General features: G+C 63.5%; 782 protein-coding genes, 23 tRNA genes, 2 other RNA genes and 19 pseudogenes (1 of these 826 only partly in view). 405 read left to right on the top strand and 421 right to left on the bottom strand.

Annotated elements, in window-relative coordinates; all coding sequences use genetic code 11:
* The 6 genes from ligA to HND55_08860 form a co-directional block, all read left to right on the top strand.
* Nucleotides 1-1558: the 3' portion of an NAD-dependent DNA ligase LigA gene (gene ligA / locus HND55_08885; protein QKK02752.1), read on the top strand. The gene continues 464 nt to the left of window position 1, outside the view; 1558 of the gene's 2022 nt are visible here — the last part of the coding sequence; the start codon falls outside the window, past its left edge; the stop codon is at nt 1556-1558.
* Nucleotides 1559-1753: 195 nt separating this feature from the next.
* Nucleotides 1754-2194 carry a universal stress protein gene (locus HND55_08880; protein ID QKK02751.1) on the top strand — a complete coding sequence of 147 codons (441 nt, stop codon included), beginning with the start codon at nt 1754-1756 and terminating at the stop codon, nt 2192-2194.
* A gap of 279 nt (nt 2195-2473) precedes the next feature.
* Nucleotides 2474-3745 carry a tyrosine-type recombinase/integrase gene (locus HND55_08875; GenBank protein QKK02750.1) on the top strand — a complete coding sequence of 424 codons (1272 nt, stop codon included), beginning with the start codon at nt 2474-2476 and terminating at the stop codon, nt 3743-3745.
* The gene (locus HND55_08870; protein QKK02749.1) at nt 3742-4056 is read left to right on the top strand and encodes a hypothetical protein; all 315 of its coding nucleotides are present in this window, start codon (nt 3742-3744) and stop codon (nt 4054-4056) included. The genes HND55_08875 and HND55_08870 overlap by 4 nt, the downstream gene beginning before the upstream one ends.
* An 82-nt stretch (nt 4057-4138) precedes the next feature.
* Nucleotides 4139-4330, top strand: coding sequence for a helix-turn-helix domain-containing protein (locus HND55_08865; protein QKK02748.1), 192 nt, complete (start codon nt 4139-4141; stop codon nt 4328-4330).
* Between the two features lie 16 nt (nt 4331-4346).
* Nucleotides 4347-4604 carry a hypothetical protein gene (locus tag HND55_08860; GenBank protein ID QKK02747.1) on the top strand — a complete coding sequence of 86 codons (258 nt, stop codon included), beginning with the start codon at nt 4347-4349 and terminating at the stop codon, nt 4602-4604.
* Nucleotides 4605-4615: 11 nt separating this feature from the next.
* On the opposite strand, the gene HND55_08855 is transcribed toward HND55_08860, so the two are convergent.
* Complete coding sequence (locus tag HND55_08855; GenBank protein QKK02746.1) at nt 4616-4957, bottom strand: hypothetical protein; 342 nt, start codon at nt 4955-4957, stop codon at nt 4616-4618.
* Here HND55_08855 and HND55_08850 point away from each other — a divergent pair.
* From HND55_08850 to HND55_08815, 8 genes are all read left to right on the top strand, one after another.
* On the top strand, nt 4940-5842 hold the full coding sequence (locus tag HND55_08850) for a virulence-associated E family protein (protein ID QKK02745.1): 903 nt from the start codon (nt 4940-4942) through the stop codon (nt 5840-5842). The genes HND55_08855 and HND55_08850 overlap by 18 nt on opposite strands.
* 288 nt (nt 5843-6130) lie before the next feature.
* Nucleotides 6131-6340, top strand: coding sequence for a hypothetical protein (locus tag HND55_08845; protein ID QKK02744.1), 210 nt, complete (start codon nt 6131-6133; stop codon nt 6338-6340).
* A gap of 197 nt (nt 6341-6537) precedes the next feature.
* Nucleotides 6538-6909 (top strand): hypothetical protein, encoded by a 372-nt coding sequence (locus tag HND55_08840; GenBank protein QKK02743.1) that lies wholly within the window; start codon nt 6538-6540, stop codon nt 6907-6909.
* A 307-nt stretch (nt 6910-7216) separates the two neighbouring features.
* Nucleotides 7217-7411, top strand: a complete 195-nt coding sequence (locus HND55_08835) for a hypothetical protein (GenBank protein QKK02742.1) — start codon at nt 7217-7219, stop codon at nt 7409-7411.
* The gene (locus HND55_08830; protein QKK02741.1) at nt 7408-7674 is read left to right on the top strand and encodes a hypothetical protein; all 267 of its coding nucleotides are present in this window, start codon (nt 7408-7410) and stop codon (nt 7672-7674) included. The genes HND55_08835 and HND55_08830 overlap by 4 nt, the downstream gene beginning before the upstream one ends.
* Complete coding sequence (locus HND55_08825; protein QKK02740.1) at nt 7671-9065, top strand: hypothetical protein; 1395 nt, start codon at nt 7671-7673, stop codon at nt 9063-9065. The genes HND55_08830 and HND55_08825 overlap by 4 nt, the downstream gene beginning before the upstream one ends.
* Before the next feature lie 10 nt (nt 9066-9075).
* A complete protein-coding gene (locus HND55_08820; protein QKK02739.1) occupies nt 9076-9549 on the top strand; it encodes a hypothetical protein in 474 nt (157 codons plus the stop codon).
* Nucleotides 9550-9670: 121 nt separating this feature from the next.
* On the top strand, nt 9671-10645 hold the full coding sequence (locus HND55_08815) for a hypothetical protein (GenBank protein QKK02738.1): 975 nt from the start codon (nt 9671-9673) through the stop codon (nt 10643-10645).
* 179 nt (nt 10646-10824) lie between these two features.
* Here the strand turns inward: HND55_08815 and HND55_08810 are convergent, their stop codons facing one another.
* The 4 genes from HND55_08810 to HND55_08795 all read right to left on the bottom strand — a co-directional run bounded on the left by HND55_08810 (nt 10825) and on the right by HND55_08795 (nt 16796).
* The gene (locus tag HND55_08810) at nt 10825-11100 is read right to left on the bottom strand and encodes a hypothetical protein (GenBank protein QKK02737.1); all 276 of its coding nucleotides are present in this window, start codon (nt 11098-11100) and stop codon (nt 10825-10827) included.
* A gap of 164 nt (nt 11101-11264) precedes the next feature.
* Nucleotides 11265-11341 (bottom strand) — tRNA-Asn (locus HND55_08805).
* Between the two features lie 61 nt (nt 11342-11402).
* Nucleotides 11403-13715, bottom strand: coding sequence for a diguanylate cyclase (locus HND55_08800; protein ID QKK02736.1), 2313 nt, complete (start codon nt 13713-13715; stop codon nt 11403-11405).
* Between the two features lie 123 nt (nt 13716-13838).
* Nucleotides 13839-16796 carry a diguanylate cyclase gene (locus tag HND55_08795; GenBank protein QKK02735.1) on the bottom strand — a complete coding sequence of 986 codons (2958 nt, stop codon included), beginning with the start codon at nt 16794-16796 and terminating at the stop codon, nt 13839-13841.
* Between the two features lie 274 nt (nt 16797-17070).
* On the opposite strand from HND55_08795, the gene ndk reads away from it, so the two are divergent.
* The 8 genes from ndk to der all read left to right on the top strand — a co-directional run bounded on the left by ndk (nt 17071) and on the right by der (nt 25041).
* Nucleotides 17071-17490 (top strand): nucleoside-diphosphate kinase, encoded by a 420-nt coding sequence (gene ndk, locus HND55_08790; GenBank protein ID QKK02734.1) that lies wholly within the window; start codon nt 17071-17073, stop codon nt 17488-17490.
* 14 nt (nt 17491-17504) lie between these two features.
* Nucleotides 17505-18629: a 23S rRNA (adenine(2503)-C(2))-methyltransferase RlmN gene (gene rlmN, locus HND55_08785; protein QKK02733.1), complete on the top strand. Its 1125-nt coding sequence runs from the start codon at nt 17505-17507 to the stop codon at nt 18627-18629.
* Nucleotides 18626-19411, top strand: a complete 786-nt coding sequence (gene pilW / locus HND55_08780) for a type IV pilus biogenesis/stability protein PilW (GenBank protein ID QKK02732.1) — start codon at nt 18626-18628, stop codon at nt 19409-19411. The genes rlmN and pilW overlap by 4 nt, the downstream gene beginning before the upstream one ends.
* Nucleotides 19404-20330, top strand: coding sequence for a DUF4115 domain-containing protein (locus HND55_08775; protein QKK02731.1), 927 nt, complete (start codon nt 19404-19406; stop codon nt 20328-20330). The genes pilW and HND55_08775 overlap by 8 nt, the downstream gene beginning before the upstream one ends.
* Before the next feature lie 62 nt (nt 20331-20392).
* Nucleotides 20393-21670, top strand: coding sequence for a histidine--tRNA ligase (hisS, locus tag HND55_08770; GenBank protein ID QKK02730.1), 1278 nt, complete (start codon nt 20393-20395; stop codon nt 21668-21670).
* A 131-nt stretch (nt 21671-21801) separates the two neighbouring features.
* Nucleotides 21802-22455 carry a tetratricopeptide repeat protein gene (locus HND55_08765; protein QKK02729.1) on the top strand — a complete coding sequence of 218 codons (654 nt, stop codon included), beginning with the start codon at nt 21802-21804 and terminating at the stop codon, nt 22453-22455.
* Nucleotides 22452-23621, top strand: a complete 1170-nt coding sequence (gene bamB, locus HND55_08760) for an outer membrane protein assembly factor BamB (GenBank protein ID QKK02728.1) — start codon at nt 22452-22454, stop codon at nt 23619-23621. The genes HND55_08765 and bamB overlap by 4 nt, the downstream gene beginning before the upstream one ends.
* Before the next feature lie 7 nt (nt 23622-23628).
* Nucleotides 23629-25041, top strand: coding sequence for a ribosome biogenesis GTPase Der (gene der / locus HND55_08755; GenBank protein ID QKK02727.1), 1413 nt, complete (start codon nt 23629-23631; stop codon nt 25039-25041).
* 26 nt (nt 25042-25067) lie between these two features.
* Here the strand turns inward: der and HND55_08750 are convergent, their stop codons facing one another.
* Nucleotides 25068-25553 carry a hypothetical protein gene (locus HND55_08750; GenBank protein ID QKK02726.1) on the bottom strand — a complete coding sequence of 162 codons (486 nt, stop codon included), beginning with the start codon at nt 25551-25553 and terminating at the stop codon, nt 25068-25070.
* A 58-nt stretch (nt 25554-25611) separates the two neighbouring features.
* Between HND55_08750 and folD the strand changes: the two genes are divergently transcribed.
* The 9 genes from folD (at nt 25612) to HND55_08705 (ending at nt 37078) form a co-directional block, all read left to right on the top strand.
* Nucleotides 25612-26478, top strand: coding sequence for a bifunctional methylenetetrahydrofolate dehydrogenase/methenyltetrahydrofolate cyclohydrolase FolD (gene folD, locus HND55_08745; protein ID QKK02725.1), 867 nt, complete (start codon nt 25612-25614; stop codon nt 26476-26478).
* On the top strand, nt 26475-27335 hold the full coding sequence (locus HND55_08740) for a hypothetical protein (protein QKK02724.1): 861 nt from the start codon (nt 26475-26477) through the stop codon (nt 27333-27335). The genes folD and HND55_08740 overlap by 4 nt, the downstream gene beginning before the upstream one ends.
* Nucleotides 27335-28330, top strand: a complete 996-nt coding sequence (gene dctP / locus HND55_08735; GenBank protein ID QKK02723.1) for a TRAP transporter substrate-binding protein DctP — start codon at nt 27335-27337, stop codon at nt 28328-28330. The genes HND55_08740 and dctP overlap by 1 nt, the downstream gene beginning before the upstream one ends.
* Nucleotides 28327-28851, top strand: a complete 525-nt coding sequence (locus HND55_08730; protein QKK02722.1) for a TRAP transporter small permease — start codon at nt 28327-28329, stop codon at nt 28849-28851. The genes dctP and HND55_08730 overlap by 4 nt, the downstream gene beginning before the upstream one ends.
* Nucleotides 28851-30128 carry a TRAP transporter large permease subunit gene (locus HND55_08725; GenBank protein QKK04049.1) on the top strand — a complete coding sequence of 426 codons (1278 nt, stop codon included), beginning with the start codon at nt 28851-28853 and terminating at the stop codon, nt 30126-30128. Before HND55_08730 ends, HND55_08725 begins: the two co-directional genes overlap by 1 nt.
* A 161-nt stretch (nt 30129-30289) precedes the next feature.
* Nucleotides 30290-32809 carry a hypothetical protein gene (locus HND55_08720; protein ID QKK02721.1) on the top strand — a complete coding sequence of 840 codons (2520 nt, stop codon included), beginning with the start codon at nt 30290-30292 and terminating at the stop codon, nt 32807-32809.
* Nucleotides 32810-32918: 109 nt separating this feature from the next.
* Entirely contained in the window at nt 32919-33821 is a 903-nt protein-coding gene (locus HND55_08715; GenBank protein QKK02720.1) for a serine/threonine protein kinase, read from the top strand.
* Nucleotides 33818-35977 carry a hypothetical protein gene (locus HND55_08710; protein ID QKK02719.1) on the top strand — a complete coding sequence of 720 codons (2160 nt, stop codon included), beginning with the start codon at nt 33818-33820 and terminating at the stop codon, nt 35975-35977. The genes HND55_08715 and HND55_08710 overlap by 4 nt, the downstream gene beginning before the upstream one ends.
* Before the next feature lie 9 nt (nt 35978-35986).
* Nucleotides 35987-37078 (top strand): LysM peptidoglycan-binding domain-containing protein, encoded by a 1092-nt coding sequence (locus HND55_08705; protein QKK02718.1) that lies wholly within the window; start codon nt 35987-35989, stop codon nt 37076-37078.
* Here HND55_08705 and HND55_08700 read toward each other — a convergent pair.
* The 5 genes from HND55_08700 to maf all read right to left on the bottom strand — a co-directional run bounded on the left by HND55_08700 (nt 37075) and on the right by maf (nt 43490).
* Nucleotides 37075-38721, bottom strand: a complete 1647-nt coding sequence (locus tag HND55_08700; protein ID QKK02717.1) for a protein kinase — start codon at nt 38719-38721, stop codon at nt 37075-37077. The two genes, HND55_08705 and HND55_08700, sit on opposite strands and share 4 nt — an antisense overlap.
* A gap of 89 nt (nt 38722-38810) precedes the next feature.
* Nucleotides 38811-39365 carry a CPBP family intramembrane metalloprotease gene (locus HND55_08695; GenBank protein QKK02716.1) on the bottom strand — a complete coding sequence of 185 codons (555 nt, stop codon included), beginning with the start codon at nt 39363-39365 and terminating at the stop codon, nt 38811-38813.
* An 8-nt stretch (nt 39366-39373) separates the two neighbouring features.
* The gene (locus HND55_08690; GenBank protein QKK02715.1) at nt 39374-40816 is read right to left on the bottom strand and encodes an acetyl-CoA C-acetyltransferase; all 1443 of its coding nucleotides are present in this window, start codon (nt 40814-40816) and stop codon (nt 39374-39376) included.
* Complete coding sequence (locus tag HND55_08685; protein ID QKK02714.1) at nt 40816-42819, bottom strand: hypothetical protein; 2004 nt, start codon at nt 42817-42819, stop codon at nt 40816-40818. Before HND55_08685 ends, HND55_08690 begins: the two co-directional genes overlap by 1 nt.
* A 65-nt stretch (nt 42820-42884) precedes the next feature.
* The gene (gene maf, locus HND55_08680; GenBank protein ID QKK04048.1) at nt 42885-43490 is read right to left on the bottom strand and encodes a septum formation protein Maf; all 606 of its coding nucleotides are present in this window, start codon (nt 43488-43490) and stop codon (nt 42885-42887) included.
* Between the two features lie 70 nt (nt 43491-43560).
* On the opposite strand from maf, the gene HND55_08675 reads away from it, so the two are divergent.
* The 15 genes from HND55_08675 to dinB all read left to right on the top strand — a co-directional run bounded on the left by HND55_08675 (nt 43561) and on the right by dinB (nt 55986).
* Complete coding sequence (locus HND55_08675; protein ID QKK02713.1) at nt 43561-44067, top strand: hypothetical protein; 507 nt, start codon at nt 43561-43563, stop codon at nt 44065-44067.
* 17 nt (nt 44068-44084) lie between these two features.
* Nucleotides 44085-44297, top strand: a complete 213-nt coding sequence (rpmF, locus tag HND55_08670; protein QKK02712.1) for a 50S ribosomal protein L32 — start codon at nt 44085-44087, stop codon at nt 44295-44297.
* Between the two features lie 15 nt (nt 44298-44312).
* A complete protein-coding gene (plsX, locus tag HND55_08665; protein QKK02711.1) occupies nt 44313-45317 on the top strand; it encodes a phosphate acyltransferase PlsX in 1005 nt (334 codons plus the stop codon).
* Nucleotides 45318-45330: 13 nt separating this feature from the next.
* Nucleotides 45331-46305 carry a ketoacyl-ACP synthase III gene (locus HND55_08660; protein ID QKK04047.1) on the top strand — a complete coding sequence of 325 codons (975 nt, stop codon included), beginning with the start codon at nt 45331-45333 and terminating at the stop codon, nt 46303-46305.
* A gap of 42 nt (nt 46306-46347) precedes the next feature.
* Nucleotides 46348-47295: an ACP S-malonyltransferase gene (fabD, locus tag HND55_08655; protein QKK02710.1), complete on the top strand. Its 948-nt coding sequence runs from the start codon at nt 46348-46350 to the stop codon at nt 47293-47295.
* Between the two features lie 14 nt (nt 47296-47309).
* Nucleotides 47310-48041 carry a 3-oxoacyl-ACP reductase FabG gene (gene fabG, locus HND55_08650; GenBank protein QKK04046.1) on the top strand — a complete coding sequence of 244 codons (732 nt, stop codon included), beginning with the start codon at nt 47310-47312 and terminating at the stop codon, nt 48039-48041.
* 233 nt (nt 48042-48274) lie between these two features.
* Nucleotides 48275-48514 (top strand): acyl carrier protein, encoded by a 240-nt coding sequence (gene acpP, locus HND55_08645; protein ID QKK02709.1) that lies wholly within the window; start codon nt 48275-48277, stop codon nt 48512-48514.
* Between the two features lie 51 nt (nt 48515-48565).
* Nucleotides 48566-49813 carry a beta-ketoacyl-ACP synthase II gene (fabF, locus tag HND55_08640; GenBank protein QKK02708.1) on the top strand — a complete coding sequence of 416 codons (1248 nt, stop codon included), beginning with the start codon at nt 48566-48568 and terminating at the stop codon, nt 49811-49813.
* Nucleotides 49782-51149, top strand: a complete 1368-nt coding sequence (locus HND55_08635) for an aminodeoxychorismate synthase component I (GenBank protein ID QKK02707.1) — start codon at nt 49782-49784, stop codon at nt 51147-51149. Before fabF ends, HND55_08635 begins: the two co-directional genes overlap by 32 nt.
* Nucleotides 51142-51960, top strand: a complete 819-nt coding sequence (gene pabC, locus HND55_08630; GenBank protein QKK02706.1) for an aminodeoxychorismate lyase — start codon at nt 51142-51144, stop codon at nt 51958-51960. Before HND55_08635 ends, pabC begins: the two co-directional genes overlap by 8 nt.
* Nucleotides 51957-52946 (top strand): endolytic transglycosylase MltG, encoded by a 990-nt coding sequence (mltG, locus tag HND55_08625; GenBank protein ID QKK04045.1) that lies wholly within the window; start codon nt 51957-51959, stop codon nt 52944-52946. Before pabC ends, mltG begins: the two co-directional genes overlap by 4 nt.
* Nucleotides 52943-53572, top strand: coding sequence for a dTMP kinase (locus HND55_08620; protein QKK02705.1), 630 nt, complete (start codon nt 52943-52945; stop codon nt 53570-53572). The genes mltG and HND55_08620 overlap by 4 nt, the downstream gene beginning before the upstream one ends.
* Nucleotides 53569-54528 (top strand): DNA polymerase III subunit delta', encoded by a 960-nt coding sequence (gene holB, locus HND55_08615; protein ID QKK02704.1) that lies wholly within the window; start codon nt 53569-53571, stop codon nt 54526-54528. Before HND55_08620 ends, holB begins: the two co-directional genes overlap by 4 nt.
* A gap of 3 nt (nt 54529-54531) precedes the next feature.
* The gene (locus tag HND55_08610; GenBank protein ID QKK02703.1) at nt 54532-54870 is read left to right on the top strand and encodes a pilus assembly protein PilZ; all 339 of its coding nucleotides are present in this window, start codon (nt 54532-54534) and stop codon (nt 54868-54870) included.
* Nucleotides 54871-54918: 48 nt separating this feature from the next.
* Nucleotides 54919-55986, top strand: coding sequence for a DNA polymerase IV (gene dinB / locus HND55_08605; protein QKK02702.1), 1068 nt, complete (start codon nt 54919-54921; stop codon nt 55984-55986).
* 4 nt (nt 55987-55990) lie between these two features.
* Here the strand turns inward: dinB and HND55_08600 are convergent, their stop codons facing one another.
* Nucleotides 55991-57679: an AMP-binding protein gene (locus HND55_08600; GenBank protein ID QKK02701.1), complete on the bottom strand. Its 1689-nt coding sequence runs from the start codon at nt 57677-57679 to the stop codon at nt 55991-55993.
* A 167-nt stretch (nt 57680-57846) separates the two neighbouring features.
* Between HND55_08600 and HND55_08595 the strand changes: the two genes are divergently transcribed.
* Together HND55_08595 and HND55_08590 are read left to right on the top strand one after the other, a co-directional pair.
* Nucleotides 57847-59769 carry a CBS domain-containing protein gene (locus HND55_08595; GenBank protein ID QKK02700.1) on the top strand — a complete coding sequence of 641 codons (1923 nt, stop codon included), beginning with the start codon at nt 57847-57849 and terminating at the stop codon, nt 59767-59769.
* Nucleotides 59766-60215, top strand: coding sequence for a hypothetical protein (locus tag HND55_08590; GenBank protein ID QKK02699.1), 450 nt, complete (start codon nt 59766-59768; stop codon nt 60213-60215). Before HND55_08595 ends, HND55_08590 begins: the two co-directional genes overlap by 4 nt.
* 23 nt (nt 60216-60238) lie before the next feature.
* Here the strand turns inward: HND55_08590 and HND55_08585 are convergent, their stop codons facing one another.
* From HND55_08585 to HND55_08560, 6 genes are read right to left on the bottom strand one after another with little or no spacing between them, the layout of a single operon-like run.
* A complete protein-coding gene (locus HND55_08585; GenBank protein ID QKK04044.1) occupies nt 60239-61099 on the bottom strand; it encodes a cytochrome c oxidase subunit 3 in 861 nt (286 codons plus the stop codon).
* Nucleotides 61100-61110: 11 nt separating this feature from the next.
* Nucleotides 61111-61692: a cytochrome c oxidase assembly protein gene (locus HND55_08580; protein ID QKK02698.1), complete on the bottom strand. Its 582-nt coding sequence runs from the start codon at nt 61690-61692 to the stop codon at nt 61111-61113.
* Nucleotides 61689-61826: a hypothetical protein gene (locus HND55_08575; protein ID QKK02697.1), complete on the bottom strand. Its 138-nt coding sequence runs from the start codon at nt 61824-61826 to the stop codon at nt 61689-61691. The genes HND55_08580 and HND55_08575 overlap by 4 nt, the downstream gene beginning before the upstream one ends.
* Nucleotides 61827-61856: 30 nt before the next feature.
* Complete coding sequence (ctaD, locus tag HND55_08570; GenBank protein ID QKK02696.1) at nt 61857-63470, bottom strand: cytochrome c oxidase subunit I; 1614 nt, start codon at nt 63468-63470, stop codon at nt 61857-61859.
* A 38-nt stretch (nt 63471-63508) separates the two neighbouring features.
* Nucleotides 63509-64378, bottom strand: a complete 870-nt coding sequence (gene coxB / locus HND55_08565; GenBank protein ID QKK02695.1) for a cytochrome c oxidase subunit II — start codon at nt 64376-64378, stop codon at nt 63509-63511.
* On the bottom strand, nt 64375-64884 hold the full coding sequence (locus HND55_08560) for a DUF2244 domain-containing protein (GenBank protein ID QKK02694.1): 510 nt from the start codon (nt 64882-64884) through the stop codon (nt 64375-64377). Before HND55_08560 ends, coxB begins: the two co-directional genes overlap by 4 nt.
* 197 nt (nt 64885-65081) lie before the next feature.
* Here HND55_08560 and putA point away from each other — a divergent pair, with 197 nt between their 5' ends.
* The 6 genes from putA to HND55_08530 all read left to right on the top strand — a co-directional run bounded on the left by putA (nt 65082) and on the right by HND55_08530 (nt 73441).
* A complete protein-coding gene (gene putA / locus HND55_08555) occupies nt 65082-68237 on the top strand; it encodes a bifunctional proline dehydrogenase/L-glutamate gamma-semialdehyde dehydrogenase PutA (GenBank protein QKK02693.1) in 3156 nt (1051 codons plus the stop codon).
* Nucleotides 68238-68276: 39 nt separating this feature from the next.
* Complete coding sequence (locus tag HND55_08550) at nt 68277-69824, top strand: AAA family ATPase (GenBank protein QKK02692.1); 1548 nt, start codon at nt 68277-68279, stop codon at nt 69822-69824.
* Nucleotides 69825-69826: 2 nt separating this feature from the next.
* Nucleotides 69827-70759, top strand: a complete 933-nt coding sequence (locus tag HND55_08545; protein ID QKK02691.1) for a GspB domain-containing protein — start codon at nt 69827-69829, stop codon at nt 70757-70759.
* Nucleotides 70760-70809: 50 nt separating this feature from the next.
* Nucleotides 70810-71460, top strand: coding sequence for a rhomboid family intramembrane serine protease (locus HND55_08540; GenBank protein ID QKK02690.1), 651 nt, complete (start codon nt 70810-70812; stop codon nt 71458-71460).
* A gap of 6 nt (nt 71461-71466) precedes the next feature.
* On the top strand, nt 71467-71781 hold the full coding sequence (locus HND55_08535) for a DUF1820 family protein (GenBank protein QKK02689.1): 315 nt from the start codon (nt 71467-71469) through the stop codon (nt 71779-71781).
* Nucleotides 71782-71866: 85 nt separating this feature from the next.
* Nucleotides 71867-73441 carry an AbgT family transporter gene (locus tag HND55_08530; GenBank protein QKK02688.1) on the top strand — a complete coding sequence of 525 codons (1575 nt, stop codon included), beginning with the start codon at nt 71867-71869 and terminating at the stop codon, nt 73439-73441.
* A gap of 19 nt (nt 73442-73460) precedes the next feature.
* On the opposite strand, the gene HND55_08525 is transcribed toward HND55_08530, so the two are convergent.
* A complete protein-coding gene (locus HND55_08525) occupies nt 73461-74609 on the bottom strand; it encodes a peptidoglycan DD-metalloendopeptidase family protein (protein ID QKK02687.1) in 1149 nt (382 codons plus the stop codon).
* On the bottom strand, nt 74602-76131 hold the full coding sequence (locus tag HND55_08520; protein QKK02686.1) for a 2,3-bisphosphoglycerate-independent phosphoglycerate mutase: 1530 nt from the start codon (nt 76129-76131) through the stop codon (nt 74602-74604). The genes HND55_08525 and HND55_08520 overlap by 8 nt, the downstream gene beginning before the upstream one ends.
* Nucleotides 76132-76250: 119 nt before the next feature.
* Here HND55_08520 and HND55_08515 point away from each other — a divergent pair, with 119 nt between their 5' ends.
* The 5 genes from HND55_08515 (at nt 76251) to HND55_08495 (ending at nt 82747) form a co-directional block, all read left to right on the top strand.
* On the top strand, nt 76251-76757 hold the full coding sequence (locus HND55_08515; protein ID QKK02685.1) for a rhodanese-like domain-containing protein: 507 nt from the start codon (nt 76251-76253) through the stop codon (nt 76755-76757).
* A 46-nt stretch (nt 76758-76803) separates the two neighbouring features.
* Complete coding sequence (secB, locus tag HND55_08510) at nt 76804-77334, top strand: protein-export chaperone SecB (GenBank protein QKK02684.1); 531 nt, start codon at nt 76804-76806, stop codon at nt 77332-77334.
* 8 nt (nt 77335-77342) lie between these two features.
* Nucleotides 77343-78344, top strand: coding sequence for an NAD(P)-dependent glycerol-3-phosphate dehydrogenase (locus HND55_08505; GenBank protein QKK02683.1), 1002 nt, complete (start codon nt 77343-77345; stop codon nt 78342-78344).
* A gap of 196 nt (nt 78345-78540) precedes the next feature.
* Nucleotides 78541-81807, top strand: coding sequence for a ribonucleoside-diphosphate reductase (locus HND55_08500; GenBank protein QKK02682.1), 3267 nt, complete (start codon nt 78541-78543; stop codon nt 81805-81807).
* Between the two features lie 196 nt (nt 81808-82003).
* Nucleotides 82004-82747 (top strand): NrdJb, encoded by a 744-nt coding sequence (locus tag HND55_08495; GenBank protein QKK02681.1) that lies wholly within the window; start codon nt 82004-82006, stop codon nt 82745-82747.
* Nucleotides 82748-82783: 36 nt separating this feature from the next.
* On the opposite strand, the gene HND55_08490 is transcribed toward HND55_08495, so the two are convergent.
* From HND55_08490 to HND55_08470, 5 genes are all read right to left on the bottom strand, one after another.
* On the bottom strand, nt 82784-83245 hold the full coding sequence (locus HND55_08490) for a universal stress protein (GenBank protein ID QKK02680.1): 462 nt from the start codon (nt 83243-83245) through the stop codon (nt 82784-82786).
* A gap of 124 nt (nt 83246-83369) precedes the next feature.
* The gene (locus HND55_08485) at nt 83370-86372 is read right to left on the bottom strand and encodes a choice-of-anchor D domain-containing protein (GenBank protein ID QKK02679.1); all 3003 of its coding nucleotides are present in this window, start codon (nt 86370-86372) and stop codon (nt 83370-83372) included.
* 213 nt (nt 86373-86585) lie between these two features.
* Nucleotides 86586-87170 carry a hypothetical protein gene (locus HND55_08480; protein ID QKK02678.1) on the bottom strand — a complete coding sequence of 195 codons (585 nt, stop codon included), beginning with the start codon at nt 87168-87170 and terminating at the stop codon, nt 86586-86588.
* The gene (locus tag HND55_08475) at nt 87170-87805 is read right to left on the bottom strand and encodes a hypothetical protein (protein ID QKK02677.1); all 636 of its coding nucleotides are present in this window, start codon (nt 87803-87805) and stop codon (nt 87170-87172) included. Before HND55_08475 ends, HND55_08480 begins: the two co-directional genes overlap by 1 nt.
* 14 nt (nt 87806-87819) lie before the next feature.
* Nucleotides 87820-88374: a DUF805 domain-containing protein gene (locus HND55_08470; GenBank protein QKK02676.1), complete on the bottom strand. Its 555-nt coding sequence runs from the start codon at nt 88372-88374 to the stop codon at nt 87820-87822.
* Between the two features lie 575 nt (nt 88375-88949).
* Between HND55_08470 and HND55_08465 the strand changes: the two genes are divergently transcribed.
* From HND55_08465 to HND55_08440, 6 genes are all read left to right on the top strand, one after another.
* Nucleotides 88950-91727, top strand: a complete 2778-nt coding sequence (locus HND55_08465; GenBank protein ID QKK02675.1) for a DEAD/DEAH box helicase family protein — start codon at nt 88950-88952, stop codon at nt 91725-91727.
* Between the two features lie 67 nt (nt 91728-91794).
* Nucleotides 91795-92049, top strand: a complete 255-nt coding sequence (locus HND55_08460) for an Arc family DNA-binding protein (GenBank protein QKK02674.1) — start codon at nt 91795-91797, stop codon at nt 92047-92049.
* Nucleotides 92046-92462 carry a type II toxin-antitoxin system VapC family toxin gene (locus HND55_08455; GenBank protein ID QKK02673.1) on the top strand — a complete coding sequence of 139 codons (417 nt, stop codon included), beginning with the start codon at nt 92046-92048 and terminating at the stop codon, nt 92460-92462. Before HND55_08460 ends, HND55_08455 begins: the two co-directional genes overlap by 4 nt.
* 120 nt (nt 92463-92582) lie before the next feature.
* Entirely contained in the window at nt 92583-94079 is a 1497-nt protein-coding gene (locus tag HND55_08450) for a hypothetical protein (protein ID QKK02672.1), read from the top strand.
* A 54-nt stretch (nt 94080-94133) separates the two neighbouring features.
* Nucleotides 94134-94373 (top strand): addiction module protein, encoded by a 240-nt coding sequence (locus HND55_08445; protein ID QKK02671.1) that lies wholly within the window; start codon nt 94134-94136, stop codon nt 94371-94373.
* The gene (locus tag HND55_08440; GenBank protein ID QKK02670.1) at nt 94370-95821 is read left to right on the top strand and encodes an SAM-dependent DNA methyltransferase; all 1452 of its coding nucleotides are present in this window, start codon (nt 94370-94372) and stop codon (nt 95819-95821) included. Before HND55_08445 ends, HND55_08440 begins: the two co-directional genes overlap by 4 nt.
* Before the next feature lie 69 nt (nt 95822-95890).
* Here the strand turns inward: HND55_08440 and HND55_08435 are convergent, their stop codons facing one another.
* The 4 genes from HND55_08435 to HND55_08420 all read right to left on the bottom strand — a co-directional run bounded on the left by HND55_08435 (nt 95891) and on the right by HND55_08420 (nt 98506).
* Nucleotides 95891-96178, bottom strand: coding sequence for a HigA family addiction module antidote protein (locus HND55_08435; GenBank protein QKK02669.1), 288 nt, complete (start codon nt 96176-96178; stop codon nt 95891-95893).
* An 8-nt stretch (nt 96179-96186) separates the two neighbouring features.
* Nucleotides 96187-96465 (bottom strand): peptidase, encoded by a 279-nt coding sequence (locus HND55_08430; protein QKK02668.1) that lies wholly within the window; start codon nt 96463-96465, stop codon nt 96187-96189.
* Nucleotides 96466-96583: 118 nt separating this feature from the next.
* The gene (locus HND55_08425) at nt 96584-97753 is read right to left on the bottom strand and encodes an IS4 family transposase (GenBank protein ID QKK02667.1); all 1170 of its coding nucleotides are present in this window, start codon (nt 97751-97753) and stop codon (nt 96584-96586) included.
* Nucleotides 97754-97894: 141 nt separating this feature from the next.
* Nucleotides 97895-98506 carry a hypothetical protein gene (locus tag HND55_08420; protein ID QKK02666.1) on the bottom strand — a complete coding sequence of 204 codons (612 nt, stop codon included), beginning with the start codon at nt 98504-98506 and terminating at the stop codon, nt 97895-97897.
* A gap of 395 nt (nt 98507-98901) precedes the next feature.
* Here HND55_08420 and HND55_08415 point away from each other — a divergent pair, with 395 nt between their 5' ends.
* A complete protein-coding gene (locus HND55_08415; GenBank protein QKK02665.1) occupies nt 98902-99963 on the top strand; it encodes an alcohol dehydrogenase catalytic domain-containing protein in 1062 nt (353 codons plus the stop codon).
* Here HND55_08415 and HND55_08410 read toward each other — a convergent pair.
* The 3 genes from HND55_08410 to HND55_08400 all read right to left on the bottom strand — a co-directional run bounded on the left by HND55_08410 (nt 99938) and on the right by HND55_08400 (nt 104975).
* Nucleotides 99938-100477 carry a DUF924 domain-containing protein gene (locus tag HND55_08410; protein ID QKK02664.1) on the bottom strand — a complete coding sequence of 180 codons (540 nt, stop codon included), beginning with the start codon at nt 100475-100477 and terminating at the stop codon, nt 99938-99940. The two genes, HND55_08415 and HND55_08410, sit on opposite strands and share 26 nt — an antisense overlap.
* A gap of 116 nt (nt 100478-100593) precedes the next feature.
* The gene (locus tag HND55_08405) at nt 100594-102774 is read right to left on the bottom strand and encodes a TonB-dependent receptor (GenBank protein ID QKK02663.1); all 2181 of its coding nucleotides are present in this window, start codon (nt 102772-102774) and stop codon (nt 100594-100596) included.
* A 74-nt stretch (nt 102775-102848) separates the two neighbouring features.
* Nucleotides 102849-104975, bottom strand: a complete 2127-nt coding sequence (locus tag HND55_08400) for a c-type cytochrome (protein QKK02662.1) — start codon at nt 104973-104975, stop codon at nt 102849-102851.
* Nucleotides 104976-105171: 196 nt separating this feature from the next.
* Between HND55_08400 and HND55_08395 the strand changes: the two genes are divergently transcribed.
* Both HND55_08395 and HND55_08390 read left to right on the top strand, forming a co-directional pair.
* Nucleotides 105172-105651: a glycine zipper 2TM domain-containing protein gene (locus tag HND55_08395; protein ID QKK02661.1), complete on the top strand. Its 480-nt coding sequence runs from the start codon at nt 105172-105174 to the stop codon at nt 105649-105651.
* 90 nt (nt 105652-105741) lie between these two features.
* A complete protein-coding gene (locus HND55_08390) occupies nt 105742-105942 on the top strand; it encodes a dodecin domain-containing protein (GenBank protein ID QKK02660.1) in 201 nt (66 codons plus the stop codon).
* Between the two features lie 31 nt (nt 105943-105973).
* Here HND55_08390 and HND55_08385 read toward each other — a convergent pair whose 3' ends face one another.
* From HND55_08385 to HND55_08370, 4 genes are all read right to left on the bottom strand, one after another.
* Nucleotides 105974-106663 carry a Crp/Fnr family transcriptional regulator gene (locus tag HND55_08385; protein ID QKK02659.1) on the bottom strand — a complete coding sequence of 230 codons (690 nt, stop codon included), beginning with the start codon at nt 106661-106663 and terminating at the stop codon, nt 105974-105976.
* An 88-nt stretch (nt 106664-106751) separates the two neighbouring features.
* Nucleotides 106752-107150, bottom strand: a complete 399-nt coding sequence (locus tag HND55_08380) for a response regulator (protein QKK02658.1) — start codon at nt 107148-107150, stop codon at nt 106752-106754.
* A gap of 44 nt (nt 107151-107194) precedes the next feature.
* The gene (locus HND55_08375; protein QKK02657.1) at nt 107195-107827 is read right to left on the bottom strand and encodes a response regulator transcription factor; all 633 of its coding nucleotides are present in this window, start codon (nt 107825-107827) and stop codon (nt 107195-107197) included.
* Entirely contained in the window at nt 107820-109724 is a 1905-nt protein-coding gene (locus tag HND55_08370; protein ID QKK02656.1) for a PAS domain S-box protein, read from the bottom strand. Before HND55_08370 ends, HND55_08375 begins: the two co-directional genes overlap by 8 nt.
* Nucleotides 109725-109820: 96 nt before the next feature.
* Between HND55_08370 and deoC the strand changes: the two genes are divergently transcribed.
* From deoC to HND55_08340, 6 genes are all read left to right on the top strand, one after another.
* A complete protein-coding gene (deoC, locus tag HND55_08365) occupies nt 109821-110573 on the top strand; it encodes a deoxyribose-phosphate aldolase (GenBank protein QKK02655.1) in 753 nt (250 codons plus the stop codon).
* A complete protein-coding gene (gene deoA / locus HND55_08360; GenBank protein ID QKK04043.1) occupies nt 110573-111898 on the top strand; it encodes a thymidine phosphorylase in 1326 nt (441 codons plus the stop codon). Before deoC ends, deoA begins: the two co-directional genes overlap by 1 nt.
* Nucleotide 111899: 1 nt before the next feature.
* On the top strand, nt 111900-113111 hold the full coding sequence (locus HND55_08355; GenBank protein QKK02654.1) for a phosphopentomutase: 1212 nt from the start codon (nt 111900-111902) through the stop codon (nt 113109-113111).
* Nucleotides 113108-113512, top strand: a complete 405-nt coding sequence (locus HND55_08350) for a cytidine deaminase (GenBank protein QKK02653.1) — start codon at nt 113108-113110, stop codon at nt 113510-113512. Before HND55_08355 ends, HND55_08350 begins: the two co-directional genes overlap by 4 nt.
* Nucleotides 113513-113577: 65 nt before the next feature.
* Nucleotides 113578-116265, top strand: a complete 2688-nt coding sequence (locus tag HND55_08345; protein QKK02652.1) for a DUF2339 domain-containing protein — start codon at nt 113578-113580, stop codon at nt 116263-116265.
* Nucleotides 116262-117611: a DUF3999 family protein gene (locus HND55_08340; protein QKK02651.1), complete on the top strand. Its 1350-nt coding sequence runs from the start codon at nt 116262-116264 to the stop codon at nt 117609-117611. Before HND55_08345 ends, HND55_08340 begins: the two co-directional genes overlap by 4 nt.
* A 6-nt stretch (nt 117612-117617) precedes the next feature.
* On the opposite strand, the gene HND55_08335 is transcribed toward HND55_08340, so the two are convergent.
* Nucleotides 117618-118805: a GGDEF domain-containing protein gene (locus HND55_08335; protein ID QKK02650.1), complete on the bottom strand. Its 1188-nt coding sequence runs from the start codon at nt 118803-118805 to the stop codon at nt 117618-117620.
* A gap of 188 nt (nt 118806-118993) precedes the next feature.
* Between HND55_08335 and HND55_08330 the strand changes: the two genes are divergently transcribed.
* Complete coding sequence (locus HND55_08330; protein ID QKK02649.1) at nt 118994-121171, top strand: EAL domain-containing protein; 2178 nt, start codon at nt 118994-118996, stop codon at nt 121169-121171.
* 115 nt (nt 121172-121286) lie between these two features.
* Here HND55_08330 and HND55_08325 read toward each other — a convergent pair whose 3' ends face one another.
* The 8 genes from HND55_08325 to HND55_08290 form a co-directional block, all read right to left on the bottom strand.
* Nucleotides 121287-123050 carry a hypothetical protein gene (locus tag HND55_08325; protein ID QKK02648.1) on the bottom strand — a complete coding sequence of 588 codons (1764 nt, stop codon included), beginning with the start codon at nt 123048-123050 and terminating at the stop codon, nt 121287-121289.
* 109 nt (nt 123051-123159) lie between these two features.
* Entirely contained in the window at nt 123160-126318 is a 3159-nt protein-coding gene (locus tag HND55_08320; GenBank protein ID QKK02647.1) for a TonB-dependent receptor, read from the bottom strand.
* A gap of 29 nt (nt 126319-126347) precedes the next feature.
* On the bottom strand, nt 126348-127523 hold the full coding sequence (locus tag HND55_08315; protein QKK02646.1) for a tetratricopeptide repeat protein: 1176 nt from the start codon (nt 127521-127523) through the stop codon (nt 126348-126350).
* A 25-nt stretch (nt 127524-127548) separates the two neighbouring features.
* On the bottom strand, nt 127549-128181 hold the full coding sequence (locus HND55_08310; GenBank protein ID QKK02645.1) for an energy transducer TonB: 633 nt from the start codon (nt 128179-128181) through the stop codon (nt 127549-127551).
* A 39-nt stretch (nt 128182-128220) separates the two neighbouring features.
* Nucleotides 128221-128631, bottom strand: a complete 411-nt coding sequence (locus HND55_08305) for a biopolymer transporter ExbD (GenBank protein QKK02644.1) — start codon at nt 128629-128631, stop codon at nt 128221-128223.
* A complete protein-coding gene (locus HND55_08300; protein QKK02643.1) occupies nt 128628-129236 on the bottom strand; it encodes a MotA/TolQ/ExbB proton channel family protein in 609 nt (202 codons plus the stop codon). Before HND55_08300 ends, HND55_08305 begins: the two co-directional genes overlap by 4 nt.
* A complete protein-coding gene (locus HND55_08295; protein QKK02642.1) occupies nt 129236-130678 on the bottom strand; it encodes a flagellar motor protein MotA in 1443 nt (480 codons plus the stop codon). The genes HND55_08300 and HND55_08295 overlap by 1 nt, the downstream gene beginning before the upstream one ends.
* Nucleotides 130675-131460: a DUF3450 family protein gene (locus HND55_08290; GenBank protein QKK02641.1), complete on the bottom strand. Its 786-nt coding sequence runs from the start codon at nt 131458-131460 to the stop codon at nt 130675-130677. The genes HND55_08295 and HND55_08290 overlap by 4 nt, the downstream gene beginning before the upstream one ends.
* 485 nt (nt 131461-131945) lie before the next feature.
* On the opposite strand from HND55_08290, the gene HND55_08285 reads away from it, so the two are divergent.
* The gene (locus tag HND55_08285) at nt 131946-133247 is read left to right on the top strand and encodes a DEAD/DEAH box helicase (protein ID QKK02640.1); all 1302 of its coding nucleotides are present in this window, start codon (nt 131946-131948) and stop codon (nt 133245-133247) included.
* Nucleotides 133248-133266: 19 nt separating this feature from the next.
* On the opposite strand, the gene HND55_08280 is transcribed toward HND55_08285, so the two are convergent.
* Entirely contained in the window at nt 133267-134145 is an 879-nt protein-coding gene (locus tag HND55_08280; GenBank protein QKK02639.1) for an alpha/beta hydrolase, read from the bottom strand.
* Between the two features lie 78 nt (nt 134146-134223).
* On the opposite strand from HND55_08280, the gene HND55_08275 reads away from it, so the two are divergent.
* The 7 genes and pseudogenes from HND55_08275 to HND55_08245 all read left to right on the top strand — a co-directional run bounded on the left by HND55_08275 (nt 134224) and on the right by HND55_08245 (nt 142196).
* A complete protein-coding gene (locus HND55_08275) occupies nt 134224-135156 on the top strand; it encodes a hypothetical protein (GenBank protein ID QKK02638.1) in 933 nt (310 codons plus the stop codon).
* 2 nt (nt 135157-135158) lie between these two features.
* Nucleotides 135159-135884 carry a glycerophosphodiester phosphodiesterase gene (locus tag HND55_08270; protein ID QKK02637.1) on the top strand — a complete coding sequence of 242 codons (726 nt, stop codon included), beginning with the start codon at nt 135159-135161 and terminating at the stop codon, nt 135882-135884.
* The gene (locus HND55_08265) at nt 135874-137316 is read left to right on the top strand and encodes a hypothetical protein (protein ID QKK02636.1); all 1443 of its coding nucleotides are present in this window, start codon (nt 135874-135876) and stop codon (nt 137314-137316) included. The genes HND55_08270 and HND55_08265 overlap by 11 nt, the downstream gene beginning before the upstream one ends.
* A gap of 136 nt (nt 137317-137452) precedes the next feature.
* Nucleotides 137453-137731: a metal-sensitive transcriptional regulator gene (locus tag HND55_08260; GenBank protein ID QKK02635.1), complete on the top strand. Its 279-nt coding sequence runs from the start codon at nt 137453-137455 to the stop codon at nt 137729-137731.
* A 154-nt stretch (nt 137732-137885) separates the two neighbouring features.
* A pseudogene (locus HND55_08255) lies at nt 137886-140089 on the top strand (copper-translocating P-type ATPase).
* 45 nt (nt 140090-140134) lie between these two features.
* A complete protein-coding gene (locus HND55_08250) occupies nt 140135-141391 on the top strand; it encodes an ArgE/DapE family deacylase (protein QKK02634.1) in 1257 nt (418 codons plus the stop codon).
* 34 nt (nt 141392-141425) lie between these two features.
* Complete coding sequence (locus tag HND55_08245) at nt 141426-142196, top strand: hypothetical protein (GenBank protein QKK02633.1); 771 nt, start codon at nt 141426-141428, stop codon at nt 142194-142196.
* Nucleotides 142197-142223: 27 nt separating this feature from the next.
* Here the strand turns inward: HND55_08245 and HND55_08240 are convergent, their stop codons facing one another.
* The 3 genes from HND55_08240 to HND55_08230 are packed head-to-tail and all read right to left on the bottom strand — an operon-like array spanning nt 142224 to nt 144199.
* A complete protein-coding gene (locus HND55_08240; GenBank protein QKK02632.1) occupies nt 142224-142958 on the bottom strand; it encodes an SGNH/GDSL hydrolase family protein in 735 nt (244 codons plus the stop codon).
* A 7-nt stretch (nt 142959-142965) separates the two neighbouring features.
* On the bottom strand, nt 142966-143262 hold the full coding sequence (locus tag HND55_08235) for a hypothetical protein (GenBank protein QKK02631.1): 297 nt from the start codon (nt 143260-143262) through the stop codon (nt 142966-142968).
* 31 nt (nt 143263-143293) lie between these two features.
* Nucleotides 143294-144199 (bottom strand): polyphosphate kinase 2 family protein, encoded by a 906-nt coding sequence (locus HND55_08230; protein QKK02630.1) that lies wholly within the window; start codon nt 144197-144199, stop codon nt 143294-143296.
* Between the two features lie 87 nt (nt 144200-144286).
* On the opposite strand from HND55_08230, the gene HND55_08225 reads away from it, so the two are divergent.
* Nucleotides 144287-144493, top strand: coding sequence for a hypothetical protein (locus HND55_08225; GenBank protein QKK02629.1), 207 nt, complete (start codon nt 144287-144289; stop codon nt 144491-144493).
* Here the strand turns inward: HND55_08225 and HND55_08220 are convergent.
* The 3 genes from HND55_08220 to HND55_08210 form a co-directional block, all read right to left on the bottom strand.
* A complete protein-coding gene (locus HND55_08220) occupies nt 144490-145311 on the bottom strand; it encodes a methylated-DNA--[protein]-cysteine S-methyltransferase (protein ID QKK02628.1) in 822 nt (273 codons plus the stop codon). The two genes, HND55_08225 and HND55_08220, sit on opposite strands and share 4 nt — an antisense overlap.
* Nucleotides 145312-145440: 129 nt before the next feature.
* Nucleotides 145441-145514 (bottom strand) — tRNA-Cys (locus tag HND55_08215).
* A 96-nt stretch (nt 145515-145610) separates the two neighbouring features.
* Nucleotides 145611-145686, bottom strand: a tRNA-Gly gene (locus HND55_08210).
* Between the two features lie 161 nt (nt 145687-145847).
* On the opposite strand from HND55_08210, the gene infA reads away from it, so the two are divergent.
* Complete coding sequence (gene infA, locus HND55_08205; protein QKK02627.1) at nt 145848-146066, top strand: translation initiation factor IF-1; 219 nt, start codon at nt 145848-145850, stop codon at nt 146064-146066.
* Nucleotides 146067-146081: 15 nt separating this feature from the next.
* On the opposite strand, the gene clpA is transcribed toward infA, so the two are convergent.
* The 5 genes from clpA to aceB all read right to left on the bottom strand — a co-directional run bounded on the left by clpA (nt 146082) and on the right by aceB (nt 152553).
* Entirely contained in the window at nt 146082-148358 is a 2277-nt protein-coding gene (clpA, locus tag HND55_08200) for an ATP-dependent Clp protease ATP-binding subunit ClpA (protein QKK02626.1), read from the bottom strand.
* 81 nt (nt 148359-148439) lie between these two features.
* Complete coding sequence (clpS, locus tag HND55_08195) at nt 148440-148775, bottom strand: ATP-dependent Clp protease adapter ClpS (GenBank protein QKK02625.1); 336 nt, start codon at nt 148773-148775, stop codon at nt 148440-148442.
* 73 nt (nt 148776-148848) lie between these two features.
* Nucleotides 148849-149454, bottom strand: a complete 606-nt coding sequence (locus tag HND55_08190; protein QKK02624.1) for a hypothetical protein — start codon at nt 149452-149454, stop codon at nt 148849-148851.
* Nucleotides 149455-149607: 153 nt separating this feature from the next.
* A complete protein-coding gene (gene aceA / locus HND55_08185; GenBank protein ID QKK02623.1) occupies nt 149608-150903 on the bottom strand; it encodes an isocitrate lyase in 1296 nt (431 codons plus the stop codon).
* 21 nt (nt 150904-150924) lie between these two features.
* A complete protein-coding gene (aceB, locus tag HND55_08180; protein ID QKK02622.1) occupies nt 150925-152553 on the bottom strand; it encodes a malate synthase A in 1629 nt (542 codons plus the stop codon).
* Nucleotides 152554-152659: 106 nt separating this feature from the next.
* On the opposite strand from aceB, the gene HND55_08175 reads away from it, so the two are divergent.
* The 5 genes from HND55_08175 (at nt 152660) to acnA (ending at nt 159525) form a co-directional block, all read left to right on the top strand.
* Nucleotides 152660-153568 (top strand): LysR family transcriptional regulator, encoded by a 909-nt coding sequence (locus HND55_08175; protein QKK02621.1) that lies wholly within the window; start codon nt 152660-152662, stop codon nt 153566-153568.
* 224 nt (nt 153569-153792) lie between these two features.
* Nucleotides 153793-154536 carry a class I SAM-dependent methyltransferase gene (locus HND55_08170; protein ID QKK02620.1) on the top strand — a complete coding sequence of 248 codons (744 nt, stop codon included), beginning with the start codon at nt 153793-153795 and terminating at the stop codon, nt 154534-154536.
* A 395-nt stretch (nt 154537-154931) separates the two neighbouring features.
* Nucleotides 154932-156068 (top strand): tRNA 2-thiouridine(34) synthase MnmA, encoded by a 1137-nt coding sequence (gene mnmA / locus HND55_08165; protein ID QKK02619.1) that lies wholly within the window; start codon nt 154932-154934, stop codon nt 156066-156068.
* A complete protein-coding gene (gene hflD / locus HND55_08160) occupies nt 156065-156676 on the top strand; it encodes a high frequency lysogenization protein HflD (GenBank protein QKK02618.1) in 612 nt (203 codons plus the stop codon). The genes mnmA and hflD overlap by 4 nt, the downstream gene beginning before the upstream one ends.
* A 104-nt stretch (nt 156677-156780) precedes the next feature.
* Nucleotides 156781-159525, top strand: a complete 2745-nt coding sequence (acnA, locus tag HND55_08155; GenBank protein QKK02617.1) for an aconitate hydratase AcnA — start codon at nt 156781-156783, stop codon at nt 159523-159525.
* Nucleotides 159526-159809: 284 nt separating this feature from the next.
* Here acnA and HND55_08150 read toward each other — a convergent pair whose 3' ends face one another.
* The gene (locus HND55_08150; protein ID QKK02616.1) at nt 159810-160286 is read right to left on the bottom strand and encodes an Lrp/AsnC family transcriptional regulator; all 477 of its coding nucleotides are present in this window, start codon (nt 160284-160286) and stop codon (nt 159810-159812) included.
* Nucleotides 160287-160379: 93 nt separating this feature from the next.
* Between HND55_08150 and HND55_08145 the strand changes: the two genes are divergently transcribed.
* A complete protein-coding gene (locus HND55_08145) occupies nt 160380-161624 on the top strand; it encodes an aminotransferase class I/II-fold pyridoxal phosphate-dependent enzyme (GenBank protein ID QKK02615.1) in 1245 nt (414 codons plus the stop codon).
* Here the strand turns inward: HND55_08145 and HND55_08140 are convergent.
* Nucleotides 161536-162009, bottom strand: coding sequence for a Crp/Fnr family transcriptional regulator (locus tag HND55_08140; protein ID QKK02614.1), 474 nt, complete (start codon nt 162007-162009; stop codon nt 161536-161538). The genes HND55_08145 and HND55_08140 overlap by 89 nt on opposite strands.
* A gap of 143 nt (nt 162010-162152) precedes the next feature.
* On the opposite strand from HND55_08140, the gene HND55_08135 reads away from it, so the two are divergent.
* The 3 genes from HND55_08135 to HND55_08125 all read left to right on the top strand — a co-directional run bounded on the left by HND55_08135 (nt 162153) and on the right by HND55_08125 (nt 167465).
* On the top strand, nt 162153-163943 hold the full coding sequence (locus tag HND55_08135; GenBank protein QKK02613.1) for an acyl-CoA dehydrogenase: 1791 nt from the start codon (nt 162153-162155) through the stop codon (nt 163941-163943).
* 74 nt (nt 163944-164017) lie between these two features.
* A complete protein-coding gene (locus HND55_08130; GenBank protein ID QKK02612.1) occupies nt 164018-166015 on the top strand; it encodes a S9 family peptidase in 1998 nt (665 codons plus the stop codon).
* A 109-nt stretch (nt 166016-166124) separates the two neighbouring features.
* Entirely contained in the window at nt 166125-167465 is a 1341-nt protein-coding gene (locus HND55_08125; GenBank protein ID QKK04042.1) for a YfcC family protein, read from the top strand.
* A gap of 570 nt (nt 167466-168035) precedes the next feature.
* On the opposite strand, the gene HND55_08120 is transcribed toward HND55_08125, so the two are convergent.
* The 4 genes from HND55_08120 to HND55_08105 form a co-directional block, all read right to left on the bottom strand.
* Complete coding sequence (locus HND55_08120) at nt 168036-168971, bottom strand: ribose-phosphate diphosphokinase (GenBank protein QKK04041.1); 936 nt, start codon at nt 168969-168971, stop codon at nt 168036-168038.
* 55 nt (nt 168972-169026) lie between these two features.
* Nucleotides 169027-169103: transfer RNA gene (locus HND55_08115), tRNA-Gln, on the bottom strand.
* Nucleotides 169104-169181: 78 nt separating this feature from the next.
* Nucleotides 169182-169772: an outer membrane lipoprotein LolB gene (lolB, locus tag HND55_08110; protein QKK02611.1), complete on the bottom strand. Its 591-nt coding sequence runs from the start codon at nt 169770-169772 to the stop codon at nt 169182-169184.
* Between the two features lie 29 nt (nt 169773-169801).
* Nucleotides 169802-171565: a tetratricopeptide repeat protein gene (locus HND55_08105; protein QKK02610.1), complete on the bottom strand. Its 1764-nt coding sequence runs from the start codon at nt 171563-171565 to the stop codon at nt 169802-169804.
* Between HND55_08105 and HND55_08100 the strand changes: the two genes are divergently transcribed.
* Genes HND55_08100 through HND55_08090 form a run of 3 tightly spaced genes read left to right on the top strand, consistent with a single transcriptional unit; the run spans nt 171564 to nt 174318 of the window.
* Nucleotides 171564-172820, top strand: a complete 1257-nt coding sequence (locus HND55_08100) for a glutamyl-tRNA reductase (protein QKK02609.1) — start codon at nt 171564-171566, stop codon at nt 172818-172820. The genes HND55_08105 and HND55_08100 overlap by 2 nt on opposite strands.
* Complete coding sequence (gene prfA, locus HND55_08095) at nt 172817-173908, top strand: peptide chain release factor 1 (protein QKK02608.1); 1092 nt, start codon at nt 172817-172819, stop codon at nt 173906-173908. Before HND55_08100 ends, prfA begins: the two co-directional genes overlap by 4 nt.
* A complete protein-coding gene (locus HND55_08090) occupies nt 173908-174318 on the top strand; it encodes a YjbQ family protein (GenBank protein ID QKK02607.1) in 411 nt (136 codons plus the stop codon). Before prfA ends, HND55_08090 begins: the two co-directional genes overlap by 1 nt.
* Here HND55_08090 and HND55_08085 read toward each other — a convergent pair.
* Nucleotides 174302-175492, bottom strand: coding sequence for a DUF4105 domain-containing protein (locus HND55_08085; GenBank protein QKK02606.1), 1191 nt, complete (start codon nt 175490-175492; stop codon nt 174302-174304). The genes HND55_08090 and HND55_08085 overlap by 17 nt on opposite strands.
* Nucleotides 175493-175564: 72 nt before the next feature.
* Between HND55_08085 and HND55_08080 the strand changes: the two genes are divergently transcribed.
* Nucleotides 175565-176278 carry an alpha/beta hydrolase gene (locus HND55_08080; GenBank protein QKK02605.1) on the top strand — a complete coding sequence of 238 codons (714 nt, stop codon included), beginning with the start codon at nt 175565-175567 and terminating at the stop codon, nt 176276-176278.
* Nucleotides 176279-176354: 76 nt separating this feature from the next.
* On the opposite strand, the gene HND55_08075 is transcribed toward HND55_08080, so the two are convergent.
* The 9 genes from HND55_08075 to rpsF form a co-directional block, all read right to left on the bottom strand.
* Nucleotides 176355-177191 (bottom strand): CBS domain-containing protein, encoded by an 837-nt coding sequence (locus tag HND55_08075; GenBank protein QKK02604.1) that lies wholly within the window; start codon nt 177189-177191, stop codon nt 176355-176357.
* A gap of 57 nt (nt 177192-177248) precedes the next feature.
* Nucleotides 177249-177728, bottom strand: coding sequence for an rRNA maturation RNase YbeY (ybeY, locus tag HND55_08070; protein QKK02603.1), 480 nt, complete (start codon nt 177726-177728; stop codon nt 177249-177251).
* On the bottom strand, nt 177712-178680 hold the full coding sequence (locus HND55_08065; protein QKK02602.1) for a PhoH family protein: 969 nt from the start codon (nt 178678-178680) through the stop codon (nt 177712-177714). The genes ybeY and HND55_08065 overlap by 17 nt, the downstream gene beginning before the upstream one ends.
* Nucleotides 178681-180024, bottom strand: a complete 1344-nt coding sequence (miaB, locus tag HND55_08060; protein QKK02601.1) for a tRNA (N6-isopentenyl adenosine(37)-C2)-methylthiotransferase MiaB — start codon at nt 180022-180024, stop codon at nt 178681-178683. It lies immediately after the preceding gene.
* A 56-nt stretch (nt 180025-180080) separates the two neighbouring features.
* The gene (alr, locus tag HND55_08055) at nt 180081-181160 is read right to left on the bottom strand and encodes an alanine racemase (GenBank protein QKK02600.1); all 1080 of its coding nucleotides are present in this window, start codon (nt 181158-181160) and stop codon (nt 180081-180083) included.
* A gap of 6 nt (nt 181161-181166) precedes the next feature.
* On the bottom strand, nt 181167-182540 hold the full coding sequence (dnaB, locus tag HND55_08050) for a replicative DNA helicase (GenBank protein ID QKK02599.1): 1374 nt from the start codon (nt 182538-182540) through the stop codon (nt 181167-181169).
* A 166-nt stretch (nt 182541-182706) separates the two neighbouring features.
* Entirely contained in the window at nt 182707-183162 is a 456-nt protein-coding gene (rplI, locus tag HND55_08045; protein QKK02598.1) for a 50S ribosomal protein L9, read from the bottom strand.
* A gap of 16 nt (nt 183163-183178) precedes the next feature.
* Nucleotides 183179-183403 (bottom strand): 30S ribosomal protein S18, encoded by a 225-nt coding sequence (locus tag HND55_08040; GenBank protein QKK02597.1) that lies wholly within the window; start codon nt 183401-183403, stop codon nt 183179-183181.
* Nucleotides 183404-183406: 3 nt separating this feature from the next.
* On the bottom strand, nt 183407-183898 hold the full coding sequence (gene rpsF / locus HND55_08035; protein QKK02596.1) for a 30S ribosomal protein S6: 492 nt from the start codon (nt 183896-183898) through the stop codon (nt 183407-183409).
* 479 nt (nt 183899-184377) lie between these two features.
* Between rpsF and mgtE the strand changes: the two genes are divergently transcribed.
* On the top strand, nt 184378-185748 hold the full coding sequence (gene mgtE, locus HND55_08030; protein QKK02595.1) for a magnesium transporter: 1371 nt from the start codon (nt 184378-184380) through the stop codon (nt 185746-185748).
* Here the strand turns inward: mgtE and HND55_08025 are convergent.
* Nucleotides 185668-186342 (bottom strand): methyltransferase type 12, encoded by a 675-nt coding sequence (locus HND55_08025; GenBank protein QKK02594.1) that lies wholly within the window; start codon nt 186340-186342, stop codon nt 185668-185670. The genes mgtE and HND55_08025 overlap by 81 nt on opposite strands.
* Nucleotides 186343-186558: 216 nt before the next feature.
* Between HND55_08025 and HND55_08020 the strand changes: the two genes are divergently transcribed.
* Nucleotides 186559-186651 (top strand) — tRNA-Ser (locus HND55_08020).
* A 90-nt stretch (nt 186652-186741) separates the two neighbouring features.
* Here the strand turns inward: HND55_08020 and HND55_08015 are convergent.
* A complete protein-coding gene (locus tag HND55_08015; GenBank protein QKK02593.1) occupies nt 186742-187980 on the bottom strand; it encodes an EAL domain-containing protein in 1239 nt (412 codons plus the stop codon).
* Nucleotides 187981-188133: 153 nt separating this feature from the next.
* Between HND55_08015 and HND55_08010 the strand changes: the two genes are divergently transcribed.
* From HND55_08010 to HND55_07995, 4 genes are read left to right on the top strand one after another with little or no spacing between them, the layout of a single operon-like run.
* A complete protein-coding gene (locus HND55_08010) occupies nt 188134-189942 on the top strand; it encodes an FAD-dependent oxidoreductase (GenBank protein ID QKK02592.1) in 1809 nt (602 codons plus the stop codon).
* Nucleotides 189939-191744, top strand: coding sequence for a 2-oxoacid:acceptor oxidoreductase subunit alpha (locus HND55_08005; protein QKK02591.1), 1806 nt, complete (start codon nt 189939-189941; stop codon nt 191742-191744). The genes HND55_08010 and HND55_08005 overlap by 4 nt, the downstream gene beginning before the upstream one ends.
* Nucleotides 191741-192796 carry a 2-oxoacid:ferredoxin oxidoreductase subunit beta gene (locus HND55_08000; protein ID QKK02590.1) on the top strand — a complete coding sequence of 352 codons (1056 nt, stop codon included), beginning with the start codon at nt 191741-191743 and terminating at the stop codon, nt 192794-192796. The genes HND55_08005 and HND55_08000 overlap by 4 nt, the downstream gene beginning before the upstream one ends.
* Before the next feature lie 6 nt (nt 192797-192802).
* Nucleotides 192803-193372: a GNAT family N-acetyltransferase gene (locus tag HND55_07995; protein ID QKK02589.1), complete on the top strand. Its 570-nt coding sequence runs from the start codon at nt 192803-192805 to the stop codon at nt 193370-193372.
* Between the two features lie 90 nt (nt 193373-193462).
* Here HND55_07995 and lipA read toward each other — a convergent pair whose 3' ends face one another.
* Complete coding sequence (gene lipA / locus HND55_07990) at nt 193463-194467, bottom strand: lipoyl synthase (protein ID QKK02588.1); 1005 nt, start codon at nt 194465-194467, stop codon at nt 193463-193465.
* Nucleotides 194468-194655: 188 nt separating this feature from the next.
* Here lipA and HND55_07985 point away from each other — a divergent pair, with 188 nt between their 5' ends.
* Nucleotides 194656-196083: a Glu/Leu/Phe/Val dehydrogenase gene (locus tag HND55_07985; protein QKK02587.1), complete on the top strand. Its 1428-nt coding sequence runs from the start codon at nt 194656-194658 to the stop codon at nt 196081-196083.
* A gap of 123 nt (nt 196084-196206) precedes the next feature.
* Here HND55_07985 and HND55_07980 read toward each other — a convergent pair whose 3' ends face one another.
* A complete protein-coding gene (locus tag HND55_07980; GenBank protein ID QKK02586.1) occupies nt 196207-196785 on the bottom strand; it encodes a sortase in 579 nt (192 codons plus the stop codon).
* Complete coding sequence (locus tag HND55_07975) at nt 196782-198755, bottom strand: marine proteobacterial sortase target protein (GenBank protein QKK02585.1); 1974 nt, start codon at nt 198753-198755, stop codon at nt 196782-196784. The genes HND55_07980 and HND55_07975 overlap by 4 nt, the downstream gene beginning before the upstream one ends.
* Nucleotides 198756-198917: 162 nt before the next feature.
* Here HND55_07975 and HND55_07970 point away from each other — a divergent pair, with 162 nt between their 5' ends.
* Both HND55_07970 and HND55_07965 read left to right on the top strand, forming a co-directional pair.
* A complete protein-coding gene (locus HND55_07970) occupies nt 198918-199628 on the top strand; it encodes a response regulator (GenBank protein ID QKK02584.1) in 711 nt (236 codons plus the stop codon).
* On the top strand, nt 199625-201616 hold the full coding sequence (locus HND55_07965; GenBank protein ID QKK02583.1) for a HAMP domain-containing protein: 1992 nt from the start codon (nt 199625-199627) through the stop codon (nt 201614-201616). Before HND55_07970 ends, HND55_07965 begins: the two co-directional genes overlap by 4 nt.
* Here HND55_07965 and HND55_07960 read toward each other — a convergent pair.
* The 4 genes from HND55_07960 to msrA are packed head-to-tail and all read right to left on the bottom strand — an operon-like array spanning nt 201601 to nt 204185.
* Nucleotides 201601-202203 carry a lytic transglycosylase domain-containing protein gene (locus HND55_07960; GenBank protein QKK02582.1) on the bottom strand — a complete coding sequence of 201 codons (603 nt, stop codon included), beginning with the start codon at nt 202201-202203 and terminating at the stop codon, nt 201601-201603. The two genes, HND55_07965 and HND55_07960, sit on opposite strands and share 16 nt — an antisense overlap.
* 2 nt (nt 202204-202205) lie before the next feature.
* The gene (locus HND55_07955; protein ID QKK02581.1) at nt 202206-202964 is read right to left on the bottom strand and encodes an SDR family oxidoreductase; all 759 of its coding nucleotides are present in this window, start codon (nt 202962-202964) and stop codon (nt 202206-202208) included.
* Between the two features lie 37 nt (nt 202965-203001).
* Nucleotides 203002-203712: a hypothetical protein gene (locus HND55_07950; protein QKK02580.1), complete on the bottom strand. Its 711-nt coding sequence runs from the start codon at nt 203710-203712 to the stop codon at nt 203002-203004.
* On the bottom strand, nt 203709-204185 hold the full coding sequence (msrA, locus tag HND55_07945; GenBank protein ID QKK02579.1) for a peptide-methionine (S)-S-oxide reductase MsrA: 477 nt from the start codon (nt 204183-204185) through the stop codon (nt 203709-203711). Before msrA ends, HND55_07950 begins: the two co-directional genes overlap by 4 nt.
* Before the next feature lie 119 nt (nt 204186-204304).
* On the opposite strand from msrA, the gene sbcB reads away from it, so the two are divergent.
* Entirely contained in the window at nt 204305-205753 is a 1449-nt protein-coding gene (sbcB, locus tag HND55_07940; GenBank protein QKK02578.1) for an exodeoxyribonuclease I, read from the top strand.
* A gap of 272 nt (nt 205754-206025) precedes the next feature.
* Here the strand turns inward: sbcB and HND55_07935 are convergent, their stop codons facing one another.
* Entirely contained in the window at nt 206026-206280 is a 255-nt protein-coding gene (locus tag HND55_07935) for a hypothetical protein (protein QKK02577.1), read from the bottom strand.
* Between the two features lie 218 nt (nt 206281-206498).
* On the opposite strand from HND55_07935, the gene HND55_07930 reads away from it, so the two are divergent.
* Nucleotides 206499-206783, top strand: coding sequence for a hypothetical protein (locus HND55_07930; GenBank protein QKK02576.1), 285 nt, complete (start codon nt 206499-206501; stop codon nt 206781-206783).
* 50 nt (nt 206784-206833) lie between these two features.
* On the opposite strand, the gene recR is transcribed toward HND55_07930, so the two are convergent.
* Genes recR through dnaX form a run of 3 tightly spaced genes read right to left on the bottom strand, consistent with a single transcriptional unit; the run spans nt 206834 to nt 209347 of the window.
* A complete protein-coding gene (gene recR, locus HND55_07925) occupies nt 206834-207430 on the bottom strand; it encodes a recombination protein RecR (GenBank protein ID QKK02575.1) in 597 nt (198 codons plus the stop codon).
* A 13-nt stretch (nt 207431-207443) separates the two neighbouring features.
* Complete coding sequence (locus HND55_07920) at nt 207444-207764, bottom strand: YbaB/EbfC family nucleoid-associated protein (GenBank protein ID QKK04040.1); 321 nt, start codon at nt 207762-207764, stop codon at nt 207444-207446.
* Nucleotides 207761-209347: a DNA polymerase III subunit gamma/tau gene (gene dnaX, locus HND55_07915; GenBank protein ID QKK02574.1), complete on the bottom strand. Its 1587-nt coding sequence runs from the start codon at nt 209345-209347 to the stop codon at nt 207761-207763. Before dnaX ends, HND55_07920 begins: the two co-directional genes overlap by 4 nt.
* Before the next feature lie 164 nt (nt 209348-209511).
* Between dnaX and ffs the strand changes: the two genes are divergently transcribed.
* An RNA gene (ffs, locus tag HND55_07910) (signal recognition particle sRNA small type) lies at nt 209512-209609 on the top strand.
* Nucleotides 209610-209966: 357 nt separating this feature from the next.
* On the opposite strand, the gene HND55_07905 is transcribed toward ffs, so the two are convergent.
* The 4 genes from HND55_07905 to HND55_07890 form a co-directional block, all read right to left on the bottom strand.
* Nucleotides 209967-210056, bottom strand: a tRNA-Ser gene (locus HND55_07905).
* A gap of 19 nt (nt 210057-210075) precedes the next feature.
* Nucleotides 210076-210166 (bottom strand) — tRNA-Ser (locus HND55_07900).
* A 266-nt stretch (nt 210167-210432) separates the two neighbouring features.
* The gene (locus tag HND55_07895) at nt 210433-211278 is read right to left on the bottom strand and encodes a methyltransferase domain-containing protein (protein QKK02573.1); all 846 of its coding nucleotides are present in this window, start codon (nt 211276-211278) and stop codon (nt 210433-210435) included.
* Nucleotides 211275-212156, bottom strand: coding sequence for a class I SAM-dependent methyltransferase (locus HND55_07890; GenBank protein QKK02572.1), 882 nt, complete (start codon nt 212154-212156; stop codon nt 211275-211277). Before HND55_07890 ends, HND55_07895 begins: the two co-directional genes overlap by 4 nt.
* A gap of 324 nt (nt 212157-212480) precedes the next feature.
* Between HND55_07890 and imuA the strand changes: the two genes are divergently transcribed.
* From imuA to HND55_07775, 23 genes are all read left to right on the top strand, one after another.
* A complete protein-coding gene (imuA, locus tag HND55_07885; protein ID QKK02571.1) occupies nt 212481-213143 on the top strand; it encodes a translesion DNA synthesis-associated protein ImuA in 663 nt (220 codons plus the stop codon).
* Nucleotides 213144-213147: 4 nt separating this feature from the next.
* Nucleotides 213148-214605 (top strand): DNA polymerase Y family protein, encoded by a 1458-nt coding sequence (locus HND55_07880; GenBank protein ID QKK02570.1) that lies wholly within the window; start codon nt 213148-213150, stop codon nt 214603-214605.
* Between the two features lie 234 nt (nt 214606-214839).
* The gene (locus HND55_07875) at nt 214840-215763 is read left to right on the top strand and encodes an agglutinin biogenesis protein MshI (protein ID QKK02569.1); all 924 of its coding nucleotides are present in this window, start codon (nt 214840-214842) and stop codon (nt 215761-215763) included.
* Entirely contained in the window at nt 215760-216359 is a 600-nt protein-coding gene (locus tag HND55_07870) for a PilN domain-containing protein (protein ID QKK02568.1), read from the top strand. The genes HND55_07875 and HND55_07870 overlap by 4 nt, the downstream gene beginning before the upstream one ends.
* On the top strand, nt 216359-217012 hold the full coding sequence (locus HND55_07865) for a hypothetical protein (protein ID QKK02567.1): 654 nt from the start codon (nt 216359-216361) through the stop codon (nt 217010-217012). The genes HND55_07870 and HND55_07865 overlap by 1 nt, the downstream gene beginning before the upstream one ends.
* Nucleotides 217013-217015: 3 nt before the next feature.
* A complete protein-coding gene (locus HND55_07860) occupies nt 217016-217372 on the top strand; it encodes a GspB domain-containing protein (protein ID QKK02566.1) in 357 nt (118 codons plus the stop codon).
* Nucleotides 217369-219081: a pilus (MSHA type) biogenesis protein MshL gene (gene mshL / locus HND55_07855; GenBank protein QKK02565.1), complete on the top strand. Its 1713-nt coding sequence runs from the start codon at nt 217369-217371 to the stop codon at nt 219079-219081. The genes HND55_07860 and mshL overlap by 4 nt, the downstream gene beginning before the upstream one ends.
* A gap of 16 nt (nt 219082-219097) precedes the next feature.
* Nucleotides 219098-220015, top strand: a complete 918-nt coding sequence (locus HND55_07850) for an AAA family ATPase (protein ID QKK02564.1) — start codon at nt 219098-219100, stop codon at nt 220013-220015.
* The gene (locus HND55_07845) at nt 220012-221133 is read left to right on the top strand and encodes a tetratricopeptide repeat protein (GenBank protein QKK02563.1); all 1122 of its coding nucleotides are present in this window, start codon (nt 220012-220014) and stop codon (nt 221131-221133) included. The genes HND55_07850 and HND55_07845 overlap by 4 nt, the downstream gene beginning before the upstream one ends.
* Nucleotides 221130-222899 carry a type II/IV secretion system protein gene (locus tag HND55_07840; GenBank protein ID QKK02562.1) on the top strand — a complete coding sequence of 590 codons (1770 nt, stop codon included), beginning with the start codon at nt 221130-221132 and terminating at the stop codon, nt 222897-222899. The genes HND55_07845 and HND55_07840 overlap by 4 nt, the downstream gene beginning before the upstream one ends.
* Nucleotides 222896-224119 carry a type II secretion system F family protein gene (locus tag HND55_07835; GenBank protein QKK02561.1) on the top strand — a complete coding sequence of 408 codons (1224 nt, stop codon included), beginning with the start codon at nt 222896-222898 and terminating at the stop codon, nt 224117-224119. Before HND55_07840 ends, HND55_07835 begins: the two co-directional genes overlap by 4 nt.
* Nucleotides 224103-224684 carry a prepilin-type N-terminal cleavage/methylation domain-containing protein gene (locus HND55_07830; GenBank protein QKK02560.1) on the top strand — a complete coding sequence of 194 codons (582 nt, stop codon included), beginning with the start codon at nt 224103-224105 and terminating at the stop codon, nt 224682-224684. The genes HND55_07835 and HND55_07830 overlap by 17 nt, the downstream gene beginning before the upstream one ends.
* An 11-nt stretch (nt 224685-224695) precedes the next feature.
* A complete protein-coding gene (locus HND55_07825; GenBank protein ID QKK02559.1) occupies nt 224696-225829 on the top strand; it encodes a GGDEF domain-containing protein in 1134 nt (377 codons plus the stop codon).
* A complete protein-coding gene (locus tag HND55_07820; protein ID QKK02558.1) occupies nt 225826-226374 on the top strand; it encodes a hypothetical protein in 549 nt (182 codons plus the stop codon). Before HND55_07825 ends, HND55_07820 begins: the two co-directional genes overlap by 4 nt.
* A 231-nt stretch (nt 226375-226605) precedes the next feature.
* Entirely contained in the window at nt 226606-227007 is a 402-nt protein-coding gene (locus HND55_07815) for a prepilin-type N-terminal cleavage/methylation domain-containing protein (protein QKK02557.1), read from the top strand.
* A gap of 240 nt (nt 227008-227247) precedes the next feature.
* On the top strand, nt 227248-228366 hold the full coding sequence (locus HND55_07810; GenBank protein ID QKK02556.1) for a GGDEF domain-containing protein: 1119 nt from the start codon (nt 227248-227250) through the stop codon (nt 228364-228366).
* A 55-nt stretch (nt 228367-228421) separates the two neighbouring features.
* Nucleotides 228422-228871 (top strand): prepilin-type N-terminal cleavage/methylation domain-containing protein, encoded by a 450-nt coding sequence (locus tag HND55_07805; GenBank protein ID QKK02555.1) that lies wholly within the window; start codon nt 228422-228424, stop codon nt 228869-228871.
* A gap of 1 nt (nt 228872) precedes the next feature.
* Nucleotides 228873-229313 carry a type II transport protein gene (locus HND55_07800; GenBank protein ID QKK02554.1) on the top strand — a complete coding sequence of 147 codons (441 nt, stop codon included), beginning with the start codon at nt 228873-228875 and terminating at the stop codon, nt 229311-229313.
* Nucleotides 229300-230214 (top strand): type II secretion system protein, encoded by a 915-nt coding sequence (locus tag HND55_07795; GenBank protein ID QKK02553.1) that lies wholly within the window; start codon nt 229300-229302, stop codon nt 230212-230214. Before HND55_07800 ends, HND55_07795 begins: the two co-directional genes overlap by 14 nt.
* Entirely contained in the window at nt 230211-230615 is a 405-nt protein-coding gene (locus HND55_07790) for a hypothetical protein (protein QKK02552.1), read from the top strand. Before HND55_07795 ends, HND55_07790 begins: the two co-directional genes overlap by 4 nt.
* Nucleotides 230612-234817, top strand: coding sequence for a hypothetical protein (locus HND55_07785; GenBank protein QKK02551.1), 4206 nt, complete (start codon nt 230612-230614; stop codon nt 234815-234817). The genes HND55_07790 and HND55_07785 overlap by 4 nt, the downstream gene beginning before the upstream one ends.
* A gap of 9 nt (nt 234818-234826) precedes the next feature.
* On the top strand, nt 234827-235774 hold the full coding sequence (locus HND55_07780) for a response regulator (GenBank protein QKK02550.1): 948 nt from the start codon (nt 234827-234829) through the stop codon (nt 235772-235774).
* Nucleotides 235775-235806: 32 nt separating this feature from the next.
* Entirely contained in the window at nt 235807-236889 is a 1083-nt protein-coding gene (locus HND55_07775; protein ID QKK02549.1) for an FHA domain-containing protein, read from the top strand.
* On the opposite strand, the gene HND55_07770 is transcribed toward HND55_07775, so the two are convergent.
* Both HND55_07770 and HND55_07765 read right to left on the bottom strand, forming a co-directional pair.
* The gene (locus tag HND55_07770) at nt 236890-237603 is read right to left on the bottom strand and encodes a hypothetical protein (protein ID QKK02548.1); all 714 of its coding nucleotides are present in this window, start codon (nt 237601-237603) and stop codon (nt 236890-236892) included.
* A gap of 8 nt (nt 237604-237611) precedes the next feature.
* Complete coding sequence (locus HND55_07765; GenBank protein ID QKK02547.1) at nt 237612-238058, bottom strand: peroxiredoxin; 447 nt, start codon at nt 238056-238058, stop codon at nt 237612-237614.
* 21 nt (nt 238059-238079) lie between these two features.
* On the opposite strand from HND55_07765, the gene HND55_07760 reads away from it, so the two are divergent.
* Nucleotides 238080-239300 (top strand): hypothetical protein, encoded by a 1221-nt coding sequence (locus HND55_07760; protein ID QKK02546.1) that lies wholly within the window; start codon nt 238080-238082, stop codon nt 239298-239300.
* Nucleotides 239301-239398: 98 nt separating this feature from the next.
* On the opposite strand, the gene HND55_07755 is transcribed toward HND55_07760, so the two are convergent.
* Entirely contained in the window at nt 239399-241387 is a 1989-nt protein-coding gene (locus HND55_07755; protein QKK02545.1) for an SDR family oxidoreductase, read from the bottom strand.
* A 163-nt stretch (nt 241388-241550) separates the two neighbouring features.
* Here HND55_07755 and HND55_07750 point away from each other — a divergent pair, with 163 nt between their 5' ends.
* Nucleotides 241551-241808, top strand: a complete 258-nt coding sequence (locus HND55_07750) for an acyl-CoA-binding protein (protein ID QKK02544.1) — start codon at nt 241551-241553, stop codon at nt 241806-241808.
* Between the two features lie 33 nt (nt 241809-241841).
* Entirely contained in the window at nt 241842-242462 is a 621-nt protein-coding gene (locus tag HND55_07745; protein QKK02543.1) for a TetR/AcrR family transcriptional regulator, read from the top strand.
* A 15-nt stretch (nt 242463-242477) separates the two neighbouring features.
* Here the strand turns inward: HND55_07745 and HND55_07740 are convergent.
* Nucleotides 242478-242564, bottom strand: a tRNA-Leu gene (locus HND55_07740).
* Nucleotides 242565-242570: 6 nt separating this feature from the next.
* Nucleotides 242571-244445 (bottom strand): hypothetical protein, encoded by a 1875-nt coding sequence (locus tag HND55_07735; protein QKK02542.1) that lies wholly within the window; start codon nt 244443-244445, stop codon nt 242571-242573.
* 198 nt (nt 244446-244643) lie between these two features.
* Between HND55_07735 and HND55_07730 the strand changes: the two genes are divergently transcribed.
* The gene (locus tag HND55_07730; GenBank protein QKK02541.1) at nt 244644-245972 is read left to right on the top strand and encodes a TonB family protein; all 1329 of its coding nucleotides are present in this window, start codon (nt 244644-244646) and stop codon (nt 245970-245972) included.
* A 41-nt stretch (nt 245973-246013) separates the two neighbouring features.
* On the opposite strand, the gene HND55_07725 is transcribed toward HND55_07730, so the two are convergent.
* The 7 genes and pseudogenes from HND55_07725 to HND55_07695 all read right to left on the bottom strand — a co-directional run bounded on the left by HND55_07725 (nt 246014) and on the right by HND55_07695 (nt 250173).
* The gene (locus HND55_07725; GenBank protein ID QKK02540.1) at nt 246014-246424 is read right to left on the bottom strand and encodes a hypothetical protein; all 411 of its coding nucleotides are present in this window, start codon (nt 246422-246424) and stop codon (nt 246014-246016) included.
* Nucleotides 246411-246680: a succinate dehydrogenase assembly factor 2 gene (locus tag HND55_07720; protein QKK02539.1), complete on the bottom strand. Its 270-nt coding sequence runs from the start codon at nt 246678-246680 to the stop codon at nt 246411-246413. The genes HND55_07725 and HND55_07720 overlap by 14 nt, the downstream gene beginning before the upstream one ends.
* Before the next feature lie 43 nt (nt 246681-246723).
* Complete coding sequence (locus HND55_07715) at nt 246724-247509, bottom strand: succinate dehydrogenase iron-sulfur subunit (GenBank protein QKK02538.1); 786 nt, start codon at nt 247507-247509, stop codon at nt 246724-246726.
* 5 nt (nt 247510-247514) lie between these two features.
* Entirely contained in the window at nt 247515-249305 is a 1791-nt protein-coding gene (locus HND55_07710) for a succinate dehydrogenase flavoprotein subunit (protein ID QKK02537.1), read from the bottom strand.
* A 2-nt stretch (nt 249306-249307) separates the two neighbouring features.
* Nucleotides 249308-249706, bottom strand: a complete 399-nt coding sequence (gene sdhD / locus HND55_07705) for a succinate dehydrogenase, hydrophobic membrane anchor protein (GenBank protein QKK04039.1) — start codon at nt 249704-249706, stop codon at nt 249308-249310.
* Nucleotides 249688-250065 carry a succinate dehydrogenase, cytochrome b556 subunit gene (sdhC, locus tag HND55_07700; protein ID QKK02536.1) on the bottom strand — a complete coding sequence of 126 codons (378 nt, stop codon included), beginning with the start codon at nt 250063-250065 and terminating at the stop codon, nt 249688-249690. The genes sdhD and sdhC overlap by 19 nt, the downstream gene beginning before the upstream one ends.
* 27 nt (nt 250066-250092) lie before the next feature.
* Nucleotides 250093-250173 (bottom strand): annotated as a pseudogene (locus tag HND55_07695) (DUF1674 domain-containing protein).
* A gap of 148 nt (nt 250174-250321) precedes the next feature.
* On the opposite strand from HND55_07695, the gene HND55_07690 reads away from it, so the two are divergent.
* Nucleotides 250322-251128, top strand: coding sequence for a folate-binding protein YgfZ (locus tag HND55_07690; GenBank protein ID QKK02535.1), 807 nt, complete (start codon nt 250322-250324; stop codon nt 251126-251128).
* 58 nt (nt 251129-251186) lie between these two features.
* The gene (locus tag HND55_07685) at nt 251187-252299 is read left to right on the top strand and encodes a PhnD/SsuA/transferrin family substrate-binding protein (protein QKK02534.1); all 1113 of its coding nucleotides are present in this window, start codon (nt 251187-251189) and stop codon (nt 252297-252299) included.
* Nucleotides 252300-252379: 80 nt separating this feature from the next.
* Here HND55_07685 and HND55_07680 read toward each other — a convergent pair whose 3' ends face one another.
* From HND55_07680 to HND55_07615, 14 genes are all read right to left on the bottom strand, one after another.
* A complete protein-coding gene (locus HND55_07680) occupies nt 252380-253198 on the bottom strand; it encodes a class I SAM-dependent methyltransferase (protein QKK02533.1) in 819 nt (272 codons plus the stop codon).
* Nucleotides 253199-253232: 34 nt separating this feature from the next.
* Nucleotides 253233-253793 (bottom strand): CDP-diacylglycerol--glycerol-3-phosphate 3-phosphatidyltransferase, encoded by a 561-nt coding sequence (gene pgsA, locus HND55_07675; protein ID QKK02532.1) that lies wholly within the window; start codon nt 253791-253793, stop codon nt 253233-253235.
* A gap of 144 nt (nt 253794-253937) precedes the next feature.
* A complete protein-coding gene (uvrC, locus tag HND55_07670; GenBank protein QKK02531.1) occupies nt 253938-255758 on the bottom strand; it encodes an excinuclease ABC subunit UvrC in 1821 nt (606 codons plus the stop codon).
* Nucleotides 255755-256225, bottom strand: coding sequence for a low molecular weight phosphotyrosine protein phosphatase (locus HND55_07665; GenBank protein ID QKK02530.1), 471 nt, complete (start codon nt 256223-256225; stop codon nt 255755-255757). Before HND55_07665 ends, uvrC begins: the two co-directional genes overlap by 4 nt.
* A gap of 4 nt (nt 256226-256229) precedes the next feature.
* The gene (gene kdsB / locus HND55_07660) at nt 256230-256988 is read right to left on the bottom strand and encodes a 3-deoxy-manno-octulosonate cytidylyltransferase (GenBank protein QKK02529.1); all 759 of its coding nucleotides are present in this window, start codon (nt 256986-256988) and stop codon (nt 256230-256232) included.
* Entirely contained in the window at nt 256981-257979 is a 999-nt protein-coding gene (locus tag HND55_07655) for a tetraacyldisaccharide 4'-kinase (protein QKK02528.1), read from the bottom strand. The genes kdsB and HND55_07655 overlap by 8 nt, the downstream gene beginning before the upstream one ends.
* A gap of 8 nt (nt 257980-257987) precedes the next feature.
* Nucleotides 257988-259742 carry a lipid A export permease/ATP-binding protein MsbA gene (gene msbA, locus HND55_07650; protein QKK02527.1) on the bottom strand — a complete coding sequence of 585 codons (1755 nt, stop codon included), beginning with the start codon at nt 259740-259742 and terminating at the stop codon, nt 257988-257990.
* Complete coding sequence (locus tag HND55_07645) at nt 259739-260161, bottom strand: biopolymer transporter ExbD (protein QKK02526.1); 423 nt, start codon at nt 260159-260161, stop codon at nt 259739-259741. Before HND55_07645 ends, msbA begins: the two co-directional genes overlap by 4 nt.
* A 17-nt stretch (nt 260162-260178) precedes the next feature.
* Nucleotides 260179-260808, bottom strand: coding sequence for a MotA/TolQ/ExbB proton channel family protein (locus tag HND55_07640; protein ID QKK04038.1), 630 nt, complete (start codon nt 260806-260808; stop codon nt 260179-260181).
* A gap of 103 nt (nt 260809-260911) precedes the next feature.
* Nucleotides 260912-263197, bottom strand: coding sequence for a DNA internalization-related competence protein ComEC/Rec2 (locus HND55_07635; GenBank protein QKK02525.1), 2286 nt, complete (start codon nt 263195-263197; stop codon nt 260912-260914).
* Between the two features lie 3 nt (nt 263198-263200).
* Nucleotides 263201-263884: a lipoprotein-releasing ABC transporter ATP-binding protein LolD gene (gene lolD, locus HND55_07630; GenBank protein ID QKK02524.1), complete on the bottom strand. Its 684-nt coding sequence runs from the start codon at nt 263882-263884 to the stop codon at nt 263201-263203.
* Nucleotides 263877-265121 carry a lipoprotein-releasing ABC transporter permease subunit gene (locus HND55_07625; GenBank protein ID QKK02523.1) on the bottom strand — a complete coding sequence of 415 codons (1245 nt, stop codon included), beginning with the start codon at nt 265119-265121 and terminating at the stop codon, nt 263877-263879. The genes lolD and HND55_07625 overlap by 8 nt, the downstream gene beginning before the upstream one ends.
* Nucleotides 265122-265125: 4 nt before the next feature.
* Entirely contained in the window at nt 265126-265500 is a 375-nt protein-coding gene (locus HND55_07620) for a hypothetical protein (GenBank protein QKK02522.1), read from the bottom strand.
* Nucleotides 265501-265502: 2 nt separating this feature from the next.
* Nucleotides 265503-266063: a hypothetical protein gene (locus tag HND55_07615; protein ID QKK02521.1), complete on the bottom strand. Its 561-nt coding sequence runs from the start codon at nt 266061-266063 to the stop codon at nt 265503-265505.
* A gap of 683 nt (nt 266064-266746) precedes the next feature.
* Here HND55_07615 and HND55_07610 point away from each other — a divergent pair.
* The gene (locus tag HND55_07610; GenBank protein ID QKK04037.1) at nt 266747-269245 is read left to right on the top strand and encodes an Rne/Rng family ribonuclease; all 2499 of its coding nucleotides are present in this window, start codon (nt 266747-266749) and stop codon (nt 269243-269245) included.
* A 4-nt stretch (nt 269246-269249) separates the two neighbouring features.
* On the opposite strand, the gene HND55_07605 is transcribed toward HND55_07610, so the two are convergent.
* Nucleotides 269250-269894 carry a response regulator gene (locus HND55_07605; GenBank protein QKK02520.1) on the bottom strand — a complete coding sequence of 215 codons (645 nt, stop codon included), beginning with the start codon at nt 269892-269894 and terminating at the stop codon, nt 269250-269252.
* 113 nt (nt 269895-270007) lie between these two features.
* Between HND55_07605 and HND55_07600 the strand changes: the two genes are divergently transcribed.
* Nucleotides 270008-270652, top strand: a complete 645-nt coding sequence (locus HND55_07600) for a dephospho-CoA kinase (GenBank protein QKK02519.1) — start codon at nt 270008-270010, stop codon at nt 270650-270652.
* A 6-nt stretch (nt 270653-270658) separates the two neighbouring features.
* On the opposite strand, the gene HND55_07595 is transcribed toward HND55_07600, so the two are convergent.
* Together HND55_07595 and HND55_07590 are read right to left on the bottom strand one after the other, a co-directional pair.
* The gene (locus tag HND55_07595) at nt 270659-272704 is read right to left on the bottom strand and encodes an elongation factor G (GenBank protein QKK02518.1); all 2046 of its coding nucleotides are present in this window, start codon (nt 272702-272704) and stop codon (nt 270659-270661) included.
* A gap of 130 nt (nt 272705-272834) precedes the next feature.
* A complete protein-coding gene (locus tag HND55_07590) occupies nt 272835-274859 on the bottom strand; it encodes a S9 family peptidase (GenBank protein ID QKK02517.1) in 2025 nt (674 codons plus the stop codon).
* Nucleotides 274860-275105: 246 nt separating this feature from the next.
* On the opposite strand from HND55_07590, the gene HND55_07585 reads away from it, so the two are divergent.
* Together HND55_07585 and HND55_07580 are read left to right on the top strand one after the other, a co-directional pair.
* Nucleotides 275106-275993: a hypothetical protein gene (locus tag HND55_07585; GenBank protein QKK02516.1), complete on the top strand. Its 888-nt coding sequence runs from the start codon at nt 275106-275108 to the stop codon at nt 275991-275993.
* Nucleotides 275994-276013: 20 nt separating this feature from the next.
* On the top strand, nt 276014-277318 hold the full coding sequence (locus HND55_07580; GenBank protein ID QKK04036.1) for an MFS transporter: 1305 nt from the start codon (nt 276014-276016) through the stop codon (nt 277316-277318).
* Between the two features lie 16 nt (nt 277319-277334).
* Here HND55_07580 and HND55_07575 read toward each other — a convergent pair whose 3' ends face one another.
* Together HND55_07575 and HND55_07570 are read right to left on the bottom strand one after the other, a co-directional pair.
* Complete coding sequence (locus tag HND55_07575) at nt 277335-277712, bottom strand: histidine triad nucleotide-binding protein (protein ID QKK02515.1); 378 nt, start codon at nt 277710-277712, stop codon at nt 277335-277337.
* Nucleotides 277672-278376, bottom strand: a complete 705-nt coding sequence (locus HND55_07570; GenBank protein ID QKK02514.1) for an SDR family NAD(P)-dependent oxidoreductase — start codon at nt 278374-278376, stop codon at nt 277672-277674. Before HND55_07570 ends, HND55_07575 begins: the two co-directional genes overlap by 41 nt.
* Nucleotides 278377-278493: 117 nt before the next feature.
* Between HND55_07570 and HND55_07565 the strand changes: the two genes are divergently transcribed.
* The gene (locus tag HND55_07565) at nt 278494-278778 is read left to right on the top strand and encodes a zinc ribbon domain-containing protein (protein QKK02513.1); all 285 of its coding nucleotides are present in this window, start codon (nt 278494-278496) and stop codon (nt 278776-278778) included.
* Between the two features lie 14 nt (nt 278779-278792).
* On the opposite strand, the gene HND55_07560 is transcribed toward HND55_07565, so the two are convergent.
* The 5 genes from HND55_07560 to efp are packed head-to-tail and all read right to left on the bottom strand — an operon-like array spanning nt 278793 to nt 282944.
* Entirely contained in the window at nt 278793-279623 is an 831-nt protein-coding gene (locus HND55_07560) for a squalene/phytoene synthase family protein (GenBank protein QKK02512.1), read from the bottom strand.
* Nucleotides 279620-280303 (bottom strand): HAD-IA family hydrolase, encoded by a 684-nt coding sequence (locus HND55_07555; GenBank protein QKK02511.1) that lies wholly within the window; start codon nt 280301-280303, stop codon nt 279620-279622. Before HND55_07555 ends, HND55_07560 begins: the two co-directional genes overlap by 4 nt.
* Nucleotides 280304-280307: 4 nt before the next feature.
* On the bottom strand, nt 280308-281033 hold the full coding sequence (gene ubiG / locus HND55_07550) for a bifunctional 2-polyprenyl-6-hydroxyphenol methylase/3-demethylubiquinol 3-O-methyltransferase UbiG (GenBank protein QKK02510.1): 726 nt from the start codon (nt 281031-281033) through the stop codon (nt 280308-280310).
* Nucleotides 281034-281058: 25 nt separating this feature from the next.
* A complete protein-coding gene (locus HND55_07545) occupies nt 281059-282372 on the bottom strand; it encodes a TRZ/ATZ family hydrolase (GenBank protein ID QKK02509.1) in 1314 nt (437 codons plus the stop codon).
* A 2-nt stretch (nt 282373-282374) separates the two neighbouring features.
* Nucleotides 282375-282944: an elongation factor P gene (efp, locus tag HND55_07540; GenBank protein QKK02508.1), complete on the bottom strand. Its 570-nt coding sequence runs from the start codon at nt 282942-282944 to the stop codon at nt 282375-282377.
* 71 nt (nt 282945-283015) lie between these two features.
* Between efp and epmB the strand changes: the two genes are divergently transcribed.
* Nucleotides 283016-284020 (top strand): EF-P beta-lysylation protein EpmB, encoded by a 1005-nt coding sequence (gene epmB, locus HND55_07535; GenBank protein ID QKK02507.1) that lies wholly within the window; start codon nt 283016-283018, stop codon nt 284018-284020.
* Between the two features lie 73 nt (nt 284021-284093).
* The gene (locus tag HND55_07530; GenBank protein QKK02506.1) at nt 284094-286148 is read left to right on the top strand and encodes an EAL domain-containing protein; all 2055 of its coding nucleotides are present in this window, start codon (nt 284094-284096) and stop codon (nt 286146-286148) included.
* Nucleotides 286149-286165: 17 nt separating this feature from the next.
* Here the strand turns inward: HND55_07530 and htpX are convergent, their stop codons facing one another.
* A complete protein-coding gene (htpX, locus tag HND55_07525) occupies nt 286166-287044 on the bottom strand; it encodes a protease HtpX (protein ID QKK02505.1) in 879 nt (292 codons plus the stop codon).
* A gap of 45 nt (nt 287045-287089) precedes the next feature.
* On the opposite strand from htpX, the gene gluQRS reads away from it, so the two are divergent.
* From gluQRS to HND55_07495, 6 genes are all read left to right on the top strand, one after another.
* Nucleotides 287090-288013, top strand: a complete 924-nt coding sequence (gene gluQRS, locus HND55_07520; GenBank protein ID QKK02504.1) for a tRNA glutamyl-Q(34) synthetase GluQRS — start codon at nt 287090-287092, stop codon at nt 288011-288013.
* A 44-nt stretch (nt 288014-288057) separates the two neighbouring features.
* On the top strand, nt 288058-289017 hold the full coding sequence (locus tag HND55_07515) for an acetyl-CoA carboxylase carboxyltransferase subunit alpha (GenBank protein ID QKK02503.1): 960 nt from the start codon (nt 288058-288060) through the stop codon (nt 289015-289017).
* A 14-nt stretch (nt 289018-289031) separates the two neighbouring features.
* A complete protein-coding gene (tilS, locus tag HND55_07510) occupies nt 289032-290351 on the top strand; it encodes a tRNA lysidine(34) synthetase TilS (GenBank protein ID QKK02502.1) in 1320 nt (439 codons plus the stop codon).
* Nucleotides 290352-290442: 91 nt separating this feature from the next.
* Nucleotides 290443-290712 carry an exodeoxyribonuclease VII small subunit gene (gene xseB, locus HND55_07505; GenBank protein ID QKK02501.1) on the top strand — a complete coding sequence of 90 codons (270 nt, stop codon included), beginning with the start codon at nt 290443-290445 and terminating at the stop codon, nt 290710-290712.
* On the top strand, nt 290709-291188 hold the full coding sequence (locus HND55_07500) for a DUF4124 domain-containing protein (protein ID QKK02500.1): 480 nt from the start codon (nt 290709-290711) through the stop codon (nt 291186-291188). Before xseB ends, HND55_07500 begins: the two co-directional genes overlap by 4 nt.
* The gene (locus tag HND55_07495; protein ID QKK02499.1) at nt 291185-294391 is read left to right on the top strand and encodes a hypothetical protein; all 3207 of its coding nucleotides are present in this window, start codon (nt 291185-291187) and stop codon (nt 294389-294391) included. The genes HND55_07500 and HND55_07495 overlap by 4 nt, the downstream gene beginning before the upstream one ends.
* Here HND55_07495 and lolA read toward each other — a convergent pair.
* From lolA to ald, 4 genes and pseudogenes are all read right to left on the bottom strand, one after another.
* On the bottom strand, nt 294385-295038 hold the full coding sequence (gene lolA, locus HND55_07490) for an outer membrane lipoprotein chaperone LolA (GenBank protein QKK02498.1): 654 nt from the start codon (nt 295036-295038) through the stop codon (nt 294385-294387). The genes HND55_07495 and lolA overlap by 7 nt on opposite strands.
* A gap of 9 nt (nt 295039-295047) precedes the next feature.
* Nucleotides 295048-296728: pseudogene (locus HND55_07485) on the bottom strand (cell division protein FtsK).
* 56 nt (nt 296729-296784) lie between these two features.
* Nucleotides 296785-297297: pseudogene (locus HND55_07480) on the bottom strand (cell division protein FtsK).
* A 102-nt stretch (nt 297298-297399) separates the two neighbouring features.
* Nucleotides 297400-298458, bottom strand: a complete 1059-nt coding sequence (gene ald, locus HND55_07475) for an alanine dehydrogenase (GenBank protein QKK02497.1) — start codon at nt 298456-298458, stop codon at nt 297400-297402.
* 128 nt (nt 298459-298586) lie between these two features.
* Between ald and trxB the strand changes: the two genes are divergently transcribed.
* From trxB to HND55_07460, 3 genes are read left to right on the top strand one after another with little or no spacing between them, the layout of a single operon-like run.
* The gene (gene trxB, locus HND55_07470; protein QKK02496.1) at nt 298587-299543 is read left to right on the top strand and encodes a thioredoxin-disulfide reductase; all 957 of its coding nucleotides are present in this window, start codon (nt 298587-298589) and stop codon (nt 299541-299543) included.
* Nucleotides 299524-300657, top strand: coding sequence for a GNAT family N-acetyltransferase (locus HND55_07465; GenBank protein QKK02495.1), 1134 nt, complete (start codon nt 299524-299526; stop codon nt 300655-300657). Before trxB ends, HND55_07465 begins: the two co-directional genes overlap by 20 nt.
* Nucleotides 300654-301382, top strand: a complete 729-nt coding sequence (locus tag HND55_07460; protein QKK02494.1) for a leucyl/phenylalanyl-tRNA--protein transferase — start codon at nt 300654-300656, stop codon at nt 301380-301382. The genes HND55_07465 and HND55_07460 overlap by 4 nt, the downstream gene beginning before the upstream one ends.
* Here the strand turns inward: HND55_07460 and HND55_07455 are convergent.
* From HND55_07455 to HND55_07425, 7 genes are all read right to left on the bottom strand, one after another.
* Nucleotides 301363-302244, bottom strand: coding sequence for a DUF2520 domain-containing protein (locus HND55_07455; protein ID QKK02493.1), 882 nt, complete (start codon nt 302242-302244; stop codon nt 301363-301365). The two genes, HND55_07460 and HND55_07455, sit on opposite strands and share 20 nt — an antisense overlap.
* Nucleotides 302241-302828: an SRPBCC family protein gene (locus tag HND55_07450; GenBank protein ID QKK02492.1), complete on the bottom strand. Its 588-nt coding sequence runs from the start codon at nt 302826-302828 to the stop codon at nt 302241-302243. Before HND55_07450 ends, HND55_07455 begins: the two co-directional genes overlap by 4 nt.
* Nucleotides 302829-302847: 19 nt before the next feature.
* Nucleotides 302848-303525, bottom strand: a complete 678-nt coding sequence (locus HND55_07445) for a rhomboid family intramembrane serine protease (GenBank protein QKK02491.1) — start codon at nt 303523-303525, stop codon at nt 302848-302850.
* The gene (locus tag HND55_07440) at nt 303525-304286 is read right to left on the bottom strand and encodes a 1-acyl-sn-glycerol-3-phosphate acyltransferase (protein QKK02490.1); all 762 of its coding nucleotides are present in this window, start codon (nt 304284-304286) and stop codon (nt 303525-303527) included. The genes HND55_07445 and HND55_07440 overlap by 1 nt, the downstream gene beginning before the upstream one ends.
* 83 nt (nt 304287-304369) lie before the next feature.
* The gene (locus tag HND55_07435) at nt 304370-304861 is read right to left on the bottom strand and encodes an Hsp20 family protein (GenBank protein ID QKK02489.1); all 492 of its coding nucleotides are present in this window, start codon (nt 304859-304861) and stop codon (nt 304370-304372) included.
* A 185-nt stretch (nt 304862-305046) separates the two neighbouring features.
* Nucleotides 305047-305535, bottom strand: coding sequence for a transcription elongation factor GreB (greB, locus tag HND55_07430; GenBank protein QKK04035.1), 489 nt, complete (start codon nt 305533-305535; stop codon nt 305047-305049).
* 2 nt (nt 305536-305537) lie between these two features.
* On the bottom strand, nt 305538-306914 hold the full coding sequence (locus HND55_07425) for a class II fumarate hydratase (GenBank protein ID QKK02488.1): 1377 nt from the start codon (nt 306912-306914) through the stop codon (nt 305538-305540).
* A gap of 97 nt (nt 306915-307011) precedes the next feature.
* Here HND55_07425 and HND55_07420 point away from each other — a divergent pair, with 97 nt between their 5' ends.
* The 10 genes from HND55_07420 (at nt 307012) to HND55_07375 (ending at nt 319528) form a co-directional block, all read left to right on the top strand.
* Nucleotides 307012-307917 (top strand): acyltransferase, encoded by a 906-nt coding sequence (locus tag HND55_07420; protein QKK02487.1) that lies wholly within the window; start codon nt 307012-307014, stop codon nt 307915-307917.
* Nucleotides 307918-307986: 69 nt separating this feature from the next.
* Complete coding sequence (locus HND55_07415) at nt 307987-309294, top strand: amidohydrolase (GenBank protein QKK02486.1); 1308 nt, start codon at nt 307987-307989, stop codon at nt 309292-309294.
* Nucleotides 309295-309346: 52 nt separating this feature from the next.
* Nucleotides 309347-310477, top strand: a complete 1131-nt coding sequence (locus HND55_07410; protein QKK02485.1) for an NAD(P)/FAD-dependent oxidoreductase — start codon at nt 309347-309349, stop codon at nt 310475-310477.
* Between the two features lie 86 nt (nt 310478-310563).
* Nucleotides 310564-311943 carry an adenylosuccinate lyase gene (purB, locus tag HND55_07405; protein QKK02484.1) on the top strand — a complete coding sequence of 460 codons (1380 nt, stop codon included), beginning with the start codon at nt 310564-310566 and terminating at the stop codon, nt 311941-311943.
* 96 nt (nt 311944-312039) lie between these two features.
* On the top strand, nt 312040-314853 hold the full coding sequence (locus tag HND55_07400) for a 2-oxoglutarate dehydrogenase E1 component (GenBank protein QKK02483.1): 2814 nt from the start codon (nt 312040-312042) through the stop codon (nt 314851-314853).
* A gap of 7 nt (nt 314854-314860) precedes the next feature.
* Nucleotides 314861-316129, top strand: a complete 1269-nt coding sequence (gene odhB / locus HND55_07395) for a 2-oxoglutarate dehydrogenase complex dihydrolipoyllysine-residue succinyltransferase (GenBank protein QKK02482.1) — start codon at nt 314861-314863, stop codon at nt 316127-316129.
* 26 nt (nt 316130-316155) lie between these two features.
* Nucleotides 316156-317583 (top strand): dihydrolipoyl dehydrogenase, encoded by a 1428-nt coding sequence (lpdA, locus tag HND55_07390; protein QKK02481.1) that lies wholly within the window; start codon nt 316156-316158, stop codon nt 317581-317583.
* Between the two features lie 3 nt (nt 317584-317586).
* Nucleotides 317587-318591, top strand: coding sequence for an oxidoreductase (locus HND55_07385; GenBank protein ID QKK02480.1), 1005 nt, complete (start codon nt 317587-317589; stop codon nt 318589-318591).
* Between the two features lie 74 nt (nt 318592-318665).
* Nucleotides 318666-319028, top strand: a complete 363-nt coding sequence (locus HND55_07380) for a response regulator (protein QKK02479.1) — start codon at nt 318666-318668, stop codon at nt 319026-319028.
* Nucleotides 319029-319039: 11 nt separating this feature from the next.
* Nucleotides 319040-319528: a peroxiredoxin gene (locus tag HND55_07375; protein QKK02478.1), complete on the top strand. Its 489-nt coding sequence runs from the start codon at nt 319040-319042 to the stop codon at nt 319526-319528.
* A gap of 21 nt (nt 319529-319549) precedes the next feature.
* Here HND55_07375 and HND55_07370 read toward each other — a convergent pair whose 3' ends face one another.
* Nucleotides 319550-319786, bottom strand: a complete 237-nt coding sequence (locus HND55_07370) for a DUF2909 domain-containing protein (protein ID QKK02477.1) — start codon at nt 319784-319786, stop codon at nt 319550-319552.
* Between the two features lie 51 nt (nt 319787-319837).
* Here HND55_07370 and HND55_07365 point away from each other — a divergent pair, with 51 nt between their 5' ends.
* From HND55_07365 to gcvP, 4 genes are read left to right on the top strand one after another with little or no spacing between them, the layout of a single operon-like run.
* A complete protein-coding gene (locus HND55_07365; protein ID QKK02476.1) occupies nt 319838-320548 on the top strand; it encodes an SURF1 family protein in 711 nt (236 codons plus the stop codon).
* On the top strand, nt 320545-321123 hold the full coding sequence (locus HND55_07360) for a hypothetical protein (protein ID QKK02475.1): 579 nt from the start codon (nt 320545-320547) through the stop codon (nt 321121-321123). The genes HND55_07365 and HND55_07360 overlap by 4 nt, the downstream gene beginning before the upstream one ends.
* Nucleotides 321124-321145: 22 nt before the next feature.
* Nucleotides 321146-322045: a protoheme IX farnesyltransferase gene (locus HND55_07355; GenBank protein QKK02474.1), complete on the top strand. Its 900-nt coding sequence runs from the start codon at nt 321146-321148 to the stop codon at nt 322043-322045.
* Nucleotides 322046-324958: an aminomethyl-transferring glycine dehydrogenase gene (gene gcvP, locus HND55_07350; protein ID QKK02473.1), complete on the top strand. Its 2913-nt coding sequence runs from the start codon at nt 322046-322048 to the stop codon at nt 324956-324958. It begins immediately after the preceding gene.
* Between the two features lie 298 nt (nt 324959-325256).
* On the opposite strand, the gene HND55_07345 is transcribed toward gcvP, so the two are convergent.
* Complete coding sequence (locus tag HND55_07345; protein ID QKK02472.1) at nt 325257-328529, bottom strand: peptidase S41; 3273 nt, start codon at nt 328527-328529, stop codon at nt 325257-325259.
* Between the two features lie 228 nt (nt 328530-328757).
* On the opposite strand from HND55_07345, the gene HND55_07340 reads away from it, so the two are divergent.
* A complete protein-coding gene (locus tag HND55_07340) occupies nt 328758-333086 on the top strand; it encodes a S8 family serine peptidase (protein ID QKK02471.1) in 4329 nt (1442 codons plus the stop codon).
* On the top strand, nt 333076-335586 hold the full coding sequence (locus HND55_07335; GenBank protein ID QKK02470.1) for a hypothetical protein: 2511 nt from the start codon (nt 333076-333078) through the stop codon (nt 335584-335586). The genes HND55_07340 and HND55_07335 overlap by 11 nt, the downstream gene beginning before the upstream one ends.
* 116 nt (nt 335587-335702) lie before the next feature.
* Here HND55_07335 and tnpA read toward each other — a convergent pair.
* Nucleotides 335703-335986, bottom strand: a pseudogene (tnpA, locus tag HND55_07330) (IS200/IS605 family transposase).
* Between the two features lie 612 nt (nt 335987-336598).
* Here tnpA and HND55_07325 point away from each other — a divergent pair.
* Together HND55_07325 and HND55_07320 are read left to right on the top strand one after the other, a co-directional pair.
* Nucleotides 336599-336829, top strand: a complete 231-nt coding sequence (locus HND55_07325; protein QKK02469.1) for a hypothetical protein — start codon at nt 336599-336601, stop codon at nt 336827-336829.
* On the top strand, nt 336826-337224 hold the full coding sequence (locus HND55_07320) for a type II toxin-antitoxin system VapC family toxin (protein QKK02468.1): 399 nt from the start codon (nt 336826-336828) through the stop codon (nt 337222-337224). Before HND55_07325 ends, HND55_07320 begins: the two co-directional genes overlap by 4 nt.
* Before the next feature lie 228 nt (nt 337225-337452).
* On the opposite strand, the gene gyrA is transcribed toward HND55_07320, so the two are convergent.
* Both gyrA and mtnA read right to left on the bottom strand, forming a co-directional pair.
* The gene (gene gyrA / locus HND55_07315; protein QKK02467.1) at nt 337453-340014 is read right to left on the bottom strand and encodes a DNA gyrase subunit A; all 2562 of its coding nucleotides are present in this window, start codon (nt 340012-340014) and stop codon (nt 337453-337455) included.
* A 139-nt stretch (nt 340015-340153) separates the two neighbouring features.
* Nucleotides 340154-341197 (bottom strand): S-methyl-5-thioribose-1-phosphate isomerase, encoded by a 1044-nt coding sequence (gene mtnA / locus HND55_07310; protein QKK02466.1) that lies wholly within the window; start codon nt 341195-341197, stop codon nt 340154-340156.
* 114 nt (nt 341198-341311) lie between these two features.
* Between mtnA and HND55_07305 the strand changes: the two genes are divergently transcribed.
* Nucleotides 341312-341905 (top strand): peptidyl-prolyl cis-trans isomerase, encoded by a 594-nt coding sequence (locus tag HND55_07305; GenBank protein QKK02465.1) that lies wholly within the window; start codon nt 341312-341314, stop codon nt 341903-341905.
* A gap of 11 nt (nt 341906-341916) precedes the next feature.
* Complete coding sequence (locus tag HND55_07300) at nt 341917-342690, top strand: UDP-2,3-diacylglucosamine diphosphatase (protein ID QKK04034.1); 774 nt, start codon at nt 341917-341919, stop codon at nt 342688-342690.
* Nucleotides 342691-342747: 57 nt separating this feature from the next.
* Here HND55_07300 and HND55_07295 read toward each other — a convergent pair whose 3' ends face one another.
* The 4 genes from HND55_07295 to prfB form a co-directional block, all read right to left on the bottom strand.
* Nucleotides 342748-343728, bottom strand: coding sequence for an FAD-dependent oxidoreductase (locus HND55_07295; GenBank protein ID QKK02464.1), 981 nt, complete (start codon nt 343726-343728; stop codon nt 342748-342750).
* Complete coding sequence (locus HND55_07290) at nt 343725-344234, bottom strand: lipocalin family protein (protein QKK04033.1); 510 nt, start codon at nt 344232-344234, stop codon at nt 343725-343727. Before HND55_07290 ends, HND55_07295 begins: the two co-directional genes overlap by 4 nt.
* 32 nt (nt 344235-344266) lie before the next feature.
* Nucleotides 344267-345802, bottom strand: coding sequence for a lysine--tRNA ligase (gene lysS / locus HND55_07285; protein ID QKK02463.1), 1536 nt, complete (start codon nt 345800-345802; stop codon nt 344267-344269).
* Between the two features lie 11 nt (nt 345803-345813).
* Nucleotides 345814-346912 (bottom strand): peptide chain release factor 2 gene (gene prfB, locus HND55_07280; GenBank protein ID QKK02462.1). Its coding sequence is split into 2 segments (ribosomal slippage): nt 345814-346839 and nt 346841-346912, totalling 1098 coding nucleotides; the frame shifts between segments, so codons are not numbered across the junction.
* A gap of 152 nt (nt 346913-347064) precedes the next feature.
* On the opposite strand from prfB, the pseudogene HND55_07275 reads away from it, so the two are divergent.
* The 3 pseudogenes from HND55_07275 to HND55_07265 all read left to right on the top strand — a co-directional run bounded on the left by HND55_07275 (nt 347065) and on the right by HND55_07265 (nt 348032).
* A pseudogene (locus tag HND55_07275) lies at nt 347065-347304 on the top strand (host attachment protein).
* Nucleotides 347305-347548 (top strand): annotated as a pseudogene (locus HND55_07270) (hypothetical protein).
* A 286-nt stretch (nt 347549-347834) separates the two neighbouring features.
* Nucleotides 347835-348032 (top strand): annotated as a pseudogene (locus HND55_07265) (host attachment protein).
* On the opposite strand, the gene recJ reads toward HND55_07265, so the two are convergent.
* From recJ to HND55_07225, 8 genes are all read right to left on the bottom strand, one after another.
* Complete coding sequence (gene recJ / locus HND55_07260; GenBank protein ID QKK04032.1) at nt 348026-349744, bottom strand: single-stranded-DNA-specific exonuclease RecJ; 1719 nt, start codon at nt 349742-349744, stop codon at nt 348026-348028. The pseudogene HND55_07265 and the gene recJ overlap by 7 nt on opposite strands.
* Nucleotides 349741-350667, bottom strand: coding sequence for a hypothetical protein (locus tag HND55_07255; protein ID QKK02461.1), 927 nt, complete (start codon nt 350665-350667; stop codon nt 349741-349743). The genes recJ and HND55_07255 overlap by 4 nt, the downstream gene beginning before the upstream one ends.
* The gene (gene greA, locus HND55_07250) at nt 350636-351118 is read right to left on the bottom strand and encodes a transcription elongation factor GreA (GenBank protein ID QKK02460.1); all 483 of its coding nucleotides are present in this window, start codon (nt 351116-351118) and stop codon (nt 350636-350638) included. Before greA ends, HND55_07255 begins: the two co-directional genes overlap by 32 nt.
* A gap of 9 nt (nt 351119-351127) precedes the next feature.
* Complete coding sequence (carB, locus tag HND55_07245) at nt 351128-354346, bottom strand: carbamoyl-phosphate synthase large subunit (GenBank protein ID QKK02459.1); 3219 nt, start codon at nt 354344-354346, stop codon at nt 351128-351130.
* A gap of 44 nt (nt 354347-354390) precedes the next feature.
* Nucleotides 354391-354669: a hypothetical protein gene (locus tag HND55_07240; protein ID QKK02458.1), complete on the bottom strand. Its 279-nt coding sequence runs from the start codon at nt 354667-354669 to the stop codon at nt 354391-354393.
* Complete coding sequence (gene carA / locus HND55_07235) at nt 354666-355796, bottom strand: glutamine-hydrolyzing carbamoyl-phosphate synthase small subunit (protein ID QKK02457.1); 1131 nt, start codon at nt 355794-355796, stop codon at nt 354666-354668. Before carA ends, HND55_07240 begins: the two co-directional genes overlap by 4 nt.
* Nucleotides 355797-355942: 146 nt before the next feature.
* Complete coding sequence (locus tag HND55_07230) at nt 355943-356515, bottom strand: DUF1249 domain-containing protein (GenBank protein ID QKK02456.1); 573 nt, start codon at nt 356513-356515, stop codon at nt 355943-355945.
* A gap of 7 nt (nt 356516-356522) precedes the next feature.
* The gene (locus HND55_07225; GenBank protein QKK02455.1) at nt 356523-357338 is read right to left on the bottom strand and encodes a kinase/pyrophosphorylase; all 816 of its coding nucleotides are present in this window, start codon (nt 357336-357338) and stop codon (nt 356523-356525) included.
* 53 nt (nt 357339-357391) lie between these two features.
* Between HND55_07225 and ppsA the strand changes: the two genes are divergently transcribed.
* Entirely contained in the window at nt 357392-359755 is a 2364-nt protein-coding gene (gene ppsA / locus HND55_07220) for a phosphoenolpyruvate synthase (GenBank protein QKK02454.1), read from the top strand.
* A 49-nt stretch (nt 359756-359804) separates the two neighbouring features.
* On the opposite strand, the gene orn is transcribed toward ppsA, so the two are convergent.
* Complete coding sequence (gene orn / locus HND55_07215) at nt 359805-360353, bottom strand: oligoribonuclease (GenBank protein ID QKK02453.1); 549 nt, start codon at nt 360351-360353, stop codon at nt 359805-359807.
* Nucleotides 360354-360409: 56 nt separating this feature from the next.
* On the opposite strand from orn, the gene rsgA reads away from it, so the two are divergent.
* Nucleotides 360410-361285, top strand: a complete 876-nt coding sequence (gene rsgA / locus HND55_07210) for a ribosome small subunit-dependent GTPase A (GenBank protein ID QKK02452.1) — start codon at nt 360410-360412, stop codon at nt 361283-361285.
* Between the two features lie 60 nt (nt 361286-361345).
* On the opposite strand, the gene HND55_07205 is transcribed toward rsgA, so the two are convergent.
* Nucleotides 361346-362017 carry an SDR family oxidoreductase gene (locus HND55_07205; GenBank protein ID QKK02451.1) on the bottom strand — a complete coding sequence of 224 codons (672 nt, stop codon included), beginning with the start codon at nt 362015-362017 and terminating at the stop codon, nt 361346-361348.
* Between the two features lie 112 nt (nt 362018-362129).
* Here HND55_07205 and HND55_07200 point away from each other — a divergent pair, with 112 nt between their 5' ends.
* From HND55_07200 to HND55_07190, 3 genes are read left to right on the top strand one after another with little or no spacing between them, the layout of a single operon-like run.
* Nucleotides 362130-362456: a hypothetical protein gene (locus HND55_07200; protein QKK02450.1), complete on the top strand. Its 327-nt coding sequence runs from the start codon at nt 362130-362132 to the stop codon at nt 362454-362456.
* A 3-nt stretch (nt 362457-362459) separates the two neighbouring features.
* Nucleotides 362460-363449 (top strand): agmatine deiminase family protein, encoded by a 990-nt coding sequence (locus tag HND55_07195; protein ID QKK02449.1) that lies wholly within the window; start codon nt 362460-362462, stop codon nt 363447-363449.
* Nucleotides 363446-364333, top strand: coding sequence for a carbon-nitrogen hydrolase (locus tag HND55_07190; protein ID QKK02448.1), 888 nt, complete (start codon nt 363446-363448; stop codon nt 364331-364333). Before HND55_07195 ends, HND55_07190 begins: the two co-directional genes overlap by 4 nt.
* Here HND55_07190 and HND55_07185 read toward each other — a convergent pair.
* From HND55_07185 to HND55_07170, 4 genes are read right to left on the bottom strand one after another with little or no spacing between them, the layout of a single operon-like run.
* Nucleotides 364314-365078: an N-formylglutamate amidohydrolase gene (locus tag HND55_07185; GenBank protein ID QKK02447.1), complete on the bottom strand. Its 765-nt coding sequence runs from the start codon at nt 365076-365078 to the stop codon at nt 364314-364316. The two genes, HND55_07190 and HND55_07185, sit on opposite strands and share 20 nt — an antisense overlap.
* A complete protein-coding gene (locus tag HND55_07180; GenBank protein ID QKK02446.1) occupies nt 365045-366286 on the bottom strand; it encodes a glutamate--cysteine ligase in 1242 nt (413 codons plus the stop codon). Before HND55_07180 ends, HND55_07185 begins: the two co-directional genes overlap by 34 nt.
* A 4-nt stretch (nt 366287-366290) precedes the next feature.
* On the bottom strand, nt 366291-367760 hold the full coding sequence (locus tag HND55_07175; protein ID QKK02445.1) for a RimK family protein: 1470 nt from the start codon (nt 367758-367760) through the stop codon (nt 366291-366293).
* The gene (locus HND55_07170) at nt 367748-368458 is read right to left on the bottom strand and encodes a hypothetical protein (GenBank protein ID QKK02444.1); all 711 of its coding nucleotides are present in this window, start codon (nt 368456-368458) and stop codon (nt 367748-367750) included. Before HND55_07170 ends, HND55_07175 begins: the two co-directional genes overlap by 13 nt.
* Before the next feature lie 121 nt (nt 368459-368579).
* Between HND55_07170 and HND55_07165 the strand changes: the two genes are divergently transcribed.
* The 4 genes from HND55_07165 (at nt 368580) to dnaE (ending at nt 377801) form a co-directional block, all read left to right on the top strand.
* Nucleotides 368580-369785 carry a TraB/GumN family protein gene (locus HND55_07165; protein QKK02443.1) on the top strand — a complete coding sequence of 402 codons (1206 nt, stop codon included), beginning with the start codon at nt 368580-368582 and terminating at the stop codon, nt 369783-369785.
* An 80-nt stretch (nt 369786-369865) separates the two neighbouring features.
* On the top strand, nt 369866-372553 hold the full coding sequence (locus HND55_07160) for a DUF349 domain-containing protein (GenBank protein QKK02442.1): 2688 nt from the start codon (nt 369866-369868) through the stop codon (nt 372551-372553).
* Nucleotides 372550-374199, top strand: coding sequence for a Na+/H+ antiporter NhaC family protein (locus HND55_07155; protein QKK02441.1), 1650 nt, complete (start codon nt 372550-372552; stop codon nt 374197-374199). The genes HND55_07160 and HND55_07155 overlap by 4 nt, the downstream gene beginning before the upstream one ends.
* 95 nt (nt 374200-374294) lie before the next feature.
* Nucleotides 374295-377801, top strand: coding sequence for a DNA polymerase III subunit alpha (gene dnaE, locus HND55_07150; GenBank protein ID QKK02440.1), 3507 nt, complete (start codon nt 374295-374297; stop codon nt 377799-377801).
* 69 nt (nt 377802-377870) lie between these two features.
* Here dnaE and HND55_07145 read toward each other — a convergent pair whose 3' ends face one another.
* From HND55_07145 to radA, 8 genes are all read right to left on the bottom strand, one after another.
* A complete protein-coding gene (locus tag HND55_07145; GenBank protein QKK02439.1) occupies nt 377871-378779 on the bottom strand; it encodes a hypothetical protein in 909 nt (302 codons plus the stop codon).
* A gap of 94 nt (nt 378780-378873) precedes the next feature.
* A complete protein-coding gene (locus HND55_07140; GenBank protein QKK02438.1) occupies nt 378874-379608 on the bottom strand; it encodes an S-methyl-5'-thioinosine phosphorylase in 735 nt (244 codons plus the stop codon).
* Nucleotides 379605-380168 carry a hypoxanthine-guanine phosphoribosyltransferase gene (locus HND55_07135; GenBank protein QKK02437.1) on the bottom strand — a complete coding sequence of 188 codons (564 nt, stop codon included), beginning with the start codon at nt 380166-380168 and terminating at the stop codon, nt 379605-379607. Before HND55_07135 ends, HND55_07140 begins: the two co-directional genes overlap by 4 nt.
* Nucleotides 380165-381289 (bottom strand): mechanosensitive ion channel family protein, encoded by a 1125-nt coding sequence (locus HND55_07130; GenBank protein ID QKK02436.1) that lies wholly within the window; start codon nt 381287-381289, stop codon nt 380165-380167. The genes HND55_07135 and HND55_07130 overlap by 4 nt, the downstream gene beginning before the upstream one ends.
* A gap of 10 nt (nt 381290-381299) precedes the next feature.
* Nucleotides 381300-382304: a beta-N-acetylhexosaminidase gene (nagZ, locus tag HND55_07125; protein QKK04031.1), complete on the bottom strand. Its 1005-nt coding sequence runs from the start codon at nt 382302-382304 to the stop codon at nt 381300-381302.
* A gap of 8 nt (nt 382305-382312) precedes the next feature.
* On the bottom strand, nt 382313-383638 hold the full coding sequence (rlmD, locus tag HND55_07120) for a 23S rRNA (uracil(1939)-C(5))-methyltransferase RlmD (protein QKK02435.1): 1326 nt from the start codon (nt 383636-383638) through the stop codon (nt 382313-382315).
* Between the two features lie 265 nt (nt 383639-383903).
* On the bottom strand, nt 383904-384485 hold the full coding sequence (locus HND55_07115; protein QKK02434.1) for a YdbL family protein: 582 nt from the start codon (nt 384483-384485) through the stop codon (nt 383904-383906).
* 91 nt (nt 384486-384576) lie between these two features.
* A complete protein-coding gene (radA, locus tag HND55_07110) occupies nt 384577-385944 on the bottom strand; it encodes a DNA repair protein RadA (protein ID QKK02433.1) in 1368 nt (455 codons plus the stop codon).
* 374 nt (nt 385945-386318) lie between these two features.
* Here radA and pspF point away from each other — a divergent pair.
* The 5 genes and pseudogenes from pspF (at nt 386319) to HND55_07085 (ending at nt 390911) form a co-directional block, all read left to right on the top strand.
* Nucleotides 386319-387367: pseudogene (gene pspF / locus HND55_07105) on the top strand (phage shock protein operon transcriptional activator).
* 439 nt (nt 387368-387806) lie between these two features.
* Nucleotides 387807-388043, top strand: a complete 237-nt coding sequence (locus HND55_07100) for a hypothetical protein (protein ID QKK02432.1) — start codon at nt 387807-387809, stop codon at nt 388041-388043.
* Nucleotides 388044-388086: 43 nt separating this feature from the next.
* A complete protein-coding gene (gene tdh, locus HND55_07095) occupies nt 388087-389121 on the top strand; it encodes an L-threonine 3-dehydrogenase (GenBank protein ID QKK04030.1) in 1035 nt (344 codons plus the stop codon).
* Between the two features lie 112 nt (nt 389122-389233).
* The gene (gene kbl, locus HND55_07090; protein QKK02431.1) at nt 389234-390427 is read left to right on the top strand and encodes a glycine C-acetyltransferase; all 1194 of its coding nucleotides are present in this window, start codon (nt 389234-389236) and stop codon (nt 390425-390427) included.
* Between the two features lie 58 nt (nt 390428-390485).
* Complete coding sequence (locus HND55_07085) at nt 390486-390911, top strand: two pore domain potassium channel family protein (GenBank protein ID QKK04029.1); 426 nt, start codon at nt 390486-390488, stop codon at nt 390909-390911.
* 1 nt (nt 390912) lies between these two features.
* Here HND55_07085 and HND55_07080 read toward each other — a convergent pair whose 3' ends face one another.
* Nucleotides 390913-391716 (bottom strand): SDR family NAD(P)-dependent oxidoreductase, encoded by an 804-nt coding sequence (locus HND55_07080; protein ID QKK02430.1) that lies wholly within the window; start codon nt 391714-391716, stop codon nt 390913-390915.
* A gap of 60 nt (nt 391717-391776) precedes the next feature.
* On the opposite strand from HND55_07080, the gene corA reads away from it, so the two are divergent.
* Nucleotides 391777-392916 carry a magnesium/cobalt transporter CorA gene (gene corA, locus HND55_07075; GenBank protein ID QKK02429.1) on the top strand — a complete coding sequence of 380 codons (1140 nt, stop codon included), beginning with the start codon at nt 391777-391779 and terminating at the stop codon, nt 392914-392916.
* 4 nt (nt 392917-392920) lie between these two features.
* On the opposite strand, the gene HND55_07070 is transcribed toward corA, so the two are convergent.
* Entirely contained in the window at nt 392921-393256 is a 336-nt protein-coding gene (locus HND55_07070; GenBank protein QKK02428.1) for a TraR/DksA family transcriptional regulator, read from the bottom strand.
* 121 nt (nt 393257-393377) lie between these two features.
* Here HND55_07070 and HND55_07065 point away from each other — a divergent pair, with 121 nt between their 5' ends.
* The 4 genes from HND55_07065 to HND55_07050 all read left to right on the top strand — a co-directional run bounded on the left by HND55_07065 (nt 393378) and on the right by HND55_07050 (nt 397768).
* Nucleotides 393378-394655 carry an MFS transporter gene (locus HND55_07065; GenBank protein ID QKK04028.1) on the top strand — a complete coding sequence of 426 codons (1278 nt, stop codon included), beginning with the start codon at nt 393378-393380 and terminating at the stop codon, nt 394653-394655.
* A 192-nt stretch (nt 394656-394847) separates the two neighbouring features.
* Nucleotides 394848-395621 (top strand): ABC transporter substrate-binding protein, encoded by a 774-nt coding sequence (locus HND55_07060; protein QKK02427.1) that lies wholly within the window; start codon nt 394848-394850, stop codon nt 395619-395621.
* 254 nt (nt 395622-395875) lie between these two features.
* A complete protein-coding gene (rimO, locus tag HND55_07055) occupies nt 395876-397237 on the top strand; it encodes a 30S ribosomal protein S12 methylthiotransferase RimO (protein ID QKK02426.1) in 1362 nt (453 codons plus the stop codon).
* Between the two features lie 39 nt (nt 397238-397276).
* The gene (locus tag HND55_07050) at nt 397277-397768 is read left to right on the top strand and encodes a hypothetical protein (protein ID QKK02425.1); all 492 of its coding nucleotides are present in this window, start codon (nt 397277-397279) and stop codon (nt 397766-397768) included.
* 58 nt (nt 397769-397826) lie between these two features.
* On the opposite strand, the gene HND55_07045 is transcribed toward HND55_07050, so the two are convergent.
* The 5 genes from HND55_07045 to HND55_07025 all read right to left on the bottom strand — a co-directional run bounded on the left by HND55_07045 (nt 397827) and on the right by HND55_07025 (nt 409370).
* Nucleotides 397827-401153 carry an amidohydrolase family protein gene (locus HND55_07045; GenBank protein QKK02424.1) on the bottom strand — a complete coding sequence of 1109 codons (3327 nt, stop codon included), beginning with the start codon at nt 401151-401153 and terminating at the stop codon, nt 397827-397829.
* 84 nt (nt 401154-401237) lie between these two features.
* Complete coding sequence (locus tag HND55_07040; GenBank protein QKK02423.1) at nt 401238-402188, bottom strand: 5'-nucleotidase; 951 nt, start codon at nt 402186-402188, stop codon at nt 401238-401240.
* A gap of 208 nt (nt 402189-402396) precedes the next feature.
* On the bottom strand, nt 402397-403167 hold the full coding sequence (locus HND55_07035) for an NAD kinase (protein QKK02422.1): 771 nt from the start codon (nt 403165-403167) through the stop codon (nt 402397-402399).
* A 68-nt stretch (nt 403168-403235) separates the two neighbouring features.
* Nucleotides 403236-408182: an NAD-glutamate dehydrogenase gene (locus HND55_07030; protein ID QKK02421.1), complete on the bottom strand. Its 4947-nt coding sequence runs from the start codon at nt 408180-408182 to the stop codon at nt 403236-403238.
* Nucleotides 408183-408206: 24 nt separating this feature from the next.
* Nucleotides 408207-409370 (bottom strand): acyl-CoA dehydrogenase, encoded by a 1164-nt coding sequence (locus tag HND55_07025; protein QKK02420.1) that lies wholly within the window; start codon nt 409368-409370, stop codon nt 408207-408209.
* 340 nt (nt 409371-409710) lie between these two features.
* Here HND55_07025 and HND55_07020 point away from each other — a divergent pair.
* Nucleotides 409711-409797 (top strand) — tRNA-Leu (locus HND55_07020).
* Nucleotides 409798-410143: 346 nt separating this feature from the next.
* Here HND55_07020 and HND55_07015 read toward each other — a convergent pair.
* The 22 genes from HND55_07015 to HND55_06910 all read right to left on the bottom strand — a co-directional run bounded on the left by HND55_07015 (nt 410144) and on the right by HND55_06910 (nt 437378).
* Nucleotides 410144-411208 carry an undecaprenyl/decaprenyl-phosphate alpha-N-acetylglucosaminyl 1-phosphate transferase gene (locus tag HND55_07015; protein ID QKK02419.1) on the bottom strand — a complete coding sequence of 355 codons (1065 nt, stop codon included), beginning with the start codon at nt 411206-411208 and terminating at the stop codon, nt 410144-410146.
* Nucleotides 411208-412767: a hypothetical protein gene (locus HND55_07010; GenBank protein QKK02418.1), complete on the bottom strand. Its 1560-nt coding sequence runs from the start codon at nt 412765-412767 to the stop codon at nt 411208-411210. Before HND55_07010 ends, HND55_07015 begins: the two co-directional genes overlap by 1 nt.
* Nucleotides 412764-414122: a hypothetical protein gene (locus tag HND55_07005; GenBank protein ID QKK02417.1), complete on the bottom strand. Its 1359-nt coding sequence runs from the start codon at nt 414120-414122 to the stop codon at nt 412764-412766. Before HND55_07005 ends, HND55_07010 begins: the two co-directional genes overlap by 4 nt.
* A 67-nt stretch (nt 414123-414189) precedes the next feature.
* Complete coding sequence (cysN, locus tag HND55_07000; GenBank protein ID QKK02416.1) at nt 414190-416079, bottom strand: sulfate adenylyltransferase subunit CysN; 1890 nt, start codon at nt 416077-416079, stop codon at nt 414190-414192.
* 10 nt (nt 416080-416089) lie between these two features.
* Nucleotides 416090-416803: a class I SAM-dependent methyltransferase gene (locus HND55_06995; protein QKK02415.1), complete on the bottom strand. Its 714-nt coding sequence runs from the start codon at nt 416801-416803 to the stop codon at nt 416090-416092.
* Nucleotides 416804-416826: 23 nt separating this feature from the next.
* Nucleotides 416827-417735 carry a sulfate adenylyltransferase subunit CysD gene (gene cysD / locus HND55_06990; GenBank protein ID QKK04027.1) on the bottom strand — a complete coding sequence of 303 codons (909 nt, stop codon included), beginning with the start codon at nt 417733-417735 and terminating at the stop codon, nt 416827-416829.
* Between the two features lie 6 nt (nt 417736-417741).
* Entirely contained in the window at nt 417742-418500 is a 759-nt protein-coding gene (locus HND55_06985) for a glycosyltransferase family 2 protein (protein ID QKK02414.1), read from the bottom strand.
* The gene (locus HND55_06980; GenBank protein QKK02413.1) at nt 418493-420259 is read right to left on the bottom strand and encodes a hypothetical protein; all 1767 of its coding nucleotides are present in this window, start codon (nt 420257-420259) and stop codon (nt 418493-418495) included. The genes HND55_06985 and HND55_06980 overlap by 8 nt, the downstream gene beginning before the upstream one ends.
* A 139-nt stretch (nt 420260-420398) precedes the next feature.
* A complete protein-coding gene (locus HND55_06975) occupies nt 420399-421301 on the bottom strand; it encodes a hypothetical protein (GenBank protein ID QKK02412.1) in 903 nt (300 codons plus the stop codon).
* Nucleotides 421298-422032, bottom strand: coding sequence for a hypothetical protein (locus HND55_06970; protein QKK02411.1), 735 nt, complete (start codon nt 422030-422032; stop codon nt 421298-421300). The genes HND55_06975 and HND55_06970 overlap by 4 nt, the downstream gene beginning before the upstream one ends.
* Before the next feature lie 10 nt (nt 422033-422042).
* Nucleotides 422043-423938 carry a glycosyltransferase family 2 protein gene (locus HND55_06965; protein QKK02410.1) on the bottom strand — a complete coding sequence of 632 codons (1896 nt, stop codon included), beginning with the start codon at nt 423936-423938 and terminating at the stop codon, nt 422043-422045.
* Nucleotides 423935-426004, bottom strand: a complete 2070-nt coding sequence (locus tag HND55_06960) for a glycosyltransferase (protein QKK02409.1) — start codon at nt 426002-426004, stop codon at nt 423935-423937. The genes HND55_06965 and HND55_06960 overlap by 4 nt, the downstream gene beginning before the upstream one ends.
* Nucleotides 426001-426996 (bottom strand): hypothetical protein, encoded by a 996-nt coding sequence (locus HND55_06955; protein ID QKK02408.1) that lies wholly within the window; start codon nt 426994-426996, stop codon nt 426001-426003. The genes HND55_06960 and HND55_06955 overlap by 4 nt, the downstream gene beginning before the upstream one ends.
* A gap of 4 nt (nt 426997-427000) precedes the next feature.
* Nucleotides 427001-427849, bottom strand: coding sequence for a glycosyltransferase (locus HND55_06950; GenBank protein ID QKK04026.1), 849 nt, complete (start codon nt 427847-427849; stop codon nt 427001-427003).
* Between the two features lie 127 nt (nt 427850-427976).
* Entirely contained in the window at nt 427977-429662 is a 1686-nt protein-coding gene (locus tag HND55_06945) for a bifunctional sulfate adenylyltransferase/adenylylsulfate kinase (GenBank protein QKK02407.1), read from the bottom strand.
* Between the two features lie 98 nt (nt 429663-429760).
* Nucleotides 429761-429845: transfer RNA gene (locus HND55_06940), tRNA-Leu, on the bottom strand.
* A 51-nt stretch (nt 429846-429896) separates the two neighbouring features.
* Entirely contained in the window at nt 429897-432200 is a 2304-nt protein-coding gene (locus HND55_06935; protein ID QKK02406.1) for a M3 family metallopeptidase, read from the bottom strand.
* Between the two features lie 47 nt (nt 432201-432247).
* On the bottom strand, nt 432248-432706 hold the full coding sequence (tadA, locus tag HND55_06930; protein ID QKK02405.1) for a tRNA adenosine(34) deaminase TadA: 459 nt from the start codon (nt 432704-432706) through the stop codon (nt 432248-432250).
* A 36-nt stretch (nt 432707-432742) separates the two neighbouring features.
* Complete coding sequence (locus HND55_06925; protein QKK02404.1) at nt 432743-433540, bottom strand: hypothetical protein; 798 nt, start codon at nt 433538-433540, stop codon at nt 432743-432745.
* Entirely contained in the window at nt 433537-435450 is a 1914-nt protein-coding gene (locus tag HND55_06920) for a phosphodiesterase (protein ID QKK02403.1), read from the bottom strand. The genes HND55_06925 and HND55_06920 overlap by 4 nt, the downstream gene beginning before the upstream one ends.
* A gap of 3 nt (nt 435451-435453) precedes the next feature.
* A complete protein-coding gene (locus HND55_06915; protein ID QKK02402.1) occupies nt 435454-435720 on the bottom strand; it encodes a hypothetical protein in 267 nt (88 codons plus the stop codon).
* Nucleotides 435721-435788: 68 nt separating this feature from the next.
* Nucleotides 435789-437378 carry a sulfatase gene (locus HND55_06910; protein ID QKK02401.1) on the bottom strand — a complete coding sequence of 530 codons (1590 nt, stop codon included), beginning with the start codon at nt 437376-437378 and terminating at the stop codon, nt 435789-435791.
* A gap of 307 nt (nt 437379-437685) precedes the next feature.
* Here HND55_06910 and HND55_06905 point away from each other — a divergent pair, with 307 nt between their 5' ends.
* From HND55_06905 to HND55_06895, 3 genes are read left to right on the top strand one after another with little or no spacing between them, the layout of a single operon-like run.
* Nucleotides 437686-438705, top strand: coding sequence for a sulfotransferase (locus HND55_06905; GenBank protein QKK02400.1), 1020 nt, complete (start codon nt 437686-437688; stop codon nt 438703-438705).
* Between the two features lie 2 nt (nt 438706-438707).
* Nucleotides 438708-439493: a hypothetical protein gene (locus HND55_06900; protein QKK02399.1), complete on the top strand. Its 786-nt coding sequence runs from the start codon at nt 438708-438710 to the stop codon at nt 439491-439493.
* A gap of 25 nt (nt 439494-439518) precedes the next feature.
* Complete coding sequence (locus tag HND55_06895; GenBank protein ID QKK02398.1) at nt 439519-440913, top strand: sulfatase; 1395 nt, start codon at nt 439519-439521, stop codon at nt 440911-440913.
* Between the two features lie 4 nt (nt 440914-440917).
* Here HND55_06895 and guaA read toward each other — a convergent pair whose 3' ends face one another.
* The 9 genes from guaA to HND55_06850 all read right to left on the bottom strand — a co-directional run bounded on the left by guaA (nt 440918) and on the right by HND55_06850 (nt 450441).
* Nucleotides 440918-442486, bottom strand: coding sequence for a glutamine-hydrolyzing GMP synthase (gene guaA / locus HND55_06890; GenBank protein ID QKK02397.1), 1569 nt, complete (start codon nt 442484-442486; stop codon nt 440918-440920).
* Nucleotides 442487-442714 carry an addiction module toxin, HicA family gene (locus tag HND55_06885; GenBank protein ID QKK02396.1) on the bottom strand — a complete coding sequence of 76 codons (228 nt, stop codon included), beginning with the start codon at nt 442712-442714 and terminating at the stop codon, nt 442487-442489. It lies immediately after the preceding gene.
* Nucleotides 442711-442914 (bottom strand): type II toxin-antitoxin system HicB family antitoxin, encoded by a 204-nt coding sequence (locus HND55_06880; GenBank protein ID QKK02395.1) that lies wholly within the window; start codon nt 442912-442914, stop codon nt 442711-442713. Before HND55_06880 ends, HND55_06885 begins: the two co-directional genes overlap by 4 nt.
* A complete protein-coding gene (locus HND55_06875; GenBank protein ID QKK02394.1) occupies nt 442911-443090 on the bottom strand; it encodes a hypothetical protein in 180 nt (59 codons plus the stop codon). Before HND55_06875 ends, HND55_06880 begins: the two co-directional genes overlap by 4 nt.
* Nucleotides 443091-443227: 137 nt before the next feature.
* Entirely contained in the window at nt 443228-444685 is a 1458-nt protein-coding gene (gene guaB, locus HND55_06870; GenBank protein QKK02393.1) for an IMP dehydrogenase, read from the bottom strand.
* Nucleotides 444686-444803: 118 nt separating this feature from the next.
* A complete protein-coding gene (locus HND55_06865) occupies nt 444804-447170 on the bottom strand; it encodes a penicillin acylase family protein (protein ID QKK02392.1) in 2367 nt (788 codons plus the stop codon).
* 4 nt (nt 447171-447174) lie between these two features.
* Nucleotides 447175-448356 (bottom strand): DSD1 family PLP-dependent enzyme, encoded by a 1182-nt coding sequence (locus HND55_06860; protein ID QKK02391.1) that lies wholly within the window; start codon nt 448354-448356, stop codon nt 447175-447177.
* A 5-nt stretch (nt 448357-448361) separates the two neighbouring features.
* Nucleotides 448362-449780 (bottom strand): aldehyde dehydrogenase family protein, encoded by a 1419-nt coding sequence (locus HND55_06855; protein QKK02390.1) that lies wholly within the window; start codon nt 449778-449780, stop codon nt 448362-448364.
* A complete protein-coding gene (locus HND55_06850) occupies nt 449734-450441 on the bottom strand; it encodes a TetR family transcriptional regulator (protein QKK02389.1) in 708 nt (235 codons plus the stop codon). Before HND55_06850 ends, HND55_06855 begins: the two co-directional genes overlap by 47 nt.
* Nucleotides 450442-450611: 170 nt before the next feature.
* Between HND55_06850 and HND55_06845 the strand changes: the two genes are divergently transcribed.
* From HND55_06845 to HND55_06835, 3 genes are all read left to right on the top strand, one after another.
* The gene (locus tag HND55_06845; protein QKK02388.1) at nt 450612-452993 is read left to right on the top strand and encodes a TonB-dependent receptor; all 2382 of its coding nucleotides are present in this window, start codon (nt 450612-450614) and stop codon (nt 452991-452993) included.
* A 75-nt stretch (nt 452994-453068) separates the two neighbouring features.
* Complete coding sequence (locus HND55_06840) at nt 453069-454511, top strand: aspartate aminotransferase family protein (protein ID QKK02387.1); 1443 nt, start codon at nt 453069-453071, stop codon at nt 454509-454511.
* 51 nt (nt 454512-454562) lie between these two features.
* Nucleotides 454563-455771 (top strand): MFS transporter, encoded by a 1209-nt coding sequence (locus HND55_06835; protein ID QKK02386.1) that lies wholly within the window; start codon nt 454563-454565, stop codon nt 455769-455771.
* A gap of 141 nt (nt 455772-455912) precedes the next feature.
* Here the strand turns inward: HND55_06835 and HND55_06830 are convergent.
* From HND55_06830 to grpE, 6 genes are all read right to left on the bottom strand, one after another.
* Nucleotides 455913-455988: transfer RNA gene (locus tag HND55_06830), tRNA-Glu, on the bottom strand.
* 37 nt (nt 455989-456025) lie between these two features.
* A tRNA-Ala gene (locus tag HND55_06825) sits at nt 456026-456101 on the bottom strand.
* A 63-nt stretch (nt 456102-456164) separates the two neighbouring features.
* Nucleotides 456165-456902: a 4-hydroxy-tetrahydrodipicolinate reductase gene (gene dapB, locus HND55_06820; GenBank protein QKK02385.1), complete on the bottom strand. Its 738-nt coding sequence runs from the start codon at nt 456900-456902 to the stop codon at nt 456165-456167.
* 45 nt (nt 456903-456947) lie between these two features.
* The gene (gene dnaJ / locus HND55_06815) at nt 456948-458072 is read right to left on the bottom strand and encodes a molecular chaperone DnaJ (GenBank protein ID QKK02384.1); all 1125 of its coding nucleotides are present in this window, start codon (nt 458070-458072) and stop codon (nt 456948-456950) included.
* Between the two features lie 162 nt (nt 458073-458234).
* Nucleotides 458235-460166, bottom strand: coding sequence for a molecular chaperone DnaK (gene dnaK, locus HND55_06810; GenBank protein ID QKK02383.1), 1932 nt, complete (start codon nt 460164-460166; stop codon nt 458235-458237).
* An 88-nt stretch (nt 460167-460254) separates the two neighbouring features.
* Entirely contained in the window at nt 460255-460845 is a 591-nt protein-coding gene (gene grpE / locus HND55_06805; protein QKK02382.1) for a nucleotide exchange factor GrpE, read from the bottom strand.
* A 129-nt stretch (nt 460846-460974) separates the two neighbouring features.
* Here grpE and recN point away from each other — a divergent pair, with 129 nt between their 5' ends.
* Entirely contained in the window at nt 460975-462633 is a 1659-nt protein-coding gene (gene recN, locus HND55_06800; GenBank protein QKK02381.1) for a DNA repair protein RecN, read from the top strand.
* Nucleotides 462634-462657: 24 nt separating this feature from the next.
* Here recN and fur read toward each other — a convergent pair whose 3' ends face one another.
* Entirely contained in the window at nt 462658-463104 is a 447-nt protein-coding gene (fur, locus tag HND55_06795; GenBank protein ID QKK02380.1) for a ferric iron uptake transcriptional regulator, read from the bottom strand.
* A 58-nt stretch (nt 463105-463162) separates the two neighbouring features.
* Between fur and HND55_06790 the strand changes: the two genes are divergently transcribed.
* Entirely contained in the window at nt 463163-463582 is a 420-nt protein-coding gene (locus tag HND55_06790) for an outer membrane protein assembly factor BamE (protein QKK02379.1), read from the top strand.
* Here the strand turns inward: HND55_06790 and HND55_06785 are convergent.
* Both HND55_06785 and HND55_06780 read right to left on the bottom strand, forming a co-directional pair.
* Nucleotides 463560-463865 (bottom strand): RnfH family protein, encoded by a 306-nt coding sequence (locus HND55_06785; GenBank protein QKK02378.1) that lies wholly within the window; start codon nt 463863-463865, stop codon nt 463560-463562. The two genes, HND55_06790 and HND55_06785, sit on opposite strands and share 23 nt — an antisense overlap.
* A complete protein-coding gene (locus HND55_06780) occupies nt 463849-464286 on the bottom strand; it encodes a type II toxin-antitoxin system RatA family toxin (GenBank protein QKK02377.1) in 438 nt (145 codons plus the stop codon). Before HND55_06780 ends, HND55_06785 begins: the two co-directional genes overlap by 17 nt.
* A 128-nt stretch (nt 464287-464414) precedes the next feature.
* Between HND55_06780 and smpB the strand changes: the two genes are divergently transcribed.
* A complete protein-coding gene (gene smpB, locus HND55_06775) occupies nt 464415-464876 on the top strand; it encodes an SsrA-binding protein SmpB (protein ID QKK02376.1) in 462 nt (153 codons plus the stop codon).
* A gap of 45 nt (nt 464877-464921) precedes the next feature.
* Here the strand turns inward: smpB and HND55_06770 are convergent, their stop codons facing one another.
* A complete protein-coding gene (locus HND55_06770) occupies nt 464922-467795 on the bottom strand; it encodes an EAL domain-containing protein (protein ID QKK02375.1) in 2874 nt (957 codons plus the stop codon).
* A gap of 129 nt (nt 467796-467924) precedes the next feature.
* Here HND55_06770 and ssrA point away from each other — a divergent pair.
* Nucleotides 467925-468281, top strand: a transfer-messenger RNA (tmRNA) gene (gene ssrA / locus HND55_06765).
* A 418-nt stretch (nt 468282-468699) separates the two neighbouring features.
* Here ssrA and HND55_06760 read toward each other — a convergent pair.
* From HND55_06760 to HND55_06745, 4 genes and pseudogenes are all read right to left on the bottom strand, one after another.
* Entirely contained in the window at nt 468700-469122 is a 423-nt protein-coding gene (locus tag HND55_06760) for a hypothetical protein (protein QKK02374.1), read from the bottom strand.
* Nucleotides 469119-470330: pseudogene (locus tag HND55_06755) on the bottom strand (recombinase family protein). Before HND55_06755 ends, HND55_06760 begins: the two are co-directional and overlap by 4 nt.
* Nucleotides 470329-470655, bottom strand: coding sequence for a type II toxin-antitoxin system RelE/ParE family toxin (locus HND55_06750; GenBank protein ID QKK02373.1), 327 nt, complete (start codon nt 470653-470655; stop codon nt 470329-470331). The pseudogene HND55_06755 and the gene HND55_06750 overlap by 2 nt, the downstream one beginning before the upstream one ends.
* Nucleotides 470655-470930 (bottom strand): type II toxin-antitoxin system Phd/YefM family antitoxin, encoded by a 276-nt coding sequence (locus HND55_06745; GenBank protein QKK02372.1) that lies wholly within the window; start codon nt 470928-470930, stop codon nt 470655-470657. Before HND55_06745 ends, HND55_06750 begins: the two co-directional genes overlap by 1 nt.
* A gap of 66 nt (nt 470931-470996) precedes the next feature.
* Between HND55_06745 and HND55_06740 the strand changes: the two are divergent.
* The 25 genes and pseudogenes from HND55_06740 (at nt 470997) to HND55_06620 (ending at nt 503344) form a co-directional block, all read left to right on the top strand.
* Nucleotides 470997-471620: pseudogene (locus tag HND55_06740) on the top strand (amidoligase).
* 11 nt (nt 471621-471631) lie between these two features.
* Nucleotides 471632-472153 carry a DUF5049 domain-containing protein gene (locus HND55_06735; protein ID QKK02371.1) on the top strand — a complete coding sequence of 174 codons (522 nt, stop codon included), beginning with the start codon at nt 471632-471634 and terminating at the stop codon, nt 472151-472153.
* The gene (locus HND55_06730; protein ID QKK02370.1) at nt 472138-472935 is read left to right on the top strand and encodes a glucosamine 6-phosphate synthetase; all 798 of its coding nucleotides are present in this window, start codon (nt 472138-472140) and stop codon (nt 472933-472935) included. The genes HND55_06735 and HND55_06730 overlap by 16 nt, the downstream gene beginning before the upstream one ends.
* Nucleotides 472932-473456 (top strand): gamma-glutamylcyclotransferase, encoded by a 525-nt coding sequence (locus tag HND55_06725; GenBank protein ID QKK02369.1) that lies wholly within the window; start codon nt 472932-472934, stop codon nt 473454-473456. The genes HND55_06730 and HND55_06725 overlap by 4 nt, the downstream gene beginning before the upstream one ends.
* 157 nt (nt 473457-473613) lie before the next feature.
* Nucleotides 473614-473823: a helix-turn-helix domain-containing protein gene (locus HND55_06720; GenBank protein ID QKK02368.1), complete on the top strand. Its 210-nt coding sequence runs from the start codon at nt 473614-473616 to the stop codon at nt 473821-473823.
* The gene (locus HND55_06715; GenBank protein QKK02367.1) at nt 473820-475340 is read left to right on the top strand and encodes an SAM-dependent DNA methyltransferase; all 1521 of its coding nucleotides are present in this window, start codon (nt 473820-473822) and stop codon (nt 475338-475340) included. Before HND55_06720 ends, HND55_06715 begins: the two co-directional genes overlap by 4 nt.
* Before the next feature lie 226 nt (nt 475341-475566).
* Nucleotides 475567-477069, top strand: coding sequence for an SAM-dependent DNA methyltransferase (locus HND55_06710; protein ID QKK02366.1), 1503 nt, complete (start codon nt 475567-475569; stop codon nt 477067-477069).
* Nucleotides 477062-479389, top strand: a complete 2328-nt coding sequence (locus HND55_06705) for an AAA family ATPase (GenBank protein QKK02365.1) — start codon at nt 477062-477064, stop codon at nt 479387-479389. The genes HND55_06710 and HND55_06705 overlap by 8 nt, the downstream gene beginning before the upstream one ends.
* The gene (locus HND55_06700; protein QKK02364.1) at nt 479386-480558 is read left to right on the top strand and encodes a hypothetical protein; all 1173 of its coding nucleotides are present in this window, start codon (nt 479386-479388) and stop codon (nt 480556-480558) included. Before HND55_06705 ends, HND55_06700 begins: the two co-directional genes overlap by 4 nt.
* Entirely contained in the window at nt 480551-483505 is a 2955-nt protein-coding gene (locus HND55_06695; protein QKK02363.1) for an HsdR family type I site-specific deoxyribonuclease, read from the top strand. The genes HND55_06700 and HND55_06695 overlap by 8 nt, the downstream gene beginning before the upstream one ends.
* A 27-nt stretch (nt 483506-483532) precedes the next feature.
* Complete coding sequence (locus tag HND55_06690; GenBank protein ID QKK02362.1) at nt 483533-483913, top strand: hypothetical protein; 381 nt, start codon at nt 483533-483535, stop codon at nt 483911-483913.
* Nucleotides 483910-486405 (top strand): Hsp70 family protein, encoded by a 2496-nt coding sequence (locus tag HND55_06685; GenBank protein QKK02361.1) that lies wholly within the window; start codon nt 483910-483912, stop codon nt 486403-486405. The genes HND55_06690 and HND55_06685 overlap by 4 nt, the downstream gene beginning before the upstream one ends.
* Before the next feature lie 3 nt (nt 486406-486408).
* On the top strand, nt 486409-487881 hold the full coding sequence (locus tag HND55_06680) for an ATP-binding protein (protein QKK02360.1): 1473 nt from the start codon (nt 486409-486411) through the stop codon (nt 487879-487881).
* A gap of 12 nt (nt 487882-487893) precedes the next feature.
* Nucleotides 487894-488940 (top strand): annotated as a pseudogene (locus HND55_06675) (hypothetical protein).
* A gap of 1006 nt (nt 488941-489946) precedes the next feature.
* Nucleotides 489947-490258, top strand: coding sequence for a hypothetical protein (locus HND55_06670; GenBank protein ID QKK02359.1), 312 nt, complete (start codon nt 489947-489949; stop codon nt 490256-490258).
* On the top strand, nt 490242-490625 hold the full coding sequence (gene tnpB, locus HND55_06665) for an IS66 family insertion sequence element accessory protein TnpB (protein QKK02358.1): 384 nt from the start codon (nt 490242-490244) through the stop codon (nt 490623-490625). Before HND55_06670 ends, tnpB (HND55_06665) begins: the two co-directional genes overlap by 17 nt.
* A gap of 18 nt (nt 490626-490643) precedes the next feature.
* On the top strand, nt 490644-492182 hold the full coding sequence (locus HND55_06660) for an IS66 family transposase (protein QKK02357.1): 1539 nt from the start codon (nt 490644-490646) through the stop codon (nt 492180-492182).
* 34 nt (nt 492183-492216) lie between these two features.
* Complete coding sequence (locus HND55_06655) at nt 492217-492966, top strand: hypothetical protein (protein ID QKK02356.1); 750 nt, start codon at nt 492217-492219, stop codon at nt 492964-492966.
* A 48-nt stretch (nt 492967-493014) separates the two neighbouring features.
* Nucleotides 493015-494877 (top strand): peptidoglycan-binding protein, encoded by a 1863-nt coding sequence (locus tag HND55_06650; protein ID QKK02355.1) that lies wholly within the window; start codon nt 493015-493017, stop codon nt 494875-494877.
* Between the two features lie 7 nt (nt 494878-494884).
* Complete coding sequence (locus HND55_06645) at nt 494885-495733, top strand: DUF1837 domain-containing protein (GenBank protein QKK02354.1); 849 nt, start codon at nt 494885-494887, stop codon at nt 495731-495733.
* A complete protein-coding gene (locus tag HND55_06640) occupies nt 495723-498848 on the top strand; it encodes a DEAD/DEAH box helicase (GenBank protein ID QKK02353.1) in 3126 nt (1041 codons plus the stop codon). The genes HND55_06645 and HND55_06640 overlap by 11 nt, the downstream gene beginning before the upstream one ends.
* A gap of 114 nt (nt 498849-498962) precedes the next feature.
* Nucleotides 498963-500348, top strand: coding sequence for a hypothetical protein (locus HND55_06635; protein ID QKK02352.1), 1386 nt, complete (start codon nt 498963-498965; stop codon nt 500346-500348).
* 36 nt (nt 500349-500384) lie between these two features.
* The gene (locus tag HND55_06630; GenBank protein QKK02351.1) at nt 500385-500819 is read left to right on the top strand and encodes a hypothetical protein; all 435 of its coding nucleotides are present in this window, start codon (nt 500385-500387) and stop codon (nt 500817-500819) included.
* Between the two features lie 67 nt (nt 500820-500886).
* Nucleotides 500887-501120 (top strand): DUF2188 domain-containing protein, encoded by a 234-nt coding sequence (locus HND55_06625; GenBank protein ID QKK02350.1) that lies wholly within the window; start codon nt 500887-500889, stop codon nt 501118-501120.
* A 391-nt stretch (nt 501121-501511) separates the two neighbouring features.
* Entirely contained in the window at nt 501512-503344 is a 1833-nt protein-coding gene (locus HND55_06620; protein ID QKK02349.1) for a sodium:proton antiporter, read from the top strand.
* Nucleotides 503345-503429: 85 nt separating this feature from the next.
* Here HND55_06620 and HND55_06615 read toward each other — a convergent pair whose 3' ends face one another.
* The 3 genes from HND55_06615 to rlmKL all read right to left on the bottom strand — a co-directional run bounded on the left by HND55_06615 (nt 503430) and on the right by rlmKL (nt 507984).
* Nucleotides 503430-504494: a phosphotransferase family protein gene (locus HND55_06615; protein ID QKK02348.1), complete on the bottom strand. Its 1065-nt coding sequence runs from the start codon at nt 504492-504494 to the stop codon at nt 503430-503432.
* A 25-nt stretch (nt 504495-504519) separates the two neighbouring features.
* The gene (locus HND55_06610; protein ID QKK02347.1) at nt 504520-505755 is read right to left on the bottom strand and encodes an acyl-CoA dehydrogenase; all 1236 of its coding nucleotides are present in this window, start codon (nt 505753-505755) and stop codon (nt 504520-504522) included.
* A 120-nt stretch (nt 505756-505875) separates the two neighbouring features.
* Complete coding sequence (rlmKL, locus tag HND55_06605) at nt 505876-507984, bottom strand: bifunctional 23S rRNA (guanine(2069)-N(7))-methyltransferase RlmK/23S rRNA (guanine(2445)-N(2))-methyltransferase RlmL (protein ID QKK02346.1); 2109 nt, start codon at nt 507982-507984, stop codon at nt 505876-505878.
* A 246-nt stretch (nt 507985-508230) separates the two neighbouring features.
* On the opposite strand from rlmKL, the gene HND55_06600 reads away from it, so the two are divergent.
* The 9 genes and pseudogenes from HND55_06600 (at nt 508231) to HND55_06560 (ending at nt 517182) form a co-directional block, all read left to right on the top strand.
* Complete coding sequence (locus tag HND55_06600) at nt 508231-508683, top strand: RNA polymerase sigma factor (protein ID QKK04025.1); 453 nt, start codon at nt 508231-508233, stop codon at nt 508681-508683.
* A 10-nt stretch (nt 508684-508693) separates the two neighbouring features.
* Nucleotides 508694-509491, top strand: coding sequence for a hypothetical protein (locus tag HND55_06595; protein ID QKK02345.1), 798 nt, complete (start codon nt 508694-508696; stop codon nt 509489-509491).
* A gap of 34 nt (nt 509492-509525) precedes the next feature.
* Nucleotides 509526-510557 (top strand): DUF560 domain-containing protein, encoded by a 1032-nt coding sequence (locus tag HND55_06590; GenBank protein QKK02344.1) that lies wholly within the window; start codon nt 509526-509528, stop codon nt 510555-510557.
* A 1532-nt stretch (nt 510558-512089) separates the two neighbouring features.
* Nucleotides 512090-512686: pseudogene (locus HND55_06585) on the top strand (hypothetical protein).
* Between the two features lie 559 nt (nt 512687-513245).
* Nucleotides 513246-513341 (top strand): annotated as a pseudogene (locus HND55_06580) (peptidase).
* A gap of 1491 nt (nt 513342-514832) precedes the next feature.
* The gene (locus tag HND55_06575) at nt 514833-515114 is read left to right on the top strand and encodes a winged helix-turn-helix transcriptional regulator (GenBank protein ID QKK02343.1); all 282 of its coding nucleotides are present in this window, start codon (nt 514833-514835) and stop codon (nt 515112-515114) included.
* Between the two features lie 20 nt (nt 515115-515134).
* Nucleotides 515135-516211 carry an ACR3 family arsenite efflux transporter gene (gene arsB, locus HND55_06570; GenBank protein QKK02342.1) on the top strand — a complete coding sequence of 359 codons (1077 nt, stop codon included), beginning with the start codon at nt 515135-515137 and terminating at the stop codon, nt 516209-516211.
* The gene (locus HND55_06565; GenBank protein ID QKK02341.1) at nt 516208-516618 is read left to right on the top strand and encodes an arsenate reductase ArsC; all 411 of its coding nucleotides are present in this window, start codon (nt 516208-516210) and stop codon (nt 516616-516618) included. The genes arsB and HND55_06565 overlap by 4 nt, the downstream gene beginning before the upstream one ends.
* Nucleotides 516619-516666: 48 nt before the next feature.
* A complete protein-coding gene (locus HND55_06560) occupies nt 516667-517182 on the top strand; it encodes an acyloxyacyl hydrolase (GenBank protein QKK02340.1) in 516 nt (171 codons plus the stop codon).
* Between the two features lies 1 nt (nt 517183).
* Here HND55_06560 and HND55_06555 read toward each other — a convergent pair whose 3' ends face one another.
* Complete coding sequence (locus HND55_06555; GenBank protein QKK02339.1) at nt 517184-517522, bottom strand: DUF1043 family protein; 339 nt, start codon at nt 517520-517522, stop codon at nt 517184-517186.
* A gap of 246 nt (nt 517523-517768) precedes the next feature.
* Entirely contained in the window at nt 517769-519325 is a 1557-nt protein-coding gene (locus HND55_06550; protein QKK02338.1) for a GNAT family N-acetyltransferase, read from the bottom strand.
* 161 nt (nt 519326-519486) lie between these two features.
* On the opposite strand from HND55_06550, the gene HND55_06545 reads away from it, so the two are divergent.
* From HND55_06545 to HND55_06515, 7 genes are all read left to right on the top strand, one after another.
* Nucleotides 519487-521238 (top strand): hypothetical protein, encoded by a 1752-nt coding sequence (locus HND55_06545; GenBank protein ID QKK02337.1) that lies wholly within the window; start codon nt 519487-519489, stop codon nt 521236-521238.
* A complete protein-coding gene (locus tag HND55_06540) occupies nt 521231-521872 on the top strand; it encodes a response regulator transcription factor (GenBank protein QKK02336.1) in 642 nt (213 codons plus the stop codon). Before HND55_06545 ends, HND55_06540 begins: the two co-directional genes overlap by 8 nt.
* Nucleotides 521873-521943: 71 nt before the next feature.
* Nucleotides 521944-522159, top strand: coding sequence for a helix-turn-helix transcriptional regulator (locus tag HND55_06535; GenBank protein ID QKK04024.1), 216 nt, complete (start codon nt 521944-521946; stop codon nt 522157-522159).
* A gap of 74 nt (nt 522160-522233) precedes the next feature.
* The gene (locus HND55_06530) at nt 522234-522869 is read left to right on the top strand and encodes a penicillin-binding protein activator LpoB (protein QKK02335.1); all 636 of its coding nucleotides are present in this window, start codon (nt 522234-522236) and stop codon (nt 522867-522869) included.
* Nucleotides 522870-522877: 8 nt separating this feature from the next.
* Complete coding sequence (locus HND55_06525) at nt 522878-524191, top strand: hypothetical protein (protein QKK02334.1); 1314 nt, start codon at nt 522878-522880, stop codon at nt 524189-524191.
* A gap of 10 nt (nt 524192-524201) precedes the next feature.
* Nucleotides 524202-524714 carry a hypothetical protein gene (locus HND55_06520; protein ID QKK02333.1) on the top strand — a complete coding sequence of 171 codons (513 nt, stop codon included), beginning with the start codon at nt 524202-524204 and terminating at the stop codon, nt 524712-524714.
* Nucleotides 524711-525613 (top strand): hypothetical protein, encoded by a 903-nt coding sequence (locus tag HND55_06515; protein ID QKK02332.1) that lies wholly within the window; start codon nt 524711-524713, stop codon nt 525611-525613. Before HND55_06520 ends, HND55_06515 begins: the two co-directional genes overlap by 4 nt.
* 2179 nt (nt 525614-527792) lie before the next feature.
* Here HND55_06515 and HND55_06510 read toward each other — a convergent pair.
* Both HND55_06510 and HND55_06505 read right to left on the bottom strand, forming a co-directional pair.
* Nucleotides 527793-527906: pseudogene (locus HND55_06510) on the bottom strand (endoglucanase).
* Nucleotides 527907-528951: 1045 nt separating this feature from the next.
* Nucleotides 528952-530601, bottom strand: a complete 1650-nt coding sequence (locus HND55_06505; GenBank protein ID QKK02331.1) for an amidohydrolase — start codon at nt 530599-530601, stop codon at nt 528952-528954.
* 127 nt (nt 530602-530728) lie between these two features.
* Between HND55_06505 and HND55_06500 the strand changes: the two genes are divergently transcribed.
* The 5 genes from HND55_06500 to HND55_06480 are packed head-to-tail and all read left to right on the top strand — an operon-like array spanning nt 530729 to nt 537580.
* Nucleotides 530729-531559, top strand: a complete 831-nt coding sequence (locus HND55_06500; protein QKK02330.1) for a UDP-2,3-diacylglucosamine diphosphatase — start codon at nt 530729-530731, stop codon at nt 531557-531559.
* Nucleotides 531556-532665 (top strand): glycosyltransferase family 1 protein, encoded by a 1110-nt coding sequence (locus tag HND55_06495; protein QKK02329.1) that lies wholly within the window; start codon nt 531556-531558, stop codon nt 532663-532665. The genes HND55_06500 and HND55_06495 overlap by 4 nt, the downstream gene beginning before the upstream one ends.
* Nucleotides 532611-533978 (top strand): exodeoxyribonuclease VII large subunit, encoded by a 1368-nt coding sequence (locus HND55_06490; protein ID QKK02328.1) that lies wholly within the window; start codon nt 532611-532613, stop codon nt 533976-533978. Before HND55_06495 ends, HND55_06490 begins: the two co-directional genes overlap by 55 nt.
* Nucleotides 533975-534559: a YigZ family protein gene (locus tag HND55_06485; protein QKK02327.1), complete on the top strand. Its 585-nt coding sequence runs from the start codon at nt 533975-533977 to the stop codon at nt 534557-534559. The genes HND55_06490 and HND55_06485 overlap by 4 nt, the downstream gene beginning before the upstream one ends.
* A 57-nt stretch (nt 534560-534616) precedes the next feature.
* The gene (locus tag HND55_06480; protein ID QKK02326.1) at nt 534617-537580 is read left to right on the top strand and encodes a diguanylate cyclase; all 2964 of its coding nucleotides are present in this window, start codon (nt 534617-534619) and stop codon (nt 537578-537580) included.
* 70 nt (nt 537581-537650) lie between these two features.
* Here HND55_06480 and glmM read toward each other — a convergent pair whose 3' ends face one another.
* The 4 genes from glmM to HND55_06460 form a co-directional block, all read right to left on the bottom strand.
* Nucleotides 537651-539000, bottom strand: a complete 1350-nt coding sequence (glmM, locus tag HND55_06475) for a phosphoglucosamine mutase (protein ID QKK02325.1) — start codon at nt 538998-539000, stop codon at nt 537651-537653.
* Between the two features lie 161 nt (nt 539001-539161).
* On the bottom strand, nt 539162-540034 hold the full coding sequence (folP, locus tag HND55_06470) for a dihydropteroate synthase (protein QKK02324.1): 873 nt from the start codon (nt 540032-540034) through the stop codon (nt 539162-539164).
* 12 nt (nt 540035-540046) lie between these two features.
* Complete coding sequence (hflB, locus tag HND55_06465; GenBank protein ID QKK02323.1) at nt 540047-541966, bottom strand: ATP-dependent zinc metalloprotease FtsH; 1920 nt, start codon at nt 541964-541966, stop codon at nt 540047-540049.
* Nucleotides 541967-542007: 41 nt separating this feature from the next.
* Nucleotides 542008-542661 carry a 23S rRNA methyltransferase gene (locus HND55_06460; protein QKK04023.1) on the bottom strand — a complete coding sequence of 218 codons (654 nt, stop codon included), beginning with the start codon at nt 542659-542661 and terminating at the stop codon, nt 542008-542010.
* Between the two features lie 113 nt (nt 542662-542774).
* Here HND55_06460 and yhbY point away from each other — a divergent pair, with 113 nt between their 5' ends.
* Both yhbY and HND55_06450 read left to right on the top strand, forming a co-directional pair.
* Nucleotides 542775-543068, top strand: a complete 294-nt coding sequence (gene yhbY, locus HND55_06455; GenBank protein QKK02322.1) for a ribosome assembly RNA-binding protein YhbY — start codon at nt 542775-542777, stop codon at nt 543066-543068.
* A 2-nt stretch (nt 543069-543070) separates the two neighbouring features.
* On the top strand, nt 543071-543460 hold the full coding sequence (locus HND55_06450; GenBank protein ID QKK02321.1) for a hypothetical protein: 390 nt from the start codon (nt 543071-543073) through the stop codon (nt 543458-543460).
* On the opposite strand, the gene HND55_06445 is transcribed toward HND55_06450, so the two are convergent.
* The 4 genes from HND55_06445 to surE are packed head-to-tail and all read right to left on the bottom strand — an operon-like array spanning nt 543429 to nt 546274.
* Nucleotides 543429-544250: a peptidoglycan DD-metalloendopeptidase family protein gene (locus HND55_06445; protein ID QKK02320.1), complete on the bottom strand. Its 822-nt coding sequence runs from the start codon at nt 544248-544250 to the stop codon at nt 543429-543431. The genes HND55_06450 and HND55_06445 overlap by 32 nt on opposite strands.
* Entirely contained in the window at nt 544235-544816 is a 582-nt protein-coding gene (locus tag HND55_06440; protein ID QKK04022.1) for a DedA family protein, read from the bottom strand. The genes HND55_06445 and HND55_06440 overlap by 16 nt, the downstream gene beginning before the upstream one ends.
* A 13-nt stretch (nt 544817-544829) precedes the next feature.
* Nucleotides 544830-545495, bottom strand: a complete 666-nt coding sequence (locus tag HND55_06435; GenBank protein QKK02319.1) for a protein-L-isoaspartate(D-aspartate) O-methyltransferase — start codon at nt 545493-545495, stop codon at nt 544830-544832.
* The gene (gene surE / locus HND55_06430) at nt 545492-546274 is read right to left on the bottom strand and encodes a 5'/3'-nucleotidase SurE (GenBank protein ID QKK02318.1); all 783 of its coding nucleotides are present in this window, start codon (nt 546272-546274) and stop codon (nt 545492-545494) included. Before surE ends, HND55_06435 begins: the two co-directional genes overlap by 4 nt.
* 65 nt (nt 546275-546339) lie before the next feature.
* On the opposite strand from surE, the gene HND55_06425 reads away from it, so the two are divergent.
* Together HND55_06425 and HND55_06420 are read left to right on the top strand one after the other, a co-directional pair.
* Nucleotides 546340-546870, top strand: coding sequence for a DNA mismatch repair protein MutS (locus HND55_06425; protein ID QKK02317.1), 531 nt, complete (start codon nt 546340-546342; stop codon nt 546868-546870).
* Nucleotides 546867-547202, top strand: a complete 336-nt coding sequence (locus HND55_06420) for a DUF3301 domain-containing protein (GenBank protein ID QKK02316.1) — start codon at nt 546867-546869, stop codon at nt 547200-547202. Before HND55_06425 ends, HND55_06420 begins: the two co-directional genes overlap by 4 nt.
* A 67-nt stretch (nt 547203-547269) precedes the next feature.
* On the opposite strand, the gene HND55_06415 is transcribed toward HND55_06420, so the two are convergent.
* Genes HND55_06415 through petA form a run of 5 tightly spaced genes read right to left on the bottom strand, consistent with a single transcriptional unit; the run spans nt 547270 to nt 550960 of the window.
* Nucleotides 547270-547680 (bottom strand): ClpXP protease specificity-enhancing factor, encoded by a 411-nt coding sequence (locus HND55_06415; protein QKK02315.1) that lies wholly within the window; start codon nt 547678-547680, stop codon nt 547270-547272.
* A 5-nt stretch (nt 547681-547685) separates the two neighbouring features.
* Nucleotides 547686-548297 carry a stringent starvation protein A gene (locus tag HND55_06410; GenBank protein ID QKK04021.1) on the bottom strand — a complete coding sequence of 204 codons (612 nt, stop codon included), beginning with the start codon at nt 548295-548297 and terminating at the stop codon, nt 547686-547688.
* Between the two features lie 58 nt (nt 548298-548355).
* The gene (locus HND55_06405) at nt 548356-549090 is read right to left on the bottom strand and encodes a cytochrome c1 (protein QKK02314.1); all 735 of its coding nucleotides are present in this window, start codon (nt 549088-549090) and stop codon (nt 548356-548358) included.
* Entirely contained in the window at nt 549090-550334 is a 1245-nt protein-coding gene (locus tag HND55_06400; protein QKK02313.1) for a cytochrome bc complex cytochrome b subunit, read from the bottom strand. Before HND55_06400 ends, HND55_06405 begins: the two co-directional genes overlap by 1 nt.
* A 2-nt stretch (nt 550335-550336) precedes the next feature.
* The gene (gene petA, locus HND55_06395; protein QKK02312.1) at nt 550337-550960 is read right to left on the bottom strand and encodes a ubiquinol-cytochrome c reductase iron-sulfur subunit; all 624 of its coding nucleotides are present in this window, start codon (nt 550958-550960) and stop codon (nt 550337-550339) included.
* Between the two features lie 281 nt (nt 550961-551241).
* Between petA and HND55_06390 the strand changes: the two genes are divergently transcribed.
* Together HND55_06390 and HND55_06385 are read left to right on the top strand one after the other, a co-directional pair.
* Complete coding sequence (locus HND55_06390) at nt 551242-552336, top strand: PDZ domain-containing protein (GenBank protein ID QKK02311.1); 1095 nt, start codon at nt 551242-551244, stop codon at nt 552334-552336.
* 51 nt (nt 552337-552387) lie between these two features.
* The gene (locus tag HND55_06385; protein ID QKK02310.1) at nt 552388-552957 is read left to right on the top strand and encodes a dCTP deaminase; all 570 of its coding nucleotides are present in this window, start codon (nt 552388-552390) and stop codon (nt 552955-552957) included.
* A gap of 140 nt (nt 552958-553097) precedes the next feature.
* On the opposite strand, the gene apbC is transcribed toward HND55_06385, so the two are convergent.
* Nucleotides 553098-554171 (bottom strand): iron-sulfur cluster carrier protein ApbC, encoded by a 1074-nt coding sequence (gene apbC / locus HND55_06380; protein QKK02309.1) that lies wholly within the window; start codon nt 554169-554171, stop codon nt 553098-553100.
* A gap of 454 nt (nt 554172-554625) precedes the next feature.
* Between apbC and metG the strand changes: the two genes are divergently transcribed.
* From metG to HND55_06355, 5 genes are all read left to right on the top strand, one after another.
* Nucleotides 554626-556647 carry a methionine--tRNA ligase gene (metG, locus tag HND55_06375; protein ID QKK02308.1) on the top strand — a complete coding sequence of 674 codons (2022 nt, stop codon included), beginning with the start codon at nt 554626-554628 and terminating at the stop codon, nt 556645-556647.
* A gap of 196 nt (nt 556648-556843) precedes the next feature.
* Nucleotides 556844-557422 (top strand): electron transport complex subunit RsxA, encoded by a 579-nt coding sequence (gene rsxA, locus HND55_06370; protein ID QKK02307.1) that lies wholly within the window; start codon nt 556844-556846, stop codon nt 557420-557422.
* A gap of 112 nt (nt 557423-557534) precedes the next feature.
* A complete protein-coding gene (locus HND55_06365) occupies nt 557535-558878 on the top strand; it encodes a PQQ-dependent sugar dehydrogenase (protein QKK02306.1) in 1344 nt (447 codons plus the stop codon).
* Nucleotides 558879-558931: 53 nt separating this feature from the next.
* On the top strand, nt 558932-559486 hold the full coding sequence (locus HND55_06360) for a PH domain-containing protein (protein ID QKK02305.1): 555 nt from the start codon (nt 558932-558934) through the stop codon (nt 559484-559486).
* Nucleotides 559487-559498: 12 nt separating this feature from the next.
* A complete protein-coding gene (locus tag HND55_06355) occupies nt 559499-559648 on the top strand; it encodes a hypothetical protein (protein QKK02304.1) in 150 nt (49 codons plus the stop codon).
* Between the two features lie 3 nt (nt 559649-559651).
* Here the strand turns inward: HND55_06355 and HND55_06350 are convergent, their stop codons facing one another.
* Nucleotides 559652-560023, bottom strand: a complete 372-nt coding sequence (locus HND55_06350) for a cupin domain-containing protein (protein QKK02303.1) — start codon at nt 560021-560023, stop codon at nt 559652-559654.
* A gap of 263 nt (nt 560024-560286) precedes the next feature.
* Here HND55_06350 and rsxB point away from each other — a divergent pair, with 263 nt between their 5' ends.
* The 4 genes from rsxB to HND55_06330 all read left to right on the top strand — a co-directional run bounded on the left by rsxB (nt 560287) and on the right by HND55_06330 (nt 563729).
* Nucleotides 560287-560844 carry an electron transport complex subunit RsxB gene (gene rsxB, locus HND55_06345; GenBank protein ID QKK02302.1) on the top strand — a complete coding sequence of 186 codons (558 nt, stop codon included), beginning with the start codon at nt 560287-560289 and terminating at the stop codon, nt 560842-560844.
* Between the two features lie 223 nt (nt 560845-561067).
* Nucleotides 561068-561565: a hypothetical protein gene (locus HND55_06340; protein ID QKK02301.1), complete on the top strand. Its 498-nt coding sequence runs from the start codon at nt 561068-561070 to the stop codon at nt 561563-561565.
* Nucleotides 561511-562608, top strand: coding sequence for an electron transport complex subunit RsxC (gene rsxC, locus HND55_06335; GenBank protein QKK02300.1), 1098 nt, complete (start codon nt 561511-561513; stop codon nt 562606-562608). The genes HND55_06340 and rsxC overlap by 55 nt, the downstream gene beginning before the upstream one ends.
* A gap of 95 nt (nt 562609-562703) precedes the next feature.
* Nucleotides 562704-563729, top strand: a complete 1026-nt coding sequence (locus HND55_06330; protein ID QKK02299.1) for an RnfABCDGE type electron transport complex subunit D — start codon at nt 562704-562706, stop codon at nt 563727-563729.
* Nucleotides 563730-564007: 278 nt separating this feature from the next.
* On the opposite strand, the gene HND55_06325 is transcribed toward HND55_06330, so the two are convergent.
* Both HND55_06325 and HND55_06320 read right to left on the bottom strand, forming a co-directional pair.
* Nucleotides 564008-564253: a type II toxin-antitoxin system PemK/MazF family toxin gene (locus HND55_06325; protein QKK02298.1), complete on the bottom strand. Its 246-nt coding sequence runs from the start codon at nt 564251-564253 to the stop codon at nt 564008-564010.
* Nucleotides 564254-564348: 95 nt separating this feature from the next.
* Nucleotides 564349-564651: a ribbon-helix-helix protein, CopG family gene (locus HND55_06320; protein ID QKK02297.1), complete on the bottom strand. Its 303-nt coding sequence runs from the start codon at nt 564649-564651 to the stop codon at nt 564349-564351.
* 304 nt (nt 564652-564955) lie between these two features.
* On the opposite strand from HND55_06320, the gene HND55_06315 reads away from it, so the two are divergent.
* From HND55_06315 to HND55_06290, 6 genes are all read left to right on the top strand, one after another.
* On the top strand, nt 564956-565219 hold the full coding sequence (locus HND55_06315) for a DUF2249 domain-containing protein (GenBank protein QKK02296.1): 264 nt from the start codon (nt 564956-564958) through the stop codon (nt 565217-565219).
* Nucleotides 565220-565223: 4 nt separating this feature from the next.
* A complete protein-coding gene (locus HND55_06310) occupies nt 565224-565931 on the top strand; it encodes a hypothetical protein (GenBank protein ID QKK02295.1) in 708 nt (235 codons plus the stop codon).
* A 207-nt stretch (nt 565932-566138) separates the two neighbouring features.
* Nucleotides 566139-566771, top strand: a complete 633-nt coding sequence (locus HND55_06305) for an RnfABCDGE type electron transport complex subunit G (protein ID QKK02294.1) — start codon at nt 566139-566141, stop codon at nt 566769-566771.
* Nucleotides 566768-567463 carry an electron transport complex subunit E gene (locus tag HND55_06300; protein QKK02293.1) on the top strand — a complete coding sequence of 232 codons (696 nt, stop codon included), beginning with the start codon at nt 566768-566770 and terminating at the stop codon, nt 567461-567463. Before HND55_06305 ends, HND55_06300 begins: the two co-directional genes overlap by 4 nt.
* On the top strand, nt 567460-568110 hold the full coding sequence (gene nth / locus HND55_06295; protein QKK02292.1) for an endonuclease III: 651 nt from the start codon (nt 567460-567462) through the stop codon (nt 568108-568110). Before HND55_06300 ends, nth begins: the two co-directional genes overlap by 4 nt.
* A gap of 88 nt (nt 568111-568198) precedes the next feature.
* Nucleotides 568199-568969, top strand: coding sequence for a DUF2063 domain-containing protein (locus HND55_06290; GenBank protein ID QKK02291.1), 771 nt, complete (start codon nt 568199-568201; stop codon nt 568967-568969).
* Here the strand turns inward: HND55_06290 and HND55_06285 are convergent.
* Nucleotides 568963-569811 (bottom strand): TraB/GumN family protein, encoded by an 849-nt coding sequence (locus tag HND55_06285; protein QKK02290.1) that lies wholly within the window; start codon nt 569809-569811, stop codon nt 568963-568965. The genes HND55_06290 and HND55_06285 overlap by 7 nt on opposite strands.
* A 66-nt stretch (nt 569812-569877) precedes the next feature.
* Between HND55_06285 and rnt the strand changes: the two genes are divergently transcribed.
* The 4 genes from rnt (at nt 569878) to HND55_06265 (ending at nt 573474) form a co-directional block, all read left to right on the top strand.
* Nucleotides 569878-570507, top strand: a complete 630-nt coding sequence (gene rnt / locus HND55_06280; protein ID QKK02289.1) for a ribonuclease T — start codon at nt 569878-569880, stop codon at nt 570505-570507.
* A 62-nt stretch (nt 570508-570569) separates the two neighbouring features.
* The gene (gene sodB, locus HND55_06275) at nt 570570-571151 is read left to right on the top strand and encodes a superoxide dismutase [Fe] (protein QKK02288.1); all 582 of its coding nucleotides are present in this window, start codon (nt 570570-570572) and stop codon (nt 571149-571151) included.
* Between the two features lie 80 nt (nt 571152-571231).
* On the top strand, nt 571232-572407 hold the full coding sequence (locus HND55_06270) for an aspartate aminotransferase family protein (GenBank protein ID QKK02287.1): 1176 nt from the start codon (nt 571232-571234) through the stop codon (nt 572405-572407).
* Nucleotides 572404-573474: an ABC transporter ATP-binding protein gene (locus tag HND55_06265; GenBank protein QKK02286.1), complete on the top strand. Its 1071-nt coding sequence runs from the start codon at nt 572404-572406 to the stop codon at nt 573472-573474. The genes HND55_06270 and HND55_06265 overlap by 4 nt, the downstream gene beginning before the upstream one ends.
* On the opposite strand, the gene HND55_06260 is transcribed toward HND55_06265, so the two are convergent.
* Together HND55_06260 and purE are read right to left on the bottom strand one after the other, a co-directional pair.
* A complete protein-coding gene (locus HND55_06260; GenBank protein QKK02285.1) occupies nt 573429-574556 on the bottom strand; it encodes a 5-(carboxyamino)imidazole ribonucleotide synthase in 1128 nt (375 codons plus the stop codon). The two genes, HND55_06265 and HND55_06260, sit on opposite strands and share 46 nt — an antisense overlap.
* Complete coding sequence (gene purE / locus HND55_06255) at nt 574553-575050, bottom strand: 5-(carboxyamino)imidazole ribonucleotide mutase (GenBank protein ID QKK02284.1); 498 nt, start codon at nt 575048-575050, stop codon at nt 574553-574555. The genes HND55_06260 and purE overlap by 4 nt, the downstream gene beginning before the upstream one ends.
* Before the next feature lie 95 nt (nt 575051-575145).
* Here purE and HND55_06250 point away from each other — a divergent pair, with 95 nt between their 5' ends.
* From HND55_06250 to HND55_06240, 3 genes are all read left to right on the top strand, one after another.
* Nucleotides 575146-575409, top strand: a complete 264-nt coding sequence (locus HND55_06250) for a hypothetical protein (protein ID QKK04020.1) — start codon at nt 575146-575148, stop codon at nt 575407-575409.
* A gap of 193 nt (nt 575410-575602) precedes the next feature.
* Nucleotides 575603-576694 carry a homoserine O-acetyltransferase gene (locus HND55_06245; GenBank protein ID QKK02283.1) on the top strand — a complete coding sequence of 364 codons (1092 nt, stop codon included), beginning with the start codon at nt 575603-575605 and terminating at the stop codon, nt 576692-576694.
* 70 nt (nt 576695-576764) lie between these two features.
* Nucleotides 576765-576851: transfer RNA gene (locus HND55_06240), tRNA-Leu, on the top strand.
* Between the two features lie 11 nt (nt 576852-576862).
* On the opposite strand, the gene HND55_06235 is transcribed toward HND55_06240, so the two are convergent.
* Together HND55_06235 and HND55_06230 are read right to left on the bottom strand one after the other, a co-directional pair.
* Entirely contained in the window at nt 576863-577135 is a 273-nt protein-coding gene (locus HND55_06235; GenBank protein QKK02282.1) for a hypothetical protein, read from the bottom strand.
* 330 nt (nt 577136-577465) lie between these two features.
* Complete coding sequence (locus HND55_06230) at nt 577466-579250, bottom strand: SUMF1/EgtB/PvdO family nonheme iron enzyme (GenBank protein QKK02281.1); 1785 nt, start codon at nt 579248-579250, stop codon at nt 577466-577468.
* A 184-nt stretch (nt 579251-579434) separates the two neighbouring features.
* Between HND55_06230 and HND55_06225 the strand changes: the two genes are divergently transcribed.
* Together HND55_06225 and HND55_06220 are read left to right on the top strand one after the other, a co-directional pair.
* Nucleotides 579435-580613, top strand: coding sequence for a ribonuclease D (locus HND55_06225; protein QKK02280.1), 1179 nt, complete (start codon nt 579435-579437; stop codon nt 580611-580613).
* Nucleotides 580591-580667: transfer RNA gene (locus HND55_06220), tRNA-Arg, on the top strand. The genes HND55_06225 and HND55_06220 overlap by 23 nt, the downstream gene beginning before the upstream one ends.
* Before the next feature lie 743 nt (nt 580668-581410).
* Here the strand turns inward: HND55_06220 and HND55_06215 are convergent.
* From HND55_06215 to HND55_06200, 4 genes are read right to left on the bottom strand one after another with little or no spacing between them, the layout of a single operon-like run.
* Complete coding sequence (locus tag HND55_06215) at nt 581411-581953, bottom strand: NAD(P)H-dependent oxidoreductase (GenBank protein QKK02279.1); 543 nt, start codon at nt 581951-581953, stop codon at nt 581411-581413.
* Nucleotides 581954-581955: 2 nt separating this feature from the next.
* Entirely contained in the window at nt 581956-585036 is a 3081-nt protein-coding gene (locus HND55_06210; protein ID QKK02278.1) for an efflux RND transporter permease subunit, read from the bottom strand.
* Entirely contained in the window at nt 585033-586106 is a 1074-nt protein-coding gene (locus HND55_06205) for an efflux RND transporter periplasmic adaptor subunit (GenBank protein QKK02277.1), read from the bottom strand. Before HND55_06205 ends, HND55_06210 begins: the two co-directional genes overlap by 4 nt.
* Nucleotides 586103-586750: a TetR/AcrR family transcriptional regulator gene (locus HND55_06200; GenBank protein ID QKK02276.1), complete on the bottom strand. Its 648-nt coding sequence runs from the start codon at nt 586748-586750 to the stop codon at nt 586103-586105. Before HND55_06200 ends, HND55_06205 begins: the two co-directional genes overlap by 4 nt.
* A 151-nt stretch (nt 586751-586901) precedes the next feature.
* On the opposite strand from HND55_06200, the gene HND55_06195 reads away from it, so the two are divergent.
* A complete protein-coding gene (locus tag HND55_06195; GenBank protein ID QKK02275.1) occupies nt 586902-587687 on the top strand; it encodes an enoyl-ACP reductase in 786 nt (261 codons plus the stop codon).
* A gap of 70 nt (nt 587688-587757) precedes the next feature.
* Here the strand turns inward: HND55_06195 and HND55_06190 are convergent, their stop codons facing one another.
* The 13 genes from HND55_06190 to HND55_06130 form a co-directional block, all read right to left on the bottom strand.
* The gene (locus tag HND55_06190; GenBank protein QKK02274.1) at nt 587758-589665 is read right to left on the bottom strand and encodes a hypothetical protein; all 1908 of its coding nucleotides are present in this window, start codon (nt 589663-589665) and stop codon (nt 587758-587760) included.
* Between the two features lie 74 nt (nt 589666-589739).
* A tRNA-Asp gene (locus HND55_06185) sits at nt 589740-589816 on the bottom strand.
* 6 nt (nt 589817-589822) lie between these two features.
* Nucleotides 589823-589898 (bottom strand) — tRNA-Val (locus HND55_06180).
* Between the two features lie 14 nt (nt 589899-589912).
* Nucleotides 589913-590185: an HU family DNA-binding protein gene (locus HND55_06175; protein QKK02273.1), complete on the bottom strand. Its 273-nt coding sequence runs from the start codon at nt 590183-590185 to the stop codon at nt 589913-589915.
* Nucleotides 590186-590382: 197 nt separating this feature from the next.
* Complete coding sequence (lon, locus tag HND55_06170; GenBank protein ID QKK02272.1) at nt 590383-592806, bottom strand: endopeptidase La; 2424 nt, start codon at nt 592804-592806, stop codon at nt 590383-590385.
* A 113-nt stretch (nt 592807-592919) separates the two neighbouring features.
* Nucleotides 592920-594179 (bottom strand): ATP-dependent Clp protease ATP-binding subunit ClpX, encoded by a 1260-nt coding sequence (clpX, locus tag HND55_06165; protein ID QKK02271.1) that lies wholly within the window; start codon nt 594177-594179, stop codon nt 592920-592922.
* 61 nt (nt 594180-594240) lie between these two features.
* Complete coding sequence (gene clpP / locus HND55_06160; GenBank protein ID QKK02270.1) at nt 594241-594846, bottom strand: ATP-dependent Clp endopeptidase proteolytic subunit ClpP; 606 nt, start codon at nt 594844-594846, stop codon at nt 594241-594243.
* The gene (locus HND55_06155; GenBank protein ID QKK02269.1) at nt 594843-596123 is read right to left on the bottom strand and encodes a trigger factor; all 1281 of its coding nucleotides are present in this window, start codon (nt 596121-596123) and stop codon (nt 594843-594845) included. The genes clpP and HND55_06155 overlap by 4 nt, the downstream gene beginning before the upstream one ends.
* A gap of 64 nt (nt 596124-596187) precedes the next feature.
* Nucleotides 596188-596263 (bottom strand) — tRNA-Lys (locus tag HND55_06150).
* Nucleotides 596264-596268: 5 nt separating this feature from the next.
* Nucleotides 596269-596344, bottom strand: a tRNA-His gene (locus tag HND55_06145).
* 64 nt (nt 596345-596408) lie between these two features.
* Nucleotides 596409-596471 (bottom strand) — tRNA-Ser (locus HND55_06140).
* A 69-nt stretch (nt 596472-596540) separates the two neighbouring features.
* A complete protein-coding gene (locus HND55_06135; GenBank protein ID QKK02268.1) occupies nt 596541-596951 on the bottom strand; it encodes a hypothetical protein in 411 nt (136 codons plus the stop codon).
* Between the two features lie 223 nt (nt 596952-597174).
* A tRNA-Pro gene (locus HND55_06130) sits at nt 597175-597251 on the bottom strand.
* 215 nt (nt 597252-597466) lie between these two features.
* On the opposite strand from HND55_06130, the gene HND55_06125 reads away from it, so the two are divergent.
* From HND55_06125 to HND55_06110, 4 genes are read left to right on the top strand one after another with little or no spacing between them, the layout of a single operon-like run.
* On the top strand, nt 597467-598021 hold the full coding sequence (locus HND55_06125; GenBank protein QKK02267.1) for a hypothetical protein: 555 nt from the start codon (nt 597467-597469) through the stop codon (nt 598019-598021).
* Nucleotides 598018-599484, top strand: a complete 1467-nt coding sequence (locus HND55_06120; protein QKK02266.1) for a cytochrome C oxidase subunit I — start codon at nt 598018-598020, stop codon at nt 599482-599484. The genes HND55_06125 and HND55_06120 overlap by 4 nt, the downstream gene beginning before the upstream one ends.
* Entirely contained in the window at nt 599484-600083 is a 600-nt protein-coding gene (locus tag HND55_06115) for an SCO family protein (GenBank protein ID QKK02265.1), read from the top strand. Before HND55_06120 ends, HND55_06115 begins: the two co-directional genes overlap by 1 nt.
* Nucleotides 600083-600658 carry a hypothetical protein gene (locus tag HND55_06110; GenBank protein QKK02264.1) on the top strand — a complete coding sequence of 192 codons (576 nt, stop codon included), beginning with the start codon at nt 600083-600085 and terminating at the stop codon, nt 600656-600658. The genes HND55_06115 and HND55_06110 overlap by 1 nt, the downstream gene beginning before the upstream one ends.
* A 541-nt stretch (nt 600659-601199) precedes the next feature.
* On the opposite strand, the gene HND55_06105 is transcribed toward HND55_06110, so the two are convergent.
* From HND55_06105 to alaS, 6 genes are all read right to left on the bottom strand, one after another.
* Nucleotides 601200-601276, bottom strand: a tRNA-Arg gene (locus HND55_06105).
* Between the two features lie 41 nt (nt 601277-601317).
* Nucleotides 601318-602001, bottom strand: a complete 684-nt coding sequence (eda, locus tag HND55_06100; protein QKK02263.1) for a bifunctional 4-hydroxy-2-oxoglutarate aldolase/2-dehydro-3-deoxy-phosphogluconate aldolase — start codon at nt 601999-602001, stop codon at nt 601318-601320.
* Entirely contained in the window at nt 601991-603127 is a 1137-nt protein-coding gene (locus HND55_06095) for a DegT/DnrJ/EryC1/StrS family aminotransferase (GenBank protein QKK04019.1), read from the bottom strand. Before HND55_06095 ends, eda begins: the two co-directional genes overlap by 11 nt.
* Nucleotides 603128-603131: 4 nt before the next feature.
* On the bottom strand, nt 603132-604088 hold the full coding sequence (locus HND55_06090) for a Gfo/Idh/MocA family oxidoreductase (GenBank protein ID QKK02262.1): 957 nt from the start codon (nt 604086-604088) through the stop codon (nt 603132-603134).
* A gap of 135 nt (nt 604089-604223) precedes the next feature.
* A tRNA-Ser gene (locus HND55_06085) sits at nt 604224-604315 on the bottom strand.
* Nucleotides 604316-605161: 846 nt separating this feature from the next.
* The gene (gene alaS / locus HND55_06080) at nt 605162-607795 is read right to left on the bottom strand and encodes an alanine--tRNA ligase (protein QKK02261.1); all 2634 of its coding nucleotides are present in this window, start codon (nt 607793-607795) and stop codon (nt 605162-605164) included.
* A gap of 229 nt (nt 607796-608024) precedes the next feature.
* On the opposite strand from alaS, the gene HND55_06075 reads away from it, so the two are divergent.
* From HND55_06075 to HND55_06065, 3 genes are read left to right on the top strand one after another with little or no spacing between them, the layout of a single operon-like run.
* Nucleotides 608025-610331: a TonB-dependent receptor gene (locus HND55_06075; protein ID QKK02260.1), complete on the top strand. Its 2307-nt coding sequence runs from the start codon at nt 608025-608027 to the stop codon at nt 610329-610331.
* Between the two features lie 18 nt (nt 610332-610349).
* Nucleotides 610350-611429, top strand: coding sequence for a phytase (locus HND55_06070; protein QKK02259.1), 1080 nt, complete (start codon nt 610350-610352; stop codon nt 611427-611429).
* A 9-nt stretch (nt 611430-611438) separates the two neighbouring features.
* A complete protein-coding gene (locus HND55_06065) occupies nt 611439-612776 on the top strand; it encodes a DUF839 domain-containing protein (protein ID QKK02258.1) in 1338 nt (445 codons plus the stop codon).
* 5 nt (nt 612777-612781) lie between these two features.
* On the opposite strand, the gene HND55_06060 is transcribed toward HND55_06065, so the two are convergent.
* Nucleotides 612782-613234, bottom strand: coding sequence for a regulatory protein RecX (locus HND55_06060; protein ID QKK02257.1), 453 nt, complete (start codon nt 613232-613234; stop codon nt 612782-612784).
* An 18-nt stretch (nt 613235-613252) separates the two neighbouring features.
* Nucleotides 613253-614314: a recombinase RecA gene (recA, locus tag HND55_06055; GenBank protein ID QKK02256.1), complete on the bottom strand. Its 1062-nt coding sequence runs from the start codon at nt 614312-614314 to the stop codon at nt 613253-613255.
* Between the two features lie 239 nt (nt 614315-614553).
* Between recA and HND55_06050 the strand changes: the two genes are divergently transcribed.
* On the top strand, nt 614554-615147 hold the full coding sequence (locus tag HND55_06050) for a hypothetical protein (protein QKK02255.1): 594 nt from the start codon (nt 614554-614556) through the stop codon (nt 615145-615147).
* On the opposite strand, the gene HND55_06045 is transcribed toward HND55_06050, so the two are convergent.
* Nucleotides 615089-615232, bottom strand: a complete 144-nt coding sequence (locus tag HND55_06045; protein ID QKK02254.1) for a hypothetical protein — start codon at nt 615230-615232, stop codon at nt 615089-615091. The two genes, HND55_06050 and HND55_06045, sit on opposite strands and share 59 nt — an antisense overlap.
* A gap of 48 nt (nt 615233-615280) precedes the next feature.
* A complete protein-coding gene (locus HND55_06040) occupies nt 615281-615778 on the bottom strand; it encodes a CinA family protein (GenBank protein ID QKK02253.1) in 498 nt (165 codons plus the stop codon).
* 353 nt (nt 615779-616131) lie between these two features.
* Here HND55_06040 and mutS point away from each other — a divergent pair, with 353 nt between their 5' ends.
* On the top strand, nt 616132-618705 hold the full coding sequence (mutS, locus tag HND55_06035) for a DNA mismatch repair protein MutS (protein QKK02252.1): 2574 nt from the start codon (nt 616132-616134) through the stop codon (nt 618703-618705).
* A gap of 213 nt (nt 618706-618918) precedes the next feature.
* Nucleotides 618919-619644 carry a DUF1499 domain-containing protein gene (locus HND55_06030; protein ID QKK02251.1) on the top strand — a complete coding sequence of 242 codons (726 nt, stop codon included), beginning with the start codon at nt 618919-618921 and terminating at the stop codon, nt 619642-619644.
* Nucleotide 619645: 1 nt separating this feature from the next.
* Here HND55_06030 and queG read toward each other — a convergent pair whose 3' ends face one another.
* Complete coding sequence (queG, locus tag HND55_06025; protein QKK02250.1) at nt 619646-620728, bottom strand: tRNA epoxyqueuosine(34) reductase QueG; 1083 nt, start codon at nt 620726-620728, stop codon at nt 619646-619648.
* On the opposite strand from queG, the gene HND55_06020 reads away from it, so the two are divergent.
* Both HND55_06020 and tsaE read left to right on the top strand, forming a co-directional pair.
* The gene (locus HND55_06020; protein QKK02249.1) at nt 620720-622201 is read left to right on the top strand and encodes an NAD(P)H-hydrate dehydratase; all 1482 of its coding nucleotides are present in this window, start codon (nt 620720-620722) and stop codon (nt 622199-622201) included. The two genes, queG and HND55_06020, sit on opposite strands and share 9 nt — an antisense overlap.
* Nucleotides 622198-622647 (top strand): tRNA (adenosine(37)-N6)-threonylcarbamoyltransferase complex ATPase subunit type 1 TsaE, encoded by a 450-nt coding sequence (gene tsaE / locus HND55_06015; GenBank protein QKK02248.1) that lies wholly within the window; start codon nt 622198-622200, stop codon nt 622645-622647. The genes HND55_06020 and tsaE overlap by 4 nt, the downstream gene beginning before the upstream one ends.
* 37 nt (nt 622648-622684) lie before the next feature.
* Here tsaE and HND55_06010 read toward each other — a convergent pair whose 3' ends face one another.
* The gene (locus tag HND55_06010; protein ID QKK02247.1) at nt 622685-623773 is read right to left on the bottom strand and encodes a PLP-dependent cysteine synthase family protein; all 1089 of its coding nucleotides are present in this window, start codon (nt 623771-623773) and stop codon (nt 622685-622687) included.
* Between the two features lie 209 nt (nt 623774-623982).
* Between HND55_06010 and HND55_06005 the strand changes: the two genes are divergently transcribed.
* On the top strand, nt 623983-624669 hold the full coding sequence (locus HND55_06005) for a Bax inhibitor-1/YccA family protein (protein QKK02246.1): 687 nt from the start codon (nt 623983-623985) through the stop codon (nt 624667-624669).
* A gap of 518 nt (nt 624670-625187) precedes the next feature.
* Here the strand turns inward: HND55_06005 and HND55_06000 are convergent.
* The 3 genes and pseudogenes from HND55_06000 to HND55_05990 form a co-directional block, all read right to left on the bottom strand.
* Nucleotides 625188-625655: a lipoprotein signal peptidase gene (locus HND55_06000; GenBank protein QKK04018.1), complete on the bottom strand. Its 468-nt coding sequence runs from the start codon at nt 625653-625655 to the stop codon at nt 625188-625190.
* 32 nt (nt 625656-625687) lie between these two features.
* Nucleotides 625688-628493, bottom strand: a pseudogene (ileS, locus tag HND55_05995) (isoleucine--tRNA ligase).
* A gap of 14 nt (nt 628494-628507) precedes the next feature.
* Entirely contained in the window at nt 628508-629428 is a 921-nt protein-coding gene (locus tag HND55_05990) for a bifunctional riboflavin kinase/FAD synthetase (GenBank protein ID QKK02245.1), read from the bottom strand.
* A 320-nt stretch (nt 629429-629748) separates the two neighbouring features.
* Here HND55_05990 and HND55_05985 point away from each other — a divergent pair, with 320 nt between their 5' ends.
* Genes HND55_05985 through HND55_05970 form a run of 4 tightly spaced genes read left to right on the top strand, consistent with a single transcriptional unit; the run spans nt 629749 to nt 634948 of the window.
* Nucleotides 629749-630339, top strand: a complete 591-nt coding sequence (locus HND55_05985; protein QKK02244.1) for a LemA family protein — start codon at nt 629749-629751, stop codon at nt 630337-630339.
* A complete protein-coding gene (locus HND55_05980) occupies nt 630336-632234 on the top strand; it encodes a DUF2207 domain-containing protein (GenBank protein ID QKK02243.1) in 1899 nt (632 codons plus the stop codon). Before HND55_05985 ends, HND55_05980 begins: the two co-directional genes overlap by 4 nt.
* Before the next feature lie 28 nt (nt 632235-632262).
* Nucleotides 632263-633300, top strand: coding sequence for a GTPase ObgE (obgE, locus tag HND55_05975; protein QKK02242.1), 1038 nt, complete (start codon nt 632263-632265; stop codon nt 633298-633300).
* A 52-nt stretch (nt 633301-633352) separates the two neighbouring features.
* On the top strand, nt 633353-634948 hold the full coding sequence (locus HND55_05970) for a mucoidy inhibitor MuiA family protein (protein QKK02241.1): 1596 nt from the start codon (nt 633353-633355) through the stop codon (nt 634946-634948).
* An 83-nt stretch (nt 634949-635031) separates the two neighbouring features.
* On the opposite strand, the gene rpsT is transcribed toward HND55_05970, so the two are convergent.
* Entirely contained in the window at nt 635032-635295 is a 264-nt protein-coding gene (gene rpsT / locus HND55_05965) for a 30S ribosomal protein S20 (GenBank protein ID QKK02240.1), read from the bottom strand.
* Nucleotides 635296-635442: 147 nt separating this feature from the next.
* On the opposite strand from rpsT, the gene murJ reads away from it, so the two are divergent.
* Complete coding sequence (gene murJ / locus HND55_05960) at nt 635443-637053, top strand: murein biosynthesis integral membrane protein MurJ (GenBank protein QKK02239.1); 1611 nt, start codon at nt 635443-635445, stop codon at nt 637051-637053.
* A gap of 43 nt (nt 637054-637096) precedes the next feature.
* Nucleotides 637097-637681 carry an alpha/beta fold hydrolase gene (locus tag HND55_05955; protein QKK02238.1) on the top strand — a complete coding sequence of 195 codons (585 nt, stop codon included), beginning with the start codon at nt 637097-637099 and terminating at the stop codon, nt 637679-637681.
* On the opposite strand, the gene HND55_05950 is transcribed toward HND55_05955, so the two are convergent.
* A complete protein-coding gene (locus HND55_05950; protein QKK02237.1) occupies nt 637651-639600 on the bottom strand; it encodes an acetoacetate--CoA ligase in 1950 nt (649 codons plus the stop codon). The two genes, HND55_05955 and HND55_05950, sit on opposite strands and share 31 nt — an antisense overlap.
* Before the next feature lie 259 nt (nt 639601-639859).
* On the opposite strand from HND55_05950, the gene HND55_05945 reads away from it, so the two are divergent.
* Together HND55_05945 and HND55_05940 are read left to right on the top strand one after the other, a co-directional pair.
* Entirely contained in the window at nt 639860-640672 is an 813-nt protein-coding gene (locus HND55_05945) for a hypothetical protein (GenBank protein QKK02236.1), read from the top strand.
* Nucleotides 640663-640947, top strand: coding sequence for a hypothetical protein (locus tag HND55_05940; GenBank protein ID QKK02235.1), 285 nt, complete (start codon nt 640663-640665; stop codon nt 640945-640947). The genes HND55_05945 and HND55_05940 overlap by 10 nt, the downstream gene beginning before the upstream one ends.
* A gap of 24 nt (nt 640948-640971) precedes the next feature.
* Here HND55_05940 and HND55_05935 read toward each other — a convergent pair whose 3' ends face one another.
* Nucleotides 640972-641451, bottom strand: a complete 480-nt coding sequence (locus HND55_05935) for a GNAT family N-acetyltransferase (GenBank protein ID QKK02234.1) — start codon at nt 641449-641451, stop codon at nt 640972-640974.
* Between the two features lie 92 nt (nt 641452-641543).
* Here HND55_05935 and HND55_05930 point away from each other — a divergent pair, with 92 nt between their 5' ends.
* Nucleotides 641544-641801, top strand: a complete 258-nt coding sequence (locus tag HND55_05930; protein ID QKK02233.1) for a DUF2061 domain-containing protein — start codon at nt 641544-641546, stop codon at nt 641799-641801.
* 7 nt (nt 641802-641808) lie between these two features.
* On the opposite strand, the gene HND55_05925 is transcribed toward HND55_05930, so the two are convergent.
* The gene (locus HND55_05925; GenBank protein QKK02232.1) at nt 641809-643884 is read right to left on the bottom strand and encodes an EAL domain-containing protein; all 2076 of its coding nucleotides are present in this window, start codon (nt 643882-643884) and stop codon (nt 641809-641811) included.
* 255 nt (nt 643885-644139) lie between these two features.
* Between HND55_05925 and HND55_05920 the strand changes: the two genes are divergently transcribed.
* Nucleotides 644140-645009 (top strand): glycosyltransferase family 2 protein, encoded by an 870-nt coding sequence (locus HND55_05920; GenBank protein QKK02231.1) that lies wholly within the window; start codon nt 644140-644142, stop codon nt 645007-645009.
* 39 nt (nt 645010-645048) lie between these two features.
* Nucleotides 645049-645732 carry a class I SAM-dependent methyltransferase gene (locus tag HND55_05915; GenBank protein ID QKK02230.1) on the top strand — a complete coding sequence of 228 codons (684 nt, stop codon included), beginning with the start codon at nt 645049-645051 and terminating at the stop codon, nt 645730-645732.
* A 278-nt stretch (nt 645733-646010) separates the two neighbouring features.
* Here HND55_05915 and HND55_05910 read toward each other — a convergent pair whose 3' ends face one another.
* The 9 genes from HND55_05910 to HND55_05870 form a co-directional block, all read right to left on the bottom strand.
* Nucleotides 646011-647072 (bottom strand): TDP-N-acetylfucosamine:lipid II N-acetylfucosaminyltransferase, encoded by a 1062-nt coding sequence (locus HND55_05910; GenBank protein ID QKK02229.1) that lies wholly within the window; start codon nt 647070-647072, stop codon nt 646011-646013.
* Between the two features lie 41 nt (nt 647073-647113).
* Entirely contained in the window at nt 647114-648259 is a 1146-nt protein-coding gene (locus HND55_05905; GenBank protein QKK02228.1) for a Gfo/Idh/MocA family oxidoreductase, read from the bottom strand.
* Nucleotides 648260-648283: 24 nt separating this feature from the next.
* On the bottom strand, nt 648284-649471 hold the full coding sequence (locus tag HND55_05900; protein ID QKK02227.1) for an ATP-grasp domain-containing protein: 1188 nt from the start codon (nt 649469-649471) through the stop codon (nt 648284-648286).
* 73 nt (nt 649472-649544) lie between these two features.
* Nucleotides 649545-650495 (bottom strand): hypothetical protein, encoded by a 951-nt coding sequence (locus tag HND55_05895; GenBank protein ID QKK02226.1) that lies wholly within the window; start codon nt 650493-650495, stop codon nt 649545-649547.
* A 17-nt stretch (nt 650496-650512) separates the two neighbouring features.
* Entirely contained in the window at nt 650513-651277 is a 765-nt protein-coding gene (locus HND55_05890) for an FkbM family methyltransferase (protein ID QKK02225.1), read from the bottom strand.
* Nucleotides 651278-651298: 21 nt separating this feature from the next.
* Nucleotides 651299-652456 carry a DegT/DnrJ/EryC1/StrS family aminotransferase gene (locus HND55_05885; GenBank protein ID QKK02224.1) on the bottom strand — a complete coding sequence of 386 codons (1158 nt, stop codon included), beginning with the start codon at nt 652454-652456 and terminating at the stop codon, nt 651299-651301.
* A 216-nt stretch (nt 652457-652672) separates the two neighbouring features.
* Nucleotides 652673-654655, bottom strand: a complete 1983-nt coding sequence (locus tag HND55_05880; protein ID QKK02223.1) for a hypothetical protein — start codon at nt 654653-654655, stop codon at nt 652673-652675.
* A gap of 103 nt (nt 654656-654758) precedes the next feature.
* Nucleotides 654759-655187, bottom strand: a complete 429-nt coding sequence (locus HND55_05875; GenBank protein ID QKK04017.1) for a prepilin-type N-terminal cleavage/methylation domain-containing protein — start codon at nt 655185-655187, stop codon at nt 654759-654761.
* A 270-nt stretch (nt 655188-655457) separates the two neighbouring features.
* On the bottom strand, nt 655458-657452 hold the full coding sequence (locus HND55_05870) for an acyltransferase (GenBank protein ID QKK02222.1): 1995 nt from the start codon (nt 657450-657452) through the stop codon (nt 655458-655460).
* A gap of 134 nt (nt 657453-657586) precedes the next feature.
* Here HND55_05870 and pilB point away from each other — a divergent pair, with 134 nt between their 5' ends.
* From pilB to HND55_05855, 3 genes are all read left to right on the top strand, one after another.
* Nucleotides 657587-659290, top strand: a complete 1704-nt coding sequence (gene pilB / locus HND55_05865) for a type IV-A pilus assembly ATPase PilB (protein ID QKK04016.1) — start codon at nt 657587-657589, stop codon at nt 659288-659290.
* A 191-nt stretch (nt 659291-659481) separates the two neighbouring features.
* Nucleotides 659482-660702: a type II secretion system F family protein gene (locus tag HND55_05860; protein ID QKK02221.1), complete on the top strand. Its 1221-nt coding sequence runs from the start codon at nt 659482-659484 to the stop codon at nt 660700-660702.
* Nucleotides 660703-660819: 117 nt separating this feature from the next.
* On the top strand, nt 660820-661683 hold the full coding sequence (locus tag HND55_05855) for a prepilin peptidase (protein ID QKK02220.1): 864 nt from the start codon (nt 660820-660822) through the stop codon (nt 661681-661683).
* Between the two features lie 1502 nt (nt 661684-663185).
* On the opposite strand, the gene ychF is transcribed toward HND55_05855, so the two are convergent.
* The 3 genes from ychF to HND55_05840 are packed head-to-tail and all read right to left on the bottom strand — an operon-like array spanning nt 663186 to nt 665672.
* On the bottom strand, nt 663186-664277 hold the full coding sequence (gene ychF, locus HND55_05850) for a redox-regulated ATPase YchF (GenBank protein ID QKK02219.1): 1092 nt from the start codon (nt 664275-664277) through the stop codon (nt 663186-663188).
* Nucleotides 664278-664329: 52 nt separating this feature from the next.
* Nucleotides 664330-664908, bottom strand: coding sequence for an aminoacyl-tRNA hydrolase (gene pth, locus HND55_05845; protein QKK02218.1), 579 nt, complete (start codon nt 664906-664908; stop codon nt 664330-664332).
* Nucleotides 664909-664916: 8 nt separating this feature from the next.
* Nucleotides 664917-665672, bottom strand: coding sequence for a 50S ribosomal protein L25/general stress protein Ctc (locus tag HND55_05840; GenBank protein ID QKK02217.1), 756 nt, complete (start codon nt 665670-665672; stop codon nt 664917-664919).
* Nucleotides 665673-666010: 338 nt separating this feature from the next.
* Here HND55_05840 and HND55_05835 point away from each other — a divergent pair, with 338 nt between their 5' ends.
* Nucleotides 666011-667543, top strand: coding sequence for an aminotransferase class III-fold pyridoxal phosphate-dependent enzyme (locus tag HND55_05835; GenBank protein QKK02216.1), 1533 nt, complete (start codon nt 666011-666013; stop codon nt 667541-667543).
* Between the two features lie 12 nt (nt 667544-667555).
* Here HND55_05835 and HND55_05830 read toward each other — a convergent pair whose 3' ends face one another.
* From HND55_05830 to gltX, 11 genes are all read right to left on the bottom strand, one after another.
* On the bottom strand, nt 667556-667735 hold the full coding sequence (locus tag HND55_05830; GenBank protein QKK02215.1) for a hypothetical protein: 180 nt from the start codon (nt 667733-667735) through the stop codon (nt 667556-667558).
* A 78-nt stretch (nt 667736-667813) separates the two neighbouring features.
* Nucleotides 667814-668539 carry a phosphate signaling complex protein PhoU gene (gene phoU / locus HND55_05825; GenBank protein ID QKK02214.1) on the bottom strand — a complete coding sequence of 242 codons (726 nt, stop codon included), beginning with the start codon at nt 668537-668539 and terminating at the stop codon, nt 667814-667816.
* Between the two features lie 43 nt (nt 668540-668582).
* Nucleotides 668583-669419 (bottom strand): phosphate ABC transporter ATP-binding protein, encoded by an 837-nt coding sequence (locus HND55_05820; protein ID QKK04015.1) that lies wholly within the window; start codon nt 669417-669419, stop codon nt 668583-668585.
* Nucleotides 669420-669453: 34 nt separating this feature from the next.
* Nucleotides 669454-671121, bottom strand: a complete 1668-nt coding sequence (pstA, locus tag HND55_05815) for a phosphate ABC transporter permease PstA (GenBank protein QKK02213.1) — start codon at nt 671119-671121, stop codon at nt 669454-669456.
* A 10-nt stretch (nt 671122-671131) separates the two neighbouring features.
* Nucleotides 671132-673375, bottom strand: a complete 2244-nt coding sequence (locus HND55_05810) for an ABC transporter permease subunit (protein ID QKK04014.1) — start codon at nt 673373-673375, stop codon at nt 671132-671134.
* Nucleotides 673376-673524: 149 nt separating this feature from the next.
* A complete protein-coding gene (gene pstS, locus HND55_05805) occupies nt 673525-674496 on the bottom strand; it encodes a phosphate ABC transporter substrate-binding protein PstS family protein (protein ID QKK02212.1) in 972 nt (323 codons plus the stop codon).
* A gap of 59 nt (nt 674497-674555) precedes the next feature.
* Complete coding sequence (gene phoR / locus HND55_05800) at nt 674556-675878, bottom strand: phosphate regulon sensor histidine kinase PhoR (protein QKK02211.1); 1323 nt, start codon at nt 675876-675878, stop codon at nt 674556-674558.
* Nucleotides 675878-676576, bottom strand: a complete 699-nt coding sequence (gene phoB, locus HND55_05795; protein QKK02210.1) for a phosphate regulon transcriptional regulator PhoB — start codon at nt 676574-676576, stop codon at nt 675878-675880. The genes phoR and phoB overlap by 1 nt, the downstream gene beginning before the upstream one ends.
* A gap of 129 nt (nt 676577-676705) precedes the next feature.
* On the bottom strand, nt 676706-677683 hold the full coding sequence (locus tag HND55_05790) for a transcriptional regulator (GenBank protein ID QKK02209.1): 978 nt from the start codon (nt 677681-677683) through the stop codon (nt 676706-676708).
* Complete coding sequence (locus HND55_05785; protein QKK02208.1) at nt 677680-678186, bottom strand: transcriptional repressor; 507 nt, start codon at nt 678184-678186, stop codon at nt 677680-677682. The genes HND55_05790 and HND55_05785 overlap by 4 nt, the downstream gene beginning before the upstream one ends.
* Before the next feature lie 46 nt (nt 678187-678232).
* On the bottom strand, nt 678233-679663 hold the full coding sequence (gene gltX / locus HND55_05780) for a glutamate--tRNA ligase (GenBank protein QKK02207.1): 1431 nt from the start codon (nt 679661-679663) through the stop codon (nt 678233-678235).
* 111 nt (nt 679664-679774) lie between these two features.
* Here gltX and mltF point away from each other — a divergent pair, with 111 nt between their 5' ends.
* Nucleotides 679775-681199, top strand: coding sequence for a membrane-bound lytic murein transglycosylase MltF (gene mltF, locus HND55_05775; protein QKK02206.1), 1425 nt, complete (start codon nt 679775-679777; stop codon nt 681197-681199).
* A 31-nt stretch (nt 681200-681230) separates the two neighbouring features.
* Here mltF and dnaQ read toward each other — a convergent pair whose 3' ends face one another.
* The 3 genes from dnaQ to HND55_05760 are packed head-to-tail and all read right to left on the bottom strand — an operon-like array spanning nt 681231 to nt 682979.
* The gene (gene dnaQ, locus HND55_05770; protein QKK02205.1) at nt 681231-681932 is read right to left on the bottom strand and encodes a DNA polymerase III subunit epsilon; all 702 of its coding nucleotides are present in this window, start codon (nt 681930-681932) and stop codon (nt 681231-681233) included.
* 10 nt (nt 681933-681942) lie between these two features.
* Nucleotides 681943-682383, bottom strand: a complete 441-nt coding sequence (rnhA, locus tag HND55_05765; protein ID QKK02204.1) for a ribonuclease HI — start codon at nt 682381-682383, stop codon at nt 681943-681945.
* Entirely contained in the window at nt 682380-682979 is a 600-nt protein-coding gene (locus HND55_05760; protein QKK02203.1) for a class I SAM-dependent methyltransferase, read from the bottom strand. Before HND55_05760 ends, rnhA begins: the two co-directional genes overlap by 4 nt.
* A 71-nt stretch (nt 682980-683050) precedes the next feature.
* Here HND55_05760 and gloB point away from each other — a divergent pair, with 71 nt between their 5' ends.
* The 4 genes from gloB to metH all read left to right on the top strand — a co-directional run bounded on the left by gloB (nt 683051) and on the right by metH (nt 688593).
* On the top strand, nt 683051-683806 hold the full coding sequence (gloB, locus tag HND55_05755) for a hydroxyacylglutathione hydrolase (GenBank protein QKK04013.1): 756 nt from the start codon (nt 683051-683053) through the stop codon (nt 683804-683806).
* Between the two features lie 148 nt (nt 683807-683954).
* Nucleotides 683955-684884, top strand: a complete 930-nt coding sequence (locus HND55_05750) for a metalloregulator ArsR/SmtB family transcription factor (protein ID QKK04012.1) — start codon at nt 683955-683957, stop codon at nt 684882-684884.
* Nucleotides 684881-685918, top strand: coding sequence for a 5-methyltetrahydrofolate--homocysteine methyltransferase (locus HND55_05745; GenBank protein QKK02202.1), 1038 nt, complete (start codon nt 684881-684883; stop codon nt 685916-685918). Before HND55_05750 ends, HND55_05745 begins: the two co-directional genes overlap by 4 nt.
* Nucleotides 685915-688593: a methionine synthase gene (gene metH, locus HND55_05740; protein ID QKK02201.1), complete on the top strand. Its 2679-nt coding sequence runs from the start codon at nt 685915-685917 to the stop codon at nt 688591-688593. The genes HND55_05745 and metH overlap by 4 nt, the downstream gene beginning before the upstream one ends.
* A gap of 343 nt (nt 688594-688936) precedes the next feature.
* Here metH and HND55_05735 read toward each other — a convergent pair whose 3' ends face one another.
* Together HND55_05735 and HND55_05730 are read right to left on the bottom strand one after the other, a co-directional pair.
* On the bottom strand, nt 688937-689536 hold the full coding sequence (locus tag HND55_05735; protein QKK02200.1) for a DUF2058 family protein: 600 nt from the start codon (nt 689534-689536) through the stop codon (nt 688937-688939).
* 35 nt (nt 689537-689571) lie between these two features.
* Nucleotides 689572-690264, bottom strand: a complete 693-nt coding sequence (locus HND55_05730; protein ID QKK02199.1) for an FKBP-type peptidyl-prolyl cis-trans isomerase — start codon at nt 690262-690264, stop codon at nt 689572-689574.
* Between the two features lie 207 nt (nt 690265-690471).
* On the opposite strand from HND55_05730, the gene HND55_05725 reads away from it, so the two are divergent.
* From HND55_05725 to HND55_05705, 5 genes are all read left to right on the top strand, one after another.
* Nucleotides 690472-690750: a hypothetical protein gene (locus HND55_05725; protein ID QKK02198.1), complete on the top strand. Its 279-nt coding sequence runs from the start codon at nt 690472-690474 to the stop codon at nt 690748-690750.
* Entirely contained in the window at nt 690750-691121 is a 372-nt protein-coding gene (locus HND55_05720) for a GntR family transcriptional regulator (protein ID QKK04011.1), read from the top strand. Before HND55_05725 ends, HND55_05720 begins: the two co-directional genes overlap by 1 nt.
* The gene (locus HND55_05715) at nt 691118-692002 is read left to right on the top strand and encodes an ABC transporter ATP-binding protein (GenBank protein ID QKK02197.1); all 885 of its coding nucleotides are present in this window, start codon (nt 691118-691120) and stop codon (nt 692000-692002) included. Before HND55_05720 ends, HND55_05715 begins: the two co-directional genes overlap by 4 nt.
* Nucleotides 691999-692961, top strand: coding sequence for a hypothetical protein (locus HND55_05710; protein QKK02196.1), 963 nt, complete (start codon nt 691999-692001; stop codon nt 692959-692961). The genes HND55_05715 and HND55_05710 overlap by 4 nt, the downstream gene beginning before the upstream one ends.
* Before the next feature lie 79 nt (nt 692962-693040).
* Nucleotides 693041-693307 carry a hypothetical protein gene (locus HND55_05705; protein ID QKK02195.1) on the top strand — a complete coding sequence of 89 codons (267 nt, stop codon included), beginning with the start codon at nt 693041-693043 and terminating at the stop codon, nt 693305-693307.
* 39 nt (nt 693308-693346) lie between these two features.
* Here HND55_05705 and HND55_05700 read toward each other — a convergent pair whose 3' ends face one another.
* A complete protein-coding gene (locus HND55_05700) occupies nt 693347-693754 on the bottom strand; it encodes a SufE family protein (protein QKK02194.1) in 408 nt (135 codons plus the stop codon).
* Between the two features lie 2 nt (nt 693755-693756).
* Nucleotides 693757-695037 carry a thiosulfate sulfurtransferase gene (locus HND55_05695; GenBank protein ID QKK02193.1) on the bottom strand — a complete coding sequence of 427 codons (1281 nt, stop codon included), beginning with the start codon at nt 695035-695037 and terminating at the stop codon, nt 693757-693759.
* Nucleotides 695038-695245: 208 nt separating this feature from the next.
* On the opposite strand from HND55_05695, the gene HND55_05690 reads away from it, so the two are divergent.
* The 4 genes from HND55_05690 to HND55_05675 all read left to right on the top strand — a co-directional run bounded on the left by HND55_05690 (nt 695246) and on the right by HND55_05675 (nt 700277).
* Nucleotides 695246-697429 carry a TonB-dependent receptor gene (locus HND55_05690; GenBank protein QKK02192.1) on the top strand — a complete coding sequence of 728 codons (2184 nt, stop codon included), beginning with the start codon at nt 695246-695248 and terminating at the stop codon, nt 697427-697429.
* 126 nt (nt 697430-697555) lie between these two features.
* Nucleotides 697556-697873, top strand: coding sequence for a hypothetical protein (locus tag HND55_05685; GenBank protein ID QKK02191.1), 318 nt, complete (start codon nt 697556-697558; stop codon nt 697871-697873).
* A gap of 50 nt (nt 697874-697923) precedes the next feature.
* Nucleotides 697924-699021 (top strand): glutamate 5-kinase, encoded by a 1098-nt coding sequence (locus HND55_05680; GenBank protein QKK04010.1) that lies wholly within the window; start codon nt 697924-697926, stop codon nt 699019-699021.
* Nucleotides 699022-699023: 2 nt separating this feature from the next.
* Entirely contained in the window at nt 699024-700277 is a 1254-nt protein-coding gene (locus tag HND55_05675) for a glutamate-5-semialdehyde dehydrogenase (GenBank protein ID QKK02190.1), read from the top strand.
* A gap of 42 nt (nt 700278-700319) precedes the next feature.
* Here the strand turns inward: HND55_05675 and HND55_05670 are convergent, their stop codons facing one another.
* Entirely contained in the window at nt 700320-702887 is a 2568-nt protein-coding gene (locus HND55_05670; GenBank protein QKK02189.1) for a hypothetical protein, read from the bottom strand.
* Nucleotides 702887-703930: a hypothetical protein gene (locus tag HND55_05665; protein QKK02188.1), complete on the bottom strand. Its 1044-nt coding sequence runs from the start codon at nt 703928-703930 to the stop codon at nt 702887-702889. The genes HND55_05670 and HND55_05665 overlap by 1 nt, the downstream gene beginning before the upstream one ends.
* A 149-nt stretch (nt 703931-704079) precedes the next feature.
* On the opposite strand from HND55_05665, the gene HND55_05660 reads away from it, so the two are divergent.
* Both HND55_05660 and HND55_05655 read left to right on the top strand, forming a co-directional pair.
* On the top strand, nt 704080-705522 hold the full coding sequence (locus tag HND55_05660; GenBank protein QKK02187.1) for a hypothetical protein: 1443 nt from the start codon (nt 704080-704082) through the stop codon (nt 705520-705522).
* A 153-nt stretch (nt 705523-705675) separates the two neighbouring features.
* Entirely contained in the window at nt 705676-707769 is a 2094-nt protein-coding gene (locus HND55_05655) for a TonB-dependent receptor (protein ID QKK02186.1), read from the top strand.
* Between the two features lie 26 nt (nt 707770-707795).
* Here the strand turns inward: HND55_05655 and HND55_05650 are convergent.
* Together HND55_05650 and uvrB are read right to left on the bottom strand one after the other, a co-directional pair.
* Nucleotides 707796-708098 (bottom strand): annotated as a pseudogene (locus HND55_05650) (hypothetical protein).
* Nucleotides 708007-710025 (bottom strand): excinuclease ABC subunit UvrB, encoded by a 2019-nt coding sequence (gene uvrB, locus HND55_05645; protein ID QKK02185.1) that lies wholly within the window; start codon nt 710023-710025, stop codon nt 708007-708009. Before uvrB ends, HND55_05650 begins: the two are co-directional and overlap by 92 nt.
* 103 nt (nt 710026-710128) lie before the next feature.
* Here uvrB and HND55_05640 point away from each other — a divergent pair, with 103 nt between their 5' ends.
* The 8 genes from HND55_05640 to HND55_05605 all read left to right on the top strand — a co-directional run bounded on the left by HND55_05640 (nt 710129) and on the right by HND55_05605 (nt 719945).
* A complete protein-coding gene (locus tag HND55_05640; protein ID QKK02184.1) occupies nt 710129-711313 on the top strand; it encodes a pyridoxal phosphate-dependent aminotransferase in 1185 nt (394 codons plus the stop codon).
* 59 nt (nt 711314-711372) lie between these two features.
* Nucleotides 711373-711993, top strand: a complete 621-nt coding sequence (locus HND55_05635; GenBank protein ID QKK04009.1) for a DUF480 domain-containing protein — start codon at nt 711373-711375, stop codon at nt 711991-711993.
* A 143-nt stretch (nt 711994-712136) separates the two neighbouring features.
* On the top strand, nt 712137-712667 hold the full coding sequence (locus tag HND55_05630; protein QKK04008.1) for a prepilin-type N-terminal cleavage/methylation domain-containing protein: 531 nt from the start codon (nt 712137-712139) through the stop codon (nt 712665-712667).
* Nucleotides 712668-712842: 175 nt separating this feature from the next.
* The gene (locus HND55_05625) at nt 712843-713319 is read left to right on the top strand and encodes a TetR/AcrR family transcriptional regulator (GenBank protein QKK02183.1); all 477 of its coding nucleotides are present in this window, start codon (nt 712843-712845) and stop codon (nt 713317-713319) included.
* 159 nt (nt 713320-713478) lie between these two features.
* Nucleotides 713479-715917, top strand: a complete 2439-nt coding sequence (locus HND55_05620) for an acyl-CoA dehydrogenase (GenBank protein ID QKK02182.1) — start codon at nt 713479-713481, stop codon at nt 715915-715917.
* Nucleotides 715918-716056: 139 nt separating this feature from the next.
* On the top strand, nt 716057-718426 hold the full coding sequence (locus HND55_05615) for a 3-hydroxyacyl-CoA dehydrogenase/enoyl-CoA hydratase family protein (GenBank protein QKK02181.1): 2370 nt from the start codon (nt 716057-716059) through the stop codon (nt 718424-718426).
* Nucleotides 718427-718526: 100 nt separating this feature from the next.
* Nucleotides 718527-719705: an acetyl-CoA C-acyltransferase gene (locus tag HND55_05610; protein QKK02180.1), complete on the top strand. Its 1179-nt coding sequence runs from the start codon at nt 718527-718529 to the stop codon at nt 719703-719705.
* Nucleotides 719706-719723: 18 nt separating this feature from the next.
* Nucleotides 719724-719945: a hypothetical protein gene (locus HND55_05605; protein ID QKK02179.1), complete on the top strand. Its 222-nt coding sequence runs from the start codon at nt 719724-719726 to the stop codon at nt 719943-719945.
* A 131-nt stretch (nt 719946-720076) separates the two neighbouring features.
* On the opposite strand, the gene HND55_05600 is transcribed toward HND55_05605, so the two are convergent.
* Entirely contained in the window at nt 720077-720292 is a 216-nt protein-coding gene (locus HND55_05600; protein QKK02178.1) for a hypothetical protein, read from the bottom strand.
* A gap of 295 nt (nt 720293-720587) precedes the next feature.
* On the opposite strand from HND55_05600, the gene HND55_05595 reads away from it, so the two are divergent.
* Complete coding sequence (locus tag HND55_05595; GenBank protein ID QKK02177.1) at nt 720588-724067, top strand: S8 family serine peptidase; 3480 nt, start codon at nt 720588-720590, stop codon at nt 724065-724067.
* Nucleotides 724068-724348: 281 nt separating this feature from the next.
* On the opposite strand, the gene HND55_05590 is transcribed toward HND55_05595, so the two are convergent.
* From HND55_05590 to HND55_05570, 5 genes are all read right to left on the bottom strand, one after another.
* Nucleotides 724349-725179, bottom strand: coding sequence for an IS110 family transposase (locus HND55_05590; protein QKK02176.1), 831 nt, complete (start codon nt 725177-725179; stop codon nt 724349-724351).
* Between the two features lie 283 nt (nt 725180-725462).
* On the bottom strand, nt 725463-726383 hold the full coding sequence (locus HND55_05585; GenBank protein QKK02175.1) for a transposase: 921 nt from the start codon (nt 726381-726383) through the stop codon (nt 725463-725465).
* A gap of 235 nt (nt 726384-726618) precedes the next feature.
* Nucleotides 726619-727056, bottom strand: coding sequence for a DUF86 domain-containing protein (locus HND55_05580; protein ID QKK02174.1), 438 nt, complete (start codon nt 727054-727056; stop codon nt 726619-726621).
* Nucleotides 727053-727466, bottom strand: a complete 414-nt coding sequence (locus HND55_05575) for a nucleotidyltransferase domain-containing protein (GenBank protein QKK02173.1) — start codon at nt 727464-727466, stop codon at nt 727053-727055. The genes HND55_05580 and HND55_05575 overlap by 4 nt, the downstream gene beginning before the upstream one ends.
* Before the next feature lie 405 nt (nt 727467-727871).
* Complete coding sequence (locus HND55_05570; GenBank protein ID QKK04007.1) at nt 727872-729110, bottom strand: FAD-binding oxidoreductase; 1239 nt, start codon at nt 729108-729110, stop codon at nt 727872-727874.
* Between the two features lie 123 nt (nt 729111-729233).
* Here HND55_05570 and HND55_05565 point away from each other — a divergent pair, with 123 nt between their 5' ends.
* Genes HND55_05565 through lexA form a run of 7 tightly spaced genes read left to right on the top strand, consistent with a single transcriptional unit; the run spans nt 729234 to nt 735603 of the window.
* Entirely contained in the window at nt 729234-730034 is an 801-nt protein-coding gene (locus HND55_05565; protein QKK02172.1) for a phenylalanine 4-monooxygenase, read from the top strand.
* 2 nt (nt 730035-730036) lie between these two features.
* On the top strand, nt 730037-730375 hold the full coding sequence (locus tag HND55_05560; protein ID QKK02171.1) for a 4a-hydroxytetrahydrobiopterin dehydratase: 339 nt from the start codon (nt 730037-730039) through the stop codon (nt 730373-730375).
* Complete coding sequence (locus tag HND55_05555; GenBank protein ID QKK02170.1) at nt 730368-731321, top strand: MoxR family ATPase; 954 nt, start codon at nt 730368-730370, stop codon at nt 731319-731321. The genes HND55_05560 and HND55_05555 overlap by 8 nt, the downstream gene beginning before the upstream one ends.
* A 4-nt stretch (nt 731322-731325) precedes the next feature.
* Nucleotides 731326-732312, top strand: a complete 987-nt coding sequence (locus HND55_05550; GenBank protein ID QKK02169.1) for a DUF58 domain-containing protein — start codon at nt 731326-731328, stop codon at nt 732310-732312.
* A complete protein-coding gene (locus HND55_05545) occupies nt 732312-734315 on the top strand; it encodes a DUF3488 domain-containing transglutaminase family protein (GenBank protein QKK02168.1) in 2004 nt (667 codons plus the stop codon). Before HND55_05550 ends, HND55_05545 begins: the two co-directional genes overlap by 1 nt.
* Before the next feature lie 29 nt (nt 734316-734344).
* Nucleotides 734345-734908, top strand: a complete 564-nt coding sequence (locus tag HND55_05540) for a Slp/YeaY family lipoprotein (protein ID QKK02167.1) — start codon at nt 734345-734347, stop codon at nt 734906-734908.
* A 35-nt stretch (nt 734909-734943) separates the two neighbouring features.
* Nucleotides 734944-735603 (top strand): transcriptional repressor LexA, encoded by a 660-nt coding sequence (gene lexA / locus HND55_05535; protein QKK02166.1) that lies wholly within the window; start codon nt 734944-734946, stop codon nt 735601-735603.
* 58 nt (nt 735604-735661) lie between these two features.
* Here lexA and HND55_05530 read toward each other — a convergent pair whose 3' ends face one another.
* Entirely contained in the window at nt 735662-736447 is a 786-nt protein-coding gene (locus HND55_05530) for an amidohydrolase (GenBank protein ID QKK02165.1), read from the bottom strand.
* Between the two features lie 6 nt (nt 736448-736453).
* Nucleotides 736454-737707 (bottom strand): isocitrate dehydrogenase (NADP(+)), encoded by a 1254-nt coding sequence (gene icd / locus HND55_05525; GenBank protein QKK02164.1) that lies wholly within the window; start codon nt 737705-737707, stop codon nt 736454-736456.
* A gap of 202 nt (nt 737708-737909) precedes the next feature.
* Between icd and HND55_05520 the strand changes: the two genes are divergently transcribed.
* Nucleotides 737910-738509 (top strand): hypothetical protein, encoded by a 600-nt coding sequence (locus tag HND55_05520; protein ID QKK02163.1) that lies wholly within the window; start codon nt 737910-737912, stop codon nt 738507-738509.
* A gap of 538 nt (nt 738510-739047) precedes the next feature.
* Here HND55_05520 and HND55_05515 read toward each other — a convergent pair.
* On the bottom strand, nt 739048-741294 hold the full coding sequence (locus HND55_05515) for an MFS transporter (protein QKK02162.1): 2247 nt from the start codon (nt 741292-741294) through the stop codon (nt 739048-739050).
* 159 nt (nt 741295-741453) lie between these two features.
* On the bottom strand, nt 741454-742623 hold the full coding sequence (locus HND55_05510; protein ID QKK02161.1) for an acyl-CoA dehydrogenase: 1170 nt from the start codon (nt 742621-742623) through the stop codon (nt 741454-741456).
* Between the two features lie 137 nt (nt 742624-742760).
* Here HND55_05510 and HND55_05505 point away from each other — a divergent pair, with 137 nt between their 5' ends.
* Nucleotides 742761-743093, top strand: coding sequence for a c-type cytochrome (locus tag HND55_05505; GenBank protein QKK02160.1), 333 nt, complete (start codon nt 742761-742763; stop codon nt 743091-743093).
* Nucleotides 743090-743428: a cytochrome c gene (locus HND55_05500; GenBank protein QKK02159.1), complete on the top strand. Its 339-nt coding sequence runs from the start codon at nt 743090-743092 to the stop codon at nt 743426-743428. Before HND55_05505 ends, HND55_05500 begins: the two co-directional genes overlap by 4 nt.
* Before the next feature lie 42 nt (nt 743429-743470).
* Here HND55_05500 and HND55_05495 read toward each other — a convergent pair whose 3' ends face one another.
* From HND55_05495 to HND55_05355, 29 genes are all read right to left on the bottom strand, one after another.
* Nucleotides 743471-744046: a Fe-S biogenesis protein NfuA gene (locus HND55_05495; GenBank protein ID QKK02158.1), complete on the bottom strand. Its 576-nt coding sequence runs from the start codon at nt 744044-744046 to the stop codon at nt 743471-743473.
* Between the two features lie 119 nt (nt 744047-744165).
* Nucleotides 744166-745149, bottom strand: a complete 984-nt coding sequence (locus HND55_05490; GenBank protein QKK02157.1) for an enterochelin esterase — start codon at nt 745147-745149, stop codon at nt 744166-744168.
* A gap of 55 nt (nt 745150-745204) precedes the next feature.
* Nucleotides 745205-747040: a polysaccharide biosynthesis protein gene (locus HND55_05485; protein QKK04006.1), complete on the bottom strand. Its 1836-nt coding sequence runs from the start codon at nt 747038-747040 to the stop codon at nt 745205-745207.
* A 68-nt stretch (nt 747041-747108) separates the two neighbouring features.
* Nucleotides 747109-748146: a glycosyltransferase family 4 protein gene (locus HND55_05480; GenBank protein QKK02156.1), complete on the bottom strand. Its 1038-nt coding sequence runs from the start codon at nt 748144-748146 to the stop codon at nt 747109-747111.
* The gene (gene lapB / locus HND55_05475; protein QKK02155.1) at nt 748143-749312 is read right to left on the bottom strand and encodes a lipopolysaccharide assembly protein LapB; all 1170 of its coding nucleotides are present in this window, start codon (nt 749310-749312) and stop codon (nt 748143-748145) included. Before lapB ends, HND55_05480 begins: the two co-directional genes overlap by 4 nt.
* On the bottom strand, nt 749305-749577 hold the full coding sequence (locus tag HND55_05470; protein QKK02154.1) for a LapA family protein: 273 nt from the start codon (nt 749575-749577) through the stop codon (nt 749305-749307). Before HND55_05470 ends, lapB begins: the two co-directional genes overlap by 8 nt.
* A gap of 6 nt (nt 749578-749583) precedes the next feature.
* Nucleotides 749584-749874, bottom strand: a complete 291-nt coding sequence (locus HND55_05465) for an integration host factor subunit beta (protein ID QKK02153.1) — start codon at nt 749872-749874, stop codon at nt 749584-749586.
* A gap of 68 nt (nt 749875-749942) precedes the next feature.
* A complete protein-coding gene (gene rpsA / locus HND55_05460; GenBank protein ID QKK02152.1) occupies nt 749943-751670 on the bottom strand; it encodes a 30S ribosomal protein S1 in 1728 nt (575 codons plus the stop codon).
* A gap of 89 nt (nt 751671-751759) precedes the next feature.
* On the bottom strand, nt 751760-752455 hold the full coding sequence (locus HND55_05455) for a (d)CMP kinase (protein ID QKK02151.1): 696 nt from the start codon (nt 752453-752455) through the stop codon (nt 751760-751762).
* 523 nt (nt 752456-752978) lie between these two features.
* On the bottom strand, nt 752979-754247 hold the full coding sequence (gene aroA / locus HND55_05450; protein ID QKK04005.1) for a 3-phosphoshikimate 1-carboxyvinyltransferase: 1269 nt from the start codon (nt 754245-754247) through the stop codon (nt 752979-752981).
* 14 nt (nt 754248-754261) lie between these two features.
* Entirely contained in the window at nt 754262-755383 is a 1122-nt protein-coding gene (locus tag HND55_05445; protein ID QKK02150.1) for a histidinol-phosphate transaminase, read from the bottom strand.
* Nucleotides 755380-756570 (bottom strand): prephenate dehydratase, encoded by a 1191-nt coding sequence (gene pheA / locus HND55_05440; protein QKK02149.1) that lies wholly within the window; start codon nt 756568-756570, stop codon nt 755380-755382. The genes HND55_05445 and pheA overlap by 4 nt, the downstream gene beginning before the upstream one ends.
* A complete protein-coding gene (gene serC / locus HND55_05435; protein QKK02148.1) occupies nt 756515-757582 on the bottom strand; it encodes a 3-phosphoserine/phosphohydroxythreonine transaminase in 1068 nt (355 codons plus the stop codon). The genes pheA and serC overlap by 56 nt, the downstream gene beginning before the upstream one ends.
* Nucleotides 757583-757737: 155 nt before the next feature.
* Entirely contained in the window at nt 757738-759018 is a 1281-nt protein-coding gene (gene serS, locus HND55_05430) for a serine--tRNA ligase (GenBank protein ID QKK02147.1), read from the bottom strand.
* Between the two features lie 76 nt (nt 759019-759094).
* On the bottom strand, nt 759095-760378 hold the full coding sequence (locus HND55_05425) for an adenylosuccinate synthase (GenBank protein QKK04004.1): 1284 nt from the start codon (nt 760376-760378) through the stop codon (nt 759095-759097).
* A 21-nt stretch (nt 760379-760399) separates the two neighbouring features.
* Complete coding sequence (locus HND55_05420; GenBank protein QKK02146.1) at nt 760400-760585, bottom strand: DUF2065 domain-containing protein; 186 nt, start codon at nt 760583-760585, stop codon at nt 760400-760402.
* Between the two features lie 7 nt (nt 760586-760592).
* Nucleotides 760593-761453, bottom strand: coding sequence for a protease modulator HflC (gene hflC, locus HND55_05415; protein QKK02145.1), 861 nt, complete (start codon nt 761451-761453; stop codon nt 760593-760595).
* A 1-nt stretch (nt 761454) separates the two neighbouring features.
* Nucleotides 761455-762606 carry an FtsH protease activity modulator HflK gene (gene hflK / locus HND55_05410; GenBank protein QKK02144.1) on the bottom strand — a complete coding sequence of 384 codons (1152 nt, stop codon included), beginning with the start codon at nt 762604-762606 and terminating at the stop codon, nt 761455-761457.
* A gap of 272 nt (nt 762607-762878) precedes the next feature.
* Nucleotides 762879-764135 (bottom strand): GTPase HflX, encoded by a 1257-nt coding sequence (gene hflX / locus HND55_05405; GenBank protein QKK04003.1) that lies wholly within the window; start codon nt 764133-764135, stop codon nt 762879-762881.
* Nucleotides 764136-764179: 44 nt separating this feature from the next.
* On the bottom strand, nt 764180-764419 hold the full coding sequence (gene hfq, locus HND55_05400) for an RNA chaperone Hfq (GenBank protein QKK02143.1): 240 nt from the start codon (nt 764417-764419) through the stop codon (nt 764180-764182).
* 83 nt (nt 764420-764502) lie between these two features.
* Nucleotides 764503-765426 (bottom strand): tRNA (adenosine(37)-N6)-dimethylallyltransferase MiaA, encoded by a 924-nt coding sequence (gene miaA / locus HND55_05395; GenBank protein QKK04002.1) that lies wholly within the window; start codon nt 765424-765426, stop codon nt 764503-764505.
* 37 nt (nt 765427-765463) lie between these two features.
* On the bottom strand, nt 765464-767215 hold the full coding sequence (gene mutL, locus HND55_05390) for a DNA mismatch repair endonuclease MutL (protein QKK04001.1): 1752 nt from the start codon (nt 767213-767215) through the stop codon (nt 765464-765466).
* Nucleotides 767216-767305: 90 nt separating this feature from the next.
* Nucleotides 767306-768610 (bottom strand): HAMP domain-containing histidine kinase, encoded by a 1305-nt coding sequence (locus HND55_05385; GenBank protein ID QKK04000.1) that lies wholly within the window; start codon nt 768608-768610, stop codon nt 767306-767308.
* 14 nt (nt 768611-768624) lie between these two features.
* Entirely contained in the window at nt 768625-769653 is a 1029-nt protein-coding gene (locus tag HND55_05380) for a class I SAM-dependent methyltransferase (protein QKK02142.1), read from the bottom strand.
* Entirely contained in the window at nt 769650-770219 is a 570-nt protein-coding gene (locus HND55_05375; GenBank protein ID QKK02141.1) for a DUF2878 domain-containing protein, read from the bottom strand. Before HND55_05375 ends, HND55_05380 begins: the two co-directional genes overlap by 4 nt.
* Nucleotides 770216-771454 carry a class I SAM-dependent methyltransferase gene (locus tag HND55_05370; protein ID QKK03999.1) on the bottom strand — a complete coding sequence of 413 codons (1239 nt, stop codon included), beginning with the start codon at nt 771452-771454 and terminating at the stop codon, nt 770216-770218. Before HND55_05370 ends, HND55_05375 begins: the two co-directional genes overlap by 4 nt.
* Before the next feature lie 50 nt (nt 771455-771504).
* Nucleotides 771505-772257, bottom strand: coding sequence for a DUF1365 domain-containing protein (locus tag HND55_05365; GenBank protein QKK02140.1), 753 nt, complete (start codon nt 772255-772257; stop codon nt 771505-771507).
* Complete coding sequence (locus tag HND55_05360) at nt 772250-773491, bottom strand: FAD-dependent oxidoreductase (GenBank protein ID QKK02139.1); 1242 nt, start codon at nt 773489-773491, stop codon at nt 772250-772252. Before HND55_05360 ends, HND55_05365 begins: the two co-directional genes overlap by 8 nt.
* A complete protein-coding gene (locus HND55_05355) occupies nt 773488-774435 on the bottom strand; it encodes an acyl-CoA desaturase (GenBank protein ID QKK02138.1) in 948 nt (315 codons plus the stop codon). Before HND55_05355 ends, HND55_05360 begins: the two co-directional genes overlap by 4 nt.
* Nucleotides 774436-774515: 80 nt before the next feature.
* On the opposite strand from HND55_05355, the gene HND55_05350 reads away from it, so the two are divergent.
* From HND55_05350 to HND55_05340, 3 genes are all read left to right on the top strand, one after another.
* On the top strand, nt 774516-775094 hold the full coding sequence (locus HND55_05350) for a nuclear transport factor 2 family protein (GenBank protein ID QKK02137.1): 579 nt from the start codon (nt 774516-774518) through the stop codon (nt 775092-775094).
* A gap of 63 nt (nt 775095-775157) precedes the next feature.
* Nucleotides 775158-775649 carry a hypothetical protein gene (locus HND55_05345; protein QKK02136.1) on the top strand — a complete coding sequence of 164 codons (492 nt, stop codon included), beginning with the start codon at nt 775158-775160 and terminating at the stop codon, nt 775647-775649.
* A gap of 94 nt (nt 775650-775743) precedes the next feature.
* Nucleotides 775744-776748 (top strand): class 1 fructose-bisphosphatase, encoded by a 1005-nt coding sequence (locus HND55_05340; protein QKK02135.1) that lies wholly within the window; start codon nt 775744-775746, stop codon nt 776746-776748.
* Between the two features lie 42 nt (nt 776749-776790).
* Here the strand turns inward: HND55_05340 and HND55_05335 are convergent, their stop codons facing one another.
* From HND55_05335 to HND55_05315, 5 genes are all read right to left on the bottom strand, one after another.
* A complete protein-coding gene (locus HND55_05335) occupies nt 776791-777663 on the bottom strand; it encodes a hypothetical protein (GenBank protein QKK02134.1) in 873 nt (290 codons plus the stop codon).
* Nucleotides 777664-777675: 12 nt separating this feature from the next.
* Entirely contained in the window at nt 777676-779133 is a 1458-nt protein-coding gene (locus HND55_05330; protein ID QKK02133.1) for a bifunctional 2-methylcitrate dehydratase/aconitate hydratase, read from the bottom strand.
* Nucleotides 779134-779217: 84 nt separating this feature from the next.
* Nucleotides 779218-780861, bottom strand: a complete 1644-nt coding sequence (locus HND55_05325; protein ID QKK02132.1) for an AMP-binding protein — start codon at nt 780859-780861, stop codon at nt 779218-779220.
* 134 nt (nt 780862-780995) lie between these two features.
* Complete coding sequence (locus tag HND55_05320; GenBank protein ID QKK02131.1) at nt 780996-781889, bottom strand: alpha/beta fold hydrolase; 894 nt, start codon at nt 781887-781889, stop codon at nt 780996-780998.
* A 97-nt stretch (nt 781890-781986) separates the two neighbouring features.
* The gene (locus HND55_05315) at nt 781987-783003 is read right to left on the bottom strand and encodes a 3-oxoacyl-ACP synthase III (protein ID QKK02130.1); all 1017 of its coding nucleotides are present in this window, start codon (nt 783001-783003) and stop codon (nt 781987-781989) included.
* 104 nt (nt 783004-783107) lie between these two features.
* Here HND55_05315 and HND55_05310 point away from each other — a divergent pair, with 104 nt between their 5' ends.
* The gene (locus HND55_05310) at nt 783108-784394 is read left to right on the top strand and encodes a DUF1704 domain-containing protein (protein ID QKK02129.1); all 1287 of its coding nucleotides are present in this window, start codon (nt 783108-783110) and stop codon (nt 784392-784394) included.
* Here the strand turns inward: HND55_05310 and HND55_05305 are convergent.
* Both HND55_05305 and HND55_05300 read right to left on the bottom strand, forming a co-directional pair.
* On the bottom strand, nt 784365-787727 hold the full coding sequence (locus HND55_05305) for a response regulator (protein ID QKK02128.1): 3363 nt from the start codon (nt 787725-787727) through the stop codon (nt 784365-784367). The two genes, HND55_05310 and HND55_05305, sit on opposite strands and share 30 nt — an antisense overlap.
* A 111-nt stretch (nt 787728-787838) precedes the next feature.
* Nucleotides 787839-790226: a TonB-dependent receptor gene (locus HND55_05300; GenBank protein QKK02127.1), complete on the bottom strand. Its 2388-nt coding sequence runs from the start codon at nt 790224-790226 to the stop codon at nt 787839-787841.
* Nucleotides 790227-790401: 175 nt separating this feature from the next.
* Between HND55_05300 and HND55_05295 the strand changes: the two genes are divergently transcribed.
* From HND55_05295 to ubiB, 6 genes are all read left to right on the top strand, one after another.
* Nucleotides 790402-791715 (top strand): GntP family permease, encoded by a 1314-nt coding sequence (locus tag HND55_05295; protein ID QKK02126.1) that lies wholly within the window; start codon nt 790402-790404, stop codon nt 791713-791715.
* Nucleotides 791716-791924: 209 nt separating this feature from the next.
* Complete coding sequence (locus HND55_05290; protein QKK02125.1) at nt 791925-793520, top strand: AbgT family transporter; 1596 nt, start codon at nt 791925-791927, stop codon at nt 793518-793520.
* Between the two features lie 2 nt (nt 793521-793522).
* On the top strand, nt 793523-793867 hold the full coding sequence (locus HND55_05285) for a DUF971 domain-containing protein (GenBank protein ID QKK03998.1): 345 nt from the start codon (nt 793523-793525) through the stop codon (nt 793865-793867).
* Nucleotides 793868-794121: 254 nt separating this feature from the next.
* Entirely contained in the window at nt 794122-794850 is a 729-nt protein-coding gene (locus HND55_05280) for a class I SAM-dependent methyltransferase (GenBank protein ID QKK02124.1), read from the top strand.
* Nucleotide 794851: 1 nt separating this feature from the next.
* Nucleotides 794852-795463, top strand: coding sequence for a hypothetical protein (locus tag HND55_05275; protein QKK02123.1), 612 nt, complete (start codon nt 794852-794854; stop codon nt 795461-795463).
* Complete coding sequence (gene ubiB, locus HND55_05270) at nt 795460-797109, top strand: ubiquinone biosynthesis regulatory protein kinase UbiB (protein QKK02122.1); 1650 nt, start codon at nt 795460-795462, stop codon at nt 797107-797109. Before HND55_05275 ends, ubiB begins: the two co-directional genes overlap by 4 nt.
* 270 nt (nt 797110-797379) lie before the next feature.
* On the opposite strand, the gene HND55_05265 is transcribed toward ubiB, so the two are convergent.
* The 4 genes from HND55_05265 to secA form a co-directional block, all read right to left on the bottom strand.
* On the bottom strand, nt 797380-798120 hold the full coding sequence (locus HND55_05265; protein QKK02121.1) for a creatininase family protein: 741 nt from the start codon (nt 798118-798120) through the stop codon (nt 797380-797382).
* A 249-nt stretch (nt 798121-798369) separates the two neighbouring features.
* The gene (locus HND55_05260) at nt 798370-799080 is read right to left on the bottom strand and encodes a 4'-phosphopantetheinyl transferase superfamily protein (protein ID QKK02120.1); all 711 of its coding nucleotides are present in this window, start codon (nt 799078-799080) and stop codon (nt 798370-798372) included.
* Entirely contained in the window at nt 799077-800042 is a 966-nt protein-coding gene (locus HND55_05255; GenBank protein ID QKK02119.1) for a Nudix family hydrolase, read from the bottom strand. Before HND55_05255 ends, HND55_05260 begins: the two co-directional genes overlap by 4 nt.
* A gap of 10 nt (nt 800043-800052) precedes the next feature.
* Nucleotides 800053-802776: a preprotein translocase subunit SecA gene (secA, locus tag HND55_05250; GenBank protein QKK02118.1), complete on the bottom strand. Its 2724-nt coding sequence runs from the start codon at nt 802774-802776 to the stop codon at nt 800053-800055.
* Between the two features lie 160 nt (nt 802777-802936).
* Here secA and HND55_05245 point away from each other — a divergent pair, with 160 nt between their 5' ends.
* Nucleotides 802937-803257: a DUF721 domain-containing protein gene (locus HND55_05245; protein QKK02117.1), complete on the top strand. Its 321-nt coding sequence runs from the start codon at nt 802937-802939 to the stop codon at nt 803255-803257.
* 94 nt (nt 803258-803351) lie between these two features.
* Here the strand turns inward: HND55_05245 and HND55_05240 are convergent, their stop codons facing one another.
* The 17 genes from HND55_05240 to HND55_05160 form a co-directional block, all read right to left on the bottom strand.
* The gene (locus HND55_05240; GenBank protein QKK02116.1) at nt 803352-804266 is read right to left on the bottom strand and encodes a UDP-3-O-acyl-N-acetylglucosamine deacetylase; all 915 of its coding nucleotides are present in this window, start codon (nt 804264-804266) and stop codon (nt 803352-803354) included.
* Between the two features lie 221 nt (nt 804267-804487).
* Entirely contained in the window at nt 804488-805657 is a 1170-nt protein-coding gene (ftsZ, locus tag HND55_05235; GenBank protein ID QKK02115.1) for a cell division protein FtsZ, read from the bottom strand.
* Between the two features lie 216 nt (nt 805658-805873).
* Nucleotides 805874-807103, bottom strand: coding sequence for a cell division protein FtsA (gene ftsA / locus HND55_05230; GenBank protein ID QKK02114.1), 1230 nt, complete (start codon nt 807101-807103; stop codon nt 805874-805876).
* On the bottom strand, nt 807096-807845 hold the full coding sequence (locus HND55_05225) for an FtsQ-type POTRA domain-containing protein (protein ID QKK02113.1): 750 nt from the start codon (nt 807843-807845) through the stop codon (nt 807096-807098). Before HND55_05225 ends, ftsA begins: the two co-directional genes overlap by 8 nt.
* Nucleotides 807812-808738 carry a D-alanine--D-alanine ligase gene (locus HND55_05220; GenBank protein ID QKK02112.1) on the bottom strand — a complete coding sequence of 309 codons (927 nt, stop codon included), beginning with the start codon at nt 808736-808738 and terminating at the stop codon, nt 807812-807814. Before HND55_05220 ends, HND55_05225 begins: the two co-directional genes overlap by 34 nt.
* A complete protein-coding gene (gene murC, locus HND55_05215) occupies nt 808735-810159 on the bottom strand; it encodes a UDP-N-acetylmuramate--L-alanine ligase (GenBank protein ID QKK02111.1) in 1425 nt (474 codons plus the stop codon). The genes HND55_05220 and murC overlap by 4 nt, the downstream gene beginning before the upstream one ends.
* Entirely contained in the window at nt 810156-811223 is a 1068-nt protein-coding gene (gene murG, locus HND55_05210) for an undecaprenyldiphospho-muramoylpentapeptide beta-N-acetylglucosaminyltransferase (GenBank protein ID QKK02110.1), read from the bottom strand. Before murG ends, murC begins: the two co-directional genes overlap by 4 nt.
* Nucleotides 811220-812401: a putative lipid II flippase FtsW gene (ftsW, locus tag HND55_05205; GenBank protein ID QKK02109.1), complete on the bottom strand. Its 1182-nt coding sequence runs from the start codon at nt 812399-812401 to the stop codon at nt 811220-811222. Before ftsW ends, murG begins: the two co-directional genes overlap by 4 nt.
* A 5-nt stretch (nt 812402-812406) precedes the next feature.
* Entirely contained in the window at nt 812407-813483 is a 1077-nt protein-coding gene (locus HND55_05200) for a phospho-N-acetylmuramoyl-pentapeptide-transferase (protein QKK02108.1), read from the bottom strand.
* Nucleotides 813477-814817 carry a UDP-N-acetylmuramoyl-tripeptide--D-alanyl-D-alanine ligase gene (locus tag HND55_05195; protein QKK02107.1) on the bottom strand — a complete coding sequence of 447 codons (1341 nt, stop codon included), beginning with the start codon at nt 814815-814817 and terminating at the stop codon, nt 813477-813479. Before HND55_05195 ends, HND55_05200 begins: the two co-directional genes overlap by 7 nt.
* Nucleotides 814814-816277: a UDP-N-acetylmuramoyl-L-alanyl-D-glutamate--2,6-diaminopimelate ligase gene (locus HND55_05190; protein QKK02106.1), complete on the bottom strand. Its 1464-nt coding sequence runs from the start codon at nt 816275-816277 to the stop codon at nt 814814-814816. Before HND55_05190 ends, HND55_05195 begins: the two co-directional genes overlap by 4 nt.
* Nucleotides 816264-817964: a penicillin-binding protein 2 gene (locus HND55_05185; GenBank protein ID QKK02105.1), complete on the bottom strand. Its 1701-nt coding sequence runs from the start codon at nt 817962-817964 to the stop codon at nt 816264-816266. The genes HND55_05190 and HND55_05185 overlap by 14 nt, the downstream gene beginning before the upstream one ends.
* Nucleotides 817961-818224 (bottom strand): cell division protein FtsL, encoded by a 264-nt coding sequence (gene ftsL, locus HND55_05180; protein ID QKK03997.1) that lies wholly within the window; start codon nt 818222-818224, stop codon nt 817961-817963. The genes HND55_05185 and ftsL overlap by 4 nt, the downstream gene beginning before the upstream one ends.
* A complete protein-coding gene (rsmH, locus tag HND55_05175) occupies nt 818224-819168 on the bottom strand; it encodes a 16S rRNA (cytosine(1402)-N(4))-methyltransferase RsmH (protein QKK02104.1) in 945 nt (314 codons plus the stop codon). The genes ftsL and rsmH overlap by 1 nt, the downstream gene beginning before the upstream one ends.
* A 5-nt stretch (nt 819169-819173) precedes the next feature.
* A complete protein-coding gene (gene mraZ / locus HND55_05170; protein QKK02103.1) occupies nt 819174-819626 on the bottom strand; it encodes a division/cell wall cluster transcriptional repressor MraZ in 453 nt (150 codons plus the stop codon).
* Nucleotides 819627-819886: 260 nt separating this feature from the next.
* A complete protein-coding gene (locus HND55_05165) occupies nt 819887-821290 on the bottom strand; it encodes an LOG family protein (GenBank protein ID QKK02102.1) in 1404 nt (467 codons plus the stop codon).
* 141 nt (nt 821291-821431) lie between these two features.
* Nucleotides 821432-824716, bottom strand: coding sequence for a TonB-dependent receptor (locus tag HND55_05160; protein ID QKK02101.1), 3285 nt, complete (start codon nt 824714-824716; stop codon nt 821432-821434).
* 322 nt (nt 824717-825038) lie between these two features.
* On the opposite strand from HND55_05160, the gene HND55_05155 reads away from it, so the two are divergent.
* A tRNA-Pro gene (locus HND55_05155) sits at nt 825039-825115 on the top strand.
* A 403-nt stretch (nt 825116-825518) separates the two neighbouring features.
* Here the strand turns inward: HND55_05155 and HND55_05150 are convergent.
* From HND55_05150 to HND55_05135, 4 genes are read right to left on the bottom strand one after another with little or no spacing between them, the layout of a single operon-like run.
* A complete protein-coding gene (locus HND55_05150; protein ID QKK02100.1) occupies nt 825519-825836 on the bottom strand; it encodes a P-II family nitrogen regulator in 318 nt (105 codons plus the stop codon).
* Between the two features lie 15 nt (nt 825837-825851).
* Nucleotides 825852-828959: an efflux RND transporter permease subunit gene (locus tag HND55_05145; GenBank protein QKK02099.1), complete on the bottom strand. Its 3108-nt coding sequence runs from the start codon at nt 828957-828959 to the stop codon at nt 825852-825854.
* Between the two features lie 9 nt (nt 828960-828968).
* Entirely contained in the window at nt 828969-830246 is a 1278-nt protein-coding gene (locus HND55_05140; GenBank protein ID QKK02098.1) for an efflux RND transporter periplasmic adaptor subunit, read from the bottom strand.
* A gap of 2 nt (nt 830247-830248) precedes the next feature.
* Nucleotides 830249-831601 (bottom strand): TolC family protein, encoded by a 1353-nt coding sequence (locus HND55_05135; GenBank protein QKK02097.1) that lies wholly within the window; start codon nt 831599-831601, stop codon nt 830249-830251.
* 891 nt (nt 831602-832492) lie between these two features.
* Between HND55_05135 and HND55_05130 the strand changes: the two genes are divergently transcribed.
* From HND55_05130 to HND55_05110, 5 genes are all read left to right on the top strand, one after another.
* A complete protein-coding gene (locus HND55_05130; GenBank protein ID QKK02096.1) occupies nt 832493-833977 on the top strand; it encodes an SAM-dependent DNA methyltransferase in 1485 nt (494 codons plus the stop codon).
* The gene (locus HND55_05125; GenBank protein ID QKK02095.1) at nt 833974-835122 is read left to right on the top strand and encodes a restriction endonuclease subunit S; all 1149 of its coding nucleotides are present in this window, start codon (nt 833974-833976) and stop codon (nt 835120-835122) included. The genes HND55_05130 and HND55_05125 overlap by 4 nt, the downstream gene beginning before the upstream one ends.
* 185 nt (nt 835123-835307) lie before the next feature.
* Entirely contained in the window at nt 835308-836318 is a 1011-nt protein-coding gene (locus HND55_05120; GenBank protein ID QKK02094.1) for a hypothetical protein, read from the top strand.
* Between the two features lie 4 nt (nt 836319-836322).
* On the top strand, nt 836323-837231 hold the full coding sequence (locus tag HND55_05115) for a hypothetical protein (GenBank protein QKK02093.1): 909 nt from the start codon (nt 836323-836325) through the stop codon (nt 837229-837231).
* Nucleotides 837232-837481: 250 nt separating this feature from the next.
* The gene (locus tag HND55_05110; protein ID QKK02092.1) at nt 837482-840874 is read left to right on the top strand and encodes a DEAD/DEAH box helicase family protein; all 3393 of its coding nucleotides are present in this window, start codon (nt 837482-837484) and stop codon (nt 840872-840874) included.
* A 207-nt stretch (nt 840875-841081) separates the two neighbouring features.
* On the opposite strand, the gene HND55_05105 is transcribed toward HND55_05110, so the two are convergent.
* The 5 genes from HND55_05105 to HND55_05085 form a co-directional block, all read right to left on the bottom strand.
* Entirely contained in the window at nt 841082-842620 is a 1539-nt protein-coding gene (locus HND55_05105; protein QKK02091.1) for an IS66 family transposase, read from the bottom strand.
* A gap of 18 nt (nt 842621-842638) precedes the next feature.
* Nucleotides 842639-843022 carry an IS66 family insertion sequence element accessory protein TnpB gene (tnpB, locus tag HND55_05100; protein QKK02090.1) on the bottom strand — a complete coding sequence of 128 codons (384 nt, stop codon included), beginning with the start codon at nt 843020-843022 and terminating at the stop codon, nt 842639-842641.
* Nucleotides 843006-843317, bottom strand: coding sequence for a hypothetical protein (locus tag HND55_05095; GenBank protein QKK02089.1), 312 nt, complete (start codon nt 843315-843317; stop codon nt 843006-843008). Before HND55_05095 ends, tnpB (HND55_05100) begins: the two co-directional genes overlap by 17 nt.
* A gap of 80 nt (nt 843318-843397) precedes the next feature.
* The gene (locus tag HND55_05090) at nt 843398-844237 is read right to left on the bottom strand and encodes a hypothetical protein (protein QKK02088.1); all 840 of its coding nucleotides are present in this window, start codon (nt 844235-844237) and stop codon (nt 843398-843400) included.
* Between the two features lie 67 nt (nt 844238-844304).
* Nucleotides 844305-844535 carry a helix-turn-helix transcriptional regulator gene (locus HND55_05085; protein QKK03996.1) on the bottom strand — a complete coding sequence of 77 codons (231 nt, stop codon included), beginning with the start codon at nt 844533-844535 and terminating at the stop codon, nt 844305-844307.
* Between the two features lie 127 nt (nt 844536-844662).
* Between HND55_05085 and HND55_05080 the strand changes: the two genes are divergently transcribed.
* Genes HND55_05080 through HND55_05045 form a run of 8 tightly spaced genes read left to right on the top strand, consistent with a single transcriptional unit; the run spans nt 844663 to nt 850179 of the window.
* A complete protein-coding gene (locus HND55_05080; GenBank protein QKK02087.1) occupies nt 844663-844899 on the top strand; it encodes a hypothetical protein in 237 nt (78 codons plus the stop codon).
* Entirely contained in the window at nt 844892-845275 is a 384-nt protein-coding gene (locus HND55_05075; GenBank protein QKK02086.1) for a DUF3596 domain-containing protein, read from the top strand. The genes HND55_05080 and HND55_05075 overlap by 8 nt, the downstream gene beginning before the upstream one ends.
* 30 nt (nt 845276-845305) lie before the next feature.
* Nucleotides 845306-845617, top strand: coding sequence for a hypothetical protein (locus tag HND55_05070; protein QKK02085.1), 312 nt, complete (start codon nt 845306-845308; stop codon nt 845615-845617).
* Nucleotides 845601-845984, top strand: a complete 384-nt coding sequence (tnpB, locus tag HND55_05065) for an IS66 family insertion sequence element accessory protein TnpB (GenBank protein ID QKK02084.1) — start codon at nt 845601-845603, stop codon at nt 845982-845984. The genes HND55_05070 and tnpB (HND55_05065) overlap by 17 nt, the downstream gene beginning before the upstream one ends.
* A gap of 18 nt (nt 845985-846002) precedes the next feature.
* Nucleotides 846003-847541: an IS66 family transposase gene (locus HND55_05060; GenBank protein ID QKK02083.1), complete on the top strand. Its 1539-nt coding sequence runs from the start codon at nt 846003-846005 to the stop codon at nt 847539-847541.
* A gap of 13 nt (nt 847542-847554) precedes the next feature.
* Complete coding sequence (locus tag HND55_05055) at nt 847555-848478, top strand: site-specific integrase (GenBank protein ID QKK02082.1); 924 nt, start codon at nt 847555-847557, stop codon at nt 848476-848478.
* Entirely contained in the window at nt 848478-848891 is a 414-nt protein-coding gene (locus HND55_05050; GenBank protein ID QKK02081.1) for a hypothetical protein, read from the top strand. Before HND55_05055 ends, HND55_05050 begins: the two co-directional genes overlap by 1 nt.
* The gene (locus tag HND55_05045; GenBank protein QKK02080.1) at nt 848884-850179 is read left to right on the top strand and encodes a hypothetical protein; all 1296 of its coding nucleotides are present in this window, start codon (nt 848884-848886) and stop codon (nt 850177-850179) included. Before HND55_05050 ends, HND55_05045 begins: the two co-directional genes overlap by 8 nt.
* Here HND55_05045 and HND55_05040 read toward each other — a convergent pair.
* From HND55_05040 to HND55_05030, 3 genes are all read right to left on the bottom strand, one after another.
* Nucleotides 850104-850889 (bottom strand): ZIP family metal transporter, encoded by a 786-nt coding sequence (locus tag HND55_05040; protein ID QKK02079.1) that lies wholly within the window; start codon nt 850887-850889, stop codon nt 850104-850106. The two genes, HND55_05045 and HND55_05040, sit on opposite strands and share 76 nt — an antisense overlap.
* A 224-nt stretch (nt 850890-851113) precedes the next feature.
* Entirely contained in the window at nt 851114-853411 is a 2298-nt protein-coding gene (gene dsbD, locus HND55_05035) for a protein-disulfide reductase DsbD (GenBank protein QKK02078.1), read from the bottom strand.
* 294 nt (nt 853412-853705) lie between these two features.
* Nucleotides 853706-854569, bottom strand: coding sequence for an MBL fold metallo-hydrolase (locus HND55_05030; protein ID QKK02077.1), 864 nt, complete (start codon nt 854567-854569; stop codon nt 853706-853708).
* Nucleotides 854570-854725: 156 nt separating this feature from the next.
* On the opposite strand from HND55_05030, the gene HND55_05025 reads away from it, so the two are divergent.
* The 18 genes and pseudogenes from HND55_05025 to HND55_04940 all read left to right on the top strand — a co-directional run bounded on the left by HND55_05025 (nt 854726) and on the right by HND55_04940 (nt 872065).
* Complete coding sequence (locus HND55_05025) at nt 854726-855124, top strand: metalloregulator ArsR/SmtB family transcription factor (protein ID QKK03995.1); 399 nt, start codon at nt 854726-854728, stop codon at nt 855122-855124.
* A 59-nt stretch (nt 855125-855183) separates the two neighbouring features.
* On the top strand, nt 855184-855327 hold the full coding sequence (locus HND55_05020; GenBank protein QKK02076.1) for a hypothetical protein: 144 nt from the start codon (nt 855184-855186) through the stop codon (nt 855325-855327).
* A 30-nt stretch (nt 855328-855357) separates the two neighbouring features.
* Nucleotides 855358-856251: a cation transporter gene (locus HND55_05015; protein ID QKK02075.1), complete on the top strand. Its 894-nt coding sequence runs from the start codon at nt 855358-855360 to the stop codon at nt 856249-856251.
* A 3-nt stretch (nt 856252-856254) separates the two neighbouring features.
* Nucleotides 856255-856776, top strand: a complete 522-nt coding sequence (locus HND55_05010) for a lipoprotein signal peptidase (GenBank protein QKK02074.1) — start codon at nt 856255-856257, stop codon at nt 856774-856776.
* A gap of 1021 nt (nt 856777-857797) precedes the next feature.
* Nucleotides 857798-859132: a TolC family protein gene (locus tag HND55_05005; protein ID QKK02073.1), complete on the top strand. Its 1335-nt coding sequence runs from the start codon at nt 857798-857800 to the stop codon at nt 859130-859132.
* A gap of 29 nt (nt 859133-859161) precedes the next feature.
* On the top strand, nt 859162-860682 hold the full coding sequence (locus HND55_05000; protein ID QKK02072.1) for an efflux RND transporter periplasmic adaptor subunit: 1521 nt from the start codon (nt 859162-859164) through the stop codon (nt 860680-860682).
* Nucleotides 860679-863810 carry an efflux RND transporter permease subunit gene (locus HND55_04995; GenBank protein QKK02071.1) on the top strand — a complete coding sequence of 1044 codons (3132 nt, stop codon included), beginning with the start codon at nt 860679-860681 and terminating at the stop codon, nt 863808-863810. The genes HND55_05000 and HND55_04995 overlap by 4 nt, the downstream gene beginning before the upstream one ends.
* 96 nt (nt 863811-863906) lie before the next feature.
* Nucleotides 863907-864143, top strand: a complete 237-nt coding sequence (locus HND55_04990) for a hypothetical protein (GenBank protein QKK03994.1) — start codon at nt 863907-863909, stop codon at nt 864141-864143.
* 34 nt (nt 864144-864177) lie between these two features.
* Nucleotides 864178-865284 (top strand): DUF4440 domain-containing protein, encoded by a 1107-nt coding sequence (locus tag HND55_04985; protein ID QKK02070.1) that lies wholly within the window; start codon nt 864178-864180, stop codon nt 865282-865284.
* Nucleotides 865268-865777, top strand: a complete 510-nt coding sequence (locus HND55_04980) for a DUF411 domain-containing protein (GenBank protein ID QKK02069.1) — start codon at nt 865268-865270, stop codon at nt 865775-865777. Before HND55_04985 ends, HND55_04980 begins: the two co-directional genes overlap by 17 nt.
* Nucleotides 865778-865780: 3 nt before the next feature.
* Complete coding sequence (locus HND55_04975; protein ID QKK02068.1) at nt 865781-866101, top strand: P-II family nitrogen regulator; 321 nt, start codon at nt 865781-865783, stop codon at nt 866099-866101.
* A gap of 3 nt (nt 866102-866104) precedes the next feature.
* On the top strand, nt 866105-866584 hold the full coding sequence (locus tag HND55_04970) for a hypothetical protein (GenBank protein ID QKK02067.1): 480 nt from the start codon (nt 866105-866107) through the stop codon (nt 866582-866584).
* Between the two features lie 194 nt (nt 866585-866778).
* Complete coding sequence (locus tag HND55_04965; protein ID QKK03993.1) at nt 866779-868719, top strand: copper-translocating P-type ATPase; 1941 nt, start codon at nt 866779-866781, stop codon at nt 868717-868719.
* Nucleotides 868720-868735: 16 nt separating this feature from the next.
* Nucleotides 868736-869011 (top strand): DUF2933 domain-containing protein, encoded by a 276-nt coding sequence (locus HND55_04960; GenBank protein ID QKK02066.1) that lies wholly within the window; start codon nt 868736-868738, stop codon nt 869009-869011.
* Entirely contained in the window at nt 869001-869666 is a 666-nt protein-coding gene (locus HND55_04955) for an isoprenylcysteine carboxylmethyltransferase family protein (protein QKK02065.1), read from the top strand. The genes HND55_04960 and HND55_04955 overlap by 11 nt, the downstream gene beginning before the upstream one ends.
* Nucleotides 869667-869808: 142 nt before the next feature.
* The gene (locus HND55_04950) at nt 869809-870738 is read left to right on the top strand and encodes a DMT family transporter (GenBank protein QKK02064.1); all 930 of its coding nucleotides are present in this window, start codon (nt 869809-869811) and stop codon (nt 870736-870738) included.
* A 41-nt stretch (nt 870739-870779) separates the two neighbouring features.
* Nucleotides 870780-871718 (top strand): cation transporter, encoded by a 939-nt coding sequence (locus tag HND55_04945; GenBank protein QKK02063.1) that lies wholly within the window; start codon nt 870780-870782, stop codon nt 871716-871718.
* Nucleotides 871715-872065 (top strand): annotated as a pseudogene (locus HND55_04940) (DMT family transporter). The gene HND55_04945 and the pseudogene HND55_04940 overlap by 4 nt, the downstream one beginning before the upstream one ends.
* A gap of 10 nt (nt 872066-872075) precedes the next feature.
* Here the strand turns inward: HND55_04940 and HND55_04935 are convergent.
* From HND55_04935 to HND55_04925, 3 genes are read right to left on the bottom strand one after another with little or no spacing between them, the layout of a single operon-like run.
* Nucleotides 872076-873614, bottom strand: coding sequence for an IS66 family transposase (locus HND55_04935; protein QKK02062.1), 1539 nt, complete (start codon nt 873612-873614; stop codon nt 872076-872078).
* Nucleotides 873615-873632: 18 nt separating this feature from the next.
* Nucleotides 873633-874016, bottom strand: coding sequence for an IS66 family insertion sequence element accessory protein TnpB (tnpB, locus tag HND55_04930; protein ID QKK02061.1), 384 nt, complete (start codon nt 874014-874016; stop codon nt 873633-873635).
* Nucleotides 874000-874311, bottom strand: coding sequence for a hypothetical protein (locus HND55_04925; protein QKK02060.1), 312 nt, complete (start codon nt 874309-874311; stop codon nt 874000-874002). Before HND55_04925 ends, tnpB (HND55_04930) begins: the two co-directional genes overlap by 17 nt.
* Before the next feature lie 120 nt (nt 874312-874431).
* On the opposite strand from HND55_04925, the gene HND55_04920 reads away from it, so the two are divergent.
* Nucleotides 874432-874986, top strand: a complete 555-nt coding sequence (locus HND55_04920) for an EamA family transporter (GenBank protein ID QKK02059.1) — start codon at nt 874432-874434, stop codon at nt 874984-874986.
* A 52-nt stretch (nt 874987-875038) separates the two neighbouring features.
* The gene (locus HND55_04915; protein ID QKK02058.1) at nt 875039-875491 is read left to right on the top strand and encodes a hypothetical protein; all 453 of its coding nucleotides are present in this window, start codon (nt 875039-875041) and stop codon (nt 875489-875491) included.
* 136 nt (nt 875492-875627) lie between these two features.
* On the opposite strand, the gene HND55_04910 is transcribed toward HND55_04915, so the two are convergent.
* Nucleotides 875628-876854: an ISL3 family transposase gene (locus HND55_04910; GenBank protein QKK02057.1), complete on the bottom strand. Its 1227-nt coding sequence runs from the start codon at nt 876852-876854 to the stop codon at nt 875628-875630.
* A gap of 82 nt (nt 876855-876936) precedes the next feature.
* On the opposite strand from HND55_04910, the gene HND55_04905 reads away from it, so the two are divergent.
* Entirely contained in the window at nt 876937-877170 is a 234-nt protein-coding gene (locus tag HND55_04905; GenBank protein ID QKK02056.1) for an SHOCT domain-containing protein, read from the top strand.
* Between the two features lie 336 nt (nt 877171-877506).
* Here the strand turns inward: HND55_04905 and HND55_04900 are convergent, their stop codons facing one another.
* Nucleotides 877507-880914 carry a site-specific integrase gene (locus HND55_04900; protein QKK02055.1) on the bottom strand — a complete coding sequence of 1136 codons (3408 nt, stop codon included), beginning with the start codon at nt 880912-880914 and terminating at the stop codon, nt 877507-877509.
* The gene (locus HND55_04895; protein QKK02054.1) at nt 880911-883145 is read right to left on the bottom strand and encodes a hypothetical protein; all 2235 of its coding nucleotides are present in this window, start codon (nt 883143-883145) and stop codon (nt 880911-880913) included. The genes HND55_04900 and HND55_04895 overlap by 4 nt, the downstream gene beginning before the upstream one ends.
* A gap of 543 nt (nt 883146-883688) precedes the next feature.
* On the opposite strand from HND55_04895, the gene HND55_04890 reads away from it, so the two are divergent.
* Nucleotides 883689-885011, top strand: a complete 1323-nt coding sequence (locus tag HND55_04890) for an FAD-dependent oxidoreductase (GenBank protein ID QKK02053.1) — start codon at nt 883689-883691, stop codon at nt 885009-885011.
* Here HND55_04890 and HND55_04885 read toward each other — a convergent pair.
* A complete protein-coding gene (locus HND55_04885) occupies nt 884989-887466 on the bottom strand; it encodes a TonB-dependent receptor (GenBank protein ID QKK02052.1) in 2478 nt (825 codons plus the stop codon). The two genes, HND55_04890 and HND55_04885, sit on opposite strands and share 23 nt — an antisense overlap.
* Before the next feature lie 368 nt (nt 887467-887834).
* On the opposite strand from HND55_04885, the gene HND55_04880 reads away from it, so the two are divergent.
* From HND55_04880 to HND55_04865, 4 genes are all read left to right on the top strand, one after another.
* The gene (locus tag HND55_04880) at nt 887835-888407 is read left to right on the top strand and encodes an NnrU family protein (GenBank protein QKK02051.1); all 573 of its coding nucleotides are present in this window, start codon (nt 887835-887837) and stop codon (nt 888405-888407) included.
* A gap of 63 nt (nt 888408-888470) precedes the next feature.
* Complete coding sequence (locus tag HND55_04875) at nt 888471-890171, top strand: chloride channel protein (GenBank protein QKK03992.1); 1701 nt, start codon at nt 888471-888473, stop codon at nt 890169-890171.
* Complete coding sequence (locus HND55_04870) at nt 890158-891243, top strand: extracellular solute-binding protein (GenBank protein QKK02050.1); 1086 nt, start codon at nt 890158-890160, stop codon at nt 891241-891243. Before HND55_04875 ends, HND55_04870 begins: the two co-directional genes overlap by 14 nt.
* A gap of 41 nt (nt 891244-891284) precedes the next feature.
* Nucleotides 891285-892571, top strand: coding sequence for a hypothetical protein (locus HND55_04865; GenBank protein QKK02049.1), 1287 nt, complete (start codon nt 891285-891287; stop codon nt 892569-892571).
* Nucleotides 892572-892586: 15 nt separating this feature from the next.
* On the opposite strand, the gene HND55_04860 is transcribed toward HND55_04865, so the two are convergent.
* Both HND55_04860 and HND55_04855 read right to left on the bottom strand, forming a co-directional pair.
* A complete protein-coding gene (locus tag HND55_04860; protein ID QKK02048.1) occupies nt 892587-894434 on the bottom strand; it encodes a TonB-dependent receptor in 1848 nt (615 codons plus the stop codon).
* A 76-nt stretch (nt 894435-894510) separates the two neighbouring features.
* The gene (locus tag HND55_04855; protein QKK02047.1) at nt 894511-896016 is read right to left on the bottom strand and encodes an NADP-dependent isocitrate dehydrogenase; all 1506 of its coding nucleotides are present in this window, start codon (nt 896014-896016) and stop codon (nt 894511-894513) included.
* A gap of 105 nt (nt 896017-896121) precedes the next feature.
* Between HND55_04855 and HND55_04850 the strand changes: the two genes are divergently transcribed.
* Nucleotides 896122-897090 carry a LysR family transcriptional regulator gene (locus HND55_04850; protein ID QKK02046.1) on the top strand — a complete coding sequence of 323 codons (969 nt, stop codon included), beginning with the start codon at nt 896122-896124 and terminating at the stop codon, nt 897088-897090.
* On the opposite strand, the gene HND55_04845 is transcribed toward HND55_04850, so the two are convergent.
* From HND55_04845 to HND55_04805, 9 genes are all read right to left on the bottom strand, one after another.
* Nucleotides 897060-899324 carry a TonB-dependent receptor gene (locus HND55_04845; GenBank protein QKK02045.1) on the bottom strand — a complete coding sequence of 755 codons (2265 nt, stop codon included), beginning with the start codon at nt 899322-899324 and terminating at the stop codon, nt 897060-897062. The genes HND55_04850 and HND55_04845 overlap by 31 nt on opposite strands.
* A 254-nt stretch (nt 899325-899578) precedes the next feature.
* Nucleotides 899579-900268: a hypothetical protein gene (locus tag HND55_04840; GenBank protein ID QKK02044.1), complete on the bottom strand. Its 690-nt coding sequence runs from the start codon at nt 900266-900268 to the stop codon at nt 899579-899581.
* A 291-nt stretch (nt 900269-900559) separates the two neighbouring features.
* Entirely contained in the window at nt 900560-901213 is a 654-nt protein-coding gene (locus tag HND55_04835; GenBank protein QKK02043.1) for a glutathione S-transferase, read from the bottom strand.
* A 32-nt stretch (nt 901214-901245) separates the two neighbouring features.
* Entirely contained in the window at nt 901246-902073 is an 828-nt protein-coding gene (nei, locus tag HND55_04830; GenBank protein ID QKK02042.1) for an endonuclease VIII, read from the bottom strand.
* A gap of 83 nt (nt 902074-902156) precedes the next feature.
* On the bottom strand, nt 902157-904937 hold the full coding sequence (locus HND55_04825; protein ID QKK02041.1) for a hypothetical protein: 2781 nt from the start codon (nt 904935-904937) through the stop codon (nt 902157-902159).
* A gap of 93 nt (nt 904938-905030) precedes the next feature.
* Complete coding sequence (locus HND55_04820) at nt 905031-906152, bottom strand: hypothetical protein (protein ID QKK02040.1); 1122 nt, start codon at nt 906150-906152, stop codon at nt 905031-905033.
* A 53-nt stretch (nt 906153-906205) separates the two neighbouring features.
* A complete protein-coding gene (locus HND55_04815; protein QKK02039.1) occupies nt 906206-908593 on the bottom strand; it encodes an RTX toxin in 2388 nt (795 codons plus the stop codon).
* Nucleotides 908594-908762: 169 nt separating this feature from the next.
* Nucleotides 908763-909455, bottom strand: coding sequence for a glycosyltransferase family 2 protein (locus HND55_04810; protein ID QKK02038.1), 693 nt, complete (start codon nt 909453-909455; stop codon nt 908763-908765).
* A complete protein-coding gene (locus tag HND55_04805; protein ID QKK02037.1) occupies nt 909443-910036 on the bottom strand; it encodes a DedA family protein in 594 nt (197 codons plus the stop codon). Before HND55_04805 ends, HND55_04810 begins: the two co-directional genes overlap by 13 nt.
* 160 nt (nt 910037-910196) lie before the next feature.
* Here HND55_04805 and HND55_04800 point away from each other — a divergent pair, with 160 nt between their 5' ends.
* From HND55_04800 to HND55_04780, 5 genes and pseudogenes are all read left to right on the top strand, one after another.
* Entirely contained in the window at nt 910197-912569 is a 2373-nt protein-coding gene (locus tag HND55_04800; GenBank protein ID QKK02036.1) for a prolyl oligopeptidase family serine peptidase, read from the top strand.
* A gap of 6 nt (nt 912570-912575) precedes the next feature.
* Nucleotides 912576-913289 (top strand): SDR family NAD(P)-dependent oxidoreductase, encoded by a 714-nt coding sequence (locus tag HND55_04795; protein ID QKK02035.1) that lies wholly within the window; start codon nt 912576-912578, stop codon nt 913287-913289.
* A 265-nt stretch (nt 913290-913554) separates the two neighbouring features.
* Entirely contained in the window at nt 913555-915933 is a 2379-nt protein-coding gene (locus tag HND55_04790) for a hypothetical protein (GenBank protein ID QKK02034.1), read from the top strand.
* Nucleotides 915926-917695 carry a CRTAC1 family protein gene (locus tag HND55_04785; protein ID QKK02033.1) on the top strand — a complete coding sequence of 590 codons (1770 nt, stop codon included), beginning with the start codon at nt 915926-915928 and terminating at the stop codon, nt 917693-917695. Before HND55_04790 ends, HND55_04785 begins: the two co-directional genes overlap by 8 nt.
* Nucleotides 917696-917826: 131 nt before the next feature.
* Nucleotides 917827-918759, top strand: a pseudogene (locus tag HND55_04780) (hypothetical protein).
* A 118-nt stretch (nt 918760-918877) separates the two neighbouring features.
* On the opposite strand, the gene HND55_04775 reads toward HND55_04780, so the two are convergent.
* From HND55_04775 to sufC, 4 genes are all read right to left on the bottom strand, one after another.
* Nucleotides 918878-919330, bottom strand: coding sequence for an SUF system NifU family Fe-S cluster assembly protein (locus HND55_04775; GenBank protein QKK02032.1), 453 nt, complete (start codon nt 919328-919330; stop codon nt 918878-918880).
* Between the two features lie 74 nt (nt 919331-919404).
* The gene (locus HND55_04770; GenBank protein ID QKK02031.1) at nt 919405-920652 is read right to left on the bottom strand and encodes a cysteine desulfurase; all 1248 of its coding nucleotides are present in this window, start codon (nt 920650-920652) and stop codon (nt 919405-919407) included.
* A 110-nt stretch (nt 920653-920762) separates the two neighbouring features.
* Entirely contained in the window at nt 920763-921962 is a 1200-nt protein-coding gene (locus tag HND55_04765) for a hypothetical protein (protein QKK02030.1), read from the bottom strand.
* Nucleotides 921963-921965: 3 nt separating this feature from the next.
* Nucleotides 921966-922715, bottom strand: a complete 750-nt coding sequence (gene sufC / locus HND55_04760) for a Fe-S cluster assembly ATPase SufC (protein ID QKK02029.1) — start codon at nt 922713-922715, stop codon at nt 921966-921968.
* Nucleotides 922716-922746: the final 31 nt, after the last annotated feature.

Here is a 922746-nt window from a genome sequence, read left to right as displayed (position 1 = left end):
TGAGGCTGTGCCGCTGCGCCTGAGGGGGCAGAAGTTGCCGGAGCGGATGGAAGTGCGCGGCGAGGTGTTCATGACTCGCTCGGGTTTTCACGCGCTCAACCAGCGTCTGTCCGAAGCCGGGGAAAAGCCCTTCGTCAATCCCCGCAATGCGGCGTCGGGCAGCCTGCGTCAGCTCGATCCGGCCGTCACCGCGCGCCGTCCGCTGCGGTTTTTCTGCTATGGAGCGGCCACGCTTGAGGGTCTGCCGGCCCGTCACAGCGAGATTCTCGCCGCCTTGCGCGAATTCGGCCTGCCGGTCAGCCCCGACGCGCGCTGTGTCAGTGGCCTCGAGGGCATGCTCGGCTACTACCGCGACATGAGCCAGCGGCGAGACCAGCTTGACCATGATATCGACGGCGTGGTCTACAAGGTTGATGATCTCGATCAGCAGCGCGAGCTGGGCTGGGTCTCGCGCGCGCCGCGTTGGGCGCTGGCTCACAAGTTTCCGGCCCAGGAAGAAATTACCCGCCTGCTGGAGATCGATGTGCAGGTCGGCCGGACCGGCGCGCTGACACCGGTGGCGCGGCTCGAGCCGGTCTTTGTTGGCGGAGTGACTGTGACCAACGCCACCCTGCACAATGCCGACGAGATAAAGCGCAAGGATATCCGTCCCGGCGACTGGGTTGTCGTCCGGCGTGCCGGCGATGTCATCCCCGAGATCGTCCGCGCAGTCCCCGAGCGGCGCGAGTCGGAACTGCCCCGGTGGCACATGCCGACCACCTGTCCGGCTTGTGGTTCGCGGGTCAGCCAGGTCGAGGGGGAAGCGGTTGTGCGATGCACCGGCGGGCTGGTCTGTCCGGCGCAGCGGCGTCGGGCGCTGGAACACTTTGCCGGTCGCCAGGCGATGGATATCGACGGTCTGGGAGAGCGCCTGGTCGCCCAGCTGGTCGAGCAGGATCTGGTCCACAGCCCGGCGGATCTGTACCGGCTGGACAAGTCGACCCTGATGTCGCTCGACCGCATGGGCGAGAAGTCAGCCGAGAATCTGCTCAAGGCAATTGACGAGAGCAGGGAAGTCAGCCTCGCAAGGCTGCTGTTCGCGCTCGGCATCCGCGAAATCGGCCAGGTCGGCGCGGGCAATCTTGCGCGTCACTTTGGCACGCTCGAACGGCTGGCCGAAGCCGATGTCGAAGCGCTTGAGGCAGTCCGGGATATTGGCCCGGTCATGGCCCGGCACGTATACGACTTCTTTCGCGAATCGCACAATCGGGAGGTCATCGAGCAGCTGCTGGCTGCCGGGGTGCGCTATCAGGCCGAAGCCGGCAGCGATCCGGCCGCCGCGCGACCGCTCAATGACCGGAGCTACGTGCTGACCGGCAGCCTCGAGTCCATGACGCGAGCGCAGGCCAGACAGGCGCTTGAGTCGCTCGGCGCACGCGTGACATCGACGGTCTCGGCCCGGACCACGGCCGTGATTGCCGGTGAGTCGCCGGGCTCCAAGCTCAAACGTGCCCGCGAGCTGGGCGTGAGAATCCTCGGTGAGACGGATTTGCAGGAACTGCTCGATCAGGGCCAATGACGCTCTGGATCAGTCTCCGCGGGCGCCGTCGCTCCCGCGCAGAGTTGTTCAGAGGCTCCCTAAGCGAATCTGCTGCAGGTCAATTCCTGTAGCGGCATGCGGCGTACACTGGGGTAACGCGAATGACAAAACGTGCGCTTCGCGGCGCGGGCGACGCGCCATGTTAAACCCGAACCCGGAAACGAGGTGAGCATCATGAGTGACGGCATCAAGGAAATCCTGGTACCGGTCGATGGCTCGGAGAACGCCGTCCGAGCAGCCCGGTTTGGCGCCGATCTGGCCGAACAGACAGGGGCCGGGCTGCGCTTTTTCTACGTCTTTCCTGCGGCCTCTGTCGAGGTGATCGGAATGGTGGGCATGTCGCGCGAAGACATCGACCAGGCCGCTCAGGCCGCCGCCCAGCGCGCCTTCGACAGCATTCACGAGGCGCTTGGTGATGGTTTTCCCGCCGATGCCGAGGAAGAGACCTCCATCGGTGACCCTGCCGAGGAAATCATCCGCTACACCGAGGATGATCCCGGGGTGATGGTCGTCATCGGTCGCCGCGGCCTGTCGACGGTGCGCAGTCTGCTGCTCGGCAGCGTCAGTGACAAGGTGAGTCGCCACGCCCGTAGCCCGATCTTGCTGATTACCTGACGGCCGAACCGTGCCGACAAGAAAAGGCCCGAGCGCCGGAACGCTAGGGCCCTGATTTTCTTGGCTCCCCGGGTCGGATTCGAACCAACGACCTAGTGATTAACAGCAGCAAATTATGGTGGTACATAACCCATTGTACCTGATGAACTTTTCACCTTGAAACGTAATGGTTTCATATACTTGCGGGCTATCACTGCATGAAGGCAAGTGACAATAGATGCCACAATATGCTAACCTGTACTGGTACAAAACAGGGACAATTCCCCGACGAGGTGCCAAGTGACAGTGTTATCAGATGCCGCCATCCGCAAGCTGGAGCCGCCCGAGAGAGGGCAGCGAATTATTTACGATGACCACAAGGATGCACCGCCCGGATTCGGAATCCGCGCCCTGCCATCGGGCACCGTCGCTTTCATTCTGAGATACCAGGCCGGCGGCACTGATCGCCGCCTGACAATCGGCAGATACCCGACCTGGACGCTGGCCGCTGCCCGCAAGAGAGCGGTTGAGTACAAGCGCAAGATCGACGGCGGGGCGGACATTGTTCTCGAACGCAAGGTCAGGCGCGAGGCTCCGACCGTGGCTGACGCTGCCGAGCAATTCTGTCGGGAGCACTACGACAAGCTGGCAAGCGGCAAGGCTGCCCGATCCCGGCTGCGCCGCTACTTTTTATCGGAGGTCGGCGCTGCGAAGGTGAAAGACGTCAAGCGGGCCGAAGTCCGGCGCATCATCCGCGACGTGGCGGAGACGAAGGGCAGGGAGGCAGGGCTACTACTGGCCAACATAAAGGTTTTCTTCGGCTGGTGCGAAGATGAGGAGCTGATCGACTCGAACCCGGTCGCGACGCTGAGGCCGGCGAAGATCAGCCCGGAAATGAAGCCCCGGAGCCGCACCCGCGTTCTGGACGATGATGAAATCCGGGCATTCTGGGAGTCCGTCGAATCAGTCGGAATGCACCGGCTAACCGCGCTGGCCTTGAAACTGGTGCTGGTGACAGGGCAACGCCCCGGCGAGGTGGTCGGCATGTGCTGGTCAGAGATCAAGAGCGGCGTCTGGACGATCCCGGGCAGCCGCAGAGGCAAGACCGATACCGAGCATCATGTACCGCTGACGAAAATCGCGCTGGCGATCCTTGAGGATGCAAGGGCCGAGGTCGAGCGGCTGAGCAAGCGCCGCAAGACAAGGCCCGGCGACATCGTTTTCGAAACCCGGCCAGGTCAGGCGCTGAGGCCGGATGCTGTATCCAAGGCCGTCGGCAAGTACCGCGAAGCGCTGGGCAGCAAGGATAGCCCCGATTGGGGCTGCTGGACGGCTCACGATCTGCGCCGCACCATGCGGACGGGGCTGGCCGCTGCTGGCGTCCCTGTGATGGTGGCCGAGATCGCCATCGGGCACGCGAAGAAGGGGATCATCGGCGTCTATGACGCCCACCACTACCAGCGCGAGATCAGGACGGCGCTGGAGGCCTGGGAGCGCCGCCTAAACCGCATTGTTGAGGGCAAACCTGCTGACGATAACGTCGCGACATTCACAAGGGAGCGGCTGGCATGACTGACATTGCGGAGATCACGGCCGCCTGGCGATTCGAGCGCAGCGGCGACCCCGAGGCGCTGATCCGCTATCTCAAGGACGGCGGCAGGGTAACAACTGATCACATGCGGCAAGCCCTGATCCGGGCGCTGCGCGGGGACAAGCCGCGCCTGAATCGCAACTGGAAGCGTGACGGCGAGATCGTGGAATCAATGCGATTCTTCACCCGCCGCTGCGGCCTGAGCGTCGAGGACGCCCGAGCGCACATTGCCGACGAGCTTGACCTTTCCGAAAGCCGCGTGAAACAGCTTTGGGAGTCCCGCAAAGGTTAGGATTTTTCAGAAAAGTGTAGCCTGACTTCACGCCCCACAGCGGCCAGCATGGCACCTATACATGACGACCAGGTGCCACAACATGCACGAGCTTCTATCGACTGAGCAGGTTGCCGAAATTCTCGGCGTCTCCGATCGCACCGTCATTCGCTGGCGGGCCGAGCGCATAGGCCCGCCCTGGTGCAAGATCGGCCGGCAAGTCCGCTATCGCCGCCAATCCCTGAATCGCTGGATCGCAGAAACCGAGCAGACGCCGGTGGCGGGAGTGGCTTGAAATGAGGCACCCTGAAATGAAAAGGCCCGCTGTGGGAGCGGGCCGGAAAAGCACACGGGCAAGCGGCGATTCCAGAAACAATCATACCACCCCCGCGCTTCGCAACGCATCCGCCCGAGCGCTCGAGCACGAGGTTTCGATCATCGTCATGGCGGCAGACCGGATGGCCGCCGGCTACGGACTCGCCTGGAGCGACTACGAGCGGCTTCACGCTGCGCACCAGCACGTTTTCCGCGTCCTGGCCGCCCTTCGCGGTGGGGAGGTGCTTACATGAGCAGCATCGAATCAGAAGCAAGGGCAATGCTCGCCAGCATTGATGATGCCCGCCGCGATGATTGGCGGCACGAGTTGCAGACCAACGACAAGGGCAAGCCGGAGGGTAGCGCGATCAACATCGCCACGGCGCTCGAGCTGGCGCCGGAACTGTCCGGAATCGTCGGCTTCGATGAGTTCCAGCAACAAACCCTGTTGACGAAAGCACCGCCCTGGCAGCGAGGCAGATTCGAGCGCCGGCCCTGGGCTGATGCGGACGACACCGAACTTCTGCTGTGGCTTCAGCAGAAGGGCTTGCCGTGTCGAGCGGTGACGACGGTAGCGGATACCGCCCGAATGGTGGCGCGGCGCCACGGCTTCGACCCGCTGGCCGATTGGCTAAACAGTCTCGAATGGGACGGCAGCCCGCGCCTTGAATCCTGGCTGACCGTTTACATGGGTGCCATGCCGACAAAGCTAAACCGAGCCATTGCCCGAGCGTTTCTTATCTCGGCAGTTGCACGAGCGCTTCGACCAGGGTGCCAAGCTGACCATGTTCTTTGTCTGGAAAGCCCGCAAGGTGTCGGCAAGACCGAAACTGTCCGCACCCTGGGCGGTGACTGGACACAGGAAAACCTGCCCGACATGCACAGCAAGGATGGCATAGCCGCATTGTCTGGAGCCTGGTTTGTCGAGCTGTCGGAGCTGGCCGCCATGTCGAGGTCCGAAGTCGAGGCGGTCAAGAGTTTTATCTCTCGCAAGGTGGACAAGTACCGGCCCGCCTATGGCCGCCATGTTGTCGAACAGCCGCGCCGCTGCATCTTCATCGCCACGACCAACGAAGGGCAATACCTTCGCGACCGAACCGGCAACCGCCGATTCTGGCCGGTCAAGTGCGGCGAGATCGACATCGAGGCACTGCGCGAAGATCGCGGCCAGCTATTCGCGGAAGCCGTCGCCTGTTTCAAGTCAGGCGAGCAATGGCACTTCACCGATCCCGAGATCATCCGCGCCGCCGAAGCCGAGCAGTTGGCCCGCGTCGAACATGACCCCTGGCTTTCAGATATTGCTGCCTTCGTCGCAGACAAGCCGCAGGTCACGACGGCCGAGCTATTGGACATGCTCCAAGTGCCCCGAGGCAAGGCATCGGCTCCACAGGCAAAACGCGTGGCCGGAATCATGCGCGAGCTGGGCTGGATCGACCGACCTGAAAAGACCGGCGGCCAGCGCGAAATCGTATGGAGGTTGAAGGGTGAGTGAGTCAAGCAAGGCAAGCAAATTTCCGCACCTTCTCTATACAGAACCTTCTCCCCGAAATGGTAGTGGGTTTTCCTTGACTTCCTTGACTTTAGGCAAGCAAGGCAAGCAACAAACGCAACTTTCCGAGTCAGGGCTTAATCGGCCCCTTCGGATCGGGGACAGCGTGAAGGCCGGAAACCTGGGTATCTGCACGGTGGTCGGGATGCGCCCTCACAACATGGTCGAAGTGCAAGCGCCCGGTGGTGGTCGGTGGGCTTGTGACTGGCGAGGGCTTCGGAGGGTGGGTAGATGAGCAAGTTCAAGCTTATTCAAGCCAGCAAGCTGTCGGAGCTGTGCAATCTGTGCCGTGAAGCTTGCCGTGGCCTTGACGTGGACCCGGACGCGCTAGTTGGCTTCATGATTGATGCCGATGACCCCGACTGGCAGACCCCGGAAGCCGCGCGGCGCATTGCCGAGCGAATGCACGATGGCTCCATCGTCTGGAATCCGGAACGATGAACGGACTAGGGGAAGTGTCCGAGGTGTCCGGAATTGGCGTGGTGAAGATGCCTCAAAAATGCACCTTTGAAAGCCCCTTTTTCCCGGCAAGTGATTGATTACCACTTTCTGCCACCCTGTAAACCCTTGTAACCCCTGTACTTATTGCCTTGCAGCGTGTATTCTGTCCCTGAAATGTACCACTTGAGCCGCCAATAATGACGCACGACAGCGCCCCGAAAGCCCCATCGAAGCCGAATTTCGGCGCAGGCATGACGCCCGGCCGGCTTCCCGGCGTTGATGGCCGGACATGGGCGGCGCGTCGATACCGCGAGATCGTGGAGCACATTTCGGCCGACACTGGCGGCGACATGCCCACGGCGAAGGCGGCCATTGTCTGCCGTGCTGCTGCACTGGCGACATGGTGTGAGCAGGCCGAGGCTGAATTCGTGCGCACTGGCGAGCTTGATACCGCCACCTTCACCACGGCGACGAACACCCTTCGCCGGCTGCTACTTGATATCGGCCTGGAGCGCGTTGCCCGCGACGTCACCCCGACGCTGGCCGAATACATCGAGGCGGCCAAGTGAGGTCGCGCGACAAGGGCGCGCGCGGCGAACTCGAACTGGCGCATTACCTGACAGACCACGGCCACCCGGCCCGACGCGGGCAACAGTATCGAGGCGGTAGTGATTCGCCTGATGTTGTCTGCCCGAGTCTGCGTGTTCACTGGGAATGCAAACGAGTCGAGCGCCTGAGACTGCCCGAGGCGATGGCACAGGCCATTGATGAGGCAGCGCCCGGCCAACTGCCTGTAGTAGCTCACAGACGCAATGGCGGCGACTGGCTTGCCATCCTTCGCCTTGATGACCTTCTGCCCCTTCTGGAGCGCCGCCCATGACCGACAAGCTGCAAAAGACCGTCCGGGCGATCGGGAACGCGCTTCATCGGCATGGAACCGTGACCGTGATCCTGGATGACGAGGGCAAGGCTCATATCCTGCCCGGCTTCGAGGTCGAAGTGCTCGGTGTCTACTCGCAGCCCTGCCCCCTGGAAAACATCAAGGCCGATCTAATGGAGGTCGCCAAATGATTGGTATCCCCGAAGAAGCGGTAGCCGATTCGAGTAAATGGATATTCGACGAGGCGGGCCGCGTTGGCGTCGTTTACTGCCCCAGCACATCCACCGTTGGCCTGTTCATGCCCATGTCGGGGCGCTGGTTCACGTATGGCCCGGTGACGTTCGACGAGGCCGTCGAGTTCATTCGCGATCAGGTGCCCGAACTTCTGCCGCCGGGTAACTTCGTCGAAGTATGGCGAGCGCGTATCGAGCAGGCAGGGGAAGCGCACCATTGAATATCCGCGATGCCATGACCAACCCCGACCTGTTCGGCGATCTGTTCGCCGGCGATAGTTGGCACGCGTGGCGGGCGCTGCTGGCCGGCTTCTACGGCCTATCCCTGACCGATGCCGAGCGGGAACCCTTCCAAGCCGTCACGGGCCGCGAGAGGCCGCCAGACAAGCCCAGCGATGAACTCTGGATGGCCATCGGCCGCCGTGGTGGCAAATCGCACATTGCCGCCCTGCTGGCCGTCTTCGAGGCCTGCTTCCGCGATCATTCCGAGAACTTGTCCCCGGGCGAAGTCGCAACCGTTTTTGTTGTGGCTGCCGACCGCCGGCAGGCGCGCGTTGTCATGCGCTATGTAGAGGGACTGATCGACGGCAATCCCATGCTGGCGCGCATGGTCACGAAGCGCACAACGGAAAGCGTCGAACTTTCGAACCGAACGGTTATCGAGGTCGGCACTTGCTCCATTCGCGCCCTTCGAGGCTATACGCTGGCCGCTGCGATTCTGGACGAAATCGCCTTCTGGTATTCGGATGGCGCGAAGCCCGATCGTGAGGTCGTCGCATCCATCCGGCCGGCGCTGGCAACCCTTGGCGGCCCACTGATCGCGCTGTCGAGTCCCTATGCGCGCCGAGGCATGCTGTGGGACCAGTACCGAAGGTATTACGGCAAAACGGGACGCGTTCTGGTCGCCAAAGCGCCGTCCCGAACGATGAACCCAACCCTATCCGCGCAAATCGTCAATGACGCGCTTGCAGACGATCCCGCGGCCGCCGGCGCCGAGTACCTGGCCGAGTTCAGAAAGGACGTGGAAGAGTTCGCGAGCCTCGAAGTCATACAGGCCTGCATCGAGCCGGGCTGTCGTGAACGGCCCAAGGTCGCAGATGTTCGCTATACCGCCTTCGTCGATCCGTCTGGCGGTTCGAGTGATTCGTTTACCCTCGCCATCGCCCATCGCGAACGCGAGCGAGTCTTTCTGGACACGGTGCGAGAGGTTCGCCCGCCTTTTTCGCCGGAGTCGGTGGTCTCGGAGTTCGTGCAACTGTTGCGGCATTACCGCTGTCGGCACGTGATCGGCGACCGCTACGCCGGCGAATGGCCGCGCGAGCAATTCCGAAAGCGCGGGATCGGCTACAAGGTTTCAGAGCGTACGCGCTCCGAACTCTACTGCGACCTGCTGCCACTGCTGAACAGTCAGACGGTCGAGCTATTGGACAATGAGCGGCTGGTTTCGCAACTGAACCAGCTAGAGCGCCGCACCAGTCGGGCCGGCCGCGACAGCATCGACCACGGCCCCGGCGGTCATGACGATTTGATCAACGCCGCTGCCGGTGCCGTTGTGCATTGTGGCGTGCTCGAAAAGAAGCTGGTTTTCCCGAATGTCGGTTCCCTAATGTGAGGTAATCCCCATGAGTGAGAAAGAAAAGGACAACCCCGAACTGCAAGGCCTGGTCGAAAAGCGCGATCAGCTATTGGCCGAGGTCAAGAAACTGAAAGCCCGCGTCACCGAGCTTGAAGGCGAGCGCGACACAGCAAACGAGCGCGCCGACAGGGCCGAAGCCGAAGTGCAGCGCATCACCGTCGACAACCCGGTTGATGATCTGCTGAAAGACGTTTTCACCGTGCCGACCGACCAGGCCAGAAAACTGCTGGACGGCCAGTTCAAGTTCGAGCGCGGCGAAGATGGCATTGCCCTGTTCGACGCCGAAGGCGAGCGCGTGGCCGGATTCGATGCCGACGAAGTCAAAGAGGCACTGCAAGCTGCCGGCTACTCGAAAACGATTTTGTTGGGAAGCCGCGCCAGCGGATCGGGCGGCACCACGGAAACGCAGTCGGCAAAAAGCGAACCCGCGCCGCGTGCGCGAAGTTACGGATTGCGCTAAACTGTACGGGCATACAGTGCTGGCTGAGCCGCTGCTGTTCGCCCCTTCCCGGCGCTGAGCGCCACACGGAAAGGCCAGAGGCCAAACCCGTCAATTTTCCCGATTGATAGGAGGTGCCATCATGGCCGTTACCCGCCTTACTGACATTGTGAAGCCGGAAGAATTTACCGGCTACATCGTCGAAAACACCGCGCAAGCGTCCGCGTTCGTCGAATCTAGCGTTGCCAGCCGCAATGCCGTTATCGAACAGCAACTCCGCGCTGGCTCCGAATCGTTCACCATCCCCGTCTGGCTGGATCTGGGCGACGATGAAGCCGACATCGTGACCGATGTTGCCGGCACCACGTCGACGCCGGAAAAGCTGGAATCGGCTAAGCAGAAGGTCCGCAAATCGTTTCTGCACCAGAGCTGGTCTGCGATGAACCTGGCGTCCGAACTGTCCGGCTCCGACGCCATCGACCGCATTCAGGCACGCGCCGCAGCCTATTGGACGCGCCAGCTACAGAAGCGACTGATTGCGAGCCTGAGCGGTATCCTGGCCGATAACGAGTCGAACGACGGCGGCGACCTGATTCACGATGCCGGCGCCGCATTCAGCGCCGAAGCCGTCATCGAGGCTGCTGGAACGTTGGGCGATTCCATGCGCGACCTGACCGCGATCGCGATGCACTCGGACATTTACAAGGTCGCGCTCAAAAACGACCTGATCGACAGCGAACGCGAGTCGGACGGTTCGTTCATTCAGGTATTCCGAGGCCTTCGCGTGATCGTTGACGACGGCCTGCCGGTCGTCAGCGGTAGCCCGCCCGAATACACGACCGTGCTATTCGGTCCCGGTGCTGTGGGCTGGGGGCTGACCGAGCCGCGTATTGCGCCCGGCACGGAAGTCGAGAACGCTCCGAGCGCCGGCAATGGTGGTGGTCAGCAGACCTTACACAGCCGCGTTAATCTGGCCGTGCACCCGGCGGGCTTCAACTGGGTCGAGGATACGGTTTCGAGCGAAAGCCCGAGCCTTGCAGAGCTTGAGAACGGCTCGAACTGGGATCGGGTCTTCGAGCGCAAGAACATCCCGCTGGCCTTCCTGAAAACGAATTGATTGGTTCACTCCGCCAGTCACCCCCCGGTCAGTGGCCGGGGGTTTTTATTGGCTACTACCTTGGGCGGAAGTATGAGCGGGAAAACAAGGGGCATGGCGGCGACCGCGCAAGTGGTCAAAGTGACCACATGAAAACCGCCCAACGCATCGCCGCAGAGCATGGCACCACGGATACAGTCTTATCCAATCACCCAATCATCGTAAGCCCTGGATAACTTTTTATCCGCGATGGCCTCGATCATGAGTTCACGCGCGGCCTGACTGGTGCGCTTACCCTTGCCCTTGTCGGTGCCGACCTTGTCGGGCAATCGAGCCTGGAGCCATTCACGCGCCACCGTGGCCGCATTGTCGGGATCATGCCCGAGCTTGATGGTCAGCATGGCGACTAAAATAGTATCCGCGCTAATCGTGGTGCGCTGGTCGCCTAGCTTGATATGCATTCGAATCTGATCCATGACCCGCCCCTGGTGCGATAGTGGATAAAATAGTATCACACTCAAGGGTAATGGATAACTATTTATCCAGGGCTGCATTCGGGGTTGTACCTGCTACTGGTACAAAACAGGGACAATCATGAAAAAGGCCTTGCAGGGCGAACCGTGCAAGGCCTTGATTTTCTTGGCTCCCCGGGTCGGATTCGAACCAACGACCTAGTGATTAACAGTCACCCGCTCTAACCAGCTGAGCTACCGGGGAATTGGAAGCCGCTTATTGTGGCCGGGCTTTGCCTGTCCGTCAAGGGCCTGCGGGCCATTTTTCAGACCGCGGCCGGATCCTCCGGGTCGATGGAACCATCGTGGAAAACGACCCGGTTGCGGCCGGCACGCTTGGCCGCATACAGAGCAGCGTCGGCGCGCCGGATCAATTCCCTGGCCAGGGTATGGGCACCTTCGGTTTGCTCGCTGGCTGTGGCAATACCGACAGAGATGGTAATGTGAATGCCGGATTGCCCGTCCGGCGCCGTAAGCTGGAGTTCAGAAACCGACTGGCGCAGCGCCTCGGCAACGCGCCGGGCGCCGGACTCGCCGGTGTTGGGCAGAACCAGCAGGAACTCTTCGCCACCGTAGCGACCGAGCGCATCGACTTCCCGTACCCGAGTTTGCATGGCACTGGCAACTTGCTCAAGGATCCGGTCGCCGAACAGATGGCCATGCGCGTCGTTGAATTCCTTGAACCGGTCGAGGTCGATCATCGCCACGCTGAGCTCGCTGCCGTTGCGGGCGGACCGGGCCGCCTCGATCTGGAGCCTTCGCAGCACCGCTTCACGGCGCAGCAGGCCGGTCAGCTCCTCATAGGTCGCATCCTGGAACAGCCTCAGATTCTCGAGGCTTGCGGCGATCTGGTGGGAAAACAGATCGAGTAGCTCGAGTTCCTCGCGAAGGTAAAGTTCTCCGCTACGCTTGGTTGACAGGCACAGGATGCCTATCATCCGCCGCTGAAAATACAGCGGCACCAGGGCTTCGGCGCCCATGGCGGCCAAAGCCCTGGCGGCTTCGGGCTGATGCTTGCCCAGTCGGCTGACAGTGATCGTCTTGCGCAGCCTTGCCAGCCCCCGAAACGCCCCGGACTGAGTATCGAGCAGCCCGGTCAGACGTGCTCGGTGCGTCTCGGCAGAATCGGGGCAGATCGCCGAATGAACGGCGCGGGTCGTGGCATCGATCGCGACGACCGCCGACCAGTCCACGTGGAGCGCGCTGCGCGTATCAGAGGCCAGTCGCCGGGTCAGTGCCTCCAGACTGTTTTCCTGGGACAAGGCGCCTGCGATTTCGATCAGACGCTTGCGCAATGCGCTTCGCTCAGGGAACAGGCCCTTTTCCACGGCCTGCTCGATACCGTGTCTGAGCGGGCGAAACAGCGCACCGATCATCAGAGCGCCGGCCGTGATGACCCAGTGCGCCAGGTCGCTGCCAACCTGCTCGCTGAGCCAGGGCAGGGCAGCCGTGAGCAGCGCGTAGAGCAGCACGATCAGCAGCACGGTGACCGTGCCGTAGACCAGACTCCGGCGGACAAACGACTCGACGTCGAACAAGCCGTAGCGAAAAATGGCCACGAACACCGCTGCCGGGAAGAACAGCAGCACGATGTTTTCTATCGGCTCGGTCCAGGCCTGGTCGAGCACGGCCCAGCCTGACCAGAATGTAGTCAGCAGCACATACACCACCCACGGCGTCAGGCCCACCAGCACCAGCAGCGTCTGATTTCTTTCACGAGCGCTGCCGGCGCGCGCCAGCTGTCGGACCAGGACGAGAGTGACCAGCGTGGCCCAGCCAACCATCATGACGTCTTCGGCAGCACCGAGACGGTTGATCTCAGGGTCAGGAAACAGGAGCAGTTCGCTTACGGCCAGCCACAACAGCACGGCGCTGGCAGCCGCGCCGGCAACATAGTAGAGAATGACCAGCCGGGGATGGCGCTTGAGCAGGGGCAGTCTCGATGGGATCAGGCTGACCATGTGCAGTTCGAGCGAAAACTGGATGCCAGTGGTGAGCATCCAGAAAAACAGCGTGCCGTAGGCTGCTGCCGCTCCGAATGTCCGAGTGCCCGGCAGGGCAAGCTCAATGGCAATGATGCCGACAAAAATGGCCAGCAGGCGCGCACGCATGTCCTTGTGCTGGTGACTGGCGGCGAGCAGGGCCAGACCAAGATAGGCGGCCACCAGGACGATTTGCCCCAGCAGGCGATTGATGTCCGCGCTGACGCCCGGCGTGAGCGTCAGCCGTAGGACTTCACCGGCTCGCTCGACTTCCAGGCTGAGTGCTTCACCGTCCTTGCCGTGCTGGTCCAGTACCCGATTGAGTTCAACCAGAGTCGGTACCGGCTGGCCCTCGATGGCGAGCAGACGATCGCCGCCCGCGAGCCCGGCGGCTTGTGCGGGAAGGTCCGGTTCCACGGCCTCGATGATGACGGCGTTGTCCTGTTCCGACAGGAAAACGCCCATACGCATGCTGCTGAAATTGACTTCGTCGATGACCGACAGCGTCAGCAAGACACCGCAGATCGCCACCAGCACTGCGGCGAGAGAGCGGAGCTGGACCGATGCTGCCCGGCCCGGTGAGGCAACCGATTGCATGTCAGGGCCACTCACCGGCTGCGCCAGATCGTGTGTGCGGAGTTTTCATCAGACTGAGTGTAGCGGACTTGACTCAGGTCATAGACGTTTATTCCGTTGTCCGTGCACAGCTTGTGACAGAGTTCACCTCGGTTTCCCGGCGCCGTACTGCACGACCCGGTTTCGGCCCTGTTCCTTTGCCTTGTAGAGGGCCTGGTCGGCCTGTCGGACCAGTTCGGTGTAGGTTTCCGCGTGACTCGAGTCGCTGATCCCGAAACTGGCGGTAATGCGCAGATCAGACGCCGTCCCGGACAGGTCGACTGCCTCGATCGCCTGACGAATCCGTTCACAGATCCGGGCCGCGCGAGCGCTGTGACAGTCTGGAAACGTCAGCGTGAATTCTTCACCGCCCCAGCGTGCCGCCTGGTCGCCTTGACGAATATGATCGCGCAGCACGTTGGCCACGATGCGCATGACTTCATCGCCGACCGTGTGGTCAAAACGATCATTGACTTGCTTGAAGTGATCCAGATCCATCACCACCACGCACAGCGTCTTGCCGCTTTTTCGAGTCCGGTCAAAGGCATCAGCCAGCCACTCGTCGAAGGCGCGTCGGTTGGCCAGCCCGGTCAGTTCGTCAACGCGCGCCTGCCGCTCGAAAGCCTGTGCCTGATGCTTGAGCTCCCGGGTTTTCTCGTTGACCTGATCGTGAAGCAGCTGGGCACGACGCTGCAGCTGGCGCATGCGCAACTGAATCAACACAGCCAGCATCACAAGCCCGGCCAGCGCCACGCCGATCCAGAACCAGGGCTGCTGCCAGGGCAGGGGGGCAATCGAGAACCGGATACTGGCCTCGGAATCATTCCAGCTGCCCGACGGGTAGGCTGCCGATACATGAAAGGTATAGGTTCCGGGACCCAGGTTGGTGTATTCGGCAATGCTCTGCGAGCCGCGAAAGATCCAGTCGTCGTCAAATCCGTCCAGTCGGGTCCGGTACTGGATACGCTGTGGCATCACGAACCCGAGGCCAGCGTACCCGATCGCGATCCGGGAGGTCCCCGGCTGCAGTTCAAAACCACGCGCCACGGGCGGAATGCTGCGACCATCGACCTCAATGCGCTCGATACTGACCGGCAGCGCGCTGTCCTCGTAACGCGTCAGGAAATCGGGATCAACGGCGGCTACACCGGCCGCGGTAGCGATCCAGATTCTGCCGGCATGCCAGGCGGCCGCCGGACCGGCGCCTCCGTTGGCCTGGGCGCTGACCATGCCATCACCTTCGGCATAGAGCTCGTAGTCAACGGCATCGGCACGCCCGTCAGCAACGGCGTGAGCGTTTTCGCGGTCGATGCGCAGAATGCCGCGATTGCTTGTCAGCCACATCCCGCCGCGCTGGTCCTGTACTGCCTGGAACAGCTTGTCGATGGGCAACCCGGCGGCCCGCCCGACCATGGTCATATCACCACTTGCCGGAAAAAAACGGATCAGTCCGCGATCCGTGGCCAGCCACAGGCTGCCGCGCTGGGGATCGGTATGGATGCCGTAGACGTACATTGCCTCGTCGAGATGGAGCAGGGAGATCGCCTCGAAGCGTTCACCCTGGCTCCCTGCCAGACCGAAACCCGTGCCCACCCAGACGCGACCCTCACTATCCTCATGCAGAGCGATGATGAAATTCCCGGGCAATCCGTCCTCGGGTGTGAACACCCGCATTCCGCCATCGTCCATTCTGACCAGCCCCCCGGCCGTGCCGATCCAGATGCGTTCGCGGCTGTCTTGGATCATGATGCGTATGTCATTGGACGGCAGCCCGGAACCGCGGTCATAGACGGCCAGCAGGCGGCCGTCCCGCCAGCGCAGTACGCCATCTGAATGCGTGCCGATCAGCACATCGCCATTGGCCAGTTCGGCCAGGCTCAGCGTCGAGAGGGTCAGCGCCGAGCCATCAATGGTTACCGGCTCGATCCGACCGTCAAACAGACGGCTGACGCCCTCGCTGGTGCCGATCCACAGGCTGCCGTCGGAGTGTGGCATGACGACGCGAACAAAATCGCCCGCCAAACCCTGACTGCGGGTGTAAGTTACGAACGGCGCCTCACGCAGGCGAAACAGCCCGCCGTTGGTGCCAACCCACAGGCTGCCTTCGAAGTCCTCGTGGAGGGCCAGAACACGATTGTTCGGGAGCCCATCGGCCGTGCCCAGGCGACTGATACGGCCGTCGGCGGCGATGCGAAACAGGCCATGGGCGACGGTGCCGACCCAGATGGCTCCGCCCTGGTCCCGCAGCAAGGTGCTGATCGCCATGTCCTGGAACGCAAGGTCCAGCGGCTGGAACGATCTGGCCTCGGCCTGTCGCTGGTACAGGCCGTTTTCGGTACCAACCAGCATGTCGCTACCGGACCCATGAAGGATGCTGAGAACCGGTACAGGCGGCAGGCCGTGCTCGGCATCGAACAGGACGCTCTCCTTTCCGCTGGCCCGGAGCAGGCCGCGCGAAGTTGCGACCCAGACGCGTCCGTCTGCATCAGGAGCAATCCAGTAAGCGCTGGCATCAGGCAACAACCGGGTTTCCTCGATCGTCTCCAGGTCGGGACCAAGCCGTCGACGCAGGACCCCGCCGCCTTGGGTGGCCAGCCAGAGTTGGTCATGCCGATCCATTCTGGCATGTGTGATCATGGCCTGGCCGTGCGCGCGTTGGAGCGGAAGCCACTGCTGTCCGTCCGTGATCACGACACCACCGCGTGCGCCCGCAACCACCAGTTGCCCTTGGCCGTCAAGGCTTAGCGACAGGACACCGGAGTCCGGCAGGCCCGTTTCGGGACTGCGCTCATAGATCCGGAAGCGGTGACCGTTGAACCGGGCCACTCCTTCCCAGGTCGCCAGCCACAGGTACCCGTCGGGTGTCTGCGCTATCGCATTGACGGTGTTGTGCGGTATGCCCTCACGCGTCGTCCAGGTTTGACGGTGAAGCTCGGCCAGGGGCGAGTCATCGATATCGGCGCTGGCTGGTACCGCCAGCGTCAGCACAAACAGGGCGGTTGTCAGGTAGACAACATGGCATCGATGGACGGCCGCTGCGGCGAAAAAGATCAACGTGGACAAGCGCCCGAAGCTCCCCGGCTCTTGTGATGATTGTGTTCATTATCGGCACTGCATGGCGCGAGAACAATACCGGCACCTGTTCAATCCCGCTTGCCGCGGCGCATTTGCACGAAAAACGTGAATCAGACAACGATCGCGTATACAATTTACGGTTTGCCCGCCAGACGTTACTCGAACTGGCAAAAGGGCGTGATGGCGAGTCGACGATCGCTGGTCGCGCTGGTAATCCACGACCGCTTTTTTTCTTTACGCTTTATTTTCGCAAGGAGTTCGCATGCAGCGCACACTGTCGATCATCAAGCCTGATGCAGTTGCCCGGAATGTCATCGGCGAGATCTACACACGGTTCGAGCGCGCCGGCCTGAAGATCGTGGCCGCCCGGATGAAGTACCTCACGCGCCAGGAGGCCGAGGGGTTTTACGCGGTACACCGGGAGCGCCCGTTCTTTGCCGACCTGGTGGAGTTCATGACTTCGGGGCCGGTCATGGTCCAGGTTCTCGAGGGCGAAGATGCCGTCGCTCGCAACCGCGAACTGATGGGGGCAACCGATCCGCGCCAGGCCGCCCCCGGTACGATCCGGGCCGACTATGCCACCAGCATTGACGCCAACGCAGTACACGGGTCCGATGCCGACGAGACGGCGCGCCAGGAAATCGCCTTCTTTTTCGGTGAAGATGAGATATACTCACGCTGATTCGCAGATCATTGATGCAAATGCCCGCTGGGCCTGACAAAAAGTGCAACCTGCTGGGTCTCGACCGGTCGGGACTGGAGCGCTTTTTTGTCGATATTGGCGAAAAACCCTTCCGCGCGCGTCAGCTGCTGCAGTGGATACACCAGCGCGGCGCCACATGCTTTTCTGAAATGACCGATCTTTCGCTGGCCCTGCGTGCTCGGCTGGCCGAGGTGGCCGTGATTACGCCGCCAGTCATTCAGCACGAGCAGCGATCCGCCGATGGCACGATCAAGTGGCTGATGACGCTCGCCGGCGGCAACGCCGTGGAAACGGTTTTCATTCCCGAGCCTGGCCGCGGCACCCTGTGCATATCATCGCAGATCGGCTGCATGCTCAACTGCACCTTCTGTTCGACGGCCACACAGGGGTTCAGCCGTAACCTGACCGCCGACGAGATCATCGGTCAGGTCTGGCTGGCGGTGCAGGCGCTCGCGCATGACGCCGACGACGCTCGGCGTATCACCAACGTGGTATTCATGGGCATGGGCGAGCCGATGCTCAATCTGCCGGCGGTACGTCCCGCCCTGTCGCTGCTGCGCGACGATCTCGCATATGGTCTGGCGGCAAGGCGGGTGACGATCTCGACGGCAGGGGTCGTGCCGGGGATCGACGAGATGGCAAGCGGAGAGGAGTTCGCGCTGGCCGTGTCGCTCCATGCAGCCGACAACGAATTGCGCAGCCGACTGGTGCCGCTCAACCGCAAGTACCCGGTGGAGGAGCTGATCAGCGCATGTCAGCGATTCGTCCGCGCCCGCAGCCGCCGCTCAATCACGTTCGAGTACACCATGATCGATGGCGTCAATGACCAGCCAGAGCATGCGCGCGAACTCGTGCGGCGCTTGAGCTGTCTGCCGTGCAAGATCAATCTGATACCGTTCAACCCGTTTCCCGGTACCCCGTTCCGGGCCTCGGACGATTCAGCCATCGAACGATTCCAGTCCACGACCCGCGCCGCCGGGCTGATCACGACGGTGCGGAAAACGCGCGGCGACGACATCGACGCGGCTTGCGGGCAGCTGGTGGGCAGGCTGCTCTCACCGAGCCAGCGCAGGCTCCTGGTCCAGCAGCAGCTGGCGCGCCAGGCGGTGGCATCGTGATCCGGGCGCTGCTGCTTGCCGCCGCCGCGCTGGCCGTGCTCGCTGCGTGCGCGACGACTACTCCACAGCCCGGCCAGTCCGGCAAGACCGGAATGGATCGGGTCAGTCCGGTAAGGGCAGCCGAGGTCAACACCCGGCTGGGTATCGGCTACCTGGAGCGCAATGAACTGGAGCTGGCCATCAATAAGCTGCAGCGCGCACTGGAATTCGATCCGGCCCATACCCCGGCCCGGGTCACCCTGGCCTTGATCTATGAACAGCTCGATCGTGACCGTCAGGCGCATGAACATCTGAAGCAGGCGATTCAGCAGGCGCCTGACGATGGCGGTACGCTGAACACATACGCGGCTTTCCTGTGCCGGCAGGGTGATTACCAGCAAGCCGACGAATACTACCAGCGGGCACTCGAAGACCCGTTCTACCGTACGCCTGAGGTCGCGTTGGCCAATGCCGGTGTCTGCGCCCGCAACGCGGGACGCCCCGAGGAGGCCCGATCATATCTGCGCCGCGCGCTGGAGCAGAATCCCGAATACCCCCAGGCGCTCTTCGAGCTGGCGCAGCTGTATCTGGAAGAGGGTGATGCGCTGCGCGCACGCGCCTTCCTGCAGCGCTACGAGGTCGTTGCCGGCGATGCGCCCGACGCCCTGCTGCTCGGCTACCGCATCGAGAGCCGTCTGGGCAATGCCGTTCAGGCCGACCGATACTTCAAGCGTCTGGAAGCCGGTTTCCCCGACTCTTCACAGGCGCGTGAACTCAGACAACAACCCAGCAACCATGATTGAAAACAGCCCAACCAGCGATTCAGAACCGGCAGGGCAACCGGACGCCTACGCAAGAATCGGTGCCTGCCTGAAGGAACAACGCACTCGACTCGGCCTGAGCAGGGCCGATGTCGGCCAGCGCCTTCATCTGGCCGGCATGATCATTGACGATATCGAAAAGGGGCACGTCAAGGATCTGCCTGCACTGTACCGGCATGGATACATCCGCAACTACGCCAGGCTGCTTGAATTGGACGCCGATGCGCTTCTGGCCGAGGTGCGCGACGATCAGCCGCCGATGCTGCGCCGGGTACTGCCCCCGCCAGATGCGGGCTATCACTTCGACAAATACTTGAAGATTGCGACCTATGTACTTGTAAGTACAATGATTATTCCGCCGCTTCTGTATTTTTCCGTAGCGGGGGGCGCGCGCATTTTCGAGCGCGACAGTCAGGAGATCGAGGTCGTCGAGACATCGCCCGAGGCGCCCGATGAGGCCGGACAGCCGAGTGAGGTATCCGTCGGCAGCACTGAACAGAGCACATCCCGGTCCACACGCGGTCACGTCACGGCGTCGGCCCTGCCGCTCAGCGCAATGAGACCGGTACGTACCCAGTCACAGACCGGGGAGCCCGCGCCCTCGCTTGCTGCCGCGGCGATGGAGTCGTCAGCGCCGGGTAAGCAATTACCGTTGCTGGCCATCGAGCTGGTCGATGACAGCTGGATCGAAATCTACGATGGCGATGGTGAGCGTCTCGAATATGACCTGTTGCGCGAAGGCCAGCAGCGTGAATATCAGGGTCAGCCTCCGTTTCGGCTTCTGCTTGGCCGCGCAAACGCTGTGCGACTGGCACTGGACGATGTTCCTGTTGTCTGGGAAGGGCAGGACCGAGGCGACGTGACCGAGCTGGAAGTCATGGAAAACGGCGAGGTCAGGTAGGCAAGTTGCCGAGACTGGCGTTCTGGCCCGCCGCTGGCGGGCCTTCTGTTGTGGAACCTGCAATGCAAGCAATCCGTTCGATCCGCGGCATGCACGACATCCTACCCGCCGAGACGCCGCTTTGGCACTGGCTCGAATCGCAGGTCAGTCGCGTGCTGGCCGCTTACGATTTTCGCGAAATCCGCACACCGACCCTGGAAAAGGCGGAGTTGTTCACGCGCGCCATCGGGCAGGGCACCGATGTTGTCGAAAAGGAGATGTACGCGTTCCAGGATCGCAACGGCGAGATGCTGAGCCTGCGTCCGGAAGGCACAGCCGGCGTGGTGCGTGCGGTGGTCGAACATGGGCTGCTGCAGTCGCCCGGCCTCAGGGTCTGGTATCAGGGCCCGATGTTCCGCCACGAACGCCCGCAGCGCGGGCGGCAGCGCCAGTTCCATCAGTTTGGCGCTGAAGTGTTCGGTCTGGCCGATCCATCGGTCGACGCCGAGCTGATTGCCATCGGTGAGCGGCTCTGGCGCGCGCTCGGCATTGATGAGCGGGTCCGGCTGGAAGTCAATACGCTGGGAGATCGGGACGATCGAGAGCGCTATCGCCAGGTGCTTGTCGACTGGCTGTCCCCGCAGCGCGAACGGCTTGATGACGACAGCCGTCGTCGGCTCCAGACCAATCCACTCCGGATTTTCGACAGCAAACATCCGGAAACGCAGGCCATCATGAGCGAGGCGCCGCGTCTGATCGACAGTGTCGGCGACGCGGCACGCGACCATTTCGACCAGGTTTGCCAGCTGCTCGATGCACTGGAGGTCGACTATACGGTCAATCCCGCGCTGGTGCGCGGTCTCGACTACTACTGTCGCAGCGTTTTCGAGTGGGTCACCGACGACCTCGGCGCCCAGGGCACGATTTGTGCCGGCGGACGCTACGACGACCTGGTCGCCATCCAGGGCGGGAAACCGACACCGGGAATCGGCTTTGCCATGGGTGCCGAACGCCTGCTTGGCTTACTGCAAGCCAACGGCGTCGAGCGTTGTCAGAATCCACACGTGTTTCTTGTCTCCGGCATACAGGCAGCGCAGTCTCTGGCCGTGGCCGAGCGCCTGCGCGATGCGCTGCCCTGGCTGCGCCTGGCGGCCGCGCCGGCCGGCACCAGCTTCAGGGCTCAGTTCAAACGTGCTGATCGCAGCGGGGCACGACTGGCGATCGTGCTCGGTGAGGGCGAGTTCGCCGATGGCCAGGCAGCGATCAAGGATCTTCGGGGTGACGATGCCCAGCTGACCGTATCCATCGACGCACTGGCCGGTGCGCTCGAGCAGGCGCTGGACGACGACGGCCGGTGCTGAATGCGATCTACATTCGTGCCGGGTTAATAATGCCTTCAGGCCGGTCCGCAGCTTAAACGGTGCATACGCCCCGGCAGTATTCGTTATCATAGCCGCCTTGCAGTGCCAACCACGGAAGAGGTAGCCACGACATGGCTGTTGAGCTTTACGACGAACATGAACAGGGCGAGCGCGTCCGTCAATGGATCAAGGAATACAGTTCGGCGATCATTGTCGGCCTGATTCTGGCTTTTGCCGGTATCTTCGGCTTCCGCCAGTGGCAGGACCACAGGGCCGGCCAGCAGGTGCTGGCGGCGGAGTACTACCAGATCATCCAGAGCGAGCTCGACACCCAGGGTCTTGAAGCGGCAGCCCAGCAGTATCAGGCGATGGTTGAAGCGGCCGGATCGGCCGCCTACACGGGGCTGGCTGCGCTGCACCTGGCCGCCGCACATGTCGAGAACGATCAGCTCGAGGCAGCGGCCAAACTGTACCGGGAGGTCCGCGACAACCAGCGTCTGAAGGCGCTGCACCCGGTGGCCACCCTGCGACTGGCGCGCGTGCTCGAAGCCCAGGGTGACATCGAGGCCGCGCTGGCGCTGCTTGACGGGGCTGCACCGAGCGGGTTTGGTTCAGCCTGGGCCGAAACCCGGGGTGACCTGCTGTTCGAGCGTGGACGAGTCGACGAGGCGCGGCAGGCCTGGGAGGCGGCGCTGGCTGAACCAGGCACGGGTGGCAACCGCCGCCTGCTGGAGGTCAAGATCGACGCGGCCGCTGCGACCGGCAGCCGGGCCGACGCTTCGTGAGCTCACTGACCCGAATCACGGCGCTGGCCGCGGCACTGATGCTGGCCGGTTGCCAGACCATCGGCGGCTGGTTCTCCTCAACAGACGAGTCACTGGCGCCGGCTGAATTGGCCGATATCGAGCAGACCGTTCCGGTCAGACAGCTCTGGTCGACCAATACCGGACGCGGGTTGAGCCGCAGCCAGCCGAATCTGCGGCCTTACCATGACGGACAGCACGTCTGGGTTGCAGACCATCGTGGACAGATCACCGCGGTTAACGCCGCAAGCGGCGCCACCGAGCGCCAGTTCGAGACTGATCTGATGATTTCGGCGGGTCCGGCGGTGTACGACGGATTATTGCTGGTGGGCACCTTCGACGGCGAGCTCGTGGCCATGAATGCCGAATCCGGCGCGATCCGGTGGCGCGTGCAGCTGTCCTCGGAAGTGCTGTCCTATCCGCTGCTGCACGATGGCGTGATCGTGGTGCGCTGCATCGATGGTCGGGTGTTCGGTCTGGATCGCAGCGACGGTGCCCGACTGTGGATCTACGACCGTGGCGTGCCGTTGCTGACCCTGCGCGGCAACAGTGACCCGCTCGCCCGTGCCGGTCAGGTATTCGTTGGCTACGATGACGGCACCGTGGTCGGGCTGCGCGTCGCCGACGGTTCGGTGGTATGGGAGCAGGCGATCAGCACTGGCGAGGGCCGCACCGAACTGGAGCGTCTGGCCGATATCGACGGTCCGATGGTGATTGTCGGCAACGAGCTCTATGTGGTGACCTACCATGGCCGCCTGGCCAGTCTGGCGCTCGAGTCAGGCCGCATTCTCTGGGTCAGCGATGTTGCTTCGTCACGCGGTGTCAGTCTCCGGCGCACCCAGCTCGCGGTCAGCGGCAGCGACGGCTCGGTGCTGACGGTGGATCGTCGCAACGGCAGCACGGTGTGGCGCGACGACAGTCTGCTGCGGCGGGGTCTGACCCGACCGGTCTTCTACGGCAGCCTGCTTGTGGTCGCGGATGCCGAGGGCTATCTCCACTTCTACGATGGCGACACCGGCCGTTTCGTTGCCCGCCAGCGTGCCGGGAAGTCACCGCCCGCCGCCGCGCCCCTTGTCGTCGACAACGTGGTCTATCTTCTGGATTCCGAGGGGCGTCTGAGCGCCTGGCGCGCAGGCGCTTCAGGCTAGCCAGCGCATGACAAAAGTGCCGGTGGTTGCCATCGTTGGCCGGCCCAACGTGGGCAAGTCGACGCTGTTCAATGCACTGACCCGCCGCCGCGATGCGCTGGTCGCCGACTTGCCCGGCGTTACCCGCGATCGCATTTACGGACGGGCACTGCTGGCCGGTCGGCCGGCAGTGATTATCGATACAGGCGGTCTGGACAAAGCCATGGATCGCGTCGGACAGGGCGCCCAAGGCCAGACCCGCCTGGCCATGGAGGAGGCCGATCTGCTGGTGCTGGTGACCGACGCCCGCGCGGGCGTGCTGCCAGCCGACCACGATATTGTCGTCGAGCTGCGCAGGCTCGACAAGCCGGTTGTTCATGTGGTCAACAAGACCGACGGGCTTGACCGGGATGTGGCGCTGGCCGAGGCCAGTGAGCTGGGTGTTGGCGAGGCCAGGGCGATTTCGGCCAGCCATCGGCAGGGATTGGCCGGGCTTGAAGAAGCGCTGGCGCAGGCGCTGCCAGAGGCCGGCGACCATGAACAGACGGGGCAAACCCCGGAAGTGCCCGGCCTGGCGCTGGTGGGTCGGCCCAACGTTGGCAAGTCAACTCTGCTCAACCGGCTGCTGGGCGAGGAGCGCGCGTTGGCCACACCGGTGCCGGGCACGACGCGCGATCCGATTCACGCCATCGTCGAGCGGGATGGTCTGCGGCTCGAACTGATCGATACCGCCGGTATCCGGCGGCGGCGGGGCAGCCACCAAGGGGTGGAGCGATTCAGCACCATCAAGTCCCTGCAGGCGATCGAGCAGGCCCAGCTGGTCTGCGTGATCTGCGACGGCACCGAAGGCGTGACCGATCAGGACGCCCGGCTGGTTGGCCATGTCATCGAGGCCGGTCGTGGCTTGCTGGTTGTGCTCAACAAGTGGGACGGCATCGATGAGGAACGACGACGCCAGCTGCTTTCGGAAGTCAGTGAGCGCCTGGACTTTGCCCGCTTTGCGCCGGTTGTGGTCATCTCCGCGCTGCACGGCAGCGGGCTTGGCGAGCTGACTGACGCCGTTGAACATGTCCATAGGGCCGGCTCGAAGTCACTGGCCACAGGTGCCCTGACCCGGGTGCTGCGCGACGCGGTGGACGCCCATCCGCTGCCTGCGGCTGCCGGTCGTGCGCCAAAGCTGCGCTATGCCCACGCTGGCGGACAGTTTCCGACCCGTATCATCATCCACGGCAACCGGACCAGTCACGTCGCCGACTCCTATCGCCGCTACCTGGCCAATCGCTTTCGGGCAGCATTCGATCTGGTCGGCATCCCCGTCCATCTTGTCTTCCGCGACAGCGATAACCCCTACGCCGGTCGTCGTAACCGACTGACCCCGCGCCAGATGCAAAAACGCCGGCGGCTGCGCAAGTTCGATCTGAAACGCACCAAGCGACGGTAGCCGCTGCGCGCGGATTGGCGATGCAATCAGAAGCCTGAGGTACTCAGGTAACGCTCGATCGAGTGCACCAGTGCCGGGTCGTCGGGCAGTACCGTCGGCGGCCAGTTCTCGACCAGTTCGCCACGTCGGTCAAACAGATACTTGTGAAACGTACCGCGGGGGAGCATCGCGTTGCCATGTTCCTGCAGCATCTCGATGAACAGCGCGTGAGCCCCGCGACCGGTGACCGCACAGCGCGCCGTAACCAGAAAATTGACCGGATACTCGGTGCGCAGAAATTCCGCGATACCGTCTTCGTCACGCGACTCCTCATCGAAGTCGGTACACGGTACGGCGAGTATTTCAAGCCCGGACTGCTGGTGCTGCGAATAGACCTGCTGCAAGCGGGCCAGCTGCGGCACGAACGGGCTGTCGGTTGCGATGTTGACCACCAGAAACGGCTGATTGCGGTAGCGGTCCAGATAAAGGCGGTTGTTGTTGATATCGATGAAGTGGTGGTTAAACAGATTCAACAGTAATCCTCCCCAAGACATGTCTCCGGCATCATCCTATCTTACAATGTGCCGCGACATGAACCCGCCTTGCCGCATTCTCGATGGTCGTGACGTCGCCCGGCGTCTGATCGCGCGCGTTGCCGATGCCGTGGCCGCGCGCGTTGCCAAGGGGTACCGTCCGCCGGGCCTCGCTGTGGTGCTGGTGGGTGATGACGCTGCATCCGAGGTGTATGTGGCCAACAAGGTACGTGCCTGTGAGCAGGCCGGACTTGTGTCGACCTCGCATCGGCTCAATCACGGCGTGAGTCGCAGTGAGCTTCTGGCACTGATCGACGCGCTCAACGACGATTCGTCGATTGACGGGATTCTTGTCCAGCTGCCGCTGCCGGCCCATCTCGATGAGCGCGAAATCACGCGCCGCATCCTGCCGGAAAAGGACGTTGACGGATTTCATCCGGTCAATATCGGCCGTCTGGCGGTGCGTGACCCTGGACTGCGGCCCTGCACGCCGCGCGGCGTCATGACCCTGCTGGCCGCTCATGGCATTGATCCGAAGGGGCAGCACGCGGTCATTGTGGGGGCGTCGAATATTGTCGGCCGGCCTCTGGCGCTGGAGTTGCTGCTGGCCGGTGCCACGGTCACGGTAGCCCACCGCTTCACGCGCAGCCTGGAGCGGCACGTGCGCGAGGCGGAACTGCTGTGCGTGGCCGTTGGCAAACCCGGCGTGGTTGCGTCGGACTGGATATCGCCGGGCTGCATCGCGGTGGATATCGGCATCACCCGGGGCGACGACGGCAAACTGAGTGGCGATCTGGATTTCGAGGCAGTGGCCGAGCGTGCGGCGTGGATCACGCCGGTTCCGGGCGGGGTGGGGCCCATGACAGTCGCTACACTGTTGCAGAATACCGCCGAGGCGGCCGGCCTGGTGGTGCGTGCCCCGTGACCGCCATCCGGGCATTTGCGCTGGCGCTGCTGCTCCTCTTGTCTGGCTGTGCGGCTTTCGTCGAGCGGGCAACGACGCGCCTGGCCGACGATCTGGAGCTGGTCATGCGCGCATACCCGGACCCTTCGACCGTATCAGCGGCGCTGCCGGCCTACCTGATGCTGCTCGAGGCCCGGGTGCGCGCGCGTCCTGACGATGTCGCGCTGCGATTGGCCACGGCGAGGCTTACGGCAACGCATGCGTCGCTGCTTGATCCGGAGCGCAGCAGCGACACCCGGCGGCACCTGACGACTCGGGCACTGATGCACGCGCGCCGGGGCGCATGCAGCCACGCCGAGATCCTGTGTGACCTTGATGTCATGGCCTATGACGATTTCGAGCAGCGCCTGTCCGATCTGCGGCCCGGTGATCTTGACACGGTGTATGTGCTGGCGACGAGCTGGGTCAGCTGGATCGAGGCTCACTCCGGGCAGTACTCGGCACTGGCCGACCTGCCACGTGCCGAGCTGTTGCTGGACTGGGTCGTGGCCGAGTCACCGGAGCATGATGATGGTCTGGCCTGGCTCTATCTGGCCGTGCTGCATTCGCAGCGGCCGCCCAAGGCGGGTGGTCGACCGGATCTTGCGGCCGCGTACTTCGAGCGTGCGCGCAGCCAGTCCTCGGGCAGGAACCTGCTTGTCGACGTGCTCATGGCCGACCACTACGCGCGCCTGCTCTTTGATCGCGAGCTCTATGTCGAGCTGCTCGAGTCGGTGCTCGACTCCGAGATCGACGATCCGGAGTATCGACTGATCAACGAGCTTGCCCGTCAACGGGCAGCCGCGCTACTGGACCAAACCGAACAGGTGTTTGACTGATGATACGAACGATCGCCATTGCCCTGCTGGGGCTGATACTGGGTACGACCGGATATGCGCAGCAGTTCAAGGTGGCCACCCTGGCACCGGACGGTTCGAACTGGATGGATCAGATGCGCATGGCGGCCGAGCGCGTCGAGCAGCGCACGGACGGACAGGTGAGTGTCCGGTTCTACCCCGGTGGTGTCATGGGTGATTCCAGCGCGGTACTGCGGCGCATGCGGCTGGGTCAGTTGCATGGCGGGGCATTTACGCTCGGTGATCTGGCCGACGTATCGGCAGCCGTCAACCTCTACTCCATGCCGTTCGTGTTTCAGTCGCTCGAAGAAATCCAGGCGCTGCGCGAGGAGTTTGATCCGCTGGTGCTCCAGGGCCTGGCCGAGGGCGGACTGGTGGCACCGGCCATCAGCCTGGGCGGGTTTGCCCTGCTGTTCAGTCACCGCGAGCTGCCGCAGCAAGCCGAACAGGTGACCAGCGCGTTCAGAATCTGGGTGCCTGCCGGCGATCGCCTGTCGCAGCAGACGCTCGAGCGCGCCGGCGCCACACCGGTGCCGCTGCCGCTGGCTGATGTATACACGGCGCTGCAGACCGGCGCGGTCAACACCTTCGCCGCCACGCCATCGGCGGCCATCGTTTTGCAGTGGCACACACGGGTCCGAAGCGTGCTGGACATGCCGCTGCTGATGACGGCCGGCACGGTCGGTTTCGATCAGCGCGCGATATCCCGGCTCAGCGATGAGCAGGCCAGAATCCTGAGTGAAGAATTCGCGGCCGCGCTGAATCAGATCGAGGCGCAGAATCGGGCCGACAACCAGGAAGCACGGGCGGCGCTGCGCAAACAGGGCATCCAGTTTGTATCGCCGGCTGCCGACGCCGTGTCTGGCTGGCACGACCTGGCCCGGCGAATCCGCCGCCAGGCGCTCGAGGCCGGCGATGTCACGCTGCCGCACTTCGAACGACTCGAGCAGCGTCTTGCGACCCTGCGCGGGCAATGACCAGGACACATCAGACCGGCGGCGCGCTGGGGCGCACGATTCGCGGACTGGAGCACGCATTGCTGACCGTGCTGTTCCTGACCCTGGTGCTGCTGGGTCTGACCCAGATTGGGCTGCGCAATTTTGCCGGCATCGCGCTGCCGTGGGCCGACGGTGCCATGCGGGCGCTGGTGTTGTGGCTGACCATGGTCGGCAGCGTGGTGGCGTCCGGCCAGCTGCGCCATATCCGTATCGATCTGGCTGAGCGATGGCTTGCACCGGCGGCCAGGCTGTGGCTGCGCCGCGGCATGTTTCTCGGCACGGCGTCGATCTGCCTGGCCATGACCTGGCTGGGCTTGCGCATTGTCGCGCTGGAGTACGAGTTCCGCGCGCTCGCCTTTCTCAGCGTACCGACCTGGACCGTGCAAGCGATCGTGCCGCTGGGCTTTGGCGTCATGGCTGCCAGATTCGCTGCCTGGACGATCCGTCCGCCCAGCAGACTGCTGTCTGCAGATCGACCGGCGCTGAGGGACGACGCGTGATCGTGCTCCTGCTGCTGGCCCTGGCCCTGCTGGGCATGCCGCTGTTTGCGGTCATCGGACTCGGCGCACTGTTCGGCTACTGGCGAGCGGAGCTGGATCCCGGTCTGGTGGCGATGGAGTTCATGCGCATCGGTGAACTGCCGGTGCTGGTCGCGCTGCCGCTGTTTACCTTTGCCGGCATACTGGTCGCCGACAGCCGGACGCCGCAGCGACTGGTCGACCTGACCCGCTCGGCCCTGGGCTGGCTGCCCGGAGGGTTGGCCATTCTGGCCTTGTTGCTGTGCGGGCTGATGACGGCATTTACTGGCGCCTCAGGCATCACGGTAGTGGCGCTGGGCAGCCTGCTATTGCCGGCGCTCATGCATGGCGGCTATTCCGAGCGGTTCAGCCTTGGCATGGTGACTGCCGGCTCCAGTCTCGGTGTTCTTTTTGCGCCCTCGCTGCCGCTGATCCTTTATGCAGTGGTTGCCCAGCAGGTCGCGCCCCGCTACGGGATCGGCGTCGACGACCTGTTTCTGGCCGGCCTTCTGCCCGGGCTGCTGATGGTGGTCCTGATGGCGGCCTACGCCGTCTGGATGCGCCGCGGTGCGCCGCGGGAGCGAGTTGAGCGCGTGCCGTTGGGCGCCAGTCTGAAGGCAATCGGGTGGGAACTGCCGCTCCCTTTTGTCGTGCTTGGCGGTATCTACGGCGGCTGGCTGCTGGTGGTCGAGGCGGCGGTCGTGACCGCTGCCTGGGTGCTGGTCACGCTGGTGCTGTTCCGCCGCGAAATCGCCTTTTCCCGTCTGCCGGCCATCATCTCCCAATCGATGGTGCTGGTCGCCGCTATCCTGATCGTGCTGGGGATGTCGATGGCCTCAACCAATGTCATGATCGATGCTGGCGTGCCGCAGCGTCTGTTCAGCGCGGTCGAGCCGCTCGTTGACAGCCGGATTGTCTTTCTGCTCGCGGTCAACCTGGTCTTGCTGGTTGCGGGCATGCTGCTCGATATCTTCGCCGCACTCGTCATACTGGTGCCACTGATCCTGCCGGTCGCCCTGGCCTTCGGCGTCGACCCGGTGCATCTTGGCGTGATCTTCCTGGCCAATCTTCAGATTGGCTACTGCACGCCGCCGATCGGCATCAACCTGTTTCTGGCAAGCCATCGCTTCAACCGCGATATACTGACAGTCTATCGGGCCACGCTGCCGTTTCTGGCCATTCTGCTGATTGCCTTGTTGATCATTACCTGGTGGCCGGCATTGTCGTTGTGGCTGCCCGGCATCGCCGGCAGCGCTTGAGAAAATGTTTCACTTCTGGAACACTTGCCGGATGGGCTCGCCACAGTGGCGGGCCGAGCAGGATCAACGCACGGGGGAGATAACAGCGTGAATACTCATATCCGGCCTTATTCGGTCTGTCGTAACCCGGCGCTGTTTATCAAACACCCGGCCCGACATTGATGGTTACTGCAGCCGCGGACAGGTCGCGAGGCGGGCGCGTTGGCATCCAGCTGATTCGCTTCGGCAGCCTGCTGCTGATTGCATGTGGACTGTTTGCCCTGGTGACAGGTGCCGTCACGCTGTATTTGCAGCTGGACAGCCAGCTGGCGTTGGAACGCGCCGGGCGGGCAGCCGGCGAGCAGGTTCGAACGATTATCGACCGGATCGATCGGATTCAGTCCCGATTGACCGACTATCCCGTGATACGGGCGGCGCAGGCCGATCTTGACGCGGGCGCACGCCATGCCCCGCGACTGAGAACCCTTCTCCGCGAGGCAAGCATCGACAACATCCTGACGCTCCAGCTGGTGCCCATGCCGCTCGACCGCGTGCTAGACAACGACGAGCTCGAGCGCGACTACGCGATGATCGAATCGATCGTGGCGGCGGCACGCCGCGGCGCCGCTGAGGTGCGGGTTCACTATCCGGCAAGTGCGCGTGAGAGCCTGGCATTCGCGCAGCGCCTGCCCGAGCAGGACGGGGTGATCTTCCTGCGTCTGACGGTCAGCACGATCTCCAGCCTGCTCAAGGCCGATGAGCGGCTTGACTATGTCGCCCTGATGGCAGCAGCCGATGGGCACCGCCTGGCACTGGCAACCCTCGGGCAGGCCGGTGAGTATCGTCTCGGACGGATTCCCGTTCCGGAGTCTGAGCTGATGCTCGAGTGGGGCCGCGCGGTGACCGCATCGCCACTTGATCTGCGAACGGCGGTCATTGTGGGCAGTTCCGGTCTGCTGGTCCTGATGCTTGGTCTGCTGGTCCGACGCCGGACCCGTCTGGCCTCGCTGCTGCAGCGTGAGTCAACGCGAGGGCCGGAAGCGGGCCGGGAGCCGGCACCAGGCCCAGGCGCCGATACCGATCAGACGCTGGTTGTAGATGCTGCTCCCGGTGCAGAAAAGCCCGCTGTGTCGCCCGGCGCCCCAGCCAGGCCGCCCGAGGATGATCTGCCCGCCTGGCTGCTCGGCGAGGAGCAGACCCCGACACCGGACAAGGCCGAACCGCATGCGGCGGGCCGAGGCTCTGGCAAGGACACCGCCCCGTCAACGGCAGAGACCGCCGCGGCGGATCCGGCGCACCCGAAAACCGGCCAGGCCGCTCAGCCGGCCTCGAACCGCGACGGTCTGCATATCGAGGACGGCGCCCTGGTCGGAACGGCAAGCGGGATGGACCATCCAGCGTCCGCCCGCGACCTGGGACGGCGCATCGGCGCACTGGCTCGCCGGCGCGGCGTCGCCAGCCTGATGATCGGGCGCAACCGTGAGGCGCAGACGAACGGTCTTCTCGCCGGTCTGGGCGAGGGGTTGGCCAGTGCCGGCCTGGATGTGCTCGACGGTGGCATCTTGCCGTGGCCGGTGCTGCAATCGGCCGCCGTTCGCCACACTGATGGATCGGCGCTGATGGTGGGTGTTGCGGGCGCGTCGTCCGGGCACTTTTCGATACGAATCGTGCTGGACGGCGACCTGCTGGGTCGACAGGCTCTCGAGCGCTTGCTGCAGGACGCCGAGCCGGAGGCCGAAACAGCCGCCGCCGGTGTCGTGAAGCAGCTGGAAGCAGTCGACGCATACCTATCGGCTTCGAACCGGCAACCACGGCTCAAGCAGGCCCTCAAGGTCGCGATCGACTGCAGGGGAGGGGTGTGCGCCCGAGTCGTGCCGACCGTGCTTGAAGCGCTCGGTGCCGAGTGTATTCCGATGCAAACCGATGCGTCGGCGGCTGATGATCGAACGGGCCTGAATCCGACTGATGCCGATGCGCTGTCCGAACTCAGGCTTTGTGCGCGCAGTTTCGGCGCCGATCTCGGTCTGGCCTTCGACGCCGACGCCAGTCGCCTCGCCGCCGTCGGGCCGCGTGGTGAGCCACTCTTGATCGATCAGATCCTGATGCTGCTGGCCGCCGAGCAGCTGGAAAGTGACGGGTCTGCGACCGTGGTCCTGGATCCCTTCTTCTGCCGTGCCCTGATCGATTTCATCGAATCGAAGGGCGGGCGCGTGATCCGCACGGCTCCCGGCCCGACCGCCGTACAGAACGGCATCCGCCAGTCCTCGGCGCCGCTCGGTGCCACCGTGTACGGCCACGTGTTCACGGTCGGCAGTGGTCATGGCCAGTATGATGCACTGGCCGGCGCAATTGCGCTGTTGCGCGCGCTCGACCGGCAGGGCACTGCGCTGCGCGAACACCTCAGCCAGCTGCCCGGGCTGCTGGCCTCACCGCTGCATCGTGTCGTGATCTCGGGTGCGGACGCGGCCGGGATCGCGCATCGAATCGGCCAGCGCTCGGGGCTGGAGCGAATTGATTCTGGAACCCCCGCTGCACTGTGTTACGCAAGCACCAGTGCTGGACTGACCATCGGCGAATCGGTGGCAGACGGATCGCTGCTGCTGCGCTTCGAAGCCGCCGACCCGGACACGCTGAATCGCCTGCGCCGCCGGTTGCGAGAGGCGATTGGCCAGGTTTTGCCGGGGCAGTCACCGTCGTTCTGACCACGCATAATAGCGAACGCAATTCCCACTGTGATGCGCCAAACGTGATTTATATCACGTAAAGAATCGTGTAAGATGCCGGGGACCAGTCAGTAGGGGTCGCGCAGTCTTGGCGGATATCCAGTCGTTCGACTACAGCAAGCTGATCGGAAGGACCTTTGGGAACTTCGTGGTGGTCCGCGAGCTCGGGCGGGGCGCCATGGGCGCCGTGTTTACCGGCTATCAGAAATCGCTCAAGCGCCAGGTGGCAATCAAGTTGCTGCCCAAGGCGCTGGCGGCAACCGACCGGGCCCGCCAGCAGTTCCGTGATGAAGCGGAAACCACGGCCTTGCTCGATCACCCCAACATCATCACGATTTTCGAAAGCGGGGAAGACGACGAGTATTTCTTCCAGGTCATGCAGCTGATCGATGGCCGTGATCTCGACTGGCTGATTCAGCGCCTGCGCCGCCATCCCGTGCCGGCCCGGCGCCGAATGCCGATGCAGCACGCGCTGCGACTGGTCGGCGAAATGCTTGACGGTCTGGCTTACGCGCACGAGGAGGGCGTGATACACCAGGATCTCAAGCCGGCCAATATCCTTGTCGACAACCGCACGGGCCGGGCGCTGATTGCCGATTTCGGCATTGCCAAGACCAAGCAGATCGAGTTCTTTGCCCGCGGCATGACCGTGGGCACGCCGAAGTACCTGTCGCCCGAGCAGGCGGCCGCCGAGGACACGGACTGCCGTACCGATATCTATGCCGCCGGCGTCATTCTGTTTGAGCTGCTGGCCGGCGTGCTGCCGGTGCGTGACGAGAATGCCCGCGATACCGTCGCCCGAAAGGTCAACGCGCCCGACTCGTTTTTTCTGCGTCGCCCCATCGACTGCGGTCCGCCCATTGATCGGGCGATGGCGGCGATTATCGAACGCGCGACCGCAGCCGATCGTGGCCGCCGCTACGGCAGCTGCGCGAGCTTTGCCACGGCACTGCGGAAGTGGTCGAGTACCAGGCAGAGTGCCGTCTCATGAGCACGGTCAGCCCCCACGGCATTGAAGCACGCAGCGCCGAGATTCTGGCACGCCAGATCAATACGGCGTTTGCCAATGCCTGCGGCTACGGTCTGGCTCACCCGATGACGCAACGCGCTTGCCAGACCGTGCACGCCGCATTGGCTGAGGCGCTTCAGGTTGAGGGCTCCCTCACCCTGATGGTCGACCGGGGCACGCTGTTCATCGAGAAACACCCTGTCGGGCAACGCTTCAATCCGCATCGCCTGATCAATCTGTTCAATCGCATCGAGCTCGAATCGGTCACTTTCGATAGCGGAATCGGTGAGGCCGATGTGCACGGCCTGATCGAAACCCTGTCCGAACTGGACCAGTTCGAATCGGTGGCCGAGGCGTCGCGCGCGCTGGACGACAAGGGCGTCGGCGGAATTCGATTCAACTATGTCGTGTATCGCAAGATGACCGCGGACCAGGAAATCGTCGGCGGTGCAGGTGGGTCAGCGGCCGATAGCACCGGCGGATCGATTGCATCAGACCGCGGGACGGCCAGCAGCGGGTTTGAAAGCGCGCTTGGCGCGTTCGATTCCATGATGTCGCTCAACGACATGGTTGCCCATCCGGAAGAGGCGGCCGGTCAGCTCAGCGTCTCGGCAGGCGACCAGGATACCCGGTCCCGGAAACGGCTGATTGCGCACCTCAGGAAGCTGGCGCGCGAGATCGAAAGCGGTGCCGCAATCAATGCGGCCGCTCTCGATTCCCAGGATTTCCTGGCAGCGCTCAACGCCATCCGCCAGCGCGTTCGCCAGACGGTTAGCGCCCGTGCCGACTTCGATCGCATCCAGTCCGAAGAGCAGTCGGTCATCGATGAAGTCGATCAGCTGACCTACACGACCCTGGTCTCGCTGGTGCGTGAGGAGTATCGCAACGGCCAGTTCTCGACCCGCCGTATGGCACAGATCATTCAGCGAATGCTGCCGGATCCGCGTGATCTCAAGCGCCTCCTGCCGCAGTTGCGCCAGGGGCTGCTCGACGAGGGCATGCAGATGTCCGACTACGCCGCCCTGGTGCATGAACTGTCGACCGAGCTGCGCGGTGATCACGTGGTCCGGGCGCTTGAGAGCGGTGCGGAAAGCGTCGGTCTGGATGTCGATGAGCTGGTCTCGCAGATCGAGGAGGACCCGCATGAAGCAGCGCGCCTGGTCGTTCTCGCCTCCGAGCTGAGGCGCAGCGGTGCCGGCGAAGAGGAGCAGCTTTCATCCGCGTTCAGTGACTACATCGAGCGGGTGGCCGACCGTCTGCTTGGCGATGAGGCCCGCCAGCGCAAGCCGCTTGACCCGGCCGAGGTGAAAAGGCAGCTCGAGCAGGTGCAGAAGCGACTGGTCGAACAGCTCAGTCTGCGCGACCTTGATCCGGCGATTACCGCCACACTCAGCCGGCAGCTTCAGGATCGCGTCGAGCGAAGTGTTGACCAGTCCAGACTGCGGCTCGTCGATCGCCTGCTGGGCGAGGGGGATACCGACGAGGCTGTCGAGAACCTGGAGCGGCTGGCACAGGCATTCGACAAGCCGGAGGATCTGCAGCGCGTCGCCGGGTCGTTATCCGAGCTGATGGCTGCACGCGGCTATGATGCGCGGCAGGTTGCCGAGCTGCTCGAGCAACTGTCGGGCAAGCTGCTTGACCAGCAGCCGCCCCCATTGCCATCCGGTGTGTTGTCAGTCGCCAACACCGCGCTGTTTTTCAAGCGAGAAATCAAGAGCGCGCAGCGCTATGACACACCCTTTTCGATCATCAAGATACTGCCGGAACGACTATGTCTGCCCGAGGGTGGTACACGCGCGGTCGAAACCGCGGAACTGGCCTTTCTCATGCCGCCACTCTACGAGCTGTTGATTGGTCAGGCACGCGATCTCGATCTCGTCGGCTCGCTCGACCGGAAGGCCAGGGCGGTTCCGCTTCTGATCCTGCCCATGACTGACCAGGCCGGTGCCGATATCGTCCGCGAGCGCTTGCTTGGCCTGCTTTCAACATCGGTGTTTCGCATTCCCGTCGGCAGTTTCCGCCTCGATGCCACCGTTACCGCCCTGGGCTATGATCTGGGCGAAAAGCCGGAAGCCAACGCGTTCCTCACCCAGCTCAGGCAGCAACAGCAGGCCGATCGTCGCGACAACCTGGGTTAGACTCGATCCATGATGACTGTATCGTCACCAGCCGGTCTGGTCGCGGCCGGAATGGCTGTAGTGCTGCTAGCTGCCGGCTGTAGCACCGCACCAGAGCGGGAGTCGCCACCAGCCCAGCCACAACCGGCTGTGCCGGCAACCGAGCCGGGACCGGCCGCTGTCGGCCCGCTGGAACGGGCGCTGGAGCACCTGCAGGCCGGCCGCATGGCCGCAGCCGGGGCACTGCTTGAGCGTATCCTGAGCGACCATCCCGGGCATCCGCTGGCTGCGCTGCTCTATCGGCAACTGACTGACGACCCAGGCGCAGTGCTCGGCGGGCCGTTCGTCGAGATCGAAGTGGGTCCGGGCGACACCCTTTCACAGATCGCTGCCCGGCATGCCGGTGACCCGATGCTCTTTGTCGCCCTGGCTCGTCTCAACGGCATTGACCGGCCAGGCTTGATCGAGGTGGGTCAGCGTCTTGCGGTTCCGGCAGGCGACCGTGACGCAGCTTCCGGCGATGACTCCGAAATCGAGGTCACTGCAGCCGCACTGCTCGCCGCCGGTCGAGCGCAGCAGGCATACTCACTGCTCTTGAGTGTGGTGCGCTCGGGCGAGACCACTGAAACATTTGACAATCTGCTTACGGAAGCGGCCATGCGTCTTTCGGAGCGGTGGCTGGTTGCCGGCGATACCCGGCGGTCGCTCGACGCGCTGTCCGGTGCTGCCGGCTGGCTCAATTCCCCGGCCAACACGAAAGCGCTGAACCGGCAGCGCGAGCGCATCCAGTCGCGTATCCTGCTGGCGCGCGCGCGTCGGGCACTGGACAGTGAGAAAAGCGGGGAAGCGCTCATGCTGCTGCGCCGGGCGCGCGAATACGATGCCGACCTCGGCCGGAGTGACGAACAAGCCGCCGGTGTGATCGAGCCCTTGACCGAACACTATCACGCCCTGGCGCTGTCGGCCTGGCGCGAGCAACGTGTCAATCAGGCCATCGCCCTGTGGGAGCAGGTCGTCGAGATCGATCCCCGGTTCGAGCCGGCAGCGGTTTATCTGGCACGGGCCAAAGCGCTCCGGCAGCGACTCGATGCCATGCCGCCGCCGGGCGAAGGCCCCAGTTAGCCGTCACGCTTTCGGTTCGTGATTGGCAGAATCTTGGCTGATTCGTCCTTTGCCGACAGCTCCACCGTCTCGTCGGTGGCTGCCTCCGGATTCCGGCACTCGGCAAGCGGTGCATCATCGGCCGATTCAGCTGTACTTCCGAAGCGTTGGTCAAGGCGAACGGCCATGTCGTTGAACTGGCGATAGAGGGAATGCAGGGCGTCGCGATGGTCGGTTTCCAGCCGGGTATCGAACTGCCCGCGACCGATGCGCTGAAGGCCACGATTGATCTGCTGCAGCGAGCGCTGATGGCGACGCCAAAACCAGACCACGCCGGTGCCGAGTACCGTAAGCGAAACGACGAAGACCAGCACCAGCATAAGCAGGGTCGTGCGTGCCGCCGCTTCCAGAGGCTCGGCATCTATACCCAGCTGTATCGAGCCGATCCGCCGGGTCTGGTAGCGAACCGGGGTCCGGAACTCCAGATCGCCGTCGTAACGCCTGATCAGGCGCACGCCGCCCTGTTCGCGCTCGACCTTCGCGTCGATCGGTTCGGCGCGCGTTTCGCCCTGCATGAACGGATTCGTGCTGGCCTGAACGACACCGCTGCTGTCGCTGACGTGCAGAAAGGTCACGCGCGGATTGACCGAAAAGTCGAACACCAGGTTCGACAGGGCCGTCGTGTCGTCCAGCATCAACGCCTCAGCGGTTTCCCGGGCAATGACTGACGCCAGCGCATCACCGTAACCGTAAGTGGATTCGGTCATGGCCGTGATCTGCGTCTGATAGACCCACGCCAGGCCCGAGCCGAGCACCGCGGCCAGCGCCAGGCCCAGGCCAAGCGGCCAGCGCCAGGCGCTGGAGTGCTGGCGCACGGCCCGAAGCAGGCCGCGGTCCATGTCATCGCGTATTTCCTCGAGCTCCCGGAGGACCTGGCCGCCGGTGGCCGGACGCGCGTCGGCATTCTTGGCCAGCAATCGATGGACCAGGTCAACCAGGTCAACCGGTGTTCGGCCGTCGCGTGGCCGCAGTCGCGGGGGGGCATGGTGCACGATCTGCTGGGCGAGAGCGCCAATCGAGTCGGCGTCAAAGGGCAGCTCGTCTCCAAGCAGGCGATAGAGGACGACGCCGAGGGCGTACAGGTCGGCGCGACCGTCAATCTCGCGTGCCTGGATATGTTCCGGCGCCATGTATTTTGGCGTGCCGGCAATGGTATTGTCGGAACGGCGTCCCGAGTCCGTGCCCTCGATGATCGCGGCAATCCCGAAATCGACCAGCTTGACCAGGCCGGATTCGGGGTTGTAGTAGATATTTGACGGCTTGACGTCCCGGTGGATGATCCCGCGTTCGTGGGCGTAGTGCAAGGCATTCGAAAGCTGAACGGCGATCGACAGGGTCTGGTCGATATCGGGATGATGGCCATCGGCCAGATAGGCTTCCAGGCTCTGGCCCGGGATGCGCTCCATGACCAGATAGGGCTGCCCCTCGTATTGGCCAACGTCGAACACCGTAACGATGTTGGGATGGCTCAACCCCCCTGCCGAACGGGCCTCACGCAGAAACCGTTGCCGGCTCTTGAGGTCGCGGGCAAAGCGCTCACGCAGCACCTTGACGGCCAGATGCCGGTTGATGTGCGGATCGAATGCTTCGTAGACGATTGACATCGACCCGCGTCCAAGTTCGCGTTCAATCCGGTATCGTCCGATTCGTTCCATTCCGGCATTGTACGCAAGCGGCCGTATACGCTCCAGTTTCAGCGCTGGCTGAGATAGAAGCGAATGGCAATCCAGTCATAGAGGGCGTGAATGACGATCGGCACCAGCAGGTTGCCGTTCCAGTGATAGATCAGCCCAAGGTACAGTCCGATGACGGTCGCGACGATCAGATAGGCGAGGCTGACGGCGTGAACCAGGCCGAACAGCGCGGCAGCGACCGCGATGGCAATGACGGGGTGCGCCAGGCCTGCCAGACCATCCTGTACAACACCCCGAAACAGCAGTTCTTCACCGACGCCGGCCAGCAGCGAGACCAGGACGACCGAGCCGGGCCAGGCGCGCTGAAAAACCGCATCGAGCATCTGCTGTACCAGCCGGACCAGTTCACCGGCCCAGCGCCAGCGCCGGGCGGCAGCGGGCATCATCGCCAGGATCAGCAGCAGCGGCAGCGTGCCGGCGAACGCGATAAGAAGATCGGCGCCAACCGGCTCGATGCGCTGCCAGGGGCGCAGCCCGAACAGCAGCGCCAGCGCGACGCCCAGCACCACGATGCCGCCCTGGAACACCAGCGCCACGGTCAGCGTACGGCGCATGAGCCGGTTCAGCCAGAGGTTTTCTTGCTGGCTTTCTTGCGCGATGCCGATTTCTTTTTCGACGTCTTCTTGCCGGCTGGCTTCTTCGTGCCTTTCTTGCGGCTTGCGGTTTTCTTCGACGTGTTCTCGCCGCCTTTGGTGCTGCGGTTTGACCGTCCGCTGCCCGGTTCACGCTCAACGATGGCCGCCACACCCATGCCGCCGGCGGTGCAGATTGAAATCAGCCCGCGACCGGAGCCTGCAAGCGCAAGGGTATGCGCCAGAGTTGCCAGAATCCGCGCCCCGGTGGCGGCGAACGGATGACCGATGGCGACCGAGCCGCCGTGCACGTTCATTTTGCTGCGATCGATTTCGCCCAGCGGCTTGTCAAGCCCGAGGCGGTCTCGGCAGTAGCGTTCCGAGGCCCACGCCTTGAGCGTGCACAGCACCTGGGCGGCGAAGGCCTCATGAATCTCATAGAAATCGAAATCGTCGAGCGACAGCCCGCTGCGCTGCAGCATTTCAGCAACCGCCACCGTGGGTGCCATGAGCAGCCCTTCATCACCATTGACGTAGTCAACTGCAGCCGTGCGACCGACCGTCAGCCATGCCAGCACCGGCAGATCGTTCTGTCGGGCCCAGTCTTCCGAGGCCAGCAGCACCGCTGCCGCGCCGTCGGTCAGCGGGGTCGAGTTGCCGGCGGTCAGCGAGCCATGGCGGGAGCGGTCGAAGGCCGGCTTCAGGCTGGCAAGTTTCTCGAGGCTGGAATCGGCGCGTACGTTGTTGTCGCGGATGACGCCGGCATGCGGTGTGACCAGATCGTCGAAAAACCCTGCGTCCCAGGCCTGGGCGGCCTTGCGGTGACTGTCGAGGGCCAGCTCATCCTGCTCCTTGCGCGTCACGTTCCACTCACGCGCCATGCGCTCGCAGTGCTGACCCATCGACAGCCCGGTGCGGGGTTCGGAATTGCGCGGGGGCTGCGGTGCCAGTTCCGACAGACGAAAGCCCTTGAACGCCTTGATACGCTCGCCCAGGCTCCTGGCCTTCGACAATTTCATCAGGCGACGCGCAAACCGCTGGGTAAACACAATCGGCACATCCGAAGTGGTGTCGGTGCCGCCGACCAGAGCACACTCGATCTGGCCGTCGGCAATCTGGCTGCCGGCAAGCAGCGCCGCTTGCAGGCTTGTGCCGCAGGCCTGCTGCATGGTCACAGCCGGCGTCAGCGGTGACAGACCGGTTGATAACACGGCCTCGCGCGCCAGATTCCAGTCGCGCGAATGCGTGGTCACCGCACCGGCGATGACTTGATCGATTTTCTTGCCGTCGAGCCCATAGCGATCGACAACGGCCTGGAAGGCAGACGTCAGCATGTCCAGATTGGTCTGCTCGGCGTAGAGCGTGCCGGAGCGGCAGAACGGAATGCGCCGACCGCCGATGATGGCAATTCTGCGCAGGCTGTTATCGGACATCAGGAAGACTCCTTGTTGACTGCCGCATCGCCGTTGACGGCGCGGCTCTCGAGATAGTGCATCGGTCCGCCCCGAAACGGCGCAAACCCGGTACCGAAAATCATTCCGGCGTCAAGCAGGTCGGCATCTTCGACAACGCCATCATCCAGACAGGCGCGGCACTCCTCGAAGTACGGCGCCATCAGCCGCTCGGCGAGGTCATCCAGGTCATGCCCCTCGTGGGCATCGCTGTCGCGCTGCGGCTTGCCGTCTTTCCAGCGATAGAACCCTTCTCCGGATTTCTTGCCCAGCTTGCCGGACTCAACCATCTCCTCGAGCACCTTGCGATCCTCTCCGGCGGCGTCGCCCATCAGCGTCTTGATCACGCCCAGGCCGACGTCCAGTCCGACCGTATCAGCCAGCTCGACCGGCCCCATGGGCATGCCAAATGCTTCCGCAGCACGATCCAGGGCTTCCTTCGGAATGCCCTCGCGGTGCAGCTTCATCGCGTTGCGCATGTAGGGCGCGAGTACGCGATTGACCAGGAAGCCGGGTGTCGAGGTCACGGGCAGAGCGTACTTGCCGATCTGAGTGGCGAAACTCGAGCCATCCTTGACCCGCTCGGCATCGGACTTGTCGTTGTCGTAGACCACTTCAACCAGCGGCATCCTGGCCACCGGATTGAAGAAATGCAGGCCAATGAGCCGCGAGGGATCGTCGAAAACATCCGACAGTTGGTCCAGCGGGATGGCCGAGGTATTGGTCGCGACCAGCGCGTGTTTGGGTGCCTGCTTGTTGACGGTTTCGAACAGTTCACGCTTGGCGTCGCGGTCCTCGAAGATCGCTTCGATGACGACATCGGCGCGACTCAGACCCCTGCCATCCACATCTGCGATCAGCCGCGTTCGGGCTGCCGCCACCGCTGTGGTTGACTTGAGTTTGCGCTTGAACAGCTGGCCGGCCCGCTTGAGCGCCGGTTCGATGTACTTCATCTCGCGATCCTGGAGGGTCACTTCCAGGCCGCGCGATGCGCACCAGGCGGCAATATCACCGCCCATGACCCCGGCACCGATGACATGAACGCGACGTGCACGGAAATCACTGCGCTTGCCCTGGGCCTTGAGCTGCTCCATCAGGCGGAACACGCGCCGCAGGTTGCGCGAGGTGTCGCCGGCAAGCAGGCGTGGCACCTGCCGGGCCTCGATGCGGATCATTTCAGCGCATGAGTTGCCGGCCTGCTCGAACGCGTCAATCAGCGCGTAGGGTGCCGGGTAGTGCTGTTTTTTTGCCTTGCGGCCGGTCTGCTTTCGCATCTGGCCGACCAGGAATTTCCGTACCGGTGACCAGGTGGTGGCGCGGGCGATCCAGCCCGGCCGCCGAGACTTGCGCTGTTTGAGTATCGCGTTTCGCGCCGCCCAGCGCAGCGAGCCATGCTGGCCGACCGTTTGATCGATCAGGCCGAGCGCGCGGGCAGCGCGGGGGCGCAGCATCTTGCCGGTCAGCATGATCTGCATCGCCTGCAGCCCGCCGATGGTCCGAATGCTGCGACCCGAGCCGCCAAAGCCGGGATAGATACCCAGATTGACCTCCGGGAAACCTATTCGGGTGTGCTCGGCGTCCAGCGCAATGCGCCAGTCGAAACACAAGGACAGCTCGAGCCCCCCGCCCAGGCAATAACCTTCGAAGGCAACCGCGGTCGGAAACGGCAGCTGGTCGATGCGATCGAACAACGCATGCACCCGACGCACGTTTTGCTGCAGGGTGTCGATATCGCTGGTGGCGTCGAATTCGCGCACGTCGGCGCCGGCCACGAAGTTGTCCGGCTTGCCGGACATCAGCACCAGCCCCGTCGGTCGCTGGTTCTCGAGCTCGGAGACGATACCGTCGAGCTCGCTCAACACCTCAGTACCCAGCGTGTTGACCTTTTCGTCGGCGCGGTCCAGGTAGAGCCAGACAATGTCGTCGAGATCCTGGCTTATCCGCCAGTGCTTGCGGGAACTGCCTTGTTGGGTGTCGGGTGACATCCGGCATCACTCCGTTCAGGGACGTATGGGTAGCTTATCACCTCACGCGATCGGCTCGCGCGCAATCAGTCGCGATGGAGCGCATTGATGGCCCCGTAGGGCGGCAGGCCGAGACCGAAGAGGTCGAGCAGCTCGACCAGCGCGATCAGCGGCAGGCCGATCAGCGCGGTCGGATCGTTACTGCAGATCGCGGTGGTCAGACCAATACCAAGGCTTTCGCTGCGCATCGCGCCGGCACAGTCCAGCGGCCGGTCGGCTTCCACGTAGGACCGGATCCCGGCCGGGCTGAGGTGGCGCATATGCACTTCGGTTGGTACCAGCCGGGCTTCGGTGCGATGTCCATCGCTGACCGCCACGGCAGTATGGAAGACCACCCGTTGGCCGCTGATCGAAGCCAGCTGGCGACAGGCCTGCTCCACGCTGCCCGGTTTGCCGAGCAGACGATTCCGGCATTCTGCGACCTGATCCGAACCAATAACCAGCGCCCCGTTCGGGACGGGGCTCAACGCTTCGGATTTGGCGCGGGCCAGCCTGACGGCCAGCTGATCGCCCCGCTCGCCGGAGCGGGGGGTCTCGTCAACCTGCGGTGCGTGAACCGAAAACGCCAGCTGCAAGCGTTCCAGCAAGGCGCGGCGGTAGGGAGAGCTCGAGGCGAGCACCAGTGGCGGCATCGCAAAAGCCTGCTTTTCGGACATGGCAATATTGCTGAGACGGTTGAGCGGATGGTATACTGAACGGCTTATGTCGCGTGACTTTCCCGACTGGATCGATCCGGACCGGGCGGCAGCCGCCAGGCGCGTGTTCAGCGGGACGATACCGCTGTCACGACTGCAACGTCTGGTTGGCATCATAGCTGATCCTGGCGATTCGGAGGTTGGTTTCCGAATGGATATCGGCCACGATGGGCAGCGCCAGGTACGGGTCGATATTGAAGTCTGGGGCAGCGTGCGGCTGCGTTGCCAGCGCACGCTGGAGGTTTTCGAATACGCGCTGGAGAGTCGGTCGGTGGTTGGAATCGTAACCACTGATCAGGCCGCGGATGCGCTGCCCGAGGATTACGAGCCGCTGCTTTGCACGACCGGCCGGGTCGAACTGCTTCGCCTGGTCGAGGAAGAAGTGTTGCTTGCGCTGCCGCTGGTGCCCGTCTCGCCGCACTCGGAGCGGGTTGGCGGCCAGGCCGGCGGCAGGGACACCCACCGTCCGTTTGCCGGACTGGCGCAGCTGCGTCGAAAAGGCAACAAGGATTAGCTGAAAGGAGAATATTCATGGCAGTCCAGAAAAGCCGCAAGACGCCCTCGAAGCGGGGCATGCGCCGATCACACGATCGCCTGCGGGCGACCGCAACATCGGAGGATCCGACGACCGGTGAGATTCATCGCCGGCACCACGTATCGCCGGAGGGCTTCTACCGTGGCCGGCAGGTGGTCGAGGTGGCGCCCGAAGTTGACGAGGACGATCTCGAGTCGGCAGAAAACTGATCGTTGCCCGGGCGGGTGAACGCGCAATCAGCCAGATCGGTGGCTGTCGATGCCATGAGCGGCGACGGCGGACTCGAGGTGGCGCTGGGTGGCGCTCGCCTGGCGCTGCAGCATGACGACGGGCTGACGCTGACGCTGGTCGGCGAGCGGACTTCGATCGATGCCGGCGTGGCTCGCTGGCCGGACGCCCTGCGCCGGCGCGCGGGTGTGGCCGCGGCCGAGCATGTTCTGCCGATGGATGTTGACACGGCCCGCGCCCTTCGGCAGGGGCGCGGTAGCAGCATGCATCAGGCCATCGAACTGGTCGCGTCAGGGCGGGCTGGAGCGGTCGTCAGCGGCGGCAATACCGGCGCACTCATGGCGCTGTCGCGCCAGCGCCTGGGCATGCTGCCCGGCATCGAGCGTCCGGCGCTGATGGCTGCCTTGCCGGTGCCCGGCGGGACGGTCTGGGTCCTGGACCTGGGCGCCAATATCGGTGTTGACGCGCGCCGTTTGCTGGAGTTTGCGCGGCTCGGACATACGGCCGTGCGCGTACTCTCCGAACGCAACCCGGCCATCGGGCTGCTCAACATCGGGCGTGAGCCCGGCAAAGGCCCGGACGTGGTGCGTGAAGCGGCGCGGCTGATCGCCGCCGAGCCTGAAATCGACTATTACGGTTTTGTCGAGGCGGATCAGGTATTTGCCGGACAGGTCGATCTGGTGGTCTGCGACGGGTTCGCCGGCAACGTACTGATCAAGGGCGCCGAGGGCATCGTGCGCCTGCTGTTTGCCGAGCTGCGCAGGTCGGTCGGCCGGGGGGCGTTAGCCTGGGTGATTCGGCGTCCGATGCAGCGTCTGCATGACAGGCTGGATCCGGCCCGGCATAATGGGGCCCCGCTGCTTGGCCTGCAGGGGGTCGTCATCAAGAGCCACGGCGGGTCCTGTCAGCGAGGTTTTGCGTCGGCCATTGGCCTGGCCGCCCTGGAAATGCGTCACAAGCTGGTACCGAAGCTGGAGCAGGCGCTCTGGGCCAGCTATTGAAAGGGAATACTGGATTTTGAGCACCTACGCCCGCATCATCGGTACCGGTCGCTATCTGCCGGAGAAGATACTCACCAACCGCGATCTCGAGCAGATGGTCGAGACCAGCGACCAGTGGATCCGTGACCGCACCGGCATTTGCCAGCGGCACATTGCCGCCGATGACCAGACGACCTGTGACCTGGCCGAGCAGGCCGCCCTCGAGGCGCTCGCCGATGCCGGCATCAAGCCGGGGGAGATTGACCTGCTGCTGGTCGGCACAACCACGCCGGACGTGGTTTTTCCCTCGACGGCCTGTTTGCTGCAGCACCGCCTCGGTCTGGGTGAGTGCGGCGCATTCGACATCAACGCCGCCTGCTCGGGCTTCATCTACGCGCTGTCGGTCGCCGATCAGTACATTCGCAACGGCACCGCGCGCAACGTGCTGATTGTCGGTGCCGAGACGCTTACGCGGATGGTGGACTGGAATGACCGCAGCACCTGCGTGCTTTTCGGTGACGGCGCCGGCGCCGCTGTGCTGACCGCCGACGACGAGCCCGGGATTCTGTCGACCCATATCCACGCCAACGGCGGCTACGGTGATCTGCTCAAGGTCGACGTCGGCGTCTCGCGCGGGTTCGAGGCCGAAGAACGAGGCGGCCTGAGTATACAGATGCGCGGTAACGAGGTGTTCAAGGTGGCCGTCAACACGCTCGGTCGTATTGTCGACGAGACGCTGGCGGCCAACCAGCTCGACAAGACAGACCTGGACTGGCTGATTCCGCATCAGGCCAATCTGCGCATCATCAAGGCTACCGCCCGCAAGCTCAAGATGCCCATGGAGCGCGTCATCGTGACCGTCGACAGACACGGCAACACCTCGGCCGCCTCGGTGCCCATGGCGCTTGACGAGGCGTTGCGCAGCCAGCGAATCCGGCGCGGCGACCGGCTGCTGCTGGAGGCGTTCGGCGGCGGGTTTACCTGGGGCGCTGCGCTGATCGCCTACTGATCTCGGGTACCCGATACCTACAGGGCAAACGCTGGAGGATTCATGACGCAATTTGCAATGCTGTTTCCGGGGCAGGGTTCGCAGTCGATCGGTATGCTGTCAGCCCTGGCTGAACGGCACGCTGAGGTGCGCCAGACCCTTGACGAGGCCGGCGGCGTGCTTGAGCTCGATTTGTGGCGACTGGTCCGGGAAGGGCCGGAGGCGGACCTCAACCGCACCGAGATCACCCAGCCAGCCATCCTGGCCGCCTCGGTTGCGGTATGGCGCGTCTGGCGCAAGCTCGGTGGCCCGGCCCCGGCGCGCCTGGCGGGTCACAGTCTTGGCGAATACGCGGCCCTGGTCGTGGCCGAAGCGCTGGACTTTCGGGCGGCGCTGACGCTGGTGGCCGAGCGCGGCCGGCAGATGCAGGCCGCGGTGCCGACCGGCCGTGGTGCCATGGCCGCGATCCTTGGCCTGGATGATGAAGTCGTCGGCGCGATCTGCCGCGAGGTGGCCGAAGACGAGCTCGTGGTGCCCGCCAATTTCAACTCGCCCGGCCAGATCGTGATCTCGGGTCACGCGCCGGCGGTCGAACGTGCCGTCCACAAGTGCAGTGAAGCCGGTGCCCGGCGCGCGGTCATGCTACCGGTCAGCGTACCGTCACACAGCCCGCTCATGGCGCCGGCAGCACAAGCGATGGCGCAACAGCTCGAGCAGGTATCAATCGAGGCGCCCGGGATTCCGGTGGTGCACAATCACGATGCGGCCTGCCACGAAACCCCTGCGGCCATTCGCCGGGCCCTGGTCGAACAGCTGGTGGCCCCGGTGCGTTGGACAGACAGCATGCGCGCGCTCACGGCCGACGGTATCATGCGGTTTGTCGAGTGTGGGCCGGGACGGGTCTTGACCGGACTGGGACGCCGAATCGAGCGCCAGGCCGACTGGGCCGCTCTGGAGGCGCCGGACGCGCTCGAGCAGGCCATTGCTGAATGTTCGCAGGAGGACAAATGAGGCCCGAAACACGACTGCGGATTGACGATCGGATTGCGCTGGTGACCGGCGCCAGTCGCGGCATCGGGGCGGCCACGGCCGACTGGCTCAGGTCGCTCGGCGCCGACGTCTTCGGTACGGCAACTTCTGGCGCCGGCGCCGAACGCATCAGCGAGCGGCTGGGCGAGGGGCGAGGGCTGGTACTCGATGTTGCAGACAGCGACGCCATTACCGGCTGCGTCGACATGATTGGCCAGCGTGCCGGGCCGGTGACCGTTCTGGTCAACAACGCGGCCATCACCCGCGACCAGCTGTTGATGCGCCTGAAAGACGAAGACTGGGACGCGGTCCTCGACACCAATCTCAAGGGCGCGATGCGCATGACCCGTGCCTGCTTGCGCGGTATGCTCAAGGCACGCTTCGGACGCATCATCAGCCTGTCCTCGGTCGTCGGCTACAGCGGTAATCCGGGACAAAGCAACTATGCCGCCGCCAAGGCCGGTCTGGCCGGTTTTACCCGTTCCATTGCCCAGGAGCTGGGCAGTCGCGGCATTACCGCCAACGTCGTGGCGCCGGGCTTCATCGATACCGACATGACCCGGGCGCTCGACGACGGGCAGCGCGAACGGCTTCAGGCCGGCATTCCGCTCGGCCGGCTCGGTGAGGTCGACGAGGTTGCCGCCGCGATCGGTTTTCTGGCTTCTGAGGCGGCCGGCTACATCACCGGTCAGACGCTGCACGTCAACGGCGGCATGTATATGACCTGATCAAACGCGTACCGCCCGGCCCGGGATCTGACCCGTTCCCGGACCAAGGCCCGGGGCAATCGGCCGATTGAGTAGTTCGAAAGTTAGTTGAAAAGTAGGTGGTTATATATTGATTTAGCTATGATTGTCTGTTTCGCAGGCAGGAAATTGTGTCATGTCAAGCTGGCGAGACATGCATTTTGTCACTACAATGTGCCCGCTTTGGGCCATCCCTTTCACAGAGGAAATCACCAATGAGCAGTATTGAAGAACGCGTCAAGAAGATTGTTATCGAACAGCTCGGTGTCAAGGAAGAAGAAGTGACGCCGAGCGCGTCCTTTGTCGACGATCTGGGTGCCGACTCACTCGATACCGTCGAGCTGGTCATGGCGCTGGAGGAGGAATTCGAATGCGAGATTCCCGACGAGGAGGCCGAAAAGATCACCAGCGTGCAGCAGGCGATCGACTACATCAAGGCCAACGTCGACCAGTAATGCCAGTGGCCTCAGTCTGTTCTCGCCGGCAGGCGCCAGGAGAGATGCGATATGCGCGGTGACCGGCGCATCGTCATTACCGGCATGGGCTGTATCTCTCCGGTCGGCAATACGATTGCCGATGCCTGGACGGCAATCTGCGCCGGCCGCAGCGGCATTGCCCGCCTCACCGCCTTTGACCCGGACCGCTTCCCGGCCAAGATCGCCGGGGAGGTGCGTGATTTTGACGTCGAGCAGTATCTGACTGCGCGTGAAGCCCGCAAGTGCGATCCATTTATTCACTACGGCATGGCGGCGGCGATCCAGGCCATCGACGATGCCGGTCTCGAAGCACATCCGGACGCGGCCGAACGGTATGGTCTGGCCATCGGTTCGGGCATTGGCGGTATTTTGACCATCGAGCAGACCTACCAGACTTATCTCGACAGCGGTCCGCGGCGGATCTCGCCGTTCTTCGTGCCGGGCGTGATCATCAACATGATCGCCGGCAACCTCTCGATCCGCTACGGCTTCAAGGGCCCGAACCTTTCGATTGTGACTGCCTGTACCACAGCCACGCACAACATCGGTGATGCCGCACGCCTGATTGCCTACGGCGATGCCGACGTGATGGTGGCCGGTGGAGCCGAGTTCGGGACCACGCCGACAGCATACGGCGGCTTCACCTCGGCCCGCGCGCTGTCGACCCGCAATGACGAGCCTGAACAGGCCAGTCGTCCGTGGGATTCTGACCGCGACGGTTTCGTGCTCAGCAACGGTGCCGGCGTGGTCGTGGTTGAGGAACTCGAGCACGCCAGGCAGCGCGGTGCACGCGTTTACGCCGAGGTAGCCGGATACGGTATGAGTGGCGATGCCTATCACATGACGTCTCCGCCGGAAGGCGGTGAAGGTGCGGCACGCTGCATGAGCATGGCGATGCGGGATGCCGAGGTCAATCCGGGGGAGGTCGACTACGTCAACGCCCACGGCACCTCGACCCAGGTCGGTGACGTCGCCGAAATCGAAGCCGTCCGGGCCTGCTTCGGCGACCATGCAGGGCGGCTGATGATGAGTTCGACCAAATCCATGACCGGCCATCTGCTCGGTGCGGCGGGGGGTGTCGAGGCGATCTACACGGCCCTGGCGCTGTATCACGGGGTGGTGCCGCCAACCATCAACCTGGATCAGGTTGACGAGCGTTGTACCGGCATCGACCTGGTCCCGCACACCGCGCGCGAGGTGCCCGTTAGGGTGGCGCTAAGCAATTCCTTCGGGTTCGGCGGCACCAATGGAACCCTGCTGCTCAAGCGATTCGAATAGCCGGGTGTTCGAGCGTTTCGCTCTTCCGTCGTCCACTGACCTTCTCGACATTCACGCCCGTCAGCCGGAGCGTTGGCCGTTCCTGCTGGCCAGCTCGGCGCCCGCTGGCCGGCTCGGGCAGTGGTCGCTGCTGCTGCGCGCAGACGATGATCCGCCGCTGATGGCCGATCGGGCCGGTACCAGGGCCCGGAATTTCCTGCAGCAGCTAGGCGGCCGGCTTGTCCGGCCCGGGGATATCCGGTGGTCCGATTCAGAACCGCCCTTTGTCGGTGGCTGGTTTGTGTATCTGGGGTACGAGCTGGCCGGGGCGATCGAATCGCGACTTCACCTGCCGGCAGCCCGCGACCGTCTGCCGATTGCCTATGCCCGCCGCTGCCGGGCTGCAATCGCGCTCGATCATCGTGACGCAAGCTGCTGGCTGGTCGCCGAGGATGAAGACGCCTTGCGGGCTGCGCGGGCCGATCTGTGCCCTGGCGACGGCGGGGCGAAAGCTGATGACCTGCCGGCTGATCTGCGCGTCGATGTCGAACCGGATCAGCGATTTGTCGACGGTGTGCGGCGAATCCAGCGTTATATCCTTGACGGTGACGTGTTTCAGGTCAATCTGTCCAGGCGCTGGCAGGTTGAGGCCGATCAGCCATTGTCGCCCGTGGCCATGTATCGGGCACTGGCGCAAAGTAATCCGGCGCCGTTCGCCGCACTTGCGCGCCTGCCCGGAGGCACCATCGTCAGCTCCTCACCGGAACGGCTGGTAAGCGTTCGAGGTCGCCGGGTCGAGACACGACCCATTGCAGGCACGCGACCGCGCGGGGCCTGTCAGGCCAGCGACCAGTCGCTTTCTGATGAACTGGTCGCCCATCCGAAGGAACGTGCCGAGCACATCATGCTGATCGACCTGGAACGCAACGATCTGGGCCGGGTGTGCGAGACCGGCAGCATCACCGTCGACGAACTGATGATCGTGGAGTCCTATGCCCATGTCCATCATATTGTTTCAAACGTCTGTGGCCGCTTGCGAGGCGACGCCACGGCGGCCGACGTGATTGCCGCGGTTTTTCCCGGCGGCACCATCACCGGCTGCCCCAAGGTGCGCTGCATGGAGATCATCGCCGAACTCGAAGGCCGCGGACGAAGCTTCTACACTGGCGCTCTGGGCTATCTCGGCGGTGATGGCCGCCTTGACCTCAATATTCTGATCCGCAGCGTGCTGATCGAAGGCAGCGCCATGCAGTTCAGCACCGGCGCCGGCATCGTCGCCGACTCCAATCCCGACGCCGAGCTGGCCGAGACCGTGGCCAAGGCGCGCGGCCTGCTGGCAGCCATTGGCCATGCCTGATGCACTGATCGACGGTCGTGCTGCCTCGTCGATTCCGATCAATGACCGCGGGCTGCTCTACGGCGACCACCTGTTTGAGACCATTGCCTTTCACGGCGACTCGGCGCCGCTGTGGCCGCACCATATGGCGCGCCTGCAGCGCGACGGCGCCCGTCTGGGTATCCCGGTGCCGGCTCCGGGACTGCTGCTGGGCGACTGCCGGCGCCTGCTCGCAGGCGTGGCGCGGGCAGTGGTGCGCATAACAATAACGCGCGGCAGCGGCGGGCGCGCCTACCAGCCACCGGACCGACCGGTGGCCCGGCGTATCGTCCAGCGCCGGGCCTGGCCGCAAGGCCTGGCGCGGCAGCGTCGCGACGGCCTGCGCGTGGTCACCAGCCCGATCCCCCTGGCCAGGAACCCGGCGCTGGCCGGCATCAAGCACGGAAACCGCCTTGAACAGGTACTGGCCGCGCGGGCCTGTGCGGCCGAAGGTGCTGATGAAGCCCTGCTGTTTACCGCCGACGGGTCGCTGATCGAGGCGATTGCCAGCAACGTGGTTGTAGTTGCCGGGCAGCACATGCTCACGCCGGACTGCAGCGTTGCCGGGGTGGCAGGCGTCGGCTTGGCCTGGCTGCGTGCGCAGCCCGCTGTCGACATCGTCTCTGCATCACTGGGGCGCGACGAGCTGGTCGCAGCCGACGAGATCCTGATGGTAAACTCCGTGGCCGGCATCCGTCCGGTCAGCCGGCTGGATGATCGGCGGCTGAAAATAGGGCCGGTGGCCCGTCACCTGCAGCATTTGTGGCACGAGCAGCTCGAATGTATCGAATGATTCTCATGGTCGCGGCCGTGCTGGGCATGCTCGCCACTGCGGCTGTCTTGATGGTACGCGATTGGCAGCAGTTCCGGTCCGCCGCCCTGATCGACAGCGGCGAGATTCGCTTGTGGATCGCGCCGGGCATGTCGTTCGACGCGGTGGCGCGCCAGCTCGAAACACTCGGGGTCGGTCGGCGCGACTGGCGCTGGAAGCTGCTCGGGCGATTGCGACAGCCCCGGGTCCAGGCCGGTGAGTATCGTATCGAACCCGGGCTGGATGTCGAGGGACTACTGCGCAAGACCGCCACCGGTGATGTACTCCAGCACCGCTTCACTATTGTGGAGGGCTGGACGGTGGCTCGCCTGCGTCGCGCCCTGGCTGGCGATCCACGCCTGCACCCGGTCGCCGCCGACCTGTCTGACAGGCAGCTGATGGAGCGGCTGGGCTGCCCTGACTGCCCGGCCGAGGGCCAGTTTCTGCCCGAGACCTATTTCTTCGTGCGGGGCACCACGGATCTGGCCTTGCTGGCCCAGGCGCATACCGCGATGAGCACAGCGCTCGAGCAGGTCTGGAAGACGCGTCAGGCAGACCTGCCCCTGGACGACCCGCAGCAGCTGCTGGTGCTGGCCTCCATCATCGAACGTGAAACCGGGCAGCACGGTGAGCGCGCGCGCATCGCCGGCGTGTTCGTGCGTCGCCTGAAACGTGGCATGCGCCTGCAGACCGACCCGACCGTGATCTACGGGCTGGGCGAGGCGTTCGACGGTCGCCTGCGGCGCGTCGACCTGCGCCGGGACCACCCATGGAACACCTATACGCGGCATGGTTTGCCGCCGACCCCGATCGCATTGCCCGGACGTGCCGCGCTGGAGGCGGCCGCCAATCCGGCGCCCGGCAGCGCACTGTATTTCGTTTCGCGCGGCGATGGCAGCCATCATTTTTCCGATACCCTTGCCGAACACAACGCAGCGGTGGATCGCTACATCCGGGGCAGACCATGACCGAGCGCGGGCGGTTTATCACGCTCGAGGGCGGGGAGGGCGCCGGCAAGTCAACGGCCATGGCGGTGATTGGCGAGTGGCTGGAGGCGAGCGGCCGAACGGTCGTGCGCACGCGTGAGCCCGGTGGGCCGGCGGCAGCCGAACGGATTCGGGCGCTGCTGCTGGATCCGGACACCGGGGAGATTGCCGCGCTGACCGAACTGCTGCTGATGTTCGCCGCACGGAACGAAAACCTCGAGCGCGTGATTCGTCCGGCCCTGGCAGCCGGCAAGGACGTGCTCAGCGACCGTTTCACGGATGCCAGCATGGCCTACCAGGGCGGCGGCAGACAGCTCGGCGGCGGACCGGTCAAGGTGCTCGAGCAGCTGGTACAGGGGGATCTGCGTCCGGATCTGACGCTGCTTCTCGATGTCCCGGTCGAGGTCGGCCTGCGGCGTATCCATTCACGCGCTGCCGGACCCGACCGCATGGAGCAAAACAGGCCGGAGTTTCTTGAGCGAGTGCGTCAGGCCTACCTGGAGCAGGCGAGGCACCATCCGCAGCGGATGGTCGTGATCGATGCCAGCTGCCCGCTCAATGCCGTGCGCCGGCAGATCATCGACGCACTCGAGGAGCGGCTGGGATGATATTGCCCTGGCTTGATCCTGTGCGTGACCGCCTGACGGCCAGTCTGTCCGCCGGGCGGCTGGGTCATGCCCCGCTGATCCACGGCCCGGCCGGGATCGGCAAGCGGCATCTGGCCGAGCAACTGGCGCGGCTGCTGCTGTGCCTGAGCCCGTCCGATGGCCAGGCCTGCGGCGACTGTCGCGCCTGCCGGCTGCTGGATGCCGGGACCCATCCTGACCGGGTGAACGTAGCGGTCGAGGAAGACCGCAGCGCCGTTACCGTGGACCAGATACGCGATCTGGCCGCGCGGCTGCAGCTCACGGCGTCGGTCGGTCAGCGCCGCGTTGCCGTGATTCACGCTGCCGATGCGATGAACGTCAACGCTGCCAACGCGCTGCTCAAGACCCTGGAAGAACCGCCGCCCGGCGTGTGGATTGTGAGCTACTGCGAGACAGCTGCGAGGCTGCCGGCAACGGTACGCAGCCGCTGCCAGCGCGTGGAGATTCGACTGCCGCCAGGCGAGCAGGCCGGTCGCTGGCTGGCCGAACAATGCCCGAAACACTCTGACGCGCGGCGGGCGCTGGCGCTGCGTCTGGTCGACGGTGCACCGCTAGCAGCGCACAAGCTGCTTGAAAACGATGAGATGGAAACCGGGCTGGCCATTCTCAGGGATCTCGCCTGTACCGAGAATCACCAGGCCATCCTCGAGCGCTGGCAGGTTGATCCGGTCGGCACCTGGCGGTGGCTCGCGCGATGGCTGGCACTCATTATGCGCCACATGACCTGTCCGGACGACAGTCTGGACCATGATGTGCAGGCCCTGTTGCCAAGGGCTGTCGATCAGCGGCAGCTGGGAGCACTCTGGCAACAGGCCATCGAGGGCGGCCGCGAGGCAGGGCGTGGCGTCGTCCGGCAGGATCTCCTGCTGGGAAAATGGCTGTTAGAATGGGCTGCGGCAATTCGCTTGCAGGACTGAGTCATGGCGCAAAAGGGCATCCTTTCCTACAACATCGAGAACAAGCAGGAACTGTATGCGGCCTACATGCCGTTCCTGATCAATGGCGGGCTGTTCGTGCCGACCAAAAAGAAGTTCCAGCTTGGAGACGAAGTGCTGATTTTGCTTGGCCTGATGGGTGAGGAGCGGATCGCGATCCCCGGCAAGGTCGCCTGGCTGACGCCGTCAGGAAGCCGGCTCAGTCCAGACAGCGGCGTGGGCGTGCAGTTCGCCGACAGCCAGGAAGGCAAGCAGGCTCAGAGTACGATCATGTCGCTGCTTGCCGGCATGCTCGAAAGTGAAAAGCCGACCCGAACCATCTGAAGTCGCGGAAACAGCGACGGGGTTGTTTGCGGCGAACCGTGGCCCGGCGTGAGCCGACGGCGCGCCATCGTTCATGTCGACATGGACGCCTTCTACGCCAGTGTTGAACAGCTCGATCGTCCCGAACTGCGCGGCAAGGCAGTCGCCGTGGGTGGCGGGCACGGCCGCGGCGTGGTCGCGGCAGCCAGCTACGAGGCACGGCAGCACGGCATTCACTCGGCGATGCCGGTCGCACGCGCACGGCGCCTGTGCCCGGATATCGTCGTAGTGAGCGCGCGGTTTGCCCGCTATCGGGAAGTATCGGCCCGGGTCTTCGAGCAGTGTCATTCGGTCAGTGATTGCGTCGAAGGGCTCAGTCTGGACGAGGCCTACCTGGACGTAAGCGGTCGCGTCAATGCCGGCGAGTCATTGGCCGTCATCGGCCGACTGCTCAAGCAACGCATCGCCGAAGCCACTGGCCTGACTGCATCGGTTGGGATGGCCCACAACAAGCTCCTAGCCAAGATCGCTTCGGACTACGACAAGCCCGATGGTTTCGTCATCATTGGCACGGATTCGGTCCAGCGCTACCTGGATCCGCTGCCGGTGCGTCGCCTGTGGGGCATTGGCCCGCGCACGGCCGAGAAGCTGCGCTCGCTCGATATACTGACCGTCGGTCAATTGCGAAACGCAGGTTCCGACCTGCTCGAGCAACTATTTGGACGGCACGGCCGGGAAATGGCGCTGCGCGCGGCCGGAATCGACAACCGGGCGGTCACATCGCGCCGCGTGCGCCGGTCGATCAGCCAGGAAACCACATTCGAAAAGGACGTGCACGATCTCGAGGCGCTGCGCGACGTGATTCGCGACCAGGCCGGCGAGGTGGCCGGCAGCCTGGCCCGGCGCGGACTTTACGCCCGCACGATCATGCTGAAGCTGCGATCCGGCGGATTCTCGACCATTTCGCGCAGCCGGTCACTGCCGGGCCACACGCGAAGCGCGGCCGTGATCGGACGGGCCGCCGTTGATTTGCTCGAGAGCTGGGCGGGCTGGCACCGCCGTTTCGCCATTCGCCTGATCGGCGTCGGCGCATCGGGGCTGGCGAGCCACCCCGACGAAAGCGAACTGCTGGAGTGATCCGTCAGCTCTCCGAGCTGGTCGGATCGCCGTACTGGTCGCGCAGCTCACGCCGCAGGATCTTGCCGACGTTGGATTTCGGCAGTTCGTCGACGAACTCGACGTACCGGGGCACCTTGTAGCCGGTCAGCTCTTTGCGACAATGCTCACGCAGCTCCTTGACCGTCAGCGAATGATCCTTGCGCACAACGACCACCTTGACGACCTCGCCCGACTTCTCGTCCGGTGCCCCGATGGCACCAACCTCGAGCACCTTGGGGTGATCAGCCACCACGTCCTCGACTTCGTTGGGGTAGACATTGAAGCCGGAAACCAGAATCATGTCCTTCTTGCGATCGACGATATAGAAGAAACCCTGCTCATCCATTCTGGCCATGTCACCGGTGCGCAGCCAGCCCTCATCATCGAGGACCTTGGCGGTTTCCTCGGGCCGGTTCCAGTATCCCTGCATCACTTGCGGGCCACGCACGCACAGCTCGCCGGTTTCGCCGACCGGCAGGGGATTGCCTTCCGCATCGATCACCCGGCATTCGGTCGATGAAATCGGCAGACCGATGGCGCCGTTGTAGTCCTCGAGGTCCATTGGGTTGATGCAGGCCGCCGGGGAGGTTTCGGTCAGTCCGTAGGCCTCGATCAGTGGCGTGCCGGTGACGGCTTTCCAGCGCTCGGCAACAGAGCGCTGCACCGCCATGCCGCCACCCAGCGTTAGTTTGAGGTGCGAGAAATCAAGCGATTCGAAGCCCGGGGTGTTGAGCAGCCCGTTGAACAGGGTATTGACGCCGGTCATCGCGGTGAACGGATACTTCTTGAGCTCCTTGACGAAACCCGGCATGTCGCGTGGATTGGTAATCAGCAGATTGCGACCGCCGAACTTGAGAAAAACCAGGCAGTTGGCCGTCAAAGCAAAGATGTGATAGAGGGGCAGGGCCGTGACGATCGTCTCCTTGCCAAACTCGATATGGTTGCCCATCCAGGCCGAGGCCTGCTGCATGTTGGCCACCATGTTGCCATGAGTCAGTACCGCACCCTTGGACACGCCGGTCGTGCCGCCGGTGTACTGGAGAAAGGCGATGTCTTCATGGGCCAGTGGTACCGGGATGAACTGCTCGCGAGCGCCTTCGTTGAGCACATCGTTGAACCACATCGCACCGTCCAGGCGGTAATCCGGCACCATCTTCTTGATGTGCCGAATGACCAGGTTCATGATCATGCCCTTGGGAAATCCGAGCATATCGCCCATGCGCGTGATGATGACGTGTTCGACATCGGTTTCATCGATGACCGATGCCAGCACGCTGGCAAAGTTCTCCATGATGACGATCGCGCGGGCGCCGGAATCCCTGAGCTGGTGCTTGAGTTCACGGGCGGTGTAGAGCGGATTGGTATTGACGCATATCAGTCCGGCGCGGAGAATCCCGAATACGGTCAGCGGATACTGCAGGACGTTGGGCATCATGACCGCAACCCGGTCCCCCTTTTCCAGTCCCATGAACTGCAGCCGGGCCGCAATGGCCGCACTGTGCCGATCGACCAGTCCGTAGGTGAGCTCGGCGCCATAGTTGACATAGGCGACCGAATCCTGGAATTCGTTACAGCTTCGATTGATCACGTCGACAATCGAATCGAACTCGTCCATGTCGATCTCGGCCGGCACGCCGTCCGCGTATTGCTCAAGCCAGGGCTTGTCGCTCATTGGGCCTCCCTTCATGTCATGCAGATGACTGTTGCAATGGCTGCAAGCTTGGCACAGGATCCGGCCGGAGACAAGGTCGAGGGCACCACCCCCGGACGAAATCCATTTGCCCCGCTTACGACGGGCGTTTATTATCGCCGGGAAGTCAGTCAGGGCTCGGCTGTGTCATGGGTGAGCAGAACGTAGAACAAACCAGCGACGAACGGACCCGGCGCGCGTTCATGAAAGCGCTGCTCGAGGAGGTTCGGGCCCTGGAGGACATGCTGTCAAACGGCATGATCGAACAGGGCGTGCGCCGGATCGGGGCCGAGCAGGAGATGTTTCTGGTCGATCGGGCCAGCCGTCCGGCCCTGACCGCCATGCAGATTCTTGAAAAGATCAGCGATACCCGATTCACCCACGAACTGGGTCTGTTCAATCTGGAGGCCAATCTGTCACCGCTTGAACTGGGGGGTGACTGTCTGCAGCGGCTCGAGGATGAAGCCAACGAGATCCTGCAGATTGCCCGGGACAAGGCGGCCGAGGTCGACAGTCGGGTTGCGCTGGTGGGAATCCTGCCAACGCTCACGCGCGAGCACCTCACACTCGACGCGATGGTGCCGACAGCGCGCTATTTCGCGCTCAACGAGGCGCTGTTGCGCTTGCGGGGCAGCAATTTCAATTTTTCGATCAAGGGCATCGACCAGCTCAGCATCAACCACGATAATCTGATGCTGGAAGCCTGCAACACCAGCTTCCAGGTGCATTTTCAGGTCGGCGCCGAGGAATTTGCCCCGCTCTACAATATCGCCCAGGCGGTCACCGGACCACTGCTTGCCAGCTGCGTCAACTCGCCGATTCTGCTCGGCAAGCGCCTGTGGCACGAGAGCCGGATCGCGGTATTCGAGCATTCCATTGATGCCCGCTCGGAGGCCCACGCAGCGCGGGGTCACAAGCCGCGCGTGCATTTCGGCGATCACTGGATCGACGAATCGGTCATCGAGATCTTCAAGGAGGACATCGCGCGTTTCCGCGTAATACTGACCACCGAATTCGAAGAGGATCCGATCGGCATGGTCGCACGCGGGCAGGTTCCGCGGCTGAAGGCCTTGTGCCTGCACAACGGCACGGTCTATCGCTGGAATCGGGCCTGTTACGGTATATCGGAGAACGGGAAACCGCATTTGCGCATCGAAAACCGGGTCATACCCTCCGGACCCACCATCCTCGACGAGGTGGCCAACGCGGCTTTCTTCTTCGGCATGATGTCGCGCCTGTCCCACACGATCGACGACATTCGCGAGTGTCTATCGTTCAGCGACGTCAAGAGCAACTTCCTGGCCGCGGCGCGAGAGGGGCTCAAGGCGCAGCAGATCTGGTTCGATGATCGCCAGATGACGGCCCAGGAGCTGATTCTCGAGGAGCTGCTGCCGCTTGCCCGGGAAGGACTGGCCGAGGCCGACATCGACCAGCGCGACATCGATCGCTACCTCGGCGTGATCGAGAAGCGCGTCGAGCGCCGCCGCACGGGCGCGCGCTGGCAGCTGGAAACACTCGACAACATGAAAGGGCAGGGCAACGAACACGAACGACTGCGCGCGCTGACCTCGGCCATGATCGACAATGCCGAGAGCGGAAAGGCCATTGCCGACTGGGAGCTGGGCGACTTTTGCCTGACCCAGGATTGGCGCGACAGCTACCGGACGGTCGGGCAGTTCATGGCGACGGATCTGTTTACCGTGCGCCCGGATGATATCGTCGATTTTGCTGCCAGTCTGATGGAGTGGCGCTATGTGCGGCATGTGCCCGTCGAGGACGATTCAGGTCAGCTGCTTGGCCTGATCTCCCATCGCCAGCTGTTGCGGCTGATCGCGCGAGGCGGACACAAGGACGACGGCGTGACCGTGCGCGACATCATGCGCCCGGATCCGATCACCGTCTCGCCTGAAACCACGACCGTCGAAGCCATCCGCCTCATGCGCGAAAAGAAACTCAGCTGCCTGCCGGTCATCGAAGACGGCAAGCTGGTCGGCCTGGTAACGGAATACGACCTGGTCGTTGTCGCCGGCCGCCTGCTCGAAGCCTACCTTCAGGAGAACAAGCGGGAATGATCACCGCACGCCAGGCAGCGGCATGTGCGGCGATGCTGCTGACGGTCGCGGGCTGCAGTGACCCGGCACCGGACGAGGAGCAGATTCTTGCCCGTATCGAAGCCATGCAGTCCGCCCTGGCCGAGGGCAGGCCTCGGGCGTTCATGGCGCCGGTTTCGGAGGATTTCAGCGGGGCGACATTGAATCTGGATCGCCGTGCCGCCCGGCTGCTGCTGCGGCGTGAAATGCTTTCCCACGAACAACTGCGCGCCAGGCTGATCGATATCGACATCAACGTGAAAGACCAGAATCGGGCCACGGCCTCGTTTCAGGCCATTGTGACCGGAGGCAGCGGCCTGATACCGTCAACCGGCCGCTGGTACCGGGTCGAAACCGGATGGCGCCTGGAAGACGGAGACTGGATGCTGCTTTCGGCGCGCTGGACGCCCGTTGCCGGCAGCCGGTGACCGACCGCCGCGATCGCCGCTGTTCAGAGCACGTAGACGAAGATGAACAGGCCCAGCCAGACGACGTCGACAAAGTGCCAGTACCAGGCCACCGCCTCGAACCCGAAGTGATTCTTCTTCGAGAAGTGCCCGGCCATGCAGCGGATGGTGATAACCGTCAGCATGATCGCACCCAGGGTGACATGCAGGCCGTGGAAGCCGGTGAGCATGAAAAAAGTCGAGCCGTAGATGCCCGACCCCAGCGTCAGCCCGAGATCCTGGTAGGCATGCAGGTACTCGTAACCCTGGATATAAAGAAAGGTGCCACCGAGCGCGATGGTCGCCAGCATCCAGCCGATCAGCGCCGCGCGCTGCTGTTTTTTCAGCGCCCAGTGCGCCAGCGTGATGGTCAGACCCGAGGTCAGCAGGATCAGCGTATTGACCAGCGGCAATCCAAAGGCGGGAATGGTCTCGAACTGCCCACCCAGCGTGGCCGGCCCAGCCGTCGGCCAGGCTGCGTCGAACTCGGGATAGAGCAGCTCGTTGGTGATTGCGCCAGTGCCCTCGCCACCGAGCCACGGCACGACGAATACGCGCGCGTAGAACAGGGCGCCGAAGAAGGCAGCGAAGAACATGACTTCGGAGAATATGAACCAGATCATGCCCTGCCGAAAGGATCCATCAACCGTGGCGTTGTACAGCCCGCTTTCGGATTCCCGAATGACCTCGGCGAACCAGCCGAACAGCATGAATATCAGCACGGCGGCACCCGCCAGAGTCAGCCATGGCCCGGTGGCAACGCCGTTGAGCCAGCTGCCGGCTCCGAGCATCAGCAGAAACAGCCCGACCGACCCGATAATTGGCCAGCGCGCGGTATGGGGGACGTAGTAGGTGCCTTGCGCCATGTTCATTCCCTTCAATCAGTGTCGTTGGCACTGGCCAGCAGCGCCGTGGCATCTTCGTTTTCGTAGATGATATAGGACAACGTCACCAGATCAACCCGGCCAGGCAGCGCCGGATCGACAAAGAACCGTACCGGCATGTCACGCGACTCGCCCGGACCGAGCACCTGCTCTGTAAAGCAGAAACATTCGGTCTTGTTGAAATACAGTGCGGCCTGGCCCGGTGCCACGCTCGGCACCGCCTGGGCGACAACGCTGTGCGCGGAGTCGTTGTGAGCCACGTAGCTGGTCTCGTAGAGCCGGCCGGGGTGGACCTCCATCATGGGCTCGACCGGCTCGAAGCGCCACGGCAGGCGCGAATTGACGTTGGCATCGAAATGGACCGTGATCGTTCGCGATGTATCGACGCTCATGGCCTGCGGGCTCTTGCTCTCGGCGACCTGCTGGCCGGTGCGGCCGCCCAGGCCGGTGATCTCGCAGAACTTGTCATACAGCGGCACCAGCGCATAGCCGAATCCGAACATCAGCACCGCCAGCATCGCCAGGCGGGCACCGGAGCGCGCGATTGCCGAGGTCTTCGATGGAATGTCGCTCATGTGCCTGTTCCCTGCCAGATGGCCCGGATGATGAAGCCCAGATAGATTACCCCGACCACGGCAGCAAGCAGCAGCGCGGTGCGCACGTTGCTGCGGCGCTGCTGGGGGCGCTGTTGTTGGCGATCAGTTGCCATTCCGGCCGTCAAGTCCTTCATGCACTGCGTTCAGGTCAGCTTGTCGGCGTGGACGGTGACGCTGTCATCGACCTCCGGCGGGGTGTCGAAGGTGTGCAGCGGCGGTGGCGAGGATACCGTCCATTCCAGTCCGCGAGCGCCCTCCCAGACACGATCGGATGCCGGCGCCCCGCTGCGCGCGCATTTCCAGACGATGTAGGCAAACAGCAGCTGCGCCAGTCCGAAGGCGAATCCGCCGACCGAGGAGATCATGTTGAATTCGGCGAACTGGACGGAGTAGTCAGGAATACGTCTCGGCATGCCGGCCAGGCCGAGGTAGTGTTGCGGGAAGAACAGCACGTTGACCGAGATGGTCGACCACCAGAAATGGATCTTGCCGAGGCGCTCATCATACATATGGCCGGTCCATTTCGGCAGCCAGTAGTAGACGCCTGCCATGATCGCAAACACCGAGCCGGTCACCAGTACGTAGTGAAAATGGGCGACGACGAAGTAGGTGTCGTGATACTGGAAGTCGGCCGGGACGATCGCCAGCATCAGGCCCGAAAAACCGCCGATGGCGAACATGATGATGAAGCCGAGGGCAAACAGCATCGGGGTCTCGAAGGTCATCGAGCCGCGCCACATGGTCGAGAGCCAGTTGAAGATCTTGACGCCGGTCGGTACCGCGATGACCATCGTGGCATACATGAAAAAGAGATTGGCGCCCAGCGGCATGCCGACGGTAAACATGTGATGGGCCCAGACAATGAACGACAGGAAGGCGATCGATGCGGTGGCGTAGACCATCGAGGTGTAGCCGAACAGCCGCTTGCGCGAGAACGTCGGCAGGATCTCCGAGATGATGCCGAAGGCCGGCAGGATCATGATGTAGACCTCGGGATGGCCGAAAAACCAGAAGATGTGCTGGTACATGACCGGATCGCCGCCGCCGGCCGCATTGAAGAAGCTGGTGCCGAAGAAACGGTCGGTCAGCAGCATGGTGACCGCGCCGGCAAGCACGGGCATGACCGCGATCAGCAGAAAACCGGTGATCAGCCAGGTCCAGACGAACAGAGGCATGCGCAGCAGCGTCATGCCAGGGGCGCGCATGTTCAGGATCGTGACGATGATGTTGATCGCGCCCATGATCGAGGAAATACCCATCAGGTGGATGGCGAAGATCACGAAGGCGATGTTGGTTCCGCCCTGCAGCGACAGCGGCGGATACAGCGTCCAGCCCGACGCCGGACCGCCCGAGGGCAGGAACAGCGTCATCAGCAGCAAGACAAAAGCGAAGGGCAGGATCCAGAACGACCAGTTGTTCATGCGCGGCAGGGCCATGTCGGGAGCGCCGATCATCAGCGGAACCATCCAGTTGGCCAGTCCGACAAAGGCCGGCATGACTGCCCCGAAGATCATGACCAGCGCATGCATGGTGGTCATCTGGTTGAAGAATTCAGGGTTGACCAGCTGCAGGCCGGGCACGAACAGCTCGGCACGGATGATCATCGCCATGGCACCGCCAACGATGAACATGAGCAGCGAAAAAACCAGGTAAAGCGTACCGATTTCCTTGTGATTGGTCGTAAACAGCCAGCGCCTCAGGCCGGTCGGATGATCGGCATGATGCTCATCATGGCTCATGGTGGTGGCGTGACTCATGGTTCGTATTCCTTGTCCTTGCGCGTCTGTTCGCTCGTTCAATCTCGTTCGCCGGTTGCGGCAACCCGTCGGGGAGCGCCTGTTGGATCGACTACTGCCGATGGGCCAGCAAGCCCGGCCTTCCTGGCTTCCACCCACTCGCGGTAGGCCTCTGGCGATACCGCCTCGACCACGATCGGCATGAAGCCGTGGTCCTTGCCGCACAGCTCGGCGCACTGGCCGCGATAGATGCCTTCTTCTTCAATGAGGGTCCAGGCCTCATTGACCATCCCCGGAACGGCATCGCGCTTCCAGCCGAGTTCGGGCACCCACCAGGAATGGATGACGTCGTCCGCGGTCAAGAGAAAGCGGATCTTGGTCTGCGTCGGCAGCACCAGCCGGTTGTCGACCTCGAGCAGGTAGTTGTCAACTTCACGCACGTCGATTCCCGATCCGATCTGCCGGGCCCGATTGCTCTCGCGATCCAGTACCGAGTAAAAGCTGATGTCGTCCTCGATGTAATCATATTTCCAAAGCCACTGATAGCCGGTGACCTTGATGTTGATTTCAGCACCACCGGTGTTTTCCATGTCGATCAGCACCCGAGTGGCCGGAACCGCCATGGCCACCAGAATTAGAACCGGTATGGCTGTCCAGGTAATTTCGGCCCGGGTCGAATGCGTGAACTTCGCCGGCTCGTAGCCTTTTGACTTGCGATGCAGGATGATCGAGGTAAACATGGCACTGAACACCAGCACGCCGATCACCGTCACGATGATCAGGATCACATTGTGTAGCTGATAGACATCCCGGCTGAATGGGGTGACCCCCTGGGGCATGTTGTCTCCGACCGCGTAAAGCCCCCAGGTCACAACCGTGATTACCGCCAGCGAGGCCAGCGCGACAATCAGTTCATTGGCTTTCTTCATCCTTGACTCACCCGTATTTGCTTACCGTCGCCCCAGCCGCTAACCGGTCCAAGGCACTCCTTGAGCGTTTGCGCCAGCTCCAGCCTTTCGTTCCACGGCAGGAACGTACCAATGGCCTGCCGTTGGCCGTGACAGGACACGAAAATGCAGTGCTCTCCCGATCGTTTCCTGTCAACATCCACGCGCACCCAGGCGGCTGGCCAGTCCTGGCGGTAATTATGCCTCACATCCTGATGATGGATCGTGAGCCTGTCTGCAGAAACCACCACCCGCTCTCTCGCCCAGTTGGCGCGCCAGGCCGTTCGCATGCACCAGCCGGTCAGTATCACATGCACAAGCGCCGCGACCATGATCGGCCAGAAACCGCGCAGGGCAGGGCCAAGCGCCACGAGCAGCGTCACCGCAGCAAGCAGGGCAAACACCGCCATCAGGCGATCCAGGCTCATCGACTGATTCGAAAACGCCTCGATCACGCTGTCCGATGACGGCCCTGAAGCATGGATCACCCGGATCACGATTCTGGCCTGTATGCAAATCTTGACCTGACGCAAACTATTCTAGCCTACCAGCGATGGTGACAACAGGAGTATTTCGACAGGCCGGCCTGACCGCCACAGTCACGCGCCGGGCCAACAGCGACAGACGCTCGCTTCGGTTACACTCTCGCTGTTGACCCTTTGATGACCGGCTGAATGGACCGCAAATGCCTGAATCTCCATGTCGTTTTGTAACCGACGAACTGCCGCCCTCCGATCCGCTGCGCCAGGCCATCGACGAGGCCTGGCTGACTGACGAAAGCGAGCACGTCCGATTCCTGCTCGAGCAGTTCACCCTGCCGGGGGAACGCTGCCGGGCCGTGAACGCACAGGCCGTGGATCTGGTGCGGCGGGTGCGCGAGCGCAGCCGGGATCCGGGTGTGATGGAAGCGTTCATGCGTGAGTACGATCTGTCCTCAGAGGAAGGCGTGGTGCTGATGTGCCTGGCCGAGGCCCTGCTGCGTATTCCGGATAACGAAACCGCCGAGAAGCTGATATCCGACAAACTCTCGGACGCAGACTGGGAATCGCATCTGGGCCGCAGCTCGTCGCTGTTCGTCAATGCGGGCACATGGGGCCTGATGCTGACCGGACGGCTGGTACGGGTGAGCGATTCGACCCGGCGCAATCTCTCTACGACCCTGGCGCGCATCGCCAACAAGTCCGGTGAGCCTGTGGTCCGTCTGGCGATCCGTCAGGCCATGCGAATCATGGGCCACCAGTACGTCATGGGCCGAACCATCGAGGCCGCGCTCGAACGATCGGGAAAGAAGGCCAACCGGCGCTTTCGCTACTCCTTCGACATGCTCGGGGAGGCGGCCATGACGGCAGCTGATGCCGACCGGTATCGGCAGTCCTACGAAGCCGCCATCAAGGCCATCGGCCAATCAAGCAAGGGCGACAACATCTTTTCGGCCCCCAGCATCTCGGTCAAGCTCTCGGCACTGCACCCGCGCTATGAGCACGCCAAGCGCGACCGCATCATGACCGAACTGACCCCCGTGCTGCTTGAGCTGGCCAAGCTGGCACGCCACCACGGTATTGCGCTGACCGTCGATGCGGAAGAGGCCCATCGCCTGATGCTCTCGCTCGACGTGTTCGCCAGCGTGCTCAAGTCGCCAGACCTGAAGGGATGGGACGGCTTCGGTCTGGCCCTGCAGGCCTATCAAAAGCGGGCCTGGAGCGTGATCGGCTGGCTGGCCGAGCAGGCCCGGTCAAGCGGTCACCGGATTCCAGTGCGGCTGGTCAAGGGCGCCTATTGGGACACCGAGATCAAGATGGCCCAGGTCGAGGGGCTGGACGGCTACCCGGTGTTTACCCGCAAAGTCAGCACGGACCTGTCCTACCTGGCCTGCGCGGCGCGCCTGCTCGAGCTTGATGACTGTTTCTACGCCCAGTTTGCCACGCACAATGCCCATACGATCGCCATGGTGCAAGAGCTGGCGGGAGATCGCAGCGACTACGAATACCAGCGCCTGCACGGCATGGGGCAGCAGCTTTACGATGAAGTGCTCGATAACGACCACTTCAACGGGCAGTGTCGCGTCTATGCGCCGGTTGGCAACCACAAGGATCTGCTGCCGTACCTGGTCCGGCGTCTGCTGGAGAACGGCGCCAACACCTCGTTCGTCAACCGCATCGTTGACGAAAAACTGCCGCCTGAAGAAGTGGTCGACGACCCCATTGCCGAAGTGCGCGAGCTCGAACAGATTCCCCATCCGCGCATCCCGCTGCCGGTCAATCTGTTCGGTGCTGAGCGCCGCAACAGTCGCGGAATCAACTTTCCCGAGGAGCAGGTGCTCGCCAGCCTCAAGCGGGACATGGAGCAGACTGCAACCGCCCAGTGGCGAGCCCGACCACTGGGCGAGGTTGTCGGTGAGGGGGAACACGGCCGGTCGTGCGCGCCGTCCGCAAGCAGCGAGAGCGTCGGCGAGGTCATCTGGACCGATCCGGACTCGGCCAGCGACACGGTCACGGCAGCGCTGGCGGCACAGCCGGCCTGGGACGAACGCGGCGCCGGCGAGCGCGCCGAGCTGCTCGAGGCCATTGCCGACGCACTCGAGGCTCATCGCGCCGAATTCATCGCGCTGTGCGCCAGGGAGGCCGGCAAGTCCCTGCCCGATGGTATTGCCGAGGTTCGCGAAGCGGCTGATTTCTGCCGCTACTACGCGCAGCAGGCGCGCGAACACCTGGCCGAACCCCTGGTTCTGCCCGGACCGACCGGCGAGCATAACGCGCTGCATTTCCACGGCAAGGGTGTGTTCGTCTGCATCAGTCCGTGGAATTTCCCGCTGGCGATCTTCACCGGCCAGATCGCGGCTGCCCTGGTCACAGGCAACTGCGTGATCGCCAAGCCGGCTGAGCAAACGCCGCTGATTGCGGCCCGGGCCATCGGGCTGATGCATGAAGCCGGCGTGCCCCCGGGAGTGCTGCACTGCCTGCCCGGAAACGGCAAGGTGGGTGCCGCATTGACGGCCGACCCGCGCATCAGCGGCGTGGCTTTCACCGGTTCGACCGACACCGCGCGCCTGATCAATCGCAGCCTGGCCGAACGTGACGGGCCGCTGGCCACCCTGATTGCCGAAACCGGCGGACAGAACGCGATGATCGTCGATTCCTCGGCCCTGCCCGAACAGGTGGTGCGAGACGTGATCCAGTCGGCATTTCTGAGCGCCGGTCAGCGCTGCTCTGCGCTCCGGATTCTGTGCGTCCAGACCGACATTGCCGACCACCTGCTCGACATGCTTGCCGGCGCGATGGCAGAAATATCGGTCGGCGAACCGGGCCTGCTAGCCACCGATGTCGGACCGGTCATCGATGCCGGTCAGCTGGACATGCTCCAGAAACACGCCGCGCGCATGGATCGAGAAGCGCGCCTGATCGCGCGGGCACCAGTGCCCGACAGCCTGCCTCAGGGCTACTGGTTTGCACCCTGCGCCTACGAGATCGACCGGATCGACCAGCTTGAAGGCGAGGTGTTCGGGCCCGTTCTGCACGTGGTGCGCTACCGGGCCGGCAAACTTGACGAGCTGATCGCGCAAATCAACGCCACAGGCTATGGCCTGACCCTCGGCGTCCACAGCCGCATCGACCGCGTACAGCACTATATCTGCAGCCGCGTGCATGCCGGCAACCGGTACGTCAACCGCAACATGACCGGGGCGGTCGTGGGGGTGCAGCCGTTTGGCGGCGAGCGGCTGTCGGGCACCGGACCCAAAGCCGGCGGACCGCACTACCTGCCGCGCTTCGTGACCGAGCGGACGCTGACCATCAACACGGCGGCCGTTGGCGGCAACGCATCGCTGCTGGCGCTGTCAGACTGATGAGGACAGGCACCGTTCAGCGGATGGGCAGTTGCATTGATGTATGAGCAGTACTACGGGCTGCGCGAACGGCCATTTGCCATTACGCCGAACCCGCGCTTTGTCTACCTGAGTCCGCGCCATCGCGACGCGCTGGCGCACCTGCTCTATGGCGTGGGGCAGGGCGGCAGCGGCGGTTTCGTCCAGCTGACCGGCGAAGTCGGCACCGGCAAGACGACTCTGTGCAGAGTGGTGCTCGAGCAGGTACCGGAGCATACCCGGGTCGCGCTGGTACTCAACCCCATGCTCAGCCCGGCCGAGCTGCTGCGCGCCATCTGTGTCGAGCTGGAAGTCGATCCCGGCGATAATAGCGACAGCCTGCAGCAACTGCAGGACCGCCTCAATCGCTTTCTGCTCGAACGCCACGCCGCCGGCGAACGGGTTGTGCTGATCATCGACGAAGCCCAGAACATGAGTCGCGAGGCGCTTGAGCAGATTCGCCTGTTGACCAATCTCGAGACCGACACCGACAAGCTGCTGCAGATCATCCTTCTGGGCCAGCCGGAGCTGCGTGAACTGCTGGCACGACCGGCGCTGCGTCAGCTGGCACAGCGCATTACCGCCCGCTACCATCTCGACCCGCTCGACGAAAGCGAGACTGAAGCCTACGTGCGCCATCGACTCGGCGTTGCCGGCGCAGCCCGATGCCCCTTCAGCGCCGACGGACTGCACGCACTCTACGACACCTCCGAGGGCGTCCCGCGCCTGATCAACATCATTGCCGACCGCGCCCTGATTGCCGGCTACACCCGTGAACAGGAGAGAATCGGCGGTGGCCTGGTTCGCGCCGCGGCGCGGGAAGTGGCCGGCGAGGAGGCCGAGCCGTCCGGTGGCTGGCTGCGCGGCATGCTGGCCGTGGCCGGGCTGGCGGTGTTCATCGCGATTGGCGGCGCGCTGTCCTGGATGCTCTTGCAGCCGCCCGATAACAGCGCCCAGGCCGGTCAGCCCGCCTGGCAGAACATGCTCGCCGACGCCAGCGCACAGACTGCCTGGATGGAGGTCGCATCGCTGTGGCCGCAGGCCGGGCCGGAAGCAGTGGCCACTGCATGCCGGCTCCCCGACGCTGAAAACGGCCTGGCCTGCGTGTCGCTGCGCGGCAGCTGGGCCTATGTGCAGGAGGTCGGCATGCCGGCTGTGCTCCACTTAACCGACCCCGTCGGCGCGCGCGTCCTGCTGGTCGGGTTTGACCTCAACCACGCGATCCTGCGTCACCAGGGCCAGGACTGGCGCGTACCGCTGAGCCAGCTCGATCGACGCTGGCTGGGCGAGTTTCAGGTGGTCTGGCCCGATGATGGCCAGTTGCTCAGACAGGGCGATCGCGGCGAGGTGGTTGCGCGCATGAAGCGGCTGGCCGCTGAAATTGATCATCCGCCATGGACCGGTGGCGATTCCGGGCAGTATGATGAGACCTTCAGACAATGGGTCGTCGAGTTTCAGCGACGGCACGGCCTCAACGATGACGGTGTCATCGGCCCGGTCACGCGCCTGTTGATGGGACTTCCGCAACAGCAGGCGCCGGCGCTGGTGCTGGATAATCACGGAGCCTGACGGTGTCTTTCATACTCGATGCACTGCGCAAGTCGGAAGCCGAGCGGCGCCGCGGACAGGTGCCGGCGCTCGATACGCCCGACGGCTCACCGCCGCCGCGCAAGCCGCGTCGCAACGGCTGGCTGCTGGCAGTGCTCACGGCAGTCGTGCTCGGGGGTGCCGGCTTGTTCGCTGCGTCCCGAACGGGCTGGATCGAGCAGCGCCTGGTCGGCGGCGATACGATCGAACAGTCACGCGCGACACCTGGAGCGGACACCCCGGAGCGCGGCGATACGCCCCCACAGCCCCCCGCGGAACAGCCCGTTGCAGAGTCGCCATCGTCCGTGCCCACCGTGGCGCCGGCGCCGGATGATGGCGCCGACGCGGTGGATTTCGACAAGCCGCAGCCGGGATCCGACCGACGCGAGCGGCGTCCGGGTGCGCCGGCGCCGGCCGACCGCAGCGTCAGCCGGCCGGCGCCCAAGCGCGAATACGTGACGGCGTCGTCGGAAGAGGCGCTGCGCGAGCTCGAGCGACGATACGCGCAGCAGCTCGAGCAGCGCGATTCCGCGCCGGCCGGCAAGGCGGCAGCAGATTCCGCCAGCGACCAGAAGTCGACTTCACAGGCCGATGGCGAACCGGCGAAACCGGCCGCGCCCGAACGCTCCGGAATCCCCGAAACAGCCGAACCCCGGCAGCCGGACACGCCGTGGCGATCCGATGCCCCGGAGTATGTGCGCGCCTGGGAGCTGCCGCTGTCGGTACGGCGCAGTCTTCCCGATCTCAGCCTGAGCATTCATGTCTTTGCGCCGGAAGCACGCGACCGGTTTGTGCTCATCAACGGTGAGCGCTACCGGCCGGGGGATCGTATCGATGGCGATACCCGGCTGGTCGATATCCGCCGGGAGGGTGCAATCGTGGACTTCAGGGAGCATCGTTTCCTGATCGAACCGTGATTGTCCAGCCGTTTCCGAGCAGCCGACCGGGCCGGCCGGCGTGGCCCTGGATGCTGACGCTGTTCAGCGCTGTCCTGGTCGCCGCACTCATTGCCCACGAATTCACTGCTGGCGGCAGCGCGGCTGCCTGGCTGGAGACCTGGGGTCTGGTGCCGCTGTGGTTCTGGGAGGCGGTCAGTACGGACCCGGTAGACTGGACCGATCCGGCCCTGACCGGCATCGTGACCGCCCTGTTCGTGCATGTCGAATGGCTCCACCTGGCCGGCAACCTGGCCTATTTCTGGGTCTTCGGCATCATGGTCGAGCGCGCGCTGGGGCCGTGGCGCTTTGCGCTGTGCTTTCTGCTGCTCGGGGGGCTGGCCAACGCCTGCCTGGCCTGGCAGATGGCCGGCTCAGACACGCCGGTCATCGGCGCCAGCGGCGGCGTATCGGCCATTGTCGGACTGTATCTCGGACTGTTCCCGGGGCGCCGCATGGGGCTGTGGCTGCCGCTCGGCCTGTACATTCAGTTTGCCCGTGTCCCGGGATTGGTCGTCATTGGCTCCTGGTTCGCGCTGCAGATGATCTACACGGTATTCGGCGTCGGCGTCGAGGCGGTCGCCTGGGCAGCGCATCTGGCCGGGTTTGTGGGCGGCCTGACGATTGCGCTCTTGCTGCGCGTGTTTTCCGTTAATATCGACACCGCTTTTCTGCAAGACTGAGTGTCCATGTTCAAGGTCAGCTTCATCAATCACGGGAAGGTCTACGAGCTGTTCTGCCGGAAGGTTTCGGGGAGCGATATCGGCTACGCTTTTGTCGAGGCCTCCGATCTGGTGTTCGATCCCGACGACGCGGTTGTCATCGACCCCGTGGAAGAGCGAATGCGCGAGGAATTCCAGGATGTGGAAGTGCTGCATATCCCCCTGCATTCCGTCATCCGCATCGAGCAGGTGCGCAAGCGCGGCACCTGCGTCATTCGTGACCGCGACAGCGGGGAAAAGGTCACCTCGCTGCCGCTCGACGGCCCTCGTCGTCGGCGCTAGTTGAACTGAACGGACGGTAGTGCAATAGTGTGGCGCGGTTCGCGACCCGCGACTGGCGAGAAAAAATCCAACAGGGAACAAAAGCATGAGTGAGACCCCCGGTACGCAAGGCGAACGTCTGACTGGCGCCAGCGCCGACAGGAGCTGGATCGACCGCGCTCTCAATGTCATCGAAGTGGTCGGCAACAAGCTGCCCGACCCGGCGATGCTGTTTTTGCTGCTGATGATTGTGGTGTGGATCCTGTCGTGGCTGCTGTCGGGCGTGCAGTTCGGCACCATGCATCCATCGACCGGCGAGGCGATCGCCGTCACCAACCTGCTTACCGGCCAGCAGCTGGTCAGTTTTCTGACCACCATGGTCACGACCTTCACCAGCTTTGCCCCGCTGGGCGTGGTGCTGGTCGCCATGCTGGGGGTGGGCGTGGCCGAGCAGAGCGGCTATATCAACGCACTGCTCAAGAAGCTGCTGGCTTTCACGCCGAAGATGCTGCTCACCCCAATGCTGATCCTGATTGCCATTGTCAGCCACACCGCCGTGGACGCGGGCTACGTGGTGGTGATTCCGCTCGGTGGCATCATCTTCTATGCCGCCGGGCGGCATCCCCTGGCCGGCATCGCCGCCGCCTTTGCCGGCGTCTCGGGCGGCTTTTCGGCCAATTTTGTGCCGTCAGCGCTCGATCCACTGCTCATGGGCTTTACCCTGCCGGCGGCCCAGATCGCCGACGCCAGCATCGAGCTGCACCCGCTGATCAACTGGTACTTCACCTCGGCATCCTGTCTGATTATTGTTGCGCTGGGCTGGTGGCTGACCGACCGGGTGATCGAACCCCGGCTGGCCAACACGCCGCTCGACGGGGACGAGGACGACATGCCCGAAATGCATCCGATCGATGTCCGGGAAACCCGGGCCATGTGGGTAGCGACCGCGATCATGGTGATTGGCTTCGCGCTACTGATCCTGGCCATGGTGCCGGAAGCCTCACCGTTTCGCGACCCGGAAAAGGGCACGCTGACGGAATTCTCCGCGCCGATCATGCAGTCGATCGTGCCGCTGATCTTCCTGTTCTTTGTCGTGCCCGGCGTCATCTACGGCTTCATGGCCGGGACCTTCAAGAAAAGCAAGGACGTGGTCGACGCCATGTCGGAAACGATGGGCTCGATGGCCTACTACATCGTCATGGCCTTTTTCTGCGCCCTGTTCGTGGCCGAGTTCGGCCGTTCCGGCCTCGGGATTCTGCTGGCCGTGGAGGGCGGAAACTTCCTGGCCAGCCTGCAGCTTCCAGGCGGCATGACCCTGTTCGGCATTATCCTGCTGGTCGGGTTCGTGAATCTGTTCGTCGGCTCGGCCTCGGCCAAGTGGGCGTTGCTGGCACCGATCTTCGTGCCGATGCTGATGCAGGTCGGCTTTTCGCCCGAACTGACCCAGGCCGCCTATCGGGTCGGCGATTCCTCGACCAACATCATCACACCGCTGATGCCGTATTTCCCGCTGGTCGTTGTCTACTGCCAGCGCTACGTCAAGGGCACCGGCATCGGCACGCTGGTATCGTTGATGCTGCCGTACTCGGTGGTGTTCCTGCTGGTCTGGTCGCTGTTTCTGGTTGGCTACTGGATGCTCGGCATTCCGCTCGGCCCCGGCACCAGCTACGTTTATCCGTAAGGCCTGCCCGTCAGGTCATTCAGCGCTCGATCCACTCGGCTGGATCGAGCGGCTGGCCGCTGCGCCGGATTTCGAAATAAAGACCGGCGTCGGCCACGCCCCCGGTCTGACCGACCGAGGCAATCACATCGGCCGGGGCCACCCAGTCACCCACATCGGCCCGCAGTGAATCGTTGTGCGCGTACAGGCTCATGAACTCATCCCCGTGGTCGATGATCAGCAGCAATCCGTAACCGCGCAACCAGTCGGCATAGGCAACCCGTCCGTGAGCGATGGCGCGAACATCCCGCCCTGCTGGTGCCCCGATCAACCATCCGGTCCACTCCAGTTCACCGCCGCGCGGGTCGCCGAACTGCTGGCGCAGGGCGCCGGTTACAGGCATCGGCAGGCGGCCGCGCAACTCGCCAAACCCCGGCACAGCAATCTCAGGCGGAATGTCGGCCAGGGCATCGCTCAGACGGGCGATCAGCGCGGCCAGTTCAGCGGCGCTGTCTTCAAGCTCGGCCAGTCGTTCCCGGTTGCCTTGCACGCGCTGGTCGATCGAGGCGAGCGCCTGCGACCGGCGGGCAAGGGCCTGTTCAAGGCGTTCGCTGTCGCGCTGTTGCTCGGCCAGCAGTGCATCGAGCGCCTGTAATTCCGTCTCCAGTGACTGGCGCGACGCTGCCAGGCGGCCGATGCTTTCATTGAGGCTGGTCATGACCGAGGCGCGCGCCCGCGACAGATAGCCATGGTAGGCCAGGCGCCGCGACAGCAGCCGGGGATCGTCCTGGTTGAGCAGCATTTTCAGGCGGGACTGTCGGCCGAGGCGATAGGCCGTCGTCAATTGCCGCCCGAGCAGGCCGGCCTGCTCGGCCACCCGAGCTTCGAGCATCGCGCCTTCAGCCTCGAGCCCGGTGATTCGCTGGCGGGTTCGATCCAGGGCCTGGCGCGTCTGGTCACGGGCACGGCGCGCACGTCCGGCTTCCCGCTCGGCGTCGGCCAGCTGCTGCAGCAGCGCATCGCGCTGGCCGAGATCGTGATCGATCCGCTCCTGGATTGCCGCAATCTGTTGCCTGACCTCATCGAGCTGCTGTTCCAGTTCGTCACGCTGCTGGGCCATCGGCTGGCTCCAGGCTGCCGCAAGCAGCCCGGCGGCCAGCCAGAGAACGGGTCGCAGGGGCTCAGACACCCGAGTTGAGCGGTCGACCGGTCATTGCCGCTGGCATCTCCAGTCCGAGCAGCTTGAGCATGGTCGGCGCAATATCGCGCAAGCTGCCGCCATCTCTCAGCGCCAGCTGCCGCGGGCCGTGGTAGACCAAGGGCACCGGATTGGTGGTATGCGCGGTGTGCGGCTGGCCGTTGTCGCCATCGGTCATCTGCTCGACGTTGCCGTGATCGGCCGTGATCAGCAGTTCTCCGCCGCGCTCATCGACGGCCTGCAGCACTTCACCAAGCAGTCGATCGACGGCCTCGACCGCTGCAATTGCGGCTTCGAACACGCCGCTATGGCCAACCATGTCAGGATTGGCGACATTGCAGATGATGACCTGATGTTTGCCCGCATTCACGGCGGCGACCAGCTCGCGGGTCAGTTCCGGCGCACTCATCTCCGGCTGGAGGTCATAGGTGGCGACCTTCGGGGACGGAATCAGCTTGCGGTCCTCGCCGTCGAAGACCTGCTCCTGTCCGCCGTTGAAGAAGTAGGTCACGTGAGCGTATTTCTCGGTTTCCGCAATTCGAAGCTGACGCATTCCCGCAGCGGCCAACTCGCCGCCGAGCAGATGATTCAGGCGCTCGGGCTCGAACACGGCAGCGGTCGGCAGGTCGTCCTGGTATCGGGTCATGGTGACCATCGCATCAAGGGCGGGACGTCGCGCGGCAAAACCGTCAAAGCCGTCTTCGACCAGGGCTCGGGTCAGCTGGCGGGCGCGATCGGCACGGAAATTAATGAATATCACGACGTCACCGTCAGCAACTCGATGTCCGCTCCCGATCACGGTCGGGGCCACGAATTCATCGTCCTCGCCGCGCGCGTAGGCCGCAGCGAGCGCGTCCAGAGCGCTGTCGGCGAACTGTTCGGCCCGGGCCTCGACGATGGCCTGCCAGGCACGCTCTGTCCGTGGCCATCGACGATCCCGGTCCATCGCGTAGTAGCGGCCGGTGACGCTGGCCAGGCTGGCATTGGCATGTCCGTCCAGCGCCTCTTGCAATCGCTCGAGCGAAGGCCCGGCGCTGCGCGGCGGCGTATCCCGGCCATCGAGAAAGGCGTGCACGGCGACTTCGGACACGCCACGTTCGAGCGCCAGCGCCAGAGTCGCCAACAAATGGTCTTCATGGCTATGCACCCCGCCCGGCGAGAGCAGGCCCATGACATGCAAGCACCCGCCGCTCTCTCGGCAGTGTTCGATGGCATCGAGCAGAACCGGGCTGCGCTGGAAACTGCCATCCGCGATGGCCTTGCCGATCCGCGTCAGCTCCTGGTAGACGATACGGCCGGCCCCGATGTTCATGTGCCCGACCTCCGAGTTGCCCATCTGCCCGGGCGGCAAACCGACCGCCTCGCCCGAGGCCTGCAGCAGGGTGTGCGGATCGGTCCGCCAGATTCTGTCCCAGTTGGGCGTGGCGGCACAGCTGATGGCGTTGTCTTCGGCCACCTCGCGGTATCCCCATCCATCGAGGATCAGCAGCACAAGCGGAAGATGCGGGTCCATAGGGGGTCTCTCGGACTGCGATCGAAGTGCTCATTATCCCACACGCGTTGGCCGTGATGCTGGCAACGCACGGCCAGATCAGCGATAATAACGGGTTTGACCCGAGCCGAATGACGTTCATGGATCAGCTGATCGAGTTTGTCGGCAACAACCTGTTGCTCAGCGGCCTGTTCGCCGCCGTGGCGGTAGCCTGGATCTTCTACGAGATCAGCCGCAAGCTGCGCAAGTGGCACGAGCTGGGCACGCTGGAAGCGGTACAGATCATCAACCGCCAGGAGCCGTTGATCGTCGATGTCTCCAACAGCAGCGACTACGCCAAGGGCCATATTGCCGGCGCGCTGCACCTGCCGCCGTCGCAGCTCGAAGCCGGTGATCAGCGGCTCGACAAGTACCGTGATCGTCCGGTTCTGATCTATTGCAAGAACGGTCAGGTGTCGCCACAGATGGCCACACGTCTGACCCGTAAGGGCTTTGGCCAGGTCTACGTCCTCAACGGCGGGCTGGCGCAGTGGATCAGCGATCAGCAGCCGGTCACGCGACACAAGGGGGCAGCCAGGAACGCTCCGGGCGGCAAGGGCAAGCGCAAGAATCGCCGACAGGCCGACAAGACCGGCACCGACGCCTGATCGCAGCGCAATCCATTCATTCAACTCACAGGAATCCAATCAGATCATGAGCGAAGAAAACCAGGCCGGCGCAGCCGGCGCTCAGCCAACCAACGAACCACGCGAGGCCCAGTTGGCCGTTCAGCACGTCTACCTCAAGGACGCCTCTTTCGAGGCGCCGTCGGTACTCGAGCTCGACCAGAATGCCGGGCAGCCCGACATCAACGTCAATCTGTCACAACGCGCCGAAAACATCGGTGATAACCGCTGGCAGGTGGTGCTGGGCGTGACTGTGACTGCCGCCCAGGGCGACAAGACGGCGTTTCTGTGCGAAGTCCAGTACGGCGGCATTTTTCAGATGGCCGGTTTCAGCGATCAGCAGATTCCCTATGTCATTAACGTGCTGTGCCCCAACGTGCTGTTCCCGTACAACCGCAATCAGGTGGCTTCGATGGTCACCGCCGGCGGGTTTTACATGCCACCGCTGCAGCCGGTCAACTTCGAGACCATCTTCCGTCAGCGTCTGGAAGAAGCGCGGCAGCAGGGTGAGCAGGGCGACAGTGCCGGCGAGACACCGCCTCAGCCGTCAAGCCACTAGAACGCCCGATGGTCCGACCGGTCGCGGTTCTGGGTGCCGGCTCCTGGGGCACGGCACTGGCCATGCAGCTCAGCCGCCTCGGGCATGACGTACGCCTGTGGGCGCGCGACCCCGGCCATGCCGAGCACATGCAGCGCGAGCGCTGCAACTCACGCTACCTGCCGGACCACCCGTTAGCCGACACTATCGCCTGCGGCGCCGACCTCGGCGCCGCGATCGACGGTGCCGGCCGCGTGCTGGTGGCAACACCCAGCCATGCCTTTGCCTCGATCGTCGACCAGCTGGTCGACCGTCTCGACCCTCAGATTGGCCTGGCCTGGGCCAGCAAGGGCTTCGAGCCCGGCACCGGGCGATTGCTGCACGAAGTCGCCAGCGAGCGTCTGGGTCCCAACATGCCGCTGGCTCTGGTCACGGGTCCGTCGTTTGCGCGCGAGGTGGCCGCCGGTCTGCCCACCGCAGTGACAGTAGCGGCCTCGACCCCGGAATTCGGCCATGCCTGGGCAGAGCTGCTGCACGGGGCCAGTTTCCGTGCCTACTACACCGCTGACCTGGTCGGCGCCGAGCTGGGTGGCGCGATCAAGAACGTGCTGGCCATTGCCTGTGGCATGGCAGACGGCATGGCGCTGGGACACAACACGCGCGCTGCCCTGATCACCCGCGGACTGGCCGAAATGATGCGCCTGGGCCAGGCCCTCGGTGCTGATCCCAGAACCCTGATGGGTCTGGCCGGGATCGGCGACCTGGTGCTGACCTGTACCGGCGATCAGTCGCGCAATCGTAGACTGGGTCTGGCGCTGGGGCAGGGCCAGTCGGCGGAAGAAGCCGTGGCCGAAATCGGTCAGGTGGTTGAAGGCATCAAGACCGCTGAGGAGGTTATGCGCCTGGCCGGCCGGGTCGATGTCGAGATGCCGATCGCCGAGCAGGTTCACGGCATTCTCTTCCGCGGCTGGAACGCCCGCAAAGGGGTTCAGGTCCTGATGGAGCGCGACCTCAAGCGCGAAACCGAATAGGCGCTTCGCCGTCCGGCCGCTTTCACCCCAATCGTCGATTTCAACGCTTGAATTGCCGTCCGCAAAGTCGTATCGTATTCGCTGTTGGCACAAGATATTGTGTCCATGAGCGCAGTTTGACACAATAAGTTGTGGAAAACCGCTTTTAATCCTGTGCATAACAAGCACAAGCAGACCATAATCAAGAGGTTGCGGCATGAGCGTTTCGGCAGAAGCATTGACCGCGGCGCTTCCGGAGATCGCCTTCCAGGAAGCATCGCTGGATATCTGGGACAAGAAGTATCGCCTCAAGTCGAAATCGGGGGAAATCGTCGACCAGGACATTGATGGCACGTTCAAGCGGGTGGCACGTGCGCTGGCCGAGGTCGAAGAGGGCAGTGAAAACCGGCAGCACTGGTATCGGGAGTTCCTGTGGGCGCTCCGGCGCGGCGCCATTCCGGCCGGACGCATTACCTCCAATGCCGGCGCCAGGGAGCACAAGCCGGCAACCTCGACCATCAACTGCACCGTCTCGGGCACCATCCAGGATTCAATGAACGACATCCTGGGCAAGGTCCATGAAGCTGGCCTCACGCTCAAGGCCGGCTGCGGCATCGGCTACGAGTTCTCGACGCTCAGGCCAAAAGGCGCTTATGTGTCGGGGGCGGGCGCCTATACCTCCGGCCCGATGTCGTTCATGGACATCTACGACAAGATGTGTTTTACGGTTTCGTCCGCCGGCGGGCGGCGCGGGGCGCAGATGGCCACTTTCGATGTCTCGCACCCCGACGTGATGGACTTTATTCGCGCCAAGCGCGAGAACGGTGTGCTCAGGCAGTTCAACTGCTCGCTTTTGATCACCGATGACTTTGTCCAGGCCGTCGTCGATGACGCCGACTGGCCGCTCGTGTTCCCGGTGCTCGACAGCGAGGCCGAGGACATTGACCTGGACGATCCCGAACTGGTGCTGTGGCGCGAATGGCCGACCACCGCAGGCTACATCAGCAACGAAGAGGGGCTGGTGGCCTGCAAGATTTACCACAAGGTGCCGGCGAAGCGCCTATGGAACATGATCATGACCTCGACCTACGACTACGCCGAACCGGGCTTCGTGCTGGTCGACCGCATCAACGAGGACAACAACAACTGGTGGTGCGAAAACATCCGCGCGACCAACCCGTGCGTGACCGCCGATACACGCCTGGCGACCCAGTACGGCATGGTGCCGATTGGCGAGCTCTACGAGAACGGGCTGCCGCTGGAGGTCACCGTGGATCGGCGAGCCCTGGGCCGGAACGAGCGCGGCACCGAAGCGCGTCCGGCCAAGCCGGCTTTCATGACCGCCAGCGAGGCCGATGTCTACAAAGTGGTCACGGCCGACGGTTATGAGATCAAGGCTACCGAGTGGCATGATTTCTACACCAATCGCGGCAAGATCAAGCTGCGCGACCTGCGGCCCGATGACGAAATCCTGGTCCAGTCCGGCACCGGCCAGTTCGGCAGCGAGGGCAGCAAGGATCTGGGCTCGCTGCTGGGCCTGATTACCGGCGACGGGCACTTCACCAATCGTGGCCGCGACCAGGAAGCGGTGGTCATCAATTTCTGGAACGACGAATGCGCGCTCTCGGAGCGGGTCTCGGCGTTCGTCAATCAACTGATTGAAAACGTCTCCGAACGTCCGCGCAGCTATCAGGTCTCTCCGGTCGCCGTGCCGGAGCGCAATCACCAGTTTATTCGCTCGGTTTTGCTTGCGCGGGTACTGCAGCACTACGGCTTCACCCGTGAAAGCAAACTCAAGGTGCCGGAAGTGATCTGGCGCGGCACCCGCGAGTGCGTCACTGAGTACCTGCGGGCGCTTTTCCAGGCCGACGGAACCGTCAATATTTCCAGCAAGAGCCAGAGTTGCTCCATCCGTCTGGCGTCGAGCCGGCGCAGCCTATTGCAGGACATCCAGATGCTGCTGGCCAACTTCGGCATATTCTGCCGCATTCGCAAGCGTCGTTCGGCTGGCGAGCGCATGCTGCCCGACGGAAAGGGCGGGCAGAAAGCCTATCAGTGCCAGGCGGACCACGAACTGATCATTGACGGCGAGTCGCGCGAGACGTTCATGCAGGAAATCGGATTCCTGATGGACTACAAGAACGACAAGTATCGTGAGTGGGTCTCCGACAAAGTGCTTCGCAAGACCCAGCGCTTTACCACACGCATCGAAGACATTTGCTTCCACGGCCGCGAGGCGGTGTTCGATACGACGCAGGACGATCACAACACCGTTGTATTCAATGGCCTGGTGACCGGGCAATGCGGCGAACAGCCACTGCCACCCTACGGCGCCTGCCTGCTCGGTTCGGTCAACCTCACGCGCTTCGTCGAGGAGCCGTTCACCGACAACGCGCGCTTCAACTGGGACGAGTACCGCCGCACGGTGCAGATCTTCACGCGCATGCTCGACAACGTCGTCGAGATCAACGGCCTGCCGCTCGACCGGCAGCGCAAGGAAATCATGTACAAGCGTCGCCACGGCATGGGCTTTCTGGGCCTGGGTTCAGCGCTGACGATGATGCGCATGCGCTACGGCCAGCCCGACTCGCTCGAGTTCACCGAGCGCGTGGCACGTGAAATGGCCGTGGCCGGCTGGGAAACCGCGCTCGAGCTGGCCGAGGAGAAGGGCCCGGCCCCAATCATGAGCGACCTGTTCGAGGTGACCCCTGAGATGCTGCGCAAGCGACCGGAGATGAAAAGCGATGGCTACAAGGTCGGTGACCAGGTGCCCGGCCGCATCCTGCACGCGCGCTACAGCCGCTACATGCAGAAGGTAGCCGAAGTCGCCCCGGAACTGGTCGGCCGACTGGCAGAGCAGGGGGCGCGTTTCACTCACCACACCTCGATCGCACCGACGGGCACGATCTCGCTGTCGCTGGCCAACAACGCCTCGAACGGCATCGAACCAAGCTTCGCCCATCACTACAACCGCAACGTGATCCGGGAAGGGCGCAAGAGCAAGGAGAAGGTGAGCGTCTACTCCTACGAGCTGCTGGCCTACCGCACGCTGGTCAACCCGTCGGCCATGCCGTACTCGGACAATGAAGACGAGCAGCTGCCGGATTATTTCCTGACGGCCGAAACCATCACACCAAAGGAGCATGTCGGCATCCAGGCGGCGGCGCAGAAATGGATCGACTCGTCGATTTCCAAGACCGCAAACGTTCCAACCGATTATCCCTACGAGGATTTCAAGGACATCTATCTGTTCGCCTGGGAGCAGGGGCTGAAGGGATGCACCACTTTCCGCTTCAACCCGCAGGCTTTCCAGGGCGTGCTGGTCACAGACAAGGACCTGGAGTCGACCACTTATGTGTTTGAGCTCGAGGACGGCTCGACGGTCGAGGTGAAGGGCCACGAGGAGATCGAATACGACGGTGAAGTGCACACCGCCGCAAACCTCTTCGATGCCCTGAAAGAAGGCTATTACGGCAAATTCTGATGTGACTTCGCGAGACGTCCGCATGCTGCGTTCCGATACCGATCGATCATCCTCACGACCACACAAGGTCGCTGCGGTGATCGATCGGCATCGCGCCTTGCCTGCGAACGTCTCGCTGTGTCACATCCCTTCGGTGAACGCAGAACAAGACTGCGGGAATTAGTGAATTAGAAGACAACAATGCGGGAGCATTGAGATGACCATCAGGATCAACAAGAAAATCGTGAACTACGAAGTGCGCGAAGAGAAGCGGCAAGCGACCGAATCGGCACGCGAGGACAATCCGCGTGAGAAAAAGGCCGACATCATTCGCATGCATGAGAAGCTCGAGCGGCCCGAAGGCATGGAGTGCCTGGAAGGCGCCACCTACAAGATCCGCACGCCGCTCGACGATCATGCCCTGTACGTCACCATCAACGACATCGTGCTCAATCCCGGCACCGAGCACGAACAGCGCCGACCCTTCGAGATCTTCATCAACTCGAAGAACATGGACCACTTCCAGTGGATCGTCGCACTGACGCGCGTGATGTCGGCCGTATTCCGCAAGGGCGGCGACGTCACTTTCCTGGCCGAGGAACTGCAGGCCGTATTCGATCCCAAGGGCGGCTACTTCAAGCCCGGCGGACGCTTCGTGCCGTCGATCGTCGCCGACATCGGCGCCGTGGTCGAACACCACCTCAAGCGCATCGGCATGATCGAGCCCGACGAGCTGAGCGAGCAGCAGCAGCTCATACTCGAGCAGAAACGCGCCGAAGCCGAGGCACGCGACCAACAGGACAATCCGCCAGAAAAAAAAACGATAGCTGAGGCCGGGCAGGTCAGCGAGACGTCCTATCCGGAATCCGCAATCCTGTGTTTCAAGTGCAACACCAAGGCCATGGTGCTACTCGACGGCTGCCAGACCTGCCTGGCCTGCGGCTACTCAAAGTGCGGGTGACGGATCCACGCTGTCGGGCCAGGCGCCTTCAATCCGTCAGGACACCACCGTAACCAGGCCCGGCGCGTGCGCTGCGACCTTGTTGCTGACGCTGCCCATGATCAGGGACTTGATGCGCGAGAGTCCGCGCCGCCCGATGACCAGGTGAGTTCCCGAATTCTGCTGCATGAACTCGATGATCTGTTCGGCGGGCTCGCCGACCAGGAGATGGCGTTCGGCGATCCGCCCGCTATCGCCGATGATGCGATCCGCCTCGTCAAAAATCTCCTGCGCCGTGCTGCTTTTCAGACGCTCGAACCCCTGGTTCGTGGTTTCCTCATCGATGCCGGCCAACGCGGCCGAAAACGCCTGTCGGTGCGGAAACACGTAGAGGACCTCGAGTGCTCGTCCCATGGCCTGCGCCAGGTCTGCGCCGACCCGCAGTGCGCGGAAACCGCTGTCGGAACCGTCCAGTGCGACCACCAGCCGACGATGTTGATCCGTGGCTGAATGCGCCATGATTGCCTCCTCGTTGCGAATGGGCTTCGTGTCGGGAGACAGCCTGCCACAATCAGGCAAGCCGGGATTGATGCCGATCAGTTTACCTGGACCTGCGAGGCAGGCCCGGACTATGAGTCATGGGTCAGCTCGTGCGACGCCGACGCAGGCCCAGATAACCGAGCAGCAACAGTCCTCCGGCCAGGATCAGGCTGACGGTCCGGTTCATGACCGGCACGGGTATGGCCGGAGGCGGCGGTGCTGCTGGCTCAATTCCGACGCCCTGAAGCTCGACGGATGAATCACCGCCCAGGGAGTCGGAGCTGATATTGACCGTCTGCCCAGCCGGTCCTGCTGCAGCCGGTTCGAAGCGGAAGGTCAGGGTGCACGATGCGGAAGGCGTCAGCACGGTCGGCCCGCCGTTCAGGCACAGTCCGCCGCCGGCAACCACCGCAAAAGGCGGCGCCACATCGGTGCCCGTGATTTCCAGATCGGCATCGCCGACATTGGACAGCTCGACCGAACCCTCGTTGCTGTCGCCCAGATCGACGTCCCCGAAATCGACGCCGCCGGGAACAATCGACAGCTCCGGCGCAATGCCGACACCCGTCACGTCGACCAGGGCTGGTGAATCCGGTGCGTTGCTGGGAATGGACACCATCGTGTCGAACTGACCGCGCCCGAGAGGCTGAAAAGTGATATCCAGGGTGCAGTCCGCCTGGGGCGGCAAGAGCTGATTCGAGCAGTTGTCGTTGATGATTCCGAACACGCCGCCGCGCGTCGAGTTCAGCGAGATGGTCCCGATCGACAGATCGGCCGTACCGGTGCTGGTCAGTGTCAGTTGTGCGGTCTCATCAACCCCGACCAGGGTGCCGGCGAAGTCGATCGAGTTCGTCGACAGCGAAACATCCGGCTCCGGCGGTGGCGGCACGAACTCGAACGCACCGATGTCAATGCTGCTGCCAACGACTCGAGCGAAGCCCGGACCACGCTGATCATAGTCGGGCGGATCCGTGATCGCGGGATTACCGGCGTCGATTGCCGGAGAACCACTGATCAAGGCATGCGTCTGGGTATAGGGTGAGCCGTTGAAGTCCAGTGGCGCGAGAAGCGGGTCGGCATTCAGCACATTGCCCGTCCCGGCATAAGACAGCCCGCTGTCGTCACCGACCAGGCTGTAATCCATGCCAATCGGACCGCCGCCGGCCCGCACATCGGCCACACCGTTCTCTGCCTGGTTGTTCGCAACGATGACATGCGACAGTGCGGCAGCGCCAGTCGCGAGAATGCCTCCCGCGTAGTTGGAAGGCCCACCTTGACCCGTAGGGTTCGCTGCGACCTGCGAGTTGAAGGCCACGGTGGTGTAGAGCAGGGTTGCATCATCCATGTGAACGCCGCCGGCCTGTCCGCCAACATTGCCGCTAATGGTCGTATTGAACAATTCGGAATTGCCACCCAGGCCCCGCGGGGCCTCGCTACCGGCCGCATACTGACCACCGGGCTCGATCAGGACGCCGCCGGCAATCGCGCCTTCGTTATCACTGATTTCGGAGTACTTGATGTCACATTGCGCATAGCCCATGCAGTGCAGGCCGCCGGCCTGAGCAGCCGAGTTGCCGCTGATCGTCGAGGCCATAGTACCGAACAGGCTGCCGTTGCTGCTGTAGACGCCACCGCCGCTGTTGGTGTTGATCACCGTGTTGAAGGCAACGGCATATCCACCGCCGTTGACCAGTCCCCCGCCGAAATAGGGCGCGCTGTTGCCGTTGACCGAAGCCCCGACCAGGTAGACAGCACCCTGGAATATGCTGATGCCGCCGCCGGCACCGCTGAAAGGAAAGCCGCGTTCCTCGGCCTGAACCTGGTTGCCGTCAACGGCGGTATAGGACAGCTGCAGGCTTTCCGGCTGATAGTAGCCGCGCTCACGGTCAAAGCCCCGGCTTTCGGGAGCAGGCGCAGAAGCTCGTCCACCCGGATTGGCAAACAGCACGCCGCCGCCCGAAACCGTCGCGGTGTTGTCGACGATCTGGCTGCCATAGATTTCTCCGGAGCCGTAGACGACACCAACCCCGCCGCCGTAATCTGCCTGGTTCTGCCCGATCGTGCTGTCCTGAACCACGAGGTAATTGGGTCCGGTATAGGAAATGCCATTCTGCTGGGGACCGTAGCCGGGGTTGCTCACCGCTCCGATGCCACCTCCCATCGGGGCGGAATTGCCACTGATCGTGCTGCTGTCGACGACCAGATTGGGCTCCGGCTCCGGCTGCTGGCCCCGAATCCGTGGGGCTTGTCCGCCTGGATTGGCCAGCAGCTCGGCCAGCTTGGGTCCTTGCTGATAGTAGGATCCCGCTCCGATGCCGCCGCCTATCAAGTTGGCCTGATTGCCCGAAATCGTGCTTTGTGTGACGATCAAGTTCGCGCCATCTGCACCGCCACCCCCGCGGCCAGCCGCGGCAATAACAGGGCCGTAGGAGTAGGGTGGCAGCACCTGCAAACCACCGCCGACTTCAGCGGAGTTCCCCGTCACCAGGGTATCGTAGACCACCGCTTCGCCCCTGGTGACCGCGATGCCGCCGCCATGATAGGCTGCCGTGTTGTTGGTCAAAGCGCAGCTGTTGACCTGCAGCTGGCCCCCGAAGACCTCGATACCGCCGCCGAAGTCGCTTGCGCTGTTACCGGTAATGATGCAGTTATCCAGTACAAGGGAGGCGCCATCAGTCACATAGGCGCCGGCGCCGAAACTCGCAGAGCCACCGGTCAGCGTCACCCCGCCCAGACTGACCTGGGCATAGCCATATGCATGAAACACTCGGCTGGCGCCATTGGCATCAATGGTCAGATCCGAAGCGCCGGGACCAACGATCGAAACGTCATTGGTTGCGACCAGCGACCCCGAAGTCAGCGCAAGGCTGCCGGTCAGGCCCGAGCCGAACAGGATCTGATCGCTGTTGCCGTCACCGGCAACGCAGCCGTCGACAGCGATTTGCTGATTGACCGATTCCAGCGCGGCACGCAGGGAACACTCGGTCGGGTCGCCGGGATCGGCCAGGGTATCGACCGTAATGACCGCCGCCGACGTGGTGCCGGCAACCAGAGAGGTGGTAATCGCCACGGCGAGACGTGACGGGACAAGATACTTCGACGACATATGAGCGCGCTCCCTTGTAAGATCAACTCGTCACCACCGGTCAAAAGCGTGACGAACCTCACATCCTGCCCAATGTTCGGCGTTTTCTTGGTCCATGTCAAGAACAAGCCTGTCAACAAGCCCGCTAGCTGACGCTTAATCATCGTTAACTTTACATAATATACATTATGCGAACTACTGTCCGAGTAACCCAAGGCCCGAACAGGCGCTCAACTACCCCTCACCGGAACACGCGGCTGCAATCAATCCGGCCGCCTCATCGATATTGACACGTACCATCGACGGGTCGGTCGCCAGGTAATCCAGAGCCTCGGTCGCCCGTTGCCGAAATGCTTGTGCCCCCAGCAAGCCAGCCCGCGCGAGTAATTCGATATCCGACCTGTCGTGGTCCTGCAACCGGCCGGTCTTGGTGACAGCCAGGTCCAGGGGGCTCAAAAGGTACAAGCGCACTCGACCGTTCTCACTCGCGAACAGGAACTCGGCGTCCTGGAAGCAGTCGGGATGGTGCAAGCCGATATCGATGGTATAGCTGCCATCGAGTGCCAACATGCGTTCATTGCCTTCGTGGTCTTTGTAGGAAACCACCGGCAGATCGTCCAGAATCAGGGAACGGCCGAAATGAATGTCGGCATCCTCTGAATACCTGGCCGCCTCGGCCGCCTGACCACCAGCCTTTTTAAGATGCAGGTATATCGCCACGCCCCCGGCAAGAAACGCGTCAATTGAGTGATCGGCGCGAACCTGCGCCGATACTCGCTCGACCAGCACATGCAGGGCCTGCTGCAGGCTGCTCTCCATCAGACTCGCCCTGTCAATGCAAGCTGGCGAAACCGGCGAATATCCGCACCCTTGGTCAATCCCCACTTGCACGCCAGGTCATCCATGGTTTCACTACGAACTCGCTCACCGGCGCGCAGTGGCGCGGACTCCAGGTGGTCTGTCAGCCTTTCACGCAAACGATCGGCTTCTTCCAGCAATCGCTCCCGCTGTGACTTGAAGCGCGGCCCGCCAAGATGCGCAATGAGTTCGAGCAAGTACCCGGCGCGTTGGAGCACCAGCGAGCGCGAAGATTTCGGGGTGCGCGGCAACTCTCCGCGCTTGATCTGTTCCAGAACCGCCCTTAAATCCGCCTCCAGCTCGCGCTGGTCCCGATAGGCCAGGGGCTGTCGGATCAGTCGCTGCCAGGGATCAGGCCGCCCTTCCCTGCCAGCGAGTTTCAACTCAAGCAGTTCCAGTGCCATGTCCGGGACCTGGTTTGCGCCACTCAACCAACGATCGATCGTCGAATTGCTGTAACCTCCGGCCGAATTTAATGGCTTGCCCAGCAATTCAGCCACATCGCGCCGACGCAATCCGTAGCGCAGCATCAGGTCTTCCAGTTGTGCAGTACGATCCATATCTGCATTGTACGCACAAGATGCGTAGATGAGCAATCGTGGATACTTTCTCAGGATTGGCTTTCGGCAACCCCGTCCAGGCCAACAGCTCGCGTCGGATAAGTGAGCAGATAAAGCAACACCAGAATGCCGGCCACTGGCGCCAGGCTGATCAATTGCCACCAGGGACTGAAGCCCGCGTCACGCAGGCGCCGCGTGCAGGCAGCGATCCACGGCAGCAGAACCACGATGGAGGCCAACTGCATCGGCAGCGCGCCCAGATACTCGGACAGGATCTGCGCCAGTCCCAGGAACATCACCACGGCAAGCGCAAACCACCAGAATGCCCCGCGCGGCGTGACGCCGGTGAAATCCAGGCCACGAATCACGCCTTCGTGCATGGCCTTCAGCGCGGGTTCGCTCGGCCCGGGCTCGCTTGCCAGCAGGCGTTCGGCCGGCACCTCGAAAACCGCGCAAAGCGCTCGCAGGGACTCCTGGGAGATCTTCGCACCCGATTCCAGGCGCTGGATCGTGCGCAGGTTCAAGCCACTCAGAGTCGCCAGTTGCTCCTGCGACCACTGCCGGGCAACGCGCAATTCTCGAAGTCGAACGGGATCGACATGCATGGGTATTCCTCATCGTGGGCATCAGGCCGGCCATTATCGGGCCGAACGATGGAAAACCGCTACGGCAAAGGCCCGGCAGGCACCCGACACGGACCCGACTTCACGACACCCAAGCTCATGAACTCAGGTTAGACTGACTGCAATGCTCACACTCAAGCGTAAACCAGCATCTTCCAGCCGCTTCTCCGATTTTATTCGAAACGCGTCTGCGCGCGAAAAGAAAAAGGTTTATGAACAGGTACTTAAGCGCGCATCGGAGCGTCAGCGCCGACTCCTGGAAGAGACCAACAAGGGTTCAAAGGGCTAAATCGCGGTCGGAGAGACACCACCAAGCGCCCTCCACTTCTCAGCGTCTGCCCGTCGTAGTCCCAAACTCACCCCCTGTCGTCCCGGACAGCGCAACGCGCTGATCCGGGACCTCACAAGGGTCGGCGAGCAATGCGCCGATGCTGTGCAGACAGAATCAACATACAAGGTCCCGGCTCACGGGCCGGGACGACAACCTCAGATTTCCCCACCCACCCCGATGCTGGTAGTCTTTACCGCAGCACCGAGGGGAACCGACACCACCACGCATGAACGACTCGCACCAGACACCGGAACAACGCGCCCGTAATCGAATCGACCGCCTGCTGCGCGATGCCGGCTGGCAGGTGCAGGACATGGCCGATTTCAACCGCCACGCAGCCCTGGGCGTGGCGGTACGCGAATTCCAGCTTCCCTCCGGCCCCTGCGACTACCTGCTGTGGGTCGACGGCAAGGCCGCCGGCGTCGTCGAGGCCAAGAAGGCCGGGGTGACCCTGAGCGGCGTGGCCGGCCAGTCGGACCGGTACATGGCCACCCTGCCCGACCACCTGGCGCGCTGGGACGAGCAACTGCGTTTCGACTACGAGACCACCGCCAATGAGACCTTCTTCCGCGACACCCGCGACCCGAAGGCGCGCTCGCGCCGCGTCTTCGCCTTTCACCGCCCCGAGACCCTGCACGCGTGGCTGAAAACACCCGACACATTGCGGGAGCGCCTGAGCGCCCTGCCCCCGCTGATCGACAAAGGCCTGCGCGACTGCCAGATCGATGCGATCCAGGGCCTGGAGAAGTCCCTGGCGGCCGACCAGCCGCGCTCGCTGATCCAGATGGCCACCGGTGCCGGCAAGACCTTTACCGCCTGCACCTTCTCCTGGCGGCTGATCAAGCACGCCGGGGCCAAACGCATCCTGTTCCTGGTCGACCGCAACAATCTCGGCGACCAGACCCTGAAGGAATTCCGGGAGTTCGATCCGCCCGGCGCGGCCAACCGATTCACCGACACCTACATCGTCCAGCACCTCAAGTCCAACCGCATCGACGACGACGCCAAGGTGGTCATCACCACCATCCAGCGCCTGTATTCCATGCTCAAGGGCGAGGAGCTGGACAGCGAGGCCGAGGAGATCTCCGGTTTCGAGACCTGGGGACTGGAAGACGGCGAGATCCGGCCGCTGAACTACAACCCCGACATCCCGATCGAGACCTTCGATTTCATCGTCACCGACGAGTGCCACCGTTCCATCTACGGTCTGTGGCGCCAGGTGCTGGAATACTTCGACGCCCACATCATCGGCCTGACCGCCACGCCGTCCAAGCACACCCTGGGCTTCTTCAACCAGAACATCGTCGCCGAGTACGACTACCCGAAATCCGTGGTCGACGGCGTCAACGTCGGCTACGAGATCTACCGCATTCGAACCCGGGTGACCGAGGAAGGCGGCAATATCGAAGTCGAGGACACGGGCTTCCAGGTGCCCGTCCGGGACAAGCGCACCCGCGCCATCCGCTACCGGGAGCTCGACGCCGACCTGGAGTACACCGCCAAGGAGCTCGACCGCTCCGTGGTCAACCCGAACCAGATCCGCGCGGTGCTGCAGACCTACCGCGACCGGGTCTTCACCGAGCTGTTCCCCGACCGCAGCGGCGAATGGCTGCCCAAGACCCTGATCTTCGCCAAGGACGACAACCACGCCGAGGAAATCGTCCACGCCGTGCGCGAGGTCTTCGGCGAGGGCAACGACTTCGCCAGGAAGATCACCTACCGCAACACCGGCGAGAGCCCGCGCGAACTGATCAAGTCCTTTCAGAACGACGCCGCCTTCCGGGTCGCCGTCAGCGTCGACATGATCGCCACCGGCACCGACATCAAGCCGGTCGAGGTGCTGATCTTCATGCGCGACGTCAAGTCCGAGGGCTACTACGAGCAGATGAAAGGCCGCGGCGTGCGCACCATCCCCGACGCCGACCTGCAGATGGTCACCCCGGACGCGCGCACCAAGACCCGCTTCGTGCTGATCGACGCCGTCGGCGTGACCGAGACCAAGAAGAACGCCTCCCAGCCACTGGAGCGCAAGAAGGGCATCGCCTTCGACAAGCTCATCGACCAGATCGCCCAGGGCAGGCGCGACGAAGACGCCGTCTCCAGCCTGGCCGGCCGAATCGCCGCCCTCGACCGCAAACTCGACAACGAGGACCGCGCCCGCATCGCCAAACAGACCGGCGGCCAGAAACCCCGCGACCTGGCCAACGCCCTGCTCGAAGCCGTCGACCCCGACAAGCAGCAGCAGGCCATCGAAGCCGAACACGGCGCCGCCGCCACCCCGGAACAGGAAGCCGAGGTCGTCGGCCGCCTGCTCGACACCGCCTGCGCCCCGTTCGACGAGCCAGAAATCCGCGAACTGCTCAAGACCATCAAGCACAAGAACGACCTGGTCATCGACGAGCTAACCACCGACGAGGTCCGCGAAGCCCAGTTCGACAAGGGCCAGGCCGAACAGCGCATCCAGTCGTTCAAGGACTTCATCGAAGCCAACAAGGACGAACTTACCGCCCTGCAGATCCTCTACAACCAGCCCGCCGGCCGCCACCGGCTAAGCTACGCCGCCATCAAGGAACTGGCCCAGGCCATGACCGACAAGCCCTACTACCTGACCACCGCCGACGTCTGGCAGGCCTACAAGCGCCTGAATGCGGCAAAGGTCAAGGGCGCCCCGGTCGACAACCAGCTCACCGAGATCGTCTCCCTGGTCCGCTTCGCGCTGGGTTACGACGAAGTACTGGAGCCCTACTCCGCCAGGGTCGAACAACGCTTCAACCTGTGGATCGGCCGCGAAAAGAAAGCCGGCCGCGAGTACACCCCGGAACAGATGGAATGGCTGAAAACCATCGCCGGCTACATCGCCGCCAACGCCGAAATCACCCCACGCGACTTCATCGAGATCCCCAGCCTGTCCGACAAGGGCGGCATCGTCCAGGCACAGCAGGTCTTCGGCAAGCAGCGCCTGAACGAAATGCTGGACGAACTGCAGGGCGCGCTGGTCGCCTGAATGCATTCAGTGATGCTAAAATGAATGCGTTGAAGGCGACCAAGCGCGCCACCTTGGAGAGACAACCATGGCCATGCTGACCGTACGCAATCTGCCCGACGAGGTTCACCGCGCCCTGCGCGTGCGTGCCGCCGAGCACGGCCGCAGCATGGAAGCCGAAGTGCGCGAAATCCTCGAGGCCGCGATCGCGCCGGAAAACCGGCCGAAACTCGGCTCCCTGCTGGCCGAAATCGGCCGCCAGGCTAGGCTGAGCAACGAAGAGGCCGCCGTCTTCGATGAAGTGCGCGACAAGAGCCCCGCACGCGCCATCGACCTGGAGTGATCATTCTCGACACCAACCTGATCTCCGAGCCGCTGCGCCCGAAACCCGAGGCCCGCGTGCTCGCCTGGCTCGACGCCCAGCCGGTCGAAACCCTGTTCCTGACGGCCATCACCACCGCCGAGTTGTGCGCCGGCATCGCCCTGCTACCCGCCGGCAAACGCCGCAGCCGCCTGCAGGACAGCCTGGAGCAAACCATCCTGCCCCTGTTCAACGGCCGCACCCTGCCCTTCGACCAGACCTGCGCGCCGGCCTACGCCACCCTACTGGCCAAATCCCGAGAAACCGGCCGCGCCATCGCCACCGCCGATGCCTACATCGCCGCCATCGCCCTGACCCACAACCACGCCGTCGCCACCCGCGACACCGCCCCGTTCAAGGCCGCCGGCGTGCAGGTGATTGATCCATGGGAGTGATTACGCTTTACCGGCAACACCGACTTGCTTGCAAGTACAGGGTTATTGAAGGTAGTGACCGCAAGGTAATGCTAAGGGGGATGAATGACGGCCTGGATAAACTGAAGAGGCGTTGTTCCCGTGAGTGGTAAGAAATTGCCGAGCAACTGGGCTTGGTCGAGACTGGGCGACCTGGGGGCATGGTCGGGAGGCGGGACCCCCTCCAAGGCGAACCTAGCCTTTTGGGAAGATGGCTCCATCCCGTGGGTTTCACCAAAGGACATGAAGTTCGGGCGTATTCGAAGTTCCGAGAATTCCATCACCGAGGAGGCAGTAGCCCAGTCTTCTGCCAAGCTTATCCCGGCAAATTCAATCTTGATGGTCACAAGATCAGGAATACTGGCCCATTCGTTCCCTGTTGCTGTCAACGAACCCGAGGTAACGGTCAACCAGGATCTAAAGACCCTGACGCCGGCAGATAACATCAGTCCGGATTTTCTGGCCTGGCACCTGCGGTCGGAAAACTATCGGATTCTCAAGGAGTGCGCAAAGCATGGGACCACGGTAGCGAGTATTGATACTCATCGGCTCAAGAATTTTTCGATCCCGATTGCGCCCCTCAACGAACAACACCGCATCGTCGAAAAGATCGAAACCCTCTTCGCTAAAATCGACAAGGGCGAAGAAGCCCTGCGCGAAGTCCAGAAACTGCTCAAGCGCTACCGCCAGTCCATCCTCAAGGCCGCCGTCACCGGCGAGCTCACCCGCGACTGGCGAGAAGCCAACCAGCACAAACTCGAACCCGCTAGCGACATCCTCGCCCGCATCCTCGAAAGCCGCAGGGAAAACTGGCAAGGGCCAGGAAAGTACAAGGCTCCCAACATCCCCGACACCGCGAACTTGCCAGAGCTGCCTGAGGGTTGGGTATGGGCTCCTCTGGAGGGGCTATGCATGCCAAGAAAGCACGCGCTCAAGGCGGGCCCCTTCGGCAGCGCACTCAAGAAGTCGGATTACTCGGCATCGGGCTACAAGATCTACGGGCAGGAGCAGGTGATTGGCGGAGATTGGACAATCGGGGATTATTTCATTGATGAGGAAAAGTATCAGGAACTTCAGAATTGCAGTGTCTCGCCCCGCGACGTATTGATCAGTCTGGTTGGCACTATTGGCAAAGTGCTCATTCTGCCGCCAGAGTGCGCCCCTGGAATTATCAATCCACGACTGGTCAAAGTATCTCTGGAAGAGAACGTTTACTTGCCAGAGTTCTTCAAGCTCTACTTTGAGAGCAGCTTCCTGAAAGCCCTTTACAAGCTTGATGCACATGGTGCGACGATGGATGTTCTCAACCTCGGAATCATCAGAAAGCTGCCGTATCCCCTTTGTTCACCTGAGGAGCAAAAGTTAATTGTCGATAGAGCGACCGAGGCGCTTGAAAGTGCGGCTGCACTCGAAGTTTGGTGCCAAGCTGAGCTCAAGCGCTCCAACGCCCTCCGCCAATCCATCCTAAAATCCGCCTTCACCGGCCAACTCGTCCCCCAGGACCCCGACGACGAACCGGCCAGCGAACTCCTGGCCCGAATCCGCGCCGAACGTGAGGCCACGCCAAAGTCAAAGTCGCGCCGAAAAGCCCGTGTATGAGGCTCGGACGCCGGTATCCGGCAGCCAGCCAGCTATTGCCAAGCGTATTGTAAGATGGCCGAATATCGTTTCCGAGAAGGGGCAGCCATGGACCTCAACACCATTAAAAAGATGTCCCAGGATGAGAAACTTCGTGCCACGGAGGCGCTGTGGGACGCATTGGCCCACGGCGAATCCGAGCCTCCCTCACCGACCTGGCACGAGGAGACTCTGGCCAGCCGAAAACTAGAGATGGACGCTGGGGAGGCGACTTTTGTCACTCTGGAAGAACTCAAAGCTACGCCAACCGAATGAGCACCAACGAAAACCACCACGCCCTGGTCCAGAAAGTCTGGAACTACGCCCACGTCCTCCGCGACCAGGGCATCTCCTACGGCGACTATATCGAGCAGATCACCTACCTGCTGTTCCTCAAGATGGACCAGGAGCGCGAGGATATTCTGGATCTGCCCTCCCCCATCCCCGCCAAATGGAAATGGAACAAGCTGGTCAACAAGGATGGCGACCCCCTGGAACTGCAATACCGCCACACCCTGGAAAACCTGGGCAAGGAAGACGGCCTGATCGGCACCATCTTCCGCAAGGCCCAGAACAAGCTCTCCGACCCGGCCAAGCTCAAGCGCGTGGTCTCACTGATCGACAAGGAAGGCCCCTGGGTGGGCCTGAACGTCGACGTCAAGGGCGAAATCTACGAAGGCCTGCTGGAAAAGAACGCATCGGAAGTCCGCTCCGGCGCCGGCCAGTACTTCACGCCGCGCCCGGTCATCCAGGCCATGGTCGAGTGCATCGATCCGAAAATCGGCGAAACCGTCGTCGATCCCGCCTGCGGCACCGGCGGCTTTCTCCTCGCTGCCTTCGACCACATGAAGGGCCAGACGCAGGACAAGGACAAACAGGCCGCGCTACGCAACGAAGCCCTCACCGGCGTCGACATCGTCGACGAGGTCGTGCGCCTGTGCGCCATGAACCTGTATCTGCACGGCCTGGGCAACGGCGACAGTCCCGTCCACCAGGGCGACGCCCTGTCCAGCGCCGGCAACGACCGCTACGACATCGTCCTGACCAATCCGCCTTTCGGCAAGAAATCCAGCTACCGCGTCGTCGGCGAAGACGGCCAGGTTACCACCGAGCAGGAAAACTACGAACGCGAGGACTTCAAGTTCACCACCTCGAACAAGCAGTTCAACTTCCTGCAGCACATCATGACCGTCCTCAAGGTCGGCGGCCGCGCCGGCGTCGTCCTGCCGGACAACGTGCTGTTCGAAGCCGGCCGCGCCGGCGAAGGCATTCGCAGGCGCCTGCTCGAGACCTTCAACTTCCACACCCTGCTCCGCCTACCCACCGGCATCTGGTACAGCCCCGGCGTCAAGGCCAACGTCCTGTTCTTCGACAAGAAGGCCCCGGCGAAGCAGGCCCAGACAAAGGAACTATGGGTCTACGACTACCGCACCAACGTCCACAAGACCCTCAAGACCAAGAAACTCACCCGCGAAGACCTCGACGACTTCGTCCACTGCTACAAGACCCGCAAGGAAACCGACCGCTTCCGCCGCTTCCCCATCGAAGACCTGCTCAAACGCGACAAACTCAACCTCGACCTGTTCTGGCTGAAAGACGACAGCCTCGAAGACATCGACAGCCTCCCCGACCCGGACGTCCTGGCCGCAGAGATCACCGCTAACCTGGAGGCGGCGTTGGAGAGTTTTGCGGAGGTTTCGGGGGAGTTGAAGACTCCTGGGTAACGTCCCGGTTAACCGGCGCGGGCTTTGCCCGCGGCCGAGTTGAACCGGTTGTTATGTGATAAGCGTTGGCTAGGCCGCAACAAGACGTTTGACCCGAAACTCTTTACGGTGCTGCTCAGCATTCCAAAGATCATACTGACTTTGCTGGTTGAGCCAACTCTCTGAGGTGGTATCAAAAGCAATCGACAACCGAACAGCCATTTCGGGGCTAATTCCGGCGCGTCCGTTGAGAATAGCGCTCAGGGTTTTTCGGCTGACACCCAAGGCCTTTGCGGCCTCGGTGATAGACAAATCTAGCGGCTCAAGGCAAAGCTCTCGAATAACTTCACCGGGATGTGGTGGATTGTGCATAAGCATAGGGTGCCTCAATGATAATCTTCATAGTCCACGACTTCGGCATCGTCGCCTTCAAACCGAAAGGTAATTCGCCAATTCCCACTAACATCAACTGCCCACGTTCCGGATCGATCACCTTTCAGTTCGTGAAGCCGAAGTCCTGGGAGGTTCATATCCTTCGGTTGTCGAGCAGCATGAAGCCGGCCGAGTATTAGACGGAGTTTTTTCGCGTGCTGGGCCTGAATTCCCGAAGTCTTTCCGGTTTCGAAGAAACGTTTCAGACCCTTGTGCTTGAAACTCCGAATCATGAGGTTCAGTGTAACCCGATCCGTTACAGGTGTCAATCACGTAACGCCGCGGTAAAATGCGCTGTTTTTCAAGCGTCATTTTTCACGCCTTGTTATGTCTCTCTCCACTAGTGTCCGGTTAATAACTGAATAAATTCAACTGGTTAGAAATGTCACCCTGGTCGGATCTGTTTTCGGTGCTCGTAACTGCCTGTTGTAACTGGATTTTTTCGAACAAGGTCAATGAGAAAACCTGTAGCAAAGTGTAGAGCGAGGCATCGACATTCATTCGTTTCTTGACAATGGCAACCAGCACGTAAACGGAGACTGCAATCCAGATCTGCGACTTCACAGCGTTCTCCGATGTTCCGAAGAATCGCTTGATTCGGAGATGCTGCTTGATCCACTTGAAGAACAGCTCGACATGCCAGCGCGCTTTGTACAGCGCACAGATGGTCAACGGCGGCAAGTCGAAGTGATTGGTCAGGAAGACCAGCGACTTTCCAGTGTCGGGATCCTTGAATCGGATTCGGCGCAGATACTCCGGATACTTGCCATGGCTGAGATAGCCGTTGAGCGCAATCGTCTGGTCGCAAATGATGCCAGTGTCTCGGTCGACCGGATTGGAGTACACCCGACGTGCATCGAGATTGCGTTTGGCTCGAGTCACGAAGAAGACGCCTGCGCTGTGCACCGCATAGAGGCGCTCGAAATCGACATAGGCCCGGTCCATGATGTAGAAAGCGCCGGGCTCGATGAGCAGGATATCGAGCACGTTGACATCGTGCCACTTGCCGTCGGAGATATGAACAAAGCTGGGAATGTGGCCCTGCAGATCGAGCAGGGTATGCACCTTGACCGCCGATTTCGTTGTTCGGAACGACGCCCAGGGAAACAGCGACAAACACAGGTCGATGGTGGTGGAGTCGAGCGCGTAGGCGGTTCCATCCCAATCGATATCCAGAGATGTGTCGGCATAAAGCGCGCGAGCCTGCGTGATCAGACGCTGAGCGAAATCGGCATAGATGCGCCAGTCTCGCTTCGCGCCAGCATCGGCCAAGGTGGCACGCTTGATCGGCCCCCTGAAACCCATGTGATAGAGCTTGCCCGACTGAGCCGCCAAACAGACTTCGATATCGCGCAGGCTCTCTCGATAGGCCAGCTGGGCAAATGCCATGACCCGATAGTGCTGAGCACACGACAGCGACTTGACGTATCGGTCGCCCTCGTAACGACTGACGATGCGAGTGAAGGTCGTCCAGGGCAGGACGGCCATCAGCTGGGCGAACAGGGTTTTGCCGGTGTACACGACGGCGATCTCCGGGGCAGGTCCCCGAAAACTGACAGAATCTGGCGTTCAAGTCGACACCACCCCAAAACGCTCGTAACATGCTGATGAAGTTATATTTTCAAGCATTCTTGCCAAGTTTTACCGGACAGTAGTGGCCTGTTATCCCTCGAAGCGATCCTGGAAAACTGCATCGCCGCCGTCGGGTGGCTCGACCAGCAGGAAATCAACCTCCAGAAAGACGGTGATGACGATGGGAAACGGGTCAGTGATCTGGATATCGCTGCTGCCCCACAGGGTCATGACCGGGTCATCGCCGCTGGTGTCAACGGTGTATTCCACCTGACCCAGCGTGAGCGCGTCGCCACAGTCGTTCTGGAAATCGAGCATGTTGCCCGTGGCCGAATAGGGCCCTGCGCCCGTCTCGTCGATCTGCTGGTTCTCGGGCTCGGTGATGGTGACCTGCAGCGCCATGCTGCCCTGTCCGGCGACGGAACTGGAGGCAACCAGCTCCAGCGCGCCTCGCGCCTGCCCCACCACTTCGCCGACATCGGGTTCGGTGTCGTATTTCACCTGCACCAGCTCCCAGCGGCCACCCGGAATGTCGCCACCCGTACCGGCCGGGGTGGAGGCGCCCGGGGACAAGGTGACCGGGGTCAGCGCGCTGATGTCGGGGAATGCACACACCGTGCCCCGCGGGTCGCCAGCCTGCGCGGCAGCCCCCGTGGCCAGCAGAAGCAGACCCGGAAACAAGGTCAGCAGCCTTATCGACATGACGATCCCTCTGATTGCGTCGGCCAGTCACGATACCAGCCCGCGCGGCGCATTTGAATCAAAAGCCTCGGACGCACAACCACTCGGACCCGTCGCGGATGCGAACACGACCGACCCAACCGGTGCCGAAAACCCGGATGCGACCGCCACCGACCCATCCCGTGCCGAAAACCCGTAGGTCGGCCGCGTCCCCGACGGACAACTCAACCCGTGCCGAAAACCCGTAGGTCGGGGCCGCGTCCCCGACGGACAACTCAACCCGTGCCGAAAACCCGTAGGTCGGGGCCGCGTCCCCGACGGTCGAGCTTTGCGGATGCCGGTTGCCTTGGTGCCGGCAAGTCGGGACAATCGGCTAAGGAGCCTCTGAAGAACACTCGTCAAGGAGCAAGGACCGAATGCGCGCGATGGTACTGCGCTCGACCATGGCCATGCGTACCGATGCCAGACCCCTGGAGGCAACGGACTGGCCGGATCCGGAACCCGATGCCGGCGAGGTGCTGATCAGGGTGCATGTCTGTGCGGTCTGCCATACCGAGCTCGACGAGATCGAGGGCCGGGTCGCTGCCTGTCTGCCGATCATTCCGGGCCACGAAGCGGTCGGGCGCATCGTATCGGTCGGGCCCGGGGTGGACGAGACACTGGTCGGCGGCCGGGTCGGCGTGGGCTGGATTCACAGCGCCTGCGGCGAGTGTGAGTGGTGCCGTCGCGGCGAGGAAAACCTGTGTCCGGATTTCCGGGGCACGGGCTGCCATGCCCACGGCGGCTACGCTGAATACATGGCCGTGCCGGCTGCGTTCACGCATCCGATTCCCGATGTGCTGGATGATGTCTCGGCCGCGCCGATGCTGTGCGGCGGCGCCATCGGGCTGCGCAGCCTCAGGCTGAGTGGTCTCGAGAACGGCCAGGTGCTGGGCCTGACCGGCTACGGAGGCTCCAACCACCAGGTCCACCGGCTGGCGAGTCTCGTGTTGCCCGACTCCCCGGTCGTCGTCTGGGCCCGAAACCCCGAACAGCGCCGCCAGGCGCTCGATGCTGGCGCGCAGTGGGCCGGCAAAACCCACGACCACTGTCCGCTCGATGTGCGCGCCATCATTGACACGACGCCGGTGTGGGAAACGGTGCTCGCCGCGCTCGGGCAGCTTGCGCCGGGCGGACGGCTGGTGATCAACGCGATTGCCAAGGAAACCGGTGACCGGCGGCTGCTGGCCGATCTGGACTACCCGAGGCAGCTCTGGATGGAGCGCTCGATCCAGTCGGTCGCCAACGTTGCCCGCCAGGATATCCGCGACTTTCTTGCCCTGGCCGGCGAACACGCCATTCTGCGTCCCGTAACGACCCGGTTTCCGCTGGAGCGGGCGAACGAGGCCTTGCACGAACTCACGAGTGGCCAGGTCCGGGGCGCCAAGGTGCTTGAAATCAGTGGCCAGGCGGCTAGAAAGCGGATCCGGGCTGCTTGAGGAATTCGAGTTCCTCAGGCGTGGATTCGCGCCCGAGAATCGCGTTGCGGTGCGGATAGCGGCCGAAGCGGTCAATGATCACCTTGTGCTTAATCTCGAACTGGTGGTTGTCAGCCGGTGCATGTTCCCGGTACAGCCGTTCGGCGTGCCGGTGGATCAGCCCTGACTCGCTGTGCATGTAGGGCAGCAGCAGAAAGGCGCGCTGGATCGGCTCGAGCGCATCGAGTGCGCCGCCGGCGACCGCCTCCTGGGCCAGGGCCAGCGCCATCGGGTCCTGGGCGAACGCTGCCGGCGTGCCGCGGTGGATGTTTCGGGAGAACTGGTCAAGCACGATGATCTCGGCCAGACGACCCTTTGCGTCCCGGCGCCATTCGAACAGCTCGCCTTGTGCGGCCTGGCCGAGCAGACGGCTGTAGCGCTGCTCGATCTGGCGGTCGAAGTCCGGGTCGGCGACCCACCACATGCGCGGCTCGATTTCCTCGAACCAGAATGTCAGTACTTCGCCTGGCGTCATGGTCGCGGCTTCTCCTTGGTGGTTGGCTGCTGGGCAGATCAGGATACCAGCACGAGAAGATGACCGGATGGTCACCGGTCCGAAACGACGCCTGTCCGGTACCTGGACCCGGCGGATCAGTGGCGTTTCCAGGTCAGGCTGAGCATTGCCCAGCGACCGGGCTCGGCCAGCAGCGGCAGCGTGGGGTCGTCGGCACCGCGCCCGACAACCCGGCCGGTGCGCCAGTAGCTGCGGTCAGTCAGATTGAACAGACCGAAGCTGACTTCAAGATCCTCGCGCGGAAACCAGCGCGTGAGCCAGTCCACGGTGAGATAGCCCGGCGGTGAGAACAGCGGCTCACCCTGCTCGTCGACGAGCTCGCGCTGACCGCGAACGGCGCTGGTGATAATGCGAGTTTCCAGACTGGCTGAGGGCGACATCCAGGCCAGCTCGGCCAGCAGGGCCGGTGGTGACACACCGGGCAGGTTGCGCCCGCTGCCACGGTCCTCGCCCCGGGACCATTCGCCGGCCAGCTCAGCGCTGAAGCCGGCGCCCAGATGCCGGCGCCAGCGCAGCTCGCCGCCCTCGATGCGCACGCGATCGCGATTGATCGACTGGAACACGATGAACCCACTGACCGGGTCAAAACCCAGCGACGCGCGCGTCTGGATGAAGTCTTTGTAGTCGTTGCGGTACAGGGCCAGCTCTGCGAGGGTGTTCACGCCACGCCAGCGCATTCCGGTCTCGATGGTCGTGCCGCGCTCGGGCCGGAGATCCGGATTGGCGATGGCACGGACGTTGAACCGGGCATATTCAAGGCCGATATTGACGTCGCCGAACGGCGGTGCCCGCAGCCCGCGAGCGTACTGGGCAAACCACTCCATGGTCTCGCTGATCGGCCAGACCAGGCCGAGTTTGGGCAGCCAGCGGGTGACGGTCAGCTCGGTCGTCTCGGCGTTGGGGAACGAGGCCTCGAACAGAGGGTCGTCGAGCACCGAGAGGTCGTAGTGTTCGTAACGAATGCCGGGGCTGAGCGTCGGACCGCCGCGCCACAGCTCGATTTCATCGTGCAGATACAGGCCCAGCTCACTGACCCGGCTGCGCGGAAAATCGCGCAGGGGAAAGACCTCGCCGATGATGACAGGTGTCGATTGTCCGGTGGCGCGGTTGGTCTCCAGCCCGTCGCGCTTGTCGAGGATCTCCGAGCGGGTGTACTCGAAGCCGTAGCCGAGGCGGTGTGACAGGCCGAACGCCGGGAATCCGGACTCCAGGTCAGCGCCCAGTCCGGTCATGTCCTGGCTGAACTCGAAGCGCCGGTAGACGTCGACCGGCGTTGGCGCGTTCGGCCGCTGCTCGCGCGATTCCTGCAGCACGTCGCTCGTCTGGCGCCAAAGCCGCCATTGGCCGCGGTCGATCGGCCCGAACGGCTCGAATTGCTGGTCGAGCAGCGCCCGCCACTGGTGCCGACGGTCGTCGCCGAGCAGTTCATCGGTGAACGCCAGTCGGCCGCTGCCGAGCATGGCGCGAACGTCGCTGTCGCGAGTCTCGCGCATGCCGTCCAGGGTCAGGCGCAGCCGCCCGCGGCCGGTGTCCAATCCGCCTCTGATCAGCACCGCGGCATGCTCACGGTCGAGACGGTCACGTGGCGTATCGGTGGGTCGATCGGCCACACCGATCTCTCCACCGCGCTGACCGGCAGCGGCAATCAGCAGGTCGGCACGCTCCCCGCGGTCGGCGCGCACCGCGCTCAGGCGCAAACGATCGCTATCGCTTGCGCCGGTCAGCGCGATACGCTGCCCGCTGTCGCCGGCAAGAACCAGGTCCGGCGTGTCGAGTGTCGTGATCGAAACGACGCCGCCCAGGGCCTTCGACCCGTACAGCGTCGAGGCCGGACCGCGCAGAATCTCGACACGCCGGGCCAGTCCAAGTTCGAGCAGACCGCGCCCGGTGTCGGCAAAGCTGCCGATGGCAAACTGGTCGGCAACGGGTACCCCGTCGATGACCACGCTGCTTCGGTTGCCGCCAATGCCGCGAATGCGAAAGCCGCTGAATCCGAAGCGAGTGCCGCCGCCGTCGACTTCGACGCCGGGTTCGTAGCGCACCAGATCGGCCGGTTCCATCACCATGTCGCGCGCCAGACGCTCCTCGCCGATGACCGTGACCGTGCCGGCGACCTCTGAGAGCCGGCGCGGCTGACGATGTGCCACGACAGTTATGGTGTCGAGTTGACTCGCCTGTTCTACCTGCTTGTCGTCGTCTTGTGCCGTTGCCGGCGCAAACATCAGCATGGCCAGCAGGAAAAAACCAACTCTTTGCATGGGTGGACAGACCTCGGGGCACGCGCCCCGTGTATTCGGGGCGCAGGATGAGTGGTTTACGCTGCCCGGCCGGCTCAGTAGATGTCGTAGCGCGTGTTGTAGTTGTTGAACTTGCCGGTGGGCGTGATGATTTTCTCGCCCTTGATGACGTGCTTGAGCGTGCGCGTCTTGTCGTCAACGACCACAATGGCCGACGCTTCCTCCATGCCCGACCAGACCGAGAACCAGACCTCGTCGCCGGCCTTGTTGTACTCGGGCTGGACGATGCGTTTCGGGCCCGGGCCGAGGTCGGCCCATTCGGCGATCGGCAGGGTTTCATAGCCGGCATCGAGATCATTGATGTCGAACACTGCGACCGACTGGGCGATTTCCTCTTCGGGGTGGAAGGGCGTGTCGACCCAGAGGTTCGCGGACTCCGGATGGGTCTTGACGAACAGTGAACCACCGCCCTGACCCTGCAGGATTCTGACCACCTTGAACGCATGCTCGGGGTGCCCATCGGGGTCGGTGCCGATCATGGTGATATTGGCGTTGCCGAGCGCGCTGGTCACCCAGACCGGGCCGTATTCGGGATGCACGAAGTTGGCGCCCCGCCCCGGGTGCGGGATACGCTCGACGTCGATGAGCGCCTCCAGTTCCCGATCCTTGGCGTCGACCACGGCGATCTTGTCTGATTCGTTGGCGGCGGTCAGGAAGTACCTTCCGCTGGCGTCCCAGCCACCGTCGTGCAGGAACGGTGCGGCGCCGATGGTGGTGACCATCAGGCTGTCGATGTCCTGGTAATTGACCAGCAGGATCTGGCCGGTCTCCTTGACGTTGACAATGAACTCGGGGTGCTTGTGTGATCCGACGATCGCGGCCACGCGCGGTTCCGGGTGGTACTCCTGGGTGTGGACCGTCATGCCGCGGGTCGACACGATCTTCTTCGGCTCGAGCGTCTGGCCGTCCATCAGCACGTAGTGCGGCGGCCAGTAGGCGCCGGCGATGGCGATCTGGTCTTCGTAGCCCTTGTAGCGGGAGTTCTCGACCGAGCGGGCCTCCATGCCGATCTTGATTTCAGCGACCACCTGCGGCGGATCCATGTAGAGGTCGATCAGATCGATCTTGCCGTCGCGTCCGATGGTGGAGAAATATCGGCCGGAGCTGGAGGCGCGCGAGATATGCACCGCATATCCGGTGGGCACGAAGGCGACGACGTCCTTGCTGTCGCCGTCGATGATCGCCACCTGGCCGGCGTCTCGGAGCGTGACCGCGAAGAAGTTGTCGACATCGTAGGCGTGTTGCGGGGAGGCCGGGCGGTCTTCCGGCGCCACGTGGACGGTCCATGACTCCAGCATCTCGGGCATACCCCACTCCGGCGGCTGTGGCGGATCATGCTGCAGGAACTTCGCCATGGCCTCGATTTCCTGTTCGGTCAGTTCACCCGAAGTGCCCCAGTTGGGCATCCCCGCCGGGGAGCCGAAGTTGATCAGGGCCTTGAGATAGTCGGTGCCCTTTTCCTGGGTGATGTCAGTGGTCAGCGGCTTGCCCGTGGCGCCCTTTCGAAGCACGCCGTGACAGCCGGCGCAGCGCTCGAAGTAAATCTGCTGCGAGCGCTGGAATTCCGCTTCGGTCATGTCCGGTGCGCCTGGGGTGACAACACGCCTGCCGCCTTCAATCGGTGAAGGTGCGCCGCGCCAGCCCATTGTGCCTTCGGCGGCGCCCGGGTGGCGCTCACCCTCGGCGCGGTCGGTCAGGCCCAGTTCGACACGCTTGTCCCGCACCATTTGCGGCACCACGTCGCGGCCGTTGTTGCCCCAGGTCGTGAGGACGTAGGAGACAATGTTCGCCACATCGGTATCGGAAAGATAGCCCATGGCCGGCATGACGCCGTTGTAGGTCTGACCGTTGACCTCGATTTCTCCGCTCAGGCCGGTCAGGATGTTGCCGATGACATACTCGGGGTTCTTCTCGATCCTGCTGTTGCCGGTCAGCGGCGGAAACGCGCCCGGAAGACCCGAGCCGTCAGCCTGGTGACAGCTTTGACAGTGAATCCGGTAGGCTTCCGCACCGGCATTCAAGTCGGCCGCCGATGCCTTGGCGACTTCTGCCTCGTGGACGCGAGGCTCGGCCTGCTGCGCGTACCCGTGGCCGGCAATCGCCAGGACAAGCGTCAATGCGCCGCCGAGCACGGCGACATGATGAGTTCTTGATTCAGACATGCAATTCTCTCTCCGAACAGGTCATGGTGGGTCGCGGGGAGAATGCTAGCGACGGGGCCGCAAGGCCGATTGCGCTGTATCAATAAACCGACGTTTCGTTCAGGCGCCTGCCGGGGCACGGGCCCGCTGTTCAGCTTTCATGCAGGCAGGACATGTTAGATCTGTGCCCAGTTTCATTCCAAGGAGACCATTCGCAATGACGCATACCCACACCCCTTTCATTCGTGCCGGCCTGGCCGGTCTGGTCGTCCTGCTGGCGCTGACGGCCGCCGGCTGCGCCGTTCAGGGGCCGAAACAGGAAGCCGGCATGATCATTGGCGGCATCGTTGGCGGCATTGTCGGCAACCAGGTCGGTGGCGGCAGCGGGCGGCGGGTTGCCACCGTTCTCGGTGCCCTGGCCGGCGGCGCGCTCGGCGGCGCGATTGGCCGCTCGATGGACGATGTCGACCGCATGAAAATGGCAGCGACATTGGAAACAACCCGCTCCGGTGTGTCGACCACCTGGGTGAACCCTGATACCGGCTACGAATATCGGATGGAGCCAACGCGCACCTTTGAGTCAGAAACCGGCCCGTGCCGGGAGTACACGCTGGACGCGCAGGTTGGCGGTCGCACCGAGCAGGTCTATGGAACCGCCTGCCGACAGGCCGACGGCAGCTGGCGCATTGTTGACTGACCCGACTTTGGCATAGACTGGTCGGACCGCGTGGTCGAATCGACAGGGCCACCGACCGAGTGAGCGACGACAAACCAAGGAGCAGTCGACATGACGATCGCAAAAGTAGTTGAAATCAGTTCGGAATCACCGGAAAGCTTTGAAGACGCGATTAACCGGGGCATTGCCAGGGCCGAAAAGAGCCTGAAGAACGTGCGCGGGGCGTGGGTTTCCGAGCAAAAAGTCGTGGTCAATGATGGCCGGATTACCAGCTACCGGGTCAATCTCCGGGTCAGCTTCGTGCTGGAATAACTGGCTGACCGGGTCCGGCCGGTGGCGGGGCTCAGCCGCCGGCCGCCACCTCCGCCAGCGCGTTTTGATCCAGGATTGTCAGCTGCCGGTTGCAGACCCGGATCAGGTCCCGCTCCTGAAAGGCGCTGAGGGTGCGCGAGACGGTCTCCGGCGCCAAGCCCAGATAGCGGGCGACCGAACGCCGGCTGATCGGCAGGTTAAGACACGCGACGCTCCTGCCGCATGCCTGCTGGCGGCGCGCATAGTCCAGCAGGAATTCGGCCACGCGCCGCTCACTGGGATGGCGCTCGATCTGAAGCCGATCGGCCAATCGCTGCATCTCCCGGTACAGGCCTTCGAAAACCAGTTCTGCCAGACCGGGTTCATCGGCCTGACCGAGCAGACACATCGCGTTGAGCACAACCTGAACGCTGCCGGTGTCAACCGCCACAACGCTGCAGCTGGCCGGCCGCCCGAGCACGGCGTCAAAGCCAACCACATCTCCGGGCCCGTGCAGACCCAGAATCTGTTCCTCACCCAGTTCATCGACACGATAGCTCTTAAAGCAGCCGGTGCGGATCAGATAGGCATGCGGGCTGCGCTTGCCGGCGTGGATCAGATACTCGCCGGAGTGGAGTATCCGTCGCTGCGCCGGCAGGGGCGCCTGCGTTTTCCGGGCAGACTGGTGGCGGGCAAGAGCGGCCGGATGGTCAGTGCGAACTGCCGAGAGCTGTGCGTTCATGTTGCGCTTCTGCCTGTATCGATTGCCTGGATATCAGACTAGGCGCAGCACAGCGATTCGCCAATGAGGGGATCCCCGTACCGGCTGTTCAGGGTTGCTCGAGCAGTTGCTCAACCAGCTCGATCCACTGACTGGGCGCAAAAGGCTTGCCAATCACATTGCTGGCCCCGGCTGCCAGGGCGCGCCGGGCCAGCTCCCCTTCCGGCCAGGCACTGAGGATCAACGTCGGCAGCTGAAAGTCGCGCCGCTGCAGCCGCTCCTGCAGCTCGGCGCCATTCATGCCGCCCATGTGCAGGTCCAGCACCAGGCACATCGGCCGTCCGCTGGCGTGCACGGGTGCCTGGGCAAGGTAGGCTTCGGCCGAATCAAAGGCCCGCGCATCCCAGCCGCGTGCCTCGGCCAGCAGCGTCAATGAACCGCGTACAGCTTCGTCATCATCGACGATGAAGACCAGTGGGCGCAGGTCGGGCGACGGCAGTGCATTCATGACGGCTATTCAAGCACAATCGCGTCCAGGCCTCATGACCGGCGTCAATTCCGTGCACGACCGTGAAGGGCAGGCTCGATCCGGATCAGTTCAGCCATGGAGCGCAGCCCCAGCTTGCGCATTGCCCGGCCGCGATGAACCTCGACGGTTCGCTCGCTGATGCCGAGTTCCAGCCCGATGACCTTGTTGGCCATACCGCCTGCCGCCAGGCGAGCGACTTCGAGTTCGCGATCACTCAGTTCGGCGATCCGAGCCGCCAGATCCCGTGCTTCGGCCTGTTGCGCCAGCTCAATGCGATGATCTTCAACGGCACGGTTGATCCGCACGATCAGCTGGTCGGCGCTGAAGTCGGTCTTTTCGAAAAAATCGATTGCACCGTTTTTCAGCGCCTCGACCGCCACTGGCACATCGGCATGGCCGGTCAGAAACATCACCGGCACACGCCAGCCCTCTGCCCGCAGGCGTTTTTGCACCTCGATGCCGCTCGCGCCAGGCATTCTCAGGTCGAGCAGTATGCACGCGGCGCCTTCTGGCGGGCCGGCCGCCAGCAGCTTCTCGCCCGAGTCGTGGCAGCAGACCCGAAAACCGGCGGTGCCCAGCAGCAGCGCCAGCGACTCGCGTACGCCCTGGTCATCATCGACCACAACGACCGTCGCCTGGCCGCCGGTCTCAGTCATCGCCTTCCGGCCTCAACGGCAGCGTGAATCGGAATCGCGCGCCGCCGCCCTCGCGGTTGCCCCCGGTCAGTTCACCACCATGACGTTCGACGATCGATCGGCAGATCGACAGACCCTGGCCGAGGCCGTCGGCCTTGGTCGTAAAAAAGGGACTGAACAATTTTGGGAGATCACTCTCAGCTATGCCCGGCCCGGTGTCTGTGACCAGGAACTCGCACTCGCCGCTGCGGATCCTGCCTTCGATAGCCAGCAGGCGCTTACCGCTGGTCTCACGCATGGCGTCAATCGCGTTCTTGGCCAGGTTGAACAGCACTTGTTCGATCTGGATGCGATTGACAACCAGGCTTCTGAGTCCGGAATCCAGCCGGGTTTCGACGCTGACGCCGTGGGCCTCGATCTCGTAGTTGAGCAGCGTAAGCACATTGTCGACCAGCCGCGCCGGATTGCAGGGCGCCATGCTGTCCGGCTCACCCTTGCGCAGGTAGGCGCGCAGTTGCTCGATGATCTCGCGGGCCCGCTGTCCCTGGCGGGAGATCTGGTCGAGTGCCGGCCGCAGCGAAGATGGCTTTGGCGGCTCGGTGTCGAGCATCATCAACCCGGCCTCGACGGCCGCCGCGATGGCCGTCAGCGGCTGGCTCAGTTCGTGGGCCAGCCCGGAACTCACCTCTCCCAGGGTGCTCAGGCGCGTCAGATGGGCCAGTTCGGCGAAATGCTCGCGCGCTTCGCGCTCGGCACGCTTGCGGGCGCGGATATCACGGGTAAAACCGATAAACAGCTGTTCGCGCTCGCTGACCTCGGCCACCGCCAGGCGCAGTTCAATCGGGCTGCCATCCTTGTGCCGGCCGATCACCTCGCGACCGACCCCGATGATGGTCTCCTGGCCACTTTCAAGATAGCGTCGGATGTAGGAATCATGCCGGCTGCGATCCGGTTCCGGCATCAGCATGCGTACATTCTGACCCATGACCTCGTCACGCGAAAAGCCGAAAATCCGCTCGGCTGCCGGATTGAAGCCGCGCACCGTACCGCTGGCGTCAATCGTGACGATACCGTCGATGGCGTTGTCGACGATGGTCTGACTGCGCTTGAGCTCCTCGGCCAGCTTCCAGCGCAAGCGGTGCTCTTCGGTCAGGTCTACCGCCAGAATGTACAGACCGTCAACCTGACCGGCCTTGTCGCGGCTCGGGATATAGGTGCCGTGAATGAAGCGCGCACCCTTGCGCGCGTAGGGCACTTCGCCGTGGTGGGTTGCCTTGCGCCCGGACAGGGCCCGGTCGAAGCTTGGCCGCAGCGTGCGAAATGCCTCCGGCCCGATCAGGTCCCGGACATGACGGCCGTGCTGCGTTTTCGGGTCCAGATCGAACCATGCACGGTAACCATCGTTGATGAATCGGACCCGGTAGTCACGATCAAGATGGGCTATGAGCACCGGCAGCGCATCCAGCAGGTGGCGCAGCTGGGTCTCGGTGTGGCGCTGTGCGTCGACGGCCTGCTGCTGCAGCGTGATATCGATGCCGGTCGCGATGATGCAGCGAACGCTGCCGTCCGCTTCCTTGAGCACGGTATTGCGCCAGTGAATCAGCCGCCGCTCCCCGGCTCGGGTCAGCCAGTGGTTGGTGTGTTCAACCTCGTCGTGACCATCCTGCAGGCGCGCCGCCGTACCGCGCGTCCCGGCGAGTTCCGGCTCGGGTATCAGGCGCGTCCAGACCGGCTCGCCAACGATATCCTCGGCCGCGTAGCCCGTCAGCTGCTCGCAGGCCTTGTTGAACAGCTCGATGCGACCCTCCCCGTCGAGGACAACCACGAGCTGGCCCGAAATATCGAGCAGCTTGCGCAGCAGCGCAGGATCCCGCGCGAGTTCGGGGTTGACGGCGTTCCCGTGATCTTCTGGGCTCATGCAGGGTCCTGACACGCTGTTCACCGGCAAATACCCGCGCAGCATCGGGCATGATCCGGTAATCTCTGCATTTTAACCGGCTTTGAATCAGGGCTGATGAAGCACTCTCCCGATACCGTGCGACAGGCGCTTGCGCTGCTCGATCTGACGCGACTGGAAGACGATGACAGCGAAGCGGAACTGCGTCTGTTTTGCCGCCGTGCCGATACGCCGTTCGGCCATCCGGCCGCAGTGTGCGTCTATCCCGCCTTCGTGGTCGCCGCGCGGCGCGAGCTCGAAGCGATCGGAATCGGACAGCGCGTTGCGGTGGCCACCGTGGCCAATTTTCCGGCTGGCCGGCCGGATCCGGCCGGCGCGGCCACTGAGGTGCGCCAGGCGATCGCCCTGGGGGCCGACGAGGTCGATGTGGTTTTCCCGTGGCAATCGTTCAAATACGACAACGACGAAGCGACCGGCCGGTCGCTGGTGGCGGCCTGTCGCGAGGCCTGCGGCGAGAAAACGCTCAAGGTGATACTCGAGACCGGCGAGCTGGCCGCCCCGTCGCTGATCCAGCGAGCGGCCGAGCTGGCCGTGGCTGAAGGTGCCGATTTTCTCAAGACCTCGACCGGCAAGACTGCAAACGGCGCAACGCTTGAGGCCGTCGATGTGCTGTTGTCGGTGATTGAGTCAACATCGACCCCGGTTGGACTTAAAGTCTCCGGCGGCGTACGCAGTGTCGAGGACGCCGTCGCCTACTTGTCTCTGGTCGCCGAACGAATGGGCCGGGACTGGCTCCGGCCGGCGCATGTCCGCATCGGCGCATCCGGGCTGCTCGATCAGCTGCTGGCTGCGCTTGAACAAGGCGCGTGATGCTGCGCGAGATCATTCGCCGCAAGCGCGATGGCCAGACGCTGTCGCGCGAACAGATCGAGCATCTGGTCGCCGCAGCGTCCGATGCCAATGCGGGCAGTGAGCAGCTCGGGGCGTTTGTCATGGCCGTGTTCCTCAAAGGCATGGACGACGAAGAAACCACCGCGCTGACCGAGGCCATGCGCGATTCGGGCCAGGTGCTGCGCTGGAATGATCCTGCCCTGCCCGGCCCGGTGCTCGACAAACACTCCACCGGTGGCGTCGGTGACTGCACTTCGCTGCTGGTCGGACCCTGGGTGGCCGCCTGCGGCGGTTTCGTGCCGATGATCACTGGCGCCGGACTCGGCCATACCGGTGGGACCCTCGACAAGCTTGCGGCCATCCCGGGCTATGTCGCCACCCCCGAGCTGACCGTGTTCAGGCGCGTGGTTCGTGAAGCCGGCGTGGCAATCATCGGCCAGACCGACGAGCTGGCCACGGCCGACCGTCGGCTCTATGCCATCCGGGACATCACGTCCACGGTCGAATCGCTGCCGCTGATCGTCGCCTCGATCCTGTCGAAGAAGCTCGCCGAAGGGCTCGATGCACTGGTCATGGACATCAAGACCGGAAACGGCAGCGTCATGCCGGACCTTGCCGAAGCGCGCCGCCTGGCCGACGCCCTGGGCCGTGTGGCCCGCCGCGCCGGCACGACCCTGACCAGCGTGCTTTCCGACATGAACCAGCCGCTGGCCTCCAGCGCGGGCAACGCGCTCGAGGTCGCGGAAATCATTGCCGTCCTGACCGGTCGTCGCCGCGGGGGGCGACTTCAGGCGCTTAGCCACACGCTGGCGGCACAGCTGCTGGTGGCGGGCGGACTGGCGGGTGACTCCGAGCAGGCCGATCGGTGCCTGCAGCAGGCCTGGGACAGCGGTGCCGTGGCCGAACGCTTCGGGCGCATGGTCCGCGGGCTGGGCGGGCCGGCCGATCTGCTCGAGCACCCGCATCAACATCTGCCCGCCGCACCGGTGGTTGTCGAGGTGCACGCCAAGCGTTCCGGGCAGGTTGGCCGGATCGACACGCGCGCGCTGGGCTTTGCGGTCGTGGCGCTGGGCGGCGGTCGCCGACGGGCCGGTGATCGCATCGACCCGCGCGTGGGTCTTTCGGACCTGGTCTCTCTGGGCGACAGCGTTGTCGTGGGCCAGCCGCTGGCGCGCGTCCATGCAGCCGATCACGACAGCGCCGAGGCCGCGGCAGGCGCCGTGCAGGCGGCGGTGGATCTGACCGGGCAAACCCCGCAGGCGCCGGCGCTGGTGGTCGACATCCTGCCGAAGGAGGCGACCTGACATGCCGCGCGCGGTTTTGCTGGTGCTGGACTCCTTTGGCATTGGCGCCGCCCCCGACGCGCAACGGTTCGGGGATGCCGGTGCCGACACTCTGGGCCATATTGCCGAACAGCGCGCCGCGGTCGGCCGGCCACTGCACATGCCCAACATGGCCCGGCTCGGGCTGTTCCATGCCCACCGGGCCGCGAGCGGGCGTCCGGCGGCCGGTGTCCAGCCGCCCGGGCGGGTCGACGCGGCCTGGGGCTACGCCCGGGAAGTCTCGAGCGGCAAGGACACACCCTCGGGGCACTGGGAGATGGCCGGTGTGCCGGTGCGCTTCGAGTGGGGTTATTTCACCGAACCGAACAATACCTTTCCGGCCGAATTGCTCGATGCCCTGATCGAGCGTGCCGAATTGCCCGGCATACTCGGAAACTGCCATGCCTCGGGCACCGAGATCATCAGCCGGCTGGGTGAGGCGCATGTCGAGACCGGAAAACCCATCGTCTACACGTCGGCCGACTCGGTCTTCCAGATCGCAGTCCACGAGCAGTTCTTCGGTCTCGAAAGGCTGTACCGGCTGTGCCAGACCGCCCGCACCCTGCTCGACCCCTACCGCATCGGACGGGTCATTGCCCGCCCCTTCGTCGGCCGCCATGGCGGCGACTTTCGCCGCACCGGAAACCGCCGCGACTTCAGCGTCCCGCCCCCTGCGGCAACCGTACTCGATCGCCTCGTCAGCGCCGGCGGCGAGGTCATTGCAGTCGGCAAGATTGCCGACATCTTTGCGCATCGCGGCATTTCCATACAGCTCAAGGCCGATGGCAACGACGCACTGTTCGACGCCACCGTTCAGGCGCTGGAGCAAGCCGGTGAGCGCAGCCTTGTGTTCAGCAACTTCGTCGATTTCGACATGCTCTATGGCCATCGACGCGACGTGAATGGCTATGCCGAAGCGCTCGAGCAACTTGACAAAAAGCTACCGCAACTTATTGATAGATTTGAATACAATGACCTGCTCATCATCACTGCTGATCATGGCTGTGATCCGACACACCCCGGTACTGACCACACCCGGGAATACGTACCCGTACTGGCTCGTGGCGGCGGACTTTCGCCCGGTCCCTGCGGCGAGCGCTCCAGTTTCGCCGATATCGGCCAGACCCTGGCCCGACACCTTGGCCTGCCCCCACTGCCCGAGGGTATGAGCCTGCATCAAGGGAGACCGACATGAAGCGGATCGATCCGGAACTGCTCGACGAACTGCGGCGTCTGCGCGACAGCGCCTACGCGCCCTACTCCGGCCACCCCGTGGCTGCCGTCGTTGAGTCCGGTACCGGCCGGCGCTTCGGCGGCGCAAACGTCGAGGTGGCCCATTTCAAGAGCATTTGCGCCGAAGCCTCGGCCATTTCGGCCCTGATCTCCGCCGGCGAACGCAGGATCCGGCGCGCCTGGATACTGGGTCCGGGCGATTGCCCCTGCCCGCCCTGCGGCGACTGCCGCCAGCGCCTGCGCGAGTTCGCCGATGCGCGCACCGAGGTCGTGCTGGTTGACGACAGCGGGCTGGTCCACAAGACCTGCACCCTCGATGAGCTGCTGCCCGATGCCTTCGGCCCGGATGGCCTGGCGGGCTGACGGCGCAACCATTCTGGGGTAGTCTGCAGCAATCGAACTGATCCGACTCTGAGCCGAGACCGACCGTGGACCGCAACCCCGACCCTTCTGCCAGCGCCATGCCGACCCTGGTCCTGGTCATTGCCGGCGTCTTGCTCGGCGCAGTGGTCATTGATCTGGCGCTGGTCAGCTGGCTGATCGGCGAGGTTCGCGTCCTGGGCATGGTCGGAGGTGGGGTAATTGGCGCGCTGGCCGCACGCCAGATCAGCCTGGAACGCCGCGTGCGCCGCCTCGAATCGAGCGCACAGGCGGCAGCCGGGCAAGAACACCGCACCGCACGGGCACCGGCCATGCCAGCCGAGACGGTCCGGTCGGCCGAACAACCTGTCGATACGGCGCCGCAGGCCGCGGATGAACCGGCACCATCCCGCGCCGCAGCCCGCGAACCGGCCGCATCGGCCTCACCCGGCCTGGCGCAGCGGCTGTTTGACTGGTTTGGCAGCGGCAACGTGCCGGTCAAAATCGGCCTTCTGGTGTTGCTGATCGGCGTGGCGGCGCTGCTGCGCTATGCCACCGAGCAGGGCTGGCTGAGCGCGCCGATCGAGCTGCGGCTGGCCGCCGTTGCCGCCACTGCCCTGGCCGCGCTGTTGTTTGCCTGGCGAGAACGCAAGCGCCGGCGCGCATTCGCCGTTTCGCTGCAGGGTGGTGCCATCGGTGTCCTGGCGCTGACGGTGTTCGCTGCACTGCGGCTGTACCAGGTGGTGCCGGCTGGCGCGGCCTTCGCGCTGCTGGTGATACTGGTGGCCACAGCCGGCGTGCTGGCCGTAGCCCAGCGCGCCCAGGCACTGGCTGTTCTGGCGCTCATAACCGGGCTGGCCGCGCCCATACTGGTCTCAAGCGGCAGCGGCAGCCATGTCGTGCTGTTTGCCTGGTATGCCGTGCTCAACCTGGCCATGCTCGCCATTGCCTGGCAGCGCGACTGGCCACTGCTCTATCGACTCGGTTTTGCGTTCACATTTCTGATCGGCACGGCCTGGGGTGTGCTGCGCTACCGTCCGGATCAGTTTGCCAGCACTCAGTTCTTCCTCACCCTGTTTTTTCTGCTCTATTTTCTCATTCCGGTGCTGGTCGAAAATCGCCGCCCCGAGGGGCAGCGCAATCGTATCGACGCCGTACTGGTGTTCGGGCTGCCGCTGTTCTGGCTGCCGCTTCAAGCCGGGTTGCTCGACGGTCGCAATGCGGTCATTGCCGCCGCGTCATTGAGCGCGGCAGCGCTTTACCTGGCCAGCGCGCACTGGCTGCTGCGCCGACGTCAGATTCGGCGCCTGGGGCGCGCCCACGCTTTCCTGGCGGTCGCTCTGGCGACGGTGGCCATGCCGTTTGCCTTTTCCGAATCGACCGTGGTCATGATCTGGGCGCTGGAGGGCGCGGCACTGGTCTGGTACGGGATCGATGACCGGTCGCGTCTGTCTCGCCTGGCCGGGCTAGCCCTGATCTCGCTGGCCATGGCGATCTGGCTGCTGGGACATGTGGTGATCAGCGGTCATGATGACGGCGTGCTGCTCCTCAATGCCGTGTTCATTGGTGGCATGGCCCTGACCGCGGCCGCACTGGTCAGCGCCTGGCGGCTTCATGACGCCGGCGCATCGACTTGGCTGGTCAATCTGCTCGCGGCCGCGGCGCTGCTGCCTTGGACCCTTGCGGCGCTGATCGAAATCGATCGCCACGTTCCGGCTGGACTTGAGGTCGACAGCTTCCTGCTGTGGCTGGGACTGACCGCCGCACTGACGGCCGGCGCCCACCGCGCCCGCGCCTGGCCGGTAACCGCACTGGCCTGCGTCACAACACTGGCTGCCGGCGTGTTCGCCGCGCTGCAGCAAACTGCGCTCAGTGGCTGGCCGCTGGCCGGTTACGGCACGCCGGCCTGGCTGGCCTTCATTGTCCTGGCCTGGCTGGCGCGCCGACAACTACGGACGGCCCTGCCCGGCTGGCAGGCGCTGGCTGCGCTGGGCATTCAGGCATCCCTGGTGGTCATGCTCGCCTCGGTCCTGGTGTACCTGGTCGATACGCGACTGGCGTTGGCCGTTGGCTGGCACTGGCTGGCCGCCGGTCTGCCGCTGCTGCTGCTGATTGCCTGGCTGCAGGCCGACGGCACACCGCTGCCGGGTCCGCCGTTGCCCGCCGGCGATGAACGGCACTGGCCACTGACTGCGGCGCTGGCGGCCGCCACGCTCGGATTGCTGGCCAGCCTGGCCAGCGCCGGACAGGCACGGCCGCTGCCGTTCGTGCCACTGCTCAACCCGCTGGAGCTGACTCAGGCCGCGGCGCTCCTGCTGCTGCTGCGAGACGCCCGTTCGCCGCGGGCCCGGCCGGCGAGCGGCTGGCTGCCCTGGGTGGGTGCGCTGGCAGCGCTGAGCGTGACCTTGATGGCCCTGCGCGCCGTCCACCATCTGGCCGATGTCGCCTGGTCGCAATCGGCCATGCTGGCCTCACAGACCGCGCAGGCGACGCTGACGGTCACCTGGACGACGCTGGGTGTGATCGCCTGGATCAGCGGTTCACGGCGCGAACAGCGCGGACTGTGGCTGGCCGGCGCACTGATTCTCGGTGGCGTGCTGCTCAAGCTCATCCTCATTGACCGCAGCTATCTGTCAAACGTCGCCGGCATCGTGTCATTTCTCGGCTTCGGGCTGCTGTCAGTACTGGTCGGTTACCTGGCACCGGCGCCACCGCGCAGCACGGCGGACTCGTCTGCCCGGACAGCCGGTCCATGACCCGATTCACCGTCCTGCTGATATGCGCCCTGGCCGTGCCGGCCGCGGCCCTTGGCCCGGATGACTTCGCCTGGCGCTGGTCACTCGAAGGCAATGCCGATCACGCAATCTACCGGGTCGCATTGACAGCTCCGCTCTACCGCGCGCTGCACCGGACCGATGGCGGTGATGTGCTGATCACTGATGTCGATGGTCAGGCAGTGCCTTTCGCGCGACTGCCTGCCAATCGACTCGTCGAGCCGCGGCAGGCGTCGGCGGCGTTGGACTTCGAACAGCGCAGACACGCTGCCGACGATGAGCAGTCACAACTGCCTGGCCTGGAGCTGCACCATCGCGGCACGACACTGGTGCTTGGACCCAACGGCCGCGTGCGGCCGGACGATGCCTGGGGGCGACTGTTGTTCGAGGCGCTGATTGCCGCGCCGCCGCAGCCACCCCCGCTGCCGCAGCAACGTCTCCGCCTCAGCGTCCTGAGCGACCGTCCGGTCGAACTTGACTGTCGCCTGCGCGAGGCCGACAGCGATGCACCGGCCCGCACGCGAATGAATCTGACGGCGGTCGCCGACTCGCGCCCGCTGCGCCTGTCGGCATCTGCTGTACTGGCGGCCGATGAAGCACTTCCCGCCGGCTGGCACCTGGCCTGCTACGGGCAAACGCTGCCGCGCGGCTTTGAGCTGGAGTCGGTCATTATCGAGGCCGAGGGCCGACGGTCGCATGCCGGGCACATCGATCTGCAGCCAGAGATAACCGCCGACGAAGAGCAGGCCGGCATTTTCCACTTCAACCTGGACGGGCCGTTTGTCATCGAGCAGGCCCGCATTGAGCCACTGCAGGCCAATGTCCTGACCCGGGTACGTCTGCAGTCTCGTCCCGACGATCAGGCCGCCTGGCGTCCGCGCGGTGAACTGACCGTGGCAACGCTCGCCGCCGTCGACGCGCCACGGCGCAGCATGTTGCTTGACGGCACGCACCGTGATCGCAACTGGCGGCTGATCAGTGACCCCGCCCTCGGCAATGCGCCAGCCGTGACGCTGCGCGCGCGCGCCGAAGAGCTGGTATTTCTGGCCCAGGGCAGACCGCCCTGGCGGCTTTATGCAGGCGGGCTCAAGGCCAGCTCCGGGCTGCCGGTCAATGCGCTGCTTGACGAGGCTGTCGAGAGCCTGGGACCCGCCTGGCAGTGGCCACGCATCGTGCCGACCAACCGCACCCGGGCCGCCGGCGAGGCCGCGCTGGCCGAACCGTCCGATCCGGTCGACTGGCAACGACTGCTGCTGTGGCTGATACTTGCCCTGGCCGCCGCGCTGCTGGCCATGATGGCGATCCGGATTCTGCGCCAGGACGGGTAGCGCAAATCAGCCGATCAGTTGCAGCAGCGCGTCACTGCAGGCCAGGTACTCGCCCTCGGTGCGCTTGGCGCGGTACATCCAGACGTCGGCGGCATGAATCAGTTCATCGGCGGTCTGTCCGTCATCCGGGTAAACGACTGCTCCGATACTGGCCGAAAGCCGCAGCTGCTGTCCGCGCAGCTCGAGCGGCTGTTGTATCAGCGCGGCCAGCCGCTCGGCCAGCGCCGGCAGTTCGGCCATACGACCTTCATCAAAGCGGGCCACGGCTGCGAATTCATCGCCACCGATTCGTGCAATCAGCATATTGTCGTCCAGCTCGCGCCGCAATCGTCTGCCGATGCTGGCCAGCACACGGTCGCCGGCGGCATGGCCATGTCGATCGTTGACCGGCTTGAACCCGTCGAGATCCAGATACAGTATCGCGACCCGCACTGTCCCGGCAGAGCCGGCTTGGGCAAGCCTGTCCGATATCGCCCGTTTTAGCTGTCGACGGTTGGGCAGACGGGTCAGGGTGTCGTGCTCGGCCAGCCAGCTGGCCTGCCGCGCCTGTTCCTCGCGCAGCCGCACGTCGCGCTCAAGGGAGCGCCGAAACAGGAAATTCTCGCGCGAGTAACGGTCGCGCAGCGCCTGGCTCACCGCGCCCACCAGCGTGATACCGCCGAGAAAGAACAGGTTGGCGATATAGACAGGTAGCTTGTCCGGTGTGGTGAAATCCTGCCCGAACAAGCCGATCGCGCCATAGGCCATGATGATGGCAAACGCCAGCAGGCTGCTGATCAGGAGCCCGAGATAGGTCAGCATGTAGACACCGGCGATGATCAGTACGAGCCCTCCGGCGTAGACCTCTGCTGCCGTGTCAGCGGGTTCGGCCAACAGGATCATGAGCGCAACACCGGCCGCCATGACCGTGAACATGTAGACCATCAGGCCGGTGTAGTGCCTGAGGAAGAACGGTTGCCAGGTCAGAAGCAAAACCGGAAGCACGCCGCCAACGATGACCGCCCGCAGCAGCCATGCCGTCGTCAGAGCAGACGGCATGGCCCAGATATCGAGCAGGCCAAAGGCAAGATTGAGCGTCAGCGCCAGAATCGACGCGAACCGGCTCAGGCGTATCTTCTCGCTGCCCAGCGCGTTCTGGTAGGCCTGCTCCAGGGCAGGCGCCGAGAACCGAAATCCCAGCGGCGCTGACTTCATCCCTTCCCTCCACGATCCCGAGCCCTTGATCGCTAGCGATCGATCGGCGTCAGCTTAGGGCATATCGAGCCCGACTGCCAGCGTATACCCCGCTGGCGCTGTCGGTCTTTACGCGCTAGGCTTGGGTCAGCTCATCGAGGGTTGGCCGTGTGGGGTCTTTCAGCGCAGGTCCGGTCAGGCGATTTGTCGTGGTCAGCATCGTGCTGCTGGGGCTCGGGACCCGTGCGGCGGCGGATCCGATCGTTGTTGGCGGCGAAGCCGGGTATCGCCCCTACGAAAGCCTGGGCCCAGCGGGTGAGCCGGTCGGTTTCAATATCGACCTGATGCGAGCCGTTGCCGATGCGACCGGCAGTGAAGTGCGCTTTCGCCTCAGCTCGTGGGAGACCATGCGGGAGGCCCTGCAGACCGGCGAAATCGACGTACTCGGGATGTTCGTCTCCGAACAGCGCGCACAGCAGGTCGACTTCGCCCGCCCCCACCTGATCGTCCATCACCGGATCTTCATTCCGGCCACGGCAGAGCGGATCAACAGCATCGAGGAACTGGCCGGCAGGTCGGTCATCGTTCAGCGCCAGGCCTATAGCCACGAATACCTGCAGTCGTCCGGCCTGCAGGTCGAGCTGGTGCTGGTCGAGACCGACGCCGAAGGCCTGGAACTCCTGGCCCGCGGTGGACATGACGCCGCCCTGCTGACCGAATACCGCAGTCGCTACACCCTGCAGGAGCGCCGGCTCGAGCGTCTGGCGGTTTCCGGCCCGCCGGTGCTGCCGGTCGAATACGCGCTGGCGGTCAGGGAGGGAAACCAGGCGCTGCTCGAGACCCTCAATCGCGGGCTCGACGAGGTCATGTCCAGCGGCGAGTTCGACCGCATCTACGCGCGCTGGCTGCAGCCCTACAGCGATGATGGTTCGTCCGATGAAGCGGCCGGTTTCCGAATGATCAGCGGCGTCATTGCCCTCGCCCTGGTCATGCTGTGCCTGTGGCTGCTGGTTCGCCTGCTCATGTCACGCCGTCAGACCCGGCAAGCGCAGGCACGCCTCGTTCATCTCACCCGGTACGACAGACTGACAGGCCTGCTGTCCCGACATGCGTTCGAGCGACAGCTCGAAGCGCTGTGCGAGCAGCCATCAGCCGTCGAACATGTCTTGCTGCACATCAATGTGGACCGGTTTCGTATTGTCAACGACACCGTCGGCCACGCTGTGGCGGACGAGGTGCTGCGTGCACTGGCCGACCGGCTCAAGCGTGGCTTTCCTGCTGGAACGCCGATCGCGCGCCTTGGCGCCGACGAGTTCGCCGTGCTCTTGCCCGAACGCAGTTTGCAGGGTGCGGTGGCCTGCGGCGAAAAATTGCTGGCCGATCTTCATCGGCGTCCGCCAGAACCCTTGCTCGGCTATCAGCACATCGGGCTGAGCATTGGCCTGGTATCGTTTCAGCCCGCCACAGACCGCATGCCGGACGTGCTGCGTCGCGTCGACTGCGCCTGCCTGGCCGCCAAGGAAGACGGCGGTGACCGCGTTCACGTCTGGAAACCGGACGACCGGCGCCTGGCCGAGCGATTCGGTGAACGGGTCTGGATCGATCGCATCCATCACGCACTCAGCGAACAGCGCATGCGGCTTTACTGGCAACCGATCGTTGCGGTCGGACCACCGCCGCATCGCATCAAGGCGGTTGAGATTCTGATCAGGATGCAGCCATCTGAAGCGCAGAATGAGCCGATTGCCGCAGCGAAGTTCATGCCCGCCGCAGAGCGCTACTTTCTTGCCCAGCAGATCGACCGCTGGGTGCTCGACAGTCTGCTGGACTGGATGCGGGACCACGAAAAAGCACTCGCATCACTCGATCGCATCAACGTCAACCTGTCGGGCCGCAGCCTCGGCGACCGATGCTTTCTCGATCATCTCGGTGGCCTGATTGACCGCCACCGGGACCTGCTCGGGAAGCTGTGTCTGGAGGTGACCGAAACCGCCTTGATCAGCAATCTCGAACAGGCCCGTACCGTGCTCGAGCGGGCCCATCGCGGTGGATGCAGCATTGCCCTCGATGACTTCGGTACCGGGGTGTCCTCAATGAGCTACTTGCGCCACCTGCCGGTCGACTGTCTCAAGATCGACGGCATTTTCGTGCGCGACATCGCCCAGGACCGCAGCGCATTCGAGTTTATACGGGAGATCAACCGACTGGCCCAGACCATGGGCAAGGTGACGGTTGCCGAATGCGTGGAGACCGGAGAGGTGGCCGAAGCACTGGCAGAAGCCGGCATCGATCGAATGCAGGGCTATCTGATCGGCCGTCCCGCGCCCATCGCGACGTTACCGGAGGCCCTTGCAGACAGCACGCTGGCCCGCGCCGGACCGGTCTGAACCGGAAAACCGGGACACCGGGTTACGCACTCCAGCCTCCCCAAAAAAGCGGGGCGCCGCAAATGCGACGCCCCGTAAAGGATCACAGAGTCTGATTACTGTTTGATCCGGTCAATCAAAACGCGTTCTGGCCGAGCACATCGTGCGTCCAACCGGCCGTCCAGTCGATGGTGCCGAAGGCGCCGCGATAAGGCACGAAGTCAAAGAACTCGACCGGTTCACCGGTGGCCAGATCAACAACGCGCAAGCCGCCCGACAGCGCAGGCGAACCGTCCATCGGCATGAAGCCGTCAAGCATCGGATCGGCCACTTCATTGCCCGGCAGGCTTTCGAACAGCTGCTGAACCGTCCATGGCGAACCATCCTCGTCGCGGAACAGGCTGCCGCAGTTGTTGATGATGGTGCCGGCAATCGCTGTATCGCCGGTCAGAGCAGCCGGGGCACCGGCAGCGGTGTAGGTCGGGATATCGACAAACCGGATACAGTTGGCTTCGAAGCCGGTGACGACCGCGTTCCAGACCTGGCCAGCCGTGCCTTCCTTGAAGCGGATGCCATCGCCAGTGCCTGCCGCGCCAACCAGAGTGACGTTGGAAACGACCGGCGTAGCACGAGGCAAGGCGTCGTCGTTGTCGGGATTGTTGGCCGACTCGAAACCGTGGTCGCCATTGGACGCGTCGGTGTAGACCATCAGGCCGTACTGAATCTTGCCCGAGAAGCCTTCGTCCCAGTCAAAGCCGTCATCGTTACCGGCCGTGCCGACGATGTAGCGGGCGTTGGCGGTGCCGCCGAAGAACTCAATGGCATCGTCGAGGCCAGCATAGGCCTGCAGAAAACTGATGGTCGTGCCGTTGCCCACGCCCTGCAACGTGAATGCATTCACTTCACGGTTGGGCTGGAATTCGAAGCCGCCGTAACGCACCTGCCAGTACTTGATCACGCCGCTGCTGTCGGCCGGATCGTCGCCGCCATAGCGCAGGGTCGGATCAAACTCCGAGAAGCACAGGTTGTCGTCCGGGCTGGAGTTGCACGGCGCGTTGCCGGAAACCACCAGACCGCCGACTTCGCCGGGCTGCGGAACCGTATCGGCAATAAAACCATCGTTCGGTGTGGTCAGGACGATCGGCGCATACGGCAGTCCTTCAGCGTAGATCTTCGAGCCCGGATTGACGTAGAGATAGTCTGCCGTACCGCCGGCGCCGACCAGAACCGAGCCCGGTTCGATCGTGACGGTCGACTGGTTGGCGTTGTCATTGCCAATCTGTACCAGGCCATTGAGCACCCAGGTGGTGTCGTTGGTCAGCAGCAGGTCCTGATCCTCGTAGACCCCACTGAGCACACAGGCGCGCTCCAGTCCCTGGGCCGCCGTGGCAAAAGCGGGGCAGCCGGAGAACTCGTTGACGTAGACACACTGCGGGTGGGCGGCTTCAGAAACCGGCGTCAGCCCCTCAAGCGCAACGTCTTCGATTCCCAGCTCGTTGTCCAGATCGAAAACGACGTCAATCGAAGTGCAGCTGTTCAGCACAACCTCGGCCGAACCGACGGTATCGACAGTGGGCGCGGAAAACGGAAACCCGAAGCTGCCGCCGCTGACGAAGAACACGTCACCGGAGGCCTGGAACTGGTGCTCCTGAAAGAGCATGTTGAATACCAGCCAGAACGGATTGCCGTCGCCGTCGAAGCTGAACACGGCGCCAAAGAGCAGCCCGCTGCCGTCGGGATTCGGCAAATAATCGAGGGAAATACCGCGCCCGGACTCGCTGGGGCTGAACCAGTTGCCATCGAGCGTCTCGGTTGGCTTCATGGCGGCCTGGGTCGCGCCAGCGACCAATACGCCAGCCAGCGCCAGACTGGACGCCTTGAAAATAGAACTAAGCTTCACGTGAACCTCCTGCTTTGGATTAAAAAATACCAGTTGCATCTGGAGCCCTGACAATAGTCAAGGCTTGTGATAGTCGGCTTTCAGATTTGCGACAATTGCGTTACAACGCCTACCGGGTATAGCGAAACGACAGACCAAACTTGCGTCCACGCTTGTAGCGGCGTGTGATCTCGTCTCCCTGGGTGAACTCGACCGCCGGATCAAGCAGGTTGTCGATACTCAGGCCCAGCTGCCAGTGGTCGCCAAAGCGGTATTTGAAATTGAAGTCGAGCTGGCCAAATGGCTGTTCGAATATATCGGGCTGGCCCAGCGTACCTGCACGCGAGATCCGTTCACCAAAATTGTTATAGGCCAGCGTCCACTCGAAGCGCTCTGAGGGGCTGTTGTAGCCAACCTGAACATTGGCGACCCAGGGGGAGGCGCCCTGCAGCGCCCGGTCGGGATTGGTCGAATTGGACGCGCTCGGGTCGATGCTCACGCTGCTGGTGATATCGGCGTAGTTGGCCGCCGCGTAATAATTCTCCAGGCCAATCTCGCGCAGCCATCCCAGCCGGATTCGATCGAGCCAGCCCCACTCGTTGACGAACCCAAACCCGCGGTAGAAATCGAGCTCCCAGCCCTTGACGTTTGCACCCAATGCGTTTTGCAGGGTAATGATGGTGCCTGAGCCGCCGGACGAGGAGATGCGCTCGATCGGATCGTCAATGTCCTTGGAAAACCAGGCCAGTGAAACACTGTCGACTTCGCTAAAGTAATACTCGATGCGCGCATCGTAGTTTTCGATCGACGAAACGCGCAGATCCGGGTTGCCGACGGTTCTCAGGTCGATCAGAGGATCAATGAAGGGGCTGGGCGAGATCTCACGGAAGTCCGGACGCGACAGGGTTTCTGAATACCCAAGACGCAGCTGGGCGCTGTCCATGAACTGCCAGGTCACTGATGCCGACTGCAATTCATCGCTTTCATCGATCGTGCCTACTGTCGGCGGTGCCGTCGGATCGGTCAGGTTATTCGAGATCACTTCCTGGAAATTATCTTCCATGCGCAGTCCGGCCACTAGCGAGAGCCTGTCGAACAGATCAGCCTCCAGCATTGCGTAGCGCGCATTTAGGCTTTGCTGTGCCGTATAGTTGTCGGTGGGCGTAGTGCCCTCTCGCAGGCGCAAGCCACGCGGACCGATCAGCTCCGGTGCCAGTATTTCTTCCTGGCCCAGACTCCCGCTGTCGCCAGGAATGGCACCGACAAAGCTGAACGTCCGGATGGTCGATTCGCGGGACCGCTCGATCCGGTCCAGCCCGCCGCGCAGAGTCACGCGCACCGGACCGAAATCAGGCAGCGTCTGAGTGAGGTCCAGCGACCAGTTGCTCAAGTCGTCATCGACTGTCGTCCAGGACTGGGAATTGCCGTCCGCCCGCCTGGAAAAATTGAATATGCCATCTTCATTGTCGTCGTCCCGACGCCAGGTTCGACTGTTGGGATCCTCACGGCTGGCGCGCGCATCAGTGTGTTGCCAGTCAACCTGAAGACTGATACGCTCAATGCGGTGCTCACCGTAAACCTGTCTCGAGAACAGCTCGTTTTCCGTCCATTCCAGGCTAAAGCGCTGCAGCTGCTGACTGTCCTGGATGCCTTCAGAGAAGCGCGTTTCATCCTCGGACTGGCGCAGTAGCATGAGGTTGAAACCCAGCCGCGTCCAGTCAGACAGGTCCAGTCCAGCGTTGAGAAAAGCGCTCAAGTCAATGTTGCGCACGGTGCGCTGGATAATCTGCTCGTCCCTGGGCTGCAGACCGGTATTGCTAAAGCGGAAGGAATTGCGCGTCTCCTCGCTCAGGCGCCACTGATCGCTGTAGCGAACCGCGCTGAGAAAACCCCAGCGTGAATCCTGACCAACCTGGAATGAATTGCCGGCCGAAACGGACAGACTGCGGTCGGCCGGCAACGATTTCTTGTTGACGCTGTAGGCCGATTTTTCGGCCAGTTCCTCACCAATCGCTTCGAGCTCTTCCGGAGATACCCCGTCGGGATTGAAGACATTCGAGGGACGCAGGAACGCGCCATCGGCGATTCGCTCGGCCAGTAGCGGCGGCACTTCCCGCGTGCCATCATCATAGCCGGTCCAGTCGCGCCCGCCGCCAGGATAGCTCATGCCGGTCTGGCCGGTCGATTTACTGTGATAGGCCGTGCTGACGCCGATGCTGAACAGTGCTTCATCCGGAAAACCGAGGGTGGTGAGCTGAACGGTCCCGCCACCGAATTGCCCCGGCATGGACGAATCGGCCGTCTTCTGAATGACGATCTGGCTGATGATGTCAGTCGGAAACAGATCCATCGGCAGCACGCGCCGGGTCGGATCGGGACTGGGGAGGCTGGAATGGTTGAGGCGAACACTGGAATAGCGCTCGCCGAGCCCGCGCACGTAGATGAACTGGCCATCGACCAGGGTCAGTCCGGTGACGCGCTTGAGCGCAGCCCCGGCATCGGAATCGCCGGCACGAGAGATCTGCTCGGCGCTGAGTACGTCTGTGACGGCTGTCGACTCGCGGCGAATCGCGACGACCGACGACAGGCTTCCGGCGATGTAGGGCTCGATCACCACGTATTCGGCCAGCTCCAGACCGGCCGGCGGCAGCTCGAAGTCGCGGCGCGTTTCGCTGTCGGCTTCGATGCGGACACCGTCGACGGTGCGCGTGGCAAACTCGCTGTGGAGCACCGACACGGCGTATTCGCCGACCGGCAACTCGAACTGAAACCGACCGTCTTCGTCGGTACGGGCCTCGATCGGCGTGCCGCTGACAAAGATCCGCGCACCGGCCACGGGCGATCCGTTCTCAGTGGAGACCACGCGACCGAGCAGTACGCCTTCACCGTTGTCGACGGCGGCAGTCGGTCGTGCCTGCTCCAGCGACGGCTGCCCTTCCCCGTGCGAGCTTTCGACGCTGACCAACGCCCGCCGCTGCTCGCCGGTCAGGGTAACGATGTACTGCGCCACCTCGCCGGCGTGAACGCGCACCGGCATCACGGCCAGCGCCATCGAGTGCTCGTAGAGGGCCAGGCGCGTATCGCCGGGCCGCACGCGGCCCTGCCAGGTTCCGTCGGCGTCCGTCTGTCCGGCCTGTTCGCCGATTTCCACCCGCAGACCGGGCACGGGCCGGCCCTGCTCGAACACCAGCACGCGGATATCGGCGGCCTGCTCCTGGGCAAGGACGCTGCCGGCCGGGGTCAGCCCGGACAGCAGCAACAGGCAAACGAGCGCAAGACGCCAGCTCATTGTCGAATTCCTCGAGAGTCTTCGAATGGTCAGATGCAAAGCCACGGTTCCTCGGCGCACTGCGCCATGGCCCGTCTCAATTCGCTGGCCTTGCGGAACAGGTCGTTGCGGGTCAGCCGGCCCAGATGCGCTTCGGCCTGCTCGTAGCGGCCGGTCTTGAACAGCGCATAGGCCAGCGCATAGCGAATGTCTTCGTCGTCGAGCAGTCCGGTCCGGATCAGGTCGCGCTCCATGCCCGAGGCCTGATCAAAACGACCCAGTTCAATGAAGATGGCCAGCCGCTGCTTGAGCTTCTTCGCCTGGTCGATGACCTGGGCGTTGAGCGTCAGGGCCTGCATCAGCCAGCCGGCCCGGCGATAGAGTTCCGCGGCCTCCGCCTTCAGTGATGGGTCGCGGCGGGCGGCATCATGAAGAATGCCGGCGGCCGACAGGATCTGGTCAAGGTCGATCCAGGTTTGTGCCAGAACGCGAGCCAGGCGCAGATTGTCCGGAGCCTCGAGGCGTGCTGCCTCCAGAATCCGCAATGCCTGCTTGGTCTCACCGGCTTCGCGCAGGGCATTGCCGATAGCGACGGCATCGTCGACCGTCGCCTTGCCCCGGGCCATGAACGCCTGGCCGCGGTCGGCGGCTTCCTGAAAAAGCCCCTGATCGACCAGCAGGAACACTTGCTGGCGGGTGAAGTCACCGCCACGATCCGGAAAGCGTTCGGCGCCGCCCAACAGCACCTGCCAGGCCGCATCCAGTTCACCGAGCTGCCAGTGGGACTGGGCACGCATCAGATACACCGACGGCAGCTCCGTGGTCGCCGGTTCGGCCGAGTCAAGCGCCTCGATGGTGCCGGCGAAATCGTCCTGGCCGAAACGGGACTGGGCCAGATAGAGCCAGATCACGTCGGCCGGTGGCCTATCGGATTCGGTGCCGACCTCGATGGCGCGCTCGAAAGCGGCTTCGGCCCGGGCCAGTTCGTCAAGATTCAGCGCCACCAGACCATCGAGGCTGTGATAGCGCACCTGGTCCAGTTCCGGATTGTCGAGATCCACTCCGGCAAGCACGCCACGCGCCCGGTCGTAGTTGCCGTCGCCGATCAGCAGCGCGGCCAGCGACAGCCGGTCAACCTCGTCGTTGGCAGACGCAGCCGGGCCATCCTGCGCTTCGGCCACGGTCGACGCCAGCAGGACGATCAGCGGGAGGAAGAACCTGCGCATGGGTCTGTCGATGTTCCGGATCTTGTCAGCTAAGATCGAAGCGGATGCGCTGCCGGGCCCAGACGCGCACGTTGCGCCCCTGGTACCGGGCCGGCTCGAACTGCCAGTTCTGGACGCCTTCGATTGCAGTCTGCTCGAACAAGCCGGCCGGGCTGGCTTCGAGTACCTGGACTTTCTCGATCTCACCGGCGGCGCTGATCAGCAGCGACAGCACGACATATCCCTCCACACCCTGCTTGCGCGCCGAGGACGGATAGGGCAAGGGCGTCTGGCGAGTCGGGCGCGGCGGCTGGTCGACCGAATCGTCGGTCATGACCACGTCTTGCGTATCACCCAGCAGCGCGTCGCGCAGACTGCCCAGATCCTCGGCATTCACGCCCGGGATGCCCATGTCGATGCCCGACAGCGAGGTATCGAGATTGACCATCGGCGGATTGATATCGCGCGAGCGCTTCGGCTCTGGCCGCTCACGCTTGACCACCCGCTTGGGCGGCGGCTCGGGCTTGCGCTCGACCTGGAAGCTGGTCTGCCGAGCCAATTCCTGTGCTTCGGGTCCCTTGGCCAGGCGATTGATCATCAGCAGTGTGCCGATGATCACCACCGAGCCCAGCACCATGAATGTCAACCCGTACGCCCATTTTTTCAATTCTGAAGTCATGCCCTGTTCGCCTCGTGAGAATGGATTGAATGACATGGATCAACCTGCTCCGGCTTCTTCAACCGTAGCCACACCGACGTCGGCAGCTCCCGCTCGCCGGGCCTGGTCGACCACTTCCACCAGCTTGCCGGCCGGAACGTTGTTGTCGGTGACCACCAGTACCGATTGCGATGCAGCGCCCTGCAGCATGTCCCTGAGCTTGCTCTGGATCACCCAGACGCGAATCGGCTGACCATCGAGCCAGGTCTCGCCGCTGTTGTCGATGTAGAGGCGAATGGCCTTGGTCGACGCCTGCTCGGAGGTTGAAGCGCTGGGCCGATCAAGATCGAGCTTCATGTCCTTGACGAAAGTCGTCGAGACCATGAAAAAGATCAGAAGGATGAAGACCATGTCGATCAGCGGTGAAATATCGACGGTCTGGACGCTGTCGCTTCGTTCGCGATATCTCATGCCGGGCTGCCTTGCTGCACGCGTGTGCAGAGAATGTCCTTGACCTGGGCCAGCTCGAGCCGGATCACTGCGGCGCGCTTCTCGAGCATGCCGCCGACGATCAGGCCGGGAATCGCAACGGCCAGGCCCATCTGGGTCGTAAACAGCGCCTGTGAAATGCCGCCGGCAATACCACCGGACTGGGCGAACAGCGACATGTCGCCAAGCGAGTCGAAGGTCTCGATCATGCCCACCACCGTGCCAAGCAGCCCCATCAGGGGTGCCACGGCCACGATCGTCATGATCAGCTTGTGGAATCGGTTGATGCTTCGCTCGAGCGGCCAGAAGGCATCGTCAAGTCGGCGCCGAAGATCGCCGTGACGCGACCCGGCAATCTGCAGCCCCAGGTCGATGGCCTTCTCGATCACCCCGCGCGGTGCACGGCCAAAGCCATCAGGATATTTCTGGATGATCCGGCGCACCGGACGGATGTTGCCGCGCTTGAGCGCAGCGAAGCGATAGCCGATGGCAAACCACAGGACCACCGTGGCCGCGACGAGTGGCGGCATGACATAGCCACCCACCTCGAAGTAGAACCGCAAATCGTTGAGCAGTTCGCCGAGCATCAGGCCTCGCCCTTGTCTGCAACAGGACGCGCCTCGGCATACTGGTTGGTAACGCGCAGCGCGGCCTTTTCCATATCGTCCTTGATGCGCTCGGCCCAGCTCGACAGCAAATTGCCCAGCAGCAGCGTCGGGATCGCCACGATCAGGCCGAGCTCGGTGGTCACCAGGGCGATCGAGATGCCGCCCGAGAGCAGCTTCGGATCGCCGGTACCGAACTCGGTAATCACGTCGAAGGTCGAGATCATGCCGGTGACGGTGCCGAGCAGGCCGAGCAGCGGCGCCACAGCGGCGATCACCATGATGAAAGCGCCGAAGCGGTTGAGGTGGCCGCTCTCGTGCAGAATCGACTCGGATACGATGTCTTCGAGATGCTCGCGGTCGCGATCCAGGTTGCGCAGCGCTGCGGCCACGACACGGGCGGTTGCCCCCTGGCGCTTCTTGAGCACCGAAAGCGCCGCTTCCCTGTCACCGCGGCGAACGTGGTCGGAGATATCGTCGAGAATCCGGCCGGTCGAAGCGCCGGCTCGTCCCAGGAAAACGGCGCGCAGAATGACCAGCGCGGCCGCCAGCAGACCCAGGAAGAAGATGATCCAGCCGATGACGCCGCCATCGGCAATGGTCTCGAACACCCCCTTGGCGCCCTTTTTCTCGACTTCGGCGCTGAGCGTTTCGAAGATAAAGATCGGCAGCGGAGAGACCAACTGCCCGGCCGCCAGGGCACGGGCCGCTTCGGCCGATTCCTCGTTCCAGAGCTTGAGCTCGCCCTCGCCGGCCGGCGCCAGTGCCCCGGCACCGCGCTCGCTGAAGCCGTAACTGGCGATGCGGCCAACATGGATGATCTCGCCGTTGACCCGCGCGCCATCGGCCAGAAAGAACTCACCGTCAACACGCCGCACTGCGCCACGACGATCGAGCTCGCCCAGGGCCGTTTCGAACATCGCCGCGATGTCGTCCGGTCGGGGCACTTCATCGCTTTCCAGAGCGGGTGCCTGCCAACCGTCGATCGTCGCTTCGGCCTGGAGAAACGTGTTGGCGAGCAGATTGACATTGTCGCGTGCGGCCTCGACCGAACGCTCGGACTCGAACACCTGCTCATCGAGGCGGTCACCGCGGCTGGTCAGCTCGACCACCCGGCGCTCGAGCATGCGGATATCCGCTTCAAGCGCCTGCCGGTCGGCCTCACTGCTTTGCTCGAACTCGGCAAGGCGCCGTTCCAGATCGCGCTTTTGTCCCTGCAGAAACGCGAATTCACGCTGATAGGCCTGCTCCAGTGACGGTGCCTGTTCCGCGACGGGCGCAGCTTCCGATACCTGCTGTTGTGCCGGAACCGGCTCGGCGACAGCTCCGGGCTCGGGAGTCTCGCCTTCCTGCGCCACCAGCGGTACGGCAAGAGCAGCTGCGCCGATCAGAATCAGGAGGTGTGAAGTGCATCGATTCATCATTCGGACTCCAGCCGGATGGCGCCGTTGGGCAGTTCGAAATAGCCGGTACGAATCTGCTTTCTCAGGGATTCAAACAGGGCATCGATGCGCTGAATGGCGGCACGGTCATCCAGGCGGGCAAAGCGCCACGCATCACGGCTGCGCTCGGCCTGTCCGTAGTGCCCGTCGCGGGTCTTGAAGTACATCGCCACGGTGCCCAGACGGGCGACATCGGCCAGCACCTGTTGACCGTCGAGTCGAATCACCTGGCTGTAGAGCCCGTTTTCACGGGTCAAGCGCAGCTCATCCTCGTAAAATCCCCACAGGCGATTGATGGCTCGCGGCGGCGCCAGCGAACCGGTTTCGAGCTGGGTTTCGATCTCGGCCAGCGCAGTCAGTCGCTCTTGCGGCTTGAACGGCAGTGACGTATCGATATGCTGCCGCAGGGACATGATGGCCTGCTGGGCGACCGGCACCAGTGACTCACCGGCAATCCCCGCCTGCTCGGCGCGTTCGCGGTTTCGGGCCAGATCCTCTTCAAGCTGGTCGACGCGCAGCTGTTCGCGGCGCGCGGTCGCCTCCAGCTCGCCTTTCTGGGCCGCCAGCGAACTCATTTCGTTGCGGTGCTGGTCCTGCCTGCGGTTAAGCTCGCTGTTAAGGGACTCTACTTCGCCACGAATGCGCACGAGTTCCTCGGCCAGCACCTCCAGGTTGTCGCCCTCGGCTGCCGGCTGGGCCGCCAGAATCATTGGACACAGCAGCAACCCGATCAACAGACCGGGCCGATAGACTCGCCTTTGCATGGATGCTCCGCGTTTTTAAACGTCGATTGGGCTGATGCCGGCTAAGGTAGCGAGGCTTCGTGTCACCTCGGTGACGCAAACATGACAGTCAGATTTCAGCTGCGTTGATCCCGGTGGCACAGGTGATTCAGCAGGGCCGTGCGCAGACTGGCTCAGTGCACCGAATCCACGGACGATTGCGGGAAGGCGGGAACGGGCACTCCAGACCGGAGCAGCCGCAGTGCACGAAACCGGATTTCACAGCATCGACACTCAGCTGGCATCGAAACGTCACCGATGTGAAACATGCCAAGATCGCGGTTAGACAATTTGCATGTTGGCCACGATTATGTGCTACTGTGCACCCGCACTCGGCCACTGCCTCTACCTGCAGTGAAGCAACCGGTGCCCTCTCGCGGATAGCATGTAGACCAAGGCCTCTCCCCGATTTGTAGCTCGCCCGATTGACGGGCTTTTCTTCGCCTTGGTTTACACAAGGAATACAAATGAATTTCGATTCCCTCGGCCTCAAGGCCGAACTGCTGCGTGCTGTCAGCGAACAGGGCTATACCCAGCCCACACCCGTGCAGGTCAAAGCCATTCCGGTCATTCTCGCAGGCCGCGACATCATGGCCAGCGCCCAGACGGGCACCGGCAAGACCGCCGCCTTCACCCTGCCCCTGCTGCAGCGACTGAGCGAACGGGCCGGCCACCAGCGCCAGCCGCGTGCCCTGATTCTGACGCCGACGCGCGAACTGGCCGCCCAGGTCAACGAGAACCTGCGCGCCTACGGCCGCCATGTCCAGCTGCGCTCGCTCGAGATCTTCGGCGGCGTGAACATCAACCCGCAGATCACCAAGCTCGCCCGCGGCATCGACGTGCTCGTCGCCACGCCGGGTCGTTTGATCGACCACATGCAGCGCGGCACCGTCGACCTGTCGAAGATCGAGTTCCTGGTGCTCGACGAGGCCGACCGCATGCTCGACATGGGCTTCCGCCCGGCCATCGACCGCATCGTCAAGATCCTGCCGAAGCAGCGCCAGACCCTGCTGTTCTCCGCCACCTTCTCGAAAGAGATTACCCAGATGGCGCACAACTTCCTCAACAATCCCGAACGGGTCGAGACGGCTGCGCCGAACTCGACGGTCGATGCGATCGCCCAGCAGGCCTTCCGCGTCGACCAGAAGCAGAAGCGCGAAGTGCTTTCGTTCCTGATCGGCTCGAACAACTGGCAGCAGGTGCTGGTATTTACCCGCACCAAGCACGGCGCCAACCGACTGGCCAAGCAGCTCGAAAGCGATGGCCTTCCCGCCGCCGCCATCCACGGCAACAAGAGCCAGGGCGCGCGCACCAAGGCCCTGAGCGAGTTCAAGAAGAACAAGGTTCGCGTGCTGGTGGCCACCGATATCGCCGCCCGCGGCCTGGATATCGACCAGCTGCCGCACGTGGTCAACTACGACATTCCCAACGTGCCCGAAGACTACGTGCACCGTATCGGCCGCACCGGCCGGGCCGGGCGCGACGGCCTGGCCGTCTCGCTGGTGGCCGGCTCCGAGCACGGCCTGTTCGAAGACATCCGCAAGCTGGTCAAGACCGAAATCCCGACCTACGGCGTCGACGGCTATGAGCCCACCGAACCGCTGTCTAGGGATGCCGGCAAGACTCCTGCCCGCGGTGGTCGCGGCAACGGTGGCGGCGGCAGGCCCGGCGGCGGCAGCGGGCGGGGTCGCCCCGCCCAGGCCAACGGCAAGGGCAACGGCACGCAGCGCGGCCGGCGCAACAGCCAGGCCAGGCGCAAGGCCGCCTGAGCCCGGCGCCGGCCGCCGTTCACCGCGCTTCGAGTCGATCGAGAAACGCCGCAACGGCCCGGGTCATGGCCTCGGGCTGTTCGGTGGGAATCCAGTGCAGCGCGTCGATCTGACGGATCTCGGCGGCGGGCAGGCGAGCAAGCAATAGCCGGCTGCGCTCCGGGTCCGCCAGCAGCGCTCCGCCCGAGAGCAGCGCCAGGGCGGGCGCGTCGATGCGCTCGATCGGACCGACCTCGCGCAGCACCTGGTAGAGCGCCTGCAGGTAGGTCGCCACCGGCATGTAGGCCATGTCCCCGCTGGGCCTTGCATAACGCTTGAGCATGGCCTCCGGGCTGCCGTGCTCGACCATGGCCCGCCGGGTTTCACGGTCGAGCTCGGTCAGATCGAGCACCGGCAAGGTGCGGCGATGAACGCCCAGCGCGTTCAGCGCCCGGACCGGCAGGGCCAGCAGCGGCAGCAGCCAGCGGACCGGCCGCAGCCAGGCGATCACGCCGCGCAGCGCGTCGGGCAGCATGGGTTCGACCAGCACCAGCCCGGCGCTTCGCTCGGGATGCTCCAGCGCAAGGCGCAGCGCCAGGTTGGCGCCCAGGCAGTGCCCCCCGACCACCGCCTTCCCGCAGCCGGTCTCTTCGAGCAGGGCGATCAGGTCATCGATCCAGTCGACGCGCCCGAGCCGGCCGCGGAACGGCGAATGGCCGTGGCCGCGCAGATCCGGCGCCAGTACCCGCCCGCCGCGGCGCTCGACCAGGGCCCACGCCAGTTCCCGCCAGCGCGTGGAGTTGCTGGCCAGGCCGTGGAGCAGGACCAGCGGCGGTGCGCTGTCCCGCTCATCCCCCCAGCTGCGATAGAACAATTCACAGCCTGCACGACTGAACGCATGGGTGGTCTCGCCGCTCATGGCGGCACTATACCGTGCCGGGCGAAATGCGCGCTGATATAGTGTGGACCACGGCCTGGCTGCAAGGAAAAACCCACGATGACCGACGCACAGCGGGTACTCATCCTCGGCCACGGCGCCATGGGCTCGGTGTTCGAAACCCTGCTCGCCGACCACGACCTGGTCATCTGGGAGCGCGACCCCGACAGCGGTGAAGAAAGCTGCCCGCTCGAGACGGCCGGCCGGGATCGCCAGGTCGTGCTGTTCGCCCTGCCCGCCTTTCCGCACCGCGAGCTGGCCGAGCGCCTGGCCGGGCAACTGCCCGAGGACGCCGTCTGCCTGTCGATCGCCAAGGGCCTGGATGCCGATGGCCGCACGCCCGCCCAGGTCTTCGAAGGCGTTTTCGACGACCGCCTCGCCTGGGGCATGATCTGCGGCCCGATGATCGCGCGCGACCTGCAGTCCGGCCGCGCCGGCTTTGCCGCCCTGGCCTCCGGCAGCGAGCGGGGGCGCAAGGCTGCCGGCCTGTTCGCGCGCACCCGGCTCTACCTGGACCCCATCGAGGACGTGCACGGCGCCGCCTGGTCGGTGATTCTCAAGAACGTGTTCGTGCCGATGGTCGGCGCGGCCGACAGCCTCGAAATGGGAGACAACATGCGCGGGTTTCTGCTGGCCGAGGCGCTGGCCGAACTCGCCCGGATCGTCGAGGACCGCGGCGGCCGGCGCGCGACCGCCTACGGACCGGCCGGCCTGGGTGACCTGGCGACCACCGCCACCAGCGAATCCTCGCATCACCGCGGCCTCGGCGCCCGCCTGGCCGGCGGAGAGCACGACCGCCTGGACGAGGAAGGCGAGTACATCCGCAGCGAGGGCCTGCATGCCGTGCAGCGGGTGCGCGAGTTCAGGCTGCTGCCGCGCGGGCGCTACCCGCTGTTCGACCTGGCCACGGACTTTCTCGACGGCGCGGTGACGCTGCGCGAGGGCCTCGACCGCTACCTCGGCGACCGCTTCGGCCGGCCCATCGGCAGCTGACGATGTCCCCCGATCCGCTCGACTGGCTGCTGGCTCACCGTGGCTGGCCGGCGTGCTATCCGGAAAACAGTCTTGAAGGCATCGACGCCGTGCTGGCCGCCGGCGCCCGGCAGGTCGAGTTCGACGTGCAGATCACCGCCGACCGCCACGCCGTGGTCGTTCACGACAACAACCTGCGGCGCCTGACCGGCGAAGGCGGCCGCGTGACCGAACTGACGCTCGACGAACTCGGGCGGCGCCGTCTCCGGCCCGATCGCCGCTCGCGCATTGCCACCCTGGGCGAAACCCTGGCGCTGTTCGATCTGCACCCTCGGGTGACCGCCTTCGTCGAGCTCAAGCGCCACAGCATCGAGCATTTTGGCCACCGGCAAGCCGTCGAAATCGTGACCGCGGCACTGCGCCAGGCGCCCTGCCCCTGCGTCCTGATTTCATTCGATCCCCTCGCCCCGGCCCTGGCCCGCGAGCAGGGCATCGAATTCACCGGCTGGGTGATCAGGTCCTGGACTCCCGAAAGCCACCGACAGGCCGAGCGGCTGGCCCCGGACTGGCTCTTCATTCGCGCCGATCGGGTACCGGACGAAACGCGTCCGTTCTGGCCCGGACCCTGGCGCTGGGTGGTCTACGGCGTCGATGCGCTTGCCGAGGCGCGGCGCTGGCGAGAGCGGGGTGCGACCCTGGTCGAGGTCGACGACCTGCCGGGTGTGACGGGGGTTGCGCATGGCCGCTGAGACCCGGCTGCTCATCGATGTCGGCTCGACCAGCGTGCGCGCCCTGGCCGTCGATGCCGACGACCGGATCCTCGCCCGGGCCAGCCGGCCGCTGAAAACGCAGGAAGCCGGCAGGCGCGTCGAGTACCGGGCCGGAGACTTGCTCGCTGCCGTCGAGGGCGCCGCCTGCGAGGCGGCCGAGGGCCGGCTCATCGACCAGGCCGGCCTGGCGGTTCAGCGCGGCTCGATCGCCTGCTGGGACCGCCGGACCGGCGAGCCGCTGGCGCCGGTGATTTCCTGGCGCGACCGGCGCACCGCGGACGAGGCCCCGCCGCTGCCGACCACCGACATTCGCATGCGCACCGGCCTGCGCTTTTCGCCCTACGCCGGTGCGCCCAAGATCGCCTGGTGTCGAGCCCACCTGCCGGCAGTCGTGCAGGCCGAACGGCGCGGACGGCTGGCGGCCGGCCCGCTGGGCAGTTTCCTCGCCGCCCGGCTGGGCGCGAGCGTTCAGCCCGGCTGCGACCACACGCTCGCCCAGCGTACCCTGCTATGGTCGCGCGCGAGGCGTGGCTGGGACCAGGACCTGCTCGACGCCTTCGACATTCCGGAGTCGATCCTGCCGGAAGTCGTCGGCAGCACGGCGGACTTCGGGTCCGTCGGCATCCTTCCGGGCGCCCCGCCGCTCAGGGCGCTGGTCGGCGACCAGAACGTCCTGCCCTTCATCGACGGGCAGCCCGATCCACACACCCTTTACGTCAACCTGGGCACGGGGGCCTTCCTGATCCGGCCGGTTGCCGAACCCATCGACACCGACCGGTTCCAGCTCAGCTACCTGGGCGGCGACGCGGGTTTCGCTCTCGAGGGCAGCGTCCACGGCGCCGGCTCGGCCCTGGCCTGGCTGGCGCGGCACGACCAGGGCGGCAGCCGGTTCACGCCCGGGCGCCTGGCGGCCCTCGACCCTGCGGCCGAGCCATCCGCCCTGTTTCTCAACACCATCGACGGGCTGGGCTCGCCCTGGTGGTGCGGCGGCCCCGAGGCCGCGTTCGCCGGCGTGGCCAACCCGGAAAGCCTGTCCTTCGACCGGCGCCTGGCCGCCGTGGTCGAAAGCATCGCCTTCCTGATTCGCGCCAACCTCGAGGCCATGAACCGGCTGACCGCGCCGCCGCGGCGCATCATCGTCAGCGGCGGCCTGGGACAGTCCGATTTCCTGGTCGCGCGGCTGGGCGGGCTGATCGACGTCGAGCTGCTGCGCCTGCGCTCGGCCGAGGGCACGGCCATGGGGCTGGGGGCCCTGCTGTCCGATCGCCCCCTGCCCGACGCCGCCTTCGAGCCCGTGCCGTGCGGAACGGTCCCCGCGATCGAGCGGCGCTACGGGTCGTGGCTCGAGGCGCTACGGCTGCACATGCAGGATCCCGACGACGAGCCGGGTCGCGTCCGAAACCCGCGCTGATACCCCCTGTTGCCGCGTGGAACATTCAATACATCACTTTATGTATGTTCGTTAAATAGTTGTTTATACAAATCAATTTACAAGCTAACCCTGTTTCTAGTTGTGCCATATACCCCGCGGGGGTATCATGGGCGGCATGGACAAGCACCCTTCGCATCACGACCAGCTCCAGCGCCTCAACCGGGCCCGCGGTCAGCTCGATGGCATTGCCCGGATGATCAACGAAGGGCGCTACTGCGTCGACATCCTCACCCAGCTGCGCGCGGCCCGCTCCGCCCTGCGCGCGGTCGAGGACGGCGTGCTCAGAACCCACGTCCAGCACTGCATCCAGGACGCGCTGACCCGGGGCCGGACCGAAGAGCCCAATCAGCGCATCGACGAACTGATCGACGTGCTGACCCGCTACGGGCGCTAGCCCCTGCCCCGAAAACCACCGACTTGAACTCGCGAGGCCCACGATGAGCGAACACGAGCACTGCCACGGCAACCGGAAAGAAAGCGACCAGCACTGCTGCCATGGCGGCGCTGAGTCCGTCGAGCCCTCCGGCGACAAGGCCTACTACTGCCCGATGTGCGCCGGGGTGGAATCCGACGAACCCGGCAATTGCCCCAAGTGCGGCATGGCGCTGGAAAAGGCGCAGTCGGGCCCGTCGACGAAGACCGAGTACGTCTGCCCCATGCATCCGGAAGTGGTGCGCGACGAGCCGGGTGAGTGCCCCATCTGCGGCATGGCGCTGGAACCGCGCACCGTAACGCTCGAGGAAGAAGACAACCCCGAGCTGGTCGACATGAGCCGGCGCTTCTGGGTGAGCGTGCCCTTGTCGGCCATCGTGCTGTTCCTGGCCATGGGCAAGATGCTCATTCCCGGCCTGGACGAGCTGGTTCCGCACCGGCTCGGCATCTGGCTGGAGCTGGCCTTCGCCACGCCGGTCGTGCTGTGGGCCGGCTGGCCGTTTTTCGTGCGCGGCTGGCTGTCGGTGCGCACGATGAACCTCAACATGTTCACGCTGATCGCCCTGGGCGTGTCGGTTTCCTACCTCTACAGCGTGGTCGCCACCGCCGCCCCGGGGATCTTCCCGGCCTCGATGGTCAATGAGCACGGCACCGTCGGCGTGTATTTCGAGGCCGCCGCCGTGATCGTCACCCTGGTACTGCTCGGCCAGGTGCTGGAACTCAAGGCCCGCTCGAAGACCAGCCAGGCCATCCGCGCCCTGCTCGGCCTGGCGCCGAAGACCGCGCGGCGCATCGACTCGGACGGCAACGAGGAAGACGTGCCGCTCGAGGACGTGCAGATCGGCGACCGGCTGCGCGTGCGCCCCGGCGAGAAGATTCCGGTTGACGGTGAAGTCGTCGACGGCCGCTCCAACGTCGACGAATCGATGATTACCGGCGAGCCGGTCAAGGTCGAGAAATCATCGGGCGAGAAGGTCATCGGTGCGACGGTCAACGACTCCGGCACGCTGGTGATCGAGGCCAGACAGGTCGGCAACGACACCGTGCTGTCGCAGATCGTGCGGATGGTGGCCGAGGCGCAGCGCTCGCGCGCGCCGATCCAGAACCTGGCCGACGTGGTGGCAAAGTACTTCGTGCCGGCGGTCGTGGCTTCGGCCGTGGTCGCATTTTTCGTCTGGCTGACGTTTGGCCCGGAGCCGCGCCTGGCCTACGCCACGGTCAACGCCGTGGCCGTGCTGATCATCGCCTGCCCCTGCGCGCTGGGCCTGGCCACGCCGATGTCGATCATGGTCGCCACCGGCCAAGCGGTGCGGGCATGGGCGTACTGTTCCGCAACGCCGAGGCGATCGAACACTTGCGCGAGGTCGACACCCTGATCGTCGACAAGACCGGCACGCTCACCGAAGGTCAACCGAAGCTTGCATCCATCGAGGCGGCCGAGGGCGTGGACGAGAACGAGCTGCTGGCCGCCGTCGCCTCGCTCGAGCGCGCCAGCGAGCATCCGCTGGCCGAATCCATTGTCGAAGGCGCGAAGGCCCGCGATCTCGAGCTGACCGACGTATCGGATTTCGAGTCCGTCACGGGCCAGGGTGTTCACGGCCGGGTCGGCGACAAGCAGGTCGCCCTGGGCAATCGCAAGCTGATGGAAGCGCTCGAGGTCAACGTCGAAGCGCTGATCGACACCGCCGAGAAGCTGCGCGGCAAGGGCCAGACGGCGATGTTCGCCGCCGTCGACGGCAAGGCCGCCGGCCTGATCGGCGTGGCCGATCCGATCAAGGAGAGCACGCCCGATGCAATCAAGGCGCTGCACGCCGAAGGCCTGGAGATCGTGATGGTCACCGGCGACAGCGAGACGACGGCGAAAGCCGTGGCGAAGGAACTGGGCATCGACCAGGTCTTTGCCGATGTCGCGCCAAAGGACAAGGCCGAGAAGGTCAAGGCGCTGCAGGAGGCCGGACGCACCGTGGCGATGGCCGGCGACGGCATCAACGACGCCCCGGCCCTGGCGCAGGCGCAGGTCGGCATTTCCATGGGCACCGGCACCGACGTGGCGATGGAGTCGGCCGGCGTCACCCTGGTCAAGGGCGATCTCAACGGCATCGTGCGCGCGCGCCGGCTGTCGCGGGCGACCCTGGCCAACATCAGGCAGAACCTGTTCTTCGCCTTTGTCTACAACAGCCTGGGCGTACCCGTCGCCGCCGGGGTGCTCTACCCCTTCTTCGGCCTGCTGCTCAGCCCGATGATCGCAGCGGCGGCCATGAGCTTCAGTTCGGTGTCGGTGATCGGCAATGCGCTGCGGCTCAATGGCAAACAGATCTGACCGCAGGAACGCGGTTCGCCGCAAGGCGCCGTCGAAGGATGCCGAATGAGCCCGATCGAACAGGCCGTAATTGACGCGATCGATGAAGCGGCGCTGCTCCGCAGCCTGAGCGAGCTGATCGCCCTTGACTCGAGCAACGGACAAGAGATCGACATTCAGCTGGACATGGCCGAACGCCTGACCGGCATGGGTATGGACGTCGATCTCTGGGAGATCGACCTGCCCAGGATGCAACAGCATCCCGCCTGGGGTGTGGAGATCCAGCGCGAGCGTGCCCTCGGGCTGGTTGCCATGTTCGGCAGCGCCCAGGGCCCGCGACTGGTCCTCAACGGCCACGTCGACGTCGTCCCGGCCGGTGAGCTGGACCGCTGGACCATGCCGCCTTTTGTCGGCACGGTTCGCGACGGCCGCGTCTATGGCCGCGGATCAGCCGACATGAAAGGCGGCTTGTGCTGCGCCATGGCTGCCGTGAAGGCCATCGCTGCAGCCGGCGTTCGGCTGCGCGGGCAAGTGCAGATTCAGTCCGTTGTCGGCGAGGAAGACGGCGGCCTCGGGACCCTGGCGACGATCGTACGGGGGCATCGCGGTGATGCGGCGATCGTGATGGAGCCGACCGAGTTGATGATCGCGCCGGCCCAGGCCGGCGCGCTGAGCTTCCGGATCGTCATTCCCGGACAGGCGGCCCACGGCGCGCTGCGCATTGAAGGGGTCGACCCACTCGGACACTTCCCCCGGATTTACAGCGCGCTCGCGGCGCTGGAGGCCGAGCGCAACCGGCGCCTGGCGCATCCATTGTTCGCCGATTATGCCGTGCCCTTTGCCATTTGCATCGGCAAGGCGCGGGCCGGCATCTGGGCTTCAACGGTAGCCGAAGCGCTGGTGCTGGAAGGACGCTACGGCCTGGCCATCGGCGAAGACCCCGAAACGGCCCAGCTTGAGCTGGAAGCGGCCCTGCGCGGGGCTGGAATGGGCGATCCCTGGCTGGAACGAAACCCACCGCATATCGAGTGGTGGGGTGCACGCTACCTGCCTGCCGCCATTGATGTCGACCACACGCTGGTCCGTGCGCTGGCAAAAGGATTGACCGAAGTGACCGATCGGGCCGCCGTTATCCGCGGCATGCCCTACGGGGCTGATATGCACCTGCTGGTTCACCATGCTCGCACGCCGACGGTCCTGTTCGGCCCCGGCAATGTCAGGGTTGCACACGCACCCGACGAATTCGTGCCGATCGAAGAACTTCTGACCACCACCCGTAGCCTGGCATTGGCCATCCTGCGTTTCTGCGGTATGGTCCGTTGATCGCCTCCGCTTTCCACTACTGCCCTGAGCCACGATGACACGTGCCAAACAGCTTCGCGTGCTGCTTTTGCTGCTGCTGCTTTTCCCGCTGGTGATCCTCGCCTTCTGGGAGCGGGACCAGCGTCCGGATTGGTCCGAAACTCTGATTGTTGGCGTCTACCCGTACAATGCCGATGGATCGACCGAGGTGCGACGCTGGCTCGAATCGCTCAACAGTGCCCACTATGATCCAGTCGAATACTGGCTGGCCAGGCAGGCCGGTCGCCACCGGCTGCCGCTCGATCCGCCCTTCGTTATCCGCAAGGGCCCGGTGCTCCAGCGGGCGCCTCCCTTGCCGCCGAGCCGCGGAGGCTACTGGCGGAAACTGAAGTGGGCAGTGAACCTTCGCTGGTGGTACTGGCAGCTGGACATCCGCGAACTGAACCCGGACATCGTCATCGTCGCGCGCTACAGCGCGCAGAACGGCCAAGGCCTGGATCTGCATTCCATCGGCATGTCCAGTCCCCGACTGGGGCTGATCAGCCAGTCAACCGGTGAAAACGCCCAGGACCTCAACCAGGTCATCCTGGCCCACGAGTTGCTGCACACCGTCAACGCCCGGGACCTCTATAACTCTGCGACCGGGCTGCCGAAATTCCCGGAAGGTTACGCGCAGCCCGGCAGGACACCACGCTTTCCGCAGCCAGTCGCTGAAATCATGGCGGGTCGAATACCGGTCAAACCGGATATGGCGCAACAGGCTCAAAGTCTGCAACAGTGCCAGATCGGGCGGCAAACGGCGCGAGAAATCGGCTGGCTGCAGTAACGACGCCCGCACACCGACGCAGCGGGATCATGCCGCTGCCGTTCCATGACGAGCGACAATCAGCTCGGCCACGGCCTCCGCCCATTGCCGGTAGGCCGCCGCTCCGGGATGAAACCCGTCGCTGGCCATCAGCGTCTTTTCCGGGCCAAACGCAACCGACAGGAACTCGGCATCGGGCTCTTGCGCCAGGTCTTCCCGAAGCATGCGATCGAGCCAGCCCGCGCGCTGCCCGAGATACCAGCGCAGCGGCTGCGGCAATGCCGGGAACCAGCCCATCGGCGGCAGACCGGTGACGATCAGCTGTCTGATCCCGAACCGGGAGCGCAACTGTTCGCGCAGCCGGCGCTGCTCATGGCGCCAGGAGGACAGGTTCAGTCGGCTGATGACGTCGTTGACCCCGAGTGAGGTGACCACCACGTCAAAGGACTCGGGTGCTGATGCCTGAACGGTCGCCAGCGCGTCGCGCGTCGTCACGCCCGTTCGCGCGATCAGGCGCCAGTGCAATTCGAAGTGATTCGACAGGGCCACAGCCAGGCGGCCGGCCAGAGCCTGTCGCTGATCGTTGACTCCCACTCCGGCGGCAGCCGAATCGCCAATGATCAGCAACTTGAGTAGCGGCCCGCTTCCGACTCGACCACAGCGGGAACCGGCCGGTTCGGGCAGCCTCGGCGTAACGCGTCGCACGTACAGCCCTTGGCCCAGCAGCACCGGGGCCAGGATGGCGCCGGCCGCGACACCGGCCAGACCGGGTCGAATGCCCATCCCAAGCTCAGCCGCCGACCAGCGGTTCCAGGCCGGTTTGTGGTGGCGCTGCACAGGGGTGCGCTCCCAGCGCTTTGGCCACGTCCCGCGCGTGCGGTGCGAACAGCAGTTCAACCCGGCAATGCAGTGCCCCGGAGACATGCCGGATGTAGGCAGCCGGCCGGCTTGCATCCAAGTGTTCGCTGAGCACCCGACGACGAATCTGCGCCAGCGTGGTGTCGGCCAGCATCGCGTCTCCCAGATCGAGGCGATACCATCGCTCGCCGGCACTTGGCGACCGGCGATGATTGCGGCCGGTCATCATCGGGCCAAGGTGTCCTGCGGTCTGAAAGGGTTCATGATGGCCCGTCCCCGCGCTGAGCCAGGCGCTGGCTGGCAGTGGCCATGTCTGCGATCTGCTCGGGCGTGACTGCGGGGAAGGTGATCGGCATTCGTTCGAGCGTCTCGACCATGATGCGCGCGACGGCCAGGCGCATGTAGGGCTTGGAATCGGCCGGGATCGCAAACCATGGGGCCTGATCGGTCGAGGTCTCGCGCAGCAGCGCCTCGTAGGCCTGCAGATACTCGGTACGTCGCTCCCGGGTCTCGAGGTCACCGAGCCGGAACTTCCACTGCTTGTCCTGCCGTTCGATACGCCGCTGAAATCGTCTGGCCTGTTCGGCCATGGAAACGTTGAGCCAGAACTTGACGATCACCGTTCCGTTTCGTGCCAGGTGCTGCTCCCAGGCCCGGATCGACTCGAACCGCGCGAGCCAGAACGACTCGTCGGGTGTTGTCGATAGGCCCTGCCCGGCCAGGTGCCGGGGATGAACGCGAACCACCAGCACCTCTTCGTAATGCGAGCGGTTGAAGATGCCGATTCTGCCGCGCTCGGGCAGCGCCCGAGCACAGCGCCAGAGAAAGTCATGCCCGCATTCGCGACCGCCAGGCGGACCGAAGGAAGTCACCCGGAATCCGGCCGGATTGACGCCGGAAAACACGTGGCGAATCGTGCTGTCCTTGCCGGCCGCATCGAGCCCCTGAAACACGGCCAGCACGGCCTTGCGGCCATCAGCGTAGAGCAGACGCTGCAGGTCGTGGAGACGGCGCACCTGCCGGTTCAAGGCCTTTTTCATGGCTTTCCTGCCGGGGATGCCCGGCGGAGGCTCGGCTGCAAACCGGTCAATCACAAAGCGCCCATCGACCGGCACACGATAGGCGGCGCTCCAGTCGTCATGCAAACCTGATGCGTTGTCACTCATGCCAGACTCCAATCAACAGACCGTGCACCTGCTCGCGAAAACCGTCAGCCGTTCGCTATACTGGCCGGACGAATGAGGATCCCGCTGATGATGAAAACACATTATTGCCTATTCTTGCTGCTGCCGCTGGCCACTGCATGCAGCGGGCCGGACCAGGCGCCGAACGCGGAAGAAACCGCCGACCATGTTCTGAAGGAATACGAGGAAGCCACCGAGAAGGCACGCCAGGTCGAAGACCAGCTCCAGAAAGGCCTGGAGCGGACCCGCGAAGCGCTGGAAGACCAGGAGGGCTAGGGGACGCCCTGTTCCCATGCGAGGATGGCACGCTTGCGCCAGATGCCGCCGCTGTAGCCGCCGAACGCACCGCTGCTGCGCAGCACGCGGTGACAGGGGATGAGCAGCGGAACCGGATTGGCCCCGACCGCCGAACCCACCGCACGCACGGCATCGGGACGGCCGATATGGGCAGCGATGCGCCCGTAGCTCACGGCCGTAGCCGGGGGCAGCCGCAGCAGGGCCGACCAGACCTGCAGCTGAAAATTGGTGCCAGCGACCGCCAAGCGCAGCCCATCCGGTCCGATGCGCAGACTGTCAACGATGCGCGCCATGGTCGGCGCGGTCCGCGCCGGATCGCAAACCAGCTCGGCGCGCGGCCAGCGGGCACGGAAATCCGCCAGCAGCAATTCAACGCCTTCGTCGACAAACGACAGACCGCTGATCCCACGGCGTGATTCGACCAGCAGGGCGCTGCCGAACGGCGTTTCGTGGACGCCATATACAAAGCACAGGGCTTCGCCACGCCGCTGGATCGCGCCCGGCGTGACCGCTTCGGCGCCGACGATCAGGTCATGCAAACGCCCGGGGCCGGACAGCCCGGATGCCAGGGCCGTTTCGACCACGGGCACCGACTTTTCGAGCAAGCGGCGTGCATGGGCTGCGGTCACGCTGGCCAGGAACCGGTGCGGTGTCACACCAGCCCACCGCCGAAACAACCGATGGAAACGCGAAGAGGACAGCCCGACATGGGCCGCAACCTCGGTCACGGATGGCTGTTCGCGAAAATGATGATCAAGGTAGGCGATGGCGCGCTCGATGCGCTGGTAGTCGTTCATGGCGACAGCACCCGCTGCTCAGCTTACCGCTAGACTGCGCCGATCGCCGGCGCTGTTCAACCCGAATCCTGCCGACATGCCCGTCAAATGTGCGCGGGAGACGAACAGAGGCTTGAGTTGAGGGAAAACTGGAGGCTAGGCCCGGAATCGAACCGAGGTACACGGCTTTGCAGGCCGCTGCATAACCACTCTGCCACCTAGCCGGTCAGCACGTCTGGGATTGTAACCGAAAGCAGGCCCGGAAGGCTGATGGCCGGCTACAACGCAGAAGGCCCGGTCGATCCGGGCCTTCTGGAATCTGGAGCGGGAAACGAGACTCGAACTCGCGACCCCAACCTTGGCAAGGTTGTGCTCTACCAACTGAGCTATTCCCGCAAAAGACCGACAATTGTAAGCGCCCGGTTCCGTCTGTCAAGGGCCAGAGCGCAGGATTTTTGCACGATTTGGCGTCTGGCTGGCTCGGAAAGGGTGAGCGTACTTGCGTCTGGCGCGAAAGCTGTCACAATAACGCGGTTTTTCAACTGCGAGAACAGCCTATGGCCAAGGATGAACATATCGAGATGGAGGGCAAGGTGCTCGAGACCCTGCCCAACACCATGTTCCGTGTCGAACTCGACAACGGGCATGTCATTACCGCCCATATCTCCGGGCGCATGCGCAAGCACTACATCCGGATTCTGACCGGGGATCGGGTCAAGGTCGAAATGACGCCTTACGACCTGAGCAAGGGACGCATCACCTACCGCATGAAATAGTCGCCGCGCAGGCGGTCAGTCTGCCACCGGTTCGACGCTGCGCCCGCGACAGGTCAAATCCAGACCGCTACCGTCATCCCTTAGACGGACTTCTACCTCGCCACCATCGGCAAGCGCGCCGAACAGCAGCTCGTCGGCCAGGGGCCGCTTGATGTGCTCCTGGATGACCCGCTTCATCGGCCTTGCTCCCATCTTTTCGTCGAAGCCATGCTCGGCCAGCCATTCCCGTGCGTCAGCGCACACCTCGATATGCACACCCTTGTCGGCCAGCTGATTCTCCATTTCCATCAGGAACTTGTCGACGACCTGCATCACCACATTCAGCGCCAGCGAATGGAACTGGATGATGGCATCCAAACGGTTTCGGAATTCCGGGGTGAACTGCTTTCGAATGGCCTCCATGCCGTCGCTGGAATGATCGGCGGGCGTGAAACCGATGCCGCGCCGACTGACCAGTTCAGCGCCGGCATTGGTTGTCATGACCACAATGACGTTGCGGAAATCGGCGCCGCGCCCGTTCGCGTCGGTCAGCTTGCCGTGGTCCATGATCTGCAGCAGCAGGTTGTAGACGTCCGGGTGAGCCTTTTCGATCTCGTCGAGCAAGAGCACCGCATGCGGCGTCTGGGTGACGGCCTCGGTCAGCAGGCCGCCACGGTCGAAGCCGACGTATCCCGGCGGCGCGCCGACCAGACGCGAGACCGAGTGTGCTTCCATGTATTCGGACATATCGAAACGCACCAGCTCGATGCCCAGGGTCAGCGCCAGCTGGCGCGTCACTTCGGTCTTGCCCACACCGGTCGGCCCGGCAAACAGGAAGCTGCCGATCGGCCGCTCTACCTCGGCCAGCCCGGAGCGTGACATCTTGATGGCTGAGGCCAGGGTGCGAATCGCTTCGTCCTGGCCGAACACCACCATTTGAAGGTCGCGCTCGAGAGTCTTGAGCGCGTCACGATCGGAACGCGAGACCTGACGCGGCGGGATACGCGCCATCCGCGCCACGATTTCCTCAATCTCGTTGACGTCAATCTGCCTAACCCGGTCTTCGGCTGGCTTGAGCCGCTCGCGGGCGCCAGCCTCGTCGATGACATCGATCGCCTTGTCTGGCAGATGGCGGTCATTGATGTGCCGCGCCGACAGCGTGGCTGCGGCCTCGAGCGCCTCGCTGGTGTACGTCACGCCGTGGTGTTCCTCGAAGCGGTGCTTGAGGCCATTGAGAATCTCGATGGTCTCGCCGACCGAGGGCTCGACAATATCGATTTTCTGGAAGCGCCGCGCCAGTGCCCGATCCTTCTCGAACACGCCGCGGTACTCCTCAAATGTGGTCGAACCGATACAGCGCAGGTCACCGTTGGCCAGCACCGGCTTGATCAGGTTGGAGGCATCCATGACCCCGCCGGAGGCAGCACCGGCACCGATGATGGTATGAATCTCGTCAATGAACAACACGGCCTTTTCGCGACTCTTGAGTTCGGCCAGCACGGCCTTGAGGCGTTTTTCAAAATCCCCGCGATACTTGGTCCCGGCCAGCAGGGCACCCAGATCGAGCGCCCAGATTTCGGCGTCGGCCAGCACACCGGGCACCTCCTCGCGCACGATTCGCAGCGCCAGGCCTTCGGCCAATGCCGTCTTGCCAACCCCGGATTCGCCGACGTAGAGCGGGTTGTTCTTGCGTCGGCGACACAGGATCTGAATGGTTCGCTCCACTTCCAGGGCGCGTCCGATCAGCGGATCGATCTGGTCACCTCGTGCACGCTCATTGAGGTTGGTTGCGTAAGCGGCGAGTGCTGACTTGTCGTCTTCGCCGCTGGCATCACCGACCTGGCCCTCCTCCTCGACCGCCGGCTTGGCGCCGGGCTCGCTGGCCTTGGAAACGCCGTGGGAAATGTAGTTGACCACATCGATCCGGGCGACATCCTGTTTGCCGAGCAGGTAGACGGCATGGGAGTCCTTTTCGCTGAAAATCGCGACCAGCACGTTGGCGCCCAGCACTTCCTTGCGTTCGGCCGACTGCACGTGATAGAGGGCGCGCTGAAGTACGCGCTGGAAGCCAATGGTCGGCTGTGTGTCGCGCTGGTCGCCCTCCGAGAGCACCGGCACGGACTCGTCGAGCACCTGACCAAGCTCCAGACCGAGCCGTTCCATGTCCACCCCGCAGGCAGTCAGCACCTCTCGCGCCGAGTCGTTGTCGAGCAGCGCCAGCAGCAGATGTTCGACCGTCAGGAGCTCATGACGCTTGCTGCGCGCCATGTGATAGGCCTGCGAGATCGAGAGTTCAAGTTCCTTGCTGAACATGGCGACGCCCTTCGACTTGACGGTTAAGCGATGGTCCCAGCCACTGAGACCGATTTGCTGGCCAATGATTCCTGGCCGGAGTCACTGATCGGTTTCCTCAAGCGTACACTGGAGCGGATGGTCGTGCTCGCGCGCAAAACCGTTGACCTGAACGGCCTTGGTTTCGGCAATTTCGTAGGTGTAAACACCGGCAACGCCCCGGCCGCGGGTATGGACGTGCAGCATGATGCTGGTCGCCTTGTCATGCGACAGGGCGAAAAAACGCATGAGCACCTGGACGACGAACTCCATCGGCGTGTAGTCATCGTTGAGTATCACGACCTTGTAAAGCGGCGGTTTGCGAACCTTCGGCCGCGCTTCCTGAAGCGCCAGCCCGTCGCCGGTGATACCGCCAGCGTGCTTTTCTCTGTCGCTCATCGGGTGCCGCAGTATCTGACCTGACAGGTCATCATACTGCGGCAGCCGTCAACGGTTTTCAAGCATCGGCCGGTCAGAAGGGCAAAAACTCGAACCGGTCGGAAAAAACAACCGCACACGCCCCCTCCGGAAGCTCGTTGTCGGCCTCGTCGATCGCACCGTCGCAGTCGTTGTCCTGCCCGTCGCAGACCTCGTCCGCGCCCGGATTCATGGCCGGATCCTGATCGTGACAGTCGGAAGAGTCATCATCCCAGAGATCAGCAGTCGCCGAGCCGCAGGCGCCGGGCAGATCGGCCGCGCCTCCGGTGGCCGTAAACGAGCTCTCGCCGGAGGTCGTGGTGCCGTAGCCGTCCATGTCACCGTCGTCATAGCAGACCAGCGTATCCGTGCAATTCTGATCGATATCATCGCCCGGTATGTCCGTGGCAACGGGGTTGATATCAGGGGCATTGTCGTTGCAATCGACTGTGGCATCAAAGCCATCACCGTCGTTGTCAACCCCCTGAATACCCTGCCGGGCCGTTGCTGATGCGCGGGATTCGCTGGCCTCCGAAGTGTCCGAGCCCTCGATGATCACGGTGTCAGCCAGGACCAGCCCTGTCATCAACGACAAGGACAGCAACAGCGGGGCTGCGACCCGCGCCGTCCGGGCAGTTGTGACTGCAGACATCTCCAGCATGATCGCTTTCCTCACCGTCGGCGACAGTCGGCAAATCCCGACCTGCCGACCTGGCCGAGCGCCTGCAGCCGCGGGAATCGTGGCCGTCCATCGGCCGATCATAGCGCCGCGTCGACGCGCTTTGCAACGGGCGCCGGGGTGACCGGCAACCGGTCAGGCGCTCCTGGCCCGGTCGAACTGATCCTCTTCGGTCGACCCGGCAAGCGCGCCGAGCGAGGAATCTCCGCCGCTGATGGCCTGGGTCAGCTGGTCGAAGTAGCCGGTACCAACCTCGCGCTGGTGGCGGGTGGCGGTATAGCCTTGCGGCTCGGCCGCGAATTCGTCCTGCTGCAGCTCGACGTAAGCCGACATCTGGCGCTCCTTGTAGCCGCGTGCAAGCTGGAACATCGAATGATTGAGGGCGTGAAAGCCGGCCAGGGTAATGAACTGGAACTTGTAGCCCATGGCACCCAGCTCGCGCTGGAAGCCTGCAATTTCGGTGTCGGAGAGGTTCTTTCTCCAGTTGAAACTCGGTGAGCAGTTGTAGGCAAGCAGCTTGTCCGGATAGGCTGAGCGAACGGCCTCGGCAAAGCGCCTGGCCTCACCCAGATCGGGGGTCGAGGTTTCACACCACAGCAGGTCGGCGTAAGGCGCATAGGCCAGACCGCGGGCAATGGCCTGATCCATCCCGGCGCGGGTGTGGAAAAAACCCTCGGCAGTGCGCTCACCGGTCAGGAAGGACCGGTCAGCCTCATCAATATCGGAGGTTAGAAGCCCCGCGCCCATCGCATCGGTGCGGGCCACGATGATCGTCGGTACATTGCAGATATCGGCAGCCAGGCGTGCCGCGATCAGTTTCTGCACCGCCTCGCGCGTCGGCACCAGCACCTTGCCGCCCATGTGACCGCACTTCTTGGCCGATGCGAGCTGGTCTTCGAAGTGGACACCAGCCGCGCCGGCGTCAATCATGTCTTTCATCAGTTCATGCGCGTTGAGGACGCCGCCGAAGCCGGCCTCGGCGTCGGCCACGATCGGCGCGAACCAGTCGATCTCGCCGCTGCCCTCGGCCGACTGGATCTGGTCGGCCCGCAGAAAGGTGTTGTTGATGCGCCGCACCACCGACGGAACCGAATTGGCCGGGTAGAGCGACTGGTCCGGATACATCTGGCCGGCGATATTGGCGTCGGCCGCCACCTGCCAGCCCGACAGATAAATCGCCTTCAGACCCGCACGCACCTGCTGCATGGCCTGGTTGCCGGTCAGGGCACCCAGCGCGTTGACGAAGTCCTCTTCGCCCAGCAGCCGCCAGAGCTTTTCGGCCCCCATCCGGGCCAGCGTATGCTCGATGGTGACGCTGCCGCGCAGGCGCAGCACCTCGGCGGCATCGTAGGGGCGTTCGACCCCTTTCCAGCGCGGGCTCTCCAGCCATTCGCTCTCCATCTGGATAATCGGCGTCACGTCAGTATTCATGCTGTCAGCTCCGGTTCTGAGTCAGTCAAGCCGGTCGTAGCCCGGCAGGGTGAGAAATTCGATGAAGTCATCACTGGCGGTTGCCTCGTGCAGCAGCGCGGCGGCATCGGCATAGTGTCCCCGGCTGAATCCGGACTCACCAATCTCGGCGCGTAGCTGATCGAGCGCTTCGGCCTGAAAGCGATTGACCAGTGCGTGGTCGATGTTGCGGCCGTCTTCGAGAACCCCGCGATCGTGCCGGATCCACTGCCACAGCTGGGCCCGGGCGATCTCTGCCGTGGCGGCGTCTTCCATCAGGTGATTGATCGGCACACAGCCCTGCCCGCCCAGCCAGGCGCCCAGGTAGCGAATCGCCACGCTGATATTGCCGCGCAGCCCGGCCTCGGTAATCGTGCCCTTGCAGGGCGCAACCAGGTCAGCCGCGCTGACCCGAACATCCTCGCCGAGCCGGTGGAGCTGGTTGGGGCGATCGCCGAGGTGGCGGTTGAAGATGTCCATGGCCACCGGAATCAGCCCGGGATGAGCCACCCAGGTGCCGTCATGACCGTCGCCGGCCTCACGCTCCTTGTCTTCACGGACCTTGGTCAGGGCCCGCTCGTTGGCCTCCTCGTCCCCCTTGATCGGGATTTGCGCCGCCATGCCGCCCATCGCGAAGGCACCGCGTCGATGGCAAGTCTTGATCAGCAGCTGTGAATAAGCGCGCAGGAACGGAACGGTCATGGTGACCTGCGCACGATCCGGCAGCACTTTATCAGGATGTGTTCTGAAGCGTTTGATATAGCTGAAAATATAGTCCCAGCGGCCGCAGTTGAGCCCGACGATGCGGCTGCGCAGCGCGTAAAGGATCTCGTCCATCTCGAACACCGCCGTGATGGTCTCGATCAGCACCGTGACCTTGACCGTGCCTGGATTGAGGTCAAGCCGGCGCTCGATATCGGTCAGCACGCGCTCCCACAGTTCGGCCTCATGCCGGCTCTCCAGTTTCGGCAGGTAGAGATACGGCCCGCTACCGCGATTGATCAGCGTGGCGGCGTTGTTGTAGAGAAAAACCGCCGCGTCAAACATCCCGCCGGGGACAGCGCGTCCGTCGACGCGCACATGCTTTTCGTCGAGATGCCAGCCGCGCGGTCGCACGATCAGCACCGCCGGATCCGGTTCCAGGCGATACTGCTTGCCGCTGTCGGCCGTGAATTCGATGGTCCCGCGTACGGCATCTTGGAGATTGACCTGGCCCGAGATCATGTTGTCCCAGCTCGGGGTCGAGGAATCCTCGAAATCAGCCATGAACACCATCGCGCCGGAATTGAGCGCATTGATGATCATCTTGCGATCCACCGGACCGGTGATCTCGACCCGTCGGTTCCGCAAGTCCTCGGGAATGCGCGCGACCTTCCAGTCGCCTTCGCGAATATCGCGCGTCTCCTCCGGGAAATCCGGCAGTTCACCGGCGTCGAATCGTCGCTGGCGCTCCTGCCGGGCCGCGAGCAGGGCGTCAACCTCATCCCGGTAGCGCCGCGACAAAGCCCCCAGCAGGTTGCGCAGACCAGTCGGCAGCAGTGGGCGCGCCGCATCGGGCAGGGGCGCGCCGAGTTCGAGTCCCGGATCTGCTTCCAGACTGCTGGTCGAGTGATGCTGTGATGCGTGATTCATCTTGGTCTGGACCACCCTGAGGTTGTTGGCCAGACTAGAGGGAGTCGAACTATTTATCAAATTAAATGTTTTTATTTTAAAGATTGAATATTACAATAGTTGCTCCATGGCTCAATATAAAGGCAATCTCCTCAAGCACCTGCGGGCGTTCATTCAGACGGCCCGTACCGGCAGCGTCTCGGCGGCCGCGAACAATCTCTACCTCAGTCAGCCCTCGGTCAGCCAGCAGATTCGCGCCCTGGAAGACGAGCTCGAGCGGCAGCTGTTCGAGCGCCACGGACCGCGATTGCAGCTGACGCCGGCCGGCAAGGCCCTGCTTGAAATGGCGCGTCCGCTGGTCGATCGCATCGACGCACTGCCGGATGATTTCCAGCGCCGCTACGGCTCGCTCGACACCGGGGAGATCCGCATCGCCGCCGGCGAGTCCACCATTCTTCATCTGCTGCCCTCGCTGATGATGCGCTTTCGACGCCAGCATCCCGGCATCTTCGTGCACCTGCACAACGTCACCGGCGCGGACGGTCTGGGCATGATCCGCGGCGACGAAGTCGATTTTGCCGTCGGGTCGATGCTCGAAGTGCCCGAGGACATCGACTATCGGCCGATCTGGCACTTCAACCCGGCTCTGATCATGAGCCGCGACCACCCGCTGGCGCGTCGCCGGGAAATCGAGCTGGCCGATATCAGCCCGCACGGACTCATTCTGCCGCCGCGGCGCCTGAGCACCTACCAGGTGGTTGATCTGGTTTTCCAGAAGCACGGCCTGCCCTTTCGGGTCAATCTGGAGGTCGGCGGCTGGGAGGTCATCAAACGCTACGTTGCGATGGGCATGGGCATCTCGATCGTGACCAGCATCTGCCTGACCGAAACCGACCGCAAGCAACTGGCCGTGCGCGACATGAGTCGCTATTTCCCCCGCCGCAGCTACGGCGCTGTCCTGCGCCGCGGCGCCTACCTCTCACCCCAGGCCGAGCGATTTATTGATTTGATGAGCCCCGATCTTTTCGGGGAATAGCGACCGTAGGTATGACGGGCGGCGCATGGATGTTCGCCGCGCTCAGCACCGTTCGCAGCACAGGACCTTGAACCGTCGCGTACGCCTGCCGATACACCCCAATAATGTGGCAGTATGCACGCGCAACCATGCAGGACGAGCGGGGGAACCGGCGACCGTCTGCTGTCTTGGGCCCATTGGCAAAAACTGAGTCGACTCACATGTCACACGCTGATCCGCACTCCATGCTCGATGAGCGCTATCACGACACGATCGCGGCTGAGTACGACACCGTGGTCAATGACCCGAGACGCTATGCAAATGACCTTCTTTTCGCGCCCGTCCTGGATGGAATAGATTCCGCGGTTAGCGGCCTATTGGACCTGGGCTGCGGCACAGGGCAGATGATCGAAAGGCTGGGGACACGCTTCAAGCCCGACAGGATCGTCGGCGTCGATCACAGCGAAGGGATGCTAGGAGTTGCAGCCGATCGAGCGAGGCGCCTTGGCTTGAGCCAGACCGAACTTCATCGAGGCCACATCCTTGACTACCTGGAGCGTACATCGGAGACCTTTTCCGTCATCAGCTGCGTCGGGGCACTGCACCATCTGAAGCACCAGAATGCCCGCAGCGTCATCCATGAATGCCGCCGCCTTCTCGAACCGGGCGGTTGGCTCGTGGTGGCAGAACCGGTGGACAATGCGAGCTTTCATGGCATCCCGAACTGGATTCACCAGTGGAACCGGCGATCCGTGGCAACCCGTTCCACGTATTCCGTGCATGCATCAGAGCCGGACGAAGCTCCGCTCCCCGAACACTTTCTCGAGGAAACACTGGATGGGGGGGGGTTCACGATCAGAGTAAAGCACTGCGGCATTGAGGTACTCCCACGCAACATGCCCCCATCACCACTGGATCGCCTGGTGATACGACTGGTGAACATGCCGTATCGGAAGGCGGGGTACATAACCGCCATCCTGGCCAGCTAGCCGGCGATTACTGGCAGCCAGAACGATCGGCTCTGGCCGATAGGGGAAACCCATTAGCTCAGGCAAAATTCGCGGCCGAACCGAAGAGATTCAGCTTCCTCCCAACCTGTCGGGGCGGGGAGTAGTGGCTGCGATTCGAAAAATCGGGGCGCGGAAGTGCCATGTGAATCGCCGTCCATAAGGTTGAAGGGCGCTTGTCAAAGGCGACTCGACCGCGCTGAAGCTCAACGACAGCCTCGGCGGCACTAGAACGACGTCGTCGCGTAGAGAAGCAACCACGCCGTTCGCCTCGCATTTTCGAATCGCAGCCACCGCTTCCCGCCCCTGCCCCCTTAAACTCCAAGCACACGAAACCGCACTCGCAAAAAACCGACCCCAACCCCATATGGAAAAGCATGAGTGATCTGATCATGGTGGCCATGTCCGGCGGGGTAGATTCGTCCACCGTGGCGTGGCTGCTCAAGCAGCAGGGCCGGAACATCGCCGGCATGTTCATGAAGAATTGGGAAGAGGACGATCCGGAGTCGCGTTGTTCGGCTGAAGACGACGCTGCCGACGCCCGGCGCGTGGCCGAGATCCTGGGTATCGATTTCCACGGCCGCAACTTCGCCGCCGAGTACTGGGACGACGTGTTCGAACACTTCCTGGCCGAACTCAAGGCCGGGCGCACGCCCAATCCAGACATCCTGTGCAACCGCGAGATCAAGTTCCGGACCTTCGTGGAACACGCTCGCGACCTGGGCGCGAAAGCGATCGCCACCGGCCACTACGCGCGCCGGCGCGACAACGCCGACGGTACCGTATCCCTGCTCAAGGGCGTCGACCACAACAAGGACCAGAGCTATTTTCTCTACGCGCTCGACCAGGAACAGCTCTCGCACGCCCTGTTCCCGCTCGGCGAGCTGACCAAGCCCGAAGTGCGCGAGCTGGCCGCGCGCGCCGACCTGCCGGTGGCCGCCAAGAAGGATTCGACCGGCATCTGCTTTATCGGCGAGCGCAACTTCGATACCTTCATCGCCAGCTACCTCGACGCCGAGCCGGGCGAAATCCGCACCTCGGACGGCGCGGTGATCGGCACCCACCGGGGCCTGATCCACTACACGCTGGGCCAGCGCAAGGGGCTCAACGTCGGCGGGTTGAAAGACTTTCCCGAAGCCCCCTGGTACGTGACTTACAAGGACCTCGAGAACAACGTGCTCTACGCCGAGCAGCAGACCGACCATCCCACCCTGATGTCAACCGAGCTCGAGGCCGCCGAACTCAACTGGATTCGCCGCCGCCCCGGAGTCGGCGAGAAGCTGCACGCAAAGGTGCGGTATCGTCAGCCCGACCAGGCCTGTCGGGTGCAGGCGACCGACGACAATCACCTGGCGCTGACCTTCGAAAGACCGCAGCGCGCCGTGACACCCGGCCAGGCTGTGGTGCTTTACGATGGAGAGGAATGCCTCGGTGGCGGTACCATTGTGGCCAGTGACGCCCCCCTGCCGGAAGAACTGATGAACCTGCCCAGACCGGAGTCCCTGTGCGAATGAAAGATGCCACCATCGCGTTTGCCGGCATGCTCCAGGCCAGCGAGCTGGTTCGCCAGATTGCCACATCCGGACATTGCTCGGGTCAGGCCACCCAGGCCAGCATCGCCAGTGTTTTCAGCCGCAGTCCCGATTCGACCGAGGCGGTTTACGGCGGCACCGGTGGCGTACGCCTAGGGCTGCGCGTACTCACCGAGCTGTTCAGCGCACGCAGCGCCGAGGATAATCTGCAGTCGCTCAACTATGCGCTGGGACTGGCCAAGCTGGGTAAGCACATCGAGCGCGACAGGCGGCGTCAACAGGCGATTGGAGAGGAACTCGACCTGATTGCCGACACCTGGCGTGATGCCGGCCAAACCGTTGACGACAGCGTGACCAGCCAGCTCGCCGACGTCTATCAGCGCCATGTCTCGACACTCGATTTCCGGCTGTCGATCAACGGCAAGCCCGAGTACCTCAAGCAACCCGAGAAAGTCGCGTTCGTGCGCTCGCTACTGCTCGCCGGGCTGCGCTCGGCCATTCTGTGGCGCCAGGTCGGCGGGCGCCAGTGGCGACTGATCTTCCAGCGCCGAAAAATGCTCGAGCAGGCCCAGGCCCTGCTGACGGCATGAGCCGCCGCAGCCGAAGGGTGGCCATGTACAGCATGCTAAAATCAAAGTTTACCGGCCGCCCGACCTGGTGGACTGAAATCGCACACTGACTGGAGGAGAGTCTCATGCGTGACGAGCTCGGCTGTCTCGATCGTCTCGAAGCCAACAACAAGAAATACCGCTACTACAGCCTCAGGAAACTCGCCGAAAAACACAGTGAAATCGAGCGCTTGCCGTATTCACTGAAGATTCTGCTCGAGAATCTGCTGCGCTTCGAAGACGGCAGCAACATCACCGCCGACGACATTGCCGCGCTGGCCCAGTGGGACCCCGCCGCTGATCCGAGCCGGGAAATCGCATTCACGCCTGCCCGCGTGGTGCTGCAGGACTTTACCGGCGTGCCGGCCATCGTCGATCTGGCCGCGATGCGCGAGGCCATGAAAGCGCTGGGCGGCCAGCCAGACCGGATCAACCCGCTCTCTCCGGCCGAACTGGTCATCGATCACTCCATTCAGGTTGACAGCTATGGCCAGGCCGACTCGCTGGATCTCAACAACAAGATCGAGTTCCAGCGCAACAAGGAGCGCTACGCCTTCCTGCGCTGGGGACAGGGCGCGTTCGACAACTTCAAGGTCGTGCCGCCGAATACCGGCATCGTTCACCAGGTCAACCTCGAACATCTCTCGCGCGTGGTCTTCGGCGAGGCGGTCGACGGTGAGTTGATGGCCTGGCCCGACACCCTGGTCGGCACCGATTCGCACACCACCATGATCAACGGCTTAGGCATACTCGGCTGGGGCGTGGGCGGCATCGAAGCCGAGGCGGCCATGCTGGGCCAGCCCATTTCGATGCTGATTCCACAGGTCATCGGCTTCAAGCTGACCGGTAAGCTGCCTGAAGGCACAACCGCGACCGACCTGGTGCTGACCATCACCGACATGCTGCGCCAGAAAGGCGTGGTCGGGAAATTCGTCGAGTTCTTCGGCGATGGCCTGTCCCACCTGCCGCTGGCCGACCGGGCCACCATCGGCAACATGTCGCCGGAATTCGGCTCGACCTGCGCGATCTTCCCGATCGACGCCGAAACCATCCGCTACCTGGAGCTGTCCGGCCGCAGTGCCGAACGCATTGAACTGGTCCAGGCCTACGCCGAGGCCCAGGGCCTGTGGCGCGCCGACGGCGATCCCGATCCGAGCTATTCCGACGTGCTTGAACTCGATCTGGGTGACGTCGAGCCGAGCATTGCCGGCCCCAAGCGCCCTCAGGACCGCATCCTGCTGAGCAAGGCCAAGGGCACTTTCGAGAGACTGCTCGGGGAGATGACAGCCAACCGCGACGAAGCCCACAACGGCGACCTGGAACGCTTCGCCTCCGAGGGCGGCGGCACCGCAGTCGGCGCCAAGGGCGTGCCCGGGGCGGCCGAAGTCACCTACAAGGACCAGACCTTCCTGCTCAAGGACGGCGCGGTCGTCATCGCGGCGATCACCTCATGCACCAACACGTCCAACCCGGCGGTGATGCTCGGCGCCGGCCTGCTGGCGCGCAATGCCCGCAAGAAGGGACTGGGCGTCAAGCCCTGGGTGAAGACCTCGCTCGCGCCTGGCTCGAAGGTGGTCACCGACTACCTCGAGAAGTCCGGCCTGGACGACGATCTCGAGGCGCTGGGCTTCTACACCGTCGGCTACGGCTGCACCACCTGCATCGGCAACTCCGGCCCGCTGCCAGAACCGATCGCCGAGGCGATCGTCGAGCACGAAATGGTGGCCTGCTCGGTGCTGTCGGGCAACCGCAACTTCGAGGGGCGCATCCATCCCGAGGTCAAGATGAACTTCCTGGCCTCGCCGCCGCTGGTCGTGGCCTATGCCATTGCCGGCCGCATGGACATCGACCTGTTCAACGAACCGCTCGGCGAAGACCCGGACGGCAACGCGGTCTACCTGAAGGACGTCTGGCCCGACGCCCACGAGATCCAGGATTTCATCCGCGGGAATGTCAGCTCGGAAATGTTCTCCAGCAACTACAAGAGCGTGTTCGAAGGCGATGAGCGCTGGAACAGCATGGATACGCCCACCGGCGAAATGTTCGAGTGGGACGAGGACTCGACCTACGTGCGCAATCCACCGTTCTTCGAAGGCATGGGCATGGAGCCGGAGCCCATCGCCGACATCAGCGGCGCGCGCGTGCTGGCCAAGCTGGGCGACTCGGTTACCACCGACCACATCTCGCCGGCTGGCGCCATCAAACCGGATTCACCGGCCGGCCGCTACCTGCAGGAGAAGGGCATCAAACCGGCCGACTTCAACTCCTACGGCTCGCGCCGCGGCAACCACGAAGTGATGATGCGCGGCACCTTCGCCAACGTGCGCATCAAGAACCAGATCGCCGAAGGCACGGAGGGCGGCTTCACCACCTACTTCCCCGACCGCGAGGTCATGTCGATCTATGACGCGGCCATGAAGTACCAGGAAGACGGCACGCCGCTGGTGGTCATTGCCGGCAAGGAATACGGCTCGGGCTCCTCGCGCGACTGGGCGGCCAAGGGCACTCGCCTGCTCGGCGTCAAGGCGGTGATCGCCGAAAGCTTCGAGCGCATCCACCGCTCCAACCTGATCGGCATGGGCGTGCTGCCGCTGGTTTTCGCACAAGGCGAAAATGCCGACAGCCTCGGCCTGGACGGTACCGAGACCTTCGCCATCACGGGCCTCGAAGACGGCACCGAGAAGGAAGTCGAGGTCAAGGCAAGCCATCCCGACGGCAAGGAAACCACGTTCAAGGCCAAGGTGCGCCTGGATACGCCGAAGGAAATCGACTACTACAGGAACGGCGGGATCCTGCATTACGTGCTGCGGGAGATGGCGAAAGCGGCGTGACGGTTTAAGGATCCAGGATTCCGCTTTCAGGAAGGCCCGCCACTGGCGGGCCTTTTCCGTTGTGGCGCGCATTTCCATAGGCGCTGCGGGCAGGCGGAGGGGATCTCGGTCGCGTTCATACGAAATCGGAGATTTCCAAATCACGCAATCGAGATCCCCTCCACCTGCCCTCCGCTCTGGTGTCTCAGCCACTTTCTACCGAGGCGGCTGCCGGGGGCCATGCCGGGAGATTTGGAAATCCCCGATTTCGTATGAGCCCGGCATGGTCCCCGGCAGCCGCCCACTCAGGCTTCGTCGAAATCCAGGTAAACCGGCAGTTCGTGATTGCGACGGTGGGCGAAGATGAGCTGGGTTTCGATATGGTCGACTTCCGGGCGCTCGGTGAACGCCGAAAGGGCCAGCTCGCGCAGGTGCGTCGGATCGCACACCGCAACGTGGACCAGATAATCATTCGAGCCGGCGACATGGAAAATCGTGACCACCTCGACCAGGCGCTCGAGATGGCGCTCGAACGCCTCGACCTCGGTGCGCGCATGGCGCGCCAGCCGCACCGCAACCATTGCCTGCAAACCAATGCCCAGCGCATCCGGATCGACGTCGGCATGGTATCCGGTCAACACGCGCTTGATTCGCAGGCGACGTACCCGCTCCAGACAGGTTGATGGCGCCAGGCCGATGCTGGCTGCCAGCTCCTTGTTCGAAATCCGCGCATTCTTCCGCAGAAGCCGAATAATACGCACATCAATCGAATCTAATTGCATATATATTCTATTTATCGAATTAAATGCGTTACTAAACAATAATTACCAATAATATTCTAGACTGGTGCCGAATCCAACCGCTTGAGAGCCGTGATGCGCCACCCGTTTGACCCGACTGCCGCTGTGCATGCCGGTCGAGAAGACCTGCGCCAGCTCGGCATACATGCCCTGCCTGTTGATCTGTCGACGACCTATCCGCTTGGATCGCTCGATGACGCCAGCGCCAGCCTGGATGCCCTGGTCGCCGGCCAGGCCAGCGCCGACAACCCAATCTATGCGCGCTTGTTCAATCCCACCGTCGATCGTTTCGAGCGCGCCCTGGCAACGCTGGAGTGCGCACCTTCCGGGGTCGCGTTCTCCTCGGGCATGGCCGCCCTGACTGCTCTTGTTCTGGCAATGCGTGAGCGAGGCTCGCACATCATCGCTGTCCGACCCCTATACGGCACCACAGACCACCTGCTGGGCAGCGGACTGCTGGGCAACTCCGTGAGCTGGGTAGAGGCCGACCAGGTGGCTGAAGCCCTTCGCCCCGATACCGCCTTCGTGCTGATCGAGACGCCGGCAAACCCCACGCTGGAACTGGTCGACATCCCGGCCGTCGTCGAGCAGGCGGGTACAGTACCGGTGGTGGTCGACTCGACCTTCGCCACACCGGTACTGCAGCGCCCGTTGGCGCTCGGCGCCAGCGCCGTCCTGCACAGCGCCACCAAGTTCATCGGCGGACATGGCGACGTCATTGCCGGCATTATCGCCTGTCGGGAACATTACGCCGAGCGGTTGCGGCAGGTGCGTGTGGCGACCGGCGCCCTGCTCCATCCCTGGGCTGCCTATCTGTTGCACCGTTCGCTGCCAACCCTGCGGCTGCGCGTCGAGCAGGCTCAGGCCAGCGCACGGGAACTGGTGCAACGACTTCAGGCCCATCCTGCCGTTGACCGGGTCTTTTATCCCGGACTTGATGAAGCCGGTCGTTCGCTGCTGGAACGTCAGATGAACGGACCGGGCTGCGTACTGGGCTTTGGTGTGATCGGCGGTCGCGCCGCCGCCGCGCAGATCCTGGAGCGCGTTCGCCTGATCACGCCGGCGGTCAGCCTGGGATCAGTCGACACCCTGATTCAGCACCCGGCCGGGTTGACGCATCGAGTAGTGGCTCCCAGCGACCGCGATGCCGGCGGCATCCAGGACAACCTGCTGCGTGTATCGGTCGGGCTGGAAGCCGTCGAGGACTTGTGGCGCGATCTTGATCAGGCCCTTACGGCAAGCCGGCCGGTGCCCATTGATCCATCATCTTGCGCTGCGCCGCCTCGAGACGAGCGCCCATCAACGCGGAAAAGCGCTTGAGCAGCAGATAGCCAAAGGCGCTGTCGCGCTCGCAGCGCTCCAGGATGGCGCGGCCGTCGAACTCCAGCACCCGGGTCTCGATTGCCGCGCGCGCGTTGAAGTGCCAGCGAAACGGCTCGATCAGCCAGGACCAGCCGAAAATCTGACCCGGACCAAGCCGGGTCACCTCCAGTGAGGGGCCGGCCAGCGCCGGGATCTCGACCATCAGTGCGCCTTCCAGTACCAGGAAGAAACACTCAGCCTGCGTCCCGTGGCGCGCAACCAGGACACCCGGCTCAAACCGCTGCTCCACCGCACTACACGCGATCCATTCGAGATCATTGTCTGCAAGCCCCTGAAAGAAAGACTGTTTCTCGAGTAATTGTCGTATCTGTGCCGATTCCATGTCGATCTCCAATGGCGGGTTTTTCATTGTGTCCGGACAGTCTCCGCACAACCTTGACAGCGGTCAACCCCGCGGCCGTCCAATTCGTGATACGCTCACCATACGATACCGTATGGTCACGCACTCACAGCCAGGACACCGCCATGCCGACGTATACCGCACCCATCGACGACTTTCGCTTTCACATTCACGAAGTCTTGCAGGTTTCCAGTATTCAGGCGCTGCCTTCGATTCAGCAGGCAGATACCGATATCATCGATGCCGTGCTGAACGAATGCGGCCGCTTCTGCGAATCAGTCCTGCAGCCAATCAACGCCCCCGGCGATCAGGCCGGCTGCCAATGGAATGACGGCCAGGTCGCCACACCCCCGGGGTTCAGAGACGCCTACCGCCAGTTCACCGAGGCCGGCTGGCCGGGCCTGACCTCCGACCCCGCCTACGGCGGCCAGGGGCTGCCCTACGTGCTGGGTCTGGCGCTGGCGGAAATGGTGGCAGCAGCCAACACCTCATGGGGTATGTATCCGGCGCTGGCTCACGGCGCCTGGGAAACCATCGCAGCCCATGGCACCGAAACGCAGAAAGAGACCTACCTGCCGCAGATGATTGCCGGCCAATGGACCGGCACGATGAACCTCACCGAATCCCACTGCGGCACGGACCTGGGACTGCTTCGCAGCCGCGCCGAACCTGCCGATGACGGCAGCTACCGGATATCAGGCACCAAGATCTGGATTTCGGCCGGCGAGCACGACCTGGCCGAGAACATCATTCACCTGGTGCTGGCCCGACTCCCGGACGCACCCGAGGGCACAAACGGCATCAGCCTGTTCATCGTGCCCAAATACCTGATCAACGCCGACGGCAGCCTCGGTGAGCATAATCGCCTGCGCTGCGAGAGCATCGATCACAAGCTTGGCATCCGCGGCTCGGCAACCTGTGAAATGGTCTACGACCGGGCGGTGGGCTACCTGCTCGGCAAGCCCAACCGGGGACTGAAGTGCATGTTCACCATGATGAACGCGGCCCGGCTGGAAACCGGCATCCAGGGGCTCGGGCTGGGATCGGTCAGCTACCAGAACGCCGTGCATTTCGCCCGTGAGCGGCTCCAGGGCCGCAGTCTGGACGGCGCGCGATACCCGGATCGGCCCGCCGATCCCATCATCGTTCATCCCGATGTGCGACGCATGCTGCTGACCATGCGCGCCTTCGTCGAGGGGGCGCGCGGACTGGGCCTGTACACGGCGTTCGAGCTCGAAATGGAACGCCATCATCCCGATCCCGACCGCCGCCGACGCGCCGGTCACTGGGTCGCCCTGATGACTCCGGTCATCAAGGCGTACTTCACCGACATGGGCTTCGAATCGGCCAGCCAGTGCCTGCAGGTCCACGGCGGTGCCGGCTACATTGTGGACACCGGGGTCGAGCAGTTTCTGCGCGACGCCCGCATCGGCAAGATCTATGAAGGCACCAACGGCGTCCAGGCGCTCGACCTCGTTGGCCGCAAGCTGGTGGCCGAACAGGGTGAGGTGATCCACTCGTTCTTCCTGGCCATTGACGAGCTGAAAGCCTCGGCGCAGGGGCGCGGCGACATGGCCGAATTCGTCGACCCGGTCAGTGCGGCTGCTGCAAGACTCCAGGAAACGACGGCCTGGGTTTATCGGCAGATGGCCGCTGATCCGCTCGAAGCAGGGGCCGCCTCGGTCGACTACCTGCACCAGTTTGCGCTGACTGCAATGGCCTGGTCCTGGGCCCGCCAGGCCCAGGCTGCGCTCGACGCGCTGGCAGACGGGCGCGGCCAGCCCGCCTTCTACCGCAGCAAGCTCGACTGCGCCCGCTTTTTCATGGCGCGACTGCTGCCCGACACGCTGGGCCTGGATGCAAGGGTACGCGCCGGCGCCGCCACTTTGATGGCCCCGCACGAGGATGCGTTCTGAGCTGAAAAAACTGATCAACTCTGCAACAATACCCGGCCGTTGCCCACTGCCACGCTCTAGGAAACAGGAGTGTCATGCCAAAACTGATCACACTGCTATCGGGTCTGCTGTGCCTTTTGGATCCTTGGTCCGGGGCCACCGCATCCGAACCGGAACGCATCGATACACGCGCCTTCGTTGCAAGCAGCCAGGTCAAGAACGTCAAGATCGCCCCGGACGGCGAACACGTGGCGCTGACCTACGAGGATGGCAGTCAGGTCAAGTTGGCGGTGATCCATCTGGATTCGCGCAAACCGACCAGCCAGTTCGCCTTCGGCGAGAACATGCATGTACTGAACTTCTGGTGGGGCAGCAATGCACGCGTGGTCATGGCGGTTGGCGAGGTGACCGGCAACCTCGATAACTACGGCCGCGCCACTGAGTATTATGCCGCCAATGCCGACGGCAGCCGCCGCTACCAGATTTTTGACGCACAGAACTCGGCCTATCAAGTTCTGCATCCGCTGCCCGAAGACGACCGGCATATCCTGATCGCCCGCTATCACTGGGCCGACCAGGGCGTACCCAAGGGCAACCTGCTCGACCTGTTCAGCGGCGAGCTGCGCTTTGTCGGCGATCAGCCCGTCGACGACGACATGGTGGCACTGATCGCCGACAATGACGGTCAGCTGCGCGGTGCGGCCGCACTCAAGATGGGCGATACACTCGACGAACGGGAGCTCAGACTGTATGTCAAGCATGACCAGGAATGGCAAACGCTCGATATCGACGCATCGCGGCCGTCGCCAGCGGTCAGCTTTCTCGGCTTTTCGGCAGACAACCGCCAGGTATTTTTCCGGTCGAACCACGACATGCCCAGCGGCGACCGACAAGGCGTGTTCCGTTACGACCTCGACACTAAACAGGTCGAACTCCTCTACCGCCATCCCGATGTCGATGTAGCCGGACTGCTGCGCGGCCCAAGCGGAGCGGTCGTCGGCGCCACAGCGCGGTTCGGGCCGATGACCTATACGTTCTTCGAGGACAAGCTCGAGCAGGCGCCGACCGACATTTCCGTCCTGCGAAGCCTGATCGCCTCGTTCCCCGACGCGGACGTCACGATCCCTTCAACCTCGAGCGACGGCAGCAAGGCGATCGTTTACGTGCGCGGCGACCGCAATCCCGGCGAATTCTATGTCCTCGAGGTTGAAGCCATGCAGCTGGGCCTTTTGGCCGCGGCGCTGCCCGACCTCCCGACCGAAATCCTGGCGCCGATGAAGCCGGTCCGCATCAATGCCCGCGACGGCATGGAGCTGCACGGCTACCTGACGACGCCGAACAACGTCGACAAAGACCTGCCGCTGATCGTCAACGTGCATGGCGGGCCGTTCGGCGTGGCCGACCAGTGGGGCTTCAATGCCGAAGCCCAGCTGTTCGCGCACCACGGCTTTGCGACGCTCCAGGTCAATTTCCGCGGCTCCGGCGGCCGAGGCGAGGATTTCGTTCGCGCCGGCTGGCGCGAATGGGGCGGCAAGATGCAGGATGACGTAACCGACGCCACCCGCTGGGCAATCGAGCAAGGCATTGCCGACCCCGACCGAATCTGTATCTACGGCGGCAGCTACGGTGGTTATGCCGCACTGATGGGCGTGATTCGAGAGCCCGATCTGTATCAGTGTGCTGTGGGGTATGTCGGCGTCTACGACCTGCCCTGGTTCCGAAGTGGTGACGGCAATGACGCGTCACGCCATCGAGACCGCGAATCACGCGCCAGTTTCGAACGCTTTATGTCGACCGCAGTTGGCGACGACATGGAGCGGCTGCGCCGGAATTCCCCGGTGCACAACGTCGACCAAATCCAGGCCGACCTGTTGCTGGTCCACGGCGGCAGCGATGTGCGTGTCGTGATTGGCCATTTCGAGCGACTTCGCCAGGCACTTGACGAAATCGGCAAGGACTACGAGTGGATGGTCAAGGAAGAGGAAGGACACGGATTCTACGATGTCGGCAATCGGGTCGATTTCTACGATCGTATGCTTGCCTTTTTCAAACGACACATCGATCCGCGCGCCGTCCAGACCGGTACGGAATGAGGCTATACTGACTTCCGAGCGCGACCGGCATCGGTCGCGGCGGCTAATCTGAGGGAGCCTGACCTTGCCCGAGAAATCGTCCTTGCGGGTCCCGCACACGCTGGTCCTGATGTTTGCAATGATGGTGGTCGCGCTGCTGCTGACCTGGGTACTCCCCGCAGGCAGTTTCGAGACAGCAACGAATGACCACGGGCGCGAAATGGTCCAGCCCGGCACCTTCGGGCTGATCGATGACGCCAGAACCCTCCCGCCATGGTCATTGTTTACCACCGTGCCGCGCGCCATGGCGGATGTTCAGGGCATCATCTTCTTCGTCCTGCTAATCGGCGGTTCGCTGGCGGTCATCCGCCAGACCGGTGCCATCGAGGCCTTTCTGGGCGCCGTTCTGCGGCGTCTGGGCAACAATGCCTTCTGGCTCATATCCGCCGGGATCTTCCTGTTTGCCGCTGCGTCGGCAACACTCGGCATGGCCGAGGAATACATTCCCCTGGCCGCGATTCTGATTGCGCTGTGCGTGGCCATGCGGATGGATACGGTCGCCGCCATCGGCATCATGGTGGTCGGTTATGGCGTCGGCTACGGCGCCACCATCATGAACCCGTTCACGCTGATCATCGCGCAGAACATCGCCGAGCTGCAGCCGGCCTCGGGCATGGGATACCGGGCCTTCATCTTCTGGCCATTTCTGGCCATCGGCATTCATCATGTCTGGTCCTATGCCCGGCGGGTACAGGCCGACCCGACGCGCAGTCTGGTCCATGGCATCGAGTCCGCCCAGCCACCGCGGGAAAGCGAGCTGCCGGCACTGACCGGTCGTCGCAAGGCGGTGCTCGGCGTCACGCTGCTGGCCCTGGCCGGCCTGGTCTACGGCATTATCGAGCACGGCTGGTACCTGGTCGAACTGGGCGCTGTGTTCATTGCCCTGGCCATTGCGGTCGCCCTGATTGACCGCATGTCGTTCGACCGGCTGGCCATCAACTTCTCCAACGGAGCCGCCGAACTGGCCGGCACCGCCATCCTGATCGGCTTCGCACGCTCCATCGGCCTGATACTCGAGGACGGCCAGGTCCTGCACACCATCGTGCATGGCCTGTCTGCACCGCTGACCGAGCTGCCCCCGGAACTGTCGGCCGTTGGCATGCTCGGCATCCAGAGCATCATGAACATTTTCGTGTCCTCCGGCAGCGGCCAGGCCTACCTGACCATGCCGTTGATGGCCCCGATCGGTGACCTGGTCGGCCTCAGTCGCCAGATATCCGTGCTCGCCTACCAGTTCGGCGACGGCTTTATGAACATGATCGTACCGACCAATCCGGTGCTGATGGGAATCCTCGGCCTGGCCGGTATCCCCTACGACCGCTGGTTCCGGTTCATCTTCCCGCTCATCCTGAAGCTGCTGGCGCTTGCCGCCGTATTCATGGTAGTGGCAGTGCAGATCGGGTATAGCTAGTGGTCCTTCAACCTGATAATTTAGGGTTCAGTTGGTCTGTCAGCGTTCAGGGCAAGGCGCGGCTCGCAGTGAATGGCCATCGCCCTTTGCAAGAGCCGGAACGCAGCCATGGACGCTGACAGGCCAACCCTTCGGGCGCTCCTGTAGCGCTCCGCTGCTGCGTTCCGCCGCTTGGCAAGGGCTACGGCCATTCCCTGCGCGGCGCGCCTTGCAGTGGAGCGCTACAGGAACGCTGAACCCTAAGTTATCAGGTTGAAGGACCACTAGTGGGCCATGCGGCTAATTAGGTAACGCTCAGAGCCGCTGTGTTGGTGCGAATCAAGGCGCGTTTCGCAGGGAATGGTTGTTCCCTTTCCAAGAAACGCAACGCCGAGTCGCGCCAGCACAGCGGCTCCCGAAGGGCCGTCGCGGATGCGACCGCGACCTACGCATTGGATGATGCCCGTGCCGTGTGTCCGTCGCGGATGCGACCGTGACCTGCCCGTCCGGCGCCCGCCATAGCGACCGATCCGAATATCAATCCGTTGCTCACCGGTCGGGCGGGCCCGCGCAGAGTTGCTCAGAGGCTCCCTAGTCGACGTACAGGGAACTCACAGACTCGCCCTCGGCCATGCGCCGAATGGTCTCGGCCAGCATCTGCGCCACGGAGAGCTGACGAATCTGGTCACACTCGCGCGCTTCGGGGCTCAGCGGAATGGTGTCGGTCACCACGATTTCGTCGATCCGGGAGCCGGTGATATTCTCCAGCGCACGGCCCGACAGTACCGGGTGCACGCAGTAGGCCACAACGCGCAGCGCGCCCTTGTCCTTGAGCGCACCAGCCGCTGAACAGAGCGTTCCGGCGGTATCGATCATGTCGTCGACCAGCACGCAGATCTTGCCCGCCACATCGCCGATCAGGTTCATGACGGTCGCTTCATTGGCGCGCGGGCGCCGCTTGTCGATGATCGCCAGTTCGGCGTCGAGACGCTTGGCAATGGCCCGCGCCCGCACGACACCGCCGACGTCGGGGGAGACGACAATGATCTCGTCGGAGGTGTAGTGCTTCCAGATATCGGCCAGAGTCAGCGGGGAGGCGTAGACATTGTCGACCGGTATATCGAAAAAGCCCTGGATCTGGTCAGCGTGCAGGTCGACGGTGACCACGCGGTCGGTACCGGCCACGCTGATCATGCGCGCCGCGACCTTGGCAGTGATCGGCACGCGCGCCGAGCGCGGTCGCCGATCCTGCCGCGCGTAGCCGAAATAGGGAATGATGGCGGTCACACGCGAGGCTGACGCGCGTTTGAGCGCATCAATCATCACCAGCATTTCCATGAAATTCTCCGCTGCCGGCTGGCAGGTCGGCTGAACCAGGTAAACGTCGCGACCGCGGACGTTTTCCATGATCTCGACCATCACTTCGCCGTCGCTGAAGCGACCGACGTTGGCCCGCCCCATCGGTACGCCAAGACTCTCGGCGATGGCCTGGGCCAGGTCCGGGTTGGCGTTTCCGGTAAACACCATCAGCGACGGATGCGTCAATGAAACCCCCTATGCAAATCATCCGCGGGCCTGGAAATGGCTGGGACGGCAGGACTCGAACCTGCGAATGCGGGGATCAAAACCCCGTGCCTTAACCAGCTTGGCGACGTCCCAGCAAAGCGCACAATCGATCCTTGAACAGTCCGTCCCGACTTGTCCTTGCGGACTGCATGGGCAGCGTGACAGCGGCTGCTAGTATAACGATTTTTCATTCTTCATTGCCGCCCAACGCCATTCGCGCAGGGCCAAACGAACCCGATACTCACCGCTGGTGGCCTGCATTCGGGCCGGCATCAGCTGCCCGTTGACCTCCTCGAAGCGCTGGTAGACCAGCCTCCAGTCATCGCCGAGGATCTGCTCCAGGGTGCCGTCGGGGGCGAACACCGCCCGCTCTTCATGGCCGCCCGGCAGACCCCGAATCCACCAGGCCAGCGCAGCGACGGGAATCGGCCAGCCAACCGCCGCTTCAACCAGGGGGTCGGGTTCTGTACCAACCAGTCGGTCGATGTCGCTGCCTTCAAGTATGGCCACATGGGGCCCGAACTCCAGCTGCCAGCGCTTACCACCGGTCGTGGTTCGCAGGTCAATCCGGTGATGATCAACGCTCGCCCGCCAATGAAAAGACAGTGACCCGCCGCGCTGACCGTCTGACAAGCCGACGCGACCACTGAGTGACCATTCGGGATGCCGCTCAAACCAGTCGGCGCGCTGTTCCAGCCAGGCACCGACCGGCCTGGGCTCGCGCGTCGCGCAGGCGCTGATCAGCAGCGCTGAGGCAGCCATCAGCGCAAAGCTTCGCCGCACCCCGGCCTTCATTGAAGCAAGCCCAGCCGCGTTAGTGTTTCCTCGAGATAGACATGACCGGCGTGCCGTTCCATCGCCGCTTCGGCCACTGCTCTGGCTTCATCGCGCCGATCAAGATGCCACAGTACCGCGATGAGATGGGCAGCAATCTCACCGTTGTCGTCGCCATCCAGCGCCCGCTGCAGATAGTCAAGCGCGGCCTCGGGCCGTCCCAGCCGAAACAGCACCCAGCCCATGGAGTCGAGTGTGGCCGGATCGTCGGGATCGAGCTCCAGCGCACGCTGGATGAGGCGGTACGCTTCATCATGCCGGTCGGTTTGATCAGTCAGTGTGTACCCCAGCGCATTGAGCGCCATGGCGTTGGTACCGTCAAGCTGAATGATGCGACGCAGATCCTGCTCGGCCAGATCGATATCGCCGGCAGCCGCCGCGCTGAGCGCCCGGGCATAGAGCAGATCGATGTCATCGCTGGCCTCGCGCAGCGGCTGGTGCAGAACCGCAATCGCAGCTTCCGCTTGCCCGGCCTCGCGCAGCAGCTCGGCCTCGATCAGCCAAGTATCAAGCCGGATTTCCGGATCGGCCTCTGCGCGCAGCACCGCCAGTACGTCCCGAGCCCGATCCAGCTGTCCTCGGCTGCCTTCGAGAAACGCCTGGCGCAGCAGCGCTTGCTGGCGCCGCGGCCCGTCTTCGGCCCGCCGGTACCAGGTCAGGGCATCTTCAGGCCGGTCGATCAGTTCAGCCAGATGCCCGACCAGAAACGCATGTTCGGGGGCATCATCCCCCTTCGGCAGCGCCGCCAGCCTGAGCCAGAGCTTTTCGGCCTCCTCGGTCGACTCCTCCTGAACCAGGTAAATGCCCAGGGTATAGAGCGAGTCACTGTCCGGCGGCAGCCTTCTCAACACTTCGATGGCTTCATCAGTGCGATCCAGCTGCCGCAGGACTTCAGCCTCGGCCAGCGCCAGTCCCACGTTCTCGGCTTCGGTGCCGCGCGCCTGACGATACAGGGAAAGCGCCAGCTCGAGGTCCTCGCTGCCGGCAGCAAGCTGTGCCGCCCAGCCCAGGTGCTCGCTCCTGCCGCTCTCATCACCGGCCTGCCTCGCATCGGCCAGCGCCGCCTCTGTACGGTCCAGTTGCCACAGCAGGATGCTGCGAGCATGCGCCGTGACGCCGGGCCCCGGCATGTCCGAGGTTTCTTCGGCGAGGCGGTCAAACATCACCAATCCATCACCCGGCCTCTCGACCGCCGCCAGCAGCAGGGCAACCTGGCGCCAGCCTTCCTCCGATTCGTCGGATCGGACGACGATCCCGTCCAGCGTATCAATGGCCTGATCAAAACGCCCTGCATTGACCTGCGCCAGCGCCCGGATATGGCGCGCACTGGGTGTGTCTGGCGCCAGTTCAAGCCAGCGCTCGGTCGCACTCAGCGCCGGCTCCCAGCGCTTGAGACGCAGCGCCAGTCGAGCCGCATCTCCGGCCAAGCGTGGATCGGACGACGCCTGCGCTGCGCTCAGGAACTGCTCCAGCGCACCGTCATAATCGCCTACATTCATAAGACGCTGGGCGGTCCGGTGATGAAACATGGCATCATCAGCCTCACCGACATCAGCCTGGGCGGTCGTTTCGCCCTGGATGGCGGCCTCTTCATCCGAGCGCTCCGTCCCGCTGCCGGCGCATCCGGCGATCAGAAGACTGAGCAGAATACTGCAGGTCAACTTGAACTCGGAGCGTCCGGGTAGCAGAATTGCGTGTTTGTCTTTGCGATTGTCGTGCATGTCGATTTTCACCCTGGGAATCAGCCACCAGACAGCCCCGATCCGGATTCGGGAACAGCTGGCGTTTTCGGCCGAGTCGCTGCCTGATGCGCTGGTCTCGCTGTCGGCGGTTCCCGGTGTGTCCGGCTGCAGCATCCTGAGCACCTGCAACCGCACCGAGCTGTATGTTTCAGGACGACAGATTATCATGCGGGACATCATCGGATGGTTGCATGACTGGCATGGCCTGACGCCGGCGCAACACCGAGAACATCTCTACCAGCTCGATCACTCGGCCTGCGTATACCATCTCATCAAGGTGATATCGGGTATGGATTCCATGGTGATCGGAGAGCCTCAGGTTGCCGGTCAAGCCAAGCAGTCCTGGCAGGCCGCACGCATGGCCGGGACCCTCGACAGCCAGCTCGACCGGCTCTATCAGCACGCTTTTGCTGCCGCCAAGCGCGTACGCAACGAGACCGGCATCGGCCGCAATCCGGTGTCCCTGCCGTTTGCCGCACTGCGCCTGGCGCGCCGGATATTCGGCACACTGGACGGCCGGCGCGCGCTCCTGGTCGGGGCCGGTGAGATGATCGAGCACTGCGCCGAGCATTTTCGTGACGCGGGCATCGAGTCACTGACCATCGTCAACCGCAGCGCAGAGCGCGCCTGCCAGCTCGCCGGGCGGTTCGGCGCCCGCGCCTATCCCCTGTCCCGACTGGCCGGCTTGCTGGCTGACCATGATCTGGTGATCGCTTGCACCGGCAGCGCCGAGCCAATCATCGCCCGGGAACACGTCGAGCGCGCCCTCAAGCAGCGTCGACGGCAACCGATCTTTGCCCTTGATCTTGCCGTGCCGCGCAATATCGCCGCCTCTTGTGCAGCGCTGGACGATTTTTATCTTTACACGATCGACGACCTCCACGCGATTGTTGACTCGGCCCAGTCGCAGCGTCTCCAGGCACTGACCGCGGCCACTGATATTGTCGAGGAAGAAGTGGGCGGCTTCGAGCGCTGGCTGCGGCTGCAGCGCACGACCAGTACGCTGAAGTCGGTTCGTCAGCGCGCCCAGCGCGAACGCGACGAGCTGATCGCCCGGGCGCGCCAGGAACTGGCACGCGGCGACGATACCGAAGTCGTCATGCGGCGCCTCGGTCATCGCCTGGTCAATCGACTGCTCCATGTCCCGAGCATCAAGCTGCGCCAGGCGGCCGAGGCCGGCGACGAGGACATGCTGGCTGCGGCACGCTTTTATTTTCTGGACGACGAAACATGAACGAGGGCATTCGCCGCCGCCTGGCCGAGGCGGCCGAGCGCTGCGAGGAGCTCGCACAGCTGCTCGCCTCGCCGGAGATCATCGCCGACCGGCAGCAGTTTGCCGACCTGTCCCGTGAATACGGCGAGCTCGAACCCATCATTCGGGTGTGGAGGGACTACCAGGCACTGGAGGCCGCGATAGCCGACGCTCAGGCCATGCTCGATGACTCGGACGACGAACTGCGGCGCATGGCCGGCGACGAGATCGAAGCACTGAAACAGCAGCAGCAGGCGCTTGAGTCAGCTCTGCAGCGACAGCTGCTGCCGCGCGACCCGAACGACGAACGCAACATTTTCCTGGAAATCCGTGCCGGCACCGGCGGCCAGGAGGCCGGCCTGTTTGCCGGCGACCTGCTGCGCATGTACAGCCGCTACGCCGAGCAGCGCCGCTGGCGGGTCGAGATCATGTCATCGCATGACAGCGAATCCGGCGGATTCCGCGAGGTTATCGCCCGCATCATCGGCCAGGGCGCCTACTCGCGGCTGAAGTTCGAATCCGGCGTGCATCGGGTCCAGCGTGTGCCGGCCACCGAGTCGCAGGGCCGCATCCACACCTCGGCCTGCACGGTTGCCATCCTGCCCGAAGTCGACGATATCGAGACAGTGACGGTCAACCCCAACGATCTGCGCATCGACACGTTTCGTTCTTCCGGCGCCGGTGGTCAGCACGTCAACACCACCGACTCGGCCATTCGAATCACCCACCTGCCCACCGGCATTGTGGTCGAATGTCAGGACGAGCGCTCGCAGCACAAGAACAAGGCGCGCGCATTGAGCCTGCTCCACGCGCGGCTGCTGGAAGCGGAGGTCGAACAGCAGCGGAGCGAACGCGCGGCCGAACGCAAGCTTCAGGTCGGCTCCGGCGACCGCTCGGAGCGAATTCGCACCTATAATTTTCCACAGGGTCGAATGACCGACCATCGCATCGGCCTGACGCTCTACGAACTCGACAGCGTCATGGCCGGACATCTTGACCCGGTCATTGATCCGCTGATCGAGGCGCACCAGGCCGAACTGCTGGCCGAGCTGGCCCGCCAGGCGCACTGATGACCCAGACCGTGCTGACCATTCAGACTGCCGGACGCGGGCTCAGCGACATCACCGGCCGGCTGGCATTGTTGGTCGAACAGGCAGCAGTAACCAGCGGACTGTGTCATGTATTCGTCCAGCACACTTCGGCCTCGCTTCTGATCAACGAAAACGCCGATCCGGATGTCCAGCGTGATCTCGAGACCTTTTTCTCGGCGCTCGCCCCCGACGGCGATCCCCGCTACGTTCACACCGCCGAGGGGCCCGACGACATGACGGCGCACGTTCGCACGGCGCTGACCCAGACCAGCCTGACCATTCCGATCCGTGACGGTCGTCTGGCCCTGGGCCGCTGGCAGGGCGTTTTCCTGTGGGAGCACCGCCACCGCCCTCATCGGCGGCAGATCGTGATCAGCGTGGTCGGCTGATCGATTCGGCACCGGCACTGCCCGATTCCGGGCGCCATCGCGCCAGCAGGAACATCCCGGCAAGCATCGGCACCAGCCAGGCCAGCAGTTCGCCGCGATACTGCGGGCCTTCAGGCCAGCCCAGCACAATGGCCCCGGCACATGCCCCTGCCAGCAGCAGCCACCACAGCAGCCGAGCCGCAAAGCCCGCTAGGGGCAGCAGCACAAGCAACCAGGCCGGGTTGAGCATGAGCACCATGGCATTGCCCGCAATCACGTCGTGAGCGGTGCCGAACCACATCAACACGATTACCAATCCGCCAAGCCCGGTGACCACCACAGCCAGCCGCCAGGGCAACAGCGGCCAGAAGCTGTTGCCGAGCATCAGCGGCATCAGGATCAGCGCCAGACTCAGCAGCCCGAGCCCCCCATAAAACCACCACAAACCCCCAGGACTGTCCGGGCGCCGGTGCGTCACCGATGCATAAAGCTGTTCGGATTCAAGCACCAATGGCTCGCCCCCGACGCGCGCCCGGCCGACCCAGTGCGCCAGCGCACCGGGCAGGAAGGCTTCTTCCCAGGCACTGCGTGGCCGGTCGATCTCGGGACCAAGCAGCAGGTTAAGCCCGATATGCAGCCCGACACGATCCTCGTTGAGGCGTCGGATATGGTCACGGAAGTTCATCCGCGCCGGCCAGGCCTCGAACTGGCTGCGCAGCCCGCCTCCGGTGACCTCGTCGATCAGGTCGCGCAGCCAGGTCGAACAGTTGTGAAAAAAGTAGTCATAGTCGTAGTACTGCGGAATCGGAAAGATCGCTTCGTAGAGCAGTCCGTGCAGCTGACGGATCTGCCGGTGATCAAGATTGAGCCGCTGAATCGCGATGGAACGATCGCGCATGCGGTAGAAGGCAAACTCGCGTTCCGGCGTCGAGGCCGAGCCGAAATAGCGCATTCGTCCGCGGGCAAAATCGAGATGAAAACCGGGCTCGTCGATTTCAAAATAGCCGAAGCTGAAGACATGATCCAGATCGCGTTCGGTGTCGCGCAACCACAGCGCATTGTGACCGAAGCGCTCCCACACCTCCTTCCCCGGCCCATACGTGACCAGCCACGCTTCCTGGCCGGCTGCCGGCAGGGCATGGCAGAGCAGCAGCAAAGCAACCCGGCACAGCCGGCCCGGAATCAGTCGTGCCATCCTTCGGTTAGTCCGTATCGCGCAGGCTCCCATTGTGCCTCATACTGGACCGTGAACCCACACCAGCCAGCCATGTCCAGAATCCGGTTTGCGAACCGAGCCGGCGTCCAGCTGACCGGCAACCTGGAACGACCGCCAAACGGTGAATTCAGGGCGACCGCACTGTTCGCGCACTGTTTTACCTGCGGCCGCGACATCCGCGCCGCCCGAGAGATCAGTCGCGCTCTGGCCGAAGCCGGCTTCGCCTTGTTGCGCTTCGACTTTACCGGCCTGGGCGAGAGCGAAGGTGAATTCGCCGACACCACATTCTCAAGCAACCTCGACGATCTCGAAGATGCCGCGCACTACCTGACGAAAACGCTGGCGCCGCCGCAGCTGCTGGTTGGTCACTCGCTCGGTGGTACCGCCGTTCTTGCCGTGGCCGAACGCCTGGCAAGCGTCCGTGCCATCACCACTATCGCTGCCCCATCAAGCCCGACCAACGTGCTCAAGCACTTCGACCATCAACTCGACGAGATCAGGGCGGCCGGCAGCGCGGAGGTCATCCTTGGCGGCCGCAGCTTTCGCATTCGTCACGATTTCGTCGAGGACGCCCACTCGCACGATATCGAACAGCGCCTGGGCAATCTGCATCGGGCGCTGCTGGTACTCCACTCGCCGCTCGACCCGACCGTATCCATCGAACACGCCCAGCGGATCTTTGCTGCAGCGCGACATCCCAAGAGCTTCATCAGCCTCGATCGCGCCGATCACCTGCTTAGCCGGCCGGCCGATGCGACGCCTTGATTCGAATCCCGCTTGAGGCCCTGAATGTGATCTACATTCGTGCCGGGTTAATAATAAGCAAGGAGCCTGTCAAACATCAGTTCTGACTGACTTCCATGGCGTGCAGTCGACGGTCGTCGGCGCTGGTTACCAAAAAGGTCCAGTCACCGATGTCGACCGACTCACCGGTCTCTGGCAGCCGTCCGAACTCGGCCACGACCAGGCCGCCGATGGTATCGTATTCATCATCGCTGAACTGGGTTCCCAATGACTCGTTGAAATCGTCGATCGCGGTCAGCGCCTGCACCAGGTACTTGCCATCATCGACGCGCTCGATGTCGGCAACGGCATCGGCATCGTGCTCGTCGTCGATATCGCCGACGATTTCCTCGAGTACATCCTCGATCGTGATCAGGCCGGACACTCCGCCATACTCGTCAACCACGATGGCCATGTGATTCTTGCTGACGCGAAACTCCCGAAGCAAAACATTGAGCCGCTTTGACTCGGGGATGATGACCGGGCTGCGCAGCAGGTCATCAAGCGACAGTTCGCGACCGTTGGAAACCAGCCTGAGCAGATCTTTGGCCAGCAAGATGCCCTTAATCTCGTCGCGATCCTCGCCGACGACCGGAAAGCGGGAGTGCCCCGACTCGATGATGATCGGCAGAATCTCTTCGAGCGGCGCGCCGTCGGCAATCACCACCATATGCGAACGCGGAATCATGACATCGCGAACCTGCAGTTCGTCGACCTCCAGCGCGCCCTCCAGCATGGCCAGCGTGTCGCCTTCGATCAGGCCCTGACCGGACAGATCGCGCAGCAGCTCGATCAGCCCTTCGCGGGTTTTGGGCTCCGCTCCAAAGGCGCGCCCGAGCCGCTCCAGCCAGCCGCGACCCTGGCCGTTGCTACTGTCGGAAGGGTCTTCGCTCATGAGTGGCCTGGTAGCCGACGAACCGCTTCCGCGGCGGTCGCTGCACGACGGGGCAAATCAGGTTTCATCGCTCAAGTAAGGGTTGCCAATGTCAAGTCGGGCCAGCAGCTCGGTTTCCCGGGCTTCCATGGCGGCCGCCTGTGCGTCAGAAATATGGTCGAAGCCGCGCAGATGCAAGATACCGTGAACCAGCAAGTGGGCAAAATGATCGTACACCGACTTGCCCTGCGCGTGGGCTTCACGCTCGACCAGCGGTGCGCACAGCGCAATGTCGCCCAGCAGGTTGATACCGACGCCCGGCGACAGGGTGGCCGGAAAACTGAGCACGTTGGAGGCGTAATCCCGTCCGCGCCAGCGTGCATTGAGTTCGCCTCCCTCTCGCTCACCGACGATCCGCACCCCGACAACCGCCGCATCGACATCCTCGAGCGCAACCGCCGCAATCGCACGGATTTCATCGTCGGCCGGCATGGCCGGCGACCGACAGGGCCGCTGGATCGCCAGCTCTGGCGCGGCCCGTTCAGTTGTTGTTGTCATCGGACGCGCTTTCATAGGCCTCGACGATGCGCCGCACGATCGGATGACGCACCACGTCCCTTGCATCGAAGAACGTGGTGCTGACCCCTTCAACCGCCCTGAGCAGGGCAATGGCCTGGCGCAGCCCGGACTGGGCCTGGGGCGGCAGGTCGATCTGGGTCAGATCACCGGTAATGACCGCCTTCGAGCCAAAGCCAATGCGCGTCAGGAACATCTTCATCTGCTCCGAGGTCGTGTTTTGCGCCTCGTCAAGAATGACGAAGGCGTCGTTGAGCGAGCGCCCGCGCATGTAGGCCAGCGGCGCAACCTCGATGACGTTGCGCTCGGTCAGACGCGCGGCACGCTCGAAACCCAGCATTTCATAGAGCGCATCGTGCAGCGGACGCAGGTAGGGATCGACCTTCTGGGCCAGATCCCCCGGCAGAAAACCCAGACGCTCTCCGGCCTCGACGGCCGGGCGCACCAGCACAATGCGCTGAACGCGGTCGGACTCCAGCGCATCCACGGCACAGGCCACGGCCAGAAAAGTCTTGCCGGTGCCGGCCGGCCCGACCCCGAAATTGACTACGTTATCGCCAATACGCTGCAGATAACGCCGCTGGTTCGGCCCGCGTCCGCGAACCAGTCCGCGCCGGGTGCGAATGCCGATTTCGGTGGCGTCGGCGTCGTCTTCTTCCAGACCGGACTGCTGCAGGTGCAGGTTAATCACGGCCGGGGTCAGGATTTCACTGTCCGACAGCCGGTAGAGCCGCTCGAGCAGGCGACAGCCAATGCGCACGGCGTCGCCATCGCCTTCCACGCTAAACAGGTTGCCGCGCGCCGAAACGGACACACCAAGCCGCCGCTCGATCAGGCGCAGATGCTCGTCCAGATGTCCACACAGGTTCGCCAGCCGTTCGTTGTCGACCGGCTCGAGTTCCAGCGTCACCACCGATTCCGCGGCCGCATTCATTCAGGCGGCGGCAGTTTCGGAACTGGCCAGTCGTCCGCGCAGCGAGTTGGCCAGCGCCTGTGTGATGATGACCTCGGCGACCGGGCCCACACCCCGCGCCGGGCCGGGGAAGTTCACAACCCGGTTGTTCTCGGTCCGCCCGGCCCACTCGTCATTGTTCTTGCGGCTGCGCCCTTCGACGATCACGCGCTGGCGGGTGTTCACCATGGCCCGGGCATAGCCGGCGGCCTGGGCATTGAGCTGCTCCTGCAGCCGACGCAGCCGCTCCTTCTTCTCTTCGAGCGTGACGTTGTCAGGGAACGATGCTGCCGGCGTGCCCGGCCGGGCTGAATAGATGAAGCTGAAGCTCTGGTCGAAGCGCAGCTCTTGCACCAGCTCCAGCGTTCGGGCGAAATCGTGTTCGGTCTCGCCGGGAAAGCCGACGATGAAGTCCGAGCTGAGCGCAATGTCGGGTCGCACCTCGCGCAACCGGCGGATCTTCTGCTTGTACTCCAGCACCGTGTGACCACGTTTCATCAAAGTCAGTATGCGATCCGATCCTGACTGAACCGGCAGATGCAGATAGTTGACCAGTTGGGGCACATCGGCGAAGGCTTCGATGAGGCGGTCGGAAAACTCGACCGGATGCGAGGTCGTGAACCGGATTCGCTCGATCCCGTCGATATGGGCAACGTAGCGAATGAGCATCGCCAGGTCGGCGCTGCCGCCCTCATGCATCGGGCCGCGATAGGCGTTCACATTCTGGCCGAGCAGATTGACCTCGCGCACCCCCTGCCCGGCCAGCCCGGCTACCTCGGCAATCACGTCGTCGAGCGGCCGGCTGATCTCTTCACCACGCGTATAGGGGACGACGCAGAACGAGCAGTACTTGCTGCAGCCTTCCATGACGGACACGAACGCCGTTGCGCCCCTGGCGCCGGCCGGCGGCAGATGGTCGAACTTCTCGATTTCCGGGAAGCTGATATCGATTTGCGGCTGCCCCGACCGACGCACGCGGTCGAGCATCTGCGGCAAGCGATGAATGGTCTGTGGTCCGAATACCAGGTCGACAAAGGGTGAACGGCGAACGATGTTGTCCCCTTCCTGACTGGCCACACAGCCGGCCACGCCAATGACGACATCCGGGTTGTCGCGCTTGATCGGACGCCAGCGCCCAAGCTGGGAAAACACTTTCTCCTGCGCCTTCTCCCGAATCGAGCAGGTGTTGATCAGGATGACGTCGGCCTCTTCAGGGCAGTCGGTTACCGTCAGTCCATGCGAAACCGCGAGCACCTCGGCCATCTTTTCCGAATCGTACTCGTTCATCTGACAGCCGTGGGTCTGGATGTAAAGCTTTCCGCTCATCGGACTCAAATACCTGAAAGGTCGTGTATTTTAGCGCAGTGCCGGGCGCGCTGTCCTCACGACCCCGCGGATCGGTACCGCACCCGGCGAGTGAGGCGACAAACCAGCTCGTAGGGAATGGTGTCGGCGGCCAGGGCGAGCGTTTCGATCGGCAGGCCCGACCCCCACAGTATGACCGGATCACCGATGGCTGCTTCGGGACAGTCGCTCAGATCGATGGTGATCATATCCATCGACACCCGGCCGGCCAGCGTGCAGCGTTTTCCCCGCACCAGCACCGGTGCGCCGTCGGCCATGCTGCGCGGATAGCCGTCACCGTAGCCAATGCTGGCCACGCCGATGCGCAGGTCGCGCCCGGCCGTAAACCGCGCGCCGTAGCCGACCCGTTCACCGGCGGCGATCTCGTTGATCGCCATCAGTTCGGCCGTGAGCGTCATCACCGGTCGCAAATCCAGGTCAGCCGCCGTGCACCCGGGCAGTGGCGAGATACCGTACAGTGCCAGGCCGGCACGAACCCAGTCCAGGCGCGCGGCCGGGAAGTGGATCAGCCCGGCCGAGTTGGCCAGACAGCGCTCTCCTTCGAGCCCGGCAGTCGCTGACTCGAAGCGCTCGATCTGGATCCGGTTGAGCGGATGCTCGCTCTGTTCGGCACAGGCCAGATGGCTCATCAGGTTAACCTGCTCCACCCCCGCCAGGCACAACAGACGCTCGTGAAGCGCCGGGACCAGGCGGGCATCGACACCGAGCCGGTGCATCCCCGTATCCAGCTTCAGCCAGAGACGCGGCGATGGGGAACGACCGAAGCGCTCCAGCGCTGCCACCTGAGCGGGATGATGGACAGTCAGCTCCAGCCCCAGATCCAGCGCTACCGGCAGATCACCCGGGTCGGTAATGCCTTCGAGCAGCAGCACCGGCAAGCCGTTGCCGAGGCGGCGAATGGCACGCGCCTCCTCGATTGTGGCGACCGCCAGCATGTCGGCCCCGGCCAGGGCGGGCAGACACAGATCGATGCGGTGGCCATAGGCATCGGCCTTGACCACGGCCATAACCCGGCTGTGCGGCGCCATCCCGCGCACCTGGGCCAGGTTGTGCGCCAGCGCCTCGAGGTCGATACGCGCGATCGTGTTGCGCGCCATGCAGCGTCAGACGTCCTGGCCGTAATGATCCGGCGCAAAATCACGAAACCGCACGTACTCGCCCTGGAAGGCCAGCGGGAAGCTGCCGGTCGCGCCATTGCGGTGCTTGCCGATGATGATTTCGGCCTTGCCCTTGTCGGCCGAGTCCTCGTGGTAGACCTCGTCACGATAGATGAACAGGATCAGGTCCGCGTCCTGTTCGATCGCGCCCGACTCGCGCAAATCGGCCATCTTCGGGCGCTTGTCAGGGCGTTGTTCAAGCGCCCGATTGAGCTGCGACAAGGCGACAACGGGCACGTTCAGCTCCTTGGCCAACGCCTTGAGGCTGCGCGAGATCTCGCTGATCTCGTTGGTGCGATTCTCGGAATGGCCCGGGACTTTCATCAGCTGCAGATAGTCGACGACGACCAGCCCGATATCATGCTCGCGTTTCATCCTGCGGGCGCGGGCGCGCAGATCGGTCGGCGTCAGCGATGGGGTCTGGTCAATAAAAATGCGGGCGTTTTTCAGAAGGCTCATCGCCGAGCGCAGATTGACCCAGTCATGCACTTCCAGATTGCCGGTACGCAGGCGTTCCTGGTTAATCTGGCCAAGCGAGGAAAACAGCCGCATCACCAACTGTGTATCCGACATTTCCATTGAAAAGATCGCGACCGGCACCTTGTAGCGAATCGCAGCCCGTTCGGCAATATTCATGGCAAAACTGGTCTTGCCCATTGACGGACGACCGGCCACGATAATCAGATCGGTCTTCTGCAGTCCGGATGTGCGTCGGTCAAGGTCTGCAAACCCGGTCGGCACCCCGGTCAGGTCACCTTCGTTTTCCTGGAGTTCGCTGAGCAGGTCCATGGCACTGGCCATGACCTGCTGAATGGGCACGTAGCTCGAGGTACGATGAACGCCCTGGTCGGCAATCGCATAAATCCGCTGCTCGGCTTCCTCAAGCACATCCTTGCTGCTGCGCCCGCGCGCCTGCAGTGCGCTGTCCGAGATTTCCGTACCGATTTCGATCAGTTTGCGCAGTATTGATTTTTCGCGGACGATCTGCGCATAACCAAGCACGTTGACGGCGCCGGGCGTCTCGTTGGCCAGCATCGTCAGGTACGCGCCCGCGTCGACCCGGTCAAGCTGGCCGCGGCTGGCAAACCACTCGCTGACGGTTACCGCATCGCACGGCTGTCCCTGCTGGCACAATTCCGTGATGGCGCGAAAGATCAGGCGGTGGCTCTCGCGGTAGAAATCCGCTTCGTCAACCTGGTCGGCAACCTTGTCCCAGGCCTCGACCGAGAGCATGAGCGCGCCGAGCAAGGACTGCTCTGCCTCATTGGAATGCGGCGGCGTCTTGGCGTTGCTCAGCGTTGAGAGGCGTGCTTCGGCCACGGTGGCAGCGGACAGATCCTGTGCAATTCAGCGTCGGTTGTCGAGTCAGTATATCGCCGAACGGCCATTGTGCTGCAGACGATCGCCGAACGGCTCCGGCGATCGTCTGCGGCGCTGCCCCTCACAGCCCGGCCACCCTGCCGGAGCGCACCGGACGGGCCTGATTTCAGCCTTCGTCGGCGACCACGCTGACGCGCACTTCGGTTTGCACATCGGCGTGAAGAATCAGGCCGACCGTGAACTCGCCCGGCTCCCGAATCGGGCCTTCGGGCATGTCAACCTCCGACTTTTCGACCGGGAAGCCCATCTCGGTGAGACGGCCGGCGATTTCGTGCGGATTGATGGAGCCGTAAAGCCGGCCCTCGGGACTGACCTGTACGACGAAACGCACCTCGTCGACGCTGTCGATGGCTTCGCGGCGGGCCTCGGCCGTGGCCAGTTTCTCGTTGGCATGGCGCTCCAGCTCCTCACGCCGGGCCTCGAACTCGGCGACATTGTCCGGCGTCGCGGGAACCGCGATGCCACGCGGCAGCAGGTAGTTGCGACCATAACCCGGCCGCACAGAGACGGTATCGCCCAGTTCGCCCAGATTGTAAATATTTTCCAGCAAGATCAGCTTCATGACGTCACCCCGGCGATCAGTGGTTATCGGTGTACGGCAGCAGCGCCAGATACCGCGCCCGCTTGATCGCGGTGCTCAGCTGGCGCTGAAACCGGGCTTTGGTGCCCGTAATCCGGCTCGGCACGATCTTTCCGGTTTCGCCGATGAAGTCCCGAAGCAGGTCAACGTCCTTGTAATCGACCTCCTCGATTCCTTCGACCGTAAACCGGCAGTACTTCCGTCGTCTCATGAAACGCGCCATCGGTCAGCCCTCCACCTTTTTCTGTTCGTCGTCATCGACATCGTCATCGCCGTCCGGCGATGCGTCGTAGTCGTCGCCGTTCTCATCCGTGCTGCCTTCGTCATTGTCCTGGTCGGCGTCATCATCGCTGTCATCGCGCACGCCGCGCCGCGCATTGTCACGTTCGTCCTTGCTTTCCTTGCGCTTGAGCATGACCGATGGCTCGGTCTCGGCGTGATCCTTGCGCATCGTCAGGTGACGCAGAATCGCGTCGTTGAAGCGGAAAATGCCTTCCAGCTCATCGAGCGTGTCCTTGTCGCACTCGATATTGAGCATCAGGTAGTGAGCCTTGTGCAGCTTGGCGATCGTGTAGGCCAGCTGCAGACGGCCCCAGTCTTCGCTACGATGAACCGTGCCACCGTTGTTTTCGACCAGGCTCCGGTAGCGCTCCAGCATACCAGGCACCTGTTCACTCTGGTCCGGGTGGACCAGGAGAACGATTTCGTAATGACGCATTGTTGACTCCTTTCGGTTTTGAGAGCCCGGACATCAGCCCGACCTGCAAAGCCCCCGACAGCGGTCCGTGACGAACCGGCCGTGGAGCAAGGAATTGCCTCCGCCACATCGCAGCGAAGAGGCAAGCCGGTAATTATACATCCAAACCCGGCGAACATGCCAACCCTTGTGGGGCCATGCCGACACGTCGCGGACCGCCTTGACAGCGCGCCCCCCCGGGCTATACTGCAGCCAGTTTCAAGCTTCCAGAGGCAGGTTTTGAGTCGTCATTCGTCGCTCGTCGACATCGCTTGCGCGCGCCTCCGGTAGCCTGCACCCCCCCCTTGGCTGCCTGCCGCAGACGCGTGCCGACAGCCGACTCCACGTCCTGACAGTCAGACGCCGCCGCGGCGAGCAGCGGTAGATTCTGTCAGACCGTCGCGACTGATCACGACAGCAGCCGTCTCTGCGGGCATCGGTCGGTTCTTAAGGAGTTCACCATGTCGGAAAAAGGCGCAATTATCGAGCTGATCACCCTGCTCAATCTTGGGCGCGCGGATGATCTGGCCGAGAAACTCGAGGAAATGGCCGTTCAGGATATCGCAGAGGCGATGTCACAGGCCGAGCCGGCCGATCGGCTGCGTATTCTGCGCGCCCTGCCCGAGGAACGCCGCACCGACACTTTTTCCTACCTGAGTCATGGCCTGCAACGCGAGGTCATTGCCGAACTCAACCCGGGCGAGGCCCGCCGTATTTTGCGCGAGCTGGTGCCCGATGACCGCACCGCCTTTCTCGAAAGCCTCGACCCCCAGGAACTCGAGGGATTCCTGAAGCTGCTCGGCCCGGAGGATCTCAAGCAGTCCCTGAAGCTGCTCGGCTATCCGGAGGAATCGGTCGGTCGACTGATGACCACGCGCTTCGTCTCGGTGCTTCCACAATGGACGGTGGCCCGCGCGCTCGACCACATTCGCCACGAGGCCCACCGTGGCGAAACCATCAACTTCGTGTTTGTTACGGACGACCGGGGCAAACTGCTCGACGCCGTACGCCTGAAGGATTTCATCCTCGCCCGTCAGGACGTGCGGGTCGATACGTTGATGGACGAAGAGGTAATCAGCATCCAGGCCGACGCTGATCGGGAGGACGCTGTCCAGGCCATTCAACACTACGATATCAGCACCCTGCCGGTTACCGACAGGGGCGGTGTCCTGCTGGGCATCGTCACGGTCGACGACATCATGGACGTTGCCGAACAGGAAATCACCGAAGACTTCCAGAAGCTGGGCGGCACCGGCAGCCTGAACGTGTCGATACGCGAGGCCTCACCGGGCTTTCTCTATCGCAAGCGCATTGGCTGGCTGCTGATTCTGGTGCTTGTCAATCTGATCAGCGGGCTGGCAATCGCCCTGTATGAAGATGCCATCGAGGCGGTCATCGGCCTGGTGTTCTTCTTGCCGCTGATCATTGCCAGCAGCGGTAATGCCGGCAGTCAGTCGGCAACGCTGATGGTCCGCGCCCTGGCGACCGGCGATGTCGAGGTCACCGACTGGTTCCGCCTGTGGGGCAAGGAACTTTCGGTGGCGCTGCTGCTGGGCGCAACGATGGCCGGCGCCGTCGCCCTGATCGGGGTCTGGCGCGGCGGCGCTGAGCTGGGTGCGGAACTGGCGCTGATCGTGGCCCTGGCCATGCTGGCCGTCGTGGTCATGGGCGCCATGATCGGCATGCTGCTGCCGTTCATCCTGCAGCGCTTCAATATGGATCCGGCAACCGCGAGCACACCGCTGATTACTTCAGTGGCCGACGTCGGCGGCATTCTGATCTACTTCTCCATCGCCAGCGCCGTTCTCAGCCTGCCCTCGTCGGCCGGCTGACGATCCATCCAGTTGCCAGGTATAAAAGCGCATCGGCGGGATATTGAGGATCTCGAGCTGAACCTGCGGCTGGCCCAGGATCGGCTGACCGATACGACCGACATGACCACGAAACTGATAGGCCACGAACCGTCCCCCCGGCGCCAGAGTGTCGCGCACCGCCTCGATGATGCGGCTGCCAAGCTGCCGCGGCATGGTCGAGAAGGGGATGCCGGAGATCACCACGTCCGGTGACGGGAGTGCATGTTGCTTGAGCAGCTGCGGCAGTTCAACGGCGCTGCCGGTATGGGTAATCAGGCGCGCGTCGTCGATTTCCGAGAGTATCGACGCAAACTGCGGATCAAGCTCGATCGTCAGCAGCCGCGCATTCGGCGGCATGGCCTTGAGTATGGCGCGCGTCGTGCCGCCTGTACCGGGCCCGAGCTCGACAACCATTTCGGCATCGGCCAGGACGGCCGTCTGTATGATCCGGCGCTCGAGAAAACGCGAACTCGGTATGATCGATCCGACCTGTTCAGGACTGCGCAAAAAGCCGCGAAAGAAATCGACACTGCGCGTCGACCGCTTGTTGCGGGAATTGACGGATTGCTCCACTCGGGCTCCAATGCCAAACTGGCCTGTGCGACAGCAGCGTCGCGATACGGCGGATTCTAACAGCCACAGCCCTTTACCCGAAACGGCACAACCGTTATTCTTGCCGGCCGTCAACACCCCGGCAGCCGGACCGGGTACAATGGCGGCCCGGATCGAAAGGTCGCGCCGGAAATCCCGAGTTACCCTGCCGGGTAAAAAGCTGGCGACGGTTTCGACGGAGAGGTGGCCGAGTGGCTGAAGGCGCTCCCCTGCTAAGGGAGTATGGGGTTAAACGCCCCATCGAGGGTTCGAATCCCTCCCTCTCCGCCATCATCAAAAAGCCCGCCGCGTGCGGGCTTTTTTGATTATTGCCATCAACGGGGGAGCGGGGATCACGGATGAGAACCCCGGGACGAACGCTCATCCGCTGGCCTGAATGGCCTCCTCGGGCGCCTGGATCATGTTGCCCTGCATGAAGTCCACGCCGGAGCGCCACATGCTGGCCGCGGTCTCGGAATCCTCGACCATCGGTACGATGATCCGCGTCCCTGCCTTGCGTACACGAGCGGTGATCTCGGCAAATCGTTTTTCCAGCGCCCGTTCGTGGGTCAGTCGCGCGACGAAATCCGGCGACATGCGGATATAGTCACTGCCAAGCCCGTCCTCAAGCAGATCCCAGCGGCTATGCTCGTCGACCATGGTCAGACAGACCTCCAACCCCACCTCGCGCGCCGATTCCAGCAGGGCCCGGGCACGGTCCAGGTGAGACATGGCATCGTCCAACCGCAGCTCGATGACCAGCCGCCGGCTGGTCTGCGGCGCCTTTTCCAGTTGCCGGATCAGCCAATCGAGCCGCTCGGGCTCGGCCAGCAACGCGTCGGACTGGTTGATGAACAGCCGCACGTGCTGGCCCTTCAGCGCCCCCTGGAACAGGCGAATGGCGTGTACCAGCATCCAGCGGTCAAGTACCGGTATCAGCGAAGCCTCGCGCGCCAGCGGCAGGAATTCGGCCGCTGCGATCAGCTTGCCGTCACTGGTGCACAGTCTCGGCAGCATCTGGTAGTTGCTCCAGGCAGCATCCTTGCCGGTGGCCATCAACGGCTGAAACACAACCTTGACTGCATCTTTCTGCAGCGATTCCATCAGCAGGCCCAGCATATGCTGCGAAGAATTCAGTGCCCGCGAAGCCAGCATCCTGGGCTTGACCTGTCCCAGCTCGTTGCCACCCGCAGCCGCGATTTCCTCGATCCGGCGCAGCATGGCAACCAGCATTTCGTCTGCATCTGTAAAGCGATAGCTGAATGCACACGTCACCATGCTGGCCGTCACGGCCACCGACTGGCAGTCGATCTTGAACGGTGTCTCGGACAGATCGGCAAACTCACGCCGAGACAGTCTGTCGAGCTGATCGACCCCGGCCTGCGCCGCGAGCACGATCAGCGTGGCGGGATCGAGCCGAACCACGACGAGATCGGTATCAGTACCGTCCTTGAATCGCCGCATCAGCTGTGCCGTGAGCTTCAGCAAGCCACTGAGACCAAACCGGTCACGCAACTGCGCGGCACGGTCCAGACGAACAATGATCAGACCGCCGGCCTCCGACGCTGCGCCTGACTGCAGCAGCGCCGATACTCTGGCGATGAGTTTTTCGGGCGTCATGGTTCCCCCCTGGTGATGCACCCTTGGTTTCTAGACCTGGATTGTGACATCTTTCAGCCTGTTTCGCATCCCTGCGCTCAGCGATCAGCGTGGTCTGGCCGGTCGGCTGCAATTTCTGTATCCTTGGCGCCAACAAGGCCAGGGAAGAGTCGGATGAAACCCACTGACACACGCAATACGGAGTATTTCCACCGCGTTGTCGATTGTCAATGGGCCTGCCCGGCGCATACCGATGTCCCGGAGTACATCCGCCTGATCGCCCAGGGCCGGTTCACCGATGCCTATCTGGTCAACCGAGAATCAAACGTCTTCCCCGGCATCCTCGGCCGCGTCTGCGACCGGCCGTGTGAGCCGGCCTGTCGACGTGGCCGTGTCGATGAGGAACCGGTTGCCATCTGCCGCCTCAAGCGCGTCGCCGCAGACCACAAGGATGCCATCGAGGCACATCTTCCCCGGATTCCGAAGCACAGCAACGGCAAGCGTATTGCCCTGGTCGGTGCCGGCTGCGCCAGCCTGACCGTTTGCAACGACCTGATGCCACTGGGCTACGAATGCACGGTTTTCGAGGCTCTGGATGTGCCCGGCGGACTGATGCGCTCCAATATTCCGGCCTTTCGCCTGCCCGCGCGGGTGCTCGACGAGGAGATCGGCTACATCATCGACATGGGCGTCGATCTGCGACTGAAGACCCGCATCGATAGCATGGTGGCGCTGCTCGATGAAGGCTACGACGCCATCTTTGTCGGCTCCGGCGCCCCGAAGGGCAAGGAGCTGGACTTGCCGGGCCGAACCGAAGGTGACGCCAACATCCATATCGGCATCGAGTGGCTGGAGTCGGTTGCCTTCGGCCACATCAGCGGGATTGGCGAGAAGGTGCTGATCATCGGCGTGGGCAACACCGCAATGGACTGCTGTCGTACCAGCCTGAGGGTGGGTGCGAGAGACGTCAAGGTCATGGCGCGCAAGCCACGCCAGTTCTTCAAGGCCTCTGACTGGGAGCTGGAAGATGCCGAAGAGGAACGCGTCGAGATCGTCATCAACCACTCGCCGAAGAAGTTCGTGGTCGAGGACGGACAGCTCCGGGGCATGGTCTTCGAGATCATGGAATACGATATCGACAACGGTCGCATCACCGATAGCCGGGTGATCGACGAGACCTTCATCGAGGCCGACGATGTGATTCTTGCCATCGGCCAGGAAACCGCCTTCCCCTGGATCGAGCGCGATATCGGGATCGAATTCAACCAATGGGACGAGCCGGTGGTGGACCGGGAGACTTACCAGTCCACCCTGCCCGGCGTGTTCTTCGGTGGTGATGCAGCCTTCGGCCCGGAAAACATCATCTGGGCGGTCGAGCACGGCCACCAGGCCGCGATCTCCATTCACAATCATGTCCACGGCAAGCCGGTCACCGAGCGGCTGCCGCGCACGGTCAAGCTCAGCTCGCGCAAGATGGGCATCCATGAGTGGAGCTACTCCAATGCCTTTGATCCGGCCGCCCGCCGCAAGATGGAGCACGTGCCGCTGACCGAGCGATTTCGTGCACTCGATACGGAAGTCGAGCTTGGCTTCAGCGCGGAGCAGACCGCGCGCGAGGTCGAGCGCTGTCTCAACTGCGACATCCAGACCGTTTTTTCCGCACCGCTGTGCATCGAATGCGACGCCTGCATCGACATCTGCCCGACGCGCTGCCTGACCATCACCGCCAACGGTGAGGAAGAGGAACTGCGCGTGCGCCTGACCGCGCCGGCCGAAAACACCGATCAGCCCCTGTATGCCTCCGGCGAGCTCAAGCAGACCGGACGAATCATGGTCAAGGACGAGGACGTTTGCGTGCACTGCGGCCTGTGCGCCGAACGCTGCCCCACGGCGGCCTGGGACATGCAGAAGTCACTGCTCGACAATCCCTATGCAGCCGATCATGACGTCCTGCCCTGCCACCAGCACCAGACCGGCTCATGAACAAGGTCAACGATTTCGTCATCAAGATTGCCACCGCCAACGGCACCGGCTCGGCCAGCGCCAACGCGCTGCTGATGAAGACCCTGTTCCGGATGGGTATTCCCGTCACCGGCAAGAACCTCTTCCCGTCCAACATCCAGGGCCTGCCGACCTGGTACGAGATCCGGGCCAGCCGCGATGGCTACAACGCCCGCACCGGCCGGGTTGACGTGATGCTGGCGATGAATGCCCAGACCTATGCGCGCGACCGCGACGAAGTCAGTGCCGGCGGCTACCTGATCTACGATTCAAGCTGGCCGCGCGACCAGCAATTGGCGCGCGATGATATCCAGGTACTCGGCATTCCGCTGGCCGCAATGGTCAACGCGCAATTCGAGGCGCCTCGCGTGCGCATTCTGATGAAGAACATGGCCTATGTCGGCGCCTTGTGTGCTCTGATGAATCTCGACGATTCGATCCTGCAAACGCTTGTCGAAGAAACCTTTAGCGCCAAGCCGAAGCTAATCGAGCCCAACCTGAAGGCGATCGCACTCGGCCGTGACCATGCCCTCGACCACCTCGACTGCCCGCTGCCGGTCCGTGCCGCGCCGATGGACGCCACCGCCGGCCACATCCTGATCGACGGCAACCAGGCCGCAGCGCTGGGCTGCGTTTACGCCGGCGCCACGGTCGGGGCGTGGTACCCGATCACCCCGTCAACGTCGCTGATGGACGCGTTCGAGCGCTTCTGCGCCCAGCTCCGCAGGGATCCGGAAACCGGCGAGAACCGCTTTTGCATCATCCAGGCCGAGGACGAACTGGCCGCGGCCGGCATGGTGCTGGGCGCCGGCTGGGCCGGCGCGCGCGCGTTCACGCCGACTTCCGGCCCGGGCATTTCCCTGATGAGCGAGCTCATCGGCTTTGCCTACTACACCGAAATCCCGGCGGTCTTTTTTGACATCCAGCGCGTTGGCCCGTCAACCGGCATGCCAACCCGAACCCAGCAGTGCGATCTGATGAGCGTGGCCTACGCCTCGCACGGCGACACGCGCCATCCCATCCTGCTGCCGGCCGATCCCGGCGAGTGCTTCGAGCTGTCGGTGGTCGCCTTCGACCTGGCCGAACGGCTGCAGACGCCGGTATTCGTGCTCAGCGACCTCGACATCGGCATGAACGACTGGATGGTGCCAGAACTGAGCTGGGACGATCAGCGCCGGCCCGACCGCGGCAAGGTGCTGAGCGCCGAAGAGCTGGCCGGGCTGGAGATTTATCATCGCTTCGACGACCGGGACGGGGATGGCATTCCCTGGCGCACCCTGCCGGGCTCACACCCCAAGGGGGCCTATTTCGTGCGCGGTTCCGGACACAACCGCTACGGCGCCTATACCGAGGACGCCGGCGAGTACCAGGATGTTGTCGACCGACTCAAGCGTAAGTGGGAGACCGCGCGCGGACTGGTGCCATGTGCGCTGGAAACCCGCGCCGACCACCATACCAACATCGGCATCATGGCCTTCGGCTCGTCCCACGGCGCAGTCTGCGAGGCACTCGACCGCCTTGCCGCCAACGGCATCCACGCCGACTACCTGCGGCTGCGCGCCTTTCCCTTCGGTGACGAAGTGCTGGCCTTTTTCGAGCGCCACCGAACCGTGTTCGTCATCGAGCAGAACCGCGACGCCCAGATGCGCTCGCTGCTGCTGCTCGAGACCGGTGTTTCGCCCGATCGCCTGGTGCCGGTGCTGCACTACAACGGCCTGCCGATTCCCTCCGACGTCGTGTGCGAGCGGATTCGCGACCATATTCGCAGGGAGGCTGCGGCATGACCTGGATCGCCAAGCCTGCCGTCGACTGGCCCGGCCAGAAGCGCAATCCCCTGGGACTGACCATCCGCGACTACGAGGGCGGCCTGTCAACCCTGTGTGCCGGCTGCGGCCACGATTCGGTCACCGCCGCCCTGGTCCAGGCCTTCTGGGAACTGGCCATCCGTCCCGAGCAGGTGATCAAGCTGTCGGGCATCGGCTGCTCGTCCAAGACCCCGGCCTACTTCCTCGGTGGCGCCCACGGCTTCAACTCGGTGCACGGGCGCATGCCCTCGATCGCCACCGGCGCGCTGGCCGCGCACCGCGACCTGATCGCGGTCGGCATCTCCGGCGACGGCGACTCGCTGTCCATCGGAATGGGCCAGTTCGCTCACGCCGTCAGGCGCAACGTCAACCTGCTCTACCTGATCGAAAACAACGGCGTCTATGGCCTGACCAAAGGGCAGTTCTCGGCCTCGGCCGATCCCGGCAGCAAAAGCAAGCGGGGCCGCGAGAACCGCCAGCAGGCGATCGATCCGGTGGCCACCGCCATCACGCTCGGCGGCAGTTTCGCCGCGCGCAGTTTTTCCGGCGACAAGGCTCAGCTGGTACCGCTGATCAAAGCCGGCCTGGCCCATCCGGGCTGCGCCGTGATCGACGTCATCAGCCCCTGCGTGACCTTCAACGATCACGAAGGCTCAACCAAGAGCTACGCCTGGACCCGCAGCCACCACGAAGCCGTCACCGAAGCCGACCTGATCCCGCGTGCCGAGCCGATCGAGGCCGACTACGCCGTCGGCACCGTGGCCTCGGTCAGCCTGCACGACGGCTCGATCATCCAGTTCAAGAAGCTCGAGAGCGACTACAACGCCAACAACCGGGCCGCCGCGCTCGAGTACCTGGAGCGGCATCGTGAGCGCGGCCAGGTGGTCACCGGCCTGCTCTACATCGATCCCGACCAGCCGGAGTTCCATGCCATTGCCGGCACCACCGGCGTACCGCTTCGAGATATTGATGCCGCCGAGCTGTGCCCGGGTGCCGATGCACTGGCCGCACTGCAGCAGTCGCTGCGCTGAGCGACCGTGGCCAGGCGGCGCTTCCGGCGCTATCCGCTCGGCAGGCCCTGGTGCGAGGCGATCGAGCTCGATGACGGGCGTCGTTTCCTCGTTCGTCCGATGATGCCCGACGATGCACCGCGCCTTCGGTCAGCGTTTCAGTCGCTGACGCCCGACGAAGTGCGCATGCGGTTTCTCCATCCAATGCGCGAACTGACCCCGGAATATGCCGCTCGACTGGCCAACCCCGACCCGCAGCGCGAGTTCGCGCTGGTGCTGGTCGAGGCTCTGCACCCGGCACAGGCACGCATCGGCGCCGTGGCCCGCGCGACCATCGATGATTCAAGTCATTCGGCCGAATTCGCCATCATCGTCGGCCGTGAGCTCAGGCGTCAGGGCATTGCGCGACACCTGCTGAGCCGGGTCATTGAATGGTGCCGCAAGAAGCGTCTGCACCAGGTCTACGGTTTTGTCCTGCGCGAGAACCAGGCCATGCTTGATCTGGCGCGCGCGCTCGGCTTCCGGCTGCTGCATGCAGCCACCTCGGACTCCATCATCGAGGTCCGCAAAATCCTCCGTCCTGCGCCGTCTGAGTGAACGCAGCAGATCGATCCCCGCCAGCTCCGGCGGGCCGACAATCGCAAGCCAGCCGGTTCTCGGATGCACCCGGCGCCAGCAGACGCGGTGTCAGGCCACGTCGCTGTCCAGCCCACAGTTGTTTTTTTCGAATACCCGGTCGGCGCGATAACTGGAGCGTACCAGCGGGCCGGAGACGACCTCCAGGAACCCCTTCCCGAGCCCGATCTCGCGCAGCTCGCGGAACTCGTCGGGCGTGACAAAGCGCTCCACCGGCAGGTGATTGACCGTTGGCCGCAGATACTGACCAAAGGTGACAATATCAACGCCGATGGCGCGCAGATCGTCCATGGTTTCGATGACCTCTTCCTTCGCCTCGCCCAGACCCAGCATCAGGCTGGTCTTGGTCAACACATCCGGTCGGTATCGCTTGGCGTGCTCGAGCACCTTGAGGGTCTGCTCGTAGCCGGCGCGCGGATCGCGCACCGGATGAGTCAGCCGCCGCACGGTCTCCACGTTCTGGGCAAACACCTCCAGGCCCGAATCAACCACCGTTTCAACGTCGTGGAGCCGACCCTGGAAATCAGGCGTCAGCGCCTCGACGGCCGTGTCAGGATTGACCTGCTTGATCGCCCGGATACAGGCGGCGTAGTGTCCGGCCCCGCCGTCGGGCAGGTCGTCGCGGTCGACCGAGGTCAGGACCACGTAGCGCAGGTCCATGATGCGCACCGACTCGGCCGAGTTGGCCGGCTCGTCCGGATCCAGCCAGCCGCGCGGGTTGCCCGTATCAACCGAGCAGAAGCGGCAGGCCCGGGTACACACATCGCCCATCAGCATGATCGTGGCCACGCCGGCCGACCAACACTCGCCGATATTCGGGCATTTCGACTCCTGGCAGACGGTCGCCAGTCGATGTTCGCTGACGTTTTGCCGCACCTGCTCGTATTTGCCTCCCTGCGGCAACCGGGCGCGCAGCCAGGAGGGTTTGCGGCCGATCGGTGCGGGCTCGGCGCCCGGTCGCGCCTTGATGCCATCGCGGATGGCGGTATACCCCTGCGGCTTGCGTACCTTGCGACCGCTCTTGACTGCGATCGGAATCCGTTTCGCTTCGCTCACGACTTCGGGTCACGCTCTGGTAGAAGTACACTTCAATTATCCCATTGATCGGGGCATCGCGTCATCCTCGACCCGGCCAGCGTCGGCTTGATAGTATGGCCGGGCCCGGGAGCGCCAGGCCCCGACACACCGGATGAGGGGCCGCCGGCTTCGGGACCGGGACACGATTCAGACGGGGAGATACAGCAATGAGCGATACCAGGCACGCCAGACAGGGCATGAGCTTTCGCGAGAGCGTCGAGCACATGGTCGATCATGCAATCGAGATCATGGGGCTTGAGGACGGCATGGGCGCTGCGCTGAAGACGTGTCAGAGCGTTATTCAGGTTTCCTTTCCGGTCGAGATCAACGGCAAAGCGGAGATCTTTACCGGCTGGCGCGCCACGCACAGCGATCATCGTCTGCCGTCAAAGGGCGGTATTCGCTACGCGCCAATGGTCGACCAGGACGAAGTCGAGGCGCTGGCCGCCCTGATGACCTACAAGTGCGCCATCGTCGACGTTCCCTTCGGCGGTTCAAAGGGCGGGCTGTGCGTGGACCCGCGCCAGTATGAACGCCACCAGATCGAGGCCATCACGCGGCGCTTCGCGCGCGAACTCATCGGCAAGGGCTTCATGAGCCCGGCCAAGAACGTACCGGCGCCCGACATGGGCACCGGGCCACGCGAGATGGGGTGGATGGCCGACACCTATCGTCAGCTGTTTCCGAACGACATCAACTACATGGCGGCGGTGACCGGCAAGCCGGTCGAGCACGGCGGCGTACGCGGACGCAACGAGGCCACCGGTCGCGGCGTGCAGTACGCGTTGCGCGAGTTCTTCCGGCATGGCGACGAAGTCAAGCGCGCGGGTCTGGACGGAGGTCTCGCCGGCAAACGCGTGGTGATCCAGGGGCTGGGCAATGTCGGCTACCACGCCGCCCATTTTCTGGAAACCGAGGACGACTGCTCAATCATCGCCATTCTCGAGCGTGACGGTGCCATCGTCAATCCGGACGGTCTCAGCGTCCAGGCCGTGTTCGAGCATATCCAGGACCACGGCGGGGTCAAGGGCTTCCCGGATGGTACATTCCAGGCTGACGGTGCACGCATGCTCGAGCTTGACTGCGATATTCTCATTCCGGCCGCGCTCGAAGGCGTCATCACCGACGAAAATGCCGACAACATCAAGGCCCGGCTGATTGCCGAAGCCGCCAACGGGCCGGTGACGTTTGAAGCCGACCAGCGCCTGCGCGAGCGCGGAGTCGAAATCATTCCGGACGCCTATTGCAACGCCGGCGGCGTGATCGTGTCGTATTTCGAGTGGATCCGCAATCTCAATCACGTGCGCTTCGGACGCCTGGACAAGCGCTATTTCGAAGCCCGCGGCCAGCACATCCTCACTGCCATCGAAATGGCCAGCAATGCCACCATCCCCGAGTGGCTGCGCGACAAGATCGCCCAGGGCGCCGACGAGTTCGACCTGGTGCGCTCCGGTCTGGATGACACCATGCGCCTGGCGCTGCAGGACATCATGGAGCTGCGGCGCAGCAACCCGAAGATTAACGACTACCGCATGGCCGCCTACGTCATTGCGATCGAGAAGATTTCGCGCTCCTATCGAGATATCGGATACTGACTGGCCGCGGCCAGCCGCTGTAGACGCGTCCGGCGGACGGCGATCGTATCTGAGGCTGCTCCTTCGGGCCGCCACTTCCGCCGGACCGGTTATTCCGACTCAGTTCGTCTCGGGTCAGTGTTGTCATATCCTGTCCTCCCGGTCGGCGCGGTGATCGGCTGCAGGCGCAAGCCGGACCACCAGGCGTAGCGGCCCGCCGCTGTTGACGGCGTCAAAGGGGTAGCAGGTCACCAATGTCATGTGCGCTCCGGACAGGCTCATGTCGATCGCCGTCAGCCGGGCATCAACGACATCGATCGACCGCACCTGCCAGGCTTCCGGCGCGGCGCCGGCCAGCTGCAGCTTGAACCGGTCGCCGTTCCGGACCTGCTGCAGGAAGCGAAAATGCGTATCGCGGTGACCGGCCAGCAGGCGATGACCCCCGGCACCCGTTTCCAGGCCAGGGCCCCAGGCCAGTACCGGCGTCTCGACACCCTCAAGCACCAGATGCTCGATATCCAGGCGCGGCATGGACAGCCTGCCCACCGGGTGGCTGACTGCACCTGGCCAGGGCTCGACCACCTGCCCGGTCTGCTCGATGCGCTGCCAGGCCCGCTCAAGCAGCTGCTGCCCCAACCAGGCCTTGCCGTGAATTCGGGCATAACCGGTCAACTGCCAGGCCGCTGCCGACATCAGGCCAATCATCAGAATGCGCCGGATCATGCTGAATCTCCCGATCCGGACAACCAGCGCCGGTGAGTCAGGAGCAGCAGGACCAGCAACAGCGCTACGCCGCCACGCACCAGACGCTCGAAGCTGCCGGCATCAGTTGATGGCATGGCGCGCATCGGACCGCGCCCGGCCGCGGGGCTGGTCTCCAGCCCGAAACGTGCGAGCGCTGCCGAGCGGCTTCTTGCCGGTGTCCGGTCGACGGCAACCAGGCTGGTGCGGGAACTGACCAGGCCGTAGTCGAGGGCGGTGTCGAGAATCGACTGGGCAACCCGGTCCGGATCGGCGCCCTGGCCACGCGTCCGCTCCAGGGCTTCGATGCGTGCCCGGCCCCACTGCGCGGCAACGCCGGCAGCCGGCCGGAAGGCCTCCAGTGCCATGACCTGCTCGAACGGGCGCCCATTGCTGATACCGCGCAAGACCAGATCACCGGCCAGTTGCGGCAGGCGGGCCACCACCGTCAGCGGCTGGCCGACGTAGAGATCGGGCAGGCGCTCGGGGTAGACCGTGGCCTGGCCGGGCCAGTACAGCTCGAGATCATGAATGACCGGGCTTTCGAGCTGGACGATCAGCTCGCTCATGCGATCGACGATCTGGCCGATGACGGCAATGCCGGTGTAACTGCCGCGACCAACCTCGCCGAGGCGCCGCAGAAACGTCGCGTTGACGCCATGACCGATACCAACGGCAAACAGCCGGCTTTCGCCGCGGTCACGGTCAGCCAGCTCGAGAACATCGCGCTCGTTATCGACAATACCGTCAGTCACGAATATCACCTGGCGCAGGAAGCCGTCCTGTGGCGGCCTGGCCAGGGCATGGGCCAGCGGCGAGAGTATGTTGGTGCCACCGCCGGCCTGCAGCGCGCTGACCCACTGCGACGCCTCGATCAGATGCCGTTCGCTGAAGGCCACCGGCTGCCGGTAGAGGGTTTCGGCCGCGTTGCTGAAGCGAATCACGTTGAAGCGATCCCCCGTCGACAGGCTGGCCAGCGCATAGAGCAGTGCCTCGCGCGCCTGTTCGATCGGCTCTCCCTGCATCGAGCCGGAGGTGTCCATGATCAGGATGACTTCACGTGCGGTGTCGGCCGCATCAAAGGCCGGCGGCGGAACCAGGGTCAACAACAGGTGCTCGTGGCCGTTGGCGTGCTCGGCAAAGGCTGCCTGGCTGGCGTGGCGCTGGTTCTCGGGCCGCCAGACCAGCTCGAAATCGCGGCCGCTGAAATCAACGCCGTCGGCCAGCTCGATCAGCCAGTCACTGCCAATCTGCTCGACCCGGATATCGTGGTGACTCGAGCTGACATCAGACAGCGCGATGCCGGGCCGCAGGTCGACCAGCAGGGCGTAGGGTCGCTGCGGCAACCCTGCTGTGCCGGTCGGGGTCGTCATCCGGTTGAGCTCAGCATCGACGGCTGCCCGCGAACCGTCGTGGTGCCGGAATCGCGGTGCAGCCGTGGTCGGGAAATGCAGCCGGAACTCGCCGAGCCGGTACTCCACCGCCAGGCTGAAGCCTATTCGAACCTCGACTGCCTGACCGGGCGGAATATTGGCGATGTGCGTGGTAAACAGATTCCCGCCGGACTGCTCGACCAGCCCTGCGGCCTGTCCGGCATCACGTGCACGCTGGTAGGTTGACCGGGCTGACTCCCGCTCGCGAATCTCGCCGGCGATCAGGCGATCGTCGACCAGGATCTCGAGCCGCTCGACGGCTGATCCATCCGGCAGCGGAAACCGATACCGTCCCTCGGCCCAGTGACCGCTGTCGTTGAAGAACCGCTGGGTGACTTCAGCGTTGGCGACACTGCCGGTCACCTCGATGGTGACGTCGGTCGACAGCGCCAGCGCTTCAACGGCCGCGCTTTCTTCAGCCGTGTGCAGCCACAGTGCCGAGGAGTCGCTCGCCGGCGCTGGTTGAGACAGCGCCATGGCGCTCGAGGTGATGAACAGGCAAAACATGAATGAACGCATTGCAAGACCGCTCCTGTAGTGCTCATTGTTGGCAGGGCCTCATTGCACACTGTCGGCATGACTCCAGCGGGGCAGCATCGTGTCCATTCAGCGACCGAATGTGGCAAACTTGTGGCAGCAGAACGCTCCGTCGAGCGTCCCGACCGCATCCCAGCCAGCCGCATGAGCAGCCGCCTGATCGCCATCGTCGAAGACGAAGCGCACCTGCGCGATAACTATCGCGAAGCGCTCGAGCGCTACGGATTCGCCACGCGCGGCTATGCCACGCGCCTACAGGCCGAATCGGCTTTCGCGGGACCCCTGCCGGATCTGGTGATCATCGATGTCGGTCTCGGCGACGAGCCTGAAGGGGGATTCGAGCTGTGCCGGTATCTGCGCCAGCGCTCCGGCACCCTGCCCATCGTGTTCCTGACCGCCCGCGACAGCGACCTGGATGCGGTCTCCGGACTGCGCCTGGGCGCCGATGACTACCTGTCGAAGGACGTATCGATTCAGCATCTGCTGGCGCGCGTGCTGGCGCTGTTCCGGCGCATAGACGCCGACCGGGCGCCGCGGGAAGCGGCATCGGTCGTGCGCTGCGGCAGCCTGCTGCTCGACCCCGAAGCGCTGCGCGCAAGCTGGCGGGATCGGCCCATCGGCCTGACCGTGACCGAGTTCTGGATGGTCCACTGTCTGGCCATCCGGCCTGGCCACGTCCGCAGCCGCGGTCAGCTCATGCAGGCGGCCAATCTCGTGGTCGACGACACCACCATCACCTCCCACATCAAGCGCATTCGCCGCAAACTGGAAGCGGCAGACCCGACTTTTTCGGCGCTGGAAACAGTACATGGCGCCGGCTACCGCTGGATCGAAGATTCCGGCCCGATTTCGTGAGCCTGCGCACGCGCCTGCTGGGGCTGTCGGTATTCGTGCTGCTGCTGGCACTGGCCGGCTGGACCCTGGTCCGATCCATGGAACAGTCCCTGCGCCAGGCGCTGGAACAGGCACTGGTTGACACCGCTGCATCAGTCGGCCGCAAGCTGCTCGAACAGACAGATAACTGGCCAGCGGCTGACGGTCTGTATATCCATCCGGCCAGCCAGCCGTTCGAACTGGACGGCCACGACGACGACTGGGCACCCTGGCAGGACTGGCGTCAGCAGCTTGATTCACCCACCCCCAAAGCCCGCGCCAGCGTGCTTGCGGCGAGTCACCAGGATCGGCTCCATCTGCTCGTCAATGTCCGGGATCGCGCCCTGGTCACCGCCGATCCGGTTGCCGGCCCCGGCGACCGGATCGTGATCGTGGTGCACAGTGCCGGCCGGACTGGCCAGACAACCCTGGCGCCGGTCGCGCCCGGGTGGCTGTCGGCGACAGAACACAGCGACTGGCCGCGCCTGCACGGCGCGCTGCAGCCGACCAGCGACGGCTGGCGCGCTGAACTGCGATTGCTCGAGCCGGCCCGACCCGAGGCGCTGGCCGTGTCGATCACCAACGTCGAGGATCGACAGGAACGCCAATCCGCTGTCATGCTGGGCCGTCAGACTGCGCAGCCTTTGGTCAGACTGCAGCCCGGCATGGCAGCGCAGCTGAGCGTGCTGCTGCCCGACAACACCCGGGGCTGGGTGATCACACCCGCCGGTTGGGTCATTGCCGGGGCCGACCGTCGTCGCACCGCACCACCCGACCAGACCGAAGCACCCGGCTTTCAACGCCCGCTGACCGCACTGGCCGGACGCCTGCTCGGCATCCGCCCCGATCCGGCACTGACAAACACTGCATTGGCAGCCAGACTGGATATCGCCGAACGGCATGCGCACGACCAGTCAGCTGCATGGCTGCAGCATTCCGACACCGGCCTGGCCATTGCCGCGGCCGTGCCGCTGAGAGTCAACGGTCAATTGGTCGCCCGGATCGTGGTCGAACGCGAGGCCGACCGTTCAATCAGCCTCGCCTACAGCGCGATCGCCCAGCTGTTCACGCTCGGGCTGGCCGGCCTGCTGATCCTGGCCGTCGTGCTGATCGGCTTTGCTGCCCGACTGTCGACCCGTATCCGGCGGTTACGGAACGCCGCTGAACGCGCCGTCGCCCCCGATGGCCGCGTGCGCCAGGATCTTGCCCCGATATCCGGCAGTGATGAACTCAATGATCTGGCCGCCGGTCTGCGCCGCATGATCGCCCGTCAGCGCGAGCACCAACACTACCTGCAGAGCCTGGCCTCACGCCTGTCGCACGAGTTGCGCACGCCGCTGGCCATGATCCGATCATCGCTCGACAACCTGGGACACGCCGGGGACGAGCAGCAGCGGCGCCGCTACCTGGCCCGCGCCGAGGACGGCTGCCAGCGGCTGCAGGCCACGCTTCAGGCCATGAGCCAGGCCGCTCGCATCGAACATGCGCTGATCACAGAGACCCGCGAGGACGTCGACCTGGGCCGGCTTGTCGAGCGCTATACCGAAGGCTGCCGTACGACATTCGGGGCTCACGATTTCAGTGCGATCGTGCCGTCTGGCCGCCGGGCCCGGGTCCACGCATCGGAAGATCTGCTGGCGCAGCTGCTCGACAAGCTCATTGAGAATGCGGTCAGCTTTGCGCCAGCCGGCTCGCGCATTACGCTCAGGGTGATGCCGCGCGGGCCGAGAATCGCCGTTCAGGTCGACAACGCCGGTCCGTCGTTGCCCGACGGTCTCGCCGAGCAGCTGTTCGATTCATTGACCTCGGCGCGCCCGGGTCAGGAGCAACGCGGCCATCTCGGAATCGGGCTGTACGTGGCACGCATGATTGCCGAGCATCACGGCGGACACATTCGCGCGGTCAATCGACCCGGCGGATGCCGCTTCGAGGTCGATCTGCCGCGCGGACCCGATCAGGAGTTGCGGTAGCGTCGGTAGAGAATATTGACTCGCCGCACGTATTCGCGCGTTTCCGGATACGGCGGCACACCCCCGTGGCGAAGGACCGCATTCTCGCCGGCGTTGTAGGCCGCGATCGCGCGGCTCATGTCGCCTTCGAACCGCTCCAGCAGCCAGGCCAGATAGGCCACCCCGGCGGTAATGTTGTCGAGCGGATCATAAGGATTGCTAACGCCAAAACGCCGCTGCGTTGCCGGCATCAGCTGCATTAGCCCCTGCGCACCGGAGCGCGACACGGCCTGGGGCTCGAACCAGGACTCGGCATGGACAATGGCGCGTACCAGGGCAGCGTCAACCCCGAAGATCTCGCTGGCGGCTCGTATCTCGGCGCTGAACGCAGCCTTCTTGAGCGGCGTACGCTGCCAGTCAACGCCGGTACGGCAGGTCCCGTAGCAACCCAGGTTGCGCACGCGATAGCGCTGGGTGTCCGGTTTCCGGTCGGTGAACACTGTGACACCGTTTTCGTCCACATAGGTATAGATCTGGGCCTCGGCCAGGCCCGCGATCAGTGCGGCAGCCAAACCGGCAGCCAGCAGCGGCAGTGTCCTTTTCCACATCTTCAAAATCCCCCGGTCACTGAAAGTCCGCCATCCGCGATGAGAACCTGGCCGGACAACCAGCCGGCATCCGGCCCGGCGAGAAAGGCGATGACTCGGGCGATGTCCTCTGGTTCGGCCAGGCGCCGCAGCGGCGTCGTCTGCTCAAAATACTCGACCATGCGCCGATTTTCCAGTAGCGCCTGTGCAAAATCGGTCTTGACCAGCCCCGGCGCCACCGCGTTGACGCGAATACCCTGGGGACCGAATTCCAGTGCCAGGTTTCTAACCAGCTGGTTTTCCGCCGCCTTGGACATGCCGTAGGCACCGATCAGGGTGTTGCCGAAACTGCCGGCAATCGACGAGACCAGAACGATTGCGGGAGCGCTGGCCCGGGCCAGATGCGGCCGGCACAGCTGAGCCAGGCGCAGGCTGCTGAATACATTGTTGCGCATGATGACGTCGAAGGCCTTGCGGTCCAGCGATTCGGACGGCCCGTAGACCGGATTGCTGGCTGCATTCATGACCGCCGCATCAAGCCGTCCGTAATGGCCCACGGTCTGCTCGACCAGCTGCTCGAGTGCTTCTTCGCGACCAATGTGCGCAGCGACCGCAATGGCCTCGCCACCCCGCTCGCGAATCGCATTGACCACCGCGTCGCAGCTGTCCTGATTGCGGCTCGACACGACAACGGCGTCTCCGCGTGCAGCCAGCAGCTCGGCGGTACTGCGGCCAATGCCGCGGCTTGATCCGGTAATCACGATAACGCGCTTGTCAATCACCGCCCTGGATGCTCCCTTGCTTGTGTCGTTTCAACCATCAGGCCAGCGTCCGCAACCGGGTGCCGTGCAGGTGCTTGATACAGTTGACACCCTCGGCCTCCCATCCGCTGGTGCAGCGGCGCAGCGTGCTGACCGATGCATTGTACAACTGCACGGCCAGACGGCGCTGCCAGTCCAGCTCCCGGCCGCACAGCGCGGCCACCAAAGTACTGATCACGCCGGCCGACGTCACCACGATGATGTTCCTGCCGGCTGCCAGGTCGCGCTGCCAGTCCTCAAGCGGCGTCTGCACACGGGCATGGAAAGACCGCCAGGTCGAGCCGCCTGCGACCTGCAGGCGTTCACTCTGCCAGGCAGCCAGGACGGTCGGAAACCAGTTCAACAGCGTCTGGAGATGCTGCTCGGGACGAGCCAGCTGGTGGCGGGCAGGCGGATCCTCGGCCAGCACGTCGGATTGTGCAAGCGCCGCACGCACCAGCGCGTGGGTCTGAAATTCATCGAGACAGGCCTCGATGCGCGCTCGAAACCCGGGCGCCAGCGTGCTGGCAGTCTGGCGGTGACGGCGGTGCGTGCCGGTCCACAGCACGCATGGCCCGCCCAGCACAGCGGCCAGACGCTCGCCCAGCTGCCGGGCCTGGCGCCGGCCAAGCGCCGAGAGCTGGTCATAGTCGTCATGGCCCAGACGGGCCTGACCATGGCGAATCAGGAACAAGCGAGCATCACCGACTCGTTCCGGCAGCCCGGTCATTGCTGGATCGCGCAGCTGCCGCCGTTGCGGGTCAGGTACTGCTGGTGGTAGTCCTCGGCCCGCCAGAACGTGGTTGCCGGTTCGATCGAGGTGGCTATCGGACGACTGAAGCGGCCGCTGCCGGCGAGCTCGCGCCGAACCCGTTCGGCGACCTGCTGCTGTTGGTCGTCGTGCACAAAAATCACCGAGCGGTACTGGCTGCCGATATCCACACCCTGGCGGTTGACCTGGGTTGGATTGTGCAGACCGAAGAACGCACGCGCCAGCTGCTCGTAGCCGAGCTGATCCGGGTCGAAGCGGATCTGACAGACTTCCACATGCCCGGTGTTGCCGCTGCAGACCTGCTCATAGGTCGGCCGCTCGACGTGTCCGCCCATGTAGCCAACCGCCGCGTCCATGACGCCGTTTAACTGGCGGAAACCCTGCTCGACGCCCCAGAAACAGCCGGCACCAAAAGTTGCGATCGCGACCATCGCTTGACGCTCCTGAATGATTTTCAAGTGAGAATACTATCCGACCATCAATGCGGCGAGAAGATTCCGCAGTCCTCGCACGCTGGCAAAAGCGGTCGGGTTTGTGGAAAGATGGCCTCATGCCTGAAACCTTTCTGTGGTACGACTTCGAGACCTTCGGGACTGATCCGCGCCGTGATCGGCCAGCCCAGGTCGCCGCACTTCGCACCGACGCCGGGCTGACTCCGGTCGCCGATCCCGAGGTTTTCTATTGCTGCCCGGCCGATGATGTGCTGCCACAACCGGCTGCCTGCCTGATCACCGGCATCACACCGCAAGTGGCGCGCGAGCGAGGATTGCCGGAAAACCGCTTCGTCAGCCGGCTGGGGCAACTGCTCGATGAGCCGGCCACCTGCCTGGTCGGGTTCAACAACTTCCGCTTCGACGACGAACTGCTTCGTCACCTGTTCTGGCGCAACTTCCGTGACCCCTATCGCCACGAATACGCGGGCGGCAACAGTCGCTTCGACCTGATTGACGTGTTGCGGCTGACCCGGGCGCTGCGGCCCGGCGGCATCGAATGGCCGGATCAGGACGATGGCCGACCCAGCTTCCGGCTGGAAGCAGTCGCCGAGGCCAACGGAATCGATACGCGCAATGCACACGATGCACTTGCCGATGTGGAGGCGACGATCGCCCTGGCTCGCCTGGTGCAGCAACGCCAACCGCGGCTGTGGCAGTGGTCCCTTCAGCTGCGTCAGCGACAACGCGTTGAGCGGCTGCTGGCGGCCCGTGAGCCGCTGGTCCATGCCTCATCGCGCTTTCCCGCCCATCCCGGCTGCGGTGTGGCACCGGTGCTGCCGCTGGCACCCCACCCCCAGTTCAAGACGCAGTGGCTGGTATGGAACCTGACGGTCGATCCCGAACCGTTCCTGGAGCTGGATATCGATGCGCTGTCCGACCGCTCCTGGACCGCCACAGCCGACCTGCCTGAAGGCATCGAGAGGCTGCCGGTCAAGCTGGTGCGAATCAATCGTTGCCCGATCATCGCCCCGATCGGGGTGCTCGACGATCAGGCCACCGAGCGAATGCAAATCGATCGTCGCGCTCTGGACAGGCACGCGCGCATCCTGGCGCAGGCAAGCGGGTTCCTTGATCGCCTCAGCCGGCTGTTCGCGCGGCCGTCTGCAGACACCGCGCTGGACCCTGAACTCGATCTGTACGGCGGCTTTCCGCCGCGGCAGGATCAGGCCGTGCGCGACCGGATCGCGACGCTGGCGCCGGATGATCTGGCACGCCTGGGTGAGCCGTTTAGCGATTCGCGCCTCAACGAGCTGCTGTTTCGCTATCGCGCACGGCTGTGGCCCGAACGGCTGGACGACGACGAGCGAGCGCGCTGGCAGGACTTCCGTCGCCGACGCCTGATCGACGATCCTGATCTGGCCAGCATCCGGCTTCCCGAATACCGGGCCGTGGTCGATCAGCTGATGCGCCAGTCACCTGAACGCGCCGACATTCTCACTTCGCTGGCCCAGTGGCCGGAGCTGATCGGTGCATCGATGCTCGACAACCAACAATCAGAGACTTAAGGCGCATTCATGACCCAGTATCTTCGAATGTTATACACAACTGTTTGATTCGCAGTTTGACAGAATAATGACGGCATCGCAACAGCTACAAACCGATATTTCTTGTTATAAGCTCTTGTCTTTAAAGATAAAAAATGAGCTGGCCACAATCTGTTCAATACGCTAGGGGGCCAATGTGACGCCACCGTGAAGGCCGTTGCCCACAACCTTATCCACAGGTTTTGTGGATAAGCGCTCAAACTGTCTGATTTCACAGCAAAGTGTGACCGAATTCACGCTGCCAGGCCGGCCAGCGACAGCTGCTGCGCTTCGACCGATGCCTCGGGCGCCGTTGCGATTTCCCGGAGTAGTCGGTCGCTTCTAGGCGAGACAAACTCGACCACGCTGCCATCATCAAAGCGCAGCATCAGAACCACCGGTGGCTCGCCATTGCGACCGGGGCGGGTGATCACCCCGCTGATGCGCTTGCCAACGACCTGATCACGAAAACGGCGGCTGCCCCTGGGGGTGTGCTTCGGCATCATCATGCTCCCGTCTGCTCGATATCCATGTGCCTGACCAGCATTGCACCACGTCGATTTCTCAAAACCTGAGAAGCAGGTTTCTTCTGTCTTGAAGGGGCGAATTGCTACAGCCGATCGCGGCAAATTGCCGATTCGCCGGCCAAACTCGCTGCCTAGACTGGATTCACCGTCGGGCCGGTGCCCGGCGGAAGTGTCATTCAACATCTACAGGAGGACCGAAAATGATGCGTAAACTGCTGATTGCACTTTTCCTTTCGCTGGCCCTGGCCCAGACCGGCCTGGCCGAGGAACTGACGGTCGATATCAATACCGCCACCGCCGAGCAGCTGGCCGAAGCCCTGACCGGCGTGGGCTCGGCCAAGGCCGAGGCAATCGTCGCCTACCGCGAGGAACACGGCGATTTCGAGCATATCGATGAACTGATCAACGTGCGCGGAATCGGCCTGCGCACCGTCGATCGCAACCGCGACCGGATCGTGCTTGACGAGACACCATCGGAGCGGTAGTGGCCGCCGGCCGCGATCATGCGCCCCCGGGCTGCGGCACGGGGGCGTTTCTAGCGCATCGGCAGCCGCGTACTGAAGGCATGTGCAATCGTGGATCGATCGGTATGCTCAAGCTCGCCACCAAGCGGCACACCCTGGGCCAGGCGCGAGATGCGAATGCCGCGTCGCTCGGCCATTTCACGCAGATACTGGGCCGTAGCCTCGCCCTCGACGGTGGTATTCGTGGCAATGATCAGCTCGCCAATCGGTTCCTCGTCCAGCCGTCTGGCCAGCAAATCCAGGCCGAGATCACCGGGGCCGATACCGTCAAGCGGCGACAGCCGGCCGAGCAGCACGAAATAGCGTCCGTCGAAGGCCGTGGCAGTCTCGATGGCCAGCACATCGGCGGGGCTTTCCACGACGCACAGCACCTCGGCCGAACGACGCGCGCTGGCGCAGATCCGGCACAGCTCACCGGCGGTGAAATTGCGGCAGCGCAGGCAGCGATGAATCTCGTGCATGGCCCGTTCCAGCGCTCTGGCAAGACGCCGACCGCCGTCCCGGTCGCGCTCGAGCAGTTGCAGGGCCATACGCTGGGCCGAGCGCGACCCGACGCCGGGCAGGCAGCGCAGCGCGGCGAGCAGCTCGTCGAACGGATCCTCACTCATCGAGCCGCATCAATCAGGACAGATTGAAGCCTGGCGGCAGAGGCAGCCCGCCGGTCAGACCGCTCATCTTTTCGCGCGCCATCTCCTGAACGCGACTGACCGCGTCATTGAATGCCGCCGCGCTCAGATCCTCGATCATCTCGCGGTCATCGGCAATCTCGGCATCGATCTCGACCCGTCGCACCTCGTGGCGGCCGTTCATCGAGACCCGGACGAGACCGCCACCCGCCTCGCCGGTCACTTCCAGTTCGGCCAGCTCCTGCTGTGCCTGTTTGAGGTTTTCCTGCATTTTTTGCGCCTGCTGCATGAGCTGGGCGATATTGCCTTTCATCAGTGACTCCGTGTATTGACCGGACGGATGGACTCGCGGACGACCTCCGCGTCGAAATGGCGAACCAGGCGCTGCACGACCGGATCATTGTCGATCGCTGCCTCGGCATCGGCCCGGACCTGCTCCACACGATCCTGCTCAAGCTGCGCCGGTGTCGCCGGCACCGGGTCATCGACCGCAACGATGCGCACCCTCAGCGCTCGCCCGGCCCAGTCGCTCAGTGCCGTCTCCAGCGCCTGACGAAACTTGTTCGTCATGATCGCAACATCGTCGCGAGCAGCCGTGAACTCGATGTTCGGAACATGGACCGAGCGAACTCCCAGCAGGCCGGCAACCGCCCGGAACGAGTCGCTGAGCGACAACGAAGACAGCACTTCCGGCCAGTTTGCGGCATTCAGTTCCGGCGCATCACCCTGCGCTCGCTCGGCATCGAAGGTATCAGCCGGCCCCGCCGCATCCGCCGACCGCCCTGCACCGCCGCCGCTGACGGCCGGTTCGCCATGGGCGACCGGACGAAACGCAAACATCCTCAGAACCGTCATCTCGCAGCCGCTGCGCTCGGTCGGCGCCAGGGGCAGGTCGCGGCGTCCAGTGACCGCGATCTGGTAGAACAGCTGGACATCTTCCGGATCCAGCCGTCCGGCGAGCTGCAGCAGCGCTTCCCAGTCGGCCCGGCTGTCGTCGCGGTAATCCTCCAGCTGCTGGATCAGCGCAATCCGGTGCAAGGTTTCGGCCAGGTCGGTGAGCAGTGCCGCCATACCACGCGCCTGGGAAAATACTGCTTCCACGGCGGCAATGGCCGCCGCTGCATCGCCCTCGGCCAGCGCCTCGACAATCGCGTGGACGTGACGTTGCTCGACGCTGCCGAGCATCTCGCGCACTTCGCTTTCGGTCAGCCGGCCGGACCCGGCCAGCGCCTGATCGAGCAGACTCAGCCCGTCACGCATGCTGCCATCAGCAGCGCGCGCGAGCAGCGTAATGGCTGTCGATTCGGCCTCGATGCCTTCATCCTCGAGAATGCGGCCAAGCTGGCCGCCGATTTCGTCGGTCGTCAGACGCCGCAGATTGAACTGCAGGCAACGTGACAGGATGGTGACCGGTATTTGCTGCGGATCGGTAGTCGCCAGCACGAACTTGACGTGATCCGGGGGCTCCTCAAGCGTTTTGAGCAGGGCATTGAAGCTGTGCCGCGAGAGCATGTGCACTTCGTCAATGAGGTAGACCTTGAAGCGACCACTGGAGGGTGCGTACTGAACGTTGTCGAGAATTTCGCGCGTATCGTCGACCTTGGTCCGCGACGCAGCGTCAATCTCGAGCAGGTCAACGAACCGACCCTCATCAATCGCAACACAGTTCGCGCATTGGCCACAGGGCTCGGCGGTCACGCCGTCTACACAGTTGAGCGATTTGGCGAGAATGCGGGCAATCGTGGTCTTGCCGACCCCGCGCGTTCCGGTAAACAGGAATGCATGGTGCACCCGACCCTGCGCCAGACCGTTGGACAAGACCTTGACAACGTGCGACTGACCCACCAGCTGCGAAAAATCGCGCGGCCGCCACTTCCTGGCAAGTACCTGATAACTCAATGAATATCAGCCTTTTTCGACAAGAGACGAACAGTCGTCAGAATCACTTTCTGCGCGCACGAACGCGCCTATTCAGTGTACACGAAGGCGTGCTCGCCGACGAGTTTTCCGGACCCCTGGTTGCCAGCGGTGTCGGCAAAATGGGATAATTGCCAGCTGGTCTCCACCGGTCTTCCCACACCGTGTATTCCGTGAACCCCGTCAGGCCCGGAAGGGAGCAGCGGCAGCGGAACACTCGGGTGCTGGGGTCGGGCTGGTGGAGACCTTCTTGTTCGCGCATCGAGCTCGCGGCTGGCGTCGCTCGCAGCGAATGGTGGTTCCATTGGCAAGAGCGAGAACGCAGAGTCGGGGCCTGCTTGAAGCCCCTAAGGAGCCACCTGCCCGCCGTCATCCACGCCGTGTACCTGAAAAACGTTCTTTGCCAGGTCCAGACCGACTACGGTAATCTTGTCCATGGACATCGTCCTCCTGCGTGAGTTGATTGTTACCGACCCAACTGTGGCACATCGCGATGCCGAAGTCAGGAGGGCGGTGTCCATACCATCTGAACAACTCTGCGCGGGCGCGACGGGTCCTTGCGGGATGACCCGGTGTGGCTTCGGCGGCCTTTGTATGGTGATGGCGGAGAGGGAGGGATTCGAACCCTCGAAGGGCGTCAGCCCTTGCCGGTTTTCAAGACCGGTGCATTCAACCGCTCTGCCACCTCTCCGGTGAGCACCTGACAGAATTGGCGGAGAGGGAGGGATTCGAACCCTCGGTACGGGGTTACCGTACACTCACTTTCCAGGCGAGCCCGTTCGACCGCTCCGGCACCTCTCCGTATATCACCCTTCATTATAGTCTCTCGCGGCAAACGCTGAATCGCCGCAAGGGCAAGCCGATTCAAACCGGTCATGCGATCGGGGCAGTTTTCAGACCACGAAGCGGAATGAAATAAATGCCGGTTGCATTCTACAGCCGAGCCCGGTCGACCGCTCCGGCCACCGTCAGCCCGAACCGCGCCATTGTATCGCCTCAGGCGCTTGCAGGGAAACACCCCGGCCGGGCCGGATGTCACGAGCCGGGCCCGCCCGCCAGCCGGCCGCTCAGTCAGGTTTGCGAAACACGAAGATGCCCCAGTTCAGGTAACCCTTGTAGCCACCGTCAACCCAGTGCTGCAGCCCGACCTTCATGCGCTCGATGTAGTCGCGGCTGACCCCGCGGTTTTCGAGCTCTTCCTCATGGATGACCAGCTCGCGACGCACGCGGGCGTAATGGCGCGAGAGCTGCTCACTGTGGTCCTCGGCCACGCGTTCTTCCATGCCCAGCTCACCGAGCACTTCGCGATAGAAGCTGGGTGATCCCAGTGAGTCGAGGTGAATGCGGTCGTAGATCGGCTGCAGTTCGCCGGCCGGGGCGTCGTCGGCCTGCATCGGATCGGTGAAGATCAGCTGTCCACCGGGCTTGAGCACGTTGACCGCCTCCTCCAGCACACGCGCGCGCTCACCGGAATGCAGAAATGCATCCTGCGACCAGACCACATCGAAGAAGTCATCCTCGTAAGGCAGGCGGGTGAAATCACCGTCAACGACCTTGATGCTGTTGTCGAGGCCCTGTTTGCGGTTCATTTCGCGGTTGCGCGCATTCTCGACCTCGCTGAGATTCAGTGCGACACAGCGACAACCGTATTTCCGGACCAGGTAGCGCATTGAGCCCCCATAGCCGGCGCCCAGGTCAATGACCCGATGGTGCTTGCCGAGCGGGCCGATCAGATCGGCCATGCGGGCCACGGTACGGCGGCTGGCATCGGCAATCGGCTCACTGTCGTTCTTGTACAGGCCGATATGGATGTCTTCACCGCCCCAGATATGAAAATAGAAACTGTCGGCATCCTTGCTGTTGTAGTACTCGCGAGCGGTCTGCACGACCTTGGAGTAGTTTTCGGTGGTCATTGAGGCTCCTTGTCGAGATTGGTTTGAGCAGAAACGTCGAGGGTTGGTTGCTCCTCCGGGTCGTAGCGCTTCTCGGCAACATGAACAAAGAAATCCGGATTATCCGTCGAGCGCCCGCACTCGGAATCCTCCTCAAAATCGGCATAGGTGGCGATCTTCTGGAAACCGACCTCATGCATCAGTCGACGCGTGTAGTCGCGCCTTAACGGGTACATGTTCAAGTGGAAGACCGAGCGGTCCGGAAAGGTATAGCGGAAGCGGGCCAGCCCTTCGTCGACATGTTCAGGCTCGGCGCTGACCTGGCGGCCGCAGTAGTAGTACTTGTGCCTGGACGAGAAGCCATCGTCGAGAATGGCGTCATAGTTGCGCTGGTCCAGAATCAGGCAGCCGTCGTGCTTGAGCGTGGCATAGAACTCGGCCAGCGCCTTGCGGCGATCACGTTCCGAAAACAGGTGGGTGAAGGAATTGCCCAGGCAGATGACGGCATCGTAGGCGGCATGCACGTCCCGATTGAGCCAGCGCCAGTCGGCCTGGATGGTGCGCAGGATGTGTCCGCGTCGCTTGCCATTGTCGAATGCCTTGGCCAGCATCTCGGCCGACCCGTCGACGCTGCACACCTCGAAGCCGGCCTCGACCAGGCGAACCGAGTGAAACCCGGTGCCGGTCGCCACATCCAGAATGCGCCGGGCGCCGCGCTCCTTGAGCAGGCGTATAAAAAAATCACCTTCGCTCTGATAGCGCGCATCCCAGTCGATCAGTTCGTCCCACTTGTCGACGAAACGATGAACGTACTCTTTCTGGTAATGATCGGTTTCGCGGACCTCGACCGGATCCCGGCCGAAGTCCTGTTCCCGATCAGACTGCAGTTGCGGTGACATTCGCGCAGCTCTCCTTGGTCGGTTGACGAATTGAACGCAATGAACATGACCATCCGGCACCAGCGGATCAAAGCCTCGTGGTCATCAGGTGCTTCAGATTGTTGTCTCGTGCCATGGCCTGCCTTGACCCGGCCCCTGCGCCGGTTCGGCCGCCACTTTGTGCGGGTTTGTCACCGGACCTCCCCAGCCCGGATTGATACCAAGCCTAACAAGGCCGACCGACAATTTCAGGCGATATGCGCAAATCCGGTGAAACCATCATTCTCACGCGCTGAGAAACTGTATTTTAATATAGTTAGTGATCTCACCATTCAGGACAGCATCATGCCGGCCCCCGACCAGTCATCCACACCCAGCCTCGATGTCCTGCTGACGACCCGCTCCGACCTCTGGCGGGGCCGCAAGCGGCCAGCCGTCAATACGCTGCCGACCGGGCAGGCCTGGCTGGACCGGCAACTGCCCGGCGGCGGCTGGCCATGCAGCCGCCTGACCGAGCTGATATCCACGCATCCCGGTGCCGGCGCGTTCGGACTGCTGCTGCCGGCCCTGGCCCGGCAGACCCGATCCGGAAGACCGGTTGTCCTCGTCGCCCCGCCCCTGCTGCCCTGCCCCCAAACGCTGGCCTGCGCCGGCCTGGACCTGAGTCGACTGATCGTCATCCGGCGCGCCGACCAGACCCTGTGGGCAAGTGAGCAGTGCCTCAAAAGCGGTCTGTGTGGTGCAGTCGTTGCCTGGCCGGCGCCAGCAGCCGCTACGCCCACCGCGCTTCGTCGCCTGCAGCTGGCCGCAAGAAGCGGTGACGCCCCGCTGTTTGTCTGCTATCGCCCGGAGCCGCAGTTATCGGCTTCATCGGCAGTACTGCGGCTGATGGTTCGTCCCGGCCCGGTGATCACGATCATGCACGCAGCCGGAACAGCTCCCACCGGCGAGTTGCGGCCGGCAGCGGACAACGTCGTGACGCTTGCCGGACATCGGCCGCAGCGATAACACCATGGCACCGCCCCGCGCCGCATCCGAACCGGCCACACTGTGGGCCGGTATTCACTGTCTACGACTGCTTCTGAAGGCAGTCTGGCCCGTGACGCCGAAACACGATCCGGTCGCCGTGCACGACGCCAGCCGGCCTCCACGCATCGTTCAGGTCAATTGGCCTGCATGGCGCCGCGGCGTCCGGCCCGGCCAGACGCTGGACAATGCCCTGGCGGTGGTTCCGTCGCTGCAGAGCCTGCCTCGAAACCCGGCCATGGAGGCAAGGCTGCTTGAACAGCTTGCGCTGATCGCCTATGCCCACAGTCACCAGGTGGTGCTCGATCCGCCGGATACCGTGGTGCTGGAAATCACCGGCAGTCGCCGCTTGCGCGGCAGCACCGACAACATACTGTCACTGCTCGAGCAGCAGCTGATGTGTACCGGTCTCGATAGTCGCATCGGTACGGCCGTTACCCCCATGGCCGCTGGCCTGCTGGCTCGGCTGGGCCGGCACGCCGACAGCCATACTGCGCTACAGCGCCTGCTGGCGCAGCTGCCGATTGACCGGTTGGCGCTTCCGCAGGGGTCCCGCCGGGCCCTGGCAGGCTGCGGCCTGCGAACGCTCGGCGAGTGGTTGCAGCTGCCGCTACCGGAACGCACCCGCCGCTTTGGTGAAAAATTCAGCGCGGCGCTGCTCAGGCGCAGCGGCCTGCAGGCAACCGCGCTCGATCACTGGTGTCCTCCCGATGAATGCCGGCTGAGGCTGGAACTGCCGGCAGCCACCGCCAGTAGCGGTGCACTGCAGTTCATTTTTCGGCGTGCACTCGATCATGTCCAGGCCTGGATGACGGCACGGGATCATGCGCTGACTCGCCTGAGGATCGTATTGGAACGCGAGGATCGTGCCGGCACCATACTGCTGACGCTGGGGCTGTCGCGCCCGGGCCGGGATGACAATCACCTGCTTGAACTGTTTGTGCTCAAGCTCGAATCACTGCGGCTACCGGCAGCAATCGATGCGCTAATGGTCGCTGCCGACAGCACCGCTGCCTATTCCCCGCCGCAGACCGACCTGTTCTCCGGCCACAACCGCGGCGATGCCTGGTCAGCCCTGCTCGACCGCCTGGACGCACGCCTGGGCGAGCACGGGCTGGCCAGTCTGGCGCCTTGCGCCGACCATCGCCCAGAGCATGCCGTGACCTGGACACGGCCGGGCAACACGATACCCGTGACCGAACGATCCCCGCCGCGACCCCTGTGGCTGCTGCCTGTACCGCGCCGCTGCCCACGGCAGCGCCTGTGCCTGGAGGATGGCCCCGAACGCATCGAGTCGGGCTGGTGGGATGGCGAAGACATCTGTCGTGATTACTGGGTTGCCCGTGACTCGCTCGGCCGGCGAGTCTGGGCATTTCACGAGCACCGGCCGCGCAAGGGCTGGTTCGTGCACGGGTTCTTCAACGCCTGGCCGATTTCGGAATAAATCTTGCATAATCATTACCGGACTGCGACATCCAGTGCCAACAGGCCTGCGGAGAACGTTGACCATGCCCGGCAGACAGCAGTACATTTCACATTTTGATCAACCAGTTGCAAACACCTTGGCAAGTGATAAGCTGCCATGCAGGATGACAACGCGCGCGCCCAACGATAACGACAGTGCCTGCATCAACCAACGCGCCAGTCGATGCCAGAAACATCCCAGGGGGGTCTCGCCTTGAAATTGTTCCGAAAACGGCGGCAGGCCAGAACCATTACCGGCGTCCACCTCGCGAATGGTCTGATCGCCGCTGCAACCATCGACCGGGAGCGCGGGCGGCAGTCCCGCCTGCTGCACGCCGAGTGCATCGAGATATCGGGCCGCAGCGATCCCGAACGAGCGCTGCGCGCAGCGCTGCCCCCCGATCACTCAACGGTCAACCTGGTTATGGCGGTCGATCACTATGACCTGCTGCTGGTCGAGGCACCACGGGTCGAACCCTCCGAACTGCGCGCCGCCGTGCGCTGGAAAGTCAAGAACCTGATCGACTTCCACATCGATGATGCAGTCATTGATGTTTTCGAGATTCCCGGGCAGCAGAATCGCCCCCAGGGCCAGGCCATGATGTATGCCGTAGCTGCCCGGGCACGCGAGATCCAGGAGCGCATTGACCTGCTCGAGAACGCCGACTGCGAGCTGCACGCCATCGACATCACCGAAATGGCCATGCGCAATCTTGCCGGCCGCCTGGATGAGGACGTGCGCGGGGTCGCGCTGCTCTATTTCAGTGACGATCACGGGCTGATCACACTGACCCACCAGGGCAGTCTGTATCTGAGCCGTCGGCTCGACACCGGTATCGGGGCCATGCTGGAGGATGCTGCCGCGGCGTTCGATCAGATCACACTCGAAATACAGCGCTCGCTTGACTACTACGACAGCCACTTCGGCCAGCCGCCGGTCAGCGCACTGTACGTGCTGCCGGGTTTCGCGGCTCACGATGCGCTGATCGAAGGTCTGAGGGACCAGCTCAACGTTCCGGTTGCCGGCTACTCGGTCGATGATGTCACAACCGTCGAGACCGCCCTGCCCGACCAGCACGCCGGACCCCTGCTGATTGCACTGGGCGGCGCCCTGCGTCACGAGGAGGTTGGTTTGTGAACCAGCAGATCAACCTCTATCAGCCGATCTTTCGAAAGCAGCAGATCATCTTTTCGGCTGCGACGATTGCCTGGATCGCGGCCGGACTACTGGCGCTTCTTCTTGCCTGGTCAGCCCTGGTCGGCCAGCGCATCAACCGGCTGGAGGCCGAACACCAGCGCCAGCTGGCCGCCGAGCAGCGAGCAGTCGAACGCCTCGGCGAGATGCGTGCCGACATGCCGCCATCGGAGCCCGACCCGGAGCTTGTCGGGGCGGTCGAGCAGCTCGAGGCGCGCCGCGAAAACCTGCACAGCAGCCTACAGGCGCTCGCGCTCCGGCTGCCCGCCCGCGACGGCGAGCTGCTCGGACACATCGACGCCCTGGCCCGCGCCGTACCGCAGGGACTGTGGCTGACCGGCGTCAGGCTGGCCGCAGAAGGTCAGGAACTGACGATCAGCGGAAGGGCCCTAGCCGCCCGCCTGGTGCCCGAATACCTCGACAGGCTTTCTGAAGAGGCAATGCTGACGGGCACGGCCTTTGGCCGTTTCAGCATTTCAGCCAGCAACGACGAGATGCCCGGCGTGACCTTCATTCTGACGACGACGGAGGCCGAATAATGAGCTGGAGGGCACGTCTGCGCAGACTGACCGAGCGCATCAATGCGCTGAGCCTGCGAGAGCGCAGCCTGACACTGCTGGCCGTTTGTGCCGTGATCTGGCTGGTTTGGGACATGCTGGCGATGCAGCCGATTCGCGAGCGCCAGCAGTCGGTGCAGGCCAGCCTCGAGCAAGTGCGTGGGCGCGTCTCTGCGCTCACCACAAGCATCCAGGAACTGGCCCAGGCGCGGGGCCGGAACCCCAACCAGGCACTGCAGGCCCGGCTGGCCCGACTCGAGGCAGAAACGAAACAGCTGGAACAGCGTCTAACCGAACGACATGGCGGCATTGCCACGCCACGACAGTCGATTGCAGTACTGAGCGAGCTGCTCGCCGAGCGGGCTGGCGTAAGCCTGCTGGCCGTCGAGAGTTTGCCCCCCGAGCGACTGATCGGGCCGGGCGGCGCCGAAGTGCCCGGGGTGTTCATGCACCGGGTCCGGGTGCATTTCGAGTCCGATTTCGAAGCCATACGCAACTATCTGGCCATGCTTGAAACACTGCCGCCCGGCGTGTTCTGGGAAGCGCTTGACCTGAGCGTCGCCGAATGGCCACGGAGCGCGGTCGAACTCGTTCTCTACAGCTTGACGCTCGACGAGCGCTGGATCGGAGTCTAGCCCATGCGTTTTTTCACGCTGATTGTCATGCTCGCCGGCGGCTGTGTGCTGCAGGCTGCCGGACCGCCCGACCCGACCCGGCCACCCGACAGCGCCGAGATCAGCGCGTGGTTCGGGGCGCCGGCTGACGGCGAGCGCGAACAGCCCTATCGCCTGCAGTCGGTGCTGATCTCGCCCCAACGCAGGATCGCGGTCATCAACGGCCAGCGCGTGCAGATCGGCGACCGCCTCGGTAGCGCCAGGGTCAACGCCATCGAGCCGGACGGGGTTGTGCTCGAAGCAGCCGGCAATCAACGGTTTCTGACCCTTGCAAACCGGTATCGTACCGACAGGGATCCATCAGGAGGCATCCACCGATGAGCAGACGTATCTACCAAGCCGTGCTCCTGACCGGCTTGCTCACAGCCGGTCTGGCCGCCTGCACTGCAACCGGCGAGCGCGCCACCGAGATTGACCAGAGCATTCGCCAGGCGCTGGAAGAGGCTGCGGCGAGACAGCCTCCCGGGGTCGACGAGACACGCGATCTGCTGCTGCCACCCCTCACCGGCGGCAGCGTGGACGCACCACCGGAAGAGCGCTTTCACGTCACGGTCGAAAGCGCACCGGCACGTCAGTTTCTGATGAGCCTGGTCGCCGAAACCGACATCAACATGGTCGTACACCCGGATGTTGAGCAGACCATCTCGCTCGAGCTGCGCAACGTTACGGTGCCGGAAGTCCTGCGTATCGTGCGCGAGGTCTACGGCCTGGAGTTCCAGCGCACCGAAACCGGCTACCTGGTTCGCCCGCCACGGCTGGAGACTCGCGTTTACGAAGTCAGCTACCTCGACATCAACCGCAAGGGCAGCTCGCGTACCCGAGTCAGCTCCGGCCAGTCGACGGAAAGCCCGGCGGCCCTGCAGGACGGCCTGAGCGGCATGTCCACATCGACGCCGCTGGCCCAGCCGGGGGCGGGTGGTGGCGACAGCGATCTCTCCACCGGCACGCGCATCGAAACCGAAAGCGAATCCGACTTCTGGTCCGGACTGCGCGACGCCATCGAAGGCGTCTTCGACAGTCCGGATGGCCGTAACGTCATGGTCAATCCCATTTCGGGTGTCGTTGCCGTCCGCGCCTATCCGCACGAGCAACGCGCGATCGGTGAACTGCTGGACACCATTCAGGGCAGCGTTCAACGCCAGGTGATCCTGGAAGCCAAGATCGTCGAAGTGGAACTGCACGATGCCTATCGTTCCGGCATCAACTGGACAGCGCTGCAGGACATTGACGGCCGCCTGGCCAGTTTCGGCCAGATCGCCGGAGCCGACATTTTCGATGAAGGGATTTCTTCGATTCGCGATCGCCTACTCGATGTGAGACCGGGCAACCCGTTTTCGGGTTTTGATGGTGAAGCCTTCGGCGGCAGCTCGGTCATCGCCATCGACACCGGCGATTTCAATGCCTTTATCGAGCTGCTCGAAACCCAGGGCGTGACCCGGGTGCTGTCCAGCCCACGCGTGGCCACCATCAACAATCAGAAAGCCGTCATCAAGGTCGGCACCGACGAATTCTTCGTCACCGGCGTAACCGGCCGCACGGCGACCGGCGGGACCAGCACGACCGCCGCCAGCTCGGTGCAGCTGACGCCTTTTTTCTCCGGCATCGCGCTGGATGTCACCCCGCAGATCAGCAGCGGCGGCGATATCATCCTGCACATCCACCCGACGGTCAGCGAAGTTCAGGATCAGACCAAGAGCTTCACCGTTGCCGGTCAGGAAGAGACCTTGCCGCTGGCCTTTTCCAGCGTTCGCCAGTCCGACAGCATCATTCGGGCCAGAAACGGTCAGGTGGTCGTTATCGGCGGTCTGATGCGCGAGTCTTCGATTCAGGATCGCTTCGGCACCCCGATTCTCAGTCGCCTGCCGCTGATTGGCCAGGCGTTCGGCAGCCGCCGGGAGCGCACCGTCAAGACCGAGCTGGTCATCTTGCTGCGACCGATTGTCATCGATTCCGACGATGTCTGGGCCGAGCAAGCCGACGCGCCGCTCGAGCGACTGCGCCGGATGGATCATACGGCCTGGCCGCGTTGACCGTCGGGAGTCGGGCATGTACCAAGAGCACTTTCAGCTGACGCATCGACCGTTCGGGCTCACGCCGGATCTGTCGTTTTGCTACCCGGAAATCACCCGCAGCGAAGCACTGACCACGGTTCAGGTCGCCCTGCAGCAGGGTGAGGGCTTTCTGACTGTCATCGGGGAAGTGGGGCTGGGCAAGACGCTCCTGTGCCGGACGCTGCTCGATCACCTGCGCGAGCCGTTCGTGACGGCCTGGCTACCGGATCCGCACCTCGCGCCGGGAACGCTGCGTGTCGCACTGGCCCGCGAGCTGGGCGTCGAGCTGCCCGCACGTCCGACCCAGCAGGTGGTCCACGAGCTGCTGCAAAGGCGACTGACCGAGCTGGCCGCGGACAACTGGCGCCCGGTGCTGCTGATCGACGAGGCCCAGGCGCTGCCCGACAGTACCCTGGAAACCGTGCGTTTGCTGACCAACCTGGAGACCGAGCGACGCAAGCTGCTGCAGGTCGTGTTGTTCGGGCAGCCTGAGCTGGAACGGCGCCTGCAGCGAGCGGAATTCCGGCAGCTGCGCCAGCGTATTACCTACAGTTGCCGGCTGCAGCCGCTCAGCACTGGCGAGGTCAGACGCTATCTGACATTTCGCCTGCGCAAGGCCGGTGCCAAGCGCGACCTCTTTACGCCGGCAGCCGCCGGGCGCATTGCGCGTGCCAGTCGCGGCGTCCCGCGCCTGGTCAACATACTGGCTGACAAATCGCTGCTGAGCGCTTATGGCAAGGGCAAGGCGCGCGCCGACTGGTTCGACGTGCGCCGTGCCGTCGCTGATACCTGCGCCACGCGCGAACAGCTGTGGTGGCCCTATCTGCGCCCGGCTGCACGGGTCACCGGTTTCGCGCTGGTGGCGTTCGGCGTGTTTCTGGCGCTCGAGCAGTGGCTGGGAGTGCTCCGGTGAGCCTGATCAACGACGCTCTTCGTGATCTGGACCGGCGCAGTGCGCGCGGCGGATCCGGCCAGCCGCACCCGCTGCCCGCGGCATTCCGGCCGCAACCGCGGTGGCGGTGGCCTTGGTGGCTGCTGGCTGCCGCCGCGGCCGGCGGTTTTCTGCACCTGACGCTGAGCGAGCGCCCTGCCACGCCTGACGGACCCGCAGCGCTGATCGCGCAGGCCCAATACACCCCTCACAACAATGCCACGGAGCCTTCGGCGCCGACGCGTGCAACGCCGATCAATCCACCCGTCGCGAACGATCCGGCCAAAGCGCGGGAAGCCGAAGCGCAGGTTGCAGATCAACCACTACCGTCCGAGCGGACGGCAACCGATCCGACAGGCGAGCCGGATCAGCGCGATTCAGGGCAGAGCGCCGATCACGAACCGGCGGCGCCCGAAGAAGCTCCGCGGGAGCCGGTCGATGGCGGCGGCGAGGAAGCGTTGGCGGCCAACCAGGATGAACTGCCCCCGACCGCCACACGGATTGTCATTGAGCCGGCAACGAACCGGCCTGACGATGCGCTCCTGCCGGCACGGCGGGCCCTGGCCCGCGGTCAGACCGACCTCGGCATCTGGCGGCTGCGCGCACTGTTGCAGCAGCAGCCCGACGCTGTCGAGGCGCGTCGGCTGCTGGCAGGCACACTGATCGCCCAGGGCCGACACGACGAGGCGGCAGCCGCGCTCGAGGACGGTCTGGCCCGATCCGGGCAGACTGATGTTCTGGCAGAGATGCTGGGCCGCCTGCTGATCGAGCGCGGCCAGGTGCAACGGGCGTTGGCCCTGCTCAGGACGCACGCGCCCGCCCTGAGCGACGCCCCCGATTACCACTTGCTGCTGGCTGCAGCCGAACGCCAGGCCGGCCATCATCAGCCAGCCGCAGAACGCTACCGCAAACTGACCGCGATCGTGCCCGGTCGGGCTGCCGCCTGGGTCGGTCTGGGCGCATCGCTCGAAGCGCTGCAGCGGCCGCAGCAGGCCCACGAGGCCTATCTTCAGGCGCTGAACACCGGCAATGACCCGGCGGTACGGTTTGCTCGCCAGCGCTTGCGCGCGCTGCAGCCCACAACCGGAGCACCGCCATGAACGCCGACCGCCGTCAGCGCAGAAAGATTCGGCTGGGTGACCTCCTGGTCCAGCACAAGATCATTTCCGAAAAGCAGCTCGAACAGGCGCTGGCCGAGCAAAAGCGCTCCGGCCACAAGCTCGGGCGCGTACTGGTGCAGCTTGGGCACGTCAGCGAGGATGATCTGCTCGATTTTCTGGGGCGTCAGCTCGATGTGCCGGTCGTTGATCTGAAACACTACCAGTTCAGACCGCAGACCGTGCGCCTGCTGCCCGAGACCCATGCCCGCCGCTACCGCGCCATCGTGCTGGCCGAAAGGGACACGGAGCTGACCGTAGGCATGGCCGACCCGACCGACATTTTCGGTTACGACGCGCTGTCCCGGCTGCTCAAGCGACCGATCAACCTCGTGCTGGTGCGCGAGTCCGACCTGCTTCGCACCATTGACGTCGTCTACCGGCGTACCGAGGAGATCTCCAGCCTGGCCGAAGAGCTGGGGGAAGAACTCTCGGGCAGCGACTATGACATCGCCGAGCTCGAGGATGATGAGGGGCAGGTCGACGCTCCGGTCATCAAGCTGCTGCAGTCCATGTTCGAGGATGCAGTCCAGATCGGCGCCTCGGATATCCATATCGAACCCGATGAACAGGTGCTGCGCATCCGCCAGCGCGTAGACGGCGAGCTGCAGGAGCAGGTCATTGACAGCCGGCGCGTTGCTTCTGCGCTGGTGACCCGCCTGAAGCTGATGGCGTCGCTCAATATCAGTGAAAAACGCCTGCCGCAGGACGGGCGATTCAGCATCCGCGTCAAGGAACACAACATTGACGTACGCCTGTCGACCATGCCGATCCAGCACGGCGAATCGATGGTCATGCGTCTGCTCGACCAGTCTGCGGGACTGCTCGAACTCGACAAGCTCGGCATCCCCGAGGACATGGAAGTCCGCATCCGGCGCCTGATTCGACGACCTTCGGGCATGGTGCTGGTCACCGGCCCGACCGGATCGGGCAAGACAACGACGCTGTATGCCGCCCTCAACCAGATCAACCGGGCACAGCGCAAGATCATTACCGTGGAGGATCCGGTTGAGTACCGCCTGCCCCGCATCAACCAGGTGCAGGTCAACCCCAAGATCGGCCTCGACTTCGCGCGCGTACTGCGTACCGCGCTGCGACAGGACCCGGACATCATCATGGTCGGGGAAATGCGCGACCGCGAAACCGCCGAGATCGGTCTGCGCGCGGCAATGACCGGGCACCTGGTGCTCTCGACCCTGCACACCAATTCGGCGCCGGCCACGGTCATGCGACTTCTCGACATGGGTGCCCAGGGATTCATGGTCGCGGCCGCGCTCGATGGCGTCATCGCCCAGCGACTGGTCCGGCGGGTGTGCGACTCCTGCGGCGAGGAAGCAGCCGCTACGGCAGCCCAGCTGGCCTGGATTCGCGGCTATCTCGGTGACGATACAGTCGAGTCGGCGGCCTTCCAGTCGGGTCGCGGTTGCGCCTACTGCTCGAATACCGGCTACCGTGGCCGCATCGGGATCTACGAGCTGCTGGAAATGGACGAGCCGCTGACCGAGGCGCTGCGGCAAATGGATACCAACCGGTTCACCCGTCTGGCCGGCAGCCGGAAAGGCTACCGTCCGCTGCTGCACTGCGCGCTGGACTATGCCACCGCCGGCATCACATCCATCGACGAGGTCGTCCGTCTGGCCGGTGGACTGGACGAGCTGCAGGACAGCGCCATGGACAACTTGATAACGCCCGGAGAGACAGAACCATGAGCCGTTTTCAGTGGCGCGGCCGCAACGCTCGTGGACAGCTTGTCGACGGCCAGGTCGACGCCGACAGCGCCGATACCGTCGCTGAGCAGCTGATGCGACTGGACATCACGCCCATCGAGATCGGTACTGCGCCGGACCGGGGCCATGCACTCGAGGGGTTGCGCCTGCGGCTGGGTTTCGATCAGCCGGGCATCAATGACCTCATCCTGTTCACGCGTCAGATGTACACCCTGATCAAGGCGGGTGTGCCGCTGATCCAGGGTTTGAGAAACGTCGCCGAATCGACCCGCAATCCCGTCCTCGGCCAGGCCGTGGCCGATGTTGTCGATGCGCTTGAATCCGGTCGCGACCTGGCCGGCGGCCTGGCGCAGAACCCCGCTGTTTTCCCGCCCATGTTTGTCAGCATCGTGCGCGTCGGCGAGAGCTCCGGCAGTCTTGAACAGGCGTTTGGGCAGCTGACCGATCACCTGGAGCTGGAGCGCGATTTCCGCGCCCGGCTCAAGCAGGCGCTGCGCTACCCGATCATGGTGATCGTGGCCATGTGTATCGCCGTGGCCATTCTGATGGTGTGGGTGATTCCGGTGTTTGCCCGGTTCTTCGCCAGCCACGACGCCGAACTGCCGCTTCCGACCCGCATCATCATCGCCACGTCTGAATTCACCGTTGAATGGTGGTGGGCCGTCGTGCTGGTCGTGGCCGGCGCGCTGTTTACCTTTCGTGCCTGGATTCGCAGCGACAACGGCCGCTATCGCTGGGATCGCATCAAGCTGCGCTTCCCGATCATCGGCAAGATCCTCTTTGAGGGCACCATGGCACGGTTTGCCCGGTCGTTCGCCATGACCTACCGGTCCGGGGTACCGCTGATCCAGGGTCTGACGCTGGTCGCACGCGCGGTCGAGAACGAGTACATCGGACAGGCCGTCAACGACATGCGCACCGGCGTCGAACACGGCGAGTCGCTGTCTCGCACCGCCGCAGCCACGGGCCTGTTCTCGCCGCTGGTCCTGCAAATGCTCGGGATCGGAGAGGAAACCGGCGATGTCGACAGCATGCTGATCGAGACCGCCGAGCACTACGAGCGCGAGGTCGACTACGACCTGCGCAATCTCAGCGCCTACATCGAGCCTGTACTGCTGGTGTTCCTGGCCGTGCTGGTCCTGATTCTGGCGCTCGGGGTCTTTCTGCCGATGTGGGATGTTGGCCGTGCCGCACTGGGCTAGGCCATCAGCCATCGACCATGGCGGAATCAAGGGCTTTTCGCTGCTCGAGCTGGTGATTGTTATCATCCTTGTCGTGGTCCTGTTTCTGGTCGCGCTCGACCGCCTGCTGCCCCTGCGCGGCGATGCCGAAGCGGCCCATGTGGCCACGGTCATCGGCGGCCTGCGTTCGGCGCTGGGCCTGGAAGCGGCCGCGCGGGTCGTCCGTGACGGCCTGCCGGCGCTCGAGCAACTGCAGGGCAGCAACCCGATGGACTATCTGCAGGAATGGCCCGACACCTACATCGGCATCCTTGATCCGGCCGACAGCCCCCATGTCCCGCGCGGGGCCTGGTATTTCAATCGTGCTGCGGGCGCGGTCGGCTACCGGGTACGCTTTCCGCAGTACCTGGCAGGCAAGCCGCCCGACCCGGTGCATCTGCGCTGGCGAATCGAGCTCCAGTACGAAGACATCAGCGGCAACCAGCGCTTCGATGCCGATACCGACCGTCTCCACGGCCTGCGCCTGGTTGGCCTGGATCGACACCGCTGGCCGGCGCCTGCCGCCGCCCGGGCGGGGCCCCAGTGACAGCGCCGTCAATGACGCAAGAGCAGCTCGACACCGATCGGATCAGCATTCAGCAGCGCCTGCGGATGAAGCGGCTGCGCATGGCCCTGCTCGCCTGGACGATCTCTGTTGTGGTCGTCATCATTGGCTGGTTGCTGGGGCTGATCGACTTCACGCCAACCGCGCTCGGTCTGTTGATACTGGTGATTCTGTCGATTCAGCTCCTGTTCCACGTGCTCATCCGTTCGGGCTGGAACCTGCGTCTCGAAGACCCCAGCATGACCCTCCCGCAGATCGTGGTCGCGATCCTGGTCGCCCTGCTGATCATCAACCGGGCCGATGAGGCGCGCACCATCCTGCTGATGCTGTTCATCATGTCGACTTTCTTCGGGGTATTCCAGCTGCGCACGCCGCAGTTTGTTTTCGTGGCACTGATGGCTGTCATCGGGTACGCGCTGATCGTCCTGAGCGAATTTCTGGGGGGCGACCTGGACCGTTCCGGTCAGCTGGTGCTGCTGGAGCTGGCCGCCTTTACCATCGTCATGATCTGGCTGGCCTTTATCGGCTCGCACGTGGCCGGGCTGCGACGCAAGCTGGCACGCCGAAACCGCGAACTGCGCGAAGCCACCAACCGCCTCAGACATCTGGCCGAACACGACGAGCTGACCGGGCTGCCCAACCGGCGCAGGCTGATGGCCCAGCTCGAGGTGATGGTGAACAGTGCCGCGGAATCGAACTCGCCGCTCAGCATTGCCGTGCTCGATCTGGACCACTTCAAGCAGGTCAACGACGAGCTTGGCCATCAGGCCGGAGACGAGGTGCTGTCGGCATTTGCCAGTCGCTGCGCCGAGATCCTGCGCGGCGCGGACCAGCTGGTACGCATTGACGATACGCTCGAGCAGATCGGCCGCTTCGGCGGCGAGGAATTCCTGATGATTCTGCCCGACACCGACCTTGCCGGCGCCCGCCTGGCTGCTGAACGGCTGCGCTGCGCGGCCGCCCAGCGGCCGTTTGACACCCGCCAGGGCCCGGTGCCCTGCACGGTTTCCATCGGCGTCGCCGAGCGACGCTCCACCGAAGCCGTGCGGCAACTGATTGCGCGCGCTGACCAGGCACTCTACCGCGCCAAGGAAAAGGGCCGCAACCAGGTGGTGGTCGCCCAGTGAGCCCGCTCGACATTCTGTGGCTCACCGCAATGGTCGCAGCCGGTGTGCTGGCGCTCGGCCTGCTGCTGGCCGCCCTCGGCATGCTGTGGAACGGCGAACCCGGACAGACCATCAACGGCGACAGGATCCGCTGGCCCGATCGACGCTGGCACCTGGAACGGCGGTTTTACCGTCATCACCGGCTTGGCGGCTGCGTGATCGTGGTGGTCGCCGGGCTGTTTTTCCGGCAGCTTGCCCAGGGCAGCCTGCCGATCTCCTGGCCGGGGGCACCGCCGTGGCAGCCGGTCTGGTGGCTGCTGATTGCGGCCAACGGAGCCAACCTGGTGATCGGTCTGCTGGTTCTGCTGCGACCGAGCCTGCTCAAGCCGGTCGAATCCGTCGTCAACCGCTGGCTGGTGCTCGATCTGCACGGCCTGGTCGCGAAACTCGCCGACCAGCCCCGGCTGCGCGGCGCACTGCTGCTGGTCGTGGCCATCGTCACGCTGTCGGTCACCGCAGTCATGCTGCTTGACTCCCTGCGCCGACTGGCCGCGACCGGCCTTTAAGCGTCAGTTTCATGACGAAAATTGTCAGTCCGCGCCGGGCAGCGCCACGGACAGGGCCCGCCAGAGGTGGTTTCCGTATTGGCATGAAAAATGCATGTTTAATGGTGAAGGCGCCTGTTGCGCCTCCGGCCGCTCCGGCCCGGCTGCGGCCGCTGTCGGAGCGGGGTCGAACCGATCGACCACGGGCTGCGGCCCGGTCGACCATTGAACAGACCATACAAGGAGTTGATTATGAACACCAATATTCGCAGCAGCCAGGGCGGTTTCACCCTGATCGAGCTGGTCATCGTGATCGTGATTCTTGGCATTCTGGCCGCGGTGGCCGTGCCGCGTTTTATTGATCTCAGCGACGAGGCTGAAGCCGCTGCCCTGCAGGGCGTTGCCGGCGCCATGGCCTCAGCGATGGCGATCAACTTCGCCGGTTGCGCTGCCAATGATCACACCGCGGGCACCGACTGCGTTGAAGTGGACGATTGCGACGATACCGGCTCGATCCTGCAGGGTGGGCTGCCGAGCGGCTATACCGTCGCTGCAGCCGCGCTGACCGGCAACGGCACATCGGCCAGCTGTACCGTGACGCAGACCTCGACAACCAACACAGCCAGTTTCGACGGCATCGGTGCCGGCCAGTAAGCGCTGAACGCGCCAGGCCAAAGCCTGATCAAGACCCCGCCATCGCGCGGGGTCTTCCTTTTCCCCGGTTCTGGACAAATGGCGTCCGGCGCATTCGAGTTCAGGGCGATGCCGGATGGAAACTGGAATCATTCGGCCTGATGCGGCACTATCAGCCCAGGTCGCGACCTGAACGACCCGCGCCGTGAACAGCGCGGGCGCTCATCGACAAGCGGAACCGCCAGACGGCGGATGATGACCATGACCAGTGTCTTCGTGTGGAATCGTTCCTTTCCGACCGGCATTGAATCGGTCGATGCGCAGCACCGCAGGCTGGTCGAGTTGATCAACGATATCGGCGAGTTGGTCATGTCAGGCTCGACCATCGACGCAGAGGCCTTTGGCCGGACGCACGCGGCGCTGATGGACTACGCGCATCAGCACTTCAGTGACGAGGAACGCCAGATGGTCGAAGCCGGCCTGGATGGTGGTTTCGTAGCCCGGCACCGGGCCGCTCACCGGGCCTTTGTCGACCGGTCGCAAGACCTGGCCGGGGAAGTCGGCGGCAGCCTCGAGCGAATGCACGACTTGCTGCACTACCTGGTTCGCTGGCTGGCCTACCACATATTGGGCATGGATCAGCAGATGGCCCGGCAGATCCGGGCGATCGAGGCCGGCGCCTCACCAGCCGATGCCTATGATCAGGACCGTGAAACCTACGACGACTACCGCAGCGCCGCCGAACCCCTGTTGCAGGCCATGGAGGGGCTCTACTACATGGTCAGCGAACGCAATCGAACGCTGCGTGAGCTCAACCGGACCCTGGAGCAGCGCGTCAGCGAGCGCACCGTTCAGCTGGAAAGCGCGAACCGTCTGCTCAGCGCGATGGCCGCCCAGGACGACCTGACCGGCCTGGCCAACCGGCGTGCCGCCCTGTCGGCACTTCAGCAGCTGTTCTCCGGCCCCGTCGATGATCCGCCGCTGTCGGTACTGCTGATTGATGCGGATGACTTCAAGCCGGTCAACGATACCCATGGCCATGAGGCGGGAGACACAGTGCTCCGGGCGCTGGCCCACCGTTTGCGGGACGCCGTGCGGACCAGCGACATGGTCTGCCGGCTGGGGGGCGACGAGTTCCTGGTTATCTGCCCGGGCAGTGATCTCGACGGGGCCCGGATTGCAGCTGAAAAGGTCCTGCAGTCGGTCAGACCGTTTCAATCCGACTCCGGCGAGACCATCTGGAGCGGTTCGGTCAGCATTGGAATGGCCGTTCGGCAAGTCGGCATGAATTCGCCGAAAGACCTGATCCGGGCAGCCGACCACGCGCTCTACCTGGCCAAGCAATCCGGCGGGAACTGCGCCAGGGTTGCGCCCGGCTAATAATCTGGCATGGTATGTGCATAATCCAAAGCAGGATTCGACTCATCAGAAACACATGAGCGCCGGCAGACACAGCATGGCACATCCCCAACCACCAGGGTCGAACGGATTCACGCTGATCGAGTTCATCGTCGCGCTGGTCATGCTGGCTGCTGGCGCCGCGCTGTTGACCAGTTTGGTCACGCCTGCCGCACGCAGCGCCGATCCGCAGATTCGGGCCCAGTCCCGCACGATCGCCGGTGCCTACATGGACGAAATCCTGTTGCGTGCGCATGGTCCCTGCTCGAATCCGGGCGCGCCGCGCGGCAGCTGGGAGGAAACCGGCTGCTACAACGGGCTCAGTGAACCGCCTGCCGACCAGTTCGGCAATCCACTCGCGGCACTGGCCGGTTATCAGGTCAGCGTGACCGTGACCAACAACGCACCGGCAGATATTGCAGTCGTTGTCAGCCACGGCACCAGCGGCATCAGCTACACCATACAGAGCCGACGCGGGGCTTACTGACATGCACCGGCACGACCAAGGCGGCTTCACGATGACCGAGCTGGTGCTGATCCTGCTTCTGGTCGGTGTGCTGGCTGCCTTTGCCGTCCCGAGGATCAACATCGAAGGCTTTCAGCAGCGTGCATTTTCCGGCGAACTGGTCAATGCACTGCGCTATGCCCAGAAGACCGCCATCAGCTCGGGCTGCCCGGTCCGCGCCACGATCGATGCGGCCGGCTACAGTCTCGAATACACCGGCGACGGCGGCAGCGCCTGCGGCACTGGCGCCACGGCCCTGAGACACCCGACACGCAGCGGAACATTCAGCGGCAGCGGCGAGATCACCACCGGAGGTTCGGTCATTTTCGACGGCATGGGCCGCACCGGCAGCGCCCTGTCCATCACTCTGGCCGACGGCAGCAGCGTAGTCGTCGAAGCGCAGACCGGTTATGTGCACCGCTAGAGATGCACAGATCTATCGGACCGGCAGCCAGTTGGCGCCTGCGTTGCCGATGCTGTATCCGCTCAGGCCGGGCCGGCGCCGCACCGGTCAATCCCGCGGATTCACGCTGATCGAGCTGATCCTGGTCATCGTGCTCATCGGCATCCTGGCGACCGTCGCCACGGTGTTCATCCTGCCGCCCTTCCAGGCCGCCTCCGACATTGAGCGGCGTGCGGCGCTGGTCGACGCGGCCGATCTGGCGATCAACCGCATCACACGGGAAGTGCGTAACGCCCTGCCCAACAGCCTGCGCGTTTCCGGCAGCCAGATTGAGTTCATCTCGACAGTCACCAGCGGCCGGTATCGCCGCCTGCCGGCGCCCGGTGGCGGCAGCGAGACCTTTGTCCCGGCCCGGTCGGCGGACAGCTTCGACGTTCTCGGCGGACTGACCGGCTTCGCCGAGGTCCAGGCCATGACACGTGCAGCCGGCACCGACTGCGGCATCGCCGCAGGCGCCTGCCTGTCGGTCTACAACACCGGCCAGCCCGGCTTCGATGCCTGGTCCCAGGAAAACCTCGCCGCCATTACCGCTGCCGATGCCGACTCGATCAGCTACGACAGCGGCGGCAGCGGACCGCCCTTTACGACGCATTCCCCGCAGCAGCGATTCCACGTTATCGGTGATACCGTTGCCTACATCTGCAGCGGCGGCGAACTGCGGCGTTATTCCGGCTATGGCGTGGCCGGCGCCCCCGCCAATGTCGCCGGCTACCTGCTGGCCGACAGGATTGTCGCCTGCCAATTCAGCTACAACCCGGGCACCGCCAGTCGCCGCGGCTTGCTGACCTTTCGCATCGATCTGGCCGATGACGGCGAATCCGTCTTCCTTCTCGGCCAGGCCCAGGTGCTGAACACGCCATGATCGGCCTCCGGCAACAACGCGGCGCAGCACTTTTTGTCGGCATCTTCCTGATCACCGTGGTTGTGGTCGTCGCCGCCGTGGTCGCGCTCACTTCGGCAACCCAGCACCTGAGTCAGGCCCGCGCCGACCTGGCCGAACAGGCCTGGTATGCGGCCGTGGCCCGGCTCGAGGGCGCCGCGCAGCACATTGCCGACAACGATGCCTGCCCACCCACCGGCGCCCAGGCGTTATTCGATTTTCAGACCGTGCTGGACTGTGCCCGCCAGCCGGTTGACGAAGGTGCTGACAGCTATGGCGTCTACACCCTGGACGTCACCGCCAGCCGAGGCAATCTTAATGAAGCCGTGTTCGTGCGACGCACGATTCGCTCTCAAGTCATGGACGGAGACATCGGACCATGAGCAATACAGCCCGACACTGGTCGCTGTCGTGCATCCCGGCGCTGCTTGCCGGCATGATCCTGTCAGCCCCGGCTGATGCGCAGCAGCAGGTCGAAGTGTTCGACTCGCCCGGCAATCATACCTTCACCGTTCCCGCCGGGGTCACCGAGATCACGGTGGAAGTCTGGGGGGGAGGCGGTCGGGGGGGATCCGCTTCGGGCATGGGAAGAAGCCGGGCCGCGGGGGGCGGCGGAGGTGCCTATGCCCGCTCCATCTTCAGCGTTGTCGAGGGTCAGGGTTTCGACTTGTTCGTTGGAGCGGGCTCGGTGACCGTCGATCCGGCCCAGGCTTCCTGGTTCGCCAGCCCCGCCACCGTCCTGGCAGCCGGCGGCGAGAGCGTGGCAAACAACGGAGCCGCAGGTGCCGCCGGGGGCCAGGCGGGCAGCAGCATCGGCGATGTCCGATTCAGTGGCGGCGCCGGCGCCGATACCAGCGGGGTTAATGCCGGGGGCGGTGGATCCTCGGCCGGTACGAGCAGTGACGGGACCGATGCACAGTCGAGTGCCGGCGCATCGGCACCCCCCGGGGGTGGCGATGGTGGCGATGGCAATGTCGGGTTTTCGGGTGGCGGGTCGCCGGGCGAGAGCCCCGGTGGTGGCGGCGGCGGCGCGACCAGCTTCTTTTTCGGAAATACCGGGGGTGCTGGCGGCGACGGTCAGGTCATCATCACCTACGAAGTCACGGCAGAACCACCGGCCGAACTGACAGGCGAGTGGCGGATGGATGAACCCGGCTGGGACGGCAGTACGGGCGAGATCGTCGACAGCAGCGGCAACGGCAACCACGCCACGGCACGCACCGCCGGGAGCAGCAATTCGCTACCCGGCACGGTGCCCGGGAAGGTCTGCAACGCCGGGCGCTTCCGCGGCCAGGGATTCAGTATCGACCAACCCCCCTGGTGGATCGACGCCCAGCATTACGCCGACGCAGCCCACGACGCGTCGCTGTCGCCGCTGGCCGATGTCGGCGGCCTGTCGATCGGCGGCTGGTTCCAGCTCAAAAGCGCCGGTGGAAAGCTGCTGCACAAGGGCGAGGGAGGCAACACGCAGGAGTATCAGGTATTCGTTGACGGCGGCCAGCTCCGGTTCACGCTATGGGATCGCTGGGGCGGGCCGTCCACGTTCACCGTAAGTCCCCAAGCCCTGTCGAGCGACACCTGGTACTTCTTCACCGTGACCGCCTGGCAACTGCCGGCCAGCGACGACATTCGGGTCCGAGGCTACCTGTATGACCAGAGCAGTCAGATCGGCGGGGTCAGCGAACAGACCCTGACCGTGGACTACACCAACAAGGTCACCAGTGCCCGCCTGTTTCTGGCCGCCGAGAGTTTTGGCGGCAGTCCGGTCAACTTCTTCGACGGCCTGCTCGACGAGATCCGGATCCACAGCGGCATCCTTGACGATGACGGAGTCGAGGCCCACTGGGCCACCACCCGGCCCTGCCCCGAAACGCAGGAACTGCTGCTTGAATACCGCATGGAGCAGACCGGGTGGACGGGTACAGCCGGCGAAGTGCTCGATACCAGCGGATTCGACCGCCACGGGACCGCCCTTGGCGATACCGATACGGCCGCGGACGACCCCGCGATCGTTGGTAACCCCGGGACCTGCCGCTACGGCATCCTGGACGGCGGCGGCGACGGGGTCGTCGACCCGAATGCCGCCGATTATCTGGAAGGCCTGGATGCCATCACCGTGATGGCCTGGGTTCACAATACGGCTGCCCTGAGCGCCAACGACCGCGGCATCTTCTACACCAACGACCCCTCCGGTGGCCGGGATAACCGCCTGGGCATGCGTTACGATGCCGACGGCTTTTTCGGCGGCGGCAGCAACGTCATCAAGGCCAGCGTGTTCACCGACGACTGCAGTCTCAACGGTGAGTGCCACCAGGTCGAGACGGTCTCCGGCGTCATGGTCGAGGATCAGTGGCAGCATGTCGCCATGACCTGGCGCTCGGGCGAATCCATCAAGGTCTATGTTGACGGCAGTGAAGTCGGCATCTCGGCAGTCCACGGCCCCGGCGCCAACGGCACGATTGCCGGAATCGACCGCCTGGAACTGGGTTTCGGCGCAAAATCCGAGCGCTGGCAGGGTTATATCGACGAGTTCCGGGTTTTCGAGGGCGTACTGGAAACAGCCCAGATACAGGAACAGATGAATGCCACCTTCCCGTGCGAATTCGCCGGTCCTGATCATATCCGTCTGGTCCATCCAGCCACGGGTCTGACCTGCTCACCATCAATCATTACGGTCGAGGCCTGTGCCGACGCCGACTGTACGACAAACTTTCCCGACCCGGTCGAAGTCGACTTCGTATCGCCTGCAGGCAGTTGGATACCGGATCCGGCCCTGATCACCGAAAGCGGCAGCGTCACGCTGCACTACACCACCACCGAGGCCGTCATACTCGATGCCGTGGCCACCAACCCGGCGGCTGACAACCCACGGCGCTGCTTCAGCGGCGGAGTCGAAACCAGCTGCGAGATGACGTTTCTGGAATCGGGTTTCATCATCGATGTGCCAGATCACGTGGCCGACCTGGTCGTGAGCGGCTCGATCGCCGCGGTCAAGGCCGATCCACTGGATCCCGAGCAGTGCGTGCCCGGGTTTGACAATGAGACCAGGGACATCAACTTCTGGTCCGGTTTCGTCAACCCGTCGACCGGCAGCCTGGCGGTCAGCATCGACGGCAGCAGTATCGCAGCGGCCGCTCCGGGCACGGCCACCCCCGTCGCCTTCGACGACAACGGTGTCGGCAGCTTTAGCCTGCAGTACCCGGATGTCGGCGATATCGAGCTCAACGCGCGCTTTGAAGGCAGCGGCGATGAAGCCGGGCTGGTGATGGTCGGGCAGGGTCGCTTTGTGGCGCGCCCTGCCCGGTTCGCGCTTGATATTCCGGGCAACCCGGCCGCCACTGATGAGACCGGCGCGGCCTTCACCACGGCCGGAACCCCGTTCGAGGTGACGGTCGCGGCCCTGAATGCCAGCGACCAGTTAACGCCCAACTTCGGCCAGGAGACCCCGGCCGAAGCAGTCGATCTCGAGCTGTCGCTGGTTGCGCCATCCGGCGGTGCCGATCCCGTGCTGGCTGGCAACTTCGGCGCATTCGGAGTCGATTGCAACGGCAGCAACGCGGCGGCCGGGACAGCGTGTGGAGGCTTTTCCTGGCCGGAGGTGGGCATTGTTTCGCTGACTCCGAGACTGGCCAGCGGCGCCTATCTTGGCAGTGTTGACGTCATCGGCACCGCCGTCGATCACCTCGGGCGCTTTATACCGGACCACTTCGAACTGGACAGCGGGAGTATCAACAACCGTGCCGGTCTGAGCGGCTGCAGCGGCGCATCCTTCAGCTATATCGGCGAGCGCTTTGATGCAGACTTCAGCCTGTATGCCCGCAATGCCGATGGCAATACAACGACCAACTATGAAGGGCTGTTCGCCTTTCTGGGTGACGGTGATCTGAACCTGTCCGGTTCACCGGTCGCACCGGGGATCACAAACTCCCGCATCGACTGGATCCTGGGCAGCGGGGATGCAGCAGCCGAGCTAATGCTGCCGCGATCGGCGCTGGAGGGTCCGTATCCGAACTACCAGGTGACAACGGCGCCCGTCGACAGCGACGGTGTATCGATCAGCGGCAACGATGTCATCGGCTCGACCGAACTGCGCTTCGGCCGCATTGTCATCGACAACGCCATTGGCTCTGAGCTTGGCCCGGTCGATCTGCCCTGGCGCGCCGATTTCTGGGACGGCGTCACCTGGCGGGTCAATGCAGCCGACGACTGCACCATCATCGATCCAGGCGCCGAAGTGCAGTTGACCAGTTCCGGCGGGGATGCCGGCGACGGCAACTCGACCGTCTCGCTGGGTGGTGGCAGCACGGCAATCGATACCGGCTGCAGCGTTCTTGCGCTGGGCGGCACACCACCGGCCTGCGCCGATCCGGGCCCCGGCGCCGGCCGGGGTCGGTTCCGGTTCAGCGCCCCCGGCGCGCCAGGCTGGGTTGATCTTGCACTACAACTCGATATAAATTGGGAGTTCTTGCGTGATGACCTCAGTGATGATGGTCTTTTCGAACAAAATCCCGAGGCCCGCGCTGATTTCGGCCTGCATGAGGGAAACAGGCGGCGCATCTTCCTGCAGGAGGTGACGCCGCGCTAGGAGGAAGAGTTGGCAACCGTACTGGAGCTGGTTTCCACCGACAAGCGGGCGCGTCGCGTGCTGTTCGTGGACGATTCCAGGCTGATGCGCTACGCCGGAAATCGCTTTCTTGCCGGTCACTGCGAGGTGGTGGAAGCCCAGGACGGGCGCGAGGCCTGGCAACGCCTGCTCGATGATCCGCATATCGATCTGGTCTTTACCGACCTGATGATGCCGGTCATGGATGGCCACGAGCTGATTCACCGTATTCGCCGCGCATCCAGTCCACGTCTTCGCCAGCTGCCGGTTCTGGTGGTCACCGGCAACGATGAGCTGGCCGCGCGAGAGCTGGCGCTTAGCGAGGGCGCCACCGATTTCATTGCCAAGCCGTTCAGCCCCGATGATCTGCGCCAGGCGCTTCAGGTGGGTCCCGAACGCAACGCCCAGCCACCGCGCATCAGCGGTCTGCCCGAACACCTCTACGAGCGGCCGCACGACAGCGATCGCTTCGTACCACAGACGCAACCAGATCACTTTTGCCTGCGACTGGAGCAGACGCTGAGTTTCCATCAGCGCCAGCAGCTCGATCTGTCGCTGCTCCATGTCCAGTTTCGCGCCTACTGGCACTTGCGTGATCGCTATGGGCCACGCTGGGGCGATGCGGTGATGCGCAATATCGAGCGCATCCTGATCGAGGAGCTCAGACAAGAAGACAGTATTCACCGCACGGCGCCCGACCTGTTCAGCGTTATCCTGATGGCGACCGGACGCACGGGGGCGCGGATTCTGTCGAGCCGCCTCAGGCGGCGGCTGTCGAATACGCGCATGCGTTTTACCAGCATGGTTGTGCCCGTGCATACCCGGTTTGCGGTCCAGTTTCCCGACGTCAACGAGGACACCGACGCGGGCGAGCTGCTGAAATCGGCACAGCGCCTGCTGCACTGGCGCACCTCGCAATCGGGCCGCGACGGCGCCTGACCGACCCGCCCGCGCAACGAGATACAATGGCCATGAAACGCACCCTGATCTTCCATCCGCTCAACGATGCGGCGCCGGACAGTGGACTTGTCGTGACGTGTCTGCCCAGCACGATCGGCCGCGGGTCGGACTGTGATGTGCGCATCGAGCGTGAGCGAATCTCGCGCCACCATGCACGACTGGCGCGTATGGACGAACAACTGCTGCTGGAGGATCTGGGCAGCACCAATGGCACGTTCGTCAATCGCGAACGCATCGCCACACCCACGCCGGTGAGCGCGGGAGATCTGGTCCATTTCGCCGATCACGGCTACCGTCTGCTGGCCTCCGCGGCCAAGCGGCAGCCGGACAATGCGGCCAACCGTGCCGGGCACACCGTGCCCGATCAGACCGTGGTCGGGTTTACCGAAGGACCGACCGGCTTTCCGGTCCAGGCGCCGCAGTTCTACGAATTGCTCAATGACGAGCTGATCGAGCCGCTGGGCTGTCCGATACGGGACGGCAACGGCCGCCTGGTCGCAGTTCGCCTGATTGCCCGCAGCGGGCATGAGCAGCTCGAGGCCGGGCATGACGAACTGCAGCGGCTTGCATCGCAGCTTGGAGAAGAGTCCCGGCTCAATGAACTGATGCGACAGCAGAGCCTGGCCGCGGCCGATCAGGCACTGCTGGACGAACCGCTGCTGCTGCTCGGGGTGCACCCAGTCGAACTCGAGGATGCCGACATGCTACTCGATTCCCTGGCCCGACTGGCCAGCCATCACCGCCGGCTGGCACTGGGCTGCGAAATCGCCGCTCCACCAGGCGAGGACCTGACTTTCAAACACTTAAGCCGGCGACTCGATCGGCTGGGCATCCCTTTGGCAATAACCGTTGCGGGATCCGGCGAAGCGGATCACTACCGCGCGTTTTCAAGCGTTGCCGACTATCTCGTGATCGACGATGCCGGCACCGACTCACCGCTGAACGAAGCGCTCGCTGCATTGGGCAAGGATTGTCGATTGATCGTCGCGGGCGTCGACGACGCTGCCCGCCATGAGGCGCTGAAGTCGATCGGCGGCCTGTTGCTCACCGGCGCGGCCATCGGCCCGCCCGAACCACTCGACAGACTGCTGTAGTCAGGGTCCACGGCCGATCCACGGCTGAAACGGCCAGTCCGCGCCCTGCTCCATTGCCCTCAGCGCCGCCTGCTCGCGTGCCGCGATGGTGTCGAGAAAGACATCTGCATTACCCATCCGGGCGAAAGCGTCCAGCCCGCGCTGCAGGAAGGACTGCAGCAGACCAACCCCGCCCAGTTCGGCAGGCCGGCGCATGATGCGAATCAGCCGGTGGACCATCGGCTTGCGAACTGTCGCTTCGAGCAGCCGACCGAGCGACCCGATCAGGCGCAGCTGCTCACGGCGGTCGTCCCAGGCCGCATGCTGCCGATAGGCCCTGGCATAGTCGGGCTGCGTGATTGGAGCGACATCAACCAGGAATCCGGCCAGTACGAAATCAAACTCCAGACTGATCGCCTGCAGCCGCATGGCCTCACCGGTGGCGCCAACCAGGTCGTCAGGCAGGAACCGACGCATGATCGGCACCACCCGTCGCAGCTGGCGGTCGCGCTCGTGTACGTTGTGGCTGCCGTAGAGCTCGGTCAGAAAAAAATCACATGCAGGCCGGTAGCGGTCAACCGATCGCAAATCCGCATAGGTGGCATTCAGACGGTGACGCTGCCACTCCTGGAGCCGGTCAATCGACTGCCGCAGCGGCCCGTCTTGAGGGATCCGGCGCGCAATGGCCAGGTTCCGTTCGATCTGTTCTTCCAGATAATGCGCGGGCGACGGCACCGACGCACTCAGTCCAGCTGCTCGATCACAGAGATCAACTGTTGGCGACTGCGTCTGAACACCGCAACTGCCTCGACGTGACCGTAGCGAATGATTCGGCCCGGGTCGATCAGGAATACCCCGCGTTTCATCCCGATCAGGCCACGGCAGCCATACAGATCGGCGACCGCCAGGTCGGGATCGCTGAGCAGGACAAACGGCAGCCTGTGCTTTTCTCGAAACCGGCGGTGGCGCTCTGCGTCGTCGGGCGAGATACCGACGACCTGGACGCCGAGATCCCGAAACTGCTCGATGCCATCGCGATAATCACACAACTGCCGGGTACATACGGGCGTGTCGTCGCCGGGGTAGAAAGCCAGCAGGATCCGGCTTTCCGCCGCCGACAGCGTAAACGGCTGGCCGCGGTGGTCGGTCAGCGTGAAATCGGGGGCGATGTCGCCGGTCTGAAGACTCATCAGCTGCATTATAATGGGCAAATGCTCAGCTTGACGCCGGCGCAACGTCCGCGCCAAAACAAGTTCCCCAGCATTGCCCTGGCCATCGCCGGTGGCGGGCCGCTTGGCGCGATCTATGAACTGGGTGCACTGCAGGCTCTGGACGAATCGATCGACGGGGCCAGCATGCACGATCTCGACATTTACGTCGGCGTTAGTTCCGGTGCCTTTCTGGCGGCCAGTCTGGCCAACCGCATGACCACCAGCCAGATGGCACGCGTGTTCATGGGGTCGGCAGACGCCGAATTCCAGTTTCGGCCCGAACAGTTTCTGCGACCGGCCTTTCGTGAGTACCTGAGCCGGGCCACCGCGGTGCCGGGCGTTGTGCTCGACATGCTCGCCGAAATCATCCGCCACCCCCAACGCATCACCAGCCTGGAAAGCGTTGAGGGCCTGAGCCGGATCATCCCGACCGGCCTGTTCGACAACCAGAGCATCGAGCGTTTTCTGGCGCGCATTCTCGACAAGCCGGGCCGGACCAATCAGTTCGGCGAGCTGCAGTCGAAGCTGCGCGTTGTCGCGGTCGAGCTGGAATCCGGCCAGGCGGTGCGGTTCGGCGAACCGGGCAACACGACGGTACCCATCTCCAGGGCCGTCCAGGCATCGGCCGCCCTGCCCGGCCTCTATCCGCCGGTTGAGATCGATGGTCACTACTACGTCGATGGCGCACTCAGACGCACGCTGAACGCTTCTGCCGCACTCGAGGAGGGTGCCGACCTGCTCATTGCCGTCAATCCGCTGGTGCCCTACGATGCAGATGGCCACGCTGCCAACCCGGCCACGGTGCGCAACCGCATGATCAGCGGCGGTCTTCCGGTCGTGCTGTCGCAAACGTTTCGTTCGCTGATTCAGTCACGCATGCAGATCGGCATGCGCAAGTATGAATCCGCCTACCCCGAGGCTGCGATCATGTTGGTCGAGCCTAACCGCAATGACGAAAAGATGTTCTATACCAATGTGTTCAGCTACGCGTCGCGCACCGAGCTGGTCGAACACGCCTTTCAGACCACGCGCGCCGAGCTGCGCCAGCGCGCCGGCGAACTGGACCGGTTCTTGGCGCCCTTCCAGCTTGGCCTCAACCGCGAGCGTCTGGCGGGCCAGCACAGCTTCGCCGACAGCCTGGAGCGGGAAACCCCGCATTTTGCGCCGGTCAGCAACTCGCTTGACCGTGCCCTGGACAGCCTGGAGCGACTCTTGCGCTAGTGTACCCCGTCACTCATCTTGTAACTTATAGCGCGCCGTACAAGCCCGAGCGCAATCATCGCGGCGATTCATGAATAATGCGGGCTAGCAGCCACAGGCTACCAGTGAATCCCCCGCATCAGGGAGGCAAACGCAACCTGTTCCTGGGTTGGCTGCACATCACCCTCGTCTTCCCGGCCCTGCGCCGCGGCAGTATCGGGGAACATCCGGAACGCGGAATTCATGACGATCTCGGAGACCTTCGGCACAGTGGCGTGCAGAATCTGGGCAAAGATGCCCAGGCGCGTCGCAATGCGCTGTGGCCGGTAGATCACAGCCTGCTTGATCATGTCGGCGGCATCCTCCGGCGTGATCGTGGGAACGTGATCGTAGATCTTGGTCGGTGCGATCATGGGCGTTCTGACCAGCGGCATGTTGATCGTGGTAAAGCACACGCCGGTATCGGCAAACTCCGAGGCCGCGCAGCGCGAGAATGCGTCCAGCGCGGCCTTTGAGGCCACATAAGCCGAAAAACGCGGCGCGTTCGACAGAACGCCGATCGAAGAGATATTGATTACATGGCCCCCGCCTCGCTCGACCATGACCGGCAGAAAACCGAGGATGAGCTTGAGCGAGCCGAAGTAGTTGAGCTGCATCAGCCGCTCGAAATCATGGAAACGGTCATACGACAGCTGGATCGAGCGACGAATTGACCGGCCGGCGTTGTTGACCAGGATGTCAACGGCGGTGTGGTCGGCCAGCACCTGATCGATCAGCTGCTCAGCCTGTTTCAGGTCTGACAGGTCACAGGTATAGTAGTGCGCTTCACCGCCGGCAGCCTCGATCTCGGCCTTGGTCTCCTGCAAACCCTCCTCGCCGCGCGCCACGATGATCACCCTGGCGCCGGCCTCACCCATCATCAGCGCAGTCGCCTTGCCGATACCGGATGATGCGCCGGTAATCAGCACTACCTTGTCCTTGACCTGGCCCGTCAGGGTCCGATCGATGAACAGCTCCGGATCGAGACGGCGCTCCCAGTAGTCCCACAGCACCCAGGCATAATCCTCCAGCGGAGGCACTGAGATCCCCGATCCCTTCAACGCCTTTTCCGTATCGCGGCTGTCAAACTTCGTCGGGTAGTTGAAAAAGCTGAGCATGTCCCTGGGAATACCGAGGTCATCGAGCACCTGCTTGACAATGCGCCGCACCGGCGGCAGCATCGAAAAACCCTGCTTGACAGGCTGCGGGATGTAGTTGAACAAACGCGCATCGATGCGCATCGACATCAGCGGCGCGTGCGCGGCTTCGGCAAACAGATTCATGACCTCGCCGATCCGCTTCGGATTGGGGTCGGTGAGATGAAAGCACTGCCCGTCGAGCCGGGGCTTGTGCGCGATGTGATCCATGGCTTGCGCCACGAAATCAACCGGCACCAGGTTGACTCGGCTGCCTTCCAGGCCCAGTGTGGGCACCCAGGGGGGCAGCATTCGACGCATTTTCTGGATCAGCCTGAAAAAGTAATAGGGGCCGTCGATCTTGTCGATTTCACCCGTCTTTGAATGTCCCACGACGATCCCTGGCCGATAGATACGCCAGGCAATCTGACAGGTCCGGCGAACCAGTCCCTCGGATTCATGCTTGGTCCGGAAATAGGGATGCTGCAGCCCGGTTGCCTCTTCGAACATATCCTCCCTGAATGTACCCTGGTAAAGCCCGGCGGCGGCGATCGAGGAGGTATGGTGAAAGCAGCGCGCGCCAACCTCTTCGGCCAGCGCGATGGCGTGACGAGTACCGTCGATATTTGCCTTTTCGTTGGTTTCGGCATCGGCCTGGAGGTCGTAGACGGCAGCAAGATGAAAGAAGTGACGAATCCTGCCCTTCAGCTTGTCCAGGTCCTTGTTCGATACCCCGAGCGCGGATTTACCGAGATCCCCACTGACTGCAATAACGCGATTCTTGTGATCCGACCAGCGCTCCGCGACAAGCCGGTTGAACTTGGTTTTGGAGCCGCGTCTGACCAGCACATGGATCTTGCCCTTGCGCTTGAGCAGCTGATCGATCAGGTGACGCCCGATGAATCCGGTCCCCCCGGTCACGAAATAAGACATGTATGGCCTCCGACGCGTTGAACGGTGGCCTAAAGATACCGTTTCTCTTGCACCGGCGCCACCGTTGCACGCATCGAGCGTCAATTGCAATTGACCGCCTGTCGCCAGCGTGCTAGAAATGACCCCGGATCGATACTCACGTCAATTCGAGGGAAACAACTCAATGAGCGATTTGGACACTCGCTTCAAGCAGGCCGCTGAGGACATCAAGGGCCTCGCCGACCGGCCGGACAACGACACGCTGCTCAAGCTCTACGCCCTCTTCAAGCAGGGTTCGGAAGGCGATGTCTCCGGCGACAAACCCGGTTTTTTCGATTTCGTCGGTGTTGCCAAGTACGAAGCCTGGGAAAAACTCAAGGGCATGGACGCCGAAGAGGCCAAGCGTCAGTATATCGAGCTGGTCGAATCGTTGCGCGGCTGAACGCGGCCGTATCCGCCGCGCGGCCCATAGCCGATGGCTCGCAACACCCGGGAACGGATACTCGCCGCAGCGCTCGAACTGTTCAATACCTTCGGCGAGCCCAACGTCACGACCAACCGCATCGCCGACGAGCTCGACATCTCTCCGGGCAACCTGCACTATCATTTCCGAACCAAGGCCGACCTGATCGGTACGCTGTTCGCGCGCTACGAGCAGCGCATGCTCGAACTGCTGGCCACGCCGTCAGACGGAACGCCCCATATCGAGGACATCTGGCTGTTTTTGCATCTGGTCTTCGAGACCATCGGCGACTATCGTTTCCTGTACCGTGATCTGACCGACCTGTGTGCCCGCCATCGCAGGCTGCATCAGCACTTTCAGGGCATCCTCAAACTGTCCATGCAAACGGCGCGAGATCTCTGCGACGGACTGGCAGAGGTCGGCCAGCTTGACGCCAGCTCCAGAGAGCTCGAGGCGCTGGTGCGAAATATCGTGCTTGTGGCGACGTTCTGGATCGCTTTTGACCAGGTGCTCGATCGCGACTCGGAGCCCCGACCCGATCGCGCGGTGTGGCAAGTGCTCAGCCTGGTCAGCCCGTTTCTGGTCGGAACAGCGCGCGAAGAACTGGGCGCGCTGTCGGAATCCTACTGGTAGCGACCTTGCCGATGTTGGTGCCCGGGGCCGGACTCGAACCGGCACGGAGTTGCCTCCGAGGGATTTTAAGTCCCTTGCGTCTACCTGTTTCGCCACCCGGGCCTTGAATCAATGAGTGGCCACTCCCGACCGGCCGAATCCAAGTGCCGCCAGCTCAATGAAGCGGTCCAGGAACAGCAGGTCAAGGCCGGGCACCAGACTGTCTACAGCGACCTCCCCGGGCGACCCATCACCCCCCGGCAACAGCGTGATGCCGCCGCTGACGGGACCTGCCGTGACCAGCAGCTCAAAGGTATACAGCGCATGCCAGGGCTGCACGGCACCGTCGTCGGCCTCGAACATGACCTGACCGGACTGAATGCTCGATGACCACTGTGGCGCATCGGGTGGGGCACTGACTGTTGCCGCTTGCACATCAACCGATTCAGGCACCGGAATCGCAAAGCGCCGCACGCCCGAGTCGAAATCGTGATTGTGCAGCGCGTAGATATAGCGAAAAAGCTGGCCGTCGACCTGTTCGACCCGCACCGCCAGACTGAGGTGACCCCGGGGCAGATTGTCCGGATACGGGAGTTCCGGGGTATCCGACGGCACCACGACCTGGCGATGATCCTGCCACATCCCGCGCGTGCCGGCCTCGACCCAGGCGTTGGTGACGGGCCCGCTCTCAAACGGGCCAAGCGGCGTAAACGTCCAGCCCAGCCCCGAGGGCTCCGGTGTCAGACGCCTGTAGCCCATTGAGTTGAAGATATCGATATCATGGCGGACCAGGTACCATGCATCCAGGTAGTATTCGGCGCCGTCAGCATCGAGCTCTTGCGGGTTCACCAGCAGCCGGTTCTCGAACGTCGCCGCACTGTTGGTCTGCTGTCCGGCGCATCCCGGATCAAAAAATGAACAGGTGCTCTCGAACAGCCCGCTGCCGGCCTCGATCTCGTCACGTGGCCCCAGGTGCCAGCCGGAGTCATTGGTATTGACCCCGTAGACATCCTCGCAGCCCGGTCCGAGAATATTGCCGGTCAAGTAGCTGCACGACAGGTTGCAGTTCTGGTTGATCGTAAAAAAAGCGTGCTTGGCGCCTGAGACCGCCAGCTGCGTCAGCCTGCCGTCATCAATCCGGTACAACGCCCATACCAGGAACGGGTGCTGATCGGGTGGATCGTAGGGGTAGTAACCGCGTGATTCGAACTTCGGAATCCAGGGCGCGTCGCCGGTGGACACGTTCTTGAGGATAGCCGAGGGCGCCAGTTTGATACGGCCGCTGGACGACTCGGTCCCGACGTACTGCACCGCGCCGATCGCGGTCAGAGCAACGTCGATCTCGTGTCCTTCCTGCGGCCAATGGGGCCGGCCATCACAAGCCAGGCCGCGGCCTTCTAGCGCCGATTGACGACTTATCGGCTGAGCCAGTTCAAGGACCAGCCGGCCTGAACCGATCGCCATGCCAGCCAGTTCGGGAAATCCCAGCGCCCGCGCCAGCGCCGCTTCGGCTATAAGATCCGCATTGACAATTCGGACCTGCTGCTGGCCAGGGTCCATCGATATGTGCAGATGCGTCAGGCTCATCAATCTTGAACCGGCTTCTTCAAACAGCCCGAGCACGGCATGCCCGTTCTGCCGTTCGGGCCGCAGGTGGACGGCCCCGAGTTCCAACCGATGCCCGGCCCGCGCCAGCGTCACTTCGATCCGGGCACGCAGCAGCCCTTCCCCAAAGCCACCGAACTGGCCCTCACTGAGCGCTATCACAAGCCTTCCCGACAGCGACGAACCGGTCTGCACCCGGCCGGCAAGATCGTGATGCCCGCCCTCCAGCCTGACGCCAAAATCAGACAGATAGTCTCCCCGCAGCTCAAGATCGAGTGAGACACCCTCGGTCTGCCAGACCGGCAGCGCTGGGGCTGGCGCAGCCGCAACCGCAACCGCGCCCGAACCGATCAGCACCAGGGACAACAGGTTCAAAACTGCAGCCGACAAAAGTCGCATGGATCGCTGTTCCTCATCATCTGCCGCATGTGGCGGCGGAGCACTTGGGGCCTATTGTGTCGCCTGAACGCGTCCGACTCAAGCCGCCATGAACCTCAGTGTCCGCAATAATGCGGCCACCGTGACCGGCGGCCGGGTTGACGCGCCAGCGACTGGTCACTATGTTGAACAGCATACCCATTGTGACAGCAAGCGACCGTGAGCCCAAGAATCTTTTTTGCCCTTGCGCTGATTGCACTGTGCCCTCGAGCGGGTGCGTTTGCCCCGATCAGCTTCGACCACGCCGTCAGCGCCTACGAGAACGGTAATCACGCGGAGGCGCGCATCGCGTTCGAACGCATGGCCGAGGCCGGCATGCCGGAAGCCCAGTTCAATCTCGGCGTGATGTGGCTCAATGGTGAGGGCGGGCCGGTTGATCGGGTCAAGGCGGCATTGTGGATCGATACCGCATCCGGGGCCGGTTATCAGCCAGCCAGTCAGGCACGGGATACGGTCGTCGGCGTGCTTGACGACGAGCAGCGCGCCGAATTTGTTTCACAGCGCCAGGACTGGACTCGCGAGCACTCGCTGCAGGCGCTCTTCCAGCGACACCGTGCCCGGCCATGCAGTGACGAGTGCAGCTCGGCCGCAGACGCCGACGCCGGCACCACAGACCCTGCCGGGATACCGCCGACGCGAATCACTGCCGGTCACACCTCCGAGCCCCTCCAGCTCAGCATCGACGGCCGGCAGGTTTATATCGATCGCATCGCACCGAGTTACCCGCGGCGCGCGACCGAACGCGGCATCATGGGCGTCGTCCGTCTCGGCGGATGGATCCGGCCAGATGGAGCGCTTGAACAACCGCATGTGATCGGCGCCGATCCCCGGGGCTATTTTGAAGAAGAGGCGCTGCGGGCGTGGAAGCAGTGGAGCTTCAAATGGGCCGAGGACGAAGCCCCGTCATCACCCATCTACATTACCCAGAGAATCGTGTTCGCGCTCGAAGGCGAGCAGGTCCAGGGGCAAACCATGCGGGACATCAGCACGGCCGTGGAGCGGGCCGATGAGGATCCTGAAGCCGCCTATCGCGCGCTGTGGATGGTCGAACAGTTCGAACTGCCCTTCGCTGATGAGGTCGCTGTGGAGGCGAAGACATCCGTGATCAATCAGGCCGCGATGGAAGGGGTCCGGCGCGCCCAGATCGACCTGGCAAGGCGTCTGGCCTATGGCCATGACGTCGAGCAGGACCGGGCTGCGGCGATATTCTGGCTCAAGCAGGCGGCCTTCGAGGGCCAGGCAGAAGCTCAGTTCGAGCTGGCCCGCTGGAAAACCCTCGACCCGTCATTCCGCGCGGATCTATTGCACGCGGCCGTGACCGGCGGGTTTCTGCCGGCTGTACTGTGGCAGATTCGGTCCGCGCTCGACGCCAATGAGCCTGACCGCGATTATGTGGCGTCGCTGCTCGACCAGCTGCCGCGCGAATGGCGCAATCGCCGGGACGATGCGGTCATCGCCCAGGCCCACCGTATCGCCAGCGGCGACTGAAAGGCAGGCACGGCGGCCAGGCGTCAGCACAGCCCAGGTGGTCACGAGCGACCATGGCGGAGAGCAACCGTGACCCGGCGGAATGCCCGGCTGTCGGTCTGGCATCGAAAAACGCCCAGCGATGCCGGCAGAAACCGGCCTGAGAGACGGTAACGCAGGCCAAGGAATAGCGGCGAAACGAAGGCGTCTCCGATCAGGCGTCCCTCGTGGCGCCGGCCGGCCGAATCGATCAGCTCCAGCCGTGATTCATCGATGCGAAGCCAGCGCCAGCGCGGCACCAGCTGCCGACGCGCCACAGTCGCGGCAACCGCAAGCACCACCATGGAAAGGCCCAGTTGAAGCCGCCAGTCGAGACCGGCAACCCACACGGCAGCCCCCGCTGCAAGGCCAAGCCCGATCAAGATTGCGGCCAGGCTGCGGCTTGCGCGGATGGGCAGCTCAATCGAAGCCATTCACGCCGGCGCGCAGCTCACGGATCAACGCCTCCAACGCCGGATCACGTTCGCGGGGCGGTTCATGACCCGTCAGCCAGTCCCAGATCTCGTCGTCTTCGCAATCCAGCAAGGCAGCGAAGGCGTCGCGCCGTGCCGTGTCCGCGTCCAGCCAGCGGCGCTCCAGCCAGCTTCCGAGCAACACATCGAGCTCGCGCATACCGCGCCGGCAGCGCCAGCGCAGCCTGGCAGACGGCTCCGGTCCCTGCTCACTCATTTCTGTCAAAACCGGACACCCTCGGCCGACCCCGCAGCCGCTCTCAGAGGCTCCTGCGGGCCAGCATCATTTTCTTGATCTCGGCAATCGCCTTGGCCGGGTTCAGGCCCTTGGGGCAGGTCTTGGTGCAGTTCATGATGGTGTGGCAGCGATAGAGCCGGAACGGATCCTCGAGATCGTCGAGCCGCTCGCCGGTGGCCTCGTCGCGCGAGTCGACCAGCCAGCGGTAGGCCTGCAGCAGAATCGCGGGGCCGAGATAGCGCTCGCCGTTCCACCAGTAGCTCGGGCAGGCCGTCGAGCAGCAGGCGCACAGGATGCACTCGTAGAGCCCGTCGATGTGCTTGCGGTCTTCCGGCGACTGCAGGCGCTCCTTGTCTGGCGGTGCCGGGCTTTGCGTGCGCAGCCAGGGCCGGATCGAGGCGTACTGGGCGTAGAAGTGCGTCAGGTCGGGCACCAGGTCCTTGACCACCGGCATGTGCGGCAGCGGGTAGATTTTCACGTCACCTGAAATTTCGTCGATGCCCTTGGTGCAGGCCAGCGTGTTGGTGCCGTCGATGTTGAACGCGCAGGAGCCGCAGATGCCCTCGCGGCAGGAGCGCCGGAAGGTCAGGGTCGGGTCGACCTCGTTCTTGATCTTGATGACTGCGTCGAGCACCATCGGGCCGCAGTCGTCGAGATCGATGTCATAGGAGTCGACGCGCGGATTCTCGTCGCTGTCGGGGCTCCAGCGATAGATGCGGAAGGTCCTGACGTTCTTCGCCCCTTCCGGTGCCGGGTAGTGTTTGCCCTTGCCGATGCGCGAGTTCTTCGGGAGTCTGAATTCAGCCATTGTGTTTAATACGTCCGTGCCTTCGGCGGAATGACCTCGCAGTCATCGGTCAGCGTGTGCATGTGCACCGGCCGGTAGTCGATGCGGGTCTTGTGCGCCTCGTCCATCCAGATCAGGGTGTGCTTCATCCAGTTCTCGTCGTCGCGCTCGTCGTAGTCCTCGCGGGCGTGCGCACCGCGGCTCTCGGTGCGGTTCTCCGCCGCGAACATCGTCGTGACCGCGTTGCCCAGCAGGTTCCTGAGCTCAAGCGTTTCGACCAGGTCGGAATTCCACACCAGCGAGCGGTCGGAGACCCTGACCTTCCCGAACTGCGCCGCGACCTCGGTGATCTTGCCGCAGCCCTCTTCCAGGGTCTCGCCGGTTCGAAACACCGCGGCGTTGTTCTGCATGACCTGCTGCATGTTGCCGCGAATCTCGGCAGTGGGCATATCGCCGTCGGCGTGACGCAGCCGGTCGAATTCGTCGAGCAAGCGGTCGACTGTGCCTTCGGGCAGGGGCTTGTGCGACTGGCCCGGGGCGATGTGCTCGCCGCAGTGCATCGCAACAGCGCGACCGAAGACGATCAGATCAAGCAGCGAGTTCGAACCCAGGCGGTTGGCGCCGTGAACCGACACGCAGGCCGCCTCGCCGATGGCGTACAGGCCCGGGACCGTGCTGTCGGGATCGCCATCCCTGAGCGTCACGACCTCGCCATGATGGTTGGTGGGGATACCGCCCATGTTGTAGTGCACGGTCGGCAGCACCGGGATCGGCTCTTTCGTGACGTCGACGCCGGCGAAGATTCGCGCCGACTCGGCAATGCCCGGCAGCCGTTCGTTGATCACCTCCGGACCCAGGTGCTGAAGGTTGAGATGGATGTGATCGCCGTTGGAACCCACGCCCCTGCCCTCGCGAATCTCGATGGTCATCGAGCGCGAGACCACATCGCGCGAGGCCAGGTCCTTGGCGTTTGGCGCGTAGCGCTCCATGAAGCGCTCGCCCTCGGAATTGGTCAGGTAGCCCCCCTCGCCCCGCACACCTTCGGTGATCAGGCAGCCCGCGCCGTAGATGCCGGTCGGGTGGAACTGGACGAACTCCATGTCCTGCAGCGGCAGACCGGCCCGGAGCACCATGCCGTTGCCGTCGCCGGTGCAGGTGTGCGCCGAGGTGCAGGAAAAATACGAGCGGCCGTAGCCGCCGGTGGCAAGAATCACGGCATGGGCGCGGAACTCGTGCAGGGTGCCGGTGCCCAGATCCCAGGCCAGCACGCCGCGGCAGGCGCCGTCGTCATCCACCAGCAGGTCGATGGCGAAGAACTCGATGAAGAACTGCGCGTCGTGCTTGAGCGACTGCTGGTAGAGCGTGTGCAGGATGGCGTGGCCGGTGCGGTCGGCCGCGGCGGCCGTGCGCTGGGCGGTGCCCTCGCCGTAATGCGTGGTCATCCCGCCGAAGGGCCGCTGGTAGATCTTGCCTTCCTCGGTGCGTGAGAACGGCACGCCGAAATGCTCAAGTTCGATGACCGCCTGCATGGCGTTCTTGCACATGTACTCGATGGCGTCCTGGTCGCCGAGCCAGTCCGAGCCCTTGACCGTGTCGTACATGTGCCAGCGCCAGTCGTCCTCGCCCATGTTGCCGAGTGCGGCGCTCATGCCGCCCTGGGCGGCCACGGTGTGCGAGCGGGTCGGGAAGACCTTGGTGATGCAGGCGGTTTTCAGGCCGGTGGCCGCCAGCCCCATGGTGGCGCGCAGGCCGGCGCCGCCCGCGCCGATGACCAGCACATCGTATTGGTGCCGGGTGATGTCGTAGGCATTACTCAAGATCAGACTCCCAGAGCCAGTTTGAGAACGGCAATAACGGCCAGTACGCCGCCGAGAATTGCCAGGGACTTGATAGCGACCATCAGCGTGACCTCGATGATGCGATGGTGCACGTAGTCCTCGATGATGACCTGCACTCCAAGCACGCCATGATAGAGACCGACGACCACGAACAGGATGGCCATGCCGGCATGAAAGGGATGCGACAGGAATGCGGCTGCAGCAACGTGGTCAGCCCCGACCAGGGTCGTCAGAGACCACACCAGCCACACGGTCAGGGCAATCAGCAAGATAGCGCTGAAGCGCTGGGCCCACCAGTGACCGACGCCGTCCTTCGCCGAGCCGTGGTTGTGTGCGTCGGCAAGCGGGTTACGAAGATGACTCACAGCAGCCCTCCCCAGACAATGACGCTCAGTACCACCGTCAGCACAATCACCGTCCAGCCGGAGGCATAGGCACCACGAAGATCCAGCAGCCAGCCGGCATCCCACAGCAGGTGGCGAATGCCGTTGAGCAGGTGATAAAACAATGCCAGGGTCCAGACAAACAGGCCGATCAACCCGGGGGCACTCGCCAGCCAGGCGTTGAACCACGCGAAGGTCTCCGCCCCGCCGGCCAGTGCCAGCAGCCAGAAAACGACCACGACCATGCCGAAGCTGAGCAGTACACCGGTGAATCGATGGGTGATTGACGTGACCGAAGTCAGCTGAGGCCGGTAAACCTGCAAATGCGGGGATAAGGGGCGATTGTCCGTCATCATGCTGTTTTACTCCGATACTCGTCGCGATCAGAAATCGATGCAGCGCCCGTCTTTTTCCCAGTCACCGTAGCGGGTCGGGTCCAGGCCCTTGCGACGCCCCCCGACTTCCCTGGGCTGACGAAGGCCACCTGCGCCCGATGACCTGTCAGTCACGGCAGCGCTTGCATCTCCGACAGCACCAGGACCGTCGTTACTCGATTCAGGCGGGTTAGAATGGTCGCTGTCGATCATCATGATAGCCGAGCTTACACGCTGCATGTCGAGATGGATTGAACTCCCCCAGCTGGCGGCCATTCGCATGACTGGCAGTGATGCCGGGGCGTTCGCTCAGGCACAGTTTACCGCCGATTCAGCCACGATTTCGGACCAATTCTGGCACCCGCTGGCCTGGTGCGACCCCAAGGGCCGGGTGCTCAGTTTCATGCTTGCCAATCGCTCGCATGCGGGGATCGACTTGATTGTCCCGGCCGTTCAGCTTGACTTCATGGCCAATCGCCTGCCCGTCTACGCCATCGGGCGCCAGGTCAGCTTCGAGCCGACAGCAAACGTGCGTGGCACCTTCGCGCCCCAATCATCCGACGCAAGCCTGGCATTCGATCCGGCGCGTGCCCTGAGCGTGGCGCCGGCTGACCCGTGTCCGGAGCATGCAGCCGCCAGCAACTGGCGGTATCACGACCTGCGCTGCGCGCTGCCCTGGCTTCAGCCGGATACGGCCGGCCGACACCTGCCGCAATCGCTCGGACTCGAACCACTCGGCGCGATCAGCTACGACAAGGGCTGCTATCCGGGCCAGGAAATCATCGCGCGCGTGCACTACCTGGGGCGCAGCCGTTATCGGACCGTTGCCCTGCGACTCGATCAGATCGCGGAAATTGCCGCGAACAGCGCCGTGTACGCCGGTGAACGCAAGGCCGGCAACTGGCTTTGGGGCACGCGCTGGACACAGGTCACGCTCGGTCTGGCCGTTGTCGACGACGCGCTTCAGCCTGAGGCGAACCTGACCGTTGAAACGGCCAGCGGCCGGATCTCTGGCCAAGTGACGCCCGTGGACCAGCTGTGCTAACATCCGGACACAAACAAGTCAAACGATCATAAATCATGCGTTTAGAGGGGTCAGTTCAATGAACACTTCAAATCATCGTCTGGTCTTGATTCTGGTTTTCGGGTTGTTTGTCTGGACCGGGGCCGTCGGCCAGCAGGATGAGCCGGGCAGTGATGCAGCCAACCAGGCGCCGGACAGCGCCGAAGAGGTCGTCGACACAGTCGAACAAGCCGCCGCACCGGAGCTGACCGAAGCCGAGGTCAGTGGCGATGATGAAGCCGCAGAAGACAGCCCGGCCGAGACCGATCCGATTGACGTGGCCGACGAGGCGGAGACGCCGCCACCGGACGGATCCGCGACAGCCGACCCATTGATCGACGAGCCGGCGGAAACGGCCGCCGCGCCAGCCGCGCGAGAGGCAAACGACGACAACACCGCTGCAGGCAGTGAATCCGCCGACATCTTCATGCTGCAGGGGCATCCGATTTTTACGCCCGACCAGGCAGAGCTGGTCTATCGGCCGCTGGTCAACTATCTCAATGCGGTATTGCCCTATCGCTTCGATCTCTCGATTGCGCCCGATTTCCATCGCTACTGGCTGGGCATCCGCCGCGGGGATACGCCGCATCTGGTACTGGAGCAGGCGCACCTGACGGCGTTCAGGATGTCACGTTACGGCTATACGCCGCTGGCGCGCTCCATGACGCCGGTCAGCTTTTCCCTGCTGACATCGGCAAACAACGCCGATGCATCCCTGCAGGATTTCGTCGGTCGCCGGATTTCCAGCATGCCGGCACCCAGCCTCGGCTACCTGGTGCTGATCAGCTGGTTCGATAATCCGATGCAGCAACCCATCATCGAATCCAACGCCAGCTCATGGCTGGATGCCGTTGAGATCGTCTTTTCCATGGAAGCCGACGCCGCCATCGTGCCGAACAACCTGGTTGAGCGCTACGTCAACATGATCAACTTGCGCACGTCGCGCGATTTCCCCGGAGTCACCCTGTCGGCCAGCCCGGAAGTGCCGGTGTCGATCCAGGAAGAAATACGGGATGCGCTGCTCGTCCTGCATGAAGATCCCGACCATTTTTCGGCCGTGCACGAACTGGATATCGAACGGTTCACCGAGGCACGGGAGGCGGAGTATGAAGGGCTGGAAGAGATGCTTCGACTGGTCTACTCGACGCTGTAGGGCCGGCCGGCTGAGTGAAGCGGGCGGCCGAGCGGGCACCCGCCGGGACCAGCCTGACCGCAATCCGGATTGCCGCCGACTCAGCGACGCGCGACCAGATAGCAGATCCAGCCGGCGTCGGCCTCGCCGATCTCGGCCGGTTCATAAATGCCGTTGCCTTCTCCGGTCTCTTCATCGGTGCCTTCCCAATACACCGTGACCTCTGCAAAGCCCGCCTCGGCCAACAGCTCGCGGATCTCCGGCAAGGTCCACAGTCGCCAATGGTATTCGAAGGCGCGCTGAATCGACGAGCCATCCGTAAACTCGAAGTGAATCCGACAGGTCATGTGGTGATGAATGGGATCGAAGCTGGCCTGATCCCAGACATAGGTAAAATCATCGTACTCGGTACGCTCTTCGAGTTCGCGATGAGCGTCGTATCCACCAAAGGCATCGAGAAACAGCACCCCGTCCGGCGCCAGGGCGCTCCGGGCGCGCGCAAAATATGCTCGCAACAGCTCCCGGGTGGTGAACAGATAGTAGCTAAAATTCATTGCCAATAGTGCATCGACGGGCTTGGTAGCGGCCACCAACACGTCGGCCTCGATCAGCTCGATGCGACTGCGCTGCTCCGCACTGAGCCGCGCGAGATGATGGGCCCGCCCCCACTCAAGCACATCGGCGTCCAGGTCAACACCCACGGAACGATGATCCGGGCCAGCACGCACCCAGTGACAGGCCGTATTGGCCGTTCCGCAGAAATCCTCTCTAATCGTTCGCAGCCGACGCCCGGTCAGGTCGGCAAAGGTCTCGGCGACGAACTCAAGCTCACTGTCCGGATCCTGTACGCTGTCCTCGTAGAGCACGTGCCGGTCGGCATGATCGGCCATTGAACCGGCCGTCTTGTTCGATCTTGACATCAAAACTACCTATTGGGTTGAAAACAGATCGGGTTCAGGCGCGTCGCCGAATGGCCGGCCAGGCCGAACGCAGATACGTCAGCATCGACCAGATCGTGAGCACGGCCGCGATAATGAGCAGCCAACGCCCGATTTCCGGAACCGGCAGCAGCCAAAGTGGTTCTCCGTAGAGCAGGAATCCGATGGCTACCATTTGCAGAATGGTCTTGATCTTGCCGATCCAGGCCACCTTGACGCGCCCGGCCTCGCCGAGCGCGGCCATCCACTCCCGCAGCGCAGAAATCGTGATTTCGCGACCGATGATGACCGCCGCGGACAGGGCAATGCCGATTTCCGGATTGCGCTGGACAATCAGCAACAGCGAAACCGCGACCATCAGCTTGTCGGCAACCGGATCGAGGAAGGCGCCGAAACTACTCGTCATGGCGTAGCGTCGCGCGATCCAGCCGTCCAGACCGTCGGTCGCAGCGGCCAGAATGAACAGCCCCACGGTCAGCTGGTTTGACCAGGATACAGGCAGGTAAAAGACGACCACCAGTACCGGAATCAGCACGATGCGAAGCAGGGTCAGCAAGGTTGGAATGGTCAGAGACAACGGCTTTCTCGGCAGTACGTCGGGCGTCATTATCCCGCAATTTGCCTGACATCACACGCCAAGCGGCATTCGGACCACGGCCGCGGCCGACCAATGCTCAACGAACCTCCTTGACGCTGAAACACGTCCACCTGCAATGCAATCTCAGCCAGTGCGCGGCTGCCGCAGGTAACGGGCGATGGCCTCGGCCAGCGACCGGCCGATGCCCTCGACACGTTCCAGTTCTTCAACGCCGGCCGCGCGCACACCCTGCAGGCCGCCAAAGTGCCGCAACAGCGCCTGGCGCTTGCGCGGCCCGACGCCCGGCACCTGCTCGAGCGGCGAGGCCTGGGCCCGCTTCTGGCGCCGCCGCCGATGACCGGCAACGGCAAAGCGATGCGCCTCGTCACGAACCTGCTGGACCAGATGCGAGGCCGCGTGATGCGGGCCCGGCACGGCCTCCCTGTCGCCCATGATGAAGCGCTCATGGCCGGCCTTGCGCGCGGCCCCCTTGGCAACGCCAAGCAGCGGAATGGCATCCAGGCCGAGCGCTTCCAGCGCGCGATTCGCCCGGGCCAACTGGCCCTTGCCGCCGTCAATGATAATGAGGTCGGGTAGCGACTCTGCAATGTTGAGCACTCGGCTGTAGCGACGCCTGATCACCTGTTCCATGGCCGCGTAGTCGTCCCCTGCGGCCACATCACTGATGTTGAATCGGCGATAGTCTTTCTTCTGCGCTCCCGAAGGCCCGAACACCACACAGGACCCAACGGTTTCTGTGCCCGAGATGTGCGATATATCAAAGCATTCCAGTCGCTCGGGGGGAGTGGGCAGCTCGAGCATCTCCGCCAGCGCAGCCAGACCGCGGCCGATTTGATCTCGTTCGCCGAGTCGTCGTCTGAGCGCATCCTCTGCGTTCGCTTTCGCCATACGCACCCACTCGGCACGTTCACCGCGCAGCCGCCAGCTCAGCCTGACTCTTGAACCGCGGCGCGCCTCCAGCGCCTCTTCCCACAGGGCTGCCTGGGCCGGCTGGGCCGACAGCAGAATCTCCGGAGGCGCGGTGCGGTCGGCGTAATATTGGCCCAGAAAGGCCGACAGGACATCGGCAACGGACATCTCGTCATCCAGGTTTCCCGGATAGAAGGTCCGGCCTCCGACATTGCGCGCATGACGGAATTCGACCAGGTGCACGGCTGCCCTGGCTGCCTCGAAATGAATGCCGATCACATCCAGGTCGGCGCTGCCACCAGTGACGAATTGGCGACTTCGCACCTGCTGCACCGCCCGAATGCGGTCGCGATAGGCGGCCGCACGCTCGAATTCAAGCTTGCCACTGGCCCGCTCCATGCGTTCGGCCAGGTGTTGGATGACGTCCTCGTTGCGGCCCTCCAGAAAACGGACCGCGGCGCGCACGTCAGCCGCGTAGTCTTCCTTGCTGATGTATCCCACGCATGGTGCGCTACAGCGATTGATCTGGTACTGCAGACAGGGCCGGGTGCGGTTCGAGAACACGCTGTCCCGGCACTGGCGCAAACCAAACAGGCGATAGATCTGGTTGAGCGCCTCGCGCACTGCGCTGGCGCTGGAAAACGGCCCGAAATAGCGGTGAGGCGGCTTGCGCGGACCACGATAGAAGCCGATGCGCGGAAAGTCGTGACCCAGTTCCAGCCGAATCCAGGGATAGCTCTTGTCGTCGCGCAGGTTGACATTGAAGCGCGGCCGGTGCGCCTTGATCCATTCGTTTTCGAGCAGCAGCGCTTCGGCCTCGGTGCGGGTGAGACTGACCTCCATGACGGCGATCTTGCGCACCATCAGCTCAATCCGCGGGCTTTTCTGCCGCGCGCTGAAGTAGCTCGCCACGCGCCGGCGCAGGTTGCGTGCCTTGCCGACGTAGAGCACCTTGCCGGCGGCATCCCGCATCAGGTAGACGCCCGGCCCGGTCGACAGACTGCGGGCATAGGCGCGGCCGTCGAAATCGCTCATCCGGTGCGGCGTTCGCTCAGCTGTCGGGCCAGGCGGTCGGCGGCCGCTTCAAGCATGTCGACAACCCGCACGAAGCCATTCTCGCCGCCATAGTAGGGATCGGGCACTTCGTCAATCCCGTAGTCAGGCGCCAGGCTCATGACCAGCTCCACACGGGCGGACGCCGAAGACGGGCGCCGCCGCAGCACTGCCTCCAGGTTGTCGCGATCCATTACGTAGATCATGTCGAACCGCTCGAAGTCGCGTTCACGCAGTTCGCGCGCACGCTGGTCGCTGAGATCGAGACCCCGCTGCCGTGCCAGATGCATCGCGCGCGGATCCGGGGGGCTGCCGGCGTGATAGCCGATGGTGCCGGCCGAATCGGTCTCGATGGCCAGTCCGGCCCGCCGCAGACGGGCGTCGAATACGGCTTTGGCCGTCGGGCTGCGGCAAATATTGCCCAGGCAAACAAACAGGATGCGCTTCATGCCGTTACTCTTCAGTGTTGCCGTTCAGGACAAAGCGTCGGCGAGCCTTCTCGAGGTCCTCCGGTGTATCGATGCCGGCCGGAACCGCGGTCCGGGCACGTTGGCACGCGATGGTCCAGCCGGCCTCGAGCGCCCGCAGTTGCTCGAGCGACTCCAGCTGCTCGAGACGACTGTCCGGCAGCAACGACCAGGCCCGCAGGGCGCCGACCCGATAAGCATACAGACCGATGTGGCCACGCGCATCGGATTCCGGCCAACCACTGCCGCGCAGTGCCGGAATCGGCGACCGCGAGAAGTACAGCGCACGCCCGTCTCGATCGACGACCACCTTGACCACGTTTTCATCCAGCCACTCCGATTCCCCGCCCAGCGGCCGCCACAGCGTGGCCATATCGGCCTGCCGGGAGCGCTCCAGAACGTCAGCAACCTGGCGCAGACAGGCGGCGGGCATCTCCGGCTCGTCGCCCTGCAGGTTGACCACGATCGCATCATCGGACAGCTTCAGTCGCATTACCGCTTCGCTCAGGCGATCGGTGCCACAGGCATGGTCGCTGCGCGTGTGCACGACAGAACCCCCGGCCCGCTCCACGACTTCGGCAACGGCTTTGCTGTCCGTGGCCACGCACACCGAGCGGGCATCGGCGCTGGCTGCGCGCTGCAGAACACGCACGATCAGCGGCTCACCGCCCAGGTCAAGCAACGGCTTGCGAGGCAGTCGGGTAGCGGCCAGACGGACCGGAATCAGAACATGAAAATCAGTCATCACCGTCAAATTCTCGCACATGCTTGATTACCGGGCAGGTCACTGCGGCAGGCAACCGCGCCTCGACCGGCAACAACCAGGCAGCGCCAGGGGCGACCAACCGCTCCAGTTTGACCGCATCCTTCTCGGTCACGACCAGCGGACCTTGCAGGTTCGCCAAGTCTGTGACAGTAAACCGGTGATGATCGGGAAAGGCATGGCGCCGCACCCGATAGCCCAGATACTCGAGCGAGCCGAAAAAGGACTCCGGATGGGCAATGCCGCAAACCGCATCAACCGCGTCGCCCTGACGCGGCGGGCCAGCGTCGCCAGCGCCGCCGGCACCCACGGGCTGCAGGGGGCCCGGCGCCAGTTCGAACGGGGTGCCCGGCAGGCCGTCCGCCTCGACCGATCCGGCAACCTGCTTGCGCAGCACCAGATCAACGCTTGCAAGCCGTTCCAGCGGTTGGCGCATGGGCCCGGCCGGCAGCAGCAGGCCGTTACCGAACCCGCGCGCACCGTCGATCACACAGATTTCGAAGCTTCGTGGCAACCGGCGGTGCTGCAGGCCATCATCGCTGATCACCACATCGGCACCGGCCGCGCGTGCAGCGGCCAGGGCACCGGCGCGATCACGACAGACCCAGACCGGGCAGGCCGCGCGGCGCGCCAGCAGCACCGGCTCGTCACCGACACGGGCTGGGTCGGCGTCTCCGGTCACTTCAAGCGGACCGGTACGCCTGTCTGCCCGGTAGCCGCGACTGATGATGGCCGGGCGAAACCCGCGCTCGCGAAGCGCTCCGGCCAGAGCGACCGTCACTGGGGTCTTGCCCCCGCCGCCGACCGTCAGGTTGCCAACCACGATGACCGGACACTCCGGGCGCGCCACCGGGCGGCCCAAGCGCCGTGACGCGGCGCGAGCATGTACAGCAGTCAGCAGGCGCCAGCCGATGCCCGGCCTGACCGATCCGTACCAGCGTCGCAGGAAATAGTGCTCGGCAGCGCGGCGCAAGGCGTGTCTCAGGCGCTGGCCAGTTGCAGCCGGTGCAGGTAGCGATACAGCCCGTCATCGCGTTCAAGCAGCTCCTGGTGGGATCCGCATTCCACCACGCGCGCCTGATCGAGTACGACAACCTGATCGGCCATCTGAACAGTCGCCAGCCGGTGAGCAATCACGAGCGTTGTGCGGTTGACCATCAGCGTCTCGAGCGCAGCCTGCACCGCCTGTTCGGATTCAGCATCCAGCGCCGAAGTCGCCTCATCGAGGATCAGGATCGGTGCGTCCTTGAGCAACGCCCGGGCTATGGCAATTCGCTGGCGCTGCCCGCCCGACAGCAGCGCACCGTCCTCCCCGATCGGCGTGTCCAGTCCGCGCGGCATTCGCTCGATGAACTCCATCGCGTGAGCGGCCTTGGCAGCGGCCTGAATCGCCGCTCGGGAAGCGCCCGAGAGCGAACCATAGGCGATATTGCGCGCAATTGTGTCGTTGAACAGCACAACATCCTGGCTGACCAGCGCAATCTGCCGGCGCAGCGCTTCAAGTCGAAAATCACGAATATCGATGCCGTCGATCAGGATGCGACCACGACTGGGCAGATAGAAGCGCGGCAGCAGCTTGACCAGGGTGGTTTTACCGGAGCCGGAGCGGCCGATCAAAGCGGTCACCTTGCCGGCGGGAAACCGCAGGTCAACATTTATCAGCGCGGGCTGATGCGTGTCCGGGTAGCTGAAACTGACTGCCTCGAAGCGAATCTCGCCGACCACCTGTCCGGGACTGCGGCTGCCGTTGTCCGGCTCGCCCGGGGTATCGATCATGCGGAAAATGCTCTCGGCGGCGGCCACGCCACGCTCGATGACCACATGCATCTTGGTCAGACGCTTAAGCGGGGGAATGCAGGCAGCCATGGCGCCCAGCACCGATATGAAAATCCCGGCCGTGACATCGGCGCCCATCAGCCGACTGGCGGCGATGACCAGCAGCACGATCAGGGCCAGTCCGGCGGCAATCTGCACCAGCGAGGAGGACAGCAGTTGCGTTGCGACGAGCCGCAGGTGAAGTTGTCGATTGCTTTCATTGATGCGCCGGAAACTGGCGCGCTCTTGCTGCTGTCCCCCGAAGACCTTGATGACCGGATGGCCATTGACCGCCTCTTCGGTCACGTGCGTAACGTCACCCATCGAGTCCTGGATACGTGCAGAAATCCGGCGAAAACGACGGCTGATGACCGTAACGGCCAGGGCGATGACCGGCACCAGCAGGAGCATCGCCAGCGTCAGTCGCCAGGACTGCACCAGCATCACGCCAATCAGCGCGACTATCGTCAGGACATCGCGAGAAACACCAATCAGAGCCTTGGTTGCAGCCTCGGCGACCTGCTCGGTGTTGTATGTGACACGAGAGATCATCTGGCCCGAGGACTCGCGATCGAAATGCGCTGCGGGCAGATCGAGATAGCGATCGAACAGGGCATTGCGTAGATCGGCGACCAGTCGTCGGCCGACCCACTGCATACCGAATTCGCCACCGAAGTTTCCGCCGACGCGCAGCAGCATCGAAACGAGCACCAGCACCGGCAACAGGTAGTCGAACTCGGGGTTGGGCGTGGCAATGGTATCGTCGATCAGCGGGCGCAGGAGATAGAAAAACAACCCCTGCCCGGCCGCATCCAGGGCCACGGCCAGGAGCGCCAGTCCGAACACCAGCCGATAGCGCGCCACCATGCCCAGCAGACGCCGGTAGACCTGCCTGCCGGTCAGCGGTTCGGCCGTTTTCATCGGGTCTCGTCCTCCTCCACGGCGGCGATGCTGACCCGGCTGATGCCCTCCGAGGCCGCCGCATCGAGTACCCGCACGACCAGCCGATGCGGTGCCTCGGCGTCGGCACGAACCACCAACACGGCCTGGTCATTGGCGGCAAAACGCTCGGCCAGCGCCGCACGGACCGTCGGCAGACGCGAATCAACCAGCCGCTGTTCATCGGCATACAGCTGGCCATCGGCGGTGATCATCAGCTCCACCACTTCGGGCAGGGAATCGACCTCCGCGGTGCTTGCGCGCGGCAGGTCGAGACGGATCAGTGCCTGACGCTCAAAGGTTGTCGAGACCATGAAGAAGATCAGCAACAGAAAGACCACGTCGATCAGCGAGGTCAGGTTGATCTCCGGTTCTTCCTGGTCGTCGGGTTGCAGCTTCATCGCGCCTGCGTCCTTGGTTACCGGCCGTGCGCGGCCGGCAGCGGTCGCTTGCGTTCGATGGCATGCAGCAGTTCAATGGCCTGCTGCTCCATCTGTACGACGTAACTGCGGACCAGCCCCCTGAAATAGCGGTAGAAGAAAAAGCTCGGAATGGCCACGGTCAGCCCGGCCGCAGTGGTGATCAGGGCTTCGGAGATACCGCCAGCGAGCTGGTTCGGGTCGCCAACCCCATGGATCATGATGGCACTGAAAACCTTGATCATCCCGATCACTGTCCCGAGCAGTCCAAGCAACGGCGTGATCCCGGCAATCGTGCCCAGCGTATTGAGAAAACGCTCGAGTTCGTGAACCACGTGTCGCCCGGTATCCTCAACGGCATCCTTGATGACTTCGCGGTCGCGCTGGCGATTGACCAGGGCGGCGGCCAGCACGCGCCCGAGCGCTGAACTGCGCTGCAGCTGCTGGATGTGCTGGGCGTCGAGCTCGCGTTGGGCAGCCCATTGCCGGACCCGTCCCAATACCCCGTTGGGCAGCACGCGCCGGCGCCGGAGAGCGATGAACCGCTCGACGATAATGGCCACGGCGATGATCGAGCACAGTACGATGGGCAGCATAAGCCAACCGCCGGCAATCACGATTTCAAGCATGTCTCCACACGTTTCCTGCAGCAGATCGATCTCTGTGCGCATGATACCGGGTTTGCCGACCATGAACACGGCGTCGGTGGCTGCGGCGGCAGCCGTCCCCTGCTCACGGGCATTGCCCCGCCGGACGCCAGAAGCGCCGGTTGAGCGTTGCCATTGAGCGGATCTCGGTGGACTGATCCGGTGTCAGGCGAATGCGCAATGCGCCACACTGCCCGGTGGTCAGCAGCCCCACGCCAAAATCTTCAAGCCGCTGGCGCACGGCATCGTGCGGTCGCTGGTACCGATCATGAGCCGGCACGGCTGCAAGCGCCATCACGGGCGAGAAACCGCGCAACAGCGCTGCGCTGGTGCCACGCCGGTGACCGCCGGAGGACAATACGACCACATCGACCGGCGGCCCGTCGTAGGCGCGCGCCAGGCGCGCCTCCACGGCACGATCAATGCCCCCGGTCAGCAACATCCGACCGCCGGGGCCCGAGACCAGCAGGACACAAGAGGAACCGCCCCCCAGGTCGGGCAGCCCTGCGGTCGGATGCAGAAACTCGAAGCGATAGCCCCCGGATGTCCACAACATTCCAGCCCGGCAGGGCCGGCCCACACCATCAATGGCCGAATAGACCCGGTCAGGCCGGCTCAGCGCGAGCACCGAAACCTGCCCGCCGGAATGACCACGGTGGCGATGCGAAATCACGACATGACCGAGCTGCGCGTGCCCGTATCGGGCCAACCAATCGTTCAGACGGGTCCCGATGAAATCCTGACCGGCGCCATCACCAGGACCGGTGTCGTAGAGCATCGCATGGTCGGGGGTCACCATCAGCACGGCCAGACCGTCGCCGGCATCGAGCACCCATGCGGTCAACTCATCCGACCCCACGGCTTCGGGCCGCGGCAACAGCAGCGGCAGCATCAAAGCCGCCCCAAGACTGCGTGCGGGCCAGCCCGGAGGTCCCAGCAGCCACCAGCCGCCAAAAGCCGCAGCAGCCAGTGCCAGCGGGCCACCCGCCGCAATCGACCACTGGCTCCAGGCGCGTGCATCGACCCACTCGATCCAGCCCAGCAGCAGAACCAGCCCGGTTTCGGCATCGATGAGCGCGGGCAACTCGGGCAGACCGGCCAGCAGGGTGACGATTTCAAGCAACAGGACGGGCAATACCCACAAGCCAACCAGCGGAATGGCAACCAGATTGGCCAGCAGCGCCCCCGGCACCAGCTGGCCGAACAGCCCGGCATTGAGCGGCAACAATCCAACCAGCACGACCACCTGGGCGCGCAGCAGCCCCGAAAGCCAGCCCCGCCGGCCAGGACTGCGCCAGGCAAACGACCACACCAACACCGCCACAGCGGAAAAGGACAGCCAGAAACCGGCTGAAAGGGGCGCCAGCGGGTCATACACGAGCACACCGGCCAGGGCAATCAGCAGCGCCTGCGCCGGCGCCATGGCGCGGCGCAAACCGAGGGCTGCAGCTACCGCGGCCAGCATCACGAGTGCACGCTGGGTTGGCAGAGTGAAACCGGCCAGCGCCGCATAGCCAATGGCCGCGGCGAGGCCACCGATCAGCGCCACGCGACGGCGGTCAAGCCCGGGAATCACCAGCAGCAGGGGACTGAACACAATCGCGGAAACCAGTCCGGCCACGCCGGCGACCATGCCGACGTGCAGACCGGAAATGGCCAGCAGGTGCGAGGTCCCGGTGTGGCGCAGCCGCTCGGCCAGCGCATCGTCGATTGCGCTGCGATCGGCCACACTAAGCGCCCGTTTCAGGGCCGCCGCATCGAGTCGATCGGTTTCCGCCTGGATAACGACACTCAGGCGCTGGCGCAGGCGGTCGATCCAGCCGCCACCGAAGCTCCGGTCAATCGGACCGGCCGAACCGGCCAATGTGGCCCGCGCATCAATTCGCTGCGACAGCAGATAGCGCCGGTAATCGAATCCTCCGGGATTGTCACGCCCGGTTGGCGGCAGCAGCCGCAGCGACAGGCGCCAGCGGGCACCCGGCTCAAGATGCGCGTTGGGGCGGTACCAGTCAACCTGGATGCGCCGCGGCGCCGCCGGCAGCAGCTGGCCCGGATCCGGCCGGAACAGCAGGCGCACACTCTCATCACGCGGCCGCGGCAGATCAATAATCGTGCCGGTCAGGACATGAATCTCGCCCGCACGGTCTGGCGGCCACTGCTTCTCGATCTGGAGCCTGGCACCACTGAGCACCCAGATCGCCCCCAGCACGGCCACGGCTGGCAGGCGGGTCGGCCGCCACAGCGTCGCGGCCAGAGCCAGGGCGCTCAGCAGCCCGAGCAGTGACCACTCCGGCAAGGCCGGAGACCAAACCGCCAGCAGGCAGCCGGCGGCAAACAACAGCAGAATTCGCGCGCCAGCCGACCGCCGCATACCTCAGTCGAGCGGGTGCAGCTGTCCGCCCGTCAGCTCCAGCCGCCGATCCATGCGCCCGGCCAGGCCAGGATCATGGGTGACCAGCACCAGACTGGTGCGAAACTCACGGTTGAGCTCCAGCATCAGGTCATAGACCTGGGCCGCATTGCGCTCGTCCAGGTTGCCGGTTGGCTCGTCACCCAGTATGCAGTCCGGGCGGTTGATCAGCGCGCGCGCCACGGCGGCACGCTGACGCTCACCGCCCGACAGCTCGCCGGGCTTGTGGTGCAGCCGCTCCCCGAGGCCCACGCGTTCGAGCAGGGCCATCGCCTGCTGGCGACACTCCGCCGCCGACTGGCGGTTGATCAACAGCGGCATGGCGACGTTTTCCAGCGCGCTGAATTCCGGCAGCAAATGGTGAAACTGGTAAACGAAGCCCAGATGACGATTCCGGATCCGGGCGCGCCGGCGCTCATCGGCGCGCGCCATGTCGGCCCCGCCGACGAACACGCTGCCCGAACTGGGTTGGTCAAGGCCACCGAGCAGATGCAGCAGGGTGCTCTTGCCAACGCCCGAGGCACCGAGAATTGCGACCTGCTCGCCGGGATGGATATCCAGGTCGATACTACGCAGCACCGGCAGCTCGCTGCGGCCCTGGACGAACACGCGACTGAGCGAACGCGCGGATATGATCGCCTCACTCATGGCGCAACGCCTCGACCGGTTCGGTGCGCGCCGCCCGCCAGGCCGGATAAATGGTTGACAGCAGAGACAAACCAAGCGCCAGCCCACCGAAGCGGATCACATCATCCAGGCGCAGCTCCGAGGGCAGATCGCTGATGTAATACACCTCCGCCGACAGAAAATCGATACTCAGGAACTGCTCGAGTGCGGCGACCACCGACTCGACGTTGAGCGCCAGGGTCACCCCGCCGACAATGCCCAGCGCCGTTCCGATCACCCCGATCAGCGAGCCCTGCACCATGAATATCGCCATGATTCGTCGCGGTGTCATGCCCATGGTCTTGAGGATGGCGATATCGGACTGTTTGTCGGTCACGACCATCACCAGGGTTGAAATGATGTTGAACGCGGCGACTGCCACGATCAGCGACAAAATGATGAACATCACGGTCTTTTCCGTCTGCACAGCACGAAAGAAATTGGCGTGCTGCTGGGTCCAGTCGCGAATCCGGTAAAGGCCCGGCAGACGCTCTCCCAGCTCGAGCGCAATGACGCGGGCACGCATCATGTCGTCGAACATCAGGCGAATGCCGCTGACCGCTTCATCGAGCCGAAACAGGCGCTGGGCGTCCTGGTAGTGAATCACCGCCAGCGCCGTATCGTATTCGTGCACGCCCGCCTCGAACAGGCCAGCGACGGTGAATCGCCGCACCTGTGGCACTGCGCCGGCCGGCGTGGCGCGGATCTCCGGCGCGTAGATGATGACCGAATCGCCCTGACCGACGCCGAGGCGAGCGGCCAGGCCAGCACCAATCAGCACGCGCCATTCGCCGGGCTCCAGCGCATCGAAGCTGCCAACGCGCAGCAACCGGTCGATTTCCGAGACCTGTGGTTCCAGCCGCGGATCAATGCCGCGGACCAGCGCTCCGGCGGTGCCGCGTCCGCGCAGCAGGGTTTCCTGCTCGACAAAGGGCGCGGCACCAATCACGGCTGGATGCGCGGTCACGCTGTCGAGAATGGATTGCCAGTCCTCCAGCCGCCGCTCGTAGCCCTCGATCGTGGCGTGCGAAATCATGCCGAGAATGCGTTCACGAAGCTCACGCTCGAAGCCGTTCATGACGCTGAGCACGGTGATCAGCGTGGTCACGCCCAGCGCAATACCGGCCATGGAAATCAGCGAAATGAACGAGATGAAATGGTTTCGGCGCTTGGCGCGCAGGTAGCGCAGACCCACGAACAGGCTGAGCGGCTGATACATGCGTTCAGCCCTCGCCAGCCGGCCCGGCAGTCGCCAGCCCGTCGGCAACCCGGTTGAGATCAGGCGGCAGCGGCGCGTGGAAAATGCAGTCTTCCGGCCACGGCAGCCTCAGGTAGTGCGCGTGAAGAAACAATCGATCCAGTCCTTCCGGGGCAGGCCTGCGATTGTACAACTCGTCACCGGCGATCGGTTGACCGAGATGTGCGGCATGAACACGGACCTGGTGCGTACGGCCGGTCTCGAGCACGGCCTCGACCAGGCTGTAGCCGCCAAGCCGCTGCAGCACCCGAAACTGCGTCAGCGCCGGACGGCCGTCGTCGGCCACGATCACGCGGTGCTGACCGCTCGGGTCACGCATCTTGCGCAGCGGCTGATCCACCGTCACGTGATCGTGCGCGACAGGGCCGTCGAGCGCAGCGCCAGGTAGCGCTTTTCCACGCGCCGCCCCGAAAAAGCGCGCTGCAGCTCGCGTGCCGCCCGATAGCCCCGGGCGACGACCAGCAGGCCGCTGGTGCCCCGATCCAGCCGGTGGACAAGGCGCAAGTCCGGCTCGATTTCCTCCAGCACATCCATCAGACTCCAGGACAAACCGCTGCCGCGCTGCACCGCCACACCTGCAGGCTTGTCCAGCACCAGGAATGCCTCTTCCCGGGCGATGATGCAGGCGCGAATCGCCTCAACACGGGACGGCACAATATCGGGTGAGTGCTCGTCGGCAGACTGCACCGGTGGAATTCGTACCTCGTCGCCAACGTCGAGTTTTCTCATAGGCCGGGCGCGCGCGCCGTTGACCCGCACCTGCCCGGTTCGAACCAACCGGTAGATCAGGCTGCGCGGCACGCCGCTGAGCTGCCCACTGAGAAAGTTATCGAGCCTCTGTCCCGCGCGATCGGCAGGCACGGCAACATAACGGACTCGAGCGCGAGCGCCGGCGGCGGTCATCGTCGATTTGCCATGCGATCGGCTGCCGGCGCCATGCGGCTATTCATGTTCATGTTTCGGTGATAAAATGATGCGGTCAGGGGCAGGCCACCGTTTCTGATGGATCCATGCTCGGCGATTGGTCATCAGACTGCGACGGACTGCTCGCTGCAATTCTGCCACAGATTGGTGTATTGCGGCAGTGCGAGCCGGCCACATTCGGTTGGAGCATGGCGCCCTGCCCTGCCAGGCAAGCCAGTGATTTGGTTTCTCCAGGTTTCCTGGCAGTCGCCAGGATCCCGGAAACGGTTCGCCACCGCGAACCCGAAAACTTAGCCGCAACCTTGCCCGGAAAGCAGGGTTCGACAAGATGATTTCAGCGGCCATCAGCGCGCATTACGTCAATGCCATGCGCGATGGCTTCTTAGACAAGAATGCGCTTCCGGGTCGATTGCCAGATCATCGATTCGGATCGGGTACCAGGTTCGCTTGACCTGCCTGCTGCCCTGCGATTGGCGCTGAGGATGCCGGTAATCCAGCCGGCAGTCAGCCAACCGCGGGCACCGCCCGTCCTTGCGACGGAGCACAGGGCCGGTCGTGTCGCGCAGCGCGCCAAACGGCGCGCTGCGCACCGGTGACCTGGTCGCCGTTTCCGAGCCATACGGTTCGGCCCGGGGCGCCGGAGGAATTTGCAAATGAAACGCATGCTGATCAACGCAACTCAGCCCGAAGAGTTGCGTGTGGCCATCGCCGATGGCCAGACCCTGCTTGATCTCGATATCGAGGTTCCCGCCCAGGAGCAAAAGAAGTCCAACATCTACAAAGGCCGTATCACACGCGTCGAGCCCAGTCTTGACGCCTGTTTCGTGGAGTTTGGTTCGGAACGCCACGGATTCCTGTCGCTCAAGGAAATCAGCCGGGAGTACTTCAGCGCCAAGGCGCTCGAAGCCCTGGACGCCGGCGAACGCCTGGATATCAAGGACGCCGTCCAGGCCGGTCAGGACATTATCGTCCAGGTCGACAAGGAGGAGCGCGGCACCAAGGGGGCGGCACTGACCACTTTCATCAGCCTGGCCGGTCGCTATCTTGTGCTGATGCCGAACAACCCGCGCGCCGGTGGCGTATCCCGCCAGATCACACGCGACGAGCGCAAACAGCTGCTTGACACGCTCAAGGACATTGAGATACCGGCCGGCATGGGCGCCATTATCCGCACTGCCGGAGTCGGTCGCGACCGCGAGGAGCTGCAGTGGGACCTCGATTACCTGATGCAGCTTTGGGATGCCATTCAGAAGGCCGCAACGCAGCGCAAGGCGCCGTTTCTGATCTATCAGGAGAGCAACCTGATCATTCGCGCGCTGCGCGATTACCTGCGCGACGACATTGGCGAGATTCTGATCGATGACCAGAGCGTATTCGAGGACGCGCGTGAATTCATGCAGCAGGTGATGCCGCACAACCTGCGCAAGCTCAAGGCATACAACGATGTGACGCCGCTGTTTTCGCGCTTTCAGATCGAAAGCCAGATCGAATCGGCGTTCGCGCGTGAAGTGCGCCTGCCTTCAGGCGGTGCTGTGGTGATCGACCACACCGAGGCCCTGCTGTCAATCGATATCAATTCGGCGCGGGCCACCAAAGGTGCAGACATCGAGGAGACGGCGCGCCAGACCAACCTGGAGGCAGCCGATGAAATCGCCCGCCAGCTGCGCATTCGCGATCTCGGCGGGCTGATCGTGATCGACTTCATCGACATGATGAGCAAAGAGGCGCAGCGAGAGGTCGAAAGCCGTCTGCGCGAGGCGATGCGCATGGACAAGGCACGCGTCCAGATCGGGCGCATCTCGCGCTTTGGTCTGCTCGAAATGTCCCGGCAGCGCCTGCGGCCCTCGCTTGGCGAATCGAGCTACAAGACCTGCCCCCGCTGTGATGGCTACGGCGCGATTCGATCAATTGAATCCCTGGCGCTTTCGATTCTGCGCCTGGCCGAAGAAGAGGCCATGAAGGAGCAGACCTCGCGCGTCATCGTGCAGGCCCCGATTTCGGTTGCCAACTTCCTGCTCAACGAGAAGCGAACCGCAACCGCCGACATCGAGCAGCGCAACCGGGTACCGATCATGGTCGTCGCCAACCGCTGGCTCGAGACGCCGCGCTTCGAGATCCAGCGCCTGCGCAGCAGCGAATCGGTCGAGGAGCCCAGCTATGCGCTGGCAACCGGCGACGAGCTGGAATCGCTGCCGGCCCAGACCCAGGCCGCCCCCGGCCCGGCGCCGGAACCGGCTGCAGTCGACGCCGTTCAGCGTCAGGCGCTGGCGCCTCGCTCTGCCAGACAGTCTCACGTCGGTTGGTGGTCCACGCTGATCGGAACACTGCGGCGCCTGTTCGCCGGCAGCTCTTCGGAAGCACCTGACAAGGCGCCAACCCGACAGCGAAAGCACCGCGGCAAGCGGCCCGAAAAGGCGAGCGGCGGCAACGGCAAGCGCACCGATGGCAACGATGCCGAGACCGGCAACCGCAGCCCGGGACGCGGCAAGCGAGGCGGCCGGAAGCCGACGCAGGACAGCGGCAAGGAGCAGGCGCGGAAAGCCGGCAGCCCGACCGGAAAGCCGCCGGAAGGTGAAGCCAAGAAAAAGAAGAAGAAAAAGCGGCGGCGCGGCGGCAAGAAACGGCGCAGCCGCCAGTCCGGCGAGCGTTCCGGTTCCGCCACGCAGAATGACCGCCAGCAACCCGACCGCGAGCAGGCAAGTCAGTCGGAGCCGGACCGTCCACCCGCACCCGCGACACCGTCCGACAGCAGCCAGGCCGCGCCTGACGCAGACCGGACGCGACACAGCGGCGAATCAGATGAAGCGTCCAAGCCGCGGTCGCACAAGGCAGCGACGCAACCCTCGGATGCAACAGGCGAGCAGCCACAGCACAGTGACGGCAAAGCCGAGACCGATAGTCGTTCTGCCGCTGACGGCGACCAGAACGGCGACCAGCGCGCGGGGGCGAAGGCGAAATCGCCCGAACGCGCGACATCACCTGCAACAGCGGACACCGAGCGCGAAAGGACTCCCGATTCGGAACGCGGCAAGTCCGGAAATCACAAATCCGATGAATCCGGCACAACTGCTGAGGACGAGACCGCCCGTCCGGACCGACGCGAGCGCACCGAAGCGGTACCTGAAGGCCGGGGCATCTATCGCATCGAGAAGGACGACTGACCGCTCAGGCCGGCCCGGACTGCACCAGGCCGTAGCGCAGGCCCTGGTGCAGCAGCTCCACTTCGTTGCGTACACCGACCTTGTCGTAGATCCGGTACTTGTAGGTGGACACAGTCTTGGGACTGACGTTCAGCCTTTCGGCAATCGACTGCGCCTTCATGCCCTGCATCAGCATCAGCGCCGTTTCGAGCTCGCGGCTGGTCAGTTCCTGAAACGGTGACTGCGGGGTTCCCGGCAGCAGGGAAATGGCAAGCTGCTGCGATATTTCGCTGCCGATGTAGCGCTCACCGCTGGCAACCCGGCGAACCGCCTCGATCAGCTCGCTGGCGTTGCAGGCCTTGGTCAGATAGCCGCAAGCGCCCGAGTCGAGCAGGCGTGCCGGCAGCGGCGGCTGACTATGCGCCGTCAGCACGATGACGCGAATCTCCGGCTGCGCCTTGAGAATGCGCTCCATGGTTTCAAGGCCGGACATGCCCGGCAGCCCGACATCCATCAGAATGATGTCCGGCTGCAGCTCACGGGCCATGCGGATCGCATCTTCGCCGCTGGCCGCCTCGCCGCAAAGCTGCAGTCCGTCGACACCGGCCAGAATGTTCTTCAGGCCGGTGCGCACCAGGTCATGGTCTTCGACAATGAGAATGCTGGTCACCCTCATATCCTCCCGTATTGATCATCCTCCCGATACCGGAACCCTACCGTATTCGACTCCATCAGTGAAGTCATACCGGTATCATGCGGCTGAGTCTTCATGACGCGATTGATATGAGCTCCGGATCGACTTCATCTGACCAGCCCGGTAGGCCGCCCCTGGTTGTTGCCCTGACCGGCGGCGTGGCCAGCGGCAAGACAGCGGTATCGGACCGTTTTGCCAGACTTGGCGTGCCCATCATCGATACCGATGAAATCTCCCGCGAGGTGGTCGAGCCAGGCACCCCGGGGCTGAAGCAGCTGATCGCGACCTTCGGCCCGAGGATCCTGGACGGCCAAGGTCGCCTGAACCGGCGTCTGATGCGCCAGAACGTGTTTGCCAATGCAGACCACCGCCGTCAGCTCGAGCATATCCTGCATCCGCTAATCGCCAGGCAAACACGACGACGAATCGAATCGGCGCGGGGCACGGCCTATGTTGTCGTTGTCGTGCCGCTGCTGGTTGAAAGCGAGGGATTCATCGATGCCGACCATATTGTGGTTGTCGATGTGCCCGAATCCATTCAGCTCGAGCGCCTGATGGCACGTGACGGGGCTGATCCAGATACTGCACAGGCCATGATCGATGCACAGGCTTCACGCCAGCAGCGCCTGGCTGCAGCCGACGAAGTCATCGACAACTCGGCCGGACTCGACCAGCTTGACAGCGCAGTCGACAAGCTGCACCGGCAGCTGCTGGCGCGGGCAGAGTCGCGCTAAACCGGGTTAGTCAGCGCCCTCCTGGCGCCTGGACTCGTGGGCCTCGATCAGTTCTTTCTGGATACTGCCCGGTACCGCCTCGTAATGCGAAAAAGCCATTGTGTAGCGTCCTTCACCACCCGTCAGGCTCTTGAGCTCGGTCGGGAAGTCGGTCAGCACCGATAACGGCACTGCCGCCGAGATACTGGTGAATCCACCCCTCAGGCTGTCGGTGCCCTGAATGCGCGCGCGCTTGGATGCGAGCGCACCGGTCACATCACCCATGGCCGAATCCGGCACGGTCACTTCCAGGTCGACAATCGGTTCAAGGATCTGCGGGCCGGCGTTGAGAATGGCATCGTGGAAGGCACGGCGCCCGGCGATCACGAAGGCGACTTCCTTGGAATCGACCGGGTGATGCTTGCCGTCATATACCACCGCCTCGATGTCCTGCAGCGGGTAACCGGCAATGGCCCCTTCGTCGAGCAGCTGGCGCACGCCCTTTTCGACCGCCGGGATCAGATTGGTGGGAATGACGCCACCAACCACCTCGGACCGGAAGCGGAACCCTTCACCACGCGCCAAAGGCTTGACGCGCAGATAGACTTCACCAAACTGCCCGGCACCGCCGGTCTGCTTCTTGTGACGATAGTGCCCTTCAGCCGCTCGTGTGATGGTTTCGCGATAGGCAATGCTCGGCGTCCGTGTGTTGACTGTCACGTTGTAGCGCTGTTGCATGCGTTCAAGCATGACCCGCAGATGCATCTCGCCGAGACCACGAATCACGGTTTCGTTGAGTTCCTGATGGTGTTCGACCAGGAAACACGGGTCTTCTTCGGCCAGCTTGGCCAGCGAAGTGGCCAGTTTCTGCTCGTTTCCGCGCGTGGTCGCTTCGACGGCAAGACCGAACATCGGCTGGGGAAAGTCTACCGGTTTGAGGTAGTGGTGGTCTTCCTCGTGGCAGTCGTGCAGGATCGCATCGTAGTGCACTTCGTCGACCTTGGCCAGCGCGCAGATATCACCCGGAACGGCGCGATCGACCTCGATGTGGTCCTTGCCGTGAATGCGGTAGAGATGCGATACCTTGATCGCCTTGCGGCCGTCGCCGACCAGCAGCTGGGTATCCGAGGTTATCTTGCCCTGGTAGACGCGAAAAATGCTGAGCTTGCCGGCGTAGGGATCGTTGGTAATCTTGAACACATGCGCCAGCACGTGATCATCGGCATCGGGGCTGACCTCGACCCGCTCGTTGTCCGGCCCCTTTCGAAACGGTGGTGAATTGCCCTCGGTCGGGTTGGGAAGCAGGCGGCGGCAAAACCGCAGCAGTTCGCCACAGCCAGCCCCCGTTGCCGCAGACGTGAAGCAGATCGGCACCAGGTGCCCCTGACGCAGAGCCTTCTCGAACGCCTCGTGGAGCGCGTCTGAGTCGATATCTGCGCCCTCGAGGTATTGCGCCATCAAGGTTTCGTCTACTTCCACAACCTGGTCGAGAATCTCGGTATGGGCATCGGCCACCGAAAAGATATCGGTCTCGCCGTCGCTTTTGAAAAAGCAATCGCGCACCGTGGCGTAGTTGTCGCAGGGCAGATTGACCGGCAGGCAGCCGCTGCCGAATTCCTCGCGAATATCGCGCACCAGCTGCTCGAGATCGACGCCCTCGGCATCCATCCGGTTGATCACAATGATCCGGCAGAGCTTGCGCTGGCGGGCCCGGCGCATCAGCCGGCGCGTCGACATCTCGATCCCGTTGCTTGCGTTGATCACGATCGCAGCCGTTTCAACCGCGCTCATGGCCGCCAGGGCCTGACCTCGGAAATCCGGATCACCGGGCGTGTCAATGACATTGATGTGCACGCCGTCGACATCGATCGAAGCAATGGCCGAATTCAGGGAATGCTGGTATTCCTTTTCCTGGGGGTCGAAATCGCCTACCGTACTGCCCCGTTCGACCGAGCCGGGCTCACCCAGCACTCCGGCCTTGACCAGCAGCATGTCAAGCAGCGTTGTCTTGCCGGAGCCGGCGTGCCCGAGCAGCGCCAGGTTGCGAATGTCTCCGGTTTGGTAATCGGCCATGAAAAACCCTCATCTAGTTGTTTGCTGTGCGCATCGTAATCCAGCCGTCCGGTTGCGGCAAATCGGACCCGCTGCACCGGTCGCCGGGACGGCCAGCCGCAGCCGGCCGTCTGTCCGGCTGGCTGCCAGGTCAGTCCAGGGGCAGATCCGGAATCGCGTGAGGCGGCGGATCTCCGCCTTCACCCTTGAGATAGTGGTTCATCCAGCGCATCAACCGCCGGCTGTAGTCCCAGCGGGATGCGGCCCGCTGATTGCCGTGCCCCTCACCGGGGTAAAGCACCAGGCGCACCGGCGGCGGGTCGTCCTGCAGCGTCAGGTAGCGATAGAGAATGCGCGACTGAGTCGGGTCGACGCGAGGATCAGCATCGCCGTGCAGGATGAGCAGCGGCGTCTGCGCACGCTCGACGTAGAAAATCGGACTGGCCTCGCGATACAGCGCCCAGTCCTCCCATGGCCAGGCCCGATAGTGGACGAGGTAGAGCTCACGGGGAATATCGGAGGTCCCGAGCATCGCGATCTTGTCCGACAGGCCGACGTTCATGACCGCGGCGGCAAAGCGCTCAGAGTAATAGGTCGCGCCCCAGGCTGTCGCGTAACCCCCGTATGAACCTCCCGTGATGCCGACACGTTCACCGTCGACCAGGCCACGCTCGATCAGGTGGTCGACGCCATCAACGAGGTCGTCGAATTCCTCGCGCGCGGGGCGGCCCTGAGAGCGCAGCGCAAACTCGACACCGCGCCCGGTACTGCCGCGGTAGTTCGGGAAGAACATGAAGTAGCCCTCGGCCGCGGCATGCTGAGCCGGCAGGTTGTAGCCGGTCAACCAGCCATTGCTGTAGTGGCTTTCAGGACCGCCATGCACGGCCAGGATAAGCGGGTAGCGCAACCGCTCATCGTGCTTGAGCGGCCAAACCAGCAGCCCCTCGATGCTCAACCCGTCACGCGCCGGGTAGGTGACGACCTCCTGCTTCGCCAGCTCGACCTCTTTGAGCCAGGGATTGGAGTCGGTCAAGCGTCTGGGCTCGGTGTCTTCGCCATCGGCCACATACAGCTCGCGCGGGTGCCGCGGGGTTGACGCGCCGAGCCAGAGCGAGGCGTTTCGCCCGATGCCAAGCCGGTCGACAATCAATCCCGGCCGGGACACCTGTGTCGACTCGCCGCTGCCATCCGTCCTGATGGTGCCGACCCGGGCCCGCACGCCCTCATGGCTGACAAAGGTGATCGTGTCACTGTCGCGCCAGGCAACATCGATGACATGTCCCGCCAGCTCCGGCAAAAGATGGACCCAGTCACCGCCGTCTGCCGGCGCAACCATCAAGCGCCCGGCGCGTGTGTCATGCACCGATTCGGTAGCGACGAACGCCAGCCAACGACCATCCGGGCTCCAGGCCGCGTGTCCCAGCTTGCCGGGGTTGTCGATGCGGCCGATCTCGTCGCCTGACGGGTCAATGATCCGCATGCGTTCAAACATCAACGTGTCATCGACGCGCTGCCGGGGCGTGATCCGGACCAGCACGCGATCCCCGGCCGGCGACCAGCGCACGCCCTGGACCGACCCATCCAGCTCGACCAGCCGCGACTCCCCACCAGCAAGCGAGACGATCCACAGACGCTGCGGTCGATCCTGTTCCTCGAACACCACGGCGTCGAAACCCGTTTCCCGCCGCTTGCGATCGGCCTCACCTTCCGGTTGCGCAATGACGACAGCGACGTGCGCGCTGTCGGCGCTGAAACTGTAGTCGATCACGCTGCCCTCGCCGGGAGTCTGGATCGGCCGGGCTTCTCCTCCGTCAACCGGTATGCGGTAAAGCCTGGCCACCTCGTCATCGTGCCGGCGGGAAACGAACGCAATAGCCGACTGATCCGGCACCCATTGAATGCTGCCGACGTTGACCGCGCCCGTCACGAAATCACGCGTTGCGCCGGTCTGGTCACTGACCTGCAGCGTCTGCCAGGCAGGGCCATCGTCCTCTTGCCTGAGGTCACGCGGCACGACGCGGGTCCAGGCGACCTGGCGCCCATCCGGACTGACGGCCATCTCATCGACCTGCTGCAACCGCGCGATATCGTCCAGGGTCATGCCGGCAGCCAGCGCAGCGCCGGCAGCCGCCGTGGTCAGCAAAAAGACGGTGATACGACACGACATGGCCATCATCGAATACTCCTGTGATACGCGGCACTCGAAAAGTGGCAATCCTAACCTAATCCGGCCGGCAATGAGCACGCCGGCGTTTCCGTCTTCAGACAGAATCCGATCCGACCCGACGCGACAGCAGCCGGGTTGGCTGACTCCCTGGTTCCCATGCCTGAATTCGCGCAGATTCATCAACCCGGCAACACCATGGCTGACCTTCAGGTCGGGACGCGGAACTCCGGTGATCTTCGGGTTAAACTCTGCACCATGATTCGCGTCCGCCTGTGCCTTTTGATGCTCGGACTGATCCTGGCCGCTCCAGCCGCAGCCGATCAGCCGCCCCCGCTGTATCGGATCGAAGTGATCGTTTTCACGCATGCCGACGGACAGCCTGACCGGTGGCCGGTATCGGCGCTGACTGACTTCAGCCATGCTCTGGATCCGTCCGTCCAGCCTCCAAAGGACGACATCGATGATCCGGACGCAGCACTTCAGCCCACCAGCGACCTTCAGGCAACGCTGGATCTGATCGAGACACTGGCCGAACTCGAGAGCAGCAGCGATGGCGACCTGCCAGCCGACTACCCCGAACCATGGCAGGCCGATGACGAGTTGGGTGACGCGATGGCCGCTGCCCGGCGGCGGCTCGAACAGAGTGACGCCGTTGGACAGATGATCTCGACGGCATGGTTTCAGCCGCTGTCGCGCGACGTTCAGGCGATGGCCGTGCGGCTTCACGATGATGTCATTGTTGCGGCCGAGTGGATTGGCCTGCGACCCACCGGCCAACCAGTCAGCAATGGCCGTGCGGCCAATGCCGCGACCGATCTGGCCCCCCGACTCCACTACCGTCTCGACGGCACAATACGCCTGCGCCAGCGCCAGTTTCTGCACTGCGACGTGTCGCTGCACTGGCGCGTTCCGGAGAGCTCGGGGCCACTCGAGGTCGGTGGCAAGACCGGACGATTCGAGCTGCATGCCCTGGAGCAGAGTCGTACCGTGGAACCGGAGCGCGTCGAGTACTTCGACTCGCCGTGGCTCGGCGTTCTGGTTCATGTCGAGGCATTCGAACCGCAAGGCGAGATCATTGACGCCGGACAGCCGGCCGAATCGCCAGGCACCATGGACACACAAGCCGAGGGCGGGCCACCGTGAAGCAGCGACGGGATGAATGGCTGTCCAGTGGCAAGCTGGAATCCGTTTATCAGCGCCTGGTCAATGAGGAAGACGCCCGCGTCTGCAGGGATATCGATGACAACGCCTGCCGCGTCGTGCCGGGCAATTTCCTGCTGCAGATCACGACCCAGTTTCTGACCAAGCTTGGCGACGCCATCGCCAACCCCAAGACCGTGCTGGCCTGGCTACTGACCGCGCTGTCGGCCCCCGGCATCTTCGTGGCGTTCCTGGTTCCGATCCGGGAATCGGGGTCGCTGATTCCGCAGCTGCTGATTGCGGCCTGGGTGCGCCTGCAGGCAGTCCGCAAGTGGACCTTCGTGATCGGTAGCCTGCTGCAGGCCCTGTCGGTCCTGGCAATGGCGCTGGTCGCGGTCAGCCTGACCGGCACCGCAGCCGGACTGATGCTGCTGGCAGCGCTGGTCGTGTTCAGCCTGTCGCGGGGCCTGTGCTCGGTGGCCTCGAAAGACGTTCTCGGCAAGACGGTGCCGAAAACCCGTCGTGGTCGGGTCAGCGGATGGTCGGAGTTTCTGGCCGGTCTGATCACCATCGGCGTCGGCGTGGTGCTGCTGACCGACAGTCAGCAGGGCGATACCGCCATCTATCTGATCCTGCTGGCAACGGCGGCCGGACTGTGGCTGGCCGGTGCCGGGACATACGCCATGATACGGGAGTTTCCGGGTGCCACCGAGGGCGGCGGCAACGCCATCCGCGAGGCCGTTTCCCGACTCTCGCTGCTGCGCAGCGACCAGACGTTTCGCCACTTCGTCCTGGCCCGCTCACTCCTGCTGTGTTCGGCCCTGAGCGCACCGTTTTTCATCATGCTCGCCCATCAGCGCACCGATGGCGCGGTTCTGGTGCTCGGCCTGTTTGTCATCGCCGACGGTCTGGCCAGCCTGGTCTCGGCACCCTTCTGGGGTCGCTTCGCGGACCTGTCCAGCCGCCGCGTCATGGTCCTTGCGGGCGCGGGCGCCGCCGTGTCCGGCATCGGGCTGGTGGGTCTGGTCCATGCCCACGACGGGCTGGCCGGCAGCCAGTGGCTCTACCCCGTCTTTTTCTTCCTGCTTGCTGTCGCCCATGCCGGCGTGCGGCTGGGGCGCAAGACCTATATCGTCGATCTGGCAGGGGGCAACCGGCGCACCGACTATGTCGCCGTCAGTAACACGGTCATTGGCGTGGTGCTGCTGATCGCCGGCAGCATCGGTGCGCTGACCAGCGTGCTGCCGGTTTCCGCCATCATCCTGATCCTGGCCGGAATGGGTCTGGCCGGCGCCTGGATGAGCTGGCACCTGCCGGAGGTGACCTAATGACCGCGGGTTGCGGTCAGCCCGGCGGCCACTCCATCTGCCGTCCGCCAAGCAGATGAAGGTGAATATGGTAGACCGACTGACCCCCGCCGGGATTGCAGTTGAGCACCAGTCGGTAGCCGGCCTCGTCGATCTTCGCCTCGGCCGCCAGACGGCGGGCCGTCAGCACCAACCGGCCGACCAGTTCGGCATCCGCCGGCTCGAGGTCGTTGAGCGTGGCAATGGGCCGTTTCGGAATGACCAGCAGGTGAACCGGCGCCTTCGGGTCGATATCCCGAAACGCCAGTATTTCGTCATCCTCGTAGACGATATCGGCCGGAATCTCGCGATTAATGATTTTGACAAACAGGTCGTCAGGCACGTTCAGCACTCCCCAGTTGCTTGAGAATGGCATCCAGAACCCGCTCTGCGGCGTCGGCTGCGCTGGCGATGTCCCGGGGTGAAGTGGCGGGCCATGCCGAGGTATACAGGCGGCTGAAGAACGCACCGGGATCGACTTCGATCACCCGCGGCCCGCGCCGCCCCGCCTCCTCGCTCAGGACCCGCTGCATGTGTCGCCGGCCGGCCTGGGCAATGCCATAGGCACCCCAGTTGCCCGGATGTTCCATGCAGTGATGATGATTGACGAACACGATGACCGGGGCACTGGCACGAGCCATCAGCGGGAGCAGGGCCGCAGTCAGCAGGAACGGGCCGGTCAGACCGGTCTGCAGACTGTCCATCCATTCCCCGGGCGGCTGATTGAGCAGTGGACGCAGCGCCCGAAAACTGGCGGCATTGTGCACGAGCACGTCCACCCGTCCGAACGCCTCGTCAATCGATTCAGCCAGTCTGGCGTGGTCATCGGGTCCGGCGCGGGCCAGGTCGAGCGGCATCAGGGCCGGCGGTGACTGTCCGTTGCGGCACAACTCATCATGCAGCGCGTTGAGGCCTGGCTCGTCCCGATCGAGTGCGATGCACTCGGCGGTCTCGGACAGCCGGCGAACCAGCGCACTGCCCAGTGCGCCAGCCGCACCTGTGATCAGCCACACGGCCCTGTGATCGGTTTCGTTGTCCATCGACCTCAGCAAGCACCGATTCCGTCATTCCACATCGGGGCAACATACTACAGGGGAGCTGCGATGTACGATACCATCGGTCCGATGCCTCCGGCAGGCGTGTATGGAGTCCCGCGGATGCCGTTCTACGAATACCGCTGCCGTTCCCCGAAGGGCTGCCCGCACTGTCATGAGTCCTTTACGGTGCTGCAGCGCCTGGATGACGAACCGCTGTCGAAATGTCCGCGCTGCGGCGCGGCCGTGCGGCGTCTGATCTCGCCGCCCAGCGTCGTCGGGCGTCATTCCGGTGCGCCGGATCAGTCGACGATCGAAAAGGCCGGCTTTACGCAGTATCGTCGTATCGGTCGCGGCGTTTACGAAAAATCTGCCGGCAAGGGGCCGGATATCATCAGCGACGACTGAACCGGTAAAGCGGGTCAGCGAGCCGCCCGTTGCAGCCGCCGGGCGCAGCGCCAGGCGGTCCAGACATTGCCGGCATGCCCCGGCAGGAAGCGGTGGCCGAGAATTCGGCCCGGCCGCGCCGCAAGCCGGCTGGCCAGGCGACGATCAAGCGCGTGTGCGATCAGTACGTGCCGGTGCCGCCAGGCCGCAACCGGATCAGCGCCCGGCGCGGCTGCTTCAACCCGGCGCAGCCCGTCGCCAAGCCAGTGGCGAACCAGTCCATCCCAGCCGCGGCCGACCGCACCCGAGACGACGTCCACGCGCGAAACCTGGTACTGGGCCTGAAGCTGCAGCGGAACCAGCCAGCGATGCCGGCCAGCGTCGATGGCTACATCGCGCACGCGCCGCACCAGTTCGCTGAAAGTACCGCAGGCGCGCAGGCATTCGGCCAGCGCCGGGTCGGCGCCCAGCGCACGCGCCTCCAGCACGGCCACCATGCCACCGAGCCGTCCGCAGTACTGCCAGGCCTCGTCGAGATCATTGCAGCGCGGTGGATCGATGTCGGTCACCACCGCAGCCAGCAGCGAGGCGAACTCGCCGCGAAGCATCGCGGATGCCGACGTCCGGTACCAGGCCTCGATGGCCGGGTGGGCGCTGCCCGCCTCCAGCGCCTGACTCCACCACTCCAGCTTGCGACGCGCCACCTCGGCCTCGTCGACCTCCCGGGGCACCGCCATGATCTCTGTGGCCAGCGCGCGCAGCGCAATGATCGTCTGGCGGTGGTCCGATGGCGCAAACGGCAGTGATGCAGCCAGTGGCTGCCCGGCCACCTGCAGGCGTTCACGGCACCAGTCTAGGGGCTTCATCGGTTCGGGCCAGCACGGTTCGCCAGCAGCGCCGCCAGGCCACTGGGACTCGCGGCGAAGGCATCGGCACCCCAGCTATCGGGGTCGACGGCCGGGTCGAGATAGCCCCAGCCGGCTACGATCGTGGTCACACCGGCCGCCTGTCCGGCCTCTACATCCCGCTGATCATCGCCGATGAACACCACGTCGGCCGGGTCGACCAACAACAGCCTGCAGGCCAGCCGCACCGGTTCCGGGTCCGGTTTTGGCCGTGCAACCCGGTCACCGGTCACCAGGCACGCGATGCGCTCGGTCCAGCCGGCATGGTTCAGCACCGGAGCGGCGAAACGGGTGATCTTGTTGGTGACCACCCCGATCGGAATCCCGGCACGACCCAGCGCTTCGAGCAGGTCATCGATCCCCTCGAATGGCCGGGATTCACGCCAGAGGTGCCTGGCATAGAAGTCCAGAAACGGCTGCCGCAAACGCTGCCGCTCGGTATCGCCCACATCGGGCAGGCCGGCCTCGAGCAGGCCAAGCGCTCCGCGCGAGGCGAAATGACGCAAGGCCGGCCGGCTGCAGGGCGGCCGACCGAGACGGGCAAGCACGTGGTCGAGCGCGGACAGCAGATCCGGCGCGCTATCGACCAGCGTTCCATCGAGGTCGAACAGTACCGCCTTGATCGAACCGGTCAGGCGCAAGCGCTCACTCCGGGCGCTCGGCCAGCAGGAAATAATTAACGCGGGGACGAGCGCCGATCTGCACCGTGCGCGACAGCGGGTTGTAGGACAGGCCGGCAATTTCAAGTACTCGCAGCCCGTTGCGGCGACAGGCGCCGGCCAGCTCGGCCGGCCGGATCAGCCGATCATAGCGGTGCGTGCCCCGCGGCAGCAGACGGGCCAGGTACTCGGCCCCGACAATGGCCGTGACCCAGGCCAGTGGCGAGCGGTTGATGGTACTGAACAGCAACCGGCCGCCGACCCGACACAGGCGTGCGCAAGCCGCCACCGTGCGCTCGGGATCCGGGACGTGCTCGAGCATCTCCAGGCAGCAGACCACATCGAACGACTCTGCATCGGCCGCGGCCAGCTCCTCGGCAGTGGTGTGACGATAATCAACCGACAGGCCCGATGCTGCCAGGTGTAGCCGGGCTACTGCCAGTGATTGCGAAGCCACGTCGATTCCGGTCACATGCGCACCCCGGGCAGCAAGCGCCTCGCTGAACAAGCCGCCGCCACAACCCACATCGAGCGTGCGCGCGCCTTCGAGCTTGACCCGGTCGGCCAGAAACGCCAGTCGTGGCCCGTTGATGTCGTGAAGCGTGCGCAAGTCACCTTCGGGATCCCACCAGCGTGCCGCCAGGGCATCGAACTTGCCCGCCTCGTCCGGGTCGATGTTGGCGCTTGCTGGCGGCTGTTCGGATTCGCTCATGACAGGCTCCTTTGACTGCTTCGGCTCAGCCATTCAGGCGCTGGCGCCAGTGCTCACACTGTGCCGTGAGACGCTCCAGGTCGATGGTCGTCAGGCTGCCCCCGCAGACCACCATCCGCCCGGCGACCCAGACCGACCTGACCTGGTGACGCGAGGCAGCGTAGACCAGCTGCGAGATCACATTGTGAACGGGCTGCGATTCCGGACCACTCAGGCTCACGGCCACCAGATCAGCCGCCTTGCCCTTCTCGATCGAGCCGATATCTGCATCCAAACCCAGGGCACGCGCACCGTGCAGCGTCGCCATCGACAGCGCACGCGCAGCCGGCACCGCTTCGGGATCCCCGCTGCAGCCCTTGGCCAGCAGCGCGCTCAGGCGCATTTCGGCAAACATGTCCAGCGTGTTGTTGCTGGCTGCGCCGTCAGTGCCAACCGCGACATTGACGCCGGCGGCATCCAGTGCTGCCACCGGGCACATGCCGCTGGCCAGCTTCATGTTGGACGCAGGGCAGTGCAGCACGTGGACGCCGGCGCGCGCGGTGCGCGCAATCCCGGCCTCGTCGAGCTGCGTCATGTGAACGGCCAGCAGACGCGGCCCGAAAACACCCAGGCGCTCGAGGCGGTCAATCGGTGCCTGTCCGTGCGCGGCGAGACTGGCCTCGATTTCGCCACCGGTCTCAAGCAGGTGCAGGTGAATGCCCACATCCATCTCCTCGGCCAGGTCGCGCATGCGTTCGAAGGCACGGTCACTGACCGTGTAAGGCGCGTGCGGGGCAAACAGTGTAGTCAGCAGCGGCTCGCCCTTCAGCGACTGGTGCACCTCGAGGCCGCGCCGGAAGTACGCGTCCTCGCTGTCGGCCCAGGCCGTGGGGACACTGATGACCGGCAGGCCAACCGCCGCGCGGATGCCGACCCGCCGCGCCACCGCCGCGATCACATCGGGGAAGAAGTAATTGTCGTTGAAACAGGTCGTCCCGCCGGCCAGCATTTCCGCCATGGCCAGCTCGCTGCCCGCACGAACGTAGTCCGGCCCCACGTGACGCTGCTCGGCCGGCCAGATGTGGTCTTCGAGCCAGCGCATCAGCGGCAAGTCGTCGGCCATTCCCCGCATGAGCGCCATGGCGCTGTGGGTGTGGGCATTGACCAGGCCAGGAATCAGCACCTGATCGGGTAGTTCCACAACCTGGGCCTGCGGATACTCATCGGACAGCACCGATCCGGGGATAACGGCCTGAATGCGGCCGTCTGCGATCACCACGGCATGGCGCTCGAGCACTTCACCTTCGGGCCGGACCGGTACGATCCAGCGCGGCAGCAGCGCCTTGGCCGGACCATCCATGCTCAATCCTTGACCCGCGACATGTACTCGCCGGTTCGGGTATCGACCCGGATCACATCGCCTTCCTGCACAAACAGCGGCACACGCACGCTCGCGCCGGTCTCCAGCCGGGCCGGCTTGCCGCCGCTGCCGCTGGTGTCTCCCTTGAGCCCGGGATCGGTTTCGACCACCGCCAGCTCGACGAAATTCGGCGGCACGATGGTCAATGGGGCGCCATTCCACAGGGTCACCTGACAGCGATCCTCTTCCTTGAGCCACTGACGCGCCTCACCGATGACCTGTTCGTCGGCGGCAATCTGCTCGAAACTCTCCGGATCCATGAAGTGCCAGAACTCGTCGTCACTGTAGAGGTACTGGACTTCTTTTTCGAAGATATCAGCGGCCTCGACGGTTTCGCCCGACTTGAAGGTCTTCTCGATGACCCGCCCGGACTTGAGGTTGCGCACGCGGACCCGGCTGAAAGCCTGCCCCTTTCCGGGCTTGACGAACTCGTTTTCGACGATGGTGTAGGGATCACCGTCAAGAATGATCTTCAGGCCCGACTTGAATTCATTGGTGCTGTAGGTTGCCATGTCTGCTCCGGATTACAATGACGCCCCGACCTGAACGGCCGGGGCGGTTATTCCTGATGGATCTCGAATCAATGCAATCTGATAGTTTAGCGCGATCCGCTGTCCTGCCCAAGCCACGCTGGCAACAGGCCTTGCGCCAGGCCTTTCGCGATCCGGCCGAACTGCTGGCCTTTCTGGGACTGCCGCCTGAACCGCGAGCGGCGCCGGCCCTTTTTCCCATGCGCGTGCCGCGCCGGTTCGCCCGACGCATGGAATACGGCAACCGGCACGACCCGCTGCTGCTGCAGGTCTTGCCGGAAAGCGGAGAGATGGAGGCTCAACCGGGATTCTGCGATGACCCGGTCGGCGACCGCGACAGTCGCCAGACTCGCGGCGTGCTGCACAAGTACCACGGTCGCGTTCTGCTGGTGGCAACCGGCGCCTGTGCGGTTCACTGCCGCTACTGCTTCCGGCAGGCCTTTCCCTACCAGCAAGAGCGCGCCTCGGCCGATCGCTGGCAACCTGCAGTGGACTATGTTGCCGCAAACGGTGATATCGAGGAGGTCATCCTGTCCGGCGGCGACCCGCTGATGCTGCCAACGGTGCAGCTGCGCCGTCTGAGTGACTCACTGGCCCCAGTGGGCCACCTTCGCCGCCTGCGCATCCACTCCCGGCTGCCGGTCGTGCTGCCCGAACGCATCGATGATCGCCTTTGTCGCTGGCTGGCTGAATTGCCCTGGCCGGCCGTCATGGTGATTCACGCCAACCATCCGAACGAATTCGACAGCAGCGTCGACGCCGCACTCTCGAGACTGCGCCGTGCCGGCGTTCAAGTGCTCAACCAGGCCGTGCTGCTGGCCGGAATCAATGATCAGGCCGCGACACTGGCCGGGCTGATGCGGCGCAGCTTCGCCGCCGGGGCACTGCCCTACTACCTTCATCAGTTGGACCGGGTCACCGGCGCGGCACGGTTCGAAGTCGAAGACCGGCGCGCGGTGGCGCTGGTCGAAACGCTGCGTCGCGAGCTGTCAGGTTACCTGGTGCCGCGTCTGGTGCGGGAACGCGCCGGCGTTCCCTACAAGACGCCGATTCTATGAAATCGAATCACAGCACTGGCAATCTGTGCCGCGGCGGCGATAAGATTCACCTACCCAGATGCAGGGACAGCCGATGCCCGAACAGCCGACCGAAATCAAAATCCTGACGGTAACCGACGATCCGTCGGCGCCCCGGGAACTGACCCAGATGCTCGGTGAGGAGGCAGCCGTCAGGACCCTGTTTGCTGATACCGCCAATGCAGTCAGCCGCACCTTCGAATCAGAGCGGGTCGACCTGGTCATGATTCGGGTGGATTCCGTCGACCTCGGCTTGCTTGAAACCACTGCCCGTCTGGCGCGCGACCAGGACCATTTCGTCCCGATCATCACCCTGATCGACGACGACGATGCACGCGCCGCTCTTGCCGTGGCCGCCATTGGTGTCGAAGGCTTCGTCCAGCGCAGCAGTCTCAGGCAATTCAAACGACTGGCAATCGCCCAGATCGAGTCGCTGCGCGCACGCGTCGGCGCCGACAAGGCGCTGCGCAGCCTGGCCGATATCGAGGATCGCTACACCCTGCTGCTGGACAGCTCCAGCGAAGCGATTGCCTACATCCACGAGGGCCTGCACATCTATGCCAACCCGGCCTACTTGAACCTGTTCGGCTTCGACGGCTTTGAAGATCTCGAGGGCCTGTCCATGCTCGACCTGTTCACGCCCAGCAAACACGGACCGGATCTCAAGAAGGTGCTCAAATCCCTGGCACGCGACGAAATGCCGGACAATGAACTGCTACTCAACGCCCACCGGCAGGGCGGCGAGACGTTCTCGGCGACGGTTGCCTTTTCGCCGGCGCGCTATGGCGGTGAGTACTGTGCCCAGATGCTGGTGCGCGAGAACATCAGCCAGGCCGACCCGGCGCTGGCCGAGGAATTGCGCAAACTCAAGACCAGCGACATGCTCACCGGCCTGCTCAACTCAGTGTCCTTCGTCGAACAGCTTGCCGAACAGATTCAGGCGCGCGAGGATACGGGCGGCCTGAGCGTCCTGGCACTGTCGCTCGACGAGCATGACCAGCTGCTCGACAAGGTGGGTGTCGGTGCTACCGATGAACTGATCCGCGCCTCGGCCGAGCTGTTTGAGTCGGTTACCGGCGAGCGGCCGATGGCACGGCTTCGCGATCACACCTTTGCGGTGATCGCCGACTGCGCGGATCGGGCCGAAGCCGAGAAACTGGCCGGGTCCATGATCGAACAGTGTTCGGGTCGCATCATCGAAGTGCGTGAGGCCAGCCTGACCGTTTCGGCCAGTGTCGGCCTGGCCGTGGCCGGAAGTGAAGTCGACGACAGCGAAAAGCTGGTCGTGCAGGCGGAATCGGCGCTTGCAGAAGCGCTGCGTGCCGGCGGCAAGGGCTTCGTACGCTACCGGCCCAAGGTCTCCACCGAGGGTGACGAGGACGACAGTGCCTGGGGCGAACGGCTTCGACACGCCCTTGACCACGACGAGTTCGGGCTGGTGACCTCACCGATCACCAGCATGGAAGACGACGGGTTCCTGATCAACGAGATCGAGACTCGACTGCGGCCCGAGGACAGTGATGAAGTGGTCTTGCCCTCGGTCTACATGAACGCCGCGATCCGCGTCGGACTGGCCGCCCGTATCGACGAGGACATGCTCAATCGCCTGCAGACACTGCTGACCGAACGGCAGGGTGACACTGACCTGCAGTGGCTGGTACCGATCAGCCTGGGAACGATTACCGACGAAGAAGCCTGTAAGCGCCTGGCGGCGCAAATGGACAGCGGACTTGACGCCCGGCGCCTGATCGTCGGTCTGCGCGAAAACGAAGTGCGTGAAAAGCTGAGGCCGGCACAGATTTTCATCGAACGCTTCAAGGCCAGCGGCTGTCGCTTTGCGCTGGTCGACGTGGCTCCGGATGCGCCCTTCGAAAGCCTGATGCGCCACCTCGCAATTGATTTTGCGAGACTCGATCAGGACATGATCCAGGACCTGAGCGGCAACGATGCGCTGCGTCAGAAGCTCTCGACCCTGGTCACGCATGCCCGGGAAAAGGACGTCCGGCTCATTGCACCGAAAGTCGAAAACACCGGCGACCTGGCAACACTGTGGCAGTTTGGCATTACCCTGGTGCAAGGCGAATTCGTGCGCGAGGAAGCCTCCGCCTGAATCACCGGCCAAACACCTTATCGCTCGCCGGTCAGTGCCCGTATCCGCTCTTCGATTGGCGGATGACTCATCAGCAGGCGGCGCAGGCCTATTCCAACCCGGCCACGAATCCCGAACGCCTCGACCGATTCTGGCAACCGGGATGGCTGGTTGACCTGGCCCAGCCGACGCAGTGCGGCGACCATATTGTCGCGCCCGGCCAGACCTGCGCCGCCGGAATCTGCGCGAAACTCGCGCCAGCGCGAGAAGGCCATGGTGATCATGCTTGCCAGCACGCCGAGAACGATCTGAAGCACGATCACGCTGAACAGATAGCCGGGACCGTAGCCACGCTCGCTCTTGAACACCGCCCGGTCAATGACCTGGCCGAGCACACGCGACAGCAGCAGAACAAAGGTATTGAGCACACCCTGCAGAAGCGTCATGGTTACCATATCGCCATTAGCCACGTGCGAGACCTCGTGCCCGAGTACGGCCTCGACCTCGTTGGGGCGCATGTGCTGCAGCAGCCCGCTGCTGACGGCGACCAGCGCCTTGTTGCGCGAGGCGCCGGTGGCAAACGCATTGGGCTCCGGCGAATCGTAAACGGCCACGTCCGGCCGGCCAATGCCGGCCTCGCGTGCCTGGCGGTCGACCGTTTCAACCAGCCATCGCTCCACGCTGCTGACGGGCTGTTCGATGATCCGTGCTCGCGTGCTCATCAGCGCAATGCGTTTGGACAGCAGCAGCGAGACGATCGCACCGCCCATGCCGAACAACAGGGCAAACACCAGAATCGTGGCATGATGAAGATCGATGCCCTGCCGGATTAGCCATGGCTCGAGCAGATTCATGACCACGCCGAGCACGACCAGCACCGCCAGGTTGGTGGCCAGAAACAGGACGATTCTGCGCATTTCGATGGTCCTCGCTACATCTGATTGATCGAAGCAATCCTGAAAATGGCTGCCCCGCCGGCAAAATACAAGATACAGCCCGGACAACCCGGATCGCTCTATGTCGGTCGTTTCGCGCCATCACCGACCGGACCACTGCATTTCGGTTCCCTGGTGGCTGCTGTGGGCAGCTACCTGCGGGCGCGCAGCAGAAACGGGCAGTGGCGGATTCGAATTGATGACATCGACCGACGGCGCGAAATCCCGGGAGCGGCCCGCGACCAGCTGCGTACCCTGGCTCGTTTCGGGCTTGGACCCGATGGCCCGGTCAGTTACCAGCATCGCAACGCGGCCCGGCACCGGCAGGCCTTGCACCGCCTGCTCGACGCCCGGCACGCCTTCTGGTGCGGCTGTACGCGGCGACAACTGCCGCCCGATGGCCGCTATCCCGGCACCTGCCGCAACGGACTGCCGGCGCAACGCAAACCACGCAGCGTGCGCGTCAATACGCAAGACGCGCCAACAATACGATTCGACGATGTGGTGCAGGGAGCGTGCGAGGAGCATCCGGGTCAGCGCAGCGGCGATTTCATCATTCTGCGTGGCGACGGGGTGATCGCCTATCAGCTTGCCGTCGTGGTCGACGACGCCTCCGAAGGCATCACCGAGGTGGTACGCGGCGCCGACCTGATCGATTCGACCGCTCGCCAGCTTTACCTCTACGAGAATCTCGGGCTGCCTGCGCCGGGCTGGATGCACCTGCCGGTGGTCACCGATGAGCACGGGCGAAAACTGAGCAAGTCCGACGGCGATGATCCGGTTGCTGCCCGACCCGAGGCCGAAGCCCTGCGCCTGGCGCTGCGCGCCCTCGGACACGAGCCGCCACCGGGCTGCCGATCACTCGACGCGCAGTGGCACTGGGCGCGAAGCCACTGGAGCCCGGCTGCAATCCCGCGCGGCCCGATTGCCGTTGGCGTGCATCCCGGTTGAGCGGAACGTTATACTGCGGTTTCAGTGGTCCAGCACGGTCAACCATGAACGCCAACTATCTCGATTTCGAACAGCCGATCGTCGAGCTCGAAGCCAAGATTCGCGAGCTGCGCAACGTCGGGTCCGGGGTTTCGATGAACCTCGAGGAGGAGATTCAGCGCCTGGAACATAAATGCCGTGAGCGGACCGAAACCATTTTCTCGGAGCTCAACGACTGGCAGATTTCTCAGCTGGCACGTCACCCGCAGCGCCCATACACCCTCGATTACGTGTCAATGATCTGCGACCGTTTCGAGGAACTGCACGGCGACCGCCTGTACGCTGACGACCATGCCATCGTCGGCGGGCTGGCCAGCATCGACGGGATGAGCGTGATGCTGATCGGGCATCAGAAGGGCCGGGATACAAAGGAAAAGGTCTACCGCAACTTTGGCATGCCGCGCCCGGAAGGCTATCGCAAGGCGCTGCGTCTGATGCAGATGGCCGCTCGGTTCAATCTGCCCATCGTCACGCTGATCGACACGCCCGGTGCCTACCCCGGAGTCGGCGCCGAAGAGCGTGGCCAGTCCGAGGCCATCGCCCGCAACCTGGCGGCCATGGCTCGCCTGCCGGTACCGATCGTGTGCTTCATTATCGGTGAAGGCGGATCCGGGGGCGCGCTGGCGATCGGCGTTGGCGACCGGATCAGCATGCTCCAGTACAGCATCTACTCGGTGATCTCACCGGAAGGCTGCGCCTCGATTCTGTGGAAAAGCGCCGACAAGGCCGCGGTCGCGGCCGAGGCCATGGGATTGACCGCCAGCCGCCTGAAGGCCCTCGAGCTGATTGACAAGGTCATCAAGGAGCCGCCCGGCGGTGCCCACCGCTCGCCTCATGAAGTGGCCGTGCGCATCAAGGAGACGCTGCACGCACAGATCGACTTTTTGCGCGACCAGCCGCCGGATGAGTTGCTGACCAGACGCCATCAGCGCCTGATGAGTTACGGCGCCTTCGAGCAGCGCTGAGCGCGGTCCGGATCATGCCCGACCTTGATCCGGCCATCGCGCAGCTTCCGGGAGATGGCCGGCTGCTGGTGGCTTTCAGCGGCGGACCGGACTCACTGTGTCTGCTTGACCAGCTCATCGCTGCCGGCAGTGACCGCGCCATCGTCTGCGTGCACGTCGATCATGGCCAGGACCACGACAGCCGCCAGCGGGCCGAACGGGCGGGACAGCTGGCAGACAGCCTGGGCGTGAACTGCCAGCAGATCGCAGTACGCGTGACGCCGGCCCAGGGTCCGGAAGCCGACGCGCGCAGCGCCCGCTACGAGGCGCTGCAGTCGCTCATGCAGCCCGGTGATGCCCTGTTGACCGCCCATCACCGCGATGACCAGGTCGAAACAGTGCTGCTGCGCATGCTGCGGGGCGCCGGCCCGGCCGGGCTGGCCGGCATTCCCAGACAGCGCCGCTTTGGGCCCGGCTGGCTGGTGCGCCCGCTGCTTGACTGGTCACGCAGCGATATCGACGCCTGCCTGGCGGCTCGCAGGCTGGCAGGGCTCGACGATCCGGCCAACGCCGATTCCACACTGGACCGCAACTTCCTGCGCCAGACGGTACTGCCGCAGCTGCGGCAGCGCTGGCCCGGCATCGACGGCGCGCTGCTGCGCACCGCGACCCTGTCCAGTGGTGCAGCCGCTCTGGTGGCGCAGGCGATTGATCAAACGCTCAACGCCGAGACGACCTGCAGAGACGGGTTATCGCTGGCCCCGGAGGTCACGCGAACGGTCTATGGTCTGGGCGAAACCATCCGCCACTGGTGCATGCAGCACCATGTTGCGCCGCCACCGGGAAAGCGCCTGGCCTGCTATGCCGAGCAGGTGCTGACCGCGCCGCGTGATCGTCAGCCCGAGCTGCGTTGGGGCGCCTGCGTCATGCGACGCTGGCGTGATCGGTTGTGGCTGGATCGGGCTGACAGCCCGGTGATCGACGCGCCGTTGCGCTGGGACGGGAGCTCACCCCTGCAGCTTCCGGCCGCCTCCGGCTGGCTGGAGCTGAGGCCACCACCGGCACGCGGCCTGGCGCTGACCGTAACCGGCCCTGACCCGGGTGAGCGAATCACACTTGCGGAACGAAGCGGCTCCCGGGCGGTCGGCCAGCTGCTGGCCGAGCACGGGGTGCCACCCTGGCGGCGCGCACTATGGCCCCGAATCTATCGGAATGACCAGCTCGTAGCCCTGGGCGACCGATTCATCGAGGCCGGCTTTGCCACGGCCCTGTCCGAGCGCGACTGCCGTTTGTGCTGGCACCGGTCGGCGCCTGGATCCGGTGCTGGTCCACACCCCTCATCAGGGAACCACTGAACAACCCTGCGTGGACGCGACGGCGGCTTTTCCGACTGAAACGCGCTCGGCGCAGGGTTATTCAGAAGTTTCCTGGGTTAGAATCAAACGCATGAGCACGGAAAATACGACGCCGCAGACCGACAACGACGGACAGCAGTCACCCGATTTCGAGACGGCACTGGCCGAACTCGAGCAGATCGTGGCCGAGCTGGAATCAGGCCAGTCGAGCCTGGCCGAATCGCTGGCGCAGTTCAGGCGCGGCGTCGAGCTGAGCAGACACTGTCATGGCCTGCTCGACAGCGCCCGCCAGTCGGTCGAACAGCTGCTTGATCCGGATGACGAAAACAGCGGCCAGCCCCTGACCCCGGATTCGTCGTGATCATGCTGCTGCGCGTACTGGCTTGCATGTCGGGCCTGGCCCTGATGCCCCCCGGTCTCGCCGGGGATGTGTACCGCTGCCAGGACGGCGACAGCACCGTCTTTTCCGACCGTCCCTGCGGTGCCGACGCTCGCCGGGTCAATGGCGCGACCATCAGCATCATCGAGCCGGCCGGGGATCTGTCGCAGATTGCCGAAGAGAATCGACGGTTCATCGAGCAGCGACGAGCCCGGTTATCGCTCAGATCCGAGCGCTGGATTACGCCTGCACCCTCGCAATCGACGCCTGTCGTGCAGCCGAGCCTGGTCGTGTTCGCGCTGCCCTGGACGCCTTACCATGATTGGCCGGAGCAGCGCCGGTCGGCCCGGCTGCCACCGAAGCTGCGACAACAGGATTACTCGGCACTCAATGGCCCGATTCTGGGCACGCGACGCGGCCCGAACTCGCCCTATGGTGAACGTCGGACCGGACCATGAACGCACGATACGCAGCGCGCCTTCTGCTTGTTCCGCTGCTGGTGCTGACAGCCTGGCTGGCCTGGTGGCCCGACAGCCACCCTCCCGACACGCCTGATTCACAGGGCAAAGGCGAATCTCTCTTGGTCTGGCAGATCAAGCCAACGGCTGCCGGCCCGCAGTCCGGCGACTTTCCCCGCGCCGGGCTGCCGGACGGCGCCGTGGCCGCACTACGGCCGGGCGAACGGATCGATCCGGACGCTTCGATGCTGACCCTGCCGCTGCCCGGCCGCAAGCCGATCAGTCTGCCGGTTGCCGGTCGATTCGACCATCCCAACGGTGACTTTACCCTGCATGCACGAGGCCGTGCGTCGAATCTGGAGCGGGCAGCGATCACCGTTGGCGACAGCGGAATTTATGCACGCATCACAACGCCCGCCGGCATCTACCAGGTCACCACGAACGCCCATGGCACATGGCTGATCGACCTCGCCGACGATCGCCTGGACGTCGACCCGCTGCACGACGACACGCTGGGCGGACCCATCCGTGATGCGGTGACGACGCACGCTGCAGGCGCCGACGCACAAACTGCCCAGGCTGCGGATGCGCCGACCACCGACGACACCGATCCTGCCCGGATCGATGTGATGTTCATCTACCCCGACAGCATGCAGGCCCGTTATCCGGGAAATCAGCTCGAAACCCGACTCAATCATCTGCTGGCCATCGCCAATCAGGCGCTGGTCGATTCACAGGTCCCGGCGGCCGTGCGCCTGGTGCACCACCAGCGCACCAGCTACAGCCGCAGCCAGAACAACCGGGAGGCGCTGCAGGATCTCGCCCGGGCACTGTCCGGAGAAAGCATCCCCGGGCTTTCCGGATTGGCCGGAACGCGTCAAAGCCAGGGTGCCGATCTCGTCGTGCTGACCTGGCCGCACGATATCGAGACACGCGGCAGCTGCGGCATTGCGTTCTTCCCTCAAACCAGCGGCAGCGGTCAGCTCGACCCCGCTTACGGCGTCCATATCGACAACGACGGCGCCAGCAACTGGTCGATCTGTTCGGACGCCGTCTTCACCCATGAGCTGGGCCACAATCTCGGCGCCGAACATCAGCGTGGCGCGGCCTCGACCGATGACCCGGCCGCCTCCAACTACGCCTTTGTCGAGCCTGCACGCTTTCATACCGTGATGGGCAGCTTTGGCAGCGGGCACATCGACCGCTATCACCGGCTCGACCTGTACTCCAACCCCGACATCCGGTGCGGCGGCGCCGCCTGCGGCTCGCGGACGTTTGGCGAAAAAGCGGCCAACGCCTGGCAGCTGGCGGCCACCGCGGCCAGCGTTGCCGCCTATGCCGACGGCGATGGCGCAAGCGTGGAGCGGCCCCCGCACTCGGAAGGCGACAGCGATGATGATGGCCGGCTCGACCGCGACGATCCCTACCCCTTTGATCCATTCGATGGTGAGCCGCCACCGGACACCGAGCCGCCGCTGGTATTCGATCAGCGCCGGCTGCGAACCGACACCGACACGATCGCGGCCTGGGAGCTGCTGGTCGTCGACAGTGATACCGATCAAGTGCTGTCCTACGCGCTCGACGGGCAGTTCCGGGGCGTGGTGGCGGCGCCGGAGGCCATCGATCCCGGGCCGATCCTGACCGGACATTCCGACCTCGACATTGACGGCCAGGGCCGACTGTATCTCCTTGCTTCAGGTGATGTGCGCCGCTATGACCGGCTCAGCGGACAGCTCATCGACGTCTTCCTGGACTCGCAGCTGCCTGAACCGCGCGAGCTGCAAAGCTCGTTTCCGCGTGCCATGGGCTGGCTGCCAAACAATCAGCTGGTTGTGCTCGGCGACGACGCCATCGAGCGCTACAGCGCCGACCGGCAACAGCTCAATGACCGACTCGGCGCCGACGAACCGACGCGCAACCCGCAGTCATGGAATTCGGTGATGGACCTGCCGCTGCGCAGTTTTGCCTACCGCAACCAGCGCCTCTATGTGGCCGAGGCCCGATCGAATCGCATCATGGCATTCAATGAGCTCAACGGCTGGCGCAACGTCGATGTGGCTGGCCCCGACAACGGCGTGATCTCCGACCCGCGCGACCTCGCCTTCGGCCCGGACGGTCTGCTTTATGTCGCCAACGGTAGCGGCAACAATGTCCTGCGCTTCGACGTCGACCAGCGCGCCTTCATCGACGAGTTCATCCCGGCCGGCCGGGGAGGACTGGACTATGCCCGGGCACTGGCCTTCGGGCCCGATGAACGACTCTACGTGGCCAGCCGCGACAGCGGCGAAATCCTTGCGTTCGACGCGGCAAGCGGCGCGTTCGAATCAGTGCTGACGGCGGCCGGGGACGGTGGACTGAGGCGACCGGAAGCATTGCGCCTGGCGCCGCGACTGAACCAGCTCCACGCCGGCCACAGCGGGCACTATTTCGTGCCGGACCGGCCCGGTGAAGGCTGGCTGCTCGAGATTCTCGACGAAACCCAGGCCGCTCTGGCCTGGTTCACCTACCCGCCCGCGGGCAGCGAACAAGCTCACCAGGCCTGGATTCTCGGCATCGGGGATATCGACGGCAGCCGGATCGTGTTCGAGGACGCCCTGACCACGCGGCTGATCGATGCCGGCGCGCCGATCGGAGAGGACAATCTGGTGATTCTTCCCTGGGGTGACCTGACGCTGGATTTCAGCCACTGCGATCATGGACGGGTCAGCTACAACAGCCAGCTGTTCGGGGCCAGCGGCAGCCTGGAGTTCGTGCGCCTGGCCAATATCAACGGCCTGCCCTGCGGCAGCCTGCCGCTGGCGCCCTCGTCGGCGGCACCGGGTATCAGCGGGCAGTGGTACGACCCGGACAGCAGCGGCCAGGGCTGGTACTTCGAGGAAGTCAGCGCCGGCCGCGTGTTCACTGCCTGGTTCACCTACGCCGGCGACGGCGAGCAGGCCTGGGTCGTCGGCGAAGGCAATGTCGAGGGCCGCACGATCCGCTTCGAGCATCTGGTGACCACTCGCGCAACGGGCTTCGGAGACGAATTCGATCCCGACGCGATCGAAACGCTGGAATGGGGCAGCATGAGCGTGCAGTTCCTGGACTGTGAGCGGGCAGCGCTGGAATACGATTCGGTTCTGCCGGGCGTGGGCAGCGGCAGTCTGGCGCCACGCCGCCTGACCTGGCTGAGCGGGCTGGACTGTCAGCTGCCGTCTCAGTAGCCCTCCAGCAGGTCGATCCCGTCGGGCACTTCGAAACTGAAGCGATCCGCCGGAAGTCCGGGGTTGCGCTGGAGCGAAAGCAGCTCGATGCGGGTTTGCTGGCCGAACGAGTCGGTGAACTCCAGGCGACCGGGCACGCCATCATCAAAATGCAGCCGGGCGCGCTCGAAGTCGGCTGATTCATCGAGCGGCACGAACTCCAGCACGGACCGTTCGTCATCGGCCGCAAGCCGATAGTAGCGTTCGAGCAGCTCCGGCTGCATCATCACCAACAGCGGCGACTGCTCGGGCGCGGGCTGGGGACGTACGGTCACCTGCTCGAGTGACTCATCGTAATGCCACAGACGTTCACCGTCAGCGACAATCTGCTGCGGAAACGGCACCTCGTAGTCCCAGCGAAAACGGTTCGGCGCCAGATACTCGAGCCGCCCCGACGCCTCCTCGACTACCCGGCCGGTCTCATCAACCGTGATCTGCTCGAACCGACCGGTCAGGCTGTCGAGCCCTTCTGCGAACGCCTCGAGCTGCGCCCGCACACCTGCAAGTGCGTCCGGCGCGGTGGTCAAAGTGAGCGCCAGCACACAACCGCCAAACCATCGAGCCAGGCCAGGCCATGATCGGCCATGCGAGCGTAAAGTCCGGTTCATGGAGTATTCCTAGTCGTTTCGGGGTGCCGGCGCCAGCACCTCGCGCTGGCCGTTGTGCTCCGGCGCGCTGACCACGCCCTGCGCTTCCATCTCTTCAATCAGCCGTGCGGCACGGTTGTAGCCAATGCGAAGCTGACGCTGCACGCCGGATATCGAGGCGCGGCGACTCTCCACTACATAGGCAACCGCCCGATCATAAAGTTCGTCGTCCGAATCAGAGTCAGTCGACTCCGGCAGGCCGGTAATACCGATCTGCTGGCCGTCGCTGGTGGTCTGGGTATCGGCCAGCACGTCTTCGAGGTAGTCCGGCTCGCCCTGGGCCTTGAGCGCTTCGGCCACGGCATGCACTTCGTGATCATCGACAAAGGCGCCGTGCACGCGCTCCGGCAGGCCGGAGCCCGGCGGTAGATACAGCATGTCACCGTGGCCCAGCAGCTGTTCGGCGCCCTGCTGATCCAGGATCGTGCGTGAATCGACCCGCGAGGAGACCTGAAACGCCATGCGGGTCGGAATGTTGGCCTTGATCAGCCCGGTAATGACATCAACCGACGGCCGCTGCGTGGCCAGGATCAGGTGGACGCCCGAAGCGCGCGCCTTCTGCGCCAGGCGCGCGATCAGCTGTTCCACCTTCTTGCCGACGATCATCATCATGTCGGCAAATTCGTCAACCACGACCACAATGTAAGGCAGCGGCTCCAGCGTCGGTGCCGCTTCACCCTCGGTCAGCAGCGAGGGATCGTGCAGCGGATCGACAATCGGCTTGCCCTTGTCGGCGGCGTCCTTCACCTTGCGGTTGTAGCCAGCCAGATTGCGCACACCGACGGCCGCCATCAGGCGGTAGCGGCGCTCCATCTCGGCCACGCACCAGCGCAAGGCGTTGGCAGCCTCTTTCATGTCGGTGACCACCGGCGTCAGCAAATGCGGAATGCCCTCATAGACCGACAGCTCAAGCATCTTCGGATCGACCATGATCAATCGGACCTGGTCGGGCGAAGCCTTGTAGAGCAAGCTGAGCACCATGGCGTTGATCGCGACCGACTTGCCGGAACCGGTGGTGCCAGCGACCAGCAAATGCGGCATGCGGGTGATATCGGCGACTACCGGTTTGCCGGAGATGCTCTTGCCCAGGCCCAGCGTCAGTGGCGAAGCCGAGCGCTCATAGGCCTCAGACGACAGAATCTCGCGTAAGTAGACAATCTCTCGGTTCTGATTGGGGATTTCCAGCCCGATGACGCTCTTGCCGGGAATGACGTCGACGACACGCACCGAGATCACGCTCAGCCCGCGCGCCAGGTCCTTGGCCAGATTGGAGATCTGCGACCCCTTGACTCCCGGTGCCGGCTGCAGCTCGAACCGCGTAATCACCGGCCCGGGGTGAACGGCCACCACCTCGACCTCGACGCCGAAATCGGCCAGCTTGAGTTCGACCTGCCGGCTCATCGCCTTGAGCGCCTCGGCCGAATAGCCGGCCCGCTGTTGCGGCGCTTCATCAAGCAGATCGAGCGGCGGCAGTTCTCCGGGCGACAGATTCTTGAACAGCGGCTGCTGCCGAAGCCTGGTTTCGGATTGTGCGCTGGTCTTCGGTTCCACCCGCGGCTCGATACGCACTTCGCTGCGGCTGCGCCGCCGCTGCGTGTCGCGCTTGCGAATCTCGTCGCGCTCGGCCCGGGCGCGTCGGCCGGCAATCCAGTCCCGGGCCTGGCCCAGGCGATCAACGCTCCAGCGCGCTGTGACCAGAACGAACTGACCGACCCGGTCGACGGCCCGTATCCAGGACAATCCGCTAAAAAGCGTGATCGCAGCGAGAAAGATCGTCAGGTTGATCAGTACCGCGCCGGTCAGGCCGAGGGCAGACTGCATCGGGCCGGAGAGCACCTCCCCGATGACGCCGCCTGGCTGGTCGAGGCGACCGCGGGACTGCATGGCCAGCAGCATGCAGCCTGACAGCACCGCCAACAGCAACCCGCTGGTGCGCACGCCCCACTCGGCCAGTCCGGCCGGCTCGATTCGCTCGCGCAGCACGCGCACGCCGGCAAATCCGATCAGAACCGGCGCGACGTAAGCCATATAGCCGAACAAGACCAGAAACAGGTCGGCCAGCCAGGCGCCGAATGCACCACCCAGGTTGCGCACATCGTCACTGCCTGCATCCCGTGACCAGCCCGGATCCAGCGGATGGTGGCTGAGCAGGCTGAGCAGCAGATAGACCGCCGCAACCAGCACCAGCAGGAACACAGCCTCTCCAAGCCGGCGCTTCATAGCAAGCGCAGCAGCCTCGGAGGCGGTGTTTTCATTGGCGCGCCGGGTCACTTCAAGTATGCACTTTAGATTTTGACCCTAACTCTATGATTGAAAAGATTATCACGACTTGATAGCCGGATGAACCAGCTCGCCGTCTCGCACATTCACACCACGTACAAGCGCGGCATGTCCGGACCAGTCCGGTCTTGCCATGCGCTGCACGTAGGGCAGAATGGCCGCCGACAGGGCCTGGCTGGCGGTACGTGGCACCGCCCCGGGCATATTGGTGACGGCGAAATGCGTCACGCCGTCGACCGTGTAGGTCGGATCGGCATAGGTGGTCGGCCGCGTGGTTTCTGCACAGCCCCCCTGATCGACGGAAATGTCGACCACAACACTGCCGGCATTCATGTCGGCGATCATCTCTCGGGTGAGCACGTGCGGTGCGCGGGCGCCGGGAATCAGCACGGCTCCAATGACCAGATCGGCCCGCGCCACTGCATCGGCGACCGCATCAACATAAGGATACAGGGCACTGACATTCGGGCCAATCGCCATCATTTCAGCCAGTCGGTCCTGGCGCTTGTCGAACACGGTCACCCGGGCTCCGGAGGCGGCAGCCAGGCGAGCCGAGTTGCCGCCGGCGGCGCCGGCACCGAGAACCACGACGTGACCCCGGTCCGCGGCGGGCAGACCGCCGAGCAGCACGCCGCGACCCCCCTGTGGCATATGGAGCAGATGGGTGCCGACCTGGACCCCGATGCGTCCGGCAATGTTGCTCATCGGCGCCAGCAGCGGAAGCGAGCCATCTGCCTCCTCGACGGTCTCGAAGGCCACGCCGGTCAGTCCTATGTCGAGCAGACGCTCGGTCAGCTCCGGTTCAGCAGCGAGGTGCAGATAGCAAAACAGCACATGCTCACGCCGCAGATGCTCCAGGTCGCCGGCAATCGGCTCCTTGACCTTGACCACCAGCTCGGCCTGTCCGTACAGTGCGGCGGCATCGGGCACCACCTGCATGCCGACTCGCTCGAAATCGGCGTCCGAAAAACCGCTGCTGTCCCCGGCTCCGGACTGGATGTAGACCTCATGACCGGCCCGGACCAGATCACCACCGGCCGCAGGCACAAGCGCAACGCGACCTTCCAGGGTCTTGGTCTCGGTCGGAATTCCGATACGCATGCTGTTCTCCTCGAAAACTGCGAAAATAGAAGACGCCGGTCACCGCGACCGGCACGCTTGGAAGGCCGGCGAACTGGCCACATGGTCCACGACTGGCGAATACACCGCTCGACTGGAGAAAATTATACATGTCTCAACCCCGCCATTTTCCGCTGCTGATTCTGGGCTCCGGCCCGGCCGGCTACACCGCCGCCATCTATGCCGCGCGCGCCAATCTCAAGCCGGCATTGATCACCGGCATTGAGCAGGGTGGCCAGCTGATGACCACGACGGATGTCGAAAACTGGCCAGGAAGTTACCCGGATCTGCAGGGACCGGCGCTGATGCAGCGGATGGGTGCGCATGCCGAGGCATTCGATACCGAACTCATCTTCGACCACATCCATTCGGCGGATCTGGAGCAGCGTCCGTTCCGGCTCGAGGGAGACAGTGGCGTCTACACCTGTGATGCCCTGATTATTGCCACCGGAGCTTCCGCCCGCTATCTCGGACTGCCGTCTGAAGAAACCTACAAGGGCCGGGGCGTGTCGGCATGCGCCACCTGCGACGGGTTTTTCTATCGCGACAAACCGGTCGCCGTCATCGGTGGCGGCAATACCGCCGTCGAGGAGGCACTCTATCTGGCCAATATCGCCAGCAAGGTCATGCTGGTGCATCGCCGCGATGAACTTCGCGCCGAGAAGATCCTGCAGCAACGCCTGTTCGACCGGCAGGCCGAAGGCAAGGTCGAGATCCGCTGGAGTCACGTGCTCGAGGAGGTCCTCGGCGACGACGACGGCGTGACCGGGATGCGCATCCGGCAGGTCGAGTCGGGGCAGACCGACCGGATCGACCTCGACGGGGTGTTCATTGCCATCGGCCACGATCCCAACACCGGCATTTTCGCCGGGCAACTGGACATGTCCAACGGTTACATCCACATCCGCAGCGGCCAGACTGGCATGGCCACCGCAACCAGCATTCCCGGCGTGTTTGCTGCCGGCGACGTCGCCGATCACGTCTACCGCCAGGCCGTCACCTCGGCCGGATTCGGCTGCATGGCCGCCCTGGATGCCGAACGCTACCTTGACGAGCTCGATCACTGAGGCCGGAACCGAGGGTCCGGGGCATTCCGCCACCCGCTGGAACGGTCTGTGCAAGGACCGCGGCCCGTTCGTCGACTGGCGCTTTCTGGCCAGCCTGATCGAAACCGGCTGCGTCGGGTCCGAAAACGGCTGGATACCGCACTTCGTCACCGCCGGCCCGGTCTCACAGCCGCGCTGCGCCGCGCCAGCCTGGCAAAAAAACCACTCGCACGGGGAATTCGTGTTTGACTGGAGCTGGGCCCACGCTGCCCGGACGGCTGGTGTTCACTGGTACCCGAAACTGCTGGTGGCCGTGCCCTTTACGCCGGTCACCGGCCCGCGACTGCTCGGCGCCCATCATCACGCCGAAGCTGCCCGGCAGGTCGTGACACAACTGGAAGCCGAAGTCGAAGCGCGGCAGTGGTCCAGCGCAGCCGTCAACTTCTGCGACACCGACGATGCCGGCGTTTTGCGCCAGGCCGGCTGGCTCGAGCGCGGCGGCTGGCAGTATCACTGGCACAATCCGGGCTATCGCGATTTCGACGATTTCCTGTCCGCACTCAGGCACAAGCCACGCAAGAACATCCGCGCCGAACGACGCCGGGTGCGGGCTGATGGCTGGCGCTTTCGCTGGCGCGACGGCAACACTCTGACCGCGGCTGAACTGGATCTTGTCGACACCTGCTACCAGTCGACCTTTGCGCTCTACGGCAATCTGCCATCGCTCAATCGCGCGTTTTTTGCCAGCTGCGCGCGTCGCTTCGGTCCGGACTTCCTGGCCTGTATCGCCGAGCGGGACCAGCAACCGCTGGCCGCTGCCGTGTTCTGGCGTGACCGGCAGCGGCTCTACGGACGCTACTGGGGCAGCCTGGTCGAGACCCGGGATGTTCACTTCGAGACCTGCTACTACCAGGGTATCGACTACTGCATTCGCCACGGACTGCACTGGTTCGAGCCGGGTGCCCAGGGCGAACACAAGATCCGGCGCGGCTTCCTGCCGCAACCAACACGCTCGTTTCACTACATTCGACACGCCGGGCTGCGTGCGGCCATTCGACGATGGCTGAATGAGGAAAGCGCCGCGCTCGACAGCTGGCGCCGCCAGCTCGATCGCCTGGATCCCTACGCCCGATGAGCCCGGCGCACATACCGACCCTGGGGCAGGCTCCGGACAGCCCGTTTCCCGACCCGCTCGCGACGCGCCGCAGCGACGGTCTGATCGCCTGCGGCGGCGATCTGCACCCGATTCGACTGCTCAACGCCTATCGGCAGGGCATTTTCCCGTGGTACGACTGGCGTGATCCGGTCCTGTGGTGGTCCCCGGCGCCACGCGCGGTCATGGTGCCAGCTCGAATGCACATCTCCCGACGACTGCGCCGCAGCCTCCGGCAGGGGCGTTTTGCAGTGACCGCCGACCGCGACTTTGCCGCCGTGGTGCGGGCCTGCGCCGGGCCGCGCCGACACCAGGGCGGCACCTGGATCAGCGCCGACATGCAGCACGCCTACACCCTGCTGCACCAGGCCGGCTACGCCCACAGCATCGAAGTCCGCAGCCCTGACGGCACACTGACCGGCGGCCTGTACGGCGTCGCGCTGGGGGGCGTCTTCTTCGCAGAGTCCAAGTTCTACCGCCAACGCGACGCCTCCAAGATCGCCCTGGCGGTGCTGATGCGGGCACTGTCGCAGTGGCACTTTCTGTTGTGTGATTGCCAGATCTGGAATCCTCACCTGGAACGGCTCGGCGTGGCGCTGCTGCCGGCCGTCGAGTTTCAGGCTGCCCTTGCGCTGGGCTTGCGCCAGCGCGACCGCCGCGGCTCCTGGGATCAGGCCCTGGCCGCGGTCAATCTGCGCGACTGGTAGCCGTGGCGCCGAACAGCCTCAACAGGTCTGCGTCACTGTCGCCCGGGCCGCGCCGTGCCACCGCCAGCGCCACCGTCGCCTGACCGAGCGCATTGAACGCCGCCTGCTCCGGCACACTCAGCGATCGCATGGCCGCATCCTGGAGCCGCCGACAGGCGGCCAGATCGCCCCGCTCGATCGGACCGGTCAGAGCGTCCTTCGGTGGCCGATCACGCAGGGTTTGCAGGGTGCCGCGCTGCAGATCGACCAACAGCTCCGCTGCCTGAGCGGGCTCGAGTCCGGCTGCTGTCGCCAGTCTCCGCGCCAGCGCCTGCACCGTCACCAGAAAATTGCTGGCAACGACCGTGGCCGCATGGTAGGCATGTTTGTCCCGCGCAGCGAATTCGAGCCAGCGACCCCCGGCACGTTCAAAAACCAGCCGCAGCGCAGACAGGGCCGTCGGTTCGCCCTCGGCCACGCACCAGGTCGACTCGAACTGCCGTACGGCAAGTTCCGGGTCGGCGAAGGCGCGAAGCGGGTGAACGGCGGCCGCCGACCCCAGCGGTGACAACAGCGCCGCCGGAGCGGAGCCGGACAGGTGAAAGGCCAGGGCCGGCAAGCCCGGCAGGCGTTCACGCAACTCATCGACGGCAGCCGCCAGCGCGCCGTCGGGCAACCCCAGCATCAACCACTGCCCATCGATTCCGGCAGTGAACTGTGCGCGTGGCTGGCCGGCACCGATAAATGCTGCCGCTTCCATGGCGCTGGCCGGGCTTCGGTTGACGATCTGGCCGACGGTCACCGCGCCGCACTGGTGCAGCCGACGGGCTATGGCGCGCCCAGCCCGTCCGCAGCCGTACACATGGAGCGTGGGAGCAGTCACGGTGCATCCGGCTCCCGCAGCCACTCGGTGGAGTCATCGCCCAATGAGGGCGGACCGCCGTTGTCGGCCGTCAGATAGCGCTCGAGTCGTTCCAGCCCCCTGGAGTAGTCGCGACCGACCAGACCCGGCAACATCAGGCCGACGTATCGACCGGTCAGGTCGAAGGCTCCGAACGACATTCTCATTCCCCACTGCACTTCGGTGCCAGCCTCGGCGGACTCCAGCTCAAACCAGCCATCGGCATCGCTGCGACCGAGCTCCAGCCGCATTTCAATCCGCTCCGGCCGGCGGGATTCGACGATCCACATGCGGCTGCCGCCATCACCGCGGGCCTCGTCCCAGACCAGCGTTGCCCCGACACCGGCCGGCGGTCCCTCCAGTCTGAAGTCACGGTTCGAACGATGCAGCAGCCAGGGCGACCAGCGCGCGAAATGCCGCAGGTCATTGAGCACCTCGAAGACCGTCTCCGGATCGGCATCCATGATCCGGCTGCGCTCCACCGTCACCTGGGCCGGCAGCAAAAATCCGATCACGGTCACCGCCACGACCAGGGCCAGTAGCACTCCAAACAGTTTTCTCGCCATCAGTCTCTCCGTCCCAAGTTCAGCGCACAGGCCAGTCGTCGGGCCCCTGCGGTTCATCGTCATCCAGAGACTCATCCTCCCAGGCATAGCGCTTGAGCGGAGGCTGGTCCCAGTGGCGGAATATCAGCGCCAGTATCACGCCAAGAAACAGGCCGCTGGCATGCAGTTCCCAGCTGGTTCGCTCCGCGACCGGCAGCACACCCCACAGCATCGAGCCGTACAGAAACCAGATGACCAGCGACACGCCCACGGAACGCAGATCGCGCCGCAGGATGCCGGACACAAAAACAAATGCCAGGATGCCGTAAACCAGCCCGCTGGCGCCGATATGCAGGTTCGGGCGGGCGATCATCCAGGCCAGTGCAGCGCTGCCGAGGTAGATCACAGGCAGCGCCCGCAGCGCCGAGTTCGGATACAGAAACAGCATCGCGACGCCGCCGACGAACAGCGGCAGGGTATTCGAGGCCACATGGCCCAGATTGGCGTGCAGCAGCGGCGTCGTCAGGAGTCCGAGCAGCCCGATTCCCTCGCGTGGCCTCAGCCCCAGCTCCTTCAGGCCGACATCGAACAGGACCTCGAACAGGAAGACCGACCACATGAGGATCACGAATCCGCCCGTGAGCTTGACCGCCAGGGCAAGATTGCGGCGCGCCCGGGGAGAGGCGGCATAGTCCGGGTCGGGCGATCGCAGATCCATCAGCCCGGATGTCGCTGAAGCCCGCGGGCAACCGCCTCGCGCGTCTGCTGGCGAAGTCCTTCGAGCTGCGCCAGCGTCATGCCGTCGGTGGCGATGGGCGGATGAAAAACGATTCTCGCACGCCCCGGTCGGATCCGTACCGAGCCCGGCGACAGAATGTCCCGGGTACCCGAGATGCTGACCGGCAGAATCGGCAGCTGCTGATCGATAGCGACCCGGAACGCCCCCTTCTTGAACGACTGCAGCCGACCGCTGCGGCTTCGTGTTCCTTCGGCAAAGAACATCAAACCGGTGCCGGTTCGCAGCCGTGAAAGCGCACGGTTAATCGCTGTACGCGCCTGATCCGCGTCAGACCGATCGATGAAAACATGGCCAATGGCCCGGCAGCCGGCCGACACAAACGGGATCTTTCCGACTTCCGACTTGGCCACCCAGCGCAAGTCAAGCCCGCAATAGCCGTAAACGACCGGCACATCGAACTGGCTCTGGTGGTTGGCAACCACGACATAGGATTGCGCCGCATCCACGTGCTCCCAACCTTCGATCTCGACGCGAACAGGAACCAGCAAGGTCAGCAGCCGACCCCAGGTGGCCGCGATGTAAAGATTGGCCAGGCGCGGGGAGACCAGCAGCGCCAGCGGCACCGCCAGTGTGGCCGAGATGACCGTGATCACCACCGCCAGCGGCACATAGACCAGCCACTGCCACAGGGGGTAAAGCGCCAGTAATGAGCCAGGCCGGGCCTGAGAGGAATCCATCATGGCGCCCTATGCTACACAAAAAGGGGCGTCCAAAGACGCCCCTGTCAGCTCGCATTGCCCTGATCCGGGCGGGCCTGGTTCGTTCAGGCAGCCTTCGATTTGCTGGAGCTGTCGCTGTCGATTGCACGGCTGTCGGCACGACCGATCTCGATCTTGCGCGGCTTCATCTGCTCGGGCAGCTCGCGCTTGAGATCCACATGCAGGAGACCGTTTCGCAGGTCCGCGCCTTCGACGCGCACATGATCGGCCAACTGGAAGCGACGTTCGAACGAGCGCGTGGCAATGCCACGGTACAGGTACTCGCTTCCGCTGTCGGAATCGTGCTGGTCATCGGCGTCCTCGGCCTTGCGGCCCGAGACCGTCAGCGTGTTCTGCTCTGAGACAATATCGAGCTCGTCCGGCGAGAACCCGGCCACCGCCATGGTGATGCGGTAGCGGTCTTCACCCAGCGATTCGATATTGTAGGGCGGATAACCATTGTTGCTGTCGACGCGCGACGCGTTCGAGAGCATGTCGGCCAGTCGATCAAAGCCAATGGCAGTGCGATACAGGGGTGAGAGATCAAATGTGTTCATAACCGTATCCTCCTTGAGAAGCAATCGGTGTTTTCAGGTTGATGCCCGCCTTTATCAGGCCGGGCGCGGTGAGATCCCTTGCGGCGATCTCGGTAGAAGAAATAGGTATCGGCGGGGGCGGTTTCAAGGGGGAACGAAGGCGAGTCGTCCGTCGGGGACGCGGCCCCGACCTACGCGGGCCCGGATCAGCCCTGCGGCTGTTCACCGTATTCGACATCCACGATCTCGAGTAGCCGATCGCCGGTCGGCGTGCGCACGCTTACCTCCTCGCCCACGGCCTTGCCCAGCAGCGCGCGCGCCACGGGAGAATCAACCGAGATCCAGCCGCGACCGGCATCGGTCTCGTCGGCGCCGACAATGCGGTAGCGGGTCTGACAACCGCCCGGTTCGGCCAGACTCACCGTGGCGCCAAAGAACACCCGGCCGGGATCATCGGCGCGCGTCGGCACCGGCCGCAGTTCGTCGAGCCGCTTGCGCAGATAGCGCACCCGGCGATCGATTTCGCGCAGCTGCTTCTTGCGGTAGATGTACTCGGCATTTTCCGATCGATCACCCTCGGCGGCTGCGGCCGAGAGCGCCCGGGTGACTTCCGGGCGCTTTTTTTCCCACAGGCATTTCAGCTCGTCCTGCAGCGCCCGGTGCCCGCGCTGCGTGATGTAGGGACTGCCGGTCAGGGCTACAGCCCGCCCTTGGTCAGCTTGACGGGATCCAGCAGCTTCTCAAGCTCTTCACGGGACAGTTCAGTCATCTCCGCGGCCACGTCAATGATCAGCCGACCTTCGGCATAGGCCCTCTTGGCCGCGGCCGCGCCTTTCTCGTAGCCGATAACCGGATTGAGCGCAGTCACCAGGATCGGGTTGCGCGACAGCGCCTGCTCGAGCTTCTCTTCGCGTACCCGGAAGGTCGCGATGGCGCGGTCGGCCAGCAGACGCGCGGCGTTGCCCAGGATGTCCAGGCTCTCGAGCAGGCTGGCGGCGACGACCGGCAGCATGACGTTGAGCTGGAAGTTGCCCGACTGGCCGGCAACCGTGATCGTGGCGTCGTTGCCGATCACGCGCGCGGCAACCATGCATACCGCCTCTGGAATCACCGGATTGACCTTGCCCGGCATGATCGAGGAACCGGGCTGCAGGGCCTCAAGCTTGATCTCGCCCAGGCCCGCCAGCGGCCCGGAGTTCATCCAGCGCAGATCGTTGGCGATTTTCATCAGCGACACGGCCAGGGTCTTGAGCTGGCCGGAGAGCTCGACGGCGGCATCCTGGCTGGCAATGCCCTCGAACTTGTTCTCCGCCGAGGCGAACTCGAAACCGGTCGCCCCGGCGAGATGGGCGGCAACGCGCTCGCCGAACTCGGGATGGGCATTGATGCCGGTGCCGACCGCCGTGCCGCCCTGGGGCAGGAAGCGAATCCGGGCCAGGGTATCCTCGATGCGACGGTAGGCGCTTTGGATCTGTGCCGCCCAAGCGCCAAGTTCCTGGCCGAGCGTGACCGGCATGGCATCCATCAGATGAGTACGACCGGTCTTGGCCACCCCGGCCAGGTCCCCGGCCCGGCGCATCAGCACCGTGTACAAGTGCTTCAGTGCCGGTAGCAGGTGCTCGGATGCCTGAAGGCAGGCGCTGACCTGGATTGCCGTCGGTACAACGTCGTTGGAGCTCTGCCCCATGTTGACATGGTCGTTCGGGTGAACCGTCCCCGAGCCTTCACGAGACGCCAGACGGGCAATAACTTCGTTGGCGTTCATGTTCGAGCTGGTGCCCGAACCGGTCTGGAACACATCGACCGGGAAATGCTCATCCACGCGGTTGCCGGCAACCTGATCCGCCGCAGCAATGATTGCTGCAGCGCGCTCATCGTCAAGCAGATCGAGGTCGCAGTTGGCCCTGGCGCAGGCCGCCTTGATCAGACCCAGCGCACGAATGAACGCCGCTGGCATGCGTTGTCCGCTGACCGGGAAATTGTTCACGGCGCGCTGCGTCTGGGCGCCCCAGAGGGCCTCGACGGGCACCTCGAGCTGGCCCATGGAGTCCTTTTCAATGCGGGTTTCGGTCATGGCGAAAGGTCCGGAATCTGCGAAAATGGGAGCGGGTAATTATACCGCTGCCAGACGATGGCCCGACCGACAACGCCCGGCGTGAGATAATGTTTCAATGACCTCGAAATGGATCGCCTGGCTGCGCATCGGCAGCGGCATGCTGTTGCTGGCCGTCAATTCCGTAGTACACATCCTGCCGCTGCTGGTCGTCGCCCTGGTCAAGATGACTGTTCGTATTGGCGTCGTGCGCCGCGGCTGCGACCGGATCCTGATGGCGATCGCCGCGGACTGGATTGCCGTCAACTCACGCATGATCGACGTGCTGACCGACACCCGCATCACGGTCGAAGGCCTGCCCGCGCCGGATTCAGGCGGCCAGATGCTGGTCGTGTGCAACCATCAGAGCTGGGTCGACATTCCCGTGCTGCAGAAACTGTTCAACCGCCGATTGCCGCTGCTACGCTTTTTTCTCAAGAGCCAGCTCATCTGGGTGCCGCTGCTGGGCCTGGCCTGGTGGGCGCTGGACTTCCCCTTCATGAAACGCTACACCCGCGCTCAGATCGAGCGCCGACCCGAACTGGCCGGTGCCGATATTGCCGCCACGCGCCGCGCCTGCCGGAAGTTTCGCGACCTCCCCGTCGCCATCGTCAATTTTGTCGAGGGCACACGCTTCACGCCGGCCAAGCACGCCGCCCAGAACTCACCCTATCGCCACCTCCTCAAGCCGCGCGCCGGCGGCGTGGCCTTTACGCTCGACGCCATGGGCGAGGCGCTGGATACCCTGATCGACGTGACCATCGCCTATCCGGAGGGTCGCCCGAGCCTGGCCGACCTGTTCGCCAATCGCATTGACACGATTCGCGTTCACGTCCGCCGGCTGCCGATTCCCGAGCCGCTGCGCAGCGGCGACTACCAGAAAGATCCCGAGTTCCGGCGCCACATTCAGGACTGGGTCAACCAGCTCTGGGCCGAAAAGGACCTTGCCCTGGACAGAATGCAGCCCACGCGTCCGACCGACTGAGGATCTGTACTTGCACGGCGAGTGCCCTGCGGCAAGAATGGTGGCCAGCCCGTCATTCGAGGATGTTCCATGCCCAGGCTCGTGATCATCGCCCTGCTGGCCATGCTGTTCGCCACGAACACGCCGGCCCAGCAATCCCTTCAAGACTGGCACGACTATATCGACGAACGCGCGGCCACGCTGCATACGCAGGTCGTCGGCTGGCGTCGACACTTCCATGCCCACCCGGAACTGTCCAACCGCGAATTCGACACCGCCGAGACCATCGCCTCTTTCCTGCACTCGCTGGATATGGACGTCACTACCGGCGTCGCTCACACCGGTGTGGTCGGCGTGCTGCGCGGCGGCCGTCCCGGACCGGTCGTGGGCCTGCGCGCCGACATGGACGCCCTCCCCGTGCCGGCGCGCGCAGGACTGCCCTTCTCGCCCGAGGTGACCAGCGAATACCTGGGCGAGGAAGTGCCGGTTTCACATGCCTGCGGCCATGACTCGCACATGGCCATGCTGATGGGCGTGGCGACCATGCTGGCCGAGCGCCGCGAAGCGCTGCCCGGAACGGTCAAGTTCATCTTCCAGCCGGCCGAGGAGGGCACGCCGCCGGGCGAGGAAGGCGGCGCGGAAATGATGGTGGCCGAAGGCGTGCTGACCGACCCGGACGTGGACGTAATCTTTGGGCAACATATCTGGACGCCGGCGCCGGCCGGCCAGATCGGCTACCGGCCGGCCGGCACCATGGCCGCCGCCGACCGCTTCGTCATCACCGTCCACGGAAAGCAGACCCACGGCTCCACACCCTGGACTGGCGTCGACCCGATCACCACCGCCGCCCAGATTGTCCTGGGCCTGAACACCGTGGTCAGCCGCCAGACCGAGCTGACCAAAGCAGCGGCCGTGATTTCCGTCGGCCGGGTCCGGGCCGGGGTGCGCAACAACATCATTCCAGAACAAGCAGAGCTGATCGGCACCATCCGCACGCTCGACCCGGCGATGCGCGACAAGATTCACGCCGACATCCGGCGCACGGCCGAGCATATCGCCGCCAGCCAGGGAGCGGAAGTCAATGTCGATATCCAGCGCGGCTACCCCGTGACCTTCAACGACCCGCAGCTGACCGATGCGATGGCGCCGAGCCTGCAGCGCGTGGCCGGCGACCGGACCGTGCGCATCGACGCGTTGACCGCAGCCGAGGACTTCTCATACTTCCAGCGCGAAGTGCCGGGCCTGTATTTCTTTCTCGGCGCGGCACCCGAAGACATTCCGCTCGAGCAAGTGGCGCCACACCACACGCCCGACTTTCGCATCAACGAATCGGCCATGCAGACCGGTGTGCGCGCCCTGGCCACCCTGACCATCGACTACATGCTGGCGAACCGCTAGTGAATTAGACTCTGATAATATAAAGGTATCCCCTAACCCTGAAGTCATCGCCATGTCGCGCGTGACCATCATCGGATCCGGATTTGCTGCCCTCACCGCGGTTCGCAAGCTGCGCAAATCCGATCCCGACATGCGCATCGACGTGGTCTCCCCGCGGGCCGAGCTGGTGTACTACCCCGGCACGATCTGGATTCCCACCGGCAAGCGTGAACCCGATGACCTGATCGTGCCGCTGGATCGCTTCTTCGAGCGCATGGACGTCACCCACCATGCCACGCGCGCAAACGGCCTGTCGGACGACGGGCGAACGCTACGCACCGAGGCCGGAGAAATCGCCAACGATGGGCTGATCATCGCCTGCGGTGGCCAGTTCCTGAAAACACTTCCCGGCATCGAACACAGCCTTCTGCCCTGCGGCGGGCCGCACGAGATGGCGCTCGCGCGCGATCGGTTGCAGGTTATGGACTCGGGCTCGATCGCCTTCGGCTTTGCCGGCAACCCGAAAGAACCTTCAGCCATGCGCGGCGGGCCGGTCTTCGAGTTCCTGTTCGGCATCGACACCTGGCTGCGCCGGCAGTCTCGGCGCGAGCGCTTCACCCTGCACTTTTTCAGCCCCGCGGAAAAACCGGGCCAGCGCCTGGGCGGTAAGGCGGTCGGGCGCCTGCTCAAGGAGATGCAACGACGCGACGTGCATACCCACCTGGGTCACAAGCCGAAGCGCTTTACCGCCACCAGCGTGGAAACAGAGGATGAGACCTTCGACGCCGACCTGATCCTGTTCATGCCCGGCATGACCGGCAACGACTGGTTCGACGACACTGCCCTGCCGCGCTCGGACGGCGGCATGATCCGTGCAGACGAGCACTGCCGGGTCGACGGCTTCGAGCGCGTCTACGTAGCCGGCGACGCTGGCTCTTTCCCCGGTCCGGGCTGGCTGCCCAAGCAGGCACACATGGCCGACCTGCAAGCCGCGGCCGCGGCAAAGAACCTAAGCGCGGAGCTGGCCGGGCAACCCGTCGATGCCGGCTTCAAGAGCGAGCTGATGTGCATCGTCGACCAGTACGACCGCGGCATCCTGGTCACGCGCAGCGAAAAGGCCAACCGCGCCCTGCCGCCGATGCGGGCCATGCACTGGGCCAAGCGCCTGTTCGAGTGGAAGTATCTGCGCCGCTATCGTCATTAAAGCGCAGAGCCCTCAATGAGGCGACGGCAGATGGGTGTTGCTGCGTTATCATGAACAATTGCTCCGGATTGAACGCCTGAACAACGATGGACAACCATGCCCTGACCGCCCTTTCGCCGCTCGACGGCCGCTATGCCGGCAAGCTGGCGGGGCTGCGATCACTCACTTCCGAAGCCGGCCTGATCCGCCAGCGCGTACGCGTCGAGATTGCCTGGTTCCGGGCGCTGGCGGCGCATCCGGGCTTTACCGCCCTGCCCGAGCTGCCGCGCGGCGATCGCGAGTTCCTCGACCGGCTCGCCGAAGGTTTCAGCGAGGCGGATGCGGCTGCCGTCAAGGCCATCGAGAAGACCACCAACCACGACGTCAAGGCCGTCGAGTACTGGCTCAAGCAGCAACTGGCCGGGCGTGAATCGCTCGGACCCTATACCGAATTCATTCACTTTGCCTGCACTTCGGAGGACATCAACAATCTCGCCTGGGCGTTGATCATCCGCCAGGTCGTGACCGAGGAACTCGATCCGCTGATCGCCGAGATCGACCGTCGCCTGGCCACCATGGCGAAGGAAACTGCCGGGCTTTCCATGCTCTCGCGAACGCACGGCCAGACCGCCTCGCCGACCACCCTGGGCAAGGAAATCGCGAACTTCGTTTTCCGACTGCGCCGCCAGCGGCGCGCGCTCAACCAGGTCGAGATCACCGGCAAGATCAATGGTGCCGTCGGCAACTTCAATGCCCACATCGCTGCCTGTCCGGATATCGACTGGCCGGCGCTGGCGCGCGATTTCGTGGAAGATCTCGGCCTGGTCTGGCACCCCTACACGACTCAGATCGAGCCACATGACATGATCGCCGAGATGGCTCACGCGCTGATTCGCATCAACTGCATACTGCTCGATTTTGCGCGCGATGCCTGGGGCTACGTATCGCTGGGCTACTTTCGCCAGAAGCTGGTCGAGGGCGAGGTGGGCTCGTCGACGATGCCGCACAAGGTCAACCCGATCGACTTCGAAAATGGCGAGGGCAATCTCGGCCTGGCCAATGCCGTGCTTGACCATCTGGCCACCAAGCTGCCGATCTCGCGCTTTCAGCGTGATCTGACCGATTCGACCGTGCAGCGCTCGCTGGGATCGGCTTTCGGTTACTGCTCGCTGGCCTGGCAGTCGATCCTCAAGGGTCTGGACCGCGTCGCACCTGACCAACAGCGCCTGGCCGCAGACCTCGACCAGGCCTGGGAAGTCCTGGCCGAGGCTGCGCAGACCGTCATGCGACTGCATGGCGTCGCTGAACCGTATGAACGGCTCAAGCAGCTGACCCGCGGTCACGCGATCGACCGTGAGCGCATGCAGGCCTTCCTTTCGGGGCTGGAGATTCCCGAGGCCGACCGCAAGCGACTGCTCGCACTGACGCCGGCTGACTACACCGGCAACGCCCAGGCCATGGCACGCGCCATCGATCGCTACGCCTGAGACCCGATTCGGCTGCGAGCGGCGTCCCATGCCTGAGCAGGCACCGTTATAATCACCGCTCTGCAAACGTCCACCCATTCACGCTGGCAGCTGCCCATGTCTGACTTTCTCGAGCAACAGTATCGGGCCTCCCCGTTTTCCGGCGGCAACGCCGACTGGGTTGAATCGCTCTACGAGGCCTGGCTGGATGACCCGGGGGCAGTTCCCGAACACTGGCACGATGCATTTCGCCGACTCGGTGGCGACGACGGCGACGACACCCGGCATCGGCTGCTCGAAGCCAGGTTTCGTGAACTGGCATTGAACGCCGGCAATCAGCAGGGCACGGGCTCGGCCGAGGACTTCAAGCAGGCCGGTGTCCTGCGCCTGATCAACGCTTACCGGGTGCGCGGTCACCAGCGCGCGCGGCTCGATCCGCTCGGTCTCAGCCACCGCCCCGACGTACCCGATCTCGATCTCGGCTTTCACAGCCTCGGCGATTCCGACCTCAACACCACCTTCCATACCGGATCGCTGGCGGCGCCGGATCACCTCACCCTGGGCGAGATCGTCGAGATCTGTCAGCAGACCTACTGCGGCAGTATCGGTGTCGAATACATGCATATCACCGATACCCGTCAGCGCCGCTGGCTGCAGCAGCGACTGGAAGGCGCACACGGCCAGTTCAAGCCGCAGGCTGACGAGCGATTGCGCCTGCTCGACAAGCTGTCGGCCGCAGAAGGCATGGAAAAGTACCTCCACTCCCGCTACGTCGGACAGAAACGCTTCTCGCTCGAAGGCGCCGAGAGCATGATCCCGCTGTTCGACACGCTGGTCCGGCACAGCGGAAGCCAGGGTGTACGCGAGATGGTCATCGGCATGGCCCACAGAGGTCGTCTGAACGTGCTGGTCAACATTCTCGGCAAAAGCCCGCGCGATCTGTTTGCCGAGTTCGAGGGCACCATTGCCGCTGACGATCCGTTTCGCACCGGTGACGTCAAGTATCACATGGGCTTCAGCTCGGACGTACCGACGCCAGGCGGGCCCATGCACCTGGCGCTGGCTTTCAATCCCTCGCACCTCGAAATCGTCAACCCGGTGGTGGCCGGCTCGGCCCGGGCGCGTCAGACAAGGCTCAAGGACGAGCGCCGTGAACGTGTGCTGCCGGTACTGGTGCACGGTGATGCCGCCCTGGCCGGTCAGGGCGTGGTCATGGAGCTGCTCAACATGTCGCAGGCACGCGGCTTCGCCGTTGGTGGCACCTTCCACGTGGTGGTCAACAACCAGATCGGTTTTACCACCTCCCATCCGCTGGACGCGCGCTCGACCCTGTACTGCACCGAAGTCGCCAAGATGGTCCAGGCACCGATTCTGCACGTCAACGGCGACGAACCCGAAGCGGTGCTGTTTGCCACCCGGGTGCTGGCCGACTTTCGGCGCGAGTTCAGCAAGGACGTGGTTCTGGATCTGGTTTGCTATCGGCGCCATGGCCATAATGAAGCCGACGAACCGGCCGCCACCCAGCCGAGCATGTATCAGATCATCCGGGAGCTTGACTCGGTTCGCAAGCAGTATGCCCGGCAGCTCGTTGAAGAAGGTCTGGTCAACGAGAAAGACATCGAGCGCAAGGCGGCCCAATACCGTGACCGGCTTGATGCCGGTGAGCCAGTCGTCGAGTTGCTCGACAAGGACCAGGCGCTGGAAACGGTCGACTGGACCCCCTACCTGGATGGGAACTGGCGTGAAGCGGTCGATACCGGCGTGCCGGCCGACCACGTCCGGGCCTTGTCGGACCGGCTGACAGAGTTGCCGGATGGTTTCAAGCTGCACAGACAGGTTGAGCGCATCATCGAGTCACGCCGCAAGATGGCGGCGAGAGAAATGCCGATGGACTGGGGATTTGCCGAAACGCTGGCCTATGCCACCCTGATCGAAACCGGCTTTGGCCTGCGCTTGGTCGGCCAGGACTCCGGCCGCGGCACCTTTTTCCACCGCCATGCCGTGCTGTACAACCAGACCGACGGTGAGCCCCTGCTGCCGCTGGGCCAACTGGCCGAAGATCCCAGGCGCGTGACCGTAATCGACTCGCTGTTGTCGGAAGAAGCCGTACTCGGGTTCGAGTATGGCTACGCTACGGCCGAACCGGGTACGCTGACCATCTGGGAGGCCCAGTTCGGCGATTTCGTCAATGGCGCACAGGTCGTCATCGACCAGTTCATTGCCTCCGGCGAGGCCAAGTGGGGACGCCTGTGCGGCCTGACCCTGTTCCTGCCGCACGGCTACGAAGGGCAGGGTCCGGAGCATTCGTCTGCGCGCCTGGAGCGCTTCCTGCAGCTGTGCTCCGGCGTCAACATGCAAGTCTGCATTCCGACCCTGCCCGCACAGATGTTCCACATGCTGCGCCGGCAGATGCTGCGACGCTTCCGCAAGCCGCTGATCGTATTGACGCCGAAGTCACTGCTGCGCCACAAGGCCGCGACCTCCACCCTGGACGACCTGGAGAACGGCCATTTTCGGCTGGTCATCGACGACCCGGCCGAGCCGTCCGTTGAGCAGGTCCGGCGGGTGGTGCTGTGTTCGGGCAAGGTCTACTTCGATCTGGCGCACCAGCGCGATGAAGAGAGCATCAGCGAAGTAGCCATCGTCCGGGTCGAACAGCTCTACCCCTTCCCCCGCGAGGAGGTCCAGCAGCTGCTGCAGCGATATCGCCAGGCCAGCGAGGTGGTCTGGTGCCAGGAAGAACCGCAGAATCAGGGAGCCTGGTTCCAGATCCGCCACCATCTGCAGGCCTGTATCGACGACCGTCAGCAGTTGCACTATGTCGGGCGCCGCGGATCAGCGTCTCCCGCCGTCGGCTATTACCAGATTCACCTCGAACAACAGAAGCGCCTGGTCGGCGTTGCGCTGACCCCCGGAAAAGAAATGGAGTAATCGAGTCATGAGTGTCGAAATCAAGGTTCCCAACCTGCCCGAGTCGGTCTCGGACGCAACCGTTGCCAAGTGGCACAAGAAGCCGGGCGATACCATCAGTCGCGACGAAAACCTGGTCGATCTGGAAACCGACAAGGTCGTGCTGGAGGTGCCGGCACCGGCCGACGGGGTGCTCGAGGACATCAGCGCCGAGGAAGGCGAGACGGTCACCGAAGGGCAGTTGTTGGGCAAGATGACTGAAGGCGAGGCGGCAAGCCAGGCGGGCGATGATGAGTCGGAAGACAATGATGGCGGCGCAGATGCGTCCGACGAAGCGCCCAAGGCCAAGGCGGGGAACGGGGACGAAGACGAGGACAAGCGCAAGGAGGATGACTCCGGGGACGACAAGCAATCCGGCCGCCAGGACGAACAGAAGTCCGGCCAGGTGAAAGACCCGGACAGGAATCTCCCCCCGTCCGCTCGTCGCATGGTGGCCGAGAATGACCTCGACGCGAGCGAGATCGAGGGCAGCGGCCGCGGCGGGCGCGTGACCAAGGGTGACGTGATGAGCCACATGGCCGGCGGCGCCACCGGCCCGCGCCCGGAAGAGCGAGTCAAGATGTCGCGCCTGCGCTCCCGCATCGCCGAGCGCATGAAGGAGGCCCAGAACACCGCCGCCATCCTGACCTCCTTCAACGAGGTCGACCTCAAGGCGGTGATGGACATCCGCAGCCGCTACAAGGAAGACTTCCAGAAGCGCCACGGCATCAAGCTCGGCTTCATGTCGTTTTTCGTCAAGGCCGCCTGCGAGGCACTGCAGAAGCACCCGGTGGTCAATGCCTCGGTCGACGGCGAAGAGATTATCTACCACGGCTACCAGGACATCGGCATTGCCGTGTCGACCGACCGCGGCCTGCTCGTGCCGGTGCTCAGGGACGCCCACCGCATGGGCCTGGCGGAGATCGAGCAGGGCATTGCCGACTACGCCGAGAAGGCGCGCAAGGGCACCATCCAGCTCGAGGACCTGCAGGGCGGCACGTTCACCATCACCAACGGCGGCGTGTTCGGCTCGCTGCTGTCGACCCCGCTTTTGAACATGCCGCAGTCGGCGATCCTCGGCATGCACGCCATCAAGGAACGCCCGATGGCCAGCAACGGCGAAATCGTCATCCGGCCGATGATGTACATCGCGCTGTCCTACGACCATCGCATCATTGACGGCAAGGATGCCGTGCAGTTCCTGGTGGCGATCAAGGAAGCACTGGAAGACCCCGCGCGCATGCTGCTGGGTCTTTGACGGAAAAATCTGCAAGGATTAAGGAAATGGCTGACAAGAAATTCGACCTCATCGTGATCGGCGGCGGCCCCGGGGGCTACGTGGCCGCCATTCGGGCCGCGCAGCTGGACATGAAGGTGCTGCTGGTCGACGACCGGCAGAACGACGACGGCAAGCCCGCGCCCGGCGGCACCTGCCTGAACATCGGCTGCATCCCGTCCAAGGCCCTGCTCGACTCGTCCAAGCATTTCGCCCATGTACGTGACGACTACGCAGATCACGGCATTCAGGTCAAGGACGTCAGCATCGACGTCGGCAAGATGATCGAGCGCAAGGACCAGGTGGTCAGGCAGCTGACCGGCGGCGTCAACCAGCTGCTCAAGGCCAACAAGGTCGAGTTCGTCAACGGCCGCGGCAAACTCAAGGCCGACCGCGAGGTGGAACTGTCCCCGCACGACGGCGACGCCTACACCGTCATGGGCAATCACGTCATTCTGGCCGCCGGCTCGGTGAGCTTCTCCATCCCCAACGTCGAAATCGACAACAAAACGGTCGTCGACAATATCGGTGCGCTCGAATTCCAGCAGGTGCCCGAACGCCTGGGCGTGATCGGCGCCGGCGTGATCGGCCTGGAGATGGGCAGCGTCTGGTCGCGCCTGGGAAGCGAGGTGATCCTGTTCGAGGCCCTGGACGAGTTCCTGCCGGCCATCGACAAGGACATGTCGCGGGTCGCGGCACGCGAATTCAAGAAGCAGGGCCTCGACATTCGGCTCGGAACGAAAGTCTCCGGCGCCGAAGTCTCCGAAGGCAAGGTCACCGTGACCTTCGAAGGCAAGGACGGCGAGCAAAGCGAAACCTTCGACAAGCTGCTTGTCGCCGTCGGCCGCAAGGCCGCCACCGACAGCCTGCTGGACGACGGTTCGGGCGTGAAGCTGACCGATCGCGGCCAGGTCGAAGTCGACGACCACTGCCGCACTTCGGCCGAGAACGTCTGGGCCGTAGGCGACCTGGTGCGCGGCCCGATGCTGGCCCACAAGGCGTCCGAGGAAGGCATCGCGGTGGTCGAAACGATTGCCGGCGGCCACGGTCACTTCGGCCATGACACCGTGCCCTGGGTGATCTACACCGACCCGGAAATCGCCTGGGTCGGCAAGACCGAGAAGCAGCTCGGGGAAGAAGGCGTCGAATACCACGCCGGCAGCTTCCCCTTCGCCGCCACCGGACGCGGGCTGGCCATGGGCCATGCGCCGGGCTCGGTCAAGGTCATTGCCGACGCCGAAACCGACCGCGTTCTGGGCGTGCAGATCGTCGGACCGAACGCCTCCGAGCTGATCGCCGAATGCGTCGTGACGATGGAGTTCGCCGGGGCAGCCGAGGACCTGGCGCGCATCATCCACGCCCACCCGACCCTGTCGGAAGCCGTCCACGAGGCTGCGCTGGCGGTCGACAAGCGCGCGATCCACAAGGCGAACTGAATCATGGCCAACGCGATCCCGGACACCTTCCGCGCCTTCCGCATCCACGACGACGAGGACGGCTACCGGGCCGAGCTGGTCGAGCAGTCGCTCGACGAGCAGTCCGACGGCGATGTGGCCATCCAGGTTGCCTATTCCAGCGTGAACTACAAGGATGCGCTGGCCGGCACCGGCAAAGGCAAGATTCTGCGACGGTTTCCGCTCAACGGCGGAATCGATGCAGCCGGTACGGTTGTCCACAGCGACAACAAACGTTTTCGTGAAGGAGACGAAGTCCTGATCACGGGCTGCGGCCTGTCCGAGACCCGTGACGGCGGCTACAGCGAGTACCTGCGCGTGCCGTCCGAATGGCTGGTGCCGCTGCCCGAAGGTCTGGATCTTGGCGAGGCGATGGCGCTCGGCACGGCCGGCTTCACCGCGGCGCTCGGGCTGTGGCGGATGGAGCAGAACGGCCAGACGCCTGACATGGGGCCAATTGCCATTACCGGCGCAACCGGTGGCGTCGGTTCACTGGCCATCGACATCTTCTCCAAAGCGGGCTACCAGGTCACGGCCATATCCGGCAAGGAGGCGGCCTTCGAGTGGCTGCACGAACTCGGTGCCGACCAGTGCATTTCGCGACACGAACTGTACTGGCCCGAGAGCCCGCTGGCCTCGGCCCGCTTTGCCGGCGCGCTTGACAGCGTCGGTGGCGACATGCTGGCCGGCCTGACCCGGGTCATTCATCCCTGGGGCAATCTTGCCGCTTGTGGCATGGCCGGCGGAATCGGCCTGCACACGACGGTGATGCCGTTTATCATCCGCGGCAATTGCCTGCTTGGCATCAATTCCGCAGGCTGCCCGTACCCGATCCGCGAACGGTTGTGGCAGCAACTGGCCGGAGACTGGAAACCCCGTCATCTCGACCGGATCGCCGGCGACCCGATCGGCCTGGCGGATCTGCCCGATGCCTTTGACCGATTGCTAGAGGGTCAGGGCCACGGCCGGATTCCGGTCCGGCTGGTTTGAGCATCCCGCACTCGCATCGGGTATGATGCACCTGATGTGCAACTGGTGCGTAAAGACTCCAAAAAGGGAAAGCTATGGCTAAGATTCTCATCGTAGACGACTCCGAAACCCACCTGTACGCGATCAAGAAGATCGTCGAGGGCGGCGGGCACGAAGCAGTCACTGCCAGCAGCGGTGAAGAAGGCGTCGAGCAGGCAAGAGCACACCTGCCTGACGTGATCCTGATGGATATCGTCATGCCGGGCGTCAACGGCTTTCAGGCGACGCGCAAGATCAGCAAGGACGAGAAAACGGCGAACATCCCAATCATTTTCGTGACCACCAAGGATCAGGAAACCGACCGGATCTGGGGCATGCGCCAGGGTGCCGCAGCCTACATCACCAAGCCGGTCGACAAGAAAGTGCTGCTCAACGCCATCAACGAAGCTTTGAAGTAAGGTGAACTGACATGACCATTGCCGTGGGTGAGCGTCTGCCCGAGGCCACACTGACCGTCATGACCGATAGCGGGCCTGCAACCCGCTCCAGCGTCGAGCTGCTGGGGATCGGTCGCTCGGTCCTGTTTGCCGTGCCCGGCGCGTTCACGCCCACCTGCTCGGCGCAGCACCTGCCGGGTTTCATCGAGCGGGCGGCCGAATTGCGTCAGGCGGGCGTCAATCGCATCGTGTGCGTTGCAGTCAACGACATTTTCGTCATGCAGGCCTGGGCCCAGGCCGTCGGGGTCGAAGACGAGATCACCATGGCCGCCGACGGCAACGGGGAATTCACGCGCGCCCTGGGACTGGAGATGGACGCCTCCGGATTCGGAATGGGTCAGCGGTCACAGCGCTTTGCCATGGTCATCGAGGACGGTGTCGTGCGCCACCTGCTCGTCGAACAGCCAGGCGAGTTTCGTGTCTCGAGCGCCGAATCGGTGCTTCAGCACCTGAAGGGCTGACCCCAGGCGCCAACGGACGTCTCAGTCGCCGGCGCCCGGTGTCGGGTAGCGCACCGGGTTGACACCCTGTGGCTCGATCCATCCGGCCTGGAATCCGACCCACATCAGTATGACCAGACCGAGCGACAGGCCGACCCGCCAGCTCAGTCGGCGCACCGTGCGCTCGCCTTCACCCGAGTCATGCACCAGAAAGTAGAAACTGGACGCCAGCGTATACAGGATGACGGCGAACGCCGCGAGTATCAGAACCTTGCTCAACAAGACTGCGTATTCCGAAATGATTTCGGCCCATTATAGGGGCACGGTGACATGAGCATGCGAACACGGCCGTCACTGCTGCCCCACGTCGCAGCCATCGGCGCGCTGGCGCTAACGGTATGGCTGGCGATGTGGCAGTTCGATCGGGCCGAATACAAGCGCGAACTCACCGCGGGCTGGAGCGAGGCACCCCTCCGGACACTTGATCGCGACCTGACGCATTCGCCGATCTTCACGCGCGTCACCGCCACCGGCCGTTTTGACCAGCAACGCCAGCTGCTGCTCGACAACCAGGTGCGCAACGGACAGGCCGGCGTACACGTGTTCACTCCGTTCCGGCCCGACAACCAGCCGTCGCTGTGGCTGGTCAACCGGGGCTGGCACTCCTTCAATCGCCTGGAACAGCGCCTGCCCAACCCTGACATCCCGACCGGAACGGTGACGATCAGCGGCCGCCTCGGCTATCCCCCCGAGCCGGGTCTTAAGCTCGGCGGGAACGCGGTTGTCAACCCCGACCAGTGGCCCAATCTGATGACTTACCTGGATCTCGGTCCTGTCGCAGAGGTGTTTCCCGGCCTGGTCAGTGAGCGAATCATCCTCCTTGACCCGGCGCATCCGGCGCATCTGACCGGCGATCCATGGCAACCGGTTGTCTTCGGCCCGGACCGCCACCGCGCCTACGCCTGGCAGTGGCTCACAATGGCCCTCGTCATCGCCCTGATCTGGATCACGCTGACCATCCGGAGCTTCAAGACCGCATGAATCGAACCACGCTCATTGCCCTGGCGGCTGTTTTCCTGACACCGGTCGTTCTGGCTGTCCTCCTGCACAGCCAGTGGCTGGAGTGGGAGCCGGCCCAAACCCGGAACCACGGCGAACTGCTCGAGCCGCCACCACGATTGCCCAAAATCGAGGCGCCCGAACAGGCGGATCGGCCAGGCCGTGATCATTTGATCAGCGTCGACTGGCAGCTGCTGCACTATCGCCGTAACGGCTGCGATCAGGACTGTCTCGAGTCGTTGTACTGGTTGCGTCAGGTGCGGCGGGCCCAGAACCGGCACCAGCCGGAAATCGGCCTGTTGCTGGTCACTCCGGTCGCCCTGGACAGCTCGACTCGGGCGCAGATCGAGGCACTGTCAGATCCTATCGCTATCATCGACGGTGCCGCCGGGCGCAGCCTCTCGTCCGGGCTGCCCGTCCAATCCGCGGATGTCGTCAGCTACATCATCGACCCGCGCCGGCATATAATATTGCGCTACCCTGCAGACACGGATTTCAACGGCATGCGGCGTGATCTTTCCCGGCTCCTGACCTGGACCCGGACCGACGCGCAGTGATCGACACGCGCCTGCCTGCATCATGACTCACTCAGTCCGGCTCAAAATCCGGCACTTCCTGGCGCTGTGCAAGCTGCGCGTTGTCGCGCTGATCGTGTTCACCGCCGTCGTAGGCATGGCGCTGGCCACACCCGGCATGATTCCCTTGCCGGCACTGGTCTGGGGCACCCTGGGCATCGGCCTGGCCGCGTGTTCGGCAGCGGCAATCAACCATCTGCTGGACGAACGCGCCGACCGAATCATGGCCCGCACCCGCAACCGGCCGCTACCGCAAAACCAGCTCGACCGCAGGCAGGTGCTGTCATTTGCGCTGGGTCTGGCCGTTGTATCGATGGCCGTCCTGGTGGTGCTGGTCAACCCGCTGACTGCATTGCTTACCTTTGCCAGCCTGATTGGCTATGCCGTCATCTACACCGCCTGGCTCAAGCGTGCCACCCCGCAGAACATCGTTATCGGAGGCGCCGCCGGGGCGGCACCCCCGGTGCTTGGATGGGCCGCCGTGACCGGCGAAGTGCATCCGTATGCCCTGGTTCTTTTCCTGATTGTATTCGTCTGGACACCGCCACATTTCTGGGCGCTGGCGATCTATCGGCGACACGATTACGCCGCTGCCGACGTGCCGATGTTACCGGTCACGCACGGCGTTGCGTTCACGCGCTGGCAGATTCTGTTCTATACCATCATGCTGCTGCTGGTCACCCTGCTACCCTGGCTGACCGGCATGAGTGGCCTGGCCTACCTGGCCGGCGTGCTCGTGCTCAATGCCGGATTCCTGGGCTACGCCATCGCCCTCATGCGCTCTCGCAACGAGCAGCTGGCCATGCACATGTTCAACTACTCGGTGATCTACCTGATGGCCCTGTTTGCCTTCCTGCTGATCGATCATCATTTTTTTCCGACAAGCGCTCAAGGACTGACCTGAATGACCGACCGTTCCGGACACCCATCACCGCTTCATCATTTTGAATCGCATGATGAATTTCTGACCCGGCATATCGGACCCCGCAGCAACGACACACGGGGCATGCTGGACACTGTCGGGGCGGCCTCGCTCGAGGCGCTGATGCACGAGACCATGCCGGGCAGCATCCGTCAGAGCCAGCCCCTGGATCTACCGCCCAGCGATAACGAGGAACGTGTGCTCGAGCAGATTCGCGAAATGGCTGAGGCCAACACCGTCAATCACAGCATGATCGGCCTCGGCTATCACCCGACCCTGGCGCCGCCGGTGATCCAGCGTAACGTTCTTGAAAACCCCGGCTGGTACACCGCCTATACGCCCTACCAGGCCGAGATTTCACAGGGGCGACTGGAAGGCTTGCTCAATTTCCAGCAGATGGTCATGGACCTGACCGGCATGGAGCTGGCCAACGCCTCCCTGCTCGACGAGGCCACCGCCGCGGCAGAAGCCATGGCCATGCTTCGCCGCGTCAATCACAAGCGGGACAATGATGTCTTTCTGGTCGACGCCGCATGCCTGCCACAGACCATCGACGTGGTCGTCAATCGAGGCCGCCATCTGGGCATCGACGTGCAGGTCTGTGAAGATATCGAAGACGCAGCGGCAGCCACGGACTGTTTTGGCGCACTGACCCAGTATCCTGCCGCCAACGGCGGTCTCAGGGCGCTCGACGGACTGGCGCAAACACTGCACGACCGCGGCGCGCTGCTGGCAGTGGCCGCTGACCTGATGGCTCTGGTCATGCTCAAGCCGCCGGGCGAGGCCGGCGCCGACTGCGTCATCGGCAGCGCTCAGCGCTTCGGCGTGCCGATGGCCTACGGCGGACCGCACGCGGCCTTCTTCGCCACCCGTGAGTCCTACCGCCGCAGTGTGCCTGGCCGCATCATCGGAGTATCCAGGGACCGCCACGGCAACCCGGCACTGCGCATGGCCCTGCAAACGCGCGAGCAGCATATCCGCCGCGAAAAGGCCATGAGCAACATCTGCACCGCCCAGGCACTGCTGGCAGTGATGGCCGGCTTCTACGCCGTCTGGCACGGCGCCAAGGGCCTGGAGAAAATTGCCCGCCGCATCCATCGCCAGACCTGTATTCTGGCCACGGCCATCCAGCAGCTGGGTTTCAGGCTGGAACACGATGTTTTTTTTGACACCCTGTCGGTTGAGGTCGGCGAACCAAAACGTCAGGCCCTGCTGCATCGCGCCCAGCGCGCCGGAATCAACCTGCGCGCCGACCGCGAAGGATACATCGGCATCAGCGTCAACGAGCGCACGCGTCGCTATCATCTGGCACGACTGCTCAAGATTTTCAGCGGCGGAGAACCAAGCAGTATCGCCGAACTCGACAACCAGCTGCCGGCCGACATGCAGGCCATACCGGAGTCCTTGCGCCGCAGTACAGCGTTTCTCGAGCATGAGGTATTCGGTCGCTATCACTCCGAAACCGAAATGCTGCGCTATCTCAAGCGGCTCGAGAACCGCGATCTCAGCCTGACTCACGCCATGATCCCGCTGGGGTCATGCACGATGAAGCTCAACGCAACGGCCGAGATGATTCCGATCACCTGGCCGGAGTTTGCCGAGCTGCATCCCTTCTGTCCCTGGGACCAGGCGCGCGGTTACCATAACCTGATCGACGACCTGGAGGGAATGCTGCGTGAAATCACGGGATTTGCCGCCGTTTCACTGCAGCCTAACGCCGGCTCCCAGGGCGAGTATGCCGGGCTGCTGACCATCAAGGCCTGGCACGAGCATAACGGCGAGGGACACCGAAACATCTGCCTGATTCCTGCCTCGGCGCACGGTACCAACCCAGCCAGCGCCCAGATGACCGGGATGGAGATTGTCGTCGTGGCGTGCGACCGTCAGGGCAATATCGATCTGGAGGACCTCGAGCGCCGCATCGAGGCGCATCGTGACCGGCTGGCGGCGCTGATGATCACCTATCCGTCGACACATGGCGTGTTCGAGGAAGACGTCGTCGATATCTGTCAGCGAGTGCGTAACGCCGGCGGCCTGGTCTACCTGGACGGAGCCAACCTCAACGCCCTGGTCGGCTGGTCGAAGATCGCCGAATACGCCGACGTCTGTCACCTGAACCTGCACAAGACCTTCTGCATCCCGCACGGTGGCGGCGGCCCCGGCATCGGCCCGGTTGGCGTACGCCGACACCTCGTGCCGTTTCTGCCGGGGCACGGCAGCGGTCTGCTTGGTCCCGAGTACGGCGCCAACCCGCCCGTGGCTGCCGCGCCCTGGGGCAGCGCAGGCATTCTGCCCATTCCCTGGATCTATATTCGTCTGATGGGCAGCGACGGACTCAAACAAGCCACCGAGGTGGCCATCCTCAATGCCAACTATCTCGCCACACGTCTGGCCAGTCACTACGATATTCTCTACACGGGGCGCAACGGACGTATCGCCCACGAGTGCATCGTGGATCTGCGTCCGTTCAAGGAGCAGGCCGGTATTACCGAAGAAGACGTCGCCAAGCGCCTGATCGACTATGGTTTTCACGCACCAACCATGTCCTGGCCGGTGCCCGGCACGCTGATGATTGAACCGACCGAAAGCGAATCGAAGCAGGAACTTGACCGTTTCATTGAGGCGATGATCGCCATCCGCGGAGAGATCGAGCGCGTGGCCAGCGGCGAGTGGGATGCCGAAGACAATCCCCTGCGGAACGCGCCGCACACGCTTCAGGAACTGAGCTCGGACGACTGGCCCCATGCCTACACTCGACAGGAGGCCGGCTGGCCGGTCAGGGAACTCAGGCTGGGCAAGTACTTCGCCCCGGTCGGGCGCGTCGACAATGTTTACGGCGACCGCAATCTGGTCTGCTCCTGCCCGCCGATGGAAGACTGGCTCGAGGCCGGTTGAGGGTGTTGGTCGGGGGCCGGCTCTCGGCGCTGGTTGACCTGCTTCGGTTCGACGCGGTGGCGAGGCCCTCAGCAGGCCAACCAGCGCCGAGAGCTGTCGTGGCAAGTGAAAAGAATGGGGTCGTAGACACAGAGCGGTTGCGGTGGACGGGTGATATTCGCTGAAGGCCTCGCCACCGCGTCGAACTGAAGCGAATATCACCCGTCCACCGCAGAAGCGGTTCAGCCCCAAGCCCGCCCCGCGCTTCGCAGAGCACTCGCTCCCCGGCCGGGGTGAACGCGGCTCCGACCGAAAGCCGTTAGTCAATCTTGACGGGCGGCTCGGGACGCTCCGGGAAACGCGGGGGATCGGCCTCGATCCGCTTCATGACTTCCTCGATGGCGCGCTCGAGCTGCGGATCCTCGCCGGCGATCACGCTGGCCGGATCGTTCTCGACCTCGATATCCGGCTCGACGCCCTCGCCCTCGATGACCCATTCACCCTCGGTGTTGAGAAACCCGAACTCGGGCACGTTGACCGAGCCGCCGTCGATGACCGGGCCGTGGCTGGTGATGCCGACCACCCCGCCCCAGCTCTTCTTGCCGATCAGCGGGCCGAGGCCGGCATTTCGGAATTGCCAGGGGAAGATGTCGCCATCAGACGCCGAGTTCTCGTCCAGGATGGCCGCCATGTGGCCGTTGAAGGCCTGGTTGGGATACGTGCCGACGTTCGGCTGGGTGCGCGAGTATCCCAGGGACAGCGGCTTGCGGGCCAGGCGCTCGATCAGCATTTGCGAGACGTTGCCACCGCCGTTGGAGCGAACGTCGACAACCAGGCCGTCCTTGCGAATCTGCCCGTAGAACCATTTGATGAACTCGCGGATGCCGTTGGGCCCCATGTCCGGAATATGCAGGTAACCGACGCGGCCGTTGCTGGCCTCGCTGACCCGACGATGGTTGTCGAGCACCCAGGCCAGGTAATGCAGCGAAGTCTCGTCATCGATCGGCTCGACCAGCACCTCGCGCGCGTCGCCACCATCGGCACTGGAGGCAACGGCCAGGGCCACGGCCTGACCGGCAGGCAGGGTCAGGCGACGATAGACGTTCTCGCCGGCGGTCAGCGCCTGGCCGTTGATAGAGAGGATGTAATCGCCCTCCGAAACGTCCACGCCGGCGACAGTCAGCGGCGATCGGTAGCGCGGCTCGTCGTTTTGTCCTGCCAGAATACGGGCAATGCGGTAGCGTTCTCCGTCCACCTCGAAGCGGGCACCCAGCAAGGCCACATGCGGCCGCTCGGGCAGACCCTCGTCGCCCCCGGAAACATACGCATGCGAGACGTTCAGCTCGGCGATCATCTCCCCCATCAGGTAATTGAGATCGCTGCGGTGGGCGACATGCTCGAGCAATGGCCGGTAACGCTCCCGCAGCTCCTCCCAGTCATAGCCGTGCATGTTCTCGACATAGAAGTGATCGCGGAATCGGCGCCAGACCTCGTCGAAGATGGTCGCCCACTCGGCCACCGGATCGACGCGCATCCGCAGACCAGCCGTGACCACGTCCTCGGGCTCGCGGCCTTCACTGGCGATCTCATGGACGCTCCAGGCGCCGCCCTTTCGAACCAGCACGCGCTTGCCGTCGAGGCTGGCATCGACGCTGTTGACGCCAGAGACGAAATCGACGACTTTCCGGTCCTCGAACTTGAACAGCTTCAGCCGCGGCGGGTTTTGTGGTGCACGGCCATAGTAGAACGCGTCGTACTCGCCGAACAGGATGCCGTTTTCGGCCACCACGAGGCCGGTGTAGTTGCCGGCATCGACCGGTACGCGCAGCAGGCGGTCGGCAAGTCCGTCGAACTCGATCATGACCGGTTTGCGCCTATCCTCACTGCTTCCCTTGTCGCCATTGGCCTTGTCGTTTTCGGACCCGGCGTCGAGGCCCTTTTCCTCGGCGTCTTCGGGCGCAAAGGGATTGTCCGTGTCCGGATCGAGCATGAAGGCATAGATGCCGGTCACCCGGTTGGTCGCGTAATTCCACTCGCGGCCGGAGATCTGCGGGGCAAACTCGCGGTCGGCCAAAAAGTAGAGAAACTTGCCGTCCGGCGAGAACGCCGGACCGTACTCGGCAAACAGGCCCTCGGTCAGCCGGCGGCTTTCGCCATCTTCGACACTGTACAGATGAAGCGCGCGCAGGCCAGAGGGCTCGGTCAGGCTGAACGCCAGCCAGGCGCCGTCCGGCGACCAGACATAGTCGCGGTTGCGCCAGCCTTCATCGCGGGCGACGCGGACAAGGTCGCCGCCGTCGGCCGGCAGGACGTAGATGATACCGTCCTTGTCGGAGATCGCGATGTGATCGCCGTCGGGTGAAAAGCGCGGGCGATAGAACCGGGTTTCAAGGCCTGCGGTCAGCTGCCTCGGCGCGGCGCTGCCGTCCGCCGGCACGCGGTAGAGTGCTTCCTCGCCGCCGGCATCGGAAACGAACACGATAGTCTGCCCGTCCGGCGACCAGTCGGCCTCACGGTCGTGGGCGCTCGAGCGCCCGGTCAGGTTGCGGGCGACGCCCTGGTCAACGGGGGCGTTGAACAGATCGCCGCGGGCCTCGAACAAGACGCGCTGGCCGGTCGGGCTCAGGCGCGCACCGTGTATCTGCCCCGACACGTCGACCACGCGCTCACGCCGGTTGATGCCATCGTCGGGTACGTGGATCCTGATCCCGCGGTCCTCGCCCGTACCCACATCGAATACGCGCAGCACTCCGCCGTGCTCGTAGACGATGCGACCTGCATCATCGGCACTGGCCCATCGAACGTCAAAATCATCGTGAAAGGTCAACTGCACGATCTCGCGGCTGTCGGGATCGACGCGGTAGAGGTTGAGCTTGCCGTCGCGGTCGGAAACAAAGTAGCCGCGCCCTTCGATCCACATCGGGTCTCTTTCGGTGCGTGGATGCTCGGTGAGCTGGCGCGCATTGTTACTGCCGGGGTCGAACAGCCACAGATCCTGTGCCCAGCCGCCCTGGTAGCGCTTCCAGGTGCGAAAATCACGGAACAGCGGTGAGTAGAAAATGCGGCCATCGTCGGTAAACGTCCCGGCGCCGGAGACAGGCATCGGCAGCGGCTCAGGCAGGCCGCCCTCGACGCCGACCGTAAAGAGCCGCGCGGACGACGAACCCCAGGCATCGCGCTGCGAACGATACACGATCGCATCGCCCGCAGGTGTCCAGCCGTGGACCTGGTTGTCGTAGCCCCAGCGCGGCGGCAGTGGCCCGGTCGCCGGATACCAGGTCAGCTGGCGCGGCTCGCCGCCATTGGCCGGCATGACATACACCTGCTCGTCGCCACCGTACTGCCCGGTAAACGCGATCCAGCGACCGTCCGGGGAGAACTTCGCGAACAACTCGAGGCCCGGATGGGACGTCAACCGCCAGGCCGTCCCGCCATCGACCGGGGCAGACCACAAGTCCCCGCCATGGCTGAACACGACCCGGTCGGCGTAAACGTCGGGGAATCTCAGCAACCGGGTTTCGGCCAGAGCCGGCAAGGCCAGCAAGGACACGGCAAACAGACAAAGAAGGCGCACGCAATCGGTTTTTTTCAAGGCTTTGGCTCCTGCACGGAAAACGCTTCGTTCAGCGGCCAAATATCATAGCCCGCCAACCCGCATCAAACCCGTGAACAAAGTCATGGTGTCATCAACTTGTGAATCAGATCACACAAGTCGGGATGAAATAAAGGCCGGGTTCCATTAACATCGGCCGTTATGCCAGCGGCGGCCGGGATCAAGCCGGACCGCCCAGACGATAACAGAACAACAGGAAAACGTCCCATGCAACGACCCCGCCCCGGCCGATCCGTGCCAGCCGCCCTGATGATCGCCCTCACGCTGCTTGCGCTGACGGCGCTGTCCCCGGTTCATGCTGACGAACGCCACTGGGCGCGCGTACATCACACGGCATCCGAAGTCGACCGCGTCGTCGCCGGCCTGAGTGACACCCTGATGGACTACGGCGCTTTTCAGTGGGGCCTGCTTGATACCGAGCAGATCAGTCTGCTCTCGACCCAGGGGCTGCGTCTGACCCTGGTTGACCGACCCTTCCATCTGACGCTGGGCGATGAGCACTTCGACCCCCTGGATCAGGCCGCGCTCGACTCGCTGTTCGGCGATTACCGCCCCGATCCGGCCGGCGACTTCCACCTCATCCAGTTCAGCGGCCCGATCCGGCCGGAGTGGCTGGCCGAGTTGCGCAACACCGGCCTGCAGCTGGTCCAGCCGCTACATCCGTTCAGCCATATCGTCTGGGCCAGCGCCGACCAGATGGGCCTGGCAGCAGGCAGATCCTCGGTCCGCTGGACCGGCCCGATGCTGCCGGACTGGCGGGTCCAGCCACGCTTTCGCGGCTTCGACCGGGCGCTGCGACCGACCATGGCGCTGGCCAGCCGGCACGTCGATCAGCGGACGCTCAGGTCAACGCTCGGACAGTTTGGCATCGTCCACGCCATCACGCCGCTCAACACGCACTTCCGGGTGGTACACATGGATCTGCCCGGTGATGCCTACATGGACCTGGCTCGGGAAGCGGCCGTCTTTACCGTGCAGTACGTCCAGCAGGACGCCGGCCCCCGGGGCGAGATGAGCAACCAGTCAGTGGTCGGCAACTACGATGGCTCGAACACGGTTTTCCCGGGCTACGCCACCTGGCTGAGCAACACCGGCTATGACGGCTCCGGCATCACCGTCGGCGTGGTCGACGGGCGGGTTCTGACCACCCATGTCGATCTTGCCGACCGCATGGCGCCGTGCAGCGGCACCAACGGCAGCTGTGGCGGCAGCGGATCAAACGCACACGGCACGCATGTCGCCGGCGCCATTGCCGGCACCGGCGCCACCGGCGCGCTGCTCCAGGGCTTTCTGCGCGGTCAGGGCGTGGCGCCGGGCGCCAGTATCGTCACCCAGGTCTACCAGCCGTTTCTCGGCTCCGGGCCCGGCGGCATGGTGCCCGAAGGCATGCTCAAGATCTACCAGGACTCGGCTAAAAGCGGTGCCCTGCTGACCAACAACTCCTGGGGGCCGACCGGCTCGCCGCAGGGCTACGACATTCCGACCATGGAAATCGACTTCATCAGCCGCGATGCCGATCCCGACACCGCCGGCGACCAGCCGGTACTGGCCGTGTGGTCGATCATGAACGGCAATGGTGACGGAAGCGGCGCCTGCGCACCCAGCTCGCTGGGCTCGCCCGACGAGGCCAAGAACCTGTTTGCGGTCGGTTCGACTTCGCTGCAGAATTCGGACGGCACGCAGGTCGCCAATATTTTCCGCGTTTCCGGAAACTCCGGGCACGGCAATGCCTGCGACGGCCGCCGCGTACCGCACATCGTCGCGCCGGGCTGCAGCACCGACAGCACCACCAATTCCTCCGATACCGCGCATTCGGCTAGTTTCTGCGGAACCTCGATGGCCTCGCCCGTGGTCTCCGGCAGCGTATCGGTCTGGGCCGAAAAATACCTTGACGAGACCGGCAATAATCCTTCACCGGCCCTGGTCAAGGCAGTCTTTACCGCCGCAGCCCAGAACCTGGTCGGCAACCCCAACGCCGACGGCGTCACCATGGGCCATCGTCCGGACCGCTTCCAGGGCTACGGACGTATCGACCTTGAACAGGTCATGAACCACGGCCTGGAAGTCTACATGACCGACCAGGAAACAGTCTTGACCAGCGCCGGCGAGCAGTGGTCGCTGGGCCTGAATGCCGTCAACCCGGCCGAGCCGATCCGCATCATGCTGGCCTGGACCGACGCACCCGGCGCCGGCCTCGGCGGCACGACGCCGGCCTGGGTCAACAACCTCGACCTGGTGGTCGAAGCCGACGGCAGCACCTATCTCGGCAACGTGATCGGCGGTGACGGCTGGTCGGCGACCGGCGGCAGCGCCGACGGTATGAACAACCTGGAAGGCGTTTTCCTGAGCCCCGGCCAGCACCAGGGCGCGGTCGCGATCACCGTCGAAGCCACTGATCTGGCCGGTGACGGCCTCGACCCGTGGAATCCCGGTTCGCCCCGCCAGGATTTCGCCCTGGCCTGCTATAACTGCATCGTCGGCGACCCGACCTTCACCCTCGGCCTCGACCCCGAGCAGGCCGGAATGTGCGTGCCCGACAGCGGCACGGACGTTACCGCCATCGCCGTCGATGTGGGCACGCTCGGCGCCTACAGCGGCACGGTCAGCCTGGCTTCCAGCGGCGAGCCGGCCGGCGTCGGCAGCGTGCTGACGCCGACCAGCGTCGCAGCACCGGGCGGCAGCAGCTGGCAGGTGACCGTGGATGACTCGGCCAGCACCGGCGAATACCCGCTCACGCTGACCGGCGATGACGGCAGCGATGTCCATCAGGTCGATTTCACCCTGACGCTCGACGAGCCCCTGGCCGCCGCCCCAAGCCAGCTCGCGCCAGCCGATGGCGCCAGCGACCTGGTGCTCAGGCCCGAGTTTTCATGGGATGGACTGACCGGTGTCAGCGATTACCGCCTCCAGGTGGCCACCGACGCCGGCTTCGGTACGGTCGTCATCGATGAAAACGTCACCGGAACCAGCTTTACGCCGGCCAGCGACCTGGCCCTGGATACCGAGTACTTCTGGCGCGTGGCCGGCAACAACCTCTGCGGTGATGGGGTCTGGAGCACCATCTTCAGCTTCACCACCCGCCAGGAGCCGGTCGCCGATCTGTCGGCCACCAGCTTCAGCTTCGCAGTCAACGCCGGCGGCAGCGCCGACCAGACGCTGCAGGTCGGCAATGTCGGTACCGGCAACCTGACCTGGTCGATGCTCACCGACGCGCTCGAAACCGCCGCCCTGCCCCGCGACAGCCATGACCCGGCCCTGGACGAGCCGCTGAACCTGGCCGGTTTTTCGCTGCCCGGCGGCAACAGTCACAGCGACAGCGCGAACGCCGGTCTGATCAGCCGCGGCCAGGTCGTCGGCTTCACCTTCGAGGGCACCGTCTCCGGCATATCCGGAACCGCCACCTGGGCCTCGGATCTGGCGCTGACGATCACCGGACCGGAAGGCGCCAGTTTCAGTGTCGGCGGTTATCAGACCGGCAATCCGCCGTGGGATTTCGACGGTGGCGGATCGACCGACGACGGCACCTACACCAGCACCCATATCGGCACCGACATCTTCGGGGCCGAGGGCGAGCTCGACGAGGGCCAGTGGCAGTTCCAGTTCGATCACACCTGGAACGACACCATGAACTGGACCGATGTCACGATCACGTTGCACAAGGCACCGCTGCCGGTCTGCGACGGCGAGTACACCAGCGTCGACTGGCTGTCGGCCACGCCCGACAGCAGCAGCGTGGCCGCCGGCAACAGCGAGACGGTCACCATCGGCGTGGACGCATCAGCCCTTGGCAACGGCAACTACCTGGGCTATCTGTGCCTGACGACCAACGACCCGGCCGCCGCCATGGTGCCGATCCCGGTCGACCTGGAAGTGACCGGCACCCTGCCGGATGCCACCCTGGAAGGCACGGTGACCTCGCTGGGGCATTGTCAGAACAACCCCGCTGCGCTGGCCAACGCAGCAGTCGACGTGATGGGTCAGCTGGGTGGCCCCTACGCCACCACCACCGACGCCGGCGGCTTCTATACGCTCGACATACCGGCCGATGAATCACCGGTCGACATCATGGTGAGCGAAGGCGGCCACGCGTCCGCGCAGATGCTGGGCGTCGGCCTGAGCGCCGGCAATACCGAAGTGGCGGACTTCGACCTGGTCGTACTCGACGCCTGCGCCCAGGTCAGCCCGGCCGCGCTCAACCCGGCCCTGGTCGTCGACACCGCGGCGGCCAGCGAACTGGTGCTCGACAACGGCGCCGGCGGCATCCAGATGTCCTGGTCACTGGACACGTCGCCCGGCTGTTACAACCCGGCCACAACCGACTGGCTGTCGCTGACCGATACCGGCGGCACGGTCGATGCCGGCGACCAGAACAGCATCTTCGCGCAGTTCGATGCCAGCGGGCTTGCTCCGGGCAGCTATACGACGGACCTGTGTCTGACGACCAACGACAGTCAGCAGCCAACCGTGACCGTACCCATTATGCTGGAGGTGCGAAACAACATGATCTTTGACGACCGCTTCGAAAATGCGAACTGAGCGGGCCGCGATTGCCATGACCCGGTCCAACCAGCCCCGCGGCCTGGTACGCCGGTTTGGTTGGTTGGCCGCCAGCGCCCTGCTACTGGCCGGCGCCAGCGTATCCGCCCAGAACGGTGAGGTGATTCGTGTCCACGATGTGGAGCGCGAAAGCTACCAACGGCTGGTCGAACTGGGCGATTTCTGGGGCGTCGATCGCGCCGGCGGCTATGTCAGCATGTACGTCGACGCCCGTCAGCGCGCCGCCATCGAGGCGCTGGGTTTTCGCACCAGCCTCGACGCCCGGCGCATGGCCTCGCTCAATTACGCGCGCTCGGTCGACGCGCGGGCCTGGCGTAACGCGGGTCTTGCCGGCATCCCCGGCTACGCCTGCTACCGCACGGTCGATGAAACCAAGGCGGACCTGTCGACCATGGCTGCATCGCGGCCGGACCTGGCGCGCTGGGAATCGATTGGCCAGACCTGGCTGGAAGCCAACGGCGAGCCCGGTGGCGACGAACTCCACGTACTGGTGCTGGGCAATCAGAACAGTCCCCACGACCAGGCGCCGTTCGTGCTGATGGCCGCCCAGCACGCGCGCGAGCTGACCACCGCCGAGACCGCCACCCGCTTTGCCGACTGGCTGTTCGACCACTACGACACCGATCCCACGGCTCGCTGGCTGCTCGACCATCGCGAGATTCACATCATCGCCCAGCAAAACCCGGACGGGCGGCGTGAAGTGGAAAACGGCGAAAGCATGTGGCGCAAGAACTCCAATCTGAACGCCTGCCCATCGGGCCCGACCGGCGTCGACCTCAACCGCAACAGCGACTATTTCTGGGGTACCTTCTCCAGCGCAAGCGCCTGCAACGAAACCTACCGCGGCAGCGCCGCCCACTCCGAGCCGGAGACCCAGGCCGTCCAGAACTACCTCCAGCAGGTCTTCGACGACCAGTGGCCGGTCGGCAGCAGTGAGCCGGTGCCCGCCGACGCCGAGGGCCTGTTCATCTCGCTGCATTCCTACGGCCAGATGGTCATGTTTGCCTGGGAAGGTGCCGGCTCGGGCGCGGCCAACCACGCGCCCAATCACGACCAGATGGCCTGGCTGGGCCGGCGATTCGGCTTCCACACCGGCTACGAAGTGGGCCGCGACATCCTCTATTCGGCCGGCGGCACCACGCCCGATTATGCCTACGGCGAATTCGGCGTACCCGCCTACACCTGGGAACTCGGCACGGATTTTCACCAGAGCTGCAGCGCCTTCGAGAGTGCCATGTGGGACGACCTGCTCGAGGCCCTGATCTATGCCGCCAAGGCCACCGCCCGCCCCTACCAGGCACCCTCCGGTCCGGACGTACGGGCGGCGCAGGCGGTCTGGAATGCCCAGACCGGCAGCCTGACGGTCAGCGGCATTGCCGACGACACCCGCTTTGACCGGAACGGCGTCACCGAAAGTCCGGCCAATGATCCAATCCACGACATTCAGGAGATACGGGCCAGTTTCGACCTGCCTCCGAATCTCGCCGCCCAGTCCTTCACCATCCTGCCGCTCGAAGCCGCCTCGGTCAGCGCCTTCGAGGCGTCTATCGATCCGCAGGAAACGCTCAGCCTGCCGCGCTTGCTCTTTTTCCAGGCAACCGACAGCCAGGGCAACACGGGCGTCCCCGAAGCAGTGTGGGTGCGCGAGCAGCGGGCCGCCGTCACACCAGCCAGCATGGCGGTCGTGCTTCCGGCCGGCCAGAACGTCCAGCAGACCCTCACCATCGCGCACATCGGCAGCTCAGGCTCACTGAACTGGTCGGTGCAGGCCGATCTGCCCGCTGCCGCCGGCGACGGTCACGACCCCTCCCTGGACGAGACCCTGAACATTGCCGACTTTGCGCTGCCCGGCGGCGGTAGCGCGAGTGAAACAGTTCCCGCCGGCATCGACACCCGCGGTCAGGTGATCGGCTTTACCTTCGAGGGCAGCGTCTCCAACCTCGGCAGCAGCGCCTGGGCCTCGGACATGGCCATGACCATCACCGCCCCGGACAGCAGCAATTACACGGTCGGTGGTTACAACACCGGCAACCCTGACTGGGATTTCCAGGGCAGCGGTTCGGGCAGCCCGGGCAGCTACTCCAGCAGCCACATTGGCACGGATGTTTTCGGCCAGGCGGGCGTCGGCGACGAGGGTGACTGGCAGTTCGTATTCGACGATACCTGGACCGGCGGCATGAACTGGTCCAACGTGTCGGTTACCCTGCACAAGCAGGAACCGCCGACCTGCGTCGATCCGGCCGGCGTGGCCTGGCTGGGAATCGATCAGACCAGCGGCAGCCTGGCGCCAGGCGAAGACGCCGATATCGTGGTCACGATCGATGCCTCAAGCCTGGACCAGGGCCAGTATGACGCTTTGCTGTGTGTCACCACCGACGACCCGTCGGCCGGGCTTGTCGAGGTCGGTGTCACGCTGGAAGTCGTCAACGGCGAGCCGCAGATCTTCCTCGACCGATTCGAGGACAACAGCGGCAACTGATCGATATGCTATCAACTGGGTCAATGATACCGTCAGTAAGTATCCCCCGGCAAAGCCGGGGGCTTTAGTTGTGAGCCGCTCACAGCGGTCTGTAGACGGAGCTTGCGTAAGGGGCCTTACATCAAGTTTAGCTGGTCCAGTCGGCGATCCTCAGCCTCCTGGTTGCGAATGTAGTCCCGGATTACCTGCTCGTCTCGCCCCACCGCCGATGCGAAGTAGCCCCGGGCCCAGAAATGCTGGCCCAGTAGTTCCTCTGGCGACCTGCGTGAACCCGGGCAATGTGGATCGCGCTTTTGCCTTTCATGAAGCCGACCACCTGTGAAACAGCGTACTTCGGAGAGATCGATATCAGCATGTGAACGTGATCCGGCATTAGGTGCCCCTCCTCAATATCACTTTCAAGTCAATACCACCCCAAAACGCTCGTAACATACTGATGAAATTATCTTTTCAAGCATCCTTTTCAAGTTCTACCGGACAGTAGTGTTCTGAGACATTTAATGACGGCCGGCGATGGGGCGATTTACCGAAGGCAAGAAGTCCCTGAGCGAAGCCGTCGCGCGTGGAGGCGCAGAAAGCCGTGCTCCAGTCGGCCGCATTGCAGGTAGCCGTCGAACGCCTGCCGCACATGACTGGGCAACTGATTGCCGGCATCAGCCAGGTGTTCGATAAAGGTCGGATACGCGCTTGACGGCTTCCGTTCAATGGCTTCTTTCGGCTTCGCCGAAAATCGCCATTGACTCAAGCCTGCGCTGCCGCTCGACGATCTGGTAGAGCCGCGTCTGCTCGGGCCGGTGGCGCTGGTAGCGGCTCGTCGCTGGGCTTGCAGCGGCAGATCTTGGCGCGGCTTGCGGGGGCACGTGCGTCCCGGAAATTTATATTTATATACGGTTTATCAGGCGTCATTGCTTTTGCTGCGTGGTCGACTGGCGTGCAGCACGGATTCGGGCCGGCGATTGCATTGAATGATGAACCGCTGATAACATGCAGTGCACATGAACCGGAGGCCGCCATGAGTCACATGATCCAGATCCGCAATGTGCCGACCCGTCTGCACCGCGCCCTGAAAGCGCGCGCGGCATTGGAGGGCAGGAGCATGAGCGATCTGTTGCTGGAACAGATCGAAGCGTCCCTGGCGCTGCCGTCGGAAGCCGAGTTGCGTGAGCGGCTCCGCACCGCAGAACCGTTCGGCATGGACGAGTCATCGGCCGGGCTGATCCGGCGGGAGCGGGATGCCGCGTGAGCCGGATTCTGGTGGTCGATGCCTCGATTGCCGTCGATCTGCTGGCGCGTTACCGGCCCGAACCGATCGAACAGACGCTATGGGAGCCCGGCACGCATCTGGCCGCACCCGAGTTGCTGGATATCGAGGCACTGCACGCGCTGCGCCGGCTGGACCGGGACGGCCGCATTCCCGCCTCGAGAATCGAAAACCTGGTCGTGGAACTACGCTCGCTGCCGATCCGCCGCTATCGGCATGCCAGTCTGGTGGCAGGTGTGTGGTCGCTACGAGGCCATCTGACCGCCTATGATGCGGCCTATGTGGCGCTCACCCGCCTATTGAACGCGACGCTGATTACCCGCGATGAACGCCTGGCACGCGCCAGCGGTTTGGGTGGCGGCGTCATGCTGGCCTGAGCCCGGGTTGCCCAGTAATGACTGCGCAACCGGGCCACTGTTCCGACATCGACGTGAGCGCCCCGCTGCACGCTTCCCTGTTCGGCAGTTTCAAGCCGTAGCCGGCACCTTCAGGCCGCTCACTACGAGCGTTTACATCGGCGCGTTTTTCTATGCCCTGGATTTCAGCCCCTTGCGAGAGGGGGCAGCAAAAAATGGGGAGATGCCAATACCGTCACTGAACCGGTCTCAGCCGGCTCCGTCGTCCCCGTCGCCTTCTTCGTCTTCGGAGGCCGCCACCCGCGCCATGCCGATGAGCTGCTCGTCATCACCCAGCCGGATCAGCGTCACCCCCTGCGTGTTGCGACCCAGGCGCGAGATTTCAGCAGCAGAGGTGCGCACCAGCGTGCCGGCATTGGAGGTCAACATGACGTCATCGTCCCCGGTCACCGCCAGCGCCGCCACCAGCGGGCCGTTGCGGCCTTCGGTCTGAATACCGATCACGCCCTGACCGCCTCGCTTGTGCACCGGGAACTCATCCAGGGCCGTGCGCTTGCCGTACCCGTGCGCCGTAGCGAGCAGGACATCGCCCTCATCAGCCACCAGCATGGAAACGACCTGCTGGCCATGCTTGAGCCGGATCCCGACAACGCCGCGCGTCTGACGGCCCATCGGGCGGACGTCAGACTCATGGAAGCGCACCGTCTTGCCTGACGACGAAAACAGCAGGATGTCGCGGCTGCCCTCGGTAAAGGCCACGTCGACGAGTTCGTCGCCATCTTCCAGCAAGACCGCCCAGATGCCATTGGAACGGATATTGGCAAAATCCGACAACGGCGTCTTCTTCACGCGGCCGGAACGGGTTGCGAAGAAAACGAACCAGTCGTCCGGAAACTCACGCGTGGGCAAGACCGCATTGATGCGCTCGCCCTCGTCGAGCGGCAGCAGGTTGACCATCGGTCGGCCGCGGCTGTGATGGCCGGCCTGCGGCAGCTCGTAGACCTTGGTCTTGTAGACCTTGCCGGCGGATGTGAACACCAGTAGGGTGTCGTGGGTGTTGGTCACCCAGAAGCGCTCGACGAAGTCCTCGTCCTTGGTTCGGGCCGCCGAGCGTCCGCGCCCGCCGCGCTTCTGCGCGCGGTAGCGGTCCAGCGGCTGGTACTTGGCATAGCCCGCGTGCGAGAGCGTGACGACTACGTCCTCGGGCGTGATCAGATCCTCCATGGTCAGATCGAGATGATCAGGCACGATCTCGGAGCGCCGCGGATCGGCAAACTGATCGCGCAGCGCGATCAGCTCGTCGCGAATGACGGCCATCAGCGCATCAGGCTCGGACAGAATGCGCATCAGTTCCCGGATGGTCTCGAGAATCTGACGATATTCATCAGCCAGCTTGTCCTGCTCCAGGCCGGTCAGTTTTTGCAGCCGTAAATCGAGAATCGCCTGCGCCTGCTGCGGCGAGAGCTGGTAGCCACCCTCGCCCAGGCCGTATTCAGGCAACAGGTCCTCCGGGCGCGACAGGTCCGCACCGGCCTGGCCGAGCAGCGCTTCGACCAGCCCCGCGTCCCAGCGCTTGGCCTGCAGGGCTTCGCGCGCATCGGCCGGGGTCTTGGATGCCTTGATCAGGGCAATCACCTCGTCAAGGTTGGCGATCGCGACGGTCAGACCTTCCAGGATGTGGGCACGGTCACGCGACTTGCGCAGCTCGAACAGACTGCGCCGGGTGACCACCTCGCGCCGGTGCGACAGAAACGCCAGCAGCATCTGGCGGATATTGAGCAGCCGCGGCTGCCCGTCAACCAGGGCGACCATATTGATACCGAACACGGTCTGCAGCTGAGTGAGCTGGAACAGATTGTTGAGCACGACCTCGGCCACTTCGCCACGCTTGAGCTCGATGACCATGCGCATGCCGTCCTTGTCGGACTCGTCGCGCAGTTCGGAAATGCCCTCGATGCGCCGGGTCTTGACCAGATCCGCGATCTTCTCCAGCAGCCTGGCCTTGTTAACCATGTAGGGCAGTTCATGGACGACAATGCGCGTCCGGCCGCTGCCTTCGTCGATCTCGATCTCGGTCCGGGCGCGCAGATAGATTCGCCCCCGTCCGGTTCGATAGGCCTCAGCGATACCATCGGCACCGTTGATGATGGCGGCTGTGGGAAAGTCCGGCCCGGGCATGTGCCTCATCAGCGCATCAATATCCAGCTCCGGATCCTCGATCAGCGCCAGCAGCGCCGACGTCACTTCACCGAGATTGTGCGGCGGAATGTTCGTGGCCATGCCAACGGCGATCCCGGACGAACCGTTGACCAGCAGATTGGGAACGCGCGTCGGCAGAACGGTGGGCTCGGATTCCGACTCGTCGTAGTTGGGAATAAAGTTGACGGTGCCCTTGTCGATATCCGCCAGCAGTTCGTGAGCGATACGCGCCATGCGGACTTCGGTATAGCGCATGGCCGCAGGTGAATCGCCGTCGATCGAGCCGAAGTTGCCCTGGCCATCGACCAGCATGTAGCGCATGGAAAAAGGCTGAGCCATGCGCACGATGGTGTCGTAGACGGCGCTGTCGCCGTGTGGATGGTACTTACCAATGACATCACCGACCACGCGGGCCGATTTCTTGTAGGGCTTGTTGTAGTCGTTGCCCAGTTCATGCATCGCAAACAGCACGCGCCGGTGAACCGGCTTGAGCCCGTCACGGACGTCCGGAAGCGCGCGCCCAACGATCACGCTCATGGCGTAATCGAGGTAGGACTGGCGCATTTCGTCTTCCAGGTTGACCTGGAGCACCTCGCGTGCCATTTCCACCATCGGCCGTTACCCCGTAATCACTTTAGTATGTTATTGCAAGTATTTGATAAAAATGAACTTGCGGGTTGTCTTCCCGGGCATGGAGACGGCTGCACGGGAACACACAACAAACGGGGAATTCTACCACAGACGCCTGATTTCAGGGCCTTTCGGCATCGGCTGCGGAAGAAAAGTCAAACGGTGGACGATGCACCCCATGTTCGGTCACGATACAGTCCAGCAGATCTGCTGGCGTGACGTCGAACACCGGGTTCCAGGCAGCGTATCCAGCCGGCGTCCCGGCCAGCCCCGCAGCCGACCAGATCTCGCCGGGATCACGCTGCTCGATGGCAATGCCAGACCCCGCAGGCATCACCGGATCGATAGTCGATGCCGGGGCCACGACCATCATTCGGACACCGTGATAACGCGCAAGGACCGCCAGGGAGTAGGTCCCGATCTTGTTGGCCACGTCACCGTTGGCAGCAATGCGATCGGCGCCGGTGATGACCCACTGCACCCGTCCCGAGTTCATCAGCGCAGCCGCAGCGCCCTCTGTGATGACCTCGAAAGGGATCTCCAAGCGCGCCAGTTCCCAGGCTGTCAGGCGTGAACCCTGCAGCCAGGGCCGGGTCTCGTCGGCATAGATGCGGCCGATGCGACCGAGACGGTAACCGGCGACAATCACGCCCAGCGCCGTACCGATACCACCGGTGGCCAGCGAGCCGGTATTGCAGTGAGTCAGAACCCCGGAGCCTGGCTCGATCCTGGCGCTGCCGGCCGCAGCCATCGCCCGGTTGGCGGCGATGTCATCACGATGAATGCGTTGCGCCTCATCGATCAGCGCACTCGGATCCAGGCCGGCGCTCCGCTGCGCCCGGTGCCGCATCCGCTCGACTGCCCAGCTCAGATTGACGGCCGTCGGCCGGGCCAGCTCAAGGCGTTCCAGATCCAGACGCCATCCGATCACGTCTGTGCCACGCCGCAGCGCCGCAAGCACTGCCGCATAGGCGGCGGTAATGCCAATCGCAGGCGCCCCCCGCACGACCAGCTCGCGAATGGCTGAAATCGCCTCGTCGACCGTTTCAAGCTGCAGCCACCGCTCCTCGGCCGGCAAACAGCGCTGGTCGAGCAGGTGCAGCCGCCGGCCATCGAAACGAATGGCCTGAAATCCATCCTCGTCCTGCTGCTTTTTGCGATTCATGCGGGCTCCAATTCGTGCGATCTCAGCCGGTGCCATCGGCTTCAGGCGCTGACATTTCGCCTTCAAAGCCGTATTATGACGCATCGGAACAACCACACCCCCTATGACTCCACCATGCGCATACTGACACTGCTGTTGCTGTTGCTACTGCCCCTGGCGCCAGCCGCCCAGGAAACCGATGAACCCGCCGAAGCGCAAGCCACGGAGAGCCCGGACGTGATCCTGCATACCAACTACGGCGCGATCAGCGTCGAACTGTTCGAATCCGAAGCGCCGGAAAGCGTGGCCAATTTTCTCCAGTACGCTCGCGACGGCCACTATGACGGCACGCTTTTTCACCGCGTGATCGATAACTTCATGATCCAGGGCGGCGGTTTCGACGTCGAGTTCGCGCAGAAGCCCGCGCGCGACCCGATCATCAACGAGGCCGACAACGGCCTGCAAAACACCCGCGGCACGCTGGCCATGGCGCGCACCAACGACCCGCACTCGGCCACCAGCCAGTTCTTCATCAACGTCGCCGACAACAGCTTCCTGGATCACCGCAACAAGATGTCCGGCCAGACCTGGGGCTACGCGGTGTTTGGTCGGGTCATCGACGGCATGGATGTTGTCGACGAGATTCGGAAGGTTGAAACGCACAGTCGCGGCATGCACCGTGACGTTCCGGTCGAACCGGTGGTCATCGAGCGGGTAGAGTTGCCCTGAGCGATGATGCGCTGACCTACCTGGCCTCCGATCTGCATCTGGAGGCCGACCGGCCGGAGACCATCCGGCTGTTTCTCGACTTCCTCGCCGGCCCGGCCCGAGAAGCCGGCAACCTGTACCTGCTGGGCGACGTGTTCGAGGCCTGGATCGGCGACGATGCTCCGGGCCGGCTCGGCCTGGAAATTGCCGAGGCGCTGCGCGCCGTGTCTGATGGCGGTACACGACTGTATTTCATGTGCGGCAATCGCGACTTTTTGCTGGGCGCCGATTTTTGCCGGCGAGCCGGAATGGTTCATCTCGAAGAACCGCATTTTATCGATACAGCTGACGGACCGGCCATGCTGCTCCATGGCGACACTCTGTGCACCGATGACGAGGCCTATCAGCGGTTCCGGCGCAAAGTGCGAAACCCGCGCTGGCAGCGCCGCATCCTGGCGCGCCCGGTGTGGTGGCGCGGCATCCTGGCGCGCCTGGCGCGGGTGATGAGCCGCCGCCATACCGGCAGCTCCGAGGCATTGATCATGGACGTGAACACGGATGCGGTCGAGAATGCGTTCAGACACAATCAGGTGCGCCGAATCATCCATGGCCATACCCATCGTCTCGCGATTCATGATCTGCAGGTCGACCAGAACCACTGCCAGCGTATCGTGCTGGGTGACTGGAACGAGGCCGGTTCGGTCCTGCGCAGCGACCACAGCGGGCTGGCGCTGATGTCCGTCGCCCGGGATGGCGGCGGACCCATCCGGTTGCGGCTGCACGAAACGGCCGCATCACTGCGCTGAGCGCGACCTCACCGCCCACAAGAACGCCGGGCCCGGTCATGACGCCCCTGACAAACGCTACAGCAAGCGCTCGAGCCTGCGGGCGGCTGCCACACCGCTGATCCAGGCACCCTCGATGCGCTCGCCGGCGCACCAGTCGCCGGCAACCACCAGGCGCTCCCTGGCCCGGCTCAACAGCGGCGGCGACAGCGACGACACGCCGCCGCGGGCATAGCGCCAGCGATGCGCCTTGAGCAGCCGCACGTCACGAGTGAACAACACATCCAGCTCTCCCAGTGCCGCAAGCAGCAGTGAAGCGACCCGTTCCGGTACTGCTTCAAGCTGGGTTCGCGACCAGGCCGGTCCGGCATGCGCAATCCAGGACGGGGCGCCCTGTCGCCCGGGCCGGGTATCCATCCGGGCCACCCAGGACAGCGGACCCTGATTGACGAAGGCCGCATCAAAGCCGATTTCCGGCGCACGCTCGTAACCGACCATGAGCGCCCAGCACGGCGCCATCTCGACGTCCGACAGCGAGCCGGCAAGGGGATGGTCGTCACCCAGCAGGCCCAGCGACTGGGCCGGGGGTGCAGTCAACAGCAGCGAACGCGCTTCCAGGCGCTCACCTTCGCCCGAGGTCACGGCCCAGCCGGTGCCGTCCCAGGCGAGCCGTTCTGCCCGCCACCGCCAGCGACAGTCCAGGCCTTCGGCCAGGCGCCGCGGAACGGCGTTCATCGACGGCGTGCCGACCCATCGCCGGGCTCCGGCGCCGGATGAAGACGCGTCGGGCGGCCGGCCGAAAACAGCGATCCCGGCGTCCCACGACGCCAGCAGCCCGGCGGCGGCCCAGGCCTTGACCTGCCGGGCAAAGGCGTCGCTGCTCGCAGTCAGATACTGGGCGCCGTGGTCGAACTCGAAGCGGCCGGCCCGGCGGGTGGCGCTGCGGCCGCCCGGGCCGCGCGACTTCTCGACCACCGTGACCGCGTAGCCCTTGGCGGCCAGGCGGGCTGCCGCGGTCAGGCCCGCCCAGCCGGCGCCGACGACGAGAACGTCTCTCACGGCGACTGCCGCGTCATGACCAGCTGCTCGAGTTCGAAGCCCTGCTGCCGGGCCCGGGCCAGCAATTCGTCGAGCGTCGCCCGTTCGAGCTCGGGGCGGCGCGACAGCACCCAGAGGAAATCCCGGTCCTCGCTGCCCACCAGGGCATGCCGATAGTCGTCGTCCAGCGCGATGACCCGGTAATCTCCCCAGACGAAGGGCAGGAAGGAAAGCCAGCGCGGGGCGAAGCGCACTTCCAGCGCCGCGGCCGGTCCGTCGGGCCTGGCCCGTCGGGCAACGCCCTCGGCTTCGACCCGACTGCCGTCGGCGCGGCGGCAGCGGTTGGTGACGGCAACCCGTCCGTCCTCGCGCAGCGCGTAATCGGCGGTCACGTCGCCTTCGCACTGCGCCTGGAAGCGGTTGGGCAGGCGCGCGATTTCGTACCATCGCCCCTGGTAGCGCTCGAGGTCGATCTCGTCGACCAGCTCGAGCGGCGGTTGGCTGGCCAGGCTCATGACCGGCAGCATGACGCCCAGCAGCGGCGCGATCAAGCGCGGCGTCACTCGCCGGCTTCCGGGCGCAGGTAGGGAAACAGCAGCACGTCGCGGATCGACGACGAGTCGGTCAGCAGCATGACCAGGCGGTCGATGCCGATGCCCTCCCCGGCCGCGGGCGGCATGCCGTATTCCAGCGCGCGGATGTAGTCGTGGTCGAAGTGCATCGCCTCGGCGTCGCCGGCGTCGCGCGCTTCGACCTGGGCGCGGAAGCGCGCGGCCTGGTCTTCCGGGTCGTTGAGCTCGGAGAAGCCGTTGGCGATCTCGCGCCCGGCCACGATCAGCTCGAAACGGTCGGCGAAGTCGGGGTCGTCGTCGTTGCGACGCGACAGCGGCGAGACCTCGATCGGGTACTGCGTGACGAAGGTCGGCTGGACCAGTGTGTGCTCGACGCCGTGCTCGAACAGCTCCATCAGCAGGCGGCCCCAGCCCCAGGTCTCCTCGACGTGCAGCTTGCAGCGGTGGCAGGCCGCGCGCAGCGCGCCGGCGTCCTTGACGTCGTCGCGCGACAGTTCGTCATAGTGCGCGACCACGGCATCGGCCACGGAGATGCGATCGAAATTGCCGCCGAAGTCGATCGTCTCGCCCTGGTAGTCGATCCGCCCGTCGGCCGTGCCCGGCAGGGAAGTCACCAAGCCGTTGAGCAGCTCCTGGGTCAGCCGGATCAGGTCGTTGTAGTCGGCGTGGGCCCAGTAGAACTCGAGCATGGTGAACTCGGGGTTGTGCCGGGTCGACACGCCCTCGTTGCGGAAGTTGCGGTTGATCTCGTAGACCTTCTCCAGGCCACCGACGAGCAGGCGCTTGAGGTGCAATTCGGGCGCGACCCGCAGGTAGAGATCGAGATCGAGGGCGTTGTGGTGGGTCACGAAGGGCCGGGCCGTGGCGCCGCCGGGGATGTGGTGCATCATCGGCGTCTCGACCTCGAGAAAGCCGTGCGCGTCGAAGAAGTGCCGGATGGCGCGGATGACCAGGCTGCGGCGCACGAAGGTGTCGCGCACCGCCGGGTTGACGATCAGGTCGACGTAGCGCTGCCGGTAGCGGGTTTCCTGGTCGCTCAGGCCGTGCCACTTTTCCGGCAGGGGCCGCAGCGACTTGCTCAGCAGCCGCAGGTCTTCGGCGTGGATCGACAACTCGCCGGTGCGGGTGCGCATCAGCTTGCCCGCCACGCCGACAATATCGCCGATATCCCAGTGCCTGAAGGCGGCGTAGACGCCCTCGGGCAGGTCGTCGCGGCGGAGGTAGAGCTGGATGCGCGCGCCCGAGCCGTCCTGGATGTGGACGAAGCTGGCCTTGCCCATGACCCGCCGCGACAGGATGCGGCCGGCCAGGCGGTAGGTCTCGCCGTGCCCGGCCAGCGTCTCCTGCGGCCAGGCCTCGGCATCGCCGAAGCGTTCGAGCAGCGTCGCCGCGTCGGCGTTGACCCGGAAGTCGTTCGGATACGCCTCACCGAACTCGCGCTGGGCCTTGAGCTTCTCGCGCCGCTCGGCGATCAGGCGGTTCTCATCGACCTCGGGCGGCTGATTGTGGTTCGCGTCGGTCATCTGCGGTTCCTTCACTCGAGCCCGGCCTGGAGCTGCGCGGCGGCGAATTCGTCGAGATCGCCGTCCAGCACCTTCTGGGTGTCGCTGCGCTCGATACCCGTGCGCAGATCCTTGATGCGCGACTGGTCGAGCACGTAGTTGCGAATCTGGCTGCCCCAGCCGATATCGGCCTTCTCTTCTTCAGCCGCCTGCGCTTTCTCGCGCTGCTTCTGCAGCTCCATTTCGTAGAGCTTGGCGCGGAGCTGCTTCATCGCCTGGTCCTTGTTGCTGTGCTGCGAGCGCCCGGACTGGCATTGGACGACGATACCGCTGGGCTCATGGGTGATGCGAACAGCCGATTCGGTCCGGTTGACGTGCTGGCCGCCGGCACCCGAGGCCCGGTAGACGTCGATACGCAGGTCGGAGGGATCGATCTCGACCTCGATCGATTCGTCGATTTCCGGCGAGACGAACACGCTGGCAAACGAGGTATGGCGACGGTTGCCCGAGTCGAACGGCGATTTGCGCACCAGGCGGTGCACGCCGGTCTCGGTGCGGCACCAGCCGAAGGCATGGTCGCCCTCGACCCGCACGGTCGCGCTCTTGATGCCGGCCACGTCGCCCGCGGACAACTCGACGATCTCGGTATTCCAGCCACGGTGCTCAGCCCATCGCAGATACATTCTCAACAGCATCTCGGCCCAGTCCTGGGCTTCCGTGCCGCCGGATCCGGCCTGGATGTCAATGAAGCAGGGCTTGTCGTCCATCTCACCGGAGAACATGCGCTGGAACTCCAGGTCTGCAACCCGGCGTTCGAGCCGTTCCAGATCGCCGGCAACGCTGGCCAGCGTGTCCTCGTCATCCTCTTCGAGCGCCAGCTCAAGCAGTTCACCGGCATCACGCACGCCCTCGATGACCTCGCGCTGCGCGCTGACCGAGCGGTCCAGATCCGAGCGTTCCTTGCCCAGCTTCTGGGCATGCTCCGGATCATCCCAGACGGTGGGATCCTCGAGCTCCCGAGTGACTTCCTCGAGGCGTTCTACCTTGCCATCGTAGTCAAAGGTACCCCCTCAGCGCCCGCACACGGCGCTCCAGGTCGTCCAGGAGATTCTTCAGGCCGGTCTGTTCCATCGAAGGTCGATCCTCAGGGTTTTTGTCTGTGAACTGGGCGAAGCCGGATATTCTAACGGCGTCGAGGCCTCGAGCACCAGAACAAGCCTCGAAAACCCGGGCAGAACTGGTACATTGATGCACACAATTCGCCAACCGAGGTACCGAACGAGATGAACGAGTACTGGATCGTAGTGGCCGATTCGGGCAAAGCCCGCATTTTCACCCGCGCCAGGAAATTCAGCGAGCTCACCGAGATCGAAACGCTCGTGCATCCGGAATCCCGCCTCAAGGGCAAGGATCTGGTCACCGACCGACCCGCGCAGGTGCATGAGTCCCACGCCCATGGCCAAAGCCCGAGTGAGGAAGCCGACCCGAAAGCCACCGAGGCTGAACGATTCGCCAAGGCGCTAGTGGTCCTTCAACCTGATAATTTAGGGTTCAGTTGGTCTGTCAGCGTTCAGGGCAAGGCGCGGCTCGCAGTGAATGGCCATCGCCCTTTGCAAGAGCCGGAACGCCGCCATGGACGCTGACAGGCCAACCCTTCGGGCGCTCCTGTGGCGCTCCGCTGCTGCGTTCCGCCGCTTGGCAAGGGCGATGGCCATTCCCGGCGCGGCGCGCCTTGCGGCGAAACGCCACAGGAACGCTGAACCCTAAATTATCAGGTTGAAGGACCACTAGTGGGCCATGCGGTTAATTAGGTAACGCTCAGAGCCGCTGTGCCGGTGCGAATCAAGGCGCGTTTCGCAGGGAATGGCCGCTCCCTTGCCAAGAAACGCAACGCCGAGTCGCGCCGGCACAGTGGCTCCCGGAGGGCCGCCGCACAAGCGACGTGGGCTGCGTTCCGCTCGCTCGACGGCCCGGCAAGGACGCCTTCGCTCGCGCGCCTTGCCCCCGACGCTTGTGCGGCGGCTGAGTGTTACCTAATTAGCCGCATGGCCCACTAGCCGACCGCCTTGAGCGCGGGCGAAAGGACGGGGACTACCGGCAGCTGGTACTGATCGCCGCCCCACGTTTTCTCGGCCGTTTGCGCAATCGACTGGACGCCGGCACGCGTGAATGCGTGACTGCCGAAGCGACCAAAGACCTGGTGCGAGCCGAAAGCTCGCGCATCGCCGCCACGGTCGACCAGGTCTACTGACTTGCCCGACCTTCGACCAGGTAACGAATCCTGAGCTGGGGCGTGACCCGTCCGCGCCAGCGATTGACCTCCAGACCGTAGATGACAGGCAGCGGCTCGGGCAATTCCTGGTGGCACAGACTGCCGGCGCCGAAGGCTATGGCATCAAGCACCGGTCCGCCACCTTCGGGCTGCAGACGAAGCCTGAGATGGCTGGCGCCGACAATGCGCCGTTCGAGCACGTGGAAGCGGCCGTCGAATAGCGGTTCGGGCCAGCCCTGGCCCCAGGGACCGGCCGCAGCCAGTGCATTGGCGGTTTCCAGCGTCAGCTCCTCGGCCGCCAGCGCACCGTCGGTCTCGACCCGGTCGGGTTTGAAGACGCGTTCGGCCAGCTGCTCGTGGAAGGCCTCCCGAAACGCGTCCAGACGGCCCGCAGCCAGCGACAGGCCGGCGGCGCGGGCGTGCCCTCCGAAGCGATCAATCAGTCCGGGACGGGCTGCATCGATAGCGACCAGCAGGTCGCGCATGTGGACCCCGGCAGGGCTGCGCCCCGAACCCTTGAGCTCGCGGCTCCCCGCTTCGGCCGGCGCGAAGGCGACCACGGGGCGCTGCAGATGCTCGACCAGGCGCCCGGCGACCAGGCCGACGACCCCCTGGTGCCAGTCCGCATCATAGACGCACAGCCCCGGAAGGTCGTCGGCTGCCTGCTCGGCCAGCGCCCTGGCCTGGGCCTCGGCCGTGGCCTGCATGTCGGCCTGCAGGGACTGACGCTCGCGGTTCAGGGCATCGAGTTGCCCGGCCAGTTCGGCCGCCTCGCGCTCGCTTTCGGCCAGCAGGCAGCGAATACCGATGCCCATGTCCTCGAGCCGCCCGGCCGCGTTGAGCCGGGGCCCGGCGACGAACCCCATATCGGCGGCATCGACATGGCGCAGATTGCGGCCGGCGACTTCCAGCAGCGCGCGGATGCCGGGCAAACAGCGCCCGGCACGAATGCGCAGCAGCCCCTGCTGGACCAGGCGACGATTGTTTTCATCCAGCGGCACCAGGTCGGCCACCGTACCGAGGGCAACCAGATCCAGCCAGCGATCCAGGCGCGGCTCGCGTCCGCGCTCGAAACGCCCCAGCTCGCGCAGATGCGAGCGCAGCGCCATGAGCAGGTAGAACATCACGCCCACGCCGGCCAGCGCCTTCGATCCGAAGGTCTCGCCCGGCAGGTTGGGGTTGACGATCGCGTCCGCCGCCGGCAGGGTCTCGCCCGGCAGATGATGGTCCGTGACAATCACCTGCATACCCCGCTCGCGCGCCAGCGCGATACCGTTGATCGAGCTCACCCCCTGGTCGACGGTCAGGACCAGATCAGGTTTCAGCGCACCCAGTTCCTCGACCAGGGCGACACCCAGGCCGTAACCGTGGCGAAAGCGGTCGGGGACTCGCCAGTGCAGGTTGGCCGCGCCCATGGCCCCGAGCCCGTGCACCGCCAGCGCTGTGCCGGTGGCGCCGTCGGCATCGAAGTCACCGACCACGACGATGCGCGCGTTTCGTGCGATCGCGTCCGCCAGCAGCCCGCAGGCGGCATCCAGCCCGCCCAGCATTGGCGGCAGCAGCCTGGCCAGACTGTAGTCGGGCACCTCGATCGCGCCGCGCGCCGCGAGCACGCGGCCGGCCACCGGATGCACACCCTCCAGTTGGCGTTCCAGGCCTTTGCGGCGACGAATGTAAACGCGCCGGATCATCGCCAGGCCCGCCAGGCATGGCCTGGCGTGAACGCTTTTGCCTCGCGCCATTCCGCGACTTCCAGGCTGCGCAAGCGCCCCAGCCGAAGCTGGCGCCAGGCTGGGCGCAGAAAGACTTGCAGCCGCTCGAGGTTGCGCTCGGCGGTCTCGGAAGGTTCGGGCAGCCACTCAAACAGGTCGCCGGCCCGGGCTGTCACACCCCCGGCACCTGGAGGGCTGCAGGGCAACCCGAGCCATTCGGCCAGGCCGGTCAACACCGGATCATCGGCCACGATACGCCTCACGCGCGGACGAACGTCGGCAAGGTCCGGCAACGCACCGCCGCCCCAGAACCACAGGCTGGCGGGAACCGCATCGGGATGATCGGCGCGGCGACGAAGCTGGTGCAGCAGCACCTGCGTTTCATTGAGCAGCCGGCGCCAGCGCCGGGCATCAGAGCCCTCGGGCAGGCAGTGGTCGAGGCTTTCCCCGGCCAGCGCCCAGGGCGGCGTGAAACGGCATTCGGGCACGGCCTCCAGGCGCAGGTAGCCGCGGCCGGAGGGCGCCATTTCCAGCACCATGCCCTCCTCGGCAAACAGCGCCTGCAACTCCGGCAGCCACTCGCCCGCTTCGAATCGGGCTTCGGCCCGGATCCAGACCGCGGCCAGGTCGGGCACCAGGTCCACCGGGTCGGCGCGTAACCAGGTCCCGTCACAGTCTTCCGGACAATCCAGCCGGCGGCTCAGGGCCGCTGCGGCCAGCGGGCGGCCGGTGGCCAGCACTGCCTGCGGGCATTCCGGATCCAGGGGAATCGTCCCGGACAGGCGCTGCATTGCCGCGATCAGCGGCGGCACGCTGAGGGCTTCCCGCAGCAGCGCCTCCAGCTCCGGGACGAATACGATCAGGCGCTGTTCAGGAGCCGTAGCGAACCTCGACGATCTCATAGGCTCGCCTGCCGTTGGGCGCCTGGAACTCGACCACGTCGCCCTCTTCCTGCCCGATCAGGGCGCGCGCCAGCGGCGCGGAAATGGCCAGGCGGCCCTTGCTGGAGTCGGCTTCGAGGTCACCGACGATCTGCCAGGTCACCTCCTCGGCATCGTCGGCATCTTCCATCAGTACGACCGTGGCGCCGAATACGACCTTGCTGCCGGCATTGAGCGCGTCGACATCGATGATGCGCGAGTTGCCCAACGCCGCTTCCAGCTCCTGGATTCGGCCTTCGATGAAACCCTGCTGCTCTCGGGCCGCATGGTATTCGGCATTCTCCTTGAGATCACCGTGCGCCCGGGCCTCTGCGATCGCCTCGATGATGGCCGGGCGCTCCTTCTTCTTGAGTCGCTCCAGTTCCGCGCGCAGCCGGTCAGCTCCCGCTCGGGTCATTGGCGTCTGGCTCATGAATGCTCCTTATGATTCGTGCAGCTCAGCAAGACTGCGGACACCACGCTCGTACCAGTGGTCCATGGCCTTGAGCGTGGCGCGGGCACCGGCAATGGTGGTGGAATAGTTCACCTTGCGCTGAAGCGCCTCACGCCGGATCGAAAACGAGTCGGCAATCGCCTGGCGCCCTTCGGTGGTGTTGACGATGTAGTCGATATCGTCGTTCTTGATCAGGTCGACAATATGCGGTCGGCCCTGTATCACCTTGTTGACGTAGTCACATTCAACACCGTTTTCAACCAGGAATGTCCAGGTTCCCTGGGTCGCGACCAGCCCGAACCCCCGCTCGGCCAGCTCGCGGGCGACCGGCAGCAGCCGTTCCTTGTCAGCATCGCGCACGCTCAGAAAGGCCCGACCGTTGTGCTTGAGGTTGATGCCGACACCCTGCTGAGCACGCGCCACCGCCGAACCGAACGTCCGGCCCACTCCCATGGCTTCACCGGTCGACCGCATTTCCGGGCCGAGAATGGGATCCACACCCAGAAATTTGATGAACGGGTAGATCGGCTCCTTGATCGAATAGAACGGACTTTCAAGATCACTTTCAAAGCCCTGTTCTGAAAGCATTTTTCCAACCATGCAGCAGGCGGCCACCTGGGCCAGCGCCACGCCGGTGGCCTTGGATACGAAGGGCACGGTGCGCGATGCACGCGGATTAACTTCGAGCACGAAGATCTCGCCGTTGCGCACCGCAAACTGCACATTCATGAGACCAACCACTTGCAGCGCCAGCGCCATCTGGCGCGTCTGCTGGCGAATCGACTCGACGGTCTCATCGGCCAGCGAAAACGGCGGCAGACTGCAGGAGGAGTCGCCGGAATGGACCCCGGCCTCCTCGATATGCTCCATGACGCCGCCGATGACCACCCGCTCACCGTCACAGACCGCGTCCACATCGACCTCGATGGCATGGTCGAGAAAATGATCGAGCAGAACCGGTGAATCATTGGACACCTTGACCGCTTCCCGCATGTAGCGCCTCAGCTCGTCTTCGCCGTGGACAATGTCCATGGCGCGGCCACCAAGCACGTAGGAGGGTCGCACGACCAGCGGATAACCCACTTCACGCGCAAGCACCAGCGCCTCTTCGGGGTTGCGCGCGGTACGGTTGGACGGCTGTTTGAGGCCCAGTTCGTTGAGCAGCGCCTGGAAGCGCTGGCGGTCTTCGGCCAAATCGATGCAGTCCGGGCTGGTGCCGATGATCGGAACCCCGGCGGCTTCCAGTGAGCGGGCGAGCTTGAGTGGCGTCTGACCACCGAACTGGATGATGACGCCTTCGGGCTGCTCGACCTCGACGATCGACAGCACATCCTCCAGGGTCAGCGGCTCGAAGTAGAGCCGATCGGAGGTATCGTAATCGGTCGACACGGTCTCCGGGTTGCAGTTAACCATGATGGTCTCGAAACCCAGCTTGCGCATGGCCACGGCGGCGTGCACACAGCAGTAATCGAACTCGATCCCCTGGCCAATGCGGTTGGGACCGCCGCCGAGCACCATGATCTTGCGACGCTGGCCGGGATTCGCCTCGCATTGCTCTCCCCAGGTCGAATACAGGTAGGCCGTTGAGGTGGCAAACTCGGCCGCACAGGTATCCACCCTGCGATAGGCCGGGCGCAGCCCGAAACCGCCGCGCAACTTGCGGATCGCGGCTTCGCCGACTTCGACCAGCGCTGCAATGCGCGCATCGGAAAAACCGTAGCGCTTGAGCTCGAGCAGGCGATGAGCGTCCAGACCTGCAATGCCATGGTCTATGACCTGCTGCTCGACCTCGATCAGTTCGGCCAGCTGGTCCAGGAACCAGGGGTCGATCCGCGACAGCGCATGAATCTCGTCGAACGCGAGTCCACGGCGCATGGCTTCGGCCACGAACAGCAGACGATCCGGCCCCGCCTGGCGCATCTCGCGGCGAATCAGGGTCAGCTCGTCGACATCGACTTCATCATCGAAAACAACCGGGTCCAGGCCAGTCAGCCCCGTCTCCAGGCTCCGCAGGGCCTTCTGCAGGGATTCCTGGAAGGTGCGACCGATGGCCATCGCCTCTCCGACCGACTTCATCTGCGTCGTCAGGCGGTCGTCGGCAGCCGGAAACTTCTCGAAGGCGAAACGCGGGATCTTGGTGACGACGTAGTCGATCGACGGCTCGAAGGATGCCGGTGTCGCGCCCCCGGTGATCTCGTTTTCCAGCTCGTCGAGGGTATAGCCCACCGCCAGCTTTGCGGCAACCTTGGCAATCGGGAAACCGGTCGCCTTGGACGCCAGCGCCGAGGAGCGCGACACGCGCGGGTTCATTTCGATCACGACCACTCGACCACTGTCCGGATCGATCGCGAACTGAACGTTGGAGCCCCCGGTATCGACTCCGATCTTCCTGAGGACCGCAATGGCGGCGTTCCTGAGAACCTGGTACTCCTTGTCGGTCAGCGTCTGCGCCGGCGCCACGGTAATCGAGTCACCGGTATGCACGCCCATCGGATCGAGATTCTCGATCGAACAGACGATGATGCAGTTGTCAGCCTTGTCGCGCACGACTTCCAGCTCGAATTCCTTCCACCCCAGCAGGGACTCGTCAAGCAGGACCTCGTTGGTCGGCGACAGGTCCAGGCCGTGCTCGACAATCTGCACGAACTCCTCGCGGTTATAGGCGACACCACCACCGGAGCCACCGAGCGTGAAAGACGGGCGAATGATGATCGGAAAGCCGATGCGCTGCTGAATCTCGATGGCCTGATCGAGCGAATGAGCCACCTCGGCTTCGGGCGATTCCAGGCCGATGTCGCGCATCGCCTCGCGGAAGGCTTCTCGGTCCTCGGCCATATCGATCGCTTCGCGCGAGGCACCGATCATCTCGACCCCAAACGCTTCGAGAACGCCTTCACGAACCAGATCCAGCGCACAATTCAGCGCGGTCTGCCCGCCCATGGTTGGCAGTAGCGCATCGGGCCGCTCCTTCTCGATGACGTCGCGCACCACGTCCCAGCGAATCGGCTCGATATAGACCACATCGGCGATTTCCGGATCGGTCATGATCGTGGCCGGATTCGAGTTGACCAGAATGACGCGGTAGCCTTCTTCCCTGAGTGCCTTGACAGCCTGTACGCCCGAGTAGTCGAATTCGCAGGCCTGACCAATCACGATCGGCCCGGCGCCGATGATCAGGATGGACTGGATGTCTGTTCGTTTGGGCATGAATATCTAACCGCAGATGATCGCGAATGAACGCGGATTGAAAATCACAATTGATGAACCGTTCGCATTATCTGCACCTTTGAGCGCCCGAGGTTCACGAGCAATCCCGACTGAAAACTCCCACAAGGCCCGTAGCTGAGCAACTGCGCCTGACGTTCGGAAAGAATGCCACTGGCCGCCTTCAGTTCCCGGACTTCGCGATACTCCGCGTTGAAGTTGGTCACCAAAAAACCGATCCTGTGGCCGTCGCCACGGACAGAATGGCTCACTGGGTAAGCACACCCGATGATTCGCTCTGAAATTTCGTTCAGATCTGCGTTCATCCGCGTTCATCCGCGGTTTCCATCAAGTCGGCAAAGCGATCAAACAACGGCCGCAGATCGTGTGGGCCAGGACTGGCTTCCGGATGCCCCTGAAAGCCCATCGCGGGCCGGCCCTCGATTCGAATACCCTGCAGAGTTCCATCGAACAGCGAACGGTGGGTTGCGATGACCGCGTCTGGCAGGCTGGCCTCATCAACGGCAAAGCCGTGGTTCTGGCTGGTGATCAGCACCTGGCCGGTGGCCAGGTCCTTGACCGGATGATTGGCGCCGTGGTGGCCGAACTTCAGCTTGACCGTTCGCGCCCCGGCCGCCAGCGCCATCAATTGATGGCCAAGGCAAATGCCGAACACGGGCACCCGGCGTTCGAGCAGGATCCGTATGGCGTCAATTGCATAGGAACAGGGTTGCGGATCCCCGGGGCCGTTCGACAGCATGACACCGTCCGGGGCAAGCGACAGGACCTCATCGCAGGGCGTGCGGGCCGGAACCACGGTCACCCGACAGCCCGCGTCGACCAGCAGCCGCAGGATATTGCGCTTGACGCCAAAATCGTAGCACACGACGTGAAACCGGCCACTGCCGGTCCGGTACCGACCGCTGCCAAGATCCCAGCTGCCTTCCCGCCATTGGTAAGAACGGTCGACGCTGACCTCGCGCGCCAGATCACGCCCGCTCATTGGCTCGCACTGGCGGGCACGTTCGACGGCTTCATTCGCGTCAACCGAGGCACCAACCATCAGGCAGCCATTCAGTGCACCGGCCTCGCGCAGGCGCATCGTCAGAGCACGTGTATCAACGCCGGCAATGCCGCAGCAGTTCTCGCCGAGCAGCCAGTCCGACAGGGACTGGCTGGCACGCCAGCTGCTGTGGCGTCGCGGGTAGTGCCGGATGATCAAGCCACGGGCGTGAATCCGCGACGACTCGACGTCCTGCACATTGACCCCGGTATTGCCAACATGCGCAGCAGTCAGCGTCACCAGCTGGCCAGCATAGCTCGGATCAGTCAGGATTTCCTGGTAGCCGGTCATCGCGGTATTGAAAACCACTTCGCCAATCCGGGCGCCGGACGCACCCAGGCCAATGCCGGAAAACGTGGTGCCGTCTTCCAGCCCGAGTACCGCCTGCATTGGAACCAATTCGAACCTCCAGCTACACGAAGCGGGCGAGACCGAGGCCGATCCGCCCGCTGACCGAATGCCGGCACAATCGTTACCCGGCTGCCGGAGGGCTATTGTAAACAACCCGGACCGACGGGGCCAGTGGGCGAGCAGTTTCAGTGGCGTTCAGGGGGCTCGGCAACAAGCCCGCAGCGATGCGGGTCGTTTGCGTCCGCCAGCGGACGCATGGTTTCCGGGCCGTGGCCCTGAGCGATCAGATAGTCCAGCCACTTCATCAAGGCCCGATTCAGGCGCCAGCTGCGAACCACCAGCGCGTTCATCGACAACTCGGGTCCGGCCAGGCGCTCGATCCCCTGCTGGGGGCTGAATGCAGTCGCCTCGGCCATGCCCGCGTCGTGGTAGATACGCACGTGGGCGTTTGGATTGTGCTGACGCTCCTCACCGATGACGTAGGACAACCGGATAAACGTGGTGTAGGCGTGGCGCTCAATGACTTCCAGCTGCAGCTCGGGACCCCCATCGACCCGCGAGGTCAGGCAATCGCTCCGTGCCAGACCGTCGGGCAGCAGCACGTTCAGCGCACGGTACACGGCGCTGTGCAGTTCGGGCAGCCGGCGGGCCAGAACGCGACTGGAGGGCTGTAATTGGCGCGACTTGGTCAGCATGGCGGGCGAGAATACCACACGCGTGCAGCAGCTCGCCGTCACCGGATCACGGCATGCCGGCACCGTCGGCTCAGTGCATCTCGCGCTCGAGCCCGAGCTCGAGCAGGATGCGGCTGGCCAGTTCCTCGATCGAGGAATCGGTCGACGAAAGCATCGGCACACCCTCGGCGCGCAGCATGGCCTCAGCCGCGTCAACCTCATAACGGCATTGACGCGGCGAAGCGTAGCGGCTACCCGGCCGGCGATTCTCTCGAATCTGGGCCAGGCGATCTGGATCGATCGTGAGGCCGAACAGCTTGGACTTGTGCTGACGCAGAAAAGACGGCAGCCTGTGCTGCTCCAGGTCTTCCTCGGTCAGCGGATAGTTGGCCGCCTTGAGACCGTAGTGCAGCGCCATGTACAGGCAGGTCGGTGTCTTGCCCGAACGCGACACGCCAATGAGGATGACATCAGCGTTGTCGAGCCGCTTGCTGATGCCGTCATCATGGGTCAAGGCGTAATTGGTCGCCTCCATCCGGTCCTCATAGCCCTGGCTGTCGCCCATGCCATGTGCCTGGCCGACACGCGGCGAGCGATCCACACCAAGGACTTGCTCGAGCTGGGTGACGAAGGTACCGAACAAATCGAACAGGTGACCGCTGCAGTCAGCCAGCACCTCGCCGACATCGATATCGACGATCGTGCTGAAAACCAGCGGGCGCACACCTTCCGCCTCGGCGGCGCGATCAATCAGGGCAGCGGCATCACGCGCCTTGCTCGGCGTGTCCACGAAGGGCAGCCTAACCTGCCGGAATTCCACGCCGGAGAACTGCGTCAGCAGGCTGTGGCCAAAGGTCTCGGCGGTGATCGCGGTTCCGTCGGAGACAAAGAATACGGTTCGTCGCATGGCGGTGCCGGTTACAATAGCGGGCTTTAACACCCTGCTTTCTCGGAGTATCTGTGGCGGAGTATATCCTTTGGCTTGACGAGCTTGGAATGGGCGACCTTGAAAAGGTCGGCGGGAAGAACGCCTCCCTCGGGGAAATGATCACCCACCTCAGCGATGCCGGCGTCAATGTTCCCGGCGGATTCGCCACGACGGCTGCGGCCTTTCGCGACTTTCTCGATCAGTCAGCGCTCAGTGAGCGAATTGGCGAAATCCTGGATTCGCTCGACGCCGATGACACGCGTGCGCTGGCGGCGGCCGGCAGCCGCATCCGCCAGTCGATCATGGATACGCCGCTGCCGGCCAGGCTTGAGCAGGCCGTGCGCGATGCCTACCAGCAGATGCAGACACGCCACGGTGCCGGCATGGCGGTGGCGGTGCGTTCCTCGGCGACTGCCGAGGATCTGCCCGACGCCTCCTTTGCCGGCCAGCAGGAGACGTTTCTAAACGTCTGCGGGATCGAGGCCGTCCTCGAACGAATCCACGCCGTTTTTGCCAGTCTCTACAACGATCGCGCAATCGCCTACCGGGTCCACCAGGGCTTTGCGCACGCCGATGTGGCCCTGTCGGCCGGTGTCCAGCTGATGGTGAGAGCCGGCTCGGGCGCGGCCGGCGTGATGTTTACGCTTGACACCGAATCCGGCTATGACGGCGTGGTCTTCATTACTTCCAGCTACGGGCTGGGCGAGTCGGTGGTGCAGGGAGCCGTCAACCCCGACGAGTTCTATCTTTTCAAGGCCAATCTGAAGGCGGGGAAACCGGCCGTGCTGCGTCGCACCCTCGGCTCCAAGGCCACGCGCATGGTCTACGCGGCCAACGACGCCGGCGGTGTGCTGACCGACGACACCCCCGAACAGGACCGCATGCGCTTTTCGCTCAGCGACGCCGACGCCACCCGCCTGGCCGAGATGGCGCTGACCATTGAAGATCACTATGGCCGCCCGATGGATATCGAGTGGGCCAGGGATGGCGAGACCGGCGAGCTGTTCATCCTCCAGGCGCGCCCGGAAACGGTCAAGAGCCGTTCGGGCCAGGCCATGGAGCGGTTTCGCCTCGACTCAACCGGCGCCGTTCTGGCCGAAGGCCGCGCCATCGGCCAGCGCATCGGCCAGGGCAAGGCGCGTGTGATCGAGTCGCTTGACCAGATTCACGAAGTCCGGGCCGGCGACGTGCTGGTCACGGACATGACCGACCCGGACTGGGAACCGGTCATGAAGCGGGCCGCGGCCATTGTCACCAATCGCGGCGGCCGGACCTGCCACGCAGCCATCATCGCGCGCGAACTCGGCATTCCCGCGGTCGTGGGTTGCGCCGACGCCACCGAGCGCATTGCCCACGGCCAGAGCGTCACAGTGTCTTGCAGCGAAGGCGATACGGGCCGGATCTATGCCGGTCAGCTGGCCTTCAGCGTCAGCGAGGATTCCCTTGAGGACATGCCTGAAGCACCGCTGAAGATCATGATGAACGTAGCCAATCCCGACCGGGCCTTTGACTTCGCGATGATCCCGAACCACGGTGTGGGCCTGGCCCGCCTGGAGTTCATCATCAACCGGCTGATCGGCATCCACCCGCTTGCGCTGCTCGCGCGCGATGAACAACCCGAAGAAGTCCGCGCCGAAATCGACCGCCGCACCGCCGGCTACGATGATCCGGTTCGGTTCTATGTCGACAAACTGGCCGAGGGCATCAGCACCATTGCCGCGCCATTCGCCCCCCACCCGGTCATCGTGCGGCTGTCTGATTTCAAGAGCAATGAATATGCCAACCTGATCGGCGGTGAACGCTATGAGCCGGATGAGGAGAACCCGATGATCGGCTGGCGTGGCGCGTCACGCTACGTCGACGAGCGCTTCAAGCCGGCCTTCGAGCTGGAGTGCCGGGCACTCAGGCAGGTGCGGGAAACCATGGGGCTCGATCATGTCTGGGTCATGATTCCATTTGTACGCACGGTCGATGAGGCGCGCGAGGTGGTCGACGTGATGGCCGAGTTCGGGCTCAGGCGTGGCGAGCAGGGCCTGAAAGTCATCATGATGTGCGAACTGCCCTCCAACGCCCTCAGTTCAGAGGCATTCCTGGAGTACTTTGACGGTTTCTCGATCGGATCCAACGACCTGACCCAGCTCACACTCGGACTCGACCGTGATTCCGGGCTGGTCGCCCACCGCTTCGACGAGCGCGACCCGGCGGTCAAGGCCATGCTGTCAATGGCCATCACCAGCTGCCGGAAGGCCGGCAAATATATTGGTATCTGCGGCCAGGGTCCGTCCGACTATCCTGATCTGGCCCAGTGGCTGATGGAGCAGGGTATCGAGAGCATGTCGCTCAACCCGGACACCGTGGTGGACACCTGGCGGCAGCTGGCGAAGCATCGGGATTGAAGCCGGTGGTGGTTGGTCTAGCCTCGTCCCTCGGGGACGCGGCCCCGGCCTACGACCCGCCCAGCTCCCCCATGAAGCGACGATAGTACCGAAGCTCCTCGAGCGAATCCCTGATATCCTCCAGTGCCTGGTGGCTGGAGTCCTTGCTGAAGCCTTCCGCCACCTTCGGCGCCCAGCGACGGGCCAGTTCCTTGACGGTGCTGACATCGAGATTGCGGTAGTGAAAATACGCCTCCAGTTCTGGCATCAGGCGAGCCAGGAAGCGACGGTCCTGGCAGATCGAGTTGCCGCACATCGGCGACACGCGGGCCGGTACATGCTGCTGCAGAAAAGCAATGGTCTGATGCTCTGCCGCAGCCAGGCTGGTGCCCGACTCCAGACAGCGCCTGACCAGCCCCGATCCGGTGTGCGTGCGGGTGTTCCACTCATCCATAGCCCCGAGCACAGCCCTGGGCGTCGCGATGGCCAGCTGGGGACCGACCGCCACCTCGTGCAAATCGCCATCGGTCAACAAAGTGGCAATCTCGATGATCGTATCAGAGGCCGGGTCCAGGCCGGTCATCTCCAGGTCAATCCAGATCAGATAGCTCTCGTTCATGATCGATCAGGAGCAGTAACAACGGGCTCCGCACTATACCAGCAAGGACTGCGTTCATGAGCAGCGAACCCCTGCTCATGGTACAGGCACATGCCAATCACGGCGTTGCCGCCGACGACCATGCGCTGCGGCCAGTTCACTTTCCGCGCCGCCTCCAGCGCCCCCTGCCAGGCGATCGGGTGCGCATCGATCCGTCCGGAACACTGCTCGAAGTCATCGAGCGACGCAACGTCTTCGGTCGCGGCGACGGACGCGGACGGTTCCGGCCGATTGCCGCCAATCTGGACCGCGCGGCCATTGTCATCGCGGCCAAACCGCCCCCCAGTCGCGACCTGCTGCACCGCTACCTCACAACCTGCCTGATCTGCGGCATCGAGCCGCTGATCGTGCTCAACAAGTCCGACCTGCCCTGCCCGGAACAGCCCCCGTTTGACGAACTCGAAGCGCTCGCCCGCCTTGGCTACACCACCCTGGAAACCCGCTGTCTTCCCGAAACCAGGGTCGATGCGCTGGCCTCACGCATCGCGACCGGTGTGACCCTCATCGCCGGCCAGTCCGGTGTCGGCAAGTCGTCCCTGCTCAACGCGCTCATACCCGACCTGGGCGCACAGGTCGGGAACTTGTCCCGTGTCACCGGCAAGGGTACGCATACGACCACCACGGCCACCGCCCATCGCTACGGCCAGGCCGGCTGGCTGATTGACATCCCGGGCGTGTGGGAATACGGCCTGTGGACAATGGAACCAACAACGCTGACGCGCGGCTTTCCGGAGTTTGCAGATCATGCGGCCAAATGCCGCTTCCGGGACTGCAGACACGACAGCGAACCCGGTTGCGCCGTGGTTGCGGCAGTTGATTCCGGCACCCTGCCTGCCTTCCGTCATCGTGCCTGGCGGCGACTACTGGCCGAGCAGGAGCGCCTGGGGCGGTAAGTAGGTGCGCCCCTGATCCAGCGGACTGACACGGCGGCGCATCGACAAACCGGCCCGCCCCTACCAGGGAAGCGCCTCTCCGTTGGCGTGCCGGAAACTGCCGGTCAGCTCCATACTCAGTTCCTCGATGCGTTCGACCAGACCGGCGGCCGCCTGCGAAGCCTCCACGTCACCCTGACGGCCGGTCATCTCGGTACGGACGAATCCCGGATGCAGCAGTCCGACCGCGATCCCGCGTGGCCTGAACTCGTGCGCGAGGCAGGCGGCCGCCATGTTGACCGCCGCCTTCGACATGCGGTAGGCGTAGTGGCCACCGGAGGTGTTGTCGCTGATCGACCCCATTCTCGAGGTGATGATGACGATCCGGCCCTGGTTGTTTAGATGGTTGCGCAGGGCGCTGACCACTCGCAGCGGCCCGAGCGTATTGACCTCGTACTGTGCTCTCCATTCGTCGAGTCCGGTCTCGATCGATGCCAGGCTGGATGGCGCCAGCAAACCCGCATTGTTGACCAGCAGGTCGATCCGTCGGCCGCGCAGCCGATCAGCCAGATCCGCCAGGCTGTCGCCATCGGTCACATCGACACCGGTCTCGACCTGGACCTCGTCCAGCGCGTTGAGCTCGGGTGAGGAATGGCGACACGCAGCCACGACCAGATAACCCCGCTGCTGGAGCTGACGCGCCAGCTCCAGGCCAATGCCCCGGTTTGCCCCGGTGATGAGCGTACTTTTCATCCTGTGTCCCATTGAGAGATAACTTTGAATCTGGCTGGTATGCTACTATTTTTGCGCTGCCTTGCCGTGAAGTATCGGCAGGCTGTTGTGGGCACAACCAGAGGAACTCGCCATGAAAGGATGGACCTTGGGCAAGCTGGTTGGGGGGACAGCGCTGGCTGGCATGCTCGGCACGGCGATTGCCGCCGATGTGCTGCTGATCGAGAAAGTGCGGGAGCGGATGATGCGAACGCTCCCGGAAAACGGCCTGACCACGACCGAAGTCGAGCGCGACTTCGGCCAGCCCCGGCAGCGTTACGGCCCGGTCGGCCAACCGCCCATCTCGCGCTGGGACTACGAAGACTTCAGCGTCTTCTTCGAATATGATCTGGTCATCGAAAGCGTGCTGCATCATGATGCAGTGGCGGACACGGTACAGGAGGATCCCGCGGAGCCCTGACCCATGGCGCATACCGATTGCCGGCTGCCGGCCGAATGGGAACGACAAAGCGCAACCCTGCTGGCCTGGCCGCCGGCAGAATCGGACTGGTCGGACCAGCTCGCGTCGATCCGGGATGAATATCGTGAGCTGATCGCCGCGATCGTCAAATACCAGCCGGTCGTATTGCTGGTCGCCCCGTCGGATGTCAACGACAGCGATCTGCCCAGGACCGGCAGCGGACTTCATACGATCAAAATGCCGTTCAACGACACCTGGTGTCGGGACTTTGGCCCGATCACGCTGGTCGGATCCGGACAACGTCTGGCACTCGATTTCCACTTCAACGGCTGGGGCGGCAAGCATCCAGCCGCGCTTGACAATCGAGTCAATACGCACCTGTCCAGGCATTCACTGTTCGCCCGCTTCCGGTTTCGGCAGTACCTGTTCGAGCTCGAAGGCGGCGCCATCGATACCGACGGACGGGGACGACTGCTGGTCAATCGACACTGCCTGCGCGCCCGACACCCCCACCTGAGCGACGGCGAAATCGATCACGAACTGCACAGCCTGCTCAACATCGACGAGATCGTTGCCGTTGACGTCGATCCCGCACCGGGCGATGATACCGACGGTCACATCGATACCCTCGCACGCTTCGTCAGCGAAGACACGCTGGTCTTCCAGCTGCAGCGCGACCCGGCGCAAACGCGCCGGTTACTGGGACAGCTCGAAGCCCAGCGCCGTGGCGACGGCAAACCCTACCGACTCGTCGCGCTGCCCTGCCCCGATGATCTCGACGTGGAGCGACCGGCCAGCTACACCAATTTTTTGTTCGTCAACGGTGCGTGCCTGGTGCCTGCCTATGGCAGCCGCCAGGACGCAGCCGCCCGGGCCGTGCTCGAGCCACTGCTGCCAAACCACGAGGTCATCGGCGTGCCGGCAGCCACCATGATCACCCAATCGGGTGGGCCACACTGCGCCACCATGCATATTCCGGGAGCACTTGGGTGAGTGCCGAACCACTGCTGGTTGCGCTGGTTCAACACGCAATGGGTCCCGATCCCGAAGACAACCGGATCACCACGGCCGAAGGCATCGCGCAGGCCGCCGACCTGGGCGCAGCACTGGTCGTGCTGCCGGAACTGCATGCCAGCGAATATTTCTGCAAGGTCCAGGATCCCGGGCTGTTCGATCTGGCCGAGCCACTCGACGGCCCCACCGCACGCATGCTTTCACACTGCGCCAGCCGCCACCAGCTGGTCGTAGTCGGCTCCATATTCGAGCAGCGTGCCCCCGGCCTGGCGCACAACACCGCCGTGGTCTTCGAGCGTGACGGCCAGCGCGCCGGTCTGTACCGCAAGATGCACATCCCGGACGATCCCGGCTACAACGAAAAGTTCTACTTCGCACCGGGCGATACGGGCTTCACGCCGATCGACACCTCAGTCGGCCGGCTCGGCGTGCTGGTGTGCTGGGATCAGTGGTACCCGGAAGCGGCCCGACTGATGGCGCTGGCCGGCGCCGACATCCTGGTCTACCCGACCGCCATCGGCCTGGCGCCGGAGGACGACGACGACGAGCAGCACCGGCAGCTCGAGGCCTGGCGCACGATCCAGCGTGCCCACGCCATCGCCAACGGGCTCCCCGTTGCAGCCTGCAACCGGGTCGGTTTCGAGCCCGACCGTTCAGGCGGGAACCGCGAAGCCGAGTTCTGGGGCCACAGCCTGATCGCCGGCCCGCAGGGAGAAATTCTGGCCGAGGCCGGCAGCGAGGCCGAGATCGTGCTGGCATCGGTGGACTTCAACCGCAGCCAGACGATACGCCGAATCTGGCCCTTCCTGCGCGACCGCCGTATCGACGCCTACGGCGATTTGCTCAAGCGCTGGCGCGACTGATGACGGAGACCGGCTCATCAGCAGCCTCGTGCACGCGCGGTGACCAAGCGCGGATCAGTTCGGCCAGTTCTGTGCTGATCGCGGCCAGGACGACCCCCCAGTCACCACGACGGACCAGCCGCTGATTGATCTCGACTTCCACGCTCAGCAGCCTGTCCGGCCCGTAGAGACGACGGTGCTGCTGGCCGATGCCGTTGGCGGTGCCGCGATAGGGCTGGTTCATGCGGACCCGGATGCCGGTCAATCGCGCCGACAGACGACCGGCCAGATCACGACAAAGCCGCCGTTCGGCCCAGCGACGAGAATCATAGAGCAGACCGATATCGAAGCGACGTCGTCGTCCGGCGAGCACGGGCGTGAAGCTGTGACAGCCGATATGGACAACCTGACCGGGATGGCTCCGGATGAACTGTCCAAACACCTGCCAGTGTGGCAACCACCAGGACCGCTCGATGCGCACCCGATCACTCTCTGGCAGGCCTCGGGTCCATTCCGAGAAGCGGCGGGGATGCCCGGAGGATCGGTTCAGGTCGATCAGGAGACGCGTGACCTGACCGGCCAGCAGCGGCGCATCCAGATGTCGGGCCAGCGCCTCGGCCAGGTCCAGCGAGCCGGGGTCCCAGGCACGATGGGACGCGAGCACCTCTGTCTGACCGCAGAAAAGGCGCTGCCAGTAGGCCGGCACCCGCGCGCTGGCATGTTCGCAAGTGATCAGGGCAGAAACAGGCGGTTTTGATCCAGGCATTCGCCCAGCTCCCGATAGACCTCGGCAATGGCGGCACGCGACGGCGTCTGGCCGAGCCGGACATGAAGCGCCTCGGCCAGCGTGCCGCGCTCGAGTAGGGTCGACAGCGTGGCGCTGGCCGATGGTGACAGGCTCAGGCCGGCAAGCAGTTCTCGCCAGAGCGTCCGACCGTCGACCACCCTGGGGCAATTGAACAATTCGAGCCAGGGCCGGTGGTCGTATCGGACTCGGCCACCGGCTCGGGCTGCAGCGAACAGCTGGTCGGCAAGCACCCGGGTCGACAGAGCCTGGCCAGTGTGCAGCCACGCTTCGGACTCGTAGCAGCGGCGGACCAACGCGGTGACCGCCTCGGCGATGGCGAGGTCGGCGGCCGGACACTCCTGGATATCGATCACCCGGATTTCGATCGTCTGGCGCTCGAAGCGTGCAATCGCACCGCGCGAATTGAGCCAGTCGTCGGTCAGAATACCGGCCGGGTCATGTGGCCGGATCGCGCGATACATAGGTTCGAGGATTCGGGTATGGTAGTCGGCGATCGAAGCAACGGCCTCCGGGACCACTGCGCCGGCAATCTGGGGAATCCGCCGTTGATTATCGCGGTAGAAACGCAGTCTGGTATCCATCCAGCCCGACCACGCCGACTCGATCAAGGGCGAGGCCGCCGCAATCGCTGGAATGAGCGGCAAGACCAGTCGGACAGCCGCGTGCAGCCGCTGAAACTCCTCGTCGTCGAAAAAGGGCAGATTGATATGCATCGACTGCAGGTTTGACCAACCGTGGCCGCGGCAGGCAAAGATCCGGTCATAGGCTTCGTAGATCTCGTTCTGACCGTGAGGCCAGAGCCGGGTCTCGGTGTCGGGCTCGAACAGAGGATGCATGGCGCCCGGCAGCAGCATGCCACCCATCGGCGAAAGCTGGATATTGATATCCCGAACCGCAGCGGAAAACAGACCCGGCAGCCCATGCAGGGCAGTGGCCGGACCGTTGGTCTTGAGTTCGATAACGTGCAGAACCAGCTCGTTGGACCAGGCCAGCGCACCCTTGTCGACCTCGTTGACCACCTCGCCGGCCTGCATCGCCAAGAGACGATCGGCCATCGGCAGCGCCGACAGATCCGCGTGATTGACGATCATGTACTCGAGCTCGATGCCGTACCCGGCAAAGGCACGCAGACACGCGGGTCTGGCCACCGGATCCAGAGTCGGCATCCTTCTACTCCTGACGCTGCCCGAGCTTGCGCTCGGTCACGCGCTTGAACATCACCCCCATGATTTCGCGATACAGCGCGTCGCGCAGCACCGCGTCCTCGCAGCCGGCATCGATCGACGGATTGTCGTTGATCTCGATCACCAGCACGCGGCCGTCGACTTCCTTGAGATCGACGCCATATAGCCCCTTACCGATCAGGCCGGCTGCCCGAACCGCAACCTGCACGACCGGCTCGGGCGCCTCGCCGACCGACAGCGTCTCCGCCAGACCTTCATCTCCTCCGGCGCGGTCGTGGTTGATGATCTGCCAGTGTCCGCGCGCCATATGGTAGCGGCACACGTACAGCGCCCGACCGTCCAGTACGCCGACCCGCCAATCGAACTCGGTAGGCAGATATTCCTGCGCCACGATCAGCTCGCTGTGGCGCAGCATCTTGCGCAGGGTCGGACCGAGCACCTCGCGCTCGGCAACCCGCACCACGCCCAGCGAGAAGGCGCTGTCGGGCTGCTTGAGCACAACCGGGAGCCCGAGACGTTGCTCGATCGAGTCGAGATTGTCGCGATGCACCAGCACAGTTCGGGGCGCGGCGATGTCGTGGCGCTGGAGCAACTCGGCAAGATAGACCTTGTTGGTGCATTTGAGGATCGAGTCCGGATCATCGATCACAACAAGCCCTTCGGCGGCCGCCTTGCGCGAAAAGCGGAAAGTGTGATGGTTGACCGCCGTGGTCTCGCGGATGAACAGCGCATCGAACTCGGCCAGTCGGCCGATGTCGTCGCGAACGATGCGCTCGACGTGGAACCCCACCGCTTCGCCGGCGCGCTCGAAACGCCTGAGCGCTTTTTCGTCGGACGGTGGGTGGCCTTCATCCGGATTGACCAGCATGGCCAGATCGAAGCGCGCCGGCCTGTGGCGCTCGGTGCGCGGTCGCTTGCCGGAGAAGTAACGGCCGGCCGCTTCCCGCACGAAGTCCAGATGCGCCTCCGGAATATCGCTGAACGACACCGGCGCGATTCGCCTGAGGCTCCAGCCTGTGTCCAGGCGCTCGAAACGCGCCCGCAGCAGCGGTGCCGAAAACACATTGAACAGGGCCCGTGCAAGCCGGTCGTGGCGGCGCGCCAGGTTGCGGCCGAAGTAGATCGAAAGCGTAAAATCGTCTGAATGCAGGGGACGAAGGCCGGACTCGATCAGCCGACCCAGCTCGGCACCGGTCAATCGGACGATGTCAGGCGCGCGAAAGTCCTGCAGGGTGGCGACCGAGGGTAACGGCTTGTGGCCGCGCGCAGCGGCCAGCAACGACACATAGTAGCCGTTGGACTGGTAGCCGTAGCTGCGGCAGAGATTGTAGACCCGGATCGAACGACGCTCCGACCAGGCCGGATCGGTCAGGTAATCGCGCGCCAGGACACGGTCGATGCCGGCAATTTCGAGCGGCCAGTCCTCGGTACGGCTGACGACGATCAGCTGTTGCACGGGCGAATGACCAGAAGGTTGGCGTCATAGGTCAGTGCGCCAAGCAGGATCGCACCGATCACCCGATCAATGTGCACGCCGTAGTTCTGGCTGCCCTGCGGGTTGGCGCTGGTCGGGTCGGCGATCAGGACCTCCCGGGTTTCACGTCGATAACCGGTCAGCACCACGAAATGGCCCACCGGCTCGCCGCGGACATCGTCATCCTCGTCGGCGGGCCCCCATTCGCGCGCACCGCGGTAGAGATAAGTCGCGCTCAGCCCGGTCAGCACCGGATGGCCGTCGGACAGCAGGCGACGAAGCAGCGCCCGGTTGAGGTCCCCGAACCGGATTCGCCCGCCGGAGGCCAGGAAGTCGAGATAGCCGGGCGTGGCCACCGACAGCTTTTCGCGCTGCTTGAAATCGGCCTGCTGGCGCAGTTTCACTGCCAGCTCACGCCGTCCAAGCGCGAACCAGGTCGGATCGAAGACTTCCAGATTCCAGCTGTGGATGGCCGCCCGATAGCCGCGGTACAGGGCGTGGTTGGCCAGAAAAACGTCAAGCGTGCCACCGTGATCGAGGCGGTGAATCTCGTCGATGACCTGCTCCAGCGAAATGTCATCGCCAAAATGCCGATACACGGCATGCAGACAGGTTGGCCCGCAAGTCGTCGTATCGGGCTGGGCTTCGATCACGACCGGGAAAGAGAATGCAAGGGGCATGGCAGGCCACCGGAAAGTGACGAACGCGGAATCGGATTATGGCGCGAAACCGTTGCGTCTGTCGGAAAAACTGTTGACTGATCGGCTAAACTGCCCAACTGCTTTTGCCCGACTGCCCTCGATGACCCCGGATCAGCAGAAACTCTTCGGCGACGAGCCCGTCCGCCATGTCCAGCGTCAAGGCGTGGACTACGCGCTGCTCGGCACCGCACATGTCTCGCGCACCAGCGCCGAGGCAGTCGAGCGTCTGATTGACAGCGGTCACTACGACGCCGTGGCCATTGAGCTTTGCGCGCCGCGCTATCAAACCCTGACCGAGCGCGATGCCTGGCGGGACATGGACCTGTTTCAGGTCATTCGCGAGGGCAAGGCCGGCATGTTGATGGCCTCCCTGGCTTTGGCGGCCTACCAGCGAAGAATCGCCGAGCAGTTCGGCATCGAACCCGGCGAGGAGATGAAGATGGCCATCGAGGCTGCACGGCGCACAGACGTTCCGGTGCAGCTCGTCGACCGCGACATCGGGATCACCCTGCGTCGTGCGTCGAGCCGCCTGTCCTGGTGGAAGCGCTGGCTGATGCTCAACGGCCTGATCATGTCGATGTTCTCACGCCAGGAAATCAGCGAGGAGGACATCGAGCGCCTCAAGCAAGGCGACCTGCTGACCGAGACCTTCAGCGAGTTCTCCGAAACCGCCCCCGAGCTTTACGACTCGCTGATCGCCGAGCGGGACCGCTTCATGGCCGCAAGACTGCGGCAGGAGAACGAAGGGCATGCCCCCCGCAAGGTACTCGCGGTACTTGGCGCCGGTCACCTGGAAGGCACGGCCCGGGCGCTTGCAAGTACTGACGAACCCGCCGGAACCGTTGCCTCGCTCAGCACCAGGCCCCCACGCTCGCGCATTCTGAAGATGTTGCCCTGGCTGATCCTGCTCCTGGTCGTGACCGGCTTTGTCGTCGGCTTTTCGCGTTCGCCCGAGCTGGGCTGGTCGCTGGTGGCGACCTGGGTCGTCATCAACGGCACGCTATCGGCACTCGGCGCCGTGATCGCCCGCGCCCATCCGGTCACTGTGCTATCGGCCCTGGTTGCCGCGCCGCTGACCTCACTCAACCCGACCATTGGGGCCGGCATGGTCGCCGGAGCGGTCGAAGCCGGACTGCGAAAGCCACGGGTTGCCGACTTCGAATCACTGCGCGAGGATGTCGTGCGGCTGACTGGCTGGTGGAAAAACCGGGTCTCCAGGGTACTGCTGGTGTTTTTCCTGTCCAACCTCGGCTCGGCCATTGGCACCTGGGTAGCCGGCCTGCGCATGATTCAGCAGTTGATCTGAACCTCGGCGGTGCCGACTGGCCGTCGGTCAAGCGAGCCTCCCCCTATAATACGGGGACTAGCGACGATGTGACACGGCCCATGAACCTGAAATCCCGAATCTTTGGGCAACCCTGGGAGCACCGCGACCCTCAGGTACGGGCGCAGGCTGTCCGGGAAGGCCACGATGACGCGCTGATTGAGCGCATCGGCCAGATTGCCGAGCATGACGAGTCGCCACTGGTGCGGCTGACTGCGCTGCAGCGGATCAACAACGAGGCGTTCTGGCTCGATGCTCGTCTGCGGGAGTCGGATCCCGACATTCTGGCGGCTGCTGACCAATTTCTGCGTCGATCCATCATGCGCAAAGCTGACCCCGAAATGATCAAGGAACGGCTGGAGTGGTTTCGCCGCATCGACGATCCCGATTGGATTCGGCAGGTGGCCAGGCATGCGCCCGACACCGCGTTGCGGGCCGCGGCGCTTGAGAGAATCGATGCACAGGGGTTCCTGGGCGACTGTTACGCGACCGAGCGGGACAACGATCTGGCGGCGGCAGTGCTGGCGCGCATTGAACAGGAATCAACCTTGGAGCGCATTGCCGCTTCGCTGCGCAAGAGCAACAAGGGACGCGCACGCGCCGTCGACGCGCGCCTGCGCGAGCTGCGCATTGCCAGCGGACAGCTGGACGCTCAAGTCGCGCCGGCCGAAGCCCTGGTCAAGCGGGCCGAAGCGCTCGCGCGCGGGGATTTCAGCGGTTCGCGCAAGCTCGAGCTGTCCGAGCTGCGAAGTGAATGGCAAGGACTCGAGCAAGCGCCCGAAGGCCTGGCCCGGCGCTTTCACGGCGCCATCGCCATTGCCCGGCGGGCGCTGGAGCGACCCGACAGTGATCCGACCATCCCCACCGCGGAAGCGCCGGCAGCCGATCCGCCCGACCAAGGCGCTGACCAGAAACTGCTGGCTGTAGCCACGCGGCTTGAAGGGCTTGATTCGACTGCCCAACTCGACCCCGGCGAAGCCGGCCAGCTGCTGGGTGACTGGGACCGTGCCTGGAGCCACATCTCGGCGCCGACCGAAGCCGATCGCCTGACCCGCGAGCGTGTTCTTCCGGTTCTCAAAGCGCTGCAAAGGCGCCGCGAAGCGCACCTTCAGACGCCTGATCGCCAGGCGCAGCAGGCCGTCGGGCCGGACTTTGTCGCCCGAGTCGACCAGATCGCCGAGCTGCTGGAAGCAGGCAATATGGCCGGGGCGCAGAAACACCTGCGCGAAACCCGCAGCGCATTCGATCGACTGCCCAGGCGCCAGCAGACCAGCGCTATCGGCGGCCGTCTTCATCGCCTGGAAGGCCGCCTGCACGAAATGCGCAACTGGGAACACTGGTCAAACAACAAGATTCGCGATGAGCTCATTGCCCAGGTCGAGGCCCTGGCCGGGTCCGAGCAGCACCCCGATGCGATCACCGCCGCGCTCAAATCAGCCCGGCGCGAATGGCAACGCCTCGAATCACTGGAAGTCCTGCCGGGTGACAAGCGCCAGCATGCGGCACCGGCCGGTCAGTGGCGACGGTTTCAATCCGCCTGCAAGGCCGCCTTCGAGCAGGCCAAGCCGTACTTCGAACAGCGAAGCGCCGTGCAGGAGGCCAACCTCGAACAGCTCAAGCGCTTCCTCGAGCAGGCACATCAGGCTGCCGATGATGAATCCAGCGCGACCGATCGGCTGCAGGAGCTGATGCACACCGCTCGCCAGGCCATTCGCCGGCTGGACGATCTGCCGCCGAAATCTCGCGGATCTTCGGCCGCCAGGCTGCGCGAACTGATGGATCATCTCTCGGCCCGGCTCGACTCTGAATTCGAGGCCGTGGAGAAGGTCAAGCGCCAGCTGGTTGCCGAGGCCCGCGGCCTGACCCACGTCAAGGATCTGTCGGAAGCGATAGAACAGGCCAAGGCCCTGCAGGCACGCTGGCAAGCCGCCGGCCGCGGCCGGCGTCGCATCGAGCAGAAACTCTGGAAAGCGTTCCGGGAGCCGATCGACCCGCTGTTCGAGCAGTTGCGTGGCAAGCAACAGGAAACGCAGGCCGAGCAACGCGAGCACAGCGATCAGCTGCGGGGGCTGTGCGAACAGGCCGAAACACTGGCCCAATGCGATACCGCGGAGCTCGAAGACGCGCGAGGTCGGATGCGGGGGCTGCGGGATGAGTGGAGCAGCGCCGGGCGCCGACCCAGATCGCTTGAACAGCGATTCGAGCGGGCCGAACAGCAACTCAGGCAGCGGCTCACCGAACAGCGCCGGGCTGCGCGCCAAGCCGCTCGGCAGCGCTTCGACCACATTGCCGAAACCATCCAGGCGATCTGGCAGCAGCGCCAGCGCGGTGCCGTCGATGAGGCCACCATCGAACAACTGCCCGATTGCGACGCGAAAGAAGACCCCCTGCTTGATGAACTGGCGGCAACCGCAAGGCGATTGGCTGACGAGGCGGTATCAATCGATGCCCTGGCAAAGCAGGTTGAGCAAAACGGCCAGGCCGCCCGCCAGATTGCCATTGAGATGGAGTTTCTCGCGGGTCTGGACTCGCCCAATGAGGACCGCGATGCGCGTATGGCCTATCAGGTTGACCGGCTCGCCAAACGCCTCGGCGATCGCGATCGTTCGACCTCGCTGGTCGACGAGCTCAACCTCCTGCGCAGGCGCTGGTACCAATCCTTCCCGCACCCCGTCGACCAGCATGAGTTGCTGGCAAAGCGCTTCGACAAGTGCCAAACTGTAGTGGATTCGATGACGGGAAAAGAATGAAGAACCGGAACCGATCCCGCCTGCAGTTCGGTATCGTCCTGTTTGCCCTGCTGATCAGCCCCACTCTGCTGGCCGCCGATGGCAATCATTTCGGCTGGATATCCGTGCTCCCGCCAGTGGTCGCCATTGCGCTGGCGCTGATACTGCGCCAGGTCATTCCGGCGCTGTTTCTCGGCATCTGGATCGGTGCCTGGGCGCTGAACGGCTTTTCCCTGATCGGGCTGTGGCTGGGATTGCTTGAAACATTCGAGACCCATATCGTCTCGGCTCTGGCTGACCGCGACCATGCCGCTGTCATCCTCTTTTCGATGATGATTGGCGGGATGGTTGGCATCATCTCCAGAAACGGAGGCCTGCAGGGCATCGTGGACCTCATCGTGCGCTTTGCCGCCAATGTGCGCCGGGCCAGTCTGGCCACCGTCGCGATGGGGCTGGCGATCTTTTTCGACGACTACGCCAACACGCTGGTCGTCGGCAACACCATGCGGCCGGTCACCGATCGCCTGGGGATTTCGCGTGAAAAACTGGCCTATCTGGTCGATTCGACCGCAGCGCCCGTCGCCTGCCTGGCGCTGGTCACGACCTGGATCGGTTACGAGGTGGGACTCATCCGAAGCGCGCTGGAAGACATTCCGGATCTCGAAGTCAACGCCTACTTCGTCTTTCTCAACTCCATTCCCTACAGCTTCTACCCGCTGTTTGCGCTGAGCCTTGTTTTCGCCGTGGTGATCAGCGGTCGGGATTTCGGTCCCATGCTGGCGGCCGAACGCAGGGCACGACAGCGCGGACAGGTGGCGCCAGACGCCGTGTCCACCTCGCTGGTCGACGACGACATGAAGCAGGTTCAGCCTGATCAATCCTGTCCCTGCCGCGCCCGAAATGCCCTGCTGCCGGTTGGCATACTGGTGGTCACCGTCGTCGGCGGGCTGTTCGCCAGCGGCAGCGGCGACTCGATCCAGGAGATCATCGGCAGCGCAGATCCCTATCAATCGCTGCTGTGGGGCTCGCTGCTGGGCGTGCTCAGTGCCGTCGTTCTGACCGTTTCCCAGCGCATCCTGGGGCTGGGCGATACACTGAGCGCCTGGTTTACCGGCATGCGTTCAATGCTGCTGGCGGTCGCGATACTGGTGCTCGCCTGGGCGCTGTCGGGCATGACCAGCGAGCTTGGAACGGCCGGCTTTCTGGCCGACCTGCTGGGTGAACGCCTGCACCCGGGCTGGCTTCCAACGCTGGTTTTCGTGCTGGCCGCGGCCACTGCCTTCGCAACCGGCTCAAGCTGGGGCACCATGGGTATTCTGCTGCCGCTGATGCTACCGCTGACCTGGGCCATGCTGATCAACCAGGGCATGGCCGACACCGAACATTTCGGCATTATCTACGCCAGCGTCGCTGCCGTGCTCGGCGGCGCCGTCTGGGGCGATCACTGCAGCCCGATCTCCGACACCACGATTCTGTCTTCGATGGCCAGTCAGTGCGATCACATCGAACATGTGCGCACTCAGATGCCTTATGCGATCCTGGCCGGACTGGTCACCCTTGCCATCGGCACGCTTCCGACCGGGTTCGGTGTCCCCTGGTGGATCTGTTTGCCGGCAGGCGTCCTTGTCCTGGCGGGGGGGCTGCGGTTGATCGGGAAAGCGGTTTAATCAGATTCGAGGGTTCGGGAAATCCGCTCCGAAGCCTGCCCTGAAACCTGAGCCCCTGGCCACGGCCTCGGCTCCGTCAACGATATAATCCCCGCATGGCCGACGAAGTCGTCTCATCCGCCGCCGCCACTCCTTTCGTCCACCTCCGGCTGCACACCGAGTATTCGATCGAAGACGGGACGGTTCGCATCGAGCAATTGATCGAACGGGCTGCTGCCTGCGGGATGCCCGCGGTCGCCGTGACTGACTGGCACAATCTGTTCGGCCTGGTCAAGTTCTATCGCGCAGCGGTTCGCGCCGGCGTCAAGCCGATTGCCGGTGCCGATGTGCGGATTCAGGATATTGCCCGACCCGAGCACTGTTCGACCGCTACCTTGCTGGTTCAGGACCGGCACGGATACCTCAATCTGTGTCGCCTTCTGTCGCGCAGCTTTCTGGAGGGTCGCTATCGCGGCCAGCCGCGACTGCACCCGGCCTGGCTGCGTGATCACACCCAGGGCCTGATCGTGTTGCTGGGGCGGGAGAGCGATGTCGGCGGCGCGCTGAGCAATGGCGATCTGACCCGTGCAGGGCAGCGCCTCGACGAATGGCGACAGCTGTTTCCGGAGCGGCTGTACCTGGCCCTGGAGCGGCACGGACGCGACGGCGAGCAGGCGTTGGAGCAAGGCCTGCTGGCGCTGGCGGTCGAGCGGGAAGTGCCAGTTGTCGCCAGCAACGACGTCCGCTTTCTGGACGCCGGAGACTTCTTTGCCCACGAAGCACGGGTCTGTATCCATCAGGGTCGTCTGCTCGACGACAAGCGACGGCCGCGCCCTTACGTCGACCAGCAGTATTTCAAGCGCAGCGATGAAATGATCGCGCTGTTCGACGACCTCCCGGTCGCCATCGAAAACACGCTCCACCTGGCGCGTCGCTGCAACCTGGAACTGACGCTCGGCGAGTATGCGCTGCCGGTATTCCCTCTGCCCGACGGAGAAAGCGAAGACGAGTATCTGCGTCGCAAGGCAACCGAGGGGCTGGCCGCCCGACTTGAGCGCCATGATCTGGCCGCCGGCCTGGCCCGAGCAGACTACGACCGGCGACTGGTCCGTGAGCTGGACGTCATCAGCTCCATGGGCTTTTCCGGCTACTTTCTCATCGTTGCCGACTTCATCGCCTGGGCGCGCAACAACGACGTCCCGGTCGGGCCGGGGCGCGGCTCGGGTGCCGGCTCAGTCGTGGGCTGGTCTCTTGGAATAACCGACTTGGATCCAATGCGTTATGATCTACTTTTCGAGCGATTTCTCAATCCTGAGCGTGTGTCGATGCCGGATTTCGACATCGACTTCTGCGTCGAGGGGCGGGACCGGGTCATCGAATACGTCGCTCAGCGCTATGGCCGCGAGCAGGTCTCACAGATCATCACGTTCGGCACCATGGCGGCCAAGGCCGTCGTCCGCGACTGCGGTCGCGTGCTCGGCTACAACTACGGCTTTGTCGACTCCATCGCCAAACTGATTCCAAACCGGCTCGAGATGACCCTCGACTCGGCCCTGGCAGAAGAACCCGAGCTCAGGGCGCGCTACGATCGCGAGGAAGATACGCGCACCATTTTCGATCTGGCCCGGTCGCTTGAGGGACTGGCGCGCAATGCCGGAAAGCATGCCGGCGGCCTGGTCATCGCGCCAGGTCCGCTGACCCGCTATACGCCGCTGTACACCGAACCGGACGGACATTCGGTACTGACCCAGTTCGACAAGAACGATGTTGAGGCAGTCGGCCTGGTCAAGTTCGATTTTCTCGGCCTGCGCAACCTGACCATCATCCACTGGACGCTGAAGGCGATCAACGCCGACCGGGCCGAACAGGGGCAGTCGCCGCTCGACCTCGACCAGCTACAGCTCGACGACAGCGACGCGTTTCGCCTGCTGCAGGCTGCCCATACCACCGCGGTTTTTCAGCTGGAATCGCCGGGAATGAAGGACCTGCTGCGCAAGCTTCGGCCGGACAGCTTCGATGATATCGTCGCCGCCGTTGCGCTGTTCCGCCCGGGTCCACTGGACGCCGGCATGGTTGATGAGTATATCAATCGCAAGCACGGCAAGGCGCCGGTCAGCTATCCGCACCCAGCCACCGAGCCGATCCTGAAACCGACCTACGGGGTGATCCTGTACCAGGAGCAGGTCATGCAGATCGCCCAGGAGCTGGCCGGCTACAGTCTCGGTGCCGCCGATCTGCTGCGCCGCGCCATGGGCAAGAAGAAACCGGAGGAGATGGCGCACCAGCGCGCCATTTTCATTGCCGGCGCCGGCGACAACGGAATCGATCAGGCCCAGGCCGAGTCTATTTTTTCCCTGATGGAAACCTTTGCCCGCTACGGCTTCAACAAATCACATTCAGTCGCCTATGCGCTAGTCGCCTATCAGACCGCCTGGCTCAAGGCCCACTACCCGGCCGAGTTCATGGCGGCAGTGCTGTCGGCCGACCTGGACAAAACCGACAAGATTGCCAACCTCATCGAGGACTGTCGCCTGATGTCGCTGAACATTCTGCCACCAGACCTCAACCGATCGGGCTACAGGTTCAAAGTGGAAGATGGCGCCATTCGTTACGGCCTCGGCGCGATCAAGGGCGTCGGCCATGCCGCAATTGATAGCCTGGTTGCTTTTAGAGAGCGGGTTGGCGGCTTTCAAAGCCTTTCCGAATTGTGCCGGGAGGTCGACCTGTCGCGTCTCAACCGGCGCACGCTCGAATCGCTGATTCGGTCGGGGGCAGCCGACTGCCTGCACGATAATCGCGCCGCGCAGATGCAGGCTCTGCCCGACATACTGGCGGAGGCGGAACGCTATCAGAGTGACCGCGAGGCCGGCCAGACCAGTCTGTTCGGCGGATCCGTTCAGCAGGCGTCCGCAGGCTTTTCCCGGGCACTCCCTCAGGTCAGCGACTGGACGATGCGCCAGAGGCTGCGCGCCGAGCGAGAAACGCTCGGGCTATACCTGTCCGGCCACCCGATGGACGAGTTACGCGACGAGCTGGCCGGAATCACCACGGCACCGCTTGAGCGTCTCGATCAGCTGATCAAGCCGGGCCCCGGTGGCAGGGGCCACAGACAGGCCGTGGAGATGACCCTGGCGGGTCTGATCATGGCGGTACGCAGACGACCCGGGAAAGGCGCTTTTGTTGCCCTTGACGACGGCACGGCACGTCTGGAGGTGGCCGTGTTCGATTCACTCTACCAGCAGGTTGCCGATCGCCTGATGCCCGACGAAATCGTGATCGCGCGCGGTCGCGTGGAGGCGGACGAATACCGCGGCGGGTACAGAATGGTGGCCGAAACTGTCATGGGGGTCGATGAAGCGCGCGCCGAGCTGGCGCGCAGCGTCGAGATCGATATCGGGGCACCGAACGACGAACTCGATCGCGATCTGGCAGCCGCGCTGCAGCCCTACCGGCAGGGCCGAACACCGATCCTGCTGCGCTACCGCAATCATGCGGCCGAAGCGCTGGTCAGACTGGGAAGTGACTGGCAAGTGGCGCCGTCGGCCGAGCTGCTGGCCGCGCTCGCCGGCATACCGGGCGTGGTCAGGGTGCGCCTGCTCTATGGCTCCAACCACAAACCCTGATCATATGGCAGTCGGTGAGCGCAAGACCCGGCTTCGCGACCGGACCGGTTGGCCATGAACCGAGGCCAGTCAGAAACCGGCAGCGCGCGCCGAACGGTTGAGCAACAGCCGGCCAGTGGTATAGCAGGCGTTGAGAAAGGTAGCGACGTTTTCCGCGGTCTCTCCGGACTGGTGATACAGTTCATCGATGGAAACCGGCGCCCGAATGAGAAGGCGAGCCAGTTGCGCAAAGCGCTCGTTATCCATCGCCTCGCCAGGCACCTGAGTGAGCATGAAGTCGACTTCACCGACAAGATCCGGATGGAGTCGGCCACGGGACTGCGCCAGGCCCGCATACCATTTCAGCTCGCTGAGCGGCCGGCGCCCCAGGCCCTCGACCAGGGTCACCAGGTCAGTGCTGGAAACCGGTCGACCGGCAGTTGAGGGCAAGACCTGGGCAAACATCTTCGGCCTGAGCGCGCGGATACTTCCGTCATAAAACCAGCTGCCCGAACCGGGATCAATCACCAGCTCAGGCCATTGGGGATACCTGAGGATCACCGGTCCGGTCCAGGTCTGGCGCCGCAGATGTTCGGCCAGCGTGGCTGAATCCGCATCTTCCGAGGCCGCCCAACTCTGCCACTCCACAGCCGCCTGGGAAGGATCTGCCTGCGATTTGCCCGATCCCCGGCCGATCAACTCGAGCAAATCAAGAAATTCGCGTGAACGCAGCGGCTTGTGCAGCACCAGTTCGCTGCCGAAATCGCGTCGCCGTGTCATGGCGACCGGACGGCGACCCTGCTCGCCAAGCGTGACCCACAGCTGTTCCCCCTCGGGCGTGTCGACGTCGACGATGATCAGGTCGCCGCCAGGCTGCTCCGAGACCACCCAGCCCCCACCTTTGTTGTCCCGACTGCCAGCCAGATTGAGCAAAGACCGCATGACCGTGCGTTCTCGGGCGCTGGCGTGGAGGACGGAAAGCGTGGCCTGGTCGGGCATCGGGCAATACCTGCGTGAGGATTCGCGTGCATATCAAGCATATCGCCGGACCCGCTAAAACCCAAGAAAAATCAGAGAGAAACAGTTCACATTTTCACAATTCTTTCACGCTGAGCGCTTCTAGCAGAGCATGAACGCGACGCATGGCGCCGGCCAGCACGGCGTGGATCGCAGCCTCGCTGATGGCCTCATCGCCCAGTCCCGCCGCTGGGTTGGCCACGATACACAGGCTGAGGTAATCCAGACCCGCTTCGCGTGCCAGCGCCGCCTCGGGCATGGCGGTCATGCCGACCAGCGTTGCTCCATCCCGGGCCAGGCGCCGGACTTCCGCCGCTGTTTCAAGCCGCGGACCCTGCGTAACGGCCAGACAACCGCCATCGTGTACCGCAATGTCCGCTTGACCGGCAGCCGCCAGCACGGCGCGTCGAAGCGGCCCGTCAAACGGGCTGGCAAATTCGATATGCTTCAGCGGCACGTGGGCGCCGTCGCTGAAGGTATGTGGGCGTCCCCAGGTGTAGTCAATAACCTGGTCGGGTATCACCAGCCCACCGGTACCCGGGCTGTCGGCGATCCCGCCGACGGCGTTCAGGGCCAGGACGCGACGCACACCAAGACTGCGCAGTGCCTCGATGTTGGCACGATAGTTGACGCAGTGCGGCGGAATCCGGTGGGGCCGGCCGTGCCGTGCAAGAAACCAGGCCGACAGCTGTCCGATGCGCACGCGACATGGCGCCGCCGAGGGCTGCCCATAAGTGGTCTCGATCCGGCGAATTTCACCCGGTTCAAACAGATCGACTGCTCCGGTCCCGCCGATGATCGCCAGGCTCATGAGGGGAGCGCCCAGATCTCGTCAAGCTGGCGCCACAGGCCCTGGTAGTCCATACCGCAGCCGAACACGTAGCGATCGGGCACCTCCAGGGCAAAATCATCAACCCAGTCACGAGCCAGCCCGCGGTCGTGCTGCTTGAGTGCCAGTACAGCGGTGGTCACCGACTCGACGCCCTCCGCCTGGAGACGGTCACGTACCGCCGCCATGGTATGCCCTTCGTCGAAGATATCGTCGACCAACAGTACAGGCCGCGCCGGCTGGTCAATCGCCGGCCAATGTCGCCACTCGATCCGCCCCCCGCGAGTCGTGTCCCGGTAGCGGGTTGCATGGACGTAGTCGACGGTCAGCGAACGGCCCAGGCGCCGCATTAGCTCGATGGCCGGATACATACCCCCTTTCATCAGCACAACCACGGATAGAATGGTCTCAGGCGGAAAGAGGGTATTGAGACGTCGCGCCTGGCGATCCAGCGCATCGGCTATCGTTACTGCATCGACAAGTCGCTCGGCGCCGGCCGGCCAGCTTGGGTTCTCGATCGGAGGCTGTCGCATCGGCTTCATGATGTCGTCTCTTGCTGCCCGTCGTGCTCCCGCGCCAGCCGTTCGACCATTTCCACCTTGAGCGTACGCGTCGGAAAGGCAATCTCGGCACCGTGTTCGGTAATGATCCGGCCAATATCCAGCAACACGCGCTCACGCACGCGATGGTACTCGGTCCAGACCACTGTGTGGGTGAAGCAGTAGATCATGATATCGATCGAACTGTCGCCAAACCGGTCCATGTGAACCATGGTGGTCTGGCTGGTATCGATATCGGCGTGGTTGAGCAGGTAGTCGCGAACCTTTTCAACCACGGACTCGACCCGGACGAAGTCGTCGTAGCGCACACCGACATGCTCGAAAATGCGACGATGAGTCATGCGCGAGGGGTTCTCGAGTGTGATGGTGGTGAATGTCGCATTGGGCACGTAGATGGGTCGCTTGTCGAACTTGCGGATGGTGGTCATGCGCCAGCCGATCTTCTCGACCGTACCCTCGATGTTCTGGTCCGGCGAACGCACCCAGTCACCGACCGAGAACGGCCGGTCCATGAACACCATGAACCCGCCGAAGAAGTTGGCCAGCAGATCACGCGCCGCCAGGCCGACGGCAATGCCACCGACACCACCGGCGGCCAAAAAGCCCGAAATCGGAATATCCAGTACGCTCAGCGCGGTCAATGCACCGGTCAGCAACACGGCAATGCGCACGATGCGTCCCAGCACCGTTACCGTGGTGATATCGACTTGCTGGTCGAGACGGCGACGCTTTTCGATGAAAGCGTTCTCGAAGCCGGTGCTCAGGCGAAAGAAGAACCAGGTTGCCGCAACCACCAACCCGAGCTGCTGAATCATGTTGACCAGGCCACTGTCAAAGGCGAACACCTGGGTGTGCGGCTCGATGACGCGCGCCGCCATGACCAGTCCCTGCCACCAGATCAGCAATGAGATCGGCCGACGGCCAGCGTAGACCACCGCGTCGTCCCACAGATGCGCCGTACGTTCCGCGAGCCGCTCCAGGCGACCGACAAAGGTTCGGTAAAGCAGCTCGAGCAGCAGCGCGGCAAGAATGATCAGGAATGCCTTGATCACCCAGGCTGGTATCCCAGCCACACCGTCCAGATTCTCCAGCAACTGTTCCATGATGCTCCTTTTAGCGAAGTGACTGCAGTGAATTGCGCCAGGCCAGGAACTCGGGCACCTGCGCCTGTTCAGCCAGGGTCGCAAGCGGGCGGCCGTAGAGCGTTTCCAGGCTGCGATGCAGCGCCGGCCAGTGCCACCTTGATGTCGACAACAGTTCGGCCACCGATTCCGGTCGGCACAGCAGGACGGCGTCACAACCGGCCGACAGCGCCGCACCGACCCGTTGGGACAGGGTACCAGCCGACGATGCACCGGCCATATCCAGATCGTCGGAGATCACGATCCCGCCAAAGTCCAGGTCTCCGCGCAACACCTGGCCGATCCAGACCCGCGAGTAGCCGGCCGGCGCCGCATCCACTGCCGGATAACAGACGTGCGCCATCATGACGCTGTCAATTCGTTTGGTCAGCCGTTGAAACGGCAGCAGGTCCATGCCAATTTCCGCGCGGCCGCGAGGGTCAGCGACCACGCTTTCATGTGAATCTTCAGCGACCGAGCCATGACCCGGAAAATGCTTGGCGCAGCAGCACATGCCCGCATCGTGCATCCCGGCCAGGTACCAGGCGCCGAGATCGGCAACCACGGCCGGATCGGAGGCCATGGCGCGATCGCCGATCACGCGGCTGCCGCGATCGAGATCGAGCACCGGCGCAAAACTCAGATCGACGCCGTGGCCGAGCACTTCGGCGGCCATCACCCGGCCGTGGCGGTAGGCCAGATCACGCGCCCGGTCGGGCTGCGAGGCGTGCCAGCGCCCCAGCACGCCCAGCGGCGGCAGCGGCGTGAAACCGTCGCGGAAGCGCTGCACCCGGCCGCCCTCCTGGTCGACCGCCAGCAGCAGTCGCGGTGAGCGCAGCGCGCGAATTTCTTCGCAAAGCGCGCGCAGTTGATCGGGCGAATCGTAATTGCGCGAAAACAGAATCACGCCGCCCACCGCCGGATGCCGCAGCATCCCGGCAGTGGCCTCGTCGAGCGATGTACCGTCGATGCCCACGATCAGCGGCCCGAGGGGCAGTGACTTGGTCATGTGCGCTCGAACAGGGCGATGGATTCGACGTGTGCGGTGTGCGGGAACATGTCGGCGATCCCTGCGCCGGCCAGCCGGAAGCCGTGCCGGGTCACGAGTTCACCGGCATCCCTGGCCAGCGTGCCCGGATTGCAGGAGACGTAGACCACGCGTCGGGCACCCGAGCCGGCAATCATTGGCAGGATCTCGAGGGCGCCGCTGCGCGGCGGATCGACCAGTACGCCGTCGAATCCCGCGCGGTACCAGGGCCGGGCCGAAACATTCTCGGTCAGGTCGGCGACTTCCAGCTCGACATTGTCGATGCCGTTGCGCCGGGCATTGGCCCCGGCCGCCTCAATCAGCTCGGTCGCACCCTCGATGCCGGTGACATGACCGGCGCGCGTGGCCAGCGGCAGGGTGAAGTTGCCCAGGCCGCAGAACAAATCGAGCACGCGATCATCGCGACCCGGGTCGAGCAGTTCGACAGACCGCTTGACCAGGGCCCGGTTGATGGCGGCGTTGACCTGGATGAAATGCTGGGGATGAAAGGCCAGATCGAGATCGAAGTCCTCGAGTCGATAGCTCAATTCGTGCGTCTCGGGCCAGAGGCGATGGACCGTATCCGGCCCCTTGGGCTGCAGATAAACTGCGATGGCGTTGTCGTCGGACCAGCGCTTGAGCTTCATGACGTCGTCGGAGGTCAGCTCGCGCAGATGGCGGACGACAATCGCTGACGCCCCGTCACCGCTGGCGGTCTCTATCTGCGGTACCGCGTCATGAACTGACAACTCACCGAGCAGATCCGACAGGCTCTCGAGCCGGTTGCTCAAATCCGGATGCAGCACACGACAGTCGCCGACATCGGCCACGAATCGTCCCTGCGGCTCGCGAAAACCGACCAGCACGCGGCCCTTTCCCTTCACCGAGCGCGCGCTCAGGCGGCTGCGGCGCCGGTAATGCCAGGGCTCGGCCGAGATCGGATCCCACCATTGGCCGGGACTGACCTGGCCGATGCGCTCGAGATTGTCGACCAGGCGCTTGTGCTTCCACTCAATCTGGGCGGTGTGGTCCAGATGCTGCAGCGCACAGCCGCCGCAGCGGTCGAACCAGGGACACGCGGGCTCGACCCGATCAGGCGATGCCGCAATCACTTCCTCGCAAAGCGCCTCGTCGAAACGGCGGTTACGTCCGACAATCTTCGCCGAGACGGTCTCGCCCGGCAGCGCGCCATGCACGAACACCGCCTTCTCGCCATGCCGCCCGACCCCGCGCCCGTCGTGCGAAAGATCCGATATTTCAACAATGACCGGTTCAGTCGGCAAACGCCGGCGTTTTCTTCCCATGGATACTGGCTTTTTGGTGTTTTGGTTTACGGGTTACGGGTTACGGTTTACGGCGGCATCTTCCACGGATTGCGGGGCGGCTCGGCCGCGTTGTCGGATCGAGGACCGCGTAGGTCGGCGTTACATCGCCGACGGACGACGTAGAAGGTCTGTACACACGTAGCTATGCGTGAACATGATTGAAAGGTCGTCCGTCGGGGATGAAACCCCGACCTACAATTTTGTTCGGAACCCGTAAACCGTAACCCGCAACCCGCTGCCCTCGCTATTTCTGCGTCCAACCCCCGTCCTCGGTCTGGTAATACCACCCCGACCGCGCATTGGCGATCCACTGCCGGGCGAATGTCTGGCGGATGTCATCCTCCCACTCCGGATGACCGTTGGCGATGGCAATCTCGCGGTAGACCGCGCTGCGGTCGGCGTTCTCTTCGCTGACGACGCGTTCAAGGTTGCGGCGTTCGGCAAGGCCCACGGCCGAGCGATCGCGAATCTCGATCAGCCCGTCGCGCGTGAAACCGATGGCGCCGTCATCGAACCAGCCGGCCAGATGCTCACGCTGGCGCTCGGCCATACGCTGCTTGATCGCCTCGATCTGCGGCGTATCAATATCGATATCGGGCGACTGCGCCCAGGCCACTGAAACCGGCATCAGGGCCTGCCAGCGCCACTCGCGCAGCGCCTGCGGTTCAGTGCTCGGGGCCGCGGGCGTCTCCTCGCCGAGCACGTCGCGGATAAAGCGATCGGCGGCCTGCTCTGCCGCCGCTTCGGGGAAATAGACATTGATCGTCACGCAGGCGGCCAGGGCCAGCGCTACGCCAATCGACAGGATGGACAGCAAACGATTCACGATGACTCACTCCTCAGGAAGTTGGTCCGCCGCAGTCAAGACTGCCTGCTGACGGTCGCACGTCCATTGTAAATCAGGGCTGAATGCGGTTTCAGACCTGATCCAGCGCGTCGGACAGGGTGCGGCAACCCCTGGCGGCGATTTTCGCCTTGACGCCCTTGAGATTGCCTTCCGGAACCAACGCACGGTCAAATCCCTGACCGGCTGCTTCACGCAGGCGCTCTTCTCCGTTATACACCGGGCGCAGCTCGCCGGCCAAACCGACCTCGCCGAAAGCCACCAGGCCCTTGGGCAGGGGTTTTTCGCGCAACGAGGATTTCAGCGCCAGGGCAATGGCCAGATCGCTGGCGGTCTCGCTGATGCGCATGCCGCCGGCGACATTGACGAACACGTCCTGATCCCCGACCACGATACCCGCATGGCGGTTCATCACCGCCAACAGCATGGCCAAACGGTTGGGGTCCACGCCCACGGCCACGCGGCGCGGGTTCGACAGGCTCGACGGTGCCACCAGCGCCTGCACCTCGACCATCAGCGGCCGCGTGCCTTCCCGGGTGACCAGCACGCAGCTGCCCGGCGCCGGGTCCTGCTGTCCGGACAGGAAGATGGCCGAAGGATTGGCAACGGCCTTGAGGCCCTTGTCGGTCATGGCGAACACGCCCAGCTCGTTGGCCGCACCGAAACGGTTCTTGACCGCCCGCACCAGCCGATAGCGGCTGCCCGAATCCGACTCGAAATACAGCACGGCATCGACCATGTGCTCGAGTACCCGGGGTCCTGCCAGGGCGCCTTCCTTGGTGACGTGGCCGACCAGCACCACCGCGCAGCCGGTCTTCTTGGCAAACTGCACCAGGCGCGCGGCGCACTCGCGTACCTGGGCCACCGCACCCGGCGCGGACTGCAGCGCCTCGGTCCATAAAGTCTGGATGGAATCGACCACCATAAAGGCCGGCCGACGCTCGGCGGCCGTGGCCAGAATGATCTCCAGGCTGGTCTCGGTCAGACAGTCCAGACGCGCCGGATCGAGGCCCAGCCGACGCGCGCGCATGGCCACCTGCGCGGCCGATTCCTCGCCGGTCACATACAGGCTGCCATGGCGCTGGGCCAGGGCATTCTGCGCCTGCAGCAGCAACGTCGACTTGCCGATACCGGGATCGCCGCCGAGCAGCACCACCGAGCCCGGCACCAGACCGCCGCCGAGCACCCGATCGAGCTCACTCAGCCCCGAAGGCAGGCGATCGGAGGCCGCCTCGGCCCGCACCTCGGCCAGGTTGCTGACCTCGACCGAAGCGGTCCCCGACCAGTTACCGCGCCCCTTCGGTCCCCTGGCGGCAGCCGTCGGCTCGGCCACCCCCTCTTCCATGGAATTCCACGCCTGACAGTCCGGGCATTGCCCCGACCACTTCGGAAAGCTCGCGCCGCATTCGCGGCAGGTATAAGTCGTCTTCGCCCTGGCCATCGGGGGGATTGTACGGCGACGGTTGGCAATGGTGTAGGTCGCGGTCGCATCCGCGACGGACAACTCGCGCCGCATTCGCGGCAGGTATAAGTCGTCTACGCCCTGGCCATCGGGGGGATTGTACGGCGACGGTTGGCAATGGTGTAGGTCGCGGTCGCATCCGCGACGGACAACCTCTCAACCCTGTTCACGCATAGCGACGCATTTCCAGGGTTGACCCCTCGTCCGTCAGGCACACGCGTGGCCGGTCGGCCACATGGCGCTTTTTGCACCGCAAACCGCGCCATGCGCCCGCCCTACGCTGCCCCAACCTGAACTCTGCGCAGACCGCCCGCCTGCGGTAACCTTCCGGAAGGCGCAAACGGCAACTGACCATGGACCGCACCGAACAACCCCTCATCGGCGAATCCCCGGCCTTCCTGGGCGTGCTCGAGGATGTCTCGCGCGCGGCCGAATTGAATCGACCGGTGCTGATCGTCGGGGAGCGCGGCACCGGCAAGGAGATGATTGCCGAGCGCCTGCATTTTCTCTCGCCGCGCTGGGATGGGCCGCTGGTCAAGCTCAACTGCGCGGCCATCAGCGAATCGCTGCTCGAATCCGAATTGTTCGGCCACGAAGCCGGTGCCTTCACCGACGCTTCGCGCCAGCGGGCCGGACGCTTCGAGCGCGCCGACGGCGGCACGCTGTTTCTCGACGAACTCGCCAGCACCTCCCTGGCGGTGCAGGAAAAGATCCTGCGGGTGATCGAGTACGGCCAGTTCGAGCGCCTGGGCTCGACCCAGCCGCTGGAGGTGGATGTGCGCCTGGTCAGCGCCAGCAACGTCGACCTGCCGGCACTGGCCGCCGACGGCCGCTTCCGCGCGCCGACCTGCTCGACCGGCTGGCGTTCGACGTCATTACCCTGCCACCGCTGCGCGCACGGCGCGAGGACATTCTGCCGCTGGCCGAGCATTTCGCCATGCGCATGACCCGGGAACTGGACCGGGAGCTGTTCGCGGGCTTCAGTCCGGCGGCCGTCGACGCGCTGCTCGACCATCCATGGCCGGGCAACGTGCGGGAACTCAGGAATGTGGTCGAGCGGGCCGTCTATCGCCTCGAGGACCCGTCGGACCCTTTGACGCGCCTGCAGTTCGACCCCTTCGCTTCGCCCTGGCGGCCCGACCCGGGCCACGGCAACACCGATGGCCAGGCTCCCCCGGATCCGGCACACGAAGCCCTCGATCTTAGAGCCTGGCTCAATGAGCAGGAAAAGCGGCTGGTCGAGCGGGCACTGAGCGCCAGCGGAGGTCACCAGCGCAAAGCGGCCCGGCAACTCGGGCTGACCTACGACCAGATGCGGGGCATACTGCGCAAACACCAGCTCAGCAGCCGCCGGGGCGGAAAGAAGAATGACGGAAACGACCAACGAACCGATGGCCAGTAAATCACCACATAACAAAGCCCCGGGGATTCCTGGAACCCGGGGCTTGCGCGCGAATAATTTGAGATTAGAGCGTCGGCGCTTGTCTCCTGATCATTAGCAGCTGGTTGCTGCCACCAAGTCTCCTCTGGAGAGAGCCTTCCGGCGCCGCTTCACCCTCGTGAGGCTTCCGCGCTGGGTACCCTTATACGCCTTGACGACGATCGACGTCAAGCGTTTTTTAGACTTTTTCTATATTTATCAGTAAATTAGATATATGCGCATGTTTTCTCCAATGACTTGCAGCTTTATCGATCAATCCCCTGAATACACGTCGTTATTCACGCGGCGGCCAACGTCGCCGCGGCAAGCAGAAGCTTGACCAACGACGTACAGCGACCGGCAACCAGCTATACCTTGCGAACTGATCGAGGCGCTCGATCCGTGCCAACTGGCGCAGTCCTTGGAGGCTGCACGCACAAGCCAGCTGCTGCTGATTGTCGGCACCTCCGGGGCAGTCCAGCCGGCAGCCAGCGTTCTGGTGGTCGCCCGTGAATCCGGCGCCAGGCTGATCGAAATCAATCCGCAAGTCAGTGCGCTCTCCGGGCTGGTTGACTGGCGTCTGCAGGGCCCGGCAGGTTGCTGCCTGCCTGCGCTCATCGCCCGGCTTGGCGCGACCGGACGAAGCACAACGGTATAATGCCGACTCTGACTCATTGCGGAGCCTGATCATGCCCCAGCACATGCGCGCCCTGGTCAAGCCGACCCCGGAACCTGGCCTGGAGCTGCGCGAGGTCCCGGTACCCAAACCCGGACCGAACGAGGTTCTGATCCAGATCGAGAAGACCGCCATCTGCGGGACGGATCTGCATATTTACCAGTGGGATGAGTGGTCGCAGCGCACGATCCGTCCGCCGCTGGTGCTCGGCCACGAGTTCGTCGGCTGCATTGCCGCACTGGGCTCCAGCGTACAGGGCTATGAACAGGGCCAGCGGGTCTCGGCCGAGGGCCACGTCGTCTGCGGCGTGTGCCGCAACTGCCGCGCCGGCAAACCGCACCTGTGCCCCAACACCGAGGGCATCGGGGTCAACCGCGACGGTGGCTTTGCCGAATACGTGGTGGTCCCGGCCACCAACCTGTGGCCGATTCCCGACGAGATCCCCTCGGAGCTGGCCGCCTTCTTCGACCCCTTCGGCAACGCTGCCCACTGCGCGCTGCAGTTCGACCTGGTCGGCGAGGACGTGCTGATCACCGGCGCGGGCCCGATCGGCATCATCGCCGCAGGTATCGCCAGGCACGTCGGTGCGCGCCACATCGTCGTCAGCGACGTCAACGACTATCGCCTGCAGCTGGCCCGCGACATGGGCGCGACGCGCACGGTCAACGTCGGCAAGGAAAACCTGCGCGACATCCGCGAGGAACTCGATATCGACGGTTTCGATATCGGCATGGAGATGTCGGGTAACCCGCAGGCCTTTCGCGATTTGCTCAATTTGATGTACAACGGTGGCAAGGTCGCCCTGCTCGGCCTGCTGCCGAAAGACGCCGGCGTCAACTGGGACCAGGTCATCTTCAAGGGCCTGGAAGTCCACGGCATCTACGGCCGGCGCATGTACGAAACCTGGTACAAGATGACCCAGATGGTGCTGACCGGCTTCCCGCTGCACAAGGTGCTCACCCACCAGATCGCCATCGATGATTTCGAAACCGGCTTCCAACTGATGGCCTCGGGCCAGTGCGGCAAGGTCGTCTGCGATTGGACGGGGAATATCGAATAGGCTTCTGGTTTACGGGTTCCGGGTTCCGGTTTCCGGAAAACCCATCCGAAGCCCGCCCGGAAACCGTAAACCGTAAACCTGAAACCTTCGAATCAACCGGAGCTAACAACACATGAGCGACCCCGCAACTTTCCGAAGACTTCAGGACGAACTCGCACAAATCGAAGCCGACGGGCTGTACAAGCGCGAGCGGCAGATCACCACGCCGCAGCGCGTCGAGATCGAAACGCTCGAGGGCGGCAGGGTGCTCAATTTCTGCGCTAACAACTACCTCGGCCTGGCTGACCACCCCGAGGTGATCGCCGCGGCCAAGGCCGCGCTCGACGATCACGGCTTCGGCCTGGCCTCGGTGCGCTTTATCTGCGGCACCCAGGATCTGCACAAGCAGCTCGAGAAGACCATTGCGGCGTTCTTCGGCAAGGACGACGCGATCCTGTATGCGGCCTGCTTCGATGCCAACGGCGGCCTGTTCGAACCACTGTTGGGGCCGGAGGACGCCATCATCTCCGACCAGCTCAACCACGCCTCGATCATCGACGGCGTGCGCCTGTGCAAGGCCGAGCGCCATCGCTACCCCAACTCCGACATGGACGCGCTCGAGGACATCCTCCAGGCCACGCAGAACAAGCGCACGCGCCTGATCGCCACCGACGGCGTGTTCTCCATGGACGGCTTTGTTGCCAAACTCGACGAGATCACCGCCCTGGCCGAAAAGTACGACGCCCTGGTGATGGTCGACGACTGTCACGCCACCGGCTTCTTCGGCCCGACCGGCCGCGGCTCGGCCGAGCACCACGGCGTGATGGACAAGGTCGACATCTTTACCTCCACCCTCGGCAAGGCACTGGGCGGCGGCATGGGCGGCTTCACCGTGGCCCGCCAGCCGGTCATCGACATGCTTCGGCAGCGCTCGCGGCCCTACCTGTTCTCGAATTCGCTCGCCCCGCACCTGGTCGCGGCCAGCCTCAAGGTGTTCGAAATGCTGACCAAATCGAGCGCGCTGCGCGACCGTGTCGCGGAAAACACGCGCTTTTTCCGCCAGGCCATGCACGAGGCCGGCTTCGATCTATTGCCGGGCGAGCACCCGATCGTGCCGGTGATGCTGCACGATGCCCCGCTGGCGCAGAAGATGGCCGATGAGCTGCTCGCCGAAGGGATCTACGTCATCGGCTTCTTCTACCCGGTCGTGCCGAAAGGCCAGGCGCGGATTCGCACGCAGATCTCGGCAGCGCACACGCGCGAGCACCTCGAGCAGGCCGTCGCGGCCTTCACCCGCGTGGGCAAGCGCCTGGGCGTGATCGATTGATGTGAACAGTATCGGCAGCGCGGAATGGACCGTCGTGCTGACCACGGGGTTGGTGGTCATGCTGGCGATCATACTGCACTTCGAAGTAATCGCCAGTCTCAACCGCTGGGGGGCCGGCAAGCGCCTAAGCCGCCGCGGGCGCAGCCATCATCACCACCGCCCGACCCTGCTGCTGGTGATGTTCGCGCTGCTGCTGGCGCATGTTGCCGAAATCTGGCTGTTCGGCCTGGCCTACTGGGGCCTGCTATCAGCCGCGGATCTTGGCGTCATCGAGGGTTACGAGGCGCTCAACTTTCTCGACTGCGTGTACTTTTCGGCCACCACCTACACCACCGTCGGCTGGGGCGACCTTTACGCCGTCGGACCAATCCGGTTCCTGGCGGGCACCGAAGCCCTGGTCGGCTTCATGCTGATCACCTGGTCAGCCAGCTTCGTCTACCTGATCATGGCTCGTACCTGGGGCGACGAAGAACCCAGGCTGTAGCTTACCGATGACTTCGCGCGAACTTACGCGCACCGCGCAGCATGATTCGGTAGTACAGCTCCGGCAGCAAGCGCTTGAGCCGCCACAGCCAGCGCGTGTCACCGTGGGTCAGCAACAGGAAGCGCGGCTTACGGACCGCCTTCCAGACGACTTCGGCGACGTCTTCGGCGCTGATGCGCGAGGAATCCATCCAGCGCTCTACGCGCCGGTGATAGCCGTCGTCCGGAGCACGCATGGTTTCGGTCAGCCGGGTGCGAACGAAAGCCGGGCACAGCACCGAGACCTCGATGCCGGCCGGGGCCAGCTCGACGCGCAGCATCTCCGACATGGCAATGACGCCGGCCTTGGCCGTGCCGTAGGCGTTGATCTGCGGTGCGCCGGCCAGGCCCGCGAACGAGGCCACGTTGATGATGTGACCGACGCCGCGCTCGCGCATGAGCGGCGCAAAGGCCTTGCAGCCTAACACCACACCCATCAGGTCGATCTCCATCACCCAGCGCCAGTCTTCCACTGAAGTTTCCTCCAGCGAACCGCCAACGGCGACCCCGGCGTTGTTGATCAGCACGTCCAGACTCCAGCCGCATTCAGTGATGTGATCAACAGCCCGTTGCCAGTCGTCGGGATCGGTCACATCCATGACCAGCGCCACTGCCCCCTCACCCAGCGCCTCGGCCATGGCCCGGGCGCCGGGCTCATCGCGGTCGGCCACGACCACGCGCCAGCCCTGATCGGCGAAACGGCGCGCCATGGCCGCCCCAAGGCCTGATGCGCCGCCGGTGATCAGCGCGGTATGATGCCTATTCATCGATTTGTCCATGGCGGCATTCTCGACCACGGTGACCATGAACTCAAGGGAAATCGCCGGATGAGCATCACCGACCAGCTCGCCCAGCTTCAGGATCTGAGCAAACGCTTCGTGCGCCAGCTCGTCGAACTGCCCGTCCAGCACCTACTCGGCGTGGGCCATTCGGGCGCACGCCGCCCACCGGGAACCGTACCCGGCACCCTGTTCATCGACCCCGACGCCACCCCGACCCGCCTGACCGCCGTCTGTTTCCGCGGCACGGAAGTCGAAACCCTGACCAACCCCGACCTGGCCGCCCTGCAGCAGGCACGAGCGCGGAGCGACCGCATATGGCTCGACGTCACCGGCTTTGGCAGCGACCGGATGCTCAAGGACATCGGCCGGGAGTTCGAGCTCCACCCGATGATGCTCGCCGACCTGGTCAACCGCGAACCGCAGACCAAGACCGACAGCGCCAACGGCGTGCACCTGGTCGTTACCCAGGTGCCCCTGCTCGACCCGGACAGCGGCCAGCCCGGCCTTGACACACTCGGCCTGGCCCTGGGCAAGAACTGGCTGCTGAGCTTTCGCGAGCGCCAAAGCGGGCTGTTCCTGCCCATCTACGAACGCATCGAAAACCCCGAAAGCCGTCTGCGAACCGATCCGCTCGACTACCTGACCTACGCGCTGCTCGACGTCGCCATCGACAGCCTGTTTCCGGTGCTGGAGACCATCGCCGCGCGCATCGACCAGTCCGAAGATCAGGTGCTCGAGGGTCGCGGCAGCGAAATCCTGCCCGAAATCCACGACCAGCGCCGGGCCCTCATTGCCCTGGGCAGGCTGTGCTGGCGCCAGCGCGATCTACTGTCCAGGCTATTGCGCGAAGAAACGATGTTTCGCGCACAATTGCGCATCTACCTGCAGGACGTTCACGACCGCACCACCCAGCTGCAGGACATGGTCGAGACCACGCGCGAGTTGGCAGGCAGCCTGATCGAGCTGCATATGTCGCTCAGCGCCCAGCGCAGCAACCAGGCCATGCAGACCCTGACCGTCATGGCCAGCATCTTCATCCCGCTGACCTTCATCGCCGGCATCTACGGCATGAACTTCGAAAACATGCCCGAACTGGGCTGGGAGTGGGGTTACTTCGCCGCGCTCGGCTTGATGAGCGTTATCGGCGTCGGTCTGTTTCTGTGGTTCCGGCGACGCTTCCTGTAATGATTCAGGCCTGCTCGCGTTCGCTGGCGCAATCGAGACACAGGGTCGCGGCCGGATCGGCGCGCAGGCGCGCCTCGGCAATCTTCTCGCCGCAATCCAGGCACGCTCCAAACTCATCCCGCTCGAAGCGGGCCAGGGCTGCCTTGAGCCGCTGCAACTGCAAACCCCGACGCCGCTCCGCATCCTTGGCCATGGCCTGACCCTGCAGCGCATCCATGCGACTCAATCGCCCCTGGCGGGTCTGATCGAGCTCCACGGTCGCCGTCGCCTCACGACTGGATTCGGCCAGATCCTCAAGTTCGGCAATGCGGTCATGAATGATTGACTTGAACTTGATCATCCGGGGATTGTAACTCCCGCGGCTGTGCCTGCTGAGTTACCCTCAACCCCAACCCCGAAGGAGCCCGACACGAGTGGTCACCCGCAAACGCGCCTCAGCGAGGGAAATCCTCGGCTGGGCAATGTTCGACTTCGCCAACCAGGCCTATACGCTGCTGATCATCACGGTGGTCTTCGGCGACCTGTTCACGCGCGTCATCGTCGGCGACGCACCCGACTATCGCCTGGGCAACCTGTTGTGGAGCATTGCGCTGGCCGTCTCCTACGCCCTGGTGGTCGTGGTCAACCCGGTCTGCGGGGCGATCATGGATCATGGCCGCAGACGCAAGGCCTTTCTGTTCGCCAGCTACCTGCTGACCGTCATCACCACCGCACTACTGTGGTTCGTCGAGCCCGGCTGGATCACAACGGCCATGATTCTGATCATCGTCTCCAACTTCGCCTACGCCATCGGCGAGGGCTTTATCGCCAGTTTTCTGCCCGGGCTGGGGCCGCGCAAGGATCTTGGCTGGATCTCGGGCCTGGGCTGGTCGCTGGGTTACATCGGCGGGCTCGTCTCAACCGCATTTGCCCTGGTGTTTCTCGGCGAGGTCACCCTGGCCAACTACCACAACGTCCGCTGGGTTGGTCCGTTCGCTGCCGGTTTCTTCCTGCTCACCGCCATTCCAACCTTTCTGTGGGTACGCGACCGCGGCCGCCGCAGGCAGCTCGCACCCGGCGACAGCGCGATCCGGGCGGGCTTCCGCCGGCTGGGCCAGACCTTCAGGCGCGTGCGCCACTTTCCCGACCTGCGCTGGCTGCTGGCCTCGGTCTTCTTCAAGATGGCCGGTATCTATATCGTGATCAGTTTCGCCTTCATCTACGGTGCCCAGGTGATCGGCTGGGACGAATCCGTACGCGTGGCGATGTTCGTTACGGTCCAGATCACGGCTGCGGCCGGTGCCGTGATCTTCGGCTTCGCCCAGCACCGCTTCGGCGCCCGCCGTACCTACCTGGTCACGCTGTTTCTGTGGCTGGCCGCCATTACCGCCATTTGGCAGACACCCAACGTGGCCGTGCTGGTGAAGTGGTGGCTGGGCAACGAACTCGAGGCGCAGCACGTCTTCCTCGGCGCTGGCGTGCTTGCGGGTCTGAGCCTGGGCTCCTCGCAGTCGGCTGGCCGTGCCCTGGTTGGCGCGCTCACACCACGCGGCAAGGCCGCCGAGTTCTTCGGCTTCTGGGGCACCGCCGGCAAGTCAGCCGCCATTTTCGGCATTCTCGGGCTGGGCCTGCTCCAGGCCTGGCTCGGACTGGCCACGGCCATCGTTTTCTGCCTGCTGCTCTTCGCTGCCGCCATCGCCTGTGCCTGGCCCATCAGTGAGTCCCGCGGCCATCGCGCTGCAGACACGTGGGAGGAATAGGGATTTCAGGTTTCGGGTTTCAGGTTTCGGGTTTCAGGTTTCAGGTTTCAGGTTTCAGGTTTCAGGTTTCAGACGATAGTATGCGGGCGACATCCATCGGGTTGACAGCTGCGATCCGGGCCTCAAACCGAAATCACCGATCCGGGAGCCGCAAGGGTGTTTTCGTGAAACCTGAACACTGAATCCTTCTGCATGCGAATCGTCAGCCACACTTGTTCGAACACCGAGATCATCTGCGCCCTGGGCCGGGCTGATTGGCTGGTGGGCGCAGACGATCATTCCGACCATCCGCCGGAGGTGACCGAGACGCTGCCGCGCATCGGTCCGGACCTGGGCGTGCATGTCGACCGCATCCGCGCGCTCGAGCCCGACCTGGTCGTCACCTCCCTGACCGTCCCCGGCCACGAGCGCTGCCTCGAACGCATGAAAGAGGCCGGACTCCCGCTACTGGTGACCCGCCCGCATACGCTGAGCGACGTCGCCGCCGATATCCGGCGCATCGGCCACGCCATCGACGCCGACGAGCGCGCGGACAACCTGGCGGCTCAATTCGAAGCCGCCCTTGCGGCCGGCCCGCCGGACCATGATCCGGTGCCGGTCCTGGTCGAGTGGTGGCCCAAGCCCGTAATCGTCCCCGGCCGGCATTCCTGGGTCAACGACATGCTCACTTTGGCCGGCGGCATCAATCCCTGGCGGGACCGCGACGCTGAGAGTCTGGAAGTCGACTCCGAGATGGTGCGCACGGCCGCGCCCGAAGCGGTCGTGATGAGCTGGTGCGGCGTCGACGAGACCAAGTACCATCCACACGTCGTCAGCCGTCGCGAGAGCTGGTCGGATATTCCCGCGATCGCAAACGAGCGCGTTTTTCCTGTCAGCGAGGCGTGGCTGGGGCGGCCAGGGCCGCGACTGCTCGACGGGATCGAAAAACTTCGAGCAGTGGTGGAACGCGTGAGGCGTGCGTTCTGAAGTTCACATTGCCGCGCAGATCTCCGATCCCGTCTCGGCAGCGGGGTATCGTGCTCTAACCGCGACCGGGATCGACGGACGACTCAGCGCCACCTGTACTCGCCGGACCCGGCGGCAGCCCGTGCATTTCGGCTGCATCTGAAAGCCTCCGCGGCCAGACCGGGCCAGAGCTTCCCTGACCCGACTCCAGGGCATGCGTTACGGCACCACCCAGTGCCGGCATCCGGCCCTGAGCGGGGGTAGAATACGCCCCCATGACAGGCCCGCAATCCTCAAACTGTCCGGCAGTCGGTCTGGTCTCCCTGGGCTGCCCCAAGGCCCTGGTCGACTCCGAAGCCATCGTTTCACGGCTGCGCGCCGAAGGCTATCGGATTGCGCCGAACTACGAAGAGGCCGACGTGGTGGTGGTCAACACCTGCGGGTTTATCGACGAGGCAAAGACCGAATCGTTACAGGCCATCGGCGAGGCACTTCAGGCCAACGGCAGGGTCCTGGTGACCGGCTGCATGGGCGCACGACCCGAGGACATTACCCGTATCCACCCCAGAGTGCTGAACGTGACAGGGCCACAGCAAGCTGAGGCGGTGATGCAGTCCATCCATCGCCATATGCCGCGCCCGCACGATCCGCGCCTCGACCTGGTGCCACCGGGCGGACTCAAACTGACGCCACCTCACTACGCCTATCTGAAGATATCCGAAGGCTGCAACAATCGCTGCACGTTTTGCATCATTCCATCCATGCGTGGTCGTCTTGCAAGCCGGCCGCTCGGGCTGGTCCTGCGTGAGGCCGAGCAACTCGTCGCACGCGGTGTTCGCGAGCTCATGGTCATTTCACAGGACACCAGCGCTTACGGCGTCGACCTGCGCTACCAGACCGACTACTGGCAAGATCGGGCTGTCGAAACCCGACTTTACGATCTGGCCCGCGAGCTGGGTCAGCTCGACGCCTGGATCCGCCTGCACTATGTCTATCCGTATCCACACGTTGACCGGTTGGTCGAACTGATGGCAGATGGCCATATTCTGCCGTACCTCGATGTCCCGTTTCAGCATGCCAGCCCGAGGATTCTGAAGCGCATGCGTCGCCCGGCCGCCAGTGACGACACACTGGCGCGCATCCATCGCTGGCGTAAGACCTGCCCTGAGCTGATCATTCGCTCGACGTTCATCGTCGGCTTCCCCGGAGAAACCGATGCGGACTTCGAATACCTGCTGAACTGGCTCGAACAGGCCCAGCTCGACCGGGTCGGCTGCTTTCGCTACTCTCCGGTCGACGGGGCGGCCGCCAACGAGCTGCCCGAACCGGTTGCGCCGGACGTGGCTGAAACACGCTGGCAGCGGTTCATGCAGCACCAGGCCGCCATCAGCAATCGAAGACTGCAGGCCCGGATCGGGCGTCGCGAACGTGTACTGGTCGACCAGGTCGAGCACAACCGTGCAGTTGCCCGCAGCTATGCCGACGCCCCGGAAGTCGACGGCCAGGTGTTTGTCGACGGCATCGAAAACGCGCGCAGCGGTGACTGGCTCGATGTCCGTATCACGGACGCCAGCGGCCATGACCTGCACGCGCGCCCGGTCCGAGCATCGGAACTGAACGAACCCGTTTCCATCTAAGGAAGCGTCGCCATAAACCCCGAACCCATGGAGCACACTGTGAAAAAGAGCATTGCCGCAACCTGCGCCGTAATCTGTACTGCCCTGGTCCTGTCCGCCTGCAGCAAGGACCAGGAACCGGAAGAGACCGCAGCGACGGAACAGCCGTCAGAGCAGACTGCCGAAAACCAGCGCGAAGTCAGGCGCTCGACCGAGCGTGAATCGCAACCCTCCCGCCCACCGTTCAGGCGGGATCAGGATCCGGCCGAGGTGATTCCGGCGATGGACGGCGAAGCGGAAGCCGAAGGCTACGGCCTGACCATGCTGATCGACGGCAGCAGTCCGCAAGCGTTCAAGGAAAGCCTGGAGCTGATCGCGATGGACACGACCAGCGAACAGTACCAGCAGCTCGATGCGGCCCTGCGCTACCTGCAGGTGTATTCAACCGACGGCTGGGGCAGTCTGGAGGAGTTCTACCAGACGCTCGACGGCATGACCGGCGAGGAAATCATCGAGCGGGCGAACCGGCACAGCTCAGATCGCGGCCGCTGAGGCCAGCAGATTGATCGGACTGACTGACCCGGCCGGCACGGGCCGGCCGGGCAGGGCTTCAGCGACAGTACCAGCCCAGGCGGTGCCCCAGGGCATGAACCCGGTTCATCGTCTCTTCAACCCAGGCATCCCCGCCTTCCCGCTCAAAGAACAGCGGATCACGCTCGACGCGCTCCGGCAGGATCTGATTCATTGTCGATGAATCGTACAGTCGGCCGTTGAGCATCGTGTAGACCACGTTCTGGCTCTGCTCGATATCATCGAGGACATCACCTTCGATAACGAACAGGTCGGCCAGCTTGCCGGCCTCGATCGAACCGATATCGGCATCCATGCCGAAATAACGTGCGCCGTCGATGGTGGCGCCGCGCAGCGCCTCCCAAGGGGTGAATCCACCCTGTACCATGGACCACATCTCCCAGTGCGCCGCCAGTCCAGCGAGCTGACCGTGCGCACCGATCACAACCGGAACACCCAGCTCGTTGAAGGCCCTGGCCTGTTCGGAGACGAAAATGTGGTTGTAGTGCTCGTCGGGCGCGGTCTGGCGCCGTATCGAGCGCGGGTAGACAATGAACTTCGGCACGAAGCCGAGCAGTCGCTCATTCTTCCAGACCTCGTAGCGGTCATAGAAGTACTCCTCGCCCATCAGACCACCATAGGCCACAACGAAGGTCGGTGAGTAGACGACCTCGGTCTGACTCCAGAGCTGACGGATGTCATCGTAGGCGGTCTTGATCGACAGGCTGTGCTCGATCCCGGTATGGCCGTCGACAATCTGGTTGAGGTTCTGCTCCAGGCGCATCCCCCCTTCAGGCACGACCATGATGTCCAGATTGCGGCCGGCCTCGAGTACCTGCTGGCGCTGATCCCGCCTGAGGTAGTTGTAGCTCTTGACCGAAATCGCACCCAGCTCTTTCTGCCGGAGAACGTGGAACTCGGCGTCCTCGTAGGAATCGACCTTCGCAGTCGCCCCGGGGGAAATAGCGCCGTAGAGAATCCGCCCGGTCGACCAGATACGCGGCGCCAGAACCCTCCCGGCGCGCTGTAGCTCGGCCATCGAGAAGATCGCCGCGTTGTCGTTGGACGGATCGTGAATCGAAGTCACACCGAAGGCCAGGTTGGCCAGCTGCGCCCAGTTCTGTTGCGGCGTAATCTGGCTCGAGCTCATCGGCCCGTGGGCGTGCGCGTCGAACAGGCCCGGCACAATGGTCTTGCCGGACACATCGATTATCTCGAAACCCGATGGAATGTCGACATCGTCGCGGCTGCCGACAGCCCGGATGCGATGGCCTTCGACCAGCACGACGCCGTCTTCGATGATGTCCTGCTCCTCTTGCGCATTGCGCATGGTCACGACGCGGCCACCAACCAGGGCGATCCGGCCGTCGTGGCGGTCGGCTTCGACCGTGAAGCTCAGGTCCACGCCCGCGGTGACCGGCTCGGGCAGCGCCTCGGGTGCGCCCGCCAGGAAGGCAAAGGCATCACTCAGGTCGCGGCGGTAGAGCTTCGAACCGTGCGACCAGCCGATGGTGCGGCTATCGGCAGAGAAATGCAGGTGATCACCGGCCCGCGCCGAGAGCTGACGTACCGGAAACGACTTGACATCGCCACCCAGCGTGACTGTGCGCCCGGCCGGGAAAAACGGCGCGACATAGGCCTTGTAGTGTTCGGTAAAGGCGACCCAGCGGCCATCCGGGGAAACGCGATACTCGGTGACCCACTTGCCATTGAGATGCTCGCGCTCGTCATTGCCGTCAAGGTTGACGCTTTTGAGCGACAGGCCCTCATCGCTGCCGGACGAGAACAGGATGCGCTCACCGTCAGCGGCAAACTGCGGACTGCCGCCGGAATCATGGACGCGGCGCATGCCGTCGCCGTCTGAATCGGCCACATACAGACCGGTGCGCTCGGACCAGGCCGGCGAGGTCAGGTAACCGCCGGTGGTTCGCACGAACACCACGCGCGCGCCGTCGGGCGAGAACGAGGGCTCGATATAGTGACCCGGCTCGTCGCTGATCACGCGCGCGCGGCCACGGCCGATCGGCGCAATTCGCACCGAGCCCAGTTCCTCATCGTGCCAGGACGTATAGACCACCGAGCGGCTGTCCGGCGAGAAGCGCGGGTGGAACTCCCAGTGAGCGTCCTGTCGGGTCAGGCGGCGGCGCGAGTCGTCCTCGAGGTCGTGCAACCACAGATAACCCAGCGCCTGGTAGATGGCCCAGCGCCCGTCCGGGCTGCGCTGGGTCCAGCGCGCCATGCGTACCGGAAAGGTCTCGGGCGAGACCTCGACCGCGCGCCGGAGCGCCGGGTGAATCCGCTTCTCGGCGACCACCCGCACTTCGATCGGCTGGTGCGAGCCGTCGAGCCCGATGCGGTGGAACTTGCCGCCGGTCCAGACCACGATCGATTCGCCGTCCGGCGTGAATGAATACCCGGGGAAGTTGCCCATGTCGCCGGAGGTTTCCTGCTTGTCGCGCTCGAGCTCGGTAAACAGAGTGCGCTCGATCCCTGACTCAAGATCCTTGACCATCAGCCGCGAGCTCAGCTCGGTCGGATTGCGGCGCACGAATGCGAGCTGCCTGCCGTCCGGCGAGAGCACCGGACGAATGGCGCCGCCGGGTCCGGAGACAAGCGTCTCGGTTTCGCCGCTTTCACGATCCAGCCGGCGAATGGCGAAGATGCCTTCATTGGCGTCCTTGTTGTACTCCCAGACCGTGCCCGGAGTCATGTCCTGACTGAAGTAGACAAAACGCCCGTCAGGCGAGAATTCGGGTTCGGCAATGTTCTTTTGCGACTGCTCACCGTGCAGGCGATCAACCAGGCTCACGCCGCCGCCGCCACCACGGTGATAGATCCAGATCGAGCCGGCCGGAATCGAGCGCCGCGATACGTAGCCCTTGCGCGCGGCGATATAGTCGCCATCCGGCGACCAGGCTGGATTGTGCAGCAGATGCTCGCGCTCCTCGGTGACCTGCTCGAGGTTCGTACCGTCGGCGTCCATGATCCAGATATTCTCCGCCCCGGCGCGGTCGGAGACGAAGGCGATCTTCTCGCCGTCGGGGCTGTAGCGCGGCTGGAAGTTCCAGGCCAGATCGCCGGTGAGCGCGGTGGCCTCACCGCCGGAAATCGGTACCGTGTAGATGTCGCCTAGCATGTGGAAGACCAGGGTCTGGCCGTCGGGATGGACGTCGACGTCCGACCAGGTGACTTCGTCGGTGTCGATCGTGATCGTTTGCCAGCTGCCAGGCGGCTCGGTCACCGACCAGTCAGCGTAAGGACTGTCCTCGGTGCCTTCGCCGTCGGCGTTTTCCTGGGCTGCGATGGGCATGGCCAGGGTAAACAGGGGCAGTGTGGCGAGCAGTATCCAATGCATGGGGGTTCGCATTCGGTTGCTTCTCCTGTTGGGGTTACGGGTTACGGGTTACCGGTTACGCGCGGGCTTTGATCAGGTTTTCCGGGCACCGGACTTTCAATCCTCATCCGGTCCGTTCGGCGCCGCTTCATTCGCAACCCCGTGCGGCACGTGACCGGTAGCGACTTCGCGCGCGGCCAGCGAGCAGTGTACTGTCTGGTCGTCGAAGAAGATATCGGCGCCGAAGGAGCGCAAGAATGGCGCCTTTTCCCGGCCCCCCAGAAACATCGCCTCATCGACCCGAATGCCCCAGGCCCTGAGCGTGAGTATCACTCGCTTGTGGGCGGGCGCGGAGCGAGCCGTGATCAGCGCGGTGCGGATCGGGTTCTCCTCAGCCGGATAGGCCGCCTGAATTCGCTGTATACCCTCCAGTACGGGCTTGAATGGACCTGCGGCCAGCGGATAGCCCGCACGATCACGTTCGCTGCTCGAAAAGGCTTCCAGGCCCTGTTCCTTGTAGACGCGCTCGGCTTCGTCGGAAAAGATCACTGCGTCACCATCAAACGCCAGCCTCAGCTGACTCGAACGATTCTCCCGAATGGCCGAGGGCAGAATGGTAGCGGCGGCATATCCTGCCATCAGCACCCTGCGCACATCATCGTCATTGGCCGAAAGAAACAGGTGGGCACCCGAAGCCTCGATGTAGTCGGCCGGACTGGCGCCATTTGTAAACACCGCTCGCTGTATATCCAGACCGTAATGCTCGATCGTATTGAAGATACGCAGGCCCGTATCAGCGCTATTGCGCGACAGCAGCACCACCTCGACACCGGGGTGTTCCATACCATCATCGTTGAGAGCGAGCAGTTTGCGGACCAGACCGAAGGCAACGCCCTTGCCGATGATCCGGTCCTCGCGCTCTCGCTGCACCGCCATGTAGCGCTCAAGGCCCTCGGCCTCGAACACCTGGTGCTCTTCGTCCAGGTCAAACAGGGCGCGCGATGAAATACCGATGGTCAGGGGGCCAGGTTGACCAGCCTCGGTTGCTTTTTTGGCTTCTTCGGACATTGGGGGGATTATAACGGGCGGGGAGAACGGCTTACGGGTTACGGCCGGCATTTGCTACGCAGTGGTGGGCGGCTCCGCCGCGATTTGTATATGCCGAACGAAAGAATGGCATGCCTTGGAGGAGACGAGGGAGCGTCGCAGCAAAGCCGCCCCGCAATGCCCCCGTTTGCCCCCGTAAACCGTGCACCGCAAACCGGAAACCGTTTCTTTACTGAAAAAACTGCTCAGACAAAATCCGCTCCTCGAGCGAGTGCTCCGGATCGAAAAGCAGGCGATGGGTAATCGAGTCACTGCGGGCAACTTCCACCGAAAGCACGTCGCGCACTTCATCGTAGTCGGCTGTCGCACTCACCGGACGACGCTCAGCGTTCAGAATCTCGAATCGCACCTCGACCGAGGCCGGCAGAATGGCCCCTTGCCAGCGCCGCGGCCGGAAGGGGCTGATCGGCGTAAGCACCACCGCATCGGTGCCCAGCGGCAAAATCGGGCCATGCGCGGACAGATTGTAGGCGGTGGAGCCGGCCGCCGTGGCCAGCAGAACGCCATCGGCAACCAGCCGTTCCACGCGCTCGCGATCGTTGACCAGAATTCGCACGTGGGCCGCCTGATTGGTCTGCCGCAGCAATGCCACCTCATTGATTGCCACCGCCTGGCGGACCGTTCCGTTCGCGCGGCGCGCGACCATGCGCAGGGGATTGAGTACGACCTCGCGCGCCCCCGCGATGCGGCCGGGCAGATCATCCTCGGCGAAACGATTCATCAGAAAGCCGACCTCTCCGAGCCGCATGCCGAAAACCGGCAGGTCACGATCGACGTGTTCATGCAGGGTATGCAGCATGAAGCCGTCGCCGCCCAGCGCCACCAGCACTTCGGCTTCGTCCAGCCCGAAATCGCCATAGCGCTTGCGCAGCACGGCCGCGGCCTTGCGTGAGCCCGGATGATCGCTGGCCAGAAAAGCCATTCGCGGAGAGGTGCCCATGCAGTCGCATCATACTACGCCCGAAGCGCACCCGACCATTCTGGCGCCACCCAGGAGACGACCGCCGGTTATCCCGAAGTCGCGTGAATCAGCTGGCCCAGACCGTTGACGGCTACCTGCAGTGCCGCAAAGTCCTGTGATGACGTGTTGCGCATCTCCTCGAGCATGATGCTGACCCGCTCGGCCTCCGCGCCGTGCTGCTCGAACCAGGCGGCCACCGGCTGATCGGCATCACCACACTCCTGCAGAATGCGCCGGGTCAGCTGTCGGTGGTGGCGATAGAGATCGTCGCGCAGGTGGCCACGTGCATGGGCATGCCACTGACGCTCGACCGGCAACTCCTCGATTCGGGCGCGAAGCCATTTCAGGCACAGGTGGTCGAACAGCCGAAAATAGACCAATGCAACGCGCTCGACTTCCAGCTCCTGCATGCGTGCCTCGTCGACAATATCCAGCGCCGAGTAGACGTAGCGCAAGGCGGCGACTTCCGTCGCCAGATCCGGCGGAAACCCGGACCCGATCAAGGCATCGCGGCGCGCCTTCAGTGCTTCACCCAACTCGCCGTCGAGCAACTCGGGCAGAATGTCACGATAACGGCGAATGCCTGGCGCGAAGCGCTCGACCTTGCTTGAAATGTCGATTGCGTAGCCGCCAGGCAGAGTGATCAACCGGCGAGTGACCTGGCGCAGCAGATTCCACATTTCAAGCAAGGCTTCGAGCTGGCGTTCCGCCGGCACCTGATTGTCGAGGGCCTCGATGTGTTGCCAGAATGCGCGCGCCTCGAAGATCTCGCGCGCGACCGTATAGGCCTTGGCCACGGTCGCGGAGTTGGCACCGGTGTCTTCCCTGATTCGGGTGACAAAGGGAGCACCCATACGGTTGACGATGCTGTTGGTCACGCGCGTGGCAATGATCTCCCGGCGCAGCCGATGCTCCGGCATGCGCCCGGCAAAACGCTCGCGTAGCGGCCGCGGAAAGTAGTCCTCCAGCTCCCGCGACAGGTAAGGGTCTTCGGGCACGCTGGAGGCCAGCAAGTCCTGGTAGAGGGTAATCTTGGCATAGGACAGCAGTAGCGAGAGCTCGGGGCGGGTCAGTCCCTGCCCACGCGCTACGCGCTCGCGCAACTCCTCGTCGTCGGGCAGGTGTTCGAGATCGCGGTCGAAGACCCCTTGCCGCTCGAGCATGGTGATGAAATGCGCTTCAGCGCCAAGGCGGTCGCTGGTAATCGCCTCCATCATGCTCAACGCCTGATTCTGCAGGTAGTTCGAGCGCAGCACCAGCTCACTGACCTCGTCGGTCATCTGCTCGAGCAGGGTATTGCGGTCGTCCATGCTCATTTCGCCGCACTCGACGACATCGTTGAGCAGTATCTTGATATTGACTTCGTGGTCGGAGCAGTCAACTCCAGCCGAGTTATCAATGAAATCGGTATTGATCCGACCGCCGCTCATGGCAAACTCGATACGGCCGGGCTGGGTCAGACCGAGGTTACCGCCTTCTCCGACAACCCGGGCACCGAGTTCGCTGCCATTGACCCGGACCAGGTTGTTGGCCAGGTCACCCACATCGGCATGGGATTCGCCTTCTGACTTGACGTAGGTGCCGATGCCACCATTCCACAGCAGGTCGACAGGCGCCCGCAGCAGCACTCGAATCAACTCGTGCGGAGCCAGGGATTCAGCCTCCATCCCCAGCCACTCACGCAGCTCACCGGACAACTCGATCGACTTGGCCTGACGGGAATACACGCCCCCGCCGCTGGAGATCAGGCTGCGGTCATAGTCGGCCCAGGTCGAGCGTTCCATTCTGAACAGGCGTTGTCTTTCACGAAAACCGGCCTCGGGATCGGGGTCGGGATCGAGAAAGATGTGCATGTGATTGAATGCCGCCCTGAGGCGAATGTGGCGGGACAACAACATGCCGTTACCGAAGACGTCTCCGGCCATGTCGCCAATACCGACGACAGTGAAATCCTCGTTTTGTGTATCCAGCCCGAGCTCACGGAAGTGACGCCTGACCGACTCCCAGGCGCCGCGGGCAGTGATGCCCATTTTCTTGTGATCATATCCGTGCGAACCGCCCGAGGCGAACGCATCACCAAGCCAGAAGCCGTGCTCGGCCGAAATGGCATTGGCAATATCGGAAAAAGTGGCCGTGCCCTTGTCGGCCGCAACCACCAGGTAAGGATCATCGTCATCGGCGCTGCGAACCACGTTGCCCGGCGGCACGACCTCGTCGCCGTCCAGGTTGTCGGTAATGTCCAGCAGTCCGTGGATGAAACTGCGATAGCAATACACAACTTCGGCCATCACCGCGTCACGGTTGTCACCTTCGGGCAACTGCTTGGCGACAAACCCACCCTTGGCGCCGACCGGGACGATCATGGTGTTCTTGACGTTCTGGGCGCGCAACAGGCCGAGCACTTCGGTGCGGAAGTCCTCGCGGCGGTCCGACCAGCGCAGACCGCCGCGAGCCACCTTGCCGCCACGCAGGTGAATGCCCTCGACTCTCGGCGAATAGACCCAGATTTCGCGGTACGGGCGCGGCTGCGGCAACTCCGGTACCCGCGTCGAGTCCAGTTTGAAACTCAGGTACTCGTGGCGTTCACCCCGCACATCCTGCTGGTACGCGTTGGTGCGCAGCATGGCCCGGATCAGGTCGCAGAAACTGCGCAGAATGCGGTCCTGGTCGGCTGAGCCGACCGAATTGAGCGCGCGCAGTATGGCGCGACGCAACACCTGGCCATCGCTCTCGACCTCTGACTCGCGCGCGCGGCAGACGTCTTCAAGATACTCCTCCAGCACATCATCATCGAACGCCGACCTCAGGTCGCGACACTGGATTTCCAGCTGCTTGCGGGCGCTGACGCGCTGCTTGCGGCTTTCCCTTCGCCGGGCCGGATCGAAGCGGGTTTCGAAATACTCGACCAGCAGGCGGGCAACCAGCGGCCAGCCAGCCAGCGTCTGCTCCATGTAGGCCTGGGAGAACGGCAGGCCGGTCTGCAACAGGTACTTGCAGCAGGCCCGCAACACGTTGACCTGGATCCAGTTCAGCCCGGCCAGCACGACCAGGCGGTTGAATCCATCGCTTTCGCAGCGCCCTCGCCAGATCTGTTCGAACGTTTCCTGGAAGTTGTCCCGAAGCCGATCCAGGTTGACCTCCGTCCTGGTCGGCGGCTCCATGTCGAAATCCTGGATCCAGACGCGATGACCGTTGGTCAGGTTGAGTTCGTAGGGCCGCTCCGACACCATGCGCATGCCGAGATTCTCGAGCATTGGCAATACGTCGCTCAACGGCAACGGATCACCGTGCTTGAACAGCTTGAAACGTAAAATATTGGTGTCGCGGCGGCGCGGCTTGTACAGGCTCATGCGCAGATCGTCCAGGTCGCGCAGCCTGGAGACGTTGACCACATCGTAGCTGGCCACGTTCGGCGAGACATCGTCCATATAGGAAACCGGAAAAGCGCGCCCGAAACGACGTGCCAGCTCGAGCCCGTGTTCCTCCCCGTGCTCGCGAACCAGATAATCGGTCAATTCATCGGTCCACGATCGAATCGCCTGCTTGATGCGTTTTTCGATTGCCGCGATATCGTATTCAACCCGCTCTTCCTTGCGCGGACGCACTACCAGGTGAACACGCGCAAGCTTCGATTCCCCAACCTGGATGGCGAAGTCCAGACGATCTCCCTTCAAGGCGCGTTTGAGGATGTTCTGGATCTTCTCTCGATTTTCGGTATTGAAACGGTCGCGCGGAATGAACACCAGACAGGAAAAGAACCGTCCGAAGCGTTCGCGCCGAATGAACAGGCGTGTCTGGCTGCGCTCCTGCAGATCGAGAATACCCGTTCCCAGTTCGAGCAACTCATCGCTAGAGGCCTGAAACAGCTCATCGCGCGGCAGCGTTTCGAGAATATGCAGCAGGGCCTTGCCGGCATGGCTTCCGGGGCGCAGACCCGAAGTGCGCAGCACGTCTTCGACCTTGCGGCGCACCAACGGGGTATCCTGACAGCGACGAATATAGGCGCCTGAAGTAAACAGGCCGATCAGGCGCTTCTCGCCGCTGACCTGGCCGTGCTGATCGAAATAAAGCACCGAGATGTAATCCATGTAACCGCCGCGATGCACGGTGGACGTTGCGTTGGTCTTCGTGATGATGATCGGGTCTTCCGGTACACTGCTTTCAGCCCCGCCTCCCAGATCCTCAAGTCGGCGAACCGGCGCTTCCCGGTGTTCCGGGTGCATGATTCCGAGCCCACTGTCATCGACTGCACGCAGCACCCGACCCTCATCAGAATCATCGATGACGTACTCGCGGTAGCCCAGGAAGGTGAAATGATCGTCGGCCAGCCAGCGAAAGAAGTCCTGCGCTTCTTCGAGCGCCGTTGACGGCATCGACGGATGGGTTTGCGGCAGCTCGTCGGCTATCCGGCAGACCTGCGACAGCATCGGCTTCCAGTCGCCGACCGCGCAGCGAACATCGGCCAGCGCTCCCCGGATACGACGCTCTATCCGGGCCAGCATCTCAGGGTAGGTCTGACGATCGACCTGGAGATGCATCATTGATTCGACCTGGCCGGCGCTGTCCTCTCCCTCGTCGACCAGCCTGAGCAGATGTCCCCCGGGATCTCGCTCAATCCGCATGACCGGGTGAATGATCAGATGGGCCGCAATACCAAGCTCTGAAATCGCCAGCACCACCGAGTCGACCAGAAACGGCATATCGTCGTTGACGATTTCGATGATGGTATGGCCCGACTCCCAGCCGTGCGTGTCCGACTGCGGATTGTAGATGCGCAGATTGATCTCGCCAGTGGTCCGCTGGCGCGCAAACTCCAGAAACTCGGCGGCCAGACGGGCGAGATCGTCAATCGGCATCTCGGCCAGTTCAGCCAGCGGTACGCGCTGAAAGAAGCGGCGCGCAAACTTTCCGCTCCGGTCGATTCCGACCAGCTTGCCGAACCGTTCCCCTACCTGATCGAGCAGCGCTGACTTTTCTTGCCCGTTGTGCGACATCCGCTGTGCCTCCCTCAGCTGTGGTCAGCGCAAACCCGTTTCCGATCGGGCAATGACCAGGCGCTGGATTTCGCTCGTGCCCTCGTAAATTTCCGTGATCTTGGCGTCCCGGAAGTAACGCTCGACCGGCATCTCTTTGCTGTAGCCCATGCCACCGTGAATCTGGACCGCCTGGTGGGCAATCCACATCGCCGATTCCGAAGCGAACAGCTTGGCCATCGAGCCTTCGCTGGTAAACCGGGCCCCCGTCTGCTGCGCCTGCATCTTCACCCAGGCCGCTCTGAGCGTCAGCAGACGCGCGGCGTCCAGCCGGGTCTTCATGTCGGCAATCTTGGCCTGAATCATCTGGAAGGTGCCGATTTCCTGGCCGAACGCCTTGCGTTCGCGCGCATACTCGACGCTGGCCTCGAACGCCGCCTCGGCAATACCCACCGCCTGCGCGGCGATACCGATCCGACCGGCGTCGAGCACACCCATGGCAATCTTGAACCCGTCCCCCTCTTCGCCCAGGCGATCCCCGATCGGACAACGGTAATCAGTCAGCTCCACCTCGCAGGTCGCGGATGCACGAATGCCCAGCTTCGGCTCGGTCTTGCCCCGGTGGAATCCCTCTTGCTCCGTATCGATCAGAAATGCCGTCACGCCGCGCGATCCGGCCTCCGGATCGGTCATTGCAAACAACACCAGGTAACGCGCCACCGGCCCGGATGTGATCCATGACTTGCGCGCGTTGATCAGGTAGTGGCTGCCATCCTCGCTCAGGACAGCCCGGGACTTCATGTTGGCCGCATCGGAGCCCGACTGCGGCTCGGTCAGGGCATAGGCGCCGATTGCTTCGCCCGAGGCAATGGCCCGCACGTACTTCTGTTTTTGCTGCTCGCTGCCATGTTTCAGAATGCCGTTACAAAACAGCGAGTTATTCACCGACATGATCGTGCCATGCGCGGCATCCGCAGCCGAAATCTCGATCATCGCCAGAACGTATCCAATGGTATCCAGGCCGGCCCCACCGTAGGCTTCGGGCACCTCGATACCCATCAGCCCCAGCTCTCCCATGCGCGTGATCGTGTCCAGGGGAAACTCGCCACTGGCGTCGAGCTCGGCGGCAATCGGGGCAATCTCGGTACGCGCGAAATCGCGCGCGGCAGCCTGAATCATCTGCTGCTCGTCAGTCAGCTTGAAGTCCATGAAAAACGGTGTCCTGTGGCGATCCTGAAAGATCCGGATTATAACGCCGACCCGTCTGCAGCAGGCATTCAACGGCCGCCGTCCGCTAGCCGATCATGCCAAACAGTCGCGCGAACCAGTTCACATTTTAGAAAAACGCCACTTGACAGCGCGCAGGCGACCCGTACAATCAGAAGTCCGGACCGGGGTTCCCCCCTTCCCCATCCGGACCGTGGCCCAGGTTCCCCCCTTGCCTGGGCCACACCTTATTAGAGCGGTCGAAGCCACACGCTTCGGCCGCTTTTTTTGAAATCTTGCTGAAATTCCGGCCGGCTTTGTCTATAATGCCGCGCCTGCCCCAGCCCAGGTGGCGGAATTGGTAGACGCGCTAGCTTCAGGTGCTAGTATCCGAAAGGATGTGGGAGTTCGAGTCTCCCCCTGGGCACCACTTAGACCCCCACGACCCTTAGAATCGTTCCAAACCTCGTCCGTCGCGGATGCGACCGCGACCTACAACATCCCGCATCGGTTGCCGGGGCTATGAAATCCTGGCGTAGGTCGGGGCCACGTCCCCGACGAACCGGTCCAAACCTCGTCCGTCGCGGATGCGACCGCGACCTACAACATCCCGCATCGGTTGCCGGGGCTATGAAATCCTGGCGTAGGTCGGGGCCACGTCCCCGACGAACCGGTCCAAACCTCGTCCGTCGCGGATGCGACCGCGACCTACAACATCCCGCATCGGTTGCCGGGGCTATGAAATCCTGGGGTAGGTCGGGGCCGCGTCCCAAAGGCTATTGGCGCTGCAGATACCGCATGATGCGCCATGCCCGTACGGAACACAGATAGTGGGCGCCGAACACAGGAATCAGCCCGGCAAACAGCCAGTATTCGGGCCATTGCTGGCGCCAGCCGACCAGACCCAAGGCACCGAACAGGGCCATGACCCCAAGCAGCCCCCAGACCGTCTTGGTGACCGAGAAGCCCGATCGCAGCAGCACATGGTGAAGGTGCTCCCGATCGGCGGCAAACGGACTGCGGCCTTTCATTAAACGGCGGAAGTACAGCGAGACGACATCGAGAACTGGCAGGACCAGGATCCAGGCAATCGCGACCGGGTATATGTCCACCGATTCGACCTGGCTCAGGTACACCGCCATCCAGGCGAGCGCGAAACCGAGCATCATGCTTCCCGAGTCGCCCATGAATACAGTCGCATAGCGACGCCCCGGCACCCGGATGTTGTAGCACAGGAATCCAATCACCGCCGCCAGCATGACGGCATTGACAGCAACAAATGAGCGATGGGCACCACCCATCACTGCCGCGACCAGCAGCATGACCAGGGCAACGGCAGTCATACCGCCGGCCAGTCCATCGGTCCCGTCGGCCATATTGATGCCGTTGATCAGCAGCAGAGTCGCCAGAACGGTGAACGGAATGGCCCATTCACCGAGCATGATCGGATGGACCCCAAACAGATTTCCGAGGGAGTGAACCTGCACCTCGCCCCAGGAGACCATCAGCACGGCCACCACGATCTGCGCGAACAGTTTGGCTCCGGCAGTCATGTCGATCAGATCGTCGATCACGCCTATGGCCAGCAGGATGCCCATGCCAGCCACAAGGCTGGCGAATGGCCGCAATGGCGCATCGATCAGCATCATGGCAATGCCAATGGCTGCGAACATGGCCAGACCGCCAATCAGCGGGACATCACAGGCATGATTCTTGCGCCCACCGGCCCGATCGACCAGATCGATATGGTGGGCTGGCGCGCGCAGCAGCGGAACGGCAACCAGTACCAGCAGGAACCCCGCCGTCATGGCTGCAATCGTGTTGTAGCTCAAAGCGCCCATTAGGGAATCTCCCAGGCCGAACCGAATTCCCCCTCTTGGAGTCGACGAACCAGAAACCGCAGCGATGTGTCGTGCGGACGCAATACTATCAGATCGCTGCTGTGCCGAACCGGCAGCAGCCGGGCGACACGAACCTCGACCCCATCGACACCAAGGGTTCTGAAGCGAAAGCGGTAACGCCCGGCCTCGGACATCGGGAACGGCAACACCAGCGTACGTTCGCCTTCTCCCTCCAGATAGAACTCCCGCAACGCGTGAGGCCGGACCGACCCGTCCGCGCCCTGGCTCAGCACTTCAAGCCGCGACCAGCCGGTGCTGCCGGCGCTGACCACCAACTCGACCTTTGCCAGCTGATCCGGGCCACCCCCGAACCAGGGCGAGACCGCCAGCCAGGGCGCAGGCGCTTGCAGGTCTTCCGACAACCAGTGCGACGAGACCACTTCGGGCAAAGCTCCTGCACCGGGATCGATCTCGTGCAGCTCGGCCAGATCGGACCGATCGAACACCAGCAGGACCTCACCGGGCCGCATGCGCGCCACCCAGCGTGGGTCCAGGCCACGCTTGCCAATCACGGGATGAGGTATGGCGTAGTACATCGCGCGGCGGAAAATGAACTCGGTGGCGGCAAAGACCACCATCCGGCGTCCGGGATCCGCCAGCTGATCTTTCAGATCGTGCACAAAGCGGTACAGACCGGCGTCGACGCCATGCTCCCGGCGCTCGACGGGTGACTGGCCGGAATAGCGCGCCAGGGCATCGGCATGACGCGTCCAGAGCGACAGTTGCCAGCCGAGGTCGAGCAATCCCATCGCGCCCAGCACCATCAGCCCGAAAGTGACTGACAGCGAACGATTCGGTGCGACCGTCCCGATGCGCAGCCCGAGCCAACCAAGCGCTGCGGCAATCATCAGCCAGACCAGCACCACGACAACGGGCGACAGTCTGAGCGGAGCCGTCCCGGACTGCGCATGGTTGATACTGCGCTGAGTCCATTCACTCCCGTCGACCAGGCTGTCGAACAGCATTGACTGCAACCCCGTCCAATCGGGTCGGGCGCGATGCAGCTCGACCGAACCGACAACGAAGCCTGGCGACACGTTACCGCGAATGCCAAGGCTGACCAGTCGTATCGGCTCTGAATCGAGCCGCAGATCCTGCTCCAGCACTTCCACGCTGCGCTCATCCAGCCAGCGGCCGGTGGCCCGATGCACGGCGGACAAAGCCATTGCGGGAGACAGCCCGATACCCACCATATGATAGTCACCGGTTTGCTCAAACCTCACAATCACGCGCTCGATATCGCTGCCGGGCAGCGGCCCAATAACCGGCCCGGCCGCCAGAACCTCACCACGGGGGCCGGGCGCTTCCAGCCGCAGCACCCCGTCTTCGACCTGCCCCTGCCCGGCCAGCACCTGCCAGCCCGACAGCGGCACGTTGACCGGCCGCAGGGCCAGGCGATAGTGATCGCCCCAGAAAAACCAGGCGCAATAGCCGAGCCACAGCAACAACGCCGCCAGCAGTCCCGCCAGGGCCGGAATGCAAAGCTTGAGCGGTTTCACGACCATTCCGGCGCCACCCGTCGGTCAAACCAGAGCGTCAGGGCAAGTCCGAGCACCGGTGCTGCGGGCAGGAGCATGCGATTGACGCTGGTTCCGTCACTGACCGCCGAACCGAGCTCCGAGAACGCAAACAAACCGGCCAGTCCGACGACGGCCAGACCACCGACCACGGCCACGATGCGCAGCGCCGGGTCGCTGCGACCGGCCAGCAGCGCCATTGGCCAGGCCGCGATGACCAGATACCAGAACAGGTGCCAGTTCGGTATGACCAGCAAATGCGTCAGCAGCTCGCCCCACATCGCGGTGTAGCCCGGAAAGACCCACTGCCCGCCATCAAACCCGTACTGCCCGAGCACGCTGAGTTCCACGGTTGAGCCGGTCCACCAGAGTCCGGCCATGACCAGCAGCACGCCGGTTCCCGCGCCGATGGCCAGCTGCAAGAGCGAAAACTTCAGCGACAGCAACCCGATCGCCACGATCAGGGACCAGTACAGACCCACCTCCTTGATCATCAGCAGACCAAGCAGGGCGGCAAGTGCCAGGACCCCCAGCCCGGGCGAAGGCCCGCGGCACAGCAGCGCGGCGCTGCCGACAGCGATCAGCAGGTAGGCCGTAATCCACAGATCACCGTATCCGGCGAGCACGACCTGGGTATTGAGCATGGGCAGGCTCATGATCAGCCACACACCCAGCGCGGCCGGCACCAGCCCCGCACCCATCACTCGGGCCAGCCCGAACAAGACGAGAGCCAGCGACAGGCCGGCAACCGGCCACGGGAGGTTCATCCAGGCATCGTCCCAGCGGCCGAGGGCCTGCACCATCCACAGCTGGAACAGTCCGATTCCCGGCGGATGGCGGACACCGCCGATCGCCCACGCCGGTTCGCCGGTCTCGAACCAGTGATTGCCGTCGGCAAACACGTTGAGCGCCTGGGTGTAGAACCAGACCTTGGCCTGGGCACCGTAGGCATACCAGGCATCCCAGGGAAACAGCGGACGATGCACGACCTCGATCAGCAGCCCCAGCCAGCGCAGCAGCAGCCAGGCGGCCACCAGGCCGATCAGCCAGCGCGCGCCGGGGCGCAACTGCTGCCAGTCCGGGCGGCCTGCCTCCATTTGCAATGCCCTGATTGGCCGCGTCCGGCGCATCAACAGCCAGCACGCCAGCACGCCAGCCATCATCATCTGCAGCCCGGCATTCAGGCCAAACTGCAAGCCGATCCCCAGCGCATCGAGTATCCGGTACCCGACAATCACGCCAAGCATCCCAAGCGGAAAGCCCATGCCGAGGACAAGGAACGGATGGCCGGGCTGGCGACTGCGCCAGCAGACCGAAACGAAAAGGGCCCCCGTCAACCACGGGAGCCCCACCGCAAAAGCGATCCAAGCCGTATCAGCCAACATTCCGACCGAAGTCAGGGAGTCAATGCAGTATACCTTTTTCTTTCAGGTAATCGAGAATCCGGTCAACGGACTCCTCGACCGACAGAGTCTCGGTATCAATCACCATTTCCGGCCGCTGCGGTGGTTCGTAGGGTGAGTCGATCCCGGTGAAATGCCTGATGGTTCCAGCCCGGGCCTTGGCGTAGAGGCCCTTGGGATCGCGCTTCTCACAGGTCTCCAGGCTGGCCTTGACATACACTTCGATGAACTCCCCCGGCTCCATCAGCTCGCGCACCATGGCGCGATCCGAGCGGAATGGAGAAATGAACGCCGTCAGCACGACCAGCCCGGCATCGGCCATCAGGCAGGCAACCTCGCCGATGCGCCGGATGTTCTCGACCCGGTCCTGATCACTGAAGCCCAGATCCCGATTGAGACCATGACGGACATTGTCACCGTCGAGCAGGTAGCTGTGATGACCGCGCTGAAACAACGCCTGCTCAAGCGCGTTGGCCAGCGATGATTTGCCTGCGCCCGACAGCCCGGTCAGCCACAATACCACCGGCCTTTGTGCCTTCTGCCCGGCACGCTGAACCTTGGTAATACGGTGTTCGTGCCAGACCACGTTGCTGGACTTGTCGGCCAGGGTGTCCGTTACCGGCCGCACGATCATGCCGGCACCAACGGTCAGGTTCGTGATCCGGTCGATTATGATGAAGGCACCGGTCACCGGGTTGCGCTGATAGCTGTCGAACGGAACGGGCGCGTTCAGCCGCCATCGCACCAGGCCGATGTCATTGAGCCCCAGCTGGTCTGCGTGCTCGTGAGTCAGCGTGTTGACGTCGACACGATAATGGACCAGCTCCGGAATGGCCGATGTCGTTTTCGGGCCCATCTTGAGATCATACTGGCGACCGGGCATCAACGAAGTATCGGCCATCCACACAACGCGGGCATCCAGCGCATCGCCGACTCGTGGTCTGTGGCCGGGGTGAACCAGCTGGTCGCCGCGGCTGACATCGATTTCATCGCTCAGCGTCAGCGTCACCGCCTGATCGGCACTGGCACTTTCGAGATCGCCGTCGAAGGTCACGATGCGCGCCACCGTCGACCGCCGGCCCGATGGCATCACCATCACGGGATCGCCCACCGCAACCTGGCCACCGGCAACCGTACCGGAAAACCCCCGGAATTCGGCGCTGTGCCGATTGACGTACTGCACGGGAAAGCGCAAATCGCCACGCTGCCTGTTCTCGTCGAGCGGCGCATTCTCCAGGGCCTCAAGCAGCGTCGGACCATCGAACCACTGCAGCACGTCCGACCGCTCGCTGACGTTGGCACCACTCAGCGCGGCAACCGGCAGGCACTGGACACGCTCGAAGTCGAGCTTGCCGGCAAACGCATGGAATTCCGTGCAGATGCTTTCGAAACGGCTTGGGTCATATTCGATCAGATCCATTTTATTGACTGCCACGATCACCTGGCGGATACCCAGCAGCGAAACGATGAACGCATGCCGTCTCGTCTGGGTCTGAATGCCCTTGCGCCCGTCGACCAGGATCACCGCCAGCTGGGCCGTCGATGCTCCGGTTGCCATATTGCGCGTGTATTGCTCATGACCCGGCGTATCGGCAATAATGAACTTGCGGCGGGCGGTGGCAAAGTAGCGATAGGCCACGTCAATGGTGATGCCCTGTTCACGCTCGGACTGCAGGCCGTCGACCAGCAGGGCAAGATCCGCCTCGTCACCCGTTGTACCCCACTTTCTCGAGTCCTGTCGGACGGCCGCCAGCTGGTCTTCATAGACCTGCTTGGAATCGAATAGCAGTCGGCCGATCAGGGTCGACTTGCCGTCATCAACCGATCCGCAGGTAATGAAACGCAGCAGGTCCTTGCTGGCATCCTCGGCCAGCACACGCTTGATATCCATGTCAGTCAGTCTACCCGGTCAATACAATAAATCGCGTGGTCAGCGCACTGTAGGCATGAAACGGTATGCGGCGCTGCAGCAGCAGGTCCTCGAGATCCCGATAATCAAAGCCGAAGTGCGTGCTCCAGCTGTTTTTCTTTCTGCGAAAGTGACCCAGGCGCCGCCCCAGCAAGACGCTGTTGCGGTATGCGCTCTGAGTGTCCGGATCGCTGCTGAGCTCGTCGAGGGAATCTCCAAAAACGACCCGCTTGACGAGATATTTCGCGGCGCCACGCCATCCGCACTCGATGGGCACGGTCAGCAGACCGACGCCATCGATGGCAAGGCAGTCATGAATCGTGTCGATCGCGTTTTCAAGGTGGCCGACGTGCTCCAGCGTTTCGAAACAGGTCACCAGACCGGCGCCGCGGCAACCCTCTGGCAATGCCCCGCGCAGGTTCAGATCGAAGCAGTGATACTCGAAACCCGACCCCTGCTCGCACGCGCGGGCCAGACTGGCCGCGTTGCGATCCAGGCCGAAGGTGCGGCGGGGGGCTACCAGCTGGTGCACGTAACGCGTCAAGAAACCGGTGCTGCAGCCAAAATCAACGTACTTGTCGACCCCCCGGGCAGGCAAACCATTCGCGATCAGACACCTGCGAATGTCTCGCAAACGCCGGCGATGCGGAATATTGCGCAGTGATCGCCTGGTGTAGGTCCTGGAATGGTCGATCACTGCCATCATGGGACGCTCTGAAACTGCATCAGTCAGAAATATCCGTCGATCTTCTTCTGTTCCATTGACGCTCCGGCATCCTGGTCAATCGCCCGCCCCTGGCGCTCTGAGTGCCTGACCGAAATCGTTTCCTGGATTACTTCCAGCAGCGTGGTGGCCGTCGACTCCACCGCTCCGGTCAGCGGCCAGCAGCCCAGGGTGCGAAAGCGGACGCTGCGCAGTTCGGGCTGTTCGCCCGGCTTCAGCGGCATGCGATCATCATCCACCATGATCAACTGGCCATCGCGCTCGATGACCGGCCGTTGCGCCGCAAAATACAGTGGAACCATCGGGATGGACTCGGCGTGAATGTACTGCCAGATATCCAGTTCGGTCCAGTTTGACAGCGGGAAGACGCGAATCGACTCGCCGGAATGAACCCGACCGTTGTAAATGCTCCACAACTCGGGCCGCTGATTCTTCGGATCCCAGCGATGATTCCGGTCACGAAACGAAAACACCCGCTCCTTGGCGCGTGAACGCTCCTCGTCACGACGCGCACCACCAAATGCGGCATCAAACCCGTGCCGGTCCAGCGCCTGTTTGAGCGCCTGGGTTTTCATTACATCTGTGTGCACTTTTGAGCCATGCGTAAACGGCCCGACCCCCTGTTCGACGCCGGCCTGGTTGATGTGAACCAGCAGCTCCATTCCGGCCTCTCTGGCAACGCGATCACGAAACTCGTACATCGCCCTGAACTTCCAGGTGGTATCGACGTGCAGCAGCGGAAACGGCGGTGGCGCGGGGAAGAACGCCTTGCGCGCCAGATGCAGCATCACTGAAGAATCCTTGCCAATCGAATAGAGCATGACCGGCCGCGAAAACTCGGCAACCACCTCGCGGATGATGTGGATCGACTCGGCCTCGAGTCGGCGTAAATGACCAGATGCAGATGAAGCCATCATGAATTACCGGAATGAATTGACAATGTGTCGAATCAATAAATACGCGCTCCGGACAACGCCAATCTTCTCCTGACGGCGGTAGATCCGGTAGATATCAATCGTCTTGCGCAACTTGCGGCCAGACAAGGATCCACGCCGCACGTGATACACGGCATGTGTGCCCGGGTACTTGCAGGCGCGGGTACCGTCCCGGGTCAGGCGCAGCCACAGCCCCCAGTCATGTCCACGACCGACTTCGGGCATCAGCACGCGCCCCAGGGTCTCACGATCATAGGCGACCGTGAGACAACCGATCGGGCAACCGTGAAGGAAATCCCTGTACAACAGCGACGCCGGACATTGTACCGTCCCCAGCGGTTTGCCGGTGGCCGAATCCAGTCGCTGGTAGTCGCCGTAGGAAAACGCCACCTGGTGCTGCTGCATGAAGGCCAGCTGAGCGGCGAGCTTGCCGGGCAACCACTCATCGTCGCTGTCCAGGAAAGCAATATAGCGCCCCCGCGCCAGCCGAATGCCGTGGTTGCGGGCCTGCGCTGCACCGGATCGCTGCCGAGAGACGATTCGCAGGTGTTTCATGCGCAGGGCCAGATCGGCAGCGATTGTTGCGGTGGCATCCGTCGAACCGTCATCGATGACGACGTGTTCCAGCACCGGCAGTGTCTGCCTACTCACCGCGCGTATGCACCGCTCGATGACCCCGGCCGCATTATGCGCCGGCGTAATCACCGACACGGCAGGCAAATCGGCCGGGTTCCCCTCATTCATCCCCGGCACGCCCGTTTGCGTCCAGTCTGCAGAGCAACTGTTCGACCTGGCCAAGCGCGGCGCGCAACCTGCGGGACCGGACAAGCTGCTCCAGACGCGAAGCTTCGCCGACCAGCCGGATCTGATCGCAGGTCAGAGCCGCACCGGGGTCCATATCGGGCTGCCGCGCCGCACGGTCAAGCAAGCGGGCAAGCTCGGCATCGTCGGCTATCCATTCAGGCAGCAGGAAACCGATCGGCTCAACCGACCAGGCCGACCAGCTCATCAGCACCGGATCGTCATTGACAACGGCCATGTTCCAGCGATAGAAACCCGAATTGTGCAGCCGAAGCGGAACCGCTTTGAGCCTGGCGCGAAGAAGCGGCAGACTGTGTCCGAATCGCTGGACGAGCGCCACCTCACGGGCGGATGCTGCGGCCAGCAGCAGATCGTCAATCCAGTCCGACGACAACCGGTCGGCCAGCGTCTGGCTGGATGTCGCGTAGGCCCGAATCATGCGCTGAGGCAGCACCAGCGACCACAGGCGCACCTGAATCGCTTCACGGGCCGACACAAGCGCCTCACCGACCAGGGCGGCCGGATCCCCGAACCTGCAAAGCTGGCATTCGAACTGCCCCTCGCGGAATCGACTGCTGCGCTCGGGTGCCCCGGCCTGTTCGCGACTGACGTAGGAAAACAGCAAATCCTCATGATCGATCCGATAGCTGTGCCTGGGAAAATAGGCCTGAAGCTGCCAGTGCGAGATCTCCTCACGGCCCGCCGAACGCACATGAAACACGGTCGCGCCCGGCATGGGCGAATCCATCCAGGAAACCGTCAATGCGTTGGTCGGGCAACCGCTCATGGCCAGCCTGTCGGCCACGAGCCGATTGCGGCGATCAAGCGCGAACCGCTGCCGGAAAACCTGGTCCGTCGTCGATGCCGCATCACCCTGAACACGGCTTCTGAAAACCAGCGGGTTGCTCCGGTCGCGATCGAGCCACAGCCGCCTGAACCAGATCAGTGCTTCGGTCAGGGCGTTGAACGCCTGCCTGAGAATGAGCACGGCGAGTATGGCCAGCAGGATATTCGGGCCATTACCGAGCAGAAAGGGCATGAGAATGACGCCGAAGCCGAGCAGGAAGGCCAGCGACGCAACCAGGCGGACATAGTCTTCGGTCTTGTCCAGCACATAGCGTGTTACGGCCGGCGCGAGGCGTCGACCCGAGGGGCCAACGGCCGCGGCCGTCAGCATCCCGCAGCCGGCCATGTAGAGCACGATGGCAAGCAGGAGAAACAGGTTGATCGTGCCGACGACCATCATGCTGGCGGCGAAGAAAACCAGCCCGGAGCCAACTTCCGCCATTCGATAGTAAAAATGAGTGACATACTGGCGATCGCGCTCGGTCACGCCAATCTCGTTGGCATTGGCGACCACCTGTCCGCTGGCAGCACTCGCCAGCCGATTGGCAATCGAGTCAAGCCACAGCGTGAGCCCGTAGGCAACGACCGACAAAACGGCCAGCCCGAGAATCCAGACGCTCTTGGTTTCAGGACTGATCAGCAACCGCGAATAGCTCGGTACCCCGTCAGAGCCGGCCAGGAGAATGACTTTGAGCGGCAGAAAGAACGCAAGCAGGCTGAGAATACGGGCCAGGCCAAGCGCGCTGACCACGATCACCAGGGAGGCCGGGCTGGCTCGCCCCAGATTGCGCATGACGGCCCACAGCCATCGCAACCCGGTCAAGGCACCGCGCATCAGGCCAACGTGCCGACTCACCGCTGCCGCCTCACTGCACAAACCGCTGCAGCAGCCACAGGACTGCCGCCACCGACGGCGACCATCCTTGAAAGACCCGGAACACACCAAGGGCACGGTGGCATCTGGACCGCCAGGCGCGCTATCCGGACCCGGTCGGTCACTTGAGAGGCTGTCCACGTGACCTGTCGACCCGGCGCGACAGCGCCTGCATGACCGGGTCGTACAGCGCCTGCGCGGCGCTGACGTGCAGGTAGGGCGAGATGTAGGCGGAATGACTGGTGACGGTCAGCCCACTCGGCCGGGAAAGGCTGACGAAATCACCGGTGAACCGATTGAGCAGCCGATTGCGCGCACCCTTGTCGTCGTGCGCATAGACCACTGCATCAAAATGCGGCGCCAGCTGCTCCAGCATCTCCTCGGTCACCATGTGAGGATGCGCGCCGACCAGAAACCGGCCCGGCGCAACCTTGCTCTTGAGCCCGGGCTTGATCGGCACATTGGTGCCGACATACAGCAAAATCTTCGGACAACTGATCTGTCGGGACAGCTGTATATTCTGCTCGACATAGTGTTCCTGTGTCTCATGGATCAGCCGGATGAATGAGCTCGTGTCGAGCTCTTTCTCGAGTTCCTTGTAGGCGATATGCCCGAGCAGGGTTTCGCCCTTCAAGCGTCCCTGTTTTATCCTGACGCTGGTCAGCCCGCCGACTGACTCCATGAATGCATTATTGACCGAAGAGCGCGCGGACATGACCTGCACCACGCAGCAGTCGGTGCGATTGACGTAGTCAAGCACGGCCTGTTGTTCCAGATAGAACCCGGGACCAGCGCCACCTCGGCCAAAATTGAGCACCCGTGCCGAACACATGTCGCCGAGCAGGTTGGGATATGGATACTTGACGAAGGCACCAAAGGTCTGGGCTGCTCCCAGAAAACTCAGAACCGGCGAATTGCCCCGCAGCGGTGGCTGGGGGCCGCGCAGCGTGAACGAGACGTCCGATAGCGAGTAGAGCTGATAGTCAGCCACATGGCTGCTTTCCAACTGGTAATTCAAGGTCATGGTCCGGGTTCCAGCGTGAGTTCTCGGTCCAGGTCAGCGACATCGTCGTAATTGACAACCAGCGCTTCATTGCGCTCGCGCTTTTGCTTTTTCAGGGCGATCTTCGGTTGCTCCGGCGGCTGCCCGGAACCGAAAATTGCGCACACCCTGCGGGCGCAGGCATCGATGGAGTCCTCGATATCCTCGTAAAAAACCTCATGATAATCTGCATCGGCATACCGGGTCCGCACCGCAGCAACGCGCTGTTGATGAAGCGACATGAACGCCTCGAGTTCGCCCCGCCCGATATGCACCCGTCTGTTGCCCCTGCGTGACGGCATCTCGTGACGAAACACCTGCCACTGACCTGTTTTTCTCGCGATCTCTCGCGACAGAAAGATGTTGAACGCGTTGCGCCGAATCAGGTGAACGATCCGGGCCCGTCTCCTGAACAGCATCCAGAGCGGGTCGTCGGCCGCGACGTGGTAGTAGAAGATCTTGGCAATCACGCCCACACCGGATCGGCCCGCATGCTGCATCAGCAGCCGCCAGAGCGCAGATGGCTGTGTGCGCACCATTGCGAGGATTCGATCTTCGGACAGCCCGAGAGCCCGCTTGAGTTGCGGCAGACTGTCGCCCTGCTCTCGAAAGATCTCCTTGACGACCAGGTCCCGCGGAAAACACTGCTGGTAGACGCTGAGAAAGTAATTGGTGCCCGAACGCGCCGACGATATCAGAATGCTGCAACGCATGGCTGACGGTTCACCGGACGCCATCGGAAGACTCCGGTACCGCCTGGGCATTTTCGGCATCACCGCGCAGCGCGGCCAGGCCGTCAGCAAGTCGCTTGCTGAACGGAAACGCTGCCGGACCCTGCCACTGCTGTTTGAACGGTGTCGCCGCCCAGACCCGGTCAATGTAGTCGCGATCAGCAGCCTGCATGCGCGCCATGTTGGCCTGAGTCCGGCCGAAATACTGGTCCACGCGCTCGAATGCATCCGCGCCTTCCCGGCGGGGACGAAACAGACGGGCCATTTTGTAATGTCGCAGGGGATAGAGCGGTTGATCGGGCTGCAGCAGATCGGCGGCAGAAATCTGGCGCCCTTCACGCTCAAGCGCGTGCAGCCCCTGGTTGAGAATGACCGATGGTTCAAACCTGAACAACGGCACCTTGCGCAGGCAGTCAATGGTGCCGAACAGTCTGAAGCGAACATCCAGCGCCAGCGATACCGGCCAGTATTGATCAAAGCCCCACTGAACCGGCCCCAGTTCCCCGTACGGGCAGCGTGTCATCAACGGGCGCCAGTAATGCCAATCCATCGTATCGATCACGCCGTCCCGGGACACACTGTGTACACCGGGTGGCGGCATCATGTCGACCAGCACGCCGGGGCATTCGCTTCCCCCCGCGCACTCGGCGCGCTCGATCGCCGCAGCGAGCCGGGAGTCGCCCGCCTGAGGATTGTCGACGGGCGGCAAATCCAGAAACTCGTCGATGTCGCTGGTCAGCACCCAGCTGCCCGGTTCCTGAAAACCCATCATCAGCGCCTTGAGCCAGAACACCTTCGAGGTTCGAAACTGGCCGAATTCCGGCCGAACAACGAACACGTCGTCACCGCTCATCGCCGTTTCAAGCGGCGGGTCGGAGCCATCGTCGACGACAATGAATCGCTCCACGCCGAGGCGGCGATAGTGATCCAGCCAGGGCCCGAGCAGCTCGAAATGGTTGCGATTGACGGCGTAGAGCGTGATGTCCGCCGTCCGTCTCAAGCGCGCCATTCCGCTGCCACCGAACATCACTTCCAGCACATCGGCACAGGCCGAATGACAGGACAACTCGTCTTGCCAGGCCTTGAGTTGCACGCCGAACCACTCGCGCGCCGCTTCGTCAACCGAACGCTTGTAGCCGGTGTAGGACGCATTGATGTTCTGGAAATAGTAAAGCCGTCGGTCGCTTTCCACATAGCCGGCGCCACGCGGGTTGGCCGGGCTGCGCGCTTCGCCAAAATCAAGCTCCCGGTGCCGAACGCGCAGCTGGTTGCGGGCGATGAACTCACGCGACCAGTTGGACAGCTCAAAAATTCGCACGCCCGGGCGGGACACGAACAGCAGATCCGGATAACGCGCCAGCAAACCGAGAATGACACCCATCTCATCGAACTGGCGCGGAAAAATCTCTTCCAGATAACCGTGCCGCACATAGAGTTCACCCGGCAGGGTAATGCGCCCGGAGGTGCCATCGCCCCAGCGGCCGGAAAAATGGTGAATGACAAAGTCCTGGCTGTCGTCGGCAATCAGCGCCAGTTCAGCGGCGACCGCCGCCCGCGAGAGATAGTTATCGCCGTCCAGACTGGCGTAGTAGCGCGCCGGAAAGTCCTGCCGGAAGGCGTTCTTGGCCCGGCCAAAATGCCAGAACTCCAGATGAGCCGGCTGCCTGAGCTCGAGATGCCCCACATCGATCGCTGAAGAAAACTCCTTCCGGATCCAGTCGACACATTCCGGGGAACGATCAAAGCAGGCGACGATCATGCGGACCCGGGGCCAGAATTCAGAAATCTGCTCAAGGTTGTGGCCGAGCGTCGCCTTGAGGTCGGCCAGTCGGTTCATGACCGGAACGCAGTAAGCGATCTCGGGGCGCTCGATCCCGGGTGCGCTCATGACCGTTTACCGTCCTTTGATCGCATGAGAAAGAGCAGTTCTTCCGTGAGCTGCACCCACTGAAGCTGCCAGTAGCCCGGCTGACCATCCAGCTGGAGCGACTCCGGCTCTGCCCTGCCCGAACGCATCAGGGCATTCGGCTGTCCCTGGCAGTATCGCTCGAGCCGCTCGAGCTGAGCCAGTGCCCGTGTCCTGTAGGCCACCTCGTCATCGCGCATCGTCGGCATGCGCGGGTCATCCGGCAGGCCGGAACCAGGTTGCGAGCCTGCCGCCACCTTCGGTCCGGTGGTCGACAGATCGCGCCCCAGGCGTGCCAGCGTCCACTTGATCGGCTGCTTTATGCCTGCTGGCAGTCTCCGCCCCAGGCGGCGCAGCCAGCCGACCCGATGGTTCCGGACCGATACGCTGTCCTCCCCGGAGGCTGGTAAGGGCTCCGGGCGTGGGCGCAGACGGTAGGGCGCAGCCGATCGTCCCGCCAGGCGCCGCCACTGCCTGCCGACCAGGCGCAGCGGAGTGGTCAGTCGCCACGAGCGGCTATGCACAAGATCCAGAATATCGCGCTCCAGGCGCTCGATGTGCCCCATGGCCAGGCGCAGCTGCTGCCGCTGCTCATCCCCACGCCGACGCTCTGCCCCCAGCCGGGACTCAAGCTGACTGAGCCGGATCGACCCGGCCGCATCCAGATCACGTTGCGCCGTCTCAAGCTCCTGCTGCAAACGGCGTCGCGTTCCTTCCTCCCAGGTCACCTTGCCCTTGAGCTGACCGATTCGCTTCGAGCGTTCGGCCAGGCGCGACTCAAGCGCTGCGACGGATTTCTTATGCTGCGCCGCCTGTCCGGACAGACGCTCCTCGAGCGCACCGATACGGGACCGGTACTGAGACTCTTGCCCGGACAGACGCTCCTCGAGCGCACCGATACGGGACCGGTACTGCGCCTCTTGCTCGGCCAGGCGGACAGTCAGCGCATCGCGCTCTTCCTGCAGCGACTTGCGCTTGCTGCGTTCCCAGTCGAGCGAATCCTGCAGGCGATGTATGCGCTTGCGGTGCCGTGCCAGAGACTGCTGGTAGTACGCTTCGCGCTGCTCACCGTAGGCAACGCCGGTCCCGACCCAGTCACCGAGCGCCGCGATACCCGATGCCGGCGGCGCACTTCGCCCCGACAGCAATCTGCCGCCGGCCAGCGCGGCCAGGTCGTTGGCGCGCTGCTCGAAGGTGAACTGATCGCCGTGTGCCTGCCAGAACGCAGCTGCGCTCTCCAGCCGTTCCGGTAGCCGTTGCCGACACTGCGCCACCGCGTGCCTGAACTCCTCGGCATTGCCGGCGCACAGAACGGCGTCGCCAAAAATCTCCCGCAAGGCCGGAGATTCATCGGAGATGACCGGCGCGTGGCAGGCCAGCGCATCCAGCACGCGATTGCTGACATACCCGTAAAGCTTCATGTCCAGCCAGTGGTCATTGAGCACTGCCGCCGCCGAACGGTAGCAATCGCCCAGCCTGGCGTTATCGATATACTCATACCGGACCTGGTCCGCCACGCCGCTGTGCTCCCAGCCGCGACCAATGATGTCGATAGCCGTCGAGGACTGCTCGGCCCACTGGGCGATATCACGAATCACGCCACGGCTGTTGGCGACGTAGACCAGTCCGCTGCGCTGCCTGGCCTGCTCATCGATCGGAACGGCCGGCGCGTGAAATCGCTCCGGATCAGTGCATTGCGGCAAATATTCCACCGTCACGCCAAGTTCCTGAGCGAGCATCCGGGCGTGCAGCTTGGACGCCGAAGCGATGAACTGGAACTGGCGACACTCCTCACGGCTGACCAGCTGTGGATGGCTGATAATCCACAGCAGCGCCGTCTCACCCGGTGCCGGCTGATAGCGCTTCAGGCCACGTAGCACGACGCACAGATCGGCAGGCTTGGGTGTCGGCCAGTCATCATGGAATTGCTGGGTTACCACGTGCCCCGTGCGTTCGAACGCGGCCTGCAAGGCCAGGCCAAAATGGTAGTCCCCCCAGCGCAACTGGGTCTCGTCGGCCGGCGCCGGGTTCTTGATGACGATCTTCATGCCGCTCCCCGCTTGCGCCAGCCAACCAGCCGGCGCAGCGCACCAGTCCAGCGCCAGGAGCGCGACCGGGCGACTGCGGCCAGGCGCCAATCGGACTCGTCCAGGCACTCACGAAACCGCTCGATCAGCAGCGCCTGCTGGCGGTTGTGCGCCATCCTGGGTGGATTGGGGCGCGCCAGAATCCTCCGCATTCTCTCGGCGTCACGTGCCTCGAAGCGACGCAGCGTCGAATTGAGCTCAGCCGTATCGACCCGCCCTGGCGCGCCGGCGCCAAGGAGACGCCGCCACAGCGACAGCTCGTCCGGGCGACACCAGAATTCGGCCGCCTGCACAGTCTGGCGGTCCAATCCGGACAATATGGTTTCGGCACCGGCTGCGGCATTCAGGCTGCCAATCCCGGCAGCCCCGAGCCCGCTGACCAGGCGTTGCAAGGTGGCTTCCGGCTCGGCAACCAGCGCTTCATAGCTGACCACCAGCGTTGGTCGATCAGGACTGGATTGCCGGGCATCAAGCACGTAGCGCTTCCAGAGCGCCAGACCGACACGTATCGGCAGGCCATTGCGCCGCCGCAGTGAACGCGCCACTGCCAGCGGATGGCGCAGCATGTGAACAACGATATCGTCATCCCGGAGCCAGGGCCTGAACAGCGGCATCAGCAGGCACAGCCGCGGTTCCTTCAGCGCCCACAGGCGATGACTTCGCAGGCGTTCGAACAGCGCTGCGAACTGTGGCTGGAGGGCGTCGATCCGTTCGCGCGGGACGGCCCGGCAGCTGAAGTCGGAAACCTTCCACCAGTCGGCCGCTGCGGCATACAGCAGCTCATCGCAAAGTGCGCGCGCGTCCCTGCGCTCGAAAAAACCGCGCGGGTTCTCGCTGTTGGCGCGGGTCAGCTCTGGCTCATCGCCGACAAACACGCCCATCGCCGCCAGTGCACCGGTCAGTGCTGACGTGCCTGAGCGGTGCATTCCCAGTATGATGACGCCGCGCGACATCGCGTCACTGTCCCGATCGAGAGTGAATCGAGTGGCCCGTTTTCAGCGCTTCCATCATTTCCACAAACCACAAGCGATGCTGCACGATAACGGCAATCAGACGATAACGCAGCGGCCAGCGACGGTTGGCCGCAAGGCGCGCGAACACCCACAGTGGTGGCACGAACGATCGCAGACGCCAGTGTAGCCGCTGCCGGCGGCTGCCGTGGCGCAGCTGTGCGTGCTTGATGCGCAGTGCCTTGCCGGCAATTTCCGGCCAGCCCTGGCGCGCCGGGTGGGCAACGCGTGCCGCCGGCAGGTACTCGATACGGGCTCCGGCATGCCGGGCCCGACGACAGAATTCGGCGTCACCACCCGAGCGCCGCCGGCCGTCAAAGCCCTGCAGTCGCGCGGCCAGCCGCGCCGAAACGGCCAGATTGGCGGTGGCTGCGTATCCTCGCGACACGTACCAGCGCTGCGGAATACCGCGCACAAGATCGTGGATTTCACTCCAGCCCGGACTTCGGTTGCAGCTGAACATCTCGACTGCGCCAGCGAGGATTGTGTCCGGACCCGTATCCTGTGCGCGCCGCATCATACACTGCAGCCAGTCGGGCCTGGGGCGGCAGTCAGCGTCGGTAAACGCCAGCCAGGACCCGCGCGCAATCGAGATACCGAAATTCCTGGCCGCATAGGCGCCGCCGTCCTGATGGCAATGAACCTGAGCATTGACGGGCAGCGCCGCTGGCGGATCGAAATGAGCCGAGCCATTGTCGATCAGCAGCAATTCATGGCACTCCCGCGGGTAAGTCTGGTGCTGCATGGCCTCGATCAGCTGCGGGACCAAGTGCCAGTGCTCGTAGACCGGCACGATCACCGAGCAGAACGGTTCATTCACGGGCACGGCGCACTGCCGTGAGCGGTGTCTGCCGAACGGCCGGAGTCACAATGGCCGACTGCGGCAATTCCGCTGCCAGGGTCTGTGTCGATTTGCCTGCGCCTCATCCGCCAGCGCTCTCGCCGCTCAGGTAGCCCAGGTGCTCGAGCTTAAGCAGAATCTGCTGCACGGCATGGTCGGGACTGATATGGCTGGTGTCGATCCGCAGATCCGGGGCTTCCGGCTCCTCGTAAGGGTCTGAGATGCCTGTAAATTCCTTGATGATGCCCTGGCGGGCCTTGGCGTAAAGGCCCTTTCGATCGCGCTGTTCGCAGACCTCCAGCGGGGTCGAGACGTGGATCTCGATGAATCCGCCCAGCGGGGCGATCAGGTCGCGCACCTCGCGGCGCGTGGCCGCATAGGGAGCAATGGGCGCGCAGATGGCAATGCCGCCGTTCTTGGTGATTTCAGAGGCAACGTAGCCGATGCGCAGGATGTTGAGATTGCGATGCGCCTTCGAGAAGCCCAGCTCGCTCGACAGGTGCTTGCGAACGATGTCACCGTCGAGCAACGTGATGCGCCGCCCGCCCTGCTCCATCAGCTTGGCCTGCAGGGCGTTGGCCAGCGTCGACTTGCCCGAGCCCGACAAACCGGTAAAAAAGACGGTAAAGCCCTGGCGGGCACGCGGCGGGTGAGCGTAGCGCAGCTCGCGCACCACTTCCGGGTAGGAGAACCAGTCCGGTATGTCCAGGCCCTCGCTGAGCCGACGCCGCACCTCGGTACCGGAGATTTCGCGCACGACATCACCAGGACCGATCTCGTCGACCGGCACGTACTGGGCGCGCGATTCAGCGTACTTCATCTCCTTGAACGGCACCATGGCAATACCGGTCTCGGCCTCGTACTCGCCAATCAGCTCCTGGGCTGCGTAGGGTTCGTAATAACCTTCTCCGGTGCGTGGATTGCGCGGGCCGGCGTGATCACGGCCGACGATAAAGTGGGTGCAGCCGTGGTTTCGCCGGATGAGCGCGTGCCACAGGGCCTCGCGCGGGCCGGCCATGCGCATGGCGAGATTCAGCAGCGAAAGCGCTGTGGTCTGCTCGGGGTAGCGCTGAAGAATATGCTCGTAGCAGCGCACCCGTGTGTAGTGGTTGACGTCGCCGGGCTGGGTCAGGCCGACGACCGGATGAACAAGCAGGTTGGCCTCGACTTCGCGCGCGGCCCGAAACGTCAGTTCCTGGTGAACCCGATGCATGGGATTGCGCGTCTGAAAAGCGACCACGCGCTCCCAGCGACGCTTTTCGAACAGTGCCCTGAGCTCGGTCGGGCTGTGACGAAGATGCGGAAAGTCGTAGTGGATGGGCGGCTGGATCAGCTCAATCCGGCCACCGATGTAGTAAGGGTGACTGCGCTCGAGCAGCTGCGCCACACCGGGATGGTTGGGGTCGGTGGTTGCGTAGACGGCCCGGGCCTCGGCTTCACGATCGGGGCGCCAGATATCCCCGACTTCCAGTGTGGCCAGTAGCACGCCCTCGTGGTCGCGCAGGCCGATGGTCTCACCACTGTCAATCGACTTTGCGAAGGTCTCGGATACATCAAGCGTGATCGGCATCGGCCACAGCATGCCGTCGACCAGGCGCATGTCGGCAACCACGGACTCGTAGTCGGCCCGGTTCAGGAAGCCCGCGAGCGGCGCGAAACCGCCGTTGGCCAGCAGCTCCAGGTCGCACAGCTGACGTGGCGCGAGATCCCAGTCCTTGTCGGGCTGGTTGGTGGGTTCGATGATGTTCTGGGGATTCGAAGCGTTCAATGCGGTCTTCCGGTTTGTAGGTCTCCCGGCACGCCGGTTGGCAGCCCGTCACCAGGCAACGACAAATTGGATCAGCGTCAGATGATGCCTTGAGTGTCTGGTGCCGAGGAGAGGACTCGAACCTCCACGGGTTGCCCCACCAGGACCTAAACCTGGCGCGTCTACCAATTCCGCCACCTCGGCGCCGACCCGTATTGTAGCGGCCCCGGCACCCGGCCGGGGCCATACTGACAATCAGTCCTCCCCGTCGATCACCAGCCCGCGGCGTTCGAGCAGCGGTTCGATCGAGGGCTCGCGGCCGGCGAAGTCCATGTAGAGTTCCATGGCTTCCTTGCTGCCGCCCTTCGACAGGATGGTGTCGCGGTAGTGCTGGCCGGTTTCGCGGTCGAGGCCGCCGTTTTCCTTGATCCACAGCACGCTGTCGGCATCCAGCACTTCGCTCCAGATGTAGGAGTAGTAGCCGGCGTCGTAGCCGCCCATGGCGTGCGAGAAGTACGGCGTGCGGTAGCGCGGCGGCACCGGTTCGTAGTCCAGGCCGTGGTCGGCGAGCACCCGGGCCTCGAAGTCCATGACTTCGTCGGCGGTCGGCGTGTCTTCCGGCGCGAGCTGGTGCAGGGCCTGGTCGATGATGGCCGCGCCCAGGTACTCGGTGGTAGCAAAGCCTTCGTTGAACGTCTGCGCCTCGATCACCTTGTCGAGCAGCTCCTGCGGGATCTGTTCGCCGGTTTCATGATGCTTGGCGTAGTTGGCCAGCACTTCCGGCCAGGACGCCCACATTTCGTAGACCTGCGAGGGGTACTCGACGAAGTCGCGCGGCACGCTGGTGCCGGCAAAGGTCGGGTAATCGACATCCGAGAACAGGCCGTGGACGACGTGACCGAACTCGTGGAACATGGTGGTGGTCTCGTCCCAGGTCAGCAGGGTTGGCTCGCCTTCGGGCGGCTGGGGCACGTTCAGATGCATGCCGATGACCGGATGGCCGCCGAGCAGTTCGGATTCGAGCTGGTAGCTGTTCATCCAGGCGCCGCCGCGCTTGTTGCCGCGGGCGTAGAAATCCATGATGACGATGCCCAGCGGCGTGCCGTCGGCCTCGAACACTTCCCAGGCGGTGGCGGTCTCATGCTGGGTCGGCAGGTCGTCGCGCTTTTCGAAGGTGATGCCGAACAGCTTCTCGGCCGAGAAGAACACGCCGTCTTCGAGCACGGTGTTCATCTCGAAATACGGCTTGATCTGTTCCTCGTCGAAGGCGTAGCGGTCCTGGCGGACCTTTTCGGCGTAGTAGAACCAGTCCCAGGACTTGAGCTCGAACGGCTCGTCTTCGGTTTCGTTGATCATCTCCTGGATGTCCTGACCTTCCAGGCGGGCATTGGCCACGGCGATCGGCGCGAGCTTGCCGAGCATGCCGTTGACCGCTTCGACGGTCTGGGCGGTGCGGTCTTCGAGGATGTAGTCGGCGTGGGTGTCGTAGCCGAGCAGGCGGGCACGCTCGGCGCGCAGCTTGACGATGTCGGCGACCACGCCGGTGTTGTCGTACTCGTTGCCGCGGGCGCCGCGGGCCAGCGAGGCCTTCTTGATCTTCTCGCGGGCGGCGCGGTTTTCCATGCTCGCCAGCGGCGGCTGGATCGAGGTGTTGACCAGGGTGATGACGTAGCTGCCCTCTTCCAGGTCGCGGTCGGCGGCTTCCCGGGCGGCGGCCTCGATGCGGGCGTCGCTGAGGCCTTCGAGCGCTTCGCGGCTGTCAAACACGACCGCCGAGTCATTGACTTCCTTGAGCACGTTCTGGCTGAACTGCGTGGTCAACTCGGCCAGCTCGGCGTTCATCGCCTTGAGCGTTTCCTTGTCCTCGTCGCCCAGCTGCGCGCCGGCGCGCACGAAGTCCTTGTAGTAGTCCTCGACCAGGCGCAGGCCTTCGGCGCCCAGGTCCAGCTCGTCGCGCTGGTTGTAGACCGCCTTGATGCGGGCGAACAGCTCGGCGTTGAGGTTGATCGCGTCACTGTGGGCCGAGAACTTCGGCGCCATCTCGCGCTGGGTTTCCTGCAGCACATCGTCGGTGACGGTGCTGGTCAGGTTGGAGAACACGCGGCCGATGTACTGCAGCCGCTGGCCGGATCGCTCCAGCGCCAGGATGGTGTTGTCGAAGGTCGGCTCGGCGTCGTTGCCGGCGATCGCCTCGATTTCGGCCCTATGTGCTTCCATGGCGGCCTCGAAGGCCGGCAGGAAGTGCTCGGACTCGATCTTGTCGAACGGCGGCATGCCGTAGGGCAGTTCGCTGTCGGCCAGCAGGGGGTTGGCGGTTGATTCTTCGGCTTCCGATACCGCTTCGTCGGCGGCTTGCGCATCAGCTTCGACGGCAGCTTCCGGCGCCTCGGGCGCTTCGGGGGGCGGCGGTGCCTGCTCCGAGCAGGCGGCCAGCAGGCTGGCGGCGACCGCCAGCGTCAAAAGACTCAGTGATTTGTTCACGTCTTTCCTCGTTCTTGAGTTGAACAGAACCCGAAATGGTAGCACCGATGCCGGACACGGGCACGGTGACTGTGCCATGCCTCACGGGGAGATATTGGCTCATTGATTGGCTCCCCCATCCTCCCTCAACGCCGGCTGCGAAAAAAGTGGCGCAGCATCTCGGCCGAGTCTTCGGCCAGGATGCCGCCGGTGACCTCGCAGCGGTGATTGAGCACCGGGCTGGTCAGGACTTCGAAGACGGAATGATGTGCCCCCGCGCGCAGATCGTCAGCTGCGTAGACCACGCGCTTCACGCGGGCGTTAACCAGAGCGCCGGCGCACATGCTGCACGGCTCGAGGGTGACATACAGGGTGGTGTCGGGCAGGCGGTAGTTGTTCTCGCGTTCGGCGGCCTGGCGCAGGGCGATGATTTCGGCGTGCGCGGTCGGGTCGGCGTCGGTGAGGACGCGATTGAAGCCTTCTCCGAGTACTTGCCCTTCGACGTCGACCAGCAGCGCGCCGATTGGCACTTCGCCGGCCGCTTCGGCGCGCTCGGCCAGGACCAGGGCCTGGCGCATCCAGCGGATATCGGATTCAGAGGCCATCGGCAGTACTCCCGCCCGGGGGGCATCAAGCCCGGCTCAGTGTACCTTCCAGTAGAACTTGTAGCCGAGCGAGACGATGACGACGACGACCAGATATACGAACAGCCAGCTTCGCGCCCAGCCGGGACCGAAGGGCAGCATGTCGTGTGTCGGCAGGTCCATCCGAATGGATTCGACCGGATTGCCTGCCGCCAGGTAGCCGGCCGGATTGCCGATGAGCAGATTCCACCACTTGCGCTTGTGCAGGATCGGCGCAGGCTCATCCGGTGGCAAGGCAACCGCGGTCTGTCCGTCTGCGGTTGTCAGCCGGGCCGTCTGTTCAGGCCAGCCGATCCGCCAGCGCAGCGGCTCGTCGACGGCCGATGGCAGGTGCTTCGCCTCGGTGTCGTGCCAGCGCCAGTTGTCGGCGTCTCGTTCGACCTGGTCGCTGACGACTTCAACATTGACCGGGGCCCCGGTTTCGGGGAAGTAGGTACCGTATTCGTTCGAGGCCCACACCAGCACGAACAGCACCGGGATGCCGGCGACAATGGCGGGGCCGATGGCCAGGCCAATGTGCCGTCCGGAGAGCCGGAAATTCTCGCTGATCAGCGGGATCAGGCCGGAAAATTCGCCGTCGTAGCGCCTGAGCTTGTTCTGCACGACCTTGACCTGGGGTTTCAGCGCGGCCAGCTTGTCCTGGTTGGACACCGCGCGGTAGACCCACATCGTCGCCCAGCCCGACACGAAGGCCCAGAAGATCAGGGTCACGGGCAAGGGGAGCACGAACAGAAGCAACTCGTTGATCCAGCCAAAAACGATTCCGGGCCAGTCGAGAATGCCGAGACGACTCACGATTCATCCCCCCGGATCTGGCGTCGGGTCAGCTGCCACACGTCACGAATCGAGCTGACCTCGACCTCGGGCTGGAAGTTGGCGAACAGCACGCCCGGCACCAGTGCCGGATCAATGCAGTGATCCCCGCTCCATTTCTGGCGGTTGGGCTCCAACAGCGGCTTGGGAATGGCGCCCAGCGTGGTCTGCCAGGAGGCCCGGTAGCCGCGGTGATAGCCCACCACCAGGTCCGGCGCGTCGCCCCGTTCGGGCCCGCGATAGGCCTCCTCGCCGTCGAACACGCGACGCACGACCGGCTCGCCGGTCTCCTCGTCGACCCAATCGAGCAGTCCGGCAGTGATGTCTGCCTTCAGTGCCTCGATCTCACGGGCCTCGACAATGCCCTGCCCTTCGCGGCCGGCCAGGTTGAGAAACAGGCCGTTGAGGCCCAGCGCATAGGCGCGCGATTCGCTCCAGTCGACGCTGGAGAAGATCACGTCGGATTGTGTCGCGCCGTCCTCAAGCACCAGAAAGCCGTGATCGACCAGCCAGCGGTTGAGGTGCACGGCTGTACGAAACGGCGCGAAGCCGTGATCGGAGATAACGATCAGGCGGTCGTCCGGGCCAAGCCGGTCGATGGTCTCGCCGAGAATGCGGTCGGCCTCGCGGTAGATCCACTCGACCGCATCGCGATGCTCCGGCGCGGTGTCTTCATGGCGCGGGTGCTGCTCATCGAGGCCGCGGTAGAACATGTGGGTGACCCGGTCGGTCTGCACGAAAGCGCCGACCACCAGTTCGCTGTCGTTTTTCTCCAGCGTGTCATACCACATGGCCTCGCGCTCGGCCAGGATGGTTTTCTCCATCTCCAGCCAGGCAGTATCGGAGATGTGTTCTTCGTTGAGCGACCAGGTCTCTTCCGGCATGCCGATGGTGTGGAACAGGCCGATATTCCTGACCAGCTCGGCCGCGTAGCCGGCCGGCGAGGCCATTTCAACGGCCGGGTTCTCCGGATCGATCTGGATGGGCGAAACGTACAGGCGCGGCTGAGGATAGCCCTGGACCAGCAGCAAGCGCACGGTACCGGTGACCGTAACCGGGCCGGTCACGTCGAATTCGACCCGGATCCAGTCCGACCACTCGCCTTGATCCAGCTCAACCTCGTCGTCACCCAGCCGGATAACAGCACCGTTTTCGGCCGGCGCAAGAACCAGCGGCACGGTCATCACCTCGGCCGACTGCAGGAGCGGGTCAGGTGGGCCTTCGAACACCGTTTCGATGCGGCCATGCCGGTCGGGGCGCACGCGCACGGTGCGCGTGCTCGAGCCGGTATCGCCCAGGCGCGTCGTGGTGTAGTAGGTATAGGTGCCCTGGGTGCCCAGCAGGTCGGGCACGCCCATGCCCGAGAGCATGCGGTGGATATCGTCGGGCGGATAGGTGACGGGAATGCGCAGCACCGAGGCGCGCGCGCCCTCGTCTCGCTCGGCCTTGACCCAGAAGGCCTCGCCCTGGCGTCGATTGATCACCTCACCGCCACCCAGCGGCACCTGCAGTCCGAACAGTTTGATGAAGCGATCCGGCGGAATGTTCTCGGAAATCGAGAAGTTCGGCGTGTAGTTTTCCGGATCACGCCGGAGGAAATCGAAAATGCCGTGATCGCCGGGGCCCTTGCCGGTCGCGAAGCTCGACCAGGCCACCGGCGACTGCGGCGGATTGCTGGTTCCCAGCCCCTGAAAATGGCCTTCCTCGGCCAGGCGGCTGAAATGGGGCAGTTTGCCCTCGTCCATCCACTGGCGGGCCAGCACGGGGTCCATGCCGTCGAAGCCCAACACCACGACACGCGATTCGACCGGCTGGCTGTCACCGCCGCAGCTGATCAGCGCGAGGGCGATCAGCAGCGCCGCCAGGCACCGCACAGCATTACGCCTATTCATGGGTCAGTCAGATCGACCAGGGGCGTGTTCGGTTTCAGCCGGTTCGACGGCGTCGGTCGATTCAGCCGGGACCGCACGGCCGCGCTTGCGCCGCAGGCGCCGGAACATGTAGCGAATCGGCCAGATAAGCACCGCGCCAATGGCCAGCACGATCGCCACCAGCACCCCCCACAGGCCGCCCAGCAGGCTGATGCCCGAGCCGGGGCCGATGTAGGCCATGGCTGGGGCCGAAAGCAGCAGTCCGGAAGCCACAATTATGCGAAGAATCATCTTGAATCCGAAAATGCGAAAATCAATCGTCAATTATACATTCCAGAGACTGATCAAAAAAAACCGGATCAAAGTTCATTGCCCTCATCTTCGTCCGACTCCTCGATCTTCCCGGGCTGCTCCGCTTCACTGGACTCAACGCCCTGCAGATAGCCCACGCCCTTGAGACGCTCGACCACCTCATCGCTGAGGCTCGGCGGCAGATAATCCTGCGAGCTGAACCAGTCGAAATAATCGCCCAGTTCCGCGTCGAGCTCATCAGCCACGGCAACGGCCGCCCCAGGCAGCTGTTCCTTTTCAAGTGGGTCCTCGGACAGGTTGTAGAACTCGCGCACGTTGTCGGCTTCATGCCAGATCAGCTTGAAGCCCTCCGCGATTAAGGCCATCTGCTCTGGGCCGTAGGCGATACCGGAGGCGAACAAGCGGCGGTCACTGGAGCCGGGAAAGCGGCGCGAATCATCACTCCAGCTGAAAGCGACCGGCCGTACTTTTTCAACCAGGCCGGCAAACGACTCTCCCGGGTAATCGACCTGTTCAGGTGGCGATATGCCCATCCAGTCCAGAACGCTGGGCACGATATCGACCAGACTCACGGGCTTGGGCATGTCCAGGCCCTCGAGCATTGGGTGCCAAATCATCAGCGGCACATGAAGCTGTTCCTGGTAGAGGCTGTTGCCATGACCGAAGCCGTAGAATCCGCGGGGATCTACAGCGCGGGACTCGCCAATCTCGTAATGGTCGTGGAATTCCTCACCATGATCCGAATACAGTACGACCAGGGAATCGTCAAGCACGCCGCGGGCACGGAGCTCGTTGAGCAGATGCGCGATCGATTCACGCATGAAAAGCGTCGCAAGCGCGTAGCGCAGATAGCGGACACACATGGTGCCATCCGGATTCCTGCAGGCGGACGCTGGGGCAGTGGCCTCAAGCAGCGCGCGCTGTTGGGCACTCATGTTCGCGACATGTTCACGCGCCTCGGTCAGATTCAGGTGCGGGTCGTGGACATCCATGTAATGAAGGTAGAGAAAATACGGCCCGGCATCGGCCGCCAAATGCTCATCGAGCCATTCCAGACCCTGGTGTGTGACCGCTGCGGCGCCGCTTTTAAGGCGGAGTGTCTCGAATCCCCGCTCTAGGCCGTAATTGGCGTCAAACCAGGGGTGGGCGGAAACGGCCGTCGTGCGCAGGCCAACTGAACCCAGGATCTCGGCCAGTGTCGGCACGCCGGCATTGAGCGCCGAGGGGATCTCTTTGTCCAGGTTGGCAACCGCGGAATCGAAAAGTCCGGCGCCGTGCTGACTGGGATAGAGCCCGGTCAGGACGGTCGCGACCGACGGCACGGTCCAGGGGGCGGCCGAAACGCTGCGTGACAGCACCTGGCTGGACTGCGCCCACTCGGAGAACCTGTCGTACGAGCCGGTGCGCTCAGGGATCCACCAGGTATCCCAGCGCACGGTATCCACGGCGATCATGACCAGGTTGGACACAGCCGTCTGACCCGACAGAGTCCCCTGCCCAGACGCTCCCCGCGCATCGAGCGAACGGTCACTTTCGTCGGACCCTCCGCAGCCGGCCACGGCCAACAGGATGCCAGCAGTGGCGAGCACGGCGAGCCGTCCAGCCCTGGATTGACTGGCGTGCTGGAAGGAGATCATCAGGCTTGTTCCTCCATATACTTGTGTTCAGTCGACATTATCTTGAGTCAATCATATTTCAATCGCGAAGCCGACGATGGTATCTTGAAATGTTTACTGACATGTACACGGCGCGCTGCATCCGATGCGCTACTCTTTTCGTTGATTGTCTAATTCCTTTAGCGAATCAGTTACCTGGGACAAACGAATGAATGATGCCAGCCGCTCTAGTAACAGGCATGTGCCTACAGGATTGTACCTCCGAACCCGGTTTTTTTCGGCGAGCGCCCCTCTCTGGCTGAAGGCAAGCAGGCTGGAATCGGCGGTCTTGCGAGACGAGATTGAACAGCTGAAGATCGATCGGCCGATTTATGTTGCAGGCGTGCCGCGCGCCGGCACCACGATTGTCACCGAAATGCTGGCCCGGCATACCGATGTCACCAGTCACCGCTACAGTGACTTTCCCAATGTCTACACGCCCTATTGGCGCAACTGGCTGGCCGAACGCAGCCGCCGGCGGCCAGCCAAAGCGGTCGAACGGGCGCATCGAGACCGGATCATGATCAGCACCGAAAGTCCCGAGGCAGTCGAAGAAGTCATTTGGATGCATTATTTTGATCATCTGCACAACCCGTCAACTAATCAGGTGCTGGGTCCCGGCACGACCAACCCGGGCTTCGAGCACTACTATCGCGACCATATCCGCAAGCTGTTGCTGGTGCGCGGACGAACCCGCTACCTGGCCAAGGGCAACTACAACGCCACGCGCCTTGGCTACATTCGTCAACTTTTTCCGGACGCCCGTTTCATCGTACCAGTGCGCCACCCGGTCAACCAGGTCGCCTCGTTGGTCAAACAGGACCGGCTGTTTGAGCGAGCGAACACGGAGGATTCGAGGGTCGAGCGGCAACTTGGTCTGTCGGGCCACTTCGAGTTTGGCCCCGGTCGCCAACCGGTATGCATCGGAGACGGGAAGCACGCCCGGATGATCAACGAGCACTGGCAAGCAAGCCGCCGTGTCGCGGGCTGGGCGCTTTACTGGCACTCGATCTACAGCCATGTTCTGGATACCCTGGAGCAGGATTCGGAACTGGCATCCGCGGTGTTCCTGCTGCGCTACGAAGACCTCTGTCGCGAGCCTGCGCCCGTCCTGAGCCGCCTGTTCGAACATGCCAGGCTCGATGCGGCAGGCGCTGACCCCTTGGTGGCAGAATACGCCGATCGCATCAGCGAGCCCGACTACTATCGGGCTGATTTCTCCGCCGCGGAATTAAAGCAGATCAGCGAAATCTGCCATCTTACCGCAGGCCGGCTTGGCTATAATCTGGAGCCGGAAACGGATCAATAGACATGCCTGAAGCGACGACCAAAATCAACGCCGGACCATCGAGCTACACAGCGCTGCTGGCCAGGGCGGCCGAATGGAGGAAATGCCTGGATGCCGCCAAGTCCGAGCCGCCAGCCCCCCAGCGCACATGGTATGCCTACGATATCCTTGCCAACCTCTGGCATATCGAGAACCTCATGCAACAACTTCCGGCGGAAACCTTCGAATTGTTCAACGCGGGCCATGTCGCCGATATCGGGGCAGCCGACGGCGACCTTTCATACTTTCTTGAAGACATGGGCCTATCCGTCGACCTGCTCGACTGGCCAAAGACCAACTGGAACGGACTGGAAGGTGCCCGGACTCTGGGCAAGCGGCTGGGTTCGAAGCACGTCTCCATCCACGAAGTGGATCTTGACGCCCAGTTCAGCCTGCCTTCACCACGCTATGAACTGGTGTTCTTCCTTGGCATCCTCTACCATCTGAAGAACCCGTTTTATATTCTTGAAACATTGGCAAAGCACTGCCGCTTCTGCTTCCTGAGCACGCGGATTGCTCGCCGTTCGTCGGATCGCCGAATCGATCTGGAGTCTATCCCTGTGGCTTACCTGCTCGACCCCAGTGAGTGCAACAACGATACGACCAACTACTGGATTTTCTCCGCGCCGGGCCTGATCCGCCTGGCCGAGCGCAGCGGCTGGGACGTTCGCGCAACCTATCGAGTCGGCGACACCGACGACTCCGATCCAAGCTCGACCGATCACGACGAGCGCATGTTTCTGGCCCTGGAGAGCCGGGGCCGATGCTGACCAATCAGTCATGGAGACTGTCTCGATGAAGCAAGCCAAGACCCGCTGTCGAGTCCTGTTGCTCGCTGTGGTGGCCTTCAGCGTCACGATCTCGGGCTGCAGCACGGGCGACATTGAGCGGCCGAATATCGTCTTGATTACAATCGACACATTGCGTGCTGATCGGCTCGGCGCGTATGGCTACGACCGGAATCTCACGCCCAATCTTGATCAATTGGCCTCTGGCAGCGTGGTTTTCGAGCGCGCAGTATCGACCGCGGGAACCACATGGCCGGCGCATGCATCCATGCTGACAGGCCTCTATCCGCGCTATCACGGGCTGCGCCGCAATGGCTTGGAGCTGGCCGATGACGTTCCTCTGGTCACTGAATTGCTGGCGGAATCGGGCTACTCGACCGGGTCTTTCGTCAGTTTCAGGGCCATGCACTTTCGCGGCCGGCTCGACCGTGGATTTCAGGTGGCAAGCGACCGCAACATGATCGCCGACGACGAAGCCCCCATTAGAAGTGGAGACGAGACCATCTCCATGACCATCGACTGGCTGCAGGGACAGTCCGCAGCAGATTCCCCGATCTTTCTCTGGGTTCATCTGTTCGAGCCACATGGACCGTACGACCTGACGGACTATTCCCGGCAATGGATTGAAGAAACCGGCTACGACGGGTTCCTGGCCGACGGGGCCAGCAATGACGAGCTGCACAACCGAATCCAGGATATCGTTTCATCACCTGAAAACGTCGCTGCAATGAACGCGCTCTACGACGGGGAAATCAAGCTTGCCGATTCGCTGGTCGGGCGGGTGCTGGATCAGCTCGAGGCCGACGATCGCCTGGAAAACTCCATCGTGATCGTGGCCTCGGACCACGGCCAGGGCCTGGGTGAGAACGGCAACATGGGCCACGGTGCAACCCTGCGTGAAGACGTGATTCATATCCCGCTGATCATTCGCGATTTTCGTGCGCAAGGCGGCCACCGGGTCAGCGAAACGGTCAGCGCGGTCGATTTTGCCCCAACCATTGCCGAGGCTGCCCTGGGACTCAACTTGCCGGGCGTCCAGGGCCGCTCCCTGTTGCCTTATTTGAAAAGCGCGGCCGATGAAACCGAGGAACGCGAAGTGTTCGCGGAAGTTGAACTCAGACCCGACCTGGACGAAGCACCGAAGTGGTACGACGCCGACGCAACCGCGCTGTATGCCGACGATCTGAAATTTGTCATGCAGCACGGCGAAACCGAGGTCTTCGATCCCGGCCGCCGGCCGTCTGCTGAGACCCGGCTGGAGTCGCCGGGGGTCAACCAGGCGTTCATCGCCTACCTGAAGTCACAGCGAACCGATTTTCTGGCAGGCGAGATCAAGCCCAAGGAAGTCGAGCTGACCGACAGGGAAATCGAGGTGCTGAAATCGCTGGGTTACATCCAGTAGCCCATCACTCCCACTCGATCGTCGCCGGCGGCTTGCCGGAGATATCGTAGACCACGCGGGACACACCGTCGCATTCATTGATGATGCGGCGCGAGACGTGGTCGAGGAAGTCGTGGTCGAGGTAAGCCCAGCGGGCGGTCATGAAGTCGATGGTCTCGACCGCGCGGAGCGCGATGACGTACTCGTAGCGGCGGGCGTCGCCGACCACGCCGACCGACTTGACCGGCAGGAACACGGCGAAGGCCTGGCTGACCTGATCGTAGAGGCCGGCGGAGCGTAGTTCCGAGATAAAGATATGGTCGGCCTTCTGCAGCGGCTCGACGTATTCCGGTTTGACCTCGCCGAGGATGCGTACGCCCAGCCCAGGCCCCGGGAAGGGATGGCGCATGACCAGCGACTTGGGCAGGCCCAGCTCGATACCGATCTTGCGCACCTCATCCTTGAACAATTCGCGCAGCGGCTCGACCAGCTTCAGGTGCATGTCCTCAGGTAAACCACCGACGTTGTGGTGCGACTTGATTACTTTGGCCTTGCCGGTCCTGGCACCCGCCGATTCGATCACGTCGGGGTAGATCGTGCCCTGCGCCAGCCAGCCGGCCTCTTTGTGGCCCTTGGCGGCGGCGTTAAAGACCTTGATGAACTCGCCGCCGATGATCTTGCGCTTTTCTTCCGGGTCGGACACGCCGGCCAGCGCATCCATGAACTGATCCCGGGCGTCGACGCGCTCGACGCGCACGCCCAGGTGCTCGGCGAAGATGGCCATGACCTCGTCGCCTTCGGCGTAGCGCAGCAGGCCGGTGTCGACGAAGATGCACAGCAACTGATCGCCGATGGCCTGGTGCAGCAGCGCGGCGACCACCGACGAATCCACACCGCCGGACAGGCCCAGCAGCACGGTGTCGTCGCCGACCTGCTCGCGCACGCGCTCGATCTGGTCGTCGATGATCGCCTCGGTGGTCCAGGTGGCCTCGCAGCCGCAGATGTCGAGCACGAAGCGCTCGAGGATGCGCCGGCCCTGGCTGGTGTGGGTCACTTCCGGGTGGAACTGCAGGCCGTAGAGGCGCTGGTCCTCATGGGCCATGCCGGCGATCGGCGCCGACGGGGTGGTGCAGCTGGTCACGAAGCCCTCGGGCAGGCCGCTGACCTTGTCGCCGTGACTCATCCAGACCTCGAGCAGGCCCTGGCCGTCTTCGACGCGATCCTCGATGCCCTCGAACAGCCGGCCGGGATTGGCCAGCGCGACCTCGGCGTAGCCGAACTCCTTCTCGTCGGAAGGACTGACCGCGCCGCCGAAGTGCGTCGCCATGGCCTGCATGCCGTAGCAGATGCCGAGCACCGGCACGCCCAGCTCGAACACCAGCGGCGGAATGCGCGGACTGTCGTCGAAAGCCACCGACTCCGGCCCGCCGGAGAGGATGATCCCGCTGGCGCCGAAATCGCGAATCACGGCGTCGCCGACGTCGAAGGGCATGATCTCGGAAAACACCCCGATCTCGCGCACCCGCCGGGCGATCAGCTGCGTGTACTGCGAGCCGAAGTCGAGAATCAGGATGCGGTGAGAGTGAATGTCCATTTAAAGGAGTGCCTTGAGCTCCTCGACCGTCAATCGAGCCTGCTTGAGAATATGAGACAACGTGGATCGCTTGACCGGATGGTGCGCCGGAACCGTCAGTTTAAGAACTTCTGATCGGGTGTGTTTCTGGAGACGAATATGACTTCCCCGCTGGCGAACAACAATCCATCCGTCCCGCTTGAGTGCCGCGACAATCTTGTAACCCGGGAGGCTCGGAACCTTGCTCATAGCGCAAGTTCTTCAACCTCTGTGCCTGGCTCGATAAGGAAATCATCCTCGACTGGCTCAAGATAAAGCTCGATAGCTTCGCGAATGTTGGCCAAGGCTTCCTCACGGCTATCGCCTTCGCTGATACAACCTGGCAACGAAGGAACGTAGACGGTATACCCACCCTCTTCACTAGGCTGCAATACCACCCTTAATTTCATGATACTTCTCCTTTCGCCTCGGCAGCCATGTCGTCCAGCCGGCCAGCTTCGACACCAGCCCGAATCTGGCGATCCCAGCAACCTTCATCGTATTCGAGATACCACGCTCTGAATTCGGCCAGTTCGGACGAAGTGAGCTTCTTCTCCTCTTCTTCAAGCAGCGTCACCTTGCTCATCCCGGCGCCTCCATATTCCGTCACACTGAAACCGATTGCGTAGAGCTGATCGTAAACCGCATCCGTCGGGGATGTTACCCCGACCTACGCCCATCCATCGCGAAAACCGGAATCCGGAACCCGTTAACCGTAAACCGCTAACCGAGCTTGTAATTCGGCGCTTCCTTGGTAATCGAAACGTCGTGGGCATGGGATTCGCGCACCCCGGCCACCGAAATCCGGACGAACCGCGGCCGACTGCGCATCTCGTCGATGCTGACACAGCCCACATACCCCATGGCCGAGCGCAATCCACCCATGAGCTGGTGAATCACGCCCGAAAGCGGCCCCTTGTAGGGCACGCGCCCCTCGATGCCCTCCGGCACCAGCTTGTCGGCCTCGGTCTCTGCCTGGAAGTAGCGATCCTTGGAGCCCTTCTCCATGGCGCCCAGCGAGCCCATGCCGCGATAGCTCTTGTAGGAACGGCCCTGATACAGCTCGACCTCGCCCGGCGCTTCCTCGGTGCCTGCAAACAGGCTGCCGATCATGACCACCGAGGCGCCGGCGGCCACGGCCTTGGCCACGTCACCGGAAAACCGCACCCCACCGTCGGCAATGACCGGCACATCGTGCTTGCGCAGCGCCTCGGCGGCCGCCGCCACGGCACTGACCTGTGGCACGCCCACCCCGGCGACCACGCGCGTGGTGCAGATCGATCCGGGCCCCTGCCCGATCTTCACCGCATCGGCACCGGCCTCGACCAGTGCCCGAGCACCGTCCGATGTCGATACATTGCCGCCGATTACCTGCACCTGCGGAAAATGATGCTTGACCCAGCGAATGCGCTCGAGCACGCCAGCCGAATGGCCGTGCGCGGTGTCGACCACGACGATGTCGGTACCCGCCTCGACCAGTGCGGTAATGCGTTCCTCGGTATCGCCACCGGTACCGACGGCAGCAGCGACCAGCAAGCGTTCGGCGCTATCCTTGGCGGCATTGGGAAAATCGCGCGACTTCTGGATATCCTTGACGGTGATCAGCCCGCGCAGCTGAAAGCGGTTGTTGACGACCAGCACTTTCTCGATGCGGTGCCGGTGGAGCAGTTCGAGCACCTCATCCTGGCTGGCACCCTCCCGCACGGTGACCAGTTTTTCCTTGCGCGTCATGATGTTGCGCACCGGATCGTCAAGCTTTTTCTCAAACCGCATATCGCGGCTCGTGACGATGCCGACCAGCTCGTCGTCATCGACGACCGGCACGCCGGAGATGTTGTGACGACGGGTCAGTTCCAGTACTTCCCGGATGGTGGTGAAAGGGCTGACCGTAAAGGGATCCTTGATCACCCCGGCCTCGTACTTCTTGACCACCCGAACCTGCCTGGCCTGCCGCTCGATCGGCATGTTCTTGTGAATCACGCCGACGCCACCGGCCTGTGCCATGGCGATCGCCAGTCGCGCTTCGGTCACGGTGTCCATGGCCGCCGAGGCCAGCGGGATATTGAGCCGCAACTCGCGGCTGATGCGCGTAGACAGCTCGACATCCCGCGGCAGCACCTCGGAGTAATCCGGCACCAGGGACACATCGTCAAAGGTCAGTGCTTCGTCGATCAGGCGCATGGATACACTCCCGCAGGTAAATCCCGCTATTTTACACCCGACGCCCGGGGCATTGAACGATTGTGCCGCAACAATCCCCGGTCTGGCCCGGTCGAGTTGAATCGCGGTGCAATACCGCTTACTCAGGACGAAGCCACAGCTCACTGCCCGTCACCGTCTCGGGCGAGGGATAAAGATCGAAAGTCCGGCCGGCCAGCCAGGCGGGGAGTTGATCGTCGTAGTGATGGCTGAGCGGATGCCCTGACTGCCCGCCGGGCATGACCGCACGCCCTCGTGGGGGCTCGCCCATCTCCAGTACGACTCGTACCGTGGCTGCCTGGCTGACGGCGAACGGCTGCCGGTAGCGAAAGCCGGCGCGGCCCACCGTGGCGTGTCCGCCGCCAAGGGCAAACGGGCCCCGATTGAACAGCGGCGCCAGCACCGGCGCAGCCTCGGTCAGCGCGTGCTCGAGCGTCAGCGACTGGCGCCGATCCAGCCGCCAGTCGGCGGGCCCACCGCCCAGCTGCGCTTCCAGTCCAGCCACGGCATCAGCCAGTGCCCGGGCCGCCAGCGCCGGCGCATCACCCTGCCACCAGAGTGATGTCCAGTCTTCAAGCAATCGGTCGACGGCATGGTTGATCAGGTAGTTGTGCGCGAGCAGTTCCTGATAGAGCGTGTCGCCCAGAACCGGCCTGAACAGGCGCTCGACCAGCGCCAGGTACCAGCTCTCGAAGACCACGGCGGCGACCGAATCGGCCCGGTTGACCGGCGCTTCCAGCCAGGCCTCGATCTGCCTGCGCACCACCTCGATCCGGCGGTCACCGCTGATCGACCCGTTTGCATCGAGCAGCGACAGCAGACGCGGCCCGTCGCGTTCGGCCTGCACGTTGTAGTGGTCGTTTTGCAGCGCCACCATGCTGTCGAGATCGTGCCGATGGCTGGCGCCGAGAACGCGGGTGATCCGGCGCATTCGCCAGCCCGGTGCGTTGTCGTTGGATACCAGAAAGGGCCAGCGCTCGTCATGCACCCGGGCGTTGGCGGCGGCAGCAAAACCCTCGGGCGGATCGTTGCGCTGCGGCATCTCGGCTGCCGGCACATGACCGTCCCAGATATCGGCACCATCATCCGCGACCGGCAGTAGCCCCGTTCCGCGCCGGCGGATCGGCAGGCGGCCAATGGTGCGAAAACCGATATGGCCATCCCGGTCGGCCCAGGTGATATTGGCCGCCGGCGCGGGAAACGCCGCCAGCGCGTCTTGGAATTCGCTTGTCTGTTCTGCCAGGTTGATTCCCAGCAACGCATCCAGCCCGGCACCGTCCAAGTCCTGCGCAACCCAGCGCAGGGCCAGCGGCGGGTGGTCGCTGATCACCGGGCCGTTCGGGGTCACCCAGCGCGTCGCGGTGACGGGGTCACCGTCGGCTACGGCGAACTGCCGCTGTTCGGCCACCGCCTGATAACCGCCCCGGCCATCTTCGAACCGCCCTTCCGCGCCTGGCATCGGCACCAGCGATACAAGATCCTGCGTGTCGCCGATATTGGTAAAACCCCAGGCACGGTGCTCGTTGAAACCGTTGATGACCCCCGGCAGGCCGGGCACGGACCAGCCGCGCACCGAGCGGTCATTGGCGAAAAACAAGTGCACTTCATAGAACAGGTTCGGCAAGCTGAGCGCATCGTGGGAATCAAAGGCAAACAGCGCATGACCATCCGCGGCCCGCTGCGGCGCCACCACCCAGCCATTGCTGCCAAAGCGGATCGACGCACCCGGCGGGCGGGCTTTCGGCGCCGCCGCGCGGGCGAACGCCGCCACCGATATCAGCGCGTCTTCAGGCTGCCAGGGATACGGAAAATCGGGGTCCGGCTCATGCTCGGTCAGAAACGGCGCCATATGCACGGCATCCAGGCGCGCGGCCAGCGCATGGCGAAGCATCTCGCGCTGGTGATTGCCGGCTGAATCGAACGCCATGATCGCGCCGAGCGCAAAACTGTCGGCCGGTCGCCACGGTTCAGGGACGACGCCGGCCAACAGGTACTCCGGCGGACGGCGCTTCAGGCTGTCCATGCCGGCATTGACGCCGGCGGTGTAGGCAACGACCCAGTTGACGACCTGGCGGCTGCTGCCGGAAGCCAGACGCTCGGCAAACGCCGGCACACCGGCGCGCCACAGCGCGATATCGCTATCCAGCAGGTCGGGACCCAGCAGCTCGGCCAGGCGCGCCGAACCGGCCCGCCGAAGCAGATCCATCTGCCACAGCCGCTCGCGCGCGTGCAGAAACCCCTGGGTGAACAGAGCGTCCCGCACGCTGGCTGCCCGCACATAGGGACGCGCCTGCGCATCGAACACGATGCGGGCCGGAGCATCCAGACCGGCCACGACCTGCTCGCCGTGATACACCGGGCGCGAGCCGGCCAGCAGCCAGCAGGCCAGCAGCACGACAATCACCGGCAAGGCCAGTAACACGGCTGCCAGCATCCACCACCCGCGCCGAATGGATCGCCTCGCCATCGACTCAGGCCGCGCCCGAATCGGTTAGGTGACCACCGCCCAGCGTAGACCAGCGCGAAACCACCTGCTCACCGTCTACCAGCACGACCTCGCCCGGCCACAGCATCACCTGCTCGCTTTGCAGCGGGCGGAAAAACACGAAGTCATCGACGGCGACGGATGATCGGCGCGGCACGCTCAGAAACTGCTGGTTGAAGCTCGGGCCGTACAGCGCACTGTCGCGCAGTCCCTGCGGCCAGCACGGTCGCGCCGGCCAGCGGCCGCCGTAGATGAACAGGGTGTCGCGCCGGCTCAGCCGTGACAGCGCTTCCAGAAACGGAATACGCACCCCCCGCAGCCGCTTGAGCACCGGCGCCGCCAGCCAGGCGGCGGGCCTGAATCCGGACAGCTGCGGCAGGTCGAACTCCGCCGGCTTGAGGACAATCGAGCCCACGGCCAGCTCGGTCAGCGGTGAGTCGCTGGTGTGGTATACGCAGGTCGGACTTCCCGCGCCGTTGATCAGCGGATCGGCCGGAACCAGGCCCGGATGGGACGCTTGCGCCGCGCTGACGAGCTTCAGGCAATGTTGGTTGGCCTGTGCCAACGCGCGCCGGCGTGAACACCACGGCGCACCCTTTCCGGCGTGCGCATCATAGGCCATGAACCCGTCGAGCCGCAGTACACCGACCTCGGCAGCAACGGCATCGAGCAGGGTCCTCAGCGGCCCGACGGCGTCGATCCCGCCGCGATGCATGCCGACATCCAGCTCGATGACAACATGAGCCTCGATATCATGCTGCCGCGCCATGGCGGCGTGCATGCGCGCGCGATCCGGCGTATCGATCAACCAGCGGGGGCGGCACATGGCATCAGGCCGCGCGCTTGTCGCCAGCGCCTGATAGAAAGCGCCGACCGCAGCGGCCGGCAGCGGCTTGCCCAGCATGATATCGGCCTGCGGCCAGCGCTCGATCGCGTCGATGAGAAACGGCAGATGAAACAGCATCAGCCGCTGCGTATCCAGCGCCGCCATCAGCCGCTCGAGCAGTGCCGGGCACGGCAGTGACTTGACGACCAGCCGCAAACGCGCGCCGCGGGCCAGCTGGCCGAGCCGTTCGACATTGGCGTCCAGTCGGCTGCGGTCAATGACAAACAGCGGCCATCCCAGACCGTGCGCGCACAGCGCCTGCGAGCACGCGGCAAAATCCACCGGGCTCAGCTCACCAGCTTGAGCAGGCGCATCTTCAGCGCGCTGTAGGGCGGAAAGCGGATGGTCACTTCCGGAAACCGGCTGCGCTTCATCACGGCCTTGAGATGCGAGAAGCGCTCGAAACCGGCCCGACCGTGATACTGGCCCATGCCGCTCATGCCAACACCCCCGAACGGCAGGTCGGGAACCGACATGAACATCAGCGTATCGTTGATGCACAGATTGCCGGTCGATACCTGATCGGCGAAGCGCCGTTCGCTCTCGCGCGAGCGGGTGAACAGATAAGCGGCCAGTGGCTTGTCGCGCTGTCCAATGAAGGCGATGGCCTCGTCCAGACCGCTGATCTTGAGAACCGGCAGTACAGGGCCGAAAATCTCCTCGCTCATGACCGGCGCGTCGACATCAACCCCGGTCAATACGGTCGGCTCGATCCGGCAGCCGGCCTCGTCAATGCGCCCGCCGATGGCGATCCGGCCATTGTCCAGATACCCGCACAGACGGTCGAAGTGGCGCCGGTTGATGATCTTGCAATAGTCGGCGCTGCTCAGGCGGTCGCTGCCATACATGGCATCCAGCTCTTGGTCGATGGCGGCAATCAGCTTGTCGTGGTCATCCGGCGTGACCAGCACGTAGTCCGGCGCAATGCAGGTTTGTCCGGCATTGAGACACTTACCCCAGATCAGCCGGCGGGCGGCTGATTCAAGGTCGGCCCCCTGATCGATCACGCAGGGACTCTTGCCGCCCAGCTCCAGTGTCACTGGCGTGAGATGCTCGGCGGCGGCACGCATGACGATGCGGCCCACGGCCGCGCCGCCGGTGTAGAGAATGTGATCAAAGCGCTGCTTGAGCAGCGCGGTTGTCTCCTCGACCGCGCCTTCGACCACCTGGACGGCGCGACGGTCGAGGTATCGTGGCAGCAATTCGGCCATCAGTTCGGAGCATGCAGCCGCGATCTCGGACGGCTTGAGCACCACGCAGTTGCCGGCTGCCAGCGCCGGAATCAGCGGGCTCAGGATCAGCTGCACCGGGTAGTTCCACGCACCCATGATCAATACCACACCCAGCGGTTCAGCCTGAACCCAGCTTCGGCCGGGCTGGCCGACCATCGGTGTATGGACCCGTCGGGGTCGCGTCCAGCGCTTGAGCCGCCGCCTGGCATGGCGTACCTCGCTGTAAATCAGCGCCGTCTCTCCCAGCAGCACCTCCTGGGGCGGCTTTCCCAGATCAGCGGCCAGCGCCTCGGCAATACGCGTCTCGTTCTCATCGAGCATGCGCGCGATCGCCGCCAGCTGCTCGTCTCGCCAGTTCAGGGATCGGGTCACGTCGCTGTCAAACGTGGCCCGCAGTTCCTCCATCATGGCCGGGTACTGGCCTGGGTCAATGCTCATGGTCGTCATCCTGTGCGTGAGGGTCGAAGGGCTCATTGAGACCCATGATCCAGCCAATCACCCGACCCAGCATGGCCTCCATCCTGTGCCGGTCGATCGCATCCGGGGGCTCGAGCAGTGCATTATGTTCGATCTTGAGGATCGTGCCCGTGAGTATTTCGGCATCGAGCTCCGGGCTGGTCCGATTGAACAGCGCGGCAAACTCCGTCATGGCCGCCAGAACAGGCTGGCGCGAGGTGCCGTAGAGCGCGCGCAGCCGCTGGTCGTTGAGCGCTTCGAAGTAGAAGTGATGCTCGACCGCCAGACCGGCGCGATGGGTGTGCATCTTCTCAAGCAGGTAGTCCACGCCGATCCGCGTCAATCGTTGCCGGATGCGCTCGCGGACCGCCTTCCGGCGCCGCTGTGCGGCACTGTAGCGATGAACCAGGGCAAACACCTCGTTCCAGGTCTGCTCCACGCGCGGCTTCTCGCGTTCGACGAAATCATTGAAGGCGCTCGAGACCAGATCGAAGATGTCGCTGAAGTAGTACGTGGTCAACGACAGATTGACTCCGGCCCTGGCAGCCACGGCACGGTGCGTCACGGCCCGCACGCCGCCCTCGGCGATCACTTCCAGCGTGGCGTCCAGTATTGCCTGCCGGGTCCGTTCGCCACGTCCCCGGCGCGGGCGCCTGGCCGATTTAGCAAGGCTCGTCATTGCTTGGTTTCCATATCGAAGAAAATTGTACACTCATGCAAAATATATTGCACATACGTGCAATTTATGTCATCTTTCCTGATGCCGGATGGCGACCCAGCAATCGCCGCCGCAACCACACAACGCTTTCGAGGGTAGCCAAAATGCTCGCTAACTGTCCAACCATCCGCATGCTCTGCCTGCTTGCCTGCAGCGCAGTGAGCCTGAGTGTCGCGGCGCAGGAAGACGACCGCGAAGACACCGCCGAACTGGCCGACATCGAAGTCACCGCGCAGAAACGGCCCCAGTCAGCCCAGGATGTCCCGATCAGCATCACCGCGTTCAGCGAGCGCGAGCTGGATCGCCTCGGCATCGACGAGTTTCTCGACTATGCCACACGCTCGCCCAACCTGGGCTTTGCCCAGCAGGGCAACCGCGCATTCACCAAGATCGGCATCCGTGGCGTGACCAATGTCGGCGGTCGCGCCAATGCCGTCGGCATCTATCTCGATGAATTCAACATCGCACCGAATATCCTGGTCGCCGGCTGGTCACGTACGCTCGATACGCCGCTCTACGACATTGCCCGAATTGAAGTCCTGCGCGGCCCGCAGGGCACCTATTTCGGGCGCAACACGCTCGGTGGTGCCATCAACATCACCACCGTCAAGCCCGATCCTCTGATGCGCTTCGGGCAGATTCGGGGGCAGATCGACGAGCACGGAACCTGGCTTGCCCGCATTTCCGGCAACCTGCCGACTTCAGCGCAGTCGGCGCTGCGCTTTACCGGCTACTACCGTGACGCCGGTGACTGGCTGGACAACCGCTCGACCGGCGGCACCAACGACGGCCGTGACCAGGGCGGACGGGCTGCTTTCCGTTACGATTCCGGCGCGACCTCGATCGACCTGGCGCTGTCGCGCACCGAGGAGCGCCAGAACCAGCTCGAGTTCGTCCCGACCGGCGTATTGGCGCCGATCCCGCAGCAGCTCGTGGGTGTGGTCGAAAACTTCCATCTGCTGTTCGCCCCCTTCGGCACACCACCGATCGACACCAGCCGGTTTCCGCAATGGCCATTGCCGGCCACGCGGGCACCCCTGTGGCCGGATAACTTCGACACCATCGACAACGACACCCCGCGCCGCTCCGACAGTGAAACGGACATGTTCATCGGCAACGTCGGCCACCGTTTCGCCAACGGCATCGAGCTGACATCGGTCACCGGTATCCTGAACAACACCTTCAGCCAGTCGGGAGATGGCGATGCGTCGCCCTACCCGGCCTTCCGGGTCGATCGGGACAGTGACTCGGAGGGCTGGAGCCAGGAGCTGCGCCTGAGCTCGTTCGGTCGTGGCCGCCTGGACTGGACGATTGGCGCGCTGTATGCCGAAGACGAGATCACCGAAACCGATCTGTCGGCGCACCTGGCCACTGACCCCTACCTGCCGGCCTGGGGTGCCCTGCTGTTCGCGCTGGCGGTCGAGGGCGGCGAGGTCGATCTGAGCGACCCGGAGATCCAGTTCGCGCTCGCCAACGGACTGATCCCCGACATTTTCGCGCCGCTGACGGTCGCCAACTTCGAGGACGTCGACCGCGGCATCGATACCGACAGCATGGCCGTATTCGGTGATTTGACCTACGCGATCACTGACACCGTCGATCTCTCGCTCGGCCTGCGCTGGACCCACGATGACGTCACGTTCAGTGAAGTGACACGGCCAACCGTGACCATTCCGGTCGGAAGCGACGTGACCAGCGAAAGTTTTTCGAACCTGTCGCCCCGGCTTGCCCTGAACTGGCGTCCCAACGACCGCATCGCCACCTATTTCACCGCCTCGCGCGGCTACAAGGTCGGCGGCATCAATTCGGATGTCACGCTGACCGACGACGGCGCGGTCGAGAAAATCTACGATGAGGAAACGGCCTGGAACTACGAGATCGGGTTCAAGGGCGTGCTGGCCGACAATCGCGTCCAGCTCAACGCCGCACTGTTCTACATTGACTGGGACGATATTCAGGTTCGCGGCCAGGACGTGCTGACTCAGCGCCAGTTCGTGCAGAACGCGACCACCGCCACCAGCAAGGGTGGCGAGCTCGAACTGCTTGTGCGCGTGGCCAAACCGGTGACCTGGAACCTGGCCTACGGCTACACCGACGCCAGCTTCGGGCGTTTTCCCAATGCCATCCCCATCGATCAGATCGGTGCCGACGTTGTCGATGCCAGCGGCAACACGCTGCCCTTTGCGCCCCAAAACACCCTGACCAGCGGCATTGAATATCGCTTCACGGGTTTTGGCAACAGCGATGGCTGGCTGCGTCTCGACTACCGTTACGTCGATGACCAGCAGACCGAGGCGACCAATGACCCTAACCGGCATTTGCCGGCATTCGACCTGTTCAATGCCCGCATCGGTTTTGAAAGCGAGCGCTACAGCGTGGCGTTGTTCGTCAACAACCTGTTTGACGAGCAGTATGTCGTTGGCACGCAGAACCTCGAAACGTATTATTCGGGTCTCCAGCTTGCCGTCGGTCAGCCGCGCACCTTCGGCACGGTATTCAGCTTTTTCTTCTGATCGAAGGCTGACACCACGCTGCGGTGAAACGGGGCCGCCCGGCGGCCCCTTTCCTTTTTCCAATCGAGCCCGACCATGCCTGACGCCCTCAACGCCAATTCCTTTCCCACCGCCGGCACACCTCACCAGGAGCTGATGACCGCCCTGAAACGCCTCAAGGACGACGATGTCCCATGGGCCGAGGGCCGGGTTTTTGCCTACGTCTATGACCCCGGGCCGGAAGCCATGCGCCTGGTTCATGAAGCCTACGATCTGTATCTGACCGAAAACGGGCTCGACCCGACCGCTTTCCCCTCAGCCATGCAGCTCGAGCGTGACATCATTGCCATGGCCTGCGACCTGGTCCATGCCCCTGGCGGCGCGGTCGGCAGTTTCACCTCCGGCGGCACTGAGTCGATTCTGCTGTCGGTCAAGACCGCCCGGGATCGCGCCCGCGCGCTCCAGCCGCAGATCACGCGCCCCGAAGTGATTCTGCCCGAAACCGCGCATGCGGCATTTTTCAAGGCCTGTCAGTATTTCGACCTGACGCCGGTCGTCGTTCCGGTCGATCCGAACAGCTTCCGGGCGCAGCCTGAAGCCATGGCCCGGGCGGTGACGCCCAATACCGTCCTGCTGGTGGCCTCGGCACCATCCTATGCGCACGGCGTGGTCGACCCGATTGCCGCCATCGGCCAGATCGCTGCCGCCCACGATCTGCTGTTTCATGTCGATGCCTGCATGGGCGGCATGTACCTGCCGTTTGCCGGAGAGGCCATCGAGCCTTTTGACTTTCGCGTGCCCGGCGTCACTCAGCTATCGATGGACTTCCACAAGTGGGGCTATGCCGCCAAGGGCGCCTCCGGCATTCTCTATCGCTCGCCGGATATCCGCCGCTATCAGATTTTCGCCTGGTCGGGCTGGACCGGCTACTCAGTGGTCAATCCGACCCTGCTGTCGACGCGCGGCGCGGGACCACTGGCGGCCTGCTGGGCGGTCATGAATTTCTTCGGCCGCAGCGGCTATGAGGCGCTGGTCAGCGACTGCCAGCGTGCCGCCGGGCAGATTCGACAGGCCATCGACCGGATCGAAGGCCTGTACTGCCTGGGTGAATCAGTCTGCAACCTGTTCAGCTTCGCCTCCGACCGGCTCAATGTCTTCTCCCTGGCCGAAAACATGCGCGCGAAGGGCTGGTACATACAGCCCCAATTCGGCTTCGGTCCGTCACCGGCCAACATTCACCTTTCGGTCGGCCACGGCAACGTGGCCCACGTTGACGCATTCATCGCCGATCTCACCGCGGCTGCCGCCGCTATCGAACACGCCGGGCCCGTTCCCGATCATGGCACCACATCGTCGGAAATGGCGGACATGCCGCCCGAGATCCTGTTCGAGTACATTGGCCAGATCGCCGATACCGATGGCAGCACGCTGCCCGAGCGCATGGACCGCATCAATAGCCTCCTGAACAGTCTGCCTCATCAGCGCCGCGACGGTCTGCTGGCAGAATTCATCAACCGCCTCTACACGCCGGCGCGTTAGACCCGTCAGCTCATGAACGGCCGGACACGCTGGAAGACGGTCCTTACCCTGATGATCACACTGCTGGTCGGGTACTACGACCGGCTCAACGTATCGCTTGCCCTGCCGCTGATCGCCGCCGACTTCGGCTGGAGCGCCGCCGAAACGCGCCACCATGGCGCAGTGTTGATGAGCATTTTCTATGTCGGCTACGGGCTGGGAAACATCTTTCTCAGCCCGCTCGCCACGCGTTTCGGCCTGCGCCGTTCACTGCTGGTACTGATCGCGCTGTGGTCGCTGTTTACTGCAATGGGTGCCTGGGCCAGCAGCATGCTGATGCTATTCATTGCCTCGCGCCTGATGCTGGGCCTGTCCGAAGGCGTTCATTTCCCGGTCATGAGCCAGCTCACCAAAAACTGGTTTCCGCCCGAGGAGCGCTCGCGCGGCAACGGCACCTGGATTGCCGGCCTGTTTCTTGCTTTTCTGACCGCCCCGCTATTCCTGGTACCGCTGATGCACGCGCTCGGCTGGCGCGGCGGCTTTTACGTCCTGGCCGTGATCGGCCTGCTGATCAGCCTGCCGCTGGTGCTGCGGCACGTGCACGACTGCCCGGCCGATCATCCGCGGGTAGCGGCGCGCGAACGGGCCTGGATCGAGGCCGCCGTGGCCGAAGAACAGCGGCAGTTCCACGGACCCGATCAGTCCCTTACGGCGGCGCTGTGCACGCCTTCGTTCGGTCTTTTGCTGATTGTCGGCATCTGCAACAACATGGTCGCGCTCGGCATTGCCGGCTGGCTGCCGACCTATCTGTCCGGACGCGAAGGCGTCCTCTATCATCAGCTGACCTGGCTGACCGCCCTGCCCTATGCGTTCTCGATTCTCGGGATCATGCTTTGGGCAACCCTCGGGGACAAGACCAATACGCGCGCCGCGCTGGCCGGCGTCGCCTACTTCAGTGCCGGCGGCATGATCTGGCTGGCGCTGGACGCTTCGGGGGTGTGGACAACAGTCGCGCTGTTTTCGGTTGCGGTCTTGCTGATCGCCGCCTGGAGCGCGTCCGAATTTGCGCTGCTGCAGCGCATTCTGCCCCGGCCCCATGTCGCTGCCGGAAGCGGCATCTACAACGGCTTGTCAACCATGATCGGCGGTGGTACCGGGCCTTTCGTGGTCGGGGGCATCATCGGCGGCAGCACCCACCTGGCCGCCATTGCGCCAATCGTGGCCATCACCACGCTCAATGCGATCCTGCTGCTGCTACTCTACCGGCGCATTCGCTACTGACAGCACCATCCGACCAGGCTGTGCGGGGGCACGAAAAGGCCCGCACGATGGCGGGCCGATTCGCTCTGTCCAAAACGTCCGGCGATATTGGACATATTTTGGACATTTTCAAGGGAGATGCTGCTAAACCCTTGTTTTTATTGGCGTCCCCACGGGGATTCGAACCCCGGTCGCCGCCGTGAAAGGGCGGTGTCCTAGGCCTCTAGACGATGGGGACTGAAAACAAGTACCGGACTGTCCTCAGAAACCTTGGTTGGTGGAGCCAGGCGGGATCGAACCGCCGACCTCTACAATGCCATTGTAGCGCTCTCCCAGCTGAGCTATGGCCCCACGACAAGCCGCGCATTTTAGCCAAGGTTCATAAGGGTGTCAAACGCTTTTCGCCCGCCGCAGTCAGCGCGGCTGCAGCACCAGCTCGGCAAAATCGACCAGCCCGGGCGGCCGCCCGGGCAAGCGGCGCGCGGCCAGTAGCGCGCCCCGAGCAAACACCTGCCGATTGGTCGAACGATGCGTCAGCTCTACACGTTCACCCTCGCCCAGGAAGTAGACGGTGTGTTCGCCGGCCACGTCACCGCCGCGCACGGCATGCAGGCCGATCTCGGCATCACGGCGCGCCTGCCGGCTTGAGCTGCGGTCATGCACGACGCTGGGTGCAAAATCCAGGCCGCGCGCCGCCGCCACGGCCTGCCCCAGCCAAAGCGCGGTGCCGGACGGCGCGTCGATCTTGCGTCGGTGGTGAATGTCAAGAATCTCAACGTCATAGGCCTCGCCCAGCGCGGCGGCTGCGCGCCGAGCCAGCTCGACCAGGAGGTTCATGCCCAGGCTGAAATTAGCCGCCTGACAAACGGGAATGAAGTCAGAGGCCTCGACCAGACGTGCCTGCAGGGCATCTCCCAGCGCCGTGGTGCCGGTCACCAGCGGGATGCGGTGACGCGTCGCGAAGCGCAGGACCTGTTCAAGCAGATCGGGATGGGAGAAGTCAATGATGACATCGGCCTCGAGATCGGGCTCGAAGAACTGCTCCCGACTGGCTCGGCCCGAAAGGATGGCATGCTCATCGGCGGCGATGAGATCGGCAATAATCTGCCCGACCGCACCGGTCGCGCCACTGAGAAGAATCTGCAGACTCATGCGGAAAGATTACCGCATTCAATCGGGCGCAACCAGCCAGCGAGGTCAGAATCCCATCCGGTCGAAGAATGACTTGACCTTGTCTGTCCAGTGACTTGACTGCGGGTTCTGCGCGTTCTCGTCCCCGATCGATTCCTGGAACTGGCGCAGCAGCTCCTTTTGCTCGCGCGTGAGATTGACCGGTGTTTCCACCTCGACCCGGCACAGCAAGTCGCCGGGATTCCGGCTGCGCACGGACTGAACGCCCTTCCCGCGCAGACGAAACACCTTGCCCGGCTGGGTTTCGGGCGGAATCTTGAGCATGACCGAGCCATTGAGCGTAGGCACCTTGAGCTGTCCGCCAAGCGCCGCCGTCGTGATCGTGATCGGCACGGCGCAGAACAGATCGTCACCTTCGCGCTGAAACAACGGATGCGCTCTGACCTGGATGTCGACATAGAGGTCACCGGCCCGTCCTCCCTGCGCACCGGCGCTGCCTTCACCGCTGAGCCGAATCCGGTCGCCCGTATCGACACCAGCCGGAATCTTGATCTGCAGCGTGCGCGTTTCGCGGACCTGTCCGGATCCACTGCACGAGCTGCAGGGATCCTTGATCGCGCGTCCACTGCCGCGGCAGCTCGGGCAGGTCTGCTGCACCGAGAAGAAACCCTGCTGCATGCGAACCTGGCCCTGGCCACCACAAGTCGTGCACACGTCCAGCTTGCCGCTTTGCGAACCGGTGCCTTTGCAGGCCTGACACTCGCCGAGCATCGGCAGGTTGACTTCCTTCTCAACCCCGGCGACCGCCTCCTCGAGATCCAGCTCGAGCGTGTAGCGCAGATCCTGCCCGCGGCGCGACTGGCTCTGACGACGACGCCCGCCCCCGAAAATATCACCGAAGATATCGCCAAAGATATCGTTGATGTCGCCGAATCCGCCGCCCGCCCCGGCGGACTGGCCACCCATGCCATTGACGCCCTGGTGCCCGAAGCGGTCATAGGCCGCCCGCTTGTCGGCATCCTTGAGCACATCATGCGCCTCGCGGACTTCCTTGAAGCGTTCCTCGGCGTCGGGATTGTCGGGATTCCGATCGGGGTGGTACTTGCGCGCCAGCCGCCGATAGGCCTTGCGGATCTCGTCGCCAGACGCCTCGCGCGATACACCCAGGATTTCGTAGTAGTCTGCCGGCATTCAGTGTCGTCGTTTCGTCAGCTCGTCGGCTCGACGTCTTGAAAATACGTCGCCCCGGAAACCGCAAATGCGATTATCCGGGACCCATCGTTTGTCCAGTGAGATCCCGGATCAGCGCTGCGCGCTGTCCGGGATAACCGTCGCGGCCCGCGGCCGTGACGATCATTTCCTGTTGTCGTCGTCGACTTCGGTGAACTCCGCGTCGACCACTTCCTCGTCACCGGAAGCGGATTCGCCGCCGCGCTCGGCACCCTCGGCACCGCCCTCGTCGGCCTGAGCCTGCTCGGCCGCGGCCTTGTAGAGTTCGGCACCCGCCTGCTGCAGTTCGTTGACGGCGCTATCAATGGCTTCCTTGTCGTCACCCTTGATGGCCTCATCCACCTTCGTGAGCGCAGTCTCGATGCGCTCCTTGATGGCATCATCGAGCTGGTCGCCGTGCTCCTTCAAGCTGCTGCGCGTGGCGTGGGCAACGCTGTCGGCGTTGTTGCGCGCGCTGACCAGCTCCTGGAACTTCTTGTCTTCCTCACGATGCACCTCGGCGTCCCGGACCATCTGCTCGATTTCTTCCTCGCTCAGGCCCGAACCGGCCTTGACCTCGACGCGCTGCTCCTTGCCGGTGGCCTTGTCCTTGGCCGAGACGTGCAGGATGCCGTTGGCGTCGATATCGAAGGTGACCTCGATCTGGGGCATGCCGCGCGGCGCAGCCGGGATGCCGGCAAGATCGAAGCGCGCCAGCGATTTGTTGGCCACTGCCTGCTCGCGCTCGCCCTGAAGAACGTGCACGGTCACCGCCGACTGATTGTCCTCGGCGGTTGAAAACACCTGGGAGGCGCGCGTCGGGATCGTCGTGTTCTTCTCGATCAGCTTGGTGAACACGCCGCCCAGGGTCTCGATGCCGAGCGACAGCGGCGTGACATCCAGCAGCAGCACATCCTTGACGTCACCGGACAGCACACCGCCCTGGATGGCCGCTCCAACCGCCACCGCCTCGTCTGGATTGACGTCCTTGCGCGGCTCCTTGCCGAAGAAGTCCGAAACCGACTTCTGGACTGCCGGCATGCGGGTCTGACCGCCGACCAGAATGACCTCGTCGATATCGGCAACCTTGAGGCCGGCATCGTTGAGCGCGGTGCGGCACGGATCAATCGAACGCTTGATGAGATCCTCGACCAGGGACTCCAGCTTAGAACGGGTCACCTTGATATTGAGGTGCTTCGGGCCGGACTGATCCGCCGTGATGTAGGGCAGATTGACCTCGGTCTGCTGACTCGAGGACAGCTCGATCTTGGCCCGTTCGGCGGCCTCACGCAGACGCTGCAGGGCAAGCGGGTCGTTGTGCAGATCCACGCCCTGTTCTTTCTTGAACTCTCCGGCGAGGTAGTCAATCAGGCGCTTGTCGAAGTCTTCACCGCCGAGAAAGGTGTCACCGTTCGTGGCCAGCACCTCGAACTGCTTTTCACCGTCGACATCGGCAATCTCGATGATCGAGATATCGAAGGTGCCACCACCCAGGTCATAGACCGCCACCTTGCGGTCAGCGCCTTCCTTGTCGAGCCCGTAGGCCAGCGAAGCCGCCGTCGGCTCGTTGATGATCCGGCGCACGTTCAGCCCGGCGATCTTGCCGGCATCCTTGGTGGCCTGCCGCTGCGAGTCATTGAAGTAGGCCGGCACCGTAATCACCGCCTCGGTGACGTTCTCGCCAAGATAGTCCTCGGCCGTCTTCTTCATTTTCATCAGCACCCGCGCGGAGATCTCCGGCGGCGCCATCTTCTTGTCGCCCACCTGCACCCAGGCGTCACCGTTGTCGGCCTCGATGATCTTGTAGGGCACCAGCTTGATGTCCTTCTGGACGACCTTCTCGGAGAACTTTCGGCCGATCAGGCGCTTGACCGCATACAGCGTGCGGTCGGGATTGGTCACCGCCTGGCGCTTGGCCGGCTGCCCGACCAGCACCTCGTCATCCTTGGTAAAGGCAACCACCGACGGGGTGGTTCGATCACCCTCGGCATTCTCGATAACACGCGTCTTGCCGCCTTCCATGACCGCGACGCAGGAGTTGGTCGTTCCCAGGTCAATTCCGATTATCTTGCTCATGGTATTGATATCTGCCTCGAATTCGTTTTTGAAAACCGATGATGCAATGGCACTCTGCCCCGTTTAGTGGGGCCCGGAGGCCCTCATTTCAATCGCCGGCCTCGCCCGCCTCCGGCGCTTTGGCAACGATCACGCGCGCCGCCCGCAGCAAACGGTCGTGCAGCCGATAGCCCTTTTGCAGCACCATCAGAACCGTATCGGGCTCGGCCTGGTCGCTCGGCTGCAAGCTCATCGCTTCGTGCCAGTCAGGATCGAATCGTTCGCCGGCCGGATCGATGACCTCGAGCCCATGGCTGCCGAGCGATTTCAGCAGCAATCGATGGGTCAGCTCGAGCCCTTCGCGGGCCGAGTCTCCTTCAGCGGCGTTCTCCAACCCCTGCTCCAGCCCGTCAATGACCGGCAGGAGGTCGCGCATCAGGGCCTCGAGCTGGAAGCGACGGGCCCGCTCCAGCTCGCGTTCGCTGCGCTTCTGGACATTCTCCATCTCGGCACGGGTTCGCAGCAGCGCTTCGCGCAGGCGGGCCACCTCCAGCCCGTTCTGAGCACTTTCGGATGCCGTTTCGCTGCTCGCCTCCGGTTCATCCGCCGTTGCGCCAGCCGAGCCGGCAGCATCTTGCTCCTGTTCCTCGGCAGCCGCCCGGGCAGCCTGCTCCTGGGTTTTGTGCTTGTCTGTGGCCATCTATCGGTACAGTCCGTTGATCCTGCGCGCAACAATGGGGTTGAATCAGGCGCTTTGCAACCGGAGTTGTCGGGCGCGCGGTCCGGTGCTAGTTTGATGCGTCCGTCATGATCTGAACGTGTCCCGCCGATGCTTCGCCACTTGGTCATTCGCCGATTTGCCGTCATTGACGATCTCGAAATCGACTTTTCCCCCGGTTTCACCGCGATCACGGGCGAAACGGGGGCCGGCAAGTCAATCCTGATCGACGCGCTCGGCCTGCTGCTCGGCGATCGCGCCGAGCCGGGTTTGATCGCCGATGACAGCGAGCAGGCCGAACTGGAGGCCGTTTTTCGTCTTGACGATGCGCATCCGGCCAGCGACTGGCTGCGCCAGCAAGCGCTGGCCGAAGATGAGGAGCTGATCCTGCGACGGATCCTGAGCCGATCCAGCAGTTCCCGGGCCTGGATCAACGGCCGCAGCGCCACGATTGGACAGCTCGCCGAGCTTGGCGAGCTGCTGGTCGAAATCCACGGCCAGCACGAGCATCAGCAGCTCGGCCGCAGCGCGACTCAGCGCCAACTGCTCGACCGCCAGGTCGACACCGCCATCACCACCGCGGTCGCACAGGCCTACGACCGCTGGCTGGCGGCCCGCGACGAACTGGCCGCTTTCGAAGCCGACAGCAGCGACCCGGAACAGCTCGAGCTGCTGCGATACCAGCATCGCGAGCTTCAGGCACTCAACCTGCGCGCGGGCGAGTACGGTGAACTGGAAGCCGAGCAGGAACGCCTGTCCCGCATTGATGAGATTCGCCAGGCCGCGAGCACCGCGGCCGCGGCACTCGATCAGATTGACGACCCGGCAGCCCGCACCATGATCCAGCAGGCGCTGTCCAGCCTGTCGGGCACCCGTTCGCTCGACCGCCGCATCGAGGAGGCGGCCGGAATGATCGAGCAGGCGCGTATTTACGTCGATGAAGCCCATGCTGCACTGGAGCGCATCGCCAGTGAAGAAACGGGCGACCCGGAACGCCTGGCTGCTGTCAACCAACGACTTGAGCTCGCGCTCGATCTGGCGCGCAAGCACCGGGTTGCACCCGATGAACTGGTCGCGCTGACCGCGCGTCTGGGCGTGCGCCTCGACACCCTGGAACACCAGGGCGAACGGCGCGACGAGCTTGAACTGGCCGTGCAGCAAGCCGCAGACCAGTGGCTCGAGGCAGCGGGGCTTCTGGGCACGCAGCGTCGCCAGGCGGCCAGCAGACTTGCGCAGCGCGCCGTCGAATGCCTGGCCGAGCTGGGCATGCCGCAGGCACGCTTGATGTTCGAAGTCACCGCCGTCGATCCGGCACAACCCAGCCGCCATGGCGGCGATCAGGTTGCCATCACGTTCAGCGCCAATCCCGGACAGTCACCCAAACCGCTGGCCAGGGTCGCCTCCGGCGGCGAACTGTCGCGCGTGGCCCTGGCCCTGATGATCGCCACCGGGGTTGATGATCAGCCGCTGACGCGGGTTTTCGACGAAGTCGACGCCGGCGTCGGCGGACCCACGGCGCAGGCTGTCGGTCGCTTTCTGCACCAGGTTGCTGAAGGCGGACAGGCCTTCTGCGTTACTCATCTGCCCCAGGTCGCCGCCCGCGCCGACCACCAGATTCGGGTCATCAAGCGGATCGACGGCGAGCGCACCCGCACCGAAGCCGAGCGCCTGGATGCTCAACAGCGGCAGCGTGAAATCGCGCGCATGCTTGGCGGGGTGGAGTCGGAAGCGAGCCTGGCGCACGCCAGCGAGATGCTGCAGTCTCCCTGACTGTTCCGGCCTCAGGAGGCGGTCTCAGGACGTCTTTTTCCTGCGCCTGCCCTCGATCGGGCGCACGTAGAGCACCATGGAGTGGTCAACAATCTCGTAGCCCCGATCACGGGCGATTTTTTCCTGGCGACGCTCCAGTTCCGCGTCATAGAACTCGACCACCTCGCCGGTTTCCAGGCACACCATATGATCATGATGTTCACCCTCGTCCAGCTCGTAACAGGCTTGCTGGGCGCGACCGGAGCCGTCATCGAATACATGCTTGCGAACCAGCTGCGCCGCCTCGAATTGGGCGAGCACCCGGTAGACCGTTGCCAGGCCGATGTCTTCCCCCTGTTCGACCAGCGCCCGATAGATCTCATCGGCCGTCATGTGCTTCTGATCGGTGGTTTCAAGCAGCCGCAGGATCTGCAGCCGCGGGTGCGTCACTTTGAGCCCAACCTTTCTCAATTCGCTGGTTTCTTCAGACATCCGCTACCTCAGGCTGTAATTCCCCGGCAACCGCGAGGATATTGTATCATCGCCGACCATGCTGAAATCACTATCCAAGTTCGTTGCCGTCGTGCTGTGCCTGGCCTTCCTCGGCGCCTGCGGGGGCCTGGTCTACAAACAGGATATCCAGCAGGGTAACGTGCTCGACCGCGATGATGTCGCCGAGCTGCGCGAAGGGATGACCAAACAACAGGTTCGCGTACTGCTCGGGTCACCGTCGATCACCAGCCCGTTTCACGCCGATCGCTGGGACTACATGAATACCTACGCACGGCGCAGCGGAAAGCCCAGAAAGCGGGTCCTGACCTTGCACTTCGAGAATGATCGCCTGGTGGCGATGCAGGGCAATTACCTCGACGAGGAAAACCTGGCCACAGAAGCGCTCGACGAGCTGCAGGAACCGGGCGACCAGCCGATTCAGGATCTCGAAACAATCAGGCGTCGTGACGGCCCCTGACCGATTCCGACTCGGCCAGGCGTCGACGGATTTCCTTGGGATCGGCGCTCAGCGGACGGTAGGCCTCGGCCCGGTCACCGGCCTGCAATACCCACTCCGGCGGCCGCAGCTGTCCGAATACACCGAGACGATCCGCGCTGACATGGAAGCCCGGCAGCCGCCCGGGCAGGTCCGCTTGCCTGACGGCCTCGATCAATGTCGTTCCCGCCGGCACGGTCAGGCGCACCACAATCTGACGGCGCGGTGACGCCGCGGCAACCTCGATTTCAATGCGGGTCGCCATAGACCCTCCCGGCGCGGCGCGAAAAGTCATCGACCATGCGGTCGGCCATGCGCGAAAAACTGCGCTGAAACGGTTTGAGCAAAATCGATCCGCTGGCGCGAAAGACCAGATCCAGGCTCACGTGGCATCCATGCCCGAGCGGCGCAAAGGACCAGCGTCCAGACAGTTCGTCGAACGGCCCGCGGGCCAGCCGCATGGCCAGCGACTGCCCCGGCGAAAGCGAGTTGCGCGTGGTGAAGCGCTGCACCAGGCCGCCCAGTTGAACTTCCAGCGTTGCCAGCTGCTGCGACCCGTCGTCTTCATGCACCTCCGCTGCGCGTACCCACTCCAGAAACTCGGGGTAGCGCGCAACGTCGCGAACCAGCTCGTACATCTGCAGCGGCGAGTAGGGCACCAGGGCAAAGCGATTGATTTCGGGCACGCGGCAGTTTTTTCTGGTCTGGGGGTTTGCTGGTTCGACCATGATAGTACTATCAAGGAGCCTCTGAAACCGCAAGTTTGCCCCCTGCGCTATCATTGCCGTCCATTTCCGGGAAGCGATTCAATCGCATGGCCAAGCAGCCGTCTTCCACCATCGCCGTCAACAAGCGGGCGCGCTTCGAATACCACCTTGATGAGCGGATTGAGGCCGGTATCGCACTGCAGGGCTGGGAGGTCAAGGCCCTGCGCGCCGGCAAGATCCAGTTCGGCGACAGTTACGTGCTGCTCAAGAACGGCGAGGCCTTTCTGTTTGGATGCCTGATCACGCCGCTGCCGTCGGTTTCGACCCATTTCCGACCGGACCCGACCCGGACCCGGCGTCTGCTGCTGCACCGGCGCGAAATCGACCGGCTGATCGGCCTGGTTGAACGCCAGGGCCAGACCGTGATCCCGACCGCCATGTACTGGAAACAGGGCAAGGTCAAGGTCGAAATTGCCGTTGCCCGGGGCAAGAAGCAGCACGACAAGCGCCGAACCGAAAAAGAGCGCGAATGGGCGCGACAGAAAGGACGAATTCTCAAGCAGGGCTGACAGGCCCCGGTCGGGCCAGGACGCCTGCTGCCCTGCATGCGGGACTCAAACCGTCACTTCGAGCAAGGACTGCAGTTCAGACGAAGCCTGCTCGAGGCGGGCCAGCACATCGTGCACGCCTGCCTGATCGTCCGCGGCAATCAGGTTGGGCAGCCTGGCGGCGATCTCAACCATGGCGGCATGCCGACTGCGTGCCGGCCCGAGCACCTGAGACCAGAGCGCATCCGAAGCGGACAGCCGGTCCAGCGCCTGCTCGAAGCGTGCCGCGCGCAGATCCGGTGCCGCACAAGTCGGGTTACCGGCCCGCGCGCAGCGGCACAGTTCAGCCATCCAGGCCCGGTGCTCAACCAGCGCAAACAGCATCGGCAGATGCTGCCGGTCGAGCGCGTCGGCCTGCTGCCACGATGACGGCGGCCGCCACGACTCCATCCACTGCGCCAGATCCCCGGCCGGCATCGGGCGGGCGATGGCGAAGCCCTGACCGAACTCGCAGCCGAGCCGAAGCAGTGCCCGCCCCTGGGCAATCGTCTCCACGCCCTCGGCAACCACCCGACGCCTGACCGACGACGCCAGGCGCAGAATCCCGTCCAGAATGGCCAGGTCCTCCGGGTCGTCGAGCAGATCGCGCACGAAGCTGCGATCGATCTTCAGCGTGCTCGCCGGCAGTTTCTTCAGGTACGACAGCGATGAGTATCCGGTACCGAAATCATCGACGGCAAAACGCACCCCCATGTCGCAACAGGTCGCCATCACGCGTGAGAATCGCTCGAAGTCATCAAAAGCGCTGGTTTCGGTCACTTCCAGTTCCAGATCCGGCGCATCAAGCTCGGGGTGATCGGACAGGAGCCGCTTCAGCATATCGGCAAAGCCGCGCTGGCCCAGTTGTGCAGCGCTGATATTGACGCTGACCGGCATGCGCTGACCCTCGCTGCTCCACTTCCCGGCCTGGGCAACGGCCTGCGCAAGGACCTTCTGACCCACGACAATTCCCAGGGGATGCTGCTCGATCATCGGCAAGAAGCTTTCAGGCAACAGCAAACCCCGCTCCGGATGCTGCCAGCGAAGCAGCGCCTCAACGCCGATCCACCGCCCGGATTGCATGTTGACCTTGGGCTGGTAATGCAGCACGAACTCGTCGTTGGCCAGCGCCTGGTCGATGCGGTTGAGAGAGTCGTAACGTCCGCGCATTGCGCGCTCATGCTCAGCGTCGAACGCCTGATACCGGTTCTTTCCGGCCTGCTTGGCCTGATACATCGCCTGGTCAGCCTGCCGGATCAGCTGATCCGGTTCGACGGACGTATCCTGTTGCGGGTAGTAAGTCACCCCGATGCTCGCCGAAACACTCAACGACTCCGATCTGACTTCGAGAGGCTGAGCGATCACCTGAAGCAGCCGATCAAGCACCGGCCCACTCTGCTCGCGTCGGGTCAGCTCCGGCAGCACCAACACAAACTCGTCACCGCCAAGCCGAGCCAGGGTGTCGCATTCACGCAGTGTTGCACGCACGCGTTCGACCAGAGTCACCAGGAAGAGGTCACCGACTTCATGGCCATGCCGATCGTTGATCTCCTTGAAACCGTCCAGATCGACATACGCAACCGCCACCACGCCCTGGTGACGTCTTGCCCGCCTGATGGCCTGTTGCAGGCGATCGGCCAGGAGCGCCCGATTGGGCAGCTCCGTCAGCGGATCGTGCAGCGCCCGGTGCTCCAACCGCTGCTCGTGTTCCTTGAGCGCGGTGATGTCGGAAAACAGCGACACATAGTGGCGCACCTGCCGGTGCTCGTCGAGCACAACACTGATCGTCTGCATGGCCGGGAATACCTCGCCATGTTTGCGCTGTCCCCAGATTTCCCCGCGCCAGCTCCCAGTATCGAGCAGTTCGTGCTGCATCGATTCGTAGAAGGAGCGCGGATGCCGGTCCGACCGCAACAACCGGGCATCCCGCCCGAGCACCTCGCTGCGACGATATCCGGTAATGCGCGAAAACGCCCGATTGACCTCGATGATCACACCACCCGGATTGGTCACCATGATCGCTTCATCGGCGTGCTCGAATACGCTTGATGCCAGACGCAGACGCTCGTCGGCCCGCTTGCGCTCGGTGATGTCGCGAGCCAGCGCGAATACGACCCGACGACCAAACCAGGTGCCGGCCGCCAGGCGAACGTCCTTGGGGAATATCGACCCGTCGGCGCGCTGTCCCCAGAATTCGATCGATTGGGGAGTGCCGGCCAGCGCACGGGCATGGGCGCGCCTGACGGCATCCAGATCGTTATGGCCCGGCGCGGAAAGCACCTCCGGCGACTTGCCGGCAAACCAGTCCCGAGGATAGCCATACATGCGTTCGGCGCCGGCATTGACCGTCAGAAACCGCCCCTCCCCATCCTGCACATACACCGTCTCCTGCACGTTGTCGAACAAGGACCGAAAGCTGGCCTCGCTTTGCAGCAGTTTCTCTTCGGCCTGCCGTCGCTCGGTCACGTCCGCCAGCATGCCCTGCAGATACTGCAGGCGACCGCCCGAGTCGAAAACCCCGACCCCGCTTTCTTCAACCCAGCGCCAGTCGCCTTTGCGATGGCGCAACCGATACACCAGATCGAATCGCTCTCGCCTGGCAATCGCCTGATCAACTTCGCAAGGAATACGCCTGGCGTCTTCAGGATGGTACAAATCGACGAAACTGATTCGGTCGGCCAGGAAGTCGGCCGGCGAATAGCCGGTCAAATCGGCGACCGGGCTGTTGATGAACAGCATCCGGTAGCGCTCATCATTCCGGCACAGGTAGATTACGTTCGGCGCGTTTTCGGCCAGAACCCGAAAGATTTCGCCGGCGTCAAGCGCTAGCCGTGGCAGGCCATCGCCATCGTCGACGACCTCCTTGGCCGCGCCTGGGGTTCCCGGATCTCTTGTAGACATCAGACTCAAATCAGGCATCCGGGGTGAATCATAACCGCTGGCAGCGATTCCCGCACACTGACACAATCAGGCCGCGGTCGTCCTTGCGGAACATCGGGTCGACCGCATGGTCTATACTGTCGACTCTTCGGGGGCGTTCTGGCTTCGACGCGGATTGGACGTACCCTGGGGCATGCCGAGGTCTCAACTCACCTCGTAAAACCAGTTGAACCAAAGTTAGTTGCCAACGACGACAACTACGCACTGGCTGCCTAAAAACCAGCCTGCTCCCGACCGGTTGAGCCTGCGCTTCCGACTCGGGATCATCTAGCAGGATCGCGTCATGTCGCGTTTCAGGGCATGGCGTTAAATCAAACTGGAACTGGTCGTTGCATATGCCCTGCCCCTCGGGCGTTGTAACGACGAGAAATAATCGAGCGGGCTAAGCATGTAGAACCAGGATCAGATGGTTCGCGGACGCGGGTTCGACTCCCGCCGCCTCCACCATTTAGAAAAGACAAACCCGTCTCTCTGGGGTCATTCTCCGGGGTGACGGGTTTTCTTTTTTCCCTTGTTTCTAAAGGGTTTGCGCCCGTTTCACATCTTTCCAAAGCACCTCTCCGCACCATCGATTCTCCCCATCCTCCAGCCTTTCTTTCTCTGTTTGGCCCCTGATTCTCTGTTTTCTCCGGACGAAGTCCGAAGCGCGTCCGGAAAGCTACATCCTTGATTGATATGGGTTTGTGGCTGATTGCCGTTTTTGGCGGTTGTCTTAGGTTATCGTTCGATGCCGCAACCGGACGTTTTTTTCGAAATCACCCGCTTTGCCCATGAAAAGAAGCGTGGTCAACTCCGGTTTCCTGACCCCAAAGTAGAAAAGCCGACGCTGATGGTCGGCTCTCTGGGGTGGTCTCCGGTCCGGTCGTCAGTCGGTGGCAAAGCCGAACTGGCGGCGCTGCTCGGTCCAGTCCTCGGGAAAGGTCTGGGTCAGTTTGGCCAGCGAGAGCCCGTTGGGTTCCTCACCGTTGATCAGGGCTTCGACGATGTCGGGGGCCAGGGTCGTCAGCTTGAGAATGCGGGCCACATACGAGCCATCGACGTCGAGGGTACGGGCAAGCTCGCTGATGGACTTGATCTGGCCAGATTCGAGGATGTCGGCCCAGGAAAAGCCCCTTGCCAGCGCCTGGAGGATGGCGGACTGCACCGGTTCCTGCGCTCCGGTGATTTCTCCATCGAGGGCCTGGGGAGCGATGACCGTCTTGCGGCCGCGCATGCGCCGGATCAGCATCGGGATGTGGATCTGCAGATTGCCGTTGTCTGCAACGGTAATGGTCGGCTTCATTTTCATCGGCTTGCCCTCCGTTCAGTGACTTCGCATGCCAGACCGGCCAGCTCGGCGATGAGCGTTGTCAGCCCGTTGGTGCGCAGCTCCATGTCGATTCCGGTCTCGCGGATCTCGACCTTATCCACCAGGAGGCGGATGAGCCGGTTTCGCTCCACCGGGAAAAGGTCTTCCCAGAAGCCCTCGACATTCTGAAAGGCCTCCGACACATCCTGTTCCGTGATGCTGTTCCCCCGGTAGGCTCTGCATCGCTCGCTCACGTGCGTCAGTTGTTTCGAGAGCTCGACCGCCTGGCGGTTGACGGTCGTCAGCATCTCGGCCTTGCCCGGCTGATCGCTGCCGGGTTTCATCAGTTCGATGGCTTGCTCCCTCGCCTGCGACAGCTCCATCTCGAGTTGGGCTTTCTGTTTGAACAGCCGCTCCCGCTCCGTCTGCTCGATGTCCCGGGCCGCGAAGTAGGTCTTGGCCACCAGCGTCGGCGTGCGAAACACCGCGCTCAACTGCTCGACCACGGCCTGCTCGATGTCCCCGGCGGGAATCCGTTTGAGCGGGCACCGGCTCACGGTCCGCTTGCTGTCCTTCTGGCAGATGTAATAGGTGTAGTGGCGGCCGTTCTTGCGGGCGTAGGTCGGTCCCATCGCGCATCCGCAGTGGCCGCAGCGGATGACGCCTTTCAGCGGGGCGACCATTTTGGTTCTTGCCATGGAAACCTTGACCGGTTTGTTGTCCTCCAGGATGGCCTGCACCTTGTCCCAGGTCGTCCGGTCGATGATTCCTTCGTGCTCACCGGGGTAGCTGCGATCCTTGTGGGCAATCTCGCCGATATAGACCCGGTTGTTCAGCAGCCGGTAGATGTGGCCTGTATTCCATTCTGAGCCCTCGCGAACCTTGCCTTTCTTGGTGGTCCAGGCTTTTGTGCGGTATCCCTGTTCGTTCAATTCCTGGCCCAGCTTCTTGGCCGAGCCGATCTGGATGAATCGGCGGAAGATGTACTGTACCGTCCTGGCTTCATCCGGGTTGACCAGCAGCTTCTTGTTATCCCGGTCGACGTCGTATCCGAGGATGGGCACGCCACCGCAGTATTTTCCCCGGCGCTTGGCTGCCGCCACCTTGTCCCGGATACGCTCGGCGATGACCTCCCGCTCGTACTGGACGAAGGTGATCAGGATGCCGAGAAACATCCGGCTGGTGGGGTCGGTGGTGCTGAGATTTTCAGGCCTGAAATAATCGTCGTTGCAGCAGTGTCTGCATATCCCGGCGACCGTCAACAATCACCATGACATAAATATTTTCGGCCATGACTCGATAGATGATGCGGTAGGGTTTGAAAAATATCTCACGGTACTCGCGCAGCCCGACGGCCAGAAGTTCCTTTGGATAGGCTCCTCGCTCCGGGCTCTCGGAGAGACTCGAAAAGGCCTTCTCTATTTGATCAAGAACGTAATCCGCTTTTCCCGGCGCGTCGTGGGATGCAATGTAGTCGTACAACTCCTCCAAATCCCGTGACGCATCGTCGGTCAGAAATATCTGGAAGGTCATCAGCGATTCTTGCTCCGGCCTCGAAGCCGCTGAATGGCATCACCGGCGGGCTGGACTTTGCCATCCTCGATCTGACGCGAGCCGAGCGCGAGAATCTTCAGAAGGGCCATGGTCTCCTGGGTTTGCTCATAACTTTCGATGTCCTGCATCACGACCTTGGCTTCGCCATTCTGAGTGATGACCAGGGGTTCACCTTGCCCCGACAGGTTACGCACGATTTCTGCGGCATGTGCCTTCAGGTAACTGATCGGTTTGATCTGACTTGATAGTTTCATATTTACCCTCCTATATACGACCAAATATAGACCAAAAACAGGTCAAACATCAATTAAAAATCATCCGCCGCGCCCTTCGACGGCAGGCACCTGGGTAACCTGGCCAAGATCATCTACAAGCAGGAGCCGCTTATCCTCCACGCCCTCGGCATCAGCCGCGACCGGCTCAATCGCTACACCCGGCCGGTCAGCGACGAGCTGATCCAGCGCATCGAACAGCATCGCCCCCGCACCAAGGACCAGCTCAACCGCATCTGGTACGGCTACCACAACCGCCAGCCCCAGCACTACGACAACAGCCGCTACCACGGGGTCAACCTGCACAACGTCTGGTACCGGGGCACGGTGGAGTTCCGCTGGTTCGAGGCGACCCTTCACGCGGGGCGGATCAAGGCCTACCTGCAATTCTGCCTCGCCGTCGCCGCCAAGGCGCTCAACGGCCGGGCCGCCTCCAGCCGCAAGCGGGACTTCGACCCCCAGAGCGCCAAGTACGACTTCCGGGTCTTCCTGCTCCACCTCGGCCTGATCGGCGACGAGTTCAAGACCGCCCGCAAACATCTGATGGCCAACATGCCCGGCGACGCAGCCTTCAAGAACGGACGGCCCAAACCGGAGGACGTCCTTTCGGACGAAACCGAAACCACCACTCTCACCAACGAGGCCGGGCAAGTTCCCGGCCTCACTGTTTAAGGAGGTGCCCAATGAAGATTCTGATCCGCTCCACCACGCTGGACGGCGAGCCAATCCCCGGCAGCGGGGAAACCCTGCAGGCCGCCGACTGCCTCGAAGTTGTCGAGTTGATGCGCGGCCAGACACCGTTTACCGCCAGCCGAGCGCCCCGGGACTACATGACCGAGGTGCTCTCCGGCATCGAAGGCGGGCCGACCCAGCCGTTGCCGGAGGCCGCCGCCGCTGCGGCCGCTGAGTTTCTCACCCGCCTGGCCCGGCACGGCCTGATCGAGTTTCTGCCCGACGACAAGGCCAGCGATCCCTGGCCGGAACGCTTCCTCGAAGCTCTGGAGACGGTGCGGCTCTCCGGGCGCACCAACATGCTCGACCACCCGGAGGTGACCCGGCTGACCGCCGAGATGGGTTACCCGGAGGTGGCCGAGTGGCTGGCGGACCACCGGCGGGAATACGCAGCCTTCGTTCTCGAAGGGACGAGACCGCTCGGCAAGAACTTCGGCGGCAAGGAGGACCCGGCACCATGTGCGGACAAGTAGGCATCATCTTCGGCCGCAAGCGCAGACGGCCCGACGAGCGGGATTACCTGCGCGAGGTCTTCGTCCGCATGCTGCTGCACAGCGAGGAGCGCGGCCCGCACGCCTCCGGTCTGGCCTGGCTCAAGACCGACGGCAGTCACCGCATCTTCAAGCGGCCGATGCGGGCGCACGAGCTGGTCTACGAGAAGACGTTCCAGGAACTGCTCGGGCAGGTCGACAACGAGACCACCATCCTCATGGGGCATACCCGCTGGCGCACCCGGGGCAACGAGTTCAACAACCGCAACAACCATCCCATCCGGGCCGGAATCGTCATCGGCACCCACAACGGCACCATCTACAACGCCGATTATCTGTTCCGCCGCCTCGGGCTGCCGCGCTACGCCGAGGTGGACAGCGAGCTGATCTTCCGCCTGGCCGACCGCTTCGCGCCCGAAGGCCCCATCGACCAGGACGGCCTGAAGAAGGCGCTTGCCCTTTGTCGCGGCCAGATGAGCGCCGTGCTGGCCTCGCGGCTCGACCCCGGCACCATCACCGTGCTCAAGGGCAACAAGCCGCTTTGCCTGCGCATCCACCGCCAGCACCGAGTGGTGCTCTACGCCTCGGACGACACCTTCATCGACTTCGCCGTGGACAACGAGAAGGGCTGGCGCGAGCTGGAGGTGCCGCCCATGACCATGCTCACCATCCGCCACGAGGATGTGCGGGCCATCGAAAACAGCGAATTCCGCTTCATACCCCAGGAGCGCAAAGGGACACTGCCCGAAGGAGTGAATGCATGAACATTGGAGACACCGCGAACCTGAACACAAACCCGGAAGACACTCCCGAGACCATCCTCCGGCTCTTCGTCTACGGCACCCTGAAACGGGGCTACTGGAACCATCAACGCTTCTGCGCCCAGGCCCGCAACATCGAACCGGCCGTGGTCTGGGGCAGGCTCTACCACCTCCACGCCGGTTTCCCGGCCCTCGAAGTGCCGGAGGGTCTGATCCTGGCCCGAGGCACCTCCGATCCACTGACCGACGCCCGCAGGCAGCAGGAGATTGGCACACCGCGCTTCGGTCGCCCGACCGGTGACTGGGATCTGATCCATGGGGAACTGGTGACCTTCACCGACCCACAACGCGACCTGCCGCCCATCGACCGGCTGGAAGGCTTCCGGCCCGGCGGACATAGCATGTACCAGCGGGTGATGGTGGCGGTGCTGTGCGGGCGCACCCCGATTCCAGCCTGGACCTACTGGATGTCATACCCTCCATACACGGAAAGAGTCGCCAGCGGCCAGTGGTTACGTCCGTGAGCCGACGTTTGCGGCCTTATCCGGACGAAAGCGTTTGACAATCGGCCCCTGCCTAAATATATTAGAGGATGTTTTAAGTTGGGGAAGCTGCGCCCAGCATCCCCGTTACCGCCTCTGGCGTGGCAAGAAAACCAATCGCCCACGAGGAGCTTGAGAAATGGCCGAGATGGAAGACCGCTGGTTATCAGTAGACGAGATAGGCAAGTACCTCGGTGTCAGCAGTGACACCGTTTACCGCTGGATCGACAAGCATGCGATGCCCGCCCATCGCATGGGCCGTCTTTGGAAGTTCAAGAAAGACGAGGTTGACGAGTGGGTGAAGGCTGGCGGCGCGGCGGACAAGAGCAAACAGGATCAAGCTGAATGAGCAGGAAGAACGGAAATAACAATTCAGTCGATCTGGATATCGGGACCCTCTCCGGACATCTCTGGGAGGCGGCCAATATCCTGCGTGGTCCTGTCGACGCGGCCGATTTCAAGACCTACATCTTCCCGCTGCTGTTCTTCAAGCGGCTCTCCGACGTCTATGACGAGGAGTATGCCGTGGCCCTGGAAGAGTCCGACGGCGACGTGGAATTTGCCCAGTTCCCCGAGAACCACCGGTTCCAGGTTCCGGAAGGCTGCCACTGGAAAGATGTCCGGGCTAAGAGCGCCAATATCGGCCATGCGCTCCAGAAGGCCATGCGCTGCATCGAGCAGGCTAACCCGGACACCCTGCACGGTATCTTCGGCGACGCTCAGTGGACCAATAAGGACCGCCTTTCGGACGCGCTGCTCAAGGACCTGATCGAACACTTCTCGTCGCTTAACCTGGACAATGAGCACTGCAAGGCGGACATTCTCGGCCAGGCCTATGAATACCTGATCAAGAAATTTGCCGACCTGACCAACAAGAAGGCCGGTGAATTCTATACCCCGCGTTCTGTGGTCGCGCTGATGGTTCGCATCCTTGCGCCCAAGGCCGGGGAAACCATCTATGACCCGGCCTGCGGGACCGGCGGCATGCTCCTCGAGGCGCTGCACCATGTCAAAGAGCATGGCGGCGACGAGAACCTCATGCTGGGCAAGCTCTACGGCCAGGAAAAAAACCTGACCACATCCTCCATCGCCCGGATGAACCTCTTTCTCCACGGCGCGGAAGATTTCCATATCGAACGTGGCGACACCCTGCGCTTGCCCGCCTTTTATTCAGGCGACAGCCTCGCCACCTTTGACTGCGTCATCGCCAATCCTCCCTTCTCCCTGGAAAAGTGGGGGGACGACGTCTGGATCAACGACCCCTACGGCCGCAACTTTGCCGGGCTGCCGCCAGCCAAGTCCGGCGACTTCGCCTGGGTCCAGCACATGATCAAGTCCATGGCCCGCAAGACCGGTCGCATGGCCGTGGTGCTTCCCCATGGTGTGTTGTTCCGCATGTCCAAGGAGGGAGAGATCCGGCGCAAGCTGCTGGAGATGGACATGCTCGAAGCGGTGATCGGTCTCGGCCAGAACATTTTCTACGGCACCGGTCTCGCGCCCTGCGTCCTGGTTTTCCGTGACAGCAAGCCCAAGGCCCACCGCCAGAAGGTGCTTTTCATCGACGCATCGAAGGAGTTCAAGACCGGCCGCGCCCAGAACGAGCTGCTGCCGGAACACGTGGACAACATCCATCGCTGGTACGAGGGCTATCAGGATGTGGAAGGGATCTGCCGGGTGGTCACGCTCGACGAGATCCGCGAGAACGATTTCAACCTGAACATCCCCCGCTACGTGGAGCCGGTGATCGAGGAAGAATCCATAACCATCGATCAGGCCATCGCCAATCTCAAGGAATCGCTGCAGGCGGCATATGCAGCCGAGGATCGGTTGAAGGCCTTGCTCGAAAAAGAAGGGTTGATGGCATGAGTAACACATCAACCAGAGTCGAACGTGCGCAGAAACCACGGAAATGTCCCGAATGTGGGCAGGCCCCTCTGGCCAGCATCCTCTATGGCATGCCCGCTTTCGATGAGGAGCTAGAACGAAAAATGAATGAAGGCCGGATCACGCTTGGCGGCTGCTGTGTCAGCGATGACGATCCAGCGTGGGAATGCACCCACTGCGGGCTCAAGATTTTCCGGAGGCAGGTGCAATGATTTCCCAATCTCAACTCGAATCCTACCTCTGGGGCGCGGCCACCTTGCTGCGCGGCTACATTGATGCCGGGGACTACAAGCAGTTCATCTTCCCGCTGCTGTTCTACAAGCGCCTGTGCGACGTCTATGACGAGGAACTGGCCGATGCGTTGGAGGAGTCTGGCGGCGATCAGGAATACGCCGCGCTTCCCGAACAGCACCGCTTCCAGATCCCGGAAGACGCTCACTGGAAGGCCACCCGAACCAAGGTCAAGAACGTGGGCAAGGCCATTCAGGATGCCCTGCGGGCCATTGAGACGGCGAACCCAGACACCCTGTACGGGGTTTTCGGCGATGCCCAGTGGACCAACAAGGACCGCCTGCCGGACCGCATGCTGCGCGAGTTGATCGAGCATTTCAGCTCGCAGACGCTTTCACTCTCCAACTGCCCGGAGGATGAGCTGGGCGTGGGCTACGAGTTTCTGATCAAGAAGTTCGCCGACGATTCCGGCCATACCGCTGCGGAGTTCTATACCAACCGCACAGTGGTCCACCTGATGACCGAGATGCTCGAACCCAAACCGGGCGAGTCGATCTATGACCCCACCTGCGGGTCAGCGGGCATGTTGCTCTCCGCCGTCGCCCATCTGAAGCGGCAGAACAAGGAGTGGCGGAACCTGCGGCTGTTCGGCCAGGAGCGCAACCTGCTCACCTCGGCCATCGGCCGGATGAACCTGTTCCTGCACGGCATCGAGGACTTCCGCATCGTCCGGGGCGATACCCTGGCCAATCCAGCCTTTGTCGAAGGCGACCGGCTCATGCAGTTCGATGTGGTGCTGGCCAATCCGCCGTACTCCATCAAACAGTGGGACCGCGATGCCTGGTCCGCCGATCCATGGGGCCGGAACCTCTACGGCACCCCGCCCCAGGGCCGCGCCGACTATGCCTTCTGGCAGCACATCATCAAGAGCATGAAGGCCAAGAGCGGCCGTTGCGCCATCCTGTTTCCGCATGGTGTCCTCTTCCGCAATGAAGAACTGGCCATGCGCGAGAAGCTGGTCGCACACGACGTGGTGGAATGTGTGCTGGGCCTCGGTCCCAATCTCTTTTACAACTCGCCCATGGAAGCCTGCGTCGTCATCTGCCGCATGAACAAGCCAAAGGAGCGCAGGAACAAGGTGCTCTTCATCAACGCGGTGAACGAGGTGACCCGCGAGCGGGCACAGAGCTTCCTCACCGACGATCACATCCAGCGCATTGTCGCCGCCTACCAGGCTTTCGGTGACGAGGATGGCTTTGCCCGGGTGGTCGGCAATGACGAGATCCGGGAGAAAAACAGCAACCTCAGTATCCCACTTTATGTCCGGTCTGAAAACGGAAACGGAAACGGCAATGGCAAACAAGCGGCCGAAGAAGTCAGCCTCAAACAAACCATTGCGAACTGGCAACAAAGCTCGATGGCATTGCGAGCGTCAATGGACGAATTGTTTTCAACTCTAGAGAAAGCGGAAAATGATTAAGCGCATAAATGTACTAAAGGGAGTTGGTCGTTTCTCCGCATTGAATTCAACACCGGGTTCGGAAGGTGACTTTTCTGAACTGAACATCATTTACGCGAGCAATTCATGCGGGAAGAGTACCCTGTGCGATGTGTTCCGCTCTCTTGATACTGGCAATTCTGCTTACGTAATCGGTCGAAAGCAACTTGGCTCCAATACGCAGCAAGAGATTGTCGTTTTATTGGAACAGGGGCAGACAACCCGTTTTCAAAACGCTCAATGGCATGAGCGCGAGAATTGTCCGCCAATTCATGTCTACGATGACCGGTTTGTGGCGGAGAATGTATTCATTGGACATCACATCAGTCTTGATCAGCGACGAAATCTGTATGGCCTTGTAATCGGTGATCAGGCTATCACCTTGAAACAGGCTGTTGATGACGCAGAACAACAACTAAGCAGTGCTACCTCTGCATTGAATACAGCACAGACAAACCTTACCCGATTGATTCCCACAGGATACACAGCAGACTCTTTCAGAAACCTAGACGCTGTTGAGGATGTAGATAATAAAATCACTGAGGCGGCCAGTGGGCTCAAATCCGCCGAGCAGACAAAAGCGAAGGCTGAAGCCATACAAGCGCGTAGCCTGTTGGGTGCAGTTCCAATAGCCGAAGTGCCAGAGATATTGGAAAGTGTCTTGAACGCTACACTGGATGCCGCTGCCTTAGCTGCTGAAGCCAAAATTAGGGATCACCTCGCAGCAACCTCACAAGGGCTTCCTATAGGCTGGGTTAAACAAGGTTTCGATTCACAAACCAGCACGGCTTGTCCTCACTGTGGGCAGGAGATGCAGGGTCTCGAAATTCTTGAGGCATATCGATCTTTCTTCTCTGGTGAGCTTCAAGAACAAGAACGCCTTCGTGAATCCACGAGAAGTACTGTGAGAGCTACTTTCGGGGAAACCGCGCAAAATCAGCTTCGACAGGTTCTAGCCTCTCACGGAACGGAGAGAGATTGGTGGAGGGATGCTGCAGGTTACGAATTCACGCTCCCGGAAATTGGCGATATCGCAAGTGTATTGGCTTTGCTTCAAGAAGCCTATCAGGCGGTAGGTTCTGCGTTAGATCGAAAGAGAGCCAACCCGGCTAGTGCTATTTCCCTCACCGGTGAAGAGTCTGCAGCAATAACTACCTGGAGTGAGAAGGCTGCGGAATTGGGTGCGTACAATCAAGCGCTTGAAGCAATAAATACGGAATTGCGAGATCGCCAGGCAAACGCTGGGGTGATTGATCTCGTGCCATTGCAGCAGCGACTTTCCAGTTTGAATGCGGCCAAGAAAAGACATGAGCAAGAGACCATAAACGCTTACGCTGCATACGGTACCGCTACTAACCAGAAAAATTTAGCGCAACAGGAGAAGCAACGAGCTAATGAAGCGCTTCGCGAGCAATCAAACCAACTGTTTGAACGTTATGGTTCTCGAATCAATGATTTGTTGACTCTATTCGGAGCGGATTTTCGAATTGTCAACGATGGGGTGACCTTCAGAGGTGGGCCGTCGGGTCAACTTGCGATCGAACTAAGCGGGGTAAGGATTGCTGCCACGCCAGAGGCTGCTTCTGATCCCTCGCAAATTTCTCTCGCGAATACGCTCAGTGGCGGCGACCGAAGCGCATTGGCTCTTGCGTTTTTCTTGGCAAAGGTGGAAATGGCACCCGATGTCGGTAGATCAATAGTGGTTTTTGACGATCCTTACCATAATCAAGATCGCAGCCGAAGACAGTGCACTATTGAGCAAATTCATCATCTGACTGGTATTGCAAAACAGTGTTTTGTGCTCTCGCATGATCTTGAATTCGCGCGTGCAGTCGAAAGACGGCCCGGCACACAGGCAAAGACCTTTGTCGTAAATCCGCTTATCAACCCAGCAACATTAGAGGCGCGGTCCTTACCGCCTCTGCCGAGTCAAGCCTATCTGAAGAATTATCACCTTCTTCACCACTACTCCGAAAACCCTGCCGACCATCTTGGTCATCTCAAACAAGTTGCGGACACTCTTCGCGTGATTCTAGAAGAGTACTTTCGACTCAAATTCCCAAAAGCCTGGGCTGAGAATGATTGGCTAGGGGACATGATTCGGAAGATCCGTGAAGCACAGATTGGGACGCCTCTATCCCTTTGCCATCCATTGGTAGAAGAGCTTGGATATATCAATACGTATAGCCAACGCTTTCATCACGGTGGAACTGGTGAGGTGGCCGACGAACCAGAAGCCAGAGAGCTTAAGACTTATGTAGATAGAGCTCTGAAAGTAATTCATGCCGGAGGCAACATATGAGTGCACTGAAACCCGGCTGGAAGATGGTGAAGTTCGGTGAGGTAGTGAAACACGCCAATCTTGTGGAGCGTGAGCCTGAGGCCAATAGCATAGAAAGAATTGTTGGACTGGAACACATTGATCCTGAGAACTTGCACATCAGGCGCTGGAACTCCGTTGCGGATGGCACCTCGTTCAGCCGCAAATTTGTGCCGGGTCAGACGCTGTTTGGTAAGCGCCGAGCCTATCAACGCAAGGTTGCCTATGCGGAGTTTGAAGGCATTTGTTCCGGAGACATCCTGACTTTTGAGACGAAAGACAGAAAGGCTCTGCTACCGGAACTTCTGCCGTTTATCTGCCAGAGCGATGCCTTCTTTGATCATGCTCTTGGTACGTCAGCCGGTTCGCTTTCACCAAGGACCAGTTGGAAGGCTTTGAAAGACTTTGAATTCCAGCTGCCACCGATCGATGAACAAAAACGCATTGTCGAGATACTTTGGGCGGCAGATGAAACCACGGAATGCTATGCGGACAGTGCATTGCGGATCGTAGACATAGCCGATGCTGCTCTTTCTAAGTTTTTTGAGAAACACAAGGAAGTCTTGTCCTGGACTCCAGCTATAGATGTTTGCGAAAAGATTTCAGTAGGCATCGTGATCAAGCCAGCTTCCTACTATGTTGACAAAGGCGGGCACGCAGCGTTGCGTTCTTTAAATGTAATGCCTGGAAGGTTTGTATTGGATGAGTTGGTTTATATTTCCGAAGAGGGGCAGAAGAAGAATAAAAAATCCATTCTGCAAGAAGGTGACGTCGTAGTTGTTAGAACTGGACGACCAGGAGATGCCTGCGTCATAGGAACTGAACAGGCTGGTTTTAACGCAATCGACCTTATCATCGCCAGGCCCAGCAAGGGATTGCTTCCCGAGTATCTCTCTTCATTTGTTAATTCCGGGCTCGCCAAGCAACAGATGCGCAAAGGAATCGCAGGGACAGCCCAGACTCACTTCAATATTGGTGAATTCAAAAAGTTGCTCATACCAATGATGCCATTGGAAGATCAACAAGAGGCTCTGTCTTTACTGGAACAAGTTAGGGCAAAGCAAGCTGCCTTAACTGATCATCTCGCAACGGCGGTAAAGGTAAGGAAAGCCCTCCTCAATAAATTCACTACGGTGGCCGCCCATGTTTAACGAAGAAAACACTGTCGAACAGATGGTTCTCGACACGCTCTGCGAGGGCGTATCTTCGAACATGGTTGCCGAAGAGCGTGCCTGTTACGGTGGTGAGGTCAAGAGTTGGCGCTTTATCGCTGCAGAAGAGTTACCGCGTCAGCACTCCGATGTGCTGGTGGAGTCGGTGGTACGCGATGCCCTCATTCGCCTGAACCCGGAAATCAAGGCCCAGCCCGACCGCGCCGACGAGGTGCTCTATCGCCTGCGAACCATCCCATTGTCAGTGCAGAGCGAAGGCCTCGTGCGGGCCAACGAGCTGTTTGCCGAATGGCTGCGGGGCGAGAAGTCCATGCCCTTCGGTGAACGCGGCGAACATACGCCCGTGCGCCTGATCGACTTCGAGAATCTCAGCAACAACGATTACGTGGTCACCAACCAGTGGGTCTATCCGGTCAAGGAGGGTGGCCGGCGCTTTGACATCATCATGCTGGTCAATGGTATCCCGCTGGTGATCGGTGAAGCCAAAACACCGGTGCGCCCGGCGGTGACCTGGGTGGATGGGGCCAGCGACATCCACAACGGCTACGAACAGAGCGTACCGCAGATGTTCGTGCCTAACGTCCTCTCTTTTGCTACCGAGGGTAAGTGCTATCGCTATGGTTCGGTGCGCATGCCTATCGATATCTGGGGGCCGTGGCACGAGGGCGAGAACAAGGCCGAGGGAACGCTTACAGATGTACAGCGCTCCATCCGCTCCATGCTGCGCCCTCATGTGGTGCTGGACATCCTGCAGAACTTCACCCTGTTCGCCACCGACAAGAAACACCGGCGCATCAAGATCATCTCCCGCTATCAGCAGTACGAGGCCGCCAATCTGATGGTGGCCCGCGTGGTGAAGGGTTATCCCAAGAAGGGCCTGATCTGGCATTTCCAGGGCTCGGGCAAGTCGCTGCTGATGGTGTTCGCGGCGCAGAAGCTGCGGATGCACCGCAAGCTCGGCAACCCCACGGTGATGATCGTGGTGGACCGCATCGACCTGGACACCCAGATCACCGCCACCTTCAACGCCGCCGATATCCCGAACATGATCGGAGCCGCCACCCGGCAGGAACTGCAAAGCCTGCTGGCGGCCGATACCCGCAAGATCATCATCACCACCATTCACAAGTTCGGCGAGGCGGACGGCCGCCTGAACGAGCGCTCGAACATCATCGTGATGGTGGACGAGGCGCACCGCACCCAGGAAGGCGACTTGGGCCGCAAGATGCGCGACGCGCTGCCCAATGCCTTTCTCTTTGGCCTGACCGGCACGCCGATCAACAAGCGGGACCGCAACACCTTCTGGGCCTTCGGCGCGGACGAGGATGAGCAGGGCTATATGAGCCGCTACTCGTTCCAGGACTCGATCCGGGACAAGGCCACGCTGCCACTGCATTTCGAGGCGGTGGACGTGAAGCTGCACATCAACAAGGACGCCATCGACGAAGCCTACTCGCAGATGACCGATGAGCTGAGCGAGTTGGATCGTGACGACCTGGCCAAGCGGGCCGCCAAGATGGCGGTGCTGATCAAGGCCCCGGCACGGGTGAACGCCATCTGCCAGCACATCGTCAAGCACTTCCAGGAGAAGGTGGAGCCGAACGGCTTCAAGGCCCAAGTGGTGACCTTCGACCGTGAGTGTTGCGTGCTCTACAAGAAGGCCATGGACGAATTGGTCGGTCCGGAGGCCAGCGCCATCGTCATGCACACCCAGGGCGGGAAGTCCGACGAGTACGCGGAATGGAAGCTGGCCAAGGACGAGGAGGAAAAGCTACTCGACCGCTTCCGCGATCCGAACGACCCGCTCAAGTTCCTGATCGTCACTTCCAAGCTGCTGACCGGCTTCGATGCCCCCATTCTGCAGGTGATGTATCTCGACAAGCCGATGAAGGATCACAACCTGCTGCAGGCCATCTGCCGCACCAACCGTGTGTACCCCGGCAAGACCCACGGCCTGATCGTGGATTACCTCGGCATCTTCGATGACGTGGCCACGGCCCTCGATTTCGATGAAAAGGCGGTGCAGAAGGTCATCACCAATCTGGACGAGCTCAAGAAGGAGCTGCCCGGCGTGGTGGCGAGATGCCTGGCGTTCTTCCCTGGCGTGGACCGCACCGTTGGCGGCTACGAGGGGCTGATCGCGGCGCAGGATTGCCTGCCGGATAACGAGACCCGGGACAAATTCGCGGCGGAATACTCGGTGCTCTCCCGTCTGTGGGAGGCGCTGTCTCCCGACCCCTGTCTCGGCCTATATGAAAAGGACTACAAGTGGCTGACCCAGGTGTATGAATCGGTAAAGCCGCCGAGCGGCAACGGCAAGCTGCTCTGGCACGCCCTGGGGGCCAAGACCATCGAGCTGGTGCATGAGAACGTGCATTTGGAAACGGTGCGTGACGATCTGGACACCCTGGTAATGGACGCCGAGGTCCTCGAAGGGCTGCTCGATGCCAAGGACCCGGACAAGAAATCCAAGGAAATCGAGATCAAGCTCATCGCCCGCCTGCGCAAGCACAAGGACAATCCGAAGTTCGTCGCCTTGGGCGAACGCCTCGAAAAGCTCAAGGAGAGGCACGAACAGGGCCTGCTCCACAGCCTCGACTTCCTCAAGGAGTTGCTGACCCTGGCCAGGGAGGTCGTCCAGGCCGAGAAGCAGGTGGACCCGGTCGATGAACAGGCCAAGGCCAAAGCGGCCCTAACCGAACTGTTCGCCGAGGTGAAGAACGGCAAGACGCCGATGGTGATCGAGCGGATCGTGACCGACATCGACGAGATCGTGCGCCTGGTCCGGTTCCCCGGCTGGCAAAACACCAAGGCCGGAGAGCGCGAGGTCCAGAAGGCCCTGCGCAAAGTGATTTACGTGAAGTACCAGGTCAAGGACCAGGATCTGTTCGACAAGGCGTTCGGATATATCCGGCAGTACTATTGAGAATTTTCAAAGGATACGGAGAAAAATATGGCGGACTCTGAGCAAACCACAACGACCCCCGAGGCTATGCGGGAAGCGGTGATCAGTATGGCGGTTGAGTCCTGGCGCTTTGGCCGGGTGTTTGACCGTCTGCTGCTGAAACTCGATGCCGGAGAGCAGAACCGGTACAAGAGCCAGTTCCGCTGGTTCATCAAAAAGGTCGAAGAGGCCCTTGAGCAAGCGGATCTGCGGATCGTCAACGTCGAGGGGCATCCCTTCGACCCCGGAATGGCCGCCACCCCGCTGAATATCGAAGAGTTCGATGCGAAGGATGCCTTGATGGTCGATCAGATGCTCGAGCCGATCATTATGGGGAAAGAAGGTTTGGTTAAGACAGGAACCGTCACTTTGAGGAAGGTGGAACTATGAAAAATTTCGTCGGCATTGACCTGGGTACAACAAACAGCGCGATCTGTTCCTATGACGGTTCCGAAACCCGCATCTGGAAGAGCCCTGAACAGAATGATGTGACTCCATCGGCGATCTATATCGACCGACGCGGCAACAAATACGTGGGCAAGCGGGCCTACGATTCGGCTCCGCACAGCCCTGATAACTCCGCGATGCTGTTCAAGAGGCTTATGGGAACGAGCACGCCCGTTCAGCTTTCTGCGGTGAACCTCACCAAGACCCCCGAGGAATGCTCTGCAGAGGTATTGAAGGTTCTGTTCGGCTACATGCCGGAAGAAATCCGAAACGATCCCGATACCGGAACCGTCATCACCGTACCTGCGGCGTTTAACCAGATGCAGAAGGACGCCACCATGCAGGCCGCCAGCATGGCAGGTCTAGGCAAGGTTGCGCTTATGCAGGAGCCGGTCGCAGCGGTCATGAGCGTCATGCGTGCCCGCAACACCGACGGTATGTTCCTGATCTACGACTTGGGTGGCGGCACCTTGGATATCGCCATTGCCGAAAGCCTTGGTGGGCGGGTCAACCTGCTCGCCCACGGCGGTATCGCAATGTGTGGCGGCCGGGATTTCGACCGCGTGCTTGTCGATAACGTTGTCCGCCCCTGGTTGCTGGAAAACTTCGACCTGCCAGAAGACTTTTCCGTAAATCCGAGCTTCAAGTCGCTCATCCGGCTGGCCACCTGGGCCACCGAACGCGCCAAGATCGAACTCTCGGCCCGCGAGGATTCAGTTATCAGCCTCTCGGAAACCGAAGCCCGGGTAAGGGATCTCAACGGCAATGAAATCTATCTTGATATTCCCCTGCAGCGTGACACCTACGACAAGCTGATTGCCGAGCGCGTCGGTGAATCAATCGACTCTGCCCGGGAGACGCTCAACAAGGCCGGTCTCTCTCCGCATGACCTGGAGCGTATTGTGTTCGTCGGCGGGCCGACCAATTACAAACCCCTGCGCGACAAAGTAGCTTTTGAGCTGGGGATTCCTGGCAACACCGATGTAAACCCCATGACGGCCGTGGCCGAAGGGGCGAGCCTTTTTGCAGAGTCCATCGACTGGAGCTCCCAGAACCGGTCTCGCAAAAACACCCGTGGGCAGATTTCATCTGGCGGTGGGTTGGCGCTGTCTTTCAACTACATTGCCCGCACCCCGGATGTGAAGGCCAAGATCGCTGTTCAGTTAGCGGGCCAGGCTGCATCAGGGTCAGAGTTCCAGGTCGACAGCGTCGATACGGGTTGGACCTCCGGCCGCCTGCCGCTTAAGCATGGCGCAACCATCGACGTCACTCTGACAAAAACCGGCGACAACATCTTCAAGGTGTTTGTGTTCGACTCTGTCGGCGGCCCCATCGCCCTGGAACAAGACAAGATCGTCATTACCCGAACCGCAGCCACCGTCGATGCCATCCCGGCCTCTCACTCGGTTGGTATCGAGGTCTTGGAGAAACTCGGCGGCCGTCCCGTACTCGACTATCTGGTTCGTTCGGGCGACTCGCTTCCAAAGAAGGGGAAAAAGGTATTCAAGGCTGCTGAGTCGCTCAAGTCCGGTGCCTCGGGATCGCTCAACCTGAAACTTTGGGAGGGCGAGATCGAAGATCCCATTACCGACAACCGCCCCATCGGTGTCCTGAAAATTTCCGGCTCCGACTTCGATGACGGTGTGATCCCGGCCGGTGCCGATCTGGAATGCGAATTCGAGATCCTGGACTCCGGGAACATCATCATCGAAGTCTCCGTGCCCTGCATCGGCGGCACCTTCCACTCCGGAAAGAACTTCTACTCTCGCCAAGAGGGACAGCTCGACTACACCGCAGCCGCCGTCATGGTTGTCGAGGAAGGCGAAAGAACGTTGAACCGCATCGACGAGATCAACGAGGTGGTGGACAACCCGAAACTGGAACAAGCGCGGCAGAAGCTTGAATCCGCTGTCTCGCTCGATCCAGAGGAAGCAGAAACCGAGAAGTCCCAAGAGGCCATGGAAAAGGTGCTCGAGGCTCGGAAACTCCTTGCCCAGGTCCGAAAGGAACACCTCAAGGAGATTCGTCAGATTGACCTCGACGGTGTGGTGTCCTTCTTCGACGAACATATCCGGCAGCATGCTCGTCCATCCGAGGCGTCGGCGTTCGACAACCTGGCAAAAACGGCTCAACGCTCAATCGACCGAAACGACAAGGATTTCGAGCACCACCTTGATGAGTTGAAAGGCAAAAACTTCGAAATCCTCTGGCGGCAGGATTGGTTCGTGGTCGAGCGGTTCAAATGGATGGTCAGCTCGCCCCATCAGTTTGCCGATAAGCACCGTTTCGAGGAGCTCGCCCAGATCGGAACGCAGCTCATGCGCTCCGATGACATAGAAAAACTTCGCGCCGTTGTCGCCCAGCTTTCGATGATTCAGATCGGCGGCGGCCCCGACAACGAGATGTTCGATGTAGCCAACATTATCAGGGGATGATTTATGGCGAAGGATTTATGGCTGCCTAAAGGCTTTGAGTTGCCGGACGGATCGAAAATCCGGTCGCTACTCTATTCAGGAGACGAGTGGCAGATTTTCGATACCAATGGCTCGAACAATATCCTGCTCACGCGTCCGGAACTGGCGCAAAAGTGGGATGAATTCGGCTTCCTCGACGAATCCCTGTTCGGGGATGTCGCCTTCGGGACTGAATCATTCCGAAGCCTGAGCAGCCATAAGAAGTACACCCTGACGGCGGTTGAGAATGGGAAATCCCCGGAAAGCAAGGTCGATGCACTGGCTTTTGCCTTCGCCCTCAAAGAGTCTCGAAAACTGTCGGAGGATGCCTCTTTCCATGATGCCGTTTATGTCGAGCAGTACTCCAGATTGCTCCCGGCCTGGACGCTGACACCTCACGTCGATGATGAGGTCGTCTTGGGAACCTGGATCACCGGTGGGGTCATCATCTCCACGGAATCGTTCCGGCGTTTGACCAACCTGACCGGCTGGATGCCCGTTGGCGATCTTGCGGAGATCGTAAAGGCTGCCGGGTTTAGCGTACCTGCGGATGCGGGCCTACTGGCCAAGCGCAAGCCCGCCTCTCAGGCCAAGAGCGACGCGAAGGCCGCCATTGCCAAGGAGGCTGTTGTCGAACCTGACCAGCCGCAAACGCCTGAAGAACCAGCCGAGGCCAAGGTTTTCAAACTTCCAGGACGGCCGCAGCTCGAGGAGTTTTTCAACGAACACGTCATCGACATCATATTCAATGCCGAGAAATATCAGGCTTTGGGCATCGATTTCCCTTCCGCTATTGTCCTGCACGGGCCGCCGGGCTGTGGCAAGACCTATGCCGTGGAGCGGCTTGTCGAGTTTATCGATTGGCCCAGCTACTCGATTGATTCCAACAGCGTCGGCAGCCCCTACATTCACGAAACCAGCAAGAAGATCTCCGAGGTTTTTGACAAGGCGATTGATGGGGCTCCATCCGTTGTCGTGATCGACGAGATGGAATCTTTCCTGTCGGATAGGCGCTCCGGCAGCTCGTCCGGTTTGCATCACGTCGAAGAGGTAGCGGAATTCCTTCGGCGGATTCCGGAAGCCATCAAGAACAAGGTGCTGATTATCGCCATGACGAACCTGATCGAGATGATCGATCCGGCCATTCTTCGGCGCGGACGTTTCGACCACATCATCGCGGTCGGCATGCCGTCGAGGGAAGAAGTGGCTTCGCTGGTGGATTCACTCTTGAGCAAACTGCCGAAAGCCGACGACCTTAACGTGGACAAGATCCTCGATGCGCTCACGGGCAAGGCCCTCTCAGATTCGGCTTTTGTCATACGCGAGGCCGCACGGCTCGCTGCCAAGGCAGGGAAGACAGAACTCGATCAACAGAGCATTGAGGCCGCGTTGAACAGCCTTCCTAAAGACCAAGAGAAAAAAAGCAGACGCATCGGATTCGTCTGGGACGACAAGTAACCGGAGGGGAGCATGGACCTTTTACAAAATCCTTTTCACATTCTAAATGCCAGCCCCCGCGATAACCGTCGACGGATCATGGAGCTGGCTGATGAACGCAGCCTTTTGCTCGACTCAAGTGAGTGCATGGAGGCACGTTCGGAGTTGACCAACCCCCGGAAAAGGCTCTCCGCTGAAGTCGCGTGGCTGCCAGGCATCGGGCCAAAGCGTGTGGGAGAAGTGTTGTCTCTTCTCGAGTCTTCGCCAGCGGATTTGCTCGCCGTCGATAACCTGTCGTCAATTGCTCGGGCGAATCTGCTTGCAGCAGGCCTCGCTCGTTTGCCTGACCACAATGCCGATGACGTGGCGGAATGGATTCTCGAAATCTCATGGGCTTTTGAGGACCTCGATGCCGATGAGCTGAGCGTGATCATCAACGAGGAAAGGGTTGTTTCTGGTTTTCCGGAAGTGTCGGATCTATCTGCCGTCGAAGCTGAAATCCAGGAACGGCGGAGACACTATCGCCAGGTCATCAAGTCGGCCCTTGACAATCTTTCCCCAAAAGAACTCGTGGAGGCAGTCACCGTTGCCGTCGAGTCCGCGACTGATGATGGCGAAAAACATGGCCCTATTATGATAGCCGACCTCATTGATTCGTATGAGGTTGAAGCACAGGGCTTCCTTGATAAGGAAGAAGGAAACATAAGAGCCCTCGTGGAAAAATTGCGAGCCGCCGTCGATGCGGAACGGCCCGATTCCACCTTGGCCCCCATGGTGAACCAGTTGATTCAGGTTGTGAAGAACTGGGATACCGTCGCTCAGCCGATTCAGGTCAGCACGAAGAGCCGAGGGCTCGATCACGACGCCAGCCACCGAGTTGCCGGTTTGGTTCGCGGCCTGGCGATTCATATGTTCAATGAGCACGGCAAGCTCGATTTCTCGCAGCAACTCACGAATATGCTGCAGGAAGTGTTTGCGGAGGTTGGTGAGGTTGCTGAACGCACCGCTGAGGATGCAGATGCGCTTGGTGAGATAGCGGAACAGCGGGTTCTTCATTCAGAAGTTTCAAAAGTCGAGGAGCTCACCACCCAGATTAAAGCCGACGTCGATGGTGGCCGACCGGATACATATTTATCACCAAAAGTTAATCAGCTTTGCCAGCTCGTCATGAATTGGGAAATTGATCCCGAGCATGATGCTAGTCAACACGCAGCTTGGATCGTTCGAGATTTAGCGATTCATATGTTCAACAAGCATGACAAGCTGGATTTTGCGCAACAGCTCACAAAGGCACTTCTTGGAGTATTTGATGATGCAGGTGAAATTTCTGATCGCATTGCCGATGATGCCAAGGCTCTTAAAGAAATAGCAGCAAGCCGAAGCAAGTTAATTTCTCAATTCCGGGAATTTAACCTAAACGGCAACTCATTTTCATTTAAGGGTAGAACATATAGCACGAAAGATATTCGCCATATTGGATTCTATCGAGCTGTTACAACTCACAAGACCAACTTTATCGAAACGGGAAAGACTGAGCAGGCCAATATTTACCTTACGATGTCCGGAGGGCAAGAGGTTAAAATCTCCGTAGATGAACAGGGTTTTTTCTTCAATAAAGACAAATCAGCGCAAATCAAAACGGTCGTCGAGTTCTACTCATACTTGTCTCACGTTACCTTTGATCACCGGGTTGAATTCTACGAGTCGCAAATAAAACGAAACGGCTATTTTGAGTATGACAAGTGTCATTTTTATCCGCGTAAAAAAGTAATATTCCGTGGACGGGATTTCGACCTGTCGTCAACTTCATTTTTTCGTGGGTATGGCTACGTTGAGATGAGAAAAAAGGACTTTGGGATTCTCGACAAAATAAAGAGAGAAGTATCCCTAACCAAGATTCCGCAGTTCAGCACCATAATAGACACTGATGTGATTTTCCATTTATTGGATAAACATTTCTCATTGAGGTGGAACTCATAGTCAAGGACCAGGCTTTCATAGCGTAAGCGCCTACGAACCGACACTCTTCTCAACGACGCATAGATCACTATGCTGATTCCATCGATTTTCAGGATGGAGCAAGCAAGTGAGCAGACGTTACCTCAAAGCCGATCAGTGGCGAGAGCTGATCGCGCAGCAGGCTGCCGGCGCAGAGTCGGTGGCTGAGTTCTGTCAGCGCCATGGCCTGACACCGAAGTCCTTCTACCGGCGCCGCAAGGCGCTGCGCGAGGCGGATACGCATCAGGGCCTGGTCGCGGTCGCGCCGCCGATGCCGTCTCAGCTCACCGGCCAGATAGCGGTGTCGTGGCGCGGTGTCGCGCTGGAGCTTCCAAGCTCGGCTTGTCCGGCCTGGGTCGCCCAACTGATGCGGGAGCTGGCCGATGCGTCTGTTTCGTGACCTGCCCAAGGTTTACCTGCACCGCGACGTGGTGGACTTTCGCAAGTCCATTGACGGCCTGGCGGCCATCGTCGAGCAGCAGATGGCCCTGGATCCGTTCGCCGATGCGCTGTACGTGTTCTGCAACCGCCACCGCGACCGGCTCAAGGTGCTCTACTGGGACCAGACCGGCTTTTGCCTCTGGTACAAGCGCCTGGAGAAGGCGAAGTTCCAGTGGCCGCGCAAGCATGCCGACGGCGTGATCCGCTGGGGCGAGCGTGAGTTCAACTGGCTGCTCGAGGGTTTTGATGTGATGCGCATGCAGGGCCATCAACAACTGCACTTTTCGGCCACTAATTCGTTGATTGGTGGTGCTTCATGCTATTGATTATGCTATACTTTCTGCATGTCGTCGGCCGTCAACAAAGCCTCTGTTGCAGATCCCTCAACGGCCGATCAGATCGCCGCTCTCCAGGCGCAGCTGGCCAGCCAGCAGGCAACCCTCGAGGCGCGCGAAGCGCGCATTCATCAGCTCGAAGAGATCATCCGCACTTTCCAGCGCAAGACCTTTGCCGGCACCAGCGAGCAGGCCAGTGCAGATCAGCTGGGCCTGTTCAACGAAGCCGAGGAGATCGCGGCAAGCGAGCCCCCCGAGGTCGCTGTCAAGCCGCACTCTCGCCAGCGTCGGGGCCGGCCGGCCCTGCCGCCGGAGCTGCCGCGCGAGGAAGTCATTCACGACCTGCCCGAGGCCGACAAGGTCTGTCCGCACGATGGTGCGGTTCTGGAGCGCATCGGCGAGGAGACCTCCGAGCAGCTCGATATCATTCCGGCGAGCGTCAAGGTCATCCGCCACGTCCGGCTGAAGTACGCCTGCCCCTGCTGCGAAGGGCATGTGGCCACCGCCACCAAGCCCGCCCAGCCGCTGGGCAAGTCGATGGCCGCACCGGGCCTGCTGGCCTACATCGCCACGGCCAAGTACGTCGACGCCCTGCCGCTGTACCGACAGATTCAGCAGTTCGCGCGGCTGGGCGTCGAGCTCGACCGCACCACCCTGGCCAACTGGATGATCCGCTGCGGCAAGCTGGTCCAGCCCCTGATCAATCGTCTGACCGAGCAGATCCTCGAAGCCCCGGTCATCGGCATGGACGAGACCACCGTCCAGGTCCTCGACGAACCCGGCAAGCCGGCACGAAGCAACAGCTACATGTGGGTCATGGGATCTGGCCCACCAGGGCAGCGGCTGCGGGTCTATCACTACGAAGCCAGTCGTGCCGGCGATGTGCCCGTGGCGCGCCTGGAAGGCTTCTCCGGTGCCCTGATGGCCGACGCCTATTCCGGCTATGGCGCGGCCTGTCGAGACCATGGCATCACCCGTCTGGGCTGCTGGGCCCATGCCCGGCGCAAGTTCTTCGATGCCGCCAAGCTCCAGCCAAAGGGCAAGATCGGACGCCCGGATCAGGCCCTGGCGCTGATCGGCAAGCTCTACCGGATCGAGCGCGAAGCCCAGGCGCTGAACCCGACCGAGCGCCACCGCTTGCGCCAGGACAAGTCACAGCCCGTCATCGACCAGCTGAACGCCTGGTTGACCACGACACTGCCGCGTGTCGCCCCAAAGACCAAGCTGGGCGAAGCGCTTCAGTACCTGCACAACCAATGGCCAGCGCTGGTGCGCTACCTCGACGATGGCCGCTACCCGATCGACAACAACGCCATCGAAAACGCCATCCGGCCGTTCGCCATCGGCCGCAAGAACTGGCTGTTCTCCAAGTCACCAGCGGGCGCTCGCGCCAGCGCCAACCTCTACAGCCTGATCGAAACCGCCAAGGGCCACGCCATCGAGCCCTATGCCTACCTGCGTCAGGTTTTTCAAGAGCTGCCACTGGCCGAAACCATCGACGATATTGACGCATTACTGCCGGGCAACGTCAAGGGTGGGGATTTGTAGGCGCTTACTTCATAGCGGATTTCGAAGGGCATATATGGATAACAAAGACAACAAACGCGGATTTTCTGGGCTCTCCGATCTGACCTCGGACACCCGAACTGTCCCACAGGCTCAACGCCAAACCAGCCCACAGCCATCAGCGCCACAAAAACCAGTGTTCGCCTTGCTGGAGCTGACCAAATGGCCGACCCTTCCTGCCCCATGGTCGAGCGTTGATAGCGGCGAGACCTGGATCTGGGGAGATTTCTTCCTGACCTTCCAGAAGAAACCGAAGAACGTTCTTGACCTCACCATGGAAATGCAGGGGAAGAAGGCCGAGTACCGGGGGATGACCTATCACTACGCCATTTCGGTTTTCTACCGCATCGACAGGAATCCTCACGGACCATCGCACCGGCCGATCATGACCATTGCCCTCGAGCAGGCCGATATGGGCATGCTGGCCAAAATGCTCGGCAGCGAAGCTGGCGAGCTCCTCCAAGCCGAGGGTGGCAGCAAAATGGGACCGCTGATGATTGGTCTCTTTACCGGCGAGACACGATTGAACCTTGGTGATTATGAAGGCGACACAAGCCCACAGGCGGTCAAACGGAGGTTTTTCGAAATCCTGGGTCGGCAGTTGGGAGTAAGCGGCCAGCCAAAGATGATAGGCGACCTGGCGCAGGCGCATGGGCATCCGGAAACGGGACTGCCCGCCAAAAAGAAAAACTCTGGATGCGCCCCGGTGATTCTTTTGTGCATTGGCATTGGTGGCCTGGGCGCTTGGGGGCTGACGTTCATATGAGGGAGCTTGGCATGAGATTGGTTTGCGATACGGAAGGGGTTAGTGCCCATGGCTGGTGATAACGACAAGGACAAAAAGGGCTTCTCCGGGCTTTCAGACTTGGCGTCCGAGGTCAGTGACATCAATGAGCCAATAAAGCCTGAGCCAAAAGCAGAGGCTAAGCCCTCAAGGCCTAAGCAACCACCCCAGCCTCAGCGGGAAATGGCCCCTTCCGAACCCGAGCGGAAAAATACAAGCTCTCCTCCGCCTATTGAATCCGTGAGCTCTGGCAAAAGCGGCGGTGGCTCGGGCGGCAAATGGGTTCTTGGCATTATCGGCGTCATTTTCGTGATCTGGCTGATTAATAACGGCGGGCAAAGTAACAAAAAACCCTCATACACTCCGCCATCATCGTCGCAAAACTACAGCTACCCGCAGAGCACTCCGGCTCCGGCAGTTCAAACGCCAAGCACAACCCAAAGCGCCGGGCTGCAATATACAAAACCTTCGGTCGGCACCAACAACGTGCTGTCCGTGCCGGAAATTCGCTGGTGCATCCGGGAGGGCATTCGCATTGAAGCGATGCGGGACGTCATCGATAACAATGCGGGAATCGATGAGTTCAACCGGATTGTCAACGATTACAACAGCCGTTGCGGGAGCTACCGGTATCGCGAGGGTTCCCAGTCTCGAGCTGAACGTGATGTGGAAGCCTACAGAAGCCAGATTGTCTCGGAAGCCATTCGCGAGGCCAGACAGTTGGGGCATTCGTATCAACCCTCCTATCCATCGGTTTCGCCAGGCGTATCGACCAGCGCCGCTCCCAAGAAGCCTAATGCCCAATACACGAGGGAAGCTCAACAGATTCTGGCCGACCTCGGTTACGATCCCGGACCAGTGGATGGCGATTACGGCCGCAGGACTGCCGACGCCGTGAAGGCCTTTCAGCGTGATGTTGGTATCACGCAAGATGGCTGGATTGACGAAGACTTGCTGAGCACGCTCCGGAGAGCAAAGGCCGCTTATAAACAGCCTGTCGTCTCGCAACCCAAGCCTCAAACCCAGGCAAGTGTACAGCCGCGTTCCAGCACTCCTTCGGCGACCACTACAGCGACGGCAGGCTACTTTACTCGCGGATCACATCAGGATGAGGTGCTTCGGATTCAGGGAACCCCGTCCAGAGTTAACAAATATAGTGACCATGAGGTGTGGAACTATGGTTTGAGTTCGGTTGATATCTCTTTGAGAGATCGCCGTGTCACCGAATGGAACAATATCAGTGGCAATTTAAAGGTTCGACTGGCCCCAGGAGGTAATGTTACCAGCAGCCCATATTTTACGCGAGGATCACACCAAGATGATGTTCTAAGGGTGCAAGGAACGCCTTCTTCCATAAACCGTTACTCGGATCATGAAGTATGGAACTATGGGCTCAGTTCAGTGGATATCTCCTCACGTGACAGGCGCGTCACAGAATGGAACAACATTAGCGGAAATCTTAAAGCTCGAATGTCTCCCGGCTCGAATGTCACTAATAACCCTTATTTTACTCGTGGCTCACATCAGGATGATGTTCTCCGTGTTCAGGGTACGCCATCCTCAATTAACCGATACTCCGACCACGAAGTTTGGAATTATGGACTTAGCTCGGTAGATATATCTGCGCGGGACAGAAGGGTCACTGAGTGGAACAACATAAGCGGGAATTTGAAAGTGCGATTGAGCCCTGGGGGAAATGTCACAAGCAACACTTATTTCGGTCGTGGATCACATCAAGATGATGTGCTTCGGATTCAAGGCACTCCAACATCAATTAGCAGATACTCCGATCATGAGGTTTGGAGCTTCGGTTTGAGTTCGGTTGATATATCAACGCGCTCTCGGCAAGTAACTGACTGGAATAATATCAGCGGAAATCTAAAGGTAAGATGATTTTCAAATGCCCTGGACTTCGGAACACACTAAATGGCTCGTCGATACTGGCGAACGACTGAAGACTGCCGACGGCAAGGAAGTCGAAGTCTGGGAGTTCCGTCATGAGAAAGATGAGGCAGTGCTCTCCGCATGGGCGAAACACTTCCGCAATCATTATTGCCTGGATGCTGAAATCGATTTCCTGCGGGGCAAACGCCCGCGACCGGATTATCTGACCAATATCAAGTTCCCGTGCAAAACATCCAAACTCGGTCCAGGAATCCGAGCGGGAGATTTTGGGGAAATCCTGGTTTCCGATTACCTGCAATGGCTTCTCGGTTACTGGGTGCCCAGGGTGCGGTGGTCATCGAAGGTTGTTCGAGATGAATCGCCCAAGGGCAGCGATGTCATTGGATTTCGATTTCATAAAAAAGACGGCGACGCCTCCACCAAGGACGTGTTGTTTGTCTTTGAATCCAAGACAAAATTCTCCGCCTCTAAGATCAACCGCCTGCAGGATGCCATCAACGATTCTGCCAAAGATCATATTCGAATCGATGAATCGCTGAACTTCATCAAACAAAAGCTCTTTGAAAAAAAGGAAATTGAACAGGCTCAAAGGATCGAGAGATTTCAAAGCCCCGTAGATATGCCTTATAAGGAAACCTACGGCGCTGCGGCTATCATTTCTGATGAGTGTTTCGACGCCGATGAATTGGCTTCGGCAGACTGCCAAAAAATTCCCAAGTCAGCGAAATCCAAGGAGGTCTTTCCTCATCCAAATGGTGACAGCCTAGTCCTCTTGGTTATCAAGGGACCCGGCATGATGGACCTTGTCCACGAGCTCTACAGGAGGGCTGCGGATGAGGCCTGATAGAAAATCCAATCGTCTTTTGGGTGTTACTCGATCAAAAGCTAAGATGATTGAGTACCATGTACCTGAAGAATATCAGGAGATAGATTTATCACTACATCCAAATAAGCTCTTCACTATCTCGATTGGCCTGCTGGGTGACCTCGCCGCCGCCATCAACCGGGAGGAGCCAGATCCCGATTCCCTCTCGGAGCTGAAAACCAATCTGCTATTTTCCGCCCGCTTTTTCGACTCCTATCTCCAGTCAAAGCTGAACGAGACACTTGATCCATACCTCGTGCTTTTGGGCTCCGCCTCCTATTACCTGTGCGATCTTCCCGGAAGCGCGTCGGTATTGGCGAAGCGCATCGATGGCGACTGCCCGGACTTGGATGGCGATAGTTTGGAGGACCTGTTGCTCTGGTTGCTGCAGGCCGATCTGGAAACCTATTTTGATGGAGCTGAGGGGCCGTTCGGCGGATTCATCGACGGGATTTCAAAGCGGATTCTCCAGTTTTTCGAGGATGGGAACGGCGAAGAAAATCTCCTCGATTTGGCCACGAAGCTGCGGGACGCCGTCTATGAATTCGGCACTCCCAGGCAGCTTCTGTTTGGTGATGTGATCGCGGCCGTTCTGAGGAAAAAACTGGAAAATTCCGCCTGGAAGGCTTTGCCGTCATATTCGGGGCTGCCCCGAGACAAATGGCTCCACGCGCTGCAAAAGGATTCGTTCATCAAGGAGCTCTGGCCTGCACAACACCTTTTGGGCCAGGCGGATGTTCTCAAAGGCGAGTCTGCCATCGTTCAAATGCCCACCAGCGCTGGTAAAACGAAGGCAACGGAGCTGATCCTTCGAAGCGCGTTCCTGGCTGAGCGCGTGTCACTGGCCATCATCATCGCCCCGTTCAGGGCACTGTGCCATGAGATCAAGAACAGCCTTGTCGAGGCGTTCCACAACGAAACCACCAAGGTGGATGAATTATCCGATGCCCTACAGACCGACTTCGAGATTGCCGAACTTCTGGGGCACCAACAGATCCTGGTCGTAACCCCCGAGAAGCTGCTCTACGTCCTTCGGCACGCTCCGGAACTGGCTGCCCACGTTGGCCTGCTGGTTTTTGATGAAGGCCACCAGTTCGACAGTGGCACCCGAGGCATCACATACGAGCTGCTTCTGACGTCGTTGCGCTCCATGATTCCCGAAGCAACTCAGAAGGTGCTGATCTCAGCGGTCATCAGCAACGCCGAGGCTGTCGGAGAATGGCTGAACGGCGAGCCCAATGTTGTCGAAGGCACAACCCTGATCCCGACTTTCAGATCGGTCGGGTTTGCGAGCTGGCTCGATCAGTTGGGAAGAATCGAGTACGTCGACAGCCGTGATGCCGAACAAGGCGAGTTTTTCGTTCCGAGGGTGATTGAAAGATTCAATCTCGGGAGGAAGAAGCGGGAAAGAACTGACCGTTTTTTTCCTGAAAAGACGGACGGGCAGGCTATCGCACTATACCTTGGTCTTAAACTGGTCCCAAATGGCAGTATCGCTGTTTTCTGCGGAAGAAAGTCGACAGCGGCCAGCGTCTGCGAAAAGGCCGTCGATATTATCGAGCGTGGCGCACCCCTGGCCTTGCCGTCAGATTTTTCAGACGCACAGGAAGTTGAGCGGCTGAGACATTTGCATGTCGAGAACCTCGGCGCTGACGCCCCGGCGTCTCAGAGTGCGGCACACGGCATTTTCTCCCATCATGGCAATACGCCGCATGGTATCCGGCTGGCGGTGGAGCATGCCATGCGCGACGACCTTGTGCGATTCGTTGTTTGCACATCCACCTTGGCGCAGGGCGTAAACCTTCCGATTCGATACCTCATCGTGACCAGTGTCTACCAGGGCATGGAGCGCATCAAGGTTCGCGATTTCCACAACCTCATTGGCCGAGCGGGTCGAGCCGGGATGCATACCGAAGGCAGCATCCTGTTTGCCGATCCGGTGATCTTTGACAAGCGGAAGGCCCGTAACGACAAATGGCGCTGGGACCAGGTGAAAGAGCTTCTGGAACCGCGCAATTCTGAGCCATGCATCAGCAATCTTCTATCGATCTTCGATCCCATCAAGAGCGATGACGAGAAATACACCATCACCATGGAGGCACTGGATTTTGCCAAGGCCTATATCGACGATCCTGATGAAATTGCCAAGCTGGCTGCGGGGATAGCCGCACGACATGGAGACAAAAATTTCTCCCGAGACGGTGTCGAGCGGCAAATTGCCTGGAGAATCAGCCTAATCTGTGCAGTCGAGAGCTTCCTGTTATCTCATTGGGATGAATCTGATGATGGTCTTTCGGAAGCTGATGTGACCCGCCTGGCCGAAGGGACGCTGGCTTTCTTCCTGGCTGATGATCAGAAAAAGGAGCATATCCGCGAGTTGTTTCAGCTTCTCGGTGGGAACATCTCTGCAAACATCACAGATCCGGCTCGCCGTAAAATCTATGGCCGGACGCTTTACGGTATTCAAGATGCCCAAGCCATCGAGGGATGGGTCCAAACCAACGCCGACAGTCTGCTTTCGATTGTTGATGAAACAGACGCGCTCGATCTTGCCTGGCCATTGCTTACCCGGCATATCAACAGTGGAGTATTCACCAAGTTCGATAAGCCGGAGGTGCTAAAAGAAATCGCGCATGGGTGGATCAGTGGAAAACCCTTCAGCGATCTCCTGAAAATCATCCGTAAGCGAAAAGCCAAGATGATATGGGGCACCCGCCGGAGAGAGTTCAAAATCGATCATGTCGTCGATGTCTGCGAAGGGACGCTCGCTTATGACGGAGCGCTCGTTGTAGGCGCTGTGTGTGAATTCATCGAAACCCTCGACCAAGATGGCACTGGAGACCTGATCAATCGTCTGCAGCTTTTTCAAAAGCGCCTGAAATATGGTCTTCCGACCGAAACCACCATAGCCCTTTACGAGCTTGGCTTTTCGGACCGCGTCATCGCTCAGGATCTTGCCGCATCCCTAAACCTGGCAGCGACCCAGAAGAAGGATCTCGTGAAGGCGCTGAAAAAAGATCAGGCCGGAGCCAGGGCGGTAATGGAGAAATACCCAAGCTATTTCCAGGAGCGAATGAATGAACTCCTGCAATAGAAATCCAGATCATCGATCCAATCTATCTCGCGCTCTACAGTTGGCCAGATTGTTAGGGGACCGCAGAGCCTACGGCAGTTCTATGGGAAAGCACGCATTTCCCCAGGAGTGGGCATGAATCAGCAGACGCAGCCATCACCAAGAGAGCATCATTTCTACGTTGCGATAGCCAAGTTCCTTTTCCACCATCCGGAGCATGGCATTGTGTCTGTGGGGGACCCGATCAAGATCAAGGACGCAGAGCGGTACGGGCTCAGCCCCCTCATACTATATGGAATCACCGTTGCCGGGTTGCCCATCCGGTGGATGACCTTCACCCCAGTCGATCAGCTCAGGTCCTTCCGGGATGTTCTTCTGGAGGCGTGGTGTAACGCCGAGGGCTTGCGTGGCCGACCGGACATCCTGCGGATCAACCGCCACCTCGCGACTGCCAGCCCTGAACTGGTAGAGGAAATGGCAAAAATTGGTGTTCGGGTCGAGGTCGCCGATGCCAAGGAGAAATCCCTTCCAGCTTCCCTGCGCTCAGCCCAGGATTCAAGCCGGTGGCTACTGAGGAAGCGAGACGGAAATGACCGGTCTCTTCCCGGGTCCATCCAGGCCCTTTGCCGGTACGCTCAAGTTGACCACGATTTTCGTGTCAGGGATGGCCACAGAGGCGTGAATAGCCGCGAGGTTGAAGACAGAATCCAGCAGTGGCTGACCTTACCGACACAATTGCCGGTGTTAACGGTGACCGGTGGACTCGATTGGGAACCCGGTCCATGGCTGTCATCCTGGGAGACATCTCTGCCGCCAGACCAGCCCCGTTATTTCAACCACGATGGGTTTGATGGCAGTACCTGGCTGCTGACAGGGGAGAAGGCACCGGAGGATATCGTCGAGGATGATGATTTCTGGGCCGACAGTGACTATGACAACGCGGCCGAGATCGCCAAGAACCTCGTGGCGTGCTGGCCCAATCCGCCTGCAGAGATTGCCAGGTGTGCCGGGATCACCCTGCGGGAACTTCAATGGTTCACCTCGGGGAAGGCGTCCCTTGACCGGCATGCGCGTTTTGGCCTGGAGGCCTTGCTCGGTATCGAATACGACGAAAGCGTGGGTAGATATGTAGAGGCCGGACCTTACGTCCTGGTGGCCCACAAACCACTGGCCCTCAAGGAAGTCTATGAAGGCATTTCCGGCGGTGGAGATGCATGTCCCTGTGAGATTGTCCCTCGTCAGGGAGCCGCCGATCCAAGCTGGCGATACGTGTTGATCAACACTTATGGAGAGCCCCCGAGCATTGTGATGGCACCTCGCGGAGCAAAAATCACAGAGCGCCTTCCTGAGTTGCTTATGAATTATGGCGGCATCAAGACTGTCGCCCCGGAGTTCTACCGGGATGTCGTTTCTACCTGCGCCCGGGCCTGCCGCGAACCTGCTGCCAACATCCGGGAGATGAAAGACTTTGTGAAACGCTACGAAGCGCACTGGGCAGATTGCGCTTGGCAGCCGGAGTGAACCTGTCTGGTTGAGCCAAAGCGCGGAGATTGATCAATGGAAACGGCAGATATGCCATTCGAGCAGAAAAAATTGGGTCGCAAGCATATCAAGAGCTTCGCCAGTGGCATCGCTCATATGTTTGCCTGCTCGGCCCAGCATTATGCCTGGCTGGCGTACCAGCACCGGTTGCCGACGGTGACAATTGACCTCCTGGAACTGCGAATCGAACCATCGGAATTCGACATTGAGAGGAACCGGACTCTTGCCGGGATGTGTCAGAGAACACTCCTCCGCAACGCCGGGCAACTGGCACCACCTGGCGCTGTGGTTACGGCGTCTCTCTCTGCCCACTTCGGAATCGATGACTATTCGGAGGACGGCCGTTCTGCCTCGATTGGCAGGTCCGTTTTCACGGTGATCCTGACCGATGACCGAGGCAAAGAGTGGCGCGTTGACCATGCTGAGGAGAGGATGCTGATTCAATCGTAGCCGGTGGGTGTTTGGGACCTTACAGTTCAGCCCATTTCAACCGAAACCAAGTAAAGAGGAGGCGACCATGCCAAAGAAACCAGGATCACATCATGTAGTCCCGAACGCCGATGGTGGCTGGGACGTCAAGAAAGACGGCGCGACCCGTAGCAGCGGCCACTTCGACAAGAAGCAGGATGCCGTCGATGCCGGGCGCAAGATCAGCCAGAACCAAGGCACCGAGTTTTACATTCACGGCAAGGACGGAAAGATCCAGAACAAGGACAGCCACGGGAACGATCCGTATCCGCCGAAGGGCTGATGCTCTGGCCAATTCGATTCCCGTTTTGGGAACCGAACCGGCGTCCGAAAACCGGATTCGAAGTTGTTGAGGCTCAGCGCCAGGTATCCGGTTTTACTGCAAACCCGTCACCCTCGTCCGGTGCCGGGAAATCAGGGGAGAAAATCATTTCTCTGGTCAGGTTGTTGGGAAGTGGTTGTGTGAGATGACTTCGGCGTTTATTATCAAGGAGTTACGAGGAGCGCGGGCTTTGAGACTGTTTTGCGGTAGGTCGTCGTTCCCTCCACCAAATCCAGATCCCCGACGAGCGAGCCGGCCACCGTGCCGGCTTTTTCGTGTCGAGTGACGGGGTACACTAGAATGACCCGGTCGATATTGCGACCGCAGCGATGCGGCGATCGGGGACACCACCATGCACATCGCCACCCTGCTTCTGATCATCCTGGCCGCCGGGCTGGCCAGCCAGTGGTTGGCCTGGACGATTCGCCTGCCGGCGATCGTCATCCTGATCGCCACGGGACTGATGCTCGGCCCGGTCACGGGGCTGATGGATTTCACCATGGCGCCGGCGGAGCTGGCCGAACTGATCGGCCTGGGCGTGGCCATCATCCTGTTCGAGGGTGGCATGGATCTCAGGCTCGGCGAGTTCCGCCGGGTCGGCCACGGCATCACACGCCTGACCACCATCGGGCCGCCGCTGGCCTGGCTGTTCGGGGCGCTCGCGGCACACTACGTGGCGGGCCTGAACTGGCCGGTAGCAGTCGTAATTGGAGCGATCCTGGTCGTGACCGGTCCGACCGTGATCGGCCCGCTGCTCAGGCAGGCACGGCTGAACAAGGAGTCGGCCTCACTGCTCAAGTGGGAGGGCATCGTCAACGACCCGGTCGGCGTGCTCCTGGCCGTGCTGTCCTTCCAGTTCTTCACGCTCTACGGCGAGGACTGGAGCGACGTCTTCCTCGGGCTGGGCAAGGCGATTGCCGTTGCGGCAGTACTTGGCGGCGCCGGCGGCTGGCTGACCGGCTGGTTCTACCGCCGCGGCGCGGTGCCGGCCCACCTCAAACCGCCCATGCTGATGGTGCTGGTACTGGCCGCTTTCTGGGCCAGCAACCAGGTCCAGCACGAGGCTGGGCTGCTGACCGTCACGGTCATGGGCCTGGTGCTCGGCAACATGCAACTGGTCGAACGCGAGCCCCTGCGCCGCTTCAAGGAAAACCTCACCGTTGTCCTGGTGTCGGTGCTGTTCATCGTCATTCCCACCCAGCTCGAGCCCGGGCAGCTGGCGCTGATCGACGCCCGCGCGGTGGCCTTCGTGCTCGTCGTGGTGCTGCTGGTCAGGCCGCTGACCATCGTTCTGGCCACGCTCGGTGCTCCGATGCGCGCAGCCGACAAACTGCTGCTGGCCTGGATCGCGCCGCGCGGCATCGTGGCCGCCGCCACCGCCAGCATCTTCGGCCCGGCCCTGGTCGAAGCCGGCTACCCGCAGGCCGAGATCCTGATGCCGCTGGTTTTTCTGATCATCCTGGTGACCGTGATCCTCCACGGCGTGACCCTCGGGCCGCTGGCCCGACGCATGAAACTGGCGGCGGACAATGAAAACGGCCTGCTGATCGTCGGCGCCAACGACTGGACGCGCGCGCTGGCCGCCGAGCTGGGCGCCCACGCCATCGACGTGGTCATCGCCGACGGCTCATGGCGCCGGCTCCAGCCAGCCCGCATGGCCGGTATTCGCACCTACTACGGTGAACTGCTGTCCGAACACGCCGAACACGAGCTCGAGGACGAACACCTGAGCTACCTGCTTGCGGCGACCGGCAACGACTACTACAACGCGCTGGTGTGCAAGGCGCTCGGCGGTGAGTTCGGTCATCACCGCAGCTTCCAGCTGGCCCCGCCGCGCGAGGCGCGCGACGAGCAGCGCCGACTGACCCTGCAGCAGCGCGGCTATTTCGCGTTCGAGCCGCCAACCGACCTACAGCGCCTGCGGCAACGCCTGGATGAAGACTGGTCGATCCAGGCCACCCGTCTGAGTGACAGCTTCGACCGCAAGATGCTCGAGGAGCGTCTCGGCGAGCCAGGCGAGAACTGGATACTGCTCGGCGGCATTACGCCGGAAGGTCGCTTGCGGCTTTCATCGCCCGAGCACTCGTTCAGTCCCGATGCCGGATGGCTGCTGATCTACTTCGCGCCTGACGGGGCAATGTCGGAGACCAACCAACGCACCGAACCATCCGCATCCGGAGACTGAAGCGCTGGCGCGGCTGCGCGCCAGCACAAAGCCGGCGCGCGGACATGGCCGCAGGAATCAGGGGCATGGCTGCACCAAAGTGCCGTCAGCGCCCGGCCTTGCGGATGATGCGGCGACAGCGCCAGTCGAAATAATTGATCAGAACCCAGAAGTGCCTGAAGGCCGGATTGCGCGTTTGGCGGTGGTGGTAGCGGTAGTAGATCTGCTGGGCGATGCCGGCCAGCCGGAACAGACCGAACACCTCGTAGAACGGCCAGTTGTCGCAACGCAGTCCGGTCTTTCCAAGGTAGTAGTCGACGACCTCCCTGCGGCGGAGCATGCCGGGCAGATGGGTGGGCTGGCGGCGCGTGGCGCGCATCAGAAAATTGTCGCCGGACTCGACCCAGTAGGCCAGCATGCTGCCCAGCTCCATCAGCGGATCACCGACAGTAGCCAGCTCCCAGTCGAGCACGCCGAGAATGCAAGTTGGATCATCGGCAGCCAGCACCAGGTTGTCGAACCGCCAGTCGTTGTGGATCACGCAGGCCGTAACATCTTCGGGCGTGTGATCTTTCAGCCAGGCACGCACGCGCCTGAAGCTCGGCACGTTGCGGGTGCGCGCGTTGCAGTATCGGCGCTCCCAGCCGGTGACCTGCCGCATGCAGTAGCCCTGACCCTTCCCGAACCGGTCCAGGCCGGTGGCCTGCGGATCGACCGCATGCAGATCGATCAGTGCATCCAGCATGGATTGGCACAGTTGCCGGACGCGGTGCTGATCCAGGTCGACCCCGCGCGGCAGGTTGGCGCGCGGGATGATGCCCTCGATGCGCTCCATGACGTAGAAATCACAGCCAAGTACCGATGGGTCCTGGCAGGCCGCCACCATCCGCGGAACCAGCGGGAAGGCCGGCTTGAGCAGCCACTGTATGGTGAACTCGCGCATCATGTCGTGCGCCGAGGCAGCCTTGGTACCGGCCGGCGGCCGTCTGAGCACGAAGTCACGTTCCGGGTACTTGAGTCGATACGTCCAGTTGGACGCACCGCCCGAATACTGGCTCACCGCCGGCCTTCCGGTCAGGCTGGGCACCTGCCCCTTGAGCCAGGCATCCACTGCATCGGTATCCAGCGATTCACCCTCGCGAACCGCTCCTGCATTGTCAATCACGCCCATGTTTGCAACCTGCTGGCACCTGCCATCATGTGCGCGTGTAGCCGCGCCGCGCCAGCTCAAGGCGTGCCACCATGCCCTTGTGCACTTCATCGGGCCCGTCAGCAATTCGCAGCGCACGGGCCTGGGCAAAGAACGCCGCCAGCGGCAGATCGCGCGTCACGCCCGCGCCACCGTGCAGCTGTATGGCCATGTCGACGACGTCCTGAAGCATCCGGGGCGCGACAACCTTGATGGCCGAAATCTCCGACATCGCCGCCATCGTGCCCACGGTATCCATCTTCCAGGCGGCGTAGAGCGTCAGCAATCGTGCCTGATCGATCGCCACCCGCGCTTCGGCGATACGCTCGCGGTTGCCGCCAAGATTGATGATGGGTTTGCCAAAAGCCTGGCGCGACATACCGCGGTTAACGGCCAGCTCAAGTGCTTTTTCAGCCGCACCGATACAGCGCATGCAATGGTGGACGCGACCCGGGCCAAGTCGCCCCTGCGCAATCTCGAAACCCATGCCGGGCCCGGCGATGAAATGATCGACCGGCACGCGCACATTCTCGAATGTAACCTCGCCGTGACCGTGCGGTGCATCCATCTCGCCGAAGACCGGCAGCATGCGCTCGACCCGGATACCGGGTGCGTCCAGTGGCACCAGCACCATGGAGTGCTGGTGATGACGGTCCTGATCGGGATTGGGCGTACGGGCCATGAATATCGCAACCCGGGCCTCGGGATCGCCAAGTCCGCTGGACCACCACTTGCGGCCGTTGAGCACGATCTCGTCACCCTCAACGACGGCGGTCGCTTCCATGTTGGTCGCATCCGACGAGGCCACATCCGGCTCGGTCATGCAGAACACCGAGCGAATCTCGCCGGCTAGCAGCGGTTCGAGCCAGCGCCGCTGCTGCGCCTTCGAGCCGTAACGCCACAGGACCTCCATGTTGCCCGAATCCGGCGCGTTACAGTTGAATACCGTCGCCGCGAGCACGCTGCGCCCGGTGGCCTCGGCAATCGGCGCATACTCCTGAATGCTCAGCCCGGCACCAAGCGCCTCATCGGGCAGAAACAGATTCCACAGACCTTCTGCGCGGGCCCGTGCTCGGAGTTCGCCGAGCACGGCCGGTACCCGCCACTGTCGCCAGTCGTCATCCGGGCAAGCGGCACGCACCTCTTTCCAGAATTCTGCTTCGACCGGTTCGATCTCCTGCTCGATGAATCGTCTGGCCCGTTCAAGATACTGACGCGCGCGCGGGCTGTGCTCGAAATCCATGATGTCTGACTCCTCAACAGATCGGCTGGGCGCAGAGTAGCACCGGTGGCGGTACCAGCCAACGTGGCCATGCGCCCGTTTGCGCCCCGCACTCCCCGGATCCTTTCTTAAGGCCCGGCTTCAGGGCCGGATGAACCAGCAACGGTGAATCCGGCGATTGCGCCGGAAATCCGGCGGAATCGACCAGGCGCTGCAATCCTCGACGCGGTAGTCCTCAGCCAGCCCCGCATCCAGCCGGAACCCGCGCAGGTTGGTTGAAAACACCAGCACCCCGCTGTCACCCAGGCCGCTCATTGCCGCACGGACCAGCGCAGAATGATCACGCTGGATATCCAGACTGCCGTCCATGCGCTTTGAGTTGGAAAAGCTCGGCGGGTCGAGAAAGATCAGGTCGAATGACTCGCGGCACGTCGCCAGCCATTCGCGCACATCGGCATGGACGGTCCGATGACGCCGCTCGTCAAGTGCATTGAGCGCCAGGTTGCGGCGCAGCCAGGCCAGGTAGGTTTTCGACAGATCCACGCTGGTGGTCGATGCCGCGCCACCCACGGCTGCATGAACCGTTGCGGCACCGGTGTAGCAAAACAGGTTGAGCACCCGTTTGCCGCGGGCGTTCTCGCCCAGCCAGCGCCTGACCGGTCGATGGTCCAGGAACAGGCCGGTATCGAGGTAGTCGGTCAGGTTGACCTCCAGCCGGCACGGGCCCTCGCGCACCACCAGGGGGCGAGACTGGTCACCCATGCGCCCGTACTGTTCGCTGCCGCGCTGACGCCGGCGCACCTTGAATACCATTCGCTCCGGCACCACTCCTGCAGCCGGGGGGATGGCGGTCAGTGCGGCCTGCAGCCGACCCAGGGCGCGCCCGGGATCGACGCTGGCCGGGGGCTCATATTCCTGTACGTGCAGCCAGTCGCCCGACTCGCTGCCGTAGACGTCAATGGCCAGGGCGTACTCGGGAATGTCGGCATCGTAGAGCCGGTAGCAGCTGACGTCCTCACGGGCCCGCCATTTCCTGAGCTGACGTTCGTTTTTTTGCAGGCGATTGGCCAGGTCCGCGGCCCGCAGCGGCGACCCGTGGGTGTCTTCGGCGCCGATTTCGAACCGCTCCAAACGGCACTCAAGCGGCCCGTTGAACAGCTGCCAGGTCCGGTCCGGCTTCAGGCCGATCTGGCAGCCGGCGCCGTTGAGCACGATCGCGCGCCAGCCCGGGAACCGGGTCCGAAGCACCCCACCCAGGCGCAGGTAGAGCGGCAGTAGCTCGTGCTGGTCACCGATGCGCTCCCCGTAGGGCGGATTGGTGGCGACCAGGCCGGTTGCAACACCGGATGGGGGCACAGCCGAGCCCATTTCCCGGCGCTCCACATGAATCTGGCCGCGCATCCCCGCACGCTCGACGTTGGCCACCGCCAGTCGAACGGCCTGCCGGTCATGATCCAGTGCCACGATTGGCGGCAGTCGGGCCAAACCCGCTTCCTGTCGCTCCAGCGCTTCATCAACCAGTTCCTTCCAGGTCGGGTCGTCGTGTCCGACCCAGCGCTGGAAGCCGAAGCGGGTGCGCAGCAGGCCCGGTGCGGTGTCCGAGGCCATCCAGGCTGCCTCGATCGCCAGGGTGGCCGAGCCACACAGGGGGTCGATGAAGCCACCGCCAGCGGCGGCAATCGCCGGCCAGTCGCCCCGGTAGAGCATGGCTGCGGCCAGGTTCTCTTTGAGCGGCGCGCTCAGGCCGGTCTCGCGGTAACCACGCTTGTGCAGGCTTTCTCCGGACAGGTCGATGGACACGGTTACTCGGGTCGCGTGCATGTGCACGTTGATGCGGACATCCGGCTGGCGAACATCCACCGAAGGCCGATCGCCGGTCGCCACCCGCAGTTGATCGACGATGGCATCCTTGACGCGCTGAGCCGCGAAGCGGCTGTGCAAGATCGCCGCCCTGATGCCGGTGAAGTCAACCGCCAGGGTGTGGCCCGGGCTCAGGTTGGCCAACCAATCAACTGTTCCCGTCCCACGATAAAGCCCTTCGTCATCTGTCGCCTCGAACTGCGCGATGGGCAGCAGGATTCGGTTGGCGATGCGCGACCACAGGCAGGCGCGATAACCACCCGCAAGATCCGACTCGAACACCGCGCCGCCGCGTTGCGGATGCGCCTGTACCAGCCCGAGCGCGCGCAGCTCTTCAGCCAGCAAATCCTGCAGTCCCGTCGGGGCAGTGGCAAAGAAACGCATGGTCATCGTCGCCCTGCCCGCGGCAAGCAGCGGCGGCAACGGTCACTTCGACAGGCAAACAGGCGGCAATCCATGGGAATGACAAATCGTGGTCTTCACTTCAGACTAAGATAACGCTTTGATCCACCGTCAGGTGAGTCAACCGGCACAAGACCGGCTGATTCATCGCCCGATGCGAGGGAATAGAATAGGGCCGCTGTCCGTCATGAGGGGTAAGCATTGAACCTGGCCGAGGAGCAGCTCAAGCAGGCCATTGCCGAGCATCTGGAGCCACTGCGGCGTTTTTCCTTCGCCTTGACCGGCAATGCCGCTGACGGCGACGACCTGGCCCAGGGCACAATTGAGCGGTTGCTCGACAAGGGCGTGCCCGCAAACGCGACATTTGCGGCCTGGATGTACCGGGTATGCCGAAATCTATGGATCGACGAGATTCGCAAGAACGGCCGAATGACGACGCCAGGCCAAGACAGGCTCGAAAGTCGGATGGAAAGCCTGGATGGCGAGAACGCGGCGATGACCATGATGAGAATGGACGAAGTGGAAACAGCCATGCAGCGTCTCGAAATCGATCAGCGGGAAGTGCTCGCGCTGGTTGCCATAGAGGAGTACAGCTATCGGGAAGCGGCCGAGATCCTGGATATACCGATTGGCACCGTGATGAGCCGCGTGGCAAGAGCGCGCAAGCGGCTTCTGGAAATGACCTGAGTAGCGCAAGGTGAGCAACATCAAACCGGCAGTCACAGACGAAATGCTTTCAGCCTATCTCGACGGCATGCTGGATGGCGACGATATGCGTGCTGTGGAACACGCCATGGAGAAAGATCCGCAGTCGACGAGGCGGCTGGCGCGCATGATTCGCAACGACCGCTTGCTCAGAGCGCGCTTTCATGCAGTTTCCAGACGGCCGGTGCCCGAACCCATCAGCGCATTGCTCGAACCAGCGGCCGAGCCCGACCATTCCTGGTGGACGAGCCTGGTCGGCGACGTTTTCAGGGGGGGTGCCCTGCCGGGATTGGCGCGGCTGGCGGGGATAACGGCTGTGGTGGCCGTCCTGGGCATTGGCGTAATGACGTTGCCTGATCGGGGCACCGGGCCGAACGAGGGCCGGACCGATACGAGCGTGGCTGATGCGCTGCCCTCGACGAATCCGGAGCTCTCGCGGCTTCTCGACCGTCAGCCATCGGGAGAACTTGTGACCTTCGGCAACGGGACGCTGGCCAGGATCGAGTTGAGCTTCGAGCATGCCGAAGGCCGGTATTGCCGGCAATACCGCGTGGCACACCAGGGGGAGTCAACATCCTTTGCCGTCGTCGCATGCCGACTCGGAACTGACTGGCAGGAAGTGCTCCTGCAAAGAATCGACGCGCCACTGGCCGACTCCGGGCAGTTTCATGCGGCCAGCGGGCCGGACTCTTCGGTACTCGACAGCTATATCGTGGAACACATGGCCGGCGATATCATGGTCGGCGACTCTGAAGTCGAGCTGATCCGGCGGGATTGGTCAAAACCCTGACCGGCCACTGTATCGCTCAGGAAAGGACAAGGCAATGATGACAACAATGCAGCAGCCCGGACGCTGTCCGGGCGCCTGGACTGCCTCGATGGCGCGAATCATGCGCCTGATCTGCCTGGCCGGCCTTGTCGGCACGGCGACGGCGACCGCGGCACCGAATGAAACAGACGATGACGAGACAGCCGCTGAGGAGGCCGCGCCCTCGCGAGAAGTCGGGAAAGCAGACGAGTGGCCCATTGAAGTCACGCTGGCTGCGGGCCTCCAGTACGACGACCTGGTTACGGTCGACGAGCTCGACCAGAGTCTCGACGAGGGCGATATGGCGGCGGTGCTCGACTTGGATATCGAATACGGGAAGCGATTCAGCCAGGGCACGGATCTCGATCTCGGATACAGCCTGTCGCAGAAATCCTACTTCGACCAATCCGAGTTCGATCTTCAGATCCACAATCTGAGCCTGGGCGTGAAGCAGAACTTCGAAGAATTCGATGTCGGTGTCAGGAGCTATGCTGTGCACGCCCGACTGGACAACGACGAATTGCTGAACTTCCAGCATGTTTCGCCCTATTTCACGACCTTCCTTACCGATCGCGTCTATCTGCGCGCAGGGTACTACTACCGCAACAAGGCGTTTCCCGGCAATCCAGCCAGGGACGGCAACGTCAATGCCGGCGACGCGGACTTCTATTTCTTTCTCGATGGCACGAGAAACTACTTCGTCGTGGGTTACGCATTCGAACGTGAAGACACCGCGGCGGACGAGTTCGATTTTGACGCACACCGGATTGACCTGCGTTGGTCACGCCGATTTCATTGGTACGGCGAACGTCCGGTGCGCATTCGCCTGGATTGGAGCCTGGAACAACGAGACTATGCCGCCGTCACGCCATCGATCGGAGTCCGGCGGGATGACGACCGTCAACGCTGGCGAGGGCGGTTCGACTTTCCGATCACACAGGCTCTCACCGGCCTGGTGACCATCCAGCACCGCTCGCACGACTCCAATCTTCCTTCGGCCGACTACAACGACAATCGCGTTGAGGCCCAGCTCGAAATGAGCTTCTAGTCCGCATTATTCATGAATCGCCGCGATGATTGCGCAGGGGATTGTTCGCACAGCGGATTTTCCGACCGAGCGGAATACCAGGCTGTATTTCCGAGGGAGGAACATCCGCTGTGCGGACAAGGCGCAAGCAAGGGCGCGAGTGAATTCATGAATAATGCGGGCTAGGGGAGCACTGAAACAAGTCTGCACTGAGCGCTTTCGGTCGGAGAAGGCGCCGTCTGGCCTGCGCAGTGGTTCTGAGTGTTACCTACCTTGTCGCATGGCCAACCAGCAGGCTGGCGCCGATGAGGCCGCGGCCGAAAACGGGGTCCGGACCGGGCTCCCCGAGGTCGACGACATCTGCGTCCAGCAGTGACTGCAACTCGACCGCTTCAAGCGGCATTCGCGACAAGTGGTGGATGATCAGCCCAGTCACGAAAGGCGTCGCGTAAGACGTACCTGTTGCACGGCGGTAGCCGTTTGCCGACGAAGGGTCCGCAACCACCAGGTCCACACCGGGGGCGGCATAATCAAGGTGGTCACCTCGACCGGCTCTCAGATAAGGGCGATTCAGGGAGTCGATGGCGGTTACAGCCAGGACAGTTTCATACGCAGCAGGAAATCTGGGTGGGGCGGCAGGTCCATCGTTGCCAGCCGCCGCCACGATGAAGACGCCTTTTTCCCGGGCCAGGCGCAATGACTGCTCCAGCACTCGATTATCGGGGCCGGCCAGGGCAAGATTGACGACGCGAACCTGGCCTTCCATCAGCCAGTTCAGAGCCTGGATGAGGCTGTGGCTGGTGCCAATCAACCCGAAGCCCGGCTCCATGAAGAATACCTCTGCAGCGTGCAGCCGGACCGCCGGGGCGATACCCCTGACTTCGGGCGAGTTGCCCACAAGTAGCGAGGCCACCGCCGTGCCGTGACCCGGAACAGATGACTGATTGCGGGCAAGGAACGAGCGCGTTGTGATGCTTGCCTCGCGCAGCGAAACGTGATCAACCATCACGCCGCTATCGATCATGCCGATAGCGTATTGCTGAGCATCATCAATGCTGGCGGGTCTGTAGCGCGCGCCCGCCAGGGCGGGATTCCGGGATGTCGGCGTGACCGGCCTGCTCCGGCTGACCTCGTAACTGTGGTTGTAATCGACGGCCGCATTCGGCAACAGCGCTCGCAAACTGGCCAGGGCATGCTCCAGCCCAACCGACTCCGGCACCAGGAGACGGACGAGGTGGCTGTTCAGGCCGGGCAGCGCTTCGCTGGCCAACTGCCTGTAGCCGGTGAAGCGCTCCAGCTGCTCCAGCTCATCTTGCGGCATCAGCACGATCAGTTCGCTTCTGCTGATCAGATCGCCCGCTTCATTGAACACAATATCGACGGTGTCATCGACCGCTGCGTCGATGATCGCATCGCTCAGATCATCGCCAAGCTCTTCCCTGTCGCCGTCGCGGTCATCGTCGACATCGACATCATCATCGTCGAAATCGTCTTCCGAGTCGTCTCCGGGGTCGTCCTCGGCGTCGTCCTCGGCGTCGTCCTCGGCGTCGTCCTCGGCGTCGTCCTCGGCGTCATCCTCGGCGTCATCCTCGGCGTCATCCTCGGCGTCATCCTCGGCATCGTCCTCGGCGTCGTCCTCGGCGTCGTCCTCGGCGTCATCCTCGGCGTCATCCTCGGCGTCATCCTCGGCATCGTCCTCGGCATCGTCCTCGGCATCGTCCTCGGCGTCATCCTCGGCGTCATCCTCGGCGTCATCCTCGGCGTCATCCTCGGCGTCGTCCTCGGCATCGTCCTCGGCATCGTCCTCGGCGTCATCCTCGGCATCGTCCTCGGCGTCGTCCTCGGCGTCATCCTCGGCATCGTCCTCGGCATCGTCCTCGGCGTCGTCCTCGGCGTCATCCTCGGCGTCGTCCTCGGCGTCATCCTCGGCGTCATCCTCGGCATCGTCCTCGGCGTCATCCTCGGCGTCATCCTCGGCGTCATCCTCGGCATCGTCCTCGGCGTCATCCTCGGCGTCATCCTCGGCATCGTCCTCGGCGTCGTCCTCGGCGTCGTCCTCGGCGTCATCCTCGGCATCGTCCTCGGCGTCGTCCTCGGCGTCATCCTCGGCGTCGTCCTCGGCATCGTCCTCGGCGTCATCCTCGGCGTCATCCTCGGCATCGTCCTCGGCGTCGTCCTCGGCGTCGTCCTCGGCGTCATCCTCGGCGTCGTCCTCGGCGTCGTCCTCGGCGTCATCCTCGGCGTCGTCCTCGGCATCGTCCTCGGCGTCATCCTCGGCATCGTCCTCGGCGTCATCCTCGGCGTCGTCCTCGGCGTCATCCTCGGCGTCATCCTCGGCATCGTCCTCGGCGTCGTCCTCAGCGTCGTCCTCGGCGTCGTCCTCTGTTTGGCGAATGATGCGGTCGGTCGAAATCATCATGCTAACTGTTCCGGACGCCGGCAGGCGGGACGCGGCGATCAGGTCTGTTGGCTGACCCGCAGCCAGAGCCAGGCCGGCGAGCACTACCAGAATGAGGCAGACGGGTGCCTGGCGTTGATCTGACATATCCGAACTCGATTCATTTCAAGTGGCGCCAATACTACTGGAAAACCCGCCCGGACTGCCGGGCGGGCACGTGGACAACCGCTGTTGCCTGTGTTGGTGTGGCGCTTGCGCGCCTATCCCTTCCAGACACCCGTCGGCCGGCTACGACCAGGGGTAGCGATCAGTCGTCGCCGTCCTCATCGTCGTCATCATCATCATCGTCGTCATCATCATCATCGTCGTCATCGTCATCGTCATCGTCATCGTCGTCGTCGTCATCGTTGCCGTCGTCGTCATTGTCTCCCCCGCCAAGTTCGGTGGGAAACTGGACTTCAAGAAAGACGCTGCCAGCTTGTTCGATCGTGATCATCTCTCCGATCGGGTTGAAGTCCAGGGGCAGTTTTCCCGTCTCGACCGGGTTGCGGAACTCCAGCTCGCCTTCGGTACCGTCAGCGGTCACGAACACCTCGATCTGGCCTCGCAGCGCTCCACCGACCCAGAGCTCGTAGGTTCCGGTATCCAGGTCCTCGATCTCTACGTCGAACTCGACGCGATCGGAGCGCTGCTCCAGCTCCACGTCGCCGCTGGCGTCGGGGTCCAGGCCCGTATTGATCAGGTCGACCTCGGTTTCGGTATTGCCGAACGGAGGCGCGTTGTCGCTTCCGCCACCGTTGTCGTCACCGCCATCATCACCGCCATTACCCGGTTCCAATACGGCGCTGAAGAGCACGTTGCTGCCCTCCGCCACTTCGATCAGGGCACCCAGCGGGTCGAAATCGAGAAGCAGATCGTCTCCGTCCTGCGGGCTGGAATACTCGATTTCGCCCTCGGTGCCGTCGTCGACATTGACCACCTGGATCGTGCCGCGAGCGATGCCGTCAACCAGAAGCGTGTAGTCTCCGACCGGGACGTCTTCGATTTCAACGTCGAAATCGATGTTGCCAGGACGCGACTCGTAGTCGGCATGCCCGGAACCGAGCGGGAATGTCCCCTCATTGAGCAGCGGAACCCGGAAGTCGATAAGCTCCGAAAACCCGCTGTTGTTGTCGGCAAGCGAACCCGTGCATCGGACGCCCGCGGAGCTGCTCAGTCTTTGCAGGGACATCTGGCCGGAACCGAAATCAGGATTGCTGCTCGCCCAGGTGGCCATGCCGCTGTTGCAGTCACCGAACGTCAGGGTGAGTGTGCCGAAGGGAACCAGCTCGACGTCTTCGGGATCAAAGCCCGGCCCGAACGTGGCGCCGACGGGCTGTGACATTTGCATTTCCAGGGTGTTGCCCTGAATCTGCGAGTCGCCGATCAGCCAGACCTGATTGCCATTGGCATCATAGGTAAACCAGAAGGCAACGGCCCGGCCATCAGGGAGAACCTGTAGCTGGAAACCCTGGCCGCTGGTTTCTGGGTTGAACCAGTTTCCGGTAAACCCTCCTGAAATCATGATTGCGTAGCCGCTGCTTACCCAAACCAGTGATGCAAGTGTTGCTGTCACAATCTGCTTGAAGAACTTCATGCTTTGATCCTTTTTTTTGGAGTCATTTCGCCTCTTGGAGACGCTGCAGGCGTCAGTTTCGGCGCCTTCGATAAGGACTGACGGTTGTGCAAGGTAATTTATTCCCTCGACGTTTCCGACCGCCCGGGCCAGACCATACTCTCGGTCGTAGCGATCGGCTCTGCTCAAGTGCCGGGGGAAGATTGCCTTCATCACGACAATGGTGTCCGTGCCGAGGCAATCGCGCTATAATATCGATGATCGACGATAGACGAATCTGTGGATGCCCATCGATAACAGGATTGCCGAAGTCGCCCGCGCGCTGGCCCACCCGGCGCGGGTGAGAATCGTGCGCCTGCTGCTCGACCGCGAGCAATGCATTGGCGGAGATATCGTCGACGAGGTCGGTCTGGCCCAGTCGACCGTTTCCGAGCATATGCGCATCCTCAAGCAGGCGGGCATCGTCGTCGCCCAGTTCGAACGCCCGCGGGTGCGCTATGCACTGTCGTCGGAGCACATGGGTGAGCTGGCCGAACTGCTTGGTCGGGTACGCGACTGCTGCTGAATCCATCCCGTGGAATTTACATGAGCCATTCGCCACGCAAGCGGCTGTCTGTTCTCGACCGCTACCTGACGCTGTGGATCTTTGCCGCCATGGCCATCGGCACCGTGCTGGGCAGCGTCCTCGACGGCTTACCGGCAGCTTTGGACGAGCTGTCGATCGGCCACACCAACCTGCTCATTGCCGCCGGGCTGATCCTGATGATGTACCCGCCGCTGGCGCGCGTGAAGTACGAGGAGCTGCCGCTGGTTTTTCGCGACAAGCGTGTGCTGGCGCTGTCGCTGGTGCAAAACTGGCTGATTGGCCCGGTGCTGATGTTCGCCCTGGCGGTGCTGTTTCTGCGCGACCATCCCGAGTACATGACCGGCGTGATCCTGATCGGCCTGGCGCGCTGCATCGCCATGGTGATTGTCTGGAACCAGCTCGCCGGCGGTAACAACCAGTACGTAGCTGCCCTGGTCGCCTTCAATTCGATTTTCCAGCTCATCTTCTTCAGCCTCTACGCCTGGCTCTTCCTGGCCGTGCTGCCGCCGCTGTTCGGCCTGGCTGGCAGCGTGATTGATGTTGGCTTCGGAACCATCGCCCAGGCCGTCCTCGTTTATCTGGGCATCCCGTTTGCCGCTGGCTACTTCAGCCGTCGCATCCTGATCAGGCGCCGCGGCACCGACTGGTACGAGAACGTATTTGTGACCGCAACAGGGCCGATCACGCTGTTCGCGCTGCTGTTTACTGTCGCGGTGATGTTCGCGTTCAAGGGATCGGCCGTGCTGGGGCTGCCGCTCGATGCGCTGCGCATCGCCGTGCCGCTGGTGATCTACTTTGTCTTGATGTTCATCATCAGCTTCTGGATGGGCAAGCTGATCGAGGCCGACTACCCGCGCACAACCGCCATCGCCTTCACCGCGGCGAGCAACAATTTCGAGCTGGCCATCGCCGTGGCCATTGCCGCCTTCGGCCTGTCCTCCCCGGTGGCGTTCGCCACCGTCATCGGCCCGCTGGTCGAGGTGCCGGTGTTGATCGGCCTGGTCACCGTGGCGCTGTGGCTCAAGCGCCGGTGGTTCGACGATGCCGCGAAACAGGCACGGGACGCCGGCCAATGAACAGGCAGCGCATTCTGTTTCTCTGCGTGGCCAACTCGGCGCGCAGCCAGATGGCCGAGGGCCTCGCCCGCGACACGCTCGGCGACCGGGCCGAGGTAATGAGCGCCGGCTCGCGGCCGGCCACAGTCAACCCCTGGGCAGTGAAGGCCATGGCCGAGATCGGCATCGACATCTCGCATCACCGCTCGAAATCCGTCGAGGTTTTCGATCCGGCCAGCCTGGACCTGGTCATCACGCTATGTGCCGATGAAGTGTGCCCTGCCCTGCCGCCGGGCGTCGAGCACCTGCATTGGCCGATTCCGGACCCGGCGACCGACGACGCTGCGCTGTCTGGCGAAGACATGCTGGCGCGTTTCCGCAGCACCCGGGAACGGATTCGATCGCTGTTGCGCTCGCAATTCGGCTAGTGGATTGACTATGATGTGGCGGCGTTTTTCACCCTTGGAGCCCGACCCATGAACCTGCGAACCCTGTCGCTGTTCGCGATAGCAAGCCTGGCGCCCGCAATCGGGACCCAAGCCGCCGAAGTGCTGCTTGCACCCGGCGTAACCAGCGAGGGACAGAACACGGCCAGTATCGCACTGGGTCTCGACTGGGAGCAGCGCTGGTTCGAGCGCGACGCCGGCCATCTGACCGGCTACTGGAGTTTCGCGTATACCTGGTGGGAGGCGGGCGACCTGAGCGGCGATCAGCAGACCGTGTCGGTCTCACCGGTTTTCGTCTACCAGTTCGGCGGCCGCTGGAAGCCGTTTCTGGAAATCGGGTTGGGTGCCGCTTACTTTACCGACGATCGTGTCGGCGACAAGAAACTGGGCTCACGGCTGCACTTCGAGGACCGATTTGGCGCAGGTATTCGATTCAGCGACCGCGACAGCCTGCGTGTGCGGGTGATTCACTACTCCAATGCCGGCCTGGAGGACCCCAATCAGGGCATCGAGTCCTGGTCGCTCGTCTACGCACGGCGGTTCTGACCTAATCGTCCCTGTCGGCCGGCGCGCCGATGTGTTTGAGGCGCACTTCCCGACCGCTGACCTGCGGCATGCGCTCGCGTACTGCGTCCTTGTCGACAAGTCGATCAGCACCATCGCTCAGGTGGTCGAATACCGCCTTGTAGCTGTCGGTGAGCTGATTGATCAGCGCGGCGGTCTGCACGAAGTGCGCGTTGACCTCCTCGCGGAATCGTTCGTTTTCTGCCTTGAGCTCAGTGACCGAAGGCGATTGCGCGCGGCGCGCGACCAGCAGCCAGACTGCACCCGCACCCGCCGCAAGCCCCGCGACCAGGCCAATGATTCCCCAGGTGATACCGCTCATTGTTTCGCTCCTGCTCGAGTGGTCCACCAATGATAACAGCGCCCCCTTTAACCCATTCCCATTTTCGCCTATAGCCCTTAGACGAGATATCCGAACCCCCGGCGTCCACGGTTGCGCGGGTTTCCCGAAAGGTCGATGGATGTCCCGCCATGCGTGCCGACCCCGGGGCTCGTCCGTCGGGGACGCGGCCCCGACCTGCGTGCGGACCGTGTTCGTAGGTCGCGGTCGCATCCGCGACAGGTCGGGCTACCGTTCTCCGCCCCCATCCTTCCAGCGCAGTTCGTACAGGTCAAGTCGCCGGTCGGCCAGATTGCGCACCGAGCCATGCGAGCGAATCTCGCGCAGGTTGTCAAGGTCGAGGTCGGCGATCAGCATCGTTTCGGTGTTAGCCGTCGCCTCATGTGCGACCGCGTCGTGCGGGAAAGCGAAGTCCGAGGGCGTGAACACCGCCGCTTGAGAATACTGCATGTCCATATTCTCGACCCGCGGCAGGTTGCCGACCGAACCGGTAATGACGACATAGCACTCGTTCTCGATTGCGCGTGCCTGGGCACAGCGTCGCACCCGCAGATAGGCGTTCTTGGTGTCGGTCCAATAGGGCACGAACAGAATGTTCATGCCCGAATCGGCCATCAGCCGCGGCAGCTCGGGAAACTCGACGTCGTAGCAGATCAGGATTCCGATGCGCCCGAAGTCGGTATCGAACACCTGTACCTTGTCGCCGCCTTTCAGTCCCCAGTAGGCAACCTCGTCGGGCGTGACGTGGACCTTGTACTGCCGATCCCAGGTGCCGTCGCGCCGGAGCAGGTAGCACACGTTCCGAAGCCGCTCGCCGTCGTATTCCGGCATCGATCCGGCGATGATATTGATGTTGTAAGACACCGCCAGCTTGAGCATCTGGTCACGAATCGCTTCGGTATAGCCGGCCAGCTGGCGCACGGCTTCGGCCGGTCCCTGGTCGTTCCAGGGCGCCATCAGCGGGCCATTGAAGAACTCGGGAAACAGCACGACATCAGCCTGATAGCCGGATACCGCATCGACGAAATACTCGATCTGGCTGTAGAGGTCCTCCAGGGTCTTCATCGACCGCATCTGCCACTGCACGGCACCGACCCGAACGTCGGACGGCCGGCCACCGATCATTTTCTGCTCGCCCTCGTCATAGTAGATGTTGACCCACTCGAGCAACACCGCGTAACCGGCCGAGTCGCGATCATCCGGCAGATAGCCCTTGACAATGCGCCGGACCTGAAAGTCATTGGCCAGCTGGAAGGTCAGGATCGGGTCGACCAGCTCGCGCGCGCGTACCTGCGCCACGTATTGCTGGGGCGTCAATTCCTCCGCGTAGCGCTTGTAGCCCGGAATGCGGCCGCCAACAACAATGCCGCGCAAGTTGAGAGTCTCGCACAGCGCCTTGCGCGCATCGTACAGGCGCCGGCCCAGGCGCAGGTCGCGGTAGTCCGGGTGAACGAAGACATCCACGCCGTAGAGCACGTCGCCCTTGGGATCGTGGGTGGTCAGGTAACCATTGCCGACGATGTCCCAGTAGCGGTGATCCTGGCCCCAGCGACTGTACTTGACGATCAGTGAAATGGCCGCGGCGACCACCTTGCCGTTGTCCTCGATGCAGATCTGGCCTTCGGGGAAGCGCGTGACCTGGGACTCGTACTGCTCCCGCGTCCAGGCGCCATCCAGGCCCTTGTAGACCCGATCCATGATCTCGGCGATATCATCGTAGTCCTCGACACGCGACTGGCGCAGAATCAGGCGATGTCCATCGCGACGACTGTCTTGACTGCCCATGACTCTCCTGCTTGAACTGTGGCGACCACGCCCTGGGGCAAAGCATAGCGTATGCAGACATGAATTGACCGCTGACGGGCCCTCGGCTATGTTGATCAGCACGAATTCCGGCCGGGAGGCAGTGTGCCCATCCGCAGGGTCAGTGATACAGAGTCGATGCCGTGATCAGGTGGACCGCGTTCGGCCTGTTGCTGGCACACCTCGTTGCTTCAGGCGCCCAGGCGGCCGACTCCCGGCCCTCGCTCGATGTCTGGATACTGGAAGACCCGGACAACCTGCTGACCATCGAACAGGTCGCCGGTCTGTCACCGGCATCGCGTTTCAGGCCGGTCGATACCTCTGAGATCAACCTTGGCTACACCTCATCGACCTGGTGGTTCCGGGTTATGCCGGCTGACGGTCGCAGCGTCAACCGTCTGATCGAGGTCGCCTACACCCAGAACGATCGCATTGATATCTATCTGCCGACCAGCAGAGGATGGCGACACATCGCAGCCGGCGACACGCGCCCGCGCTCGCCGGACCTCAAGCGCTACCCGACTCCGCTGCTTGAGCTCCCCGACCGGCTCGAGCGGCCGGTTTACATGAGCGTGGCCTCGAATGGCTCGACCGTTGTGCCACTCCTGCTGCACGACGGCGAGACGCTGATCGAACATGTCGCGCTGTCACAGTTCGGCTTCGGCGTGTACTACGCCTTCCTGCTGGCCATGGCGGTGTATAACTTCTTTCTGCTGCTGGCCGTCCGCGATCTGGCCTACGGCTACTACGTGCTGTACCTGATCGGCCTGCTGATCTTTCAGTCCAGCCTGTTCGGCCATGCCAGCCTGTGGCTGTGGCCACAGTGGACCGCCTGGAGCAATCTGGCCGCGGTAACCGGTGTCGCCGTGATGATCGCAGCGGGGGCCTGTTTCGTGTCCCGCCTGGCGCAGACACGAACCTACGTACCCGCCGGCCATTTGGCCCTGATTGGCCTGGCCGCTACTGCGCTGGCCATCCTGCCGCTGATGTTTATTGACTACCGCAGTGCCGTGATGGCCGTTACGGTCCTGGGCGCCCTGGCCGTTGTGTTGATCTACCCGATTCCGGTCGTATTGTCCTATATCAGGGGTTGTCGTCAGTCTCGGTTTGTGGTCCTGGCGCTGGTGTTGTTTCTTCCTGGCGTGGTGTTGCTCGCTTTGCGCACAATGGGGCTGGTGACGCCGAGCTGGTGGAGCGAACACGGTTTGCAGCTCGGTACGGCTGCCGAAGTCATGCTGTTTTCCTTTGCCCTGGCCGATCGAATCAATACGCTCAACAGCGAAAAGCTGGCCGCCAGACAAGCGCTGGTCAACGCGCATGACAGCGAGCGACGACGCATCGCGCGCGAGCTGCACGACGGACTGGGTCAGAACCTGCTGCTGCTTGCAAGCCGTCTGCGGCGCCACGAGGACGATATTCCGCAGGCCCGGACCCTGCGTGAAATGTCCGACGATTGCCTCAGTGAGTTGCGGGTCTCGGTCAGTCACTTGCACCCGCACCAGCTCGACCGCCTCGGACTGAAACGCGCCCTGGAATCAATGCTGGACAACGTCTTCGAATCCACGTCGGTTGATCTGGAATGCGAGATCAATCCCCCCTCCGTGACCGACGAGCAGGCACTGCAGCTCTACCGCATCGTCCAGGAAGGGATATCCAATATCCTGCGTCACGCCAATGCCAGCGAGGCCAAGCTGCGACTGCGCGGCAATCGGCACCGGGTCGAGCTGGAGATCATCGACAACGGCCGCGGTATCAGCCCTGATGATCGTGGGCACGGGCATGGTCTCGACGGCATCCGCTCCAGAGCCCGAATGCTCGGCGGGCGAATCCACATCGGCAATGTCAACCCGCAAGGCACCCGAATCCATCTGATCGTGCCGCACCACCATGCCTGAGTCGATTCTCATCGCAGACGACCACCCGATCTTCCGCCACGGCTTGCGCGAGGTGATTCAGTCCAGCGGTCAGTTCGAGGTGGTCGCCGAGGCTGGAGACGGGGCGCAGGCCCTGCGCCTGCTGAGGTTGCATCGCCCCTCAATGGCCGTACTCGATATCGCCATGCCCGAAGCCGACGGGCTCGATGTGCTGGCGCAGGTCATGCGCTGGCCGGACGCGCCGCGCGTGGTCATGCTGACGATGTACGACGACACCGGCTACCTGCGCGCGGCCGTCGAATTGGGTGCATTCGGCTATCTGCTCAAGGAACATGTCGAATCGGAGGTCATCCGCTGTCTGCTCACCGTGCGGCGCGGCCGCCGATACCTCGGGTCCGGGCTACCGGGACGAATCGACGAGCACGGCGATCCCAGCCTGACCTCCCCCGTCGAGCTGCTCTCGCCGGCCGAGCGGCGGGTGCTGCATCTGGTGGCCGAGTACAAGTCCAGCCGGGAGATCGCGGAGCTGCTGTCGATCAGTCCCAAGACGGTCGAAAACCACCGCGCGAACATGGTCCGAAAGCTGGAGATCAGAGGCGCCAACGCACTGCTCCGCTTCGCGCTCGAACACTACAGAAGCGGTCATGACAACTGATCGGCACTGGTTTGCAATTGGCCGGATTTGAGTAGACCTGCCTATTCCGGCCAGCTGCGAGGCTCGCCTACATTGGGCGGGTGAACGAGCGCCATAACCGATTGACGGCGCGCCAGCGCCATATCGTCCGCCTGATCGGCGATGGACTGACGAGCCGGGAAATAGCCGAGCGACTCGGGCTGAGCATCCGCACGGTCGAGAACCACCGCGCCCGCATCTGCGACCGCCTTGAGCTGTCGGGGCAGAATGCCCTGCTGCGCGCCATTCTCCAGGGCCACATCGAATGAGTAGACCTACTCATAGTGCCCGCGCATCTGTCGCGATAGCCTTGAGGTCAGGCCAATCACGGCAGCCACCCGCCATGAAACAACTCGCTATCGCCACTGCTCTTGCCGCAATGCTGGCTGGCTGTGCCAGCCCGTCCGGCACCGGCGTCTACAACGCTCCTGGTCGACCAACCCAGTACATCGATCCGGCCACCACCGGCGTAGTCTCCGGCGTCGGCATCGAGTCGCAGGACATCGTCTCGATGTCCGAGGAGATGATGCGCAGCCTCATCAGCAGCGGCGCGCTTGGCAACCACACGACGCCGCCGCGGGTGATCGTCGACGCAGCCTACTTCCACAACGAAAGCTCGCAATTCCTCAACAAGCGGCTGATTGTCGACCGCTTGCGTACCGGCTTGATCCAGGCCAGCCAGGGCCGGGTCATCTTCGTGGCGCGCGAATACGCCGGCATGGTTGAAAAGGAGCGCGACCTGAAACGGCAGGGCGTCGTCGACACCGGCACCCGGGGGATGACGCGCGCACCGGCAGGCGCCGACTATCGGTTGGCCGGCCGCATCAAGACGCTCGACGCCACCGACCGGCGCACCGGAGTCATTCAGCGCTACAACCAGATTACTTTCGAGATGGTGGATCTCGAGTACGGCACCATCGTCTGGTCGGATCAGTTCGAATTCTCCAAGTTTGCCCAGGACGACGCGATCTACCGCTAGGGAGAGCCATGAACATTCGCCATGTAATTTGCATACTTGCCGTTCTTGGCCTGGCTGCATGCGCCACCGGGGGCGGTGGCGCTGGAGGCAATCCGGCTATACGCGACCATCCGGTTGACGAGGAACGGCTGCTTGCATTCACCCGGGGTCGCCCTGCTGACTTTCACAGCTACTACGCCACCGTTCTCAAGCAGGGTGAGCGCAATGCGGTACTCAATTTCCTGCGCCTCGGGCTGGAATTGCTCAAACACGGCGAATTTGCGCACGCCGGAGATGCGCTCGATCAGGCCATTCGCCGCATTGAAACCATTTACGCCGACAATGATCAGGCACGCAAGGCGCGCAGCAAGTTCACCGCCGAATATGTCAAGGATTTCAAGGGCGATCCGTACGAACGGGCGATGGCCTATTTCTACCGCGGGCTGGTCTTCCTGGAGCACGACGACTATGAAAACGCGCGTGCGGCCATGCTCGGCGGCCTGGAACAGGACGCCATGGCCGAGGATGCCGATTACGCCAAGGACTTCTCCCTGTTCTACTACCTGGCTGGCTGGGCATCGCAGTGCAATGGCGACACCGATCTTGCCCGGGATCTGTACGAGCAAGCCTACCTGCTCAACGATCAACTCAGTCCTCCGTCGGCAGACGCCAACCTGCTCTACCTGGCCTTTGTCAACTCCGGTCCGGTCAAGATGCGAACCGGCGAGCACAAGGAAAAACTCTACTACGTGCGCTCCTGGGCGCCAGGCCGGACCGAAGCGACCCGCGATCGTTCCATTGCCCTGGCCGCCAACGACCGTCCGGTGCCCCTGGTGCCGGCCGAGAATATCTATTTCCAGGCAGCCACGCGCGGTGGCCGCGCCGTGGACGTCATCAACGCCGGCAAGGCGGAGTTCAAGGACTCCACCGAGGCCCTCGGTCAGGCCCTGACCACCAGCGGCATCGCCACGATGGCCAGCGCGCGGCGCTCGAACAACACCTTTGATCGCGGCACGGCCAATGTCGGTGCCGGCCTGGCGCTGCTCGGGCTGGTCAGCACCATCGCCTCGAAGCGCACCAAGCCTGCCGCAGATATCCGCTACTGGGACAATCTGCCGGAATTCATTCATGTCGGCACGACCATCAAACAGCCTGACGATGCCGGCCTGGATCGATCCGATCTGCGCATCGCTCTGTTCGACGCACAGGACAACCCGGTCGAGGCCTACACCAACGTCGCGCCATTCACCTACTCCAATCACGTGGGCGACGGCTCCGACTGCGACTGGATCGGTATCGAACCCTACAAGCGCCCACTCCCGACCGAACACGTCAACCGCTGAGGAGATGACGATGAACTGCGCTTTGCTGAGAATTGCCTCACTGCTCCGCGCACTGGCCGCGATCGCGATCGTCGGCCTGATCGCGGCCTGCGCCTCACCCGGAATACCTCACTCCACCCACCCCGAGTGCAACTTCCGCGGCGCGCCGGACGGCGTCACGCCGCGTGGCGACGGCAGCTATCTGTTTCCGCCGGACGGCCGGTCCATGGTGCCACTGCCCCTGTCGACCGTCAGCCTGACCGACTACACGCTGCGCAATCGCATGCTGGTGCAGCAGGTCCAGGGGCGTCGCGACACCAGCGGCAATCTCAGCGTTTTCGTCCGTTACGTCAACTGCACCGACTATCCGATGATCGTGGAGTCGCGCACTCAGTTCCTCGACGCCCAGCAGGCCCCGTCGGAACCCGTGACCGGCTGGAAGCGAACGGTGATGCCGCCCAAATCACTGGGAAACTATCAGGAAGTGTCCGTGCGCCAGCCGCCGCCACACAACTTCATCGTCGAGGTCCGGGAACAGTCATGAACAGGCCCACCACTGTCTGCCTGTTTGGACTGTTGCTCGTACTGGCCGACCCGGCCTCGGCGCAGCACTACCGCGATGGCTACCCAGAGACCCTCAGCAGCGATCAGCCCACGGCCACCTCGGCAGCGGCTGTTTACGATACGGCTGGAATCCAGCGCAACTATGAGGCCAGTGGTCAACCCTCCGTGCTGGTGATGCTCGGGCGCACCCTGGGCTCGGCCACCTCGGAGTGGCAGGCCGATCAGCGCGATGTGACCAGCAACCTCCAGCAGTCCTTTCAGGGGGGCGCATCCAGCACGACACGGCAAACCGGAGTTCGCCAGAGTGAAGACCGTCAGGCGATCAGCGTCAATCTGACCGACGCGCTGCAGCGCTTTCACACCGGCTTCGAGTGGCTGTTCGGCCGGGTCGGCATCCACACGCTGCACTACGACACGGCCGTACGCCGCGCCCAGCAGGAAAACGAGCTGCAGGGCCGGCTCAGCCGAGAAGGCGATCTGCGCAAGAATGAAGCCGATGCCGTACTGAGCTACGCCGAGCTGATGCTCGAGATCGTCTCACTGGGAACGACAAGCATCGAGGGCGTTCCGGTCGAGTCCTTCCAGGCACGCCTGACGCGCATCGACACCAACGAGATCATCGCCCAGTACACCACCCAGCCGCATGAAGCCGCGATTGTCGAGGACAGCTGGCAGGGCGGTGACAACGGCTACGAGCAGGTCACGGAGGTCCACCTGCGCTACCGCGAGCTGGGCCAGGAGGTGGCGTATCGGATGTTCTCGCAGACTTTTGGTCAGCCGCTCAACGTCACACCAGGCAGCCGGCGCATGCAGCCAGCCCAGCCGGCAGCCAACCCGAACCGGCCGCGGCCGCCGCGCCGAAACGGCGGCGGTCAGTGAAGGGTCTGGCCCTCAGTGGCGGCCAGTGGTGGGCCGCCCTGTGGCTGCTGGCGGCCTGCTGCACGGCTCTGGCGCCGGATTCTGCCGGCGCCGACAACCAGCAAGCCGAGCTGACGATCCGGGTGATCGACCGGCAGAACGCTCAACCTGTTGCCCACGCCGATGTCATGGTCGCCGGCAATATGGCGCGCAGCGATGACGACGGGCTGGCCCGTTTCACGGTACCCGCCCAGGCCGACGCACTGAAGCTCAGCGTAGATGCACCGGATTATTTCGTTTATCGGACCACGCTGCCTGCCGCACGGCGATCCACTGCCCTGCCCACTGAAGTGATTGTCAAGCTGCTGCGTTTCGAGCAGGTCCGTTTTCGTTTCCTGTTCTACGACAAGGCCCAATCCTATTTCAGCGGCCTCCCCGTCGCCGCCGACGGCCGGCTGACGCTGGCCGACCATGAGTTTCCGGTGACCCGGGGCCAGGCCCGGGTCGATCTGGATCTCGACAGCTTGCGTTTGCACTCGGCGCTGACCGGAGGCGCAACGCCAATAGCGCAGGTCGAGCTTTCGGGATACCGGCCGAAATCCACGCCGGCACCTATGCTCAGGCCGGACTCCATTGAGATCATGCGCACGATCAGCATACCCGCCAGTGGCGACGCACCCAGGATATGGAACTTTCCGATCGTGCTCGACGCGGATGCGCGCAAAAATGCGCTGCGCCTGATCCTCGAACTGCACGACACCCGCGCCGGTAGCGCCGTGGGACGAACGGCCCAGGTGCGACTGTCCGGTTTCGGACAGCAGACGACCGCTTCGGGTCAGGTGCTTTTCACGCTCAAGCGCGAAGACCTTGTGCGTTTCGCTGATCGTTTCGGTGACCGCATCACCATCGAGGCCAGCGCCTCGGAGTATCGGGATGGCCGCCTCGAACTGCCCATCACCCAACTGCTCGAAGCGCTCGATCGCGGGGAAACGGAACGGTCCGAAATCGTCCCGATGGAACCGGCGCCGACCCGCCCGGCCATGACGCTGCAAGTGCATCCGGCGGTGCAGACTGCAGCCAGAGACCAGGCCATTGCCTGGCAGTATGAATTGACCAACGTCGGCGATGCCGTACTCGAAAACATCGCGCTGGCCGATCCCAACTGCGCCCCGGTCGATGCGATCGCCGGCGATGTCAACGGCAATGACCGACTTGATATCGGTGAGACCTGGTGGCTGGAGTGCGCCAGCGTGGCGCGCCGGAGCTTCTCCGGTGCTGTCCAGGCCGCGGCAACAAGCGATGCCGGTCAGACCATTTCGACTGCCGCGACAGCCAGCCTGGCCGTCAACGACTGCCCGGCCGGTCAGCAAGCGATGCCGGATTTGAAGGGACTGAGCGCGACAGCCGCCATTGCGGCACTCGACAGCCTCGGCGCCAGTGCCCCGATACGCTCTGAAGCAGAAGCCGACGACGTCGCGCCCGATACCGTTATCGGGCAGCAGCCACAGCCCGGAGACTGCATCGATGTTGCCGATGCAAGTATCTGGTTGACCCTGGCCATCGCGCCCGAATCAACCGAGCCGGTCCAGGTTGGGCCGCTGGAAGCCGAGCTCGAGTGTGCCGAGGGCCTGGAGATCACCGCCGGCGCACGCCCGTCGCGCACCTGCTGGCTGAAGGTCCGGAACTGGGCCTTGACGAATGAACACGTCCGGGTTGCAGTAACCCTTCCGGGCGGCACATCGCTGGATGTCTGGCCGATGAACGATGCGGCCTGGCCGCCGAACATGCACAACCCCGGCGTGGCGGATATGCGCTTCAAGGAGCGCTATATCTTTACCCTGTTCTTCAGCGCGCCTGTCACCGCCACGCCCGCCATCGTACCGGTGGATATCAGCGTCAGTCAGGCCGGTCACGGCAGCGTGAATCTGACTCTGGATGTCAGCATTTTGCCGCCGGGCCGCATCCCCAGCCAGGGCTGGGGCATCCGGCCACCGGTGGAGATCGCGGATGGCTCAGGCAGTTTCTGCGTCTGGCGTGCAAAGGCTTTCGGAGACCCGCCGCCCTGTTTTCTGTTCAATATCGCCGCCTGCGGCACAGCAGCCTACGACGGCAATGCGCGCTATGAACGGGTCGGACAAAGCATGACCAAACTCGAAGCCTCGGTGCTGATGAGCCGCCTCAGCCGCTACGGCGGTGATGCCTACGGCTGCCTGGCGGCGCTCGCCGAGCCGGAACCCGAACCTGGACCCGAACCCGAACCCGAGCCCGAACCCGAGCCGGACCCCGAACCCGAAACCGAGCCTGAGCCGGAAACACAGCAAACCTGCCCGGACGGCAGCGTGATCGATGCCGACCAGTCCTGCCCCGAACCGGATGAAGGACCCGGGCTGGACTGCGGCGATTATGGCCCACAGGCCGAACGCTACTGGGACGATAGCGCCCAGGAGTATTTATGCCGCTGCCGGCCGGGCTATTCGTTTCACAGCAGCGACCGCTGTGTGCCTGACGCCGATATCGGACAATGCCTGGACTACCCTGGCACCTATCCCGACAACGGCGTGTGCCAGTGTCTTGAGCCGGACGCGTTCTGGTCGAAGTCGCTGGGCCGCTGCGCCGGCATCGAGGACTGGCCCGAGGAAGAACTGGCCGACTGCAGTCGCTGGCCCGGCACCCTGCCGCTGCCGGACCCGGCCAGCGGCGAACTGGTCTGCACCTGCCCGATTGGTACGGAATGGTCGGACGAGCTGCAGCGATGCGCCACCGCGCCCGAGCGCGATATCGCCGATACCGATTGCTCTCACCGCCCCGGCACCGTGGCCCAGATGGACTATTTCAACAACCGGGTCGTATGCACTTGTCCGGACACCGATGCAAGCTGGGACGCGGATGCCGGAGGCTGCGTTGCCGGAGGCGGCACCGGCCCCGACGGTGGTGGCGCTGTGCCGGTCGGCGATGATCCCGATCCACCGCCGCCCGACGACGTCCAGCCCGGTCAGTGCAACGACCAGGCCAAGAGCGGACACGACAACCCGGTCCGGGTGGAAATACCCATCCGCGGTGAACCATCAGTCGAACTCGTCTACCAGACCTATGGCATCAAGGATCGAGTGCGCGCCTTCATCGACGGCCAGCTCGCCTTCGACAGCGGCTGTGTGGGAACAGGAGGCAATGTCAGCGAGCAGATCAGCCTGCCCGTCAACGCGCAGACCCTCATCATCGATGTCTACCCCAACTGTGAGGGCACCAGCGGTACCGACTGGAACTTCACCGTCAAGTGCGGTGGGTCGTCACCCTGATCGCCGCGCCATTATGGATGGCAGGGCGGTGTACGCTCGCCTCGACCAGCCGAGCGGGTTCGATCAATGGGCCTCATAGACCGTCTGACCGCCCACCACGGTCTGTTCGACCTGGACTCCGGCCAGCTCGTCGGGATCGAGACCAATCGGGTCGCGATCAACGACGATGAAGTCGGCTTGCTTGCCCACTTTCAGGCTGCCCACCTCGGCTTCGGCAAAGCCGGCCCAGGCTGCGTCGAGGGTGAATCCGCGCAGTGCCTGATCGAGCGTCAGCGCCTCCTGCGGCCGCCAGCCACCCGGCGGCAGGCCGTCGCGCTGGCGCGTGACCGCGGCGTGGATGCCCAGCCAGGGGTTGACCGGCTCGACCGGAAAGTCCGAGCCCAGCGCCAGGCGGGTGCCGTGCTCGAGCAGGGTCGCCCAGGCATACGCGCCCTCGAGCCGCGCTTCGCCCAGGCGCTCGCCGGCCCAGCGCATGTCCGAAGTGGCGTGGATCGGCTGCATGCTGGCGATGATGGCATGCTCTGCCAGGCGCGGAATGTCGTCGAGGTGGATGATCTGCGCGTGTTCGATGCGGTGTCGGCCCGGGTTGTCTTCGTGCCGTGCCCGAGCCCGCCCGATGGCGTTGAGGACCTGGCGATTGGCCGCATCGCCAATGGCATGAATGCCAAGCTGCAGGCCGCAGGTCATGGCGCGCTCGACCAGCGCCAGCAGCTCATCATTGGCATGAAACAACAGCCCGCTGTTGCCCGGGTCATCGTCGTAATCGGCAAGCAGTGCGGCACCCCGGCTGCCCAGCGCCCCGTCGGCATAGAGCTTGACCGAGCGAACCGTAAGCCGGTCACCTGCGTGAATGCCGTTGGCGCACAGCCAATCCAGCAGCGCCGCATCACCGTCAGCGAAAGCAGTAATGCGGACAGGCAGTTCACCACGCTCATCCAGACGGCGGTAGAGCCGGTAATCATCAAGGCTGGCGCCCATGTCGTGCACGCCGGTCAGCCCGTGGCGCACCATCTCCCCGAACGCCAGCGCCAGCGCGCGCTCGCGCGTTGCGCGCCCCGGCGCCGGAACCTCGTCCTCAATAAAGCGCATGGCCGTATCGATCAGGATTCCGCTGGGCTGATCGCTGTCATCCCGATGAATGGCTCCACCCTGGGGCTGCCAATCGCCTGAAAGATCGCGGGCTGCCTGCGACAGCGCCGCCGAGTTGGCCCAGCCGGCATGGCCGTCAACACGCACCAGCCAGACCGGTCGATCAGGAAAGGCGGCATCCAGATCGGACGCGGTCGGGAATGCACCGTTCGACCAGCGGGTCTGGTCCCAACCGCGGCCGGTCAGCCAGTCGTCGCCGGACAATGCGGCAGCGTGCTCGCGCAAAATGGCAATGACCGCGTCCACGCTTTCGGCCGGGGTGAGATCGGCCTGCAGGCGCGCCAGACCCAAACCCATCACGTGCCCATGCGCGTCGATCAGCCCGGGCAGCACGCGGCGTCCTCCAACATCGTGCAGCAGTATGTCCGGATCACCGGCCTTGAGGCCTTCGGCATCACCCAGATAAACGATCCGGCCTTGCCCGTCCCAGGCCATGGCAGTGGCCTGCGGTTGCTCGGGATCGAGCGTGAGGATACGGGCATTGACAATACCCTGGACCTCGGCCAGCAGCGGCAGCGGCGCCAGAAGACCGACCAGAAACAGCACGCGAGACGTCCAATGCATCACACAGATTCCCTTAAAAAAGGCGGGCTGACAGTCTCCATGCCTGTCATCGAGTCGTCAAGTATCCGCAACTGCGCTGCAACCGCGGCGACTTACGGTGTGACCAGTCCACTCGAGGATGCCTGGCATGACCGACCGCACCCCGTTCGCCTTCAAGCGCAGTGTACGAACGATCTGGATCTCCGATGTCCACCTCGGATTTCCGGGCTGCAGCGCCGACTACCTGCTCGACTTCATTCGCCAGATGCGCTGCGAAACGCTGTACCTGGTCGGCGATATCGTCGATTTCTGGTACCTCAAGAAAAAGCGCTACTGGCCGCAAAGCCACAGCAACGTCATTCGCTCGATTCTCGGCAAGGCCAAGCATGACACACGCGTCGTTTTCGTGCCCGGCAACCACGACGAGGTCATGCGTCAATACGACGGCATGACCATTGGCAATATCGAGATCATCAACGAAGTCATTCACGAAACGGCCGATGGCCGACGATTCCTGATTCTCCACGGCGACCAATTCGATGCCGCCGTGCTCAACTCGCGCTTTCTGGGCCTGATCGGCTCCAAACTGTACGACGGACTGCTCAAGCTCAACCGACTGGTCAACTGGGTCCGGGCCAGGATGGGGCGCGATCACTGGTCCCTGGCCGCCTATCTCAAGCACCGCGTCAAGAACGCGGTCAAGTTTATTTCCAACTTCGAGGAGGCAGTCAGCCGGGAAGCCAGGGCCAACCACGTTGACGGCTTGATCTGCGGCCACATTCACCGCCCCCAGATCACGATGAACAACGATGCCATCTATCTTAACTGCGGCGACTGGGTCGAAAGCTGTACCGCGCTGATCGAGCATCACGACGGCACCATCGAGCTGGTCCGCTCCAGCGACATGCAGGCGGTCATCAAGCGGCTGCCTGCGCGCCATACCGACACGCTGCCGCCACTCACGGAGCAGGCGGCATGAAGATTCTGCTGGTCACCGACGCCTGGTCGCCCCAGATCAATGGCGTAGTGCGAACACTGGAAAAGACCCGCGACACGCTGCAATCAATGGGCCACGACGTCAGCGTATTATCTCCGGGCGGGCGGACGCTGCCGTGTCCCGGGTATCCCGAAATTCGACTAACGCTGCGTCCGATGAAGCTGGTGCGCGCGGTCTTCCGCCATGGCCCATTCGACGCCATCCACATCGCCACTGAAGGCCCCCTGGGCCTGGCCACCAGGCGCTGGTGCCGAAGACGCGGGCTGCCGTTCACGACCTCCTATCACACCCGCTTTCCGGAATACCTGCGCATGCGCCTGCCGATACCACTGCCGTGGACCTACGCGCTGCTGCGCTGGTTCCACGCTGGCGCCATTCGCACCATGGTGCGCACGCCCACCCAGAAACGACTGCTGCGTGAGCGGGGCTTCGACAATCTGGCCGTCTGGCCGGGCGGCGTGGACACCAGTCTGTTCTGCCCAGGCCCGCGCGATCAGTTCGACCTGCCAAGACCGATCAGCCTGTACATGGGACGCGTCGCACCGGAAAAGAACATCGAGCACTTTCTGGCGCTGGATCTGCCCGGCAGCAAGGTCGTCATCGGCGGCGGCCCGGCCCTGGAACGCCTCAGGCGCCAGTACCCGGACGCGCATTTTCTCGGTTATCTGCACGGCGAGGAGCTGGTAAGTCACGTGCGCTCGGCCGACGTATTCGTTTTTCCCAGCCGCACCGACACGCTCGGACTGGTCATTCTCGAAGCCATGGCCTGTGGCGTGCCGGTCGCGGCCTATCCGGTGCCGGGGCCGCAGGATCTGATCACTGACGGCGGCAACGGCGCCCTCGACGACGATCTGCGCGAAGCGGTGTTTCGTGCGCTGTCTGTGGATGAGTCCAGCTGCATCGAGTTTGCCGCAGGCTTCTCCTGGCACAGCTGCACGCAACGCTTCGTCTCGCTTCTGCAGCCGCTCGACAGCACAATCGGGGAAGGGGGAGATGGCGAACCGGAAGGTACGGCGCCGTATAATGGCGCCCTATGCAGACTGCCCCGCCCGGACCCGAAACCCACGTCTATCGCCCTGCAGAACTGAATCGGGAAGTCCGCCTGCACCTGGAGGCCGGCTTCTCGCGGCTGTGGGTACGCGGCGAGGTCTCGAATCTCGCCCGACCGGCTTCAGGACATCTCTATTTCACGCTCAAGGATGCCCGCGCGCAGCTGCGCTGCGCCCTGTTTCGAAGCCAGGCATCCGGCCTGGCGTTTCAACCGGGCAACGGCAGCGAAATTCTGGTTCGCGGCCGCCTGAGCCTGTATGAACCGCGCGGCGACTATCAGCTGATCGCCGATACGGTGCTCGAGGCCGGAGCAGGTGCCCTGGCTCTGGCATTCGAGGCGCTCAAGCAGAAACTGGCCGCCGAAGGTCTGTTCGATGAAGCAGCCAAGCGGGCGCTGCCGCGCTGGCCGCGCCGCATCAGCGTGGTGACCTCGCCGTCCGGCGCGGCCATCCGCGATATCCTGCAGACGCTGGCACGACGCTGGCCGCACGCGCAGGTCCGCATCTACCCCAGTGCCGTTCAGGGCGAGCAGGCCCCGGCCGAACTGGTTCGCGCCGTCAGGGCCGCCGACCGGCACGCCTTTGGCGAAGTCATCATCCTGGCGCGTGGTGGAGGCTCTCTCGAAGACCTGTGGGCGTTCAACGACGAGGCCCTGGCGCGCACCCTGCACGACCTGGATACACCGGTGGTCACCGGTATCGGCCACGAAACCGACTTCAGCATTGCCGATTTCGTTGCCGATCTGCGCGCACCGACCCCAACCGGCGCAGCGGTGGCAGCCACGCCCGACGGCCCGGGCTTGCGCGAGCAACTGCATCGCACCGACCAGCGCCTGGCCAATGCGGCCCGGCACCAGCTCAGACAAGCCATGCAGCAGCTCGACCACCTTCAGCAACGGCTGTCGGCCCATCATCCGAAGCGGCGTCTGGCTCAGCTCGACGAGCGCTTCGAGACATCACTGCGCCGCGGCCGCGACGCCATGCGCAGGGTTCTGCAGCAAGCCGCCCAGCGCCTGACGGCAACCCGTTCGCGTCTTGAAACCACGCAACCGGCTCGTCGCATCGACCACCTGGAGGACCGGGTTGGCCAGGCCCGGCAGCGGCTGCAGCAGACCATGCGAATCCGGCTTGAACGGGATCTGCAGCGCCTCGATGCGACAACACGGACCCTGCACGGCGTCGGTCCACTGGCGGTTCTGCAGCGAGGCTACGCGGTCGTGCGCGATCCCGACGGACACCCACTGACCCGACCCGATCAGTTCTCGGCCGGCCAGCCCGTCAATCTGCTGATGCACCGATTCGAGATCTCGGCGGAGATTACCGGCGATCCTCAGCCAGGCAAGTTTGAATGAGCCGCACGCTGGCCGGTCCCGTTCGTCATGAGGCAATCATCAAGCGCAGCCGCTTCATCGCCCGGGCCGCACCCTGCCTCGACGAAACCGACGCCCGGACCTTCATCAACCAGGCCAGCGATGTCTCGGCCAGCCATAACTGCTGGGCCTGGAAGGTCGGCCAGCGCTATCGCTTCGACGACGACGGCGAGCCTGGTGGTACCGCCGGCCGGCCGATCCTGCAGGCCATCGATGGCCAGGACATGGACCGTGTTGTTGTCGTGGTGACGCGCCATTTTGGCGGCATCAAGCTCGGCGCCGGCGGTCTGGCGCGGGCCTATGGCGGCACCGCCGCTGAAGTGCTTCGCGCAGCCGACAGCCGAACGCTCGTTCGCCATGTTAGGCTGCGCCTGACGCTGCCGTTCGACTGCGTCGACGCGACACACCAGGCGATGACAGTCCACGGCGCCAGGAAAATAGACGAGACCTACGATGCCGACGGCGCCATCCTGATCATAAGCCTGCCCGAATCGCAGCGCCGCGCCTTCGCCGAGACCGTTCGGGACCACGCCCGCGGACGCGCCCGAATTGCGCGGATCTGACACGGGCGCCCGGACGGCACCATCGAAAACGGAAGAAACGAGACAACCCTGCCGGCCATGACAGTGACGCCCCTGCCCCGCAGCAAGCACCGTCTGCCGATCATGGCCGATATCAGGCGCCTGATTCTTGCCGGCATGCTGCTGTTGTCCGCTTTGCCGGCCTGGACGCAGGGCCCCGAGCGCTTGCTTCGACATTTCATTCATTCAAGCTGGAACAGCCAGGATGGCCTGCCGCAGAATTCGATCAACGGCATGGTTCAGGGTCCGCAAGGCTATCTGTGGCTGGCCACCTTCGACGGGCTGGTGCGCTTTGACGGTACCCGGTTCGAGCGCATGCCGGACACGCACCTTCCAGGCCGCCGGCTGCGCATCGTCGGTCACGGCAGCGACGGCTTCTGGATCAGTGGTGAATTCGGCGGCCTGAGCTGGTCGGACGGACGCATCATCAAGCGGGTGCCGATCGAGACCCACGGCATCACCAGCAGAGTGGCCGCGGCAACCGCCAGCGACGACGGACTCTGGGTAGGCGCCCTCGACGGCCTCTACCACATCGATGACTCTGGCCGCGTAAGCAGTTGGCGTGCAGAAGACGGGCTCCCTGCAGAGGCGGTATGGACCTTGAGTCATCTACCAGATGGACGCCTGTTTATCGGCACCGTGAGGGGGCTGGTTGTGGCCAGGCAGGGCGATCCCGATGACGGGCTGACCCGTATCGAGCATTTCATTGCCCGGGACATGATTTATGCACTCGAACCCGATGGCGCCGGTGGCATTTACGCCGCCGGAGAACGGGGATTGCTCCATATCGATTCCAGCAACCGGCCGCGGGCAATCCCGGTCTCCCGCCACGCCGACAGTTCGGTACGCAGCGTGATGGTAGACCAGGACAGGGCAATCTGGGCCGGAGTGGTGGGCGAAGGTCTGGTACGCATCACCGGCAGCACCCGGGAGACGTTCGGAGCGGAGCATGGACTGCTGGGCGACCGCTTTACCTCGCTCTACGAGGATCGGGAGAGAAACCTCTGGTACGGCACGAACGGCGACGGTCTCGGCCAGCTGCGTCGGGGCAAGGTCGTTGCCTTCGGTGACCGCCAGTGGGGCATGAGCACGCGGGCAGTGACCAGCATCATCGCGGATCCAGGCGATGACGGTTTGTGGCTGGGATTCAACTGCGAGGGACTGGGTCACTTTGATGAGCAACGGCTGCAGCGCATCTACGATCACCGGGATGGCCTGGCCAACCAGTGTGTGTACAGCCTGCTGGCAACCCGTTCGGGCCAGCTGCTCGTTGGCACCCACGGTGGGGGCATCTTCCGCCTCGATGGCGGGCAGTTCAAGCCCGTCGCGCTGCCCAGAGAGCATCAAACCGTGCTGGCGCTGTACCAGCAGTCCGACGACACCATCTGGGCCGGCGGCGACAGGGGATTGTTGCGCTACGATCAGCTGCAGGGACAGTTTGTCGCTGTTGACGACACCGCCGACTGGCATGTTCAGTTCATTACCGAGGACGAACACGGGCTGCTTTGGATCGGGACCATACAGGGCGTTTTCCACGGGCTGCCAGAACACGGATTCCGGCAACGGTTTGGCGGCCGGGTCGGGCATGTGCGGGCGGTTTATCCCGATGGTGACGGACATATCTGGATCGGTTCCTATGGCCGTGGTCTGTTTCGTTTCGACGGCCGGAAGCTGTTCCGGTTCGGACCGGAACACGGATTCGGGGACTCTGTCGTCTCCCGCATCATCGCCGATGACAGCGGTCACTTCTGGCTGACCGGCAACCGCGGCATTCACGGCCTGGTCGTCGAACAGCTGCACGCCGTCGCCGAAGGTCGCCGGCAGCACCTTGACGTTGTGTCCATGGATACCCGTGACGGCATGCTCAGCGCCGAGACCAGCGGCGGCGGTCAGCCGGCCGGGATGCGCGGCACCGACGGCCACATCTGGGTTCCGACCATCAACGGAATCGTCCGCTTTCATCCCGAGGAAATCAATCGCAATCCGGTCAAGCCACCGGTCGTGATCGAACGGGTGGTCATTGACGGCCATTCCATGCCGCCCGACGAATTACCCGTTCTGCCAGCCGATGCGCGCAACATCGAGATCCACTACACCGGCCTGAGCCTTGCGGTGCCCGAGCGGGTCCGTTTCCGGTATCGCCTGGGCAAAGCCGCCCCATGGACCGATGCCGGCAATCGGCGCGTCGCCTATTTCACCGCGATTCCGGGCGGTGAACACGTCTTCCAGGTCATCGCCGCCAACAATGACGGGCTCTGGAACGAACAGGGTGCCAGCATACAACTGCGCGCTGCTGCACCATTCCACCAGACCATCTGGTTTCCGTTTTCTGTCGCCGCAGCAGCCACACTCTTTGCGTCCCTGCTCTGGGGTATTCGGATGCGGGCCGCACACCGGCGGGAAAGTGAGCTGGCCAGGGTGGTGCACCAGCGAACCGAAGCGCTTGAAGAAGCGAACCGAAAGCTGCATTCGCAGGCCCGAATGGACGGTTTGACCGGTATTGCCAACCGGCGCTACCTCGAAGAGACCCTCCAGCGCGAATGGGGCCGGGCCCGGCGGCACAGCGAGCCCCTCTCCCTGATCGTCATTGATATCGATCACTTCAAGGAATACAACGACGTTCATGGCCATCTCAAAGGCGACGACTGCCTGCGTCAGGTGGTCGAGGTGATCGCCGGATGCCTGGCGCGGGCGACCGACTTTGTCGCGCGCTATGGCGGCGAGGAATTCGTCGCGGTGCTTCCCAATACCGAAACGGCTGGCGCCCGAATCGTGGCCGGACAGATGATCAACGCCGTCGTGGCGAGCGCCATTGCGCATGGGGCCTCAAAAGTCTGCCAACACGTAACCGTTTCGGCCGGCGTGGCAGGGACCGACACCTTTGACAGCGCCAACGCCGCGACCGAATTGCTCAACGCCGCCGATACCGCGCTTTTCCAGGCCAAGAGGTCCGGCCGCAATGCGGTGTGCGTGGCTGACCACGACGTGCCTGATTCCAGCTGATATCTTCCGCGCCGGAACCGGTCTGGCTACCTGACTTCAGGCGGCCGGACGACGCAAGCCGGGTTGAAGATCAGTGCAGCGCCAGTGCCGATTTGACCCGGCCGGCCAGCTGCTCGGCCAATTGCCGCACCTGCGCGGCATCCGCGCCCTCAACCGTGACCCGGACCACCGGTTCGGTGCCCGATGGGCGAAGAATGACGCGACCGTGTCCGTCCAGCTCGGCTTCGATCTCGCTGACTGCCGCGGCGACCGCGGGGTTGTCATCCAGGTCAATGCAGGTCCGTCCGTCGACCGGTACGTTGATCATCACTTGCGGGCACTTTGTCATACCTTCGGTCAGGCTGGCCAGCGGGCGGCCGCTGCGGGCGACCGCCTCAAGCACCTGCAGCGCGCTGACGATGCCGCAGCCGGTGCTGGCTCGATCCAGGCACAGGATATGTCCGGAAGACTCGCCGCCAAGCAGCCAGCCACGCTCGGACAGCGCCCTGTGCACATGCCGATCGCCGACAGGGCTGCGCACGAACTCGATACCCCGTTCGTTCAAAGCCTGTTCCAGTCCGAGATTGCTCATGACGGTGCCGACAACTCCCCCCCGCAGCCCGCCATTGGTGCACCGTGTCTCGGCCAGCACATAGAGAATCTGATCACCGTCAACCAGCTCGCCGCGGTGGTCAACCATCACTACCCGGTCACCGTCACCGTCAAACGCCACGCCGAGATCAGCCCGCTCGGCAGTCACCATGCGCGCCAGGTTGCCGGGGTGGGTCGAGCCGCATTCACGGTTGATGTTAAGCCCGTCCGGCCGGTCGAAGATGCTGACGACCTCCGCCCCCAGCTCCCTGAACACTTCCGGCGCGATGCGGTAAGTCGCCCCATTGGCACAATCAACCACGAGCTTGAGGTTGTCCAGCCGGGTGCCCCAGGTCACCGTGCCCTTGCAGTACTCGACGTAGCGGCCGACGGCATCATCAATTCGCCTGGCCTTGCCCAGATGCTCCGGGGCAACCTGGACAATCGCATCGTCCATCTTTGCCTCGATGGCGGCCTGCAGCGCATCATCGAGCTTCTGGCCCTCGCGCGAGAAGAACTTGATTCCGTTATCCCCGAACGGGTTGTGAGAAGCCGAGATCACGATACCGGCCGCAGCATGCATGCTGCGGGTCAGATGCGCAATGGCCGGCGTAGGCATCGGACCCAGCAACAGGATATTCACTCCGGCCGCCGAGAAACCCGCCTCCAGCGCCGACTCAAGCAGGTAGCCCGAAATACGCGTGTCCTTGCCGATCACCACGCTTGCGTCTTCACCGAAAGTTTCGGCCAGCACGCGGCCGGCCGCCCATCCCAGCTTGAGCACCACATCGGCGGTGATCGGCGGCTCGCCAACGCGCCCGCGAATGCCGTCTGTTCCAAAGTACTTCATTGCTTCAGGCTCTCTTCCCGGCGTGAATCGGACAACCGCTGCCAGTCAAACGCGCAGCGAACAGTGACCCGGCCATTGTAGATTGAAAGCACCTGTGACGACACAAACAGGCGGTGTCACGGAAAACGCCGCCGCCCGGCACCCGCACTCGGCCGGATCGCTCAAGCCGCCCCTGACTCTTTCCGCTGACGATCGAGCGCCTCCAGCATCCGGAGACCGTCCACGGTTTCGGCCACATCGTGAACGCGCACGATCGACGCGCCCTTCTGTACTGCCAGCACGTGGGCGATGACCGATGCAACCACCCGATCAGCCGGTTTTTCCCGGCCCGTGATCGCGCCGAGCATCGACTTGCGCGACAGGCCGGCCAGCACCGGGATGCCCAGCGACACGATCTCGTCGAACCGGGCCAGTAACTCGAGATTGTGTTCAAGCGTCTTGCCGAACCCGAAACCGGGGTCGATCACAATACGTGACGGGTCGATACCGGCCGCGCGGCAGGCCTCCACACGCTCGTGCAGGAATGCCCGGATATCGTCGACAACCGAAGCGTAGACCGGATTGCCCTGCATGGTGCGCGGCTCGCCGAGCATGTGCATGATGCACACCGGTACGTTCAGTTCGGCCACCGCATCGATTGCCCCTGGCGCACGCAGGCCATTGACATCGTTGATCATTGCCGCGCCAGCGGCGACGGCGCGACGCATGACGCCCGGCTTGACGGTGTCGATGGAAACCGGCACTCCGGTGCGGTTTACGACACCCTCGATCACTGGCAGTACGCGCTCAAGCTCGGCGGCTTCATTGACCGGCTCGGCGCCCGGGCGCGTGGACTCTCCGCCGATATCGAGAATGTCCGCGCCCTCGGCGGCCAGTCTGAGCGCATGCTCGACCGCTCGCTCGGGCGCCAGGAACTGCCCACCGTCCGAAAACGAATCGGGCGTGACATTGACCACGCCCATGACCAGTGGACGAGCGCCATCAGCAGCCGCGCGGATACGCTGGCTCAGTCCTTGGGTGACAACCGCCGGCATGGCCGGTGTCGCTCAGCCGGTTGCCGGCTGACCTGACGGCGCCTCATCGGAGTCGTCTTCGCCGGCCGGTGCGGCAGGCGGCTGTTCGTCATCGTTCCAGCCCTGGGGAGGATCCGGCTCGCGCCCATCCATGATCTGGTCGATCTGGTGGGAGTCGATGGTCTCGTAGCGCATCAGTGCTTCAGCCATCAGCTCGAGCCGGGTACGATTATCGGTCAGCAGCGCCATCGCCTTGCCATAGGCAGCATCGATGATGCGTCGCACCTCCTTGTCCATCTGCCGGTGGGTCTCATCGGAGATGTGCTTGTGCTGGGTGACTGAACGCCCGAGGAACACCTCGTCCTCGTTTTCATCGTAGGCCAGCGGACCCATGCTCTCGGACAGTCCCCACTTGGCAACCATGTTGCGGGCAATCTGCGAGGCACGCTCGATATCGTTGGATGCACCGGTGGTGACCTTGTCCTTTCCGTAAACGATCTCCTCGGCCGCGCGCCCGCCAAACAGGCTGGCCAGCTGCGACTCGAGCTGCCGCCGCGTCAGCGAGTACTTGTCCTGTTCAGGCAGAAACATCGTGATGCCAAGCGCACGGCCGCGCGGGATGATGCTGACCTTGTAGACCGGATCATGATCCGGCACCAGGCGACCGACGATCGCGTGGCCGGCTTCGTGGTAGGCCGTCAGGCGCTTGTCGTCCTCGGACATGACCATCGATTTACGCTCGGCGCCCATCATGATCTTGTCCTTGGCCAGCTCAAAGTGCTGTTGACCAACCTTGGGCGAGTCCTGGCGGGCTGCAAACAGCGCCGCCTCATTGACCAGGTTGGCCAGATCAGCACCGGAAAAACCCGGGGTGCCGCGCGCGATCACCCGCGCGTCCACATCGTCGTCAAGCGGCACCTTGCGCATGTGGACCTTCAGAATCTGCTCGCGGCCCTTGAGGTCGGGCAAGGGCACCACAACCTGGCGGTCGAAGCGCCCCGGTCGCAGCAGCGCCGGATCGAGCACGTCTGGGCGGTTGGTCGCGGCGATCAGGATGATACCCTCGTTGCCCTCGAAACCGTCCATTTCGACCAGCAGCTGGTTGAGCGTCTGCTCGCGTTCGTCATGACCGCCGCCGAGACCGGCACCGCGGTGCCGTCCGACTGCGTCGATTTCGTCGATGAAGATGATGCAGGGCGCGTGCTTCTTCGCCGTTTCGAACATGTCGCGCACGCGCGATGCTCCGACACCGACGAACATTTCCACAAAATCGGATCCGGAGATCGAGAAGAAGGGCACCCTGGCCTCACCGGCGATGGCGCGGGCAAGCAGCGTCTTGCCGGTACCCGGCGGACCCACCATGAGAATGCCCTTGGGGATATGCCCGCCGAGCCGCTGGAACTTTCCGGGATCGCGCAGGAAATCGACCAGCTCGGTCACCTCGTCCTTGGCCTCTTCACAGCCCGCCACATCGCTGAAGGTCACCTTGACCTGGTCCTCGCCCTGCAGTTTGGCGCGCGACTTGCCGAAGCTCATCGCGCCGCCCCGGCCACCGGCCCCGCCCTGCATCTGACGCATGAAGTAGACCCATAGTCCGACCAGGACCAGCACCGGCAGCAGACTGATGAGAATATCGATGACAATCGACCGCTGCTCGGGTGGCTTGGCCTCGATTTCCACCGAGTTGTCGAGCAGGTCCTTGATCAGTCCGTCGTCGCGCGGCGCCAGCACTCGAAACTCGTCGCCGCCGCGCGTCTGGCCGGTGATCGTCTTGCCACCCGTGGTTTCCTGGATCTCGACCCGTTCGACGTTGCCGCGCCTGACCTCGTCCAGAAATACCGAATAGGTCATCTCACGCGGCTGCATGTCGGTTTGAGAGTAGTGGTTGAACACACTCATCAGAACCATCGCAATGATGATCCACATCAGCAGGTTTTTCACAAAATCACTCAAGTTGCTCGCTCCGTTGACCGGGTCATGGTGCCGGGTGGATTTTACGCCAACGATGTCAATGCTGCTGCCTGGTTCCGCCGCCCCTCGGCGACCAGGTAAATCTCACGGCTCTCCGGCCTCGAAGCCGGAGGCTTGCGCACCCGCACTGTCCGGTAGCAGCCGCGGAGTTCGGTCAGCAGCGCGTCAAAACCCTCACCCTGAAACGCTTTGACCACCAGATGACCGCTTTGATCCAGCCATTGCCCGGCGAATGCAGTCGCCAGCTCGGCCAGGTAAATGCTGCGTGCCTGGTCGGCGGGCCCGATACCGGAGATATTGGGCGCCATATCCGACAGCACAAGGTCAACAGTATCCCCTTCCAGGGCCATTTCAAGTGCCGCCAGTGGCTCGTCTTCCCGAAAATCGCCCTGGATGAAGGTCACGCCCTTGATCGGTTCCATAGGCAGGATGTCCAGCGCAATCACGCGCCCTTTCGCGCCGACTTTCTCCAGCGCCACCTGACTCCAGCTGCCGGGCGCCGCGCCCAGGTCGACAACCCGCTGGCCCGGCCGAAACAGCCGATCCCTGGCATCGAGCTCAAGCAGCTTGAACGCCGCCCGCGCCCGATACCCCGCCGCGCGCGCGCTTGACGTAAGGGTCGGCCTGTTGGCGTTTTCTCCAATCCACGATAATTCGTTGGTTCGTTGCTTCGGGATGGTAACGGTTTCCGGTTTACGGGTTCCGGTTTCCGAAAAACGTTCGCGCTGAATCCTGAACCCGGAACCCGATCCAAGTTACCATTGCCACCTTAATCGGAGCAGCACCTGTCATGCCTCTGACCAACACCCAGAAAAAACATCTGCGCGGCCTCAGTCACGACCTCGATCCCGTGGTGATCGTAGCCGACAAGGGCCTGACCGACAACGTCATGGACGAAGTTGAGCAGGCGCTGGCGCACCATGAACTGATCAAGGTCAGGCTGCGCGCCGATCGCGAGCGACGGCGCAGCTGGATCGACCGGCTGCTCGACCAGACCCATGCCGAGCTTGTGCAGCGTATTGGCCAGATCGTCTGCCTGTATCGGCGCAATCCCGAAAAGCCGCGCATCGCACTGCCCCGCTGAACATGGAGCTGACCGAGCACACCGCCGGCAATCACTACCTTATCGGCCGGATCGAGGATCGCGGAATCTGCATCGGCGACCGCTGGTACCGCCGCAGCCTGGTCGTCGGCGCACGCTATCTGGATCCAGAGTGGCCGGTCTCGGCACTCGAACAGCTTGATGAAAACGCCGCCGAGCCGCTGATCGCGCTGCAGCCCGAACTGGTCATCATCGGTATCGGGCAGCGCCAGCAGATTCTGCCGCACGCCTTGCAGCTGCAGTTCATTCGTCACGGCATCGGGATCGAGTGCATGACCCTGCACGCAGCGTCGCGCACGTTCAACGTACTCATGAGCGAGAATCGCCGGGCCCTGGCCGCGCTCATCTTTTCGGCAGGTAATCAAGCGGATTGACCGGCTCGCCGTTGCGGCGGATTTCAAAGTGCAGCACGTCCTCGCGCCGGTCGTCGGTGCCCATCTCCGCGATCTGCTGACCCCGCTCGATGCGATCCCCCTCGTTGACCAGGCGACGCCGGTTGTGGCCATAGGCCGACAGCAACTCGTCGGAATGCTTGATGATGATCAGCTCGCCGTAGCCGATCAGCGCGGTTCCGCTGTAGACCACTCGACCATCGGCTGCCGCCCAAACCGGCTGGCCGGCCGTCCCCGCAATTCCGATGCCCTTGCGGGTGGCGGCCGCATCAAAAGGCCGGCTGACCCGCCCGCGTGTCGGCCACTGCCAGGCCAGCCCGGCCACCGACCGCGGGCGCTCGCTGCGATGACTGTCGGCCGGCAGCGGCGGATTGCTTGCGGCAGGCGCCGGGGTTGCCGGCGCTTCGACGGTGCCGTCGACTTCCTGCGGACGGCCGGGAGCCGGAGCCGGAGCGGGGGCCGGCCCGGCAGCGGGTACAGCCCGCCGCGGCGGTGCGGACAGGCGCAGTTCCTGACCCGGACGAATAATGTAGGGCGCATCGATGCCGTTCCAGCGCGCCACCCGGCGCCAGTCCAGCCCGTAGCGAAACGCGATCGAATACAGCGTATCGCCGCGCGCTACCTCGTGGAACAGTGGCGCCGGATCGATCACGCGCGGCCGGGCCGGGGATTCACCCGGTCGCTCGGCCGGCTGCCACGGCGCGCACGCGCCCAGCAGGCCGATACAGACTGCTGCAATGGCGACCGCGCGCAGCGCTACCACAGCCACCACAGCAACAGCGCCAGCCCGACAACAGCAACGACCACCCAGCCGATGGCATCCACCCACTCGCGCAGGTGATCGGCAGCACGTTCACCACCCAGCCAGACCAGGCCGGCAACCAGGAAAAAGCGCGCGCCTCGTCCGATCACCGAGCCCAGCACGAATCCCCACAGCGGCATGACCAGCGCGCCGCCGGCAATCGTGATGATCTTGAACGGGATTGGCGTGAAGCCGGCGACAATGACGAACCACACGCCGTATTGGCGAAACGCCTCGACCGCTGCTTCATAGGCCTGCTCATAGCCGGTTCGCTCGATCAGCGGCGCCACGGCGTCGATGGCCAGCCAACCGATGAGATAGCCGATCAGACCGCCGACAACCGATGCAACGGTCGTCAGCAGCGCCAGCTGCCAGGCAGCCGACCGATTGGCCAGCACCATCGGACCCAGCATGACATCGGGGGGCACCGGAAAGACCGTGGCTTCGGCCAGGCTCAGCGCGGCCAGGTAACGCCGGGCGTGGGGATGTCGCGACAGCACCAACACCCGATCGTAAAGCCCCCGGAACATGCTCAGATCGCCTGCGCCGTCATTCCAGCCCCTCGCGCAGCGGCACGAAGCTGACCGCCCCGAGCGATTCACGCTCGTAGCCCGATCCGGTGCGGGTCACGCTGATGAGATCCTGACAAACGCCGGCCTCCTCGGGCGCAACCAGCACGCCGCCGACGACCAGCTGCTCATAGAGGGCATCAGGTACCCGTCCTCCCGCGGTCACGACGATCGCGTCGAACGGCGCCTGGCCCGGCCAGCCGCCCATGCCGTCGACGTGACGGGTGTAGATATTGTGCAGCCCGAGCCGGTGAAAGCGCTGGCGGGCGCTGCGCTGCAGCTCCCCGATCCGCTCGGTGGTGAACACCTTGCGCGCGACCCGCGCGAGTATCGCCGCCTGATAGCCTGAGCCGGTGCCGACTTCCAGCACCGTGTCGAGCTGCTCGCGACCGGCCAGCGCAGCCTGGGTCATCATCGCCACGACGAACGGCTGCGATATGGTCTGACCCCGGCCGATTGGGAGCGCGGTATCCTCATAGGCACGCGAGGACAACGCTTCGTCGACAAACAGGTGACGCGGCGTGGCCCGGATCGCATCGAGCACGCGTTGATCCGAAATGCCCTTGTCACGCAGCCTTCGCACCAGACGTTGGCGTGTGCCCTCCGAGGTCATGCCGATACCGCTCTTGGCCATGTCGGTCATCATCGCTGACGACGATAGCGGCCGCTGTTGAGCTGCTCGATCCACTGGCTGACCTGGTCCAGCGCCTGGTAACGGGTCAGGTCGACGTGAATCGGCGACACCGACACGTAGTGCTTGCGCACCGCGTGAAAATCAGTGCCAGGACCGTTGTCCTGCTCGCTGCCGGCCGGGCCAATCCAGAAGAACCGTCGGCCGCGCGGGTCTTCAAGTGGAATCACGTCTTCTGAGCGGTGCCGGTGGCCCAGTCGCGTGGTCTCGAAGCCCCGCACCTCCTGCCACGGTATATCCGGCACGTTGACATTGAGGATGGTATCGGCCGGGAGCGGCTCATCGTTGAGCTGGGCCATCAGCATGCAGGCCGCCTCGGCGGCCGTCTCGTAGTAGTGTGGACCCGTCTCGCCATAAACCAGCGACACGGCCATGGCCGGCAGACCGAGGAAGCGGCCTTCCATGGCGGCGGCGACCGTGCCCGAATACAGCACGTCATCGCCCAGGTTGGCACCGGCGTTGATGCCCGATACCACCATGTCGGGCTCATCACCAAGCAGGCCGGTTATGGCAATGTGGACGCAATCGGTCGGGGTACCATAGACCCGGTAGACGTTCTCGGCCTGCTGTTCAACGCGAATCGGGCGATCGAGCGTCAGTGAATTGCTGGCACCGGAGCGGTCCCGGTCGGGGGCCACCACCGTGACCTGGTCGCAGTGATCCGCGAGCCGCTCGGCCAGCAGCCGGATGCCGCGCGCGTGCAGCCCGTCGTCGTTGGCAATGAGAATGTGCATGGTGTTGGAACCGAACGGCCAAAAGGGTAACTATAAATGAAGATTCACCGGCGCGGGATTCAGACATGAGTGATCACGATGACAATGACCTGTTTCGCAGCGCCGTAGGCCCGGTGCGCCGTGTGCGCAGTCAGCGCGACCGCAGTCGGCCGGCAGCACCCGAGGCCGAGGCCCGGCAGCGCCGACGCGACGAAGATGCCGTGATGCAGGAACTCTCGACCGGGCCGGTCGACTGGTCCGCCGTAGAGACGGGCGAGGAGATCAGCCACCACAAGCCCGGAGTGCAGCGGCGCGTGCTCGGGCGCCTGCGGCGAGGGCACTGGCGCATTGAAGACGAGATTGACCTGCACCAGATGAATCTCGAGGCGGCCCGCAACACCATTCGTGAATTCCTGCAGCAGGCCTGGCGCGAACGCCTGTCCTGTATCAAGATCATTCACGGCAAGGGGTTGCGCTCGGGCCCGTCGGGGCCGCAGCTCAAGCGCCTGACGGCCAGCCTGCTGGCACGCGACCGCAGAGTGGCCGCGTTCATGTCGGCACCGCCACACGACGGCGGCACCGGCGCGGTCTACGTGCTGCTGCAGGCGCGTCGATGACCGGGCTGGACGGCGCGATCGGCGGACTGCTCGGGCTGGCGCTGCTTGGCCTGTTCTGGGCCTCGGCCGTCACCGCTCGAGAACGCGCCCGCGCTGCCGCCCGGGCGTTCTGCGAGCGCAACGACTGGCAGCTGCTCGACGAAACGGTCGCGCTGCGGCCACTGCGGCCGACCCGCGCTGCACGAGGGCTGGAATGGTGCCGGATCTATCGCTTTGAATTCAGCCCGGACGGCGGCGGAAGGCGGTCCGGCGAGCTGACGTTGCAGGGACGGCGGTTGATGCGGGTCTGGGGAGAGCGTGACGACGGCTCGCGGCTGATCGAGCCGGATTGAAACCCGGCCCAGGGTCTGCGGATCGATGCGCGGAAACGGCCGGTTGCTTTCCGGTTGCCGGAAACCGTTACTTGATGACCTTCAGGTTGGGCCGGGACTTGCGGTCAGGCAAGTCCTTGCCGTCGTCGGCGCCGGCCTTGTCCGAACCGGTCGCACCTGTTTCGCCCTCTTCGTCTTCTGGAAACATCATGCCGCGGCCATTTTCACGCGCGTAGACCGCCTGTACCGCTTCAACCGGAACATAGACGGCATGCGATATGCCCCCGAAGCGGGCAACGAAAGACACTGACTCGTTGTCCATGAGCAGGTCACGCACCGCGCTCGGACTGACGTTGAGGACGACCCGGCCATCGTGGATGCTGGACGGCGGGACCTCGACCCCGGGATGCTCGGCCGAGACCAGCAGATGCGGCGTCAATCCGCTGTCGACGATCCACTCATGCAGGGCACGCAGCAGGTACGGACGCGAGGAGCGCACGAGCGCTACTCTCCCTCGCGCAGGATGCGTTCGGCCTCGGTCAGACTGCGCTTGAAAGAGTCACGCGCAAACATGCGTTCCATGTAGCGCACGGCGTTGGGTGCCTTGCCGGCCGGTATGTCGACATCATAAGCCGGCAGGCGCCAAAGCAAGGGCACCAGCGCGCAGTCAACCAGCGACAGCTCATCGCTGAGCAGATAGGTCTTCAGTCCGAACAGCTCATCGGAGGCGATGATGCCTTCCCGCAACGTCTTGCGTGCCGCGGCAATCTTTTTCTGACCGCCCGAGGTTTCGATGATCTTGGCCGACTCGACCCAGTCGCGCTGGATGCGATACATCGCCAGACGCAGGTAGGCCCGCGACAGGGGATCGACCGGCATCAGCGGCGGATGCGGGTAGCGTTCGTCGAGATACTCGGTCACGACCCAGGTGCCGTAGAGCTTGAGGTCCTTGTCGACCAGGGTCGGCGTCTCGCCATAGGGATTGAGCTCGGCCAGATCGGCACTGGCGGCACGGTCCTGCTCGACGTGGATGATTTCGACGTTGATGCCCTTCTCGGCAAGCACGAAGCGCACGCGGTGACAGTCAAGACAGTTCTCCGAGGAGTAAAGGGCCATCATAGGGTGACATCTCCCGGCGACACTGTTGGGCGGATTCGAATCGGAGTCAGGGGCATCACTTCACGTCCTTCCAGTACTCGTGGTAGAGCAGCCAGGCCAGGAACGTGAACACGGCCAGGAACAGCAGCACCCAGATGCCAAGCGACTCGCGCTTGAGTCGGGCGGGCTCGGCGGCGTATTCCATGAATGCGACCAGGTCGCGAGCCACGCCCTCGTAGTCCTCCGGAGAAAGCTGCCCCGGCTCGTCGAGTTCCAGACCGACCATTTCGACATGCTCGACACCCTCTTCATCGGTATGGGTTTCGGTCACGGCACGCTGCACGCCCTGCAGTTCCCACAGCACGTGCGGCATGGCCGCGTTGGGCAGCACCGTGTTGTTCCAGCCGTCCTCGGTCAGGTAGAAGCTCTTGAGGAAGGTGTAGACCCAGTCGGGGCCGCGCGAGCGTGCCGTCAGCGTCAGATCCGGCGGCGTAATGCCAAACCATTCCTCAGCCTGATCGGCATCCATCGCGGTCAGCATGTAATCGCTGATTTCCCGGTCACCGAACAGAAGGTGGGACTCGACTTGTTCTTCGGTCAGGTCCAGATCCTGTGCCAGTCGGTTGTAGCGAAGGTACTGAGCCGAGTGACAACCCATGCAGTAGTTGATAAACAGCGCCGCACCACGCTGCAGCGATGCCGTGTCGGTCAGGTTGATGTTGGCTTGCTCGAGCTCGCCTCCACCGCCGGCAGCTCGAGCACCCAGGCAAACAAACAGGCCTGCAGCGAGAATGATCGTCCGTAGTTTCATCACTTGGTCACCCGTTCCGGTACCGGCTTGGTCTTTTCATGCTTCGTGACCCACGGCATCGTGAAGAAAAACGCGAAGTAGTAGACGGTCCACAGTCGCGATTCCAGCGTCTGTGCCGGTGTGCCTTCGCCCAGGGCCAGCATGCCGAGACGAATGAACCCGACCACAAACAGCGCCAGCATGATCTTGCTCGGCCAGCCCTTGTAGCGAATTGACCTGACTCGCGAGCGATCCAGCCACGGCAGGAAGAACAGCACGAAAACCGCCGCACCCATCACGATCACGCCGAACAGCTTGTCAGGGACCGCACGCAGCATGGCGTAGTAAGGCGTGAAGTACCAGACCGGCACGATATGCTCAGGGGTTACCAGCGGGTCAGCCGGCACGAAGTTGTCGGGCTCCAGAAACAACCCGCCCATCTCCGGCGCGTAGAACAGCACGAAAGCGAACAGAATCAGGAACACCCCGACGCCGAACAGATCCTTGACGGTGTAATAGGGATGAAACGGCACGCCGTCGAGCGGGCGACCCGCTGCATCCTTCTTCTGCTTGATTTCGATACCGTCGGGATTGTTCGACCCGACCTCGTGCAGCGCGGCCAGGTGCAGCACGACCAGCATCAGCAGCGCCAGCGGCAAAGCGACCACGTGCAGCGCGAAAAAGCGCGTCAGCGTCGCGTCGGAGATCATGTAGTCGCCGCGTATCCACTCGACCAGACCGTCGCCGACCACCGGAATCGCGCCGAACAGCGAGATGATGACCTGGGCACCCCAGTAGGACATCTGGCCCCAGGGCAGCACATAGCCCATGAAGGCCTCGGCCATCAATACCAGATAAATGAATACGCCCAGCACCCAGATCAGCTCGCGCGGCTTGCGGTAGGAACCGTAAAGCAGCGCCCGGAACATGTGCAGATAGACAACAATGAAGAACGCCGATGCGCCGGTTGAATGCATGTAGCGGATCAGCCAGCCCCATTCGACGTCGCGCATGATGTACTCGACCGAGGCAAAGGCCAGATCCGCCTCGGGCGTGTAGAACATGGTCAGGAAGATGCCGGTGACCAGCTGGTTGACCAGCACCAGAACGGCCAGGGAACCGAAGAAATACCACAGGTTGAAGTTTTTCGGCGCGTAGTATTCGCTCAGATGCTGCTTCCAGAACGAACTGACCGGCAGTCGCTCGTCGACCCAGGCACCGATGGCCCGGACGTTCTTGCTCAAGGCACTGGCAGGCTTGGCCATGGTCATGCGGCTCCTTGGGGATCGACACCGATGATGACATGGTCATCGTCAATGAAACTGTAGGGCGGAATGAGCAGATTGAGCTGCGCCGGCACGCCGCGGTAGACGCGGCCGGCCAGATCGAACTTGGAACGGTGACAGGGGCAGAAAAAGCCGCCACGCCAGTCAGCGTCGAAGGGCTGCGCTTCGACCTCGGGCAGGACCTGTGGCACGCAGCCCAGATGCGTGCAGTGGATATTGGCCACCAGAATCTCCGGACGCAGCGAGCGGTGGATGTTCTGGGCGTAACCGGGCTGCTGCGAACTGACCTCCGAATTCGGGTCGGCAAGCCGCTCATTGAGCACCTGAAGGTCCTCGAGCATGCGCTCGGTGCGCCGCATCAGGCCGATCGTCTGGCCGCGCCACTGAACGCGCAGGATCTGCCCGGGTTCGAGATTGCCGATGAACACCTCGACCGGCGCTCCGATAAGGCGCGCCTTGGCGCTCGGCTTCCAGGAGGCGACGAACGGCCACGCCGCCAGACCGGCCCCGGCGGCACCGACCACTCCGGTCGTCCAGGTCAGCAGGCGACGTCGACCCGGATTCTCCGGCGGCTGCAGGGAAGCAAGAGTTTCAGTATCCGACATGCAAGTCTCCGATTCATTGATAATGGCCGCCGATGACCGGCAACTTGGCGATTCCGATTCACATTCAAGTCTGGCTGATCGCGCGCAAGCGCACGCGCGCACCCCGGGCCGGCTGACTCTGATGGAATCCTGACGCTGATCAGCCCCTTATTTTAGCGAAAAATTAATCAAATACTCAATTCCCCGCCGCTTCGGGTGTTTCAGACGACCGGTTTCGGACTGATCGCGACCGTTATAATGCAATGGCCGCGCTATCCTACTACAGGCCCGTCGAGACCCGCATGACCCGTATCATTCAATTTGCTGTCCAGTTCGTGGTGCTGGGTCTGGCCATCGCGTTCATCATCGTGTGGTTCCGACCGCAGCTGCTGCCGGCGTTCAACCAGGGCGCCGCATCACCGTCAACACAATCCTATGCCGATGCAGTCAACCGTACCGCACCGGCAGTGGTCAGCATCTACACCCGCACGCTGGTCAGCGAGCCGCTCGGTGGCGACTTTTCCGATCCGCTGTTCAACGCGATCTACGGGGGACGGATGATCACGCGCCCCCGGCGCGGGCTGGGATCAGGCGTCATCATCTCCAGCGATGGGCTGATTCTGACCACCCTCCACGTGATCTCGCGCGTCGACGACATACTGGTTGCGCTGTGGGACGGACGCGTCGCCGAGGCCACCGTGGTCGGTCGCGATCCGGGCACCGACCTGGCCGTGTTGCGCATTGATCTTGACAATCTGCCCGTCGCCAGCCTGGCCGAATCGGACAGCGTGCGGGCCGGCGATGTCGTGCTGGCGATCGGCAATGCCTTTGGACTGAGCCATACCGTCACCATGGGCATCGTCAGCGCCACCGGCCGCGGCGACCTCAGTCTGGCCAGCTTCGAGGACTTCATCCAGACCGACGCGGCCATCAATGCCGGTAATTCCGGCGGCGCGCTGATCAACCCGGCAGGCGAGGTGGTCGGCATCAACAGCGCATCGCTGGGCCAGTCCACCGGTGCCCAGGGGATTTCCTTTGCCATACCCGCAGACGTCGTCCGACGCGTCACCGAGCAGATCATCGAGTACGGCCGCGTCAAGCGCGGCTGGGCCGGTATCGAGCTGGCCGACGTCACCCTTCGCCTGACCGATGCATCGGTCCAGAGCGGCGCGCGCATCACCCGGGTTCACAGCGGCAGTCCGGCCTGGGAAGCCGGCCTCAAACCCGGCGATATCCTGGTCAGCGCTGCTGGCCTGGCCGTCAACAGCGCGCGCGAGGTGATGCAGCTAATCGCCAATTCCGAGCCCGGCCGCGAAATGGAGCTGGAAGTGCTGCGCGGCAACGAGCTGTTCACGACCAGCGTCAGCCTGATCCAGCAGCCTCCGCTGCGTGACTGACCGATAAGCTAGAATCGGGCCTTCGCATTTGCCAACCTGTCCAGGTATCTCATGACCATCAAGTCCGACCGCTGGATTCGCCGCATGGCCGCCGAACACGGCATGATCGAGCCGTTCGAGCCCAGCCAGGTCCGGCAAACCGGTGACGGACGCAAGCGGGTCTCTCACGGCACCTCCAGCTACGGCTACGACGGGCGCTGCGCCGACGAATTCAAGATCTTCACCAACATCAACACCGCCATCGTCGACCCCAAGAACTTCGACGAAAAGAGCTTTGTCGATTTCACCGGCGATGTCTGCATCATCCCGCCAAACTCCTTTGCCCTGGCGCGCACCGTGGAATACTTTCGAATTCCGCGCAACGTGCTCACCATCTGCCTGGGCAAGTCGACCTATGCGCGCTGCGGCATCATCGTCAACGTCACGCCGCTCGAGCCGGAGTGGGAAGGCCATGTCACCCTGGAGTTCTCCAACACCACCCCTCTGCCGGCCAAGGTCTACGCCAACGAAGGCATCGCCCAGTTCCTGTTCCTGGAGTCCGACGAGGAGTGCGAGACCAGCTACGCCGACCGCGCCGGCAAATACATGGGGCAGCGCGGCGTCACCTTGCCAAAAACCTGAAACAACAAGAGCTTTGGAACCACGGAAGACACGAAACTCACGGCGGAGATTCGATCAGCAAGTTCGAACCAGGCCTGCTTCCATATTCCGTGTATGCCGTGATTTCTGTGGTTAGCCGGTTTTTCTGATCCCGGGAAATCCTAATCCGTGATCTTGATCTTCGGCATCCTGATCTTCGCCTCGCGCGACTGAGTCGAGAGGCGGCCGGCAACGCGCCGTCCAATTTCGCGAAAGCGCCGCGCCGAAGGGTGTTCGGGATCGGCCACCACGATCGGCGCACCCTCATCAGTGCTGCGGCCGATTGGCGCGTCGAGCGGTAGCTGACCAAGCAGCGGCAAGCCCGCCTCGCGGGCGATGAACTCCCCGCCTCCGGTTCCGAAGATCGCATCCTCGTGGCCGCAGTTCGAGCAGACATGCGTGCTCATGTTCTCGATGACCCCAAGTACCGGCACCTTGACCTTGGCAAACATCGCAACGGCACGGCGCACGTCATCGACGGCCACCTGCTGCGGCGTGGTGACCGTCACCGCTGCCGAAACGGGAATGCGCTGCGCCAGAGTCAGCTGGATATCGCCGGTGCCGGGGGGCAGGTCAACAATCAGGTAATCCAGCCCGTCCCAGCGGGTTTCCGATACCATCTGCTGCAGCGCCTGGGTGGCCATCGGCCCGCGCCAGATCATGGCCTGGTCGGTGCCCACCAGCACGCCGATACTCATGCACTGCAGCCCGTGAGCGCTCATCGGCACAATACGCTTGTCCGGCGTGGTCTGCGGCTTCCCTTGCAGGCCGAGCATGCGCGGCTGGCTGGGACCATAGATGTCGGCGTCGAGAATGCCCACGCGCGCACCTTCGGCCAGCAGCGCCAGCGCCAGATTGGCACTGACCGTTGACTTGCCGACCCCGCCCTTTCCCGAGGCTACGGCGATGACGTTGCGCACGCCTTCGATCGGGTCCAGTCCGCCCTGGACAGCATGCTGGGGGATCTGCCAATCGATGTCGACGGTCACCTCCTCAACCTCGCCGCTGGCCCGCAGCCGCTCGGTCACGATCTCCGACAGCGTGTTGCGCCAGCCGGCCGCCGGATAGGCCAGCCGGATATCCACCGCCGCGCGCCGCTTGTCGAGCGCCACCGCGCGCACCGCATCGCCCAGTGGACGTCCCGTGTTCGGATCCTCGATCGCGGCGACAACCGTCTTGCAGTCCTCGTTGTTCATGCCCTCAATGCTCTTCTTGAATCCGGACCGATATTGTACCGGTTTAAACGACCTCATCGAACATCCTTCGGGCAGGTCGGGCCGCGTCCCCGGCCAACCCGTCGCGGATGCGACCGCGACCGACAAATCCAGCGCCACCCCCACAAGCGATGCCCACGGGTAGGTCGGGGCCGCGTCCCCGACGCACGAGATCCCGAACCGGCAAGCACAACGGAACATCCCCCAACCCGTCGCAGATGCGACCGCGACCGACAAATCCAGCGCCACCCCCACGGGCGATGCCCACGAGTAGGTCGGGGCCGCGTCCCCGACGCACGAGATCCGGAACCGGCAAGCACAACGGAACATCCCCCAACCCGTCGCAGATGCGACCGCGACCTCCGGCGCCCGACCCGATTCCCCAGCCATGCGATAATCGACGGCCGCCGCCAAACACAAGCCCATTGCCTGAAACATGACCGACAAGCGCCGCATCCTGGTCACCGCCGCCCTGCCCTATGCCAACGGCTCGATCCACATGGGGCACATGCTCGAGTACATCCAGACCGACATCTGGGCGCGCTTCCAGCGGGCGATGGGCCACGAGGTGGTGTTCGCCTGGGCCGACGACGCCCACGGCACGCCGATCATGCTGCGCGCCGAAAAGGAAGGCGTCGAACCGGAAGCGCTGATCGAGCGCATGCACGCCGAGCACCTCGAGGATTTCCAGGATTTCGCGCTCAGCTTCGACAACTTTTCATCGACCCACACCGACACCAACCGGGCGCTGGTCGAGCGCATCTGGGCCGCGCTCAAGGACCGCGGCGCGGTGCGCACCGAGACCATCGAGCAGTACTTCGACACCGAGCGCGAGATGTTTTTGCCCGACCGCTTCATCAAGGGCAGCTGCCCGCGCTGCGGCGCCGAAGACCAGTACGGCGATTCCTGCGAGGCCTGCGGGGCGACCTACGACCCGACCGAGCTGGTCGACCCGCGCTCGGTCGTCTCCGGCACGACGCCGGTGATGAAGGACACCGAGCATTATTTCGTCACGCTGTCGGATTTCAGCGACAGCCTGAAGGAATGGATCCGCTCCGGCGCCCTGCAGGCCGAAGTCGCCAACAAGCTCGAGGAGTGGTTCGCCGACGGCCTGCGCGACTGGGACGTGACCCGTGACAAGCCCTATTTCGGTTTTCGCATCCCCGACACCGACGACAAGTTCTTCTACGTCTGGGTGGACGCGCCGGTCGGTTATCTCGCCAGCTTCATGGAGCTGTGCGAGAAAAACGGCTGGGACTTCGAGGACTGGCTTCGCCCGCACTCAAACGCCGAGATGCACCACTTCATCGGCAAGGACATCATCTACTTCCACTGCCTGTTCTGGCCGGCCATGCTCGAGGGCGCGGGGCTCAAGCGGCCCACCGGCGTCTACGCCCACGGTTTCCTGACCGTCAACGGCACCAAGATGTCGAAGTCGCGCGGCACCTTCATCATGGCGCGCACCTGGCTCGATCACCTGCATCCGGACCTCCTGAGATACTACTTCGCCGCCAAGCTCGGCTCGGGTCTGGTCGACATCGATCTCAACTTCGAGGACTTCCGCTACCGGGTCAACGCCGACCTGGTCGGCAAGCTGGTCAACATCGCCAGCCGCTCGGCCGGCTTCATCCACAAGCTCGGCGACGGCCGGCTGGCCGCCAAACTGCCCGACCCGGCGCTGCACCAGCGCTTCGTCGGCGAGCACCTGGCCATCATCGAGGACTTCGAGAAGCGCAACTACCACGCCGCGATCCGCCGCATCATGGCCCTGGCCGACGAGGCCAACGTCTACATCAACGAGCACGCGCCCTGGAAGCTGGCCAAGGAAGCCGGACGCGAAGACGAGGTCGTGGCCATCTGCACCCAGGCGCTCAACCTGTTCAGGCTGCTGATGACCTGGCTCTCGCCGGTCATACCGGTCACCGCCGCAAAAGCGGCCGAGTTTCTCGCGACCCGGCTCGACGATTTCAGCACCGTCGGCGAGCCCCTGCTCGACCACCAGATCAACACGTTCGAGCCGTTGCTCACGCGCGTCGAGGAAGAGCAGACCGAGGCCCTGATCGAGGCGAGCAAGGCGTCGCTCGAGGCGCCGGCAGGCCAGGCCAGGAACGCCGACAAGGAAGACGACGACATGATCCAGTTCGACGATTTCATCAAGGTTGACCTGCGCGTGGCGCGGATCGACTCGGCCGAGGAAGTCCAGGGCGCCGACAAGCTGCTGCGCCTGTCGCTCGATGTGGGCGAGCTCGGCCAACGCCAGGTCCTGGCCGGCATCCGCGGTCACTACGAGCCGGACGAACTCAACGGCCGGCTGACCGTGGTGGTGGCCAACCTCGAGCCGCGCAAGATGCGCTTCGGCGTTTCCGAAGGCATGGTGCTCGCGGCCAGCGGCGAAGACGGCCGGCCATGGCTCCTGTCCCCCGACAGCGGCGCCGAGCCCGGCATGCGCATCAAGTAATCAATTCCTCGGAGGCGCGGGTGCGACCCGTATGTCGCCCGTCGGGGACGCGGCCCCGACCTACTTCGGGGCGGGGCGGATTCGTGTTCGAATCACCGTTCGTTGTGTGTCGGGTTCGTAGGTCGCGGTCGCATCCGCGACGGACGGGGTTCGAATCGGCAACCCTGAACCCCGCAGCGGTTAAACTTCTGAAATCATGGATCTGGTGCTGATCGTCATTTCGGCCGCCCTGGTCAACAACTTCGTGCTGGTCCAGTTCCTTGGACTGTGCCCGTTCATGGGCGTGTCGAACAGCGTTTCATCGGCAGTCGGTCTGTCAGTCGCCACAGCCTTCGTGCTGACCCTGGCATCCGTGGCCAGCTACGTGCTCACCGCCTGGGTGCTCGAACCACTGGGCCTGGAGTACCTGCGCATTGTCATGTTCATTCTGGTCATTGCCGCGCTGGTGCAGGCCACCGAACTGTACCTGCGCCACAGCGCGCCGCTGCTGCACCGGGTGCTGGGGGTCTACCTGCCGCTGATTACCAGCAACTGTGCCGTGCTCGGCGTCGCCCTGCTCAACGTGCGCGAGCAACACAGCCTGCTCGAGTCGGCCTTCTACGGGCTTGGCGCTGCCCTCGGGTTCGGTCTGGTCGTGGTCATGCTGGCAGCCGCGCGCCGGAATCTGGCCATGGCTGACGTGCCAGCCAGCTTCCGGGGCGCGCCAATCGGCCTGATTACTGCCGGACTGATGGCGCTGGCATTCATGGGCTTTACCGGATTCGCGCGCCTGTAACCATGACCGGTCAATCTTGTTCACCGCCAAGACGTTAAAATATCGAATGGCCGGCGGCTGCCGCCAACAGGCCCGGCCCGTGGGCCTTGATCCAGACACGAGGAGTTCTGTCATGCGCATCACCTCACTGATTGTCACGCTTCTGCTGCTGGCCGGGTGCAACGCCGCCCAGACCGGTTCTGAACCGGCCGGAAGCACCGTAGCGGAAGCCGAAGCCAGCACCAACGGCACCGACGCCGCCAGTGCCGACGAGACCACCGACCGTCCGCCTGCGAACGAGACCCAGACAGGCAGCGACACCAGTGGCGAGGACAGTGCCCGGGAAACGGAAGAAACCGCACCCCCGGAAACCGATTACGCGCCGGCTTTCCCCGGGCAGACGCGCGCTCCGAAACCGGCCGATACCGAAGACTGGGTGACCGAGACTCTTGCCCGCGGGCTGGAGCATCCATGGGCCATCGAGTTCCTTCCGGATGGTTCGATGCTGGTCACCGAACGACCGGGACGCCTGCGCCACATCGCCGCTGACGGCGTCGTATCCGATCCCCTCTCCGGGGTTCCGGAAGTCGACGCGCGCAACCAGGGCGGCCTGCTCGATATCGCGATCGCGCCCGACTTCGAGTCCAGCCGCACCGTTTTCTTCACTTTCTCCGAACCGCACGACGGTGGCACCAACAACACCGCCGTCGCCCGCGCCCGCCTGAGCAATGACCATCGCGCCGTCGATAACGTGGAAGTCATCTTCAGCCAGTACCCCAGCGTCGGGTCGACCGGTCACTACGGCTCGCGCATCGTGTTCGAAAACGAGAACACCATCTGGGTCAGTCTGGGCGACCGTCAGGGCGACCCGGTACGCAAGAATGCCCAGGACCCGACCAACACCATCGGCACAGTCGTCCGGATTCATACCGACGGCAGCATCCCGCAAGACAACCCGTTCGTCGATCACGTCGAAAACGCCCCGGAGATCTGGTCGTACGGACACCGCAACGTCCAGGCGGCAGCGAAGCACCCCGAAACCGGCGAACTGTGGACCGTCGAACATGGTCCGCGCGGAGGCGACGAGCTCAACCAACCCCAGGCCGGCAAGAACTACGGCTGGCCGACGGTCTCCTACGGCATCGAGTACCGGGGCGATGCCGTCTATGACGGCATGACCGAGGCCGAGGGCATGGAGCAGCCGGTCTACTACTGGGACCCGGTCATCGCTCCGTCGGGCATGACCTTCTACACCGGCGAGGCCTTCCCGGCCTGGCAGGGCGATGTGTTCGTGGGCGGTTTGCGGACCCAGCGCCTGTCACGCCTGGTGATGAAAGACGGCCGCGTGATCGGTGAAGAATGGCTGGAGATCGGCCATCGCGTGCGCGATGTGGTCGAGGGCCCGGATGGCGCACTTTACCTGGTCACCGACGAACCTGACGGGCGCGTGATGCGCGTCGTGCCAGCCGAGTCCTGATTCGGCTCCATTAACTGGGCCAGCGTCCGGATCACCCTGACAGGAGGGAAGACATGAAGAACCGAACCGCGGTGCTTCGCCAGGCCAACATCAAGCCGGAGGTCATTCGCTATCATCTCTGGGGAGTGGCCATCACCTGCACGCTGCTCGTGGTGACCATTCCTCTCCTGCCAATCATCCTGGCGCTGGCCTACTGGCTGATGAAACGCTACTACGCCCGCCTCGAAGTCGTCCTGACAAGGCGCGACCTGAAGGTGCGCCGGGGCATATGGAACGTCGAGGAAAAGAGCGTGCCGCTGGAGAAAATCACCGACCTGGCACTCAGGCAAGGGCCCTTGATGCGCCTGTTCAGCATCAAGGGTATGAGCGTGGAGACCGCAGGGCAATCGTCCGCCGGCGCACTGGTCAGCATCACAGGCATCGAGGATGTCGACGAGTTCCGCGACGCCGTGCTCGATCAGCGCGACCGCGTCAGCGACTGGCAGGAACAGGAAACGCAGCCTTCTTCCGCGGCGCCACTACCGGCGGAAACGGGCAACACGCTCCAGGTACTGGGCGAAATCCGCGACAGCCTGGCCCGCATCGAAACACACCTAGGGAGCCTCTAAACAACTCTGCGCGTGAGCGACTCGCACCGGCATGCATCACCACCGGAGCAACTGCTTTGGGCCGGCCGGCTGGTGCCGCTGCCTGGTCATGCCGCCTGGCTCGCCTGTCGCGACGCAATTGGCGCCGATCAGTGGCCGGTACTCGACGATGACGAGCGCTGAGCGTCAGCCGTCGGCCTCGTCCCGGGTCTCGTGCTCGGTGCCCGGCTCATGCTCCGGCGGCGAGTAGGTCGTGTAGAGCTTGAGCATGCCGCTGCCGGTGTTCTTGAAATTGTGCCAGGTGCCCGACGGTACGATACTGACATCACCCGCGGCCACCGGCTCTTCGCGCTCGCCGATCTTCGCCACGCCGCTGCCCTCGACGAAATAGAGCAGCTGATCATGGCCTTCGTGGACCTCACCGCCGATCTCGTCACCTTCGGCAATGGCCATCAATACCAGCTGGCACTGCTCGCCGGTCCAGATCACCTTGCGGAACTCGTCGTTATCCCGAGCCAGCTGCACAACCGGCAGCGTGGTCTGGTTGGTCTCACTCATCACGCTTCTCCAATGGTTGCGGTGGTTACTGATCAGATTGACATCAATTACATGCGGCACGTTTGCGCTGGATCAAGCCATCGTCGATACCTGACGTCGCTATTCTGAAGGCACCCCCGGCAATTATACAGATCGCATTCAGGGCTTCAGGAACGGCTCGAATCAAGGCGTCGCTCGCCGGGAAGGGGGATTCCCCTTTGCAAGAGCGACAACGCCGAGTGCGGCCATTCCTGGAGCCCCTGGCTGGTTGATATCATGACCACATGCTGACCGCAACAGCCACCATGCTCGGGTTGATCGTCGCCATTGCCGTCGTCCTGCTCTGGCTGGGGCGTCGATTTCGGCCGGACGAGGACAGCCTGGTCGAGCGGGTCAACGAGATCCTGCCGCAAACCCAGTGCGCGCAGTGCGGTTACCCCGGCTGCCGGCCCTATGCGCAGGCCATCGTCAACGGCGAGGCCGATATCAACCAGTGCCCGCCCGGCGGCGAAGAAGGCGTGAAGCGGCTGGCCGAACTGCTTTGCGTCGAGCCCCGGCCGCTCGATCAAACCCGCGGCCAGCACAAGCCACCAATGGTCGCCGTTATCGACGAAGAGCGCTGCATCGGCTGCACGCTGTGCATCCAGGCCTGCCCCGTCGACGCCATCATCGGCGCCCAGCGCCAGATGCACACGGTCATCGAGCAAGAATGCACCGGCTGCGAGCTGTGTATCGCACCCTGCCCGGTCGACTGCATCGATCTGGTTGAGCGCGGCGAGGCCTGGCGCTGGCCGGCGCCCGAACCCGTTGCCGCCCGGTCCGGGCAGTCGACGCCTGTCTGAACCCAGGCCCGGTCTGGCCAGTTGATATACTTCATCGCCCAGCCGGAGAGTTCGCGATGGTTCTGGATCAGCTGCTAAGACGCAACCCTGGGATCGATCAACCGTGGCAGCGGCGCGGCGCCGTGATCGAGCCGGAGGCCGCCCGGCACGGTCCCGGCGCCCAACTGCGCGAACTGGCGCGGAACGTTTGACACGTGTCGGACGAGCGAGACCGGATCAGCCGATGACCGAGACCCTCCCTGGCGACCGGATCTACAGCTTCCCGGGCGGACTGAAGCTGCGCCACAACAAGCAGGTCGCCTGCAGGCAGCCAATTGCCGAACCGGACCTGCCCGAGCGGCTCTACGTGCAGGTGGTTCAGCATCAGGGCAGCGCCGGCGACATCTGCGTCGAGCCGGGCGACCGGGTCGCCAAGGGACAGCGCCTGACCGCCGCCGGCGACGACCTGACCGTCCCCGAGCATGCGCCGACCTCGGGCCGGGTGGTGGCGATTGCCGACCACCCGGCGGCATTCCCCCCGGCACCAGCCAGCGCTGCATCATCATCGAATCCGACGGCAAGGACAGCTGGTGCGAGCGGCAGCCGCTCGAAGATCATCGCCGCTGCAGCGCCGATGACATCGTCAACCATCTGCATGCGTACGGCCTGGCCGGCCTTGGCGGCGCAATGTTTCCAACCGCGGCCAAGCTCAGGGGTGACTGGCCCGGTATCCACACCGTGATCCTCAACGGCGCCGAATGCGAACCCTGGATTGCCTGCGACGAAATGCTGATGCGCGAGCGCCCGAAGGCGGTCATCGAAGGCGGGCTGCTGCTGGCCCGCGCGACCGGCGCCGAGCGCGTGGTCATCGCCATTGAAGACCGCATGGGCGCGGTGCGCGCGGGCCTGGAAGCCGCCTGTCGCGAACTCGACTGCGGCCAGATCCTGCGCATCATCCAGGTACTCACCATCTACCCGGAAGGCGGCGAACGCCAGATCATCCAGACGCTGACCGGGCAGGAGGTGCCGCACGATGGCCTGCCGCAGGACCTGGGCGTGGTCGTCCACAACGTCGCCACGGCCGCGGCCGCGCGCGACGCGGTCTTCGAGGGCCGTCCGCTGATCGACCGCATCGTGACCGTCACCGGCCCCGGCATCGCGAAACCGCGCAACTACCGCGCTCTGCTCGGCACGCCGCTGGCCCATCTCGTTGCTGCCGCCGGCGGCTACAGCGGCGAGGTGACCCGGCTGATTCTCGGTGGACCGATGTCGGGCTCAGCGCTGACCACCGACTCGATCCCCGTGACCAAGGGCGCCAACTGTGTCCTGGCGCTGACCCGGAACGAAACCGGGCGTATCCAGCCGACCATGCCATGCATCAACTGCGGCGAGTGCGTGCGCGTCTGTCCCGCCCGGCTGCTGCCGCAGACGCTCTTTCGTCTGATCGAGGCCGGCCAGTACGAATCGGCCAACGACTACGATGTCTTCGACTGCATCGACTGCGGCTGCTGCGCGGCAGTCTGTCCCAGCCACATTCCGCTGGTCGACTTCTACCGTCACGCCAAACACGAGCTGACCCGGCGCGAGCTCGACCGGCGCCGTGCGGCCCTGGCCCGGCGGCGATACGAGGCGCGCGAAGCGCGGCTGCAGCAAGAGAAGGAAACGCGCCAGAACCGGCGTAAAGAGCGCGAGGAAAAGCTCCAACGCTCGGAGACGGAAGCCCAAAGCGAGATCCAGGCCGCCATCGAGCGGGCGACGCACAAAAGGAATGCTGCCGATGACTGAGCGGCCGCGGCGCTTGAGGTCCGTGATGCCCGGCATCGACGAGGTTCCGGGAGCCAGGTTTCGCGCGCACCGCCTCCCGGCCGGCGGAGTCCCCCGTGAAGTTTAGCGTCTCGGGTGCCCCCTTCCAGCCGCCTGCGGCGACCGTCGGCGGCGTCATGCGCCAGGTGCTCTATGCGCTCATTCCCGCCATTTTTGCCCACGTTTACTACTTCGGCTTCGGCATTCTGTTCCAGATCGCGCTGGCCGTCGGATTTGCCGTGGGCTTCGAGGCGATCATGCTCCGGCTGCGACGACGCCCCCTTGGCCTGTTTCTGTCGGACTGCAGCGCCATTGTCACCGGCGTGCTGTTCGCGCTGTGCATGCCGCCGCTGGCGCCGTGGTGGATCGCCGCGATCGGCATGCTGATGGCCATCGTGGTGGCCAAGCATCTGTATGGCGGACTGGGCTACAACCTGTTCAACCCCGCCATGGTCGGCGTGGCCGCGGTCATCATCGCCTTCCCGATGGAGCTCAGCCAGTGGCTGACGCCGCGCCAGCTGACCCCCGACCTGCCTGGCCTGCTCGAGACCGCGCGCGCCATCTTCAGCGGCGCGCTGCCGGCCGGTCTCGAATGGGACACCATCACCGCCGCAACGCCGCTCGAGCAACTCAGAACAGGGGTGCTCGACAATCTGGTCATCGACGAGATTCGCAGCCACCCGGCCTTCGGCGACTTCGGGGGCCTGGGCTGGGAGTGGATCGCCAACCTCTATGCCCTGGGTGGTCTATACCTGATCTGGAAGCGCGTCATTTCCTGGCATGTGCCGGTCGCCGTGGTTGTCACCACCATTGCCGTCACCACGCCGCTGTGGCTGTTCGGCCCCGACACCAACCCCTCACCGCCCCAGCACATCTTCTCCGGCGCCCTGGTACTGGCGGCCTTCTTCATCGCCACCGACCCGGTCTCGGGCTGCAGCACGACGCGCGGCAAACTGCTGTTCGGCGCCGGCGTGGCCATCCTGACCCTGGCCATCCGCCGCTTCGGCGGCTACCCCGACGGCGTGGCCTTCGCCATCCTGCTGATGAACATGGCGGCACCGCTCATCGACCGCCTGACCCGGCCCAGAACCTACGGCCATTGACGCTTCAGCGCGTTACGGCGCCCGACGACCCGTCATGATTCAGGCGACAAGGCGCCGGGATAGATCAACCAGATTGTCCTGTGCGAGCCGGTCCAGGTGCTCGAAAGCGCCTATCGTTGCTCCCAAAGGGAAGTTTCCGGCACTCTGCGCACACTGCTGCAAACGGTCAAGATGAAAACCGAAGATCCGGCTCGCCCCAAAACGCCTTTCCCGGTGCAGTGAACAAACGGCCAATCTTGGTGGCAACCGGCCAAAGTACTTGTCGTTCAATACTTCCTCTACACCATCCCCAACACCGCTTTGAGTCTACTCTCGATGACGGCCATTTCCGATTCATCGAGACTGCCCAGGGGCCCGTGCCGGAGACGGCCGGCATCCAGCGCCTGGATCTTGTCGACCATCACCCAGGTGGATTGGCGCAAGCGCCCGCGGGCCGGGATTTCCACTCGAAGGGCGTCGGCGCCGTCCCGGAGCTGAGAGGTCAACGGAAGCACAATGACCGTGCCGGGGGACTTGGAGGTCAACCAGTCCGCCTGAAGTATCACGCAAGGGCGCGCCGTGCCGACTTAGCGACCGCGAAAAGGTTTGAAACTGGCCACCCAGAGCTGCCCGCGCCGCATCAATCCCACCATCTTTTGGCAGCATCGATCCCGGCGGCACGTTCCTCACGCTCAATGCTTTCGAGCCAGTCTTCCAGGCCCTCCTCAGCGATTTCGACGCCCTCTCGGATCGCTTCCGGATTCGAGTACAGCGCGCGGGCGGCTGCCTTCATTTCGTTGATCAGGCGTTCCCGCTCCTTGCGCGTGAGGTATTCGCCGACGGCCTCTCGCACCAGATCCGAGCGGTTGCGCTCCGTCCGGCGGGCTTCTTCTTCGAGGCCGCGCTCGATAGCGGCCGGCAGACGGACGCTGATGTTTGACATACGTGATTACACTGTGTTGCACGTTTCGTATTCCAATTGTATTTCATCCCGGTGGCCGCAGCAGTTCACCACTCGGCATGAGCCGGCGCAATGAGTGACGCACAGTACGGGCCCGACGGCAAACAGCCGGAGCCCTGCTAACGCTGAGGCGCTCAGTGGAGCCCGGAATGGTTTTCACGAGGCCTGCCGTTCTATAGATGTATATGATATGCTTTTATTTCAAACCGTCCGGCGTCGCTGCGGCGATTGCCCCACTGGACGCCGCAAGCCGCGACGCCATCAATCCGGACACAGGAACCCGACAATGACCGAGCAGACTCCTCTCGATGCGCCGATTCAGGCCGGTGGCACCTTTGATGCACGCGGACTCGACCGACGCTTCCGCCATCCGGCCATTTTTGCTGCCCTGCAAACGCTTCAGCCGGGCGAGACCATGCGCTTCGTCAACGATCACGATCCGCTGCCGCTGCTCAATCAGCTCAACGGCCATTTCGGCGACGCGCTGAGCATCGAATACCGCCTGAACGAACCCGGCGTGGTCGTGCTGGACATGCAGAGAGTCTCCTGACCGCATGGATCGTTTAGGCGAGCCACTGCTCAGGTGCGATCCGGCCACCGGCTTCCCGGCCTTCTTCGATCGGGCGCCGGTCATCCGGGTTCAGGACCCGCTGTCGGCATTTCTCGGGGTGAATGCCGATGGCGTGATCGACTATCACTACGTCGACGCCGTTCGCCTGGCGGGGCACTCCTGCCCGACCGTTGCCGGCGCTTTTCTGCTGGCGCGCTCGGCGCTGAAATCGCTCTATCCCGACAGCCTGCCGCAGCGCGGGGGCGTGCGCATCGCCATGCCGGCGCCCGAAGACGAAGGCACCACCGGGGTGGTCGCGCAGGTGCTGACCCTGGTCACAGGCGCGGCCGGCAGGGGCGGGTTTTTCGGCATCGGCGGCCGGTACTCACGCAGGCAGTTGCTTGTTTTCGCCCCCGGCGCGCAGGCCGACGAACGCATCCGGTTTACCCGCACCGATTCCAGCCGCACGGTTGCCGGCCGCATTGATCTCAGCACCCTGCCGGTCTCGGCCGCACAGCGCGAACGCATGCCGGCCGTCATCCGGGGCCAGGCCGACCCGTCGCAGCAGGTTGCCTTCGGCGAGGCCTGGCAGGAGCGGGTATGCTGGCTGCTGCTCGATCATGCCGACGATCCGGCCGTCATTCAGATCGATCATGCGCCCGAAGAGCCGCCCACCAGGGCATCGGGCACATCTGCCCGGGATTGTTCGTAGGAGCAAGGGCGCAGCGCCTGTTTCGGATGTGCCGCGCGCAGGTTCTCCGCGCAATGTTGCTTCCACTCGCCGGCCCGGCCAATGCCGAACTGCAGCGGGCGTTTGAACGGATTGGCAGCCGGGTCTATCCAATCCCGAAGCCGGTCTGTCGGCAATCGATGCCGATCCCCTACAATGCAGGCTCATGGGCAATCAGGTGCCGAAGGCATGGCCGATCGATCGCTGTTGCAACCCGCCATGATGCTGGTCGCTGCCGGCCTGGCGGCGGCGGTGATCCTGGCCGGGCTCAATGAGCTGACCGACGATCGCATCGAGCGCGAGCAGCAGCGCCGGGCGCTGGCGGCGGTATCTGCCATGCTCGAGGCAGACAGCTATGACAACGATCTGGCTGCCGACACCGCCCGGCTGCGCGTTCCCGGCCTGGCCCATCCGGCGACTGTCCACCTGGCCCGCAGCGGCGGTGTTCCGGCCTCGGCGGTCATCGATGTGGTCACATCCAGGGGCTACAGCGGCGACATCCGCCTGCTGCTGGCTGTCGATATGGACGGCACGGTACTTGGAGTGCGCGTCATCGAGCATCGTGAAACCCCCGGACTCGGCGACAGGATCGAGCGGGGCAAGTCCGACTGGATCGAGCAGTTTGCCGGTCGTTCGCTGGGCGATCCGCCGGACGAGAGCTGGGCGCCGGACCGCCGCGGCGGGACATTCGATACCCTGTCAAGCGCCACGATCACCTCGGCGGCGGTCATTGACGCGATCAAACGGGCGCTGCAAGCCTTCGAGGCCGACAAGGATGCACTGTTCGAACGGGCAGTGACCGGGAATCCCGAAGACTCATGACCGAACCAAACCCGAAAGCAATCTGGCGTGACGGACTGTGGGATAACAACCCGGGGCTGGTCCAGTTGCTCGGGCTGTGCCCGCTGTTGGCGGTATCGAACACGGCAATCAACGGGCTTGGTCTCGGTCTGGCGACGATACTGGTGCTGGTGGTCACCGGACTGACGGTCTCGCTGTTGCGAGGATGGCTGCGCCCGGAAATCCGCATCCCGGTGTTCGTGCTGGTTATCGCCACCGCGGTCACGGCCATTGACCTGGTCATGCAGGCCTGGCTGCACGACCTGAGCCGCACCCTGGGTATTTTTGTGCCATTGATCGTCACCAACTGTACGATTCTGGCGCGCGCCGAGTCGTTTGCCTCGAAGCAGCCGCTGCGCCCCACCCTGCACGATGCACTGGCCCAGGGCGCCGGCTTCACCGCCGTGCTGATGGTGCTCGGCGCCGGGCGCGAAGTAGTCGGCAATGGCACACTGTTTTCAGGCGCCGACATGCTGTTCGGGCCGGCCGGCACCGGCCTGACCTTGCGCGTGCTGCCGTTCGATGACGGTTTTCTGCTTGCAATGCTGCCGCCGGGGGCGTTTATCGGTCTGGGACTGCTCGTTGCGCTGCGTCAGTTCATCGTCAATCGCCCGCGCGCGGCCGCTGCATCGGCGCAAGCAGCGGATACGCCGGTCAGGGACTCTGCCCAATGAACGCCGCCGACCGGGAGACCTTCTTTCGGCGACTGGCCGAAATCAATCCGTCACCGACCACGGAACTCGAATTCTCCAGCCCGTTCGAGCTCCTGATCGCGGTGATCCTGTCGGCCCAGGCCACTGATGTGGGCGTCAACAAGGCCACCCGGCGCCTGTTCAAAGTGGCCCGCACACCCGACCAGATCCTGGCGCTGGGCGAAGACAGCCTCAGGGAATACATCAAGACCATCGGGCTGTACAACTCAAAAGCCCGCAACGTCATGCGCACCTGCCGCGACCTGGTCGAGCGCCACGCCGGCCAGGTGCCCGGCAGTCGGGCCGAACTCGAGGCGCTGGCCGGGGTGGGCAGAAAAACGGCGAACGTCGTCCTCAATACCGCCTTCGGCCAGCCGACCATGGCGGTCGACACCCACATCTTCCGGGTGGCCAACCGCACCGGCCTGGCCCCCGGCAAGACGCCGCTGGCCGTCGAGAAGGGACTGCTCAAGCGGGTCCCGGCGCACTATGTGAAAAACGCCCATCACTGGCTGATCCTGCACGGCCGCTACACCTGCAAGGCCAGAAAACCGCTGTGCGGCCAGTGCCCGGTCCATGACCTGTGCCGCTGGCCCGACAAGAAGATCCACGCCGAGCCACCCGGTTGAACCCGGGCGGCGTGTTACGGTCAATCATGAGCATTCGCCGCCATTGCCCCGAGACGGCAGCCGGCGGCAAGCCCGGAGGATCCCGATCATGACTGCCGAGAAGAAGCCGCCCCGCTCGCTTGCAGACGCGCAGAAGCGGTTCGCTGACCACATCCGCAATCCCGAGGCGGTCGAGCCGCCCGAGGGTATCGAGGAACGACGCATGGCGATCTATCGCCGGCTGTTCTTCGGCAACCTGCGTAACCTGTTTGCAAAGAACTTCCCGGTCATGCGGCGCCTGCTCGACGACCCGGACTGGGACGCGTTGATCCGCGATTTCATGGCCCGGCATCAAGCCATCACGCCCATGTTTACCGAAATCGGCCGGGAATTCGTGCGCTTCATCGAGGAGCAGTCGCCGGCCGGACTGCCGCCGTTCGCCTTCGAGCTGGCCCACTGGGAGTATCTGGAAACCGTGGTCCGGCTCCACCATGCCGATCCCACCAGCGCCGGCGCGGTGATCGACGGCGACCTGCTCGAACGCCCCCCGCTCCTCAATCCGACGCTGCAGGTGGCGCAGTACCGCTGGCCGGTGCACGAGATCGGACCGGCGTTCCGGCCCGAAGCACCGCTCGACGCGCCGCTGATTCTGGCGGCGTTCCGCCGCACGAACGATCGGGTCGGCTTCATGCGGCTCAATGCAGTCACGGCCCGGCTGCTCGGACTGGCGCAGGAATCACCCCGCCGCAGCGGCCGGGCGCTGCTCAAACAGATCGCCGACGAGCTTCAGGCCGCTGACGGAGACGCAGTCGTGCGCTCCGGCGCGGCCATGCTCGAACGGCTGCGCGACGAACAGGTGATCCTCGGTACCCGTCAGTAAATGGCTGTGACTCGATAGCCGGCCGCGCGCAGCAGTTCGAGCAGGCCGTCCTCGCCGCTCAGGTGCAGCGCACCGACCGCGATGATCAGCCCGCCTTCCTGCAGGAACGGCTCGGCCCGTTCGAGCATGCGGTGATTGCGCTCGGCCAGACCGGCCTGCATGAAGTGGCTGACGATCGACTCGTCGAGCCCCTCGAGCTGGGCTCGGGCCATCGCCCGCAAGCGATCCAGATCACCCGACTGGTAGGCGCCGATCAGTGCTTCGGTCTGCTCGGGCAGCGCCGGGTAGTGTTCGACCGCCTGCCGCAGCAGCGCGACCTGCTGTGCTTCTTCGATTTCCTGGAAAAAGCCGAGCTGTTCCTCCACCGTTTCCAGGGCGAACACTTCAAGACCAGCTGCGCCCGCGCGCATGGACAGCATCAGGTCCATGAACAGCCCGGTTTCCGGCGGTGGCAACGACAGCGTCATGGCAGCCGCCCAGGGCCGCATGCGGCTGGCTGCGGCCTCGTCGACCCCGTAGTGCTCATCCAGCAGGCCGACGACACGCTCGTGCAGCTGCGCTCCGATGACCGCCTCAAGACGGGGCTCCGGGTAGCGCATGGCCCGCTCAACGCGTTCCAGCAGGCCGGCATCGGGCACCAGCTCCAGCGTCAGTCGCTCCGCCTCGCCGATGGCCTCGATCAGGGCATCGGGAAACTCCAGCAATCGCGGATCATCACTGTGTACCGTTCCCAGCAGCCAGTTTTGCGCGCCGTTATCGCCGGTCACTGACCAGAACACCTGCGCCGGGGCCGGCGCGGACAGCATGGCCAGCATCAGCGCCAGGCACCGCCACATACCCATGACATGCTCCCGGTGGTCAAATGAGCCGGCCTGCATTATGCTGGACTTTTGGTCAAATTCAATTCAATGTCTCCGATCGCCGGCCGTTTCCGCGGCTTCCTTCCGGTTGTGGTCGATGTCGAAACCGGCGGATTCAATGCCCGTACCGACGCCCTGCTTGAGCTGGCCGTGTGCATCATCGACATGGACGACGACGGCTGGCTGGCCCCCGACGAGGTCATGATGCGTCATATCGAACCGTTCGAAGGTGCCAATATCGAACAAGCCGCGCTCGAATTCAACGGGATCCGTCCTGACCATCCGCTGCGCCCGGCTGTACCCGAACAGCGTGCCCTGAAGGAACTGTTCTTGCCGGTCCGCCAGCGTTTGCGTTCGTCCGGGTGCAAGCGGGCGATTCTGGTCGGGCACAACGCTCACTTCGACCTCGGCTTCTTGAACGCGGCCATTGCGCGCTGCAGCTACAAGCGCAATCCGTTTCATCCCTTCAGCTGCTTCGATACCGCCACCCTCGGCGGCATGGCCTACGGCCAGACCGTATTGGCCCGGGCCGTGACCGCTGCCGGCCTGGCCTGGGACAAGAACCAGGCCCACTCGGCCGCCTACGATACCGAACGCACGGCGGCGCTGTTCTGCGCCATCGCCAATCGCTGGCGGCAGCTCGAAGCGCTCGAGCAGGAAATGGATGAGCATCCTTGAACATCTCGTCATCGGGGTCATATTAGAATTGATCCCCATCAAAACAAGCGAGGAGAGACCCAATGGCATTCACCCTTCCCGAGTTGCCCTACGCCAAGGACGCGCTGGAGCCGCATATCTCGGCCGAGACCCTCGAATATCACTACGGCAAGCACCACCAGACTTACGTCGACAAGCTCAACGGCATGATCGAGGGCACCGAACACGAAAACCGGTCACTCGAGGACATCATTCGCAGCGCCTCCGGCGGGCTGTTCAACAATGCCGCCCAGGTGTGGAACCACACCTTCTACTGGAACTGCCTCAGCCCCAACGGCGGTGGCCGTCCCGACGGCAAGCTGGCCGAGCTGATCGAGCGCGACTTCGGCTCGTTCGACGAGTTCAAGCAGACCTTCTCCGACAGTGCGGTCGGCAATTTCGGATCGGGCTGGACCTGGCTGGTGCAGCATCCCGACGGCAAGCTGGCGGTGGTCAACACCGACGATGCCGAAACGCCCCTGACCGGCGATGCCACGCCGCTGCTGACCTGCGATGTCTGGGAGCACGCTTACTACATCGACTATCGCAACGCGCGACCGAAGTATGTCGACAATTTCTGGCAGCTGGTCAACTGGGACTTTGCCGCCAGACAGCTGCGCCAGTAATCGCGCTGCCGGACATCCGTCTGAACCGGCGTCCCGATACGGTGCCGGTTGACGGGCCGGTCGCATAGAATAGGCCGGCCATGTCCTCGCTGTTCGACACCTATGTCCGCATGCCCGTGCGCGCCGTTCGCGGCGAGGGCGCGTGGCTGATCGATGACCAGGGCGTTCGCTACCTCGATGCCATCAGCGGGATCGGCGTATGCGCCATCGGTCACGCCCACCCGCGCCTGGCCCGTGCAATCGCCGAGCAGGCGGCAACCCTGCTGCATACCGCCAATATCGTCGAGCTGCCGCTGCAGGAGCGCCTGGGCGCCGAGCTGGCTGCCATCAGCGGCATGGACCGCGCCTTCATCGCCAATTCCGGCGCCGAGGCGGTCGAGTGCGCACTCAAGCTGGCCCGCCTGCACGGCCACGCCCGGGGCATTGCCCTGCCCCGCGTCATCGTCGCCGAGAACGGCTTTCACGGCCGCACCCTGGCCGCACTGAGCGCCTCGGGCAACCGCGCCATCCAGGCCGGGTACGAGCCGCTGGTCGACGGCTTTGTGCGCGTGCCCTTCGGCCAGGCCCGTCCCGTTGAAGAGGCGCTGGCGGCCACACCGGATGCCGCGGCCGTCCTGATCGAACCGGTCCAGGGTGAAGGGGGTGTGCGACCGTTTCCCGATGGCGAACTGGCGCGCCTGGCCGAAGCCTGCCGCCGCCATGGCGTGCTGCTGATCCTCGACGAAATCCAGTGCGGCATGAACCGCACCGGACGCTGGTTTGCACATCACCACGTTGACGGCCTGAAACCGGACGTCATGACGGTCGCCAAGGCGCTCGGCAACGGGATGCCGGTCGCCGCCTGCATGGCCAGCGAATCGGTCGCCGGCCTGATGAAGCCGGGCAGCCACGGCACCACGTTCGGCGGCAATCCGCTCGCCTGCCGGGCAGCGCTGGAGGTGATTGCGATCATGCGCGATGAGGCCATCGGCGCGCGTGCCGAAGCCGCTGGCACACGCCTGGTCGACACGCTGCGTGACGGACTCGCCCGGCATCCCGCCGTAACGGAGATCCGCGGTCGCGGTCTGATGGTCGGAATCGAGCTCGATCGGGAATGCGCCGCGCTGAAGGCCGATGCGCTGGAGCGCGGCGTGATCATCAACGTCACCCGCGGCAACACCGTACGCCTGCTGCCGCCGCTGATCGTCGATGACGCCCAGGTCGACCGAATCGCTGAAACGGTCATCGACATCATCAAGGCGCGTTATCGGCCATGATCCTCGAGGTCGACAAGATTGAGCTGGGCTACGCCCGGGAACTCGTCATTCGGGGCCTGAGTTTCAGCCTGGATGCCGGGGAGATCGGCTGCCTGCTGGGCGCGTCGGGCTGCGGCAAGACCACCGTGCTGCGCGCGATTGCCGGTTTCGAGCCACTGCGCGCCGGCGAGATTCGCATTGGCGATCAGTTGGCCAGCACGCCAGCCGGGCGCTTGCCGCCCGAGCAGCGCAGTGTGGGGATGGTCTTCCAGGACCATGCCCTGTTTCCGCATCTCGATGTGGCCGGCAACGTCGGCTTTGGCCTGCGCCGGCTCAGCCGCGCCGAACGCACCTCACGGGTCACGGAACTGCTCGGCATGACCGGCCTGGGCGGACTGGGCCATCGCTACCCGCACGAGCTGTCCGGCGGCCAGCAGCAGCGCGTGGCCCTGGCGCGGGCGCTGGCTCCCGAACCCAACGTGCTGCTGATGGACGAGCCGTTTTCAAATCTCGACGCCCGCCTGCGGCGCCGGGTCGGCGAGGAGGTACGCGCCATCCTCAAGGCGCGCGGCACCGCAACCCTGATGGTCACTCACGACCAGCAGGAGGCCTTTGCCCTGGCCGACCGGGTCGGCCTGCTCAGGCGCGGGCGCATGCTGCAGTGGGATAGCCCCTATCAGCTCTACCACCGACCGGCCAACCACTACGTGGCGGCATTCACCGGTCGCGGCAGCTACCTCGATGCACGGGTCGACGGCGATCAGCTCCTGCACGGCCTGGGCCGATCACCGCTGCCGGCCGACCGGCCCAGTGGCGATCGGCTGGCGCTGTTGATTCGGCCCGACGACCTGCGCCCCGATCCCGCCGGCCCCCGTGCCCGGGTCATCTCCCGCCAGTTTCAGGGTGCACAGATTCTCTACCGGCTGCAGCTCGACAGTGGTGAAGAAGTCGCCGCACTGTTTCCCAGCCACGAGGACTTCGCTGTCGGCGAATGTATTGGCGTGGCGCTCGATGCGCGCCACCTGGTGCTGTTTCCGACGGCTCAGACCGAGACCTTCATCAGCCCGTTGAGCAACGAGGCGGTGTAAGAAGCCAGCTGCGGGCCGAGCTGGCCGGCCCGTGCCCTGAGGTCGTCGAGATCATGCCCGAGCAGCGTGGCGTGACCGACCTTGCGACCCGGGCGGGCCGATTTGCCGTAATTGTGCCAGCACAGACCGTCGATGCCGAGCAGGCGCACGGGTTCGGGGATCGCGCCGATCCAGTTGACCATCAATGCCGCGCCGCGGGCAGCGGGGTCGCCCAGCGGTAAATCGCAAACCGCACGCAGGTGGTTTTCGAACTGCGAGCAGAACGTGCCCTCGATGGTCCAGTGCGCCGAGTTGTGCACGCGCGGAGCGAACTCGTTGGCCAGCAGACGATCACCGACAGCAAACAGCTCCAGGGTCAGACAGCCAACGTATTCGAGATGCGTGGCCAGCCTGCGGGCAGCCTCGGCCGCCGCAGCAGCCATGGCCGCATCAACCCCGGCCGGGCAGCGCGCCAGGGCCAGCATGCCGTTGTCGTGGACGGTGCGGGTAAGGGGATAGCAGCGCAGGTTGCCGGCCGCATCGCGCGCGACCGTAATGGCACATTCGAAATCAAACGGAACCCAGCCTTCGAGGATCAGCGGGTCATCGCCGAGCGCAGCCCAGGCCGGCTCCAGATCCTCGCGCTGGCGCAGCAGGTACTGCCCCTTGCCGTCATAGCCCATGCGCCGCGTCTTGAGTACGGCCGGATAGCCGACCCGGTCCAGCGCCTCGAGCAGCTCGATTCGGCTGGCCACCGGCGCGAACGGGGCCACTTCGAGGCCAATCGACTCAAACAGACGCTTTTCGGCCAGCCGGTCCTGCGCCGCCGCAAAGGCAGCGGCACCCGGCCGAACCGGCCGGATCTCCGCCAGGCGCTCGAGCACGCCGGCTGGCACGTTCTCGAAGTCACAGGTGATGCGGTCGCATTCTGCCAGCGTCTCCAGCGCCCCGGCATCATCCCAGTCGGCGACAAGCAGCCGGCCCAGGGCCGCAGCACACGCATCCGGCTTGGGGTCAAGAAAGGTGAACTGCAGGCCCATGGGAATGCCTGCCTGGGCCATCATGCGGGCCAGCTGTCCGCCTCCCAGAATGCCGATGTTCATGTGCGCTGCGGGTCGGGATCGGCCTGCACATCATCGGTCTGACGCTGACGCCAGCGGCGGTAGCGCTCGCGAATGTCGGGATGGCGGCTGCCCAGCATGGCGGCGGCCAGCAGAGCGGCGTTGATGGCTCCGGCACGGCCAATGGCCAGCGTACCGACTGGCACCCCGCCCGGCATCTGCGCGATTGACAGCAGCGAATCCAGTCCGTTGAGGGTGCGCGATTGTACCGGCACTCCGAGCACCGGCAGCACGGTCTTGGCCGCAACCATGCCCGGCAGATGGGCGGCACCACCGGCACCGGCAATGATCACCTCGATGCCGCGCTGTTCGGCCGCTTCGGCCCATTCGAACATGGCATCGGGCGTACGGTGCGCCGAAACAACCCGGGCTTCGAACGCGACGTCCAGCGCGTCGAGCGTATGGGCCGCGTGCTGCATGGTCTCCCAGTCACTGCGCGAGCCCATGATCAGACCGACCAGCGGCGCAGTTGCCATGGCTTGTCTCCGGAAGTGGAAAACCCTGCATACTAGCAGCGCCTCAATCCGGAGTAAATGAAGGCGCGGTTCGCGCTACAATCCGATGCATGAACCTGCCATCACACCTGCTCGACATTCTGTGCTGCCCGGTCAGCCACCAGCCGCTGCGCCCGCTGGAGAAATCGCGCCTCAAGACGCTCAACCAGCGCATCCGGGATGGCGGCGTGGTCTACGTCGACCACAGCAGCGTCACCGAGCCCGTTTCAGCGGCGCTGATCACCCGCGACGACAAGGTCATCTACGCTATCGAAGATGACATCCCGGTGCTGCTGCCCGATCGCGGTATTGCCCTGGCCCAGTTCACCGATCCCCTGTAGTCGCGACCCGACTGCAGCCGCTCGGCCTGTTGCCTGATCCACCGCGCACGCTGCCTGAAGGCTGGGCGCCGCAAGTCAGGCCGATACGAATACCCATCGACGTGAATTCCACTCGAATGGCACAAGACGCTATCATGGCCACATCACCGGCTGGTGATGAAAAGCGCCCTCTTCTGATTCCAAGGCTAAGGCTATGGGCCCGGCGACCCACTACTTCGACCACGACAAGCCGTTCACGCTTTATCGCGGAGGCCAGTTGCCCGGTCTGCGTCTGGCCTGGGAATCATGGGGTGAGCTCAATGCGCAAGCCAGCAATGCGGTACTGATCTTTACCGGCCTGTCGCCAGGCGCCCACGCGGCTTCCTCCAGCCAGGACCCGAAACCGGGCTGGTGGGAAGACATGATCGGGCCGGATAAACCGATCGATACCAGGCGCTTGTTCGTGCTGTGCGTCAACTCCCTGGGTTCATGCATGGGCTCGACCGGGCCGGCCAGCATCAACCCGGCTAGCGGCGAGCCCTGGCGACTCACTTTTCCGGAACTGGCCATCGAAGATATCGCGCGCTCAACCCGACTGGTTGTGGACGCGCTTGGCATCCGTCACCTGCATGCCATCATCGGCCCGTCAATGGGCGGGCTGACAACAATGGCCTGGCTCAAGCTGTTTCCCATGACCACCGACCGTGTGGCCCTGATCTCGACGGCCTGCTCGGCCACACCGATGGCCATTGCGATCCGCTCACTTCAGCGCGAGGCCATTGTGACCGACCGCAACTTCCGCGACGGCCACTACACCGACGACGCCTGGCCGGAGGTCGGCATGCGCCTGGCGCGCAAACTGGGCATGATTTCCTATCGCTCGGCAACCGAGTGGCAGCAGCGCTTCGGCCGTCAGACCCAGGACTACTTCCCGCCGACCCTGTTCGGGATGCGCTTTGCGGTGGAATCCTATCTTGAAACCCATGCCCGCAAGTTTGTCGGCCAGTTCGATCCCTGCTGCTATCTGTACCTGTCACGCGCCATGGACATGTTCGACGCCTGCGATGCCGGCGGCACCTTGAAAGAGATGTTCAGGCAGAGCTTTGCCGGTCGCGCGCTGGTGCTCGGAGTCAGGACCGACATTCTGTTTCCGCTTTATCAGCAAAAAGAACTGGCGGCGGCCCTGGATGGCAGCGACAGCGACGTGACATACCATGCCCTGCAGTCCGTGCAGGGGCATGACGCCTTTCTGGTCGACATCGACACCTTCGGCAAGCCGATCCGCCGCTGGCTGGAAGCGGGCTGACAGGCCACGGTCGGACGGCGCTGCGGGTCTTTACTTCCAAGGCGACGATACGGACAATAGGCGCCTGCCCGCCGGGGTGGCGGAACTGGTAGACGCGCCGGACTCAAAATCCGGTTCTGGCAACAGAGTGCGGGTTCGATTCCCGCCCCCGGCACCACCACCGCTCGATCATTCCCTCACCCGGCAAACCCGGGTGATTCGTCCGCCCCGCACATGGATCTGCAGGGTCTGGCCGCGCCGGTAAAAGTCGTAGCGGATTCCTGCGGCACCACCCGCCCTGGTTTCGAGCTGCACCACGCGATCCGGCTCGGACTGAATCACGCGGCGGTCGGAGTCGCCCACCTTGACCAGCCCGGCTGACAGACGGGCCGAAGACAGATTGCATGAGGCCTCGACAGTCAGGCCGAAAATCATTGCCGCCACGAAAACGATGGTTCGCACAGGCTTGAGCTCCAGTGACGCGATCAGGCGATCAGGCTATCACGCAGCGCTGACTGGAAACTGAACGACAGGGGCAGCCGGAACCGCCCGGCTGGACACCGGACCGGGGACCCGGCCCGATTGGTATCCCGTCCGGCGCGAAAACCCTTACCCCGCCTTATTCACCACCCGCACGTCGCGAGACGTCGCCAGGACGTGTAGATGGGGCGTTTCGCGACCGAGCGCTCCGGAAACGTACTCACCTGTACGGTGAGGATGCGCGACCGAGCGAAACGGCGCAGATGCGTGCTCTGGCGCCGTCGCAGTAGCGCGGGTGGTGAATACGGCGGACTACAGGTCGCGCGCCACGCGGAAGCCGACACGCATGTCCGTGCTGTTCGACGAGCTCGAAATGCGGAATGCCGAACGTGACATGGCCGGCGTGCTCGACCAGGACGCACCCCTGATCACCCGTCGCTCGCAGCCGGGGTTGACCCAGGCCGAGCCGTCTTCGGGGGCACGCACGTAGCTGTCGTGCCAGCAGTCCTCGACCCATTCCATGACGTTTCCACCCATGTCGTAGAGACCAAACGGGTTGGGCTGCAGGCTGCCGACCGGCGCCGGGCCCCAAAACCCATCACCGTAGCGGCTAAAGGCCACGTTCCAGCGGGCGTTGCTCGGCGAGATATCGTCATCACCGGTGACGTTCTCGAGCGGACTGTCCGGGGCACGGTCACCCCACCAGTAGGGCGTCTGGCTGCCGGCACGCAGCGCGTACTCGAACTCCGCTTCCGAGGGCAGCCGATAATTACGTCCGGTCTGCTGTGCCAGCCAGGCTGCGTAAGCGCTGGCATCATTCCAGGAAACATGCAGCACCGGCATGTTCTCGTCGGCCCGATTGCCGGCGTAGTCGTGTCGCCAGTTGATGCGGTTTTCCCGATCCATGCGGCCGGTGCTGACGTCGTAAACGCGCGAGCCACCGGAGCGTTCGGCGTCGGTACGGTAACCGGTATCGTCTACGAACATCGCAAACTCCCCGACCGTGATCTCGGTTTGCGCCAGCGCGAATCCACGCTCGAAGGTCACCCGGTGGCGCGGCCCTTCATTGCTCATGCGGTCATCCTCGTTGTCGGGGGACCCCATCATGAAGCTGCCGGCCGGTATCACCACCATGTCCGGTCCGTCGCGATCGAACCGATCAATGCCGTCGGCAAACACCTGGCCGGGCTCGAATCGGCCATACAAGCGCGCATCCTCCAGCGATCTCCGCAGCGCTTCGATCCGGCTACGATCATCTCCGAGCGCAACCAGCTGGGTGATGCGCTCCTCGGCCGCATCGAGTTCTCCGGCGTCAATGGCGCTGATCGCCTCATCGCGCAGCGTTTCCACATAGCGCTGGCGGAATTCGGCGATGCTGGCGCGGGTCTCCTCGATGGCCTCGGGCGCGCTGTGTACGGCCTCGGCTTCCTCTATACGCTCTTCGGCCCCCTCGAAATCCAGTTCCCGGGCCCGCTCAATGGCGCTGGCCAGCAGTGCCTGGTGGGTTTCGACCAGGCCCGACTGCGCCGCCTGATTACCGGGTTCGGCCTGAAGCAGTTCGGCGAACAGCTCCGCGGCATTGTCTCCGGGCGGCGCCGTCAGGCGGCCGGCATCGAGCGCGGCCCGGGCCGCGGCCTGCAGCGACTGCACGCGCTGGCGACTGTCGATTTCAGCCTGGACCTGGGCGATCACTTCACGCTCCGGCGCGATCTCCTCCAGAACGCCGGCCAGCTGCCGAGCCGTTTCCAGATCTCCTGCAGCCAGCGCCTCGCGAGCATTGGCTTCGACCTCGTCGAGCAGATCGCTCAAGGCCTGCTGGACGTCGGGATCATCGGGCACAAAGGCACGCGTGGTCAAAAGGGACTGAAGGCGCGCGTCCTGTTCGGGATCGGGCAGACTGACGTCCGGCAGGTCCTCAACCGGCTCATCCGGGACCTCGAGGTCGAGTACGCCCAGTGAGAACTCTTCTGCGCCTTCGCCCACCACGTCACTGAGCCGGCGAACGCGCCGATTTTCGTCTTCGGCTGCTTCCTCCTGCGCCGCGGATTCGACTTCCCCCTCCGCATCCTGTGCGTGGGCAGCTATGCCAACCGACATGAGAACGATGCTTGTGCCTAGCAGTAGATACTTCATCAAAACCTCGATTGCTTGTCGCTGGTTGTTCGAATTGGGCGACCGCTCAGCCAGAAAACCGATTCAGGCAAACCGGACACAATTATTGAGTATGAGAAAATAGCCGATCATGGCGCTGGCGACAACTCCCAAATGACAACACCATTTCATGCCCAGATCCTCATTATCAACCGCTCCGCCCCCGCATTCAGCGGCCGAATCAACCGCCACTGTCGAGGCCGCAGCCCTCGTCGACTCACTCCAGGGGCTGCAGTCGGCCGCCGGCGCCTGGCGCGACCGGGCTGTTGTCGGCGTCGACACCGAGTTCGTGCGTGAGCGCACGTTTTTCGCCCGGCCCGGCCTGATCCAGCTCAGCGACGGCGGCAGCGCGTGGCTGCTTGACGCAGTCGCGCTGCCGAACATGCCGGCGCTGGCCGATCTGTTATCCAACCGGCAATGCACCAAGATACTGCACAGCGTTGGTGAGGATCTGGACGTTCTGCACCGGGTCAGCGGCCAGTGGCCGGAGCCGCTGTTCGATACCCAGATCGCCGCTGCCATGCTGGGCATGCCGCTGCAGTGTCGCTACGAACACCTGGTGGCAGAATGTTTCGACGTCAAGCTCGCCGGCGGACAGGCACGCAGTAACTGGTGCAAGCGGCCATTGCCCGAGCGACTGCTGCGCTATGCGGCTGAAGACGTGGTCTGGCTGCCCCGCCTGCACCAGCACCTGACAGCCGAGCTTGAACGGCGAGACCGGCTCGGCTGGCTGGAAGAAGACTGCCAGCGTCTGGTTGACGATGCACGCAGCGCCGGCACGGTTTCACCGCTGGAGCGAGTGCGCGGCGCCGGGCGGCTCGACACCGGGACGCTGGCCTGGCTGGACGCCCTGGCGCAATGGCGGGAGTCAGCCGCAATCGAGCACGATCTGCCCCGGCGCTTCGTGATCAGCGACGAGCATCTGATCGAGCTGGCCGAGGCCGCGCGCGCCGGCCGTGCCACAGCGGCCATTCGGGCGCTGCCCGACAAGCTGCGCCAGCGTCATGGTGAGGCGCTGCGGCAATGTCTGGCGTCGGTCAAGCCCGACGACTTCGAACGACCGGTCGCGATGACCGCCCTGAACGCTGAACAGCGCCAACTCGTCAGCGCCGCCCAGCAGGCAGTGCGGGACCTGGCAGGCGAGCTGGATGTCGACCCGGCCCTGATTGCCAGCAAGAAGGAACTGACCCGCCTGGTTCGCGGTGAACGCCCGGCCTGGCTTGCCGGCTGGCGCGGCGCTGTGCTTGCCGATCGCCTGCCTTCTGGTACCATTCACACGGCCTCATGCCCCGGTAGCTCAGCAGGATAGAGCAGCCGCCTCCTAAGCGGCAGGTCACAGGTTCGACTCCTGTCCGGGGCGCCATTTTCGGTGGACCGGTGCGCCGGTGCGTCCGTTCACGCATTCAGCCGTATGAATGGCACGCGCCACAACGAACGGTTCGAACGCGAAACCGTCGGGTAGGTCGGGGCCGCGTCCCCGACGGGCGAGGTCCGGAATCGGTACACGTGGCGGGACAGCCCCCAACCCTTCTGAGCGCGGGGCATGCATGAGATCCGTGTGGTGGTTGACGCGATGTCGTCCGTCGCGGATGTGACCGCGACCTACAAATCCGGTACGCGCCACAACGAACGGTTCGAACGCGAAACCGTCAGGAATTTCCGCCAAACCCGTGGCGGATGTGACCGCGACCTACAAATCCGGTACGCGCCACAACGAACGGTCCGAACGCGAAACCGTCGGGTAGGTCGGGGCCGCGTCCCCGACGGACGAGGTCCGGAATCGGTACACGTGGCGGGACAACCCCCAACCCTTCTGAGCGCGGGGCACGCATGAGATCCGTGTGGTGGTTGACGCGATGTCGTCCGTCGCGGATGTGACCGCGACCTACAAATCCGGTACGCGCCACAACGAACGGTCCGAACGCGAAACCGTCAGGAATTTCCGCCAAACCCGTGGCGGATGTGACCGCGACCTACAAATCCGGTACGCGCCATAACGAACGGTCCGAACGCGAAACCGTCGGGTAGATCGGGGCCGCGTCCCCGACGGACGAGGTTTGGACCCGGGATACACCGAGGCACCGACGTAACGGTACGCGGCCTCGATCACGCACCGCCGGCAAAGCCGACAAAACCCTGCAGCCACCCCGCGGCCTGCTCGACGAGCTGGTCATCGGCGGCATCGCCGTTGAAACGATCACCGGCGTTCGAGATGCGCAGGTAGTCCGGGAACAGGTGACAGCCGAGCTGGCGCAGGTTGATCAGCGCACCGGCCTGGGCAAAAGCCGTGCCCCAGGCGCCCGGCGTTGCGCCGGCCAGGGCCGTCGGCCGACCGCCGAAGGTGGGCTTCATTTCCGAGCCCGGGCGCGTGAGCCAGTCGAGCGCGTTTTTGAACACGCCGGGCATGCCGGCGTTGTACTCGGGCGTGACCAGCACCAGGCCGTCAGCGGCCTTGATTTTCCCGCGCAGGCTCTCGACCGCCTCGGGAATGCCGCTGGCGGCCTCGTCATCGCCGTTGTAGAGCGGGATGCCGTGCAGGGTGACGGCTTCCGCTTTCACGCCTTCGCCGGCCACGCCGGCCAGCAGCCGGGCCAGCCGGGTGTTGTAGGAGGCGGCCCGCAGGCTGCCCGAGACGATGATCAAGCGCATTTTCAGTTCTCCGTTGTCGTCGCTTCCAGGGTTCGGGCGTGGCCGAAGCGGCGCTCGATCAGTGAGTAGGCTGCCGGCACGACCACCAGGGTGAGCAGTGTCGAGCTGAGCATGCCACCGATGACGGCCACGGCCAGCGGCCCGTTGGTATCGGCTCCGGCGCCAAGCCCGAGCGCCGGCGGCGTCAGCGCCAGGATGACCGTCAACGAGGTCATCAGCACCGGGCGCAGCCGGATCGGGCAGGCGTTCCGGAGGGCCTCGTCGACGTCCTGACCCTGCTCGCGGAACTGGTTGGTCAGGTCCACCAGAAGAATCGAGTTCTTCGCCACCAGGCCCACGAGTAGCACCATGCCAATCATCGAGTAGATATTGAGTGAATGGCCGGTCAGCCACAGCAGCAGAATGCCTCCGATGACCGCCAGCGGCTGCGCGGTCATCACGACCAGCGGCTGAATGAATGAGTTGAACTGGCTGGCCAGCACGATGAAGACCAGGATGATCGCCAGCACGAAGGCGAAAAGCACCGACTGTACCGTTTGCTGGAACTCCCGTGCCTGCGCCTTGTAGGCCACGGTATAGCCCAGCGGCAAAATGTCGGTGGCGGCCCGGTCAATGGCGTCGACCGCCTCGCCCAGGGGTATCTCGGGGTTGCCGAAGAAGTTCGCCGAGTATTTGAGATCAAAGCGCGTGATCACCGCAGGGCCGACGGTTTCGACGGCCGTGGCCAGGGCGTCGAAACGCACGAGCTCGCCCGAGTTCGAGCGCAGGTAGATGCGATTGAGGCCGGCCGGCCGCGTGATCTGACCGTCTGCGGCCTTGACCCGGATATCGTAGCGTTCGCCGTCGCCCGGCTCATCGTTGTAGCGGGCGATATCCACGCCGCCGACGAGCATATTGACGGCAAAGGCGACGTCGGCCGAGCTCAGCCCGGCCTCGGCAACGCGCACCCGGTCGACCTCGATATCGAGCTGTGGCAGGTTAAGCTGAAGGTCCAGGTCCAGGCGGCCCATGCCGTCGACCTCCTCCAGCCGTGCGCGCATGTCTTCGGCCAGGCCGGCGACGCGCTCGAGATCCGGGCCGGTGACGACGAACTGCAGCGGGTCGCCGCGCTGGCCTCCGACGATCGACGGCGGCGCGGCGAAAGCCAGTACGCCGGGAATACCGGCCAGCTCACCGCGGATGCGGTCGAGAAAGACCTGCTGGGAGAGGTCGCGCTTGTCGCGCTCGACCATGCGCACGAAGGCGATGCCGCGATTGACCTCGCCGGCCGAACCCAGGCCGATGGCGGTGAAGTAGGTGCGGATCTCCTCGTGCGAGCCGAGCACCGCCTCGATCTGGCGCAGGTAGTCATTGGTCGCCTCGATCCCCGTGCCCAGCGGTGCCCGAAACGACACCACGAAACGGCCCTCGTCTTCCTCAGGGACAAATTCCTTGTCGATGTCGACCAGGAAGTAGCCGGAACTGAGCACGATCAGGCCGGCAATGCCGAGCACGCCCCAGCGGTGGCCGAGCGTCCAGTCGAGCACCCGGTGATAGAAATCGTTCATGCCCTCGAAGAGCCGATCGAAGGCGTGATAGACGCGCCCGTGCGCCTCGCCGGCCCGGCGCACGCGCAAAAAGCGGGAGCTGAGCATGGGCGTGAGCGTCAGGGCGACCACGGCCGAGGCCAGCACGCCGACGGTAACGGTCACGGCAAAGGACTCGAAGAAGCGACCAATGATGCCGCCCAGAAAGATCACCGAGGCGAAGATCGACACCAGCGTGAGCGTCGTGGCGATGATGGCGAAAAAGACCTGGTTGGAGCCGCCGATTGCCGCCTCGATGGGGTCGGGGGTGACCTCTTCGCGGAAGCGATAGATGTTCTCGAGCACGACGATGGCGTCGTCGACGACCACCCCGATCAGCAACAGCAGCCCAAGCAGGGTCATGGTGTTGAATGTGTAGCCGAGCATATAGATGGCGGCCACGGCGGCCAGCAGCGAAACCGGAATGGCCAGGGCGATGATGATCGTGCCGCGCCAGGTTCGCAGGAAGAACAGAACCACCAGGGCGGCCAGCAGCGTGCCTTCAAGCAAATGCTCCTCCAGCGCCTGGACAATTTCCTTGATCAGCTCCGAGTCATCGGAGGCGATCTTGATCGTCATGCCCGGCGGCAGCTGCGGGATGATCTCCTCGTCGAGTCGCCGCTTGACCTCCTCGACGATGGCCACCGTGTTGGTGCCGGCGATCTTGACGATGCCCAGCCCGACCGTCGGGTCGCCCATGAACCGGGCAATGGAACGGTAATCGGCCAGGCCGTCAACAACCTCGGCGAAGTCGGACAGCTGTATCGGCGCACCATTGACGTGGCGCACAACCATGTCCTCGAGCGCAAGCGGCGAGTGGTACTCGAGGTCGAGCTTGACCAGCGACTCGGTCTCGCCCGAGACCAGGAAGCCGCCCGGAAACTGCACGTGCTCGGTGGCGAAGGCCGTGCGCACGTCCTGGGCGGTCACGCCCAGCGCCGCCATCCGGTCGAGATCGATCTCGACCCGAATGGTACGGGCGCGCCGGCCGCCGATCTGCACCTCGCCGACACCGTCAATGGTCTCGAGGCGCTTGCGGATGGTGTTATTGGCGTACTGGTTGAGCTGCTGCAGGGTGCGATCCCCCTGCAGCGCGATCCACATGATGGCGCTGGCGCCGGCCTCGACCTTGGCCACGACCGGCGGATCGGCATCGTCGGGTAGCTCGCGCAGCACCTGGTTGACTTTGGCCTGGACCTCGTTGAAGGCCACGTCGATGTCCTTGGCCAGATTGAAGGTCACCAGCACCTGGGAAACGCCGGGCGCGGAGTTCGACTGGATGAAATCGATGCCGGGCACGCTGTTGACCGAACTCTCGATGATGTTGGTGATGCTTGAGTCGACGATTTCAGGGCTGGCGCCGGGCAGCACGGTCGTCACCGAGACCAGCGGAAACTCGATTTCGGGAAAACGGTCGACGCCAATGTCGCGGAAGCCGATCAGGCCGAACAGCACCATCACCGCCGAGATCATGTAGGCCAGCACATGCCGGCGAATCGATAGCTCCGGCAGGGTCATGACGATTCACCGTCCGACTGCACGGTCACTTTCGCGCCGTCGGTCAGGAAACCGGCGCCGTCGACCGCCACCCGCTCGCCGCCCTCGATACCCTCGACGATTTCCATCCAGCCATCACCGCGCAGTCCGACGCTCACTGATCGCTCAATGACGCGCTCGCCGTCGAGCACGTAGACCACCTGACCGGACGGACGGTGCACGACGCTGGTCGGCGGCACGACCACACCTTCGTGCTGCTCCAGGATGACATCGGCGGTCACAGAACCGCCGGGACGCCAGCTGCCCGGGTTGTCGATATCGACGATCAGTTCGATTGCGCGCGAGCCTTCGCCGACCGCCGGACGCAGATCCGTAACCGTGGCCATGACCTTGTTGTCCGGTTGGGCCGGAACCCACAGCCGCACCGGCTGGCCAAGCCCGACCTGGTCCTGGAGATGCTCGGGCAGCGGCACGAAGGCCTGCAGCGCAGCGGACGAAACCAGCTCGAAGACCCTGACGCCGGGGCTGACGAAATCGCCCTCGCTGATCAGGCGTGCCTGGACACTGCCGTTGACCGGGCTGGTGATCTGCGTGCGCTGCAGGTTGTATTCGGCGTCTTCCAGACGCGAGCGGGCGGATTCGAGCTGGGCTTCGAGCGATTCGACGCCGGTGCGGGCCTCGTCGAGCTGGTCCTGGGCCACCGACTGCTGTTCGGCCAGGTCGCTGAGGCGGCGCACGCGCCGGCGTTCATTGTCCAGCATGGCCTCGAGGCGGCGAATTTCCGCCCGCGCAACGCTGGCAGCAATGCGCTGAACCTGGGCATCGATCTCGGCGAGCGGGTCGCCGGCCGCGACGCTATCGCCGGCATCGGCATGAATGGCAATGATCCGACCGCCGGTTTCAGCCGCCACTGCCGGAGCAGTGTTGGCACGCAGGCGCCCGATGGCACGTTCGATGCGCTCGACCTGGCGCTCCGTGGCCGCGGTGGCCGTGATCGGCGTCGCACGCTCGCTCGACGATGATTGTTCGGATTCACTGCAGGCCGCCAGGAACAGGGCGAGCAGCAGGACAATGGGCAGTCTCAAGTTCATGCGTTATCTCCGTCGGGGGCGTTTGGCGCGAGGCCGTTGTAGAGAATATCGATCACGGCACTGGAAAACGCCCGGCCATCGCCGCGGAAACCCTGCTCGGGCAGCTGGGCCAGGTCATCGGCGTGCTGAAAATAAAAGGCGTTGGCCGCGAACATGATCAGTGCCGCGACCTGACAGTCGATATCGGCTCTAAGCCTGCCACCGCCCTGCTGCTGCTCCAGGTGGCGGACCAGGCGCGCGAAATTTCTCGAAAGCAGCTCCATGATCAGCGGCTTGCGCCCTTCCAGCGCCGGGTCCTGTAGCTCGCGCAGGATCAGACGAGCCACCTGGCGGTGATTCTCGAGGTGCTTGAGGTGCTCAAGCTGGAAGCGCTTCAGCGCCGACTGGCCAGTGGGCTCCTCGGTCAGGGCCTGGTCGATGCGCTGGCCGAAGTCGTCCACGGCATTGCCGATCACCGCGATGTAGAGCTCTTCTTTGGAGGCAAAATGATGAAACACCGTGGATTTGCTCACGCAGGCACGCGCGGCAATGACCGCGATCGAGCTGCCCGCGTAGCCGCTTTCGGCAAACTCGGCCGCGGCCGCTTCGAGCAGTCGATCCCGCCCGGAGGCGGGCACGCTGGCAGGGTTTTCACTGGCAGACATCGGTTTCAGGCGCTCCGCAGGTTGATCATTGCCGACCGACCGGTCGGTTGGTGCAGTTTATCACGCCTGAGTGAACGACAGGCGACAGACCCGAAGCGGACCGTTACAATCAGCGGGGTTTCTTGAACAACGATCAGAGGACACTCGAATCATGGGCATGCTCGAAGGCAAGAAAGCCTTGATCGTCGGCGTCGCCAGCCCCCGCTCCATCGCCTGGGGCATCGCCGAAGCCATGCACCGCGAAGGTGCGGAGCTGACTTTTACCTACCAGAACGACAAGCTGCTGTCGCGCGTCCGGAAAATCGCCGACCAGACGGGCTCAGAGCTGGTACTGCCGCTGGATGTCGCCAGCGACGAACAGATCGACGAGGTCTTTGCCGCGATCGGGCAGCATTGGGGTGGACTCGATATCATCGTGCATGCTGTCGGCTTCGCGCCACGCGAACAGCTCGAAGGCGAATTCGCCGACGTCATCGACCGCGAGGGATTCCGGGTAGCTCACGACATTTCAGCCTACAGCTTCCCGGCACTTGCCCGCGCCGGCCGCCACCTGATGAAGGACCGCAGGGCCGCCATGCTCACTCTGAGTTATCTGGGCGCGGTTCGCGCCATGCCCAGCTACAACGTCATGGGCCTGGCAAAAGCCTCGCTGGAAGCCTCGGTGCGCTACCTCGCCCATGGACTGGGCAGCGACGGCATTCGCGTCAACGGCATTTCGGCCGGACCGATCAAGACCCTGGCGGCATCGGGTGTGTCGAAACTGCGCGCCATGCTCGATCACGTCCAGCAAACCGCGCCATTGAGGCGCAACGTCACGACCGAGGATGTCGGCAACGCTGCCGCCTTCCTGTGCTCTGATCTGGCTGCCGGCATCACCGGCGAGATGACCTACGTCGACTGTGGCTACAACATCGTCGGCATGGCTGGACTGGACTGAGCCCTTGTCACGGCGGCTTCAACCGCGCCCGAGCCGCCACCTGCGGCCCGAAATTGCCAGTCCCTGACGCTCAGAGTCGATCTTCGATCACGCTGATTTCGGTGTTGTCGCGCAGCCAGTCCAGCAGTCCCGTGCGCTCATAGGTAGCCCGGCCGAACTGGATCTGGCGGCGCACCAGATCGCGCTCGGAATCGCTGGCTTCGGCCGGGTTGCCCGGCTGCACGGCCTCCAGCCGGACCAGCGCGTAGCCATCCTGCTTTTCGAGCACGTGCAGCGTCGGAGCCTCACCCGGATCCGGCAGCCGGAACAGCGCCTGGATGAACTGAGGGCCGTGCTCGAACGCATTGCGGCCGACCGCGTCAAGCTCGATGAGCTCCAGACTCTCGGCCTCGGCCAGGGCCTCGAGCCCTTCAAACTCGCCGGCGCTGAGCCGTTCGAGCAGAGTCTCTGCCTGCGCCTTTGCGGCCTGGGAGGCACGTTCGGCCAACAGGCGCTCGCGAATGCTGTCGCTGACCTCCTCGAGCGGCCGGGGCTCGGCCGGTTCGTGCTCGATGACCTTGATAGCCACCATGTGGTTGCGGTCGATGTCGATCGGATCGGAAACGGCACCATCCAGCAACACCAGATCTGAAAACGCCGCCTCGACCACTTCCATATGCGACGCCACACCCTGTTCATGGCCGGCTCGCGTCAGCCAGTCGGTCTCGCGGATCTCAAGACCAAGCGCTTCGGCCAGGGGTTCCAGACTGGTGTCATCAGCGTAGACCAGATCGACCATGCGCTCGGACATTTCGATGAACAGCTCGTCGCGCTGCCGCTCCAGGTATTCCTGCAGAATCTCCGGGCGCGCTTCCTCGAAGCTCATTCCCTGCGGCGGCCGAATCTCTTCGAGGCGAATCAGATGCCAGCCAAAGCGCGTCTCGACCGGTTCACTGATCGCACCGGGCTCCTCGAGCGCATAAAGGGCGTCCTCGAACGGCTCGACCATGTCGTCCGGTTCGATCCAGCCCAGTGCACCACCGTCTTCGGCCGACACGAAATCATCGGAATACTCGGCGGCCAGATCGGCAAACGACTCGCCTTCGCGCACGCGCTCGCGCAGTGCGTCAGCCAGCGCCCGCGCCTCCTCCGCGCTGCGCTCGTCACCGGCCGCGAGCAAAATATGCGACGCGCGACGTGCCTCGGGCGTCAGGTAACGCTGCCGCGCGGCCTCATAACGCTGACGCAGCTCTTCCTCGCCAAGCGTGGCATCCTCAAGCAGTTCGTCTGCCTGGAGCGAGACATAGCCCAGGCGGACACGTTCCTCGCTGGTAAACGAATCAAGATGGCCCTGGTAGTACTCGGCAATATCCTCTTGCCCGATTTCGATTTCACTACGAAATGGCTCGGCGGAGACCTCAACCAGGGTGGCGCTGCGCTTTTGTTGCTGCAGGCTGATGAGCCGGTCGACTTCCGTTTCGGTCACGATAGCCGTATCAGTCAGCGCCATCGGCAGGAGCTGGGTGAGCAGGTCATCGCGCAGATCGAGCTCGAAACTGCGGGGCGTCTCGCCGATCGCACCGAGGGCCTGGCGATAGGCGTCTGCATTGAACTGGCCATCGATCTGAAAGGCCTCGATATCGGCCAGGATATCAGCAATCGCACGATCTGAGATGCGCATGCCCAGGTCGCGGGCGTGCTGGCGCAACAGCAGTTGATCGATCATGCTTTCCAGATGTTCCCGGCGTGCAGCCGGCTGATTGGCCGCCACGTCGTTGTACTGGTCGCCCAGACGCTGGCGAAGCTGCGCGCGGTAGCGCGCAAAGCTGGTCTGGAACTCCGACGTGCTGATTTCCTCGTCACCGACAACGGCCACGGCGTCCTGCGGCACTGCCTGCATGTAGCTCTCGAGGCCGAAGAACAGGAAAGGTACGGCCAGTAGCCCCAGCACAAAAATGGCTACGATTCCGGTAACGCGCTCGCGAATGGCCTGAAGCATGATGTTCGGTCAACCCCGGTCTGTAATCGTTGGTCAGAAACAAACAGGGCGCCGAAAGGCGCCCCGTGTATCAGTGGCGGAGTGGACGGGACTCGAACCCGCGACCCCCGGCGTGACAGGCCGGTATTCTAACCAACTGAACTACCACTCCGTATCCTGGTGGGTGCTGGAGGGCTCGAACCTCCGACCCTCGCCTTGTAAGGGCGATGCTCTCCCAGCTGAGCTAAGCACCCCGGGCACAAGCCCGCTATTTTATCGCGTCTTTGAAACCTTTGCCAGCCTTGAATGAAGGCGTCTTCGAGGCCTTGATCTTGATCGCTTCGCCGGTCGCCGGGTTACGGCCGGTACGTGCAGCGCGGTTCTTGACCGAGAAGGTGCCAAAACCGACCAGGGAAACGGTGTCGTTTTTCTTCAGTGCCTTGGTGATCGATTCGATGGTGGCGTCCAGGGCGCGCTGGGCATCAGCTTTCGACAGGCCTGCGTTGTTGGCAATGCTATCAACCAGTTCAGATTTATTCATGTTTATTTCGCTCCGAAATTCATCTGCGATTGTGGGTGGCAGCGGCCAGTTCCCCCTGTGCCTGCAAGTCCGAATCCCCCGGGGCAGCAACCAACCGTCTGTTGACCATCGATGGTATATCAGGGACCGCCCCCCATCAATAGGAAACGCCCCTTAAATAAAGCGCTGGCGCCCTTTTTTCCGATTTTTCGGCCCGCTCAGTGCGCGCGCACGCCCGATTCACTGGTTTTCTGATTGCCGGCCGGCGATTCTACATCCACCGCCACATCGCTTTGCGGCGACTGGACCAGCGCCAGGTCCAGCACCTCATCGATCCAGGTGACCGGCCGAATGTCGAGGTCTTTCTTGATGCGCTGGGGAATCTCGACGAGATCCTTCTCGTTCTCTTCGGGAATCAGTACCAGGCGAATCCCGCCGCGCAGCGCGGCCAGCAGTTTTTCCTTGAGCCCGCCGATCGGCAGCACCTTGCCGCGCAGCGTGATTTCACCGGTCATGGCCACGTCGGCCCGGACCGGAACACCAGTCAACACCGACACCAGCGCGGTGACCATCGCAATACCGGCGCTCGGCCCGTCCTTGGGCGTGGCACCTTCGGGTACGTGAATGTGGATGTCCCGGTTCTGGTGGAAGTCTTCCGGAATGCCAAGGGCACGGGCCCGCGAACGAACAACCGACAGTGCCGCCTGGGTGGATTCCTGCATGACTTCGCCCAGCTGGCCGGTCTGGGTTAGCTTGCCCTTGCCGGGCACGGCAGCCGCCTCGATCTGCAGCAGTTCCCCGCCAACCTCCGTCCAGGCCAGGCCGGTGACCTGCCCGATCTCGTTTTGCTCCTCGGCGCGACCGTAGCGATGGCGACGCACGCCCAGGTACTTGTCCAGGTTCTGAACGGTCACCTGGCGTTTGTTCAGTGCGTCGTCCAGGCTGAGCTCCTTGACCACCTTCCGGCAGATCTTGGCAATCTCGCGCTCCAGGTTGCGCACCCCGGCCTCGCGCGTGTAGTGCCGGATGATATCGATGATCGCCGCCTGGCTCAGCGTCAGTTCGCCAGCCTCCAGGCCGTGCTGCTCGAGCTGCTTGGGAAGCAGGTAGCGCCGGGCAATATTGAGCTTTTCGTCTTCGGTGTAGCCGGGAATTCGAATGATTTCCATCCGATCCAGCAGCGGCGGCGGAATGTTGAGCGAGTTTGCCGTGGCCACGAACATCACCTCCGACAGGTCGAAGTCGACCTCCAGGTAATGATCACTGAAGGTGTTGTTCTGCTCGGGATCGAGCACCTCAAGCAGCGCCGACGAGGGGTCGCCGCGAAAATCCATCGACATCTTGTCAAGCTCGTCGAGCATGAACAGCGGATTGCGTGTACCCGCCTTGCCCAGGTTCTGCAGGATCCGGCCCGGCATCGAACCGATATAGGTGCGCCGGTGGCCGCGGATTTCGGCCTCATCGCGCACGCCACCGAGGCTCATCCGGATGAACTTGCGGCCGGTGGCCCGGGCAATCGAGCGGCCCAGTGAGGTCTTGCCCACGCCCGGCGGCCCGACCAGGCACAGGATCGGCCCCTTGAGTTTCTTGACCCGCTTCTGCACGGCCAGGTACTCGAGAATGCGCTCCTTGACCCGCTCCAGGCCATAGTGATCGGCTTCGAGAATTTCCTCTGCGGCTTTGATGTCATGACTGATCTTGCTGCGTTTTTTCCACGGCAGCATCAGCATCCAATCCAGGTAGTTGCGCACCACTGTGGCCTCGGCTGACATCGGCGACATCATCTTGAGCTTGTTGAACTCGCTTCTGGCCTTCTCCAGCGCCTCCTTGGGCATGCCGGATTTTTCGATCTTGGCTTCGAGATCGCCCAGATCGTTGCCGGACTCGTCCAGGTCGCCAAGCTCCTTCTGGATCGCCTTCATCTGCTCGTTGAGGTAATACTCGCGCTGGCTCTTCTCCATTTGGGTCTTGACCCGTCCACGAATCCGCTTTTCGAGCTTGAGCACTTCGATCTCGGACTCGATCAGCCCCATGAGATGCTCCATGCGCTTGCGCACCGAGGCGATCTCCAGAACCTGCTGCTTGTCTTCGATTCGTACCGACAGGTGGGCCGCAATGGTGTCAGCCAGCCGGCTCGGGTCCTCGATGCCCGACAGCGTGGTCAGCAGCTCTGGCGGCACCTTGCGGCTGAGCTTGACGTACTGCTCGAACAGCCCGACCAGGCTGCGCGTGGTCACCTCCAGGGCGCGCGGATCGTCTTCCTCGGCCGCATCGAGAGGCTGCCAGCGTGCCGCCAGGTAATCCTGGCTGTCGTCGAGCTCGAGTACACGTACCCGCTCGACCCCCTCGACCAGCACCTTGGTGGTGCCGTCGGGCAGACGCAGCATCTGCAGGATCGTGGCCATGGTCCCGCACCCGAACAGATCGTCGGGGGCCGGCGATTCGACCTCCGGATTCTTCTGCGTGATCAGCAGGATACGCTTGTCGACATTCATGCACTCCTCGAGCGCGCGCACGGAGCGGTCACGCCCGACAAACAGCGGGATGACCATGTGCGGATAGACCACGACATCGCGCAGGCTCAGCACCGGCGTGGGCTGCCGTGCTTCGGCGGGTTCGGAACCGGGTTCGTAAGTGGCCATTCAACCTCTCGCGCAGCACGACCTCGCGGCCGCCTGCTTTATCCATCAACTGGTGTGTGTATATTGGCGCCGGTGAGGGCCGATTCAACCGGCCGCACGGCGATCCGGCGGCTTCAGGACTCTGCGCCGGCCCGCTGGGGCGTGCTCTCGTAGATCACGTAGGGAGCGGACTCGCCGTTGATGACCGCCTCGTCAATGACGACCTTGGAGACGTTATCGGTCGAAGGCAAGTCATACATGATGTCGAGCAGGACATTCTCGATGATCGTGCGCAGGCCGCGCGCACCGGTCTTTCGGGCCATCGCCTTGCGCGCGATGGCGTGCAGTGCGTCTTCACGCACCTCGAGCTCGCAGTGATCCATCTCGAACAGTTTTCTGAACTGCTTGACCACCGCATTCTTGGGCTCGATCAGAATGCGCACCAGCGCTTCCTCGTCAAGCTCGGCCAGCGTTGCCACAACCGGCAGGCGGCCGACGAATTCCGGTATCAGTCCGTAGCGGATCAGATCTTCGGGCTCGACATCGGCCAGCAGCGCCGAGACGTCTTCGGAATCGGCGCTGCGCACCTCGGCACGAAAACCGATGCCCGCCGATCGCGAGCGAGCCTGGATGACCTTGTCCAGCCCGGCGAAGGCGCCACCGACAACAAACAGGATATTGCGGGTATCGACCTGAAGGAACTCCTGCTGCGGATGCTTGCGTCCGCCCTGCGGCGGCACCGATGCCATGGTGCCCTCGATCAGTTTGAGCAGGGCCTGCTGGACGCCCTCGCCCGACACATCGCGGGTAATCGAAGGGTTCTCCGCCTTGCGCGAAATCTTGTCGATCTCGTCAATGTAGACAATGCCCTGCTGGGCCTTCTCGACGTCGTAATCGCATTTCTGCAGAAGCTTCTGGATGATGTTCTCGACGTCTTCACCGACGTAGCCCGCCTCGGTCAGGGTGGTAGCGTCGGCAATCGTGAACGGCACGTTGAGCATGCGCGCCAGCGTTTCGGCAAGCAGGGTCTTGCCCGAACCGGTCGGCCCGATCAGCAGAATATTCGACTTGGCCAGCTCGACATCGTCGCGATGGCGACTCGACTCCAGCCGCTTGTAGTGGTTGTAGACCGCCACCGACAGCACCTTCTTGGCGGCCTGCTGCCCAATCACGTAGTTATCGAGAAACTCGTGGATTTCGTGCGGCGTCGGCAGATTCTCGCGCTCACTGTCTCCGGAGCCGTCGAGCTCCTCGCGAATGATGTCGTTGCACAGCTCGACACACTCGTCGCAGATATAGACACTGGGGCCGGCAATCAGCTTGCGCACCTCATGCTGGCTCTTGCCGCAGAAGGAACAGTACAGAATCTTGCCGTCGGTGCTTGATTCGCTCATGCCGTTTCCGTCAATCGGGGCGATGCGATCTGACCAAGAGTTTAACCGAAATCGGCGCTCGTCATGGTGAATGTCTCGCGCTGAGAACCTCATCGACCAGCCCGTAGTCGCGCGCGTCACTGGCCGACATAAACTTGTCGCGGTCGGTGTCCTGTTCAATCGTTGCCAGCGGCTGGTGGGTGTGCTCGTGGAGAATCCGGTTGAGCGTTTCCTTCATCTTCAGGATCTCGCGGGCGTGTATATCGATATCCGAGGCCTGGCCCTGAAAACCGCCCAGGGGCTGATGGATCATCACCCGCGAGTGGGGCAGCGCGTAGCGCTTGCCCTGGGCGCCGGCGGCCAGCAGGAGCGCGCCCATGCTCGCGGCCTGGCCCACGCACATCGTCGCCACATCGGGCTTGATGAACTGCATGGTGTCGTAGATGGCCATACCGGCCGTCACCGAGCCGCCCGGCGAGTTGATGTAGATGTTGACGTCCTTCTCGGGGTTTTCCGACTCCAGGTAGAGCAGCTGGGCCACGATCAGGTTGGCGGCGTAGTCCTCGATCGGTCCAACAATGAAGACCACCCGCTCCTTGAGCAGGCGGGAGTAAATGTCATAGGCCCGTTCGCCGCGAGCGGACTGCTCGACAACCATCGGCACCAGATTAAGCGCGCGTTCGTTCATTGCTGTCCCATTAGTTCGCTGAATGACATCTTCTTGCTGCTGACCTCGGCATTTTCGAGAACGAAGTCGACGACCTGGTCCTCCAGGACCATGTTCTCGACCTGCTCCATCAGACGCTGCTCGGACCGGTAGAGTTCGATCACCTCGGCCGGCTGGTCATAGGTCTCGGCAATTTCCTCGATGCGGGCCTGCACGCGCTGAGGGTCGATACTGATCTCGTTCTGGCGCGCCAGCTCTGCCAGCAACAGCCCCAGACGCACGCGCTTCTCGGCGCCAGCCCGCAGCTGTTCGGCCGGCGGCGGCTGCTGGCCGGACTGCTGCTGAATCTGGGACTGCATCTGGCGCACTTCCTGCTCGATGCTGCTTTCGGGCAGCTTGAGGTCGCTGAAACGCGCGGCCAACCCATCGGTGACGGCCAGCTTGAGACGATTGCTGATCGCCTGGCGCATCTCGCGCTCCAGATTACGCCGCACGTCGGCACGCAGCTGATCGACGCCGCCCTTGACGCCAAAGGACTCCGCGAATGCCTCGTCCACCTCCGGCAGCTCGGACTCCTCGACCGCCTCGACGGTCAGCGTGACGCTGGCTGTGCGGCCGGCCAGCGAGGCGTGCCGATAGCTTTCGGGGAAGGTCAGCTCGGTCGTCTGCTCATCACCCGCGCTGCTGCCTTCCAGCAGCGCTTCGAGCTCCGGAAACGAGGTCAGCTGGCCAATGACCGGCGCAATCTCGTGCTTGCCCATCTCCGGGATGCGCTCGCCGTCGACTTCCGCCACGTAGCCGGCGCGCACCCGATCGCCGTTGGCCGCTGGCCGTTCGACCGGCTTCCAGCTGCGGCGCTGTTCGCGCAGCGTGGCAATCATGTCATCGATGTCGGCGTCCGCGACCTCGCACTCCGGCCGCTCGATCCGCATGTCGCCGATCTCGAGCTGCGGCACATCCGGAAACACCTCCAGTTCGGCCGTGAACTCGAAATCACCCTGACCGGGCGCGGGCGACGGCGTCACGCTGGATACCCCGGCGACACGCATGTTCTGCTCGCCGATCGCCTCCTGCAGGCTCGATTGCATCACCGCCTGGACGACTTCCTCGCGCACCTGATCGCCGTAGCGCTGCCTGATGATGTTCATCGGCACCCGGCCCGGCCGGAATCCCTTCAGCCGGACCTGCTTGCGCAACTGGTTGAGTCGCCCTGATACCTGGCTGTCTATCTGTTCGCCGGGCACCTGGACGGTCAACCGCCGCCCGAGATCACCGGTCTTTTCAACGGATACCTGCATGGTTCTTGGAAATCGCCTGTGTCTGCTGTCAGGAACGCCCGGCATACTGCCGGGCAGCGAAAAATGGTGGGCCGTCAGGGACTCGAACCCCGAACCTACTGATTAAGAGTCAGCTGCTCTACCAATTGAGCTAACGGCCCTCGGGTGGGGTGAGCGACGGGGCTTGAACCCGCGACCTCTGGAGCCACAATCCAGTGCTCTACCAGCTGAGCTACGCCCACCATCTAACAAATTGTCCGCGACCTCGCGGCCACAACCGCGTATTGTAACCGGTCAGCACGAAAATGGCGCGCCCGGCAGGACTCGAACCTGCAACCGTCGGCTTAGCATACCAACTACCGCTTTCGCGGCCTCCGGTATACGGAGTTTGTGGTCTGGACTATCTCTTCGCCATCTCAGGCGCCGCACGTATAGTCTCTACGGAACCCGGCGAAAGTCAGAAGCGAACCGTACTCCGGTTCTCTGACTGTTCTTGGGCGTTTCTACCCTCAGACTGGCGCTCGAGCCGAATTCCAGCGGATCCAGATAGTAGCAGTCATCGGTGTCAGGACAATAGACACAAAAAAGATCGACCTCCGACTTGTCCACGGGCACTGTGTGGGTTCCGTTTCGGTCCACCCAGCACGTGGAGAATTTAATCTCGATCTTGCCGTAGCGGTCGACTTTCCTGTGCTTTACCTGCACTCGATGGAACTTACCATCCCGATAAGCCACCAAGTCGAACGGAGCATGCTCCGTCAGAGGATTCAAGATCACGAATCCTTGCTCAAACAAATCCAGCTGAGCCTTCAAAACTCCCAGGTCGCCCTTTTGTTTCGACTGGTGCACATCTCAAGCCAATTAAAGCCGGCTTGTATCCTACACCATCGTACGGGTCAACCGCTGGTTTCCACGGGATTGCCATCGGCCAGGCTTCCCTGCCGTTAAGGTTTCCCCGTTACAGTGCAGTCCACCCTGCCGGTTCCGTTTCCCGACAGGGGCTCCAAACAGCGGACAATCCGCTGTGCCAAAAGGCCGATGCTCTATCCAGTTGAGCTACGGGCGCTTTTTCTGGTCGGGGTGACAGGATTCGAACCTGTGACCTACTGCTCCCAAAGCAGTTGCGCTACCAGGCTGCGCTACACCCCGAATCTCAAGCCGATCAATTCTACGGACGACACCCTGGCAGGTCAACCACTCAAGCGGCTGTGCGCTGACCAAACCCCAATCCTTGATACGGGTCATTGCTTTTGACGATCTGCTGCCGGAAAGTCAAATGTTGCATTTGCATCCTATAATCATGTTTGCGTCGTCGTGCCGCTGGCACCGACCCGCTCCATGCGCCAATTGACCGAGGAAATGACATGCTGCAAAACACCGTCTGGCTGATGACGCTCATCGGCATGGGCTTCGTCACTGCCGTCTACCTGTATGTCTTCATGCGCTCGACCCAGCCGGCCGACAGCGATGCCGTCAAGAAACGCCTGTACGGCATCCGGCCGTGGTGGTTCGTGCTGCTGGTCGGCATCATCATCGTTGCCTTGTCCATTACGCTGGGCCGGCTGCCTTACGCCGATACCCACGCGCGTGCCGCCACCGCGCCCGACATGACCGTCGAGGTGACCGGCTACCAGTGGTACTGGATCGTCAGCGAAAGCACGCTGCCGGTCGGCACGGACATTGCCTTCCAGGTCCGGGCCGAGGACGTCAATCACAGCTTCGCGCTGTATGACGACAACGATCAGCTGCTGGTTCAGACCCAGGCGATGCCGGGCTACACCAACATTGTCCGCCACACCTTCGAACAGCCTGGCACCTATCGAATCATGTGTCTGGAATACTGTGGTCTGGCGCATCACGCCATGGTCACCGAACTGACCGTCACCGGCACCGATAACGAGCAAGGAGAACGCCGATGAGCACGCCGAACCCCTACCAGCCTGACACCAGTATCAGCCGGCCACAGCGCCAGGTGGTGCTCGCTTACATGGCCGTCACCGGACTGGTCCTTTTGCTCATGATGGTCGCCGGCCTGCTGATGCGCATGAGCCAGGGCGAATGGCTCAACCTGTCACCGGACTGGTTCTACAAGCTCCTGACCCTGCACGGCACCGGCATGGTCGGAATCGCGGGCGTGGCCGGGGCCGGCATCATGTGGTACTTCCTGCGCCAGTACGTCGAGCTGTCGCTGGCCATCGCCTGGACCACGCTGATACTGGTTCTGATCGGCGTCGTGCTGATTCTCGGCAGCATTTTCATCGGCAACTTCGCCAGCGCCTGGACGTTTCTCTACCCGCTGCCGGCCAGACCGATGGGGGCCTGGGGCAACGGCGCGGCTACCGCATTCCTCGGCGGTCTGCTCTTGGTCGGTGTCGGCTTCCTGCTGTTCTACCTTGACTCCGCGCGGGCCATCATCAAGCGCTACGGTGGACTCGGAAAGGGTCTGGGCTGGCCGCAGCTGTTTGGACACAACGACGGCAACGCACCCCCGCCGGCCGTTATCGCCTCGACCATGGTCACGATCGTCAACTCGCTGGGCGTGACCGGCGGCGCCATCATCCTGGTCATGAGCCTGATCAACCTGCACGTGCCGTCGTTCACCGTCGATCCGCTCTATGCCAAGAACCTGATCTACTTCTTCGGCCATGTGTTCATCAATGCCACCATCTACATGGCCGTGATTGCCGTCTATCACCTGCTGCCGCGCTACACCGGCCGCCCGTGGCCCTCGAGCAACAAAGCCTTCCTGGCGGCCTGGACCGCCTCGACCATCATGGTTGTGATTGTCTACCCGCATCACCTGCTGATGGATTTCGCCCAGCCGGTCTGGCTGCACGTCACCGGTCAGGTCATCTCCTACACCAGCGGCCTGCCGGTATTGGCAGTGACCGCCTACGGGGCGATCGTCAACGTGCATCGCTCGGGCATTCGCTGGGACCTGGCTGCCGGCCTGCTGTTCTTGGGCACTTTTGGCTGGGCGGCCGGCATCATTCCGGCCATGATTGATGCAACCGTGGTCGTCAACCTGATCATGCACAACACCCTGTGGGTCCCCGGCCACTTCCACTTCTACCTGCTCCTCGGGATGATGGCCATGGCCCTGGGCTTCATGACCTGGCTGGTACGCACCTATGGCGGACTCGCCGACGGGGCGCTGGCGCGCGCGGCGGGCTGGCTGTACGTGCTGGGCGGTATCGGCTTTGTCGGCATGTTCCTGGTCAGCGGACGCGACAGCGTGCCGCGCCGCTATGCCGAGCACCTCGAGAGCTGGGTCTCGCACGGGCAGATCGCGTCGGTCTTTGCGCTGCTGGTCATTCTGGCCACGACCGTTTTCGTGGTGCGCTTCCTGGCCGGACTGGGCAGGGCTGCCCGGGCCGTCTGATGGCGCGGACCCTGGCAACGGCCAGCCTCGTGCTGGTCGTCGGCCTGTGGGTGCTGTTCGAAACCACCCTGGAACTCAGGGCATTGACCCAGGAAACGGCCCGCCGGGTCGCTATCCGCGACCAGCCACGTCCCGTGCCCGCGTTCTCCGTCCAGCTCCAGGACGGGCGAACGGCCTCGCTGGACGAGCTGCGCGGCCAGCTGGTCGTGGCAACCTTCATGTACACCAGCTGCCACGATGTCTGCCCGGTAGTCGGCGCGCGCATGGGCGAGATCCGCTCGGACCTGAGCGCAGCAGTCAGCAGCGGCGATATCCAGTTCGTCAGTCTCAGCTTCGACCCCGGGGTCGATGAACCCGAGCGGCTGCGCGGCTATGCCGACAACTTTCGTGCTGCAATCGATCACTGGTGGGTCGCCAGACCAATCGATGATCTCGAGGCCATGCTGCGATTTTTCGGCGTCACGGTCATTCCGGCCGGCAACGGCATGTACGTACACAACGCCGCCTACTACCTGATCGACCGCGACATGCAGTTGGTCGATATCCTCGACGAAGACCGGCCCGAAGCGGTGCGCACCGCCCTGATCGACCGGCTGTGATGTCGTCTCGCACTATCCCGCTCATGGCCGCCCTGTTTGTCTGGGGCGTTCTCGCATCGCCGCCGGTCAGGCTGGCGATGGAGTCGATCATGGTCACCCACGCCTTGCAGATCGGGTTGCTGGCCGGCATCGGCGGGCTGCTTGCGCGCAGCATGGGCCCAGTCCGGGCCGGCAAGCTGTGGGGCTGCAATCGCTATGGCATCACCGGAACCGTTCTGGCGTTCCTGACCCTGGCGTTCTGGCTGCTGCCGGTGTCGCTTGATCGTGCGCTCGACCATTGGAGCTGGGAAGTCGGCAAGTTCCTCAGCCTGCCGCTGCTGCTGGGCCTGCCGCTGGCGCGCAGCTGGTCTCGGCTCTCGCCAATCGCCCGCGGCGTGCTGTGGGCCAATGCCATCCCGATGGCGGTGGTCATGGGCTGGCTCTACCGTGAAGCACCGGTCCGCCTGTGCAATAACTACCTGTCCGACGACCAGCAGCTGCTGGGTCTGGCGCTGTGGATGCTGGCTGCGCTGATCGCCGGCTACTGGGCCGTCAGGGCATTCATCGGCTTCCAGCCTGCAGACAGCGGTCAATAGCGACTGGCGCGCCCGGAAGGATGGCTGCGCGGCCTCGCGGCCGCCTGCCCTTCGGGCTGTCGCTGCGCTCCAGCGATTGCTCGGCAAGCCTCGCAATTCGAACCGATTGTTCATGGGTCGGAGGTTCGAATCGAAACTCCGGATACGAAAAAGCCCCATCCGGATATGGGGCCTTTTCAGATTTGGCGCGCCCGGAAGGATGGCTGCGCGGCCTCGCGGCCGCTTGCCCTTCGGGCTGTCGCTGCGCTCCAGCGATTGCTCGGCAAGCCTCGCAATTCGAACCGATTGTTCATGGGTCGGAGGTTCGAATCGAAACTCCGGATACGAAAAAGCCCCATCCGGATATGGGGCCTTTTCAGATTTGGCGCGCCCGGAAGGATGGCTGCGCGGCCTCGCGGCCGCTTGCCCTTCGGGCTGTCGCTGCGCTCCAGCGATTGCTCGGCAAGCCTCGCAATTCGAACCGATTGTTCATGGGTCGGAGGTTCGAATCGAAACTCCGGATACGAAAAAGCCCCATCCGGATATGGGGCCTTTTCAGATTTGGCGCGCCCGGAAGGATTCGAACCTCCGACCGCCTGGTTCGTAGCCAGGTACTCTATCCAGCTGAGCTACGGGCGCGTTGTGAAGCGGCGAATTATCTCGAAACCGAACCCCGGGTGTCAAGCGCTGGTGGCCGAAGCGGCTCCGCAAGGGCCAGGCACCTGGCCCCGATTGCCTGAAATCGCTCCCACCAGGCGCCTGGCCCGCGCCTCGATCCCGGCATAATCCGCCGCAGCCATCAGCGCGGGATCGAACAGTGGCGCGACGAAGCCAACAGCCAGCGCACCGGCCTGCAGCCAGGCCTGCGCGTTATCGGCATCGACACCGTTGGTCGGCACGATATTGAGAAACGGCATCGGGCCGAGACAGGCCTTGACGTAGGCCGGGCCACCAGCCGGCGCTGGAAACAGCTTCTGCAAGACGGCACCGGCGCGATGGGCGCGCAGCATTTCAGTCGGGGTATGCGTTCCGGGCATGGCCGCGACCCTGCGTTCGACGGCGGCCTGAATGACGGCTTCGTCGACGACCGGCGAGACCAGGAATCGCGCACCGGCCGCCACGGCCCGATCGGCCTCGTCCGGCTCAAGCACCGTACCCGCCCCGAAGACAACATCGCGATGGCGCCGGGAGAAGTCACGAATCAGCTCGAACGCGTCCGGGACCGTCAGCGTGAATTCACAGACCGAAAAGCCGCCACGAATCGCCGCCTCCATGGCCGCTGCGGCCGTATCGGCCGAATCGGTGCGCAGAATGGCCGAAGCGCGCTCAGCGCGCAGTCGGCCCACGAAATCATCAGGGCTCATCGTGGTCATCTCCGTTTGCGTGGACTGCTGCCAACACGCAGTCGGCAATCCGCTGCACGTGCTCGTCGCTCAGTTCCGGATACATCGGCAGCGACAGGCAGCGGCGACTGACCGCCTCGGCGACCGGCAGGGCCTCATAGCGGGCATCGGCAAAGGCCGGCTGGCGATGCAGCGGCATCGGATAGTAGATCGCGCTGGCGATGCCGGCCGCCCGCAGACGGGCCATGATGCTCTCGCGGGCGTGTTCCGGCACCAGAATGGTGTACTGATGGTAGACGTGGCTCGACGACGGCGCACAGCCGGGCCGCTCGATGTGTGGGTCGCTCAGCCAGCGGCGATAGGCCTCGGCGACCCGCTGCCGCCCGCGGTTGAAGTCGTCAACATGCCGAAGCTTGACGCGCAACACCGCTGCCTGAAGTTCGTCGAGGCGGCTGTTGTAGCCAATCACCTCGTGCTGGTAACCGTCGATCCGCCGGCCGTGGTTGCGCAGCATTCGCACCGTCTCGGCCAGATCGTCATCGTCGGTCGTGATCAGGCCACCGTCACCGCAGCCGCCGAGATTCTTGCTCGGGAAGAAACTGAAGGCACCGGCCAGCCCCAGGCTGCCGGTCATCCGCCCGTCGTATCGGGCGCCAAACGACTGCGCGCAGTCTTCGATCACGGCCAGGCGGTGCCGGGTCGCGAACTGTCTGATCGCAGCCATGTCCGCCGGCCGGCCGAACAAATGGACCGGCAGAACGGCCCGGGTCCGCTCGGTCAGGGCATCTTCCAGCCCGGCCGGGTCGATGTTGAAGCTGTCGGGCGCGATGTCGACAAACACCGGCCGCGCACCAACGTACCGAATCGCTTCGGCGGTGGCAATAAAGGTAAACGGCGTGGTGATGACCTCGTCACCGGCGCCGATGCCGGCAGCCTTGAGCGCCAGATGGAGCGCGTCGGTTCCAGAGGCGCAGCCGAGCGCGTGGCGAACGCCCAGGTAGCCGGCCGCCTCGTTCTCGAACGCTTCGACGTTGGGGCCCAGGATATACCGTGTACTGGCCAGCACGTCCGTCACGGCCGCCTCGATCGCATCGCCGAGACGCCGGTACTGTGCCGCCAGATCGACCATGGGGATGGCTTCGGGCATGTGCTCAGCCGGCATGGCGCAGGCGTTCGGCATCGATCAGCGCACTGATGCGCACGGCCGTCTCCAGCGCCCGCAAGCCGTCCTCGCCGCTGACCACCACCGGCTTGTGCTGCCGAACGGAGCCGAGAAAGGCATCGATTTCACTGTGTATCGAGTCGTTGCTGTCGAAGGTGCTTTCTTCGCGCAGGATCTCGGGCACGCCGGGCATCATTTCACCCGCACCAATTCGATGAACGGCAACGCTGGCATTCTGGAAATCAATCGAGATGTAGGCCTCCGGCTGAAAGATGCGCATGCGCCGCTCCGACTTGACGCTGACCCGGCTGGCCGTGACGTTGGCCACGCAGCCGCTCTCGAATTCGAGTCGGGCATTGACGATATCGAGATCATCGGACAGCACCGGCGTACCGCTGGCCGAAAGCGTGCGGATCGGGCTGTCGACCAGGCCCAGGATCAGATCGATATCGTGGATCATCAGATCGAGCACCACGCTGACATCCGTACCGCGCGGCTTGAAGGGCGCGACGCGGTGGGACTCGATAAACAGTGGACGTGGCCGGATCCCGGCGATGTCGCGGAATGCGGCGTTGAACCGCTCGAGATGGCCGATCTGCAGCGCCGCACCGGTGTCGCGGGCCAGACGATTCAGCTCGCGCGCTTCCTCGATGGTGCTGGTCATCGGCTTTTCCAGCAGCACGTGAATGCCGCGCGCCAGGAATTCCCGCGCGATTGCGAAATGACGCACGGTCGGCACGGCAATGCTGACAGCCTCGACCCGGTCGAGCAGGCCGCGGTAGTCCGTCAATGCCTCACAGCCGCACTCGGAGGCCACGCGCTCGGCGGTGGCCGGGTCGATATCGACCACAGCAACCAGCTCGGCGTGCTCATGAGCAGCGTATTTCTGGGCGTGGAAGCGGCCGACGTAGCCGACCCCCACCACGGCGCAGGGCGTGCGTTGCATGTCAGATGGCACGGATCAGCCTGTCGGTCAGCGTGCAATCCCTCATCGGGAAGTCATGATGCCACAAAAACACAAAGTCCCGCCGATGGCGGGACAGCGCAAAAACCCCTGCTCTTCGGCGGGGCTTATGATCGATGGCGGAGAGGGAGGGATTCGAACCCTCGAGGGGGCGCAAACCCCCTAACGGTTTTCGAGACCGCCGCATTCGACCACTCTGCCACCTCTCCACATTGTTCGACCCGCCCAATCGCGAGTCGCCTTCAAACTGGCTGCCCCGGGGCGGTCCTGCGGACCGCACGAGGGAGGGATTGACTGCGCGCCTGTCGGCGCTTGCCCTCCGCTTCGCTCCGGGTTGCTCCGCCCGCTTCGCGGACTGCGCATCGAGCTCGCTGGCGCTCGGTTCGAACCCTCGAGGGGGCGCAAACCCCCTAACGGTTTTCGAGACCGCCGCATTCGACCACTCTGCCACCTCTCCACATTGTTCGACCCGCCCAATCGCGAGTCGCCTTCAAACTGGCTGCCCCGGGGCGGTCCTGCGGACCGCACGAGGGAGGGATTGACTGCGCGCCTGTCGGCGCTTGCCCTCCGCTTCGCTCCGGGTTGCTCCGCCCGCTTCGCGGACTGCGCATCGAGCTCGCTGGCGCTCGGTTCGAACCCTCGAGGGGGCGCAAACCCCCTAACGGTTTTCGAGACCGCCGCATTCGACCACTCTGCCACCTCTCCACATTGTTCGACCCGCCCAATCGCGAGTCGCCTTCAAACTGGCTGCCCCGGGGCGGTCCTGCGGACCGCACGAGGGAGGGATTGACTGCGCGCCTGTCGGCGCTTGCCCTCCGCTTCGCTCCGGGTTTTTCGCATCGCTGCGTTCGGGACGACCAACAGGGCCGCTCAACCCGGTTTCGCTGGCGGGCGCATTATACCGAAGCCTGCCGGCCTTCGCACTGGCGTTGCAACGGTGTCTACGGCCTCGCCCTGTGCAGAGCGGACCCGCGGGGCGCGGGATAGACGTCAGGGAATTCCGGGGGCGATCGAAACAGCCACCCTTCATGCCCGGCCTGCCAACAGCCCCTGAGCTACAATCGCTCGCGCAACCAGTCAGCGACCGAGCCCAGTGCGCTTGGCAGAGCCGCAGCATCACGACCTCCAGCCTGGGCAAAATCCGGGCGGCCACCCCCCTTTCCGCCCACCTGGGCGGCCACGAAATTGACCAGTTCTCCAGCCTTGATGCGGTCGGTGAGGTCCTTCGTGACGCCGGCCACCAGACGCACGCCACCGTCTGTCGCGGTGCCCAGTACGATGGCGCCCGAGCCGATCTTGTTTTTCAGCTGGTCAACCGTTTCACGCAGCCCGTTCGGGTCGGCGCCATCCATGTCGGCAGCAATGACCTTGACACCCCCGACATCGACGGCCTGTGAGACCAGGTCGGTGCCGGCCGCCGAGGCCAGCCTGCCCTTGAGTCGTTCGAGTTCCTTTTCCAGCTCGCGCGAGCGCCGGAGCAGCTGTTCGACGCGCTCGCCAAGCTGCTGGGGACTGACCTTGAGTTGGCCGGCGGCCTCCCGAACAGTGCGATCGAGATCCTGGAGCCACGCCACTGCCACCCGTCCGGCCACGGCATCGATGCGACGCACGCCGGCGGAAATGCCCGACTCGGAAATGATCTTGAACAGCCCGATATCGCCGACCCGGTCAACGTGGGTGCCACCACACAACTCCATCGAGAAGTCCCCGAAGCGCAGCACGCGCACCTGGTCGCCGTACTTTTCGTCGAAGAAAGCGAGCGCGCCGGCTGCCATGGCCTCATCGAACGACATCTCGCGCGCCTCGGCCTCGGCATTGGCCTGAATCTCCTCATTGACCAGGCGCTCGATCTTCAGCAGATCATCCTCGCTGACCGGTTCATTGTGGGAGAAATCAAAGCGCAGCCGATCCGGCGCAACCAGCGAGCCCTTCTGCTGGACATGCTCGCCCAGCACGGTGCGCAACGCGGCATGCAGCAGATGGGTGGCCGAGTGATGGCGAACGATGTCGGCTCTCCGTCGGGAATCGATAATGCCCGACACACGCTCTCCCGTCTCCAGGGTTCCCGATTTGAGCTGGCCGATATGACCGTGAAAGGCGCCGGCCAGCTTGCGTGTATCGGTCACGGCAAAGCGGGCACCGTCAGTCTTCAGCATTCCCGTATCGCCGACCTGTCCTCCCGATTCAGCGTAAAACGGGGTGCGATCCAGAACAATTACCGCCTGCTGACCGGCAACCACACGCCCGGTCGGCTGGCCGTCAACCAGCACGGCCAGCACTTCAGCATCGTCGATCGAGTGCCGCTCGTAGCCCAGGAACCGGGTTGCCGGCAGCGCGGCAACCAGCTCGGCCGGCAGACCCTCAGCCGAGGCGAACTTGCCGGCTGCCCGGGCGCGTTCACGCTGGGCCTGCATGGCCCGTTCGAATCCCGCTTCGTCGACGGTCAGGTCGCGCTCGCGCGCCACATCACGGGTCAGGTCCAGCGGAAAACCGTAGGTGTCATACAGCTTGAATGCCACCTCACCGGGAATGGCGGTTTCTTCAAGCTCGTCAATCACCGCTTCGAGCAGTTTCATGCCCAGATCGAGCGTCTCGCCGAAGCGCTCTTCCTCGCGCTCCAGAACCGCCGTGACATGCTGCTGCTTGTCGCGCAGCTCCGGGTAGGCCTCGCCCATGGTTTCGGTCAGCGGCTCGACCATGCCGGCAAAAAACGGCGTCTCGCAGCCAAGCTTGTAGCCATGACGGATGGCGCGACGAATGATCCGCCTGAGCACATAACCGCGCCCCTCGTTGGACGGCAGCACGCCGTCGACGATCAGAAAGGCGCAGGCGCGAATATGGTCGGCAATGACTTTCAGGGAAGCGGCACTGCGGTCGTCACAGCCGGTCAGCCGCGCGGCCGCATCGATCAGCCGGGCAAACAGGTCGATATCGTAGTTGCTGTGGACCCCCTGCAGGATTGCCGCCAGCCGCTCCAGGCCCATGCCGGTATCGACGCAGGGCTTGGGCAGCGGCGTCATGCTGCCGTCGCCGGCGCGATCAAACTGCATGAACACCAGGTTCCAGATTTCGATGTAGCGATCGCCGTCTTCTTGCGGGCTGCCCGGCGGGCCCCCGGGCACGTCCGGCCCGTGATCATAGAAAATTTCGGTGCACGGCCCACAGGGACCGGTATCGCCCATGGCCCAGAAGTTGTCGCTGTCGTAGCGCTTGCCCGGCTTGTCGCCGATACGTGACAAGCGTCCGGGATCGACGCCGATTTCCCGGAGCCAGATTTCGGCCGCCTCTTCATCCTCGGCGTAGACCGTTACCCATAGCCTTTCAGGTGGCAGACCGCAAATGCTGGTGAGAAAGTCCCAGGCATACCCGATAGCCTCGCGCTTGAAGTAGTCGCCGAAACTGAAATTGCCCAGCATCTCGAAGAAGGTGTGATGGCGGGCGGTGTAGCCGACATTCTCCAGATCATTGTGCTTGCCCCCGGCACGCACGCAGCGCTGGGAACTGGCTGCACGGCTGTAAGCGCGCTGCTCGGAGCCGAGAAATACGTCCTTGAACTGGACCATGCCGGCGTTGGTGAACAGGAGCGTCGGATCGTTGGCCGGCACCAGCGGGCTCGACGGCACGATCCGGTGATTGCGCTCGGCGAAGAAGTCCAGGAAGGCCTGGCGGATTTCGGCTGTCTCTTTCATGCCGATATTCTATCGCGCTGACCGCCAGTACGACGCGCCAAACACTTTCAGCCGTTCGATGCCAAGGATTGCGGTGGCGGGTTCACAGACCGGTTCGAGTCGTTTTTTGACCAAGCGGGCCGCTGACGGCGCACTGCGAAACCACAATGTCATTGCAACGCCATGGCTTTGACACGAATTATGTCAAGCATTGCAGGCTATCCGACCCAGCCAGCCAGGAGAGCCTTCCATGAACATTCGCTCGCACGTTTCCAGGGGTGCCCCACGGGCGCTTGCAGCAGCCATTGCGCTGTGCCTGGGCGGCCCGGTTCTGGCGCAGGAAACAAGCGCCAGCGACGAAGCACAACCGGAGCTGGAACGGTTGACCGTGTTCGGCGAAGCCATCTACCGGAATCGCACCGACGCTGCCAACCCGGTGCTGTCCTACGGTCAGGAGTTTTTCCAGCGCTACGAGCCCGAGTCGGTCGGCGACATGCTCAAGCGTGTTCCGGGCGTCGCATTCAGCGGCGATGTCGGCGAATTCGACGCGCCGCAGCTGCGCGGTCTGCCGTCGGGCTACACGCAGGTGCTGGTCAACGGCAAGCGCATCCCCGGCGCCGCCGCCGACCGCAGCATCTTCGTCGACCGCATCCCGGCCGAGCTGGTCGAGCGCATCGAGATCGTGCGCTCTCCCAGCGCCCGGGCCGACTCACAGGGCGTCGGGGGTACGATCAATATCATCCTGAAGGACTCGATGAGCTACCAGGGTCTGTTCGCATCGGCCGGTATCAGCTACTTCGAGGGCGACGAGCTCGGCGGACACTCGGGCAAGACGCGCGGGCGCGGTTCTCTGACCTGGGGTGAGAGCACCGGCGAGCTGTCGTGGTTGCTGTCGGCCAGCTTCACCGAGCGCTACACGCCCAAAACCAAGGAATCAACCGTGCTCGACGGCGACTTCTCGAGCAATGAACTGGCCGAGTTCGTGACCGAACGCGATGTTCGCGACAGCGACGATACAGCGCTCAACTGGGACGTCGATTACCGCATCGGCAGCCGCGGGCGCTGGACCCTGGACGGATTCATCATCCAGACCCGGCGCACCGAAGCCGAGTTTGTCGAGGCCTTCGAGCCGGAGGTCGGCGATCTCGGCCGCTTCCTCGACGACGACATCAACGTCCGCACCGATGATTTTGATCCGCTGGAGCGCGAGACCCAGCTCGAAGACATCGACCAGCTGCAGTGGAAGTTCGGGGCCGGCACCGAATGGATGCTGAGCGACCGGCTGGACTTCTCCGCTGGCGCCTCATTCGCCCGCTTCGACAACGATATCCGCACCGACGAGACCGAATTCGATCTGGAGGACGACGAATCCGGAGAGGCGCTTGAAATCGAGGACTCCCGCGACGATGAATGGCAGTTCGACACCGATTTTACCTGGATACCCACAGGTGACCAGAGCCTGGACTTCGGGGCCACGCTGCAACTGCGCGAGCGGCGCCAATCACTGCGCGAGTTCGAACTCGACGACGGTGAGTTCGAAGAGGAGACCGGCCCGGACGGGGTCTTCGACATCGACGAGGATATCCTGGCCGGTTACGTGGTGCATACCTGGCGACCACAGGGCAACGGCAGCATCGTCCTGGAGCACGGCCTGCGTTTCGAGCACACCAGCCTGGATGCGCGCAACCCGGCCGCTTTGCAGCCCGAGTCCAGCCAGGACTACACCGACGTCAATCCCTCCTTGAACTACCGCTGGGACCTGACCGGCTCGGACCGGGTTCGTTTTTCCATTGCCCGGACGGTGCGTCGGCCAGCATTCGACCAGCTCACGCCTTTCATCATCGACGAGGCGCCGACCGACGACGAGGCCACGCAGGGTAATCCGGACCTCGAGCCGGAGACTGCCTGGGGCGCAGACCTCGGCTACGAGCGCCAGTTTGCCGGCGGCCGCGGCATTGCCGGGATCAACGTTTTCTACCGCGACATCGACGATCTCATTGAATTGACCGATAGCGGTGAGGTGTACGATGAGGAATTTGACCTGTTCCGGTACGAGAACGTCGGCTCGGGCGAGCTGTACGGCATCGAGTTCGATTTCAGCGCACCGCTGACCGCCATCGGGCTGCCCAACACCGCCGCGTTCGGCAACTACGTTCATCTCGAATCCAAGGTTGCCGACCCGTTCACGGGCGAAAGCCGCGACTTCAACGAGCTCCCCGAGTACGTCTACAACATCGGTTTCAACCACGGCTTCCCCGGCATCGGCCTGACCTTCGGCGCCAGCCTGCAGAAACGCGGCAAAAGCCTGGAGTTCGCCGCCGACGAAATCGAGGAACTCAGCTATGATGGCTTCCTGGAAGCCTTCATCGAGCAGCGCTTCAGCGATCGCTGGGTGCTGCGCTTGACCGGCAGCAACCTGCTCGACCAGGTCAAGATCGAGCGCAAGACGGTCTTCGACAGCCTGAGTGATTTCCGGGCCGGCGCGATCGAGGAAAGCGAGCTGGAACTGGAAAAGACCGGGCCCTGGTTCCGGCTGGTGCTGCGCGGCGCATTCTGAACCCAGGGAGTCAGTCGCATGTCCGGATTCGATTATCGCCCGTTCGCCGTCGTCACGCTGCTCGCGCTGGCTGCCTGCAGCGAGGCCCCGCCACCGGCTGAAGACACAGCATCGCCACCCAAACCGGTCGCGGTCGCGGAACGCTGGCTGACCCATCACGACGATACCGCCAATATCGACTCAGTGGCCGTTTGGAGCGACGGTAGCGACCGGCACTGGTTGATCGCCACGGCCAAGTCCACGCATGAGCTGATCATCTACGACGCCGTCACCGGCGAGCGCATCGATTCCGTTGGCGGCGCCGGCGATGCACCGGGTCGCCTGCTCCGGCCCAACGGTATCAGCGTGGTCGACGATCTCGCCTGGGTGGTCGAACGCGACAACCGGCGCATCCAGGTGCTCTCCTTGCCCGGGTTCACGCCGGTGGCCGAATTCGGCCGAAACGTCCTCGAAAAACCCTACGGCCTCTGGGTCATGCCCACCGGCACCGGCTACCGGGTTTTCGTCACCGATGCTTACATGGCCACCGCCGATGCCATTCCGGCCGATGCGCAACTCGACCGCCGGCTGCAGCGCTTCGACGTCCGTCGCGACGGCGGTCGCCTGGTGATCGAATATGCCGGCGCCCTCGGTCCAACCATGGGTGACGGGCGCCTGACCAAGGTCGAGTCGCTGTTCGGCGACATCGAGCATGATCGGCTGTTGGTCGCCGATGAGCATATGTCGCGCCTGGATGTGAAGGTGTTCGACCTGGCCGGACACTACACCGGTCAACGTCTGGCCGAGGGCATTCTCCAATATGAACCGGAAGGCATTGCACTGTATCCGTGCAGCGACGGCAGCGGCATGTGGATCATCACCGATCAGGAAGACGTCGACAATCGCTTTTTGGCCTTCGACCGCGAAACGCTGGCGCTACTCGGCGCTTTCACCGGCGAGACCACAGCCAACACCGACGGCGTGTGGCTGCACGCCAACGCCGTGCCCGGTTTTCCCGAAGGGGCCTTCTACGCGGTGCATGATGACGGCAGCGTCGGTGCCTTTGACCTGGCCGAGATCCTGGCGGCCGTCGACCGGCAACCCTGCCGCACCGACTAAACCCGAATCATGGTCGATCGAAGGACCTTTCTGACCACCTCGGTCGCCGGACTGGCCTTTCTCGGGCTGCAGCGCGCCGGACTGGCCGCGTCGCTGGAGCCGCTGGCGGGCACGCCGCCGTTCGCGCCGCTGGCGCCCGATCCCGCCCGGCACTTCGATCTCGCCGGCGGATTCAGCTACCGCATCATCGCCCGCAGCGGCCAGACCATGACCGACGGTTGGCGACTGCCCGGCGACCCAGACGGCATGGCCGCCTTTGCCGGACGGCACGGGCGGGTCATCCTGGTCTGCAACCACGAGCTCGATCTCGACGAATTTGCCGCCGGCCCATTCGCGGATCATCCCGCCCTGGTCGAAAACCTGGGCGCCAAGACCCTGTTCGACCGGGGCTACGAACACCCCTGCCCGGGCGGGACCACCACCCATCAATACAACCCTGAAGACGGGCGGATTGAACGTTCCTTTTTGAGCCTGGCCGGCACGGAGCGCAACTGCGCCGGCGGTCCGACGCCCTGGGGGAGCTGGCTGAGCTGCGAGGAAACCTGCGTCCGGGCCGGCACGCGCTACCGGCGCGATCACGGCTGGGTTTTTGAGGTGCCAGCCACTGCCAAAACCCTGGTCGAGCCGGTCGCGCTGACCGCCATGGGACGGTTCAACCATGAAGCCTGCGCCGTTGATCCGGCCACCGGCATCGTCTACATGACCGAAGACCAGAGCGATGGATTGTTCTACCGCTATATGCCCGAGCGGCCGGGCCATCTGGCCGCCGGCGGACGGCTGCAGGCGCTCACTTTTCGCGATCCCGGATCGGCCGATACCCGCAACTGGTCTCAACCGACCCTTGCCGAGCATCGGCCACGGATCGTCGACTGGATCGACCTTGACGATGCGGAATCACCCAACGACGATCTGCGACAGCGCGGCCATGCCGCCGGAGCGGCGCTGTTTGCTCGTGGTGAAGGCCTGTGGTGGGGCAACGGCGAAGTCTACCTGGCCGCGACCACCGGCGGTCCCGACCGGCTCGGACAGATCTTTCGGCTGATTCCCGGTTTCGGCGGTGACCGTCTGGAGCTGTTCTACGAGTCGCGCCACCCGCGCCTGATGAAGCACTGCGACAATCTGACAGTCACGCCCTGGGGCGACCTGCTGGTCTGCGAGGATCGCGATGAGTCGGCTTCATTGCTCGGTGTCACACCGCGGGGCCGGGTCTACGAATTCGCCCGCAACGTCGGTTCGCAGTCCGAACTGGCCGGTGTGTGTTTCGCCCCGGACGGCCGCACGCTTTTCGTCAATCTCCAGGACGACGGACTGATGCTCGCCATCACCGGTCCCTTTCCGTCTGCCTGAAAGTTTCAGCTGAACAAATCCCGGAAGTGTTCGCTGGCAAAGCCCCGGCGGGCCAGAGCCTGCTGACGGCGAGACTTCTCCTTCAGGTCTGCTGGCGGCTCTGAACCATAGCGGCGCTCATACCAGGTCGCCGCGATCGCGAACCAGTCAGGCGCCTCTGCCTCCAGGGCGCGGGCAATCAGCGCCCGGTTGATGCCTCGCTCGCCCAGCTCGGCGCGGATCCGAACGGGTCCGTAGGCCCTGGCCGCGCGCTGGCGCACGTAGCTTTCGGCAAAGCGCTGGTCGGACTGCAGGTCTTGCCCGGCCAGTTCATCGACGACCGGTTCAGTGGCCAGCGCAGCGAAGCCGCGCTGGTGCAGCTTGCGCAGCAGCTCCTGTCGCGAGTGCTCGCGCCGTGCCAGCAGGCGCAGCGCGACTTCGCGAATCGCGGCCGGATCGGACGGGCTGTCGCGGTTCAAACTGCCTGCCGCCCCGGCTCAGCCGGCCTGTGACCTTGCCTCTTCCCCGGCTTCAGCGACATCGGCAGCCGTTCCCGATGGTCCGACCGACTTGGGCAAGAGCGTCTCACGCAGCTGCCTCTCGATATCAGCGGCCATGTCAGGATTGTCCTTGAGGAACTGGCGGACGTTGTCCTTGCCCTGGCCAATGCGATCATCACCGTAGCTGTACCAGGCGCCGGACTTCTTGACCAGGCCATGCTCGACGCCGAGCTCGATCAGCTCGCCCTCGCGCGAAATGCCCTCGCCATAGAGAATCTCGAAGACGGCCTGCCTGAACGGCGGCGCCATCTTGTTCTTGACGACCTTCACGCGGGTCTCGTTGCCCACGGCTTCATCGCCGCGTTTGATCGCGCCTATGCGCCGGATATCCAGACGAACCGACGAGTAAAACTTGAGCGCATTGCCGCCGGTCGTGGTCTCGGGCGAGCCGAACATCACGCCGATCTTCATGCGGATCTGGTTGATAAAAATGACCAGACAGTTGGTACGCTTGATGTTGGCGGTCAGCTTTCTGAGCGCCTGGCTCATCAGCCGCGCCTGCAGGCCGACGTGGGAGTCGCCCATCTCGCCTTCGATCTCGGCTTTCGGCGTGAGTGCGGCCACCGAATCGACCACCACAATATCGACGGCACCGGAACGGACCAGCATGTCGGTGATTTCCAGTGCCTGCTCTCCAGTGTCGGGCTGGGACACTAACAGATCGTCGACATTGACCCCCAGTTTCTCGGCGTAGGTTGGATCGAGCGCGTGCTCGGCATCGACAAAGGCTGCCGTCCCCCCCAGCTTCTGCGCCTCGGCAACGGCATGCAGCGTCAGTGTGGTCTTGCCAGATGACTCCGGGCCGTAGACCTCGACGACCCGGCCGCGCGGCAGGCCGCCCACACCCAGTGCAACGTCCAGCGCCAGCGACCCGGTCGAGACCACCGGCACGTCCTTGCGCGCCGCGTCGTCACCCATGCGCATGATCGCGCCCTTGCCATACTGCTTTTCGATCTGGCCCAGTGCCGCGGCCAGTGCTCTCTTGCGATTGTCGTCCACGATTCAGTCCTCTCCATTCATTCGTTTGCTGCTAGAGCCGCGATCGACTCGATTATCGCACAGCACCCTCGCCTGCCAAGGTCGTTTGGGGCAATCACTGCAATCTCCTACAGCCAATTCAGTCGATTTCCGACAAGACGCCATTGTAGACAGGCGGTTCTCAAACCCTGAGAAACTGCGTTGACCGGTTTTGGGATAGAATCCGCCCCACTATGTGCTGCCTGAATGTCCCCTCACGATTGAGCGGAGCGCTGCTGATTGCCGTCGCGGCATTCGCCACCATTGGCTGTGACAACAACCGGACCCACGACCCGGGCCTCGTCCAGGCACCCCGTTTTGTCGACGAAAAGGGGGAGCGCGACCGCGCCTGGCTGATGAGCCACCACGCCAACCGGGGCTCGTACGCGCTAACTATCGACGACGGCACCGCCATCATCGAGCGGACCGGGCCCGAGCCCTGGGGGCTGCTCTCGCAGTTCTTTCCGCGTGAAGTGGTCGAAGAACTGGCCGGGCGCACCCTGGCGTTTTCGGCCGACCTGAAGCTCGATCTGGAAGACGACACCTGGGGCACACCGATCGAACCGGTCGGTTTCCGCGTCAAGGTCTTCAAGGCCCGCGACCCGCGCGGCAATCCGCTCCATGCCATGCTCGGAGTGCGTCCCCAGGAGAACTTCGTGCTGAACGTACCCAACGACGTCACCCAGCGCGACTGGCAGCGCTACACGCTGGAATTTCGCCTGCCCGACGACGCCTGGGAAATTGAAGCCGCCGTGTTCATGAGCCGCGGTGGCCGGCTCTACGTCCGAAACCCCTCACTGACCGTGGTCGACTGACAGCGGCCGCCACGATCCGGTCTACCCGCCCGACTGGCTGGTCGCCCAGAAACAGCAGGGTCAGGTGGAGATTGTGATCCGGCACCCGGCGCCCGAAGAAAACTTACCGACCCGGCAACAACAGAGGCCGCGTTCAGCCAGCCAATCGTCGCAACAGGCCTTCGAAGGCAATCGCCACAGTGGCCCGGCGCACTGCGTCGCGTTCTCCGGGCAGCTGGCGGATTTCCGTTTCGACCACGCCGCCGGGCAACGCCCAGCCGAAACACACCGTGCCGACCGGCTTTTCCGGCGAACCGCCGTCCGGACCGGCAATGCCGGTGACCGAAACGGCCACGTCGGCCCTGCTGTTGTCCACCGCCCCACGCGCCATGGCCGCGGCCACTTCCTCGCTAACGGCACCGAATCGGTAGAGGTCGCCGGGCTTTACGTCCAGAAGGTCAGCCTTGGCCTCGTTGGAATAGGCCACAAGGCCGCGTTCAAACCATTTCGAGCTACCGGGCAGATCCGTGCAGATCTTGGCGATCCAGCCACCGGTGCATGACTCGGCCGTCACCAGTCGGCGCCCCAGCATCTTCATCTCCGCCGCCAGGGCGGTGGCCAGCATCGAGAGCGCTTTGTCGTCGTGTCGCATTGCCATGGCTCCTATAATGCCTTGGATGGAGGTTTCAGGGCGGGCGCCGGTGTCCGTGCGGCGCGGCTGCGCCGCGATGTGAGATCGAAATCCGCGTAGGTCGCGGTCGCATCCGCGACGGACGACCCATGAGCCTGTCCACGCATAGCTACGCGTGTACAGATCGCCGACGTCGTCCGTCGGCGATGTGACGCCGACCTACGCGGTCTTCGGTCACCCGCGCAGCCCACGCGGCGAAGCCGCCCGCCATTCCGGTACGATGCCGCATCAAATCTCAAACCTGAAACCTTTTCCACCGCTATCGCCCGAAGCCCGAAGCCAGAAGCCAGAAGCCCAAACCGATTCCACCATTAATGTCAGACACCACGCCCCAACACACCCCGCTCATGCAGCAATACCTCCGGATCAAGGCCGATTATCCGGACATCCTGCTGTTCTTCCGTATGGGTGACTTCTACGAACTGTTCTACGACGACGCGAAACGCGCCGCCGGCCTGCTCGACATCACGCTCACCCACCGCGGCAAGTCCGCCGGCGAGCCCATTCCGATGGCCGGCGTGCCCTACCACAGCGTCGACGGCTACCTCGCGCGGCTGCTGAAGAAGGGCGAATCCGTAGCCATCTGCGAGCAGATCGGCGACCCCGACACGGCCAAGGGGCCGGTCGAGCGCAAGGTCGTTCGGATCGTCACGCCGGGCACGGTGACCGAGGAATCGCTGCTCGAGGAACGCGCCGAGCGCCTGCTGGCGGCGATCCTGCCCGACAAGCACGGTTTCGGTCTGGCCTGGCTGGACCTGGCCGGCGGACGGCTACGCTGCTGCGCGCTGGCCTCGACGGCCGAACTGACCGCCGAGCTGGAGCGCCTGCGCCCGGCCGAGCTGCTGCTGCCCGAAGACGCCGCCCTGCCCTTCACCCGCGAAGGGGCGGCCGTGCGTGAGCATCCGCCCTGGGCCTTCGATGCCGAATCGGCCGAGCGCGAGCTGTGCCGGCAGTTCCGGGTGCAGGATCTCTCGGGATTCGGCATCGAAGGTCGCGGCCCGGAAGTCGGCGCCGCCGGCGCCCTGCTTGGCTATGCCCGCGACATGCTCGCCGGCGAGCTGCCGCATCTTTCCGGCATGCGCGCCGTGCACCCGGCCGAACACCTGGTGCTCGATGCCGCCACCCGCCGCCACCTGGAGATCGACGTCCATCCCGACGGGCGCTTTGAACACACCCTGGTCGGCCTGATGGACACGGCGGCAACGCCGATGGGCAGCCGCAAGCTCAAGCGCTGGATCACCCATCCCCTGCGCGACCGCCAGGCCCTGGGCGAGCGCCACAACGCCGTCGCCGCCCTGCTCGAGACCCATGCCCATTCCGGTCTCCACGATCTGCTGTCGGGCCTGGGCGATATCGAGCGCGTGCTCACGCGTATCGCGCTGAAAACCGCCCGACCGCGCGACCTGGCCACACTGCGCGAGGGCCTCGGCCGGCTGCCGGCGCTCAATGACGCCCTGGAAAACGTCTCGGTGCCCCTGCTCGATGAGCTGCGCGGTCAACTCGCGCCCTGCCCCGATCTGCACGATCGACTCGAAACCGCCATCGTCGAGCAGCCGCCAATGGTCATCAGAGACGGCGGCGTGATCGCCGAAGGCTACGACCCGGAGCTCGATGAGCTGCGCGATCTGAGCCGCAACGCCGGCGAATTCCTGGTGCGCTATGAGATACAGGAACGGGAGCGCACCGGCATCCAGACGCTCAAGGTCGGCTACAACCGCGTCCACGGCTACTACATCGAGATCGGCAAGTCCCACGCCGAGAAGGTGCCGACCGAATACGCGCGCCGCCAGACGCTCAAGAACGCCGAGCGCTACATCACCGAGGAACTCAAGGCCTTTGAAGACAAGGTGCTGTCGGCCCGCGAGCGTGCCCTGGCGCGCGAAAAGGCGCTGTATGAAGAACTGATCGAGCGCCTGGCCGGCGAGCACGGCCGCCTTGCAATCATCGCTGCTGCCCTGGCCAGCCTCGATGTGCTCGTGGCCTTTGCCGAGCGCGCCGAGACCCTGCGACTCAGCGCACCCGAGCTCGTCGCCGAGCCCGGCGTGGACATCGTCGAGGGGCGTCATCCAGTCGTCGAGCGCGTCCAGGACGAAGCTTTCGTGCCCAACGACTGCCGGCTCGACCCGGAGCGGCGCATGCTGGTGATCACCGGCCCCAACATGGGCGGCAAGTCGACCTACATGCGCCAGGTCGCGCTGATCGCCATTCTGGCCCACGCCGGCAGCTTCGTGCCCGCCGGGTCTGCCCGCATCGGACCGGTCGACCGCATTTTTTCTCGCATCGGTGCCGGCGACGACCTCACCCGCGGCCGCTCGACCTTCATGGTGGAAATGGTCGAGACCGCCAACATCCTGCACAACGCCAGCAAGCATTCGCTGGTGCTGATGGACGAGATCGGCCGCGGCACCTCGACCTTCGACGGCCTGGCCCTGGCCTGGGCGGTGGCCACCGAGCTCGCCCTGAACGTGCGCGCCTTCACCCTGTTTGCCACCCACTACTTCGAGCTGACCCGGCTGGCCGACGACCACCCGGGTATCGCCAACGTGCACCTGGACGCGCGCGAGCACGGCGAGGAGATCGTTTTTCTGCATTCGGTGCGCGAAGGCCCGGCCAGCCAGAGCTACGGCATCCAGGTCGCGCGCCTGGCCGGCGTACCGAAGCCGGTGATCGCCCAGGCCAGAACGCACCTGAACCGACTGGAGAACGAGGCCGCAACGGCGGCCAGTCCCCAGCTGGGCCTGTTCGGCCAGTCGTCCTCGAAATCGAAAACGGTCCCGGCACCGGACCCGTTGCACGATATGCTCGAAGACATCAACCCCGACGAGCTGACGCCCCGCGAAGCACTGGAGTGGCTCTACCGGCTCAAGAAGCAATCCGGGGCAGATTGATCGACAGACATCCCCTGGATGTGGGCACACGCTTGACACAAGCAGTCGCACTTTCCCAGCCGGACCGGAACAACATCGTACGGGCGACCAAAGACGCCGAATGGGTTGCCGCGGAATGGCCGACCTGTGAGATTGGAAACGCGCGCCCGGCCGGTATTGACGGCGACTTGATATGCTATGGCAATTCTCACCGCACTGATCGGGGAGTCCGACATGAACGCTGTTCGCCGAATCGTCATTGCCCTGGCCATCCTCGCTGCCTTGCTGTTGCTGATCGCCGGTCCCGGTACCCGTCTGGGGCTGTGGGAGTTCGGGTTCGGCTTCACCCTGATGCGCTGGGCGCTGTATGGCGGGATCGCGGCCGCTGTCCTGGCGCTGCTGCTGCTTGTCATGCCGGCCGGGCGGCGCGGTGGCATGTCGGGCCTGATTGTCGCCTTCGCCCTCGGTCTGGGAACCGCCGCCGTGCCCTGGGCGCTGGTCCAGAAAGCCCAGTCGCTGCCCCGTATCCACGATATTTCCACCGACACGGTCAACCCGCCCGATTTCGTGGCCGTCGTACCGCTTCGCGCCGATGCGCCGAATCCACCTGACTACGCCGGCCAGGAGACCGCCGAACAGCAGCGCGAGGCCTATCCCGACATCCGGCCGCTGGAAGTCGAGACCTGGCCGGCCATCGTCTTCGAGCGTGCCCTGGAATCCGCCCGCGCCCAGGGCTGGGACATCGTCGAGGCCGACGAGGAAAGTGGTCGGATCGAGGCCACTGATACGACCTTGTGGTTTGGCTTCAAGGACGACGTGGTCATTCGCATTCGCGGCGACGGCCGCGGCAGCATCGTCGACGTGCGCTCGAAATCGCGCGTGGGCCTGAGCGATGTGGGCGCCAACGCCGAGCGCATTCGCGGCTACCTGCGGGATCTGGCGGCACGCATTGAATCCTGATTCAGCCCTGACCGTGGCGCGCCAGCGCCCAGGCGACGTGCTCGCGAACCCGTTCTGATGGGTGATGGCGGCGCGCCTTCAGCGCGGTGATCACCCGGTCTGCGGTCGGGGCATTGCCCAACGCCACCGCCAGGTTCCTCAGCCAGGACTCGTAGCCGGTGCGCCGGATCGGATTGCCCTCCGTACGACGCAGGAAGGTGGACTCGTCCCAGCCGAACAGCTCGACCAGATCGCCGGCGTCCAGGTCCTTGCGCGGCGCGAAATCCGCTTCGCCGGTGGTGCTGGCATAACGATTCCACGGGCAGACCATCTGGCAGTCGTCGCAGCCGAAAACCCGGTTGCCAATCAGCGGCCGCAGCGGCTCGGGAATCGACCCCTTCAGCTCGATGGTCAGGTACGAAATGCAGCGCCGCGCATCCAACTGGAACGGACCGGTGATGGCCTGCGTCGGACACACGTCGATGCACTTGCGGCAGCTGCCGCAGTGCGGCGTGGCCGGGGGGTCGGCCGGCAGCGCCAGGTCGGTATAGATCTCGCCCAGGAAGAACCAGGATCCGGCCTGCCGGCTGAGCACGATGGTGTGCTTGCCGATCCAGCCCAGGCCGGCCTTTTCGGCCAGCGGTTTTTCCATGACCGGCGCCGAGTCGGTAAACACCCGGTGTCCGAATGGTCCGATGACCTGTTCGATCCGCTGCCCGAGCTGCTTGAGCCGCTTGCGGATCAGCTTGTGGTAGTCGCGCCCGAGCGCGTAGCGTGAGACGGCCGCGCGTCCGGGCTGCGCCAGCACGTCCTGGTAGCGCCGGGCCGAGGCATGCAGGTAGTCCATGCGGGCAACGATGACCGAGCGTGTGCCGGGCACCAGTTGGTCCGGGCGCGTGCGCTTGCGCCCGTGCCGGGCCATCCATTCCATGTCGCCGTGATAGCCCTGCGCCAGCCACTCATCCAGGCGCCGCTCGTAGAGCGAGAGGTTGGTATCGGCGATTCCGATCGCCGCAAACCCCAGCGCCCTGCCCCACTCGCGAATGTCATCAACCAGGGCAACGGGGTCCGGCCCGCTTTGCCTATAATCAGGATCATGACTCATGTCCGGCATTATCCCATCTGTCCGCTGTATCGTGCCGCCGAGGTGCGTGAACTTGACCGTCGCGCCATCGAGGAGCACGGCATCGCCGGCTACACGCTGATGCAGCGGGCCGGGACGCGCGCCTTCGCCGTCCTGCGCGCGCGCTGGCCCGAGGCGCGCGCAGTGACCATCTGCTGCGGCGGGGGCAACAACGGCGGCGACGGTTACGTGCTGGCCAACCTGGCACAGACAGCCGGCCTGGCGGTCCAGCTGATCGCGATGAAGTCACCGGAGGAGCTGACCGGTGAAGCTCGGAAGGCCGCCGGGGACTGGCTGGCCCTGGGCAGTCAGCCGGAATCGCCCGAAGAGCGTCTGCGCGGCGATGTCATCGTCGACGCCCTGCTCGGAACCGGGCTTGAGCGTGTGGTGCGCGACGACTATGCCAGGCTGATCGTGCGGATCAACGACAGCGCGCGCCCGGTGCTGGCCATCGACCTGCCCTCCGGACTCGCCGCCGACACCGGCATGCCGCTGGGTCATTGCGTCAAGGCCAGCGCCACCGTGACCTTCATCGGCCGCAAGCGCGGGCTCTACACCGGCCGGGCCGGCCGCTACTGCGGCGAGCTGGTCTACGACGATCTGGGCACACCGCCGGAGATTCACCGGGACATGGGCGTGCGCGATCACCTGCTGGCGCCGGGACAGCTCGGCGACTGGCTCCGGCCGCGTCCGGCCGACACGCACAAGGGCATGCTCGGGCGCCTGTTGGTCATCGGCGGCAATCACGGCATGGGCGGCGCCGCCGTGCTCGCCGCCCGCGCTGCGCTGTATGGCGGCAGTGGCCTGGTCAGCATCGCCACGCGCGCCGCGCACGCCGGCCTGGCCCCGGCCGTGCAGCCCGAAATCATGAGCCACGGCGTGGAGTCGATGGAAGCGCTCGATTCGCTGCTCGAAGCGACCGACGTGGTCACCATCGGTCCCGGCCTGGGTCGCGACGACTGGGCGCGCGCCCTGTGGCGCCGGGCGATCGAGCAGGGTCGACCGCTGGTTGTCGACGCCGATGCACTCAATCTGCTGGCCGAAGCGCCAACCCGGCGCGAGCGCTGGATCCTGACGCCTCACCCCGGCGAAGCCGCGCGCCTGCTCGATACAGGCGTTGCCGATATCCAGGCCGACCGCTTTGCCGCCGCAAGCCGGCTGGCCGAGCGTTTTGACGCCGTTGTCGTTCTCAAGGGCCACGGCAGTCTGATCGCCGACACCGACGGCACCGTCGCACTGTGCCCCTGCGGCAATCCGGCCATGGCGACCGCCGGCATGGGCGATGCCCTGACCGGCCTGATCGCCGCCCTGCTCGGCCAGGGTCTGACACCCTTTGACGCCGCCTGCTGCGGCGTCCTGGCCCATGCCCTGGCTGGTGACCGTGCCGCTCGTGGCCGGCGCCAGATCCTGGCCAGCGACCTGATCAACCAGCTGCCGGCCATTCTGCCGGCATGAATCCGGAGCGGGAGTTCACCGCGGCCCGCGAATCCGACACCCTGGCGCTGGGCCGCGAGCTTGCGAGGCTGTTTGCCGGCGGCGGAATCGTCTATCTGAGCGGCGATCTCGGCGTTGGCAAGACCACGCTGGTGCGCGGACTGCTGCGCGCCCTGGGCTACGCGGGCCGGGTCAAGAGCCCGAGCTACGGCCTGATCGAAAGCTACACCGTCGACGGACGCCACATTCATCATCTCGACCTGTACCGGCTCAGCCACGGCGAGGAGATTGTCTACCTGGGCCTGGAGGATCTGCTCGATGAGGGCAGTCTGCTGCTGGTGGAGTGGCCCGAGCGCGGCCCGGGCTGGCTGCCCGCGCCGGACTGGACGATCAGCATCAGCGACGACGACAGCGGGACGCGGCACATCCGGCTGGCCCCGGCTACGCAACCGGATGGGGGCGATTGATCAGGATGCCAGGCGCTGGCCGAGGATCTGCCCGGCTTCAGGCCGGCGGCTGCCAGCGACCGCTGTCAGCCCATTGGCCGAGCGCGCGCAGCCACGGCGCAATATCGAGCCCTTGCCGCCTGAGCCAGTCGTCGCTGTAGTAGGTTTCACGATAGCGCTCGCCGTCATCGCACAGCAGGGTCGCCACGCTGCCCTGCTCTCCGGCCGCGCGCATCTCCGAGAGCAGCTCGATCGCACCGATCAGGTTGGTTCCGGTCGAACCGCCGCAGCGACGCCCAAGCCAGTCCTCGAGAAAACGCAGCGCCGCCATACTGGCCGCATCGGGAACCGACAGCATGCGATCGATCACCTCGGGCACGAAACTCGGCTCGACCCGCGGCCGGCCAATACCCTCGATGCGCGAGCTGGCTTCGATGGTCAAGCCGGGGTCGCGGCTGCGAAAGTACTCGTGAAAGACCGAGTGTTCCGGATCGACCACGCACAGCTGCGTTGGACCACCAGCGAAACAGCGAAACCGCATGAATCGGCCCATGGTCGCTGCCGTGCCACCGGTGCCGGCCGAGACCACCACCCAGCGCGGACGCGGGTGGGGTTCCTGTGCCATCTGCGCAAACAGGCTCTCGGCGATGTTGTTGTTGCCGCGCCAGTCGGTCGCGCGCTCGGCGTAGGTGAACTGGTCCATGAAATGCCCGCCGAGTTCGCGCGCCAGGCGCTCGGACTCGGCGTAGATCGCCCCCGGTTCGACGAGATGGGATTCGCCCCCGTAGAACTCGATCTGGGCAATCTTCTCGCGCGAGACGCTGTCGGGCATGACCGCGATAAAGCGCAGACCCAGCAGGCGGGCAAAATAGGCTTCCGAGACCGCAGTCGAACCGGAGCTGGCCTCGATAACGGGCGTATCCGGGCCAATCCAGCCATTGCACAGGCCGTACAGGAACAGCGAGCGGGCCAGCCGATGCTTGAGGCTCCCGGTCGGGTGGATGGATTCGTCCTTGAGGTAGAGCTGCCAGCCTTGCCAGGCCACCGGCATATCCATGCGAATGAGATGGGTGTCGGCCGAGCGATTGAAGTCGGCCTCGATGGAGCGAATGGCCTCGCACACCCAGCGGCAGCGTTGAGTTTGCATGTCGTGACCCGTCGATGAATTCAGCACAGCATCATACCGCGTCACGGAATCGGCCAGTGCCCGCGGCGCCGGGGGAAGGACAGCGCGGCTCAGGTTGTCAACGCGACGATGAACGGATTCACGACCGGTTCACGCAAGCTCTGGAAACCTTCCTGCTAAAATCATGGTCTGATGATCTAACCGACTTTTACCAGAGGATCAAGGCAAACATGAGCGATCAACTTCGCGCGACCACGATCAGCAGCGCCCAGACCGACCAGCGCATCGACGACGATGCCCGGCGAGTCCTGCGCAACACCTGGAACCTGCTGGCCATGACGCTGCTGTTCAGCGCCGGCACAGCGGGTCTGGCCATGGTCAACAACTGGCCGCCGCTCAATATCTGGCTGGTGCTGGGCGGCTATTTCGGACTGCTGTTTCTGACCTACGCCACGCGCAACTCCGGCTGGGGCATTCTCAGCGTATTCGCCCTGACCGGTTTCATGGGCGCAACCATCGGCCCGATCGTCAATCTCTACACCGCCATGTTCAGCAACGGCAACGAGCTGGTCATCGCGGCCCTTGGATCGACTGCGGTCGCCTTCATCGGTCTGTCGGGCTTTGCCATGGTCACTCGCAAGGACTTCAGCTTCCTTGGTCCGATGCTGTTCGTGGGTATCCTGGTTGCTTTCATCGCCGGCCTGGTATCGATCATCTTCGGCATGAGCGCGCTCGGGCTGGCCGTCAGCGCCATGTTTGCTGTCCTGATGTGCGGCCTGATTCTATTCCAGACTCAGCAGATCATCCGCGGCGGCGAGCGCAACTACATCATGGCCACGGTGACCCTGTTCGTATCGATCTATAACCTGTTCACCAGCCTGCTGCACCTGCTCGGCTTCTTCTTCGGCGAAGAGTAAGCCACAAGTCGTACGTCGGGGACGTGGCCCCGACCCACGGGCGGGCATCGCCCTTGGTGGTGGCGCCGGATCCGGACGTCGGGGACGCGGCCCCGACCCACGGGCGGGCATCACCGCTGGTGGTGGCGCCAGGTTCGTAGGTCGCGGTCGCATCCGCGACGGTCGAGGATTCGGGTCTGTACACGCACAACCACACGGGCCGATCCCGCACCTCGTCCGTCGGGGACGCGGCCCCGACCTACAGGCGGGCATCGCCCTTGGTGGTGGCGCCGGATCCGGACGTCGGGGACGCGGCCCCGACCCACGGGCGGGCATCACCGCTGGTGGTGGCGCCAGGTTCGTAGGTCGCGGTCGCATCCGCGACGGTCGAGGATTCGGGTCTGTACACGCACAGCCACACGGGCCGATCCCGCACCTCGTCCGTCGGGGACGCGGCCCCGACCTACAGGCGGGCATCGCCCGTGGTGGTGGCGCCGGATCCGGACGTCGGGGACGCGGCCCCGACCGACTCCAGGCGGTCAGGCGTGATGCTGGCGGCGATCGGGGATCAGGCTGTCGAGCAGCAGCAGCACGACGCCGAGGACGATGGCCGAGTCGGCGATATTGAATGCCGGCCAGTGCCAGTCGTTGTAGTGCCAGTCGATGAAATCGACCACGTAGCCGAAACGAAGGCGGTCGATCAGGTTACCCAGCGCTCCGCCGATGACCAATGCCAGCGCCGTCGGCAACAGCCGCGCCCGGTGCGGCAGTCGCCACAGCCACACCAGCATGGCGACCACAATGACCACTGCCACCGCCGACAGGAACCAGCGCTGCCAGCCGCTGCCGCCGGCCAGAAAGCTGAAGGCCGCCCCGGTATTGTGGGCCAGGGTCAGGTTGAACCAGGACAGCACCTCCACCGGCCGATAGAGCTCGAGCTGGGCGATGGCCAGATGCTTGGTGGCCTGGTCGACCAGCACGATCACGCCGGCCAGTCCCAGCCACATCGCATATCGTCCAGGACGCATCGGCAGCACGGTCAGCCCCAGCGCCGGGTCTCGCCCGGACCTTCGACGTTTTCGACGCAGCGCTCGCAGATGTCCGGGTGATCCGGATTGCTGCCGACGCTGTCGCGGTGGTGCCAGCAGCGCACGCACTTGGTGTGCTCGCTCGGTTTCACCGCCACCTTGAGCGAATCGCCGTCGATCCCGGCGGTCTCCATCGGCTCGGCCACCGGCGCCAGGTGCACGTCGGAGGAGATGAAGAAAAACCGCAGCTCGTCGCCGACGGCGGCGAGTTCCCCGGCCAGTGTGCCGGTCGCCTCCAGGGTGATCTCGGCCGCCAGCGAGGCGCCGATGGTCTTGTCGCGCCTGAGCTGCTCGAGCCAGGGGCCGACCACTTCGCGCACCTTGCGCAATCGCTCCATCGACTGCCGGGCCGCGGCACCGCCGGCGGCCAGGCCCTCGTACCAGGTCGCCAGCATGACCGAGTCGTCGCGTTCGCCGGGCATTTCGGCCCAGATTTCCTCCGCGGTGAAGCAGCACACGGGGGCCAGCCAGCGCACCAGGGCCTCGAGGATGTGGTGCATGGCCGTCTGCGCCGAGCGCCGCGCCGGGTGATCGGCCGGCAGCGTGTAGAGGCGGTCCTTGATGATGTCGAGGTAGAACGCGCCCATGTCGACCGAGCAGAAGTGGTGCACGCCCTGGTAGATGCTGAGGTAGCGGTAGTTGCGATAGGCTTCGACCACCTCGTCGTGCAGGCGCGCGGCCATGTCGACGGCATAGCGATCCAGCGGCAGCAGCTCGTCGAGCGGGAGGGCATGACCGGCCGGGTCGAAACCGTGCAGGTTGCCGAGCAAAAAGCGCGCGGTGTTGCGGATGCGCCGGTAGGCGTCGGCGACGCGCTTGAGGATCTCGTCGGAGACGCTCATTTCCTGGCGGTAGTCGGCGGCGGCCACCCACAGGCGAAGGATGTCGGCGCCGAGGGTCTTCATGACCTGCTGCGGGGCAATGACGTTGCCCTGCGACTTCGACATCTTCTTGCCCTCGGCGTCGACGGTGAAGCCGTGGGTGAGCACCTGCTCGTAGGGCGCGATGCCGTGCATGGCCACCGAGGTCAGCAGCGAGGAGTGGAACCAGCCGCGGTGCTGGTCGGAGCCTTCCAGGTAGATGTCGGCCGGGCGCTTGAGTTCGGGGCGCTGGTCGAGCACGCAGTGGTGGCTCACGCCGGAGTCGAACCAGACGTCGAGGATGTCGGGCACCGGCTCGTATTTTTCCGCGTCCACGCCCAGGCGCCCGGCGATGTCGTCGGCGTACCAGGCATCGACGCCTTCGGCCTCGACGATGTCGGCGAACTGGTGCAGCAATGCGGGCGTGTCGGGGTGCGGCTGCTGGCTGTCGCGGTCGATGAAGAAGCCCAGCGGTACGCCCCAGGTGCGCTGGCGCGAGATGCACCAGTCCGGGCGGGCCTCGATCATCGAGCGAATGCGCGCCTGGCCCCACTCGGGCACCCAGCGCACGTTGTCGATGGCTTTCAGCGCGTCGGCGCGCAGGCCGGCCTGGTCCATGGCGATAAACCACTGCGGCGTGGTGCGAAAGGCGGTCGGCGACTTGTGGCGCCAGCAGTGCGGGTAGCTGTGGCCGAAGTCCTCGGCGGCCAGCAGGGTGCCGTTGCCGCGCATGTGCTCGACCAGCATCGAGTTGGCCTTCCAGACGTGCTCGCCGCCGACCACGGGCGTGTCGTCGACGAACACGCCGCGCCCGTCGATCGGGTTGACCACGGCCAGGCCGTAGCGCTGGCCGATCTCGAAGTCCTCCTGGCCGTGCCCGGGCGCGGTGTGCACCGCGCCGGTGCCGGTCTCGGTGGTGACGTGCTCGCCGAGGATGACCGGCACCCGCTCATCGTTGAAGGGATGGGAGAGCGCCAGGTGCTCGAGCTCGGCGCCCTTGACCGTGCCCAGCACCTCGACCTGCGCCAGGCCGATGCGCTTGCAGACATCCTCGCGCAGCTCGCTGGCCACCACCAGCTCGCGCTGCGCGCCCCTCGCGCTGGCCGCGCAACAGGTCGTAGTCGAGTTCGGCGTTGAGGCACACCGCCTGGTTGGCCGGAATGGTCCAGGGCGTGGTCGTCCAGATGACGACGCCGGCATCATGGGCCAGGCCGTCGACGCCGAAGCGCCGGCCCAGCTCGGCCGCGTCGACCGCGGCGAACAGCACGTCAACGGCGATCGAGGTCTTGTCCTGGTACTCGATCTCGGCCTCGGCCAGGGCCGAGGAGCAGTCGAAGCACCAGTGCACCGGCTTGACGCCGCGCTTGAGATGGCCGCGCTCGACAATTTTCGCCAGCGCGCGCAGCATGTCGGCCTCGTAGCTGAAGTCCTTGGTGGCGTAGGGGTTGTCCCAGTCGCCCAGCCCGCCCAGGCGCTTGAAGTCGTTGCGCTGGTTGTCGATCTGCTTTTCTGCGTACTCGCGGCACTTCTGGCGAAACGTGGCGGCATCCACTTTCTGTCCGACCTTGCCGACCTTCTTTTCGACCTGCAGCTCGATCGGCAGCCCGTGGCAGTCCCAGCCCGGCACGTAGGGCGCCCGGTAGCCGGCCATCAGGGCAGAGCGCACCACGAAGTCCTTGAGGATCTTGTTGACCGCGTGCCCGATGTGGATGTCGCCGTTGGCGTAAGGCGGGCCGTCGTGCAGCACGAAGGTCTCGCGCCCCCCGGTGGACTGCTGGATGCGCTCGTAGAGGCCGTGGGCGTACCACTGCTCGAGCATGGCCGGCTCGCGCTGGGCCAGCGAGGCCTTCATCGGGAAGGCGGTTTTGGGCAGGTTGATGGTGTCTTTGTAGTCCATGATCAGCGTTTCGGTCAGTCGATGCCGAGGGCGCGTCTGGCCACCTCGGCATCGACCGCCATCTGTTCCTTCATTTCTTGCAGGTTGTCGAAGCGCTCTTCGGGCCGGAGGTAATCCGTGAACTCGACGGTCAGATGCCGACCGTAGAGTGCGCCATCGTAGTCGAACAGATGCACCTCGAGCAGCCACTCGCGCCCATCCACGGTGGGACGCCGGCCGAGGCTGGCCACTCCGGGATGCCCGTCCAGTCCGGCACCCGACACCCGCACCGCCAGCACGCCGCTCAACGCAGGCGGACGCGGCGGCCGGATATTGACAGTCGGAAAACCCAGGCCGCGACCGATGGCCCGGCCACGCAGCACCCGGCCCGAAATCGTGTAGCGCCGCCCCAGCAGGCGCTCGACCATGATCAGATCGCCCTCGCCCAGCGCGTGGCGCACGGCGGTAGACGAGATCCGCTGTTCACCGTCGCAGACCGGGTCAACGCACACCACCTCGAAGCCATAACGGCGGCCGAGCTTGTGCAGCATGGGCAGGTCACCCAGCGCGCGGGCACCAAAACGAAAATCATGGCCGACTACGACACGCTGCGCCTTGGCCCCCTGCACCAGCACCTCGCGCACGAAACGCTCCGGGCTCTGGCGGGCAAACGCCCGATTGAATCGCAACATGAACATCAGATCCAGTCCCATATCGCGGCACAACTCGAACCGGTCGCGAATGGTCAGCAGTCGCGGCTGCGGCCGATCCGGGCGGAACACAACCGCCGGGGGTGGTTCGAAGCACATGATGGCGGACTCCAGTTTGCGCCCGCCATCGAGGGCCGCACGGATCAGCGCCTGGTGCCCACGATGCAGTCCGTCGAAATTGCCCACCGCCACCGAAGTCGGTGCGTGCTGGGCAGGATCGGGGTTGAGGTCTCGGATCAGTCGCATGAAGCGATGAATTCTACCCGTTTTTTGACTGCCGGCGCTGCATCCGGCCGCGACAGCGCCGCACGCGCAGCTCCACACGCTTCCCCGGCGCTGCCTGTCTGCGCACAGGCGCCGTCTCGACCCAGCGTTCTGCCGGCCGAAACTTGCTATTGGCCCGGCAGCACGGTAGATTGCGACCAGGGCTCCAGGTATGACTCGAATCACGGCGTCGGCGGCCGGGAAAGATTGGTTTCCCGTGCAGGAGCGACAACGCCGGGTCGCGCCATCCCCGGAGCCCTGAATGTCATCTGCATTGCTGCCGGACTGAAAGAAATGACGCGATGATCGAGGGGCTGCTGCTTGTCTTGCTGGTCGCGCTGCTGATCTGGGGCATCGTGATCTTCAACCGTCTGGTGCGCGTCCGCAACCTGGTCAGGAACGGCTTTGCCGATATTGACGTGCAGCTGCAGCGTCGCCACGACCTGGTGCCCCAGCTGGTGACGGCCGTGCGCGCCTATGCCAATTTCGAGCGGCGCGTGCTCGAGGACGTCACGGCCCTGCGCAGCCGGGCACAGACCGCCGAGCAGTCCGGCGAGGCCCGGGCCATGGCCGGCGCCGAGGTGGCGCTGGCCGCCGCACTGGGACGCCTGCTGGTGCTGGCCGAAGACTACCCGGCGCTGCGCGCCAGCGAAAACTTCCAGCAGCTCACGACTCAGCTCGTTGAAACCGAGGATCTGCTGTCGCACGCGCGGCGCTTCTACAATGGTGCGGTGCGCGAGCTCAACACCCGGATTCAGCAGTTCCCGGACCTGCTGATCGCGCGCCCGCTGGGCTTTTCCGAGGCGTCGTACTTCAGCGCCGACATAGAAACCCGCGCCACGCCGCAGGTCGCCGAACTGCTGCAGCGCCACTCGCGAGAGACTGCCGCATGAAACGCCTGCTCCTTGCATTTTGCCTGCTGCCGATGCTGGCCGCGGCCGATGAACGCATTGTCGAATTTGCCGCCGACATCACGATCGATGCATCCGGCGAAATGGTCGTGACCGAGCACATCACGGTCGTCGCCGAAGGCCGCCAGATTCGACGTGGCATCTACCGCGATTTTCCGACCCGCTACCACGATCGCTCCGGCCGGCGCGTGGTCGTGCCGCTCGAAATCGTCGGTGTGCGCCGCAACGGCCAGCCCGAGGACTGGCATACCGAATCGATCAGCAACGGTACGCGCATCTACTTCGGCAGCGCCGACCGGCTGCTCGATCACGGCCGCCACAGCTACGAGCTGACCTACCGCACCAACCGCCAGATCGGTTTCTTCGACGAATTCGACGAGCTCTACTGGAACGTGACCGGCAATGCCTGGGATTTTCGTATCGAACAGGCCGGCGCCGTGGTGCGCCTGCCCGGCTCGGTGGCAACAGACCAACTGCGTCTGGACGCCTACACCGGCAGCGAAGGCGAGCAGGGTCAGGACTACCGGGCCGAGACAACTGGCGGCAGTCAGGTCCGCTTTGAAACCACCCGGGCACTGGCCCCACGCGAGGGTTTGACCATTGCCGTCGGTTTCCCCAAGGGTCTCGTGAACGAGCCGACGGCGGCCGAGAAGCGCGCCTACGTGGTGCAGGACAACCGCGTGTTCTTCAGTGGCCTGGCCGGCATTGCCCTGGTGCTGGCCTGGTTCCTGTTCGCCTGGTATCGGGTCGGGCGTGACCCCGACGCCGGCGCCATCTACCCGCGCTACGATCCGCCGGAAGGTTACTCGCCCGGCATGCTGCGCTACGTCTGGAAGATGGGCTATGACCGCACTTGCACCGCCGCCGCACTGGTCAGCCTTGCGGTCAAGGGCGCACTGAAGCTCGACAAGCGCAAGAAGGACTATGTGGTCGAAAACGCCGAAGGCGACACCGACTCGCTGACCGAGCGCCGCCTGCTCGAACAGCTGTTCGACGGGCGCAGCAGCCTGGTATTCAAGCAAAGCAATCACGCCGAGATTCGGGAGGCGCTCAAGGCCCACGAGAAATCGCTGTCGGGCCGCATGGAGGGCCGCTATTTTCACCGCAACCGGTGGTGGCTGGTGCCGGGAGTGCTGCTGTCGATCCTGGCCCTGCTGAGCATGGTGCTGCAGCTGCCCGGCGAGCAGAAGTTCATCGCGATATTCCTGATCGCGCACCAAAGCATCTGGAACCTGGGCACCGCCGTTCTGGTCATGCGCGTCTACCGAAGCTGGCGCGATCTCCAGGGCGTCACCGACTTCTTTGGCGCGCTGTTGCTGACCGCGTTCTCGTTGCCCTTCGCCGCCGCCAGCGTGGTCGTGCTGGGCTTGTTCGGCTTCATGATCGGCTGGCTGCCGGCGCTCGTCGTCCTCGCGCTCGGGGTGGTCAACGGCCTGTTCTGGCATCTGCTGCGGGCCCCGACCCTGCGCGGTCGCAAACTGCTGGACCAGGTCGAGGGTCTGAAGCTGTATCTCCAGGTAGCCGAGCGCGACGACTTCGAGCAGCGCCACGCTGATGCCCCTCCGCAGACTTTCGAAGAGTTCGAGCGCCTGCTGCCCTACGCCGTGGCGCTGGACTGCGCCGACACCTGGGCCGAACGCTTCGCCGCCCAGATCGAGTCGGCCATACAGGCGGGCACGGCCCAGTCGCGGAACTGGTACCCGGCCACCACCAGCCGCAGCGGTGCGTTCTCTGCGGCCAGCCTCGGCTCGGCGCTGGGCAGCGGCCTGGCCAGCGCCACGGCATCGGCGGCGACCGCACCGGGCTCGAGTTCCGGCGGCGGCGGGGGCGGTTTTTCCGGCGGCGGCGGTGGCGGTGGTGGTGGCGGCGGCTGGTAGCCATTCCAGCTTGCGGTAGACTGCCGCCATGAAGTTTGTTGATGAAGCCACAATCCGGGTAGCGGCCGGAAACGGCGGCAGCGGCTGCGTCAGTTTCCGTCGCGAGAAGTACATCCCGAAAGGCGGGCCGGACGGCGGCGATGGCGGCGACGGCGGAGATGTCTGGCTGGAAGGCGATTCCGGCCTCAATACCCTGGCCGATTTTCGCCATGCCCGGCAGTTTCGCGCCCGCAACGGTCAGCCCGGTCAGGGCCGCCAGCGAACCGGCCGGTCGGCCGAGGACATTGTCATTCGCGTGCCGCTGGGCACGATCGTGGGCAATGTCGAAACTGATGAGCGCATCGGCGAAGTGCTCGAGCACGGTCAGCGTCTGCTGGTTGCCCGCGGCGGACGCGGCGGCAGGGGCAATGTCCACTTCAAGTCCTCGACCAACCGCACTCCGCGCCAGTCCACGCCGGGTACGCCGGGTGAGGAACGCGAGCTGAGGCTCGAACTGAAAGTGCTGGCCGACGTCGGCCTGCTGGGCTTTCCCAATGCCGGGAAATCGACCCTGATCAGCGCGGTCTCGGCCGCGCGGCCCAAGGTCGCCGACTATCCCTTTACCACCCTGCACCCGAATCTCGGGGTGGTCAGTCTCGAGCCCGGTCGCTCGTTTGTCATCGCAGACATTCCCGGCCTGATCGAGGGCGCCGCCGAAGGCGCGGGATTGGGCATCCGGTTTCTCAAGCACCTGCAGCGGACCGGTCTGCTGCTTCAGCTTGTCGACATCGCGCCGATCGACGGCAGCGATCCAGCCGACCAGGTGCGCTCACTCGAGCGGGAGCTGGGACGCTTCGATCAGGAGCTGGCCAAGCGCGAGCGCTGGCTGGTGCTGACCAAGACCGATCAGCTCGACGCAGCGCAGCGACAGGACACGGCCGCGGGAATCGTAGCCAGGCTCGACTGGCAGGCGCCCTGGTACGCCATCTCCGCGGTTGCTCGCGATGGTCTGGAACGGCTGGTGGGTGATGTCATGAACCATCTCGAACGCCAGCCAGCGAACGATCGCGAAACGGTGAGCGGCTGAACCGCCCGGCCGGGACTTCGTCAAACCCGATCAGCATTCAAGGAGAAAACCCATGTTAGTAAGAGTTCTGCTCAGCATCCTTGTTCTTGCCTCGGCACTGCCGGCCGCGGCAGCCGTGGAATCGGTGACTGTCTTCCCCGATCGCGCCACCGTCACCCGCATTGTCGCGACCGGCATCAGCGCCGGCAGCGGCGAACTGGTCCAGTCCGACCTGCCGACGGGAATCGCGCGCGACAGCCTGCGCATTTCCGCCAGCGGGCCAGCGGGCCTGCGGCTGGGCGCGTACCGGCTCGAGACCCTGCGCGGAAGCGAGCGGGTCAGCCAAAGGGCCCGCGAACTGGAGAGTCGGCTGCAGCAGCTGCGCGACGAGCGAGCCGCAATCGAAGACGCCGTCGAGGCGCGAAATCTGCAGATCGAGCTTGTCCGCTCGCTGGCGACTGGCGCCGGCCAGGGCGACGAGAAACTGGCCGTCGAAGGCTGGCGCAGCGCGATCGAAACCGTTGGCACCGGTGCCGAGGATGTGCTGGCCGAACGGCGCCGGCTGAACCTCGACAAGCGCGAACTCGACGAGCAGATCGAGCGGCTCGAGCGCGAGCTGGCCGATCTCGGCCAGCAGCAGCGTGACACGCTTGAGCTGCGGCTGGCCTGGACCAGCGAAACGTCCGGGCCGGCCCGGTTCACGATTGAATACACCGTCTCCGGCGCGGCCTGGCGACCGGTCTACGAATGGCGCCTGGACACTGGCGAAGGCCGGCTCGAGATCGTTCAGTTCGCCGAGGTTCGCCAGCGCACGGGCGAGGACTGGACCGACGCCGAGCTGAACCTGTCCCTGGCCCGTCCGTCGAGCGGTGGCCGCCTGCCCGAACCATCGCCCTGGTGGATCGATGTCCTCAGGCCGGAGAAACAGGCTCCTGCGGGCCAGGCCGAGGTCAGCGCGCTGCGCGCCCCGACCAGCATGATGGATCAGGCCGGAGCGCCGGCAGCCGAAGCCCAATGGGACGGGGCCGAACTGGTCGGCAGCGACTACACCCAGGCCTACCGCGTCGCCGGCCGCTCCAGCGTGGCGGCCGACAACCAGGCCCACCGCTTTCGCCTTGACACGCATCGCCTGCCGGTCAGCTTGAGCGCACGAACCCTACCGCGTCGACAGCCCACCGCCTGGCTGTACGCCGAGGGCCTGTTCGAGGGCGACAGCGCACTGCCCCCGGGAGCGGCCACGCTCTACCAGGACCATACCCTGGTCGGTCAGCTGCGCTTTGCCGGCATAGCGCCCGGCGACACGCTGGCATCGAGCTTCGGCGTTGACGATCGCATCCGCATCGAGCGGGAGCTGCTGGCAGACGAACGCGCCACCGAAGGCATGCTTCGCAAGTCAACGCGCCTGCGCCGCATCCACCGCATCACCCTGCACAACGGTCACAGCCGGCCGATCGATGTGACCGTGCTCGATTCGATGCCGGTCGCGCGGGATGAGCGCATTGAAGTCAGCCTGACCGAGAACACCACCCCGCCCGACGAACGCAACGTCGATGACAAGCCCGGTGTGCTGGCCTGGCAGCGCCGGCTCGACGCCGGTGCCGAAGCGCGCCTGACCGTCGGCTACACGCTGAGTTTCCCCGAGGATCTGCCGGGGATTCAGGGCTGGTAACGCGTCCTTGCCGTGCCCAAACCACGAAAAAGCCGCGCTCGGTGGCGCGGCTTTCTCGCGTTCAGCGCTGGCCGGCAGGACGCTCAGCCCATTTCGCGCAGATGCTGGTTGAGCCGGGACTTGTGACGCGCCGCCTTGTTGGCGTGCATGATGCCTTTCGAAACCGACTTGTCGATGGCCGGAACGGCTGCGTTGTAGGCCGCCTCGGCAGCCGCCTTGTCGCCGGCATCAATCGCACGCAACACTTTCTTGATCTTGGTGCGCACGTGCGAGCGAAGCGCCGCATTGTGACGGCGATGATGTTCGTTCTGGCGGGCGCGCTTGCGAGCGGATACGCTGTTGGCCACGAAGCTACTCCTGGAATTCGTCGCTTGAATAAAACAAGCCGGGAATTATCGGATGAATGACATCCTGAGTCAAGGGCGCGGGCGCTGGATATCGGCGCGGCACGGCGCGGCGCTGGCCGGCAAGGCCCAGCGGAACGGCACCGTGTCATGAGTCTGCTTCGCAGCACCTTCAGTTTCGGCTCGATGACGCTGATCTCGCGCATCCTCGGCTTTGTGCGCGACGTGGTGCTGGCGCGGTGGTTCGGCGCCGGCGCGGCGATGGAAGCGTTCGTGTTCGCGTTCAAGATTCCCAATTTCCTGCGCCGCATGTTTGCCGAAGGCTCCTTTTCGCTGGCCTTTGTGCCGGTGCTCAACGAGTACCGGGAAAAGCACGACCAGGCGGCGCTGAAGTCGCTGATTGACGCGGTTGCCGGCAGCCTGGCCGCGGTGCTGCTGATCATTACGGCCATCGGCGTGCTCACCGCCCCGGCCCTGGTGACGGTGTTTGCGCCCGGCTTTCGCAGTGATCCGGCCCAGTTTGCGCTGGCCGCCGACATGCTGCAGGTGACGTTCCCCTATCTGCTGTTCATTGCCCTGGTTGCGCTGGCCGGCGGTATTCTCAACACGCTCGGGCGGTTTGCCCTGCCGGCGCTGACCCCGGCCTTGCTCAACCTGTCGCTGATCACCGCGGCAGTGGCAATCAGCCCGATGTTCGAGCAGCCCATCAAGGCCCTGGCCTGGGGCGTTCTGGTTGCCGGGCTGTTACAGCTTGCGGCATTGCTGCCCGCCCTGGCCCGGCACGGCGTGCTGCCGGTCCCGCGTCCGGACTTTGGCCATCCCGGAGTGCGTCGCATCATGCGGCTGATGGTGCCGACCCTGTTCGGGTCGTCGGTGGCGCAGATCGGTCTGCTGTTCGACGTGCTGTTCGCCTCGCTGCTGGCCTCCGGCTCGCTGGCATGGCTGTACTACGGTGACCGCCTGATGGAGTTTCCGCTCGGGCTGTTCGGTGTGGCGCTGTCGATGGTGATTCTGCCAACGCTGTCATCGCTGCACGCCCGCGCCGACAACGGTCGCTTTCGCGCCACGCTCGACTGGGCCGTGCTGCTGGGCGTGGTGATCGCGATCCCCGCCGCCGCCGGACTGGCGGTTATCGCCGGGCCGCTGGTGGTCACGCTGTTCCACTACGGCGCCTTTACCGCCCTGGACGCCGAGATGGCGGCACTGGCGCTGCTCGCCTACTGCCTCGGGCTGCCCGCGTTCATCGGCGTCAAGATCCTGGCGCCGGCCTACTTCTCACGCCAGGACACGCGCACGCCGGTGGTGATCGCCGTCATTGCGCTGGTCGCCAACATGCTGTTCAACGTGCTGTTTGTCGCCGCCATCGTCATCTACCTGGCCGGGGGACAGTTTGGGGACGGGCTTTGGACCACCCTGGCCGCCCATCCCGGCGCCCATGCCGGACTGGCGCTGGCATCGAGCACCTCGGGCTGGATCAATGCCGCCCTGCTGTGGCGCGGACTGCAACGGACGAATCTGGCACCCCGGCTGCCGTGGCGCCATATCGCACAGGTGGTGGCGGCAGTGCTGCTGATGGTGCTGGCGGTCACCGCGGTCGTTCCGGACACTGCTCAGTGGCTGGGGGCCGGCCTGGGCTGGCGGGCCGGGCATATGACCCTGGCCGTGCTCGTCGGCGCGGGGATCTATGCGCTGGCGCTGCTGGCCACCGGGCTGCGGCCCCGTCACCTGGCGCGACCGGTCAGGTCGAATACCGATCCCTGATCCTTATCGGCGCCTGACATTCAGTGCCGATAGAATAGTGCTCATGTCAGCGGCTACCGTCATCTTCAGCCACGGCCACCTCTCCGGCCCGGACAGCCGCAAGATCAGTGCGCTGGCGCCGATCGCCGGCCAGTGCGGCTACGACATCCTGGCCATCGACTACCGCGACCTGCGCGATGACCCGGTCGGGCGGCTCGAGCGCCTGCTCGACTGCATCGGGCAGCAAGCCCTGCCGCCGGTGCTGGTGGGCTCGTCGCTGGGCGGCTGGGTTTCAACCGCGGCAGCCGAACGCCAGCCGGTGGCCGGACTGTTTTTGATGGCCCCGGCACTGTTTCTTGAAGACCGCGTGGCCGGTGGCGTCGTGCCGGAGCAGTACCACCCGCAATGCGCGCGCGTTACCGTGATCCACGGCTGGGGCGACGACATCATTCCCTGGCGCAACAGCCTGCGCTTCGCCGAGGGCAGCCGCGCAACGCTGCACCTGGTCGACAGCGACCATCGCTTAGAAAGCGCCCTGCCCCTGCTGCAATCGACGTTCCGGGCGTTCCTCGCGCCGGCCGACCAGACCGAAGTTACCTCCGCTGCCGGCCGGTTGACTCAGGACTGCAGTTCCTCAAGCCCGCGATAATGATCGAGCGCCTCGGGGTTGGCCAGGGCCGAGGTGTTCTTGACCTCACGCCCGTGGATGACGTCACGTACGGCCAGCTCGGTAATCTTGCCGGATACCGTGCGCGGAATGTCGGGCACGTCAATGATCTTCGCCGGCACGTGCCGCGGCGTGGTGTTCTCGCGAATGGTCTTTCGGATGCGATCACGCAACCCGTCGTCGAGCTCGACGCCGTCTCGCAGGCGCACGAACAGCACCACGCGCATGTCGTCCTCCCAGCTCTGGCCGACGCAGATTGACTCGAGAATCTCGTCGAGCTTTTCGACCTGGCGGTAAATCTCGGCGGTGCCGATGCGCACCCCGCCGGGGTTGAGCGTGGCATCCGAGCGGCCATAGATCACCAGCCCGCCGCGCGGCGTCAGGCGCGCATAGTCGCCGTGCGCCCAGACCCCCGGGTGCTTGTCGAAATAGGCTTTTTGATACTTCGAGCCATCCGGGTCGTTCCAGAACCTGACCGGCATCGACGGAAACGGCTGCGAGCAGGTCAGTTCGCCGGTTTCATCCTCCACCACCCGGCCGTCATCGGCCCGGATCTCGACTTTCATGCCCAGTCCGCGACACTGCAACTCGCCCGGATAGACCGGCAGCAGCGGATTGCCCAGGGCGAAGCAGGACACGATATCGGTGCCGCCGGAAATCGAACTGAGTTGCACGTCCGCGGCGACGTCGCGATAGACATAGTCGAAAGACTCCGGCAGCAGCGGCGATCCGGTCGACAGGACCGTCTTGAGGCCGATCAGTTGATGCGACTTACGAGGCTTGATGCCGGCCTTGTCGCAGGCCGCGATCCATTTCGCCGAGGTACCGAAGACCGAAATTCCGACCTCGTCGGCCAGGTCCCACAGCACGTTGCCGCCGGGGTGAAACGGCGAGCCGTCGTAGAGCACGATGGTCGAGCCCACCGCCAGTCCCGAAACGAGCCAGTTCCACATCATCCAGCCGCAGGTGGTGAAGTAGAACAGGCGGTCATCGCGTCTGAGATCGGTGTGGAGCTGTAGCTCCTTGAGGTGCTGCAGGAGCGTACCGCCGGCGCCGTGGACGATGCATTTGGGCACGCCGGTCGTGCCGGAGGAATACAGAATGTAGACCGGGTGATCAAACGGCAGCTGCGCGAAATCGACTGTCTCGGCCGCATGATCGGCAAACTCGTCCCAAAGCACCGCGTTGTCCAGCCCGGAGAGGTCCGGCGTTTCGGCCACGTACGGCGTGACCACGACACGCTCGATCGAGGGCATCCGGGCAAGCAGTTTACCCACCCGACCCAGACAGTCGAAGGTCTTGCCGTTGTAGCGATAGGCTGCGGCCACGAACAGCACCTTCGGTTCGATCTGCCCAAAACGATCGAGCACCCCCTGGACACCGAAATCCGGCGAGCATGAAGACCAGACCGCGCCGATCGATGTCGCCGCCAGCATGGCAATCACCGTCTCGGGCAAGTTGGGCAGATAGCCGGCCACGCGGTCGCCTTCGACCACGCCCATCCGGCGCAGGGCCTGTGCCACCCGGGCCACCTCGCGGTGGAGTTCGGCAAAGGTCAGCTCGCGGCGCGAGCCATCCTCCCCGGCAAAGATGATCGCCTGGCGGTCGTCGCGGTGCCTGAGCAGATTCTCGGCGAAATTCAGTCGTGCGTCCGGAAACCAGCGCGTGCCCGGCATGGCCGGCCAGTTCTCGGTCACCCGCTTCCCGCGCGCGCTGGCAACGACACCGCCAAACTCCCACACAGCAATCCAGAAGTCCTCGGGGTGCGTGATCGACCAGCGGTACAGCGAGGACCAGCCGCGCACCGTCGGGTCCAGTTCGGTGCTGATCAGCTGAATGAATCGGGACAGATTGGCACGCGCACGGCGCTCGGCCGAGGGCTGCCACAGAGGCTCAGTCATGATCAATTCGCCTGGGGCTCGAAATCAGAAATCAAGGGTACAGAATTCACCCTCCCAAAGTCACCTGTACTTTCGGGATGACGACTCAAGCCCTTTCGCAGGCCGGCAAACCGGAACAGGCGAGCCCGGTCAGCCCGTCTCTGTCATCGATTATTCATCCGAATGTAAACGGAGTATACTAATTGCACCTTTTGAGTGAGCCGCCTGTGCAAGAGAAGGTGCACCAAGGCTCGTTGCATTCATTCCGGGGAGTCCTGCCATGCCGTCGCTTTGCCGACACCAATCGTTCATTCTGGCCACATTTCTGGCGCTGTTCACCGCTGGGCTGGCATCGGCCACGGTACCGACCACCATGCCCTATCAGGGCTTTCTGACCGACGGCAGCGGCGACCCGATATCGGGTACCGTCAATTTGCATTTTTCGCTCTACACGCAAGACACCGGCGGCACGCCCGTCTGGCAGGAACAGCACGCTTCCGTTGCCGTGACTGCCGGCTTTTTTCAGGTTGAACTCGGCGACCAGACACTCCTGGCTGATCAGCTTTTCGAGGCACCGCTCTACCTGGGTATCGCCGTGGATGGCGACCCGGAGATGACGCCGCGCATGCGCGTCGGCAGCGTCCCCTTCGCGCGTGCTTCAGGTGCTCTGGCCTGCAACGTCGGTGAGACCAACTGCGGCGGCGGTATCTGTGCCGACCTGCAAACTGACCCCAACCACTGCGGCAGCTGTGGCACGGCCTGCGGACCGGGAATGGTCTGCGTGCAGGGTGCGTGTGCCGGCTGCAGTCCGGGGTGGATCCTGTGTAGCGGTATTTGCGTTGATCCGAGTAGCGATATCTACAACTGTGGTGGTTGCGGCAGCGTCTGCGGCGCAACCCAGTGCGCAGCACCCATCTGCCAGAGCGGATCCTGCGGACTGGACGGCTCGGGCCTGGGCGGCGCAACTTGTGACGACAGCAACGCCTGTACGGTTAGCGACACTTGCGACGGCAACGGCAACTGCGTCGGCACTCCGGTTGCCGACGGCACACCATGCCCCGGCGGCACCTGCACTGGCGGTCAGTGCCTGTGATCACGACCGCGCTCACCGTCGCTGCCACCTTGCTGGCCGGCACAGCAACACCGCAGCCGCTGGGCACGGGCTACCAGCTGGCCTGCGGCCAGTTGGCCGGCGGAGTGGTCACTGCCCAGTCAACGCAATACCGTCTTCATGCAAGTCTGCCGTATGCGGCCAGCAATGATCTGCCGCGCTCGGAGTCCAATCGGCTGTTCAGCGGTTGCCTGGCCGGCTTTTACAACAAGGAGCTTTTCGACCAGCTGTTCGCTGATCGCCTGGAAGATGCCTGACGCCGGCAGCACAACCAAGTATTGTTACGCCAGGCGCTCCAGCGCGTCCCTGTCAAGCCGGAATACAGTCCACTCATCCATCGGCACCGCGCCCAGGGCCCGGTAAAACCTGATCGCTGACTCGTTCCAGTCCAGCACGCTCCACTCCATGCGGCCGTAGTTGCGCTGGCGCGCGATCGCCGCCAGGTGCAGCAGCAGCGCCTTGCCGATACCACGGCCGCGATAGGCCTCGCGCACGTAGAGATCCTCCAGATAAAGCCCCGGCCGCCCGACAAACGTCGAGAAGTTCCGGAAAAACAGCGCAAACCCCGCCGCCTGACCATCCCACTCGGCCATCACGGCTTCGGCTGCCGGCGACGGGCCGAACAGCGACCCGGCAATGCGCTCGGGCGTCGCCTCAACCTGGCCGGCCAGGCGCTCGTAGGCGGCCAGCTCGCGGATCAGCACAACAATCCGTTCGGCATCGTCCGGGCGGGCCGCACGCAGTTCAAGCGCGGAATTCATAGGCAGAACCTATCGCTGGATTCAATACAATCAATTGCAAACGCAAGTGAGAACCATTATTATTTAAGCAACTCTGGATTCAGGATGACGACATGACCACCCGAAAAACCCTGACGTTCGCCATTATGCACATGAGCGTTGCCTTTGCGGTGGTCTATTTGATGACCGGCAGCCTGGCCATTGGCGGCGCGGTGGCGCTGGTCGAACCGGCCTGCAACACCGTCGCCTACTTTTTCCACGAACAGGTCTGGGAGCGGTTCCGGTCCGGACGCCCGGCCGGCGCGCCGCCGGAACACACGCCCGTCAACTGCCCCTACTGGACCACCCACCCGATGAACCCGGACGCCTGACGGCTCGCTACTCGACCAGCTCCGGGCGGCCGAAGAACCAGCCCTGGGCACAGTCGCAGCCGACCTCACGCACGAATTCGGCTTCGGCAGCCGTCTCCACGCCTTCGGCGGTCACCTGCATGCCGAGATCGCGCGCCAGGGTGCTGACGGCGCGAACGATGGCCGCGCTGGCCGGATCATCCTCGACATGGCGCACGAAGGAGCGGTCGATCTTGAGGCGCTGGACCGGCAAACGCCGCAGATAGCCCAGCGAGGAAAAGCCGGTGCCGAAATCGTCGATGGTCACGCTCACACCCGCCTCGCGCAACTGGTGAATCTGCCGCAATGGCTCGGCGGCATGCTGCACAAAGGCGCGCTCGGTCAGTTCGACTTCCAGCCGGGCCGGATCCAGTCCGCAGGCTTCGGCCAGGCTGATCAGACGCATGCCGAACGACGGGTCCTGTAGCTGTGCGGGCGCTACGTTGATGGCCAGATTGGGGCCGTCCAGGGTTGCCACCCGGGTCATGGCACGACGGTAAACCAGTTCGCCAAGCGCGGCAATCATGCCGCGCTTTTCGGCCATGGCGACAAAGCGATCCGGGCTCAGCCAGCCATCTTCCCAGTGGTGCCAGCGCGCCAGAGCTTCAAGCGCCACCAGGCGGCCGTCGGCCAGCGTCCGGATCGGCTGCAGGGCCAGCTGGATCTGCTCGCGCTCGATGGCCGTGCGCAACTCGGTTTCCAGATAGCGGCGCGCGCGTGCCGCCTCGGTGAGCTCCGGCGTGTAGCGCGCCCAGTGCCCGGGGCCTAAGGACTTGGCCTTGTAGACGGCTGCATCGGCATGGCGAATCAGATCCTCGGCCGTCTGCGCATCGTCGGGACATACCGAGATGCCGGTCGAAATCGTCATGCGAACCTGCCGATCCTCCAGCCGCATCGGCGCCGCCATCACTTCCCGGATTTCGCCGGCCAGGGTCTCGGCCCGGGCCCCTGCATTGACCGCCCGCAGCACCACCAGAAACTCATCGCCGCCGACGCGACCGACCAGCGCATCGCCGCCGGCGTGCTCGACCAGACGCGTGGCCACGCGCCGCAGCAGGCGGTCGCCGGCTGCGTGGCTCCAGGCATCGTTGATGTCGTTGAAGTTGTCGAGATCGAGATACAGCACCGCCAGCCCGTGACGATCCTGCCAGGCCCGCTCGATTTCATCCTTGAGCGACGACTGCAGATGAGCCCGATTGGGCAAACCGGTCAGGTCATCCAGATAAGCCAGCCGGGTCAGCTTCTGCTCGAGCCGCCGGCGATGCGAGACCAGGCGCGCAAATCCGTGCCAGAGAACGCTGCCGTCCGTAAGCCGCTCCGGCGCAGAGTCGATTTCCACCCATTCGATGCCCTCGCCACACCGCCCGCCGGCGGGGTGCATGCGGAACTGCTCGTAGAGCGGCGTCAGGCCCTCTGCGCTGGCGTCGATGGCCCGATTGAGTCGATCCTGGTCATCAACGTGGATCCGTTCGAACAGAGCATCGACATTCTCGGTCACCGAGGCGTGTTCGACCCCGAATACCTCGTGAAACTTCTCGCTGGCATAGGGAATGCTCAGCCCGCCGCCGTTGGCACAGCGCTTGAGCTGATAGACCACGCCGGGGACGTGGCGGGCCAGGTGCTGCAGCTGCTCGCGCTGGAGGGCATGATCGGCCTCGACCGCCTTGAGGCGCGAGACATCCAGCGCCACACCGGCGACCAGCGCCTGTCCATTCAGGCTGACCCGACGGCCGTGGAAATGGTGCGGCCGATGCTGCGCATCGGAGGTCTTCAGTCGGGCCTCGATGACGGCATGGCCGGCCTCCAGGCACTGGCGCAGCCCTGCCATCACCTCCGCGTGTTCGGATTCATCGAAAAACGCCAGCGCGTTCATGCTGGCGATCGCGTCGCTCGACAGCCCCGTGACCTCCTCCAGGCGAGCATTCCACAACCGCAGCCGTGCCTGCTCATCGACCAGGTAAAAAATGCCCGGAATCACATCGAGCAGCATCAGGGCCAGATCCGCTGGCGTCACTTGCGACAGCGTCTGGTCCAGCCGGTCGGTACGAGGCGCCTCTGGCAACATGGCCTGATCTTCCCTCCTCAGGCTTTCCGGAAAGCCTACCACGCAACGGGATGGAACGGTATTTCTGCCGCCGGACCGCCCTCACCCCGACTGCCCGGTTCGATGCGCAGTCCGAGGATCGAATCGAGACCAGAAGCGCTATCACCTTACTGACTCCACTGCGCGCTTTCTGTCATACTCTCGACTCGACCAGACGTGCCGCAGCTCGGCCGGAAGGGATATCATCGGCGGGCGCAGAGTATGGAACGGGGTTCGATGGAGTCCAGTAGCAGCGTTTCGGTGATCATCCCGGCCAGGGACGAAGGCGCAAGTATCGGCGAGGTGGTCAGCCGGGTGCGCCAGCAAGTGCCCGACGCCGAGATCCTGGTCGTCGACGATGGCTCCAGCGACCAAACGGCCCGCCTGGCGAGCGACGCCGGTGCGACCGTCATCAGCCACCCGCGCGCGCTGGGCAATGGCGCGGCCGTCAAGCGTGGCGCACGCGAGGCTGGCGGAGACATCCTGGTCTTTCTTGACGGCGACGGCCAGCACGACCCGGCCGATATCCCGCGCCTGCTCGAACGGCTCGAGGCGGGTTTCGACATGGTCGTCGGCGCCCGCGCCAGCGCCCGCTCGCACGCCAACACCGGACGATTGATCGCGAACGGCATCTACAACCTGGTCGCCTCGATCGTCACCGGCCACCCGATTCCGGACCTGACATCCGGATTCCGCGCTGCCCGCGCCGACAAGTTCTGCAAATTCCTCTACCTGCTGCCGAACGGCTTTTCCTATCCGACCACCATCACCATGGCGTTCATGCGTTCCGGCTACCCGGTGGAGTTCATCGATATCCAGGCGGCAAAGCGGAGCGGAAAAAGCCACATCCGCCCTGTTCGGGACGGCATTCGCTTCTTGATGATCATCTTCAAGATTGCAACGCTCTATGCGCCGCTGAAGCTCTTCCTGCCGGCAAGCACCATGTTCTTTCTCACCGGCATCGGCTACTACGCCTACACCTTCGTCTCGCAGGGCCGGTTTACCAACATGACCCTGCTGCTGCTCAGCGCCGCCGTCATCATCTTTCTGATCGGCCTGATCTCCGAGCAGATCACGGCGCTGAACTACAAGGACAGCGGTCGCTGATCAATGCTTTCCCCAAGGCTGAGAAGATGGGCTTCACTATTGGCAGCAACGCCCTTTCACCCGCAATGGCTGCTGCGATCCGGCCCGAACAGGGAACAACTGCTGACGCATGCCCGGGGGCGAGTGCTGGATGTGGGCTGCGCGAATCGCTGGCCTGAGCGAATCCTGCCCGAGGGCTGTCAATACCTTGCGCTGGACTACCCGGCAACCGGTAGCGATCTGTATGACTCTCGCCCCGATGTTTTCGCAGATGCAGCCTGTCTACCGTTTGCCGACAACAGCATCGACACCGTCCTGTTCTTCGAGGTGCTCGAGCACGTCGCCAATCCCCAGCGAACCCTGTCGGAGATCACACGCGTCCTGAAACCGGGCGGAATGCTGGTCATGAGCATGCCGTTTCTCTACCCCATGCACGACGAACCGCATGATTACCAGCGCTACACGCGACATGGCCTGATGCGTGAACTCCAGGCCGCAAAGCTCGACGTGTCGGACGTAGAACCAAATCTCAGCTCGGCAGCAACCGCCGGGCTGATGGCGAATCTTGCACTCAGTGGAATGGCACTGGAAGCGCTGCGCCGCCGTCGGCCGGCCGTCATTCTGATTCCGCTTGTTGTGTTGAGCATACCGCTCATCAATCTGTGCACGTGGGTATTGAGCAAACTGTTCCCCGGCTGGACAGCAATGACAGCCGGACACAATGCGATAGCCTCCAAACCGTGAAGACGCCGGGCGCCCTGGTGCTGATCACCACCTCGTTCCCGATCCGGGCCGCCGGGAGTGAAACCGCCGGCTCCTTCGCATCTGATCTGGCCGAGGAATTAGCCGGGCAGGTGCCGGTGCGAGTCGTCACGTAAGCTGCCTCGTCGAATTCCAGGTCAGCAATAAACCACGGCGGCATCAGACCAAGAACGGCTTCGAAGATCTGGGCACTCATCATTCCGGCTCCAACCAGGGGTACGGAGCGATGATACCCACTCAAAATTCAACAGAGGCCGAAATCAAGACATTTGCCTTGGATCGTGTTTGAATATTTCGCGCCACTGCGATGCGAGACTGCTTCTTGAAAAGTAGTCTTTCGCAGTATTTCTGTTGTGCCGAGCGATCTCTGGATCGATAGGCTCTAGATCGAATGCCGAGAGATCATAGGTAACGATATCCAGAGCATTCATTTGGTCCCGCACGCTGGACACGGGGCTCAGGTATACCTTTTTTCCGAAGCCAACCAGGGTATTGATTGTCCCCACGGCCTGCTGACGTTCGTGTGCAAAAACGCCTATATCAACTCTTTCCAGAAGGGCAAGGTACTCATCCATCGGTATCAGGTCCAGGAGCGGGCGGAATTTTCGTCCAAAAATCTTTTCTCCCAGCTTAATTACTTGCTTCGAATACGTCTGGTTACCGTACGCGAGTGGAACCACAAGCTCCACGTTTTTTTCTGAAAACGCTTTCAGTATCTCGAAAATTCTGGCGTGGTGATTGCTTGGATCTGCCGAATTGCCAATCAGCAGTAAGGTCTTATCTGTTCGTAGGCGCGGCAGGTATCTTGGCTCCTTGAAAAGATTACTTGGATAGGAAAACGACGGAAAAGCATGCGCATCGAGTCCGTACCACTGACTGGCATACGCAAGGTCTCCCTCATTGTTTGATACAACATAAGGAATGCGGAATATAACCCGCTTCCGAAAAAACTCAAACAAATAGTGGTAGAGACGCTTGTTCTTCTCAAAGTGAAAAAGATAGAGATCCTTACCCCAGATAACCCAGTAGCACTTCCGACATAGAGACGGAAAAAGAAACAGGTAGAAAACCAGCGCTGGTGCTGCCAAGCAATGAATGATAATCTTGTCGGCTTTAAACAACAACGGAAGCAGGCGAAGGTTCGGAAGCAGCGAGAAAAAAGACGGAGAGTGAGAACTCTTCAACGGGAACCTCTGACTATCCCTTGCTCTAGTTCTATAATGAAACAAGCAATGAGAGCTCAGATCAAAACCCTGCTCAATAAGGAACTCGAAGTAATCCTCGGAGAACTTCGGATCATTGAAGATATGCAGAGTATTCATACTGGTAGACCGAGATTGAGCGCCTGAACACGATCACCCTCTTACTCGCTCGGGGGTTCCAGTTCTTCGAGCATAACTGGACTTCCTTTTGATCTACTAATTGCCTCCAGGACCTTCAGCCCCTCGAACGATATATCGACACCCGCTGTGTACTCATTCTGAGCATCGGTACCTTCCTTGACGTGCTGAATTGATGAATAAATATCTTCATAGTAATTTGCCAGGGCCTCGATGAAGCCCGCAGGGTGCCCCGCCTTGAAACGCTGGTAACGGTCCTCCATAGCAACAAGAACTTCCCCGGATCGATCAATCGAGACAGATTCTCCGAACTTGTCAGTCATTCTGATCAACTCTGGATTCATCTGACTCCATTCAGCTGCGCCTTCTGTTCCGAAAACCCGGATCTTAAGTCCATTTCGGTAGCCGAGGGCTGCTTTCCCGAACCAGACGTTGCAGGACAGGTCGTCCCCGTAATCCACGAGCGCATCAACACTATCAATCAGCGGCGCAAATGCACCGTAGGAGTGCTGAGTGCCCACCACTCTTTTTGGCCGGGCTCCAGTCAGGAACGTAATCATCTGCAGTAAATGCACACCGAGATCCAAGGACACGGTTGGAATTTCATTGTCTTGCAGTCGCCAGTCTTGTGGCACGGGAACCTCTCCGCTGTCGGGTTTCGCCCGAATGAAACCTTCTTGTGGCATTTCTGCGCGAACATGGACCAACTTTCCAAGTCTCCCAGCGGCAATCTGCGCTCGAAGCTCCCTTACCATTGGGTAACCGGTATAGTTATAGATGACAGCCAGATAACCATTGTTGCTGACCTGTGAAGCTTTGATTTCTGCAGCTTCAGCCGAAGACAGGCACAGAGGTTTCTCGGATATAACTCGAATTCCCAGCGTGAACGCCTTAAGTATAATCGGCATGTGCATGGAAGGCGGCGTCAGGACCACGAGCGCATCAATCCTGTCATGCTCATCGTCAAGCATGGTCTGCCAGTCCTGGTAAAGCCTGCATTTAGGTAGGTGCCATTGACCGGCCGTCGCTTGTGTGATCTCAAAGTCCTGACTGAAGCAGGCGGCGCTGATCCTAAATCGACCATCCATGATCAATGCAGTTCTGTGAGCCCTGCCCACGGCAGAGTCAAGCGAACCACCAACTATCCCGACATCCAATGTAGACATCATCTTTCAATACCTTTTCTGTGCTGATTAAGCATCCTTCCAGTCATCCGCCATCTCCACGATGACTTCTTCATGCAACGAAGGGGTTCTTTTCACCATGGTTTCCGCGTCGGCATTCTCGATAAAGAATATCCCAGTCTTATCGAAGGGCGAAGGCGCCAGCTTCTGCCCCATCATTTTCAGAGGCACCACCGAGACGCTCGCGTTCTCGAGATTGGCTTGAGAACTGAGAAAAATCCCGGCGCGCGAGACGCTGGCGGTGTGCCGTGAGATGTACTTAACTCGCTTCGCGGCCTTCTCTGGTACTTCCAGTGGTCGACCACAGAGCGGCATACAGTAGAGAGAAGCGTAATCAATTCCAGTCGATTTTCTGATCAGCTCAGCATAGAGGTCGCCAGGGCATCGACGGGTCACCTCGATCAGCCAATACTCATGGTTCTTGTCGACAATAAACTGCGTATGCAAAAGGCCGTCACAAAGATCGAGGTCCTCTGCAAATGAGTGAGTCCAGTCACGAAGGCCCTCGGAAACAACGGAGTCAAGGTCATGGCTCAAATGTGAGCTATTGACCTGAAACGGATAGACGGTGCAGTACTCCGTTACAAAGAAATCCAAGACAATTTCCTTGTTATTGAGAAACGCGGAGTGGCTATACAGCTGGCCTTCAATGAACTCTTCAGCAAGAGCCCTTCCCGTAGGAGAAGTCATTTCTGCATAATCCCATGCCCGCTCCATTGCACCGAGATCTTCAACCAAAGTCATTCCCTTCCCTCCAGAAACATCAGCCGGCTTCACCAGTATGGGCGGGTTCAGCGATTGTGCAGATTCCATGGAGAGAGCGGCGCTTGGAACGCGATACCCCTTCTTCCTGGCATGCTCTCGAAAGGCATCCTTGAAGATGAATTTAGAAACCACCTCTTTGGGATCAAACCCAGGAAAACCGCGATCCTCGGCGATCAACACCGCACACCAATAGGACACGTCATTGCATCCAGGAACCAGAAATCGGATGTCGCGCCCAACGATAGCCTCATCGACTGCATCATGATCAGAGTAGTCGATCAACTCGGACCTGTCTGCAATGCCATGAAGCGGATCGTCGGCCAGATTTCCAATCACCATGACCTGATGCCCGACGGCCCTCATTGCGTAGAAGAGAGGAACGCTGCTGAAACCTGCTTCGCAGAGAAGAACATCCGGCGTGGGTTTTCGCATCTTTTTTTCCCGGCTATATTGTTCAGGATACTTACGCAAGTGCCGAACAAAACGTTTCTGAACTCACATGAATTTAGCGCTGTCTGGTACGCTGTCTGCTTGGGCTGATGAATTGAGCAAGCCCGATCGCAGTCGCTTCAATCACAATTTGGAGCGCTCTTAACAAGACAACGAGCGCCGCTAGTTCCTCAAGCGTCAATTCTAAGGGTAATAGCTTGGAGAGCGCAAAAAAGAGAATCTCTCTTACACCGACCCCTGCGGGGACAAGAAAGACCAGACTGCTGGCAACAACGGAAAACGAATGAATCGCGATAACGACTAGCATATCATTAACGCTCAGCTCGAAAACACTGTGGATGGCAAAGACGAGGCTAAAGAAATACAGCGCAGATTGACCCATGAACAGCATTACGGACACTTTCCACGTCGAGCGATTTCGAGCGGCGGCCTGCCCCGAGAGCCCGAAAAGCCGAACGACGATACCCTGAATGAACGCCCTCACCATAAAACTACTGCTCAAACTAGCAAAAACGACCGCACCAAGCCCAACCACGAGCAGACTGTAAATGGGTGAGACAATCCAAGCCACAGCTGCCAGCGCAGTGAATAAGGTAAACACAATGGCACCCAGCACAAACTCGACGTTCGCCTGAACAACAGCGAACGAGACGGACGCCATTGACTGCTTGTTCGCGCCGAGGTGTGCAATTTGATACGCAACGCCCCAGACTTTTCCCGGGATATACTTTGCTGCTTGCGAAGTGACGAATGCCTTGACCCCATCCGAAGCATGGGCCTCACAGCCATGCTTGAGTAGAAGCGTCTGAAAATACACGCCGTTGATGAAAAGACCTGAGATGGCCAGTACGACACTTGAGATCAGAAAAAACGTATTGGCACGTTGGATATTGGCAAGGAGAACATCCCAACTTGTGTAAGCCAAAATGCCAATGAACGCGATACCTATTATCAAAAGGCTGCGTTTGATGGTCTTCTTGACTGATGCCTTGTGGAGATCAAACACTGGCGATAACTTTGAATTCAGGCAGAATGAGCATTCGTATCCTTGATGCGCTTGTAAACAAGGTCACATTGGTTGAGCGCATAAGACTTATTGTACGTCAGTCCAAACGCTGTATACATCTGATAACGATTCGATAGAAGCGCCTGTAGCTGATTGAAGCTTTGAGCTTCGACATACGGACCGTCAAACGAGACTTCAACGACAATCCAGGCAAACCTGCCCTGATCGATCGCTGAGGAGAAACCTTCGAACACTTGCAACTCCGCCCCCTGAACATCTACCTTTAGCAAACCGATATCATCAATGCCTGCGGTCTCGAGAAAATCATCCCCCGTTAATGTTTGGACATTGATGACATCTTTCGCTCGGCCGAACCTTCCGACCGATGACGCCCTGAGCTGAAAAAGGGAGTTTAAATCGGATCGAACGTTCCGGTAGAACCGAGCTTTTCCGATGCTGTTGGACAAAGCTATGGGGTGAATATCAATACCGACCTCATGAGTGTACTTATCGTCAAGGAGCAGACTCAGATCTGGGTCCGGCTCAAAGCTATGAACTCGCGCGTCCGGATAAACGCTCCGAACTGCGTCTATAGTCTGCCCTGTATTCGCACCAACGTCCAAAACCAGTGGCTTCAAGCCAAGATCAAGCTCACTGAGCAAGTCTTGAAGGTGGTTCGGAGCACCACGATCTATCTTGCTCAGCCTGTAGCCAAACTGCTGAAGCAACAGATTGATTAGCCGTCCAAGCACGGTGCCACCGATTTCAGTATATCCTTGCATCCGGCCACGGCCCAATCGTCCTTAGCCAGCCAAAGTGCTGTTGATTGCGGTTATGACTCGAGATAGCTCTCCCTCGTCCAATGACGGAGACAGTGGCAGGCTGACGGTCTTTCGGCCGATATCCATAGCAATTGGCCATCGCTTTGGTGTCCAGCCGAAGTGCTGCTGATAGTAAGGATGCTCGGGAATAGACCTGTAGTGAACGCCTGTACCTACTCCATGTTTGTTCATTGCTTCAACAAAGCCGTCTCGAGAGATCCCAGCCGATACCTCATCGACAAGAACCGTAAACAAGTGGTACCCATGTCTATCTGAGTCATCAGTATCGTTCGGGAGGGCCAAGTCTGTAGACCTTAGCTGCTTCTCATAGAACCGCCAGATTCTCTGTCGACGTTTCCAATTATCTTCGACCCTTGCCAGTTGATGCAGGCCCAATGCGGCCTGCAGATCCATCATGTTGAATTTGAAGCCACACTCAACGACCTGATAGTGCTTATAGCCCTTGTCACCGAAGCGGTGCCAGGCATCCTTGCTCATTCCATGCAAGGCCAACACCTTGGCCCTTGCAATGTGTTCCTCACTACGGCCAACGATCATACCGCCCTCGCCGGTGACCACGTTCTTGGTGACGTAGAAACTGAAGCAGCCAAAGTCGCCGAAGGTTCCTACTTTCCTACCCTTGTATTCGGTTTCGATAGCATGGGCGCAGTCCTCGATCACAATCAGGCCATGCTTGTCCGCAATTCGCATGATTTCATCCATCTCACACGGCCTGCCAGCGAAGTGAACCGGAACGATAGCCTGGGTGCGCGGTGTGATGGCGGCCTCAATGGCTGCCGGTGAGATGCACTGCGTAACGGGATCGACATCGGCAAGCACTGGAGTTAGACCGGCGTGAATGATGGAATTGACCGTCGCGCAGAAGGTCAATGGCGTGGTGATGACCTCGGCCCCCGGATCCAGATCGGCCGCGATCATGCTGACCTGCAGGGCCGCAGTGCAGGAATTCACTGCAGCAGCCTGTTGAGGACTGACACCCTTGTAGGCCGCGAAATCACGCTCGAACCGCGCCACACGCGGACCCGTACCCAGCCATCCGGAACGGAGGCACGCCTCGACTTCGGCAATTTCTTCTTCACCGATCTGCGGGCTGCCAAAAATCAGAAAGTCGTCGGGCAAGTCGAGCGTCTCCAGCCAGTCAGGCCATTGAACGGTTGTCTGAACCTACGGTGTTAGTGTACCCAAATGCCCGGGCCGGGGCAGCACACCAGAAATGGCTCGTCCAGGCGCTCACGCAGATCGACGCTTGGCGGCTTTTGCCGATGGATTCAGGGATCTGGTTCCTTGTTAAAACTCATGCTGGATTCGCACTGACAAGCAACACGGGATGGGCTTTCAGGACTCCAGATCAACACCCACCGGGGACTCGAGGTTCTTGTCCTGCAGGGCATTTCTGAAGGTCTCCACGGCCTGATCGAACCGCAGGTCGCCGGCACCCTCGGACCGCTCGAGTCGGCGCAGAACCTCTGCGCATCGCGCCCAGTTCTCCAGCGTGGCGTTGATCTGGAAGACAAATACGCCAATACCGCGATTGTAGGCGGAGTCGACCCAGGCCTTTTCACCTTCCTTTCGCGACCGCTCATAGCGGGCCAGCGCTGCCAGGAGCCGCGCGCGGTAGTAACGAGTCCGCCACACCTGATGCATGCTGTCTGGCAGTGAGGTACGCTCGAGCCAGCGCCCGCTCAAGGCCACCAGCCGGGCCACATCCAGGCCCGGGCAGTCGCCGGCCTCGATCGCCTCGGAAAGCTCCTGCCAGGCGACCATGTCGTAGGTAAAGATCTTGCCGCTGGCCCTGGACTCGAATTGCGTGTACAAATCGTCTGGCGGCGACTGGTCCACCGCGCAATAGGCCAGAAAACGCCATAAGGTCGGTGCCATTCGTTTCTCACCGCCGGGCCTGCTGGTGTCCATTTGTTCGATATGATCAAGCGCGCCATCCAGGTCGCCAGCGTTCATGGCAAAGCCCAGCAGGTAGGAGTTCAGCCGTACCGATTCCGGATAGACCTCGTATTGCGACGAGTAGAACATTCTGCTGTCCGACCAGACGAAGGCGCGGCCATAGGTCGTGCCCAGATAGACGAGGGGCAACACAACCAGCAAAGACAGACCGGTAACCCGGAAACCCGCTGTTGGCACTGACATCCTGGACGCAACGCATTCGACGATTCCCACTACTGCCAGCAGCAGACCGATACTCGGCAAGTAATTGCGGTGCTCGAAGTAGATTTCCAGTGGCCAAATCGATGACTCCATCACATGTCCGACCAGAAACAATGCCATACCGCCGGCGAACAGCGGCGATTTGCGTCGCAACAACCAGACAGCAACGATAACGCCGAGCCACGCCAACAAGGCCGGTAGTGTAGTCAGCGGCGACCAGAGGTTATGTGACACTGGAAAATGATCGTGGAAGATCCCGAGCCTCGGCCCGTTGGGCAGCAGGATGCTGGATACGTAGTCCCACAGCACCCGGGGCTGGGTGAGCAAGCGTTCCCACAGGCTGAAATCCCGTAACAAGTAACCACCGGTCAGACGGTCCGGATTGCTCAACAGCCAGATCACTGCAAGCAAACCGGGCATCAGCAGGAAGGCCACGAAGAACCCGTCAATCCATCGCCGACCGCGGGAAGCGGGGGGTTGAAACCAGTTCCCCCGCCGAAACCAGAACAACTCGATCGCCGCAGCCAGCGCGGGCACCAGTAGCCCGTTTTCCTTCGACAGCGCCGCCAACACCGTCAGAACAGGCACTCCGGCCCATATGAGCAGCAGGCCTGAATACCGACCACGCTCGAGCAGCACTCGACCGCCGACATACGCACACAATCCGGCAACCATGAACAGGGCACTCAACTGGGCCATTCGCTGGACCAGGTAGAGTACGGTGCTGGCATGGATTGGCAGCGCCAGCCAGATTATCGCAATGAGGGCAGCTCGCCAGGCTGCCGAGCTGTCCTGATGTGTTGTGCGCAGCAGCAGGCTGGCAAGCAGATAGACCATCAGGCCAGTCACCAGATGAATGACCAGATTGGTGTGCTTGAAATACCAGACGCTCTCACCCCACAGGCTGGCATCAAGCACAAACGTTGCCATGGCGACCGGGCGCCCGAGGGGGCCGGAGCGGTTGTCGAAGATCACCGCCCGGGCAGTCTTTTCACCTTCCAGGAAAGCATTGACCTCAGCCAGGTTGGCCTGGTCGTCCAGCAGCAACGGCCCGTGCAGGCCGGGCAGGTAGACCAGATAGCACATCACCAGGCCCAGCAGCACTGCAAGTGCGGGGACGATGTTGGTCCGAGTCCTGGTTTGGAGCAGGCTGCTCAAGTGGAACACCTGTTTACGATCGTCAAAGCACGTTTTGTCAGAAGTCCGCTCAAAAAAAACCCCGGCGCAAGGCCGGGGTTTTCGTCAGAACGGAATGCCAGGATCAGCGGCACTCGGCCGGCACGAATTTGTCTTCGATCGTACCTGTAGCACACGACCAAATCACTGCCGTACCCGAGAATGTCGGAGTCAATGTAAGGGTGTCTCCAGCCGCATCACCGAGCGTGGCAATACTGGAATAAGTGACCGTGATCACACCATTGCCACCGACCACGATCGAGGCCACCAGCGAACTCACGCCCGTCTCGTAGCCGGCAGTCGCATTGTCACCCGGGAAGGTGCCCTCGCTGAGCCGGTGCTCACTGACGGCCATCTTGGCCGAGGACGCCATATTGAGGCCTTCCGAAACGCGGGCGCGGATCGAGTAGTCCTGATAGGCCGGAATCGCGATAGCCAGCAGAATGGCCAGGATGGCGATAACGATCATCAGTTCGATGAGCGTAAAACCGGATTGCTTGCGAATTGTATTCATCTTGATCTCCATTGGATTGGGTTTGAAAACCTGCCCTCGTCCCTGGCCCAGCGCAAGGGTGACAGAAGCAAGTATAGAGCTGCACAAAGCGTGCCAACAGAACTTTGCAACCTAGGTGTCAGCCTCGACGCTGATTCTCGCCCGGAACCGCATCACAGTTCAAGCCCCAAAAACGCAGGCACACGGCGCGCTTGAATGACAAAATTTGTCACCTTATGACAGTTTGCGGCAAAACCCAGCCTTTCCGAAACGAGTCACCCAATGCAAGGCTTACCTGTCCGCGCCCGCATTCGGCCCATCGAGCATCCGAATCGCCTCGGCACCATGTTCGCGGACAAAACTGTCGCGCAGATGCTGGCTGTCACGAAAAACGACTTGGCCATCAGGCCACACCGCACTGCACTGCCGTCGCGGGCAGACCAGCGTGGACAAATCGACCAGCCGTGCATTTTCAACCGTCAGCACGGCCGCCTGCAGAGCAGCCTTTACCTGATCAAAGGTCCGCCAGTCGTAGTCTGCCGCGCAGAACTGAAGCGCCAGCCGGGTCTCGGACTGTCGGCTGCGGGCGACACAACCCGGCCCGTCAAAACCCAGCCCAGGTGTCCCCATCAGCAGCGTGATGCGACCGACACTGGGCGCCAGTGCCTGCAGCAGCCGCCGGGTGGCTCTCGTCCAGGTGTCCCTCGAAAGCGGGTAGTCCAGAGAACTGCCCAGCACCAGCCACGCGGGCTCTTGTTTTGCAATCCACTCAATCGCAGCCTGCCGCCATTGCTCGCAAACCCGGAAACGCCGGCGAATACGATCGTAGTAATACGGCGCATCGACCATCGGACAGGCGGACTTGGTCAGAACGACCAGTCGCCAGCCTTTGTCTGCGTACGCCTTGTCAAAAAGCGAAAACCACTGTACGCCGATACTGTCGCCAAGCAAGACGATTGTTCGCTCCGGACTTGCCTCCTTGCGCCCGAATATGCACGGCTCAAGATCCGCGCTCCGATACCAGCTGTCACAGAAGTGCAGAGGCGGTACGTCGCTGCGCCAGGCCGCTTCCCGTTGTGCCAATTCGGTGCCGAGGATCGCCCTCTGGGCCAGCGTTGCTGATCCGGTGGACGCAGCCAACCCCAGCGCGATGACACCCAGGAGCGCCGGTCTTGGCGCCAGTTCCCTGTATCGACCTCTCCAGAACGGCAGCTCGACCAACGAATAAGACAGATGCGCCAGCAACAGGGTCAACAAGATCAGGCCAAACGCGTCAATCAGACGAGTCTCCGGCACCAGCAGGTTCACGATCCCGATCAGTGGAAAGTGCCACAGATAAATCGCATAAGAGCGGTCACCGAGCCAGACCAGGGCAGATTGACCCAGGAGGCCAAGTCGCCGGCGCGGCTGGCTGTGATCCCCGAGAATGACCGCGACGGCACCCAGCGAGGGCAACAGACTCCAGAATCCCGGATAGATTGCATCGCGCGGAATCAGAAATGCTGACGCCAGGATCAGCATCAAGCCGCCGCCGCGAAGCGCGATAGCCCCCATTTCGCCTGCCTGCCTGCGCAACTGGCAGCGCGCCAAAAAAACAACCAGTGCGCCCAGACCAAACTGCCAGGCACGCGTCGGCAACAGATAAAACGACATCAGGGGCCTGTCATCGCTCGCAGCACCGCTGAGCAAGAGACTCCAGCCGACAACTACTGACAGGCCGACAACCGGAAACCACGACCTGCCGAGGCGCTGCGATAAGAACAGAAGGAGCAGCAAGAACCATGGCCAGACCAGGTAGAATTGCTCTTCGAGCCCTAAAGACCAGGTATGCAGGAATAAATCCTGGGTGCCGAGTTCATTGAAGTACTCGGCGGCCTGAAACGTGAAATAGAAGTTGCTGACCCAGAACGCAGCGAAGGGTGTCGACTTGACCACCTGCGCATATTCGCCCGGCGACAACACCAGCCAGGCGATTGCGTTTCCCGCAAACAGCACCAGGATCAGCGCAGGAAAGAGTCTTTTGAGACGACGCAGGTAGAAGGCACCGAAGTGAATCCGGCCGCTACGCCGATAGTCACGCAGCAGCAGGCCGGTAATCAGGTAACCCGACAATACAAAAAATACATCAACCCCGATATAGCCCGCAGGCACCCCTTCAGGCAGCACATGGAAGGCCACCACCAGCATGACTGCCCACGCTCGCAGCCCCTGCAATTCGGGGCGAAAACCCTGCTCGCGATCGGGATGGACCAGCAACACGTCCTCTAGAGAGTCGATACCAGCCACGCATTATCCGCCAGTCACCCGTTTTCTGCTACTCTGACTGGACTGGAATTCTTTGCAAAATCAACCTCTGAGCGCTAGCATTCAAGTATCGCTTCAAGGAGAGCCGGTCCATGCCCGCCCAACCCGCTGCTGTTATGCGATTGCCCACGCTCGCCCGCAAGCTGGTCGATGCCGGGCTGCTCAGCGAGGAAAAGGCGCTTGATGCAGCCGCCAAGGCCGCCGAGAAAGGCCGTACCTTCACCAGTCACATGGTGCGCGACAAAGTGGTCGACGCGCTGGGCTTTGCCCACATTGCCGCCGAGGATTTCGGTCTGCCGGTGGTCGATCTGGCCGCGGTTGACCTCAAGCATGCCCCGCACAACCTGATCCGCGAGGAGCTGCTGCGCAAGCATCTCATTCTGCCCATTGCCCGGCGCGGCAAGCGCCTGTTCGTGGCCGTGGCCGATCCCGGCAACAAGGCCGGCATCGACGAGATCGCCTTTTCCACCGGCCTGGCCGTCGAGGCCATCCTGGCCCCCTTCACCGCCATCGAACCCGCGCTCGACCGCGCCCTGGCCGGCTCTGCGCAGGCCTTCAACGAGCTGACCGAGGACGAAGACGACCTCGAAAACCTGAGGTTTGACGCCGGCGACCAGGACGAGGAAAGCGCCGAGGAGGCCGCAACGGCCGGTGCCGACGATGCTCCGGTGGTGCGTTTCGTCAACAAGGTGCTGGTCGACGCCATTCGCAAGGGCGCCTCGGACATCCACTTCGAACCCTACGAAGAGGACTACCGGGTGCGCTTCCGCATCGACGGCGTGCTGGTCACCCAGGTGCGCCCGCCCAAACGTATGGCCCCCCGCCTGTCGGCCCGGCTGAAGGTCATGTCCAGCCTCGACATTGCCGAGCGCCGGGTGCCGCAGGACGGTCGCATCAAGCTCAATGTCTCGAAGAAACAGGCCTACGATTTTCGTGTGTCGACCTGCCCGACCCTGTGGGGCGAGAAGATCGTGCTGCGTATTCTCGATTCTTCCGGCGCCTACCTGGGCCCGGAGAAGCTCGGATTTGAGGAAAAGCAGAAGGACGACTACCTGTCCGCGATCAACAAGCCCTACGGCATGGTGCTGGTCACCGGGCCAACCGGGTCAGGCAAGACGGTGACCCTCTATACCGCGCTCGGAATTCTCAACGACGACGGGCGCAATATTTCGACCGTCGAAGATCCGGTCGAGATTCGCATGAAGGGCGTCAACCAGGTCCAGCAGAACGTCAAGCAGGGCCTGACCTTCGCCGCCGCCCTGCGCTCGTTCCTGCGCCAGGACCCCGACATCATCATGGTCGGGGAAATCCGCGATCTGGAAACGGCCGAAATCGCCATCAAGGCTGCCCAGACCGGCCACCTGGTGCTCTCGACCCTGCATACCAACGATGCGCCGGCTTCGATCGCGCGCCTGGCCAACATGGGCGTACCCAGCTACAACATCGTCTCGACCGTCCACCTGGTGCTGGCCCAGCGCCTGGCCCGTACGCTGCACACCTGCAAGAAGCGCGAGGACGTGCCCGACGACGCGCTGCTGCGCATCGGCTATACCGAGGAGGAAATCGCCGAGGGCCTGACGATCTACGAGGCCGGCGGCTGCGACCAGTGTACCGGCGGCTACAAGGGCCGCATCGGCGTCTTTCAGGTCATGCCGATTACCGAGGCCATGGAGCAGATCATTCTCGAAGGCGGGTCGGCGCTGGATCTCGAAAAACAGTCGAATAAGGAAGGCATCATCGACCTGCGACGTGCCGCGCTGAACAAGGTCAAGCTGGGTCGCACCAGCCTGATGGAAATGAACCGCGTGACCAAGGATTGACCCACGCCCGGCGAATTGCCGGCCGTATCGGCTAACCGGGGCCGGTGCGCTGGGCTACAGAATGCGTGCCAGACCTCGACGGTTGGTCTTGCAATTACCGCGGATTCTGCGCAAAATCACGGTATTAGAATCACTAGTGCAGGCGGGGCGGCAAGTTCCGCCAGGCCGGCAGAACTCAGGAGCGGCGTCTGATGGCAACCACCCAGGAACAGATGGAAACCTTCCTCTGGGAAGGCAAGGACAAGCGCGGCAAGCGGATCAAGGGCGAACGACTCGGCCGCACCGAGACCATCGTCAAGGCCGAGCTGCGCCAGCAGGGCATCATCCCCGGGCGCGTGCGCAAGAAGCCCAAGCCGTTGTTTGGCTCAGCAGGCAGCCGCGTCAAGCCCAGGGATATCGCGATCTTCACCCGCCAGCTGGCCACCATGCTGCACTCGGGCATCCCGCTGGTCCAGGCGTTTTCGATTATCGGTCAGGCCGCCGAGAACCCGCGCCTGAAGAAGCTGATTTCGGATATCCGCAACGACGTCGAATCCGGCTCGACCTTGAGCGAGTCACTGGGCAAGTTCCCGGTGTATTTCGACGAGCTCTACATCAACCTGGTTCACGCCGGCGAGGATGCCGGCGTGCTCGACCAGGTGCTCGACTCGATCGCCAGCTACAAGGAACGCATCGAGTCGATCAAGGGCAAGATCAAGAAGGCCATGTTCTACCCGGCCGCCGTTCTGGCGGTTGCCGTCGGCGTGACCGCGCTGCTGCTGATCGTCGTCATTCCGCAGTTCGAAGGCATCTTCCAGAGCTTCGGCGCCGACCTTCCCGCGTTCACGCGCCTGGTCGTCGACATGTCAGAGTTCATGCAGTCAAAAGGCTGGCTGGTACTGCTGGGTTTGATCGGGGCGATCGTTGGCCTGATCCAGCTGCGCAAACGCAACAAGCGCTTTGCCCACCTGATTGACCGGATATCGCTCAAGCTGCCCATTATTGGCGGCGTGCTCGAAAAGTCGGCCCTGGCGCGCTTTGCCTCCACTCTGTCGATCACGTTCGCTGCCGGCGTGCCGCTGGTCGATGCGCTCAAGACGGTAGCCGGCGCGACCGGCAACGTGGTTTTCGAGGATGCCGTCCACCAGATTCGCGAGGATGTGGCCACCGGCCACCAGCTACAGCTGGCCATGCAGCAGACCCGCTTGTTCCCGCCGATGGTCGTGCAGATGACCGCGATTGGCGAGGAGGCCGGCTCGCTCGACGACATGCTCAACAAGGTGGCCAACTTCTACGAAGAGGAAGTCAACAACACGGTAGACGCGCTCTCCAGCCTGCTCGAGCCGATCATTATCGTGCTCATTGGCGGCATCGTTGGTGGTCTGGTCGTAGCCATGTATCTGCCGATATTCCAAATGGCGGCGGTGATGTGAGGCTGGAAGGCGAAAGGCGAAAGGTGAAAGGGGAGAGAGGACGGGTGAAGTTGAGAGGCGGGGGCCGGAGGTGGTCGCCGGGCTTTTTGGCCGGGATTGGCTTGAAGGGAGTGTATCTTGAGCTATGTTGACGCGCTGAATGCGCTGCATCCGGCGGTCCTGGGGGCCGCCGTTTTTCTTTTCGGGCTGCTGGTGGGCAGTTTTCTCAACGTGGTGATCCTGCGCCTGCCGGCGCGACTGCTGCACGACTGGCGCTGCCAGTGCCGCGAGCTGCTGGAGATCGAGGCATCCGAGCCGGCGCCGCCGGGGCTGGTGCTCAAGCGCTCCCACTGCCCGAAGTGCCGTCAGGCCATTGCCTGGTACGACAATATCCCGCTGGTCAGCTGGCTGCTGCTCAGACGCAAGTGCCGGCACTGCGGCCAGCCGATTTCCTGGCGCTATCCGCTGGTGGAACTGGCCACCGCGCTGCTGTCAGCGGCGGTGGTGGTGCACTTCGGGCCAGGCCCGGAGGCGGTCGGCGCGCTGGTGCTGACCTGGGCGCTGATCGCCGCGACGGGAATCGATATCGACCACCAGCTCCTGCCTGACCAGATCACGCTGCCGCTGCTGTGGCTGGGGCTGGGCCTGAATCTGTGGCTGGGACTGTTCTCCAGCCTCGAGGACGCGGTCATTGGCGCCATCGCTGGCTACGGCGTGCTGTGGGCGGTGTTTCACCTGTTCCGGCTGTTGACCGGCAAGGAAGGCATGGGCTACGGCGACTTCAAACTGCTGGCCGCGCTGGGGGCCTGGCTGGGCTGGCAGGCGCTGCCGATCATCGTGCTGCTCGGCTCGCTGCTTGGAGCGGTGATCGGTATTGCGCTGATGATTGCCCTGCGGCGCGGCCGGGAAGTGCCGATTGCCTTCGGCCCCTATCTTGCCCTGGCCGGCTGGATTGCAATGATCTGGGGCGATCACATCGTCGATTTCTGGCTGTACGTCTGAGCGGGTAGGCCAGGTCGTCCGTCGGGGACGCGGCCCCGACCTACGGGTGGTTGTCCGATCCTGGTGGTGCCGGGTTCGTAGGTCGCGGTCGCATCCGCGACGGTTCGGAGGATTGTCCAGACACGTGTGCCGGTTGCGCACCTCGTCCGTCGGGGACGCGGCCCCGACCTACACACGGGCATCGTCCGTGGTTGTGGCGAATGAGTAGGTCGCGGTCGCATCCGCGACGGTTCGGAGGATTGTCCCGACACGTGTGCCCGTTCCGTCTCTCGTCCGTCGGGGACGCGGCCCCGACCTACACACGGGCATCGTCCGTGGCTGTGGCGAATGAGTAGGTCGCGGTCGCATCCGCGACGGTTCGGAGGATTGTCCCGACACGTGTGCCGGTTGCGCACCTCGTCTGGTGGCGGCGGGTTCGTGGGTCGTCGGGGACGCGGCCCCGACCTACGGGTGGTTGTCCGATCCTGGTGGTGCCGGGTTCGTAGGTCGCGGTCGCATCCTCGACGGTTCGGGGGGTGTCCAGACACGTGTGCCGGTTGCGCACCTCGTCCGTCGGGGACGCGGCCCCGACCTACACACGGGCATCGTCCGTGGTTGTGGCGAATAAGTAGGTCGCGGTCGCATCCGCGACGGTTCGGAGGATTGTCCCGACACGTGTGCCGGTTGCGCACCTCGTCTGGTGGCGGCGGGTTCGTGGGTCGTCGGGGACGCGGCCCCGACCTACGGGTGGTTGTCCGATCCTGGTGGTGCCGGGTCCGTAGGTCGTCGGGGACGTGGCCCCGACCTACACACGGGCATCGTCCGTGGCTGTGGCGCCGGATGGGTCGGTCGCGGTCGCATCCGCGACGGTTCGGAGGATTGTCCCGACACGTGTGCCGGTTCCGTCTCTCGTCCGTCGGGGACGCGGCCCCGACCTACGGGTGGTTGTCCGATCCTGGTGGTGCCGGGTTCGTAGGTCGCGGTCGCATCCGCGACGGTTCGGAGGATTGTCCCGACACGTGTGCCGGTTGCGCACCTCGTCCGTCGGGGACGCGGCCCCGACCTACACACGGGCATCGTCCGTGGTTGTGGCGAATGAGTAGGTCGCGGTCGCATCCGCGACGGTTCGGAGGATTGTCCAGACACGTGTGCCGGTTGCGCACCTCGTCCGTTGGGGACGCGGCCCCGACCTACACACGGGCATCGTCCGTGGTTGTGGCGAATGAGTAGGTCGCGGTCGCATCCGCGACGGTTCGGAGGATTGTCCCGACACGTGTGCCCGTTCCTTCTCTCGTCCGTCGGGGACGCGGCCCCGACCTACACACGGGCATCGTCCGTGGTTGTGGCGAATGAGTAGGTCGCGGTCGCATCCGCGACGGTTCGGAGGATTGTCCCGACACGTGTGCCGGTTGCGCACCTCGTCCGTCGGGGACGCGGCCCCGACCTACGGGTGGTTGTCCGATCCTGGTGGTGCCGGGTTCGTAGGTCGCGGTCGCATCCGCGACGGACGACGGTCATCCGATTCAGACGTTAAAACGAAAGTGCATGACATCGCCCTCGGCAACGACGTATTCCTTCCCTTCCAGCCTGAGCTTGCCGGCGGCCTTGGCGCCGGCTTCGCCACCGCAGGCGATATAGTCGTCGTAGGCGGTGACCTCGGCGCGAATGAAACCTTTCTCGAAATCGGTGTGGATACGGCCGGCCGCCTGCGGTGCGGTGGCGCCGCTGCGCACCGTCCAGGCACGGACTTCCTTCGGACCGGCGGTGAAAAAGGTCAGCAGGTCGAGCAACCCGTAGCCGGCGCGGATAAGCCGGTTCAGGCCCGGCTCGTCCTGCCCCAGATCGGCCAGGAACTCGGCCTGCTCCTCGTCGTCGAGCTCGGCCAGCTCGGCTTCCATGGCCGCACACAGCACGACCACCTCGGCACCCTCGGCCGCGGCTCGCCCGCGCACGGCGCGCACCTGTTCATTGTCCGCGCCGGCCTTGTCGTCGACATTGGCCACGTAGAGCACGGGCTTGCGGGTGATGAACTGCCAGGCCCTGAGCATCCTGCGCTCTTCGTCATCGACCTCGAAAGTGCGCAGCGGCTGGCCCTCGCCCAGGTGGGCGACGACTCGCTCGAGCAGCTTCACCTGGCGGATGGCTTCCTTGTCGCCAGACCTGGTTTGGCGGCCGACCTTGTCAAGCGCCTTCTCGGCCACTTCCAGGTCGGCCAGGCACAGCTCGGTGTCGATGGTCTCGATGTCGGAGACCGGGTCGACGCGGCCGGAGACATGCGTGACGTCGTCATCCTCGAAACAGCGCACGATGTGGGCAATGGCGTCGGTCTCGCGGATATGCGCCAGAAACTTGTTGCCCAGGCCCTCGCCTTTCGAGGCACCGGCAACCAGGCCGGCAATGTCGACGAACTGCATCATCGTCGGCACGACCTTCTCGGGCCTGACGATCGTCGCGAGCCGGTCAAGGCGCGCGTCGGGCACCGGCACCATGCCGACATTCGGCTCGATCGTGCAGAACGGATAGTTTTCGGCCTGAATGCCGGCCCGGGTCAGGCAGTTGAAAAGCGTCGACTTGCCGACATTGGGCAGACCGACGATACCGCATTTGAAGCCCATGATGATTGGCTCGCTGGTTGATTGCTGTATTCGATGGCGCTCGTCTTGATCTTCACGCCCTGGTATGCAGCCGCTTCATGGCTTCGCCCGGATGGCCCTTCAACAGGTCCGGCAAAGCCGCGGCGGCCTGGTCCACGGCATCGAGAATGGCCTTTTCATCCTCGGCGCTGGCGCGACCCAGCACCCAGGGCGTCACGGCTTCCCTGATGCCGGGATGACCGATACCGACCCGAACGCGCCAGAAGTCCTGGCTGCCAAGGTGACCAAAGATGCTTCTCAGACCATTATGGCCGCCGTGGCCGCCGCCCTGCCGCAGCCTGACCGTGCCCGGCGGCAGATCGAGATCGTCGTAGGCGACCACCACCTGCTCGGGCAGGATATCGAAATAATCGGTCGCCGCGCGCACTGCCTGGCCCGAGTGGTTCATGAAGGTATCGGGCCGGAGGAACACGCAGTCCTGCCCGGCGAATTCAAGCTTTGCGGACTCGCCGTGGACCTTGCGACTGGGCTTGAGGCCCAGCGGCTGCCGCCGATCGAGAGCGTCGACAAACCAGAACCCGGCGTTGTGCCGGGTTCGTTCGTACTTCGGTCCGGGATTGCCCAGACCGCAGATCAGCCAGCGACTGCCCATCGGGCCGCTCAGCTGGCCTTGCGATCGTCGCCTTCGCTGTCGTCTTCGTCGGCGGCCGCTTCGCCGTCGCCCTCTTCGGCGGCCTCGGCCTCCTCGGCTTCGGCCAGGGTCTCGACTTCGGCTGCTTCGGTCAGGGCCGCATCGGCCTCGGCGGCAAGCTCACCGGTGCCCTGGCCCTCGCGGATGTAGAGGGCGTTGACCACGGCCACATCGTCATGCTCGTCGCCATACTCCAGGGCCGGGATCTTGACGCCTTCCGGCAGCGGGATCTGGCTGAGCATGACGCTGTCGCCCGGCTCGAGCGCGGCAAGGTCCACCTCCAGGTATTCGGGCAGGTCCCTGGGCAGGGCCTCGACTTCGACTTCGACCACCTGGTGCGAAATGACCACGCCGGCCATGCGCCCGGCCGGCGAGCGCTCTTCGTTGACGAAGTGAATCGGCACGTTGATGCGCAGTTCATGATCGTCGGAGATGCGCTGGAAGTCGGCATGCGTCAGCAGCGGCTTGAACGGATGACGCTGCAAATCACGCAAGATGACCTTCTGTTTGAGCTTGTCGCCAACGGTCAGTTCGAGAATGGAGACGTGGAATGCCTCTTCGTCGGCGCTGTGCAGCAGAAAGTCGTGGTCGATGGTGATGCTGGCCGGTTCACGGTCACCGCCGTAAACCACGGCCGGCACGCGACCGGCACGGCGCAGGCGGCGGCTCGCACCTTTCCCTACGTCCGTGCGGATTTCCGCCGGAATCTTGTATTCTTTCGACATGGCTCGATGCTCTTTAAATGTGTGATGAAACCGGCCGCCCGCGACCAGGCGCGCCGGAGCAAGCCCGGCATTATAACCCGCGTGCGGCATGCAAGGAAGAGCGAGCCTTATCCAATGAGCAATCAGCGGCCCTGGAGCCGCCCGGCGTCCAAACCACGCCAGGAGCGAGCACCCTCGAACCAGCAATCAGTCCCGAAATCCCGCTGCCCGGGAACGCCACTGACTGCGATGCTTGCTGGCTCGTATCTGGATCGGGAAGGACTCATCCACAATCCAGCAAAACAAACGCCAGCGAGCATGCCCCGCATGGGCCGAAGCAAGCCGCGGCTTGGTACAATATGCGGTTTACATCGTGCCAGGAGAATCGCGTGAGCATCGTTGCCAAACTCGACCGCCTTCGTCACATTGGGGGTGTGCCGCTGACTGAAGGTCTCGACGACCCGGTTATCGAATCCTTTGCCGGCCGCGATCCGCGCCTCGAGCAGGCCGTCGACGCGGCCCTGGCCGCCGTTGAGCGCTGGCGAGCGATCTACCCCGACCTGGTCACCGCCGACGAGGACGAACAGAAACAGGCCCTGCAGTCCGGTTACGTCAATTTCTATCCCGACGACTGCGTCAACCCCTACGTGGCACTGGCCGCATGCGGCCCCTGGATCGTCACCTCCAAGGGCGCCGTGCTGCATGATTCCGGGGGCTACGGCATGCTGGGTCTCGGCCACGCACCGGAAACGGTGCTAGCGGCCATGCACCAGCCGCACGTCATGGCCAACGTGATGACCCCGAGCTTTTCGCACCAGCGCTTCAACACGGCGCTGCGCGCCGAGATCGGCCACTGCCGCCCTGACGGGTTTCCGTTCGACCGCATCCTGTGCATGAACTCCGGCTCCGAGGCGGTGACAGTGGCCGGACGCATTGCCGACATCAACGCCAAGCTGATGACTGACCCGGGCGGCAAGCGCGCCGGCCACAAGCTACACCGGCTGTCGCTGAGCGGCGGTTTTCACGGCCGCACCGACCGGCCGGCGCGCTACTCGGACTCGACCCGCAAGACCTACCTGCAGCACCTGGCGTCGTTTCGCGACGAGGACACCCTGATCACGGTCGAGCCCAACAACACCGAGCAGATCAATCAGGTGTTCGAATGGGCTGATCGCAACCGTGTGTTCATCGAGGCCCTCTTCATGGAGCCGGTCATGGGCGAGGGCAATCCGGGCGCGGCCATCGAGCCGGCGTTCTACGCCGAGGCGCGACGCCTGACCCGTGAACACGGCACCTTGCTGCTGATGGACTCCATCCAGGCGGGTCTGCGCAGCCAGGGTGTGCTGTCGATCGTCGACTATCCGGGCTTCGAGCAGCTTGAGGCGCCCGACATGGAAACCTACTCCAAGGCACTCAACGCCGGCCAGTATCCGCTGTCGGTGCTGGCCATGAACGCGCGTGCCGCCGGCCTGTATCGCAAGGGCGTCTACGGCAACACCATGACGGCCAATCCGCGCGCCCTGGACGTCGGCACTGCCGTACTCGAGCAGATCACGCCCGAGCTGCGCGCCAATATCGTCGAGCGCGGTCGCGAGTTCCTTGACAAGTTCACCCGGCTCGGCGCAGAACTGGACGGCCGCATTACCCGTGTCCAGGGCACCGGCCTGCTGTTCTCGGTGGAGCTCGACCGGCACCGCTACAAGGCCTATGGTGAGGGTTCGACCGAGGAATACCTGCGCCGCCGCGGCATCAACGTCATCCACGGGGGCGCCAACTCGCTGCGATACACCCCGCCGTTCGGCACGACGTCCGCGGAGGTTGACCTGATTGTCGAGGCCACCCGCGACGCCCTGCTCAACGGACCGGTGCGCGAGTCCAGCCAGGCGGCCTGAAAGCCGGCCTGCCTATAGCAGCCAGGACAGAAGGGTCAGCCCGGCACACAGGCTGACGACCAGGCTGGCCAGGGCCAGGGTTTCGGTGGCCAGGCGGCCCAGCCGCCTGAGCTGATCGGCCGTCAGCTGGGCCGGGGCGCGGCGCGAGCTGGCCTGGACCGGCCGGGAAGCGGACGGGACGATCCACTGCATGGGAATTCTCCGTGCATCGTTTCAGGGATCGTCATTGCAGCAGCCGGCGTTCTCAAAACGCGAGAATTCGCGGGTCGACTATTCGCGCTCGCGCTTTTCGATCACGCGCTCCATTTCTTCCGGGGAGGCGTGGCGCAGATCCTTGCCCTCGACCAGGTAGACGATGTACTCGCCGATGTTCTTGGCGTGGTCGCCGATCCGCTCGATCGAGCGGGCCACCCAGATCGCGTCGATAATGCGGCGCGTGGTGCGCGGGTCTTCGGCAATGTAGGTGTAGTACTGGCGCAGGGCCGCCTCGTACCCGGCATCGACCCGCTCGTCCTCACGCACCAGCTTCACCGCGACCTCCGGTGCCAGGCGCACGAATCCATCGAGGGCATCATGCAGCATGGCGCGCACCGTCTGCGCCATCGCCTCGAGTTCCTGATACTGATTGCGCGGCCGGTCAGCCTCAGCCAGGCGAATCGCCATACGCGCGATCTTCTCGGCCTCGTCACCGATGCGCTCGAGGTCGTTGATGGTCTTGATGATGGCCACGACCAGGCGCAGGTCGCTGGCCGTCGGCTGGCGGCGGGCCAGAATCATGGTGCAGCGCCCGTCGATCGTCTTTTCCATCTCGTTGACCTGATCGTCGCTGTCGACCACTTTCTGTCCCAGCTCGATGTCGCCTCCGACCAGCGCCCGGGTCGCGTCGGCCAGCATTTCCTCGACCAGCCCACCCATGTTCAGAACGCTCTGGCGCAGCGCCTCGAGTTCCTCGTTGAACTGGCGGGAGATGTGCTTGTCCAGATGCAGTTTGTCCATAGCTCAATGTTCCAGTTGCTCGTAACGGCCACCGATGGCCGGACTATCCGTAGCGGCCGGTGATGTAGTCTTCGGTGGCGCGTTCCGACGGATTAGTAAACAGGCGGGCAGTGTCGTCGAACTCGATCAGCTCGCCCATGTAGAGATAGGCGGTGAAATCGGACACGCGGGCGGCCTGCTGCATGTTGTGCGTCACGATCACTAATGTATAGCGATCCTTGAGCTCGATGATCAGCTCTTCAACCTTGGCGGTGGAAATCGGATCGAGCGCCGAGCAAGGCTCGTCGAGCAGCACGACTTCAGGCTCGATGGCAATCGCACGCGCGATCACCAGCCGCTGCTGCTGACCGCCGGAAAGCCCGAAGGCGTTGTCGTCGAGACGGTCCTTGACTTCGTCCCACAGCGCCGCTGCACGCAACGAGCGTTCAACCACCTCGGCCAGCCTGCGCCGGTCGTTGACGCCCTGCAAACGCAGGCCGTAGGCGACGTTTTCGAAGATGGACTTCGGGAAAGGGTTGGGCTTCTGAAAAACCATGCCGACCCGGCGCCGGTGCTCGGCCACATCCACGTCGCGGTCGTGGATGTTCTTGCCGTCGATCATGATCTCACCCTCGATCCGGCAGATGTCGATCAGATCATTCATGCGGTTGAAGCAGCGCAGAAGCGTCGACTTGCCGCAGCCGCTGGGACCAATGAAGGCCGTCACCCGGTTGCGGGGAATGCGCAGATCGATATTCTTCAGCGCCTGGTCCTCGCCGTAGTAGAGGTTCAGGTCGCGCGTTTCGATGCAGATGTCCTCGCGCTCGATATCGAGCACAAGGCGATCCTCCTCGATCGACACTCCGGGAGAGACTCTTGATGCCTGCTGATTGTGTTCCATGGCCTGTTCGTGTTTTCGCGGTTGGTCGATCATCTCAGTCGCTTTCCGAGCGGTATTTTTCGCGCAGGCGGTTGCGGATGGCGATCGCGGTCAGGTTGAGCACCAGGATCAGAGCCACCAGGGTCAGCGCCGTGGCATAGACCAGCGGTCGCGCCGCCTCGACGTTCGGGCTCTGAAAGCCGACATCATAGATATGAAAGCCCAGGTGCATGATCTTGCGTTCAAGATGGACGAAAGGAAACTCGCCGTCAACCGGCAGGCTGGGAGCGAGCTTGACCACGCCGACCAGCATCAGCGGCGCGACTTCTCCAGCCGCGCGTGCCACCGCCAGGATCAGCCCGGTCATCATGGCTGGTGCCGACAGCGGCACCACCACCTTCCACAGGGTTTCCCACTTGGTCGCCCCCAGCGCCAGAGAGCCCTCGCGCACGGTACGCGGAATGCGCGCCAGCCCCTCCTCGGTCGATACAATCACGACCGGCAGCGTCAGCAGCGCAAGCGTCAGCGAGGCCCAGAACAGGCCCGGGGTGCCGAAGGTGGGCGCCGGCAGCCGTTCGGGGAAAAACAGATTGTCGATGCTGCCGCCGAGCAGGTAGACGAAAAATCCCAGTCCGAACACACCGAACACAATCGACGGAACGCCGGCCAGGTTGTAGACCGAAACCCGGATGACGCGCAGCACCGGACCCTGGCGCGCGTACTCGCGCAGATAGATCGCGGCCAGCACCCCGAACGGCGTCACCAGCACCGACATGATCAGCACCATCACGACAGTGCCGAAAATGGCCGGAAAAATCCCGCCCTCGGTATTGGCCTCGCGCGGAAAACCGGTAATGAAGTCGCTGATCCGATGCCAGTAGAAAGCGAGTTTTCCGCCCAATCCAAGGGCATTGTTTTGCGAGACCATCACAATGTCGTCCAAGGCAATGGCCGTCTCCTGTCCATCAGCCGTGCGTGCGTGCAGCACGTCGCGCTCGGCTTGAGCCTGCAGCGCGTTGCGCTCGGCCCGCAGATCCTCGTATTCGGCCTCGAGCACAGTGCGGCGGGCGGCCAGATCAGCCATTGCCGCTTCGCGCTCGGCACCGGTGACGCCGCGATGGTCCAGGCCGCGTTCGGCCAGGCGGATATCTTCGAGCTGCTTGTTGAGGCGCCCGATCTCGTGTCGCTCGATCTGCTCGATTCGCGCGTGCAGTTCATTGGCGCGCTCAATCCGGTCCTGGAGTTCGGCCCACAGCCGCTGTCCGCCGGCCACGACCCGGCCATCCTCCTCGATGCGCAGCGGGAAACCGTAGAAATTGCCCCATTCGCGTCGCTCGACCATCATTGCGTCGTCGGGGTAGCGCCAGTCGCTGAGCTGTTCATCGAGGTACCAGACAAAATCGCGCCCGGTCAGGTCGCGATTGCCGACCTTGAACAGGTGGCGCGTGACAACCAGGGTATCGTCATCGACAAACCGCCCGGCCTCGCGAATGCGGTCGGCCGGGAGGGTTTCGCTTTCGACCCGTTCGCACAGCAGCACCGACTGGCTGCCGTCGGTCTCAGTGACGGTAATCTCGACCAGGGCAGCCGGCCAGAAGTGACCGAAACCGCGCACCGCAATCAGCAGCAACAGCCCGGCAACCATGATGACCGAGACGCTGAGCGCGCCGCCGATCATCCAGATCCACGGATCACCCGACTTGAACCATTGACGGAATTTCATGCCCGCAGCCTCACAGATTGCTGTAGCGCGCCCGCAGCCGCTGGCGCACGATCTCGGCAATGGTGTTGACAATGAACGTCATGGCAAACAGCACCAGCCCGGCCAGAAACAGGATGCGAAAATGAGTTGAGTTAACCGCTGTCTCAGGCAACTCGACGGCGATATTGGCCGACAGCGTGCGCATGCCCTCGAAGATATTGAAGTTGACCACCGGGCTGTTGCCGGTGGCCATCAGGACGATCATGGTCTCGCCAACGGCTCGGCCAAAGCCGATCATGACCGCCGAGAAAATGCCGGGGCTGGCGGTGAGCAGAACGACCCGCGTGACCGTCTGCCACGGCGTGGCGCCAAGCGCCAGCGAACCCTGCGTGAGGTGTTTCGGCACCGTGAATACCGCATCCTCGGCAATCGAGAAGATCGTCGGTATCACGGCAAAGCCCATCGCGATGCCGACGACCAGGGCATTGCGTTGATCGTAGTTGAGTCCCTGGTCGGTAAACCACTGACGCATCGAACCGTCGAAAAACCAGATTTCGATGAGCGGCGAGAGCTCGACCAACCCCCACACCAGCAGGCAAATGACCGGCATCAGGATAACCGCTTCCCAGCCACCCGGGACACGGTTGCGCCAGGCGCGCGGCAGCTGTGCCCAGGCCAGCGCCATCAGCAAGAACGACAGCGGCACTCCGATCAGTACCGTAAATACGACCGGGATGTGGTTTTCGAGAAACGGCGCCAGCCACAGACCGGCCAGAAAGCCAAGGATGACGGTCGGCAGCGCCTCCATCACCTCGATGGTCGGCTTGACCAGCCCGCGCAGGCGCGGCGACATGAAATAGGCGGTGTAGATCGCACCGGCAATGGCCAGCGGCATGGCAAACAGCATGGCGAAAAAAGCCGCCTTGAGCGTACCGACGGTCAGCGGCACCATTGAGTATTTGGGCTCGAAGCTGTCGGTGCCCGACGAGGCCTGCCACACATATTCCGGCGCAGAACGACCCTCATACCAGACCCGCTGCCAAAGTGCCCCGAACGACGCCTCGGGATGCTCGTTCCACAGCTCTAGCTGCCTAATCCGCCCCTGGTCATTTTCGACCAGCAGACGATTGTTGACCGGGGATACGGCCACCGCCATCAGCGGCCGATCGGCAACGCGCTCCAGGAAAAGCGTACGCGCCGAGGTGCCGTAATGAATGCCTAGATGACCCTGGTCATCGACCGCGACGAAACCCTTTCGGGTGTATTCAGGCTGAATCGCCGTAATCGCACCCGGATGGGACTCGAAGTCGCGGGCCCGGGCCAGGTAAAAAACATTGTCCCCGGCACCTTCCGATTCGTCGCGCACCAGGAACCACTGCGACAGTGCCCCGGTGGAAGTGCCGACCACCAGCGAAAAGGTGCCGTTGAGAAACTGCATACTGGTGATACGCTCACCGGCCGCAGCAACCACCCGTCGCCGGTCGCGCTCTACGGCCTCGGCCGGTCGCGTGATGTCCCAGTACACCAGCCGACCGCTCTCATCGGCCGCGATCAGATTCCACAGATTGGCGCTGAGCTGCAGATGAGTGGTTGTGCCGCCGGTTGCCGGCAGCGCATGACTTTCGCGTCGGATCTCGCGCTCACCGGTGAGAAACGCCGTGCGCACCCGGTATCGCACAAACAGCATCCGGCCGTCGTCGGTTTGCGCGGCCACGCCGGTGTCATCGCGCGAGCGCTGCACGGCGATGGTGTTCAGGGGCGCGCGGCGCTCGTCAACCACGACCGGTTCCGGTCCGAGGGGAAAGGCGGGCGCCGGCACCACGTTGCGCACCCCGGCTTCGGGAAACTCCAGTTCGATGCCGTGCTCAACCACGATGGCGGTGCCATCGCTCAGACCGAAAGCGACGAGGCGTGCCCGTGGCTCGCCGTTACCGACGCTCGTCACGCTCACGCCGTCCGGCACGGCCAGCCTGACCCGCCGAATCACTTCGCCGTCGTCCAGGCGAAAGTAGACCAGCTCACCGCTGTCACGATAGCGCATGCCGACCTCGCCGTAGCGCTCCAGTGCCAGGTAAACGGGCCTGGAGTCGGGCGAACCGATGGTCACGTAGTTCGACTCGGGCGTGACCGAGGCGCCCTTGAGCAGCGGAAACACCTCGCTGAACAGATAGACGAAAATCAGCGCCAGGGCCAGAACGACCCCGCCACCGCCGGCCCGCACCATCCAGCGCGCCGCCCCATCGGCCAGGTAGCGGCGACGCCGGCGGCGCGCCATCTCCCCGGCGCTGGGCAGGTATGACGATGCGTGCGGGTCGGAATGGTCCGTGCTGCTCATCAACGTCTCACTGGTGAATTCGAAATACAGCGATCAGCGCGACCCCGAGCCTGCGCGGGATCGCGATGACGCTCCGGTATCCGGGCGACTCAGAGTCCGAGTTCGTTGCGAATGCGGGCGGCCGCAACCTCCGGGAGAGGAATATACCCGTCGCGCACGACAACTTCTTGACCCTGACGTGACAGCACCAGCCGGAAAAACTCGCGTTCGAGCGGCGGCAGCTCGCGGTTCGGGTTCTTATTGACGTAGACCAGCAGCAAACGCGACAGTGGGTAGGCACCGGTCGCGCCGCTTTCGGCCGTCGGCGCAACGCAGCGATCATCGCCCGGCGCGGTCAGCTCCACCGTCTTGACCCCCGAGGTCCGGTAGCCAATTCCGGAATACCCGATCCCGTTGAGCGACTCGCTGACACCCTGCACGACCGAGGCCGAGCCGGGCTGTTCGTTGATGGTCGGCTTGAAATCACCGCCGCAAAGGGCGTTGTCCTTGAAAAAGCCGTAGGTGCCAGACACGGCATTGCGGCTGTAAAGCGTGAAATCACGCGCCTGCCAGGCCCCTTCCAGGCCCAGATCACCCCAGCGCGTTATATCGTCTGCTCCGCCGCAGCGGCGACCGACCGAGAAGATGGCGTCGACCTGCTCCATGGTCAGGCACTCGATCGGGTTGTCCTTGTTGACATAAACGGCCAGCACATCGATGGCGGTACCGACCGCCGTGGGCGGATAGCCGTGCTTGTCCTCGAACGCCTGGACCTCGGAAGAACGCATCGGTCGGCTCATGGGGCCGAAATTGGCCGTACCCTCGGTCAGCGCCGGCGGCGCGGTCGACGAGCCGGCACCCTGGATCTGGATATTCACGTTGGGATAGTAGTTCTGGAATTCCTCGGCCCAGAGCGTCATCAGGTTGTTCAACGTGTCCGAGCCGATCGACGACAGGTTGCCCGAAATGCCGGATACCGGCTCGTAATCGGGCAGATCCGGATCGACTTCGCCCTGCGAAAAGGCGAGCGGGCTGGCCAGCAGCGCCGCCATCGTGGTCAGCTTGAGCAGATGTTTGATCATGGCAATCGATTTCCTTCAGAGATGGTTCGTGATTCTATGACCGAATCGTGACATTCCGGTTACACCGAGCCGCTGCGGCGCAGACTGGCTGCATCGCACAGGCGCTCGGCCGGGAAGACGCAGGCAAAGCGACTGCCCTGGCCCGGCTCGGATTCCACGTCCAGGTGCGCTCCGTGGCGCTTGAGCACATGCTTGACGATGGCCAGACCCAGGCCGGTTCCGCCATGCGCCCGGCTGTGCGCGCTGTTGACCCGGTAGAACCGCTGGGTAATGAACGGCAGGTGGCGGTGATCGATACCGATACCGCTGTCAGTGACCGTGAATACCGCGCCCCCGTCAGCGGTGTTGCGCCAGCTCACCTGCACCGGCCGTCCTTCATTGCTGTAGCGGAAGGCGTTGGATACCAGATTGGACAAGGCGCTATAGAGCTCGTTTTCTACGCCCTTCAGACCTGGCCTGCCGTCGATTTCAAGGTTCAGCGGGTGCGCGCCAGCGTCGGCGAGCTCGGCATCGCTGCACAGGCGACGAATCAGCGCCGGCATATCAACGATCTGATCGGTTGGCGCGTCGACCTCCTCGGTTTCAAGGCGCGACAGTTCCAGCAGATCGTTGACCAGGTTGTTCATGCGCTGACACTGCGCCCGCATCTGCCGGACCGGCTGACGCCATCCGGCATCCAGGTCGCGATCCTCCGCCATCGAGTCAAGATAGCCACCGAGCACGGTCAGGGGCGAACGCAGCTCGTGTGATGCGTTGGCCACGAAATCGCGGCGCATGGCCTGCAGGCGGTGCAGCCGGGTCACGTCCCGGATCAGCAGCAGGTACTGCTGTCGGCCGTAGGGCACCATCCTGAGCAGCAGCCGGCGCGTCTCGTCGACCGGCGAACGAATCTCGATGACGGCGTCGAAGTCACCGGCCTGGATGAAGCCGAGAAAACGCGGGCTGCGGATGAGGTTGGTGACCGGCTGCCCAAGATCCCGACGTGGCTCGAGCCGCACCAGTCGGCAGGCCGCCTGGTTGCACCACAGGATCCGGTACTCCTGATCGAGCACCAGGGTGCCGTCGGGCATCGCGGCAGTCGCCTCGCGAAACTCGCGCAGAACCGCGGTCAGCCGCTGCTTGCTGCGATGCTGGCGCTGCCGCAGCCGGTAGTAGTCGTCGAAGATATATCCCCAGATGCCCGAGGCGGTGGGCGGGCTGCGGCGGCGGCTGCGCAACCAGACGTTGAGTCGATAGAGCTGGTAGGTCCAGCGGGCCAGAAACACGGCCAGGGCCAGCAGCATGAACCAGGCCAGATGACCGAACCACGCACCCAGCAGGAGCGCAGCCAGCAGCCCGGCGCCGAAAACGCCGAGCTCGCCGAGCCAGGCCCGCGATAGCATCAGCCGCTCGCGCTGACCGAGAACCGGTAGCCGGCGCCGCGCACGGTCTGGATGTAGCGGTCGAAACCGAACGGCGCCAGCGCCTTGCGCAGACGCAGGATGTGCACGTCGACCGTGCGTTCCTCGATATAGACGCCGCCACCCCAGACGTAGTCGAGCAGCCGGTTGCGGGAATACACGCGGTCCTGGTGGGTCATGAAGAACTTGAGCATGCGGAACTCGGTCGGTCCGAGCTCGATCGGCCGGCCGTTGCCGGTGACGCGATGGCTGGCGGTATTGAGCACCAGCCCGTCGGCCTCGATTTCCTCATCGGCCCCGCCCGGCGCGGCCCGGCGCAGTAGCGCGTTGATCCGGGCAATCAGCTCGCGCGCACCGAACGGCTTGGTGATGTAGTCGTCAACGCCGCTGTCAAGCCCGCGCACCTTGTCGTCCTCCATGGTGCGCGCGGTCAGCATGATGATCGGCAAATCGCGGGTGACTTCATCGCGCCGCAGGCTGCGTGCCAGCTCGATTCCGCTGGTATCGGGCAACATCCAGTCGAGCAGCAGCAAGTCCGGCCGGTCTTCAGCAATCCTGACCCGCGCACTCTGGCAGTCACCCGCCTCGATCACCCGGAATCCGGCACGATCGAGGTTGAACGCGATCATGTCGCGAATGGCTTCGTCATCTTCGACCGCCAGAATGGTCTGCATGTTCATGGCACCGGTCCCGCTGGTTGGCTGCCATCATTGCAGCAGCGTCATGTGACATTTACATGACACCTCAATGACAGACCGTTGACGCCAGCCAATCCATTATACCGGTCTAACCGCCGATCCGCGCGCCAGTCAACGTCCTGACCGGTAGTGCTCGAGGGCGCCTTCAAGCTGCTCACGCACCAGCTGACGCAGGGACGCCGGCTCAAGCAGTTCGACATCGGCGCCATAGCGCAGAATCTCCATGACCAGCTCGCGCGGACTGCCGAACGGCACGCTGAGCTCGAAGCGGCCGTCGTCCAGCCACTGGCCCTGCTGCTGCGGGTGCCACATCTCGTCGGCGGCCCAGCGGGCCGCCTCGGCGCTGAAACGCAATGTTGCGACTTCTCGCGCCGGGCCGGAAAAAATCCCGAATGATTCGTCGAAGTGCTGCGCCATCGCTGTGTCCGGGATCTCCCGGGCAGCCTCCTCGAGCAGACGCATGTCCCGGATGCGCTCGAGCGCGAAGCTGCGCAGTCCCTCGGCCTGGTGACACCAGGCCTCGAGGTACCAGCGGTCGCGGTAGGCGGTCAGGCGCTGCGGCGAGACAATTCGTTCGCTGAGGTTGTCGCGTCGCCGACCGTGATAGCTCATCGCCAGGCGACGGCGCTGGAACAGGGCCTGAAACACCGTTTCAAACAGCGCCGCGGGCACCGGCCGACCGGCATCGTGCCGGATGTTGATACGCTCGGGATGGGCGGAAACATTCAGACCCTGCTGATCGAGCAACTGGTTGATGCGCGACTGCACGCCATCGAGCTCGTCTTCGAGCAGGCCGGGCTGAACATTGCCGAGAATATGGCGCGCGGTCAGTAGCGCCTGCAGCTCCTCGGGACTGATCCACAAGCCGGGCAGCTCGAAATGGCCGGCCAGGCTGCGATCGTAGTAGTAGCCGCGACTGTCCGGATCCTGCTCCAGCGGAGCCCCGAGGTGATCCCGCAGCTCACCGATCAGCCGGTACAGAGTTGCCTGACTGCAGCCGAGCTCGTCCATCAGCACCTGGCGCGTGATTGGGGTGCGCCGCTGGCGCAGGATGGCATGCAGATGATAGAGGCGCTCCCGCCGGCTCACCTGCAACCGGCCTCGCGGCAGGCCTGGCACAGCCCATAGATTTCGAGGACCTGGCGACTGGGGCGGAAGTGCTGATGTTCGGCGGCGTCACGCAGTTTGTGGGCCAGACCGGCATCGTGAATCTCGGTCACCGACTGGCAGGCGTCGCAGATCAGGAACTGGCCCTGATGAGACTCGGCCGGATGAAAGCAGCTGACGAAGGCGTTGAGTGACTCCAGCCGGTGGATAAAGTGATTGGCAAGCAGGAAATCCAGCGCGCGGTAGATCGTCGGTGGCGCGGCTTTGGGCTGCTCGTGCTTGAGCTCGTCGAGCAGATCATAGGCCTTGACCGGCCCTTCAGCGGCCAGGACCAGCTCCAGCACCCGGCGGCGCGTTGGCGTCAAACGCAGGCCGCGCTGCCTGCAGCGCTGCTCGACCTCTCGAATGACCTGGCCGGAATCCATGGGCGTCATTTTAGCAGGCGGGTGCCAGAGCCGGAGGAATGCAGGTCGCGGCCGCGCCATAACCGCGCTTCCGGCCTGTCTCAGTCACCAACCAGCGGAGCGCCGCTCAATCCCGGGCCGCCGCGCGGTCGGCGATGTAGGTCAATGCGCGATCGATACGCTTAAGCGTGCGCTCGCGGCCCACCAGCCACAGTGTCTTGTCGATTGACGGTGATTCGCCGTGGCCCATCAGGGCGACTCGCAGCGGCATGCCAATCTTGCCGAAGCCGATTTCCAGCTCATCGACGGTGGCCTGGACCGCGCCCTGGAGGTTTTCCGGCGACCAGTGCAGCAGTTCGGCCAGACGGCCACGCAGCACTTCCAGCGGTCGGCCGGCGACGGGGCGCAGATGTTTCTTTGCCGCACCGGCCTGGTAGTCGGCAAAGTCCTCGAAAAACGGCCGGCTCCGCTCGACCAGTTCGGTCAGGGTTTCGACCCGCTCGACCTGCACCGACAACAGGTCGGCCAGCGGCGGGCCATTCTCGGCGCGCAGACCGGCTCGCTGCAGGTGCCAGACCAGCTCCGAGTGCACCTGGTCACGGTCACCCTCGCGCAGGTAGTGCTGGTTGAGCCAGTTGAGTTTCGCGGTGTCGAAGCGCGAGGCCTTGTGATTGACCTCGGCGATATCGAACAGCTCGATCAATTCGTCCCGGGAGAACACTTCCTGGTCGCCGTGCGACCAGCCCAGGCGCGCCAGGTAGTTGATCATGGCGTCAGGCACGTAGCCCTGGTCACGGTAGCTCATCACGCTGACCGCACCGTGGCGCTTGGAAAGCCGCGCCCCGTCATCGCCCAGAATCATCGGCACATGGGCAAACGCCGGCGGCTCGATATCGAGCGCCCGGTACAGGTTGATCTGGCGCGGGGTGTTGTTGATATGGTCGTCACCCCGGATCACCAGGTTGATCGCCATGTCGGCGTCGTCGACCACAACCGCGAAATTGTAGGTCGGTGTGCCGTCAGCGCGCATGATGACCAGGTCATCGAGTTCGCTGTTGGCCACCTCGATGCGGCCACGCACGCGATCATCGAAGGCGACCGTGCCGCTGCCGGGATTGCGAAAGCGAATGACCGGATCGATGCCTTCGGGCACCTGGTCCAGATCGCGGCAGCGGCCATCGTAGCGCGGCTTCGCGCCCGCTGCCATGGCCCGTTCACGCAGCCGGTCCAGGCGCTCCCTGGAGCAGTAGCAGCGGTAGGCGTGACCGGATTGAAGCAGGCGATCGGCCTGTTCGCGATAACGTGGCATGCGCTCGCTCTGAAACAGCGGGCCCTCATCAGCATCCAGCCCGAGCCAGGCCATCCCGTCGATAATGGCCTGCACCGACGCGGCCGTCGAGCGCTCCCGGTCGGTATCCTCGATGCGCAGCACGAAGCTGCCGCCGGTCGCGCGTGCTTCCAGCCAGCAAAACAGGGCGGTGCGTGCGCCGCCGATATGCAGATATCCGGTCGGAGAGGGTGCAAACCGGGTACGAACGGGATCTCGCTTGCGCGCCATGACGCCGACCATCGGGAAAAGCGCATTAGTTTAGCAGAGCCTGACGGATGAGACGGCGCCCGAAATTCGCTATAAGGGGCGGACTGAACATCGTGGCGCAAGCAGATCGAAATGCCTTCAAACCGGATTGTTCACGACCCGACGGTGCCCGAATCCGGATGGCGTCGCCTGCGCCTGCTTGGCCGCTGGCTGCTGATCGCCGCGGTCATTGCACTGACCAGCACCTCGGGCGAGGAATCGCTGACTGATCTCGAGAAGATCCGCGCTCGCGGCAGCCTGGTCATGCTCACCGTCAACGGCGCATCAACCTATTACCTGGGCGCGGAAGGCGAAACCGGCTTCGAGTACGACATGGCGCTGGAATTCGCGCGCTACCTGGGAATTCCGCTGGAAGTGCGCACGGTCGCGACCATTGCCGACCTGATTCCGGCGTTGGCCGCCCACGAGGGCGATTTCATCGGCGCCAATCTGAGCGTGACGCCGAGGCGCCAGCAGCAGCTGCGTTTTGCCCCACCCTACCAGCGGGTGGTTCCCACCGTGGTCTATCGGCGCGACACGCCGCGCCCGGGCTCGCTCGAGGACCTGGCCGGCGGGCGTTTGGTCCTGCTTGATGGCACGGTCTACCCCTCGCTGCTGGCCGCGTCCAGTGTCGAAATCGAGCCCGACATCCTGCCCCACGCCAGTATCGAGGACATCTTCGAGGGGATTTCGGCCGAGGAATACGACTACACCATCATCGACTCGAACATTCTCGAGCTCAATCGTCGCTTTTTCCCGGCAATCCGGCCCGCATTCGAGGTCGGTCAGCCCTACCCGCTGGCCTGGGCCACGCTGCGCAGCGACGACGACAGCCTGGTGCAGCGCATGCGCGAGTTCTTCGCCATGACGCGGGAAAACAAGCTGATTGACCGGCTCGATGAACGCTACTACGGCCACATTGATCACTACGAGCCGGTCGGCACCTTCACCTTCATGCGCCAGGTACGCGAGCGCCTGCCCGGTCTTCGTCCGATGTTCGAGGATGCTGCGCGCCGTAACGGGCTCGACTGGCGCCTGCTTGCCGCGGTTGGCTACCAGGAGTCGCACTGGGATCCGGCAGCCGTCTCGCGAACGGGCGTGCGCGGCATCATGATGCTCACCCAGCGCACGGCGCGGCAGCTGGGCGTGGAAGACCGTACCGACCCAGAGCAAAGTATCGATGGCGGCGCGCGCTACCTGGCCTCGATGCTCGAGCGCGTTCCCGAGCGGATCGACTATCCCGACCGTCTCTGGCTGGCGCTGGCCGCCTACAACATCGGATTCGGTCATCTCGAGGACGCACGCGTGCTGACCGAGCGCCGGGGCGGCAACCCCGATCGCTGGGTCGATGTGCGCGAGGCCCTGCCGCTGCTGACCCAGGAGCGCTGGTACCGGCAGACCCGGTTCGGCTACGCGCGCGGCTACGAGCCGGTGCAGTATGTCGAGAACGTGCGCACCTTCTACGAGATCCTGCTGTGGCTGGAAAGCCGCGAGCACCCGGTGCTGGTCCAGTTCTGATGCAACTAGATGCAACTATTAAGGGGCTGTCCTAAGGCGGCAGCTGGTCAAGCCAGATACAGCAGCCGGCCGACTCGCGGATGGCATCAAGGCGCTGGCGATGTGCTGCCCGCTCGCTTTCGCTCGGGCGCTGGATGATCAGGCGCGCCGGATCGATCCCGCCGATATCACAGGCCGGGCCGGCCTCTGGCGCATCCGCTTCCAGCACCAGATCAACCTGGCCACCGGTCATGGCCAGATAGACCTCGGCGAGCAGCTCGGCGTCGAGCAGCGCGCCATGCAGATCGCGCCCTGAATTGTCGACATCGTAACGCTTGCACAATGCGTCCAGGCTCACGCGTTGCCCCGGGTGGAGTTCGCGGGCGAGCGCCAGCGTATCGAGGATGCGGACATGGTTTTCCAGGCGCCGATCCGGGCCGATCCGCGCCAGCTCGGCGTTAACGAAGCCGACGTCGAAGGCGGCGTTATGAATGACCAGCTCGGCGCCGTGGACGAAGTCGAGAAAATCATCGACGATATCGGCAAACCGCGGCTTGTCGGCCAGGAATGCGTTGGTGATGCCGTGAACCTCCAGGGCGCCTTCGTCGACCTCCCGCTCGGGATTGAGATAGACGTGATAATCGCGGCCGGTCAGACGGCGTTCATTCATCTCCAGGCAACCGATCTCGATGATGCGATGCCCTTCCTCGGGTTCCAGGCCGGTCGTTTCGGTATCAAGGATGATCTGGCGCATGGGTTCGGTTTTATCGCGCATGACGCCTGGCGGCCTCGCTGGCCAGCTGGTCGGCACGTTCGTTTTCCGGGTGGCCTGAATGACCCTTGACCCAGTCCCAGGCCACCTGGTGACGCTGCCGCGCCCGATCCAGACGTTGCCAGAGCCCGGCGTTCTTGACCGGCTTTTTTGAAGCCGTCTTCCAGCCGTTGCGCTTCCAGTTGACCATCCACTCGGTGATGCCCTTGCGGACGTACTGGGAGTCGGTGGTCAGAATCACCCGGCAGGGGCGTTTGAGGGATTCCAGCCCCTGGATTGCAGCCATCAGTTCCATGCGATTGTTGGTGGTCTCCGCCTCGCCGCCGGACAGTTCGCGCTCCTGGCCGTTCCAGCGAAGCAGCACACCCCAGCCACCCGGTCCTGGATTGCCCAGGCAGGCACCATCGGTCCAGATGTGCACCGTCTGGCTCACGCCGCCCGGCACTGGCTGAGCGCCGGGGTCCCGCGCACCATGCGCGGCTGACGAAAGCGAATCGGCTCGACTCGAGCCGGCTCGGAGGGCTTGCGCGCAACCAGCACCAGCACCGGCGTCAGACCGGGCACGAATCCGCGCAGCTGGCTTGCAGCCGGAACCGCCAGCTCGAAATGTCGACGCGCATGCATGACCTGGAGCTGCGGCCAGCTCGGCAAACCCAGCGCGTGCCGCCCGAGCTCGCGCCAGGCCAGGCGATGCCACGGATTGGCAGTTACCGAGACCAGTATCCCGCCGGGCCGCAACACACGGGCGATCTCGTCGAGCGGGTTGATGCGAATGCCCGGCTGCCAGACATGGCGCAGCAGCGCCGCCGGCACCGAGTTGTTCTCAAGCGGCAGTTCACCAAGCCCGGCGACAAACGGCCAGCGGCATCGACTGGCGTCGACCAGAATGCGGCAGCGCTCCAGCGGCAGTTCGGGGGAGGCACTCGCCGTTGGCGCCATTTCAAGCAGCCAGGGCACCCTGAAGGCGCCGAATCCGGCCTGCACCAGCCCGGTTTCAAGGCGCTGCAGGGCGGCGAAGCCGGCCGGCATGACAACAGCGTTAGAATGCAGCTCAGACACGTGCTGAAGGATACCAGAAGGAGGCCCAATTGCCGCCTGCCATCGAAGCCATTCCCGTCCTGGACACCAACTATGTCTGGGCGCTGCACGACCACGAACACGCCTTGCTGGTCGATCCCGGCGAGGCTGACGCCCCGCTGCAGTGGCTTTCGGACCGGAACCTGCAGCTCACGGCCGTGCTGATCACCCACCACCACTGGGATCACACCGGCGGCATCGACGGGATTGTCGGCGCACACCCGGTGCCCGTCTACGGGCCCGAAGACGGGCGCATCCCGCAGATCGACCGTGTCGTGGCCGAAGGCGATCGCGTCCGGCTCGCCGCGCCCGCCGTCGACTTCCAGGTGCTCAGCGTGCCCGGCCACACCAGCATTCACCTCGCCTTTTACGGCCACCGTCTGCTGTTGTGTGGCGATACGCTGTTCTCGGCCGGGTGCGGTCGACTGTTCGAGGGTACGGCCGAACAGATGCTGGAATCACTCGACCAGCTGGCTGCCCTGCCCGGTGACACCCGGGTGTGTTGCGCCCACGAATACACGCTGGATAACTGCCGCTTCGCGCTGAATGTCGAACCCGAAAACGAACGCCTGCGCCAGCGGGCCGAGGAAGCCCGCCGGCTGCGCGCGGCCCGGCGCATCACGCTGCCCTCGACGATCGAACAGGAAAACGCCATCAACCCCTTTCTGCGAGTGCGCGAAGCGACGGTCATCACTGCCGCCAACCAGCGCGAGCCGGGCACCGGGGATGATCCGGCGGCGGTTTTCGCCGCCATTCGCCGCTGGAAGGACTCCACCTGAACGACGGGCCGGGCGGCCCGGCCTGCGGCCAGTCGCACGGTCTCTCTGCCCCGGCGGGTCGGAACCAGGACGCCGGCATCGCTTGAAAGCCGCTTCGAAAGCCGCTAGGCTATACAATATCTTTCAATCGCGATAAAAGGATATAGCTATCGATCTGGACCTTGTCGGTCGCCACTGCAGCCTGCTTGGCGATGCCACGCGACTGCGGCTGCTGGCGCTGCTCGAGCAGGAAGAGCTGACCGTGGCCGAGCTGGCGCAGATCACGCGCCTGGCGCAGCCGCGTGTGTCCACGCACCTGGCGCGACTGCGGGAGGCCGGATTGGTCGTCGACCGGCGCGACGGCGTTTCAGTCTACTATCGCCTCGGCAATCCCGACGAGCAGCCCGAACTGCATCGCCTTTGGGCATTGCTGCGCGAAAGCCTGGATGACGGCCTGGTCGCGACCGATGCCGAGGCCCTACCCGGCGTCCTGGCCGAACGGGCCACCGGCCGCAACTGGCCCGACTCGGTGGCGGGCGACATGGAACGGCACTATTCCCCGGGTCGCACCTGGGAGGCCACGACACGGGCCCTGGTGCAGCTGTTGTCGCTGGGTCGGGTGCTTGATATCGCTTCCGGCGATGGCGTGATGGGCGAACTGCTGGCGCGCCGGGCCAGCCGCATTGACTGTATCGACCTGTCCGAAAAGGTCGTTGTTGCCGGTCGCGAGCGCGTAGCCGCCCACGAGCACGTGCACTTTCACCGCGGCGACATGCATGCCCTGCCCTTTGCCGACGGCAGTTTCGACACCGTGCTCATGATGCACGCGCTGACCTACAGCGACCGTCCCCAGCAGGCCCTGGGCGAGGCGGCGCGGGTGCTGGCGCCGGGCGGCCAGCTGGTTGGCGCGACCCTGCACCGGCATCGCCACACCAGCCAGGTCCGCACCTTCGGCCACGCCAACAACGGTTTCGCGCCGGCCCGGCTGGCCGAGCTCTGTGCCACGGCCGGACTGACCGTGGCCTTCTGCAAAGTCACCTCGATCGAAAGAAAAACGCCGAATTTCAGAATCATCACGCTACTGGCAGGAAAACCATGACCGCAATGAAATGGCACGATCCCGAGCGCGTTGACGCCCTCTGCGATGCGCTCGAACAGCGCATTCTCCTGCTCGACGGCGCCATGGGCACCATGATCCAGGCGGCCGGACTCGACGAGTCGGACTTCCGCGCCGAGCGGTTTGCCGGACACACCCACGACCTCAAGGGCAACAATGACCTGCTGACCCTGACCCGCCCGGAGCTGATCGTCGAGCTGCACAAGCAGTTCCTGGCCGTCGGCTGTGATCTGGTCGAGACCAACACCTTCAATGCCAACCGCATCAGCCAGGCCGACTATGCGCTGGAGAATCTGTCCGGGGAAATCAACCACGAAGCCGCCAAACTGGCCCGCCAGGCCTGCGACGAGGTAGCCGAACAAACGGGCCGCCCGCGCTATGTTGTCGGCGTTGTCGGGCCAACCAACCGGACCGCGTCGATCTCACCAGACGTGAGCAATCCCGGTTACCGCAACATCGATTTCGAAACGCTTGTCGAGGCCTATGCCGAGGCTGTACGCGGGCTGCTCGACGGCGGCGCCGACCTGATCATGATCGAAACGATTTTCGACACCCTCAACGCCAAGGCCGCCATCTATGCCGTATACGAGGAATTCGAGCGACGCCAGGCACGCTGGCCGCTGATGATTTCGGGCACGATCACCGACGCCTCGGGCCGCACGCTGTCCGGCCAGACACCGGAGGCCTTTTACTATTCGATTGTCCACGCCGAGCCGTTTTCGGTCGGATTCAACTGCGCGCTGGGCGCCGATCAGCTCAAGCCGCACGTCAAGGCACTGTCACGCGTGGCCGAGTGCCTGGTCAGTGCCCACCCCAACGCCGGCTTGCCCAACGAATTCGGCGAGTACGATCAAAGCCCGGAAGAGATGGCCGGAATCGTCAGTACCTATGCCGCCGATGGTCTGGTCAACATCATCGGTGGCTGCTGCGGCACCACACCGGATCACCTGAAAGCCATCAGACAGGCAGTTGATGGCCAGTCCCCCCGTCCCGTCCAGAAGCAGAAAGCGGCATGAACGAAGAAAGCAACCAGCATTCGCGCCACACCCGGTTGAGCGGCCTGGAGCCGCTGGTCATTACGCCGGAAATCAACTTCGTCAATGTCGGCGAACGCACCAACGTGACCGGCTCGGCCAGGTTCAAGCGCCTGATTGCCGAGGAGCGCTACGAGGAGGCGATCGAAGTCGCCCAGCAGCAGGTCGAGAACGGCGCCCAGATCATCGACATCAACATGGACGAAGGGCTGCTCGAGTCAAAGCAGGCCATGGTCGAATTCCTGCGGCTGATTGCCGCCGAGCCCGAAATCGCCCGCGTGCCTGTCATGATCGATTCTTCCAAGTGGGACATCATCGAGGCCGGTCTGCGCTGCCTGCAGGGCAAGGGCATTGTCAACTCGATCAGCCTCAAGGAAGGCGAGGAACAGTTTTTGCAACAGGCGCGCAGGATTCGCCGCTACGGCGCAGCCGTGGTGGTGATGGCATTCGACGAAAACGGCCAGGCCGACAACGCCGAACACATGGTGGACTGCCTGGCGCGGGCCTACCGGCTGCTGACCGAAAAAGCCGGCTACCCGCCTGAAGACATCATCTTCGACCCGAACATCTTTCCGGTCGCCACCGGCATCGAGGAGCATAACAACTACGGCGTCGAATTCATCGAGGCGACCCGACAGCTCAAGCAGCGCTTCCCGCACTGCCATGTCTCCGGCGGCGTGTCGAACCTCTCGTTCTCTTTTCGCGGCAACAGTCCGGTGCGCGAAGCGATGCACTCGGTGTTTCTCTACCATGCCACGAAGGCCGGTATGGACATGGGTATCGTCAACGCCGGCCAGCTGGAGGTCTACGACGACATCGACCCGGAACTGCGCGAGCTGGTCGAGGACGTCGTGCTCAATCGCCGTGATGATGCCACCGAGCGTTTGCTGGAGGCAGCCGAACGCTACAAGGGTGAGGGGAAACAGCAGGAAAAGGACGAGGCGTGGCGTGACCGGCCGGTGGCCGAGCGCCTCAAGTACTCGCTGGTCAAGGGCATCGACAAGTACGTCATCGAGGACACCGAAGAAGCCCGCCAGGAGCAGTCCAGCTCGCTGGAAGTGATCGAAGGGCCGCTGATGGACGGCATGAACCATGTCGGCGACCTGTTTGGCGACGGCAAGATGTTTCTGCCGCAGGTGGTCAAGTCGGCGCGCGTGATGAAAAAGGCAGTGGCCTATCTGGTGCCCTACCTGGAGGCCGAACAGACCACGCGCGAGAAGAAGGGCAAGGTGCTGCTGGCCACGGTCAAGGGCGACGTTCACGATATTGGCAAGAACATTGTCGGCGTGGTTCTGGCCTGCAACGGATTCGACGTGCACGACCTCGGCGTGATGGTCCCGGCCGAGAAGATTCTCGAGGAGGCGAAAAAGGAAGCGGTCGACATGATCGGCCTGTCCGGGCTGATCACGCCGTCGCTCGACGAAATGGTCAACGTAGCCGAAGCCATGAACGAGGCCAGGTTCGAGCTGCCCCTGCTGATCGGTGGCGCAACCACTTCGCGCGCTCACACCGCCCTGAAGATCGATCCCAGCTACGACGGCCCGGTCTGCTGGGTCAAGGATGCATCACGATCGGTCGACGTCGTGCGCAAGCTGTCGAGCAGGCAGCACCGCGACGGCTATGCAGCCGAGATCCGCTCCGACTACGAAAACTACCGGGAGCGCAGCAACAAGGGCAGGCAGCGCAAGCGACTGATTGACATTGACAAGGCACGCAGAAACGCGTTCCAGCCGGACTTCGATGCGTCCGCGCCGCAGCGTCCACGCCAGCCGGGCGTCCACGTGTTCGACGACTGGCCACTCGACGATCTGGTTCGCTACATCGACTGGACGCCCTTTTTCCAGACCTGGGAAATCAAGGGCCGTTACCCCGACATCCTGAACGACGAGCAAGCCGGGGAGGCAGCGCGCACGCTCTACGCCGATGGCCGGCAAATGCTCGAGCAAATTGTAGAAAACAGATGGCTGACAGCGCGCGCCATGTGCGCGCTTTGGCCGGCCGCCCGTGACGGCGACGACGTGTTGTTCTATACCGACGAGTCGCGTAATGCGGTGCTAGAACGCATGGTCATGCTGCGTCAGCAAGCCGACAAGCCGCGCGCCAACCTGTGCCTGGCCGACTTCGTGGCGCCGGCCGATAGCGGCATCGAGGACTGGGCCGGGCTGTTTGCGGTGACCACCGGTCTTGGCCTGGAGGACGCGCTCGAACAGTTTCCGAAAACCGACGACTACAGTCGCATTCTGCTGCAGTCGATGGCCGATCGCCTGGCCGAAGCGCTGGCCGAAGCCTTCCACGCCAGGGTGCGCCGGGTGCTGTGGGGTTACGCCGCCGATGAGGCGCTCGATAACGACGACCTGATCGCCGAACGCTATCACGGCATTCGCCCGGCGCCCGGATATCCAGCATGCCCGGACCACAGCGAAAAGGAAAAGCTGTTCCGTCTGCTCGATGTCACCGACAGGATCGGCGTGTCGCTGACCGAGGGATTTGCCATGAAACCGATGGCCGCGGTCAGCGGCTATTATTTCGCGCATCCCGAAAGCCGCTACTTCGTGGTCGGCAAGCTGGGACGCGACCAGGTCGAGGACTACGCCAGGCGCAAGGGCATTAGCATGGAACAGGCCGAAAAGTTCCTGCGGCCGAATCTGGATTACTGAGGTCGTTTGTCGCGGATGCGACCGCGACCGGTTGGGTGGCGGGACCGAATCATGGGTTCGTCGCGGATGCGACCGCGACCTACGGATCCGGGGCCCGTCCGGGCGAGCGTTTCGACCACCAATCCCACCCCACGCGCAGGTCGGGGCCGCGTCCCCGACGGACGAGATCTGGGGCCCGTCCCGACGCGCGATTTGACCACCAGTCCCACTCCGCGCGTAGGTCGGGGCCGCGTCCCCGACGGACGAGATCAGGGGCCCGTCCCGACGCGCGATTTGACCACCAGTCCCACCACGCGCGTAGGTCGGGGCCGCGTCCCCGACGGACGAGATCTCTGCCCCCCCCCTACCAGACCAGATCGTCGGGCACGGGCGGATAGTGACTGCCGTCGTCTTCCGGTTCCTCGCGGCCTTCCAGCCCGGGCACCAGATCCGGGGCGATGGCGCGATATTGCTCGAGCGTTTCAGGGGAGACGAGCAGGTAGGAACCGCGCAGGTTGACCACGCCGATCTGACCGTTGTTGAGCTGCTCGCGCTGTTCCGGCGTGCACATCACCCGACGAATGCGGCCAAGGTGTTCGAAGTACCGCGGCACTTCGGCATCCTTGCGATTGAGCGTGTTGCCACGGATGATTTCGTCGAGCTGCAGATTGCGCTTGCGCCGCGCTTCCTGCTCGGCCACGCGGCGCTGCTTGAGCTGCTCCTTTTCGCGGACCTCGGCCTGCCGTCGAGCGGCGTAGGCGCGCGCCAGGTCGGAAGACTCGCCGCCTGGACGGCCTGCACGCTTGCGACCTTTCGACGGCCTGCCGTGGGAAACCGAACGTTCCGGAGATCCACCCGAACGCCGGGGAGCGCCGGAGACGGCGCTCCGGCGCTGCTTTTTCCCGACCGATTCGGATTTCTCGGCCAGCCCCGCCTTGAGCAGGGCGTCCTGCAATGATCCCATGACTAAAAGCTCAAGGCACTGGCCAGGCGGGCCGGTTATTCGCCGTTGATTTCCAGCAACTCGACTTCGAACACGAGCGTGGAGTTCGGACCGATCGGACCGGGCCGGCCCTGCTCGCCGTAGGCCAGGTCTGCCGGGATGACGAACTCGTACTTGGCGCCTTCCTTCATCAGCTGAACGCCTTCCGTCCAGCCGGGGATGACCTGGTTGAGGGCAAAGGTTGCCGGCTCGCCCCGGTCATAGGAACTGTCGAACGGCGTGCCGTCGATCAGCGTCCCCTTGTAGTGAACCGTGACCCGATCGGTTTCTGCCGGGCTGGCACCGTCACCTTCCTCGATCACGCGATACTGCAGACCCGACTCGGTCTCGACCACGCCTTCGCGCTCACGATTCTGCGCCAGAAAGGCCTGACCCGCTTCGAGATTTCGTGCCGCATCTTCCTGACGCTGTTCTTCGAGCTGCTGCTGACGGCGCTGCATGAACGCGTCGCGCTCGGCCAGCGCCTGTTCTTCGGTCAGGAGGGTTTCCTCGCCAAGGTAGCTGGCGCGCAGCGCCTCGATGAGCAGGTCCAGGTCGAGCTCCAGGCCCTGATCGGCCAGCGAACTGCCAATATCCATGCCGATTGTGTAGCTCAAGCGCTCTTCCGGGGTTTCCAGATCATCGGCCAGCGCGGTCGTTGCAATGGCGGCCGTCAACAGCCCGCCCGCAAGAAATCGAACAATATTCATTGAATGCTCCATCCAGAGTGATTGAATCGCGAGTTGTCGACCACAGCAGTCGACCAGGAGTTCCAGAAACGTGCAGTCTAACAGATGCTTCACCGGCCCCCAACCAATCAGCGGGTAGACTGCCGGCCGAATTCGGGAGGGTTGACTCTGTCGTGGTGTTGTACTAGACTAATACACCAAGACGACAGACTATTCGAGGAGCACGCCATGTTGCCAATCGTCAAACACCGCACAATGCACATCCCGCACCGGGTTGCCCTTGTTGCCGCCTCGATTTGTCTGATCCTGTCGTTCACCGTCGAGCAGGTCGAGCGTGAAGACCGACTGAGCACCGGGCATGATGCGGCACCGTCAGTGGAACAATCCGTGCCGGCAGTCGATCCAGGCCCGATGGCCGAGAAGCCGGACATCCCGCCCGACAAACGGGGCCAACCCGATTATTCGCTGTCGCTGCTGCCCTGGTTTGCCGGGCCGGGGCGCCAATGATTGAGGCGCGCTGGGACGATAACCAGCCGATATACTGGCAGTTGCGTGAGCGCACCGTAGCCGCCATTCTCGATGGCACGCTGCCGGAAGGCCAGCCGTTGCCTTCGGTGCGACAGGTTGCCGTCGACTTCCAGATCAACCCGCTGACCGTCTCGAAGGCCTATCAGTCCCTGGTCGATGACAACCTGGTCGAGAAGCGTCGCGGCGTCGGCATGTTCGTGCGAAGTGGAGCGCGGCGGCAGCTGCTTGAAAGCGAACGCGCGCGTTTTCTCGAAGAGGAGTGGCCGCGACTGGCCGAGCGCATCGAGCAGCTGGGCCTGAGTCTCGATGATCTGATCAAACGCAGCAAGAACAGGGAGAAACCGCAATGATGCCAACCATTCGAGCGCGAAACCTGGTACGGCATTTTGGCCGCAATCGCGCCGTCGACGGCATTGACCTCGACATTCCGGCCGGACGCATCGTCGGCCTGATCGGGCCGAACGGCGCCGGCAAGACCACGGCGCTCAAGGCCATACTCGGACTGAGCCGCTTCCAGGGCGAACTGGAGGTGCTCGGGCTGCGCCCCGACCGGCAGCGGGACCGATTGATGCATGATGTGTGCTTTATCGCCGACGTAGCGGTTCTGCCGCGCTGGGCGCGGGTATGGCAAGTCATCGAGCTGACCGAGAAACTGCATCCCCGATTCTCCCGCGAGCAGTGCATGCATTACCTGGAGAACACCAAAATCCAGCTCAAAAGCCGCGTCAAGGCGCTTTCCAAAGGCATGGTCGTGCAGCTACACCTGGCCCTGGTCATGGCGATCGACGCCAAACTGCTGGTGCTTGACGAACCCACCCTGGGGCTCGACATCCTGTTCAGAAAACGTTTTTATTCGAACCTGCTCAACGAATACTTCGACGAGGAGCGCACCATTCTGATCACCACTCACCAGGTCGAGGAGGTCGAGCATATCCTGACCGATCTGCTGTTCATCAAGGACGGCAAGCTGGTGCTCAATGCCACCATGGATGATGTCTACGAGCGCTATACCGAAGTGATGGTCAAGCCTGGCCAGGTCGAGCAGGCACGTCAGCTCGGCCCGCTGCACGAACGAATCCTGTTCGGCCGCCATATCTTTCTGTATGACGAAGCCGATCGGTCGAAGCTCGCGGAGCTCGGGGAAATCCACCGACCCAGCGTGGCCGACCTGTTCGTTGCGCTGATGGGTGATGAAGCAAGCGGCAATCCCGCCGCGGAGGCCGCGGCATGAACGCGCGCTGGCCTGTCGTGCTGTGGTCGCTGCTGCGCCGGGAGTTCTGGGAAGGCCCGGGCGCATTCAAGTGGACGCCGATCGTGATTTTTGCGCTGACGCTGTTCTTCGTGCTGTTTGCTCTGGCGCTCGGGTCGAAGTTCGACAACGAAATGACCTACACCCTCGATGCCATTCGCCTGTTTGCCGACAGCCCGATTGACCAGCGCAGAATGGTTGTCAGTGGTTCGCTGTTTGCCTCGTCGGTGATTTATTTCCAGCTGATGGTGCTGATTCTGCTGTTTTATCTGTCCAGCTGTCTCTACGACGACCGCAAGGACCGCTCCATCCTGTTCTGGAAGTCACTGCCCGTATCCGACACCCTGACCGTTACCTCGAAGATCCTGACGGCCTGTCTGCTCGCCCCGGCGATCTACCTGGCCGCGGTTATCGCCACCCAACTGGCGTTGCTGATCATTGCCAGCCTGTTTGGCCTGGCGGCAGGCATCAATCCGTTCAGCGCCTTCTGGCTGCCGGCATCCCTGCCAAAGATGTGGTTCGTGATGGCCGTTGGACTGATCGTCCAGGCGCTGTGGCTGCTGCCCATCTATGCCTGGCTGGTGTTCTGTTCATCCTGGGCGCCCCGTGTGCCAATCCTGGTTGCGGTGACCATTCCGGCCACGATCGCTCTCGTCCAGCATGTCTGGAGCCTGCTGAGCGTGTTCAAACTGCCCGATTTCAATATCGGCTACATCATCCTCAAGCGTCTCGGCACCGGCATCATGCCGAACAGCATCGAGGGCCGGGTGGTGGGCACTCAAAGCGACTTCAGCGATTTTCAGTTCGGTGAGGAGGTGTTCATGAGTCTGCCGAACGTTCTCAGCTATCTGGCTCGGGTCGAGATGTGGATCGGCATCGGGATCGCGCTGATCCTGCTCGCCGGCGCAGTCTGGTTTCGCGGACGCGCAACCGATAGCTGAACAAGCGGTGACCCTGCTCGCCTGCCTGATACTGGCCGCGACGGCCTTGAGCGGATTCGCCGTCCTGGTCGCAGGTACCATGCCGGCCCTCACTGGTACCGGACTGCTGATCGCAGGCCTGGCGCCGCTCGCGTTCATCGTCACTGCAGCCTGTCATCGGATCGGGCTGCCGCGCCGCCACCCGCTGCTGATCTCGTGCGCCAGCGGTCTGGGCTGCGTGCTGGTGCTGGTCGGCAGCTACCGCTTCGGTGACGTCCGGCAGTGGGCGCCGGGGCTCGCCGTGCTCGCGCTGGCGACCTGGATGGCCTGGCAGCGCCGGGTCTGGCGGCGCTCGGACCACCATTGATCCGGCTGAAGGTCCGCTACGATGTCGCCGGATTGATCGTCACGCGCCCTTCTGCCGCGCGTAGCGCTTGAGCTCGCTGATAATCGCCGCCAGACCGTCGCCACGGGCCGGCGACAGGTGACGATCCAGTCCGGTTCGTTCGATAAAGAAAAAATCGGCTTCGGCGACACGCTTCGGCGACTGACCGTTGACGATACGCAAAAGCAGGGCGATCAGCCCACGCGTGATCTGGGCGTCGCTGTCGGCCATATAGCGCATCGCCCCGTCGCGGCACTCGGCGCGAATCCAGACCTGGCTCTGACAGCCTGCCAGCGCATACTGGTCGCTGCGGATCGCTTCATCGGCACAGCGCAAATCGCGCCCCTGGGCAATGATGTAGTCGTACTTGTCCATCCAGTCATCAAGCGCGTTCATCTCCTCGACGATCGTATTCTGGATCGCTTTCATGCTCAGGCCATCGCTTCGGGAATACCGGTTTCGACCGGATTGGACGGGTCACTGCTCCACTCGAACCAGCCACCATCAAATACTGCAATTTGATTCCAACCCAGCAGCCAGGCGTTGAAGAACGCTTCGCTGCCGCGCCAGCCGGTGCCGCAGTAAAAGGCGTTGTGCCGGTCGGGCGTGATGCCCAGACGCCGCCATTCCGCCTCGACTTCGGCGTATTCGCGCGTCGTGTGGTCCAGGTTGCGGTAGTTTTCCATGTGATAGGCGTCGCTGCCGCAGTTGGCGAACACCGCGCCCGGGATGCGCCCCTTCTTTTCGATGTAGTTGTAGCCGCTGACCTCGCCGATCAGCTCGGGATAGCTGCGCACGCAGACCAGATTGGCATCATCGGCCGCCAGCATCAGCCTGGCCTCGGGCACATCAACGGCCAGTTCCGGCCGGCCCGGAATCTCGGCGCCAAAGTCGACCGCCTGCTCAGGTTCGACCGCATCGGTGCTGACCGGCATACCGGCATCCTGCCAGCCCTGCATGCCGCCGTTGAGCATGCGCACGTCGCGCACCCCGGCATACATCAGGATGAAGGCACAGCGAAAGGCGCCAAGATGGCCGGCACTGCTGCCCGGGAACGGATCGCTGTTGCGCGGATGCGAAAACCGGCCGTAGAGCACCACGGTCGAGTCGACCCTGATTCCGAGGCGCTCCAGCACGGCGCGCAGTTCCGTCGGGTTGCGCCGATTCCAGGTCTCAGCGGACTCCAGCCAGTTGGTGTCGAGCGCGAGCGCTCCGGGCACATGACCCTGGTCGTAGTCGCCGGGATTGCGATAGTGGCAATGGCAGACGACGACGCTTCGATCATCTGCCTGCTGGCGGTCGGCCAGCCAGTGGGGCGAGACCAGATAGCGATACCGGGGCATCGTCGCCAACGGCAACTCGTCTCGCTCACACCACTGGTCGGCGAAGTGCCGGTAGACAGACACGCGATCGAATCCGGCGCGGCGAAACTGGCTGGCGACCCGGTCGACATCACCATCGTCGGCGCCATAAATAATCAGCGGTTGCTCCGGCGCCAGACCCTTGTCACGCACGATCTCGATCCAGTCGATGTAGTCAGCCCAGTGCGCTGGCAGCGTGCGCGCCCCGGGCAGATGACCGCCCCGCCGCTGTCCGGGTTGCGGCCAGCCGTTATAGGCGTCGATCGGGCGCACGTCAATCAGGGTAGCCTCGCCTTGATCGACGCAGTCGACCATCTGCGCGGTTGAAACGCTCTCGAACGCGGTACTCATCAGGTCAGTCTGCCTTTACGGGCCCAGCCCGGCCCGGGTTGGAAATCAGAGTGCGGACTGTACCAGACCGCCGTTTCGAGATGAAGGCAGCGAAGAACTCGACCGGCTCGTTGCGCGCGGCTGCAAAACGTACTTCAAATACGAATCATTGCGGTTTACAATGATGGGCTTTCGACCCATTCAAACTTCATCAACAGGGAAACACTCCATGAAATCTGTCATTGCGATAGCCGTTTCGCTGGCGCTTGCCGGCGGCGTGGTCGCACAGGAAAACCAAACTGACGCGAAAGAAGAGCAGTCGCTCGAATCAGCCGGGGAAACGCGCGATAGGTGGATGACGATACTCCAAAGCCTGCGCATTATCGGCAGCAGCGAGGACGCCCGCCGGGTCTCGGGGACCGGTGCCGTTATCGATCCTGAGCGCATGCGGATCGAGGCCCAGCCCGACATCAATCAGCTGCTCAAGACCGTGCCGGGGGTCTACATTCGAGAGGAAGAAGGTCAGGGTCTGCGACCCAACATCGGCATCCGGGCCGCTGCCGGCGGGCGCTCGAGCAAGGTCACGCTGATGGAGGACGGTGTGCTGATCGCTCCGGCGCCGTATTCCAATCCGGCCGCCTATTACTTTCCCGAGGCCTTCCAGATGCATGCCATCGAAGTGCTCAAGGGCGCGCCACTTCTGCGCTACGGCCCGCAGACGACCGGCGGTGTCATCAACCTGGTGACCACCCCCATCCCGGCCGAAAACAGCGGTCGTGTCATCACCACACTTGGCGAACACAGCGAGCACAACACGCACGCCTGGTACGGTGGCCGCAGCGGCAACTTCGGCTGGCTGGTCGATGCGGTTCGCCGCCACAGCGCCGGCTTCAAGGACATCGATCGAAGCAATCGTGACGCCGGCTTCGACATCGAGAGCTACATCGCCAAGTTCGGCTGGACCGGCGAACGTCAGAGCCTGCTGTTCAAGGCGCAGTATTCCGACCAGGTCTCCAACGAGACCTATGCCGGCCTGACCGACGCCGACTTCGAACGCGACCCGAACCGGCGCTACGGTTTGTCAGAGATCGACCAGATGCGCAACGACCACCAGGGTTACTTGGCAACCTGGGATTTCGACCTGACCGATACGGTTTCCATGACGGCACTGGGCTACCGCAACGAGTTCGATCGTGACTGGTTCAAGACCAGCCTCAATTCACTGATCAACGCAGCCAATGCCGGCGATACCGATGCACTGGCCATCCTGCACGGGCAACAGGATCTTGACGATCTCGGCTATACGCACGGCAATCGTGCCTACACCTCCGAAGGCATCGAGCTCAACCTCAGCGCCGCCATCGGCAAGCACCGCTTCCAGATCGGCGGGCGCAGCCACAGTGACGACATGGACCGATTCCAGGAGGTCGAGGTCTACGATCAGATCAACGGCAGCCTGGTGTTCCAGGAGATCATTCCGCCCACCGGCGGCAACAACCGCCTGGAAGGTGCCGATGCCGTCTCGTTCTGGGCCCTGGACCAGTGGCAGGTGACGCCGGATTTCCGCCTTGATCTGGCGCTGCGCTACGAGAATGCCGACACCTTCCGCAAGCAGTTCGACACACCGGACCGTTCCGACGAACCCTCACGGCGCTCGAGCTCGGCCAGTGAGCTGTTGCCGGGCGCTTCCCTGACCTGGGATATCAACCGCAGCTACCAGCTGCTCGCCGGCGTGCATCACGGCTTTTCGCCGCTTGGTGGTGGCGCCAGGGAAACCGACAAGCCCGAAACCAGCACTAACTATGAGCTTGGCTTTCGCTACGGTCGCGATGCGCTGTTTGTCGAGCTGGTTGGCTTCTTCAGCGACTTCGACAACCAGGCCGAGGTTTGCTCGATCGCCAAGCCCTGCAGCAACGGCGCTACTTCAGGTTCATTCGTGACCGGTGAAGCGCAAGTCGGCGGGCTCGAATTCCAGCTCGCCAATGAGTGGCGTACCGATACCCTGCGCATTCCGCTGCACTTCAACTACACCTGGACCCAGGCCGAAATCAGCGACGACAACCCGGTTACCGGCGTCATCGATGGCGATGATCTGGCCGATATCCCGGAAAACCTGTTCAGTATGCGCCTGGCCTTCGAGCACGCCAGCGGCTGGGACAACCACTTCATTGCCAAATACATGGGCTCGACCTGTGTTCAGGTCGGCTGCAACCGCGGTGACAATCCGTTCTCGAGCACCGAATCGCTGTTCACCATGGACTGGATCTCTCGCTATGCGATCAGTCAATCAGCCAGTCTATTCGTCAAGGTCGACAACATCTTCGATCGCCAGGTCATCATCGCGCGGTCGCCACACGGCGCCCGCCCGAACAAGCCCCGCACGGCGATGCTCGGAATCGACTACAGTTTCTGACCCCGCAGACGGGCTCGACGCGGGCCGGTCACGCACCGGCCCGCGCTGACCGTTGACGGCAGCCGGCAGGCCTTCTATTGTGATCCGGGCATGAGCCCGAACCCGGCCTGAAGGAGAGTCGACACCATGAAAACCGGACTGCCCGTTCTCGGCCTTGCCGTCATACTGGCCGCTGCCTGCAGTATTCCGGACCTGCGCCACGGCGAGAGGAATGTCCGCCTCGTCGACCCGACCCAGACGCGCCACTGCCAGCGGCTGGACACGACACAGGCGACGCTGCCGGTCAACGCCAAGCCGGATAACGATCCCGAGCGCCTGGCCCGGCTACTGGCCGATCGCGCGCGCAGCAGCGCTTACGATATCGGTGGCGACACGCTCGTCGCCGACGGCCCGATCGTCGAGGGCAGCCAAATGTTTATCATCTACCGCTGCCGCAGTCGCTAACAGTGAACGAAACCGCAGCCTGGACCGGCCCCGGCGAGGTCTGTCGGCAGATCCTCGACGGCACGGCAACCGTTGTGGTCAAAGTCGGCTCGTCGCTGCTCATTGACCGCGATGGTCAAGCACGAACCGGGTGGATGGCGACGCTTGCCGGTTCGCTCAGCCGGCGCGCCGGGCCGGTCATCGTGGTCTCGTCCGGCGCCATCGCGCTCGGTCGTGCCGCGATCGGCCTTGGCTGTCGCCCGGCCAGCCTCGCGGCAGCCCAGGCCGCTGCGGCGATCGGCCAGATTCGCCTCGCACAGATCTGGACCGAAGCGTTCGCACGATATCGGCGTGACGCCGCGCAGATCCTGCTGACGCTGGGCGACCTGGAAGATCGCGCCCGCTACCTCAACGCGCGCAATACCCTGGAAACCCTGCTCGCCCATGCCGTGGTGCCGATCATCAACGAGAACGATACCGTCGCCACCGGCGAGATCCGGTTTGGCGACAACGACCGGCTGGCCGCGCGCGTGGCGCAGCTGGCCGGCGCCGAACTGCTGGTCCTGCTCAGCGATGTCGACGGCCTCTACGAGGCCAATCCAGCAACTCATCCCGACGCCCGGCTGGTCACCACCGTCGAGGAGGTATCGGCCAAGATCGAGGCGCTGGCCGACGGCACCACCGCCACCGAGTTCGGCACCGGCGGCATGCCCAGCAAGCTGGCCGCAGCCCGGACCGCAACGGCCGCCGGCTGCCAGGTGCTGCTGACCAGCGGCCGTGGTGATTGCGATCCGCTGACGCGCTACCTCGACACGGGGCGCGGCACCGTATTCAGCGCAGCGCAACGCCCGCTGGTGCGGCGCAAACAATGGCTGCGCAGCCTGCAGCAACACGCGGGTCGGCTGCTCATCGATGCCGGCGCGGCCAGCGCGCTGCGGCGGGGCGCCAGCCTGCTGCCGGCCGGCGTTCAGACCATCGAAGGTCAGTTCGAGCGTGGCGCACTGCTTCGCATCGCCGGTCCAGACGGCGACATCGGCCAGGGGCTGAGCGGCTACGATGCCCACGAGGCCAGCTGCCTGGCCGGCGCGCAGAGTAGTGACATTCCCGCCCGTCTGGGCTACGCCGGTCGCGGGCCGATGATCCACCGCGACGACCTGGTCCTGTTCTGATCATGACCGGGCTGATCGAACAGCTTGGCGCAAGCGCCCGGGAGGCAGCCACGACGCTGGCCACGCTTTCGGGTGAAGCGCGCAAGCACGCACTGGATGCCATGGCGGCAGCCATCGAGCAGCATGGCGAACGCATCCTGGCTGCCAACGCCTTCGACCTCGAACAGGCCGAAAAACGCGCCCTGAACGCCGCCATGATCGACCGCTTGCGGCTCGATCGAGCTCGCGTTTGTGCAATCGCCGACGCCATTGCACGCGTTGCGGCACTGGCCGATCCGGTTGGCCGCGAGCTGGCCGCCTGGAAGCGCCCCAACGGGCTTGACATCCGCCGGGTGGCCGTGCCCATTGGCGTGATCGGCGTCATCTACGAGAGCCGGCCGAACGTCACGGCCGACGCCGCTGCCCTGTGCCTCAGGGCCGGCAACGCGGTCATTCTGCGCGGCGGCAGCGAGGCAGTCGAGAGCAACCGGGCCATCTACCGTGCCCTGATTGCCGGCCTGGCGGCCGGGCCGGTGCCGCAAACAGCGGTGCAGATCGTGCCCGACCAGGACCGCGCGCTGGTCGGCGAGATGCTGCGCGCCAGCCGGCACATCGACGTGGTGGTGCCGCGCGGGGGGCGATCCCTGGTCGAGCGCGTTCGCAATGACGCCCGTGTTCCGGTGTTCGCCCACCTTGACGGCAACAATCATCTCTATGTCCACGCCGCGGCCGAACACGCCATGGCCATCGACGTCGTGGTCAACGCCAAGATGCGCAGGCCCGGCATCTGCGGTGCCGTCGAAACAGTGCTGATCGACCGCCAGCGCCTGGATATGGTGCCGGCCCTGGTCGAGGCCCTGACTGCAGCCGGATGCCGCATTCGAGGCGACAGCGACATTCAGGCCTGCGATCAGCGCGTCGAGCCGGCCACCGACGCCGACTGGACAACCGAATACCTCGACGCCATCATTGCAATGGCCGTGGTCGACGACCTCGAAGCAGCGCTGGACCATATCACGCGCTTTTCCTCCGGTCACACCGACGGCATCATCACGGCCGATCGCGCCGCCGCCGGGCAGTTCATCGAACGCGTCGACAGCGCCATCGTCATGCACAATGCCTCGACCCAGTTTGCCGACGGCGGGGAATTCGGTTTCGGCGCCGAGATCGGCATTGCCACCGGCCGTTTGCACGCCCGCGGGCCTGTCGGGCCCGAGCAGCTGACCACCTTCAAGTACGTGGTCCGCGGCAGTGGACAGAGCCGCCCACCGGCCTGAAACGCCCCGCGACCGGACCGCGGGCGCATGCGGGCCCGGCGATTACCGTTCCCGCTGACCGTCACCTGCGGTGCAGGCCAGCCCGGCGAGCGCGGTCAGACGCAGCAGCTCAAACTGGCCGCTGCCGAAAGACGGCAGAATCGACTGGTAGCTCGCCGAGCCGGTATCGCAGCCCAGCTGCATCTGCAGCGCGCCCCACTCGATCGGCTCGAGATCATCGGCATCGAAGGACCGGCCGAAACGCGGCCCCCTCGCCGCGGTCAACCCGCCCAGGTCGATCGATTCCGCCTGGCCATCGCCAAGACCCAGCAGCCAGAACTGGCGCCCCGTCGGATCGTAGGTAAACCACATCACCAGCACCTGACCATCGGCCAGTCGCTGCAGCGTGAAGCCCTCGCCATCATGGGCGGGATCGAACCATGTGCCGCTTTGCAGGGCAGTTCCGGGGGGCTCGCCGGCAGGCGGGTCGCAGGACAGGCCCAGAGTGCGGGTCAGCCGGGTCAGCGCAATGCGCTGGGACTGACCAAAGGCCTGGTAATCCAGCCAGCCGTTATCACAGTCCAGCACAACCAACCGGGCGGAGCCGGCCGGTACCGGATCGACATCCGCCGGATCGAAATCGGGACCAAAGCGTCCGCCCTCCGGCGCCAGCAGGAGATCGAACCGGATCTGGTTGGCGACCACACTGCCCTGCCCGATCAGCCAGCGCGGTTCGCCTTCCTCGTCGTAGGTAAACCAGTAGCCCAGCGCCTGTCCGCCGGGCAGGATTTCGACCACCCAGCCCTCGCCGGACCGTCCGGGGTTGAACCACATCGCACTATGGGCGGCGCGGACCAGTTCAGGCTCATCGGCACTCGGTCGAACGTCGACCTTCAGCGTTCGATCGGCGCCGCCGGAATCCGGCCGACCGCTGGCCGCGTCATAATTCAGCCATGCCCCGTCGCCCCAGTCAACCGGGGTGGCCGGGTCGGCATCGAGCAGTTGCCCGGTCAGATCGCTGGCCAGCACGCCCAGGCTGATGACGGCATCGGCGCTGTTGAGCTCATTGATCAGCGCGCGATTGCCCGCCTCATCGACGATGACGAAGTCCACTTCGAAGGCATCGTCGCGGTAGCGCTGAAAACCGCGGCCCGGCCCACCAGGCTGATCGAGCCACTGTGGCTCGTCGAAATCCACCGCGACAAACTGATCGCCCGACTCCAGCCACAAGGTGACGTTGACCGAACCCGACGGACGACCGGGAAATGGCACCACCTGACCATCTTCACGCCATCGCATGGGCTTGCTGAAGGCCACCCACAGGGTGTAATCACGCCCGGGCTCGAGCGCAGCGGGCTGATGTGCAAGCAGCTGACGCGAACCTTCACCTGCATCGTCCCAATATGCCGACCAGACCACCGCCCCGCTGTCGCGATCCCGGATTTCCGCAGCCACCACATGCGGCGGACCGGCCATGTGGTAGGCGGCCACGAGCATGGTTTCGGCCAGATTTTCCCGCACCCGGCGAATCTCGCTTTCGGGCAAAATGAATCCGTCGTGACTGTTGCTTCGAAAACCGCCGTACTGGGCACCACCGTCCTGTCCGGGCTCGATCTCCCAGGTCGCCGAGGGAATGTCGTAGACGTGGCCGAAGAACTCGGAGGTGGTGCCGATACCCGTATTGATGGCGGCGCGTGAATCCACATAGACCTGGTCACCCGGCAGCGCCGCATGATGGCTCGACAGGGCACTGAACAGCCGGCTCTGAATGGCGTTGCGCCGTTCGTTGTCGGTATGCACGCTGAAGAACACGCGGGTATAGGAATGCATGTCGGCATAGAACCGCAGGCGGCTGGCCGGCGCCAGGTCGGTGGCGGCCTGCAGCGCGGCGATCTCCGGTTCGGACTGGACTCTGGGGCCGCGCCAGGTCAGATCGTCGGGAATACCTGTTTCCGGCGGACCGGGCCAGAACGGCGAATTGTTGCGGTTCAGGTCGACGCCGGCCAGATGATCGTCGGTGCTAAAGAAGTCCTCATCAGCATCGCGCAGGTTCTTGCGTCGCATGCGCCCGTCGCGCGGCCAGAAATCCGGGTTGCGGTTGTCGGTGCCCAGCCAGTTGCGGGTCGGATTGGCCTGGGTCTGCAGGAACCCATCGATATTGAGGACCGGCACGACCACGATATTGACGTGCTCGGCGACGTAATCGGTCAGGGAATCATCATGACTGCCCGCCACAGCCCGTTCCATCAGCCCGGTGACGACTTCCGGCGACTGCCATTCGCGCGCGTGCAGGGTTCCGGCGTACATGATCGCCGCGCGCGCTCGCCCCGCCGGCGTGCGGTCTCCGGGCGCGGCCAGGCGATAGGCCCAGATCGGTCGCCCGTAACGGGTCTCGCCGACCACCTGACCGGTCACCCGCGCGCTGTCTTCGAGCAGCTGCTGGTGGCGTGCGTGCAGCCCGGCATGGCTGCGGAACCCATCGAACGGCATTGCCGTATCGACCGGTATCGGCACCGGATAGCCCAGTCCGAGCTCACCCCTGGACTCGGTCCACTCAACCAGGCGTTGGGCATCGGCCGTGGTGGCGGTCAGCCCGAGCAGCAGCAGCGGCCATGTAAACCCGATTCGCATCAGCGCTGCCGCTTTCCGCCAGCGCCGCCCGAACGGCTGACCCCGGCCAGGGCTTCGATGCGAGCCAGATGGGGTGACTGCAAAGCCCCGGGAGGCGCCAGTGCGGGCTTTGCCCGCCAGCGTGCCGGCGCATCCAGTCGGGCCAGTTGCAGCGCCGCCGTCGCTGCCAGGTCCCGGTCGTCGATATGCGCCCACAGACGCCGGGACCAGCCTTGCGGCCAGCCGGGCCGACTCATCCAGGCATCGGTCTGATAGGCCATGGCCAGTGCGCGCAGTCCCGGTTCGGGGTGGTTCAGTGCCGCCTCCCCCAGCGGCAGAAAACCTTCGGCTGACAGGTCCGATGCAGCCCGGCCCAGAACCGGCGCAGCACGTGGTACCGGCGCAGTCCGCAGCCAGGTGGCCAGTTCGTCCCAGGCGCCCCGGGCCAGCCAAAGCTCGGGCAGCAGGGTATCGCTCAGGGCAGGCCGCTGGCGACTGAGCGCAATCACCTGATCGAGGCGCGCGCCGCTCAGCCCGGACAGGGCTTTGCGGACACCTCGCGCATATGGCGCGTCCGGTCGAGCCGCCACCCGATCCAGCACCGCGTCGAGCGGGGGTCCGCCCGTGCCGGCGATATCGGCTGCGCCCGCCTGCCAGTCCCATTGGTTGATCAGCCCGCGAGTCGCTGCCGCCACGTTGAACAGCGGCACTTGAAGTGAAGCGGATTCCTCGTGCCGACGCCAGGCCCGGGGCGTCCATTCGGCCAGGTGATCAACGACGGTGCGATCGATCCGGCCTGGCGGCATCTGGCGCAGTCGACGCACCAGCGCCATCGCCACCGCATCTCGCTGCGCGGCGGTCAGCTGAGGATCATCGCCGAGCCGGTCCAGCAACTGCCCGGCCTGCTGCGCGTCAACCCGCTGCAGCTCCTCAAGCAGGGAAGCAGCGCGTTCGCGTACAACCGGCTCGTGCAATACCGCCTGGCCGGCCAAAGCCGCCCCGAACAGCAGCACGCTCAGGCCGCCAGGCAGCCAGCTCCACCGGGACGGTCCACGATCGGTCAAACGGTCTCTCCAGGTCGCCTGGCACCAATTGTACCCGGTCACACCCGGCTTGCAGCCCGGCGGCGCCTGCCCCCGACATTGTGATAAAGTGATGCGAACCTGTTCAATCTCTTCAGGCAAGGGGGGACGAAGACGGGAGCCTATAGTCAATGACCAGCCCGAACACGGGACGGTGTCGTTACCACGAAGACCAACCGGCACGATGGTACTGCGCACGCTGCGACCTGCCGCTGTGTGGCGACTGCAAGCCGTTCGCGGAACAACTGCCCGCCGATCCGGTCTGTCCGCTTTGCCGCAAGCCAATGGACGATACCAGGCTCGGCACCTCGCTCTGGCGACAGCCTCTGCCTGCACTCGCCTACGCCACCAACTACACTGCAGCGGCCACGCTCGCGTTACTGACGATCATGCTGGCGCTGACTCCCTCGGGCGCGGCCGGCCTGATCGCAGCCGGTCTCGCCGGGCTGGTCCTTGTGCGCTACGCCTATGTGATCATTGATCGTTCCAGCCGGGGGCACGTGCGCCCGCCGCGCCCGGGCCAGCTGATTGCGCCCGAGGACCTGCCCCGTACCGGCCCCATGCTGGTGGTGACCGCGGCAGCCGCGCTGACGGTGGTGCTTGCGGCCATGACAGGCAGCATCGTGCTGACCCTGGCCGTCTCGGTCGTGGCTGCGGGCCTGCTGCCGCTGATGGTCATGAGCGTTTTCGTCACTCCAACCGTCAGCGCCGGCTTTGACTATCGCCGTGTACAGCAGGTCGTTCAGGCGGCACGCCGGCCCTGCATCGTGCTCTCGACTGCGTTTGTCCTGTTCGGGCTTGCACCCTGGTGGCTGATGCGGCTGGCCTCGCCGGTCCTGCCGCTTTGGCTGGAGACCGGATTGCTGGGCCTCGTATACGGCTACCTTTCGATGCTGGCAGCGCGCATGATCGGCCTGGTGCTCTACCAGTATCGCCGCCAGTTCGACTACCAGCCGGCGCTGGCCCGGGTCAGGCAACACGACCGACCCGCCCCGGGGGTCTACGAACCGGCACAGGCACTGGCCGACGCCGATATCCTGACCGCCGAACAGCGCGAGGACCGGGCTCGGCTGACCATCAGCGCCGCGCTGGTCCGGCACGGCGACCATCCCGGTCTCAACCAGCGCTTCGACCGGATGCTGCTTCAGGCCGGTAACCGCAAGGAGTTTCGCAATCACATCGAACGCCGACTGCACCGGCTGGTCACCAGCGGCCAGGCTGAGGCCGCGGCCGGGCTGTGGATTGAGCATCGTCAGGCGCTCGGCAACTGGCTGCCGCGAGTCGCGGAGACGCGTCACTACATGGCGCTGGCCCTCGAACAGCGTGGCTACCATCATATCGCTGTCAAGCTGCTGCTCCGGCTGCCCCGGACCAGCCCCAAGTATGCTCAGCTGCCGGAAGCCTGTCTGGAGGCGGCCCGCCTGCTCGAGCACAACCTCGGCGACCCTGAGCAGGCGCACACCCTGCGCCGCTGGGTCGAGGAGCGCTTTCCCAGGCGCGTTGAGCGATGGCAGCAGCAGCGCCAGTCGACTGAACCGCTCGCGGGCCATACGGCTCGATCGGTAACGCACTGACGCTGCCTGGAATGCCAGCCGCGCGGTTCACCGCTGGGCGGCGAGACCCATGCAACCAGGCCCGGCCTGCGTTCAGATGGAACTCAGGCTAAACTACCGGGCTAATACTTACTTGCGATGGACTCGTTCCGGACAGACATGCATCGGTTGACCATGACCACCGGCGCCGGCTATTGGCGCCTGCTCGCCGCCGCCTGGTCCGGCCTGCTATTGCACTCGATGGTCCTGGCGTCTGCCGATTCGGCCACGCCGACCCGGCTGCGCGTTGAGCCGGACGGCCAGAGCGAGGAGGTCGTCGTTTACGGCCCGGATTTTTTTGCCGTCTACAATCCGGTCAACGCACGAGACATGATCGACCAGCTGCCGGGTTTTCAGCTGGTCAACGGCGGCGGTGGACGGGGTTTTGGCGGGTCGGCCGGCAACCTGCTCATCAACGGTGAACGGCCGAGCAGCAAACAGGATCGCCCGTCCGAAATCCTGGCTCGCATCCCGGTCGCGCGCGTCGAGCGCATCGAGCTGATCCGGGGCGATACCGGCTCGCTCTCGGCCGGCGGTCAAACGGTGGTGGCCAACGTCGTGTTGCGCGACTCCGGGCCGCCGAGCTGGACCTGGACCACCGAACTCGAGCAGGATACCGACAGCGGCGGGCCGGAGCCAGGCGGCAGCCTGTCGGTTCTCGGCACTGCCGGCGATACACGCTACGCGGCCGGCATCGAGGCCCGCCACTTCTTCTTCGGCAATTCCGCCACCGAGGGACTGACCGCAGATCAACGCCTGGTTGAACTGCGCGACATGACCGACGCCAGCCAGGGCAATGAATACGCCGCCAGCCTCAACACCGAGACCCGATTCGGCGAGCGGGTAGCGCGCTTCAATGCCAAACTCGAATACCTGGGCTCGGGCTTCCGCGAACGCTCTGTGGGCGTGCGGGCGAACCCCTCGATCTCACCGTTCCGGGTTGATCGCGACCAGACCCGGCGCGACTACGAGCTGGAGCTGGGCGGCGACCTGCAGTGGCAGACCGACAGCCAGACGGATTTCAAGGCAATCGTGGTGATCAATCGTCAGTGGCGGGATCGCGCTGCCGGACTGCGCAGCGAGGATCCCGACGAACCGGTCATGCGCCAGCGTGCAGTCACCGACAGCCGCTCGGCGGAATCCATTGCCCGGCTGGAGCTCGACTGGTTCGGCTGGGACCGGCATTACCTCGAGGCCAATCTGGAAACAGCCCTGAACGTGCTCGACAATCAGCTCGCCCTGCATGTCGACAGCGGCGACGGCTTCCGGCCCGTGCTCGTACCCGGTGGCACTGCGCGGGTCGAGGAATGGCGCAGCGAGCTGCAGCTGACCGATTCCTGGCAGATTGACCAGTGGACGCTCGAGCCGGGCCTGGGCAGCGAGTTCTCACAAATCAGCCAGACCGGCCCGGGCGGTCAGGCGCGTTCGTTCTTTTTCTTCAAACCGTCACTGGCCGTGATTCACGCACCGAGCAACGCGCATCAGACCCGCATCAACCTGCGGCGCGATGTCGCCCAGCTGAATTTCGGCGACTTCGTCAGCGCCACGGATTTCGGCGATGAGGAAATTGACCTGGGCAATCCGGATCTTGTGCCCCAGAACACCTGGGTCGCCGAACTGGCCCATGAGCGCCGGTTTGGCCGGATCGGCAACGCCACACTGCGTGTTTTCTTCAACAGGATCAGCGATCTTCAGGACATCCTGCCCGTTACGGCCGATCAGGGAGTGCCGGGCAATATCGGCGACGGACGACGCTGGGGCATTGCGCTGGAAACGACCCTGCCGATGGAACCACTGGGTTTCCGTAACGCGCGGATGGACATGGACCTGCGCTGGCAGGACTCGCGTGTCGAGGACCCGGTCACCGGCGTGGATCGTCCGTTTTCGGGCGAATCGGCATTCCGCGTGAACACGGAGCTTCGCCAGGAGCTCACGGCCATCCAGTCTGCCTGGGGACTGAGCGCGTCATACCGCGATGAAACCATTCGCTACGATGTCGACGAACTGGACATCCGCAGCGACGGCGTCGATCTGGAGCTGTTCATCGAGACGACCCGGTTCCGGCGCATCAAGATGCGACTGGAGGCTGAAAACCTGCTTGATCGCCGGTTCGAGCGCGACCGCCGCCTGTTCGATATCAGCCGCATCGATCCCCGTCCGGCCTTCCGCGAGCTGCGGGACTTTCGGCGCGGCCGCTCGCTGATCCTGTCGCTGAGCGGCGGGTTCTGATCCGGCTCGCCGCGCGGGCGACCGGCACCGGCGTGCCAGATCCAGGCCTCCGGCTTGCCGGCGTCGTGGATCGCGCGAACCAGCTCGACCATCGCCCTGTGCCGGCGCATCCTGTCGGGCGCCATGCCGCCGGGGATGACGACCGCATCGAAATCTCCGGCGCTCACATCGGATGCGTTGGCATCAACCTGAACGGCGTAGCCCTTGCCGCTGCGGTACTCGTCCTTGCCGGCGCCCTCAGGTCGCGACCTTGAAGCCCTGCTCGCGGATCCGGTGGATACGATCGCGGATCTCGGCGGCCTTTTCGAACTCGAGATCCTCGGCGGCAGCGAACATCTCCTTCTCCAGCCGGGCGATTTCCTTCGCCGCGTTCTCCGGGGCGACGGGTTCGGGAACACCGTAGTCGGCCTGCGCTTCGGCCACCTTGCGCCCTGACTGTCTGCGCCCGGGAGTCGACTGCGCATCCGACATGATATCGGCGATGTTCTTGACGATGGTCTGCGGCGTGATGCCGTGCTTCTCGTTATGGGTAATCTGCTTGGCGCGCCGCCGTTCCGTTTCCTCGATGGCGCGCTTCATCGAGTCGGTCACCTTGTCGGCGTAGAGAATGGCCTTGCCGCGCACGTTGCGCGCCGCCCGTCCAATGGTCTGGATGAGCGAGCCCTCCGAACGCAGAAAGCCTTCCTTGTCGGCGTCGAGAATGGCCACCAGGGATACCTCCGGCAGATCCAGCCCCTCGCGCAGCAGGTTGATGCCGACCAGCACGTCAAAAGCCCCCAGCCTGAGATCACGAATGATTTCGACGCGCTCGACCGTGTCGATGTCGGAGTGCAGATAGCGCACGCGCACGTCGTGCTCGGCCAGGTATTCGGTCAGATTCTCGGCCATGCGCTTGGTCAGGGTCGTCACCAGGATGCGATCGCCCTTAACCACCCGCAGGCGAATCTCCGAGAGCAGGTCGTCGACCTGGCTGGACACCGGCCGGACTTCCACTTCGGGGTCGACCAGGCCGGTCGGTCGCACCACCTGTTCGGCGACCGTCTGCGAGTGATCGAACTCCCACTGCCGCGGCGTGGCCGAAACCAGCAGCATTTGCGGGGCGCGCTCCGCGAACTCCTCGAAGGTCAGCGGCCGGTTGTCCATCGCCGAGGGCAGGCGAAAGCCGTATTCGACCAGGGTTTCCTTGCGGGAGCGGTCGCCACGGTACATGCCGCCGATCTGCGGAATGGTCACGTGCGACTCGTCGACGATGAGCATGGCATCGCGCGGCAGGTAGTCGAACAGGGTCGGCGGCGGATCGCCGGGCTGGCGGCCGGTCAGGTGGCGCGAGTAGTTCTCGATGCCCTGGCAATAGCCGAGCTCGAGCATCATTTCGATATCGAACTGGGTGCGCTGGCTCAGGCGCTGGGCCTCGAGCAGCTTACCGGCCTGTTCCAGTTGCTCGAGCCGTTCCCTGAGTTCGGCCTTGATCGCCTCGATGGCATCCAGCACCACCTGACGTGGCGTGACGTAGTGCGTCTTGGGAAAGACGGTCAGCGCGTCGACCTTGTCGCGCACCTCGCCGGTAAGCGGGTCGAAGAAGCTGATGCGCTCGATCTCGTCGTCGAACAACTCGATACGCACCGCCTCGATTTCCGAATCGCCGGGAAACAGGTCGATCACCTCACCGCGCACCCGGTAGGTGCCGCGCCGAAGCTCGAAATCGTTGCGCGAGTACTGCATCTCGGCCAGGCGCCTGAGAATCTCGCGCTGGTGCATGCGCTCGCCCACTTTCAGCGGCAGGGTCATCTTCAGAAAGGAGCTGGGATCACCCAGGCCATAGATCGACGAGACCGTTGCGACGATCAGCGCGTCGGGACGCTCGAGCAAGGCCTTGGTCGCCGACAGGCGCATCTGCTCGATGTGCTCGTTGATCGACGCATCCTTCTCGATGAAGGTGTCCGACGAGGGCACATAGGCCTCGGGCTGGTAGTAATCGTAGTAGCTGACGAAGTACTCGACCGCGTTATCCGGGAAAAAGGCCTTGAACTCGCCGTAGAGCTGGGCGGCCAGGGTCTTGTTGGGCGCCATCACCAGCGCCGGGCGCTGGGCGCGCTCGATCACGTTGGCCATGGTGAAGGTCTTGCCCGAACCGGTCACCCCGAGCAGCGTCTGGTGCGACTGTCCGGCCCCGAGACCGGCGACCAGTGCATCGATCGCGGTCGGCTGGTCGCCGGCCGGTTCGTAGCTGGAGGCCATGCGGAATGGCCGGCTCATGGGAGTGCGTCACTCGTCAACATTGCAGCAGCGATTATAATCGGGACGTCCACCGGGGCCGTGATCGGCGCCGGTCCGATTTCACTTCAGTAGGGAGCACGCAGTGACATTTCGATTCGCCGCACGGGTCAGCCAGGTCAAGCCTTCGGCCACGATCGCCATGGCGGCCAGGGCTGCCGAGCTCAAGGCATCTGGCAAGGACATCATCTCGCTGAGCATGGGCGAGCCAGACTTCGACACGCCGGCGCCAATCCGCCAGGCGGCTGCGGCTGCAATCGAAGCCGGCGAGACGCGCTACACGGCCGTCGACGGCACACCGGCGCTCAAGCAGGCGGTGATTGCGAAAATGGCCCGCGACCACGGCCTGGACTACACCGCCGAGGAGATCCTGGTCTCCAGCGGCGCCAAGCAAAGCATCTACAATCTGCTGCAGGCACTGATCGGGGACGGCGACGAAGTCCTGATACCGTCGCCGTACTGGGTGTCGTATCCCGACATGGTGCGCCTGGCCGGCGGCGCACCGGTCACTCTCAGCACCACTCGCGGCAGTGATTTCCTGATCACGCCGGGTCAGCTGGCATCGGCCATCAACGACTCGACCCGGCTGTTGATGCTCAACTCGCCCGGAAATCCCTCGGGCCGCGCCTACAGCCGTCAGCAGCTGGCCGAACTGGGCGAAGTACTGCTTGAGTATCCGCGCCTGCTCATCTGCAGCGACGACATCTATGAGCACATTTGGTGGGCCGACGAGCCATTTGCGACGCTTGCCCAAGTCGTTCCGGCGCTCAGGGAGCGCACGGTCGTGGTCAATGGTGTCTCCAAGGCCTACGCGATGACCGGCTGGCGGATCGGCTATGCCGCCGGTCCGGCGGCCCTGATTCGCGAAATGAAAAAGATCCAGAGCCAGTCGACGTCCAACCCCTGTTCCATTGCCCAGGCCGCCGCGGTCGCCGCACTCAACGGTGACCAGCGCTGCGTGACCGAGATGTGTCGCGCCTTCAAGGCACGGCACGACTGGCTGGTACCGGCGCTCAACGAATTGCCCGGCGTGAGCTGTACGCCCGGCGAGGGCGCCTTCTACGCGTTCGCGGATTTCAGTGAAGCGATCGAACGGATGGGCCTCAACGACGATATCGAGATGGCCGAACACCTGCTGGAACAGGGTGGAATTGCCACGGTGCCGGGCAGCGCATTCGGTACCTCGGGTCACCTGCGGTTATCGTTTGCCTGTAATCTGGATACACTGCACAAGGCGGTTGAACGGATGGCCCGGGTACTCGAGAATTGAAACCGATGAACCAGACCGACGACCAGACGCCTGGCGACCCAGGCGAACGCAACGAGGCAATGCGCCTGAGCGCCATCGAGGCTCGCGTACTCGGCAGCCTGATTGAAAAAGCCTCGACCACGCCCGACGCCTACCCGCTGACGCTCAACGCCACGACCACGGCCTGCAACCAGAAGAGCGCCCGCGACCCGGTCATGAAGCTCGATCCCGGCCGCGTTGGACAGGCGCTGCGGGAGCTCGAGCGCAAGGGGCTGGTTCGACACCGCTACTCCGCTCGCGCCGAACGCTACGTGCATACGGCCGAGGCCGGACTGGAGCTGACGGCCGGCCAGCTGGCGCTGATCGCCCTGCTGCTGCTGCGCGGCCCGCAGACCATCGGTGAACTGCTCACGCGCAGCGAGCGCCTGCATCGCTTCGACGACGCAGAAGATGTCGCTTTTGCCCTTGAGCGTCTGATGCACAAGACACCGCCTGTGGTGGTGCAACTGCCGCGCCAGGCGGGTCAGCGCGAGGACCGCTACATGCATCTTCTGTGCGGGCCGGTCGAGCATTCGCAGCCGGCCCGAGGGCCGGCATCGGCCACGGCCGAAGAGTCATCCGAAAACGCGTCGACTCTGATTGACCGAATTGCCGCCCTGGAGGCACGAGTCGCCGAGCTCGAACAGCGCCTCGAGGACTGAGACCCGGGCGTCCCGACCCGTCTGTCGTCGGGATTACAGCCAGTCGGGGCGAATTCCTACCATCTGCATCGGCAAGCGCCGATTTCCCTGTCGGGATGCGGTGTCCGAAGATAGCCACCGTCACTTCAACGACGGATGCCATCATGACTGACACGCAACGCGGACTGACCTTCATCGAACTGATCATCGGCCTGTCCGTTCTGGCGGTCATCGTGACCGCCGCAATCCCGGCCTTCGGACAATTCCTCGAGCGGCAGCGTGTGACCAGCCACGCCAACAGCCTCGTGGCGCATCTGCAGTTTGCCCGTCACGAGGCCATTGTGCGTAATGCCCCGGTGACCGCCTGCCCCAGCGCCGATGGCCGTCACTGTAGCGACGACAACCGCTGGGATGCCGGCTGGATTGTCTACCTCGACCCCGACACGGACAGCCAACCCGCCTCGGCCGACCGGGTGCTGCGCGTCGTCGCCGCCACGAACGAACTGGTGTTGCACTCCGGCGGTCGTCTGCGGGTTCGCTTCCGGCCTGATGGCGCAGCCTACGGCACGAACCTCACGATTCGCGTCTGCCCGCCAGGCGACCCGGATAACGCCCGTGCCGTGATCGTCTCGAACCCCGGGCGGGTCCGCGCGACTGGCGACGTACGCCCGGCCGAGTGCCAGCTCGACGGCTGAGTGTTACCTAATTAGCCGCATGGCCCACTAGTCACCCGGCACGCAGACCGGGCCAGGCCAGCACCCGATCGCAGCACGGCAATGCGTGGATACCGACCGCTTTTTCGGTGCTGCGCTTGCGTCCGGACGGGTAAGCGATTAGTATTGAAACGTTTGTTTAAATCAGGCGTTTCAATTGTCCGTTTCAACCCGTGACCGAATCCTGGACGCCGCCGAACAGCTGTTTGCCGAGCAGGGTTTTCATCCGACAACGCTGCGCCAGATCACCCAGGACGCCGGGGCCAATCTGGCCGCCGTCAACTATCACTTCGGCTCCAAGCAAGCGCTGATGCTGGCCCTTTTCCGGCGCCGCCTCGATGCCCTCAACGCGGCCCGGCTCGAACGCCTTGACGCCCTGGAAAACGACCGGGGCCGCCCGAACCTGGAGGCCGTGCTCGATGCGTTCGTGCAACCGGCCCTTGAGTTCACGCGCGGCGGCGATGCCGAAGGGCAGCGTTTCATGCAGCTGCTGCTGCGCGCCTTCGCCGACCGCGATACGGCCCTGCAGGCCGCCATGCGGCAGGAATACGCCCACGTTATGCGCCGCTTCGCCGAAGCGGTCGGCCAGGCGCTGCCGGGGGGCGGAACGAAGCCGGCTGAGGCAGCAGCTTGATTTCATTGTCGCGGCATTGACGCTGACCATGGCCGAATCAGCACTGAAAGACACCCGAATCATCGCCGCCGAGCTGGTGCAGTTTGCCGCTGCCGGCCTGCGCGGCAGTCTCGAAAACCAACATTCCGAAAGTGCCCGCCGCACTCTGGAGGCAACATCATGACCTGGTTGTTGATCATCGCCCTTATCGTCGGTCTGCTTGCGCTGGCCTGGTATCGCAGCCCGTCCTGGCTGGCCGCTCTGCTGGCGATTGCCGCGCTGACCGGAATCATCTGGCTGGCGTCCCCGTGGCCGGTCATCACGCTCTACGCGATAGCGACGGTCGGGCTGACCGTGGTCGCGATCACGCCGCTGCGCCGGGCGCTCCTATCCAATCGTCTGTTCGGCTGGTTCAAGTCGGTGCTGCCGCCGATCTCAGACACCGAGCGCGAAGCGCTGGACGCCGGCACGGTCTGGTGGGACGCCGAACTGTTTTCCGGCCGGCCGCGCTGGAAGAAGTTGTTCGGGATCGACAAGCCGACGCTCTCTCCCGACGAACAGGCGTTTCTCGACAACGAGGTCGAGGAGTTGTGCGCCATGCTCGACGAGTGGCAGATCAACCACGAGCTCAAGGATCTGCCCGAAGAAGCCTGGCGCTACATTCGCGAGAAACGCTTCCTGAGCATGATCATTCCGGAGGAATACGGCGGGCTGGGTTTTTCCGCCCAGGGCAACGGCGCGGTGGTGACCAAGATCGCCACGCGCAGCCTTTCGGCAGCCGTATCGGTGATGGTGCCCAACTCGCTCGGCCCCGGCGAGTTGCTGATGCACTTTGGCACCGACGCCCAGAAAAACCACTACCTGCCCCGCCTGGCCAGGGGTGAGGACATCCCCTGTTTCGCTCTGACCTCGCCGCTGGCGGGATCGGATGCCGCCTCCATGCCCGACGAGGGCATTGTCTGCAAGGGCCGGCACAACGGCGAGGACGTGCTGGGCCTGCGCGTGAGCTGGGACAAACGTTACATCACACTTGCACCGATCGCCACGGTACTTGGCCTGGCGTTCAAGGCGCGGGATCCCGACGGACTGCTGGGCGGTCCGGAACACCTCGGCATCACCTGCGCCCTGATCCCGACCCAAACGCCAGGCGTGGAGATCGGCGACCGGCACCTGCCCGGCGGCAGCATCTTCCTCAACGGGCCGACCCGCGGCAAGGACGTGTTCATTCCACTCGACTGGATCATTGGCGGCGCCGAACGCATTGGCCAGGGCTGGCGCATGCTGATGCACTGCCTGGCCGCCGGCCGCGCCATCTCGCTGCCGGCCCAGAGCGTGGCCAACGGAAAACTGGCCAGCATGACGACCGGCGCCTATGCGCGCGTGCGCTATCAGTTCAAGCAGCCGATCGGCCAGTTCGAGGGCATCGAGGAGCCGCTGGCCCGCATCGGCGGTGAGACCTACCGAATGGAAGCGGCCCACAAGCTGACCCTGAGTGCGCTCGATCACGGCGAGAAGCCGGTGGTACTCTCGGCCATCCTCAAGGCCTACCTGACCGAGGGCAACCGCCGGGTGCTCAACGACGCCATGGACGTCCACGGCGGCAAGGCCGTGGTCGAAGGCCCCAACAACTACCTCTCGATTCCATGGCAATCGATCCCGGTGGCGATCACGGTCGAGGGTGCCAATATCCTGACCCGCTCGATGATCGTGTTCGGACAGGGCGCGATCCGCTGCCATCCCTGGCTGATCAAGGAAATGGAATCAGCCGCCGATGATGACCCCAAGGCCTTCGATCGCGCCCTGTTTGGCCATATCGGTTTCCTGCTGTCCAACTTCGTGCGCGCCCCGCTGCTGGCCCTGACCGGCGGCTGGCTCAGTCGCAGCCCCGTGTCCGGCGCGACCGCCCGGCACTATCGACAGATCAACCGGCTCAGCGCTGCCTTTACGCTGATCGCCGATCTTTGTCTGCTGATTCTCGGCGGCAAGTTCAAATTCAAGGAAACGCTGTCCGGTCGCCTGGCCGACGCCCTGGCGCACCTGTACATGGCCTCGGCGGCACTGCGACGCTACGAGGACGACGGCCGCCCGGAAGAAGACCTGCCTCTGGTTCAATGGTCGGTCTGCGACAGCCTCCACCAGGTTGAAAACGCCCTGCTGGCCGTGCTGCGCAACTTTCCGATTCCCGCGCTCGGCAGGCTGCTGCGGCTCAAGCTCTTCCCCTGGGGCCGCAGGCAACATCCGGTCGACGACCGGACCGGCCAGGCCATCGCCCGCCTGATGCAGGAACACTCGCCGGCGCGCGAGCGGCTGATCGACGGCGCCTACCAGTCGAATGCCGACGATGGAACCGGCCTTCTTCTCAAGGCCTTTGCCGCCGTACTCAGGGCCGCGCCGGCAGAAACTGCCCTGCGCAACGCGCTCAAGATGGTGCCCAGCCCCCTCAGCGTTGACGCGCTGGTCGCCAAGGCCGTCGCCGCCGGCGTCATCACCGAGGAGCAGGGCGCTGACCTTCGGCGCGCCCAGGAACTGACGGCGAAAGTCATCGCCGTCGACGAATTCACGCCCGAGGAAATCGGTGGCCGGCAAGCCATGCAGCCGCCGGTCGCCAAGGCCAGCTGAGTATCCTCAATAGACCTTTCAATCGCGAAGACGCAAAGCAGCGAAGAAGGCAGAGAAACCGCCCGATGACAGACTTCGCGACCTTTGCTGCTTTGCGTTTCAGAGATTTTCAAAACGAACCTGATGGAAGAGACACGAAATGACTGATCACAAGCTCAAAGTACGACGCGCCGCGGTGCTGGGCGCCGGCGTGATGGGCGCGCAGATCGCCGCGCACCTGACCGCCGCCGGCATCCCGGTCGATCTCTACGACCTTCCCTCCGACGGCGGGCCGCGCAGCAAGCTGGCCGAGCAGGGCCGGCAGAGACTGCTCAAGCTCAAGCCCGCGCCGCTGGCCAGCGAGGACCTGGTCGAGTTCATCCGTCCGCTGAACTTCGCCGACGATCTCGACCAGCTGGCCGACTGTGACTTCATCATCGAGGCCGTGGCCGAGCGCATGGACATCAAGCGCGACCTCTACGGCAAGCTCGCCCCGCACGTCAGGAACGGCGCGATCTTTGCGACCAACACCTCGGGGCTGTCGATCACCGACCTGGCCGAAGTGCTGCCGGAAAACCTGCGCGGCCGCTTCTGCGGCGTGCACTTCTTCAACCCACCGCGCTACATGCACTTGGTCGAGCTGATTCCGCATGCCGGCACCGACAAGAAGGTCATGGACCTGCTCGAGGACTTCCTGACCCGCAACCTGGGCAAGGGCGTGGTGCGCGCCCGCGACACCGCCAACTTCATCGGCAACCGCGTCGGCATGTTCACCATGCTGTCGGTCATGCACCACGCCGAGCGCCTGGGGCTCGGTTTCGACACCGTCGACGCGCTGACCGGCCCGGCCATCGGCCGGCCCAAGAGCGCCACCTTCCGCCTGGCCGACGTGGTCGGGCTCGACACCATGGCCAATGTCATTGGCACCATGAAAAACCAGCTCGAAGACGACCCCTGGCACGACTGGTTCCGGGTGCCCGGCTGGCTGTCGACCCTGGTCGACAACGGCGCGCTCGGCCAGAAGGCCGGCGCCGGCGTATTCCGCAAGGAAGGCAAGGCCATCCGCGTGTTCGACCCGAAGGCGGGCGATTACCGCGACAGCGACTACACGCTGCCCGAGGCGGTGCAGAAGGTGCTGGCGATCCGCGACCCCGGCGAGAAGCTGGCCGAGCTGGCCAAGTGCGAGAACGCGCACAGCGAATTCCTGTGGTTGATCCACCGCGACCTGTTCCACTACTGCGCCTATTTCCTCGGCGAGATCGCCGACAGCGCCCGCGAAGTGGATCTCGCCATTCGCTGGGGCTACGGCTGGAAGCTCGGGCCCTTCGAGGTCTGGCAGTCGGCCGGTTGGCAGCAGATGGCCGAGCTGGTCGAACGCGACATCGAAGCCGGCAAGACCGGCGTCGACGCGAAACTGCCCGGCTGGGTCACCGAGATCGAGGGCGCGCATTCGCCGCAGGGCTCCTGGTCGGCCGACCAGGGCCGCTACCTGCCGCGCCCCGACCTGCCGGTGTTCCAGCGACAGTACCAGCCGGTGCGCCTGCTCGGCGAAAAGACCGAGTCCGGCACCACCGTGCACGAGGACGACTCGATCCGCCTGTGGACGCTGCACGACGACGTGCTCATCGCCAGCCTGAAGTCGAAGATGGCGGTCATCGACCACGGCGTGGTTGCCGGACTCAACGAAGCCGTTGACCGGGCCGAAGCCGGCTTCGAGGGCCTGGTCATCTGGCAGCCCAACGGACCGTTCTCGGCCGGCGCCAATCTCAAGGCCGCCGCCGAAGCCATCCAGAAGGGCGATTACGACAGCGTGCGCGAACTGGTCGCCGGCTTCCAGGCGGCCAACCTGCGCCTGCGCTACGCCAACGTGCCCACGGTCGCGGCGGTGCGCGGCCTGGCCCTGGGCGGCGGGCTGGAGCTGGCCATGCATACCGCCACCCGAGTGGCCCACCTGGAAAGCTACATGGGCCTGGTCGAGGCCGGCGTCGGCCTGCTGCCGGCCGGCGGCGGACTCGGCACACTGGCCATGCAGATCGTCGACGACGTCAAGGCCGGCGACACCTATCCCCTGCTCGAGAAGCGCTACAAGCAGATCGCCATGGGCCAGGTGGCCGGCTCGGCCATGGAAGCGCGCGAGATGGGCTATTTGCGCGAGCACGATCGCATCGTGCTGCACGAGCACGAGCTGCTGCACGCCGCCCACCACGAGGTGCGCGCCCTGGCCGCCGCCGGCTACCGCCCGCCGCTGGCCGGCCGCAAGTTCCCGGCCGCCGGCGATGTCGGCATCGCCACGCTCAAGATGCTGCTGGTCAACATGCTCGAGGGCCGCTTCATCTCCGAGCACGACTACGAGATCGGCTCGCGCATCGCCACCGTCATCTGCGGCGGCGAGATCGATCGCGGATCGACGGTCGACGAGGCATGGATCCACCGCCTCGAACGCGATCACTTCCTGGAACTGGCCGCGATGGAGAAAACCCAGGAACGCGTGGCCCACATGCTCAAGACCGGCAAGCCGTTGAGGAATTGAACGGGTTCCGGGTTCCGGGTTCCGGTTTCCGGAGCCCGCCCGGAACCCGGAACCCGGAAACCGGAACCCGAATCAATCAGATATCCAAGGACTCAAAACCATGAGCAACGCATACGTAGTCTCTGCCGTCCGCACCCCCGTCGCCCGGGCGTTCAAGGGCGCTTTCAGGAATTACCGCCCGGACGACATGCTGGCGCACGTCATCCGCGAATCGCTGGCCGAAGTGCCCGAGCTCGACCCGGCCCGGGTCGAGGACGTGATCGTCGGCTGCGCCATGCCGGAGGCCGAACAGGGCATGAACGTCGCGCGCATCGGCACCCTGCTCGCCGGCCTGCCCGACACCGTGCCGGGCGTGACCGTCAACCGCTTCTGCTCCTCGGGCCTGCAGACCATTGCCATGGCCGCCGACCGCATTCGCCTGGGCGAGGCCGACGTGATGATCGCCGGCGGCACCGAGACCATGACCATGGTGCCGATGATGGGCCACAAGGTGGCCATGAACCCGAAGGTGTTCGAAGACGACAACGTCGCGATTGCCTACGGCATGGGCATCACAGCCGAGAAGGTGGCCCGGAAGTGGGAGGTCTCGCGCGAGGACCAGGACCAGTTTGGCTATCAATCGCACCAGAAGGCGATTGCCGCCATCGACGGCGGCGAGTTCACCGAAATCCGCCCGGTCACGGTGACCAACCGCGTGCCCGGCCCCGACGGCACCGTGCGGGAAATCGAAACGGTGGTCGACACCGACGAGGGTCCGCGCCGCGATACCACGCCGGAAGCGCTGGGCAAGCTCAGGACGGTGTTCGACGCCAGGGGCACGGTCACCGCCGGTACCAGCTCGCAGATGTCCGACGGCGCCGGGGCGCTGATCCTGGTCTCCGAGCGGGTTCTCAAGGAACTCAACCTCAAGCCCCTGGCCGTGTTCCGCGGCTTCTCGGTCGCCGGCGTGCCGCCGGAGGTCATGGGCATCGGCCCGATCGAGGCCATCCCGAAGGTGCTCAAGCAGACCGGCATCGGCATGGACGAGCTCGACTGGATCGAGCTCAACGAGGCCTTCGCCGCCCAGGCCCTGGCGGTGATCCGCACCACCGGGCTCGACCCCGACAAGGTCAACCCGCTCGGCGGCGCCATCGCCCTGGGCCACCCGCTGGGCGCGACCGGCGCGATCCTGTCGGCCAAGGCGATCCACGGCCTGCAGCGCCGCAACCAGCGCTACGCCATGGTCACCATGTGCATCGGCACCGGCATGGGCGCGGCCGGCATCTTCGAGCGCGTATAAGCGCCGCTGCCTGCGGCCTTGAAAAAGGCGCGGCCTCCGTTCATTGGGTGCCGCGCCCTCGGGGCTGATTCCCGCCTGCCGCTTTTATCTTCCAGCCCGATTTTTGCCGACGGGTTGATGGCGTACGCCTGCCAGCTCGAAATGGTCGGCAAAAACAATGTCGACCGAAGTCAACCCGGCATCGCGACTCAGGTCGACGGTTCCACTGGTGTAGGTAAACGCATCGGTACGGTCGATTAGCGTGACGTCGCTATCGATCTCGTCGTCGGTACCCGTGTCTGGGGTGGAAAAGTCGGTCGCCTCGAACTCCAGCTGATCAGTAAGCGCCTAAGAACCAGCGTCCTTGACCGCCTGCGGCAGTAAAGGCGAAATCAGGGACACACATTATTTGAACGCCCCGCTTGACCGATCGATCGCCCTTCGAAACTAATTTCCCCTGTCGTTTGCCCCGTCCAGTCCGATTGCTGCCCGAGCGTCATGACCTCGTTGAGCAGCAGTCCCGGCGCTTCACACATGCCGTCAATCCCTTTGTCAGCGGGCAGTTCAAATATCCAGTCAAGAGCGCTGTCCGCTAATTGACAGGTCATCAAATATGCCCTTTCCTCTGTGGCGTCGACCAAATTCGACCTGCAACCGGAGTCAAAAGTCGGTGGGGAACGGCTTCGGATACCGCTGGAAATCAAGCAATCGGAGGCGCATACTTCCTATGCGCGGCGCTGAAGAAGTCGACAAGCTTTGACGGAGACTCGCCCAAGCGTCCGCGCCCGGCACAGGGTCGCAGCCGGTACGTCGAGCGGCTTTTCGGCAGGTTGCATACAAGTGCCAAATTCTGATGCAGACTCGAGAATCATCTTATCCCCGGTCCGTTCACGAGGGCCCTCCATGCGCCCTAGTCATCTCATCACCGGACTCGTGCTCGCGGCTCTCTCCAGCTCCGCTGAGTCCAGCCCAGCCGAGCGCTACCTGCTGCACCGGGCTCCCGACGACGGCGATCGCCTTCTTGAATTGACGACCAGGATCGAGCACTACGGTGCCTTTCAGGTTGTCGAACTCAGCATCGAACAGGCGCGCGAGCTTTCCGCGAGCGGGGGATCGCTACAGGATCTCCGCACCCACCGTCTGCGCCTGGGCAGCGGGTGGTCCTGGGATACCAGGGGCATCGAACCGGCGATCCCGCCCGAGCTGAGCACACCCTGGGGCCGCCCGGGACTCTACCTCGTCCAGCTCCGGGGGCCGGTGCGGCGCGCGGACCTCGAGGAGATCGAAAGCCTGGGCGCCCGGCGCCTCCTTTCCGCCTACTTCCCCAACTTCGGGTTCCTCTTCTGGTTCAACGATGCGGCAACTCTTGATACCGCGACCTCACTGTCTTTCGTACAGTGGATCGGGGTCTACCAGCCGGCCTACAAGATGGTGGCCGAGAAAAAGGAGCGCCCTCCCCGTAAAGGGCGTTACCGCCTGCGGGTGAAGATCGTGGACTCCGAACGGCTACCCTCGGTCCTTGCCGGTCTGAACGCGCTGGGCCTCGACGTCGGCGCAACAATTCCGGCCCATCACTACCTCGACACCCCAACGATCGAGCTGGAGATTCCTGCCGATCGGCTACCCGATCTCCTCAGTCTTCCGGAGGTCTGGTGGGTGGAGCAGATCGTGCCGCCTGTGCTGCTTTCGGAGACGGCGCGGGAGATCCACCAGGCCGGCGTCGGAAACGGCTGCTCGGGAAGCCTCGCGGAGGTGCCGGTCTGGGCAGACGGGATCACGGCCGCCGGCCCAGCGCCCCGTTCAGACGCCACCCCCGGATCGGAGCAACTGGTGGGCGTACTCGATACCACCTTCAACAGCCCGGACTTCTCCTGTAGTTCCGGGATTCCCAACGACACGATCTTCAAGTACGTCGACGGCTCCAGCTGCGACATCTCCAACACCGTGACCAGCTGCGTCGCCGGCCACGCACACGGCAGCGGCTCGGCCGGGGTGATACTGGGCAACGGTGCCCAGAGTGGGGGCGAGACCCCGACCGAGGCCTGTGCCATCAAAGGCGGGGCCTTCGGAGCCCGCCTCTGGGCGCTGCGATGCGACTCCAGCCCCGGCAGCCTGGATTGCCTGAACAGCTGCTCGAGCGTAACGACCCTCGCAGACTTTTTCCAGGCCAGCTATGCCGACGGCTCCCGGATATCGAACCACAGTTGGGGCACCCCGGTGGGCGGAAGCTACACCACCGACTCGGAGCAGCTCGACATCTGGGCCTACGATAACGATAATACTACTGGCAACGGCTTGGTCCAGGAATACCTCTGGATCACCTCCGCCGGCAACACCGGCAGTGGCGCGAGCTCCATCTACTCCCCCTCGACCGCCAAGAATGACATCTCCGCCGCCGCCTTCTACAACGGAGTCGACGGGTCCTGCTGGCCGGGGGACTCGGCCCCCTGCGACGCAAGCAAGATCGTGATCTACAGCAGTCGCGGCCCCACCTCTGACGGACGTCATGGCCCCGACGTAGCCGGCGCCTCGCATTACGTGCAGACCCCGAACGACACCTCCGGCTACCAGAACTTCCCCGGCACCAGCAGCTCCGCACCCTCGCTGACCGCGCTCGTCGCCCTGATCCGCGACTGGCTGCAGAACGTCCACGGCCTGCCCGCCCCGAGCGGCAGCCTGATGAAGGCGCTGCTCCTGAACTCGGGGGAGTACCTTCCTCACAGCTTCCCAACCTCCGGGGAGGACCTCCCGGGCACCGCGCAAGGCTGGGGGCGCCCCAACCTGCAGCGGATCTGCAACGACTGGACGAACCCGTGGTGTTCCACTGTACGCAGCGTCTGGACGGAAGGCGCCTTCGGGGGAACGGGCGAGAGCAACGCGATCCCGATCTCGGTCGACTCGTCCGGAGCCGGCCTGCGATGTCTGCTGGCCTGGATGGATCCACCCAATCTCGCCGGCGGCGGCGCCCTGATCAACGACCTGAACCTCCGGGTCACCTCCCCGGCAGATGTCGTTTATCTGGGCAACGACTTCAGTGGTGCCTGGAGCAACTCCGCGGGCATCGCCTTCGATAACAGGAATAACACGGAAGGGATCCGAGTCCAGAGCCCGGAAACCGGCATCTGGACGGTGGAGGTACTGGCCGGAAACGTTGCAATCGAGGATCAGCCCTGGTCGCTCGTCTGCAGCGGCAACGTCGCCCTAACTTCCGGCTACTTCCTCAACGCAGAGCCCGATGAGCTCGCCGCCTGCGCATCCACCGATGCCCTCTATACGGTGCAGGTCGATTCTCTCTTCGGCTATGCCGAGCCGGTGGCGCTCTCGCTCTCGGGCCACCCGGGGGTCGAAGGATTCAGCGTCAATCCCGTCACGCCTTCGAGCTCGAGTACGCTGACCATCTCGGGGCTGTCCGCCGGCGACGCTGGGCCGCACACCCTCACCGTCTCCGGCGAAGGGAACGACCCTGAGAATCCCGGCAACCCGATCCTTCGGACTGACGACGTTGCCCTGACTGTCTACGCCGGCCAGCCCGGCGGCGCCATCCTCGACCAGCCTGCGAACGGAGCCACCGACGTGGCCTTTTCACCCACCTACCATTGGTCCGCGGCCACGGAAGCCGCCGAGTATCTGGTGGAGGTCGCCGAGGACTCCGCTTTCAATGTCCTTGTCGACTCGGCCACCGTCACCACTACCAGCTACCATGGCATCCCGCTGGCTGGAGGTGGAGATTACTGGTGGCGGGTGACTCCTTCGAACACTTGCGGGGAAGGCATCACCTCGTCCGTCTTCAGCTTCACCGTCCAGACCTCCACCTTGGTCTGCAACGGAGCGCCTGTGACCTTCGAAGACGGCATCCCGCTCGATTGGACTGTGGTGGACCATACCGGGGGTGACGGCGTCGTCTGGGCGACGACGGCCAGCAGCAACTGCGGCATCCCCAACAACACCAACGGAAGTGGTGAGGCGGCTTGCGCTGACAGCGACGCCGCCGGCTCGGGGGCACCGCCCTTCGATACCGAGCTTGTCTCCCCGCCCTTCGACCTCGAAGCTTCCACCGGGCGTGCGACCCTGAAGACCGCCGCCTACTACCGCGACCTCAACATCGGCAGCAACGACCGCTTCGAGGTCGACATCTGGAACGGCGCATCGTGGAACAACCTCCTGACCTGGGACGAGAGCCACCAGCCAGGAGACCTTTCCCTCGAGCTGAGCAGCTACGCCGGTACGAGCGGTCTCAAGCTCCGCTTCCGCTATTCAGGAAACGGATTCGACTGGTACGCACAGGTCGACGACGTCACCCTGACGTGTCTCAGAACCGGCGTCTTCGAGGACCGGTTCGAGAGCGGGGAAGAAAAACCAGGACACCGTGAATTCACACAATAACGAAATAAAAACAAGGACATATATGGACGCCTCCCCACTGTCAAGCGGTTTTTCACCAGTTTGCAGTTTCTCTGGCGTGATCATCTCTATCCCTCCTCAAAAGGGCCTTCGTCGTTGACTTGTTGCGATAAATCAATGGTCTGCTGACATATATCCGGGCTCTGGATGGGGGCTTTGATTGCTCTTGCCCCCGGCCCACCATGAGTTTCGAGATGACCCCGAGACCTAAACACACAAGCGGTTTTTCACCATGTCTTGGACCAGGCTCCCTCGGGGTCGGGTCAACCTATTGCTTCATCGACTTGCTGCAGACTCAACCGGCAGGATGGGCAGACCCAAATGCCTTGTTGACGTCGTAATGCTCGCCCCGGGCGACGATCCGCCAGCCGATACGAGCAATCTTGTGACCATTGCCAATCGAGGCCAGGTAGGCTGAACCCACGACCGGACCAACACCCGGCAGCTCCAGCAGCCGGCTGTAAGGCCGGGTCCTGGCTGGCCAGTTCGATCATGTGTGCGTGCAGGGCTTGACTGCGCAGGCGGAGTCGGCGAAGGTGATCAAGTTGTTCGAACAGGAGCTGCCGAACGACCGAAGTCAGTTCGTTCTCACCATCTTCGAGCACTTCAGGGAGCTGCTTGACCAGGGCATGAATCCCCGACTTGAACTCCACCCCGTACTCGCGCGCAATGCCCCGGATCTGGTTGCCGACGGCAGTGACCTGGCCGATGCACTGACTCCGGACCCGATGAATGCTCTGCAGGTCCTGCTGTAAGGCCGACTTGATCGGCACCGAATGAAGCTTCGGACGCTGGGCTGCCTCGACAATGGCCAGTGCATCGCGGGCATCGCTCTTGCCACCGCGAACGAAGGGCTGCACATGCTGCGGCGGAATGAGGATCACATGATGACCCATGCGCTCGAACTTGCGCCCCCAGTAGTGAGCGCTGGCGCAGGCCTCCATGGCGACCTGGGTGGGGTTCTGTGATGTCATCACCTCGGCCAGCCGGGCACGGCCCACCTTATGGTTGAAAACCAGCTTTCCTGCATGGTTGACGGCACAGACCTGAAAAACGTTCTTTGCCAAGTCGATTCCAATCAGTTTATGCTTCATGTGGACGCCTCCTACGTGATCGACTGTGTGGAATACCAGTCTGGCGCAAATTGACGCCGCTGCGAATGACGGAGGCGTCCATCTCATCACACATTATTTGAAAGCCCCGCTTGACCGATCGGTTGCCCTCCAAAACTGATTTCCCCCTGCCGTTTTCCCCTTCCAGTCCGATTCTTGCCCGACCCGGCCGCTGTTTTCAGGCCGCTGTTTCCATTTTCCAAGTCGCGCGCACGCCAACCCCCGGTCAGTGCCGGTACGTTCGTAGTTGCATTGCTTCAGTCGTTCAGGTCGGTCGTTGCTTGAGGATCTTGCGGGCCGTTTCTGCCGCCGCACCCTTCATCCACACCTGGCCCAGCGCTTCGGCCTTGGCCATCAGGGCTTCGGCCGAGCCGACGGCGCGGTAGTAGAGGCTCTCGGTGCCCCGGACCTGGCGCAGCCACTCCCGGGGATGGCTGGCGACCTGCCAGATGCCGGCCGGGGCTGAAGTACCTGCATCACCCAGTGGCCTGAGCTTGCCGCGCTTGTCCGAGCGAGCCTGTTCGCCGGTCCACTGCACGAGCGCGATGTAGCTCGATTCGGTCAGGTCCGCCAGCGCATCGGCGTCCAGGCCGGCGACGGGCTGGAGCGGCTGATCGAGTGGGTTGTCGGCGCGCAGTCGTCGCTGGATGGTGGTGTGATGGGAGTCTTTCAGGGTGTCGCACATGGCGGCGCGAGCGGGGTTGAGATCGACGTAGGCCATGCACGAGAGCACGGCTCGCTCTTCCAGTAGCGCCTGGCACTTGTAGCGGCTTTCCCAGAATTTTCCTTTACAGCCGTCTTCGCGGTTGGCCCGGCGGGCAATGGGCTCGTTGAGGGCCTTCATGAACCAGCTCAGGCTGCCCAGGCGCTTTCTCAGTTCAACCAGCCGCTCCGGGTTGCCGGTGATGGCCCGCTTCAGGCGTTCGGCGGTCTCGGGGCTGTTGTCGACCTTGATCGGCCCTGGAAACGCGGTCAGCCAGCGGCGCGCGACCTCCTCGTCGGACAGCTCCCGGGAGGCGTGGGGGCCGACGCGCAACACGACATGGAAATGATTGCTCATTACCGCGTAGGCATATACCGACACCGCGAAGCAATCCGCCAGCTCGAGGATGCGCATCTCGATCCACGCATGACGGCATTCCGCACTCGCTTCTTCCACGTGCCGTGGAAACCGCAACTGCTCCATTGCCTATGCTGTCGTCGGTGTTCGAAGCACTGGCCGGTGAGCTTGTCGCGACCGCACAGGAAGGCGCGCCGGACACATCGGGAAACGACGTGGTAAAAACCGGGATCATCCTCAGAAACAATCTGGCTGCGCGGGTAAGTCATGGCGGCATTTTCGCCGCGCCCTGGCCGCGCTGCATCGGGAGATTTCTGAAATCATTGAAGGAAAAACGCCACTCGAGGGTTTTGCAGCGAGGTCAGGAATCCGGATCCTGCGTGTGCGCCCCCGCAGCGTTCAGGACGTCAACAGTGAAATCGAGCAACGCGTGGAGCCGGTTTTCGATCACATCGATCATGATGCCGAGGTCGAGTTCCCGGTATTCGTGGACGAGGACATTTCGAAACCCCACCATCCTCTTCAATTGACCAGCCAGATCAGCCCCGATGAACCCTTCTTGTTCAAGCAGGGCGAAACTGTCCCTGCTGCCCTGCGGTAGTCCGAGTTTCCGGGTCCTGATGAGGTGGTTGGCCATATCGATACACAATTTGATCGCCCGCTGCAGGTTCATGGCGATGGCATCCTGCCGAAGGTGATCACGCTCGAAAGGCAGTTCGCCGCGGTGCTCGTAATAGGATCGGATCTGACGAATACAGCGCTCGACACTGACCTTCTTGTTGACCAGGGTGTCGCTCATACCCGGTAGAAGCGTCCGCTGCCAAGCCCCTCGGACAGAATGCCGGCACGCTCGGCGTTGAGCTTCTGGTACATCGACATGACCAGCATTTCAAATTCATCGGCGGCGTCCGGGTGGGCACAATGGATCCGCTGGCCGCTGGCAATGATCTCGTTCTGGAATACCGTGGAGACCTCCCTGAGATTGATCAGGTCCACGCTGCGGCCCAGCAAAGACTCAAGCTGCTCGTGCAGCGCGCCCATCAGCAGCGAGCCGACACGTCGTGCGTCCTCCGGGGGCAGCAGCACGGCAACATCGATATCGCTGTCCCCGCGCTGCTCGCCGTCCACCGTGGATCCAAACAAATAGACGGCCTGAACGCGTGGATAAGCGTCGAGCACTTCCGCAATGATCGTGCCGTTCAAGTTCATGTGAAGAAGTATAACTGACCGTGGATGTTACCCGGCAGCACGGGGCTTTATCCGGGGGTGCGAGGGTGAACCCGAGGGTGAACCGGGACAGGCATGCACGAACCGTGCACGAACCGCAGCGATGGGCGACTAGGCCCAGGCGATTGCGCAGCTCCACAGCGGCACGTCGTTGAGAATTAAGGTATTGGGCGTGCCGCCACGGCCACAAAAAAAAGGGCGGCACCAGGGAAGCGGTGCCGCCCAACCCCCGAATGGGCCGCTTGGGGCCCGGGGTGCGCCCGTACCAGCGAACGGGCGAACCAGCCATGATCCAGGTCGATTGTGCGCCGTACCCGCTGCCAGGGGAAATGGACAAGTGGCGCGATCTGCTGTAGGAAAACCACCCGTCGCTGTGTAGGAAAATGGCTACAGTCGTCGAAGCCGGCGCGTACGCAGTTGATCACCTGCCTGCAGGCCCCAGTACACGCACTGGACGGCCGCGCGACCGCCGAGCCCGCCGGCCCAACTCGGCGGCCAGTCGGCAAAGGCCGCAAGCCGCTCCCGTTCGCCGGTCAGTGCTTCGGCAAGCACTTCACCGGCCAGCGTTGTGGTCGCCATGCCGTGGCCGCCAAAGGCCAGGGCGTACCACAGGCTCCCCGCGGTCCGGCCCAGCAAGGGCATCTGATGCCGGGCGTAGCTCATCCAGCCACCCCAGGCATATTCAAAGCGGACGCGATCAAGCACCGGAAAGACACGCACGATGTCGCGCCTGAGCAGGCGGCGAATCGCCTTCGGCGAACGACGCGCCATGGTGATCCGGCCGCCCCACAGCAGCCGCGTGTCGGGCAGCGGTCGGTAGTAGTCGAACGCGAAGCGGGTATCATAGACCGCCACCGGGGCAGGCAACAGTGCCTGCAGCTGCTCGCCCAGCGGTTCAGTCACTGCAATGTAGGTCGCCACAGGCAGCACCGCGCGCTGCAGTCGTGGCCACAGCCGTCGATCGTAGCCACCGGTTGCCAGCACCACCTGGTCGGCCTGCAGTTCTCCCTCCGGGGTGCGCAGCCGCCAGGCGCCGGCGTGACGATCCAGCGATCGGACCGGGCTGGAACCGTACACCCGCCCACTGCCCGCGATCGTGGCATCGGCCAGCCCGCGAGCGTGACGCAGCGGATGAAAATGGAAACTGCCCGGCTCAAGCAGCCCGGCACCGTAGCGAGTCGAGGTCACGTAGTCCGCCATCCGATCACGCCCAACGGGTTCGAGCCCGAAGCCGAGCTGGTTGTCCAGCCACTCAGCCTGGTTGAGCAAGACGCGATCATCACCAAACCAGTCGGCCAGCAACACGCCGGCGTCGCTGGCCTGACAGGCAATCCCGTAGCGATCGATGCGTTTGCGGATCAGGCGCACGGCATCGCGCGTCCAGCCATGCAGGACCCGGGCGCGGTGGCGTCCGATCTGCGCGATCAATCGCTCATTGGACAGCGAATAGCCGGCAAACACAAAGCCCCCGTTGCGCCCGGAGGCGCCCGTGCCGGGCTGACCGGACTCGAGCACGGCCACGGCATCCACACCGCGCTCGATCAGGCTAATGGCCGTGGACAGTCCGGCCAGCCCGCCCCCGATGATTGCCACATCGACTCTGGCCTTGCCGGTCAGGGACGGCAGCGGCCGCGGACGGAATTCATCCTCATACCAGCTGCGACCCGGCCAGGAATCCTGAAGTCTGTTGACGGTCTCAATCACGGTCAGTGGTAAACTTGATAAAGAACAGGTTCATCGGAGGCGCATATGGGCAAGTCGACCAAGTACGAAGCCAGGGTACCCGACGAAAACGGCATTATCCCGTATACCGACGAGGAACACAGCGTCTGGCGCGACCTCTACGCGCGCCAGATCGAGGTCATCCAGGGACGTGTGTGCCAGGAATTCCTCGACGGGCTGGAAATCCTGAATCTGCCAACCGAGCGCATCCCGCAACCGGAGGACGTTTCCAGCGTACTGCGCCAGCGCACCGGTTGGGAAGTCGCGCCGGTGCCGGCCCTGATCAATTTCGACCGCTTCTTCAAGCTGCTGTCGGAGAGGAAGTTTCCGGCGGCCTCGTTCATCCGCTCGCGCGAGGACATGGATTACCTGCAGGAACCGGACATCTTTCATGAGATCTTCGGTCACGCCACCATGCTGACCCACCAGGGCTTCGCCGATTTCACTGAGGCGTACGGCAAAGCCGGAGTAAAGGCATCGACGCGCGAACGCGTCTATCTGGCGCGGCTGTACTGGTTCACGGTCGAGTTCGGCTTGCTCAGCACCCCTGACGGAGCCCGGATCTACGGCGGCGGCATTGCCTCGTCTCCGGGTGAAAGCGTCTACGCGCTGGAAAGTGACGAGCCGATTCGGCGGCCGTTTGATCCAATCGAGGCCCTGCGCACACCCTATCGCATCGATATCTACCAGAGCGTGTACTACATTCTGGACCGCATGGACGACTTGTTCGGTCTGGCGCGGCAGGATCTGCTCGGCTTGATCCGCAAGGCCCGCGCGCTTGGAGAATTCGAGCCCACATTCCCGCCCAAAGAAGAGGAAGCAGCCTGACCATGAGCGACGAGCTGACGACCAAGAAATGCACACCCTGCGAGGGTGGCACACCGCCGCTTGAACGCGATCGCATCGAGGAACTGCTGCCGGCAACTCCTGGCTGGCAAGTTGCCGGGGACGGCAAGTCGATCTATCGGCGTTTCGAATTCAAGGGCTTCTACAAGACCATGGCATTCATCAACGCCATGGCCTGGGTTGCCAACCAGGAAGGGCACCACCCGGATTTCGAGGCCGGCTACAACTTCTGCCTGATTCACTTCAGTACGCATGCAATCGACGGTCTGAGCGAGAACGACTTCATTTGTGCAGCCAAGATCAACGCACTGCTCGATGAATGATGCAGCGCCGCAAGCGCCCGGTGGCGATCCCCTGACCGCGGCCCTCGACGATGCACGCCGCAGCGTCAACGCCGTCATCGTTGACAAGCCCGGAGTGATCGAACTCGCGTTTTCTGCGCTGCTTGCCGGCGGCCATTTGCTGATCGAAGACCTGCCCGGGGTCGGAAAGACAACGCTGGCGCGGGCACTCGCACTGGCCGTGGGCGGCAGCTGGCAGCGCATCCAGTTCACCAGCGACATGCTGCCCGCCGACATTCTGGGGGTGTCGATCTTTCGGCGCGCCGACGAACGCTTCGAGTTTCGCCCGGGACCGATCTTTGCCAATGTCGTGCTGGCCGACGAGATCAACCGGGCCACGCCTCGCACCCAGTCGGCCCTGCTTGAGGCGATGTCGGAAAACCAGGTCACGATCGACGGCCACACCCATCGGCTGCCGCAGCCTTTCTACGTGATTGCCACCCAGAATCCGTTGGATCTGACCGGCACCTATCCGCTGCCGGACTCGCAGCTTGACCGGTTCCTGCTGCGCACGCGCATCGGCTACCCCACCGAGCGCGAGGAACGGCGATTGCTAACCGAGCCGGATCGCCAGAGCCTGCTGAAGCGCATGCAGCCGGCGCTGGATCCACAGCGCGTCATGGCGCTGATCGAGGCGGCTGCGACACTACACGTTTCCGAACCGGTACTTGACTACATCCAGGCCCTGGTGAGGGCCACCCGGACTCACGCAGCGGCCCAGGCCGGGCTCTCGCCGCGCGCGGCACTGGCGCTGATCCAGACCGCACGGGCTCATGCACTGGTCAAACACCAGGATTTCTGTCTGCCCGACAATGTCCGGCAAATCTTCCCGGCACTGGCAGCGCATCGGCTGCAGCCGATCGCCGAGTCGGGATTGACCAGCGATGAAATCGTTGCGGAAATCCTGGAGTCCACACCGGTGCCCTGAAGCCGTGGGCGCGGCCCGCCTGTCCACACCCGGCGACCGTCACCACGCCCTGTGGCGCCGAGTGCTGGACCACTGGGTGCGTCGGCGCGCGCCAGCGCATCCACCGATCTCGCTGTCTTACCGCCAGGTCTTCATCCTGCCGACGCGCTTTGGCTGGACCCTGGGCGCGCTGATGCTGGCCATGCTGATCGGCAGCCTGAACTTCAACAACAACCTTGGCCTGTTCACTGCCTTTATCGTTGGTGGGCTGGCCATCAATACCACGCTGCTGGCCTACCGAAACCTGCGCCACCTGCACATCAGACATGGGCTGGCGGCACCGGTCTTCGCCGGTCAGACTGCCACGTTTCAGCTCACGGTCGCCAACACCGAACATCGCCTGCGCCCGGGACTGGAACTGGTGCAGGGCTCGCGCCGCACGCGCTTCGAGGTCGCACCGGACAGCACCACCGAAGTGTCACTGGCCATGCCGACCCGGCGCCGGGGCTGGCAGGCGGTTGGCCGTCTGCGGGTCGAAACGCGCCATCCCCTGGGCCTGTTCGTTGCCTGGTCCTGGTTCTGGCCGGAGCAGCCGCTGCTGGTCTGGCCGCGCCCGGCCGATCCGGCACCACCCCTGCCTGACGGTGGTCGCGGCGAATTCGGACAGGCCGTCCACCACGACAATGACGGTGACGAGTTCCACAGCCTGAGGCGCTGGCGGGAGAGCGACCCGCTGCACCAGATCGCCTGGAAGGCGAGCCAGCGCCACCGCACATTGCTGTCGCGTGAATACCGGCGCGAACGATCGCCCCACGTGGTGCTCGAATTCGAACGCGCGCCCGGTCGGGACATCGAGGAACGCATCAGCAGCCTGACCGCCTGGGTGCTCAAGGCCGACCAAACCCGGCGACAGTACACGCTGGCGCTGCCCGACTGCCTCGTCGGACCTGGCAGAGGCCGCACCCATCGCGACCGCTGCCTGCGTGCCCTCGCCGAGTTCGGTAACCGCTGATGGCCCGGGCACGCGCGCACGTCTCTACCCCACCGCTGGCCGCGGTCGCCTGGACAATTGGGGCATTCCTGATCGCCGCAGCGCCGCATCTGCTGGCCATGCCGGCCTGGCTGGCGTCGGCCATCGTGGTGGTGTGCTGCTGGCGCCTGCTCGGCGTCCACCGGGGCTGGCCACTGCCGCCGGCCTGGCCCAGGATACTGCTGACGCTGCTCGCCGTCGCACTGGTCGGTATCGCCTTTGGCGGTCTGTGGGGACGCCGGGCGGCGACCAGCCTGTTATGCGTGATGCTGGCGGCCAAGATGCTCGAACTGCGCACGCTGCGCGATCTGCGGGCCGTCGCCTCGGTCAGTTTCTTCCTGATCGCCGCCCAGTTCCTGTTTGACGAGCGTCTGGCCTTGCTGACCTACCTGCTGGCTGGCTGCCTGAGTGCCGTGGCGGCACTCGTCGTCATCGAACAGACCGAATCCGCCCCGGCCGGACGCGAACCCGATCGCAACCACCCCGCCCGCATCCTGTCGGACGCCGCTGTCTTGCTGCTCCTGGCCGTTCCGGTGGCGCTGGTCCTGTTCGTGACCTTTCCGCGCCTGGCCCAGCCGCTGTGGGGGCTGCCCGACAACGTCATGGATGCCAAGACCGGCCTGTCCGACGAGATGTCGCCGGGCAGCATTTCCAGCCTGTACGCTGATGATTCTCCCGCCTTTCGGGTGGAATTCGAGGGCTCACCACCCTCGAACAGCGAGCTGTACTGGCGTGGCCCGGTCCTGTGGCACTTCGACGGCGATACCTGGAGCCAGGCCTATCTCACCAACCGAATGCCGGCGGCGGTGGTGCCCATCGGCCCTCAGGCGCGGCGCTACAGCGTTCAGCTCGAGCCACACGAACGTCACTGGCTGTTTGCCCTGGACTACGCGATCAACGCACCGGACGGTGCCCGCAAGACCCTCGATCACCAGATGGTCAGCCGCCACCCGATCACGACCCTGACCCAGTACCAGGTGATCAGCAACCCCGAATTCGAAGACATGCCGGTGCTGCCGCATACGCTCAGGCGCATGGCGCTGCATCTGCCAGACGACCGCAATCCCAGGACGCTGGCCATGGCCGAGAGGCTGCGCCAGGCGCACGATGACGATCTCGAGCTGGCCCGAGCCGTGCTGCAGTGGTTTCGCGACGAGCCCTTCTTTTACAGTCTCGACAGCCCGCTGCTGGGTCGCCACAGCGCGGACGAATTCCTGTTCGATCTGCGCACGGGCTACTGCGAGTACTATGCCTCGGCCTTCGCGATTCTGATGCGGGCAGCGGGTATACCCACACGGATCGTCACCGGTTACCAGGGCGGATTCCTGCAGCCCGGGGGGAGCTATCTGCTGGTGCGCCACTCCGATGCCCATGCCTGGGTCGAGATCTGGCTGGCCGATCGCGGCTGGACCCGAATCGACCCAACGGCCGCGGTTTCCCCCGAGCGCATCAGCCAGGGATCGCGCAGCGCGGTCGACCGGCCGCGCCATTGGTTCGACAGCGACCTGCTGCGCGACCTGCTCAATCGCTACGATCGCCTGCAGCACCTGTGGAATCGATGGGTGCTCGGCTTCGATGCCGATCGCCAGCAGCAGTTTTTCGAGCGTCTCGGATTCCCGGATCTCTCCGCCACCCGGCTGGGCCTGTTGATGGGCGTGTTGACCGCGGTCACGGCTGTGCTGGTGGCGTTGGTCTGGCTGTGGCAGCTACCGCGGGACGACCGGACCCAGCGCGCCTGGCGGAGACTGCTTGCCCGTTTGCGCCGGGCCGGTCTGCCCAAGCGGCCCGGCGAAACACCGCTGCAGTATGCCGCGCGCATCCGGCCTGCGCTGGCCAACGAGGGCGAGCTGCTGGCGCTCGTCAGCGATTACTGCCGACTGCGCTACGGGCCCTCGGGCGCCGACATCGATGCCGAGGCCTTCGCCAGCCGGATACGCCGCTTTCGAGCGCAGGGCCGTGAACCTCGCACGGCCGGCGGCGTCTAACTTTAACAGTGACATTCAGGGCAAGGCACATGACACTGACAATCTCCCATGATTCGGTACGCACCATCATCACGCTCGGGGCAACCCTGCTGCTGGCGGCCGGCTGTGCAACCGTGCCGGAACCGCTGGCCGGCGATTTCACTGATCTGTACCCCGAGCAGGCCGGCGAAAAATCCATCGGTACCGTGGTGCGCTGGGGCGGAACAATCGTCGACGCCAGGCCCGGCCGCCAGGAGACCTGTATCGAGGTGCTGGCCCGGGAGCTGGACCACCAGTCTCGCCCCGTCGACGAGGATCGTGCAAAGGGCCGCTTCCTTGCCTGCCGCGACGGACTGCAGGACCCGGTCGTGTTCGCAAGCGGAAGGGATCTCACCGTCGTCGGCCGGCTGGCAGGATTTGTTGACGGTCGTATCGGCGAATTCGAGTACACCTACCCCCGGATCGATGCCGATACGCTCTTCCTGTGGGCCGAACGACCCGATTTCGTCTACTACGCCGACCCGTGGTTGTACGATCCATGGTGGCACTATGGGCGATATCCGCGCTTCTTTCCCCGAAGCCGCTTCCATGGACATCTCATCATCCGGCCCTAATGGCAACGCGGACTGTCTTTTGATACAGTTTCCGGATGGAGTTGACTGATCGGCAGCGCGAAATCCTGGCCTTTATCGAGGAGCAGCTGGAGCGCAACGGCATGCCGCCAACGCGCTCCGAAATCGTCGAGCACTTCGGTTTCGCCTCGCCCAACGCCGCGCAGTGCCACCTGCGTGCGCTGGCCGGTCGCGGCGCGATCGAACTGCGCCCCGGCATCGCCCGGGGCATCATTCCCAAACACGCCAGCCGAGGAGGCGACAGGAGGTCGGTTGCCGGTGCGCAACTGCCGATCATCGGCCGCGTCGCCGCCGGATCACCGATACTTGCCGTTGAGAACCGGGACAGCGAGATAGCGCTCAGCGTTGAGCTGTTCAAGCCAAGGCCAGACTACGCCCTCCGCGTCCGCGGAGACAGCATGACCGGCGCCGGCATCGAGGACGGCGATTTGCTGCTGGTCCATCGAACGCCGGAGGCACGGCACGGACAAATCGTGGTGGCGCGCATCAATGATGAAGTCACGGTCAAACGGCTGCGCCGGCGCGGACCGGCGCTGAGCCTGGAGCCCGAGCATCCGGGCTACCAGCCGATCCCGATCGCTGCCGGCGACGAGTTCGCGATCGAGGGAATCGGCGTTGGAATCCTGCGCGTCGGCCTGGGCGCGCGCAGGCCCAGCCGGTTACCAGGAAAGCCGTGAATCGCGCCTTACTAATACAATCAGAAGTATTAACCCGGCAGCAGAATATCGCCGGCTATCAGTCAAGAGCAAAACGATCGGCGTCATCCAGGAACGGAAGTTCGTCCCTGAATTCACGCAGGCGCTCCAGGGACAGGTCGACGGCGGCCACCCCTTCACGCGCTCCGAGCTCCAGCAGACGCTCGCCGCTGCCGTCGCGCACGACCGAACAGCCGGGATAATCGACACCGTTGCCGTCACTGCCCACCCGATTGACGGCCACGACGATGGCCTGGTTTTCGATCGCGCGGGCCCGCAGCAGCGCTCGCCAGTGACTGACCCGCGGTGCCGGCCAGTTGGCGACGAACAGCTGCAGGTCAAACGCGCGGCTGTTACGGCACCACACCGGAAAACGCAGGTCGTAGCAGATCTGAAGGTCGATGCGCCAGCCGAGCCACTCCACGACCGTGTGCGATCGACCGGCGACGTAGCGCTCATCCTCCCCGCCGTAGCCGAAACGGTGGCGCTTGTCGTAATGTCGGACCGTCCCGTCGGGCATGACGAACAGGAGGCGGTTGCAGCGCTGTCCGGCCGCGTTATCAAGAGCAACGCTGCCGGCAACTGCGGCGTTACGCGCGGCCGACTGCTCGCGCAGCCACGCCACCGTCGGCCCGTTCATCGTCTCGGCGGCTGTTCCGGCATCGCCGAGAAAGCCGGTGGTAAAGGTCTCGGGCAGGACGTAGAGATGGCAGCCCGGAACGCGATCCATCAGATCCGCGAGATGTTCGCGGTTGGCGGCGGGATCCTGCCAGCGCAGGTCGGCCTGAACCAGGCCGACCGTCAGCCGTTCCGGAACAGCATCCACCGCGAATCAGTCCTGTGCGATGGCCTCGACCAGGGCATCGGCAAAACCGCTGGTGCTGACCTGGGTGGCGCCATCAAGCAAGCGGGCAAAGTCATAGGTCACGATACCCTGCCCGACCACGCGCTCGAAGGCCTGCTCGATGAGCTGGCCGACTTCAGGCCAGCCGATGTGGTCGAACATCATGCAGCCGGAAAACAGCAGTGACGAGGGGTTGACCTTGTCCTGACCGGCATATTTCGGCGCGGTGCCGTGGGTGGCCTCGAACACGGCGACGTCGTCAGACATATTGGCCCCGGCCGCAATTCCCATGCCGCCAACCTCGGCCGCCAGGGCATCCGAAAGGTAGTCGCCGTTGAGATTCATGGTCGCCAGCACGTCGAATTCGGCCGGCCTGAGCAGCATCAGCTGGAACATGATGTCGGCGATGCGATCCTTGATGACGATCTTGTCATCGGGCTGCCTGCCGTCGTACTTGTCCCACAGTTCATCCTCGGTGATGATGATTTCACCGAATTCCTCGGCGGCCAGTTCGTAGCCCCACTTGCGGAATGCACCTTCGGTGAACTTCATGATGTTGCCCTTGTGCACGAGGGTGACGTTGCGGCGATTGTTGTCGATCGCGAACTGGATGGCCTTGCGCACCAGGCGCTTGGAACCATACTCGGAGATTGGCTTGATGCCCAGACCGGCATCCTCGAAAAACTCCGCACCCATTTCCTCGCGCAAGAACTTCGCCAGCTTGCGATTCTGTTCGGTGCCGGACTGGTATTCGAGTCCGGCATAGACGTCTTCGGTGTTCTCGCGAAAGATCACGGCATCGACATCACCGGGATTTTTCAGCGGCGAAGGGACGCCCTGATACCACTTGACCGGCCGGACGCAGGCGAACAGGTCCAGCGTCTGGCGCAACGAGACATTGAGCGAGCGAAAGCCTTCGCCGACCGGCGTGGTCAGCGGCCCCTTGATGGCCACCGACAAATCCCGGATCGCCTCCAGGGTCTCATCCGGAAAATAGTCACCGTCATAGATGCCCGCCGCCTTCTCACCCAGGTACAGCTCGGCCCAGTGCACCTTGCGCTTGCCGCCGTAGGCCTTGTCCACAGCGGCGTTCCAGACCTTCATGCAGGCCGGTGTAATGTCGACGCCAATGCCGTCGCCTTCGATGTATCCCAGAATCGGTTCGTCGCTGGCCACCGCACGACCGTTCTCGACACGCACCCTGTCGCCCGATCCGGGCATCCTGACGTGCTGGTAAGTCATCTTGCATCCTCTTAACGCGAAAGCCGCTAGTCTAGCATCGCTGGAATATGACTCACCGCCGGACATGGACTCGAACGGGAGGAAAAGACGCCTCTGGCCGGCGACTGCCGCACTGGGCCTGTCGCTGCTTTTGCACGCGATGTTTCTGCTGCTCCTCTGGCACGTACCGCGCGACGATCCGCCTCGACGTGATTCCCGGACGATGATCGTCGAACTCGCCTCAAGGCCCAACGAGCCGGCGCCCGAAAGCCCGGACCTGGCCCCCGAATCACAGGAATCCGCGCCGGAACAGGAGGCGCCAAATGAGCCCGCGCTTGCGGCGCAGGCGCCTTCGGAGCCATTCGAACCCGCGGATAACGCATCCACACCCGCCCCTCCCGACGCGCCGCCGCCGGCGGATCGAATCCGCGCCCAGCTCCTGAGCGCAGCCCGCGCGCTCGGACGCGAAAGCGAGGAGGTCGAGGTCGAGGACGGCCTCGGCTACAAAAAGGCGCCCGTCCTGCCCTCGCAACCGGGCTGGCTGCACCACTACACCGGTCGGGTCACCGCATCGATCGATCGCTGGAATGGCAATGACGGAACCCGGAATGCCCGCATCGTGACCGCCAGCGGTCTGGTGCTGTGCATACGCACCCGCGCTCTGACCGCGACCGAGTTCTACAACCGGTGGGCATCGGTGGCCGTGCCGATGATATCGGACTGCGGCCGGGAACGGCCGCAACCGGTCGACCGGTCCGATCCCTGGGTGCGGGCTCCGGGTCCGGCCTCGTCCGTCGGGGACGCGGCCCCGACCTACCCGTGATTCGGGCAGGGCCGAGTCAAGCGTTGGGGGCGCGGCCCCGGCCCCGGCGTGTGCCGATTCCGGGCCTCATCTCCGGGTCCGGCCTCGTCCGTCGGGGACGCGGCCCCGACCTACGGTATTGCGGGGGTAGGTCGCGGTCGCAGCCGCGACAAACCCGGGGGCATCCGCGACGGGTCGGAGGGTGTCCCGACACATGGGCCGATTCCGGGCCTCGTCCGTCGGGGACGCGGCCCCGACCTACGGTATTGCGAGGGTAGGTCGCGGTCGCAGCCGCGACAAACCCGGGGGCATCCGCGACGGGTCGGAGGGTGTCCCGACACATGGGCCGATTCCGGGCCTCGTCCGTCGGGGACGCGGCCCCGACCTACGGTATTGCGAGGGTAGGTCGCGGTCGCATCCGCGACAAACCCGGGGGCATCCGCGACGGGTCGGAGGGTGTCCCGACACATGGGCCGATTCCGGGCCTCGTCCGTCGGGGACGCGGCCCCGACCTACGGTATTGCGAGGGTAGGTCGCGGTCGCAGCCGCGACGGTCTTCTCAACGATCGACTTGAGCGACAATCTCACCGCAGGCTTCGAGCAGTTTTTCTTCTGTCGCCAGAATCAGATTTGCCGCATCCCCCAGGGGAATGTAGCAATCGGCCCCGGTCAGCCGGCGCACGGGCCGGTCGGCCAGACCGGCTTCGACCAGGGCGGTGACGACCGCCTCGCCGATACCGCCATCGGGACGCCCCTCGTCGAAAACCACGACGCCGGCGCATTCGGACGCATGCCGGGCCAAGGCCTCGATATCCAGCGGCTTGAGCCAGCGCAGGTCCACGACACGCACGGGAACCTGGCGGGATCGCTCGATCTCGCGCGCGCAGCGCAGCGCCATGGGAACGCCATTGCCGAAAGTGACGATCAGCAAACCATCGGCGGATTCGTTGTAGACCCGGACAGACCAGGGCTCCAGAAACTCGCCGGGCTTCGGGTAGGGAAAACACCACAGCCCATCATCCTTCTCGTGGAGATCTCGGGTCATGTACAGGGCAATCGGCTCGAGAAAGGCCGACACGCGACCGTCAACCCGGGCCAGGGCCATCATGGTGCGAAGCATGTTGACCGCATCATCGCCACGCGACGGGCAGCCGATAACCAGCCCGGGAATATCGCGCAGGGCGGCGATCGAGTTGTCGTTGTGGAAATGCCCCCCAAAACCCTTCTGGTAGCCAAGGCTGGCAATGCGCATCACCATCGGGTTGCGATAGCGATTGTTGGAGAAATACTGCAGCGAGCAGGCCTCGCCGCGGATCTGGTCGCAGGCGTTGTGGAAATAGGCCAGATACTGGATTTCGGGGATCGGCAGAAAACCCATGGCGCCATAGCCCTGGGCCAGGCCCAGGATGGTCGTCTCATCGAGCAGGGTATTGAAGACCCGGCGCGGGCCAAAGCGCGACGCCAGGCCTTTTGTGACGGTGTAGACGCCGCCCTTGCGACCGACATCCTCTCCGAAAACCAGGGCCTGCGGGTACTTGACCAGCAGGTCGGTCAGCGCGCGATTGATCTGCACCGCCATATGCCTGGCCGGCTGCTGCTCCGGCAGCAGGCGCTCATTGCCGAATGCCCGCAGCCGCTGTTCAGCCGATGGCGCGCGGGCCGCGTCTTGAGCCACGGCGACTGGCGTGAACGGCGCGAGCGGCTGCATGACCTCTTCACGCGTCGTGATGCGCCCTGCGCCGTCGGCCCGGTCCGCCTCGGCCAGGCAGCGCTCGGCCAGCGCTGCGTAGCGCTCCCGGATCCGGGCCGGCGTCATCAGGCCGCGCCCGATAACCGCCTCGGCCGAGGTCTTGAGCGGGTCGCGTGACTCAGCAGCTTCGAGTGCTTCGCTTGAACGGTATTCGATCTCGAAGTCAGTGCCTGCATGACCCATCAGGCGCGTGGTTTTCAGATGCAGAAAGACCGGCCGGCGGCGCGTGCGACACTCGTCAACGGCGCCCGCGACTGCCCCGTAGCCCTCGACCAGGTCGAGGCCATTGGCCCGGTGATAGCTGATGCCGTGGCGGGCGCGCATGCTGTCGGCGACCCAGCCGGTCGGCGTCGGAACGGAAATACCGATGTCATTGTCCTCGCAGACCAGCAACAGCGGCACCGGCAGGCTCTGGTGACGCGACCAGGCGCAGGCGTTGATCGCAGCCTGGGCGGCAGCGTGGTTGAGGCTCGCGTCACCGAAGCTGGCCACGACGATTGAATCGTCGGGCACGGGCAGTTCATGGCGGCCACGGCCACCATGGGCAATGGCCAGCGCGGTGCCAACCGCTTTGGGCAGATGGCTGGCGATGGTCGAGGTCTGCGGCAGCACCCACAGGTCCGGGTGCCCCCAGACCTTGTGACGCCCGCCCGAGGCCGCGTCCTCACGCGCCGCGGCAAAGGACAGACAGGCGTCGCGGATAAAGTCCAGTCCTGGCTTCTTGCGGTAGCGCTCGGCCATGAAGGCACCCGAGCGATAGTGCAGGAAGGCCGGATCGGTGGCGCGCGTGAGCCGACCAACCAGGGCATTGCCCTCATGTCCTGAAGAGCCAATGGTGTAGAAGACCTTGTTTTCGAGCCGCTTGATGCGCGCCATCAGGTCGAGCTGGCGCGAGGTCATCTGGCTGTCGAACAGTTCGAGCAGGTCGGCGTTGGCCGGTCCGGACCGATCGAGAATGGCCACGCGCCCCGCCTCGATTGCCGCCAGGTGGTCGAGGAAGTTTTCGTCGACGATTTCAGCTCGGTTGATGTTGCGGTTCGACTTTGGCTTCGACATCGGGGATCGCCTGCTTCGGACGAAGGGGCTTGATCTGGCTATGAGGTTTCAGGGTTCAGGCCAGACTTCATTGGTCTTGCAGAACACGCTGCCTGGCTCAAAGGCTTCGACACCCCGAAGCGCCATTGGCGCCAATGGCCGTCCACCCTGAACCCGGCTTTAAAAAGCGTTATGGCCCGTGAGTTCGCGTCCGACCACAAGCTGATGGACCGTTTCGGTCCCCTCGTAGGTGATGACCGACTCGAGGTTGAGCATGTGCCGGATCGGCACGTACTCAAGCGTGATGCCGGCGCCGCCAAGCAGATCCCGGCAGTCGCGGGCGATATCGAGCGCCATGCGCACGTTGTTCCACTTGGCCAGCGAAATCTGGGTCGGGTGGACACGCCCTTCGTCCTTGAGACGCCCCAGCCGCCACGACAGCATCTGGGCGGCAGTGATGCGCCGGGCCATGTCGGCAAGCCTGAGTTGAACCGACTGCGTTGCCGACAGCGGCCGTCCAAACAGCTCGCGTTCAGCGCAGTAATCAAGCGCCTCGCGCAGGCAGGCGATGGCCGCTCCGATCGGCCCCCAGGTGATTCCGTAGCGGGCCTGGCTCAGGCACGACAGAGGGCCTTTCAGGCCCCTGACGCCAGGTAATCGGTTCGCCTCCGGCACGCGCACGTTGTCGAAGTACAACTCCGATGTCACCGAGGCACGCAGCGACATCTTGGCGTGAATATCGCGCGCCACGAAGCCATCAAATTCCTTCTCGACGATGAAGCCCTGAATGCCCTCATCGGTTCGCGCCCAGACGATGGCGATATCGGCGATGGTGCCGTTGGTAATCCACATCTTGGCGCCATTGAGAATCCAGTCGTCACCCTCACGCCGGGCGTGGGTCTTCATGTTGCCCGGATCAGAGCCGCCTTGTGGCTCGGTCAGGCCGAAGCAGCCAATGACGCGCCCGACGGCCATTTCGGGCAACCAGCGCTCTTTCTGCTCATCCGATCCGAACGCGTGGATCGGATACATGCACAGCGAAGACTGAACGGAAACGAAGCTGCGAAGCCCTGAATCACCGCGCTCAAGTTCCTGGCAGATCAGTCCGTAGCTGACGGCATTGAGCCCGGCACACCCGTAACCTTCGAGGCTTGAGCCCAGCAGGCCAAGATCGGCAATATCGGGAATCAGCTCGGCCGGAAAGCGCCCTTCATCAAAGCACTTCGGAATCAGCGGCAGCGCCTTCTGGTCAACGAATCGCGCCACGCTGTCGCGTATCATGCGCTCCTCGTCGCTGAGCAGATCGTTGATTTCGTAGAGGTCGGCAGAATCCAGAGAACGCATGGGCATGAATCGTCAGATGGAGTCGGGGCGGACATTATACGGACTCACCATGCGCAGGCGAGGTTTGTCCAACATAATCTTTCTCCCGCCCCGGCAGCCGGGTATACTATGATCGAGATCAACAATCAGCTTGACCGGATCCCATGAAGCGACTCTTCTTCGCCGCGCTGGCACTGGCGCTGAGCGGCCCGATTGCGGCCCAGTCGGGTGAGGGCGACCCCGAGCACGGGCGGGAAATCGCCTACACCTGTTTTGGCTGTCACGGCGTGCCGTTCCAGCAGAACGCTTACCCAACCTACCCCGTTCCCAAGATCGGCGGACAGACTTACGGATACCTGGTGTCTGCGCTCAAGGCCTACCGGTCAGGCGAACGCAAGCATGCCACGATGCAGGCTCAGGCCAGTACGCTCAGCGATCAGGATATTCGCGATATTGCCGCATACTTCGTCAGCCTTGACGATGGAGGGGAGTCATGAGGCGGATGGGTGCGGGAATCGCTTTCCTGGCCGTGCTGACGGCAAGCGCTTCGGTCTCGGCCGCCGGGAACCCCAGCCGGGGGCTCGAGTTATCGCAAGCCTGTCAGGCCTGCCACGGCCCGGAGGGCAATCTGGCGGTTGACGAGAATACCCCGATCATTGCCGGTCAGCACGCCGGCTACCTGGTCCACGCGCTCCAGGCGTATCGATCCGGCGACCGTCAGAACGCCATCATGGCGGGGTTCGCCTCGCAGCTCAGTGACCAGGACATCCGCGATCTCGCGGCCTGGTACGCCAGCCAGGACGGCTTGACCACGCCAAGCCTGGACAAGTAGGACAACGGCCGCAGCCGGCCTGCCGGCTGACTGGACGCCGGGTTAATAATACGGATTCTCGCCGCCGGCGTGATCCGTGGCATCGATCACTTCCCGTACTTCGGGCACTTCGCCACGCAAGGTGGTCTCGATACCGTGCTTGAGGGTGACGTCGACCATGCCGCAGCCGTGACAGCCACCGCCAAACTGCAGAATCACATCGCCGTCGTCGGTTACGTCAACCAGCGCCACGCGCCCGCCGTGAGCGGCGACCATCGGATTGACCCGCGTCTCGAGCACCCAGCGCACCCGATCCTCGATCGGAGCGTTGTCGTCAGGGGCCCTGCCCTTGAGGCCGGGCGCGCGAATGCACAGCTCGCCCCCCATGCGATCGGTCTCGAAATCGATGGTGGCACCTTCCAGGGTCTCGGCACTGGCCGATTCAACAAACAGGGTAAAGGCCTGGCAGTCGACCGCCACATCCGATGGCCGTTCATCACCGCGGCCACAGAAGGCCAGTTCGACGTCGGCCGAGGGCGTGCCGGGATGGGTCACACGCAGCCGCAGATTGGTCTGGTCCGGCTGCTGCTCGAGCAGATTGCAAAAGTAGTCCCGCGCACCAGGCGTAACAGTCAGCATCGACATCGACCTCCTTGTTCCGGTTGAACACAGCCAAAAACCACGGCGGATTCAGAACAGCGGAACCGTTGGCCTGCGCAAGGCACGGGCCCGCAGCTGTCCGTGTGGTCATCCACCGGTCAGTATATCCGTTCGACAAGCCACGGCAGCGAATGATCCAGACGCCAGTCGATGCCCGAGTGGCTGCCGTCAAATTCCTCGTAGTGGTGTCCGATATCCAGCGCCGACAGGCGGTCGTGCAGCTCCCGGGTACCGTACTGGATGAAATACTGGTCGCGATTGCCAGCGTCGATCCACAAACCCTTGAGGGACCGCAAATCCCCGGCAGCATCAGCCACTCGGTTGAGTGGATCAAAGGCCAGCCAGCGCGCCCAGACCGTCTCGTCGAGCCGGCAGGTACGCAGGTCAAACGGCAGCGCCATTCCAAGCGGCGCGTCCGGCTGCGGTGAGTAGCTGGCCGCCAGGCACAGGGTCATCAATGCGTGAAACCAGTTGCCCGGCGGGCGATTCTCCCGCCAGAAGGCCTGCACGAATGCTGCCGGATCGCCGTAAAAACGCTCGAGCACACCGCAGCACAGCGGAAAATCGCGCAGGTAGACACGCTCGAAGCCGCAATCGGCCGCATGACTGGCAATACCGGCAAAGTGACCCGGCCGGGTCATTGCCAGATGCAGCGCGCCAAATCCACCGGAAGACTTGCCGAACAGGGCCCGATGCGCGGGCTCGGCCAACGTCCGAAATGCCGCGTCGACGGCAGGCACCAGCTCATCGACCAGATAGCTGGCATAGTCGCCAATGGCCAGGCTGTCGACGTACTGGTTACCACCAAGGCTCGTGTAGCAGTCAGGAAACACGGCAATCACCGGCGCCATGCGCCCGGTCGCGATCAGACGGTCGATGCGCTGGGCAACGTTTTCACCGTGATTGCGCCAGGCTACCTGACCGGGGCCGGCGTTGGTATAGGGCGCCAGGCACCACACAACGGGGTAACGGCGCTGGTCTTGATCATAGCCGGGCGGCAGGTAAACCGGGTGGCGACGTGCGACCGGATCGCCCAGCGGGTTGCCTGCCAGCCGACTGGCCTGATGGGAAAACAGGGCCACCCGGCCACTGCAGCGCGGGGGGATCGGGCGCAGCGGGGGATTGGAAGCGGACGCGTCAACCACGTGCCAGCGGCAGTGACTCGCTCATCGGTACCACCTTGCGCTCGCGCCCGGGCAGCTTGCCCAGTTCCGGTACCAGCTCGCACAGCAGTTGCCGCAGTGCCTGGTTGTCGTACTGAAGTACGGCTGCTTCTGCACGCTTGAGACGTTCGTCGATCCGCGCAATGGTCTGGGTCGCACCACGCGACAGGAAAATCTTCTCGTGCGCAGTCTTGGCGTAGCTCTCGTCCTCGTGGAAGAGCTCCTCAAACAGCTTCTCTCCGGGGCGCAGGCCGGTATAGACAATCTCGATATCGCGCCCGGGCTCCTTGCCGGCCAGGCGAATGAGTTGCTCGGCAAGATAGCTGATGCGCACGGGTTCGCCCATATCGAGCACGAACACCTCGCCACCCTGCCCCAGAACTCCGGCCTGGAGAATCAGCTGGCCGGCCTCGGCAATGGTCATGAAATAGCGGGTGATCTCGGGATGGGTCACCGTGACCGGACCGCCGCGACGGATCTGCTCGTTGAACAACGGCACGACCGACCCGGTGGAATTGAGCACGTTGCCAAAGCGAACGGTGATGAAACGCGTATCGGCCGCCTGGTTGAGATGCTGCACGTACAGCTCGGCGACGCGCTTGGTCGCGCCCATCACGTTACAGGGATTGACCGCCTTGTCGGTGGAAATCAGCACAAAGGTGCCCACACCGTAGCGCACTGCAGCGTCGGCCAGACGGCGCGTGCCCAGCACATTGTTGCGAAACGCCTCGCGGACCTGGTTTTGCAGCATGGGCAGGTGCTTGTAGGCGGCGGCGTGAAAAACCACCTCGGGACGCGCGCGTTTCATGACCGTCTCGACGGTGGCGGAATCGCACACATCGCCCAGGATGGTTTCGATCATGACGTCGCGAAACTCGCCCTTGAGCCGATAATCAACCCGATAGAGGTTGAATTCGCTGTTGTCGAGCACTACGAGCCCGGCCGGGTTGAGGCGCGCGATCTGCCGACACAACTCGGCACCGATCGAACCGCCGCCGCCGGTGACCAGAACACGCTTGCCGGCCAGCCCGGCACGAATCGACTCCCAGTCCAGCGACACCGGTTCGCGCCCAAGCAGGTCATCGATCGCCACCGGCTTGAGATCATCGAAGCGCGTGACGCTGGCGCCCAGTTCCTTGAGCGTGGGCACGGTGCGAAACTCGACGCCGGCACGTTCGCAAACCTCGACCACGCGCTGCATCTGATAATTGGTGGCGGAGGGAATGGCGATCACCGCCATATCGATATCGGCCTCGCGCGCGACCCTCGGCAGGCTGCCGATATCGCCAAGCACCGGCACGCCCTCGATCTCGGTGTGACGCAAGCGCTTGTTGTCGTCGAGAAACCCGACGATGTCGTAGCCGCCGCGACGGCGCAGCTCGGGCAGCAACAGCCGGCCCGAGCGACCGGCCCCCAGGATCACGGTCCGATGCGTGTGCCGGCGACGATGAACTTCCAGGCGCATGTCCTTGAAGACCCGGTAGACCAGCCGCGGAACGCCCAGGTTGAACAACAGCAGCGCCGGGAACAGCCAGACCATCAGGACGGTCAGCTCCAGCACGGCGTCCATCAGCACCAGCACGACGCCGCTCGACACGGCAGCGAGCAGGGCAGCGCGGACCAGGTTGCCAAGATCAGGCAGGCTGGCAAACCGCCAGACCCCGCGATACAGTCCGGCGCGCCAGTGCAGGAATCCCTGGAGAATGAGAATCAGGTTGACCTCGATGGCCAGCTGCTTGAGATCAATATTCCCTGATTCAAGCAGCCAGAAGGTAGCCAGCCGCGCTACAAGCCAGGCCACCGCGATCATGATCAGGTCATGAGCGATGACCAGAGCGCGCAAGTTGAGAACGGTCCCTCGTTTCTCAAGCTGATCAGTCACTCTTCTACCTTGGTCTTTTTGTTTGTTGTAGCCGACCGAACGACGATACACCCTAAGGCGATCAGGACCGTCAGTCCAGCAGCCAGCATGGCCTGCAGCTGAGGTCGAGCAGCGCCTAACGCAACACAGGGCAGCACGACGCAAATATTGACCAGCGCATAGAGCCCAAGCACCTGTCCGTGGCTCCACCCCGAGGCGATCAGCCGCTGATAGGCATGCTGCCGATGCGCAGTATACCACCGCTCTCCCCGCACGGCTCGCGACAGTAAGGTGACAGTGGCATCGGCAACAAACACCGCCGATACCATCGCGCTCAGCCACACGCTGACCGAACCCGACGCCGCTCCGAGCACTGCCAGGCCGGCGACGGCCGCACCCAGCGGCAGAGAGCCAACATCGCCCATGAACACCGTCGCCGGTGGGCGGTTCCAGACCAGAAACCCGCCATAGGCTCCGGCCAGCGCGATGGCGAACAGGGCCGTGCCGACCTGCTCCGCGCGCAAGAACAGCACGCCCATGACCAGACCCGTCCATATCGCCTGCATGGCCGCCAGCCCGTCGGATCCATCCATGAAATTGTGCAGATTGATCATCCAGATGCCGGCAACGACAGCGAGCACGGACCACAGCAACGGCTGTTCGAGCCGGCCAACCCCCGGCAAGATGATGGCCTCGATGCCGCCGATCAGCCCGACAAAGGCGGTCATGACCAGCAGCTGAACGAGCAGTCGCCAGCCCGGTGCCAGGTCATGACAGTCGTCGAACCAGCCGAGCACGGCCATCGACATGACCAGTGCCATGACCGGCCACCAGCTGATGGCAGCCATCGGCCAGACCAGCATGACCAGCGCAAGCGCAGCCATGACGGCCAGCCCACCGCCGCGCGGTGTCGGGCGGCGGTGGCTTCGCCTCGAGCCGGGCTGATCCAGCAGGCGGCGAAGTTCCAGCCAGCGACGCAGTGGCGGTGTGCAGGCTGCGCTGATCGCCGCCGCCAGCAGCCCGACACCGAGTGCACTGGCGACGCTTGCATTCACTCGCCAAGAACTCCCGCAATCGCGCGCGTCGTGTTCCAGCGCCGACAGCTTGGACACAACCAGTGCCAAGCGTTGCCGCTAAAGCCACAGTGCTGGCAGCGAAAACGGGGCTGGCCCTCGATCAATCGCCGCATGAGATCCTGGATCAGCTCCGGGCCGACGCGGTCCAGGCTGACTCCCTGCTTGTAGACCAGCTCGATGAGGTACTCCAGCCCCCGTACGGTGGGCCGCCGGGACAGATGATCGAGCAGAAACTCAACGGCCCGCTCCGGACTGTGCTCGGCTTTCATCCGGGCCAGCGCCAGAATGCTGGTTGTCATCGGTCGCCGCTCGACCAGCGTTTCCAGCCAGGATTCCAGGTCTTTACGCCGGGCCAGCCGATGACTCTCGAGCAGATCGTCCAGCGCAAAGACCAGGCAGTCCGGATCCAGCTCGCAGGCGGCCCGGTAGTTCAATGCCGCCTCGCTCCAGCGCCGCTCGCGCTTGTCGAGCTCGGCTTCGATCAGACGCGCACGCGCACTGCCTGAATCGTAGCGCCGAGCCTGGCGCAGTGCCTGCAGAACCTGATCGACCGACTCACCATCGGCCATGCGCTGCCGGGCCTGCTCGCAGTACAAATGCGCGATCAGGCTGGCGCTGCCATCAGCGTCGATCTGATGAAGCCGCCGCGCCTGCTCGATCGCCTGCTCCCAGTCCTTTTCTTGCTGGTAGATATCCAGCAGCAGGCGTGCTGGTCGGGCATCGTGCTCGTCATGGACGACCAGGTCATTGAACAGGCGCTCGGCGCGGTCAAGCAGACCGGCCTGCATGTAGTCCTGGCCGAGCTCCATCAGCGCCTGTGTCCTCTGCTCGTCGGTCAGGCCCGGTCGGGTAATGATGTGCTTGTGAAAGCGAATGGCCTTGTCCATCTCGCCGCGCCGCCGAAACAGATTGCCGAGCGCAAGATGGGTCTCCACGGTGTCCTGGTTGACGTCGACCAGCTTGAGGAAGACCTCGATGGCCTTGTCCGGCTGCTCGTTGAGCAGGTAATTCAGGCCGCGGAAATAGTTGCTGGACAGCGCGTGGGTCCGACTGCGGCTGCGTCCGGCGCTCTGGCGCCGCGCCAGCCACCAGCCCGTGGCGGCCGCCACCGGCAGCAGCAAGAACAGAACCGTCAGTTCAAGCATTCGGATCGGCGGGCAGCGCCGACTCCTTGTCTGCTCTCCGCCGTCGGGCCGCCTTCAGTTTTCCCGGAATGACAAACAGCAGCCAGGCCAGCACCAGTCCGCACACCGTCCCGACCGCCAGCGCACACAGCACCAGCGCGCCCAGCGGCAGCGCAATCCGTGCAACCGCCAGATCAAGGGTCACCGAATCGGGATTGAGCGCACCGACCGCCAGACCCGCGGCAACTGCGACGACAAAGAGCAGCAGCAAGATCCAGCGAAACATGTGAGTTCAGCCCGAGACCGCTTCGTTGACCCGTTCCCGCAGGGCCTTTCCGGGCTTGAAATGGGGAACGTACTTGCCGGGCAGCGCAACGGTTTCCCCGGTGCGTGGATTGCGGCCCATGCGAGGCGGGCGGTAGTGCAGCGAAAAACTGCCAAACCCGCGAATCTCGACCCGCTTGCCTTCGGCCAGCGCGTTACTGAGCTGTTCGAGAATGCAGCGTACCGCCAGCTCCACATCAGCCTGACTCAGGTGAGTTTGCTCACTGGCCAGGCGCTCGATCAGTTCGGATTTGGTCATAGCGCAATGTCCCCAATCCGCAGGCCCGGTGCCGCCTCCCGGCGGCACTGGCCGCGGTTGATCGTCGTTCAGTCCTTGTTCTCCAGCTGCTCTTTGAGCAGATCCCCGAGCGTCGTGCTGCCCGAACTCCCGGAGCGCTTGTACTGATCGACCACATCGGCCAACTCGTCGTCATCCTTGGCACGAATCGACAGCGTGAGGTTGCGGGTCTTGCGATCCAACGCAACGAACTTGGCTTCGACTTCATCGCCTTCCGACAAATGCTTGGTGGCATCGTCAACTCGTTCCTTGGCGATATCCGAAGCCTTGATGTAACCCTCGACACCCTCGGCCACATCAATTACCGCACCCCTGGCGTCCACCGAGCGGACCGTGCCCGTGACGATCGAACCACGCGGATGTTCGGCCATGAAGGTGGCGAACGGATCCTGCTCGAGCTGCTTGATGCCCAGTGAGATGCGCTCGCGCTCCGGATCGACGGCGAGTACGACGGCCTCGACTTCTTCACCCTTGCGGTAGTTGCGGATGGCGTCCTCGCCCGGGCTCATCCAGGAGATGTCGGACAGGTGGACCAGGCCGTCGATACCACCGTCCAGACCGATGAAAATACCGAAGTCGGTAATCGACTTGATCGCACCCGACACTTTGTCGCCCTTGTTGTGGGTGGCGGCAAAGGCCTCCCAGGGATTGGGCGTGCACTGCTTCATGCCCAGAGAAATACGGCGTCGCTCCTCGTCCACGTCGAGCACCATGACCTCGACTTCCTGACCGATATGCACCATCTTGGCCGGGTTGACGTTCTTGTTGGTCCAGTCCATTTCGGAGACGTGAACCAGGCCCTCGACGCCGTCCTCGATCTCGACGAAGCAGCCGTAATCGGTGATATTGGTGACCTTGCCGAACAAGCGCGAGGTTGGGGGGTAGCGGCGGTCGATGTCTTCCCAGGGATCATCGCCAAGCTGCTTGAGACCCAGCGAGACGCGCATGCGCTCGCGATCAAAGCGCAGCACCCGAACTTCCAGCTCGTCGCCGACTTCGACCACCTCGGAGGGGTGGCGTACGCGTTTCCAGGCCATGTCGGTAATATGCAGAAGCCCGTCGATACCGCCGAGATCCAGAAAGGCGCCGTAGTCGGTCAGGTTCTTGACAACACCCTTGACGACCGCGCCCTCGGTCAGGCGCTCGATCAGGTCTTCACGTTCGGCAGCGTACTCATGTTCGACCACGGCGCGGCGGCTGACCACCAGGTTGTTGCGGCGGCGATCGAGCTTGATGATCTTGAACTCGAGATCCTTGCCCTCGAGGTAGGCGGGGTCACGTACCGGCCGAACGTCGACCAGAGAACCGGGCAGAAACGCCCGAATGCCGTCGATGTTCACGGTGAATCCGCCCTTGACCTTGCCGGAAATCTGGCCGATGACGTTGTCTTCGTTCTCGTAGACCTGCTCGAGCTTGGACCAGACCCGTGAACGCTTGGCCTTCTCACGCGACAGGCGCGTCTCGCCAAAGCCGTCCTCGACCGTGTCGAGTGCCACTTCAACTTCATCGCCGATTTCGACTTCCAGCTCGCCGTCGGGCTTCTGGAACTGATGGATCGGGACAATACCCTCGGACTTGAGCCCGGCGTTGACGACGACTGCATCGTCACGAATGTCCACCACCTTGCCGGTGACGATCGCACCGGGACGAAGGTCTTTCTCGGCCAGGCTCTGTTCAAATAGTTCTGCAAAAGATTCGGTCATTGCGCTTGGTTCATCCTGCAAGATCTGCGCGGCATGTGCATTCAAGGTCCGCATTCTCTCTGGTTTCCGCACCCGCTTTGCCGGGCGCTCGTGAATAACGCCGAACACCCCGCGCGGGGTGTCGGCACCTCAATCCTCCATTTTCAAGACGGTCCGAGCCGATCTGCAACCAGACCGATCACACGATCAATCACCGCTTCCAGCGTCAGTCCGGTCGAATCAACGACAACCGCATCGTCGGCCGGAAGCGTCGGCGAAACCGATCGCTCACGGTCTCTGCGGTCGCGCTCCTCAAGGTCGTGAAAAAGACGGGAGAATTTAACATTTTCTCCTTTTTGTTTCAACTGTTTATATCGACGACGCGCGCGTTCCTCGACGCTGGCGTCCAGAAACACCTTCAGCGGCGCGTCCGGAAACACCACGCTGCCCATATCGCGGCCGTCAGCGACCAGTCCCGGCGGGCGCCGAAAAGCGCGCTGCAGCTCGAGCAGCGCGCGTCGCACTGCCGGCTGTGCGGCGACTCGAGACGCCATGCGGCTGACCGGCTCGCTGCGCAGCCGTCCATCGACAGACTCGCCGGCAAGCAGCACTTCGATCCCGTCGTGTCCGGGCCGAAAGGCAAGCGGCAGATCGCCGCACAAGGCCACCAGGCCCGTTTGGTCTTCGGCATTCACGCCCGCGTCAAGGGCTGCCAGGGCCACGGCCCGGTAAACCGCGCCGGAGTCAAGCACATGCCAGCCGAGCCGATCTGCGACGTTTGCCGACACCGCTCCCTTGCCGGCACCGGAAGGACCATCGATGGTGAGGACGGGGGCCGAGTTGTCTGGTGCGTCGGTCATATGCCTGGTTCGATTCTCCAGCTTCGTCCGTCGGGGATGGGGCCTCGAGCCTCGTCCGTCGGGGACGCGGCCCCGACCTACATCCTTCGCCGGGGATGGGCCCCGAGCTTCGTCCGTCGGGGACGCGGCCCCGACCGGCATCCTTCGCCGGGGATGGGCCCCGAGCTTCGTCCGTCGGGGACGCGGCCCCGACCTACATCCTTCGCCGGGGATGGGCCCCGAGCTTCGTCCGTCGGGGACGCGGCCCCGACCGGCATCCTTCGCCGGGGATGGGCCCCGAGCTTCGTCCGTCGGGGACGCGGCCCCGACCTACATCCTTCGCCGGGGATGGGCCCCGAGCTTCGTCCGTCGGGGACGCGGCCCCGACCGGCATCCTTCGCCGGGGATGGGCCCCGAGCTTCGTCCGTCGGGGACGCGGCCCCGACCTGCCCGTGATTCGGGCACGCCACCGTATTTGTTGGTCGCGGTCGCATCCGCGACGGTCGAGTCCCGGCCAGAACACGGCGACGATTTCGATCGCCGCTCAGCTCCACTCCATGTGCGCGCCGAGCGCCCTCATATCGTCGACAAACCCCGGATAACTCGTCCCGATCCACTCGGCATTGTCGATGATGATCGGCGCCTCGGCGACCAGGCCAAGCACGGCCAGACTCATGGCAATGCGATGATCGCCGGCGCAGTCGACCGCACCGCCGCGAATCCGCCCGCCCTCGATGACGGCACCATCAGGCCGCTCGTCCACGACAACGCCCAGGCGTCTGAGCTGTTCACTCATCACCGCCAGTCGATCCGACTCCTTGACCCGCAGCTCAGCGGCGCCTCGAATGACGGTGCGCCCATCCGCCGCGGCGGCCAGCGCCATGACGACCGGAAACTCGTCGATCGCCAGCGGCACCATATCCGGGGCAATATCGATGCCCGCGAGTTCTGCAGATTGAACGACCAGCTCACCGACCGGCTCGGCGATGGCTTCTGAAGACCCTACCACGATCGACGCACCCATGCCCTCGAGGATCCTGAGCACGCCGTCACGCGTCGGATTGAGGCCGACCTGGACCAGGTCAACCCGAGACCCCGGTACCAGACTGGCCGCCGCCAGTATGAATGCGGCCGAACTGAGGTCACCGGGCACCCTGCACTCGGCGCCCACGAGCGGCTGAGGACCTGCAATGCCGATACCCGGGCATGCATCGTGCAGCCTGGCGCCGAACAGGGGCAGCATGCGCTCGGTATGATCGCGGCTCAGGCCCGGCTCGATGACGACGGTTTCACCCTCGGCTTGCAGGGCGGCCAGCAGCAGCGCCGACTTGACCTGAGCGCTGGCCACCTTGAGCACGTGGCGCTGGCCGGACAGCGATACGGGCGCCACGGTCAGCGGCGACCGGCCAGCGCGGCTGTCGATCCGCGCGCCCATGCGCTCGAGGGGTTCAATAATTCGCCCCATCGGCCGGGCCGAAAGGGACGCGTCGCCGAACAGTTGCACGGTGCCGCCCTGCAGCCGCCTGCAGCCGGCCAGCGCGCCGCACAGAAGGCGCATGCCGGTCCCGGAATTGCCCAGATCCAGCGGCGCATCAGGCACGCGCAGGCGCCCGCCATCGATGATGACGACATCGTCTTCACGGCTGATTTCGGCGCCCAGGGCCGCCATTGCAGCCAGCGTTGCACGCGTGTCGGCCGAGTCCAGCGCGCTCTCGACTCGCGTTCGTCCTTCGGCCAACCCGCCCAGCAGGAAGGCACGATGAGTCACCGACTTGTCGCCGGGCGGACGGTAGCGACCGGCCAGCGGCGCCATGGCCGGCTGCACGATCAGACGCACAGGTCGGCCAGCGCATCAAGCAATCGCCGGTTCTGGTCAGGGGTACCGACGGTAACGCGCAGGTAGTCGTCCAGACCGTAGTTGCCCACCGGCCTCACGATGATCCCGCGGCGCAAGAGCGGCTCGTTGTAGTCGATTCCAGGCCGGTCAAAACCGACCAGCAGAAAATTGCCGGCCGAGGGAATGACGCGCAGACCGAGCTGCTCGAAACCGTCGCGCAACTGAGACAGACCGGCCCGGTTGGTGGCGCGACTGCGCGTGATGAATTCGGCGTCATCCAGCGCTGCGCGGGCTGCGACCAGGCCAAGCGAATTCACGTTGAATGTCGGACGTACCCGGTTGAGCAAGTCGGCCACCCCAGGGTTGCTCAATGCATAGCCAATACGCAGCCCGGCCAGGCCATAGGCCTTCGAGAAGGTGCGCGTCACGACCAGGTTGGGGAACTCCTCCAGCCAGCGCGAGGCATCACCCAGCGTGTCGGACTCCGCGTACTCGGTATAGGCTTCGTCGACCACACACAGCACATCAGGCGGCAGGGCGCCGATAAAATCCTTCAGGCGGCGCCCCTCAACCCAGGTGCCAGTCGGATTATTCGGATTGGCGATGAAAACAATCCGGGTCTCCGGCCCCACCTGCTCGTAGAGCGCGCGCAGATCGTGCCCGAGCGGCATCGGATGATCGTCCGGCAGCGCTTTCGCCACTCTTGCTGTCGCCCCGACCATCTGGGTGACGATGGGATAGACGGCAAAACAGTACTGCGAAAAGACCGCTTCCAGCCCGGGGCGCAAAAAGGCCTGTGCGAGAAAGACCAGCACCTCGTTGGAGCCGTTGCCCAGCGTGATTGCGGCCGGATCGACGCCATGGCGCTCGGCCAGGCGTTGCTTGAGATAGTAGCCGTTGGCGTCCGGGTAGAGCCATAGCGCGTCGAGTTCACCGCGAATCGCTTCCAGTGCCTTCGGGCTGACGCCCAGCGGGTTTTCGTTCGAGGCCAGCTTGATCGAATCCGATATGCCGTACTCGCGTTCAAGTTCCGACAGGGGCTTGCCGGGCGTATAGGGCGTCAATTCGCGTACGCCCGGGACCGCCAGTTCGCTGTAGTCGCATGTTTTCATGATGATTCCTCCTGGTCAGATTCGCCGGACGGTGCGTCGGTCTCGCCAGGCAGACGTGCGACGATCGCCCGGGGATAGGAACCGAGTACCCGGACTTCGCCACCGCCCTGCTCGAGCTCGGCCAGGGCATCCTTGAGGCCGGGCTCGCTGACATGCGCCTCGACATCGATGAAGAAGACATACTCCCAGCGGCCATGTGGCGAGGGCCTTGACTCGATACGAGTCATGTTGATGCAGTGCTGCGCGAGTGGTTCGAGCAGGCGGAACAGCGCCCCGGGACCATCGAGTCCGGCAATCATCAGCGTGCTCTTGTCGTCGCCGGACGGGGGCAGCAGCTCGCGCCCCAGCACCAAGAAACGCGTGGTGTTGTCCACATGGTCCTCGATGTTGGCAAACAGCACCGGCAGGCCATAGACCTCGGCGGCATGGCGGCCGGCAATTGCCGCCGAGTCCGGGGCATGACGCACCCGCCTGGCGGCCTCGGCGTTGCTCGAAACGGGCATCAGCTCGGCGTGGCGCAGATGGCGGTCGATCCAGCGCTTGCACTGCGACAGTGATTGCTGATGCCCGTAGACGCGCTCGATCTCGTCGAGTCGCCGGGCCCGGGTCAGCAGGTGCTGGTGGATGCGCAGCTCGACCTCGGCGGCAATGCAGACCTCGGTGTGCAGAAACATGTCAAGCGTGTGGGTGACGATGCCCTGCGAGGAGTTTTCGATCGGCACCACGCCGAAATCGGCCTCTCCACCCTGGACCAGCTGGAAGACTTCCTCGATTCCGGCCTGGGCGATCGCATTGACCGAATGCCCGAACTGGCGGTAGACGGCCTGCTGGGTAAACGTGCCTTCGGGTCCCAGGTAGGCCACCCTGAGCGGCTCCTGCTGGGCCAGACAGGCCGACATGATCTCCCGAAACAGCGCCAGCATCATGGTATCGCTCAGTGGCCCGCGGTTACGCTCGATGACCCTGCGCAGCACCTGCGCTTCGCGATCGGGCCGGTAGTAGGCCGCCGGGTCGGCCAGATCGCCCTTGATCGAACGGACCTGACGAGCCAGTTGGGCGCGCTCGGCAATCAGCGCCTGAATGTGTGCATCGAGGCCGTCGATGCGATGCCGGATCTGATCGAGATCCGCGTCAGCCGCGCCGCCGTTCGAAGGTGTGCATGAAGTCAACCAGGGTCTCCACAGCATCCATGGACTGGGCATTGTACAGGCTGGCGCGCAGTCCGCCGAGCGCCCGATGCCCCTTGAGTCCCTGCAGCCCGGCTGCCTCGGCTTCGCCGACAAACACAGAAACCAGAGCCTCGTCTGGCGGCCAGAACGGCACGTTCATGACTGATCGGCCGTCGACGGCCACCGGGTTGTGCCAGAAGTCCGAGTCATCGATGGCGCGGTAGAGCGTGCCGGCCTTTCGCTGGTTGCGCTCGGAGATGACTTCCAGGCCACCGGCTCTCTCGATCCAGCGAAGCACCTCCAGAGCCGTGTACCAGGCCAGGCTGGCCGGCGTGTTGTAAAGACTCAGGTCATGCGCCCAGGTGCGGTAGTCCATGAAACGGGGCAGCGTGTCGGGCACGTGCTCAAGCAGGTCGCGTCGCACGAGCACCACGGTCAGCCCTGCAATGCCGAGGTTCTTCTGAGCGCCCGCATAGCCAACGGCGATGTCCCGATAGGGATACGGCCGCGACAGGAACTCCGAGGACAGGTCAGCGGCCAGCGGCACACCAACCCGGGGCGGCTGCTGGAACTGCAGGCCGTGGATGGTTTCGTTGCCGGTGTAGTGCAGGTAGGCACAGTCACCCGGCAGATGCCCCATTTCGGGCAGGTCGGTAAACCCGCTCTCCTCGCTGCTGCCGACCACCTGTGTCCGCGTGACGCGTTCAGCCTCGGCCAGGGCCTTCTTGCTCCAGTGACCGGAGATCAGGAAGGCGGCGGTACGATCGGCAGCCAGGTTCATCGGCAGCTGCGCGAACTGGCAATTCGCCCCGCCGTGCAGCAGCAGCACGGCGTGCTCCTCGCCGATGCCGGTCAGGTCGCGCAGGCGCTGGTGCAGCTCCTCGGCCACCGCGGTGAAGCGCGGACCGCGATGCGAGACTTCGGCAATCGAGGGAGCCCCGTCGGGCGACGGCGCCAGCGCCTCGGCCAGGCGCTCGCGCACCTCGGTCGGGAGCATGGCGGGGCCGGCGGAGAAGTTGTGGATTGGCATTTCGGTTTACGGTTTACGGTTTACGGCTTACGGTTTACGGGTTCCGGGCGGGCCTCGATCCGACATGAGCGAAACCATGGGCGCTCAGACCATGGGAAACAGTGGAGAGCCTGAACGTCGATTGCGGAGGCACGCCGGAAACCGGAACCCGCCCATCACCGAAGCTCGAGTCGTTCCAGGCCGCCCATGTAGGAGCGCAAGACCTCGGGCACCACGACCGAGCCGTCGCGCTGCTGGTAGTTCTCCAGCACCGCGACCAGGGCACGGCCGACGGCCAGCCCCGACCCATTCAGGCTGTGGACCAGCTCGGGCCTGCCGGTGTCGGGGTTGCGCCAGCGTGCCTGCATGCGGCGCGCCTGGAAGTCGCCGAAATTCGAGCACGAGGAGATCTCGCGGTAGGCCTGCTGGCCGGGCAGCCAGACTTCCAGGTCGTAGGTCTTGCGCGCCGAAAAGCCCATGTCGCCGGCGCACAGGATCATGACCCGGTAGGGCAGCTCAAGCGCCTGCAGTACGGCCTCGGCATGGCCGGTCAGTTCTTCCAGTCCGGCATCGGAGTCGTCGGGTCGCACGATCTGGACCAGTTCCACCTTGTCGAACTGGTGCTGGCGGATCATGCCTCGGGTGTCCTTGCCGTAAGCACCGGCCTCGCGCCGGAAGCAGGGCGTGTGGGCAACGAACTTCAGTGGCAGGCTGTTAGCATCGACAATCTCGCCGGCCACCAGGTTGGTCAGCGGCACCTCGGCGGTGGGGATCAAGTAGCGCACCGGATCGTCTTCGATGGTGAAGGCGTCATCGGCGAATTTTGGCAGCTGGCCGGTGCCCTGCATGGCGTTGTCGAGCACCAGGTAGGGCACGTACATCTCGCGGTAGCCGTGTTCGCCGGTATGCAGGTCAAGCATGAACTGGGCCAGGGCGCGGTGCAGTCGGGCAACCGGACCGCCAAGGACGACGAAACGGCTGCCCGAGAGCTTCGCGGCGCGCTCGAAGTCAATCCCGTTTAGCTGCTCGCCGATCTCGACGTGGTCGCGCGGATTGAAGTCCAGCCCGGTCGGCTCGCCGAAGCGCCGCTGTTCGACGTTGCCGGAATCGTCATCCCCATCAGGCACGTCCTCGTCCGGCAGATTGGGCATGTCAAGACCGACTCGCTCGATCTCGTGGCGCAGCTGCTCAAGCTCCTCGCTGGCCGCCTTGAGGTCGTCACCGAGCTGACCGACCTCGGCCAGCAGCGGCCCGATGTCCTCGCCCTCGGCCTTGGCCTGCCCAATCGATCTGGAACGGCGGTTGCGCTCGGCCTGCAGCTCCTCGGTCTTCGTCTGCAGCGATTTGCGCCGTGCCTCCAGCGAGGCGTAGTTTTCGATATCGAGATGGTAGCCGCGCCGGGCAAGGCATGCGGCCACCGATTCAAGGTCGTTTCTCAGCAAATGTGGATCAAGCATGACCTACCCTACCCGTGCCTCTGCGGTCTGTGCATCCATCGATTACCCGACCACCGGACTATCGATTCTCGCCCCATCATGTCGCAAATGGATGCCTCAGAATGACGTTGGCATCCCGCTCGGGGCCGGTGGAGAGCATATGCACCGGCGCCTCGATCAGCTCCTCGAGGCGATCGAGGTAGGCGCGGGCCGCGGCCGGCAGCTTTCCCTGGTCGGTCAGGCCCTGGGTTGAACCCGCCCAGCCCGGCATGTCCTCATAGACCGGCGCAGAACGCTCCCATTCCTCGGCGCCGACCGGAAAACTGTCGACCCCATCGTAGTCGACGCAGATACGCACCCGCTCGAAGGCATCGAGCACGTCGAGCTTGGTGATGCACAGACCCGTCACGCCGTTGATGCGCACCATGCGCTTGAGCGCAACGGCATCGAGCCAGCCACAGCGGCGCGGTCGGCCGGTGGTGGCCCCGAACTCGACGCCGCGCTCGGCCATCATTCGGCCATCGTCATCATGCAGTTCGGTCGGAAAGGGACCGGAACCGACGCGTGTGGTATAGGCCTTGGTGATACCCAGCACATAGTCGATGTCTGCCGGACCGATGCCGGTACCGGTCATCACGCCGCCGACCGTCGTATTCGAGGAGGTGACAAATGGATAGGTGCCGTGATCGATGTCGAGCAGGCTGCCTTGCGCGCCCTCGAACAGCAGCGCTTTGCCGGCCCGGCGCATCTCGTGCAGCTCGCCGGTGACGTCGGCGAACATCGGCCTGAGCTCCTCGCCCATGGCCGCGGCTTCTTCGGCAATCTGGCGAACGTCGACCGGATCGGCGCTGTAGTGATTCTGGAGCAGGAAATTATGGTAATCGATCACGCCGCCCAGCTTGTCGTCAAGGCGCGCCGGATCGGCCAGGTCGGCCAGGCGCAATCCATGCCGCGAGGCCTTGTCCTCGTAAGCCGGGCCGATACCACGACCAGTGGTGCCGATGGCCTTTTTGCCCCGGGCCCGCTCTCGGGCCCGATCCAGGGCCTCATGGCAGCCGAGAATGGCCGGGCAAGCCGGCGAAATGCCGAGCCGTGACCGCACTTCAATACCGGCCGACTCCAGACCTTCGATCTCCTTCACCAGAGCCGATGGCGCCACGACCACACCGTTACCGATCAGGCACCGGGCCCGATCGGTGAGCACACCGGAGGGAATGACATGCAGCACGGTCTTGCGGCCATCCACGACCAGCGTATGGCCGGCATTGTGACCACCCTGAAAGCGCACCACGGCATCAGCATCGTGCGCCAGCAGATCGACAATCTTGCCCTTGCCCTCGTCACCCCACTGGGTTCCGAGAATCACAACCGATCGAGACATCATTCTTTCCTGAACGGACGCCTAACGCGCGAGATGAAACAGCAGCGCACCGAGCACGATCAGCGTGATCCCGCCGGCCCGCAGCGCATTATCCTGCAGTCTTGCGGCCTGCCCCACCATGCCTTTCCAGCCACGCGGGCTCAAGGCCGGCATCAGTCCTTCAATCATCAGCACCAGGCCACTGGCCATCAGCAGATCTGCAAACATGGATGCTTCAGTCCGGGTCGCGTTCGTCGAAATAGCGGAAAAACTCCGACCGGGTATCCATCAGCATGACGTCATTGCGCGTACCGAAGCTGCGCTCATAGGCGTTGAGGCTGCGCCAGAACGAATAGAATTCGCGATCCTGGTTGAACGCCTCGGCATAGATCTCGGTTGCACGCGCATCACCCTCACCGCGCAGTCGCTGCGCATCGCGCTCGGCGTCGGCCAGCAGAACCCGCACCTGGCGGTCGGCATCGGCACGAATCCGCTCGGCGCGCTCACGACCCAGGGAGCGCAGCTCGTTGGCAAACTCGGTACGCTGGGTTTTCATGCGGTCGAACACCGAACTGAGCACCTCTTCGGTCAGCTCGATTTTCTTGATTCTAACGTCGATCACATCAAGGCCGAAGTCCTCAAATCGTCGATCGGCACGCACGACCAGCTGCTCCATCATTTCACGCCGCTGCTCGGAAACAACCTCACTGAGCGTGCGCTGCGCGAACTCGTCGCGCAGATCGTTGCGGATCAGCTCCGACAGACGCGCGCGGGTGAATTCCTGGTCACCCCGGGTAGCAACGTAGTAGTCGCGCGGATCCTCAATTCGCCACTTGACGTAGTAGTCCACCTCGACGAACTTCTGCTCGGCAGTATTCATCTGCTCAGGCCGCATATCCATGGTGATTATGCGGCGCTCGAACTTGCGCACGTTGTTTATGAACGGGGCTTTGACGTGCAATCCCGGTTCGTAATCAGTCCGTACGACCTCGCCAAGCCTGAACTTGATCGCGTACTCGGTTTCATTAACCACGAACAAGCTGTTGAAGCCGACCACGATGGCGGCGATCAAAACGACCAATAGAATAATTCGCATGTCAGCGTCCCTCCCTGCCGCTGCGGTCACGCGCACTGTCGGACTGGCTGCTGCGCTGTTGTTCCTGTGGCGTCATCAGCGGCGGTGGCGCGGCCAGCGCAGGGCTGCCGTCGCGTATCCGGTCAAGTGGCAGATAGATCATGTTGTTGCTCGAAGAAACGTCCATCAGCACCTTCGACGAACGTCCGTAGACGGTCTCGAGTGTCTCCAGGTACAGCCGCTGGCGAGTCACTTCCGGCGCGAGGCGGTACTCTTCGAGTATGGCCAGAAAGCGATCCGCCTCACCGGTGGCCTGGGCAATCTTGGCTTCGCGGTAGCCTTCAGCTTCTTCAAGAATACGCGCTGCGCGACCGCGTGCCTCGGGCACTTCCTGATTGGCGTAGGCCTGGGCCTCGTTGGCGAACCGGATCTGGTCCTCGCGCGCACGCACGACATCGTCGAAGGCCTGGCGCACCTGAGAGGGCGGACGGACCTCCTGCAGGTTCAGAGAGGTGATCTCGATACCGGGATCGTAGCGCTCGATGATTTCGATCAGCAGAGCCTGGGTGTCCAGCGCAATCTGGCCGCGGCCGATTTCAAGCAGGAAATCCATGTTGTTGGTGCCGACGATCTCGCGAATCGCGCTGTCAGCCGCCTGCGCCAGGGAGTTCTCCGGCTCGCGCACGTTGAACAGGAACTTCTCGGGCTCGATGATCCGGTACTGCACCGCATAGGCCAGATCAATGAGGTTCTCGTCGCCGGTCAGAATGCGGTTGCTGTTTTCCAGCGACCGCACCCGGCTGACATTGACCGTCAATACCTCCTCGACCGGACTGGGAAAGGTCAGATTGAAGCCGGGGTTGAGCGTGCGATTGTATTCGCCGAAGCGCAGCACCACACCACGCTCTGCCTCATCGATGATATGGATGGAATTCCACACCACCCAGATGACCAACAGCAGCGCCACGATGGCGAATACACCGGCAAACGAGGATCCGCCACTCCCACCGCCGGTGCCGTCATCCTTGCCGTCACCGCCGCCGATGATCTTCTTGAGCCGGCGCTGAACGTTGGCAAAGACCTCATCGAGGTCGGGCGGCTGCTGGCCGTTGCCACCCTTCCACGGATCTCGGTCGCCACCGCCGCTGCCGCGACCAGGTTCATTCCAGGGCATTTTTCGGGATCTCCATTACTTGCTTGAACAAGCGCACATCGACCACGGCAGTCTCAAACACCGGGCCGGCATCGACATATTGATCATCGCTGGGGCGGATCCACCTTGTCATCGACGCCGCAAAGCGTCTCGTCCGACGATCCCGCAAGGCATTGTTCGCAAAGGCGATTGTTCTGGTTGAGCCTGGTAACGGACGACAGGCTCGACCGAGAACAATCCCGTGGGCGGACAACAGGCAAGCGAGGGCGCGTGAATTCCATTCAACATGCGCTCTAGTTTAACAGCAGTTGTTCAGCAAGTTGTCCATCGGCGCCGCCCAGGCGAGTGAGTCGACGAGCGTCACGCTGGTCCATATCCACGTCCAGGCGGCTCGATCCATCGTTCTCGATCTGCTCTGCACGCACGACGCCAAGCTCGAACAGCAGCGCGCGAAGGCGCTGCCGCTGCACCGGCACGTGTATCTGGCGACAAATCCGCCCCTCGGCCAGGCGCTCGTTGAACGCCGAAAGCAGGGCGTCCATTCCGTCGCCGGTAGCGGCCGAAATCCACACCGACTCGACTTCACCGTCGGCCCCTCGCTCGATACCAGCCTCGCGCCCGGTCAGGTCAGTCTTGTTCAACACCCGCAGCTTCGGCAGCGCCCCGGCACCAATATCGTCAAGCACCGATTCGACCACGTCCTGCTGCTGCAGGCGATCCGGATCGGCGGCATCGATAACATGCACAACCAGACTGGCCGAGAGGGTTTCTTCGAGCGTCGAGCGGAACGCGGCAATGAGTTCATGCGGCAGGTCCCGGATAAAGCCAACAGTATCGGACAGCAGCGCCGGCGCCCCGGCCAGTCCCTGGATTTGACGCACCGTCGGATCCAGGGTGGCAAACAGCTGGTCGCGCGCCTCGACTTCACCCGTGGTGAGCCGGTTGAACAGTGTCGACTTGCCGGCATTGGTGTAACCCACCAGGGCAACAAGCGGCACGTCGCTGCGCTTGCGTGCCCGGCGCCCCTGCGCACGGCGCCGCTTCACCTTGTCCAGGCCGGCGGTCAGCTGGCGAATGCGCACGGCCAGCAGGCGACGGTCTGTCTCGAGCTGGGTTTCCCCGGGCCCGCGCAGGCCGATGCCCCCGCGCTGCCGCTCCAGGTGAGTCCAGCCGCGCACCAGACGCGTCGACAAGTGCCTGAGCTGGGCAAGCTCGACCTGAAGCTTGCCCTCGTGAGATCGGGCGCGCTGGGCGAATATGTCAAGAATCAGCGTCGTCCGATCGAGCACGCCGCAGCCCAGCGCCCGGGCCAGGTTGCGTTCCTGGACCGGACTGAGTCGGGCATTGACCAGAACCAGGCCGGCGCCGGTCTCGACAACACGCTGGCGCAGTTGCTCGACCTTGCCCGATCCAATGAAGTAGGCTGGATCCGGTGTCCGACGCGGCGCCTGCACCTCGTCGATGACGCTCAGCCCGGCCGAACGGGCCAGCAGCGCGAACTCGCTCCGCATCGCATCATCGATCGATGCGCCGATCACGGGGTGCAGCAGCACGGCCCGAGTGCGGTCGGTTCTTGCAGGAGAATGGTCCTCGATCAGGGCTGCGGATCCTCCTCATCGTCGCCGATGCGCACATTGCGTGCCGGCACGACCGTTGATATGGCGTGCTTATAGATCATCTGACTGACAGAATTCTTCAGCAGGACGACGAAATTGTCGAACGACTCGATCTGCCCCTGGAGCTTGATACCATTGACCAGGAAGATGGACACCGGTACACGCTCCCGGCGCAATGCGTTGAGAAACGGATCCTGCAGCGACTGACCCTTGGACATTATCATTCTCCTTGGATTGTTTGCCTATCATTGTTCTGGGTCAAGGTTCAACAAAACGGCAAGGTTCCGGTGCGGACGCAAGGTCAGCATGTCTGCCCCTTGTTGATTCGTGCACAAAACTCACCTACCTGCCTGAAAATCAAGTTAATTGTACGCGGTCGTGTCGCATCATGCCAGAGCGAACCCGCCGTTTGCCGCAGTGCCGTCAGCTGGCGCTTGGCCAGCTGGCGCGTGGCCGCAACCGCACGCCGGCGCGCCGTGTCGAGATCACAATCGCCGTCCAGGAAGCGCCACAGCTGACGGTAGCCGACGCTTTTCATCGACGGATGGTCTGCCGTCAGATCCGGCCGCCGCCGCAAGTTGGCCACTTCCTCGATCAGCCCTGCCGACAGCATGCTGTCGAAACGATTCTCGATGTTGCGGTGAAGAATATGGCGATCCGACGGCGCCACCACAAGGCGCAGCGTCGCCAGGAGCGGCACGCGACGGTGGCGATGGCGCTCGCCTGGCCCCTTGCCGGTCAGGCGCACGATCTCCAGCGCGCGCTGAATCCGCTGGCGATCAGCGGGGGCGATGGCCGCGGCCGCCGCCGGATCGTGACGGGCCAGCTCCGCGTGCAACGCCGCCCAGCCCCGACGCCTGGCTTCTGCGGCCAGGTCTGCACGCAGGGCCGGGTCGGCCGGCGGCAGCTCATCGAGCCCGTAGAGCAGCGCCCGAAAGTAGAGCACGGTGCCACCGACCAGCACCGGCAGATGTCCGGCGCGATGGGCCGCGGCAATGGCCAGGCGCGCATCGTGCGCGAAATCGGCGGCCGAATAGGTCTGCTCCGGCTCGCGAACGTCGATCAGCGCGTGCGGGTATTCAGCCAGGGTCGCGGCATCCGGCTTGGCCGACCCGATGTCCAGGCCACGGTAGACCTGGGCCGAGTCCACGCTGATCAGGTCGACCTTGAAGCGGCCGGCCAGAGCCAGCGCCACACCGGTCTTGCCGGCAGCGGTTGGCCCCATCAGGAAGACGGCCGGGCCAGACTCATGGTTGCCTGGACTACTGGCCACGCAGAAACAGCCGGTCGAGCGCCCGCCGGTCGAGCTGGACCCAGGTCGGGCGCCCGTGATTGCACTGGTCGGCTCGCTCGGTCCGTTCCATCTCCCGCAGCAGGGCGTTCATTTCATCGATGCTCAGGCGCCGGTTGGCCCGCACCGAGCCGTGACAGGCAATCGTGGCCAGGAGTTCATCAATAATGGTGTCAACCCGGTTGCTGGCGCCCAGCTCGACCAGATCGGCCAGCAGATCTCGCACCAGCTGCTGACTGTCGGCCCGGGCCAGCAGAGCCGGCACACTGCGAATCACAATCGACTCCGGGCCGGCCAGGTCGAGCTCGAATCCGAGCTGCCGCAGTCCCTCAAGATGTCGCTCCAGCGCGCGAACCTCACGCTCGGTCACGGCAATACGCTCGGGTACCAACAAGCGCTGGGCGCGCACGCGATCTTCGTGCCAGGCCTGCTTGAGCTGCTCATAGATGACGCGTTCATGCGCGGCATGCATATCAACAACAACCAGCCCGTCGGCGTTTTCAGCCAGCACGAAAATACCGTGGATCTGGGCGACAGCAAAGCCGAGCGGCGGCAGTTCTCCCCGACCGTCCTCACCGGTCGTCGGCCCGGCGGCCAGCTGCGCATAGCGCGCCACTGATTCGGCCACACCCAGGCCAAGCGAGGACTGGCCGGCACGCGGACCGGCACCTCCCCCCGGCCGCGCGGTCTCCGGGGTCCGATCGGAGGCAGTCTGCGCCTGACCGGGCCGCGTGCCGGACAGGGACCGATGGATGGTCGAGAACAGGAAATCGTGCACCAGCCGTCCGTCTCGAAAACGCACCTCGTGTTTCTGCGGATGGACATTAACGTCAACACGCTGCGGATCGATGGCCAGCATCAGCACGAAGGCCGGATGACGTCCGTGAAACAGAACGTCGCGAAAGCCCTGCCGCACCGCATGTGCCGCGAGACGGTCCCGCACCAGGCGACCGTTGACAAAGAAAAACTGCAGATCAGGCTGGCTGCGCGAGAAGGCCGGTCGGGCAATCCAGCCGGCAAGCTGCATGCCGGCATGATGCTCATCCAGCTCGATGGTCGCTTCACAGAAGGTCTCGCCGCACACGGCCGCCACACGGCGCACTCGTGCCTGCGAATCGCCGGCGCGTTCCAGGCGACGTAGCGCACGACCGTTGTGCACCAGCTCCAGGGACACCTCCATGCGCGCCAGCGCCAGGCGCTTGACCAGGTCGTCGATGTGGCCAAACTCGGTGCGCTCGGTGCGCAGAAACTTGCGCCGGGCGGGCGTGTTGTAGAACAAGTCGCGCACTTCAACCACCGTGCCCTGCGGCAATCCGGCCGGCCGCAGCTGCCCCTGTCGCCCGCCCTCACAGTCGATCTCGTAGCCGCTGTCTGCACCGCTGATGCGCGAGGCCAGCCGCAGCCGGGAAACCGACGCGATCGACGGCAGCGCTTCACCGCGAAAGCCGAGCGTGGCCACGCCCTCGAGGTCGTCCAGCGAGCCAATCTTGCTGGTTGCGTGTGCGCTCAGGGCCAGCGTCAGCTCGTCCCGCTCAATGCCGCAACCATCGTCGCTGACGCGAATGCGCCGCACACCACCCTGCTCAACCTCGATCCGGATGCTTCGGGCGCCCGCATCGAGACTGTTTTCCACCAGCTCCTTGACAATCGACGCCGGGCGCTCGATGACCTCACCGGCGGCAATCTGGTTGACGAGATGGTCGGGCAGCTGACGGATCGGCATGGCGTAGAGTTTACCGGAGCCGGCAGACAGCGCGGGCAAAGCCGCGCGCTTCTGCGTCAGGGGAAAGGACTGCCGCCAGGCGCCACGCCATTACGAAGCAAATGGCTTGAAACTGGCCTGTGGAAACTCGACGCGAATCTCGGTACCGGCACCCAGTTCGCTGTCGGCGTGAAGCTTCCAGCCAAAGCGATCGCACAGGCGACGCACGATGGACAGGCCCAGTCCGTAGCCTTCGTTGGAGCGATCGTGGCCGCGGTAGAAGGGTTCGAACATGCGCTCGAGGTCAGCTTCGCTCATGCCGCAGCCGGAATCCTGCACCGTCACACCGTTGCGGTCGATCAGCACATGCACATGCCCCTGTTCGGTGTAGCTCAAGGCATTGCGCAACAGGTTGGTGAAGATGATCGCCAACACCCGCTCGGGCGCTTTGACCTCGAGCAGGCCGTTGGCCCGCATGGCGGTAGCGACCTGCGGCCGATCGATGGCGCGGCTGACCTGCTCAAGCCATTCGGCCAGTGAATCGTTGAGCACCACCGATGACCAGTTCAGGCGCGATTCGCTCTCGCGCGCCAGGATCAGCAGGGTTTCGACCAGCGATTCCATGTCGCGCACCGTGCGCTCCATGCGCGCCAGAGTCTGTTCACGCGCCCCGGGGTCTGACTGCTTGTTCAGCAGGCTCAGATTGGAGCGCAGCACGGCCAGCGGCGTGCGCAGCTCATGGCTGGCGTTGCGTGTGAAATTGCGCTCGCGCTGTATGAACGACTCCAGTCTGTGAATGAACTGGTTGAAGGCGTTGACCAGTGCCAGGGATTCAGTGTCGGTGGTCTCGCCGAACGTCTCCGGGCTCAGCTCCTCGAGCTTGCCCGAGCGGAAATCGTAGTTGCGCACGGCCTCGGCGAGCTGGACCACGGTGGACACGGCCCGCCGCGACATGATGTAGCCAATCCAGGTCAGCAAGTAGATCAGCAGCAGCACGGCGGTCAGCGGCGCAATACCGAAATACCAGGCCAGCGCGGAGACCTGCATCTCGTCGAAAACCAGGTAAAGCCGGTCGCCGCCGCGCTCCGAGACGTGGATCAGTGGCTGTGATTCGGGGCTGCGCTCGGCGCGGCGGAATCCGGGTGGCTCGTCGCGCAGCCACGCCGGCACCTGCGATCCGTCACCAGCGACCGACATATAGGCCGTGAGGTTGTTGGTGTCGGGCAGCGGAAAACCGGGATTGTCCGCGTAATTCTGCCAGAAATGCTGTGCTTCGCCATTGAGCGCTTCCTGCACGAGCACCCGCTCGACCACCCAGGCGGCCGCATAGACGCCCAGAACGGTGGCCATACTGATCGCCAGCGCCTGCAGCAGGAAAACCCGCACCAGCCGGGTGCGCAATCCGCCGGAGAGCAGGCGGTTAAGCGGCATCATTCAGCCTTGCGAAAACGGAAATGCCCAACCAGCCACTGGCGTCCACCGGCATAGGCAAACAGTTCCTCGCAGGCCATGAAGAAGATCCGCCAGCGCTGCCGCCACAGTCCGGCGCGATCGCCGTAGCCTGACTGCAGCACCGCATCAACGGCCGGCCTGCGCGCGTCCAGGTTATCCAGCCAGGCCCGTGCGGTGCGGGCATAGTGCCGGCCCGAATAGAGCCAGCGGCGCTCGATGACAACATCATCGGCAAAGTGTAACAGGGTGTCGATTGACGGCATCAGGCCACCGGTAAAGAAGTGGCGCCCCATCCAGTTGCCCTGCCCTTCGGTCTCGAAGGGATAGGCCAAATAGCGATGGCAGAAGATGTGAACGAACAGCCGCGCATCAGGCTTCATCCAGCCGGCAATGCGCGCGAGCAGCTGACGGTAGTTGCGCACGTGCTCGAACATCTCGACCGAGACCACACGATCGAACTGATCGTCGAGCTCGAGCGCGTTGACGTCGCGGGTGAGCACGCGCACGTTATCCAGGCCCAGATCGAGCAGGCGCGACTCGATATGTTGCCGCTGCGAGGCCGAATTCGATACCGCCGTGATCCGGCTGTTCGGAAACTGCTCGGCCATCCACAGCGTCAGTGAACCCCAGCCGCAGCCGAGCTCCAGAATATCCTGGCCATCAGCCAGCTCGGCGTTGCGGCAGGTCTGCCTGAGCATCGCCGACTCGGCCTGATCGAGATGCTCAACGCCGGCCGGCCAGAGCCCGCTCGAGTACTTGAGTCGTGCGCCGAGCACCTGCTCGAAGAAGACAGCCGGGACTTCATAGTGCTGTTCGTTGGCCGCATCAGTTTCGATGGCAATGGCCGATCGGGCCAGCGTGTCCATCAGGGCCTGGTAACGCACCGACTGCGCTTCGGGATCGCCGGCGCACTCTTCGACCAGACGTCGTCTGAGCAGGCTGCGGATGCCTCGGCGGATCAGCCAGTCCGGCACCAGACCTTTTTCGGCAAGCTCGATCGGCGTCATGGCGCACTCCCGCTCGGTTTTTCCGCTGCCCCGAAGCCCGATACCGATGGCTGATCCAGACGATCGGACAGCCAGAACAGCAGCGGCAGGAGCAGCGCCCAACTCAGACCAACGGCCAGAACGACTTGCCAGGCGGGAGCCAGCCATTCGACCGCACCAAAACGCGCACCCGCCCAATAAGACATCGGCGAGCCGATGCCTCCGAGGACAGCGATCAGCCTCAGTCGATGTCTGAACAATCGCATCGAGTGATTAATGACCAGCGCCAAAGCCACCCACAACAACAGAATCCAGAACGGCGCGAACGAATCCGACGGCCAGGGCATGGCGTAAGCCAAAAGGCCCGATCGAACCCAGATCGAGTCGATCAGAAAGCCAAGCAGCAGGCAGATCAGCACCATCTTCAAATCCCCGTCATGGCGCCGCTTGGGCTGGAGTTGCCACAGCGCCATGGCGCCGACGACAAGCGGCCCGGTCCAGCCGGCCACGCCCCATGCCGCGCCAATCACGCAGGCCGGCCAGGCCGCCTGGAAGAAACCCTGGTTCATCCAGAAAGCGCGGCTCATGGTTGCAGCACCGTTTCCGGCCCGGCGCTCAGCCCGGTTTCCTGTTGCGGTCGCCATTGCTCACCGGCAAGCAACAGATGGACGTCACTGATAGCGCGCTCGCGAAATCCGCCCTCGCAATAGGCCAGGTACCAGATCCAGCGGCGCCTGAAAGTCTCGTCGAAGCCCATCGCCCGAATGTCGTGCCATGCCGCCTCGAACCGCTGCCGCCAGGCCCTGAGCGTCAGCGCATAGCTGGCGCCGAAGTCAACCAGCTCGACCAGCCCCAGACGAGTGGCCCGACCCATGGCCGCAGTGATCGCGCTGACCGACGGAATGAAGGTGCCGGGGAAAACGTAGCGCTTGATGAAGTCGACGGACTTCAAGGCCGTCCGGTAGCGATGGTCCTCGATCGTGATCGCCTGAATCAGCGCCAGTCCGTCCGCCTCCAGCAACGCGTCGATTCGCGCCAGGTAGGTCTCGAGGTAGTGATGGCCGACCGCCTCGATCATCTCGACCGATACGATGCGATCGAAGCGACCTTCCAGTTCGCGGTAATCGCACATCAACACTGTGACACGGTCATCCAGACCGGCCTGACTGACTTTCTGCCGCGCCAGTTCATACTGCTCGCGCGAGATGGTCGTCGTGGTCACCCGACAGCCGTAGCGGCTGGCAGCGTAGACGGCCAGTCCACCCCAGCCGGTTCCGATCTCGAGCAGATGGTGATGCGGCTTAAGCTGCAGGCGCGAGCCGATCCGTTCAAGCTTGTTGATCTGGGCCTGCTCGAGCGTCTCGTCGACGTCCAGGAACAGCGCGCTGGAGTACATCATGCGCTCGTCGAGCCAGGCGGCGAAAAAATCATTGCCCAGATCGTAATGCGCCGCGATATTGCGTCGACTGCCTTTGAGGCTGTTGCGGTTGAACGCATGCCAGAAACCAAGACCAAAGTTGACCAGGCGTGCGGCGACGCTGTCCATTGTTGCCAGTACCCGCCGGTTGCGCGCCAGCACGCGCACGACAGCCACCGGGTCCGGGCTGTCCCACCACTGAGCCATCCAGGCTTCGGCGGCACCAACACTGCCACCGCTGGCCATCAGGCGCCAGAAACGCAGATCGCGAACGATAACGGTCGCCTGCAGGGCATCTCCCGTCCGGCCAAGCATGTACTTGCCGTCGGCATCATGCACGGTCAATCCGCCGTGGTCGATCGATTCGAGCCGCGCCAGCACCCGCCCACGCAGCCAGCGATCCATACCGCCACCCGAGCCGGTCCGGGAACCATCCAGTGTTCTGTCCGTATGCGTCATTGCTTCACCTTGTCGGGGTGGGCGTAGAAAGGTATTCGCTTCAGCCATAGCCGCAGCGCCTGCCAGTAAATGGCGCCGACAACCTTCAGGGTCATCAGCGGAAAGCGCAGCGGCATCCGGCGCATGCTCGATGTCGTCATTGGTTCGAGCGCCAGGCGCATGCCTGCGGTGAAACATTTTCGATTGGAGCGCTTCAGGTGCATGTGAACGTCAAGGTGATCCGGCTCGATCCTGAAACGCCAGTCGTAGCCGATATCCATCGGCATGAAGGGCGAGACGTGAAAAGCCTTGTCGAACTTGAAACGATAGTCTGGACCCGCCTGGTCGCGACAGTCGAGCACGTAGGCGTGACGCTGATTCCAGGGCGTGTTGTGAACTTCCGCGACGATGGATTCCAGCCAGCCGCTGCTGTCGTGACAGAAATAGAAGCTGACCGGATTGAAACAGACGCCCCACTGGCGCAGATGGGTCAGCAGGAAGATCGAGCCGCCCGGGTGGCGCCCGGTCACGGCGGCCACGCGCTCGATAACGGCCTGGCGAAGCAAGCGGTCCGTGGGGTCGAGGCAGTCCTTGCGGCGATAACTGACCAGGTTGAAGCGCTCGACCGACCACAGCCGGCTGCGCGCAGAGAGCTCGCGCACCCGATCGATATCGAATAGCGCATAGCTGGTGCGATAGGAAAACCGATGACGGCGCGGCTCAAAGCGCTGATGATGCCATACCCTGCCGGTAGCGATGGCGCTATGCATGGCGCAGACCGATATCCTCAATGACTCGCCAGGCACTGCGTACGCCGTCCTCGTGAAAGCCCCAGCCCCACCAAGCGCCGCAGAACCAGGTTCGCCTGAGGCCGTTAATGTCGTTCCAGCGCGCCTGGGCGGCCACGGCCCCGGGCGTGAATACGGGATGGGAATAATGACGTCGAACGATAATGCGCTCCGGATCGATACGTTCAGTCTGGTTGAGCGAGACGATGAAATGCGTCCGGCTGCCGATGTTCTGCAACCGGTTCATGTAATACGAAACCCGGCATCTGGACTGCGCCTCATCGTCCAGGAGCACGTTCCAGGCCGCGCGGGCTGCCGGCCGGACCGGCAACAGCGAGACGTCGGTGTGCAGTACCGCCTCGTTGGGCTGGTATTCGATGGCCGACAGCACGCAGCGCTCGACCGGGCTGGCGTCGACCAGGAGCGCCAGCGCCTGGTCGCAATGGCAGGCCAGCACCACGGCGTCGAAATCAGTCTCGTCTGCGTCGGTGCGGATCCGCACACCGGAATCGAGGCGCTCGACTGCGCGAACGCGTGTAGCCATCCTGAAACGGGCCGCGCAGCCGGATACCGCCTCGACATAACGCCGGCTGCCGCCGTGCACCGTCTGCCAGGGCGGCCGCTGACCGACCGTGAGCATGCCATGATTGTCCATGAATGCCAGCAGATGCTTCATGGGAAACTGCCTGACATCGCCGATCGGTGCCGACCACAGCGCCGAGGCCATGGGCAGCAGATGTTTCTCGGCAAACAGCTGGCCCATGGCGCTTGCGCCCAGGTAGTCGGCCAGCGTGACCGTCTCATCGAGCGTTCTCAGCAGGCCGGGCGCCTGCCGGTAGAAGCGCATGATATCGGCCACCATGCGGTGAAACGCGGGACGCAGCAGATTGCGACGCTGGCAGTAAAGTCGGTTGAGCGTGCTGGCGTTGTACTGCAGTCCGCTGCCCAGATCGTGAACGCCAAAGCTCATGTCCGAACGTTTGGCGACCACACCCAGCTCATTGAACCAGTTCGAGAGCAGCGGGTAGTGTGTTCGATTGAAAACGATGAAGCCGGTATCGATGGCGCGTTCGATGCCATCGTCGTCAACGACCTGGGTGTCGGCATGACCGCCGAGGCGATTCTCACTTTCGAATACAGTGACTTCATGTTCGCGGGACAGGTGCCAGGCCGCATAGAGCCCCGACACGCCGGCGCCGACGATGGCGATCTTCATGAGCGGATCCTGCGCGCGTCTCGCACCCGCTGCGGCACCGGCTTGAGATCATGGACCAGTCCGCACCAGCTCATCATCTTCAGCACGTACCAGCTGATGTCAATCTCCCACCAGTAGAAGCCTTGCCGTGCCGCCCCCGGAAAATGATGGTGATTGTTGTGCCAGCCCTCACCCAGGGTCAGCAAGGCGAGCAAGGCATTGTTGCGGCTGTCGTCGCGCGTGTCGTAGCGGCGACTGCCCCACAGGTGCGCCAGTGAATTGATGGTCAGCGTGACGTGGATCAACGCCACGGTCGAAATGAAATACCCCCAGACCACCAGCTGCCAGCCATTCGTTCCCAGGCCCGGCGCCCAGCGCTCCAGCGCCACGCCCAGCGCAAACAGGCCGGCGGCGTAGGCGACCGGCACGACCAGGTCGAAGCGATCCAGCCAGCGCAGCTCCGGGTAGCGCATCAGATCGGGAACCTGCTCGCTGCGGGTGGCGAAGTGTTTGCGGCTGAGAAACCAGCCCATGTGGCTCCACAGAAAACCGTGCCGGGGCGCATGCGGATCATCGCCGGTATCAGCATGCTTGTGGTGATGACGGTGATGAGCCGCCCACCACAGCGGGCCGCGCTGCGTTGCAGCGGCTCCGATCAGCGCAAATATGAACTGGACGGGCCGGCTGGCGCGAAACGTCCGGTGCGAAAAATAGCGGTGATAAAAAGCGGTAACGGCAAACATTCGTAGCAGGTAGCTAAGTAGACACACAACGATCGCCGTGCCTGAAACACCAACCCACAACACCGACAAACAGGCCAGGTGCAGCGCGACGAACGGCAAGATACGGAGCCAGTCGATCGCGCTGTCGTCTTCGCCACAGGCGCGATATCGCTCGGAATCCAGCCAGGCCAGTAAGGGATTCACTTTATTTGAGATTCCTGTCGATCGGTTGGGAGTGGCCAAATTAGAGTCCTGCGTCCATCAATCTGGCGTGAAAGGCGTGTTCACCGTGCCTCCACGGTTCCTGGTCCACACTTCCGGCCATGAACAAATCCACACTGCTCCAGATGATCCTGCTGGCGTTTTTGGCCGCGCTGCTGACGGCTGCGTGCACCGGCACCGGCAAACGGTCCAGTGACAACACCGTGGCGGCCTACGAGGCCGCGCTTGACACGCATGCCGGTCAAACAGCCGCTATCGATTCGGGGTTGGAGGCATTCCGTCGCACCTACGCCGACTTCACCGCCGAGCGCTTCATCGACCGTGTTGGTGACCTCTACGCCGAGCGCTTTTACTTCAACGACACCTTGCACACCTTTACCCGCCGGGCCGAGCTGGTCGACTACATGCGTCGAACTGCTGCCGGGCTTTCAAGCAGCCGGATTACCGTTCACCAGGTGATCACTGAAAAGACCGATGTATTCGTCCGCTGGACCATGCAGTTCACGACACGGGTCGCCGGGCGCGATATCACCTCGGACTCGATCGGCATGAGTCACCTGCGTTTCGACGAGCACGGCCGGATTGTGCTGCACCAGGACTACTGGGACAGCGGTCACGCGCTGTACGCGCACCTGCCGATCGTCGGCTTTTTCGTGCGCCGCGCGCGATCGTCCATGTAGGCGGCATCTCCCATGATCAGCGCCATTGTGAAACGCCTATGCCTACTGTCCTTGCTCGCCAGCATGACCGTCTGCGCGGACGAGACCCTCGAGCGTTGCGCCGAGGTCGAACTCAAGGTGATTGGCCTGTTCAATGTCGGCACAGCCAGCCTGCACCTGGCCGACTGCGCCGACGCCCGCCGGTTGCTGGCACCTGTACCCAAGATGTTTTCGCTCGAGCTCAATCGTGACATTTCCGGTGATGACCTGATCGAGAGCGCGAACCAGTTGCTGATCGAGAATCTCGATTTACCCGCTCGCTCGGCCCTGCCCGAGGAACTGGCCTGTCTGGCCGATGCCTACGTGGATGCGCAGGCTGGTGAACGCTTCGATGTAGTCTACGAGCCCGGCCGGCGATTGGCGCTCTACGGCAACGGCGCGCTGATCAGGGAATGCCCCGACCGTGGCCGGGCTTCTGACTATTTTCTCATCTGGTTCGGCGATGAGCCGTTCAATACCCGCATGCGTGACCGCCTGATCGACCGCGCGCTGCGTCGCGCCAAGGACAACACCTGAGCAGCCATCCGTAGCTCTGGAGCCGACCGCCGGCCATGCGCCATGTGGTAGATTACCGCCGTTTACCCGTACGACAAGGCAGCACGGCAAGACCATGCGCATCGGTACCACCCTGACTCGCTACATCCTGCGCAACCAGCGCGACATCGAGGGCGCCAGCGGCACCTTCACCGGCCTACTCAACGATATCTGCGTGGCCTGCAAGAAGATTTCCGACCTGGTCAACAAGGGCGCGCTGGTCAATGTGCTCGGCAGCGCCGAGAGCGAGAACGTCCAGGGTGAGCAGCAGAAAAAGCTTGATGTGATTTCCAACGAGATCATGATCGAGGCGCTTGAGCACAACGGGCATATCGCCGCCCTGGCCTCCGAAGAGATGGAGAGCATCCACCGCATGCACGGCGAACGCCGCGGGCGCTACCTGCTGCTGTGCGACCCGCTGGACGGCTCGTCCAATATCGATGTCAATGTTTCTGTGGGCACCATCTTCTCCATTCTGCGCGCGCCCGAGGATGCGCGGGAACCGACCGAGACCGATTTTCTCCGCCCCGGCACTGAACAAGTCGCTGCCGGTTACTGCCTTTACGGTCCCTCGACCATGATGGTGCTGACCACCGGCCAGGGCGTCAGCATGTTCACCCTCGACCGCGACTTCGGCGAGTTCCTGCTGACGCGCGAGCACGTGGCCATCCCCTCAGAGACCAGGGAGTTCGCGATCAATGCGTCCTACCAGCGCCACTGGGATACACCGATCAGGCGCTATATCGACGAATGCCTGGCTGGAGAAGACGGCCCACGCGGCAAGAACTTCAACATGCGCTGGGTTGCCTCGATGGTTGCCGAGGTCCATCGAATCCTCACCCGTGGCGGCGTGTTCCTCTATCCCTGCGATCGCCGAATACGCGCCGAGGGCAAGGCCGGCAAACTGCGGCTGATGTACGAGGCCAACCCGATGGCCATGATCGTCGAACAGGCCGGTGGTGCGGCCACCGACGGCCAGCAGCGCCTACTCGAAATCAAGCCGCAAGCGCTGCACCAGCGCGTGGGGGTAATCCTTGGCTCGCGCAACGAGGTCACTCGCCTGATCGACTATCACGGCTGACCGGCGGCTCGGCCCGGCCGGCCGCATCCGTGACCAGCCCCATCAGGGATGTTCTGTCCGCCCGTGGTCGGTGTCAGCGGCAGCGCCGGCCGGCCGGGCCGGAGCCAACAGCACCAGCAGCATGGCGACAACGCCGACCAGAAGCCCGAAGGCTCCGATCAGTTCGACCGATTCCTCGTAGACATGGTCCATCACCACAAACTGGACCGGCGTGCCGTAGATGAGGTCAGGATCTTTCTCCAGGATCTCCCGGTAACCCGGCGCCAGCCAATAGACCGCCTTCAGAACATAGGTTCCGACGAGGGTGTAGAGGTCCGGGTACTCTTCGAATCGTCCGCGCAGCGCATGCCCCAGCCACGAGGAGCCGGTCGCCAGGGCGTAGCAGCCTATACCGGTCAGGAAACCGATTCTTGCCGCCACATGCGGCCACCAGACTCGCCAGAATCGCCCCAATGCGTAGAGCATCACAGCTGCGATCGCGGCGAAATAGGCCAGTTCGATCATGATAATCAGCGGCGAGAAATCTCCGAGATCGGCAAGCAGCGCGCGATTGACATAGATGCGAATGAGATGGCGCACGTCGCCGGCATCCTCGACCAGCATCAGCACCATGCCCGCCCCGAGGACGAGATGCATCAATCTGGCGCGCTGGCGTCCGGCCTGCCAGGCCAGACCGGCATTGATGCCGCACAGCAAAATGACGACACCGCCAACCGGCCACTGCAGAACTTGCAGCCAGTGGAACAGGGAAAACCACAAGAACGGAAACAGCGAGCGGTCGGCGACCACTTCACGCAGACCGAACACATTGTACAGATCAACCGCAGCAGTCAGCGCCAGCGACAGCCCGATCAGGACCAGCGGCACGAGCAGCAGCCAGACCGGTGAGCGCGTCCTCGCGGGTAGTGGGTGCACGGCAAGCGCCGCTCAGCCGCCGAGCGACCAGAGCGAGGCAAACGCGGACACCGGCATGCACCTGAGATCTTCGAACCGGCCGGTCGCCTCAAGGATGGTGTGCGCGCTTCGGGCCGAGAGCTGGCCCCTTACGGCACGCCTGAACTTGTCCTCGAGCAGCGGAATGCCCTCGTCGCGACGGCGACGGTGGCCGACCGGATAATCGATTGATACCTTCTCAGTGCTCGAACCGTCGGTGAAGAACACCTGCACCGAGTTACCGATGGCGCGCTTGTCGGGATCGAAGTACGCTTCGGTAAAGCGTGGATTCTCCCTGACCGTCATTTTCTCCCGAAGCGCATCGATACGCGGATCGGCGGCGACTTCGTCGGTGTAGGAATCGGCGGTCAGCTCGCCGAAGATCAGCGGCACGGCAACCATGTACTGAATGCAGTGATCGCGATCGGCATAATTGCTCAGGGGACCGGTCTTGTCAATGATCCGCACACCCGCTTCCTGCGTCTCGATCTCGATGCGCTCGATCTCGTCAATCCGTGCCTTGACCGCTGCGTGCAGCTTGTAGGCGCACTCGACGGCCGTCTGGGCGTGGAACTCGGCCGGGAAGGAGATCTTGAACAACACCTGCTCCATCACGTAGCTGCCCAATTCTCGTTCGAGCACCAGGTCCCGGCCCTTGAACAGCACGTCCTGAAAACCCCAGCCTTTCGCGGTCAGCGCAGAGGGATAACCGATCTCGCCGGACAGCGTAATCAGCGCCAGCTGCACGGCGCGCCGGCAGGCGTCTCCCGCAGCCCAGCTCTTGCGCGGGCCGGTGTTTGGGGCGTGACGGTAGGTTCTGAGCGCACCGCCGTCGATCCAGGCCTGACTGACGGCATTGACCACGTCGTCACGGTCACCGCCCAGCATCTTCGTGACCACGGCCGTTGAGGCAACGCGCACCAGCAATACATGATCAAGACCGACCCGGTTGAAGCTGTTCTTCAGCGCCAGCACGCCCTGGATTTCATGGGCCTTGATCATGGCCTCGAAGATGGCTTCAACCTTCAGCGACTCACCCCCTTCGGCAATTCTCTGACGCGACAAGTAGTCGGACACCGCCAGGATGGCGCCCAGGTTATCGGACGGATGCCCCCACTCGGCCGCCAGCCAGGTGTCATTGAAGTCGAGATAGCGCACCAGCACGCCGATGTTGAAGGCAGCCTGTACGGGATCGAGCCGGTAAGGCGTGCCGGGCACCCGAGCGCCCGTATCGAGCTCCATGCCCGGCACAACCGGGCCGAGCAGCTTGACGCACTCGGGAAACTTCAGCGCCAGCATCGCACAGGCCAGCGAATCCTTCAGGCAATAATGGGCAGTCTCCCAGGCTTCGGTCGATTTGATCTCGTAGTCGCAGACGTAGTCGGCGATATCCTGAATGAGCTGATCCGGGTCCGGGCGGCTCGCCGAACGGTGGTCGATCTCGCCACTCATGGGGTGGACTCCTGATGCGGTTGGGCCAGGCGGCGTATTCTAACCGACGCCGCCACGCTCAGTGCGTGGCTGAATCCAGCGCCTTCATCCTCGCTGCCGCGTCGCCCACTCGGCGAGCTGGTTGCGGCGGATCTTGGCGTTGTGGCGTATATCGACCGGAAAACGCCTGCGAAAAAAAATATGCTTGACGGCCGCAGTGTCCGGGCGGCGATCCAGAACGATGCGGACATCGCGTGCCAGCCGCCGACGATCGACACCGCGCTCCGGTTCGACGATGATGACCGGCTGTTGTTCACCCGGCTGCCCAATGCCCACCAGTGCCGAGCGATACACGCCCTCAACGGCGTTGACCGGACCTTCGACGCATTCGGTATACAGCGTCCCGTCAGCGGTCTGTACACGCTCGGACTTGCGCCCGCAAAACCACAAACGGCCGTCACCGTCAATCCAGCCCAGATCGCCCATGCGGTGCCAGGTGCAACCTTCGTCGTCGACCATCTTGGCCGCGCGAGTCTGCGCCAGGCGGCACCAGTAGCTGTCGGTCACCGTCGGACCACTGACGCAAATCTCGCCGATTTCGCCATCCGCGACCTGCCCGGCATGCTCGACCAGACCGATCGGCTCGTCGCTGACCGGAATGATACGCACCCGGTTGGCCTTAAGCGGCCGGCCAACGCAAATACCACGACCCGAGCGATTGCCTTCCGACAGCGGACCGACCAGCTCGCGGCCCGCCACCGTCGCGACCGGCAGCGCCTCGGTTGCACCGTAAGGCGTATGGATATCGGCCATCGCATCCAGCGCGCGGTGCATGCGCTCTATCACCACCGGCGAAACCGGCGCGCCGGCCGACAGCGCACGCCGAATGCCCGGCAGCCGAATCGCCTGCCGATCCAGGTACCGGCCAAGCGTGTTCATCAGCGCCGGCGATCCAAACAGGTTGGTTACACCGTAGTGTTCAATCAGGCTGACCAGCATGGCCGGATCGGCATTTGCCGGACGGGTGAAGTCCATGCGCGGCACAACGGTGGTCATGCCCAGGGCCGGATCGAACAGCGCGAAGGGCGGGAAGGTTGGCAAGTCGACCTCGCCAGGCTGCATGCCGAAGGCCTCGCGCATCAGCCCGACCTGCGCCACGAACATGCGGTGCCGGTAAACCACGCCTTTCGGAATTCCGGTCGATCCCGACGTGAACAGGATGGCGGCTTCGTCGTCTCCTTCGGTTATCGGCGCCTCGAAACGACCACCATCAACGCCAAGCAGATCGCCATAACGCAGGCCCTGCCAGAGCGGGCGCGGTCCAACGCTGATCACGGTCCGAATGCTGTCACGCGCCCAGCCCAGAAGGTGACGCGCGATCTGGGCGCGCGTGACGCCAATGAAGGCTTCCGGCTCGGCCTCGTCCAGACACGTCTTGAGCGGCTTCAGACCAATGCCCGGATCAATCAGCACCGGCACGGCACCGGCCTTGAACAGGGCAAAGAACAGGGCAAAGAACTCCAGCGACGGCGGCACCATGAATGCCACCCGGGTGCCCGGCTCGATCCCTTGCGCCTGCAGGCCGGCCGCCAGTCGGTCGGTCAGCGCGTTGAGCTCACGGTAGGTCCAGCGCCGGTCGGTCCATCCCGTTCCGGAGCGGCGCTGCGGCACAATCAGCGCGACGGCCTCCGGCCGGGACTCGGCTTGTCGTGTCAGGGCATGGGCGATGTTGATCAGATCGGAAGGCATGGAATCTCAGCTTTCCGGGCTCCAGAACCAGAACAGGATCTCACCGCGGCACGGTACCGGCAAGTCTGGCCGTAACCGGCTCATTTCAAACTTTCTCTCTCTCATGAAACCCGAACGTTGAAACCTTCAAGCCATCAACCGACTTCACGCAGGAACGCAACGATGCCGTTGACGACCCGTTCCGGGGCATCTTCCAGCACGTAGTGGCCGGCATCTTCGATATAGTCGAGCCCGGCCTGTGGCAAGGTGTCACGCCACAGGTCAAGCACGCGGTCGTTGAACACGAAATCCTTGCCGCCCCAGATCAAATGCACCGGCTTGTCCAAAAGGCGATCGAGCCGTGCTTCGGTTGCCGCCAGCACCGGCCAGGAGTGATCGTGCTCGCTAAGCGGTATGTCCTGCACGAAGCGCAGGGTCGCCAGTCGTTGCTGCGCGCTGCCGCGATACGGGGCGGTCAGACCCCGCGCGACCGACGGATCCAGCCGCCGTTCGGTTGCCAGCCGCACCGCCAGCCCGGAAAAGGCGTTGAACCGCTGGATCAGAAAAGCGCCAGGCGCGGTGCGGGCGAACCTGAGCGCCAGCGGCAGGCTTTCGTCGGGCGGAATGGTAAAGGCCCAGGTATTGAGCAGCACGATCCGCCGCACGCGCGCGGGATAGGACACAGCCCAGGCCAGCGCAATGGCGCCGCCCCAGTCGTGCACGACCAGATCGACCGGACGTTCGGGCTCGACTGCATCAAGCCAGTGCCCCAGGTCTTCAACCCGGCTTTGCATCGTGTAGGAGTAGGAGACCTCACTCGGCCGGTCGGACAGTCCCATACCGACATGGTCGGGCACCAGGCAGCGGAAGTCCTCCTGCAGCGCAAGGACGACATTGCGATAGTAGAAAGACCAGGTAGGATTGCCGTGCACCATGACGACTGGCTGACCCCCGGACGGACCCTGATCCAGATAATGCATGCGATGGCCGCCCGACTGGATATGGAAGTGGCGCTCGAAGGGGAAAAGATTCTCCGGAAAATCAGTCATGCCGGTCCGACCATCGGGTTGTGCAGGGCCGCTCCGATGCGCCGCATCATTGAAATGCAGCTCGCCGGCCAAGAAAAGAACGCATCAAAACAGGCGCTTACCAGACGACTTCGGTCATGCAGCAGTTCAGGCCTGAGCCGATGCCCATCAATGCAACCTTGTCGCCGCGACGAACCCGGCCCTCATCGACGATCTTGCTGAGCACGGTGGGAATGGACGCCGGACCGATATTGCCGAGTTTCGGAAAGATGCGGTAGACCTTCTCGGGATCGACTCCGAAGGCGCGAATGAAGGCTTCGGTGTGCACCTGGGAGACCTGGTGGATCACGACATGGTCGAGTTCGTTGGCTACCCAGCCCAGTACCTGGCGAGCGGTCGCGTAGGTCGCTCCGGCAAGCTTCATGCCTTCGCGCAACAGACTCCTGGTATCGGTCCACATCTGGTGGTTCCAGCCGCGGCACAGATTATTGAACTCGGTGGCCGCACGCGACACCCCGCCCTTGTACTGATGACCATCGGGCTCGAGATCGCCGCGCGACATGATCATGGCAGCCGCGCCGCAACCCAGGGTCAGGCTGGCGAACTCCCGCTTGAACTGCTTGCGCGTCACTTTCGGCCCGAGCAGTCGGTTAATCGTGGTCTCATTGATTTCGCGGCTGTTTTCAGCGTTGACAATCAGCGCATAGTCAATCTCGCCGCGGTCGAGCATCCGGGCAGCGATGTTCATGCCGTTGATGAACGCCAGGCAGGCGTTGCCGACGTCGAAGCTCTCGCAGGTATTGGACAGCCTGAGATTGCCGTGGACCATGCAGGCGGTCGACGGTTCAAGGAAGTCCCGCGACACCGAAGTGTTGATCAGAATACCGACTCTCGCCGGGTCGATATCGGCCCGACGCAGCGCCTCGTGCGCGGCCAGCGTGGCTGCCTGGGATGGCAGCATGCCGTCGTCCCAGAAACGACGCTCCTCGATGCCGGCCAGATCGATCAGCGGATTCCCCCGTAGCCGGAGCTTACGAAAGGTCGGCGCGAGACGTTCACAGGTCTCGGCACTGGTAACCGGATGTGGAGCATCGACCGAAGCGACCGACTTGATGACCACGTTATCAAACAGCATTGACTCTACCTTGTCGCACGGCGACCGGAAAAAAGAGGGGCGGTTGTAGATACATAACCGCGTATCATACCGCGTATTGTATACCCGATCGATGCAGCCACAGCATGAAAGCGCCGCACGCTCGCCAGACAATCGCCTGCATCACCCACGCCGCCGGTGCCTTGCGCGAAGCGGAAAGACCGCTTCGCATCCTGGGTCTGCTGGCGTGGCCGCTGTCGGTACGCGAGCGCTTCCTCGCCAGCGACGGTGCCAAGCTGCCAGAGGTCGACTACCCGGCCGTGGATGTCAAGCCGGTGCGGCAGGCGCTGGCCGAGGCGCGGCCGCTGATTGCCCGCTGCGGTCCGGCTCGGGAGTGGCTAGAGCGGGTTTCCAACCACCTGGCTACCGCTGCCGACATGTTGACCCAACTGGGTCGACCGGGTTTCTTCACCGCCTCGATCACCCTTTACGGCGCGCCAACCAAGGCACTGCCTGATTCAGACGCCAGTCCACTCCAGCTGGCCCGACGCCTGCGGCGCATCATCGACGGACTGACCCATCTCGACCTGGGCGCCCCCCCTCGTGCCACGGCCAGCGCTGAAGAGGTGGCGGCGAGAATGCGTGCAGCAGTCTCACGTTTTTTCGGCGACCAGGCCCCTTTGGTCGAAGTGACTCAAACCCTATCGGCCAATGCCACCGCCGGCCCCGACCGTATTCGCATCCGTGCTGATGCCCATTTCACCGACCGAGACGTGGACCAGCTTGTTCATCATGAAGCCGGCATACACGTCACCACGGCACTGAACGGACGGGCCCAGACCGCTCTGCCCATCCTCGCGGCGAGTCACCCGGGCACGACCCGCACGCAGGAAGGCCTGGCGGTGTTTTCGGAGTTCATGACCGGCTGCATGGACATCGACCGGCTTGGTCGTCTCGCCGACCGAGTGCTGGCCATCCAATTGGCCATCGATGGCGCTGATTTTTGCGAAGTCTATCGTTACTTCCGCGACCAGGGCGTGGTTGACACGATGGCTTTCGAACAAACGCGCCGGGTGTTTCGCGGCGGTGTACTGACCGGCGGTGCACCGTATACCAAGGATGTGGTCTACCTTGACGGACTGTTGCGGGTCCATGACTTCCTGCGTTCGCTGGTTGCCGCCGGTCGCGCCGACGTATTGCAGCTGCTTTTCTGCGGCAAGCTGGCACTCGCCGACATACCGGTTCTGTGTTCACTGGCCGAGCTGGGGCTGCTGCGAGCCCCACGTTATCTTCCAGCCTGGGCCGCCGACCGCCGATTTCTGGTCAGTTACCTGGCCTACTCGGGTTTTCTTGATCGCGTTGGGCTTGGTCAGGCTCATCAGCGCCACGCCGATATCCTGCGCTCAGCGCCGCGCATCCAGTTTTGCAGTTGACTCGGCTGGCGTCGATCCCAGCAGGCGATTGAGCATCGAGCGCAGCGCGAGGGGACGAATCGGCTTGTGCAGCAGCTCACAACCAGCGGCGCGGGCGGCATCGCGCAGCTGCGCGCCGTGATCAGCGCTGATCAGCAGCGCCGCCGTACCGTGGCCAGCCCGTCTGAGTCGCTCAAGCACCGCCAGACCGGTCATGCCGGCATCAAGGTGAAAATCGATGATCAAAAGCGCCGGCGAATACCGGTCGCAGGCCGCCATTGCGCTGTCACCGTCTGCGGCCCCATGAACGGCAAAGCCCCATCCGCCAAGCAGCGTTTCCAGCGAACCGAGCATGCCCGGATCGTTGTCGACGATCAGCAGCGGCAGGCCAGGCGAAGCGCCGGAGCGACGGGCCGGCTGCTCGCTCACCGCTCGTTCATCGCTGCGCGGTACGACAACGCCGAACAACGTGCCACGACCGAGCCGGCTTTGCAACACGATGCGGTGGCCGAGAAGCCGCGCCATGCGCTCGGCGATCGCCAGTCCAAGGCCAAGTCCGGGCGCCCGTTCGGTCTTGTCGAGTCGGCGGAATTCCTCGAAGATGACGGTCTGGTCCGCTTCGCCGATGCCCGGCCCGGTGTCCCACACGCCAATCTGCAGGCATGCGCCGCGGCGACGGCAGCCGAGGAGAATGCGGCCCGATCCGGTGTAGCGCACGGCATTGGAAAGAAAATTCTGCAAAATGCGCCGCAGCAGCTGGGGGTCGGACTCGACCCATGCGCCCGTCGGCCGCTTGTCGAGCACCAGTCCTCGCTGCTCGGCCAGAACGGAAAACTCGCCGTGCAATTGATCAAACAGCTCGCCCAGCGGAAACCGGGTGCGCCGGACCTGAATACCCCCAGCGTCCAGGCGTGAGATATCGAGCAGCCCCTCCAGCAGGTTCTCGGTCGCCTTGAGCGCACCCGAAATTTGCTCAAGTGATTGTCCGGCCCGTGGCTCTTCGATGCGCCCCAACAGCGCATGGGTGAGCAACTGCGCGGCGTTGAGGGGTTGCACGAGATCGTGACTGACGGCCGCCAAAAAGCGCGTCTTGGCCTCGCTGGCACGCTCGGCCTGGGTCTTGGCCTGCTCGAGTTCGGCTGTGCGCGCAACGACGCGCTGTTCGAGCGTCTCATTGATGCGTTTGAGTTCATGTTCGGCATACCGGAAAGCGGTCACATCACTGAAGGTGGCCACAAAACCGCCGCCAGGCATGGGATTGCCGCGGATTTCGATGATCCGGCCGTCCGGCCAGGAGCGTTCGACATGGTGAGGCGTTCCGGCACGCTTGTGCGTCAGACGGCGCTGGATCTTGCGCTCGGTATCGCCTCCCTCCCCCATCAGCCCCCGATGGGCATTGTGGCGCAGCAGGTCGGCCACCGGCCGCCCGACCCGGATAAGCGCATCCGGATAGTCGAACAGCTCGAGGTAGGCGCTGTTCCACGCAACCAGACGCATATCCTCATCGACAACGCAGACGCCCTGACTCATGTTTTCCAGCGCGCCGGAGAGCACCTCCCGGCTGAACCGGGCCTGCTCTGCCGCTTGCCCGACCAGATCGGCGACGGTATCAAGCGGTGCCGGGGTCCGTCGACGCGCGGCGTCGAGCAGCAGCCGGGCCGATGCCGAACCCACCACTGCCGCCAGTTCATGCTCGAGCCGGTCGGCCAGGTCCTCTGCGTCTGACGGTGCGGCGAACAGGGGTTCGATCTGGTCCTCGGGCAGAAAGCGCTCGGCCAGACGGTAGAGCGTGTCCGCGCCCACCGGATCGCGGAGGCGGGGTTCTCCGCCCGGACCAGCATGCAGGCGCGAACCGACCAGTGTCACCGCGAGATTGACCAGCAGGCTGGCCGCGACCGCCCGGGTCAGCGGCGCAACCTGGTCGAGTCCAAACAGCTGATCCGGCGCCAGCCAGCTCAGCCCCAGCGGACCGCTGCTCACCCAGTCGACGTCTACTGCGAAACCGGACAGCAGCAGCGGCAGAAACAGCACATAGGCCCACACCACCACGCCACTGACAATGCCGGCCAGGACGGCCAGTGCCGACAGTCCCGGGCGATAGACCGCCAGCAGCACCGCGGGTCCCAGCTGGGCTAGACCGGAAAACGACAGCGCACCGATATCGGCCAGGGCATCGGCTGCACCGATGAGGCGGCTGTACACATAGGCCAGCAACAGCACCGCAACGATGCCGATTCGCCGCTGCTGGCGCACCGGTATGCCGAGCTCGCTGACCCGGCCCCAGTGCCGATTGAGCAATGCCGGTGTCAGCCAGTGGTTGCCGATCATGATTGACAGCGTCAGGCTGGCCAGAATGACCATTGAGGTCGCCGCACTCAGGCCACCGAGAAAGGCGATCAGCGCCAGCGCATGATGGCTCTCGCTCAACGGCAGCATCAGCACGTAGAGATCGGGCGCGACCCGGCCGCCGAGCAGGGCATTGCCGGCACGGGCCAGCGGCAGGATCGGCAGACTGATCAGAATGAGAAACAGCGGAAAGAGCCAGCGGGCAGTGTGCAAGTGACGCTCCTGACGGCACTCGACGACGCCGATATGGAACTGGTGCGGCAAGGTGAACATCGCCAGTGCGCCGAGCAGCATCAGGGTCACGAACGAATCCTGACCGGAGAAGGCCGGTGCCGGAGCCTGAACGGCCAGATCCTCAAGCCCGGAAAACAGCACGAAGATCACGTAGCCGCCCAGAGCCAGCATCGCGGTCAGCTTGAGCAACGACTCGAAACCCATCGCCAATACCAGCCCGCGGTTGTGTTCGGTTGCCGCGGCCCGACGCGTTCCGAACAGCATGGCAAACACGGCCATGGTGGCGGCGGCATACAGGGCAAGATCCTGCCAGGCCGCCGACTCTCCGCCGGGGCGACCGCCGTGAACCGCCTCGAAGCTCATCGCCACGGCCTGCAGCTGGAGGGAAATATAGGGCACGATGCCCAGGACGGCCACACCGGTGACGGCCGCAGCAAGCATGGATGACTTACCGAAACGAGTGGCGATGAAATCGGCGATGCTGGTGGCGTTAGTGGCCTTGCTCAGCGTGACCAGGCGGCGCAGGAACGGAAAGAAGAACACAAACAGCACGATCGTGCCGACGAAGGTCGGGGGTATCGGCCAGCCGAACCGCGCGGCCTGGGTGGTCGTGCCGTAAAACGTCCAGGCCGTGCAGTAGACGGCCAGCGAAAGCGAGTAGACCACCGGCCACAGACCGCGCCAGCGCTCGCCTGAGCGTTCGCCGACCAGGGCCACGGCAAACAGCAGGCCAAGCCAGGTCAGGCCGGCACCGATCAGAATCAGCGTCGACAAGGCCGTTGAGAGGTGCTTGCACCGGTCATCATGCCCGACAGTTTAGCCCCAAAAAAAAAGGGTCGGACCCGATACTGCGGTCCGACCCCGAGGTGGAGAGCCATGCCCGGCTCAGAAGTTGATCGTGCCGGTCAGTGTGATCGTGCGCGGCGGACCATAGAACGCATTCAATACGCCTTCCAGTCCGAGCGTAGAGGCGCTGCCATCCGGCGTCGCGAAGACGTACCCGGCCGTCTTGTACTCCTCGTCGCCGAGATTGCGGCCGTGCAGCCCGATTTCGTAGCGGCCATCGTAACGTTTCCACAACAGGTGCAGATCATAGAGCCTGTAGGCCGGCTGATCCAGAAACGGCGAGGGAATCTCGAACTGGTGAGTCTCGGCACGGAACGACCACGCCCCGATCAGCGACAGTTCACCATCAGCCCCGAACAGGCTCAGGGGCCGGTCATAGCGAATGTTCCAGTGCGCGGTCGTATCGGGCGTGTTCTGGAACACGCGCTCATCGGCGACGTTTTCAAGTGACTGCGCGCCGGTTGCCGGATCACTAACCGCAGTAATGAACTCCTTGTAGGCGGCGTCGATGTAGCCGACGTTGAGGCTGGTCGTGAGTGCGTCGCCTCGACTCCAGAGATGACGCGCCAGCAACGCGCTCATTTCGAACTCCAGCCCCTTGACCGTGGCTTCCCCGGCATTGGTCGTCACACCGGTAAATGTATCGGACACGCCGTCACCATCGGTATCAACGCCGATCGAGCCGGGCACCTGGATATCGGTGTAGTCGCTGTAGAACAGGGCGAAGCTGGTGCTGACGCGGCCGTTTGCGAACTGCGACTTGACCCCGACCTCCCAGGTATCGACCTGCTCGGGATCAAACTTCATGAACTCGAAGATCTCAGCATCGCTGACTGTGCCGTCACCATCAAGATCCGGTGCCGCCGTCGTCGCACCCCGCGGATCAAAACTGCCGCCCTTGAACCCCTGGCTGAAGGATACATAGGCATTGTGGTCGGCGGTCGGCTGCCAGGCCAGGCTCACGCGCGGAGAGAAGTCAGTAAACGTCTCGGATCCCTCGAAATCCGAGGTGGTACCGATGACCGTCGGATCACCGCCAAAAAACGAAGATTCTCCAAGCATGGTTTGCCGCAGGATCTGCGAGGAGCGCTTGTCGCTGGTGTAGCGGGCACCGATGGACAACTCCATGCCGGTTTCCAGATCAAGAAACGCTGCCAGGTCGAAACTGGCGTCGGCAAACAGCGACCAGGTCTCGGTATCGACATCACCCAGCGTGAATGCGTTGAGGCCGGGCAGGCCGATGAGATCCCCCGTCTGGAACAGGCGCACATCAAAGGCGTTGAAGGCATTGGCGTCAAGATAGTAGAAGCCGGTGACTCCGCTGATGCGTTCACTGACGTAATTGAGCTGGAATTCCTGGCTGAACTGTTCGTTGTCATAGATGACCGGCACATCGACATCGACCGCCGGCAGCGCCTCGAAGTCGATCTGCTGGGTATTCTCGTCATCGCGCCAGGCCGTGATCGACTTGAACTGCCAATCGGGATTGATATCGTACTCGGCCAGCAGGCTGACGCCCAGCTGCTCGGTTTCATTGGCGCCCTGGATGCCGCTACGCGAATCGAACACGTCATCAAGCACCGGGGCACCCGAGAACAGGCCCGGGATCAGACGATGTCCTCCCACCGGGTTGGAATCATCCTTGTAGTAGTCGACCGCAAGGCGAACGAACCAGCTGTGCGTCGGTGACCATTCCGTACTGACGCGTCCGGCCAGAACCTCCTTGTTGTAATTGTCCTCGCCGAGATTCAGATTCGTGCCGAAACCGTCGCGATTGAGGGTGGCCAGGCTGGCGCCGATGGCGGCGTTCGAGCCAACTGGCGTCTCACCGCTGACCACCAGGTCGCGCTGGGAAAAATTACCCAGGCTGGCACGCGCACTGACGGCGGGCTGGCGACCCAGTCGCCGGGTCACGTACTTGACCGCCCCGCCGATGGTGTTGCGCCCGTATAGCGTGCCCTGCGGGCCGCGGAGCACTTCGATGCGCTCGACGTCAAATATGTCGAGCACTGCCGCCTGCGGGCGGTTCAGATAGACGTCATCGACATAGATACCGACCCCAGCTTCGAAGCCGGCAACCGGATCCTGCTGGCCGATGCCGCGGATGAAGGCAGTCAGGGTGTTGCTGGTGCCGCGCGAAACTTCGAGGGTGGTATTGGGCACGACCTGATTGAGGTAGGTGATGTCCTGGGCGCCGCTATCCGACAATCCCTCACCGGAGATGGCGGTCACCGAGATGGGCACGTCGCGCAGGTTTTCCGTGCGGCGCCGGGCGGTCACCTCGATCGAGCCAAGATCCGCCTGCGTTTCGGTGTCGGTCTCGTTCGACTCGTCACCCGCCGTCTCCACGTCCTGCGCCGGGACCGCGAACGACACGACCAGCCCGAGCGCTACCGCCAGGCCGAGTATGGATCGATTGTTTTTCATCTTGACTCCCTTCGCTTGCTGGCAAGAACGGACGCCGCGTGCCGAAACCGCGGCGATTGACCCAGGTCGCAGACTAGTCCACCAGGCCCGGGCTGTAACCTGTACCTTGGTCCAATTCCCCGCAAGTGCCGGTGCTTGCCAACATGCCCGGCATACCCAAGCCGGGATGCTCCCGATGCTCAGTCTGATCGGCCTGCTTGGCAGCCTCGCGCTGCTCATCGTGCTCGTTATGCGCGGAATGAGCCTGTTCGTGGCCACGCCGCTGTGCGCGCTGCTGGTGGCACTGACCTCGAACATTGCCCTGCTGCCGCCGCTGGCCAATGCCGGACAGGCCGATCTGATCACCCAGTACATGGACGGCTTTACCGGTTTCATAGCATCCTGGTTCTTCGTCTTTCTGCTCGGCTCGCTGTTCGGCAAGCTGATGGAGTCCTCCGGTGGTGCCGAATCGGTCGCCCACTGGATCGTGCGCCGGCTGGGCACCAGGCAGGCCGCGCTAGCCGTGGTGCTGGCCTGCGCCGTGCTGACCTATGGCGGGGTGAGCCTGTTCGTGGTCGCGTTCTCGGTCTACCCAATGGCGCTGGCCCTGTTCCGAGATGCCGATCTGCCGCGGCGCTTCATTCCCGCCACCCTGGCCTTCGGCTCGGTGACCTTCACCATGACCTCGGCCGGATCGCCCGAGATCCAGAACTGGATCCCGATCGAGCACCTCGGTACCGGCCCGCTGGCCGCCTGGCAGGCCAGCCTCGTGGTCGCGATCTTCATGGCCACCACCGGCTATGTCTGGCTGCAGTGGATGCTCAGGCGCGCCGTCGAGCGCGGTGAGCGTTTCGAGGAACGCGAGGTCGATCCGGCCAGCGGCCGCACCCATCTGCCCCATCCGATCCTGTCGCTGGTCCCGCTCGCGCTGGTGCTGGGCTTTTCGTTCACCCTGCATGACCGCCTCGGCATTTCCGCCCTGATCGTCGCCCTGCTGGCGGGCTGCTTCGGCGCGGCCGCGATCAACCTGCGCCACCTGCGCGAGCCTGGCGCCGCGCCGACTGAAGGCGGTGTCGGCGCGCTGGTCGCCATCGGCAACACGGCCGCGGTGGTCGGTTTCGGAACGGTCGCAAAGGTTTCGCCGGCCTTCGATGCCGCCGTTGTCTGGGTCACCGGCCTGCCCGGCAGTGGCCTGGTCAGCGCCGCGATTGCCGTTTCGGCCATCGCCGCCATGACCGGCTCGGCCTCCGGCGGTCAGGCCATCGCGCTGCCGATCCTTGGCCCGCACTATGTCGATGCCGGCGTCGACCCTGAACAGCTCCACCGAATCGTCTCGATCTCTTCCGGCGCGCTCGACTCGCTACCGCACAACGGCTATGTGGTCACCACCATCCGCGCCATCTGCAACGAGTCGCACCGCGCCGCCTACCCGGCCATGGGCGCGCTGACCGTGCTCATCCCGCTGGCCGGACTGATTCTCTGCCTGGGGCTGTTCGCGCTCGGCCTTTGACGTCGCCCCGCGGGCCGTCTGCAGTGCGATGATCCGCCGAAGGCCTCGCCACGCGTCGAACTGAGGCGGATCCGCCCCGGCCCAGCCGCCCCCTGCCCCCCCAAGGCAACCGCCCACCCGGCCCGTCGACTGCACCCGCCGCGACCTTGCGCTATCATGCCGGCTCGCCGCCGCCGCGGCTTTCGGGCTCAAACGCTGGAATTTCATCCGTGAGCAACAACGACAACGCCGCGACTGCCGTCGCCGATCGCAACTGGTTTACCCGCTTCCTCGACATCGTCGAGTGGCTCGGCAATCTCCTGCCCCACCCGGTCACGCTGTTCGCCCTGCTGGCGACCCTGATGGTGTTCCTGTCCGGCCTGTTCGGCTGGCTGGGCGTGAGCGTGGCAGACCCGCGGCCCAGCGCGGCGGCAGGCGCCACCATCGAGGCAGTCAGCCTTCTCAATGCAGAGGGACTGCGCCGGATTCTCAGCGGCCTGGTCGACAACTTCGTCAACTTCGCGCCGCTCGGCGTGGTGCTGGTGGCCATGCTCGGCGTCGGCGTGGCCGAAAAATCCGGCCTGATCTCGGCGCTGGTGCGCGGCATCGTCCTCAGCGCCCCGAAGCACGTGGTGACCGTTGCCCTGGTCTTCGCCGGGGTGCTCTCGAACACCGCATCCGAGATGGGCTACGTGGTGCTGGTGCCGCTGGGCGGTGCCATTTTCCTGGCCCTGGGCCGGCATCCACTGGCCGGCATGGCCGCGGCCTTCGCCGGGGTCTCCGGCGGCTACTCGGCCAACCTGCTGCTGGGCACTATCGATCCGCTTCTGGCCGGCATCACCGAGGAGGCCGCGCAGCTGATCGACCCGAGCTACGAGGTCTACGCCACGGCCAACTGGTATTTCATGATCGTGTCGACCTTCCTGATCACCGCCATCGGCTCGCTGGTGACCATCTTCATCGTCGAACCCAAGCTGGGACGCTACGACGACTCCAATGCCGAGCCGGAAGTGCTCGACGACAGCCAGATGAAACCGCTGGACGGCAAGGAGAAGAAGGGGCTGGTCGTCGCCGGCCTGGCCACGCTGGGCGTGCTCGGGCTGATCGCGCTGCTGGTCCTGCCCGAAGGCGGCCTGCTGCGCGACCCGGCGGCTGACGCCAGCGACTTCCTGGAAAGCTCGAAGCCCTTCTTCCGTTCGGTGGTGGCCTGGATCTTCATCTTCTTCCTGGTCACCGGTTTTGCCTACGGGCGGGTGGTGGGCACGGTGCGCAACGACCGCGACGTCATCGACGGCATGGCCTCGGCCATCTCGACGCTGGGGCTTTACGTCGTGCTGGTGTTCTTCGCCGCCCAGTTCGTGGCCTTTTTCGGCTGGTCGAATCTCGGCCTGATCCTGGCGGTGACCGGCGCCGATTTCCTGCAGAACATCGGCCTGACCGGGCCGCTGGTGTTCGTGCTGTTCATCATCATGTGCGGCATCGTCAACCTGTCGCTGGGCTCGGCCTCGGCGCAGTGGGCCGTGACCGCGCCAATCTTCGTGCCGATGCTGATGTTCATCGGTTACTCGCCCGAGGTCATCCAGGCCGCCTACCGCATCGGTGATTCGACCACCAACATCATCACGCCGATGATGAGCTACTTCGGGCTGATCCTGGCCTGGGCGGCACGCTACGACCGCAACTTCGGCATCGGCACCCTGATCGCCACCATGCTGCCCTACTCGATCTGCTATTTCATCGGCTGGTCGCTGCTGTTCTTGCTGTGGGTATTTGGCCTGGGCATGCCGGTCGGGCCGGGATCGCCCACCTACTACTCCGCACCATGAGCATGCCCGAGCCGACCGAAATCGAGCTGGAACGATCCCGCAGGGTGCTGCGCGTGATCTTCGACAACGGCGAGCGTTTCGAGCTGCCATGTGCCTATCTGCGGACCCATTCGCCGTCGGCCGAAGTCCGCGGCCACGGCCTGTCCGAGCCAAAGCTGCTGACCGGCAAGGACGAGGTCAACATCAGCGCCATTGCGCCGGTGGGACGCTATGCCATTCAGCTGATCTTCGATGATGGCCACGATTCCGGCATCTATTCATGGTCTTTCCTTTATGATCTCGGAAAGAACATGGCCGCCAACCTGGCCCGCTACCGGCAGCGGCTCGAGGAAGCGGGAATGGAATAGACTCAAGGGATGCGGTGTTCCGGTTTACGGTTTCCGGTTTCCGGTTTCCGGTTTCCGGTTTCCGGTTTCCGGAGCGTATGGTGAAGACGGACGATTTCGTACCGAAAAGCATTGCACATTGCCAGCCGAGCGCCCCGGCCACACCGCAGATGATCGAAGGCCCGAAACCGGAAACCGGAAACCGGAAACCGGAAACCGGAAACCGGAAACCGGAAACCGGAAACCGTTTTTACCTGAACCTGAAACCTGAAGAAATGACCGATTTCGGCTACCGCGAAGTAAGTCCCGAAGAAAAGACCCGGCTGGTCGGCCGCGTCTTTTCGTCCGTAGCGACCCGCTACGACCTGATGAACGACGACCTGATGAGCCTGGGCGTTCATCGTCTGTGGAAGCGGCACTTTGTGGCCAGCTGCGGCATTCGGTCCGGCCAGCGGCAGCTCGATCTGGCCGGTGGCACCGGCGATATCGCCTGCCTGTCACGCGGGCGCGGCGCCGAAGTGTGCGTCGCCGACATCAATTACGACATGCTGACGGTGGGGCGTTCGCGCATGGACGCCATCGGCCTGGTACAGGGACTGGAGTGGCTGCAGGTCAACGCCGAGACGCTGCCGTTCTCCGACAACCAATTCGATCACGTCACGATCGCCTTCGGTCTGCGCAACGTCACGTTTCGCGATCGCGCGCTGGCCGAGATGTACCGGGTGCTCAAGCCGGGCGGCCGGGTCCACGTCCTCGAGTTCTCCACGGTCAGGCTGCCCGGCCTGTCCAGGCTTTACGACAGCTGGTCGTTCAAGGTGCTGCCGCGCCTTGGGGCCCAGGTTGCCGGCGATGCGGAGAGCTATCAGTACCTGGCCGAGTCAATTCGTCGTTTTCCGGACCAGGAAACCCTGGCCGGGCACATGCGCGAAGCCGGATTCGAGCGGGTCAAGTGGTCCAATCTCTCCGGCGGCATCTGCGCCATTCACCATGGTGCGAAGGTGTGACGTGGGCCGCTACCTGACACCCCTGCCCGGCCTGCTGGCCGGTATCATCGACCAGGCCCTGAAACGCGCCCTGGCCCTGGATGCGGCCGGCGGCGAGCGCTGTCGACCGCTGGCAGGTCGCTGCGTTCGGCTCGAACTCAAGGGCCTGGGCATCGATCTGTTCTTCTCGGGACAGGATCAGACGATGAGCGTCAGCGCCGAATGCGAAACCCAGCCCGATACCACCGTCTGCGGTACGCCAACTGCCCTGCTGGTAATGGCCGTGCCCGACTGGCGGGCGCCGGGAAGCGGCGTGCGCATTGAGGGCGACCTGACCACAGCCCAGGCCTTCGAGAAGCTGCTCAGAACGCTTGACCCCGACTGGGAAGCGGCGTTCGTCGAGCGCTTTGGGCCGGTCATCGGTCATCAGCTCTGGCGCGTGCTGCTCGACACGCGGGCTGGGGCCCGGCGCGCGGCCGGCAAGGCGGCAGTTCGTGCTGAACAGTTCCTGAAGGAACGTACCGATCTGCTCGTCAGCCGCGATGAGTTCGATGCTTTTGGCGAGGCGGTTGACGAATTGCGTGAGGCAGTCGATCGACTGGAAGGCCGCTGGCGCAGCCGGAACCGCCCGTGATCAGGCGCACCCTTCGCCTGACCAGCATTGCCCTGACGCTGGCACGATACCGCCTCGACGAACTGCTTGTGGCTTTGCCGCCGTTGAAGTTCGCCCGTGCCGTGCGCCTGCTGCCCTGGGGTCGCCGGCGAGTGCGCGAGCTGCCGCGCGGTGCCCGGTTGCGACTTGCGCTACAGGAGCTCGGACCGATCTATGTCAAATTCGGCCAGATCCTCTCGACCCGACGCGACCTGCTGCCATCTGATATTGCCGACGAGCTGGCCGCACTGCAGGATGCCGTTCCGGCCTTCCCGGCACATCAGGCACGGGCCATCATCGAATCCCAGCTGGCACGACCGATTGACAGGCTGTTCAGCGAGTTCGACGACCGACCGCTGGCCTCGGCCTCGATCGCACAGGTCCACGGTGCCGTGCTTGAGCAGGGCCAGCGCGTGGTGGTCAAGGTCGTGCGGCCCGGCATTCAGCGTCAGATTGGTCGCGACCTGGAGCTGCTGCGAGCGCTGGCGCGCCTGGTTCGGCGCTACCACCCCGAGGGGGATCGCATTCGGCCCGACGATATCGTCAGCGAATTCCAGCGGGTGATCGAGCGCGAACTGGACATGAAGGCCGAGGCCGCCAGTGCCTCGCTGCTGCGACGCAATTTCGAGGGATCAAACGATCTCTACATCCCGGTGATTCACTGGCGGCTGACCGCTTCCCAGGTGCTGGTCATGGAGCGCGTCGAGGGTGTGCCGGTCAAGGATCTGGCAGAACTCAAGCGCCGCGGGGTCGATCTGGAGCGACTGGCTCGCCGCGGCATCCGCATCTTTTACTCGCAGGTGTTCCGCGACAATCTGTTTCATGCCGACATGCACCCGGGCAACATCCTGATCGACACCAGCGATCCGGCCGATCCGACCTATATTGCCCTGGACTTCGGCATCGTCGAAAGCCTCACGCCGGAGGATCTCTACTACATCGGTGAGAACTTCCTGGCGATTTTCAATCGCGACTACCGGCGGGTTGCCGAACTGCATGTCGAAGCCGGCTGGGTACCCGCCGACACCCGGATCGACGAGTTGGCGGCCGCCGCGCGCACCGTCGGTGAGCCCAATTTCACCCGCCCCCTCGAGGACGTGTCCTTTGCCGAAATGGTGATTGCGCTGTTTTCGGTGGCGCGCCGCTTCAAGCTGACCCTGCAGCCCCAGCTGATCATGCTGCAGAAAACCCTGCTCAATATCGAGGGCATGGCACGTGAGCTGTTCCCGCAGCTCGATATCTGGGCCGTTGCCAAGCCCGAGCTCGAGGCCATATTCGCCGAGCGCTACGGTCTGCCGCGCACGGCCCGTCGACTGGCAAGGGAACTGCCAGGCTGGCTGGCACGCTCCCCGGAACTGCCCGGACTGGTCCATGACTATCTGAAAATGGCTCGCACGGGTCAGCTGCGCACTCGCATCGATTCCCACGACCTCGAGCAGCTGACCGCGCAGATGCAGCGGCACAACCGGCGCTTGCCGGGCGCCATACTGGCCTCGGGGCTGCTGGTCGCGGCGGCCGTGCTGGCCGGCTATCAGGTGGCGCCGCTGTGGCAGGGCTATTCACTGCCGGCGGTCTTCGTCGCCGGCGCCGGGATCATCACCGGCTGGCGCGCCTGGCGGTATTATTAACCCGGCAGCAATGTAGATTGCATTCAGCCGCGCTGTGCATCTCGACAGCAAGGCAGCGAAGCGCCACAGGAACGCTGAATCCTCAATGATCAGGTTGAAGGACCACTAGCCCGCATTATTCATGAATTCACTCGCGCCCTTGCTTGCGCCTTGCCCGCACAGCGGATTTTCCTCCCTCGGAAATACAGCCTGGTATTCCGCTCGGTCGGAAAATCCGCTGTGCGAACAATCCCCTGCGCAATCATCGCGGCGATTCATGAATAATGCGGGCTAGTGATGATCCTCGATAAATCGCCGATAGTCGTCCAGGGCGTCGGCTAGACCCGCCTCGTAGAAGCGTTTGCCGTGCGCGGGCGTGGCCCGGTGCGGTTCCGAGCCAATGCGGCCGTCGGGAAAACGCTTCCTGTAGTCATCCGCGTCACGGATGGGGCCCTGTGGAGCGCGAACCGGATCGAGCGTGTCGCTGCGAACCTGCTCGGGATGCGCATACCAGGTCAGAGCAATCTCCGAGGCCGTGGCGTGGCTGCCGTCGGCATCGCCGTAGAGCTCCCGCGCCAGGGCCTGGACCCGGCGGCCGGCGAACCAGTTGCCCAGCCTCATGCGCAAACCGGAAGCGCTGCCTGACAGGCTCGCGTCAGCCCAGATCTCGGAAAAGGCGGCATGAACGGTGGCGGTGTTTCCGCCATGGCCGTTGAGAAAATAGAAGTGGGTGAAGCCGTGAACGGCCAGTGAAGTGACCACATCACGAACGACCGCCAGCAGGGTGGCGGGCCGAAGCGTGATCGAACCGGGGAAACCGAGGTGATGCTGGGCCATCCCGACACTCAGCGTCGGCGCCACCAGGATACCTTCCGCGGCCAGGCCCCTGGCGATCACTTCGGGACAGATCGCGTCGGTGCCGATCAGGCCGGTCGGTCCGTGCTGCTCGGTCGAACCAATGGGAATCACCAGCCCGGTTGATCGTTCAAGATAGGTCGCCACCTCTGGCCAGGTTGCTTGCTGCAGCAGCATGTTCAGTCTCCGGTGTCCGGGTATCGACAGGTTCGCGGCATGGTCATCGTGTCCTCCAGTCTGGTCTCAAGCGGCGCAGCATCCGCACATGCTACCTGACCGGCGCCGGAAGCCGAACCGGCGACCAACCCGGATGGACGATTTCACGCGACTGCACGAAGCGGTACCGGGACCGCGGGTCAGGCGTCGGCGGGGCCACCACAAGCAGCAACGCAATGCTCGACACCAACCGCTGCTGAGAACTCGCGTTCAGTCACGCCCGAGGTCAACGGTCAACCACAGCAGCTCGGCCCGGTGGTCGGGTTGATCGAGGGCCAGGCTGCCGATCAGTCTGGCCGGCAGCAACAGCGGCGAGAGCGTCCAGCGCCCGGTCCCGGGCCAGTCCGGCGGCAATCGTCTGATTCGAGCCGGCTGCCAGTCCAGCTCGAGCGCGCCCAGCGAAACCGCCAGCGCGCTGCCCCGGGCCTTGACCAGCGCTTCGCGTGCGGTCCACTGACGCAGGAACTGCCGCGAGCGCAGCGGCTCATCGAGCGTGTTCAGCCACTCGGCCTCCGGCACCGACAGGAATCGCCGCGCCAGACGCACTGCGCGCGGCAGTGGTCGTTGAATCTCGATATCAACGCCAACGGCGGCACCGCGCGCAACCGCCACCGCAAGCCACTCATCAGCGTTCGACACACTGAACGCCAGTGGGCTGTTGGCCCACCGCCCGGCAAGCACCGGCTTACCGCGCGCAGTGCGCACCAGCTCGACATCCTTGCCCGGGCAGCCCAGGTAGGCGCCGAGCAGCAGGCGCAGGATGAACTGCTGGCGCAAGCGGCGCCGGGCAAGGGCCTGGCGTCGCGTGTGCCGCGGCTCACTGAAATCAATCGGCAGAGCGGTCAGGTCGGTCAGCCAGACTTCCGCGTGTCCCGGACCGGGCAGGGAGCGCGCCTTCAGCGGCAGGGCAATGCGCTTCACGACGCCTCCGACGGCGACAGGCCGAAGCAACCGGCCACCCCGAATGCGCCCAGGCGGCGTGCTCGTCTCAGGGCGGCTGGCGTGACGGCATCAAGCACGTAAACGGGACACATCGAATGTCGGCACAACCACGCCAGTCTCCGCCAGCCAGAGGAGCCAGAGGAGGAACGCGCCTTGCCCGGCGGCACCGCTGGCACAGTAACGAAATCCGCCCCGACCTCACCGGCCCGTTGCAGGTCACCGGGGTCACGGCATGAGGCGGTCACAAGACGATCGTCAGGCAGGACGCGCGAGTTCACTCGGCGCAGGCAGGCGGTCGACAGATGCACCCCATCGGCACCGAAGGCCTCGGCCTGAGCGGGCTTGCCGTAAAGCAGCCAGCGCGCGCCGGCATGCGACCGAACCAGGCGGTTGAACGCGCCGGCCAGGCGCTCCAGTTCGACCGTATCCAGCGCGGGCGCGCGCAGCTGCAGCAGCCCGATGCCCTCGTCCAGGCGTGCGCGCGTCCAGGCGAGTAGCCGCCGGTCGTCGCCGCCATCCATCAGCGGCGGCGTGATGGCGTAGCGGCCGTCGCACTGCAGGGTCCGAACGATCGGCCGATCGGCCTCGGGCATCGCAAGGGCGGTCATGTCTTCGGGCTTGCGCCAGCGCAGCGCCTGACCTTCGCAGCCACGCGGCGCGCCGGCCCAGTGGGGCACCTCGTAGAGCATCAGGCGTACGCTGCGGTCTGGATAATGATGGGTCAGGGTCAACCAGGGACGGACCGATCGGGCCTCGATGCCCAGTTCCTCGTGCAGCTCGCGGACCAGGCAGGCGCGCGGGGTCTCACCGGCCTCGCACTTGCCGCCCGGAAACTCCCAGGTACCCCCGAGATGCCGGCCGGGCAGTCGCTGCGACAGGAGCACGCGGCCGTTGGTGTCCCGCAGGATGCCGGCAGCGACCCGCACGCAGGTTTCGGGCATTTCCCGCGGGCTAGGCAAGCTTGCCGTGACAGTGCTTGTATTTCTTGCCTGATCCGCAGGGGCACGGCTCGTTGCGGCCCACCTTGCGACCCTCCCGAACGAAGGTCTCCGGCTGCGGTGCTGCGGGCTGAGCCGGTCCGTGGCCGCCCGAGGCACCGCCGGCGGTTGCCGACTGCGCCTCGGCGTGCCGGAACTGCATCGGCGTTTCGCGCTGGCGCTGTTCGTCGACGGCCTGAACATCACCCTGGCTTCGAATCTGCACCCGCGCCAGCGCCTTCATCACCTCATGCTTCATCGTATCGAGCATGGCGGTGAACATCTCGAACCCTTCGCGCTTGAATTCCTGCTGCGGCTTCTTCTGCGCGAAGCTGCGCAGGTTGATGCCGCGCCGCAGGTAGTCCATGCTCGCCAGATGCTCTTTCCACTGTTGGTCGAGAATCGACAGCATCAGGGCTTTTTCGAACCGCCGCATGATCGACGATCCGGTCATTTCTTCCTTGGCCTGATAGTGCGCCTCGACTCGCTCCATGATCCGATTGCGCAGCGCGGCCTCGTTCAGATCTTCGTCCTCGTCCAGCCAGCGCTGGACCGGCACACTGATACCGAACTCGCCTTCCAGGGCCTTTTCCAGCCCCTCCGGATCCCACATTTCGTCGATCGACTCGGGCGGGATGAACTGGCTGATCAGGCTATCGAAAACTTCGGCACGAATGGCGTCGATTGTGTCCTTGATGTCCTCGGCCTCCATCAGCTCGTTGCGCTGGGCGTAAATCACGCGCCGCTGATCGTTGGCCACGTCATCGAAATCCAGCAGGTGCTTTCTGAGGTCGAAATTGTGCGCCTCGACCTTGCGCTGAGCATTCTCGATCGCCCGGGTCACCCACGGATGCTCGATCGCCTCGCCGTCTCTCATGCCGAGCTTCTGCATCATCGAACCCATGCGCTCGGAGGCGAAGATCCGCATCAGGTTGTCTTCAAGCGACAGGTAAAAGCGGCTCGACCCCGGGTCGCCCTGACGGCCGGCACGGCCCCTGAGCTGGTTGTCGATACGTCGCGATTCGTGTCGCTCGGTGCCGATGATGTGCAACCCGCCGGCCGCCACGACTTCATCATGCCGCTTCTGCCACTCCTCGCGCACCTTGAGGCGCTGCGCCTCGCTGGCGTCCTCGCCCAGCTCGGCCAGCTCGGCATCGAGGTTGCCGCCGAGCACGATGTCGGTGCCGCGCCCGGCCATGTTGGTGGCAATGGTGACCGCCCCCGGACGCCCGGCCTGCGCGATAATGTGCGCCTCGCGCTCGTGTTGCTTGGCATTGAGCACTTCGTGCCGGATTTTTGCCTTCTTCAGCTGGCGTGAAATCAGCTCCGAGTTCTCGATCGAGGTCGTCCCCACCAGAACCGGCTGACCCTGGGCCACACGCTCGCGGATGTCTTCGACGATGGCGGCGAACTTCTCCTCCTTGGTCAGGAATACCAGGTCTGCGCGATCATCCCGGATCATCGGCTTGTGCGTCGGTATGACGACCACTTCCAGGCCGTAGATGGTCTGGAACTCGTAGGCCTCGGTGTCGGCCGTGCCGGTCATGCCGGAGAGCTTGTCGTAGAGCCGGAAATAATTCTGGAAGGTGATCGAGGCCAGCGTCTGGTTCTCGCGCTGGATCGGCACGCCCTCCTTGGCCTCGACTGCCTGGTGCAGACCCTCCGACCAGCGCCGCCCCGGCAGCGTGCGGCCGGTGAACTCGTCGACGATGACAATCTCCCCGTCACGCACGATGTAGTCAACGTCCTTCTGGTACAGGTGATGGGCGCGCAGAGAGGCATTGAGCGTATGCATCAAGCCGAGATTGTGGGCGTTGTACAGGCTGTCTTCGGCTTCGATCATGCCGGCATCGGCAAGCAGGCGCTCGACCTTGGCCATGCCGTCTTCAGTCAGGTAGACCTGTTTGGTCTTCTCGTCGATGGTGAAATCACCCGGACCGTCCTCTTCGCGCTGTGGCTCCAGCTGGGGCACGATGCGATTCATCCTGACGTAGATGTCCGGGCCCTCGTCGGTCGGTCCCGAAATGATCAACGGCGTTCTGGCCTCATCGATCAGAATCGAGTCGACCTCGTCGACGATGGCGAAGCTGCGGCCGCGCTGCACCCGCTGTTCGAGCGAGAAGGCCATGTTGTCACGGAGGTAGTCGAAACCGAACTCGTTGTTGGTGCCGTAGGTGACATCGGCGGCATAGGCTTGACGCTTGTCGTCCGGCGCCATGCCCGGCACCGAGACGCCGACCGTCAAACCGAGCGCCGAATAAATCGGCCTCATCCAGTCGGCATCGCGCCGGGCCAGATAATCGTTGACGGTGACCACATGCACACCCTTGTCGGCGATGGCGTTGAGATAAACGGCCAGGGTCGCCATCAGGGTCTTGCCCTCACCGGTCTTCATTTCGGCAATCTTGCCCTGGTGCAGCACCATGCCGCCGATCAGCTGAACGTCGAAGTGGCGCATTCCGAGCATCCTCACCGAGGCCTCGCGGACCGCGGCAAAGGCCTCGGGCAGCAGCTCGTCGAGACTGGCACCGTCAGCATGTCGCCGCCGCAATTCGGCGGTCCTGGCCTTCAGCGCTTCGTCGCTGAGCTTCTTGAACTCGGATTCGAGTGCGTTGATCGCCTCGACATCCTTGTAGAGCCGCTTGATCAGCCGCTCATTGCGGCTGCCCACGACCTTGGTGATCAGGGATTTGAGCATGGGTAATCCGTTGGTCGAAGATTCGGGTTCGGGCTTGGGTCAAGTTGGGGGCGGCAACCGGAGCCTGCAAGCACAGCCTGCCATTTTACTGCACCCCGCCCCGTCGCAACCAGCGTCGGGCCCGGTGCCGGCCGCGATGCGCTACAGTAGAGTCCGAACCATGCCGAGAGTCATGATGAAGGGCCGTGCCGAACGCGACATTCAGCAGATTGTCGGAACCAACCGCCCGCTGCGGCGGCTGCTGGCTGCCGCGAGCGCCTTCGGGCAACTCGACGAGCGCCTGCAGCAGTCACTGCCGGCATCCATGCGCGGCCATATTCGACTCGCCTGTATCGAAGAAGACACGCTGGTGCTGGCTGCTGCCAGCCCGGCCTGGGCGAGCCGGGCACGGGTGCTGGCCGATCAGCTGCGCACAGTCGTGGGGCAAGAGCTCGAACGGGATCCGGTGCGCACGCGCGTGGTCGTCATGCCATTGCCCTGATCAAGCCGGTGATGGCGGATCGCTGACCAACCGCAACGCGATACGCGCGGCAGGTGCACGCGCCGCGTGCAGCCACCAGGCCAAGCGCGGGCGATCAGATCGCCTGGGCAGGCTGCACGTAGGAGATCGGCGCCAGATCAGCCTCTTCGTAGGTCACTTCTTCCCAGGCCTTTTCATCGGCCAGCAGCTCGCGCACGAGCAGATTGTTCAGCTCATGGCCGGACTTGTGTCCGATGAAGCGACCGATGGGGTTGCGGCCAAGCAGGTAAAGGTCGCCGATCGCGTCGAGCACCTTGTGCTTGACGAACTCGTCCTCGTAGCGCAGGCCGTGCTCATTGAGAATCCGGAAATCGTCCAGCACGACCGCGTTGTCGAGACTGCCGCCCAGAGCCAGGTTGCGCCCGCGCAGGAACTCGATATCGCGCATGAAACCGAAGGTTCGCGCTCGCGCCACCTCCTTGAGATAGGAGGTGGTCGAAAAATCCAGATCGGCGCTGCACGAGTGCGAGCGGATGACCGGATGGTCGAACTCGATCGTGAACCTGACCTGAAAGCCTTCATGTGGCTCGAAGCGCACCCAGCGATCCTCGTCGCGCACCTCGACTGCCTTGCGAATACGGATGAAGCGTTTGGGCAGATTCTGCTCTGCGATTCCGGCGGACTGGACCAGAAACGCAAACGGACCGGCACTGCCGTCCATGATCGGCACTTCCGATGCGCTGAGGTCGACATAGAGATTGTCGATACCCAGGCCGGCCAGCGCCGACATCAGATGTTCGATCGTCGCCACACGAACCCCGTCATCATTGACCAGCGTGGTTGACAGGGCGGTATCCCGAACCAGTTGCGGGTCGGCGGCAATCTCAACGACCGGATCGAGATCGACGCGACGAAACACGATGCCGCGATTGGCTGGTGCCGGCCGCAAGGTCATCAGCACCTTGTCGCCCGTATGCAAACCGACGCCGGTGGCCCGAATGACGTTCTTGAGTGTTCTTTGTCTGATCACTGGTGGTGGCCATTTGCTGGTTAACGCCGCGGAGCATAGCACACCCAGGCGTGGCAAAAAAGCAATTTTTCAACAAAATGACCACATATGTTGCTCAGAAGCAACAGTCGGCGTCACGGACCGGTCATGCTCCTGCCGGCACAGCCCCCGGGCGAGTCGGGGGCTGTGGATGCCCCGCTGACGGGCTGATCGAGCCCCGTCACCGGTCCGCCGCCAAACGCTCAGTCGGCCTGGTTGCGCAGAAACGCCGGGATGTCGAGGTAGTCGAGCTCCTTCTGTTCGCCGAACAATTTGCGGCTTTCGCCGCCATTACCGGCGTCACGATCGCCCCGTTCTCGCGCGGCGGATTCGTCCTCCGTCGCCCGGAAAGCGGGCCGATTGTCGGTGCCCGTGCGCACGATCTTCATCGGCTTGTCCTGGCTTTTCGCCTGCCGGGTCCCGAGACCGGTGGCCACCACCGTCACCCGAAGATCATCGGTCATGTCGGGATCGATGACCGTGCCGACCACCACCGTGGCGTCTTCACTGGCCAGGTCGGCAACGGTCGTGCCGACTTCCTCGAATTCCTTCATGCTCAGGTTCATGCCAGCGGTGACATTGACCAGAATGCCACAGGCACCGTTGAGGTCGACATCCTCGAGCAGCGGCGACCCGATCGCCGACTGCGCGGCCATCAGTGCGCGATCTTCTCCGCGCGAAGTCCCCGAACCCATCATCGCCATACCCATTTCGCTCATGACGGTACGCACGTCGGCAAAGTCGACGTTAATCAGCCCGGGCCGGGTGATCAGCTCGGCGATGCCCTGAACGGCTCCCGACAACACCTGGTTGGCCGACTTGAACGCATCAAGCAGCGTGATCTCGGAACCCAGAACGCTGAGCAACTTGGCGTTGGGAATCGTGATCAGCGAATCGACGTGGTGGGCAAGCTCATCAATGCCCTGCTGAGCCACGCCCATTCTTCGCTGCCCCTCGAACGGGAACGGTTTGGTGACCACCGCAACCGTGAGGATGCCCATTTCCTTGGCCGTCTGGGCCACAACGGGCGCAGCGCCGGTGCCGGTACCACCACCCATGCCGGCGGTGATGAACACCATGTCGCAGCCGTCGAGCATTTCGCTGATTCGATCGCGGTCTTCCAGCGCCGCCTGACGGCCGACCTCCGGATTGGCTCCGGCGCCCAGGCCCTTGGTCACGCTGCCGCCAATCTGCAGCGTGGTCTTGCCGGCAAAATTGCGCAGCGCCTGTGAATCGGTATTGATACAGACAAATTCGACGCCTTCGATGGCCGACTGGACCATCTGGCTGACGGCATTGCCGCCACCGCCGCCGATCCCGACAACCTTGATGGTTGCGCCGGGCGTGTAGTTTTCGATCAGTTCAAAAGGCATAACAGTCTCTCCTTTCGCTCGCCATGACGATCAACAATGTCCCGCCAGAGACGGGATGCTCTTCTTACCTTACCAAGGGATGGCGGCACGCGCCTTCTTGACGGACGCTTTGTGCCGCTCCCGCGCCTTGCCCGAGGTACATCGGACGGGGCAAAACCCACTGGAGCGGCGACCTGCCGCAACCTGATCCGGTCTTTCGAATCGCGGGTCCTTTCATCAAAACTCTCCCTGAAACCAGTGCTTGAGACGATTCCAGAGGCTTTCGCCGCCGCGGCCCAGTCCGGACCGGCGTGGCGACTCCATGCGGCTGCCATAGATCAGCAGGCCAACACCGGTGGCATGAATCTGGTTGTTGACCACTTCTGACAGTCCACTGACATGCTGCGGCGCACCCAGGCGCACCGGCATGTGCATGATTTCTTCTGCCAGCTCAGTCACCCCCTCCATCTTCGATCCGCCGCCGGTGAGTACCAGCCCGGCCGGAATCATCGATTCGAAGCCCGACTGACGCAGCTGCTTGTGGACGTGGCTGAACAGCTCGCGGTAGCGCGCCTCGACCACCTGTGCCAGGGTCTGTCGCTCCAGGCGCCGCGGCGGGCGATCGCCCACGCTGGGTACCTGGATGGTCTCATCGGAGCTGGCCATCTGCTCCAGGGCACAGGCGTACTTGATCTTGATTTCCTCGGCATGCACCGTCGGCGTGCGCAGCGCGACGGCAATATCATTGGTGACCAGGTCACCGGCGATCGGGATACAGGTGGTGTAGCGAATCGCCCCCTCGGTGAACACGGCAATATCGGTGGTGCCGGCACCAATGTCGACCAGGGCAATACCCAGGTCCTTTTCGTCGTCGCTGAGCACCGCGTAGCTCGAGGCCAGCTGCTGCAGGATCAGATCGTCGACCTGCAGCCCGCAACGGGCGACGCACTTGGTGACGTTCTGCACCGCGCTGACCGCCGCCGTGACCAGATGCACGCGCGCCTCCAGGCGCACGCCCGACATGCCGATCGGCTGACGAATGCCGTCGGTCGAGTCGATGACATACTCCTGGGGCAGCACGTGCAGAATGCGCTGATCGGCCGGCACCGCCACGGCGCGCGCCGACTCAAGCACCCGCTCGACATCGGCGTCAGTCACTTCCTTGTCGCGAATCGCCACCGCGCCATGCGAATTCAGCGAGCTGATGTGGCTGCCGGCGATGCCGGCAAATACCGAGTGAATCTGGCAGTCGGCCATCAACTCGGCTTCCTCGATGGCCCGCTGGATTGACTGCTCGGTCGATTCAATATCGACCACCACGCCACGCTTGAGGCCGCGGGAGGCATGCGAGCCCAGGCCAACCACCTCGACCTGACCGTCACCATGCAACTCACCGACAATGGCGACAATCTTGCTGGTCCCGATATCCAGGCCGACCACCAGCGATTTGTCCGGACGCTTAACCATGCTGTTCGCTGACTCCACTCGAAGACTGCCGCCAGCGCACGGCCAGTCCGTTGGTGTAGCGCATATCGATGCGCTCGGGCCGCCGCTCGTCACGCTGAAGTGCCGGGTAGACCGAGAGAAAACGCGCCAAGCGTTCATGGATGTTCTCGCGCCCGAAAATCACCGTCAGGCCGGTATCGAGACGGGCCTGCCAGGCGCCTCGCGCATCGACCTCCAGCCGCACGATATCGAGCCCGGCGCCAGCCAGCCGCCGGCGCATCTGCTGCCAGGTCTCGAACACCTCGCTGCGCAACGCCTGTGGGCCATGAAGACGCGCCAGACCCTGCATCCCGTCGCTGCCGTCGACATCGAACTCCTCGCCCTGATCGCTCAGCAAACGACGATCGTTCCAGCGCGCCACCGGCCGATGCTCGGTGACGCGGACAAGCAGCGCATCCGGCCAGTGACGACTGACTTCGGCGCGCGCCACCCAGGGCAGGCCCTCGACAGCGGCCCGGACCTCGCCCAGATCCGCACCGAAGAAGCCGCGCTGAGCCGGCCTGGCAACGGCGGCCCGTATCTGGCTGGCGCTTGCGCGGCGCAGCTCGCCGTCGATATCCAGCCAGCGAATCGGCCACTGTTCGGCCCCGATCAGTCCCGAACGCAGCCACAGTGCCAGCAGGCCGATCGTGCCGACCAGAACCAGGGTGGCCAGCCAGGCTGGCCGGATCAGTCGTGCTGACTCGTTTCCAGTATTCGCCATACCAGCTCCTCGAATTCAATGCCGGCCGTACTTGCGGCCATCGGCAGCAAAGAGTGATCGGTCATGCCCGGCGTGGTATTGACCTCCAGCAGCCAGGGTCGATCCTGTTCGTCGACCATCAGATCAACGCGCCCCCAGCCACTTGCGCCGAGCACGTCAAAGGCCTGTCGGCACAATGCAGCCAGCTCGGCCTCGCGCGACGGCGGCAACCCGCACGGGCAGTGATACCGCGTGTCAGCGGCTTCGTACTTGGCCTGATAGTCGTAGAATGCGCGCGGTGTCTCCAGGCGGATCAGGGGCAGGATGCGATCGCCCAGCACGCCCGCCGTGTACTCGCGGCCGGTGATCATCCGCTCGACCAGGACCTGTCCGTCGAAGGCCAGCGCCTGGTCGAGCGCCGGGGCCAGCTGTTCGGCCGACGTCACCCGACTCATGCCGATGCTCGAGCCTTCATGAACCGGCTTGACGAACAGTGGCGCCGACATCTCGGCAACGATTTCTTCGGCCTGCTCGGCCGAGTGCGCGACTTTCCAAGGCGGCGTTGGCAGACCGCAGGACCGCCAGACCCGTTTGCTTTGCAGTTTGTCCATGGTCAGGGCCGATCCGAGCACGCCCGATCCAGTAACCGGCACGCCGTAGATGCGCAGTGCGCCCTGCAGCGCACCATCCTCGCCGCCGCGACCGTGCAGCAGGTTAAAGACCCGGTCGAAATGCCCCGCAGCGATCTGCTCGAGCAGGCGGCGCGGGCCGTCAACCACGCTGAACTGCACACCCAGCGACTCCAGCGCGGCGGCCACGGCTCGTCCGCCGCGCAGCGACACCTCACGCTCGGCACTGTCGCCGCCGACAACCAGCGCAACCTGTCCAAAGCGACGCGGATCATCCGGCTTCATGCCAGACCTCCGCTGTAGCGCTCGCGCAAAAGTGCGCCCAGATGGCCGACGTCACCGGCACCCATGACGAGCAGCAGATCGTTGTCCCGGCAGATCCCGGGCAGCACGTCGACCGCTTCGGTAACGGCGGCGATTCGCTTGACCGTCAGATCGCGGCGACGGCTGACCGCGCGCCCCAGCGCATCAGCATCAATCCCGGCCAGCGGCGATTCACCGGCCGGGTAGATATCGGCCAGCACCAGGGCGTCAACGGTGGCCAGCACGCGCGCGAAATCCTCGAACTGATCGCGGGTGCGAGTAAAGCGGTGGGGCTGAAAGACCATGACCAGCCGGCGGTCCGGCCAGCCGCTGCGCGCGGCCTGCAACACGGCGTCGAGTTCCGTCGGATGATGCCCGTAGTCCTCGAACGCAAGCACCTGCCGCCCGCCCAGATCAAGCTGTCCGATTTCGGCAAAGCGCCGCCCGATACCGGCAAAGCGCTCCAGACCGCGAGCGATGGTTTTGGCGTCGACACCGACCTCCGCAGCGACAGCGGCCGCGCCGATGGCATTGAGCACGTTGTGACGCCCCGGCTGTGCCAGATGCACCGGCTGGCATTCGCTGTCCGGCAGCCACAAACGAAACTGCATCGCGCGGCCGGTCTGCTCAAGGTCTGTGGCACGCACATCAGCACCTTCGTCAAAACCGTAGGTGACAACCGCACGACCCACCTCCGGAACCAGTTCAGCCACGTGGGGATCATCCGTGCACATCACCGCCACGCCGAAAAACGGCAGGTGATGCAGAAACTCCAGGAATGCGCGCTGGAGCTGATCGAAACTCCCCTGATAGGCATCGAGGTGATCGCGGTCGATATTGGTCACCACCGAGATCACCGGCTGCAGCTTGAGAAACGAGCCGTCGGACTCGTCGGCCTCGGCCACCAGGTAGCGACCATCGCCGAGGCGCGCGCCGGAACCGAAGGCATTGACCAGGCCGCCGACAATGAAGGTTGGATCCAGTCCCGCTTCGGCAAGCAGACTGGCAATCATCGAAGTCGTGGTGGTCTTGCCATGAGTGCCGGCAACGGCAATGCCGCGCCGGAACCGCATCAGCTCACCCAGCATCTCGGCGCGCGCCACGACCGGCACGCGCCGGCGACGCGCCGCGGCCACTTCGGGGTTGTCTTCAGGCACAGCGCCCGAGACAACCAGCACGTCGGCCGCCGCCAGGTGGCTTGCATCGTGCCCGATACGAATCTCCGCACCGAGCCCCTGCAGACGCTGCACGGCGCCTGAGGCCTGAAGGTCGGAGCCGCTGACCCCGAAGCCCAGATTAAGCAGAACTTCGGCAATCCCGCTCATGCCGGCTCCGCCAATGCCGACCATGTGAATATGCCGGGTGCGATGCATCAGGTTGTCAATGGCGGGCGTTCGATTCATGCTGCCACCTCCAGACAACCTTCGGCCACCCGGCGCGCCGAGTCGGTCCGCGCCAGGGCGCGCGCTTTTTGTGCCATGGCAAGCAGCTGTTCACGGTCGACCTGACCCAGTCGATCAACCAGCCACTGATCATCGAAGCACGACTCGTCAACCACCCAGGCGGCGTCGGCATCGGCCAGAAAGGCGGCATTTCGGGTCTGATGGTCATCGACCGCATGCGGAAACGGCACCAGAACGGCCGGCAAGCCGGCGGCGGCCAGCTCGGCGATGGTCAGGGCACCGGCACGGCAGATGGCCAGATCGGCCTGGGACCAGGCCCTGGCCATGTCGTCGATGAACGCCACGATGTCTCCGTCCACCCCGGCGTCACGGTAGGCGCTGCGCGTGACCTCGAGCTGACGCCCGGCCTGATGCACGACCCGCGGGCGGCGGTCCGCCGGCAAACGCGCGAGGGCGCGCGGCACCACTTCGGCAAAAGCGCGGGCACCGAGACTGCCGCCGATGACCAGCAGGCGCAGCCGGCCCTGACGGGCGCGAAAGCGCTCATCGGGCGGCGGCAGGGCGGCGATATCGGCGCGCACCGGGTTGCCGACGACCTCGCCACCCGACAGGGTGTCCGGAAAGGCGGTATAGATTCGGCGCGCAAGCGGCCGCAGCAGGCGATTGGTCAGGCCGGCAATCGAATTCTGTTCGTGGATCACCAGCGGAATACCGAGCAGACGGGCGGCCAGCGCACCGGGACCGGCGATGTAACCACCCATGCTCAAGACGCAGTCCGGACGACGGCCGCGAAGAATGCCGCGGGCCTGGACCATCGCACGCAAGACCCGCCACGGGGCTGCCAGCCAGCCAGCCCAGCCACGTCCGCGCAGGCCGGTGATCTGGATGGCATCGAGCTCGATACCGGCTGGCGGCACCAGTTGCTGTTCGAGTCCCCCGGGCGTACCGAGCCAGGACACCGAAACCCGGCGCGCGCGCAGTTGCTCGGCGACCGCCAGCCCCGGAAAAATGTGTCCGCCGGTGCCGGCGGCCATGATCAGGACACGGGTATCGGGCGCGTTCATACCTGCCAGCTCCTGCGCCGCCGCGGTGTTTGGCGCGCCTCGATGACCAGCTCGCGCTGGACACCCAGCACCAGTCCAATGGCGACCAGCGTCATGATCAGGCTGCTGCCGCCAGCCGAGATCAGCGGCAGCGTCAGACCCTTGGTGGGCAAGACACCCAGGTTGACCCCGATGCTCACCAGCGCCTGCAGCCCGATCCAAAGGGCCACGCCCCAGACCAGGTAGGCGGCGAAGGGGCGCTGCCGACTGCGCGCCTGCACCCCGATCATCAGGAGTCGCCCGACCAGCAGCGCGAACAGGGCCACCACGCCGAGGATTCCAAGCAGACCAAACTCCTCGGCCAGCACCGCAAAGATGAAATCGGTGTGCGCCTCGGGCAGGTAGTAGAGTTTCTGAACACTGGCGCCAAGACCAACGCCGGTGATTTCGCCACGGCCGACGGCGATCAGCGCCTGGGTCAGCTGGAAACCGCTGTTGAATGGATCAGCCCAGGGATCGACAAAGGTCATCACCCGACGCAGCCGGTAAGGCTCCAGGGCGGCAAAGGTCAGCAACGGCAGGCTCGACAACCCGAGCACAAACAGGTGTTTCCAGGCCGCTCCGGCGAGCCAGATCATACCACCAACGATTGCCGCAAGCACCACCGCCGAACCCATGTCCGGCTGCTTGAGCAGGATGGCCGCCAGCAGGGCGACCGCCAGCAGCGGCTTGACGGTATCAATGAATCGTCCTTGCCTGAGCTCCGGCCGGCGGGCAAGGTAACCGGCCACGAACACGATCAGGAGCAGCTTGGCCGCTTCCACGACCTGGAAACGCGCCACGCCCAGATCGATCCATCGTGTTGATCCGTTGACCTCATACCCGAGACCGGGCACGAATGGCAGCAGCAGCACCGCCACGGCCAGCGGCAGCGCCACCGGGGCCAGGCGCTCGACCAGACGCAGGCTGACCAGACCCGCCAGGGCCGCAAGCCCGACGCCCAGGGCAATGTAGACAAGATGGCGGACCAGAAAGTACCAAACCGAAACCGCATAGCCTTCGGCAACAGCCACCGACGTGGAGGTCACCATCACCACACCGATCGACAGCAGGCCGAGCGTTGCCAGCACGATAACGGGGTCCGGCGCTGCGGTCTGCGGCGCTTCCGATCGGCGATAGGCTTGGCGCGACTGGGCCATGGCGGTCACCGGATCTTCATGGTTGCAAGGCTGGCCAGCACCAGCATCACGGCGATGATCCAGAAGCGCACGATCACCTTCGGTTCCGGCCAGCCCTTGAGCTCGAAATGATGATGGATCGGTGCCATGCGAAAAATGCGCCGACCGGTCAGTTTGAATGAAGCGACCTGGAGAATGACCGACAGGGTCTCGATGACGAAGATCCCCGCCATGACCATGAACACGATTTCCTGGCGCACGGCGACGGCCACAACGCCCAGCGCCGCACCGACGGCCAGCGCACCGACATCGCCCATGAACACCTGCGCGGGATAGGTATTGAACCACAGGAACCCGAGCCCGGCACCGGCCAGCGCGGCGCAGAAGATGGCCAGCTCGCCAACCCCGGGAATGTAGGGCATGGCCAGGTAATCGGCAAACACGGTATGCCCGGTGGCGTAGGCAAAAATCCCGAGCCCGGCGGCAACGAACACGGCCGGCATGATCGCCAGCCCATCCAGGCCGTCGGTCAGGTTGACGGCATTCGATGAGCCCACCACCACAAAGTAGGCCAGCACCACGAAACCCGTCCCGAGTGGAATGGCCACATCCTTGAAAAACGGCACAAACAGCTGGGTATTGGCCGGCACATCGGCACTGAGGTAGAGAAACAGTCCAACGGCCAGCGCCGCCAGCGACTGCAGCAGGTACTTCCAGCGCGCCGGCAGTCCGCGGCTGTCGCGGTACTTCAGCTTGCGCCAGTCATCGACAAAACCGATGGCACCGAAGGCCATCGTCACAAACAGCACGGTCCAGATATAGCGGTTGGTCAGGTCGGCCCACAGCAGCGTGCCCAGGATCAGCGAGATCAGGATCAGCGTCCCGCCCATGGTCGGTGTGCCGGCCTTGGTCAGGTGTGATTCCGGCCCGAGCTTGCGAATCGGCTGGCCAATCTGGCGCTCGGTCATGTGGCGAATGAAAAACGGGCCGATGACCAGCGATACGATCATGGCGCTGAGCGCGGCCATGACGGTGCGGAACGTGATATAGCCGAACAGGGCCACATCCCCGGCCAGCCAATGTTCGAACATCCAGGTCAGCATGTCCGCGGCTCCCGCATCAGTGCCTCGACGACCCGTTCCATGCCCATGCTGCGCGAGCCCTTGACCAGGCAGGTCACCCCGGCGTGCAGCTCGCCATGGAGCCATGCGACCAGCGAGTCAATATCCTCGAAATGCCGCCCGCCCCGACCGAAGGTCGTGCTGGCCGACTGGCTGTGCTCACCGACCGTGACCAGACGTGACACCCCCCAGTCGAGCGCTGCCTGACCGATTTCGGCGTGCAGCTTGGCGCTGCCCCCTCCAAGCTCGGCCATGTCGCCCAGCACCAGCCAGCACTCGCCGCCGTGCCCGGCCAGCACCTGCAGCGCAGCATAGAGCGAGGCGGGATTGGCGTTATAGGTGTCATCGATCAAGCACCACCCCTCGGCGTGGTGATGCGCCTGCAATCGCCCGGGCAGGCTGCGCATTCCCGCCAGGGCCTCGCCAATGACAGGCAGAGGCACCTCCAGCGCCACCGCGGCGGCAGTGGCAGCCAGCGCGTTGCAGAGGTTGTGCCGGCCGGGCAGCGCCGGGGTAAAGGAAAACGAACCGATCGGCGTGTCGATCTCGGCCTGGCCGCCGGTGAAACGCCCGCGCACCATGGCCTCCGGCCCCAGGCCGAAAGTCATCGTGCGACAGTGATCGGCCAGATCGAGCCACAAATCGCTGTAGTCGTCATCGGCATTGATCACTGCCAGGCCGGAAGCGGGCAGGGCCGAAAACAACTCACCCTTGGTGCGGGCGACACCTTCAACGCTCCCGAGTCGTTCAAGGTGTGCCGGTCCGGCATTGGTGACGATGCCAATCTCCGGGCGGGCCATGTCGGCCAGATAGTGAATGTCGCCGGGCTGACCGCAGCCCATTTCGACAACCGCATAGTCGTGTTCACGCTGCAGCCGCACCAGCGTGAGCGGCACACCGATCTCGTTGTTGTAGTTGCCCTGGGTGGCCAGCGTCGGCCCTTGCGTGGCCAGAACGGCCGCCAGCATCTCCTTGACCGTGGTCTTGCCGTTGCTGCCGGTCACACCCACCACGGTAGCCGGCATCTGCTCACGCCAGGCGCGAGCGATCACCCCCATGGCCTGGAGCACGTCGGCCACGATCAGCTGCGGCAACGCATCGTTGACCGGGCGCGCGACCAGGGCGGCGGCCGCCCCGGAAGCGCGCGCCTGGGCGATGAACTCGTGCCCATCCCGGTGATGACCGGGCAAGGCACAAAACAGATTGCCCGGCTCGATTCGGCGCGCATCGTGACTCATGCCGACAACCTCCGGATTGCCGTCACGCAGATCGCCGTTGGTCAGTACGCCCAGACGCTTCAGCGACGTGCGCATCATGCCGCCACCTCCAGCGCCTCGCGCGCGACACAGACATCGTCAAACGGCAGCCGGGCATCACCCGCGATCTGCTCGTTTTCGTGTCCCTTGCCGGCAATCAGCACGACATCTTCGGGCTGGCAGGCTGCTATGGCGTGGCGGATCGCGCGCGCGCGGTCGCGAATGACGAGCGCGCGCTGCGGTCGCTGCATACCCGACTGGATGTCGCGCACGATTGCGGTACCGTCTTCGTGGCGCGGATTGTCGTCGGTCAGAATCACCCGATCGGCGGCCCGCTCGGCAATTCGCCCCATCATCGCCCGCTTGCCGCGGTCACGCTCACCGCCGCAGCCAAACACGCACCATAGCTCGTTAGCCGCAAGCTGGCGCACGCTGGCCAGCGCGCTCTCAAGCGCGTCGGGCGTATGGGCATAATCGATGATCGCCAGCCGGCCGTCCGGCCCGCGCACCGGCTGCATGCGCCCCGGCACCGGACGCAGGCGGGTCAGGCGCTCACCGATTTGAGCCGGGCTGAAACCGCGCGCTTCGAGTTCGGCGGCGACCACCAGCACGTTCCAGGCATTGACCTGCCCGACCAGCTCAGTGTCGGCCTGCAGGCTGCCGTCCTGAAGTTCCAGAGCCACCTTGAGCCCGCCCGGAGCCGTGGCAACGGTTCGGCCGCGAACCCGCGCCTCGGCGTGGCCGGACAGACTGTAGCCGATCAGGCCGTCTGCATCCGGCAAGCGCCTGGCCAGCTCCTGGCCAAAGGCATCGTCCAGGTTGATCAGCTGGCGCCGGCTTGGATGCTCGAAAAACAGTCGCGCCTTGGCTTCACCGTACGCGGCACGATCGGCATGGTAGTCCAGGTGGTCGTGACCCAGCGTGGTGAAAATGACGCTGCTGAACACCAACCCGTCAAGCCGGCCCTGCGCCAACGCATGCGACGAGGCCTCCATGACCACGGTCTGAATGCCCTGCCGGCGAAAGTCATCGAGCAAGCGATAGACGCTGAAGATATCCGGTGTGGTGTGGGTGGCCGGCATGAGTCCGCCGGGACGACCACAGCCGAGGGTGCCGATCATGGCGCCTTCGAGTGCCTGCGCCAGCAGCCAGGCAATCGACGTCTTGCCGTTGGTCCCGGTCACGGCAATCAGGTCAAGCGCAGCGCCCGGGTCAGACCACATGCGTCGGGCCAGGTTCGGCAGGTGCTGCGCCAGTTGCGGTATCGCCACGGACGGGACAGGCAGCGCTGCCGGCGGCGGATCGGCGCTATCGTGCAGCACTGCCAGCGCCCCGGCAGCAGCGGCACGATCAGCAAACGACAGACCGTGCGTCATCTGCCCGGCTACCGCGACAAAGGCATCACCCGGCGCCAGGCGTCTCGAATCCAGCGCCAGTCCCTGGATGGGGATTTCAGGCGCTGACACACCGATGCCGGCAAGCAAGCGATCCAGCGTTATAGCAGGCCTATTCATGCTCATCCTCGAGCCGGGCCATCAGCAGGCCGGGATCGTCCGGCGGTACATCGAACAGTCGCAGCCCGGCGGCCATGACGCGGGCAAACAGCGGTGCGGCAACCTGGCCCCCGTAGTAGGCCTCGCCGGCCGGATCGTTGACCACCACCACCGCTGCCAGGCGCGGGCGCGAGGCCGGCGCGAAACCGGCAAAGCTGGCCACGTAGCGATCACTGTAACCGCCGACGCCGACCTTGCGCGACGTACCGGTCTTGCCGGCCACGCGATAGCCGTCCACCCGGGCGGCCTGGCCGGTCCCTTCCGGTCCGGTCACGGTCTCGAGCATCGCCATCAGTTTGGCGGCCAGATCCGGATCGAGCACGGAGTGCGGCGGATTGTCGCTGTCGGCGATAAACGTGGCCTGATGCAGCTTGCCGCCGCTGGCGATCGCCGCCATCGCGCGCGCCAGCTGCAGCGGCGTAACCGACAGCCCGTAGCCATAGGCCAGGGTGGCCTGCTCCAGCTTGCGCCAGCGATCGTAGTCACGCAGCACGCCGGCCGACTCGCCGGGGAACCCCGTGCCGGTCACCGAACCGAATCCGAAGCGCGTGTAGACACCCCAGAGATGGCGGGCATCCATCGACAGCACCAGCTGAACCACGCCGACATTGGACGACTTGGTCAGAATCTGCTCGAGGGTCAATTCACCAAAATCGCGCACGTCGCGCACGTCATGACCCGAGACCGTCATCACGCCGGGCGAGGTGTCAATGCGCATGTCCGGGTGCGCGATACCGGCCTCCATGGCTGCGGCAACCGCAAACGGCTTGATCACCGAACCGGGCTCGAGCACGTCGGTCAAAGCGCGGTTGCGCAATCCATCCGACGCAGCGCGGGTCGGGGCGTTCGGATTGTAGGAGGGATAGTTGACCATGGCGAGAATCTCGCCACTGGTCACGTCAAGCACGACCACCGAGCCCGAGCGTGCACCGAACTCCAGAATGGTCGCCTTGAGGTCGCGAAAAGCCTGGTACTGCAGGCGCCGATCCAGCGTCAACCGAAGATCACGCCCAGGTCTGGCCTCGCGAATCAGCTCGACGTTCTGGACGACCCGCCCGAAGCGATCCTTGATGACCCGCTTCGCACCGGCCTCGCCCTGCAGCCAGTTGTTGTAGGCCAGCTCCAGACCCTCCTGACCGACATCGTCGATATTGGTAAAGCCGAGCACCTGTGCACTGACTTCGCCGGTCGGATAGAACCGCCGGTACTCGCGCTCTAGAAAGACACCCGGAATCTCGAGCTGGCGGATGCGTTCGGCCAGATCCGGATTGATCTGCCGACGCAACCAGACGAACTCGCGCCCGGCACGCTGGGTCAGACGACGCTGCAGGTTTTCGGCATCGGTCTCGAGCAGCCCGGCCAGCATCGGGATACGATCAGCCGCCTGCAGCAGCTCACCCGGGTGCGCCCAGACTGATTCGACCGGAGTCGATACCGCCAGCGGCTCACCGTTGCGGTCCAGGATATTGCCGCGCACGGTCGGAATGGCGACGTCCCGCAGGAAACGTGCTTCTCCCTGGCTTTGCAGAAACTCCGCCTCCATGACCTGCAGATTGACCGCCTGCGCGGTCAGCATGAGGGCCGCAAGCAGCATGACTCCGGCAGTCAGCCAAACCCTGATGTTGCCGCCACTGCTTGCCGGATCGCGACTCATGGCGCTTCCACCAGCAGGCGAATCTGCTCGGGCACGCGCATATCCAGCGCCTCCCGGGCCTCCCGCTCGACCCGACCGGCCTCGGCCAGCCAGGCCTGCTCGAGCTGAAGCCGGCTCCACTCGACGCGGGCGGCATCGCGCTGCTGTTCGGCCTCCTGCAGGGCAACGAAGAGCAGACGGGATTCGTGCCTGAGCACGATCACTGCAACGGCACTGGCCAGCACCGCCGCGAGCAACAGCAAGGCGGCAAGCCAGCGCATCATGATGCAGCCCCGGGCAGTTTCTCGGCCACCCGCATGCGGGCGCTGCGGGCACGCGGGTTGCTTTCGATCTCGGCCGGGTCGGGCCTAAGCAGCCGGCCCACCAGACGCAATCGCGGCCGGAACGCGGAGGCCACCGGCAAGCGTCGACTGGCCGGCGGTGGGCTGGAGGCACGAACCAGCGCCTGCTTGACCAGCCGGTCCTCCAGCGAATGGAAGCTGATGACCACCAGTCGACCGGCCACAGCCAGCAGGTCGATGGCCGCTTCGAGCGCGCGCTCAAGTGCGCTCAACTCTTCGTTGACCTGAATACGCAGTGCCTGGAAGGTTCGCGTGGCCGGATGGATATCGCGGCTGCCCGATTTCACCGCGCCGGCCACCAGGCTTGCCAGTTCAGCGGTGCGCGTGATCGGGCGCTCGGCTCGCCTGGCGACAATGCGCCGGGCAATACGCCGCGCCTGGCGTTCCTCGCCGTAGTCGCGAATCACCCGCGCGATCTCCTCCTGATCGGCTCGGGCCAGCCAATCAGCTGCCGACTCACCGCTGCCCGGATCCATGCGCATGTCGAGCGGGCCGTCACTGGAAAAGCTGAATCCGCGTGCCGGATCGTCGAGCTGCGGGGAGGAGACTCCGACGTCGAGCAGCACGCCGTTGACGCGACCAAAAATGCCGAGCCGTCGGGTGAGGGGCTCCAGCGCGGCGAAATCATCATGGCAGACCGTCACGCGGCTGTCGTCGTCAAACCGTGCGTGTGCATCGGCGATCGCTTGCGGATCTCGGTCCATTACCACCAGCTGCCCTTCCTTGCCCAGGCGTGCCAGAATCGCTTCACTGTGCCCGCCCCGACCGTAAGTGCCATCGACATAAATGCCATCGGCACGAATATTCAATGCGTCAACCGCCGGCCCGAGCAGCACCGGCACATGCCCTGGTTTCCTCAACATGGCCGCTACAGGACCAGTTGCGCCATTTCGGCGGACGCCTGCTCCTGGATCTCACGCTGCTCGACGGCACGACGCTCGTTGAGGACGCTTTCGTCCCAGATTTCGAAGCGCTGGCCCATACCCATGAAAACCACGCGCTTTTCCAGTCCGGCCACCTGGCGGAGCGTCGCCGGCAACAGCAAACGGGAACTGCCGTCCAGCTCGAGCAGGGTGGCCGAGCCCACCAGGCGACGCTGCAGGCTGCGGTGACTGGCATTGAAGGTCGACAGGCCCATGACCTGCTCGCGGACCCGCTCCCATTCAGGCTGCGGATACAGCCACAGACAGCCGTCGTCGAACGCCGAGTAGGTGAGCACCAGCCGGTTTCCGCAGGCGGCCTGGAGATCCTCCCGGTAGCGGGTCGGAATCGCCAGTCGTCCCTTGGCATCCAGATTGATGGCGGTTTCACCAAAAAACACGGCTCGACACTCGTTTTCCACTAAGGACCCACAATTTCCCACAAATTCCCACTTCGTGCCACCTTAGACCTGAATGTGACGAGTGTCAAGTGGTTACGGGCGCCTGATCGGCGCCGATGCGCCGGAGTTCGGAGCTGCAGAGAGGGACAAGGCTTGCGGAATCGCGGGCGAAGGCAACGACCTGAGCGGGAGGTCTGCGTCTCCGGCCGTTAGGGAGCCTCTAATAACTCTGCGCGGAGCGCAGAGTTATTAGAGGCTCCTTAGCCGGCGATGCGGTAGCAGGGCTCGTAGGGCTTGTCGCCGGGCAGCTTCATGCGCTGCTGTTTGACGAACCGCGCCAGCAGCTGGTCCAGGGCACGCATGATCGCGCGATCGCCTTCGATCTCGAACGGACCGTGACGACGGATGGCCTGGATACCCTGCGGCTTGACGTTGCCGGTCACGATTCCGGAGAACACGCGGCGCAGGTTGGCCGCCAGCTCATGCACCGGCAACTCCGGCGAGATCGGCAGCTGTCGCATGGCCTCGTGGGTGGCCTCGAACGGCTGCTGGAAGCCGTGATCGATGTTCAGCAGCCAGTTGAAATAGAACGCGTCGTTGCTCTCTACCCGCCAGTCGCGCACGCGCGCCATACCGGCGGCCATGGTGCGCGCGACTTCGGGCGGATCGGCAATGATGATGCGATAGCGCGCCTGTGCGGCGCGCCCGAGCGTCAGGCCGATGAACTGGTCGATCTCGGCAAAGTAGTCGCGCGCCGACTCCGGTCCGGAAAACACCAGCGGAAACGGCATGTCGGCGTTGGAAGGATGCAGCAACACGCCCAGCAGAAACAGGATCTCTTCGGCGGTACCGACACCGCCCGGAAAGACCACGATACCGTGCCCCAGCCGGACGAACGCCTCGAGACGCTTTTCGATATCCGGCAGAATGACCAGCTGGTTCACGATCGGGTTGGGTGATTCGGCCGCGATAATGCCGGGCTCGGATACGCCGACGTAGCGACCGGGCAGCGTCCGCTGCTTGGCATGCCCGATGGTGGCCCCTTTCATCGGTCCCTTCATCGCCCCCGGTCCGCAGCCCGTGCAGATATCCATGCCGCGCAGCCCGAGCTGATAGCCGACCTCCTTGGTGTAGTCGTATTCCTCCGAGCTGATCGAGTGTCCGCCCCAGCACACCACCAGCCCGGGCTCGAGTTCGGTATCGAGCAGGTGGGCATTGCGCAGAATCTCGAAGACCGTGTTGGTGATGCCTTCGGAGCTGTCGAGATCGAAGTAGGGGCTGGGATGGATCTCGGTGTGGAAGTAGACAATGTCTCGCACCACCGAAGACAGCAGTTCGCGTATGCCGCGTATCATCTTGCCGTCGACAAAGGCACAGCCCGGCGCGTCCTCCAGATCGATACGCATGCCCCGATTGACCTGGTGAACCTGGATGCGAAAGTCCCTGAAAGTCTCGAACATGTGCTCGGCATCGTCACCCTGCTCGCCCGAATTGAGTACCGCAAGCGCCACCTGCCGCAGCAGTTCACCGACCTCCTCGGAGGCATCGGACAGTCGGGCGACCTCCTCGCGGGAGAGCACGTTGAGACTGCCGGCCGGGTAGACGCGGGTCGATACCTTGTCCAGGCCCGCACAGCCAGCCACTGCAGGTGAAGCGTCAGTCATCGTGTTCCTCGACCGGCATACTCGTGAAAACGGAATAGTCACTATTATGACGGCCACAAACGCAGACGGCCAGCACCGTGGCTGGCCGTCTGTTTGCCGGTCTGCCGCCCGGGCGGGTCGCTGACCCGCACCAGGGCGCGGTCAGAAGTCGTAGCGCAGGGTCAGGCGGATTTCGTAGACCGACTGCGACGAGCTGACGAAACTGGTCGGGTCGTCGTCGAAATCCGTGTAGCGGTACAGACAGTCGCTGGCCTGCCGGCAGACCTGGCGCGGCGCATCGCCGGTAAGCGCAGTGGCCCCGTCAATGCCGTTTTCGGCCACGTCGGCAGCTGAGACCAGGTCCGCCTGAACGATTCCGGCCTGGCCGAAGAACGGACCGTTCTCGAAGGTCCCCCAGTCACTGTCGATCAGGTTGAGCACGTTGCGGATGTCGAGGATGAGGCTGAACTTGTTGTCGCCGACCCAGCGGTCCACGCCCGGGATGCCCGGAATCTGCTGCTGGAAACGCAGATCCCAGCGCTGGTTCCAGTTCGACTGCTGCGAGTACGGCGCGTGAATCTCGCCAAACGGGATGTCGTTCTCCTCGAGATAGCGGAAGAAGCCGTTGACGTCAAAGCCCGAACCGTAGACGACGCGCGGATCGTTGCCCGGATTGGGAATGTAGAGCGGGTTGTTGTCGAACGGTCCTTCACCCTGCCCGGCGCGGCCGAACAGCGCATTGGAGTTGGTCACGTCGAATGCCGTACTCCACTGATCGCCGCTGAAAATCTGGCCGAACACGTCGACCCGGGTCAGATTGTTGCCGAAGAAGGCGCGTTCATAGCCGAAGTTGATCTTGAACGCTTCTTCGATCTGATACGGCGAGGTGCGTGCCGAAGGATCGTTGCGATCCTCATCGAAAATGCCGAGCCAGTTGGAAATACCCCGAGACGACCCGCCCTCGGTCACCGCCTCGATATCCTGCAAGGCGTAGCTGATCTGGTAGTCGAACCCGTTTTCGAAGGCCTTGGCCAGGGTCAGCGTGATGACATGGCTTTCGCCATCGCTGAAGTTGCCCAGCTCGGTCAGGTTGTTGATGCCCAGGGCATCGAGATCGGCGTAGATAACGCGGCCATCCGGCGCGGTACCGGTCGGCAGCGCCTCGGCCAGCTGGGTCTGGGCAATATTGCGCCACAGGAAGCCGTCGCGGGTATTGGTGTAAAGGTATTGCGCAGTAAAGCGGTAGTCCTGACCCAGGCTGAACTGGTCGAAGTCCAGGTCGAAGCGCTGGTCATAGCGCAGCGAGGCCTTCCAGTCCGACGGCGTTTCGAAATCATCGGCGATGTAATCGATGACCGAGCCGCTCTGGCCGGCCACCGCGTCCAGGGCTTCCTGTGGCACGCTGAAGATGTCGGCATTCTCGAGCCCGAACACGCGCGCAAAACCGGTCGGAGACTGGAACGAGTTGGAAATCCACACCTGAGGCTCGCCGCCGGCGAACAGGCCGAAGCCCCCGCTGATGCTGCCGCGATCGAACGGCGTCCACAGGAAGCCGACGCGCGGCATCAGCAGGTCGTTGCCGTCGAGGTTGTTATCGGTGCGCACACCGAAGCGCTCGAGAATGTCCTGGTCAAGCGCCGGCTTGTCGCTCTGCGAGAAACGCTCGTAGCGCAGTCCGTAGCTCAGCTCGAAGGTATCGGTCACCTGCCACTTGTCCTGAATGAACAGCGCCCACTTGTCGTAGCCCCATTCGGCAGCACCATCACGCGCATTGTTGGACGGCACGTTGACATAATCGACGTTGCCCGGGGTGCGATTGATGATTTCGTCGAAGTCGTTGAACACGAAACGGCCGTTCGAAGCGGGGACGAACAGGTTGAACAGATTGAACTGCTCGAGCTCGGCGCCGAAGGTGAGCACATGATCGCCGAAGTAGTAATCGCCCTTGGCAAACAGCTGCAGACGATCATCGTTGTACTCGTTGGCGTGGCGGAAACGATCGCAGCCGGCCACGATGGTGTTGCGATCGGTAATCAGTCCTTCCAGCGGAGTACCCGCGACGTCGTTCTCATCAAGGCGGAACTCGAAATGACCCAGGTCGTTGCCGCCGCGGCAGATCTGGCCGCGCACGAATTCCTTGTAGTTGATGCGCAGCTGGGTCGAGAAGTTGTAGCTCCAGTCGGAAAACAGCTGCAGGGTATAGGCGTCGAGATCAACCGGAATGTCGTACCAGGCCGACTGGAAATTGGCTGCATTAATGCTGACTCCGGACTCTTCGGTCTTCTGGTAGGTGAACGAGGCCCGGTGATCGTAGTTGATGTTCCAGTCCAGCTTGACCAGCGTGCGCTCCGAGGCCTCCGGCAGCGAGGCCACCGCCGGGCGGCCCAGCGGGTCGAAACCGTAGATATCCTGAAGAATGCTGCCCAGCGTGCTGTAGAGCGCCGGATCACGGCCGTTGACCGCATCGGAGTTGGCGAAATCGACCGGACTGCTGGCCTCGTACTCGTCATAGGACACGAAGAAGAACAGCTTGTCCTTGATGATGGGCCCGCTGAAGGTAAAGCCGTACTCCTCTTCCTCGAAGTCGCCGGCGTCGAAACGACGATCGCCGTCGAACTTGCTGCCGACGAAGCCATCGTCCTTGTAGGCGTAATAGAGCGAGCCGTCGAACTCGTTGCCGCCGGACTTGGTCACGATGTTGACCAGACCGCCTGTAAAGTTGGTCGCCTCGACGCCATAATCGGCGGCCACCAGCGTGACCGACTCGACCGCATCCAGATTGATCGGTGAACGTTCCGTGGCATAGGTATTGCTGCCCAGGCCGAAATCGTCCTGCTGGCGGGCACCGTCAATGGCCAGACCGTTGAAACGCGGATTCACGCCGGCGACCGACAGGTTGCCGACGCCATCGGACTGGGCCAGCGGATCGCGCAGCAGCGTCGAGATCACGTCACGATCAGTCGAGGGCTGATTGCGGATATCGCGATCGGAATAGGTCGAACCGACACCGTTGTTGAGCTCGACGGCCGTCGACAGCGACTGACCGACCACTTCCAGCGCGTCGAGCTGCATGCCAGCCGACACCAGCATGAAGCGGAAGGGATCCTGGGGGCCGGGTTCCAGATAGACATCGGTCTCTTCGGCCGCCTGGTAGCCTTCGGCACGAACCTCGATCTCGTAAGGTCCCCCGACGCGCAGCCCGGCCTGGAAGAAAGCGCCGGTATCGCCGGTCTGGGCCTGGGACCGGGTCCCGGAGGGCAGATGCGTGATCTCTACCGCCGCACCGACAATCCCGTCACCGTCTTCGGTGACGACACGGCCGCGCACTTCGGCCGAGGTGGCCTGCGCGAAAACGGACGGGGCCTGCACGACCGCCAACAGCAATACGGTCAGCAGGAACACGCTCCAGCCAGCGCCTGCTGGCCGCGCAAAAACTGAACATTTCATGAAATTACTCCGCTAGGGTGGACACAACGAAACTCACAGACCTGAAACCGGAGGATTCACGCCCGATCGACAGTGCGGCATTCTAGAGTCCTCAGGTGACAGTGAAATTACACGATTTTAACGTTTTTCGCTACACTCGGGCCGCGCCGGGCGCACCAGATCCTGAGCGCGCAAATGATAGCGCCGAATCATGCCCGCCGTCTTGTCAATGCCGCGACAACCGGCCCTGGCCCTCACGCAACAGCACTCCGAAATCCGCCATTTTTTTGAGCGCGCATCGGTTGTTATCGTCCCCGGCTTGCATTAAACTACCCGGCTTCGTCGGGGTGTAGCTCAGCCTGGTAGAGCACTGTCTTCGGGAGGCAGGAGTCGCTGGTTCGAATCCAGTCACCCCGACCAGCCGAATCCCGCAAGAACGCCGGCCCTCGAGCCGGCGTTTTTCTTTCCGGATCATAAAGATACAGCCTAAGCCCCTGAACTCCTGGCGCCCTCCCCGGCCGACCGGGATCCCTCTTCCTGCAGCGCCGGATCGATCTTGTGCCCATTCTGTGCCCAAATCGTGCCCGGCTCGTGACAGCAACGGGGCGAATTCGACACCTGCCCGGCCGTGCCCGGAGTCGGGCCGCCCATGAAATATTGGCTGGTCTGTCCGGAACGAACAGGCGGATGGGACAAACCACTCGTTTTACCCCTCATCTCGGCAATCTTCCTGCGCCAACTCGCACTGCTGAAGCGCAGCACTTTTTCCGGCAGTGAGGGAATCGAGACCTGTGAAGCAGCCGATGATTGTCTCGGCGAATGGCTAATCGATTTCCTTACCGTCCTCGATTTTTCGGGCCGACCGCAACTCACTGACCGTGACGATGCCATCGCCGACATGACCCTCCCAGCTTCTTGCATCAGACAGGATCAGCTCGACGATCGCGTCGACGCGATCGGCTTCGGCATTGACTTCGAGCTTGATCATCTTGGCTCTGACGAGCCCGTCGCCCTCGTCGGCCGCATGGCCATACTCCTGGACGGGCACCACGGCAATACCGTGATGCCCGCCCACCTGACCCAACGCATCGATGACTCGGTCGAGCAATGCAGGTCGGATGTAGGCTTTGATTTCGAACATGGTTGCATCTCTCCTTCAGCTGAAGTCGACTTCGCTGCGCGGTTCGGCGAACCAGCGATAGACCGCGGGCAGCACCAGTAGCGTCAGCGCCGTGGAGGTGACCAGGCCGCCGACGACCACCGTGGCCAGCGGGCGTTGCACATTGGCGCCGATGCCGTTGGCCAGTAGCAGCGGGATGAGGCCCAGAATGGCGACAGAGGCGGTCATGAGCACGGGCCTAAGGCGCCGCTCGGCACCCAGGCGCACGGCTTCTTCCAGCGAGCGACCGCGCTCGCGCAGTTCATTGATGTAGGACACCATGACCACGCCGTTGAGCACGGCCACACCGAATACGGCGATGAACCCGACCGCGCCGGGAACCGACAGGTATTGCCCGGAAACCCACAGCGAAAACAGGCCGCCGGTAACCGCGAAAGGCACGTTGAGAAAGATCAAAGCCGCGTAGCGCACGCTGGAGAAGGCCATGAACAGCAGCAGGAAGATCAGGCCGAGCGTAATGGGTACGACCACGTAGAGCCGGGCCATGGCACGCTCCTGATTCTCGAACTGACCGCCGTACTCGACGAAGTATCCGGCCGGCATCTCCACTTTCTCGGCGATGCGCTGGCGGATGTCGCTGACTACGCTGCCCATGTCGCGGCCGCGCACGTTGAGCTGCACGAACAGTCGACGACTGGCCTTGGAGCGCGAGATCTTCTTGGGCCCGCGGTAGACCTCGATATCGGCGATCTGCGACAGCGGGATGAGCGCCCCGGCGGAAGTGCGGAAGTTGAGGCTGCGAATATCGTCGACGCTGGTCCGCGCCGGCTCTTCCATGCGCACGAAGATGTCGAAGCGGCGGATGCTTTCGAAGACCTGCCCGGCCTTTGCCCCGCCGATGCCGGTCTCGACCACACCAAAGATCTCGTCGAGGGAGATACCGTGGCGCGCCAGCGCCTGACGGTCGGGCCGGACAACGATCTGGGGCTTGCCGCCCTGTTGCTGCATGCGCACGTCGGCCGAACCAGGCACCTCGCGGGCGATGGCGGTTACTTCCTCGCCGATGCGCGCCAGTTCGTCGAGGTCCTCGCCATAGATGCTGATGACGACCTCGGCCATGATCCCCGACAGCAGCTCGTCGGTACGAAGCTGGATCGGCTGCGAGAAGTTGTTGGCCAGCCCCGGCACCTCATCGGACAGGCGCTCGGCCATGGCAGTCTGCAGTTCCTCGTAGTCGCGGCCGCTCTTCCACTCATCGAGCGGCTTGAGCGCAACGAGTGAGGCGACGACGTTGACCGGCTCCGGATCGCCGCCGACTTCGGCCCGGCCGACGCGGGCATAGACGCCGGTGACTTCCGGGTACTCCCGCATCACGTCGGCGACCCGCCCGGCATACTCGTTGGCGGTATCCAGATTGGCGCCGGGCGGCAGGGTTGATCGCACCAGGAACGTACCTTCCCGCAGGGTGGGAACAAACTCTGTGCCCAGCATGGGAAACAGGGCCAGTCCGCCGGCGAACAGCACCAGGGCGGCGGCCACGGTGCGCTTTGGATACGCCACCACCGCATCGAGGAGCGGTCGATAGCCCTTTCTCAGCCAGCCGACCAGGCGAGGCTCGCCGTGCACGCTGTCCTTCTTGAACAACAGCGTGGTCAGCACCGGAACCAGGACCAGCGCGACGATCAATGACCCGGCCAGCGCAAAGCTGATGGTGTAGGCCATCGGCGAGAACATCTTGCCTTCCACGCCCTCGAGCGTGAACAGCGGCAGAAAGACGATGATGATGATGGCAATGGCGAAGGCGATCGGCTTGGCGACTTCGCGGGCGGCCTCGCCCACAAGCCTTGGTAGCGTCACATCTTCGTCTTGCCGCTCCTCCATGTGTCGGAAGATGTTTTCGATCATCACCACGGAGCCATCCACCATCATGCCGATCCCGATGGCCAGTCCGCCCAGGCTCATCAGGTTGGCCGACATGCCGACGTATCGCATGGCGATGAAGGCCACCAGCGCCGACAAGGGCAGGCTGATGATCACGATCAGAGTCGATCGCACATTGCCCAGGAACAGCCATAGCAGGGCGAGGACCAGCACGGCCGCTTCCAGCAAGGCCTTCTCGACCGTGCCGACGGCCTTGCCGACCAGGTCGGCCTGCGAGTAGTAGGGTTCCAGCCGCATACCCTCCGGCAAGGCGTCGTTGATGGTCGCAACCTTGGCCTCGATGGCCGTCAACAGATCCTGGGTGTTGGTTCCGATCAGCTTGAGGACAAAGCCGCCCACGCCCTCTTCGCCGTTTTTCATCAGGGTGCCGCGACGAATGGCCGGCCCGAATTCGATCTCGGCGATGTCGCCGAGATAAACGGGCGTGCCCTGCGCTTCGCTGACCATGATGTTGCGCAGATCGTCGAGTCCCTTCTCGCCGGAATCGATCCAGCCATAGCCGCGCACGATGTACTCCTCGCCGCTGCGCTGGATGAAGGAGGCACCGACGTTTCGATTGTTGGCGGCCAACGCGGCGCGAATGTCGCCCACGGTCAGGTTGCGCGCCGCCAGTGCCTTGGGGGCAAGATTGACCTGGTACTGCTTTTCGAAACCGCCGATCGAGAGAACACCCGTCACGCCCGGAACCGTGCGGAGCTGGGGCTTGACGATCCAGTCCTGCGCCTCGCGCAGTTCGGTGGGGGTGTAGTCGGCCCCGTCGACGCTCTCGACGGTGTACATGAATACGCGCCCCAGGCCGGTGGTCAGCGGCCCGAGCTGCGGATTGCCCATGCCTTCGGGAATCTCCTGGCGCGCCTGGGCCAGCCGCTCGTTGACCAGCCGGCGGGCGAAGTAGATATCCGTGCCGTCCTCGAAGTAGATATTGACGCGCGACAGGCCAAAGATGGACGTGCTCTGGACGCGCTCGAGGCCAGGCAGGCCGTACATCGCAATCGACACCGGATAGCTGATCTGGGTTTCGACGTCCTCCGGCGACAAGCCGGGGCTGGCGGTAAAGACCTGCACCATCGTGGGCGTGACGTCCGGAAAGGAATCGATCGGGACACTGCGAAAGGCGAAGATCCCGGCGATCAGCACCGCCGCGGCGAACACCAGCACCAGCAGGCGGTTGGACAGCGCCGTTCGAATCATTGCATCGATCATGAAACGCTCCTAGTGCGAGTGGGCGGCGCTGCGGGTGGCAGCGGTCAGCGCGGACTTCAGATCGAAGGCGCCGGAAACCACGACCGGGTCACCGGGTGCAAGGCCTTCGAGGATCTCGACGACACGGTCGTTCTCGGCACCGACGGAGACGGAAACGGCTCGAAAGTGGCCGGACTTGTCGCCGGGCACGAAAACGATGTCTTCGCCTTCGAGCTCCTGCACCGCATCGAGCGGCACCAGCGTGCGGTTGGCGGCTTCGCCGACCTCGATGCGGGCGGTGCCGAACATGCCGTCGCGCAGCAAGCCATCCGGGTTGGCGATTGCGGCGCGTGCGGTGAGCGTGCGGGATGCTCGATCCAGGCTGCTGGAAACCCAGTCCAGCTCGCCTTCGAAGCGCGTTGCCGGCAAGCTGCGCACCGTCAGATCCACGGGCTGACCCGGGCGGAGCGCCCCGGCATCGGATTCGCTGGCCTCGATCATCAGCCACATGTTCGAGGTGTCCACGATCGTCACCGGCGTTTCATTGGCGCCGACGGTCTGACCGGGCACGACGTCACGGTGCTGAACGGCTCCGTCGATGGGACTGGTCAGGACATAGCGAGACAGCGGTACATCGGCATCGGGCTGGACCGAGTCGATTTCCTCCGGCGACAGGCCGTAGAGCCTGAGCTCCTCGTCGGCCGCGTCGTGCTCGGCCCGCGCCTCGGCGAGGAGCGCGCGCGCCTCCTGAAGCTCGGCGTCGCTGGTGATGTCCTTCTCGTTGAGTTCGCGCTCGCGCTCGTACTGGGCACGAACCGTCTCGAGACGCGCGAGCGTGGTCAGGTGCCGCGCCTTGGCCTTGCCCAGCGCCACGCTGTCGAGTTCGACCAACGGGTCGCCGGCTTCGACACGAACGCCGAGATCGGCGATGACACGCACGACCTTGGCGTCCAGGCGCGGCCCGACCCGCGCAATTCGATCCTTGTCATAGGTCAGGGTGGCGGGCGCAGAAACCGCGTCGCTCGCGGATCCCGATGTCGCTTCCTCGACCTGGATCGACAGTCGACGCTGCTGGGCAGCGGTGAGTTCGAGATTGCGGGACCGTTCGTCCTCGCCGTGTGCCGCTTCGTCTTCGTGCCCCGATTCTTCGTCTTCATGCGCTTCGGTCTCATCATCGTGCCCCTCGTGGCTTTCGGCAGCCGGCGCATCGTGGGACTGGTGTTCGTCTTCCCGGCCCGTTTCGCTGTCGCCGCAACCGCTCAAAGCGGCGACGAGCATCAGGCCCAACAGCATCTTCAGTGGTCGCATGATCAGGATTCCTTCTCGTTGATTTCGTCTTCCGGGCTCGTTTCCGCTTCGGCCGGGCGGCCGTGAACGACGAGCAGGCCGCCGCTGGTGCGCTCGAGATCGGTGGCCGCCCGAATGAAGGCGCGGCGGGCCTCCAGATAGGCACGGCGCGCCTGCAGCAGCGCTTCCTGTGCCGAGGAGACGGCCGTGATGCCGACTTCGCCCGCGCGGAAGGCCTCGTAGGTCAGCCGCACGTTGTCTTCGGCCGACGCCAGCACCTGTTCGGAAACGGCTTCGATTCTCGATTTGGCAACCCGGTAGTCCTCGATGGCCCGGTCGAGACCAATTCGGACTTCCAGCAGCAGGGCGTCGCGCTCGATCTGGGCCTTTCTCAGATCCGCTTGCGCCTCCTTGCGCTCACCGCCGTAGCGATGCAGCACCGGCAGCGGCATGGACACGCCCACGCCCGTGATGTCCTCTTCTTCCTCCTGTTCGTAGAACCCGAAAACCGTCAGGTTCGGGATCAACTGGCGCTTCGACAGGGCGAGATCGCTTTCCGCCGCAGCGATATCGGCGGCCGCCGCGGCCAGGTCGCCACGATGGCCCACGACCCGATTGAGCAGCTCACTCCGGGGTGGCAGGTCCAGCGCCCGCAGATTGAAGTCACCCGAGAGCTCAATGTCTTCCGGGACCTTGTCGGCCATCAGCTCGCGTAAGCGCGCTCGTGCGCCGTTCGCGTCGGCCCGGGCCTCCGCCAGCGCCGATCTTGCGCGGCCGACGCCGATGGCGGCGGAGTTGACCTCGATTCGCGTGGCTTCGCCGGCTTCCTTGCGCGAGAGCGTGGTCTGCTGGATCTCTTCGGTCACGGTCACGGCGCGTTGCGCGGTCTCAACTGACTCACGCGCCACGATCAGGTCGAGAAAGGCTCGTCGCGTTCGCGCCGCGACCGTCAGTTCGAGGAACTGGATCATCGCCCGAGCGCTCTCGACCTCCGACTGGCGGCCGCTTCGATTGAGGCCACGCTGGCCGCCGATCCACAGCTCCTGGGAGAGCTCGACGCCGAAGTCGGTACTGGTCCCGCCCGGCCCGGGCGGGTTGCGCCGGCGCTGCTTGACCGAGATCCGGGGATTAGAGGGCGCCCAGCGACTGGCGTGTTCGAGCCGGGCGCGCGCGGTCAGGATTTCCTGCCGGGCGGCGTGCAGCTCGAGATTGTTCTGCATGGCCGTGGCAACGGCCTCGTCGAGGGTCAGTGTGCCTTCCGGAGAAGATTGCCCGGATTGGGCCGCCACCCACAGCGGCACCATCAGGGCAATGGCTACAGTCATTGCAGCCACTGCCGCACGCCCGCTCATGCGGGCACGATTCGCAGATTGCATGGATACGATTTCCTTTCGTTCAGCGTACGGTTGCGATCAACGACGACCGGGATCGGGCCGCCATCGCACGGTGCTTGGTACGGAACTCAGGAAATAGGGGGTCTGAAGGGGGAGTCTCGACCGTTGGAAGTCGGAAGCCGGAGCGCGTCCGTCAGCGAGGCCGCACGGTTTCGCGGGGGCAGCAGGCCGTGCAGAACGGGTACGGCAACAAGATGCGATCCGGCGTGGCAGTGATGGTCACATAGCTCACCGCCCGGCTGATCACCTTGATGATCGTCGTGTTCGGCCTGGCTCGGAATCTCCTCATGAGCTTCGGCGAAGACCGCGTGACCATCCATACTCCAGCCGAGTCCGGCAAGAAGTATGCTCAAAGCCAATAATTTGCAGATCGCTTGCTGCATAGCGATTCGATATTAACATGCAAGCAACCGCGACCCAATTGTTGGCTACTGCGGAGACCATCGGCCCTATGCCAACGGGGGGGGGTCGGCAACCTCGCCCTCCGCCCGTTCCTGCCTCCGGGGGCTACCGCATTTCGTCTTCGGGAGGCAGGAGTCGCTGGTTCGAATCCAGTCACCCCGACCAGCCGAATCCCGCAAGAACGCCGGCCCTCGCGCCGGCGTTTTTCGTTTCAGATCAGCCAGATACACCCCAAGACGCCGAACTCCTGACGCCCTCCCCGGCCGACTGGGAGCCCTCTCCCTGGCGCGTCAGATCGATCTTGCGCCCATTCTGTACCCAATTCGTGCCCGGTTCGTGACACCAACGGGCGGGATTCGACTCCTGCCCCACTGTGCCCGACGCCCTCCGCTCCCCAGCCCCCTATTTCCTGTCAGGACATAGCCGCTAAAATCATGGCCCAACCTCGGGGGAACAAGGTCAGGAGCAGAAATGATTACCGGCGAGATCAAATCGAAGGTCGACAAGATCTGGGACACGATGTGGGCCGGGGGGATTTCCAACCCCCTGTCGGTGGTCGAGCAGCTCACTTATCTGCTGTTCATCAAGCGCCTGGACGAGATCGAGAAGCGCGAGGAAAACAAGGCCCGCCGCACCGGGAAATACTCGCGGGCGCGCCTTTTCGGGGAGGGCCAGCAGCATCTGCGCTGGTCGCATTTCCGCGAAATGGCGCCGGAGCGGCTGTTCGAGGTCGTGCGTGACGAGGTCTTTCCGTTCATGAAATCGCTCGGCGAGCGGGTCGGCGAGGCTGGCGAGGGCGGCAGCACCTACAGCCACCACATGAAGGACGCCCTGTTCATGATGCCCACGCCCCGGGTGCTGGCCAACGTGGTTGACCAGCTCGACGACATCGACATGGCCGACCGCGACACCAAGGGCGACTTGTACGAATACATGCTGGGCAAGATCGCCAGCGCCGGCCAGAACGGCCAGTTCCGTACCCCGCGCCACATCATCAAGCTGATGGTGGAAATGACCGCGCCGACGCCGGCCGACATCATCTGCGACCCGGCCTGCGGCAGCGCCGGCTATCTCGTCGGCGCCGCCGAATACCTGCATGACCACCACGGCGACGAGATCTACCGCTCCAAAGCCAGCCGCCGCCGCTACAACGAGGGCACCTTCCACGGCTACGACTTCGATACGACGATGTTGCGGATCGGCTCGATGAACATGCTGCTGCACGGCGTCGAGAACCCCGATATTCGCTACAAGGACTCCCTGGCCGAATCGACCGAGGACGACGCCGGGCGCTACACGCTGATCCTGGCCAATCCGCCCTTCGCCGGTAGCCTCGATTATGAATCTACCGCGCGCGACCTGCAGCAGATCGTCAAGACAAAAAAGACCGAACTGCTGTTCCTCGCCCTGTTCCTGCGCCTGCTCAAGACCGGCGGCCGGGCTGCCGTCATCGTGCCCGATGGCGTGCTGTTCGGCTCCAGCAAGGCCCACAAGACCATCCGCAAGCTCCTGGTCGAAGATCAGAAGCTTGATGCGGTCATCTCCATGCCCTCGGGCGTGTTCAAGCCCTACGCCGGCGTCAGCACCGCCATCCTGCTATTCACCAAGACAAACTCCGGCGGTACAGATAGCGTCTGGTTCTACGACATGCGCGCCGACGGCTTCTCCCTGGACGACAAGCGCACACCGCAGCCCGACAGGACCGACCTACCCGACATCCTCAAGCGCTGGCAGAACCTGGAAGCCGAGGCCAAGCGTCAGCGCACCGAGCAGAGTTTCCTGGTGCCGAAGGACGAGATCGCCGGCAACGACTACGACCTGTCCATCAACCGCTACAAGGAAGTGGAATACGAGACGGTTGAGTACGATCCACCGGAAGTGATCCTGGAGCGACTGGCGGAGTTGGAAGAAGAAATTGTGCAGGGAAAACAGGAGCTGGAGGGCCTCCTCAAGTGACCTGGAAATCAGTCGAGCTCGGGGATTTAGCCGTACGACGTGGCGGCTCCGTCAATCCAAAAAAGCATCCTGACGAGACTTTCGAGCTATTCAGCATCCCCGCTTTTGATACTGGCCAGCCAGATATCGTGCAAGGGTCCGAGATTGGCTCTTCGAAAAAAGCTGTACAGCCGAACGATGTCCTGATTTCGAGAATTGTCCCGCACATTCGCCGCTCCTGGGTGGTGGGCCCGGCTAATGGCCATCGTCAGATTGCCTCTGGTGAATGGATCATTTTCCGCAGTGAAGAAGTTTGGCCAAATTATCTACGCCACTTCCTTGTCTGCGACGGATTCCATAAGGCATTCATGCGCACTGTCTCGGGCGTGGGAGGGTCGCTGCTTCGCGCCAGGCCACCTGAAGTTTATAAGATCAAGGTGCCAATACCTCCACTTCCCGAGCAGAAACGCATCGCCGCCATCCTGGATACTGCCGATGCCTTGCGCGCCAAACGCCGTGAAACCCTCGCCGAGCTCGACACCCTGCTGCAATCGACCTTTCTGGAGATGTTCGGGGACCCGGCAGCGAACCCCAGGAAGTGGGAAACAAGTTCGCTGGGTGATGTCACGTCAATCGAGGCGCCCATGGTCGATCCCAGACAGGCTGAATTCCAAGGGCTACTTCACTATGGCCCAGATCGAATCAAGAAAGACTCAGGCGAATTACTCCCAGCACAGACGGCGTTTGAGGAACAACTGAAGAGCGGGAAGTTTCTTTGCTCGCCGGGAGAAATCCTATATTCAAAGATCCGACCCTACCTAAACAAGGTTGCTCTTGTGAAGGAAAAATGCCTTTGCAGTGCCGACGTTTACCCTGTGCGCCCTGACGAGAGTGTGATTACCAAGGAGTACCTTTGGCTCTTGCTTCGGAGCAAGGCTTTTCTCGACTACGTAGCCAGTTTCTCGAGGCGTGCGAATATACCGAAGTTGAATCGGAAACAATTTGCCGGCTATGAAGCCCCGATTCCACCAATGGCCACCCAGAAGCACTTCAAAGCAATAGCCCAATCCGTTGAACAACAACAATCCCGCCTGCGCGCCCACCTGGACGAACTCGACACCCTGTTCGCCGCCCTGCAGGCGCGCGCGTTCGCCGGGGAGCTTTAGAACCACTTCTCTCGCACGGGGCCGTGCCCACACCGGCCAAGAATCAAAGTGCAACTTTAATATTAAAGTGCATGTTTGATGTTAAAGTGCAAGTTTAAGGTATACTAAATCGGCGCTGTCCACCACTGGAGGAGATAGCCATTCGCAGCAGCCACTCCAATCTGGTCACCTGGCTGGATCTTGCCGTGCTGCCTGTCCTCAGGCCTCACGCCGTGCGGGATTTGCGTGCGGCGCTGATGGAACTGGCCGGGTGGCTGGCCGACCATCCAGAGCACCGCGGGTTCCTATTGCTCCTGGACAACCGGCTCAGCGCCCAGCGCCTGGAGGAGGAAGCGTCGAGCGCCGGGAAAGCCCTGAAGCCCGCAGTGTACGAACGCCTGCGGATTCTCGAGCTTCCAGAACACGATTCCCTGCGCGCGGCCCTACGAGAGGCGGGGCTGAGCGAGGAAGAAGTCAACGGCCTGGACCAGGCGCTACCGGGGAACTTCACAAAGAAATCCGCCACTCGGTCCCCCCGCCCCGCTGCCCAGGACCTGGTCTTCGAGCACCTGGTCAATGCCTACCTGCTCGGCACGGGGCCGATGACCACCAAATCGATCGGTGCGGCCACCGGCCTCACCTACCCCACGGTGGCCGATGCTCTGGACAAGCTGGGCCGGAGCATCCAGCGCCACTCGGATCGACGGGTCGAGCTGAAGCATTTCCCGCGACAGGAGTGGAGCCGCTTCGTCAGCGCGTACGAGCGCGGCCAGTTCTGCCGAAAGTTCACCGTGGCGACGGAACTGGCCCGGACGCCGGAAAGCCTGCTGAAGCGCCTTCGGAAGCTCGCTCTGCCCGAGACCGCGATCGGAGGTATTCATGCCGCACATCACTATGATCCCGAATTCGACCTCGTAGGGTATTCGCGCCTGGATATCTGCGTGAGCGGCAAACTGCTGGATCAGTCAAAGGAACTGGCCCGGCAGATCGATCCGGCGCTGGAACCCGCACCGTTCAGCACTGCCAACCCGGCTCTGGTGATCTGGCCGGTCCACCGCGCCGAACCCCTTTTCCAGCACGACCCGCAAGCCGACACGCGCTGGGCCGATCCGGTCACTTGCCTGCTGGCCCTGCACGATGCCCGACTGGAAGCCCAAACCGAAGAGCTGATCAAGGCCTTCGAGCAGGGTAGAACCCGCCACACGGCGAGAGCGTGAATCCATGCTGACCTCACCCCACGGGACGCTCCGACAACTGGCCGCCGCTCTGCCGGAAGAGGTTCGGGACGATGTCATCATCATCGGCAGCCTCGCGGCCGCGGCTCGTTTCGTCTCTCCGGACGACGAGGAACCGGTCAGAACCAAAGACATCGACTGCCTGCTTTCGCCCCACTTGCGCGCGCAGGCCTCGGGACGGAAGACTGCCGAAGCGCTGCTGAAGAATGGCTGGCGAATGAGGGAAGGCACAGAGTGGTCGCAACCGGGAGACGCCAGCGACCCAACCGAGCAATTGCCGGTCGTTCGCCTTGTGCCGCCCGAGGAGGATCAGTGGTTTCTGGAACTACTTTCATCCCCTGAAGAAGGTCAGCAGGAGGGCCGGCAATTTCAGCGCCTGGAGACTGACTTCGGGCACTTCGCCTTGTGCAGCTTCCACTTTCTGGCATTAGCAGAGCTCGATCCGCTTCCGACTGATTCCGGCCTGAAGATCGCCAGGCCGGAAATGATGGCCCTGGCCAACCTGCTCCACCACCCGAAACTCGGAACCGAAACCATGTCCGGCCTGATTGCCGGGCGGCGCATTCGCCGCTCCAGCAAGGATCTGGGCAGGGTGCTCGCGCTGGCATTTCTGGCAGAAAAAGAGGATGAAGACGCGATTGGGTCATGGCCCGAAGCCTGGGGAACTGCGCTGAACACCAGATTCCCCGATGACTGCGGTCCCTGGCTTGCAACCATAGGAAGCGGCCTGGAACAAATGCTCCAGCCCAAGCATTCGGAGGATCTCGAAGAAGCCCACCATACCTGCATCACCGGCTTGCTTGCCCGCCATCGCCCTAGCCTCGAGACCTTTGAGGCAGTGGGACGACGCGTGATGGGGGAGCTGATCCAGCCGGCCCGACGTCTGCCCCGATGAGGCTGCAAGATGCCCAAAGACCGAGTTTCGAGGAGCTCGATGCGTCGATAGAATCGGCTTATTTCGACAGTTTCGGGGGGAAATGTCGATGACTTCTACCTGTCTCGTTGAGCTCGAGCTTGTTGCTCACTCCTGCGCAACAAGATCCGTTGTTGCTCAAATCCGGCCAGATTTGATCAACAAACCGCTTCCTCCATGCCTCCGCACGAGCCTTTATTTCGCGGTACACGCCCGGTAAGCTGCCGAAGCTATGAGTAATTTCGCCTTCCTACCCGACCGCTTCAGCGCCATTGGCGAGGCGGCCCGGCGGGCGGAAGGTCATGTGTTCGGCGACCCGCGTGCGGCATGCTTCCACGCCCGCTTCGGCCTGGAGGCCTTGGTCCACTGGCTGTATCGCCACGATCCGGCGCTGCGCATGCCCTACGACCAGAAGCTCGGCGCACTGATTCACGAGCCCAGCTTCCAGAATTTACTGCCGCCGCCGCTGTTTCAGAAGGCACGGCTGGTGCTCAAGGTCGGCAACCTGGCCGTGCACCAGCAGCGCAAGATCCATCAATCCGAGGCGCTGCAGGTCGTCAAGGAACTGCACCACCTGTGCTACTGGTTGGTGCGCACCTACACGCCGGACGTCTCGCGCGCGGGGGCGGCCTTCAGCGACGAGCGCGTGCCGCGCCCGATCAAACCCGAAGAAGCAGTGCCACGCGCCGAGCTGGAGGCCCTGGAACAGCAACTCGCTGAACAGAACGAGACCGCGCTCCGCCGCCAGCGCGAGCGCGACGCGCTCGATGCCGAGCTGCAGGAGCTGCGCGCGCAGATCGCCGAGATCCGTGCCGAGAGCGAATCGAAGCCGCTGGACATCGACCTGTCGGAAGCCGACACCCGCAGGCTGCACATCGACACCAGCCTGCGCCTGGCTGGCTGGACGCTGGACGCCCCACACGATCGGGAGTACGAAGTCACCGGCATGCCCAACGAAAAGGGCACCGGCTACGTCGACTACGTGCTGTGGGGCGACGACGGCAAGCCGCTGGGCGTCGTCGAGGCCAAACGTTCAACCATCGACCCAACCACCGGCCGCCAACAGGCCAAGCTCTATGCCGACTGTCTGGAGGCCATGCACGGGCAACGTCCGATCATCTTCTACACCAACGGCTACCAGACCTGGCTGTGGGACGACCAGGCCTATCCGCCGCGCGAGATTGCCGGCTTCTACAAGAAAACCGAGCTCGAACGCCTGATCCTGCGCCGCCAGCAGCGTCAGAGCCTGGCCGTGGCCGAAGTCAACGACGAAATTGCCGGGCGCTACTACCAGAAACGCGCCATCGCCCAGATTTTCGAGCAGTTCGCCAGCGCGCGCCGCAAGGCCCTGCTGGTCATGGCCACCGGAACCGGCAAGACGCGCACCGCCATCGCCCTGGTCGATGCCCTGCAGCGCGCCGGCTGGGTCAAGCGCGCACTGTTTCTGGCCGACCGCGTCTCGCTGGTCAACCAGGCCGTCGGCGCGTTCAAGGCCCACCTGCCCGAGTCCAGCCCGGTCAACCTGGTCACCGAGAAAGACCAACAGGGCCGGGTGTACGCATGTACTTACCCGACAATGATGAACCTGATCGACGCGAGCGACGGCGGCGAGGCCCACTTCGGCGTCGGCCATTTCGATCTGGTCATCATCGACGAGGCCCACCGCTCGGTCTACCAGAAGTTCGGCGCCATTTTCCGCTACTTCGACTCCCTGCTGGTTGGCCTGACCGCCACTCCGCGCGAGGAAGTGGATCGAAACACCTACGAGCTGTTCGACCTCGAACCCGGCGTGCCCACCGACGCCTACGAACTCGACCAGGCCGTGCGAGACGGCTTCCTGGTGCCGCCGAGGGTGCAGCAGGTGGATCTCAAGTTCCCACGCGAGGGCATTCACTACGACGAGCTCAGCGACGAGGAAAAGGCCGAATGGGAAAGCCTGGATTGGGGTGACGATGTCGACGAGGCCGGCCTGCCCCGCCAGGTCAACGCCGGCGCCGTCAACCAGTGGCTGTTCAACCAGGACACCGTCGACAAGGTGCTCCAGCACCTGATGGAACACGGCCACCACGTCGAGGGCGGCGACCGCCTGGCCAAGACCATCATCTTCGCGCGCAACCACGACCATGCCGAGTTCATCGAGAAGCGCTTTGACCACCACTACCCGCACCTCCAGGGCTCATTTGCGCGCGTGATCGACAACCGCGTCAAGTACGCCCAGAGCCTGATCGACGACTTCTCCGACCCAGACAAGCCGCCGCACATCGCCATCTCGGTCGATATGCTCGATACCGGCATCGATGTGCCCGACGTCGCCAACCTGGTGTTCTTCAAGCCGGTGTATTCCAAGATCAAGTTCTGGCAGATGATCGGCCGGGGCACCCGTCTGCGACCGGACCTGTTCGGCCCCGGCGAGGATAAACAAGACTTCCGCGTGTTCGATTTCTGCTTCAACTTCGATTTCTTCCGCGAGAACCCGAAAGGCATCGAGGCCCACCCCAGCGCGCCCTTGGGCGAGCGCCTATTCCGCGCCCGAGTCGACCTCCTCACCCACCTGCAGACCGCGCCTGATTTTGACCCCGACCAGCACCTGCACAATCGCCTGGTCGACACCCTGCACGGCCAGGTACGGGCCATGAATCACGACAATTTCATCGTCCGAATGCACCTGGAGGCGATCGAGCGATTCAACGACTTGGGCGCCTGGCAGCGGATCAACGACACCGACCGGCAAGTACTGCACGACGAGGTGGCCGGACTGCCCAGCGAGCAACCCAACGACGACATCGAATCGCGCCTGTTCGACCTGACTGCCCTGCGCCTGCAACTGGCGCTAATTGAGGCTGACACCGGCACATTCGAGCGCCACAGAAAGCGCGTCGTCGAGCTGGCCGGCCTTTTGGAAGACAAGACCAACATTCCCGCCGTCAAGGAGCAACTCGGCCTTCTCGCGGCCGTTCAGGAAGCCCAGTGGTGGGAAGGCACGAACCTGGAGCTGCTCGAAGACCTGCGCTTGCGCCTGCGCGGCCTGGTGCCGCTACTCGAGCGCAAGGAACGCACGGTCATCTACACCAACTTCCAGGACGAGGTCCGCGACATCCGGGACGAGGATGTTGTCCCCATGCCCCAGATGACGGGAGCGCAGTACGAGAAGAAGGTCCGCGAATACCTGAAAAATCACCAGGACCACCTGGTCATCCACCGCCTGCGCACCAACCAGCCGCTGACCGAGACTGACTTAGAGGGGCTGGAACAGACGTTGAGCGAGATCGGCGACGAAGACGGGCCCCGCTTGCTCAACGACCTGCTCGAACGAAACGGCGCCCCTTCACTGGCTTGGTTCGTCAGAAGCCTGGTCGGTATGGACCGATCTGCAGCCCAGGAAGCATTCGCCGAGTTCCTGAACGACCGCAGCCTCAGCCCAGACCAGATCCGCTTCGTCGAGATGATCGTCGACCAACTCACCACCCGCGGTGTCATGCCTCCGGAGGCGCTCTACGAACCTCCTTTTACCCGTCTTCACCACGCCGGCCCAGATGAGCTATTCACTGGCAAGGAAGATGTCGTAGAAGCTGTTTTCCAGCAGATCGAAACCATGCACGAAGGCATTCAGACTCGAGCGGGTTGAAAGTTGGCCACTTGGACGCAAGCGTAGCGTGCGGAAACACCTGTTAGTTTTGATCAGATTCCCCGTTTCGCATTTGGCCGCAAGGCCCTCAGCGACAATTTCGATCGGCTTTATTAAATCGCTGCCAGCCGAAAAACCACCAACCCGAGCGCACGAACTCATTCCGGTAGCCTGAGACAGCGAAAATAAGCCTTGAATTGTAAGCGCCTACAAATCCCCACCCTTGACGTTGCCCGGCAGTAATGCGTCAATATCGTCGATGGTTTCGGCCAGTGGCAGCTCTTGAAAAACCTGACGCAGGTAGGCATAGGGCTCGATGGCGTGGCCCTTGGCGGTTTCGATCAGGCTGTAGAGGTTGGCGCTGGCGCGAGCGCCCGCTGGTGACTTGGAGAACAGCCAGTTCTTGCGGCCGATGGCGAACGGCCGGATGGCGTTTTCGATGGCGTTGTTGTCGATCGGGTAGCGGCCATCGTCGAGGTAGCGCACCAGCGCTGGCCATTGGTTGTGCAGGTACTGAAGCGCTTCGCCCAGCTTGGTCTTTGGCGCGACACGCGGCAGTGTCGTGGTCAACCAGGCGTTCAGCTGGTCGATGACGGGCTGTGACTTGTCCTGGCGCAAGCGGTGGCGCTCGGTCGGGTTCAGCGCCTGGGCTTCGCGCTCGATCCGGTAGAGCTTGCCGATCAGCGCCAGGGCCTGATCCGGGCGTCCGATCTTGCCCTTTGGCTGGAGCTTGGCGGCATCGAAGAACTTGCGCCGGGCATGGGCCCAGCAGCCCAGACGGGTGATGCCATGGTCTCGACAGGCCGCGCCATAGCCGGAATAGGCGTCGGCCATCAGGGCACCGGAGAAGCCTTCCAGGCGCGCCACGGGCACATCGCCGGCACGACTGGCTTCGTAGTGATAGACCCGCAGCCGCTGCCCTGGTGGGCCAGATCCCATGACCCACATGTAGCTGTTGCTTCGTGCCGGCTTGCCGGGTTCGTCGAGGACCTGGACGGTGGTCTCGTCCATGCCGATGACCGGGGCTTCGAGGATCTGCTCGGTCAGACGATTGATCAGGGGCTGGACCAGCTTGCCGCAGCGGATCATCCAGTTGGCCAGGGTGGTGCGGTCGAGCTCGACGCCCAGCCGCGCGAACTGCTGAATCTGTCGGTACAGCGGCAGGGCGTCGACGTACTTGGCCGTGGCGATGTAGGCCAGCAGGCCCGGTGCGGCCATCGACTTGCCCAGCGGCTGGGCGGGCTTGGTGGCGGTGGCCACATGCCCTTCGCAGCAGGGGCAGGCGTACTTCAGCCGGACGTGGCGGATGACCTTGACGCTCGCCGGAATGATATCGAGCTGCTCGGAGGTCTCCTCGCCGATGCGCTCCAGAACCGCACCATCGTGCGGACAGACCTTGTCGGCCTCGGGCAGGTCGTGAATGACTTCCTCGCGCGGCAGCTCCGGCGGCAGGGCCGGCCGGCCCCGACGCTGGCGAGAGTGCGGCTTGACAGCGACCTCGGGGGGCTCGCTTGCCGCGATCTCCTCGGCTTCGTTGAACAGGCCCAGCTGATCTGCACTGGCCTGCTCGCTGGTGCCGGCAAAGGTCTTGCGCTGGAAAGTGCGGATGATCTCTTCGAGCTGATGAATGCGCGCTTCGCGCGCCTCGAGGGTTGCCTGCTGGCTGGCCAGCTGCGCCTGGAGAGCGGCGATCTGATCGGCCGTTGAGGGATCTGCAACAGAGGCTTTGTTGACGGCCGACGACATGCAGAAAGTATAGCATAATCAATAGCATGAAGCACCACCAATCAACGAATTAGTGGCCGAAAAGTGCAGTTGTTGATGGCCCTGCATGCGCATCACATCAAAACCCTCGAGCAGCCAGTTGAACTCACGCTCGCCCCAGCGGATCACGCCGTCGGCATGCTTGCGCGGCCACTGGAACTTCGCCTTCTCCAGGCGCTTGTACCAGAGGCAAAAGCCGGTCTGGTCCCAGTAGAGCACCTTGAGCCGGTCGCGGTGGCGGTTGCAGAACACGTACAGCGCATCGGCGAACGGATCCAGGGCCATCTGCTGCTCGACGATGGCCGCCAGGCCGTCAATGGACTTGCGAAAGTCCACCACGTCGCGGTGCAGGTAAACCTTGGGCAGGTCACGAAACAGACGCATCGGCCAGCTCCCGCATCAGTTGGGCGACCCAGGCCGGACAAGCCGAGCTTGGAAGCTCCAGCGCGACACCGCGCCACGACACCGCTATCTGGCCGGTGAGCTGAGACGGCATCGGCGGCGCGACCGCGACCAGGCCCTGATGCGTATCCGCCTCGCGCAGCGCCTTGCGGCGCCGGTAGAAGGACTTCGGTGTCAGGCCATGGCGCTGACAGAACTCAGCCACCGACTCTGCGCCGGCAGCCTGCTGCGCGATCAGCTCTCGCCACTGATCGGCTTTGAGGTAACGTCTGCTCACTTGCTTGCTCCATCCTGAAAATCGATGGAATCAGCATAGTGATCTATGCGTCGTTGAGAAGAGTGTCGGTTCGTAGGCGCTTACCTTGAATTGAGCCGGCCGAGCCACTTGCTCAAATGAAACGTATCGTCAGTTCGGGTGCCAGGAAGAGCACCTTCAATGCTTGCCTCATGAATAAGTTCATTTCTTACATTTACGATGCTTTTGATCGTGCGGGCATCCTGAGGAACCTCAAACTGCTCACACATCTGAATTATGCGGTCCCTGTGTTTAACCTCATTCTTCAGTATCCCGCGTTGCACCGAAAATCTATGGATGGCGTCCAGAACCATGTATTCCGTTAGAAACCGATACCATGACCATTCGCAGCTTTTGGCACGCGCGTGCATGTATAGAATCTTTATAAAGAAGTTTCGGTGCGACTCTGACCAGAGGCGCCAATTTTGATATATGGCGCAGAGGGAGTCTTCAAGCGCGCCGCGAAGCAAGAGGATTGAGCTTTTATCAGGAATCGGCACCTTGCCGTCAAACCTCCAGCCATCAAACTGCAGCCGTGTATCGAATAGGAGCGCTAGCAGGTGAACGATGAGAGCGGCATCGCCGCGCCTGATATCGCCGTCGTCAGCTGGAATCGAAATAAAAATTTTATGTGACAAAGGTGGTGGAAAGACGCGAGCGGGGCGTTCCGTATTTTCCAGCGGATCTCCATGTTCTCCGGTCTGCCAGTCGATCGGAACGGTTCGCTGAATTGGCGGATATAGATTCCCGTCGCGATGACGATACTTATCTATTTCTTCGCATGCCGCAGCGTATTGCTCCCCGACCTCGACGCTACCGCCTTCGAATTGAATGGAGTGGGGATACCTAAGGAAGCCAAAATCCCACGAAACCTCAGCACAATTCTGGCGGGTCGAGTTCATGTGGCGGCTAGCTTTGAATCCTCAATACCCAATCCAGGCCAACATCAGGATTCCGGCTAAGGACTTCCTACTTGTTGGTATCCGGGACATATTCCACCAGTTCCTCGATCCGGCAGTCGAAATAGGCGCAAAGCCTATCCAGATATTCGGTCCGGGTGCTCCATCCTGGCTGATTGAGGATTCTTGACAAGGTGGTTCGTGCAATTCCGGTTGCTTCGGAGATTTCGTGCACGGTCACCCGCCTCCCCTCCTGAAATTCCTTCTCCGCTATTAGCTCTTTCAGCCTAAAACGTATCACTTTTGGGCCATCCGTCCACAAAAAGAAAATTTTGCACCAATACTTGACATCCTGCAAACAGCGGTTATATTTTGGCCTGAAAGTTTCAAAAATGAAACATTTGAGCCAAAAGGCTATGGAGGCCGCTATGGATAAGACCTATCTGACCACTGAACAGCTCGCTGAGCGCATCCACTACAACCCGCGCACCATCCGCAACCGCCTCAAGGACTCCGTTCTCCTGGAGGGAATCCACTATATCAGGCCGTTCGGGGGCCGGAAGCTGCTGTTCATCTGGGAAGCCATCGAGGAGGACATGAGCAACTTCTCGATGGACAGCGCGCCGCTGGTGCCGATGGCGAACGGGGCCGTGAGCCATGGGTAAGGTCCGGGCCCGTTCGGACAACGGCAAGCTGTTTCTGGATTTCTACTATCAGGGCGAGCGCTGCCGGGAGCAAACGGCATTGGCAAACACGCCCGCCAACCGGCGCAAGGTGCAAAAGCTCCTCGACCGGATCGAAGCGGAGATTCTGGCGGGTTCCTTTGACTACGGCGCCACCTTCCCCGGTAGCGCACGCGCCCTGCAGTTCTCAGGAGTCGGGCCTTCTGGCGGGGCCGCTCATCGCGCTTCAGTGCCCGCTCGGGCCGGAGCTGCCCGGGAAGTCGATCGCACGCCTCGATTCCGGGAGTTCGCTGAGACCTGGATGGTAAGCGCCTACGAACCGACACTCTTCTCAACGACGCATAGATCACTATGCTGATTCCATCGATTTTCAGGATGGAGCAAGCAAGTGAGCAGACGTTACCTCAAAGCCGATCAGTGGCGAGAGCTGATCGCGCAGCAGGCTGCCGGCGCAGAGTCGGTGGCTGAGTTCTGTCAGCGCCATGGCCTGACACCGAAGTCCTTCTACCGGCGCCGCAAGGCGCTGCGCGAGGCGGATACGCATCAGGGCCTGGTCGCGGTCGCGCCGCCGATGCCGTCTCAGCTCACCGGCCAGATAGCGGTGTCGTGGCGCGGTGTCGCGCTGGAGCTTCCAAGCTCGGCTTGTCCGGCCTGGGTCGCCCAACTGATGCGGGAGCTGGCCGATGCGTCTGTTTCGTGACCTGCCCAAGGTTTACCTGCACCGCGACGTGGTGGACTTTCGCAAGTCCATTGACGGCCTGGCGGCCATCGTCGAGCAGCAGATGGCCCTGGATCCGTTCGCCGATGCGCTGTACGTGTTCTGCAACCGCCACCGCGACCGGCTCAAGGTGCTCTACTGGGACCAGACCGGCTTTTGCCTCTGGTACAAGCGCCTGGAGAAGGCGAAGTTCCAGTGGCCGCGCAAGCATGCCGACGGCGTGATCCGCTGGGGCGAGCGTGAGTTCAACTGGCTGCTCGAGGGTTTTGATGTGATGCGCATGCAGGGCCATCAACAACTGCACTTTTCGGCCACTAATTCGTTGATTGGTGGTGCTTCATGCTATTGATTATGCTATACTTTCTGCATGTCGTCGGCCGTCAACAAAGCCTCTGTTGCAGATCCCTCAACGGCCGATCAGATCGCCGCTCTCCAGGCGCAGCTGGCCAGCCAGCAGGCAACCCTCGAGGCGCGCGAAGCGCGCATTCATCAGCTCGAAGAGATCATCCGCACTTTCCAGCGCAAGACCTTTGCCGGCACCAGCGAGCAGGCCAGTGCAGATCAGCTGGGCCTGTTCAACGAAGCCGAGGAGATCGCGGCAAGCGAGCCCCCCGAGGTCGCTGTCAAGCCGCACTCTCGCCAGCGTCGGGGCCGGCCGGCCCTGCCGCCGGAGCTGCCGCGCGAGGAAGTCATTCACGACCTGCCCGAGGCCGACAAGGTCTGTCCGCACGATGGTGCGGTTCTGGAGCGCATCGGCGAGGAGACCTCCGAGCAGCTCGATATCATTCCGGCGAGCGTCAAGGTCATCCGCCACGTCCGGCTGAAGTACGCCTGCCCCTGCTGCGAAGGGCATGTGGCCACCGCCACCAAGCCCGCCCAGCCGCTGGGCAAGTCGATGGCCGCACCGGGCCTGCTGGCCTACATCGCCACGGCCAAGTACGTCGACGCCCTGCCGCTGTACCGACAGATTCAGCAGTTCGCGCGGCTGGGCGTCGAGCTCGACCGCACCACCCTGGCCAACTGGATGATCCGCTGCGGCAAGCTGGTCCAGCCCCTGATCAATCGTCTGACCGAGCAGATCCTCGAAGCCCCGGTCATCGGCATGGACGAGACCACCGTCCAGGTCCTCGACGAACCCGGCAAGCCGGCACGAAGCAACAGCTACATGTGGGTCATGGGATCTGGCCCACCAGGGCAGCGGCTGCGGGTCTATCACTACGAAGCCAGTCGTGCCGGCGATGTGCCCGTGGCGCGCCTGGAAGGCTTCTCCGGTGCCCTGATGGCCGACGCCTATTCCGGCTATGGCGCGGCCTGTCGAGACCATGGCATCACCCGTCTGGGCTGCTGGGCCCATGCCCGGCGCAAGTTCTTCGATGCCGCCAAGCTCCAGCCAAAGGGCAAGATCGGACGCCCGGATCAGGCCCTGGCGCTGATCGGCAAGCTCTACCGGATCGAGCGCGAAGCCCAGGCGCTGAACCCGACCGAGCGCCACCGCTTGCGCCAGGACAAGTCACAGCCCGTCATCGACCAGCTGAACGCCTGGTTGACCACGACACTGCCGCGTGTCGCCCCAAAGACCAAGCTGGGCGAAGCGCTTCAGTACCTGCACAACCAATGGCCAGCGCTGGTGCGCTACCTCGACGATGGCCGCTACCCGATCGACAACAACGCCATCGAAAACGCCATCCGGCCGTTCGCCATCGGCCGCAAGAACTGGCTGTTCTCCAAGTCACCAGCGGGCGCTCGCGCCAGCGCCAACCTCTACAGCCTGATCGAAACCGCCAAGGGCCACGCCATCGAGCCCTATGCCTACCTGCGTCAGGTTTTTCAAGAGCTGCCACTGGCCGAAACCATCGACGATATTGACGCATTACTGCCGGGCAACGTCAAGGGTGGGGATTTGTAGGCGCTTACCCTGGATGCGGGAGAAGGAGCCGGAATGGCGGCCTAGCTACCGGGAAACCGTCACCGTCACGCTCAACCGCCACCTGCTGCCCGCATTCGGAAACCGGCGGGTCGGCTCGATCACCCGTGCGGACCTGCTGGATTTTCGCGCGCAGATTGCTGGAAATCACCGGCCGAACGGCCGGAAGCTGAGCAATGCCCGAATCAACAAGATCATGGGCTTTGCGCGCCAGATCGTCGACGAGGCCGCCGACCGCTACGAGTTTCCTTCGCCCTACCGGGGCATCAAGACCCTGCGCTCAAGGAAGCCGGACATTCACCCGTTCTCGCTCGAGGAGGTCCACCGGATTCTCGAGCGGGTACGCCCGGACTATCGCCACTACCTGGCCGTACGGTTCTACACGGGCATGCGCAGCGGCGAAATCAACGGTCTGCGCTGGCACAACGTGGATTTCTCCAACAACCTGATCCTGGTACGCGAAACCCTGGTCCAGGGCCGACTCCAGGAAGGCTCGAAGACCTACGACTCCAACCGGGACATTCCGATGCTCCAGCCAGTCCGCGAGGCGCTGGAGGCGCAGCGGAAGATCGTTCCGAAAGGGATCGAATGGGTCTTCTGCACCCCCAGAGGCGCACCGATCGAAAACCGCAATTTCACCAACCGGGTCTGGAAACCGGTGCTTTCCAACCTGGGCCTGGCCTATCGACGGCCATACCAGACTCGCCACACGGCGGCGACGCTGATGCTCGCAGCCGGTGAGTCACCCGAATGGGTCGCCCGCGTACTCGGACACACCACGACCCAGATGCTCTTTACAACCTATTCGCGCTATGTCCCGAACCTGACCCGCCAGGACGGTTCGGCGATGGCGCGCCTGCTGGCCTCCCAGGCCGGCACTTCCACCCATAACGACAACAACAAAAAGGAGGACGACTGATGAACCAGTCCATTCCCCGTCTCCGCCCGCAGGCTCTTGCGGACTACCTTTGGCACCGCTACCAGATTCAGCCGGGACAGGCCATGTGCCTCGCCCTGGGCCAGCCCGAAACTCGCGACAACCACGAAGCGCTGGTCGCCTGGGCGCGCGAGGCCATTGAACGCTACCGCATCAAGGGCCCGGAGGACCTGGTCAACCTGATCGAGGGCGACCTGTTCGAGCAGATGTTCGACGCCGGCCTGGTCGGCGGCATGGTCGAGATGCAGCCGGTTCCCGACACGGTTGCCACTCGCCTGTTCGGAGCGCCGGAAAGCCGGCATGCGGAGCGAACAGGCATCCGTGCTCAACACCCGGCTTCCCATAGCCATTCCAACAACGTGATCGACTTTGCCGGGAGGACCCGCCATGAATGAGCATCGCAAGCACCATTTCCACTCCAAGGCATTCAGGGCCGGCAACTTCAAGCGCATGCTGGATTTTGCAGTCCGCGGTCTTCCGCGCCACGTCCTGCGAGGCGAGCAGTATGTCGACTGCGAATGGGCGTTTCGGATCTACGAGCGCGAGATCCGCCAGCTCGATGAGTTCAACATCCACCCAAAGTGGTTCTCCTCCGGCGTGTTGGGGGCGGCCCTCATCAGCCTGGCGCTCTATCCTGAGACGCTGGAGCTTTGGCGCCGCCTTGCTCGCAACGAGGTCTTCCGTGACGAGCGCGGCTCGGACGCACCGGGATTCCTGCGCGAGCTGATCGAGCGCCACCAGAACGACCGGCGCTTGACCCGTAACCAGTTCTACCAGCTGTTCCTGTTCCAGGCGACACTGGCCATGGCGAAAGCGTGGGTGCACCACGAAGACCCGGACCACCACTCTCTCCAGCTCCCGCCGACCCCGGATGCAGCGGAGATGATTGCCGCCGTACGCCGCCTGAAAGGCGCACGCTACTCGATGACCGGATTTCGGCCGCCGGAGATCACGCGCGACCGCTGGGTCGTGCTGGACAAGCCCCAGGTCATTCATGAGCCCGATCTCAGGAAGGTACTGATCCTGGCCAAGCGAGCCTCGAGCCTGGAAGGCTCGCCACTGGCCGATGAGGCCCTGAATGACGCGCTGGAATGGCTCATCAAACCGCACCCGCCGGTCGAGCTGGCGCACCCGGCCGCCTTGGCTGCCGCTGTGGTCAGCATCGCCCGGGCCCCGGATTCTCAGGGCCTGTGGGACCGGGTATTTGCCTTTATCGGCAGGCGCAAGCCCAATGAGGGCCGCAAGCCCTACGCTGACTTGTCAGCCTGCATGCTTGACTGCATCACACTGGCCAATCGCAGCAATAACCCGCACCGGGCGGCCACTGCACTCTACTACTGCGGCCAAGTGCTCGTCGACCTCTGGCTCGAGCAGCCGGACCAGTTTCGGATGGCGCTGCCGCGCGCGCCGAAGGAGCGGCCACTGGACGAGCTCTGGGCCGATCTCGATGTCAATTTCACGCCACGGATCATTTTCGAGTCCAATCAACCTGCGCTGGCGCCGCCTCCCGAACCTGCCGGATTCGGCGGCCAGGAGGGCGGCGGGAAAGGCTCGACCCGAAGAAGGCTCGGCTCGAACGCTCACGCGGATTCACCAGGGCAACTCAATCAGCCGCCCAACCAGACATCGAGGAACATCATGATCACGAGCCCGATGGCGAGGCCGAGAGTTGCCCTGTTTTGATGGCCGGATCGGTGGGTTTCTGGGATGATTTCGTGGCTGATGACGTAAAGCATGGCGCCGGCGGCGAAAGCCAGGCCCCAAGGAAGCAGCGACTGAGAAAGAGTGATGACACTCGCGCCGAGAAGCCCGCCAATTGGCTCCACGAGCCCGGTTAGCGCCGAGACGTAGCAAGCTCGTATTTTCGAGTAGCCCACGCCTACTAGCGAGACCGCAACTGCTAGACCTTCCGGAGCGTTCTGCAGTCCGATACCGATCGCCAGCGGCAGACCGCCAGAAAGGCCGTCAGCTCCGAACCCAACGCCTACGGCAAGTCCTTCGGGAAAGTTGTGGATTGCAATCGCGATAATGAATAACCAGATACGCCGCAAAGAAGCCACATCCGGTCCTTCGCGGCCAGTGTCGAAATGCTCGTGTGGGAGCTTCTCATTGATCAAGGCGATCGCACCCATCCCGAGCAATATCGCAAGGCAGACAATGGCCGCTGGGGCGGGACCACCCTCAAACCAATTTTCAGCGACATCGAGTGCCGGAATGATCAACGAGAAAAACGAGGCTGCAAGCATCACGCCCGCCGCGAAGCCAAGTGCAAGATCGCGCGTGGCTCGTGAGGGGATGTTCATGAAGAGCACGGGCAAGGCGCCGATCGCGGTCAGCGAGCCCGCTGCCAAGCTTCCAAGGAAGCCCAGGGTTATTGGGGAAGGCAAGTCCATTTCATAAGTCCTGCCTGGAGGCTGAGAGACGAGCCAGAGTAACGCCTGAGAGACATCGTTGCCCCACATCCGCGGGTCAGTAAGGTGCTGTGAACCATACGTTCAGTGTCCAAATGCCTTACGAACAAACCAAACGGCGCGCCCTAGACCGATTGGCAGGCGACATTGGGATGCAGCTCGAGTCCGCTTCGGAGAAACCTCGTCGGCCGAAAGCCGCCGCCCCCTCAACCTTTGACCTCGTCGAGCAGGGTCAGGAATTCTTCCGGCCCCAGAAATCCGAACATCCGGTACTGGGGCAGCTCCTCGCCACCGATGAAGAACAGATAAGCAGGCGGTCCAATCAGCTCGAAGTGCCGGAGCATGGCCTGATGCTCGTCATTGTAGTCAGTGATATCGGCTTTGAGCAGCGTGAAATCGGCCATGCGGTCGGCAACAGCCGGGTCGGAAAAGGTGCGCTGCTCCATCCGCACACAATCCACGCACCAGTCGGCGTAGAAGTCCAGGAAGATAGGACGATCGGATTCCGCGATCGCCGCGCGAAGCTGGCTAAGCGTGTCGACCTCGTGAAATACTGGAGCTTCTATCGCTGCCATGCCGCCAGGGCCACCGGCATCGATGAGGTGATCGAGCGGGCGTATCCAGTCCCTTCCGCCCGAAAGCGCGCCAACGAACTGTGCGGTGCCCATAATCAGCAGCATCACGCCCAGAGCCTGCCGGATTTTACGCCAGCCGCCCAGATCGGGATCCATCTGCGTAAGCGCGCCCAGGTAGACCCCGCTTCCGATGCTAAGCGCGCCCCAAAGCAACATAATCACTGCGCCCGGCACTACGCGCTGAAGCATCCAGATCGCCAGCGCGAGCAGTCCAACACCGAAAACCGATTTGACTGCATCCATCCAGCCCCCAGCACGTGGCAGCCAATGGCCCAGACCTACGCCGATAGCCAGCAACGGTAAGCCCATGCCAATGCTCAGTGAAAACAGCACGCCGCCGCCCAGCGCGGCGTCTCCAGTCTGAGATATAAAAATCAGGATTCCGATCAGTGGGGCGGTTACGCAGGGACCTACGATCAGCGCCGACAGGAAGCCCATGATGCCCGCACCGATGAAGTTGCCGCCGGACTGGCGACTACTAATCTGGCTCAGGCGCGACTGCCACGAGGTGGGCATCTGCAGATTGTAGAAGCCAAACATGGCCATAGCCAGCACAACGAAAATTGCGGCGAAGGAGCCGATCACCCGGGGATTCTGGAAAACCGCCTGCAGGTTGTAACCGGCCAGCGCCGCGATCACACCCACAGCTGTATAGGTCAGCGACATGGCGAGAACGAAAATGAACGAGAGACCGAATGCACGGCCACGCGTGATCTCGCCGCCCTCGCCGGCAATGATGCCCGAAAGAATCGGAATCATGGGAAACACGCATGGCGTAAAAGCCAGCCCGATCCCCAGCAACACGAACAGGCCCATAGCCAGCGGCAAGGGTTGTTGCTCGATAAATCGAGCGAGCCCATCCGGCTTGCCAGCCGGTGGAACGGTCTTGGCCATGTCCGGGTGTGACCGTTCTGGTTCGACGCGTGAGCCCGCTGCTTCCATTGACGCCGTCGCGGTTCCGCCGGGCATGGCCGGCAGGCTCACGACCAAGTTGCGCTCCATCGGTGGATAGCAGATGCCATCTTCGAGGCAGCCCTGAAACTCCGCGACCAGGGTGATCTCTTGAGGACGACCGTCATCGTGACGCTGCAGGCTCAACGGGAACTCGACCTCGCCGAAGAACACGCGGGTCCGGCCGAAGTACTCGTCGGTCTTTTCCTCTCCGGGGGGCAAGTCGAATCCGGCGACGAGCATATCGTCCGTTTCGATCCGAAAATCGAATGATTCGCGATAGAGATAATAGCCCGAACGCGCAGTCGCGCGCACCAAGATGGACGAGGGGCCGCCGGCAATCGCCTCGACCTGGAAAGCTTCCACGGCCGGAAGGGCTTCTTCGCGCTGGTGTCCCAGCAGCTCGCTCAGGGCGTTGCCCTCGGGTGCGCTCACGCCCAGTATGTTCTCGCCGTTAGGCCGCCCTTCGCGTTCGACATCGGTGGCAGCCACCTTCACTCGAACCGTCTTGCGATGAGGTGGGTAACACACGCCCAGGTCGGCGCAGCCCTGGAAGTCAACGCGCGAGATAACCCAACCGCTATCGGGAATCGTCTCCAACGGCACTCGCACGGTCACCGATTCGCGGAAGGTTTCGGTCTGGCCAAAGAACTCGTCGACCGTTTCTTTGCCCGGTGGAATTACGGGCTGGCCCAAGATCATGCTTTCGTCGGCCGAATCAACCGAGAAAGCGTGGCGGTAGAGATAATAGCCGTCGGCGATCTCCCAGTGCAGCACCAGATCGCGGCCCTCGGCGCTCGCTTCGAGAACAAAGGCCTCCTCGAGCGGCAATAAATCTCCGGGGTTGATCTGGGACAGGACAACAGCGGGCCACAGGCAGGCGGCTAGCGCGATAATGCGCGTGAGTCGTAACGTCATTGAATTCGGCCCCGAAGCCTTCGAGTGTATTTTTCCCGACTGCCCGTGGCCGGCACAATCAGCCGTGCGGACAGATCTTCTGAGTTTTGCGACACCTGAACCGGCTTGGGGTCGATCCAGTACGCCCTGGCGGAGTTGATAGTCAGTCGAATCGCGATTTCTGCTTCAACAGTCGTTGCAAGTGCGCCGTGGATCCCCGGTTTCCTTATGCAACCACTCTAAAGGAGTAAGAGCCATCGATCCTTCTAGCCTACTCCGAGGCTGGCAAAGAATGTACGTCAATTCTAGAGCTGGTCATAACCGGTTCAGTGGAATTTTCAGGTACGACACCCCGTTGTCTTCCGGATCAGGTGGATGGCCTGCACGGATATTGATCTGGATCGCCGGCAGGATCAGCCTTGGCATGCCGAGCCCCGCATCTCGTTTGGTACGCATCGCCACGAATTCGTCCTCGCTACGGCCACCGCCGACATGGATATTGAAATTCTTCTGCTCGCCTACCGTGGTTTCAAAGCGCACCTCGCGGCCGCCCGGCCCATAGTCATGACATACAAACATCCGCGTTACGTCGGGCAGCTCGAACAGCCGGCGCGTGGATTGCCACAGCAGGCGGGCATCGCCGCCGGGAAAGTCACAGCGGGCGGTGCCGGCATCAGGCATGAACAGCGAATCACCGACAAAAACTGCGTCGCCGACAAGGTAGCTCACGCTATCAGGGGTGTGTCCGGGCGTGGGGATAACGCGAGTCTTCATAGTGCCGATGTCGAATGTCTCGCCGGCGTCAAACAGCCGGTCAAATTGCGAGCCGTCGGTGGGCAATGCGGCGCCAAGGTTCAGTTCGTCTCGGAACTTGGCTTGTACCTTGGCGATGCCAGAACCGATTCCGATCAATCCGCCCAGGCGCTTTTGGAGATAGGGAGCCGCGGTGACGTGGTCCGCATGGGCGTGTGTTTCGAGGATCCAGAGCACGTCGAGCTTCCGTGCGCTCACGAAGGCAGCGATTTGGTCGGCCGATTCAGTGTTGGTGCTTGCTGCCGCAGGGTCGTAGTCCAAGACCGGGTCGATGATCGCAGCAGCACGCCCGTCAGGCTCGTGGACAACGTAGCTGAACGTGCCGGTGTCGGCGTGGTGGAATACCTCGACTTCTGGTTTCAGCATGTAAATCTCCGACAGCTCATTGCATCAACACCCATAAATGACGGCGCCGCACTCGATTCAGGCCAAGAACTGCCTCCCTTTTCCCGGCTATTTCGAGGATCGCAGCATCCAGTCCTTTATGTTGAGGACGGCCTTTATTTGTATTATAGTGCAACTATGCAAGTGGTGCAAATTGAACCTTCCACCCTCTTCCAGGCCCTGGCCGACGACACCCGGCTGCGCGTTATCCGTCTGCTGGCGACAGCGGACGAAGAAGCCTGTTTGTGTGAACTGGTCGACAGCCTCCAGGAACCGGCCTACAAGCTCTCACGCCATCTGAAAATCTTGCGCCTAGCAGGCCTGTTGTCCGCGCACAAGGACGGGCGCTGGGTCTATCACCGCCTAGTTAAAGAGCCTGCCCATCTGGACAAGCTAACGGCTTCGGTGAATGCGTTGCCAGATCCCGATGAGCAGTTCAGAAGAGACCTAATGCGCTTCGTGCAACGCATGCGTCTGCGTAAAGACGGGCGTTGCCGCGTTGGCACCCAACCCGAAGGCCTGGAAACGGAAGCTTGATGATGACATGCCCGAGTTGCACCGGATCGGAAATCGAGCGGACCACACTGCTACCCCGCATGAGCCACTCCGAAGGTCGTGAGCTCGGCGCAACAGCCGCTATAGCCGGGGCGATCGGCTTTTGCGCTGGCACGCTCAAGAACGTGTCACCACCCCGGTTCGAGCAGCAGTCCGAAACCAAGTCACTTGATTCCGAAACCTAATCAATCCACTGAACCTGGCCAAAGAACATCATGACCGAATCCCATAAGGACGCCCACGGCGTTGATTCAGCAGACGCTGCAGACACTGTTCAGGTCCGAACCGGGGCTAACAACAAGCGGGTCAGCACCTATTCCGTTCCGAAGATGGATTGTCCCTCAGAGGAGCGAATGATCCGTCTCGCCCTTGACGGGTTCAATCAGATCGAGACGCTGTCTTTCGATTTGTCGGAACGCTGTTTAGCGGTCGTCCATGAAGGCGAAGTGGAACCGATCACTGCCAAGCTGGCCAGCTTGGGGCTGGGCGCCTCGCTTCAGAATACCGTCGCTGCGGATCCCAAGACCATCGAGGCCACCGAGTCGTCGGCGCGCGCTGCAGAACAGGAATCCGGCACCTTGCGTTGGTTGCTCGGCATCAACGCAATTCTATTCGTGGTGGAAATGACTGCCGGCCTAATCGCCCAATCCACTGGCCTCATTGGCGAATCCCTGGACAATTTTGCCGATGCGGCGGTGTATGGACTTGCGCTCTTTGCGGTTGGGCACAGCGCGATGATGCAGCTACGGGCAGCGCGTTTGGCCGGCATACTCCAACTGATCTTGGCTTTGGGCGTCCTCGCCGAAGTGGCAAGACGCTTTGTATTCGGAAGTGAGCCCGAATCACTGGTGATGATGGCAATCGCGTTCGTCGCGCTGATTGCCAATACAATTTGCCTGCTAATGATATTCAAGCATCGAAAAGGACCAGCGCATATGAAAGCAAGCTGGATATTTTCGGCCAATGACGTGGTGATCAATTTGGGCGTGATATCAGCCGGCGCCCTCGTTGCGTGGACCGGCTCGAACTATCCAGACCTTGTTATTGGATCCATCGCGGGCGTCATTGTGCTCAACGGCGCTAGGCGCATACTTGCGATAAGGAGCTAGTTCATGTTCAGCCACGACACGAAGTTTTCCCCGTTTATCGCCTTCTTGATATCAGCCGTAGTGGCATCATTCGACCAAGCTGTTAAATGGATGGTGCAACAGTCAATGACTTATGGCGAATCCATCCTAGTGACCCCGTTTTTTGGCTGGTTGAACACATGGAACACTGGCGCAGCATTCGGCCTTCTCGCGAACGCTGGAGGCTGGCAGCGCTACTTCCTGTCCGCTGTCGCAATTGCTGTCTCAATCATCCTGACCAGACTGATTTACGACACCCGATCCAGAGGAGAAAGCATCGCCTACAGTCTTGTTCTTGGGGGCGCGGCCAGCAATGTAGTCGACCGAATCTTCCGCGGCCATGTTATCGATTATCTTGATTTCTTTTGGCGATCCTGGCATTGGCCAGCCTTCAATCTTGCCGATGTCGCGATCGTGTGCGGTGTACTATCTATCATTTCGTTGGGCTTACTGCGCGGGACAACACACGGGGCGTCGAAGCCAGTGGAACGAATTGATACTGAATAAGGCGCCCCACCATTGCCAGGTTTCCCACCATTTGAGCGGATGCGGCAACGAGAACAGAATTTGAACATTTCCCCTGACCCCACCCCGCACTTCGGGCAAGCCATATCCGTGCCGAAGTGGCGAACGTGGACGGTCACGCTGGTGCCCGGCAGGTCGGCATTCACCTCGGATACATCCCAGGACGCCTGAATGCCGAGAATCTGGCGCTAGAGCTCGCAGTCGCGCATGAAACTGGGCTCGAATCGGAGCCAGCCGGTAGCCTATCCGAACCGGTCAGCCCACACGAAGTCGGGAAGAGCCAAGAATACAGCAGGCACTCTCCGGGCAACCCCTTTTAGGGCACATGGAACTATTCTGGAGCGAGTGAGGTCTATTGTTTGGTATTCATAGTAGCAAGAGCGAAAACCGGTCTGAGCTGGCCCCATTGAGGCGCCCAGCCGGCAGACGCTCGCGGCTTGGCACTTTTCATTCGAATTGGATTCTGATAAGCTCGAATCATGCATGTTGCGTTCACCATATTGCTCCGCTACGCGCTAGTCATCGCTCTGGTGGCCAGCAGCGTTGCGCCATGGGCATCAGATATGACGCATGGATCCGCCAGCAGCATGTCCTCCCCAGTTGCCTCAGTTGTATCCGATTCGTCCGAAGAAACTGCTTCAGATGTTTGCCACAACCCGCTTGAAGCAGCGTCCGACGACAATAGCTCAAGCATGAATCACCGCAATTGCTGCGTGGACGATCAGGAATGCCAACACGACGACTGCGATTGCGCATGTCCAGCCCTGACGCTTGTTGTGCCCAATCGGCTGTCCACATCCCGGCACGTGCCGGCTGATGTAGCGACGACCAGCATCAATTCCCGCGCGCCTCGCAATACCATCGACACCCTCCTGCGCCCTCCCCAGGCGTAATCTCTTCGAGTTTTTTACGGCGGTTTGATCCTGCCTCAGTGACCGGCAGGGATCGCTGATCGCCAGTTGATTCCTTAATACGCTCCATACAACCCGAAGAGAGGTTCCCCATGTCCAATGGCACCCTCGCGATGTCGATGCCGCGGGTCCGCTGGCCCTGGCTATTGAGCTGCGCACTTCTTCTGCTAATGATGTCAGCTGCGGCCACGCCGGCCGCCCCTGCCGACGAACAGCCCGCGCAGGATTCCGCCGCAAAAGAGTCAGCGGAGAACGGCCTGACGATTGAAGCTGCCGTGTCCCTGGCCACCAGCGCCGCCGATCCTTCGGTGACGCGATTCTCCGTTCGCGCCCAAGCCCTCGACAGTGAGGCCGTGGCCGACTCCCAGCTACCTGATCCCATGGTTTCGGCCCAGGTAATGAATGTCCCTGTAGACACATTCAGCCTCGACCAGGAAGGAATGACCCAGGCTCTACGACTTGGATTACGCCAGGAGTTTCCCGCTGGCCGGACGCTGGATGTTCGGGGCCGCCAACGCAATGCCGAAGCTGAAGCCGAACGAGCCCGCCGCGACGAAGCTCTGCGCCGCATCGCCCTGGAAACGCGAACGGCCTGGCTGGAACTGGCGTGGCAGCGACGGGCCGTCGATGTCCTGCAGCAGAGCCGCGGCCGCATCGAACAGCAGATCGAATCACTGCAATCACGCTTCGCGACCGGGGGGCTGAACGCCCAGAGCCTATTGCGCTCGGAACTCGAACTCTCATTGCTCGACGATCGGATCGCGGAGCACCGTCGCATGGCCGAAAACGCCCGCGCCGCCTTGGCGCGCTATATCGGCAGCGAGGCCTATCGCCGTGTTCCAGACGGCCTACCAGAATTCGAGCTTGGTTCAACTCAACTCGATCAACTCGAACGTCATCTGGTCGATCACCCGGAGATTACGGCCCGACAATCCCTGGCGGAAGCCGCCGACCAAGGCATCGAGCTGGCCCGGCAGGCCTACAAGCCGAAGCTTGCCGTCGAAGCGGGGTATGGCTTTCGTTCCGAACGGCCGGACCTTGCCAGCATCGGCGTGAGCCTGACAGTGCCGCTGTTTACCGGCCAGCGGCAAGACAAGCGGCACGAAGCGGCCGTCCAACGCAGCCGCGCTGCGCAGTTTGAGCTCGACAATCGTCTACGTGATTTGCGCAGGCAATTGGACGAGGCCCTGAGCGACTGGCTGCGCTATCAGGAACGGATAGCCCTTTACGAGCAAGTGGTGAACCAGCGCGCCGAACAGACCGTTGAAGCCTCCATCACGACCTACGCCAACGGACAGACCGACTTCGCTGAGCTCATTCGCAGCCAGCTGGCCGCTCTGGACGTGCAGATCAAACAGGCCGAACTGGCCGCCCGGGCCGGCAAGGCCTGGGCCCGTATCACCTACCTGGTAGGAGAACAGTCTTGAACAAGCTACAAATCATCATGATAACCCTTATGGCTGCTGCAGTCGGCTTCACGGCCGCCTGGTTCCTTGCCGGAACCACGACCGGCGACTCGGAGCAAGCGGAGAAGGCCGAGCGCGAGATCCTCTACTGGGTCGCCCCGATGGATGCCAATTACCGGCGCGATGAGCCCGGCAAATCCCCGATGGGCATGGACCTGGTCCCCGTTTATGCCGATGAAGCCGGGCAAGACAGCGGGCAGGAACCCTCGATCCGGATCAATCCGACGGTCATCAACAACATTGGCGTCAAGGTGGCGCCCGTTGAACGCCGTGACATGAATCGCGAGATCGAGACTGTCGGCCTTGTCACACCCGACGAGGGGCGCATCTCCCATGTGCACGTTCGCACCGACGGCTGGATCGAAGAACTGCACGTCGAAACCCGGGGAGACCAGGTAGCAGCCGGTCAAGCCCTGTTCGAGATCTACTCTCCGGCGCTGGTGAGCGCGCAGGAGGAGTACCTCCAGGCTAGCCGGACTGGCAACCAGTCCTTGCTTCGGGCCGCCCGCATTCGCCTGCACGCCCTGGGCATGTCCGACGAGCAGGTTGAATCACTCCGGCAGCGAGGCAGTTCTTCGCGGCTATTCACGGTGAAGGCGGCGCGGAACGGGTACATCACCGATCTCAACGTGCGCCAAGGCATGTATGTCCAGCCTGGCGCGACCATCATGAGCATCGCCGACCTGTCCCGAGTTTGGGTGGTAGTCGATCTGTTCGAAGGCCAGATTGCCTGGGTCAAGACTGGGCAACACGCTTCGATGAATCTGCCATTCTCCGCCACGGATCGCGAGTGGGTCGGAGAAGTCGACTATGTCTATCCGAGCATGCGTGCTGAGACGCGAACCGGCCAGGTTCGCCTGGCCTACGACAATCCGGACCTCGCGCTGAAGCCCAATATGTACGCCAGCGTGGAAATCGCAGCCGACCCGCACCGCGAAGCGCTCGCCGTTCCCACCCAGTCGATCATCCGCACCGGCAGGGGCAAACGCGTCATTCTGGCGTTGCCCGATGGGCGATTCCGGCCGGCACAGGTTGAAACCGGCCTCGAGGCGGACGGCATGACCGAAATTCTTACGGGACTGAAAGAAGGAGAACGCATCGTCGTTTCCGGCCAGTTCCTGATCGATTCCGAGGCCAGCGTGGACGCCAGCCTGATCCGAATGGCGGACGAGGCGGCAGAAACCCCGGCCATGGATCACGGTGAGATGGACCACGTCGAGATGGACCACGTCGAGATGGACCACGGCGAGATGGACCACGGCGAGATGGACCACGGCGAGATGGACCACGGCGAGATGGACCACGGCGAGATGGACCACGGCGAGATGGACCACGGCGAGATGGACCACGCTGAAATGGACCACAGTGAGATGGATCGCGGCGGCGAGGACAATGGCCCCATGAAGCATGAAGGCATGAATCATGAAGAAGTACACCAAGAGTCCGGTAGCAACGGCGATACCCAAACCTCGGCGGGCGATGAAACCGACTCCAAGGGAGGCCGGTCATGATCGGAGCCATCATTCGCTGGTCCATCAGGAACCGCTTTCTCGTCCTGATGCTCGCGGGCCTGCTCGCCGCCTGGGGCACGATTGCCATGTTCCGCACGCCGCTAGACGCCATTCCCGACCTCTCCGACGTCCAGGTAATCGTCAAGACCACCTACCCCGGACAGGCACCGCAGGTGGTCGAGGACCAAGTCACCTACCCGCTGACCACGGCAATGCTGTCGGTTCCGGGGGCCACCACGGTACGCGGGTACTCGTTCTTCAACGATTCCTTCGTCTACGTCATCTTCGAGGATGGCACGGACCTTTACTGGGCGCGCTCGCGGGTTCTCGAGTACCTGAGCCAAGTGGCGCCTACCCTGCCCCCGGACGCCCGTCCGGCACTCGGGCCGGATGCAACCGGCGTGGGCTGGGTCTATCAGTATGCGCTGGTGGACCGTACCGGACAACACGATCTTGCCGACCTTAGATCCCTGCAGGACTGGTTTCTGAAATACGAACTCCAGACTGTCGAAGGCGTTTCCGAGGTGGCGTCAATCGGCGGCATGGTCCGTCAGTACCAGGTCGTCGTCGATCCCGACAAACTGCAGGCGTACAACATTCCCTTGTCGAATGTTCGCGAAGCGATCCAGAACGGCAACATGGAAACCGGCGGGCGAGTCATCGAGATGGCCGAGGCCGAGTACATGATTCGTGCGACCGGCTACGTGGACTCGCTCGAAGATCTCGAGGCGATTCCGGTTCGCACGACTGAAGACGGCGTGCCCATTCGCATCCGCGATATCGCCCGCGTCCAGTTCGGGCCAGAGCTCAGGCGCGGTGTCGGTGAACTCAATGGCCAGGGCGAAGCCGTCGGCGGCGTGATCGTGATGCGTTTCGGAGAAAACGCCATGGCAACCATCGAGCGAGTCAAGGACAAACTCGAAGAGCTCAAGGAGGGCCTACCTGAAGGCGTCGAAGTCGTCGAGACTTACGACCGCTCTTCGCTGATCGGCCGAGCGGTCGATACGCTTCGCGAGAAGCTGCTTGAGGAATTCATCGTAGTCGCGCTGGTCTGCCTGCTCTTTCTATTCCACTTCCGTTCGTCGCTGGTCATCGTGCTCAGCCTGCCGCTGGGCATCCTTTCGGCCTTCATCATCATGCAGCTCCAGGGCATCAACGCCAATATCATGTCCCTGGGCGGGATTGCCATCGCCATCGGCGCGATGGTGGATGCGGCCATCGTGATGATCGAAAACTACCACAAGCACCTGGAACACCACGGCGATTCCCTGGAGGGCGAAGCGCGCTGGAACGCGCTGGCCGACGCGGCCGTAGAGGTCGGCCCCGCGCTGTTCTTCTCGCTTTTGATCATCGCGCTGAGCTTCGTCCCGATCTTCGCGCTCGAGGCGCAGGAAGGGCGGATGTTCAAACCGCTGGCCTTCACCAAGACCTACGCCATGGCCGCTGCCGCCGGCCTCGCCATCACGCTTGTGCCAGTGCTGATGGGCTACCTCATCCGGGGCCGGATCACGCCCGAGCACAGGAACCCGATCAACCGATTCCTGACCTGGATCTACCGTCCAGTGCTGGCTACAGCACTGCGGTTTCCGATCGCCACTGTTGTGGTCACCTTGGCTATCCTGGCCAGCGCCTGGCTGCCTTACAGCCGGATCGGCAGCGAATTCATGCCTGAGCTCGACGAAGGCGACCTGCTCTATATGCCCAGCGCCTATCCCGCCGCGTCTGCCGGCAAGATGGCGGAGATCCTCGGCCAGACCAATCGCCTGATCATGTCCGTGCCCGAGGTCGAGACGGCCTACGCAAAGGCGGGGAGAGCCGACACTCCCACCGATCCGGCCCCGTTGACCATGGTCGAGACAACAATCCGGCTCAAACCCCGTTCGGAATGGCGGGAAGGCATGACCATGGACAAGCTCAAGGCCGAGCTTGACAGCCTGGTCCAGGTTCCTAGCCTGACCAACGCCTGGATCATGCCGATCAAGAACCGCATCGACATGCTGGCGACCGGCATCAAAACGCCGGTGGGCGTGAAGGTGGCCGGACCGGATCTGGAAGTGATTAACGAGATCGGCTCGGAAATCGAGCGTGTCATCGAAGACGTACCGGGGACGGCGTCAGTCTATGCCGACCGCGTCACTGGCGGGCGCTACGTCACCGTTGACGTCAAGCGCGAGGAAGCAGCGCGCTTCGGCCTCAACATCCGCGACGTGCACGAAATCGTGCGTTCGGCCGTGGGCGGCATGACCATCAGCCAGAGCGTCGAAGGCCTCGAGCGCTATCCGATCAATATCCGCTATCCGCGCCACAAGCGCGAGTCAGTCGACGAACTGCGTGATCTGACTATCGTCACGCAGCGTGGGGAGCAGATCCCCCTGTCGGCCGTGGCGGATCTCCAGGTCGAGACCGGACCGGGCGTGATTCGCACTGAGAATGCACGGCTCAACGGCTGGATTTATATTGACGTCAACAACCCGGATCTCGGCGGCTACGTACAGCGAGCTAAAGAGGCTGTCTCCGAACAAGTCGACCTGCCTCCAGGGTATTCCCTGGGTTGGTCGGGGCAATACGAGTTCATGCAGCGCGCTGCCGACAAGCTCAAGCTGGTCGTGCCCGCAGCCATCGGCATCATCGTGTTGCTGCTGTTCATGAACTTCCGCAACCCCGTCTCCGTACTCATCATTCTAGGCACTCTGCCCCTTTCATTGGTCGGGAGCTATTGGCTTTTGTATCTGCTGGGCTACAACATGTCGGTTGCCGTCGGCGCCGGAATGATCGCACTAGCCGGCGTGGCTGTGGAGATTGGTGTTCTGATGATCGTCTATCTCGATCAGGCCCTGGCGCTAAAACGTAGCCAGATTGCCGAGGAAAGTCGGTCGCTTCGCAAAGCCGATGTCATGCACGCGGTTACCGACGGCGCACTACTTCGCGTTCGCCCGATCATGATGACTGTTGCGGTGATCATCGCCGGTTTACTTCCGATCATGCTCGGCCACGGCACCGGATCGGAGATCATGCGTCGCATCGCCGCACCCATGGTCGGCGGCATGGTCAGTGTCACGGTGCTCACCCTTTTGGTCGTTCCGGTGATTTACTACCTCTGGAAATCTATCTCGGTCAGACGGGCTTAAATCGGACCTCAACTTCTCAAGGAGAACGCCATGAAGCGCTTTGAAGAAACGTCTCGAACATCGCTCAAGGATCAGCTTGTTGCCACCGCCCATGCACTGTCGCTGTTCCTGCTAGTGAGCTACTTGTTGTGCATCGGATTTGGCCTTATCACGCCCAGTGTTTTTCACATGCACGAAGCCTGGGCGCCGCTTCTGCCCGGCTTCGAATGGCTGACGCTCAAGGGCTTCGTCGCCGGCGCAATCGGCGCCTACCTTTATGGGTGGTATATCGCCGGCGTCTATGTGCCTCTGAAATTCTGGACGACGTCTCGGCACAATTCTTCGTCAGAATAGAACTCATGACTTCACCAAAGAAGGAAACCAGGACATGAAAAACCTGACAACCGTGATCAAGACCCTGGTCGCCGTCGGAATTCTGGCGGGACTGGGCGTACTCGCCTTCGCCTGGAGCGGCCTCTATCCAGTGTCCGTCGGCTCCGGTCATACTGCCCCGGTAGCGTGGGTGCTCGAAACCGTTCGCGAGCGTTCCGTAGCGGTCCGCGCGGCCGACCTGGTGGTGCCCAGTGATCTCGAATCGCCCGAACGGATTGCTGCCGGTGCCGGCCACTACAAGAGCATGTGCGTTGATTGTCACGGCAAGCCCGGTGAGGAACCGGCCGATGTGTTCGACCCCGCTCCGCCAGCGCTTTACCGCCACCGAGTGGATCCGGCCGAGGCCTTCTGGACTATCAAGAACGGCCTGAAGATGACCGCCATGCCCAGTCACTTGGATCACAGTGACCAGGAGAACTGGGATGCCGTCGCCTTCGTTCGGGCGCTGCCGGACATGGATGTCGCCGAATACGAAGCACTGACCGCCGATGCCTCGCACGATCACGGCAACGACGGGGGTCACGATCATGGCGAGGACTCGGACGATCACCATGATGACGCCGCCAGCGAAGACACTGGTCACCACGATGACTCGGACATGATTTCGAAAGCGTCCGAAGCCATGTCGGGCGAAGGCGACCATCGGCACGAAATGGGCGCCGACAGCCCCGAGTCCGCGATCGAGGGCTTTCACCACGCCCTTGCCGAGGGTCGCGCCGAAGCCGCGCTTGCCTACCTGCACCCCCGGGTGACCATCGTGGAAGGCGGTCACATCCAGACCATCGACGAATACCGTGCCGGCCACCTTGCAAGTGATATGGCATTTCTGGGTCAGATCGAGATCGAGCAATTATCGCGCACCGTCCAGTCTGCCGGCGGCCAGGCAACGGTCGAAACGCGCTCGCGCTTCACCGGGACAATCGACGGTCAACCCCTCGACTTGGAAAGTTCGGAATTCGCGACGCTGATCGAAACCGAGAAAGGCTGGCGAATCAGCCAAATCGCTTGGAACAGTCGCCCGTACGGCAAGAACGACGTTACCGATCAACCCGAAGCCCCCGACCACCAGCACGCCTCCGGAGAAAATGACCATGACCACTGAACGCATAGTACGCGCCGGGCTGCTTCTTGCGGCGGCGGCCCTGATCGCCGCCTGTCAGGCCCAGTCGCCCGAGGAAATGGCGCCGACCGAGAGCACCTCGTCAGCCCCGAATATGACCGTTTACCACGACCCCGATTGCGGCTGCTGCAGTAAATGGATTGACCATATGCGTGTCAATGGATTCGCCGTGGAAGCCGTCCCGACGCGCGACATGAATCGTATGAAACGGGATCTGGGCGTACCGCGCAACCTGCCCTCCTGCCATACAGCGGTGGTTGGCGACTATGTGATCGAGGGCCACGTTCCGGCCGGGGACGTGAAGCGTTTGCTGGCGGAACAGCCTGATGCCCGGGGCCTGAGCGTGCCCGGCATGCCCCTGGGCTCTCCCGGGATGGAGATGGGCGACCGCCGTATGGCCTACGACGTCATCCAGTTTCACGAAGACGGCGACACCTCAGTGTTCACTCATTACGAAGCCATAGAGCGGGAGTGACCAATGACCACGCAAAAGATCGAAGCCATCATTCGCGTCAGCGCCCTGGAGCCGGTGGAAGAGGCGCTTAAGAATGCCGGCGTCAGCGGCCTCACCATCAGCCGCGTGAGGGGCTACGGCGCTTACCGGAATTACTTCCGCGACGACTGGACGCATCGCTACGCACGCCTGGAGATATTCACCTCAAGGGCAAGAGAGATCGCGGATCTGATCGTCGACTCGGCTCACACCGGGCAGGCCGGCGATGGCATCGTAGCCATCGAGCCCGTCGATGAGGTCATCCGAATCAAGACCCGGGATGGTTTCCAGAGCGGTGAGGACTGACTCTTGAACCTCGGAACGAGCTTGCAATTCGGCATACGCTACCTGGCAGTACTGACATCGGCGAGCCTGCTGTGGGAATTTGCCCACATGCCTTTCTACACGCTGTGGCAGACCGGCACGGCAGGCCATATTGCTTTTGCAGCGATACATTGCACGATCGGCGATGCGCTCATCGGCATGGCCACCCTGGCGCTCGCCGTTGTCTTCGCCGGCGGCGCCCATTGGCCGCACAAGCGGCGCGTCCGAGTGGCTGTTGTCATGATACTCCTGGGGCTGATCTACACCGTGTTCAGCGAATGGCTCAACGTGGAATTGAGACAGTCCTGGGCCTACCGCGACATCATGCCGACAGTGCCGCCGATTGGCACGGGCCTGACCCCGCTCCTCCAGTGGATTGTCATACCGCTCGTCGCCTACCGATATTCGCTGGGAGCCGTTCGCACAAACGTGCGGAATCGGCCCAAGGCTTCGGTTGAATCATGAAGCAGTCCTCCAATTCCCGTCTGTACCTCATCTGCCAGAGGCTCGCTGATCGGGACGACATTGACTCGTAAGGATCAAGGAAGATGAAAAAAGAACGCTCACACTCACACGACCATTCCGGGCACGAACACGGGGCCCATGGAAATACTTCAGGCCATGAGTCGCACGACAAGCATTCGGGGCACTCCCCAGCCATGTTCCGCGACAAGTTCTGGCTTTCATTCGCCCTGACACTGCCGGTGGTGTATTGGTCCGATCACATCGAGGGATTGCTGGGTTATACCGCAGTAACATTCCCGGGATCGATCTGGATCCCCCCGCTACTGGCCACGTTCGTGTTTCTCTATGGGGGCTGGGTCTTCATACAGGGGGCCATTAGAGAGCTGCGCGCTGGTCTGCCCGGCATGATGGCCTTGATTTCGCTGGCCATCGTAGTGGCTTTTCTCTTTTCCTGGGTGGTCCAGCTCAACATCATTCCCGCAGAGGCGCTCTGGTGGGAACTCGCGACACTGGTCACCATCATGCTGCTGGGCCACTGGATCGAAATGCGCTCGATTTCACAGGCGAGCGGTGCGCTACGGGAACTGGCGAAGCTTCTGCCCGACGAGGCGACGCGGATCACGGGGTCGGGTGAGGAGCGTGTTGCGGTTTCCGACCTTGAAGAAGGTGACCTGGTGCTCATCCGGCCCGGCGAAAAGGTCCCTGCAGACGGGGTGGTCAAGAAAGGCGAATCCTCGGTGAATGAATCGATGGTAACCGGGGAGTCTCGACCGCTCAAGAAGGCCGCAGAATCGGAGGTCATCGCCGGAACGATCAACGGCGAGGGCTCCCTGCAAGTCAATGTGACCGGAACCGGCGACAAAACAAAACTCTCCGGGATCATGCGCCTGGTCGCCGATGCCCAGAAATCTCGTTCCCGGATGCAGAACCTTGCTGACCGCGCCGCCCAGTTTCTCACCTATGCCGCGATTGCCGCCGCGACCCTCACACTGCTGGTCTGGTTCGCTCTTGGCGCGCCTGTCGACTTTACGGTCATCCGCGTCGTGACGGTGCTGGTCATCGCCTGCCCGCATGCGCTCGGTCTGGCAGTGCCATTGGTAGTGGCTATTTCAACCACCCTAGGTGCCCGCGGAGGGCTTCTCATCCGCGATCGGCGGGGGCTGGAGGAAGCACGTAATCTCGACGTAGTCGTGTTTGACAAGACCGGAACGCTGACGCTCGGCGAATTTCGTGTTGTGGACATGGCAACAGCTGACGAACTTTCCGACGACGAAGCGCTTCGAATCGCTGCCTCCATTGAATCGGAATCCGAGCATCCAATTGCCCGCGGCATCGTCAAGACCGCCGACGACAAGGCAATTCGCTACGACTCACCCGACAGCTTCCGAAACATCACGGGCCGAGGCGTTGCCGCGAGTCTTCAGGGGAAGGACTACCTCATGGGTGGAGCAGCCCTACTCCGCTCCGAAGAGGCCACTATCCCGGAAGCCCTTAGCAAGACAGCCGATGCCAGTGCCGAACGCGGTCAGGCCGCCATCTTTCTCGTGACAGAGGGCCAGGCCATCGCCGTATTTGCCGTTGCCGACGCCATTCGAGAAGAGAGTCGCGAGGCCGTCGACGATCTGCATGCCCGCGGCATCGAGGTGGCCATGCTGACCGGAGATTCGCAGGCTGTTGCCGATGCCGTCGGCCAAGCGCTGGGCATCGACACCGTCTTCGCCGAGGTCTTGCCTGAAGACAAGGCAACCAAGGTACGCGAGCTGCAGGCGCAGGGAAAGCGCGTGGCCATGGTGGGTGACGGCGTCAACGACGCCCCGGCTCTGGCCACTTCCGACATTGGAATCGCCATTGGCGCCGGGACGGATGTGGCTGTCGAAGCCGGGCACATCGTGCTGGTGCGCTCCGACCCCCGTGACATCCCACGCATTGTTTCGCTCTCGCGCGCAACCTACAACAAGATGATCCAGAACCTCTGGTGGGCAGCGGGATACAACATCTTTGCCATACCGCTGGCTGCCGGCGTGCTCGCAGCGTGGGGCATCCTGCTGACACCTGCGCTGGGCGCCGTGCTCATGTCCGCCAGCACAATCATAGTCGCGATCAACGCGCAACTGCTCAAACGGGCGCAACTATAGCAACGAGGAAGAGCTCATGGACCACAACCACCGAGACAATCATTCCGATCATGGGCAGCCGAATCGCTCCGTGAACTGGACATACTGGATCGTGCTCTGCGGATTCGGAGCCTTCGCGTTGCTGCTGCTGCTAGGGGAGCACCGCACACACCTGCTTGGACTGCTGCCCTTTCTGATCTTGCTGGCGTGTCCCTTCCTGCATATTTTCATGCACAAGGGCCACGGCAGCCATTCGGGACACCAACCGCACGGTGATGCGGATCAGCGTGGAGGCAACCGTCATGAACCATGAAACCATTCAGGCGTACGGTCTATGGGGTCTTGTTGTCCTCAATTCCGCAGTTTTCATACTCTTCGCCCTGAGCTTCTTCAAACCACAGTCGAAGCGGGACTGGCGGAGTTTCAGCGCCTTCAGTGCCTTTCTCGTGGCTCTTTTTGCGGAAATGTACGGCTTTCCGCTGACTATCTATCTCCTATCAGGATGGCTACAGTCACGGTTTCCAGGAATCGACTGGTTGTCACACGACGCCGGGCACCTGCTCGAAATGTTGTTCGGTTGGCAGGGCAATCCACATTTCGGGCCCTTCCACCTGGCCAGCTTTGCCTTCATCGGTCTCGGATTCTGGTTGATTGCCGCTGGCTGGCGGGAACTCTATCGAGCACAGCGAGAAGGTCGCCTGGCAACCGAAGGCCTCTACCGGCATGTGCGCCATCCGCAGTATGTCGGCTTCATTTCAATCATGTTCGGCTTTCTGTTGCAGTGGCCGACGCTGCTCACGCTGGTCATGTTTCCGGTGTTGACCTGGATGTACCTGCATTTGGCGATCAGCGAGGAGAGGGAGAGCGAAGCACGTTTCGGGAATGACTGGCGACGCTACGCGAGTGCCACGCCACGCTTCATCCCTTCTCTCCGCGGAAAATTCGGTGAGGAGGATGGGAAGTCGTGAACGTATCCTTCTACAGCGCGAACGACACCATGACGGGCTTGATTTCGCCGTTTCGTCATCCCGTCTGCGGCTGGCTGCTCGGTGGCGACTTATGCGAATTCAATGGATATGATTGCGATCAGGATGACTCCCGGTATCAGACATGACGGGTTGCCGGCTTTCCATCTTTGTGTGGGCGCCGGTCGTTGCGCTGCTGTGGGCAATTTGCTTTCCCTTCATCACCGTCGGACTGGCCGATGCGCCGCCGCTCCTTTTCGCCGCGCTGCGAGCGCTTTTCGCCGGGCTGCTCTTGTTGGCGATTCCGACCATTCTCCGGCGACCTCCCCAACCCAAAACAACGGCCAATCCGAGCAATTTGCTCCATCTGGCTGGTATAGGCCTTACCTTCACCGCGATGGGTTTCGGCGGAATGTTCTTGGGCGGCGGCAGCGTATCACCGGGACTTGCAACGGTGCTCGCGGGAAGCCAACCGCTTGTGGCTGCGCTGATGGCAGCCATCTGGCTGGAAGAGCCGCTGACGCGAAGGGTTCAGATCGGGATGATTCTCGGCTTTATCGGCGTCACAATGGTCGGGAGCGAGGCTCTTTGGTTCAGCGGGCATCGATACCTGGCCGGCATGGCATGGATCCTCGTCGGAGTCTTGGGCACCGCATCCGGCAACATACTGCTGAAACGCTTCGCAGGCACAGAAATCCTCAGACCGATGGGCCTTCAGTTGCTGTTCGGCAGTGCATTTCTGCTCGCCCTGTCCCTACTCCGTCAGGAGACCTGGCACATACAGTGGAGCCTCGGCTTGGTGGTGTCGCTGACGGTGCTCTCGTCGCTCGCCACGGCAATGATGGTGCTTTTGTGGTACGCGCTCTTGCAGCGCTATCCCCTGAACCGGCTCAACATCTTCAGCTTCTTGACACCGGCTTTCGGTTTACTGATCGGAAAGACCTTCTTCGAAGAAGCATTGTCCCTCCTGCAGCTCGCCGGGATTGCGGTAATCCTGCTTGGCATCGCGGTCATGCAATGGTGGGGCGCGAAGGGAACACGGGCCGATGAGATTCGAGACAGTGGCGATGGTTGACATCTTAGCTATCAACTTCAGTCAGATGAGAGGACGCAAATATGGATAGTCATTCAGGCTCCGCACACGCAGGCCACATGCCAACCAGTGGTCGCGGCATGACAATTGCCGCGTGGTTGACCGGCATCTATTTCATCATCGAGATGGCCATCGGTGTTTGGACCGGCTCGATTGCCGTCATATCCGACGCCTTTCACACCTTCTCGGCCGTGGGTGGCGTGTTGGTCGCCATCGTCGCGGCCCGCCTGGCTCACCGCCCCGCCGACGAGGACCGTAGCTTCGGCTGGTACCGCGCGGAACTGATCGGCGCGCTGGTCAACGGCGGCTTTCTACTGGCCATGGCCGTGTTCGTGATCGGCATGGGTGCCATGCGCCTGGCCGAACCCATCGACCTGCCCCCGGCGCCGATGCTTTGGGCCGCCGCCGGCGGTCTGGTCACCGAAGTCATCTCCCTGGCCCTGATCTGGAAGCAGAGCCGCAGCGATCTCAATGTCAAGGGCGCCCTCTGGCACATTATCCAGACTTTCATCGGCAGCCTACTGATCATCGTAACTGCACTAGTCATCCACTTCACCGGCTTCCTACTGATCGATCCGCTGCTGGGCATGGCATTCGGCTTCGTGCTGCTGTGGGCGAGCTGGGGCATCCTCAGGGATTCGATGCATCTCCTGATGGAGGGCACACCGGCCGATGTGGACCTTGCCGAAATCACCGAGGCGCTCAAGCGACTGGAACACGTCAAGGATGTGCACCATGTCCACGCCTGGGCCTTGACTAGCGGACGCTACATATTCTCGGCGCACCTTAAGGCGCGGGAGGCAGCCGATCCGCACTTGATTCTTAAGGCGGCCCACCGAACGCTCAAGTCGGATTATGGCTTCTTCTTCTCCACACTGCAGATCGAGACTCAATGCCTGGATGAATCCGGTGCCGAAGACATAGACATCACTTCGCCGGACACACAAGGAGAGTCACATTGAAGACGCTCTTGCTTTTGGCACTGATCACGGTTTCGGAGGCCACAATCGGTGTGTTCGTCAAGCTTACCGACGGAAGAATTCCGATTCACACGCTGACCTTCTATGCCATGGGCTTTGCCGCGATTTTCCTTTTCGCCGCGCGCTGGCTGGCAACACGAGAACCCCCTCGCTTTCCCTTTGGCAACGTCAAGGATACGTTCATCATTGGGGTGCTGATCGCAGCACAGGGTGGCTTCTTCAATTTCGCCATGTCCCTTGTCCCAATCGCCAACGCCGTTATCTTCTGGAGCATTGCGCCATTTTTCGTATTCATATTCTCCTGGGCCTTCCTGGGCGAGAAGGCTAGACCGTAAGCGCCTACAAATCCCCACCCTTGACGTTGCCCGGCAGTAATGCGTCAATATCGTCGATGGTTTCGGCCAGTGGCAGCTCTTGAAAAACATGACGCAGGTAGGCATAGGGCTCGATGGCGTGGCCCTTGGCGGTTTCGATCAGGCTGTAGAGGTTGGCGCTGGCGCGAGCGCCCGCTGGTGACTTGGAGAACAGCCAGTTCTTGCGGCCGATGGCGAACGGCCGGATGGCGTTTTCGATGGCGTTGTTGTCGATCGGGTAGCGGCCATCGTCGAGGTAGCGCACCAGCGCTGGCCATTGGTTGTGCAGGTACTGAAGCGCTTCGCCCAGCTTGGTCTTTGGGGCGACACGCGGCAGTGTCGTGGTCAACCAGGCGTTCAGCTGGTCGATGACGGGCTGTGACTTGTCCTGGCGCAAGCGGTGGCGCTCGGTCGGGTTCAGCGCCTGGGCTTCGCGCTCGATCCGGTAGAGCTTGCCGATCAGCGCCAGGGCCTGATCCGGGCGTCCGATCTTGCCCTTTGGCTGGAGCTTGGCGGCATCGAAGAACTTGCGCCGGGCATGGGCCCAGCAGCCCAGACGGGTGATGCCATGGTCTCGACAGGCCGCGCCATAGCCGGAATAGGCGTCGGCCATCAGGGCACCGGAGAAGCCTTCCAGGCGCGCCACGGGCACATCGCCGGCACGACTGGCTTCGTAGTGATAGACCCGCAGCCGCTGCCCTGGTGGGCCAGATCCCATGACCCACATGTAGCTGTTGCTTCGTGCCGGCTTGCCGGGTTCGTCGAGGACCTGGACGGTGGTCTCGTCCATGCCGATGACCGGGGCTTCGAGGATCTGCTCGGTCAGACGATTGATCAGGGGCTGGACCAGCTTGCCGCAGCGGATCATCCAGTTGGCCAGGGTGGTGCGGTCGAGCTCGACGCCCAGCCGCGCGAACTGCTGAATCTGTCGGTACAGCGGCAGGGCGTCGACGTACTTGGCCGTGGCGATGTAGGCCAGCAGGCCCGGTGCGGCCATCGACTTGCCCAGCGGCTGGGCGGGCTTGGTGGCGGTGGCCACATGCCCTTCGCAGCAGGGGCAGGCGTACTTCAGCCGGACGTGGCGGATGACCTTGACGCTCGCCGGAATGATATCGAGCTGCTCGGAGGTCTCCTCGCCGATGCGCTCCAGAACCGCACCATCGTGCGGACAGACCTTGTCGGCCTCGGGCAGGTCGTGAATGACTTCCTCGCGCGGCAGCTCCGGCGGCAGGGCCGGCCGGCCCCGACGCTGGCGAGAGTGCGGCTTGACAGCGACCTCGGGGGGCTCGCTTGCCGCGATCTCCTCGGCTTCGTTGAACAGGCCCAGCTGATCTGCACTGGCCTGCTCGCTGGTGCCGGCAAAGGTCTTGCGCTGGAAAGTGCGGATGATCTCTTCGAGCTGATGAATGCGCGCTTCGCGCGCCTCGAGGGTTGCCTGCTGGCTGGCCAGCTGCGCCTGGAGAGCGGCGATCTGATCGGCCGTTGAGGGATCTGCAACAGAGGCTTTGTTGACGGCCGACGACATGCAGAAAGTATAGCATAATCAATAGCATGAAGCACCACCAATCAACGAATTAGTGGCCGAAAAGTGCAGTTGTTGATGGCCCTGCATGCGCATCACATCAAAACCCTCGAGCAGCCAGTTGAACTCACGCTCGCCCCAGCGGATCACGCCGTCGGCATGCTTGCGCGGCCACTGGAACTTCGCCTTCTCCAGGCGCTTGTACCAGAGGCAAAAGCCGGTCTGGTCCCAGTAGAGCACCTTGAGCCGGTCGCGGTGGCGGTTGCAGAACACGTACAGCGCATCGGCGAACGGATCCAGGGCCATCTGCTGCTCGACGATGGCCGCCAGGCCGTCAATGGACTTGCGAAAGTCCACCACGTCGCGGTGCAGGTAAACCTTGGGCAGGTCACGAAACAGACGCATCGGCCAGCTCCCGCATCAGTTGGGCGACCCAGGCCGGACAAGCCGAGCTTGGAAGCTCCAGCGCGACACCGCGCCACGACACCGCTATCTGGCCGGTGAGCTGAGACGGCATCGGCGGCGCGACCGCGACCAGGCCCTGATGCGTATCCGCCTCGCGCAGCGCCTTGCGGCGCCGGTAGAAGGACTTCGGTGTCAGGCCATGGCGCTGACAGAACTCAGCCACCGACTCTGCGCCGGCAGCCTGCTGCGCGATCAGCTCTCGCCACTGATCGGCTTTGAGGTAACGTCTGCTCACTTGCTTGCTCCATCCTGAAAATCGATGGAATCAGCATAGTGATCTATGCGTCGTTGAGAAGAGTGTCGGTTCGTAGGCGCTTACGCTAGACCGGCCTACATCGTCATTTTTGGCCTGGCCATGGTGGGTATCGTGCTGGCCAATCCGCTCGGGGATGGCTACACCCTGGGGAATCTCGTGGCTTTGTCGACCGGCGCCATCTACGCAGCGATGGTCACCTACATGCGCTACGAGGGCATGACCGAGACGGGCAACGACATTGCCTGGTCGTTGCTGGCTGCAGCGCTGGTGCTTTCACCGTCAGTGCTGCTATTCGGCTCCGGCACGCCACTCGAAACCATTCAGTATCCGGCCCTGGGCGATATCACGCTGCCCGCGATCACCTGGGCCGTGGGACTCGGCGTGATATCCACCGGCTTCGCCTATTTCGGGATCTCGATCGTGCTCAAGTCGATCAGTGCCAATGTCTATGCGCTGGTTGACATCATCGTCTCTCCCGTTGTCGCTGCGACCTTCGGCTGGCTGATCTTCTCGGAGACACCCGGAGAGCGAACGATCTACGGCGGTGCATTGCTCCTGGTCGCCGGCTTCTGGCTGACCCGGAGAATGAGCAAGGGCAAGGAACACGCACCCGCCCACCCTTGTCATACTCAACAGGGTGTCAACACATGCTGAAACCCACAGGTCAGTATCCCACAACTCACGCTCGATCAATAGGAGAGCAATCATGAAAAATGTGATTACGACCACAATCCTCGCAATGAGCTTCACCCTGCCGCTCGCTATGGCCGATGAACAACATCACGACGATACTGGCGACAAAACGCACACGATGGAAATGCAGAGCGAGTCCATGACTGAAGGCGGCATGATGGATCATGCCGCGATGCAGGAACGCATGGAGGCTATGCGCCAGACCATGCAGAGAATTCGTAATTCAGAAGACCCAGACACCAGAAAGCGACTGATGCAGGACCACATGCGCCAGATGCATGCCGCCATGGGCGCAATGAAAGGCATGGGCGATCGCCACAGCGGAATGCACGAAAACATGAAGCAATCGGACGGTCAGCGCTGTCGGCAGATGATGGAAATGCACTCGCAGATGATGCAAGGCATGATGGAGCAGATGGAAGCCCGTATGCAGATGGAGAAAGGGCAATCTGAGAGCACGAACTGAGTGATTGGCCGGTGCGCAGGCCGCGCATCACGTAGGGCTGGATGCGCGGCCTGCGCCCCCACTTAATGACGTGCGGAGCTTCCCACTTACCCTCTGGAGAAATAAACGGCTCTTCACTGAATCGTGTGGGTAGCATTCATTTTCGCACCGCCTCCGGGTAGAGATCGAGGCCACCGAGGTGGAAGTAGATCGCAGCCTTGAAGCGCTCCTTGTTTCTGAACCCTCGGGCGTCGCGCTTGATCTTCTGGATCATGGTGTTGAAGCCTTCGGCGCGGGCATTGGTCGCGCCTGTGACCACGGCCGTCAGGACGCCTTCGAGATGAGCCTTGATCGTTCGCGCGACCTTCTTGACCGGCTCCAGGCGCGAGCGGATCGCCCAGTTGTACCAGTCCATCCAGGCCCGACGCGCCCAGCCTCTGACCTGGTAGTCCCACAGGCACATCGCGTGGGTCTTGATTGCCCAGGCCCGGGCGGTTTTGAGGTTGGCGGATTTGAGCGCCTGGAGACGGCCCCAGTTGTTGTCGGTCATGTTGTCGGGATGCTGCAGCCAGAGATAGCGGCTTTTGATCAGGACCGACTCGCCTTCGGCCAGCAAGGCCTTGTGCTCGGCCCGGCGAACCTTGTCGACGGCATCGCCGAGATGCATGGCGACGTGGAACTTGTCGAAGGCGATCTTGTGCACCGCCCCCGGAACATGGGCCAGCGTCGAATCGATGAAAGGGCGCCACATGTCCATCGCTACCGTTCGCAAGCCTGCCAGCGCCTCGGCCGGCTGCGCCGCGTACCAGGCGTCCAGGCTCGCACGCTTGCGGTCGTCGGCGATGTGCAGCACCCGATCGCCGCTGCTGATCACCGTCACATACTGGTGCCGGCGCTGAAACGCCGTCTCGTCGATGCCGATCGCGTCCGGAAAGTCCTGCGTCCGCCGCGCCAGACCCCGCGCCACCGCGCGCTCCTGCACGCCGCTGACCGCCGACCAGCTCAAACCGAGTCGCTCGGCAACCTCCGAGATCGTGCCGATCTTGAGCCAATCGATCACCAGCGCCTCGAAAAGCGCCGTCAGTCGAGAGTTGTTCTCCGCCCACGGCACCGGCAGCTGATGAACGCCGTGCTCGGGACACCGAAGCCTCGGCACCTGCGCGACCAGCCAGGTCTTGTACTGGCAGGTGTCGAGATGCCGCCACTTGCGCTCGCGGGTGTCGTAGCCCGAACAGGCCGCACCGCACTGCGGGCACGCCAGATCCGAGCCGGAGTGCCGAATATGGACCGTCACGCCGGTGCCGGGCAGGTCGACTTCCACCTCGGACACCTCCCAGGGCGCCTGAACGCCGAGAATCTGGCGGTAAAGCTCGCGGTCGTGCATGAAACTGGACTCGAATCGGGGCCAGCCGGTAGCCTATCCGAACCGGTCAACCCACACAAAACCGGGAAGAGCCAAATAAACAATGGACTGGACGGGATCACATGGATGGATGGGTATCGGATGGTTTTTTATGCTGCTCTTTTGGGGGCTGCTCATCATCGGGCTTTTTGCGATCATTCGTTGGCAGTCGACAAGTGCCCGCCAGAACCACCGCGACCCAACAAAGCAAGCGCTCGAAACGCTCAAGGATCGCTACGCCAGAGGCGAAATCGATCGTGAAGAGTACGAACAAAAGCGACATGATATTGATCGATAACAGGCCGGCCCATGACGCAACAGGATTGGATCCATGTAGGCTCGCGGGTGACAGCATCAGCGACCTCTCCAGGGCGCCATGAAATCGGAGTCAAACACATTGGAATCAAGAACCCAGAAATCCGAACCCACCCACCGTCGGTTTATTGGCAGTGCCCTGGGGCTGATACTCGCCACCCGCGTCACTCTGTCTGCCATTCCGTTCGTGCGCTTGGGCTTCCCACGGTCTCGTGGGCACTTCTGACCTATGATTGAGCGTAGGAGGAAGTGACATGAGCAGTCAAAGATATACCCCTGAATTCAATGACGAGGCAGTGCGCTAGGTCGTTGATCGCGGCTAGTCAGTGCGCTTCTCCTTCAACAGTGCGGAGATAGCCGCAATGCCATAGAAGCAGCCTACCCGCCATCCAGAACCTGCACGGTTGGCTACGTTTGCCCGTGACGGGCGGCGCAGCTCCCCCACTTCAAGTGCCGCAAGCGCGAGGACGCGGATTTTTACGATGCCAAATTCGGGATGGGCCTGAGACCGGCGAGTGACCGCGTGGCTGGCCTCGTTGACGCGCAATTTTCGGCTTCTGGCTAGCCTTCTGAGCCGCTTACTCCACTCGCCTGGTGTTGGTTCGTCTACGCGCGGAAGTGCTTCAATTTCAACTTCTATTCGCTCCGGCGGGATCCGGAGACTCCTGATCGTCTGAATTGCACCTGCGAACCCATCGGTGCTGACTGCCCTGATGACCGCTTCGCTGCCGGAGTGTGCCAGAAGGAGATCCCGGACGGGCTTGATGATCTCCTCGATGACTCGTGTATGTTCCAGATTCATTTCACGCGCCCGCCGGGCCAGCAGCCGATAGATTCGATTTGCCTCACCCATCTCCTCTCGCGAGTGATGAGGCGGTGCGGGTCCGAAATCGCCGGGTTGGGCGCGACGGTAAAGGTCAGGCAGACGCTTTGGCTTCTTATTAGGCTTCAAGTTCCGGAGATTCCTTATGCCCGACGTTGACTCGGTGCGGTAGCCGGCCAGACGGAGGCACATGTCCTTGAAGTTCTGGATCTGCGCTTCGGGCAAGTTGAAGAGACGCGCTCGGGCTTCCGGTGTGTGGTTCCGTTGGAGCGAGAAGAGCAGCGCATGAATCGTCTCCAGATCGAGATCCAACAAGGTCGGCTCTTCAACCTGGAACCTTGGCAAGCGCACCTTGTGCCCGGCCCTTGCCTTGGGTGTAGCTGGATCCAGTTGCTTGATCAGTCTTTTGGTCGAATCGTGCATCTGGTCAAATTCGGCGTCTTCGCTGGCTTCCGAAGCGCCGACCGCGTGTCTCGCGCGCCGCTGATGCAGGGAAGTTTCCTTTCGTCCTTCCAGAGCGGCCCATAATCCTAGCGGTAGATTTCTGAGTTGTTCCCGGAGATGAAGGTGGCACACGATATCCTGGGTGTGGACGTAGGACTGCAGCGTAATATCCGGGTCAAGGTGGCCGGCGAGCGTACTCAGGGCGTAAATTGCTTCTCGTGGCATGAGGCCATTCCTGGAGAACGGATTTTGGTGCCTGCGACGCGGCTCGAGCACGTTGCGGAAGATCTTCGAAAAGCAGCCGTGGCGGAGTGTGTAAGCCACAACCGCCGGGTCACCCGTGATCTCCCGCAACAGTTCCGTTAGCGTTCCGAAATACTCCCTGGAGGATATTCGCGTGTTGACGCCCTGGCTGGGCGTAAGAATGATGGCGCTCCGCAGGTTCGAGTCCCTGTATACGGACAACCTGGCGTAGAGGAACGCTTGAAATTCCTCCATTTCTTTGGGCGTCAGAAACCAAGACAGGGGAATTTGGCGCACGCCGGAGGGTGTTTTCAAGACTTCGCTGGATGTCGCGTGCAAATAGAGGATCGGCTCCGCTAATCCTTGCTTGAGCCGGTCGCGTGCCGCCCCCTGAATATGGCGATACTCCAGCCCGATCAGTTCATTGGGCCTGAGACCAGCCCGAAACATCAGCATGGAGATGATCCTCAGCACTTGCGTCTGGTGACCGGGCTTTCCGTCCCCGGAAAGGGCCTGCATCAGCCGCCTGTAGTCATCCCTCGATATCAGCGTAGAACGGGTGCGGGCGGCGGCATCGACCTCGCCGTCTATAGCGGCCGGCGGAGCATCGAAAGTGATCATCAGGAAGCGGTGAAAGTCTCTCAGGTTGCCAATTGCCTTGGTTCGATCAATTGCGGAATCGAGGCTTTCGATAACCTCGTCATAGAAGCTCTCCCAGTCCGCGGGGCCCATGCCTTCCATGGACAATTCGGCCCCCAGGGCAATCAGCGCCTGGCCGAGTCGGCTGGTGTACCGGCGAGCGGACGAGCACCGAATGCGTCCCTGCTTTTTGGATGGTTGCTTCAGCTTCCAGAGGATCCAGCTGTAGAAAGCGCATAGCAGGGGCGCCATATCCTCTTCCCGCTTCTCGAGCACCGCCTCTATGCGCTTTACGGCCGGGCCGTTCTTGTCCGCCTTTTTCAGGTTTCCCGGCTCACCGAGCGTTTGGTTCAAAACCTTGATGAGGTCTTCCTGACGCTGGAAGAAAGCCGGCTTGTCGCCCTTGAACTCGGGCTCTTTGGGTTCGGTTGTCGCCAAACCGGCTGTGGCGTCCGAGACTTCCTCCACTGGATCGGGCGTATCGACGATCAAATCGAACTGGTAACGCCACCAGGTTCGCTCGCTCATGGACTGGCCACTGGTGGTGGATCTGAGGAAATTGACCAGGACGGGGGGCAAATATAGCGACGTTCTTGCAGTAGCTGCCCTGAAGAGCTCTGTGGGGTTGGTTACAGCCGCAGTTCGCAGTTCCGCGCCTGTTATCGGGAGCGTTCTGAGATACTTCACATAGTGACCGAGCGCGTTCTGTACTTTGGTGCGCTCGATGACTTCGCGCCGCTCATCCCCGGAATATGCGGAATGCCAGCGAGTGACGAGCCCCAGCGTCACGGGGTCCAGAAACCAGCGCCGGACCGGCGCATCAAAGTCGATGCCCTCCCCGGCTGGCTCCTCGTCATCATCGTCATGGTCATCCGGATCACGGTCATCGAGCGGAAACGAAACCCAGGCCAGCTCCTTATGCGCGTGAAGTCCGTCACAGAGTTCGGGGAGGAGTTTTCGGTAGAGGCTCTGGTTCAGGAGACCTCCATTGACGATCGCCGAGAATACAATCCGCCCCAGAGTGCGCAAGCGATGATTGTGCTCTCTCTTGGCCTTCTGCTTCTCGGCTTTCTTCCGCTCAGCTTCCTTTTGCTCCTCAGATTTCTTTTGCTCCTTAGCTCTCTTTTTATCCTTCTTCTTGGACTCCTTTTCAGTCAGCTTCCGTTCGATAATCACCGGGTGTATGGGCGCATCCAGGTTTTCCCTCACATCGACCAGGAATCGTTCGATCAACAATTCCAGCTCACTGACCAGGGTCATTGCATTGCCCGCGAGCGGGGACTTGTCGCGTTTGATGTAGGTAGCCGGCGGCGGCAGACAGACGGAGCCGCCCGTGGCGGCCTCAAGATCCTTAAGACGTTTTCTCAGGTGCTTGCGGGCGGCCTTCCAGTGCCGCGGCTCGATGGCCGGCTCGACTTGTTTCACCAAGGATTCGGAATCCTTTCTCGACAGTCCCGCCCCTGCCCGTTTGGCGACGAGATCCGGGGCAACCTTCCCCAGTAAATGCTCTACTGTCGAAAGGGCGCGCTGCTCGTCCTGTAGACGCGCCTGCCGGCGCTCCTCAGAGGTTCTTTTCAATGCTGGCTCCCCGGCAACACTTCCCATCCGAGCTCTTCCCAAATCGAGTTGAGGGCTGCCTCGGCCCCCTCCCGCATCACCATTGGTGACATTGCACTGTGCCGGGCGTAGGGTTCAGCGCCAATGCCCCCATGCCCCATCCAGGCGTCGACAACCCCACCATCGACTTCCTTCTCACGAAGCCGGGTTCTCAGATAGTGACGGTGGGAGTTCGCCGCGAACGGGTAGTCGGGCAAGTGCTGCTCGAGCCGCCGCTGATTGACTTGCAGAATCGCCGGCCCCTCGCCAATGAAGCGGAATGCGGCCTCACGATTCACCTCCCCGAAGATGGAGCGCGTCGCGGAGTCGACGTATTGCAGGTAGGTTTCAATCTGCTGCTGGACCGGCTCAATCAGCCAGACGACACGGGCGCCGTATTCGTCGTTGGAATCCTTGTCGATCACGCCCAGGAATCCTGAGCGCGCGGCGTACAGCGGCAGCTCGATCGGGTCGCGGACCGCGCGAATTCCCGTCATCCACTGAATCTGGCGTATGACGTAGGCAGTCATCGCATTGTGTACTTCGATCCAGCGAGAGGCTGTGCGCCGCCCGCGCCCCGCCATGAGGACGGAAATGCGCTCCTTCATCGACCGTACGAGGTCGCTGATGCTGTCGCGATACGGAACCGCTGCCGAACCGACGTCCGGGTTTATAACCTTCAGCACGGCATGCCGCCTATCGTTCGACGACGGCCGTTTTAATTTGGCGCCCCAAACTCTCGCATATTGGTTTCGTAGATGGTCGCTCTGAGTCGAGTAGTAATAGAGCCGGGAATCGTTCGAGCGGCGATGACGGTTGCTGAGCAACAGCGCCTCGGCCATATCGCCATCGAGCGCGTAGATCGCGCCCCAGAGGAACAGACTGATCCGATTGAGCGTCAGATGGGTGTGGTGGATATCGTTGAGCTTGGAGACCCGGTCCTTCAGCTTCTTGGGCAGTTCATCAGCCGGCCCAAGGGCGTCCCCGCATAACAGGCCGCCATCGGGAACCCGACTGGCCAACTTCACAATCCGCTCTCCAATAGGCAGGTGGGTGGGAATCTTCAGATAGAAGCGATTGGCGGGCCGTCTGAAATGGTGTCGATACTCCGAATCGGGTCGCCAGGAGTCGGGTAAGCGTGCAACAGGCACCATAAACTCCGCATATTCCTCCACATATTCCAGTACCACCCCCAGCGCCGTTGGCTGGGGCGGCACCTGTGAATGCTTGCTCCAGACCCGTACATGGTGCAGATCCTTTTCCTCGCAGCCCGTCAGAAGCATGAAACCAAGCAGTGTGTCGAGCATCCAGTCCAGATCAGCACCCTTTGGAGGCGACACAGGGCCCTTAGGGTGCAGCAAAGGAGCCAGCGCCGGCTCGTGGAGCATTTCACGCCGATTGGGAACTTGTTGCTGGTTCGTCTTGTACGCGCGAGCCCTCAGAATCAAGCGCTGCTGGGCCTGGTTCTCGCTTAGCTGCCGAGCCGGGAAGTTCTCGTTGCGCGACGGGGGCACCTCGGCATAGAGGGTCTCCCGGGTCGTTTCGTACTCAGTAGGGAGCCCCTCCGACTGCAGCTCGGCGCGCGTTTCTTCGTCCGGACGCTCTTGTATCAGCGCTGGCTTTCGGGAGGTAGGATCATCATCGGCAGCATCAAGAACTGTGGTCTCGATTTCGCGCTTTCTGTGTCCACCACCACCCTGCCTTGTGCGGGGAACCCGGTCCTCCCGGACGTCACGCAGGAGGGGTAACAGCCCACTCACCACCCTCCAGTCAATTTCCGAAAGCGGGCGCCTGGATTGCTGAAGCTTCTCCAGTTGATTGCACAATGAGCTCGGACTCGAAGAACGACGGATGATCGCGCCGATACGCTCATCCGAATACCGGCCCCGCGCAATTTGCCTGCATGAGAGCCCGGCACTGCGCACCGGAGGCCCATGCCCTTTCTGGACAATGTGGTACTCACGCAATGCTACTGAAACCAGATACAGCGCCTGCAGTTTTCGAGCGACATCCGCCAGCGGCACGATCGGCTGTATGGCCAGAGCGGCAAAAACCGGGTAGTGGGTGATGAAACCGTGGGTAGGCAGGGCGCCAAGGGGCTCGCTGGCGCTGGCCGGTACCGGAGCTGCCATCTGCCTAAGGGGCGCCACAATCCAGTGGGCCGCCGTCTCCCGGGACGTGATGGTCTCGACATCGCTGAGAATCTGGGACATGGTGTGGCGCACCTGAGGCCAGTCCGGATGAGAGTCGTCCGGCGCCCCCATGAGGACCATTAGGCGAGCTACGGCATCAGACACGCGGGCTCCGGAACCTGATTGCCCCGAAACACCCTGAAACTAGCAAAAAAACTCGGGCAGGAGTCAAAATTTAAATACTTTTCAATCTATACATATTGGGCACAACTGTGCCTCAATTTACATCGTTTTTCAAGCCGACGAACCCCTGAAAACGCCATTTGACAGCACTTAGCGCCCACTGGTAGACTTCAACATACTTACATAGTACTTGGCTTCGGGAGGCAGGGGCCGGAGGTTCAAATCCTCTCACCCCGACCACAATCATTTTCCCGCAAAAAGGCCGGCCGGTGCGCCGGCTTTTTTACTCATCAAATCGCGTAGTTTTAGACACCGGCCCTGCGCCCGGCATCCTCCGTTTCCGTGTTTTTCTGTGGAGCAGTTCCGTGCCAGAATCCGGACAGCTGTCGCTTGCCTGAAAGTCAAGGTATAGTCTGGACACTGGTTTGAAGGGAGCTGCGCATGAAACGACGCCGGCTTTTGCAGGGACTGCTGGCCGCTCCGCTGGTGTGGCCGCTGACCGGCCTGCGGGCGGCCGGGTTGAGGCCGGAATCCGGCCGTCAGGTGGTTGTCGTCGGCGCCGGCGCCTTTGGCGGCTGGACGGCACTGCGCCTGGCCCAGGCCGGGGCGCGGGTCACCCTGATCGAACGCTGGACACCGGGACACCTGCTGTCGAGCTCGGGCGGGGATACTCGGGTGATCCGGCACATGTATGCCAATCCACTCTATGTTCGCATGGCTGCCCGTTCGCTGGCGATGTATCAGCAAGCCGACGAACAGTGGCGCCAGCGCCTGCTGCATCGCATCGGCGTGCTGTTTCTTGGCCAGTCAACCGGAGCAGCTTTCTTCGAGGCCGGTCAAGCCGCTCTCGACGCGGTCGGGATCGCCCACCACAAGCTCAGCGCAACCGGAGTCGCCGAGCGCTGGTCGCAGCTTGGCATGGAGGGTATCGAACAGGCCGTGTTCGAGCCGCAGGCCGGCTACCTGGAAGCTCGACGCGCCTGCCAGGCCGTGCACGCCGCCTTTCAGGCGGCCGGTGGCCGGTATATCCAGGCGCAAGCTGTCCCAGGCCCGTTGCGCGCGCAGCGGCTGGGCTCGATCCGGCTGGACGACAACACCGCCATCGAGGCCGACGACTTCGTGTTCGCATGCGGCCCCTGGCTGCCGAAGCTGTTTCCCGAGGTATTCGGCGCGGCATCGGACGCGCCGCTGAGCGTCACTCGACAGGATGTCTATTACTTCGATACACCGCCCGGGGAATCCAGCCACACAGAAACGGCGCTGCCGGTCTGGGCGGATTTCGGCGAGCGACTCTGGTACGGCATACCCGGCACAGGGACGCGCGGTTTCAAGGTCGCAGACGACACGCACGGCGACATCATCGAGCCGGAATCGACGCCCCGCAGCGTGCGCCCGGAACACGTTGAACTGGCCCGTGACACCCTCAGACGGCGCTTTCCGGCGCTCGCCGATGCCCCGCTGCAGGGCGTCCAGCTGTGTCAGTACACGAACAGTCCGGACGGCGACTTCATTGTCGACCAGCATCCGGAAGCAAGCAATCTCTGGCTGGTCGGGGGCGGGTCGGGCCACGGCTTCAAGCATGGCCCGGCACTCGGCGAACTGGTGGCCGAAAGCGTCCTCGAAGGTGTCCCGGCAGAGCCGGCCTTTGCCTTGTCCCGGTCAGGGAACCCGCGATCCGGCTTCCGGGTAACGCAAGTGGCCGCGCCCCTCGGGGACGCGGCCACTCGCTATCTGACGGGGGTCAGAACCGGGCGCGCAGATTGATTCCGTATGTGCGCGGCTGGTTGGTGCGAAACGCCAGGCGCGCGCGGCCACCGCGCTCGCGGTCGAACGACAGCAGTGCATTCTCGTCGAATACGTTGTCGACGAACAACGTCACGACATAGGTGCCGAAATCAATACCGCCGCTGAGGTAGGCAATATTGTAGGACGGCAGCTCGAGATTGAGCATGGTGACCTCGGCGCCGGTCATGCCGCCAAAAGGCAGACCATGGGCAAAGTTGCCGGCACCGGGAACCTGGTCACCGGGCTGCGTGAAGCGCGAACCCACATACTGCCAGGAGGCCGTTACGAAACCCTCTGCATCGGCCCAGGCGAGCGGGAAGTAGTACGCGCCGCTGAGCGAGAACTGTGATTCAGGCACCGAAGGCAAGCGATTGCCGGTCTCGACGCCACCGAGCACGTTGCCCTCGGCATCGAACACGGTCGAATCGAACTCCGCGTCCACCATGCTGCCTGCAAAGGTCAGCGAGAGCCGGTCGATCGGCCGCCAGGCCAGCTCGGCCTCCAGCCCAGTCGATGAGGCACTGGGCACGTTAAAGGAGATACGCGAGGAGCACGAGCCGGCATCCAGCGTCACCTGCAGGTCATCGATATCGGCGTGGAACAGCGCCGCGGTAAAACTAAGAGTTCGCGTCTGAGCTTTGAGGCCCAACTCGTAGTTCCAGAGCGTTTCGTCGTCATAGTCCTGAAAATCACCGAAGATCTCGAGATCCTCCGGCGTGCACAGGGTGATATTGAGCGGGTCGTTGACGCCGCCGAGGCGGAAACCCTGTGAGACCTGCGCGTTGACCGAAATGGTGTCGTTGACCCGGTAGTTGGCCAGAAGACGGGGCGTAAAACCGTCCGACGAGGTTTCATCGACCACACCGCTGTCGCCGGCGGCGAACAGCCCACCGGTGGTGATCGTGCGCACTTCATCGAAGTCGTAGTAACGGCCACCGAGCGTCAGCGTGAGCTGTTCGGTCGCATACCAGCTGGCTTCTCCGAATATCGCGAGCTGTTCGATGTTGTAGGGCAGATCGGAATTGAAGGGTGAATCGGGCCCAAAGCCGTTGGCAACCGCTGCAGAGGTACCCTCGCCCAGCACCGCGTCAGTGAAGGCGTCGTAGCCCGGCGTCGGCAATCGCTGGGCATAGATCCGGTCGGTGTCGGAATAGAAAGCGCCCACCAGCCAGTCGAACGTGCCCTCGGTGTTGGAAGCCAGGCGGATCTCCTGGGTGAACTGCTCGACGTCAGTGGTATCGCGCAGGTTCGACGGCAGCAGCACCGCCTCGTCCGGATAGCCCAGATCGACCGACACGCTGCCGGTCAGTGCGCTGGCATCGCGGCTGACCAGAATATCCCGTTCCGTAAAGCTTGTCACCGAAGTCAGGTCAAAGCGATCAAAGCTGAACTCCGCGGTCAGGTCGGCGAGCAGAAACTCATCGTTAAACTCCTCGTCGAGCAGCAGAAACTGCTGGCGCTCGTCGAAGTCGATGGCAGGCCGCTCGGTGGTAAACGGGTTGGCGAACAGGTTGAACACTTCCTGCCGGTTCAGCCCGTCGGCGTCAATCTCCTGATAGATGATGCGGGGCGTGATCGAAAGGCGATAGGTGGGCTCGAAAGTCGCCGCCGCGCGAATGCCGCTGCGGCTGCCGCTGTTGACGTCCTTGGTGACTCCGCCGCCTTCGCGCAGCGCATCAATATAACCGCCGAACTCGGTGTAGTAGCCAACCAGGCGCAGAGCCCCGCTGCCGTTGCCGAACGGCGCGTTGACCATGCCCTTGAAGTGACCACCTTCGCCTCCGTCGTCGATGCTGTTGAGCTCGGTTTCAAAGCTCGACTCGAACTGGGCCAGGTTGGGCTGATTAGTGATGTAGCGGATGGTCCCGCCGATCGATCCCGAACCGAACAGCGTGCCTTGCGGGCCACGCAGGGTCTCGACACGGTTGAGATCGTAGAGGTCGAGATCGGGCGTGAACAGCGACAGCGAGATCACCGATTCGTCCAGGTACACACCCACCTGCTCCTTGACGCCGGGCTGGTCACGCACGATCTGCCCGGCTGAAACGCCGCGAATGGCAACCTGGCTCTGGCCCGGACCGAGATTCTGGATGGTCAGTCCGGCGACATTGCGCGACAGGTCCTCGATCGTCTCGGCACCGATGCGCAGAATATCCTCGCTGGTCTGGGCGTTGATCGAGAACGGCACGTTCTGGATGGTCTGTTCGCGCTTGGTGGCGGTCACCACAAGCTTGGACAGGTCGGCATCGTCGTCGTCCGACTCCTCGTCCGGTGACTGTGGGGCCGGTGGCGCCTGGGCATCCTGGGTTTCGGCGCTGGCCACTGCGTCAGTCTCTGAGCTCACCGCCACACTCGCGCCTGGTTCCGGCTCGGCGGAGTCGACCGCGGCGCTCAGCGAACCGGCCAGCATCAGTCCCAGCGAAAACACACCCATACAAATACGGGAAACATAATGGGTTTGGAAACAGCAGTTCATCGTTAAAACCTCCCTATATGGCCGCTTGAGTATATGTCGTTTCGCACGCAAAATATAGACTGACACCACAACGCCAGACCCGGGCCGGCTCCCAGGTCCGCGCCTTCCCGATCATGAACCCGGCAGCAATGTGGATTGCATTCAGCCGTACTGTTCAAGTGGAAGCAAGGCATCGAAACGCCACGGCTGCAGTGGGGCTGCAGCACGTTTCGCTAACGCCGCCTACCGGGTCAACAATAACGGTTTTTCCGGCGAGCACAGGCATCGGGCTGGCAGAGACGGCGAACCGCCGTACAATGGGCGGGCCTACACAAGGGAGAGTCGCGATGTCACTGCTTGTCATCGGCCTGGTGCTGTTTCTGGCCGTGCATTCGATCAGTATCATTTCCTGGCGCTGGCGCGACCGCATGGCCGCGGCCATGGGCGAGATGCCGTTCAAGGGCCTGTACGGCCTGATTTCGATCCTTGGCCTGGTGCTGATCGTGATCGGCTACGGCCAGGCCCGGATGCAGCCGGTCGTGCTGTATCAGCCACCCGAGTTTCTGCGCCACCTGACCATGCTGCTGATGCTGATCGCCTTTCCGGCCCTGCTGGCAGCCTACTTGCCCGGCCGGATCCAGGGCCTGCTCAAGCATCCCATGCTGGTGGCCGTCAAGGCCTGGGCGCTTGCCCATCTGCTGTCCAACGGCATGCTGGCCGATGTGCTGCTGTTCGGCGGTTTTCTGGTCTGGGCCGTCGCCAATCGCATTTCCCTGGGACGCAGACCGGACCGCGACGTGCCACAGCTGCCGGCAGGCGCGTTCAACGATGTCATCGTCATCGCCGGGGGACTGGGGCTGTACGTCGCTTTCGCCTTCTGGCTCCATCCGCTGTTGTTCGGGGTGCCAGTCGTGAGATGATCAGGCGTAACCGTCATGCCTGCTGCCGATCCGCCCAAGCCGCCGACTGTCTGTTCCCGGTCCATGACCGGCCAGCCGGCACGGATCGTCGCGTTGGGCGCGGCGGTCGGCATAGGCGCAGCCCTGATTGCCAACGTGTTCGTGTTCGGCATCGGCTGGCTCAACGATCTGCTGCTGATTTCGCCGCGCAGCCGCATGATGGAAACCCGGACCGATCTGTTGGCCACTGCTACCGTTGTGGTGCCGGCCATCGGCGGCCTGGCTGGTGGACTGATTCACTGCCTGATCGGGGAACGGCGCCCGCAGGCACCCGCCGACCTCATCGCTGCGGTACAGAGCCGTAGCGGACACGCGCCGTTCAAGGACGGACTGCTGTCAGGCGTTTCGGCCTGGATATCGCTGGGCTTCGGCGCCTCGGTCGGGCTCTACGGTCCTATAGTTCACCTTGGCGGCACCATCGGATCGGGTCTGGCACGCGTCTTTCGTACGGACGTAACCGGGGGCAACACCGCCATTGCCTGCGGCGTGGCCGCCGCCATCTCGACCGTTTTCAATGCACCGATCGCCGGCATTCTGTTTGCCCATGAAGTGATCCTGCGCCACTTTGCGCTGCGCGCGTTTGCGCCGGTGGCAGTCGCTTCGGTGCTGGGTTTTGTGACCGCCAACGCCGTCCTGCCGCAGCCCCCGCTGTTTCAGGTCGGTACCGTCGAAATCAGGCACCTGTGGGAGTTCGGCTGGTTCGTGGTCCTCGGCGTCGCCAGCGCAGCCGTGGCCATGGCCTATATGAAGGCCATTCTCACCATGACTGAGTATGCCGGTCGCCTGCCCGTCCCTGCCATTCTGCGGCCGGCACTCGCTGGTGCCGGGCTTGGTCTAGCGGCGCTGTGGTTTCCCGAAATTCTGGGAATCGGCGCTGAAACGCTCAGGCTCGCTTTCATCCCGGGCGCATTCACCCAGTGGGAACTGTTGCTGGTGCTGACCCTCAAGCTGCTGGCTACGGCCTGGTGTCTGGGCATGGGATTTGCCGGCGGCGTCTTCAGTCCCGCCCTGGTGATCGGCAGCCTGTTCGGCGCACTGTTCGGCAGCGTGCTTGGAAGCGCCCTGGGCGCTGAGCTGTCAGCGCTGGTGGTCTACGCTGTTTGCGGAATGGTCGCCGTGACTGCACCGGTGATCGGTGCGCCGCTGACGGCGGTCATCATCATCTTCGAGATGACCGGCAGCTACGAGCTGACCATCGCGGCGCTGGCCAGCGTCTCCCTGGCCAACCTGCTGGCTTCACGCTATTACGGTCGCTCGTTGTTCGACCGCCAGCTGGCTGACCGCGGTCTGGATCTCTCCGGGGGCCGCAGCACGATCATTCTCGACAGCCGCAGCATTCGCGACCTGGTCTCCGATCGCTGCGTCCGGATTCATCCGGAAACACCGGTCGAGGCCGCGCGCAGGTCCATGGGGCGGGCAGGCTCCGCCGATGCCTGCCTGGTCAGCGACGATGGTCGCTACTGCGGGACCGTGCGACTTCAGGACCTGGTTGCGGTCGACGCGAAGGAACCGGTCGGGCACTGGCGTGATCCCGAAGCCATCAGCATGTCCGCCGAAACCAGCATCTGGGAGGCCATGAACCAACTGCGCGAATTTGTCGGCGAGGGTGTACCGGTACTCGACGATGACTCGAGACTACTTGGCACCGTCTTTGAATCGGACCTGATCGATGCCTATCTCGAGCTGCTCGAAAGCACGCGGCGAGAGGAACATGCGGCCGCGTGACGGCCTGCTGGCGCTTGCCGTCCTGACGTCGCCGCTGACAGCAGTGGCCGCCGACACATTAACCGTGGCGACCTGGGGCGGTGCCTACGAGGCCGTGCAGCGCCAGGTGCTGTTCGACCCGTTCGAGGCCGACACCGGTGTGAGCATCGAGACCGTGCCCTATTCGGGCGGTTCAGAAATCCTCGACGATCCACCGGACGTGGTCGATATGGCCATGAGCGAGGCCATTGCCGCCTGCCGCATGCAGCGTCTGCGCCCGCTAGCTCACGGAACACTTCCCGACGGCATCGATGGCACCCCGGCCAGCGATGACTTCATCGGCGGCGCCATGCAGCGTTGCGCATTGACTCACACGATCTACGCCACGGTCATCGCCTACGATATCCGGGCCTACCCGGGCCGAAGACCGTCTCGCATCGCGGATCTGTTCGATCTGGAGAATTTCCCGGGAGCGCGCGCATTGCGGCGCACGCCGAGCGACAACCTGGAATGGGCGCTGATGTCCAGCGGCGTGCCGAGGCGCGAGATCTATTCGCTGCTCAGCACGGCCCGTGGCCTGGACCTTGCCTTCTCGCGTCTCGACGAAATCCGTCATGCGCTGGTCTGGTGGGATAAAGGCGAGGAGCCAGTCGAGCTGCTCGAATCCGGAACAGTGGCCATGGCATCCGGCTACAACGGGCGGTTCTTCAGTGCCCGCTTGGACGACGATAGCCCGATCGAGATCATCTGGGACGGGCAGATCCAGGAATACCAGACCTGGGTTATTCCAGCGCATGCAGCCCGACCGAACCTGGCCTGGCAGTTCATCCGTCACGCAACGCGCAGCAGGCCGCTGGCCGAGCTTGCCGAACGAATCGCCTACGGACCGGCACGCCGTTCGGCGGCCGAGCGCGTCCTGCGACATCCCGATCGCGGCATCGACATGCGTCCGCACATACCGACCCACCCCTACAACAGCGCCAACGCAATCAGCAAGGATGTGACGTGGTACGCCAACACCCTAGATCGCATTCGCGATCGTTTCGAACGCTGGCTGGAGGCGGAATCGGGTTCTTCTGCGACCGCGCGATGAGGAGCCCCTATACTCTCGGTCTGCGATCGTGATGCATCAATATGCGCGGATATCTTTCGCCGACTGAATTCCGGACCCGGGGTCGGATTCCGGCCCAGCTGGCTACGCTGCTTGGCACGGCAGTGCTCGCCGTTTTTCTGATGCTGTCGGTACTGCCCGACGAGCCGCTGGTCGATGAACACTACCATCTGGCCCAGATCCGCTCGATCAACAGCGATGAGTTCGCCCGCGTGCCGTATCTCACAACGCCTCTTGGCTACCACTTTTCAGTCGCGCTCCCGGCGCGTCTTCTCGGCGTGGAGTCGCTGCGCGGCCTGCGTGCGATCAGCGCCACGTGGGCGCTGCTGTCGCTCGTGCTGGCCTGGTTTTTTCTGCTCAGGCACGGCGCTTCACGGCCGCTGCTGCGATCGCTGCAGGTGCTGCTCTGCCCGCTGGTGTGGCCATTCTGTTTTCTGCTCTATACCGACCTCGGCGCGCTGACCCTGGTACTTGCCGCCCTGGTCGCATTCGGCTCACGGTCCTTCTGGACGGCGGCAGCCATCGGCACTCTGGCCCTGGCCTGGCGCCAGACCAACGTGTTCTGGTCCGGCCTGCTGTGGCTGATGGCGCTGCATCAGGCCGGTGTCTGGCAAACGCCGGGCGCCCTGAACTGGCGTTCGCTGTTGCACCGGGTTCGCGTCCGGGCCGTCCCGGCGCTGCAATCGTCCTGGATGCTGATGCTGCCTCTGGTCGTTTTCGTCGCATTCGTGATCCTCAACCAGGGCGTTGCCCTCGGGGATCGGGAGGCGCACCGATTCGGGCAGGCCGTTTATCCCGGGCAGGTGTTCTTCATGCTGCTGGTCGTCTGGCTGGTCCTGTTGCCCCTGCACGCCGCCAACCTCGCGCGAATCGCGGAACTTCTCGGCCGCCGTCCCTGGGTCGGACTGCTCATTGCTGCGCTGGGCGTGCTGTATCTGACCACCTTCAGCGTGACGCATTTCTACAATCTGGGCTTGCCCGAATTCCACCTGAGAAACCGCGTGCTCGGCTGGATGGTCGATCACCACTGGTTCAGGCTGCTGGCCTTTGCCGGCATGGCCTGGGCGCTGCTGTCGATCGCGGTCACGCGACTCAAAGACCCGGCCGGTTATTGGCTCTATCCCGTCACGATACTGGCGCTCTTGCCGGTCGAATTGATCGAGCAGCGCTACTATATCGTGCCGGCCATCCTGTTCCTGCTGTTCCGGCAGCCCCGCGGCGCGACCGTGGAATGGTCCGTGCTGGCGTGGTTCGCCGGACTCAGCGCCGCGGTGACCGCGGCGATCGCATCACAGGACTACTTTCTGTAGCCTGCGGACCGTCGCTCAGTAGCGCAGGCGCAGACCGGCATACAGCCAGCGCCCTGGCAGCGGCGCGAAACCGGCCTCGACCACGGTGTCGTCACGCAGGTTGGTGCCCTCGACAAGCCACTGCATCGGCCCGCGCTGCCAGTCCAGCCGCGCCGAGATCAGGAAAGCCTCACGACCGGCCGGCCGCGCCGGATCACTGCTGCGTTGCTGATAACGCGCCTGCACAGACAACCCGAGGCCGCCTCGGAGTCTGACGCGCGCCGCAGCGCTGGCCGCGAAACGGGCGAAATCGAGCGCATACTTGATTTGCGAGTCGCCGTGGTCAAGGCGGGTATCCAGCCAGGTCGACGACAACCTGAGATGCTCGAGCAGACCCGTGCCCTGTGACCGCCACAGCCACTCAAGCTCCGCGCCGCGGCTGCGATGGCCGTCGAAGTTGCCGGCCTGCCAGGCAAGCTCACCCGGCGCGCGGGCCCAGTCGATCAGATCGCGCGTGCGCCGCTCGAAAACCGTCAGCGACAGACGCCGTGGTCCGACCCGGTAACGGACCCCAAGCTCGTGGAAACCCGAGCGCTCCGGGACCAGTACGGCGCTACCGCGATTGCCGGACGTCTGCAGGAACAGTTCGGTATAGGAAGGAATTCGGCTGGTAGCGGCAGTGGCTGCGTGAACGCTCCAGTCTCGGCCGACGGCATACTCGAGCCCCAGTGATGGCAGCGTCTGCGTGCCATGGTCACTGTAATCGACCACACCCAGGCTGGCTTCGATCTGCAGCCGATCGCCCAGGGCGTGACGATGCGCCAGCCACATCGTCGACTCATCGCGGCGGTGGTCATCCAATGCATTGCTTTCGATCCGCTGTTCGACATGGCCACCACCGATGGCAGTGACACCCCCGGCCCAGGGCCGGCGCGCGCTCAGGCGCAGGCCGTAGACGTCGGTATCGTGGCGATTGATGAAGTCGCGCTGGCCGACACGGGTGCGAAACCAGTCCCCGTGACCGCGCCACCAGATGCGCGAGGACACCATCCAGGACTGCGCTGCAGCCTCGCCGCCCAGCCAGCCCAGACGCGTGTCTGTGCGCTCGCGCTGGTCCGGAAAATCAGCGGTATAGAACTTCCAGGCGCCAAAGTGCTTTTCATCCGCCGCCAGTCCCCAGCGCAGTCGGGCATGACCGAGCTCGGCCTGGCCGGTATACGCTGCCTGCATCAACTCGGCGTCGGCCCGGCGCTCGGGTTCGTGCCCGTCAGTGCGGAAATGCGCCGCCGAGAACAGGTGACCGGTTGTGCCCGCCCTGACGGCGCCGAAGACCTCGCCCTCGCGCGCACGATGGCTACCCGCGCGCAGACCCAGCCCGGATTCGCGACGGGTCGGCGACCGTGTGACGATATTGATCAGCCCACCGGTCGCACTGCCGCCGTAGGCAATGCCTCCGGGGCCCTTGATGATCTCGATGCGTTCGATGTGCTCAACCGGCACCGGCACGTTGAAATTGTGGTGGCCGGTCTGCGGATCGCCCAGCGGCACGCCGTCGACCAGAACCAGCGTCTGTTCATAGGCCGTGCCGCGGATACCGATGTCGGCCTGAACACCCGGTCCGCCGCGCCGACGGACCTCTACGCCGCTGATCCGGGCCAGCAGCTCCCCGAGCGTGGCCGCAGGCACGGTCTCGATCTCTTCACGAGTCATTACCGAAACGGACTGCATGACATCGTCAAGCGTGTTCACCAGCGGGCTGGCGGTCACCAGCACCGGATCGAGGGGCGCTGCCTGGCTCAGCCCCGGCTGCTGACCAGCCGCCGTGCAAACAGGAGCGACGGTCACCAGCAGCCCTGCGGCGAACACGCAAAGTGCAGTTTTCACGCTTTTACCTCCGTCGGGTCAAAGCGCGACAGTTTACCTTACTTGTTTGTGTATGGTTTACAGTATCCGGCAGGATTCACTCGCCCTGGGCCAGAGAAAACCCGGGGACGCCATCGAATTGATAAAGATGCTCGGTCTTGATGAAGTCGAGACCGGCCGCATCGATGCGCCTGAGCAAGTCGAGGATGTCGCCGTGGACCGGATGCTGACCCTCACTCGCCCGGAAGCGGCAACGCCAGTGGTCGGTGCAGCGGGTCTCGGGCAGACCGTCGGGCCAGACCTTGACGCCGCGATTGGTGATCAGCCTGAGTGTCAGCGGCAGCCCTTCACTGGCGGCATTCAGACGCCCGGCCAGGCGCGCTGCCTCACGCCCGTCCTCGTCGTAGTCGAGGAAGACATCCACCCCGTCGAGTGTTTTCCCGGGCCGTGGCCGGGTCGGCTGCCAGGCCTGGTTGAAGCGCGGCAGCTCGCCCGGGGCGAATGCGGTTTGCAACTGCGGCTGACGCCCGAGGTTGGCGCAAATGCGGGCGGCAAACTCGCGCGTCCCCACCGGCGCTCGGCTCCAGCCGGGCCGATGGATATCAGTCGTGTGCACGCCGTCTTCAAGCGTCACCAGCCAGGCGTTGTGAATGCGCTGCGCGCTGTCGACATCGCCGAGATAGCGCAGCATCTCGCAGGCGGCCAGCAGCAGGCCGGACGGGTTGGCCCGATCCTGGCCGGCGATGTCGGGTGCCGAACCGTGCACGGCCTCGAACATGGCGCAGCCCTCGCCGATGTTGGCCGAACCGCCCAGCCCCACTGAACCGGTGATCTGGGCGGCTACGTCGGAGAGGATGTCGCCGTAAAGGTTCGGAGCCAGGATCACATCGAAGCGCTCCGGCCGGTCGGCCAGCAGGGCCGTTCCGATATCAATGATCAGGTGCTCGGCCTCGATGTCGGGATAGTTCTCGGCGATTTCGTCGAAGACCCGGTGAAAGAGACCGTCGGTGACCTTCATGATGTTGTCCTTGGTCATGCAGGTCACTTTCCTGCGCCCCTGCAGCCGGGCCAGCTCGAAGGCGTAGTGGGCGATGCGCTCGCAGGCCGGGCGCGAGATCAGCTTCAGGCACTGGGTGACTTCCGCGGTCTGCCGATGCTCGATGCCGGCGTAGGTGTCTTCCTCGTTTTCGCGCACGATCAGCACATCCATGCCGGGATGACGCGACGGCAGCACCGGATGCAGGGACCGGCAGGGGCGAACATTGGCAAACAGGCCCAGGGTCTTGCGCAGCGTGACGTTGAGACTCTTGTAGCCACCGCCCTGCGGGGTGGTGATCGGCCCCTTGAGCAGCACGCGATGCCTGCGAATGAGCTCCCAGGCTTCGGCGGGAATGCCCGAGCTCACGCCCTGCCGATAGCAGGCCTCGCCGATGTTCACGGGCACCAGCTCCACGGCCGCGCCGGCGGCCTCGAGGACACGGCAGGTCGCCTCGGTAATCTCCGGGCCGATACCGTCGCCCTCGGCCAGCACTACAGGCGTCGGCGCGCTCAAGCGCTGAGGGTCGTCAGTCAGACGGGAGCTCTGGTGAATCACAGCGGACATGGGGGCACTCCGGTTTCAACGACAGCGCAAGTCTATCCGGCCAATTACGTTGATAACAGTTAATATTATTTGACTTTTAATTAGATTTATATCTATTCTTTGCCGATGCACCTGACGCTGCATCAGTTGCGCGTTTTTCGCGCCGTTGCCGAGGCCGGCTCGATCACGAAGGCAGCCGAGCAGCTCCACCTGACCCCACCCACGCTGTCAATTCAGATCAGGCAGCTGGCCGAAGCGGCCGGCATGCCGCTCCACGAGGTCGTCGGTCGTCGGCTGCGCCTCACGGAGGCGGGCCAGGACATGCTGGCAGCCGCTCGCGCCGTTCGCGAACCGCTGCGGCGCCTCGAGCAACAGCTGGCCGCGCGCCAGGGCATCGAGCGCGGCCGCCTCAGTATTGCGGCCGTATCGACGGCTGAATACTTCATGCCGCGCGTGATTGGCAGCTTTCGTCAGCGCCACCCCGGCATCGAGGCCTCACTGCGTATCCTGCCGCGGTCGGCGCTGATTGAACGGCTCGACGAGGGCCTGGACGACTGGTATCTGATGACCCGCCCGCCGGACGGCCGGCTGATTCAATCCGAGCAGGTGGGCATCAATCCGCTGGTCATGATCGCCGCGCCAGATCACCCGTGGACACGCTCACCCAAGCTGGATTTCAAGCAGGTCGCCTGCGCCGGCTTTGTGGTACGGGAGGAGGGTTCCGGGACGCGCATGTGGACAGCGGACTGGCTGCGCCGCTTCGATGCCGAACTGAGGCCGGAACTGGAGCTGGGCAGCAACGAGGCGATCAAGCAGGCAGTCAGCGGCGGTCACGGCCTGGCCGTCATCTCGCTGCATGCAGTCGGGCAGGAGCTCGACAGCGGCCGCCTGGTCTTACTCAGCGTCCCGCATTTTCCGGCACCGGTCCACTGGCACCTGCTGCAGAAGGCGGGCCGGGCGGTCACGCCCGCCGCCGAGGCCTTTCGCGACCACCTGCTCGAGTCGATGCCGGCGCTCGATCAGGCGCTGATGGAGCGCCTGGCCAACGCCGGCTTGGCCTGGCCTCAGAACCGTCCGCGCAGCCCGAAGCGGTAATTGCGACCGGGCAGCGGCGCGAAATTCTTCAGGAACGAGGTGTGTACGCGCGCCTCCTCGTCGAACAGGTTAGCCACACCCGCGAAGGCCTCCAGCCCGGCAGCGCCGAGATCGAAGCGGTAGCCCAGGTTGATATCGAGCATGTCGTAGCCGTCGGTCGGGGCTTCCTCGGGGGCAACGTCGCTCTGGCGGGATACGCGCTGATAGTCCAGGCTGGCGCGCGCCGCGCCCAGGTGCCAGTCGACGCCCGCCGAGAAGCGACTCGGCGAGATGCGCGGCAGGTTTTCACCGCGGCCGAGACGGCCGCGAACCCAGTCGTAGCCCAGATTCAGGTCAAAGTCGCCGAACGCAGTATCCCGCCACTGCCAAACGGCGCCGGCTTCGACGCCGTAGAACGCTGCGTCGGCCTGATTGGCCTGGCGTACCGGCAGCCCATCGGCGAATTCACCGGTCTCGGCCAGAAAGATGAAATCGTCGATATCATTGTAAAAGGCGCTGATCTCGAAATCGAAGAAATCGCCGTGCCGATGCACAATCACATCGAGCCCGTTGGTCGTCTCGGTATCGAGCGTGGAGTCGCCCTGCTCGAACGTAAAGGTGGCCAGATGCGGGCCGTCGGCAAACAATTCGGTCTGTGACGGTGCACGCTCGGCGTGCGCGTAGTTCAGCGACGCCTGCCAGGCGCCATTGATCCGCCACAGTGCACCGGCGCTGGCCGAGACGCTGGTGAAACTTCGGGACTCGGGCGGGTCATCGTGATCACCGTCGTGATCGTGGTCATTGTCCGTTTCAGCGCGAACACGGGTATCCTCGACGCGCGCACCCAGCGTCCAGGTGAAGGCGCCGACCTGGCGTTCCTGCAGCGTAAACAGCGCCCAGGACTCGGTATTACCCGACGGAATGAACGCCTCCTCGCCTTCGGCCCCCAGATCTTCGTCGTCGTACTGCAGCCCGACGGCACCGGTCCAGCCGGCAATCGGTTCGTGCTGCATCTCCAGGCGAAGGTTGAAGGTATCGACCTCGAAGACGGTCCCCTCGTGGTCATGGTCTTGATCGTGTTCGTCGTCCTCGTCGAGCAGAAAGCCGGCCATTTCATGCGCCTCGGCCGACTCATGCGCCTGCTCGATTTCCCTGTGGATATAGTCGTTGTAGCTGATCCGCAGCAGCGCCCGGGAAAAACCGGGCAACGGTCGCTCCAGAGCACCCTTGATGTCGAAGCGATCCTGCTCCAGGTCGATGGACACGTCTTCCTCGCCTTCCTCGTCCGCGCCCTCTTCGGCCAGCAGCCGGTTGCCTGAAAACCGCATACCCCCAACAGGGGCCTGCTCGTGCTCATCACCATGACCGTGGGGTGCGGGAATACCGTATTCGGTCCCGAATCGCTTGTAGGATGCGCCGATGAAGCCGCGCTCACCAATCCAGCTCAGCCCCACCGAGCCCGAATTCGACTCGACAAAGCTGTTGTCGAGCCGGCGCGAGCCGCCCCCTTCTTCATCGCCTTCACCGTGATCATCGTCATGCTCATCCAGCTCGGCCGGGCCGGGAATGCGATAGTCCCCGGAATCGCGCCAGGAGCCGTCGACATGCCAGGCCCAGCTGCCGCCGCCACCGTCCAGGCGCAATACGCCAGTGCGCTCGTCGGCAACACTGCTGCCACGCCACTCGAAGCGCCCTTCCAGGGGCGCGGTCGGCACGCGTTCGGGGATGCGGTAGTCAATCACGTTGACCACCCCGCCAACCGCACCCGAACCATACAGCAGCGTTGCCGGACCGCGCAGGATCTCGATGCGGTCGATCAACATGGGCTCGACGCTGACGGCGTGATCGTCGGACTGGGCCGACGCATCAACGGCCGGTATCGAGTCTTCGAGCACCTGCACACGCGGCCCACCCAGACCCCGGATGATCGGCCGTCCGGCACCCTGACCGTAGAACGTCGAATGCACGCCAGGCTGACGACTCAGCGTTTCGCCTATGGTTGTTCCGCGCCGGTCGTCAAGCCGCTCGCCAGCGAGCACATCGACCGGCTGTGCCGAATCAAGCTTGCTGCGCTCGAACGGCAATGCACTGACGGTGATGGTCTCCAGGTCGGCACGTTCGGTGTGCCCGGCACTGCCGTGCTCCTGTTCGTGTTCATGCGGGTTCTCACGCGCTTCGGTATCGCGATCCTGGGCCAGCGCCTGATGACTGGCCAGCGCGAGGGTGATGGCGGTAAACAGCGCACACTTGCGCATTGCACACTCTCCCGATCAGTGATGGTGTGATAGATGTAATGTTATATTCTAACACCAACATCGCGTAAAGCAAACCCTGCCTGGCGGCTCCGCCGCCGATTTACTGTTCGCGCCGGTTACCCTCAAGCTGCCCGATCAATCTGAACCGGGCAGATGATCTGCCGGGCTGGGTCATGACGGTCTTCCGGATGCAGAACGCCCGACAATTCCGGCCCGAACAGAGCATGTCATTGCGCGCAGCACCGGCGCCCCCATCAACCGTCGCCGCCATCTCCGCGCCGAAGGCCGGTCACGCTGACGCTGCCGCTGCCGTCCTCAAGCAGCCGGAAATCCTCGGCACCGTCCACCTCGATACTGCCGCTGCCGTCGCTGACAGTAACGGTGCCAGCGGTGCGCTGGACCGTGATGCTGCCGGAGCCATCGTCGATGTGCACATCGCCGCCGGTGCCTTGAATGCCGATGCTGCCCGAGCCATCATCGATGCTGAGGTTGCCGGCGATGTTGTCGGTACGCAGCGAACCCGACCCGTCTTCAATCGTCACGTTGCCGCCAATCGATTCGACACGGATGCTTCCTGATCCATCGCGGATATCCAGGTCTCCGGTCAGTGAACGAACCGCCATGCTGCCCGAGCCATCGTCTATTCGGACGCGCAGCGATTCAGGCGCATGAACGACCAGGTCAATCCGATCGTTGCCGCTTCCGAATCCTGACCCGGTATGCGCCTCCAGGCGGGCGCCGTTTTCGCCATGCCGCTCCAGTGCAAGCGTGTAGTCGTCATTGGCACTGACCTGCCAGATTTCGGCGATCACCCGAACCGTCCCGGTCTGGCTGTCGCCCTCAACGGACAGCGAACCCGCACCGACATCGATAATCAGCTCGCTACCCGCCGACACGGTCAGCTCCATCTCACGCGTTTCCTGCAGTTCTGGCGTTCCCGCCATACAACCGCTCAGCGCCAGAATCCCGGCCATGAGCCCCAACAATCCTGTCGGTGTCCGATACGTGTCCATCTCCAACCTCCTGATGAGCGCAAAAACGCCCGATTGAGCCATGCAGACCACCGGCCATCGCCCGGGAGGCGTTGCTCGATGGTTCGTCATGACTGATTAATAGCAACTGGGCGTTCGCGCTTCAATAGCCCATTGGTCACCTGTGCTGTGTTGCGTGACCCGCCCGGGCAGCATCGAAGCCATGGCCAGCGCCGCCACTGACCATGCGGTTACAGAAACACGCTATCGACCAACGGCCTTCACCGAAGGACGCGAGGCCACTTCTTCATACCAGCGGCGAACGTGGTCCAGTGACCCGGGGATTGCGAGCTTGATGCCGCGAACCGCGAAGTCGATCGTTACCAGCGCGGTCAGATCGGCCTGGCTGAAGTCATCGCCGGCGATGTATTCACTCGCCGCCAGAAAGCCGTCGAGGTCTTCGAGGAACCACTCGTAGCGCCGCCGGCCGCGCTCGGCCAGTGCAGCGATCTGAGGCACCGGACGCCGCCCGGGCAAGGCGTGATCGGCCATACCGGGCAGCGTGTTGCGAAAGGCCTCCATGACCGCCAGCAGGCCGTTCATCTCGACCCAGTGCTCGCGATCGGCGATGATTCCCTGCGCCTCGGGAGAGCGGCCGAACAGCGGTGGCTCGGGTTCAATGGCTTCGAGATAGCGACAGATCGCGCCGCACTCGCTCAGGCAACGGCCATCGTCAAGCTCGAGCACCGGAACCGTATGGCACGGGCTCTTGCGGCCGAACTCGTCTGACAGGTGTGCGCCGGCACGCAGGTCAACAACGATCTGCTCGATCTGCCGAGAGAGCGCATCACCTTTTTCGGCCAGAAACAGGTGCACCCGCCGCGGGCTCGGTGCCTGGGGATAGGTATATAGCTTCATGGGCTCGATTGTCCGGTGCCATCGGCTTCCGGTCAAGCCACGCGGCCCTGGCAGCTCGGGCAGTAATAGAGGCGGCGACCCGCGACCGCGACCCGATGGATCGGGGTGTCACATGCGTGACAGACCTGACCGTCGCGATCGAACACGAAATGACGGTAGTCGCGCCAGGCCCAGCCGGCGCTCCTGAGGGCCTTTGCGCGCTCCGGCCGGTTGGTCATTCCGCCAGTCTCGACCGATCGCCACATCAATGTATGCGCGGCCCCGGCCAGGCGAGCAAAGGCGCTTTCGTCCAGATCGCGTGGCCGATCAGTCCAGTGCAGACCGGCGGCGAACAGGATCTCGGAACGCAGATAATTCCCCACGCCAGCCAGAAACGACTGGTCAAGCAGCAGGTGGCCAAGCTGACGACCAGCAAAGCGGTCGCGGCGCATCCATTGTGCAATGGCGGCGACATCGGCACCGCTTGACAGCACATCGAGGCCGGCCCGGGCCACGAAGGGATGCGCCCGCAGCGAAGCGGCGTCGATCAATTCGATATCCGAGGCGCTGTAGAGCAGCGCCGAACGCGCCCGGGTCGTCAACGCCAGTCGCAGCTGACGATTCGTGTCTGGCCGGCGACCGGCTTCAGCAAACAGCCAGCGCCCGTAGAGCTGACTGTGGGTATAAACGACCCGGTCGTTGTCGAAATGCAGCAACAGCGCCTTACCCAGGGTTGTGGCCGCCATCAGCCGTCGACCGGTCAGCTCACGCTGACCCGCGCGCAGGTGCTCGAAGGCAAACCAGACCTCAGTCAAAGGCTGCGCACCCACTGCAGCGACGATCTGCCGGGCTACGCGGAACATCTCGGGCCCTTCCGGCATGACGAGTCTAGGCGACCGACCCGGTGAGCAAGCCGGCCGACCAGCCAGCGCAGGCAAGCGCTGCCGACCGACGGAACCGGCGGTCAGAGATCTGCGGAGTGACTGAAGCGCAGCTTGTCATGATCACGATACACCCGCCATTTGCGGCGCTCGAACAGCCCCAGGTGTGGGGGCCGCATGGTCTCCTCACCCAGACATGACTCGAGCTGAATGCGGCTTTCGTGCTCCTTGAGCAGCGCGGACCGGAACAACTCACACAGTTCAGCCCGGCCTTTGTCGTTCGCTCTGGTGGGCATTTCCGCAGCCGCGGCCTGCACCTGTTCAAGCGCATCGAGCACGGTCCCGCCCCACTGCCGCGCGCTCAGCCAGCTCCGGGTGAATTCATTCAGGGCCCGGCGCGGATCGGGGATTCGATTGACCAGCGCGGCAAACGCCTCGAGCTGGCGGGGAAGATCAGCCAGGCCCAGCAGTCCACAATCGGGATTGAAGTGAAGACGATGCTTCCGCATGTAGGAGACCATTCTCTGTCGCCGGCCGGCCGCAATGCGCTGGTCAGCCCGTTCAAGTCGCCCCGCTTCGGCCCGCAGCAGGGCCTCGGCAGTCCGATACAGCTTGGCAACATGTTCCCGGCTCATGTCGCGGTGCCTGAAATCACAGGCCAGGTGATCAAGCATGTCGATGACGCGGGGGTCAAGCCATACGGTCAAGCCGTGCCGGTTGTCGGCCGCGTGCTGAAACAGGGGAGTGATTCGGGACTTGTTGTCGATCGTCTCGGAGCGCAGACTGACCACATCAAGCAGTCGCCGGTCACATTCGCGCATTGCCTTCTCGAGCCGGGTCAGCTGCTCCGCATCTTCTCGCCCCTCGCGCCTGGCGCGAATCACCTGCGCAAGATGAACGGCCGCGCGCTGCTGGGCCGTGCGACGCGCCTCCATGCGGCGCGCCTCCTCTGTCGGCGGAAAGCAATCGAGCAGGGAACCGTAGACGATTTCCCAGGCGGCCGTGCCGCGATTGGCGATGTCCTGTTCCAGCAGCAGGGCATCGATACCGGGCAGCGCTCCACCCCGGACGCGCAGCACGGTCGGCCGGATACCCTCACTGAGCCCGAGACTGGCGAATTTCCAGCTCGAATAGTGAAGCGAAGTTGGCAGCCCTTCGCCCCGAGACAGGTTGTCAACAGCCCCCTCACGCCCAAAGTAGATCCCGGAAAAATCGCCTTCGAACGTCGGTTCACCGGCCATCAGCCGTTCGAGCTCGCTGTCGCTGAGGCGGCCCCAGCCTTGTTTGCGCGCCTTTTGCTGGGCACTGAAAGCCGCACCGGGCAGATTGAGGATATTCTCGGCCTTCAGGTCGGTGTGCGTGACGTCGTCCTCAAGCATCTGGTGGCCGTTGCGGAACAGGTTTGCGGCCATGCGCAGCCGATGACTGAGCGAACAATCCTCCAGCAGGCGCTTGCGAGCGTGGAAATCCGACAGCATGCCCTCGGCACTCCAGTCGAGGACGGCCAGCAGCAGCCGGTGATCGTAGTCGACCGTGACCTGGTGCAGCAGTGGGCCCAGGTTGCGCTTGAACAGTCCGCTCCAGTCCTCGTCAAGCGCCCTGCGGGCTTGCGCAGTATCGTCAAAACGCGGGTTGCGCGGTGCACTGAGCAAACCGGTTGCTGCGCGCAGAATCTCGCCGGCGAGCTGCGGATAGGCCTGCGCCTGTGCCAGCAGGGCAGGCGCCTGGACGCCGTGAACGTACTGATGAGCCTGAGTCAGACGGACCAGGTCGCCAACGGACTCGAACGGCACCGCCTTGACCGCGACCCGGTGCTTGCCGCTGCGAAAGACAGCCACGTTGTGGTGCGCCCCCAGCACCTTGGGTGCCTGGTCGTCGCTGCGTTCGAGCGTCCACTTGACCCCCTTCATGACAAAGGTGTCGTGGTTGTGGAAATAGGCTTCACACTCGCCGCGCCCACCCCAGATCCGCTCTTCAGCGCTTGTGCGCCAGGAACGCCCGCGGAGTCGTTCCAGCCGGTCAGCACTGGCCTGCTCGACAAAACGCCTGAAGCGCCTTTCAAACGCATCACCGGGCAGACTAAACGTCACTTTGCCCTGATCGTCGCGAAACGCCGGACCCCGATTGGTGCCGGCCAGAACAGTGGTGACTGACTGGGCATAGGCGCCATCTGGTCGCCGGTGCGGCCGCACCGACAGGCGAAGGGCGACCGGACCCCGGCCGGGCGTCTCTCGGCCGAAGTCGAGCTGCTGCATTGCCAACTGGAAGTGTCTGCGGCTGGCCGGCGACTGCCGTTGCCCGGTGACGATATTGTGGTTGAAGTTCTGCAGCGTGGCCAGCAGGTCATGATCGCTGCTGCCGGTCTCTGGCAGGAGAAAGGCGCGCATCCAGTCACTGAGCTCGCGCTGGCAGTCACTTTGCGCCGCCATCAGGGCAAAGACTTTCCGAAAATACGCCTCGCGCAAGCCCCGGTCGGCCCGAATCTGTTCAACGCTGTACCGACGCCTGCCCAGAAACAGCGGATCCTCGATGCGTGCATAGACGCGCGCCGGACCGAGGTTGAGCTCATAGACGGCATCCTGCTCGGTGATATAGCGAAACGTCAGCTCGACGTAGGTCACGCCGGGGCTGGCAGTGGGAATCAAGCGCCGCGGGCGTGCCAGAAGGTCGCCAAAACGCGCGGTTCCCAACGCCGAATCGTCCTGCCCCGTGCGGTCCTGTACCAGCGGGATATGCGGCATCCTGCGCGCAAATTCCTCGACCAGGGCATGCTCGCGTCTCTGCAACCGGTGTACGGCTGTTTCGCCCAGGCGACGGTCAGGTCGGGCATGCGAGAACAAACGGGCCAGCGTGCGAACGGTCAAGGGACCCCTTGGCTTCTGATTGGACCGGAATCAGTCCACCACTCTACTGCAGCAATTAAGCCACAGCAAGCCGGGCCCCGCCCGGCCAAACGATCAGGGCGGCAACTCGCCCAGGTACGCCGTTTCAAGCAGCTCGGTGCGCCAGGACAAGACATCGTCATCGAGGCGCCATACGGCCAGGGCAGGTCCGGACTCGACCCACTGGCCGGACTTGTCAAGCTGGCCGTGTGCCGGAACCAGCAGCGCAATCTGCCGCTCAACCACGACGAACGGGGCATAGGAATAAAAGCGCTGCAGGCTGCCCAGCGCCGATCCCGAATCACGGTCCAGAAGAATCCATTCGTGGCGCAGCCACTCGGTCGGGTCATCGACCGTGCGCGTTGCCAGCACATGACGGCCGTCACCTGACCGGAACTGGCGGCCCTGGATCTCGCCAAGCCATTCGTCCGGCGCCAGATCCGGTGACAATTCAACCGGCAGGCGATCGACAAACGCCGACGGCAGCGGCAAGGCCTGTTCACTGCTGCGGTCGAGCTGGACCAGCCCGCCCACCCGCTGCTGCCAGGCGCCTGCTTCCGCTTCGGCTTCAGTCTCGGATTCGGTCGGACTGGACCCTTCCGTACTGATTCTCGGCATCTTGCGCCCGCGGTTCAAACCGGATACCGCCGGTGCGCCGCGCAGCGGCCGTCTGGCATGGGTCCAGGAGAGGATCTCCCCCTCGTCGCCGGCGTAGTAGCGCAACCGAAACCGCTGGTCAGGGCGATCCTGGAGCAGGAAATTGATCCCGTCAGGCAACGGCACTTCGATCGATGCCTGCACTGCACCGGTGGCCGGAGCCAGATAGTGCACCTCGAAGCCCGCCTCTGTCGCGGACTGCCCCAGGGCAACCAGTGACCCCGCGTGCAGGCCCAGCGGGCGGGCCGATGGTTCATGGCGCCAGACGCGCTCGCCATCCTGCAGCCGACGGGCCGTCAGGCCCTCGGGTTCAGCCACGTAAAGTATGGTGCCGGTCGGATCCACCAACACGCCGCTGCCAAGCGACACACCGTCTCCGGCTCCTGTCAGCTCGCCGGCGGCGGTCGGGCCAGCCAGTAGGGTGCCGGCCGTGATGATTGCCATCACAGTCGGCATACCCAACCACCCGCGTTGCCAGCTGCCGCACTCGCGTGCGTCAGCGTTTCGGGGCTCGGTCGCAATTGCTGTCTTGTCAGTCATGGGTCTGTCCAGTTGCTCGCGCTGCCGCGCGCTTGTCAGCATGCCCTGCGGCATCAATCGAACCGGTCGGCGAAGATCACGTCGCCAGCCTGCTCCAGTATCCACGCGCCCCGCCCCAGCAGCCCGGCAACCAGCACGCCGTCCTGGGCGCTGTAGTCGAGCTCGAAAACCGGCGCGTTGGGCAAGCCGGTACCGCCCAGCTTGGACCAGATTGCAAACCCGTCACTCTGGTAGGCGACGTAAATGCCGCGGTCAGCGCCGACAACCAGCGCCGCATCGGCACCGGGCACAAACTGCAGCGCGCGCAATCGTCCGGGATCAAGCGAGCTCAGATTGCCGGTGACGGTCGACCAGGAGCTGGCCGCGTTGGTGGATCGATAAACGCCACCTGTGTCCACCGCAAACAGGTTGTCAGGACTGGCGCCCTCGATCGCCAGATCATTGATCACCAGACTGGTCGGCGAGGTCACCAGCGTCAGGCCAGCGCCCGGCGCGGCGGTTCGCCGGTAGAGCGAACCGTCATCGGCGACATAGATCAGATCGGCATTGCCAGGCACACCATAGATGATGGGATCCCCGACAAAGGCGTTGACCTTGATTCCCGCACCGATCCGGGTGATTGTATCGCCGCGATCAAGCGACTCGTAGAGACCGTTATCGGCACCGATCAGGAGGCGATCCCCGGACACTGTGTTGACCATGATCGGCGTATAGAACTGCGCATCAAGAGCCGGGCTGCCGCCGATAGGCGTCAGAGTAGGGAATGCCGTGCCCGTGACCACGTTGGACGCATTGACGATGCGCCGCCGGAAAGCGCTCAGAAACTGAAAACTGGTGTAGCGCGTCGACTGGCTGGCCGAGGAATGATCATCGACGGCCACGTCGCCGCCGTCTGCCGTCGAGATGCTGCGGAACGTCTTGCTGCCAGTGGCTACCTGCTCGGTCGATCCGGTGTCCTGCGCGCCGCCAAAAACAATTCCGGATACCTGGTCGTAGGCAATCCCGTGGTATTCGGTCGACTGCAGATCACCATTGATCGAAAACCAGTCTCCGCTACCCAGCTGCGGCGAGGTGCGCTTGTAGATACCGCCATCGTCTACCTCGATGAGGTTGCCGGCAGCATCGAAAGTCATTTCGCGGGAATCGGCATGCGGCGAGGAGTTGCTGGCCGTACCCGAGTGGGTCAGCGGCGTCCACTGCGAGCCGCCCGGCTGCGAGGCATCGCCACGGAACAGCCGCCCGGAGAAATCGTTGGCACCGATCGAGTTCGGCCAGAAACCGGCTCCGCCCCCTTCACTGAAAAACGGCTGACGGTCACCGCCGATGTAGACGATGTCGGCATTGCCCGGGTCGGCCAGAATCGAGAAGTGGATGGCGCCCTGCCCGCCGGGATGGACGCCGAAAATGGCCCCGCCTCCTTCGGTGGTCTCGGGCAGGTCCATGGCCGTCCAGCTGCTGCCGCCGTTGCCGGATCGAAACACGCCGTCAAGCTCACCGTCACTGCCGACAATGCCCACGTAGACGTTGCTGCTGCTGCCCACCGAAATCTCGATATTCGCCAGGCCGTCGACGATCAGCGCATCCATGGCGGCATCGGATACCTTGGACCAGGTCGCACCGGTATCGTCGCTGCGATACACGCCATTGCTGCCACCAACACCACCGGCAAACGTCACGCTGGTGTAGAAACGGGCAGTGTTGGACGGATCGCCGGCCAGATCATGGGTCACGCCCCCGGGCAGGCCCGTGGCCGTGCCGTCACCGGAGGAAATCTGCGTGAAGCTGCTGCCGCCATCGGTGGAGCGGAAGATGCCGATATTGGAATAGGTAAAACTGTCGGCAACATTGACTGCCGCCAGCAAGGTGCTGCCTCGCGCAGCCACCGCCGCGATGTTCTTGCCGGTGAGGGTGCCGCCGCCGTCAAGCAAGGTCCAGCTCGACCCGCCATCGGTGGTGCGCAACAGACCGATGCGCTCACCACCGGTGCGGCCCAGGCTGGAGAAGCGGCCAATCCCGGCCAGCAGGGTCTGGTGACTGGCGTCGGTAGGATCGAGATCCAGGCCACCGATCGACAGCGATGACTTGTCATCGGTCAGATGAACCCAGTTCGGACTGCTTGCCGTTGCATTGGTGGTCTTCCAGATACCGGCGTTCACGCCGCCAATCCACAGGGTGTCCGCGTCGGCCGGATGAGCGACGACGGCCTCCACGGCGCCGACCACTTCGTCGTTTGGCGTGACGTTTTCGACCTGACCATCCGTTGCCGGACCGGGGCCCTGGTCGGCCCAGCTGCCCGACAGTTGAGCGACGGCACTGGCCGGCTTCCAGACCGTGCTGGCGGCGTCGGCCTGTGTCTGAGCGGACGCCGGCTGCGCCATCGCGCCGACAGAACAAAGCAAAAGTGCGGCAGGACACGCCGCGAACCAACGATGCCAGTGCATGGGCAGATCCTCGGACCATCGATCGAGTCGGGTTCACTGTATGCCTTTTTCATGGCGGTATCAAGACAAGGCCACCGGACCTCGGGCACAGCGCCCGGCACTGACCCTGACCGGGCGCGGCACCCCCTGGCCGGACGCGACGACTCCGGACCGGGCCCGGTGGCCGTCATCAACCGCGATCGCGAACCGCGCCGCGCCGGCCTGACCCGATACGCTCGCGCAGGCCTTCAACGACATAGAGACTCCAGGTAACCGCAACAAGCTGGCCGATCATGCGCATGCGCAGCCGGACTCCGCGCCAGAGACCCAGCTTGCGTTCCTTGGTGCGATGGGTCAGTCCTTCGATCAGCGCGAAGTCCATGCCGTTGCCGCGCCGCTTCGCGGTGTGGTTCAGGGCAATCTCGATGCGGAAGCCGCGCTTGTGCCGCTCGGGCACCATTTGCCACAACTGGCGCGTCAGCGCGCGCTCGCCGCCGATGATCGGGAACACGTGCAGCAGGCGATTGAGCCACAACGTCTTGCGTGCCCGGATGCCGACGTGCAGATCGACTTCACCGGCCAGCACCGGATGAAGGATGCGGGATACGGCGGCCGGCGTGAGCCCGGTCACGTCGGCATCCAGAAACAGCAGGATACTACCCTGCGCAGCTGCCACGCCTGCATCCAGCGCCGCGGCCTTGCCGCGGTTGCCCGACAGCCGGACGACGGTCGCGCCGGCATCCTGCGCGCGGGCCGAGGTCGCATCACTCGAACCGTCATCGACCACGACCACCTCGTTGACTTGCGGGTGCCCGATCACCGAGCGCACGCATTCGGCAACAGTCGCCGCCTCGTTGTAGGCCGCGATGACTACCGAAACCATCGCTGCCTCACCCATTGCCCGAAAGTCAGGTAAGCCGACGCCGCGGCCAGCAGCAACAGCAGGAAGGCAAGCTCGATGTGCTGCAGCAGTTCTTCCAGCTGTCGCGCCGATCCGACCACCGCCCACGACAGGCCGGCCAGGCACAACACCACCGTGACCACGCCGAGCAGGTTGACCGATATGTAGAGGCCGAAGCGCATATTGAGCGCGCCAGCCAGCACCTGGGCAACGATGCGGGTGCCATAGACAAACTTTGACAGGTAGAGCAACCTGGGGCCCTGGCGCCGGAACAGCACTTCGAGACGCTCGACGCGATCCGGCGGCTGCCGCTCACGCAGGCGATCAAGCATTCGCGCCGGGTACCAACGGCCGAGCAGGTACCAGGCCAGATCGGATAGCACCGTTGCGACAATCGCGACCAGGATCACCCACAACCAGTCCAGCCGCCCCGTCGACGCCAGGAAAAGTGCCGGCAGCAGCACCACCTCCCCGACCAGCAGCAGGCCCACAAACAAGACCAGATACGGATAGCCGGTGACCAGTGCTGCCGCAGGCTGCAACCAGCCAGCTGCCTGTTCCATGCAATCGCAACTCCCTCCATTGTCACGAAATTGTAACTTGCTTTCCGGCGGCGTGAAGCGCTTGCCTGAGCGCGGTCGATCTGCTGTATCCTGACCAACCGGCGGCGGTCCCTGCCTTGTGGGCGGAGCGCGCCCGGTCAATCCATCGTTCGCGAATCCAATGAAGTCCAGACCAATCACGATCGTTCTGATGCTCCTGGCGCCGCTGTCGGCGATTGCCCAGACTCCCTCGCTGAAACAGATCATGGCCGACCCGCAGTGGATCGGGCCGCCGGTCGAACAGACCTGGTGGCAGCTCGATGGTGAAGCGATCTACTATCTCGTCGAGCGCAAAGACAGCGAACTTCGAGACATCCGTCGTATCGACCTGGCCAGCGGTGAGGATCATCTGGTCGATTACGCCGAACAGGCCGGCATCGACGGTGCCAACCCGGTCTACCACCCGCAGACCGGGCGCTTCGTGTTCGTGCGCAACGGCAACCTGTTTGTCCGTCAGCCCGGCGACGGGAATCTGGTGCAGCTCACCCGTGACAGCGCAACCGACAGCGCGCCGGTTTTCAGCCCCGAAGGTGAACGAGTTGTCTTTCTCCGCGGCAGCCAGTGGTGGGTCCACGACCTGGTCGATCGCCTGAGCTGGCCGGTGACCGACCTGCGCTTCGAAGACGAGCCGGATGCCGAGCCCGACGACAACCTGGCCCGAATGCAGCTGCGTCTGTTTGAAAGCCTGCGCGACCAGGTCGAAGACAAGCGGGAAGCGCGCAGCGAGGCCGAGAAGGCAGCAGCCGAAGACACCAGTCGCTCGGTTGCTCCCTGGTACCTGGGCGCGGACATGGAACCCGGCGCCTCGGCCCTGTCGCCAAACGGCCGCTGGCTGTTGCTGGCCGTTCAGACGGCCGGCCATGACGAGGGCAAGGACGGCCGAATGCCCCACTACGTCACGCAGTCAGGCTATATCGACGTCGAGGACGTGCGCACGCGCGTGGGCCGCAATCCGCCGGCGCCCGGCCAGCTCTGGCTGCTTGATCTGGACAACCGGGCAAAACACGAACTGGACTTCGGGCATCTGCCGGGCATCGACAGCGATCCGCTGGCCGAACTCAAACAGGAACAGGGTATCGACCCAATCGGCGAAGACGAGCTGCGCGAGATCAACATCGACAGTATCGAATGGCACGCCGAAGGCAAGTTGGCGGCCGTGCAGCTGCGCGCGATCGACAACAAGGATCGCTGGCTGGCCGTGGTCGACGTCAGTGCCGAAGTACCGGTTCTGGAGCATCGCCATCGCTTGACCGACGCGGCATGGATCAACTGGTCGTTCAACCAGTTCGGCTGGCTGCCGGACTCAGAAACGCTGTGGTTCTTGTCGGAGGAATCCGGCTACAGTCATTTCTACACGGTGGGCGCACGCAGCGGTTCACCTCGACAGCACACGCACGGAGCGTTCGAGGTCGACTCCCCGGTCATCAACGCGGACGGGGCGGCAGTGCTGATGCTGGCCAACCGTTCCCATCCGACCGCATACGACCTCTACCGCCTGGACCTGGTTGGCGACGAGCTCGAGCGCATCACTGAACACAAGGGCATCGAGTCCTTCACCGTCATGCCGGGCGCGAGCGAGCAGGCGCTGGTGCGCTATTCCGAGGCCTACCTGCCCCCACAGGCCGCCCTGGTGGATCTCCACACCGGCGAGCTCGATCCCCTGACCGACACGCGCGGCGAGCGGTTCAAGGCGATCGAGTGGCAGCAGCCCGAGATCGTTGGCGTGCCCTCGAGCCACGTCGACCGCCCGGTCTGGTCGAAGTTCTACCCGGCGCGCGGCGAACCCGCCCACGGGGGCGAGCAATACCCGGTCGTGCTGTTCGTCCACGGCGCCGGCTATCTGCAGAACACCTGGTCGCGCTATCCGAACTACTTTCGCGAGCAGATGTTTCACAATCTGCTCACCGAGCGCGGCTACCACGTGCTCGACATGGATTTCCGCGCCAGCGCCGGCTACGGGCGCGACTGGCGCACGGCAATCTATCGCCAGATGGGCACGCCCGAGCTCGAGGACTTGATCGACGGCGTCGACTGGCTGGTCGACAACCACGACGCCGACCGCGAACGCATCGGCGTCTACGGCGGCTCCTACGGCGGCTTCATGGCCTTCATGGCGATGTTCAAGGCGCCCGAGGTCTTCCAGGCGGGTGCCGCACTCAGGCCGGTGACCGACTGGGCGCACTACAACCACTTCTACACCTCGAACATCCTCAACACACCCGCGATCGACCCGGAGGCCTACCGGCGCAGCTCGCCGATCGAGTTTGCCGAGGGCCTGGACGGCCACCTGCTGATCGCCCACGGCATGCTCGATTCAAATGTTTTCTATCAGGACTCGGTCAGGCTGGCGCAGCGTCTGATCGAACTCGAGAAAGACCACTGGGAACTGGCGTCGTATCCAATGGAGGGGCACGGTTTCGCCCGTCCGGATAGCTGGCGCGACGAGTATTGGCGTATCCTGAATCTGTTCGAACGCACCATCGGGAGAGAGTAAGCAACAATGAATGTGTTCATTACGGGCAACAGCAGCGGCCTGGGCCTGGGGCTGACCGAAGCGCTGCTCGACCGTGACGCCATTGTCTGGGGCATGAGCCGGCGCGGCTGCCCCCTGGCGGCCCACGACGAAGAAGGTATCCGTGACCGCAAACAGGACATCGGCAACCTCAACCATCTCGAGGAAGGGCTTGAACGCCTGCTGTCGGACTGCCTGCGGCTTGACCTGGTGGTCCTCAACGCCGGCATCCTGGGCCGGATTCAGGAGATTTCCCACACCGACGTGCACGACCTCGAACACCTCATGCGCGTTAACGTGTGGGCCAACAAGATGATCCTCGACTGGCTGATCGAACGCCAGATCCCGGTCGACCAGGTCGTGGCGGTCTCCTCCGGTGCTGCGGTCAACATGCACTATGGCTGGGGTGGCTACTCGCTGTCGAAAGCCGCGCTCAACAACCTCATCAAACTGTATGCGCCCGAAATGCCGGACACACACTTGATCAGTCTCGCGCCAGGCCTGATCGATACCGGCATGCAGGACTACCTGTGCCAGGAAGTCGACAGCAGCGAGTTCCCATCGGTGCAGAAACTCAAGGATGCTCGCGGCACGGAGAACATGCCCAGCCCCCGGGAAGCCGCCGACCGCATCCTCGATTTGCTCGACCGCCTCAAGCGCGATCATGATTCCGGCGATTTCGCGGACCTGCGCAACCTCTAGCCCGCATTATTCATGAGTCGCCGCGATGATTGCGCAGGGGTTTGTTCGCACAGCGGATTTTCCGACCGAGCGGAATACCAGGCTGTATTTCCGAGGGAGAAAAATCCGCTGTGCGGACAAGGCGCAAGCAAGGGCGCGAGTGAATTCATGAATAATGCGGGCCAGTGTCCCACGCCCTTTTCCAGGCCCGGTCCTCGCAATACCGGTCTGGAAGATGTAAAATTCAGGCCACTTTACGGCCGCTCCCAAAGCCCTGCAATTACCGTTGAATTCACCCGGCAAACAAACGCGTACGCACACCGCGACCGAGTGGCGCTCGCCCCTGAGCGTGACGACTGCCGGCATTCTGGTTTTCCTGGCCGCGAGCGGGCTGATCATCTACTTCTGGCCGTTCGGGGCGCTGCCCCAGACCGCGCTGATCATCCACACGCTTGTTGGAGTGCTGACCCTAGCGCCCGTGCTGGCCTACCTGTGGATCCACTGGCGCAACCGCCGCGGCGGCAATCTCAGCCACTACCAGCTCATCGGCTATGCAGCAGCACTCCTGACCCTCCTCTGTCTGATTTCGGGTCTTGCCGTCACTGCCCAGGCCCTGTTTGGCGATGCGCTGGGGGCTTTTTGGGACATGACCCATCTGCTCGCCGGCATGGCCGTGCCGGTTCTGTTCGTGGTGCACCTGGTCTCGATCCTGCTCAGGCCGCTCGGCCGCGGCGCTGCACGACAACCGGTCGTGCGTGCCCGGCGCGTATTCTGGGTTGGTTGCGGTGCCTTGAGCATCGTATTGCTTGCCGCAGCCGCTGTCTGGGCTGCCCGCCACCCGTCAGCCGAGCTGCAAACGGCCTTTCCCGACGACTACAACTGGCGCTTCGGCCCGGATCGGCCGTTTGCGCCCAGCCTCGCCAGGATTGACTACGGCGACTGGCAGGACGGACTCACGGCTCGCTTGGCCGGGCTGCTCGACGAGCCGGAGCGATCGGCATACCGGGCTGCATTGGAAAACCCCGAGGCGGAATCGGTTCGACTGCAGCACTATGCCGGCCATGACTCGGGGCTGTTTGCCCATCACCGCCGCGCCCTGCAGCAAGCCGGCGTGAGCAAAACCGAGACTCTCGCGGCGAGCGAGCGAATCCTGCGCGAGGCCGCCGAGTGGATTCAGCGCAATGGCGCGCTTGAGGCCCGTGCAATGGCCGGCTCGGAACGCTGCGGCAGCTGCCATGATCAGATCTACCGGGAATGGCTGCCCAGCGCCCATCGCTACGCCGCCATGGATGACCTGTTTCAGGTGGTACAGGAAGTCATGGCCGAGGAAACCTCGCCGGAGCACACTCGCTACTGTGCCGGCTGCCACGACCCGATTTCTTTGTTCAGCGGAGCCAAGAACAGCGGCAACCTCACGCTGAGCGCAACCGGGTTCGAGGAAGGCATTTCCTGTGTCTCCTGCCACAGCATCGTCAACGCTGATATTCAGGGCAATGCCGACTTCACGATTCGCCTGCCGCAGCCCTACCTGCATGAAGGCGCCGAAGGCACGCTGGCCGAACTGACCGCTGATTTTCTGATCCGCGCCTACCCGCGCCACCACATCGAGAGCTACTCGCGGCCACTCTACAAGACGCCTGAGTTCTGCGCGGCCTGCCACAAGCAGTACATGGACATCGATCTCAACACCGATATTGGCCGCGTACAGGGTCAGAACCAGTACGATAGCTGGGCACGCAGCCGATGGCATGACGAAGCCGATCCCGACAAGACCATTCACTGTCGCGAATGCCACATGCCGTTGAACGACAGTCGCGACCCGGCCGCGGGAGACGGCCATGACGTCTATCGCGCTGCAGACGACGGCAAGCACCGGAATCACCGTTTTCTCGGCGGCAACCAGTACCTGCCGACACTGCACGATCTCGAGGGGGCAGCCGAGCATGTTCGCCTGACCGAGCAGTGGCTGCGCGGTGAAATCGAGATCCCGGAAATCGCCGACAAGTGGACCGAAGGACCGGTGGTGCGCATGACCATTGACGCGCCAGAGACCATCGCCCGCGGTGAACGTACCCGTTTCCAGGTCATCCTGACCAACAACAAGACGGGTCACGATTTCCCGACCGGACCGCTGGACATGATCGAAAGCTGGCTGGAAGTGCGGGTTACCGACGACCTCGGTCGAGTCCTCTACCACAGCGGCCATCTCGACGAGCGCGGCGCGGTCGTCGATCCGGTCGCCTGGTTCAAGGCGGATGCATTTGACCGTGAAGGTGAACTGATCGACCGGCACAACCTCTGGGACCTGGTCGGCAAGAGCTATTCGCGCTCGGTCTACCCCGGCATGACCGACCGGGTCGAACTGCCGCTCGAGTGCCCGTCGGTGACGCTGCGGCGCATGGCCGCCGAGGTCCGCGACGATCGCGGCCGGCCGCCCGAATTCGATGCGGAAGGTCGCCCACGCCGCAGCGAGACCATTGCTTTCGACATGCCGGACGGGGAGGAAGACGGGGCCAGCCGGCTGCACATCGAGTCCATCCTCTGGTACCGGAAAGCCAACCCCGACTTTCTCGATCGCATGTACGGCCCGGAAGCCGACATGCGCGCACCCATCACCGAGATGAATCGCGCCACGGCCACCGTGATGATCAGCGACGATGCCTGAGCTGACCAGGCGTCACCGGCTGATGCTGCGCTGGGGCCTGATCACGACCGGTCTGGTCATCGTCCTCTCCCTGATTGTCTGGCAGCTGACCGGCCCGGTCGACCCCTACAGCAGCGACGATGATCCGACCCGTGGCGTCACCCACGCCCTCGAACGCCAGGCCAGCGCCGAGATGGCCGGTTTTCGCTTCGAGGCAGTCTCCGACATCGCCGGAATCGATTTTGACCATTTCCCCGCCATACGCCAGTCGCTGCTGCCCGAGGATATGGGATCAGGCGCGGCCTGGGGCGACTACGACAATGATGGCGACCCGGATCTGTTTCTGGTCAACTTCCGCGGCAACCTCGTGACCGGCGGCGACGGACGCTGTGCGCTTTACCGCAACAACGGCGACGGCACGTTCAGCGATATCTCGGCCGAGGCGGGAGTCGATATCGCGATCAACGGCCTCGGCGCGTCCTGGGGTGACTACGACAATGACGGCTTTCTGGACCTCTACATCAGCGCCTACGGTGAAAACGTGCTGCTGCGCAACAACGCTGGCCGCGGCTTCAGCGACGTGACCGCCCAGGCCGGCGTCGGTGATCCGGGCTTCGGCGCCGGCGTCGCCTGGGCCGACTATAACGGCAACGGCTGGCTTGATCTGTACGTCACCAACTACGTCGAATTCGACTACCGGCCAGAGGATCTCGACCGCACCGACCAGCAGTACGACACCGAGGTGCCTTACACACTCAATCCGTCCTCCTATTCGCCTGCCGCCAACCGTTTCTACCGCAACAACGGCGACGGCACATTCACCGAGATCGCCACGCAGGCCGGTGTCGCCAACCCGGATGGCCGCTCGCTGCAGCCGGTCTGGTTCGACTTTGACAATGACGGCCGTCTTGACCTGTACGTGGCCAACGACGTCTCGTCAAACGCAGTGTTTCACAATCGTCCGGAAGGCTTGCTCGACATCGGCGCCAGCTCCCTGGCTGCCGACTACCGCGGCGCCATGGGGCTGGCAGTCGGCGACTACAACAGCGACGGTCTGCTTGATTTGTTCATCACCCACTGGGTGGCCCAGGAAAACGTCTTGTTCGAGAACATGACGCGTCTGGATACAGCACAAACACCACGCGTTCTGTTCATGGAGGTCGGCGAGATGCTCGGACTCGGCTATTCCTCACTGCGCCAGGTGGGGTGGGCCACCGGTTTTGCCGACTTCGACAACGACGGCCAACTCGACCTGTGGGCCGCCAACGGTCATACCCTGCAGGATCGTAACGATCCGAGCCGGCTCATTGCCCAGCCGCTGTTGCTGTACCGCAACGTCGGTCAGCGCGGCTATGTCGACGTCACCGAGTACGCATGGCCCGACGCGCGGCCGCTGGTTGCCCGCGGCGGCGCCCAGGCGGACTACGACGGTGACGGCCGACTCGACCTGGTCATCATGATCCACGGCAGCCAGCCGGTGCTGCTGCGCAACATCACCGAACCGATCGGCCACTGGATCACGCTGCGGCTGCGCCAGAAACACCGGAACACCCACGCGGTCGGGGCCCGCGTACAGCTGCGCACCGGCCCGAAGGTACAGACTGCCCAGGTGCTTGCCGGCGACTCCTACCTGTCACAGCACCATGGCGACCTGCACTTCGGTCTCGGCACACATGACCGGATCGACGAGATCATCATCGACTGGCCCGATGGCCAGCGCCAGGTACTGACCGATCTGCCCGGCAACGAACGGCTGACCCTGACGCATACACCCGACTACTGAGCTCCGGCAAAGCCGGTAACCCGGCAGCCTCCAGGCCGGAACAGGCCGGCGCATCGCCCGGTTGGCAGAACGGGGGCGTTTTTCTCGTATGATGTGGGACTCTGGATCCGTCTCCAACGGAGGGCATAGCCATGATGGATTTCAAAATCGGCGAAGTTATCGGCCTGATGATGCGCACGATGCCGTTTCTGGTGTTTCGTTTTCTGATTTATTTCGGCATCACCCTTGCCTACGTGCTGGTGACCGGCGTTGGTGCAGGAATCGGCTATTTCGTCGGTCATATCGGCGACGATCCGGGCGCGTTCAGCGTCTGGGGCGGCCTGGTGGGCTTCGGCATCACCTCGGCCATCCTCTACTTCCTGCGCGAGTACCTGCTCTACATGGTCAAGGCCGGCCACATCGCCGTGCTCGTCGAACTGCTCGAAGGCCGTGAATTGCCGGGCGGCAAGGGCCAGATCGACTACGCCCAGGGCATCGTACGGGAGCGTTTCGTGGAATCCTCGGTGCTGTTCGGCATCGACCAGCTCATCAAGGCCGTGCTCAAGGCCTTCAACCGGGCGTTTTTCACCATCACCTCGTTCCTGCCGATTCCCGGCATCCAGGGCCTGGTGAACTTCATCAACACCATCATCAATCTGTCGCTGACCTACCTCGACGAAGTCATTCTGGCCCATAACATGCGCACCCGGTCCGACAACCCGTGGCGCTCGGGGCAGACCGCACTGGTCCTCTATGCCCAGAACTACAAGACCTTCCTGAAGAACGCCTTCTGGCTGGCCTTTTTCATCTGGGGCCTGACCTTCATCGTGTTTCTGGTGGTGCTGCTGCCGGTCGCCGGCCTGGTCTCGCTGTTTCCCGGCTCTGCCGGCATCCTGACGCTCGTGATCGCCCTGGTGTTCGCCTGGGGCATCAAGCAGGCGGTGATCGAGCCGATCGGAATGACCGCCCTGATGCAGGTGTTCTTCAAGGTCACCGAAGGCCAGCAGCCCAACCCGGAGTGGGACGCCAAGTTGAGCAAGGTCTCGAAGAAGTTCGGCGAGTTCAAGACCAAGGCCATGGACTGGGACCGCGAAAAGGGCAGCCAGGCCAAGCCCGGCGACGAACCGCCGCAGGGCGGCGCGCCGGAGGCCGGCACGCCCTGAAACAGCCTCCACGATCAGGGGGTTGCAGGCTCCCCGTCCGCTAAGCGGGCGGGGGCTTCTCCCCGCTTGCTGCTGGCACGTCAAGCGCTCGCACCGCCGTGTGCCACGGCAGAACTGCATTGCGAACGCGGGCCGGAAAACCACTGACCGCACGCAGACAATTGATTTCTCCCAGCACCGGATCGTCCGCCAGGGCAGTATTGGCCAGCAGCTCCCGGAACCGCTGGCAGGCACGCTGCAGCTCGGTTACGCTGCGCCCGCGCAGCCACTGAGTCAGCATCGAAGCGCTCGCCGTGGTGATCGCGCAGGCCTCGCCGGAAAACGCGGCTTCCACGATTCGGCCATCTATGACGCGCAGCTCAACAAGGATATCGTCGCCGCACAGGGCGTCCTGGCCGCGTGCGCTGTGGGTTGCGCCCTGCAGACGGCCGCAGTGATGGGGGCGGCGGTTGTGGTCGAGGATGACCTGCTGGTAAAGCGCCTCGAGTGCCATGGCCGTTAGTGTACCCCGTCACTTTATGGTGTGCGGCTGAGCCAGGGGCAGGCCGGCACCGGGTAGGCCACGGGTCAGACCAGCATTTGCCGGGCCTCCTCCAGTGCGTCGAGAAAAACGTCGATTTCGGTGCGCAGGTTATAGGCGGCAAACGATACCCGGGCCGTTGCCGGCAGGTCGAAAAACTGCATCACCGGCATGGCGCAGTGGTGTCCGGTACGGATGGCAACACCATGGTGATCGATGATGGTGCCGATATCGTGTGGATGGACCCCATCGAGCGTGAAGGAAATCACCGGCCCCTTTTCGGCAGCCTCACCGATGATACGCAGTCCCTTGACGTCCTGCATGCGTTCAGTGGCGTAATCGAGTAGGCGCTGTTCCTGCCAGGCGATCGCATCAATGCTGACCGCTTCCAGAAAGCGCACGGCCGCGCCGAATCCAATGGCGCCGGCAATATTCGGCGTGCCGGCCTCAAACTTGTGCGGCAACTCGTTGTAGGTCGTGCCCTCGAAGCTGACTCGACTGATCATCTCGCCGCCACCCTGCCAGGGCGGCATGTCCTCGAGCAGCGCTTCACGCGCCCACAGGGCCCCGATACCGGTCGGCCCGTACATCTTGTGCGCTGAAATGCAGTAGAAATCACAGTCCAGCGCCTGCACGTCGACGGTCATGTGCGGCGTGGCCTGGGCACCGTCGACCAGCACCTTCACATTGTGCTGCCTGGCAATCCGGCACACCGCTCTGACCGGGTTGATCGTGCCAAGCGCATTGGATACATGCACGATGCCGATCAGCCGGGTTCGCTCATTGATCAGCGCAGCCAGCTCATCGACGATCAGTTCGCCCCTGTTGTTGATGGGGGCAACCTTGAGCACCGCGCCGGTCTGCTCGCACAACAGCTGCCAGGGCACGATGTTGGAGTGATGCTCCATGTGCGTCACCACGATCTCGTCACCGGGCTCCAGGCGAGGGCGCAAGTAGCTTTGCGCCACCAGGTTGACCGCTTCGGTGGTGCCGCGGGTAAAGACCACTTCACGCGTGGACGCTGCGTTGAGCAGGCGGCGTACGTCTTCGCGCGCACCCTCGAAGGCGTCTGAAGCTTCGACCGAAAGCTGATGCACGCCGCGATGCACATTGGCGTTGTAGCGCCGGTAGAATGCGTCGACCGCCTCGATGACCTTCAGCGGGCGCTGCGCGGTGGCAGCGTTATCGAGATACACCAGCGGCTTGCCGTGAACCGTCCGGGCAAGCACGGGAAACTGATCGCGCAAGGCGAATACGTCGAGCTGGTCTCTTACTTTCGATTCAACGGTTGCCATGTCTTCTCGTCCGTGCTTCGGTACGGAAAGGTTAACGGTTTCAGGGTTCAGGTTTCAGCAATGACCGGATCGGTATCGGTTTGAGACCTGAACCCAGATACCGTCACGACTCACAAGTGTCTGTGCAGCTCAGCCAGCAGCCAATCGCGAATCGACTCATCCGTCACGCCTTCCAGCGGTGCGGCGGCAAAGCCGTACTTCAGGAGGGTGTTGGCGTCATCGGCCGGCAGGCCGCGTGAGCGCAGGTAGAACACGGCATTGTCATCGATCTGACCGATCGTCGCGCCATGACTGGCGGTGACTTCCTCGGCATGGATCTCCAGTTCCGGCTTGACGTTGAGTCGCGCGGCCTGACCCAGCAGCAGATTGCCGGTGTTGAGGTCCGAATGACTGTCATCAGCGCCGGGATGGATATGGATGCGCCCGTTGAACACCCCGACGCCGCTGCCATCGGCCAGCAGGCGAAACGATTCACGGCTGTTGGTATGACCAACGCAATGATCGATCGATGTGTGATAGTCAACATGCTGCTTGGAATCCACGACCACCGTTCCGTCGATTTCGCCGACCGCGCCGGCGTCACTCAGAAGCAGGTTCAAATCCTGCCGTCCCAGACGCACACCGGTGTCGAGCACGTAGCCGCGATACCCGGCACCACACGACAGCTCGACGCGAGTGCGCACGACGCGCAGGAGTTCGCCACCGGAACGCCGCATGATGTGCCTCAGCGCTGCGCCCTGCTCCAGGCGGACGTCCATCACCGCATTGACCATGCCTTCGCCGCCGCCGAAATGCAGCTCGATCAGCGTCGCTTGAGCGTTTTCTCCCAGATCGATGAACAGCCGCGGGTGTATCGCCGCTGCGAAATCCTCGGCGGTCGTGAAGGCAAGCGCCAGCGGACGATCCAGCTCGCCGTCGATGCGCAGTCGCCAGGCTTCGCCTAAACAGGCCAGGTTGAGCCAGGCAAAGGCGTCCTCGCGCCCACCGTATTCGATGCCCTGAAAATCATCGACCGTGGCCCGCTCGAGCCTGACCCCGTCAGGAAGCTGCAGGCCGTCCACAACCAGCAATCCGTTGCAGAAATGCAGCAGGTCTACGTCGAAGGGCAGCGCCGGCGCGTACGATCGTGATGCAGCGGCAGATGAAAAACTCCGCTGTTCGAGCAGCCGCAGCGATGTGTACTTCCAGGCCTCGGTTTTTAGATCGGGAAAACCGTGCTGCATCAACGCACGACGGCCACGCTGACGCAGCTCGGCGTAACTGTCGGTCCGTTCAGGCGCTGCGGCCAGTTTTTCGGCGAGCTTGTTCATCCTTCACGCTCCGGCCGGTTCCAGATGGGCATAGCCCTGCGCTTCCAGCCGTTCGGCCAGTTCCTGTCCGCCGGATTCGACAATGCGACCGTCAGACAGCACGTGCACCCGGTCAGGAGTGAGGTGGTTCAGCAGACGCTGATAGTGCGTGATCACAACGAAGGAACGCGCATCATCGCGCAGCCGGTTGATGCCCCCGGCTACCAGCTTGAGCGCGTCGATATCAAGGCCTGAGTCGGTTTCGTCCAGCACGGCCAGCTTCGGCTGCAGCACGGCCATCTGCACGATTTCGTTGCGTTTCTTCTCGCCGCCGGAGAAGCCCTCATTGACGGCGCGCTTGAGCAGCGCATCATCCATTTTCAGCTGGCCGAGCGACTCACGCACCATCTTGAGAAAAGTCATTGAATCGATCTCGTCCTCGCCACGCGCCTTGCGCTGGGCATTGAGGGCGGCACGCAGGAAATAGGCGTTGTTGACGCCGGGAATCTCGACCGGGTACTGGAAGGCCAGGAACAGCCCCGCCGCGGCGCGCTCCTCAGGCGCCATGTCCGACAGATCCCGGCCCTCGAAGCTGATTGAGCCTTGCGTGACCTCGTAGCCTTCACGGCCGGCGAGCACATAACCCAGCGTCGACTTGCCCGAGCCGTTCGGGCCCATGATGGCATGCAGCTCACCCGGACCAACTTCGAGGTCGAGCCCCTTGAGTATCTCTTTACCACTGACGTTTACGTGCAGGTTTTTGATATTAAGCATGATCTTGCGTTCTCGTCTCTATCTCGCCGCA

It is taken from the genome of Pseudomonadota bacterium (assembly GCA_013285445.1).
Classification (GTDB): Bacteria; Pseudomonadota; Gammaproteobacteria; order Xanthomonadales; family Wenzhouxiangellaceae; genus Wenzhouxiangella.
The sequence above is the reverse complement of the archived record's forward strand: the minus strand, read 5'-3'. Positions and strand labels throughout refer to the sequence as shown.

Excerpts from the sequence above, each read along its gene's own strand:
- HND55_08880 (QKK02751.1), top strand. The coding sequence starts at position 1,754 with ATGAGTGACGGCATCAAGGAAATCCTGGTACCGGTCGATGGCTCGGAG.
- HND55_08870 (QKK02749.1), top strand. The coding sequence starts at position 3,742 with ATGACTGACATTGCGGAGATCACGGCCGCCTGGCGATTCGAGCGCAGC.
- HND55_08865 (QKK02748.1), top strand. The coding sequence starts at position 4,139 with ATGCACGAGCTTCTATCGACTGAGCAGGTTGCCGAAATTCTCGGCGTC.
- HND55_08860 (QKK02747.1), top strand. The coding sequence starts at position 4,347 with ATGAAAAGGCCCGCTGTGGGAGCGGGCCGGAAAAGCACACGGGCAAGC.
- HND55_08850 (QKK02745.1), top strand. The coding sequence starts at position 4,940 with ATGGTGGCGCGGCGCCACGGCTTCGACCCGCTGGCCGATTGGCTAAAC.
- HND55_08845 (QKK02744.1), top strand. The coding sequence starts at position 6,131 with ATGAGCAAGTTCAAGCTTATTCAAGCCAGCAAGCTGTCGGAGCTGTGC.
- HND55_08840 (QKK02743.1), top strand. The coding sequence starts at position 6,538 with ATGACGCACGACAGCGCCCCGAAAGCCCCATCGAAGCCGAATTTCGGC.
- HND55_08835 (QKK02742.1), top strand. The coding sequence starts at position 7,217 with ATGACCGACAAGCTGCAAAAGACCGTCCGGGCGATCGGGAACGCGCTT.
- HND55_08830 (QKK02741.1), top strand. The coding sequence starts at position 7,408 with ATGATTGGTATCCCCGAAGAAGCGGTAGCCGATTCGAGTAAATGGATA.
- HND55_08820 (QKK02739.1), top strand. The coding sequence starts at position 9,076 with ATGAGTGAGAAAGAAAAGGACAACCCCGAACTGCAAGGCCTGGTCGAA.
- HND55_08815 (QKK02738.1), top strand. The coding sequence starts at position 9,671 with ATGGCCGTTACCCGCCTTACTGACATTGTGAAGCCGGAAGAATTTACC.
- HND55_08810 (QKK02737.1), bottom strand. The coding sequence starts at position 11,100 with ATGGATCAGATTCGAATGCATATCAAGCTAGGCGACCAGCGCACCACG.
- HND55_08800 (QKK02736.1), bottom strand. The coding sequence starts at position 13,715 with ATGCAATCGGTTGCCTCACCGGGCCGGGCAGCATCGGTCCAGCTCCGC.
- ndk (QKK02734.1), top strand. The coding sequence starts at position 17,071 with ATGCAGCGCACACTGTCGATCATCAAGCCTGATGCAGTTGCCCGGAAT.
- rlmN (QKK02733.1), top strand. The coding sequence starts at position 17,505 with ATGCAAATGCCCGCTGGGCCTGACAAAAAGTGCAACCTGCTGGGTCTC.
- HND55_08775 (QKK02731.1), top strand. The coding sequence starts at position 19,404 with ATGATTGAAAACAGCCCAACCAGCGATTCAGAACCGGCAGGGCAACCG.
- hisS (QKK02730.1), top strand. The coding sequence starts at position 20,393 with ATGCAAGCAATCCGTTCGATCCGCGGCATGCACGACATCCTACCCGCC.
- HND55_08765 (QKK02729.1), top strand. The coding sequence starts at position 21,802 with ATGGCTGTTGAGCTTTACGACGAACATGAACAGGGCGAGCGCGTCCGT.
- der (QKK02727.1), top strand. The coding sequence starts at position 23,629 with ATGACAAAAGTGCCGGTGGTTGCCATCGTTGGCCGGCCCAACGTGGGC.
- folD (QKK02725.1), top strand. The coding sequence starts at position 25,612 with ATGAACCCGCCTTGCCGCATTCTCGATGGTCGTGACGTCGCCCGGCGT.
- dctP (QKK02723.1), top strand. The coding sequence starts at position 27,335 with ATGATACGAACGATCGCCATTGCCCTGCTGGGGCTGATACTGGGTACG.
- HND55_08730 (QKK02722.1), top strand. The coding sequence starts at position 28,327 with ATGACCAGGACACATCAGACCGGCGGCGCGCTGGGGCGCACGATTCGC.
- HND55_08720 (QKK02721.1), top strand. The coding sequence starts at position 30,290 with ATGGTTACTGCAGCCGCGGACAGGTCGCGAGGCGGGCGCGTTGGCATC.
- HND55_08710 (QKK02719.1), top strand. The coding sequence starts at position 33,818 with ATGAGCACGGTCAGCCCCCACGGCATTGAAGCACGCAGCGCCGAGATT.
- HND55_08705 (QKK02718.1), top strand. The coding sequence starts at position 35,987 with ATGATGACTGTATCGTCACCAGCCGGTCTGGTCGCGGCCGGAATGGCT.
- HND55_08700 (QKK02717.1), bottom strand. The coding sequence starts at position 38,721 with ATGTCAATCGTCTACGAAGCATTCGATCCGCACATCAACCGGCATCTG.
- HND55_08695 (QKK02716.1), bottom strand. The coding sequence starts at position 39,365 with ATGCGCCGTACGCTGACCGTGGCGCTGGTGTTCCAGGGCGGCATCGTG.
- HND55_08690 (QKK02715.1), bottom strand. The coding sequence starts at position 40,816 with ATGTCCGATAACAGCCTGCGCAGAATTGCCATCATCGGCGGTCGGCGC.
- HND55_08685 (QKK02714.1), bottom strand. The coding sequence starts at position 42,819 with ATGTCACCCGACACCCAACAAGGCAGTTCCCGCAAGCACTGGCGGATA.
- maf (QKK04048.1), bottom strand. The coding sequence starts at position 43,490 with ATGCCGCCACTGGTGCTCGCCTCGAGCTCTCCCTACCGCCGCGCCTTG.
- HND55_08675 (QKK02713.1), top strand. The coding sequence starts at position 43,561 with ATGTCGCGTGACTTTCCCGACTGGATCGATCCGGACCGGGCGGCAGCC.
- rpmF (QKK02712.1), top strand. The coding sequence starts at position 44,085 with ATGGCAGTCCAGAAAAGCCGCAAGACGCCCTCGAAGCGGGGCATGCGC.
- fabD (QKK02710.1), top strand. The coding sequence starts at position 46,348 with ATGACGCAATTTGCAATGCTGTTTCCGGGGCAGGGTTCGCAGTCGATC.
- acpP (QKK02709.1), top strand. The coding sequence starts at position 48,275 with ATGAGCAGTATTGAAGAACGCGTCAAGAAGATTGTTATCGAACAGCTC.
- fabF (QKK02708.1), top strand. The coding sequence starts at position 48,566 with ATGCGCGGTGACCGGCGCATCGTCATTACCGGCATGGGCTGTATCTCT.
- HND55_08635 (QKK02707.1), top strand. The coding sequence starts at position 49,782 with ATGGAACCCTGCTGCTCAAGCGATTCGAATAGCCGGGTGTTCGAGCGT.
- pabC (QKK02706.1), top strand. The coding sequence starts at position 51,142 with ATGCCTGATGCACTGATCGACGGTCGTGCTGCCTCGTCGATTCCGATC.
- mltG (QKK04045.1), top strand. The coding sequence starts at position 51,957 with ATGATTCTCATGGTCGCGGCCGTGCTGGGCATGCTCGCCACTGCGGCT.
- HND55_08620 (QKK02705.1), top strand. The coding sequence starts at position 52,943 with ATGACCGAGCGCGGGCGGTTTATCACGCTCGAGGGCGGGGAGGGCGCC.
- holB (QKK02704.1), top strand. The coding sequence starts at position 53,569 with ATGATATTGCCCTGGCTTGATCCTGTGCGTGACCGCCTGACGGCCAGT.
- HND55_08610 (QKK02703.1), top strand. The coding sequence starts at position 54,532 with ATGGCGCAAAAGGGCATCCTTTCCTACAACATCGAGAACAAGCAGGAA.
- HND55_08600 (QKK02701.1), bottom strand. The coding sequence starts at position 57,679 with ATGAGCGACAAGCCCTGGCTTGAGCAATACGCGGACGGCGTGCCGGCC.
- HND55_08595 (QKK02700.1), top strand. The coding sequence starts at position 57,847 with ATGGGTGAGCAGAACGTAGAACAAACCAGCGACGAACGGACCCGGCGC.
- HND55_08590 (QKK02699.1), top strand. The coding sequence starts at position 59,766 with ATGATCACCGCACGCCAGGCAGCGGCATGTGCGGCGATGCTGCTGACG.
- HND55_08585 (QKK04044.1), bottom strand. The coding sequence starts at position 61,099 with ATGGCGCAAGGCACCTACTACGTCCCCCATACCGCGCGCTGGCCAATT.
- HND55_08580 (QKK02698.1), bottom strand. The coding sequence starts at position 61,692 with ATGAGCGACATTCCATCGAAGACCTCGGCAATCGCGCGCTCCGGTGCC.
- HND55_08575 (QKK02697.1), bottom strand. The coding sequence starts at position 61,826 with ATGGCAACTGATCGCCAACAACAGCGCCCCCAGCAGCGCCGCAGCAAC.
- ctaD (QKK02696.1), bottom strand. The coding sequence starts at position 63,470 with ATGAGTCACGCCACCACCATGAGCCATGATGAGCATCATGCCGATCAT.
- coxB (QKK02695.1), bottom strand. The coding sequence starts at position 64,378 with ATGAAGAAAGCCAATGAACTGATTGTCGCGCTGGCCTCGCTGGCGGTA.
- putA (QKK02693.1), top strand. The coding sequence starts at position 65,082 with ATGCCTGAATCTCCATGTCGTTTTGTAACCGACGAACTGCCGCCCTCC.
- HND55_08550 (QKK02692.1), top strand. The coding sequence starts at position 68,277 with ATGTATGAGCAGTACTACGGGCTGCGCGAACGGCCATTTGCCATTACG.
- HND55_08540 (QKK02690.1), top strand. The coding sequence starts at position 70,810 with ATGCTGACGCTGTTCAGCGCTGTCCTGGTCGCCGCACTCATTGCCCAC.
- HND55_08535 (QKK02689.1), top strand. The coding sequence starts at position 71,467 with ATGTTCAAGGTCAGCTTCATCAATCACGGGAAGGTCTACGAGCTGTTC.
- HND55_08530 (QKK02688.1), top strand. The coding sequence starts at position 71,867 with ATGAGTGAGACCCCCGGTACGCAAGGCGAACGTCTGACTGGCGCCAGC.
- HND55_08520 (QKK02686.1), bottom strand. The coding sequence starts at position 76,131 with ATGGACCCGCATCTTCCGCTTGTGCTGCTGATCCTCGATGGATGGGGA.
- HND55_08515 (QKK02685.1), top strand. The coding sequence starts at position 76,251 with ATGGATCAGCTGATCGAGTTTGTCGGCAACAACCTGTTGCTCAGCGGC.
- secB (QKK02684.1), top strand. The coding sequence starts at position 76,804 with ATGAGCGAAGAAAACCAGGCCGGCGCAGCCGGCGCTCAGCCAACCAAC.
- HND55_08505 (QKK02683.1), top strand. The coding sequence starts at position 77,343 with ATGGTCCGACCGGTCGCGGTTCTGGGTGCCGGCTCCTGGGGCACGGCA.
- HND55_08500 (QKK02682.1), top strand. The coding sequence starts at position 78,541 with ATGAGCGTTTCGGCAGAAGCATTGACCGCGGCGCTTCCGGAGATCGCC.
- HND55_08495 (QKK02681.1), top strand. The coding sequence starts at position 82,004 with ATGACCATCAGGATCAACAAGAAAATCGTGAACTACGAAGTGCGCGAA.
- HND55_08490 (QKK02680.1), bottom strand. The coding sequence starts at position 83,245 with ATGGCGCATTCAGCCACGGATCAACATCGTCGGCTGGTGGTCGCACTG.
- HND55_08485 (QKK02679.1), bottom strand. The coding sequence starts at position 86,372 with ATGTCGTCGAAGTATCTTGTCCCGTCACGTCTCGCCGTGGCGATTACC.
- HND55_08480 (QKK02678.1), bottom strand. The coding sequence starts at position 87,170 with ATGGAGAGCAGCCTGCAGCAGGCCCTGCATGTGCTGGTCGAGCGAGTA.
- HND55_08470 (QKK02676.1), bottom strand. The coding sequence starts at position 88,374 with ATGCATGTCGATCCCGTTCGACTTCGAGAATTGCGCGTTGCCCGGCAG.
- HND55_08465 (QKK02675.1), top strand. The coding sequence starts at position 88,950 with ATGAACGACTCGCACCAGACACCGGAACAACGCGCCCGTAATCGAATC.
- HND55_08460 (QKK02674.1), top strand. The coding sequence starts at position 91,795 with ATGGCCATGCTGACCGTACGCAATCTGCCCGACGAGGTTCACCGCGCC.
- HND55_08445 (QKK02671.1), top strand. The coding sequence starts at position 94,134 with ATGGCCGAATATCGTTTCCGAGAAGGGGCAGCCATGGACCTCAACACC.
- HND55_08440 (QKK02670.1), top strand. The coding sequence starts at position 94,370 with ATGAGCACCAACGAAAACCACCACGCCCTGGTCCAGAAAGTCTGGAAC.
- HND55_08435 (QKK02669.1), bottom strand. The coding sequence starts at position 96,178 with ATGCTTATGCACAATCCACCACATCCCGGTGAAGTTATTCGAGAGCTT.
- HND55_08430 (QKK02668.1), bottom strand. The coding sequence starts at position 96,465 with ATGATTCGGAGTTTCAAGCACAAGGGTCTGAAACGTTTCTTCGAAACC.
- HND55_08420 (QKK02666.1), bottom strand. The coding sequence starts at position 98,506 with ATGTCGATAAGGCTGCTGACCTTGTTTCCGGGTCTGCTTCTGCTGGCC.
- HND55_08415 (QKK02665.1), top strand. The coding sequence starts at position 98,902 with ATGCGCGCGATGGTACTGCGCTCGACCATGGCCATGCGTACCGATGCC.
- HND55_08410 (QKK02664.1), bottom strand. The coding sequence starts at position 100,477 with ATGACGCCAGGCGAAGTACTGACATTCTGGTTCGAGGAAATCGAGCCG.
- HND55_08405 (QKK02663.1), bottom strand. The coding sequence starts at position 102,774 with ATGCAAAGAGTTGGTTTTTTCCTGCTGGCCATGCTGATGTTTGCGCCG.
- HND55_08400 (QKK02662.1), bottom strand. The coding sequence starts at position 104,975 with ATGTCTGAATCAAGAACTCATCATGTCGCCGTGCTCGGCGGCGCATTG.
- HND55_08395 (QKK02661.1), top strand. The coding sequence starts at position 105,172 with ATGACGCATACCCACACCCCTTTCATTCGTGCCGGCCTGGCCGGTCTG.
- HND55_08390 (QKK02660.1), top strand. The coding sequence starts at position 105,742 with ATGACGATCGCAAAAGTAGTTGAAATCAGTTCGGAATCACCGGAAAGC.
- HND55_08385 (QKK02659.1), bottom strand. The coding sequence starts at position 106,663 with ATGAACGCACAGCTCTCGGCAGTTCGCACTGACCATCCGGCCGCTCTT.
- HND55_08380 (QKK02658.1), bottom strand. The coding sequence starts at position 107,150 with ATGAATGCACTGCCGTCGCCCGACCTGCGCCCACTGGTCTTCATCGTC.
- HND55_08375 (QKK02657.1), bottom strand. The coding sequence starts at position 107,827 with ATGACTGAGACCGGCGGCCAGGCGACGGTCGTTGTGGTCGATGATGAC.
- HND55_08370 (QKK02656.1), bottom strand. The coding sequence starts at position 109,724 with ATGAGCCCAGAAGATCACGGGAACGCCGTCAACCCCGAACTCGCGCGG.
- deoC (QKK02655.1), top strand. The coding sequence starts at position 109,821 with ATGAAGCACTCTCCCGATACCGTGCGACAGGCGCTTGCGCTGCTCGAT.
- deoA (QKK04043.1), top strand. The coding sequence starts at position 110,573 with ATGCTGCGCGAGATCATTCGCCGCAAGCGCGATGGCCAGACGCTGTCG.
- HND55_08355 (QKK02654.1), top strand. The coding sequence starts at position 111,900 with ATGCCGCGCGCGGTTTTGCTGGTGCTGGACTCCTTTGGCATTGGCGCC.
- HND55_08350 (QKK02653.1), top strand. The coding sequence starts at position 113,108 with ATGAAGCGGATCGATCCGGAACTGCTCGACGAACTGCGGCGTCTGCGC.
- HND55_08340 (QKK02651.1), top strand. The coding sequence starts at position 116,262 with ATGACCCGATTCACCGTCCTGCTGATATGCGCCCTGGCCGTGCCGGCC.
- HND55_08335 (QKK02650.1), bottom strand. The coding sequence starts at position 118,805 with ATGAAGTCAGCGCCGCTGGGATTTCGGTTCTCGGCGCCTGCCCTGGAG.
- HND55_08320 (QKK02647.1), bottom strand. The coding sequence starts at position 126,318 with ATGAGCTGGCGTCTTGCGCTCGTTTGCCTGTTGCTGCTGTCCGGGCTG.
- HND55_08315 (QKK02646.1), bottom strand. The coding sequence starts at position 127,523 with ATGCGCAGGTTCTTCCTCCCGCTGATCGTCCTGCTGGCGTCGACCGTG.
- HND55_08310 (QKK02645.1), bottom strand. The coding sequence starts at position 128,181 with ATGACTTCAGAATTGAAAAAATGGGCGTACGGGTTGACATTCATGGTG.
- HND55_08305 (QKK02644.1), bottom strand. The coding sequence starts at position 128,631 with ATGAGATATCGCGAACGAAGCGACAGCGTCCAGACCGTCGATATTTCA.
- HND55_08300 (QKK02643.1), bottom strand. The coding sequence starts at position 129,236 with ATGCTCGGCGAACTGCTCAACGATTTGCGGTTCTACTTCGAGGTGGGT.
- HND55_08295 (QKK02642.1), bottom strand. The coding sequence starts at position 130,678 with ATGATGAATCGATGCACTTCACACCTCCTGATTCTGATCGGCGCAGCT.
- HND55_08290 (QKK02641.1), bottom strand. The coding sequence starts at position 131,460 with ATGCAAAGGCGAGTCTATCGGCCCGGTCTGTTGATCGGGTTGCTGCTG.
- HND55_08285 (QKK02640.1), top strand. The coding sequence starts at position 131,946 with ATGAATTTCGATTCCCTCGGCCTCAAGGCCGAACTGCTGCGTGCTGTC.
- HND55_08280 (QKK02639.1), bottom strand. The coding sequence starts at position 134,145 with ATGAGCGGCGAGACCACCCATGCGTTCAGTCGTGCAGGCTGTGAATTG.
- HND55_08275 (QKK02638.1), top strand. The coding sequence starts at position 134,224 with ATGACCGACGCACAGCGGGTACTCATCCTCGGCCACGGCGCCATGGGC.
- HND55_08270 (QKK02637.1), top strand. The coding sequence starts at position 135,159 with ATGTCCCCCGATCCGCTCGACTGGCTGCTGGCTCACCGTGGCTGGCCG.
- HND55_08265 (QKK02636.1), top strand. The coding sequence starts at position 135,874 with ATGGCCGCTGAGACCCGGCTGCTCATCGATGTCGGCTCGACCAGCGTG.
- HND55_08260 (QKK02635.1), top strand. The coding sequence starts at position 137,453 with ATGGACAAGCACCCTTCGCATCACGACCAGCTCCAGCGCCTCAACCGG.
- HND55_08250 (QKK02634.1), top strand. The coding sequence starts at position 140,135 with ATGAGCCCGATCGAACAGGCCGTAATTGACGCGATCGATGAAGCGGCG.
- HND55_08245 (QKK02633.1), top strand. The coding sequence starts at position 141,426 with ATGACACGTGCCAAACAGCTTCGCGTGCTGCTTTTGCTGCTGCTGCTT.
- HND55_08240 (QKK02632.1), bottom strand. The coding sequence starts at position 142,958 with ATGGGCATTCGACCCGGTCTGGCCGGTGTCGCGGCCGGCGCCATCCTG.
- HND55_08235 (QKK02631.1), bottom strand. The coding sequence starts at position 143,262 with ATGATGACCGGCCGCAATCATCGCCGGTCGCCAAGTGCCGGCGAGCGA.
- HND55_08230 (QKK02630.1), bottom strand. The coding sequence starts at position 144,199 with ATGAGTGACAACGCATCAGGTTTGCATGACGACTGGAGCGCCGCCTAT.
- HND55_08225 (QKK02629.1), top strand. The coding sequence starts at position 144,287 with ATGATGAAAACACATTATTGCCTATTCTTGCTGCTGCCGCTGGCCACT.
- HND55_08220 (QKK02628.1), bottom strand. The coding sequence starts at position 145,311 with ATGAACGACTACCAGCGCATCGAGCGCGCCATCGCCTACCTTGATCAT.
- infA (QKK02627.1), top strand. The coding sequence starts at position 145,848 with ATGGCCAAGGATGAACATATCGAGATGGAGGGCAAGGTGCTCGAGACC.
- clpA (QKK02626.1), bottom strand. The coding sequence starts at position 148,358 with ATGTTCAGCAAGGAACTTGAACTCTCGATCTCGCAGGCCTATCACATG.
- clpS (QKK02625.1), bottom strand. The coding sequence starts at position 148,775 with ATGAGCGACAGAGAAAAGCACGCTGGCGGTATCACCGGCGACGGGCTG.
- HND55_08190 (QKK02624.1), bottom strand. The coding sequence starts at position 149,454 with ATGCTGGAGATGTCTGCAGTCACAACTGCCCGGACGGCGCGGGTCGCA.
- aceA (QKK02623.1), bottom strand. The coding sequence starts at position 150,903 with ATGAATACTGACGTGACGCCGATTATCCAGATGGAGAGCGAATGGCTG.
- aceB (QKK02622.1), bottom strand. The coding sequence starts at position 152,553 with ATGAATCACGCATCACAGCATCACTCGACCAGCAGTCTGGAAGCAGAT.
- HND55_08175 (QKK02621.1), top strand. The coding sequence starts at position 152,660 with ATGGCTCAATATAAAGGCAATCTCCTCAAGCACCTGCGGGCGTTCATT.
- HND55_08170 (QKK02620.1), top strand. The coding sequence starts at position 153,793 with ATGCTCGATGAGCGCTATCACGACACGATCGCGGCTGAGTACGACACC.
- mnmA (QKK02619.1), top strand. The coding sequence starts at position 154,932 with ATGAGTGATCTGATCATGGTGGCCATGTCCGGCGGGGTAGATTCGTCC.
- hflD (QKK02618.1), top strand. The coding sequence starts at position 156,065 with ATGAAAGATGCCACCATCGCGTTTGCCGGCATGCTCCAGGCCAGCGAG.
- acnA (QKK02617.1), top strand. The coding sequence starts at position 156,781 with ATGCGTGACGAGCTCGGCTGTCTCGATCGTCTCGAAGCCAACAACAAG.
- HND55_08150 (QKK02616.1), bottom strand. The coding sequence starts at position 160,286 with ATGCAATTAGATTCGATTGATGTGCGTATTATTCGGCTTCTGCGGAAG.
- HND55_08145 (QKK02615.1), top strand. The coding sequence starts at position 160,380 with ATGCGCCACCCGTTTGACCCGACTGCCGCTGTGCATGCCGGTCGAGAA.
- HND55_08140 (QKK02614.1), bottom strand. The coding sequence starts at position 162,009 with ATGGAATCGGCACAGATACGACAATTACTCGAGAAACAGTCTTTCTTT.
- HND55_08135 (QKK02613.1), top strand. The coding sequence starts at position 162,153 with ATGCCGACGTATACCGCACCCATCGACGACTTTCGCTTTCACATTCAC.
- HND55_08130 (QKK02612.1), top strand. The coding sequence starts at position 164,018 with ATGCCAAAACTGATCACACTGCTATCGGGTCTGCTGTGCCTTTTGGAT.
- HND55_08125 (QKK04042.1), top strand. The coding sequence starts at position 166,125 with ATGTTTGCAATGATGGTGGTCGCGCTGCTGCTGACCTGGGTACTCCCC.
- HND55_08120 (QKK04041.1), bottom strand. The coding sequence starts at position 168,971 with ATGGTGTTTACCGGAAACGCCAACCCGGACCTGGCCCAGGCCATCGCC.
- lolB (QKK02611.1), bottom strand. The coding sequence starts at position 169,772 with ATGGCTGCCTCAGCGCTGCTGATCAGCGCCTGCGCGACGCGCGAGCCC.
- HND55_08100 (QKK02609.1), top strand. The coding sequence starts at position 171,564 with ATGTCGATTTTCACCCTGGGAATCAGCCACCAGACAGCCCCGATCCGG.
- HND55_08105 (QKK02610.1), bottom strand. The coding sequence starts at position 171,565 with ATGCACGACAATCGCAAAGACAAACACGCAATTCTGCTACCCGGACGC.
- prfA (QKK02608.1), top strand. The coding sequence starts at position 172,817 with ATGAACGAGGGCATTCGCCGCCGCCTGGCCGAGGCGGCCGAGCGCTGC.
- HND55_08090 (QKK02607.1), top strand. The coding sequence starts at position 173,908 with ATGACCCAGACCGTGCTGACCATTCAGACTGCCGGACGCGGGCTCAGC.
- HND55_08085 (QKK02606.1), bottom strand. The coding sequence starts at position 175,492 with ATGGCACGACTGATTCCGGGCCGGCTGTGCCGGGTTGCTTTGCTGCTG.
- HND55_08080 (QKK02605.1), top strand. The coding sequence starts at position 175,565 with ATGTCCAGAATCCGGTTTGCGAACCGAGCCGGCGTCCAGCTGACCGGC.
- HND55_08075 (QKK02604.1), bottom strand. The coding sequence starts at position 177,191 with ATGAGCGAAGACCCTTCCGACAGTAGCAACGGCCAGGGTCGCGGCTGG.
- ybeY (QKK02603.1), bottom strand. The coding sequence starts at position 177,728 with ATGACAACAACAACTGAACGGGCCGCGCCAGAGCTGGCGATCCAGCGG.
- HND55_08065 (QKK02602.1), bottom strand. The coding sequence starts at position 178,680 with ATGAATGCGGCCGCGGAATCGGTGGTGACGCTGGAACTCGAGCCGGTC.
- miaB (QKK02601.1), bottom strand. The coding sequence starts at position 180,024 with ATGAGCGGAAAGCTTTACATCCAGACCCACGGCTGTCAGATGAACGAG.
- alr (QKK02600.1), bottom strand. The coding sequence starts at position 181,160 with ATGGCGCGCAACACGATCGCGCGTATCGACCTCGAGGCGCTGGCGCAC.
- rplI (QKK02598.1), bottom strand. The coding sequence starts at position 183,162 with ATGAAGCTGATCTTGCTGGAAAATATTTACAATCTGGGCGAACTGGGC.
- HND55_08040 (QKK02597.1), bottom strand. The coding sequence starts at position 183,403 with ATGGCGCGTTTCATGAGACGACGGAAGTACTGCCGGTTTACGGTCGAA.
- rpsF (QKK02596.1), bottom strand. The coding sequence starts at position 183,898 with ATGCGTCATTACGAAATCGTTCTCCTGGTCCACCCGGACCAGAGTGAA.
- mgtE (QKK02595.1), top strand. The coding sequence starts at position 184,378 with ATGTCGGAAAAAGGCGCAATTATCGAGCTGATCACCCTGCTCAATCTT.
- HND55_08015 (QKK02593.1), bottom strand. The coding sequence starts at position 187,980 with ATGACGCCCGAAAAACTCATCGCCAGAGTATCGGCGCTGCTGCAGTCA.
- HND55_08010 (QKK02592.1), top strand. The coding sequence starts at position 188,134 with ATGAAACCCACTGACACACGCAATACGGAGTATTTCCACCGCGTTGTC.
- HND55_08005 (QKK02591.1), top strand. The coding sequence starts at position 189,939 with ATGAACAAGGTCAACGATTTCGTCATCAAGATTGCCACCGCCAACGGC.
- HND55_08000 (QKK02590.1), top strand. The coding sequence starts at position 191,741 with ATGACCTGGATCGCCAAGCCTGCCGTCGACTGGCCCGGCCAGAAGCGC.
- HND55_07985 (QKK02587.1), top strand. The coding sequence starts at position 194,656 with ATGAGCGATACCAGGCACGCCAGACAGGGCATGAGCTTTCGCGAGAGC.
- HND55_07980 (QKK02586.1), bottom strand. The coding sequence starts at position 196,785 with ATGATCCGGCGCATTCTGATGATTGGCCTGATGTCGGCAGCGGCCTGG.
- HND55_07975 (QKK02585.1), bottom strand. The coding sequence starts at position 198,755 with ATGCGTTCATTCATGTTTTGCCTGTTCATCACCTCGAGCGCCATGGCG.
- HND55_07970 (QKK02584.1), top strand. The coding sequence starts at position 198,918 with ATGAGCAGCCGCCTGATCGCCATCGTCGAAGACGAAGCGCACCTGCGC.
- HND55_07960 (QKK02582.1), bottom strand. The coding sequence starts at position 202,203 with ATGTGGAAAAGGACACTGCCGCTGCTGGCTGCCGGTTTGGCTGCCGCA.
- HND55_07950 (QKK02580.1), bottom strand. The coding sequence starts at position 203,712 with ATGACCGGGCTGCCGGAACGAGTCGGTGATGCTCGCTTGTTCCTGATT.
- msrA (QKK02579.1), bottom strand. The coding sequence starts at position 204,185 with ATGGTCGCGATCGCAACTTTTGGTGCCGGCTGTTTCTGGGGCGTCGAG.
- sbcB (QKK02578.1), top strand. The coding sequence starts at position 204,305 with ATGCCTGAAACCTTTCTGTGGTACGACTTCGAGACCTTCGGGACTGAT.
- HND55_07935 (QKK02577.1), bottom strand. The coding sequence starts at position 206,280 with ATGATGATGCCGAAGCACACCCCCAGGGGCAGCCGCCGTTTTCGTGAT.
- HND55_07930 (QKK02576.1), top strand. The coding sequence starts at position 206,499 with ATGATGCGTAAACTGCTGATTGCACTTTTCCTTTCGCTGGCCCTGGCC.
- recR (QKK02575.1), bottom strand. The coding sequence starts at position 207,430 with ATGAGTGAGGATCCGTTCGACGAGCTGCTCGCCGCGCTGCGCTGCCTG.
- HND55_07895 (QKK02573.1), bottom strand. The coding sequence starts at position 211,278 with ATGACCACCGAAAACTACTCCAAGGTCGTGCAGACCGCTCGCGAGTAC.
- HND55_07890 (QKK02572.1), bottom strand. The coding sequence starts at position 212,156 with ATGTCACCGCAACTGCAGTCTGATCGGGAACAGGACTTCGGCCGGGAT.
- imuA (QKK02571.1), top strand. The coding sequence starts at position 212,481 with ATGCCGGCCCCCGACCAGTCATCCACACCCAGCCTCGATGTCCTGCTG.
- HND55_07880 (QKK02570.1), top strand. The coding sequence starts at position 213,148 with ATGGCACCGCCCCGCGCCGCATCCGAACCGGCCACACTGTGGGCCGGT.
- HND55_07865 (QKK02567.1), top strand. The coding sequence starts at position 216,359 with ATGAGCTGGAGGGCACGTCTGCGCAGACTGACCGAGCGCATCAATGCG.
- HND55_07860 (QKK02566.1), top strand. The coding sequence starts at position 217,016 with ATGCGTTTTTTCACGCTGATTGTCATGCTCGCCGGCGGCTGTGTGCTG.
- mshL (QKK02565.1), top strand. The coding sequence starts at position 217,369 with ATGAGCAGACGTATCTACCAAGCCGTGCTCCTGACCGGCTTGCTCACA.
- HND55_07850 (QKK02564.1), top strand. The coding sequence starts at position 219,098 with ATGTACCAAGAGCACTTTCAGCTGACGCATCGACCGTTCGGGCTCACG.
- HND55_07840 (QKK02562.1), top strand. The coding sequence starts at position 221,130 with ATGAACGCCGACCGCCGTCAGCGCAGAAAGATTCGGCTGGGTGACCTC.
- HND55_07835 (QKK02561.1), top strand. The coding sequence starts at position 222,896 with ATGAGCCGTTTTCAGTGGCGCGGCCGCAACGCTCGTGGACAGCTTGTC.
- HND55_07825 (QKK02559.1), top strand. The coding sequence starts at position 224,696 with ATGACGCAAGAGCAGCTCGACACCGATCGGATCAGCATTCAGCAGCGC.
- HND55_07815 (QKK02557.1), top strand. The coding sequence starts at position 226,606 with ATGAACACCAATATTCGCAGCAGCCAGGGCGGTTTCACCCTGATCGAG.
- HND55_07810 (QKK02556.1), top strand. The coding sequence starts at position 227,248 with ATGACCAGTGTCTTCGTGTGGAATCGTTCCTTTCCGACCGGCATTGAA.
- HND55_07805 (QKK02555.1), top strand. The coding sequence starts at position 228,422 with ATGAGCGCCGGCAGACACAGCATGGCACATCCCCAACCACCAGGGTCG.
- HND55_07800 (QKK02554.1), top strand. The coding sequence starts at position 228,873 with ATGCACCGGCACGACCAAGGCGGCTTCACGATGACCGAGCTGGTGCTG.
- HND55_07795 (QKK02553.1), top strand. The coding sequence starts at position 229,300 with ATGTGCACCGCTAGAGATGCACAGATCTATCGGACCGGCAGCCAGTTG.
- HND55_07790 (QKK02552.1), top strand. The coding sequence starts at position 230,211 with ATGATCGGCCTCCGGCAACAACGCGGCGCAGCACTTTTTGTCGGCATC.
- HND55_07785 (QKK02551.1), top strand. The coding sequence starts at position 230,612 with ATGAGCAATACAGCCCGACACTGGTCGCTGTCGTGCATCCCGGCGCTG.
- HND55_07775 (QKK02549.1), top strand. The coding sequence starts at position 235,807 with ATGAAACGCACCCTGATCTTCCATCCGCTCAACGATGCGGCGCCGGAC.
- HND55_07765 (QKK02547.1), bottom strand. The coding sequence starts at position 238,058 with ATGAGTCTTCAGACCGGCGACATCGCCCCCGATTTCACGCTGACCGAC.
- HND55_07760 (QKK02546.1), top strand. The coding sequence starts at position 238,080 with ATGCTCAGCTTGACGCCGGCGCAACGTCCGCGCCAAAACAAGTTCCCC.
- HND55_07755 (QKK02545.1), bottom strand. The coding sequence starts at position 241,387 with ATGTCTTATTTCGTGACCGGGGGGACCGGATTCATCGGGCGTCACCTG.
- HND55_07750 (QKK02544.1), top strand. The coding sequence starts at position 241,551 with ATGAGCGATTTGGACACTCGCTTCAAGCAGGCCGCTGAGGACATCAAG.
- HND55_07745 (QKK02543.1), top strand. The coding sequence starts at position 241,842 with ATGGCTCGCAACACCCGGGAACGGATACTCGCCGCAGCGCTCGAACTG.
- HND55_07735 (QKK02542.1), bottom strand. The coding sequence starts at position 244,445 with ATGCGACTTTTGTCGGCTGCAGTTTTGAACCTGTTGTCCCTGGTGCTG.
- HND55_07725 (QKK02540.1), bottom strand. The coding sequence starts at position 246,424 with ATGGCTTCGATTGAGCTGCCCATCCGCGCAAGCCGCAGCCTGGCCGCA.
- HND55_07720 (QKK02539.1), bottom strand. The coding sequence starts at position 246,680 with ATGAGTGAGCAGGGACCGGAGCCGTCTGCCAGGCTGCGCTGGCGCTGC.
- HND55_07715 (QKK02538.1), bottom strand. The coding sequence starts at position 247,509 with ATGGCTGAATTCAGACTCCCGAAGAACTCGCGCATCGGCAAGGGCAAA.
- sdhC (QKK02536.1), bottom strand. The coding sequence starts at position 250,065 with ATGATGACGGACAATCGCCCCTTATCCCCGCATTTGCAGGTTTACCGG.
- HND55_07690 (QKK02535.1), top strand. The coding sequence starts at position 250,322 with ATGTCGAGATGGATTGAACTCCCCCAGCTGGCGGCCATTCGCATGACT.
- HND55_07685 (QKK02534.1), top strand. The coding sequence starts at position 251,187 with ATGAACACTTCAAATCATCGTCTGGTCTTGATTCTGGTTTTCGGGTTG.
- HND55_07680 (QKK02533.1), bottom strand. The coding sequence starts at position 253,198 with ATGTCAAGATCGAACAAGACGGCCGGTTCAATGGCCGATCATGCCGAC.
- uvrC (QKK02531.1), bottom strand. The coding sequence starts at position 255,758 with ATGAGCGATTTCGACGGCCGCGCCTATGCCCGCAGTCTGTCGACCGGG.
- HND55_07665 (QKK02530.1), bottom strand. The coding sequence starts at position 256,225 with ATGAAGCGCATCCTGTTTGTTTGCCTGGGCAATATTTGCCGCAGCCCG.
- kdsB (QKK02529.1), bottom strand. The coding sequence starts at position 256,988 with ATGACTGATTTTCATGTTCTGATTCCGGTCCGTCTGGCCGCTACCCGA.
- msbA (QKK02527.1), bottom strand. The coding sequence starts at position 259,742 with ATGAAAACGGCCGAACCGCTGACCGGCAGGCAGGTCTACCGGCGTCTG.
- HND55_07645 (QKK02526.1), bottom strand. The coding sequence starts at position 260,161 with ATGAAGCTGCAACCCGACGACCAGGAAGAACCGGAGATCAACCTGACC.
- HND55_07640 (QKK04038.1), bottom strand. The coding sequence starts at position 260,808 with ATGCTTGAAATCGTGATTGCCGGCGGTTGGCTTATGCTGCCCATCGTA.
- HND55_07635 (QKK02525.1), bottom strand. The coding sequence starts at position 263,197 with ATGCGGCGGTCGGCTGGCGCGCGAATTCTGCTGTTGTTTGCCGCCGGC.
- lolD (QKK02524.1), bottom strand. The coding sequence starts at position 263,884 with ATGAGTGAGGCGATCATATCCGCGCGTTCGCTCAGTCGCGTGTTCGTC.
- HND55_07625 (QKK02523.1), bottom strand. The coding sequence starts at position 265,121 with ATGTATCAGCCGCTCAGCCTGTTCGTGGGTCTGCGCTACCTGCGCGCC.
- HND55_07615 (QKK02521.1), bottom strand. The coding sequence starts at position 266,063 with ATGACCGCCGCCGGCGCTCGCGCTCGAGTCCGTTATGTTGCCGTGCCT.
- HND55_07610 (QKK04037.1), top strand. The coding sequence starts at position 266,747 with ATGCTGATCAACGCAACTCAGCCCGAAGAGTTGCGTGTGGCCATCGCC.
- HND55_07600 (QKK02519.1), top strand. The coding sequence starts at position 270,008 with ATGAGCTCCGGATCGACTTCATCTGACCAGCCCGGTAGGCCGCCCCTG.
- HND55_07595 (QKK02518.1), bottom strand. The coding sequence starts at position 272,704 with ATGGCCGATTACCAAACCGGAGACATTCGCAACCTGGCGCTGCTCGGG.
- HND55_07590 (QKK02517.1), bottom strand. The coding sequence starts at position 274,859 with ATGATGGCCATGTCGTGTCGTATCACCGTCTTTTTGCTGACCACGGCG.
- HND55_07585 (QKK02516.1), top strand. The coding sequence starts at position 275,106 with ATGATTCGCGTCCGCCTGTGCCTTTTGATGCTCGGACTGATCCTGGCC.
- HND55_07575 (QKK02515.1), bottom strand. The coding sequence starts at position 277,712 with ATGCCATTCTCAAGCAACTGGGGAGTGCTGAACGTGCCTGACGACCTG.
- HND55_07570 (QKK02514.1), bottom strand. The coding sequence starts at position 278,376 with ATGGACAACGAAACCGATCACAGGGCCGTGTGGCTGATCACAGGTGCG.
- HND55_07565 (QKK02513.1), top strand. The coding sequence starts at position 278,494 with ATGCCGTTCTACGAATACCGCTGCCGTTCCCCGAAGGGCTGCCCGCAC.
- HND55_07560 (QKK02512.1), bottom strand. The coding sequence starts at position 279,623 with ATGAAGCCCCTAGACTGGTGCCGTGAACGCCTGCAGGTGGCCGGGCAG.
- ubiG (QKK02510.1), bottom strand. The coding sequence starts at position 281,033 with ATGAGCGAATCCGAACAGCCGCCAGCAAGCGCCAACATCGACCCGGAC.
- HND55_07545 (QKK02509.1), bottom strand. The coding sequence starts at position 282,372 with ATGGATGGTCCGGCCAAGGCGCTGCTGCCGCGCTGGATCGTACCGGTC.
- efp (QKK02508.1), bottom strand. The coding sequence starts at position 282,944 with ATGGCAACCTACAGCACCAATGAATTCAAGTCGGGCCTGAAGATCATT.
- epmB (QKK02507.1), top strand. The coding sequence starts at position 283,016 with ATGCAATCTGATAGTTTAGCGCGATCCGCTGTCCTGCCCAAGCCACGC.
- HND55_07530 (QKK02506.1), top strand. The coding sequence starts at position 284,094 with ATGCCCGAACAGCCGACCGAAATCAAAATCCTGACGGTAACCGACGAT.
- htpX (QKK02505.1), bottom strand. The coding sequence starts at position 287,044 with ATGCGCAGAATCGTCCTGTTTCTGGCCACCAACCTGGCGGTGCTGGTC.
- gluQRS (QKK02504.1), top strand. The coding sequence starts at position 287,090 with ATGGCTGCCCCGCCGGCAAAATACAAGATACAGCCCGGACAACCCGGA.
- HND55_07515 (QKK02503.1), top strand. The coding sequence starts at position 288,058 with ATGAACGCCAACTATCTCGATTTCGAACAGCCGATCGTCGAGCTCGAA.
- tilS (QKK02502.1), top strand. The coding sequence starts at position 289,032 with ATGCCCGACCTTGATCCGGCCATCGCGCAGCTTCCGGGAGATGGCCGG.
- xseB (QKK02501.1), top strand. The coding sequence starts at position 290,443 with ATGAGCACGGAAAATACGACGCCGCAGACCGACAACGACGGACAGCAG.
- HND55_07495 (QKK02499.1), top strand. The coding sequence starts at position 291,185 with ATGAACGCACGATACGCAGCGCGCCTTCTGCTTGTTCCGCTGCTGGTG.
- lolA (QKK02498.1), bottom strand. The coding sequence starts at position 295,038 with ATGAACCGGACTTTACGCTCGCATGGCCGATCATGGCCTGGCCTGGCT.
- ald (QKK02497.1), bottom strand. The coding sequence starts at position 298,458 with ATGCGTATCGGAATTCCGACCGAGACCAAGACCCTGGAAGGTCGCGTT.
- trxB (QKK02496.1), top strand. The coding sequence starts at position 298,587 with ATGTCTCAACCCCGCCATTTTCCGCTGCTGATTCTGGGCTCCGGCCCG.
- HND55_07460 (QKK02494.1), top strand. The coding sequence starts at position 300,654 with ATGAGCCCGGCGCACATACCGACCCTGGGGCAGGCTCCGGACAGCCCG.
- HND55_07450 (QKK02492.1), bottom strand. The coding sequence starts at position 302,828 with ATGGCGAGAAAACTGTTTGGAGTGCTACTGGCCCTGGTCGTGGCGGTG.
- HND55_07445 (QKK02491.1), bottom strand. The coding sequence starts at position 303,525 with ATGGATCTGCGATCGCCCGACCCGGACTATGCCGCCTCTCCCCGGGCG.
- HND55_07440 (QKK02490.1), bottom strand. The coding sequence starts at position 304,286 with ATGATGGATTCCTCTCAGGCCCGGCCTGGCTCATTACTGGCGCTTTAC.
- HND55_07435 (QKK02489.1), bottom strand. The coding sequence starts at position 304,861 with ATGAACACATTTGATCTCTCACCCCTGTATCGCACTGCCATTGGCTTT.
- HND55_07425 (QKK02488.1), bottom strand. The coding sequence starts at position 306,914 with ATGACCGAAACCCGCATTGAAAAGGACTCCATGGGCCAGCTCGAGGTG.
- HND55_07420 (QKK02487.1), top strand. The coding sequence starts at position 307,012 with ATGACCTCGAAATGGATCGCCTGGCTGCGCATCGGCAGCGGCATGCTG.
- HND55_07415 (QKK02486.1), top strand. The coding sequence starts at position 307,987 with ATGCCCAGGCTCGTGATCATCGCCCTGCTGGCCATGCTGTTCGCCACG.
- HND55_07410 (QKK02485.1), top strand. The coding sequence starts at position 309,347 with ATGTCGCGCGTGACCATCATCGGATCCGGATTTGCTGCCCTCACCGCG.
- purB (QKK02484.1), top strand. The coding sequence starts at position 310,564 with ATGGACAACCATGCCCTGACCGCCCTTTCGCCGCTCGACGGCCGCTAT.
- HND55_07400 (QKK02483.1), top strand. The coding sequence starts at position 312,040 with ATGTCTGACTTTCTCGAGCAACAGTATCGGGCCTCCCCGTTTTCCGGC.
- odhB (QKK02482.1), top strand. The coding sequence starts at position 314,861 with ATGAGTGTCGAAATCAAGGTTCCCAACCTGCCCGAGTCGGTCTCGGAC.
- lpdA (QKK02481.1), top strand. The coding sequence starts at position 316,156 with ATGGCTGACAAGAAATTCGACCTCATCGTGATCGGCGGCGGCCCCGGG.
- HND55_07385 (QKK02480.1), top strand. The coding sequence starts at position 317,587 with ATGGCCAACGCGATCCCGGACACCTTCCGCGCCTTCCGCATCCACGAC.
- HND55_07380 (QKK02479.1), top strand. The coding sequence starts at position 318,666 with ATGGCTAAGATTCTCATCGTAGACGACTCCGAAACCCACCTGTACGCG.
- HND55_07375 (QKK02478.1), top strand. The coding sequence starts at position 319,040 with ATGACCATTGCCGTGGGTGAGCGTCTGCCCGAGGCCACACTGACCGTC.
- HND55_07365 (QKK02476.1), top strand. The coding sequence starts at position 319,838 with ATGAGCATGCGAACACGGCCGTCACTGCTGCCCCACGTCGCAGCCATC.
- HND55_07360 (QKK02475.1), top strand. The coding sequence starts at position 320,545 with ATGAATCGAACCACGCTCATTGCCCTGGCGGCTGTTTTCCTGACACCG.
- HND55_07355 (QKK02474.1), top strand. The coding sequence starts at position 321,146 with ATGACTCACTCAGTCCGGCTCAAAATCCGGCACTTCCTGGCGCTGTGC.
- gcvP (QKK02473.1), top strand. The coding sequence starts at position 322,046 with ATGACCGACCGTTCCGGACACCCATCACCGCTTCATCATTTTGAATCG.
- HND55_07340 (QKK02471.1), top strand. The coding sequence starts at position 328,758 with ATGCAACGACCCCGCCCCGGCCGATCCGTGCCAGCCGCCCTGATGATC.
- HND55_07335 (QKK02470.1), top strand. The coding sequence starts at position 333,076 with ATGCGAACTGAGCGGGCCGCGATTGCCATGACCCGGTCCAACCAGCCC.
- HND55_07325 (QKK02469.1), top strand. The coding sequence starts at position 336,599 with ATGAGTCACATGATCCAGATCCGCAATGTGCCGACCCGTCTGCACCGC.
- gyrA (QKK02467.1), bottom strand. The coding sequence starts at position 340,014 with ATGGTGGAAATGGCACGCGAGGTGCTCCAGGTCAACCTGGAAGACGAA.
- mtnA (QKK02466.1), bottom strand. The coding sequence starts at position 341,197 with ATGAATCGCAAAAAGCAGCAGGACGAGGATGGATTTCAGGCCATTCGT.
- HND55_07305 (QKK02465.1), top strand. The coding sequence starts at position 341,312 with ATGCGCATACTGACACTGCTGTTGCTGTTGCTACTGCCCCTGGCGCCA.
- HND55_07290 (QKK04033.1), bottom strand. The coding sequence starts at position 344,234 with ATGCTGCCGGTCATGAGCCTGGCCAGCCAACCGCCGCTCGAGCTGGTC.
- lysS (QKK02463.1), bottom strand. The coding sequence starts at position 345,802 with ATGACCGACGCGAACCACAATCAGCCGCCCGAGGTCGATGAGAACCGC.
- recJ (QKK04032.1), bottom strand. The coding sequence starts at position 349,744 with ATGATCCGGCGCGTTTACATTCGTCGCCGCAAAGGCCTGGAACGCCAA.
- HND55_07255 (QKK02461.1), bottom strand. The coding sequence starts at position 350,667 with ATGAGATCGTCGAGGTTCGCTACGGCTCCTGAACAGCGCCTGATCGTA.
- greA (QKK02460.1), bottom strand. The coding sequence starts at position 351,118 with ATGAGCCAGACGCCAATGACCCGAGCGGGAGCTGACCGGCTGCGCGCG.
- carB (QKK02459.1), bottom strand. The coding sequence starts at position 354,346 with ATGCCCAAACGAACAGACATCCAGTCCATCCTGATCATCGGCGCCGGG.
- HND55_07240 (QKK02458.1), bottom strand. The coding sequence starts at position 354,669 with ATGAACGCAGATCTGAACGAAATTTCAGAGCGAATCATCGGGTGTGCT.
- carA (QKK02457.1), bottom strand. The coding sequence starts at position 355,796 with ATGCAGGCGGTACTCGGGCTGGAAGACGGCACCACGTTTTCCGGCATT.
- HND55_07225 (QKK02455.1), bottom strand. The coding sequence starts at position 357,338 with ATGCGACGAACCGTATTCTTTGTCTCCGACGGAACCGCGATCACCGCC.
- orn (QKK02453.1), bottom strand. The coding sequence starts at position 360,353 with ATGAACGAGAGCTATCTGATCTGGATTGACCTGGAGATGACCGGCCTG.
- rsgA (QKK02452.1), top strand. The coding sequence starts at position 360,410 with ATGAGCAGCGAACCCCTGCTCATGGTACAGGCACATGCCAATCACGGC.
- HND55_07205 (QKK02451.1), bottom strand. The coding sequence starts at position 362,017 with ATGAAAAGTACGCTCATCACCGGGGCAAACCGGGGCATTGGCCTGGAG.
- HND55_07200 (QKK02450.1), top strand. The coding sequence starts at position 362,130 with ATGAAAGGATGGACCTTGGGCAAGCTGGTTGGGGGGACAGCGCTGGCT.
- HND55_07195 (QKK02449.1), top strand. The coding sequence starts at position 362,460 with ATGGCGCATACCGATTGCCGGCTGCCGGCCGAATGGGAACGACAAAGC.
- HND55_07185 (QKK02447.1), bottom strand. The coding sequence starts at position 365,078 with ATGCCTGGATCAAAACCGCCTGTTTCTGCCCTGATCACTTGCGAACAT.
- HND55_07180 (QKK02446.1), bottom strand. The coding sequence starts at position 366,286 with ATGCCGACTCTGGATCCGGTGGCCAGACCCGCGTGTCTGCGTGCCTTT.
- HND55_07170 (QKK02444.1), bottom strand. The coding sequence starts at position 368,458 with ATGCCCCTTGCATTCTCTTTCCCGGTCGTGATCGAAGCCCAGCCCGAT.
- HND55_07165 (QKK02443.1), top strand. The coding sequence starts at position 368,580 with ATGACCCCGGATCAGCAGAAACTCTTCGGCGACGAGCCCGTCCGCCAT.
- HND55_07160 (QKK02442.1), top strand. The coding sequence starts at position 369,866 with ATGAACCTGAAATCCCGAATCTTTGGGCAACCCTGGGAGCACCGCGAC.
- HND55_07155 (QKK02441.1), top strand. The coding sequence starts at position 372,550 with ATGAAGAACCGGAACCGATCCCGCCTGCAGTTCGGTATCGTCCTGTTT.
- dnaE (QKK02440.1), top strand. The coding sequence starts at position 374,295 with ATGGCCGACGAAGTCGTCTCATCCGCCGCCGCCACTCCTTTCGTCCAC.
- HND55_07145 (QKK02439.1), bottom strand. The coding sequence starts at position 378,779 with ATGCCCGACCAGGCCACGCTTTCCGTCCTCCACGCCAGCGCCCGAGAA.
- HND55_07140 (QKK02438.1), bottom strand. The coding sequence starts at position 379,608 with ATGAGCCTGGCGATCATCGGCGGGACCGGAGCAGTCGATCTGTTTGAA.
- HND55_07135 (QKK02437.1), bottom strand. The coding sequence starts at position 380,168 with ATGAAGCCGATGCGACAGCCTCCGATCGAGAACCCAAGCTGGCCGGCC.
- HND55_07130 (QKK02436.1), bottom strand. The coding sequence starts at position 381,289 with ATGGAACAGTTGCTGGAGAATCTGGACGGTGTGGCTGGGATACCAGCC.
- rlmD (QKK02435.1), bottom strand. The coding sequence starts at position 383,638 with ATGGGAAGAAAACGCCGGCGTTTGCCGACTGAACCGGTCATTGTTGAA.
- radA (QKK02433.1), bottom strand. The coding sequence starts at position 385,944 with ATGGCCAGGGCGAAGACGACTTATACCTGCCGCGAATGCGGCGCGAGC.
- tdh (QKK04030.1), top strand. The coding sequence starts at position 388,087 with ATGCGCGCCCTGGTCAAGCCGACCCCGGAACCTGGCCTGGAGCTGCGC.
- kbl (QKK02431.1), top strand. The coding sequence starts at position 389,234 with ATGAGCGACCCCGCAACTTTCCGAAGACTTCAGGACGAACTCGCACAA.
- HND55_07085 (QKK04029.1), top strand. The coding sequence starts at position 390,486 with ATGCTGGCGATCATACTGCACTTCGAAGTAATCGCCAGTCTCAACCGC.
- HND55_07080 (QKK02430.1), bottom strand. The coding sequence starts at position 391,716 with ATGAATAGGCATCATACCGCGCTGATCACCGGCGGCGCATCAGGCCTT.
- corA (QKK02429.1), top strand. The coding sequence starts at position 391,777 with ATGAGCATCACCGACCAGCTCGCCCAGCTTCAGGATCTGAGCAAACGC.
- HND55_07070 (QKK02428.1), bottom strand. The coding sequence starts at position 393,256 with ATGATCAAGTTCAAGTCAATCATTCATGACCGCATTGCCGAACTTGAG.
- HND55_07065 (QKK04028.1), top strand. The coding sequence starts at position 393,378 with ATGTTCGACTTCGCCAACCAGGCCTATACGCTGCTGATCATCACGGTG.
- HND55_07060 (QKK02427.1), top strand. The coding sequence starts at position 394,848 with ATGCGAATCGTCAGCCACACTTGTTCGAACACCGAGATCATCTGCGCC.
- rimO (QKK02426.1), top strand. The coding sequence starts at position 395,876 with ATGACAGGCCCGCAATCCTCAAACTGTCCGGCAGTCGGTCTGGTCTCC.
- HND55_07045 (QKK02424.1), bottom strand. The coding sequence starts at position 401,153 with ATGCGAACCCCCATGCATTGGATACTGCTCGCCACACTGCCCCTGTTT.
- HND55_07040 (QKK02423.1), bottom strand. The coding sequence starts at position 402,188 with ATGTCCGAAGAAGCCAAAAAAGCAACCGAGGCTGGTCAACCTGGCCCC.
- HND55_07035 (QKK02422.1), bottom strand. The coding sequence starts at position 403,167 with ATGGGCACCTCTCCGCGAATGGCTTTTCTGGCCAGCGATCATCCGGGC.
- HND55_07030 (QKK02421.1), bottom strand. The coding sequence starts at position 408,182 with ATGTCGCACAACGGGCAAGAAAAGTCAGCGCTGCTCGATCAGGTAGGG.
- HND55_07025 (QKK02420.1), bottom strand. The coding sequence starts at position 409,370 with ATGGACTTCAAGCTGACTGACGAGCAGCAGATGATTCAGGCTGCCGCG.
- HND55_07015 (QKK02419.1), bottom strand. The coding sequence starts at position 411,208 with ATGGGCGCTTTGAGCTACAACACGATTGCAGCCATGACGGCGGGGTTC.
- cysN (QKK02416.1), bottom strand. The coding sequence starts at position 416,079 with ATGGATATCAAGCGTGTGCTGGCCGAGGATGCCAGCAAGGACCTGCTG.
- HND55_06995 (QKK02415.1), bottom strand. The coding sequence starts at position 416,803 with ATGATGGCAGTGATCGACCATTCCAGGACCTACACCAGGCGATCACTG.
- cysD (QKK04027.1), bottom strand. The coding sequence starts at position 417,735 with ATGGCTTCATCTGCATCTGGTCATTTACGCCGACTCGAGGCCGAGTCG.
- HND55_06985 (QKK02414.1), bottom strand. The coding sequence starts at position 418,500 with ATGAATGAGGGGAACCCGGCCGATTTGCCTGCCGTGTCGGTGATTACG.
- HND55_06975 (QKK02412.1), bottom strand. The coding sequence starts at position 421,301 with ATGACCTTGAATTACCAGTTGGAAAGCAGCCATGTGGCTGACTATCAG.
- HND55_06970 (QKK02411.1), bottom strand. The coding sequence starts at position 422,032 with ATGCGTTGCAGCATTCTGATATCGTCGGCGCGTTCGGGCACCAATTAC.
- HND55_06965 (QKK02410.1), bottom strand. The coding sequence starts at position 423,938 with ATGAGCGCACCCGGGATCGAGCGCCCCGAGATCGCTTACTGCGTTCCG.
- HND55_06960 (QKK02409.1), bottom strand. The coding sequence starts at position 426,004 with ATGAAGATCGTCATCAAGAACCCGGCGCCGGCCGACGAGACCCAGTTG.
- HND55_06955 (QKK02408.1), bottom strand. The coding sequence starts at position 426,996 with ATGTCGCGCGGCGTCATCATACTGGGAATGCACCGCTCAGGCACGTCA.
- HND55_06935 (QKK02406.1), bottom strand. The coding sequence starts at position 432,200 with ATGGCACAGTCACCGTGCCCGTGTCCGGCATCGGTGCTACCATTTCGG.
- tadA (QKK02405.1), bottom strand. The coding sequence starts at position 432,706 with ATGGCCTCTGAATCCGATATCCGCTGGATGCGCCAGGCCCTGGTCCTG.
- HND55_06920 (QKK02403.1), bottom strand. The coding sequence starts at position 435,450 with ATGAATAGGCGTAATGCTGTGCGGTGCCTGGCGGCGCTGCTGATCGCC.
- HND55_06915 (QKK02402.1), bottom strand. The coding sequence starts at position 435,720 with ATGATTCTTCGCATAATTGTGGCTTCCGGACTGCTGCTTTCGGCCCCA.
- HND55_06910 (QKK02401.1), bottom strand. The coding sequence starts at position 437,378 with ATGATCTCCTTCCAGCACGCCAGTCAATCCAGGGCTGGACGGCTCGCC.
- HND55_06900 (QKK02399.1), top strand. The coding sequence starts at position 438,708 with ATGCCTGAAGCGACGACCAAAATCAACGCCGGACCATCGAGCTACACA.
- HND55_06895 (QKK02398.1), top strand. The coding sequence starts at position 439,519 with ATGAAGCAAGCCAAGACCCGCTGTCGAGTCCTGTTGCTCGCTGTGGTG.
- guaA (QKK02397.1), bottom strand. The coding sequence starts at position 442,486 with ATGGACATTCACTCTCACCGCATCCTGATTCTCGACTTCGGCTCGCAG.
- HND55_06885 (QKK02396.1), bottom strand. The coding sequence starts at position 442,714 with ATGAGCAAGGTTCCGAGCCTCCCGGGTTACAAGATTGTCGCGGCACTC.
- HND55_06880 (QKK02395.1), bottom strand. The coding sequence starts at position 442,914 with ATGAAATTAAGGGTGGTATTGCAGCCTAGTGAAGAGGGTGGGTATACC.
- HND55_06875 (QKK02394.1), bottom strand. The coding sequence starts at position 443,090 with ATGAGCAAGGTGACGCTGCTTGAAGAAGAGGAGAAGAAGCTCACTTCG.
- guaB (QKK02393.1), bottom strand. The coding sequence starts at position 444,685 with ATGCGCCTGATCGACGAAGCACTGACCTTTGACGATGTGTCCCTGGTG.
- HND55_06865 (QKK02392.1), bottom strand. The coding sequence starts at position 447,170 with ATGGCGAGGCGATCCATTCGGCGCGGGTGGTGGATGCTGGCAGCCGTG.
- HND55_06855 (QKK02390.1), bottom strand. The coding sequence starts at position 449,780 with ATGAGCCCTTCGACCCTCACGCACAGGATGACGACCATGAGCATTGAC.
- HND55_06850 (QKK02389.1), bottom strand. The coding sequence starts at position 450,441 with ATGACGAGCCTTGCTAAATCGGCCAGGCGCCCGCGCCGGGGACGTGGC.
- HND55_06845 (QKK02388.1), top strand. The coding sequence starts at position 450,612 with ATGCTCTGCCTGCTTGCCTGCAGCGCAGTGAGCCTGAGTGTCGCGGCG.
- HND55_06840 (QKK02387.1), top strand. The coding sequence starts at position 453,069 with ATGCCTGACGCCCTCAACGCCAATTCCTTTCCCACCGCCGGCACACCT.
- HND55_06835 (QKK02386.1), top strand. The coding sequence starts at position 454,563 with ATGATCACACTGCTGGTCGGGTACTACGACCGGCTCAACGTATCGCTT.
- dapB (QKK02385.1), bottom strand. The coding sequence starts at position 456,902 with ATGAGTCTGCAGATTCTTCTCAGTGGCGCGACCGGTGCGGTCGGGCAG.
- dnaJ (QKK02384.1), bottom strand. The coding sequence starts at position 458,072 with ATGCCGGCAGACTACTACGAAATCCTGGGTGTATCGCGCGAGGCGTCT.
- dnaK (QKK02383.1), bottom strand. The coding sequence starts at position 460,166 with ATGAGCAAGATAATCGGAATTGACCTGGGAACGACCAACTCCTGCGTC.
- grpE (QKK02382.1), bottom strand. The coding sequence starts at position 460,845 with ATGGCCACAGACAAGCACAAAACCCAGGAGCAGGCTGCCCGGGCGGCT.
- recN (QKK02381.1), top strand. The coding sequence starts at position 460,975 with ATGCTTCGCCACTTGGTCATTCGCCGATTTGCCGTCATTGACGATCTC.
- fur (QKK02380.1), bottom strand. The coding sequence starts at position 463,104 with ATGTCTGAAGAAACCAGCGAATTGAGAAAGGTTGGGCTCAAAGTGACG.
- HND55_06790 (QKK02379.1), top strand. The coding sequence starts at position 463,163 with ATGCTGAAATCACTATCCAAGTTCGTTGCCGTCGTGCTGTGCCTGGCC.
- HND55_06785 (QKK02378.1), bottom strand. The coding sequence starts at position 463,865 with ATGGCGACCCGCATTGAAATCGAGGTTGCCGCGGCGTCACCGCGCCGT.
- smpB (QKK02376.1), top strand. The coding sequence starts at position 464,415 with ATGGCCAAGCAGCCGTCTTCCACCATCGCCGTCAACAAGCGGGCGCGC.
- HND55_06770 (QKK02375.1), bottom strand. The coding sequence starts at position 467,795 with ATGTCTACAAGAGATCCGGGAACCCCAGGCGCGGCCAAGGAGGTCGTC.
- HND55_06760 (QKK02374.1), bottom strand. The coding sequence starts at position 469,122 with ATGAAAATGAAGCCGACCATTACCGTTGCAGACAACGGCAATCTGCAG.
- HND55_06750 (QKK02373.1), bottom strand. The coding sequence starts at position 470,655 with ATGACCTTCCAGATATTTCTGACCGACGATGCGTCACGGGATTTGGAG.
- HND55_06745 (QKK02372.1), bottom strand. The coding sequence starts at position 470,930 with ATGAAACTATCAAGTCAGATCAAACCGATCAGTTACCTGAAGGCACAT.
- HND55_06735 (QKK02371.1), top strand. The coding sequence starts at position 471,632 with ATGAAGATTCTGATCCGCTCCACCACGCTGGACGGCGAGCCAATCCCC.
- HND55_06730 (QKK02370.1), top strand. The coding sequence starts at position 472,138 with ATGTGCGGACAAGTAGGCATCATCTTCGGCCGCAAGCGCAGACGGCCC.
- HND55_06725 (QKK02369.1), top strand. The coding sequence starts at position 472,932 with ATGAACATTGGAGACACCGCGAACCTGAACACAAACCCGGAAGACACT.
- HND55_06720 (QKK02368.1), top strand. The coding sequence starts at position 473,614 with ATGGCCGAGATGGAAGACCGCTGGTTATCAGTAGACGAGATAGGCAAG.
- HND55_06715 (QKK02367.1), top strand. The coding sequence starts at position 473,820 with ATGAGCAGGAAGAACGGAAATAACAATTCAGTCGATCTGGATATCGGG.
- HND55_06710 (QKK02366.1), top strand. The coding sequence starts at position 475,567 with ATGATTTCCCAATCTCAACTCGAATCCTACCTCTGGGGCGCGGCCACC.
- HND55_06705 (QKK02365.1), top strand. The coding sequence starts at position 477,062 with ATGATTAAGCGCATAAATGTACTAAAGGGAGTTGGTCGTTTCTCCGCA.
- HND55_06700 (QKK02364.1), top strand. The coding sequence starts at position 479,386 with ATGAGTGCACTGAAACCCGGCTGGAAGATGGTGAAGTTCGGTGAGGTA.
- HND55_06695 (QKK02363.1), top strand. The coding sequence starts at position 480,551 with ATGTTTAACGAAGAAAACACTGTCGAACAGATGGTTCTCGACACGCTC.
- HND55_06690 (QKK02362.1), top strand. The coding sequence starts at position 483,533 with ATGGCGGACTCTGAGCAAACCACAACGACCCCCGAGGCTATGCGGGAA.
- HND55_06685 (QKK02361.1), top strand. The coding sequence starts at position 483,910 with ATGAAAAATTTCGTCGGCATTGACCTGGGTACAACAAACAGCGCGATC.
- HND55_06680 (QKK02360.1), top strand. The coding sequence starts at position 486,409 with ATGGCGAAGGATTTATGGCTGCCTAAAGGCTTTGAGTTGCCGGACGGA.
- tnpB (QKK02358.1), top strand. The coding sequence starts at position 490,242 with ATGCGTCTGTTTCGTGACCTGCCCAAGGTTTACCTGCACCGCGACGTG.
- HND55_06660 (QKK02357.1), top strand. The coding sequence starts at position 490,644 with ATGTCGTCGGCCGTCAACAAAGCCTCTGTTGCAGATCCCTCAACGGCC.
- HND55_06655 (QKK02356.1), top strand. The coding sequence starts at position 492,217 with ATGGATAACAAAGACAACAAACGCGGATTTTCTGGGCTCTCCGATCTG.
- HND55_06650 (QKK02355.1), top strand. The coding sequence starts at position 493,015 with ATGGCTGGTGATAACGACAAGGACAAAAAGGGCTTCTCCGGGCTTTCA.
- HND55_06645 (QKK02354.1), top strand. The coding sequence starts at position 494,885 with ATGCCCTGGACTTCGGAACACACTAAATGGCTCGTCGATACTGGCGAA.
- HND55_06640 (QKK02353.1), top strand. The coding sequence starts at position 495,723 with ATGAGGCCTGATAGAAAATCCAATCGTCTTTTGGGTGTTACTCGATCA.
- HND55_06635 (QKK02352.1), top strand. The coding sequence starts at position 498,963 with ATGAATCAGCAGACGCAGCCATCACCAAGAGAGCATCATTTCTACGTT.
- HND55_06630 (QKK02351.1), top strand. The coding sequence starts at position 500,385 with ATGGAAACGGCAGATATGCCATTCGAGCAGAAAAAATTGGGTCGCAAG.
- HND55_06625 (QKK02350.1), top strand. The coding sequence starts at position 500,887 with ATGCCAAAGAAACCAGGATCACATCATGTAGTCCCGAACGCCGATGGT.
- HND55_06620 (QKK02349.1), top strand. The coding sequence starts at position 501,512 with ATGCACATCGCCACCCTGCTTCTGATCATCCTGGCCGCCGGGCTGGCC.
- HND55_06615 (QKK02348.1), bottom strand. The coding sequence starts at position 504,494 with ATGGGCGTGATTGACAATGCAGGAGCGGTTCGCGAGGGTGAATCGCTG.
- HND55_06610 (QKK02347.1), bottom strand. The coding sequence starts at position 505,755 with ATGGATTTCGAGCACAGCCCGCGCGCGCGTCAGTATCTTGAACGGGCC.
- rlmKL (QKK02346.1), bottom strand. The coding sequence starts at position 507,984 with ATGACCATGCGTTTCTTTGCCACTGCCCCGACGGGACTGCAGGATTTG.
- HND55_06590 (QKK02344.1), top strand. The coding sequence starts at position 509,526 with ATGATGACAACAATGCAGCAGCCCGGACGCTGTCCGGGCGCCTGGACT.
- HND55_06575 (QKK02343.1), top strand. The coding sequence starts at position 514,833 with ATGCCCATCGATAACAGGATTGCCGAAGTCGCCCGCGCGCTGGCCCAC.
- arsB (QKK02342.1), top strand. The coding sequence starts at position 515,135 with ATGAGCCATTCGCCACGCAAGCGGCTGTCTGTTCTCGACCGCTACCTG.
- HND55_06565 (QKK02341.1), top strand. The coding sequence starts at position 516,208 with ATGAACAGGCAGCGCATTCTGTTTCTCTGCGTGGCCAACTCGGCGCGC.
- HND55_06560 (QKK02340.1), top strand. The coding sequence starts at position 516,667 with ATGAACCTGCGAACCCTGTCGCTGTTCGCGATAGCAAGCCTGGCGCCC.
- HND55_06555 (QKK02339.1), bottom strand. The coding sequence starts at position 517,522 with ATGAGCGGTATCACCTGGGGAATCATTGGCCTGGTCGCGGGGCTTGCG.
- HND55_06550 (QKK02338.1), bottom strand. The coding sequence starts at position 519,325 with ATGGGCAGTCAAGACAGTCGTCGCGATGGACATCGCCTGATTCTGCGC.
- HND55_06540 (QKK02336.1), top strand. The coding sequence starts at position 521,231 with ATGCCTGAGTCGATTCTCATCGCAGACGACCACCCGATCTTCCGCCAC.
- HND55_06530 (QKK02335.1), top strand. The coding sequence starts at position 522,234 with ATGAAACAACTCGCTATCGCCACTGCTCTTGCCGCAATGCTGGCTGGC.
- HND55_06525 (QKK02334.1), top strand. The coding sequence starts at position 522,878 with ATGAACATTCGCCATGTAATTTGCATACTTGCCGTTCTTGGCCTGGCT.
- HND55_06520 (QKK02333.1), top strand. The coding sequence starts at position 524,202 with ATGAACTGCGCTTTGCTGAGAATTGCCTCACTGCTCCGCGCACTGGCC.
- HND55_06515 (QKK02332.1), top strand. The coding sequence starts at position 524,711 with ATGAACAGGCCCACCACTGTCTGCCTGTTTGGACTGTTGCTCGTACTG.
- HND55_06505 (QKK02331.1), bottom strand. The coding sequence starts at position 530,601 with ATGCATTGGACGTCTCGCGTGCTGTTTCTGGTCGGTCTTCTGGCGCCG.
- HND55_06500 (QKK02330.1), top strand. The coding sequence starts at position 530,729 with ATGACCGACCGCACCCCGTTCGCCTTCAAGCGCAGTGTACGAACGATC.
- HND55_06495 (QKK02329.1), top strand. The coding sequence starts at position 531,556 with ATGAAGATTCTGCTGGTCACCGACGCCTGGTCGCCCCAGATCAATGGC.
- HND55_06490 (QKK02328.1), top strand. The coding sequence starts at position 532,611 with ATGCAGACTGCCCCGCCCGGACCCGAAACCCACGTCTATCGCCCTGCA.
- HND55_06485 (QKK02327.1), top strand. The coding sequence starts at position 533,975 with ATGAGCCGCACGCTGGCCGGTCCCGTTCGTCATGAGGCAATCATCAAG.
- HND55_06480 (QKK02326.1), top strand. The coding sequence starts at position 534,617 with ATGACAGTGACGCCCCTGCCCCGCAGCAAGCACCGTCTGCCGATCATG.
- glmM (QKK02325.1), bottom strand. The coding sequence starts at position 539,000 with ATGAAGTACTTTGGAACAGACGGCATTCGCGGGCGCGTTGGCGAGCCG.
- folP (QKK02324.1), bottom strand. The coding sequence starts at position 540,034 with ATGCCGGCGGTTGTCACCCAAGGACTGAGCCAGCGTATCCGCGCGGCT.
- yhbY (QKK02322.1), top strand. The coding sequence starts at position 542,775 with ATGCCTCTGACCAACACCCAGAAAAAACATCTGCGCGGCCTCAGTCAC.
- HND55_06450 (QKK02321.1), top strand. The coding sequence starts at position 543,071 with ATGGAGCTGACCGAGCACACCGCCGGCAATCACTACCTTATCGGCCGG.
- HND55_06435 (QKK02319.1), bottom strand. The coding sequence starts at position 545,495 with ATGATGACCGACATGGCCAAGAGCGGTATCGGCATGACCTCGGAGGGC.
- surE (QKK02318.1), bottom strand. The coding sequence starts at position 546,274 with ATGCACATTCTCATTGCCAACGACGACGGGCTGCACGCGCGCGGCATC.
- HND55_06425 (QKK02317.1), top strand. The coding sequence starts at position 546,340 with ATGAGTGATCACGATGACAATGACCTGTTTCGCAGCGCCGTAGGCCCG.
- HND55_06420 (QKK02316.1), top strand. The coding sequence starts at position 546,867 with ATGACCGGGCTGGACGGCGCGATCGGCGGACTGCTCGGGCTGGCGCTG.
- HND55_06410 (QKK04021.1), bottom strand. The coding sequence starts at position 548,297 with ATGGCCCTTTACTCCTCGGAGAACTGTCTTGACTGTCACCGCGTGCGC.
- HND55_06405 (QKK02314.1), bottom strand. The coding sequence starts at position 549,090 with ATGAAACTACGGACGATCATTCTCGCTGCAGGCCTGTTTGTTTGCCTG.
- HND55_06400 (QKK02313.1), bottom strand. The coding sequence starts at position 550,334 with ATGGCCAAGCCTGCCAGTGCCTTGAGCAAGAACGTCCGGGCCATCGGT.
- petA (QKK02312.1), bottom strand. The coding sequence starts at position 550,960 with ATGTCGGATACTGAAACTCTTGCTTCCCTGCAGCCGCCGGAGAATCCG.
- HND55_06390 (QKK02311.1), top strand. The coding sequence starts at position 551,242 with ATGACCCGTATCATTCAATTTGCTGTCCAGTTCGTGGTGCTGGGTCTG.
- HND55_06385 (QKK02310.1), top strand. The coding sequence starts at position 552,388 with ATGACCATCAAGTCCGACCGCTGGATTCGCCGCATGGCCGCCGAACAC.
- apbC (QKK02309.1), bottom strand. The coding sequence starts at position 554,171 with ATGAACAACGAGGACTGCAAGACGGTTGTCGCCGCGATCGAGGATCCG.
- metG (QKK02308.1), top strand. The coding sequence starts at position 554,626 with ATGACCGACAAGCGCCGCATCCTGGTCACCGCCGCCCTGCCCTATGCC.
- rsxA (QKK02307.1), top strand. The coding sequence starts at position 556,844 with ATGGATCTGGTGCTGATCGTCATTTCGGCCGCCCTGGTCAACAACTTC.
- HND55_06365 (QKK02306.1), top strand. The coding sequence starts at position 557,535 with ATGCGCATCACCTCACTGATTGTCACGCTTCTGCTGCTGGCCGGGTGC.
- HND55_06360 (QKK02305.1), top strand. The coding sequence starts at position 558,932 with ATGAAGAACCGAACCGCGGTGCTTCGCCAGGCCAACATCAAGCCGGAG.
- HND55_06350 (QKK02303.1), bottom strand. The coding sequence starts at position 560,023 with ATGAGTGAGACCAACCAGACCACGCTGCCGGTTGTGCAGCTGGCTCGG.
- rsxB (QKK02302.1), top strand. The coding sequence starts at position 560,287 with ATGCTGACCGCAACAGCCACCATGCTCGGGTTGATCGTCGCCATTGCC.
- HND55_06340 (QKK02301.1), top strand. The coding sequence starts at position 561,068 with ATGACCGAGACCCTCCCTGGCGACCGGATCTACAGCTTCCCGGGCGGA.
- rsxC (QKK02300.1), top strand. The coding sequence starts at position 561,511 with ATGTTTCCAACCGCGGCCAAGCTCAGGGGTGACTGGCCCGGTATCCAC.
- HND55_06320 (QKK02297.1), bottom strand. The coding sequence starts at position 564,651 with ATGTCAAACATCAGCGTCCGTCTGCCGGCCGCTATCGAGCGCGGCCTC.
- HND55_06315 (QKK02296.1), top strand. The coding sequence starts at position 564,956 with ATGACCGAGCAGACTCCTCTCGATGCGCCGATTCAGGCCGGTGGCACC.
- HND55_06310 (QKK02295.1), top strand. The coding sequence starts at position 565,224 with ATGGATCGTTTAGGCGAGCCACTGCTCAGGTGCGATCCGGCCACCGGC.
- HND55_06305 (QKK02294.1), top strand. The coding sequence starts at position 566,139 with ATGGCCGATCGATCGCTGTTGCAACCCGCCATGATGCTGGTCGCTGCC.
- HND55_06300 (QKK02293.1), top strand. The coding sequence starts at position 566,768 with ATGACCGAACCAAACCCGAAAGCAATCTGGCGTGACGGACTGTGGGAT.
- nth (QKK02292.1), top strand. The coding sequence starts at position 567,460 with ATGAACGCCGCCGACCGGGAGACCTTCTTTCGGCGACTGGCCGAAATC.
- HND55_06290 (QKK02291.1), top strand. The coding sequence starts at position 568,199 with ATGACTGCCGAGAAGAAGCCGCCCCGCTCGCTTGCAGACGCGCAGAAG.
- HND55_06285 (QKK02290.1), bottom strand. The coding sequence starts at position 569,811 with ATGGGTATGTGGCGGTGCCTGGCGCTGATGCTGGCCATGCTGTCCGCG.
- rnt (QKK02289.1), top strand. The coding sequence starts at position 569,878 with ATGTCTCCGATCGCCGGCCGTTTCCGCGGCTTCCTTCCGGTTGTGGTC.
- sodB (QKK02288.1), top strand. The coding sequence starts at position 570,570 with ATGGCATTCACCCTTCCCGAGTTGCCCTACGCCAAGGACGCGCTGGAG.
- HND55_06270 (QKK02287.1), top strand. The coding sequence starts at position 571,232 with ATGTCCTCGCTGTTCGACACCTATGTCCGCATGCCCGTGCGCGCCGTT.
- HND55_06265 (QKK02286.1), top strand. The coding sequence starts at position 572,404 with ATGATCCTCGAGGTCGACAAGATTGAGCTGGGCTACGCCCGGGAACTC.
- HND55_06260 (QKK02285.1), bottom strand. The coding sequence starts at position 574,556 with ATGAACATCGGCATTCTGGGAGGCGGACAGCTGGCCCGCATGATGGCC.
- purE (QKK02284.1), bottom strand. The coding sequence starts at position 575,050 with ATGGCAACTGCGCCGCTGGTCGGTCTGATCATGGGCTCGCGCAGTGAC.
- HND55_06245 (QKK02283.1), top strand. The coding sequence starts at position 575,603 with ATGGGCCCGGCGACCCACTACTTCGACCACGACAAGCCGTTCACGCTT.
- HND55_06230 (QKK02281.1), bottom strand. The coding sequence starts at position 579,250 with ATGTCGGTTGGCATAGCTGCCCACGCACAGGATGCGGAGGGGGAAGTC.
- HND55_06225 (QKK02280.1), top strand. The coding sequence starts at position 579,435 with ATGCCCAGATCCTCATTATCAACCGCTCCGCCCCCGCATTCAGCGGCC.
- HND55_06215 (QKK02279.1), bottom strand. The coding sequence starts at position 581,953 with ATGCGCTTGATCATCGTCTCGGGCAGCCTGCGGGCCGCCTCCTACAAC.
- HND55_06210 (QKK02278.1), bottom strand. The coding sequence starts at position 585,036 with ATGACCCTGCCGGAGCTATCGATTCGCCGGCATGTGCTGGCCTACATG.
- HND55_06205 (QKK02277.1), bottom strand. The coding sequence starts at position 586,106 with ATGAACTTGAGACTGCCCATTGTCCTGCTGCTCGCCCTGTTCCTGGCG.
- HND55_06200 (QKK02276.1), bottom strand. The coding sequence starts at position 586,750 with ATGTCTGCCAGTGAAAACCCTGCCAGCGTGCCCGCCTCCGGGCGGGAT.
- HND55_06195 (QKK02275.1), top strand. The coding sequence starts at position 586,902 with ATGGGCATGCTCGAAGGCAAGAAAGCCTTGATCGTCGGCGTCGCCAGC.
- HND55_06190 (QKK02274.1), bottom strand. The coding sequence starts at position 589,665 with ATGCTTCAGGCCATTCGCGAGCGCGTTACCGGAATCGTAGCCATTTTT.
- HND55_06175 (QKK02273.1), bottom strand. The coding sequence starts at position 590,185 with ATGAATAAATCTGAACTGGTTGATAGCATTGCCAACAACGCAGGCCTG.
- lon (QKK02272.1), bottom strand. The coding sequence starts at position 592,806 with ATGGCCACTTACGAACCCGGTTCCGAACCCGCCGAAGCACGGCAGCCC.
- clpX (QKK02271.1), bottom strand. The coding sequence starts at position 594,179 with ATGAGCGAATCAAGCACCGACGGCAAGATTCTGTACTGTTCCTTCTGC.
- clpP (QKK02270.1), bottom strand. The coding sequence starts at position 594,846 with ATGAACGAACGCGCGCTTAATCTGGTGCCGATGGTTGTCGAGCAGTCC.
- HND55_06155 (QKK02269.1), bottom strand. The coding sequence starts at position 596,123 with ATGCAGGTATCCGTTGAAAAGACCGGTGATCTCGGGCGGCGGTTGACC.
- HND55_06125 (QKK02267.1), top strand. The coding sequence starts at position 597,467 with ATGCTGCAAAACACCGTCTGGCTGATGACGCTCATCGGCATGGGCTTC.
- HND55_06120 (QKK02266.1), top strand. The coding sequence starts at position 598,018 with ATGAGCACGCCGAACCCCTACCAGCCTGACACCAGTATCAGCCGGCCA.
- HND55_06115 (QKK02265.1), top strand. The coding sequence starts at position 599,484 with ATGGCGCGGACCCTGGCAACGGCCAGCCTCGTGCTGGTCGTCGGCCTG.
- HND55_06110 (QKK02264.1), top strand. The coding sequence starts at position 600,083 with ATGTCGTCTCGCACTATCCCGCTCATGGCCGCCCTGTTTGTCTGGGGC.
- eda (QKK02263.1), bottom strand. The coding sequence starts at position 602,001 with ATGAGCCCTGATGATTTCGTGGGCCGACTGCGCGCTGAGCGCGCTTCG.
- HND55_06095 (QKK04019.1), bottom strand. The coding sequence starts at position 603,127 with ATGCCCGAAGCCATCCCCATGGTCGATCTGGCGGCACAGTACCGGCGT.
- HND55_06090 (QKK02262.1), bottom strand. The coding sequence starts at position 604,088 with ATGCAACGCACGCCCTGCGCCGTGGTGGGGGTCGGCTACGTCGGCCGC.
- alaS (QKK02261.1), bottom strand. The coding sequence starts at position 607,795 with ATGAAAGAGACAGCCGAAATCCGCCAGGCCTTCCTGGACTTCTTCGCC.
- HND55_06075 (QKK02260.1), top strand. The coding sequence starts at position 608,025 with ATGAACATTCGCTCGCACGTTTCCAGGGGTGCCCCACGGGCGCTTGCA.
- HND55_06070 (QKK02259.1), top strand. The coding sequence starts at position 610,350 with ATGTCCGGATTCGATTATCGCCCGTTCGCCGTCGTCACGCTGCTCGCG.
- HND55_06065 (QKK02258.1), top strand. The coding sequence starts at position 611,439 with ATGGTCGATCGAAGGACCTTTCTGACCACCTCGGTCGCCGGACTGGCC.
- HND55_06040 (QKK02253.1), bottom strand. The coding sequence starts at position 615,778 with ATGCGACACGACGACAAAGCGCTCTCGATGCTGGCCACCGCCCTGGCG.
- mutS (QKK02252.1), top strand. The coding sequence starts at position 616,132 with ATGTCAGACACCACGCCCCAACACACCCCGCTCATGCAGCAATACCTC.
- HND55_06030 (QKK02251.1), top strand. The coding sequence starts at position 618,919 with ATGAACGCTGTTCGCCGAATCGTCATTGCCCTGGCCATCCTCGCTGCC.
- HND55_06020 (QKK02249.1), top strand. The coding sequence starts at position 620,720 with ATGACTCATGTCCGGCATTATCCCATCTGTCCGCTGTATCGTGCCGCC.
- queG (QKK02250.1), bottom strand. The coding sequence starts at position 620,728 with ATGAGTCATGATCCTGATTATAGGCAAAGCGGGCCGGACCCCGTTGCC.
- tsaE (QKK02248.1), top strand. The coding sequence starts at position 622,198 with ATGAATCCGGAGCGGGAGTTCACCGCGGCCCGCGAATCCGACACCCTG.
- HND55_06010 (QKK02247.1), bottom strand. The coding sequence starts at position 623,773 with ATGCAAACTCAACGCTGCCGCTGGGTGTGCGAGGCCATTCGCTCCATC.
- HND55_06005 (QKK02246.1), top strand. The coding sequence starts at position 623,983 with ATGAGCGATCAACTTCGCGCGACCACGATCAGCAGCGCCCAGACCGAC.
- HND55_06000 (QKK04018.1), bottom strand. The coding sequence starts at position 625,655 with ATGTGGCTGGGACTGGCCGGCGTGATCGTGCTGGTCGACCAGGCCACC.
- HND55_05990 (QKK02245.1), bottom strand. The coding sequence starts at position 629,428 with ATGCGACTGATCCGAGACCTCAACCCCGATCCTGCCCAGCACGCACCG.
- HND55_05985 (QKK02244.1), top strand. The coding sequence starts at position 629,749 with ATGATCGAGGGGCTGCTGCTTGTCTTGCTGGTCGCGCTGCTGATCTGG.
- HND55_05980 (QKK02243.1), top strand. The coding sequence starts at position 630,336 with ATGAAACGCCTGCTCCTTGCATTTTGCCTGCTGCCGATGCTGGCCGCG.
- obgE (QKK02242.1), top strand. The coding sequence starts at position 632,263 with ATGAAGTTTGTTGATGAAGCCACAATCCGGGTAGCGGCCGGAAACGGC.
- HND55_05970 (QKK02241.1), top strand. The coding sequence starts at position 633,353 with ATGTTAGTAAGAGTTCTGCTCAGCATCCTTGTTCTTGCCTCGGCACTG.
- murJ (QKK02239.1), top strand. The coding sequence starts at position 635,443 with ATGAGTCTGCTTCGCAGCACCTTCAGTTTCGGCTCGATGACGCTGATC.
- HND55_05955 (QKK02238.1), top strand. The coding sequence starts at position 637,097 with ATGTCAGCGGCTACCGTCATCTTCAGCCACGGCCACCTCTCCGGCCCG.
- HND55_05950 (QKK02237.1), bottom strand. The coding sequence starts at position 639,600 with ATGACTGAGCCTCTGTGGCAGCCCTCGGCCGAGCGCCGTGCGCGTGCC.
- HND55_05945 (QKK02236.1), top strand. The coding sequence starts at position 639,860 with ATGCCGTCGCTTTGCCGACACCAATCGTTCATTCTGGCCACATTTCTG.
- HND55_05935 (QKK02234.1), bottom strand. The coding sequence starts at position 641,451 with ATGAATTCCGCGCTTGAACTGCGTGCGGCCCGCCCGGACGATGCCGAA.
- HND55_05930 (QKK02233.1), top strand. The coding sequence starts at position 641,544 with ATGACCACCCGAAAAACCCTGACGTTCGCCATTATGCACATGAGCGTT.
- HND55_05925 (QKK02232.1), bottom strand. The coding sequence starts at position 643,884 with ATGTTGCCAGAGGCGCCTCGTACCGACCGGCTGGACCAGACGCTGTCG.
- HND55_05920 (QKK02231.1), top strand. The coding sequence starts at position 644,140 with ATGGAGTCCAGTAGCAGCGTTTCGGTGATCATCCCGGCCAGGGACGAA.
- HND55_05910 (QKK02229.1), bottom strand. The coding sequence starts at position 647,072 with ATGAATACTCTGCATATCTTCAATGATCCGAAGTTCTCCGAGGATTAC.
- HND55_05905 (QKK02228.1), bottom strand. The coding sequence starts at position 648,259 with ATGATGTCTACATTGGATGTCGGGATAGTTGGTGGTTCGCTTGACTCT.
- HND55_05900 (QKK02227.1), bottom strand. The coding sequence starts at position 649,471 with ATGCGAAAACCCACGCCGGATGTTCTTCTCTGCGAAGCAGGTTTCAGC.
- HND55_05890 (QKK02225.1), bottom strand. The coding sequence starts at position 651,277 with ATGCAAGGATATACTGAAATCGGTGGCACCGTGCTTGGACGGCTAATC.
- HND55_05875 (QKK04017.1), bottom strand. The coding sequence starts at position 655,187 with ATGAATACAATTCGCAAGCAATCCGGTTTTACGCTCATCGAACTGATG.
- pilB (QKK04016.1), top strand. The coding sequence starts at position 657,587 with ATGCGATTGCCCACGCTCGCCCGCAAGCTGGTCGATGCCGGGCTGCTC.
- HND55_05860 (QKK02221.1), top strand. The coding sequence starts at position 659,482 with ATGGCAACCACCCAGGAACAGATGGAAACCTTCCTCTGGGAAGGCAAG.
- ychF (QKK02219.1), bottom strand. The coding sequence starts at position 664,277 with ATGGGCTTCAAATGCGGTATCGTCGGTCTGCCCAATGTCGGCAAGTCG.
- pth (QKK02218.1), bottom strand. The coding sequence starts at position 664,908 with ATGGGCAGTCGCTGGCTGATCTGCGGTCTGGGCAATCCCGGACCGAAG.
- HND55_05840 (QKK02217.1), bottom strand. The coding sequence starts at position 665,672 with ATGTCGAAAGAATACAAGATTCCGGCGGAAATCCGCACGGACGTAGGG.
- HND55_05835 (QKK02216.1), top strand. The coding sequence starts at position 666,011 with ATGCGGTTTACATCGTGCCAGGAGAATCGCGTGAGCATCGTTGCCAAA.
- HND55_05830 (QKK02215.1), bottom strand. The coding sequence starts at position 667,735 with ATGCAGTGGATCGTCCCGTCCGCTTCCCGGCCGGTCCAGGCCAGCTCG.
- phoU (QKK02214.1), bottom strand. The coding sequence starts at position 668,539 with ATGGACAAACTGCATCTGGACAAGCACATCTCCCGCCAGTTCAACGAG.
- HND55_05820 (QKK04015.1), bottom strand. The coding sequence starts at position 669,419 with ATGGAACACAATCAGCAGGCATCAAGAGTCTCTCCCGGAGTGTCGATC.
- pstA (QKK02213.1), bottom strand. The coding sequence starts at position 671,121 with ATGAAATTCCGTCAATGGTTCAAGTCGGGTGATCCGTGGATCTGGATG.
- HND55_05810 (QKK04014.1), bottom strand. The coding sequence starts at position 673,375 with ATGGCGCGCCGCCGGCGTCGCCGCTACCTGGCCGATGGGGCGGCGCGC.
- pstS (QKK02212.1), bottom strand. The coding sequence starts at position 674,496 with ATGATCAAACATCTGCTCAAGCTGACCACGATGGCGGCGCTGCTGGCC.
- phoR (QKK02211.1), bottom strand. The coding sequence starts at position 675,878 with ATGCTATCGCGGGCCTGGCTCGGCGAGCTCGGCGTTTTCGGCGCCGGG.
- phoB (QKK02210.1), bottom strand. The coding sequence starts at position 676,576 with ATGAACATGCAGACCATTCTGGCGGTCGAAGATGACGAAGCCATTCGC.
- HND55_05785 (QKK02208.1), bottom strand. The coding sequence starts at position 678,186 with ATGGCGCGGCCGCGACCTGCATTCCTCCGGCTCTGGCACCCGCCTGCT.
- gltX (QKK02207.1), bottom strand. The coding sequence starts at position 679,663 with ATGGCGCGCAAGCGAGATCCCGTTCGTACCCGGTTTGCACCCTCTCCG.
- mltF (QKK02206.1), top strand. The coding sequence starts at position 679,775 with ATGCCTTCAAACCGGATTGTTCACGACCCGACGGTGCCCGAATCCGGA.
- dnaQ (QKK02205.1), bottom strand. The coding sequence starts at position 681,932 with ATGCGCCAGATCATCCTTGATACCGAAACGACCGGCCTGGAACCCGAG.
- HND55_05760 (QKK02203.1), bottom strand. The coding sequence starts at position 682,979 with ATGCCGGCCGGCTTCGCCGCCCTGCAGCGCCTTGAAACCGGGCTGGTG.
- HND55_05745 (QKK02202.1), top strand. The coding sequence starts at position 684,881 with ATGACCGCAATGAAATGGCACGATCCCGAGCGCGTTGACGCCCTCTGC.
- metH (QKK02201.1), top strand. The coding sequence starts at position 685,915 with ATGAACGAAGAAAGCAACCAGCATTCGCGCCACACCCGGTTGAGCGGC.
- HND55_05735 (QKK02200.1), bottom strand. The coding sequence starts at position 689,536 with ATGGGATCATTGCAGGACGCCCTGCTCAAGGCGGGGCTGGCCGAGAAA.
- HND55_05730 (QKK02199.1), bottom strand. The coding sequence starts at position 690,264 with ATGAATATTGTTCGATTTCTTGCGGGCGGGCTGTTGACGGCCGCCATT.
- HND55_05725 (QKK02198.1), top strand. The coding sequence starts at position 690,472 with ATGTTGCCAATCGTCAAACACCGCACAATGCACATCCCGCACCGGGTT.
- HND55_05715 (QKK02197.1), top strand. The coding sequence starts at position 691,118 with ATGATGCCAACCATTCGAGCGCGAAACCTGGTACGGCATTTTGGCCGC.
- HND55_05710 (QKK02196.1), top strand. The coding sequence starts at position 691,999 with ATGAACGCGCGCTGGCCTGTCGTGCTGTGGTCGCTGCTGCGCCGGGAG.
- HND55_05705 (QKK02195.1), top strand. The coding sequence starts at position 693,041 with ATGCCGGCCCTCACTGGTACCGGACTGCTGATCGCAGGCCTGGCGCCG.
- HND55_05700 (QKK02194.1), bottom strand. The coding sequence starts at position 693,754 with ATGAAAGCGATCCAGAATACGATCGTCGAGGAGATGAACGCGCTTGAT.
- HND55_05695 (QKK02193.1), bottom strand. The coding sequence starts at position 695,037 with ATGAGTACCGCGTTCGAGAGCGTTTCAACCGCGCAGATGGTCGACTGC.
- HND55_05690 (QKK02192.1), top strand. The coding sequence starts at position 695,246 with ATGAAATCTGTCATTGCGATAGCCGTTTCGCTGGCGCTTGCCGGCGGC.
- HND55_05685 (QKK02191.1), top strand. The coding sequence starts at position 697,556 with ATGAAAACCGGACTGCCCGTTCTCGGCCTTGCCGTCATACTGGCCGCT.
- HND55_05675 (QKK02190.1), top strand. The coding sequence starts at position 699,024 with ATGACCGGGCTGATCGAACAGCTTGGCGCAAGCGCCCGGGAGGCAGCC.
- HND55_05670 (QKK02189.1), bottom strand. The coding sequence starts at position 702,887 with ATGCGAATCGGGTTTACATGGCCGCTGCTGCTGCTCGGGCTGACCGCC.
- HND55_05660 (QKK02187.1), top strand. The coding sequence starts at position 704,080 with ATGACCAGCCCGAACACGGGACGGTGTCGTTACCACGAAGACCAACCG.
- HND55_05655 (QKK02186.1), top strand. The coding sequence starts at position 705,676 with ATGACCACCGGCGCCGGCTATTGGCGCCTGCTCGCCGCCGCCTGGTCC.
- uvrB (QKK02185.1), bottom strand. The coding sequence starts at position 710,025 with ATGAGCCGGCCATTCCGCATGGCCTCCAGCTACGAACCGGCCGGCGAC.
- HND55_05635 (QKK04009.1), top strand. The coding sequence starts at position 711,373 with ATGCGCCTGAGCGCCATCGAGGCTCGCGTACTCGGCAGCCTGATTGAA.
- HND55_05630 (QKK04008.1), top strand. The coding sequence starts at position 712,137 with ATGACTGACACGCAACGCGGACTGACCTTCATCGAACTGATCATCGGC.
- HND55_05620 (QKK02182.1), top strand. The coding sequence starts at position 713,479 with ATGACCTGGTTGTTGATCATCGCCCTTATCGTCGGTCTGCTTGCGCTG.
- HND55_05615 (QKK02181.1), top strand. The coding sequence starts at position 716,057 with ATGACTGATCACAAGCTCAAAGTACGACGCGCCGCGGTGCTGGGCGCC.
- HND55_05610 (QKK02180.1), top strand. The coding sequence starts at position 718,527 with ATGAGCAACGCATACGTAGTCTCTGCCGTCCGCACCCCCGTCGCCCGG.
- HND55_05600 (QKK02178.1), bottom strand. The coding sequence starts at position 720,292 with ATGACCTGTCAATTAGCGGACAGCGCTCTTGACTGGATATTTGAACTG.
- HND55_05595 (QKK02177.1), top strand. The coding sequence starts at position 720,588 with ATGCGCCCTAGTCATCTCATCACCGGACTCGTGCTCGCGGCTCTCTCC.
- HND55_05590 (QKK02176.1), bottom strand. The coding sequence starts at position 725,179 with ATGAAGCATAAACTGATTGGAATCGACTTGGCAAAGAACGTTTTTCAG.
- HND55_05585 (QKK02175.1), bottom strand. The coding sequence starts at position 726,383 with ATGGAGCAGTTGCGGTTTCCACGGCACGTGGAAGAAGCGAGTGCGGAA.
- HND55_05580 (QKK02174.1), bottom strand. The coding sequence starts at position 727,056 with ATGAGCGACACCCTGGTCAACAAGAAGGTCAGTGTCGAGCGCTGTATT.
- HND55_05575 (QKK02173.1), bottom strand. The coding sequence starts at position 727,466 with ATGAACTTGAACGGCACGATCATTGCGGAAGTGCTCGACGCTTATCCA.
- HND55_05565 (QKK02172.1), top strand. The coding sequence starts at position 729,234 with ATGGGCAAGTCGACCAAGTACGAAGCCAGGGTACCCGACGAAAACGGC.
- HND55_05560 (QKK02171.1), top strand. The coding sequence starts at position 730,037 with ATGAGCGACGAGCTGACGACCAAGAAATGCACACCCTGCGAGGGTGGC.
- HND55_05555 (QKK02170.1), top strand. The coding sequence starts at position 730,368 with ATGAATGATGCAGCGCCGCAAGCGCCCGGTGGCGATCCCCTGACCGCG.
- HND55_05545 (QKK02168.1), top strand. The coding sequence starts at position 732,312 with ATGGCCCGGGCACGCGCGCACGTCTCTACCCCACCGCTGGCCGCGGTC.
- HND55_05540 (QKK02167.1), top strand. The coding sequence starts at position 734,345 with ATGACACTGACAATCTCCCATGATTCGGTACGCACCATCATCACGCTC.
- lexA (QKK02166.1), top strand. The coding sequence starts at position 734,944 with ATGGAGTTGACTGATCGGCAGCGCGAAATCCTGGCCTTTATCGAGGAG.
- icd (QKK02164.1), bottom strand. The coding sequence starts at position 737,707 with ATGACTTACCAGCACGTCAGGATGCCCGGATCGGGCGACAGGGTGCGT.
- HND55_05520 (QKK02163.1), top strand. The coding sequence starts at position 737,910 with ATGATCGTCGAACTCGCCTCAAGGCCCAACGAGCCGGCGCCCGAAAGC.
- HND55_05515 (QKK02162.1), bottom strand. The coding sequence starts at position 741,294 with ATGTCGAAGCCAAAGTCGAACCGCAACATCAACCGAGCTGAAATCGTC.
- HND55_05510 (QKK02161.1), bottom strand. The coding sequence starts at position 742,623 with ATGCCCATGCGTTCTCTGGATTCTGCCGACCTCTACGAAATCAACGAT.
- HND55_05505 (QKK02160.1), top strand. The coding sequence starts at position 742,761 with ATGAAGCGACTCTTCTTCGCCGCGCTGGCACTGGCGCTGAGCGGCCCG.
- HND55_05500 (QKK02159.1), top strand. The coding sequence starts at position 743,090 with ATGAGGCGGATGGGTGCGGGAATCGCTTTCCTGGCCGTGCTGACGGCA.
- HND55_05495 (QKK02158.1), bottom strand. The coding sequence starts at position 744,046 with ATGCTGACTGTTACGCCTGGTGCGCGGGACTACTTTTGCAATCTGCTC.
- HND55_05485 (QKK04006.1), bottom strand. The coding sequence starts at position 747,040 with ATGATCGCGGTGGCCTGGCTTGTAGCGCGGCTGGCTACCTTCTGGCTG.
- lapB (QKK02155.1), bottom strand. The coding sequence starts at position 749,312 with ATGCTTGAACTGACGGTTCTGTTCTTGCTGCTGCCGGTGGCGGCCGCC.
- HND55_05470 (QKK02154.1), bottom strand. The coding sequence starts at position 749,577 with ATGTTTCGCTGGATCTTGCTGCTGCTCTTTGTCGTCGCAGTTGCCGCG.
- HND55_05465 (QKK02153.1), bottom strand. The coding sequence starts at position 749,874 with ATGACCAAATCCGAACTGATCGAGCGCCTGGCCAGTGAGCAAACTCAC.
- rpsA (QKK02152.1), bottom strand. The coding sequence starts at position 751,670 with ATGCGGACCTTGAATGCACATGCCGCGCAGATCTTGCAGGATGAACCA.
- HND55_05455 (QKK02151.1), bottom strand. The coding sequence starts at position 752,455 with ATGACCGACGCACCAGACAACTCGGCCCCCGTCCTCACCATCGATGGT.
- aroA (QKK04005.1), bottom strand. The coding sequence starts at position 754,247 with ATGGCGCCGCTGGCCGGTCGCTACCGTCCGCCCGGCGACAAGTCGGTG.
- HND55_05445 (QKK02150.1), bottom strand. The coding sequence starts at position 755,383 with ATGAAAACATGCGACTACAGCGAACTGGCGGTCCCGGGCGTACGCGAA.
- pheA (QKK02149.1), bottom strand. The coding sequence starts at position 756,570 with ATGCTGTGGAGACCCTGGTTGACTTCATGCACACCTTCGAACGGCGGC.
- serC (QKK02148.1), bottom strand. The coding sequence starts at position 757,582 with ATGCCAATCCACAACTTCTCCGCCGGCCCCGCCATGCTCCCGACCGAG.
- serS (QKK02147.1), bottom strand. The coding sequence starts at position 759,018 with ATGCTTGATCCACATTTGCTGAGAAACGACCTTGAATCGGTGGCCGCA.
- HND55_05425 (QKK04004.1), bottom strand. The coding sequence starts at position 760,378 with ATGTCTCGATCGGTTGTGATTCTCGGAACCCAGTGGGGTGACGAGGGC.
- HND55_05420 (QKK02146.1), bottom strand. The coding sequence starts at position 760,585 with ATGTTTGCAGATCTGCTGATGGCCAGTGGCCTGGTGCTGATGATTGAA.
- hflC (QKK02145.1), bottom strand. The coding sequence starts at position 761,453 with ATGCGAATTATTCTATTGGTCGTTTTGATCGCCGCCATCGTGGTCGGC.
- hflK (QKK02144.1), bottom strand. The coding sequence starts at position 762,606 with ATGCCCTGGAATGAACCTGGTCGCGGCAGCGGCGGTGGCGACCGAGAT.
- hfq (QKK02143.1), bottom strand. The coding sequence starts at position 764,419 with ATGTCCAAGGGTCAGTCGCTGCAGGATCCGTTTCTCAACGCATTGCGC.
- miaA (QKK04002.1), bottom strand. The coding sequence starts at position 765,426 with ATGGGGCCAACCGCTGCCGGCAAGACCGGTGTGGCGCTGGCTCTGGCC.
- mutL (QKK04001.1), bottom strand. The coding sequence starts at position 767,215 with ATGCCGATCCGTCAGCTGCCCGACCATCTCGTCAACCAGATTGCCGCC.
- HND55_05380 (QKK02142.1), bottom strand. The coding sequence starts at position 769,653 with ATGACGCCGATCGAGCTTGCCGAAAAAGGTCTGGTGCCGGACTGGCTG.
- HND55_05375 (QKK02141.1), bottom strand. The coding sequence starts at position 770,219 with ATGAGCCGCGCTTTCTGGATGAACCAGGGTTTCTTCCAGGCGGCCTGG.
- HND55_05370 (QKK03999.1), bottom strand. The coding sequence starts at position 771,454 with ATGGATCGCTGGCTGCGTGGGCGGGTGCTGGCGCGGCTCGAATCGATC.
- HND55_05365 (QKK02140.1), bottom strand. The coding sequence starts at position 772,257 with ATGCATAGCGCCATCGCTACCGGCAGGGTATGGCATCATCAGCGCTTT.
- HND55_05360 (QKK02139.1), bottom strand. The coding sequence starts at position 773,491 with ATGAAGATCGCCATCGTCGGCGCCGGCGTGTCGGGGCTCTATGCGGCC.
- HND55_05350 (QKK02137.1), top strand. The coding sequence starts at position 774,516 with ATGAACAAATCCACACTGCTCCAGATGATCCTGCTGGCGTTTTTGGCC.
- HND55_05345 (QKK02136.1), top strand. The coding sequence starts at position 775,158 with ATGACCGTCTGCGCGGACGAGACCCTCGAGCGTTGCGCCGAGGTCGAA.
- HND55_05340 (QKK02135.1), top strand. The coding sequence starts at position 775,744 with ATGCGCATCGGTACCACCCTGACTCGCTACATCCTGCGCAACCAGCGC.
- HND55_05330 (QKK02133.1), bottom strand. The coding sequence starts at position 779,133 with ATGAGTGGCGAGATCGACCACCGTTCGGCGAGCCGCCCGGACCCGGAT.
- HND55_05325 (QKK02132.1), bottom strand. The coding sequence starts at position 780,861 with ATGCCTTCCGATCTGATCAACATCGCCCATGCCCTGACACGACAAGCC.
- HND55_05320 (QKK02131.1), bottom strand. The coding sequence starts at position 781,889 with ATGACTGATTTTCCGGAGAATCTTTTCCCCTTCGAGCGCCACTTCCAT.
- HND55_05315 (QKK02130.1), bottom strand. The coding sequence starts at position 783,003 with ATGCTGTTTGATAACGTGGTCATCAAGTCGGTCGCTTCGGTCGATGCT.
- HND55_05310 (QKK02129.1), top strand. The coding sequence starts at position 783,108 with ATGAAAGCGCCGCACGCTCGCCAGACAATCGCCTGCATCACCCACGCC.
- HND55_05300 (QKK02127.1), bottom strand. The coding sequence starts at position 790,226 with ATGAAAAACAATCGATCCATACTCGGCCTGGCGGTAGCGCTCGGGCTG.
- HND55_05295 (QKK02126.1), top strand. The coding sequence starts at position 790,402 with ATGCTCAGTCTGATCGGCCTGCTTGGCAGCCTCGCGCTGCTCATCGTG.
- HND55_05285 (QKK03998.1), top strand. The coding sequence starts at position 793,523 with ATGCCCGAGCCGACCGAAATCGAGCTGGAACGATCCCGCAGGGTGCTG.
- HND55_05280 (QKK02124.1), top strand. The coding sequence starts at position 794,122 with ATGACCGATTTCGGCTACCGCGAAGTAAGTCCCGAAGAAAAGACCCGG.
- HND55_05265 (QKK02121.1), bottom strand. The coding sequence starts at position 798,120 with ATGCTGCTGCAGCAAGCAACCTGGCCAGAGGTGGCGACCTATCTTGAA.
- HND55_05255 (QKK02119.1), bottom strand. The coding sequence starts at position 800,042 with ATGCCCGAAACCTGCGTGCGGGTCGCTGCCGGCATCCTGCGGGACACC.
- secA (QKK02118.1), bottom strand. The coding sequence starts at position 802,776 with ATGCTCAAATCCCTGATCACCAAGGTCGTGGGCAGCCGCAATGAGCGG.
- HND55_05245 (QKK02117.1), top strand. The coding sequence starts at position 802,937 with ATGCCGAGAGTCATGATGAAGGGCCGTGCCGAACGCGACATTCAGCAG.
- ftsZ (QKK02115.1), bottom strand. The coding sequence starts at position 805,657 with ATGCCTTTTGAACTGATCGAAAACTACACGCCCGGCGCAACCATCAAG.
- ftsA (QKK02114.1), bottom strand. The coding sequence starts at position 807,103 with ATGGTTAAGCGTCCGGACAAATCGCTGGTGGTCGGCCTGGATATCGGG.
- HND55_05225 (QKK02113.1), bottom strand. The coding sequence starts at position 807,845 with ATGGCGAATACTGGAAACGAGTCAGCACGACTGATCCGGCCAGCCTGG.
- HND55_05220 (QKK02112.1), bottom strand. The coding sequence starts at position 808,738 with ATGAAGCCGGATGATCCGCGTCGCTTTGGACAGGTTGCGCTGGTTGTC.
- murC (QKK02111.1), bottom strand. The coding sequence starts at position 810,159 with ATGAATCGAACGCCCGCCATTGACAACCTGATGCATCGCACCCGGCAT.
- murG (QKK02110.1), bottom strand. The coding sequence starts at position 811,223 with ATGAACGCGCCCGATACCCGTGTCCTGATCATGGCCGCCGGCACCGGC.
- ftsW (QKK02109.1), bottom strand. The coding sequence starts at position 812,401 with ATGGCCCAGTCGCGCCAAGCCTATCGCCGATCGGAAGCGCCGCAGACC.
- HND55_05200 (QKK02108.1), bottom strand. The coding sequence starts at position 813,483 with ATGCTGACCTGGATGTTCGAACATTGGCTGGCCGGGGATGTGGCCCTG.
- HND55_05195 (QKK02107.1), bottom strand. The coding sequence starts at position 814,817 with ATGATGCGCACGTCGCTGAAGCGTCTGGGCGTACTGACCAACGGCGAT.
- HND55_05190 (QKK02106.1), bottom strand. The coding sequence starts at position 816,277 with ATGAGCATGAATAGGCCTGCTATAACGCTGGATCGCTTGCTTGCCGGC.
- HND55_05185 (QKK02105.1), bottom strand. The coding sequence starts at position 817,964 with ATGAGTCGCGATCCGGCAAGCAGTGGCGGCAACATCAGGGTTTGGCTG.
- ftsL (QKK03997.1), bottom strand. The coding sequence starts at position 818,224 with ATGCGCTGGCTTGCCGCCTTGCTGTTGCTCGCGGCGGTGCTGGCCAGT.
- rsmH (QKK02104.1), bottom strand. The coding sequence starts at position 819,168 with ATGTTGAGGAAACCAGGGCATGTGCCGGTGCTGCTCGGGCCGGCGGTT.
- HND55_05165 (QKK02102.1), bottom strand. The coding sequence starts at position 821,290 with ATGACTGACGCTTCACCTGCAGTGGCTGGCTGTGCGGGCCTGGACAAG.
- HND55_05160 (QKK02101.1), bottom strand. The coding sequence starts at position 824,716 with ATGAAATGTTCAGTTTTTGCGCGGCCAGCAGGCGCTGGCTGGAGCGTG.
- HND55_05150 (QKK02100.1), bottom strand. The coding sequence starts at position 825,836 with ATGTTCGAAATCAAAGCCTACATCCGACCTGCATTGCTCGACCGAGTC.
- HND55_05145 (QKK02099.1), bottom strand. The coding sequence starts at position 828,959 with ATGATCGATGCAATGATTCGAACGGCGCTGTCCAACCGCCTGCTGGTG.
- HND55_05140 (QKK02098.1), bottom strand. The coding sequence starts at position 830,246 with ATGCGACCACTGAAGATGCTGTTGGGCCTGATGCTCGTCGCCGCTTTG.
- HND55_05135 (QKK02097.1), bottom strand. The coding sequence starts at position 831,601 with ATGCAATCTGCGAATCGTGCCCGCATGAGCGGGCGTGCGGCAGTGGCT.
- HND55_05130 (QKK02096.1), top strand. The coding sequence starts at position 832,493 with ATGATTACCGGCGAGATCAAATCGAAGGTCGACAAGATCTGGGACACG.
- HND55_05115 (QKK02093.1), top strand. The coding sequence starts at position 836,323 with ATGCTGACCTCACCCCACGGGACGCTCCGACAACTGGCCGCCGCTCTG.
- HND55_05110 (QKK02092.1), top strand. The coding sequence starts at position 837,482 with ATGAGTAATTTCGCCTTCCTACCCGACCGCTTCAGCGCCATTGGCGAG.
- HND55_05105 (QKK02091.1), bottom strand. The coding sequence starts at position 842,620 with ATGTCGTCGGCCGTCAACAAAGCCTCTGTTGCAGATCCCTCAACGGCC.
- tnpB (QKK02090.1), bottom strand. The coding sequence starts at position 843,022 with ATGCGTCTGTTTCGTGACCTGCCCAAGGTTTACCTGCACCGCGACGTG.
- HND55_05090 (QKK02088.1), bottom strand. The coding sequence starts at position 844,237 with ATGAACTCGACCCGCCAGAATTGTGCTGAGGTTTCGTGGGATTTTGGC.
- HND55_05080 (QKK02087.1), top strand. The coding sequence starts at position 844,663 with ATGGATAAGACCTATCTGACCACTGAACAGCTCGCTGAGCGCATCCAC.
- HND55_05075 (QKK02086.1), top strand. The coding sequence starts at position 844,892 with ATGGGTAAGGTCCGGGCCCGTTCGGACAACGGCAAGCTGTTTCTGGAT.
- tnpB (QKK02084.1), top strand. The coding sequence starts at position 845,601 with ATGCGTCTGTTTCGTGACCTGCCCAAGGTTTACCTGCACCGCGACGTG.
- HND55_05060 (QKK02083.1), top strand. The coding sequence starts at position 846,003 with ATGTCGTCGGCCGTCAACAAAGCCTCTGTTGCAGATCCCTCAACGGCC.
- HND55_05055 (QKK02082.1), top strand. The coding sequence starts at position 847,555 with ATGCGGGAGAAGGAGCCGGAATGGCGGCCTAGCTACCGGGAAACCGTC.
- HND55_05050 (QKK02081.1), top strand. The coding sequence starts at position 848,478 with ATGAACCAGTCCATTCCCCGTCTCCGCCCGCAGGCTCTTGCGGACTAC.
- HND55_05045 (QKK02080.1), top strand. The coding sequence starts at position 848,884 with ATGAATGAGCATCGCAAGCACCATTTCCACTCCAAGGCATTCAGGGCC.
- HND55_05040 (QKK02079.1), bottom strand. The coding sequence starts at position 850,889 with ATGGACTTGCCTTCCCCAATAACCCTGGGCTTCCTTGGAAGCTTGGCA.
- dsbD (QKK02078.1), bottom strand. The coding sequence starts at position 853,411 with ATGACGTTACGACTCACGCGCATTATCGCGCTAGCCGCCTGCCTGTGG.
- HND55_05030 (QKK02077.1), bottom strand. The coding sequence starts at position 854,569 with ATGCTGAAACCAGAAGTCGAGGTATTCCACCACGCCGACACCGGCACG.
- HND55_05025 (QKK03995.1), top strand. The coding sequence starts at position 854,726 with ATGCAAGTGGTGCAAATTGAACCTTCCACCCTCTTCCAGGCCCTGGCC.
- HND55_05020 (QKK02076.1), top strand. The coding sequence starts at position 855,184 with ATGAGCCACTCCGAAGGTCGTGAGCTCGGCGCAACAGCCGCTATAGCC.
- HND55_05015 (QKK02075.1), top strand. The coding sequence starts at position 855,358 with ATGACCGAATCCCATAAGGACGCCCACGGCGTTGATTCAGCAGACGCT.
- HND55_05010 (QKK02074.1), top strand. The coding sequence starts at position 856,255 with ATGTTCAGCCACGACACGAAGTTTTCCCCGTTTATCGCCTTCTTGATA.
- HND55_05005 (QKK02073.1), top strand. The coding sequence starts at position 857,798 with ATGTCCAATGGCACCCTCGCGATGTCGATGCCGCGGGTCCGCTGGCCC.
- HND55_05000 (QKK02072.1), top strand. The coding sequence starts at position 859,162 with ATGGCTGCTGCAGTCGGCTTCACGGCCGCCTGGTTCCTTGCCGGAACC.
- HND55_04995 (QKK02071.1), top strand. The coding sequence starts at position 860,679 with ATGATCGGAGCCATCATTCGCTGGTCCATCAGGAACCGCTTTCTCGTC.
- HND55_04985 (QKK02070.1), top strand. The coding sequence starts at position 864,178 with ATGAAAAACCTGACAACCGTGATCAAGACCCTGGTCGCCGTCGGAATT.
- HND55_04980 (QKK02069.1), top strand. The coding sequence starts at position 865,268 with ATGACCATGACCACTGAACGCATAGTACGCGCCGGGCTGCTTCTTGCG.
- HND55_04975 (QKK02068.1), top strand. The coding sequence starts at position 865,781 with ATGACCACGCAAAAGATCGAAGCCATCATTCGCGTCAGCGCCCTGGAG.
- HND55_04965 (QKK03993.1), top strand. The coding sequence starts at position 866,779 with ATGTTCCGCGACAAGTTCTGGCTTTCATTCGCCCTGACACTGCCGGTG.
- HND55_04960 (QKK02066.1), top strand. The coding sequence starts at position 868,736 with ATGGACCACAACCACCGAGACAATCATTCCGATCATGGGCAGCCGAAT.
- HND55_04955 (QKK02065.1), top strand. The coding sequence starts at position 869,001 with ATGAACCATGAAACCATTCAGGCGTACGGTCTATGGGGTCTTGTTGTC.
- HND55_04950 (QKK02064.1), top strand. The coding sequence starts at position 869,809 with ATGACGGGTTGCCGGCTTTCCATCTTTGTGTGGGCGCCGGTCGTTGCG.
- HND55_04945 (QKK02063.1), top strand. The coding sequence starts at position 870,780 with ATGGATAGTCATTCAGGCTCCGCACACGCAGGCCACATGCCAACCAGT.
- HND55_04935 (QKK02062.1), bottom strand. The coding sequence starts at position 873,614 with ATGTCGTCGGCCGTCAACAAAGCCTCTGTTGCAGATCCCTCAACGGCC.
- tnpB (QKK02061.1), bottom strand. The coding sequence starts at position 874,016 with ATGCGTCTGTTTCGTGACCTGCCCAAGGTTTACCTGCACCGCGACGTG.
- HND55_04920 (QKK02059.1), top strand. The coding sequence starts at position 874,432 with ATGGTGGGTATCGTGCTGGCCAATCCGCTCGGGGATGGCTACACCCTG.
- HND55_04915 (QKK02058.1), top strand. The coding sequence starts at position 875,039 with ATGAAAAATGTGATTACGACCACAATCCTCGCAATGAGCTTCACCCTG.
- HND55_04910 (QKK02057.1), bottom strand. The coding sequence starts at position 876,854 with ATGCACGACCGCGAGCTTTACCGCCAGATTCTCGGCGTTCAGGCGCCC.
- HND55_04905 (QKK02056.1), top strand. The coding sequence starts at position 876,937 with ATGGACTGGACGGGATCACATGGATGGATGGGTATCGGATGGTTTTTT.
- HND55_04895 (QKK02054.1), bottom strand. The coding sequence starts at position 883,145 with ATGTCCCAGATTCTCAGCGATGTCGAGACCATCACGTCCCGGGAGACG.
- HND55_04890 (QKK02053.1), top strand. The coding sequence starts at position 883,689 with ATGAAACGACGCCGGCTTTTGCAGGGACTGCTGGCCGCTCCGCTGGTG.
- HND55_04885 (QKK02052.1), bottom strand. The coding sequence starts at position 887,466 with ATGGGTGTGTTTTCGCTGGGACTGATGCTGGCCGGTTCGCTGAGCGCC.
- HND55_04880 (QKK02051.1), top strand. The coding sequence starts at position 887,835 with ATGTCACTGCTTGTCATCGGCCTGGTGCTGTTTCTGGCCGTGCATTCG.
- HND55_04875 (QKK03992.1), top strand. The coding sequence starts at position 888,471 with ATGACCGGCCAGCCGGCACGGATCGTCGCGTTGGGCGCGGCGGTCGGC.
- HND55_04870 (QKK02050.1), top strand. The coding sequence starts at position 890,158 with ATGCGGCCGCGTGACGGCCTGCTGGCGCTTGCCGTCCTGACGTCGCCG.
- HND55_04865 (QKK02049.1), top strand. The coding sequence starts at position 891,285 with ATGCGCGGATATCTTTCGCCGACTGAATTCCGGACCCGGGGTCGGATT.
- HND55_04855 (QKK02047.1), bottom strand. The coding sequence starts at position 896,016 with ATGTCCGCTGTGATTCACCAGAGCTCCCGTCTGACTGACGACCCTCAG.
- HND55_04850 (QKK02046.1), top strand. The coding sequence starts at position 896,122 with ATGCACCTGACGCTGCATCAGTTGCGCGTTTTTCGCGCCGTTGCCGAG.
- HND55_04845 (QKK02045.1), bottom strand. The coding sequence starts at position 899,324 with ATGCGCAAGTGTGCGCTGTTTACCGCCATCACCCTCGCGCTGGCCAGT.
- HND55_04840 (QKK02044.1), bottom strand. The coding sequence starts at position 900,268 with ATGGCGGGAACGCCAGAACTGCAGGAAACGCGTGAGATGGAGCTGACC.
- HND55_04835 (QKK02043.1), bottom strand. The coding sequence starts at position 901,213 with ATGAAGCTATATACCTATCCCCAGGCACCGAGCCCGCGGCGGGTGCAC.
- nei (QKK02042.1), bottom strand. The coding sequence starts at position 902,073 with ATGCCGGAAGGGCCCGAGATGTTCCGCGTAGCCCGGCAGATCGTCGCT.
- HND55_04820 (QKK02040.1), bottom strand. The coding sequence starts at position 906,152 with ATGACTGACAAGACAGCAATTGCGACCGAGCCCCGAAACGCTGACGCA.
- HND55_04815 (QKK02039.1), bottom strand. The coding sequence starts at position 908,593 with ATGCACTGGCATCGTTGGTTCGCGGCGTGTCCTGCCGCACTTTTGCTT.
- HND55_04810 (QKK02038.1), bottom strand. The coding sequence starts at position 909,455 with ATGGTTTCGGTAGTCATCGCGGCCTACAACGAGGCGGCGACTGTTGCC.
- HND55_04805 (QKK02037.1), bottom strand. The coding sequence starts at position 910,036 with ATGGAACAGGCAGCTGGCTGGTTGCAGCCTGCGGCAGCACTGGTCACC.
- HND55_04800 (QKK02036.1), top strand. The coding sequence starts at position 910,197 with ATGAAGTCCAGACCAATCACGATCGTTCTGATGCTCCTGGCGCCGCTG.
- HND55_04795 (QKK02035.1), top strand. The coding sequence starts at position 912,576 with ATGAATGTGTTCATTACGGGCAACAGCAGCGGCCTGGGCCTGGGGCTG.
- HND55_04785 (QKK02033.1), top strand. The coding sequence starts at position 915,926 with ATGCCTGAGCTGACCAGGCGTCACCGGCTGATGCTGCGCTGGGGCCTG.
- HND55_04775 (QKK02032.1), bottom strand. The coding sequence starts at position 919,330 with ATGGCACTCGAGGCGCTTTACCAGCAGGTCATCCTCGACCACAACCGC.
- HND55_04770 (QKK02031.1), bottom strand. The coding sequence starts at position 920,652 with ATGGCAACCGTTGAATCGAAAGTAAGAGACCAGCTCGACGTATTCGCC.
- HND55_04765 (QKK02030.1), bottom strand. The coding sequence starts at position 921,962 with ATGAACAAGCTCGCCGAAAAACTGGCCGCAGCGCCTGAACGGACCGAC.
- sufC (QKK02029.1), bottom strand. The coding sequence starts at position 922,715 with ATGCTTAATATCAAAAACCTGCACGTAAACGTCAGTGGTAAAGAGATA.